This window comes from Nostocoides sp. HKS02 (genome assembly GCF_009707485.1).
GTDB lineage: Bacteria > Actinomycetota > Actinomycetes > Actinomycetales > Dermatophilaceae > Pedococcus.
In genome coordinates this window covers 114,242-1,028,315 of record NZ_CP046121.1, presented here as the reverse complement: position 1 = coordinate 1,028,315, position 914,074 = coordinate 114,242, and the positions used below count along the sequence as shown (strand labels likewise).

Genomic DNA, 914,074 nt, shown 5'->3' with positions numbered 1-914,074 from the left:
GTCCCCTGTCCGCTCCCCCGTCCGCCGAGGATGCCGCCGAGGAGCCGCCGGGCCACGACGGCTTCGAGCACCCGGCGCGCGATCGGTCGGGTCACCGGCAGGATGAAGAAGAATCCGGCGATGTCGGTGAGGAAGCCCGGTGTGAGCAGCAGGGTCCCACCGACCAGCACCAAGGCCGCGTCGGCGAGCTGGCGGCTCGGCATCTGGCCGGTCCGAAGGGCGCCGCGCAGAGCCGCCCAGGCCTTCGCCCCCTCGCGGCGGACCAACCAGGCGCCCAGCGCGGACTCCGCCAGCAGGAGTGCGAGGGTCTGCCATCCGCCGATGACCTTCCCGACGGCGATGATCGTCGCGATCTCGAGCACCGGCACGACCAGGAGCAGGATGAACACCGTGGCCAGCCAGCGCGGTCGCCGGCGCCGCGCGTACGGGGTGCGGCCTACAGCCGGTGCCATGTCGGCTCCCGGTCCGACCGGGTGGCGGACGCCCTGGCCGAGACCTGCTGCGGCACCCGACGCAGCTGGTCGGCACGGTGGTGCAGCCCCCAGAGGGTGATGCGCTGGAGCGACTCGCGCATGATGTCCCCGCTCATCTTCGAGTCGCCGATCTCGCGCTCGACGAAGGTGATGGGGACCTCCTTGACTCGAAGGCCGTGGGCGATCGAGCGCCGGGTGAGGTCGACCTGGAAGCAGTAGCCCTGGGACGCGATATCGCGCAGGCCGATCACCCGCAGCGCCGACGACCGGTAGGCGCGGTACCCCGCGGTGGCGTCGTGGACCGGCATACCGAGCAAGGCCCGCGTGTAGAGGTTGCCGCCGACGGACAGCGCCTTGCGGTGCAGGGGCCAGTTGACCACCGAGCCGCCCCGAACCCAGCGGGAGCCGATGACCAGGTCCGCGGTCTCCAGCGCCTCGAGCAGGCGGTGGAGCTGCTCGGGCTGGTGGGACCCGTCGGCATCCATCTCGACGATGGCGTCGTAGCCCTCGTCCAGACCCCACTGGAAGCCCGCCAGGTAGGCCACCCCGAGCCCCTGCTTGCCGGGGCGGTGGAGGACGTGGACCTGCGGGTCGTCAGCGGCGAGGCCGTCGGCGACCGCGCCCGTGCCATCCGGGGAGTTGTCGTCGACCACGAGGACGTCAGCGGCAGGTACCGAGGCCCGGATCCGGCCAACCACGAGTGGCAGGTTCTCCCGCTCGTTGTACGTGGGGATGCACACCAGCACCCGCACGATGGGAGCGGTGGTGGACACCTCGTTCGCCTCAGACACCAACGCGTTCCTTTCGTGTGGCCACTGGTGGAGCAACGACCCTAGCGGGCCTGCGACGCAGCCACAGACCAAGGGCGAGCAGTGCTGCGGCTGCCGCCGCCGCGGCATACTCAGGGAGCGCGCCGATGCGGTCCGAGGGCGTGATCTCGGTCCGCACCACGGGCGCCCCGAGCCGCGCCGCCTGCGTGAACAACGTCGTCTTGGCGGAGTAGGTTCCGTCCGGGTTGATGAAGCCGCTCACCCCCACGGTCGAGACGTGCACGATCGACCGTCCGTGCTCGATCGCGCGCAGCCGGCTGATCGCGAACTGCTGCTCGGACTCGGCGGTGTAGCCGAACGTCGCGTTGTTGGTCTGGACGGCGAGGATGCTCGCGTCCCGCCCGGGCTGCAGCGTGGAGTCCCGCATGAGGTCGTCGTAGGCCACCTCGAAACAGATCGTGGGGATGATCCAGTACGGCTGCTGGCCGGGCACCGGCACCTCGAACCCACCAGGGGCCGTCCCGCGCGTGAAGTCCCGCGAGACCAGATCGACCTTGTCGCTGAAGTTCCGGAAGAAGCTGCGGTAGGGGATGTACTCGGCGAACGGCACAGGGTGCTGCTTGACGTACCGCGCCGGGGCGGCGCCACCGGGGCGGTAGAACAGGCTCGCGTTCGAGACGTACCGTCCGGGGCCGTCGAGCACCGCCCCGACGAGCACGGGCGCCCGCGCAGTCTGCACCGCGAGTCGGACCTGGGCCGCGGCGTCGAGGTTGATGATCGGGTCGATGTCGGAGGAGTTCTCGGGCCAGACCACGAGCGAGGGGGGCGTCGTCTCGTGCTGGGTGGCGGCGACCGTCGCCCGCACGTGGTTGTCGAGGACGGCCCGGCGCTGCGCGTTGAAGTCGAGCCCGGCGTGGGGAACGTTCCCCTGGACGAAGAGGACGGAGACCCGGCGCCCGTCGGTGGGCAGGCTGGTGGACAGCGCCAGCGCGAGCGGCGCGGCCGCCAGGACCGCGAGGGCGACCGACGCCGACCGGTATGCCGCGGGCCCCGGCCGGCGGGGGCGACCGACCAGGTGCGAGGCGGCGAGGACGGCGGCGTGCAGCAGGGCGCCGAGGGCGGCGACGGCGAAGGTGATGCCGGGGGCCCCGGCAAACCGGGCCAGCGGAGCCAGCGGGCTGTCCGCCTGGCTGAAGGCCAGGCGCGCCCACGGGAAGCCACCGAACGGGGTCGTGCTCCGGGCCCACTCCTGAAGGACCCACATCACCGGCACCACGGCATACCCGAGGGACCGCAGCCGGGACGTGAGGAAGGGGGCCTGGACCGCAGCGGTCACGGCACACATGGCCGCGAGGTAGAGGGCTTCGAGCGAGGACAGGGCCACCCACGGCAGGTTGCCGACGTAGACGCCCGACCACGACAGCGTCGGCAGGAAGAAGCCCAGGCCGTGACCGAGACCGAGCAGCAGCGCCAGCCGCCACCGCACCCCCATGACGCAGGCCGACAGCAGGGCGACCCCGAGCGGTGCCCACCACCAACCGTGGTGCGTCGGAAACGCCTGGGCCGTGACGAGTCCGGAGAGCACCGCGAAACCCAGGCGAGACCCCGCGCGGAGCGAGCTGATCGGCTTGGGCACGGCACCACGGTAGGACACAGCACGGCCCGCGCCGCCGTTGGGACCAGCAGGACGATGGCTGGAGGTCAGCATCCTGCTGTTGTCTACTAAGCGGGCGGGCCGGGCCGCCGTCCACCACTGCCCGCAGAGGGGACGTCAGATGGGTCGGACATCACGGCTGGTGGGCGGTGGCTGCGCGCGCTAGCCACCGCGCAGTGCGTCCTTCTCTGCTCTGAGAGCCCCCTTGCAGGTGGTCGTATCGGTGAGACAACCGAGGGCCAACTTACCCCCGCTTCGCTGTCTGTCAACCCCGTGTTCACGTCTGGTGGCTCGCTGGGGCGTGGATCTGTGGTCAGACGAAAACCGTTGCGCTGCAAGGCAATCTGTCAACCCTCGGCGTGTCGCTGGCGACACGCCGAGCGGGCCGTCAGGGAGCCGCCGGCCGCGGCGGAACCACGACGACTCCGCGCGCTGTCGTCGCCACGACATGGGGGTCGAGCACGTCGGCCGCGGACTCGCCTCGCTGTGGCGCCCCGCGACCCACCACCCGCACCTCGAAGTCCATCTCGCGGCTCCGGGTGCCCACGCGCACGAGCGTCGCGGAGATCTCGATGACGTCCCCCGCGCGCACGGGCGCCAGGAACTGGACGTCGGAGTACGAGGCGAAGAGTCCCTCGTCGCCGTCGGTCCTGATGCACATCTCGGTCGCCACGTCGCCGAACGCCGCGAGCGAGTACGCCCCGTCGACGAGGTTCCCCGCGTAGTGCGCGTGGGAGTAGGGCACGTAACGGCGGTGGGTGACGGTGGTTCCCACCGTGGGGGTCGCTGAAGTCATCGCTTCTCCTTAGCGCCAGGGCCCGGGGCCGCCGAGGTGGTCGAGGTGGCCGAGGTGGCCGAGGTGGCTGAGGTGGCTGAGGTGGCAGGGTTCGCGAGCTCGTGGGCAAGGTAGCTGGCCACCTCGCCCGGGGTGGTGCCTCGGCCGAAGATGCGGTCCACGCCGAGGCGCGGTGCGGAGCCTTCCTCGAAGCGGGGCCCGCCGACCACCAGTAGCGGCACCTGCCCGGCGGGGTAGGCCTCGCGGAAGGCCGCGCTCATCGTCGTCGTGTTGTGGATGTGGGCGTCCCGCTGGGTGACGACCTGGCTGACCAGCACGGCGTCCGCGCGCTCGGCCCGGGCCCTGGCCACCAGCTCGGGCACGAGCACCTGGGCGCCGAGGTTGACGACCGTGATCTCGCGGTAGTACTCCAGCCCCTTCTCCCCCGCGAACCCCTTGATGTTGAGGATCGCGTCGATCCCCACGGTGTGGGCGTCGGTGCCGATGCAGGCGCCCACGACCACGAGCTTGCGCCGCAGGTGCCGCTTGATGGCCTTGTTGACCTCGCCGGGGCTGAGGAGCGGGAACTCGCGCTCGACGACCTCGACCTCGCGCAGGTCCACGAGGTGGGTGGCACTGCCGTAGACCACGAAGAAGGTGAAGTCGGGGCCCATGGGCTTGGCGTGGACGAGCAGCGCGGGGGCCAGGCCCATCTTGGCGGCCAGCTGGAGCGCGGCTCCCTCAGCGCGCTTGTCGTGCGGCACGGGGAGCGTGAAGGACACCTGCACCATGCCGTCGCCGGTCGTGTCACCGTAGGGACGCACGATGTCGGGCTGTCGGCGGGCGGTCACCGGGACTCTCCGCTCTCGAGCAGGGTGATGGCCGGGTTGTCGTACCCGGGAGCGCGTTGGACCACGCCGTCCAGGCCCTTGCCGGCGTTGGCGGGTCGCTTCATCAGACCGAAGGTGCCGTCAGCGATCGCCTCCAGCAGCGGGGCCCGGCCGGGCTCGTCGGTGATGCGGGTCAGCAGGTCGATCGCCTCGCCCAGGACCTGGCGGGCACGGTTCTGGATGAAGCCGTCCCGGGGCGGGTGGAAGTCCTCGGTCAGCCCCCCGGCGGCATTGAGCACGTACCGGACGTTCTGCAGTGCGAGGTCGCGGTCGGACAGGAACGGCGTGACGACGGCCTCGGTCATCATGCCGACGAGCAGGATCCCCTGACCGGTCATGGCGCCGACGAGGTTGAAGAACCCGTCGAGGAGGTAGCCGCGGAAGACGTCTCCGGTCATGTGCTTCGTGGGCGGCATCCACTTCAGGGGCGCCTGCGGGAACAGCTGGCGGGCGAGCAGGGCGTGCGCCAGCTCCATGCGGAACGAGTCGGGCAGGTCCGGGTTGATCTCGAAGGCGTGACCCAAACCGAGCTGCCAGTCCTCCAGCCCCGCCTCCTTGGCGAAGTACTCGTTGAGCAGCTGGCTCACCGTCACCGTGTGGGCGGCCTCGACGGCGTCGGCGGTGGTGAGGTAGTTGTCCTCGCCGGTGTTGATGATGATCCCGGCGCGCGCGTGGATCTGCCGGCTGAACCGCTGGTCCACGAAGGTGCGGATCGGGTTGATGTCGCGAAAGAGGATCCCGTACATCGAGTCGTTGAGCATCATGTCGAGCCGCTCGAGCCCGGCCAGGGCCGCGATCTCGGGCATGCACAGCCCACTGGCGTAGTTCGTCAGCCGGATGTACCGGCCGAGCTCCTTGGACGTCTCGTCCAGGGCGGCCCGCATGAGCCGGAAGTTCTCCTGGGTGGCATACGTCCCGGCATACCCCTCACGAGTGGCGCCCTCGGGCACGTAGTCGAGCAGCGACTGGCCGGTCGAGCGAATCACGGCGATGATGTCCGCCCCCTCGCGGGCGGCGTTCTGGGCCTGGGTGATGTCCTCGTAGATGTCACCCGTGGCGACGATGAGGTAGATCCAGGGTCGCTGCTTCGGGTCGCCGTGGCGCTTGATCAGGCGGTCGCGGGTGGCCCGCTGTCGGTCGATGGCCCGTATGCCGCGGGACACCTCCCGTCGCGCGGTGGTCTGGGCGCGGGTGGCCTCCTTGCCCTCGGGGAGCCGGAAGGACACCGAACCGCTGGCGGCCTTCTGGGCGAGGGTGAGCAGGTCCTCGGCCTCGCCGCGGCGTAGCGCGTCGAACACCGGGGTGGTGATCCCGTGCTCGAGGCCGACCTCGCTGCGGACCCGGTCGACGAGGTGGTTGACCCACGGGACCCGGTCGTGGTCGGCGCCGCTCAGCCCGGCGAGGCGCAGCGTCGCGCGCTCGACCGAGACCGTGGTGTGGCTTTGGGCCAGCTTCACGACCGGTCGACCAGCCTTGCGGGCCAAGGTGCGGGCCCGGCGTACGTCGCCCGGGTCGAGGTCCAGGAGCGGTTTCACACGAGAAGACACGCGGCAAATCTAGCAGCGAGGGAGAGGATTTCCTGAATGTGTGGCATATGGCCGCAAATCCTTGCTGTGTCAGGCGGCGAGCGCGCCGGAGTCGAAGACGGTCCGACCCCGGACGACGGTGCGCTGGCAGACCGGGAGCGGTGCGCCCGCCGAGAGGTCGGGCAGCCCGGGCGTGCCGGAGCGTGGATCGGTCGACCACGTCTGGATCCGGTCGTCGGGAGCCTGCACGACGAGGTCCCCGACCCCCCACACGGCGAACGTCGCGGGGAGACCGAGGTCGAGGTAGCCACGGTCGTCGAAACCGGCCGCGCGCCAGCCGCCGCGGGTGTGGGCGAGGAACGCCGAGCGGGCTGAGATCCGCTGCGACTCCTCGTGGTGGCTGACGCAGGCGCGCACTGCCTCCCAGGGAGCAAAGGGCGTCACCGGCGAGTCCGACCCGAGCGCGACCGTCATCCCCGCCGCGAGCATGGAGGCGAACGGGTTCATCGGGTGCGTGCCCTGGACGCGGTCGGCGCCCAGCCGGGCGGCATACATCCCGCCGGGGCCACCCCAGGCGGCGTCGAACGCGGGTTGCACGCTGGCGCTGACGCCTAGTCGCACCAGTCGCTCGATCTGCTCGCGGGTGATCATCTCGAGGTGCTCGAGCCGGTGCCGACCGCGCAGGACGGTCGACGTGCCGACCAGGGCGGCGGCGGCCTCGAAGCCCTCGACCGCCGTGGCGACTCCTGCGTCGCCGATGACGTGGAAACCAGCCTGGAGACCCGCCAGCGAGCACGCCGCGACGTGGTCGCGCACCTGCTCGACGGTGAGGTAGGCGTTGCCGCGCTGGCCCGGGGCGTCGGCATAGGCGTCGTGCAGGTGGGCCGTGCGGGAGCCGATCGAACCGTCGATGTTGAGGTCGCCGGCGAGCCCGCGCGCCCCGCGCACCAGGGCCGCGTCGCGCGCCTGCGCGTCGTCCTCGACGAGCTGCGCCCAGTACCCGATCGTCTGTGGTCCGTCGCCCCGCTCCCCCGCCGCGAGCACCTCGGCGAAGTCGTCGGTGCCCGAGAGCACGCGGCCGCCGTTCTCGTGGACCAGGCCGATGCCCGCCGCGGCGGCGGTTCGCAGCGCGAGGTCGATGTCCGCCTGGCGCTGCGCCGGGGTCACCGCCGTCGTGAAGGCCTCGCGCGCCGCGTGGTGGGCATCTCGGGTCACCAGGCCCTCGCCCTCCCACCCGGGCAGGTCCCGCGCGCCACTCGCGGCAGCCAGCGCCGAGGAGATCACCGCCGAGTGCCCGTCGATGCGTGGCGAGTACACGACCCCGCCGTATGACGCCCGGTCGAGCTCGGCCCCGGTGTGGGGGCGTCCCTCGGCCCACCGCTCCTGGTCCCAGCCGTGGGCGAAGACCGGGCGGCCCTGGTGGGCGCGCACGGCGTCCTCGACCCGGCTGAGCGCCTCGGCGAGGCTGCGGGTGCTGCCGAGGTCGACACCCCGCAGGCTGGCCCCGGTCTGCGACGTGTGGGCGTGGGCGTCGACGAACGCTGGGGTGATGAGGGCTCCGTCGAGCTCGACGACCGCGTCGACTGCGTCGACGTGGACAGCCGCCGCGTCGTCCCCGCCGATCCAGGCGATGGTGCCGGTCGCGTCGTCGACCACCATCGCGTTGGCGAACGGGTCGAGGGGTGAGTAGACGAATCCGCCGCGGTAGAGGGTGCTCACGGGCCCAGTCTGCTACTCGTCCAGCCGGCCCTCGAACAGCCCCCTCACCGCCGCGTTGGCGCGGATGAGGTCAAGCGCGTATGCCGCGTGCCCGGGGACGTAGCCGTTCCCCACGAGCATCCGCACGTCGGCCGCAACCCCTTCGGCGCCCAGCGCCGCCGCGGCGAAGTTCGTGGCCATCGAGAAGAAGATGATGGTGCCGCCCTGCGCCGTCGACAGGATCGCGGGCTGCTCGCACCCAGGGACGTCCACGCAGACGACCGTGATGTCGGCGGGGCCACCGGCCGCGGCCACCGCCTCGGAGAGGCCCAACGGGCTGCGGGCATCGGCGATGACCACCTCGTCGGCCAGACCGGTGCCCTCGAGCAGCCGAGCCTCGCGCTCGACCGGGACGACGGCGATGCGCCGCCCCGCGCCCGCGTCGGCCGCAGCGGCGAGCGAGAGCGACCCGGACTTGCCCGCGCCCCCCAGCACGGCCACGGTCGGCGCGGTGCCGGCCGCGGCATACTCACGCACGATCCTGGCCACCAACGCCGGCGCCCCACAGACGTCCATCACCATGAGGGCGAGGTCGGGGGCGAGGTCGTCGGGCAGGTGCGCCGCGATCGACCGGCCGAACAGGATGGCATGGCCCTGCGCGGGCACCCGCTCGGAGCGGCCGTCCCAGCGGGCCAGGCCGTCGGTGATGACGAGCGGCGTGAGCGAGAGCGAGACGAGGGTGGCGACGCGGTCGCCCGGCGTCAGACCGAGCGGCGACTCGGGGCCCACCTCGTCGACGGTGCCGATGAGCATGCCGCCGGACCCGGTGACCGGGTTCTGCATCTTGCCCCGCGTCGCGACGATGTCGAGCACCTCGGCACGGAGCGCGGCGCCGTCTCCCCCGTGCTTCTCGGCCAGCTGGCGGTAGGAGGCCGCGTCGAGGTTGAGGGTCTCGACGCGGACCCGGACCTCGTCGGGCCACAGCTGGGGTGAGGGGTCGAGCCGGCGCGCGGCCTGGGGCAGCGAGGGTGGCACGGGGTCGACGACCCGGTGCAGACCCACCGGCGAGGACGGCGTCGCAGACACAGAATCTCCCATCATTAGCGAAATATCGTGCAAATCTTGCGGTGCCGGGTCGATTTCATCGGAACCTGTCCCGTATCCTGCCATGCATGAGCACCGCGATCGAGCAGCCCTACGTCTACCGCCACCGCGAGCTGGTGGAGCCCGACTGGACCCGCTTCCCCGGATGGCGCGACGTCACCGCGCAGGACTGGGCCAGCGCCCAGTGGCAGCGCGCCCACTGCGTCAAGAACGTGCGCCAGCTCCGTGAGCTGATGGGCGAGCTGCTGAGCGACGCGTTCTATGCGGACCTCGAGCGCGACCAGGCCGAGCGCGCCACGATGTCGATGCTCGTGCCGCCGCAGATGATGAACACCATGGTCCCGGCCACGGTCGAGCCGCTTCCGGCCGCCGGCGCCGAGTTCACCCGCGCGTTCTACGCCGATCCGGTGCGCCGCTACATGCTCCCGGTGTTCTCCGACCGCCGCACCGACTGGCCCTCCCACCCGCACTCCACCCGGGACAGCCTGCACGAGCACGACATGTGGGTGGCCGAGGGGCTCACGCACCGCTACCCGACCAAGGTGCTGGCCGAGCTGCTCCCCACCTGCCCGCAGTACTGCGGCCACTGCACCCGCATGGACCTCGTGGGCAACTCGACGGCCGTGGTCGACAAGCTCAAGCTCACCGGCAAGCCCGCCGACCGGTATGCCGCGATGCTCGGTTACCTGCAGCAGACCCCCCAGGTTCGCGACGTCGTCGTCTCCGGCGGCGACGTGGCCAACATGCCGTGGAAGAACCTCGAGGGGTTCCTCGACAAGCTGCTCGAGATCGAGAACATCCGCGACATCCGGCTGGCCACCAAGGCCCTGATGGGACTGCCCCAGCACTGGCTGCAGCCAGACGTGGTCGAGGGCGTCCACCGGGTCTCCACCAAGGCCCGGGCCCGGGGCGTGTCCCTCGCGATCCACACCCACGTCAACAACGCCCAGTCGGTGACGCCGCTCGTGGCCCTGGCGTCCAAGACGATGCTCGAGGCGGGCATCCGCGACGTCCGCAACCAGGGTGTGCTGATGCGCGGCATCAACGACTCGACCGAGCAGCTGCTCGACCTCTGCTTCGCCCTCCAGGACGACGCGATGATCACGCCGTACTACTTCTACATGTGCGACATGATCCCGTTCGCCGAGCACTGGCGGCTCTCGCTGGCCGAGGCGCAGCACCTGCAGCACTCGATGATGGGCTACCTGCCCGGGTTCGCGACGCCGCGCATCGTGTGTGACGTGCCCTTCGTCGGCAAGCGCTGGGTGCACCAGGTCGACAGCTACGACACCGAGCGCGGCATGTCCTTCTGGCGCAAGAACTACCGGACCTCCATCGAGGGTGCCGACACCGACGCCCTGTCGCGCGACTACGTCTACTACGACCCGATCTACACCCTCCCGGAGGCCGGCCAGGCGTGGTGGCGTGCCGAGGGTGACCACGAGGCCAACCACGGGCGGGCGGTCGTCGCTGCGGCGGCGTCGCGCGAGGCGTCCTTGGTGTGACGCGGCATACGCGGGGCTGCGTCGGCGGCGGTCTCGGCCTTCGCTAGGTTGCTCCCCGTGACTGCTATCGCCCTCCCCCGCACCCGCGTCCTCGCCGACGTCATCCCCGGCGGCCTGGTCCGCGACTCGGCCCTCGTCCTCGGCGGTGCCGGGCTCGTCGGCCTGCTCGCCCAGTTCTCCATCCCGCTGTCGTTCACCCCGGTTCCGCTGACGCTGGGCACGTTCGCCGTGCTGCTCACCGGCGCCGCACTCGGGCCGCTGCGAGGCCTGCTGAGCATCGGTCTGTACCTGCTCGCGGGCATGGCCGGCGTGCCGTGGTTCGCCGGGCACGCCAGCGGCTACGGCTTCGCCTCGTTCGGGTACCTCATCGGGTTCGTCCTGGCCGGTGCACTGGTCGGCGGCCTCGCGCAGCGCGGCGCCGACCGGACCCCGCTCAAAACGGCCGGCACGATGGTCCTCGGCAACCTGGTCATCTATGCCGTGGGCGTGCCGTACCTCATGGCGGCGACCGGCATGGACCTGCAGACCGGCCTCGCCAAGGGCGTGGTGCCGTTCCTCGTCGGGGACGGCCTCAAGATCCTCGCGGCGGCCGGCCTGCTCCCCGGGGCCTGGGCCCTCGTCCGCCGCGTCGAGTCCCGCTGAGCGGCACCCCGGCCACGACGGCCCTGACCCGCCTGGGTCTGGCCTTCGCGCTGCACCCCTACGAGCCCGACCCGGCTGCGGCCTCCTACGGACTGGAGGCCGCAGCGGCGCTGTCGGTGCCGCCCGCCCAGGTGTTCAAGACCCTCCTCGTCGACGGCGAGGGTGGTCTCGCGGTCGCGGTGGTCCCGGTCGACCGCCAGCTCGACCTCAAGGCGATGGCGGCGGCACTGGGTCGCAAGAAGGTCGTCATGGCTGCGCCTGCCGACGCCGAGCGCGCCACCGGCTACGTCGTGGGCGGCATCTCCCCCATCGGCCAACGCAAAGTGCTGCCAACCGTGGTCGACGACTCGGCCACCGGGTTCGACCGGGTCTACGTCTCGGGTGGCCGCCGCGGCCTCGACATCTCGCTCGCCCCGCAGGACCTGGTCGCCGCCACGAGAGCGCGGCTCGCGCCCATCGGCCGCTGATCGCGAGCCGACCAAGCCGGTCTACTCCCAGGCGGTCGAGAGCACCACGGTCGTCCGCGTAGCGACGTTCGCCGTCGCGCGGATCCGGGCGAGCAGGTCCTCGAGGTCGCCAGGGGTGCGCACGCGAGCCTTGAGGATGTAGTTCTCCTCGCCGGCGACGGAGTGGCACGCCTCGAGCTCGGTGACCTGGCGCAGCCGGTCCGGGATGTCGTCGGGGGCTGCCGGGTCCAGCGGGGTGATCGAGATGAACGCCGTGAGGGGCAGGTCGAGCGCCGTGTGGTCGACCACCGCGGCATACCGCTTGATGACGCCCCGCTCCTCGAGCCGCCGCACCCGCTGGTGGACGGCCGAGGTGGACAGCCCCATCGCCTTGCCCAGGTCGGTGTAGCTCATCCGCCCGTCGGCACGAAGGAGGTCGACGATGCGACGATCGAGGTCTTCCACGACGCCACCCTACTGAGGTCAGGGGCCCAGGTGGCACCATGTCCGCCATGTCGGAATCTCTGCACGGGCGTCTGATGCTGCTCGACTCGGCTTCGCTGTACTTCCGGGCGTTCTTCGGAGTGCCCGACCAGCGCGACGACCTGTCGGAACCGCCGACCAACGCGATCCGCGGGTTCCTCGACATGATCGCCTCGCTCATCACGACGCACCAGCCGACCCACCTCGTGGCGTGCTGGGACAACGACTGGCGCCCGCAGTTCCGGGTGGACGCGATCCCGACCTACAAGGCCCACCGCCTCCTCGACGGCTCGCTCGAGGAGGAGCAGACGCCCGACGACCTCGCGGTCCAGGTGCCGGTGATCCGCGACGCGCTCGCGGCCCTGGGCATCGCCCGGCTCGGTGCCGACGGCTACGAGGCGGACGACGTCATCGGGACCCTGACGGCGCGCCACAAGGGGTCGATGGCCGTCGACGTCGTCACTGGCGACCGCGACCTTTTCCAGCTCGTCGACGACGCCGCGGCCGTGCGCGTCATCTACACCGCCCGGGGCGGGGTCCGCGACCCCGACCTGGTCGACGAGGCCTTCCTGCGGACGAAGTATGCCGTCGCGAGCGGACCCGCGTACGCGGACATGGCGGTGCTCCGCGGCGACACGAGCGACGGGTTGCCCGGTGTCGCCGGGATCGGGGAGAAGACGGCAGCCAAGCTCATCGAGAAGTACGGCTCGCTCGTCGCCCTGCGCGCCGCGGTCGACGGCGGGGATCCGGAGATCAAGGGCGCGCAGCGGGCCCGGCTCGAGGCCGGCGCGGCCTACCTCGACGTGGCCCCGATGGTCGTCCGGGTGGCGCCCGACGCGCCGGTCGCCGAGCAGGATCTGACCCTGCCGACCGAGGTGGCCGATCCGGTGCTGATGAGCCGGGTGGCGAGCCAGTTCGGCGTGACGAGCTCGTTCAACCGCGTGCTGTCGGCGCTGCGGATCGAGTGACGGTCGCAGCCGCGCAGGCTCAGGCGCGGTGGGCGTCGGCCGCCGCCTGGATCCTGGCGACGTAGTCGACCCACCACTGCCGGTCACCCTGAGCGTCGTGGTCACGCCCCGCCTGGCCGTCGATCGTCTCGCGCAGGATGTCGGCGTGCCCGGCATGCTGTGCCGTCTCGGCGACCACCCGCACGACCAGGTGCCCGAACGTCGTGTGCCGCTTCTCCGCCGACCACCAGTCGACCTCGGCGGGCTCGTCCAGTGGCAGCTCGGCCAGGGCGGCGTCGCTGACCACCCAGGCCTGGCGGTAGAGGTCCACGATGTACTCCCGTGACTGGTCTGCGGTCGCCCACATGTCGGCGCTGTCCCACACGGAGCCGTCCTCGTTCCACGGCAGCACCGGCGCGTCGCGCCCGACCGACTCGACGAGGTAGCCGAGCTCCACGCCGGCAAGGTGCTTGACCAGGCCCAGCAGGTTGGTGCCACTGGGGGTCAGCGGCCGGCGCAGGTCGTAGTCCCCCAACCCGTCTAGTGAACGCAGCAGCCCGTCCCGTCCCTGCTGGAGGTAACGGTGCAGGTCGGCGCTCAGGCCGGTCGGCGATGGGTCGGTCATCGTTGCTCAGTCCAATCTGTCGGCCGCGACCACACCACGCATGACGGCATCGATCGCGGTACGAGCCGTGGCGCGCAGTGTCGGCTCCGGTGCCGCGTCGCCGATCTGGCCGAGCAGGTCGACCACCTGCTTGCAGCGGCGCACGAAGTCGCCCGCGGCCATGTCCGACCCCCGCAGCACCTCCTCGAGCCGGCGGCCACCTGCCCAGCGGTGCATCATCCAGGCCATGCCGGCGTCGGGGTCGCCGGTGAGCGGTAGCCCGAGGTCCCGTTCGCGGTCCTCCAGCGCCGACCACAGCACCTGCATCTCGTGGACCGCCTCGGCCACGTCGTCGGTGGGCATCCTGGGCGAGGGGTCTGCCTCGTCGCGACGCGGCTCGTGGATGAGCGAGGAGACCACGGCCGCGAGCCCGGACGCGTCGAGGCGCTTCCAGACCCCGAGACGCAGACACTCGGCCGCCAAGAGGTCCTTCTCGGTGTACAGCCGTCGCAGGTTCTGGCCCTGCTCGGTGACCTCGTTGCCGTCTGGTGACAGATAGCCCATCTCGGCCAACAGGGTGCAGATCCGGTCGAACGTCTTGGCCACCGAGTTGGTGCGGCCCTCGACCTTGCGCTGCAACCCGACGGTCTCGCGCTTGAGCCGCCACCAGCGCTCCGCCCACCGGGCGTGGTCCTCGCGGTCCGGACACTGGTGGCACGGGTGGGCCTTGAGCTTGCGACGCAGCTCGGCGATCTCCTGCTCGTCCGCGGACGCTCCGGTATGCCGCGCCCGAGCCTGCGGGGGCGGGTCGTGGGGCACGGCGATCCGCAGCGACGTGGCGAGGTCACGGCGCGCCTTGGGGCTCTTGGCGTTGAAGTGCGGAGGCACCTTGACGTGAGCGATCGCCGTCACCGGCGTGGGCACGTCGACGAGCGTAAGGCGGCGCAGCTGGCGGTCCTCGGTGACCACCGTCGGTGCCGCGTCCTCGCCCCGGTAGGACTTCGACGGCTGCACGACGACCGCATAGCCGCCCTTGCGGCCGGCTGGGATCCTGATGACGTCGCCGATCCGCAGCGCCTCTAGCGAGACGGCCGCCTCGGCGCGCCTGCTCGCAGAGCGCAGCTTGGCGCCCTCCTTCTCGAGGCGGGCGATCGCGTGGCGCAACGCGGCATACTCCCGGAAGTCGCCGAGGTGACAGACCATGGCCTCGGCGTACCCCTCGAGGCCCTCCTCGTTCTTGCGCACCGCCCGGGCGAGCCCGACCACCCCGCGGTCGGCCTGGAACTGGGCGAACGACGTCTCGAGGATCTCGCGGGCGGTGTCACGCCCGACCTGCGCCACGAGGTTGACCGCCATGTTGTAGGTCGGGCGGAAGCTCGATCGCAGCGGGTAGGTCCGGGTGGAGGCCAGGCCAGCCACCGCGAGCGGGTCCAGGCCGCGGTTCCAGAGCACCAGGGCGTGGCCCTCCACGTCGATGCCGCGTCGTCCTGCCCGACCGGTGAGCTGGGTGTACTCGGCGGGGGTGATGTCGGCGTGCGTCTCGCCGTTGAACTTGACGAGCTTCTCGATCACCACGGTCCGGGCCGGCATGTTGATGCCCAACGCCAGCGTCTCGGTGGCGAACACCGCGCGGATCCGGCCGGCCGTGAACAGCTCCTCGACGATCTCGCGGAACGTCGGCAGCATGCCGGCGTGGTGGGCGGCGAAGCCGCGCGTGAGGCCGTCGACGAAGTCCCAGTACCCGAGGACGCCGAGGTCCTCGTCGGCGAGCGCCGAGACGCGCTCCTCCACGGTGCGGCGGATCCGGTCGCCCTCCGCCTCGGGGATCAGCCGGATGCCGTCACGCAACAAGCTGGGTGACGGCGCCTTCGCAGCCCACCCGGCTGAAGATGAAGGTGATCGCCGGTAGCAGGCCCTCGCGATCGAGCCGCTGCACCACCTCGGAGCGGGTCGCTCCCCCACCGGGACGCCCTGGACCACCCCGGCCGTTCTGGCCGCCGTGGCCTCCCTGGCCGTTCCGGCCGTTCCGATCGGGTCGGTCCGATCGGCTGTCCGATCGGCTGTCCGATCGGCCTGGTCGCGAGTGGTGGCGTGCTCCGCTGTCCCAGCGACCCCGGTCCTCCACGGTGCGGATGGTCTGCAGGAGCTCGGGGTTGACCCGGGTGGCATCGACTCCGGTCACCGGGGCGGACGTCTCGTCGACGAACAGGTCGTACATCCGCTGGCCGACCATCATGTGCTGCCACAAGGGCACCGGGCGGTGCTCCGAGACGATGATGTCCACCCCGCCGCGCACCTCGGCCAGCCACGCGCCGAACTCCTCGGCGTTGCTCACCGTCGCCGACAGCGAGACGACCTGGACGTCCTGGGGCAGGTGGATGATGACCTCTTCCCAGACCGCGCCCCGGAAGCGGTCGGCGAGGTAGTGCACCTCGTCCATGACGACGAAACCCAGGCCGTGCAGGGTCGAGGACCCGGCATACATCATGTTGCGCAGCACCTCGGTCGTCATGACGACGACCGGCGCCTCGCCGTTGATCGACGAGTCGCCGGTGAGGAGGCCGACGTTGGCGGCGCCGTGGCGACGCACCAGGTCGTTGTACTTCTGGTTCGAGAGGGCCTTGATGGGCGTGGTGTAGAAGGCCTTCCGGCCGGTGGCGAGGGCGAGGAAGACCGCGAACTCCCCCACGATCGTCTTGCCCGCCCCGGTGGGCGCCGCGACGAGCACGCCCCGGCCTCGCTCCACCGCCTCGCAGGCCTGCTCCTGGAAGGGGTCGAGCGGAAACGCCACGGTGGCTGCGAAGGCGGCCAGCTGGCTCTGGCCGTATGCCGTGCGGCGGGAGCTCGCGGCATACGACTCGGCGGGCGTCGGCATGGGACCGAGCCTACGTGGCGGGCGGCGCCAGCACCGTCACCGCGCCGGGGACGGTCTCCAGGGTGAGGGGCAGTGGACCGAACCGCTCGCCGTCGGCGTAGGCCACGATGCCGGCCGCTTCGAGCCGCACCTCGCGACCGCGCAGGATCTCGACTGCAGGATGGTCGACGTGGGCGCCCTTGAAGACCTTGGGGAAGACCTTGAGGAACTCCAGCGTGCTCACCTCGTGGAGGATCACCACATCGGCCAGCCCGTCGTCGAACCGGGCGTCGGGCGCGACCCGCATGCCGCCCCCGTAGGACGGGCCGTTCGCGACCACCACGAGCATCGCCTTGGTCTCGTGGCGCTCTCCATCGACCGTGACGACGTACGGGATCGGCCGGAAGAGCGGCAGCTCGCGCAGCACGGCGAGGTTGTAGCGCATCTGACCCTTGGGCCAGGGCCAGGTGTTGGCGCGTTCGTTGACGACCGAGTCGAAGCCGGCGCCCAGCACGCCGGCGTACCAGTGCCGTTCCCCGTGCTGGTCGGTGTGCCGGACCGCGTCGATGACGCGGGGGACCCCGGTGGTGACGAGGTCAGCCGCCCGCACCGGGTCGTGCACCGGGAGCCCGAGGCCCCGGGCGACGTCGTTCCCGGTGCCGGCGCCGATGATGGCCAGGGTCACCGCGGACTCGGCCGCCAGGTTCACCCCGAGGTGGACCATCCCGTCCCCGCCGACCACGGCCAGGACGTCGAGCCCCTGGGCGATCGCGCCGAGCGCGCGGTCGCGGGCCGCGGCATACGATTCGTCGGACAGCTCGAGCACCTCGTGGCCGGCGGCACGCAGCCGCTGGGCGACCTCGATACCTAAGGACATGCCACGGTTCTTGCCCGACGTGGGGTTGACGACCAAACCGACGCGTTTGTGCACGCGCGGAGGTTACAGGCTCGACGCCTCGTCGTCGGAGACCTCGACCCACTCCGGGCGGTTCTTTCCCCGGCTGCGCTCGATGAGCTTGCTGACCCCGATGGCCGCGAAGTAGAGGCCGACCAGCGGGATGGCCAGCAGGAACATCGTGAACGCGTCAGGCGTCGGGGTCGCGATCGCCGAGACGACGAAGATCCCGAACACTGCTGGTCGCCACGCCCGCAGCATCGCCGAAGCCGGCAGGAGGCCGATCGCGTTGAGCGCAACGAGCAGCACCGGCATGAGGAACGACAGGCCGAACGCGAGGATGAAGCGCGTGACGAAGGAGAAGTAGTCGCTGACCTGCTGGATGTTGGAGGCGCCGGGTGGGGTGAACCCGTACAGCACCGCCAGCACCTTCGGCAGCACGTAGTACGAGAGCGCACAGCCCGACAGGAACAAGCGGCACGATCGCGGCGATGAAGGCCAGCGAGATCCGGCGCTCCTTGCGGGTGAGCCCCGGCACGATGAAGGCCCAGATCTGGTACATCCAGACCGGGCTCGACGCCAGCACCCCGACGAAGATCGAGATGCTCAGCTGCTGGGAGAACGCCGCCGTCGCGTTGCCGAAGTTGAGGCTGATGACACTGTGCGGGTGGGCGGTCTTGTAGTCGTTGAACGGCGCCGAGAGGGCCGCGTAGACCTGCGGGTAGACGACCCACCCCCCGACGGCCCCGACGAGCACCGCGAGCGCGGAGATGACGAGCCGGCGGCGCAGCTCACGCAGGTGGTCGCCCAAGGACATGCGGCCCTCAGGGTTTCGGGCACGCCGGAACGCCATCGTGGACTGCCGCAGGGTGGTGATGGGTCAGGAGATGCCGGAGGAGTTGCCCTCGCGCGGGCTGGCGTCCTCGCGTGCCGGGGTGGTGCTCTCGGGGGCCGGGGTCCGCACAGGCTCGTCCTTGACCGGCTCGTCCCGGACGGTCTCGCCCTTCACCGTGTCGGCGCTGGCGGCGCTCTTGCCGTCGTTCTTCATCTCGCCCACTTCGGCCTTGAAGATGCGCATCGAGCGGCCGAGGCTGCGTGCGGCGTCGGGCAGACGCTTGAAACCGAAGAGGACGACGACCAACACCAGCAGGATGATGATGTGCCAGCCCTCGAATGCGCCCCTGAGCATGGTGTGCCTTCCTCTCGGCCGCGCCCGAAGCGGGACGCGATCTGGTGCCCACAGCCGCGGGCGCAACGCTTGGTCCCGCGGGAGCGGGCCCTGACACCTGTCAGTCTACGGTGCGCGCCCAGCCAGGGCGGTGGGCCGCCCTCCGGGCGCGCCGTTGCTCCCTCAACGTGCCGCGGGTGACCTCGCGTTCCCGACGCAGCTGGCGCGGGTCGCCGAAGACGGCGAGCTCGGGAGCCGGACCCCGCTCCCCCAGGCGGTCGGCCTGGACCTGCAGCGCGTCGAGGGTGGCCGAAGCATGGCCGAGCTCCTCGGTGAGGTCCTTGAACTGACCCCAGACGCCCCACAGGCGGCGCGCCAGGTACGCCGCCGCGATGACCACGAGCAGCACCCAGATGAGAACCCACGACCACACGGCCTGCACCCTACCCGCCCGAACCTTCGTATGCCGCGAGGGCGGCCCGGGCGCCCTCGCGCACCGCCGTGGCCAGCGAGGCTGGCTCCAGGACCGTGCCGAGGCCGCCCAGCCGCCACATCAGGCGGCGCAGCCAGAGGGTGTCGGCGGTGCGGAGGGTGACCGTCTGCACCCCGTCGGGAGCCGTGTGCACGGACTCCACGGGGTAGTAGTCGCTCACCCAGGACGCACCGGGCTGGAGCCGGAGGGTCACGAGCGTGTCGTCCGGACGGGGGGTGAAGGTGCCAGCGTCGAGGTCGCGCAGCTGAGCCTCGGGTGGCGGGGTGCCGTCCTCGTCGAGGACCTCCAGGGACTCGATCCGGTCCATCCGGAACAGGCGGGTGTCCTGGGCCCGGTGGCACCATCCCTCGAGGTACCAGCGCGACTCGAGGTTGACGACGCGCATCGGGTCGACGTCGCGCTCCGTGGACTCGTCGCGGCTGGGGACGAGGTAGCGCAGGTGCACGCGGCGATGGTCCTCGATGGCGCGACGCGCGTCCGTGAGCAGGCTGGCCTCGACGCCCTCGTCGATAGCGACCTCGACGCGTGCCGCGGCGTCCGCACTCGCACCGGTGGCCTGTTCGAGCTTGGCCATGGCGCGTTCGATGGCGTCGCGCTCGCCCAGGCCGGGGACCGTGGCCAGCGCCCGCAGGCCCACCATCAGGGTGAGCGCCTCGTCGCGCCCGAGCCGCAGCGGCCGCGCGATGGTCTCGGCGTTGGTGACGAAGACGCGCCCGCCCTCCCACTGGGCGTCGATGAGCTCGTCGGGCATCTGGCCGTAGCCGCAGAGGTAGAGCAGCCGCAGGTCCGTCTCGAGCTGGGTGACGCTGATGCCCAGCTCGGCAGCGGCGCGGTCGAGGTCGATTCCCTGACGGTTGACCAACCACGGCACCATCGTCAGCAGGCGCGACAGCCGGGCGGTCGCGGTCTCGGGCGTGCTCACGCCAGCCTCCCGTCGCTCGGTGCGAGGGCGGCCGCTCCACGAAGGCGCGCCACGACCAGGGCGCCCACCTCGTCGGGGGCATCGACGACGACGTCCGGGCCGTACCCGCTGACCTCGTCGGCGAACGCGTCCGCGTCGGTGAACGGCACCTCGAGGGCGGTCCACCCGCCCTGCGTGGCCCCCTCGTGACCGCGGCGGCGCAACGCCTGACCGCGGCCCTCCCGGACCCGCACCGTGGCGGTCCGGGTCTGCTGGTCCCCGACCGTCGTGCGGATCATCTCCTGCGCGCGGTGGTCGGGCGGCACGGCATACCCGCCGGGCTTGCCGACCGGCCGCACGTCGTCGACGATGCGCGACAACCGGAAGACGCGGGGGGCGTCGCGGTCGAGGTCGAACCCGGTGAGGTACCAGCGGCCGTGCCACGAGGCGAGCCCCCAAGGCTGGACGCGCCGGGTGCGGGTGTCGCCCTGACCGGCGGTGCGGTAGCCGAAGGAGATCGTCTGCATGCCGACGACGGCGTTCTTCACCGGCTCGAACGCCGCCTCGCGGGTGCCGAGCCGGGGCTCGATGCCGACGAGCGACTCGCTGTCGCGCTCGATGTCGATGGCCTTGAGCTTGCGCAGGGCCTGGGCTGCGGGGCCGGCCAGGGAGGCGTGCGCCCAGGTGCGGCTCGCCAGACCGAGGACGGCCAGCTCGTCCGCCTCGAACTCGATGTCGGGAAGGGCGTAGTCGCGCTGGTCGATGCGGTAGCCCAGCTCGTCGTCCCAGACATTGCCGATGTCCTCCGTGACGAGCGGGATGCCGAGCTCGCGCAGCTCGTCCTTGTCGCGCTCGAACATGCGGTCGAAGGCCTCGTCGCTGGCGGCCGAGCCGTACTGCGGCACGATCTCGCGGATCTTGGACTTGGGCAGGGGACGGCGCGTGTAGAGCAGGCACAGCACGAGGTTGAGCAGGCGCTCGGTCTTGGCTGCTGGGCCGGTGGGGGAACTCACGGCCCCGACGCTACCCGAGATGCTCCGGGCCTCCCGTGGCTAGTCTGCGTGTCGTGATGCAGTGGCGCGATGGGACGGTCCAGGCGGTGCTCGGCCGGTGGCCGGGCGCCGTGGAGTATGCCGTGCGGCTGGCTCCCCGCCCCGACGCATCCGGGGACGAGGGCACGGTCCGGGCGCTGGCCTACACCGCCCTCGTGGGCGAGCCGCAGGTCGGCGACCGGGTCCTGCTCAACGCCTCGGCCCTGCTGCGGGGTCTCGGCACCGGAGGTCTCGCCTTCGTCGTCGCTGCCCCGGACCGCTTGCCCGCCGACCCCGCCGTACCCGCGGGCCACATCATCAAGGCGCGCTACACGCCCCAACAGCAGATGTTCATGGCCGTCGACGAGCAGGACAGTCCGCACCATGCCGTGATGACGGGGGCCGTCGCCTCGGCCGGCGACCTCGAGGGCCTGCCGGTGGTCGTGGCCGACCTGCACTCCGCGCTGCCAGCCGTGCTCGCCGGCATCAGGGCCGACCGACCGCGCGCCCGCGTCGTCTACGTCATGACCGATGGGGGCGCCCTGCCGGTGGCGTTCTCGCGCAACGTGGCTGGGCTGCGCGAGGCCGGGTGGCTGGCGGGCACCGTGACCGTGGGCCAGGCCTACGGCGGCGACCACGAGGCGGTGACGCTGCACTCCGGCCTGCTGGCGGCCAGGCACGTCATGAGGGCAGACGTCGCGGTGGTGATCCAGGGCCCGGGAAACGTCGGCACGGGCACCACCTGGGGCTACACCGGGGTGGCGGCCGGAGAGGCACTCAACGCCGCCGTGACCCTCGGTGGCCACGGGATCGCGGCACTGCGGGTCTCAGGCGCCGACCCGCGTGAGCGGCACCGGGGCGTCTCGCACCACAGCGTCACGGCATACGGGCGGGTGTGCCTGGTCGCCGCCGACGTGCCGCTGGCCGCCACGGGCGACGAGTTCGGTGCGGTCGTGGCCGAGCAGGCGCACGCCCTCGTGCGCGAAGCGGCAGGCGCGCTCACGGTCCGCCAAGTCCCCGTCGACGGACTGGAGGGGATGCTGCGCAGCACGCCGGTCCCGCTCTCGACGATGGGCCGTGACCTCGACGGGGACTACGCGGCGTTCCTCTACAGCGCAGCAGCCGGGCGGTATGCCGCCCGGCTGCTGTCAGAGGGAGTCTGAGACGACTCGGCGAGACCGGCTCAGCGCACGTCGACCAGGTCGACGACGAAGATCAGCGTCTCGCCCGGCTTGATGGCGCCACCGGCACCACGCTCGCCATAGGCCAGGTGCGACGGGATGGTCAGCTTGCGCCGGCCCCCGACCTTCATGCCGACGATGCCTTCGTCCCAGCCGCGGATGACCTGGCCGACACCGAGCCGGAAGTCCAGGGGCGCGCCGCGGCTCCACGAGGCGTCGAACTCCTCGCCGGTGGAGTGCGCGACGCCGACGTAGTGGGCGGAGATGGTGTCGCCGGCGCCGGCCTCGGCGCCGTCGCCCTCGGTGAGGTCCTCGATGAGCAGCTCGGTGGGAGCGGCGTCACCGGGGAAGTCGATCTCGGGCTTGGTGGTGTTGGGGTCGAATCCCATGGGAGGTCCCTTCGGTGGAGTGGGCCGCGACTCAGTACGCGGCGAGGATGTCGACGACGAACACAAGGGTGTCCGTGCCGCTGATCTTGGGCGGGCTGCCAGCGGCGCCGTAGCCGTCCGCGGGCGGCACGACGAGCAGCACCCGGCTGCCGACCGGCTTGCCGACGAGCTGGTCGTCCCACGCCTTGATGACGTGCTTCTGGCCGATCACGGTCTCGAAGTACCCCTGAGGGCTGTTGGCCGAGGAGTCGAAGGTCTTGCTGTCCTTCCACAGCGCACCGGTGTAGGTGACGCGGATGGTCTGGCCGGCCACGACCTTCGGGCCGGTGCCCTCGATGAGGAGCTGGCCCACGGTCTTGGTCGGCGCCTTGGCGCCCTTCGGGACGGTGATCGTGGCGGCCTTGCCGTCCTGCATCTGCACGGTGGGCAGGCCGGCGGCCGGCTTCACTGCCTTGCCCTCGGCCGACTTCAGCGGCTTCTGGGTCGACAGCAGGTCCATGAGGAAGAGGACCGTGTCGGTGCCCCCGACCTTGATCTGGGCGTTGCCCTGGGTGCCGAACGCGTCCTTCGGCGGCATTGCTACGAGGATGCGCGAGCCGATCTTCTGGTTCGCCAGGCCCTTCTTCAGCCCCGGGAGCAGGTCAGCCGAACCGAGGTTGATGCCGAGGTTCTGCTTGCCGAAGTTCGTGTCGAGCAGCGCGCCGTCCTTGGCGTTGAGGAGCACGTACTTGAGGCTGACGATCTCGTCACCCTTGACCGTGGCCCCGGTGCCCTCCTTGACGACGCGCGTCGTCGTCTCGGTGACCGACAGGGGCTTGGGCTTCACGGTGACGGTCGGCGCGGTGGTGTCGCTACCGCCCGAGACGCTGACCTGGGCGAGCGGGGAGGCCTTCGCGGCGGAGGAGCCACCGCTGCACGCGGTGAGCACCAGGGCGGCCGCCGCTACGGCAGCGCCGAGGGCATGGAAACGTCGTGTCTGCACGGTGAGGGTTACTTTCGCCGGGGGTTGGGGATCACCGCCCACCATAACTGGAGAGGCTGGCAACACCGATTCGCGTCAGCCGCGCATGCCCTCGATGAGCCGCTCGACCCGTACGTCGACGGCGGCGAAGGGGTCCTTGCAGAGCACGGTCCGCTGCGCCTGGTCGTTGAGCTTGAGGTGCACCCAGTCGACCGTGAAGTCGCGCCGGTGCTCCTGCGCGGCCTTGATGAAGTCGCCCCGCAGCTTGGCGCGGGTCGTCTGCGGCGGGACGTTCTTGGCCTCGAAGACCTCGGGATCGGTGCACACCCGAGCGGCCCGACCGTGCTTCTGCAGCACGTAGAACAACCCGCGCTGGCGGTTGATGTCGTGGTAGGCCAGGTCGAGTTGCGCGACCCGGGGGTGCTCGAGCGGCAGGTCGTGCTTGGCCATGTACCCGGTGATGAGCTTGTGCTTGATGACCCAGTCGATCTCGGTGTCGACCAGCGACAGGTCGCCGGTGTCCACGGCTCGCAGGGTGCGCTCCCACAGGTCGAGGACCTGCTTGTGGATCGGGTCCTCGAGGCCCTCGCGGTCGGCGAACGCCTGGGCCCGCTCGAGGTACTCGGCCTGGATCTGCAGGGCCGACAGCTCGCGGCCGTTGCTCAGGCGGACCGTCTTGCGCCCGGTCATGTCGTGGCTCATCTCACGGATGGCCCGGATGGGGTTCTCCAGGGTGAGGTCGCGGACGACCACGCCGGCCTCGATCATCCGCAGCACGAGGTCGGCCGACCCCACCTTGAGCATGGTCGTCGTCTCGCTCATGTTCGAGTCACCGACGATGACGTGGAGGCGGCGATAGCGCTCGGCATCCGCGTGGGGCTCGTCACGGGTGTTGATGATCGGCCGGCTGCGGGTGGTCGCCGACGAGACGCCCTCCCAGATGTGGTCGGCCCGCTGGCTGACGCAGAACGTCGCGCCCTTGGACGTCGTGACGACCTTGCCTGCGCCGCAGGTGATCTGGCGGCTCACGAGGAAGGGGATGAGCACGTCGGACAGCTGCTGGAACTCACCTGCCCGGCCCACGAGGTAGTTCTCGTGGCAGCCATAGGAGTTGCCGGCCGAGTCGGTGTTGTTCTTGAAGACGTAGATCTCGCCCTCGATGCCCTCCTCGGCGAGCCGGTCCTGGGCGTCGGCGACGAGGCCCTCGACGATCCGCTCCCCCGCCTTGTCGTGGACGACGAGCTGGCGGACGTGGTCGCACTCCGGCGTGGCGTACTCGGGGTGACTGCCGACATCGAGGTACAGCCGGGATCCGTTGGACAGGAAGACGTTGGAGGAACGGCCCCAGGAGACGACCTTGCGAAAGAGGTAGCGCGCGACCTCGTCTGGGGTCAGTCGACGCTGCCCGTCGAACGTGCACGTGATGCCGTACTCGTTCTCGATCCCGAAGATCCGGCGCTCCATGGACCCACTCTAGGCGCCTCTTGGCTCCGGCTGGCGGTGCAAGGCCGGCATGGGAGGATGTCGCCATGCCTGACGCCCTGTCCGCTTCTGCGGGGTCCCGGACGGCCGGACCGGCCGGTCCGCAGATTGGCGACCTGACCCGGCATACCCAGTCCATCCTCGAACGGGCGCAGGCGTATGCCGACGCGATGCGGGCCGAGACGGAGCAGACCCTCGCGGAGGCCCGCAGCGAGTCCGCCAGGATGCGCGACGAGGCCCAGGCGCTGCTCACCGACGCCGAGCAACGGCACCGGGCGGCCAGCGCCGACCGCGACCAGGCAGCGCGCGCTCTCGACGAGGCCGGCCGCGAGGCCCAGTCGCTGGTCGCCGACGCGGCCGAGCACGCCTCGATGCTCACCCAGTCCGCCAGCCGGACGAGCGAGGACGCCGTCGCCGAGGCTCGCGCCGAGGCTGCGGCCGTCCTCGACGCGGCCCGCATCGAGGCGGAGCGTCTCCAGGGAGCCGCGCGCATCGAGTACGACACGGCGATGGCCAAGTATGCCGACCACGAGCGCGAGCGCGACGCCGCCTTCGCCGCCAACGTGGCGAAGATGGATGCCCACTACGCCGACCTGGACGCCCGCGCCAAGGAGTCCTTGGCGCAGGAGCGCGCCACGATCGGTGCGGAGGCGATGGAGCTGCGCCGCCAGGCCCAGGCCGAGGCCGACCGGGTCACCGCCGAGGCCGCGGGGCTGCACGAACGCGCCAGTCGCGAGGCCGAGGAGCTGCTCGACCAGGCTCGTACCGAGGCCCAGGCCACCCTCGACCGGACCAGCGCTGAGGCAGCCGAGCTGATGCGCCAGGCCGAGGACCACCTGGCCTGGAGCCAGACGACGGTGCGCGGCATCCTCGAGGAGGCCGAGCTCGAGGTGTCACGCCAACGCCACGACGTGCACCAGCAGCTGTCGGCGCACGTGCGCGAGCGTAGGCAGGTCATCCAGAGCGCCCTGGCGCGCTCGGCCCACCGGGTGCGCGCCGACACCGAGGCGGCCACGTCCACGGCCGAGCGCACCCGCGCGCAGGCCGAGGCCGTGTTGGCCGCCGCCGAGGCCCAGGCGGAGCGCACTCGCGTCGCGGCCCGCGCCGAGGCCGACCAGCTGCGGGCTTCGGCAGCCGAGCTCGAGACCGCCGCCCAGGAGCGCGCCGCCCGTCGGCTCGACGAGGCCGAGAAGGCCGCCCGCCTCATCAGGGAGCGCACGACCGAGGAGCTCGAGCGGCTCCAGCGCGAGACGCATGCGTCGCACAAGCAGGCCCGCGACGAGCTCGTGCGCACGACCGCAGAAGCGCGATCCGACGCAGACCGGATCCGCGAGGAGGCCCGTGCCATGCTGGAGCGTGCGCGAGCCGAGGTCGCCTCGCTGGCCTCCCGGCGTGAGGACATCACGCGGCAGCTGGGCAGCCTGTCGGGCGTGATCGACGCGCTGGCAGTGCCGGACCACGTCGACAGACCTGACCTCCACGAGAACGACACCACCACGCCCGCACCGACCGACGAAAGACATGATCATGAGTGAGTCCCCCGCCTTCCGTAGCGTCCTTCGCGGCTACGACCCCGCCCAGGTCGACAAGTGGCAGGCCGAGCACGCCGGGGCCCTGGAGCAGGCCCGCAAGGAGGCCGCCGAGCGCACCGTCGAGGCGAGCCAGCTGCGTTCCGCGCTCACCAGGGCCCAGGAGGAGCAGGCCTCGGCCGCGGCCGCGCTGCGGTCCGTCCGCGAGGAGCAGGCGTCCGCCGCGGCGCCGACCTACGCCGGTCTGGGCGAGCGCATCGGCGCCATGCTGACCCTCGCCGACGAGCACGCCGCAGACATCCGGAGCCAGGCGCAGGCCCAGGCCAGCGAGATGGTCGGCAGCTCGAAGCTCCAGGCCGACCAGACCCGAGCCAGCGCCGACCGCTACGCCGAGGAGGTCCGGAGCAAGGCTGACGCCGACGCCGCCCGCGTCGTGGAGAAGGCCCGTCAGGAGGCCGACGCGATCCTCGACGACGCCGACCGCGAGGCCTCCGCGCGCCGCGAGGAGGCCGAGGCGGTCTACGAGCACCAGCGTGCCCGCGCCGCGGCCGCGGCTGCCGACTTCGAGGCGACGCTCGGCCAGCGTCGCGACAAGGCCGCAGCCGAGTTCGCGAGCCAGATGGCCGCACACGAGGCCGCACTCGCCCAGGCCGAGGAGCGCGCCACCACGCTGTCCGCCGAGAGCGAGCGGGCCCACGCCGAGGCTGCGGCCGAGAGCCAGCGCACGCTCGAGTCGGCACGAGCCGAGGCTGAGGCCCTGGTGGTCGCCGCGCGCGAGAAGGCCGAACGCATCCGCCGTGACTCCGAGCGCGAGCTGTCGGCGGCGACCGCGCGGCGCGACAGCATCACGTCCCAGCTGAGCAACGTGCGCCAGATGCTCGCCACGCTCGGCGGCGGCGCCATGGTCGACTCGATCGACGAGCACGGAGCGCTTGCGCCGGATCCGGCTGCCGAGTCGGTGGTCGACGCCGACCAGGCCGACGAGACCGAGGTAGCGGGCACCGACGACCAGGGCGACCACGCCGAGGACCAGGCGGGCCAGGCTGAGGGCCACGAGGGCCACGCGGACCAGACGGACCAGGCGACGGAGGAGCAGCCCGAGCCCGCGGAGCAGGCCAAGGGCACGGCGCGCAGCCGCGCCTGAGCCCGATGTCGTTCCTGGTGCTCGGTGGCACCGCTTGGCTCGGTCGCGAGGTGGTGCATGCGGCGATCGAGCGCGGCCAGTCGGTCACGGTCCTGGCCCGCGGCGAGTCCGGGCCCCTGCCGGACGGCGTGGAAGCGGTCCGCGCCGACCGCGGTGACCCCGGGGCATACGAGCAGGTCGCCGGGCGGCGTTGGGAGGCCGTTGTCGACGTGGCGCGGCAGCCGAGCCACGTCGCCGGCGCGCTCGATGCGCTGGGCGACCGGAGTCGGGCGTGGGCGTTCGTGTCGTCCTCGTCGGTGTACGCCCGCAGCGACACACCCGGCGCCGATGAGACCGCCGAGCGGCTGCCGCCCCACCACGAGGACGATGCGAGCTGGGAGACCTATGGCGGCCGCAAGGTCGCGTGTGAGGACCTCGTCCTGGACCGCGTTGGCGACCGGGCGCTGGTGGCCCGCAGCGGGTTGATCGCGGGGCCGGGCGACCACACCGACCGCACCGGCTACTGGCCGCTGCGGTTCGCCCACCCCGCATCGCCGGATGGCGCGGTCCTGGTGCCCGACAGCACGGTGGCGACCCAGGTGATCGACGTCCGTGACCTGGCCGCGTGGCTGGTCGAGAGCGTCCTGGCGGGCGCCGTAGCCGTCGCCAACGCGACCGGACCGGTCGTGCCCCTCCCTGAGCACCTGGCCACGGCACGCGCCGTCGCCGGCCACCGCGACGACGTGGTGTCGGTGGCGCCAGACTGGCTCGAGGCCCGTGGCGTGCAGGCGTGGGCGGGCGAACGCAGCCTGCCGTTGTGGCTTCCCGTGCCGGAGTATGCCGGCTTCATGGCGCGTCGCGCCGAGGTCGCCGCGCGCTGGGGCCTGGTGGCCCGGCCGCTGGCGCAGACCCTCGAGGACACCTTGGCGTGGGAGCTGCACGCCGGGCCCGGTCGCCCTCGGAAGGCGGGCCTCTCCCCCGCCGACGAGGTCGCCCTGCTCCGCGCCGCCCGCGCCTAGCCCGACGCACGGGTTCCAGCATCCGGACAGGGCATCCACACCTCGGTCAAGTAACGGCATGTTTGGTCATGACAAACACCGCGTTACCTTCGAGAGGAAGCCGTCATGGCCACGCTGCGACTGGGCGACGACGCCCCTGACTTCACCGCCGAGACCACCGAGGGCGAGCTGAGCTTCCTGGACTGGAAGGGCGACGGCTGGGCCGTGTTGTTCAGCCACCCGGCCGACTTCACCCCCGTCTGCACGACTGAGCTCGGCCGCGTCGCCCAGCTCAAGGACGAGTGGGCCGCCCGCAACACCAAGGTCATCGCGGTGTCGGTCGACGCGGTCGAGGACCACCACGCGTGGAAGACCGACATCGAGGAGGTCTCCGGCGCAGCCGTCGACTACCCGATCGTGGCCGACAAGGACCGCAACGTCGCCGAGCTCTACGACATGATCCACCCCGGCGCCGGCGACACCTCACCGGTCCGCTCGGTGTTCCTCATCGACCCGGCTGGCAAGGTCCGCCTGTCGCTGACCTACCCCAAGAGCGCCGGCCGCAACTTCGACGAGATCCTGCGCGCGCTCGACGCCCTGCAGGTCAACGACTCCGGCCCGTTCTCGACGCCCGCGGACTGGAAGGTCGGCGAGCGCATCATCGTCGCACCCAGCGTGTCGACCGAGGACGCCCAGGCCCGTTACCAGGGTGTCGAGGTCGTCAAGCCCTACCTGCGCTACGCCGAGGCGCCGACCGCCTGAGTCAGCTCTCTTGAGTCAGCTGTCTGAGTCGCCGACGTCCTGCGGGCGCTGGGTCTGCGGGTTCGTGGACTCGTCCCGCGGCGACGCCTCGCCGGTGAGGGTGTCGTGCCGGCCCGGACCCGGGTCGTCCTCGGCCGGGGCGTCGTGCGTCGGGTCGTCCTTGCTCAGCAGTGCGGTCAACAGCGCGCCGCCGATCCGCCGGAACGTCCGCCGGGGCCGCTCGCGGTCGAGCACGGCGACCTCGAGCTGGGATGCCGTGAGCTGGCGGGCCGCTCCCCCGGCGGGGTCCTGCCCGAGCAGGTCCACGGCGAGCGAGAGCGCGTCGGCGAGCGACAGGCCGGGGCTCCAGCGGTCCTTCAGCCCCGACTCGATCGGCTCGGCGGCTCCGCCCATCGCCACGAACCCCAGCTCGTCGGCCACGGACCCGTCATAGGTCAGCCGGTAGATCTGGTCCTCGTCGGCCCGGTTGCCCACCTCGGCCACGACGATCTCGACCTCGTACGGCTTCGACTCCTGGGTGAACACCGTGCCCAGCGTCTGGGCGTAGGCGTTGGCCAGACCCCGTGCCGTCACGTCAGTCCGGTCGTAGGAGTAGCCGCGCAGGTCGGCATACCGCACGCCGGCCACCCGGAGGTTCTCGAACTCGTTGTACTTCCCGACGGCCGCAAAGGCGATGCGGTCGTAGATCTCGGACACCTTGTGCAGCGCCCGCGAGGGGTTCTCGGCCACGAAGGCGATGCCCTTGTCGTACCCGAGCACCACGACGGACCGGCCGCGCGCGATCCCCTTGCGGGCGTAGTCGGCCCGGTCCTTCATGAGCTGCTCGGGCGAGACGTAGAACGGCATGCTGCTCATCGAGCACCTCCCGGGTTGCCCTGGCGGGCGGCGATAACAGCCTCGACCACCGCACGGAGCTCGTCGTCGGCCACGAATCGGACACCGTCGGCGGCGACCAGGGCCACCGTCGGCCAGATGCGCCGACCGACGTCGGGGCCACCGGTGGCCGAGTCGTCGTCCGCGGCGTCGTAGAGCGCCTCGACCGTGACGCTCACGGCCTCGGCGGCAGACAGGCCGGGCCGCCACACCTTCTTGAGCGCCCCGCGCGCGAACAACGAGCCCGACCCCACGCTGTGGTGGTCGTGCTCCTCGTAGCAGCCGCCGGTCACGTCGTAGGAGAAGATCCGACCCACCGCGCGGTCGAGGTCGTACCCGGCGAACAGCGGGACGACGGACAGACCCTGCATCGCCATGCCGAGGTTGGCGCGGATCATCGAGGCCAGCCGGTTGGCCTTGCCCTCGAGCGACAGCAGGGTGCCCTCGATCTTCTCGTAGTGCTCGAGCTCGACCTGGAACAGCTTCACCAGCTCGATGGCCAGCCCAGCCGTCCCGGCGATGCCGACGGCGGAGTACTCGTCGCCGGCGAAGACCTTCTCCATGTCGCGGTTGGCGATGATGTTGCCCATCGTGGCGCGACGGTCGCCAGCCATCACGACGCCGCCCTCGAACGTCGCCGTGACGATGGTCGTGCCGTGCGGTGCCTCGAGACTGCTGCCGGGCGGCAGGGTGCGCCCAGAGGGCAACAGGTGCGGGGCGTGCGCCCCGATGAACTCGGTGAACGACGAGGACCCCGCAGACAGGTATGCCGCGGGGAGCTTCCCCGCGCCGCCGGCAGTGGTCACTGGCCGCCCTTCTGGACGAAGCCGCGCACGAACTCCTCGGCGTTGGACTCGAGCACGCCGTCGATCTCGTCGAGCACGCTGTCGATGTCGGAGTCGAGGTTCTCCTTGCGCGCACTGGCCTCTGGCGACGCCGGAGTCGGCTCGGGGGCCTCGTCGGGCGCGTCCTCGCGTCGCTGCGGTCGGCTCTGCTCTTGGCTCGGCATTGGTCGTGACCTCTCGCTCGACTGGCTTCTCTGAGCCTGACTGTGACCCTAGTCCGACCCTAACTCGACCCTAGCCTGACCCTAGCCCGACGCAGAGGCCAACTCACGCAACAGGGTCGCTGCGTCCGGACTGCGGTCGAGCAGACTGCCGACACTGGCCTTCGTGCCCCGCAGCGGCTCGAGCATCGGCACCCGCTGCAGCGACGTCTGGCCGGGGATGTCGAAGATCACCGAGTCCCACGATGCCGCTGCGATCTGGTCGGCATACTTCTCCAGGCACTTGCCCCGGAAGTAGGCGCGAGTGTCGACCGGGGGCTCGCGGACGGCCTCGAGCACCGCCTCGGGTGACACGAGCTCCTCGAAGCGGCCAGCGGCCCGGAGCCTGTGGAAGATCCCCTTGTCGGGGCGCACGTCCGACCACTGGATGTCGACCGCTCGCAGCCGCGGGTCGGACCAGTCGAGCCCGTCACGGTCGATGTACCCCTGCAGCACCTGCTGCTTGGCAACCCAGTCGACCTCCCGGGCGGCCTCCCGCGGGTCGCGCTCGAGCCGGTCCAGGACGACCGCCCACCACCGCATGACCTCGGCGGTGTCGGTGTCGAGCTCACCGGCATACCGGTCCTGGAGGTACCGCTGGGCGAGGTCGTGGTAGGTCCAGAGCAGCTGCAGGGCGGTGAGCTTGGTGCCGTCGCGCAGCTCCACCAGCTCACCCAGGGTCGGGTCGTGACTCACGGCGTGCAAGGCGGCGACCGGTCGGGCCAGCGTGAGGTCCTCGTCGATGGCGCGGTCCTCGATCATCGCCAGGACGAGCGAGGTGGTCCCCAGCTTCAGCAGGTTCGCGACGTCGCAGTGGTTGGCATCGCCGATGATGACGTGCAGGCGGCGGTAGAGGTCGGCGACGGCGTGGGGCTCGTCACGGGTGTTGATGATGGGTCGCTTGAGGGTGGTCTCGAGCCCGACCTCGACCTCGAAGAAGTCGCTGCGCTGGCTCACCTGGAACCCGTGCGTGCGCGAGTCCTGGCCGATGCCGACCCGTCCGGACCCGCACATCACCTGACGGGCCACGAAGAACGGCACCAGGTGCCGCACGATGTCGGTGAACGGTGTCTCGCGTCGCATCAGGTAGTTCTCGTGGGTGCCGTAGGACGCGCCCTTGCCGTCGGTGTTGTTCTTGTAGAGGTTCACCCCCGGGGGGCCCCTGCGAGAGGCGGCGCACCGACTCGGCCATGATCGCCTCGCCCGCCCGGTCCCAGGCGACGGCAGCGCGCGGCGAGGTGACCTCGGGCGAGGAGTACTCGGGGTGGGCGTGGTCGACGTAGAGCCGGGCGCCGTTGGTCAGCACGACGTTCGCGAGGGTCGGGTCCTCCTCGTCGGTGAGCTGGCTCGCGTCGGCCAGGGCGCGGTTCATCTCGAACCCCCGGGCGTCGCGCAGCGGAGCCTCGTCGGCGTAGTCCCACGACGCATGGGCGGCCCGGATCCCCTGCGCCGAGGCGTAGGCGTTGACGACCTGGCCCGAGAGGATCATCGGGTTGGCCGCCGGGTCGCCGGGAACCGAGATGCCGTACTCGGTCTCGACGCCCATCACCCTGCGCACGCTCATGCTGCCACCCTAGGTGAGAGACTGTGCGGCCATGCGGCACTCCCCTCTTGCGATGTACCCCCGCACCGCCCTGCTGGCCGCCGTCCTCGACCTCGTGGCCCGGCATCCGGTGGAGAAGTGCACGGTGGACCAGATCCAGGCGACCCGGGGCTTCGCCTACCCGGATCGTCCGCCGATCTCGTGGATCACCGGTGGCGGCAACCGCTCGGTGGGAGTCACCTACGGCACGGCCCCCGCCCGGGACGGGTACGAGATCCCGTTGCGGATCTACCGACCGCGCACCGTCCGGGACACCGAGACCGACGTGCCCGTGGTCCTCTACTTCCACGGCGGCGGCTGGGTGCAGGGCAACGTCGTGATGTACGACCCGCTGTGCATGCACCTGGCCGAGCAGGTGCGGGCCGTCGTGGTGAGCGTCGACTACCGGCTGGCACCCGAGCACCGGGCGCCGGTCGCGGCTCATGACGCGATCGACGCGACCCGCTGGGTTGCGACCCACGGCGCGGAGCTGCGCGCGGATGGCGACCGGCTGGCGGTGTGCGGCGACAGCGCTGGGGGCAACCTCGCGGCCGTCGTGGCTCAGGCGATGCGCGACGAGGCCCGTCGGGGTGACCTCGGGGCCGGCCCGTCCCCGGTGCGCCACCAGGCGCTGATCTATCCGGCGACCGACATGACCATGTCGTCACCGTCGATCGACGAGCTCGCGCAGGCCCCCATGCTGACCAAGACGAGCATGCTGGCGTTCCGCGCCCACTACGCGCCCGACGGCACCGACTACACCGCCCCCGTGCTGTCGCCCCTCTTCGGCGACCTCACGGGCCTGCCCCCGGCGCTCATCCAGACCGCCGACCTCGATCCCCCTTCGCGACGACGGCACCCGGTATGCCGACGCGCTGCGCGCCGCTGGCGTGCCCGTCCGGCTGACCAACTACCTGCGCGTGCCGCACGGGTTCGCGTCCTACCCCGGGGTGGTGCCCACGGGCGCGCAGCACCGCGCCGAGCTGGTGGGCGAGCTGCGCACCCACCTGGCTGCGCCCGGCATACCGACCAGCACCCTTGGCGGCTAGGCTCGGTCCCAGCCCCTCTGCACGGCCCGGCGTCCCGGTCCGGGGTCCGGTCAGTTCATCGGCAACAGCCTCAGGAGCCATCGTGCGGGAGATCGTCGTCTTCTCCGGAAGCGCGCACCGTGCCCTCGCGGCGCGCATCTGCCAGTCCCTGGGCGTCGACCTGGCGCCAGCCGAGATCAAGCGCTTCAGCAACGACTGCCTCCAGGCGCAGCTGCTCGCGAACTGTCGCCAGCGGGACGTCTACATCGTGCAGCCGCTGGTGCCACCCACCCAGGAGCACCTGATGGAGCTGCTCCTCATGATCGACGCCGCCCGAGGAGCTTCGGCCGCCCAGATCACCGCGGTGATCCCGCACTACGCCTACGCGCGCTCCGACAAGAAGGACGCCTCGCGCATCTCGCTCGGTGGCCGGCTCGTCGCGGACATGCTCGTCGCGGCCGGCGCGCACCGGGTGCTGACCATGACCTTGCACGCCCCTCAGGTGCACGGATTCTTCTCCGTACCGGTCGACCACCTCACCGCCATCGGGGTCCTGGCCGACCACTTCCGGGACGGCGACCTCACCGACAGCGTCGTGGTCTCCCCCGACCTCGGCAACGCGAAGACGGCCACCCAGTTCGCTCGCCTGCTCGGCCTGCCCGTGGCGGCGGGGTCCAAGCAGCGGCTGGCCGACGACCGCGTCATCATCGACTCGATCGTCGGCGAGGTGACCGGCCGACGCGCGATCATCCTCGACGACGAGATCGCCACGGGCGGGTCCATCGTCGAGCTGCTCGACCGGCTGGCCGACCTCGGCTGCACGAGCGCCGACGTCGCCTGCACGCATGGCCTGTTCGCCGGCAAGGCCGTCGAGCGACTGCGCGACCACCCCATGATCGGACAGGTCGTCACGACCGACACCGTGCCGTCGCCGGCTCGCTGGCCCGAGCTGCGGGTGCGGTCGGTGGCTCAGCTGTTTGCCGAGGCGATCCAGCGCATCCATGTCGGCGAGTCCGTGAGCAGCCTCTTCGACGGGGTCGACCCCACGCACGCCCAGCCCCAGGCGACGTTGTTCGACAAGGTGCGTGGATGAGGCGGGTCCTCCCGTCGTTCCTCGTGGACGCGGGTTTCGTGCTGCTCTTCGCCCTGATCGGCCGCGCCAGCCACGTCGAGGGCGTGACGGTGCTGGGCGTCCTCGACACGGCGTGGCCGTTCCTCGTGGGCCTCGTCCTGGGCTGGGCCGCAGCGTGGCTCGTGCGCCGGGACTGGCCGGTCGAGGTCGTGCACGCCACGCCGATCTGGCTGCTCACGGTGGCAGCCGGTCTGGCGCTGCGAGTGGTCTCGGGCGGCGGCGGCGCGCCGCTGTCGTTCGCCCTCGTCGCGGCCGTGGTGCTCGGCGCATTCCTGCTCGGGTGGCGGGCCCTCGTCGCGACCCTGCGGTTCGCGACCGACGGACTCCGAACCTGGGCCGAGCGCCAGGCACGCCAGCGCACGCGCCGCTGACGCGGCCCCGCAGGCGGGACAGCGTCGTCAACGTGACCAGCGTGGCGACGCTCACCACGACCGATCTCGACCCGAACCCGGTAGCGATGCTTCCGTCCCACCTGATGCGGGAGGTGGACCGGGGCCTGCGGCAGGTACTCGGCCTGTAGCGGTTCTCAGACAGCGGCTCTCAGTCAGCGGTTCTCTGACAGCGGTTCTCAGACGGCGGCCGTCAGGCCTCGGGCGACCAGCCGGGCGGTGCGAACAGGTACCCGAGCCGGTCGCGCCACCGACGCGCCGACCTGACCTGGCGCACCATGAGGGCCAGCTCGCCGTACTGCAGCCGGAACGGGTTGAAGGTCGTCACCGGATGCGTCAGGCCGTACGTCGGGCGTTCCTGCTCCTCACAGAAGGTCCCGAACAGGCGGTCCCAGACGATGAGGATGCCGGCGTAGTTCTTGTCGAGGTACCGCGGCTCGCTCGCGTGGTGGACACGGTGGTGCGAGGGGGTGTTGAACACGAGCTCGACCGGTCGCCACAGCTTGGGGATGGTCTCGGTGTGCACCCAGAACTGGTAGACCAAGTTGAGGGAGAAGACGAAGAAGATCATCCACGGCGGCAGCCCCAGCAGCGGCAGCGGCACCCAGAACAGCAGCTCGCCCCAGGGGTTCCACTTCTGCCGCAAGGCAGTCGTGTAGTTGAAGTGGACGCTGCTGTGGTGGGCCTGGTGCATCGCCCAGAGCACCCGGATCCGGTGGCTCGACCGGTGGTAGGAGTACCACAGCAGGTCGACCAGCAGCAGGGCGACGACCCAGGTCCACCACCGGTGCGGGTCGAGGCGCAGTGGCGTCACGGCATACAACGCCGTGTAGGCCACCAGCGCCGCGGCGCGGACCACGACGTTGACGACCACCGACCCCACGCCCATCGACAGGCTCGCCCGAGCGTCCCTGCGTTCGTAGCCCATCAGCGCGCCGGCCGACTCCTCACCATCGTCGAGCAGCCGCAGGGACAGCAGCTCCAAGCCGATGAACAGCACGAAGAAGGGCACGGCGAGGAGAGTCGGCTCGCGCAGCAGGGACTCCATGCGCACTATGTTACCCCGAGTAAGTTACCCACTGCCGTCGAGGAGCGACCTACCTCACAGGTACTGGCCCGTGTTCGCGACGTTGTCGATCGAGCGACCCGGCTCGGTGCCGCTCTTGCCGGTGATGAGGGTGCGGATGTAGACGATCCGCTCGCCCTTCTTGCCGGAGATGCGCGCCCAGTCGTCGGGGTTGGTGGTGTTCGGCAGGTCCTCGTTCTCCTTGAACTCGTCGACACAGCTCGCCAGCAGGTGGTCCACCCGGATCCCGCGCTGGCCGGCGGTCAGGAAGTCCTTGATGGCCATCTTCTTGGCGCGGTCGACGATGTTCTGGATCATCGCGCCCGAGTTGAAGTCCTTGAAGTAGAGGACCTCCTTGTCGCCGTTGGCATAGGTGACCTCGAGGAAGCGGTTCTCCTCGATCTCGGAGTACATCCGCTCGACCGCGGCGGTGATCATCGCGTCGACCGTGGCCTGGGGCGAGCCGCCGTGCTCGGCGAGGTCGTGCTCGTGCAGCGGCAGGTCGGCGATGAGGTACTTGCTGAAGATGTCGCGGGCGCTCTCTGCGTCGGGCCGCTCGATCTTGATCTTCACATCGAGTCGCCCCGGGCGCAGGATCGCGGGGTCGATCATGTCCTCGCGGTTCGACGCCCCGATGACGATGACGTTCTCGAGCCGCTCGACGCCGTCGATCTCGGACAGCAGCTGCGGGACGATGGTCGTCTCGACGTCCGAGGAGACACCCGACCCGCGGGTGCGGAACAGGCTGTCCATCTCGTCGAAGAACACCACGACCGGCGTGCCGTCGGAGGCCTTCTCGCGGGCCCGCTGGAAGATCAGCCGGATGTGTCGCTCGGTCTCGCCGACGTACTTGTTGAGCAGCTCGGGGCCCTTGATGTTGAGGAAGAACGACTTCCCGACCGGCTTGCCCTCCTTCTCGGCGACCTTCTTCGCCAGCGAGGAGGCCACGGCCTTGGCGATGAGGGTCTTGCCGCACCCGGGCGGGCCGTACAGCAGGACGCCCTTCGGCGGCTTGAGCTTGTGCTCGAGGTAGAGGTCGGGGTGCAGGTACGGCAGCTCGACGGCATCGCGGATCGCCTCGATCTGGCTGGCGAGGCCACCGATGTCCTCGTAGTCGATGTCAGGCACCTCCTCGAGGACAAGCTCGGCGACCTCGGCCTTGGGGATGCGCTCGTAGACGAACCCGGACCTGGGCTCGAGCATGAGCGCGTCGCCGACCCGGATCGGCTCGCCCTCGAGCGACTCGGCCATCCGGACCACGCGCTCCTCGTCGGCGTGGGCGACGATGAGGATGCGGTCGTCGCCGAGCATCTCCTTGATCATGACGACCTCGCCGACCCGCTCGTACCCGCAGGCGGCCACGACGTTCATCGCCTCGTTGAGGCGCACCTCCCGGCCGCTGGACAGCTCCGAGGGATCGACGGCGGGGCTGACTGCCACGTGCATCTTGCGCCCACCGGTGAGGATGTCGACCGTCGCGTCGTCGTAGGACTCGAGGATGATGCCGTATGCCGCCGGCGGCTGCGCCAGGCGGTCCACCTCGGACTTGAGCGTGACGATCTGCTCGCGCGCCTCCTTGAGGGTGCGCACCAGCCGCTCGTTCTGGGAGGAGATGGTGGCCAGGTTGGACTGCAGCTGCAGGAGTCTGGTCTCGAGCTCGCGGGAGCGGGCGGGAGCGTCGGCCAACCGCTGGCGCAGGGCCGCCACTTCCTCGGCGAGGAGCTCAGCCTGACGGCGGTCCTCGGAGCGATCTGCGGGGTTGCGGTGGTCGGTCATGTCGGCTCCCTCGGTGGCGAACGACTGGCACCGACCGCGCTCGGGCGGCCGATAACCCAACCTAACGCCGAACTACTCCGAGGTCATGGAGGTTTGAGTCACAGTACGGCGAACGCGTCGGATCTTCTTGTCCGAAGGGACACGTTCCCCGATGCCTTCGGCTGAGAAGTCGCTCTCCTGGCCGAAGCTGGTGCTGTCGGCGCTGACCTCGCCGTCCTCGGTGTAGGCGCCCTTCGCCGGGCGCCGCTTGCGCAGCGGCGGTGTGACCCCGGGCGCGAGTCGGCGCGTGGTGATGAGGAAGCCGGTGTGGCCGTGCATCCGGTGCTGGGGGCGGACGGCAAGCCCCTCGAGGTGCCAGCCGCGCACCAGCGACTCCCACGCCTCTGGCTCGGTGTAGCCGCCGTGGTCACGCATGGCCTCGGCGACGCGCGAGAGCTGGGTCGCCGTCGCGACGTAGCAGATCAGCACGCCGCCGGGCAGCAAGGCGTCGGCGACGGCGTCGAGGCACTCCCAGGGCGCGAGCATGTCGAGGACGACGCGGTCGACGGACGCCGGCTCGACGGTGCGCGGCAGCGCCTCGACCAGATCGCCGACGGTGACCTGCCAGGCGGGATGGTCCTGGCCGAAGAACGCCCTGGCGTTGCCCTTCGCGATCTCGGCGAAGTCCTCGCGTCGCTCGAAGGAATGCACGTGCCCCTGCTCACCGACGGCCCGCAGCAGGCTCATCGACAAGGCCCCCGAACCGACGCCGGCCTCGACGATCCGCGCGCCCGGGAAGACGTCTGCCATCGTGACGATCTGCCCGGCATCCTTGGGGTAGACGACGGCGGCACCGCGGGGCATGGACATGACGTAGTCCGACAGCAGCGGCCGGAGGGCGAGGTACTCGATGCCGGCGGTGTTGCGGACCACGGAGCCGTCCGGAGCACCGATGAGGTCGTCGTGGGCGAGCCTGCCGCGGTGGGTGTGGAACTCGCGTCCGACCTCGAGGGTGATGGTGTGCAGCCGACCCTTCGGGTCGGTCAGCTGGACGCGCTCCCCGACGCCGAACGGCCCACGCCGCAGGTCGGCGCCGACGGGGGGCGAGGACGGCTGGTCGGGGGCGAGACTCATGGAGCGCGAGTCTAGTTGCGGCTCAGCACCTCGTTGACCAGCCGGGAGTGGGCGATCCCGTAGGGGCGACCCTGCGAGGTCACGACCACCGTCGGAAAGGAGGTGGCCTGCATGGCGGCCACCACGGCCATGAGGTCGGCGTCCGGCGGCACCTCGACGACGTTCTCGGCCGGGATCCTGCTCACGGCGGACAGCAGGGGTGCCTGCGGGTCGATGCCCTCGGGGCGACCGTCCCTGGCCGACGGGAAGACGAGGCATGGCACGCCGTGCTCGTCGACGGTGACGACCGCGTCGGGCTGCGACAGCGCCACGGCGACCGGGGTGCCCGGGGGCATCGGCACCGCGCGCTCCATGACGTCAGCGACGCGGAACCGCCCGATGAGCGACAGCGCCTGACCCCGACGGATCGACTCGGTGGCGCCGGACCACAGGACCGAACCGATGACCAGGACCCAGAGGCTGCTCAGGCCCAGGCTCTCGCCGCGGAGCAGCGGGCGCCCGAGGAACCACAGGACCACCAGCGCGGCGACGACGCGACCGCACCAGCCCGCGACGACGGCACCCCGGTTGCGGTCGCCCGTGACCTTCCACACCAGGCACTCCACCACTTGGCCGCCGTCGAGCGGCATACCGGGCAGGATGTTGAGCACCGCCAGCGAGCCGTTGATGATGACGAGCCCCTCGAGCAGGTGAGCGACGACGTCCGAGCCGAACGCGGGGTCGACCGCCGGCAGCAAGGCGAACCCGATGCCCGCGAGCACGGCGTTCGCCGCAGGTCCGGCCGCCGCCACGACCGCCATCCGGCCCGGTGTGGACCGCCCGGGCTCGAACGAGGTGTGGCCGCCCCAGAGCGTGGCGACGATCCGGATGACCGGCATGCCGAAAGCCCTGGCCGTGAGCGCGTGGGCGCCTTCGTGCACGAGCACGCTCACGAGCAGCAGGAGCGCCTGGGCGACCCCTAGACCGATGCCGTATGCCGGTCGCGTCGAGAGCACGGGGCCGCTCACCACCGCGACGATCACCACCGCGATGACGAACCAGCTCGGCGCGAGGAAGACCGGAATCCCGGCCACCCGCCCGATCCGCACGCCGTGTCCGCCGTCGTCCTGGGGCGCGCCAGCGGTGGTCATGCGCCGACACTACGTGAACCGGTCCGGCGCCCGATCCCGGCCCGCGCCATACTTGACCGGTGCCGAAGACCCCGCTGCTGCAGCCGGACGCGACCGAGGCCCTCCGGGCCGCCCTGACCGAGCGTGTGCTCGTGATGGACGGCGCGATGGGCACGATGATCCAACGCGAGGGGCTCGGCGAGCAGGACTACCGCGGAGACCGCTTCGCCGACTGGGAGAGCGACCTCAAGGGAAACAACGACCTGCTGTCGCTCACCCAGCCCGAGATCATCCGTGGCATCCACGTGGCCTACCTCGAGGCGGGCGCGGACCTGGTCGAGACCAACACCTTCAACGCCCAGCGGATCTCCCTGGCGGACTACGGGATGCAGGACCTCGCCTACGAGCTGAACGTGGCCGCCGCCCGGCTGGCGCGCGACGCGGCCGACGCGATGACCGCACGTACGCCGGATCGACCGCGGTGGGTGCTCGGCGCGCTCGGCCCGACCAACCGCACCGCCTCCATCTCCCCCGACGTCAACGACCCAGGCACGCGCAACGTCACCTTCGACGAGCTCGTCGAGGCCTACCTCGAGCAGGCCCGCGGTCTGGTTGACGGTGGCGCCGACGTGCTCATCATCGAGACGATCTTCGACACGCTCAACGCGAAGGCCGCCATCTTCGCGGTCGAGACGCTGTTCGAGGAACACGAGCGGCGCTGGCCGGTCATCATCTCGGGCACCATCACGGACGCCTCCGGACGGACCCTGTCCGGTCAGGTCACCGAGGCCTTCTGGAACTCGGTGCGGCACGCCAAGCCGATCGCGGTCGGGCTGAACTGCGCGCTGGGTGCCGCCGAGATGAGGCCCTACGTCGCTGAGCTCGCGAGGGTGGCCGACACGTTCGTCTCCTGCTACCCCAACGCCGGGCTGCCCAACGCGTTCGGCGAGTACGACGAGCTCCCCGACCAGATGGCCGAGGTCGTCGGCGAGTTCGCCCAGGCCGGGCTGGTGAACCTCCTCGGGGGCTGCTGCGGAACGACCCCCGAACACATCGCCGCCATCGCCAAGGCGGCCGACGGCCAGCCGCCTCGGGTCCCCGCCGAGGTGCAGCCGGCGCTGCGGCTGTCGGGCCTTGAGCCGCTGACGGTCACCGAGGAGTCCCTGTTCGTCAACGTCGGCGAGCGGACCAACATCACTGGGTCAGCGCGGTTCCGCAAGCTGATCCAGGCGGAGGACTACCCCACCGCGCTCAACGTCGCGCGTCAGCAGGTCGAGGCGGGCGCCCAGGTCATCGACATCAACATGGACGAGGGGATGATCGACGGCGTCGCGGCGATGGACCGCTTCGTCAAGCTCGTCGCGAGCGAGCCCGACATCTCGCGGGTGCCGCTGATGGTCGACTCCTCCAAGTGGGAGGTCATCGAGGCCGGGCTCAAGTGCGTGCAGGGCAAGCCGATCGTCAACTCGATCTCCATGAAGGAGGGCGTCGAGCCCTTCGTCGAGCACGCCAGGCTGTGTCGCAAGTACGGTGCGGCGGTGGTGGTCATGGCCTTCGACGAGGACGGCCAGGCCGACTCGCTCGAGCGCCGCAAGGTCATCTGCCAGCGGGCCTACGACATCCTCACCACCGAGGTCGGCTTCCCCGCCGAGGACATCATCTTCGACCCGAACGTCTTCGCGGTGGCCACGGGCATCGAGGAGCACGCGGCATACGGCACGGACTTCATCGAGGCCACGCGGTGGATCAAGGAGAACCTGCCCGGCGCGCTCGTCTCCGGCGGAGTCTCCAACGTCTCGTTCTCCTTCCGAGGCAACAACCCCGTGCGCGAGGCGATCCACGCCGTGTTCCTGTTCCACGCCATCAAGGCCGGCATGGACATGGGCATCGTCAACGCCGGAGCCCTCGTGGTCTACGACCAGGTCGACGCCGACCTGCGCGAGCGGATCGAGGACGTCATCCTCAACCGCCGCGCCGACTCCACCGAGCGGCTGCTCGAGGTTGCCGACGCGTTCAACACCGGTGACACCAAGCAGGAGGCGATCGCCGAGGAGTGGCGCTCGTTGCCGGTCGGCGAGCGGATCACGTACGCCCTGGTCAAGGGAATGGACGAGCACGCCGAGTCCGACACCGAAGAGCTCCGCCAGGAGATCTCGGCCCGGGGCGGCCGCCCGATCGAGGTCATCGAGGGCCCCCTCATGGACGGCATGAACGTCGTCGGCGACCTGTTCGGCAGCGGCAAGATGTTCCTGCCCCAGGTCGTGAAGTCGGCGCGGGTCATGAAGAAGGCCGTCGCCTACCTCATCCCGTTCATCGAGGCCGAGAAGACCGAGGCCGAGGTCGCGGAGAACCGAGCCAAGGGCAAGATCGTCATGGCGACGGTCAAGGGCGACGTCCACGACATCGGCAAGAACATCGTCGGTGTCGTCCTGCAGTGCAACAACTACGACGTCGTCGACCTCGGCGTCATGGTGCCGGCGCAGAAGATCATCGACGCGGCGATCGCCGAGAAGGCCGACGTCATCGGGCTGTCCGGCCTGATCACGCCCAGCCTCGACGAGATGGTCAACTTCGCCGCCGAGATGGAGCGCCAGGGCCTGGAGATCCCGCTGCTCATCGGCGGCGCCACGACCAGCCGCGCGCACACCGCCGTCAAGGTCGACCAGAAGTACCACGGCCCCGTGGTGTGGGTGAAGGACGCCTCGCGGTCGGTGCCGGTGGTCGCCCAGCTGCTCTCCGACGAGCAGCGCCCGGCCCTGCTGGAGAGCGTCACCAAGGACTACGACGCCCTGCGGGCACGGCACGCCGCCAAGTCGACCGAGCGACCCCTCGTCTCGATCGAACAGGCTCGCGAGCGGCGCACCCCCATCGACTGGTCCGGCTACCGCCCGCCCGTGCCCCACCTGGTGGCCCAGCAGGAGAAGGAGCTGCTGCGGCGCCAGTCCGGCGTGCCCAACCGCTCGGTGACCCAGTTCGTCCGGACCTTCAGGGACTACTCGATCGAGGAGCTGCGGCGCTACATCGACTGGGGCCCGTTCTTCCTCGCCTGGGAGATGAAGGGCCGCTTCCCGGACATCCTGCACAACCCCGCCACCGGCGAGACCGCGACCAAGCTCTTCGAGGACGCGAACCACATGCTCGACCGCGTCATCGAGGAGAAGTGGCTGCGCGCCAACGGCGTGATCGGCCTCTTCCCGGCGAACTCCGTCGGCGACGACATCGAGGTCTACACCGACGAGTCCCGCGAGCGGGTTGCCACCACGCTGCACACGCTGCGACAGCAGGGGCAGCACCGCGCGGGCGTGCCGAACCGGGCGATGTCCGACTTCGTGGCCCCCCGCGAGAGCGGGCTGGCCGACCACATCGGCGCCTTCGCCGTCACCGCGGGGCTCGGCGCGCAGGACAAGATCACCGAGTTCAAGGCCGCCATGGACGACTACAGCGCGATCCTGCTCGAGGCGCTGGCCGACCGCCTCGCCGAGGCCTTCGCCGAGCGCATGCACGAGCGCGTGCGGCACGAGTTCTGGGGCTACGCGCCGGACGAGCACCTGCGCAACGACGACCTGATCGCCGAGAAGTACACCGGTATCCGGCCCGCGCCCGGCTACCCCGCCTGCCCGGACCACACCGAGAAGCAGCTGCTCTGGGACCTGCTCGAGGTCGAGAAGAACGCCAACATGGAGCTCACCGAGTCGATGGCCATGTGGCCGGGCGCGGCGGTGTCCGGCTGGTACTTCTCCCACCCGCAGTCCCAGTACTTCGTCGTGGGGCGACTGGGGCGCGACCAGGTCGAGGAGTATGCCGAGCGCAAGGGGTGGACGCTGGCCGAGGCCGAGCGCTGGCTCGCGCCGAACCTCGGCTACCAGCCGGAGGAGTGACCGGCACGCCGCGCGAGCGGTGTCGGTGCCGCGGCATACGGTGAGGGCATGGTTCCAGCCCTATCGCCGAGCCGCGCATCGGACTTCAAGCAGTGCCCCCTGCTCTACCGCTTCCGCGCGGTGGACAAGCTGTCCGCGCCCCCGAGCGCCGCGGCCGCTCGGGGCACCCTCGTCCACGCGGTGCTCGAACGGCTCTTCGACCTGCCGGCCGAGCAGCGCACCCCCGCAGCCGCCGAGGCACTCCTCGGCCCCCAGTGGGAGGCCCTCGTCGCTGCCGAGCCCGAGCTCGCCCAGCTCATCACCGGTGACGAGACGGTCACCGAGGAGTCCTGGTTCGGCGACGCCCAGGCGCTGATCGAGACCTGGTTCGGCCTCGAGGACCCGACCCGGCTGGAGCCGGCCGAGCGCGAGCTCTACGTCGAGACCGAGGTCGACGGCCTGGTGCTGCGCGGGTACGTCGACCGGCTCGACGTGGCGCCCGACGGGGCGATGCGGGTCGTCGACTACAAGACCGGGCGATCGCCGAGCGAGCTCTTCGAGGGCAAGGCCCTGTTCCAGATGAAGTTCTACGCCCTCGTGCTGTGGCGTCTGCGCGGCGAGATCCCACGGCTGCTCCAGCTCGTCTACCTCGGCAACGGCGAGGTCGTCCGCTACACCCCCGACGAGCACGACCTGCTCAGCCTGGAGCGCAACCTCAAGGCGGTGTGGACCGCCATCGAGCGGGCCGCGCTGACTGGCGACTGGCGCCCCAAGACCTCACGACTGTGTGACTGGTGCGACTTCCGACAGCTCTGCCCGGCGTGGGGTGGCACACCGCCACCGCTGCCCGAGGACGCCGCGCAGCGCGCTCTCGATCCGGTGACCTCGGGTCAGGTCGTGCCGGCCGACGACTGACGCGCCCCGTCGAACAGCGCCAGCAGGTCAGCCGGCCGCACCCCGCGAAGGCTCGGCACCTGGACTGCGCCGACCATGAGCGGAACGGGCACCACGTGCGGCACCGCCACGGTCGGCACCCCGGCGGCCACGGCCGACCTGACGCCCGTGGGCGAGTCCTCGATGGCCACGCAGTGTCCGACCTCCACGCCGAGCGAGCGCGCCGCGGCGAGGTAGGGCTCGGGGTGAGGCTTGCCGTGCTCGACCTCGTCACCGGTCACGACCGCGGCGAAGGTGCCAGCCGGAAGCGCACCGACCACCGCCTCGGCCAGCGAGCGCCACGACATGGTCACCAACGCGCTCGGCACCCCGGCTTCCCCGAGTGCGGTCAACAGCTCGACGGCGCCCGGCCGCCACGGCACGTGGTCACGGACCTGGGCGATGACGCGCTCGAGGAGGTCCTCGATGATCTGGACCGGCGCGAGGTCGACCGGCGAGTGGTCACGGATGAACTGCGCCGACACCATGAGGTCGTTCCCCACGAGCTGGTGGGCGTACTCGTCGCTCCAGACTCCCCCGGCCTCCTCGACGATCGCGTGCTCGGCCGTGATCCAGTACGGCTCGGTGTCGACGAGGGTGCCGTCCATGTCCCAGAGAACGGCGGCGGGCAGCATGGCTGAGGCAGTCACGCGGACCAGCCTACGCAGCCTGCCGTGGCTGGTTCGACCGCCTGCGTAGGCTGGACACCGACAGGACCTAGCCGGTCCCGTCAGCAGACCGTCCGGCGACCCAGGGAGAAGCGCGTGATCGAGCTCGAGGACGTCCCAGAGCTGAACGACCCGGTCGTCATCGCCGCCTTCGAGGGCTGGAACGACGCCGGTGAGGCAGCCACGGCGGCCATCGACCACCTGGTCGACATGTGGGACGCCGAGCCCATCGCCGCGCTCGACCCGGAGGAGTACTACGACTTCCAGGTGAACCGCCCCCGGGTCGTGCTCGACGAGGGTCGGCGCCGGATCCACTGGCGGACCACCCGGATCCTGGTCGCCACGGGCGCCGGGCTGGGTCGCGACATCGTCCTGATCCAGGGCATCGAGCCGAGCTTCCGTTGGCGAGCGTTCACCATCGAGCTGATGGAGTTCGCCCAGCAGGTCGGGGCGTCCACGGTGTTCACCCTGGGTGCCCTCATGGCCGACGTCGCGCACACCCGGCCGATCCCGGTCACGGCAACCTCGGACGACGACGACGTGCTGCACCGGTTCGACCTCGAGCCGAGCCGCTATGAGGGTCCGACCGGCATCGTCGGGGTTCTCGCCGATGCCGCGAGCCAGTCAGGGCTGCAGTCCATCTCGTGCTGGGCGGCCGTGCCCCACTACGCGGGCCACTCCCCCTCGCCCAAGGCGACCCTCGCCCTGGTCTCACGCCTCGAGGAGCTGCTCGACGCACCGATCCCCCACGGCGACCTCCCAGAGGCCGCCAAGGCCTGGGAGCGAGGCATCAACGAGCTCGCGGAGACCGACGAGGAGGTCGCCGAGTACGTCCAGTCGCTCGAAGAAGCCCAGGACACCGCGGACCTGCCCGAGGCCAGCGGCGATGCGATCGCCCGCGAGTTCGAGCGCTACCTGCGCCGTCGCGGCCAGGAGGGCCCCGGCTGAGCTCTGGCAACCCGCCGACCAGCAGGGCCGACCAGTAGGGCCGACCAGCAGGGCCGACCAGCAGGGCCTAGACCCGGACTCCGAGCACCGCGTCGATCGTCCGTGCCAGTACGCCGGGGGCGCCGGCATCGGGGCCACCGCGGGTCAGGCACTGCTTCGCCCAGCGGTCGACAGCGCGCAGGGCTCCGGGCGTGTCGAGGTCGTCGGCGACGCAGCGTCGGACTGCCTCGACGACCTCGGTGACGTCCGGCCCGGCATTCACCGACAGGGCGGCACGCCACGTGTCGAGGCGGTCCTGCGCCCGGGTGAGCAGCTCGGGAGTCCACGACCACTCGGTGCGGTAGTGCTGCTCGAGCAGCACCAGCCGGATGGCCATCGGGTCGACCCCGTCGGCGCGCAGCTTGGAGACGAGCACGAGGTTGCCCTTGGACTTGCTCATCTTCTCGCCGTCCAGGCCGACCATGGCCTGGTGGGCATAGGTTCGTGCGAAGGGCCGCTCACCGGTGAGGGCGACCGCCTGGGTCGCGCTCATCTCGTGGTGGGGAAAGATCAGGTCCGTCCCGCCGCCCTGGACGTCGAACGCCATGCCGAGGTGGTCCAGCGCGATGGCGGTGCACTCGATGTGCCAGCCCGGTCGCCCGGCCGGTAGCCCGGCGGCGGTCCACGACGGTTCACCCTCGCGGGCGGCTCGCCACAGCAAGGGGTCGAGCGCGTCACGCTTGCCTGCGCGGTCGGGGTCGCCGCCACGGTCGGCGAAGACGGCCAGCATCTCCGCGCGGGTCCAGTTCGACACCGCACCGAAGCCCGGCTCGGTGGACAGGTCGAGGTACAGGTCGCTACCCGCGCTCGACTCGGGGGTGTCGACCTCGTAGGCCGCGCCTCGCGCGACGAGGGACCGCACTGCCGCAGCGACCGGCTCGATGCTCTCGACGACCCCGACGTAGTGGTCGGGCGGGAGCACCCCGAGGGCCGTCATGTCCTCACGGAACAACGCGATCTCCTCGGCAGCGAGGTCCTGCCACCGCACCCCGTCGCGCCGCGCACGCTCGAGCAGGGGGTCGTCGACATCGGTGATGTTCTGGACGTACACGACGTCGTGACCGGCGTCGCGCAGCGCGCGTCCCAGCACGTCGAAGGTGACGTACGTGGCGGCATGGCCGAGGTGGGTGGCGTCGTACGGCGTGATGCCGCAGACGTACATCCGGGCCGTCGGCCCGGGGTTGACCGCGCGCAGCGCCCGGGTGCTCGAGTCGAACAGCTGGGGCGGGTGGCCGGTGCCCGGCACCTCGGGGATGAACGGGGCAGGCCAGGAGATCACGGACAAAGCCTACGGGGGCGGTTCAGAGCGGCGGCCACGGGATGGCGGGCCACTGCCCCGAGGGCTTCGGGTATGCCGCGTGGTCCAGCAGCGCGCGGCACCGCTGCACCAGCGCGGCCACCTCGGCCGGGCTGATCAGGGTGTCGAGCTGGCCGCGGAGCTCGGACTCGCCATCGGTGGCGGCGTCATGGATGGTCGTGAGCCGAGCGAGCTCCTCGGACGGCAGTGGCTGGCCGGCGAAGCCCCAGAACACGGTCCGCAGCTTGTCGTCCGCGTGCAGGCTGACACCGTGGTCGAAGCCCCGGAGCGCACCACCCTCGCGCACTAGGTGCGAGCCCTTGCGGTCGGAGTTGTTGATGACCGCGTCGAAGACGGCGACCGATCGGGTGGCGGGTGAGTCCTCGTGGACCACGACGACCGGCTGTCCGTCGGCGTCCTCGCCCTGGAGCACCGGAACCCATCCCGCCGGGATCTCGTTGGGCGCGACGAGCGACACGGCATACTCCGGCTCGGTCTCAGGGTCGCCCACCCAGCGTTGGACCGAGCCGAGCCCGTGGGGCCCCGAGCGCAGGACGGTCTCGGGCACGATGTCCCAGCCGCCGGCGGCGCTGATCGCCCACGCCGCCACCTCGCGGGCAGCCAGAGTGCCGTCGGGGAAGTCCCACAGAGGTCGCTCCCCCGCCACCGGCTTGTAGATGGCGAGGGCACCGGGTTCGCCACCCACCCGGACGAGCAGCGCGAGGTTGGACGCGTCGACGAGGCGGCCGAGCACCTCGAGCTCCGCCTCGGCCAGGGACGCCAGCAGCGAGCGAGTCAGCGCTTGTAGCCGTTCGCGCGTGGGCAGATGTGCCCCTCGGGCTCGAGGGGTCCGCCGCAGAACGGGCACGGAGGCCTGCCAGCTGCCACGAGGGACTGGGCGCGGCGGGCGAAGGCGCGCGCCCGGGCCGGGGTGAGCACGACCCGGATGAGCCGTGGCTCCTCGGCCAGCACCTCGGGGTCGGTGGCGCCCACCGGGTCGTCAGGGTCACGATCGAGGCACTCGATGACCACGACGCCCCGGGCCTCGTCCCAGCCCAGGCTCAGCGTGTTGACGCGGAACTCGTCCTCGATCGGGGTGTCCAGCGGTGCGTTGTCGACGACCTCTGTCGCCACGTGGTCGGCGCCTTCGCCGCCGGCATAGCTGTCGAGGATGTCGTTGATGCGGTTCGCGAGGACGGCCACCTGCTCCTTCTCGAGGGAGACGCTGAGCAGCCTGCGCCCCTCGCTCGCCTGGAGGAAGAACGTGCGTTGTCCGGGAGGCCCCACGGTCCCGGCGACGAACCGGTCCGGAGGATCGAAGTCGTTGACCGCCATGATCCGACTCTAACCCCGACCTGCGTCGCTGCTCGCGACCGTCCCACTGCCCCCGCCGACGACGGCGTCCTGCGGGGATTCGCCTTCGGCCGGGCGGAATCGTCCGAGGTCAGGGGCGCTGAGGTTGGCGGCCAGCAGGAACGTGTGGCGGCCGCCGTAGCGGACCGCGGAGACCGAACCGGGGTCCGCCGTGTAGCTCTGGAAGTGCGCCAGCCCACTGCCCGTCGCGTCCGCCAGCACGGCCTTGACGAGGTCACCGTGCGTGACGGCCACCCACAGGGCGCCGTCACCGTGCAAGGCCGCCACCTCGGCGTCGATCCGGCGGACGGCCGCGACGACGCGGGCGGACATCTCCGCCAGGCTCTCGGCGGCATACGTCTCGGAATCGGGAAACCGCGCGGTGAGCGGGTCGTCCTGCACGGTGGCCCACAGCGGGTCCTTGGCGAGGTCGGCCAGCGGCCGGGCCGTCCATGCGCCGTAGGCACACTCCAGCAGGTCGTCCTCGAGGCTCAGGTCGAGACCGGCGGCTGCTGCGAGTGGCCCGGCCGTCTCGACGCACCGCTCCAGCGGGCTGGTGACGATCCGGGCTACCGGCAGCTCGGACAGGCTCGTGGCCAGCTGCGCCGCCTGCCGCTGTCCCGTCTCGGTGAGGTGTATGCCGGGCAGGCGCCCCGCGAGGATCCCCTGGCCGTTGGCGCTGGAGTGGCCGTGACGGACGAGCAGGCAGGTGGGCACGACCCGCACTCTACGGCGCGGTGGTGCCTAGGTCGCCGACACCGTGCCGGCGGCGAGCAGGCCGAGGAGGAGCACGCCGAGCGCCACGCGGTACCAGACGAACGCGGTGATCTTGTGGTTGCTGACGAAGCGCAGCAGCCAGGCGATCGAGGCGTAGGCCACGACGAAGGATACGACGATGCCCAGGCCCATCTGCCCGACCCCCAGCAGCTTGAGGTGGGACTTCTCGTGCACCGCCTCGAACAAGCCGGCGGCGGTGAGCGCGGGGATCGCCATGAAGAACGAGAGGCGGGTCGCGGTGAGCCGGTCCAGCCCTCGGAAGAGACCGGCCGAGATCGTCGCACCGGAGCGGGACACGCCCGGCACGAGCGCCAGGCACTGGAAGAGGCCGATGACCAGGCCATCGCGCATGGTGACCGATCCCTCGCCACGCTCTTCGCCGCGGGAGACGAGCATCGCGTGGCGGCTCTCGGCCAGCCACATCGCCACGCTCCACCCGATGAGCGCGACGGCCACGACCCACAGGCTGCGCAGCGGGCCGCTGATGAAGTCCTTGGCCACGAACCCGATGATGCCGACCGGGATCGACCCGATGATCACGGCCCAGGCCAGCTGGTAGTCGTGGTGGCTGCGCCCTTCCGTGCTGCGCAGACCCGTGACCCACGCCAGAAGCAGGCGGACGATGTCGCGCCAGAAGTAGAGCAGGGTGGCCACGATCGCACCGAGCTGGATGATCGCGGTGTAGGCCGTCACGCCCGGGTCGTCGACCGTCAGGCCGAGGATCTTCTCCGTGATGGTCAGGTGGCCGGTCGAGGAGACCGGGAGGAACTCGGTCAGGCCCTCCACCACGCCGAGGACGAGTGCGTCGAGGTAACTGAGAGTGCTCACTGAACCGCTTCCTGCTCGGGGCTGACGTCAGGCGACAGTCTGGCCCATGACCTCGGCCATGGTGCGCACGACATGCAGACGCTCCTCGAGACCCCCGGCGAAGGGCGCCACGGACAAGGTGCCGACGCCGGCCTCGGCGTACCGGTGCAGCCGGTCGCGGATGCGCTCCCGCGGCCCGATGAGCGCCGTGGCGTCGATGAACTCGAAGGGCACGGCAGCCGCTGCGTCCCGGTGCCGCTTGGCCAGGAACAGGTCCTGGACCTGCGCCGCGGCCTCCTCGAAGCCCATTCGGCAGGCCAGCTGGTTGTAGAAGTTCTGCTCGCGCGAGCCCATCCCGCCGATGTACAGCGCGGCATACGGGCGGATGAGGTCGGCGGCGGCCTCGACGTCGTCGGCGATGACGACCGGCACGGACGGCGCGATGTCGAACCCCGTGAGCGGGTCCTCCTCGGTGCCCCGGCCCGCGCGGCGGCGCCCAGTCACCACCGACTCGACGAGGCCACCCGAGTGCTCAGGACTGAAGAAGATGGCGTGCCAGCCGTCGGCGATCTCCCCGGCCAGCTCGAGGTTCTTGGGACCGACGGCGGCGAGGTAGATCGGCAGGTGGCTGCGCGGCGGGTGGACCGTCAGCTTGAGCGCCTTGCCCGGGCCGTCGGCGAGGGGCAGCGTGAAGTGCCTGCCGGCATAGGCCACGGTGTCGCGTCGTAGCGCCATCCGGACGATGTCGACGTACTCGCGGGTGCGGCCGAGCGGCGCGGCGAACGGCACGCCGTGCCAGCCCTCGCTCACCTGGGGACCGCTCACCCCGAGCCCGAGCCGGAACCGGCCACCCGAGAGGGTGTCGAGGGTGGCGGCAGTCATGGCGGTCATGGCCGGGGTCCGGCCCGGGATCTGCATGACGGCCGCGCCGAGGTCGATGTTCGAGGTCAGCGCGCCGATCCAGGACAGCACGGTGGGGACGTCCGAGCCGTACGCCTCGGCGGCCCACGCCACGGCATACCCGAGGCGGTCCGCCTCCTGCGCGACGGCGACGTTGTCGCGATCGACCCCCATGCCGAAGTACCCGAGGTTCACGCCGAGTTCCATGCAGCGCAGGCTATCCCGCCGCACGCGGCGGGGCCTGCCGTAGCGCGGGCCACTCCCCCACTACGGTACGGAGACATGCGCCACAGACGAATGGGTAACTCCGGCCTGTCCGTGTCCCGGCTCGCGCTGGGCACGATGACCTGGGGTCGAAGCACCGACGAGGAGGGCGCCCGCGAACAGCTGCGCACCTTCGTCGACGCCGGCGGCACCCTCGTGGACACGGCGCACGGGTATGCCGACGGCGCCGCCGAGGAGTTCCTCGGTCGGTTCATCGAGCAGGACGTGACCCGCGACGAGGTGGTCATCTGCACCAAGTCGGGCATCTCGCGCCGCTCGGGTCAGCGGGTCGTCGACACCTCCCGACACAGCCTGCTCGCCCAGCTCGACACCTCCCTGGAGCGGCTGGGCACCGACCATGTCGACCTGTGGCTCGTGCACACCTGGTCCGACGACGCCCCGCTCGCCGAGACGCTCTCGGCCCTGGAGTGGGCAGTCGGGACCGGACGCGCCCGCTACGTCGGGGTGTCGAACTACAGCGGCTGGCAGAGCGCTCGCGCCCTCTCCCTGCTCGAGCAGGCGCGAGTTCCGTTGGTGGCCAACGAAGTCGAGTACTCCCTCGTCAACCGCTCGGCGGAGCCGGACCTGCTGGCCGCGGCACAGGCGCTCGGCTTCGGGCTGCTGCCGTGGTCGCCCCTCGGCCGGGGTGTGCTCACCGGCAAGTACCGCCACGGCATCCCCGCGGACTCGCGGGCGGCCTCACGCGACTTCCCGCGGTTCACCGCGCGTTACCTCGACGACCGCAGTGCGGGGATCGTCGAGGCACTCGCCATCGCGGCCAAGGGGCTGGGGGTCAGCCCGGCCGAGGTGGCCCTGGCGTGGGTGCGCGACCGGCCGGGCGTCGTGAGCCCGGTCGTGGGGGCGCGCACGACCGCGCAGCTGCGGGCGTCCTTGGCCAGCGAGGCGCTGGAGCTGCCCGACGAGCTCGTCGCGGCGCTGGACGAGGTCTCGGCCTGAGACGAGGCAGGAGGGCTGCCCTGCTCGGCCGCCGTCAGTGCTGGGTGGAGTTGGTGCCCGAGGTGGCTTCGGACTCGGCGTCGTCATCCTCGTAGTCGGCGTCGTCGAGACCGGAGTACACGCCCGCGTCGCCGTCTTCGTCGCTGTGGTCGTCGAGCTCGTCGTCGTCCTCACCGTCGTAGATGTCGAGCGGCGTCATCTCGCCGTAGGCGTCGAGGAGCGCCTCGTCGTATGCCGCGAACGCGTCGGCGAGGTCGTCGTATGCCGCGATCACCGTCGGGTCGTCCTCGCCCCGTTTGGACGAGGATGCCTCCAGATGGCGCTCGAAGGCGCTCACGAGGTTGGCCAGCGCGCCACGCGGGTCTGCGGTCATGCCCCGACCGTAGCGGGTTCTGGGTGAAAATGGCGCGTGATGGTTGAGTACGAGTACCGCGTGCTGAGCTTCGCGCGAGACGTTTCCCGGTCCGACATCCGGCGGATGCTCTCCGAGCACGCCGAGTACGGTCACTGGGAGCTGCACCGCACCCGCATCTACCTCGGCGGCGTTCAGCGGAGCTGGTTGCGCCGAAAGATCATCCGGGTGCCGCGCGGCTGAACGGTGAGGCTCCGGGAGAACCGCACGAGCAGGCTTCCCGCCCACAGCAGCACCCCGGCGAGCACGGCCAGGGGCACCACGGTGGCGCCGGTGAAGGCGAGTCGGCCGTTCAGCGGCGATCCCGTCAGTGCGGCGGCGACGTCACCGGCCTGCTGGGCCGCCGCGGCCACCCCGGAGCCTCCACTGGTACCGCCCGTGCTGCCTCCAGCGCCGGCGGGACAGGGCACGAGCAGCTGCTCCAGGGGAACCCCCGCGGACTCGAGCTGCTGGATGAGGTCATGGTCGAGCACGACGATGGTGGTCTGGACCGGCACGACCTGCCGGGTCACGCGGACGCACGCGCCGACGAGGGTGGTGAGGGAGGCGTCCACGGCCGCGACGGTGTCACCGCCGGCCGGGACGGTGTTCGCGGGGCAGGGGGCGAACACCTGGGGGAACTGCTTCACCAGCGGGGACGACAGGTCGCGGCCCACTGCGGTGAGGTTGACCTCCACGGCTGGAGACATCGAACCCGTGGGGATCAGGCAGAGGCTCGCCACCGGCGTGCTGGCCGCGACCCGCGCCGGGGCCGTGCTGGACTGCCGACCGGGTGGGGTGGCAGTCGCCGACGACCCGCTGGACGCGGTCCCCGAGCGCGCGCTCGACGATGCGCCAGCCGGCTGCGACGAGGGAGCCGGTGCGGCAGCCGGAGCTGGGGCGGGGGGCGCCGGCGGGGAGAACGGCGGGGTCGGAGCCGGGGTCGAGCCCAGCAGCGAGGCGATCGGCAGCGGGGCAGGCTGCGAGGTCACCGCGGTGGTCAGGCTGGCGAGGGGCTGTGGCAGGACAGCCGCCTGGGCACTCGCGGCGCCCACCATGCCCATACCACCGACCACGGCACCGATCGCGACCCAGCGAGCCCACCCCGTCGAGGACTTCGTCGTGCTCATGCCCATTCCCTCCCGCCAGCGACCCTGTTGTCAGTGGGCTCAACGAGGCAGGAGACCTCCGGGCTACGCACCGGCGCTCCGCAGGGGATGTGTCAGCCGTCACCTGGGCGCCGGGCCGCCATCGTCAGCACGTGGCGATGAACCGGCGAAGGACCCGCACCCCGAACTCCAGGGCCGATACCGGCACGCGCTCGTCGATGCCGTGGAACATGGGCGCGAAGTCGAGCTCGGCCGGCAGCTGCAGCGGGGCGAAGCCGTACCCGGTGATGCCCAGCCGGCTCAGTGCCTTGTTGTCGGTGCCGCCGGACAGGCAGTACGGCAGGACCTGCGCGTCGGGGTCCTCGGCGAGCAGGGCCGCGGTCATCGCGTCGACGAGCGGCCCCTCGAAGGGCGCATCGAGCGCGATGTCGTGGTGGACGACCTCCACCTCGACGTGCTCGCCTGCCAGCTCGCGGATCGTCGCCAGCAGCTCGTCGTCGTGTCCGGGCAGGAACCGCGCGTCGAGTGACGCGGTCGCGGTCTGCGGGATGACGTTGTGCTTGTACCCGGCATCGGCCATGGTGAAGTTGGCGGTGTCCTGCAGCGTGCCCCGCACGAAGCCCTGCGCACCGCCGAGGTGCGCCAGCAGGTCGTCGAGGTCGTCATCGGCATACCCGGTGCCGGTGAGCTCGCTCAGCCCATCGAGCAGGGCCCGCACCGAGGCGATGTACTCGCGGGGCCAGGTGTGGTCGCTGATGCGGGTGATCGCCTCCGCCAGGCGGACCACGGCGTTCTCGTCGTTGGGCACCGAGCCGTGGCCAGCACGCCCTCGGGCCACCAGCCGGACCCAGAGGATGCCCTTCTCTGCGGTCTGGACGAGGTAGGCACGGGTGTCGCCGCCGGCCGCCGTCGGCACGGTGACCGAGTAGCCGCCGACCTCGCTCACCGCCTCGGTCACGCCGTCGAAGAGCTCGGGGTGGTGGTCGACGACGTAGTGCGCCCCCTTGACCCCGCCGGCCTCCTCATCGGCGAAGAACGCGACGACGAGATCGCGCGGGGGCTTCGTCGCGGTCCGGGCGAGGTCACGGACGCAGGCCAGGATCATCGCGTCCATGTCCTTCATGTCGACGGCGCCACGCCCCCAGACGCACCCGTCCCGCAGCTCGCCGGCGAGGGGGTCGACCTGCCAGTCGGCGGCGTTCGCGGGCACGACGTCGAGGTGGCCGTGCAGGCACAGCGCTGGTCGGTCGCGGTCCTGCCCCTCGAGGCGGACGACCACGCTGGTCCGACCCGGGTCGCTTTCGATGACCGTGGGCTCGAGCCCGACCTCGCGCAGCTGGGCGACGACGTACTCCGCCGCTTCCCGCTCCCCCGGCCCGCTGCCGTCGCCGTAGTTGGTGCTGTCGATCCGGATCAGCTCCTGACAGAGCCGGACGACCTCCTCGACGGGGCCCGTGACCTCGGTGCCGACCGCGTTGCTGACCCTGCTGCTGGCCTCGCTCATGGGTTCACCTTAGGTGTCGCCTCGGTATGCCGGACGGCTGCGGCGGACGGGTTCCGTTGAGGTCGGTGCCAGTTCGGAGGTGGGGGTACCTGCGTGCTATCGTTCCGGGTCGCAGCAGGCGCTCCCCAAAGGGCCTGCGACACACCTTGTCCGGGTGGCGGAATGGCAGACGCGCTAGCTTGAGGTGCTAGTGCCCTTTATCGGGCGTGGGGGTTCAAGTCCCCCTCCGGACACCATCGGCGCCCCGAGTTCTTGCAGGTCAAGAGCTTGGGGCGCTTCACGTTGCACCGCGGGGATCGTCGCTTGACAGGGAGTCCTCGCGAGCTTCATGCGGGCCCGAGCGAGAGCCCGCTCGGGCCGACGAGAGACGCCCTCGGGGTGCCGGTCCGGGCAGCGCTCTGCATGCCCGGACCGGACGCCGCTCAGCCTCCGGCGTGGACGCCGACGCAGAAGGTGATCTGGCTGGACGTCCCCTGGTTGTCGATCAGCCCGGTGGTCAGGGCCGCTCGCGTGGACATGCTGACCAGGTAGGAGCAGGGCTTCCAGCCGGTGGTGACCTCGCTGACCGTCCCGAACTGTCCGCGCGCGACGGTTCCGCTGGCGACACTGCCCGGCGCCGACGGCGAGAAGCTGGTGATGGACAGGTCCCAGTCCGCCATCAGCTCGTGGTCTGCGGTGTAGTCGACGTCGAGTGCACTGTCGATCGGCGTACACCCCAGGGTGACCGGGTTGGCGAACTGCTGGATCGACAGCTCGTTGACCTCGCCCCAGTTGTTGACGTGGATCTTGGTCAGGCTGTTGGTGTAGTCGGGTGGGCTGGCCGTCGGGTTCGAGACGCGGGTCGCCTCGAACACGATCCCGAGATCCTGGCCGGACCGCGGGTTGAGGACAGCGTGGCCCGCGTCGGAGCCGGGCAGCGGCGCGCCGCCGGGAGCATCGACCGTGCTCTCCAGCCCCATCAGGGTGGTGAACACCGACGCGCCTGGGTCGACGACGACCCATCCATCGCCATCGGGGGTAATGGTGTGGATGCCCGGGCCGGTCCAGGGGTCGCCGACGTTCGGGGGCGTGGCGTCGACCTGGGGCGCCCCGGCGATCACCAGGGACTGAGGAATCGAGTCGGTCCCGGCGATCGTGGTACCGGAGCCGTCCTGCTTCGGCCAGGTGACCATGCGGGACCCCACGTCCACCTGCCCGACGCGGCCGGCGGTGACCGGCGTGTTGGAACCCGCCAGGAGGAAGCGGTACTTCATCGCGGTGCCGTCGATGGGCGAGTCCGCAGGGCAGTATCCGCGCAGTTCGAGAAGTCCCTGGAAGGCGAACCCTGGGCCACCGCCGTAGTAGAGCCCGGCGAAGGCGAGACCCTTGTTCGTCAGACCCGTCGAGGATCTGATGTCCGACGTGATGTTGAAATGCCCGACCTGCGTGAAGAACGGTGCGCGCACCGGATGGCAGACGCAGCGGCAGAGCAGGCGGCAGTGCCACGAGCACACCCAGTGGCACAGCTGGATGCAGAAGCGTTGCAGCTCAAGCTTCGTCACGATCTCGGCAAACTTCGCGGCGTCGGCCTGCTCGACAGCGTCGACCAGGGCGGTCAGCGCCTCCGGGTCCTTGACGAGCCGCGCGGCGGCTTGCGAGAACGCATACGCCTCCGAGAGCGAGGTGTCCGCGTTCTCGAGGGGGAACTGTCGGCAGAGCTCGATGCAGACCCGGATACAGCGCCAGGTGCAGAACAGCTCGCAGACCCATTGGCACCGAGTATCCAGCTTGGCCCGGGTGAGCACGCCGCGCATCAGCTCGCAGTCGCCCGCGAGGGCGGCCTTGGTGGCCTCTGCGAAGGCACCCTCGTTGGCCAGCAGGTCCCTGATGGCCCCGCCCGCCGCGGTCAGCTCGTCGACGAGATGACGGACCGACAGGGTCGCTCTCGTGTCGAGACGGTCACAGCGCAACCGGCAGTGCACGGTGCAGACCCAGTGGCACAGCAGATGACAGAGACGTTCGGCCTGCAGCTCGGCGACCAGGGCCTGCCAGGCCTCCGCGTCGGGCTCGAAGACCGAGCCGGCGAGGCGCTCGACGAGCTCCTCGTCCTGCGTGACCTTGACGATCAGGTCAGCGAGCTCCCGCACATCTGGGACGACCTCGTCCCGGGGAGGCCCACACAGCTCCAGACATCGAAGCACGCAGTCCTTGCTGCACAGCCATCCGCACACCAGCTCGGCCCGGTCGGAGACCTTGGCCTCGTCGAGCAGGCGCAGGTAGGAGTCCGCATCGGTTGCACGGAAGGCATCGAACAACGCCCGGAACCGGTCCTCGTCTGTGGACAGCGCCTCGATGGCGTTGGCCGCTGCGGTGAGGTCGGATACGACAGATTCACTAGCCACGGTCCTTCATCTCCCCGGAAAACACTCGAATGTGTGAATGGCCCAGCGTCGGGTGCCGCTCGATGGATGTCCGGCCTCGTAGGCACGTCGCAGCCTCCCGTGAGGTGAGGGGAAGCGCCGTGAGATCGAACGACTCACGCGCCGTCTGCTCGCTGTTACGGGCGAACGATGCTCGATCCCGACATCCTCACGTTAGGACCCTTAACCGCCTGCGGACTCCGGCATCCGCCGTAGTTGAGGCCCAACGTGCCCCCGAGCCCCCACGAACCGCACCCACTGGGACGCAACGGAGCCCCGCTGGGTAGAACCGGCCTCGGTGACCTCGACCGCAAGGGTGGCTGCTCGGCCTCAGACGTCACCGTCAGACATCACTGCGCGGCAGGGTGAAGGGAGAACGTCGAGCCGCGACCGGGCTCACTGGTGGCCCAGATCAGGCCGTGGTGCTGCTCGACGATGCCGCGGCAGATGGCCAGTCCGAGGCCGGTCCCGCCGTGCCTGCGGGTGTCGGAGGCGTCGACCTGGCGGAACGGCTCGAAGATGGCCTCGAGCTGGTCTGCCGCGATGCCCGGGCCTTGGTCGGTCACGTCGAAGCGGACGTACCCCTCGACGAGGGTGCTGCACAGCTGCACTGCCGAGCCCGGCTCCGAGAACTTGACCGCGTTGCCCACCAGGTTGCTCAGGATCTGGATCACCCGGTCGCGGTCGGCCAGGACCCTCCCGCAGGTGGCTCCCACCGTGATGCCGACCTGGGACGCCTGGGCGAATACGGCGGTCTCGTCCACAGCAGCGGCGATGAGTTCCTCCGCCGCCGTGGGCTGGGGGTGCACGGTGAGGTGGCCAGCAGTCATGCGCTCGAGGTCGAGGATGTCGGTGATGAGGCGGATGAGCCGGTCGGTGCTGGTCGTCGCGACGTCGACCATCCGTGCCGCCTTCGGGGCCAGAGGTCCAGCGGCCCCTCCGGCGAGCAGACCCAGGGCACCGCGGACGCTCGTCAGCGGGGTGCGCAGCTCGTGGCTGACCACGGAGATGAACTGGTCCTTGAGCCGTTCGACCGTCCGCCGCTCGCTGATGTCGCGGAACACCACGACCGAGCCGGCGATGGTGCCGTCCGCCACGATGGGGGCCGCGATCGACTCTGAGTCGAACACTGTGCCGTCTGCCCTGACATGACGGCCGGTGAACGAGCGGGGTGCAGGGTCTGACCCGCCGTCACCCCGGGCGGTGCCAGCGGCATACGCGGCGTCGAGCCCCGGCTCGACCATGATGACCTCAGTGACAGGGCGCCCCACGACGGCCTCGGCGGGCAGCCCGACCAGGGTGGCCCCGGCGTCGTTGATGAACGTGACGATGCCGCTGGCGTCGAGCCCGTATATCCCGTCACCAGCCGAGTTCAGCACCATCTCCAGACGGCTGGTGAGTCGCTCGAGCTGCCAGGAGTGGGCGGCCACGCGGTGCTCGGCGCGATCACGCTCGACGACGCGGCCGAGCTGTGCCCCGACCTGCGCCATGACCGACAGCATGTCGGCATGGCAGTCCTGGGGCTGGGTGCTGAAGAACTCCAGCACCCCGACTGGCTCGTCCCGCACCAGGATCGGGAAGGCGCAGGCCGAGACGAGCCCAGCCTGCGCTGCCTCCTCGACGCGGCCGAACCTCGGGTCGTCCTCGAGCGAGGACAGCCAGATCAAGTCCGGACGCGCGAACACCTCTTGCGCGAGCTTGACCTCGTCAGCCCGGGCAGCCTCGGTGGCTGCCCGGAAGCCGGCAAAGGCGCCGAGGGGCTGCTCGTACCAGACCGAGTGGCGCAGGGCCGAACGGTCGTCGTGATCGGTGAGGTAGGCGTGCGCGAGCTGCCAGCTCCCGAACCGGGCGAACGCCTCCAGCGCCGCCGCCAGCGCCTCCTCGACACTGGCTGCGGAGTTCGATGCCGTCGCCACCGCTCCGAGCAGCTCGAGGGTGCTGGCCTGTCGGTGGAGGGCGAGCTTGGCCTGGTGCTGCTCGGTGATGTCCCGGGTGACCATGCCGAACCCGCGCAGGCTCCCCTGGTCGTCGCGCAGCGCGGAGATGACGACGCTTGCCCAGAACCTGGTCCCGTCCTTGCGCACTCGCCAGCCCTCGTCGGTGACGTGCCCCTCAGCCAGGACGGCCTCGAGCTCGAGAGCCGGCTTGCCCGCAGCCACATCAGCCTGCGGGTAGAAGACCGAGAAATGCTGGCCGAGGATCTCCTGCTCGGTGTACCCCTTGATCCGCTCGGCGCCGGCGTTCCAGGTGATGACGTGGCCCGCGGGGTCGAGGTTGAGGATGGCGTAGTCGCGGACCTGTCCGACCAGCAGGCTCAGGTTGTCCCGGGTGTCGCGCAGGTCTGCCTCGAGGCGCCTCTTGTCGGTGACGTCCCGGAAACTCCAGACCCGGCCGACGGGCTGGCCGTCGACCCGCTGCGGTTGGGAGTACCGCTCGAACATGCGCCCGTCGAGGAAGGCGAGGTCGTCGAAGCTCGTCTCGTCGGGACAGTTGTACAGGTGCTGCACCTGGGCGACGAATGCCGCGGGGTCGACCAGCTGCGCGAGCACCGAACCCATCACCTGGGCGTCGTCGCCCGCGGCGAGCAGGTCGGGGTCGATGCGCCACATGGTCGCGAACCGCTGGTTGTGGCCCGCGATCCGGCCCGCAGGATCGACCACGAGGATCCCGTCGACGGTCGACTCCAGGGTCGCCGTAAGGAGCGCCACGGAGGTTGCCATGGCCGCGTGTTCCGCAGCCCGGACCACGGCCAGGGCGGCCAGCCGCGCCGCCCAGGCTGGCAGGTCCTCGTCCATGGCCCGCCGCCTCGCCGCGGCCGGATACCGCAGTGACAACCGCCCCAACGTCTCCCCGGACGGGGAGAGGACCGGCGCCTCGCGCACGGCCCCGGCATGGCCGTCGGCGTCGGCGCCCCAGCCGTCGCTGGTGACAGCGAAAGGCTGGGTGGCACCGTCGCCGAACACCTCGATGGTGCAACGGGCGGTCCCGGACAGCGCGGCCACGCCGTCGGCCAGGGCAGTCAGCACGGCATCCACCGCGGTCCCGCCGGCGACGGCCTCGACGACGTCTGCGTGGGTGGCCAACATCAGCTCGGTGCGCTTGCGGTTGGTGATGTCGATGAGGAAGCCGTGCAGCACGTCCTCTCCGCCGTCGCCCTGCTCGACGACGGCGTCGTCCATGACCCAGACGACCTGCCCGTCCGGGTGGAGCACGCGGTACTCCGAGCACACCCGACCGGACGCAGCCAGGGAGGCCTCCCGCTCCAGCACCGCGTCACGGTCATCCGGGTGCAGCTGGGCGAGCCACAGCCCCGCGTCTGCCAAGAGCTGCTCCGGGGTGAAGCCGAGGATCGCGGTGACGGCGCGGCTGGCGGACAACCACCGCCCGACCGGTCCCGGCTCCGCGCGGTAGACGGCCACCCCCAGCCGGTCTGCGAGCCGGTCTGCCGGGGCGCTGCTCGGAGGACGGCGGACCGCGGCCTCCGTGTCCGGCGGCGGTTCAGGCTGAGTCACGGTTCTCCCAACGGGCTGCTCTCACGGGCTGGTCCAATGGTGAGGACATCGCGTAGCCCCTCGGCGAACCACGCCGGCACAGCGTACTGGCGACGGCGCCCTCATCGGCCGTTTTGTCGGGATCTGCAGCCAGTCACCGGAGACCTGCCAACCTGCCGCGCGCGTGGCATAGCGTGGTGGTGCGCGGCTTGGTGCGACGGGCGGCTGGAGCGCACGCGAAGTCGCACTCGCGCGAGCGTCCACCCGAACCGGCATACGAGGAGTGGCATGAAGCTGGGACTGCACATCGCGGACTTCACCTGGCAGGGCGGACCGACGGTCCTGCGCACCGACCTGGGAGACATCGCCGCACGCGCCGAGCAGGCGGGATACGACCGGGTCAGTGTCATGGACCACGTCTGGCAGATCGGGCACCTGGGACCACCGGAGCACGAGATGCTCGAGGCGTACACGACCCTGGGGTACCTCGCCGCCAAGACCGAGCGGGTCAAGCTGCTCACCGTGGTGACGGCCGTCGTCTACCGCGAGCCGGGACTGCTCGCCAAGGCGGTCACGACGCTCGACGTCCTGTCCGGCGGTCGCGCCATGCTCGGGATCGGCGCGGCCTGGAACGAGGAGGAGTCGCGCGGGCTGGGCCTGTTCTTCCCCTCCACCGCCGAGCGGTTCGAGCGGCTCGAGGAGGCCCTGCAGATCTGCCTGCAGATGTGGAGCGAGGACGACGGCCCGTTCGAGGGCAAGCACTACCAGCTCGCGCGGACGCTCAACTCGCCGCAGGCCCTGAGCCGCCCCCACCCGCCGATCCTCATCGGTGGCGCCGGTGAGCGAAAGACCCTGCGGATGGTGGCGCAGTATGCCGACGCGTGCAACATCTTCGACTCCCCCGACCTGGCCCACAAGCTCCAGGTGCTCCGTGAGCACTGCGAGCGGCTCGGCCGCGACTACGACGAGATCGAGAAGACCGCCCAGCTGCGGTTCGACCTGGGCCGGGACGGCGAGCGCGTCGAGCAGACGATCGAGCACCTCCACGAGCTGGCCGAGCTGGGTATCGAGGTGGCACACGGCACCCTGGCCGGGGTCAGCGAGCCTGGCATGCTCGAGCTGGTGGGCGAGCGGGTGATCCCGGCCGTGGCAGCCCGCTGACGCCGTCCCGGCGCACCCCGCGTGGTGGCACTCCCCCACATTCGTGGATCATTTCTTGATTCATTCCAGACAATGCCGAATACTGCGCAGGGTGCAGGCCACCTCAGACTTCGAGCGCATCCTGCGCGAGGCGCCGCTGCGCGTCACGCGCCCGCGACTCGCGGTCCTGGCCGCCGTGCACGCCCACCCGCACGCCGACACGGACTCGATCATCAGCACCGTCCGCGCCGAGCTTCCGGCGGTCTCCCACCAGGCGGTGTACGACGTGCTCCGCGCGTTGACCACCGCCGGGCTCGTCAGACGGATCCAGCCGTCGGGCTCGGTGGCTCGCTACGAGTCGCGCGTCGGGGACAACCACCACCACGTCGTATGCCGGTCGTGCGGGACCATTGCCGACATCGACTGCGCGGTCGGGGCCACTCCGTGCCTGACCGCGTCCGACGACCAGGGCTTTGCCATCGACGAGGCCGAGGTGACCTACTGGGGCCTGTGTCCCGCGTGCGCCGCTGAGCCCGCACCACCATCCGAACACCAAGACAAGGAGATCGACCGACGTGTCTGAGCGTGGCAGTGAGAGCGAGAACCCGGTAATCCCGGCCCCCACACCGACCCATACCCGCCCCCACTCGAACCAGGACTGGTGGCCCAACCAGCTCGACCTGCAGGTACTGCACCAGCACTCGCCGAGCTCCAACCCGATGGGCGCGGACTTCGACTATGCCGAGGAGTTCAAGACCCTCGACCTCGAGGCGCTCAAGGCGGACCTCGTCGAGGTGATGACGACCTCGCAAGACTGGTGGCCGGCCGACTACGGACACTACGGTCCGCTCTTCATCCGGATGAGCTGGCACTCCGCCGGCACCTACCGCATCGAGGACGGCCGTGGGGGTGCCGGCGACGGGTCCCAGCGCTTCGCCCCCCTCAACAGCTGGCCCGACAACGCCAACCTCGACAAGGCCCGCCGGCTGCTGTGGCCCGTGAAGCAGAAGTACGGCCAGAAGATCTCCTGGGCCGACCTGCTGGTGTTCGCCGGCAACGTGGCCATGGAGTCGATGGGCTTCACAACGTTCGGCTTCGGCTTCGGACGGCAGGACGTCTGGGGAGCCGGAGGAGGTCTTCTGGGGTCCCGAGGACAGCTGGCTCGGCGACGAGCGCTACAGCGGCGACCGGGAGCTCACCGGTCCGTTGGGTGCGGTGCAGATGGGCCTGATCTACGTCAACCCAGAAGGCCCCAACGGCAACCCGGATCCGCACGCTGCGGCGCGCGACATCCGCGAGACCTTCCGCCGGATGGCGATGAACGACGAGGAGACCGTCGCCCTGATCGCCGGCGGTCACACCTTCGGCAAGACCCACGGTGCGGGCGACCCGAGCCTGGTCGGCCCAGAGCCTGAAGGCTGCCCCGTCGACCACCAGGGCCTCGGCTGGAAGAACACCTACGGCAGCGGCAAGGGCAAGGACACGATCACCAGCGGCCTCGAGGGTGCGTGGACGCCCACGCCGACGACCTGGGACAACAGCTTCTTCGAGACGCTGTTCGGCCACGAGTGGGACCTCACCGAGAGCCCGGCCGGCGCCAAGCAGTGGCAGCCGGCGGACGGTGCCTCGTCAGACGCCGTCCCCGACGCCCACGACCCATCGGTCCGGCACGCCCCGATGATGCTCACGACCGACCTGGCCTTGCGCCTCGACCCGGTCTACGAGCCCATCGCGAAGCGGTTTCGCGAGAACCCCGACCAGTTCGCGGAGGCGTTCGCCAAGGCTTGGTACAAGCTGCTGCACCGGGACATGGGACCGGCCTCGCGCTACCTCGGCCCGTGGGTCCCCGAGCCGCAGCTGTGGCAGGACCCGGTGCCCGCAGTCGACCACGAGCTCGTGACCGACGGCGACGTCGCGACCCTCAGGGCCCGGATCCTCGAGTCCGGTCTGTCCATCGCCCAGCTGGTTTCGACGGCCTGGGCCTCGGCGGCCACCTTCCGCGGCACCGACAAGCGCGGTGGCGCCAATGGGGCGCGGATCCGGCTCGAGCCGCAGCGCAGCTGGGCGGTCAACGACCCGGCCGAGCTGGCCACGGTGCTGGCAGCCCTCGAGCAGATCCGGGACGCCTTCAACGCCGAGCAGGCCGGCGGCACGAGGATCTCCCTTGCGGACCTGATCGTCCTCGCCGGTGGCGTGGGCATCGAGCAGGCAGCCAAGAACGCGGGCCACGACCTCACGGTCCCGTTCACGCCCGGACGGACGGACGCTTCGCAGGAGCAGACCGACGTCGAGGCCTTCGCCGTGCTCGAGCCCAAGGCAGACGGCTTCCGCAACTACCTGCGCGATGGCGAGAAGCTGCCCCCGGAGGTCCTGCTCCTCGAGCGGGCCAACCTCATGACGCTGACCGCGCCGGAGATGACGGTGCTCGTCGGCGGGATGCGGGCCCTGGGCACGAACGTCGGAGGAACCAGGCACGGGGTGTTCACCGACCGGCCCGGGGCCTTGACCACCGACTTCTTCGTCAACCTGCTCGACATGGGCACCGAGTGGCGGCCGTCGGTCTCGGAGGAGACCGTGTTCGACGGTCGCGACCGCGCCACCGGCGAGATCACGTCCAGCGCCACGGCGGTCGACCTCGTCTTCGGCGCGAACTCCCAGCTCCGCGCCATCGCTGAGGTCTACGCCAGCGCGGACGCGCAGGAGAAGTTCATCGGGGACTTCGTCGCGGCCTGGGTCAAGGTCATGAACCTGGACCGCTTCGACCTCGCCTGAAGGATCCTCACGGACCGTCGTGACAGACGGTCCCGACAGAACGGTCCTGACTGACCGTCCTGACAAGCAGTGGGGCACGGGCCAGACGGCCCGTGCCCCACTGTCGTGTGCTGGTCCAGCTACGAGGTGGTGCGGTAGATCCCGCGTCCGAACGTCGCGACGTACACCATGCCGTCGGGCCCTTCCAAGGCCTGGGTGGCGATGGTGACGGGCACGGCATCCCGGGACCACTGGGGCGCCCCGGTGCGCAGCGAGGTCATCGTCGTCTCCACCACGCCGAGGTCGGTCGCCAGGACGACGCGGCCCGTGGAGGTGAACAGCAGGTTGTCGCCGGGCACGTCAGGCAGGTTGCCGCTGACGTCGGTCCAGGTCGCAGCCGCCCGTCCCGTGGAGTCGGTGCCACCGGTCAGGGTGACCTTCCACAGGTGGCCGGCTCCGGCGAGGTCGCTGCCCGGCCCGTCGACCCAGTTGCGCGAGTAGCCGCCGAAGACGACGAACGCGCTGTGGGAGTCGGACGGGTCGGGGTTGACGCCGGTGATCATCCGCAGCGGGACACCGGCCGGGGTGGCCACCTGCTGATAGCCGCCGTTGGCGTTGCTCATCAGCCCGCGACCGAATGCCGAGCCCGGGTTGCAGGAGCCGCACCAACCTGCCCAGACCACGTGGTTGCGGCTGGCCAGGGCGGTGGTGGAGTGCCCTGCCCCAGTGTCGGCCGCCTTGGCCCAGTCGGCGCCACTGGTGCTGGACCAGGTCTTGCTGTTGGTCCAGACGTACTCACCGCCGGCGACCCACGTGTTGGCGTCGGTCTGGTCGGCGCTGAACGGAGCGATGAACCGCGGCAGCGGGTCGCTCGGCGCGATGCTGATGATGGCGCTGTCGGAGGCGGGGCTCCCGTTGGCCACACCGCAGTTGGTCGTCATCTGGAGGGTGAGGTCGACGTACTCTCCGACGGTCCGGCAGCCGTTCTCCGGGTCGACGAGCTGCTGGCCACCATCTCCTCCGTAGGGCGAGACCATGACACCGTTGTTGGCCGGGTCGAGCAGCGAGACCCCGTTGTCCTGCAGACCACCCCACACCTGGACCTGGCCCGGGTGCGCGACGTCCTTGCCGACGCCGACGGAGTAGTACTGCAGCATGTCGAGCTGCCCCGAGGTGGACAGGGACCGCCACGACGCGGGGTTCGACGAGAGTGCGCGCTGGTACAGGCCACCGTCGTTCCCGACGTACACCTGACCCTCGCTCGACCCGGTGCCGAAGGCGATCGCGTGCTGGTCGGAGTGGACGACGTTGCCGTCACAGGTGTTGTTCGCGTCGAGGTAGGACCAGCAGGAGAAGCCGAAGTTCCAGTACCGGCCGATGGTGTTCCAGCTGGCGCCGCCGTCCCAGGACTCGTAGACCTCCTCGAGCCCGACGTAGACGTGCTTCGCGTTGTTCGGGTCGACTCCGAGGAACTGGTTGTACCAGGCCTGAACGCCCGGCCCGTAGCCCTTGCCGATGCGCTGCTTGCGCTCGGCGGAACCGCTCTGCGCCAGCGTGCTGGCGTTCGCGATCTGGTCGTAAGGGCCTGCAGCAACACCGGTGTTCGACACGTAGACGCCCGCCAGTGCGCTGGCCGCACCCGCGTTCAGCGCGGCCGGTGACTCCAGGACGACGTAGAGCTTGGACCCGTCCGCGGAGTACTGCAGCGTGGCGTTCCCGACGTCCTTGGGGTTGATCGCACCCAGGGGGTTGACCTTCGCCCACGTGCTGCCGCCATCACGGCTGAGGTAGAAGCCGTTGTATGCCGCGCCACTACGCCAGGCGACGTTGGCGAGGATGACCTGGCCACCGGTTCCGGGTTGCACGGCCACGTCGTTGGCGATGTCGCGGTAGCTCGCGTTGACGTCTGTGCACAAGAGCATCCCCTGCGCACACGGCGCGAGCGTCCGGGTCCACGCGGTGGACGACGCGCCCGTGAGGGAGTGCATGTACAACCCCCGCGACGCGGCGACGAACACGCGACCGTTGGCGGCATCGACCAGGATCCGGCGGATCACCTGGCTGTCCAGCTCGGTGCCACCCACCCTGGAGGCAGCCGTGAAGGTGCCGGTGTCGGGAGAGGCGAGCCGGAAGACGCCCGCACCGACGTAGGTCGCGGACCCGGTGGTGCCGTCACCCGTGGCCACCCAGAGCGCACCGTCCGGGGCAATGGACATGCTGCCGATGGACTGGGTGGGCAACGCGTCGGCAATGGCCGTCCACGACGTGCCGTTGTCACACGAACGCTTGACGCCGCCAGCGGCGCCGCCGGCGAAGATGCAGCTGCTGTCGACGGCCAGGGCCTGCACCCGGCCGCTCACGTAGCCCGCGCCACCGCTGCTGTTGGACGCGCTCGGGTCGCGGTACCGGGGATCATCGGAGTTGTACGGCACGTCGGTCACCGAGTTCCAGACCGAAGGAGCGGCCGGCAGCGAGGACAACTGGGTGTATGCCGCGGCATACGCGCCGGGAGCGACGAGCCCGGTCGGCGCCGAGCGGGCCTGGGCGAACTCACCCTGGGAGGTCATCAGCTCGGCCGCCTGGTCGCCGGCGTCCTGGAAGCGGCCACCGCCACCCCCCGAACTGCTGCCCGCATAGCCTGGCGCTGCGAGGAGCGGCGCCGCCGCGAGGGCGGCGCCGGCGACCAAGCCCACCATCGCGCGGCGCAGTCCGCGCCGCCTCGTGCTGGACCTCGTGCCGGACCTCGTGGTGCATTTCGTGGTGGAGACCATCGTCGGTGAAACCCTCCTGCCAGGGCGCCGTCGTGCGGCGCGCACGAACTCGCCATTGTGTGGACGTGCGACTCCCGCAGCGGCCCACCCCAATCGGCACCCGGCACAGGATTGGCTCGCACTTTAGCCCCGTTGGCGTCCTTGGCAATCCCCCACGCGCCATAATTTTTTCTGCCTCAGCGGTCCCAGAGCCCACGCGACTTCCGGCTCCGGTGCTCCACACAGGAAGATCGCCCGCCATGGGCCGACTTCCCGCATCCGGCCTCGCTCGACGTGACGAGCCGTCGCCAACCCACCGCGACTCGGACCGAAACCCGTTGTGGCAGAACCCGATTCGTCCCCCGGCGCGACGGCCCCTGACGCTGCGCCGATGGGGGCACCCCGCCCGGGTCGCTCACCCTGGTGTCCACATTGGGCGATTCACACCTCTTGACAGATTCGTACCTAAACCGGTTTAGTCATTTTATGGCCAGACCGACAATCAACGACGTCGCCCGTGCTGCGGGCGTGTCGAAGGGTGCCGTGTCGTTCGCCCTGCACAACCAGCCGGGGGTTGCGCCAGCCACCCGCGAGCGGATCCTCGAGGTGGCCCGGGAGCTGGGGTGGACCCCCAGCGCGCGAGCCCGGGCCCTGTCCGTGTCGAAGGCGTTGGCGGTGGGGCTGGTCATGGCGCGACGGCCCGAGACGCTGCGTGCCGACCCGTTCTTCCCGTCCTTCATCGCCGGCGTGGAGTCTGTCCTCTCCGAGCGCGGATACGCGTTGCTCCTGCAGATGGTGACCGACCCGGACCGGGCGCGGCAGAGCTACCGGCGTCTGGCCGACGAGGGCCGCGTCGACGGCGTCTTCGTCACGGACCTGCTGGTCTCGGACGAGCGCCCGGCTCTGCTGGCCGAGCTGGGGTTGCCGGCCGTCATCGTCGGCCCGGCCGTCGAAGACCCGTACTGGCCTGTCGTCGGCGCCGACGACGCGCCGGGCATCGTCGCAGCGGTCCAGCACCTGATTGACCTGGGCCACACCCGAATCGCGCACGTGGGCGGCCCGAGTGGCGTGGTCCACGGGGTCTCGCGCAGGAACGCCTGGGCGGCCACCCTGCGCGAGGCCGGGCTTGCTGACGCACCGTTCATCGAGACGGACTTCTCCGCCGAGTCGGGGGCCGCAGCGACGCGGCACCTGCTCGAGCTCGACGAGCCGCCGACCGCCATCCTCTACGCGAACGACCTGATGGCCATGGCGGGCCTCTCCTTGGCCGTGTCCCGGGGCGTCGACGTCCCCGGGCAGCTCTCGATCGTCGGGTTCGACGACACCGAGATCGCCGCGCACCTGCAGCCCGCCCTCACCAGCGTCCGGCAGGACGCCATCGCCTGGGGCCGGGCCGCGGCGACCCGGCTGCTCGAGCTCATCGACGACACTCCCCCGTCCCCCGTCGAGCTCGCACCACCGGCGCTCGTGGTTCGAGCGTCAACAGGACCTGTCAGTTCCGGTGCGGCCCACGCCGCACCCTCAGCACGACGACGTTCCACCCCGGAGCGCGGACGAATGGAGAAGCAATGAAAGCCAAACTCGTAGTCGGAACGGTCGGCGTGCTGGCGCTGAGCCTGGTGTCGGCCTGTGGTTCGGGTGGTTCGTCCGGGGGCTCAGCCGCGGCCGGGGCGAAGGGTCCCATCAAGGTCTGGTTGTCGAACAACCCCGAGGAGATCGCCTGGGGTCAGGCGATGATCAAGGAGTGGAACGCGGCCCATCCCAAGGAGACCGTCACCGGGCAGGAGATTCCGGCCGGCAAGACCTCTGAGGAGGTCATCGGCGCCGCCATCACGGCGGGCAACGCACCGTGTCTCGTGTTCAACACCTCACCGGCGGCCGTGCCCCAGTTCCAGAAGCAGGGTGGCCTCGTGGCCCTCGACGGCTTCAGTGGCGGCGCGGCATACGTCCAGGCGCGCACCGGGGCGGCCGCGGACCAGTACAAGTCACCGGACGGGAAGTTCTACCAGATCCCCTGGAAGTCGAACCCCGTGATGATCTTCTACAACAAGGACCTGTTCAAGAAGGCCGGCATCGACACCACCAACCCGCCGCTCGCCACGTACGACCAGTTCCTCGCGACGAGCCACAAGATCATGAAGAGCGGCGTGGCACAGGCAGCCATCTGGCCCGCACCGAGCAGCGAGTTCTTCCAGCCGTGGTTCGACTTCTACCCGCTGTATGCCGCCGAGACCGGTGGCACGCAGCTGGTGGAGAAGGGCAAGGCCACCTTCAACTCCGACGCCGGTAAGAAGGTCGCGAACTTCTGGGCCAGCATGTATGCCTCGGGCGCGTCCCCCAAGGAGGCGTACAACGGTGACTCGTTCGCCGACGGCAAGGCGGCCATGGCCGTGGTGGGCCCCTGGGCCGTCGCGGTGTACGGCAAGAAGGTCAAGTGGGGCGTCGTCCCCGTGCCGACCTCGACAGGCAAGCCTGCGGACCAGATCCACACCTTCTCCGACGCCAAGAACATTGCGGTCTACTCGGCCTGCAAGAACCAGGGCACCGCTTGGGACCTGCTGAAGTTCGCCACCAGCAAGGACCAGGACGGCAAGCTGCTCCAGATGACGGGCCAGATGCCGTTGCGGGAGAACCTCGCCGCGACCTACCCCGACTACTTCAAGACACACCCGGAGTACCAGCTCTTCGCGGCGCAGGCAGCCCGGACCACCGAGGTGCCGAACATCGCGAACTCGGTGAGCATCTGGCAGACCTTCCGTGACGCGTACTCGTCCTCGGTGATCTTCGCCAAGACTCCCGTCGACGCGGCGCTCTCCCAGGCCGCCGACAAGATCAACCAGCTGGCCAGCCAGCCGTGACCGGGCCGAGACCATGAGCACTGATGCTGCCCGAGCTGGCGCCGCCGTCAAGCGCAGCCCGGCCCCTCGGAAGCTGGCGGCCCTCCTGGGCCGCCAGCCCCTGGGGCTCGTGCTGGCCGCTCCGTATGCCGTGTTCCTCGCCGCGATCTTCGCGTACCCCTTGGGGCTCGCGGTGTGGATCAGCTTCCACCGGTACTTCTTCGCGGCACCGGGCGCTCAGGTCGACCGGCCGTTCGTGGGGCTCTCCAACTACACGACGGTGCTGTCCGACCCGGCCGTGCGCCAGTCGTTCCTCAACGTGCTCGAGTTCCTCGTCATCAACGTCCCGCTGACCGTGGGGCTGTCCCTCGTGCTCGCCACCGCCCTGAACTCCGTAGCCCACGTCCGCACGTTCCTCCGCGTCGCGTACTACGTCCCCTACGTCACGGCCAGCGTGGCACTGGTCGCGGTCTGGCTGTTCCTGTTCAGCAACAACGGCATGGTCAACCACGTCCTCGGGCCGCTCGCCCCCAACCCCTCCTGGCTGGTCAACAAGCGGACTGGCCATGCCGGTCATCGCGATCTTCGTGACCTGGAAGCAGCTCGGGTTCTTCATCCTGCTGTACCTCGCGGCCCTGCAGAACGTTCCCAAGGAGCTCTACGAGTCGGCCTCGGTCGACGGCGCCGGGACGGTGCGCTCCTTCTGGAACGTGACGGTGCCGGGAGTTCGGCCCGCGACGACCCTGGTGATCATCCTGGCGACGATCACGGGCGCCAACCTGTTCACCGAGCCCTACCTGCTCACCAACGGCGGAGGCCCCGACGGGGCTTCCACGTCACCGGTGTTCCTCATGTACCAGAAGGGCATCGAGCAGGGTGCTCCCGACGTCGCCGCCGCGATCGGAGTCATCCTCGTGATCGCCGTGCTGGTCCTCTCGCTCATCAACCGACGCCTCCTGGAGCGTGACTGACATGGCCACCACGACACCGGTGACGACCACTTCGGGTCCCCCGGCTCCCCCGGCTCCTCCGCGCGAACCCACCACGGCGACGCGACCGGGCCGCCGCTGGCTGAGCTTCACCGCCTTGCTGCTCGGGGCGCTGGTGTTCCTCTTTCCCTTCTACTACATGCTCGTCGGCTCGTTCAAAGCCAAGTCCGACCCGTCCCTGGCCGGCTTGCTGCCCACGGGCGTGACCCTGCACAACTACGCCCAGATCGACAGTCGGGTGAACCTGCTGAGGTCGCTGGCCAACTCGGGCATCTTCACCGGCGCCGTGCTGCTGAGTACCGTCGTGTTCGGCATCCTGGCTGGCTACGCCTTGGCACGGCTGCACTTTCGTGGCAGGGGAACGCTGTTCGCCCTCATGCTCCTCGTCCAGATCGTGCCCTTCCAGCTGCTCATCATCCCGATCTACGTGATGATCGTGCGGACCTACGGGCTGGCCGACTCCTACCTGGGCATGATCCTGCCGTTCGCGATCAACTCCACGGCGGTGTTCCTCTTCCGGCAGTTCTTCCTCCAGCTGCCCGAGGACCTGTTCTCGGCGGCCCGGCTGGACGGCGCGGGCGAGCTGCGGATCCTGTGGTCGATCGCCCTCCCCCTGGTCAGGCCGGCCCTCCTCACCGCCATCCTGCTGACCTTCATCGGCCCGTGGAACGAGTTCCTGTGGCCCTTCCTCGTCACCAAGCAGACGGACATGCAGCCGCTGGCCGTCACCCTCGCGAACTACATCAGCAACGTCGCCGGTCGCGCCGACAACCCGTTCGGTGCGATCCTCGCCGGCGCCGTCGTGCTCGCGGCACCGGCAATGGCGTTGTTCGTCGCCTTCCAGCGGCACTTCATCAGCTCCGACATCGGCTCGGGAGTGAAGGGATGACCACTCTGGGAATGGGCGTCGTCGGCGCCGGACGGTTCGCGCACTTCGTCGCCGACGCGACCGCGGACCTGCCTGGTGTCGAGGTCCGGGCCGTGGCCGACCCGGTCGTGGAGCGGGCACAGGAGCTGGCCCACCGGCACGGTGCCCGACCCGTGCCGGATTGGCGGGACCTGCTGGATGCCCCTGACGTCGAGGTCGTGGTCGTCGCGACGCCGCCGGCCACCCACGCGCGCATCGTCACGGCCGCCCTGGAGGCCGGGCGGCACGTGTTCTGCGAGAAGCCCCTCGCGACCGAGGAAGCCGAGGCCCACGAGCTCGTCGACCTGGTCGAGCGAAGCGGCCGGGTGCTCGTCGTCGACCACGTCCTGCGCTACAACCCGATCCTGCGTGCGCTCAGGACGCTGCAACCACTGCTGCTCGGTCAGGTCCAGAGCTTCAGCTTCGACAACGACGCCAGCGACGAGGACCTCGACCCCGGGCACTGGTTCTGGGATACGACGGCGAGCGGTGGCATCTTCGTCGAGCACGGCGTGCACTTCTTCGACGCCGCGGCCATGCTCATCGGTCAGCCAGCCACCGCCGTGCAGGCGACCGCGGCGCGGCGCAGCGACGGCGGCCCGGTTGACCTGGTCAGCGCCACCGTCCGGCACGGAGAGCGAGTCCTGGCCACCCACACCCACAGCTTCACCCACGCCCACCGCTGCGAGCGTCAGCACCTGCGGCTGGACCACGGCGCGGCCGAGGTCCGCGTCGACGGGTGGATCCCGATCGATGCCGCGATCGACGCCTGGACCGACGAGGACGGGGCGCGGTTCGTCGAACACCTGCCGTCGCGCGTGGCCGAGGTCATGCAGGTCGACGGGTACCGTCTCGACACCCAGGCTCGGATCACCGCCCGGGTCCATCGCGACGCTGCCGGGTCGCCGTACGCCCGCGGTCGCGGCCTGCCCCTCGACATCCCGCACCACGTCCGCGTCCAGCTCACCCTCGGCGGCCCCTCCGCCAAAGCCAAGGTCTACGCGGAGAGCGTGCGCGCTGCCATGGCCGACCTGGTGAGCGCTGTCACGACCGGTACCACGCCCTACAGCTCCGTTCGCGAGGGAGCCGCGGCCGTCGCCGTCGCGGCTGCCGCCACGCAGGCCTCCCACGACGGCAGGTCGGTCGCGATCCCCGACCACCTCCGCAGCACTTCGACCCCAATGAGGACGGCATGACTTCCACGGACATGACTTCCACGAAGGCTCGCAACGGCCAACGATCCACCTTGGCCCCCTGGCTGGCAGGGTCCGCCGCAGTCCTTGCTGCGGTCCTGGTCGCCGCGTCGGGCGGCGTCGGCTCGGCCCAGGCCGCCACGCCCGCGCCCCCCGCGCCCTCCGTGGCACGGTCGGCGACGGCGCCGCTGACGAACCTCGCCCACCTCGACTGGCTGGGCGCCCGGGTGACGCCCCCCAGCCAGCCCGGCCACACGACATACCGGCTCGGTGATGAGCCCCAGATCGGAACCCTGTGGACGTATGCCGAGCCCGACAGCACCGGCGGCTTCCGCCACGTCGGCGGCGGCAGCTACGACCCCGCGACGAACACCTACGGGCAGGGCGCCTTCAACGCGGACGACATGTCGCGAGCCGCCGTGGTCTATCTACGTCACTGGCAGGCCACCGGCTCGGCGTCCAGCCGGGCCAGCGCCTATGAGCTCCTCCGGGGCCTGACCTACCTGCAGACCTCCGCCGGTGCCAATGCGGGCAACGTCGTGCTGTGGATGCAGCCCGACGGCACCCTCAACCCGAGCCCCCAGCCGAAGGAGCTGCCGGACCCCTCCGACAGCGACGCCTCGTACTGGCTGGCTCGCACCATCTGGGCGCTGGGCGAGGGCTACGCGGCCTTCCGCACCAGCGACCCGACGTTCGCGTCCTTCCTGGGTCAGCGGCTCGAGCTTGCCCTGAGCGCCCTGGACCGCGAGTGCCTGGCACGGTACGGGCAGTACCTCACCATCGACGGGCACCCGGCGCCCGCCTGGCTCATCGCCGGGGGCGCCGACGCCAGCGCCGAGGCCGTGCTGGGTCTGTCCGCCTACGTCGCCGCCAGTGGGTCGCCCGCAGCCCGCACCGCGCTGACCCGACTGAGCGAGGGCATCGCCGACCTCTCGGGCGGGAGCGCCCGGACCTGGCCGTTCGGCGCGGTCCGCCCGTGGTCGCTGTCCCTGTCGATGTGGCATGCCTGGGCCTCGCAGATGCCGGCCGCCCTGGCCCGTGCGTCCAGCGTCCTGGGTGACCAGCACCTGGCCGACGTCGCGGCCACCGACTCCTTCACCTTCGACCCCTGGCTGCTGACCTCGGGCGGACCCGACAACGGCCGGATGCCCACCCGTGGCGACACCTCGCAGATCGCGTATGGCGCCGACTCCCGCCTGGAGTCGCTCATCGCCACCGCCCAGGGAGCTCGCCAGCAGGCGGCCCACCGCCTCGCGGGCATCGTGGGCGCCTGGTTCTTCGGAGCCAACCCCGCCGGAGTGGCCATGTACGACCCCGCCACCGGGGTCACCTACGACGGCATCTCGGGCAACGGCAGCGTCAACCACAACTCCGGCGCCGAGTCGACGATCCACGGGCTGCTCGCCATGCTCGCGCTGGACGCACACCCCGATGTCGCAGCACTCGCCCGCACGGCCACGATCCGCCAGCGGATCGGCACGACGACGATCGAGGCCGAGCAGGCCACGCTGGGCGGCGGGGCCCGCGCTGTGGTGCCACCGTCCTTGTGGACCGGAGAGGCGCTCTACTCCGGCACGGGCTATGCCGCGGGTCCGGACGGCAGTCGGGTGTCCTTCGCGGTTCCGGCGGGGCGCGCGTCGCTGGTGCTGCCGGTGTTCGACCTGCAGCCCGGCAGCTCCGCGGTGACGACGTTCACGGCTGGGGACCGTGCGCTGGGACAGGTGCGCTCCGGTGACATCGGTCCGCAGGGCGACTCCCCCGCCCCGGGCGCGCTGCTCCCGGTGACGCTGCCCGGCACCATCCCGGCAGGGACCACGCAGCTGTCGGCCTCCACGGTCGCCTCCGGCGGCGACGAAGCCCGGCTGGACGCGATCATGCTGGTGCCGTTGGTGTCCCAGCTGGTCCTCGGCGGAGACGGCCACGCGACCGCGGTCGTGTCCAGCCGGTCGCACACCGTCGAGCACGCCCAGGTGAGGCTGGCCGGTTCAGGTGCTGCGCTCATCGAGACGTACGACGGCAGTGGCCGCCTGGTCAGCTCCAGCTCGAGCCCCGCCCAGACGGTCCCGGTCACGGTTCCGCCTGGAGGGTTCACCTACGTGCGCCGCTAGGCCGCCGCTCACCCGGAACAACCCCCCAAAGCCACACCCCAAAGCCACACCCCAGTACCCCGAACGAATGAGGAGCCATGACCCAGCCCGCCTTCCCCCACGCCGAGTTCCCGCTCGGACCGTTCGTCGCCCATGCCGGCAACCCGATCCTGCGCCCCCAGGGAGACACCTGGGAGTCGGCGAGCGTCTACAACCCGGCTGCGGTGGTGAAGGACGATCGGGTGGTGCTGCTCTACCGGGCCCACGCCGACGACATCGTCTCGCACGTCGGACTGGCCACGAGCGAGGACGGCATCCACTTCGAGCGTCACCCCGAGCCGGTGCTCTCCCCCACCGAGGACTACGAGAAGTTCGGCGCCGAGGACCCGCGCGTCGTGGAGATCGACGGGACGTACTACCTCACGTACACCGGGTGGGACCAGGTGTCGGCCCAGCTGTGCCTCGCAACCTCGACGGACCTGTACACCTGGACCAAGCACGGTCCGATGTTCCCGGACTTCAACACCTTCCTGCCGGTCGGCAACGGCTCGGACGCGCCCTGGAGCAAGGCCGGGGCCATCCTTCCCGTGCCGATCAACGGTCGTTACCTCATGTACTTCGGTGAGGGCTCGATCTGGTACGCCTGGTCGGACGACCTCATCCACTGGACGCCGTGCTCCAACGACGAGCCGATCATGGTGCCCACCCCACCCGGGACCTTTGGCTCCTTCCTCGTCGAGGTGGGCCCGCAGCCCATCATCACCAACAACGGCCTGATCCTGTTGCTGCACAACGCCGCCGTGAAGAACGACGACGGCACGGTTCGATACACCTGCGGCCAGCTGCTGTTCTCCCCCGACGACCCGACCACCATCCTCGCGCAGATGAACCGTCCGTGGCTCGAGCCCCAGACCTATGAGGACACCCACGGCCTGGTCTCCAACGTCACCTTCGTCGAGGGCCTGGTGTTCTTCCGCGACACCTGGTTCGCGTACTACGGCCAGAGTGACTCCACGCTGGGTGTGGCTACCTACAAGGTCGGCGACACCTACGCCCTCAAGGACGCCGCCGAGTGAGACCCTGGCTCGATACCCCCTCGCATGCCCGCTGGCTCGAGGGCGAGTCCGACCGTCTGCTCGCGTTCAGCCGCGCCTCCCGCCACCCCGACGGTGGCTTCGCGTGGCTCGACGACGCAGGTGATCCACAGCTCGACCGCCCGGTCCAGCTGTGGATCACCTGCCGGATGACCCATGTCTTCGCGCTCGGCGCCCTGATGGGCCGTCCAGGGTGCGGACCCCTGGTCGACCACGGCATCGACGCGCTCACCGGCCGCTTCCACGACGACGAGCACTCCGGGTGGTATGCCGCCGTCGACGACGATGGGCCGCGCAGCGAGCAGAAGACGGCATACGAGCACGCCTTTGTCGTCCTGGCGGCGTCCAGCGCCGCCGTGGCCCGCCGTCCTGGTGCCGAGGCGTTGCTGGCGGAGGCCCTGGAGGTCCTGCTCACCCGCTTCTGGGACGACGAGCACGGCATGGTCGTGGAGGAGTGGGACCGGAGCTGGTCGAGCCTGGACCGCTATCGCGGCGTCAACGCGAACATGCACTCCGTCGAGGCGCTGCTGGCAGCCTCGAGCGCGACCGGCGACGACCGACTCCTCCAGCACGCCCTGCGGATCGTCACGCGGGTCGTCCACGACCTGGCGCGCGCGCACGAGTGGAGGATTCCCGAGCACTTCGACGAGCAGTGGCGCCCACTCCTGGAGTACAACGCGGACGCGCCCGCCCACCCGTTCCGGCCCTACGGCGCGACGATCGGCCACTGGCTGGAGTGGGCGCGCCTGACCCTGCACCTTCGCGCGGCGCTGGGCGAGGACGCGGCCCCTGGCTGGACGCTCGACGACGCGCGGAGCCTCTTCGACGCGGCCGTCCGCGAGGGCTGGTCCGTCGACGGTGCGCCCGGGTTCGTGTACACCGTCGACTGGGCCGGCCGACCCGTGGTCCGAGAGCGGATGCACTGGGTCGCCGCGGAGGCGACCGCAGCCGCCGCGGCGCTTCACCAGGCGACCGGCGACGTCGCGTATGCCCAGTGGTACCAGACGTGGTGGGACCACATCGCCGAGGTCTTCATCGACCCGCGCGGAGGGTCCTGGCGACACGAGCTCGACCCGTCGAACCAGCCGAGCGCGCTGGTGTGGGCCGGCAGACCTGACACCTACCACGCGCTCCAGGCCACGCTGATCCCCCGGCTCCCGCTCGCTCCGGCCCTCGCAACGGCGCTCGGTGAAGGCCTGCTCCGGTGGGCGCGGCGCAGACCGTAACCGCCGGCCCCGGCAGTCGTTGATGGGTTGTGCTTGCCAGGGCCCAGTGGGCCGTCACCGTCCTTTGCTGGGAGAGTCCGATGCGCCGAACCCGAACACTGCTCATGACCGCCGCGGTCGCTACCCTGGCACTCGCCGCGGCTGCCACGCTTCCCGCGTCGGCGGACACGACGAGCGGCCAGCCCACCGTCGGCGCTCCGTCGATCCTCTGGCCTCAGAGCGGTGCGCCCACCGCGGCCTCGACGCCCACCCTGCCGTCGCCGTCGCAGAGCAACAACCTGATCTTCCACGGCGGTGCCGTGGAGCACCGACCGAAGGTGTACGTCACCTACTGGGGTTCGGAGTGGCAGGCCGGCTTCCACACCGGGCCCAACAACGCGTACAGCAACAAGACCGCGATGACCTACGTGACGAACTTCTTCGCCAACGTCGGCGGCAGCAAGTGGAACGGCACGCAGACCCAGTACTGCGACAACATCGCCCCCGGAAGCACGACCTGCGCCGGTCAGGCCCTCGCCCAGTACGTGACGAACTCGGCCAAGGTGCTGGGCGGGGTGTGGGTCGATCCCACGCCGGCTCCGGCGACCATCGTGACGAGCGGGTTGGCCCAGAACCTCGTCACGGACCCGATCGCGACCGAGGCGGTCAAGGCCCAGCAGCACTTCGGCTTCGACCCTGACGCGACGTACTTCGTGTTCACGCCGCCGGGGCACGCGGCCACGGCATACGGCACCGTCTACTGCGCGTACCACAGCGAGGTCACCAACGTCGGGGGCCACGGCATCAAGTACGCCTTCATGCCCTACACCCCCGAGCAGGGCGCGGGCTGCGGCGGCAACAAGCGTCAACGCGACCAACGACGCCTATGGCCACGGGTACATGGACAGCTACAGCCTGGCTGGCGGTCACGAGTACGCCGAGGCGGTCACCGACCCCGACGCGTTCCCGACCCAGGACGGCTGGAACGACTACCAGACCAGCGAGAACGGCGACAAGTGCGCCTACTTCCACCCGGCGAACATCACCATCGGTCACTACTTCTACGCCGTGCAGCCGATGTGGAGCAACGAGGCCAACGCCGGGTCAGGCGGGTGCGCCATGGCTCGGGGCACCGGCGCCGCGCCCGTGCCGTCGACCCTGCCGGTCGCCGTTCCCTGACGTCGCTCCTGCGGTCGTTCCCTGACCCGGCTCGGTATGCCGCCCGCTCACCCGAAGGCCTGGGTGAGCGGGCGGCATCCGTGCGTCAGCGTCACGGTGACTCCTCATGGGGTGGGGTCGGCATACCTCCCGCCGTAGATGTCGCTGTTGCCGAAGGTGGGCGGGCACGAGGCGAGGACGTTCGGCCGCGACGACGGCGACGCCGTGTACAGCGAGGCCCGGTAGGCGTCGATCGCGTCGCAGTGCAGGGCGTTGCGCGCGTCGTTCCACACGCCCACCACCGCGTCATTCGTCGCTGCGGCGTAGACGTAGTCACCGAGGAACTCGTCCGTGAGGCTGTTGGCGCTGCTGCCGCGCGGGTCGCCGACGGTACCGCGGTTCAGCGTGGTCCAGCCGGTCGGCACTCCACCGGTCACGTCCGCGTGGAGGACTTCGCCGACCAGGCCGCGCTCGGAGGTGGTGTCCGCGCGGTACGGCGTGGTGAACGAGTTGTGCACGACGTAGAGATCGGTCCCGTCTGGCGACACCGCTGGTGCGGTGTAGACCGGACGGTCACCGGCCAGGGTCGGCACCACGGCGGGCGTGCTCCAGGTCGCCCCGGCATTGCTGGAGTGGGTGAGCAGGAGCTGCTCGTGGTTGAGCCCCAGCCGTCCATCGGCCCAGGTCATGAAGAGCTCGTTGGTGGCACCCGCACCGGTCGGCGCGCCGTTGGCGATGTCCACGCTCGGAGCGACCGCGAGGTCGACCCTCGCCCCGCCGAGACCATCCATCACCGGGCGCCCCTGAACGCGGTCGAACACCCCCGGTGCCACAGCGGTGGCGACGGTCGTGGGCCCGACCCAGCTCGCGCCGCCATCGGCCGAGCGGTACATCATCTGCACGGTCTGGCCACCCCGTGTCCCGACGCCGAAGACGTAGGCGTTGCCCGCGCTGTCCGTGCGGATCGTGCAGCCGTCGGCCTGGGCGTTGTTCCGGTTGTCGGTCGCGGGGCCCACCTGGTGCGTCGCCCAGCTCAGGCCACCGTCGCGCGACGTCGCCACCGTCAGCGGCGTCGGCAACGCGTGACCCTGGGAGTTGCTGCGGAACGACGCCCAGCACACGTAGACCGTGCCGAAGAACCGGCTCGAGGCGGCGTTGTCCGCCCAGATCTGCTCCTTGTCGGAGAAGACCGTCGAGGACTGCTTCGAGATGATCGTCGGCGCACTCCAGGCTGACGCGTCGTTGGCCGCTGCGGCGCGGACGTCGTCGACCCGCGAGACCGCGATGGCCTCGAATCCCTTGAACGCCGCGCTCTTTCCGGTGTTCAAGGCCGAGGTGAGGTTGGCGTAGTAGAGCCGCGAGCCGTTCGACCAGTCGAAGCGCCCATCGGCGCCGCGCCGCGGGCCGAAGGCGACGGCCGGGTCACCGTCGGACACCAAGCCCGCCTCGACGTACTTCGGCACCGTGCCGATCGGGCCCGGCTGAGGTGTGCAGGCTGCGGGGCCCGTGCAGGCTCGGGCACTGAGGCCGGTGTACGTCGGTTGGGTGAACGAGGATCCTCCGGTGAAGGAGAAGTAGATCCCGGAGACGCCGATACCCGGGGTGAACGGGCAGGTCGTCGGGTCGCCCGCAGCGCAGGACTCCTCGTCGATCTCCTCGTTGGCACCAGCCGCGACGACGGAGGGGTTGTGCGCGTCGATCGCGACTGCGGGCTCGTTCTGCTTGTTCTGCGAGAAGGGCGTCGGTTGGCTTCCGTTCGTGACGGGGGTGTCCACCGGTGCTGCCATCGCCACGGCGGCTCCAGCCACGACGACCGCGGCAGTGGTGACTGCAGCGCTGAGAAGGTGTGGTCGGTTCATGGGTGCTCCAACAGGTCCGTTCAAGAGGTCCGTTCCCCAAGCCCGGCATACCCGGGCTCGTCCCTGCCTTCGCAGTGGACACCCGTGGGCGACTCGTGACAACCCCCAGCGCACACTGGAGCCACCACCAGTCCACAGCGCGCACCCCTCCGGAGCCCTCCATGACCGATCCCCAGACTGCTGCCGCGACGCGGCTCGAGGCGGACCGGTACGAGACGACAGCCCGGCTGGCGTCGCTGCGACGAGACTTCGGGGCCATGGTGGCGGCCTCGCTCGACTCCAACGCCGACGACGAGCACGACCCGGAGGGCGCGACGATCGCCTACGAGCGGTCCCAGCTCGACGCCCTCATCCACCAGGCCGAGCGCCACCTCGCCGACCTCACCGCTGCGCAGGCCAGGCTGGCCCAGGGCAGCTACGGCGTGTGCGCGGTCTGCGGCAAGGCCATCGACCCGGCCAGGCTCGAGGCGCGTCCGGTCGCCCGCACCTGCGTCGCCTGCGCCTGACCAACCGCGCTGACCACGCCGTTGCCGTCGCCGCGGACAGATCCGCGGGACTCACGGCCCGTACGCGGTGAGGAAGCGGTCGCGGAACGTGTCCATCCGCCACACCGGCGCAGCGGCACCGGGACGCAGACCGGGCTGCCAGCCCCACCCGGCGATCCGGCTCATCACGGCCGGATCCCGAGCGACGACCGAGACCGGCACGTCGTGGCTCGCGCCGAGCCCCGAGACCACCGTGGAGGGCTGGTGGTCGCCGAGGACGACGAGGACGAGGTTCGGGTCCCGGGTGTGCTCGAGGAAGGAGACGAACGCGTTCAGCGAGTACTCGATGGACTGCCCGTATGCCGCCTGCACCCGGCTGGGAGCGCTCCACACCGTCGCGGCCGAGGAGCCCTGGGCAGCCATCGGGGCGAAGACCGAGCCGTCGCCGAGCGCGCTCCAGGGGACCAGCCGCGGCAGGGGCGCCCACGGCGAGTGGCTCGACACCAAGTCGATCTCCGCCATGACTGGTCGGTGCCCAGGTGTCTCGAGCTCGCGACTGTCGAGGGCGGCCAGGACGTACTGGTCCGGCATGGTCGCGTACCCGAAGCTCGGTCCGGCATACCCCACGTTCCGCGCGTCGTAGAGCTGGTCGAAGCGGTAGAAGGCCTTGCCTTGCGGCCAGTCGACCTGGTTGGCGGGCACGTCGCCGACCGTGCGCCATCCGGCCTTGCCGAACGCCGCGCTCAGGGTGAGCCGCTGGGTGTCCACCAGGGTGTCGTACCGCTGCTGGCTGTCGATCCAGAGGCCCGACTCCAGCGTCGAGTGGGCCAGCCAGCTGATGCCACCGAACGTCGGTGAGGTGAGGAAGGCGCTCTGTGACGCGTAGCCCGCGCCCCGAAGCCGCGCGGTCGCGGCAGCCAGGGTCGCGTCCACGCCGGTGGACAGACTGGACCCCGTGATGGCGACCCGGCCGTAGCTCTCGACGAACACGACGAGGACGTCCTTGCCGTGCAACCCCTGGAGCAGGGCGGGGCCGGGCGTGCCCTGGAACCGGTCGACACCCACCTGTGCGGCAAAGGTGGTCCGGTCGCCGAGAGCCGCACGCACCTGGGTCACGTGGCTCGAGACGAGGTCGGCCACACTGGTCGACGCGACGGGCACGCCGCTCGTCAGCTGTGCGCCGGTGACGGCGCAGAGCAGCCACGCCACGGTGAGGGCCATGGTCGCGCGACGCGCGCCCCCGTGGTGCCTCGCGAGGGCCCGCTGCAGGCGCAGGCCGCCGATCGGCAGGAGGACCAGCACCGCGAGCACCACCGCGGCACCGATCACCATGCCGGTCACCGCGGCCGGCCGCCCGACCGAGTCCGTGAGCAGCCCCTGCGCCGAGCCGACGTACCTCCAGTCCGTCACCGGCCGGGCGGCCCTGCCGAGAGCCACCTCGAACGCGAGGTCGACCACTCGGAGGATCAGCACGAGCGCGAGGAGCACCCCGATGACGACCGCAGCCGCCGCCCGGGCCGCCGCCGGTGCGAGCAGCAGCACCAGGAGCGCCACGATGCCCTCCAGGGGCAGCCGCGCCAACGCGGACGGCGAGAGCAGGGCCGGGTCGACCGGGGCTACGAGCGCGAGCCAGAGCAGGATCGCTGCGACTCCGGCGCCCACAGCGCCGAGCACGCGCCGCGGCAGCCCGGGACGCAGCCGCCCCCGTGGGCGCAGCCGCCCCGGTGATCGCCGCTCAGGCATCGCCGTCGCCGCTGGGGATCAGCGCCGCGTCGGGCTGGCCGACCTGCCGGGCTGCAGGGTGGGGTTCGGGGTCGCGCCGCACCCAGAGCCACCACGTGTCGCGCCCGAACGACTCGGCCAGCAGTCCGAGCGCTGCCAGGAGCGCGAGCGTCGTGAGCCAGGGGGGCCCGACCTGGGCCGTCGCCGCGGTCAGGACGACCCCCTGGGTGGCTGCGACGACCTTCCGCCAGAACCGCGGCGCAAGGGTGCGGCGCATCCAGGGCAGCCCCCACCCCGCCACGACGAACAGATACCTCGCGGTACCGATCAGCAGCACCCACGAGCCGCTCGTGCGCGCGACGAGGGTGCTGAGGACGAGGATCAGGAAGGCGTCGACCTCGAGGTCGAACCGGGCACCCAGCGGCGTCGCGGTGCCGGTGCGGCGCGCCACGGCGCCATCCACGCCGTCGAGGACCAGCGCGACCGCGCACACGGAGACCAGCAGCGCGCGAGCGGACGGGCGCAGCTCAGCGCTCTTCGAGCCGGCGGCCAGGGCGGCGACCGCCATGGCCAGCCCTGCCCGGGTGAGGGTCACCCGGTCGGCGGGCCCGAGCCGGGGCATCGATGCGGTCGCCTGGGCCCGCGCGACCAGGATGGTCACCCCCAGCGCGCCGTCCACGCCCACCCACCAGCCACGACCATCGAGCCCGACCGCCAGGTCGACGACACCGAGCAGCGCGAGCTGGCCGACCAGGGGCGCGACCAGCCCGGACAGGGGGCCGGCCAGCCCGGACAGGGGGGCCGCGTTGAACCGAATGCACAGTTCCTCCGTGTCTACGGGTACGACGATGGGACGAGACAGCCGAGGCACATGTTCATCTGGACACCTGGGTAGGGAGGGGATCGTGGGCACCGACGCATCGGCATTCTGGCTGCGCGAACCCGGCGTCGGCGAGATCCGCCAGGTGACCGTCCCCGAGCCGGGGCCGGGCGAGGTCCTCGTGCGCGCGCTGCGCTCAGGCGTGAGTCGGGGTACCGAGACCCTGGTGTTCCGTGGTGGCGTGCCGACGAGCCAGTATGCCGCGATGCGGGCGCCGTTCCAGGAGGGCGACTTCCCGGGCCCGGTCAAGTACGGCTACCTCAGCGTCGGGGTCGTCGAGCACGGCCCCGCCCACCTTCAGGGTCGCACCGTCTTCTGCCTGTACCCCCACCAGAGCGCGTACGTGGTCCCCGAGCGCGCCGTCGCGCTGGTGCCGGACGACGTGCCGCCAGCTCGAGCCGTGCTCGCGGGCACGGTGGAGACTGCGGTCAACGCCGTCTGGGATGCCGCGCCGTTGCTCGGCGACCGGGTCGCAGTGGTCGGTGCGGGCATGGTCGGGTGCTCCGTCGCCCGCCTGCTGGCGCGCTTTCCGGCGGTGGAGGTCACCCTGGTCGACACCGAGCCGACCCGAGCCGACGTGGCAGCGCAGCTGGGCGCGCAGTTCGCGCTGCCCCCCGATGCCCCGGTCGACTGTGACCTGGTCGTGCACACCAGCGGAACCTCGGCGGGCCTGCAGCGCTCGCTCGACCTGTTGCGCCCCGACGGCACGGTGATCGACCTGAGCTGGTACGGCGAGGCGCAGGTGACGCTGTCGCTCGGCGGCGCCTTCCACTCCCAGCGACTCGGCATCCGCGCGAGCCAGGTCGGTGCGGTCTCCCCCGCTCGGCGCGACCGCCACACCCCGGGCACGCGCCTGGCTCTCGCCCTCGACCTGCTGCGCGACCCGGCCTTCGACGCGCTCCTCAGCGGGGAGACCCCCCTGGAGCACCTGCCCCAGCTCATGGCCGGGCTCAGCGACGGGCGGACTCCGGGCCTCTGCCACACCATCACGTACGGATCGGGGTAACCGGTGTTCAGTGTGACGGTCCGCGACCACCTCATGGTGGCGCACAGTCTCCGGGGGAGGTCTTCGGACCAGCCCAGCGGCTCCACGGGGCGACATTCGTGGTCGACGCGACCTTCCGCCGCCCCACTCTCGACCCGGACGGCGTCGTGGTCGACCTCGGTCGCGCGGCTGCCGAGCTGGCGGCGGTGCTGGGCGACCTGACCTATCGGAACCTCGACGAGGAGCCGAGCCTGGCCGGGCTCAACACCACCACCGAAGTCCTGGCCCAGGTGGTCGCCGACCGTCTTGCGGCGAGCATCCGGTCAGGGTCGTGGGGCGAGGGCGCCCGTGGCGTGACCGGCATCCTGGTGACCCTGCACGAGTCCCACGTCGCCTGGGCCAGTTACGAGCTGAGCTGGTGAGCGTCGTCCACGTGGTCGTGCCGGCCGACCTCCACGACCCCACGCGCCGCAGTGGTGGCAACGTCTACGACCTGCGTCTCTGCGAGGAGCTCGCCCACCGCGGCTGGTCCGTCCGCGAGGTGCCGGTGGCCGGCCCCTGGCCGCGGCGCGACCCGGGGTCGCTGGCCGGGCTCGGGTCGGCGCTCGCCGTCCTGCCCGACTCGTCCCTCGTGCTGGTCGACGGCCTCGTGGCGTCGAACGCGGGTGATGTCGTTCGGGGCGAGACGGACCGCCTCGGCATCGTGGTGCTCGTCCACATGCCCCTGGGGCACCGGTGGCCTGGCCAGGACCGCGCCGACGTGGGCGCGCGCGAACGGGACGTGCTCGCCGGGGCCCGCGCGGTGGTGACGACGAGCACCTGGACCCGGGACTGGCTGCTGGATCGCTACGCCCTGAGGTCGTCGTGCGTATCGGTCGCGGAGCCGGGTGTCGACCCGGCCCCGCTCGCGCCGTGGTCCGCCTCCGGCCAGGCGCTCCTCTGCGTGGCGGCGGTGACTCCCGACAAGGGTCACGACGTCGTGTTCGAGGCCCTTCGTGCCGTCGCTGACCTGTCGTGGCGCTGTGTCTGCGTCGGTTCCCTGGGTCGAGACCCGGGGTTCGCGCGAGCACTCCGTGACCGGGTCCACGACGCCGGACTGGCGCACCGCGTGACCTTCACCGGGCCGCTGGTGGGCGCCGCCCTCGACGCCGCGTACGCCGCCGCCGACCTGCTGGTCCTCGCCACTCGGGCCGAGACCTACGCGATGGTGGTCACCGAGTCGTTCGCCCGAGGGCTGCCGGTCGTGGCCACCGACGTGGGCGGAGTGCCGCAGGCGTGGAGAGGGTCAGCACCTGCCTGCGCACCGGGGCGGCTGGTGCCGGTCGACGATCCCGAGGCCTTCGCGTGCGCCCTGCGCGACTGGCTCACCGACGCCGACCTCAGGGCCCGGTGGAGGGCCGCCGCACGGCAGCGCCGCGACGAGCTCACGGGCTGGTCGGTCACCGCCGAGCGCGTCAGCCGGGTCCTGATGCGGGTGGCGGGGGCATGACCGCCGTACCGGTCGGGGTCAGCCCCGAGTGGCTGCAGCTGCGCGAGGAAGCCGATGCTGCTGCCCGGTCCCGCGCCCTGGTGCACCGCCTCGTCGAGCACCTTCCCGAGGGCACGGCATACATCCACGACCTCGGGTGCGGGACCGGCGCCATGGCGCGCTGGCTCGCGCCGCTGCTCCCCCGTCCCCAGCACTGGGTGATGCACGACCACGACCCCGCCCTGCTGGCCCAGGCCGCGCGCACCGTCCCCACCGCTGCCGGCGGCGCACCCGTCACGGTCGAGGTTCGCGAGGGCGACCTCACCCACCTGTCCCGGGGGGAGCTCGCGGGCGCCTCCCTGGTGACCGCCTCGGCGCTCCTGGACCTCCTCACCGCCACCGAGCTGGACCGTCTCGTCACGGCCTGTGGCGAGGCCGGTTGCCCGGTGCTGTTCACGCTGTCGGTCGTCGGGCAGGTTCGACTCAGCCCGCGGGACCCCCTCGACCCGCTGGTCGCCGCCGCGTTCGACCATCACCAGCGGCGCACCGTGGACGGTCGAACGCTGCTCGGTCCGGACGCGCTGGCCCGTGCCGCCGAAGCGTTCGCCCGCACCGGCGCCGAGGTCCTCGTGCGTCCCAGCCCGTGGCGCCTCGACGCCCACCAGTCGAGCCTGGCGGCGCAGTGGTTCACCGGCTGGCTCGACGCGGCCTGCGAGGACAGTCCGGATCTCGCCGCGCGGGCGGAGCGCTACGGCCGCCGACGCCTTGCCGCGGCGTATGCCGGTCGGCTACGGGTCAGCGTCGGCCATGCGGACCTCCTGGTGGTGCCGCGATGACCACCCTCACCCTGCCTGCCGCCGGATGGCGCGTACCCGCGTGGGTCGTCCGCCTCCTCGCGGGCGCCACGGTCCTGGCCGTGGTGGCCTGGCACGTCGGCACCGGACCCGCCCTCGCTTCGGTGCGTGGCCTCGACGCACGGTCGATGGGCGCGGCTGCGGCGATCGCTGTCCTCACGACGGCGTGCTGCGCATGGCGCTGGACCCTCGTGGCCCGAGCCGTGGGCCTCGACCTGCGCTGGCGGACCGCCCTCGCCGCGTACTACCGCTCGCAGTTCCTCAACCTGACGCTGCCCGGTGGGGTCGTCGGCGACCTGCACCGTGGGCTGCACCACGGCCGGGCCGCCGGCGACGTCGGCAGGGCGCTGCGGGCGGTGCTGCTGGAACGCACGGCGGGCCAGGCCGTCCAGCTCGCGGTGACGGTGGCGGCCGTTGCGCTGCTGCCCTCGCCGGTGCGCCCGCCGGCGCCGGTGTCCGCGGCCCTCATCGTCCTGGTCGCCCTCGTGCTCGGCACGGCCGTGGTGCTGGCCCGCAGGCGACCACCTGCCGGTCCCGCCCGGTGGGCCCGCATCGTCCGGGCCGTCTCCAGCGCCTTGCGGGACGCCGTGCTCGCCCGACCGATCTGGCCGGCGGTTGCCCTGGCGTCCGTCGTCGTCGTCGCGGGCCACGTCCTGACCTTCGTCATCGCTGCCCGCGTCGTGGGGTCGACGGCCCCGACCACCCAGCTCGTCCCGCTCGGCCTGTTCGTCCTCCTCGCGATGGGGGTACCCGCCACCATTGCCGGGTGGGGGCCGCGCGAGGGTGCCGCCGCGTGGGCCTTCGCGGCCGCCGGGCTCACGGCCGCGCAGGGGCTGGGCACGGCGGTCGCCTATGGCGTGCTCATCCTGGTCGCCAGCTTGCCCGGCGGTGCGGTCGCCCTGGTGGGGTGGATGCGGGACCCCCATGGCTGAGCGCCCCTACACCGTCCTCAGCTGCGGCATCTCCATCGACGGCTACCTCGACGACGCGAGCCCGACCCGGCTCGTGCTGTCCAACGCGGCCGACCTCGACCGCGTCGACGCCGAACGGGCTCGCTGCGACGCGATCCTCGTCGGAGCCGCGACGATCCGCACGGACAACCCCCGCCTGCTGGTGCGGTCGCCGGCCCGTCAGGCGGACCGCACTGCCCGCGGCCTGTCCGCCACTCCGACGAAGGTCACCGTGACCACCCGGGGCGACCTCGATCCGGCCGCGGACTTCTTCGCCACGGGGCCCGGCGACAAGCTGGTCTATGCCGCCGGCGAGGCGCTGGTGCGGGCCCGGAGGCAGCTGGGCTCGGTCGCGACCGTGGTCGACGCCGGTGAGCGGGACGGCGGCGATCGCGGCAGCGATGACCCCGTCGACCTGGCCCGGGTGGCTGCCGACTTGCACGATCGCGGTGTGGGGCGCTTGATGGTGGAAGGCGGCGGGCGGACGCTCACCCAGTTCCTGACGGGCGACCTGGCCGACGAGCTCGCACTCGTGGTCGCGCCGCTGTTCGTGGGTGACCCCCGCGGCGCGCGGTTCGTGGGAGCTGGCCAGTTCCCGTGGAACGCGGACCGCCGGGCCGAGCTCGCGGAGGTGCGCCAGATCGGGGACGTGGTGCTGCTGCGGTACGCGCTGTCAGCACGGTTCGAGCGGGAGTGAGGGGGAGGTATGCCGGAGCAGCTCGCCACCGCGACCGTGCGCAGGCAGGTCAGCGTGCCCCTGCGCTTCGCTGACGGCTATGCCGCACCGGCGCGGCTGTTCACCTTCACCGGCTTGGTCGACGGGCGCGAGCACCTGGCCATCGGTCTCGGCGACCGCTCCCGCCCATGGCCCGGCTCGGGTGGCTCGGAGCGACCGCCCCTCGTGCGGCCCCACAGCGAGTGCCTGACCGGCGACGTCCTCGGCAGCCAGCGGTGCGACTGTGGCGCCCAGCTGCGTGAGGCGGTCGAGCGGATCAGCGAGAGGGGCGGCTACCTGCTGTACCTGCGCCAGGAGGGTCGCGGGATCGGGTTGTACGCCAAGCTCGACGCCTACGGGCTCCAGGACGCCGGGCTCGACACCTACGAGGCCAACCTCGCGCTCGGGTACCCCGCCGACCAACGCAGCTACGTGGTGGCGGCCCAGATGCTCCACGCCCTCGCGGAGCCGCAGGTCCTCCTGCTCACGAACAACCCGGTCAAGGAGGCCGAGCTGGTGCGCTGGGGTGTCTCGGTCAGCGAACGGGTCCCGACAGGGGTGCACCTGTCGCCCGCGAACGCGCGGTACCTCAGCGCCAAGGTGCGCCGCGGCGCGCACGCCCTGGACCTACCCGGCACCGAGCCGTCCTGAGCCCGGGCACGTCAGCGTGACCCGACTCAGCGCATACCGGTCAGCGCCTACCGGTCAGCGCATGTTGCCGGTGTGCCCCAGGCTGAAGCGGCCGGGCTGGGGCCAGACCGAGAGCCCGTGGGGCCCGGAGTCGACGGGGATCTTGTGCAGGACCTTGCCGGTCGTCGTGTCGAAGACGTAGACGACGCCGTTGTAGCGCCCGGACAGCCACAGCTGGGACCCGTCCGCGGTCACGCCCCCCATGTCGGGCGATCCCCCACCGGGGATGACCCAGCGGGCGACCTGCTTGAGCGTGCTCGCGTCCAGGACGCTGACGGTGCCCTCGTCGCGGTTGGCCACGAAGATCCGGTGACCGTCGCGGGACGGGTAGATGCCGTGTGCCCCCATGCCCGTGTGGATGAAACGCGAGTACGTGAAGGTCTTGGCGTCGATGACCCACACGCCGTTGCGCAGCATGTCGGCGGCGAGGAAGTACCGGCCGTCAGGGGTCAGCCGAACGTCCTGCGGCATGGCGCTCGCACCCGCGCGCAGGCCGTTCTTGGGGCTGCCCATCATGTGGATCGCGTCGTGGGGCGAGGTGGCGCCGGGCGTCTTGATGACGTTGAGGTCGATCACCTTGCGGATCGCGGTGGCGTTGCGGTCGACGACGAGCAGCTTGCCGTTGAACTCACAGCTCGCCACGAACGCGGTCAGGCCCGCGTTGTAGTCGGCGTGGTTGATGCCGTCGCACGGGACCCGCAACGAGCGCTGCAGCGCCATGGTGTGCGGGTCGCGGACGTCGATCCGGTGCAGGCGCTCGGCCATGACCAGCGCGTGCGAGCCGTCCGGGGTGAAGTAGAGGTTGTACGGGTCGTCGACGGGCACCGGAGCACCGTGGTGCCCGGTCCGGGGGTCGATCGGCGTCAGTGTGTTCGCCAGGTCGGAGTTGACCCACAGGGTCTTCATGTCCCACGACGGCACGACATGCTGAGGCTCGCGACCGACCCGGAACCGGCCGACGACCGTGTAGGTGGCCGGGTCGATGAGCTGCACCGTGTCGCTCAATGTGTTGGGCACGTAGACCATCGGCCGGGCCGACCGGGCCACCGAGCTCAGCTCGCCCGCGGCGGCCGCGGCATACACCGAGGTGGTCTTGGTGGGGCTCGGGGTGCTCGAGCGGGACGACGACGACGGGTGCGACGTGGACGCCACGGTGAGGCTGTCGGACCGGGACGAGCAGCCGGCGAGCACGAGCGCGCCGAGCAGGGGCAGCGTCAGCGCCGCCCGAGCCCGAGGAGTCGAACGCCTCATGCGTCAGCCAGCAGGTGCGAGAGGGTCACCGGCGCCAGCCCGCGGCTGCGCAGGCCAGCGAGGATCGCCGGCAGGGCGGTGGCCGTGCCCGGGTGCCCGAAGTGCAGGCTGACGATCGAACCGGGCTTCACCGCGGCCAGGGTGCGGTCGCGCACGGCGCTCGAGCCGGGGTCGAGGTAGTCGCCGGGGTCGACGTCGTAGGACACGCAGCGCTGGTAGCCGGCTGCGAGGGCTGCGGCCCTGATCGTCGCCGTGCTGTGCTGGGTGCCCGAGGGGCGGAACCACCAGCCGGCGGTGCCGACGGCGGCGCGCAGGGCCTCGGCCCCCTTGCGAGCCTCTCGCTCGGCTTCTGCGGGTGACAGCTGCTTCATCTGCTGGTGACTCCAGGTGTGGTTGCCCAACTCGTGCCCGGCCGCCACGATCTCGCGGCCAATGCCTGGCGTTGCCTCGAGCCAGTTTCCCACTGCGAAGACGGTGATGTGTGCGTCGGCCCGGTGACACGCCGAAAGAATCGAGTGCACGAGCTCGACGGGACCCTGACCGTGGAAGGTGAGGGCGACCTGGTTGCGGTCGGCGGGGCCGCTGACGATGTCGGCGCCCGGCGTCTTGGCGATCGCCGGCTCGGGCGCGGGACCGGTCGGGCTTGCGCTGGCCGTGCTGCCCGTCGCTGACGGTGACGACGGCTTCGGGGTCGCTTTCCCGGCGGCTGTCGACGTGGTGGCGGCCGATCCGTCCGTGCCGGGGGCGGAGCAGGCCCCCAGGGTCAGGCCGGCCAGGCTGGCGGTGAGGAGCGTTCGGCGCGAGGGGGTCGTCACCTCGACACCATCACCCTCCGTTTCTGAGAAACCACTGAAGCCTGTCACCCCACGACCCTAAGCCCCCATCCGCCCGACCACCGCATCCCCCGTTCGGACTGCGTTTCGTGGCGCTCCAAGACGCGCGGCCTCCGCAGGCATACCGTCGAAATCGTGAGCACGCACACGGCATACCGCACCACCCACCACCACCCGCGCGTCCTGAGGGGGACGCGCGGCTGGGTGTGGGTGTGCGACTGCGGCGGCGCTTCGTGCCGGACCCCGGCCCAGCCGCCGCTGCCGTGGCGCTCCGCCCTGATCGCCGCATTGCTCCATTCGGGGACCATCGCTCCCTGATTTCGGCCTAAGGTGCGAGGACCACTGCCATCCAGGAGGTCTGAGCTCATGAAGATCGGCATTCCGCGCGAGGTCAAGAACAACGAGTACCGCGTCGCCATCACCCCGTCGGGCGTCCACGAGCTCCTGGTCCACGGGCACGAGGTGTTCGTGGAGAAGGACGCCGGTGTCGGGTCGTCGATCCTCGACGAGGACTACACCGCGGCCGGCGCCACGATCCTCGACACCGCCGACGACGTCTGGGCCACGGGTGACCTGATCCTCAAGGTCAAGGAGCCGATCGAGTCCGAGTACCACCGGATGCGCGAGGGGCAGACGCTCTTCACCTACCTGCACCTGGCGGCCGACAAGGCCCTCACCGAGGAGCTGGTAGCCCGCAAGGTGACCGGCATCGCCTACGAGACCGTCGAGCTGCCCGACCGCTCGCTCCCCCTGCTCGCCCCGATGTCCGAGGTGGCCGGCCGGCTGGCCCCGCAGGTGGGCGCACACACCCTCATGCGGGCCCAGGGTGGGCGTGGCGTGCTCATGGGCGGCGTGAGCGGGGTGTATGCCGCGAAGGTCGTCGTCATCGGGGCCGGGGTCTCCGGCATGAACGCCGCCGCCATCGCGCTCGGCATGCAGGCCGAGGTGCTGCTGCTGGACCGCGACATCGCCAAGCTGCGCCATGCCGACGCCATCTACCAGGGCCACTGCCAGACCGTCGCCTCGAACACGTTCGAGATCGAGCGGGCCATCTCCGACGCCGACCTGGTCATCGGCGCGGTTCTCGTGCCGGGCGCCAAGGCACCCAAGCTCGTCACCAACGAGCAGGTCTCGCGGATGAAGCCCGGGTCGGTCCTCGTGGACATCTCGATCGACCAGGGCGGCTGCTTCGAGGACTCCCGACCCACGACCCACGCCGATCCGACCTACCAGGTCCACGGCTCGGTCTTCTACTGCGTCGCCAACATGCCGGGTGCGGTCCCGCACACGAGCACGTACGCACTGACCAACGTCACGCTGCCCTACGCCCTCGAGCTGGCCAACAAGGGCTGGCGCGACGCGTTGCGCGACAACAAGCCGCTGGGCCTGGGGCTCAACACCCACGACGGGTCGGTCACCTACGCCCCAGTCGCCGAGGCGCACGGGCTCACGGCGGTGGCGCTCGAGACCGTCCTCGCTGGCTGAGCGGCGTGCTCTTCGCCGAGGTCGTCGACGCCTCGCGCGCCGCAGCGGCCACCCGGTCCCGGCTGGCCAAGACCGCGGCCGTCGCCGGCGCCCTGCGCGCCGCGGGGCCGGTCGACGCGGCCACGGTGGCCGCCCACCTGTCGGGCGTGCTCCCCCAGCGCCGGGTCGGCGTGAGCTGGCGCGGTCTGACGGCCCTGCCCGACCCTGCGGAGCTGCCGTCCGTGACGGTCACCGAGGTGGACCTCGCCCTGACGGCCCTGGCTGCCGTCGGCGGTGCGGGTTCGGCTGGCGCCCGCCAGGCCGCGGTCGCCGAGCTGTTCGGCCGGCTCACCCGCCCGGAGCAGGACTTCCTGCGCGACCTCATCACCGGCCAGATGCGCCAGGGCGCCCTGGACGGCGTCATGCAGGCCGCCATCGCCGCGGCGGCCGAGGTCCCCGAGGCGGCTGTGCGCCGTGCCGTGATGCTCGCGGGATACACCGGACCGGTCGCGGCGGCGGCCCTCACGGGTGGTGTCCCAGCCCTCGAGGCGATCAGCCTGGAGGTCGGTCGCCCTCTGCGCCCGATGCTCGCCGGGTCGGCTCCCGACGTCGGTGCGGCGCTCGAGGCCGTGGGGCTGCCGGCCGCCGGGTCGCCCGGTGAGCCGCTGGCAGGGATGGCGTATGTCGACGGAAAGCTGGACGGCATACGGCTGCAGGCGCACCGCGATGGCGACACGGTCCGCCTGTTCACCCGCTCGCTCGACGACATCACCGACCGGCTCCCCGAGGTCGTCGAGGCGGTGCTCGCCATGCCGGCCCGGACCCTGGTCCTCGACGGCGAAGCGATCGCGCTCGACGACGCCGGGCGCCCGCGGCCGTTCCAGGAGACCGCATCGCGGACGATGAGCAGCGTCGGGGTGGCCGAGCTGCGCAGTCGGGTGCCGGTGACCCCCTACTTCTTCGACCTGCTCCACCTGGACGGCGAGGACCTCCTCGATGCGCCGGCCGCCGACCGATTCGCGCGCCTGGCCGCCGTGGTGCCGGTCGAGTCGCTCGTGCCCAGGGTTTCCGCCCGATCTGTCGCCGAGACCCAGGCCTTCTTCGACACCCTCGTCCGCGACGGGCACGAGGGAATCGTGGTCAAGTCCGCAACGGCACCGTATGCCGCGGGCCGGCGCGGAGCGGGGTGGGTCAAGGTCAAGCCGAGGCACACCCTCGACCTGGTCGTGCTCGCCGTCGAGTGGGGCAGCGGCCGGCGCCAGGGATGGCTGTCCAACATCCACCTCGGCGCGCGCGACCCCGAGTCGGGTGGCTTCGTCATGCTCGGCAAGACCTTCAAGGGCATGACCGACGAGATGCTCGCGTGGCAGACCGAGCGCTTCCTCACCCTGAAGACCTCGCGGCGGGGCCACGTCGTCCACCTCCGGCCTGAGCAAGTAGTCGAAGTGGCCTTCGACGGCATCCAGACGTCGTCCCGGTATCCGGGTGGCATGGCGCTGCGGTTCGCCAGGGTCCTGCGCTACCGCGACGACAAGACTGCCGACGAGGCCGACACCATCGAGCTGGTCAGGTCGCTGCGCGGCTAGTCGCGACGGGGGTCAGATGACCGGAGTCAGCGGACCGGAGCGCGAAGGCTGGCCAGAGCGGTGTCGGCGTGGGTCTGCATGCTGAGCTCGCTCTGGACCACGGTGAGGATCTCGCGGCCCGCGCCGATCACGAAGGTCGCCCGCTTGACCGGGGTGAGGTAGCGGCGTCGCACGCCGAACGCCATGGCGACGGCCCCGTCCGCGTCCGAGAGCAATGGCATACCCAGCGACTCCTTGGCGTCGAACGCTCGCTGGGTCTCCACGCCATCCATGCTGATCCCGATCGGCTGGGCGCCCAACGCGGCGAACTCGGACCGCAGGTCGCGGAAGTGGCACGCCTCGCTCGTGCACCCGCCCGACAGGGCCGCGGGATAGAAGAACAGCACGACGCTCCCCCGGGTCAACAGGTCGCTCAGGGAGGTCGGCCGCCCGGCCTGGTCAGGCAGGGTGAAGTCCGGGGCGAGGTCTGCGGTGGTGAGGCTCTTCATGACGGGCTCCTGCAGGCTCGTTGAGGTTGCGCGCAGCATGCACGCACCCGGACTTCGACGCCCAGCCGGGTTCGGATTGGATTTACATAGGTTACCTATGTACTCTTGGAGAGTGATCGAGAGACAAGCCGTCGGCAACGACCTCCTGCGGGCGGCGGCGCGGCTCACGCGGTGGGCCTCGCGGCACGCCTCGTTCGAGCTCCCCCACGCCCAGGCACGGCTGCTGGCCCTCGTCGACGAGCTCGGCCCCGCCCGGGTCAGCGCGCTGGCCCAGGCCGACCACACCAGCCAGCCCGCCATGACGACCGCACTGCAGCGGCTCGAGGCCGACCGGCTCGTCCACCGGGTCGCCGACCCCGCGGATGCCCGCGCCTCGCTGCTGTCGCTCACGCCGCGAGGCCGGGCCACGCTCGAGCGGGTGCGCGCGGCCCGACTCGCCGCGCTCGCCCCGACCCTCGACGCGCTCGACGACCACGACATCGCGCGCCTGCGCGCTGCGATCGAAGTCATGGACGACCTGCTCGTCCGTGCTGTCCCCACCCGGAAGGAATCCTGAACCATCATGTGGCGCCAACCCAAGACCGTCTGGTCCGTCGCCTTCGCCTGCGTCATCGCGTTCATGGGCATCGGCCTGGTCGATCCCATCCTCAAACCGATCGCCGACGACCTCGGCGCAGGCCCGTCGCAGGTGTCCCTGCTGTTCACCAGCTACATGGCCGTCATGGGTCTGGCCATGCTCGGCACCGGCTGGGTCTCGAGCCGCACGGGGGCCAAGCGCACCCTGCTTCTCGGGCTGGTCGTCATCATCATCGGAGCCGGTCTCGCCGGAGCGCAGGACACCATCGGTGGCATCGTGGCCTTCCGGGCGGTCTGGGGGCTGGGCAACGCGCTGTTCATCGCCACCGCCCTCGCAACCATCGTCAGCGCTGCGAGCGGCTCGGTCGGCCAGGCGATCATCCTCTACGAAGCAGCCCTGGGCGTCGGGATCGCCGCCGGGCCGCTGCTCGGCGGTTGGCTCGGCGCCCACTCGTGGCGGTGGCCCTTCTGGGGCGTCAGCGTGCTCATGGCCGTGGCGTTCGTCGCGATCATCACGACCCTGCCCGCCACACCGCCGACCGGGCGTCGCACCTCGATCGCCGCACCCCTGCGTGCGCTGACCCACCGCGGGCTGCTCACCGTCGGGATCACTGCGCTGCTGTACAACTTCGGCTTCTTCACCCTCCTGGCCTGGACGCCGTTCCCGCTGGGCCTCGGAGCCCACGCCGTGGGTCTGGTGTTCTTCGGCTGGGGCGTGCTCCTCGCCTTCACCTCGGTCGTGGTCGCGCCACGGATCCAGCGCCGCTTCGGCACCCTGCCGGGGCTGGTCGGGGCGCTCATCGGCTTCGCGCTCGTCCTGGTCGCGATGGCGCTCGGCACCGGCCACCAGCCGGTCCTGGTCATCGGGGTGATCCTCGCGGGCGCGTTCCTCGGGATCAACAACACCCTGATCACCGAGACCGTCATGAAGATCTCACCGGTGGAGCGCGGCGTGGCGTCCGCGGCATACAGCTTCGTGCGGTTCGGCGGGGGCGCCGTCGCGCCGTGGCTCGCCGGCACCCTCGGCGAACGCGCAGCCAACATCCCGTTCTGGGTCGGCGCCGGGGCAGTGCTGCTCGCCATCGGCGTCCTGCTCACCGCGAGCCCGCTCATCTCGGCCATCGACCGCCAACCCGGGCACGGAGCCGAGCCCCAGGGCAGCGCCCTGGAGGCCGAGGCGCTCACCGTCGGAGACGCCTGAGGGACACCCGCGCCGGCACTGGGCCGGCACCTGCGACGCGAGCACGGCGCCCACCCCTAGGCTGGGCGCCGTGCTCGACCAGGTCACCGCCACCCGCTACGTCACGCCCCTGCGCGAGGGCGGGTCGCTGCCCGGCATCGTCGAAGCCGACGACCTGGGCACGTACGTGCTGAAGTTCCGCGGCGCCGGCCAGGGCGTGAAGGTGCTCGTCGCCGAGGTCATCGTCGGCGAGCTGGCGCGGGCGCTCGGGCTCAACGTCCCGAGGATGACCGTCGTCGACCTCCAAGCACCGATCGCCAAGTACGAGGCCGACGAGGAGGTGCAGGACCTGCTCACCGCGAGTCTTGGCCTCAACCTCGGGATCGACTTCCTGCCGGGCTCGTTCGGCTACGACGGGTCGCGACCCCCGGACCCGCAGACGGCGGCCGACATCCTCTGGCTCGACGCGCTCACGGCCAATGTCGACCGCACCTGGAGCAACCCCAATCTCCTTGTCTGGCACCGCAACCCGTGGCTGATCGACCACGGCGCCGCCTTGTACTTCCACCACGCGTGGCCGAGCCGCGGCGCCGACCCGGCGCGGTTCGTCGCCCAGCCGTACGACGCCAGCACCCATGTCCTGCGGGACGTCGCCGGCGACCTGCACGCGGCCCACACCCGCCTCGCACCCCTGGTCACCGCATCCGCGCTCGGGGCAGTAGCCGCTGCGGTCCCCGACCTGTGGCTGGAGACGGCGCCCGGTCTCGACGCCCCGGACGCCGTCCGGGCGGCCTACGTCGAGCACCTGCTCGCCCGCGTCACCACCCCCCAGGCCTGGCTCCCCGGAGGCGCGCGATGAGCCGCTACGGCTACCAGTACGTCGTCCTGCGCTGCGTACCGCGGGTGGAGCGCGAGGAGTTCGTCAACGTCGGTGTGGTGCTCTACAGCCAGGGCGCCGACTTCCTCGAAGCGGCCTACCGCGTCGACGAGGGACGCCTGCGCGCGTTGGCGCCGAGCGTCGACCTCGAGGCCGTGTCGGCCTCGCTCGAGACCGTCTGCCAGGTATGCCGCGGAGTCACCGGCGGCGGCCTGCCCACGCTGGGAGGCCTCGGGCGTCGGTTCGGCTGGCTCAGCGCCCCCAGGAGCACCGTTGTGCAGCCCGGACCGGTGCACGGCGGCCTCACGAGCGACCCGGCCGCGCAGCTGCACACCCTGCTGGACCGTCTCGTCGACTGACCCTCGACACGCTCGGCCGTTGGCCCCACCTTCGAGGACTACGTCGCTGCACGAAGGCGCCGCGGGTGGGACGGCAGTCGACGTCCTAGGCTGCTCACATGACGCGCCCACCGTATGCTGTGGACCCCTCCGACCGTGATGCCCCAAGGCGGGATCACGGCGGGCGCACCTCAGCACTGCACTGGGTGGCTTTCACGCCGTCGACCACGAGACGCACCGCAGTCAGTGTCGGCATCATCATCGTCCTGTTCATGGTCGCCTTCTGGGCTTTCCACGCGCTGAGCTCGTTTCTCTTCCTTCTCTTGCTGGCGTGGTTGCTGTCGATCGGCATGGAACCGATGGTGCTGCTGCTGACCGGGCGCGGTGTCAAGCGGTCCCTGGCTTCGGGTCTGACGATGCTGCTCCTGCTGCTCGTCCTCATCGGGATCGGCGCGCTCTTCGGGCAGCTGCTCCTGGCTCAGGTCGATGCACTGTCGAAGGCTCTGCCGGGGACCATCAGCTCGGGGCTGGACTGGGTCAACTCCACATTCAAGACGAAGATCGACGTGGCCAGCGTCGAACGCAGCATGGACCTGACACCGGCCCGGATCGCCACCTTCGCGACGAGCTATGGCGGTGGCCTGATCGGCGTGTTCGGCTCTGTGGTGACCGCGCTCTTCGATGGGCTGACGATTCTGGTCTTCGCGTACTACCTGTCCGCGGACAGCATCACGCTGCGACAGACGATCGGTCGTTTCCTGCCGCCGAGGCACCAGCCGATGCTGATGACCGTGTGGACCATCTCGGTGGAGAAGACGGGCGGCTTTGTCACGTCCAAGGTCGTGCTCGCCGCCATCTCAGCGGTGGCGCACGGCGCGTTCTTCTGGGTCATCGGAGTGCCGTTCTGGCTTCCGCTGGGCATCGTTGCCGGTGTGGTCGGACAGTTCATCCCCACCATCGGCACCTACGTGGGTGTGTTGCTGCCGTGCCTGTTCGCGGCAACCAGCAAGCCGGTCACCGTGCTGTACATCATCGTGTTCGCCACGATCTACCAGCAGATCGAGAACTACGTACTCACCCCGCGGATCAGTCGTCGAACCATGGACATTCATCCCGCAGTGGCCCTCGCCGCAGTGTTCATCGGGGCAGCCCTGTTCGGCCCGGTGGGCGCGATCATCGGCATACCGGTGACGGCGGCCGTGCTCAGCATCGTCGAGACCTTCCACCACAGGTACGAGCTGCACCCTGAGCTTGCCGCCCTCGATGACGACATCACGGAGCGTCCACAGGCTGACGACGAGGTGGCCGCGCCAGCGCCGACCGATGCGGTGGACTCCTGAGCTCGCAGAGCCCGCCGGTGGACGCGGCGGCGGTCGAGGTAGTCGAGCCGCGCCTGCCTGCCCGCGTCCGTCGCCCGTCGGACCTCATCCGGCTTGTCGGGGCAGTCGTCGTGCTGGTCACCGCGGTGGTCCTGGGTGACGTCGCGATCGGCACCGCTGGCGCGCTGGAAAGCGATCTGCATCTGGCCACGGGGGGCCTGCCTCGTCTGCTGCTCACCATTCTCGGCTGGGCGGGCGGGGTGGGGGTGATCGCGCTGCCGTTGGCCGTGGGCGCTGAGCTGGCGGCGCAGGCCAGGCTGGTCCAGCTTGTGCAGGCGGTCGGCGCGGCCACGGTGTCCGCTGGCATCGTGGTGGGACTCAATGCCGTGATCCTTGACGGACACATGGGTGGCGTCCTGGCGGTGCTCACCCGGCCCGTGGCTGAGGGGCGCACGACCCCGGTTTCGGCGGTGGAGGTCTCGCTGATCGCCTTTCTCACCGTATGCCGGGTGGCAGGGCGCCGATGGCACCAGCGTGTCGCCGTCCTGGTGTTGGGATCGACCGTCTTGACCGGGTTTCTCAGCGGCGCCAGTACAGCGCTGTCGTTGGGGCTCTCGCTTGTCTTCGGCTGGGCCATCGGGTTGGCGTTCCGCTATGGCTTCGGCGCGCAGGTCACCCTTCCGAACGGACGCCAGATCGCGGGGGTCATCGTCGCGGCTGGGATCCCGCTGCGACGCCTGACCCTGGAGACGACCGGTCAACGCGGCGACCGCAGATACCGTGCCGAGACCGACGAGGGCGACCTCGACGCGGTGGTGATCGATCGAGACACCTTCGGTCTGGCAACGTTGCAGGCACTGGGCCGACGGCTTCGCCTTCAGAGCGCATCGACGCGAAGGCCCTCCCTGACCGTCCGTTCGGAGGTCGAGTACCGCAGCCTGATGGCCTTGACCTTCCAGCGACTGGGTCTGTCGGCCCCACGGTTGGTCGCAACGGCACCGGTCGGAGCGTTCTGCTCTGTCCTGGTCCTCAAGCCCGCGAACGGCCCGACGCTGGCGCACTCGGCGCAGGGCACCAGCGACCAGGCCCTTGCGCAGCTGTGGACCATGGTCTCGCGCATGCAGCGTGCCAAGGTCACCCACCGAGAGCTGGAGCCCCACGTCCTGCTCGTCGGCGACCCGCCGGGAGTGACCTCACTGGGCTCGGGCGACATCGCCGCCGACGACCTCACCTTGCGCCTTGACCTTGCCCAGGTGCTCGTCTCCGTCTCGCTGGCTGTCGGTGTGCCGCGCGCGGTCGACTCGGCCGTGGCTGTCCTGGGCGCGGAACCGATCCGGCGGGTCCTTCCGCTGGTGCAGAAGGTGGCACTGGGTCACAGCACGCGTGCGTCGTTGAAGGACGCTGGTTCGGTGCTCGACGACCTGCGGCACCGCGTGGCCCTGCTGCAGCCGGACCAACCTGCTCCCGAACCGGTGGAGCTGCGTCGCGTCACCGTGCGCGCCCTGCTGACGGTCGTTGGTGGGGGCGTCGCCGCATACGTCGTGTTGACGCAGCTCGCGAAGGTGGACCTGCTCGCCTTGGTGAGCCACGCGAACTGGTGGTGGGTCGCGGGGTGTGTCGCCTTCGCGGCGGCCACCTTCGTCGGACCGACCTTGTCGATCTCGGGCGCGGTCGAGGCCCGGCTTTCGTTCGTGCGGACCTACCTGACCCAGCTCGCTGTCGCCTTCAGTGGGCTGGTGGCACCCGCTGCCGTGGGCAACATCGCCCTCAACACGAGATACCTGGTGAGATCCGGACTCGCCCCAGCCACCGCCGCGGCAACCATCGGTCTGGTCCAGGCCGCCCAGCTGTGCAGCTACCTGGTCCTGCTGCTGGCATCCGGCGCGGTGGCGGGTACCGGTACCCACGCATCGTTTGCTCCATCGCCGGCCTTGGTCGCCGGGATCCTCGTCGTGGTTCTCGTGCTCCTCTTCATGTCGGCGGTGCCGAAGGTCCGCCAGTTCGCCAAGGACCGGATCGTTCCTCAGGTTCGCACTGTCGGGCCTCAGATCCTGCGGGTGCTGCGCAGCCCCGCCAAGCTGGCGCGCATGGTCGGGGGTTCCCTGCTGCTGGACGTCAGTTTCGTTTCCGCGCTCGTCTGCGCCACAAGGGCGTTCGGAGCCCACCCGCCAATCGCGGCGGTCGCCGTCGTCTACTTCGCCGGTGCCATCATCGGGTCGGCCGTGCCCACCCCGGGCGGCCTGGGCGGCATCGAAGCCGCCGTGTCGGCCGGCCTCGTCGCCATCGGTGTCGACGCGGGGGTCGCGGTGTCCTCAGTACTCCTGTACCGCGTCGCCACGTACTGGCTACCGATCCCGCTTGGATGGCTTGCCTTGAACCGGCTCCAGGCGGCCAAGGCGATCTGACCCCTAGAGCCCGATGCCGCCTGCTGGATGCAGCCACCAAGGTTTGGGAGTCCAATGGACATCGTCCTCGTGTCCGAAGCCGGCGCGCGCATCGCGCTGGGACCTCCAGCCCGGCAGCCATGACCGGCTCCTTGGTGAGCGCGTCGACAGGACCGCCTGAGTGCGATCAGGCCGGGTGCCGTCGCGTGGCATAGAACGCCACGGCTGCGGCGGCCGCCACGTTGAGGGAGTCGACGTTGCCGCCCATCGGGATGCGGACCACATCATCGACCTGAGCGAGGGTTGCCGGGTGCAGACCGTGGCCTTCCGTGCCGAGGATGAGGGCCAGGCTCTCGTGGTCCCGGCGCGCCAGCTCGTCCAAGGTGATCGAGTCGTCGCTCAACGCGAGCGCGGCGGTGCGGAACCCCGCGTGTCTGAGCAGCTGGAGGTCGTCCGGCCAGTGGGCCAGGCGCGTCCAGGGCACCTGGAAGACCGTTCCCATGGACACCCGGATCGAACGCCTGTAGAGCGGGTCCGCACAACGAGGCGTGATCAGGACCGCGTCCACACCCAGGGCTGCCGCCGCCCGGAAGCCAGCTCCGAGGTTCGTGTGGTCGACGATGTCCTCGAAGATCGCGATCCTGCCGCCGCGCGCCTCGGCAACCAGTGACTCCACACTCGGCAGCTGCGGGCGCTGCATCGACGCGAGCGCCCCTCGGTGCAGGTGGAACCCGGTGAGCTGCTCGATGACGTCGTGCTCTCCGACGAAGACCGGCACGCCGCTGCGCTCGGCCGCCTCCACGACGTCGGCGAGCTCGGTGAGCCAGCGCTGTGCCATGAGATAGCTGCGCGGCTGGTGGCCGGCCCCGAGGGCGCGACGGATGACCTTCTCCGACTCGGCGATGTAGAGGCCACGCTCTGGCTCCGCGCGCCGGCGCAGGGCGACGTCCGTCAGCGAGACGTAGTCGGCGACCTGGGGGTCGTTGGGGTCGGCGATCTGGATCGGCATGGTCGTCAGCTGAACCAGACGATCTTGATGATGCCGACGACGCCCACGACGATGATCACGGCGCGGAGCGCGACGGGCGGCAGCCGACGGCCCACGCGTGACCCGATGACACCCCCGACGAACGCCCCGACCCCGACGAGCAGGGCGACCAGCCAGTCGATCTGGTGCCAGGCCACGACCATGAAGGTCACCGCGGCCACAGCGTTGACGATGGTGGCGAGGACGTTCTTGTAGCCGTTGAGCCGCTGGATCGGGTCGCTCGACAACGCGCTCATGAGGCCCATCAGGATGACCCCCTGGGCCGCGCCGAAGTACCCCCCGTAGATGCCTGCGACCAGGACCCCCGCGACGAGCGCGGCGCCGTGCCATGCCGCCCGCGGAACCCCGGCCTCGTGCCGCTCGAGTGCGCGACGCTGCAGCCGCGGTCCCACCAGGACGAGCGCGAGCCCGAGGGCGATGAGCACCGGGACGATGGCCTGGAACGCGGCAGCAGGAAGCCACAGGAGCAGCACCGCCCCGACGACCCCGCCGACGAGTGAGGCGGGTGCGAGCCGGCCCAGGGTGCGGCCCGCACCGCGCAGTTCCTCGCGGTAACCGTGGACCGCGGTCACCCCGCCTGCCACCAGGCCGACGGTGTTGGAGACGTTGGCGACCACCGGTGGATAGCCGAGGAACACCAGGGTGGGGAACGTGATCAGCGTCCCGGATCCGACGACGGTGTTGATGGTGCCCGCCGCCATGCCAGCCAGGAGGATCCCGGCGGCTTCGAGGACAGACACCGGGTCACCCTACCGACGCGGGACGGACCCTAGGGCAGCGGTATGCCGCCCGCAGCGGTGAGCGGGCGGCATACCGTGGTGGTCGTCAGGTGCGGGTCGTCAGGTGCGGGTCGTCAGGTGCGGGGTGGCTCGGTCCCCTCCGCCGGCGGGGCCGGAGGCTCGAACGGCGGCGGCTCGTACGGGGGCACCGCGTCGGCGGGTGGGCCGACGGTCGGCTGGACGCGTGACGCGGGCGCGGCGTGCTCGGTGGCCTCCTGGCTGGCCTTGCCCGCCATGCCGCGCGCCTCGGCCAGCGCCTGCTTGGGGTCCTCGAGGACGGTCTCCTGGAACACGTCCTGGGCGTCGCCCGGGTCCACCCACTCCTCGTCGTCCCCGTCAGGGCCACGGCCCTTCTCCGGGACGCCGAGGGCGCCACCGATCCCACGCAGGGCATCGGTGAGCTCGCTGGGGATGATCCACATCTTGTTGGCGTCGCCGCGGGCGATCTGCGGCAGGACCTGGAGGTACTGGTAGGCCAGCAGCTTCTGGGTCGGCTTGCCGCGGTGGATGGCGTCGAACACCTGCTGGATGGCGCGGGCCTGGCCCTGGGCCTCGAGGATGCGCGCCTGTGCCGAACCCTCGGCCCGCAGGATCTGGCTCTGCTTCTCTCCCTCGGCCGTGAGGATGTTGGACTGCTTGGAGCCCTCGGCGATGAGGATGACGGCACGGCGGTCACGCTCGGCCTTCATCTGCTTCTCCATGGACTCCTGGATCGACATCGGCGGGTCGATGGCCTTGAGCTCGACCCGGTTGACGCGGATGCCCCACTTGCCGGTCGCCTCGTCGAGCACCCCGCGCAGCTGGGCGTTGATCTGGTCGCGGCTGGTCAGCGTCTGCTCGAGGTCGAGCGAGCCGATGACGTTACGCAGCGTGGTGACCGTGAGCTGCTCGATGCCCTGGATGAAGTTCGCGATCTCGTAGACCGCGGACTTCGCGTCGATGACCGAGTAGTAGATGACGGTGTCGATGTTGACGACGAGGTTGTCGCTCGTGATCACCGGCTGGGGCGGGAACGACACGACCTGCTCACGGAGGTCGACATTCGCCCTGACCTTGTCGACGAACGGGATGAGGAAGTGGATACCGCCTTCCAGGGTGCGGGCGTAGCGGCCGAGCCGTTCGATGATGAGCGCTGTCTGCTGGGGGACGATGCGCACCGTGCGGAAGAGCACGATCAGCGCAAAGGCGACCAGGATGAGCAGGACGATGAACCCTGCACCGATGCCGTTCACGTTCACTCCGATTTCTGACCCGACGTGTCGCCGGTGACGATCACGGTGGCCCCCTCGATGGACACAACCCGGACTTGCTGCCCGGGCTGGCACTGCATGGCGCCACTGACAGTGCGCGCCGACCACGTCTCGCCGCCGAGCTTCACGCGACCGTCGTTCTCGGTCACGGTCTGGAGGACATGACCGCTGCGACCAACCAAGCTCCTGGCCCCGATGGTGTGGCTCGCCTCGGCGACCATGAAGCGCCGCGTGATCAGCGGTCGCACCGTGAGGAGCAGACCGCCCGCCACGAGCACGGCGATGACCACCTGGACGGTGAACGAGGCCCCGAGGGCGGAGGCGATGGCCGCGGCCAGAGCCCCACCCGCGAGCATGAGGAACACGAAGCTGACGGTGGCAGCCTCGATGGCGGCCAGCACCAACGCGATACCCAGCCAGGCCAGCCAGGGGTTCTCCCCGAACCAGTCCATCGGCCCCTCCCCTTCATTGGTCAGAACGCAGCGATGGTCACGCAACTCTAGGACGAAGGCGGAGCCCCGGACGTTCCCTCGTCCAGCCGTGCGCGCGCCGCCCAGCGGTGGCCGCGGCGTTCGAGCTCGAGCGGCATGCCGAAGGTGGCGGAGAGGTTCTCCTCGGTGAGGGTGAGCTCCAACGGGCCCTGCGCGACGACCCGGCCCTCGCGCAGCAGCAGCACGTCGGTGAAGGACGGCGGGATCTCCTCGACGTGGTGGGTCACCAGCACCAGCGCTGGTGCCTCGATGTCGGCCGCGAGGACTCCCAGGCGACGGACCAGGTCCTCCCGGCCGCCGAGGTCGAGCCCTGCCGCCGGCTCGTCGAGCAGCATCAGCTCGGGGTCGGTCATGAGGGCGCGCGCGATCTGGACCCGCTTGCGCTCTCCCTCGGACAACGTGCCGTAGGTGCGGTCGGCGAGGTGGTCGGCACCGAGCGCCCCCAGCAGCTCCGCGGCGCGGACGTGGTCGAGCTGGTCATAGGTCTCGCGCCAACGCCCCACGACGCCGTACGAGGCGGTCACGACGACGTTGTGCACGATCTCGTCGCCGGGAATGCGCTCGGCGAGGGCGGCGGACGCGAGCCCGATGCGCGGACGGAGCTCGAACACGTCGACGGCGCCGAGCACTTCGCTGAGCACACCGGCGACGCCGCGGGTCGGGTGCATGCGGCCGGCCGCGAGCTGGAGCAACGTGGTCTTGCCCGCGCCGTTGGGGCCGAGGATGACCCAGCGCTGGCCCTCCTCGACCTCCCAGGTGATGTCGTCGAGCAGGGTCGTGTGGCCGCGGACGACACTCACTCCTGCGAACTCAAGGACGTCACTCATGGCACCGGACCCTATCGGCTTAGCATGACCGGGTGCCCGAGCTCCCTGCGTCCGTGCGGCTTTCGCTGTGGACGACTTCAGCATGGGCGACGGGCTCTCCAGCGGACGAGGCAGTGGCCCGGGCGCTGCCCGATGTCGACCACGTGGCAGGCGATCTCGACCGCCTCACCTTGTGGCGCCAGCTGGGCGAGCAGGCGCTGCTCGTCGCCCTCCCGAGTCCCGGTGACCTGACCGGTATGCCGGGTGCCTCGGCGCGCGTCCAGGGCTGTGCCGCCGACGCCGGCGAGTGCGTCTTCGTCCCCGGTCTTGGGGGCATGCTCGTCCCGACGATCGCGGCATACGGGGCGGGCGGCGGTGCGCTCGACGTCGGCACCCGGGTCGACTGGGCCGTGTACGACGCCGATCCGGTGCCACGGCACCGTGTCGAGGCGTTGGAGTCGTCCCAGCTGGAGAGACACCTGCGCGAGGAGATCGCGGCCGCGACGGCGCACCTCGACGCCATCGGCGGTCAGCCGTTCGCTGCCGATGCCGCCCGAGAGCTCGCCGACGCCGCGCTCGGTGGTCGGTGGGGGCTACCGCCGGGGCTGCCTCCTCGGCCGGCGCGCGTCATCGCCCTGGCCGGCACGATCAGCCAGGTGGTCGACGTCGCGCTCGCCGCCGGCGACGGAGCACTCACCGCGGCCGCAGCGAGCACGCGGCACACGATCCTGCTGCGGCTGCAGCGCGCCGCGGACCATGCCCTCGCGGACGCGACCAATGCCGCCTGCGCCGTGCTGGCCGGCTGGCGGCCGGCGTGATCGAGCGCTCAGGCTGACCGGCTCAGGCTGACGGGCTCAGGCTGACGCGGCCCGCCGTGCGAGCACGTCCGCGTAGACCCGGTGGGTCTGCTCGCCGATGCTCGACCACGAGAACGACTCGACTGCGCGGCGGCGGCCGGCCACCCCCATCGCCTCGGCCCGGCCGGTGTCGCTGACCGCGTCGGTCAGCGCGGCGGCGAGGTCGTCGACGAACCGATCGGCGTCGAGGGGTATGCCGCTGCCGTCCTGCTTCTGCTCGATCGGCACGAGCCAGCCGGTCTCGCCGTCCACGACGACTTCGGGGATTCCGCCGGTCGCGGTGGCGACCACAGCCAGCTCGCAGGCCATGGCCTCGAGGTTGACGATGCCCAACGGCTCGTAGATGGAGGGGCAGGCGAAGACCGTGGCTGCCGACAGCAGCGCGATGACCTCGGCTCGCGGCAGCATCTCCGGGATCCACACCACGCCGTCGCGGGTCGCCTTGAGCTGGTCCATCAAGGTTTCGACCTCGGCCATGATCTCCGGGGTGTCGGGCGCTCCGGCGCAGAGCACCAGCTGGACATCAGGCGGCAGCTGGGCCGCAGCGCGCAGGAGGTAGGGCAACCCCTTCTGACGGGTGATCCGGCCGACGAAGACGACCGCCTTCCCGTCGGGGTCGACGCCGTGCCTGCGGACCGTGTCAGCGTCGTGATGGCGCTGCCACAGCTCGGAGTCGATGCCGTTGTGCACGACCTTCACCCGCTCGGGGTCGATGCCCGGGTAGCTGCGCAGGACGTCCTGGCGCATCCCCTCGCTCACCGCCACCACGGCATCCGCGGCCTCGAAGGCGGTGCGCTCCATGAACGACGACAACCGGTAGCCACCGGCGAGCTGCTCGGCCTTCCACGGGCGCATGGGTTCGAGGCTGTGGGCCGTGACGACGTGCGGCATCCCGCCGAGCAGCGAGGCGACGTGTCCACCGAAGTTCGCGTACCAGGTGTGCGAGTGGACGAGGTCGGCCCCGACGCAGTCACCCGCCATCGAGAGGTCGACGCCCATCGTGCGGACGGCCGCGTTCGCGGCGCTCAGCTGGGGCAGGTCGGCATACCCCTCGGTGCCGGCCTCGGACACCGGGGAGCCGAATGCGCGCACCCTCGTGTCGATGTCGCCGCGCTCGCGCAGGGCCCGCACCAGCTCTGCGACGTGCACCCCCGCGCCACCGTAGATGTTCGGCGGGTACTCCTTGGTCAGCACGTCGACTCTCACCTGCGTGAGATTAGTCCCGCCATGGGGTCGCCGCGAGGGCATGCATTCCCTAGGGTCGGCTCATGGCGTACCGATCGGGTGGACCCAAAGTGCTGGCCATCGTCCTCGCGGGCGGTGAAGGCAAGCGGCTGATGCCGCTCACGGCGGACCGGGCCAAGCCCGCGGTGCCGTTCGGCGGCATCTACCGCCTCATCGACTTCGCGCTGAGCAACGTGGTGAACAGCGGCTACCTGAAGGTGGTCGTGCTGACCCAGTACAAGTCCCACAGCCTCGACCGGCACGTCACCAAGACCTGGCGCATGTCGAACATGCTCGGCAACTACGTGACGCCGGTGCCCGCGCAGCAGCGCATCGACAAGAACTGGTACCTCGGGTCAGCGAACGCGATCTTCCAGAGCCTCAACCTCGTACACGACGAGAAGCCCGACATCGTCGTCGTCGTCGGGGCGGACCACGTGTACCGCATGGACTTCTCGCAGATGGTGGCCCAGCACATGGAGACCGGCGCGGGAGTCACCGTGGCCGCGATCCGCCAGCCCATCTCGCTGGCCGACCAGTTCGGGGTCATCGAGGTCGACGACGCCGACCACCGCCGGATCGGAGCCTTCAAGGAGAAGCCGAAAGACGCCAAGGGCCTGCCCGACTCCCCCGACGAGGTCCTGGCCTCCATGGGCAACTACGTGTTCGACGCGGACGTACTCATCGAGGCAGTCACCCAGGACAACGACCGCAGCGGCAGCAAGCACGACATGGGCGGCGACATCGTGCCGGCCTTCGTCGACGAGGGCCGCGGCTACGTCTACGACTTCAAGGACAACATCATCCCTGGGGCCACTCCCCGCGACCAGGCCTACTGGCGCGATGTCGGGACGATGGACTCCTACTGGGAGGCCCACATGGACCTCGTCTCGATCCACCCCGTCTTCAACCTCTACAACTACGACTGGCCGATCTACACCGACTACGGGCCGTTCCCGCCAGCCAAGCTCGTGCACGGAGCGGCCGGCAAGTTCGGCGAGGCGCACAACTCGGCGGTCTCCCCCGGCGTCGTGATCTCGGGCGCCACCGTGACCAACTCCGTGCTCTCGCCGCGCTGCCACATCCACAGCGGCACGACCATCGACGACAGCGTCCTGCTCGACGGGGTCGAGGTCGGCCGCGGGTGCGTCATCAAGAAGACCATCATCGACAAGGGTGTCGTCGTCCCGGAGAACACCACGATCGGGGTCGATGCCGACGCCGACCGGGCCCGGGGGTTCATGGTCACCGAGTCGGGCCTGACCGTCATCGCCAAGTTCCAGGACGTTCCCCAGTGACGAGCAGACCCATCCGGATCGGCGTCCAGCTCCAACCGCAGCACGCGGACTACCCCGCTATCCGCCGAGCCGTCGCGCAGGCGGAGGAGATCGGCGTCGACGTCGTCTTCACCTGGGACCACTTCTTCCCGCTGTACGGCGAGCCGGACGGCGCGCACTTCGAGTGCTGGACGACGCTCGGCGCCTGGGCCGAGGCGACCGAGCGTGTCGAGATCGGCGCCCTCGTGACCTGCAACAGCTACCGCAACCCGCAGCTGCTGGCCGACATGGCGCGCACCGTGGACCACATCAGTGACGGCCGCCTCATCCTGGGCATTGGCTCCGGCTGGTTCGAGCGCGACTACGACGAGTACGGGTACGAGTTCGGCACCGCCGGTGGGCGGCTGGATGCCCTGGCGCGCGATCTGCCGCTCATCCGGGAGCGGTGGGCCAGGCTCAACCCACCGCCCACCCGCGAGATCCCCGTCCTCATCGGCGGTGGCGGTGAGCGCAAGACCCTCCGGATCGTGGCCGAGCACGCGACCATCTGGCACGGCTTCGGGGGCGCCCCGACGATCGCCCACAAGCACGCGGTCCTCGACGAGTGGTGCACGAAGCTGGGGAGGGACCCCGCCGAGATCGAGCGCTCCGCCGGGGTGTCCGCCAAACCAGGGCGTCACCCCGAGTCGGTCGGGGACTACGTCGCCGCCGCCGAGGATCTGTATGCCGTGGGCACCCGCCTGTTCACCGTCGGACTCAGCGGCCCGCGGTACGACCTCGCTCCCCCTGCGGGAACTGGTCGCCTGGCGCGACTCCCACCAGGGAGCCTGAGGCACCCACCGTCGCTGCGGCATACGGGGCATTGCCCAGCGTCGAGTGGCTCCATTTCCCGCGGGTGATGGGACCTGATTCACACAGGTGCAGGCGAGCCGTACATGGTCTTGTATCGACCCGTATCGAAGACCATCGATGGGACCACCTACCTCACGAACCACGGGGGACCGAGTCCTCCGTCGAGACGGCGGCCTGATGGTGGATCAGTGGTGCTGGACCGAGGTACCCCGTTCGATTCCACCGCCCCAAGGGGTGAAGAGCAGCGTCCAGACGATCAGGGCGACCGCCAGGACGATGAACGCGACTCGCCGCCGGGGCAACCTCCACGCGGCGCCGAACGCCACCGCAGCCCCGAGGCCAGGGAAGACCGAGGTTGCCGCCAACACCCCCAGCAGCCACCACAGGCCCGGGCGACCTCGGGTGGCATCTGTCGTGCTGCTCACCGCCATGCCCTACCTCCCGCCACTCTCCAGCGAGGTGCCGTTCCAGTAGTTGCGGGTCTCCGTCCAGGGCTGAATGTAGTTCAAGCACCCATAGTGGAGGATGCAGTTGCCGAACTCGCCCTCGCTGTAGGTAAACACCCCGCCGTTGACGTGTCCACCGCTGGTGTAGAAGTACTGTTCCACCGGGTTTTCCGCCCAGCCCTCCCAGACCATGTTCAAGGAGCCTGCGGCGTAGACGGTATAGGTCCGATAACTGGCGGCGTAGGTGACCCGCGAGTAGTTGAAGCACCAGTTGGTCTGCAGGTAGATGCTGGCCATGGCCACACCCACCGCGTTGTCCACATAGGACCGCACCCAGTCGTACCCGGAGTAGCCGCTGCAGGAGCCGAGCGCGTACGGCACAACCCCGCCCCTGCCGCCTGTGGCCGGATGGCGGTTCACGACGGTGCCGCTCTCCGTGTGCCTCCCCACCGCGACACTCGCCGCCTGGTCGCTGGAGGCGACCTCCTGAGCCGTGGCAGCGTCCGCCCCGCGGCCGGTCAGCGCCTTGACGATCTTCGCCCTCTGGCCCGGCGTCAGGTTGTTGCCAGGCGCCGACCAGGCCACCGTGCCCCCGGACGTGAACACAATGGCCGCTGTCGCGGCCACGGCGGCCAGCCTCATTCTCAATCTCATCGCACTCGTCCTCACGTGTGATTTGTGTGCATGGTGCGCTGGATTTCCCAAGGAATGACTGATCCACATCCCCAGGTCGTGAGGAACCTCCATCAGTCGAAGCCTGATGAGCCGACTGATTGGCGGTCAACGCGACATTCGAGCTCCGAATACCTGGTTGCTTCTCAGCCGAGGTGCGTGGTAACGCACTGGGAACGGCCAGCACCGGACGGGGCGGGGTTCGGGTCGGATGGCGAGACTCCCGCCAGCTGGTCTGAACGCGCGGATATCGTGGCGGCGTGCCTGACCTGGTCGCTGACGATCCCCACACGCTGCTCGTCACCATCAGTGGTGAGGACCGGCCGGGCGTCACGAGCGCGTTCTTCGACGCCATCGCCGATGTCGGCGCTGAGGTCGTCGATCTCGAGCAGGTCGTGGTGCGCGGCCACCTCACGCTGGCCATGCTCCTCGGAGCGGGCGAGGTCGAGGAGCGGCTGCGCGAGGTGGTGGCCGCGGTCGGGCGCGAGCTCGGGCTCAAGGTGAAGGTCAAGGACGGGCGCGGCGACACCCCGCGCCGACGCACCGGTCGCGCCGCAGTGGTCGTCCTGGGCCACCCGCTGCGGGCCAGCGGTGTCGCCGCGATCACGGCACGGATCGCCTCCCACGGCGCCAACATCGACCGCATCCGCCGCCTCTCCCGCTACCCGGTCACGACCCTGGAGTTCGACGTGTCGGGTGCTGACGTCGAGCGGCTGCGCCGCGAGCTGGCCCTCGAGTCGAGCGTCCACGGCCTCGACATCGCCGTGGCGGCCGGCGGCCTGGCCCGACGGGGTCGCCGCCTCGTCGTCATGGATGTCGACTCCACCTTGATCCAGGACGAGGTCATCGAGCTCCTGGCCCGGCATGCCGGTCGTGAGGCCGAGGTTGCCGCCGTCACGCAGGCGGCGATGCGGGGCGAGCTCGACTTCGCGGACAGCCTGCGCCGGAGGGTCGCCGTCCTCGAGGGCTTACCGGTGTCCGTCCTCGACGAGGTGCGCGCGGCGGTCCGGTTCACCCCGGGAGCCCGCACGCTGGTGCGCACCCTCAAGCGGCTCGGCTTCACTGTCGCCGTGGTCTCCGGCGGCTTCATCGAGATCGTGGCCGAACTGGCGCGCGAGCTGGGCATCGACCACGCCCACGCCAACCGCCTCGAGGTCCGCGACGGCATACTCACCGGTCGGCTGGTCGGCGAGATCGTCGACCGCCCGGGCAAGGCGCTGGCGCTGCGCCGGTTCGCCGACGAGGCGGGCCTGCCCCTGTCCCGAACGGTCGCGATCGGCGACGGCGCGAACGACCTCGACATGCTCGAGGCGGCGGGGCTCGGGGTGGCGTTCAACGCCAAGCCGGTGGTGCGCGAGCAGGCCGACACGGCGGTCAACGTGCCCTACCTCGACGCCGTCCTCTACTTGCTCGGCATCACCCGCGAGGAGATCGAGGAAGCCGACGAGGCCGACGGCACGCCGACCCCCGCTCCCCCGGTGCCGACGACCTGACTCCTAGGCTGTCGCAATGGCATCCTCGACCAGCCCTGCCCCACGGCGCAGGCCACCCACGCTGCTCATCATTGGCGGCGCCGAGGACCGCGTCGGCAAGGCCACCGTGTTGCGCCGGTTCGTCAGGCTGGCCGGGGGCAAGCGGGCCCGGATCGTCCTGATCCCGACGGCGTCCTCGTTCCAGGACGAGGTCGTGGCGGCGTACACCGAGGTGTTCACCCGGCTGGGCGCGCCCGAGCCGACCGTCGTCAACCCCCAGGACCGCCTCGAGTCGCAGGACCAAGCCCTCGTCCGGCTCCTCGACGACGCCACCGGCATCTTCATGAGTGGTGGCAGCCAGCTCAAGCTGAGCCAGCGCTTCCCAGGGACCCCGCTCGGCGACGCCCTGCACCGTGCCCACGCGCGCGGCGCTGTGATCGGTGGCACCTCCGCGGGAGCGTCGATCATGAGCCAGTTCATGATCTCCATGGGCGACGAGGGCATCACCCCGCGCCAGCGGCACAGCCAGCTCAGCGCCGGGCTGGGCCTGCTCCAGGGCGCGATCATCGACCAGCACTTCGCCCAGCGCTCGCGCTACGGCCGGCTGATGTCGATGGTCGCCGCGTCGCCGAGCCTCATCGGCATCGGCATCGACGAGGACACGGCCATCGAGGTCCGCGACCAGCGCACCTTCACGGTCCACGGCTCGGGCGCGGTCTTCGTCCTCGACTGCCGTGCCGCCACGTCCGACGCTCCCGACGCCCGTCGTGGCGCCCCCCTCATGGTGTCAGGGGCTGTGGTGCATTCCCTTCCCGCAGGCGCTACGTTCGACCTCTCCGAGGTGCGGCTCGTGGACTTCGTCGAAAAGCACCCTGACGTCGCGGTGGCCCTGGCCTCGGCGAAAGCCTGAGCCAGCCACCGGTTCGCACGGCCCGACCGCAAGGAGTTCCCATGGCAGATCGCGCCACCCCCACTGGACCCCCGGCACCCGAGCTCACCATCGTCGAGTCGCGGGTCTACCGCGGGGGAACATCTGGTCCTACAACCCCGCGATCCACCTGGTCCTCGACCTCGGCGTCCTCGAGGGCTACCCGACCGACACCCTCGAGGGCTTCACCGACCGGCTCGTCGAGCTCTTGCCCGGCCTGGAGAACCACACCTGCTCGCGTGGTGTGCGGGGCGGGTTCATCGAGCGACTCCGCGAGGGCACCTGGCTGGGCCACGTCGCGGAGCACGTCGCCCTGCAGCTCCAGCAGGAGGCCGGCCACGACCTGCGCCGCGGCAAGACCCGGGCGGTCAAGGGGACGCCCGGGCGTTACAACGTCATCTACGACTACAACGACGAGACGGTGGGTCTCGCTGCGGGCACCCTGGCCGTGCGCCTGGTCAACCACCTCGTCCAGGCCGAACCGGACTTCGACTTCGCCGACGAGCTCGAGGGAGTTCCTGCGCCGAGCCCAGCGCGCCTCCTTCGGGCCCTCGACCGCCGCGATCCTTGAGGAGGCGGTCTCCCGCGACATCCCCTACATCCGGTTGAACGCCGCATCGCTGGTGCAGCTCGGCCAGGGCGTGCACGCCCAGCGGATCCGGGCGACCATGACCTCCAAGACGGGGGCGCTCGCGGTCGACATCGCCAGCGACAAGGACATGACCACCCGACTGCTGGCCTCCGCGGGGCTCCCGGTCCCCAAGCAGGAGACCGTGCGCACCGCCGAGGCCGCCGTTGCGGCGGGGCGTCGGATCGGCTTCCCGGTCGTGGTCAAGCCGCTCGACGGCAACCACGGCCGCGGCGTCTGCCTCGACCTGCAGTCCGACGACGAGGTCCGGGCGGCGTTCGGCGTCGCCGAGGGTGAGTCCCGTCGCGGCTACGTCATCGTCGAGTCGCTCGTCGTGGGGCGCGACTACCGCTGCCTCATCGTCGACGGCCGCATGCAGGCGATCGCCGAGCGGGTGCCGGCCCACGTCATGGGCGACGGCGTGCACACGGTCAGCGAGCTGGTCGAGCTCACCAACGCCGACCCGCGCCGCGGCGTCGGGCATGAGAAGGTCCTCACCCGGATCAAGGTCGACTCCGGCGCGATCGCGCTGGTCCGCGACCAGGGTTTCGCGATGGACGACGTGCCGCCCAAGGACCAGATGGTCAAGCTGGCGCTCACCGGCAACATGTCGACCGGCGGCATCTCCGTCGACCGGACCTTCGAGGCCCACCCCGACAACGTCGAGATCGCCGAGGAAGCCGCCCGGATGATCGGCCTCGACGTCGCGGGTATCGACTTCATCTGCCCGGACATCGCCTCACCCGTACGCGAGACGGGCGGCGCGATCTGCGAGGTGAACGCCGCCCCTGGCTTCCGCATGCACACCCACCCGACGGTGGGCGAGCCGCAGTTCATCGCCAAGCCTGTCGTCGACCTGCTGTTCCCACCCGGGTCCGCGTCACGCGTGCCGATCGTGGCCGTGACCGGCACCAACGGCAAGACGACGACCTCGCGGATGATCGCCCACATCTTCAAGGGGATCGGGCGCAAGGTCGGCATGACCTCCACCGACGGCATCGTCATCGACGAGCGCCTCGTCTACAAAGCCGATGCGTCCGGGCCGCGTTCGGCGCGGATGGTGCTGCAGAACCCCCGCGTCGACTTCGCGGTCATGGAGGTCGCGCGCGGCGGCATCCTGCGCGAGGGCCTGGGCTACGACCGCAACGACGTCGCCGTGGTCACCAACGTCGCCCCCGACCACCTCGGCATGAAGGGCATCGACACCCTCGAACAGCTCGCCGATGTCAAGGCCGTCGTGGTCGAAGCGGTCCCGCGCGACGGGTTCGCGGTGCTCAACGCCGACGAGCCGCTGGTCCGCAAGATGCGTCGTCGGTGCTCCGGCAGCGTGGTGTGGTTCTCGTTGGAGGCGCCCGGCAGCAGCGTGCGCGAGCTCATCGACGCACACTGCCGTCGGGGGGGCCGAGCGGTGGTGCTCGAGCCCACCGAGCGCGGCGACATGATCGTCATCAAGCATGGCCGCCGCTCGATGCAGCTCGCGTGGACCCACCTGTTGCCGTCCACCTTCGGCGGCACCGCGAAGTTCAACGTCGCCAACGCCATGGCCGCCGCGGGCGCGGCGTTCGCAGCGGGCGCGGGCCTGCACGAGATCCGCCAGGGGTTGCGGACCTTCACCACCAGCTACTACCTCTCGCCTGGCCGCATGAACTTCGTCAACGTGAACAACGTGGACGTCTTCGTCGACTACTGCCACAACGCTCCCGGCATGCGCGTGCTCGGGGAGTTCGTCGACGGGTATGCCGCGCAGAAGGCGGGGCAGGCCGAGCTCGGCCGGATCTCGCGCATCGGCATGATCTCCACCGCCGGCGACCGGCGCGACGACGACATGCGTGAGCTGGGAGCCCTCGCCGCACGCCACTTCGACGTCGTGGTGGTCCGGGAAGACCAGCGGCTGCGTGGACGCGTCCGCGGCGCGACTGCGGCCCTCATCGTCGAGGGCGCCATGGCCGAGATCGGCAAGGAGGGCGTGCGCTGCCGTCAGGTCGAGACGGTCCTCGACGAGGTCAGCGCGGTGCAGCACTGCATGGCCCGGGCCAACCCCGGTGACGTCGTCGTGCTGTGCGTCGACAACCACGCCGAGGTCCTCGCCGAGCTGGAGCAGCTGACCCACTCGGCCCAGGCAGGCGCCCACCCCGGCACCGGGCTGGGCGACCCCGACCTCGACCCTGTGGAGATGCAGTCCGAGGCCCAGGTGGCTGGCGACGAGGCTGCCGCGACCGAGCCCGAGCCCGCCACCAGCTGACCGAAGGGTCAGCTGCGCTGACCGCGAGGTCAGCGCGCGCGCAGCTCCGCGGCATACCCGTGGAGGGCGTGCCGGTAGGCCAGCGCATCGTCGTCGCCGGCGTGGTGCAACAGCGCGTCGACGAGGTCGGCGACCGCCTCGGCGGCCCGACCGCTGTCGACGCCCGCGAGCGCCCGGAACGCCTGCACCGCCGCGCTCCCCGGCCGCTCGGCGGCCAGCTCGGTGAGCAGCGAGTAGGCGAGCTCCGGCTGGCCGGTGACGCGCAGGCTCGAGGCGAGCTGGATGCGCGCCCGGTGTCGGTGCGGCTCGCGCAGGCCGGCCGCGAGGGCCTCGCGGTACAGCGGAATGGCCTCCTGCTCCCTGCCTGCGGCATCGAACGCACTGGCCACCTCGAAGACCAGCCGCGGGTCGCCGGGGCGCTGGGCGCGCAACCGCGCGGCCGCGTCGATGCGCGCACCGTCGTCCGCCAGCGCCCACAGCTCGGCGATCCGGTCCTCGAACTCGTGCTCGCCGCGCGCCGCGACGACCTTGCGGCGGATGTCGGCAGGGCTGTCAGTCGTGGCGCCCTGCTCGGCGAGCCAGCTCGCGACCTGGACGCGCTCGGAGTGACACATGAGCGCCACGACATCACCGTCAGCCGCGCCGGGCACGAGTGCCTGGAGGCCGCCCAGCTCGGTGTCGAACGAGTCGATGTCTGCGACGCCGGCCCGGGCGAGGCCGACCAGCAGGTGGCTCTCGAGCTCCTCCATGGTGCGCCCGCGCAGGTAGTGCGCCTTGTGCGCGGCGACGACCCGGTCGGCGCGCAACCCGGCGACCTCGCCCATCGACTCGAGGAGCTCGTCGGTGCGGTCCCCCGCGAGGCCGAGACCGAGGTGGACCTGGCCGCCGGGGGCCTTGAGCCCGTGCGCGACGTCCATCAGCGCCTCGAGCCCCGCCTCGTTGTGGGCCAGGTCGACGATCACCGTGATCGCCGCGCCATCGGCCCGGCGCAACGTGTAGGTGTTCATCCGCCCCGGGTTGAGCCGGTCGTCGGGAGCGAACGTGCGCAGCCCCTCGACCACTGCCGCCCGCGGCAGCCCCAGTCCCAGCGCGGCGGCCGCGCCCGCCAACGCGTTGGCGATGTTGTGGTGCGAGAGGCCGGACAGGGTGGCGGGCACGTCGAGGATGCTCACGAGCCGGTCCGGGTCCTGGCCGTTCTCGAGCACTGCGATGTCGCCGTCGAGGACCGTGATGGCGCGACCGCCCTGGTCGAGCGACTCGCGGACCGCCGGGGCGTCGGCTCGGAGCGTGAACACCCAGGGCTTGGCCTTGATGCCCGAGCGCATGGCCCACACCCGGGGGTCCTCACCGTTGAGCACGACCCAGCCGGAGGGCTTCGTCGCCTTGGTGACGATGGCCTTGACCTCCGCCAGCTGGTCGACGGTGTCGATCCCCTGCAGGCCGAGGTGGTCCGCCGACACGTTGGTCACGACGCTGACGTCGTTGGCACTGACGCCCATGCCCTTGAGGAGCATGCCGCCGCGTGCGGTTTCGAGGATGCCCAGCTGCACCCCGGGCGCGGTGAGCACCCCTCGTGCCCCCGCTGGCCCTGAGTAGTCACCCTCCTCGACGGTCTCTCCCTGCACGACCACACCGTCGGTCGACGACCAGGCGGTGCGCAGGCCCGCCGTCATGCCGATGTGGCCGAGGAGGCGGGTCGTCGTGGTCTTGCCGTTGGTGCCGGTCACCGAGGCGACGGGGATGGTGGGCTTGAGGATCGAGGGCCGTTCGCCGGGCTCGCTCTGGCTGATGAGCAGCCCCTGCTCGGCGACGACGTCCGCACCGTCGAGCCACGCCTGCAGGACCGGGCCGATGCCGTGGCCGAGGGCCCGGCCGCGGTTCCGCCGTCGCCACACAAAGGCCGCCACGACGGCATCCGTCGGGCTACCCGGGCGGACCCGGACCCCGAGGCGCGAGGTGCCGCTGGCTTGAGCGAGGCTGCGCACGGCCCGCTCGACCAGCCGCATGACGAACCGCTGCCGCTGCTCGGTGCCCGGAGCGCCCGGACGGGCCGTGCGCAGGCCCACGCGACGGGCGAGGCCGAGCAGGGTGCGCTCGTCGGCCTTGAGGTAGCCGGGCACCTCGAGACTGACCTTGATCGCCGGTTTGGCGAAGTAGAGGTTGGGTCCCTCGAGGACCCGCACCTCGGTCACGGCGACGGCAGTCTCGGACGTCATGCAGCGGAGCCTAGTGGCGGCCGCTCACTGCCCCATCGCGTGGACGCCACCGTCGACGTGGACGATCTCGCCGGTGGTCGCGGGGAACCAGTCCGACAGCAACGCCGCACAGGCCTTGGCTGCCGGCAAGGCGTCGTTGACGTCCCAACCCAGGGGCGCGCGCTGCCCCCAGGTGTCCTCGAAGGTCTGGAAGCCGGGAATCGACTTGGCCGCCGTGGTGCGGATGGGGCCAGCCGCCACCAGGTTGCAGCGGATGCCGCGCGGCCCCAGGTCGCGCGCGAGGTAGCGGTTCGTGGACTCGAAGGCAGCCTTTGCCACGCCCATCCAGTCGTAGACCGGCCAGGCGAACTTCGCGTCGAAGGTCAGCCCGACCAGGCTGCTGCCGGGTCCCATGAGCGGGAGCGCTGCGACGGCCAGGGACTTGAGCGAGTAGGCCGAGGCGTGCATCGCCGTCGAGACGTCCTCGAAGGTGCCCTCCAGGAAGTTGAAGGCGCCCTGCGGCGCGAACCCGATCGAGTGCAGGACGCCGTCGAGGTGGTCGACGTGCTCGCCGAGCCGTTCCGCGAGGGAGTCGAGGTGCTCGGAGTCGGTGACATCCAGCTCGACCACCGGCGGGGTGCTGGGCAGTCGCTTGGCGATGGTCTGGGTGATCTTCATGGTCCGTCCGAACGACGTGAGCACCACCTCGGCGCCCTGCTCCTGCGCGATCTTCGCGACGTGGAAGGCGATCGAGGAGTCCATGAGGACGCCGGTGATCAGGAGCTTCTTGCCCTCAAGCAGCATGTCGGGGTCTCTTTCGCTGGGGATGGGAGTGGCCGTGGTGGGTGCTGGCTGTGGGTGCGGGCCGTCGGTGCGGGTCAGTGGCCCATGCCGAGGCCGCCATCGACCGGGATGACGGCGCCGGTGATGTATGCCGCGTCGTCGCCGGCCAGGAAGCGCACCGCGGCGGCGACCTCCTCCGGCTGGGCGAAGCGCCCGGCGGGGATGCTGGCCTGGTAGGCCTTCTTGCGGTCCTCGGGCAGCTCGGAGGTCATGTCGGTCTCGATGAACCCGGGCGCCACGACGTTCGCCGTGATGCCGCGACCGCCGAGCTCGCGCGAGATCGACCGGGCGAGGCCGACGAGGCCGGCCTTGCTCGCGGCATAGTTGGCCTGCCCGGGTGACCCGTAGAGGCCGACGACGCTCGAGATGAAGATGATCCGGCCTCGACGGAGCCGGATCATGCCCTTGACGGCCCGCCGGGCGCACCGGAAGGCGCCAGCGAGGTTGGTGTTGATGACCGAGTCGAACTCCTCGTCGCTCATGCGCATGAGCAGGGTGTCCTTGGTGATGCCGGCGTTGGCGACCAGCACCTCGACGGGGCCGCCGAGGAGCTCCTCGGCCTCGGCGAAGGCGGCATCCACCGATGCCGAGTCGGTGACCTCGCACCGGACGCCCCGCAGGCCCTCTGGCGGCTCACCCGAACGGTGCGTGACCACGACGTGGTCGCCAGCCTCGGCGAGCGCGCGGGCGATGCTGAGCCCGATGCCCCGGTTGCCTCCCGTGACCAGCACGTTGCGGCCTGCCATGGATGTCCTCCGTGTGCTCGACGATCGATCCGGCGGGTGGCCATCGCGGTGCCATGGCGCGGTCGCCGCCTCCGGTCGGACCCTATCGACTACCGGCGGGTACACCGCATCGGAAGCGGCCTATCGTGGGGGTATGAGCCGCCTGCACCACACCCGCCACGCTGGACCGCCGGTGCAGTCGGTGACCTCGGTCCCCGAGTCCCTCGCCGACGAGCAGGCCGCCCGCATCAGGCGCTACCTCGTCACCATGGGCATCCGCACGGTGTGCTTCATCGCCGCGGTCGCCACCGGCATGGCTGGGGCGCCGGCCTGGGTCTGGGGGAGCTTGGCCGTGGCGGCCATGGTGCTGCCCTACTTCGCGGTCGTCATGGCCAACGCGGTGCGGTCGAGGCCGTCAGGCTCCTCGGCGACGGTGACGCCGCCCGACCACGGGCCCGAGCAGCTCGGCCGGTGAGCGGCTCCATGATCTGCAGCGCCAAGGGCTGCCGCGCTCCCGCGACGTTCGCCCACCTGTGGAACAACCCGAAGCTCCACACCGCCGAGCGGCGCAAGGTCTGGCTGGCCTGCGACCAGCACCGGACCTCGCTCGGGGAGTTCCTCTCGGTCCGGGGGTTCCTCGTCGAGACGGTCCCTGCGGACGCGATCCCGGCCACGGCGGGCTGAGCCGGGCGAAGCGGCAAAGCGGGCTGATCGTCGGGCGCGGGCCCTCAGCCGCCGATCGCGGACATGGGCCGGTCGGGCTGCACGAAGTCCTCGGTGCCGATGCCGTGTCCGCGCGCCTTGCGCCACATCTCGCCCTGGATCAGCGCCGCCAGGTCCTCGTCGCTCGCGCCGTCGCGTAGCGGGCCCCGCAGGTCGGTCTCGACCCGGGAGAACAGGCAGTTGCGCACCTGGCCATCCGCGGTGAGCCGAGTCCGGTCGCAGGCCGCGCAGAACGGCGCGGTCACGCTCGCGATGATCCCAACGGTCTGGGGTCCCCCGTTGACGAGGAACCGCTCGGCCGGCGCGCTCCCCCGGTCTGCCGCGGGCAGGGGCGTGAGGGTGAAGTGCTCCTCGAGCCGGGTGCGGACCTCGCCCGCGCTGATCATCGTCGAGGCGTCCCACCCGTGCTGGGCGTCGAGGGGCATCTGCTCGATGAACCGCAGCTCGTAGTCGCGGTCGAGACACCACTGCAGGAGCTCGGCAACCGAGTGGTCGTTGATCCCCCGCATGGCCACGGCGTTGACCTTGACCGGGGTGAGCCCGGCGGCCGCCGCGGCCTTGAGACCGGACTCGACGTCGTGCAGCCGGTCGCGTCGGGTGAGGTCGGCGAACTCCTGCGGATCGATCGTGTCGAGGCTGACGTTGACGCGGTCGAGGCCCGCCTGGGCCAACGGAGCGGCGAGTCGGTCGAGACCGACACCGTTGGTGGTCATGGCGATCCGTGGCCGAGGGCGCAGCGCTGCGATCCGGCCGACCACGTCGACGAGCGAGCGCCGCAGCAGCGGTTCGCCTCCGGTCAGGCGGACCTGCTGGACCCCGAGCCCGACGAAGACCGCGACGATCCTGACGAGCTCGTCGTCGGTGAGCATCTCGGGCTTGGCCAGCCAGGGCAGTCCCTCGGCCGGCATACAGTAGCGACACCTGAGGTTGCACCGGTCGGTGACCGACACCCGCAGGTCGCGAGCCACCCGCCCGAACTGGTCGGGGAGCCCCACGAGCCCCTGGGGCGTGGCGGGGTGGTCACGCACGCTGGGAAAGGGCAGGCCGGTCATACCCACCAGAGTAGGCCGGGTACCGTGATGCGGTGTTCAGGGTGCTCATGTCGCGGCGGTGGTTGGGCGCTTTGGCGATCGCGCTGGCCTTCGCGGTCGCGGCATTCTTCCTGGGCCGCTGGCAGTGGCACCGCTACGAGGGCAAGGCCGCAGCGGCGCACCGGATCACCTCGCACTACTCCGCCCCTCCGCGACCGGTCGTGGACGTGCTGAGCTCGTCGCCGATGCCGCTGGCCCTGGAGTGGACCCGCGTCACCATGCACGGCCGGTATGCCGCGAGCCAGACCTTGCTCGTGCGGAACCGCCCCCACGACACCGCCTTCGGCTACGAGGTCGTCGTACCGTTCCACGACGAGGCCGGTGCCACGGTGCTCGTCGACCGGGGCTGGGTGCTCAACGCCCAGAACGCCGAGACACTGCCCTCCTACCCGGCTGCGCCGACCCAGGACGTCACGGTGACCGGCTGGGTGCGCCCCACCGAGCCGTCCCTCGGTCGCACGATGCCGCGTGGGCAGCTCGCCAGCATCAACCTCCCCGAGGCGAGTCGGGCCGTGCAGACCCCGCTCCTGGGGGGCTACGTCGTGCTCGAGGTCGAGCGACTGGCCGACGGCACTGCGCCACCACGGCCCACGCCCCTCGACCCGCCGGACACCGACCTCGGCCCGCACCAGGCGTACGCGTTCCAGTGGTGGGCCGGCATGCTGGCCGGGTTCGTCCTGGTGGTCCTCGGTGCACGACGGGAGTACCTCGAAGGCCTCGACGAGGCCGACCAACCGCGCGGCCGCAAGCCGGCGCGCGTCCGCATCTGGGACGAAGAGGACGCCTAGCCGGGCTACGCCGGGATGTCCGACGTACTCGCGGCGGTGTTCTCTTGGTCAGCGAACTGCGTGGTGTAGAGGTCGGCGTACACGCCGCCCCTGGCCATCAGCTCGCGGTGGCTGCCCCGCTCGACGATGCGCCCGTCGTCCACCACGAGGATCTGGTCGGCCCCGCGCACCGTCGACAGACGGTGGGCGATGACCAGCGCGGTGCGGCCGGTGAGCGCCTGGTCGAGCGCGTGCTGGACCGCCGCCTCGGACTCGCTGTCGAGGTGGGCGGTGGCTTCGTCGAGGACGAGCAGTCCCGGACCCTTGAGCAACAAGCCGCGCCAGCGCCAGCCGCTGCTTCTCGCCGCCAGACAGGCGGTGGCCGCGGTCACCCACGACGGTGTCGAGACCCTCGGGCAGGGCGCCTACGAGCGACCACACCTGGGCGGCCTTGAGCGCCTCGACCATCTGCTCCTCGGTCGCGTCCGGCGCGGCATAGGCGAGGTTGGCCCGGATGGTGTCGTGGAACAGGTGGGCCTCCTGCGTCACCACCCCGACGGTACGGTGCACGGACTCCAGGGTCGCGTCGCGCAGGTCCATCCCGTTGATGCGCACGGCGCCTGCGGACGGGTCGTAGAGCCGCGCGACGAGGTTGGTGATCGTCGTCTTGCCGGCTCCGCTCGGCCCGACGAGCGCGACCAGCTGGCCCGGGGGCACCATGAACGAGATGTCGCGCAGGACGACTCCCCCACCCTTGCGGTCACCGGCCGCGGTGCTCTCGAGCGAGGCGAGCGAGACCTCGTCGGCCGAGGGGTACCGGAACGCCACACCGTCGACCTCGACGCCGACCGGCCCGCTCGGCAGCGGCCGTGCGTCCGGCCGCTCGGTGATGAGCGGATTGAGGTCGAGTACCTCGAAGACGCGCTCGAAGGACACCAGGGCCGTCATGACGTCGACCCGGACGTTGGACATCGAGGTGAGGGGGCCATAGAGCCGGCCGAGCAACGCGGTCAAGGCCAGCAGGGTGCCGACGGTCAGCTGACCACTCACCGCCATCAGGCCGCCGAAGCCGTAGACCATCGCCGTCGCGAGCGAAGCCACGAGGGTCAGCGCGACGAAGAACACGCTGCGGTTCATGGCGATCCGCACGCCCATGTCGCGGACGCCCGCCGCGCGCGCGGCATACTCCGTGTCCTCGCGCCGGGCGTCGCCGAACACCTTGACCAGCAACGCCCCGGCGACGTTGAAGCGCTCGGTCATGCGGGTGCCCATGTCGGCGTTGAGGCCCATCTGGGCGTGGGTGAGCCCAGCGAGCCGGCGCCCCATGTAGCGCGCCGGGATGAGGAAGAACGGCACCAACGCGAGGGCGGCGAGCGTGAGCTGCCACGACAGCGAGGCCATCGTGGCGATGATCAGGGCCAGGGACACGACGTTGCTGACGACGCTGGACAGCACGGACGTGAACGCCTGTTGGGCGCCGAGGACGTCGCTGTTGAGTCGGCTGACCAAGGCGCCGGTCTGAGCGCGGGTGAAGAACGCGATCGGCTGGCGCAGCACGTGGGAGAACACTTCGGTGCGGAGTGAGTAGATGAGGCCCTCACCGATGCGGGCGGAGTACCACCGCTCGACCAGCGTGAGCAGCCCGTCGCCGATGGCCAGGGCGGCCACGATGAGCGCAAGCTCGATGACGACCCCACGGTCACGGGGGGTGATGCCCTTGTCGATGAGCTCTTTGAGCAGCAGGGGTGTCGCGACCACCAAAGCGGAGTCGATGACGACCAGGACGACGAACAAGCAGGATCTCGCGACGGAACGGCCGGCCGTAACCGATCACCCTGCGGGCTGTGCCCGGGGCGAGCTTGCGGTCCTTGACCGAGTCGTCCCGGGTCAGGGAACGCATGGCCATCCAGCCGTTCATGCTCACAGGAGGTCCTCCTCAGGGGTCACGCGGTGGAACGCCGCCGACGTCCCCGCTCATTCCCATGGTGCCCCACGGCTGTGACAGCCGTGCCAACCATGGGAGACCTACCGCCCCGACAGACCCGACAGCTCGTGCAGCAACCGGCCCTGTGCCTCGCGCTCGAGCCGGAGCTGCGTGGCGCGGTCGGCCGTGGCGGCGGAGCGCACCAGGGGCTTGAGGGCGCGCAGCGCGGCATCCGGCGCACTGAGCAGCGCGGCGACGAGGTCGGCCGTGGTGGCGGCGAGCTCCGCGAGCGGCACCGCGACGTTGGCGAGGCCGGTGTCCACCGCCTCGGCCGCACCGACGAAGCGCCCCGTCGCGCAGATCTCCAGGGCGCGGGCCGGCCCGACCGCCGCGACGAGCGGAGCGAGGCCGGCCAGGTCGGGCACCAGCCCCAGCGAGGTCTCGCGCATGGCGAACTGCACGTCGTCGGCGACCACCCGCAGGTCAGCCGCCAGGGCGAGCTGGAAACCCGCCCCGATGGCGTGCCCCTGCACCACGGCGACGACGACCGGCGACACCTCCGGCCACGCCGAGAACCCACGCTGGAAGTCCTCGATGACCTCGGCGGCCGCCTCGGCGCTGTCGGTCGCCATCGCGATCATGTCGACCTCGCCCGGGACTCCACCCGGTGCCAGCATGCCCCGGTCGAGGCCGGCGGAGAACGAGGGACCCTCACCCCTCAGCACGACGACCCGCACGCCCGGGTCCAGCTCCGCGGCCACCTTCGCGAGGGCGGCCCAGAGGCTTGGCGTCTGGGCGTTCCGGCGCTCCGCGTTGGCCAAGGTCACCGTGAGCACGGCGCCGTCACGGTCGAGCCGGAGATGGGGGTGTGGGGTGGGGCTTTCGCTCATCCGGGCAGGCTATCGGCCCGCTCGAGCACGAGCCGCGCCACGGCGCTCGTGCGGGCGAGGGCGCCGTGGACCATGGTCACGCCGTGCCGACCGCAGGCCTGGGCCATCCGGTCGCGCAGGACCCCCTCAGCCACCATGAACGAGACCGCGACGGTCCGCTCCACCTCGTCGGGTAGACCTCGCAGGACGTCGTCGAGGCGCGTGCCACCGTCCAGCGCGGCGACCGCCCACGGACCCCACCCCTGACGGGGGGACGCCGCGATCGTCTCGGCCACGGTCCGGACCGCCGCGCTGTCGCTCGCGCCCGCGGCATACAGGATCACGGCCGTTCCGGGGGACGGCAGCATCCCCTCGGCGGCGAGCAGCTCCTCAGCCGCCTCGAGCAGGAGGTGGTGGGGCCCGAGGGGATCTGCGAGGCCCACGTCGACGCCGGCCCCGCGGTTCATCTCGGCCACGGCGGTGGGCACGTCGACGGTCGCGTGGTAGGCGGGCGTGAGCAGGACCGGCACCACGACCGCGGGGCCTGCGAGGACCGCGGCGGCGTCACTCGGGCTGGGCGGGTGGTGGTCGAGGTATGCCGTGTGCACGGCCCGGCCGGGGATCCGCTCACGGACGTGGGCGGCCAGCTCCTCGACGCCTGCGGCGTGCCGCGGGTCCGGGGAGCCGTGGGCGAGCAGGACGATGTCGCGAGCAGGGGTCACCCGACGGACGCTACTCCCCCGCAAGGTCACCGAGGCTGGACCGGACCGCCACGACGTCACCGATGACCACGACGGCCGGAGCACGCACTCCCGCCGCGCGGGCGTCGGCGGCAGCCGAGCCCAGGGTCGTCGTGGTGGTCCGTTGCTGCGGCGTCCAGCCCCGCTCGATGAGCGCCACCGGCGTGGTCGCCGGGCGACCGGCCGCGACGAGGGCCTCCGCCGTCTCGGCCAGCCGCGTGACCGCCATGAGCAGCACCAGCGTGGCGTCAGGGGCCGCGTCGGCCGCCGCCCGGAGCACGTGCTCGGCGCCCTCGTGGGCCGAGGCGACGACGAACGACGCCGTGATGCCACGGTGGGTCACCGGGATGCCTGCGGCGGCGGGCACCGAGACCGCGGAGGTCACCCCCGGAACGACCTCGACGGGGATGCCGTGCTCGACGCAGTGCAGGGCTTCCTCACCACCCCTGCCGAGGACGAACGGGTCACCGCCCTTGAGCCGCACGACCTGCTTGCCCATCCGGGCGTGGTGGACGAGGAGCTCGTTGATGCGGTCCTGACCGACCGGGTGGTTGCCGGGTGTCTTGCCGACGTCGATGACCTCGACCTCGCGCGAGAGGGTCGCCAGCAGGCCGGTGGGGCCGAGCCGGTCGCTCACCACCACGTCGGCCGCGACCAGCAGGGCACGGCCGCGCACCGTGATGAGGTCATCGGCCCCGGGGCCCCCGCCGATCAGGGCCACGCGGCCGACCTGGCCCTCGGTGCCTGCCGGGCGGCGAACCCGTCGCACGGGCAAGGTGCCGCTCTCGAGGGCCGCCCCCACCGCGTCCCGCACGGCGGCGGCCCGGCGCGGGTCGGCCCCCGCCGACACGGCCACGGTGATGCCCTCGGCGCTGCTGCCCTGTGCACCCCGGGTGACTGCTGGGGTCCAGGCACTCGATGCCTGCGCGTCATCGGCTCGGACGCACCACACCCGGGCGACCTCGGCCTCCCGGGCGACCTGGGCGTCGACCAGCGACGAACCCGTGGCCGTGTGGACGAGCCACGCGGGCTCGGGCTCGAGCAGGTCGCCCGCGACGTAGTCCCTGCCGTACCACCGCAGGTCGCCCGCCTCGACCGCGGCGGTGAGGTCCTCGCAGAGCCAGGGCGCGATGACGTCGACCCTGCCTCCCGCAGCGACGGCGCCCGCTGCCCGGCGCGCGGCCACCGGGCCGCCCCCGACCACCACGACGCGACGACCGGTGAGGTCGAGCGTCAAGGGGTAGGACGGCGTGCCCATCAGATGCCTTCGCCTGCGCTGCGGTCGGGGGAGTCGGCCATGCCCGCGGCGAGCGTGGCGCCGTCGGCCTCGTCGATGAGCAGGAACGAGCCGGTGCGGCGCAGGTCGCGGTAGTCGTCGATCGCGATGTCCTCGGCAAGCCGGATCCGCACCCGTCCCATGGCGTTCAGCGCGAGGCCGTCCGGGGCCGAACGGTGCTCCATGCTCGCAATGTCGAGCTGGTCGACGATGTCGTCGACCATGGCCCGAACCGTCCGGGTGCCGACCCGCAGCAGTACGCGGTCACGCTGTCGCAGCGGGCGCTCGGAGAGGACCGCGACGGTGCCCGCGAGCGAACGGGTGAGCAGGCCAGGCTGCTGCGCCGACGCCACGAGGTCGCCCCGCGAGACGTCGAGGTCGTCGGCGAGGCGCAGGACGACCGACTGGGGCGCGAAGGCGACGTCGAGGGCTTCGACCGACCCGTCGGCGCGCGCCCGGTCGATGCCGGCCACGGTCGTCGTGCGCCCGCTCGGGAGGACGGCGACCTGGTCGCCGGGGCGCACGACCCCGGACGCCAGCCGGCCGGCATACCCGCGGTAGTCGGGGTGCTCGGCGCTCTGGGGGCGGATGACGTACTGCACGGGCATCCGCAGCGGCTGGGTGGACGGGTCGATGCCGACCGGCACCGCCTCCAGGTGCTCCAGCAGCGTGGGGCCGGTGTACCAGGCCGCCCGCTCGGAGCGGTCGACCACGTTGTCGCCGAACAGCGCGGATACGGGGACGGCGACGACATCCTCGATGCCGAACCGCGTTGCGTGCCGGGTGAACTCGGCGACGATGGCGTCGAAGCGCGCTTGGTCCCAGTCGACGAGGTCCATCTTGTTGACCGCGACGGCGACGTGCCGCACCCCGAGCAGGCCGGTCACTGCGAGGTGACGACGGGTCTGCTCGACCACACCGTGACGGGCGTCGATGAGGATGAGGGCCAGCTCCGCGGTCGAGGCGCCCGTGACCATGTTGCGGGTGTACTGGACGTGCCCGGGGGTGTCGGCGAGGACGTAGGACCGGGTGGCCGTCGAGAAGTAGCGGTACGCCACGTCGATGGTGATGCCCTGCTCGCGCTCGGCCCGCAAGCCGTCGGTCAGCAGCGCCAGGTCGGCGGCGTCGAGGCCGCGCTCGCGGCTGACCCGCTCGACAGCGTCGAGCTGGTCGGCGAGGACGGACTTGGTGTCGTAGAGCAGGCGGCCGACCAAGGTGGACTTGCCGTCGTCCACCGAGCCCGCCGTGGCCAGGCGCAGCAGGTCGTGGCGACGGGCGGGTGCCTGGGCCGGTGCGAGGACCTCGCCCTGGATCTGAGGGGTGGTGGTCATCAGAAGTACCCCTGCTTCTTACGGTCCTCCATGGCGGCCTCGGACATCCGGTCGTCTGCCCTGGTCGCGCCTCGCTCGGTGAGCCGGGATGCGGCGAGCTCGAGGATCACGCCGGCAACGTCGGTGGCTGCGGAGTCGACGGCGCCGGTGCAGCTCATGTCACCGACCGTGCGGTAGCGGACGGTCCGCGACTGGACGCGCTCGTTGGCCTTGGGGCCGCCCCACTCCCCCGCCGACAGCCACATCCCGTCGCGCTCGAACACCTCGCGCTCGTGGGCGTAGTAGAGATCGGGCAGGACGATCCCCTCGCGCTCGATGTAGCGCCAGACGTCGAGCTCGGTCCAGTTCGACAGCGGGAACACGCGGACGTGCTCGCCTGGGGCGTGCTTGCCGTTGTAGAGGTCCCACAGCTCGGGACGCTGCCGTCGCGGGTCCCACGCGCCGAACGAGTCGCGAAGGCTGAACACCCGTTCCTTGGCGCGGGCCTTCTCCTCGTCACGGCGTCCACCACCGAAGACGGCGTCGAACTTGCCGGCCTCGATGGCGTCGAGCAGGGGCACGGTCTGCAGCGGGTTCCGCGTCCCGTCGGGACGTTCGCGAAGCCGCCCGTCGTCGAGGTAGTCCTGGACATGGGCGACGACGAGGCGCACACCGAGGCGGGCGACGGTCTCGTCGCGGTAGTCGAGGACCTCGGGGAAGTTGTGGCCGGTGTCGACGTGCAGGAGCGTGAACGGCAGCGGCGCGGGGGCGAACGCCTTGAGCGCGAGGTGCACCATCACGACCGAGTCCTTGCCACCGGAGAATAGGATGACGGGGCGCTCGAACTCCCCCGCCACCTCCCGGAAGATGTGGATCGCCTCGGACTCGAGGTGGTCGAGGTGGTCGAGGGTGTACTCCGCAGGCAGCGCCTCGGTCGGCAGCGCCTCGGTAGCCACGGCAGCACGGACCGGCTGGGCCGGGTGGGTGGTCGGGGTCGTCGTCATGTGTGCAGCCCGCATTCGGTCTTGTCCTTGCCGGCCCAGCGGCCGGCCCTGGCGTCTTCACCCTCGGCCACGGGTCGGGTGCAGGGGGCGCAGCCGATCGAGGCGTAGCCCTCCTGCCGCAGCGGGTTGAGGAACACCTGGTGCTCGTCGACGTAGCGGTCGACGTCGTCGTCGGTCCAGGCGGCGATCGGGTTGAGCTTGACCATCTGCCGCCGCTCGTCCCAGCCCACGAGGCCGATGTCGGTGCGGGTCGGAGCGTCGACCCGGCGCATGCCCGTCACCCACGCCTGGTGGGTCGACAGGGCCCGGTTGAGCGGCTCGACCTTGCGCATAGCGCAGCACGCGTCGGGGTCGCGGTCGTGCAGCTTGGTGCCGTACTCGGCATCCTGCTGCGGCACCGTGAGCAGCGGCAGGATCGTCCGGATCTGCAGCGGCAGCATGGCCTGGTAGGCGTCGCGCGTGCCCAGGGTCTCGGCGAAGTGGTACCCGGTGTCGAGGAAGAACACGTCCGCCCCCGGGATGCTGGTGCCGACGAGGTGCACGAGCACCTCGTCACCCATCGAGGAGGCCACGGTCAGCTGTTCGCCGAACGTCTCAGCGGCCCACACCAGTGCCTGCCGAGCGAGCTCGACCCGCCGGTCGTATGCCGCGTTCGCGGGATCCGCCTCGAGCGCGGCAAAGCGGGCGGCGCCTTCGTCGGCGAGCGCCCGCAGCTCCGGCACGGAGCGGGTTTCGGTCACAGCGGTCATGACGTGGACTCCTTCTCGAACTCGGCCTGCCGGAGCTCGGCTTCCTCGCGGAGCCGGCCAGGGATGTGCGTCGCGTCGACGGCTTTGAGCGACACGGTGAAGACGCGCGCGCACGCGTTGCAACGCCAGGCCCCCTGTGGCTCTTCCACCGGGCGGAGGTCCTCCTCGGCGCAGAACGGGCAGTAGTAGAGCGCGCTCGACCGGATCGACTCGCTCATCGCAGGTCGTCCTCGTCAGCCCGGTGGGCCCAGTGCGCGAAGGGACTCCTCGCCCTCGCGCTGCTCGAGGAACCGGCCTGCCAGCCGCTCGACGTACTCGGGCAGGTCCTCGGCGCGCACCTTGAGCGCGCGAGTCTTGCGGGCCAGCTGCGGCTCGGTGCCGAGGCCGCCACCGAGGTGCACCTGGAAGATCTCGACCAGGTGGCCGTCGTCGTCGGTCTGGACCATGCCCTTGAGACCGATGTCGGCGACCTGGGTGCGGGCGCACGAGTTCGGGCAGCCGTTGAGGTGGATCGAGAACGGGACGTCGAAGTCGGGCAGTCGCCGCTCCATCTCGGCGATCACGGTCTGCGCGCGAGCCTTGGTCTCCACCAGTGCGAGCTTGCAGAACTCGATGCCCGTGCACGCCATCACACCGCGCCGCCACTCACTCGGTGCCGCCGGGAGTCCGACGTCCTCGAGAGCCGCCGTCAGGGCCGCGACCTGCTTCTGGGGCACGTCGAGGACGAGGATCTTCTGGTGCGCGGTGAGTCGCACACGCCCCGAACCGTGGCGCGCGGCCAGCTCGGACACGGCATACAGGGTCGTGCCACTGACGCGACCGGCGACAGGGGCGACGCCGACCCAGAAGTTACCGTCCTTCTGGGGGTGGACGCCCACGTGGTCGCGACGGTGTTCGGACGGCGGTGGCGGGGGTGGTCCGTCGAGCAGGGGTCGCTCGAGGTATTCCGTCTCGAGCACCTCGCGGAACTTCTCGGGGCCCCAGTCGGCCATGAGGAACTTCAGCCGCGCCCGGTTGCGCAGCCGCCGGTAGCCGTAGTCGCGGAAGATCGAGACGACGCCCTTCCAGACCTCGGGGACCTCCGCCAGCGGCACCCAGGCGCCGAGACGCTGCGCGAACATCGGGTTGGTGGACAGGCCGCCGCCCACCCAGAGGTCGAAGCCGGGGCCGTGCTCGGGGTGGTCGACCCCCACGAACGAGATGTCGTTGACCTCGTGCGCGACGTCGAGGCTGGGGCTGCCCGAGATCGCGGTCTTGAACTTGCGGGGCAGGTTGGAGAACTCGGGGCTGCCGATGTAGCGCTCGAGGATCTCGCGCACGGCCGGGCTGCCGTCCAGCACCTCGTCAGCGGCGATACCGGCCACGGGTGAGCCGAGGATCACGCGCGGGGTGTCACCGCACGCCTCGGCGGTCGTCAGGCCGACGGACTCCAGCCGCCGCCAGATCTCGGGCACGTCCTCGACCCGGATCCAGTGCAGCTGGATGTTCTGCCGGTCGGTGACGTCGGCGGTGTCGCGCGCGAACTCGCGGCTGATCTCGGCGACGGTGCGCAGCTGGTCGCCGTCGAGGGCGCCGCCGTCGCTGCGGACCCGGAGCATGAAGTACTCGGCGTCGAGCTCGCTGGGGTCGAGGGTGGCGGTCTTGCCACCGTCGATGCCGGGCTTGCGCTGGGTGTAGAGCCCCCACCAGCGCATCCGCCCACGCAGGTCCTCACCCGGGATGCTGGCGAAGCCCTGCTTGGCGTAGACCTCCTCGATGCGGGCCCGCACGTTGAGGCCGTCGTCGGCCTGCTTGAACTCCTCGTTGGGGTTCAATGGCGTGCGGTCGCCGTCGGCCCACGCGCCAGTGGCCTTGCCGGCCTGCCGCTGGGGACGGGTAGGGGTCTGCGTCACCCATCTATTGTGCCCAACGGCTTATGGATTGCATAACCGTCCATTATCCGAACCCAATTCCCCCACGCCGAGTGGGCAATTCGCGGGGGTCGTGGGTGGGGGTGCTGCGTGCAGCAACCTCTGCTTGCAGACCTTGCTGCACCCTGCACATGGTGCAACCTGGGCCCGCTGCAGGAACCTCTGCAAGCAGAGGTTCCTGCAGATGGGTATGCCGCGCGGGCCGGGTGGGTGCGCGCCGGTGGGGTACGGGTCAGGCCAGCGAGATGAGGTCGAGGTAGTCCTGACCCCACAGGTCCTCGACGCCGTCGGGCAGCAGCAGGATGCGCTCGGGCTCCAGGGCCTCGACCGCCCCCCTCGTCGTGCGTCACGAGCACGACCGCGCCCTTGTAGGTCCGCAGCGCCCCGAGGATCTCCTCGCGCGACGCTGGGTCGAGGTTGTTGGTCGGCTCGTCGAGCAGCAGGACGTTGGCGGAGGAGACAACCAGCATCGCCAGGGACAGCCGGGTCTTCTCGCCGCCGGACAGCACGGCCGCGGGCTTGTCGACGTCGTCACCGCTGAACAGGAACGACCCGAGCACCTTGCGGACCTCGGTCTCGCCGAACGAGTCCGGGGCTGCCGACTTCATGTTGGCCAGCACCGACCGGCTGACGTCGAGGTTCTCGTGCTCCTGGGCGTAGTAGCCCAGCTTGAGCCCGTGCCCCGGCTCGACCTGGCCGGTGTCGGGGGTGTCCACCCCGGCCAGCATCCGCAGCAGCGTGGTCTTGCCCGCGCCGTTGAGACCCAGCACGACGACCCGCGACCCGCGGTCGATGGCCAGGTCGACGTCGGTGAAGACCTCCTGGCTGCCGTAGGACCGGGACAGCCCGCTCGCCCGCAGCGGCGTGCGGCCACAGGGCGCCGGCTCGGGGAAGCGCAGCTTGGCGACCTTGTCGCTGGTCCGCTCCCCCTCGACGCTGGCAAGCATGCGCTCCGCGCGCTTGATCATGTTCTGGGCGGCGACGGCCTTGGTCGCCTTGGCGCGCATCTTCTCGGCCTGCTCCATGAGGGCCGAGGCCTTCTTGGTGGCGTTGGCGTACTCCCGCTTGCGGGCGCGCTCGTCCGTCTCGCGCTGCTGGAGGTAGGGCTTCCAGCCGACGTTGTAGAGGTCGAGCTCGCCGCGGTTGGCGTCGAGGTGGAAGACCCGGTTGACCACGTCGTTGAGCAGGTCGACGTCGTGGCTGATGACCACCAGACCACCCTGGTAGCCCTTGAGGTAGTCGCGCAGCCACGCGATCGAGTCGGCGTCGAGGTGGTTGGTCGGCTCGTCGAGCAGGAGGGTGGCGGCGCCGGAGAACAGGATCCGCGACAGCTCGACCCGGCGGCGCTGCCCACCGGACAGCGTGCCGAGCGGCTGGCCCAGCACCCGCTCCTCCAGCGACAGGGCGCTGGCGATGGTCGCGGCCTCGGACTCCGCGGCATACCCGCCCTGGGCCGTGAACTCCCCCTCGAGGCGCGCGTAGCGCCGCATCGCCTTGTCGCGGGTCTCGTCGTCGGGGCTGGCCATCGCGACCTCGGCCTCGCGCATCTGGGTGATGATCCGGTCCAGACCGCGGGCGGACAGGATGCGGTCACGGGCCAGCACGTGCAGGTCCCCGGTGCGCGGGTCCTGCGGGAGGTAGCCCACCTCGCCGCTGCTCGTGACACTGCCGGCGGCCGGCTGCCCCTGCCCCGCGAGCACCTTCGTCAGGGTCGTCTTGCCCGCGCCGTTGCGCCCGACGAGGCCGACCCGGTCGCCTGCCGCGATCCGGAACGTCGCGCCGTCGAGCAGGAGGCGGGACCCAGCACGCAGCTCGATCCCACTGGCGGCAATCACGACGGAACTCCAGACATCGACAGGGGGTGGGACGCTCGGGCGATCTGCCGCGGCGCGCGCAAGGGCTGAGGTCACTAGTCTAACCGGCAGCGCTGCGCGGGGTTGACACGCGGCGAGACGCACGCCTGACACACCACCTGGCACACAACCTGACATCCAGACCTGACACGCACACCAGACCGCGGAGGGGCCCGATGAGCTTCAACGACAACGCCCAGCTCGACACCTCTCAGGTGGGGTCGGGCGGAGGCGGTGGCGGCGCGCCCGGCGGCCTGGTCATCGGCGGCGGCATCGGGGGCGTCATCGTCCTGATCATCGCCGTGATCCTCGGCATCAACCCCGGTCAGCTCCCGACCAACCCCGGCGGCAGCATCGACCAGACCCAGGTGCAACCGGGCGGCACCGAGGACCCGAACGCCTTCGCCCGGTGCAAGACCGGTGCCGACGCCAACCGCGACGACACCTGCCGGGTCGTCGGCACCGTGAACTCCGTCAACGCCTTCTGGGCGGCCGAGCTGCCCCGCCATGGCCGCGCCTACACCCCGGCCAAGACGATCCTCTACAACGGCACCACCCAGTCGGCCTGCGGGACCGCGTCCAACCAGGTCGGCCCGTTCTACTGCCCGCTCGACAAGCAGGTCTACATCGACGCCAGCTTCTTCAAGATCCTGTCGAGCCAGTTCGGGTCCAGCAGCGGCCCCCTGGCCCAGGAGTACGTCGTGGCGCACGAGTACGGCCACCACATCCAGGACCTCCTCGGCCTGCTCGACAAGGCCCAGCAGGGTCCCACGGGTGCGCAGAGCGGCTCCGTGCGTATCGAGCTGATGGCCGACTGCCTCGGGGGCGTCTGGGCCAACCACGCCGCCACCACCAAGGACAAGGCCGGGACCACCCTGCTCAAGCCGCTGACGGCGACCGACATCAAGGACGCCCTCTCGGCCGCCTCGTCGGTCGGGGACGACCGCATCCAGCAGAAGACCCAGGGTCAGGTCTCCCCCGAGACCTGGACCCACGGCTCGGCGGCCGCCCGCCAGAAGTGGTTCACGACCGGCTACCAGACCGGTGACCTCAACCAGTGCGACACGTTGAGCGTCGCGAACGTCGAGTAGCCGGGCGGGCAAGATGGGCCAGCCGGGCCAGACCCAGGCTCAGGCTCAGGTCTCCTCGATCGTGATGCGCACTGCCCGGCCCCGCTTGAGGGCTTCCTCGAGCACCGCCCGACGCGGGTCGGGCAGGTCGTAGAGCTCACGCCGCGGCAGTCGGTCGAGGTGGGCCAGCCGTGGGTCGTCGAGGACCGCGCGCACGAGCGCCTTGTCCCCGCCCACCACCAGAGCCGCCGGTATGCCGCGCGGCAGGATCCGCAGCGCGTGCTCGGCGACGGCGCGGACGAGCTCGTCGGCCTGGTTGCCCCGGCGTCGGGCGAACCGCTGCTGGGACCAGCCACCGGCTGCCGTGCGGGACTGGACGTGGCGGGTGCCGACCTTGGAGTCGGTGAACGCCGGCCCGCGGGCCAGCCCCACGGCATACCCGCCGCGGCGGATGAGCAGCACCGCGAGCGGATCGTGGGCGAACGCCTCGCGCGCGACGATGCGCTGGGGCGCCTCCGGCTCGGCGTTGGCGGCGGCGAACCGCTTCAGCCACCCGTCGAGCCGGTCGGGCGCGACCTCGACGACACGGGTCGTCACGGGTGGGCGGAGCTGCTCAGAGGTTGAAGCCGAGGGCGCGCAGCTGCTCGCGGCCGTCGTCGGTGATCTTGTCGGGGCCCCATGGCGGCATCCAGACCCAGTTGACGCGGTAGGACGCGACCAGGCCCTCGAGCGCCTGGGCCGTCTGGTCCTCGATGACGTCGGTCAGCGGGCACGCGGCCGAGGTCAGCGTCATGTCGAGGACGGCGTGGTTCTGGGCGTCGACGGTGATGCCGTAGACGAGGCCGAGGTCGACGACGTTGATGCCGAGCTCGGGGTCGACGACGTCGCGCATGGCCTCTTCGACGTCCGCGACGTTCGGCCGGGTGGTCACTTCGCTCATCGTCCTGCTTCCTTCATCTGACGGGTGTCGAGGTCCTGCTGGCCCATCGGTTGGTTCATCGCCTGGTTCAACGCGTCGGTGAACGCCATCCATCCCAGGAGAGCACATTTCACGCGGGCGGGGTACTTCGAGACACCGGCGAACGCCACGCCGTCGCCGATCTCGTCCTCGTCGCCGGCGAGCTGACCCTTGGAGGTGAGCATGGTGCGCATCGCCTCGTGGGTCGCGAGGGCCTCGGCGACGGTGTGACCGATCACCTCGTCGGTCAGCACGCTGGTCGACGCCATCGAGATCGAGCAGCCGAGCGCGTCGTAGGACACGTCGGTGACGACGGCGTCCGGCCCGCTGCCCTCGACGGCGACCCGCAGCGTCACCTCGTCGCCGCAGGTGGGGTTGACGTGGTGCACCTGCGCACCGAAGGGCTCGCGCAGCCCGGCGTGGTGGGGGCGCTTGGAGTGCTCGAGGATGAGCTCCTGGTAGAGGTCCATCAGCTCGCCACCCCGAATACCGCAGGCACCCGGTCGAGCGCCTCGAGCATCACGTCGATCTCGGCCGGTGTCGTGTATGCCGCGAGCGTCGCGCGCGTCGTGGCCGTGACCCCCATCCGGCGGTGCAGCGGCCACGCGCAGTGGTGGCCCACCCGGACCGCGACGCCCTGGTCGTCGAGCACCTGCCCGACGTCGTGGGCATGGACACCCTGCACGTCGAAGGCGACCGCGCCGACCCGGTCGACCGCGTCGGCCGGACCCACGACCCGCACCCAGGGGCGCTCGGCCAAGCCGGCGAGCAGGCGCTCGGTGAGCGCGTGCTCGTGGGCCGCGATGCGCTCCATCCCGAGCTCGCCGAGGTAGTCGATCGCCGCGCCGAGACCGACGGCCTGGGCGGAGTTGGGCGAGCCGGCCTCGAACCGCTGGGGCGGCGCGGCATACGTCGTCGCCTCCATGCGCACGGTCTCGATCATCGAGCCGCCGGTGATGAACGGGGGCATCGCGTGGAGCAGCTCGCTGCGCCCCCAGAGGACGCCGACACCGGTGGGGCCGAACATCTTGTGTCCCGAGAAGGCCGCGAAGTCGATGCCCAGGTCGGCCACGTCGAGCGCGAGGTGGGGCGCGGACTGGCAGGCGTCGAGCACGGTCAGGGCACCGACCGCGCGCGCGGCGGCAGTCAGTTCGCGGACCGGGTTGATGGTGCCCAGCACGTTGGAGACGTGCGTGAACGCGAAGACCTTGGTGCGCTCGGTCAGCAGCTCGTCGAGGGTGGAGAGGTCGAGGCGCCCCTCGTCGGTGACGGGGATCCACCGGAGGGTGGCCCCGGTGCGGCGGGCGAGCTCCTGCCACGGGACGAGGTTGGCGTGGTGCTCCATCTCGGTGATGAGGATCTCGTCACCCTCGCGCAGGTCGAGCCGGGGGTCCTTGGCCTGTCCTGCGACCGAGTTGGAGAACGCGTACGCGACGAGGTTGAGCGACTCGGTGGCGTTCTTGGTGAACACCACCTCGTCGTCGAGGCCCCCGACGAAGCGCGCCGCCCGTGCCCTGGCGCCCTCGTAGGCGTCGGTCGCCTCTTCGCTGAGCTGGTGGGCGCCGCGGTGCACGGCGGAGTTGACCTGCTCACTGAAGGCGCGCTCGGCGTCGAGGGCGCCGGCATACCGCTGCGAGGTGGCCCCGGAGTCGAGGTAGACCAGCGGCTTGCCGTCGCGCACGGTGCGGGACAGGATCGGGAAGCCGGACCGGATGCCGGCCAGCTCCTGATCGCTGAACGTGGTCATCAGGCCGTGGCACCCACGAAGCGGTCGTAGCCCTCGGACTCGAGGCGGTCGGCCAGCTCGGGGCCACCCTCCTCGACGATCCGGCCGTCGACGAAGACGTGCACGAAGTCAGGCTTGATGTAGCGCAAGATGCGCGTGTAGTGCGTGATGAGCAGGACGCCGACGTCGGAGGTCTCCTTGACGCGGTTGACACCCTCGGACACGATCCGCAGCGCGTCGACGTCGAGGCCGGAGTCGGTCTCGTCGAGGATGGCCACCTTGGGGTGGAGCAGCTCCATCTGGAGGATCTCGTGGCGCTTCTTCTCGCCACCGGAGAAGCCCTCGTTGACGTTGCGCTCGGCGAATGCCGCGTCCATGCGCAGGTTGCTCATGGCCTCCTTGACGTCCTTGACCCAGGTGCGCAACTTGGGGGCCTCGCCGTCGATGGCCGTCTTGGCGGTGCGCAGGAAGTTGCTGACCGTCACGCCGGGGACCTCGACGGGGTACTGCATCGCCAGGAAGAGGCCGGCGCGGGCGCGCTCGTCGACGCTCATGGCGAGGACGTCCTCGCCGTCGAGGGTCACGCTGCCGCCGGTGACGGTGTACTTGGGGTGACCAGCGATCGAGTAGGCCAGCGTGGACTTGCCCGAGCCGTTGGGGCCCATGATCGCGTGGGTCTCGCCCGACTTCACGGTGAGGTCGACGCCGCGGAGGATCTCCTTGACACCGTCCTCGACAGCGACGGTGACGGTCAGGCCACGAATCTCAAGTGTTGCCATGGGTTTACGTTCCTCTGCTCTCAGCCGGTTCAGGGGGTGTTCACGGGGGTCGTGCCGACGAAAACCTCGTCGTCCTCGACCTTCACCGGGTAGACGTTGATGGGGATGGTTGCGGGCGGGCCGGAGGGCGCACCGGTGCGGACGTCGAAGCGTGAGCCGTGCAGCCAGCACTCGAGGGTGCAGCCGTCGAGCTCGCCCTCCGAGAGCGACACGTTGGCGTGGCTGCACGTGTCGTCGACCGCGTGGATGGCCCCGTCCTGCGTGTGGACGATGGCCATGACCGTGCCGTTGACCTCTGCCGCCGCCACCCCGACCGCAGGTAGCTCGTCGACTCGACAGACGCGCACGAACTCGGTCTCGTCGCTGTCGGTCACCGTCTCGGGAACCGCGCTCACGCGACGCCCTCCGCGACGAGCGGGGAGCCCTCGAGCTCGGCGTCGATGGCTGCCATCAGGTGGTCGGAGATCTCCGGCACCCCGATCCGGGCCACGATGCTCGCGAAGAAGCCGCGCACCACGAGACGACGGGCGGCGTCCTCGGGGATGCCGCGTGCCTGGAGGTAGAACAGCTGCTCGTCGTCGAACCGGCCGGTGGCCGACGCGTGACCCGCGCCGACGATCTCGCCGGTCTCGATCTCGAGGTTGGGGATCGAGTCGGCCCGCGCCCCGTCGGTGAGGACGAGGTTGCGGTTGAGCTCGTAGGTGTCGGTGCCCTCGGCGCTGGCCCGGATGAGGACGTCACCCACCCAGACCGTGTGGGCGCTCTCGCCCTGCAGGGCGCCCTTGTACTCGACGTTGGAGTGGCAGTGCGGCGCCTCGTGGTCGACGAACAGCCGGTGCTCCTGGTGCTGACCGGCATCGGCGAAGTAGACGCCGAGTCCCTCGAAGGAACCGCCTGGGCCGGAGTAGCGAGCATTGGTCGAGACGCGCACGACCTTGCCGCCCAGGGTGACCGCGATGTGGCGCAAGCGTGCGTCGCGGCCGATGAGGGCGTCGTTCTGGCTCAGGTGCAGCGAGTCGTCGTCCCACTCCTGAACGGTGACGAAGGTGAGGTCGGCACCATCGCCGACCTTGAGCTCCACGTTGGCCCCGCACTCGGCGGAGCCACGATGGGTCAGCACCACCGTGGCGCGCGAGTGGTGCCCGGCGTCGATGACCAGGTGCCCGTTGACGCGGGCCAGGTCGCGGGCCGTGATGGTGATCCGCACCGGCTCGGTGAGCTCGGCGTCGGCGGGGATGCTCACCTGGGTCGCCTGCTCCTCGCCGGCCCACGCCACGGCGGACGCGCGGTCCGCGGGCACGAGCACGCCGGCAGCCAACGGGTCGACCCGCGAGGTGGTCACGCCCTGCGGCGCGATCACCTCGACGGAGACCTTGTCGGACTCGCTCGGCGCGACCTGGAACAAGCGCTGAGAGTCGGTCGACGGGACTGAACCGCCACTCCTCCTCACGGCCGCCGGGGACGAGGAAGTCGTCCACGGCATACGAGGTCTTGCGCTCGGCGCGCGACTGGTCGGGGACGAACGCGGCGGCAGAGTCGATGTGCTCGCCTGCGGTGGGGTTCTTCTGGGCCAGGAGGCTCAACCCACTGCTCCTTCCATCTGAAGCTCGATGAGGCGGTTGAGCTCGAGGGCGTACTCCATGGGCAGCTCGCGCGCGATGGGCTCGACGAACCCGCGCACGATCATGGCCATGGCCTCTTCCTCGGTCAGACCGCGGGACCGGAGGTAGAACAGCTGGTCCTCGGACACCTTGGACACCGTGGCCTCGTGGCCCATCGTGACGTCGTCCTCACGGATGTCGACGTACGGGTAGGTGTCGGAACGGCTGATCGTGTCGACGAGCAGCGCGTCGCAGACGACGCTCGACCGGGGAGCCGTGCGCGCCCTCGAGGATCTGGACCAGGCCGCGGTAGGAGGTGCGACCACCACCACGCGCAACGGACTTGGAGATGATGGTCGATGACGTGTGCGGGGCGGCGTGCACCATCTTGGCGCCGGCGTCCTGGTGCTGGCCCTCGCCCGCGAAGGCGATCGAGAGCGTCTCGCCCCGGGCGTGCTCGCCGAGCAGGAAGACCGCCGGGTACTTCATGGTGACCTTGGACCCGATGTTGCCGTCGATCCACTCCATCGTCGCGCCCTCGGCAGCGGTGGCCCGCTTGGTGACGAGGTTGTAGACGTTGTTGGACCAGTTCTGGATGGTCGTGTAACGCACCCGGGCGTTCTTCTTCACGATGATCTCGACGACCGCGGAGTGCAGCGAGTCGGACTTGTAGATGGGCGCGGTGCAGCCCTCGACGTAGTGCACGTACGAGCCCTCGTCGGCGATGATCAGGGTGCGCTCGAACTGGCCCATGTTCTCGGTGTTGATCCGGAAGTAGGCCTGCAGCGGGATGTCGACGTGGACACCCGGCGGGACGTAGATGAACGAGCCACCGGACCAGACGGCGGTGTTGAGCGCCGCGAACTTGTTGTCGCCAGCCGGGATCACCGAGGTGAAGTACTCGCGGAACAGGTCTTCGTGCTCGCGCAGGCCGGTGTCGGTGTCGACGAAGATGACGCCCTTCTCCTCCAGGTCCTCGCGGATCTGGTGGTAGACGACCTCGGACTCGTACTGGGCCGCGACGCCGCCGATGAGGCGCTGCTTCTCGGCCTCGGGGATGCCGAGCCGGTCGTAGGTGTTCTTGATGTCGGCCGGCAGCTCGTCCCAGGTGGTCGCCTGCTTCTCGGTCGACTTCACGAAGTACTTGATGTTCTGGAAGTCGATCCCGGTCAGGTCGCTGCCCCAGGTGGGCATGGGCTTCTTGCCGAACAGGCGCAGCGACTTCAGGCGCAGGTCGAGCATCCACTGCGGCTCGTTCTTGCGCGCGGAGATGTCGCGGACGACCTCCTCGTTCAGGCCACGCTTGGCGGTCGCGCCAGCGGAGTCGCTGTCGGACCAGCCGTACTCGTAGCGCCCGAGGTCCTTCAGACCGGGGTTGCGCTCCTCGATGTTGGTGCTCATCGCGTGGACCCTTCCTTCGATGGGGTGGGGACGTTCAGGGTGTCGACGTTCGGCGTGTTGAGACTCGGGGTGGGGACGAAGGTGGTGCAGACGTGGTCGCCGTGCGCCAGCGTGGCCAGCCGCTGGACGTGCACGCCGAGCAGGCGCGAGAACGCGTCCGTTTCAGCGTCACAGAACGCAGGAAATTCCCGTGCCGCGTGCTGCACCGGGCAGTGCCCCTGACAGAGCTGTATGCCGGTGAGCGGGCTGCGGGAGGAGCTCGTCTCGCCGACGGGGCGGGCCGAGGCGGCGAACCCGTCGCGGCTCAGCGCCGTCACGAGGACGTCGACGCGCGCCGCGGTGTCGGTGCCGGCGGAGGCCAGCTCGGCGGCATACCGCTGCTCGAGCTCACCCACGCGGGCCTCGGCGAACCGGCGCACGGCATCGCCGCCGGACTCGGCTGCGAGGAAGCGCAGCGCCTGGGTGGCGAGGTGGTCGTAGTCGGACTCGAGAGCCTGGTGGCCGGCGTCGCTGAGCACGAAGGCTCGGGCCGGCCGTCCGCGCCCGCGGATGCCGTGGCTCGTCTCACGCTCGATGATCAGGCCGGACTCGGCGAGGTTCTCGAGGTGACGGCGGACTGCGGGGGTGGTGAGGCCGAGGTCACGACCCAGCGCCACGGCCGTGATCGGGCCCTGCTCGCTGATCGCCTGCAGGACCCGGTCGCGGGTGCGCGACTCGAGGACGTGGGGCGCTTCGGACGCCACCGGCATATTCACAACGCCAATGTTACGTAATTACCCCGGCGACCCGATAGCAAGGTGTACCTAACCTCGGCCCGGGCGACCTCGGCGCGGCGTGCACGGGCGTCAGGTCACGACAGGATGCCCCGCTCGCGGGCGACCGCCACCGCCTCGCCACGACCGGCCACCCCCAGCTTGGCCAGGATGTTGGAGACGTGGACGCTGGCGGTCTTGGCGCTGATGAACAGCTGGGTGCCGATCTGGCGGTTGCTGCGCCCGAGCGCCACGAGCCCGAGGATCTCCTGCTCGCGCGGCGTCAGTGCCTCACCGAGACGGTGCGCTGGCCCCGGCTGGGGACGAGCACCACCGGTCGCCCTGATCTCGGCACGCAGCGGCTCCGCGCCGAGCTCGCGAGCCACCTCGAGCGCGGCCTGCAGGGTTGCCGAGGCGCCGGCGTCACCGCGGGCCTGTTGCGCTGCACCCAGCCGGGCCCGCGACCGGGCCGACTCGTAGCGATAGCCATAGGCGTCGAAGCGGTCGACGGCCTCCTGCCAGGCTGCCACGAGGGTGTCGGACTCGACGGGGTCGCCGCCGAGCCACTGCAGCCGGAGCCCCTCGGCCCGCAACCGGGCCAGCCAGGCGCTCGACTCGAGCCCGCCAGCACCGCGCGGGGCGGCGAGCTCCCAGGCCTGCTCCCCCGCATCGACCGCCGCGCGACCGCGGGCCAGCAGCTCGCGGTGCTCGGTCGTGGGCGTGCGTTGGATGTGCGAGCCCAGCTGGCCCAGAAGCAGCGCGCCGATGCGGAGCTGGGCCTCGAAGTGGGGCTGCCAGATGTCGGTGAGCACGGCCACGACCTCGTCGTGGGCCGCGACGGCAGCGGGCAGGTCGCCGGCCGACCCGTGCAGGTCGATCGCCGCGCTGCCCGCGAGCACCGCCACAAGGCCGTCGGCCTCCCACCACTGGCGGGTCTCGGCGAGCGTGCCCTGCCACCCGGGTTCCCCGCGGCCCGCCGCGACGTAGAGCCGCGCCCCCACGAGCATCGCCCCGGCTGGTTGCGGCGGGCAGTCGTCGTCGACAGCAAGGATCGCGAGGGCGTCGTCCCAGCGCCCGGCTTCGTATGCGGCGACCGCGGCGAGCAGCAGGCAGTCGAACGCGTACGGCGCCCACCGGCGACCGGCGACCCGCCCCGCCTCGGCGCCGGCGAGGTAGACCTCGACGGCCCGGTCAAGGCGACCCGAGCGGTGGTGCAGCGAACCCAGGTGGTGGAACGCCCGCACCTGCGCCGGATCCCCGGCGGTAGTGGTCTCGGCGATGATGCGCTCGAGGGTGACCCGGCTCGTCTCGGGATCGCCCGCGCGCTCGAGGACCCGGGCCGCGACCACGCGCACTTCGTCGGCGACGCCGGGCAGGCCGGCCGCGTTGGCTGCGGCGACCGCCTCGTCGGCCGCAGCGGCGGCCTCCTCGTCTCGGCCGCGGTCGGCGAGCGCCTGGACGTGGGCGGCCAGCAGCCGGGCCCGCGCCTGCGGATGGGCGTCACCACTGGCCTCGAGCAGGGACAGGCCCTCCTTCGTCGCGGCGAGCGTGTCGAGGGTGCTCTCGGTGAGCCGTGCCGTGGTGGCGAGCGCGGCCAGGAGCTCGGCTCGCCCACCCACGTCGGCTGAGCCGTCACGCCGGGCGAGTCGGCTCTGGAGGAGCTCGAGCCCCTTGAGGGCCTGTCCCTTGGCGGTGGCTGCGGCCGCGGCGCGCAGGTAGACCCGGTCGGCGTCGGGGTGCCCGTCGGGCATGAGCGACAGGGCCAGCTGGTAGTGCTGCCAGGCCTCCTGCGGGCCGCCCACCGAGAGCGCGGCGTCACCGGCGTGGACGCTCGCGTTCAGCGCGAGCTCGCGGTCGCCCGCCGCCGACGCGTGGCGGGCGAGGTCGGCCCAGCTGCCGAGGGCGGGGTCGGTGGTGAGGGCCGCGGCATACCGCTCGTGGGCGCGGACGCGCTCACCCGGCAGCAGGTCGTCGTAGATGGTCTCGGCGAGGAGCGCGTGCCGGAAGGCGTAGCCCCCCGAGTCGGTGGGGACCAGGATGTGGTGCTCGACCGCGTCGCGCAGGCCCTGGTCGAGCTCACCCTCGCCCAGGCCGGCCACGCTCGCGAGCAGCACGTGCGACACGTGCCGGCCGGCCGCAGCCGCGAGGCGCACGACGTGCTGGCCGGCCGGCCCCAGCTGGTCGAACCGCACGAGGAGGAGCCGCGAGAGGTCCTCGGCGACCCCGGTGCGCCCGAGGGCGCTCGCGGCCACGAGCTCCTCGGCGAAGAAGGCGTTGCCCTCGGCGCGCTCGACCACGGCGCGGACCTGGTCCTCACTCAGGCGCCGGGGTTGGACGCCGACGACGAGCTCGCGGACGGCATCGTCGCTGAGGGGGCGAGCTCGACGCGGTGCAGGGCGCCGAGCCGCGACCAGTGCGCGAGCGTCGCGCGCAGCGGGTGACGGCGGTGCAGGTCGTCGCTGCGGTAGGACGCCACGATGCTCACCCGGCCGGCGAAGCCACGGGTGAACAGAAGGGTGAGCAGGTCGCGGGAGGAGTCGTCGGCCCAGTGGACGTCCTCGACGACGAGCAGCAGGGGGCCTTGCTGGGCGAGGTCCTCGAAGGCCGCGTGCGAGGCCTCGACGAGGTCGGCGCGGTCGACCGTGTCGAGCGGGCTCTGGTCGCGGAGGTCGGTGGGACGGCGCCGGCTCGGGAACAAGCCCGCCAGGTGGGGGTGCATGGTGAGGATGCGCTCGATGACCGCGGGGTCCTGCGTCTCGAGCCGGCCGAGCATCTCGCTGAACGGCAGGTAGGGCAGCACCCGCCCGGCCTCACCCAGGCAGTGGCCGATGAGGACCGTCCAGCCCGCGCGCCTGGCCCGCGAGGCCGTCTCGGCCAGGAGGCGGGTCTTGCCGATGCCGGCGTCACCGGACAGCAGCACCAGCCCGGAGGCGGACTCGTCGTCGAGGCCGAGCAGGTCGGCAAGCCGCGCCGCCTCGGTGTCGCGGCCGACGAGCAACCCCTGCGGCACACCCTCGAGACCCACGCCGTCGATTATGTCGGACGGCTCCGACAGCGCGGCGAGGGTTTCGGGGTGTGCGTTGACCGACACGCCTACGCGACGCGAGGGGCGGCCGGACGGCCGTGGCGGTGGTGGAGGCGCTCCGTCACTGCCTTGGCGAGCCGGTGCGGGCGGCGCGCGACGGGCTGGTCGGGAATGGTCCCCACGGACAGGTTCCGTGAGCGCCACTGCACCTCGGCGGCGATGAACAGGGGGTCTGCGGCAATGCTCATGTCAGCTCCTCGGCTGGTTGTTGCGGTGTTGCGATGCCTTGACGCTGCCCGGCTGAGGTAGGCCCGCACATGGGGCGCATGCCCTATCTGTGGGCACCGGGCGGCGGCGGGGCCTTAGGTCGGTGCGGTCCGGCCGGGACCAGGTGAGCTCGGCAAGCACCGAGAGCGGATGGGCGGTGAGGTTCATGGGGTGCTCCTTCGCGGGTCGTCGATGACTCCACGCTTCGGCTCTGAGGTGCCCTCCCACATCGGGCACCTGCCCAGGCCGCGTTCGGGACAGCGGCCAGGCACACCTAGACTCGTGACGTGCCACCTGCTGTCGTCGTCACCGGGCTCGAGAAGCGCTATGGCGGCCACCTCGCCGTCGACGGCGCCCGGTGGAGCGCCACTGCCGGAGCCGTGACCGCGATGCTCGGCCCCAACGGCGCCGGTAAGACGACCATGATCGAGTGCTGCGAGGGGCTGCGGCGCCCGGATGCCGGCGAGGTCCGCGTGCTGGGCCGCGACCCCTGGCGAGCCGGGCCCGACCACCGGGCCCGCGTCGGGGTGATGCTCCAGGACGGCGGCCTGCCCAACTCGGCCCGCCCGCTGCGGCTCCTGCACCACCTCGCCTCGCTGTATGCCGCGCCCGCACCGGTCGACGACCTCGCCGAGCGGCTCGGCATCGTGGAGTTCGCCGGCACCCCCGTACGCCGACTGTCCGGTGGCCAGCGACAGCGCGTCGCGCTGGCCGCGGCCCTGGTCGGCCGACCCGAGGTGGTGTTCCTCGACGAACCCAGCGCCGGGCTCGACCCCCATGCGCGGCTCGACGTCTGGGACCTTGTGCGCGCGACCGCGACCGCCGGCACCGCCGTCGTCGTGACGACGCACTCGTTCGAGGAAGCCGAGCGGCTGGCCGACCACATCGTCGTCGTCGCCTCGGCCAGGGTCGTCGCCGACGGCACGCTGGCCGAGGTCACCGCAGGCGTCGGGCTCGAGGAACGCTACTTCGCCCTCACCCGCAGGTCCGTCGCATGAGCGCGGCGCGCGCCGAGGCGGCGTACCCCGGCACCCCTGGCACCCCTGGCACCCCCGGCATCCCCGGCACGCCCGGGACGACGCCGGCGAGCCCGTGGCGGCGCGTCCTGGCCCAAGCGAGGTTCGAGGCCGGCACGCTGCTGCGCAACGGCGAGCAGCTGCTCGTGGCTGTCGTCCTGCCCGCCGCGGTCCTGGTCGGACTCGTGCACACGCACGCGATCTCCCTCGGCTCGGGTCGACGGGTCGACCTCGCGGTGCCCGGTGTGCTCGCCCTGTGCGTCATCTCCTCCGCGTTCACGGGGCAGGCCATCTCGACCGGGTTCGACCGCCGCTACGGCGTGCTGCGCCTTCTCGGCGTGACCCCGCTGGGCCGCACCGGCCTGCTGCTGGCCAAGGCGGTGGCGGTGCTGGCGGTGGTGGCCCTGCAGTTCGCCGTGATCGGCGCGCTCGGCGCGGCGCTCGGGTGGGACCCCGCCCTGCGCGGCATCCCCGCGGCCCTGGTCTCCACGCTGCTCGGCACGTGGGCGTTCGTCGCCCTGGCGCTGCTGCTCGGCGGCACCCTCCGGGCTGAGGGCGTCCTCGCCCTCGCGAACCTCATCTGGGTCGCGCTGCTCGGGCTCGGCGGGGTCGTCGTCTCGGGCACGGAGCTCCCGCGCAGCCTGGCTCCGTTCGTCGAGCTGCTCCCGTCGGGCGCCCTCGGTGACGGTCTGCGTGGCGCCCTGGTCTCCGGGCAGGCCCGGCTCGGAGACTGGCTCGTCCTGGCAGCGTGGGCGCTCGTCGCGACCCTGCTCGCGCGCCGGTTCTTCCGTTGGGCCGACTGAGCCCCCGAGCTGAGCCCTCGAGCTGCACCCTCGAGTGCTGCCCCCGGCCGTTCGTCCCCGGCCCGGCCACGTACCCTCGATGCCGTGACCGCAGCACCCGCCAGGCCCCTTGCCGCTCCCCCAGCCGCCCGCGGATCGGTCTGGCTCCCCCGCGTCCTCCTGACGAACCTCGTCGTGGAGGTACTCATCGTCGTGACCGGGGGCCTCGTCCGGCTCACTGGCAGCGGGCTCGGGTGCCCGACCTGGCCCCAGTGCGTTCCCGGCTCCTACGTCCCCGTGCCGCACCAGGCCGAGGGCTGGCACCGTTACGTCGAGTTCGGCAACCGCACGCTCACCAGCGTCGTGAGCATCGCCGCCCTGGCCACCGTGTATGCCGTGTGGCGCTGGGCCGGCCGCCGTCGTGACCTCATGGTGCCGGCCTGGGTCGTCCTCGGGGGGGTGGCGACGCAGGCCGTCCTCGGCGGGATCACGGTCCGGACCGGGCTGAACCCGGTCACCGTTGCGGCGCACTTCCTCGTGTCGATGTGCCTCGTCGCCGCCTCGGCATACCTCGTCTTCCGGTCGCCCGAACCACGTGGTCCGCGCCCCCTCGTCGTGCCGCCCCTGGTCGAGCGGCTGGGCTGGGCCGCGTGCGCGGTGGCGGCCGTGGTGTTGGCGCTCGGCACCGTCGTGACCGGCTCGGGCCCCCACTCCGGCGATGCCCACGAGCCGGCCCGGTTCGCCGTCGACCCGCGCAGCGTGTCGTGGCTGCACGCCGACTCGGTGATGGTGTTCCTCGGGCTGGCGCTGGCAGTGTGGCTCGCGGCGCGACTGACCGCCGCCACGACCGCGCCCGTCCGCGCCTGGAGCGGCGTCCTCGCGGTGACCGTGGCTCAGGGCGTCGTGGGGTACACCCAGTACTTCACCGGCCTGCCCTGGGGCGTCGTCCTCATGCACATGCTGTTGGCCTGCCTGCTCGTCGTGGCACTCACCCGCGGCATGGTCCGGCTGCGCGGAACGGCTGGCGCGGCCGCCTGACGCGGCCGCCTGACGCGCGCGCTCAGCCGATGCGTTCGGCGAGCGAGACGATGATCCCTTCCGGGCCCCGGACGTAGGCCATCCGCCACGCATCCTCGTACTCGCCGATGCCCCCGACCAGTCCGTAGCCCTCGCTCGCCGCCCAGTCGACGGCCGCCCGCAGGTCGTCGACCTCGAAGGAGACGTTGCGCAGTCCCAGCTCGTTGGCCATGGCGGCAGGCGAGCCGGGTACAGAATCCGGCCGCACGAACCGCGCGAGCTCCAGGCGGGCGCCCTCGTCAGGGGACTTCAGCATGACGATCTCGGTGCGGGAGTCGGGAATGCCGCAGACCGTGTCGATGAACTCGCCCTCGACGAACGCCCTGCCCTCGACCTCCAGGCCGAGCGCCACGAAGAAGGCTGTCACCGCGTCGAGGTCGGCGACCGTGATGCCGATGTGGTCGAAGCGTCGTACATAGGACATGGGTGCTCCCGTCGTCGTGTCGACCAGCCTGGAGACCAGGCGTGGGGCCGCTAGCCGCGCCGACGATAGCGCCGGATGCGCCTCCGGGCCCACCGGTAGGCCTCGTAACCGGCCGTGGCCGTCGCGACGCTGAGGGTGAGGGCCGTCAGGGCCAGGTCCGCCTTGTTCTGCTCGCGTAGTCGCATGACCTTCACCTGCCCATCACCGTCCTCGCACACACCTCCCCGGAGACCGCGTGCGGCCGCATCCGATACGGTCGGGGCGACTCAGTCCGAGCGTCGGGAACGCGGCACCAGCAGAGCGACGGTGACCGCCAGGATCACCGTGCCGATGGACTCCACCACCAGCGTGGTGGGCACCAGCGTGAAGCTCAAGACCTCGTGGATGCCGAAGAGCCCCACGGTCAGCGCGAGCACCAGGGCGAGGAGCGTGCCCACCATGAACAAGCAGGCTCAGCACCGTCGCCAGCGCCAGGAGCCGGCCACGCAGCACGAGGACGGCGACCGTGAGCACCAGGGCACCCGCTGCGTTGAGCACGAACAGCTTGCCGAGCACGCCGCCCACGCCGTCGAACACGAGGTAGAGATGGATGGCGCCCATGACGAGCAGACTGAGCGCGCTGAGGAGTCGCCAGGCCATCACCGTGCGGTGGCTGACGCTGGAGCGATGGTGTGTTCCGGCCGCGAAAGGCTGCGATGACATGTCTGACCTGCCTTGCATCGGTGGCCCGGGCATGCGGGGCCCTGTACAGGTGACACGGACGATGCGGCCGAAAGGTTCAGTCAGCGGTGGAACAGCGGAAGGTACAGCAGGGGGTCGACGGCCACGCCGAGGAAGAGGATCCCCACGTAGGTGATGGAGAAGTGGAACAGCCGCATCGGCTTCAGGACCGCGGGCCCGGCGCCGGCTCGTGCCGCGCGCAGCAACCGGTGGGCCTCAGTGACGAACAGGCCACCGGTCACGAGCGCGGTGAGGAGATAGACCCACCCCATCGGGTTGACCCAGACCAGCGCCAGCGAGGCCACGACCATCGCCCAGGAGTACGCCACGATCTGGCGCGCGACGACGACGAACTCCTCGACCACCGGGAGCATCGGCACATGCGCCGCGGCGTAGTCGTCCTTGAACTTCATCGACAGCGGCCAGTAGTGCGGCGGCGTCCAGAAGAAGATCACCAGAAACAGGACAAACGCCGACCACGACAGGGAATTGGCCACAGCGGACCACCCGATGAGGACGGGCATGCAGCCGGCTGCCCCGCCCCAGACGATGTTCTGCGCGGTGCGTCGCTTGAGGATCATGGTGTAGCCCACGGCATACATGACGATGGCACCCAGCGAGAGACCCGCGGAGAGCAGGTTGACGGTGAGCGCCAGCCACACGGTGGAGGCCACGGTGAGTGCCACCCCGAAGGCCAGACCCGCCCTCGGGGTGATCTCCCCGGTCACCATCGGGCGGTTGCTCGTGCGGTGCATCTCGGCGTCGATGTCGCGGTCGTAGACGCAGTTGAACGTGTTGGCCGCCCCGGCGCTGAGCGAGCCCCCGACCAGGGTGGCGACGATCAGCCACAGCGAGGGAATCCCCTTGTGCGCCAAGAACATCACGGGCACCGTGGTCACGAGGAGCAGCTCGATGATGCGGGGCTTGGTGAGCGCCACGTAGGCGGCCACTTTGCCACCCCGCCGACGCGGAGGGGACGCGGAGATCCGGGCAGACGGATCGAGTGCGGTCACGGCGTCCTTCGAGGTGGTGCTGGTGCTTCCGGGCCGGGTCAGTCTATCCCGGCGGGCGGGGCGCCCACCGTCGGGACTGGATGCGACGCAGGTCACCCACGGGACTAGTCTCGGATCGTTGTCGTGCGTCGCCTGTGCAGCTCAGTGTGAGGAGAACCGATCCGTGCCCACCACCACCCGATCCGCGAAGTCCCAGCCCCGCAGGAAGCGCAGCGCCTCGTTGCCCCGTCCGGTGGCCCGGAAGGCCGGCTGGAGCGACCTCGACGTCCGCGCTGTGGACACCACTCGACTCCTTGCGGCCGATGCCGTGCAGAAGGTCGGCAATGGCCACCCCGGCACGGCGATGAGCCTGGCCCCCGCGGCATACCTGCTCTTCCAGAACGTCATGACCCACGACCCCGGGGACGCGTCCTGGCTCGGCCGTGACCGGTTCGTCCTGTCCGCGGGGCACTCGAGCCTCACCCAGTACATCCAGCTCTACCTCTCCGGCTACGGCCTCGAGCTCAAGGACCTCCAGGCCCTGCGCACCTGGGGGTCGCTCACCCCCGGCCACCCCGAGGTCCACCACACCCGGGGCGTCGAGATCACGACCGGCCCGCTCGGCTCCGGCTTCGCGTCCGCGGTCGGCATGGCCATGGCGCAGCGTCGCCAGCGGGGCCTGCTCGACCCCGACGCGGCGCCCGGCGAGAGCCCGTTCGACCACCACATCTGGGTCATCGCCTCCGACGGCGACCTCATGGAGGGCGTGTCGGCCGAGGCGAGCTCGCTGGCCGGTCACCAGGAGCTCGGCAACCTCACCGTCATCTACGACGCCAACCAGATCTCCATCGAGGACCAGACCAACATCTCGTTCAGCGAGGACGTCGCCGCCCGCTACGCCGCCTACGGCTGGGACGTCGTCGACGTCGACTGGCGCGGCAACGGTGACGGCGCGGAGTACGTCGAGAACGTCGACGCGCTCTACGCGGCCCTCCAGAAGTCCAAGAAGGCCAAGCGCCCCACCCTGGTTCGCCTCCACACGATCATCGCCTGGCCTGCCCCGACGAAGCAGGACACCGGCAAGTCCCACGGTTCCGCGCTCGGCGACGCCGAGATCGCCGCCACCAAGGAGCTGCTCGGCTTCGACCCGGCCAAGACCTTCGAGGTCGACCGGGCCGTGCTCGCGCACGCCCGCAAGGTCGTGGCCCGCGGCAAGGCCGCCCACAAGGCGTGGGACAAGACGTATGCCGCGTGGCGCAAGGCCAATGCCGACCGCGCCGCGATGCTCGACCGGCTCGTCGACGGCAAGCTGCCCGACGGGCTCGACGACGCGTTGCCGGTGTTCCCGCCCGATATCGACAAGGGCATGGCGACCCGCGCCGCGTCGGGCAAGGTGCTGACCGCATTGGCCGGGATCATGCCCGAGCTCTGGGGCGGGTCGGCCGACCTGGCCGAGTCGAACAACACGACCATGGAGGGCGAGCCGTCCTTCATCCCCAAGGCGAAGCAGACCCGCGACTGGAAGGGCGGCCCCTACGGCCGGACCCTGCACTTCGGCATCCGCGAGAACGGCATGGGGATGATCCTCAACGGCATCGCGCTCGAGGGCCTGACCCGACCGTACGGCGGAACGTTCCTCGTCTTCTCGGATTACATGCGCCCTGCCGTCCGCCTCGCCGCGATCCAGCAGCTGCCGGTCACCTACGTCTGGACCCACGACTCCATCGGTCTGGGCGAGGACGGGCCGACCCACCAGCCGATCGAGCACCTCGCGGCGCTCCGCGCCATCCCCGGCCTCGACGTCGTCCGCCCGGCCGACGCCAACGAGACCGCTGCCGCGTGGGCCCAGGTCCTGCGCAACGGCCGTCCGGCCGGACTGGCCCTCACCCGCCAGAACCTCCCGGTGCTCGACCGCAAGAAGTACGCGAAGACCACCGGGGTCGCCAAGGGCGCCTACGTCCTCATCGACGGTGGCCCCGACGGCAAGGGCAAGCCGGACGTCATCCTCATCGCCACGGGCTCCGAGGTGTCGATCGCGCTGGACGCCCGGGAGACCCTGGAGCGCCAGGGGATCCCCACCCGCGTCGTCTCGATGCCGTGCCGCGAGTGGTTCGAGGACGCCGGCAAGGCGTACCAGAACCGCGTGCTGCCGCCCGAGGTCCGTGCCCGCGTGAGCGTCGAGGCGGCCGTGTCGCTCGGCTGGCACGACCTGGTCGGTGACGCCGGCCGCAGCGTCAGCATCGAGCACTTCGGCGCCTCGGCCGACTACAAGACCCTCTACCGCGAGTTCGGCTTCACCCCCGAGGCCGTCGTCAAGGCCGCCAAGGACTCGCTCAAGGACGCCAAGGCGACCGCGCGCAGGAGCGCTGCGGCCACCGTGACCCAGACGCGCCCCCGGGCCGAGGTGTCCCCCACCAAGGCCACCGATACGACCACCAAGAACAGTGCTGCGACCAAGAGCGCAGCCAGCAAAGGGAAGTGACCCACGTGACTGAGAACGCAGCACTCAAGGCTCTCGCCGACAACGGCGTCTCCGTCTGGCTCGACGACCTCTCCCGCGAGCGGATCGAGACGGGCAACCTGCAGGAGCTCATCGACTCCAAGGGCGTCGTCGGTGTGACGACCAACCCGTCGATCTTCCAGGCCGCGCTCGCCAAGGGCGACCGCTACGACGCCGACCTGCGCACCTTCGCCGCGGAGGGCAAGACGGTCGACGAGACCGTGTTCGCCCTGACGACGTCCGACGTGCGCAGCGCCTGCGACATCCTCATGCCCGTGTTCGAGTCGACGAACCACCTCGACGGCCGGGTCTCGATCGAGGTCGACCCGCGGCTCGCGCACGACACGGCCAAGACGGTCGAGGAGGCCAAGAAGCTCCGCGAAGCCGTGGACCGGCCCAACGCCCTGATCAAGATCCCGGCGACGGTCGAGGGGCTGTCCGCGATCACCCAGGTCATGGCCGAGGGCATCAGCGTCAACGTCACGCTGATCTTCTCCCTCGACCGCTACCGCGGGGTCATGAACGCCTTCCTCACGGGCCTGGAGCAGGCGCGCGAGAACGGCAAGGACCTCGCCAGCATCGCCTCCGTGGCGTCGTTCTTCGTCTCCCGCGTCGACACCGAGGTCGACAAGCGGCTCGACGCCATCGGCACCGACGAGGCCAAGGCGCTCAAGGGCAAGGCCGCTGTCGCGAATGCCCGGCTGGCCTACCAGGCCTACGAGGAGGTGTTCTCGACGCCGCGTTGGCAGAACCTCGAGGACGACGGCGCCAAGAAGCAGCGCCCGCTCTGGGCCTCGACCGGCGTCAAGGACCCGGCCTACTCCGACACCCTCTACGTCACCGAGCTGGTCGCCCCCAACACGGTCAACACCATGCCGGAGAAGACGCTCGATGCCGTCGTCGACCACGGTGAGGTCACCGGCGACACGATCACCGGCGCCTACGCCGACGCCGCCGACGTGCTCGACGCGTTGGAGCAGCTCGGCATCTCGTATGCCGACGTGACGGCGCAGCTCGAGCGCGAGGGCGTCGAGAAGTTCGAGACCTCCTGGAACGAGCTGCTCGACGAAGCACAGTCCGACCTGGACCTGGCCCGCGCCGACGTGTCCCAGGGCGACAAGTGAGCGCACTCGGCGTGGTGGCGTCAGGGCCAGCAGCCGATGCCATCGCGACCCGGGTGCCCGAGCTCGTCGAGGCCCAGTTCGCCAGCAAGCTGTTCGCCCAGGACGCCACCCTGTGGGGTCCCGAGGCCGAGTCCGAGTCCGCGATCCGGTTGTCCTGGGTCAACCTGCCCCGGTCGTCGCGTCCCCTGCTGGGTGAGATCAGCGCGGTCCGCGAGCAGCTCCGCGGTGAGGGCGTGGACCGCGTCGTCCTGTGCGGGATGGGCGGCTCGTCGCTGGCCCCCGAGGTCATCTGCGCCACCGCTGGAGTCGACCTCGTCGTCCTCGACTCCTCCCAGCCCGACATGGTTCGCGACGCCCTCGTCGAGCTGGCGCGCACGGTCGTCGTCGTGTCGAGCAAGTCGGGGTCCACCGTCGAGACCGACTCCCAGCGCCGCGCCTTCCAGGCGGCGTTCTCCGAGGCCGGCATCGACCCGACCACCCGCATCGTCGTCGTCACCGACCCCGGCAGCCCGCTCGACGAGCAGTCCCGTGCCGACGGATACCGGGTCATCAACGCCGACCCGAACGTCGGCGGCCGCTACTCCGCGCTGACCGCCTTCGGGCTCGTGCCCTCGGGCCTGGCCGGCGCCGATCTCGAGGCGCTGCTCGACGACGCCGAGGCCGTGGCTGACGTGCTCAGCGCCGACGACGACGCCAACCCCGGGCTGCGCCTGGGCGCCGCGATGGCCGGCACCTCTCCCCTGCGCGACAAGCTGGTCCTGGTCGACGAGGGCTCCGGCATCTCCGGTTTCGCCGACTGGGCCGAGCAGCTCATCGCCGAGAGCACGGGCAAGCAGGGCACCGGCATCCTGCCTGTGGTCGTCGGCGGCCCCACCGACCCCGAAGTCGCCTCGCCTGCAGGCGACGTCACGGTGGCCCACCTGGTGGGTGACGACACCGGCGCCATCGGTGACGCGGGTGACACCCTGGTGCACGCCGACCGCTCCCAGATCGAGATCAGTGGCCCGCTGGGTGCCCAGCTCCTGCTGTGGGAGGTCGCGACGGCGGCCGCCGGGCGCCTGCTGGGGATCAACCCCTTCGACCAGCCCGACGTCGAGAGCGCCAAGAAGGCCGCCCGCGCCCTCCTCGACCAGGGCACCGGCACGACCGCGGCTGCTTCGGCCACCGATGGCGCCGTCGAGATCCGCGCGCTGGGCGGTGACTGGCTCGGCGACGCCGCCACCGTCGGTGACGCCGTGGCCGCGCTGCTCGACCAGCTCGACCCGGAGCACGGCTACGTCGCGGTGATGGCCTACCTCGACCGGCTCAAGGACGCCGCACTGGCGCAGGTCCGCCCGGTCGTCGCCCGGCATACGGCACGACCCACGACGTTCGGCTGGGGCCCGCGTTTCCTGCACAGCACGGGGCAGTTCCACAAGGGCGGCCCCGCCACCGGCGTCTACCTCCAGATCACCACCACGCCACACGAGGACCTCGCGATCCCGGGGCGTGAGTTCACCTTCGGTGACTTCATCGCCTCGCAGGCGGCCGGCGACGCCCAGGTCCTCGCCGAGCACGACCGGCCGGTCCTCCAGCTGCACCTCACCGACCACGACGCAGGTCTTGCGCAGGTCACCGAGGCGCTCTCCCAGCTGTCCCCCTCGGAAGGCGAGGCATGAGCCCCACCCGCGTGACGCAGGACCTCAACCCCCTTCGCGACCCGCGAGACAAGCGCCTCCCCCGCATCGCCGGCCCCTGCGGCCTGGTGCTGTTCGGCGTCACCGGCGACCTCGCCCGCAAGAAGCTCATGCCGGCCATCTACGACCTCGCCAACCGCGGCCTCCTGCCGCCGGGCTTCTCGCTCGTCGGGTTCGCTCGGCGCGACTGGGCTGACCAGGACTTCGGCAAGATCGTCTACGACGCGGTCAAGCAGCACGCCCGCACACCCTTTCGCGAGAGCGTGTGGCGCAACCTGGCCGAGGGATTTCGTTTCGTGCCAGGCACGTTCGACGACCCGAACTCCTTCGACCTGCTCGCCGAGACGGTCAAGTCGCTCGAGGAGGAGCGTGGCACGGGGGGCAACGTCGCCTTCTACCTGTCCATCCCCCCGTCGATGTTCTCCGTCGTCTGCGAGCAACTCGAACGCTCGGGCCTGAGCCAGCCGGCGCGCGACTCGTGGCGCCGCGTGGTCATCGAGAAGCCGTTCGGCCACGACCTCAAGAGCGCTCGCGAGCTCAACGACATCGTCGAGGGCGTGTTCCCCCCTGACGCCGTCTTCCGCATCGACCACTACCTCGGCAAGGAGACGGTCCAGAACCTCCTGGCCTTCCGGTTCGCCAACCAGATGTTCGAGCCCGTCTGGAACGCCAACTACGTCGACCACGTGCAGATCACCATGGCCGAGGACATCGGCATCGGCGGTCGCGCTGGGTACTACGACGGCATCGGCGCCGCCCGCGACGTCATCCAGAACCACCTGCTCCAGCTGTTGGCGCTCACTGCCATGGAGGAGCCCGTCTCCTTTGCCGCGCAGCACCTCCGGGCGGAGAAGGAGAAGGTCCTCTCGGCTGTCCGTCACCCGCGCGACCTGAGCAAGTCAACTGCCCGCGGCCAGTACGCCGCCGGGTGGCAGGGCGGCGAGCAGGTGATCGGCTACCTCGACGAGGACGGCGTCGCCGCCGAGTCCCGCACCGAGACGTATGCCGCGATGAAGGTCGAGATCGACTCGCGCCGCTGGGCGGGGGTCCCCTTCTACCTGCGCACCGGCAAGCGCCTCGGCAAGCGGGTGACCGAGATCGCCGTGATCTTCAAGAAGGCCCCGCACCTGCCCTTCAACGACACCGCCACCGAGGAGCTCGGCCAGAACGCCGTGGTGATCCGGGTCCAGCCCGACGAGGGCATCACCATGCGGTTCGGCGCCAAGGTGCCCGGTGCCCAGATGGAGGTGCGCGACGTGACGATGGACTTCGGCTACGGCCGTGCCTTCACCGAGTCCAGCCCCGAGGCCTACGAACGCCTGATCCTCGACGTGCTGCTCGGCGACCCGCCGCTGTTCCCCCGCCACGAGGAGGTCGAGCTCTCCTGGCAGATCCTCGACCCGGTCGAGGCGCACTGGGCCAAGCAGAAGGGCCACGTCGAGCCCTACGTGTCCGGCGGCTGGGGACCCGCCAGCGCCGACGACATGATGCGTCGCGACGGCCGAGTCTGGAGGATGCCGTGATCGTCGACCTGCCCAGCACCTCGACGGTGGCGATCAGCAAGAAGCTGGTCCAGCTCCGTCAGGACACCGGGGCGATGGCCCTCGGTCGTGTCCTCACCATGCTCATCGTGGTCGACGAGCTCGACGCTGACGAGGCGATCGAGGCCGCCAACGACGCGAGTCGCCAGCACCCGTGCCGCATCATCGCCGTCGTCATCGGCAACAAGCGGGGCCAGTCGCGCATCGACGGCCAGATCCGGGTGGGCGGTGACGCCGGTGCGAGCGAGGTCGTCGTGCTGCGCCTCTACGGCGCGCTCACCGAGCACGGGCGCAGCGTCGTCATCCCGCTGCTGCTGCCCGACTCCCCGGTGGTCGCGTGGTGGCCCAAGGACGCCCCTGCCAACGTCTCCAAGGACCCCATCGGCTCGATGGCCCAGCGCCGCATCACCGACGCCGCAGAGTCCAAGAGCCCGCGCACCACCCTCAAGGGTCGGGCGAAGACCTATGCCAAGGGCGACACCGACCTCGCCTGGACCCGCATCACGCTGTGGCGCGGCCTCCTGGCCGCCGCCTTGGACCAGCGGCCGTTCGAGCCCGTGATCGAGGCCACCGTCAGTGGTGGCTCCGACTCCCCGTCGACCGACCTGCTCGCGGCCTGGTTGGCCGAGACGCTTCGCTGCCGGGTCACCCGGGCCCGCACCCGGGTCGGCACCGGCATGGTCAGCGTCCGTCTCGAGCGCCGCAGTGGCAGCGTCGACCTTGTCCGGCCCGACGGCCAGATCGCCACCCTGACCCAGCCCGGCCAGCCGGTGCGTCGCATCTCGCTGGCCCGCCGTGGCACCGCGGAGTGCCTCGCCGACGAGCTGCGCCGCCTCGACCCCGACGAGATCTACGAGGAGACCATCCGCAAGGGCCTGACCCGGATCGACGGCAAGAGCGTGACGGCCAGCGAGGCCGTGCGCGACGGCGACGCCCCGTCCGTGGAGGAAGCCCAACGCGAGTCGCGCCGGATCGCGCGCACCTCGACCAAGGCCAGTAGCGCCACGATGGTCCAGGTACCCCCCGCCTCCGGAGCACGCCGACGAGCACACCGTCAAGAAGGCCGCAGCACGCAAGCTCGCGAAGAAGAAGACCACGTCATGATCTCGGCATCGCCCCGCGTCGTCGTCCACCCCTCCAAGCAGGAGCTGTCCGACGCTGCCGGCGCCATGCTCGTCAAGGCGCTCGTCGAGGCCCAGGCCGCGCGCGGTGAGGCGTCGCTCGTCCTCACCGGCGGCTCGCTCGGTTCGGCGATCCTGGCGTCGGTCGCCGCCCTGCCCGACCGCGACGCCGTCGACTGGTCCCGGGTCGACGTGTGGTGGGGCGACGAGCGCTTCCTCCCCGAGGGCGATCCCGACCGCAACGAGACGCAGAACCGCGAGGCGCTGCTCGACGCCGTGCCGCTCGACCCCGCCAGGGTGCGGGCGATGCCCGGCCCCGACGGGCCCGACGGTGACGATGTCGAGGCCGCCGCGCAGCGGTATGCCGCGTGGCTCGGCGAGGCGGCCGGCGACGGCGCCGACTCCCCCACCTTCGACGTCCTGCTGCTCGGTGTCGGCCCCGACGCCCACGTGGCGTCCCTGTTTCCGGGGCACCCGGACCAGCTCCGCTCCGGCGTCCCGGCCGCGGCCGTGCACAACTCCCCCAAGCCGCCGCCGACGCGGATCACCTTGACCTTCGAGGCGTTGAACCGCGCCGATCGAGTGTGGTTCCTCGTGGCCGGAGCCGACAAGGCGCACGCCGTCGCGGTCTCGGTCGCCGGGGCACCCCCGCAGGAGTCCTCCGCGGCCCAGGTGCGCGGCATACGGGAGACGCTCTGGCTCGTCGACGCCGACGCCGCCTCCGACCTCTCCCACCCCTGACGACTTATTGCCCTGAATCCACCGCCGAGGCCCTTCCGGGACCCGAATCTGGTGGATTCAGGGCAATAAGTCGAGGACTACTGGATGAGCTTGCGGTCGCGCAGCGTGGCCAGGGCCTCTTCGAGGATGGCCTTGCCGTCAGCGTCGGAGCGACGCTCCTTCACGTAGGCCAGGTGCGTCTTGTACGGCTCGACCTTCGGCGGAGCAGGCGGGTTGGCCTCGTCCTGACCGGCGGGGAAGCCGCACCGGGGGCAGTCCCAGGTCTCGGGGACGGCGAGCCCGGGCTCCTCGGCGAAGCTCGGCCGAGTCTGGTGGCCGTTGGCGCACCAGTACGAGATGAAGACGCGGGGAGCCGCCTCACCGCGTTCGGCCTCGCCCATGGGGCCAGCGCCGACACGGCTGCCGCGAATTGCGTTACCACCTGCCATGAATGCTCAGGGTCCCTTCGGATCAGTGGGAGAAGCGGTCGATGAGACCGATGCCGACGATGCAGGCGAACCACACGATGCCCACAGCGACGGTGAAACGGTCGAGGTTGCGCTCGGCGACCGACGACGACCCCAGCGAGGTCGACATGCCACCGCCGAACATGTCGGACAGGCCGCCGCCCTTGCCCTTGTGCAGCAGGATCAGGAGGGTCAGGAACAGACCACCGATGACCAGCAGCACCTGCAGGCCAATTCGTACGGCTTCCACGTTCTAGTCACCCATCGTGTCGAGGTCGGAGCAGCCACCGAAAAGGCAGCGAGGATCAGGATACCTGTTGGGGTTCAGACCGTGGCCATGTGGTCGCGGAAGCGGCAGATCGAGGCGAACTCCTCGGGGACGATCGACGCCCCGCCCACCAGTGCACCGTCGACGTCCTCCTGGCTCATGATCGCCGCGACGTTGTTCGCCTTGACCGAACCGCCGTAGAGCACGCGCACGCCGTCGGCCAGGTCTCCGGAGTACAGCTCCGCCACCGTCGTGCGGATCGCGGCACAGACCTCCTGGGCATCCTGCGGAGTGGCCACCTCACCGGTGCCGATCGCCCACACCGGCTCATAGGCGATGACGATGCTGCGAGCCTGCTCCGCGGTGACGCCCTCGAGCCCGGCGCGCAGCTGCATGAGCACGTGCTCGAGGTACGTGCCCTCCTGACGGACCGCGAGGTGCTCGCCGACACAGAAGATCGGCGTCAGGCCGTGCCGGTATGCCGCCTTGACCTTGGCGTTGACGACGTCCTCGGACTCGTGGTGGTACTCACGGCGTTCGCTGTGACCCGCGAGGACATAGGTGCAGCCCAGCTTGGCGAGAAAGGCCCCGGACACCTCACCGGTGTAGGCGCCCGAGTCGTGCACGGAGAGGTCCTGTGCGCCGTGGCGCAGCTTGAGCCGGTCGCCGTCGATGAGGGTCTGGACCGAACGCAGGTCGGTGAACGGCGGCAGCACGGCCACCTCGACGGCCGCGAAGTCGTGCTTGCCGTCGCGCAGCGTCCAGTCGAGCTTCTGGACGAGGTGGGTGGCCTGGAGGTGGTCGAGGTTCATCTTCCAGTTGCCGGCCATCAGCGGGGTGCGACCGGTCGTCTTGGGTGCCATCAGCGGGTGGTCTCCTCGTCGAGCACGGTCAGGCCGGGCAGCTGTCTGCCCTCGAGGTACTCCAGGCTCGCGCCGCCCCCGGTCGAGATGTGGCCGAACTGGTCGTCCGTGAACCCGAGCTGGCGCACCGCAGCAGCCGAGTCGCCGCCACCGACCACCGTCAGCGCGCCCCTCTCGGTGACCTCGACGAGGGCCTTCGCCACGGCAGCCGTGCCCGCGGCATACGGCGCCATCTCGAACGCACCCATGGGGCCGTTCCAGAACACGGTCTCGCAGTCCTTGAGCTTCTCGGCGAACAGCACGCCGGACTCCGGGCCGATGTCCAGGCCCATCCGGTCGGCCGGGATCGCGCCGGCGGGGACGACCTCGTGGTCGGCCTCGGCGGAGAAGGCCGTGGCCGCCACGATGTCGACGGGCAGGACGATCTCGACGCCGCGCTCCTTGGCCTGGTCGAGGTAGCCCTTGACGCGCTCGACCTGGTCGGCCTCGAGCAGGCTGGTGCCGACCTCGTAGCCCTGGGCCTTGAAGAAGGTGAACACCATGCCGCCACCGATCAACAGGCGGTCGGCGGTCTGCAGCAGGTTGTCGATCACGCCGAGCTTGTCGGAGACCTTGGCGCCACCGAGCACGACGGCATACGGCCGCTCGGGGCTCTCGGTGAGCCGCTTGAGCACCCCCACCTCGGTCTCGACGAGCCCACCGACGGCCGACGGCAGCAGCCGGGCCACGTCGTAGACCGACGCCTGCTTGCGGTGCACGACCCCGAACCCGTCGGAGACGAACACATCCGCCAGGGACGCCAGCTCGCCAGCGAACGCGGCCCGCTCGTCGTCGGTCTTGGCCGTCTCGCCGGGGTTGAACCGCAGGTTCTCGAGCAGCACCACGTCGCCGTCCTGGGCTGACTCGACCGCTGACCGCGCGCTCTCCCCCACCGTGTCGGTGGCGAAGGTGACCTCGCGCCCCAGCAGCTCGCCCAGCCGCGTCGCGACGGGCGCGAGGGAGTAGCGGTCCTCAGGAGCGCCCTTGGGGCGGCCGAGGTGGGCGCACACGACGACGCGCGCACCCGCCTCGGAGAGCGCCGCGATGGTGGGCACCGACGCGCGGATGCGACCGTCGTCGGTGATCGTCGGACCAGCTGCACCGGGCTCGAGCGGGACGTTGAGGTCGGACCGGACGAGGACGCGTTTGCCGCGCAGGTCGCCCAGCTCGGAGATGGCTCGCATCAGTGGTGGCTCAGCCGCTCAGAGCGTCTGACCGACGAGGGTCACCAGGTCGGCGAGGCGGTTGGAGTAGCCCCACTCGTTGTCGTACCAGCCCACGATCTTGACCTGGTTGCCGATCACCTTGGTCAGCCCTGAGTCGAAGATGCAGGAGGCCGGGTCGGTCTCGATGTCCTTGGAGACGATCGGGTCCTCGGTGTAGACGAGGACGCCCTTGAGCGGGCCCTCGGCGGCGGCCTTCATCGCGGCGTTGACCTCGGCGGCTGTCGTCTCACGACCGGCCTCGAAGGTGAGGTCGGTGGCCGAGCCGGTCGGCACCGGCACGCGCAGCGCGTAGCCGTCGAGCTTGCCCTTGAGCTCGGGGAGCACGAGGCCGATGGCCTTGGCCGCGCCCGTGGACGTCGGGACGATGTTGAGGGCGGCGGCGCGGGCGCGGCGCAGGTCCTTGTGCGGGGCGTCCTGGAGGTTCTGGTCCTGCGTGTACGCGTGGATCGTCGTCATCAGGCCCTTGACGATGCCGAACTCGTCGTTCATCACCTTGGCCATCGGGCCGAGGCAGTTCGTCGTGCAGGACGCGTTCGAGATGATCGTGTGCTTGGCGCCGTCGTACTGGTCGTCGTTGACGCCCATGACGATGGTGATGTCCTCGTTGGACGCCGGGGCCGAGATGATGACCTTCTTCGCGCCACCGTCGATGTGCGCCTTGGCCTTGGTGGCGTCGGTGAAGAAGCCGGTCGACTCGACGACGATGTCGGCACCGACCGCCGCCCAGTCGATCTTGGCGGGGTCGCGCTCCTCGAACACCCGGAAGGTCTTGCCGCCCGCGGTGATCGAGGTCTCGTCGTAGGTCACCTCGCCCGGGAAGCGCCCGAGGATCGAGTCGTACTTGAGCAGGTGGGCGAGCGTCTTGTTGTCCATGAGGTCGTTGGTCGCCACGACCTCGATGTCGGCGCCGGAGGCCTGCACAGCGCGGAAGAAGTTGCGGCCGATGCGGCCGAAGCCATTGATACCTACGCGAACGGTCACGATGCCTTGCCCTTCAGGATGGGGACGGTATGCCGCGTCGTCGCGGCAGCAGTGCTCGCCACCGACCTTATTCGATGGGTCCGCCTCGCGGACACCGCGGTCCGGTGTACGGGCCGGTAACCTGCGCTCGGCGGAAGGCCGCGCGGCATACCCGAGCAGAGCCGAGCGGCAGCGCTCAGGCGTCGCCGCCGAACAGGTCCCGCGTGTAGACCTTGTCAGCGACCCCCGCGAGCTCGTCCACCATGCGGTTGGCGACGATGACGTCGGCCGTGGCCGTGAACTCGTCGAGGTCTCGGATCAGCCGGGACCCGAAGAAGGTCTCGCCCGCGAGGGCCGGCTCGTAGACGACCACCTCGACCCCCTTGGCCTTGATCCGCTTCATGATCCCCTGCACGCTGCTCGACCGGAAGTTGTCGGACCCGGCCTTCATGATGAGGCGGTGGATGCCGACGACCCTCGGTGCGCGGCGCAGGATGTCGGTGGCGATGAAGTCCTTGCGCGTCGTGTTCGCCGACACGATCGCCTCGATGAGGCTCTGCGGGACGTTGTGGTAGTTCGCCAGCAGCTGCTTGGTGTCCTTGGGCAGGCAGTACCCGCCGTAGCCGAACGACGGGTTGTTGTACCCAGGGCCGATCCGCGGATCGAGGCCGACCCCCTCGATGATCTGCCGCGGGTCGAGGTCGTGGGTCAGCGCGAAGGTGTCGAGCTCGTTGAAGAACGCCACCCGCATCGCGAGGTAGGTGTTCGCGAAGAGCTTGATCGCCTCGGCCTCGGTGCTGTCGGTCAGCAGCACCGGCACCTCGGGCGCCAGCGAGCCCTCGCGCAGGAGGTCCGCGAACCGCTGCGCCCGGTCGCTGCGCTCGCCGACGACGATCCGGGAGGGGTGGAGGCTGTCCCAGAGCGCCTTGCCCTCACGCAGGAACTCGGGGCTGAAGAGCACGGTGTCGATGCCCAGCCGGTCGGACAGGTCTCGGGTGAACCCGACGGGCACCGTCGACTTGACGACCATGACGGCGCCGGGGTTGATGGCCGTCACCTCGGACACGACCTTCTCCACGCTCGAGGTGTCGAAGTAGTTCGTCACCGGGTCGTAGTCCGTCGGCGTGGCGATGACGACGAACTCGGCGTCCCGGTACGCCTCGGCAGGGTCGGTGGTGAAGGTCAGGTGCAGCTCGCGGTGCTCGAGGAAGTGCTCGATCTCGATGTCGGCGATCGGGCTCGACCCGGCGCGCAGCAGGTCGACCCGGGCGCTGTCGATGTCGAAGGCAACCACCTCATGGCGCTGCGAGAGCAGCACCGCTATCGACAGGCCGACATACCCAGTGCCGACGACAGCCAGACGGGTCTTCACGCGTCGAGCATGTCAGGCGTGAGGTTCGCCTCCGTACCGGGGATCCCGAGGTCCTGGGCGCGCTTGTCGGCCATCGCGAGGAGGCGCCTGATCCGGCCGGCCACGGCGTCCTTGGTCATCGGGGGCTGGGCGAGCTGCCCGAGCTCCTCGAGCGAGGCCTGCTTGTGCTCGAGCCGCAGGGTGCCGGCTTCGCGCAGGTGGTCGGGGATGTCGTCACCGAGGATCTCCATGGCCCGATGGACCCGAGCCCCGGCAGCCACCGCCGCACGCGCGGAGCGGCGAAGGTTGGCGTCGTCGAAGTTGGCGAGCCGGTTGGCGGTCGCGCGCACCTCGCGGCGCATCCGGCGCTCCTCCCACGCCAGGACCGCCTCGTGCGCGCCGAGCCGGGTCAGCATCGCGCCGATGGCGTCGCCGTCCCGGATGACGACGCGGTCGACCCCGCGCACCTCGCGAGCCTTGGCCTGGATGCCGAGCCGACGCGCGGCCCCGACCAGGGCCAACGCGGCCTCTGGGCCGGGGCAGGTCACCTCGAGTGCCGAGGACCGCCCGGGCTCGGTCAGCGAGCCGTGAGCGATGAACGCCCCGCGCCAGGCCGCCTCGGCGTCACAGGCTGACGCGCTGACGACCTTGGGCGGCAGTCCCCGGACCGGGCGCCCCCGCGCGTCGATGAGGCCGGTCTGGCGCGCGAGCGCCTCGCCGTCCTGGACGACGCGCACGACGTACCGCGAGCCCTTGCGCAGCCCGCCCGCCGCGAGCACCAGCACCTCCGAGGGGTGGCCGTAGAGGTCGGAGATGCTCTTGCGCAGCCGCCGGGCGGCGTTGGCGGTGTCGAGCTCGGCCTCGACGACGATGCGCCCCCCGACGATGTGCAGCCCACCCGCGAAGCGCAGCGTGGCCGCGACCTCGGACTTGCGGCAGCACGGCTTCGTGACGTCGAGTCTGCTGAGCTCGTCCTTCACTCGTGCCGTCATCGCCATGCGGTCATCCTGCCATTCGCTCTCGTCCTCTGGTGCGGCGGACGTCTGCCGTCTCGCCGCCTGTCCCTGCGCACATCCCTGCTGAATTCACTGCCGACCACCCCGAACCCGGAGCCGGTCGAACCGGCTGGGCTCACCCGAAGACGTCACGGTATGCCGCGGCGAGCCGTAGCGTGTCATGGTGCCCGGGTTCTCCCCTTTGGCCACCTGACTCAGGACGACCTCGGCCCCGAGCCTGGACGCGGCGAAGCGCAGAGCGTCCACGTCGTCGACCGCGCCGGGGTCGGCGAGCACGACGTCGAGACGCAGCCGGGGGGCGTGGTCGGCGAGCGCCTCGACCTGTCGGGCGGCACTGATGCCGTCGGTCTCACCGGAGTGCTCGAGGTTCAAGGTGAGCAGTCGGCGCGCGCTGGTGTCGTGCAGGGCCTCGCGCAGGGCTGGGACCATGAGGTGGGGCATCACGGAGGTGAACCAGGACCCTGGGCCGAGGATGACCCAGTCGGCTGACCGCACGGCCTCGACCGTCTCGTCGGGAGCCGGCGGGTCAGGTGGCTCCAGGGCGATGGTGCGCACGGTGCCCTTGGTCGTGGCGACCGCAACCTGGCCCCGAACCGTCTCGACGGTGTCCGGGTGGGCGCGATCGGCGCCCTGGACCCGTGCCGTGATCTCGAGGGGCACGGCGGCCATCGGCAGGACGCGCCCGCGCGCGTTGAGCAGCCGACCAACGAGGTCGAGGCCCGACACGGGTTCACGGTGGATGTCCCACAGGGCGACGATGAGCAGGTTGCCCAGCGCGTGCCCACCCAGCGGGCCGTCGCCCTGGAACCGGTGCTGGAGCACGTCGCGCCAGGTGTGTCCCCATTCGGTGTCGTCGCAGAGCGCGGTGAGCGCCATGCGCAGGTCCCCCGGCGGCAACACCGAGAACTCGTCGCGCAGCCGGCCCGACGAGCCACCGTTGTCGGCCACCGTGACCACCGCCGTGATGTCGTCACAGACCAGCTTCAGGGCACCGAGCGAGGCGGCGAGCCCGTGGCCCCCGCCCAGCGCGACGACCGCCGGCCCGGTCACGCCCTCACTCCTGCCCCAGGTCGCGGTGGACGACGAAGGTGGCCACCTCGCGGGTCGCCAGCTCGGTGCGCAGCGCCTCGGCAACGGCGACGGAGCGGTGCTTGCCTCCGGTGCACCCGACGGCCACCGTGACGTAGCGGCGCCCCTCACGGACGTAACCAGCGATGACGGGCTGCATCAGCGCGACCACCCGGTCGACGAACTCCCCCGCGCCCTCCTGGCTCATCACGTAGTCGGCGACCGCCGCGTCCTGACCGGTGAAGCCGCGCAGCTCGGGGATCCAGAACGGGTTGGGCAGGAAGCGCATGTCGAACACGAAGTCCGCGTCGAGGGGCACGCCGTACTTGAAACCGAAGGACATCACGGCGATCCGGACGCGGGGCCCGCGCTCACCCGCGAAGACGGGGTGGACCTTCTTGGCCAGCTGGTGGACGTTGAGACCAGAGGTGTCGATGACGACGTCGGCGACCGAGCGCAGGTCGGCGAGCAACGCGCGCTCCCGGATGATGCCGTCGAGGAGCCGGCCCTCGCCCTGAAGCGGGTGGGGGCGGCGCACCGACTCGAACCGTCGGACGATCGCCTCATCCGTCGCGTCGAGGAACACGAGGTTGGGGTGCCACCCCCGGGCGCGCAGCTCGTCGACGGCAGTCTGGAGGTGGTCGAAGAACCCCCGGGCCCGCACGTCGACGACGGCGGCCAGTCGCGGCAGCTCCGCCCGCCGAGAGGCGTCGCTCGCCAGCTCGGCGAAGTCGACCAGCAGGTGAGGGGGAAGGTTGTCGACGACGTACCAGCCCGAGTCCTCGAGCACGTTCGCGGTCGTGGACCGTCCGGCGCCGCTCATCCCGGTGACGATGACGAGCTCGGCCCGCGCGCTGCCCGGGGTGGGTTCCGGTCGGCCGTCCTGCGCGCCTGCCTGCTCCGGCGTGGTGGTCACGGCCCTGCTCCGTCCTCGTCGATGATCTCGCCGGTCATGAGGTTCACGGCCGGGGTGGCCGGGCCCTCCTGGGCCAACTCTGCCGCAATCGTGGCCGCAAGCGCAGGACCGATGCCCGAAACGGCCTGCAGCTCCTCCACCGATGCCGCCCGGATCTTCTTGACCGAGCCGAACTCGCGCAGCAGGCTCTTGCGCAGCATCTCGCCCAGCCCCGGAATCGCGTCGAGCACCGACGCGGTCATGGCCTTGGAGCGGCGCTGGCGGTGGAAGGTGATGGCGAACCGGTGGGCCTCGTCGCGGACCCGCTGCAGGAGGTAGAGCCCCTCGCTGGTGCGCGGGAGGATGACCGGGTGGTCCTGCCCCGGCACCCAGACCTCCTCGAGGCGCTTGGCCAGGCCGACCACGGCGACGTCGTCGATGCCGAGGGCCGACAGGGCTGACTGGGCCGCGTTGACCTGCGGCAGGCCGCCATCGACGACCACGAGGTTGGGCGGGTAGGCGAACTTCTTGGGCTTGCCGGTGTCGGGGTCGATGCGCTCGGGGCCGCGCTCGGGGTCCGGCCCGAGCTCGACGTCGGAGGCCTGGTCCCGCTCGTCGAGGTAGCGCTGGAAGCGCCTGGTGAGCACCTCGTCCATGGCCGCGGTGTCGTCGACCTGCGCGCCGCGGATGATGAAGCGCCGGTACTCCGCCTTGCGGGCCAGGCCATCCTCGAAGACCACCATGGAGCCCACCACCTGGGAGCCCTGGATGTGGCTGATGTCGAAGCACTCGATGCGCAGCGGTGCGTCGGCGAGGTCGAGCGTCTCCTGGAGCTCCTGGAGGGCCTGGCTGCGGGCCGTGAGGTCACCGGCGCGGGCCAGCTTGTGGCGGGCCAGCGACTGTTGCGCGTTGCGGTGCACGGTCTCCATGAGGGTCTTCTTGTCGCCGCGACGCGGCACCCGCAGGTCGACGGTGGAACCGCGAAGCCTGCTCAGCCAGGCGGCCACGGCCTCCGGGTCGTCGGGGTCCACAGGGACCAGCACCTCGCGAGGGACGCCCTCACCCGACTCACCGCCGTAGACCTGCTGCAGCAGGTGGCCCACGATCTCGGGCAGCGGCTCGGCGTCCTTCTCCGCGACCCACCCCCGCTGACCGCGCACGCGTCCGCCCCGGACGTGGAAGACCTGGACCGCGACCTCGAGCTCGTCGTCAGCCAGGGCGAACACATCGGCGTCCGTGCCGTCGCCGAGGACGATCGCCGACTTCTCGAGGGCCTTGCCCAGCGCCACGAGGTCATCGCGGAGGCGGGCGGCCTGCTCGAACTCCAGTGCGGCCGAGGCCTCCTTCATCTGGTTCTCGAGGCGCTTGACGAACCGCGTGGTGTTCCCGGCCATGAAGTCGCAGAAGTCGTCGGCGATGGCCCGGTGCTCGTCAGGGCTGACCCGGCCCACACACGGGGCGGAGCACTTGTCGATGTACCCGAGCAGGCACGGCCGGCCCACCTGACCGGCCCGCTTGAAGACCCCGGAGGAGCAGGTCCGGACCGGGAACACGCGCAGCAGCTGGTCGAGCGTCTCGCGGATGGCCCAGGCGTGGGCGTAGGGCCCGAAGTACCGGGTGCCCTTGCGCTTGGCCCCGCGCATCACCTGGGCGCGCGGGAACTCCTCGCCCATCGTGACGGCGAGGTAGGGGTAGGACTTGTCGTCGCGGTACTTGACGTTGAACCGCGGGTCGAACTCCTTGATCCACGAGTACTCGAGCTGGAGCGCCTCGACCTCGTTGGCCACCACGGTCCACTCGACGCTGGCGGCGGTGGTGACCATGGTCGCGGTGCGCGGGTGCAGGGCCCTGGTGTCCTGGAAGTAGGAGGACAGCCGGGGGGCGGAGCGACTTGGCCTTGCCCACGTAGATGACCCGGCCGCTGGCGTCACGGAACCGGTAGACCCCGGCGTCAACGGGGATCTCGCCCGGCGCGGGCCGGTAGGTCGAGGGGTGAGCCACACCACCACTCTATGGAGCCGTACCGACGCCGCGAACCGCGGCATACCCGGCACCCACCGCGATCGCGGCTCGTGCGGTACACGGGGTCAGGCGGTGCTCAGGTGACGGTGATGCCGGCCCCGCTCACGGTCACCTTCTTCTCCGGCAGGGGTGAGGTGGCCGGACCCCGTCTGACCGCGCCGGTCGTCACGTCGAAGGCGCTGCCGTGGCAGGGACAGTTGATCGTCCCGCCCGACACGTCCGAGACGACGCAGCCCTGGTGGGTGCAGACGGCCGAGAACGCCTTGAAGTCCCCCGACGTGGGCTGCGTGACGACCACCTTCTGGTCGGGGAAGACCTTCCCGCCGCCGACCGGGATCGAGACCTTCGAGATGGCGTCCTTGATGGCGCCGGTCACGTCGTTCGAGGCGCTGCTCATCGCGTCGGAGGGGCTGCTGCCGCATCCGGCGAGCGTGGCGGTGCCGAGCGCGCCCAGCACACCCGCCGAGGCCAGCACGGTTCGACGGCAGGGGCCCGTTCCGGCGGCGCAGTCGAGTTCGGGGTGGGACATGCGGGGTCACCTTTCGGTCGCGTGCATCCGGCGGGTCGGGCCGGCGGCTGCAGTATGCCGCGCTTGTCCGGACGTTTCCTGTGTACGGCGGGTGACGGCCGCGTGACGGTCTTGTCGCCACCTCCTCGACGGATAACGACACGGTCACGCAAACGCGCAATGTCGTTACATCGGGCAGTTTGCGAGGCATAGTCTCCACAGCACCCCACCCGGGGTACCCGTGCGCGCACGCGTCATCGCGCGCACCACAGTGTGACTTCAGGAGGAGTCTTGCGTTCTGTGTTCAAGATCGGCGCCCCGGTCGTGGCCGCCGCGCTCGCGTTGAGTGCCTGCGGTGGCACCACCGGAGGCAGCACCGCCGGAGGTGGCACGGCGTGCGACCTCAAGATCGGCTTCTTCGGCGCCCTCACCGGTGACGCCGCGAACCTCGGCATCAACATCAAGAACGGCGCCGAGCTGGCCGTCAACCAGTACAACGAGAAGAACGCCAGCTGCAAGGTGACTCTGGTGTCCTTCGACAGCCAGGGTGACCCGTCCATCGCTCCCGGACTGGCCCAGAAGGCCGTCACCGACAAGAAGCTGGTCGGCATCGTCGGCCCCGCCTTCTCCGGTGAGTCCAAGGCCGCCGACCCGATCTTCGAGAAGGCCGGCCTCAACACCATCTCCGCCTCCGCGACCAACCCGGCGCTGTCCGAGAACGGCTGGAAGACCTTCCACCGCATCCTCGGCAACGACGCCACCCAGGGTCCGGCCGCCGCGAAGTACATCAAGGACATCCTCAAGGCTCAGAAGGTGTTCGTCTCCGACGACACCTCCGAGTACGGCAAGGGTCTGGCCGACATCGTCAAGAAGGACCTCGGCTCGCTCGTGGTCGGCACCGACGAGACGGCAGCGGACGGCAAGCAGGACGACTTCTCGCCGACCGTCACCAAGGCCAAGGCCTCGGGTGCCACCGTGTTCTTCTACGGCGGGTACTACTCCAACGCCAGCAAGCTGGTGAAGCAGCTGAAGGACGGCGGCTTCGGCGGCACCTTCGTCGGTGCTGACGGTGTCAAGGACGACGGCTTCATCAAGGGTGCCGGCGCGGCAGCCGAGGGTTCCATCCTCACCTGCCCGTGCCTGCCGCCCGACAAGGCGCCTGACTTCGCCACGGCATACAAGAAGGCGTACAACTCGGACCCGGCCACGTACTCGGCCGAGGCCTTCGACGCCGCGAACGTCTTCCTGGCCGCCATCAAGGCTGGCAAGACGAGCTCCGCCGACATGACCGCCTTCATCGGGTCGTACGACGCGCAGGGCGTCACGAAGCACGTGAAGTTCGACTCCAAGGGCGAGCCTGCAGAGGTCTCGGTCTGGGCGTACAAGGTCACCGGCGGGAAGATCGTTCCCGACCAGGAAATCAAGTAACGTCACGATTTGCGGCCAGGGCTCTCTCCTTTGAGAGTCCTGGCCGCTACCGTGTTCCCGTCCAGACGCGGATCGCGCCGGCGCCAGTCGCCGCCGTCCCCCCAGCCTCGGAGGTCTGATGGATCTGCTGCTTCACCATTTCTGGGAACTCACGATCGGCGGGCTGGCCTTCGGCGCGGTCTACGCCTTGATCGCCCTCGGCTACACGCTGGTCTATGGCGTCCTGCGCCTCATCAACTTCGCCCACTCCGAGGTCTTCATGTACGGCAGCTTCGCCGCCGTCTGGGTGCTCTTGGCGCTCGGGGCCAGCAAGGCCAGCGGCCTGGGCGTCGTCGGCTTCCTGGTCATCGGGTTCGCGGTGGCCATGGCGACCTCCGCGCTCGTCGCGCTCGTCCTGGAGTTCGTCGCCTACCGCCCCCTGCGCAAGCGGAACTCCCCACCCCTCATCGCGCTCATCTCGGCGATTGGTGCCTCGTTCGTGCTGTCCGAGGCCATGGGTCTGCGCGACAAGCCGTTCGTGTGGCTGGGCCTGGACACCAAGCTCGTCAACTACGTCGGTCGCCCTCGTGAGGCCTCGCCTCTTCCCCTGAACATCGACACCGTGCGCCTGTTCAGGATCGGCGACTACCAGGTCTCCAACATCGACCTGATCGTGCTCGGCTCGGCGTTCGTCATGATGATCGTGCTCGACCAGTTCGTGAAGCGGTCGCGCCTCGGACGCGGCATCCGCGCCGTGGCCCAGGACCCCGAGGCCGCCGCCCTCATGGGGGTCAACCGTGACCGGGTCATCCGTCTGACGTTCGTCATCGGCGGCGCCATGGCCGGTGCGGCGGCGATGATGTACCTGCTGAAGATCGGGGTGACCCGCTACAACGCCGGCTTCATCCTCGGCGTCAAGGCGTTCACCGCGGCCGTGCTGGGCGGCATCGGCAACCTCCGCGGAGCACTCCTGGGTGGCTTCGTGCTCGGGGTGGCCGAGAGCTACGGCTCTGCGTTCTTCGGCTCGAACTGGAAGGACGTCGTGGCGTTCACCCTCCTCGTCGTCATCCTCCTGTTCCGACCCACCGGCCTGCTCGGCGAGTCCCTCGGAAAGGCACGCGCATGAACGCCGTCTCGACCTTCTTCCACGGCATCGGCGACCGGTACCGGGCTCTCCCCCGGTGGGCCAAGCTCGTGCTCATGGCCGCGCTCGTGGTCCTCGTCTACCTGCTGCCCATCATCAACCCGCCCCTGATCACGACCACGGACTCCGACTTCGGGGCGGTGCTGTTCCTCTGCGCGCTGTACGCCCTGGTCGCGATCGGGCTCAACATCGTCATCGGGTATGCCGGGCTGCTCGACCTGGGGTACATCGGCTTCTTCGCGATCGGTGCCTTCACCGTCGGCGTCTTGGGCTCGGCCCACGGGAAGCTGCCGCTGCTGCTGCTCATCCCCATCGCGATGGCCATGACCCTCGTCTCCGGCATCATCCTCGGAGCGCCCACCCTGCGGGTCCGTGGTGACTACCTCGCCATCGTGACGCTCGGCTTCGGTGAGATCGTCCGGCTCATCCTGGTCAACGCCGACTCACTGACGGGTGGATCCCGGGGCATCTCGAACATCCCCACTCCCCCCGGTTTCAGCCTCTTCAGCATCCCCCACGTCACGTGGCAGGGGCTCACGGCCTACGTCGACACGTCTACGACCACCACGTTCCTCCAGTTCGGGGTCACGGACTCGATCCCGTACTACTGGCTCGCGCTGACGCTCGTCTTCATCGTGCTGTTCCTCGACTGGCGGATGCAGAACTCGCGCGTGGGCCGGGCCTGGGAGGCGACCCGCGAGGACGAGGACGCCGCCGAGCTCATGGGTGTCCCGACCTTCCGATTCAAGCTTCTGGCCTTCGCCACAGGTGCTGCCATCGGTGGGCTCTCCGGTGCCCTGTTCGCGACCAAGCAGCAGTTCATCAACCCGGACAACTTCACCATCCTCTACTCCGTGCTGTTCGTCGCGATGGTCGTCGTCGGCGGCCAAGGCAACCGCTGGGGTGTCGTCGTCGCCGCAGCCCTGCTGACCTGGGCGCCCGAGAAGTTCAGGTTCCTCGCCGACGCCCGGTTCCTGCTGTTCGGTCTTGCGCTGATGGCCTTGGCCATCTTCCGCCCGCAGGGCTTGATGCCGCCCAGACGATCGCTGCGCGCCAAGCGGGCTGACGAGGAGACCGAAGTGCTCGAGGAAGGAGTGACACATGCCTGACACCAGCCCCGACGTCACGCCCGAGGCTTCCGCCCTGCGTCCTGAAGCCGACGCGTCGGTGCCTGACACGTCCGTGGACATCTCCGTCGAGGAGGTCGCCGACCTGCCCCGGGGCAAGATGCTCGAGGTCGACGACGTGACCCTGCGCTTCGGTGGTGTCACGGCCCTCGACGGTGTCTCGTTCCACATCAACACCGGCGAGATCCTCGGTCTCATCGGACCCAACGGCGCAGGCAAGACCACCTGCTTCAACGTCATGACCGGCGTCTACCAGCCGACCTCGGGCGGGGTGCGCTTCATGGGCGAGCCGCTCGGCAAGCGGCACAAGTTCCAGATCACCAAGCTCGGTATCGCCCGCACCTTCCAGAACATCCGGCTGTTCCACAACATGACGGCTCTGGAGAACGTCCTCGTCGGGGCCGATGCCCACCACTCCACCGGGATGGGTTCGGCGCTGCTGCGACTGCCCAAGCACAAGGCCGAAGAGGCCGAGGGCATGAACCGGGCTTGGGAGCTGCTCAAGTTCATGGGGCTGGAGAAGCGCGCCGACGAGCTCGCGCGCAACCTTCCCTACGGCGACCAGCGCCGACTGGAGATCGCGCGCGCGCTGGCGACGAACCCCAAGCTGCTCTGCCTCGACGAGCCCGCCGCCGGCTTCAACCCGGCGGAGAAGGCCCGGCTCATGGAGCTGATCCAGAGCATCCGCGACCAGGGCTACACCGTGCTGCTCATCGAGCACGACATGAAGCTCGTCATGGGCGTGACCGACCGGATCGTCGTGCTCGAGTTCGGCAAGAAGATCGCCGAGGGCCTGCCCGCCGAGATCCAGGGACAACCCTGCGGTCATCGCCGCATATCTGGGAGTTGATGAAGATGCTTCTTGAGGTCGAGGACCTCTGCGTCAACTACGGACGCATCGAGGCGATTCGCAACGTCTCGTTCACCGTGAACGAGGGCGAGATCGTCACGCTGATCGGCGCCAACGGCGCGGGCAAGACGACCACCATGAAGACGGTGTCAGGCCTGCGTCCGGTACGCCAGGGCACGGTCCGGTTCCAGGGCCAGGACATCACGTCGATGCCGGCCCACGAGCGACCCGTCCTCGGCATCGCCCAGTCCCCCGAGGGCCGCGGGTGCTTCGTGGGCATGACCGTCCTCGAGAACCTCGACATGGGGGCGTACGCGCGCAAGGACCGCAAGACCCCCAAGGTCAACCAGGACCGCGACCGCGTGTTCGGGCTCTTTCCGCGCCTGGCCGAGCGTCGCAGCCAGGTGGCCGGCACGATGTCAGGTGGCGAGCAGCAGATGCTCGCCATCGGTCGGGCACTGATGGCCGCGCCGACGCTGCTGCTGCTCGACGAGCCGTCCATGGGGCTCGCGCCGAAGCTGATCCAGCAGATCTTCGACATCATCACCGAGATCAACACCCAAGGCACCACCGTGCTTCTGGTCGAGCAGAATGCCGCTCAGGCGCTCAAGCGCGCCAACCGCGCGTACATCCTCGAGACCGGCGAGATCGTCCGCGAGGGCACCGGCGAGGAGCTCGCCAACGACCCCGCAGTCAAGGCGTCCTACCTCGGCGGCGACGTCTAGGGCGCGACCACGTGGATGCCGCTCGCCGGCATCCGGAGCTCAGCTGGACGACGAACCACCCGTGACGCGCGCGTCACGGGTGGTTCGTCGTCACCGGCGCGGCGTCGTGGCCGCCTTGGTCGCAGCCTTCTTGGCCGTCTTGGTCGCAGCCTTCGTGGTCGCAGCCTTCGTGGTCGCAGCCTTCTTGGTGACCGCCTTCTTGACCGTCGTGCCCGTCGGGACCTTGGCCGTCGCTGTCGTGCGAGGGGTGGCCTTCTGCGTGGCGGTCTTCTTGGTCGGCGCCGCGGCGGCGGTCTTCTTGGTGGCCCGGTTCCCCGTGGGGCGCTGTGCCGTGCGGGCGCTGCGCGCGAGGATCGGGGCCAGGAACCGGCCGGTGTGGCTGTCCTCGACCGCAGCGACCTCCTCGGGCGTGCCCTCGGCCACCAGGCGCCCACCTCCGTTGCCCCCCTCGGGCCCCATGTCGACGACCCAGTCGGCGTTCTTGATGACGTCGAGGTTGTGCTCGATGACGATGACCGTGTTGCCCTTGTCGACCAGCCCCTGCAGGACGACCAGGAGCTTGCGGATGTCCTCGAAGTGCAACCCGGTGGTCGGCTCGTCGAGCACGTAGACCGTGCGGCCGGTCGAGCGTTTCTGCAGCTCGGAGGCCAGCTTGACGCGCTGCGCCTCACCACCTGAGAGCGTCGGCGCCGGCTGGCCGAGCCGCACGTACCCGAGCCCGACATCGCTCAGCGTCGTCATGTGACGCGCGATCGCGGGCACTGCGGCGAAGAACTCGGCGGCCTCCTCGATCGGCATGTCGAGGACGTCAGCGATCGTCTTGCCCTTGAAGTGCACCTCGAGCGTCTCGCGGTTGTAGCGCGCGCCGTGACAGACCTCGCACGGGACGTAGACGTCGGGGAGGAAGTTCATCTCGATCTTGATCGTGCCGTCACCGGAACAGGCGTCGCAGCGGCCGCCCTTGACGTTGAACGAGAAGCGCCCCGGCTGGTAGCCACGGATCTTGGCCTCCGTCGTCGTGGCGAACAGCTTGCGGATCGCGTCGAACACGCCGGTGTAGGTGGCCGGGTTCGAGCGCGGGGTCCGGCCGATCGGGCTCTGGTCGACGTGCACCACCTTGTCGAGGTGCTCGAGGCCCTTGACGGTCTTGTGGCGACCCGGGACGTGGCGCGCGCCGTTGAGCTTGTTGGCCAGCACGTTGTAGAGGATGTCGTTGACCAAGGTCGACTTGCCGGAGCCGGACACCCCGGTCACGGCGACGAGGTTGCCCAGCGGGAACGAGACGTCGACCCCGTGGAGGTTGTGCTCGCGAGCACCGACGACGGTGACCTGGCGACCCCGCTCCTGGGGGCGGCGGGTCAGTGGCGTGGGGATCTCCAGGCGCCCGGAGAGGTACTTCCCCGTCACGGAGTCGGGGTGCTCGAGCAGGCCCTGCACGGAGCCCGAGTGCACGACCTGGCCACCGTGCTCGCCCGCGCCGGGGCCGATGTCGACCACCCAGTCGGCCGTGGCGATGGTGTCCTCGTCGTGCTCGACCACGATCAGGGTGTTGCCGAGGTCTCGCAGCCTGGTGAGCGTCTCGATCAGCCGGTGGTTGTCGCGCTGGTGCAGCCCGATGCTCGGCTCGTCGAGGACGTAGAGGACACCGACCAGGCCGGACCCGATCTGGGTGGCCAGACGGATGCGCTGGGCCTCGCCGCCGGACAGCGTGCCGGCCGGCCGGTCGAGGGAGAGGTAGTCGAGGCCGACGTCGAGGAGGAACCCGAGGCGCGCGTCGATCTCCTTGATGACCCGCTCGGCGATCTGGCGCTCGCGGGTGGTGAAGTCGACCTCCTTGAGGAACTTGGCGCAGTCGGCGATCGCGAGCGCGCAGATCGCCGAGATGCTGTGGCCACCGACGAGCACGGCGAGCGACTCGGGCTTGAGGCGCGCGCCACCACACTCGGGGCAGGGCACCTCGCGCATGAAGCCTTCGTACCGCTCGCGGCTCCACTCGGAGTCGGTCTCGGAGTGGCGCCGCTTGACGAAGGGCACGACGCCCTCGAAGCCGGTCGTGTAGGAGCGCTCCCGGCCGTATCGGTTGCGGTAGCGCACGTGGACCTTGTAGTTCTGGCCGTGCAGCAGGGCCTCTTTGGCGCGCTCCGGGAGCGCGTGCCACGGCGTGTCCATGCCGAACTTGAGGTCCTCCCCCAAGGCCGTCATGACCCGCTGGAAGTACTCGGCCGAACCACTGGTCGAGGCCCACGGCGCGATGGCGCCCTGGCTCAGGGTGAGGTCCTCGTCGGGCACGAGCAGCTCGGGGTCGACCTCGAGCTCGGTGCCGAGGCCGGTGCACTTGGGGCACGCGCCGAACGGGCTGTTGAACGAGAACGAGCGCGGCTCGACCTCGTCCATCGCCAGGGGGTGGTCGTTGGGGCAGGCCATCTTCTCCGAGAACCGCCGCTCGCGCTCGGGGTCCTTGGCGTCCTTGTCGACGAACTCGACGACGAGCACACCGCCGGCCAGACCGAGTGCGGTCTCGACCGAGTCGGTGAGGCGACGCTTGGCCCCCGAGTCGCCACCCTTGGCGACGAGCCGGTCGACGACGACGTCGATGGTGTGCTTGACCTGCTTCTCGAGCTTGGGCGGCTCGGTGAGCGAGACGACCTCGCCGTCGACCCGCGCCCTGGCGAAGCCCTTGCTCTGGAGCTCGGCGAAGAGGTCGACGTACTCCCCCTTGCGCGCGCGGACCACCGGCGCGAGCACCTGGAAGCGGGTGCGCTCGGGCAGCTCGAGCAGCCGGTCGACGATCTGCTGCGGGCTCTGGCGGGTGATCGGCTCACCGCAGACCGGGCAGTGCGGGCGGCCGGCGCGCGCGAAGAGCAGCCGGAGGTAGTCGTAGACCTCGGTGATGGTGCCCACGGTCGAGCGCGGGTTGCGGTTGGTCGACTTCTGGTCGATCGACACCGCCGGGGACAACCCCTCGATGAAGTCGACGTCGGGTTTGTCCATCTGGCCGAGGAACTGCCGGGCGTACGCCGAGAGGGACTCGACGTAGCGTCGCTGCCCCTCGGCGAAGATGGTGTCGAACGCCAGGGACGACTTGCCCGACCCGGAGAGCCCGGTGAAGACGATCATCGAGTCGCGGGGCAGCTCGACCGACACATCCTTGAGGTTGTGCTCACGGGCACCCCGGACGATGAGCTGGTCGTGCTGGTGGCGGCGGACGGGCAAGGCGGAAGTCACGCGCTCCATCGTAGGTGGGCGCACCGACACCGGCGTCCGCACGGGTGACGCGCGGCTCTCGGGGCCGCGGCATACGCTCGCGCCATGACGATCCCCATCGAGGAGTATGCGTTCATCGGCGATACCGAGACCGCCGCCTTGGTGAGCCGGGCGGGCTCGATCGACTGGCTGTGCCTGCCGCGGTTCGACTCCCCCGCGTGCTTCGCCGGGCTGCTGGGCACCCCGGACCACGGCCGATGGCTGCTGGGGCCCGCAGGACCGGCGAGGAGCACGCGACGGTACGTGGAGAACTCTCTGGTCCTCGAGACGACCCACGAGACCGACACCGGCGTCGTCAAGGTGCTCGACCTCATGCCGATCGGCGACGGCCGGGCCGACATCGTCCGCAGCGTCGAGGGGGTGAGCGGCACGGTGCTGATGCGCCACGAGTGGGTGGTCCGGTTCGACTACGGCAAGGTGCGCCCGTGGGTCTCGCACAGCGTCGGCCACCGGCTCGACAGTGACGTCATCACCGCGGTCGCCGGGCCGGACATGCTCATCCTGCGCGGCACCCGCCTCCCCCGGGCCCAAGGTGGCCGCCACGTGGACGAGTTCGAGGTGCGGGCCGGCGACACGCAGACGTTCTCGACGACGTGGTTTCCCTCATACGACCCGGTGCCGCCGCCCCTGGACATCGACAGCCGGATCGCCGAGACGATCCGGCTGTCCGACGACTGGGCCTCGCGCTGCGCCTACCAGGGTCCGCATCGCGAGCTGGTGCTGCGCTCCCTGCTCACCCTGCGCGGACTCACGCACTCGCGGTTCGGCGGCATCGTGGCCGCTCCGACCACCAGCCTGCCGGAGGACTTCGGCGGCGAGCGCAACTGGGACTACCGGTACTGCTGGCTGCGGGACGCCTCCCTGACGCTCGAGGCCCTGCTGGCCTCGGGCTTCGTCGACGAGGCCCGGCTCTGGCGCAACTGGCTGCTGCGGGCCGTCGCCGGCGACCCCGAGGACCTCCAGATCATGTACACGATCAACGGGTCGAGGCGACTGCCCGAACGCACCCTCGACCACCTGCCCGGGTATGCCGGCTCCGCCCCGGTGCGCGTGGGCAACGGCGCCGTGGACCAACGGCAGTCCGACGTCCTCGGCGAGGTGATGATCGCCCTGGACGAGGCGCGTCGACGTGGCCTCGAGATGTCCCGAGAGGCCTGGTCGATGCAGCGCACGCTGGTCCAGGACCTCGCGAAGCGGTGGCAGGAGCCCGACAACGGCCTGTGGGAGATCCGCGGCCCGTTGCGACACTTCACCCACTCGCGGGTGATGGTGTGGGCGGCCTTCGACCGGGCCGTGCGGGGGTCGAGGACTGGGGGCTCCCGGGGCCGGTCGAGCAGTGGCGTGAGCTGCGTGACCAGGTGCGCGCCGAGATCCTCAGCAAGGGCTTCGATGCCGAGCGGTCGACGTTCACCCAGCACTACGACACCAAGGAGGTCGACGCCTCGCTCCTGCTCATCCCCCTCGTCGGCTTCCTGCCCCCGGACGACCCGCGGGTGCTCGGGACCCTCGCGGCCGTCGAGCAGGACCTCATGCGCGGGGGCTTCCTGCTGCGCTACCGGACCCAGAGCGGGGTCGACGGCCTCTCCGGCGACGAGCACCCCTTCCTCGCCTGCTCGTGGTGGCTCGTCAGCGCGTATGCCGTGTGCGGCCAGGTCGCCAAGGCCCGTGAGCTCATGGACCGGCTCGTCGGCCTGTTCAACGACGTCGGCCTCATCTCCGAGGAGTACGACCCCGAACACCAGCGCATGGTGGGGAACTTCCCCCAGGCGTTCTCGCACCTCACCTTCATCGGGGCCGCCCACGCGCTCGCCGAGGCAGAGGCCAAGGGCTCCGCGCAGGCGGGTGGGCAGCTACCGTGATCGGCATGGACGACGACCTCGCCGGCGACCCGGCCCGCGACCTTGCCCGCGATCTGGCCCGGGTTACGGACCACACCCAGCGGCTGCTGCTGACCTGCGCCGCCCTCGAGGACACCACCTCGCCCTCGCTCTGCGAGGGGTGGAGCCGGGGTCACGTGCTCACCCACCTCGCCCGCAACGCCGAGGCCATCGGCCGGCTCGCCGACTGGGCCGTCAGCGGCGAGCCGCAGCCGATGTACCCCGGAGGCACCCGGGTCCGCGACGCCGACATCGAGGCCGGCGCCTCGCGCGCTCCGGCCGCGCTCCTCGATGACCTCACGTCCACGGCGCAGGCCCTCGCGCCCAAGCTCGATGCCCTGCGTGGCCCGCTGGCGGTCGACGAGGTCGAGCTGCGGGGCGGACTGCAGGTCGGCCCGGCGGCACTGCCGTTCCTGCGGCTGCGCGAGGTGGTGTTCCACCACGTCGACCTCGACGCCGGCTTCAGCTTCGCCGACCTGGACGACGACCTGCTCCGGCGCTACGTCGACGACACCGTGGAGCGCCTGCGCCGTGACCCGGCGGCCCCCGGTCTCGAGCTCCGCGCCGACCAGGGCGACAGCTGGGTCGTCGGCGAGCCGGCCGTCCGGGTCACGGGGAGCCTCGCCGGCATCCTGCTGTGGCTGGCCCGGCGCATCCCCCGCGGGGGTCAGCGCCGACGGGTCCCTGCCGGAGCTTCCCCGCGGGGCCTAGCCGGCCGGCACCCCCACGCCGTTGACGCCGGCGCGCCGCGCGATCGACACCGCGGCCAGGGCGCTGTGCACCTGGAGCTTGTGCAGGATGCTCTGCACGTGCGTCCGGACGGTGTTGGGCGACACGTGGAGCAGGTCGCCGATCTCCGTGCGGCTCATCCCCTCGACGAGACACCCCAGGACCTCCAGCTCGCGACCGGTGAGCTCGCTCATCCCGACGGACCCCGCCAGCAGCTCCGGACGGTCCCGCGACATCGACATGAGGGCATTGGCCAACAGCTGGGCAGGGATCCTCGTCTCCCCTCGGCTCACCCCGCGGATCGCGTCGACCAGCGTCTCCGCCGAGGCCGTCTTCGGCACCCAGCCCCGTACGCCGAGCTGGACGGCATCGACGACCTGTCCGTCCGGCTCGATGCCCGTCGCGACGACAATGCCCGCGTAGGGGCGCAGGGCCAGCACCTCGCGAGCCACCGTCAGCCCGTCCTCGCCGGCCAGGGCCAGGTCCAGCACCACGATGTCGAGGTCGACCGCGGCGACGAGCGCCAGGCACCTCGAGGCCGTCGTCGCGACGCCGACCACCTCCAGGTCTGGGTAGTCCCCCAGGCACACCGTCAGCGCGTCAGCGAAGACCTCGTGATCGTCAACGATCAGGACCCGCACCGTTGCTGCCATGGGTTCAGGTTGGGGCCCGACGGGATTCGACGGACCCGGCCCACGTGGGAGCGCGTGCTCCACCATTCGGGTGAGTCTGGCCCTGGACGTTCGGGCCACACACGACGCCGCCGACCCACGCAGCCAGCGCAGCGGTCTCCCGCTACTGGCGAAGGTGCACGGGCCAGGACTCGGTCGAACCGTGCGCCGACATCAGCGCCGCGGCCTGGAGCCGCGAGTGCACCCCCAGCTTGGTCAGGAGGTTCTGGACGTGGGTGCGGGCGGTGCTGCGTTGCACGCCGAGCGAGTCCGCCATCTCTTCGGTGGTCTGGCCGTCCATGATGCACCGCATGACCTGCCACTCGCGGTCGGTGAGGAACTGCAGTGCCCAGAGCGGGTCGTCGGCTGCCTTGTGGGGACGCAGCGCGCGCTGCAGGAGCGAGGGCTCCACCGCGAGCTGGCCGCGCACCGCACGGTCGAGCATCTCGACGATCTCGGTGATCGGCTTCTCCTTGCCGACGTATCCCGAAGCCCCCTCGGCGATGGCCCTTCCGACGATCGCGTGGTCGGACTCGGCCGAGAGCATGACGACCTTGGTCTCGGGGGATGCCGCCCGTACCCGCTGGATGGCGTTGACCGAGGTTCCGTCGGGAAAGTTCACGTCGAGGAGGCACACATCCGGGTGGTGTTCAGCCACCGCCGTGATCGCGTCCTCCGGGTTGCCGGCGAGGGCGACGACGTCGTGGCCGGTGGCCCCGAGCGCGAGTCCCAGCGCTTCCAGCAACAGGAGGTGGTCGTCACACACCACGATTCTCATGACGCCACCGACCGCAGCACTGCCTCGGCGAGACAGATGTCTGCGACCGCACCACCGTCGCTGCCGGCACGCAGGTGGAAGGACCCCTGGCAGGCGGCGACCATGGCCCGGGTGGTCGTCAGGCCGAGCGACGTGCGCCCGGCGACGTGACCGAGGCCGGGCCCGTTGTCCGAGACGGTCAGGTGCACCCCGTCACCGTCGGTGTGGACGCCGACCGCCACCTGGCCGGCTGCCCCTGCAGCGCGGACCGCGTTGTCGAGCACGCACGCCAGCGCACGGCTCAGGGCGACCGGTCGGGCCCACACCTCCGGTGTGTCGTGGAGGCTCACCACGATCGGACACTCGGCGGTGGCCCGAGCACGAGCCACCGCAGCATCCACCAGACTGGTGACGTCTGTCCGCTCCACGTCGTCCCCGGCGGCGCCACTGAGCACCTCGTCGACGAGATCAGCCAACCAGCGCGCCTGCCCGGAGATCCCCTCCATCTTTCGGGCGATGTCGCCGGCCTCGGTCCCCGCGAGCAGCAGGATGGCGGCCAGCGGCTGCCTGAGGTCGTGCAGCAGCGCGCGAATCGTGTCGATTTCTTGCCCAGCGACAGGTCGCTGGTACTCCTCGAGTACTCCAGCCATGTCAGTCCCTCACACCCCGCGGCCGGCTGCCAACACCCCCTGTGAGACACCCGGTGGTTCCGCGACCCGTCAAACGTAGGACGCCAAAAAGCGGGGCAGCAATAGTCAATAGGGACTAGGCGAGGTCGCTGATCAGGCACTTTGCCTGCTGAAGCCACCGGGTACGTCGGGTGGCCTGCGCGGGTTCCCGCGCAGATCGTGCGCAGATCGTGCGCAGATCGTGCGCAGATCGTGGGCAGCCGGAGCAGGACGGCGCAGGACGGCGCAGGGACCTCACTAGAGTCGGGCCATGCGGCAGCACCGGGCCCCGGCGCAGCCCCTGCTCATGGTCCTCGCCGCAGTCGCCTCGGTCCAGTTCGGGGGTGCCCTCGCCGCGACCCTGGTACCCGAGATCGGGGCCGCCGGATCGGTCACGCTGCGGCTGCTGTTCGCCACGGCCATCCTCTGGATGGTGGCCCGCCCCACCGTTCGCGGGCACTCCCGCCGCGCCCTGCTGACGGTCCTGGCGTTCGGGCTCACCCTCGGGCTGATGAACCTGGCGTTCTACGCCTCCCTGGCCCGGCTCCCCCATCGGCGTCGCCGTGACTGTGGAGTTCCTCGGACCGCTCACGCTCGCCACTGCACTGTCGCGTCGGGCGCGCGACCTCGCCGCCGTCGGCGCCGCGGCCGTAGGCGTGGTCCTCATCTCCCGAGCGTTCCAGACGCCCGTCGCCGACCTGGAGTGGACGGGGCTGGGACTGGCCGCGCTCGCGGGCGCCTGCTGGGCGGCATACATCGTGGCGAGCGGTCGAGCCGGACGGGAGTTCGCCCGCCTCGACGGGCTGGCGCTGGCCATGACGGTGGCGCTCATCGTCGTGCTGCCCTTCGGGGTCGCGAGCGTGCCGTCGTGGTCGGGTGAGGCGGTGGCCAAGGGGCTCGGCATCGCGGTGTTGTCCTCGGTGTTGCCGTACTCGCTCGAGCTTTCCGCGCTTCGTCACCTCAGCGCGCGCGTGTTCGGCGTGCTCCTGAGCCTCGAGCCCGCGGCAGCGGCGCTGGCCGGACTCCTCGTCCTCGGTCAGCGCCTCAGCGCCACCCAGACCGCGGGCATGGCCCTGGTGGTGCTGGCGAGCACGCTGGTGATGGGAGCCAGCCAGGGCAAGGACCCGGCGGCCTCAGGGGGCTGAGACCTCGGCCTGGTCCCCGCGGGCATCGCGGCGCGACTTCCAGAGGCTGGCGAGCGTCGTGACGCCCAGGATCGCGACGATGGCCGCGAGCGACACGGAGATCGGGATGTCGGGGGCGGCGCTCACCGGCTCGCCGTTGTTGACGAACGGCAGCTGGTTCTCGTGCAGGGCGTGGAGCACGAGCTTGACGCCGATGAACGCGAGCAGCACGGCCAGCCCCAGGCTGAGGTAGACCAGCCGCCTCAGCAACCCACCGATGAGGAAGTAGAGCTGCCGCAGGCCCATCAGCGCGAACAGGTTGGCCGTGAGCACCAGGTAGGGCTCCTTGGTGAGCCCGTAGATCGCCGGGATGGAGTCGAGGGCGAACAGCAGGTCGGTGGTGCCCAGCGCCATGATCACGATGAACATCGGCGTCGCGAGCCTGCGTCCGCCGACTCGCGTGAACAGCTTGGCCCGGTCGTACTGGTCGGTCGCCGGGAAGCGGTGCTCGACCCAGACCATGAAGCGGTTCTCGTCGTACTCGTCGTCGTCGGACTGACCCTCGCGGCCGAGCTTGACCGCCGTGTAGATGAGGAAGGCACCGAAGAGGTAGAAGACCCAGGAGAACTGGTTGATGGCGGCCGCGCCGACCGCGATGAAGATGCCGCGCAGCACGATGGCGATGATGATGCCGATCATGAGGGCCGACTGCTGGAGCTTCTCGGGCACCCCGAACCTGGCCATGATCAGCAGGAAGAGGAACAGGTTGTCGACCGACAGCGAGTACTCCGTGAGCCACCCGGCGTAGTACTGGGTCATGAACGTGGCGCCGTGCGCGTCGTGCGTGAACGACCACACCCCCAGTCCGAAGAGCAGGGCGGCGCCGACGTAGAAGACCAGCGCCAGGCTGACCTCCTTGGTCGACGGCACGTGCGGGCGGCGTGCGATCACCACGACGTCGAACAGGAGCAGGGCCGCCATGACGCCGACTGTGGCGAACCACAGCCAGGTCGGCACGGCCATCCGCTCGCTGGTGACAGCGCTGGTGGTTGTGGCGGTGGCGGTGGCGGTGGCCAACAGCGGAATCATGAGTTCAGAACCTTCCGGTCACACCAAGGTGGCCGGAGGTCTCTCCCGCCCCGTGCTGGTGCGGACCGGTTCCCTGGGTCGTATGCCGCGACGCTGGCTCCAGCGCGCGACGGTCGGCCGTGATGACGAGGACACCGCGTTGGGGATACTCCCCTCCGAATGGTCCTCAGCAGTCTCTCAGATGCGCCGGGCACCCCCAAATCGGTGGCGCTCAGCCCACGGCCGGGCGCCGCGACTTGGGCAGCTTGGCCACCACCGTCTCGTAGGACGCGTCGATGGCCTCGTGGAGCTCGTCGTCGGGGATGGCGCCGTCCAACCGCAGGGTGTTCCAGCCCGACCGGCCGATGTAGGCCATGACCGACGCGTCGTCGGGGTACTGCAGAACCCACTCGTCGGCCTCGGTGCGGGTGGCGCCGCATTTGAGGCCCACCGTCTCTGCGCCCAGGAAGGCAAAGATCTTGTCACCGACCTTGGCCACGTGATCGCCGTCCCACGGCTGGTCGGCCCAGGCGCCGGGCTTGGCCAGACAGTACGCGCGCAGCTCGTCGGGTGTCATGGGGTGGCGCGGCGTCCGGTCACTGGGTCGCCTGCGACATCTGGCGGAGCTCCTTCTTGAGGTCACCGATCTCGTCGCGCAACCGCGCAGCCAGCTCGAAGTGGAGGTCGGTGGCCGCCTGGTGCATCTGCGCCGACAGCTCCTGGATGAGGTTGGCGAGGTCGTTGGCCGGCATGCTGCGGAGCCGGTCGGTGGCGACGGCGGCATCGGCCTGGACCGTGCCCCGGCCGCCGCGACCCCCGCCCTTGCCGCGGGACTGGCTGCGACCGGAACCCATCAGGGCCTCGGTGTCGGCGTCCTCACGCTGCAGCAGGTCGGTGATGTCGGCGATCTTCTTGCGCAGCGGCTGCGGATCGACCCCCGCCGCGAGGTTGTAGGCGATCTGCTTCTCGCGGCGGCGTTGGGTCTCGTCGATGGCCTCACGCATCGAGGGCGTGACCGAGTCGGCATACATGTGCACCTGGCCGGAGACGTTGCGCGCAGCGCGACCGATCGTCTGGATCAGGGACCGGGCAGAGCGCAGGAAGCCCTCTTTGTCGGCGTCGAGGATGCTCACCAGCGACACCTCGGGCAGGTCGAGGCCCTCGCGGAGCAGGTTGATGCCCACGAGGACGTCGTACTCGCCCAGGCGCAGCTCACGCAGCAGCTCGACGCGGCGCAGGGTGTCGACCTCGCTGTGCAGGTACCGAACGCGGACACCCTTGTCGAGCAGGTAGTCGGTGAGGTCCTCGGCCATCTTCTTGGTGAGGGTGGTGACGAGGATGCGCTCGTTCTTCTTCGTGCGCTCGCCGATCTCGTGCAGGAGGTCGTCGATCTGGCCCTTGGTGGGCTTCAGGATGACCTCGGGGTCGATCAGCCCGGTGGGTCGGATGATCTGCTCCACGATGCCGGTGCTCTGGGCGAGCTCGTAGGGACCCGGCGTGGCCGAGAGGTAGACGGTCTGGTCGATGCGGTCGAGGAACTCCTCCCACCTCAGCGGGCGGTTGTCCATGGCCGAGGGCAGCCGGAACCCGTGGTCGACGAGCTGGCGCTTGCGGGACATGTCGCCCTCGTACATCGCGCCGATCTGCGGCACCGTGACGTGGGACTCGTCGATGACGAGCAGGAAGTCCTCGGGGAAGTAGTCGAGCAGGGTGTTGGGCGCCGAGCCGCGGGCGCGGCCGTCGATGTGCATCGAGTAGTTCTCGATGCCCGAACACGACCCGACCTGGCGCATCATCTCGACGTCGTAGGTGGTGCGCATCCGCAGCCGCTGGGCCTCGAGGAGCTTGCCCTGCTTCTCGAAGGTCGCGAGCTGGTCGGCCAGCTCGAGCTCGATGCCCCGGATCGCGCGCTCCATGCGCTCGGGGCCGGCGACGTAGTGGGTCGCCGGGAAGACGTACATCTCCTCCTCCTCGCGCATGATCTCGCCGCTGAGGGGGTGGAGGGTGTAGATGCGCTCGATCTCGTCACCGAAGAACTCGATGCGGACCGCGAGCTCCTCGTAGACCGGGATGATCTCCACGGTGTCGCCCCGGACCCGGAAGGTGCCGCGGGTGAAGGCGAGGTCGTTGCGGGTGTACTGCATCTGCACGAACCGGCGCAGCAGCTCGTCCCGGTCAACCTCCATGCCGACGCGCAGTCGAGCCATCCGGTCGACGTACTCCTGCGGCGTGCCGAGACCATAGATGCAGGACACCGACGCCACCACGATCACGTCGCGACGGGTGAGCAGGGAGTTGGTGGCGCTGTGGCGCAACCGCTCCACCTCGTCGTTGATGGACGAGTCCTTCTCGATGTAGGTGTCTGTCTGGGGGATGTAGGCCTCGGGCTGGTAGTAGTCGTAGTACGAGACGAAGTACTCGACCGCGTTGTGCGGCAGCAGCTCGCGGAACTCGTTGGCGAGCTGGGCGGCCAAGGTCTTGTTGGGCGCCATCACGAGCGTCGGCCGCTGCACCTGCTCGATCAGCCACGCTGTGGTCGCGGACTTGCCGGTGCCCGTGGCACCGAGCAGCACGGTGTTCTTCTCCCCCGCCCTGATGCGGGTCGTCAGGTCGGCGATGGCCCCCGGCTGGTCGCCGGCTGGCGTGAACTCGGAGACGACCTCGAACGGGGCCACCGTGCGCTGCAGGTCGGTCGTGGGACGCATGGCACCACCGTATGCCTCGGCACCGACAACACCACCACGCGGCATACGGCACCCGCCCGGCACACCACCACGGGTGTCAGCGGAGGAAGACCACCAACCCCACGCCCGCGCCCCCGAGCCCGGCGAGCACCGTCACCGCCGCGACGCGCGCCATGGGTGGGTACGGCGAGTACCTGCGCTCGTCGTCGTCGAGCTGCGCGACCCGCCGCAGGACCGACCCGACCACGGCGGTCGATGCGAGAGCGGCCAGGGCGCCGACGGCCGCGAGGACGGGCTGGCCGATCCGCAGGCTGAGCAGCACCATCGGGAACAGGATGACCAGGGCCGTGATCGCCGTGCGTTGCCAGGCGAGCGAGGTGCGCTCCGGCTGCAGGGCCGAACGCCCCCGGATCGGGCTCACCGGCGCGCGACCTCCACGAACGCGAGCACGAGGGTGAGCATGGCGAGCAGGACGACCCCCGCGGCGAGCAACGGCAGCGCCCTGGGGGCCGGGAGTGGCTGACGCAGCCGCAGGGCGCGCTCGACGCCTGCCCAGGCCGTCACCGCGCGCAACGCCAGTGCGCCTCCACCGACGCAGGCGCCGGCACCCACCAGGGCGGCCCAGCGCGGCAGCGTGGCCAGCCCGGACAGGGACACGATGGCGACACCGCCACCGACCAGGGCCAGAGCCGTGCGCATCCAGGCGAGAGCGGTGCGCTCGTTGGCCAGGGAGAACCGTGGGTCCGGCTCCTCCCCCACGCCGTAGACGCTGCGGGGGCCGCGTGCGTCGGTTGCCCGGTGGTCGTCAGCCACCCTGCGGCTCCCAACCGGTCTCGCGCGCCCACGCCTCGGCGCGCTCGTGGACGGCGTCGAACCACGGCTCCTTGGCCTCGGCGTACTCCGTGGCGGTGACTCCGGACGCCGCGATCCGTGCCTTCTCCGCCGCGTACTCGAGACGGGCCTGCGGGTCGGCGCGCATCCAGTCGCGGAACATCAGCGCCCAGCGCCACCCCGCGCTGCCCGCCTCGCGGATGTGGATGTGCGCCACCCGCGCCGGGTCGGCGTTGCCGTGCATGCGCTTGGGCCACGTTCCGTCGGACCCCCGGTCGAAGTCCGCGTAGACACCCGCGGCCCGCGGAAAGCCCGCGGCATCCAGTCGGGCTCGCACATCCTCGCCATCCGCGTCGTCGAGGCTCCGGACTCCGAGCTGGAGGTCGAGGACATCCTTGGCGACCAGGCCTGGCACCGCAGTGCTCCCGATGTGGTCGGCACTCACCAGCTCCTCGCCCCACGCCGCGCGGAGTCGGGCCAGCATCCGCTGCGCCTGCTGCGGCCAGGTCGGGTCGGTCGGGTGCAGGGCCAGCCCCTCGGGTCGGTGGGACCGTATGCCGTGCCGCACGTTGTGCTCGAAGGGCACGAGCCGCTCGTGCCACAGCTCGTCGAGGGCGGCCAGCAGGTCGTCGCGGGGGCCGTCGTTGTCCAGCCAGACATCGGCAGCCTCACGGCGTTGTTCGTCGCTGGCCTGGGCCGCGATGCGACTGCGCACGTCGGCCTCGGTCATGCCACGGGAGTGCATGAGCCGCTTGACGCGGGTCTCCTCGTCAGCGCCGACGATGATGACCAGGTGGTAGGCGGAGCCCATCGCCTTCTCCACCAACAACGGGACGTCGTGGACGACGATCGCATCGGGCGCCACGGCGGCGATGAGCTCGCGCGTGCGCCGTGCGATCAGCGGATGGGTGATCGCCTCGAGGTCGCGCCGCGCCTGCGGGTCGGCAAAGACGAGCTCACCCAGCGCCGACCGGTTGAGCGCGCCGGTGTCATCGAGGACGTCGTCGCCGAACCGGACCGCGATGGCGGCCAGCCCCTCGCTTCCGGGGCCCACGGCCTCCCGTGCGAGCTGGTCGGCATCGATGACCGTGGCGCCCAACTCGGAAAGCCGTTGTGCGACAGTGGATTTGCCCGACCCGATGCCTCCGGAGAGGCCCACGCGCAACATGTGCCCCACCCTACCGGCGGCGGGCGTCCCGCGGGATCTCAGTTGGCTCAGTCAGCCAGCCGGGCAGGGAACCCGCCGGTGGCGACCGGCCCCCACCGCGTCGGGGTGATCCGCAGGATCGACTTGTCCTGGTCGACCATGGCCTGTCGGTACTCCGCCCAGTCGGAGTGCTCGCCGGCGATGTTCCGGAAGTACTCGACCAGCGGCTCGACGGAGTCGGGGGCGTCGAGCACCTCGCACTCGCCGTCGACCTGGACCCACGCGCCACCGAAGTCGTCCGACAGCACGACGACGCTCACCTCGGGGCGCCGGCGGGCGTTGGTGGTCTTGGCCCGCTCGCGATAGCTGGAGATGACGATCCGGCCACTGTCGTCCACCCCACCGGTCACCGGCGACGCCTGAGGGCGCCCGTCGCCGCGGGTCGTGATGAGCAGCATCTGGTGTCGGGGCCGGACGAAGTCGAGCAGGCCGTCCAGGTCGACCGGGGTGTTCGTCGCGATGGTGCGTGCCATGAGGGGCACGCTACGCCCGCCCGGGACGGCCGAGAGGCCCGGCCCCGTTCGGGGGACCGGGCCTCTCGAAGCCGTGGTCACGGCATACCGCGGGGTATGCCGTGACGTCGGGCTCAGTTGCCGGTGAGCTTCTCGCGCAGCGCGGCGAGCGCCTCGTCAGAGGCGAGGGTGCCCTCGGAAGCCGGGGTGGCGGGGCGGCTGGACTCGCTGCCACTGCCACTGCCGGAGTCCGCGCTCGAGCTGCTGCTCGAGTCGGAGGAGTAGGACGTCGAGACGCCCGCGTTGGCGGCAGCCTCGGCGTCGGCCTTGGTGGCCTCCTCGACCTGGGTCTTGTGGGCCTCCCAGCGAGCGTGGGCCTCGGCGTACTGCTTCTCCCACTTCTCACGCTGGGTCTCGTAGCCCTCGAGCCATTCGTTGGTCTCGGGGTCGAAGCCCTCGGGGTACTTGTAGTTGCCGGCCTCGTCGTACTCCGCGGCCATGCCGTAGAGCGTCGGGTCGAACTCGGCAACGGGCGCGCTGTCGTCGTTGGCCTGCTTGAGGCTCAGCGAGATCCGGCGACGCTCGAGGTCGATGTCGATGACCTTGACGAAGATGTCGGAACCGACGGTAACGACCTGCTCCGGCAGCTCCACGTGGCGCTCGGCCAGCTCGGAGATGTGGACCAGGCCCTCGATGCCGTCGTCGACGCGGACGAACGCACCGAACGGCACGAGCTTGGTGACCTTACCGGGGACGACCTGGCCGATCGCGTGGGTGCGAGCGAAGTGCTGCCACGGGTCTTCCTGGGTCGCCTTGAGCGACAGGGACACGCGCTCGCGGTCCATGTCGACGTCGAGGACCTCGACGGTGACCTCCTGGCCGACCTCGACGACCTCGGACGGGTGGTCGATGTGCTTCCAGGACAGCTCGGACACGTGGACGAGACCGTCGACGCCGCCGAGGTCCACGAACGCACCGAAGTTGACGATGGAGGACACGACGCCGGAGCGGACCTGCCCCTTCTGGAGCTCCTTGAGGAACGTGGTGCGCACCTCGGACTGGGTCTGCTCGAGCCACGCGCGGCGCGACAGGACCACGTTGTTGCGGTTCTTGTCGAGCTCGATGATCTTGGCCTCGATCTCCTTGCCGACGTACGGCTGGAGGTCGCGGACGCGACGCATCTCCACGAGGGAGGCGGGCAGGAAGCCGCGCAGGCCGATGTCGAGGATGAGTCCACCCTTGACGACCTCGATGACGGTGCCGGTGACGACGCCGTCCTCTTCCTTGATCTTCTCGATCGTGCCCCAGGCGCGCTCGTACTGCGCACGCTTCTTGGACAGGATCAGGCGGCCTTCCTTGTCCTCCTTCTGGAGGACCAGGGCCTCGACCTCGTCGCCGACGCTGACGACCTCAGAGGGGTCGACATCGTGCTTGATGGACAGCTCGCGCGAGGGGATGACACCCTCGGTCTTGTAGCCGATGTCGAGCAGGACCTCGTCCCGGTCGACCTTGACGATGACACCTTCGACGATGTCGCCGTCATTGAAGTCTTTGATCGTCGCGTCGATAGCGGCGAGCAGCTCTTCCTCGGTGCCGATGTCGTTGATGGCAACCTGAGGGGCGGTCTTTTCGACCGTGCTGGCAGTCATGTAGTAGGAACTCCGATGGTGGACATGAATGGTTGGGTGGTGCGCACGCGGAGCGCGCAGGGCAGTGCACGCACACGGATGTGCTCGTCCACCCTACCGAGCGTGTCCGCGCACGGTCAAAACACGAGAGGTATGCCGGTACGTGGAGGGTGAGTGGGCGGGTGAGGGGGCGATGAGTGCATCGGGGCAGGTCAGCCGTCGCACGGCGGGGCCCGAGGAGACGGCGGCGGCCAACCGCTCGTGGTGGGATGCCGAGGCCGGGGCCTACTACGCCGAGCACGGATCCTTCCTCGGCGACTCCGAGTTCGTCTGGGGACCCGAGGGGTGGAGGGAGGCCGAGCTGGGCCTGCTCGGCGAGGTCTTCGGGAAGCGGGTCCTCGAGATCGGCGCGGGCGCGGGCCAGTGCGCCCGCTGGGTCGCCGGCCGCGGCGGGCAGGTGGTGGCTACCGACCTGTCCGCGGGCATGGTGCGCCAGGGGGTCACCCTCAACCGCACCGTCACTCCCCCGGCCAAGGCGGTCCCGTTCGCCCAGTGCGACGCCGTCGCCCTGCCCTTCGGTGACGCGACGTTCGACCTGACGTTCACGGCATACGGCGCGGTGCCGTTCGTCGCGGACAGCGCGGCCCTGATGCGCGAGGTCGCGCGCGTGCTGCGGCCGGGCGGACGGTTCGTGTTCTCGACGACGCACCCCTTCCGATGGGCCTTCGCCGACGACCCCGGCCCTGAGGGGCTCACCGTGCGCCAGTCCTACTTCGACCGCACCCCGTACGTCGAGGCGGACGCCGACGGTGAGGCGACCTATGTCGAGCACCACCGCACGATGGGCGACCGGGTCCGCGAGGTGGTGGCAGCCGGGCTCGTGCTGGTCGACCTCGTCGAGCTCGAGTGGCCGGAGCGCAACCGCGAGGCCTGGGGCGGTTGGTCGCCGCTGCGTGGCGAGCTGTTCCCAGGGACGGCGATCTTCGTCTGCGAACGGCCCCGTGCAGGCCTCTGACCTGCTTCAACGCGCGAGATGTCCGGTTTCGCCCTAGCCTGAAATCCCAGCGTCGGCGCCCCCCTGAGCCGCGCGGACAGCTCACCGAGGAGGCCTAGCCGTGGCGTCAAACGTCGAAACCGGCCGCATCACCACAGACATCCCTGCCCGGCTCGACCGGCTGCCTTGGGCACGCTGGCACTGGATGGTCGTCATCGGGCTCGGCACGGTCTGGATCCTCGACGGGCTCGAGGTCACCATCGTGGGCTCGATGTCCGACGCGCTCAAGCCTGCGAGCACGGGCTTGGGCATGAGCAGCTTCGACATCGGGCTCGCGGGAGCCGTCTACGTCGCTGGCGCCTGCCTCGGCGCGCTGGGCTTCGGGCAGCTGACCGACAAGTTCGGGCGCAAGAAGCTCTTCCTCATCACATTGGGCGTCTACACCGTGGCCACGGTGCTCACGGCGTTCGCGCCCAACCCGCTGTGGTACTTCGTGGCGCGCTTCCTCACCGGGATGGGGATCGGCGGAGAGTATGCCGCGATCAACTCGGCGATCGACGAGCTCATCCCCAAGAAGTTCCGCGGACGGGTGGACATCGCGATCAACGGCTCGTTCTGGATCGGCGCGGCTGCCGGCTCCCTCCTCACCATCCCGCTGCTCGACCCCACCCTGATCGACCCGTCGATCGGCTGGCGGCTTGCCTTCGGCCTCGGCGCGATCCTGGCCGTCGGCATCCTCGTGGTGCGCCGCCACGTCCCCGAGAGCCCGCGCTGGCTGTTCATCCACGGCCGTGAGGACGAGGGCGACAGCATCGTGCGCGACATCGAGAAGACGGTGCAGTCCGAGGTCGGCGCTGACCTGCCCGACGTCACCGACGAGCCGATCACGATCCGGCAGCGGCGCACCATCTCCATCCCCGAGATCGCCCGCACCGTGTTCACCCTCTACCCCAAGCGGACCGTCCTGTGCTTCTCGCTCTTCGTCGGCCAGGCGTTCCTCTACAACGCGTTCTTCTTCACCTACGGCGACACCCTGACGACGTTCTTCGGCGTGAAGCAGACCGGCTGGTACATCGCGGTCTTCGCCGTGAGCAACTTCCTCGGCGCCCTGCTGCTGAGCCGACTCTTCGACACGGTCGGCCGGGTCAAGATGATCACCGGCACCTATGTGCTGTCCGGAGTGCTCCTGGGCATCGCGGGTCTGATGCTCGGCACCCTCAACGCGACGACGCTGACCCTGTTCGGGGTCGTGATCTTCTTCTTCGCCTCGGCCGGTGCGAGCGCGGCATACCTCACGGCCAGCGAAGTCTTCCCGCTCGAGACCCGCGCCCTGTGCATCGCCTTCTTCTACGCCATCGGCACCGCCGCCGGCGGCATCAGCGGCCCCTTGCTCTTCGGGGCCCTGATCGACGGCGCGTCGAAGTCCAAGGACATCACCGGGATCGCGGGCGGGTACTACCTCGGTGCGGCCCTCATGGTCGCGGGCGGCCTGGTCGAGGCGTTCCTCGGGGTCCGCGCCGAGGGCCAGTCCCTGGAGAGCATCGCGCAACCGCTCACGGCGGACGGCGACGAGGGATCGGGTGGTCCCACCGGTCGGGCCCAGCCGGCGGCCTCGCCTGCCTGAGCAGTAGCGCGCCGCCGTGGGCCGCCGCCGTGGGCCGCCGCCGTGGGGCCGCCGTCCCGGGGTGCCGCCGCAGGGGCGTCCGAACTACGGCAAACGCGGGACCCTGCCACGCCGCGGTCGGCGCACCATGGTGCGGGAGGCGGCGCGCGCCTCCTCTTTCACCAGCCCAGGAGGCGGCAGATGCCGAGGTTCATGGATGTCCACGACGGCTTCTTCGGAGTGACGGCGGAGCAGCTCGCCGAAGCCCACCAGCGCGACCTCGACACCGAGGCCGAGGACGGCGTGCACTTCGAACACGCGTGGCTCGACCCCGAGGCGGGCAAGGTGTTCTGCCTCGCCACGGGACCCGACAAGGAGTCCGTGATGCGGGTGCACGAGCGGTCCGGTCACCCGACGTCCCAGGTGTACGAGGTGCCGGTCGAGGTCTGACGAGACGGGACAGTGGGACGGCCTCGATGCCGAGACCGTCCCACTCGCCAGCAGCTCTAGACCTGGCGGCGCCGCAGCAACGCCACCGCCGACGCAAGCCCGAACACGGCAGCCGCGCCCAGACCGCGGCCGACGTTGCGACTGCCCTCACCGTCAGCGCCGGCGAGCTCGTACGAGTATGCCGTCTGACCTGCGGCGCCAGCGGGCGCACCGTAGGCCATGCCCTCAGCCTTGGCGCGCTTGGCTCCTGCCTCGATCAGGGCGTACTTCTGGCCGTAGTCGCTGGCCGTTGCCTTGCCCGCCTCGATGAGCTTCTTGGTGCCCTGGTCGGACAGCTGCTGGGCCCCATCCACCAGTTTGGGGGCACCACCGGCGGCTTGTCCCAGGCCGTCGGCGAGCTGACCTGACCCGGTTGCCGCGGTGCCGAGACCGCTGGAGAGCTGGTCTGCGCCCGCCTTGAGCTGGCCTGCGCCACCGTCGACCTTCGCTGCACCCGTGGCCAGGTCAGCCAAGCCGCCGTTGAGCTGACCAGCACCTGTCGCGAGCTTTCCCGAACCGGCGGCCAGTGCTCCAGCGCCACCAGCCACCTGACCGGCACCGCTGGCGACCTGACCCGCGCCCGAGCTCAGCCGCGCAGCCCCACCGGACAGTGCTGCAGCTGCACCCCGCAGGGTCGTCGTCGGGTCCGTGCTGGGCGTGCCGAGGCTGTCGAGCAGGGTGGTCACGATGGTGCTGACCAACGACTGGACACCGCTGTTGATGGCCCCCATGCCGTAGGCGAGGCCGCCCGGGTCGGCCGCGCCGGCCGTGCCCGGGGCGTGGGTATCGGTGCCGAAGAGGAGTGCGTTGAGGCCGTACTCGAGGCCCCCGGCATCGCTGCTGCCATAGGTGCCGGGCGCGTGGTTGTCCACGCCGACCTTGAGGGCGTTCAAGCCGTAGAGCACACCGCCCGGGTCAGTGGCACCCGCCGTGCCCGGCGCGTGGGCGTCGAGGGAGAACGAGGCCCGCTGGAGCTTCTGGGTCAGGCCGCCATTCGGGAGCCCGGGGGTGCCGACTGGAGTGTCCATTGCGACGACGAGCGTCCCCGCCTGGGTCAGCCCCGAGAGAAGGGTCGGACAGTTTCCCGTGGCCGCGTTCGGCCCAGGTGTCCCGCCGACGGTGAGGCAACCCTCCGCCACGGCGACCTGGGCGATGGCGGTCTTGGCGCCAGTTGCGAGGCCCTTGAGCTGCGGGACGTCGCTGGTGATGGCCGCTGCAATGCCGGCCTGGAGCTGGCCGACTCCGGCGATCAGGGCGCTGATCCCCGGCTGCAGCCGGGTCGTGACGCCTGACTTCAGGGCGGTCAGGCCGCCTCGGAGGGTTGCCGGCTGGCTCGGGTCCCCTATGGCCGCCTGGATGGACGCGATGCCCTGCAGGAGCCGCTGATAGTCAGGATTCGCCGGGATGGCCTGGATGCCGTCGGCCAGCTGGGTGAGACCGGCTTGGTACTGGCCGAGCTTGGCGTCGAGGAAGCTGGCCCCGTCAGCCAGGGCCGAGGAGCCTGCGGCCAGTGTGGCCGAGCCCCCGGCGAGCTGGCGTGCGCCACCGGCGAGCTGGGTCGCGCCGCCCGAGACCTGCGCCGCCCCGCCCTTCGCCTTGGTCGCTCCGGCGGCCAGCTGCCCGGTTCCATCCTTGAGCTGACCCGCACCATCGGCGAGCTTCGATGCGCCCGGCGCCGCCTGGCCGGCGAGACCGGTGTGCAGCTGGTTGGCGCCGTCCTTGAGCTTGATGAGGCCCGCGAGCAGGTCGCTGGCTCCGTCACGGAGCTTCAGAAGGTTGGCGTCGATCTCCGTCGCCCCGGCGGTCAGAGCAGCGCCGGTCGTGGCACCACCCTGGTAGCTCTGGGCGCCGCCCTTGAACGAGGGGCTGTCGAGCGGGCTGACCGGGAGGGCAGAGATGTTCGCCTTGGGGATCACCCCGTCCGTGATCTTGGCCTGGTAGCCGAACGTCGCCTCAGGCTTCCCGATCGGCCCGAACAAGGTCATCGTGAAGGACATCTTCGTGCCGCCGTGACCGTCGCCAGCCATGTTGGCCTCGTCGGACCGAACGTCCGTGAAGGTCGACGGAAGTACCGTGGACAGCGAGCCGACCATCGGGATGACCACGTCTTCCGATGCGGTGGTCGTCTTGCCCGTCCCATCGTCGAAGGACACGTCCTGGGCCTTGCCCGTCACGTTGCGCACGGTGTACTGGACCTTGAGCAGGCCACTCTTGCCCACCACGTCGCCCGGCTGCACGGACTTGCCGTCCAGCGTGTAGTCGACGGCGACCTCGAGCGGCAGCTTCTTGGTGTAGTCGCTCACCGAGCGCAGGCGCTGCTCCCCGTCGACCGTGTACGTCCCCACCATGTTGCCGTTCTTGACCTGGAACCCCCCGAAGCTGTCGAGGTTGCGCAGGCCCTGGGTGGCCACTGGGTTGACCAGGTCAACCGTGCCCTTGCCCTGCATGGCGATCTGCTCGTAGACCCTCGCCACGTCCACCCTGCCCGACGCGTTGAGGTACGCCTGCACCGTCTCGGTGTTGGTGACGACCACGTCCCCAGAGGAGGCGGCGAGCGCCGGGCCGGCGGCGAGCGCGAAAGCGGCCGGGGCGGCCAGCAGCGCGGCACCCGAGGTCATCACGGTTCTCTTCGCACTCACTTGCTCTCTCCTGACAGGATGTCGTCGATGCCACCAGCGTCGTCGCCGGCTGCCGGGTTGGGTTCTGCCCGCGTGAACCAGCGGTTCCACGAGCTGGCTCCCGCCGCCGGAGTCGGCAAACCCTCGGCGACGAGTGACGTCGCCAGGTATCCGAGTGCCACGGCGAACAGGACCGTGGACCCGGCCGTCGGCGAGTCCTGCAGGAACTGCGACGGGGCGTTGGTGTAGGTCTCCTCGTAGGCCCCCACGATCGCGGCGGCTCCGAGCAGGCCGCTCCACAGCGGGAGTCGGCCCGCACTGACGCCGCACGCCGCAGCAATGACAGCGACCACGAGGAACGCTGCAACGGCGCGCCCACTCGAGGAGTCGGGGAGGACGGCGGCACGCAGGGCGAACCCGACCCAGGCCACCACGAACCCCACGACGAAACCGCCAAGCTTGCCGATCGGCAGGCTGTGCGGGACGAGCCCGAGAACCCCGCCCAGCGCTGCACCGAGGAGCGCAATGTGCTCGAGATCGAGCCCGAGCCAGTCCCCCAGCCAGATGATCAGGGCCGAGAACACCGCCAATACCAGCCCGGCTATCAGGCTCCGTCGCATGTCCACCTCACAGGAAAAGCACCCGACGTCCTTTGGCGGGTGCATGGTTACCGGAGAGTATGGAGCACGGATGGCCGACCGAGCCATCATTTCTTCACAAAACGCCCGATGATCCGTAACACATTGCGGCTGAGACTCGTTATAAGTGCCAAATTTCCCGTTTTGGGCGAAATGTCAGTGAGCGGCGTCGTGCCATGAACGGCCTACGCCGACGCTCACGTCGAGCGGCGCGTCCATCTCGACGGCGCTGCCCATCTCGTGGCGGACCAGCGCCTCGACGTCGTCGCGCTCCCCCGGCGCGATCTCGAGGACCAGCTCGTCGTGCACCTGCAGCAGCTGGCGCGACTTCGCGCCCGACTCGCGCAGGGCGGCGTCGACGCGCAGCATCGCGATCTTGATGATGTCGGCGGCCGACCCTTGGATCGGTGCGTTGAGCGCCATCCGCTCGGCCATCTCGCGGCGCTGGCGGTTGTCCGAGGTCAGGTCGGGCAGGTAGCGCCGGCGCCCCAGCATGGTCTGGGTGTAGCCGGTGCCACGCGCCTCGGCGACCACGGAGTCGAGGTAGTCCTTGACCCCGCCGAACCTCGCGAAGTACTCGTCCATCAGACCCTGGGCCTCACCCGTCGAGATCGTCAGCTGCTTGGACAACCCGAAAGCGGACAGCCCATAGGCGAGGCCGTAGGACATCGCCTTGACCTTGGACCGCATCGCCGACGTGACGTCCGTGGGCTCGACGGAGAACACCCGGGACCCGACGAACCGGTGGAGGTCCTCGCCCGAGCGGAACGCCTCGATGAGACCGTCGTCGCCCGAGAGGTGGGCCATGATCCGCATCTCGATCTGGCTGTAGTCGGCAGACATCAGCGACTCGAACCCATCACCGACGATGAACACCTCGCGGATGCGGCGGCCCGCGTCGGTGCGGATCGGGATGTTCTGGAGGTTGGGATCGGTCGACGACAGCCGCCCGGTCGCCGCGATCGTCTGCTGGTAGGTCGTGTGGATGCGCCCGTCGTCGGAGACCGACTTGAGCAGGCCCTCGACGGTGACCCGCAGCCGCGCGGCGTCGCGGTGTCGGAGCAATGCCTCGAGGAACGGGTGCTCGGTCTTGGTGTAGAGGTCGTTGAGCGCGTCGGCGTCGGTGGTGTAGCCCGTCTTGGTGCGGCGCGTCTTCGGCAGGCCGAGGGTCTCGAAGAGGACGACCTGGAGCTGCTTGGGCGAGCCGAGGTTGATCTGGTCGCCCCCGAGCGCGTCGTAGGCGTCCTCCTGGGCGTCGCGGACGGCCGCCGCGAAGTCCGCCTCCAGCTCGGTCATCACCTCGACATCGGCGCCGATGCCGGTGCGCTCCATGTCCGCGAGCACGCGCTCCAACGGCAGCTCGAGGTCCTGCTGCAGCGCGGTGCCACCGGTCGCTTCGAGCTGCTCGGCGAGGGATCCTGCGAGGTCGAGCACCGCCCGGGCCCGCACCATGGCGTCCTGGGCGCCGGCATCGCCCTCGTCGCCGAAGGTCAGCAGGCCCTGGCCGCTCTGCTCCTGCTCGGCGCGCAGCTCGCGGCCGAGGTGGCGCAGGACCAGGTCGGCGAGGTCGTAGGAGCGCTGGTCGGGACGCACGAGGTACGCCGCCAACGCGGTGTCGGTCGCGAGCCCAGCCAGGTTCCACCCGCGGGCAGCGAGCGCCAACATCGGGCCCTTGGCGTCGTGGAGCACCTTCGGCCGGGTCGCGTCGCCCAGCCAGGCGGCAACCGCCGTGTCCCCGGCCGCGTCGAGCTCGGCCACGTCGACGTATGCCGCCGCGTCACCTTCGGTGGCGAGGGCCAGTGCGGTGACGTCACCGGTGCCACGCCCCCAGCGCCCCACCACGTGCACGCCGACGCGGACCCCGGGCGCGGCATACTCCTCGAGCCAGCCGGGCACCTCGTCGGGCGCGAGCAGCGCGCCCTCGAGGTCGAAACCGTGGTCGGCCTCCTCCTGGGGGGCCTGGAGGTACTCGAAGAGCCGGTCGCGCAGCACCCGGAACTCGAGGCTGTCGAAGACCGCGTGGACGAGCTCGCGGTCCCAGTTCTGGCGTTCGAGGTCGGCGATGGTCACCGGCACGTCGAGGTCGCGGACGAGCTGGTTGAGCCGGCGGTTGCGCAGGACGCCGTCGAGGTGCTCGCGCAGCGACTCGCCGGCCTTGCCCTTGATCTCGTCGACGTGGGCGACCAGCCCGGTGAGGTCGCCGTAGACGCCCAGCCACTTGGCCGCGGTCTTGGGCCCCACCCCGGGCACGCCCGGCAGGTTGTCGGAGGTCTCGCCGACGAGCGCGGCCAGGTCGGAGTACCGCTCGGGCAGCACGCCGTACTTGGCCTCCACGGCCGCAGGGGTCATGCGGGCGAGCTCGGAGACGCCCTTGACGGGGTACAGCACGGTGCTGGTGTCGGTGACGAGCTGGAAGGCGTCGCGGTCACCCGAGCAGATGAGGACCTCCATGTCCTCGGCGAGGGCAGCCGTGGTCAGCGTCGCGATGACGTCGTCGGCCTCGTAGCCGTCGACCTCGACGTAGCGGATCTTGAGGGCGTCCAGGACCTCGTGGAGCAGCGAGATCTGGCCCTGGAACTCGGTCGGGGTCGCCGAGCGGCCAGCCTTGTAGTCGGCGTAGACCTCGGTGCGGAACGTCTGGCGTGAGATGTCGAACGCCACGGCGACATGGGTCGGCTGCTCGTCACGCAGGACGTTGATGAGCATCGAGGTGAACCCGTAGACGGCGTTGGTGTGCTGCCCGGTGCTCGTCGAGAAGTTCTCCGCCGGCAGCGCGAAGAAGGCGCGGTAGGCGAGGGAATGACCGTCCAGCAGCAGAAGTCGACTCACGCATGGCAGCCTATTGCCAGCCACCCACAGGGCGGCCAGCCACCCACGACGGCCGGCCCCCGCGACGAGAGGACCCGCATGCCCGACTTCACCGACGCCCTGCGCACGATGCAGGAGATGAACCCGAACTCCCTGATGCGCCGCATGCACATCGAGGTCGTCGAGGGTGCACCCGAGCGCGTCGTCGGACGTATGCCGGTCGAGGGCAACACCCAGCCCTACGGCCTGCTCCACGGGGGCGCCTCGGTCGTCCTCGCGGAGACCCTCGGCTCGATCGGCTCGGCGCTCCACGCCGGCCCGACGCGGGTCGCGGTGGGCCTGGACATCAACGCCACCCACCACCGCGCGGCCCGGGCCGGGTTCGTCACAGGAACGGCCACGGCCCTCTCGCTGGGCAACACCCTGGCGTGCTACGAGGTGGTCATCACCGACGAGCAGGACAAGCGGGTCTGCACGTGCCGGATCACCTGCCTGATCAGGGACGTCGCACCCGGCGGCTGAGGTCGGTCAGCCGGCGAGGCGGTTGCCAGCGGCAGCCGTGGCGCGGGCGCGCAAGGAGCGGCGGCGGTGCAACAGCTGCTCGAGCGAGTGGTGCCGCGGTTCGTCCGCACCGAGCCGACGCCGCAGGGCTGCGACTGTGGTGATCCGCCGGACCACCTGGGAGGAGAAGCCGAGGCGGGCGAAGAAGCGGTTCGCGTCGCGGTTGGGAGCGGGCACGTTGCACCCGATCTGCTCGCACCCGCGCGAGTCGGCATACACCGTCACCGCGGTCATGAGCTGGCGGGCCACCCCGTGCTTGCGCGAGTCAGGGGCGACGTAGAGCTGGTCGATGGTGACGCAGGGCGCCTCGGTCAGCGCCGAGAACGGGCTGGTCGTGGCGACGGCGAAACCGACCGGTCGGTCGTCGTGCAGAGCGAGGTAGGCGCGCACGTCGTCGCGGTGGAGGGAGGCGCCGATGCGACCCTCCGACGCAGAGCGGGCGACCACCTCGGGACTGACCCCGGCCTCGACCCGCGAGGACACCCACAGGTCGACGAACGAGCCTTCCAGCTCCTCGGACACACGCCTGACGCTGATCGCGGGACGGCTCACCGGGCTCCTCCATCGTCGGTCCTGCTCTGCTGTTCACCTGTGCAAACGGCTCCCCCGACGTCCGTCGGCGCCCCATGGGGCAACCGAACTCGAACTCTAGGCCCATTCGACACCGTTCGTGAAGGGTTCAACGAACTCCGGCACAGCATCCTCACAGCGACCCCAGCCGCTGCTCGTAGATGAAGTCGTCCTCGTACCTGTCCCCCACGAGGAAGCGCTTGGTGCCGACCCTGCTGAAACCGCTCTTGGTGTAGAAGCGCTGGGCCCGCTCGTTGAGCTGGTTGACCCCGAGCCAGACGCCCGCGGCCCCCCGGTCGCGAGCCGCGTCGAGCGAGGCGACCATGAGCGCCGCGGCCACCGCGCCACCATGGCTGCCGGGCACCACGTAGATCTTGCTCAGCTCGGTCGTGGGCAGGTGGCGCAGCGCGGCCTTGACGTCGGGGTCGGCCGGGTCGCCCGCGACGACCATGGCGTACCCGACCGGCTCGCCGTCGTCCTCGGCGAGGAACAGGTCACGGTCGGCGTCCGCGAGGTACCCCACGAAGGACCCCAGCGACAGGTTCGTGCTGATGAAGGCCTCGATCGACTCCTGGGTGACGTGCGGCGGGCAGGCCAACGCGAAGGTCGCGGCCGCGACCCGTGCGAGCGTCGAGGCATCAGCGGCCGTCGCCGGCCGGACCGCCATCGCCACCGCTCAGGCCTTGTCCATGCCGGCGACCACGGCGTCGGCGACCTCGCGCATGCCGAGGCGACGGTCCATCGCGGTCTTCTGGATCCAGCGGAAGGCCTCGGCCTCGCTGACCTTCAGCTTCTTCATGAGGATGCCCTTGGCGCGGTCGACCGCCTTGCGGGTCTCGAGCCGCTCGCCGAGGTCGGCGATCTCGCTCTCGAGCGCCTTGACCTCGTTCCAGCGGTGCCGGGCGATGTCGATGGCCGGAGTGAGGTCGGCCGCGGTGAACGGCTTGACGATGTACGCCATCACGCCGGCATCGCGCGCCCGCTCGACGAGCTCGGTCTGGCTGAAGGCCGTGAGCATCACGACAGGGCAGATCCTGGCCGAGCCGATCGCCTCGGCTGCGGTGATGCCGTCCATGACCGGCATCTTGACGTCCATGATGACCAGGTCGGGCATGAGCTCGCGGGCCATCTCGACGGCCTGCTCGCCGTTGCTGGCCTGGCCGACCACCTCGTACCCCGCCTCAGCGAGCATCTCGGCCAGGTCGAGGCGGATCAGCGCCTCGTCCTCGGCGACGAGGATCCGGGCGCTGGCCGTCGTCGGCGTCGTCGGCATGGTCGGCATCGTCGGCTCCGTCGTCGGCTGGGTCTCGCTCACGGGACAAGCCTAGGCGACGCACGTTAACGGCAGGTTGCCGCCCAACCCGGCCCGACCCTTCTAGCCCTGCTGGCCCTGCTGGCCCAGCTAGCCCTCGGCGGCGGCGAGCTCGGCGGCGAACGCCTCCAGGGCGGTCGCCGCGGTGTCGACCTCGACGGCGAGGCGGTCGATGACCGCTTGGCCGGGCACGCCGCCCTCGTCGCCGAGCAGCTCGATCTCCCGGCAGCGGTCCGCGAGGCGGTGGGCGCCGAGGTTCGCTGCGCTCCCCTTGAGCGCGTGAGCCAGCCGTCCGAGCTCGTATGCCGTGCCGTCCTGGTGCGCGCACCGCATCTCTTCCAGCGTGTGCCGGGCGTTGCTGCCGAACCTGCCGATGAACCGCAGCAGCAGGGTCGGGTCGCCCGGATCGAGATCGAGCAGCTCGTCGAGGCGTGCCGAGTCGAGGACGTCGGAGTCGACCCCCGGGGCCGCCCCGTCGGCACGGTCCGCGCCGGTCGGGTAGTCGGCACCCTCGCCAGCCGGGACCCAGCGGCGCATCGTCGCACGGAGCGCGGCCACGTCAACGGGCTTGGTGAGGAAGTCATCCATGCCTGCCGCGATGCACCGCTCGCGCTCCCCTGTGACGGCCGCCGCCGTCAGCGCGATGATCGGCAGGCGGCTGCCCGAGCCCTCCATGGCGCGGATCGCCCGCGTCGCGTCGTAGCCGTCCATGATCGGCATCTGGCAGTCCATGAGTACCGCGTCGAGCTCGGCATACTGATGCGTGACGCGACTCACCGCCTCCTCACCATTCTCGGCGAGGACCACCTGGTAGCCGAGAGTGTTGAGGATCCCCCTCAGCCACGAGCTGGTTGACGGGGTTGTCTTCGACGAGCAGCACTCGACCAGCCATCGGCGCCCCGGGCGAGCCCGTCCCGGCATCGTCGGCCCACCGGGTCTCCCGGAGGTCGTCGCCGTGGATCGGCGTCGCACCGAGCAGACCGGTGATCGCCTCGACCAGCCGACCGGACAGCACCGGCTTGGACATGACGAGGTCGATGCCCGCGGTGCTCACCGCCCCCGGGTCGGGCTCGAGCGACGAGCTGAGCAGCAGCAGTCGGGTCCCCCTGGTGGGTGTCGTCGCGTCGGACCCGACGGGCGAACTCGAGGCCATCGACCTCGGGCATGAGGTAGTCCAGGAGGACGACGTCGTACGGCCGGCCGGCGGTGTGCGCCGTGTCGAGCAGAGCGAGCCCCTCGACAGCCGAGGCGGCGGGGGTGCTCTCGGCCGCCCAGGACTCGAGCTGGTCGGCGAGGATCACCCGGTTCGTCTCGTTGTCGTCGACCACGAGCAACCGAGCACCTTGGAGTGCGGACCTGCGCACCTGCTGACGGCGCGGCGAGGGGCCCCCGGGCTTTGGAAGGTGGCCGTGAACCAGAACGTACTGCCGCGCCCTGGCGCGCTCATCACCCCGATCTCGCCTCCCATCGCGCCGACGATCTGGCGGCTGATGGCCAACCCGAGTCCGGATCCACCGAACTGGCGGGTCGTCGAGCTGTCGGCCTGCGAGAACGCCTCGAAGAGCCGGGACTGGTCGTAGGACGCGATTCCGAGGCCGGTGTCCTTGACCTCGATCCGCAGTCGGACCTCCCGCGAGTCCTCGGCAGCCGGCTCGACACTGGCCCGCACGACGACCTCGCCGCTGGAGGTGAACTTCACGGCGTTCGAGGTGAGGTTGGCGACCACCTGGCCCAGCCGAACCGGGTCACCGCGGACGAGCTCGGGCAGGTTGGGCTGACAGGCGATGACGAGCTCGAGCTCCTTGGTGCGGGCGGCCCCCGCGACGAGGCTGGCGCTCTGCTCGATGATCGCCCGTGGGTCGAAGTCGACGACCTCGAGGTCGAGCCGGCCGGCCTCGATCTTGGACAGGTCGAGGATGTCGTTGACCAGCGAGAGCAGGGCACGACCGGCTTGGTCGATGCCCTCGGTGAGGCGGCGCTGGCGTTCGGTGAGGTCGGTCCGCCCGAGCAGCTCGCTCAGCCCGATGACGCCGTTGAGGGGCGTGCGGATCTCGTGGCTCATGGTCGCGACGAACTCGGACTTGGCGCGGGAGGCCGACATTGCTTCGTCCCGGGCCGTGGCGAGCCGCGCCGAGTCGTTCTCGCGCTCTGCCACGCGAGAGAACAGCGCCATGGCCTGCGCGACGGTGCTGGTCTCCCACTCCTCGGGGAGGGCGGTCCCCGGCCGCTGCACGACGATGACACCCGCAACCCGACCCTCGGCCATCAGCGGTGCCGCGAGCAGCAGGGAGTCGTCGACCACCCTGGTGGCGATCTGGGCCCGCGCAGCCGATTCGGTGGCCAGCTCGAGCACCACCGGCGAGTCCGGTGGTTCCCGATCGAGGTCGAGCTCGACGAGCGACCCGTCACCCGGGACGAGGTATGCCGCCTGTGCGCGCCACGCGGTGTACGTGGTCACCTCGGCGACCGCGGCGGGCACGGCGTCGGCGAGGGTGTCGGCGTTGTTGGCGGCGGTGGCGACCGCCCGCAGCAGGCCGAGTGCCTGCTCGGCGTCCTTGGCCGCCGTGATGTCCTGCGCGGTGCCGGTCATGCGGACCGGCGCGCCACTCGCGTCGCGAACCACGACGCCCCGACCGCGCACCCAGCCGATGCCGCCGGCGCGAAGCAGGATCCGGGCATCGAACTCGAAGGACTCGCCTTCGGCGAAGATGCCCGAGACCGCCTGGTCGACTGCCTGCCTGTCCTCAGGGTGGATGCCCTCGAGGAACCCGGCGTACGTCGGCACGAACTCGGCCGGGTCCAGGTCGTAGATGCGGTACAGCTCGGCGGACCAGCTCACCTGGTCGGCGCGGATGTCCCACTCCCAGCTGCCGACCCTGGCGATGGCTTGGGCTTCGGCCAGCTGCTGCTCGCGGCGCTGCAGGGTCTCGAGCAGCTGGCGCTGCTCGGTGTACTCGGTCACGCGGTGCAGCCACCCGCGGCGCTGACCGGCGTCGTCGAGGATCGGTGTGTGGCTGATGAGGGTCTCGATGCGGCCGCCGTCCTTGCGGAGCAGGCTGCATTCGAGGTTGTCGCCGGCCTCGCCGACGGTCTCGAGGTCGCGCAGGTGGGTGCGGAGCTGGACCTGGCCGGCCTCGTCGAATGCGGAGTAGACGTCAAAGCCCTCCATCTCGGCCGGCTCTCGACCGAGCAGCTGAGCCATCCGGGCGTTCGCGAATCTCGTCCGACCCTCGGGGTCGATGACCCAGACTCCGTCGGGAAGTGCCTCGACGAACCATCGGGCGAAGTCCCCCGGGTCGGGCTCAGGGACGGGCGCGCCAGCATTCACCCCCTGATCCTCACGCACATCGGGCACAGATGCGCGAGGACACCCCGGCAAGTATGCCGAACTCGCACCGGTGTGGGGGGCCAGGTACCGCGGTCTGACCACTCTCAGCGGACCGGCGTCACCGGACCGGCGTCACCGGACCGAATCACCGGACCCGCGCTCAGCGGGTCCGGTGACGAGCTGGCCGACGTGGTTAGCGAGTGGTCAGCAACCGGTGGCTGGGCTCCGGAACCCGGGGAACGGGTTCAGGTCGCCCATGAAGGTGTACCGGCCGCCCGAACCACTCTGCGTGGGCTCCGACCCTGTCGCGTTCGCTGGCAGCCGCATGAACCACGGCAGTAGCGCTTCGTCCTCAGGGTGGTAGTAGCCGTCCGCGCTCTGTGTGCCGTTCGGGTTTGGTCCCTGGCGGAATCCGTTGCTCCCCTTGGCGAAACCGATCGCCACCACGGGGTCGCCGGTCTCGAGGACGCTGGTGCACCCGTACTGAGGCGCCGTCGGGGTGAGCCAGGGCTCGACGTAGTTGTTGACGAACGGGTCGTCAGCCCACTCCGCGATCTCGTGGCTCAGCGCGTGGATGTCCTGCACCGCCCAGTCGGTACCGCCGTTTGGTCGCGCGTAGATCCCGGGTGAGATGTAGGACGCCCAGGCGAACGTCTGCAGCGGCGCGTTGCCCTGCGACTTGTCCCGCCCCTTGGCGACGACGCCGGTTGCCTTGTTGCCGTGGAACCCGATCACACAGCAGTTCGCCGGGTTGCCGTTGGTGAACAGCAGGACGTCATCGGTGAGGTACAGCGGCAGGTGGGTCGGGTCGGCCAGGTTCTCGAGGTTGCCGATCTGGGCTGCCCACCACGAGATGCTGACGTCGGCAAAGACGACGCCCCGGCCGCTCTGGAGCAGCACGCCCTGGTTGCTGGGCACCGTGATCGTGACAGGGGCCTGGACGACGGGGTTCAGTCGCAGGTGGTAGCCGCTGGTCCCGGTCTTGTTGAACTGGGCCCGCATCGTGGCGTCCTCCAGCTGCAGCTGGTTGCCGGCGTCCGCCTGGGACAGGGCACCGCCCGGACCTCGCACCATGGCCGGGAGGTTCGGGAAGCTGCCCGCAGCCGTGGCCGCGGGGGTGGTGCCGTAGTCGTTCGCCGCGAACTGGGGCGAGGCCAACGTGGCCGGTAGGACGGCATTCCCGTCGAACGTCCGCCCTCCGACGACGACGACCAGCGGAGTGATGTCGACCTGGACGGTGGCGTCGCAGACCGCCCCCGAGCAGGTGTTGGGGTCTGCGCCGACCATGTTGTAGCCGTAGGTGACACCGTTGTGCGGGTCGGTGGTCGCGCCGGCCCAGTGCTGGACCGTGCGGGTGGTCGGCAGCGGCTTCGCGCCCCCGCCAATGGTGGTGAACGATGCCGTGAGCGAGGAGTCGCTGATGACCGGCGGACCCGGCGACGGGGATGCCGTGGCGACGGATCCCGCCGCGACGAGCATCCCTGCTGAGAGTGAACCGACAAGGGCCAGTGTGCGTCGTGACATTGGAGAGCCATCCTGTCTCGGACTGTTCCGAACGCGACCGGCCGCCTGTAGGTGCCCGGTCTATGGGGCCACTAAGCCGTGGATGGCCACATCGTTGACCCGGGCAAATGGGGTGTCAACCTGCACACGGCGTGGTTCGGCGGCGCGGCGCGTGCCCGCGGCTGGGGGAGAATGCCGGCATGTGGCGATTGAGCGAGTGGTCGAGACATCCGGGGTCCCGGGTGCTGCATTGGCTGGACCGGACTGCATCGCGTCCAGCAGTGGGTCTGGCTGTCGTGAGCGCCGTGGGGGCATGGGTGGTCTTCTCGGCTGTGTACGAGTTCCCATCGAGGCTGGAGCTGGTGTTCCAGACGATGGTGTCGGCGGTGACGCTGGCTATGGTGTTCGTCCTCCAACACACGCAGGCGCGTGAGCAGACGGCGACTCAACGCAAGCTGGATGAGCTGCTGCGAGCGTTGCCCGAAGCCGACAACGCGATGGTCACCTTGGAAGAGGCACCGGATGCCGAGCTGGATGCTGCCCGGGCTGCGCATCGAGAGGTCCGCGGCGATGCCTGAGGCCGCCGAGCTGCCTGGCGCGACTGAGGCCGTGGTGACCGCACCCGTGCCACCCTTGGTCGTTCTCGTGCCGGGCCTCGGCCTCGACGACCGCGCCTGGACCGAGGTGCGAAGGCAGCTCGGTCATCCGAGCGTCGTCACTCGCCTACCCTCGCTGGGCAAGCCCGCGCAGCGCGGAACGAACCTGGGGATCGAACACCAGACCCGCCGGCTGCTCGCCCAACTGCCGCCGGGGCGACGGCTGGTTCTGGTCGGGCACTCTGCCAGCTGCCCGGTTGTCGTCGAGGCAGCTGCGAGCTCGGATGAGGTTGTTGGGCTGGTGCTGGTGGGACCCGTCACCGACCCGCGGGCGCGAACCTGGCCGCGCATACTCGGGCAGTGGCTCAGAACGGCCTGCCACGAGCGCCCCTGGGAGGGTCCCGTCCTAGTCCCCCAGTACCGGCATACCGGCGTGCTCGCCATGCTCCGGGGCATCGACGCGATCCGTCACTTCGCCACCCACGAAGCCGTCGCACGGCTCACGGTCCCGGTCACCGTCCTTCGTGGCGAGTACGACCGCATCGCCCCGTCCGACTGGTGTCGCCAGCTCGCGGAGCTCTCCGGCGGAGAATGTGTCACCGTCGCCGGGGCCGCCCACATGGTGCCCCTCACCCACCCGCAGACCATCGTGTCCGCCATCGCTCGACTACCGCTGGCCAGCCCGGCGTGACGCTTCTCCTGGCAGAGCGTCTTTCGTCGCAGTCAGGGCCGGAACCCGATCTGACCGGCAAGCCTCTTGCCCTGCGCGTAGCCGGCTCCAGCGGCGGGCGCACGCACCGAGAGGTCCATCAGGTTGGCGCCGAACGCGCCCAGCGACTCGGCATCCGGGAGGATCGTCTCGACAGTGCTGCCGCCTGCCCGGAGCTCGGCGACCTGCGCTGCCAGCTGCATGCCCCACTCGAGCGGATGCCGGGTCCTGCCGCCGAGCGGTGAGAGGACCAGCACCTGCTCGTAGCCCCGGGCCAGGTCGGCGTTCTCGTTGCGTCGGTAGCCGCCGTCGATGTATCGGTCGTCCCCGATGCCGTAGGGCGCGCCGCTGGATGTACTTGCGGCGATCGCGTCCACGAGCTCGACTCCGCTGTGCCGGTCGAAGACGACCGGCTGCCCGGTCCGCGCGTCGACCACCGGGATGAGCAGGGTCCGGTCCGGCCAGGCCTGGCTGGGCAGCCTGGCAGCGACGATGGCGCGCCACCGGGCTTGCCCCGAGCCGTCCGAGCCGGCATCCAGCTCGAGCGCCGCCGCGCCCATCCTGCGGCGCATGTCGGCCGCATCCCGAGCAGCGGCAATGATCCGACCCGTTCTCTCCAGATGGTCGGGCACCACCGCGGCGCCAGCGGGGCGGCCGCCGGATCCGGCTGGAGCAGTAGGTCGCTGGGGCGCGGCGCCGAGCGTCGCGGCCAGTAGCTCGGTCGGGCTCGCAGCAGTGATCTGCGCCGCCGTGGTCGCTCCGGCCGACGTCCCGATGATGAGGTCAGCCCCGGTCACATCCAACCCGCCCTCGAGCAGCCCGGCGATGACGCCGATCAGCCATGCGTTGCCTGCCGATCCTCCGCCACCGAGGACCAGGGCTCGCTCGCCCCGTGGGCTAGCCAAAGAGGCGCACCAGCTCGGCCGCGAGAACCACCGCGCCGAGCAGTCGTCGGACCGGGCTGGCCCCTCTGACGACCTCGTCCAGAGCCCACGCCACCAGTGCGCCACTACCCACCGCGTCGAGAGTCGCGGCGCGGCCCGCCCCCATCACCCCGGTCCACCCGATGACGAGCGCCAACAAGCCAGACCACGAGAGCAGGATTGGGCCACTGGACCACGCTCACGTTGCCGCGTCTGTCACGCACCCACCATTGAGGCGTGAGGGGACGAGCAGACGACGAGGTGGCCTGGACGGAGTCCGTGGCGAGAGGCGGCATGCGCCCGACCCTACGGCTCGCCGCCGCACCGGGAGAACCGTGACACTGTGGCGGGGTGATCTTCGAGGACTTCGAGCTGGCCACCATCGCTGTCCACGAGCAGGTGTCGCTCCGGGTCCGTACCGCAGGATCTGGTGCGCCCGTGGTGTTGTTGCACGGTCACCCCCGAACTCACACCACCTGGTACCAGGTCGCGCCACTGCTGCGCGATGCCGGATTCACGGTCGTGTGCCCAGATCTTCGCGGCTACGGCCAGTCCACCGGGCCCGCGCCTGATGCCAACCACACCGCATACTCCGACCGGGCCATGGCGAGCGACGTCGTACGCCTGATGCAGGCGCTGGGCCATGACCGGTTCGCGGTGGTCGGCCACGACCGAGGTGCGTACGTCGCCTATCGAACCGCGCTGGACCACCCCGACCAGGTGACTGCGCTGGCGGTCCTGGACGGTGTTCCCATCGTCGAGGCACTGGAGCGGGCGGACGCGCGGTTCGCCGAACTCTGGTGGCACTGGTTCTTCTTCACGTCCCCCCATGCCGAGCGAGTCATCAATGCGGACCCGATGGCCTGGTACCAGCCCGATCGAGCGGCGATGGGTGAGGAGAACTACCAGGACCTGTGCGCGGCGATCGCCCGACCGTCGACGGTGCGGGCGATGCTCGAGGACTATCGCTCCGGACTGCATGTCGACCGCCGGGCCGACGAGGCCGACCGGGCCGCTGGAAAGCGGATCTCCTGCCCGGTCCTGGTGGCGTGGTCCCGAGATGACGACCTGGAGTCGCTCTATGGGGACCCGACCCAGATCTGGTCACGGTGGTGCACCAGCCCGGTCCGCGGCGCGGTCATCCACTCCGGCCACCACATGGCCGAGGAGGCCCCGGAGCAGCTGGCCGGGGTGTTGGCCACCTTCCTGGCGCCATAGTCGAGCGCGGCGCCAGGCGGGGAACGCCGAGGCCAGCGAACCGCGAAGGCGGCCCCGACAGCAGCGAACCTGCTCAGCCCTTCGAGCTGCGCTGGCGCCGTGCCGGACGTGACGAGGGGCGAGGAGGCCACCCTCCCCGCCCCTCGTCGTCCGCTGCGGGTCCTACTGGGTGGAGCGCACGTGCTCCGCAGAGGTCTGCGCCTGGGCCGTGAGGTCCTCGGCGGTGGACTTTCCTTCCTGGGTGACGTTGTCCTTGGCCTCGGTGGCCGTGTCCTTGATGCTCTGTGCCGCCTGCTTGGCGGGTTCCTTGAGCTCTTGGGCGGTGTCCTGCGCCACGCTCTTTGCCTCGTCGACGAGGGGCTGCGCCTTCTCCTTCAGGGCGACCGCGGCCTGCTTCTCCTTCGCGGATGCCGGCAGCATCGAACCGACGAGCCACCCGGCGCCCAGGGCGATGAGCCCCGCCGCGAGGGGATTGCCCTGCGTCTTCTGGCGCGCCTTGTCCGCTGCCGCGCCAGGAGCGTGCCCCAGGCTGGAGGCAGCGTCCGAGCCGGTGCTGGACAGGTCATCGGCCGTGCCCATGACCCGGTCCTTCACCGAGGTCGCCACCCCGGCGACCTTGTCGGCCTGGCGGCGGGCGACGTTCGAGGGGCTGACCGTCTCGGTGAGCGCGTTGACGTCGTTGCTCAGTCGGCCGCGGGTGTCCTCGATCTCCCGACGGAGCTCATCTGGGTTGGTGCTCATCGCTTGTCCTCGTTCCCTTTGAGCGCGTCCGGAATCTCCCGCGCCGTGTGTGTCGTCTGTGGAATTCCCTTGACCTGCTTGATCTCGCGTCGGCCCATGGCAGCGAGCACACCGGCGACGATGGCCCACGCCAAGGCCACCAGCAGGGCTGACCAGCCACGCCCGGTCTCGTTGCCCAGCCCCCACCACAGCGCGATCGACAAGAACAGCAGCACGAAGTGGGCCGCCACTCCGGCGCCGCCGAACATGCCGACGCCCTTTCCCGCCCTGGTCGCCGACTCGCGCATCTCGGCCTTGGCCAGCTCCATCTCCTGGCGGACCAGCGTCGACAGGTCGCGGCTGATGTCAGCGAACAAGCTCACCGATGTTGCCAAGCGACCGTGCCTGATGGTCCTCGAGCCGTGAGTCCTGCTGGCTCATCGGGGGTACTCGCCCGCTCCGGTCGCGCCGGTGCTGACGGCTCCAGTGCCGCCTGTCCCGGTCATCGGGTCGAGCACAGGCCGCTCGGCGGCAGGCACCCAGGTGTCGGTCGGCGACCCTGCCGCGGCCGCCGCCGGCGCGGCATACCCTGTCGATGCATTCCCGGTGGCATTCCCGGTCGAGGCGGTCGCGCCCTCGGAGCTGCCGGTCTCCTGGTGGTCCGCGACCAGACCGCGGCTCAGCCGCCCGCCGACCAGCCCCAGCACCGCTGCCGCGCCCAGGAAGGCGCCGGGCCGCTGCCGCGCGAACCGCTTCACCTCGGCGACCAGCGAGCCCGGGTCGCGCTCATCAAGCCACCCCGCGACCTCGCCGACGCGCTGCGAAGCCTGCTGCGCCAAGTCGCTGGCCACACCCTGCTGCTGCGACCCACGAGCCATGGTCGACAGCTCCTGGCTCAGCGAGCGCAGGCCCTCGGCGACCCTGCTCTGCTGCTCGGCGCTCTGGTCCAGCAGCTGACTGCGCGTCTGGTTCCACAGGTCCTTGGCCTGCTGACCGGCCTCCTGGGCGACATGCATCGCCTCGTCCTTGCCCACCGCAGCGACGCGGCCGGCACCCTCCTTGGCCTGCTCGGCGGTGGCGCGCGCCTCGTCCTTGGCAACCCCGGTCACGTCGCCGTCGCTTCTCGTTCCGGTGTCCTCATAGGTCTCGCTCATGGTCATTCCAGTCCTGTCCAGAAGTGCGGGATCGCGCGATCTGGTGCAAACGCGCGTGTCAGGGGGCTACCCGGGCCCGGGTGGTTCAAACCTCCCAAACCGTCTTGACCTGCATAAATGCCGCAAACGAAGCCGCCCCGATCCGTCCGACAGTCGCATCGTCATACTGGGCGAATGAGCATGGATGGGTACAAAGCCCTCGCTGAGGTCGTGTTGGTCGGAAGGCCTCTCGAGGACGTCCTGAACGAGGTGGCGGGGATCGCGCAAGTGTGGCTGCCGGGGGCGGAGGCCACCTCGGTGACCCTGATGCGCGGCGACAAGGCGTGGACCGCGGCATACAGCGGGCGGTTGGCGCTGGACGCGGACGAGCTCCAGTACAAGCAGGGATACGGCCCGTGCATGGACGCCGGTCGAACCGGAATGCCCATGGTGGTGGCGGACATGCGTACCGAGCAACGGTGGCCGACCTACACCCAACGGGTCGTCACGCACGGGGTGCTCAGCTCGCTGTCCGTGCCGCTGCCCTTCCAAGGCGTCACCATTGGTGCGCTCAACAACTACTCACGCGAACCCGACGCGTTCGGCGACGACACACTCGAGCTCGCCAGTGAGATCACCACGTACATCGGCATCGCGGTGATGAACGCGGACGCCCACGCCGAGGCCTCAGCCACGGCCGAGCACATGCGGCAGGCTCTTGAGTCGCGCAAGACGATCGACATGGCGCTCGGAGTCCTCATCGCCACGCATCACTGCTCGCCAGAGGATGCGTTCACGATCCTGTCCACCGCGTCACAGAAGCACAACCGCAAGCTGCGGTCGCTGGCAGCGGACCTCGTGGAATCGGAGTCGCGGCCACAGAACCCGTCCTGACGGTGCCGTGCGCCCGATCGACCAGTTGGGCCAGACGGGTCAGAGGACCGTCTGGAGCGCCTGCGCTGCGATGTCCACGCGCACCGTGGCGCCCGCCGGCAGGTCCATCACCTCGCCGTCGACCTGCAAGGGCAGCGGGCTCACCGTCGTGAACGTGTAGGTGCTCACGCTGGGCTGCTTGCCCAGCCCCGTGGTGCTGGCCTTGACCGCGGTCGCCAGGATTCGCCACTTCGCGGTGTGCCTGAGCGTGATCACCTCGAACAGTCCGTCATCCGGGCGGCTCTGGACCTCGCTCAACGTGGCCACCTTGGCCATCTGGGCGATGTTCGCGAACACCAGGCTGTCGAACCGCTGTCGGGTCCCGTCTTCCACCTCGATCTCGAAGGGACGGAAGCGGGCGAACGAGCGAACGACGGTGACCATCTCGCGCAGCGAACCCTTGTCGCCCTTTTCCAGGTCGACCGCGACGATGGGCGTCAGCCCCAACCCGATGTACGAGTGGGCGTACCGGACGACGTCGCCCGCCGCGCCGTCAGCGGTGAGCCGGAGCAGGTCGATGCGGCTGACGGTGCCGTCGGCGATCGCCTCGGCTATCGGCCGCTCCTTGGTCGTGCGGCGGTGGTCGTTCGCGTTGCCCGCCGCCAGCACTGCGGCGACCGCATTGTCGTTGCCCGCCTGCATGACGCCGTTCACCACCTCGTTGTATCCGCCGTCGCCGCTCACGGACATCACCAGCGGCCGGCCCCGCTCGGCAGCCACCCGGGCCAGCTCGGTCGCGTGACCGGCATGTTCAGTGGGAAGCAGCTCGACGCCCAAGGTGGGCACTCGCTCCGCCAAGTCGGCGCGCAGCCCCTCGGCCAGCTCCCGCGCTTGACCGGTGCTCTTGGGATTGAAAATCAGGACCACACGATCAAAAGGGGACACCCCGCCAGAATAAGCCACCTCGTTGGCCACCCCTGACCACGTGGCATCACTGCCAATCCGGAAACGTCACCCGAAACCATCGAGTTGACAGGGCCCAGACACTCCGACAGTGTTCACGCACCGCATGACGTGGCCGCCCATCGTGGCTGGCCGCCGCCCCTCATTCTGAGGTGTCGAGTGTCTAATAGAAGGCCATTGCGCGGAACTTGATCTCAAACCTCCGAACTCTCGGGGGAAACAGGAGTCCTCATGGCCACCAGCCTGAACGCTGACGTCACCACCGGCCCCGACCCTTCAGCGCCGACCAGGCGCTGCGCTACATCACCTTCCTCATGATCGGCTCCATGATCGCGCGCGGCCTGGCCAAGTCCGGAACCCGCCGAAACAACGACGACAACGCCTGACCACCGAACGGTCGAGTCGCCAGCATGTGCTGATTCGCACCGTGGTCGGCGCTATTCACGGCTCGCTGCACAACACGCCACGAGAAGGCTCCCTTGAATGCCAAGGGAGCCTTCTCGGCACACGCATTCGCGATGATCACCCTGAAAGAAATCACCCCTGATAGGACATGCATTGTCATCATCCCCGCGAGGCCGGTTTCGCCTCGGTCCAATCCCGAACTACACCACCACCACTCCCAACGGCACGAGAGTGTCGTGTGGCGGCTGTTGCCTCCCGATCCCCATCGGGTGCCTCGCCAGCATCGTGGCGATCGCGGCGCCGGGGATCACGGCGCTCGTGCGCCGCAGCCGGGCCCGTTCGGGACGGGGCTAGGGAACACGCCGGAGCACCCGCCTCGCCAACCGCGGATAGCCCCGATGGGCTATGGCGTCCCAGGGCCGGCCGTCACACCATCAGTGGTGGGAGTTATCAACTCCTCGCTCAGGCCAGACCCCGGACCCGGTCTTGTCACAGCGGCCGCGCAGCGGCCGAATCTCATGGACGTGACGCAGGGACGCGTTGGCGCGGACACCGGTTCCGTTTCCCCTGACGAAGGCAGCACGCTCATGGTCCCAAGCCAGTCCACCGACCAGCTCACTGACACCGCCCTTGCCGACGAGATCGTCTTGCTCGGCGACCTGCTCGCCGCCGCGACAGAGGCCAACCGAGCCCTGACCCAGGCCGAGGTCGACCACGCTCTCGGCCTGCCAGACCCGGAGCCAGTTCGGCGCCCTTCCCGCCCGTGGGTCAGAGCCCGACTCAGAGCCCGATGACGAGGACCGCGGTGTCGTCGGCGGCGCGCTCGTGCTCGCGGACCTGGCGGAGGATGGTGTCCATGAGTGCCTCCGGACTGAGTCCTGGATGCTCGCGCAGGCAGGTGGCGAGGCGGGCGAGACCGACGGTCAGGTCTTCGGTGCGGCGTTCGACCAGGCCGTCGGTGTACAGGACGAGCCGGGCGCCCGGGCTGAAGTGCGTGGTTGCCTGAGGACGGGCGTCGGCTTCGTCGGTGGTCGCCAGCGGCGGCCCGAGCGCCTGGTCGAGGGCCTCGATCCTCCCGTCGGCATGATGCAGCAGCGGCGGGAGGTGGCCGGCGCTGCTGTAGGTCGCGGTGCCTTGCTCCAGGTCGAGAACGACCTTGACGGCTGTGGTGGCGGTGGCCTGGTCGATCTGTCGAGCGAACCGGTCGAGGACCTGCAGGGCGTTGCCGGGTCCGACGTCCGCGACCGTTACGGCGCTGAGGGCGCTGCGCAGCTGGCCCATGACAGCGGCCGCGTGCAGACCGTGTCCGACAACATCGCCCACGGCGGCCGCCAGCCGCCCGTCCGGCAGCGCGGCGACGTCGTACCAGTCGCCTCCGACGCTCAGGGAGCTGCTCGCCGGCAGGTATCTGGCCGCGACCCGTCCGCGTGCCCGTTCAGGGATGGAGGCGGGGAGCATCGCGCGTTGCAGCGCCAGGCTGGTCTCGCGTTCGCGCTCTTGGGCGTCCAACAGCAGGGCGTTCGCGCTCTGCAGCTCCCGCGCCAACGCGAACACGTCCGAGTGCCCTTCAAGGTCCACGCCGCGAACCGCGTCGCCGGCACCGATGTCGGCAGCAACCGACAGGACGACTGGGGTCACGTCCTGGATCTTGTGGAGGAGCGCGACCACCACCTGGTCCGCGTTCGTGATGGGCGTGGCCGTCGAGATCCAGTAGCGGGTGGCGAGCGGCGTCTGGGCCGCGGCGTCCGTTCGAACGTCGTAGCGCTGGACCGGCAGGACCTCGGGGATCCCGCTGGCCAAGGCCCGCTGCAACGACCGTCGGATGCGGTGGGCGGCCCCGTCGACGGCCTCCAGCCCGCCGAACGGCAGCACCTCGACCAAGTCGCGGCCGAGGAGCTCGCGCCGGGTACGGCCGACCACCACTGGGTATGCCGCGTTCACATCGAGCACGCGCAGGTCGGGGCTGAGCAGCGCGCACGGGTTGGGCAACGCGTCGAACACCGCGCGGTAGTCCATGGGCGCGTCACGATCGATGGGACGAGGATTCGCCATGGGGCCCTCTCTGCACGAGGTTGCGCTCTGGTTGCGCATGGTTGGCGCGAACGGTAGCAACCCCCGGGCATGCTGTCCTTGCCTCTGCCGACACCGGCGCCCTATCGTCAATAGTGCTGCCCCAGACCATGGCTTCGACCTCTGGGGCGACTCGCACACTCGGGGGCCGTCGCCTGGGGCAGGTCATGGGTGTGCCCCCTCCCGCGGAATTCACCCCCTGCCTGCGGTTGAGGGGGCACGCTCGCGGTCGGCGGGCCGGCTAGGGCCGACGCTCGGTCAGGCCGGGATGGCTGGTCGGGTCGTGCAGGAAGGCGTCGGCGATCTCGGTCAGCCGCTGCCCGCGCTGGCGGCTGTAGTCCCGCAACAGCTCGAACGCCGCATCGGGGGTGACGGTGTGGACCTGGGCCAAGGCACCCTTGGCCTGCTCGATGGTGATCCGGCTGTTCAGCGCCCGTTGGAGCTGTTCGGTGAGCAGCTCTCCACGACGGATGGCGCGTTCTTGCAGGATGCCGATCGTGGCCACGTCGGCCAACGCCTGCAGAAGGCGCTCCTCCGCGCCGGCATACCGCCGCGGGGCCGTGTCGAACAGGTTCAGCGCACCAATCCTGGTCCGATGATGGCGTAGCGGGAACGCGTTGACCGAGCGAAATCCCGCCGCCACCGCGCGGGGAGCAAAGGCGGGCCAGCGTTGGGTGGCCCGCACGAGCTCGGCATCCGAGACCGAGCTCCCAGACCGGAAGCAGTCCTGACACGGACCCTCTTCCCGCTGCACCTGAAAGAGCTCCACGACCCGAGCCGACTCGGTCGAGGCGGCCATGAACTGGAGCTGTCCGTGCTCGTCGCTGAGCAGCAGGCCGGCCGCCGACGAGCCGGCGAGCTCGGCTGCCCGCTCGGTGACCATGGTGAGGAAGTCGATGAGGTCAAAGTCGTCGACGAGGGTGTCAGCCACCTGAACGAGCGTCTCCGCCAGGCGTTCCTTGGAAATGGTGGTCATGATGCTCTCCCGTCGACCCGGTCTCGGCGACGGGCCAGGCTCGTGCTCACAGGTCGTCTCGGGCGAGGACCAGCGTACCGGCGACGACATCGCGGGCGACCTCGCCGAGGGCCCGGCCCTGGGAGTATGCGTGGGCTCGAAGCCGCAACATCGCCTCGGCCAACGGCACCCCCAGCTGCATCATCACCACGCCCTGAGCTTGAAAGACCACTGCGCTGTGGCGCAACGGGTCGCCCAGCACGGTGGTCGCGTCCCCGTCGGTCGCAACCTCCTGCGCGCTCAGCAGGGTGTTCAGGCAGATGCTCGCCAACCCCAGCGCGTCCGCCACCGCCGCTGGGCTCAACGACCCTTCCTCGTTCCGGTACAGGTCCAGCGCGCCGAGCCTGGCCGCACCGACCTGGATCGGAAAGGCGAACACGGCCGCCACGCCTTGCTCCTGGGCTGCCGCGGCATATCCGGGCCAGCGGCGCCCACCGCTGGTCGCGAGGCTCTCCTCGAGGACCGGGCTCCGCGCCGCGGACGCCTCGACACACGGTCCCTCCCCCAGCGTGAACTGGATCTCCTCCAACCGACGAAATCGGGGACTGGAGGCGGCAATCGGGCCAGCCGGGCGCGCATCCCCGTCCATGATCGTGACGCCCGCCCCGTCGGCGGGCAGAACCCGGACCGCGGCGCGACAGATCCGATCCAGCCGACCGGCGAGGCCGTGGTCCTCGACCAGGGGTGGCTCGGCGTCGACGAGGCGTCGCAGGCGCGCCGCGGTGTCACTCACCGACGTGACCGCACTGGTCTCGCGCACCCGTTCATCGGTCTCATTCCTCTGTCGGCTACCTCGACGCTGTCGGCGTTGTCGGCGTGCACAAGGCTACTGGCCCCACCCAGTCGCCGCGTGGTGCGCACCAATCCACCTCCTGCGGTCGAGGCGGGCATCCCCCGTTTGGACCACGTTTCGGCGAGGCGTCCACCCGCACGCGCGCGCTCACGTACGTTTCTCACCAATCGACCACATCGGAGGCCAATCGACCATGAGCGCGTTCAGCCCGGTCCGCGTGCTGCTGGCCGACGACGACGCCGACATTCGCGACCTGGTGCACTTCAAGCTCACCGGTGCGGGGTATGCGGTCCACGCCGTGGGAGACGGCGCCGCAGCGTGGGACTCGTTCCAGGCCGACCCGCCGAACGTGGTCGTGCTGGACGTGCAGATGCCCGGCCTGTCCGGCATGGACGTGCTCCGACGGATCCGCGAACATCCCGACGCCCACACCAACGCCGTGCCCGTCGTCTTGCTCAGCGCAAGGTCGCGAGACAGTGATGTGGACGCAGGACTCGCGGCCGGGGCGACCGACTACCTGGTCAAGCCGTTCAGCCCCCGAGCCCTCCTGAGCCGCGTCCAGGGCCTGCTCGCCACCCATGAGCCCTGCAGGTCAGGGCGGCCCGATCCACCACGCCGGGCGATTGCGGCGCAGCTGGGCGCGCACTCGAACGACCTGTCGACCTCCTAGAGCGATGAGGACCTGAGGTGGTGGTCCGTCACGCCCCGTGCCCGTACGCATCGTGATAGTTCCACCACTGGTAGGGCGGGGTCTGGGGGTAGCCGTCCGGCGAGCGCTCCCACGTCTCCTGGCGCCCGAGCGCGGAGAGGTCGAGATAGCTCCACGTGCTGCCCATCGCCTCGTCACCACGACTGTTGACGAAGTACGTGCGGAACACCCGGTCCCCGTCGCGGATGAAGGCATTCGTGCCGTGCCACTCGTCGACCCCAAAGTCGGTGTCGAAGTCGTCGGTCAGGGTGTACCACGGGATGAGCTCCCACCCGTTGCGCGCCTTCAGGTGAGCGATGTCCGCCTGGGGGGCCCGCGAGACGAACGCCAAGGTGGTATCGCGAGCATTCAGATGCGCCGGGTGCGCTACCTGGTCGGCCACGAACGAGCACCCGACGCAGGCACGGTCCGGGTAGGAGCCACCCTCAGCCAAGGTGGTGATGTCCGGCGCATAGAAGGCGCGGTAGACGATCAGCTGGCGGCGGGACTCGAACAGGTCGAGAAGGCGTGCCGATCCGTTCGGCCCTGCAAAACGGTAGGCCTTGTCGACCGCCATCCATGGCATGCGCCGCCGGTGCGCAGCCAGGGCGTCGCGCGCCCGGGTGAGCTCCTTCTCCTTCACCAGCATGCGCTCCCAGGCCTCGTGCCACTCCTGCGGGGAGACAATCGGAGGTGTTTCCATGGGCTGATCCTCCTGCCAAACCTCCGCGGCGGCGAGTGGCCTGATCGAACCCGTCGATCTGAGGCCGATTCCCTGAGCCGGCCGCGGCTGGCGTACTCTTTCTCGTAATTTGAGAGAGCGGATGCACGTGTCGGACGGTTCAGCCAACGGTACTGGGAGCACGCTCCTCGGCGGCCGTTATCGACTCCTCGATGAGCTTGGGCGAGGCTCGGTGGGCACCGTCCACCGAGCACGGGATGAGTTCCTCGGCCGTGACGTCGCCGTCAAGCTCATCGAGCCCCCCGTCGTGAACGCCGATGACCTGCGCCGCGACGAGGACGAGGTCAAGCTCCTCGCGCGACTGAACCACCACGGCCTGGTCACGTTGTTCGACGCGGGTGCCGACGTGTCCGACGACCATCGGCCGCGCATCTACCTGGTGATGGAGCTCATCGACGGGCCCGACCTGCGTGACCGCCTCGCCCAAGGGCCGCTGCGATCGCTGGACGTGGCGCAGATCGGTAGTGACCTGGCCAAGGCACTGACCTACGTCCACGACCACGGCGTGGTCCACCGCGACGTCAAGCCGGCCAACATCATGATGTTCGACTACGGCCATGACGCGGCCAGGGTCCGGGCCAAGCTCACGGACTTCGGCATCGCCGTGCTCATGGAGGCCCCGTTGTCCGGCGGCAACGGATCCTTCATCGGCACCGCGGCCTACGTGAGTCCCGAGCAAGCCAAGGGCGAACCGCTCGGACCGGCCAGCGACATCTACTCCCTCGGCCTGGTGCTGCTCGAATGCCTCACCGGGGTGAAGTCCTTCCCCGGCGACCCGCTGCCCAGCGCCCTGGCGCGGCTGTTGCACGGGCCCGACATCCCCGCCAGCCTCGACCCGCAATGGCTGGAGCTCCTCACAGTCATGACCGCAACCGACCCCGGTTCCCGGCCAACCGCTGCGGACTCGGCGCGCGCCCTGACGGAGATCATCGTCGCGCAGAAGACGCGGCATACGGGGACCTCATCGGTCATGCCCCCTGACGAGGCTGCCAGGCTGGAGGCCGTTCACCGCTACCAGATCCTCGATACGCCCGCGGACGGTGCGTTCGACCGGATCACCGCCCTGGCCTCGCGGCTGTTCTCGGTGCCCATCGCGATCGTCAGCGTGGTCGACCGCGACCGCATCTGGTTCAAGTCCCACCACGGGTTGGAGGTCGCCCAGGTGGACCGCGAGCCCGGTCTGTGCGCGTCGGCGATCCTCCAGGACGAGCCGTGGATCATCGAAGATGCCCGGCTGGACTCGCGTGCCCTGTCCAACCCGTTGGTAGCAGGGGAGCTGGGCCTGCAGTTCTACGCCGGCATCCCGCTGCACACCAGGGACGGCTACAACCTGGGCACGCTGTGCATCATCGACCGCGAGCCACGAACCATGAGCCACGAGGACCTCACGACGCTCGAAGACCTCGCCGCGATCGTGATGCACGATCTCGAGCAGCGGATGCAGAGCCGACTGCCCGCCTGAGCGCGGGTCGTTCTCGGGCTCTGGCTGGGGCCGGCGGCTGAGCCAAGGACCCGGACGACGAAGGCGTTGCGGAACGTGCCTCGCGGGTCCCGAGGGGTCCGGGACGCCCGGCCTGACGGGCCTTGCTCGACAAGTCGTCGCAAGTCGACACTTCCCTTGACAAACCGTACAAAGCGGGCGACCCTGACCACTGAGAGACAGCGGGGAAGTACGCGCGGGCAGCGCCCCTCAACTGGTATGGCCGCCCGTAGCATTTCCTGTCGTTAGGGTGCCCACCGTGGCCGCACGTTGCATCTCCATCCCCGTCTCTGGCTCCTTCCCCACGCACGGCAGCGGCATGCCGCTGTGGCGCAGCCGTCGGTCACTGGCTGTTGCCAGCGGGGTGGCCGTTGCTCTCGTGGTCGGGTTCGGGGCGGCACGCCCCGCCGACGCAGCTACGGCTCCGGTGGGTCTCGGCACCGCGGGCAGTTTCGCCGTGCTGGCCGGATCGACGATCACGAACACGGGCGCGTCTCGGATCAGCGGCAGCGCCGGGGTCAGCCCTGGGACTGCGGTGACCGGCTTTCCCCCGGGATTGGTGTTCAACGGCACCATCCACTCGGCGGACGCAGTCGCTCTGCGGGCCAAGACTGACCTCACGACCGCCTACAACGACGCCGCCGGACGCAGCACCACCTCGGCCGTGACCGCGGATCTGGGAGGTCGCACGGTGGTGCCGGGCGTGTACACGGGTACGACGCTGTCCCTGACCGGCGCGCTCACGCTCAATGCGCAGGGCAACCCGAACGCCGTCTTCGTCTTTCAGTCGGCCAGCACCCTGATCACGGCATCAGCCAGCGCCATGGTGCTGACCAACGGCGCCAGTCCGTGCAACGTCTACTTCAAGGTCGGTAGCTCCACGACCCTGGGGACGAACTCCGTCTTCATCGGCACCGTTCTTGCTCATACCTCGATCACCGCAAACACTGGCGCCACCATTGCGGGCCGGCTGCTGGCCAGCACCGGCGCGGTGACCCTGGACGACAACACGATCACGCGGCCGCTGTGCTCGACCACCTCGGGAACCCCGACACCCAGCGGCACGTCAGGCGGGTCCGGCACGACCGGGACAGGCGGCTCGGGCACCAGCGCAACCATGGGCGGCATGGCTGGAACCCGCACCGGCGCCGATGTGGGCGGAGCGGCAGGGCCGGCAGTCGCCGTGAAGGCGGCTGCTCGTTTCACCGGGTAGTCCGCGGGTGGACCCTTGGCCTGCGCCGGGGTCCACGGCACTCCTCACGGCAGGGCTAGTGGCCCACTGAAGTAGGACCTCGACGAGAGGGGCAGGTCATCCCAGGGCAACGACTGTGCGGCCTCCTGCTCGCGGCGGTCTTGGCGATCGTCCTGGCGGGCTGCGCCTCGGCTCCTCCGCACGTGGTGCAAGGGCCTGCCTCCTCACTGCCAGCCGCGACAGCCACGACAGCCACGCCGGCCACGACAGGGGCAGGCGCCGCGCCGTCAGCTACCTCATCGGTCTCGGCCACCGCCGTCGGGCGCACCCTCCACATCCATTCAGCCCCGGACGGTCCGGTGATCCGGAACCTCGCCAACCCCCAGCCTGCGGGGGCACCGCTGACGCTGCTGGTCACCCGGCAGGACGGACCCTGGTTGCAGGTGTCCCTGCCGGTCCGACCGAACGGCAGCACGGGTTGGGTGCGCGGGAGCGAGGTGCGGACCGCGCGGGTTACCTATCGTGTCGAGATCTCCACCGCCGCCCACCGGCTCACCCTGTATCGGTCGGGGCGACTCGTGGCGACCTTCGCCGCCGCCACGGGTACCGGGGGGACCCCCACCCCGCTGGGAACGTTCTTCCTGACCGAGCTCCTCGCCCCCACCAACCCTGGTTACGGGCCGTATGCCTACGGCCTGTCGGCCTTCTCCACCGTCCTGACGTCCTTCGGCGGCGGTCCTGGTCAGATCGGACTTCACGGCACGAGCGACGCCAACAGCATCGGCCATTCCAGCAGCCACGGCTGCATCCGACTCAGCAACGGCGACATCACCACCCTGGCCAGGGTCCTGCCCCTGGGCACCCCCGTGAATATCACCTGAGCAGGACCGGGTTGAGCGCACCCCCTCGCTGCTCGAGGAGGGAATGGCGGGAGGGGGTGCGCTCGGTGACCTGCGCCAGGGGCTTCGCACCCCTGGGCTATGCGACGGTGCCCCGGAGGTACGCGACCGGGTCCGGGGCAGCGGCACCACGATATGCCCGTTCTGGGCCGATGAGAAGAGTCGGTCGGTCGCCTCGGCCCCTCGGTACTGAGGACGTCGCTCACAGCGCCCGGTCAAGCACTCTCGGACGATCGTGCAGACCCGACTGGCTGGGCGGTATAACGGTCGCGTGGCTCCTGCCCGTTCAGTCACGCTGCGGTTCCTCGCCGCGCCCACGGACGCGGGCTATTCGGGCAACGTCTCTGCTGGGCGGGTGCTGGAGTGGATCGACAAGGCCGGCTACGCGGCAGCGGTCGGGTGGGGCGGCACCTACTGCGTCACGGCATACGTGGGGAACGTTCGCTTCACCAAGCCCGTGGGCGTGGGGCATCTGGTGGAGGCGACGGCCAGCCTGGTCCACACCGGGCGTAGCAGCATGCACATCCTGGTCTCGGTCAGCTCCGGCGACCCGCGTGACGGCGCCCTCCAGCCGGCCACGGAATGCCTCATGGTGTTCGTGGCGATCGATGCGGACCGTCGCTCCGTGGCGGTCCCCGTCTGGGAGCCGCTGGACGACCGTGACCGGGAGCGGCAGGCAAGCGCCGTGCGACGAATCGCGTTGCGGGCCAAGATCGAGACCGCGATGGCGGCCCAGACGTACTCCGACGCCGGCACCGCCCCGAACGTGACGCTGCGGTTTCTGGCCGCGCCGACGGACGTCAACTGGGGAGGCAACGTGCACGGAGGCATCGTCATGCGCTGGATCGACGAGGCCGCTCACATCCTGGCCACGCAGTGGACCAAGAGCGCCGACAACGTGGCGGTCTTCGTGGGTGGGGTGCGCTTCTACCGGCCGCTCCACATCGGCCACCTGGTCGAGGTCGAGGCGCGCCTGCTGCACACCGGCGCGAGGAGCATGCACGTCAGCGTGCACGTCCGCTCCGGCGACCCGGCGACCGGAGTCCTGGAGCAGACCACTCACTGCCTGATCGTCTTCGTGGCTCGCGACGAGGAAGGTCACGCGAAGGCCGTGCCTGGGTGGCAACCGTCCTCACCGGAGGACGTGGCCCTCAACGACCATGCCGTGGAGCTCATCGGGCTGCGTTCCCAGATCCCACGCACCTGACCCACCGTGGCGATGCCTGGCCGGTTCGTCGACCGGTTCGCTGCTCGGCTGCGGCGTAGGGACCGTCGGCAAAGATCCTTGGGGCGCGAAAGGTGCCCGTGGTGCCGCGCGCACACGCGGAGCATCGCTCACCACCGGAGGGCAGCTGAGGGATTGATCGCCACACGGGTCACCGCGTCGGTTCGAGCACGAACCACACGGTCATTCCGACGGCGTCCAGTTCCGAGCCCCATCTGGTCGAGAAGGCGTCCACGAGCTGGAGCCCGCGTCCGTGCACGGACAGCGGATCCACCGTGACGTTTCTGGGATCGACGACGACTGTCGAGCCGCCGTCGCGAATGGTCGTGGTGATGACGCCACCGTCGAGCACGACGCGAAGCTCGCAGCCGGCATCGCAGTGGATGATCGCGTTGGTGACCAGCTCGCTCAGACACAGGATCGCGTCGTCGACGGTGTCCTCCTCGATGCCCCATCCCGCGAGGGTCCTCCGCACGAAGTGGCGCGCCTGGGCGACCGCCCTACGGTCCGCGGCGACCGAGTACGTAGCCGCCCGTGCGCCATGCGGCACCGGCTCGGCCTGCAGGGATCTGCTGGCGTGCGTGGTGGCGCGCTGAACGCGACGGAGGTCAACGCCCAGCTGTACCCCCAGATCCTCGAGCTCGGTCAGCTGTGCCAGGTCGAAGCGCTGCGGGGTGTCGAAGAACAGCGCGTATCCGCCCTGGACATGACCAGCCGCGAAGATCGGGACGGACGCGAGCGCGTGCGTCGTCAGCGTCTGGCGGTCAACGAACGCGCGATAGCGGTCGGCGAGGTCGTCCAGCGAGCCCACGACCGTCGCACCTGTGCGGACCGTGTCGTTCAGCGGGACGTCGTCGTACGCGTCGACTTCACACCATTCGAGGCTGCGTTCGTCGTCGCGGTCACTCGCCGTAAAGAGCAGCCGTCGTCCACCGCCTTCGACCAGTGCCAGCCCGGCCCGATGAACGCCCGGCACGTGGCCGAGCTGCGCGAGCGCGGACCGCGCCCACGCCTCCCCCTCAGGGACCGGTCTACTGGCGAGCGCGTACGCCATCGCGTCAGGATATCCTCGCCCGCTCCGCCGTAAGGGGGGACTTCGCGCTGCGCGCTGTGGTGACCCTGAGGGCTGGGTGACCGTGAGGGCTGCGCCTGACAGGTATGCGCTCAGCAGGTCTGACGATCGGCGATCATCCTCGATCACCACGATCGACGCGAGCGTGGCCCATCCTCCTCGCCCAGGACCTCGCCCGTCCCCCGTCGCAGAGCTATCGAAAACCCGAAGGTGCTGCCAACCCCGACTTCGCTTTCCAGAGACCAAGGCGCAGCCCGGCCACCAGCGAGGTCTGGACCGCGCGCAGCACAGCCAGCCGCTCGGTTCGGGTCAGCGCACTGAGCGCCTCAACGTGAGCCTGTTCCAGCGCATCGGCCGAGCGGTCCGGAGGTGGAACCGGTACTGGCGGACGACCGGGTCCTCTGCGCGCGGTCCTTCCGGCCCCCCGGTTCACAGCTCAAGGGCGAGCGCCGAGGCTGATGACGCGGGCTAGCAAGAGTCGTACCAATCTTGTGGCCAACCTTCCCTCGCCGACACGGGAGGACGTCGAGGCGCGGAAACCAATCGCCAGCAAGTCAGGCGTTCAGGGTGAACCCATCGGGCAGTCCGTCGATGCTGACACGGCCGCCGGCATCGACCGAGACCGCCACCGAGGCATCGCCGACTCGTATTCCGCGCACCGATATCGGCCCGAACGGCAGTCCCGGAGGGGGCTGCACGGTAACCGTCCGGTTTGGGACGTCTACCGACAGTCCGAGCGCGATCGTGAGGAGTGCGACGGCCGAGGCTGCAGACCATGCCTGCGGACGGCAGGAGGCTGGATAGGGGATTGGTTCACCGAGGACACCGGTGTCGGCGAACAAGCTCGGGGTAGCGGTAGTCGAAGGCCTCGGCGGCCGCGAGCAGTCGCTGGGCGACGAGGGCAGATTCGGCGCGGTGGCCTTCCCGGAGCATGCCGAGGGCACAGATCGCGGTGTCGTGGGTCCATACCGACCCGGTGTGGTAGCCGAGTGGGTTGAAGCCACCGTTGTCGCTTGCGTAGGTCGCTATGCCGTGCTTTCCGAGCATCCGGGGTTCGGTGAGGACGTCGGTCACCCGGGTCGCCTCCTGGGCCGTGAAAAGTCCCGTGCCGAGCCCGTGGCCCATGTTGGATCCGAGGCCGGTCACCGCCTCACCGTGGCCGTCGACGGCCATCGCGGGATAGGCGCTCTCCCCCGCGCCCACCCAGAACCGTCGCCGGACGACGCCTTGCAGGTTGTCGGCGAAGGCCTCGAGCAGCTGAGCGCGTCCAGCGTCGTCATCGGTACCCAGCGCCAGCAGCAGGGTGGCCGCCGCACGGGCCGCTTCCACGGCATATGCCTGGGCCTCGATGAGCGCGATGGGTGCGTCGGCGATCCGGCCGTCGCGCCAGCGGATCGAGTCGCTGCTGTCCTTCCAGCCCTGGTTGGCCAGGCCGGTGCCGCTCCGGTCGACGTACGTGAGGAGCCCGTCGGCGCCGGGCGCGATGTCGGTGAGCCACGTGGTGGCAGCACGGAGTTCGGGTAGCAGCGCACGGACCTCGTGTTCCGGCATGCCCCACCGCCACGCATCATGGAGGAGGCAGATCCACAGCGACGTTGCGTCCACGGTGCCGTAGTACACGGGCGGCAGCTCGAGGTGGCTGGTCGGGTCGGCGTAGGCGACCCGGCGGACCTCGTGGAGGATCTTGCCGGGCTCCTCGGCCCGAAGTGCGTCGTGCTTCGTGCCCTGGCGGCGGGCAAGCGCGCGGAGGGTGCCCGCCGCCAGCTCGGTCCCGATCGGCAGGGCGAGACGTGCCGTCCAGATCGAGTCACGGCCGAACAAGCGTGAGATACCAAGGCGATCCGGCGGCGGCGAAGAAGTCTCCGCGCGCATCGGGGTCGTTGAGGAGCAGCGACTGGAGGTCCGCGAGCGAGGCCGCAACGACCCGGGTCAGGCGCGGGTCACCGGCGACCACGGACACCACGTCGGGCCAAGCCACGGAACTGGTTGCGTCGTCGGCGTCGAAGCGCGACGGCGCGATGCGTGCGACTGAGGTCCGCAGGACGACCGTGGCCGACTCGCCGGCATCGACGGTCAGCGGCAGGGTCAGGCGAAGTGCGCCGTCGGGATCGACCGTCGAGCTGGTCGGCGCCGGATCGCACACGACGGTCACGCCGTGGCGTGAGGTGGTCCACCCGCCACCAGAGGAGGTCGCAACGGCTGGCGCGAGCACGCCGAGCGCATTCCCCCCCTTGACGACGGCGATCTCGGCACCATCGCCTCCCAGGACGACCGTGAGGTCGGCGGTAATCGGCATCGCGCGCGACCTGATGGTGAGCGTCTCCTCGGCACCATCACCACGGAGCAGGCGACGCCGGTGCACCTCGACGGTCGGGTCGGGGCTGCCCGAGGCACCGAGGTGGCGGGCCGATCCCACGAACTCGCTCCGCGGGCCCAGTGCGGCCCGCCCGACCGGCTCGAGGGTCGAACCGGCAAGGGTGACCAGGCACCGCGAGACAACCCGGGCGTCATCGACGTAGAGCCCCTCAGCCGCCGAGCGACCTACATCGCCGTCGGCCGATCCGAGCGCAGTCACGTTGCCCGCCGTGGTGATGACGAGGTCATGCAGCCATGGCTGCACTCGGGTAGGTCCGGCAGGGGTGTCGATGCGCGGCGCGGGCATGTGCTCTCTTCCGGGAACTGGGTGCCGGGAATGTTCTCATTCCCGTGCATTTCAGTGAGGGTCTTGACAGTCCGCGCCCGGAGGCGCGATTCTGTCCGCCAGCCATATGAACGTTCAAAGGCGCATCCTTCCAGACGCGAATATGAACGTTCCACAGCGGAGGGTGGCCGTCAAGGATGACGTCGGATCGAGGGGGTCGCGGCCGCGCGACTGTGATGGACGTTGCCCGCGCCGCGCGGGTCTCCCGCCAAACGGTGAGCAACGTCGTCAACCAGCCGGATCGGGTTGCGCCCGACACGCTCGAACGAGTCACCCGGGAGATCGTTCGCCTGGGCTTCCGACCTAGCCGGGCCGCGCGCAACCTCAAGCAGGAGCGCGCCGGCGCTTGGGGCCTGGAGCTGAACACCACCGGCGTCGGGCGCCAGGGAAACATCCTGGTCAACTTCCTCGTCAGCCTGACGACCCTGTCCCGTCGGCACGACGCGCACATTGTGCCGTTCACCGCGCCCGACCCCGAAGCCCCCATCTCGGCGTACGAGGATCTCCTTGCCTCCCGCCTGGTCGACGGATTCGTGCTCACCGACACCCGCCACGGCGACCCGCGTCCGCAGTGGCTGCGCGAGAATGGCATCCCTTTTGCCTCCTTCGGTCGGATCTGGGACGACCCCACGCACACCGCGTGGGTCGATGTCGACGGCGCCGCAGGCATCGAGGCTGCCGTGCGGCACCTGGCCGGCAATGGCTTCGAGCGGATCGGCTTCCTCGGGTGGCCGCCGGGGTCCGCGGTCGGCGATGACCGCCGATTGGGCTGGTCGCGCGCGACTCTCGACCTCGGCATGGACAGTGCAGCCTGGCAGGCCACTGCTGCCCAGGACATCTCGCTCGCCTCCGCGGCGGCCGGGCCGCTCATCGACCGGCTGGGCCGAGGAGGTGCGATTGTCTGCGCCTCCGATGTCCTCGCCGCCGGCGCGTGGGTGGTCCTGCGCGAGCGCGGTTGGCGGCCGGGGGTGGACATGGGTCTGGTCGGCTTCGACGACGGCGACCTGGCTTCAGCGCTCGGCCTCTCCTCCGTGCGCCAGCCACTGGCCGTGGCCGCTGACCGCGTCCTCGAGCTGCTCGACGGCAAGGGCCTCGAGGCCGGCCTCGTGATTCCCCCTGAACTGGTCATCCGGGCCAGTTCGTCCCCTGCGGGCGACCGCACCAACTGAAAGAGACACCCATGAAGACACGGTCCGTCCGTGGTACCACTGCGCTCTCCCTGGCCGCTACCGCTGCGCTCGCGCTCACCGCGTGCAGTGGTGGCTTCAGCAGCTCCACGACGCAGAACACCAGCAAGGGCCCGGTCAAGCTGACGGTCATGATCGGTAGCTCCGGTGCCGCCGAGACGGCCGCGGTCAAGTCGGCCACCCAGGCGTGGGCGACCAAGACGGGCAACACCGTCGAGGTCATCGCCGCTTCCGACCTCGGTCAGCAACTCGGCCAAGCGTTCGCCAGCTCGAGCCCACCCGACCTCTTCTACACCGACGCTAGCAAGGTCGGCACGTACGCCAAGGCGGGCAACCTGTACGCCTACGGCGACCAGGTCAAGAGTGCCGGGTTTGTCGACTCCCTGGTCAAGTCGTTCACCTACCAGGGCAAGTTCTACTGCGCGCCCAAGGACTCCTCGACCCTCGCGCTCGAGATCAACACCGCCATGTGGGCCAAGGCCGGCCTCACCGACGCCGACATCCCCAAGGACTGGGCCGGCCTGGAGGCCGCCGCGAAGAAGCTCACCAAGGGCAACGTCACCGGTCTGGTCATCGGCAACGACATCAACCGTGGTGGCGCCTTCATGAAGCAGGCCGGCGGGTGGGTCGTCTCCCCTGACGGCAAGATGACCGCCGACGCTGCGGGCAACCTCGCGGGCTTGCAGGAGGTCCAGAAGCTCATGAAGGCGGGGGTGCTGAAGTTCAACACCGACACGAAGCCGGCCACTGGCTGGGGCGGCGAGGCATTCGGCAAGGGGCTGGCTGCCATGACGATCGAAGGCAACTGGATCGCCGGCGGCATGAAGGACTTCCCGAACATCAAGTACAAGACCGTCGAGCTCCCTGCCGGCCCCGCCGGCAAGGGCACCCTCATGTTCACCAACTGCTGGGGTATCGCCGCCAAGTCGGCTAACCAGGCCGCTGCCGTCGACCTGGTCAAGTCACTCATCACCCCGGCCCAGCAGATGGCCTTCGCCGACGCCTTCGGCGTGATGCCCTCGACGACCGAAGGCCTCAAGCAGTTCGCAGCCAAGTACCCGGACTCCGCAGCCTTTGTCTCTGGTGCGGCCTACGGTCAGGGCCCGGTCAACCTCGCCGGCCTGGACGACGTCATGAGCAAGTTCAACGCCGAGCTGGCCACCCTGTCCAAGGGCGGCAACCCGGCCGCCATGCTGGCCGAGCTCCAAAAGAACGGCAAGGCAGCCCTCTCGGGTAGCTGACCGACCCACTCGGTATGCCGGTGGCGCCTCGCCCCTGCGCTGGCGCCACCGGCATACCTCCCCAGCACTCGTCCGCATCAAGACCCCCACCCCTTGGCCGCCACACCCTTCACGCAGGAGTAGCACATGACGTCAGCCGGAGTGGCCCGACCAGCCTCCCTCGAATCGGTCGGCACCCAAGGAGTCGTCGCCGGTCCCGGGAAGCCCACCAAGGGCGGGCGTGGCGGTCTGCACGGTCCGCAGGGACCGATGGGCTGGCTGTTCGTGTCGCCCATGGTGGTCATCCTCGGGCTCTTCCTGGCCATCCCCATCGTGATGGCTCTGTGGGTGAGTCTGACCAACTGGAACGGGTCAACCAACCCCTTCGCCGGAGGCCCGGGCGCCCACTTCGTCGGCGCAAAGAACTACACCGACCTGTTCGCCAGGGACGGGCTGACCCGGTCCAACTTCATGCAGTCGATCAGCAACACGTTCTGGTACGTGCTCTTCGTCGTCCCCGCACAGACCGCCCTCGCGCTCGGGCTCGCCCTGCTCGTCAACGCCAAGGTCCTCAAGGCGCGCAGCTTCTTCCGGACCGCGTTCTACTTCCCCCTCGGTCACCAGCTCGATCGCCATCTCGACGGTTTTCCTCTTCATCTTCTCCAGCACCGGCGTTGTCAACGGCCTGCTCAAGGTCGTCGGCCTCAGCGGGCCGGACTGGTTCACCGACGACCGCGGCCTCATCCACCTGCTCTTCAACGCCCTCGGCGTGGACAACCCGGGTTGGGGTCAGCACGACATCCTGGGCCGCAGCCTCTGGGACTGGCTGTCCGGCCCCTCGGTGGCGATGAGCGTCATCATCATCCTCGTCGTCTGGACGACCTCGGGCACCTTCATGCTCATGTTCATCGCCGCCCTGCAAGACCTGCCCGTAGAGATCGACGAGGCAGCAGCCCTCGACGGCGCCACCGGCTGGAAGAAGCTGCGCAACGTGACCATCCCGATGATCCGGCCGGTCCTGTTCCTGGTGCTCACCCTTGGCCTCATCGGCACCTGGCAGGTCTTCGACCAGATCTACGTCATGGGCAAGGGCGCACCCAACGGAACAACCCTCTCCCCCGCGTTCCTGTCCTACCGACAGAGCTTCGGCAACTTCAAGTACGGCTCAGGCGCCGCGATGGCCTTCGTCGTCTTCTTGATCATCGTCGTGCTCACCCAGATCCAGCGGTGGGCACTGACCGACAAGGACGAACGACCCTCACCGTTCCGCCGCCGGAAGGGAGCACGCGCATGACCACCCGCACCAGCCCCCTGAAGCAGACGCTCATCTACGGGGCACTGACCATCTTCGCCCTGATCTTCATCGTGCCCTTCCTCATCCAGATCGTGACCTCGGTCAAGACCGATCCGGACGCGGCATCGCACCCGTTGTCGCTCGTCCCGAACCCCCTGAGCCTGACCGCCTGGAAAACGATCTTCGGCAGCGGCGTCGTGCCCTTCCCGACCTGGATCAAGAACTCGGTGCTCATCGCCGTCATCGTCACGCTCGCCCGGGTCTTCCTCGACAGCCTCGCCGGCTACGCACTGGCACGGCTGAAGTTCCGCGGTCGCGGCGCAGTCTTCGGCGCCCTGCTCGCCGTCATGAGCGTGCCCGGAGTCGCCCTGCTCATCCCCAAGTTCCTGATGGTCAACTACCTCGGCATCTACGACACCTACACGGCGATGATCCTGCCCCTCGTCGTCGACGCAGCCGGCGTCTTCATCATGAAGCAGTTCTTCGACTCGGTCCCCATCTCGATCGAAGAGGCCGCCCGCATGGACGGCGCCTCGATCTTCCGGACCTTCTGGTCAGTCGTGCTGCCCATGGCCCGGCCAGCGCTGATCACCCTGACGATCCTGTCCTTCCAAGGTTCCTGGAACGAGTTCAGCCACTTCATCGTCGTGACCAAGGGCACGACCGACCACATGACACTCGTCACCGGCCTCGCATCCCTCACGAGCGGCCAGCTCGGCGCCGGCACCCAGTTCCCGCTCAAGCTCGGAGCAGCGCTACTCACCACGATCCCGGTCGCGGTGCTCTTCTTCTCCCTGCAGCGCTACTTCATCCGCGGCGCCAACGAAGGCGGCGTCAAAGGCTGACCCCACGGCGAAAGCACCGGGACAGCAGCGTGCGCACAGGACTCAGCGCGGAGCGCGGTGCCAGACGACCGGGCCTACTCGGATCGGCGGTTGACCGGTCACGGTGGGCGCAAAGCGAATGGTGAGCCTGCGTCCGGTCGGGGGTGGGGGCCAGGTGCCGGTCGTGCTCTGGTCGGACTGGTCACTGGCCATGTGGTCGAAGGATTGTCCCGTCGAGGAATTGGCACGGTCCTGCGGCGCTGGGCGCCTTTCGGAACGGCCGGCGCGCACCGCGGATGGTGGGCTGGCGCGAGGCGTGAATGGGTGCGACGTGAGGCCCCGTGGGCCTCGCCTGGGCCGTGAACTGGTACGCCGTCAAGGCGTGGGCGTCGCGCGAGTGGCGTCAGGCGCGATCTCGGGAACGCGGCCCAGGCGAGAGCTTGCGAAAGGTTGCTCTGTCGTCAGCGATGGTACGTGTCGGGTGATCACCTGCCTTCTCTCCTGATGTCGGCGCTGGCCCTGTCGCCGGCGCGGGTGCCCGGTCGCCGAGGTGGTGACCGTTGCCGGCGCCACCCGCCGACACCGGGGTGTCGTGGTCGACGCGCGGCCGCCCCACAGCCACACGGCACCAGCGGATAGCCCGGCTGCGCGCGTGCGGCCGGCGGCGCACCCCTGTGCCTGACCGGCGGCGGACGACTCCCCCACGCGTGGGCGATGATCGCGTCGAACTCGGCCCGCAGCAGCTGTTCGTCGGCCAACACCAGCTCCAGGAACTGCTCGTCCGCGCAATTCGCGGCGCGGTTCTGGTCAGCGGGGGTCGTAGGCATGGGCCTTGCCGTCGGGGTTCAGGCGCTGATGGCCTGCTGGCCTTCGTGCCTGCTGCTGATCTCGATCTTGCGCGGCTTGGCCTGCTCGGCGACCGGGATCTTCAAGGTGAGCACCCCGGCGTCGTAGCTGGCCTCGATGCGGTCGGTGTCCAGGTTGTCCCCGAGCACGAGCTGGCGGCTGAACACCCCGCGCGGACGTTCTGCGGCGAGGAGCTCCGCGTCGCTGGCCCGGGCCGGCCGCTCGGCCTTGACCGTGACGACGTTGCGTTCCACGTCGATGTCGATGGAGTCCTGGCTCACTCCGGGCAGGTCGAACTCGACATGGAAGACGTCACCGTCGCGCCAGGCGTCCATCGGCATGACCGACGGTCGCGCCAAGGTGCCGTCGGGGCCGAAGACCTGCTGGGTCAGGCGGTCCAGCTCACGGAACGGGTCGGTGCGCATCAGCATCGTGGTCACCTCCATTGTGTTGTTGTCTGATGCTGCGTTGTCTGATGCTGCGTTGTCTGATGCTGCGTTGTCTGATTCTCCCGGCGGTGCCACAAACTCCGGTTGAGTCTGTGGCAATCGCCATAGATTTCTTGTAGCACCACTGCCATACTGATGCAAGAGCTCACGACAGAATTTCTCAACAGAAGGATGGGTCCGATGACAGGACCGGTACCCGATGGGGACCGCGGCGTGTACGGCATCTCGGTGGCCGCCGACCTGGTCGGCATGGGCGTGCAGAACCTGCGCCTGTACGAGGCTCGCGGCCTGCTCGAACCCGAACGCACCGAGGGGGGCACCCGCCGGTACAGCGCGAACGACCTGGAGCGGCTGCGGCGGATCGGGGACCTGCTCGACGCCGGCCTCAACCTCGCCGGAATAGGCATGGTCCTTGATCTGGAGGGAGAGAACGCCCGACTGCGCCAAGAACAGGAGGAACCACCATGGCCGGCAGTCACGACGACGAGTCGAGCACCGCGGTCCCGGAAGCGGACTGGCTCGACCAGGAACAGCCCGCCGACCCCCGCGTAGGAGAGGGCCAACCGTGGCCGGGCGACCTCGGGTTCAGCTCAGGAGCATGGCCATGACTGCGAACAACTCGCCAAATCCGGCACCGGCGTGAACGCGCGCTCGCCGGCCCGTGGTGTGGACAGGGTGCGAACAGGATTCGAGACGTCGCGTGTGTGCGCAGGTCAACTGGGTGCCGAAGGCGGGACTTGAACCCGCACGCCCTTTCGAGCAGAGCATTTTGAGTGCTCCGTGTCTGCCATTCCACCACTTCGGCGAGCCGCGGTCCTCAGCGGCGCGGGGCCAGCATAACGGCCGGCTCCCGATGGCTCAGGCGGACCCGGTGTCGAGGTCCTCGTAGGCCGGCGCGACCTTGTTGATCGCGTCGCCCATCTTGTGCACGCGCAGCGCGTTCGTCGACCCGGGGATGCCGGGCGGCGACCCCGCGACGATGACGACCAGGTCGCCCTCCTTGGCCCGGCCGTTGGCGAGCAGGGTCAGGTCGACCTGACGGGCCATCTGGTCGGTGTGCCGGGCCATCGGCACGAGGAAGGTCTCGATCCCCCAGGCCAGCGCGAGGCGCGACCGGGTGTGCTGCTCAGGGGTGAACGCGAGCATCGGGATCCGCGGGCGGATGCGGGACATGCGTTTCGCGGTGTCGCCGGACTGGCTGAAGGTGATGAGGTACTTCACGCCGAGCAGCTCGCCGATCTCGACCGCCGCGGCCGACACCGCGCCACCCATGGTGTGCGGGCGGGTGCCAAGGGGTGGGATGCGCTCGAGCCCGTGCTCCTCGGTGCTCTCGATGATGCGAGCCATCATCAGCACCGCCTCGATCGGGTGGGCCCCCACACTCGTCTCACCCGAGAGCATGAGCGCGTCGGCGCCGTCGAGGACGGCGTTCGCCGCGTCGGAGGCTTCGGCGCGAGTCGGGCGAGGGTTCTCGATCATCGACTCGAGCACCTGGGTGGCGACGATGACGGGCTTGGCCTGGCGCCGGGCGAGCTCGATCGCGCGCTTCTGCACGATCGGCACCTCCTCGAGCGGGAGCTCCACGCCGAGGTCACCGCGCGCCACCATCACGCCGTCGAAGGCCGCGATGATCTCCTCGAGGTTGTCGACGGCCTGGGGCTTCTCGATCTTGGCGATCACCGGCAGCCGGGCGCCGACCTCGTCCATGACCTCGTAGACGTCGTCGAGGTCCTTCGCGGAGCGCACGAACGACAGGGCGATCATGTCCGCCCGCAGTCGCAGCGCCCAGCGCAGGTCCTCCTTGTCCTTCTCGGACAGGGCCGGGACGGAAACCGCGACCCCCGGCAGGTTGATGCCCTTGTTGTTGGAGACCGTGCCCGGGACGCGCACGACGGTGCGGACGTCGGTGTCGGTCACCTCGATGGCCTCGAGGGCGACCTTGCCGTCGTCGATCAGCAGCAGGTCCCCGACGTGGACGTCCCCCGGCAGGCCCTTGTACGTGGTGCCGACCTCGTCTTTGTCGCCGTCGACGTCGCGGGTGGTGATGGTGAAGACGTCACCGGCCGCCAGGTCGACCGGGCCGTCCTTGAACCGCGCCGTGCGGATCTTGGGGCCCTGCAGGTCGACGAGGATGCCGACCGCGTGGCCACTCTCGTCGCTCGCTGCGCGGATGTGGCGGTAGATCTCCTCGTGGTCGGCATACGCCCCGTGCGAGAGGTTCAGCCGGGCGATGTCCATGCCCGCGGAGACGAGCTCACGGATCCGCTCCGGAGTGGAAACTGCCGGGCCGAGGGTGCAGACGATTTTGGCGCGACGCATGACTTTGACCCTATCGGTCGAGGGCGCCGGACGTGACGCCGGTCACCCTGCGGACAGCACTAGACGACCAGTGGCCGGTCGGTCGGGTTGACCGGCCGCGGCAGCGCCGTCTCGCCGGTGAGGTACCGGTCGACGCCCGCGGCGGCGGACCGCCCCTCGGCGATCGCCCAGACGATGAGCGACTGACCGCGACCCGCGTCTCCCGCCACGAAGACGCCCGGCACCGACGACATGAACTCGCGGTCCCGCTTGACGTTGGACCGCTCGTCGAGCTCGACCTCCAGCTGCTCGACGACGCCCTCGCCCTGCGGGCCGAGGAACCCCATGGCCAGCAGGATCAGCTGGGCCGGCAGGACGCGTTCGGTGCCCTCGACCTCCTCGAACCCCTTGTCGCCCATGCGGACGTCGACGACCCGGATACCGCTGACCTTGCCGTCCTGGCCGATGATCTCCTTGGTCGACGCGGCATACACCCGCTCGCCGCCCTCCTCGTGAGCCGAGGCGATCCGGAAGAGCATCGGGTACGTCGGCCACGGGTGGTTCGCGGCGCGGTCCTCACCCGGCTGGGGCATGATCTCCAGGCTCGTGACGGACCGCGCGCCCTGGCGGTGGGACGTGCCGATGCAGTCGGCGCCCGTGTCGCCGCCGCCGATGACGATGACGTCCTTGCCCTCGGCCGTCACCTGGCCCTCGACGGCCTCGCCGAGCGCGACGCGGTTGGCCGGGGGCAGGAAGTCCATGGCCTGCAGGACGCCGTCGAGCTCGCGGCCCGGGACCGGCAGGTCGCGCGGCACCGTCGCACCGATGGCGAGCACGACCGCGTCGTACCGGTCGCGCAGCTGCTTGCCGGTGACGTCGTTGCCGACGTCGACCCCGCTGCGGAACCGGGTGCCCTCGGCCTCCATCTGCGCGATGCGGCGGTCGAGGACCGACTTCTCCATCTTGAACTCGGGTATGCCGTAACGGAGCAGCCCGCCGGGCTTGTCGGCCCGCTCGTAGACCGCCACCGTGTGACCGGCGCGGGTGAGCTGCTGGGCCGCGGCCAGACCGGCCGGACCCGATCCCACCACGGCGACGGTCTTGCCCGAGAGGCGCTCGGGCGCCTGGGGCAGGACGTACCCGGAGTCGAAGGCCCGGTCGATGGTCGTGACCTCGATCTGCTTGATCGTCACGGCGGGCTGGTTGATGCCGAGGACACAGGCCGTCTCGCACGGAGCCGGGCAGAGTCGACCGGTGAACTCCGGGAAGTTGTTCGTGGCGTGCAGGCGCTCGATGGCCTCTCGCCAGTCGCCCTTCCAGGCGAGGTCGTTCCACTCAGGGATGAGGTTGCCGAGGGGGCAGCCGCTGTGGCAGAACGGGATGCCGCAGTCCATGCAGCGCCCGGCCTGTCGCTGGAGCTGCCCGAGCTCCTGCTCCTCGTACACCTCTTTCCAGTCGCGGATGCGCACCGGCACCGGACGTCGCGCCGGCAGCTCGCGCTCACGGGTCTTCAGAAATCCCTGGGGGTCAGCCACGGGAGGCCTCCATGATCCGCTCCCAGACTTCGGAGCCGTTGACGTCGAGTCCTTCCGCCTCTGCGGCGGCGCGCACGTCGAGGACGCGCTGGTAGTCACGGGGCAGGACCAGGGTGAAGCGCGACCGCGCGCCCTCCCAGTCGGCCAACAGGCCTGCTGCGACTGGTGATTCGGTCCACTGGACGTGCTTGGTCAGCAGCTCGCGCAGCGCCGTCTCGTCCTCGGGGCGCAGGCCGGAGAGGTCGACGAGCTCGCCGTTGACCCGCTGGTGGTCGAGGTCGAGCACGTAGGCGACCCCACCGGACATGCCCGCGGCGAAGTTGCGGCCGGTCGGCCCGAGGACGACGACGCTGCCACCGGTCATGTACTCGCAGCCGTGGTCGCCCACGCCCTCGACGACCGCGGCGGCGCCCGAGTTGCGCACACAGAAGCGCTCGCCGACCTTGCCGCGCAGGAAGATCTCGCCGGTGGTGGCGCCGTAACCGATGACGTTGCCGGCGATGACGTTCTGGTCTGCCTGCAGCGGGGCCGCCCGGTCGGGCCGCACGACGATGCGCCCACCCGACAGGCCCTTGCCGACGTAGTCGTTGGCGTCGCCGAGCAGTCTCAGCGTGATGCCGCGCGGCAGGAACGCGCCGAGGGACTGACCCGCAGAGCCGACCAGGGTGAGCTCGATGGTGTTGTCCTCGAGCCCGTGGGGGTGCGCCTTGGTGACCTCGTGGCCGAGCAGCGTGCCGATGGTGCGGTTGACGTTGCGCACGGCGACCTCGCCGGTCATCGGCGTGCCGTCGTTGATCGCCTCGCGCGCCATGGTGATCAGCGTGTGGTCGAGGGCCTTCTCGAGGCCGTGGTCCTGAACGGTGGTGTTGCGACGGGCCGAACCATCAGGGCTCTGGACGTCGGCGAAGATCGGCGAGAGGTCGAGACCGGACGCCTTCCAGTGGTTGACCGCGCGGGTGGCGTCGATGGCCGAGACCTGGCCGATGGCCTCCTCGACCGTGCGGAAGCCGAGTGCGGCGAGGTGCTCGCGCACCTCCTCGGCGATGTACTCGAAGAAGGTCTCGACGAACTCGGGCTTGCCGGAGAAGCGCGCCCGCAGCTCGGGGTTCTGGGTCGCGATCCCGACCGGGCAGGTGTCGAGGTGGCAGACCCGCATCATCACGCAGCCGGACACGACCAGCGGCGCGGTGGCGAACCCGAACTCCTCTGCACCGAGCAGCGCGGCGATGACGACGTCACGACCAGTCTTGAGCTGGCCGTCGCACTGGACGACGATCCGGTCGCGCAGGCTGTTGAGCACGAGTGTCTGCTGGGTCTCGGCGAGCCCGATCTCCCAGGGCCCGCCCGCGTGCTTGAGCGAGGTGAGCGGCGAGGCGCCGGTGCCGCCGTCGTGGCCCGAGATGAGCACGACGTCGGAGTGCGCCTTGGAGACGCCCGCGGCCACGGTGCCCACCCCGATCTCCGAGACGAGCTTGACGTGGATCCGGGCCTCGGGGTTGGCGTTCTTGAGGTCGTGGATCAGCTGGGCCAGGTCCTCGATCGAGTAGATGTCGTGGTGCGGCGGCGGGCTGATCAGGCCGACGCCGGGCGTCGAGTGCCGGGTCGAGGCGATCCATGGGTAGACCTTGTGACCGGGCAGCTGGCCACCCTCGCCGGGCTTGGCGCCCTGGGCCATCTTGATCTGGATGTCGCCGGACTTGGTGAGGTAGAGCGAGGTGACGCCGAAGCGCCCTGAGGCCACCTGCTTGATGACCGACCGCCGCTCGGGGTCGAGCAGCCGCTCGACGTCCTCGCCGCCCTCACCGGTGTTGGACCGACCGCCCAGGCGGTTCATGGCGATGGCGAGGGTCTCGTGGGCCTCCTGGCTGATGGAGCCGTAGCTCATCGCGCCGGTGTTGAACCGCTTGACGATCTCGCTGACCGGCTCGACCTCGTCGATGGGCACCGGCGGCCGGTCGGCGGACTCGGTGAACTGGAACAAGCCCGCGCAGGGTCATCAGCCGCTCGGACTGCTCGTCGACCCGTTGGGTGTACTGCTTGAAGATGTCGTAACGGCGCTGCCGGGTGGAGTGCTGCAGCCGGAAGACCGTGTCGGGGTCGAAGAGGTGCGGCTCGCCCTCACGACGCCACTGGTACTCCCCGCCCACGTCGAGCTTGCGGTGCGGGAGGCGCACGCCGTCCGGCGGGTATGCCGCGGCGTGCCGGGCCGCGGTCTCGGCGGCGACCACGTCGAGCCCGACTCCGCCGAGCTGGGACACCGTGCCGGTGAAGTACCGGTCCACGAGCTCCTGGGACAGCCCGATGGCCTCGAACACCTGGGCTCCGCGGTAGGAGGCGACCGTCGAGATGCCCATCTTGGACATCACCTTGAGGACGCCCTTGCCCAGAGCCTTGATGAGGTTCTTGACCGCCTGGTCCGGCGTGACCCCCTCGATCGAGCCGGAGCGGACGAGGTCCTCCACCGACTCCATCGCGAGGTACGGGTTGACCGCGGCCGCGCCATACCCGATGAGCAGCGCCACGTGGTGCACCTCGCGGACGTCGCCGGCCTCGACCACGAGGCCCACCAGCGTGCGGGTCTTCTCGCGGATGAGGTGGTGGTGCACCGCGGAGGTGAGCAGCAGCGACGGGATCGGGGCGTAGTCGCGACCGGAGTCGCGGTCGGACAGGACGACGAAGCGGGCGCCCTCGGCGATCGCCGCGGAGACCTCGGTGAAGATCTCCTCGAGGCGCGCCTTCATCGCCTCGGCGCCGCCGGTGACGTCATAGAGGCCGCGGACCACATGGGTGGCGTAGCCGGGCAGGTCGCCGTCGGCGTTGACGTGCACGATCTTGGCCAACGCGTCGTTGTCGATGACGGGGAACGGGAGCACGACCTGGCGGGCGTGCGCCGGGCTCGCCCCGAGCGCGTTGCCCTCGGGCCCGATGACCGTGCCGAGCGAGGTGACGAGCTCCTCACGGATGGCGTCCAGCGGCGGGTTGGTCACCTGGGCGAACAAGCTGGGTGAAGTAGTCGAAGATGAGCCGGGGGCGCGCGGACAGCACGGCGATCGGGGTGTCGGTGCCCATCGAACCGAGCGCCTCTCCCCCGGTCCGGGCCATCGGCGTCAGCAGGATCCTGAGCTCCTCCTGGGTGTAGCCGAAGGTCTGCTGACGGCGCGCGACGGATGCCGCGGTGTGCACGATGTGCTCGCGCTCGGGCAGGTCGTCGAGGTGGATCAGCCCAGCGTGCAGCCACTCCTCGTAGGGCTGCTGGGACGCCAGCGACGCCTTCACCTCGGCGTCGGACACGATCCGGCCGTGCTCGGTGTCGACAAGGAACATCCGCCCGGGCTGGAGGCGGCCCTTGCGCACCACGCGGGTCGGGTCGAGGTCGAGCACCCCTGCCTCGGACGCCAGCACGACGAGGCCGTCGTCGGTCACCGAGTAGCGTCCGGGCCGCAGGCCGTTGCGGTCGAGCACCGCCCCGATCAGCGAACCGTCGGTGAACGTGACGCAGGCGGGGCCGTCCCACGGCTCCATGAACGTCGAGTGGAACTCGTAGAACGCCCTGCGAGCGGGGTCCATCTCCTCGTGGTTCTCCCAGGCCTCCGGAATCATCATGAGCACGGCGTGGGGCAGCGACCGGCCACCGAGGTGGAGCAGCTCGAGCACCTCGTCGAACGACGCGGAGTCGGATGCCGCCGGCGTGCAGATCGGGAAGAGCCGCTCGAGGTCCCCCGGGATGACGTCGGAGACGAGCTGGCTCTCGCGCGCCCGCATCCAGTTGCGGTTGCCCTTGACGGTGTTGATCTCGCCGTTGTGGGCGATCAACCGGTACGGGTGGGCCAGCGGCCAGCTCGGGAAGGTGTTGGTCGAGAACCGGGAGTGCACCAGCGCCAGCTGGGTCTCGAACCGGCGGTCCGACAGGTCGGGGAAGAACGGCTCGAGCTGGCCCGTGGTCAGCATGCCCTTGTAGACGACGGTGCGACACGACAGGGAGGGGAAGTAGACCTCGGTCTCGCGCTCGGCCCGCTTGCGCAGGCAGAACGCCAACCGGTCGAGCCCCAGGCCGACCATGCGCCCCACCGTGGCCGACACGAACAGCTGGCGGAAGAACGGCATGCAGTCGCGGGCTGCCTGGCCCACCAGCTCGGCGGCCACGGGGACATCGCGCCACCCGAGGACGGTGAGGCCTTCCTCCGTCGCGAGCTCCTCGATCCGGGCGGTGACCTGCGCCCGGAGCACCTCGTCGCCCGGCAGGAACGCCGTGCCCACGGCATACGCCCCCGCGACGGGCAGGTCGAAGTCGACCACGTCCCGGAAGAACGCGTCGGGCACCTGGGTGAGGATGCCTGCCCCGTCGCCCACGAGCGGGTCGGCGCCGGTGGCGCCGCGGTGCTCGAGGTTGCGCAGGGCTGTGAGGGCGTGGTCGACGATGTCGTGCCCGGCGCTCCCCCGCAGCGTGGCCACGAGGGCGACCCCGCAGGCGTCGTGCTCGAACTCGCGGCGGTACAGCCCGGTGTCTGCGGGCTGGGCGGAGAAGCGCGCGAAAGTCACGTTCGGGTCACCGTCCTTGGGGGTCAAAGTGCGTTGTGGACCCCAGATGAATCACATGCGAGGGCACACCGGTCACGCTCGTGGACGGCCTTGGCCACGGCAGGAGGAAGAATACCGGGTGCCCTCAGCGTCCCGCTATGTGAGCCGCCTCATTCCGGATGTTGAGATGCGGCGTGGTCGGCGACCGCCACGTCGTGACGTCTGGAGCGCCACACGATCACCAGGCCGAGCAGGAACACGACGATGCTGGTCCACACGTTGACCCGCAGGCCGAGGATGTGGTTGGCCTCGTCGCTGCGCATCAGCTCGAAGACCACCCGGCCGAGGGGGTAACCGACGACGTAGAGCCCGAACACCTGCCCACGACGCAGCGCGAACCGCCGGTCGGCGAGCACCAGGACCAACGCCAGCAGCAGGCACCAGAGCGACTCGTAGAGGAAGGTCGGGTGGAAGGTGCCGAGGACGATCGGGTGCCCGGCGGCGTCACGCACGGCATGACCCGCTGACTGGTCCCACTCATGGATCGTCAGGCCCCACGGCAGGGTGGTCGGGCGCCCGTAGAGCTCGTTGTTGAACCAGTTGCCCCACCGGCCCAGGGCCTGGGCGAGCGCGACCCCGGGTGCCGCCGCGTCGATGAAGTCGAGGAACGAGACCCCCTGGCGACGGGCCCCGATCCACGCGCCCACGGCTCCGAGCGCGACGGCGCCCCAGATGCCGAGCCCGCCCTCCCAGATGTAGAACGCCCGGATCGGGTGACCACCCTGACCGAAGTACGGCTGTGGGGTCGTGATGACGTGGTAGAGCCGACCGCCGACGATCCCGAACGGCACGGCCCAGGCGGAGATGTCGATGGCCAGCTCGCGCGGGTGGCCGCGGTCGACCAGCCGTCGCCCGGTGATCCATACGGCCACGACGATCCCGGCGAGGATGCACAGGGCGTAAGCCCGGATCGGGAACGGCCCCAGGTGCCAGACGCCCGTGGTAGGGCTGGGGATGAAGGCGGGCAGAGCGCGAGTCACTTCGTGGCGGCCTTGACGGCGTCGTCGAGCGACTGCGGGGCGGTGAGCGTCGAGAGGGCGACGGTGGCGCCGTTGAGCTTGATGGTCGGCGTGCCGTTGACCCCGTCCTTGTCGGCCTGGGTCTGCACCGACTGGACGTACTGGTTGTGGGCCTTGGCCGAGTAGCAGGACTGCCACGCCGTGAGCGCGGATCCCGTGATGCCGGCTGTCTGGGCGAACGACGCGAGCTGGGCGTCGGTGTAGCCCGCGCCCTCCTTCGCCGGCTGCCCGGCGAACACCGCCGCGTGGTACTGGAGGAACTTGCCGTCGTCAGCGGCGCAGGCCGCGGCGTTGGCTGCGCGGTTCGAGCTGTCGTTGCGCAGGTTGTCGTCGAGGAAGCTCAGCGTGTGGATGACGAGCTTGACCTTGTTCTGGGCGGCGAGCTGGGTGACATCCGTCCCGTAGAGCTGCTCGAACCGGCCACAGACGGGGCACTGGAAGTCCTCGTAGAGGTCCATCGTCGGCACGTTCGCCGGAGCCCCCGGGTTCACGACGATGCCGGCCCCCATGGCTGCGACGTTCTTGGGCAGCGTCGAGCCTCCGGTCGAGGCGGCCTGCTGGCTGCCCCGGCTGCTGAGGATCACCGCCGTGACCACCGCCGCGATCACGAGGACGGCGACCACCGTGGCGACGACGGCGCGGTTGGCGCCGCCCCCGCCCTTGGGCGCAGCAGCCTCGATCTTGCTCCGGCGGGCGGCGGCGTTGCTCATGCGACGGATCCTTCGTCAGGGTGTGGAACGGTGGTGCCCGCTCCGGGGAAGAGCAGGCGGTCAAGGCTGTATGCCGTGCGCGGCCGTACGGCCAACCACACGGCGCAGGCGAGCAACCCGAGGTCGCGGGCGATCTCCTGGGGGTACTGCGTCTGGGAGGCCGCAATGGTTCCCCCGTGGCCGAAACAGCCGCAGTCGATGGACAGGCCGCGGGCCCAGGCAGACGCGATCCCGACGATGAAGGCGCCCATGAGCACCCCGCCGATGACGGCGTTGACCCGGGTGAACAACCCCACGACGAGCAGGATCCCGACCGCGATCTCGAGGATCGGCAAGGCGTAGCCGACGTACCCGGCGACGTCGAAGGGCAACAGCTGGTAGGCCCGCACCGACCGCGCCGAGGTCTCCGGGTGGCCCACCTTGAGCGCGCCGGCCGCGAGCACCACCGCTCCGAGCACCACGCGCGCGAGCAGACCGACCAGGTCCCGGACCCGCGCACTGCGCAGGGTCTCCATCACCGTCCCCTGCGCACGCCGTCGGCCAGCTCCTCGACCAGGCCCCGCAGTGCCTTCAGACCCGCCTGCGGGTCGTCGGCGTCGGTGAGGCAGCGTACGAGCGCCGAGCCCACGATCACGCCGTCGGCGTACGCCGCCACCTCGGCAGCCTGGTCACCGCTGGACACGCCCAGGCCGACGCAGATGGGGGTGTCGGTGACCGCCTTGGTGCGACGGACGATGACCTCGGCGGCATCACCCATGGAGGTTCGGGCTCCCGTGACGCCCATGTGCGACACGGCATACACGAAGCCGCGGCACTGACGGGTCACGTAGGCGAGCCGCTCGGGAGTCGAGCTCGGGGCGACCAGGAAGATGCGGTCCAGACCGGTCTCGTCACTGGCCTGGATCCACGGCCCGGCCTCGTCGGGGATGAGGTCGGGCGTGATGATGCCGGCTCCACCAGCTGCGGCGAGGTCGCGCGCGAACTGGGCGGGGCCGTGGCGCAGGATGAGGTTCCAGTAGCTCATGACCAGCGGAGGGGTGCCGGTGTCGCGGACAGCCTGGGTGGCGGTGAAGACGTCGCCCACCCGCACCCCGCGCTTGAGGGCCTGGTCCGCGGCATACGCGATGACCGGGCCGTCCATGAGCGGGTCGCTGTAGGGCACGCCGACCTCGACGATGTCGACGCCGGCCTCGGCCATCGCCACCATCGCCTCGATCGAACCCGGAACCGAGGGGAACCCGACGGGCAGGTAGCCGACGAGCGCTGCCCGACCCTCGTCGCGGCACCGCTGGAGCACCTCGGAGACGCCGATACTCACTGGGCGGGGCCCAACTCGTCGATGAGGCCGAAGTACTCCGCGGCCGTGTGCATGTCCTTGTCGCCACGGCCGGACAGGTTGACCAGGAGCAGGGCGTCGGGGCCCAGCTCACGGCCGACCTCGATGGCCCCGGCGAGGGCGTGGGCGGACTCGAGCGCCGGGATGATGCCCTCGGTGCGGCACAGCAGCTCGAAGGCCTGCATGGTCTGGGCGTCGGTCGCGTAGCGGTACTCGGCGCGCCCGGTGTCGCGCAGGTAGGCGTGCTCTGGACCCACGCTGGGGTAGTCGAGGCCCGCCGAGATCGAGTGGGACTCGAGGGTCTGGCCGTCGTCGTCCTGCATGAGGTAGCTGAAGGTGCCGTGCAGCACCCCCGGCTCGCTCGCGGCGAACCGCGCGGCATGGCGCCCGGACTCGATGCCCTCTCCCCCGGCCTCGATGCCGATGAGCCGCACCCCGGCGTCGTCGATGAACCGGTGGAAGATGCCCATGGCGTTGGACCCGCCGCCCACGCACGCGATCACGGCATCCGGCAGGCGACCGGTCAGGTCGAGGACCTGGCCGCGCGCCTCCACGCCGATGATGCGGTGGAAGTCGCGCACCATCTCGGGGAACGGGTGCGGGCCGGTCACGGTGCCCAGGATGTAGTGGGTCGTGCCGACGTTGGTGACCCAGTCGCGCAGGGCGTCGTTGATGGCGTCCTTGAGCGTCGCGCTGCCCGTGGGCACGGCGACGACCGTCGCGCCGAGCATGCGCATGCGCGCGACGTTGAGGGCCTGGCGCTCGGTGTCGACCTTGCCCATGTAGATGACGCACTCCAGGCCCATGAGCGCCGCAGCGGTCGCAGTCGCCACGCCGTGCTGCCCGGCGCCCGTCTCGGCGATGACGCGGGTCTTGCCCATGCGCTTGGTGAGCAGGGCCTGGGCGAGGACGTTGTTGATCTTGTGGGAGCCGGTGTGGTTGAGGTCCTCGCGCTTGAGGATGATCCGCGCGCCACCGGCGTGGGCGGCGAAGCGCGGGATCTCGGTGATGATGCTGGGCCGTCCGGTGTACGTGCGATGCAGCCGCTCGAGCTCGCCGAGGAACACCGGATCGACCATGGCCTTGCGACGGGCCTCGTCGAGCTCGTCGAGGGCCGGGATGAGGGCCTCGGGGACGTACCGGCCGCCGTAGTCGCCGAAGCGACCCGGGCGCGCGAGCGGTTCGGGGGTGAACTCGGTCATGACTGGGCTCCCGCCGCGATCAGGTCGTATGCCGCGCGGCGAGGGTCGCCGTCGCGCACCAGCGCCTCGCCGACGAGGACCGCCCCGGCACCCTCGGCTGCGTAGCGTGCCGCGTCGGCCGGCCCCGCGATGCCGGACTCGGCGACCTTGACGCAGTCGCCGGGGATGAGCGGGGCCAGCCGACCGAAGGTCTCGGGGTCGACCGCCAGGGTCTTGAGGTTGCGGGCGTTGACGCCGATCACGGTGGCGCCGGCGTCCACGGCCCGCGCCGTCTCGGTCTCGTCGTGGACCTCGACCAGCGCGGTCATGCCGAGCTCTCGCGCCAGCGCCTGCATGCGCACGAGCTCATCCTGCGAGAGGGCGGCGACGATGAGCAGGATGAGGTCGGCGCCGTGGGCCCGAGCCTCGAACAGCTGGTAGTCGTCGACCATGAAGTCCTTGCGCAGCACCGGAACCCGCACCGCCTTGCGCACTGCGTCGAGGTCATCGAGGGAGCCGCGGAAGCGCCGGCGCTCGGTCAGGACGCTCACTGCTGTGGCCCCCGCGGCCTCGTAGTCGGCCGCCAGGGCAGCCGGGTCGGCGATGTCGGCCAGGGCACCCTTGCTCGGGCTGGCCCGCTTCACCTCGGCGATCAAGGACAGGCCGGGCCGACGCAGGGCCGCCTCGGCGTCGAGCGCCACCGGGGCCTGCGCCGCGAGCTGCTCGATGCGCGCCCGAGGGACGAGTGCCTGTGCGTCGGCGAGGTCTTCGCGGACGCCGGCAACGATGTCGTCGAGCACGGTGGGCATGCGCACAGGCTATCCAGCGAACCCGGGGCCACCCGCCCCGGGTCACGAGGCGGACAGCCCAGGACGTCCTGCAGGGGTCAGTGGATGCCGACCTCGGGCTTGCTGCTGTCGGGGCTGTCCGGGCCGTCGATGGTCCTGCCGCCGTAGCCCGCCATGCCCAGCAGCTTGCCCGCCACCGCACCGATGATGCAGATCACGATGCCGACGACGAAGATCGGCGTGCTCTGGACGATGACCGCCACCGACGCCACAGCCGAGCCGACCAGGATGATGATGACGGCTGTCCACGCGGCGACGCTGTGGCCGTGGTCTTCGTGGATCTCGTGCTCTGCCATGGGTGCTGGCTCCTGTGGGTCGGGTGCCGGTGATCGCCGGCCGGGGCTCGAGGCCATTGTGTCAGGTGCCGGCTGTGGGGTCGTCGCCAGCGTCGAGACGGTCCCAGTCGGTGCCCACCCGCTGGCCGCGGGCGCCGGTGCTCGTCGTGCCCTGGGCTTCGTAGCGAGCACCCAGCCCGCGCCACGAAGACGCGCCTGCCCAGCCGCCGGCGGCCGCCAGCAGGAGGAGGACCGCTGCGACGAGGGACAACCACGGCCACGCGGTGAGGGTGGCGTGGGTCTCGAGGCTGCCGGTGCGTCCAGCGGCGCGCGCGGCCACCGAGCCGAGGACGCCGGGGGGGTCGAGCACGACCCTGATGCCCAGCGCAGCAACGCCCAGCCCCGCCAGACCCAGGGCAGTCAGGGTCAGCCGTCGGACGAGTGGCCCGGAGGTCGTGCTGGCGAGCGCCGCGGCAGCGGCCACGAGCGCCAGGGCGGTGACCCCGGAGGCCACGTCGCCGCCCGTGCCGAGCACCCGGCTGGCCCCGAGCACCGGGTCGTTGACCGTGCCCTCCACCCAGGTGCGAGAGCCACTCACCAGCAGCAGGAACGCACCCACCAGGGCCAGCAGCACGACGGTCAGCTTGGACGTCGGTCGCAGGCGGCTCATCGGACGGTCCTCAGCGCGGCCGCGGTCGCCACGGCACGCAGGGCGGCGGCTGCCTTGTTCACGGTCTCCTGGTACTCGGCGGCGGGGACCGAGTCGGCGACGATGCCGGCTCCGGCCTGGACGTGGGCCTGGCCGTCCTTGATCACGGCCGTGCGGATGGCAATCGCCATGTCGAGGTCTCCGTGGAAGTCGAGGTAGCCGACCACGCCGCCGTAGACGCCGCGGCGGCTGGGCTCGTAGTGCTCGATCAGGCTGAGGGCCCGGGGCTTGGGTGCGCCGGACAGGGTGCCGGCCGGGAAGGTCGCTGCGAGGACGTCGTAGGCCGTGCGGCCGGGCTGGAGGTCGCCGACCACGGTCGACTCGAGGTGGATGACGTGGGAGTACCGCCGGATGTCCATGAACTCGACGACGTCCACGGTCCCGGGCTCGCAGACGCGTTGCAGGTCGTTGCGGCCGAGGTCGACGAGCATGACGTGCTCGGACCGCTCCTTGGGGTCGGCGAGGAGGTCCTCGCCGAGGAGCTGGTCCTCCTCGGGAGACTTCCCCCGGGGCCGCGAGCCGGCGATCGGGTGGGTGATGGCCCGCCGCCCGGTGACCTTGACCAGGGCCTCGGGCGAGCTGCCGACGATGTCGTAGGTCGTGCCGTCCCCCACCGGGATGCGCAGGAGGTACATGTACGGGCTGGGGTTGGACGACCGCAGGGCCCGGTAGACGTCGAGTGAGTCGGCCGCGCACGGGGTGGAGAAGCGCTGGGACAGCACCACCTGGAAGACCTCTCCCGCGCGGATGTCCTCCTTGGCGCTCTCGACCAGCTCTTCGAACTCGGCCTGGGTGAGGTTGCTGCGCACCTCGTGGCGAGCGCGGTCGAACGTCTCGCGGTCGACGGTGGCGACGGTGCTCGGCGCCGGGGCGGCGAGGTCGCTGGTCATCGCGTCGAGCCGTGCGACCGCGTCGGCCCAGGCCAGCTCGACGCGCTCGTCGGTCGCGTCGTAGTTGATGGCGTTGGCGACGAGCAGCACCGAGCCGTCGGCGTGGTCGAGCACCGCGAGGTCCGTGGCGAGCATCATCGAGATCTCGGGCAGCCCGAGCACGTCCGGCAGGGAGTCGGTGCCTGCAGGGGTGACGCGCTCCCACCGCCGCACCGCGTCATACGTGATGGCGCCGACCATGCCCCCGGTGAGTGGGGGAAGCCCGGTGATCGGTTCGGTGGCGAGCGCGGCCACGGTGTCGCGCAGCGCCTCGACGGGGTTGCCCGCGGTCGGCACCCCGACCGGGGGCTCGCCGACCCAGTGGGCTTGGCCGTCCTTCTCGGTGAGCGTGGCCCGGCTCGCCGCACCGACGATGGAGTACCGCGACCACACGCCACCGTGCTCGGCGGACTCGAGCAGGAACGTGCCGGGGGCGTCCTTGGCGAGCTTGCGGTAGACCCCGACGGGGGTCTCGGCGTCGGCCATCAGCCGCCGGACGACAGGGATCACCCGGCGGTCCTTGGCGAGGATCTGGAAGGTCTCCAGGCTGGGCCAGGTCGACCCGAACGCCAGGTCCGGGCCGACGTCGCTCACAGCTCTCCCACCTGGGCGTCGAGGTCGCCTGCGTCGAAGCAGGTGCGGTCGCCGGTGTGGCAGGCGGCGCCCACCTGGTCGACGCGCACGAGCAGGGCGTCGCCGTCACAGTCGAGTGCGACCGACCGCACGAGCTGGACGTTGCCGCTCGTGTCGCCCTTGCGCCAGTACTCGGAGCGGCTCCGCGACCAGAAGGTGACGCGTCCCTCGGCGAGCGTCCGGCGCAGCGCCTCGTCGTCCATCCAGCCGAGCATGAGGACCTCGCCGGTGTCGTGCTGCTGGACGACGGCGGCCACGAGTCCCTGCGGGTCCCGCTTGAGGCGGCCGGCGATAGCCGGGTCCAGGACGGTTGGCGAGGTCACGGGACCATTGTGCCAACGTGCCGGAGCTGCGACGTGCAGTGGGCGGCGCTCGGACACGCCAGCGTGCTCAGCGGTATGCCGTGTGGCCCGCTCTGCACGTCGCTGCGCTCACGCGCCGCGCTGCTGCGCGGCCCACGAGGCGTGCAGGGCGGCATACACGCCGTTCTGCTGGACGAGGACGCGGTGGGGTCCGCGCTCGACGATCCGGCCGCGGTCGACCACCACCACCTCGTCGGCGGCCTCTGCGGTCGAGAGCCGGTGGGCTATGGCAATCGACGTGCGCCCCCGGGTCAGCCCCTCGAGGGCACGCTGCAGCCGCACCTCGGTCGAGGGGTCGACGGCCGAGGTCGCCTCGTCGAGGACGAGCAGGTCGGGGTCGGCGAGGTAGGCCCGGGCCAGCGCCACGAGCTGGCGCTCGCCCGCGGACAGGGACTCGCCGCGCTGGCCCACCTCGGTCGCGAGGCCGCCGGGCAGGCCGGCCAGCCAGGCGTCGAGCCCGAGCTCGGTGAGCGCTAGCCGCACGTCGGCGTCCGTGGCGTCGGGGCGACCGAACCGGACGTTGTCCAGCAGGGTCGCGTCGAACAGGAAGCCCTCCTGGGGCACCATGACGACCCGCTCGCGCAGCGACGAGAACCGGATGCTGCGCAGGTCGACACCGTCCACGAGCACCCGGCCCTCGGTCGGGTCCATGAGCCGGGTGAGGAGCTTGGCGAGGGTGGACTTGCCGGAGCCGGTCTCGCCGACGATCGCGATGCGTGAGCGTGGCGCGATGGCCAGCGTGATGTCGTGCAGGACCGTCTCGGCGCCGGGGTAGGCGAAGGACACGGCCTGGAACTCGACCGTGATCGGCCCGCGCGGGAGCACCTCGCCGGACTCGCCCGGGTCGGCGACGTCGGCGGGCGTGTCGATGACGCCGATCACCCGACGCCAGCCGGCCACGGCGTTCTGGAGCTCGTTGAGGATCTCGGTGGCCTGCTGGACGGGCTGGGTGAACAGGTTGACGAGGAAGGTGAAGGCCAGGAGCTGGCCGATCGTGAGGTGTCCAGAGGCCGCCTGGAGGGTGCCGACGACGAGCACCACGGCGAGGGTCAGGCCCGCCACGAGCTGCCCCGACGAGAACGCGACGACCGAACGCACCTGGGCGCCGATCGAGGCGTAGCGATGGGCCTCGATGGCCTGGTCGATGCGCTCGCCGGTGCGCTCCTCGACCCCGTAGGCCCGGATGGTGGCCGCGCCCACCACGGCCTCGGACACCGCGGCCAGCAGGTCCCCGACGCGCTCGCGCACCTGGGTGTACGCCCGACCCACGATCCGCTGGAACCGCCGGATGACGAACAGCAGCGGCACGAAGCAGAGCCATACGACGGCGGTCAGCATCGGGCTGTAGAAGAACATCAGCCCCGTGGCGACGGCGATCTGCCCCAGGCTGAGGATGAGGATGATTCCGCCGAACTGGACGAACTGGCTGATCGTGTCGACGTCGCTGGTCACGCGGCTGACCATCGAGCCGCGCCGTTCGGTGTTCTGCGTCAGCATCGACAGGTCGTGGATGTGCCGGAACCCCCGCAGGCGCACCGTCGCCAGGCCCGCCTCGGACGCGCGGAACAGGCGAACGTTCACGGCATAGGCGGTGAGTGCGGTGATCACCACGGCGATGACGGCCAGCCCGACGTAGCGCCACACGAGCGCCGGGTCCGGACCCTGCTTGCCGAGCAGCCCATGGTCGGTCGTCTGCTGCACCACCAGCGGAACGACCACCCGGCCCACCGTGGTGACCGCCGCGAGCGCGAGGGTGATCCCGAGCCCCTGCCGCAGCTCGGGCGAGAGGTGGATGCCCCGACGCAGGGTCGCCCAGGTGCCCAGGGTGGACGTGGCCTCGATGGACGTGCTCACGCGTGGGCCTGCGCTTCCTCGTCGGCGGCGACGGCGGCACGTTCGGCGGCTTCCCGCGCGTATGCCGTGACCAGCCGTTCGTAGCCCTCGCACCGGCCCAGCAGCTCCGCGTGGGTGCCGTGGTCGAGGACCCTGCCCGACTCGACGTAGACGATCGCGTCGGCGAGGGTGATGGTCGACATGCGGTAGGCGACGACGAGCACCGTCGTGCCCGAGCTCGAGTCGCGCAGGGCCGAGAGGATCGCCAGCTCGACGGCGGGGTCGACAGCGCTCGTGGCGTCGTCGAGCACGAGCAGCTGCGGACGTCGGATCACGGCCCTGGCCAGGGCGACTCGCTGCCGCTGACCGCCCGAGAGGGACGCGCCGCGCTCCCCCACCCGGGTGTCCAGGCCGGCCGGGAGCGCCGTGACGAAGTCCGTGGCCTGCGCGACCCGAAGGGCCCACCACACCTCGTCGTCGGTGAAGTCGGCCCCGAGGGTGACGTTGCCGCGCACCGTGTCGTCGAACAGGAAGGTCTGCTGCGGCACGAGGGGTGGCCACGGCGGCCACGCCCCCCTTGGCCACCTCGCGGAGGTCGACGTCGTCGAGGGTCACCACGCCGCCGTCGGGGTCGACCAGACGCAGCGTGAGGTTGGTGAGGGTCGACTTGCCGGCCCCGGTGGGACCGACCAGCGCCGTGGTGGACCCCGAGGCAACCTCGATCGTCACCCCGTGGATGGCCTGGAACTGCGACAGCGCGCCGTCCTCGGCGATGACCTCGTACGAGTAGTCGACGGACTCCAGGCGCGAGGTCGACGGGCCCCGACGGGGCAGCTGCGCGGCGCCGAAGGGCAGCTCGCCCCGAGCCTGGAGCACCGCGTCGACGCGGTCCCAACCGACGACGGTCCGCGGGAGCTCGCCCAGCACCCAGCCGAGGGCCCGGACGGGGAAGGCGAGCACGGAGATGAGGTAGGCCACCTGGACGACCGCGGCCGGTTGGAGGGCACCCGCGGCGACCTGCTGCGCGCCGACGGCGAGCACCGCAAGCGTGCCGAGGGTGGGGATCGCCTCGATGACGGGGTCGAAGGTGCCTCGGGTCCGACCGACCTCGACGTTGGCCGCCTGGAGCCGGCGGGTGACCTCACCGAACCGCGCGGCCTCCTGCTCCTCGCGACCCATCGCCTTGACGATCAGGGCTGCCTCGAAGCTCTCGTGGGCCACCTCGCTCACCTCGGCCCGCAGCTGCTGGGCTCGCGCGACCTTGGGCGACATCGCGCGCTGGAACACGTAGTTGGCGAGGAAGAGGGCGGGGAAGACGGTGAGCCCGATGAGCGCCATGACCGGGTCCACGAGCACCATCTGGACAATGCCGGCGACGAGCATGACGAGGACCCCGATCGCCATCGGCAGCGGCGCGAAGACGTTCCAGGTCGCCTCGACGTCGGCGTTCGCGTTGGACAGCAGCTGCCCCGAGGGGTGGCGGTGGTGCCACGACAGCGGCAGGCGCAGGTACTGGCGGGTGACCTCGCGACGGAACCCGGCGGCGACGTTGTACATCGTGAACCCCGCGGCCACGCGACGGATCACGACACCGATGACGTTGAGGACGACGGCCCCCGCGACCCAGCCGAAGATGGCGAGCAGCTGGGCGCGGGTGGCGTGCCCCGCGGCCACGGCGGGCTGGACCTGCTCGCGGGTCACCTTGCCGATGGCCGCCGCGGTGAGCACGGTCATGACGCCGTAGAGCGCGCTGCCGGCCACGGCGAAGGCGAACCACCGCGGCTCGCGCCGCACGCCGACCGCGACGATCCGCAGGCTGCGCCGCAGCGTGGGGGCGGCGTCGACGGACACAGCTGACCTCCGGGCGGATCAAGGGGGTGGGGTGTGCCAACCCTCTCACGCGGGACGGCATGATGGCTGCCATGACCCACCTGGCTCGACTCGAACGCGACGCCCTCTGCGCGACCCTCGTCGAGGTCGGTCCGCAGGCCCCGACGCTCTGCTCGCCGTGGACGGCGGCGGACCTCGCCGCGCACCTCGTCGTGCGCGACCGGCGCCCCGACCTCGCGCCCGGAATCTGGCTCCCGGCGCTCGCGGCCCGCACCGAACGGGGCATGGATTCGTATGCCGCAAAGCCGTGGCCAGAGCTCGTCGACCTCGTCCGGTCGGGCCCCCCGGTGTGGTCGCCCGCGCGGCTGGCTGCCCTCGACGACCTGGTGAACTTCGTCGAGTTCTTCATCCACCACGAGGACGTCCTGCGCGGCGACGAGGCCACGGGGCCCCGACGCGAGCTGACCGAGCGCGAGACCCGTGGAGTGTGGAAGGCGTTGTCGCGCAGCGCCACGCTGCTGTTCCGGCGCAGTCCGGTCGGGGTGGTGCTCAAGACCCCTGACGGCCAGACGCTGACGGCCGGAGCCACGGACGGCGACACCGTCGTCCTCGAGGGCGCGCCCGCCGAGCTGTTGCTGGCGGCATATGGGCGGCGGCGGGTGGCCGCGATCGAGGCGACGGGCAGCGCCGACGCCATCGACGCCCTGTGGTCATCGGCGCTGGGGATCTCCTAGCGGACGGTGATGCCCTCGGCCCGCAGCGAGGCCTTGACGTCGCCCACCGTGAGCTCGCCGAAGTGGAACACGCTGGCCGCCAGCACCGCGTCGGCGCCGGCCCTGACCGCGGGGGCGAAGTGAGCCACCGCGCCGGCGCCACCACTGGCGATGAGCGGGACATGGACGGCGCGACGCACCAGCTCGATGAGCTCGAGGTCGAAGCCGTCCTTGGTGCCATCGGCATCCATCGAGTTGAGCAGGATCTCCCCGGCCCCGAGCTCTGCGGCACGGGCGCACCACTCGACGGCATCCAGGCCGGTACGGGTGCGTCCCCCGTGGGTGGTCACCTCGAAGCCCGCCGCGGCACCCGCGTCGTCGCGTCGGCGACGGACGTCGGCCGACAGCACGAGGACCTGCGACCCGAAGCGGTCGGCGATCTCGCTGATCAGCTCCGGCCGGGCGATGGCCGCGGTGTTGACCCCGACCTTGTCGGCACCCGCGCGCAGGAGTCGGTCGACGTCGTCGGCGCTGCGGACTCCCCCGCCGACGGTGAGCGGGATGAAGACCTGCTCGGCGGTGCGACGCACCACGTCGTAGGTCGTCTCGCGGTTGCCGCTACTCGCCGTGACGTCGAGGAAGGTCAGCTCGTCCGCGCCCTGCTCGCCGTAGAGCTTGGCCAGCTCGACCGGGTCACCTGCATCACGGAGATTCTCGAAGTTGACCCCCTTGACGACCCGCCCAGCGTCGACGTCGAGGCAGGGAATCACCCGGGTGGCCAGACTCACGCGAGGATCGTATCCACCTAGGGTGTTGCCCATGTCCACCGACCACAGAGCAAGCCACGTGGCCTCGGTCGTGGCCTCAGTGGTGGCCTTGGTGGATGCCAGCGAGCCGCGCTGCGGCTCAACCAAGCTCGTCGCGATCGACGGCCCCAGCGGTGCCGGCAAGACCACCCTCGCGAGCGACGTGGCAGCCGCGCTGAGCGCGCCGACGGTGCACATGGACGACCTGTACCCGGGCTGGGACGGCTTGCGGGCGGGCACCCACCGGGCGCACGAGTGGATCGTGAGCCCGCTGCGCGACGGCCGTCCGGCGCGCTACCAGCGCTGGGACTGGGCCCTCGACGCGTATGCCGAGGAGTGGGTGCAGATCCCGCCCTCCGAGATCGTCGTGCTGGAGGGCTGTGGCGCCGGAGCGCTCCCCGCCGGCAACGCCGCCTCGGTGCTGATCTGGGTCGAGGCCGACGCGGGCGTGCGGTTGGCCCGGGGTATCGCCCGGGACCCGGAGTACGCCGAGTTCTGGGACGCCTGGGCAGACAGCGAACGGCGGCTGTACGAGGCCGACCGCACCTGGGAACGCGCCCACTTGTTCATCGACACGACACTGGACCGGTTGTGACCACCGTGGCGCGGGCCGCGCAGCGGTCCCGGACCGAGGCGCGCGACCGGGTCCGACGGATGGTCAGCCGGATGTTCTTCATCGTCCAGTGCGGCCTCGGCGCGGCCGTCGCCTGGTGGGTGGCCTCGGACGTGCTGCACCACACCCGCCCCTTCTTCGCGCCCGTCACCGCGATCATCTCGCTCGGCATGTCGTTCGGGCAGCGGCTGCGTCGCGTCACCGAGGTGATGATCGGGGTCGCCGTCGGGGTGTTCACCGGTGACCTGTTCGTGCACTTCTTCGGGTCCGGCGTGTGGCAGCTCGGGGTGGTCGTCGTGGTCGCGATGAGCATTGCGGCGCTGCTCGGCGCGGGGATGCTCCTCATCAGCCAGGCCGGGGCGCAGTCGGTCATCGTCACGACCCTCGTGGCGGCGCCCGGTCAGGCCTTCACCCGGTGGCTCGACGCGGTGATCGGCGGGCTGGTGGCCCTGCTCTTCACCCTCGTCGCGCCGGCCGCGCCGCTGCGCCGACCCCGGCAGCAGGCCGCTGTCGTCGTGCGTGAGCTCGGCGCCATCCTCGCCGACACGGTCCGGGCGCTCGCCGACCACGACGCCGACCTCGCCTCGGCCACCCTCGCCCGGGCCCGGGCCTCCGAGCACATGCTCGACGAGCTGCGGGCCCTCTCGGCCGAGGGCATCGCGGTGGTCCGGCTCTCCCCGTTGCGCCGCAGGCACCTGCCCGGGGTCCAGGCCATCGCCGACCTCCTCGAACCCCTCGACCGGGCCATCCGCAACCTTCGGGTGCTCGTGCGTCGCGCCGCCATCGCGACCTGGCGCGAGGAACCGGTGCCCACGGCATACCTCCAGCTGTTGACCGCGCTGGCGCAGACCACGGAGGACATCGCCCGCGAGCTGCAGGAGCGCCGGCTGCCCGTCAACGCACGCACCGGGCTGCACCGGATCGCCGAGCTGAGCGCGGTGATCGACCCGTCGGCGGGGTTGTCCGGGGAGGTGATGCGCGCCCAGATCCGCTCCATGGTCGTCGACCTGCTCATGCTCACCGGGCTGCCCCAGGACGAGGCCCGCGACCAGGTCCCCGAGTCGTTCGGCCCGACCACGCCGACCACCCCGGCCGACCGCTGACCGCGCCTGACAGACTCGCTCCCGATGTCCACGCCCCGCACCCACCTGCCCCCCGTCTGGCTGCTCAGCATCGCCCTGGTCGCCGTCGCGGCGAACCTCCGGACGGCGATCGCCAGCGTCCCGCCCCTGACCCAGACGCTCGCCGCCGACCTCGGGCTGTCGAACGCCGCGCTCGGCGCACTGACCACGCTCCCCGTCCTGTGCATGGGTGTCTTCGCGCCGTTCGCCCAGCGCATCGCGGCGCGGCTCGGTGCAGCGGCGTCGGTGGAGCTGGCCATCGGCTGCGTCGTCGCCGGGGTGGCGATGCGGTTCGCGGGTGGCCAGGTCTGGCCGCTGTATGCCGGCACCTTCCTGGCCGGGGTCGGCATCGCCCTCGCCGGCACGCTGCTGCCCGGGCTGGTCAAGGAGCTCTTTCCCCCGGAGCGGTCCGGGCTCGTCACGGGGCTCTACATGCTCGCGATGATGAGCGGCGCCGGTGCGTCGTCGGCGCTCTCGGTGCCCCTGAAGGGGTGGCTCGGGTCCTGGCAGGCCTCACTCGGGTCGTGGTCGGTGCTCGGGCTCGTGGGGGCCCTGGCCTGGCTTCCGGTGCTGCTGGGCCACCGCCGCCACCGTGCCGCGAACCCCACCCTCGTGGTGTCCGTCGGCCTGCCCTGGCGCCACGCGACCGCGTGGCTGGTCGCGGCCTACCTCACCGTCCAGTCCCTCGAGTTCTACTCCACGCTGGCGTGGCTCGCCCCGTCGTACACCGCCCGCGGATGGGACCCCACGCACGCGGGCTACCTACTGTCGGCCTTCACGGCGGCCCAGCTCGTCTCGGGGCTGCTCGGCCCCGCCCTGAGCGACCGCATCACCGACCACCGCCTCCTGCTGCTCGGGGCCTCGGTACTCGGCCTGCTCGGCCAGGCGGGGCTGTGGCTCCTGCCCACCGCGGCGCCGTGGGCGTGGGCGCTGGTGCTCGGCGCGGGCCAGGGCGCGAGCTTCGCGCTGGGCCTGGTGCTCATGGTCGACTACGCCGCGAGCCCGGCAGCCAGCGCTCGGCTCGCCGGGATGGCCTTCTTCGTCAGCTACACGATCGCCTCGTTCGGCCCCGCGAGCCTCGGCGCGCTGCGCGACGCGACCGGAGGGTTCACCGCGGTGTGGATGACGTTGACACTCCTGACCATCGCCCAGCTCGCCCTCGCGGGTCTGCTGCGCCCTGACCTGCGCAAGGTGACCTGACGCTGCGTCAGTCGAGCGTGACGTCCGGACTCGCGGCGGACGGCCCCAACGCCTGGACCAGCGCCACCAGCCGGCGGGCCTCGGCCAGGGCGAAGGTCGAGTCGGCCTTCTGGATCGCCATCACGGCGAGGACGTCGGTGTCGTCGAGCTCGAGGCTCACCCACGGGTCGCCCCCGGCGAACTTCACGTCGACGACCGACTGCCACGACACGGCCCGTGTCGTGAAGAGGTTGCGGACCGTGAGCGTCTCGCGGGTCGGCGTGGCCCGGATCGAGGCGTACCGCCACAACAGGTAGGCCATGGCCACCCCGAGGCCGGCGAAGAAGACCCGATCGCCGACCCGCCAGTTGCCGGCCTGGGCGGGACCCGGGAGGAAGACGGCGACCACGCCGAAGATGACCACCGACAGCACGGCCGCTGCGATCGCCACCGTGCGACCCCGCCGTGGCCGGAACGGCGCGAATGCCGCCTGGTCGTCAGGAGAGGTCGAGGTCGACCGTACGGTGTTCAGAGCCGGCACGCAGCGATGTCGGTCACGAGGATCGCGCGGGCACCGAGGTCGTAGAGCTCGTCCATGATCGCGTTGGTCCGCGCTCGCGGCACCATGGCCCGCACGGCGGCCCAGTCCTTGTTCTGGAGCTGGGAGACCGTCGGCGACTCGAGCCCAGGCGTCACCGCGCACGCCTCCTCGACGAGCGACACCGGCACGTCGTAGTCGAGCATCACGTAGTGGCGGGCGGTGATGACGCCGGTGAGCCGGCGCCGCAGGACGTCGACCGCCGCGGTCTCATGCGAGCCTTCGCGCCGGATGAGCACGGCCTCGCTGCGCAGGATGGGGTCGCCGAACACCTCGAGGCCCTGGTTGCGCAGCGTGGTGCCGGTCTCGACCACGTCGGCGATGACGTCGGCGACGCCGAGGGTGATGGCCGTCTCGACGGCACCGTCGAGCCGGACGACCTGCGCGGACACTCCCTGCTCCGCGAGGTGCTTCTCCACCAGGCCCGGGTAGCTCGTCGCGACGCGGTGCCCCGAGATCTCCTGGACCGCTCCGCACGTGCCCGGCTTGGCGGCATACCGGAAGGTCGACCCACCGAAACCCAGCGTCATGACCTCGATCGCCGCGCTGCCGGAGTCGAGCAGCAGGTCACGACCGGTGATGCCGCAGTCCACCGTGCCGGACCCGACGTAGACGGCGATGTCACGCGGACGTAGGTAGAAGAACTCGACGTCGTTGTCGGCGTCGGCGACGACGAGCTCCTTGGCGTCGCGGCGCACGCGGTAGCCGGACTCACGCAGCATGTCGACGGCTGGTTCGGACAGGGATCCCTTGTTGGGAACGGCAATTCGCAGCATGTGCGGAACTTCCTAGAGGTGTGCGTAGACGTCGTCGAGGCTGATGTCAGAGGCGACCATGAGCACCTGGACGTGGTAGAGCAGCTGACTGATCTCCTCGGCCGCACGGTCCTTGCCCTCGTGCTCGGCGGCCATCCAGACCTCTGCGGCCTCCTCGACGATCTTCTTGCCGATGGCGTGCACGCCGGCATCCAGCGCGGCGACGGTGCCGGACCCGTCGGGTCGGCTCACCGCCTTCTCGGCCAGCTCGGCATACAGGTCGTCGAAGGTCTTCACGCGCCCAGCGTACGGGGAGCAAGGGCACCGAGGGTGACCGCGGTCGCCACCGCGGCGACAGCGGCCTCGTGCCCCTTGTCCTCGCTGGAGCCGGGGAGCCCCGCTCGGTCGAGAGCCTGCGCGTCGTCGTCGCACGTGAGTACGCCGAAGCCGACCGGGCACCCGGTCGTGGCACTCACCTGGGTCAGGCCGGTGGTGACCCCGGAGCAGACGTAGTCGAAGTGCGGTGTGCCACCGCGGATGACGACTCCGAGCGCCACCAGCGCGTCGTATGCCGGCGCGAGCCGCGCGCACGCGACGGTGAGCTCGACCGTGCCCGGCACCCGCACCAGGGGGACGTCGCGGACGCCCGCCTCGGCGAGGCCCCGCTGGGCACCCGCGACCAGGCCGTCCATGACCTCGGTGTGCCAGGACGCCGCCACGATCGCGACCCGCAGATCGCTGCCGTCGGGGGTGATGACCGGTGCGCCGTGCCCGCTCACGCGGTCTCCCCCGAGTCGAGTGCGTCCACGAGCAGGTCGTGACCCATGCGGTCGCGCTTGGTGCGCAGGTAGGCGCGGTTGGCGGCCGTCGGAGCCACCGACAGCCGCTCGACGGCCGAGACGCTCACGCCGTGGCTTCGCAACGCCTCGACCTTGGCCGGGTTGTTCGTGAGGAGTCGCACGGCGCCCAGCCCGAGATCGGTGAGGATCGCGGCACCGGCGGCGTACTCGCGGGCGTCGACGGGCAGGCCCAGCTCCACCTGGGCGTCGACGGTGTCGCGACCCTGGTCCTGGAGCTCGTAGGCCTTGAGCTTGTTGACCAGTCCCACCCCGCGGCCCTCGTGTCCGCGCAGGTAGACGAGCAGGCCGCCCTCCGCCGCGATGCGCTCCATCGAGCGCTGCAGCTGCGGCCCGCAGTCGCAGCGCTGCGAGCCGAACGCATCACCGGTGAGGCACTCGGAGTGCATCCGCACCAACGGGGACGGGCCACCCAGCCCTGCCGGGCTGACCAGCGCGATGTGCTCATCGCCGGTGAACAGGTCACGGTAGGCCAGCGCCGTGAAGGTGCCGTGGCGAGTGGGCAGCGTCGTCTCGGCAAGCCGCTCGACGCGGTCGTGGCGTTGCCGCCACGCGATGAGCTGGGCGATCGTCACGACGGGCAGGTCGTGCACGGCTCCTGTGGCAAGCACCTCGGGCAGCCGCATCATCGTGCCGTCATCGTTGACCAGCTCGCCGATCGCGGCGACCGGCGCGAGACCCGCGAGGCGGCACAGGTCGACTGCGGCCTCGGTGTGACCGGGGCGCTCGAGCACGCCGCCAGCCTTGGCGCGCAACGGAATCACGTGGCCGGGTCGCACGAACGAGTCGGCAGTGGCCGCGGGGTCGGCGAGGAGCCGGATGGTGAGCGCGCGGTCCGCCGCACTGATGCCAGTCGTCACGCCGCCAGCCGCGTCGACCGTGACGGTGTACGACGTGCGCAACGGGTCGCGGTTGTCGGCCACCATCAGCGGCAGACCGAGCCGGTCCGCGGTGTCCGGGGTGACCGGCGCACAGATGTAGCCACTCGTGTGCCGGATGGTCCACGCCATCCACTCGTCGGTGAGGGTCTGGGCCGCCAGGATGACGTCGCCCTCGTTCTCGCGGTCCTCGTTGTCGGTCACGAGGACCGGGCGCCCCTCGCGCAGGGCCTCGAGCGCGGCCTCGACGGTGGACACGCCGATCATGCGTGGACCTCCTCACGCTGCGGCTCGGGCAGGCGCTCCTCGCGGGACGCCTTGAGCCAGACGAAGAACCCGTAGACGACCAGGCCGCCGTAGACGGCATACAGGACGGCGGACGGGTAGAACTTCGAGTTCACCAGCAACGGCACCCCGACGAGGTCGACGGCGATCCAGGCCAGCCAGAAGTCGTTCCAGCCTCGGGCCATCGCGTACGTCGCGACGATCGACCCGACGAAGATCCACGCGTCGCACCAGTAGTACCAACGCGGGGCGGGCCAGCCTGCACCGATCAGCGCGAAGACGGCCTGGAGCACGACGACCCCGCCCACCCAGAAGGCGAGGTAGCCGAGGCGCTCACGAACGGTTGCCCAGCGGGGCGTGATCGCCGGCCGGTCGGTGCCCTCGGCGTGGTTGGCTCTGCGCACCGCGTTCCAGCGCCACCAGCCGTAGACGCTGGTGATGATGAAGAAGATCTGGCGGCCTGCCTGCCCGAACAGCGTCGTGTGCTGGGGGTTGCTGAACGCCACTCCGAAGAAGACGGTGAACAGCAGCGCGTTGCCGACGATCCCCACGGGCCACGCCCAGACCCGGCGGCGCAGCCCCCCGATCGCCGAGGCGAACCCGAAGAGGTTGCCGACCACCTCGCGCCACAGGATGTGCTGACTGCCGATGGTCAGCTGAGCCTCGAAGAGCTTCTCGAGCCAGTTCATGCGGTGGTCTCCCTGGTGTGAGTGTCGGCGTGAGTGCCGGTGTGAGTGTCGGTGTGAGCTTCGGTGTCGGTTTCGGTGGTGGTGATGGTGTTCGCGAGCAGCCGCTCGACGTACTTGGCCAGGACGTCGACCTCCAGGTTGACGCTGGCTCCCACGTCCTTGCGGCCCAAGGTGGTGAGGTCGAGCGTGGTCGGGATCAGCGAGACGCTGAAGGTGTCGTCGTCGACCGTGGCGACCGTGAGGCTGACCCCGTCGACGGTGATCGAGCCCTTTTCCACGACGTAACGGGCGAGGTGACCCGGCAGGCTGAAGACGACGACCTCCCAGCGGTCGCCGGGGACCCGCTGCAGGATCCGGGCCGTCCCGTCGACGTGGCCCTGGACGATGTGTCCGCCGAACCGGCTCGATGCCGCCATGGCCCGCTCGAGGTTGACGCGGTCGCCGGGGGTCAGGTCACCCAGGCTGCTGCGGGCGAGGGTCTCGGCCATCACGTCGACCGTGAACCGACCCTCGCCGTGCTCGACGACCGTGAGGCAGACCCCGTTGACCGCAATGGATGCGCCGTGCTCGGCGTCGGAGGTGACCAGCGGCCCCTCGACGGTCAGGCGCGCCGACTCGGCGCCGTCCTCGAGCGCGACGACGTGGCCGAGCTCCTCGACGATCCCGGTGAACATCAGCCGATCTCCTTGCGTGACGGGGTGATTCGTGCGGTGATCCGTGTGTCGTCGCCGAGCAGGGAGATGTCGGTCGGCCGCAACCGCAGGGCGTGGTCCATGGTCGTGATGCCCAAGTCGCCGACGGTCGGCCGCCCGCGGCCCAGCAACACCGGTGCGACGTAGGCGATGACCTCGTCGACCAGGCCCGCCGCCATGAATGCCGCCGCCACAGTGGGTCCGCCCTCGAGCCAGACGTGGTGCACCTCCGCGGCCGAGAGGGCAGTCAGCACCTCCTTGGGGTCGCGGGTGCGCAGGTGCCAGGTGAGCGCGACCTCGTCGAGGACCTTGGCGTCGCCGGGCAGGTCGCGCTCGCCCATGACGACCCGCACCGGTTGGGTCTCGTAGAGCGAGCCGTCCGGGCGCCGGGCGGTCAGGTGCGGGTCGTCCGCGAGAGCGGTGCCGGTGCCCACCAGGATCGCTCCGCACCGGGACCGCTGGAGATGCACGTCGGCACGCGCCGCCGGACCGGTGATCCACCGGCTCGTGCCGTCCGCGGCGGCGCTGCGCCCGTCCAGGGTCGTCGCGAGCTTCCAGGTGACCCACGGCCGCCCGGTGCCGATGCGGTGGGTCCATGTGTGGTTGAGCTCCTCGGCCTCGTCGGCGAGGAGCCCTCCCTCGACCGTGACGTCGCGCAGACGGAGCCACTCGGCCCCGCCCGCGGCTGCCGGGTTCGGGTCGGTCTGGGCGTGCACGACGCGGGCCACGCCCGCGGCATACAACGCGTGGGCGCACGGCTGCGTGCGACCGGAGTGGTTGCACGGCTCCAACGTCACGTATGCCGTGGCGCCGGCCGCGGCCGCGCCGGCCCGGGCCAGGGCATCCACCTCCGCGTGGGCCGTGCCTGCGCCGCGATGCCATCCCTCGCCCACGACGTCACCGCTGGGCGCGACGAGGACGCAGCCCACCCGCGGGTTGGGGTTGGACTCGGGGCCGTTCGCCGCCAACGCCAACGCACGGCGCATCATCGCCGTATCGGTCGTGGCCTGGTCTGTCATGTCCTGCCCTCGTGGTCGGAACCGTGGTTCGAACTCCGGGAGGACGAGCAGGCGGACCGGCGGGATGCCGCCGAGGCTCACCTCGACACTGCAGACCCACTGGTCCTGCTGTCGCGTGCTGCCTACCATCCGGACTTTCACCGTCGGTCTGGGAGTTCCACCCAGTCAACCGGCCGCTGGCTGCGGTCGGGTCGCGGACTGTCACCGCCGGTTCGGAGTTACACCGACCCCGGAGCACGTCAGGGAACAGTATGCCAGCGAGGCACCAGAGCCGGACAGTACGGTCAGCGTGACGGTCCTCACCCGGCGCGCGTCAGTGCCCGTGGGCGTGTCAGTGCCCGTGGGCGCGTCAGTGCGCGTGGGCGCTGGCCAGGGCGCGCAGCTCGTCCACCGCAGCCGCGGCGTCCTGTGCGCCGTAGACCGCAGACCCGGCGACGAAGACGTCCGCGCCGGCCTCGGCACACTGCTCGATGGTCGAGGCGGAGACCCCACCGTCGACCTGCACCCAGACCTCGCCGCCCCGGCGCCGGACGGCCTCACGCACCTGGGCGACCTTGGGCATCTGGTCCGCCATGAACGACTGGCCGCCGAAGCCGGGCTCCACCGTCATGACCAGCACCATGTCGAGGTCGGTCAGCAGCTCCTCGTAGGGGCCGAACGCGGTGCCGGGCTTGATGGCCATGCCCGCGCGGGCACCCGCCGCGCGCAGGGTGCGAGCGAGGGCTCGTGGACCGGCAGCAGCCTCGATGTGGAAGGTCACCGACGCCGCCCCGGCCTCGGCATACTTCGGCGCCCAGCGGTCGGGATCGTCGATCATCAGGTGGCAGTCCAGCGGGATCGGGCTGACCTTGGCGAGCGCCTCCACGACCGGCAGGCCCAGGGTGAGGTTGGGGACGAAGTGACCGTCCATGACGTCCACGTGGGCCCAGTCCGCGTTGCCGATGCGGTTGAGCTCGCTCTGGAGATTGGCGAAGTCGGCGGACAGGATGCTCGGTGAGATCTGCACGGCGCACACTCTATCGGGCTCACGGAACACACACTCGGGCGGCCGAATTGGCTTGAGACCATTGGAGTTTGGGACACTGAGGGGTTGCGGTACAACGATCCTGGACGCTAGAATCGAACACATGTTCGACTGGTCTTTCAAGGAGGCGCCCGGGCTCTCGCCAGAGGTGTTGGGTGCGGCTGCCCTTGCCGTCACCTCCGAGGACCTCGACGCCATGACCGTCGAGCAGGCCGAGATCATGGTCATCGCGACGCAGCGCGCGATCAACGCCCTTGCCGCGCGCCAGGCCCGGGCCGTCGACGTGCACGCCGAGGGCCCGGGCCGTCGACGTGCACGCCGAGCGCCTGGAGGACGCTGCCCTCCGGGCCCGTGAGGAGGCCGAGGCCGAGGGTCACCCCCAGCGACGCCGCGTCGGCGAGCGGTTGCCGATCGACCCCCAGCTGGCGTCCGCGGCGAGCCTGGCGCCGCTGCTGCACCTGTCGCCGAGGACGATGGCGACCCGGGTGTTCCAGGCCCGGGTGGTCACCAGGAGCCTGGAACGCACCCACGCGATGGCGTGGGACGGCGAGCTCGAGCCGTACCGGGTCGAGGCCATCGCCCGGGCTGCCCGCGACGTCCGGTTGGACCGGCTCGAGGAGTTCGAGGCGCGGTTGTACGACCGCGACGTCGCGCAGCTGGACCGGTCCTCGCTGGCCGAGCGCGCCCGGCGCGCCGCGGCACGGGCGGATGCCGAGAGCCTCCTCGCCGCAGCGGCGCGGGGACGCACCGGACGTCACGTCACGGTGCGCGCGGGCGACGAGCCGGGGATGACGACGTGGACGATGTCGCTCCCGTCCGCTCAGTCATCGCGACTATGGGCAGCCGTCGAGACGCTCGCCGCGGACTACGCGCTCGCCAACCCGCACCTGCCCATCGGCGCGGCCCGGGCCGACGCGCTGGTCGACCTCGCGCTCAGCGAGGTGCAGGTCACGACCACGGTGACCTTCGTGGCTCCGTTGCCTGGTGAGGTGGAAGGCGAGGTCGAGTTCCGGGCGATCGGAGAGCGAGTCTGTGCCGGGTGCGCCGACGCCGGCGGCCTGTTCGCCGGGCCACAGCCCGAGGAGGGCGAGTGCGGCTGCCGTCCGGGGCTCCGGGCGATGGTGCCGGTCCGAGGGCGCCTGCGAGATCCCGTCGAGGATCCCCGAGTGGGGATGATCCTCCCCACGCACCTCGAACAGCTCGTCGCCGACCCGGACCTGCGGGTGCGCCTCGCGGCGCGACATCCCGGCACCGGGACCCTGCGCTACCAGGACCCGACCACGTATCGGCCCGGCAAGGCGCTGGCCGCTGCGGTGCGGCTGCGCGACGGCCACTGCCGGTTCCCTGGCTGCCGCACGGCCGCCGAGCGCTGCCAGCTCGACCACGTGGTCCCGGCGCCGCTCGGACCGACCGAGGCCGCCAACCTCCAGTGCCTGTGCACCGCCCACCACGGCTTCAAGCACCATGCCGGGTGGACCGTCACCATGGACGACCAGGGGTTCTGCACCTGGACCGCACCGACCGGGCGCCGTCACCACACGGGGCCGCGCGACTTCAGCTCCCAGGCGGCCTAGCGCAACCGGCTCGGGTCACGCGAGCTTGCGCAGCAGCGCGAGGAACATCCCGTCGGTGCCGTGCAGGTGCGGCCACAGCTGCACGGCCGGTCCGCTGCCCGGCACGGGCACAGCATCGCCTTTGGCGTCAACGAGATAGTCACGCGCGTCGATCAGCTCGACGTCGTCGCGCCGCTTGGTCACGTCACCGACCACGAACAAGCGTCTCGGCGAGGTGCGGGCTGCACGTGGCATACGCGATGACTCCCCCACCCGTCGTCGCCTCGATGGCCGACGCGAGCAGCTCGCGCTGCAGCCGGCCGAGGTCGGCGAGGTCCGCCGGCGACCGGCGCCAGCGCGCCTCGGGGCGTCGGCGCAGGGCTCCGAGTCCCGTGCACGGAGCATCGACGAGCACCCGGTGGTAGCGGCCGGGCTCGTCCTCGCCGATGGTGCGCCCGTCGCCGGTGCGGACCTCGAGGGTGCGCCCCTGCGCCCGGGCGAGCGCCGTGGCCGGTCGCAGGGTTTGGCGCACCAGCGTGGCCCGGTGGTCGCTCAGCTCGTTGGCGACGAGGTCCGCCCCAGCCTCGATCGCCAGCGCGGCGAGCAGCCCGGCCTTGCCACCCGGCCCTGCGCACAGGTCGAGCCACTGCTCGGGGCCGGCGTGGTCGACCGGGACTGCTGCGAGTGCGAGCGCGACGAGCTGCGAGCCTTCGTCCTGGACTGCAGCGCGGCCCTCGCGCACCGCTTCGATGCCGCCCGGGTCACCCGCCGGCAGGACCGCGCCGACGGCGGACAGCGAGGAGCGCTCGGCGCCTGCGGCGACGAGCTCGGCGACCGTGGCCAACCCCGGGCGGGCCACGAGGGACACCTTGGCCGGCGCGTTGTCGGTCGCGAGCAGGGCAGTCAGGTCGGCGTCGATCGAGGGGGCGGCCGAGGCCCCGTGGCCCAGCAGGGCCGCGCGGAGCGCCTTGACGATCCACTCGGGGTGGGAGTGCTCGACGGCCAGTCGCGCCACCAGATCACCGCCGCCGGGGGCGACCTCGGCCAGCCACTCCTCGAGGGAGCGCTCGCTGACCCGGCGCATGACCGCGTTCACGAAGCCTGCGGCTCCGGCACCGTTGACCTTGCGGGCCAGACCGACGGTCTCGTCGACCGCGGCATGGGTGGCGACGCGCATACCCAGCAGCTGGTGGACCCCGAGGCGCAGCGTGTCGAGCACGTTCGGGTCGATCTTGCCCACCGGACGAGCGGCGGCGACGGCGATGACGGCGTCGTACAGCCCGCGCATCCGCACGGCGCCGTAGACAAGCTCGGTGGTGAAGGCCGCGTCGCGACCCCGGATCCCCTTCTCGCGCAACACCGTGGGCAGCTCGAGGTTGGCATAGGCACCGTCGGCAACCGCACGCAGCACGGTGTATGCCGCGAGGCGCTGCGGGTCGGTGGTGCGGCTGCGCTCGGCGGGGCGCTGTGCAGAGCGCTCGGTGTCGCCGTGGGCTCGCTCGGGCCGCTGGCGACCCTTGGCGTTGCGGCGTCCGCCGCCGGCGTTCTCACTCATCGGTGAAGCGCTCCCCTGCCTCGATCCGGACGCCGCGAGCCCAGTCGGCCGCCGCCATCTGCTTCTTGCCGTGCGGGCGGACCTCGGAGAGGCGCACCGGCGCCGTGCCGGTGCCCACGAGCACCTCACGCTTCGTCACAGCCAGCTCGCCCGGTGCCAAGGGCCGGTCGGCATACGCCTCGGGCTCGATCGGTCCACCCGGACCCACGTGCCCGACGGGCAGCAGCTTGACCCGCTCGCCACGGAACAAGCGTCCACGCGCCCGGCGCCGGGGTGCACCCGCGGACGAGCCGGTCGACGGCTGCGGCCGGACGCCCCCAGCGCACCCGGGCATCGGCCACCTCGAGCTTCGGCGCGTGCGAGATGCCTTCGGGGCTCTGTGGCACCGGCTGCAACGACCCGTCGGCAAGGCCGTCCATGGTGGCGACGAGCAGGCCAGCCCCGCCGTGCGCGAGACGGCCCAGCAGGTCGCCCGCGGTATCGGTCGGGCGGATGCGCTCGGTCATGACGCCGAACACCGGTCCGGTGTCGAGGCCCTCTTCGATGAGGAAGGTCGAGGCACCGGTGACCTCGTCGCCCGCCATCACGGCGTGCTGGACCGGCGCCGCTCCACGCCAGGCGGGCAGCAACGAGAAGTGCAGGTTGACCCAACCGTGGGTCGGGATGTCGAGGGCGGAGCGCGGGATCAGCGCGCCATAGGCCACGACCGGACACGCGTCGGGTGCGAGCTCACGGAGGCGCTTCTGGAACTCCGGCTCGCTCGGGCGCTGGGGCGTGAGCACCTCGATGCCGTGGGCCTCGGCCCGCTCTCGCACCGGCGACGCGGTGAGGCCGCGCCCGCGACCCGCAGGCGCGTCGGGCCGGGTCACCACCGCCACCACCTCGTGGTCGGAGGCGAGGAGGGCATCCAGGGAGGGCAGGGCCGCCTCAGGAGTGCCCGCGAAGACCAGGCGCAGGCTCACATGCCCCGCCCGAAGGTCGAGTGCGGGCTGAGCTTGACGGTCGGTGTCGGACCGCCCGCCCACTCGGCCTCACGGATCGCCCGCATCGCGGCCTTGCGCTGCTCGCGGTCCATCCGGTCGATGAACAGGATGCCGTCGAGGTGGTCGGTCTCGTGCTGCAGGCAGCGCGCCATCAGCTCGGAGCCCTCGATCGTGACGGGCTCGCCGAACTGGTTGAACCCCGCTGCGACGGTGCGCAGCGCCCGTGGGGTCTCGAACCGCAGCCCGGGGAACGACAGGCAGCCCTCCTCGCCGTCCTGGAGCTCCGTGGAGAGCTCGAGGTCCGGATTGACGAGGTGACCCAGCTCGCCGTCGATCCAGTACGTGAACACCCGCAGGCCCACGCCGATCTGGGGGGCGGCCAGCCCCGCGCCGGGCGCGTCCATCATCGTGTCGGTGAGGTCCTTGACCAGCTGGCGCAGCTCGCGGTCGAAGTCGACGACCGGCTCGGCCGGGGTGCGCAGGACCGGGTCACCGAAGAGGCGGATGTTCTGGATCGACAAGGGCTGGCTGGCTTCCTGGGGGCGGGGGCGGAGCGGCCAAGTGTATGCCGCGGGCGCACCCCGCGCGGACCCGCCAGACCCGCCAGACCCGCCAGACCGGCGTCATCGGGCGGGGTCGGGCGGGTCGACCCGGACCTGGATCACCGCTCGCTCCTTGCGGGCACTGCGCACGGCCTTCACACCCGCGAGGGCGGCCGACAGCGCCGCCCGGCGCTCGAGCGGCGCCCGCAGGACCACCCGGACGTCGGTCTCGCCAGCCGGCAGGGGCCCGAGCCGCTCCACGTCGTCACCGAGGTCGGCGTGGCGCAGGGCGGCCTCCACCGCGCGGCGTTCGCCCGTCACAGTGGCCATCGCGACGGTCGGCGGCAGGGACAGCGGCACCCGCTCGGCCAGCTCTCGCCCCGCGAACCAGCCCGGGTCCCACCGGACCAGGGCCTCGACCGGGGGAAGGGTGGTGTGGGTGGGCGCCCCGCACAGGACCAGCTGGCCGCCCGCCGCCGCGCCCCGGGTCAGCCCGGCCGCGGCCATCCACCGGCGCAGTGCCTCCTCGCCGGCGTCGAGGGTGGGTCGGTCGAGGCTCGCCCACGCGTCGAGGAGCAGGCACGCGGCATAACCCCCCCTCGGCGACGGGCTCGGCACCCGGGGTCGCAATCACCAGCGCGGGGGTGGACGCCACCCGCTCGAGGACCGCGCCGGCCCCGGAGGTGTGCACCGGCACGCCGGGGAAGGCCCGGCCCAGCTCCTCGGCGGTGCGCCGAGCGCCGACGACTGACGACCGCAGCTCGCGGCCACCGCAGGCCCGGCACTCGAACCGGCCGACCCCGCGACCGCACCACCGACAGGCCGGCTCCGCTCCCCGGCCCGACACGGCCACCGGGCCGGCGCAGTGCGCGCACCGCACCGGGGTCCGACAGGTCTGGCAGGACAGGGACGGGACGTAGCCCCGGCGGGGCACCTGCACGAGCACCGGACCGGACCCCAGCGCGGCCTTGGCGGTGCGCCACGCGACGGACGGCAGGTGGGCCGAGGCGGCCGCCGGGTCACGCTCGACCTCGACGCCCTCGCCCGCCACGACGACCCGCGGGACGGCGTCGCGCACGGCGGTGGCCACGATCGGGCGCAGCGCACCGGACTCGACGAGCTGGTGCACGGCGACCGAGCGGGTGAACCCCCGGACAGCACTGCGGCGCCCTCGAGCCGACCGCGCTCGAGCAGCACCTCACGGACGTGGGGGTACGGCGCACGGGGCTCCTCGAGCACGTCGTCGCCGTCGTCCCACCAGGCCACCAGGCCGAGGTCGCGGACCGGTGCGAAGGCCGCGGCCCGGGTGCCCACGACGACGGAGACGTGGCCCCGGAGGACCTTGAGCCAGGCGGTGTAGCGCGCCTGTGGGCCCTGGTCGGCCGTGAGCCGCACATGTCGACCCCGCCCCAGTGCCTCGGTGAGTGCGGCGTCGACCCGAGCCACGTCACGGTGGTCGGGGACGACGATCACGCTGCCCCGGCCGCTGGCCAGCGTCGCCGCCGCCGCGGCAGCGAGGGCAGCCGGCCAGTCAGCCAGTGGGTCCACCGAGGGCAGCGCCAACCACGACGCGGCCGGGGACCCACCGGCGGCCAGGCGGGAGACATAGGCCGGGCCTGCGGCATAGCGAACCCACGCCGGCCCCGCACCGGGCCAGGCGGGCAGCGGGTCCGGCACCGGGGCCTCGAGGGCGAGCGCGCGCTCGGCTGCGGCGTGGCGCGGGGGCAGTGCCAGCCGCAGGACGTCACCCAGGGTGCCCGCGTAGCGTGCGGCGACCGACTGGGTGAGGGCGAGCAGCGGCGGCGTGAGCACGGGCTCGGGCGAGACCACCCGCCGCAGCGGCGCGAGCCGCCCGTCGTGCTCGGCCACGGCACGCCGGGCCAGCACGAAGCCGTCGAGGTCCTGCCCGGCGAACCGCACCTTGACGCGCACCCCGGGCACAGCGGTCTCGGCCAGTGCCTCGGGCACGAGGTACTCGAAGGGTCGGTCGAGGTGCGCCAGCCCGGTGTCGACCACAACCGAGGCCACCGGGTCGACGGACGCGGCGGCCTGGTCGGGACGTGGACGACTGCGCCGCGGGGCAGGCGGCATCGCGGAGCGGATCAGCTCCAGCTGCTCGCTCGCACTCGATCCGCTCATGGGAGGGAACCTATGCCCGCGTGGTGACAGCGCCGCGGTCGCGCCGCGGGCACCGCGGGTGCAGGACTAGCCCTTGACGGCCCTCTGGAGGGCCTCGACCCGGTCGGTCCGCTCCCACGTGAACGGGTTGGTGACCCCGTCGACATGGGTGCGGCCGAAGTGGCCGTAGGCCGCCGTGGGCTTGTAGATCGGGCGCAGCAGGTCGAGGTCGTGGACGATCGCCGCGGGACGCAGGTCGAAGACCGACGTGATTGCGGACTGGATCGCATCGACCGGCTCGGTCTCGGTGCCGAAGGTCTCGACGTAGAGCCCGACCGGCTGGGCCTTGCCGATGGCGTACGCGACCTGCACCTCACAGCGGCGGGCCAGGCCCGCGGCGACGATGTTCTTGGCCACCCAGCGCATCGCGTACGCGGCGGAGCGGTCGACCTTCGACGGGTCCTTGCCGGAGAAGGCGCCGCCACCGTGGCGAGCCATGCCGCCGTAGGTGTCGACGATGATCTTGCGACCGGTGAGGCCGGCGTCGCCCATCGGACCACCGATCTCGAAGCGACCCGTGGGGTTGATCAGCGAGCGGTAGGACGAGGTGTCGAGCTCGGTGCCCTCCTCGGCCAGCTGCGCGAGCACCGGCTGGATCACGTGCTGCTCGATGTCGGGGGTCAACAGCTCGTCGAGGGAGATGTCGGCAGCGTGCTGGGTCGACAGCACGACGGTGTCGAGCTTGACCGCCTTGTCGCCGTCGTAGGAGATGGTCACCTGGGTCTTGCCGTCCGGCCGCAGGTAGGCGACCTCGCCGCTCTTGCGGACGGCCGACAGGCGCTCGGCCAGACGGTGGGCGAGGAAGATCGGCAGCGGCATGAACTCGGCGGTGTCGTCGCACGCGTAGCCGAACATCAGGCCCTGGTCGCCCGCGCCCTGCTTGTCGAGCGGGTCGACGCCGCCCGTGCGGTTCTCGTATGCCGTGTCGACGCCCTGGGCGATGTCGGGGCTCTGCTGCCCGATCGACACCTCGACGCCGCAGGAGGCGCCGTCGAAGCCCTTGGTGGACGAGTCGTAGCCGATGCCGAGCACGGTGTCGCGGACGATCTTGGGGATCTCGACGTAGGCCTCGGTGGTCACCTCGCCGGCCACGTGCACCAGACCGGTCGTCACCATCGTCTCGACGGCCACCCGGCTACCGGGGTCCTGGTCGAGCATGGCATCGAGGATGGAGTCGGAGATCTGGTCACAGATCTTGTCCGGGTGGCCTTCGGTGACCGACTCGGAGGTGAACAGACGTGCGGACACGGACTCTCCTTCAACTGCAACGGACTGACGGCGGGCATGCGCCCTGGTGATCCACGAAGACCGACACGGACCCCGTGAGTTTAGCGATGGTCAGAGGATCTCCTGCACGGCGTCCCACACTGCGGCAGCGATCTCGTCCTTGGTGGCGGGCCCTGCGTCGACCACGTGGCTCGAGCCCTGGCGCAGGATGTGGACCGTGTTGACGTCCTGACCGAAGGTCTTGTCCGCACCGACCTCGTTGACCACGAGCAGGTCACAGCCCTTGCGGGCGAGCTTGTCGCGGCCGTGGTCGAGCACGCTGCCCTGGTCGTCGCCGGTCTCGGCGGCGAAACCCACGATGACCGGGTTCGCCTCCTCACCGCGCGACTCGACGAGCCGGGCGAGGATGTCGGGGTTGCGGACCAGCGCGATCGTCGGGGCGGCGTCCGGGTCGGCCGGGTCGTGGGACTTCTTGATCTTGGCGTCGAGGTAGTGCGCCGGTCGGAAGTCCGCCACGGCGGCGGCCATGACGACGACGTCCGCGTCGGTCGCGGCCTTCTCGACCGCCTCCTGGAGGTCGAGCGCGGTCTGCACCGGCACGACGACGACACCGGGCGGGGCCGTCAGCTCGGTGTTCGCGCTGATGAGGACGACGTCGGCCCCGCGCCGCGCGGCGATGCGGGCCACGGCATACCCCTGCTTGCCCGAGCTGCGGTTGCCCAGGAACCGCACCGGGTCGAGCGGCTCACGGGTGCCTCCGGCCGTGACCACGACGGTGCGGCCCCGCAGGGGGCCCGTGGGGTGGTCCCCGGGTATGCCGTCCTGCCGGACGGCGTGGTCGACCGCGGCGGTGCCGTGGGCGAGGATCCGGGCGCACACGGCGTACAGGTCGTCGGGGTCGGGCAGCCGGCCGGGACCGGTGTCGGCGCCGGTCAGCCGCCCCGATGCCGGCGGGATGATGTGCACGCCCCGCTCGGTGAGCGTCGAGACGTTGGCCTGGGTGGCGGCGTGGTCCCACATCTCGGTGTGCATGGCGGGAGCCATGACCACGGGGCAGCGTGCGGTGAGCAGGACGTTCGTCAGTAGGTCATCGGCGAGCCCGTGGGCCGCCTTGGCGAGCAGGTCGGCCGTGGCAGGCGCGACCACGACCAGGTCGGCGCTCTGGCCGAGGCGCACGTGCGGCACCTGCGGGACGTCGCTCCACACGTCGGTGTGGACCGGCTTGCCGGACAGCGCCTCCCACGTGGGGGCCCCGACGAAGCGCAGGGCCGACGCCGTCGGGACGACGGTGACGTCGTGCCCGGCCTCGGTGAACAGGCGCAGCAGCGAGCAGGCCTTGTAGGCCGCGATGCCGCCGCCGACGCCGAGCACGATGCGCGCGGTGCGCGCGGTCGGCGGTCGCGGCGGTGTCCTGTCGCTGCCCGGCTGTGAGGGCACGGGGTGGGGTCAGCTCTCGATGGGCTCGGAGGTGAGCAGCCCCTGGTTGATCTCGCGCAGCGCGATCGACATGGGCTTCTCGTGGACCTGGGAGTCCACCAGCGGGCCGACGTACTCGAGCAGGCCCTCCTGGAGCTGGCTGTAGTACGCATTGATCTGGCGCGCGCGCTTGGCCGAGTAGATGACCAGGGCGTACTTCGAGTCAGCCTTGGTGAGCAGGTCGTCGATCGGCGGGTTGGTGATGCCGATCGGGTTCGCGACGGTTCCAGACACGGGGGTACTCACTTCTGTCGTCAATGGGATCGCATCAATGATACGAGTTCTTGGGCCGCACGACGAACGTCGTCGTTGACGACCGTCACGTCGAACTCATCCTCGGCCGCCATCTCAACCTTCGCGGTCTCGAGGCGACGGTTGCGCTCCTCCTCGTCCTCGGTGCCCCGACCGACCAGACGGCGGACCAGCTCGTCCCAGCTCGGGGGGGCCAGGAAGACGAACAGCGCCTCGGGCATCGACGCGCGGACCTGGCGCGCGCCCTGAAGGTCGATCTCGAGCAGGGCCATCCGGTGCGCCGCGAGGGCCGCCTCGACCGGGTGGCGGGGGGTGCCGTAGTGGTTCTGGCCGTGCACGACGGCGGACTCGAGGAGCTCGCCGTCGCGCTCCATGCGGGCGAACTCGGGCTCGTCCACGAAGTGGTAGTGGACGCCCTCCTGCTCGCCGGGCCGCGGAGCCCGGGTGGTGGCGCTGACCGACAGCCACACCTCGGGAAAGTGGTCACGGACGTAGGCGGAGACCGTGCCCTTGCCGACCGCGGTGGGGCCGGCGAGGACGACGAGCCGGTGTGGCCGGTCCAACGCCTCGGAGGGCTGCTGGCTCACGCCTCGTCGAAGCGGGTGAGCAGCGCCGAGATCTGGTTGGCGCCGAGGCCCCGCACGCGGCGGCTCTCGGAGATGCCGACCTCTTCCATGATCTGGCGCGCTCGGACCCGGCCCACGCCGGGCATGGACTCCAGCAGGGCGGACACCTTCATCTTGCCGACGACCTCGTTCTCCTTGCCGTCGACGATGACGTCCTTGAGGGAGCCCTGGGCGTACTTGAGGCGGTTCTTGACCGCGGCACGCTCACGGCGGGCGACGGCGGCCTTCTCCAGGGCCGCGGCTCGCTGCTCCGGGGTCAACGGGGGGAGGGCCACGGCATTACTCCTTGTGGGGTCGCTCGTCATCGCGCGGACTGACTGTGTGCAGGGAACTGAACCCTTGACACTGGACTGTAGCAACCGAACCGAGGTGATTCTCTCCGAGGTTGCCGTCCTGCCCCGGCGAGTCCGAAATGACCGATTTGTCGGTCAGCGCATGATCGCAGCCATGGCCTCGCTGGTGCGCATGGCGCGGTCCCGCAGGCCGCCGACGTCCGGCCCCGCGCTGAGCACCTCGCGGCTGCTCGCCGGGAGGACGTTGGGCAACGCGTCACCGAACACCTGGCGCAGGTCGTCGCTCGTCCCGCCCTGCGCACCGACCCCCGGGGCGAGCAACGGGGCGTTCGCACCCGCCAGGTCGAGCTCGAGCTCCTGCACGGCCGACCCCACGGTGGCACCCACGACGAGCCCGATGCTGCCGAGCACCCCGAGCCCGCGGGCTTCCGCGTTCTCGCGGGCAGCCCCGACGACCATGGTCTCCGCCACGCTCACCTCGCGCAGCCGGGCGTGCTGGACCGACCGGCCCTCCGGGTTGGAGGTGAGGCCGAGGACGAAGACGCCCCGACCGGTCCGGGCCGCCAGGTCGAGGGCGGGGCGCAGCGCCTCGAAGCCGAGGTAGGGGCTGGCCGTGATGGCATCCACCGGCGCCACCGCCTCGGTACCGAGGTAGGCCTCGGCATACGCCGCCATCGTCGAGCCGATGTCACCGCGCTTGCCATCGAGCAGCACGAGGGTGCCCGCCTCGCGGAGCGCCCGGATGGCGCCCTCGAGGACGGCCAGCCCCCGCGACCCGAACACCTCGAAGAAGGCCGACTGCGGCTTGACCAGGGCGACGTGGCCGGCGAACGCCTCGACACAGGCGTCCGTGAACGCGGCGAGCCCGTCGAGGTCGTAGCCCAGACCCCACGACTCGACCAGGGCCCGGTGCGGGTCGATGCCGGCGCACAGCGGCCCATAGGTGTCGACGGCAGTCCTCAACCGCTGACCGAACGTCGCACCCATCGCCTCGCCCACCGTCATGCCATCCTCTCGTGTGCCACGCCCACCGCGTCGGTGAACCGCTCGAAACCCTTGTCCCGCAACAGGTCACGCAGCTCGCGCCCGACTCGGACGGGTGCGCCGGGATCGTTGAAGGTCGCCGTGCCAACCTGCACCGCACTCGCGCCAGCCGCCACGAGCTCGAGTGCGTCGCGCCCGGTGCGCACTCCCCCGACGCCGATGATCGGCACCGTCGGGAGCCGACCCTCGCGCATCGCGGCGCGGGTCTGCCAGATGGCCCGGACGGCCACCGGGCGCACCGCGGGTCCGGACAGCCCACCGGTCACCCCGGCAACCTGCGGCCGCAGCCGGTCCGTGTCGATCACCATGCCCAGCAACGTGTTGATCATGGTGAGCCCGTCGGCCCCGGCCTTCACCGACGCCTGCGCGACGCTGACGATGTCGGTCACGTCGGGCGTCAGCTTGGCAAAGATCGGCACGTCCCGAGGCAGCTGCTCACGGACCAGGGCGATGACCTTCGCGCTGGCCATGGGGTCGCAGGCGAAGACCAGCCCGCGGTTGGCGACGTTGGGGCAGGAGATGTTGACCTCGACCCCGACGACCGCGTCGAACGCCGGGCTGGCGCGCAGTATGCCCGCCACGTCGGCGAACTCCCCGCTCGTGTTCCCGGCGATGGAGACGAGTGCGCGGGCCCCTTGGGCCTTGAGCCAGGCGAGGTCCTTGTCCACGAAGGCGTGGATGCCGGGTCCCTGGAGACCGATCGAGTTGAGCATGCCGGACGGCGTCTCAGCCATGCGCGGCGTCCCCCGGCCAGAGCGCGGCTCGGCCATGACCGACTTGGTGACGAAGGCACCGAGCTCGCGCAGGTCGAAGAACCGCGCCAGCTCCTGGCCGTTCGCGGCGCACCCGCTGGCGGTCATCATCGGGCTGGGCAGGGTGACCCCGGCCAGGGTGACCGACATGTCCACCGGCGCGCTCGCCGCTGAAGCCGTGCCGCCCTCGGTGGGCGCGTCCGGCGGCGGATCGGTATGCCGGGTGCTCGTGAACAGGCCCATCAGTGACCTCCGCCCCGGGGCGCCCCGACCGCGTCCGCGGGCACGCGGCATACCCCGTCGGCGAAGGCCTCCCAGCGCACCCGGTCGCCACGGAACACCGGGCCCTCGACGCAGGACCGCACCATGCGCGTGAGGCCGTCGTTGCCCTTCACGGGCAGCACGCACGTCATGCACACGCCGACCCCGCAGGCCATCGACTCCTCGACCGCCACCTGGGCGACAGCGCCTTCGTCCGTGGCCACCTGGCTCACCGACTGGAGCATGCCCATCGGGCCACAGCCGTAGACGACCGCGGCCCCGGTGCGGCGGATGACCGCGGGGAGGACATCGGACACCCAGCCCTTGGTGCCCATCGAACCGTCGTCGGTGGTGACGGTGACGCCGTCGGCGCTGCGGCGGGCCTCCACCACGCCGAAGAGCTTCTGCTCGGTCGCGGCCCCGAGCAGAAGCTCGACGTGGCAGCCGCGCTCGCGCAGCGTCTCGGCGAGCCAGAAGAGCGGGGCACTGCCGTAGCCACCACCGACGAGCACGCAGGGAACGGGTTCGGTCGGCAGCGGGAAGGGGCGACCGAGGGGACCCACGATGTCGACCTCGTCGTGCGCGCGCAGGTCACTCAGCCACCGGGTGCCCGGCCCGACCGGCGAGATGACGACGTCGACGGTGCCGCCATAGGTCCCTGACGGGCTGACCTTGTGGATGGAGAAGCACCGGCGCAGGAGCGTGCCGCCGGCCTCCCCACCGACCGCCAGCGCGACGAACTGGCCCGGGCGAGCGAGCTCGGCCAAGCCCGGTGCCACGAAGGTGAGGTGGTGGTAGGCGCCGGCCCGGCGCGAGGCGATGAGCTCGCCCGTCACCTGGAGGACACCCGACGAGCCGGGCGCGGGGGCCGTGGTGGGTGCGGCGCTGCTCGGTGCGGGGATCATGCGCGCCCACCCACGCCGTAGAGGTCGAGATCGCGGGAGTGCTCCTGCAGGGACTTCACGGTGAACTCGCCCCGCAGCTGCGCCTCGATCCCCTGCACCGCGGCCGCCAGCTCCTGCACCGTGGTGATGATCGGGCGGTCCATCGAGGTGGTCGCGGCGCGGATGGCGTACCCGTCGGCCCGCGCGTTCGAGCCCGATGGCGTGTTGACCACCATGGCCACGTCGCCGGCGAGGATGAGGTCGACGATGCTCTGCTCGCCGACTTCCCGCTCGCTGTGCTTGTGGACGACCTCGGACGGAATGCCGTTGCGGCGCAACACATCTGCCGTGCCGGAGGTGGCGACGATGGTGAACCCGAGGTCGGCGAGCCGCTTGACAGGGAAGATCATCGCGCGCTTGTCGCGGTTGGCGACGGAGACGAAGATCCGGCCTTCGCGCGGTAGCCCGGACCCGGCACCGAGCATGCCCTTGGCGAACGCCGTCCCGAAGTCCTGGTCGATGCCCATGACCTCGCCGGTCGAGCGCATCTCGGGCCCGAGCAGGCTGTCGACGACCTGGCCGTCCCGGGTCCGGAAGCGCTTGAACGGCAGGACGGCCTCCTTCACGGCGACCGGCGCATGGCTGGGCATCGCGCCACCGTCGCCCTCGGGCGGCAGCAGTCCTTCGGCGCGGAGGTCCTTGATCGTGGCCCCGAGCATGACGCGCGCAGCGGCCTTGGCCACCGGCACGCCGGTGGCCTTCGCGACGAACGGCACCGTGCGCGAGGCGCGAGGGTTGGCCTCGAGGACGTAGAGGATGTCCTGGGCGAGGGCGAACTGGACGTTCATCAACCCCCGCACGCCGATCCCCTCGGCCAGCTGCAGGGTGGCCTCGCGGACCCGCTCGAGCTCGGCGACGCCGAGCGTGACCGGCGGCAGGGTGCACGCGGAGTCGCCGGAGTGGATGCCGGCCTCCTCGATGTGCTCCATGATGCCGCCGAGGTACAGGTCTGTGCCGTCGTAGATCGCGTCGACGTCGATCTCGATCGCGTCGTCGAGGAACCGGTCGACGAGCACGGGGTGCTCGGGGCTGGCCACCGTCGCGCGGGTCACGTACCCGGCCAGGGTCTCGTCGTCGTAGACGATCTCCATGCCCCGCCCACCGAGGACGTAGGAGGGGCGCACGAGGACGGGGTAGCCGATCTCGCGGGCCACCGCGACGGCCTCGGGGGCGCTGTATGCCGTGCCGTGCTTGGGCGCGGGCAGCTTCGCCTCGGCGAGGACGCGACCGAACGCGCCGCGGTCCTCGGCCAGGTCGATGGCCTCCGGGCTCGTGCCGACGATGGGCACCCCCGCATCCTTGAGGGCCTTGGCCAGGCCGAGCGGCGTCTGGCCACCGAGCTGGACGATGACCCCGGCGACCGGTCCGGCCTGCTGCTCGGCGTGGACCACCTCGAGGACGTCCTCGAGGGTCAGCGGCTCGAAGTAGAGCCGGCTGCTGGTGTCGTAGTCGGTGGAGACCGTCTCGGGGTTGCAGTTGACCATCACGGTGTCGTAGCCGGCCTCCCGCAGGGCGAAGCTGGCGTGGACGCAGGAGTAGTCGAACTCGACGCCCTGGCCGATCCGGTTGGGCCCACTGCCGAGGATGATCACGGCCTCGCGCTCGCGCGGCTGCACCTCGGTCTCCTCGTCGTACGCGCTGTAGTAGTACGGGGTCTCGGCCGCGAACTCCGCGGCACAGGTGTCGACGGTCTTGTAGACCGGACGCACGCCGAGGGCGTGCCGTACGCCACGGACGACCGCCTCCGGCATACCCCGCAGCGAGGCGAGCTGGACGTCGGAGAACCCGTGGCGCTTGGCCGTCCGCAGCAGCCGCGGGGTCAGCTCGGGAGCCGCCGCGACCCGGTCGGCGACGTGGTTGACCAGGGCCATCTGGTCGAGGAACCACGGGTCGATGCCGGTGGCCTCGTGCACCTCCTCGACGCTGAGCCCGCCGCGCAGCGCTTGCTGCACGGTGACGATGCGCCCGTCGGTCGGTGTCCTCGCGGTCTCGAGCAGGGCGCGCGCCTCGGCGTCCGTGGGCCGCGGCCCGGACCAGTGGAAGCTGTTGTCGGCGCGCTCCATCGAGCGCAGGGCCTTCTGCAGTGCCTCGGTGAAGTTCCGGCCGATCGCCATCGCCTCGCCCACGGACTTCATCGTGGTCGTCAGGGTCGGGTCGGCCGCCGGGAACTTCTCGAAGGCGAAGCGCGGCACCTTGACGACGATGTAGTCCAGGCTCGGCTCGAAGCTCGCCGGGGTCTCCCGGGTGATGTCGTTGGGGACCTCGTCGAGGGTGTAGCCGATGGCCATCTTCGCGGCGATCTTGGCGATCGGGAACCCGGTCGCCTTCGACGCCAGCGCCGACGAGCGCGAGACGCGCGGGTTCATCTCGATGACGATGATCCGGCCGTCCACGGGGTTGACCGCGAACTGGATGTTGCAGCCGCCGGTGTCGACGCCGACCTCGCGGATCACCGCGATGCCGATGTCGCGCAGCCGCTGGTACTCGCGGTCGGTCAGCGTGAGTGCGGGCGCCACGGTGATGGAGTCGCCGGTGTGGACGCCCATGGGGTCGAGGTTCTCGATGGAGCAGACGACCACGACGTTGTCAGCGTGGTCACGCATCACCTCGAGCTCGTACTCCTTCCAGCCGAGGATCGACTCCTCGAGGAGCACCTCGGTCGTGGGGCTGTACTGCAGGCCCTGGCCGGCGATGCGCCGCAGGTCGACCTCGTCGTAGGCGAACCCGGACCCGAGGCCCCCCATGGTGAAGGACGGCCGCACCACGACCGGGTAGCCCAGATCGCCTGCGGCAGTGAGGCATTCGTCCATGGAGTGGCAGATGAAGGATCGTGCGGACTCTGCGCCGCAACGCTCGACCACGCCCTTGAACTTCTCGCGGTCCTCGCCGAGCTGGATGGCCTCGACGTTCGCACCGATGAGGGGGCAGCCGTACTTCTCGAGGACTCCCGCCTCGTGCAGGGCGATCGCGCAGTTGAGCGCGGTCTGGCCGCCCAGGGTGGCGAGCACCGCGTCGGGGCGCTCGCGGGCGATGATCGCCTCAACCACCTCGGGCGTGATCGGCTCGATGTACGTGGCGTCGGCGAACTCGGGGTCGGTCATGATCGTCGCCGGGTTGGAGTTGACGAGGATGACCCGCAGGCCCTCCTCGCGCAGCACCCGGCAGGCCTGCGTGCCGGAGTAGTCGAACTCGCAGGCCTGGCCGATGACGATCGGCCCGGAGCCGATGACGAGAACGCTCTTGATGTCGTCACGCTTGGGCATCAGCCGCGGTTTCCCTTCTCGTTGTTGCTCATCAGCTCCACGAACCGGTCGAACAGGTAGCCGGCGTCGTGCGGCCCGGCCGCCGCCTCGGGGTGGTACTGGACCGAGTAGGCGGGCAGGTCGAGGCAGTCGAGGCCCTCGACCACGTCGTCGTTGAGGCAGACGTGCGAGACGCGCACCCGCCCGTATGCCGTGCCGTCACGGTCGCTGGGCGCGGTCACGTCCGCGTCGACCGGCGCGTCGACCGCGAAGCCGTGGTTGTGGGCGGTGATCTCGACCTTGCCCGTGCTGCGGTCGATGACGGGCTGGTTGATGCCGCGGTGGCCGTACTTGAGCTTGTAGGTGCCGAAGCCGAGCGCCCGGCCGAGCAGCTGGTTGCCGAAGCAGATGCCGAAGAACGGGATGCGCGCGTCGAGGACCTCGCGGAGGACGGCGACCTCGGCGTCGGCCGCCGCGGGATCGCCCGGCCCGTTGGAGAAGAACACGCCGTCGGGGCCGGCGTCGCCGACGGCCTGGAGGTCGTCGAACGTCGCCGTCGCCGGCAGGACGTGCACCTCGATGCCCTGCTGGGCCATCAGGGTCGGGGTCATCGCCTTGATGCCAAGGTCGACCGCCGCGACGGTGAACCGCTTCTCCCCCACCGCAGGCACGACGTACGGCTCGGTCGTGCTCACCTCCGCCGCCAGCGCAGCCCCCGTCATCGACGGTGCGTTCCGGACGGCCCCGGTCAGCTCGGCGAGCGGCAGCTCGGACCGCTCTCCGGAGAAGATGCCGACGCGCATCGCGCCGCGCTCGCGCAGGTGGCGGGTGAGCGCTCGGGTGTCGATGCCGCTGATGCCCACGACGCCCTGCTGACGCAGGTCGTCCTCCAGCGAGCGCTGGGAGCGCCAGTTCGACGGCCGCAGCGCGGGGTCGCGCACGACGTAGCCCGCGACCCAGATCCGGTCCGACTCGGCGTCCTCGTCGTTGACGCCGGTGTTGCCGACGTGGGGCGCGGTCATGACGACGACCTGGCGGTGGTAGCTCGGGTCGGTGAGCGTCTCCTGGTAGCCGGTCATGCCGGTGGAGAACACCGCCTCACCCACGGTCTGGCCGATCGCGCCGTAGGCGTCACCGCGGAAGGTCCGTCCGTCCTCGAGGACGAGCACGGCCGACTCACGGTCGAGGTCGAGGTCGAGCGGGGCAGCGGACGCGGTCATGACGTCGGGTCTCCTTCTGAGGCGGGGGTCTCGGCCGTGCCGGTGTGCCACCAGAGCGCGGACTCGACCTTGTCGACGTCGGCGCGGTACCGCGGCAGGAAGCCGGTCTCGTAGACGTCGCCCTCGGGCGTGCGCCACTGCAGGACGAGCATGCGGTTGGCGCCGACGAACTTGCCGGCCATGCCGCGGTCGCGGCGGACCGAGACCAGCCGGCCGGCCGGGATGATCACCGTCGACTCGCCCTGGCGCTCGATCCGGACGAGCTGGGTCGGTGTGCCCCGGTTGACGGTGAGGGTCGCCTTGGCACGGTTGCCCAGTCCTTCGACCGTCACCCGCTCCAGGCGGCTGGCTGCCGTGGTGGTGCTGACGTAGGTGCCCTCGGCCAGGACCTGCGTCGAACGGGCGTCGTCGAGGACCGGAGCGCTCTTCGCCGCGGGCTCGCTGGTGCGGCGCCGCTCGGCGGCGATGGCGGCGGAGGCGTGGCTGCGCCGTTTGCGCAGCCACGCGGCATACAGCAGGGCGTAGATCAGGCCCAGGGCGACGAGCATGACGCCCACGGCTTGGAGTCGGGTCACGCGAGGGCCCCCTTCTGGGCGGTGACGCGTCCGCGCAGCACCGTGGCGTGCACCGCACCACGCAGGGTGCGGCCGTGCCACGGGTTGTTGCGGGACAAGGACAGCGAGGCGCCGCGGTCGATGGTGACCTGGGCCGACGGGTCGACCAGGGTCAGGTTGGCGGGCGCACCGACCTCGATCGGGCGGCCGTGGTCGGCGAGGCCGGCGATGCGCGCGGGGTTCTGGGCCATCACGCGGGCGACCCCGGCCCAGTCGAGCAGCCCGGTCGTCACCATGACGTCGCTGACGACGGACAGCGCCGTCTCGAGCCCGAGCATCCCGAAGGCAGCGTCGACGAACGCGTGCTCCTTGTCGTGCCGGGCGTGGGGCGCGTGGTCGGTGGCGACGGCGTCGATGGTGCCGTCGGCGAGCGCTTGGCGCAGCGCCTCGACGTCCTCCTGGGGCCGCAGCGGCGGGTTGACCTTGAACGTCGGGTCGTAGCCGGTGAGCAGGTCGGTCGTGAGGACGAGGTGGTGGGGCGTCACCTCGGCCGTGACGGCGATGCCCTGGGCCTTGGCCCAGCGCAGCACCTCCACGGTGCCCGCGGTCGAGACGTGGGCGACGTGGACGCGCGAGCCGGTATGCCGCGCCAGCATGACGTCGCGCGCGACGATCGACTCCTCGGCGATGCCGGGCCAGCCCGGCAGGCCCAGCCGACCGGACAGCTCGCCCTCGTGGGCGCACGCCTGCGGCCCCGCGAGCTGCGGGTCCTGGGCGTGCTGGGACACGACCCCACCGAAGGCGCGGACGTACTCGAGGGCACGTCGCATGACCCGGGCGTCGTGGACGCAGTGGCCGTCGTCGGAGAACACGGTCACGGCGGCCCGCGAGCGGTGCATCAGGCCCAGCTCGGCGAGCTCGTCGCCCAGCAGCCCCTTGGTCACCGCGCCCACCGGCACGACGTCGACCAGCCCGGCGGCGCGTCCGAGGTCGAGGATGCGCTCAGCAGCCTCGGCAGTGTCCGTGACCGGCGAGGTGTTGGCCATGGCCAGGATCGCGGTGTAGCCGCCGACGGCAGCTGCGGCCGACCCGGAGGCGATCGTCTCGGCATCCTCGCGCCCCGGCTCACGCAGGTGGGTGTGCAGGTCGACCAGCCCGGGCAGGGCGACCAGGCCGTCGGCATCGAGGACGTCCCAGCCCCGCGAGCCCTTGGCGCCGATCGTTCCGATCTGCGTGATGACGCCGTCCTCGATGAGCAGGTCGCTCGCGCCACCGCCGCACAGGTCGGCTCCGGTGACCAACAAGGCGCTCATGCGGTGCCTTCCTCTCCGGCGAGCAGGTGGTACAGCACCGACATCCGCATAGCGACCCCGGCGCTCACCTGGTCGAGGATCAGCGACTGGGCGGCATCCGCGGCGTCGGCGGCGATCTCGAGGCCCCGGTTCATCGGGCCGGGGTGGCAGATGACGGCCTCTGGGTTGGCGGCGGTGAGGAGGTCGAGGCGACCGCGCGTCAGGCCGTAGCCGACGGTGTACTCGCGCGCGGTGGGGAAGTAGCCGCCGCTCATCCGTTCGCGCTGCACCCGCAGCATCATCACCGCGTCCGCGGTCGGCAGCACCTCGTCGAAGTCGTGCGTGAGTGCAAACCCCTCGGTGCGGGCCCACGACGCGATGCCGCTGGGCATCAGGGTCGGCGGCGCGACGAGGGTGACCCGGGCGCCGAGCGTGCGCAGCGTGATGAGGTTGGAGCGGACCACCCGGGAGTGGGTCAGGTCGCCGACGATGACCACGTGGCGGTCCTCGAGGTCGCCGAGCCGCCGCTCCATCGTGTAGGCGTCGAGCAGCGCCTGGGTCGGGTGCTCGTGCATGCCGTCGCCCGCGTTGATGACGTGGGCGTCGACCCACTGGCTGACCTGGTGGGCCGCACCGCTGGCACCGTGGCGGATCACGAGGGCATCGACCCCCATGGCGGCCACGGTCAGGACGGTGTCCCGCAGCGACTCGCCCTTGGAGGTCGAGGACCCCTTGCCACTGATGTTGATGACGTCGGCCGAGAGCCACTTGCCGGCGATCTCGAAGCTGCTGCGGGTGCGCGTCGAGTCCTCGAAGAAGAGGTTCACGACCGTGCGACCACGCAGGGTCGGCAGCTTCTTCACCTCGCGCCGCTGGACCGCGTGCATCTCGGCGGCAGTGTCGAGGATGGCCCGCACCTGCGCGCGGTCGAGGTCGGCGGAGCTGAGCAGGTGGCGGCGGGTATGCCGCATGCCGGCGACCGTGTCGGCGCCCGTGGCGGCGACGGTCCCGGCGACCGTCGAAACCGGGCTGGACGTCATCGGGGCTCACCTGCGCTGATGGTGACCTCGTCCTGCTCGCCGTCGTGCTCGGTGAGCCGGACGCTGACCCGCTCGGTGCTGGCCGTCGGGAGGTTCTTGCCGACGTGGTCGGCCCGGATGGGCAGGTCCCGGTGCCCACGGTCGACCAGGACGGCCAAGCGCACCGCGCGCGGCCGGCCGAGGTCGGAGAGCGCGTCGAGAGCAGCCCGGACCGTGCGGCCGGAGTACAGGACGTCGTCGACCAGGACCACGACCTTGTCGTCGATCCCGGAGCCCGGGATGTCGGTGTGCATCGGGCTGCGGGTCGGCTGGCGGCGCAGGTCGTCGCGGTGCATCGTCACGTCGAGCGCGCCGACGGGCACGGGACGACCCTCGACGGACTCCATGACGCCGGCGAGCCGGTGCGCGAGGGCCACCCCGCGGCGTGGGATGCCCAGGATCACCAGGTCGTCGGCGCCCTTGTTGCGCTCGAGGATCTCGTGGGCGATGCGACGCAGGGCTCGGGACACGTCGGCCGCGCTCATGACGGTGCGGACCGACGGGTCCTCGGCGGTGGTGGTGGTGGCGGTGGGGACGGTCGAGTCGCCCTCGGGTGCTGCAGAGTCAGGACGCATGGCGGCGTCAGGACCTCCTTCCCTGCCTCACAGGACAGGTCGTTAAAGGATGTCGTTCGCGGGTCACCCTAGCGGATGGCGTGGTCTTCCGGCGGCGTGGGTCAGGCCAGGGTCGGCTTGACCTCGGCGAGGCGCCCGAGGAGACCGTTGACGAACTTCGGCGAGTCGTCGGTGGACAGGCTCTTGGCCAGCTCCACCGCCTCGGCGATGGCGACGCTCTCGGGCACCTCCGCGGCATACAGCACCTCGAACGCGCCGAGGCGCAGGATGGCGCGGTCGACGCTGGGCATCCGCTCGAGGGACCACCCCTGGGAGTAGGTCGAGAGCAGCTCGTTGATGTCGGTCCAGTGCTCGACGACCCCCTCGACGAGGTCGGCGGTGTACTGGTTGAGCGGCGCCTCGGTGACCGGCTTGGCCAGCCGCTCCACGAGCAGGTCGCGCGCGTTCATGCCGCGCTGCTCGGCCTCGAAGAGGAGGTCGACAGCCCGTTTGCGGGCCTTGGTCCTGGCAGCCAAGGGTCAGTTCACGCGACCGAGGTAGGAGCCGTCGCGGGTGTCGACCTTGACCTTGGTGCCCTGCTCGAGGAACAGCGGGACGTTGATCTGCGCACCGGTCTCGAGCGTCGCCGGCTTGGTGCCACCGGTGGAGCGGTCGCCCTGCAGGCCCGGCTCGGTGTAGGTGATCTCGAGCACGACCGAGGTCGGCAGCTCGACGTAGAGCACGGTGCCGTCGTGGGTCGCGACCTGGGCGGTCTGGTTCTCGAGGAGGTAGTTCGCGACCTCGCCGACGGTCGCCTCGGGGATGTGGATCTGGTCGTACGTGTCGCCGTCCATGAAGACGTAGTCCGACCCGTCCTTGTAGAGGTACTGCATGTCACGACGGTCGACGTTCGCGGTCTCGACCTTGACGCCGGCGTTGAAGGTCTTGTCGACGACCTTGCCCGACATGACGTTCTTGAGCTTGGTGCGGACGAAGGCCGGACCCTTGCCGGGCTTGACGTGCTGGAACTCCACCACGGCCCAGAGCTGGCCCTCGAGGTTGAGGACGAGGCCGTTTTTCAGGTCGTTGGTCGATGCCACAGGAAGAGTCGCTTTCGGTTGGGCTGGAAGTCGCCGAGCAGTCTAGCCGCCGCCCCAGCCCCTCCCCCGAATCGCGTGCGCCCTCAGTCGCGGCTGATCTCGGCGTATGCCGCCTGGAGCAGCGCGGGGTCGGGGCCCTCGAGCCGCACCGGCTTGGCCAGCCCGGCGAGCACCACGAACCGCAGCAGCGAGCCCCGCGACTTCTTGTCGCGCTTCATCGCGTCGAGCAGCTGGGGCCACCGGTCGCCACGGTACGTGACGGGCAGCCCCAGCGAGGTGAGGACGGCGCGGTGCCGGTCGACCAGGTCGTCGTCGATGCGTCCGACCAGGCGCGCCAGCTCGGCGACGTAGACCATGCCGATCGACACGGCGGCACCGTGCCGGAACGCGTAGCGCTCCACCTGCTCGACGGCATGGCCGAAGGTGTGGCCGTAGTTGAGGATCTCGCGCAGGTCCGACTCCTTGAGGTCCTGGGCGACGACGTCGGCCTTGACCCGGACCGCCCGCTCGACGAGCTCGCGCACGTGCGCACCCGAGGGGCTGCGCACCCCCTGCGGGTCGGCCTCGACGAGGTCGAGGATCACCGGGTCGGCGATGAACCCGCACTTGACGACCTCGGCCAGACCGGCCACGAAGTCGTGGGTGGGCAGCGTCTCCAAGGTGGCCAGGTCGCAGAGCACCCCGGCAGGAGGGTGGAACGACCCGACGAGGTTCTTGCCCTCAGGCGTGTTGATGCCCGTCTTGCCGCCCACCGCGGCGTCGACCATGCCGAGGAGGGTGGTGGGCACGTGGACGACCCGGATGCCGCGCAGCCAGGTGGCGGCGACGAACCCGGCGAGGTCGGTGGTCGCCCCTCCCCCGACGCTGACGACCGCGTCAGACCGAGTGAAACCGGCCTGCCCCAGGACGCCCCAGACGAACGCGGCGACCTGCGCGGTCTTGGCCTCCTCGGCATCGGGGACCTCTGCGGCATACGCCTCGAAACCGCTGGCCGCCAACGCCTCTCGCACGCCCTCACCGGTCGCGGCGAGGGCCCGGGGGTGCACGACCAGCACGCGCTGGACCCCCTCGCCGAGCAGCTGGGGCAGCTCGTCGAGCAGCCCGGTGCCGATGACGACGTCGTAGTCGCCGCCCACGCTGATCCGGGTGGTGGTCATGCTCTGCCTTCCAGGAACGCGACGATCTCCTCGACCACGGCCGCCGGCTTGCGCCCGCCGGTGTCGACCCGCAGGGTGGCGAGCCGTTCGTAGGTGGGGCGTCGCTCGTTCATCATCTTGGTCCAGGAGGCGCGGGGGTTGATCATGAGCAGCGGCCGACTGGCGTCGAAGCCGATGCGTCGCGCGGCGTCGGCGATGCCCACGTCGAGGAAGACGACCGTCTGGCCTGCGAGCGCCGCCTGGGTCTGGGGGTCCATCGGGGCGCCCCCACCCACCGAGACGACCCCGCGCCGCTCGGCCAGTGCCCGCGCCACCTCGGCGCGCTCGAGGTCACGGAAGTACGGCTCACCGTGGTCGACGAAGATGTCGGAGATCGACCGTGCCTCGCGCGACTCGATCGCGGCGTCGGTGTCGTGCCACTCGACGCCAAGGGCCACGGCGAGCCGGCGACCGATGGTGCTCTTGCCGGACCCCGGCGGCCCGATGACGACGACGAGGGGCCCGGACCCGCCGCTCACCACGTGCGCATGGTGGCCGGGATGGACGCGAGGTATGCCGCGTGGTTGCGGGACGTCTCGGCCACGGAGTCGCCACCGAACTTCTCGAGGCAGGCCTGCGCGAGGACCAGCGCGACCATCGCCTCGGCCACCACGCCGGCTGCCGGGACGGCGCACACGTCCGATCGCTGGTGGATCGCCTTGGCGGCCTCGGCACCGGTGGTGTCGACGGTGTCGAGGGCGCGCGGGACCGTCGAGATGGGCTTCATCGCGGCACGCACCCGCAGCACGTCACCGGTGGACATGCCGCCCTCGGTGCCACCGGCGCGACCGGTGCGCCGCTGGATCGCCCCGGACGCGTCCCGCTCCATCTCGTCGTGGGCGGCCGAACCCCGGCGGGCCGCGGTGCGGAACCCGTCACCGATCTCGACCCCCTTGATGGCCTGGATGCCCATGAGCGCGGCGGCGAGCTGGGCATCGAGACGACGGTCCCAGTGCACGTGGGAGCCCAGACCGGGCGGCAGGCCGTAGGCGACGACCTCGACCACGCCGCCGAGAGTGTCGCCGTCCTTCTTGGCGGCCTCGACCTCGCCGACCATGGCCGCCGAGCCGGTGGCGTCGAGGGTGCGCACGGGGTCGGAGTCGATCTGCTCGACCTGGTCGGGCGTCGGCAGCACGGCGTCGTCGCCGACCCCGGCGGTGCCGATGGCCACGGTGTGCGACACCAGCCGGATGCCATAGGCCTGCTCGAGGAACCGGGCCGCCACCTCGCCGAGCGCGACCCGGGCGGCGGTCTCGCGAGCGGAGGCACGCTCCAGCACCGGACGGGCGTCGTCGAAGCCGTACTTCTGCATGCCGACGAGGTCGGCGTGGCCGGGGCGCGGGCGGGTGAGCGGGCGGTTGCGCGCGACCTCGCGCTCGGCGTTGACGTCATCGGACGCGGCCAGGTCCTCGGGCGCGACCGGGTCGGCCGCCATGACGGTCTGCCACTTCGGCCACTCGGTGTTGCCGATCCGGATCGCCACCGGCGAGCCCATCGTCACGCCGTGGCGCACGCCCCCGAGGAACTCGACCTCGTCCTGCTCGAAGGCCATCCGGGCGCCGCGGCCGAAGCCGAGTCGGCGCCGCGCCAGGGCCGCGGCGACATCCTTGGTCGTCACCTCGACCCCGGCGGGCAGGCCCTCGATCGTCGCGAGGAGGGCTGGGCCGTGGGACTCACCTGCGGTCAACCAGCGGAGCATGCCCCGATCCTCCCATGCAGGCCAGGGCCAGCCGCCGTCAGGCCACCAGGTGGAACTCCACCCCGAGGGCGACGAACGCGCCCGCGAGCATGGCCGGGCCGAACGCGATGTGCGAGCGCAGCCCCACCCGCCGGCCCACGAGCATGACCAGCGCCACGACCCCGCCGACGACGAATCCCGCGAGCACCCCGAGCAGCGCCTGGGGCACCCCGACCCAGCCCAGGACCAGGCCGATCAGCCCCGCGAGCTTGACGTCGCCGAACCCCAGCGAGCTCGGCGAGATCCAGGCCATGACGAAGTAGAGCGCGAACAGGCCCGCCATGCAGGCCACGGCACGCAGCAGCGAGCCCCAGTCGCCCAGCCCGGCGGCGGCGAGGGCCACGAGGGCGCCGAGCGCCGGGTAGGCCGGCAGCACCAGCCCGTCGGGGAGCCGGTGCACGTCGGCGTCGATCCACACCAGGGCGACCGCCAGCCACCCGAAGAGGAGGTATGCCGGCAGCGCCGCCCACCCGGCGAAGTCGCCGATGCGCCAGGCGAGGAAGCCCCACAGCAGCGCCAGCACCAGGCCGGGCCACCACCAGTGCCGTGGCAGCGCGCCGGCGTCGTCGGACTCGATCCGGTACCCGCCGGTGGCCAGCGCACGGCCCGTCAACCCGCCGAGCACGGCGCCGGCCACGCCGAACAGCGCGACCAGCAGTCCGGCCGTCATCGGGCCAGCGCCTGGCGGCCGGCGGCATACATCGCCTGCACCGGCGGCGGCGTGCCGGTGAAGAGGCGGAACTGCTCGGCCGCCTGGTAGACGAGCATGTCGAGGCCCGACCTGACGCTCAGGCCGGCCCGCGAGGCGGCAGTGGCCAGCGGGGTGGGCCAGTCGGCGTAGACGACGTCCATGAGGGTGCCCGCGCGGCGGCGCGTCCCGACCGCGGCAGCCGCGACGAGACCGCCCTGCGGGGGCAAGGTACTGACGACGACACCGCTGGGGCGGGCCGTCCACGAGGCCAGCGGCACGACCTCGATCGCGACGCCCGCGTGCACCGCGAGCCGCAGCGTCTCGGGTCGGGCCTCGCCGCGCACGGCGAGCACCACCCGTTCGACGCCGAGCGCCGCGAGGGCAAGGATCGCCGAGCGTGCCGTGGCGCCCCCGCCCAGGACGACCGCAGAGCCGTCGTGGGCCACGTCGGCGAGCGCGCACTCGATGCCCCGCACGTCGGTGTTGTGGGCGTCCCAGCCGAGGTCGCCGCGCCGCACGAGGGTGTTGATGGCGCCGGTGACCCGGGCCGTCTGCGTCACCGTGCTCGCGACGTCGAAGGCCGCCTCCTTGAGGGGCATCGTCAGGCTCAGCCCGCGCCAGCTCTCGTCCAGGGGGGCGACCCACGACGCGAGCTCGTCGGCGCCCACGTCGTGCGCGGCATACGACCACTGGGTCAGCCCCGTGGCGCGGTAGGCCGCGGCGTGCAGCGTCGGCGAGAGCGAGTGGGTCACCGGTCGCCCGAGGACGGCGGCTCGCCGCGGCTCAGCCACTGCCCTCGCACTTCGGCTTGTTGGCGTCGCACCACGCCTGGCGCTGGGCGTTGTTGCGGTCGTGCTCGGCCCGGGTCGTCGCGAAGAGCGTCTCGCCGGTGTCGTAGTTGACCGTGACGAAGTAGAACCACGGACCCGGGGTCGGCGCGGCGGCGGCCTCGATCGCCTTGGCTCCCGGGCTGCTGATCGGACCCGGCGGCAGACCCTTGTGGGTGTACGTGTCGTAGGGGTTCGACTTCGCCGAGTCGTACTGCGCCTTGGTGAGGTTGCCGCGCTTCTGTAGGGCGAAGTTGACGGTGGAGTCCATCTGCAGCAACCCGACCGTCGGGCCGGTGGGGTGCTCGAGCCGGTTGTCGATGACCCGCGCGACCTTGCCCCGGTCGGCCACCCCCGCCTCGCCCTCGACGATCGAGGCGACGATGAGGGTCTTCTCGTAGTCCGCCTCGGAGACACCGGCACTCTGGAGCTCGGCCACGGCCTTGGCCACCATGGTCGCGAGCTGCTCGGTCGCGGTCGCCTTCGCGGGGAACTCGTAGGTCGACGGGAAGAGGTAGCCCTCGACGTTGCCCTTGGCCTCGGGTGGCAGGCCCAGAGCGGCGGTGTCCTTGGCCGCGGCCTGGTACTGCGCGAGCGGTACCCCGGTGCCCTTCGACAGCGCGGCGAACACCTCGCTCGTCCACAAGCCCTCACGGATGGTCACCCGCGGGACCGTGCGGTTCTTGCCGTCGACGAGGATCGCGAGCGCCTCCTTGGCCGACATCTGCTTCTTGAGCGTGTAGGTGCCCGGCTGGATCGCGGCGGACCGGGGGTCGGTCGCCGCGGCGTCGAGGAACGCCTTGGCCGTCTTGACGACGCCGGCCTTCTGGAGCGTGGCGCCGATCGCCCGACCACTGTCGCCGTCGTTCACCGTGACCTGCACCGAACCGCTGCCCGGGCCCGGGTAGTCGTTGCTCGCCAGGAACCCGTCGACCACCGGACGCAGGACGGTGTATGCCGCGAACGCCGCCGCAGCGACCAGGACGATGGCCACCACCAGGCAGCCCAGGCGCCGGCCGCGGCGTTTCGGCTTGCGGCTCGCGCGTCGTGACGAACGACTCTGACCCGGGTGACCCGGCTCCCCCGTCTCGTGCCCCCCGAAGATCGAGTGCTCCAGATGGGGCTCGGTCATCGGTGCCTGTCCTTTGTCCTGGGCTTGCGCCCACCTGTCGTGACCAGCTCGCCGGGCGGGCGCCCGGAGCTGCGCTCCGTGTCGAGGGCGGCCTGCAGGATGAGGACTGCTGCGGCCTGGTCGACCACCGCGCGGTGCTTGCGGCTGTCGACCCCGCTCTCGCGGAGGGAGCGGTGCGCGTCGACGGTCGTGAGCCGCTCGTCGACCAGACGCACGGGGACCGGGGCGACGCGTGCCGCCAGCCGCCCAGCATACGTGCGCGCTGCCTGAGCAGCAGGACCTTCGGCACCGCTGAGGCTGCGTGGCAGTCCCACGACCACCTCGAGGCAGTCGAGCTCCACGACGAGCGCGGCGATCTCCTCGAGGTCGGTGGGCGCCGGCGCGTCCGGTGTGGCGTCGGGCGTGGCGTCGGGTGTGGTGGCGGGGGCGACGTCGGGGGCGACGTCGTGCGTCAGGTCACGGGCCAGTGTGCGCACGGGGGTGGCGAGCAGTCCCGAGGGGTCGCTCGAGGCGACGCCCACCCGCACGCTGCCGACGTCGATGCCCACGCGCCGTCCGGGGCGCGTGGGCATCGACGGGTCAGAGTTCGGGGTCACCCAGCGGCCTGGGTGGCTGCACGGACCGCGTGGTCGACCTGGCCGAGCGCATCGCCGGTGCGGGCGACATCGGTGCCACCGCCCTGGGCGAGGTCGTCCTTGCCGCCGCCGCCGCCGCCGAGGGTCTGGGCCGCGACGCGCACGAGGGCGCCGGCCTTGATGCCGCGCTCGCGCGCCCGGGCGTTCGTCGCCACGACGACGCCGGGGCGGTCGTTCGCCACGCCGGTGAGGGCGATGACCGCGGGGGCGCTGTCACCGAGGCGGTTGCGCAGGTCGAGGGCCATGGTCCGCAGGTCGTCGGCGCTCGCGCCGGCCCCCGCGTCGTGGGTGAGCAGGCGGATGCCGTTGACGTCGCGGGCGTAGGCGACGAGCGAGGCCGTCGCGGCCTGGACCTGCTCGCGGCGGATCCGCTCGATCTCACGCTCGGCGTCGCGGACGCGGGCAACGAGCGCGGCGACGCGGTCCTTGAGCTCACCGGGCTGGACCTTGACGATGTCGGACAGCTCGGCGACCAGGGCCCGCTCCTTGGCGAGGTAGCGCAGGGCGTCCATGCCCACGAACGCCTCCAGACGGCGCACGCCGGAGCCGACCGACGACTCGCCGGTGACCGACAGCGCGCCGATCTGCGAGGAGTGGCCGACGTGGGTGCCACCACAGAGCTCGCGGGACCACGGGCCACCGATCTCGATGACGCGGACCTGCTCGTCATAGGTCTCGCCGAACAGCGCCAGCGCACCGAACTCGCGCGCCTCGGGCAGCGTCATGTACTGCGCCGAGACGGGCAGGTCGCGCCGCACGGCGAGGTTGGCGACCTCCTCGATCTCGCTGCGGGTCTCGGGCGAGAGCGCCTGCCCCCACGCGAAGTCGAGCCGCAGGTAGCCGGGCTTGTTGTACGACCCCGACTGCAGGGCCGACGGGCCCAGCACCTGGCGCAGGGCTGCGTGGACCACGTGCGTGCCCGAGTGCGCCTGGCAGGCCGAGATCCGCCACTCCGGGTCGACCTCGGCCGAGACGGCCTGCCCGGCGCGCACCGGACCGGTGAGCACCTCGACGGTGTGGGCGACCAGGCCCTTGACCGGCCGCTGGACGTCGACGACCTTGAGGTGGGCGCCGTCGGCGGTGATGATGCCCGCGTCGGCGATCTGGCCACCGGACTCGGCGTAGAAGGGGGTGCGGTCGAGCACGACCTGCCCCCGCTGGCCGGGCTCGAGCTCCTCGACCCGCTCGCCGTCCACGACCAGGCCGAGGACCTTCGCCTCGGAGGTCAGCTCCTGGTAGGCCCGCCAGTCGGTCGCGCCGAGCGCCCGCAGGTCGCGCCAGACCTCGGTGTTGGCGTGGCCGCCCTTCTTGGCCTTGGCGTCGGCCTTGGCGCGCTCGCGCTGCTCCTGCATGAGCCGGGTGAAGCCGTCGCGGTCCACCTGCAGCCCCTGCTCGGCAGCCATCTCCAGGGTGAGGTCGATCGGGAAGCCGTAGGTGTCGTGCAGCTGGAACGCCTGGTCGCCGGGCAGCGTGCTGCCGCCGCCCTGCTTGGTGCGGCTGACCGCGGTGTCGAGGATGGTCGTGCCCGCAGCCAGGGTCCGCCGGAAGGCCTCCTCCTCGGCATACGCGATCTGGGAGATGCGGTCGAAGCCGCTCTCGAGCTCGGGGTAGGAGTTCTTCATCCGCTCCACCGAGACCGGCAGCAGCAGCGGCAGGCTGGGCTCGTCGAAGCCGAGCAGGCGCATCGACCGGACGGCGCGGCGCAGCATCCTGCGCAGGACGTAGCCGCGACCCTCGTTGCCGGGCGTGACGCCGTCACCGATGAGCATGAGCGAGGACCGCACGTGGTCGGCCACGACGCGCAACCGCACGTCGTCGGGGTGGGAGTCACTCGCTGCGTGACCGGAGTGCGCGCCGTACTTCTTGCCAGTGAGCTCGGCAGCGCGGTCGAGGACGGGGTAGACCTCGTCGATCTCGTAGAGGTTGTCGACGCCCTGGAGCAGCGTGGCCATGCGCTCCAGGCCCATGCCGGTGTCGATGTTCTTGTTCGGCAGGTCGCCGGCGATGTCGAAGTCGTCCTTGGCCCGCACGGCGGACAGGTCGTACTGCATGAACACGAGGTTCCAGAACTCGAGGTAGCGGTCCTCGTCGACGGCCGGGCCACCCTCGCGGCCGTACTCGGGGCCGCGGTCGAGGTAGATCTCGCTGCAGGGACCACCAGGACCGGGAACGCCCATGTGCCAGTAGTTGTCGAGCTTTCCACGGCGGACGATCCGCTCGACGGGGATGCCGATGGTGTTCTTCCACAGGTCGAACGCCTCGTCGTCGTCCTCGTAGACGGTCGGCCAGATCTTGTCGGCGTCGAGGCCGAAGCCGCCCTGGTCCTGGGGCGTCGTGACGAGCTCCCAGGCGAAGGTGATGGCGCCTTCCTTGAAGTAGTCGCCGAACGAGAAGTTGCCGTTCATCTGGAAGAACGTGCCGTGCCGCGAGGTCTTGCCGACCTCCTCGATGTCACCGGTGCGGACGCACTTCTGCACCGACGTCGCGCGGTCCCACTGGGGCGCCTGCTGCCCGAGGAAGTAGGGCTTGAAGGGCACCATGCCGGCGTTGACGAACAGCAGGTTCGGGTCGTCGTAGACCAGCGGAGCGGACGGGACGACCGTGTGGCCCTTGCTCTCGTAGAACGAGAGAAAGCGGCGCCTGATCTCGGCGGTTTCCATGGGGTGTGGTCAGTCCTTCGGTGCAGGCAGAAAAGCAGGCAGAAAACTACACGGCGTATGCCGGGGCGGCGGCGGGTGCGCCACGCGCCCCTAGCGAGCCCTGGGGGCGCGGTCGGCTCTCGGGCCCGTGGGGTCGTCGAGAAGCGCGCGGGCCGAGGCCGGGTCGAGACGCCGACCCGTGGTCTCGGCCTCGTCCGTGGTGGTGGTGTCGGTGTCGATCCCGAGGGCCAGGCGCAGCTCGTCCTCGCGCTCGGCCATGCCCTCGCGGACCGCGGCGGCCAGCTCGCGCAGCCCGTCGCCGAAGTCGGCCAGGCCGTGCGCCACCCCGGCCGGGGTGTATGCCTGCGCGGCCTTGCCCACCTTGCGCACGGCATACACGCCGGCGGCAGCGCCGAGGGCGGTCCAGAACAGACGTGACATCGGTGATCAGCCCCTGCGGCGGCGACGGCCGCCCTTGGCCGGGCCGCTCAGGGCGGTCCGGACGCCGTAGGTGAACGCGGCGACCTTGACGACCGGGCTGCCGAGGGTGGCAGCGAACAGCGAGGTCAGCGCGTTGACGTTGGTGGTCATCGCCGAGACGTTGGTCGTGATGCCGTCGACCCGGGCCAGCTGCTCGTTGGTCAGGCTCACGGTGTCGGTGAGCTTGAGCAGCGTCGGCTGGACGTTCTCGGTGGTGCTGCGCAGGCTCAGCCTTGTCTCGTCGAGGATCTTGCCCGCCTTGCCGATCACGCTGCCCAGCCGGAAGACGAGGAACGCAAAGGCCAGGGCCGCGATCAGGCCCGCGACGTCGCCGAGACTCACATCCATGGCGGCCACCCTACCCCGACGGCTCCACGCTCACTGCACGTCGGTGTGGCCGCGGATGCGGGACTTCAGCCACGCCCAGCGCGGGCCGAGCCGCTCCTCGAACCCGCGGTCGGTGGGGCGGTAGTAGTCGGTGTGCCCCTGCAGGTCATCGGGCAGATAGGCCTGCTGGGCGACCCCCTCGGGCTCGGCGTGCGCGTAGACGTACCCGTCGCCGTGCCCCAGCCGGGACGCCCCGGCATAACCGCTGCCCCGCAGGTGCGGCGGCACCGCGCCGCCGCGGCCGGCGCGGATGTCGGCGATCGCCTCGTTGATGCCGGTGTATGCCGCGTTGCTCTTGGGTGCGAGCGCGTTGTGGACGACCGCCTGGGCGAGGATGATCCGCGCCTCGGGCATGCCGATCTGTGCGACGGCGTGCATCGCGGCGACCGCTGTCTGCAACGCGGTGGGATCTGCCATGCCGACGTCCTCGCTGGCCGCGATGACGATGCGCCGGGCGATGAACCGCGGGTCCTCGCCGGCTTCGAGCATCCGGGCGAGGTAGTGCAGGGAGGCATCGACGTCGGACCCCCGCATCGACTTGATGAGGGCCGACGCCACGTCGTAGTGCTGGTCGCCGGTGCGGTCGTAGCGCACGGCCGCGAACGCCACGGCCTGCTCGGTGTGCGCGAGGGTGATCTCGACCGGGCCGTCGAGCTCCGCGCCCGGGGCGACGTCGTCCTGCGCAACGCCGGCCGCGGCCTCGAGGGCGGTGAGGGCTCGCCGCGCGTCTCCCCCGGCGATGCGCACGAGATGGGCCGCCGCGTCGTCGGCGAGGGCGTACTCACCGGCCAGCCCCCGGTCGTCCGCGATCGCCGAGGCCAGCACGTCGGCCACCTCGTCGTCGCTGAGCGGTGCAAGCGTGATGAGCATCGAGCGCGACAGCAGCGGGGCGATGACCGAGAACGAGGGGTTCTCGGTCGTCGCAGCCACGAGGATCACCTGGCGGGTCTCGACGCCCGGGAGCAGGGCGTCCTGCTGGGCCTTGGTGAACCGGTGGATCTCGTCGAGGAACAGCACCGTCTGCCGGTCGTACATGTCGCGCTCGCGCGCGGCCTGGTCCATGACCGTGCGCACGTCCTTGACGCCGGCCGTCACCGCGCTCAGCTGGACGAAGGTGCGGTCAGCCGCGGTGGCCACGAGGTGCGCCAACGTCGTCTTGCCGGTGCCCGGAGGCCCCCAGATGATCGCCGACAGCGAGCCGGCCGATCCCCCGGAGCCCTCGATCAGGCGGCGCAGCGGGCTGCCCGGGCGCAGCACGTCGGACTGACCGCGGACCTCGTCCAGCGACCGGGGTCGCATGCGCACCGCGAGCGGGGGCAGCGACGCGCCGGAGGGCACGCCATCCTCGTCCGCACGCGCCGACGTCGCGGCGGCGAACAGGTCATCCCCGGTACTGGTACCCACGGGTGGCAGGCTATCTCCCGTGACCGACGCCCCCGCCGCCGCCAGCCACCCGGACCGGTCACGATCGGGGCTCTCGCGCGTCGGCACCGCGATCGCCCGCAGGCCCAAGACGGTGGTCATCGCCTGGGTCCTGCTCGTGGCGGCCGGGTTCGGCCTCGCCGCAGGCGCCTTCGGCGGCGACTCGCTGTTCGGCCGGCTGCACACGGGCGAGCCCACCGTCTCCGGAGAGAACAGCGCCGGGCGCGACCTGCTCACCGCGGCGGGCGGTTCCCAGCTGTCGACCTACACCGTGCGCGTCGACGGGGTGGACCTCGCGGCGCCGGCCACCCGCCACGCCGCGCTCGCGGCATACCAGCGGGTCCGCGCCATCCCCGGCGTCGACTCGGTCGCCATGCCGTATGCCGTGCCCGGCGGGCTCACCTCCCCCGCGGCCGCCGCCCTGCTCAAGGACGGTTCCCCCGGCTCGCGCGGGTTCGCCACCGTCGTGACCCTCGCCGGCGACCCGGACCGGGCGACCCACCAGCGCATCGCGGGCGCCGTCGTCGCGGCCTTCGCGCCGCTGCGTTCGGTGGCGGGCGCCCGGGTCACGAGCTCGGGCCTCCAGGAGCTCATCGACGCCATCACCGGCCAGCTGCAGGTCGACCTGCGGACCGGCGAGGGCATCGCCCTGCCTGTGAGCTTCCTCGTCATGGTGGTCGTGTTCGGCGGGTTCGTCGCCGCGGGCATGCCGATCGCCGGAGCCGTCGCCTCGATCGCCGGAGCGCTCGCCTCACTGCTGGCCTTCTCGTACGTCATCGACCTCGACGCCACCGCGGTCAACGTCGTCACCGTGCTCGGCCTCGGGTTGTGCATCGACTACGGCCTGCTCACAGTCAGCCGGTTCCGCGAGGAGCTGCGGCTGCGAGCGCGCGGGCTGCCTGCCGGCCAGATCACACGCGAGATGATCCAGGCCGCGGCGGCACGCACCGTGGACTCCGCGGGCCGCACCGTGGTGTTCTCGGGGCTCACCGTCGGCATCTCGCTCGGTGGTCTCCTCGTCTTCGAGTCCCAGCTCATGAAGGCCATCGGCGCGGCCGGGCTGTCGGTCGTCCTCATCGCCATGCTCGTCGCGCTGACCCTCATCCCCGCGCTGTGCGTGGTCGGAGCGCGGCGGCTGCTACGCCGGGGCGGCACCGAGGTGGCCCCCGAGGAGGGGGTCTTCTCGCGGCTCGCGCAGTGGGTGCACCGCCGCCCCGTCCCGATCATCGTGCTCGTCCTGGCCGCCCTCGTGGGGCTGGCGCTGCCCGCGTTCGACCTGCGCCTCACGTCCTCGGGAGCGGGTCTGCTGCCGACCAGCTCGTCGACCCGGCAGTTCTTCGACGGGCTCACCGCCGACTACCCCGGGCTCGGCGGCGCCGACGTCACCGTCGTCGCGCAGGCGCCGCTGGCGCAGACCCAGGCGTATGCCGCGCGGCTGCACCTGCCGCAGGGGGACCCGGGTCACCGAGGTGGCCTCGGTCGGCACCGGCCTGAGCGTGGTGCGGATCGACACCCCGGGCGGTGGCCTCGACGACCCCGCCCGCGCCCTGGTCCCCCAGCTCAAGGAGCACCGGCCACCCTTCCCCTCCTACGTCGTCGGGCAGGCCTCGAGCCTGCAGGACTTCACCGACTCGATGTGGCGTAGAGCGCCGTACGCGTTCGCCCTGGTCGCCCTCGCCACCCTGGTCCTGCTCTTCCTCATGACCGGCTCGGTCGTCATCCCGGTGAAGGCGCTGCTGCTCAACGTCGTCTCCCTCGGCGCCTCGCTCGGGGTCATCGTCTGGGTCTTCCAGCATGGACACCTCCAGGGCCTGCTGGGGTTCGCCCCCGTCGGCGCGGTGGAGTCGACGATCCCGCTGCTCGTCCTGGCGTTCGGGTTCGGGCTCTCCATGGACTACGAGGTGTTCCTCCTCTCGCGGGTCGTCGAGCTCCACGAGCGCGGGTACGGCAACGACGAGGCCGTCGTGCTCGGCCTGCAGCGCTCAGGTCGCATCATCACCTCGGCCGCGCTGCTTGTCGTGATCGTCTTCTCCGGGTTCGTGGCGGGCAAGCTGCTCGTCATCAAGGAGACCGGCGTGGGCCTGGCGACGGCCGTGGCCATCGACGCCACGCTCGTGCGCATGCTGCTCGTCCCGGCCACCATGACCCTCCTGGGCGACTGGAACTGGTGGGCGCCGGCCCGCCTACGGCGCTGGCACTCCCGGTTCGGGATCACCGAGTGACGCTGCGCCAGCTGCGGTCCCATGCCGAGGTCCTCGACGCCAGCGGCGGCGACGCCTTCATCAGGTACGACCTGCCGACGGCTCTCGAGCACCCCGGGTGGGCGCTGGGCCGGGCGGTCGTGGTCACCCGGCGCACGCACACCCGGCGGCTCGGCCTGCTCGTGCTCGGGCCACCGGCCGACGTCGACGCCCTCTCCGCGCACCTCGTGCGTGAGGCGCTGCTGCCGCCGGGTGTCGGCGCCGTGACCGTGGCCCACGACGCGCTTGCGGCCGTTGCCGCGCACCTGCCCCTTGCCGACGGCAACGACTGGGAGTGGATGTATGCCGTGTCACCGCCGCCGCTCGTCGCCGCCGAGTCCCGGCTGGTGGCCCTCGGTCCGGACGACCTCGGCGACCTCCAGGACCTCCTCGGGTCGGCCAACCCCCGCACCGATGCCCGACCGTTCGCGTACCCGGGCCAGGTGTGGGTGGGAGTCCGCACCGACTCCGGCCGGCTGGTGGCCTGTGGCGTGCGCGAGCCCAGCCTGGCCGGCTACCCGATCCTGTCGGGCATCACCGTGGACCCCGCCCACCGCGGCACCGGGCTGGGGCTGGCCGTCACGGCATACCTCACCCGCGCGGCTGTCGCGCAGGCCGGCGTGTGCACCCTCGGCATGTACTCCGACAACGACGTGGCCCGGCGGGTCTACCGCGGGCTGGGCTACCGCGGTGACCACCGCTGGGCGAGCCGACGGCTGGCGCCGGGCCCCTCCCCTGCCTAGATTCGGCAGCATCGGCAGTCGACGACGAGAGGACCCACCATGCCCACCGTAGGCAACGGCAGCGTCAGCATCCACGTCGAGGACAGCGGTGGTGACGGCCGTCCGGTGGTCCTCATCCACGGCTGGCCGCTCAGCAGCGCGGCGTGGTCCGACCTGACGCCTGTCCTGGTCGGCGCAGGCTACCGGGTCGTCGCCTACGACCGCCGTGGCTTCGGGCAGTCGGACCAGCCCGGTGAGGCCAGCGGGTACGACTACGACACCCTTACGTCCGACCTCGACGCCGTGATGCGCGAGCTCGACCTCACTGACGTGACGCTGGTCGGGTTCTCGATGGGCGGCGGCGAGGTGGCCCGGTACCTCGGGACGCACGGTGCGGATCGGGTCCACAGCGCCGTCTTCGCCTCCGCCATCCCGCCGTGCCTGCTCAAGGACGACGACCACCCGGACGGCGGCCTCGACCTCGACACCGTCGCCACGATGCAGGACCAGCTGCGGGCCGACCGGGAGGGCTTCCTGGACGGGTTCCTCACGAACTTCTTCTCCGCGGGCGGGCAGCTCAAGGTCACCGAGGAGCAGCGTCAGCAGGCCCTCGCCCTCGCCGCGCAGGCAGACCTGCACGCGTTGGCCGAGTGCATCCGGTCCTGGGTCAGCGACTTCACCGGCGACCTGGCCACGGTCACCGTGCCGACCCTGGTGGTCCACGGCGACAGTGACGCCATCGTCCCCATCGAGGTGTCCGGTAGCCGCACCCACGAGGCGGTCCCAGGCAGCGAGCTGCGAGTGCTGGCGAGCGGCCCGCACGGCGTCTTCGCCAGCCACACCGAGGAGTTCAACGCCGCGATCCTCGAGTTCGTCCAGCGCTGAGGTCGGTGGGCCAAAGCCGTTGCACAGCCCCCTGGCTCGGGCGCACGCTGGCAGGGTGAGCCTTGACCTGTCTGCCCAGTGGCGATCCAGCCTCGCCGAGCTCCGGTACGCCAGCACCGCGAAACGCCTTCGGGCGACCCTCGACGGCGAGCCAGCCCTCGACACGACCGACGCCCTGCTCGTCTGGGAACCGCGCCGGGTGGTGCCCCAGTACGCGGTGCCCGCCCAGGACCTGCGGGTGCGGCTCGAAGCGCTGCCGGCCACGCCGACGCCAGCCGACCTGCCGCCCGTGATGGGGCCGCAGAACTTCGCGGTGCACACCTGCCCCGGAACTGCGCTGACGCCCACGTCGGGCGCGTCAGCCGGGGTCGAGGTGGGGTTCCGGCCCGACGACCCGGCGCTCGGTGGGCGGATCATCCTCGACTTTGCCCGGTTCGACTGGACCGAGGAGGACGAGCCGGTCATGGGCCACGCCCACGACCCGTTCAAGCGGATCGACGTCCTGCGCAGCAACCGGCACGTGGTGGTCCGGCTCGGCGACACGGTGCTGGCCGAGTCGCGCCGGGCTCACGCGCTGTTCGAGACCTCACTGCCGGTGCGGTGGTACCTGCCGCGCGAGGACGTGCGGATGGACCTGCTCGCGCCATCGCAGACCCACACGGTCTGCGCCTACAAGGGCGTGGCCAGCTACCTCAGCGCCGACCTCGAGGGCGGCACCGACATCGCCTGGTTCTACCCCGACCCGCTCCACGACGCCCTGCCGGTGCGTGACCTCGTGGCCTTCTGGTCGGAGCGTGCCGAGGTGACCGTCGACGGCGCCCCCGTAGCCGGACGGATGCCACCGGAGGCGCCAGGCAGGCGCGCCTCCTGAGCGAGCCACGCGGCATACCGGGCGTGATCGCTGCTGGGCAGCATCCTCAGGGTCCTGACGCCGAGGATCCTGCCCACCAACCGGCGAGCGGCCTCAGCCCTCGTGGGCAGCACCGACCGGAGCCGGTATGCCGTCCGCGGGCTTGGCGTCGACGCCCGCCTCCTTGCGTTGCTCGGCGGTGATCGGCGCCGGCGCCGCGGTCAGCGGGTCGTAGCCGCCACCGGACTTCGGGAAGGCGATGACGTCGCGGATGGAGTCCGTGCCGGCGAGCAGGGACACGATGCGGTCCCAGCCGAAGGCGATGCCACCGTGCGGCGGTGCGCCGAAGGCGAAGGCGTCGAGGAGGAAGCCGAACTTCTCCTGCGCCTCGTCCTCGGAGAGCCCCATGACCTTGAACACGCGCTCCTGCACGTCGCGGCGGTGGATACGGATCGACCCGCCACCGATCTCGTTGCCGTTGCACACCAGGTCGTAGGCGTACGCCAGCGCCGAGCCGGGGTCGGTGTCGAAGGTGTCGAGGAACTCGGCCTTCGGCGAGGTGAAGGCGTGGTGCACTGCGGTCCAGGCACCGGCCCCCACCGCCACGTCGCCCGCGGCGACGGCCTCGGACGCCGGCTCGAACAAGGGGGCGTCGAGCACCCACAGGAACGACCAGGCGTCCTCGTCGATGAGCTCGCAGCGACGGCCGATCTCGAGGCGGGCCGCGCCGAGCAGGGCCCGCGAGGACTTGGTGGGACCGGCCGCGAAGAAGACGCAGTCGCCGGGCTGGGCGCCGACGTGGGCGGCCAGGCCCGCGCGCTCGGCGTCGCTGAGGTTCTTGGCGACCGGGCCACCGAGGGTGCCGTCGTCCTGGACGAGTACGTAGGCCAGGCCCTTGGCGCCACGGCTCTTGGCCCAGTCCTGCCACGCGTCGAGCTGCTTGCGCGGCTGGGAGGCACCGCCGGGCATGACGACCGCGCCGACGTACTCGGACTGGAAGACCCGGAACGGGGTGTCGGTGAAGTAGTCGGTGCACTCGACCAGCTCGTTGCCGAACCGCAGGTCGGGCTTGTCGGAGCCGAACCGCGCCATCGCGTCGGCATAGGTCATCTGCAGGAACGGCGTCTGCAGCTCGACCCCGATGAGCTTCCAGACCTCCTTGACGATCTCCTCACCGAGCTCGAGCACGTCGGCCTGTTCGACGAAGGACATCTCGATGTCGAGCTGGGTGAACTCGGGCTGGCGGTCGGCGCGGAAGTCCTCGTCGCGGTAGCAGCGCGCGATCTGGTAGTAGCGCTCCATGCCGGCGACCATGAGCAGCTGCTTGAACAGCTGGGGGCTCTGCGGCAGCGCGTACCAGGAGCCGGGCGCGAGGCGCGCGGGCACGAGGAAGTCGCGGGCGCCCTCCGGGGTGGACCGGGTCAGCGTCGGCGTCTCGATCTCGATGAAGTCGCGGGCGCCGAGCACGGAGCGGGCCGCGGCGTTGACCCGCGAGCGCAGGCGGATGGCCGACCCCGCCGAGGAGGCACCGGGGCGGCGCAGGTCGAGGTAGCGGTGCTTGAGGCGCGCCTCCTCACCGACGGTGACGCGCTCGTCGATCTGGAACGGCAGCGGCGCGGAGGCGTTGAGCACCTCGATCGAGCTCGCGACGACCTCGACCTCACCGGTGGGCAGGTCGGGGTTGACGTTGTTCTCGGTGCGGGCGACGACCTCGCCGGTCGCCCGGATGCAGTACTCGTTGCGCAGGTCGTGGGCCGCACCGGTGAGGACCTCGTCCCGAGCCACGACCTGGACGATCCCGCTGGCATCGCGCACGTCCAGGAAGGCCACTCCGCCGTGATCGCGCCGACGAGCGACCCAGCCCGTGAGCGTGACGGTCTGACCGGCGTGGTCGGCGCGCAGGGTGCCGGCCTCATGGGTGCGGAGCACGAGAGATCCTTCGATTCAGTCGGGTGGTGAACCCGGCCATCCTACGGACCGGGCCACGCGGCATACGAATCGGTTTCCGGGCAGCGCCGGCAGTGCGGGTCAGTCGACCGGGTCAGTCGACCGGGTCAGTCGATCATGTCGCCGTCGACGTAGACCCAGTGCCCGGCCCGCCGCATGAACCGGCTGCGCTCGTGGAGGACTCCCCCGTCGTGCGCAGCGCGAAACTCCACCTCACCCGTGCGATCGTCGTACCGGCCGTCTGCGGTCGCGAGCACGGTCAGGCCGGTCCAGTCGGGCGACTCCTCGAGGCCGACCCGCGCGGGCCTGGTGCGCGGGTGCCAGGTGCGCAGCAGGTACGCCTCGTGGCGCCGCACGTATGCCGCGTACCGCGACCGCATGAGCTCCTCGGCGGTCTGCGCCTCGCGGGCGCCCAGGTGCAGCGGCTCGCAGCAGCCGGCATACCCCTGCCCACTGCCGCAGGGACACGGGGCTGCGCTCGTGGCGCCGAGCGCGCTCACGAGGCGTGCTCGGGCAGCAGGCACAGCTCGTTGCCGGCGGGATCGGTCAGGGGGATCCAGGGCAGGTCGCCCCAGTCGTGCACGAGCCGCGTCGCACCCATGGCCAGGGCGTGCTCGAGCACCTCGCCCTGCTCGTCGCCCGACTCGAGCCGCAGGTCGAGGTGCAGCCGGTTCTTGCCCTGCTTGGGCTCGTCCTCGGTCTGGAACTGCAGCACCGGCCCGTGGCCGGAGGGGTGGCGAAGCGAGCTCGGGCCGGCATCGCCGGCCTCGGCAGCAGCCCACCCGGACAGGTCGGCCCAGAAGGCGGCCTCGCGCACCGGGTCCGACCCGCGGATCGTCACCGCCGCCAGCGGTCCGGTGTCCGGATGCGCCCCGTGCTCCCCCACGACGCGGAACGGGTAGCCCTCGGGGTCGGCCAGCACCACTGCCCGCGCGCCATCGGCTGCAGGGCCTTGGCGCGTGGCCCCGAGGCCGACGAGGTGCTCGACGACCGCATCGGGCGTCGCCCCACCCCGCAGGTCCAGCTGCACGCGGGGCGCACGGGTCGAGGGCTCGGCGACCGGCTGGAAGCACAGGTCGAGGTTGGGGCCGTCCGGGGTGTGGAGGCGCGTCTCGAACCCGTCGGGGCCGTCCGTCAGCATGGTGGTGCCGAGCGCTGCCTGCCAGAACCGGCCCAGCCGCTGGGGGTCCACGGCGTCGAAGACCAGGTTCTCGAGGTACATGCCCCGAGCCTAGGACCAGCCGCCCGCGGTGCCCAATGCAGTCAGGTTCACCGTCGTCAGGCGGGGCGGGCCTCGCGGTATGCCGGGTGGCTGGGCCACGGGGCGTCGGCCGGGCGCAGGGTGGCCCAGCCGAGGTCGCGGGCGGCCAGTGCGGCCAGGGCGGCGATGGTGAGGGTCGAGTTGTGCACCCGTCCGGCGAGGATCGCGTCGCGGGCCTCTTCCAGGGGCACCCAGCGCACCGGCATACCGAGCTCCTCGCCGTCGCGCTCGTGGCGGTCGGCGTCGGGCACGGCGGCGAGGTCGCGAGCGAGGTAGACCCGCAGGGCCTCGTCGAGGCCGCCAGGCGAGCTCACGTAGTCGGCCAGCACGTGCCACGTCGCGGCGACCAGGTCGGCTTCCTCGTGCAGCTCACGGGCCGCAGCGAGCCAGGGCTGCTCGCCGTCGACGTCGAGCAGACCGGCCGGGATCTCCCACTCGAAGGCCCGGACCGGGTGGCGGTACTGCTGGACCAGGCAGAGGCGGTCCTGGTCGTCGAGGGCGGCGATGGCCACCGCGCCCGGGTGGCGGACGTACTCGCGGGTGACCTCGCCTGCCGCGCCGAGGTCGACGCGGTCGCGCACGACGTCCCAGACCAGCCCGCGCAGCGCCACCTCGGTGGTCACGACGGGCCTGGCCTCGAGACGGTCGGCGAGCGGCTCGGGCGCCACTTCCGGTGACACGTCAGGCGTCACTGTCAGGCGTCATGGTCAGGCGGTGGCGTCGGCGGTCGCGCGCGGGCGCTCGACCTCGACCAGCCGCGCTGCGCGCTGGCCGTCGATCGCGGCCTCGACCAGCCCGGCGAACAGCGGGTGGGCCCGGTGCGGACGCGACTTGAACTCGGGGTGCGCCTGGGTCGAGACGTAGTAGGGGTGGACCTCGCGCGGGAGCTCGACGAACTCGACGAGGTTCTTGTCCGGCGACAGCCCGGAGAAGACCAGGCCCGCCTCCTCGAGCTCGGCACGGTAGCCGTTGTTGACCTCGTAGCGGTGGCGGTGACGCTCGTCGACGGACACGGCCCCGTAGGCCCCGGCGACGACGGAGTCCGTGATCAGCTCGGCGGGATACGACCCGAGGCGCATCGTGCCACCGAGGTCACCGGCACCCTCGACGAAGGCCTTCTGCTCTTCCATGGTCGCGATGACCGGCGCGGGAGTCTGCGGGTCGAACTCGGTGGAGCTCGCGCCCGCGATCCCTGCGACGTTGCGTGCGTACTCGATGACCATGCACTGCAGGCCGAGGCAGATGCCCAGGGTGGGTACCCGCCGCTCGCGGGCCCACCTCAGGGCGCCGAGCTTGCCCTCGATGCCGCGCACGCCGAAACCGCCGGGTACGAGCACCGCGTCGACCCCGCCGAGCGCCTTCTGGGCACCGGCTTCGGTCTGGCACTGGTCGCTGGCGACCCAGCGGATCGCCACCTTCGCGTCGTGGTGGAAACCGCCGGCCCGCAACGCCTCGGTCACCGAGAGGTAGGCGTCCGGGAGGTCGACGTACTTGCCCACCAGGGCGATCTCGACGGTGTGCTCGGGGCTGTGCACCCGGCGCAGCAGCTCGTCCCAGTCGTGCCAGTCGACGTCCCGGAAGTTCAGGCCGAGCCGGCGGATGACGTAGGCGTCGAGGCCCTCCTTGTGGAGCACCTTCGGGATGTCGTAGATGCTCGGCGCATCGACCGCCGCGGCACAGGCCTCGGTGTCGACGTCGCACATGAGCGAGATCTTGCGCTTGATCCCCACGGGGATCTCACGGTCGGCGCGCAGCACGAGGCCGTCGGGCTGGATGCCGACCTGGCGCAGGGCCGCGACCGAGTGCTGGGTGGGCTTGGTCTTCAGCTCGCCGCTGGGTGCGAGGTACGGCACCAGTGAGACGTGCAGGAAGAAGACGTTGTCGCGGCCGACGTCGTGGCGGACCTGGCGGGCCGCCTCGAGGAACGGCAGCGACTCGATGTCGCCGACGGTGCCGCCGATCTCGGTGATGATGACGTCCGGGGCCTGCGCCGCGGGCACCCCGGGGCTGCCCGCCGCCTGGGCGCGCATCCGTTCCTTGATCTCGTTGGTGATGTGCGGGATCACCTGGACGGTGTCGCCGAGGTACTCGCCGCGGCGCTCCTTGGCGATGACCTGGCTGTAGATCTGCCCGGTCGTGACGTTGGCCAGGCCGCCGAGGTTGCTGTCGAGGAACCGCTCGTAGTGGCCGATGTCGAGATCGGTCTCAGCTCCGTCCTCGGTCACGAAGACCTCGCCGTGCTGGAACGGGTTCATCGTGCCCGGATCCACGTTGAGATAGGGATCGAGCTTCTGCATGGTCACCCGCAGACCACGCGCACGAAGCAGATGTCCGAGGCTGGAGGCCGTCAGGCCCTTGCCGAGCGAAGAGGCGACGCCCCCGGTTACAAAGATGTGTTTCGTCTGCTCCACCACGGGATTCAAGCCTACGTCATCCGGAGCAGGGTCGAGTACCACTCGTGCCAGCGACGCGCCGTGGCCTTGCCGTCGTCCCACGATCTGGCGCGTTCGCGCCCTTCGTGGGCGAGTCTGCCTCGCAGCTCGGAGTCGGTCAGGACCTGCTCGACGGCCTCGGCAACGGCGTGGGCGTCACCGACGGGCACCAGGAGGCCGGCGTCGCCCACCAGGTCCGGCAGGCCACCGGACCGGCTCGCGACGACCGGCGTTGCCGTCGCCATCGCCTCCTGGACGACCAGGGCGCGGGCCTCCCACTGGCTGGGCAGCACGAAGACCTCGGCTGCGGCGAGCCACTCGGAGGGGTCGGACACCGCGCCGACGAAGTGCACCGGCGCGCCTGTCTCGCGCGCCGTGCGCTCGAGCCCCGCCAGCAGGGCGGGGTCACCGTCGCCCACGACGACCCAGGTGGCCGGTGTCCCGAGCTGGCCCGCTGCGGCGACGAGCACCTCGAGGCTCTTCTGCGGGGCGATGCGTGAGATGGTGAGCACGAGCGGCCCGGTGACCGCGAGCCCGGCGTCCGTCACGAGTCGGTGCGCGAGCGCGGCGCGTTCGGGCGCCGTGGGCGTATGCCGGGTGAGCAGCGCGGGTACCCGGGGTGAGGGGACCGGGGCGAGCCGGGTGGTGCGCGCGCCGTGGGCTCGCGCCTCGTCCACGAGGTCGCTGCTGGCCCCGGTGACCAGGGCCGCGCGGGTCGCGACGAGCCGTTGGAGCAGGTGGGCGGCCCGTCCCCGGGCGCGACCGCGCGCGAGCACAGCGTTGTGCTGGCTGACCACCACGGGGGTCGAGGTCGCCAGCGCCGCGAGGAGCGCGACCGCGCCAGCCTGGTGGCCGTGCGCGTGGACGACGTCTGCGCCGCGGACCAGGCGGTGCAGCCGCCACAGGTGGCCCAGGGAGCTGCCCACGCCGTCGCGGGGGCTCGGCCACCACAGCCGCGCATCGGGGATCGCGAAGCGGGTCGCGGTCAGCGGGTCGGTCACCACCACGACGTCGTCGCCGAGGTCCCGCAGCTCGATGGCCAGATCGGCGGCCTGCAGGCCGATGCCACCGGTGCTGCGCCCGACGACGAGCACCACCCTCACGCGGCACCGCCTCGGCGGCGGGCGCGGCCTCGGGCGCGCACGGCCTGCATGGCGGCACGGTCGCCGACCATCATCACGGACAGGTAGGCGACCGCGGTGGCGAGTGCCACGACGGCGCCGCTGCCGACCGCGCTCCACAGCGAGTCGGGGGCCATCGCGCGGGCGACCACGTCACCCACCGCCAGGCCGACGGCCACTCCGACCACGGCACTGCCCAGGGTGCGGGCGCTGCCGGCGAGGGCCTGGTGGCCCCAGGTGCCGCGCACGAGCGCGACGAGCAGGACCGCCGACACCGTCATGCCCAGGGTCGACGCGACCCCGAGGACGCCGAGCGTCGTCGTCGCGCCGGACCCTGCTGGCACGAGGAGCAACGGCAGCACCGCGGCCACGGCCCACCCCGCTGCAACCGCCAGCGCGGCATACAGGGGCCGTCCGCGGACGTACAGCGCCCGGGTGAGCAGCGCGGCGACCCCGAACCCGACGACGCCGGGCGCGTATGCCGTGAGCGCCCCCGGGAGGGCCGCGAGTGCGAGTCCGCCCCCGCGGTGGGCGCCGCGGTCGAGGGCCTGGAAGAAGACGCCCACGGGGCTCGAGACAGCCATGAGCACCGCGGCCGCCCCGCCGGTGAGCAGCACGATGCCCTGGACCGCGCGGGCGAGGGTGTCGCGAGCAGCGGTGCCCACGGCGGTGGGGTCCACGGCGGTGGTGTCGACACCGTCAGCGGCATCGAGGGCGGTCGAGTGCGCCAGCGCCGGGAAGGCCGAGGTCGCGATCGGGACGGCGAGGACGGCATACGGCAGGAGGTACAGCGCCTGGACGTAGGTGTAGACGTTGACGGTCCCGACGACGTCGGTGCGGTGGTGCGCCACCCACAGGGTCGTGAACACGGCCGCCTGCTGGGCCACGAGCGCGAGCACCCCCGCACCCGCCAGCGAGCGCGCGCGCTCGGCCAGCCCCGGGGGAACTGCAGGGTCGGGCGCAGCTGGACCCCAGCCCGCACCACCGGCACGAGCAGCGGCAGGCTGAGCACGACCACCCCGAGGGTCGTGCCCCCGGCGAGCGTCCAGACGGCCGGAGCCGACACGGTGGCGGGGAGGTTCTCGTTGCCCGCGACCACGGCATAGAGCAGGTAGGCGACGATCACCACGAGGCTGGACAGGAGCGGCGCGAGGGCTGCGGCCAGGAACCGGCGGCGCGCCTGGAGCACGCCGCCCAGCACGATGCCCAGGCCGTAGAGGAGCACCTGCGGCGCGAACAGCACGAGCATCCGTGAGCCGAGCTCGACCTCGCTCGAGGTGGCCACCGAGCCCAGCAGCGCCCGGCTCACCCAGGGAGCCGTCAGGGCGAGCAGCACCGAGAGGGGGGCCAGCACCACGACCGCCCAGGTGAGCAGCGCCGAGGCCGCCTGGTCGGCTTCGCGGTCGCGGCCGAGAGCGAGCTGCCCGGCGACCAGCGGCACCGCGACGGCAGCGAGCACACCACCCGCCGCGACCTCGTAGACGATGTTGGGCAGCATGTTGACCGACTGGTACGTGTCGCCGACCCCGGAGGTGCCCACGCTGCCGGAGAACACCAGCGTGCGGGCGAACCCGGCCATCCGGGCGAGCAGCGTGGCCACCGCGATCACGCCGGCCGCCCGCGCCACCGACGAGCCCAGCGCGCGAGTGGTCATCGCGGGCGGCCCAGGGCGTCCAGCTCGCGCAGGACCGGCGTGGACTCGATCACCCTCGTGAACGAGACCTTCTCCGAGGCCAGCGTCAGGGCGACCAGCGCGGCCAGGGCGACCAGCCGCCCACGCCGGCCGGTGCGCTGCACCAGGGCTGCGCCGAGCAGAGCCCCGGCGCTGTTGGCCCCGGTGTCTCCGAGCATCGCCTCGCCCGCCAGGTCGGGGCCGAGCACGCCCAACGCCGCACCAGCCGCCGCACCAGCCGCCACACCAGCCGCCACACCAGCCGCCGTGGCCTCGCCGCGGCGCGAGGTCGCGGTGAGTACGCCGAGGACGGTCGTCACCTTGAGGGCACGCCCGGGACGCAGGTCGAGCAGGTTGACCAGGTTGGCGGTGCCCGCGACCACGGCTCCACCCACGAGCGTGTCGAGCGGCCGGATGCCGCGTGCGTCGCCGGCCTTCGCGGCCCGGCGGTCGACGAGCGCCGCCGCGACGAGGCCGGCGACCCCCAGCCCGATGATCTTGACCGCACCAGTGGTCACCTCGCCGTGGGCGAGCGCCCCGAGGTGACCGGCGAGGCCCTTGCTGTCGCCGTCACCGGCCAGGTCGTCGAGCGCGCCGAGTCCCGCGGCCGCGGATGCCGCCACGACAGGCCCGGCCCCCGCCCCGAGCAGCGCCGCGGCACCCACGGCGCCGACGGCGTACGCGGGGCCCTCGAGGAGGGTCACCGTGCGGCCGGCGTGGTTGGTGCGGTCCCAGCGCGCCGAGCCGCCCGGCGGGTGGGCGCGCAGCAGGCGCAGGGAGCCGGCCGCGAGGGCCGCCGCGACGACGCCGGACATCACCGCAGACGCCACCGCAGACGCCACCGCAGACCTCGGCCCCGACCCCACAGCGCGCATCGCTACTTCGTGGCCAGCTGGGGGAACGAGGCACTCGCGTCGCTCGCGAGCCCGTACTGCCCGACTCGGCCGGCCTGCTGCTCGAGGATGGCGAAGACGATGCTGGCCTGACCCATCGGGATCTCGGCGTCGTCGACCGTCGACAAGCCCTTGGAGATGTCAGCGTCGGCTCGTGCGGTGGCCACGACCGACGTCTCGTCCTTGGCCTGCACGGGCAGGGTCGAGCCTGCGAGCAGGGCACCGGAACCGGCGTTGTCCATCGCCGCTGCGACATCGGCCAGGGCCTTGGCGCGGGCGTCGCGGATGGTGGCGTCCGACCCGGTCACGGGCGCACCGATCACCACGGCGATGCTCGCGGGGCTGATGTGGTCGGGGGTGTAGCGGATCAGCTCCCCGGTGCGCAGGCCCTCCAGAGCCGCGGCCGCGCCCGTGGCCGGTCCCCCGGCCTTGGTCACCACGGCGCGGGCGAGGACCGCGTTGACGATCTCCCCAGTGGTCGGGTCGTTCGGGGCCTGCACGAGGCTGGCCAGCTGCTGACCCAGCGTTGAGCGGAAGGTCGCCTTGTCGGGGTCGGCCCACGCGTCGAGGACCGTGATCGTCGAGCCGATCCTGGCGCCAGCGGCGACCAGGGTGTCGGTGGTGGACTTGACCAGCCCGGCGTCGGCGCCAGGAAGCACGACAACGCTGACCGTGGTGTCGGTGAGCCGGCCGGACAGTAGGGTGCGGTTGCTCGCGATGGTGAACTCGTCGCGCGCCTGGTTGCCCCTGTCGGCGAGGTCGAGCTGGGCGCGCAGCGCGGTCTTGTCGTCGCGGAGGTTCTTGACCTCGGAGGTCAGGGTGTTGCCGATGTCCTCCTTGAGCGGGCCGGCACCGAGCACGATCCCCACGGCGAGGGCCAGGAAGATCGAGACGATGGAGACGAGGTGGTAGCGGAAGTCGATCACGTGACGATTCCTACGACGAAGGACCAGAGGTCGTCCCAGCGGGCGCCGACCACCTGGAGGAGCGCGCGCCCCCCGGTGGTGGACCACAGGGCGGCGAACAACGCGCCGAGGCCCACGAAGAGCATCAGCGACAGGGACAGGTTGGAGATGCGCGAGCGGTAGAGGCGGCTGACACCCTTGGCGTCGACGAGCTTGCCACCGACGCGCAGCCGGGTGAGGAACGTGCTGGCCATGCCGCTGCGGCCCTTGTCGAGGAACTCGACCAGGGTGGCGTGGGTGCCGACCGCGACGATCAGGGAAGCGCCCTTGTCGTCGGCGAGGAGCATGGCGACGTCCTCACTGGTGCCGGTCGCGGGAAAGACGACCGGCTCGATGCCGAGCTTGCGCACCCGGTCCAGCCCCGGGGCGTTGCCGTCGCGATAGGCGTGGACGACGATCTCGGCGCCGCAGCGCAGGGTGGCATCGGTGACGGAGTCCATGTCTCCGACGATCAACGCGGGTTTCAGACCCGCCTCGACGAGCGCGTCGGCACCACCGTCGACGCCGATGAGCACGGGGCGGTACTCACGGATGTAGCTGCGCAAAGTCCGCAGGTCGTCCTTGTAGTGGTAGCCCCGCACGACGATGAGGGCGTGCCGCCCCTCGATCTCGGTGGTGATGTCGGGCACCCCGACGCCGTCGAGCAGCAGGTCGCGCTCGCGGCGGAGGTACTCCATGGTGTTGGCGGCGAAGGCCTCGAGCTGCACGGCAAGCCCGGCGCGAGCCTCCGCCATCGCCGCCTCCACGATGTCGTGGTCGAACGCCTGGCCCTTGGCGACGACCTCGTCACCCACCCAGACGTCGTCGCCGTCGACCCGGACCTCCTGGCCCTCATGAAGGTCGTGCATGACGTCCTTGCCCACGTTGTCGATGAGCGGGATGCCTGCCTCGATGAGGATCTCGGGACCGAGGTTGGGATAACGGCCGGAGATCGAGGCGGCGGCGTTGATGACCGCGACGGGCTTGCACGCGAGGAGCGCCTCGGCGCTGACCTTGTCGATGTCCTGGTGGTCGATGACCGCGATCTCGCCGGGCCGCAGCCGCTTGGTGAGGTTCTTGGTCCGGGCGTCGACGCGCACCACACCGCGAACACCAGGGATCTGGGGTTCGCGGGAACGCTGACGGGGCATCTTCAGTGGCATCCTTTCCATCCTCCCACGGGCCCCTGGTCGCTCCGCGCCGCCCATGCGCGCCGCCGCGCCCAGTGGTGTGGAGCTTCAGTGCCGTCGAACCTCAGTGCGGTGGAACCTCAGTGCCGCGGACCGGGCGCGGCCACCGCCCGGCGCGACGCCGCCTCGGCGACGAGCTCGCGGGCGTGGTCGAGGGCGGCCTCGCTGTCGACGCCTGCCATCATCCGGGCGAGCTCGCGCAGCCGATCCTCGCCCTCGACAGGATGCACCCCGCTGGAGGTGATGTGCCCGTCGCTGGCCTTCCGGACGACCAGGTGGCGGTCGGCGTATGCCGCCACCTGCGGCAGGTGGGTCACGACGACCACCTGCGCGTGCTGGGCCAGCGCGGCGAGCCGGGCGCCGACGTCGAGCGCCGCGGCACCGCCCACGCCGGCGTCCACCTCGTCGAACACGAACGTCGGGACGTCCACCGCCCCTGCGGCGCCGGTCACGACCTCGAGCGCGAGCATGACCCGGGAGAGCTCACCCCCGGATGCCGCCTTGGCGACGGTCCGAGCCGGGCTGCCGGGGTTGGCCGCCAGCAGGATCTCGACGTCGTCTCCGCCGTTCTTGCCCAGCCCGGCAGCGCGTGGGCTGACCCGGACCTCGACGCTCGCCTGACCCATCGCCAGGTGGCTCAGCTCGAGGGTCACCGCCTCGGCCAGCTCGGCGGCGGCCAGGGTGCGCGCATCGGTGAGGGTGAGCGCCCGGGCAGCGAGCTCGGCCTCGAGCTGGGCCACTCGCGGCTCGAGCTCGGCGATGCGGCTGTCGGAGCTGAGCAGGGCGTCGAGCCGCTGGGCGGCGAGCCGCCCCCACTCGAGGACGTCGTCGACGGTCTCGCCGTACCGACGGGTGAGGGCGGTGAGGTCGGCGCGGCGCTGTTGCACCCAGGCCATCCGGGCCGGGTCCACCTCGATGTCACTGAGGTACGCGGACAGGTCGGTGGCCAGGTCCGCGACGAGGTAGCCGACCTCGGCGAGGCGCCGGTCGAGCTCGCGCAGGGCGGGGTCGTGGTCCACCTCGCCGGCCAGCGCCTGGCGGGCGGCGGCGAGGGTGTCCATGGCGCTGGGGGCAGGCTCACCGGCATACTCCTGCGACCCGGCGAGGTGGTCGTGGGCCGCTGCGGCGGCCCCCCGGAGCCCCTCGGCGTGACCGAGGCGTTCGTCCTCGACCCGCAGGTCGGCATCCTCACCGGGCTGGGGGTCCACCTGCTCGAGCTGGTCGAGCCCGTGCTCGAGCAGCTCGGCCTCCTGCGCCCGGTCGCGTGCCTGGGAACGCAGCTGGTCGAGCTCGCGGGTCGCGCTGTCGTGGGTCTCGAAGACCTCGGTGTAGGCGCTGAGGGCTGCCCGCAGGGTGTCACCACCGAACTGGTCGAGCATGGCGCGGTGCTGGTCGCTCTGGCGCAAACGCCACTGGTCGGCCTGACCGTGCACAGCCACGAGGTGTTCACCGATCTCGGCGAGCACACCGACCGGCGCGGTGCGCCCGCCGACATGGGCGCGCGAGCGTCCCTCTGCGGACAGCGACCGCACGAGGACCAGGCCGTCGCTCACGTCGGCCCCGGCCTCGGCGGCACGCACCGCGGCAGGGTGGTCGGGCGCGACGTCGACGACGCCCTCGACCACAGCCGTGGCCGCACCCGACCTGACCAGACCGGCGTCGGCTCGGGCGCCGAGCAGCAGTCCGAGGCCGGTCACGACCATGGTCTTGCCGGCGCCCGTCTCACCCGTGACCACGTTGAGACCGGCATGGAGGTCGAGGACGGCCTCGTCGATGACGCCGAGGCGCTGGATCCGCAGTTCCTGCAGCACGAAGCACACCCTCTCACGACGATCCGCTGCCACCGGTCAGGCAGCGCCGCGTCACGCCTGCTGGAGCCGAGCGGCGTCCTCGAGGCGCGCCGTGCCGCGCCAGCCGTGGATGTTGAGGTCGAACTTGGCCACGAGCCGGTCGGTGAACGGTGAGGTGCTGAGCCGGGCCAGGCGCACCGCGGTACCCGACCGGACGACCTCGATCCGGGCACCGGGCGGCAGGTCCACCGCGCGCCGGCCGTCGCACCACAGGGCACCCGTGCCCAGCGTGTCAGGGACCACCTCGAGGGCGAGGTGGGAGTCCGGTCCGACCACGAGGGGTCGGGCGAACAGGGCGTGGGCGCTGATCGGGACGAGCAACAACGCCTCGACGGCCGGCCACACCACCGGTCCGCCCGCCGAGAAGGCGTATGCCGTGGAGCCCGTGGGGGTGGCGACCACCACCCCGTCGCACCCCCAGGTCGTCAGCGGCCGGCCATCGATCTCGGCGACGACCTCGAGCATCCGCTCGCGGTTGGCCTTCTCCACGGTGACCTCGTTGAGCGCCCAGCTCGAGTAGACCGGGTCGCCGTTGACGTGCGCGCTCACCTCGAGGGTCATCCGCTCCTCGACGGTGTAGCTGCGCGCCACGATGTGCTCGACGGTCGCGCTGATGTCTTCGCGCTCGGCCTCCGCGAGGAAGCCGACGTGGCCGAGGTTGACCCCGAGCAGTGGCGCACCACTGCCCCGCGACACCTCGGCGCCGCGCAGGATCGTGCCGTCGCCCCCGAGAACGCAGACCAGCTCACACCCCTGGGCGGGGTTGTCGCCGTCGATGAGCGTCACCCCCTGCTGCTGGTGCAGGTTCACGGCGGCCGCCTCGTCGCGTTGGACGAGGACCTCGATGCCCGCTGCCCGGAGCCGCTCGACGACCGCGGCCGCGACGTCCGTCGCCTCCTGGCGTCGGGGGTGGGCGACGAGCAGGATCTTGCGGGGGCCGGTGCCGCCCGCGCTCACACTGCGTCCGTTCACAGTCGTCCCTTCGCTGTCATTGATGCGCTGTCATGATGCGCTGTCATGGTGCGCTGACCTCGTCTGCTGTCCTCACCAGAGCCTCCCATCCCATCCCGTCACCGGCGCGGGGGGTCAGCCACAGGAGGTACTCGGCATTCCCCTCACCACCCTGGATCGGGCTGGCCACCAGGCCCCATGGGTGCAGTCCGACCTCGATGGCGGCGCGCGCCACCTCGGTGATGGCCCATGCACGGTCGCCCTGGGACCGCACGATGCCGCCCTTGCCGAGCCGGGTGCGGCCCACCTCGAACTGCGGCTTGACGAGGACGACGGCGTCACCGTCGTCGCGCAGCAGGGCGCGGAAGGTCGGTAGCACGAGGGTGAGCGAGATGAAGCTGAGGTCCGCGACGAGCAGGTCGACCGGACCGCCGATGTCCTGCGAGGTGAGTCCGCGGATGGTCGTGCCCGGCCGGTCCTCCACCCGGGGGTCGGCGGCGACCTCAGCCACGAGCTGGCCGTGGCCGACGTCGAGGGCCACGACGTGGGCTGCCCCGTGGTGCAGCAGCACCTGGGTGAAGCCACCCGTCGACGCTCCGACGTCCAGGCAGTGCTTCCCCGTGGCCACGAGCGGCCGGCCCCCGGGCGACGCACCAGACGGGGGGCCAGACGTGGAGCCGGACGTGGGGCCGAACGCCTCGAAGGCACCGACCAGCTTGTATGCCGCGCGGCTGACCCACTGAGGTCCCCCCTCGCGGACGTCGACGACATCGGCCTCGGTGACCGGCGCCGACGGCTTGCCAGCCACCACGCCGGCCACGGTGACGTCGCCGGCGTCGATGAGCGAGCGGGCGTGGCCCCGCGATCGGGCCAGGCCTCGTCGCACCAGCTCGAGGTCCAGCCGGGTCGTCTGGCTCACGCGCCGCCGAGATCCGACAGCCGGGACTGCAGGGTCTGCTGGACGCGGCTCCCGGCCTCGATCTGGGCGTCGAGGTCGGCACTGGGGGCGTTCTGCAGGTCCTGCAGGGCAGCGTCGATGACGATGTCGCCAGTCGCGTGCGGGCCGAGCCCACTGCGTCCCTCGGCATCGGCGACCGGGTCCTCCTGCTTGGAGGCGTGCGACACCGCTGCTGCGGCTGGACTCTCAGGCGTCTGCGACGGATCCGTCTGCTCGTCGGTGTGGTCGTCGGTGTGGTCGTCGGTCTGGTCGTGCTCGCTCACGGGGTGGCCCTACTCGTGCTCGTGGTGGTCTTCTTCACAGCGGTTTTCTTCGCAGCCGACTTCGTGGTCGCCTTGGTTGCCGGCGCGGTCTTCTTCGCAGCCGACTTCGTGGTCGCCTTCTTCGCAGCGGACTTCTTCGCAGCCGACTTCGTGGTCGCCTTCTTCGCAGCGGACTTCGTGGTCGCCTTGGTGGCCGGCGCGGCCTTCTTCGTCACCGGCTTCGTGGCAGCTGCCCTTTTGCTAGCCGACTTCCTGGTCGGCGCAGCCTTCGTGGTTGCAGCCTTCGTCGTCGGTGCTGCCGGCGCCCTCGTGGCCGGAGTCGCCGGGACCGGAGTCGCCGGGACGGCGGACGGGGCAGCGCGGCGCGCCGCGGTCGACACCGCTGCGGAGCCCGGCACGCTGCGCGCCAGGTGGCTGCGGGCCGCGGTGGAGACCGCCGCCGCGCCGGTGGCGGCCAGCGCCGCACGCAGGTCGGCGACCTCCTTGGCGAGCACCCCGACGGCGCCCCGAGCTGCCTCGAGGTCGGCGACCCGGGCCACGTCAGCGCGTTTCAGCGCGGCCTCGACTTCGCCCTGCACCAGGTTGAGCAGGTTCGCACGGTTCGCACGCGCCGCTTCGAGAAGCTGGTCGGCGAGAGTCGACGCCTGCACCGCACGCCGGGTCACCTCGTCGGCGCCGGGCAGTGCCAGCAGCCCCTGCGCCGCCTCCATCGCCCGCGCCTTGGTCATCTCACCCAGACCACTGGCCAGCTGGACGTAGCTGCGCACGGATTCGAATGCCATTGCGGTCCTCCTCGGGTGGAGCGGCTCGATGCGGCTCACTGCTCCTCACGCTACTGCCAGCGGTCGATGTCCGACACCAGTCGAGCCACCTCGGGCAGGTCGAGCTCGCCGAGGTCGAGAGCTTCGTGCAGCGCGGCCAGCCCCGCGCGGGCCGCCTCGAGGTCGCTGCCCTTGTGGGCCACGTCCCAGGCGCCCTCGACGATCCGACGCCGGTCATCGCCACACGTCCACCACGAGAAGTCGGTCTCGGCCGCGGCATACTCCTGCGTCAGCCCGCGCAGGTCGGGCACGACGTAGGTGGGCCGCAGCGCAGGCGGGGCACTGGCCAGGCTGGTGACCGAGTCGACACCGGTGAGCACCAGCGCCGAGTCCATACCCGCCGCCACCGCGCCCGCGATGTCCGTGTCGAGACGGTCGCCGACCGCGAGCATCTGCCCGGGACTGATGCCGAGCCGCTCAGCGCACAACCGGTACAACGGTGCGTGGGGCTTGCCCACCACCACTGGCTCGGCCCCCGTCGCTGCCTGGACGGCGGCGACCAGGGTGCCGTTTCCGGGCGCCGTGCCACGGTGGGTCGGCAGGGTTCGGTCGGTGTTGGTCGCCACCCAGAGCGCACCGCCCGCCACGGCGTATGCCGCCTCGGCCAGGTCGGTGGCACTCACCATCGCGCCATAGCCCTGGAGCACTCCCCCGACCTCGGTCTCGTCCACGTCGTTGACCTGCGCCGGCAGCACGACCCGGAAACCCTGGTGCCGCAGCGCCTCGCCCACTCCGGCGCCGCCCACTGCCAGGATCAGCGCTCCCGCCGGAAGGTGAGCCGCCAGCTCGACGGCGCCCGCTTGCGAGCTGGTCACGACCTCATGACCGGTCACCCGCAGGCCGAGCTCGGTGAGGTGAGCGGCCACCTCCCCGGGCGGCCGCGAGGCGTTGTTCGTGGCATAGACCACCGGCACCGCCAGCTCGGACAACGCCGCCACGGCGTGCTCGACCGCCTCCGGTCCCCGGTAGACCACCCCGTCGAGGTCGCAGACGACGGCCCGGTAGCCGTCGACCAGGGGGGCGCCCACCTAGCCGTGGTCCCGCGCGCGCCCGTCGCTGGCGTCGCGGTCGTCGTCGCGACGGTGACCAGCGCGGTCGGCACCGTTATCGTCATCGTCACCGTCGTCGTCGCCATCGAGCAGGTCGGTGAGCACCACGCCGTCCAGCTCGGCGAGCCGCTCCGACGCATCGGTCTCGAGCTCGTCGTCGGCCGCGGCCGCCCGCGAGAACCAGTCGCGTGCCTCGTCGTCCAGGCCGAGCCCGAGCAGGGTCTCTGCATAGGCATACGCCAGCCGCGCAGACCATGGCTTGCGTCCGCTTCCGCGCAGCTGGGGGATCTCGAGGGCCTGACGAGCCGCGTCGGGCTGGCCCAGGTCGCGGCGGATGCCCGAGATGACGATGGCGAGCTCGACCCGGTCCTCGGTGGCCAGGGTCCGTGCCTCGGGAGAGGTCGCGAGCTCGAGAGCTCGCTCGGGGCGCCCGAGCCCGCGTTCACAGTCGACCATCAGGGGCAGCATGTGCGAGGAGCCGCTGAGCCGTCGGGCAGTGCGGAACTCGCTCAGTGCGCGCGCCCACTCCCCCTTGCGGTAGGCCACCAAACCCAGCGCCTCGCGCGCCGCCGGAACCCGACCGGCTCGGCGGACCGCAGTCTCGGCGTGCGCCTCGGCTCCCTCGAAGTCTTCGACGTCGAGGAGCGCGGCGGCCATGACGAGGTGCTGGGCCACGCCCTCGGCGTTCTCCTTGCTCAAGGTCCGCAGCTGCTGGTGGACCGATCGATCGAGCTCCTTGCCGGTCACGCCCTCCGCGATGCGCGGCTCCGGCAGCTTGGGCTTCCTCGGAGCCAGCCTGGGGCCACCGCGATCGTTGTCGAACTCGCCCGAGGCTCGGCCCTGCGCGCCACGGCCCTGACCTCCGCGGTCAGGTCGCTGGCTCGCCCCGCCACGGCCACCGCTCGCCGCGCCCCCGCGGCCACCGGTCGGCGCCCCGCCACGGCCACCGGGCGCCCCGCTCGCGCGACCACCGCCCGACCCGGACGATCGCCGGCTGTCGCCTCCATGGCCTGGTCGGCCTGACTGGTTCTGGGGCACGTAACTCTCCTTGGGTGATCGGTCCTACGAAGTCTACGGACCGCCGACGGGTTCGTCGCCGGCGCGGCGTCCGGAACTATTGGCGACACAAAGCAAAAGGGCCTCCCCGCGTGGGAAGGCCCTTTTGAAAGTATGTCCGGCTGCGTCCTACTCTCCCACACCGTAACCAGTGCAGTACCATCGGCGCTGAAGGGCTTAGCTTCCGGGTTCGGAATGGAGCCGGGCGTTTCCCCTTCGCTATGACAGCCGAAACTCTATGGAGATTTCAATCGGATTCCCGACCGTATCTCGGGAACCACACAGTGGACGCGTAGCATCTTTGTTAATCAAGTTATCGGCTTATTAGTACCAGTCAGCTACATGCATTGCTGCACTTCCACGTCTGGCCTATCAACCCAGTAGTCTAGCTGGGAGCCTCTCAGGCCGAAGCCCATGGAAACCTCATCTTGAAGCGTGCTTCCCGCTTAGATGCTTTCAGCGGTTATCACTTCCGAACGTAGCTAATCAGCCGTGCTCTTGGCAGAACAACTGACACACCAGAGGTTCGTCCATCCCGGTCCTCTCGTACTAGGGATAGCCCTTCTCAAGTTTCCTACGCGCACAGCGGATAGGGACCGAACTGTCTCACGACGTTCTAAACCCAGCTCGCGTACCGCTTTAATGGGCGAACAAGCCCAACCCTTGGGACCTACTCCAGCCCCAGGATGCGACGAGCCGACATCGAGGTGCCAAACCATGCCGTCGATATGGACTCTTGGGCAAGATCAGCCTGTTATCCCCGGGGTACCTTTTATCCGTTGAGCGACGGCGCTTCCACAAGCCACCGCCGGATCACTAGTCCCGACTTTCGTCCCTGCTCGACATGCCTGTCTCACAGTCAAGCTCCCTTGTGCACTTACACTCAAAACCTGATTGCCAACCAGGCTGAGGGAACCTTTGGGCGCCTCCGTTACCTTTTAGGAGGCAACCGCCCCAGTTAAACTACCCACCAGGCACTGTCCCTGATCCGGATCACGGACCGAGGTTAGATATCCAGAACGACCAGAGTGGTATTTCAACGTTGACTCCACCGACACTGGCGTGCCGGCTTCAAAGTCTCCCACCTATCCTACACAAGCCGTACCGAACACCAATACCAAGCTGTAGTAAAGGTCCCGGGGTCTTTCCGTCCTGCTGCGCGTAACGAGCATCTTTACTCGTAGTGCAATTTCGCCGAGTTCGTGGTTGAGACAGTGGAGAAGTCGTTACGCCATTCGTGCAGGTCGGAACTTACCCGACAAGGAATTTCGCTACCTTAGGATGGTTATAGTTACCACCGCCGTTTACTGGGGCTTAAATTCTCAGCTTCGCTCCGAAGAACTAACCGGTCCTCTTAACCTTCCAGCACCGGGCAGGCGTCAGTCCGTATACATCGTCTTGCGACTTCGCACGGACCTGTGTTTTTAGTAAACAGTCGCTTCTCCCTGGTCTCTGCGGCCGATCACGCTCGGGCAGCAAGTGCCGTCACGATCAGGGCCCCCCTTCTCCCGAAGTTACGGGGGTATTTTGCCGAATTCCTTAACCACGATTCACTCGATCGCCTTGGTATTCTCTACCTAACCACCTGAGTCGGTTTGGGGTACGGGCGGCTCGAACCTCGCTAGAAGATTTTCTTGGCAGCATAGGATCACTGATTTCACCCATACGGGTTACCCGTCAGGTCTCAGGCACGTGAACGGCGGATTTGCCTACCGTTCGCCCTACACCCTTAGACGTGGACTACCATCGCCACGCTCAGCTACCTTCCTGCGTCTCTCCATCGCTTGACTACTATTAGATCGGGTCGCGCGCTCCACTCGAATCTGTCCGAAGACGTCATCGAGCTTCAGGCGCTTAGCATCACTAGGTTCGTCATGGGCGGTTCTTCGCCGGTACCGGAATATCAACCGGTTGTCCATCGACTACGCCTGTCGGCCTCGCCTTAGGTCCCGACTTACCCAGGGCAGATTAGCTTGACCCTGGAACCCTTGGTTATTCGGCGGACGGGTTTCTCGCCCGTCATTCGCTACTCATGCCTGCATTCTCACTCGTGTGGCCTCCACGGCTGGATCACTCCGCCGCTTCCCTGGCCACACGACGCTCCCCCTACCCATCAACACGCTTGGACCGTGGATCCTCAGATGTCACGGCCGGGCAGATGTGTCAATGCCACAGCTTCGGTGGTGTGCTTGAGCCCCGCTACATTGTCGGCGCGGAATCACTTGACCAGTGAGCTATTACGCACTCTTTAAAGGGTGGCTGCTTCTAAGCCAACCTCCTGGTTGTCAATGCAACTCCACATCCTTTCCCACTTAGCACACGCTTAGGGACCTTAGATGGTGGTCTGGGCTGTTTCCCTCTCGACTACGGAGCTTATCCCCCGCAGTCTCACTGCCACGCTCTCACTTACCGGCATTCGGAGTTTGGCTAACGTCAGTAACCTGGTGAGGCCCATTAGCTATCCAGTAGCTCTACCTCCGGTAAGAAACACGTGACGCTGCACCTAAATGCATTTCGGGGAGAACCAGCTATCACGGAGTTTGATTGGCCTTTCACCCCTACCCACAGCTCATCCCCTCAGTTTTCAACCTAAGTGGGTTCGGTCCTCCACGACGTCTTACCGTCGCTTCAACCTGGCCATGGGTAGATCACTCCGCTTCGGGTCTAGACCCAGCGACTAAATCGCCCTATTCGGACTCGCTTTCGCTACGGCTTCCCCACACGGGTTAACCTCGCCACTGAGCACTAACTCGCAGGCTCATTCTTCAAAAGGCACGCCGTCACCCCACAAGGAGGCTCCGACGGATTGTAGGCAAACGGTTTCAGGATCTATTTCACTCCCCTCCCGGGGTACTTTTCACCTTTCCCTCACGGTACTTGTCCGCTATCGGTCACCAGGGAATATTTAGGCTTAGCGGGTGGTCCCGCCAGATTCACACGGGATTTCTCGGGCCCCGTGCTACTTGGGATACTTCTCTGGAGTGCTCGTCATTTCGTCTACGGGGGTCGCACCCTCTGTGCCGGGCCATTCAATGCCCTTCGACTATAACGCGCATTTTTGACTCCATGTCAGCCTGTCAGAGCCAACTGAAAAGTCCCACGACCCCGAACATGCAACGCCTGACAGCTATCACACATGCTCGGTTTAGCCTCTTCCGCTTTCGCTCGCCACTACTCACGGAATCGCGGTTGCTTTCTCTTCCTGTGGGTACTGAGATGTTTCACTTCCCCACGTTCCCTCTACCCGCCCTATGTGTTCAGGCGGGAGTGACTGGACTTGCCTCCAGCCGGGTTTCCCCATTCGGAAATCCTCGGATCACAGTCTGGTTATCGACTCCCCGAGGCTTATCGCAGATTCCTACGTCCTTCTTCGGTTCCTGGTGCCAAGGCATCCACCGTTTGCCCTTATAAACTTGAGTTTACAAAGATGCTCGCGTCCACTGTGTAGTTCTCAAGGTACGGGCGGCCCCTCCCCCGTCTCGGTGCCTGCCGACGAGTCTGTTAACCAGACAGTCGGTGGTTCAACCGTGGGGAGGGTCCTGGCCGTGTTACCGGCCTGAGGTTCAAGCTTTCGCCCGAAGCCCTCAGGACCCAACAACGTGTCAGGCGCTGCCACCAGCTCGATTGCGTTCCACTGTCGATCCGAGGACCGACTTGTACTTGCGACACGAGCGTGTGTCAGCGCCAAATAATCGATGTTCCACCCTTGAGCACCTGCTGAGCGACATTCGCACTCAGACCAGGCTCTGGATCGCTTTCGCGACCAGTGCTCCTTAGAAAGGAGGTGATCCAGCCGCACCTTCCGGTACGGCTACCTTGTTACGACTTAGTCCCAATCGCCAGTCCCACCTTCGACGGCTCCCTCTCAAAGAGTTGGGCCACCGGCTTCGGGTGTTACCGACTTTCGTGACTTGACGGGCGGTGTGTACAAGGCCCGGGAACGTATTCACCGCAGCGTTGCTGATCTGCGATTACTAGCGACTCCGACTTCATGGGGTCGAGTTGCAGACCCCAATCCGAACTGAGACCGGTTTTTTGGGATTCGCTCCACCTCGCGGTTTCGCAGCCCTTTGTACCGGCCATTGTAGCATGCGTGAAGCCCAAGACATAAGGGGCATGATGATTTGACGTCATCCCCACCTTCCTCCGAGTTGACCCCGGCAGTCTCCTATGAGTCCCCGCCATAACGCGCTGGCAACATAGAACGAGGGTTGCGCTCGTTGCGGGACTTAACCCAACATCTCACGACACGAGCTGACGACAACCATGCACCACCTGTATACCGACCTTGCGGGGCACCTATCTCTAGGTGTTTCCGGTATATGTCAAGCCTTGGTAAGGTTCTTCGCGTTGCATCGAATTAATCCGCATGCTCCGCCGCTTGTGCGGGCCCCCGTCAATTCCTTTGAGTTTTAGCCTTGCGGCCGTACTCCCCAGGCGGGGAACTTAATGCGTTAGCTGCGGCACGGATCTCGTGGAATGAGACCCACACCTAGTTCCCAACGTTTACGGCATGGACTACCAGGGTATCTAATCCTGTTCGCTCCCCATGCTTTCGCTTCTCAGCGTCAGTAGTGGCCCAGAGACCTGCCTTCGCCATCGGTGTTCCTCCTGATATCTGCGCATTTCACCGCTACACCAGGAATTCCAGTCTCCCCTACCACACTCTAGTCTGCCCGTACCCACCGCAAGTTCGGGGTTGAGCCCCGAAATTTCACGGCAGACGCGACAAACCGCCTACAAGCTCTTTACGCCCAATAATTCCGGACAACGCTCGCACCCTACGTATTACCGCGGCTGCTGGCACGTAGTTAGCCGGTGCTTCTTCTGCAGGTACCGTCACTTTCGCTTCTTCCCTGCTGAAAGAGGTTTACAACCCGAAGGCCGTCATCCCTCACGCGGCGTCGCTGCATCAGGCTTTCGCCCATTGTGCAATATTCCCCACTGCTGCCTCCCGTAGGAGTCTGGGCCGTGTCTCAGTCCCAGTGTGGCCGGTCGCCCTCTCAGGCCGGCTACCCGTCGTCGCCTTGGTGAGCCACTACCTCACCAACAAGCTGATAGGCCGCGAGTCCATCCCAGACCGAAAAACTTTCCAAACGGTAGCCATGCGGCTCCGTTTCGTATCCGGTATTAGCTCCGGTTTCCCGGGGTTATTCCAGAGTCTGGGGCAGGTTACTCACGTGTTACTCACCCGTTCGCCACTGATCAGATCGGAGCAAGCTCCAATCGTCACCGTTCGACTTGCATGTGTTAAGCACGCCGCCAGCGTTCGTCCTGAGCCAGGATCAAACTCTCCATTGATGTTTTGCTCGTGGTCCGAGGACCACGAAACATGTACCCTTGAAGGGTTGTTTCACTGACTGAGCAAGAACAACTAGCAATTGCTAGAAATTCATTGTCAACCAAAGGATTTTCGTTCGACGTGATCGCTTCTCCGGTCTGACGACCAGGTCGGCCATCACCTCGAGACGAGGTAATTGGCATCGATTTTTGACACGCTGTTGAGTTCTCAAGGTTCGGACGCGCACCATCTGCAAGCCTTTCGGCCGGCCTCCGGGGCAACCCTTCTAAGTTACTCGCTTCGCTCTTGGGCGTCAAATCCTTGCGCTTCCTGTCGGAAGCGGTGGATTGAGCGCGCTTGGCTCTCCGCGAGGTGTCCCACTGTAGCAGTCTCTCGACTCGCTTCAGACCACCGTTTCGGGCGGTCCGGCGTGCTGATTCCTCAGCTGCTTTTCTGCGGGGCTCCCACTGTAGCAGCCTCTCGGCCGGCTCCGAACCACCCTGTCGGGCGCTACGAAGTGCGCTGGTCTCCCAGTGCTTTTCGGTGGGGTCTGCCCCGGGACCGGCCTACTTCGCAAGGGCTTTTCGGCTCTCGCGGTGGTGTCCGTTCCTCCCTGTCGGGCTGACGTCGAGAACAGTAGACGGCGCTCGCCGCAAAACACAAATCCGCTGGTCAGCGGCCTGCGGGGCGGCGACGCGGACCGGGTCAGGGCGCGCGTCGGCCGGCCGCCAGGGACTTGCGGCCCCGGCGGAACAGGGCCACCTGGCCGTGGAGGAAGTCCGCCTCCCCCAGCGGCTGCTCCGGGTCGGTGAGCCGGACGTTGTTCAGAGACGCTCCCCCGTCACCGATCACCCGCCGGGCCGCGTTCCGCGACTCGACGAGACCGACGGCGACGAGGGCATCCGTGACCGTCATGCCCGCCTTCACCTCACCGCCCGGGAGCTCAGCGGTGGCGTCAGCGAGGGTGCGTGCGTCCAGCTGCCGCACGTCCCCTCGTCCGAACAGGGCCTCCGAGGCGGCCTGGACCGCGGCAGTGGCTGCCGGGCCGTGGACGAGGCTGGTCACGTCGGCCGCGAGGGCCTTCTGCGCCTCCCGGAGGAAGGGCTTGTCCGCCAGCGAACGCTCGAGCTCGGCGATCTGCTCGGCCGTCCGGTCGGTGAACACCTTGAGCAGGGTGACCGCCGAGGCGTCCTCGATGTTGATCCAGTACTGGTAGAAGGCGTACGGACTGGTCATGTCCGCCGACAGCCAGATCGCGTTGCCCTCGCTCTTGCCGAACTTGGTGCCCGAGGAGTCGGTGATCAGCGGGGTCGTGAGCAGGTGGACGGACGCCCCCTCGACGCGGTGGATGAGGTCCGAGCCCGCCGTGAGATTGCCCCACTGGTCCTGTCCACCGGTCTGCAGGGTGCACCCGTAGTCGCGGTAGAGCTGCAGGTAGTCGAGCCCCTGGAGGATCTGGTAGCTGAACTCCGTGTAGGAGATCCCCTCCTCGGAGCTCAACCGCGCCGCCACCGCGTCCTTCCTGACCATCTGGTTGACGCGGAAGTGCTTGCCGATGTCGCGCAGGAAGTCCAGCGCCGACAGCGGTGCGGTCCAGTCCAGGTTGTTGACCATGATCGCGGGGTTGTCACCCTCGAAGTCGAGGAATGGGCGCACCTGCTCCTGGATGCGAGCCACCCAGTCGGCGGTCTGCTCCTTGGTCTTCAGGACGCGTTCGGCCGTCGGCCGCGGATCCCCGATCAACCCGGTCGAACCGCCCACGAGGCAGATCACCCGGTGACCGGCACGTTGCAGGTGGCGCATGACGATCAGCTGCACGAGGTTTCCGAAGTGCAGCGACGGGGCCGTCGGGTCGAACCCGCAGTACGCCGTGATCGGGCCGTCCGCGAGGGCCTGGCGCAACGCGGACTCGTCGGTGGTCTGCGCCACCAGCCCTCGCCACTTCAGCTCGTCGAGGATGTTCGTCACGGCGCCTTCGCTCCTTGGGTGATGGGGTGCCGACAGGGGTGTCGGTGTACCGACGGTCGCGGCAGTGCACAGCCTGCCCTATCGGGTGGGCTTGGGGGCACGAGGTTTCGCGGGACGGTATGGCGACACCGTGGGCTCGCCGTCGAGCCAGAAGCGCCAGGGGTATGCCGCGGCGTCCCCACCGAGCCCCGCGACGCCGACCCGTGGCCCCGTGCGGACCCGTCTGGCGGTCGCCCGCTGCGGCGGCAGGTGGAACTCCACCGGGCCGTGCGGCATACACGCGTCCAGGCCGCTCTGCTCACCGCGAAGTGCCAGCGTTGTCGCCAGCCGGGCGGGGCCCCGCGCCCAGTCGCGCCGGGCGATCCCCGCCCGTCGCAGCGCAGCGACCTCCTCACCGCCGACGACCTCACCCGCGCGCAGCAGGACGGCGCTCGCCTCACCGGTCGAACCACACACCACGTTGGCGCACCAGTGCATGCCATAGGTGAAGTAGACGTAGAGGTGACCTGCGGGCCCGAACATCACCTGGGTGCGCGGAGTCGGGCCGCGGAAGGCGTGCGAGCCCGGGTCGGCGAGGCCGGCATACGCCTCCACCTCGGTGAGGCGCACCGTGACGCCGGCGTGGGTGACGGTGCACCCGAGCAGGGCCGGAGCGACGTCGAGCACGTCCTCGGCGAAGAACTCTCGGCCGAGCCGCGACCCGCTCAGTCCCGGCGCCGTCGGATCGTGTTGGCCAGCCACACGACGGGATCGTAGTGACGGTCGACGACGCGCTCCTTCAAGGGGATCAGCGCGTTGTCGGTGATCTTGATGTGCTCGGGGCAGACCTCGGTGCAGCACTTGGTGATGTTGCAGTAGCCGAGCCCGTGCTCCTCGCGTGCCGCGGGGCGACGGTCGGCCGTGTCGAGCGGGTGCATGTCGAGCTCGGCGACGCGCATGAGGAACCGCGGGCCTGCAAAGGCCTGCTTGTTGTCCTCGTGGTCGCGCACGACGTGGCAGACGTCCTGGCACAGGAAGCACTCGATGCACTTGCGGAACTCCTGGCTGCGTTCCACGTCGACCTGCTGCATCCGGTAGTCGCCCGGGGCCAGGTCGGGGGGTGGCGCGAAGGCCTGGACCTCGCGGGCCTTCTGGTAGTTGAACGAGACGTCGGTGACCAGGTCGCGCAGGACCGGGAACGCGCGCAGTGGTGTCACCGTGATCGTCTCGGCCTCGGTGAAGGTGCTCATGCGGGTCATACACAGCAGCCTCGGCCGGCCGTTGACCTCGGCGCTGCACGACCCGCACTTGCCGGCCTTGCAGTTCCACCGCACGGCGAGGTCGGGCGCCTGGGTGGCCTGGAGCCGGTGGATGATGTCGAGGACGACCTCGCCCTCGTTGACCTCGACCCTGAAGTCCTGGAGGTCGCCGCCGTCGGCGTCCCCCCGCCAGACCTTGAACGTGGCGTCGTAGCTCATGTGCTGCTCACTCCCCTGCGTTCGGACCAAGTCGGGACAGCTCGTCGTCAGTGAGGTACTTGGCCAGCTCGGTGCGGTCGAACAGCTCGAGCAGGTCCTGGCGGATCTCGGGGACCGGCTGACGCCTCAGCTGCACGGCATCGTCGTCGTCCAGCGCGCAGATCAGGTTCACGCCCCGCCACTGCGGGTCCATCGCCGGGAAGTCCTCGCGCGTGTGGCCGCCGCGCGACTCGGTGCGCTCGAGCGCCGCAAGGGCGACGCACCGGCACACGACCAGCATGTTGCGCAGGTCGAGCGCGAGGTGCCAGCCGGGGTTGAACTGTCGATGTCCCTCCACCCCAACGGATTTCGCACGGACATCGAGGTCGTCGAGCATGTCGAGAGCCTCGCGGACCTCGCCCTCCCGGCGAATGATCCCAACGAGGTCGTTCATCTTCTGCTGGAGCTCCTGGTGGAGGCTGTAGGGGTTCTCCGCCGCGTCCCGGAAGGGCGCCAGTGCCGTGGCCGCGGCGGTCTCGACATGGGACTCGATGATGCGCGGACGCGAAACCCCAAGGCCAGCAACGTAGTCGGCAGCGCCCGTTCCAGCACGTCGGCCGAACACGAGCAGGTCGGACAGGCTGTTGCCACCCAGTCGGTTGGAGCCGTGCATACCCCCGGCGACCTCGCCCGCGGCATACAACCCTGGCACCCTGGTCGCCGCGGTGTCGGCGTCCACCTCGACGCCGCCCATCACGTAGTGGCAGGTGGGCCCCACCTCCATGGGTTCGGCGGTGATGTCGACGTCGGCGAGCTCCTTGAACTGGTGGTGCATCGACGGCAGCCGACGACGGATCTCCTCGGCCGGCAGACGGGTCGACACGTCGAGGAAGACGCCACCGTGCGGTGAACCGCGTCCTTCCTTGACCTCGTTGTTGATCGCCCGCGCAACCTCGTCACGGGGGAGCAGCTCGGGCGGACGCTTGTTGTTCTCCGGGTCCTTGTACCAGCGGTCGGCCTCCTCCTCGGTGTCGGCGTACTGGCCGCGGAACACGTCAGGGACGTAGTCGAACATGAAACGCTTGCCCTCGGAGTTGCGCAGCACCCCGCCGTCGCCACGCACGGACTCGGTCACGAGGATGCCCTTGACCGAGGGGGGCCAGACCATGCCCGTCGGGTGGAACTGGATGAACTCCATGTTGACCAGGGTTGCTCCGGCCCGGAGCGCGAGGGCATGGCCGTCGCCGGTGTACTCCCACGAGTTGCTCGTCACCTTGAACGACTTGCCGATCCCGCCGGTCGCAAGGATGACCGCAGGCGCCTCGAAGAGCACGAACCGGCCCGACTCACGCCAGTAGCCGAACGCCCCGGAGACGGCCCCGTCGGGGTCCTTGAGGATGTCGGTGACGGTCAGCTCGGCGAAGACCTTGAGGTGGCTCTCGTAGTCGCCGGAGGCGCGGTGGTCCTCCTGCTGGAGGCTGACGATCTTCTGCTGGAGGGTGCGGATCAGCTCCAGACCGGTGCGGTCGCCGACGTGGGCGAGCCGGGGGTACTCGTGGCCCCCGAAGTTGCGCTGGCTGATGCGCCCGTCGGGGGTGCGGTCGAACAGGGCGCCGTAGGTCTCGAGCTCCCAGACCCGCTGGGGGGCCTCCTTGGCGTGCAGCTCGGCCATGCGGGGGTTGTTGAGGAACTTGCCGCCGCGCAGGGTGTCTCGAAAGTGCACCTGCCAGCTGTCACGCTCGTTGGCGTTGCCCATGGAGGCCGCGATGCCGCCCTCGGCCATGACCGTGTGGGCCTTGCCGAACAGGCTCTTGCAGATGATGGCGGTGCGCAGTCCCCGCTCGCGGGCCTCGATGGCTGCCCGCAGCCCGGCGCCGCCCGCACCGATGACGATGACGTCGTACTGGTGCCGCTCGAGGTCGGTCACGCACACTCCCTAGTTGACGAACCGCAGGTCGGAGAACGCACCCGAGGAGACCAGCGCGACGTACGCGTCGGTCACCACCAGGCTGCCCAGGGTGATCCAGGCGAACTGCATGTGGCGGGCGTTGAGCTTGCCCACCCAGCCCCAGGCCCGGTAGCGCCACGGGTGCCGGCTGAAGTGGTTGAGCCGCCCACCCACGATGTTGCGGCAGGAGTGGCAGCCCAGGGTGTAGCACCAGAGGAGCACGACGTTGACGAGCAGGACCAGCGTGCCCAACCCGATGCCGAAGCTGCCGTCCTTGCCGCGGAAAGCGTGCAGGACGTCGTAGGTGTTGATCAGCGAGACGACGACCGCGGCATAGAAGAAGTAGCGGTGGAGGTTCTGCACGACGAGGGGGAACCGCGTCTCGCCCGAGTAGGCGCGGTGGGGCTCGGCCACCGCGCAGGCCGGCGGGCTCAGCCAGAACGAGCGGTAGTACGCCTTGCGGTAGTAGTAGCAGGTGAGGCGGAAGAGCAGCAGGAACGGGAGGGTCAGCACCGCGAACGGAACCAGCGGGGGCCACTGGCCGAACGGTGTGCCGAAGTGGGACGAGCCCGGCACACAGGACGTCGACAGGCAGGGCGAGGCGAACGGCGTGAGATAGCCGTAGTCGGCGACGAAGTAGTCCTTCTGGGTGCTGGCGCGGACCAGCCCGTAGAGCAGCCACGCGGTGAAGCAGACGAACGTCACCAGGGGCTGCAGCCACCAGCGGTCCCCGCGCAGGGTGCGTGCCGCGATGCGGGCCCGGCCCGGCGCCTGCACGCCCCGACTGAGGTCGAGGTCAGCCACCGTGCGGGCCGAGCTCGTCGTCGGCGTCGGACCACATGGCGGGGTCGTAGTCCTCGTCGGGGATGAACACGATCTCGCCCGGACCACCCGCGCGGTCCTGCGACCCGACCCCGGCCGCCCGCGCCACGAGGTCGACGTCGTCGGCCAGCCGGACGACGTCGTCGCGCAGGCGCTGGACGTCGATCGTGTTGCCGAAGTCCTTGGTGAGCGCAGTCACCGCGCGTCGAAGGCCGGCCACGTGACCCGCAGCCGCCGTGAGGTCCTCACTGACACCCATGGCACCGTCCTTGTCGTCAGGCGTGCGGGTCCCCAGTGACCCACAGAGGCGAACCTAGCGTGAGCCCGTCGTTATTTCTCGGACAATGGCCGATGGGTTCGGGGTCGTGGCGAATCGGGGCCAACCCGCCTCAGGTTCCGACGAGAGGTCAGTGTTGGGAGCAGGCGACGTCAGCGCACCGCGACGGGGGCTGCGGCCCACGCGCGCGTCTTCGCCGACAGGGCCGCGACGCGCTCGAGCTGCTCGGCCACCCGGACCGGCGCGGTTCCGCCCTTGGCACTCCGGGAGGCCAGCGACCCCTCGACGCTGAGCACCTCACGAACCCCGGGGGTGAGGTGCTCGGAGATCTCGCCGAGGTCCGCGTCGCTGAGGTCCCACAGCTCGATCCCCCGCGTCTCGCACGCCCGGACGCACGCTCCAGCCACCTCGTGGGCGATCCGGAACGGCACCCCCTGCCGCACCAGCCACTCGGCGATGTCCGTCGCCAGCGAGAAGCCCTGCGGCGCCAGGGTGGCGAGCCGCTCGGTGTCGAAGACCATGGTCGCGACCATGCCGCTGAACGCCGGCAACAGGACCTCGAGGGTGTCGACGGCGTCGAACACCGGCTCCTTGTCCTCCTGCAGGTCGCGGTTGTAGGCGAGCGGCAGGGCCTTCAACGTGGTCAGCAGGCCGGCCAGGTCGCCGACCAGCCGCCCGGCCTTGCCCCGGGCCAGCTCGGCGACGTCCGGGTTCTTCTTCTGCGGCATGATGCTCGACCCGGTCGAGTACGCGTCGTCCAGCGTCACGAAGGAGAACTCCTTCGTCGCCCAGATCACGACCTCCTCGGCCAGTCGCGAGATGTCGATGGCCGTCATGGCCGCGACGAACGCGAACTCCGCGACGAAGTCCCGCGAGGCCGTGCCGTCGATGGAGTTCTCCACCGACCCGTGGAAGCCCAGGTCTGCGGCCACGGCCTCGGGGTCCAGGCCCAGGGACGAGCCGGCGAGCGCGCCCGACCCGTAGGGCGAGATGGCGGCCCGGCGATCCCAGTCCTGGAACCGCTCGACGTCCCGCAGCAGCGCCCAGGCATGGGCCAGCAGGTGATGGGACAGCAGGACCGGCTGGGCGTGCTGCAGGTGCGTGCGGCCCGGCATGGCCACGCCCAGGTGCTCGCGCGCCTGCCCCACCAGTGCGTCGACGACGTCGAGGACCAGCGCGGCGACCGACCGGGCGTGGTCACGCAGGTACATCCGGAACAACGTGGCGACCTGGTCGTTGCGGGATCGCCCAGCGCGCAGGCGGCCACCGACCTCGGTGCCCGCGCGCTCAATGAGTCCTCGCTCGAGGGCCGTGTGCACGTCCTCGTCGTCGGGCGCCGGACCGAAGGCACCGGACTCCACGTCGACGCGCAGCCGCTCGAGACCGTCCAGCATGGCCGCGAGGGTCTGGTCGTCGAGCAGGCCTGCTCGGTGCAGGACCCGGGCGTGGGCGCGCGAGCCCGCGAGGTCGTACGCGGCCAGCCGCCAGTCGAAGTGGGTCGACTTGCTCAGGGCCGCCAACGCGTCGGCTGGCCCTCCGGCGAACCGGCCGCCCCAGAGGCTGACCCGGTCGGGCGCTGCGGAGGGATCGTGGGTCACAGGGAGGTCTCCTTGGTGTGCGGCTAGGGATGCCGTGGCGTGGTATGCCGTGGTGTCAGTCGCGGGTGCCCGCGAGCGCGAGCAGGTGGCCGGCCGTGCGCTGGCTGGCCGGCGTGCCGGTCGTGATCACCATGATCGTGTCATCACCGGCGATGGTGCCGAGCACGTCGGCCAGCTGGGAGTGGTCGATGGCGGAGGCCAGGAAGCTGGCGGCGCCCGGCGGCGTCCGCAGGATCACGAGGTTGTGGGACGGCTCGGCGGTGACGAGGAGCTCCTCACACACCCGGCGCAGCCGGTCGCTGAGCTCGTCCGGGGCTGGAGCCGGGCGCGCGGTGCGGTCGCCCCCCTCGCCGGGAAGCGCGTACACGAGCGCCCGGCCGGCGCGGATCTTCACGGCCCCGAGCTCGACGAGGTCGCGCGACAGGGTCGCCTGGGTGACCTCGATGCCGTCCTCAGCGAGCAGCCCGAGCAGGTGGGTCTGTGACCGCACGGCGTTCCTGCTGAGCAGCTCGACGATCCGGCGCTGGCGGCCGGTGCGGCTGGCGGCGATGGTCATCAGGCGCCCTCGAGCAGGAAGGACAGGACGGCCTTCTGGGCGTGCAGGCGGTTCTCGGCCTCGTCCCACACCACCGACTGCGGCCCGTCGATCACCGCGGCCTCCACCTCGATGCCTCGATAGGCCGGCAGGCAGTGCAGGAAGATCGCGTCCGGCGCCGCCTGCGCCATGAGCGCACTGGTGACGGCGAACGGGGCGAACGGGCTGGAGCGGCCCTGACGGTCGCCCTTCTCCGCCTCCATCCCCATCGACACCCAGGTGTCCGTGACGACGACGTCGACACCCCTGACGGCCTCCTCGGCGGCCGCGGTGACCAGCACCGAGCCGCCCTGGGCGTGTGCGAGCGCCGTCGCGCGGGCCAGGATCGCCGCGTCGGGCTGGTGGCTGGCCGGCGTGCCGATGCGCACGTGCATGCCGGCGAGCGCGCAGCCGAGCAGGTAGGAGTGGGCCATGTTGTTGGCACCGTCGCCGACGTAGCCCAGGGTCCGTCCGGCCAGGTCGCCCTTCTGCTCGGAGATCGTGAGGAGGTCGGCGAGGATCTGGCACGGGTGGAACTCGTCGGTGAGGGCGTTCACCACGGGTACGCCCGCGAACGCGGCCATCTCCTCGATCCGGTCCTGGCCGAAGGTCCGCCAGACGATGGCGGCCGACTGGCGCCCCAGCACCCGCGCGGTGTCGGCGATCGACTCCCGCTGCCCCACCTGGGCCAGCGTGCCGTCCACCACGAGTGGGTGGCCGCCGAGGTGGGCGATGGCCCCGGTGAACGACACCTGGGTGCGCAGCGTGGGCTTGTCGAACAGGACGGCGACCAGCTGCGGTCCCTCGAGCGGGCGACGCGAGAACGGCGCCGCCTTGAGCTCACGGGCACGCTGGAGCACGACGGCCTGCTCCTGCGCGCTCAGGTCGTCGTCGCGGAGGAAGTGGCGCACGGTCATGACTGGTCCTTCGGGGTCGAGACGGATTCGAGGAGCCCCGGCAGGGCCGCGACGAAGGTGTCGAGCTGGTCCGCCGTGACGACCAGGGGCGGCGCGAGCCGCAGTGCGTCGGGGGCGACGGGGTTGACGATGAAACCGGCCTCCCGGGCAGCGACGGCCACCTGGGCTGCCACCGGGTGCGCGAGGGTCACCGCGCGGAGCAGGCCCGCCCCGCGCACCCCGGTGACCTCCGGATGACCCAGGGCGCTCACGGCATCCGCGAAGTGCTGCCCCACGCTCGCCGTGTGGGCGAGCAGCCCCTGCTCCTCGATCGTGTCGATCACCGCAAGGCCGGCGCTGGCGGCCAGCGGGTTGCCGCCGAAGGTCGTGCCGTGCTGACCGGCCGTCAGCAGACCGGCCACGGTGGGTCCGAACGCGACCAGGGCCCCGATGGGCACGCCGCCGCCCAGGCCCTTGGCCACCGTGATGGCGTCGGGCACGATGCCTGCCTGCTGGAACGCGAACCACGTCCCGGTGCGGCCGATCCCGGTCTGGATCTCGTCGAGGACGAGCAAGGCTCCGTGCTCGCGGGTCAGCTCACGGGCGAGGCGCAGGTATGCCGTGCCGGCACTGAGCACACCGGCCTCACCCTGGAGCGGCTCGAGCACCACGGCGGCGGTGTCGGGGCCGACCGCAGCGCGCAGGGCCTCCTCGTCGCCGTAGGGGACGTGCACAACGCCGGGGATCAGGGGTTCGAACGGCTCGCGGTAGGCGGCCTTGTGGGTGAGCGCGAGGGCTCCCGTGGTGCGGCCGTGGAAGGCGCCCTCGGCGGCAACCAGCCCGGAGCGACCGGTGCGGCGGCTCAGCTTGATGGCAGCCTCGATCGCCTCGGCGCCGGAGTTGGCGAAGAAGACCGCGGAGCCCTCGGGGGCACCGGCGATGCCGATCAGCCGCTCTGCCAGGGCGATCTGCGCCTCGGAGGTGAAGAGGTTGGAGATGTGGATGGCCTCGCCGGCCTGCTTGCTGATCGCGCTGACCAGGGCCGGGTGGCCGTGGCCCAGGGCGTTCACGGCGATGCCGCCCACGAGGTCGAGGTAGCGACGTCCGTCGACATCCCACACGTAGCACCCGTCGCCGTGAGACAGGACGAGCGGTGGGAGGCCGAAGACTCCCATCACCGACCGCCGGTAACGCTCGAGCAGCTCGTCGTTGCGCGACACCATCAGTCGGCCGCCTCCTCAGGGGGATCGTCGGGGACGATCATCGTGCCGATGCCCTCGGAGGTGAACACCTCGAGCAGCAGCGAGTGCGGGTGGCGCCCGTCGATCACGTGGGCCTGCGGGACCCCGTTGTCGACGGCGCGGATGCAGGCTTCGAGCTTGGGGATCATGCCCGCGTCGACGCGTTCCAGCAGGTCTCGCGCGCCGCTGACGGACAGTGAGGACAGCAGCGAGTCCCGGTCGGGCCAGTTCGCGTAGACGCCTTCGACATCGGTGAGCATGACCAGCTTGTGCGCCCTGAGCGCGACGGCGAGCGCAGCCGCGGCGGTGTCGGCGTTGATGTTGAGGACCTGCCCGTCGACGTCGAGATCGGGTGCGACCGTCGACACGACGGGGATCCGTCCGGCGTCGAGGATGTCCTGCACCGCACCGGGGTTCACCGTCTCGACGTCGCCCACGAGCCCGAGGTCGACCGTCTCGCCGTCGACCTGCGTGCCACGGCGGCGCGCGCCGAACAACGCGGCATCCTCGCCGGACAACCCGACTGCCACCGGACCGTGCTGGTTGAGCAGGCCGACGAGCTCGCGGCCGACCTGGCCGGTCAGCACCATGCGGACGACGTCCATGACCTCCGGCGTGGTGACCCGCAGGCCCCCGCGGAACTCGCTGTGCAGCCCGAGCCGGTCGAGCATCGAAGCGATCTGCGGACCGCCGCCGTGCACGACCACCGGACGCAGGCCGGCATACCGAAGGAAGGCGACGTCCTGCGCGAAGGCCGCCTTGAGGGTGTCGTCGACCATGGCGTTGCCGCCGTACTTGACGACGACAAGGGCCCCACGGAACCGCTCGAGCCAGGGCAGTGCCTCGACGAGGGTCTGGGCCTTGCCCTGGGCGACGCGCAGGGCGGCCGCGCCGATGTGGCCCCGGACGGTGTTCTTCCCGGTGTTGGCAGCGGTGTTCGCAGCGGTGTTGGCAGCGGTGTCCGCAGTGGGCGCGCTCATGAGGAGTATGCCGAGTTCTCGTGGACGTACTCGTGGGTGAGGTCGTTGGTCCAGACGGTGGCGGCAACCTGGCCGGCGTGCAGCTCGACGACCACGTGCACCTCGCGTGGGGTCAGGTCGACCAGGGTGCGGTCCTCCCCCACCCCGCCGCCCCGGCACACCTGGATGCCGTTGATCGCGACGTCGAGGCGAGCCGGGTCGAACGCCGCGCGGGTCGTGCCGACGGCCGCCAGCACTCGCCCCCAGTTGGGGTCGTTGCCGAAGACGGCGCACTTGAACAGGTTGTTCCGGGCGATCGACCGCGCCACCTCGAGGGCATCGGCCTCGTCGGCCGCGGAGCGCACCTCGATCGCGATGTCGTGGTTGGCGCCCTCGGCGTCCGCGATGAGCTGGCGCGCCAGGCTGGCACAGACCTCGGTGACGGCGCCCGCGAGCTCGGAGGCGGTGACGGGGGTGCCCGAGGCGCCGGAGGCCATCAGCAGGACGGTGTCGTTGGTCGACTGGCAGCCGTCGGAGTCGATCCGGTCGAACGTCGCAGCCGTGGCCGCCCGCAGCACCGCGTCGAGCTCCTCGGCTGGCACGACGGCATCGGTGGTGATGACCACGAGCATCGTGGCGAGCGAAGGGGCGAGCATGCCGGCACCCTTGGCCATGCCCCCGACCGTCCACCCGTCACGAGTGGCCACGGCGACCTTCGGCACGGTGTCGGTGGTCTTGATCGCCACCGCCGCGTCCAGCCCGCCGTCGGGACTCAGCACTTCGGCGGCGCGGTCGACCCCCTCGAGCAGGGACGGCATCGGCAGGAGCTCGCCGATCAGCCCCGTCGAGCAGACCACCACGTCCCCCGCCGACAGGTCGAGCACCTCGGCGACGCGCTCGGCAGTCGCGTGGGTGTCGGCAAAGCCCTGGGCGCCGGTGCAGGCGTTCGCCCCACCGGAGTTGAGGACCACGGCGTCGACCCGCCCGTCGCGTACCACCTGGCGCGACCAGGTCACCGGTGCGGCCTCGACGCGGTTGCTCGTGAAGACCGCTGCCGCGTGGTGCTCGGGGCCGTCGTTGACGACGATCGCGAGGTCCGGCGCGCCGCTGGTCTTGAGCCCGGCAGCCACGCCCGCGGCCCGGAACCCGGCAGCGGCGGTGACGCTCATGATGCACCTCCGGTGAGACGAGCCGGCGCGACGGTGTTGCCCGTGCGCTTCCAGGTGGCCTGGGCGTCCTCGCTGCGTGCCGTGTCGACGAGGATCCAGTCGGTGTCGAACGTCGAGAGGGCCAGGATGCTGATGCCCTGACGGGCCAGTGGCTCGAGGAGCCCCGACAGGACGCCGACCATGGTGAAGTCGAGCGGCCCTGCGATCTCGAAGGCGGTGAGCGGGCCCTGCACCACCACCCCCGTCGGGACGGACGCGAAGGCGCAGACCACCGAGGTCTCGCTGTCGGTGTAGGTGATCGAGGCGAGCGGGCCGCTGCGCCAGTCCCAGCCGGGCTCCTCGCCGGCGGGCAGCCGCGCGAACGCGACCTGGTCGGCGTGCCGCATCAGGTGCAGGGGCAGGCTCACGGCGCCACCCCCGCGACCGGGAGGCCGACCGTCTCCGGAAGCCCGAGGGCGAGGTTCAGGCACTGCACCGCGGCACCTGCCGTGCCCTTGGTGAGGTTGTCGATCGCGGCCACGACGACGACGCGCCCCACGCGCTCGTCGACGGCCAGCTGGAGCTGGACGTTGTTGCTGCCCAAGACTGCCGCCGTGGACGGCCACTGGTCCTCGGGCAGCACGTGGACGAACGGCTCGTCGGCGTAGGCCTCCAGCCACACGGCGCGAACGGCGGCGGGGTCCGCCCCGGTCGCCAGTGCGGCCGTGCAGGTCGCGAGGATGCCTCGGGCCATCGGGGCGAGCGTCGGGGTGAACGAGACGCGGACGTCGGCGCCGCCCGCGGCGGTGAGGTTCTGCTCGATCTCGGGGGTATGCCGGTGGGTGCCGCCCACGCCGTACGGCGACATCGCTCCGAGCACCTCGCTGCCCAGCAGGTGGGGCTTGAGCGACTTGCCCGCCCCCGAGGTGCCGGAGGCAGCCACGACGACGACGCCCTGCGGTGAGAGCACGCCCGCGGCAAACCCCGGCGCCAGCGCGAGGCTGACGGCCGTCGGGTAGCACCCGGGCACGGCGACCCGCCGCTGACCCGTGAGGGCGACCCGCTGCTTGGAGCCGGCTGCGAGCAGCTCGGGCAGGCCGTAGGCCCAGGAGCCGGCATACGGCGTGTCGTAGTAGCTGGTCCACGCCGTCTCGTCACGAAGCCGGAAGTCTGCGCCACAGTCGATCACCGTGACCTGCTCAGGCAGCTGCGCCGCGAGCGCGGCGGAGTGGCCGTGCGGCAGCGCCAGGAAGACGACGTCGTGACCCGCGAGCACCTCGAGCGTGGTGTCCTGGACCAAACGGTCGGCCAGCGGCATCAGGTGGGGGTGCAGGTCGCCGAGGCGCTGGCCCGCACTCGAGCCCGCCGTCACTGCGCCGATCTCCACCTCGGGGTGCGAGAGCAGGAGGCGAAGGATCTCGCCGCCGGCATAGCCGCTCGCGCCGGCCACTGCTGCCCGAATCATGTGCATGACTATACAGGCTCATGGGAATTCATGCACGGACTAGCTCAGCGGGTCGTCGCCACCCCACCGGATCAGCCCGAGGGTCCGAGCGGCCTCGGGAAGGCCCGCCGCCGCCCGCTCCTGCAACGAGGCCGGGGTGTCGACCCCGGCCCGCACCAGGCGACCGTTCCAGGCGTCGAGCTCGCCGCTGGCGAGCGCGAGCAGCAGCTGCGTGACGGTCTCCGGCTCGGTCCACTCGGTGCGGTCGCGGTGGGCGACCGCCCCTTGCGTCATGTCGGTGCGCACGACCCCTGGCGCGAGGTCGAAGGCCCTCACCCCGCGCCCCACGTTGAGGCTGGTCGCGGCTGTGAGGCGCGCCAGGGCTTCCTTGGAGACGTTGTAGGCCGTCGCGGCGTCGCCATTGTGGTAGGCGGCGCCGGAGTTGATGTTGACGATCCGGCCAGACCCGGCCGCGACCAGGTGGGGCAGGACCGCCCGCGTCACGAGGTAGGGACCGCGCAGGTTGACCTCGACGGTCTGCCACCACTCGTCGGGGTCGCTCTCCAGCAGGGGCACCTCGGCGTCGATGACGCCCGCGTTGTTCACGAGCAGGTCGATCCGGCCGTGCCGGGCGACGATGTCGGACACCCAGCGGTCCACGGCGGCCCGGTCGGTTACCTCGGCGACCGCGCGGGAGCCGCGCTCGACGGCATACCCGGCGCCCTCGAGCGCCGTCGCCAGGTGGGCACCGATCCCCCGCGACGCGCCCGTGACGATGGCAACGGGCGCGCCGGCGCCCACCGGCGTCATCGCTGGACTGCCCCGGTCGCCGACCCGGCGCTGGCCACGGCAGCGTCGCGCAAGGCACTGACCTCGTCGGTCGTCAGGGTCCGGTCGGGTGCCCGGAAGGTGAGGCGGTAGGCGAGCGACTTCTTGCCCGCGCCGGCCTGCTCGCCGCGGTAGACGTCGAAGAGCACCACCGTCTCGAGGCTCTCGCCCGCCGCCGCGCGCAGGGCGGACTCGACCGCGGCGGCCGCGACCCGCTCGTCGACCACGAGGGCCACGTCGGTGTGCGCGACGGGATAGGTCGACAGCGCCGAGGCCTGGACCGGCTCACCGGTGGCCGCGACGAGCACGTCGACGTCGAGCTCGCCGGCCACGGTGCGTGGGGGTAGGTCGAGCGCTGCCACGACCTTGGGGTGGAGCTCGCCGGCGTGACCGACGACCGTGCCATCGGCCAGGGCCAGCTGCGCGCAGCGACCCGGGTGCCACGGAGCACGGTCCGCGGCGCTGACGACCAGGTCGAGCCCGACCGACCGCGCGACCGCGAGCGCCCAGCCCACGGCATCAGCCGCGTCGGCCTTGCGCGCGGGCCCCCAAGGACCTGCGGGTTCGAGGTCGCCGCTGGCCGCGTATGCCGCGTGGCGCGGCTGCGGAGGCACCGCGGCGAGCAGGGCAGCGAGGGTCGCGTCGTCGGGTCGGGACTCGATGCCCGGCACAGGCGCCCGGACCGGCTGCGGGAGCGCCCTGGTCACCAGGCCGACCTCGTAGACGGCGGCGTCCCGAGCGCCGCGGGCGACGTTGCGCCGCAGGGTGTCGAGCAGGGTGTCGAGGACCGAGGTGCGCAGCAGCGGCGCCTCGTCGGAGAGCGGGTTGGCCAGGGCCACCGCGGCTCGCCGGGGGTCCTCGGCGGCATACCCCAGCCGGTCGAAGAGGTCACGACCCACGAACGGGTAGCTCAGGACCTCGACGAGCCCCTGGTGGGCGAGGGTCGTGGCCACGACCCGACGGATCCGCTGGCCGTGGGTGAGACCGCGGCCGGCCGACTTGGGCTGGGGCAGCACCGAGGGGATCTGGTCGTAGCCACGGACGCGGGCGACCTCCTCGACGAGCTCGGGACCCGTGGTCAGGTCGGGACGCCAGGTCGGCGGCAACACCTGGACCGTGCGGTCGGACCCGCCCGCGGTGACCTGGCAGCCGATCGCCTCGAGGGTGCCCACGACCTCGTCGCGGGGGTAGTCCAGGCCGATGTACGACGTGGGCATCGCCAGGTCGAACTCGAACGGCTCCCGCGGGACCCGGTGGTCGACGTCGGTGACGCCCTCATCGGCTGTCCCGCCGCCGTACTCGACCAGCAGGTCGACCGCGAGCTGGGCAGCCGCGGCGGTGACGGCGGGGTCCACTCCGCGCTCGAAGCGCTTGGAGGCCTCGGTGGCCAGGCGGTGACGACGTGCGGACCGCGCCACGGTCACCGGGTCGAAGTGGGCCGCCTCGATGAGCACGGTCTCGGTGGTGTCCGACACCTCGCTCGAGGCGCCGCCCATGACGCCGGCGATCGCGAGAGGGGTGTCGGCTCCGTCGACGATCAGGAGGTCCTCGGGGTCGAGGGCGCGCACGACGTCGTCGAGGGTGGTGAGCTTCTCACCTGGTCGGGCCCGGCGGGTGCCGACCGACCCGGAGAGCGTGTCGAGGTCGAAGGCGTGCAGAGGCTGGCCCACCAGCATCATCACGTAGTTCGTGACGTCCACGGGCAGCGAGATCGGGCGCATGCCGACCTGGGTGAGCCGCTTCTGCATCCAGGCGGGGCTGGTGGCCGAGACGTCGACGCCGCGGACGATGCGGGCGAGGTAGCGGTCGCAGCCCGGGCGCCCGTCGAGCGGCGCGTCGTCGGTGACGTGGACGGCATACCCGGTCGTGGTGGGTTCGGCGGGCTTGACTGCGGCCGGGTCAGCCGGGTCAGCCGGGTCAGCCGGGTCATGGAAGGCGACGCCGCTGGACAGGGCGTACTCACGGGCGATGCCGCGCATCGAGAAGCAGTAGCCGCGGTCGGGGGTGACGTTGACCTCGACGACCTCGTCGGCGAGGCCGAGCAGCTCGATGGCGTCCTGGCCCGGCTCGAGCCGGGCGGCGGCCTCGGGGCCGAGCAGCTCGCTGAGCACGATGATGCCGCTGTGGTCGTCGCCCAGGCCGAGCTCCTTGGCCGAGCAGATCATGCCGTTCGAGACGTGGCCGTAGGTCTTGCGCGCCGAGATCTCGAACCCCCCGGGCAGCACTCCCCCGGGCAGCACGCAGACCACCAGGTCACCCACGGCGAAGTTGTGGGCCCCGCAGACGATCTCCTGCGGCTTGCCCTCGGTGAGCTGCTGGCCGTTCGCGCCGACGTCGACCGTGCACCAGTTGATCGTCTTGCCGTTCTTCTGCGGCTCGGGCTGCACCGTCAGCACCCGCCCGACGACGAGCGGACCACGAAGGTCGCCACCGTGAAGTCCCTCCTCCTCGAGGCCCACGCGCACCAGGCTCGCGGCGATGTCGGCGCCGGTCGCGGCCGGGGGCACGTCCGCGAGCTCACGCAGCCATGAGACGGGCGCGTACATCAGATCTCCATTCCGAACTGCTGGGAGAAACGGATGTCTCCCTCGACGATGTCGTGCATGTCGCTGACGGTGTGGCGCAGCATGAGCGAGCGCTCGATGCCGAGCCCGAACGCGAAGCCGGTGTAGCGGTCGGGGTCGACTCCAGCGGCGCGCAGGACCCGCTGGTTGACCATGCCCGACCCGCCCAGCTCGATCCAGCCGGTCCCTCCACAGGTGCGGCAGGTCGAGCCGTCGAGGGAGCCGGAGCCGCCACAGATCCAGCAACGGCAGTCGATCTCGGCGCTGGGCTCGGTGAACGGGAAGTAGTTGGGCCGCAGCCGGGTGACGATGCCCTCGCCGAACAAGCCGCTGCACGAACGCGTCGAGGGTGCCCTTGAGGTGGGCCATGGTGATGCCCTCGTCGACGACCAGGCCCTCGAACTGGTGGAAGACGGGGGTATGCGTGGCGTCCAGGTCGTCGGTGCGGAACACCTTCCCCGGGCAGAGGACGTAGATGGGCGGCTCCCGGTCGAGCATGGTGCGCACCTGGACCGGAGAGGTGTGGGTGCGCAGGACCAGCCCGGAGCCCGCGGGCTCGACGAAGAAGGTGTCCTGCTCCTGGCGGGCTGGGTGGTCAGCGGGGATGTTGAGCGCGTCGAAGTTCAGCCACTCGGACTCGACCTCGGGACCCTCGGCGATCTCCCAGCCCATCGACACGAAGATGTCCTCGACGCGCTCGGTGACCAGGCTGATCGGGTGGCGAGCGCCCACGGGGCGACGCGGCACGCGCACCGTGAGGTCGACCGTCTCCTCGACGAGGATGCGGTGGTCGCGCTCCGCCTCGAGCTCCGCCTGACGCGAGGTGAGCGCCTGGGCGACCTCGCCTCGGGCCTGCCCGACCCGCTTGCCGGCCTCGGCCTTCGCACTGGGCGGGAGGGCACCGATCTCGCGGTTCGCCAGCGCGAGCGGGCTCTTCTCCCCCTGGTGCGCCAACCGCGCCGCCTTGAGCTCGTCGAGGGTGGCCGCGGCGGTGATGGCGGCACGGGCCCGCGCCACCGCCTGCTCGATCTGGGCAGGGTCGAGCGCGGCGACCTCGACGGGGTCGTACTGGGTATTGGGTCCGGACATCTCGTTCCAGTCTGGTGGTCGGCGGCTCGGCGCAAGGAAGTCTATGGGGCGCCCCGCGGGCGCTTCGAGGCAGTTGGCTCTGCTCGCGCCGGCTGCTCAGGCGATGGACCGGAGACTCGGCCGAGGGACGGCTGCTCAGCCGGGGGGCCGACCGCTCAGGCGAGGTAGCTGGGCGGGTCCGTGGGCAGGCTCAGCCGGAACTGTGCCCCGCCACCGGGGGCACTCTCGACCACGACCTGTCCGCCGTGCGCCTCGACCAGGCCCCGGACGACGTACAGGCCCAAACCGGTGCTGCCCCGGGACGACCCGTGCCAGAACCTGCTGAAGATCAGCTCGCGCTGGCTGGGCTCGATGCCCTTGCCCTGGTCGCTGACCAGCAGGTCGACCCCGGGACCGTCGTGACCCCGGGACGCCAGCGCCTCCTGGGTCTCGCGGACGGCGGAGGCGGCCCCGAGGGTCACCACCCCCTCACCGTGGCGCAGGGCGTTCTCGAGGAGGTTGGACAGGATCTGGTCCAGCCGGTCGGGGTCGGCCCACACCTCGGGCAGCGGCGACTGGATGTCGACCTTGAACCGGTGGGGCTCGTGCCCGCTGGCGACGGCACGGGCCACGTGGGCCTCGAACACCGCGTGCACGTTGATGGGTTGCGGGCGGATCTGCAGCCGGCCGGCGTCGATGCGCGAGACGTCGAGCAGCTCGGTGATGAGCCGGGTCACCCGGTCGGCGTCGGCCTCGATCGTCTCGATCATGAGGCGCTTCTGGTCGTCGGTGAACCGGTCCCAGCGACGCAGCAGGGTCGAGGAGAACCCCTTGACCGAGGTGAGCGGCGAGCGCAGCTCGTGGGCGACGGTTGAGATCAGCGCCGCGTGGTTGGCCTCGGCGCGACGGCGGTAGAGAGCGTCCCGCATCATGATGTTGACGCGGTTCACGGGGCGGTTGCGGCCCGGACGCAGGTACTTCGCGGTGACGAGCACCTCGCGGCCGTTGCGCAGCATGAGGAGCTTCTCGCGGTGCCCGGTCCGGATGTTCAGGCCCGTCTCGTCCCACGGGTCGGTCACCTGCCACCACGAGCGCCCGTCGCTGTCCTGCAGGTCGACCGCCTCGCGGATGTCCTCACCGACGAGCTCGGCCTTGGTCCGCCCCACGATGCGCGACGCCCGCTGGTTGAGGAACAGGATGCGGGCGTTCTCGTCAGCCGAGATCAGCCCGTCGGGGACGAGCTCCGCGGCCACCCCCGCGGCCTCGGGGTCGAGCAGCATCCCCGGGGTGAAATCCATGGCCCGACCTTAGTGGTTCTGGGCGCTCGCGGAGGCGTAGAGGCACACCGTGGCGGCCATCGCGAGGTTGAGCGACTCGGCCCGGCCGTAGATGGGCACCCGGACCACCTCGTCGCACCGAGACCTGGTCTCGGGCTCCAGGCCCCAGGCTTCGTTGCCCATGACCCAGGCATGCGGCGAGGACAGGTCGCACTCGGGCAGCAGGACCGTGCCTGCACCGTCGGCCGCCAGGAGCCGGATACCAGCGTCCCGGAGCTCGGCGATCGTCGGGTCGATGGCCAGCCCGGTCACCACCGGCAGGTGGAACAGGGACCCGGCCGTCGACCGCACGACCTTGGGCGCGTAGACGTCCACTGAGGCGTCGCTCACGAGCACGGCATCCGCCCCGGCGGCATCCGCCCCCCGGATCACAGTGCCCGCGTTGCCGGGGTCGCGGACGTTGGTCAGGAGCACCAGCAGGCGCGGACGCGCCGCGAGGACCTCGGTCAGCGAGGCGGTGAGCACGCGGCATACGGCAGCCAGGCCCTGCGGCGCCTGGGTCTCGCACATGGCGGCGAGGACCTCGTCGCTCACCTCGTGCACGTGCACACCCGCCGCCGAGGCGACGTCCACGATGTCGGTATGCCGCGTGGCGGCGTCGCGGGTGAGGTAGAGGTCGACGACGGCAGCCGGGTGGTGGGTCACCGCCTCGCGGACCGCCTGGGGCCCCTCGGCCAGGAACCGACCCGTCTTGTCACGCACCGAGCGCCGGGACAGCGCCCGAACTGCCTTGACCCGATCGGACCTGACGTTGGTCAGCGGGGTGGACAGCACGGGCACGTCCCGGCGCTCGGTGGTGTGCTCAGAGGTGTTCTGAGTAGGGCTCAGGCGCTGGCGTCGGCGGTCGCCGGCACGTTGGCGCGGGCGATCTCGACGAGCGCGGTGAACGCGGCCTCGTCGGAGACGGCCAGCTCGGCCAGCATGCGGCGGTCGACCTCGATCTCCGCGGCCTTCAGGCCCTGGATGAACCGGTTGTAGGTCATGCCGTTGGCGCGGGCGCCAGCGTTGATGCGCTGGATCCACAGGCGACGGAAGTCGCCCTTCTTCGCGCGACGGTCACGGTAGGCGTAACCGAGGCTGTGGGTAACCTGCTCCTTGGCCTTGCGGTAGAGCCGCGAACGCTGCCCGCGGTAACCGCTGGCGCGCTCGAGGACGACCCGGCGCTTCTTCTGGGCGTTGACTGCCCGCTTCACGCGTGCCACGTGAGTTCTCCTTCAAGTCTCAATGCTTCCGAGGCTGCTGGTTGGTGAGCCCGGTTGTGCAGGTGGTGGGGCTCGGCTCAGCGGCCGAGGAGCTTCTTGACCTTCTTGGCGTCCGGCTTGGAGACCTCGACGTCGCCCGCGATGGAGCGGGTGTAGCGCGAGGACTTGTGCTCGAGCAGGTGGCGACCGCCGGCCTGCTCGCGCATGACCTTGCCCTTGCCGGTGATCCGGAAGCGCTTCTTCGCACCAGAGTGCGTCTTCATCTTCGGCATGGCTGCCGATCTCCTCGCTGTTGGGTGACTGCTGTTGGGCAAACTGCTGTGGGAAAGTGCGGGTGGGTCGGGGGGCTCTACTGGCTCTACTCGGCGGCGGTCTCGAGGGGCGCCTCGGCAGGCGCCGGGGTGGCCGCGCTGTCGTCGCTGGTGCCCGCCGTGGAGGTGTCCACGGTGCGCGCGCGGCGTTGCTCGGCCATCGCCTCGGACTTCTTCTTCGTCGGAGCGAGCACCATGATCATGTTGCGGCCGTCCTGCTTGGGCGCCGACTCGACCGTGCCGAGCTCGATGACGTCCTCGGCGAGGCGCTGCAGGAGGCGGTAACCCAGCTCGGGACGCGACTGCTCGCGGCCACGGAACATGATCGTCACCTTGACCTTGTCGCCACCCTTGAGGAACCGCTCGACGTGGCCCTTCTTGGTGCCGTAGTCGTGCGGGTCGATCTTCGGGCGGAGCTTGATCTCCTTGATGACCGTGTTGACCTGGTTCTTGCGGGCTTCCCGCGCCTTCAGTGCTGCTTCGTACTTGAACTTGCCGAAGTCCATGAGCTTGGCGACCGGAGGCTTGGCCATCGGGGCGACCTCGACGAGGTCGAGGTCTGCCTCGGCGGCGAGCCGCAACGCGTCTTCGACGCGAACGATGCCGACCTGTTCTCCGTTGGGGCCAACCAACCGCACTTCGGGGACCCGAATGCGGTCGTTGATGCGAGGCTCGCTGATGTTGGTGCTCCTCTGCTAGGTCTGTCCGCCAGCCGCTGCAAACGAAGAAAGGCTCCCCGCTGCCGTTGCGCGGGAAGCCTCACCTGATCCATGCCGGAGACACCGAGGTGATGGATACCGCCGAGCTCACGCCCGCGGCACCGCCTCGGTGACCACAGAACCCGGCGACCAGCTGGTCGACGCGGGTGGAAGCAGGTGCTGCTTCACTTGCACACCGGGCCCGATGCTGGGTCACCCTCTCAGGTCACCCGACGGTGGGCACGGCCGGTCGATCTGCAAGGCTACCAGCGTGAGCACCGAAACTCCCAATCCCGACCACGCCGTTGCTGGCCAGCCGCTGGACCCATCCGTGGACCCATCCGTGGACCCATCGGTGGACCCATCCGTGGACCCGACGGCGCAGGCGACCCGCGACATCGCCGAGGTGCCCGCCGTCGAGGTGATCACCACCGCGGCGATCCACCTGATGAGCGCCGCCGCCGTCAAGTGCGGTCTTGCCGACGGGCCGGATGCCGCGGAGCACCTCGATCTCGACGAGGCGCGCCGGCTCATCACGGCGCTCGCCGGGCTGGTCACGGCCTCCGCGCCCGACCTCGGCAGCCAGCACGCCGCTCCCCCTGCGGGACGGCCTGAAGTCGCTGCAGCTGGCCTTCCGTGAGGCTTCGGTCATCCCCGACGCGCCGGGTCAGGGACCCGGCGAGAAGCTGACCGGCTCGGTCGTCTGAGGCTCGGTGGTCTGGGGCTCGGTCGTCTGAGGCTCGGCGTCGCTGAGCTCAGGACAGGGCGGCGTCCGCGCGCCGGGTGGCGACCCGACGCCTCGACGTGGTGGCGCCCACGCCGGCCACGGCGACCGCCAGGCCAACCGCCGCGACCAGCACGAACCCGGCCCCCCAGCCGAGGTGGTCGATGGCGAAACCCGCGAGCGGCGCTCCGAGCGCCATGCCCGCGGTCATGAACGACCCGTGCCAGCCCATCGCCTCGCCGCGGGCGGAGGCCGGGACGACGCGGCTGACCTGGTCGACCGTCGCGGTGATCGTGGGCGCACAGAGCAACCCCGCGACGAACGACAGCACCGCGAGCAGCGGGGCGCCGGTCGCCAGCGCCATCGGCGCCGTGCTCACGGCAAGGGCGCCGAGCAGCCAGAAGGCCGAGATCGACCGCTTGAGCCCGCCGTAGACCAGGCCCCCGAGCAGGGACCCGAACCCCCACACCGCGAGCACCCAGCCGATCGAGGACTGCGCCCCGAAGTCGCGCAGGGCCGCGACGATCCCGAGATCGGTGCCGCCCAGCACGACCGTGGTCGCCGCCGAGGCGAGGCACACCGCCAGGAACCCGGAGCGGAACCAGGACGACCTCGGCACCGCCGTGGCCGACCCCACCGACACCCCCTCGTCGTCGACCGGCTCGGCAGCCTCGTCGTGGAGCACGGGGTTGGCCATCCACAGCAGGATGCCGGCGGCGACCCCGAGCATCTCGATGCTGAACAGCACCCACCGGGTCGGCCAGGTGGTGGCGGCCCACACCGCGGCGGCGGGACCGATCATGAAGGAGAGCTCGACCGCCACCGAGTCGAGCGAGATCGCGGTGCGCCGGTCGTCCGCGGGCACCGCCGCGATGACCGCCTGCCGGATGATGGAGAAGGTCGGGATGACGAACAAGCCCGGCGAGCGCAGCCAGCGCCAGCAGCGACCAGTAGCCGACGAACGGCGCGACCGACCAGCAGCCCGCGCCGACGACGATCGAGGGCACGACCACCCGGCGCAGCCCCACCCGGTCGAGCAGGCGCCCGCGCCACGGGCCGCTCACGGCGATGGCGAGGGTGGCAGCGGCCGAGACCAGGCCCGCCGCGGCATACGACCGGTGCAGGGCGGTCACGACATGGAGGGTGAGCACCACCCCGCCGGCGAAGATCGGCATGCGCACCAGGAAGCCCAGGACCAGCGCCCGCCGCAGCGCGGCGCTGGTGAGGAGGCGGCGGTAGCGGGAGCCGGCGAGGAGCACCCGACCATCGTGGCAGCGACCCCTGACACCAGCCAAACGGATTTCACCTGTGACAGGGCACCGCCGACCCTGACCCGTGCTCGGGACGGAGCCCGGGTGGTTCTAGGTGATCGAGAAGGCCAGGCCGTCGATGCGGGCGCGGATCTCGCCGTCGGTCGCGAGCCGCTCGCCGATGGCGGTCGCGACCTGCTGGACCGTCGCGCTGTCGAGCCCCGGCGCGAGCTGCAACCTGACCCGGAGCACACCCTCGCCCGGCTCCCCCGGGCCGAGCTCGTGCGCCAGGATGTGCGGCTGCTCAGCGACCGCGACGTCGACTGCGCGGGCCACCGTGGGGTCCTCGTGGGCCGGGAGCCACGTCCGCTGCTGGGCGAGCGCCCAGACCATGCTGGGGCGCAGCGCGACCGTGCGCGGGCCGGCCAGGTCGACCACCATGACGTCGCAGCGCTCGGACACCGCGGCCTGCGCTGCCCTGGCCGCCGTCACGGGCACCGGCCGGGCCTGGGGGTCCCACGCGGCCAGCGCGGCCAGCGACGAGAACACCGGCAGCGCGCGAGTGCCGTCGGGCGCGACCAGGGTCACGGCGGCCAGGTCGGTCTGCTTCTCGACGGTCAGTGCGCCGGAGTCGTCGACCTCGGCTGGTTCGGCCACGATCGGCACGAGCAGGCGCGCCCGCTGCACGGCGTCGAGGAGGGCGCCTTCCAGCTCGGGACTGGCGAGTGCCACGGCGAGCGTCGGGTCGGCGTCGCCCGCGTCACCGTCGAAGCCCGTGCCGGTCAGGCCGCGACCGCTGAACGGGATGCCGGCAGAGTCGCTGGCGCCGGCGTGCCCGCTCACGGTCGGCCCGCCACGTCGAGCGCGTCGGGCAGGGTGAAGGCGCCGCGGTAGAGCGCAGAGCCGACGATCGCCCCCTCGACGCCCTCGCCCACGAGCTCGCGGATCGCGGCGATGTCCTCCAGCGTCGAGACGCCGCCGGAGGCGACCACCGGGCGGTCGGTGCGCGCACAGACGTCGTGGAGCAGGTCGAGGTTGGGCCCCCTGAGCATGCCGTCCTTGGTCACGTCGGTGACGACGTAGCGGGCGCACCCCTCGGCGTCGAGGCGGGCCAGCGTCTCCCAGAGGTCGCCGCCCTCCTGCGTCCAGCCGCGGGCCGCCAGCGTGGTGCCGCGCACGTCCAGGCCCACCGCGATCCGGTCGCCGTGCTCGGCGATGGCCCGGGCCGTCCAGTCCGGGTCCTCCAGGGCCGCAGTGCCGAGGTTGACGCGTCGGCACCCGGTGGCGAGCGCCGCCTGCAGCGACTCGGCGTCGCGGATACCCCCGCTCAGCTCGACCTTGAGGTCCAGCCGTCCGATGATGCTGGCCAGCAGCTCGCGGTTGGAGCCCCGACCGAAGGCCGCATCGAGGTCGACGAGGTGCAGCCACTCGGCGCCCTGCTCCTGCCAGGCCAGCGCGGCCGTCCACGGGTCGCCGAACTGGCCCCCGCTGCCGGCCACGCCCTGGACGAGCTGGACGGCCTGACCGTCCTGGACGTCGACAGCAGGCAGGAGTTCGAGTCGGGCAGGCGCGGTCATCAGGTCTCCAGGGTGGTGGTCGTGGGGGCTCACGGGGTGGCGGTCGTCAGGGGTCGCGGCTGGCCGGGAGAGGTCACAGGGACCTCACCCAGTTCTCGAGCAGGGCCAAGCCCGCGTCGCCGGACTTCTCGGGGTGGAACTGGGTTGCGGAGAGCGGGCCGTTCTCGACGGCGGCCACGAAGGGTGCCCCGTGCTCCGCCCAGGTGACCTTGGGGGCGACGGCGGCGAAGACGCCGGTGGGCTGCTCCATGGTCCAGTCCTGCACGGCATACGAGTGCACGAAGTAGAACCGCTCGGACTCCACGCCCGCGAACAGGTGGGTGTCAGCCGCCGGCTGCACAGTCGCCCAGCCCATGTGCGGCACCACCTCGGCGTGCAGCCTGGCCACCGTGCCGGGCCACTCGCCGAGACCTTGCTGGGGACGGTCGCTCGGCTCGTCGGAGCCGTCGAACAGCACCTGCATGCCGACGCACACCCCGAGCACCGGCCGCCCCCCGGAGAGCCGGTACTCGATCACGAGCGGGCCGCCCGCGGCACGCAGGCCGGCCAGGCACGCGTGGAAGTTGCCCACTCCGGGCACGAACAGGCCGTCCGCAGCCAGGGCCGCGGCCCGGTCGGCCGTGAGCTCGACCTGCGCCCCGACGTGCTCGAGCGCACGGACCGCCGAGCGCACGTTGCCGCTGCCGTAGTCGAACACCACCACACGGGTCATCTCACAGACCTTCCATCTCGGCTCGGTGCCGCGCTTCCTCGGCGACGCGGGACTCGAACCGCCCGACCGCCTTGGCGCTCGGTTCGACGGGGTCCCCTGATCCGGCCGGCAGGCCGTCGAGCAGGTCGGCACCGGGGACGGCCAGCACCTGCATGAGGTGGACGAGCATCGACCCGGCGTCGCCGCGTGCCTGGCTGACCACCGCCGCGACCTCGGCCCGCGACACCTGCCGGCCCGCCGCGGCCGCCAGGTCGCCGGGTCGAGCCAACGCCAGCCCCGGGGTGTCGAGGGGACCCTCGCCGGGCTGCCACACCAGCCACCGCTGGCCGGCGCGAAGACCCCGCGGCGAGACGGTGGCCACGGCCCGGCCGTCCAGGGACCAGAACCCCAGCGCCGGGCGCAGACGTGCGGCGACCGGTCGGGACGCGAGCACGGTGACCGCGTCGTCGTACGGCGGTCGCGCCCGGCTCGCCAGCTCGGCGGGAACGACAGCACTCCAGCCGCCGAGGGGGACGACGTGGCAGGCGACCAGGCCGCGCCGCACCCAGGCCGCGACGCGAGCAGGGTCGCCGCTCACGAGGAGCAGCCCACGCGCGTCGCGCGCGGACTGCCACGGCACGCTCACGTGGAGAGGCTGCCCTTCGCGCTGGGGACACCCTGGACGCGCTCGTCGCGGGCCACGGCGGCGCGCAGGGCCCGCGCCACGGCCTTGAACTGCGCCTCGACGATGTGGTGCGGGTCGCGACCGGCGAGCACGCGCACGTGCAGGGCGATGCCGGCGCGACCGGCGAGGGACTCCCACACGTGGCGGGTGAGCGAACCGACGTAGGTGCCGCCGATGACGACGTACTGCTGGCCCTCGGGCTCGCCGGTGTGGACGACGTACGGCCGACCGGCGACATCGACGACGGCCTGCACGAGCGCCTCGTCGAGGGGCACGGTGGCGTCGCCGAAGCGGGAGATGCCGCGCTTGTCGCCGAGCGCCTCGCGCAGCGCGTCGCCGAGCACGATGGCGACGTCCTCGACGGTGTGGTGGGCGTCGACATCGACATCACCCGTGGCCTTGACGCGCAGGTCGAGGAGCGCGTGCTTGGCCAGGGAGGCGAGCATGTGGTCGTAGAAGCGGACGCCGGTGTCGATGTCGGCGACGCCGCTGCCGTCGAGGTTGAGCTCGAGCTCGACGCTCGACTCCGAGGTCGACCGGCTCAGCGACACGATGCGGTCACCTGTGCTCACAACGCGCTCCTGTCCGTGGCCCGTGCCGCGACCTCGGCCATGGCGCCGAGGAAGGCATCGGTCTCGGCTGGGGTGCCAGCCGTGACACGAAGATAGTGGGGAATGCCGACGTCGCGGACCAGGACTCCCCGGTCCAGCAGGTCGCGCCAGGTCTGGGCGGCATCGGCGAGGCCCCCGAAGAGCACGAAGTTCGCGTCGCTGGGCACGGGGTCCAACCCGAGCTCGGCGAGCCGCTCGACGATCCGGTCGCGCTGGGCCTTGATGACCTCGACCGTGCCGAGCAGCGTCGAGGCGTGCCGCAGCGCCGCCACCGCGATGGCCTGCGTCGGCGACGACAGGTGGTAGGGCAGCCGCACCAGGCGCAACGCGTCGACGAGGGCGCGGTCCGCGGCGAGGTAGCCCACCCGGCCGCCGGCGAAGGCAAAGGCCTTGCTCATCGTGCGCGTGACGACCAGCCGCGGGCGTCCGGCGAGGAGGGTGAGCGCACTCGGCGTGCCCGGCCGGGCGAACTCGGCGTAGGCCTCATCCACCACGACCACGGCGCGTTCCGCCGCGGCATACACCGCCTCGACCACGTCGAGGTCAAGGGCGGTGCCGGTGGGGTTGTTCGGCGAGCAGAGGAAGACCAGGTGCGGTCGGTGCTCGCGCACCTGGGCCACGGCCGACTCGGCCGTGAGGTCGAACGCCGTGCCGCCCTGCCCCCGCAGCCCGTCGACCCAGGTCGTGCCGACCGAGCCGCTGATGATCGGGTGCATCGAGTAGGCCGGCGTGAAGCCCAACGCGGTGCGGTCGGGCCCGCCGAAGGCGAGGACCAGGTGCTGGAGGACCTCGTTGGAGCCGTTGCCCGCCCAGACCTGCTCGGGGCCGACCGTCACGGCGTGGTCGGTCGAGGTGTCCGTGAGGTATGCCGCGAGCGCGGCCCGCAGGTCCGTGAACTCCCGGTCCGGGTAGCGGTTCAGGTCGGTGGCGACCGCGGCGACCGCGGCCGTGAGGTCGGCGGCAACCTCGGGCGGGACCGGGTAGGAGTTCTCGTTGGTGTTGAGGCGCACGGGCACGTCGAGCTGGGGCGCGCCGTAGGCGGTCGCGCCGCGCAGGTCTGGCCGCAGCAGGTGCTCGATGCCCGTCATCCGCCGGACCCGTCAACACTGGACCCGTCAACACTGGACCCGTCAACAAGGCGGACCTGGACCGCCTCGCCGTGCGCGGGCAGGTCCTCGGCCTGGGCCAGGGTGACGACGTGGTGCGCGACCTCGCGCAGCGCGGCCTGCGTGTAGCGGACCACGTGGACCCCGCGGAGGAAGGACTGCACGGACAACCCGCTGCTGTGGCAGGCGCAGCCACCCGTCGGCAGGACGTGGTTGGACCCGGCGGCGTAGTCGCCCAAGCTGACCGGAGCGTGCGGCCCCACGAAGATCGCGCCGGCGTTGCGCACCCGGGCCGCGACGGCGTCGGCGTCGCGCGTCTGGATCTCGAGGTGCTCGGCCGCGTAGGCGTTGACGACGGCGAGCCCGGCCTCGAGGTCGTCGACGAGCACCACCCCGGACTGCCGGCCCGACAACGCCTCGCGCACCCGCTCGGAGTGCTTGGTCGCGGCGACGCGCTGCTCGAGGTCGGCCGCGACGGCATCGGCGAGGCGTGGGCTGTCGGTGATCAGGACCGACGCGGCCATCGGGTCGTGCTCGGCCTGGGAGATCAGGTCGGCCGACACGTGGCTGGCCTCGGCGCTCTCGTCGGCGAGGATGGCGATCTCGGTGGGACCCGCCTCGGCGTCGATCCCGATGACGCCCTTGAGGTAGCGCTTGGCCGCGGCGACATAGATGTTGCCCGGGCCGGTGACCAGGCTCACCGGCTCGCAGACAGTGGCCCCGTCATTGTCCCCGTCGTCCTCGAAGCCGAACGCGAAGGCCGCGACCGCCTGGGCGCCGCCCACGGCATACACCTCGTCGACGCCGAGCAGCGCGCACGCGGCGAGGACGGTCGGGTGGGGGTAGCCGGCGAACTCGCCGGTGTTCTCGCGCTGGGGCGGGCTGGCCACCGCGAGCGAGCCGACGCCCGCGATCTGGGCCGGGACGACGTTCATGACGACGCTGGAGGGATAGACGGCCCGCCCGCCGGGGACGTAGAGGCCGACCCGGTCGACGGGGATCCAGCGCTCGGTGACCTCGCCACCGGGCACGACCGTCGTCGTGGTGTCGTGGCGACGCTGCTCCTCGTGGACGATACGGGCCCGGCGCACCGACTCCTCGAGCGCCGCGCGGACCTGCGGGTCGAGCCCGGCGAGGGCGGCCTCGAGCACGGACCGCGGCACGCGCAGGGTGGTCGGGCGCACGCCGTCGAAGCGCTCCCCCAGCTCGTAGAGCGCGCTCGCGCCCCGATGCCTGACGTCTTCACAGATCGGACGGACGGTCTCGACGGCCGCCGCGACATCGAACTCGGCCCGCGGCAGCAGTCCGCGGAGCTCGCGGGCCGACAGCACCCGTCCGCGCAGGTCGATCGTGGACATCATGGAGCAAGTCTAGGTTGAGCCCGGAGACGACCCGGTGCCGGTCTCAGGTCCCGAAACCGGCTCGCGCGGCAGCGTCGGCAGACGCGTCCGCCGGTTCGGTGGCGCCGTCAGGCGGTGGCGTCAGGCGGTGCCGTAGAACACGGCCTCGGTGACGGCCCGGGCCCGACGGGCCACCTTGCGGTAGCGGTCGGCGAGGTCGGTTCCACTGCCGGGCTCCCCGCCGAGGATGCGGCTGACGCCGTCGGCGATGCGCAGGTCGGAGGGCACGCTGTCGACCGGTCGGCCGCGCAGCAGCACGGCCGCATTGCGCAGGCGCGAAGCCAGTACCCACGACTCGCGCAGGGCCTCGGCGTGCTCGGTCGTGATGACGCCGGCGTCGACGGCGGCCTCCAGCGCCGGCAGCGTCGCGGTCGTGCGCAGGGCGGGCACCGCGTGCGCGTGCTCCATCTGCAGGAGCTGGACGGTCCACTCGACGTCGGACAGGCCGCCTCGCCCGAGCTTGAAGTGTGCCTTGGGGTCGGCGCCCCGCGGCAGCCGCTCGGCCTCCATCCGCGCCTTGAGGGTGCGGATCTCGCGCACCTCGCCCGGCGTCAGCCCCTGGGCCGGCCAGCGCAACGGGTCGATGAGCTCCTCGAACCGGTGGCCGAGCCCCTCGTCGCCGGCGATGGGGGTGGCGCGCAGCAGTGCCTGCGACTCCCAGGTCAGCGACCAGCGCTCGTAGTACGCCCGGTAGCTCGCCAGGCTGCGGACCAGCGGACCGTTCTTGCCCTCGGGGCGCAGGTCGGCGTCGAGGCCGAGCGTGGGATCGGGGCCTGCGGAGCCGAGCAGGCGGCGCAGCTCCTGGACCACATCGAGCGCCTGGTCCTGGGCGGCGCCCTCGTCGGCGCCTCGATCAGGGTCGTCCAGGGGGTCGTGGACGAACAGGACGTCCGCGTCGCTGCTGTACCCGACCTCTCCGCCGCCGAGACGACCCATCCCGACGACGAGCACCCGCGTCGCCAGCGGAGCGCCGAGGCGCTGCTCGACGGTGCGGACGGCGATCCCCAAGGCGGTGTCGACGAGCGCCGCGGTGAGGTCGGTGAGCGCGGTCCCGACCCCGAGCAGGTCCAGGGTGCCGGAGAGGTCGGCGACGGCGATCCGGAACAGCTCCTGCCTGCGGATGCTGCGGGCGGCCCGGACCGCGCGGTCGGGGTCGTCCTGACGGCTGGCGGCGGCGGTCATCCGCTTGACGAGGTCGGTGCGCGACTGCGGCGTGAGGCCCGTGGTGTCGCCCAGCATGGCCACCGAGTCGGGGGCGCCCATGAGCAGGTCGGCGGCATACCTGCTGCGGGCCAGGGTGTGCGCGAGCCGCTCGGCGGCCGAGCCCTCGTCGCGCAGGAGCCGCAGGTACCAGTGGGTCGAGCCGAGGTCCTCGCTGACCTTGCGGAAGGCGAGCAGGCCGCCATCGGGGTCGGCCTCGTCGGCGAACCAGCCGAGCATCACCGGCAGCAGGGTCCGCTGGATGGCGGCCCGCCGGCTCACTCCCGCGGTCAGGGCCTCGAGGTGACGGATCGCGCCCGCCGGGTCGCGGAAGCCCAGGGCCGCGAGGCGGTCGCGTGCCGCCTCGGGCGCCAGCCGCGCGTCGCTGGAGCTCAGCCGGGCGACCGCAGCGAGCAAGGGGCGGTAGAACAACCGCTCGTGGATGCGGCGGACCTCACGGGCCTGCTGCTGCCACTGCGCCACGACCGCGCTGGCCGCGTCGGAACGATGGCCCAGCGCGCGGCCGAGGCGGCGCAGGTCGGACTCCGCCGTGGGCATGAGGTGAGTTCGACGCAGGCGGAACAGCTGGATGCGGTGTTCGAGCGTGCGCAGCAAGCGATACGACGCGTCGAGGGTGGCGGCGTCCTCACGCCCGACGTAGCCCGCCCGGGCCAGGGCGTCGAGCGCCTCCAGGGTCGTGCCCGAGCGCAGCGAGTCGTCGGACCGGCCGTGGACGAGCTGGAGCAGCTGCACGCTGAACTCCACGTCGCGCAGCCCACCGGGACCCAGCTTGAGCTGGCGGTCGGCCTCGGCCGGCGGCACGTGCTGCTCGACCCGCCGGCGCATGGCCTGCACGTCCTCGACGAAGTTCTCCCGCGAGGCCGCCTGCCAGACCATCGGCCCCACCGCGTCGAGGTAGGCCTGGCCCAGAGCCCGGTCACCGGCCACCGGCCGGGCCTTGAGCAGGGCCTGGAACTCCCAGGTCTTGGCCCAGCGCTGGTAGTAGGTGCGGTGGCTGTCGATGGTGCGGACCAGGGGCCCGTTCTTGCCCTCCGGCCTCAGCGCGGCGTCGACCGGCCAGAGCGTGCCCTGCCCCGTCGAGGTCGAGCAGGCGCGCATCAGGTGGGTGGCGAGGGCGGTCGCGGCGGCGATCGCGTCGGCCTCCTCGACCCCGGCCCGCGGCTCGGCGACGAAGATGACGTCGACGTCACTGACGTAGTTGAGCTCGCGCCCACCCGTCTTGCCCATCCCGATGACCGCGAACTCGCACAGCTCGGCCTGCGGGCCGACCTCGGCCCGGGCGATCTCGAGCGCGGCCTCGAGGGCCGCCTCGGCGAGGTCGGCGAGCGCGGCCGCCGCTTCTGGCACGGCGCTCACCGGGTCGGCCGTGGTCAGGTCGAGAGCCGCGATCCCCAGCAGCTGGCGGCGGTACCCGATGCGCAACGCGTCGTATGCCGTGTGCTCGCCGGGCGCCGCGACCGCGGCGACCAGCTCGCGCACCCGCTCCTCCGGGGTGAGCGGCTCGGCCTCGACGACGGCACTCCAGTGCTCGGGGTGGGCCACGAGGTGGTCGCCGAGCGCGGTCGAGGCTCCGAGGACGGCGAGCAGCCGGTCGCGCGCGGGGCCTGCGTGCCGCAGGGCGGCGATCAGCCCGGCGACCTGGGGCCCGGAGCCGGGCTCGAGGTCGCGCCGCTTGGGCGCCGAGGCCCGCAGCGACTCCATCAGCCGGACCAGCGAGAGCAGCGCCAGGTCGGGGTCGGCCACCACGCCGAGGGCGTCGGGCAGGCCGTCGCTGAACACGTCGTCGAGGGGGTCCACCAGGCCCGCGAGCGCGGGGTCGGCCAACAGCTGCGCGGCCCGCGGCGGATCGGCGAACCCGAGCCGCGCGAGGGTCGCGGTCTGGGACACGGCGCGACCGGACATCACCGGGCCACCCTACGCAGACCGGGCCGGGGCACCCACCGGGGTCCACGGCATACCGGACGCGGCACACCGGACGGCACCGGACGGGACCGGAGGCACCGGCGGGGCCTCACAACCCGGGCAGGTACCGCTCGAGCTCGAAGCGGGTGATCTCGCCGCGGTAGTCCTCCCACTCGGCCCGCTTGTTGCGCAGGAAGAAGTCGAACACGTGCTCGCCCAGCGTGTCGGCGACCAGCTCGCTGCGCTCCATCACCCGGATGGCCTCGTGCAGCGAGGTCGGGAGCGGCTCGATGCCCATCGCGTGGCGCTCGGAGGAGGTCAGGCGCCACACGTCGTCCTCGGTCTCCGGGGGCAGCTCGTAGTCCTCCTCGATGCCCTTGAGGCCAGCGGCGAGCATCACCGCGAAGGCCAGGTAGGGGTTGCAGGCGGCGTCCAGCGTGCGCACCTCGGCGCGGCTGCTCTGGCCCTTGGCCGGCTTGTACATCGGGACCCGGACCATCGCCGAGCGGTTGTTGTGGCCCCAGGTGAGGTGGGCGGGCGCCTCGCCACCGCCCCAGAGCCGCTTGTAGGAGTTGACCCACTGGTTGGTCACCGCGGTGATCTCGGCACCGTGGCGCAGCAGCCCGGCGATGAACTGCCGACCGACCTTGCTCAGCTGGTAGGGCGCCCCCGCCTCGTAGAAGGCGTTGCTGTCGCCGTCGAACAGGGACATGTGGGTGTGCATGCCCGATCCCGGCTGCTCGGAGAACGGCTTGGGCATGAACGAGGCGAAGATGCCCTGCTCGAGAGCGACCTCCTTGATGACCGTGCGGAAGGTCATGATGTTGTCGGCCGTGGAGAGCGCGTCGGCATAGCGCAGGTCGATCTCGTTCTGACCCGGGCCGCCCTCGTGGTGGCTGAACTCGACCGAGATCCCCATCGACTCGAGCATCGTGATGGCAGCCCGGCGGAAGTCGTGGCCGGTGCCGTGGGGCACGTGGTCGAAGTACCCCGCCTGGTCGACCGGCTCGGGGACCTCGCCCGGGGCGAAGCCCTGCTTGAGGAGGTAGAACTCGATCTCGGGGTGGGTGTAGAAGGTGAAGCCCAGGTCGCTCGCCTTGCCCAGCGCCCGCTGCAGGACGTGGCGGGGATCGGCGTGGCTCGGGGTGCCGTCGGGCAGGGTGATGTCGCAGAACATCCGGGCGGTGCCGGGGTTGTCGCCGCGCCACGGCAGCACCTGAAATGTGCTCGGATCCGGCTTGGCGAGCATGTCGGCCTCGTAGACCCGGGCGAAGCCCTCGATGGCCGACCCGTCGAAGCCGATGCCCTCGGAAAAGGCCCCTTCCAGCTCGGCGGGGGCGACGGCCACGGACTTCAAGGTCCCGAGCACATCGGTGAACCACAGCCGCACGAAGCGGATGTCGCGCTCCTCGATGGTACGGAGGACGAACTCCTGCTGACGATCCATGTGACGAATCCTGCCCTAGTTGTGTTTCCCGCGAGTTAAGGACGGCGCGGTGGCGGGTTGGGGGTGACGGTTCGCGGGTTGCGGCTGGCGGGTTGCGGTCGGCGGGTTGCGGCCTCAGCGGGCCAGCGCCGCCTGCGCGGCGTTGTGCCCGGGTATGCCGCTCACTCCCCCGCCGCGCCGCGCGCCGGCTCCGGCGATGAGCACGTTCTCGTGGCGCGTCTCGACTCCCCAGGTGCCGACCTCGTCGGCGCGCTCGGCCCACGGCCACTGCAGCGACCGGTGGAAGATGTTGCCCCCCGGCAGGCCGAGGTCGGCTTCCAGCTCGACCGGCGTGCGGGCCTCGAGGCAGTAGGCGCCGTCGCCGTCCCCGAGCAGGACGTCCTGGATCGGCTCGGCCAGCACGGCGTTGAGCGACTCGAGGGTGCGGGCGAGGGCGAGGTCCTTGACGTCGTCGTGGTCGGTGCCGGCGAACAGCCGAGCCGGCAGGTGCAGGCCGAAGAGCGTGAGGGTCTGGGCGTCCGTCGCGGCCAGCTCCGAGCCGAGGATGGAGCGGTCGGACAGGCTGTGGCAGTAGATCTCGCATGGGGGCAGGTGCGGCACCCGCCCGGCCGCCGCCTCGGCATACGCCTGCTGGAGCTGGGCATAGCCCTCGTTGACGTGGAACGTGCCCGCGAACGCGGCTCGGGGGTCGACCTGCTCGTCGCGCAGGCGAGGGAGGCGGGACAGGAGCATGTTCACCTTGAGCTGCGCGCCCTCGGGTGACGCCTCGGTCTCGACGGGCTCCGCACCGGCCGCCGTGAGCAGCCGGTTGAGCACCGTTGGGGCGCACGCGGCGTGGATCGTGCCCGCGGTCGCGGTGCCGGGGGTCCTGCGGCCGGTCTTGCCGCTGTCCTGCCACGTCACCGTCCCGTCGGGGTCGACCGCCGTCACCGTGACGCCGGTCCGGATCTCGGCGCCCGCGGCGGCGGCGGCCTTGGCGAGGGCGGCCGTCACCGCACCCATGCCGCCGACGGGGACGTCCCAGTCGCCGGTGCCGCCGCCGATCAGGTGGTAGAGGAAGCAGACGTTCTGGCGCAGGTCCGCCCCGTCGAGGTCGGCGAAGGTGCCGATGAGCGCGTCGGTCGCCACGATCCCGCGGACGGTGTCGTCGGCGAACTGCTTCTGGAGGACCTCGCCCAGCGGCCGCCCCACCAGGGCGTCCCAGAGCTCGGCGTCGTCGACGAGTGCGGCGAGGTCGCGCTCGCTGCGGAGCGGCTCGAGCACGGTCGGGAACACCCGTTGGGCGAGGCGGTGCACGCGGCCGTAGAAGTCCTGCCACGCGGCATGCTCCGCGCCGCTGCCGGTCAGGGCGGTGAACGCCGCCGCCGTCGCTGCCTCGTCCCCGTGGTCGACCAGCAGGCCGCGACCCGGGTCGGTCGGCACCGGCGTGAAGGACGAGAACCGTCGCCGGATCAGCCGGACGTCGAGGTCCAGGTCGGCGATGACCTGGGCGGGCATCAGGGAGACCAGGTACGAGTAGCGCGACAGCCGGGCATCGACCCCGGGAAACGCCTGGGCCGAGACGGCGGCGCCGCCCACGTGGTCGGCGGACTCCAGCACCAGCACCCGGCGCCCGGCGCGCGCGAGGTATGCCGCGGCCGTGAGTCCGTTGTGGCCGCCACCGATGACGACGTCGTCGTAGTTCACGGCGGCACTCTATGGCCCGGCCCGCACGGGCCGCCGTGCGATGGCTCGGCGGGCGCGGTCACGCGGGCTTCCGCCCTGGTCACGCGGGCTCGGCCCGGTGGTCGCGGGCGCCGCGGTGAGCGAGCAGCTGGTCGTAGCTGCCGACGGTGAGGTCCCACTCGACGCGACTGCCGAGGGGAGCCCCGCGGCTGGCCACGCCGTCGACCACGCTGCCGGCCAGGCGGCGGCGGTGGACCAGCTGGTGGTGGTGCTCGCACAACAACGCCGCGTTGGTCAGGTCCGAGGGCCCGAAGTCCGTCCAGTGCACCAGGTGATGCGCATCGCACCACTGCGGGGGCGCATCGCACCCGGGGTACGTGCACCCGCCGTCCCGCAACCACAACCGCTTCGTCTGCGCCGGGGTGAACAACCGCCGCGCCCGACCCCAGTCCAGCACCTCGCCTCCCCCCGCCCAGCACGATCGGCAGCACCGTCGCGTCACACGCCACGCGGCGCACCGTCTCGGGGCCCAGCACCACCCCCGTCTGCGTCCCGCCGACGACCTCCCCGCCCGCCAGCCCAGCCTCCACGCCCGCCAGCCCGCCGGGTGCAGTTCCGGGTGCAGCGCCGGGGCGGCGATCGCGGTCGGCGCCCAGCCGGGAACGGAGCCGGTCGTAGTCCATCGTGATGAACAGCTGCGCCTTGGTCGTGGTCGGCACCGAGGCCCCCGCAGCCACCGCGCGGCGCACCAGGGCCGCCAAGGCATCACCGCGGCGCCGATCAGACCCGCGCAGGTCAGGCTCACCGGCGGCTGGCTTCGGAGCGGACAGCGGCCCCAGGCCCGCCTCGAGCACCGCCATGCCCTCGGTGTCCAGCGTCAACGCGTACTCGAAGATCCCTGGGCCGTGCTCGCGCGGCTGCGACAGGCTCACGAACCCCTTCGCCGCGTCCTGCTCGCGCTGCAACACCTCCTCCAAGCCGTAGCGGGCCAGCAGCCGCGGCCGCACCAGCCGGCACCCCCGCGGCCCATGCGCTGCCGCCATGTCGATCAACCCCTCGACCACGGGACCCTCCGCGCCGTCGGCCAGCAGCGGGCGCAGCTTGTCCGCCTCGGCAATCACCGCAGCCCCCGCCCGCACCGGAATCCGGCCCGCGGCCACCGCAGCCACCACCGGCGCGTTGACGGCCTTGGCGAACTCGACTGCGACAGAGACCACCGTCCCTGCACCACCGGCCCGGGTCGAGGGAGCGTGCGCCATCACCCAACCCACCGGGCTCAGAGCCGAGCCCGCCCCCCCGCGCGCTGATCTCACCGCGCTCCAGGGCCTCCTGGGTGATCCTGACACGGGCCAGCTCTCCCGCGGCGACCACTGCGTCGACCACCCCCAGCCACGCACCGAGCTCCCCACCCGGCGCCTGGTAGAGCACCTCGTCCAACCCGGCCAGGGCCAGGACCGCGCTCTCCAACGCGGCCCGCCGTTCGGCCAGGTCACACCGACCCAGCTGACCCTCATCCCCCTGCATGCCTACCACGGTACGACCCACCACCGACAGCGGACCTGCTCGCTGGATCGCGAATCCCCTTACCCTCCAACCCTTTTCACCACCTCTCCTGTCAAGCCCAACCGCTCGTCCTGTGGACAGGCACCCGACGGCCACGCGCCTGGGGACAACCGGCGCGGCATACCCGCGCCAGCGCAGGCGACGGCCCGCCGGGGTCTCCGGCGGGCCGTCGGTCTCTCGCTACGGGCGAGTGGGTGTCACTGACCATCCGGGCTGGGGATGTAGGCCCCAGGAACCTGCGACGGCGTGTAGATCTTCGGGTCGCCCGGGTACGGGCGGGACCAGTCCTGCGCCTGGTACCACGTGAACCGGTTCATCAGCTCAGGGCTCGCGGTGTCAGGTGAGGGGTTGGCGCTGTTGAAACCCTGCTTCTTCCGCCAGGTCTCCCACTGCGCAGCGACGGCCTTCTCCGACGACGGGACGGTCATCGGCGCGGCCGCGCCCGACGTTGTCGCCGTGCTGGACGCCCCCGCGGGGGTGTCCTGACCACACGAGGGAGCAGGGGTCACCTGCTCGGTCAGCGGGATCTGGTTCTGCACGGCCGTGAACGGCGTGTAGTCGGGCTTGGACGTGAACGCGTCGTACATCGGCGTCGCCGCGGCGAGCTTCTGGTTCAGGGGCTGCGCTCCCAGGATCTGCTGGATGGTGCGGACCATGTTGATCTGCGAGTAGTAGGTGCTCACCACCTTGCCGTGCTGCGCCCACGGGCTGATCACCTGGACCGGGGCACGGTGGCCGTCGACGTGGTCCGCACCGTCCTGGCTGTCGTCCTCGACCACGAAGATGGCCGAGTCCTTCCAGTACTTGCTGTGCGAGATCTGGTCCACGACCTGGCCGACCCCGAGGTCACCGTCGGCGACCTGAGCGCGAGCGTCGGGGGCTCCGCCGGTGTGGTCGCTGGACAGCCAGAGCATGTTGAGGTTCGCCGGGCCGTTCTTCTGGAAGTCCTGCTTCCACACCGCGGTCCGGTAGATGTCGGGGATGTTGACGTCGAACTTCGGGTAGTTGTGGACGGTGATCTGGTTCAGCGACGGGATCGGTGACTGGGTGTCCGACTTGAGCGAGGGGTCCATCAGCGTGCTCGGGTCGCCGCCGGCCTGGACAGCCTTCGCGGTGCAGTAGTAGTTCTGCCAGGTCGCTCCGGCCGGCTTGCTCAGGAACTGGGTGAACTCGCCGTAGTTGCGCGCCGTGGCCCCCGCCGACAGTGCCGAGGTCCACAGGAACCCGGAGCGCTGGTGACCGAGCACGTCGTCCTCGGTGTCGTAGCTGCGGATGTACTCCCCCGCGCTTGACTCGGTGTATGCCGGGTTGTCGCCCTGCATCAGCCAGTTGTGCCCCTCGGCGGAGTTCGTGCCGATGTCGTACACGTTGTCGTAGAGCCCGAACTGCTTGGCCAGGGCGTGCTGGTTGGGCGTGACCTTCTGGCCGAACTGCACCAGTGAGGGGTCGCCGTTGCCGCGCGTGTCGTCGCCGTACACCTGGTCGTAGGTCCGGTTCTCCTTGACGATCATGAAGACGTGCTTGATCGTCGAGGGGTCGCCGAGCCGCTTCGGGACGGGGACCGCCGCGACCGTGTGACCCTCGCTGCGCTTGACGTCGTTCTTGCCCCACCCGTTCTGGGCGAAGACCGTCGAGGTGTACTTCGCGATCTGCTGGTCGCTCGGCACCGTGAAGCTCGTCAACGACGCCGTGGTGCTGTGGGTGTCGTGGCCACTGACGACCGGGACGCCGTAGCCCTTGTCGGTCGTGATGGCCGGACCGCGCGCGTCGATGCCCCGGGTGTTGGTGACGACGACCCGGGAGCCGACCGTGGCCACGTTCGCCGGGTAGTAGTCCGTCGGGAGCAGGCCGACGAAGCTCACCGGCTCCTGCGGACGGCTGCCGTAGCGGTAGACCGCGACCGCGTTCGCCCGGCCGAGGGTGACCAGGAGGTGACCGTCCTTGGTGAGGGCGATGGCGGTCGGCTCGTAGCCGACCTTGGAGGCCGGCCACGGCTGGGTGGCGATGGTCTGGACGACCGCGTCCTTGCCGGTGTCGATGACCGAGACGGTGTCGCTGTTGGTGTTGGCGACGAACAGCGCGTTGCCGGCGCTGTACAAAGCGGTCGGGTGCAGCCCGACGTCGATGGACTGGACCGCGGCCGACGGGGTGGCGGTGTCGATGACGCTGACCGTGCCGGTGGTCGTGGTGTCCAGGTAGCGGTCCGTGGGCACGTTCGTGCCGTAGGAGTTGAGGGCGGTCTCGTTGGGCTTGGCAGCCCGGCCGCCTTCGTTGCTGACGTACAGCTTGCTGCCCTTGAACAGGAGCTGGCGGGGTGCGTTGCCCACCTTCCAGGTCGCCTTGACTACGCCTGTTGCCGCGTCCAGGGCGGCCACCGTGTTCTGGCCGTTCAGCGCGACGTAGAGAGTGGATCCGTCTGGTGAGTATGCCGATTGGCCCGGGAGCGCCGAGGCGCCGTTCACCTGGGGAAGCGGGAACCGGGTCGCCGTGCCGAGGGTGCCGTCCGGGTTGACCGGGAACCGGGTGAGGGCGTTGGCCTGGGAGAGCCAGAGGAACTTGCCGTCAGGTGAGTAGGTCGGACCCTCCTGGCCGACGCTTCCGTCCGACAGCGGCTGGTCGACGCCAGCGGCCTTGCCGACCCGGTAGACGAGCTTGTTGGTCGTGAGGTCGAAGACCTGGAGCACGACGCCCTTGTCGGCGCTGCTCGCTGCGAGGAACCGCCCGCCAGGGCTGACCGTCGAGCCCATGAACTTGCCGTACTGGGTCATGACCCGGTCACCGATCGGCTTGATGACCTGGTTGTCGGAGACCTGGAGCCCGTCCGCGTACTGCGTGCCGACCGTGCGGTTTCCGAAGACATCGGTCGTGGCGTAGGCGATCCCGCCGCCGGCGATGGAGAGCGCCACCGTGCCGACCAGAGCCGACCGGACCCGGCGGTGGGTCCTCCCGACCTGCTCAGGACCAGTGGGCGAGATGCGTCGCCGCTGTTGCGTGACCTGCATGTTCATCCTTTCGAGGGGTTGCGCGACAGGTCGACGAGACCGTCGATCTGCCACAGGGGGTTCGGTGCGTCCCCGGTCGGGGTGTGCACCTGGAAGTAGCCGTTCACCTCACGCGGCCCGTCGCCGTCGGCGACGTAGCGACCTTCGGTGGCGACATCGAGCTGGTAGAGGGCCGTTCCCACGGCGGTGGCGCCCGGGATGTGCCACGACACGGCACATCGCCAGTCGTTGCCCGGCCCCTCGTCGTTCCCGTGGGATCCGGCCCGGTAGCACGAGGCGCTGGTGCGCAGCTGGGCCTCGGTCACGTCGGGTCGCCGGAGCTCACGGGACTGCAGTCGGTACAGGTGGGCGAACGACGTCGACAGGGACTGCTCCACCGCGGGCTTGTCGATGCCGGAGGCGGTCGCGGGCGTCAATGCCTCGACGCCTCCGACGCTCAGGCTCGCCAGGACAGCCAGGGCGACGGCAGCGACGAGCACCGAGCGCAGACCGGAGCCGTCGTGGGAGAGGCCGGCGAAGTCACGGCGCATGAACAGGACGTAGGCGAGCGTCGTGGCGACGACGACCCACGCGAGGCTCACCGACAGGCCAATCACCAGTGGTCCGGTCTGCGCCGGGGTGGTGAACAGGCCGCGCCAGGCGAGGAACGTCTGGCTCGGCAGGGCGAGACGCACCGCAGCCGGCATGGGCAGCAGCTGGGCCGACTGCAGCAGGAAGGCGAGCAGCGCGGGCATGAGCAGCCCTATCGGCGAGCGCCCCAGCGCGACCGAGCCGAGCAGCCCGACGGCCGCGTAGGCGAGCGACCCGGCGGCCACACAGGCCCAGGCCAGCAGCACCAGCCGCGCGCTGTGCCCCGGATCGAGGATTCGTCCGTCGAGCCCGACGAGCGCGTGGTTGCCGACCGTCGCCACTCCCCCGCCCATGCTCGAGATCGCCAGACCCGACTCCATGACGAGGATCACCGCGCCGCTCGCGAGCGCCTTCGCAACGAAGATCCGGCGCGGCGAGCGGACCGCCATGACGAGGTGGCGCCACGTGCCGAGGCGGTCCTCGGCGGCGAACACGTCACCCGCGACCAGCGCGGTGATGAGCGGGAGCACCCAGCTGCACGAGAAGCCGAGCACCACCAACGAGCCGGCCCAGCCGGTCTCGAACATCCAGCGGCCGAACACCGTGTCGCTCGGCATGGAGCTCTGTTGGCTGGCCAGGGCGATGAACGCGGCCGGCCCGATCCAGCAGGCCAGCAGGACGATCCGGATCCGCCACTGGGTGAGCAGCTTGACCAGCTCGAACCGGACGCTGGGCAGCAGGTCGGCAGGGCCGACGCCTGCGGCGGCGGTCGGGACGTCGGCCGGCGCCTCGAGGAGTGCAGAGCTCATCGGACCTCCCCCTGCGACGTCGTGGGATCGCCTGCGCCCGTCAGGGCGAGGAACGCCGCCTCGAGCGGCGGTACGACGGGTCTCAGCTCGCGCACGGCGACGCCTGCACCGACGAGCCTGATGACCAGCTCGTCGATGGCGTCCACCGCGCCGCGGGCGATGACGGCGTCGGCCTCGGGGCCGGGCGTGGTGTCGCCCGGCACCACCTGGATGCCGGGAGTCTGGGCGGCGACGCGTCGGGCCGTCGCGGCATCAGAGGTGACGACCCGGTAGTCGAGCCGACCACTTTCCGATGCGAGCTTGGCCACCGGCCCGGTGAAGACCACCCGGCCGGCGGCCAGGAGCGTGACCTCGGAGCAGAGCGCGGCCAGGTCGTCCATGTGGTGGCTGGAGATGACGACGGTGGCGCCCCGGGCAGCCAGGTCGCGCAGCACCGCGAACACCTGGCGCTTACCCGCCGGGTCCAGCCCGTTGGACGGCTCGTCGAGGACGAGCAGCCGCGGGGTCGTGAGCAGGGCGGCCGCCAGACCGAGCCGCTGGCGCATGCCCAGCGAGTAGCCCCGGAGCCGCTCGTCGGCGACCTCGACCAGGCCGACCTGGTCGAGGACGTGGTCGACCTCGCCGGAGCGGTCGGCCCGATGGCCGCGGAGCGCGGCGAGGGCCGTGAGGTTCTGCCGGGCGGTGAGGGACGGGTACAGCCCGGGTCCGTCGACGAACCCGGCGACACCGTCCGGTATGCCGTGCACGCGGCTCACCGGCGCGCCCAGGATCTCGAGGGTGCCCCGGTCTGCGACGGACAGGCCGAGCAGGAGACCGAGCAAGGTGGTCTTCCCGGCGCCGTTGGGTCCCACCAGACCGTGGACCTGGCCGCTCGGGATGTCGAGGTCAACCCCGTCGAGCGCGACCACGTCGCCGAAGTACTTCGCGACTCCTCGCGACCGGACGGCGGGCGAGCTCTCCATGGGGCGTCCTCTCGAATCGGCTGAACCACGCCGACGTTAGGCAGGACGGAAGGTCACCAGGCGGATGGAACCTGAACCCCGGGCGAACAACGGGTTCCCTTGTCGCGCTGGACGATGCCCAGCGGCATACCGAGGGCCGGCGAAGACGAGAAGTTCTCCCATCGCCCGACGCCGACGCCGAGCCTCCTAGGATGCCGGACATGAGCGACCAGCCCACCCCAGCTCCCAGCGCCGGCCCCGAGGTCAGCGCCCCCTACGGCACCGGCGCGCAGGCCGCACCGCAGCGCCGGGTGCGCGTGCCCCACCTGCAGGCGATGAAGGAGAAGGGCGAGAGGTGGGCCATGCTCACCGCCTACGACATGTATGCCGCCGAGATCTTCGACGAAGCAGGCATCCCCGTACTGCTCGTGGGCGACTCCGCCGGCAACAACGTCTACGGGTTCGAGACCACCGTCCCCGTCACGGTGGACCACCTCGTGCCACTCGTGCGCGCGGTCACCTCGGCCGCCAAGCACGCCATGGTGGTGGCGGACCTCCCGTTCGGGTCCTACCAGGCCAGCCCGCAGCAGGCCCTGGCCACGGCGACCCGGTTCATGAAGGAGGGCATGGCCCACGCGGTGAAGCTCGAGGGCGGCAAGCCGATGGTCCCCGAGGTGGAGCTTCTCGTGCGCGCCGGCATCCCGGTCATGGGCCACATCGGCTTCACCCCGCAGAGCGAGCACGTGCTCGGCGGCTACCGCGTCCAAGGCCGCGGGGACAGCGCCGACCGGCTCGTCGAGGACGCGGTCGCCCTGGAGAAGGCCGGCTGCTTCGCCGTCGTGATGGAGATGGTCCCCGCCCCGCTCGCCGCCCGGGTGACCGAGGTCCTGCGGATCCCGACCATCGGCATCGGCGCCGGCCCGCACTGCGATGCCCAGGTCCTGGTCTGGCAGGACATGGCGGGGCTGCGGGGCGGCAAGGCCCCGCGGTTCGTCCGGAAGTACGCAGACCTGCGCGGGGCCCTGAGCGCCGCCGCGTCCGCGTACGCCGCCGACGTCGCCTCAGGCACCTTCCCCGCGCCGGAGAACTCATTCCTCGAGTAACCGAGGAGATCCACGTGACCCGGCACCGCCGCACCACCCTCCTGGCCGTCGGCATCGTCTTCTGAGGTCATGCCCCCCGCCCTAGGGTGGGGGCATGACCCTGAGGATCGGATACAAGGCATCAGCCGAGCAGTTCGGGCCCCGCGAGCTGCTCGACTACGCCGTGCAGGCGGAGCAGGTCGGGCTCGACAGCGTGATGATCTCCGACCACTTCCAGCCGTGGCGCCACCACGGCGGTCATGCGCCGTTCTCGCTGGCCTGGCTGGCCGCGTTGGGTGAGCGCACCGAGCGCGTCCAGCTCGGTACCTCCGTGATGACCCCCACCTTCCGCTACAACCCTGCGGTCATGGCCCAGGCCTTCGGCACGCTCGGGTCCCTCTACCCCGGCCGCGTCATGCTCGGAGTGGGCACCGGTGAGGCGCTCAACGAGGTCGTGGTCGGCTCAGTCGGGGGCGACGAGTGGCCGGAGTTCAAGGAGCGTTTCGCCCGGCTGCGCGAGGCGGTCAGCCTGATGCGGGCGTTGTGGACCGACGAGCGGGTGACGTTCGAGGGCGAGTACTACCGGACCGTCGACGCGACGGTCTACGACAAGCCCGAGCAGCCCGTGCCGGTCTACGTCGCCGCTGGGGGCCCGCTCGTGGCGAGGTATGCCGGGCGGGCCGGGGACGGGTTCATCTGCACCTCCGGCAAGGGCGAGGAGCTCTACCGCGACAAGCTCCTGCCCGCGGTGGACGAGGGCCTGGCGAAGGCCGGTCGGGACCGCGACGTCCTCGACCGGATGATCGAGATCAAGCTGTCGTGGGACCCCGACCGCGACCAGGCCGTCGCCAACTGCCGCTTCTGGGCGCCGCTGTCCCTCACGGCCGAGCAGAAGCACGGCACCAGCGACCCGCTCGAGATGGAGCGGCTCGGCGACGCCCTCCCCGACGAGCAGGTCGCACAGCGCTGGATCGTCTCGGACGACCCCGAGGAGGTCGTCGCCGCCGTGAAGCAGTACGTCGACTGGGGCTTCACCCACCTCGTCTTCCACGGGCCAGGACCCGACCAGTCGCGGTTCCTCACGACCTTCGCCGAGCGGGTGCTGCCGGGCCTGCGCGAGCTGGGGTGAGGCCGTTCCCATCGCGCGGGGGCGAACCTACGCTGGGGGCATGAGCGAGACAGTGTCCCCGGAACCTCGCACGCGCTGGTCGGAGGTGTCCGGCGGCCTCGGCGGGGCCACGGCATACCAGCAGCGGTTCGACGACCTCGCGGCCAGCGGGGTCGACATCCACGGCGAAGCGGCGTTCGTCGAGGCGCTCCTGCCCGCACCGGCCCGGGTGCTCGACGCCGGCTGTGGCACAGGCCGCGTCGCGACCCAGCTCACCAGCCTGGGGTACGACTGCGTGGGGGTCGACGCCGACGCGGACATGATGGCGGTGGCCGAGCGCCGTGACCCGGCCACCCGGTGGGTCCGGCAGGACCTCAGCCGTCTCGAGCTGCGCACGCAGGCCTTCGGGCTGGCCATCCTGGCAGGCAACGTCATCCCGCTGCTCGCGCCCGGCACCTTGCTGGCGGCGGTGCAGCGGCTGGCCGCCCACCTCCAGCCCGGCGGGCTGCTCGTCGCCGGCTTCGGGCTCGACGAAGACCACCTGCCCCCGGGGTGCCCGGTGACGCCGCTCGCGGACTACGACCGCGCCTGCGACGTCGCGGGGCTGTCGTTCCTGCGGCGCTACGCCACGTGGGACCGCGCGTCGTGGCACCCCGGTGGCGGGTATGCCGTGTCGGTGCACCGACGCACCGCCTGAGGGTCAGTCGTTGGAGGAGCCCTCCTCCCAGGCCTTGTCCTCCTCGTCCCACGCCTCGGTGCGCTGCCGAGCGGTGTCGAGCGCCTTCGCAGCCTCGGCCTCGGAGCCGTACGGACCCATGAGGTCGTCGCTCTGGCTCTTGTTCTCGTCGCTCTCCACGGTTCCGGTGGTGAGGTTGTACCAGTAAGCCATCAGTGCCCTCCAGGCCCTCCAGGTCGACGGATCGTCGGACGTCCCTAGACTCCACCGTATGCCGTTGACGTACGCAAGTGTGGCCCCGGGCGTCGTGTCGCCGCGACGCCCCGTGCCCGCGTCCATCGAGCGGCCGGAGTACGTCGACAAGCCTGCTCCGGACCGCGACCTCGGCCCGGAGGTCAAGGACGCCGAGACCATCGAGAAGATGCGGGTCGCCGGCCGGATCGCCGCCCAGGCGATGGCGGCTGCCGCAGCGGTCATCGCGCCGGGGGTCACCACCGACGAGATCGACCGGGTGGGCCACGAGTTCCTGCTCGACCACGGCGCCTACCCCTCGACCCTGGGCTACAAGGGTTTTCCCAAGTCGCTGTGCACGTCGGTGAACGAGGTCGTCTGCCACGGCATCCCCGACAGCCGTCCGCTCGAGGACGGCGACATCGTCAACATCGACATCACCGCCTACCTCGACGGAGTCCATGGAGACACCGACGCGACGTACCTGTGCGGCGACGTCGACGAGGAGTCGCGCCTGCTCGTCGAGCGCACCCACGAGGCGATGGTGCGCGGCATCCGTGCCGCCGTCCCCGGTCGTGAGGTCAACGTCATCGGCCGCGTCATCCAGAGCTACGCCCGGCGCTTCGGCTACGGCGTGGTCCGCGACTTCACCGGTCACGGCATCGGCCGGGCGTTCCACAGCGGTCTGGTGATCCCCCACTACGACGCCGCCCCGTCATACCGCACGGTGATCGAGACGGGCATGACCTTCACCATCGAGCCGATGCTCAACCTCGGCGGCCGCCACGAGTGGGACATGTGGGAGGACGGCTGGACCGTCGTCACCAAGGACCGTCAACGCTCGGCCCAGTTCGAGCACACGATCCTCATCACCGACACCGGTAACGAGATCCTGACGCTGCCCTGAGGCGGCGTTCACCGCAAGGAGGCGGGCACATGGCCAAGCACGGACTTCCGTTGGGCATCGACGTGGGCGGCAGCGGCGTCAAGGGCGCCCCGGTCGACCTCGCTAAGGGCGCCTTCGCGGCCAAGCGGATGCGGATCGACACGCCGGTGCCCTCCACGCCGGCCGCCGTCGCCGCGGTCATCGACAAGATCGTCGACCACTTCGACGACGTGCGCGGCGACTCCCCCATCGGCGTGACGATCCCGGGCGTCGTCACCCACGGGGTGGTGCGCTCCGCGGCCAACATCGACAAGGGCTGGTTGGACTTCGACGCCGAGCCCATGCTGGAGAAGGTCCTCGGCCACGACATCATCCTGGTCAACGACGCCGACGCCGCTGGCGTCGCCGAGCTGCACTACGGCGCCGCGAAGGGCCACCGCGGCCTGGTCGTCATGACGACCCTCGGCACCGGCATCGGCACCGCGCTGATCCACGACGGCACCCTCATCCCCAACTCCGAGCTCGGTCACCTCGAGATCGACGGACACGACGCCGAGACCCGGGCGGCCTCGTCGATCAAGGACAAGGAGGGTCTCAGCTATGCCGAGTGGGCGGTCCGCCTGCAGCGCTACTACAGCCACCTCGAGGCGCTCCTGTGGCCCGAGCTGTTCGTCGTCGGGGGCGGCGTCTCCAAGGACTCCGAGAAGTTCCTCCCGCTGCTGAAGCTCCGCACCCCCATCGTCGCTGCCCAGCTGGAGAACAAGGCGGGCATCATCGGCGCCGCGCACCTGGCCGCCCACAAGGGCGACTGAGGCGCGACCGCAGGTCGACCCGCACCGACCCGGGGCCGACTCAGCGCATCGACACGAGGTCCTGGAGCAGATCGGCCTGGCGCCTGCGGAAGAGGGCGCCCCCGGCGCGCGCGCCCACCGTCAGGACCCCGGCACCGACCACCGGTCCGACGACCAGCGCGGCCCAGGCGGCCCACTGCCAACCGTGAACCGCGAGTGCGGCGAGGACCAGCACCGGCGCGGACAGCGTGACGACCGCCGCGCCGCAGATGGACTGGACACCCAGGGTGACGCCGACCGAGCCCGGGCGGCTGCTGAACGGGTTCTCCCCCGGCGCCGGAACGGCATACTGCTTCACTGCGCTGGTCACGCACGCGACGGCGAACCCGCTGAGCGCCACGCCCACCCCCGCTCCGAGGGTGGCCGGCAGGAGGCGCCAGGGAGCGCCCACGAGCGGGCCGAGCACGGCATACGCCGGCACGCAGACGACCGCGATAAGACCCGACGGGAACAGCCGTCCGAGCCGGTCGCTCACACCGTCGACCCCGGCGGCGACGTGCATCCAGAAGGCCGTCGAGTCGTACCCCACGTCGTTGTGCTGCCCCCAGCCGATGAGGTATGCCGAGGACACCGGCATGGCGAGCAGGGCCAGCTGCGAGCCGGACACGAGGCCCGGCACGAGCAGCCCGGTCGGGAGCAGGATCGTCATCACCGCAGGGAAGTTGAACCGTGGGTCACGCATCCAGTAGGTGCCGGCCCGCGCCGCGATGGCACCCATCGGGGTGCCGGGAAGCCGTGCGAACAGCCCGAGGCCGCGGCGACTCCCGCCCTCGGCGGCCGAGGTGCGCGGGTTGCGCAGCGCGGCGACGAGGACGCGGTGCCACACCTCGAACAGCGCCAGCGCGGCGGCCGCGGCCAGCACCAGTCGGAGCAGGGCGACTCCCCAGTGGCCGAGCGCCGCGTCGGCGGGAGCGGCCCACACCCATCCCAGTGGGGTCCACGCGACGAGGTCGGCCGCTCGGTGGAGCGCGCCCAGCTGCATCCCGCTGCCGCTGGTGAGGCTGACGACCGACCCGAGCGCGAGCATCACGAGGAACCCGCCGAGCCCCGCCAGGTCCCGGCCACGGCGGGTCGCGAGGACGGCCGCAGTCGCCCCCGTGACGATCCGGCTCAGGACCACGCAGGTGAACAGCGCGCACGCGCCCGCCAGCACCCCGACCACCACCGGCAGCACACCCCGTGAGGTCGCCACGACCGAGCCACCGACGAGCACCAGGGTGGCCAGGCCCGGCAGTCCCACGAGGCCGGTCAGGACGAGACCGAACGCTAGCGTGCGCTCGGGGACGGCGAAGGTCGCGAACCGCACGGGGTCCAGGGTGGGGTCGATGCCGAAGAGCACGACCGGCAGCACCGCCCAGCCCACCATCAACCCGGCGCCGCCGAGAACCACCGCCGTCCGGGCGAGCTGCGCATCGGGCTGGACCCGCAGGGCGACGAGGGCGACGACAGCGACGGCGACGAAGCCGCCGCCGTAGAGCAGGCCCACGACCAAGCCGATGACCGCGGCGAGGCCGCGGCGCAAGCCGTTGCGCAGCAGGGCGAGCTTCAGTCGGAGGAGGTGCGCAACCACGCCAGACCCTCCACGTCCGTGGCGCCCCCGACGAGCTCGAGGAACCGGTCCTCCAGCCGGCCCCCCTCACGGACGACCTCGAGCGGGCCGGCCGTGCGCACCCGGCCGGCCACGATGATCGCGACGTCGGTGCAGATCCGCTCCACGAGGTCCATCACGTGGCTCGAGAGGACGACCGTGCCGCCGCTGCCGGCGAAGCCCTCGAGGATGCCGCGGATGGTCCGCGCCGAGACGGGGTCCACGGCCTCGAACGGCTCGTCGAGGACCAGGAGGCGCGGTGCGTGGACCAGGGCACAGGCCAGGGTGACCTTCTTGGTCATGCCCGCGGAGTAGTCGATGACGAGCTTGTCCCGCGCCTCGGTGAGGCCCAGGGCGACGAGCAGCTCCTCGACCCGCTGCTCGACGAGCTCGCGCGGCATGCCTCGCAGCAGGCCTGCATATGTCACGAGCTGGCGACCGGTGAGGCGGTCGAAGATGCGCAGTCCGTCGGGCAGCACACCGATCTTCGCCTTCGCGGCGACCGGGTCGGCCCACACGTCCACGCCGAGGACGTGGGCGGTGCCTTCGTCGGGGCGCAACAGCCCGGTCGCCATGGACAGGGTCGTGGTCTTGCCCGCCCCGTTGGGACCCACCAGCCCGTAGAACGACCCGCGCGGGACGTCGAGGTCGAGTTGGTCGACGGCGGTCGTCGGCCCGAAGCGCTTGGTGAGGGCGCGCAGGCGCAGGGCCGGTTCGGGCTGGGGCATGGCGCGACGCTACCTCGGTCGGGCGACGAAGATGGTCCCCTTGGGGACGTTCGACCCGTATGGCGGCCCGTCACCGGCCCGCGGCGAACACCTGCGGCTGGCCGTCGGCGAGGTCGTGCACCTGGGTCTGCGGCGAGCCCAGCGTGCGTGCCTGGGTGAGGTAGAGGTTGCGGCCCGCGGCGTTGAGCAGCCCGTCGTGGACGGGGATCGCGTGCGGGGCCTCCAGCCGCCGCAGGAAGGCGGTCATCTCGCGACTGCGCTGCCACGGTGCGTTGAGCGGGAAGGCGAGGACGTCGACCTGCCCCGGCTCGCCGTCGAGGGCGTCGCCGGGGTGGAAGAAGGTCGGCTCGCCGTCGGCGCTCAGCCGCATGCCGGTGTTGTGGATGCGCGGGAGCTCGTCGTGGATCAGGGCGTGCAGCTCACCCACGCCGGTGATCGTGACACCCTTCAGCTCCGTGGCGTCGCCGGGGCCACACGCTTCGGCGTCGATTCCCTTGTCGCGCAACAGCATCGCCGTGTCAGGGTCGGTGATGAGACGGGCCCCCGGGTTGGCTCGCAGCAGGTCGGGGAACCGGTCCTGGTCGAGGTGGTCAGGGTGCTGGTGGGTCACGAGGACAGCATCGAGGTCGCGTTGACCGTGCGCGCCCGGTGACCACACCCCCGGATCGAGCAGGATCCGAGCGTCCGCCGTTTCGACGAGCAGGCTGGCGTGGCCGAGATGGGTGAGCCGCATGGCTCCACGCTAAGCCAACCCGCGAGCCGGCGCTTGGCCCGACAACGCGACCGAGGCCCCACCGCCTGCGCGGTGAGGCCCCGGTGTTCAGCGGTCGAGCTCAGCAGCCAGTCGCGACGTGGGCGAACCCGTCGTACCCGGGAGAAGGAATCGCGGTAGTGCGCGGTCCCATGAAGGTGTACCGGCCGTCCCACGACCGCAGACCCAGGGGGTCGTGCCGTCACGGGTGAACCAGTTGGCGTTCACCTCGTCCTCCGGGTGCCAGACGTTGTTCGCCGCCGGGTCGGGGTTGCCGGCCAGCGGGAACCAGACGCCGACGACCGGGTCGCCGGTCTCGAGGGACGACGTGCAGCCGTACTGGGGGGCGGTCGGCGTCAGCCAGGGCTGGACCCTGTTGTTGACGAACGGGTCGTCCAGCCACTCCGCGACCTCGTGGGACAGCGCGTGGATGTCGGCGATGCCCCGCCGGGGCGACGTGGTCGGCGAGAATCCGGTGTAGGTGTTCGGCGTGGTGTAGGCCGCGTAGATGAACGTCTGCACCGGGTTGTTGCCCTGGCCGTTGGTCTGACCCGCGCCGTGGCCGAGTGGCATGGCCGCGCCGTGGTAGCCCAGCGTGCAGCAGTTCGTGTAGTTGCCGTGACCGTCGTACAACAGCACGTTGTGGGTGAGGAAGATCGGCACGGTGGTCGGGTCGATCTGCAGCGAACCCATCAGCTGCTGCAGCTTGGTCGAGAACCAGGCACTGTCGGCGATCCCGGCGACGGCGCCGGAGAAGCGCTGGTACGCAACGCCCTTGGTGGCGGGCACGGCGATGGTCTGCTTGGGCAGGACCGAGCTGTTGGCGAGGTTGACGTGGTAGCCGCTGCCGATCTTGTTGAACTGCGCGCGCATGAACACGTCGCCGTACTGGCCGGTGTCACCACCGAGATCGGGGTCGTAGGTGTTGCTCCGGAAGATCGGGGAGGCGAGCGTCTTGTCGACGTCGCTCGGCGTGCCCGCCGTCGGGTCGGCATCCCAGTTCTGCGCCTTGGCGTCGTAGCCGTAGAGAGCGCTCACCGCGGACATGTCCTGGCCGGCGGCCACGAACGTGAACTCGAGCGGGATGATCTCGGTCTTCACCGTCGTGGAGCCACCCTGTCGCGGGTCGGAACCCACCATGGTCGCGGTGTAGGACTGCGAGTTCGTCGGGTCGGTGTAGGTGAACGACCAGTGCGGGATCGTGCGGGCGCCGTAGGCCGGCGTGACGCTTCCGGCAGTGGCGAACCGGGCGTCGTTGGACGGGCCGGTTCCGGACCCTCCGGGCGACGCCCCAGCCGTCGCGGCGGCGAGTGGAGCTGCGGCCAGTGCACCGGCCGCCACGGCGGCGACCAGCACCGCACGGGACGTGATCTTCATAGGACCCCTCTTCGATGACGGCACTCTCGGGGCACCAGCTCGCGGGAGTGCTGTGGGTGACCGGGCTGTTTGCCCGAACCGTGGATCACCGTAAGACCAGTTCAGCGGGTCCGCCAGCCGAGATCGCGAACGCCTCACCGCGGTCGTTCTCGGTCGTGCAAGCACTAGCCGACGGCTCGCACCGGTGGAACACTTCGAATGGTGTTGGCGCGGCCCGGCCGCCGGGCCGCCAGCCGCTGGGAGGCCCGAACGTGAACCCGAAGTCGCGCCCGTCGTTCTGGATCGAGAGCGCCCTCGCGGGCGCAGCGGCGGCCCTGGCCGTGGCGACCCTGGTCTGGAGGGACTGGATCGAGGGGATCTTCGGGGTGGACCCCGACCAGCACTCCGGGTCCGCGGAGTGGCTGGTCGTCAGCGCGCTCCTCGCCGCCGCACTCGTCCTCGCGCTGCTGGCCGGCAGGCAGTGGCGCACGTGGCGGGCCGGCTCCGGTGCACCCGAGGCCGGCTAGGACGCGGCCGAGGATGCGCCGCCCCAGGTCCCGCTGCGGCGTGTGCGGCTGCGCGCCGTGCGTATGCCGGTCCGGCTGGCTGCGCTGGTTGTGGCGTGCCCTCGCCGCGGGCTGGCTCCTCTGGCTCGTCAAGGAGCTCCTGCGGCTGTGCCGGCTGGCGGGCCGCGACCGGGGCAAGCCGGCTGACGGCGTCGTCCCGCCATGGGCGTACCGGCAACCCGACCCGATGATCTACAGCCAGCAGTTCCTCCAGGCGCAGGGGCTGGCAGTCACCTGGGACAACCCCGACATCCACGTCGAGCTCGCGGCCGCGCCCGGCGTCCCGGTCGACGCGCACTCGTTGCTGCCGGACACCGACTACCTGGTGGTCGCGCGGATCTGGAACGGCTCCACCACGGCGCCCGCGCCGGGTCTGCCCGTGAAGGTGTCCTACCTCGAGTTCGGCGTCGCCACGGTGCGCCACGACGTCGGGCTCACCTCGGTGGACCTGCCCGTCAAGGGAGCAGCGGGCTGCCCGGCATACGCCACGGTCGCCTGGCACACCCCCACCACCGCGGGCCACTACTGCCTGCAGGTGCAGCTGCTCTGGGACGACGATGCAGAGCCGGGCAACAACCTCGGCCAGTCCAACACCGACGTCAAGAAGCTGAACTCCCCGCACGCGGCGTTCACCTTCCCGGTCCGGAACGACCGGCGCACGCAGGTCGTCGTCCGGCTGCGCACGGACAGCTACGTCATCCCCCCGCTCGACCCGTGCGGCGACGGGGGTCGTCAGGGCAAGGACCACCGCGACCACCGCGACCAGCACGCCCGGCTCGCCCGGCACGACCCGGCCGCGTGGCCGGTGCCGGAGGGCTGGCGGGTCGACGTGCAACCCGCCGAGCTCGACCTCTCACCCGGAGAGCAGCGGGACGTCACGGTCGACATCACCTCGCCGGACGGGTACCTGGGGCGGCAGGCGATCAACCTGCACGCCGAGAGCGGACCAGACCTCCTCGGCGGAGTCACGCTCTACGTCGACGGGAGCGGTTGATGGTTTCGAGGGGGAGCCGATGATGGTTGACACCGGTCCGATCATCTCGCCACCGGGGCAGTACACCCACTGCGTCGACCGCAAGGACTACAAGGACGTCCCGGGGATCCTGGGCTCAGGCATCCCGGCGACCCTCGAGTTCCTCCTGTGCGACTACCTGCTCGGCGGCAAGCTCGTCTGCCTGGCAGGCGGTGCCGACGAGTGCGGGATCGGGGTCGTGGTCGGGCTCGAGGCAGTCGGCGCCGGCAAGTCGGGCATCGAGGCCCTCGACAACGACTTCTCGTTCAACCTGCTCCTTGCGCCGTTCGAGCCCCGCGACTTCCGCACCTACTCCCCGGTCGCTCCCGGCACCATCGTCGACCCCCACCTGGTCCGCGACGACACCGTCCGGAACGGCCCGCTCGGCTGGCTCATGGTCGACTCCCCCAGCCCCACACCGCTGCCGGCCCCCGTCGACCAGACCGGCGCGCCCGGGTGGCCGTTCAAGAAGAGCCAGCCGCGGGGCACGGCGACCTGGCCCGTGGACGGGTACGGCGTGCTGTGGAAGCTCGAGGGCGGCGACGTCGTCGATGCCGGCCGCGAGGGCGACAACCTCCACAAGCTGTGGGACAAGCCGCCGAGCGACGAGTGGCCCGCCCCGCCGGGACCGCCGGACCAGTGGGTCTCGCTGCCCGTGCTGCACTGCGAGTGCGAGGGTTCGCGGATCTGCTTCGTCTGCCAGGCCATGAAGCCGTTCCTGGACCTCCTGCAGGGCAAGGTGCCAGGCGGCGGACCGAGTCCGGGCGAGGCCTGCCACGCGGTCGCGTCGTGGATGCCCTGGCCCGTCGACAAGATCGTCGACGCCGTGTGCAGCATCGTCGAGGACCTCATCGCCATCCCCATCGCCCTGGCGCTTGCTCCTGCGATGGCGGCGGCGTTCGCGACCGCGTGGGAGGCCGCGCAGGCCTTCGACGACCTGTTCATCACCGGGCCGGTCGCCAAGCAGATCCACGTGGGCGACGTGGTCATCGTCAAGGGGCGCTGGGACTGGGACGCCGGCCACTCAGGGCACACCGAGCTGCATCCCGTGAAGTCGATCCAGAAGCTCATGACGCCGCCGGGCCAGCTCCCCCCGGAGCTGCGGCCAGCGGCGGACGTGTCGGTGACACCACCGACAGACGTGGGGTACGACCCCCGGGCCGCGCTGCCGGCATCGGTCTCGGCGCAGATCAGGGCCACGCACGAGCGGTGGTGCCGCCTGGTCAGCGAAGCCCCGCCGCCACCCGACCCGCGGCAGCCCGGTGGCCTGTCCGCGCCACAGCTGGCCTCGCTCACCCCGCAGCAGCAGGCGGTCTGGGCTGCCCAGAACCAGCCCGAGAACTCCTGGAGCGTGCACCCGCTGCTCGACGGCTGCGCTCCGGCCGACGGGAAGGGAGGCCTGCGCTGAGCCCACCCCTGAGCCCACCCCTGAGCCCGACATTGAGCCCACCATTGAGCCCACCCCTGACCGGCCCGGGTCCGCGGCCCGTGGTGTGCGCGCGGTGCCTCGCGCGCCTCGCCCTCGTCGTCGCCGTCGGGTGGACCCTGGTCCGCCGGCGCCACCCCACATCACCACAGGCACCGCGTCGCTCCGTGTCGGGTTCGCGCCAGCGGTCTTGATCTGTGGCACCGCCGGGTGGACGCTTCACCCGTGACCGGAGTCGATGAGGCCACTGCCCTCGAGCAGGTTCGGCAAGGACTGTCTGCCCGTTTCCCCACCGTGGCCCCGTCGACGGTGCGCGCCGTCGTGGACGACGTGTATGCCGTCCTGGACGGTCCCGTTCGCGACTACGTTCCGCTGCTGGTCGAGCGGGCCTCCCGGGACCGGCTCCGTGAGCTCGCGAAGCGAAGCGGCGACCGGCAGCGCCTGGTCGGCTCAGGCCCCTCCGGCGGCTGAGGGGTAGGACATCGTCCTGCCGAGCGTGGCACTTCCGAGCCGACGGCTCCTGCGGGACGATGGACTGTGGCGACTTCGAGGCACGTCGAGACCGAGCGCAAGTACGACGTGGCCGACTCCGCCACGCTGCCGGTGGACCGACCCGACTTGGGCTACGTCGTCGGCCCGGTCACGCAGCTGCGGCTCGAAGCGGTGTACTTCGACACCCCGGCGCTGGACCTCCACCGTCGGGGGATCACCCTGCGCCGGCGCACCGGTGGGGACGATGAAGGCTGGCACGTGAAGGTCCCGCGCGGCCGCGACGAGAAGACCGAGATCCGGCACCCCCTGGGCCGAGCCACCAAGGTGGTCCCGGCCAAGGTCGTCGACCCGGTGCGCGCCATCGTCCGCGATCGAGCATTGGTGCCCGTGGCGACCCTCACCACGAACCGCACCACGTATACGTTGACCGACCGCGACGAGGCGGTGGCGACGCTGTGCGACGACCAGGTGTCCTCCCGATGGCTGCTGACCGACCACGACCACGACCACGACGGACCAGACGACCACGAGGGGCCAGACGACCCGGACACGCCGAACTGGCGCGAGTGGGAGCTCGAGGTCGTCGAGGGCAGGTCGCCGCGTCCGGTGTTGGCCTCGATCGAGCCGTTCCTCCTGGACTCCGGCGCACGCCGATCCGACCACCGCTCGAAGCTCGGCCGGGTCGTCGCGCACCACGGGCGAGAGCGGCCACAGGAGCGACCGCGGCGCGCAACGAAGCCCGCGCCCGCCGCCGACGTGGGTGAACTGCTGCGCACGCGGCTGGTCCGCCAGATCTCCGCCCTGCACGAGCAGGACGCGGCGCTCCGCAGTGGCTCGCCCGACGGTGTGCACCGGATGCGGATCGCGACCCGCCGGCTACGGTCCGCGTTGACCACCGCGAAACCGCTGTTCACGCAGCCGCCCGACGCGCTCCGCCAGGAGCTCCGCTGGCTCGGCCAGGTGCTCGGCCCGGCCCGTGACGCGCAGGTGATCCGCGAGCACCTCGAGGCGGCCCTCGACGCCCAACCTCGCGAGCTGGTGCTCGGCCCGGTCCGCAGCCGCCTCCGGCTCGAGCTGCTCCACGAGCAGAGACAGGGTCTCGCCGTAGCGCGAGAGGCGCTCGACTCCACCCGCTACTACCGACTCCTCGACGCCCTCGACGCGCTGACCGCCGATCTGTCGTTGGCGGCGGCCTCGCACCCCAAGGCGCGCTCAGTCCTGGCCGACCTCGTGAAGCGCGACGCCAAGCGGCTGCAACGCGCCGTCAAGGCGGTGGCCGAGGGCGACCCCGATCGCCATGACGTGGCGATGCATGAAGCCCGGAAGAAGGCCAAGCGGCTCCGGTATGCCGCCGAGCTCGCCACGCCTGCCGGTGGCCGCCGCGCGAAGAAGCTCGCCAGGCGCGCCAAGGCCGTCCAGCAGGCGCTGGGCCACCACCACGACACCGTCGTCGCCCGCCAGCGACTCCGTCAGCTCGGCGCGCAGGCGTTCCTCAACGGTGAGAACGGCTTCACGTTCGGACTCCTCCTCGGCCTGGAACGGCTGCGGGCCGAGCACACCGAGGACGAGTTCCAGCAGGCGTGGAAGCACCTGCCACGACCCCGCACCGCGGCCCGCTGGGTGTCCAGGACGTAGGCCACGGCGCGCCGGTCACCGACGGATGCACCCGAGCATCGAGATGTGACCCGAGGTTCGGTCAGCGCACGGTGATCGCGTCGCCGACCGGGCGCTCTCCGGTGGCGTCCGAGGGATGCGTGACGACCTGGCCGCCGACGACCATCGCCGTCGAGCCACCGCCATCGAGGTTGATGGCGTCCACCATGCCCAGCGAGCGCGCCACAGCTGCGGCCTCAGGGATCGACAGCCCGAGCTGGTCGAGCTGCCGGCCGTCGACCGTGACCAGCACGGTCCGGCCCTGGGCGTCGACCCCGGCGAAGGTCCGCGGGTTGCGCTGGAGCACCCATCCGTAGGCGAAGCTCGGCTCGCCCGGGTGGACCATGCCGTCCTGGCGCTGGGTGATGTGCACCGTGCCGTGGCGGACGAGCTCCGGCCCGCCGTTGACGACGCTGGTTCCCGGTCGGGTCAACGGTTGCGTGCCGTCCCGCAGGCTGGTCTCGACGCGGACGCGCTGACCCCGATGCAGTCCTGCGACGACCGGGGCGAGGTTGCCGATGCCTTGCAGGGACGTCTCGCCTGCGCCCAGGGCGGCACCGCGCTGGGTCAGCGTGCGCACGACGCGGCCCTGGCTGTCGAGCACTGCCTCGGCCCCGGGCCCGGCCGGGGTCGACGCGCCGTAGGCCGGCGTGAGGAGAACCAGCTCGTTGGGATCGGTGCAGGTGGTGTCGTGCCGCGGCAGGGCGGTGGGCAGGTCGCCGCCGTCTCCGCCGCAGTTCCGGATCAGTCCCGGCACGCGGTTCAGCCCGTCGAGCTCGACCGTGCCCGAGGGGAGCACCGCGTCGCCTCGCCAGGTGGGACGCGTGACCTCGGTGTGGCGAGCATCGGACCCCAGCACCAGGACAGGACGGGTTCCGACGGGCTCGGACTCGAGCACGCCGTTGTAGACCCCCGCGCCCGCCGGGTCGCCGGGCGCGCCAGCAGCGGGGTCGAGCACGAAGAAGCCACCGTTCACGGCGGCCTTGGCCTTGGTGTACCCGGCCAACCAGGAGGTCTTCTCCCGCGCCTCGATGGTCGGGCCGAAGGTGCTGCCCAGCTGCCCATGGAACCGCTGGGGGTCGATGGTGAGCACGTTGACCGTCCACGGGCCGCGAGCGCTCGACGTGCCGTCCCACCCGGCATACCAGGCGCGGCCGGTGAACCCGGCGCTCGTGAGCTGGGCGACCTCGGCGCTGGCCGATGCCTGCGTGGCGTAGGTGGAGTCGAGCCGGACCCGCCAGCCGAGCACCCCAGCGGGGACGTCCGCCGTGGCCGGCTGGGTCACCGACTGTGCCGTCGACGGGAACCCGGCCGCGGTGAGCTTGTCGGCATACGCTCGCGCGCTGGCCTCGTCCTGGATCGACCGCGCCGGAGCGTCCGGGTCGGGGCTCGTGCCGGTGCTCGGGATGCTCACCTCGACCACCCACCGGACCGACGGGTCAGCCACGCCGCGGGTGATGTGGGTGACGGTGACGCCAGGCTCGATCGTGCGCACGGTCCGGGTCTCGACGAGTCCGCGGGGACCCAGGTCGAGCGTCGGCGAGGTGGACGCGGCGACAGCGCTCACACCTGGAGCGGCGGCGGCGGCCGCGCACACGATGACGGCGGCGACCAGGGCAGATGGCGGCGTACGACGGTTCATGTCAGTCACGGTAGGGAGGCCCAGGTCCACCCTCGAATCGCTGAGGCGTCAGGCGGGTGAACAGTGAGCGACCAGTGGCGCACCCCTCGGACGCGGGCCGCCTCCGGGACGACGTGCTGCGCAGCCGGGACACCGTTGCCTCGGTGTCCCGGCCACGCCTTCGAGCTAGCGGTTGTTCGGCTGACCGGTGGTCGGGTCGAGCACCAGAGGACCGTCGGCGCGCGGTCCGCCGGTGAAGGCGAACAGGTTGTCCAGGCTGCCGGCCTTGGCGTCGAACGAGCTGTCGCCGATGCGGCCGGTGTTCCAGTTGTCCTCGACGAACCTCAGGATCGAGCTCTGGTCGGTGATCGTGTGGTCGACGAAGTTGGCCTTGGCGTAGGGCGAGATGACCAGCAACGGCTGGCGGGGGCCGTAGCCGCACCGGTCCTGGTACCCACCGGCCACGCGGGCCGGGTTGGCGCCGCACTGCCCTGGCGCGGTCAGCGCGTCGGTCGGGTCCTGCGACTGGTTGACGATCGGCGACATCTGGTGGTCGTACCAGCCGTCGCTGTCGTCGTAGGCGACGACGACGGCGGTGTTCTTCCAGTCAGGGGTCTTCTGGAGCCGGTTGACCGTGTCGACGAGGAAGCGCTGTTCGTCGAGCGGGGTGGAGTACCCGGCGTGCCCGTCCTGGTATGCCGCGGCCTTGAGGTAGCTGACCGAGGGCATGGTTCCGGCCTTCACCGCGGCCCAGAAGCTGGTCAGGTCGTACTGGTGGTTGGCCGCGCCGGCGTGGCCGATCTCGGCGACGGAGGCCGGCGGCGTGTGCTGGGGGTTGGCCGTGCTGGGGTAGTACTGGAACGGCTCGTGGTGGGGGATGTAGTCCTTGCTGCTGACCCCGCCGACATCCGTGTGGGTGGCGGCGCAGTCGGCGAAGCCGCCCTGGAACCAACCCCAGCTGATCCCCTTGGCGTTGAGCAGGTCACCGACGTTCTTGTTCGTGGACCCGGGCACGGTGCTGCTCGTGTCGCGGGTGTCGCACTTGTCGCCGGTGGGCTGCGGGTCACCGATGACCGTGCTGCTGGTGGCCGGCACCGCCGTGCCGTCGGTCGTGAAGCCGTGGGTCTGGCCCGAGATGAGGTTGAGCGCCCCCGGCGTGGAGGGCCCGAAGGTGCTCGAGTACGAGTTGTCGCTCATCGCGAAGTGCTGCGCGTAGTTCCACAGCCCGGTGACGGTGTTGCCGTCGTAGTAGCCCATGACCAGGCCCTTGCCGGTGCCGTAGTCGGCACAGGTGCCGGCGCCGCGGCCGACGGTCTCGACGAACTTGTCCATGGCGCCGGCGTCGAACGCCTTCTGCTCGTCGGTGTAGTTGTGGTCCTGGTCGCAGGTCTGCGCCTGGTTCCGGCCGAGGCGGAACGGCTGCACCGAGTTCGGGTTGTTGGGCGCCTGGAGGGAGGGGCCCAGACCGTTGACAGTGGGCGTGCCGGGCTTGGCGACGAAGCGTGGCTCGCCGGGGGTGTTCGCGGCATGCGGATAGGTCGCGAAGTAGTGGTCGAAGGAGACGTTCTCCTGGTAGATCACCACGAGGTGCTTGATCGGCGTCGTCGTCGCCGCCCCGTGGTTGCCATGGGGCGACGCGCCTGGTCCGGAGGGGGTCGCCGCGAGTGCGGGAACTCCAGCGACGAGCAGGGCGGCGCCGACGGCCGAGGTGAGAAGTGGGATCCGCCCCCGACGGGACGCTGTTGGGGAAGTCATCGACGAACTCCTTTGGTTTGCGGGGCATCGCTGCAATGCCGTGACAGCCACGCTATTCGCTGGGTGATCCGGCCGGCGGGGAGCACATGTCGTCGAGGTGAACAGGTTCCCAACGGACCGGGAACCTTGAATCCAGAGATCTCGCTCAGGCCCCCGTGACCGCTCTGGGCAGCTCGGGCAGCTGCGGCGAGAAGAGCCAGGCCTGGAGCAGCTGGCGCACGCCGACCCCCGCCGCGTCGGCGGCCGCGGACACGTGCTCGGTGAAGGCGGCGGTGCTGACCGTGCCGTAGCGGTGGGCATCCACCCAGGTCCTCAGCACGTCGAAGAACAGGGCGTCGCCCAGCCGGAGGCGCAGTGCGTGCAGGAGCAGGGCGCCGCGCTTGTAGACCCGGTCGTCGAACATCCTGGCCCGGGACGGGTCAGCGAGGATGAGGTCCTGCGGCAGCGCGGACAACCTGCGCCAGTGCTCGTCTGCGTGGCGCTGGGCGGGGCGGCCGCCTGACCACTCGGACCAGAGCCACTCGCTGTAGCAGGCGAACCCTTCGTGCAGCCAGATGTCGCGCCACTCACCCGCCGTCAGCGCGTTGCCGAACCACTGGTGAGCCAGCTCGTGGGCAATCAGCCGTTGGCTCTGCCAGTCGGTACGCAGGTGGTTGGCCCCGAAGGTCGACAGGGTCTGGGACTCCAGCGGGATCTCCAGCACGTCGTCGGTCACCACCACGGTGTACGCCGGGAACGGGTAGGGCCCGAACAACGAGGCGAAGGTCTGCAGCATCTCGCCCTGTCGTGCCAGCGCGAGGTCGACGCCGGCCCTGAGCCGAGCCGGCGCGTGGACCGTCATCGGGACGGATGCCCCCTCGAGCCTGCTGGCTCGGTACCGCCCGATCTGCACCGTGGCGAGGTAGGTCGACATCGGCTCGGCCTGCTCGTACACCCAGACGGTCCGGCTCGACCCGGTGTGCTTGCCGACCAGGGAGCCGTTCGCCACCGCGGTGTATGCCGCCGGCGTCGAGAGCTCGAACCGGTAGCTCGCCTTGCTCGACGCCCGGTCGTTGCAGGGGGAACCAGGTCGGCGCCCCGTCGGGCTGTCCAGCCACGATGACGCCGTCCGTGAGCTCCTCCCAGCCGGCCCCGTCCGGCCCCGCAACCGTGGTGGGGTGCCCGTGGTACGCGACCGTCACGGTGAACGTCTGGCCCTGGACCAGGGGCGAGGCCGGTTCGATGACGAGCTTGCCTGCGCGGTGCAGGTACTTGCGGGGCCGGGCTCCCTGGACGGTCACCTTGGTGACGAGCAGGTCGTGCAGGTCGAGGCTGAACCTGGTGGCGGCCCCGACCGACCGGCAGCGCAGGGTGGCGTGCGCCGAGAGGTAGTTGGTCCGGACGGTGTAGTCGAGCTGCAGGTCGTAGTGCTCGACGTCGAAGCTGAGGTCACCATGCCCGGGGAGGTAGTCGTCCGCTCCCCCGATCACCGTGCTCGCGCCTCGTCCTCGTCTGCCAGCCACGGGCCGATCGGGTTGCCGATCCAGCGCGTTCCGTCAGGCACCGACTCGCCTCTCATCACCAAGGACACGGGTCCGACCGTAGCGTGTCGCCCGATGACCGCCGCCGGGAGGATGACGCCGTTCGAGCCGAGCGTCGAACCGGTGCGCATCGTGACCGGGGACATGCTCAGGAGCCGGTCGTGGAACAGGTGCGTCTGCACGACACACCCCCGGTTCACGGTGACGCCGTCCTCCAGGGTGACCAGGTCCGCCTCGGGCAGCCAGTAGGTCTCGCACCAGACGCCGCGCCCGATCCGGGCACCCATGCTGCGGAGCCAGACGTTGAGGACCACCGTGCCTGTCGCCGCCCGTGCGAACCACGGTGCGGCGACCACCTCGACAAAGGTGTCAGCCAGCTCGTTGCGCCAGACGAACGCACTCCACAACGGGAACTCCCGCGCCCCGATCCGCCCGACCAGCAGCCACTTGGCCGCTGTCGCCACGAATGCTGCCACCGCGCCCGCCGCGAGCAGGGCGAGGCCCGTGGTGAGGGAGGCCACGACCCAGCCGAGCTCGATGGCCATGCCCTCGGTGAAGGCGACGACCCCGATGCAGATCGCGACGTGGACCATGACGGACGCCAGCCGGCATACCTCGACCAACGCCCTGGCCACGCGCAGCCGGCGCGGGGGTCGTAGGTGCGGCTCGTGTCACCCGACTCGGTGGGACGGCGCAGCCTGGTGGGCGGACTGCCGAGCCACGACGTGCCGGGCTTGGCCTTGGTCCGGCGTGGTGCCGCCGAGAGCACGGCCACCAGACCTCGCTTGGGCACCCGTCGTCCCGGCGCGGTCATGCCGGAGTTGCCGACGAACGCGTGCTTGCCGACCTTGACGTGCTCGACGCGCAGCCACCCCCCGCCGAGCTCGTAGCCACCGAGCAGGGTGTCGTCGGCCAGGAACGCTCCGTCGTTGACGGTGGTCAGCTTGGGGATGAGCAGGACGGTCGAGGCTTCCACGTCGCGCCCGACTCGTGCCCCCAGCAGTCGCAGCCACGCCGGCGTGAGGCTGCTGGAGTAGAGCGGGAACAGCCACGTGCGGGCCTCGTCCAGGACCCGGATCGTCGACCACGCCTGCCAGGCCTGGCGACCATGGATCGGGTGGTGTCCGCTGGTGAGTCCGAGACCGAGGAGCCGGACGAGGGCGGCGACCAAGAGGGCCAGGACGACCAGCCCCACCCCGGTGGCGACCGGAAGCCAGACCACGCTCGCGGTCACTGCGGAATGCAGGTCGGTCGCGGCGCGCAGGGGTGCCGAGACGCTGGCGACGCCAGCTGCGACCGATGCAGCCGGCAGCAGGGAGATCACCACCGCCACGGCCGCGTATGCCGCGAGCCACAGCGAGCGGTTGGGTGGGCGCCGGTCGTCCCAGGGACCGCGAGCGCGGCCCGTCCGCCTGGCGGGCGCGCCGGCCCAGGACTGGTCAGCGGGTATGGCGCCGAAGACCGCCGAACCCGGCGCCACCTCGGCGCGCGCCCCCACCGAGCATCCCGGGGCGAGCGTGCTTCGAGCGCCGATCCGGGCCGCTGCACCGATGTCGACCCGGCCGATGAGCAGCAGGTCGCCGTCGAGCCAATGGCCGGCGAGGTCGACCTCCGGCTCGACCGAGCACTCGTCCCCAAAGGAGGCGAGCCCGGTGACGGGGGGTATGGCGTGGAGGTCCACGTGTCGGCCCACCTGCGATCCCAGGGCCCGGGCGTACAGCCGCATCCACGGGGCGCCGGCGAGGTTTGCCGCCCCCAGCTCGTCGGTGAGGCGCTCGGCAGCCCACAGCCGAAGGTGGACCCGGCCGCCTCGGCGGTACTGCCCCGGCCCGACGCCGTGCAGCAGCAGCCGAGCCCCGAGCGCGCTGAGCGCGAGCCGACCGGCGGGGGGTCACCAGGGCCAGCCATCCCACCACGACCAGCCACCACGGCACCTGCGGAAGCCAGGTCATCCCCCACCCGTGCCCGACGACGTTGTTGGCGGCGGCCACCCAGACCGACCACCGCAGGCCCGTGAGGGTTCGCAGCGGGATGGTGAAAGCCACCTGGCCGATCTGGGTACTCGCGGGGACCGGACGGACGTTCCGGTCCTGCGCGGCGGCGGGCACCGCCAGGTCGTCGAGGAGGCGCGCCAAGTCCCCGAGGCGAGGCGCGTCATACACATCGGCCACCGTCACCTCCGGGAACCGTTCCCGCAGCCGGGACACCAGGTGGGCGGCCGACAAGCTGCCTCCCCCGATGTCGAAGAAGTCGTCGGCCGGACCTGAGACGACCGCGCCGAGGATCTCCAGCCAGAGCTCCTGCAGCCAGGCGGCGGTGCCCTCGAGGCGGGCTGGCTGGATGCCCTTGCCCCCCAACGTCGCCACCGGCCACGGCAGGGCATCGCGGTCGATCTTCCCCGAGGTCCGGGTGGGCAGGGCGTCGACCTCCGCCAGCCTCGGCACCAGCGGGCCCGGCATCGTCGCGCGGAGGTGAGCCACGGAGCTGTCGAGGTCGAAGGCCTCGGTGACGACGACGTAGCCGACCAGCATCGCGTGTCCGGCACCGGTGCGACGCACTGCGGTGGCCGCTCCCGTCACGCCTGGCAGGGAGAGCAGGGCGCTGTCCACCTCGCCCAGCTCGATCCGCCGGCCGGCCACCTTCACCTGGTCGTCTGCTCGTCCGACGAAGACCAGCCCCTGCGCGTCGTTGCGCACGAGGTCGCCGCTGCGGTACGCCCGCTCCCAGCCGAGGGTGGGCAACGGGGCGAACTTCTCGGCGTCCTTGTCGGCATCGAGGTATCGGGCCAGGCCCACCCCGCCGATGATCAGCTCGCCAGTCGCTCCCTCGCCCACGGGCGTGCCCGCCGGGTCGACGACGGCGAGGTCCCAGCCATCGAGGGGCAAGCCGATTCGCACCGGTCCCTCCCCGGTGAGGCGTGCGGCGCACGAGACGACGGTGGCCTCGGTGGGGCCGTAGGTGTTCCACACCTCGCGGCCAGGGGTTGCCAGCCGGATGCCGATCTCGGGCGGGCACGCCTCACCACCGAGGACGAGCAGTCGCACCGCGGCCAGGGCGTCCGTGGGCCACAGCGCCGCCAGGGTTGGCACGGTCGAGACCACCGTGATCGCGTTGGCGACCAGCCAGGGCCCGAGCTCCATCCCGCTGCGCACCAAGGACCGCGGCGCCGGGACGAGGCACGCGCCATACCGCCACGCGAGCCACATCTCCTCGCACGAGGCATCGAAGGCCACCGACAGTCCGGCCATCACCCGGTCCCCCACGCCCAAGGGACTGTCCTGGACGAACAGGCCCGCCTCGGCGTCCACGAAGGCGGCGGCCGAACGGTGGGTCACCGCGACGCCCTTGGGAACCCCGGTCGAACCCGAGGTGAAGATGATCCACGCGTCGTCGGTCACCTCGGGGTCCTGAGCCTCGACAGCCGCACGGACGCGTGACCCCGCGCTCGGCTCGATGGTGAGGTCGTCCGTGATCACGGCAGCCACCTGCGCCTCGGCGAAGACCGTGCGGGCGCGTTCGCCGGGGTCGTCGGCGTCAACTGGCACGTAGGCCGCCCCCGCCATCAGGACCCCCATGACCGCGACATAGAGGTCCGCGGTCCCTGACCTCAGCCGGAGGCCCACCCGGTCGCCGCGCCCGATGCCCAGGTCATTGAGCTCGGCCGCGACCTGCTCGCTCACCTCGTGGAACTCGCTGTACGTCAGGACGCTCGCGCCGTTGTCCAGCGCAGGAGCGTCGGGCGACAGCGCGACGGTCTCCGCGAAGATCTCGACCAGGGTTCGGGGTGCGGGTGCCAGGTGTCCGCGGAGCAGCGTCACCGCCGCATACCCGACCGCGGTCGCCCGCGCGCAGTAGCCATGACGGCATCCTCTCGCAGTCAGGTGAACGGGAGATTGACAGAGCGGCCGTCCGAACTCTCGGTGAACCTACGCCGTATTGCGCTGTGCCCTGCCCGAGGACGGGGCAAGATCGAGGATGGTGGTCATCGACCGGTGTCCGCCTGCACCGTCCAAGGAGCCCTCATGTCGAAGTACATGGTTTTCTACAACACCACGAGCGCCATGCGCGCGCAGATGGCGGACATCCCGCCCGAGCAGGCGGCTGCGGGGATGCAGGACTGGATGACCTGGGGCGAGCGGGTCGGTGACCACCTGGTCGACATGGGGTCCCCCCTGGTGAACGAGGGCGATGCCGACGTCCAGGTCTCCGGCTACTCCGTGATCGACGCCGACTCCCAGGAGCAGCTGGACGGGTTCCTCGAGGGTCACCCGCACACGGCCGCCGGCGGGACGATCTCCACCCAGCAGTTCATGGAGATCCCCGGCATGTGAGGCAGCCCCGTGGGTGGATGAGTCGGCCGATACGCCGGGTTCTGTCACCGCTGGTCGTTGCCAGCCAGCAGGAGACGGTCATCCATCTACGACAGCCGTTGCCGACTGCCTCCAGCGCTCTACCCGTGCACTCGGGCGGGCCGCCCTCGAACGCGCACTGTCTGAGCTTGCTCCAGGTGGGGTTTACCTAGCCGAGCCAGTCACCTGGCCCGCTGGTGGTCTCTTACACCACCGTTTCACCCTTACCGCAGCGCCTGTCCGGCCGGAGCCGGGTGGTCCACTGTGGCGGTCTGTTCTCTGTGGCACTGTCCCGCGGGTCACCCCGGGTGGCCGTTAGCCACCACCTTGCCCTGTGGAGCCCGGACGTTCCTCGGCGGTGCTTGCGCACCGACGCGACCGCCTGGCCGACTCATCCACGACCAAGGATAGGGCAGGTATGCCGCGCGCCCGGCCACCGCGGCATACCTCGCCTCGCGGGGGGTGCTGAGACACGCCGGGCTAGGCGCCCGAGACGACGCGGAAGCGCACCGTACCCGTCGCCACGACCGCCTCGGTGAGCTCGACCCTGACCCAGGTGCCGAGCTCGCCGTGGCCCTCGGCGCTGGCCAGGACGGCCGGGTCCTGGAGCTGCACCAGGGCCGTGTGGACAGCCTGGGCACCGTTCCGCTCGCGGACCTCCACCACCATGGCGTCGAACACCTCGCCCACCCGGTGCTGCAGGGCAGCAGCCTCGACGGCGTCGGCGCAGGCGCGGTCGACCCCGTTGGCGACCTTGTCGGAGGCAGCCATGATCTCGGGCAGCGATGGCAAGGCCTCGCGCGCCCACGCCGGGATCTCCTGACCCGAGGAGATCGCCTCACAGACGGCCAGTCCGAAGCGGTCCACGAGGCGACGCAGTGGTGCGGTCACATGGGCGTAGGGCGCGGCCACCGCGGCATGTCCACGCTGCTCGGGGACCGAGCCGTCGAAGGGTGTGTACCCGGCCCCGCGGAAGAGCGAGGTCGCTTCGTGGATCAGGGCGAGGTGGGCGGGGTTGGTCCGGTCGAGACCGCGCAGGAACTCGCCGTACGGCAGCTCTGCCGGCCACTCCACGCCGAGCGCGCGGCTGGCGTGCCGGAAGCGACCCAACGCGTTGTCGTCCGGCGCGGGCATGGTGCGCAGGATGCCCACCCCTGCCTTCGTCATCAGCGTGGCCGCGGCCATCCCCGTCATCAGGGAGATCTGCGAGTTCCAGTCCTCGGCCTCGAGCTGGGGCCGGAAGTCGAGGCGGTAGTGGCCGTCGTCGTCGCGGCTCACTTCCTGCTCCGGCATCGGCAGGCTGGCACCGCCGCGGCGGCGTTCGAGCGCGATCCGCTTCCGGCCGACCTCGCCCAACAGCACGAGGCGCTCGTCGGCGGAGCCGTCGTCGACGGCCTTCTGCACGCCGGCGTAGTCGAGCCGGTCCGTGCTCCGCACGAGCGCGCGGTAGACGGCGACGTCGCCGACCTCACCGTCGGACCGGAGCCGCAGGTCCCAGACGAACGCCGGGCGCACCTGGTCGGGCAGCAGGCTCGCCGCGCCCTCGCTGAGCAGCGGCGGGTGCAGGGGCGTCCGTTGGTCGGGGGCATAGATCGTCTGGCCACGGCGACGCGTCTCGGCATCCACCGCTCCCCCGGCCACGACGAACGCCGGGACATCTGCGATCGCATAGCGCACGCGGTAGCCGTCGCCGTCACGCTCGAGGTGCATCGCCTGGTCGAGGTCCATCGACCCGGGTGGGTCGATCGTGAGGAACGGCACCGCCGTCTCGTCGCGACCGGGCAGTCCCGGTGACGCTGCAGCCCGCGCGGCCTCGGCGAGCACCTCGGGCGGGAAGTCCGTGGGCACGCCGAACTCGGTACGGATCGCGTCGAACCGCGAGGCGAGCTGGGCGGACTGGGCATCGCCCTGACCCTCGGGCTGCTGGATCGTGATGGCGCGCGTCTGCATGGGAGTCAACCTATCCAGAGGCAGGCTCTCTAGGCTGGGCCCGTGCTGATCCTGCTGCCCCCCTCCGAGTCCAAGACGGGTCGCTCCCGGGGCCGGGCGATCGTGCCGGAGCGGCTGTCCTTCCCCCAGCTCGCGCACACCCGGCACACCGTCGCGCAGGCGCTCGCGAAGGTCAGCGCCCACCCCGATGCCGCCGCCACCCTCGGTGTCAGCCCCACCCTCACCCAGGACCTCGCCCGCAACCTGGTGCTCCACACGGCTCCGGCCCTGCCCGCCTCCGCGGTCTACACGGGTGTGCTCTACGACGCCCTCGGCTACGCCACGCTCGAGACAGCCGCCAAGCGTCGCGCCAACCGCTGGCTCGTGGTCGTCTCGGCTCTGTACGGAGCGGTGCGCCCCACGGATGTCATTGCGCCGTACCGCCTCTCGATGGCGGTGAACCTGCCCGGGGTGGGCCCCCTCGCCAGTGTGTGGAAGCCGGAACTGGCGGCGGTGCTACCCGAGGTCGCGGGGCGTGGCCTCGTCGTGGACTGCCGGTCGAGCACGTATGCCGCGGCGTGGACTCCGCAGGGCCAGCTCACCGAGCGGTGGGTCCAGGTGCGGGTTCCCGGGGCCACCCACTCGGCCAAGCACACCCGCGGTCTCGTCGCGCGCCGGCTCTGCGAGCTCGGTCGTGATGTCCGGTCCGTCCCGCAGCTGGTCGACCTCCTCGCGGACGACTTCACCCTCGCGCTGGAGCGGCCTGCGCGGGCCGGCCGGCCCTGGATCCTCGACGCGACGGCCCGCTGATGCCAGCCACGCAGCCGTGACGGGCGCCGAGCTCGCCGACCTCGTAGCGCGGGTCGGACCGGTCCTCGTGTTCTTCGTCGCCATCACCGTGGTGGCCGAGATCGCCGACGCCGCAGGGGTTTTCGACGTCGCTGGCCACTGGGCGACGCGCGCCGGGCGGCACCGGACCCCCGTGCTCTGGCTGCTGTTCGTGGTCGTCGCCGTCGTCTGCACGGTGTTCCTCAGCCTCGACACCACCGCCGTCCTGCTGACGCCCGTGGGACTGGCCATCGCCGCCCAGCTCGACATCTCGCCGGTTCCGTTCGCCCTCACGACGCTGTGGCTCGCCAACACCGCGAGCCTCCTGCTGCCCGTGTCGAACCTGACCAACCTGCTCTCGCTGCACCAGTTCGCCGCCCTGGGGGTGGGTCACCCCGGCTACGTGCGACTCGCCGCTCTGCCCGCGGCGGGTGCGGTCGTCGGCACCGTGGTCGTGCTCTTCCTCTGGCACCGCAAGGCGCTTCGCGGTCGCTACGCGCTCGACGCGGCACCCGAGCCCCACGACCCGACGATGCTGCGTCTGGCCGCCGGGGTGTGCGTGGCGGTGGGGCCACTGTTCGCCCTCGGCCTCTCCCCTGCGTGGGTGTCCTCGGTCGCCGCGATGGTGCTGCTGGTCGCCGCCTGGTCGCGGGACCGGTCGCGCTTCGCCCACGTCGCCGTTCCCTGGCGGATGGCGCTCGGGGTGGCCGTGCTGTTCGTCCTCCTCGACCTGGCGCTGCGGCACGGGCTGCAACCGGCGCTGGCGTCCCTGGCGGGAACGGGCACCGCCCCCATCGACCTCGTCCGCGTCGCGGGCAGTGGGGCCCTGGCGGCCAACGTCGTCAACAACCTGCCGGCCTACATCGCCCTGGAGTCGGTCACCGCAGATGCACCGCCGCGACTCATGGCGCTGCTGATCGGCGTCAACGTCGCGCCCCTGGTGACCCCGTGGGCCTCCCTCGCCACGCTCCTGTGGGCGCAGCGGTGCCGCGCCCGCGGCATACAGATCTCGCCGTGGACGCTGGCGGCCCAAGGCGCCACCTGCGCCCTCGTGGCCGCTGGGCTCGCGCTCGGCGCCCTCGTGGTTGCCGGGTAGAACCCGGGCGTCAGCCCAGCCCGCGCAGCAGGTCCTCGACGATGTCCTGGGCGTCCTCGAGACCCACCGAGATGCGCACCGTGCCGTCCGTGATGCCGACGGCGGCCCGCGCCTCGGGCGTCAGGCGCCGGTGCGTAGTGGTCGCAGGGTGGGTGACCATGGACTTGGAGTCGCCCAGGTTGTTGCTGATGTCGACGACCTGCAGCGCGTTCATGAGGGCGAACGCCGCGGCCTTGCCCCCCTCGACCTCGAAGGTCACGACCGTGCCCCCGCCGAGCATCTGGCGGCGAGCCAGCTCGTACTGCGGGAAGGACGGCAACCAGGGGTAGAGCACCGTGCGCACGGCCGGGTGGGCCTCGAGCGCCTCGGCGACCACCAAGGCGTTGGCCGCCTGCTTCTCGACGCGCAGGCTCAGCGTCTCGAGTCCCTTCACGAGGACCCAGGCGTTGAACGGCGACATCGAGGGGCCGGTGTGGCGCATGAGGTTCTTCACCGAGCCGTTGACGAACTCAGCCGTGCCCAGCACTGCGCCACCGAGGGTGCGGCCCTGTCCGTCGATGTGCTTGGTGGCCGAGTACACGACGATGTCGGCGCCGTGCTCGAGTGGCTTGGAGAACACCGGCGTGCCGAACACGTTGTCCACGACCACCTGGGCCCCCGCCGCGTGGGCGAGGTCGCACACGGCACGCATGTCGACGAGCTCCTGCATCGGGTTGCTCGGCGTCTCGAAGAACACCGCCTGGGTCGGCTCGGACAACGCCTCGCGCCACTGCTCGAGGTCGGGCCCGTCGACGAACACGGTCTCGACGCCCCAGCGGGGCAGTATCTCGTCGAGGATGACGAAGCACGACCCGAACAGCCCACGCGAGGACACCACCCGGTCGCCCTTGCCGAGGAGCGCAGCCAGCGCCACGAACACGGCCGACATGCCCGAGGCGGTGGCGAAGCACGCCTCGGCGCCCTCGAGCTGGCGCAGCCGCTCCTCGAACATGGTGACCGTGGGGTTGCCGTACCGCGAGTAGATGAAGTGCTCGACCTCGTCCTTGAACGCGGCCTCGGCCTGTTCGGCACTCTCGTAGACGAAGCCCGAGGTGAGGTACAACGCCTCCGCGGTCTCGTCGAAGTTGCTCCGGGCCAGGCCGCCGCGGACCGCGAGGGTGTCGGGCCGAAGCGCTGCGGGGCGCGGGGACTCCGGGGACTGGCTCATCCTTGCCTCCACGGCAGGCCCGCGACCTTCCAGCCGGCCACGGTGCGGTGCCCGAACTCGTCGTGCGGCCCCTCGAAGCCGTCGAGGACGTTGTATGCCGGCCCGAGCCCGGCCGCGGTCGCGGCCTCGGCTGCCGCGACCGAACGGACCCCGGAGCGGCACAGGAAGTAGATCGGCGCGCCGTCCGGCACGCCGGCATCCTGGAGCTGCTCGACGAAGTCGCCATTCAGGGCCCCGTCGGGGAACCGCTGCCACTCCAGGCAGAGGACCCGCTTGCCCAGGGCCGACAGCTCGGGCAGGCCCACGTAGTTCCACTCGGCCGTTGTGCGCACGTCGACCAGGACCGCGTCCTCGTCGGCCGCCAGCGCGGCATACGCCTCTTCGGGCTGCACATCTCCCGCGTACGTCATGCGGCCAGACTAGGACGCCAGCCACATGGCGAGACCCGCGGGTCAGATGGTGGGCAGCATCAGGTGCGGTTGGTGAACGCGATGGACGCGTTGCCGTCCGCCCAGACCTCGACCGCGGTGAGCGAACCGGGCGCGGCGGCAAGGCGCCACACGGTCTCGTGGGGGATCTGCAGCAGGTGCGCCAGCACCACCATGATCGGCTTGCGGTGGCACACGACGACGGTCGTGCCCCCCGCCGCGACGACCCGCCCGAACGCCGCGATGACACGCGCCGCCAGCTCCTCGTGCGACTCACCCCCCGGTCGGGCGTAGGCCGGGTCGTTGCGCAGGGCCGCCAGCTCGTCCGGGTGGTCGCGGACGAGGTCGGCGATGGTCGCGCCGTCCCAGTCGCCGAAGTCCTGCTCGTCGAAGTCGGCGTCCACCTCGGGGGTCGCTCCGATCGCGTGCGCCACGACCGCACCGGTCTCACGGGCGCGGGTCAGCGACGAGGTCACCACGCGGGCGGGGCTGCCGCCGAGCAGGTGGGCCGTCGCTCGGCCGGCAGCCTCTGCCTGAGCCTGGCCGGTGGCATTGAGCGAGGGGTCAGCGCCGCCACGCCCGTCGAGCCTCGACGCCACGGTGAAGTCGGTGACCCCGTGCCGGACGAGCAGCACCCGGGTGGGGGCGCCGAGGTCCGGCGGCACCTCGGCGCCGAACGAAGGCGTCGGCTCCGCGTCGATGATCTCGTCGGCAGCCGCCTCGACGGCCTCGTCCACCCCGGCATCTGCGGCCTGCGGTGAGCGGACCATGCGGTCGACGGTCCGCCCGTCCATGCCGGTGTTGGACAACGCGTCGGCGGCCTTGTTCTCCTCGCGCGGGATCCAGGTGAACCTCACCGAACCACCCGCGCGGGAGAGCTCGGCCAGCTCGTCGCGCGCCTCGAGGGCCAGGCGACGCATGTCCTCGTGCTTGATCTTCCACCGGCCGGCCATCTGCTCGACGACCAGCTTGGAGTCCATCCGGACCTCGACGTCGGCGCCCGGGTCGATGCGGCGAACCGCGCGCAGGCCGGCGATCAGGCCGGAGTACTCGGCGACGTTGTTGGACGCCTTGCCCAGCGGTGCAGCGCCCTCCCAGAGGACGGCCCGCGTGCGGCGGTCACGGACCAGGGCGCCGTACCCGGCAACCCCGGGGTTGCCGCGGGACCCCCCGTCGGCCTCGACGATGAGTGCGCGACCCACCGCGCTCAGAGGCCTGACTCGGCGGTGCGCACGAGGATCCGGCGGCACTCCTCGCACCGGAGCACCTCGTCGGACGGCGCCGCCTTGATGCGGTTCATCTCGACGTTGTTGAGCTCGAGCTGACAGCCGCCACAGCGACGCTGACGCAGCGGTGCCGCGGCGAGCCCACCGCTCTGCGGCCGGATCTTCTCGTAGAGGGCCACGAGGTCTGCGCCGACGCCGGCGACGATGTCGGCGCGCGGAGCCCCGACCCGCACGGCCTCGGAGTCCAGGTCCTTGAGGGCTTCGTCGCGAGCCGCCGTCGCCTCGGCAACCTGGGCGGCCAGCGCGTCGCGCTCGGCAGCGAGCTGGCTCGCAGCGGACTCGGCGGACTCGGCGCGCTCCATCACCTCGAGCTCGACGTCCTCGAGCTCGGACTGCCGACGGGCAAGGGAGTCCAGCTCGTGCTGGAGGGCCTGGAGGTCCTTGGCGGTGCCGGTGCCCGAGTCGAGCCGGGCCCGGTCGCGGGCAGCACGGTCCCGGACGAGCTGGACGTCCGTCTCGGCCTTGGCGACCTCGCGCTGGATGTCACCGAACTCCGTCTGGGCGCGCACGAGCAGGGAGTTCAGGGCCTGCGCCTTGTCCTCGAGCTCAGCCAACCGCGCCAGCTGCGGCAGGGTGCGCCGGGCATGGGCGATCTGGTCGAGCCTGGTGTCGATGGCCTGCAGGTCGAGCAGTCGCCACTGACGGGACGGGTCGGCTTTCAGGACGTTCCTCCAATGCCTTCGGGCGGCTCAGCACCGACGACGAAATCCCAGGGATCGGTGCGCAGTGTTGAGATGTGGGTCTCCACCCTAGATGACTCGAAGCCCGCCGCCGTGAGGGACTCCGTCAGGCGTCGCGCGGCGACCCCGAGCCAGAGCGACTCGGTCGCCCAGTGGCCCGCGTCGATGAGGTAGGGCGGCCCACCGCGTGACTCCTCGCGGGCCTCCAGCACCGGGTGGTGTCGCAGGTCGGCCGTGACGTACACGTCGGCGCCACTGGCGCGGACCGCGTCGAACAGGTCGTCGCCCGCCCCGCCCATGACGGCCACCCGGCGCACGGGGCCGTCGGGGGGACCGGCGACCCGCAACCCCCCGGCGGCGGGCGGCAGGGCGGCATACAGGCGGGACGCGAAGTCGGCGAGGGTGGCGGGCGACGGGAGCTCGCCCACGCGGCCCAGGGCCTGGCCCTCGACGACCGCGAGCGGCGAGGTCTCGGTGAGCCCGCAGGCCGCGGCCAGGGCGTCGTTGACCCCGGGTTCGGCCACGTCGGCGTTGGTGTGGGCGACGAACAGTGCGATGTCGTGGACGACGAGGGCCGTGACGCTCGCGCCCTTGGCGCTCGACGTCGCCACGCTGTGTATGCCGCGCAGCAGCAGGGGGTGGTGGGTCACCAGGAGGTCGACGCCCAGTGAGCGGGCCTCCTCGATGACGGCGAGGGTGGGGTCGACCGCGAACAGGACGCGCTCGACGGGCTGGTCGAGGTCGCCGGACACGAGCCCGACCTGGTCCCAGGACTGGGCGGTGGCAGGCGGGAAGAGGCCATCGAGCGCCTGGACGACATCTCGGAGCTTGGGCTGCGCAGGGTGCACGTGGGCCCGGCCGGGCTCGAACCGACGACATCCACGGTGTAAACGTGGCGCTCTACCAACTGAGCTACAGGCCCCTCTGAGTCGGAGGGTCAGCCCAGAGGCTAACGGAGATCAGCGAGGGCAGCGTGGTAGCCGGAGAAGTCACGAGCCTGCCCGATGCCGTTGACCAGCGACCAGCGCACGATGCCCTCGGTGTCGATGAGGAAGGTGCCGCGGACGGCCGCCCCGGCCTGCTCGTGGAAGACGCCGAACGACTGCGCGACACCGCCGTGCGGCCAGTAGTCGGAGAGCAGGGGGAAGAAGTACCCCTCCTTGTCGGCCCAGGCCCGCTGCGTGAACATGTGGTCGCACGACACGGCCAGGACCTGCACGTCGTCGCCGACGAACGCGCCGAGGTTGTCGCGGATCTCGCAGAACTCACCGGTGCAGATGCCCGAGAACGCGAAGGGGTAGAAGACCACGACGACGTTCTTGCGCCCACGGAAGTCGGCGAGCGAGTACTCCTCGCCGTTCTGGTCCTTGAGGGTGAAGTCGGGGGCTGTGGCGCCGACGGGCAGCGGCTCGCTCGAAGCGGTCATGGCCAAAGTCTGCCAGCGATCAGCGGCGCGCCGTCTTGGGGGCCACGAGACGGGTGGCGGTCCAGTCGTCGCAGGCGTTCACCGCCCCAGAGGTGTGCAGGCCCGCGGTGGTCGCGGCTTCCTCGATGTCGCTGGGCTCCACGTGGGCGGGGCGACCGGACTTGGGCGTCAGCACCACGATGAAGCCCCCCTCAGCCAGGTTGGTGAGCCCGTCGACGACCGCGTCGACCAGGTCGCCGTCGTCCGCCCGCCACCAGAGGAGGACCGCGTCGGCGACGTCGCCGTAGTCCTCGTCCTCGAGCTCGGTGGTGGTGAGGTCCTCGATCGCGAACCGCAGGTCGTCGTCGACGTCGACGTCATAGCCGAACTCCTGGACCACCTGACCGGTGGCGAACCCCAGGCGGCCCGCCGCACTCAGCGGCGCGGCCTGCGCGGAGGTACTCACTGCCTTCTCCATCCCGTGTGATGACGTGTGTTGCCCGCTAGTCCACCGGGTCCCAGCGGTATTTTCAACTGAGTCGGCAGAATCGAGCGCAGATCCGCTCATCGGCCCCCCATCGTCCCAGCCCGTGAGCGCCAGAATCGCGCGATGGCGCCGTCATGATGGACCTGACCTCGGGGAACGTCCGCCGCGAGCCCGGCTCGACCGGGCCATCTGCTCGCGCAGGAACAGCTCGGCCTGCGGCACGGCCAGGTGCTCGACACGCGCCCGCACCGGACCGGGCGTCGAGGCGAGGGTGACACTTGCCACCCCACGCCAGCGCTGCAGCGGCCCCTGCCGCACGCCTACGGCCTGGATCCGCGCATGGGGCACCACCTGGGCCCGGCGGTGCAGCACGCCACCTCGGAGCAGGACGGAGTCGGGCGTCACGGCATAGCCCTTGCGTCGCCAGCTGAGCGGGTCGAGCAGGCGTGCGCGACTCGAGGCGGTGGTGAAGCCGTGCGCTTCGCCCTCGCCGGCCAGCGCGGCCACGGACAGGTCCTCGGGGATGCCGGGACGCACGAGCGCGAGGACCGCCAGGGCCTCGCGCATCGATCCGACCGGCAGCAGGACCGTCTCGGTGTCCTCGTCACGACCGCCGCCGGCCCCGGCGACATTGACCTCGAGGCGCCACCAGCCGGGCAGTCGCCAGAACAGCGGTTGGACCAGGCCGGCCGCCTGGATGCGGTGCAGCGGCACGCTGGTCGACCGCAGGTCGGTCAGCCCGTGCCGGATCACGAGGCGGTCGCCGTGGTGGTGGACGGTGAAGTTCGCGTGGCGCACGAGTCGCTGGAGGTGGCGACCCCCGACGCCCAGGACCATCGGCCCGAGCCAGCCGACGAGCTGCGGCGTGCCGGTCACGACGCCGACCACGAGGGTCGGCACCGCCACGGCGAGGAACACCGCGCCACCGCTGTAGAGGCTGGCCTGGACCAACCGCGCGTTGGGCACCCGCACGACCGCGGCGCCCCGCAGCAGCGGGTCGCTGGGGACCGCGTCGGCCGGGAGCGCCGCGTCGTCGGGGACCACCACCGCGTCGTCTCCGCGCCCCGCCAGCGCCATGAGCTGCTCGCGCACCTCCTGCGCCCGCGCATCGGTGAGGAAGGCGAGCCGCAGGTGGGAGTTCCGTCCGCCGGCTGACTGCACGACCACCTCGGACAGCCCGGTCAGGCGGGCCAGGACCGGCCGCGAGATGTCGACGGCCTGGATGCGGTCGAACGGCACCTGCCGGTGCTGGCGGAACAGCAGCCCGGTCCGCAGCTCGACGAACGCCGTGCTGACCCGGAAGCGCGAGAACCGCCAGGACACCCACGCCCCGGCGACGATGACCAGCAGGACCGCGAGGACGACCCCGACCGCGAGCAGCCGGTGCCCCTGGGTCGGGTCGTCGGCCTGCGCGCCGAAGATCCGGTCGGTCTGCTGGCTCAGGGTGTATCCGACGACGGCGACGAACGCGACGCCGCCGCGCAGCACCGGAGACAGCGGGTGCAGGTGCTGCCACCCGTCGTCCGTGGAGCGCCGGTCGGTCGTCGGCCCGCCCGCAACGGTCACAGACCCGCCCGCTGGGACTCGCCGCGGGCCACGAGGCGTTGCCGCAGGGCCTCCGCCTCGGCCAGCGGCAGACCGGGGATGTCGGCGCTGAACTGTGGTGAGGCCGTGTGCAGCGCCACCTCGGCGATGCCGAGGGCGCGGTCGAGCGGCCCGCTCTGGACGTCGACGTACTGGAGCCGGCCGTACGGCACGGTGACCAGCGACCGGAACAGGCGCCCGCGTCGCACGACGAGCTCGTCGTCCAGCTCGAGCCAGGTGATGGCCGGGACCTGTCGCAGGACCACCCACGTCCCCCAGGCGCCCACCAGCACCACGACGCCGACGGCCCACCACAGCGTGCTCGAGACGGCCACCGCGAGGGCGACGGTCACGAGCAGGGGCACGACCAGCACGGCGGCCAGGACCGTCAGCCGGGCGGTGACCAGTCGCGGAGACACCGGCTGCCACGGCATACCGGCGTTCCCGAACAAGCGCACGTCACTCACCGGCCCAACCTATCGGGACGCGCGGGGTCCACCGGCGCCTACAGTCTGACCATGGGTCGGGTCACGAGTCGCACGCCGAGCATCCGCGTCGAGATCACCGCCGGAGGTGAGCCCCGCACCACCTCTCGCCCGGACACCCTCGCGGTCGAGGAGCCCCTCGAGATCCGCGTCTCGGGGGTGTCGGTGACGGTGACCATGCGGACGCCCGGCGACGACTTCGACCTGACCGTCGGCAACCTGCTCACCGAGGGCGTGCTGCGTCACGCCACCGACGTCCAGCAGCTGATGCACTGCCTCGACGAGGACGAGTCGGGCTCCCCGACCTACAACGTCGTGGACGTCACCCTCGCGCCGGGCGTGGTCCCCGACCTCGACCGCGCCGCGCGCTCGGGGTACCAGAGCAGCGCCTGCGGGGTGTGCGGAAAGACGAGCATCGACGCCATCACCGCGACCAGCCCGTATGCCGTCGCCACCGACCCGGTCGCGCTGGACCCCGCCGTCGTGGCCGGGCTTCCCGACGCCCTGCGCGAGCACCAGAAGGTGTTCGACCGCACCGGCGGGCTGCACGCGGCCGGGATCTTCACCGCCTCGGGTGAGGCGCTCGTCGTCCGCGAGGACGTCGGCCGCCACAACGCGGTCGACAAGGCCGTCGGCTGGGCGGGGCGCGAGGGACTGCTGCCCCTGAGCGGGCACGTCCTGGTGGTCAGCGGTCGCGCCAGCTTCGAGCTCGTGCAGAAGGCGGTCATGGCCGGGCTGCCGGCCCTCGTCGCGGTGTCCGCCCCCTCCTCGCTCGCCGCGGACCTCGCCACCCGGTCAGGACTGACGCTGGTCGGGTTCGCGCGACCACCGCGGATGACCGTGTATGCCGGCGCGCACCGTCTGGGGTGGTGAGCCCGCCCGCTCCGCATACTGGCCAGTAGCCGGCATCCGGTTGTGACCTGCGACTCGTTCGGGTGGAAGATGGACGACGGAGGCTGCAGGCAACCCCGCGGTCTCTCGTGAACTCAGGCGCGAGAAAGGACCCACCACCGTGGCCGCACGCGAGGAAGCCGGACCCATTCTCAACGGCATCCCCAGCCAGCTCCCGGACATCGACCCCGAGGAGACGAAGGAGTGGCTCGACTCCCTCGACGGCGTCATCGAGGCGGGTGGCCGTCAGCGTGCGCGGTACGTCATGCTCAAGCTCCTCGAGCGCGCTCGTGAGATGCAGGTGGGCGTCCCCTCGCTGACCGCGACCGACTACATCAACACGATCTCCCCTGAGCAGGAGCCGTGGTTCCCCGGTGACGAGGAGGTCGAGCGCCGCTACCGCGCCTACCTGCGCTGGAACGCGGCGGTCATGGTCCACCGCGCGCAGCGACCCGGCATCGGCGTCGGGGGCCACATCTCCACGTACGCCTCTGCGGCGACGCTCTACGAGGTGGGCTTCAACCACTTCTGGCGTGGCGCCGACCACCCGGGTGGCGGCGACCAGGTGTTCTTCCAGGGGCACGCCTCGCCGGGTATGTACGCCCGCGCCTACCTCGAAGGACGGCTCTCCGAGGACCAGCTCGACGGCTTCCGCCAGGAGAAGAGCCACGTCGTGGCCGGGCAGCCGCTGGCCCTCCCGTCCTACCCGCACCCGCGCCTCATGCCCGACTTCTGGCAGTTCCCGACGGTCTCGATGGGCATCGGGCCGATGAACGCGATCTACCAGGCGCAGTTCAACAAGTACCTCCACAACCGCGGCATCAAGGACACCAGCCAGCAGCACGTCTGGGCGTTCCTCGGTGACGGCGAGATGGACGAGCCCGAGTCGCGCGGCCTGCTGCAGCTCGCGGCCGGCGAGGAGCTCGACAACCTGACCTTCGTCATCAACTGCAACCTGCAGCGCCTCGACGGCCCGGTGCGCGGCAACGGCAAGATCATCCAGGAGCTCGAGGCGTTCTTCCGCGGGGCGGGCTGGAACGTCATCAAGGTCGTCTGGGGCCGCGGCTGGGACCCGCTGCTGGCCCAGGACCGCGACGGCGCCCTCGTGCATCTGATGAACACCACGAGCGACGGCGACTACCAGACCTTCCGCGCGAACGACGGCAAGTACGTCCGCGACCAGTTCTTCGGCCGCGACCCGCGCACCCGCGACATGGTCAAGGACTGGTCCGACGAGGACATCTGGTGGCAGCTCAAGCGTGGTGGCCACGACTACCGCAAGGTGTTCGCCGCGTACCAGGCGTCGATGAACCACACCGGCCAGCCGACGGTGATCCTCGCCAAGACGATCAAGGGCTACGGCCTCGGCAGCCACTTCGCCGGCCGCAATGCGACCCACCAGATGAAGAAGCTCACGCTGGACGACCTCAAGGGCCTGCGCGACAGCCTCAAGCTGCCGATCTCCGACGAGGTGCTCGAGAAGGACCCGTACGCCCCGCCGTACTTCCACCCCGGCGCCGACGACCCGACAATCCAGTACCTGCGCGAGCGCCGCGAGAAGCTCGGTGGTCCGCTCCCGGTCCGCCGCGTCCAGCACGAGCCGCTCAAGCTGCCCGACAACGCGGCCTACGACGTCGTCAAGCGGGGCACCGGCAAGCAGCAGGTCGCGACGACCATGGCGTTCGTGCGGCTGCTCAAGGAGCTCATGCGCGACAAGGAGTTCGGCAAGCGCGTCGTGCCGATCATCCCCGACGAGGCCCGCACGTTCGGCATGGACTCGTTCTTCCCGACCATCAAGATCTACAACCCGCACGGGCAGAAGTACACCTCCGTGGACGCCGAGCTGATGCTCGCCTACAAGGAGGCCAAGGACGGCCAGATCCTGCACCTCGGCATCAACGAGGCCGGGTCGATGGCGGCGTTCACGGCGGCCGGCACGTCCTACGCCACGCACGGGCAGCCGATGGTCCCGATCTACGTCTTCTACTCGATGTTCGGGTTCCAGCGCACCGCGGACTCGATCTGGGCGGCGGCCGACCAGATGACGCGTGGCTTCCTCATCGGGGCGACCGCGGGGCGCACCACGCTGACCGGCGAGGGCCTGCAGCACGCCGACGGCCACAGCCCGATCATGGCGGCGACAAACCCCGCAGTGGTCGCCTACGACCCGGCGTTCGCCTTCGAGATCGGCCACATCATGCAGGACGGGCTACGCCGCATGTACGGCGACAACCCGGAGAACGTCATCTACTACATCACCGTCTACAACGAGCCGATGAGCCAGCCGGCCGAGCCCGAGAACGTCGACCACGAGGGCATCCTGCGCGGCATGCACCTCTTCGCGCCGGGCATCTCCGACGGTCTCGCCGACGATGCTCCGCACGTGCAGCTGCTCGCGTCAGGCGTCGGCGTGCCGTGGGCCATGGAGGCGCAGGAACTGCTGCGCAACGACTGGGGTGTCGTGGCGGACGTCTGGTCGGTGACGTCGTGGAGCGAGCTGCGCCGTGATGGCCTGGCCTGCGACGAGCAGCGCTTCCTGCACCCCGACGAAGAGCCGCGCACCCCGTACGTCACCGAGCGCCTCAGGGACGCCAGGGGCCCGGTCGTGGCGGTCTCGGACTACATGCGTCAGGTGCAGGACCAGATCCAGCCGTGGGTGCCGGGCGACTTCGCGTCGCTGGGTGCCGACGGGTTCGGCTTCTCCGACACCCGCCCCGCCGCGCGACGCTTCTTCCACATCGACGGGCCGTCGGTCGCCGTGCGCGCCCTGCAGATGCTCGCGGCCCGCGGTGAGATCTCCGGCGACGTCGCTCGTGAGGCCGCCGCGCGCTACCGCCTGCTCGACGTCACCGCCGGCACCTCGGGCAACGCCGGGGGCGAGAGCTGAACGCCGGTATGCCGGGTGCGCCCGGCCGCGTCGCCGTCACCGGGTCCTCGGGCAAGCTCGGTCGGGCCGTCGTGTCCCACCTGGTCGAGCAGGGCTGGCAGGTGCTCGCCCTCGACCGGCACCGCCCGCCGGAGCCGACGACCGAGTTCCTGGCCGTCCACCTCACCGACTACGGGCAGGTGCTCGAGGCGCTGACGGGGTGGACCGACGAGCACCGCGGCCGGCTCGACGCCGTGGTGCACCTCGCCGCCCTCCCCGCGTCCGGGCTGATGGCGAACGCCACGACCTTTGCCAACAACTCCGCTGCGACCTACCACGTCTTCGCGGCCTCTCGCGCCGCCGGCATACGCAAGGTCGTGTGGGCCTCGAGCGAGACCGTGCTCGGGCTGCCCTTCGACACTCCCCCGCCCTACGCACCCGTCGACGAGGACTACCCGCCGCGGCCGGAGTCGGCGTACTCCCTGACCAAGGTGCTCGAGGAGGAGATGGCCCGTCAGTTCTGCCGCTGGGACCCCGAGCTGAGCATGATCGGGCTGCGGTTCTCCAACGTCATGGACGTCGCCGACTACGCCGCGTTCCCCGGCTACGACACCGACCCCCTGCTGCGGAAGTGGAACCTGTGGGGGTACATCGACGCGCGCGACGGAGCCCAGGCGGTGCGCCGCGCGCTCGAGTACCCCGACCCGGGCACCGACGTCTTCATCGTCGCCAACGCCGACACCGTGATGAGCCGCTCCAGCGCCGACCTCATGGCCGAGGTCTTCCCCGGCGTCGAGGTGCGCGGCGAGCTCGGCGAGCACGAGACCTTGCTGTCGATCGCCAAGGCGCGCCGGGTGCTCGGCTACGAGCCGCAGCACAGCTGGCGCGACCACGCCGGCTGACGAACCCCTCGCGCTGCCCCCCTCGCGCTGCCCACCCTGCACCGGTGACGTGCGCCGTTCGGTTGTGGACGGCATACAAATAGACTGCCCGTATGCCGTCGCGCCAGGACACCTCGCAGGTCACCCTGCAGCGGGTGGAGCGGGCCGCCGGAGAGCTCTCCACCGCGGCGATCCGCCGGATGGAGGCGAGCCACGAGTGGTACCGCGCCCTGTCCGCCGAGGACCGGTCGTGGGTGGGACTCGTGGCCCAGGCCGGCATCGCCGCGTTCATCGCCTGGCTCCGCGCGGGGGGCGACCAGGTCCCGGTGACCGCCGACGTGTTCGGCACGGCACCGCGAGAGCTGACCCGCTCGATCACCCTGCGCCAGACCCTCGACCTCGTCCGGTCGGTCGTCGACGTGGTCGAGCTCGATGCCACCGCGCTCGCCGAGCCGGGTGAGGAGCAGGCCCTGCGCGAGTCCGTCCTGCGGTACTCGCGCGAGATCGCGTTCGCCGCTGCCGAGGTCTACGCCCACGCCGCGGAGGCCCGCGGCGCGTGGGACGCCCGGCTCGAAGGACTCGTGGTGGACGCCGTGCTCCGCGGTGAGGCCGACGACTCGATGCAGTCGCGGGCCGCCGCGCTCGGGTGGGGCACGACGACCCGTGTCGCCGTCATCGCCGGAAGCACGCCCGCCGGCAGCCCTGCGGGGGTGGTCGACGGCCTGCGCCGTGCTGCGCAGAAGGTCGGCGTCGACATCCTCGCCGCGATCCAGGGCCGTCGCCTGGTCTGCATCCTCGGCAACGTCGACGACCCCCTCGAGGCCACCCGCGCAGTCGCCGACCACTTCGGCGACGGGCCGGTGGTGGTCGGCCCCCGGGTGCCGCACCTGTTCGCGGCGGGACGCTCCGCGCGGGCGGCACTGGCGGGGCACTCCTGCGCCCATGCCTGGCCGCAGGCCCCCCGGCCGGTCGCGGCCGACGACCTGCTGGCCGAGCGCGTCCTCGTGGGTGACGGTCCCGCCCGGGCCCTGCTGCTCGACCGGATCTGGCACCCGCTCGTGGGCGCGGGTGGCGGTCTGCTCGACACCGCGGCCGTCTACCTCGAGTCGGCGGGCGGCCTCGAGGGCACCGCTCGGCTGCTGTTCGTCCACCCCAACACGGTCCGGTACCGCCTCGGCAAGATCGCCGACCTCACCGGCTACCAGCTGACCGACCAACACGACGCCCACACCGTGCGGATCGCGCTCGCGCTCGGCCGCCTCAGCCAGTCCTCTCGATCGCGGCCTGCGTAGACCCTGGTCCCACCTTTTGTAGACATCCTCCAAGACACGCCCGCGATGTTGGTGCCAAACGGTCACGCTGCGGGGCCACCCCGACCGCAAGGCTGGGACCGTGCTCGCCATCGTGTGCCCCGGACAGGGCTCCCAGACCCCCGGCTTCCTCACCCCTTGGCTGGAGCTGCCCGCCTTCCGGGCGCGGCTCGAGTCGCTCTCCGACGTCGCCGAGGTCGACCTCGTCGCCCACGGCACCACCTCCGACGCCGAGACGATCAAGGACACCGCAGTCGCCCAGCCGCTCATCGTGGGCGCGGGTCTGGCGGTGGCCGCAGTCCTGCTCCCTGACGGACCGAGCGGGCCAGTCGGGGTCACCGGCGGCCACTCGGTGGGCGAGATCACCGCCGCAGCCTTCGCCGGTGTGCTCGACGACCGCGACGCGATGGTGTTCGTCCGCGAGCGCGGCAGGGGTATGGCTGCCGCCAGCGCGACGACTCCGACCGGCATGAGCGCGGTGCTCGGCGGAGACCCCGCCGAGGTCGCCGCGGCGCTGGAGCGCCACGGCCTCACGGCGGCGAACGCCAACGGCGCGGGGCAGGTCGTGGCCGCCGGCACCCTCGAGCAGCTCGCCGCCCTGGCCGCGGAGCCACCCGCCAAGGCCCGAGTCATCCCCCTGCAGGTCGCCGGGGCATTCCACACCAGTCACATGGCGCCCGCAGTCGACGCGCTCTCGAGCCTCAGTGCCGGGTTCAAGACCCGCGATCCTGCGGTCACCCTGCTGTCGAACGCCGACGGCGCCGCGGTGTCCGGCGGTGCCGACGCGCTGGCTCGCCTCGTCCGCCAGGTGAGCAACCCCGTCCGTTGGGACCAGTGCATGCAGACCATGGTCTCCATGGGTGTCACGACCCTCATCGAGCTGGCCCCGGCCGGAACTCTGGTCGGCCTCGCCAAGCGCGCGATGCCGGGAGTTGCCACACTGGCAGTGAAGACCCCCGATGACCTCGAGAAGGCCCAGCAGCTCATTGCCGAGTCCGGCTCGGCGCGGGACGGCGACCCCGCCTCCGTGACACCTCCCTCGACACCCTCCTCGACACCTTCCTCGTCCGACGCGCAAGAGGCCTGACATGACCACACCCGTCCCCAAGGGCACCGGCATCATCACCGAATCCACGGGCGCCCGCCACACCCGGATCCTCGGCGTGGGCGGCTACCGGCCCGAACGCGTCGTCCCCAACTCCGAGATCGTCGAGGCGATCGACTCCTCCGACCAGTGGATCCAGGAACGCTCGGGCATCAAGAGCCGCCGGTTCGCCGCCAAGGACGAGTCGGTGGTCGACATGTCCGAGGCAGCCACCCGCGAGGCGCTCGCCGCCGCCGGGCTCGAGGCCGCCCAGGTCGACGCCGTCATCGTCGCGACGGTCACGCACCCCTACCAGACCCCTGCCGCCGCGCCGATCCTCGCCGACCGCCTCGGTATCCGCGGGGCGGCCTTCGACATCTCGGCGGCCTGCGCCGGCTACTGCCACGGCATCAGCCTGGCCAGCGACATGGTCCGCGGCGGGTCCGCCCAGCACGTCCTGGTCGTCGGCGTCGAGAAGCTCTCGGACTTCACCGACCCCACCGACCGCGGCACGGCGTTCATCTTCGGCGACGGCGCCGGGGCGGCGATCGTCGGCCCGAGCGACGTCCCCGGCATCGGCCCCACGGTCTGGGGGTCCGACGGCTCGCAGTGGCGGACCATCTCCCAGCGAGACAGCTGGGTCGAGCTCAAGGAGTCCGACGGCCTCGGCTCGCCCGCGATCGGCATGGCCGGCCAGGCCGTCTTCCGCTGGGCGGTGTGGGGCATGGCTCCCGTGGCCCAGAAGGCCCTGGATGCCGCAGGCGTCCGCGCCGAGGACCTCGACGCCTTCATCCCCCACCAGGCCAACATGCGGATCATCGACGCGATGATCAAGCAGCTCAAGCTGCCCGCCGACATCCCGGTGGCTCGCGACATCGCCGAGACGGCCAACACCTCGGCCGCCTCGATCCCGCTGGCCACCGAGCGGATGCTGCGCGAGGGCGAGGCACCGCACGGCGGTCTGGCCCTGCAGATCGGCTTCGGGGCCGGGTTGGTCTACGCCGCACAGGTCGTGGTCCTGCCCTGAGCAGACTCCCGCTGGCCCGCGGGTGAACCGGGCCGACCGATGCACAACCACCGCACATCAACCATGAAGGAGCTGAGCCAGATGGCGCAGAGCGAGCAGGAGATCCTCGAGGGTCTGGCCGAGATCGTCAACGAGGAGACCGGCCTCGACACCGAGTCGGTGCAGCCGGAGAAGTCGTTCACCGACGACCTCGACATCGACTCGCTGTCGATGATGACCATCGTGGTCAACGCCGAGGAGAAGTTCGGCGTGCGGATCCCCGACGACGAGGTCAAGAACCTCAAGACCGTCGGCGATGCCGTGAGCTTCATCGCCACCAACCAGAGCTGAGCCCCACCCGGCGCGGGGCGCGGCATACGGCGGTCACCGCCGAGCCCGCGGCGTCCCGCGCCGGTGCACCACCCACGCACCACCCGACGAAGGAGCACATCCAGCCATGACCGAGCAGCGACGCGTCGTCGTCACGGGCCTGGGCGCCACCACTCCCGTGGGGGGCACCGTCCCGGAGACCTGGGACGCGATCCTCGCGGGCCGTTCGGGCGCCCGCACCATGCCCTACGACTGGGTGGAGAAGTACGAGCTGCCGGTGACATTCGCCGCGGTCATCCACACCCCGCCCGAGGAGGTGCTCTCCAAGGTGGAGGTGCGCCGCCTCGACCCGAGCGCGCAGTACGCGCTGATCGCCACCCGCGAGGCCTGGGCGCACGCCGGCAGCCCGCAGGTCGAGCCCGAGCGGCTCGCCGCGTGCATCGGCACCGGCATCGGCGGTGTGTGGACCCTGCTGTCCCAGTGGGACAACCTCAAGGAGAAGGGTCCGCGGCGGGTCTTCCCCCTCGCGGTCCCGATGCTCATGCCCAACGCGTCCTCCGCCGCGGTGTCGCTGGAGATCGGCGCTCGCGCGGGGGCGCACACCCCCGTGTCCGCCTGCGCCTCCGGCCTCGAGGCGATGGGGTATGCCGCCGAGATGATCCGCAGCGGCCGCGCCGACGTGGCCGTCGCCGGTGGCACCGAGGGCGCCGTCCACGCGCTGCCCATTGCCGGGTTCGCGGCCATGCAGGCCCTCTCGACCCGCAACGACGACCCCGAGCGGGCCTCCCGCCCTTATGACACCGGTCGTGACGGGTTCGTGCTCGGTGAGGGCGCCGGCGTCATGGTGCTCGAGGAGTACGAGCACGCCGTGGCCCGCGGGGCGACCATCTACGCAGAGCTGGCCGGGCTGGGCATGTCGGCCGACTCCCACCACATCGCCGCGCCCGAGCCCGAGGGTGCCGGCGCCTCTCGCGCGATGGTCGAAGCCGTCCAGCGTGCGGGCCTGTCCCCCAAGGACATCGTCCACGTCAACGCGCACGCGACGTCCACCCCAGTCGGCGACGTAGCCGAGTCGAACGCCATCCGGCGTGCGTTCGGCGACGACGCCGACGGTATGCCGGTCAGCGCGACGAAGTCGATGACCGGGCACCTGCTGGGGGCCGCCGGCGCGCTCGAAGGCGTCCTGACCGTGCTGGCGCTGCACCACCGCGTCGCCCCGGCGACCATCAACCTCGACGACTTCGACCCCGCGATCAAGCTCGACGTCGTGCATGGCGAGGCGCGCAAGCTGCCCGAGGGCGACATCGCGGCGCTGAACAACTCGTTCGGCTTCGGCGGCCACAACGTCGCGGTGGTCTTCACCAGCGTCTGACCTAGCGGGTCGGCGACCCGGTTCCGTGCCCGGGGAGCTTGATCGTGATCAGGGGTGAGCTCGTCGGTGACGGTGCCGGCGGGGTCGTCGTCGACCTCACCGGGGCCGGCGCCGCGGTGGACACCGGCTGGGGCGCCAGCGCGGCCGTCGTGCGCACCGGCGTGGGTGTCGCCCGAGCCTTCGACCGCGAGGCCGTGGTCGCGCTCGCTCGGGCGGCGGCGGTCGTGGGGGCCGTCGTCGCGACGGCCGCGGGCGGGGCCGGCGAAACCGGCACGGTGGCGGCAGCCGGCGCAGGTGCCGCGGCCGCTGCTGGCTCGGCGCGACTGGGCAGCATGAACGCGAAGACGCCCACCGAGGTCAGCCCGGCGATCCAGAGCAGCACCAGGGAGGGCAGGGGCCGCCACGCACCCCCGCGGGTCGCGACCCGGTGCTTGGCGAGCTCGCGGACGTAGAACGCCGCGGTCACGACCGACGCCGCGAGGACCAGCCACAGGCCCCACGCCACGAGTCCAGTGGCCACCGTCAATCCCGCTCCGAGGATGCGCCAGGCGCACCAGAGCACGAGCAGAACGGCGAGCCCACCGAGTGCGGGCAGGCCAGCAGCGGGCAGGTTGCGGCGGGTCACAGGCACCTCCTGGGTCTGTCGATCAACGCGACAGGTTACCCGGGACGCCGACGATCCCCCGAAACGTGCAGGTCAGAGGGCCGTGGGCGGCCTGAGCTCAGGGTGCCGGCCGGACTGCTCAACCCACCTTGTGGAGCCATCGCACCGGAGCCCCGTCGCCGGCATACCGGAAGGGCTCGAGCTCGGCGTCCCAGTCGCTGCCGAGCAGCTCCTCGACCATCTCCGCCATCGCCTCAGGAGATCCCTGCGAGAGCCGCAGGACCTCGCGCAGGCGGTCCTCGTTGATGACCGCGTCACCGGCGGCCGAGGTCCAGGTGTGGTGGATGCCCAGGCGGGGGGTGTGCGACCACCGCGAGCCGTCGGCGCCGGGACTGGGCTCCTCGGTGATCTCATAGCGCAGTCCGTCCCACCCACGCAGGGTGGAGGCGAGCTTGGCGCCGGTGCCTTGCACACCGCTCCACGGGAACTCCGCGCGGACGAGTGCGGCACCGGCTGGCTGACGGGTCCAGTCGATCGACAGGCGGCTGTCGAGCGCGGACTCCAGGGCCCAGGTGATGTGCGGGCACAGCGCAGTCGGGGTGGAGTGAATGAACACCACCCCGCGGGTCATGACACGCGGCATCGCGACGGACATCCGGGCCTCCTTGGTGTGCGAGGGACGTCTTCCCCACGAACCTCTGCACGGGTGGCTCGGCATGATGCCGCGACTCTTCGGTTGTTGCGCTGGCCCCATTGTGCACCATGGATCACATCCGCACCAGCACCATCACTGGTATCGGCGCGAGCGCGCCTGTTGGTGACGAAACGCCCGGATATCCGGAAGTTCCGGCACCGACCCGTCCGACCACCGCCGGGGGACCCGCTCTGACACAATCTGCTCGGCACAGGAGCGCAACACCGGTCTCCGTCCGATGGGCGACCGGCGGCCTCCTGGGCCCAGCGGGGCAGTAGCTCAGTCGGTCAGAGCAGCGGACTCATAATCCGTCGGTCGTCGGTTCAAGCCCGACCTGCCCCACCACAGCCCCACGACGGCCCCACGGCAGCCCCCACAGCGCCACGGCGGTGGCGCGTGAGCACCTCGGTGGCACGGACGGCCGCCGCTGGCTAGACGCTCGTGGCGACCTGGTTGAACAGGCTGTTGAGGCTGCCGCCGAGCAACGTGACGGCGGCAATGATGACGATGGCGATCAGGGCCACCATCAGTCCGTACTCGACTGCGGTGGCGCCCTGCTCACGCGAGATGTGGAGACGAAGCTTGGCGACGATGCTGGTCATGGGGATCCCCTTACGAGCTCAAATGGTTGTGTTTACAAACAATGACCTGCGATCGCCTGCTGAGGGATCGGCTTGGTAGTCAGAACTGACTAGTCCCTCTGGCCGGGACGCATCGACCGAACGGCCGAGCCGAGTCGCGTGCTGACCCACGCCGACACGCGACCACCAGCCCTCGGACCAGCGCACGTCGACCGAAGGGACGAGGGCCGGACTAGGGCAAAGGGCCCGACTCGGGTGAAGTTGCCCCACCTGCCCTGCCGGCCAGCGCATCCTTGCAGCGTGTGGTGGCCATGGTTCGAGCTCGAAGCCGCGCGCGACCCGCTGTTGAGCGGCGAGCGCGAGCTGCTGTCGCGCGTCATGGCAGTGACTGCTCGCGGTGAACGGCGTCGACTGTCCCTGGCCGAGCTCGACCGACTGCTGGAGGTCCCGGCGCGCGAGCACGTCGAGGACGTCGCCCCAGAGCGCGCCGAGGTGGCCTGACCCACCCCTCGCCCCTGCGCGCGACGGCCCCAGTCGCGGACGTCCTCCCCGCCCGCCCGACATGGACGGCGCGCTCCTGAGCGGGACCTGAAGCAGCGCGCAGAATGCCTCACCCTCCCGGGTAGGCTCTGGGCGCCGGTTCCAAGCGCTCCGGCGAAGGATCGCCGCGGCATATGCCTGGAGGGTGGTGTGCATGAGTCGAGCTGACGGACTTCTGCGTGGTCGGCGGCTCCTCACCCCCCTCGTGGCGGCTCTCGTGACGGGCCTGCTGTGGAGCCTCGCGTCCCTGCTCGAGGATCGGCCGCCGTGGGGCGGCCAGGACCGAGTGCTGGGCGACCTCGGCAACCAGAGCATCCCGTTCCTGGCCTACTACCGTGACGTGCTCACGGGCCACGCAGACGGCAACCTCCAGTTCGCCTGGGGCATGGGTTACGGCCAGTCGTTCGGCCCCACCTTCACGATGTACCTCTCGAACCCGCTCAACGTGGTCGTGGTGCTGTTCCCGCGCCTGGCGATGCCCACGGCCATCGCGACCGTCACGATCCTGACGGCCATGGCCGGCGCAGCGACGATGACCCTGCTCCTGCAACGCCTCCGGCCAGGCACCCCCGTACTTGCGATCGCGCTGGGCGCGGCCTACGCCACGAGCCAGTACGCCGTGAACGACGCCTCCTACCAACCCATGTGGCTCGTGGGAGGGGCTGCCCTGCCGCTCATGGTCTACTCCGCCCTCTGGGTGCGCGAGCGCCGCCGGGTGGCCTGGCTGACGCCGCTGCTCTTCTTCGTCTGCTGGTACAGCAACTTCTACACGTCGTGGATGGCCACCCTGGCCTCTGGCCTGATCGTCTGCGCCATGATCGTGGCGCAGCCGTCCGAGTGGCCACGGCCCTGGCTCACGCTCGCCCGCTGGGCGGGCCTCGCGGTCCCTCGGGATCGTCATGGATGCCTTCGCCCTGGTGCCGACCTACGTCGCCGTCAAGCACTCGGCGATGACCAAGGACGTCCCGTTCGTCCCGGGCGCGTGGCAAGACTGGGCCGGGCGCCTGCTGGTCGGCACCGAGGGAATCGGGTGGGCCCCGTCGCTCGGCATCGGAGTCCTGCTTGGGTCCGTGCTCGTCACCTGCGTCGTGCTCACGATTCGGGACCGCCGCACCATCACGTGGGTCGGGCTCCTCGTCCTGGTGGCCCTCTCGCTGCGGTGGCACGTGACCTCGATCGTCTGGCACGGCTTTGACAGCCCCGACGGCAACTTCTTCCGGGAGGCGTTCGTCCTGGTCGCCATGCAGGTGATCCTGCTGTGGCAGCTGCTCCCTGCCCTGACCGCTCGCGGCTGGAAGCGCTCGGGAGTGACCGCCCTCATCGTGGCGATCGGGTATGCCGCCGTGGTCGCCGTGACGCGCGGGAGCCACGTGGTCACTGCGCGGACGGCCCTGGTGTCCCTGGTCCTCGCTGCGGTGGCCGTGGTGCTGATCACCGCACTGGCCCGCGGCCGGCGGATCGGCGTGGTCGCGGTGGCAGCACTGGTGGTGCTCGTGGCTGGCGAGGTGGTGGTCAACCACGTGGCCATCATCCATCGACGCGAGACTCGGTTCGCGGGCCAGATGGTGAACCTCGATGGGCTCTCGGCCAAGGCCGACGTCGTGGCACGCGTCCGCGCCGCGGGGGCCGGCGGAGCCCGTGTCGGCGTGACGACGCGCACCACGACGAACGACCCGATGCTCTTCGGTGGTGCTTCGGGCACCTCCTACACCACCATGATGCCGAAGACGCTCAGTGACCTGCTGGTCAACGCCGGGATGACGGCAGGCGCCGGTGGGCGTCGGCTGACAGGCAGCTCGAACCTCCTCGAGGACACCGCCTTCGGCGTCTCCCAGCGGGTCACGTGGCGCGCCGGGCGAACCTTCACCGTGCAGCACCCCGGCGTGACCCTGGCCCGCTGGGTGCCGTCGGCACTGGTGCACACGCCGACCGCGACCGCTGGGGACCCGCTGGCCCTCTACTCCGCCCTGTTGCAGCTGCCGCGGCGCCAGCCCGACCTCCAGCACGGGTCGGGGGCGCTCTTCCCGACGGCGAGGTTCAGCGTCGGATGCCCGGTCGGCTCTGGGCTCCTGGTGGTCAATGCGACGACCTCACGGGTCACGGCCAAAGTCGCCGGCCAGGCCACGCAGTCCTCCGCCGACCCCTGGACCGGTCACCTGCTCGTCCTGACCTTGTCGCCCACTGCGCGCGCAGAGGTGGACGTGACCCGGCCGACGGCCGGTACGGCCATGCCGGCGATGACCTGCACGACGACCCGGCCCGCCCAGCTGGGTCAGCCCGCGCCGATCCAGCACGACGCCACTGGCTTCACTGTGCAGGTCCCGGCCGCGCGGTCCCATGACACCCTGCTGCTCGCCACGGCAGCCACGGATGAGTGGTCCTGCCAGCAGAGCGGGTCCACCTCCCGCATCTCCACCGGTTCGTTCCACCGGTTGCTGACGGTGGCTCCGGGCGGGGCCGGCGTCCTCACGTGCCGGTTCACGCCGCGGGCCTTCCCCTCGGGTGTGCTCGTGAGCCTCGTCGCACTCCTGGCCTGGCTGGCGACGCTCGCCATCGCCTGGCGTCGAAGCTCGGCTCGGCCTCGCTGGCGCCGTCCGAGGGCCGGCACGTTGTTACGCTCCTGATGCCCGCGGTGCCCGATGTTGTCCCTCTCGAGCAAGGTTCCCTGATGACTGACCCCTATCGGCCCACGGTGGCTGCGATCGTCCCGTGCTACAACGAGGAAGCGGCCATCGGCACCGTTGTCCGAGACCTGCGTCTGGCGCTGCCGGACGCTGAGATCTACGTGTACGACAACGCCTCGACCGACGCGACGGTCCAGCGTGCCGAGGAAGCCGGCGCGATCGTCCGCTCCGAGCCTCGCAAGGGCAAGGGCAACGTGGTGCGACGCGCCTTCGCCGACATCGACGCCGACGTGGTCGTGCTCATCGACGGAGACGACACGTATGACGCGACGCGGGCGGGCGACCTGGTCGCCACCCTCCTCGAGGGACCGTACGACCACGTCCTGGGCGTCCGCTCGACGGTGTCCGACTCGGCATACCGGCCGGGGCACGCCGTCGGAAACCGGCTGCTCACCGGCGTGGTCGGCCTGCTGTTCGGCCGGGAGGTCAGCGACATGCTCAGCGGGTACCGCGCCTTCTCGCGCAGGTACGTCAAGTCCTTCCCGGCCCTCTCACAGGAGTTCGAGACCGAGACCGAGATGACCGTGCACGCCCTCCGTCTGCGACTGCCCGCGGCCGAGGTCGTCACCGACTTCAAGGACCGGGCTGCGGGCAGCGAGAGCAAGCTGCGCACCTACCGCGACGGCTGGCGCATCCTCAAGCTCATCCTCGCCCTCGCCCGCCGCGAGCGGCCAGCGCTCTTCCACGGCGTCATCGCGGCCCTCGTCACGGTGGCCGCTCTGGCGCTCGGCACCCCCGTCATCGTGGACTACCTCCACACCGGAGAGGTGGCCCGCTTCCCCACGGCCATCCTGGCCTCAGCCATGATGATCATCGCGACCGTGACCGCGGTCCTCGGCTACACCCTCGACGCGCTGGCGCACAGCCGTCAGGAGAGCGCTCGACTCGCGTACCTGAGGTTTCCGGCTCCTGGCGCGACGCACCCCGTGCGCGACCTCTAGGTTCGACCCGGCGTGAGCGGGGCCGCCTCCACCGGGCGACCGGAGCAGGTCACGCGGCGTGGCTGGCCGCGGTCAGGGCAGCCTTGGGCAGGAACACCTCGAAGCACGTCGGACGCTCCCGACTCGAGGTGAGCTCGCCCCCGAGCGCCTCGGTGATGCGCTTGGCGAGCGCAAGGCGCGGCTCACGGTTTGCCCCAACCTGCGCCGGCAGGTCACGCGCCGGCGACTGGTCCGCGACGCGGATCCTCGCCCGGTCGCCCAGGCAGTCCAGCCGGATGTCGATGTCGCCGGTGCCGTACTTGAGGGCGGCGCCGATGAGGATGTCGAGCACGCGGCCGATCGGGACCGGCGAGGCCGAGACGAGCGCGGGCGCCGGTAGCGCGGACAGTCGCACCTGCCGTCGAGAGGCGATGGCCGTGTCGGCCCACCGGCGTTGAGCGTCGATCGCCGCCACGGCGGCATCCGTCGGGCTGTCGGCGACGGCGACCTCGACTCCCGGCCGCGGTGCTGCAGGGCTCGAGGAGAGCAGGCCAGACCCCGGGCCGACAGCCCGCTCCGCGGCGTCCGCCTGGAGCAGCAGCCCCGTCAAGGAAGCCTGTGCCGTGGCCCGGTGGCCGGCGGCACGGGCATAGAGCAGGATGCCGGGGAGCGCGGCGACCGCCGCGCCGACGAGGGCGGGCAGCGCCATGCTGAGGCCCGCCTGCAGGGGGTCCAGACCCAGAGCCGGTCCCGGCCATCCGAAGGCGGTCGCACCCATGGTGGCGACCGCCCCCAGGGCGACCGAGGACATCAGCACCGCCAGGACGGTGGTCGGGGTCGGGGCGCCCACCGGGCGCGTCATCGGGCGCGTCATCGCGGCTCTCCGACGGAGGACGAGACCGACGCCATTTGCTCAAGCGATGCCCTTTGCATGGCTGCATCATGCCGAATGCTTACCTTTGTCCGATGGCCTTTTTACCCTTTCTTTACTATTTATCGTCATCTGAGGCAGCACGGGCGGCGATGACGCACCCTCTCGGCATTGGCCCGCGAGATCCCCCATCTTCGTGCGTTTGCCTCGCTGTGATGCCCTGACCTGCCGCGATCTACGTCAAACGGCCTCCGCCAGCAGGCTTAGCCCGCGCCTGCGCGGCGGCATACCAACGGGCCATGGCGGCCGGGCGCCGCCCGTGCACACACTGGAGGGGTGCAGATCGTGACATTCATCCCCAACCCCCCGGTGACCGCCCCGGTCACGGCGTGTGCGGGGACGGTCGAGATCGTCGACGGGGGCCGCCACGACTACGTCCTGCCGGATCGTCGGCGGGTCTACCGGGTGCGCTCGGTCGCGACCGGCGCCGAGTGCTGGGCCTATCTCGCCGAGCTCGTCGTGGAGTCTGTGGCCTGAGGGATTTGGGGCACCCCCGAGCCGGTAGGTTTCCGGACATGACGGAGCCATTGGTCGTCCTCACGGGCGTCAACAAGCACTTCGGCGACCTGCACGTCCTGCGCGACATCGACCTGACCATCGACCGCGGCGAGGTGGTCGTCGTGATCGGCCCCTCGGGCTCCGGCAAGTCCACCTTGTGCCGCACCATCAACCGGCTCGAGACCTTCGAGACCGGCAGCATCACCATCGACGGCAAGCCGCTGCCCGGCGCGGGCCGAGAGCTCGCAGAGCTGCGGGCGGACGTCGGCATGGTGTTCCAGTCGTTCAACCTGTTCGCCCACAAGACGATCCTCGACAACGTGACGCTGGGGCCTACGACGGTCCGCAAGACGCCCCGGGATGCGGCCGAGGCGCGCGCCATGGAGCTCCTCGACCGCGTGGGCGTGGCGCACCAGGCCGAGAAGTTCCCCGCGCAGCTCTCCGGTGGGCAGCAGCAGCGCGTGGCGATCGCGCGGTCGCTCGCGATGGACCCCAAGGTGATGCTCTTCGACGAGCCCACCTCGGCCCTCGACCCCGAGATGATCACCGAGGTCCTCGACGTCATGGTCGGCCTCGCGACGGACGGCATGACCATGGTGGTCGTCACCCACGAGATGGGCTTTGCCCGCAAGGCCGCCCACCGCGTCGTCTTCATGGCCGACGGCCAGATCATCGAGGAGAACGACCCGGAGGGGTTCTTCACGGCCCCGAGGTCGGATCGCGCGAAGGACTTCCTCAGCAAGATCCTGGCGCACTGACCGCACACACCCGAGGAGACATGGTGGTTCGACGGATTGGGGTGATGAGTGCTGCAGCCCTGCTCGCGCTCGCCCTCGCCGCCTGCGCAGGCACCGGGTCGGCGGGCGGTGGCACGGGCCGGACCTTCAAGATCGGCATCAAGTTCGACCAGCCCGGGCTCGGCCTCAAGCGGGGCTCCACCTACACCGGCCTGGACGTCGACGTGGCCAAGTACGTCGCCAAGGCGTTGGGACACAACGTCGCCGATATCCAGTGGGTCGAGGCACCGTCCGCGCAGCGCGAGACGCTGCTGTCCACCGGTCAGGTCGACATCGTCGTGGCGACCTACTCCATCACCGACGCTCGCAAGGCGAAGGTCTCGTTCGCGGGGCCTTACTTCGTCGCCGGTCAGGATCTCCTGGTGCGCTCCGACGAGACCTCGATCACCGGCCCCGACACGCTGACCGGCAAGAAGCTGTGCTCGGTCAAGGGGTCCACCTCAGCACAGAAGGTCAAGGACAAGTACCCGGGCGTGCAGCTGCAGGAGCTCAACACGTACTCGCAGTGCGTGGCCGCCCTGGTTTCCCAGGGCGTCGACGCCGTGACCACGGACAACACCATCCTGGCCGGGTATGCCGCCCAGCCCCAGTACGCGGGCATGCTCAAGGTGGTCGGCAAGACGTTCTCCGAGGAGCGCTACGGCATCGGCATCAGGAAGGGCGCCGTCACCACCTGCCAGAAGATCACCGCTGCGATCGCGCGGATGATCTCCTCCGGCGCATGGCAACAGGCCGTGGACGCCAACCTCGGGCCGGCCGGATTCACGGTCGACACCAGGCTCAACCCACCCAAGCAGGACCCCTGCTCCTGAGCGCGCCGGCTGCGCATGACACAGGCACGGGTCGATGACGCATGACACAGGCCCGGGTCGATGACCCGGGCCGTGGTCCGCAAGCGGATGGCTCCCCCGGTTGGACTCGAACCAACAACCTGCCGATTAACAGTCGGCTGCTCTGCCAATTGAGCTACAGGGGAATGTCCTTGGCATCCAGCGGGCGTTCAGCGGGTGTTCCCGCCCGCGGCGCTGCGCAACCATAGCAAAGGATGTGCGCAGTTCTGAAAACGGGGCCCGGGCGCGTCGGGGACCCCAGTCGGTGCGCTCAGTCGAGCCCGACCTGCTCCCTCAGATCCGCGAGCGCCGCAGCGATCTGAGGGTCGTCGCCGGGCACCCCGCGGCCCAGGACGACCTGTTCCACAAGCCGCCGGTGGCCAGGTCATGCCGGATCACGACGCGGGCGCCCCGGCGGTTGCCGAGGTCCACCCTGGTGGCGAGCACGACGCTGGCCTGCACGCGCTCGCGCACCGCCTCAGGGAGCAGGGTCGACGGGCCGAGCGTCCACTGCACGGGTCGCGACCCGTCCACCCACGTCACGGTCAGCTGGCCGAGCTCGGGGGACCACGTGCCGGCATCGACCTCGTGCCACGGCCGGGCGAGGCTGCGCTCCCCCGCCGTGCTCACGGCATACAGGTGGTGGGTGGTGGCCACGACCGTCGTGCCGGCAGCGTCGCGCGCCCACGTGAGGACGCGCTCGCCCGGGCCGATCGCCGCTGCCGCGAGCACCGGACCGGGCACGCGGGCCGGCCGCCGCAGGGAGAACGCCATCAGCTCGCCCGGTCACGGAGCTGGGCCAGCTCGCGCTGGAGGTCCTGCAGCTCGCTGGACAGGCTGCGCGCGCGCGATGGGTCGGTATGCGGATCGGTGGCCATGCGGCGCATCGCGGACATCGCGTCGGCGATCCGGCGGGTCAGGGAGACCTCGTGGACCCGGACGAGCAGCGCGTCGATGTAGCGGCGTTCGGGCAGGCCCGTGGTGCGGTCCATGCGGGTCGGGAGCTCGGCCACCGCGAGCTCGGCCACGAGCCCCCGGACGGCCAGCGGCGCCGCCTCGGCGACCCGGTCGGCCCAGGCGCGGGCCGACAGTCCCCGCTGGGGCCCGCCTGCTCCGCGCACCCCGTCGAAGACCGCGCGGTGGGCCGGGGCGGTGAACGCGTCCGGGGCGACGTCGTCGACGTCGGAGGCCGAGAAGCTGTCGGGGTACTGCAGCAGCGTCTGGAGCAGCTGTCGCTCGGCGAACACGACCGGGTCGCGCAGGTCGGGTACCGGCAGGGCGGCCCGCGCCTCCTCGGCGGAGGGCTCGGGCACGCTGTCGGCGTCGGGCCGGGCGCTCGCGCCACCGTCGGACTTGGCGTCCCGGGCGGCCATCCGGCCGGCGCGGGCCACCTCGGCCTGGACCTGCTCCACCTCGACGCCGATCCATCCGGCCACGGTCCGGACGTACTCGGGTCGCATCGAGCTGTCGCGGATCGAGCCCACGATCGGGGCCACAGCACGCATGCCCTGCACCCGTCCCTCGGCGGTCGACAGGTCGAAACGGGAGATCGTGGTCCGCACCGCGAACTCGAACAGCGGAACCGCGTCGTCGACGAGATGGCGCACGGCGTCGTCGCCCTTGGCGATGCGCAGCTCGCAGGGGTCCATGCCTCCGTCGGCCACGGCGACGAACGACTGCGAGGCCCATCGCTGGTCCTCACCGAACGCCCGCATCGCGGCCTTCTGCCCGGCGGCGTCGCCGTCGAAGGTGAAGACCACGCGGGCCGGCGCGAGGTCGGCCTCGTCGCGCATGATCCGTCGCAGGACCTTGATGTGGTCGACACCGAACGCTGTGCCGCACGTCGCGACGGCGCCCTCGATGCCCGCGAGGTGGCAGGCCATCACGTCGGTGTAGCCCTCGACGACGACGGCCTTGCGCTCGGCGGCGATCGCCTTCTTGGCGGCGTCGAGGCCGTAGAGGACCGTCGACTTCTTGTAGATCGGCGTCTCGGAGGTGTTGAGGTACTTGGCCGCGATGCGGTCGTCGTCGTAGAGCCGGCGCGCGCCGAACCCGACGGTGTCGCCCGTGATGTCGCGGATCGGCCAGACCAGCCGTCCGCGGAAGCGGTCGTAGAGCCCGCGGCTGCCCCGGCCGGAGAGCCCACCGAGGGTGAGCTCCTCGTCGGTGAAGCCCTTCGTCCGCAGGTGGCGGCTGAGCTCCTCGCCGCCGCGTGGGGCAAACCCGACGCCGAAACGTTTGGCCGCCTCGCTGTCGAAGCCCCGCTCGCGCAGGAAGTCGCGGCCGGCCCTGGCCTCCGGGGCGTTGAGCAGCGCGTGGTGGTAGAACTCCTGCGCGACGCGGTGCGCCTCGATCAGCCGCGAGCGCCGCCCCAGGGTCTCGCCGTCGCGTCCCCCCGGTCGTCCACCCTCCTCGTAGTGCAGCTCGATGCCGAGCTTCTGGGCGAGCCGCTCGATCGCCTCGGTGAAGGTGAGGTGCTCGACCTTCTGCACGAAGGAGATGACGTCACCGCCCTCGCCGCAGCCGAAGCAGTGCCAGGCCCCGACGGCCGGACGGACGTTGAACGACGGCGACTTCTCGTCGTGGAAGGGGCACAGACCCTTCATCGAGCCCGGGCCGGCCGGTCGCAGGGTCACGTGCTCGCGCACGACGTCCTCGATCGACGAGCGCTCCTTCACGAGCGCGATGTCGTCGGTCTTGATCCGACCCGCCACTGGCCCTCCTGTTCGCGGCCGAGTCTAGGTGCTGCGGGCGGACCTGCGCGGCCCGGATCCCCAGACCCGGGGGTGCGCGGACCAGCGATCCCCGTCAGGTAAGGTAAGGCTTACCTTTGTAACCGCTACCCTTGGAGAACTCGCGTGATGCGCCGCCGGACCGCCCCGCCCGCCCTGCTCCCCCCTCGTCGCCCTTGCAACCACCGCCGCTCTGGCGCTGGCGGCCTGTGGGAGCTCCACCCTCGAGGCGAAGGGCACCCCCGAGCCCGAGACCCTGACGGTCTACAACGCCCAGCACGAGAGCCTCACCGACGCGTGGGCGAAGGCCTTCGAGGACAGGACCGGGATCCGCGTCGAGGTCCGCCACGGCAGTGACTCGTCGATGGCCGCGCAGCTGGTCCAGGAGGGCAGCTCATCGCCGGCCGACGTGTTCCTCACCGAGAACTCGCCGGCCATGACCACCGTGCAGAACGCCGGCTTGCTCGCGGCCGTCGACCCCGCCACGACGGCCCAGGTCGGTCCGCAGTACGCGCCGTCGACGCACCAGTGGGTGGGCATCGCCGCCCGGTCCACCGTGCTCGTCTACAACCCCAGCAAGATCACTGCGGCGCAGCTGCCGACGTCGATCATGGATCTGGCCAAGCCGGAGTGGAAGGGCAAGTGGGGCGCCGCAGCCGGCGGCGCCGACTTCCAGGCGATCGTCAGCGCCATCCTCGCCACCCAGGGCGAGCAGAAGACCGCGACCTGGCTGGCCGGGCTCAAGAGCGGCGCGCAGGTCTTCCAGAGCAACACTGCCGTGATGAAGGCCGTCAACGCTGGCCAGGTGCCCGTCGGGATCATGTACCACTACTACTGGTACCGCGACCAGGCCCTCACCAAGGCCGGCAGCAAGAACACCGCGCTGCTCTACTTCCGCCACCGCGACCCGGGAGCCTTCGTGAGCATCTCCGGTGGCGGGGTGCTCAAGTCCACCAAGCATGCGGCAACGGCCCAGAAGTTCCTCGCCTTCGTGACCAGCGCGCAGGGGCAGAAGGTCCTCGCCACCAGCGACGCGAAGGAGTATGCCGTGGGCAACGGCGTCGCCTCCGACCCCGCCCTGGAGCCCCTGGCCTCACTCGAGGCACCCAGCGTGGACCCGTTCACCCTCAACGGCCCGAAGGTCATCACGCTGATGACCAGGGCCGGCATCCTCTAGGTGGTCGGCACCAGCGACGGTGTCCGCCGCGCGGGAACGGCCAGCCGCGCGGGAACGGCCAGCCGCGCGGCCGCGCCGGTCGTCGTGGCCGGCGTGGTGGTCGCGGTCCTGTGCCTGCTCCCCCTGGCGGTCGTCGGCGTCGAGGCCTTCGACGTCGGAGGGCAGGCTGCCTGGGCACTGGTGTGGCGCCCCAGGGTCGGTGAGCTGCTGCGCAACACCGGTGCCCTGGTGGCGGTCACCGTCGCCCTCACCTGCGTGCTGGGGGTCGGCAGCGCGTGGCTCGTCGAGCGGACCACCCTGCCCGGGGCTCGGCTCTGGCGGGTGCTCATGGTGTGCCCGCTGGCGGTGCCGGCCTTCGTCAACAGCTACGCATGGGTCACCGTGCGGCCCGACCTGCAGGGACTGGGGGGTGCGGTCCTTGTGACGACGCTGTCGTACTTCCCCTTCGTCTTCCTGCCCGTGGCCGCCGTGCTGCGCGGCCTCGACCAGGGCCTCGAGGACTCCGCTCGCACGCTGGGGCTGGGGCCCTGGCGCTCGTTCTGGCGCGCGGTCCTGCCACAGCTGCGCCCGGCGATCCTGGGTGGGATGCTCCTCGTCGCGCTGCACCTGCTGTCGGAGTTCGGGGTGCTGGCCATGCTGCGCTTCCCGACCTTCACCACCGCGATCCTCGAGCAGTTCCAGGTGGCCTTCAGCAACAGCGCCGGCAGTCTGCTGGCGGTCGTGCTGATCGCCCTGTGCGTGGCCCTGCTCACGGCCGAGCTGCTGCTGCGCGGTTCGCGGCGGCACGCACGCCTGGGGCGGGGCGCGGCGCGCCGTGCGCTGCCGGCTTCGCTCGGCCGGGGGACCTTCCCAGCCCTGGGGGCGCTCACGGGGCTCGCCGCGCTCGCCCTCGGCGTGCCGCTCGGCAGCCTCGTCTACTGGTTCCTGGCGGGCGGTGCCGCGCAGATCGGCGCCACCCCGACCGACCTGCTGGCCACCCTCTGGGGCACGCTGCGGCTGGCCCTCGTCGCTGGCGCGGTCACGGTGGTCGCCGCGTTCCCGGTCGCGTGGCTCGTCGCCCGCCGACGGACCTGGCTGTCCGTCCTCGTCGAGCGCGCGACGTACCTCTCGTCAGCCCTGCCCGGCGTGGTCATCGCCTTGGCCCTGGTCACCCTGTCGGTCCGCTACGCACGGCCGGTCTACCAAACCAGCGTGGTCCTCGTCGCGGCATACACGATCCTGTTCATCCCCCGCGCCATGGTGAGCATCCGTGCGGCCATGGCGCACGCACCCGAGGAGCTGTCCGAGGCCGCCCGCGCCCTTGGCGACGGGCCGCTTCGCGCGTTCGTGCGGGTCGTCCTGCCGCTGACCGCGCCAGGCGCGCTCGCCGGTTTTGCCATGGTGTTCATCGCGACCTCGACGGAGCTCACCGCGACCCTGCTGCTCGCGCCCACCGGCACCCAGACGCTCGCCACGGCGTTCTGGAGCGCGAGCGAGAGCATCGACTACGCGGGCGCCGCACCCTATGCCGCCGCCCTCGTACTCGTGTCGGCGCCCCTCACCTCTCTGCTGCTGCGCCAACCCGACCAGGAGCCCACCCCGTGACCACCCTGCGCATCGCGGGGGTCGCCGCGTCCCACGGCGGCCGCCCCGTCCTCCACGGCCTCGACCTCGTGGTCCCCTCGGGCACAACCTCGGCGATCCTCGGCCCGTCGGGATGCGGCAAGACCACGCTGCTGCGGGTGGTCGCAGGCTTCCAGACGCCGGATGCGGGGACCGTCCAGCTCGGGGACGACGTCGTCGTGGGACCGGGGGTCCAGGTGTCACCGGAGCGGCGTGGGATCGGCTACGTCGCGCAGGAGGGCAACCTCTTCCCGCACCTCAGCGTGGGCGCCAACGTGGCCTACGGCCTGCGGAGGTCAGCACGGCGGGCCGGCACCCGAGCTGCCGAGCTGCTCGAGCTCGTGGGGCTCTCGCCCGACCTGGCCATCCGCCGGCCCGACCAGCTCTCGGGCGGGCAGCAACAGCGGGTGGCCCTCGCCCGCGCGCTCGCCCGTCGACCGGCGGTGGTCCTGCTCGACGAGCCGTTCTCCTCGCTCGACGCCGGGCTGCGGGCCACCACCCGTGATGCGGTGGCCGAGGCGCTGGCCCACGAGGGGGTCACCGTCGTCCTCGTCACCCACGACCAGGCCGAGGCCCTGTCGTTCGCCGACGAGGTGGCGCTGATGCACGAGGGCAGGTTCTCCCAGGTCGGCACCCCGGCCGAGGTGTACGCCAGCCCAGCGGACCGGCATACCGCTGCGTTTCTGGGGGGTGCGGTGTTCCTGCGCGGGACCGCCGACGGTGCCGCCGTCACCACCGCACTGGGCCGGCTGGCCGTGCACCACCCCGCTCCAGCGGGTCCGGTCGACGTGCTCGTGCGACCCGAGCAGCTCGAGCTCGGACTGCCGTCGGCCGGCCGACCGTGCGCCGAGGTGGTGTCGACGAGCTATTTCGGGCACGACGCCCTGGTGGCGCTCCGGCTGGTCGCGGACGACACGGTCGTCACTGCACGGGTCAGGGGCACAAACCTGCCACGCCCCGGCACCGTCGTGGGGCTGTCGGTCGCGGGGCCAGCGCGAGCCTTCGCCACGCGCTGACCTCGCGGCCCCCGGTCACCTCCACCGCTCGTGGAGCACCAGGGCCCGCACGTCGGTCAGCGAGGCGACCTGGTCGACCACGACGCGCAGCGCGGCGGCGTCGGAGTCTGCGGCCTTCCAGTCCGCCACGAGGTCGGGGTCCAGACGACGCACGGGGTCGGCTCGGTAGGCCTCGACCAGGTCCCGGACGACCTGCCGTTGGTGCGCCAGCAGGTCTACGCGCTCGTGGGCGTTCATGACGAAGTGGGCCGCCACCGCCTTCAGCACGGCGCACTCGGCCCGGGTCGTGTCCGGGACGACGAGGTTCGCGGCATACCGCGTCAGTGGCCCGTCGCCGTGCTCGGCGCGGGTCGCCACCTCGACGGCCTGGACGAAGCGCCCGATGAGCCGTGAGGTCATGTCCTTCAGCGCCGCCCGGTCCGTGCGCGACCCGTCGTATGCCGTGGGCACGGCCCCGGTGGCGAGCACTCGTTCCAGCGCGGCCCCCAGTGCGTCCGTCCCGAGGTCGACGGCGTAGGTGCCCGTGGCGACCGCCAGCACGTGGTCGACGTCGGCCGCGTCACGCAGCTGCCGCAGGTCGAGCCGCCCGGACGTGATCGCATCCTCGACGTCGTGCACGGAGTACGCCACGTCGTCGGACCAGTCCATGACGTCCGCCTCGATGCACCGCTCCCCCGGAGCCCGGCGCAGGCGGAACCACTCGAACACCGGGAGGTCGTCGTCGTAGACACCGAACTTCGCTGTGGGAGTAGGCGCGTCACCACGGGACCAGGGGTACTTCGTCGAAGCGTCGAGGCTCGCCCGGGTGAGGTTCAGGCCCGCCGGCCGGCCGTCGGCGTGGATCCGCTTGGGCTCGAGCCGGGTGAGCAGGCGCAGCGTCTGGGCGTTGCCCTCGAAGCCCCCGATGCCATCGGCGACGGCGTCGAGCGCCTCCTCGCCGTTGTGGCCGAACGGTGGATGCCCGAGGTCGTGGGCAAGGCAGGCCGTGTCGACGACGTCGGCGCTGCACCCCAGCGCTGCCCCGAACTCGCGGCCGATCTGGGCGACCTCGAGCGAGTGCGTGAGGCGGTTGCGGACGGAGTCGTCGTCACCGGGCTCGACCACCTGGGTCTTCGCCGACAACCGCCGCAGCGAGGCCGAGTGCACGAGCCGAGCCCGGTCGCGGGCGAACTCGTCACGGTCGGCCAGCTTGTGCACCGGGTCCTCGCGCACCCAGCGTTCACGGTCGGCCTCGGTGTATCCCACGCACGCGACTCTAGAGGCCCGCGTCCTGGGCGGCGCGCGCCGCCCGCGCGACCCACGCCGGCTCCTGACCGTAACGCTGCGACGGGATGAGCCGACCCTGCGACGAGTCGTCGATGAGCTGGCGCAGCCGCTTCTCCCGGGTGGCCGCCTGCTTGGCGGTCAGGACCCAGTTCACGCAGATCTTGCGGTACGACGCGGTGGCCACCGCCCAGAACGCCGCGGCCCCGGCATCGGCCGCCAGCCGCTCGGCGAACTCCGGGGGCAGGGCGAGCTCGCCGGCCTGCTCGTAGGAGTAGATGGCCGAGCGCTCGGGGCGCCGCTTCTCGAACGCGGCGAGGCCGGGGGGCTGCATGCGGCCCTCGGCGGTGAGTCGCTCGACCGCGGCGATGTTGATGGCACTCCAGTTGCTGCCGGGCTTGCGTGGCGTCCACCGCTGGCGCACTGCGTCTGCGCCCAGGCTCTGCACCTGGGAGTCGATCCACCCCCAGCACAGCGCCTCGAGGACGGCCTCCTCCCACGTGAGCCCGCGCTCGGGGACGTGCTTCTTGTTCAGGCCCATCCACAGCTCGGTCCGCGTCGCGTGGTGCGCGGCCAGCCAGGCCCGGAACTCCTGCGGCCCGGAGAAGAACGTGGCCGGCCGCTCCGCCGACCCGCCCGGTGTCCCGATCATGACCGCAGCCTGCCATGCACGCCCGACATCCAGCCACGGTGCGCACGTGGACCCAGCGCGCCGGGCGTCTCCCCGGCCATCAGCCTCCGGAGACCGACAGCTCGGCCTCGGCCACGACGGCCCGCGCCGAGTCGTCGAGCGACTGGGACTCCAGCCAGCCGTCTGGGAGGGCCACCCGGCGCGGCGACCCGGCCCGCCCGCGCTGGCCCTCGGCGGCGTCACCGGGCCACGGTGCCGTGTCGTCCATGGTGGCGATCAGCCCGTCGAGGGCCGCGAGGGAGTCGACCAGCGCGAGCTGGTGTCGCACCGTCGACCCGGCCGGGAACCCCTTGAGGTACCACGCGATGTGCTTGCGGATGTCGCGGCAGGCCTTGAACTCGTCGTCGTAGAAGTCCACCAGGTATTCCGTGTGGCGCCGCAGGGTCGCCAGCACCTCACCGAGGCCCGGCTCCGCGCGCGCGGTGGTCCCTGCGAAGGCCGCGGCGAGGTCGGTGAACAGCCAGGGCCGCCCCAGACAGCCACGCCCGACGACCACGCCGTCGCACCCGGTCTCCTCGACCATGCGGACGGCATCCTCGGCCGACCAGATGTCGCCGTTGCCGAGCACCGGGATGGTCCGGACCGTCTCCTTGAGCCGCGCGATGGCGCTCCAGTCCGCCTCGCCCGAGTACGCCTGGGACGCGGTGCGGCCGTGGAGGGCGACGGCCGCGACCCCTGCCCGCTCGGCGATGAGTCCGGCGTCGAGGTAGGTCAGGTGGTCATCGTCGATCCCCTTGCGCATCTTCACCGTGACCGGCACGGCATACCTGCTCGCCTCGCGGACGGCACCGGTGACGATCGCCTCGAAGAGGTCCTTCTTCCACGGGAGCGCGGCCCCGCCGCCCTTGCGCGTCACCTTGGGCACCGGGCAGCCGAAGTTGAGGTCGATGTGGTCGGCCCGGTCCTCGGTGACCAGCAGCTTCACGGCGGCTGCCACGGTCGCGGGGTCGACCCCGTAGAGCTGGATGGACCGCGGGCTCTCGTCGGGGTCGTGCTCGATGAGCCGCATCGTCTCGGGGGTGCGCTCGACCAGCGCACGCGAGGTGATCATCTCGCTGACGTACAGCGAGGTGGCGCCGCTCGCACCGCCCGCCGCAAGGCCCTGCCGGCCGTACTCACGGCACAGCTTGCGGAAGGCCCGGTTGGTGATGCCCGCCATCGGCGCGAGCACGACTGGCGACTCGATGGTGTGCGGGCCGATCTGGAGCGCTGGCAGGACCGCACGCGGCTGCGCGGTCGGCGAGGTCGTCTGGGTCGCGGTCATGGCGGCACCAGTGTCCCATCTGCTGGTTGACTGACCGAATGCGTGCCCTCCTCAGCGCCGTCAACCTCCTCGACCTGCTGGCCACCGGGGCCGAGCCCGTGCTCGTCGACGTCCAGTGGAACCTCACCGCCGCGGGCGGGCCGCCAGGACGGGACCTGTATGCCGCCGCGCACCTGCCCGGGGCCCACCACGTCGACCTCGACGCCGAGCTCGCCGGACCCCCGGGACCGGGCGGGCGCCACCCGCTGCCGACCGCCCAGGCCGTGCAGGCGGCGCTGCGCCGTTGTGGTGCGCACGACGACTCCGCGATCGTCGTCTACGACCAGGGCCTGTCGTTCGCCGCCGCCCGCGCCTGGTGGGTCCTGCGGCACTTCGGGGCCCGCGACGTGCGCGTGCTCGACGGTGGGCTCGCTGCCTGGGTGGCCGCCGGTGGCGCGACGACGACGGAGGCGCCCCCACCCCGGGACGGCTCGTTCGAGGCGCACGCGGGCGGGATGCCGGTGCTCGATGCTGCAGGCGCGCAGGCCCTGGCCCGCGACGGCGTACTGCTCGACGCCCGCTCACCCGAGCGCTACCGCGGTGAGACCGAGCCGATCGATCCGGTCGCGGGGCACATCCCCGGTGCGCGGAACGCGCCCACCCTCGACACCGCCAACCCGGACGGCACCTTCCTGCCGGGCGAGAGGCTGCGAGAACTGTTCTCCCGCACGGGGATTCGTCCTGGTGACCGAGTTGGGTCGTACTGCGGCTCGGGCGTGAGCGCGGCGCACCAGGTGTTGGCCCTGCACGAGGCCGGGATCGAAGCAGCGTTGTACGTCGGGTCCTGGAGCGACTGGATCACCGACCCGACCCGGCCGGTGGCCACCTCCTGACCGTTCGCTCAGAGCCAGCCGTACTCGTCGGCGATCCGCACCGCATCCGCACGGTTGCGCGCCATGGTCTTGCCGATCGCCGAGGACAGGTGGTTGCGCACGGTGCCCTCCGACAGGCTCACCTGTTTGGCGATGTCCGCCACCGACCCGCCGGCCCGTGCTGCCACGAGCACCTCGGTCTCCCGGGCGGTCAGTGGCGACTCACCGCCGGCCAGCGAGTCGGCTGCCAGCGCGGGGTCGACGACGCGCAGCCCCGCGTGCACCCGGCGCACCATCTCGGCAAGCTGACGGGCCGGGGTGTCCTTGACGACGAAGCCCTGGGCGCCCGCCTGCAGGGCGCGGCGCAGGAACCCCGGGCGGCCGAAGGTCGTGACAATGAGGACCCGGACGCCCGGCAGCGCCTCCCGTAGAGCCGTGGTCGCGGCGATCCCGTCGAGACCGGGCATCTCGACGTCGAGCAGGGCGACGTCCGGCCGGGACTGCCTGGCCGCCGCCACCACCTCGTCGCCGCGGCCGACCTCGGCGACGACCTCCATGTCGGGCTCGAGCCCGAGGAGGGTCGCGAGGGCGCCCCGCACCAGCGCCTGGTCGTCGGCCAGCAGCAACCGGATCGTCATGCGTCCGTCCTCGTCGGACCCACGCACAGCTCGAAGCCGTGCGGCTCGACGCGCCGCGTCGTGAGGCGGGCGCCGATCGCCTCGGCGCGCTCCTTCAGGCCGATCAGCCCGGTCCCCGCCGCGCCGCCCGTCGGTCCGGCTCCGTTGTCCGCCACCACGATGCCCCGATCGTCGAGGGTGACCCGGCACGACGTCGCGCCGCTGTGGCGGATGACGTTGGTGACGCCCTCGCGGAGGGTCCAGGCACACAGCTCGCGGAACTCGCTGGGCACGGCGTCGGTGGCGGTCGGCAGGTCCGCCTCGATGCCTGCCGCGGCGAGCGACGAGCGAGCCCTGGCCAGCTCCGCGGGCAACGACATGTCACGGAACCCGGCCACCGCGCGCCGGACATCCGCGAGCGCGTCGCGAGCCAGTCGCTCGAGGTCGGTCACCTCGGCTCGGGCGCGCGCTGGGTCGACCTCCATCAGACGGGCGGCCAGCTCGGCCTTGACGGTGATGACGGTCAGGCTGTGACCGAGGATGTCGTGGACGTCGCGGGCCATCCGGTTGCGCTCGTCCTGGATGGCCAGCCGCGCGTTCTCCTGCCGGGCCTCCCCCAGTGCCCGCTGGCGCTGCGCGGCGACCATGCCCCCGGTCACCGCAGCCAGCGCGAGGACGATCGACATGCTGATGCTCGTGTCGTGCTTCCAGCCGGCGATGTGGAACGTGAGGAACTCGTACACCACCATCAGCACCGCACCGAGGGCCAGCCCGGTGCGCATGCGGAAGGTCCACAGCCCTGACACCGCGAGGAAGACGTAGGTGCTGGCGCCGATCTGGCCCACGAGGACCGTGGACATCGCGGCAAGCACGGCCAGCACGGCCCAGGTGACCAGCCCGAGACGCGTGACGTACCACCGCGACCCGAACGGCCCACCCGCCCCCCACACGGCTGCCCGCAGGTGGCTGAAGTGCAGCAGGTACACCGCGACGAAGAGGACCAGCACGACCAGTCCGGCGTCGCCGCGCAGGGTGTGGCGCTGCTGCCACGCCGAGGTGAAGGCATCGGAGAGGAAGACCAGCCAGATCCCGGCGAAGAACAGTCCGAGCAGGCGACCCGACCAGCCCCGGTCGTCGCCGCCAGCGAACAGCCGGGGACGGGGCTCGGCGAACCCGTCGAACGGGCTGGGTGCGGGCCTGGGTGCGCTCACGGCCCCCACCCTCTCAGGCCATGTGGCCGTGGGGCAGGGGCCGCCGCACTCAGACGCGCGCCGTGTCGCGACGGAAGCGCCATACCGCCCCTCCCGCGAACACGGCCAGCCACACGAGGACGTTGACCACGGCAGCCCACCCGGGGCCGTCGCCGGAGACCGGTGCGTGGACGATCTCGCTCAGCCCGTACATCGGCGTGAACTTCGCGAGGGTCTGGAAGACCGACCCCATCTGTGACAGCGGCATGAACAGCCCCCCGAGGAAGGCGAACAACGCCAGCACCGGCCCGAGGATCTGCATGACGTTCTCGCTCGGCAGGAGGTACCCCATGAAGACGCCGAACGCCGCGAACACCAGCGAGCCCAGCCAGGCGAGCATGGCGGTCTGCCACCACAGGCTGCCGTCCAGCCGCGCGCCCGACGACGCGCCCGCGGCATACGTCACGGTCACCGAGAGCGCGCCGAGGACCATGGCGATCACGACCTTCACCGCGATGTATGCCGTCGAGGTGAGCGGGGTGAGGCGCAGCTGGCGGCTCCAGCCCTGGCTGCGCTCCACCGCCACCATCGCGCCGCCGGCGGTGGTGGAGAGCATCGCACCGTAGAGCGCCATGCTGATCATGATGTAGCCGGCGACGTTGCCGTGACCGGCGCTCTGGTTGGAGTACTTCTGCCCCGTGCCGAACAGGAAGAAGAACGCCACCGGCAGGACCACGGAGAAGATCACCGTGCGCCGGTTGCGCAGCATCCGCCGCAGCTCGAGGCGCAGCAGGGTCGGGTTGAAGCCGCCGAGCGGCGGGACGGTGCGCTCGGGGACGGCGCGCGCGGTGCTCGGCGCGCTCGAGGCGGTGCTGGTCATCGGCTCTCTCCCTCGGAGGTCAGTGAGATGAAGGCGTCCTCGAGGCCGCGCGAGGTGATCTCGAGGTCGCGCGCGGTCGTGGCGGCGAGCAGGTGACGCGCCACGGCGTCACTGTCCGTCGACGCGATGATGACTGAGTCGCCCCGGACCTCGACCGTCTCGACGCCCGGAAGTCCCTGCAGCGCAGCGACATCCGCATCGGGCAGCGTGGCCCGGATGGTGCGCCCGGAGACCAGGGCCTTGACCTGGGCAGCTGTGCCGTCGGCGACGACCTGGCCCTGGCTCACCAGGACGATGCGGTCGGCGTACGCGTCGGCCTCCTCGAGGTAGTGGGTCGCGAAGACGACGGTCCGGCCCCGCTCGGCGTCCGCCCGGATGGCGTTCCAGAAGTCCCGCCGCCCGGTGACGTCCATGCCCGTCGTCGGCTCGTCGAGGACCAGCAGCTCCGGGTCCGGGAGCAGCGCCATCGCGAACCGGAGCCGCTGCTGCTGGCCGCCGGAACACTTGACCACCCGCCGGTCGGCGATGTCGGCGATACCCGCCCGCGCCAGCACCTCGGCCACCGGCCTGGTGTCGCTGAACAGGCTGGCCGTCAGCTGGAGGGTCTCGGCGACGGTCAGGTCCTTGAGCAGTCCGCCGGACTGCATCACCGCCGAGACGAGCCCGTGTCGCACCGCTGCGGCCGGCTCGAGTCCGTACACGCTGGCCGTGCCGAGGTCGGGCCGGGTCAGGCCGAGCACCATGTCGATGGTGGTCGTCTTGCCCGCGCCGTTCGGGCCGAGGAAGGCGACGATCTCGCCCGGCCGCACGGTCAGGTCGATCCCCCGGACCGCCCGCACCGCGCCAAAGCTCTTCGTGAGCCCGCTCAGCTCGATCGCCGGAACCGCCGTGGACGCCGCTCCGGGGTGGGTCTGCGTCTGTGTCATGGCAGTCATGGTGCCCGACCGTGCGTCCGCTGGACTCCGACACCCGTCACGACCCGACCATGACGTCTGTCAGGTGCCGCGAGGGCAGACGGTGGGCGCTAGTAGCGCCACCCGACGTCCAGGGCCACGGCCGTGACCGGGTCGTCCGGTGCCCCGGTCACGATCTGCGCCACCTCGAAGACCTCACCGGTGGTGACGTTCCAGGCCAGGACCCAGCGTCCGTGCCTGCCGACCGACTGGAACAGCAGGGTGTGTCCGTCGGCCCAAGCGAGCGCGGTGCAGCACTCCTTGAACCGCCCGGTCTGGCCGTCCGGTGACTCCGGGGCGAGCAGGACCCGGGCCGAGCCGGCCGCCACGTCGACGGCCACCAGCCCTTGGTAGATCGGGCCGTTGCCCTGCCGGATCACGGGGTGGGTGAGGTCCTGGTCGAAGATCGCGCCGGTGGCGGCCCACTGCTCGGTGTTGAGCGTCTCGCCGAAGGCCTGCGTGACCGGGGCCCTGACGGTGCTCACCGTGCCCGGCCGGGCCTCGCCGTCGAAGCGCGCCACGGCCACCGAGTCCGCGGCTGCCGACACGCGGAACCTGCCCTCGTAGCCGCGCCCGGCGGGCACCGCCTTGGCACCCGGCATCCAGGGGTCGATGGTCCAGGCGGACTGCTCGTCCCGTGCCACGACGAGGTTGCCTGCCGCGGTCCAGCCGGCCGACTGGAGGGTCTGGGACGGAACGGGGTACGTCGCCACCGCCCCGGTGCGGGTGTCGAGACGCACGACCTGCCCCGGTTGTGGAAAGACGACGTACCGCCCTCCCCCGCCGATGGCACGCGGCCCCAGGGCTGTCCCGGGGTTCCCCGCCGCGTCATAGGTGGGCACCAGGGTGAGCCCGTTCGCGACGACCCGCTGGCCGGCGCCGCTCACCAGGACCGGGTGGAACGTCCCCGCACCGGCCGGCGCGAGGTAGGCGGCCACCACCGACGACAGGGGGATTCTTCAGGGCCGACAGCTCCGTGGCCGCGGTCTGGACGTCGAGCACGGACGGGATCCCGGCGTCGAAATGGCGCAGCTGGGTCTCGGCGCCCTCCAGGGGAAGCTGCGCGTATGCCGTGCCGTCCGCGAGCCTGGGCAACCCCGCGGAGGTGGGGCTCGTGGTCGGCTCGGGGACGGGCCGCGGCTGCGTCGAGCCGCCCACCAGGACGGCGACGACAGCCAGCCCGGCTGCGGCGGCCAGCGCGGCCAGCGACCCCCGCCACACCCGGCGCCGACGGCGTTGCCCCGCCACGGCTGCGCTCCACGCCTCCTCGGCGAAGTCGAGCTCGGGCACGTGCCTGCTGGCCCGTTCCAGCAGGCTCACGACGTCACCCTCGGTGATGGCGGCCCCGGGTCGGAGCGTCGCCAGCGCGGTCCGGGTCTGGCTCGCGACAGATCCGGCCGAGCTGCCCAGCACCTCGGCAGTCTCCTGCGCGCTGCGATCCTCGAAGAACTGCACGACGAGCACGGCACGCTGCGTGGCGGTCAGCGCGCCGAAGGACCCGCCCACGTCGAGCGAGACGGACTCGCGCCGGGTTGCCCGCCCGGCCGACAGGGCGTCGCGGTAGAGGATCCGACGAACGAACGCCTCGGGGCCGTCAGCGCGCACCTTCTCCCAGCGCAGCGCCAGCCGGGTGAAGGTCGCCAGGACGAGGTCCTCGGCGACCCGGGTGTCGTCGCAGACCAACCACGCGGCGCGCAGGAGACGGTGCTGGCGGGCGCGGACGTACCGGACGTACTCGTCGTCCGCGTCACGCTGCATAACCCCTAGTAACGCACGCCCGCCCCGCGGGGGTCAGCAGCCGACCAGGCGCCCGGCGAGGTACTCCTCGACCTTGTCGAGCGAGACCCGCTCCTGAGCCATCGTGTCGCGCTCGCGGATCGTGACCGCGTGGTCCTCGAGGGTGTCGAAGTCGACAGTGAGGCAGTAGGGCGTGCCGATCTCGTCCTGGCGACGGTAGCGACGCCCGATCGCGCCAGCGTCGTCGAAGTCGATGTTCCAGTGCTTGCGCAGGGTTGCCGCGAGGTCCCGGGCCTTGGGCGAGAGGTCGGCGTTGCGCGACAGCGGCAGCACGGCGGCCTTGACCGGCGCGAGCCGCCGGTCGAGGCGCAGCACGACCCGCTTGTCGACCCCACCCTTGGTGTTGGGCGCCTCGTCCTCGGTGTAGGCGTCGACGAGGAAGGTCATGAGCGAGCGGGACAGTCCGGCTGCGGGCTCGATGACGTAGGGGGTGTACTTCTCGCCGCTGGCCTGGTCGAAGTAGACGAGGTCCGTGCCCGAGTGCTTCGAGTGGGTGGTGAGGTCGAAGTCGGTGCGGTTGGCGATGCCCTCGAGCTCGCCCCACTCACTGCCCGCGAAGTCGAAGCGGTACTCGATGTCGACGGTGCGCTTGGAGTAGTGGCTCAGCTTGTCGGCCGGGTGCTCGTAGTGGCGCAGGTTGTCGGGGTTGATCCCGAGGTCGGTGTACCAGCGGGTGCGCTCGTCGATCCAGTACTGGTGCCACTGCTCGTCCTCGCCCGGCTTGACGAAGAACTCCATCTCCATCTGCTCGAACTCGCGGGTGCGGAAGATGAAGTTGCCCGGCGTGATCTCGTTGCGGAAGCTCTTCCCGGTCTGGCCGATGCCGAACGGCGGCTTCTTGCGCGAGGCGTTCATGACGTTGAGGAAGTTGATGAAGATGCCCTGCGCCGTCTCGGGCCGCAGGTAGTGCAGGCCGGACTCGTCCTCGATGACGCCGAGGTAGGTCTTGAGCATCATGTTGAACTCGCGCGGCTCGGTCCAGGCGCCGCGGGTGCCACAGTTCGGGCAGCCGATCTCGGCCAGCGGGATCGAGTCGGGGTCGACCTGCTTGCCCTTCTTGGCCTCCTTCTCGGCCAGCGCCTCCTGCATGTGGTCGAGGCGGAAGCGCTTGTGGCACGACTGGCACTCGGTCAGGGGGTCGGTGAACTCGCCGACGTGGCCCGAGGCGACCCAGGTCTGGCGCGGCAGGATGATCGACGAGTCGAGCCCGACGACGTCGTCGCGGCCGGTGACCATCGTCTTCCACCACTGCCGCTTGATGTTCTCCTTGAGCTCCACCCCGAGCGGCCCGTAGTCCCACGCGGACCTCGTGCCGCCGTAGATCTCACCGCAGGGGAACACGAACCCGCGGCGCTTGCAGAGGGAGACGACGGTGTCGACGGTGGAGGGTGCAGCCATGCGCAGAAGGGTACTGTGCGGCCCCTCCCGGCTCGACGGGGTATGCCGCGTGGCCGGCCGCAGGGGGCACGTACCATCTCCTGCGTGTCGACCCCTCGCGAACGCATCGAGAACCTCAGCCTCCCCGCCATCACCTGGCTCAACCGCCTGCCGAGGGCGGTGCCGTTCCTCGCGGTCCTCGCCCTCATGGTCGCCGGCGTGGTCATCCCTGGCTGGGGCTGGCTGCTCGTGCTGGTCGTCGTCGCGTTCCTCGGGTGGACGTTCTACCTGTCCTGGCCCGGGCTCGACCACACGAACCGCCTGATGCGCGGCACGGTGATCCTCCTGGCCCTCGCCATCACCGTGACGCAGGCGGTCCCGCGCCGCTGAGGCGCTCGGGCGCTCGCGGCGAAGAGGCGGAGAGGCGCTGACCGGCCTCACCGAGATTGACAATCATTCTCAGATCAAGTGAGAATGATTGTCATGAAGCGACTTCTCGGCTGGCTGGTGGCCGCCCTCGCCCTGGCCGCACTGGGCGGCTGCGGCATCCCCAGCAGCTGGGCCGCGTCGCACGGGCGCCTGCGGGTCGTCGCGGCGTTCTACCCCCTCGAGTACGCCGTCCGCCAGATCGGCGGCTCCCACGTCGAGGTGGCCAGCCTCACCAAGCCGGGCGGCGAGCCGCACGACGTCGAGCTGACCCCCCGCCAGGTGGGTCGAGTCGCGACGGCCGACCTCGTCGTCTACGAGGCCGGGTTCCAACCCGCTGTCGATGCGGCCGTGGACACCGAGGCCAGGCGCACGGGCTTCGACGTCTCCCCCCGCGGCACACCTCGACCTGAAGGCGGTCGGGGCGGAGACCACGGGCCCCGACCCGCACTTCTGGCTCGACCCGCCGCGCTACGCCGATGTCGGCGACGCCGTGGCCCAGCGGCTGGCCCGGCTCGACCCCGCGCACCGCGCGGCATACGAAGCCAACGCCCGCACGTTCCGCGCGACGATGACCACCCTCGACGCGCAGTTCCGCACCGGCCTGGCGCACTGCACGACGAGCGAGCTGGTGACCTCGCACGCCGCGTTCGGCTACCTCGGGCGACGCTACGGGCTGCACCAGGACAGCATCACCGGCCTCGACCCCGAGGCCGAGCCCGACCCGGCCACGCTGGCCCGGATCTCGCAGCACGTGCGCGCGGCCGGGGCCACCACGGTCTACGCCGAGACCCTCGTCAGCCCCGCGGTCGCCCAGACCGTGGCCCGTGAGACCGGCGCCCGGCTGGCCGTGCTCGACCCCATCGAGGGCATCACCGGCGTCTCGGCGGGGCGCGACTACCCCGCCGTGATGCGAGCCAACCTCGCCACCCTCCGCATCGGACAGGACTGCCAGTGACCACCGCCACGACACCCACCAGGCCCAGCCAGCCCGGCGCGCCCGGCGCGCCCATCGTCGAGCTCACCCACGCGTCGTTCGGGTATGCCGAGCGCGCCGTGGTCCAGCAGGCCACCCTCACCGTGCGACCCGGTGAGGTCGTGGCCGTACTCGGGCCGAACGGGTCCGGGAAGTCGACCCTGGTCCGCGGGCTGCTCGGGCTCAACGACCAGCTTGGCGGCGAGGTCCGCCTCTTCGGCCAGGACCGCGCGGACTTCCACGACCACGCGCGCCTCGGGTACGTCCCGCAGCGGCACACCCTGTCGGCCTCGGTGCGGGCGACGGTGACCGAGATCGTCGCGGTGGGCCGGCTGCCCCGGCGACGCTGGTGGAAGCCGGTCGTGCGGTCCGCGGCCGACGACGCCATGATCGCCAGGGCCCTCGACGTCGTGGGCCTCGCCGACCGCGCGGATGCCGACGTCTCGACCCTCTCCGGCGGCCAGCAGCGGCGGGTGCTCATCGCCCGGGCGCTCGCGGCCGACCCGGACGTGCTCCTCATGGACGAACCCACGGCGGGCGTCGACACGGCCAACCAACAGGTCCTCGCGCAGGTGCTGGCCCGCCTGGCCCAGCGCGGCACCACCATGCTCATCGTCACCCACGAGCTCGAGGCACTCGACGACATCGTGACCCGGATCATCCTGGTGCAGGGCGGCCGGATCGCCTTCGACGGCAGCCGAGCCGAGTTCGAAGCGCGGACTTCCGAGGTCGGTCGCGCCGGCTACTCCCATGACGGCTACCAGCGTGACGGCCTCCACCATGACGGTCACCACCATGACGACGAGCTCGCCGTGGACCGGCACCGACTTCCCGGGGCCCCGTCCGCGGGCCCCCTCGACCCGCGCGGAGGCACCCACCATGGCTGAGCTGCTCTCACTGGACTTCATGCGCCAGGCCCTCGTCGCCGCGCTGCTCGTCGGGATCGCCGCTCCGCTCGTCGGCGTCTTCCTCGTCCAGCGTCGGCTGTCCCTGATCGGCGATGGAATGGGCCACGTCGCCCTCGCCGGTGTCGCGGTCGGCGTGCTCACCGGGCACGCGCCGGTCCTCACCGCCCTGCTCGCCGCGGTCGGCGCCGCGATCGCCATCGAGGTCATCCGGGGCCGGGGTCGCACGAGTGGTGACATCGCCCTCGCGGTGATGTTCTACGGAGGCATCGCCGCCGGCGTCGTGATCATCGCCAAGTCGCCGAGCAGCAGCCCAGCCAACCTCACGGCATACCTCTTCGGGGCGATCACCACCGCGAACCAGAACGACCTGTGGGTGTTCGCCGCGCTGACGGTGGTCGTCCTTGGCACGACGTGGCTGCTGCGGCCATGGTTGTTCGCCGTCGCCAACGACGAGGAGTACGCCCGGGCCAGTGGGCTGCCCGTGACCGGGCTCAACATCGCCCTCGCGATCCTCACGGCAGTCACGGTGGTCGTCTCGATGCGCGTCGTCGGCCTGCTCCTGATCAGCGCGCTGATGATCATCCCCAATGCTGCGGCCCAGCTGCTCGGCCGCAGCTTCCGCGCGTCCGTGCGGTGGGCGGTGCTCGTCGGGGTGGCGTGCAGTGTCGGCGGCGTCGTCACGTCGTACTACGCAGAGACGCCGTCGGGCGGGACCATCGTGCTGCTCGCGATCGGGGTCTTCGTCCTCGCGGCTTCCCTCACCGCGGCCGTCGCCCGCCTTCGCGCACACCAGCACCGTCGGGCGGAGCGGCACGACCACGAACACGGGCCGGACTGCGGTCACCCGGTGGTGGTCCACGGCGGCCACGTCGACTACGTCCACGACGGGCACCTCCACGCGGCGCACGAGGGCCACTACGACGAGCACGACCCGGCCCGTCACGAGGCCAACCGCCACGACGGCACCCACCAGGAGAGCACCTTCCACGAGACCACGCAGGAGGCGGGCCGATGACCACCACCGGGGGCGAGCGAGCGGCCGAGAGCGTCCGTCGGCCCACCCGCCAGCGCTCAGCCGTGGCCGCCGTGCTCGCGGGGATCGACGGGTTCCGGTCTGCGCAGGAGCTGCACGCGCTGTTGCGCGAGGGCGGTGACAAGGTCGGCCTGGCGACCGTCTACCGCAACCTGCAGGCCATGGCCGCCGACGGCGAGATCGACATGATCCGCACCGACGAGGGCGAGGCGGTCTACCGGGCCTGCTCGACCGGCCACCACCACCACCTCGTGTGTCGGCAGTGTGGGCGCACCGTCGAGGTGGAGGGCGTCGCAGTCGAGGCGTGGGCGCGCAGCGTGAGCACCGAGCACGGCTTCACCGACGTCGACCACACGGTCGAGATCGTCGGCCTCTGCACGACCTGCTCCAGCGCGGGCCGGTCTTAACCTCTGCGAGCAGAGACTCCTGCCGGGAGCACAGGTTGCAACCCGTCCTGCGTGCAGCAAGGTCTGCTAGCAGAGGTTGCTGCAGGTCAGGGGGTGGCGCGGTCGACGGCACCGCCGTAGCGGCGGTCGCGCTCGGCATAGGTCTGGATGGCCTGCCACAGGTGCCGGCGGTCGTAGTCGGGCCACAGCGTGTCCTGGAAGACCATCTCGGCGTACGCGCTCTGCCACAGCAGGAAGTTGCTGGTCCGCTGTTCCCCCGAGCTGCGCACGAACAGGTCGACGTCAGGCATGTCGGGCTCGGGCAGGTGGCGGGCAATCGTCCGCTCGTCGATCGACGATGGCTTGAGCTGGCCGCGCTGCACCTGCTCGGCGATCCGCTGGACGGCGTCGGCGATCTCGGCCCGGCCGCCATAGTTGACGCAGAAGTACAGCGTCAGCCCGGTGTTGTCCTTGGTGAGCTCCTGCGCGGTCTCGAGCTCCTTGATCACCGATCCCCACAGGCGCGGCCGGCGACCGACCCAGCGCATCCGCACCCCCCACTCGTGCAGCTGGTCGCGCCGCCGCCGGATGACGTCGCGGTTGAAGCCCATGAGGAAGCGCACCTCGTCGGGGCTGCGCTTCCAGTTCTCGGTCGAGAACGCGTAGGCCGACAGGTGCGTCACCCCGGCCTCGATCGCGCCGGCCGTCACGTCGAGCAGCGCCGCCTCGCCGGCCTCGTGGCCCTTGGTGCGCGGCAGGCCGCGCTGGTTGGCCCAGCGCCCGTTGCCGTCCATGACGATGGCGACGTGCCGGGGCACGAGCTCCTTCGGGAGGACCGGCGGCTGGGCTCCGCTCGGGTGGGCGAACGGCCTCGGGTATGCCGCGCTCACGCCTGTGCTGCCTGGGCGGCGGTCTGGGCGGCCCGTGCCGCCTGGGCGGCGGTCTGGGCATCGGGGTCACGTCGGTCCACGAGGCGCAAGGATCGCACACCCCGTTCGAGGTGCCACTGGAGGAACGCGCTGGCCAGCGTGCTGCCCTCGCGGCGGTGCCTGCCCTGCGACGCGTCGGCGACGACCCAGTCGCCGGCGAGCAGCGCAGCCAGCAGCGACAAGGTCTCGGGCGCCGGCGCGGCCGAGCCTGGCGGACGGCATGCCGGGCACACGGTGCCGCCCGCGGCGAGGTTGAACGCCCGGTGCGGGCCCACCGCGCCGCACCGCGCGCAGTCGTGGAAGCTCGGGGCCCACCCCGCCACCGCGAGCGCTCGCAGGAGGTAGGCGTCGAGCACCAGGCCGGGGTCGTGGGCGCCCTCGGCCATCGAGCGCAGTGCGCCCTGGAGCAGCAGGTACTGCTGGAGGTTGGGCTCACGCTCCTCGGTGAGCCGGTCGGCCGTCTCGAGCATCGCGGCGGCCGCCGTGTAGGTCGTGTAGTCGCGGGCCAGCACGTCGCCCCACGAGGCGAGCGTCTCGGCCTGGGTGACGGTGTCGAGCGAGCGCCCCTCGTAGCACTGGACGTCGACCATCATCGCCGGCTCGAGCCGAGCCCCGAACCGGCTCTTGGTGCGCCGCACGCCCTTGCCGACGACACGCACCTTGCCGAGCCCCCGGGTGAGCAGCGTGACGATGCGGTCGGCCTCGCCCAGCTTCTGGGTGCGCAGGACGATGCCTTCGTCGCGGTAGAGGGGCATGGGTCCATTCTCTCCCGGCCGCGCCGAATTCCCGGTATGCCGCGTCGGCCATCAGACTAGAACATATGTTCGACGATGCGTTACCGTGGGGCATGGCCACGGAACTGGCACTTCAGGGCTCCCTGCTCGACACGGCGGACGAGATCTCGCTCCGCCCGCTGGCATCCGGGTTGCAGCGCACGATGCTCGCCCGGGGTGCGTGGGTCGACTACCGCCCCGGCTGGCTGGCCGGTGCCGATCCCCTGTTCGACGTCCTGCTCCATGGCGTGCCCTGGCAGGCCGAGCGGCGCGAGATGTACGAGCGGGTCGTCGACGTCCCCCGCCTGCTGCGGTTCTACTCCGAGGGCGAGCCGCTCCCCCACCCGGTGCTCACCCAGGCCCGTGAGCAGCTCAGCGCGGCGTATGCCGCCGAGCTCGGCGAGCCCTTCGTCACCGCTGGCATGTGCCTCTACCGCGACGGCCGGGACTCGGTCGCGTGGCACGGCGACCGGATCGGCCGCGCCATGGACCTCGACACCATGGTGGCGATCGTGTCGGTCGGCTCGGCGCGCTCGCTCATGCTCCGCCCGCGCGGCGGCGGTCAGTCGATCGGGTTCTCGCTCGGCCACGGCGACCTCGTGGTCATGGGCGGGTCCTGCCAGCGCACCTGGGACCACTGCATCCCCAAGACAGCCAAGCCCGTCGGCCCACGGATCTCGATCCAGTTCCGCCCCCGCGGCGTCCGCTGACCCACGGCCCGAGCACGTCCGCTCGCCGACAGCTGGCCCGCGCGGGTCCGGCGGCCATCAGCGGCTGAGGTTCTCCAGGACGACCGCGAGCCCTTGGCCGACGCCGATGCAGATCGCCGCGACGCCCCACCGGCCGCCACTGGCCTGCAGCGAGCGCGCCAGCGTCCCGAGCACCCGGGTGCCCGAAGCCCCCAGCGGATGGCCGATCGCGATCGCACCGCCGTGCTGGTTGACGATCGCCGGGTCGACCCCCCACGCGTCGATGCACGCGAGGGACTGGGCCGCAAAGGCCTCGTTCAGCTCGACGGCGGCGACCTGCGACCACGAGATGCCGGCTCGCTCCAGCGCGAGGTTGGCCGCCTCGACCGGGGCGAAGCCGAAGTACTGCGGGTCGAGTGCCGCCGCACCCCGGCCGGCGATCCTCGCCAACGGGTCGCGCCCCAGCAGGCCTGCCGCGGCCTGCGAACCCAGCAGGGCCGCCGACGCCCCGTCGTTGAGGGGCGAGGCGTTCCCGGCGGTCACGGTGCCGTCGGGCCGAAAGACCGGCTTCAGCGCGCCGAGCGCCTCGAGGTTGGCGTCGGGGCGGATGGACTCGTCGCGAGTCAGGCTCACCCCCGGCACCGCGACGACCTGGTCGTCGTAGAAGCCCGAGTCCCACGCCGCGAGCGCCGCCTGGTGCGATCGCAAGGCGAACGCGTCCTGCCGCTCCCGGGTCACCCCCTCACGCTCGCGGAGCTGCTCGGTAGCCTCGCCGAGCGAGACGGTCCACTCCGCCGGCATGGCGGGGTTGACCAGCCGCCAGCCCAAGGTGGTCGACACCATGCTGCGGTCGCCCGCGGCATACGGCCGGTCGGGCTTCTGGACCACCCACGGGGCGCGGCTCATCGACTCCACACCACCCACCACCACGACCTCGGCCTCGCCGAGGGCGATCTGTCGCGACCCCATGATCGTCGCGTCGAGGCTCGACCCGCACAGCCGGTTCACCGTGGTGCCCGGCACGCTGGTGGGGAGCCCGGCCAGCAGCGTCGCCATGCGTGCGACGTTGCGGTTCTCCTCGCCCGCGCCGTTGGCATTGCCGAGGACGACCTCGTCGACCACGGCCGGGTCGAGGTCGGGCGAGCGCTCGACGATGGTGCGGACCACGAGCGCGGCCAGGTCGTCAGGGCGGGTGCCGGCCAGGGCACCTCCGAACCTGCCGAAGGGGGTACGCACGGCGTCGTAGAGGTACACGTCGCGAACGAGGTCGGTCATGGCGCTCACCCTAGCCACGGCCCTCCTCCGGGCACGGTCCGGCTCAGCACGCGTCCGGCTCAGCCGGCTGCGTGCTCGGCGCGCTCGGCGTGCTCGGCGCGTTCGGCGCGGTTGGCAGCCGACAGCACCGCGGTGAGCGAGGCCTTGACGATCGAGCTGTGCAGCCCCACGCCCCAGAACACCCGGTCACCCACGGCGCACTCGACGTAGGCCGCGGCGCGGGCGTCGCCGCCGGCGGACAGGGCGTGCTCGTGGTAGTCGAGCACGCGCACGTCGACACCGACCGTCGACAGGGCGTCGATGAACGCCGCGATCGGGCCGTTGCCGGTGCCCTCGAGGGTGACCTCCTGGCCGCGGTCGAGCATGGTCACGCTGATGCGGTCGACCCCACCCTGCTCGCTGATGAGCGAGTGGCTGACCGGGGTGAACCGACCCCAGGTGTTGACCGCTCCCTCGACCGCAGGCAGGTACTCGTCCTGGAAGACCTTCCACAGCTCGGCCGCACTGATCTCGCCGCCCTCGGTGTCGGTCTTGGCCTGCACGACGCCGCTGAACTCGATCTGGAGCCGGCGCGGCAGGTCGAGCTGGTGCTCGGTCTTGAGCAGGTAGGCGACTCCACCCTTGCCGGACTGGCTGTTGACGCGCACGACCGCCTCGTAGGACCGGCCCACGTCGTGCGGGTCGATGGGCAGGTATGGCACTCCCCAGACGAGCTCGTCGACGGACTTGCCGGACGCGGCCGCCTGCCGGTCCATGTCCTCGAAGCCCTTCTTGATGGCGTCCTGGTGCGAGCCGGAGAACGCGGTGAAGACGAGGTCGCCGCCCCACGGGTGGCGCTCGCCGACGGGCAGCTGGTTGCAGTGCTCGACCGTGCGGCGGATCTCGTCGAGGTCGGAGAAGTCGATCTGGGGGTCGATGCCCTGGCTGAAGAGGTTCATGCCGAGGGTGACGAGGTCGACGTTGCCGGTGCGCTCACCGTTGCCGAACAGGCAGCCCTCGATGCGGTCGGCTCCCGCGAGGTAGCCGAGCTCGGCGGCGGCGACGCCGGTGCCCCGGTCGTTGTGGGGGTGCAGGCTGACCACGATCGAATCGCGGCGCTCGAGGTGGCGGATCATCCACTCGATCGAGTCGGCGTAGACGTTCGGGGTCGCCATCTCGACGGTGGCCGGCAGGTTGATGATCATCTTGTGGTCGACCGTCGGGTCGATGACCTCGGCGACCTCGTTGCAGATCCGCACCGCGAACTCGAGCTCGGTGCCCGTGTAGGACTCGGGGCTGTACTCGTAGTAGACGACCGTGTCGGGGACCGTCTCCTCGAGCTTGCGGCAGAGCCGCGCAGCCTGAAGGGCGATGTCGACGATGCCGTCCTGGTCCAGGCCGAAGACCACGCGCCGCTGGAGCACCGACGTCGAGTTGTAGAAATGCACGATCGCCTGCTTGGCCCCGCGGATCGCGTCGAAGGTGCGCTCGACGAGGTGGTCGCGGCACTGGGTCAGGACCTGGATCGTCACGTCGCCCGGGATCAGGTCGTCCTCGATGAGCATCCGCACGAAGTCGAAGTCGGTCTGGCTCGCGCTCGGGAACCCGACCTCGATCTCCTTGTAGCCCATCCGGACGAGGAGCTCGAACATCCGCTTCTTGCGGTCCGGGCTCATCGGGTCGATCAGGGCCTGGTTGCCGTCCCGCAGGTCGACCGCGCACCACCGTGGGGCCCGCTCGATGGTGCGGGTCGGCCAGGTCCGGTCAGGCAGGTCGACCGCGATCTGGTCCTGGAACGGGACGTACTTGGCCACCGGCATTCCGGAGGGCTGCTGGGGGTGGATCATGTTCTCTCGCCTCACGACTCGTTGCTGCTGATGTCAGCCCGGGCAACGCCACTCCGCGACGAGGGGCGGCTGATCGGTCAGGCCCCGCCGCGGCGGCGAAGGAGGAGGCGCAGAGAACGCACGCGTCGAGCGTATGCCGCCGTGGCGGCATACGTCCATGCGGCCCACCATCCGGACGGATCACGATCGGGACCGCCCACGGGTCGCGAGGTTCTCTGCGTCGAAGATGCCGGAGTAGGCGTTGAGCGCGGGCTGGCCGCCGAGGTGGGCGAACAGGACGGTGGAGTCCTTGCCGATCTCCCCTGAGGTCACGAGGTCGACGAGCCCGGCCATGGACTTCCCCTCGTAGACGGGGTCGATGATCATCCCCTCGAGCCGGCCGCTGAGCCTGATCGCCTCGACGGTCGACTCCACGGGGATCCCGTAGAGGTCGCCCGCCCAACCCTCGAGCAGGGTGAGCTCGTCGTCGCGCAGGGCACGCTCCACGCCGATGAGGCTGGCCGTGTGCTGCGCGATCCGGGCCACCTGGTCGCGGGTCTTGTCGAGGGTCGCGGAGGCGTCGATGCCGATCACCCGTCGCGTTCGCCCGCCCGCGTCCTCGAGCGCGGCGAAGCCCGCGACCATCCCGGCGTGGGTCGACCCGGTCACCGTGCAGACCACGATGGTGTCGAAGAAGATGCCGAGCTCACGCTCCTGATCGGCCACCTCGTAGGCCCAGTTCGCGAACCCCAGCCCGCCCAAGTGGTGTTCGGAGGCCCCGGCCGGGATGCCGTAGGGCTTGCCGCCAGACTCCTCGACCTCACGCAGGGCGTCCGCCCACGAGCTGCGGAGGCCGATGTCGAAACCGTGCGGGTCGAGGTGGACGTCGGCGCCCATGATCCGTGACAGCAGAATGTTGCCGACCTTGGCGTTGACAGGGTCGTCCCAGTCCACCCACTTCTCCTGCACCAGACGGCACTTGAGCCCGAGCTTGGCGGCCACGGCGGCCACCTGGCGCGTGTGGTTGGACTGGTAGCCGCCGATGGACACCAGCGTGTCCGCACCCTGCGCGAGGATATCGGGGACGAGGTACTCGAGCTTGCGAGTCTTGTTGCCACCAAAGGCCAAGCCACTGTTGCAGTCCTCCCGCTTGGCCCAGACCTGGGCGCCGCCGAGGTGCGCCGTCAGCCGGTCGAGCGGGTGCACCGGGCTCGGCCCGAATGTCAGCGGGTAGCGCGCGAAGTCGTGGATGCTCATGGGTGCCACGATGGCACGGAGTGCACCGGTCGACCTGTAGAGCAGACCATCGGGCCCTTCCCTTTCGGGCTACCAGCGAGTACGACTGAGGGAGCCGCGAGGAGGCCCCTATGACCCACGTCACCGACAGCCATCCCGACCAGGGCACCCCCGTCCGGGCCACCGAACGTGAGTCGCGGGCCGTGGCGGAGGCCGCCCGAGAGGCGGACTGGGACCGGCCGAGCTTCGCCAAGGGGCTGTACCTCGGACGGTTCGACCTCGACCTCGTCCACCCGCACCCCCGCGCCCGACCCGATGACGAGGCCCGCGGCGCGGAGTTCCTGACGCGGCTGCGGGCTGTCTGCGAAGGCTTCGACGGGACGCGCATCGAGCGCGACGACCGCATTCCCGACGAGTACCTCGCGGCGCTCAATGACATCGGCGCGTTCGGCATGAAGATCCCCCGGGAGTACGGCGGCCTCGGCCTCACCATGTCGTCGTACGGCAAGGCGCTCGTCCTGGCCGGCTCCGCCCACCCGAGCCTGGGCGCCCTGCTCTCGGCCCATCAGTCGATCGGCGTTCCCGAGCCGGTCAAGCTGGTCGGGACCCCGGAGCAGAAGCAGGCGTTCCTCCCCCGCTGCGCAGCCGGTGCGATCTCCGCGTTCCTGCTCACCGAGCCGGACGTGGGCTCCGACCCCGCCCGGATGGCCAGCACGGCCACCCCGACAGTCGACGGCACGGCATACCTGCTCGACGGGGTGAAGCTGTGGACCACCAACGGTGTCGTCGCCGAGCTCCTCGTGGTGATGGCCCGGGTACCTGAGCACGAGGGCCACCGCGGAGGCATCACCGCCTTCGTCGTCGAGGGCACCTCGGAGGGCATCACGGTGGAGCGCCGCAACTCCTTTATGGGGCTCAAGGGACTCGAGAACGGCCTGACCCGGTTCCACCAGGTGCGCGTGCCCGTCGAGAACCGGCTGGGCAAGGAGGGCGAGGGGCTCAAGATCGCGCTCACCACGCTCAACGCCGGGCGCCTCTCGATCCCCGCGATGTGCGCCGCGGCGGGCAAGTGGTCGCTCAAGATCGCCCGCGAGTGGTCGGCCACGCGGGTGCAATGGGGCCGACCGGTCGGCGAGCACGGGGCGGTGGCGCAGAAGCTCGCCTTCATTGCGGCCACGACCTACGGGCTCGAGTCGGTGCTGGAGCTGTCGGCCCAGCTCGCCGACGCCGGTAGCAAGGACATCCGCATCGAGGCCGCACTGGCCAAGCTGTGGTCGAGCGAGATGGCCTGGCGCATCGCCGACGAGCTCGTGCAGATTCGCGGGGGCCGGGGATACGAGACGGCGGCGTCCCTGGCGGCCCGGGGTGAGCGAGCGGTGCCCGCCGAGCAGGTGCTGCGCGACCTGCGGATCAACCGGATCTTCGAGGGGTCCACCGAGATCATGCACCTGCTCATCGCCCGCGAAGCCGTCGACGCCCACCTCAAGGCCGCCGGCGACCTCGCCTCACCCGCCGCGACGCCGCAGCAGAAGGCACGCGCGGCGGTGGATGCGAGCGGCTTCTACGGCAGGTGGCTGCCCCATCTCGTGGCCGGCAAGGGCACCGTGCCCACCTCGTATGCCGAGTTCGGGCCGCTCGCGGAGCACCTGCGGTATGTGGAGCGTGCGTCACGCAAGCTGGCGCGACAGACGTTCTACGCGATGTCGCGGTGGCAGGCGAAGCTGGAGTACCGCCAGGCGTTCCTGGGCCGGATCGTCGACATCGGCGCCGAGCTGTTCGCGATGTCCGCCGCCTGCTCGCGGGCTGCCATGCTGCGCGCTGACGACGCCGGGACGGGACGCTCTGCGCAGCAGCTGGCCGACGTCTTCTGCCGCCAGAGCCGGTTGCGGACCGAGGCGCTGTTCGCGGCCCTGTGGACCAACACCGACGACGCCGACGGGCGGGTGGCGCACGGCGTGCTGGCCGGCGACTACACCTGGCTGGAGGAGGGCGTGCTCGACGTCTCGGAGGGCACCGGCCCATGGATCGCACCGTGGTCGCCCGGGCCCAGCGAGAGCGAGTCGGTCTGGCGCGCCGTCCGCTGAAAGCCGCGCGCGACCCGCTCAGCGGCGCTTGAGGAGCTCTTCGGCGATCTGCACGGCGTTGAGCGCCGCGCCCTTGCGCAGGTTGTCGCCCACGACGAAGAGCACCAGGCCCTTGCCCGCAGGCGCGCCCTGGTCGGCGCGCACCCGGCCCACGAAGACCTCGTCGCGGCCGGCCGCCTCGAGCGGGTTCGGGACGTCCGTGACCACGACACCCGGGGCCTTGGCCAGCAGCTCCAGCGCCTCCTCGGGCGACAGGTCTGCGGAGAACTCGGCGTGGATGGCGAGGGAGTGCCCGGTGAAGACGGGCACGCGAACGCAGGTGCCCGACACCAGCAGGTCGGGGATGTGCAGGATCTTGCGCGACTCGTTGCGGAGCTTCTGCTCCTCGTCCGTCTCCAGCGAACCGTCGTCGACGATCGACCCCGCGAGCGGGATGACGTTGAACCCGACCGGCACGGCGTACACGTTCGGCGAGGGCACGGCCACCGCGCGCCCGTCCAGGGCGAGCCCGCGCACGTCGCCCGCGGCATACGCACCGCGCAGCTGGCCGTCGAGCTCCTGGACGCCCTTGCCGCCGGAGCCGGAGACCGCCTGGTAGGACGCCACCGTCAGTCGGACGAGCCCAGCGGCCGCATGCAGCGGGGCCAGCACCGGCATGGCCGCCATCGTCGTGCAGTTGGGGTTGGCGACGATGCCCTTGGGGAGGTCGTCGAGGTCGTCGGCGTTGACCTCGCTGACCACCAGCGGCACCTCGGGGTCCCTGCGCCACGCCGAGGAGTTGTCGACGACGACGGCGCCGGCCTCGGCCACCCGCGGCGCCCACTCCTTGGAGGTCGCCCCGCCGTTGGAGAACAGCGCGATGTCGAGCCCGGCGAAGTCCGCCGTGGCGGTGTCCTCGACGGTCACCTCACCGCCGGCCCACGGCAGGGTCGACCCCGCCGAGCGCGCCGAGGCGAAGTACCGCATCTCGTCGACGGGAAAGCCCCGCTCGGCCAGCAGCGTGCGCATGACCGAGCCGACCTGTCCGGTGGCCCCAAAGACTCCAACTCGCATGGGAGGAGTCTACGGTGCGCTCAGAACGGTCCTGTCAGAACCCGAGCCGCTGGAGCTGCTTGGGGTCGCGCTGCCAGTCCTTGGCGATCTTCACGTGCAGGTCGAGGTAGACCCGCTGGCCGAGCAGGGCCTCGATGGACTGCCGCGCCGTCGTGCCGACCTCGCGCAGCCGTGACCCGCCCCGGCCGATGATGATGGCCTTCTGCGACGAGCGCTCGACGAACACGTTGACCCGCACGTCGAGCAGGGGGTTGTCCTCGGACCGCCCCGCCCGCGGGACCATCTCCTCGACGACGACGGCCAGCGAGTGCGGCAGCTCGTCGCGCACTCCCTCGAGCGCCGCCTCGCGCACGAGCTCGGCGATCATCACCGCCTCGGGCTCGTCGGTGAGGACGCCTGCGGGGTACAGCGGGCCGGGTGAGCTCGGCAGGTACGAGCAGAGCACCTGGGCGACCTCCTGGACCTGCGACCCGTCCACGGCCGAGCAGGGCACGATCGCGTCCCACGAACCGAGCTGGTCGATGGCGATGAGGTGCTCGGCCAGCCGCTGACGGTCGACCCGGTCCGTCTTCGTGGCGATCGCCACGACGGGGCGGCGCTTCGACTGCTGGATCTCGACCAGCTCGCGGGCGATGTACGCGTCACCAGGCCCGATGCGCTGGTCGGACGGCAGGCAGAAGCCGATGACGTCGACCTCGAGCAGGGTCGCCCGCACCACGTCGTTGAGCCGCTCGCCCAGCAGCGTGCGGGGCTTGTGCAGACCCGGCGTGTCGACCAGCACCAGCTGGGACGCTTCCGTCGTGACGATCCCGCGGATCGTGTGCCGGGTGGTCTGCGGCTTCGAGGACGTGATCGCGACCTTCTGGCCCACCAGGGCGTTGGTCAGGGTCGACTTGCCCGCGTTCGGCCGCCCGACCAGGCACGCGAAGCCCGCGGCATACGTGCTCTGGTTCACGACGGTCATGACACTCCCTCTCGCTGGTGCTCCACCGTAGTCCGCTCGGGGACGGCGGCGGCATCGCCCTCGGCCGGAGTGGGGCTGACGCGCTCGACGATCACCGAGGCGATGCGGTGGCGACGACCGGCCATCCGTTCGGCGGTGAGCGACAGCCCGGACACCTCGCAGCGTGAGCCCACGATGGGGACCCGGCCGATGTGCTTGCCGATGAGGCCGCCGACGGTGTCGACCTCGTCCTCCTCGATCTCGACGTCGAACAGGTCGGCGAGGTCGTCGATGTCCATCGCCGCCGGCACCCGGAACCGGCCATCGCCGAGGTCCTCGATGCCCGGCGCCTCGCGGTCGTACTCGTCGGCGATCTCTCCGACGATCTCCTCGATGATGTCCTCGATCGTGATCAGGCCCGCCGTCCCGCCGTACTCGTCGACGACCACGGCGAAGTGGCTCTGGTCACGCTGCATCTCGCGGAGCAGGTCGTCGACGGGCTTGCTCTCGGGCACGAAGTGCATCGGGCGCATCTGGGCGGTGACCGGCAGGCCTGCCGCGTCGGGGTCGGCGTTGACCCGACGCGCCACGTCCTTGAAGTAGAGCAGCCCGAGGACGTCGTCGGACCCGTCGCCCACCACCGGGATGCGTGAGAAGCCGGACCGCAGGAACAACGACATGGCCGAGCGCAGGGACTTCGTGCCGTCGATCGTCACCATGTCGGTGCGCGGGACCATCACCTCACGGGCCACGGTGTCGCCGAGCTCGAAGACGGAGTGGATCATCTCGCGCTCGCCGGCCTCGATGACCGCGCTCTCGCCGGCGAGGTCGACGAGGTCGCGCAGCTCGGACTCGGTCTGGAACGGGCCGTCGCGGTAGCCGCGGCCGGGGGGTGACGGCGTTCCCGAGCGCCACGAGCACGCGCGCCAGCGGACCGAGCACGCGGCGCAGCCAGACGATGAACGGCGAGGCGACGAGCGCCACCTGGTCGGAGTGCTGTCGGCCCAGGGTGCGCGGCGAGACCCCGACGACCACGAACGACACCAGCGCCATGACGCCGATCGCGATCAGCACCTGCTTCCAGAACCCGTCGACGAGGTCGACGACCCCGAGGGTGATCAGGACCGCCGTGGTGGCCTCGGCGACGATGCGCAGGAACGCCGTGACCGACAGGTATGCCGCGCTGTCGGCGACGATGCGCGCCAGCGCCTCGGCCCCGGGTCGCCGCTCCTCGAGCAGCTCGTGGGCGCGCACCCGCGACATCCGCCAGATCGCGGCCTCGGCAGCGGCCAGGAGGAACGCGATGAAGATGCTCAGCAGGGCGGCGAGGACGAGCGTGGTCACGAGACGGTCACCAGACCCCTCACGCGCCGGGCCGCCCGCGGCCGGCGAGGAAGGTGAGCAGCAGCTGCCGCTGGAGCTCGAACATCTCGCGCTCCTCCTCGGGCTCCGCGTGGTCGTACCCCAGCAGGTGCAGGATGCCGTGCGTCGTGAGCAGGAGGAGCTCCTCCTCAACCGCATGACCCGCCTCGGCGGCCTGGCGAGCGGCGACGGACGGGCAGAGCACGATGTCGCCGAGGACGCCCTCCTCGGGGTCCTCCCCGTCGCGGCCGGGGCGCAGCTCGTCCATGGGGAAGCTCATGACGTCCGTCGGCCCCGGAAGGTCCATCCACTGGACGTGGAGCACCTCCATGGCCGCCTCGTCGACGAGGCGCAGACACAGGTCCGCCCCGGGGTGGACGCGCATCTGCTGCATGACGTACTTGCTCAGGGCCACCAGCTCGAGCTCGTCGAGCTGGTGGTCGGTCTCATTGAGAACGTCGACGCTCACGCTGTCCTCGCCCTCCCTGCCGAGCATCACGCTGGCCGTGCTGGTTCTCGTCCCACCGGCCGTAGGCGTCGACGATGGCCCCGACGAGGCGATGCCGGACGACGTCCTGCGGGGTCAGGAGGGAGAAGTGGATGTCCTCGACGCCGTCGAGGATCTCCCGGACGACGCGGAGGCCCGACTTGGTGCCGTCAGGCAGGTCGACCTGGGTGACGTCCCCGGTCACGACCATCCGGGAGCCGAAGCCCAGGCGGGTGAGGAACATCTTCATCTGCTCGGGCGAGGTGTTCTGGGCCTCGTCCAGGATGATGAACGCGTCGTTGAGGGTGCGTCCGCGCATGTAGGCCAGCGGTGCGACCTCGATCGTGCCGGCCGCCATGAGCCGGGGGATCGACTCGGGGTCGACCATGTCGTGGAGCGCGTCGTAGAGCGGGCGCAGGTACGGGTCGATCTTGTCGTTGAGAGTGCCCGGCAGGAAGCCCAGCCGCTCGCCCGCCTCGACCGCGGGGCGGGTCAGGATGATCCGGTTGACCTGCTTGGCCTGCAGCGCCGCGACCGCCTTCGCCATGGCGAGGTAGGTCTTGCCCGTGCCCGCGGGCCCGATCCCGAAGACGACGGTGTGCTCGTCGATGGCGTCGACGTAGTGCTTCTGGTTCAGCGTCTTGGGGCGGATGGTGCGACCGCGCGACGACACGATGTTCATCGTCAGCACGTCGGCCGGGCGCTCGGACGTCTGGGCCCGCAGCATGCTGATCGAGCGTTCGACGGCGTCGCGGTTGAGCGGCTGGCCGCCGTCGATCACCAGGAGGAGCTCGTCGATGGTCCGCTCGGCCAGGGCCACCTCGGGGCTCGGGCCGGCCAGGTGGAACTCGTTGCCGCGCACGTGGATCTGCAGCTGCGGAAAGGCGCGTTCCATGGTGCGCAGGAGCTCGTCGCGGGGGCCGAGGAGCGTCACCATCTGCACCTGCGGTGGGATCACGACGGTGTGCGTGGGCGCCGGACGGGCGCCGTCGGGCGCGCCATCCAGCGTGGTCTGATGATCGGCGTCAGGCATGGTCCGTCCAGTCTACGGTGCCGCTCAGCCGGGCGGCCACGCCATGGGTCGGCCGCCGAGCACGTGGGCATGGGCGTGGAACACGGTCTGGTGGGCCTGGGCCCCCGTGTTGAAGACCAGCCGGTAGCCGCCCTCGTCGACCCCCTCCGCGCGGGCGACCGCGGCGACGGCGTCCACGAGCGCGACCACCTCGTCGGGGGCCTCCTCGGCGAGTGCCGCCACGTTCGGCACGTGGCGCCGGGGAATGACGAGCACGTGGGTCGGGGCCTGGGGCTCCAGGTCACGGAAGGCCACCGTGTGCTCGTCCTCACGCACGACCGTCGCGGGGATCTCGCCAGCGACGATGCGGCAGAACAAGCAGTGTGGATCGGTGGGGACGGCGGCCGCAGCTGACATGAAACGAGCGTATCGGCGCGTCAACCGCAGCGGGCACCTGCGCGTCCATGGGTCGTGAGACCGTTGAGCGTGGCAGAACGCAACCGCCCGGGGGGCGCCGTGACGTCGGCGGCCGACGCGGCGGTCGCCGACCTGTATGCCGCGCACTGGACCGGTCTCGTGCGACTCGCCTGGCTCCTGCTGCGCGACGACCAGCTGGCCGAGGAGGTCGTGCAGGACGCGTTCATCGCCGTGCACCGCCGGTGGGACTCGCTGCGCAGCCAGGAGAACGCGGCCGCCTACCTGCGCCGGTCGGTCGTCAACGGCGCCCGGTCGGGCCTGCGCCACCGCGGCGTCGAGCAGCGGTACCTCACCCGCGAGCAGGGCGAACCCACGGCATACGCACGACGCACCGAGGCCAGCGCGGAGGAACGCGCCCTCGCCGGCGAGGCGACCCACTCGATGATCACGGCCCTGGGGCGGCTGCCCCAGCGCCAGAGAGAGGTCCTGACGATGCGGTACTACCTCGAGCTCAGCGAGGCCGAGATCGCCGACGCGCTCGGCATCTCGCCCGGCTCGGTGAAGGCTCACGCCCACCGCGGCCTGGCGTCGCTGCGCGACCGGATGGAGGCGTCATCATGAACGACCGCACCGACTTCCTGCACCCCGACTTCGAGCCGGGCGAGTTCGACCGCACCGAGCGCGAGCTGCGCCAGGCACTGACCATGGAGGCCCACCGCATGAACCCGACCGACCGTCTCGACGAGGTCCTGCGCACCGCACGCGAGGCCGGCCCGGCGACGGCGGGCGGCTCGTCGCGACGGTGGCTGGTCCCGGTCGCCGCAGCGGCATCCGTCGCGCTCATCGCCGGGGGCGCGTGGGTCGCGACCCACCGCGGCACCGACCAGCTGGTGCCCACGCCCCCGGCCAGCAGCGGGCCGGTGGCCACGTCGGCAACGAGCCCGGCGACCTCGGGAACGACCGCGCCGACCACCCAGCCCCCGTCCGCGCCACCGGTTGCGGGTGCCGGCACGAGCCTGCCCGTCTACTTCGTCGGGCCCATCGGCGACAGCAAGCCGACGTACAAGCTGTTCCGCGAGTTCGTCCGGGCCAACCTGCCCCAGGGCGCAACGGATGCCGCACGCGCCAAGGCGGCGCTCGTCCGCGCCATCAACGCCCAGCCCTACAGCAACACCGACGGCTACCTCCAGCCGTGGTCCGGCCAGACCATCGGTGACGTCACGGTGTCCGGCCAGAGGATCACCATCGCCCTGGCGAACGCCGGCGCCTCAGGCTTCGACGCCGAGACCCAGCGGCTGGCCGTGCAGGAGCTCGTCTGGACGGCCCAGGCCGCGGTCGGCAAGGGCGCCATCCCGGTGCAGTTCACCGTGTCCGACGGCTCGAGCGCCTTGTTCGGCCGGTTCCCCACCGCACAGACGTACACCCGCCCCGGCAAGGACCAGCTGTGGAAGGACCTCGCGCCGATCTGGGTCACCGCACCCGGCCGCGACCAGGTCCTGCCGGCAGCCAAGCCGGTGGTCGTCCAGGGCCAGGCCATCGTGTTCGAGGCCACCGTGAGCTGGGACCTCAAGCGTGGGTCGACCACTGTCAAGACCGGCCACACCATGGCGAGCGTGGGTGCACCGTCGCAGGGCGGCTACTCGGTCAACCTGGGCGTGCTGGCCCCCGGCGACTACACGATCCGGGCCTACGAGGTGAGCATGGCCGACGGCTCGGTCGCAGCCGAGAAGTCGGTGACCTTCACCGTCAGGTAGGACTGCCGGTTCTCACGGCGACCTCAGCGCCACCGGCTGGTCGCGCTCAGCACGGCGAGCGCGGCCGGGCCGGCACTCGAGGACCGCAGGACACTGCGGCCCAGGCGCACGGCGATGGCCCCGGCCGCCTCGAGCTGGGCGACCTCCTCGGGCGTGATGCCCCCCTCGGGGCCGACCACGACGACGACGTCGCCATGCTCGGGCAGCGCGTGACCGGCCAGCGCCATCGTGGCGTCCTCGTGGAGCACGTATGCCGCGGCTGCCGCCTCGATGCGTTCGGCCAGGGTGCGGGTGGTGACCAGCTCGGCGACGACCGGGACCCGCGCCCGGCGGGACTGCTTGCTCGCCGCGGCCACCGTGGTCTCCCACTTGCGCCGGGCCTTCTCGCCGCGCTCGCCCCGCCACTGGACGATGCACCGGGCGGCCTGCCAGGGCACGACCTCGTCCACGCCGAGCTCGGTCGCCGACTCGACCGCCTGGTCGTCGCGGTCACCCTTGGCGAGCGCCTGGACGAGCACGAACCTGGGTTGTGGCGGTGGTTCGTGGTCGACGCCGACGACCGCCAGGTCGAGCTGGGCGGGGTGGACCCCGACGACGTCGCAGGTGACCCGCAGGCCCTCGCCGTCGGCGAGCATGACCCGCTGCCCCACGCCGATCCGGCGCACGGTGGCCGCGTGCCGGCCCTCCGCGCCGTCGAGCCCTACGAGGTCCCCGACCGTGACGTCGGCCACCAGGGCAGGCGGCACGAGGAACAGCGGCAGGGTCACGACGCCCGGCCTACTTCGCCTTGAGGGCGTCGCGGAGCTTCCCGAACAGGCCACCCTGGTTGGCCGGCGCGAAGCGACCGTCGGGCCGCTCCTCCCCGCGCAGCGCCGCGAGCTGGCGCAGGAGCTCCTCCTGCTGCTCGTCGAGCCGGGTCGGGGTCTGCACCGTCGCGTGGATGATGAGGTCGCCGCGGCCGGTGCCGCGCAGGTGGGTCACCCCCAGCCCGCGAAGGGTCATGGCGTCGCCGGCCTGGGTGCCGGCCTTGACCTCGAGCTCGTTGATGCCGTCGAAGGTGTCCAGCTTGAGGGTCGTGCCCAGGGCGGCGGCCGTCATCGGCAGCTCGACGTGGCAGTGCAGGTCGTCACCGCGTCGCTGGAAGCTCTGGTGTGCCCGGACGTTGATCTCGACGTAGAGGTCGCCAGCCGGTCCGCCGCCCTGACCCACCTCGCCCTCGCCACCCAGCTGGATGCGGGTGCCGGTGTCGACTCCAGCCGGAACCTTGATCTTCAAGGTGCGGCGAGTGCGGACCCGCCCGTCGCCCGAGCACTCGAAGCACGGGCTGACCAGGACCTCGCCATAGCCCTGGCAGGTCATGCACGGTCGGGTCGTCATGACCTGGCCGAGGAACGAGCGCTGGACCTGCTGGATCTCGCCCCGACCGCCGCACACGTCACAGGTGCGCCGCGCGGTGCCCGGCTGGGCGCCGTCGCCGTGGCAGGTCGAGCACACCACCGCCGTCTCGATCGCGAGGTCCTTCTCGGCGCCGAAGACGGCGTCGGCCAGGTCGATGTCGAGCCGGACCAGCGCGTCCTGGCCCCGCCGCTGCCGCGACCGGGGCCCGCGCTGGTTCGTGCCGGCCCCCGCACCGAAGAACGCGTCCATGATGTCGCTGAACGAGAACCCCTGCCCGAAGCCCGCCGCACCCGCGGCATACGGGTCGGCACCCATGTCGTAGGACCGGCGCTTGTCGGCGTCGGCGAGCACGTCGTAGGCCTGCGAGACCTTCTTGAACTGCTCCTCGGCCTCGGGGCTGGGGTTGACGTCCGGGTGCAGGGCGCGGGCCTTCTTGCGGTAGGCGCGCTTGATGTCCTCGGGTGAGGCGTCTCGCGAAACGCCGAGGTCCTGGTAGTAGTCGTTCAACAGAAGTCCTTGTCGGTGGTACGGGTCACTGCGCGAGGATTCGGGAGACGTAGGTGGCGACTGCCCGCACCGACGCCATCGTCGTGGGGTAGTCCATGCGGGTGGGGCCGAGCACCCCGAGGCCGGCGACGAGGTCCGAACCCGTGCCGTACTCGGTCGAGACGACCGAGGTCGTCTGGAGCCCGGCATACGGGTTCTCGTGGCCGATCCGCACCGACACGGTGTCGGAGGTCTCACGAGCGGTCCCGAGCAGCTTGAGCAGCACGACGTGCTCCTCGAGGGCCTCGAGCACGGGGCCGATGGTGAGCGGGAAGTCGGTGCCGACGCGGGCGAGGTTGGCCGTGCCGGCCAGGACCAGGCGCTCCTCGCGTTCCTCGACCAGGGCGTCGTCGAGCGACCCGACGATCGCGCGCACGAGGTCACGGGCGGCGGGCTCGAACTGCTCGGGGAGCGCCTCGAGCATTGCCGCGGCGTCGATGAGGCGCTGCCCGACGGCGACGGCGTTGACCTTGGCCCGGATCTGGCCGAGCGTGCGCTCGCCCTCGGGGCTGGTGAGGTCGTGGGCGGTGTCGATGACCCGCTGCTCGACCCGGCCGGTGTTGACGATGAGCACGAGCATCAGCCGTCGGGCACCCATGGGCACGAACTCGACGTGGCGCACCGACGAGCGGGTGAGCGACGGGTACTGCATCACGGCGACCTGGCGGGTGAGGGAGGCGAGCAGCCGCACCGTGCGCTCGACGACGTCGTCGAGGTCGACAGCACCCTGGAGGAACTGCGCGATGGCGGAGCGCTCCGCCACCGACATCGGCTTGACCGAGCTCAGCCGGTCGACGAACAGGCGGTAGCCGGCATCGGTGGGCACGCGCCCGGCGGAGGTGTGCGGGGCGGCGATGAGCCCCTCCTCCTCGAGGGCGGCCATGTCGTTGCGCACCGTCGCGGCCGAGACACCGAGCTGGTGGCGCTCGAGCAGGGACTTGGAGCCCACGGGCTCGGAGGTCTGCACGTAGTCCTGCACGATCGCGCGGAGGACGGCGAGTCGACGTTCCTCACTCATGGCCTCTCCTCCTCTGCGCTGTCGGCGGGTGTTCCTGACCGGCCCGCCGGCTGGCACTCAGACTCTACGAGTGCCAAGTCTATGTCGTTCCCCTGCCGACGAGCGCCCCACCCGGCGCGCCACCGGCTGGGACGCCGCCCGGCGGCATACGGTCTGGGGCGTGAAAGACCGCTATGGCGCCGACGTGCTCTCCGGCGACTGGCGTGCCCCCGCGCGGGGTCGATCGCGCGAGGTCGAGGCCGAGAACGGTCTGGTCGTCGAGGACGTCGAGACGGGCTGGTGCGGTGCGGTGGTGCGGGTCGAGAAGGCCGGCGGCATGTACGTCGTGCACCTCGAGGACCGTCGCGGGCGGTCCAAGGGATTCCCGCTCGGCCCGGGCTTCCTGCTCGACGGCGGCCCGGTGGTCCTGACGCCGCCGAAGGCCGGGGCCCGCGCCGAGCTCGCCGCGGCGCGGCAGGTGGCGTCGCGCACCGCCTCCGGCTCCCGGGCCGTGGCCGGGGTGCGCGCGCGGGTGGCCAGCGGTTCGCGCATCTTCGTCGAGGGCCGCCACGACGCCGAGCTCGTGGAGAAGGTGTGGGGAGACGACCTGCGCATCGAGGGGGTCGTCGTCGAGATGCTCGACGGCGTCGACGACCTCGCCGGCGCCATCGCCGAGTTCCAGCCCGGTCCGGGACGCCGGATGGCGGTGCTCGTCGACCACCTCGTGCCGGGCACCAAGGAGCACCGGATCGTCCAGGGGGCGTCGTCGGGTCCGTATGCCGCGCACGTCCGCGTCCTCGGCCACCCCTACGTCGACGTGTGGCAGTCAGTCCGTCCTGAACGGCTCGGCCTCTCGGTCTGGCCGGTCATCCCCCGCGGCACCTCGTGGAAGGACGGGATCTGCGCGCACCTGGGCTGGCCGCACCGGACCCAGGCCGACATCGCCATGGCCTGGAAACGGATCCTGGGGACCGTGCGCAGCTACGCCGACCTCGAGCCGACCCTGCTCGCCAGCGTCGAGGAGCTCATCGACTTCGTCACCGAACCCACGCACCCTGGTCAGGGTCGGCCCTGACCAGGCCCTGAACGCACCCCGAAACCAGTGTCCAGAGGGCGTGCGATGCGTTTGACTGGGTGAGCAGCACACCCGAGTCCGGAGGACCCCCATGACCGACCAGCCAGCCCCCACCGAGCCGCCCGAGGGCGGCCAGAACTATGGCAGTGCGCCGAACTACGACAGTGCGCCGTCGGCGAACCCCATGTCGCAGTCGGACGAGCGACTGTGGTCCACGCTGGTCCACCTGTCGCCGTTCCTCGCGGCCCTCGTCGGGCTGCCGTTCCTCGGCCCTCTCGTGATCTACCTCGTGCTGCGCGACCGCGGCCCGTTCATCCGGTTCCACGCTGCGCAGGCCCTGAACTTCCAGCTCGTGCTGCTCATCGCGTACCTCGTGTTCGGTTTGCTGTCGATTGTTCTCATCGGCATCCCGTTCCTCGTCGCCACGGCGGTCGCCTCGGTGGTCTTCCAGATCATCGCCGCGGTCAAGGCGAACAACGGCGAGTGGTACCGCTACCCCCTGACGCCGGACTGGGTGCGCTGAGCCCGTCCGGCCGGGGCGCCCCGCCCGGACCCGCTAGCCCGGACCGACAAGGCGACGCACGACGGTGTCGGTGAGCAGGCGGCCCTGCCTCGTCAGCACGACCCGTCGGCGGCGCAGGGCCGCGCTGCCGTCGACCAGACCCTCGGCGATCAGCCCGGCCACGGCGGTGCGGCCGTGCGGCGCCAGGGTCTCGAGCGGCAAGCCGTCGGCCAGCCTCACCTGGAGGAGGACCCGCTCGTCGTAGCGCTGCTCGTCCGTGAGGGTCTCGCGCCCGTGAGCCGGGCTGAGACCGCCGCCCACGCGGGCGGCATACGCGTTGGGGTGCTTGACGTTCCACCACCGGACGCCGCCGACGTGGCTGTGCGCGCCCGGGCCGATCCCCCACCAGTTGGCGTCGCTCCAGTACCCCTCGTTGTGGCGGCACCGGGCATCGGACCGACGCGCCCAGTTGCTCACCTCGTACCACCCGTAGCCGGCGCCGGCGAGGTGGTCGTCGGCGAGCTCGTACTTGGCCGCCTCGTCGTCGTCCTCGGGCGCCGGCACCTGTCCGCGACGCACCTGGGCCGCCAGCTTGGTGCCGTCCTCGACGACCAGGGCATACGCCGAGACGTGGTCGGGTTGGAGGTCGGTCGCCGCGTCGAGGCTGGCGCGCCAGTCCTCCAGGCTCTCGCCGGGCGTGCCGTAGATGAGGTCCAGGCTGACCTGGAGACCTGCGGCCCGGGCCGCGCTCACCGCGCGCACCACGTTGGCCGGGTCGTGGGTGCGCTCGAGGGTGCGCAGGACGTGGGGCACCGCGGACTGCATACCGATGGACACCCGGGTGAAGCCGGCCCCGGCCAGCAGCTCGAGGCCCTCGGCGGTGACCGAGTCGGGGTTGGCCTCGGTGGTCACCTCGGCGTCCGCCGCCAGCCCGAAGGTGTCGCGTATGCCGCCGAGCATCCGCGCGAGGTCGGCCGCCGCGAGCATCGTGGGAGTGCCACCGCCTACGAACACCGTGTCGACTCGGGGCGGGTCGCCGAGCACGTTCGCCGCGAAGTCGACCTCGCGCAGGGCTGCATCGGCGAAGGTGGCGACGCTGGCGCCGTCCGCCCCGAGCTCGGTCAGGGTGTAGGTGTTGAAGTCGCAGTACCCGCAGCGCACCGAGCAGAACGGCACGTGGAGGTAGACGCCGAACGGGCGCTCGCCCAGGGTCTGCAGCGCACGCGCCGGCAGCCGACCGTCAGGCGGTGCGGGGTCGCCGTCCGGCAGGGCGCTGGGCATGACGCCATTGTCTCAGCCGGCGACCCGGCCCCCGACACGGCGTGTCTCGCCGACACGCCGTGTGCGCTCGAAACTGGGCGGCGCACGCGCGGGAATTTTCGCGAAACCCCTTGTCCCGACTGCGCTTGCGGACTACACCTATCCCTACGCACTCGCTTCGGCGGGGGCGTCGGGCAGGGCCTCGGTCCTGACCGTCGAGAGCCTCGGAAACTCATACTTTCCGAGGCTCTCACCTTTGTCAGGGTTGCCGCGTGGGGGCCAGCGACGACTGGACGTAGGGTCGAGCGGTGACCACTCCCCACTGGATCGACCTCGACGGCGTCGTGAACATGCGCGATGTCGGCGGACTGCCGACGACCGACGGCGGCCGGATCGCTCCGGGTCGGCTGCTGCGCTCGGACAACCTCCAGGACCTCTCCGACGCCGACGTCGAACGCCTCGTGGGTGAGCTCGGGGTGAGCGACATCGTCGACCTGCGCAGCACCGTCGAGGTGCACCTCGAGGGTCCCGGGCCGCTGCGCACCCGCGAGCTCGTGCCGCACCACCACCACTCGCTGGTCGCCGACGACGCGATCGACGCCGACGCCGCCGCGGCGGCCGCGCTCGTGCTGCCCTGGTCGAAGCGCAGCGGCCGGCCGAAGCCGCCACGCCGGGACGACGACTACTGGGCCAGCCACTACCTGGGTTACCTCGTCGACCGCCCCGACTCGGTCAGTGCGGCCCTGCACGTGATCGCGAGGAGCACTGGCGCGACGGTCGTCCACTGCGCCGCGGGCAAGGACCGCACCGGCACCGTCGTCGGCCTGACCCTTTCGGTCGCCGGCGTGGCCGACGAGGACGTGGTCGCGGACTACGTCGCGAGCGCCGAGCGCATCGAACAGATCGTCGCCCGGCTGCTGCCCCGGCCGGCATACGGCGAGGCCCTGCGCGACCAGCCCCTGGCGCACCACACCCCGCGAGCCGAGACGATGGAGCGGATCCTCACGGTGCTGGCGCAGCGGCACGGCGGCGCCGCCGGCTGGCTAGGTGAGCAGGGGTGGAGCCAGGCGGAGGTCGACGCCCTGCGCGCGCGGTTGCGGGCATGACCGCCCCCGTCGGCCCCGTGCCGCCGCCGGCGCAGCGGCCACACGTCGAGCGACGCGCGATGCGGGTGCTGCTCGTGGACGACCGCGACCGCATCCTGTTGTTTCGCGACGCCGACCTGGGCCTGTCCCCCGTGCCGCACTGGTGGATCACCCCGGGTGGTGGGGTCGACCCGGGCGAGGGCGACCGCGAGGCAGCCGTCCGCGAGGTGGCCGAGGAGACCGGGCTGTCCGTTGCCGAGGCCGACCTCCTCGGTCCGCTCGCCACCCGCACCGTCGTGCACGGCTACAGCGACGTCGTCACGACCCAGCGGGAGGTGTTCTGGCTGCTGCGCTGCCACGCCTTCGAGGTGAGCACCGACGGCCACACCGAGCTCGAGCGGCTGACGATGACCGAGCACCGCTGGTGGTCGCGCGCCGAGCTGGAGTCGACCGAGCAGGAGGTCTGGCCGCGCGACCTCGCCACGCTCTGGACGGCCGCCGACCGCGCGCGCGACGGCGAGAGCGGCGTGCTCGAGCTCGGCACCGTCGAGGAGTCGACGGTGCCGGTCTGAGGCTCAGCGTGCCGGCTTGCCCGCCGGCTTGTCGGTGACCCAGAGGCGGATGGTGCCCTGCACGACCGGCGTGCCGTCGTCGCGGACCGCGGTGACGCGTACGGGGATCTCGACGTCGCCGGGTCGGGCCCAGTCGGCCGGGTCGGTCTGCGCGAGGCACCGGATGTCGGTCGTCGCCTTGGCGGTGTAGTCGACCTCCATGCCCCGCGGGATCCACCGGCGGGTCGGCGGGATGGTCGCCTCGGCGAGCGCACCCATGGCCGCCTCGAGACCGTTGCAGATGGCGATCACGTGGACGGTGCCGAGGTGGTTCTGCACGCGGCGACGCTTGCGGATCGTCAGCTCGGCGCGGTTGGGACCGAGCTGGACGAACCGCGGCCGCGCCGTGCGGAAGTACGGTGCGGCCTGCTCGAACACGAGGGAGAACAGCCGGTGCCCCTGCGGGTATGCCGCGAGGCGTCGGTACAGCGCGTAGGTGTCGACCATGCCCCGAGGTTACCGGACAGTAACCACAGCGGGCTGTGACCGACGTCGCTACTTCTTGGTCTTGTCGCCCGCGTCGGAGGACAGGGCCGCGATGAACGCCTCAGGTGGCACCTCGACCGTGCCGATGTTCTTCATCCGCTTCTTGCCGGCCTTCTGCTTCTCGAGCAGCTTGCGCTTGCGGCTGATGTCGCCGCCGTAGCACTTGGCCAGCACGTCCTTGCGGATCGCCCGGATGTTCTCGCGGGCGATGATCCGCGACCCGATGGCCGCCTGGATCGGCACCTCGAACTGCTGGCGCGGGATGAGGTCCTTGAGCTTGCCCGCCATCATCACGCCGTACGCGTAGGCCTTGTCCTTGTGGACGATCGAGGAGAACGCATCGACGGTCTCACCCTGGAGCATGATGTCGACCTTGACGAGGTCGGCCACCTGGTCGCCGTCGGGCTCGTAGTCCAGGGAGGCGTAGCCGCGGGTGCGCGACTTCAGCTGGTCGAAGAAGTCGAAGACGATCTCGGCCAGCGGCAGGGTGTAGCGCATCTCGACGCGCTCCTCCGAGAGGTAGTCCATACCCCGCAGCGAGCCGCGCTTCTGCTGGCACAGCTCCATGATCGCGCCGATGAACTCACTCGGGGCCAGGACGGTCGCCCGCACCACCGGCTCGGTCACCGAGGTCACCTTGCCGTACGGGAACTCGCTCGGGTTCGTGACCGTGAGCACCGTGCCGTCGTCCATGGTGACGTCGTAGACGACGTTGGGCAGAGTCGAGATGAGGTCGAGGTCGAACTCGCGTTCCAGCCGCTCGCGCACGATCTCGAGGTGGAGCATGCCGAGGAAGCCGATCCGGAAACCGAATCCCAGCGCCGCGGACGTCTCCGGCTCGTAGACCAGGGCGGCGTCGTTGAGCTTGAGCTTGTCGAGCGCATCACGCAGGTCGGGGTAGTCCGAGCCGTCGATCGGGTAGAGGCCGGAGAAGACCATCGGCTTGGGGTCGCGGTAGCCACCGAGGGCCGTGGTGGCGGGCTTGGCGGCATTGGTCACCGTGTCGCCGACGCGGGACTGGCGCACGTCCTTCACGCCGGTGATGAGGTAGCCGACCTCGCCGACCCCGAGGCCCTTGGCCGGGGTGGGCTCGGGCGAGCTGACCCCGATCTCGAGCAGCTCGTGCGTCGCCCGGGTGGACATCATCGCGATCTTCTCGCGCGGGTTGAGGTTGCCGTCGATGACCCTGACGTACGTGACGACCCCGCGGTAGGTGTCGTAGACCGAGTCGAAGATCATCGCGCGGGCCGGCGCATCCGGATCTCCGACCGGCGGCGGCAGCTGGCGGACGATCTGGTCGAGCAGGGGCTCGACGCCGGCGCCGGTCTTGCCGGACACCCGCAGGCAGTCCTCGGGCTCGCAGCCGATCAGCCCGGCGAGCTCCTCGGCGAACTTCTCGGGCTGGGCCGCGGGCAGGTCGATCTTGTTGAGCACCGGGATGATGGTGAGGTCGTTCTCCATGGCGAGGTAGAGGTTCGCCAGGGTCTGCGCCTCGATGCCCTGGGCGGCGTCGACGATCAGCACGGCACCCTCGCAGGCGGCCAGCGACCGGGACACCTCGTAGGTGAAGTCGACGTGACCGGGGGTGTCGATCATGTTGAGGCAGTACGTCACCCCGTCGAGCTCCCACGGCATACGCACCGCTTGGCTCTTGATGGTGATGCCGCGCTCACGCTCGATGTCCATGCGGTCGAGGTACTGCGCGCGCATGGCGCGATCGTCGACGATGCCCGTGACCTGGAGCATCCGGTCGGCCAGCGTGGACTTGCCGTGGTCGATGTGGGCGATGATGCTGAAGTTCCGGATCAGGTCCGGCGGCGTCGCGTGGGGCTGCAGCGCGGTGCGGGCCATGGGTGACACGGGTGTTCAGAACCTCACGGACGTCGGGACAGCGATCAGCACAGTCTCCCATGCGCGCCGGTATGCCGGTGACGTACCACCCGCACCCGTCCCACCTCGGTCTTTGATGGATTCGGGCTGTCCTGGCCGCCCGGATCGATCAAAGACTCGTGCGCCGCTGGAGCGCGGCCGACCAGGCGGCGATCCCGAGCCCGAGCACGGCCAGGATGCCGCCGACCCGTGAGGGCCAGTCGTACCCGAGACCAGCCGCCAGCACGAGCGAGCCAATCCAGGCGCCGAGCGCGTTGGCGATGTTGAGGGTGGAGTGGTTGAGCGCGGCGGCCAGCGCCTGACCGTCGTGCGCGACATCCATCAGCCGGGTCTGGAGCATCGGCACCATGACGCTGGGCAGCAGGCCCAGCAGGAAGACCACGACGAGGGCGAGGGCCTGGGATGCCTGGACCGCCGGCCCGAACGCGAAGAGCAGGGCCGCGATGGCGAGCAGGGCGACCATGATTCCCCGGAGCAGCCCGATCCGGGACACCGGGCCGGCGAGCATGGCACCGGCTGTCATCCCCACGCCGTAGAGCGCGAGGATCAGCGGCACCGTGGACCTGGCGAAGCCGCCGAGGTCGGTCATCGTGGGTGAGATGTAGGAGAACGTCGCGAACATGCCACCGAACCCGACCGTGCCGATTCCGAGCGCCAGCCACACCTGCGGCCGCTTGAGCGCCGAGAGCTCCGAGCGCATCGACCGTCCCCCGTCGGGCGGGCAGAACGGCACCCAGCGCCAGATCGCGAGCACGGTGACGAGCGCGATGACCGCCACGGCGGCATACGGCCACTGCCACCCGTAGGTCTGGCCGAGCCGCGTCGTGAGGGGGACGCCGACGATGTTGGCCACGGTGAGCCCGGTGAGCATCATCGACACGGCCCAGGTGCGGCGGTGGGCGGGCACGAGCGAGGCGGCCACGAGCGAGCCGACGCCGAAGTACGCGCCGTGCGGCACGCCGGACAGGAACCGCGCGAGCATGAGCAGGCCGTAGCTGCCGGCGAGCGCCGACAGACCGTTGGCCACGGCGAGCGCGCCCATGAGCCAGAGCAGCAGTCGCTTGCGCGGCATCCGCGAACCGAGGGTGGCCAGCACCGGGGCCCCGACGACCACGCCCGCGGCGTACGCCGACACGATGTGGCCCGCGGTGGGGATGTCGACGTGGACGCCCTGGGCGACCTCGGGGAGCAGGCCCATCGTCACGAACTCGGTGGTGCCGATCGCGAAGCCACCGGCAGCGAGGGCGAGCAGCGCCAGCGTGCTGTGGCGAGAGCGAATCTGTGGCTCGACGTCGAGCTCGGGGGCTGGGGCTGCGGCGAGGGCGTCGGTCACGACGGGTGCAACCCCGAGGCGACGCCCAGGCATTCCCTGGACGCTAGCGTGACGCCCATGCCGAACGTCCGCGCGTTGCTCTCCCGGCTGGTCCGTCGGACCAGCCGTGCCCCCGCTGCCGAGAGGCCGGCCCCGCCCGCCGGCCACGCGGGATACCCGGGCGACTTCACCGGGGTGCCCACCATGACGTACTCCCCCGTGCCCGACGGACGACCCGACCCCGGCGAGATCGTCTGGACCTGGGTGCCGTTCGAGGAGGACCACCGCCAGGGCAAGGACCGCCCCGTCCTGATCATCGGCCGTGACGGCGGCTGGCTGCTGGGACTCATGCTCACCAGCAAGGACCACGACCGCGACACAGCCCGGGAGGCCCGGTTCGGGCGGATCTGGGAAGACATCGGGTCGGGTCCGTGGGACCGTCAGGGGCGCGCGAGCGAGGTGCGCGTCGACCGGATCCTGCGCATCGACGCGGCGTCAGTGCGCCGCGAGGGGGCCGTTCTCGACGAGCAGCGGTTCAGGGACGTGGCCCGGGCCGTCCGCGCCGCACGATAGCCCCGGCGACGCGCGAGGGCCGGTCACCCGCAGGTGACCGACCCTCGTGAAACCTCAGCGCAGTGGCTGCGTCAGAGCGACGCGGCCTTCTTCGCCATGGCGGACTTCTTGTTGGCCGCCTGGTTGGCGTGGATGACGCCCTTGCTCACGGCCTTGTCGAGCTTGGTGGAGGCAGCCTTGAGCGCCTCCTGGGCGGCCGCGGCATCGCCGGTGTCGGCAGCCTTCTGGAACTTGCGGATCCAGGTCTTGAGCTCGCTCTTGACGGCCTTGTTGCGCTCGGTCGCGACAGCGTTCGTCTTGATCCGCTTGAGCTGGGACTTGATGTTTGCCACAGGTGTGTCTCTCTTGGTTGGTCGGTGGTTTGCCGTTAGAGGGCGGCAGAAGCCTCTCGGGACCAGGCGTGGGGCACCTGTGGTTGAGGGACTCTGGGTGGATCAGCATGCGCGCACGACCATGCGCGCACGCGAAGGGCAAATCTACCAGCGACCAGCCCCCACCCCCAAAACGCGGGTATGCCGCGTGCTCGGCTTCCTCGCGGCCCGCCCTGGTGGGCGGGCGGGCGTGTCAGCCCTCGTGGGCAGCATCCTCCGGGTCCTGGCCCTGAGGATGCTGCCCGCGAGCCGTTCAACCAGCGCGAAGGGCCGCGCTCAGCGGCCGGTGCGGGCCTCGGTGATGGTCAAGATCGCGCGCTCGACCGCGTAGACCGGGTCCCGCCCGCCACCCTTGACCTCGAAGTCGGCCAGCGCCACCGCCTGGATCGAGTCCGCGAGCCCCTCAGGGCCCCACCCCGACAGGCCCCGCCGGGCCTTGTCGACCTGCCACGGCGCCATCCCGAGGTCCCGGGCGATGTCGGCGGACCGGCCTCGACCCGCCGACCCCACCTTGACGAGCTGGCGCAGCTGCTGGGCGAGCACGGCCACGATCGGCACCGGGTCGACCCCGGTGGCGATGGCGTGGCGGAGCAGCCGCAGCGCCTCGCCGGGATTGCCCGCCACGGCGGCGTCGGCGACCCGGAACCCGGTCGCCTCGACCTTGCCCCCGTGATATCTCGCGACGAGCTGCTCGTCGATGACTCCGGTCGTGTCGGCCACGAGCTGGCTGCAGGCCGCCGCCAGCTCGCGAACGTCCTTGCCGACGGCCTCGATCAGGGCTCGCACGGCGTCGGGGGTCGCCTTGCGGCGGGCCCGGCGGAACTCGTGCATCGCGAAGTCGGTCTTGTCGCGGTCGGTCTTGATGGCCGGGGCCTCGAGCACCCGCGCGCCTTGCTTCTTGAGGGTGTCCAGCACCTTCTTGCCGCGCTGGCCGGCCTTGTGCGTGACGACCAGGGTCACGTCGGGCTCGGGTGCGGCGAGGAACGCCAGGAGGTCGTCCTGGAGCTCGTCGGAGGCCTCGTCGAGGTCCTCCACCACGAGGCACTTCTCGCCACCGAAGAGGGAGGGACTGGCGTGCATGGTGAGCGAGCCCGCGTCGTAGGTGGCCGCGGTCAGTCGCACGACGTCGAGGTCGGGGGCAGCGTGGCGCAGCTCGTCAACCGTAGCCGTCAGGGCTCGCTCGACCAGGACGACCTCCGGTCCGCTGATGAGGACCAGCGGAGGCATCGAACGGGGCGGCGTCTCGGTCACGGCCCCAGCCTGCCACGGCCCGCCGACGCGTCGGGCCCGGCCTCCCGGTGGCCCGCACCGTCCGAGCTCACATCAGTCGTGGGGCTCCGGGCACGACCTCGAGGCGCAGGCTCGCCAGGCGGGCGGCCACGACGTCCTCCGTCAGCTCGAGGCTCTCGGCGAGCTCCTCGAGCGAGAGCCCGAGCTCGACGCCGTCCCGCAGCTCCTCGTCGGCTTCAGCGGTCCACGCGGAACCGGCTGCAACGGGCGCCGACACGGGCTCCTCCGCGGGCACGTCCTGAGCCGGCGGGTCCAGGGCCGGCACGTCCGGAGCCGGCGGGTCCACGGCCGGCACGTCCGGAGCCGGCGGGTCCAGGGCCACGGGGCGGGGGTGCTCGGCGGCGTCCTCGCCGACCCGTCCCCCGGTGCTGCCCGCCACGGCACCAGCGACGCCGCGCAGCGCTGGTTCGTGGACCGTCAGTGGCGGGGCGGCGGTCTCGTCGAGGCGCCGCAGCGCCGCCAGCACGCGCTCGCGGTCGGTCGTGGGCCAGAACGGGGGCAGCGAGCGCTGGAGGAAGCCGGCATACCGCGCGGTCATCATGCGCGAGTCGAGGAACGCCACGACCCCACGGTCGTCCGCACGCCGGATCAGCCGGCCCGCTCCTTGGGCGAGCCGCAGGGCTGCATGGGTGGCCGACACCGCCATGAACCCGTTGCCACCCATGCGAGCGATGGCCTGCGAGCGGGCCGAGGACAGCGGGTCGTCGGGCCTGGGGAACGGGATCCGGTCGATGATGACGAGCTGACAGGCCGATCCCGGCACGTCGACGCCCTGCCACAGCGTCAGGGTGCCGAACAGGCAGGTTGCCGGGTCGCGGGCGAACTGCCTGACCAGCGTCGTGATCTGGTCGTCGCCCTGGCAGAGGAAGCCGAGGTCTCCGTCGAACCGCTCGCGCATCGCCTCGGTCGCCTCGCGCGCCGCCCGCATCGACGAGAACAGGCCCAGCGTGCGGCCGCCGGCGGCGCGCACCAGTGCCTCGATCTCGTCGAGGGTCTGCGTGCTGAGGCCGTCGCGGCCGGGCGACGGCAGGTGCTGGGCGACGTAGGCGATGGCCTGCTGGGGGTAGTCGAAGGGGCTGCCCACGTCGAGCCCGCGCCAGGTCGGGGCGCCCTCGCCACGCAGTCCCATCGTCCCGGCGAGCGCGTCGAAGGTGCCGCCCAGCTCGAGGGTGGCGGACGTCATCACCACGGTGCGATCGCCAAAGACCTTGTCTCGCAACAACATCGCGACACTCATGGGCGCTACTCTCAGCACCGACCCACGCCGTGGGTCACGGTTGACCCAGACCACGTCGAGCTCGCGCTGCTCGAGGATGCGTGAGGAGTTCTCGAAGACCTCCTCGATCGCCGCCTGGGCGACCTTGCGACCGCCGTCGGGCTCGACCCCCCGTTCGGGCTTGAGCTCGCTCTGCACCTGGCGCGCGGTGTCGCGGACCCGGGCGAGGGCGAGGGACAACGCGTCCGGGATGCCGGTGAGCCTGCCCTCGGGGAGCTCGTCGAGCACGCCCTGGAGGAACACCGACGCGTCGTCGACGGCCTCGGTGGACTCGGCGAGCCGTCCGGCGCGCTTGGCGGCCGCAGCCACCATGGGCGCCGTGAGCTCGTCGGTGATGGTCGAGGTGACGCGGTCGACCAGCTCGTGGGCCTCGTCGACGACGAGCAGGTCGTGCTCGGGCAGCATCTGGCGCCCCTCGAACGAGTCGATCGCCATGAACGAGTGGTTGGTGACGATGACGTCGCAGTCCTTGGCTGCCTCGCGGCTGCGCTCGACGAAGCAGTCGGCGATCATCGGGCAGGTGCCGCCGAGGCACTCGTGGGCGCTGACCGACACCTGACGCCAGGCCCGCTCGCTCACGCCGGGTACGAGCTCGTCGCGGTCGCCCGACTGGGTCTCGTCGGCCCACTCGCGCAGCCGCACGACCTCCTGCCCGAGCCTGGATGCGGCGCGGTCCACCTCGGCGACCTCGAACAGGCCCTCGTCGTCGGGGAAGCCACCCTCGAGCTTGTGGGCACACAGGTAGTTGCGGCGCCCCTTGACCAGTCCGTAGGTGGGCCGACGCCCGAGCAGCGGGGTGACCGCCTCGGCCAGCCGCGGGAGGTCGCGGTCGACCAGCTGTGCCTGCAGTGCGAGGGTCGCCGTCGCGACGACAGCGGGCTTGCCGGTCTTCTGGGCGTGCATGACGGCCGGCAGGAGGTAGGCGAGCGACTTCCCCGTGCCGGTGCCGGCCTGCACGAGCAGGTGCTCCTCGGCCACGATGGCGTCCTGGACCGCGTGGGCCATCTCGACCTGACCTGGACGCTCGACTCCCCCGACACCGAGGACGGCAGCGTGCAACAGCTCGTCGAGGGTGGCCATCGGCCCAGCCTAAGGCGTGCTGCCGCCGCCTCACGATCCGATCCCCAGCCGCACGGGCTGCGAGGATGGACCCGATGAGCGCCGACGCCGAGCAGTCCTCCCCCCTGCCCACCACTCTCCTTCCCGACCTCCTGCCCACCGACCGTTCGCGCCGAGACGCGACGCCCGACGAGGTGTATGCCGCGTTCGAGGGGTGGGCGAGCGCGCGCGGGACCCCGATGTACCCCCACCAGGACGAGGCGCTCCTCGCGGTGCTGGCTGGGGAGAACGTCGTGCTGTCGACTCCGACCGGCTCGGGCAAGTCGCTGGTCGCCACCGGAGCCCACCTGGCGGCGCTCGCCACCGACCGGGTCAGCTTCTACACCGCCCCGATCAAGGCGCTGGTGAGCGAGAAGTTCTTCGCCCTCTGCGAGCTCTTCGGCGCCTCGGAGGTCGGGATGCTCACGGGCGACGCCTCGGTGAACCCCGACGCCCCCATCATCTGCTGCACGGCGGAGATCCTCGCCAACATCGCCCTGCGCGAGGGGCGCGACGCTGACGTGGGGCTCGTCGTCATGGACGAGTTCCACTTCTACGCGGACCCCGACCGCGGGTGGGCCTGGCAGGTCCCCCTCCTCGAGCTGCCGCAGGCCCAGTTCGTGCTCATGTCCGCCACTCTGGGCGACGTCAGCGGAATCGCAGCCGACCTCTCGCGCCGGAACGGCCGTCCGACCGCCCTGGTCACCGGGACGGAACGCCCTGTGCCGCTGAGCTTCTCGTGGGCGCTCACCCCCTTGCCCGAGACCATCGAGGAGCTCCTGACCACGCGCCAGTCGCCGGTGTACGTCGTCCACTTCACCCAGGCCGCGGCGCTCGAGCAGGCCCAGGCGCTCTTCGCCCTCAAGGGCTCCATCAAGGTCGACAAGGCGGCGATCGCCGAGCGAATCGGGGGCTTCCGGTTCCAGGCGGGGTTCGGCCGGACCCTCTCGACACTGGTTCGCGCGGGGATCGGCGTCCACCACGCCGGGATGCTTCCCCGCTACCGCAGGCTGGTCGAGCAGCTGGCCCAGGACGGCCTGCTCAAGGTCATCTGCGGCACGGACACCTTGGGCGTGGGCATCAACGTCCCGATCCGGACCGTCCTCTTCACGGGTCTGGTGAAGTTCGACGGGTCCCGCCAACGCGTGCTCAAGGCGCGCGAGTTCCACCAGATCGCGGGCCGGGCCGGTCGGGCCGGCTACGACACCAGCGGGTCGGTCGTCGTGCAGGCGCCCGAGCACGTCATCGAGAACGCCCGGCTCGTCGCCAAGGCCGGGGACGACCCCAAGAAGCTCAAGAAGGTCCAGCGGCGCAAGCCCGCCGACGGCGAGGTCTCGTGGACCGAGCAGACCTACGACAAGCTCGTGGCGGCCGAGCCCGAGCCCCTGGTCTCCCGGATGCGCGTCGACCACGCCATGATCCTCAACCTGGTGCAACGTCCAGGCGACCCGGTGCGTGCGCTCAGCCAGCTGCTTCGCGACAACCACGAGGCTCCCCGCGCCCAGGCCAGACTGTCGCGGCGCGCGATCACGTTGGGCCGCAGTCTCCTCGACACCGGTGTGGTGCAACGGGTCTCGCCCCCCGAGCCTGACGGCCGCACCGTGCGGCTGAGTCCAGACGTGTCCGACGACTTCGCCCTCAACCAGCCCCTCGCCCCCCTCGCGCTGGCCGCCCTCGACGTGCTGGACCCCGACTCCCCCGGCTACGCGCTCGACGTGGTCTCGATCATCGAGGCCGTGCTCGACGACCCGCGCCAGGTGCTGATGGCCCAGCAGTTCAAGGCCAAGGGCGACGCCGTGGCCGAGATGAAGGCCGACGGGATCGAGTACGACGAGCGCATGACCCTGCTCGAGGACGTCACCTGGCCGATGCCCTTGCGGGACCTCCTCGAGGCGACCTTCGAGATCTTCCGGCAGAGCCATCCGTGGGTCTCGGAGTCCGCGCTGTCCCCCAAGTCGGTGGTGCGCGACATGTACGAGCGCGCCATGACGTTCTCCGAGTTCGTCGCGTTCTACGGCCTGTCCCGGTCCGAGGGACTGGTGCTGCGCTACCTCACCGACGCCTACCGCACCCTTCGCCAGACGGTGCCCGCCGCGCACCACAGCGAGGCCTTCGACGACCTGTTCGAGTGGCTGGGTGAGATGATCCGCCAGACCGACTCGTCACTGCTGGATGAGTGGGAGGCCCTCGCGGACCCCGACGCCCAGGAGCGGCTCGAGGAGCTCGAGGGCCTGCATGCCCATGGTGGCACCCGTCCGACGCGCCCGATCACGTTCAACGAGAGAGCATTTCGCGTCATGGTCCGCAACGCGATGTTCCGTCGCGTCGAGCTGGCCAGCCGGGACCAGTTCGGCACGTTGGCCGCCCTCGACGACGGCCCGCTGGACGAGGCCGCCTGGGACACCGCGTTGGGCGCGTACTTCGCCGACCACGACACCATCGGCACCGACGCCGAGGCCCGCGGACCTCACCTGCTGACGATCACGCCCGTGCCCGGTGCGCGCCGCTGGGAGGCCCGGCAGACGATCCACGATCCCGAGGGCGACCACGACTGGGTCATCGAGGCGGTCGTGGACCTCGACGCCTCGGACGAGGCGGGCGAGCCGGTCGTCCTCACGACTGCGCTGCGCCGCCTCTGACCCGCAGCAGCAGCTCGCGCAGGCTGGTGGCGGGCCGACCGGTGAGCCGTGGCACCGCGTCGGAGACCGTCGCGACCTCACCCGCCGCGATCGCCGTGTAGGTCGAGACCCAGGCGTCCACCAGCCAGTCCGGGGCGCCGTAGGACGCCCGGGAGGCATACGCCTCCGGGATGGTCTCATCGAGGTAGCGGGTCGGTGTCCCGGTCACCTCGGTGACCAGCGCAGCGACCTCGGCCAGGCTGAGCGCCTCGGGGCCGGTGAGGTCGTATGCCGCGCCCGCGTGCTGGTCGGGCGCGGCCAGGATCACGGCCGCCACCGCGGCCACGTCGTCGCGGGCGACGGCTGCGACCCGGCCGTCACCGGCCGGCCCCCGCAGCACGCCGTCCTGGGCCATGAACGGCAGGAAGTCGGCGTAGAAGCTGTCCCGGAGGAAGGTGTGGGCCATCCCTGACTCCCGGAGCGCCTCCTCGGTGGCCCAGTGGTCCCGCCCCAGGGTGAAGGTGCAGTCGGGGGCCGCGCCCTGGAACGACGTGTAGACGACGTGCCGGACCCCCGCTGCGGCCGCCGCCGCGACGAACGCGCGGTGCTGGTCGACGCGGTCAGCGGCCTCCGCTGCCGAGACCATGAGCAGGATCTCCACCCCGTCCAGGGCAGCGGTGGCCCCGTCCGGGTCGGCGAAGTCGCAGGGACGCACCTCGTCGCGCGGTCCCGCGGTCACCGTGCTCGGGGTACGGGCCAACAGGACGAGCGGCTGTCCGGTGTCGGGCAGCAGCTCGCGCACCCGGCCACCGACGTGTCCCGTCACTCCGGTGAGTCCGATGGTCATGGCTCGAGCGTAGCCGCGAGGTCGAGGGTCATGAACACGCTGAACTCGTCGACGGCATACGGGCCGAAGGGTCCGCACGGCGAGAAGCCGTACCCGGCATACAGCGCCCGGGCCGGGGCGAACTCCTCCGTCGGGCCGGTCTCGAGGCTGAGTCGCGAGTAGCCGTGGTTCCGGGCCACAGCCACCACGTGGTCGAGCAGCGCACCGGCGACACCGCGCCGTCGGTGAGCGGGCGCGGTGCGCATCGACTTCAGCTCGGCATGGCTCGGGTCCAGCTCGCGCAGGGCCGCGCACCCCAGCACCGCCTCGCCATCCCACAGGCTCCAGAAGGTCAGGCCAGGCTGGCGCAGCCGGTCGAGGTCGAGGGCGTGCACGCTCTCCGGCGGCGAGAACCGGTACATGTCGTCGAGGTGCTCGGCGAGCAGTGCTGCCACCTGGGGCGTGTCGAGGCCACCCGGTCGGATCTGCATGGCGCGCGTGCTGGGGTCCGACGGCACAGGCGGGTCAGGCGGCGTAGGCCGCGAGCTCGCTGGCGAGCTCGGGGTGCACGCGAGCCTTGAGCAGGGTGCCGGTGCCGGTGTGCTCGCTGGACAGCACCTCGGCCTCCTCGTGCAGGCGGCTGACGAGGTCGCCGCGGTCGTAGGGAACCAGCACCTCGACGTCGATCGTGGGGCGCGGGAGCTCCTCGGCGATGAGCGCGCGCAGCTCGTCGAGACCGGCGCCGGTGCGGGCCGACACGACGATCGAGTGCTTCTCGTGACGCCGGATCCGGTCGAGGACCTCGGGGTCGGCGGCATCCGCCTTGTTGACGACGATGACCTCGCGGACGTTGGCGGCCTCGACGTCAGCCAGGACGGCCCGGACCGCGCTGATCTGGCCCTCGGGGTCGGGGTGCGAGCCGTCGACGACGTGCAGCAGCAGGTCGGCGTCGGCGACCTCCTCGAGGGTCGAGCGGAAGGCCTCGACCAGCTGCGTCGGCAGCTGGCGGACGAAGCCGACCGTGTCGGCGAGGGTGTAGAGCCGGCCGTCCTCGGTCTCGGCGCGGCGCACGGTCGGGTCGAGGGTGGCGAACAGCTGGTTCTCGACCAGGACCCCGGCGCCGGTGAGCCGGTTGAGCAGCGAGGACTTGCCGGCATTGGTGTAGCCCGCGATCGCGACGCTCGGCACCTCGTGGGCCTTGCGGCTCAGTCGGCGGGTGTCGCGGCTGGTCTTCATGTCCTTGATCTCACGGCGCAGCTTGGCCATGCGGGTGTTGATCCGGCGGCGGTCGAGCTCGATCTTCGTCTCACCGGGGCCGCGCGAACCCATGCCCTGACCCCCGGCTGCCTGGCCACCGGCCTGGCGGGACATCGACTCGCCCCAGCCGCGAAGTCGCGGCAGGAGGTACTGGAGCTGGGCCAGCTCGACCTGGGCCTTGCCCTCCTTGGACTTCGCGTGCTGGGCGAAGATGTCGAGGATCAGGGCGGTGCGGTCGATCACCTTGACCTTGACGACGTCCTCGAGCGCACGCCGCTGGCTGGGGGTCAGCTCGGTGTCGCAGATGACCGTGTCGGCGCCTTCGGCGATGACGATGTCGCGCAGCTCGATGGCCTTGCCCGAGCCGAGGTAGGTGCCGGTGTCGGGTTTGGCGCGGCGCTGGACCAGGCCGGCGAGCACCGTGGACCCGGCCGTCTCGGCCAGTGCGGCGAGCTCGCGCATCGAGTTGTCGGCGTCCTCGGCGGTGCCCTCGGTCCAGACGGCCGCGAGGACCACCCGCTCGAGCCGCAGCTGGCGGTACTCGACCTCGGTGACGTCCTCGAGCTCGGTGGACAACCCGGCGACCCGGCGCAGGGCAGCGCGGTCCTCGCGGTCGTACTGGTCGCCGTCGTAACCGCCCCCGTCGCTGTCGAGGAACTCGTCCTCGGTTGCCAGCGCGGTCGCCTTCAGGTCAAAGATGTCTGATCGCTTCAGTGTCATATCCCCTCAAGAATCTCATCCTTTCAACCGGGGTGGCGACGGGTTTATGCCGAGCCGTCTACCGTTACCCCCGATGAGCACGCACGAGCACTACTTCACCGCCGAGCCCGCGAGTGCTGCCCAGCAGCGCAGCCTCACCATCCGGCTCGCCGGCCAGACCGTCAGCGTGCGCACCGCCAGCGGGGTGTTCAGCCCGCACGGCCTCGACAAGGGCACCGCCGTCCTCCTGCGCGAGGCGCCCGCTCCGCCACCCACCGGGGCCCTCCTCGACCTCGGCTGCGGCTGGGGTCCGATCGCGCTCACGCTGGCGCTGCGCTCCCCCGGGGCCACCGTGTATGCCGTGGACGTCAACGAGCGGTCGCTGGACCTCGTGCGCACGAACGCGGCCGCGCTGGGACTCACCGGCGTGGTCGCCAGCCGGCCCGACGGCATACCGGAGGACGTCGCGTTCGACGCGATCTGGTCGAACCCCCGATCCGCGTGGGCAAGGCGGCGCTGCACGAGCTCCTGCTCACCTGGCTGCCCCGGCTCGCACCGGGGGGCGCGGCCTACCTCGTCGTGCAGAAGAACCTCGGCTCGGACTCGCTGCAGGCGTGGCTCACCGAGCAGCTGGACCCCGAACGGTATGCCGTGTCGCGGTATGCCACGGACAAGGGCTTCCGGGTCCTCGAGGTGCGTCGGGGCGGGTGACTAGCGGGGGTTGACCACCATCGCGGACCCGCCGCCGCGACGCACGGTCTCGGCCGCCGCCTCGAAGTCGTTCGGGCCGACCACCCTGATCGCCGTGGCCGCGCCGATCTCGGGCGTTGACATCAGGACGTGGCCCTTGGCCGTGAGGGCGGCCGCGTCGGGCGAGGACAACAGCGCGGGCTCGGCCTGCTCGACGCCGTTGCGCGAGGACAACCGAGCTGCGGCGATGGCGTCCACGAGCGACATGCCCCGATCGAGGTACTCGGTCAGCACCTGGGCCACGGTGGTGATGATCGTGGCGCCGCCCGGGCTTCCGGCCACCAGGCGCAGCTGGCCGTGGTCGAGGATCACCGTGGGGCTCATCGACGAGCGAGGCCGCTTGCCCGGGCCGGGCAGGTTGGGATCGGGCACATCGGCCGACAGCGGCACGAAGTCGAAGTCGGTCAGCTCGTTGTTGAGCAGGAAGCCCCATCCGGGAACGGTGATGGCCGACCCGCCGGTCTGCTCGATGGTGAGCGTGTAGGACACCGCGTTGCCCCACTTGTCGGTGACGACGAGGTGGCTCGTCGACTGCCCGTCGTTGGGCAGCCGGGACGTCGTCGCCGTCGGGCCGCACGAGCTGTAGCTGCCGTCCGGGCTCCCGAACGGCACCGGCCGCTTGAGCGCCGCGTCAGGGCTGAAGAGGCAGGCGCGCTCGTCGGCGAAGCCCTGCGAGACGAGCTCGCTGGTCGGCACGCCCGGCACGTCACCGACGTAGCGGTTGCGGTCGGCGAAGGCAAGGGCCGATGCCTCGCTGAAGCGGTGCAGGTAGTCGGCGTTGCTCACAGCGCTCAGCGGCGTGCCGGTGCGCTGGTCGATGGCCTCGAGCAGGTTGAGGATCTCGGCCACCGCGATGCCGCCGGAGCTGGGAACGGGCATGCCGTAGACGTCCAGGCCGCGGTACTGGGAGTGGACCGGTGCCTTCGGCAGGGCCCGGTACGCGCGGAGGTCGGCGGTGGTGATCTGACCGTGTGGCACCCTCAGCCCGGGTTTGGTGTGGGGGTTCTCCGCCTCGGCGACGACCGCCTGGCCGAGCCGGCCGGCATACAGCGAGGCCACGCCGTGGGTGCGCAGCTCACGGTAGGCGGCCGCCATGTCGGGGTTGCGGAACACCGAACCGACGGCGGGGGCGCTGCCGCCCGGCAGGAAGACCTTGGCGGTCGCGGGGAAGTTCGAGAACCGCTTGGCGTTCGCCGCGGTCTGGTCGTGGAAGGTCTGGTCGACGACGAAGCCGCGTCGGGCGATGGTCTCGGCGGGCTTGAGCAGGGCGCCCAACGGCTGCGTGCCGAACGTGCGGGCGGCGAGGTCCCACGTGGCTGGTGAGCCGGGAACCCCGACGGAGAGCCCGGAGTTCACGGCCTTGTCGAACGCCATGGGCGTGCCGTCGGGCTCGAGGAAGGCGTTCTGGGTGAAGGTGCGCGGGGCCGTCTCACGGCCGTCGATGGTCTTCACCTGCCCGGTCTTGGCGTCGTAGAACACGAAGAAGCCGCCACCGCCGATGCCGGTCGAGTACGGCTCGGTGACACCCAACGCGGCCGCCGTGGCCACCGCGGCGTCCGCGGCGTTGCCCCCGGCTTTGAGCACGTCGATCCCGACCTGGCTGGCGACGGCGTCGACCGACGACACCGCTCCGCCGCCGCCGCGCATCACGGGGACCTTGGGCAGGGAGTTCGAGACGGGCTTGGGTCCGGGAGCTGCAGTGCCCGCGCGTGCTGTGGCGGTCGCCGAGGCGGGGACCGTCAGCCCGACAGCGAGGGAGCCGGCTACCCCGGCGGCGAGGACGAGGGGGACGCGAGGTCTGCGCATTCCCCGACGTTATGACCGTTTTAGGACGATCGCACCTCGAGGGCGACGCTGCCGTCGGCCACGAGAACGGCCGGTCCGGCGAGCTCGACCTCCTGCCCTGGCAGCGCGCGCACCCGCAGTCGGCCGCCGGGGACGTCGACGATCCAGGTGTCACCGCGACCCTCGGCCCAGAACCGGGTGGCCAGCGCCGCTGCGGCCGCCCCGGTGCCACAGGACCGCGTCTCACCGACCCCCCGCTCGTGCACGCGCATCCGGACGTGACCCGAGCCGAGGGGACGCACGAGCTCGACGTTCGTGCCGTGCGGTGGTGCGGGGTTGACGACCGGTGCGCGGTGCAGGTCGAGCGCGTCGAGGTCGATGCCCTCGGGCAGCGCGACGACCGTGTGGGGGTTGCCGAGGTCGAGGCTGAGCGCCGACAGCGGCGCGTGGCCGTCGAGGTGGACGAGGGCGTCGAACCCCTCACTCTCGGCGATGACGGGCTGGGCGAGCCGCCATGGGCCGAGGTTGACCGCGATGAGGTCAGGGCCCTCGAACCGGACGATCTTGACCCCGGCCCGCGTCGCGATGGCGAACTCGTCGGCGGTCTCCAGGCCCTCGCGGCGCAGGTAGGCGGCGAACACCCGGGTGCCGTTGCCGCACATCTCCGCGAGGCTGCCGTCGGCGTTGCGGTAGTCCATGAACCAGCGGGCCTGGGTTGCCTGAGCCAGCACGTCGGGGTCGCTGGCTGCGGCGGTCGGCACGACCCGGATCACCCCGTCACCGCCGACCCCGGCCCGGCGGTCGGCGAGCCAGCTGACCTGAGCGGCCGTCAGCTCCTGGGCGCCCTCGAGGTCCGGCACGAGCACGAAGTCGTTCTCGGTGCCGTGGCCCTTGGTGAAGGCGGTCTGGTCAGCCATGGACACCATTGTCACTGATGGCGGGCCCTGATGGCCGCACCGACCAGGGCGAGGGCATGGTCGAGCAGGCGCTGGTGGTCGGTCGTCGTGGCGTCGAGCCAGTGGATGCGGGGGTCGGCACCGAACCACGACTCCTGTCGCCGGGCGAACCGGCGGGTCAGCAGCGCGGTCTGCTCCATGGCCTGCGCCTGGGTCGTCGTGCCGTCGAGCTGGGCCAGGGCCTGCGCATAACCGAGCGCCCGAGCGGCGGTGCGTCCCTCGCGCAGACCGTTCGCCTCGAGACCCCGCACCTCGTCGAGCAAGCCGGCGGCCCACATCCGCGTCACCCGGGCGTCGATGCGCCGGTCGAGCTCGTCCCGCGCGACGCGCAGGCCCACCAGCACCGTCGGCTGGACGAGCTCGCGAGTCGGCATCGAGGCCGAGAACGGCCGGCCGGTGAGCTCGATGACCTCCAGGGCCCGCACGATCCGGCGGGTGTTGCGCGGCTCGATCACCGCCGCGGCACGCGGGTCGAGGGTGGTGAGCCGCTCGAGCATCCGAGCCGTGCCGACCTCGGCGGCCTCGCGCTCCAGGCGCGCGCGCACCACCGCATCCGTCGGCGGGATGTCGAGCACGTCGAGGGCTGCCCGGACGTAGAGCCCCGAGCCACCGACCAGGACGGGGTGAGCCCCCCGGCCCTGGATCGCGGCGAGGTCGGCCCGCGCGGCGGCCTGGTAGGCAGCCACACTCGCCTCCTGCGTCACCCCCAGCACGTCGAGCTGGTGGTGCGGTATGCCGCGTCGCTCGGCTGGTGGCACCTTGGCCGTGCCGATGTCCATGCCGCGGTACAGCTGGCTGGCGTCGGCATTGACCACCTCACCGCCGAGGTGCTCGGCGAGGTCCAGCGCAAGGTCGGACTTGCCGGTCGCGGTGGCCCCGACGACGGCGACGACGAGCGGGCCCGTCATCTCGGTGGTGGAGTCATCGTCAGAGGTCGTGCTGGTTCTCGTCGTGCTGGTGCTCGACGTCGTCGTGCCCGAACGGGTCGGGGTCCACTCCGGGCAGCCAGCTGAACCCCGGGGCGCCCCAGCCTTGACGCTTCACGGCCTTGCGCGCCTTGCGGGCCCATCGGTCGCTGAGCCGGTCGACGTAGAGGAAGCCGTTGAGGTGGTCGTACTCATGCTGCATGCACCGGGCGAACCACCCCGTCGCCTCGAACGAGACCTCGTTGCCCGCGAGGTCGAAGCCGCTGACCGTGGCTCGCTCCCCTCGCTTGAGGGGGAAGCTCTCGCCGGGCACGGACAAGCAGCCCTCGGTCTCGTCGTGCGGGTCCGGCTCCTCGACGCTGGGCTTGGCCGCACTGACGAACGGGTTGACGATGATGCCGCGAGCCGGCACCCCGTCGTCGTTGTCCATCGCCCAGGTGAACACCCGCAGGCCCACCCCGATCTGGGGCGCGGCGAGGCCCACGCCGTGGGCGGCATCCATGGTCTCGAACAGGTCGGTGGCCAGCTGTTCGAGCGTTCCGTCGAAGGTCGGCACCGGCTCGGCGCGCTGGTGCAGGACGGGCTCGCCGGTGATGACGATGGGCCGGATGGTCATGGGTCGGCAGTCTTCCAGATTCGCGCAGCCAGATCGTCAGCCGCAGGTGGGCGCGGCCGTGGGTGCGGGCCGACCCACACCGGGCATGCCCAGCGAGACCCCGGGCTTGCCCGGGACCGGAGCGTCCTGGAGCGCCGCCCATGCATCGCCGCCGGCCGAACGGCGCACGGCATACGCGCCACCCGCGAGGGAGGCGTCGGCGACCAGGTGGTGAGGCGCGCCGTAGGTGACCCCGACCGTGACCAGGTCACCCGGACGCGGTCGCTCGCCGCCCTCGGGCACGGCGAAGTGCACCAGCCGGTTGTCCCGGGCTCGACCTGAGAGTCGGTGGGTCGCGGTGTCCTTGCGTCCCTCGCCGGTGGCGACGAGCACCTCGACCTCGCGCCCCTCGAGGCGGCGGTTCTCCGCCCAGGAGACCTCCTCCTGGACCTCGATCAGCCGCTCGTAACGCTCCTGGACGACCGCCTTGGGCAGCTGGTCGGGCATCGTCGCGGCCGGGGTGCCCGGGCGGATGGAGTACTGGAAGGTGAAGGCGCTCGCGAACCGGGACTCGCGCACGACGCGCAGCGTCTCGGCGAAGTCGGCCTCGGTCTCGCCGGGGAAGCCGACGATGATGTCGGTGGTGATCGCCGCGTCAGGGATCTGGGCGCGGACCTTGTCGAGGATGCCGAGGAACTTCGCACTGCGGTAGGACCGGCGCATGTCCTTGAGCACCTTGTCGGAGCCCGACTGCAGCGGCATGTGCAGGCTGGGCATGACGTTCGGGGTCTGCGCCATCGCGGTGATGACGTCGTCGGTGAATGCCGCGGGGTGGGGGCTGGTGAACCGGACCCGCTCCAGACCGTCGATCTCGCCGCAGGCCCGCAACAGCTTGCCGAACGCGAGTCGGTCGCCGAACTCGACGCCATAGGTGTTGACGTTCTGTCCGAGCAGGGTCACCTCGACGACCCCCTGCTCGACGAGCGCCCGGATCTCGGCCAGGACGTCACCAGGGCGCCGGTCGGCCTCACGACCACGCAGGCTCGGGACGATGCAGAACGTGCAGGTGTTGTTGCACCCCACCGAGATCGAGACCCAGCCGGCATAGGCCGAGTCACGTCGCGTCGGCAGCGTGCTCGGGAACACCTCGAGGCTCTCGAGGATCTCGACCTCCGCGCGCTTGTTGTGGCGCGCCCGGTCGAGCAGGGCCGGGAGGCTGCCGATGTTGTTGGTGCCGAACACGACATCGACCCAGGGCGCACGCGCGACGATGGTCTCGCGGTCCTTCTGGGCCATGCAGCCGCCGACGGCGATCTGCATGTCGGGGTTGCGGGTCTTGGCCGGACGCAGCTGACCGAGGTTGCCGTAGAGCTTGTTGTCGGCGTTCTCGCGCACCGCACACGTGTTGAAGACGACCACGTCGGCAGCCTCAGGGCGCTGGTCTGCCGGGAGGCTGTTGACGTCGACGTAGCCCGCCGTCTCGAGCAGCCCGGCCAGCCGCTCGGAGTCGTGGACGTTCATCTGGCACCCATGGGTGCGGACGTCGTAGGTGGGGTGGGCCACGAGGGCTGTGGTGGTACTCATCGCACGGACAAGGGTACGTGCTGCGCACCGCCGGGTATGCCGTGCTCAGTCACGCCGGTGCTCCGGCGCGTTCGCGACGGCCTCGCGAACCACGCTCATCACCAGGTCGGAGGGGTACCCCTTGCGGGCCAGCATGGCGGCGAGCCGACGGGTCTGCACAGCGGGCTCGAGCCCGTGCAGAGCCTTCAGGCGCTTGGCCACGAGCCGCTCCGCGCGGGCCCGCTCGTCGTCGGAGCTGACCGCCTCCAGCGCGGCCTGCGCCGTCTCGTCGTCGACGCCCTTGGTGCGCAGCTCGCGCGCGAGGGCTCGCTTGGCCAGGCCGCGGCCGGCCTGCTGGGACCGGACGAGCATCCCGGCAAACGCCTCGTCGTCGATGAGCCCGACCTCGGTGAGGCGGTCGAGCACCGCCTCGGCGACGTCGTCGGGGCAGTTGCGCTGGCGCAGCTTGTCGAGGAGCTGCTTGCGGCTCTTCGGTGACAGCGCGAGCTGGCGCAAGGCGATCTGGCGGGCGACGTCATAGGGGTTCGGTTCACCGGACTGTTCGGCCGGTTCGGGTCGGTCGGGCCGCTCGGGCCGGGCCTCGGCTCGGTCGGACGCGGTCGCGGCCAGGGCCGCCTCGAGGGCAGCCCTGGCCGTGTCGTGTCGCGCAGTCATGCGGATCAGAACTCGACGGAGACCTCAGGGACGACAGCTATGGCCGGCTTGTCGACCTGCGGACCGATGCCGAGCTTCTCCTTGATCTTCTTCTCGATCTCGTCGGCCAGGTCGGGGTTGTCCTTGAGGAACTGCCGGGCGTTCTCCTTGCCCTGGCCCAGCTGGTCGCCGTCGTAGGTGTACCAGGCACCGGCCTTGCGGACGAAGCCCTGGTCGACGCCCATGTCGATGAGGCCACCCTCGCGAGAGATGCCGAAGCCGTAGAGGATGTCGAACTCGGCCTGCTTGAACGGGGGCGAGACCTTGTTCTTGACGACCTTGACGCGGGTGCGGTTGCCGACGGGTTCGGTGCCGTCCTTGAGCGTCTCGATGCGGCGGACGTCGAGTCGGACCGAGGCGTAGAACTTCAGCGCCTTGCCACCGGTCGTCGTCTCGGGCGAGCCGAACATGACGCCGATCTTCTCGCGGAGCTGGTTGATGAAGATGGCGGTGGTGCCCGTGTTGTTGATGGCGCCGGTGAGCTTGCGCAGGGCCTGGGACATGAGCCTGGCCTGCAGGCCCACGTGGCTGTCGCCCATCTCGCCCTCGATCTCGGCACGGGGAACCAGCGCCGCGACGGAGTCGATGACGATGATGTCGAGGGCGCCCGAGCGGATCAGCATGTCGGCGATCTCGAGTGCCTGCTCACCGGTGTCGGGCTGGCTGACGAGCAGAGCGTCGGTGTCGACCCCCAGCTTCTTGGCGTACTCCGGGTCGAGGGCGTGCTCGGCGTCGATGAACGCGGCGATGCCGCCGGCCTTCTGCGCGTTGGCGATCGCATGCAGGGCGACGGTGGTCTTGCCCGAGGACTCCGGGCCGTAGATCTCCACGACCCGACCGCGCGGAAGGCCACCGATGCCGAGCGCGATGTCGAGCGCGATCGAGCCGGTGGGGATCACTTCGATGGGCGGTCGGATGTCGTCGCCCAGGCGCATCACGGCGCCCTTGCCGAACGACTTCTCGATCTGGCCCATGACGGAGTCCAGGGACTTGGCCTTCTGGTCGATGCCGTTCGAGCTGGTGGTTGCAGCCATCTTCGCCACGGTTCCTTCTTTCACTGGTCGAGTCGGGCGCGCCTGCCTTCGACCCTGGTCAGTCAGAGAACTGGTCAGTCAGAATCTGTGCAGTATCCGCTGTTGGGTCAGACGCTAGGAGTCGCCACCGACAGTCGACCTGAGCCCACACCAGAGCTGTGGACGAAGGCCCGTCGGGGCTCCACCTGTGCATGAGTCTACCGAACGTGTGTTCGAAATGGGCGGTGGTCTAGCGCGACACGCCGACCTACGAAAGCAGCAGTCGTTCGAGCCGACGGGCTGCGCCGATGACGCCCACCCCACCCAGCACGCCCAGGTACAGCACGTGACCCAGCACTCCCCAGCCCACGTCCCCGAGCAGGAGCGCCCGCTCGAGCGCGACGCCGTGGTACAGCGGAGTGCACTCCACCAGCCATCGCAGCGCATCGGGGTAGGTCGACAGCGGGAAGAAGGTCGCCGAGAACAGGAACATCGGCTGGATCGCCAGGGTCACGTAGTCGAAGTCGACCCACGAGCGCATGAAGGTCGTGGCGAACATCCCCGCCGCCGCGAAGGCGAAGCCGATGAACACGGCCGCGGGCAAGGCCAGCACGGCCCACCAGGAGGTGACCGCACCAGCCACCAGGGCCACCGCCAGGAACAGGGCCGAGTACATCCCGCCGCGGATGAGCGACCACGAGATCTCTCCGACGGCGATGTCCCGCGGGCCCATGGGGGTGGCCAGCACGGCGTCGTACAGGCGGGCGTACTTCAGCTTGAAGAACACGTTGAAGGTCGAGTCGAACACGGCGCCGTTCATCGCCGAGGTCGCCAGCAGCGCCGGCGCGACGAACTGCACGTAGCTCACGACGCGGCCCGAGTCGGTGGTGACGGTGTGCACTAGGGCGCCGATCCCGATCCCGAGGGAGAACAGGTAGAACACCGGCTCGGCAAACCCGGTGACGAGCGCGATCCAGCCCCGTCGGAACGCCGTGACGTTGCGCTCGACCATCATCCGGGCGAGGCCGGCCCCCGCAGGCATCGGGACGAGACGAGCCACCCGCGCGGCCGGCGAGGTCGAAGTCGTGGTCGCGCTCACGGAACCAGCCTCCGGGCAAAGGCGCGCTCGGCAAGCCACCAGCCCACCGCGGCATACGCCAGCGGGACGAGCAGGTGACCGGCCAGCGGCCCCCAGGCGATGGTGCCGCTGGCCACCGCGCGACAGGCCTCGACGCCGTGCCACAGGGGCGTCGCCCAGGCGATCGGCTGCATCCAGACGGGCAGCTGCTGGATGGGGAAGAACGTCCCGGAGAAGAGCATCATCGGCGTGATGATCCAGCGGAACAGGATGTTGAACCCGTTGTCACCCTCCTGCACCGCGGTGAACGCGAACATCGGGATGCTGAAGGCCATGCCGGTCAGGACGGCGATCGGCAGGCACAGCAGGGCCCACCAGGAGTGGAAGCCCCCGAACAGCGCGGCGACGACCATGAAGAACGACGTGGACATGACCAGGTGGCAGGCCACCGCCAGGAAGTGCCCTGAGAGCACGTCGCGCACGCCCAGAGGCGAGGCCAGCTGGGCGTGGTAGGTCATGTTCCACTTGATGTACCCGAGCACCTGGTACGTCGACTCGCCGTTGGCCACCCACATGGTCTGCACCGCCAGGATCGCCGGGGCCACGAACGCGAGGTACGGCACGCCGTGGACGCCGCCGGCCCGGTGGTCGACCAGCGACCCGAGCCCGACCCCCATGGACAGCAGGAAGAGCAGGGGCATGAGCGCCCGGGAGATGACCGAGCCACGCCAGGTCCGGCGATAGACCCGCAGGTGGTACTCCCACACTGCCAGCACCCGTTCGTGGGCGCTCAGTGCGGGTCGCGGGCCTGGGGTGGCCCGTTGCTCCCACTGCTCGGTGACGGCTTCGGTGGGCGGCAGGGGTGACATCAGTCCACCAGCGTCCGGCCGGTCAGGTGGAGGAACACGTCTTCCAGGGTCGAGCGGCGCACCAACGAGGACAGCGGCGCGATGCCGCGGGCGTGGACTGCCGCGGCGGCCGCGTCGCCGTCGTCGGTGTAGACCAGCAGGCGGTCGGGCAGGACCTCCACCCGCTCCCCCACCCCGGCGAGCTGTTGGGCGAAGTCGCGCTGGTCCTCGACGTCGAAGCGCAGCTCGAGCACCTCACGGGTCGAGTAGGTGTCGATGAGCTCGCGAGGCGACCCCTCGGCGACGATCCGCCCGTGGTCCATGACCACCAGCCGGTCGCAGAGCTGCTCCGCCTCGTCCATGTAGTGCGTGGTCAGCACCAGCGTCACGCCGGAGCGCTTGAGCCGGAAGAGCCGGTCCCACAGGACGTGGCGCGCTTGCGGGTCCAGGCCCGTGGTGGGCTCGTCGAGCAGCAGGATCTCGGGTGAGTTGATCAGCGAGCGGGCGATCGTCAGCCGCCGCTTCATGCCGCCGGACAGCGGCTCGACCTTGTCACCGGCCCGGTCGGTGAGCTGGGCGAAGTCGAGCAGCTCGGCAGCCCGGGAGCGGACCTCCTTGCGCGAGAGGCCGAAGTAGCGGCCGTAGACCCAGAGGTTCTCCTCGACCGTGAGCTCCTCGTCGAGGGTGTCCTTCTGGGGGCAGCTGCCCAGGCGCGCGCGGATGGCCGGGCCGTGCTGACCGGGGTCGAGCCCGAACAGCCGCAGCTCACCGTCGGAGACCGGGGAGACACACCCCACCATGCGCATCGTCGAGGACTTGCCCGCCCCGTTGGGACCGAGGAACCCGAAGCACTCCCCCTTGCGGACCGCGAAGTCGATGCCGTCGACGGCCGTGAAGTCCCCGAAGGTCTTCGTCAGCCCCGAGGCGCTCAGCAGGATGTCGTCGTCAGGCACGATGCTGCACGCTACCGACAATCGCCGACACGCTCTCACCCATTTCCGGCGTCCAGCTCGGCCCGCAGGGTGCGGGCCAGCTCGGTGGCCGCCATCGGACGGATCCCGGCGTGGCCGGTGCCCGCCCACAGGTGCACCAGCTCGGCCTCGCCGGTCGCCTTGCCGTGGGCCCGCAGGGGCGCGGTCAGGTGGTGCACGTGGGGGTATGCCGCCGGCGCGACGTCGCCGAACCGCTCGGTCCACGTCGTGCTCAGGGCCCGCGCGCTGCGGCCGGTGAACGCCCGCGTGACGCGCGTGCCGCTGCGGTGGGTGAGCGCATACCGGTGGACCCCGGCGGTGCCGGCCTCGACGCAGTCCAGGAAGGCCGTGCCGAACGCGCTGGCCACCGCGCCGACCGCGCGCAGTTGCGCGGCGTCGCCACCGGTCATGAGCCCGCCGGCCGCCATCACCGGCAGCGGACTGCGGTCTCGCAGTGCGCTGACGAGCTCGCGCACCGCCAGCTGTTCTGCGCCGGTGTCGACCGGGCCACCCCGGTGACCGCCGGCCTCCCAGCCCTGGGCCACCAGCCCGTCGACGCCCAGCTCCTGCGCCCAGGCCACCTCGTCGGGATCGTTGAGCGTGACCCAGACCTCGACGCCGGCCGCCTGGAGGCGGGCCACGACCTCGGCGGGTGGCCAGGCGAAGGCGAAGCTCACGAGCGGCGGCGCCAGCTCGACGAGCAGGTCCACCTTGGCGTCGAACGCGTCGTCGTCATAGCGCGGCTCGCCGAGCTCGACGCCCGCGGCGGCCGCCCACGGCGCCAGCAGCTCGGCATACGCGAGGGCGTCGGCGTGCATCGTGGGCAGGTTCGGTGACGGCGCGAAGACGTTGACCCCGAACGGCGCCGCGGTCGCCGCACGCAGGGCTGCGACGTCCTCGCGCAGCCGCGCGGCGGTGAGGTAGGCGCCGGCGAGGAACGGGAACATCCCTCCCCGAGCCGCCGCGGCGGCGAGTGCCACGGTGGTCGGGCCGCCCGCCATGGGTGCGAGGACCAGCGGGTGGGCCGACCAGTCGAGACGGGTCACCGGACGTGCCGGCGCTCGATGCCGAGTCGGCGCGACTCGGGCACGTCCATGTCGTCGCAGAGCGCGAGCCAGACCCGCCGAGGAGACTCGCCGCGGTCCAGCGCCTCGAGCACCGTGACGTCGCCGAGGGCGTGCAGGGTGTGCCCGCGAGCGAGCGAGCCGGCATAGGTCTCGCCGAACTCGTCGTTCATCAGCTCCCAGAACCGGCTCAGACGCACGGCCCGAGTGTAGGCACAGCGTCCGACAGGACCACCGGCCGACCAGCCAGCGTCCTACGGCGGCAGCGAGTGTCGGTCCGGGGTGAGAGGCTGTGGCTCTGATGGCAGGCGACGTGCTCGACCGGTTCTCCCCCGCCACCGCGGCGTGGTTCAGGGGCTCCTTCACCGCGCCCACCGCGGCCCAGGCCGGCGCCTGGTCGGCGATCAGCTCGGGGCACCATGCGCTCGTCGTGGCGCCCACCGGCTCGGGCAAGACGCTGTCCGCGTTCCTCTGGGCGCTCGACCGGTTGTCCAGCGAGCCGGTTCCCGTCGAGCGGCTCAAGCGGTGCCGGGTCCTCTACGTCTCCCCGATGAAGGCCCTGGCCGTCGACGTCGAGCGCAACCTGCGCTCGCCGCTGGTCGGCATCGGCCACGCGGCGACCCGGCTCGGGCTGACCCCACCCGACATCACCGTGGCCGTGCGTTCCGGCGACACGCCGGCGAACGAGCGCCGCGCATTCGCGCGCACTCCCACCGACGTGCTCATCACCACCCCTGAGTCGCTCTTCCTCATCCTCACCTCCCAGGCCCGCGAGGCCCTGGCCGGGGTCGAGACCGTCATCCTCGACGAGGTGCACGCCGTCGCCGGCACCAAGCGCGGCGCCCACCTCGCCCTCTCGCTCGAGCGCCTCGACGCCCTGCTCGACACCCCGGCGCAACGCATCGGCCTGTCCGCCACCGTCGAACCGGTCGACGAGGTGGCTCGCTACCTCGCCGGCGGCCGGCCGGTCGAGGTCGTGCGGCCACCGTCGACCAAGGAGTGGGACCTCGAGGTCGTCGTCCCGATCGCGGACATGTCCGCCCTCGGTGAGGTGATCGAGGGCGACCTGTCGGGTCCGGCCTCGGGCGCCGAGCGGCGTGCCTCGATCTGGCCACACGTCGAGGAGCGCATCGTCGACCTGATCGCCACCCATCGCTCCACCTTGGTCTTCTCCAACTCCCGACGCCTCGCGGAGCGGCTCACCGCCCGGCTCAACGAGATATGGGACGAGCGCCTCGAGACGGCCCGCGAGGCTCGTGGTGACGAGCCTGCCGAGCCCGCCCCGCGGCATACCGCCGGGCGCACGCCTGCCCAGCTCATGGCCCAGTCGGGCGCGTCGTCCGGCGCACCCGCGGTCCTCGCGCGGGCCCACCACGGGTCGGTGAGCAAGGAGCACCGCCAGCTGATCGAGGAGGACCTCAAGGCCGGCCGCCTGCCCGCCGTGGTCGCGACGAGCTCGCTGGAGCTGGGCATCGACATGGGGGCCGTCGACCTGGTGATCCAGGTCGAGTCACCGCCGTCCGTGGCGTCCGGGCTCCAGCGGGTCGGGCGCGCCGGCCACCAGGTCGGGGCAGTGTCCCGCGGGGTCCTCTTCCCGAAGTTCCGGGGCGACCTCGTGCAGACCGCGGTCGTCGTCGAGCGCATGCGGACCGGTGCCATCGAGTCCCTGCGCGTGCCGGCCAACCCGGTCGACGTGCTCGCCCAGCAGATCGTGGCCATGTGCGCGCTCGACGAGTGGACCGTCGACGACCTCGAGCAGGTGGTCCGCCGCGCCACGCCGTTCGCGGCGCTGCCCCGGTCGATCCTCGAGTCCGTGCTCGACATGCTCTCGGGGCGCTACCCCAGCGACGAGTTCGCCGAGCTGCGCCCTCGCATCGTCTGGGACCGGGTCACGGGCACCCTCACCGGGCGTCCGGGGGCTCAGCGGCTCGCCGTCACCTCCGGCGGCACCATCCCCGACCGCGGGTTGTATGCCGTGTTCCTCGCCTCGTCCGAGGGCGCGGGCCGACGGGTCGGTGAGCTCGACGAGGAGATGGTCTACGAGTCCCGGGTCGGCGACGTGTTCACCCTCGGCACCTCGACGTGGCGCATCGAGGACATCACCCACGACCGGGTGCTGGTGACCCCGGCGCCCGGCCTGCCGGGACGGCTGCCGTTCTGGAAGGGCGACCAGCTAGGTCGCCCGGCAGAGCTGGGCCGGGCGGTGGGCGCGTTCGTCCGCGAGGTCGTGGGGCTCTCCCCCGCCAGGGCCCGCGAGCGGGTCACCGCGGCCGGCCTCGACGAGTGGGCCACCGACAACCTGCTCGCCTACCTGTCCGAGCAGCAGCAGGCCACCCGCCACGTTCCCGATGACCGGACCATCGTGGTCGAGCGGTTCCGCGACGAGATCGGCGACTGGCGGGTCGCGGTGCACTCACCGTTCGGTGGTCAGGTGCACGCGCCGTGGGCGCTGTGCGTCTCGGCCCGCATGCGCGAGCGCTACGGCGTCGACGTGCAGGCCATGCACGGCGACGACGGCATCGTCTTCCGCCTGCCCGACCTCGAGTTCGACGACGAGGGGTCCACCGGGTCGTCGGGGCGCGGCATCGGGGCCGAGCTGCTCGAGCTCGTGCGGCTCGAGGCCGACGAGGTGCACGACCTGGTGACCTCGCAGATCGGCGGGTCGGCGCTGTTCGCCGCCCGCTTCAGGGAGTGCGCGTCCCGGGCGCTGCTCCTGCCCCGACGGCGTCCCGACCGCCGCCAGCCGCTGTGGCAGCAGCGCCAGCGGGCCGCCCAGCTGCTCGAGGTGGCCAGCCAGTACGCGTCGTTCCCGATCGTCCTCGAGACGGTGCGCGAGTGCGTCCAGGACGTGTTCGACGTGCCGGGGCTGACCGCCCTGATGCGCTCGATCGAGTCCCGCGAGGTCACCATGGTCGACGTCGAGTCGGCCCAGCCCTCGCCGTTCGCCCGGTCCCTGATGTTCGGGTACGTCGCGCAGTTCCTCTACGAGGGCGACTCGCCCCTGGCCGAGAAGCGCGCCGCCGCCCTCGCCCTCGACCCGACCCTCCTGGCCGAGCTGCTCGGCCGCGGCGAGGGCCTCTCGCTGCGCGACCTGCTCGACCCCGCCGAGGTCACCCGCACCGAGACCGAGCTCCAGCGCCTCACCCCCGAGCGCGCCTGTCGCGACGCCGAGGACGTGGCCGACCTGCTGCGGGCGCTCGGCCCCCTCCCCCTCGACGACATCGTCAGGCGTTGCCAGGACCCGGCGACCGCGGCGACGGTCGGCGGCTGGCTCGTCGAGCTCGAGGGTGCCCGTCGGCTGATCCGGGTCCGGGTGGCCGGCGAGGAGCGCTGGGCCGCGATCGAGGACGCGGGCCGCCTGCGTGACGCCCTGGGGTGCTCGCTGCCGGTCGGCATCCCCCAGGCGTTCCTCGAGTCGGTCCCCGACCCGCTCGGGGACCTGGTTCGACGCTACGCCCGCACGCACGGTCCGTTCCCCGCCGCCGCCGTCGCGGCCTGGTGGGGGTCGGACCGGCCGTCGCCACCGATGCGCTGCGCCGCCTGGTCTCGGCCGGTCGGGTCGTCGAGGGTGAGCTGCTCCCGACCGAGAACGGCGGCGGCCTGCACGGGCTCGACTACTGCGACGCCGAGGTGCTGCGGCTGCTGCGGCGCCGGTCGCTGGCAGCACTGCGCGCCGAGGTCGAGCCGGTGGCTGCGGTCGAGCTGGCCCGCTTCCTGCCAGCCTGGCAGGGCGTGGGCGGCGCCCTGCGCGGTCGCGAGGGGCTGGTCCGGGCCATCGAGCAGCTCGCCGGCGCGGTCGTGCCCGCCAGCGCGCTCGAGACCCTCGTGCTGCCCAGCCGGGTGGTCGGTTACACCCCCGCCCTGCTCGATGACCTCACCAGCAGCGGCGAGGTCGTCTGGCGAGGCCATGGCGCCCTGCCGGGCGACGACGGGTGGGTCTCGCTCCACCTCGCTGACACTGCCCACCTCACCCTGGCCCCGCCGGGAGCCAGCCCCGTGACCGACCTGCAGCAGGCGATCCTCGACGCCCTGTCAGGGGGGCGGCGCGTACTTCTTCCGCACCCTCTCCGACGCGGTCGGCAGCCAGGACGACGAGGGCCTCCTCACGGACCTGTGGTCGCTCGCGTGGGACGGCCTGGTCACCAACGACACCCTCGCACCGCTGCGCGCCCACCTTGCCGGTGGCCGCACCGCCCACAAACGCTCCCGCTCCGGGCCGCGCACCACGAGGTATGCCGGGCGGCGGGGCTCCCTCGGAGCGCTGTCCGGCCAGCGCAGCCTGGGTCGGCCCACCATGCCCGTGCGCGGTGGGCCGCCGGCCGGTGCGGGGCGATGGTCGCTCCTGCCCGAGCCCGAGCCTGACCCGACCGTTCGCGCGTACGCCACGGCCGAGGTCCTGCTCGACCGCTACGGCATCGTGACCCGGGGCAGTGTCGTGGCCGAGGACGTGCCGGGCGGCTTCGCCGGCGTCTACCGGGTGCTCGCGGCGGCCGAGGAGTCGGGTCGGGTGCGGCGGGGGTACTTCGTGGAGTCGCTCGGGGCCTCCCAGTTCTCGACCACCGGGGCGGTTGACCGGCTGCGCGCCGGGGTCCGCCCGCTCGGGGCGGCGACCGACCGGGCGACGCCCGCCATGGTGCTCGCGGCGACCGATCCGGCCAACCCGTACGGCGCGGCGCTCCCGTGGCCGCAGCGCGCCGCCGACCGAGGCCCCCACGGCGCCGAGCCGCCCAGCGGTTCCGACGGTGCGAAGGACTCCGCGACGACCACGGTCGGGGCTACGAAGCGCGGTCACCAGCCAGCCCGCAAGGCGGGCGCCCTCGTGGTGCTGGTCGACGGCGAGCTCGTCCTCTACGTCGAGCGCGGAGGCAAGACCCTGTTGTCATGGACCGAGGACGACCAGCCGCTCCAGAGTGCTGCCGACGCGCTCGCCCTCGCCGTGCGCGAGGGTGCGCTCGGACGACTGACCGTGGAGAAGGCCGACGGGGACACCGTCCTCGGTTCCGCACATCCGCTCGCCGCAGCCCTCGCGCGAGCCGGGTTCCATGCCACGCCTCGCGGCCTGAGGCTCCGCCGGTGACCGATGCCCGAGGGTGACACCGTCTGGCGCACGGCCCACCGGCTCGACCAGGCGCTGGCCGGCGCGCCGGTGGTGGTGTGCGACCTGCGCTTTCCTGCGGTCGCCACCATCGACCTGAGAGGCGCCACCACCCTCGAGGTGGTCAGTCGCGGCAAGCATCTGCTGCACCGGCTCGACTCGGGGGTGACGGTGCACTCCCACCTCCGCATGGAGGGTCAGTGGCGCGTCGAGCGGGCCGCCGACACACCCCGCTGGTTACGCCGCAGCGACCTGCGGGCCGCGATCGGCACGAGCACCTGGACCGCGCTCGGGCTCCGTCTCGGTCTGCTGGAGGTCCTGCCCACCGCTGACGAGCCCACCGTCGTGGGCCACCTCGGCCCCGACCTGCTCGGCCCCGACTGGGACGCGGCCGTCGCGGTCGCCAACCTGCGCACCAGCGACGCCACGATCGGGGCTGCGCTGCTCGACCAGCGACACCTCGCCGGCGTGGGCACGCTCTGGGCTGCCGAGAGCCTGTTCCTCGAGCGACTGCACCCGTGGACCATGGCCGCTGAGCTGCCCGAGGCGGTCCTTGCCACGCTGGTGGCCCGGGTGCACCGGCTCATCGACACCGCACGGCACCAGGGGGTGCAGGCCAGCACCGGCGTACGCCGTCACGGCGAGGAGACCTACGTCCATGCCCGGGCAGGACGGCCCTGTCGACGGTGCGCGAGCACGGTCCGCGTCGCCATGGTGGGGCCGCCCGGGCGTGAGCGCACGATGTTCTACTGCCCCACGTGCCAGGGCGGCCTGGGGATGACGGACGACGGCAGGCCACAACGGCCCCTGGGGTCGTCGGGGGGACGGGCGACGCCGTACCGCGCACGCTGAGCAAGCGAGGCGCGGAGACGCTCAGACGGAGACGCTCAGCCAGCGCACGCTCAGGCGGCGGAGGCGGACACCAGCGGAGTCGAGGGAATCGGCAGCGCCACCGGAGCTGTCAGCGCCTCGGTCTCGGCCACCCGCTCGGACACCTGACCAAGCACCTCGGACAGTGGCAGGCGCAGCGCCCCACAGATCGAGGCAAGCAGCTCGGATGATGCTTCCTTCTCGCCGCGCTCGACCTCGCTGAGGTAACCCAGCGACACCGACGCCGCAGCCGACACCTCGCGCAGGGTGCGTCCCTGCGACTGCCGCTGCTCGCGGAGGACGTCACCGAGCTCTCGACGAAGCAGGATCATGACGCCTCCCTCATGGACTCGGCACCTTTCCGGCACCGGGCCTGGTGCACCGCGCACCGGACCGCTGTGACCACGGTACCCCGCGCCCCGGACACCGCGCGCGGAGGATTGGACAAACTCACAGTATGTCGTGATCAACGACTCGGGCGGCCAGAATCTTCCGCAGCGGTCACTCGCGCACGTGAGCCTGCGCCTGGGCCTCCACCACAGCCAGCACGAGGGCCAGTGCGGCCTCGACCGTCTCGTGGCGGATCGAATCCCGGCTTCCGTCGAGCGAGAGTGCCTCGACGCGGACACAGGCAGGGCTCCCGGCCGCTGCGGACGTCGCCACGGCGACGAACACTGTGCCCACCGGCTGACCGTCCTGGGGATCGGGTCCGGCGACGCCGGTCGTCGCGACGCCCACCTCGCAGCCGAGCACGCGGCATACGCCCTGGGCCATCTGGACCGCGACCTCGGCCTGGACAGCGCCCCCGGCTGTCAGCAAGTCGGCGTCGACGCCCAGCATCGCCGCCTTGAGGTCGGTGGCGTAGGCGACCACCCCACCCCGGACGACCGCGGAGGCACCGGGCACCTCCGTCAGGGCGCCGCAGACCAGCCCGCCGGTGAGCGACTCGGCGGTGCCGATCGTCAGCCCAGAGGCCGTCAGGGTGGCCACGACCTCGGCGGCGCTCATCCGCGGCGTGCGGCGCGAGCCTGGCGCTTGCGCTCCGACCGGGGGCTGTCGCGGCGCAGCCGAAACGCCTTGACGGCGATGTCGAGGCCGGTGACGACGGTAACCAGGACGGCCAGCGCCAGGATGATCCGGGCCACCCACGTCCACGCGTCCGCTCCGGGGAAGGACCACAGCGGCAGCGTGTACAACAACAGCCCGAAGAACTGCAGTGCCGTCTTGACCTTGCCCCCGCGGCCAGCGGGCATGACCCCGTGGCGGATCACGTAGAAGCGCAGCACCGTGACCCCCCACTCGCGCACGAGCACGACGACGGTGACCCACCACGGCAGGTCCCCGAGGATCGACAGGCCGACGAACGCCATGCCCATCAGGGTCTTGTCGGCGATCGGGTCGGCGATCTTGCCGAGGTTGGTCACCAGCCCGTGACGGCGCGCGAGGTCGCCGTCCAGCCGGTCGGTCGCGGTCGCCACCACGAGCACCGCGGCAGCCCACCAGCGCTCTCTGGGGCTGGCGCCGCCGTCGCTGAGCAGCAACCAGCCGTAGACGGGGACGAGCAGGATGCGGCACACGGTGAGCGCGTTGGCGACGTTCCACGAGCTGGGCGCCGGGCTGGCCACCGGGGTCGCGGCCGGGTCAGGTGCGGGGGCCGACTCGCTCAGCACGGCTGCCCCACGAGGTCGATGCCGTGGGTGGCGACGATCCTGGCGGGGACGAGGTCACCCACCCGGACGCCGGGGAACTCCGCAGGATCGAGGTAGGTGACTCCGTCGACATCCGGGCCCTGGTGCGCTGCCCGACCCACGACCATCGGCTCGTCGTCATCCGACTCAGACGACCCAGACGACCCGGACGGCACGGACTCCACGAGGACCTCGACGGTCTCGCCGATGCGCTCCTCCGCGCGCTGGAGGTTGAGCTCCTCGATCAGCGCGCTGAACCGGGCGACGCGCTCGGTGACGACGTCGTCGGACAGCTTCTCGCCATAGGTCTGCGCCTCGGTGCCGTCCTCGTCGGAGTACCCGAACACGCCCACGACGTCGAGCCGGGCCGCGACGAGGAACGCCTCGAGCTCGGCGAGGTCGTCCTCGGTCTCACCCGGGAAACCCACGATGACGTTGCTGCGGATGCCGGCGAGCGGGGCCCGCTCACGGACCTGGTCGAGCAGGCCGAGGAACGCCTCGCGACCGCCGAAGCGTCGCATCGAGCGCAGCAGCGGCGCCGAGGCGTGCTGGAACGAGATGTCGAAGTACGGCACCACGCCGGGCACGGTCGCCATGGCGTCGAGCAGGTCGGGTCGGATCTCGGCGGGCTGGAGGTAGGAGACCCGCACGCGCTCGATGCCGGGCACCGCGGTGAGCTCGGGCAGCAGCTTCTCGAGCAGGCCGATATCGCCGAGATCCTTGCCGTAGGACGTGGAGTTCTCGCTGACCAGGAAGAGCTCCTTGACGCCACGCTCGGCCAGCCAGTGGGCCTCGGCGATGATGTCGTGCGGACGACGTGACACGAAGGCGCCGCGGAACATCGGGATCGCGCAGAAGGCGCAGCGGCGGTCGCAGCCGCTGGCGATCTTCAGCGGAGCCCACGGGCGCCCGTCGAGGCGAGCCCGGATCACTCTGGGCCCGGAGGCGGGCACGGGGCCCTCGATGGTCACGTCAGCCGGGACACCGTGACCTGGGATGGCCACCGCAGCGGCGCCGTCCTGACGCTCCACGGGAGACAGCGGCAGGAGCCGGCGGCGGTCCTGGGGCGTGTGGGAGGCCGGTGCGTGGCCGTCGAGGATGGCCTGCAGGTGCGTCGACATGTCGGCGTAGGAGTCGAACCCCAGCACCGCGTCGGCCTCGGGCAGCTCGGCGGCGAGCTGGGATCCGTACCGCTCGGCGAGGCAGCCCACGGCGACGACGGCCTTGGTGCGGCCCTGGCCCTTGCGAGCGGACGCCTCGAGCAGCACGTCGATCGAGTCCTTCTTGGCCTGCTCGACGAACCCGCAGGTGTTGACCACCGCGACGTCGGCATCGTCGGCGCTGTCGACCAGCAGCCAGCCCTCCGCGGCGAGGCGGCCGGCGAGCTCCTCGGAGTCGACGTCGTTGCGGGTGCACCCCAAGGTGACCAGGGCGACACTGCGCTGTGCGGTCGAGCTCATGCGTCCACTCTAGGGGTGGGTACGGTGACGTCATGACGGTCAGCGCCCTCCTGCGAGCCCACCCCGTGATCGACGGGCACAACGACTTGCTCTGGGAGGCTCGCGCCCGCGTGGGCTACGACTTCGACCGGCTCGACGTCGGCGCAGGCGGCACCCCGACCCACACGGACCTGCCACGGCTGCGCCAGGGCGGGGTCGGCGGCCAGTTCTGGTCGGTGTTCGTGCCGGCCTCGCTCACCGGCGACGCGGCGGTGAGCGCGACGTTGGAGCAGATCGATGCCGGTCACCAGCTGGTGGCGAGGTATGCCGACCAGCTGGCGTTCGCGCGGACGGCCGACGAGGTGGAGGCGGCGTGGGCCGGCGGCCGGATCGCGTCGCTGCTGGGCGCCGAGGGCGGTCACTCGATCAACAGCTCGCTCGCGACGTTGCGGATGCTGCACGTCCTCGGGGTGCGCTACCTCACCCTGACGCACAACAGCAACGTCCCCTGGGCGGACTCGGCCACCGACGCCCGGGTCCACGGCGGACTGTCGCCGTTCGGCGTCGAGGTGGTCCGCGAGATGAACCGCATCGGGATGCTCGTCGACCTCTCGCACGTCTCGGCGGAGACCATGCGCCACGCCCTTCGCGTGGCGCAGGTGCCGGCGATCTTCAGCCACTCGTCGGCACAGGCCGTGTGCGACAGCCCGCGCAACGCGCCGGACGACGTGCTCGAGGCGCTGCGCGACAACGGGGGCGTCTGCATGGTCACCTTCGTCCCGAGCTTCGTGAACCCGCAGGCCGCGGCGTGGCGGGCCGAGGGCACGGCACAGGCCGCGTCCGAGGGCATCACCCCGGCCGACGCCGACGAGTTCGCGGCCTTCTTCGCGGCATACCGCGAGCGGGTGCCCGAGCCGCCGGCGACGCTGGCCGATGTCGTCGCCCACGTCGAGCACGTCCGCGAGGTCGCCGGCGTCGACCACGTCGGGCTCGGCGGCGACTACGACGGGGTCGAGGTGCTGCCCGAAGGGCTCGAGGACGTCACCGGCTACCGTCGCCTGCTCGAGGCGCTGGCCGAGCGCGGATGGTCCGACGAGGACCTGGGCAAGCTCGCCAGCGGCAACATCCTGCGCGTCATGCGCGAGGCGGAGTCGGGTGCGAGGGCACTCCAGGAGCAGCGCGGCCCGAGCCTGGCGACGATCAGCGAGCTCGACGGCTGAGCACGCCGGGCTAGGTGCGCCAGCGCGTGATCGTCAGCCCGACCACCCGGGCGATGATCAGCGCGACGTACATGACGCCGGCCACCTGCTCGATGATCACCACCGAGCGCGCGTGGGGCAGCACGGCGGTCACGTCGGACAAGCCGACGCTGGTGAGGTTGGCGAAGGACAGGAAGAGCAGCTCGAGGAAGGTGCGCTGTCCCTCCCCCCTGGTAGGCGATGAACGACCCCGGCCAGACGACCTGGACGGCCGTGAAGAGGTACGCGAACATCCACGAGACGACCGTGAAGTTCGCGCCCACGGCGAAGATCTCGTCGCGGGTGACCCACGAGTCGGCGAACAGGTAACGGATGAGGGCGTAGCTCGTGTAGCCGTAGAACGCGGCACGCACCAGCGCGGCCGACAGGACCACCCCGGGGTTGTCGGGAACGAAACCCTCGGCCACCGTGAGGGCGACCACCGGGACGCCCAGCACCACGGCCACCCAGGTGAGCGCGGGCGTGGCGCGAACGGCATACACGGCCACGGCCAGGATGACCACGCCGAAGATCCCGATGAGGGTCCGCCCGAGCGCCGCGTCGCCCGCGAACGGGTAGGCCAGCACCTCGAGGAGCTGGGCGCCGAGGAGCACCCCGCTCGGGTGCGCCTTGACCGCCGAGAGCTGTGCGCGCATGGCGCCCACCCTAGGGGCGGTCAGTCGGTGATGACGCTGACCCGAAGGGTCCTGGCCGCGACAACCGCGGCGAGGGTGGCGCAGCTGGCCATGACGACCGCCATCGGGACCGCGGAGCCGGAGCCCATCGCACCGATCAGCGGCGCCGCTGCCCCACCGATCGCGAACTGCGAGGCGCCGAGCAGCGCGGCTGCCGTGCCGGCCGCCTCACCGTGCCGGGTGAGCGCGAGCGCGGGGGTGTTCGGGAAGGTCAGGCCGGCGCAGGCCAGCACCACCCAGAGCGGCGCAAGGATCGTGGCGAGCCCACCGATCCCGGTGACGGCAGCGGCGAGCAGCGTCAGCGCGGCCACGGCGGACACGCTTACGGCGGCCCGCAGCACGATGCGCGGGCCGTACCGCCGCACCAGCAGCGGGTTGACCTGCGAAGCCACGATGAGGCCGAGGGAGTTGGCTCCGAACACGAGGGCGAACTGCTGGGCGCTCAGGCCGTAGACGTCCTGCAGGACGAACGACGAGCCGCCGATGTAGGAGAAGAGCGTGGCGAAGCCGAGCCCCGCCACGAGCACCAGCCCGACGAAGGTGCGGTCGCGAAGCAGGCCGCGGTAGGTGCCGAGGACGTCGCGGACATCGGCCGGGCGACGTCGCTCCACCGGCAGCGTCTCGCGCAGCGCGGTCGACGCCAGCGTCACGAGCAGCACCCCGGCCACCGCCAGCACGACGAAGACGCCGCGCCACGTCGTGAACCGCAGGATGGCTCCCCCGAGCGTCGGCGCGAGGATCGGCGCCACGCCGGAGACGAGCATGAGGCGCGACAGCAGGGTCGCCGCGGCCGAGCCCACGAAGACGTCGCGGACCGTGGCCATCGCCACGACCGCCACCGCGGCGTTGCCCAGGCCCTGGAGCACGCGTCCGACGGTCAGCAGCTCCACCGTCGGCGCGAGGGCGCAGAGCACCGACGCGAGGATGTGCAGCGCCACCCCGGCGATCAGCGGCTTGCGCCGGCCGATGGCGTCGGACAGCGGCCCGATGAGCAGCTGCCCGAGGCCCATGCCGAGCAGGATCCCGGTCAGGGTGGCCTGGACCGCCGACTCCGAGGCAGCGAGGTCGTGGGTGATCGACGGCAGGGCGGGCAGGTAGGTGTCGATGGTGAGCGGCCCGATGGCCATCAGCGCGCCGAGGACCAGGACGAACCGCAGGGTGGACCGCGCGCTCGGGGCCGGGCTGGGCGCCAGTCCTGCCGGGCTGGGCGCCGGGCCCGCCGGGACGGGAGCCGTCGCGTGAGCCGCGTGGGGCGTCGTCACGGTGGCGTCGGTCAGCGGCTCGGTGGTTGTGGTCACGTGGGCGCAACGACGACGGGCCCCCAATCCATTCCGCCCATTCCGCCCGGCTCAGTCGCGTCCGGTGAGCTCCCACGCATCGGTCGACTCCGGCGCCTGCTCGTACCCGTCGTACTGCGCCGCGACCGGGTCGCCGTCGTAGCGCGGGTCGCGCCCCGCGGCATACGGCGCCGGGCCAGGCGCGCCGAGGTCGTCAGTGCTGTCGGTGGACCCGTGGCTGACCGGCGCCTGCGCGTCGAACACCGGCTCCGGGTCCGGCACCACGTCACCGCGCATGAGCGCCAGCGTGACCGGGAGGTCGTCGGGCTTCACGAGCACGTCGCGCGCCTTGGAGCCCTCGGAGGGTCCCACCACGCCGCGGGACTCGAGCAGGTCCATGAGGCGGCCGGCCTTGGCGAAGCCGACGCGCAGCTTGCGCTGCAGCATCGACGTCGAGCCGAACTGCGTCGTGACGACGAGCTCGGTGGCCTGCAGCAGCAGGTCGAGGTCGTCACCGATGTCGTCCTCGACCTGCTTCTTCGCCGCGACGACGGTCACGTCGTCGCGGTAGTTCGGCTTGAGCTGCTCGGTGACGTGCTTGACGACGTTCTGGATCTCGGACTCGGTGACCCAGGCGCCCTGCACACGCATCGGCTTGCTCGTGCCCATCGGCAGGAACAAGCGCGTCACCCTGGCCGATGAGCTTCTCGGCGCCCGGCTGGTCGAGGACCACCCGGCTGTCCGCCAGCGAGGAGGTGGCGAAGGCCATCCGGGACGGGATGTTCGCCTTGATCAGGCCGGTGACGACGTCCACGGACGGGCGCTGCGTGGCCAGGACGAGGTGGATGCCGGCGGCCCGCGCGAGCTGGGTGATGCGGACGATGCACTCCTCGACGTCTCGTGGCGCGACCATCATGAGGTCGGCGAGCTCGTCGACGATGACCAGCAGGTAGGGGTACGGGTGGATGACCCGCTCGGACCCGGGCAGCGGCTTGACCTTGCCGGCCCGCACCGCCTTGTTGAAGTCGTCGACGTGCTTGAACCCGAACTGCGCGAGGTCGTCGTAGCGGGTGTCCATCTCGCGCACGACCCACTGCAGCGCTTCGGCGGCCTTCTTGGGGTTCGTGATGATCGGGGTGATGAGGTGCGGGATCCCCTCGTATGCCGTGAGCTCCACCCGCTTGGGGTCGACCAGGACCATGCGGACCTCGTCGGGCGTGGAGCGCATGAGCACCGAGGTGATCATCGAGTTCACGAAGCTCGACTTGCCGGCCCCGGTGGCACCGGCGACGAGCAGGTGGGGCATCTTCGCGAGGTTGGCGATGACGTAGCCGCCCTCCACGTCCTTGCCGACGCCCATGACCATCGGGTGGTCGTTGCCGCGGGCGGCCTGGCTGCGCAGCACGTCGCCGAGGCTGACCTTCTCGCGGTCGGCGTTCGGGATCTCGATGCCGATGGCGGACTTGCCCGGGATCGGGCTGAGGATGCGCACGTCGGCCGAGGCCACGGCATACGCGATGTTCTTGGACAGGGCGGTGACCCGCTCGACCTTCGTGCCGCGACCGAGCTCGACCTCGTAGCGGGTGACGGTCGGCCCGCGGCTGAAGCCGGTGACCTGGGCGTCGATGTCGAACTGCTCGAGGACCTGCGACAGCGACTCGACGACGCGGTCGTTGGCGGCGCTGCGGGTCTTGTGCGGCGAGCCCGGCTCGAGGAGGGCGTTGTCGGGCAGCGTGTAGGTGATGTCGCCGGCGAGGGCGAGCTGCTCGACGCGCTGCGGCAGGGGCGTCGTGGGAGGCGCCTCGAGGGCGGCCTTCACCTCGACGGCGGGGCTTCGGGTGGCGCTGCCCGGCCCGGCGGGCGCGGACGGAGCGAGGACTCCCGGCGCGGTCGGGCGCTTCTCGCCGGGCCGCAGGCGGCGGCCGTCGGGCGCCACGAGGGCCGCCTGCTCGAACGCCTCGTCGCCGTCCAGCGGCCCGTCGGGGTCGATGACGCGGCGGCGACGCCTGGGCTTCTCTTCGGCCGCCGGCTCGGTCTCGTCGGTCGGGACGCCGCGGTGGAGCAGCTGGTCGCGCAGCTCGCGCAGCCGTTCGGGGATCTGGTGGACCGGGGTGGCAGTCATCACGAGCAGGCCGAAGAGCCCCAGCATGAGCAGGATCGGCACGGTGCCGTACGTCGAGACCGCCGCCTGGAGTGGGCTCGAGGCGAGGAAGCCGATGATCCCGCCGCCGTCGCGCATGCCGGCCGCCCCGTGGGGCGGGGTCGGGATGCCTGCGGCGACGTGCGCCAGCCCCGCGGCAGACACCACCATCGCGCCCAGGCCGATGCCGATGCGCGAGTTGGCCGCGCTGTCCTGAGGTGCGCGGAGCAAGCGGGTGCCGAGGAAGAGCAGGGCGAGCGGGACGGCATACGCCACCCGACCGAAGGTGCCGGCCACCACGGCATGGACGACGTCGCCCAGCGCGCCCTCGAACGCCCACCACTCCCGGGCGGCGACGAGGATGGACAGCCCGATGAGGAAGAAGCCGAGCCCGTCGCGCCGGTGCTCGGGCTCGAGGTCGCTCGCGGTGTGGCCGACGCGGCGCACGGCACCGCCGGCGACGTGGGCCATCCCCATCCACGTGCCCTTGACCGCGCGCAGGGGGAAGCGGGAGTCCCCCACCGCTGGTCTTGCCGCGGGCCGGGGACTTGCGGGGCGTGCTGCTCTTGCGGTTCGCGGGCCGCGTTGCTGTGCTGCGGCCAGCCGCGCGCGCGGTGGACGGACGTGTCGCCATGCTCCGCAGGCTACGCGATGGTCACACCCGACACACGTGTCACACGCGTTCCACCCGGGCGAATCTCGGATCCGTGGTCTCAGATGACGGGCAGCGCTGTCCATCCCGTGGCCGGAACGGCTAGGGTCCTCGGTCAAGGTCATGAGTGTCAGCGCGTAGCCCCGGCTTGCTGACCAGCAACCCTCCACCGCGGTGGGGTGCTCCGGGTGACGACCGGGCCGTCTGCACCCGCAGCCGGCAAGCGCGGACCCGCAGCTTCGGGTCCACCGGACCAGGAGTTGTCGCGAATGTCGGTCGCCAGCACCCCACCCCACGCTCGTCGGACCGCTCCCCTGGCAGCGGCCCGAGACCACCTCCGCGCCGTGCCCGCACTCGAACGGGCCGGCGCTGGCTTGCCGCCGGTCGTGTCGGCCGGCCTGGGCGTGCCCACGCTCCACGGAACCGTGGACTACGCCAACTTCGACCACGCCGCCTCCACCCCCGCGCTGGTCAGCGTGAAGCAGGCCGTGGACACCGCCCTGCGCACCTACTCGTCGGTCCACCGCGGCAACGGCTACGCCTCGCGCGTGACGAGCGCGTGGTACGAAGAGGCGCGCGCCGAGGTGGCCGCGTTCGTGGGTGCCCGCGCGGGCGACGAGGTCATCTTCACGCGCAACAGCACGGACTCGTTCAACCTGCTGGCGCGGGCACTCCCCCGCGACACGAGCGTGTTCGTCTTCGAGACCGAGCACCACGCCGCCCTGCTGCCGTGGAAGCCGCGGCAGACCGTGCGGCTGCCCGTGCCCGGCACCCCGGCCGACGCCCAGGCCGTGCTCCGGTCCGCGCTCGCAACCCGGCACGGCCGCCACCGCCTCGTCGTCCTGGCCGGCGCCTCCAACGTCACGGGCGAGGTGTGGCCGGTCCGCGAGCTCGCCGCGATCGCCCGACGAGCAGGTGCCAGGGTCGTCCTCGACGCCGCGCAGCTGGCCCCGCACCGGCACATCGACCTCGACGAGCTCGGCGTCGACTACGTCGTGCTGTCCGGCCACAAGCTCTACGCCCCGTTCGGCGCCGGCGTGCTGGCGGGACGCTCCGACTGGCTCGACGCCGCGCAGCCCTACCTCGCCGGCGGTGGGGCCACCCGCGCCGTCACCGAGGAGGGCGTGCAGTGGCAGACCGGGGCCGCACGCCACGAAGCCGGCAGCCCGAACGTCGTGGGCGCCATCGCGCTCGCTGCGGCCTGCCACACGCTGCGGGCCAATGCTGCGGCGGTCGAGGCACACGAGCGCGCCCTTGGCTCGCGCCTGCTCGAGGGGCTGCGCGCCATCGACGGGGTCGAGACGTACTCGCTGTTCGGCGAGGACCATGACCGGGTCGCGGTCGCCACCTTCACCATCGACGGGCTCGACTCCTCGCTGGTGTCGGCGGCCCTGTCTGCCGAGCACGGGGTCGGGGTGCGGGACGGCAAGTTCTGTGCCCACCTGTGCGTCGACGCCCTGCTCGACGACCCGTATGCCGCGGGGCCGAGCACCGCGGTGCGCGCCAGCGTCGGCCTGGGCACCACGCCCGCCCACGTCGAGCGGCTGCTCGCGGCCGTCGCCGAGCTGGCCGAGCACGGAGCGGGGTTCGACTACACGCCTACGGCCGACGGCTGGGTGCTCGCTGCCGACGCGGACCCGCGCGAGGACCTGCCCACGCGCCCCTGGTAGCGCCGTTCGTGCAGCGAGCCGCCCCGGCATCACGCCTGGATGACCACCGGGATGATCATCGGACGGCGACGGATCTTGCCGCCGACCCAGCTGCCGACCGCGCGACGCATGACCTGCTCGAGCTGGTAGGAGTCGGTGACGCCGTTGCCCGTGGCCTCGGCCAGGGCCTGCTCGATCTTGGGTCGGACCTGGTTGAAGATCTCGTCGTCCTCGGCGAAGCCGCGGGCGGTGATCTCGGGGCCGGCCGCGATCTTGCCGGTCGCGGCATCCATGACGACGATGACCGAGACGAAACCCTCGTCGCGCAGGATGCGGCGGTCCTTGAGCAGGGCCTCGTCGAACTCGCCCACCGAGGACCCGTCGACGTAGATGTAGCCGCAGGGGACGGCGCCGACGATGCTCGCCACACCGTCGACCAGGTCGACCACGACACCGTCCTCGGCCAGGACCACCTGTGCGCGCGGGACGCCGGTCTGCTCCGCGAGCTTGCCGTTGGCCACGAGGTGGCGCCATTCGCCGTGCACCGGCATGACGTTGCGGGGCTTGACGATGTTGTAGCAGTAGAGCAGCTCGCCGGCACTGGCGTGACCCGAGACGTGGACCTTGGCGTTGCCCTTGTGGACGACGTCGGCCCCGAGCCGCATGAGGCCGTTGATGACGCGGTAGACGGCGTTCTCGTTGCCCGGGATCAGGGAGGACGCCATGAGGACGGTGTCACCGTCGCCGACCTCGATGCGGTGGTCGCGGTTGGCCATGCGTGAGAGCGCGGCCATCGGCTCACCCTGGGACCCGGTGCAGATGAGGACGACCTGCCGGTCCGGGAGGTTGCCGAGCTTCTTGACGTCGACGAGCACGCCGTCGGGCACGTGCAGGTAGCCCAGCTCGGCCGCGATCCCCATGTTGCGCACCATCGAGCGGCCCACCATGGCGACCTTGCGACCGGCCTTCTCGGCGGCGTCGAGCACCTGCTGGACGCGGTGCACGTGGCTGGAGAAGCAGGCCACGATGATGCGGCGCTCGGCGTCGCGGAACACCTTGTCGATGGCCGGCGCGATGTCACGCTCGGGAGTGGTGAACCCCGGGACCTCGGCGTTGGTCGAGTCGGTCATGAACAGGTCCACGCCCTCCTCCCCGAGTCGGGCGAAGGCGCGCAGGTCGGTCAGGCGCCCGTCGAGCGGGAGCTGGTCCATCTTGAAGTCGCCGGTGTGCAGGATCGTGCCCCCGGGCGTGCGCACGAAGACGGCGAGCGCGTCGGGAATCGAGTGGTTGACCGCGACGAACTCGCAGTCGAACACCCCGAGCCGCTCCCGCATGCCCTCCTTGACACCCAGCGTGTAGGGCCGGATGCGGTGCTCCTTGAGCTTGGCCTCGATCAGGGCCAGGGTCAGCATCGACCCGACGATGGGGATGTCGGGCTTGAGCTTGAGCAGGTAGGGCACGGCACCGATGTGGTCCTCGTGGCCGTGGGTCAGCACGATGGCCTGGATGTCGTCGAGCCGGTTCTCGATGTACTCGAAGTCCGGCAGGATGAGGTCGACCCCCGGATGGTGGTCCTCAGGGAACAGCACTCCGCAGTCGATGATGAGCAGCTGGCCGGCGTGCTCGATGACCGCCATGTTGCGGCCGACCTCGCCGAGGCCGCCGAGGGCGATGATGCGCACGCCGTGGGGCGCGAGCTTCGGCGGGGCCGTCAGCTCGGGATGGGGATGGCTCACAGCAGTCCTGACTCTTTGAGCCCGGCACGAAGGAGGTCGAGGTGCTCGGGCGGTGACTCGACCAGCGGGAGCCGCACGGTCGGATGCTCGATGATGCCCAGCTCGACCATGGCGGCCTTGGCCATGATCGCGCCCTGCGAGGTGGTCATGAGGGCGTCGACCGCCGGGACCAGCCGGTGGTGGATGGCGCGCGCCTGCGCGAGGTCACCCTGGTCGACGGCCGCGATCATCGCGGCATACTCGCGCCCGGCCACGTGGCCCACCACGCTGACGACCCCGGTCGCGCCCATCGCGAGCCACGGCAGGTTGGTCTCGTCGGCGCCGGAGAAGTACAGGAGATCGGTGGCCGCCAGGACCTTGGTCGTCTCCCAGGGCAACCCCTTGGCGTCCTTGACCGCGACGATGCGGTCGTGCGCGGCCAGCTCGAGGAGCGTGGCGGTGTCGAACGGGATGCCGGTGCGGCCCGGGATGTCGTAGAGCATCACCGGCAGGTCGGTGGCGTCGGCCACCGCGCGGCAGTGCGCGACCAGACCGGGCTGGGTGGGCTTGGTGTAGTAGGGCGAGACCAGCAGCAGGCCGGTGGCGCCGGCGCCGAGCGCACGGTGGGCCATCTCGACGCTGTGCGCCGTGGCGTTCGAGCCGACTCCGGCAACCACCGCGGCGCGGCCGCCGGCCTCCTCGGCGACGAGCTCGACCAGCTGGATGCTCTCGTCGTCGCTGAGCGTGGCGGACTCGCCGGTGGTGCCGTTGACGACGATCCCGTCGTGGCCGGTGTCGAGCAGGTGGGCCACCAGCCGGCGCGCGCCCTCGAGGTCCAGGCTGCCGTCGGGGCGCATGGGGCTGACCATCGCCGTCAGGAGGCGGCCGAACGGTGACGTGGTGCTCATACCAGCAGGCTATCGCCCCCGTCAGGCTGCACCCGCCATGGTCCGTCGGCCATGGTGCGTCGGTATGCCGGACCGCGGTGTTAGCGTGCGAGCGTGCAGCAGTATCTCGACCTCCTCGACCACGTGATGACGACCGGCGTCGACAAGTCCGACCGCACCGGCACCGGGACCCGGTCGGTCTTCGGGTACCAGATGCGGTTCGACCTCTCCGAGGGCTTCCCCGTGCTCACCACGAAGAAGCTGCACCTCAAGTCGATCATCGGCGAGCTGCTGTGGTTCCTGCGCGGGGACTCCAACGTGCGCTGGCTCCAGGAGCGGGGCATCACGATCTGGGACGAGTGGGCCGACGCCAACGGCGATCTCGGCCCGGTCTACGGCTACCAGTGGCGCTCCTGGCCGACCCCCGACGGTCGACACATCGACCAGATCGCCAAGGTCATCGAGTCGATCAGGACCAACCCGGACTCGCGACGCCACATCGTCTCGGCGTGGAACGTCGCCGACGTCGACTCGATGGCGCTCCCGCCGTGCCACACGATGTTCCAGTTCTACGTCGCGGGCGGCAAGCTGTCGTGCCAGCTCTACCAGCGCTCGGCCGACATCTTTCTCGGCGTGCCGTTCAACATCGCCTCCTACGCGCTGCTGACGATGATGGTCGCCCAGGTCTGCGACCTCGAGCCCGGTGACTTCGTGCACACCCTGGGCGATGCCCACCTCTACTCCAACCACGTCGAGCAGGCCACCCTCCAGCTGACCCGCACGCCGCTGCCCCTGCCACAGATGCGGATCACGCCGGGCAAGCAGATCGACGAGTTCGACCTCGCGGACTTCGAGCTCGTGGGCTACGAGGCGTACCCGTCGATCAAGGCGCCCATCGCCGTCTGAGCGGGTCGCCCCCTAGCCTGTCCCTCATGACGAACGTGACGCTCATTGCCGCGGTCGGGCGCAACGGCGTCATCGGTGCCGGCAACGAGATGCCCTGGCGCATCCCCGAGGACTTCGCCTTCTTCAAGCGGACCACGATGGGCCACCCGATGATCATGGGCCGCAAGACCTTCGACTCGATCGGACGGGTCCTGCCCGGGCGGCGCACGATCGTCGTCACCCACCAGCCGAACTGGCACCACCCCGAGGTCGAGACGGCCCACTCCTTGAGCGAGGCGCTGTCGCTGGCCGGTCCAGCGGACGAGGTGTTCGTGTGCGGCGGCGGCCAGATCTATGCCGAGGCGATGGCCTGGGCGCACCGACTGCTCATCACCGAGGTCGACCAGTCGCCGGACGGCGACGTGCGGTTCCCCCGATCAACCCGTCCCGCTGGCACGAGGTGGCGCGCAAGGACCAGGACGGCTTCAGCTGGGTGACGTACGAGCGCGCCTGACCTGCCCTTAGCCGCAGCGTCAGGCGTCGTAGTCGAGGGCGACCTCGTCGGTCACCGGGTGGCTCTGGCAGGCGAGCACCACCCCCGCGGCGACCTCCTCGGGCTCGAGGGCGTAGTTGCGGTCCATCCGCACCTCGCCACTGACGAGCCGAGCACGGCAGGTGCCGCACACACCGCCGGTGCAGGAGTACGGAGCGTCGGGTCGCACCCGCAGCGTGGCGTCGAGGATCGACTCGTCCTTGGTGGGCATCTCGATCCGCGTGGTGCGCCCGTCGAGGTTGACGGTGACGAGGGCAGCGGCGGGCGCGCTGGCGTCCACCACAACCGGCGCCCGAGGCGCCTCCTGCTCGGCCACGTGGAAGATCTCGTGGTGGACGTGGCGCGCGTCGACGCCGGCTTCGGCGAGGAGCGCCTCCGCACCGGTGACCATGCCGTACGGCCCGCAGAGGTACCACTCGTCGACGGTGTCGACCGGCGCGAACACCGCGAGGATGCGGGCGACGCGCTCGGGGTCGAGGCGGCCGGTGAAGAGCTCGACGTCCTGCGGCTCGCGCGACAGGACGTTGATCAGCTGCAACCGCCCGAGGTAGCGGTTCTTGAGGTCCTCGAGCTCCTCGAGGAACATCACCGTCGCCGTGCGACGGTTGCCGAACAGGGAGCGTGACCTGCGACAGCGGCTCCTCCTCGAGCACCGTGCTGACAATCGACAGGACCGGCGTGATGCCTGACCCCGCCGCGACCGCGAGGTGGTGTCGGCTGGCATCGGGCCGGGTGGGGCAGGTGAACGAGCCGAGGGGGCTCATGACGTCGATGACGTCACCGACTGCCGCGATGTCGTTGAGCCAGTTCGACATCCGGCCCCCGGCCACCCGCGCGGAGGCAACCCGCACGGTGCCGGTGCGTTCGGCCTCGCTGCGGGCCAGGCAGATCGAGTACGACTGCCGGACCTCCTCGCCGTCGATGGTGGCGCGCAGCGTGAGGTGCTGACCAGGCTCGAAGCGGTAGTCCTCACGCAGGTCGTCCGGGATGGCGAAGGTGAGCGCGACGGCGTCGTCGGTGAGGCGTTCGAGCGCGACCACCGTGAGCGGATGGAACCTGGCGCGGCGGCGGTGGAGCGTGTCGGTGCGTGGACCGGGAAGCAGGGCCATGGACTTCACAGCGCCTTGAACTCGTCGAACGGCTCGCGGCAGGCCAGGCACCGGCGCAGCGCCTTGCAGGCGGTCGACCCGAACCGCGCGAGCTCCTCGGTGTCGGTGCTGCCGCACTGCGGACACGCGACGAGCCGACGCCGCAGGGCGACGGTCACCGGGCCGTCAGCAGCCCGCCCCGGCGGCGCGATGCCGAACTCGCGGAGCCGCGCGCGACCCCGCTCGCTCATCCAGTCGGTGGTCCACGCCGGGCTGAGCTGGGTGCGGACCTCGCAGGTGAACCCGTTGACCCTCGCCGTATGCCGGATGCGCGCCTCGATCGCCTCCATCGCCGGGCAACCCGAGTAGGTCGGCGTGATGGTCACCGCGACGTGGCGGCGGGCCTCGTCGACCTGGAGGTCTCGCAGGATGCCGAGGTCCTCGATGGACACCACCGGCACCTCGGGGTCGGGGACATCGGCAATCGCCTGTGCCACCGCGGAGCTCACGACGGCGGTCACCACGTCGCACCCGGGTGGGATCGGGCGATGTGCTGCAGCTCGGCAAGGAGGTAACCCATCGGCCGGGAGTGGATGCCGGTCCGTCCGCCGCGCGAGCGCCAGCGCGTCTCGGTGGGCAGCTCGAGCGTCGCCTCGGCGACGACCCCCGCCACCCGGTCGACGACAGCGTCGTGGAGGGTCGACGGCAGCACGCCCAGTCCGGCCTGCGCGGCGGCGACAGAAGCCTCGTCGTCCTCGAACAAGCTCGTCGACATACGGCAGCACGTCGACGAGTCCCTGCTGCATCCGCTCGTGGGACTCACTGGTGCCGTCGCCGAGGCGCAGCACCCACTGGGTCGCGTGGTCGCGGTGGTAGTCGACCTCCTTGAGGGCCTTCTCCGCCACCCCGGCGAGGATGGGGTCCGACGAAGCGCGCAGCGCGGCATACAGCTCGCACTGGTAGCTCGCGAACCACAGCAGCCGCGCCATCTCGAAGCCGAAGCCAGCGCGCTCCTGCTCGACGAGGTGCACGTTGCGGAACTCGCGCTCGTCCCGGAAGTACGCCAGGTCGTCCTCGGACCGGCCGCTCCCGTCCAGCTCACCCACCCGGGTCAGCAGGACCCGCGCCTGGCCGAGCAGGTCGAGGCCGATGTTGGCCAGCGCCAGGTCCTCCTCGATCTGGGGAGCGCGCGAGATCCACTCCCCGAGCCGCTGGGCGTAGACGAGCGCGTCGTCGGCGAGGCCTTGGATGTACGGTGCCGCGAGCTCGCTCACAGGTACTCCACGTCCTCGGGGACGTCGTAGAACGTCGGGTGGCGGTAGACCTTGTCGCCGGCCGGGTCGAAGAACGAGTCGCGCTCGTCGGGCGAGCTCGCCGTGATGTCGGACGCCTGCACGACCCACAACGAGACACCCTCCTGGCGTCTGGTGTAGACGTCACGGGCGTTGCGCAGCGCCATCGTCGCGTCGGGGGCGTGGAGCGATCCGACGTGCACGTGCGAGAGCCCCCGCTTGCCCCGGACGAAGACCTCCCAGAGCGGCCAGGTGGCGCGATCGGTCGAGGGGCTCATGCGACGTCGACCCGGGCACGTCGCGCCTCGGCCTGCTTCGCGGCGTATGCCGTGGCGGCCTCGCGGACCCAGGCCCCCCTCGTCATGGGCGGCCACACGGTGCGCGAGTCGCTCGGCGTTGCACGCCCCGTCACCCTTGAGCACCCGCCAGAACTCGTCCCAGTCGATCGGCCCGAAGTCGTAGTGGCCGCGCTCGGCGTTCCACCGCAGCTCGGGGTCGGGCAGGGTGAGGCCGAGGCGATCGGCCTGCGGCACCATCATGTCGACGAACTTCTGACGCAGGTCGTCGTTGCTGAACCGCTTGATGCCCCACGCCATGGACTGGCTGGTATGGCCGCCGGTCGAGGCGGCGTCCCCGGTGTCGGGCGGCCCGAACATCATCAGGGCCGGCCACCACCACCGGTCAGCGGCATCCTGCGCCATCGCCTGCTGGGCCTGCGTGCCGCGCATGAGGGTCCACAGGATCTCGAACCCCTGCCGTTGGTGGAACGACTCCTCCTTGCACACCCGGATCATGGCGCGGGCGTAGGGGCCGTAAGAGCAGCGGCACAGCGGCACCTGGTTCATGATCGCGGCGCCGTCGACGAGCCAGCCGATCGCCCCGCAGTCGGCCCAGGTCAGCGTGGGGTAGTTGAAGATCGAGGAGTACTTCTGACGACCCGTGTGCAGCCGGTCCAGCAGGTCCTCGCGGTCGACGCCCAGCGTCTCGGCGGCGCTGTAGAGGTACAGCCCGTGACCGGCCTCGTCCTGCACCTTGGCCATGAGGATCGCCTTGCGGCGCAGGCTGGGGGCCCGGCTGATCCAGTTGCCCTCGGGCTGCATGCCGATGATCTCGGAGTGCGCGTGCTGGGCGATCTGACGGATCAGCGTCTGGCGGTAGGCGTCGGGCATCTCGTCGCGCGGCTCGATGCGGCGCTCGGCCTCGATGAGGTCGTCGAACTGCCCGGACTCCGCGGCGTTGAGCGGCTCATCCGGACCGGGCAGGCGGTCGGCGGCGTCCGTGGCGTCCGTGGCGAAGTCGTTGCCGTACATGGCCCCAGTATGCCCGCCTGTTACAGGCTTCTGCAATTCTGCTGGCCCCGTGTTACACGGGGAGTGGGTGACAGGATGGGTGCCATGGCTCCGGACCACCCCCACGACCACTCCCATGAGCACTCCCCTGACCAGCAGCGGGGCCCGCTCGCGGATGCCAGCGTGCGCACCGCTCGCGAGAGCGACGCCCCCGCTGTGGGCCTGGTCCAGGACGCGGTCTGGCGCGAGGCATACGCCGCGGTGCTGCCCGAGGAGGTGCTCGCGGCCTTCGATCCCGCGGCGTTCGCCGGCGCATGGCGACGCTCGCTGGCCGCGCCGCCCGCGGGGGTGCACCGGCTGCTGGTCGCCTGCGCGGGTGACCAGGTCGTCGGTTTCGCCGCCATCGGCCCCAGCCAGGACCCCGATGCCTCTCCCGAGACCGGCGAGCTGACCGCCATCGGGGTCCACCCGCAGGCGCGCCGGGCCGGCCACGGCTCCCGGCTGCTCAACGCCGCCGTCGACACCCTCCGCGGAGCGGGCGCCGCGGCGATGGCGACCTGGGTCCTCGCGACCGACGAGGCAGGTCGGGCCTTCCTCACCCGTGCCGGGCTCACCCCCGACGGCGCCTTCCGTGACCGGGTCGTCTCGCCCGACCGCCTGACCGCGCGTGAGGTCCGGCTGGTGGCCGACATCTCGCGTGCCGCCGACCAGGACACCTGACGACGGGCCATGACCTCTCCGCTGACGACCCCCCTGGCGCGGGAGCGCCGCGCCCAGGTCCTGCGCCAGTCGCTGTCCGTCGCGCTCGCGACGGGTGCGTACGGCATCAGCTTCGGCGCGCTGTCGGTCGCCGCCGGGCTCAACCTGTGGCAGACCCAGGTGCTGTCGCTGCTGTTGTTCTCGGGCGGGTCGCAGTTCGCGTTCGTGGGGATCATGGCCGGTGGACCTGCCGGGGCCGTCGCCGCGATCGCCACCTCCACACTCCTCGGCGTCCGCAACAGCCTCTACGGTCTGCAGGTCTCACGCCTGCTCGACGTCCGCGGGCCACGCCGAGTCGCCGCCGCCCAGCTGACCATCGACGAGTCGACGGCGGTCGGGGTGGCCCAGCCCGAGGCAGCGGCGGGCCGGCTCGGCTTCTGGGCGACCGGCGTCGGGGTCTACGTGCTGTGGAACGCCATGACGCTGGTCGGCGCCCTCGTGGGTGACGCGATCGGTGATCCCAAGCGGTACGGGCTCGACGCCGCTGCTGCCGCCGCGTTCTGCGGGCTGCTCGCCCCTCGGCTGAAGTCCCGCGACGCGTTCGCCATCGCGGCGGTTGCGGCGGTGGTGGCCGTGCTGGTCGCACCCCACGCCCCAGCCGGGGTGCCCGTCCTGGTGGCTGCCCTGTCAGCGCTGCTCGCCGGGTTCTGGCGACGCGCCCACCACGACCCGGCCCCGCCGCACCGCTGGGTCGACGAGCCGACCAGCTCTGAGAGTCCGGAGACCCGATGACCCTGTGGACCGCCGTCATCGCCGCCGGTTCGCTGGCCTTCCTCCTGAAGTACCTCGGCTACGTCGTGCCGACCCGCTGGCTCGAGGGTGAACGCACGAGCCGGGTCACCTCCGCCCTGCCGATCGCCCTGCTCGCCGCCCTGGTCGGGGTCCAGACCCTCACGAGAAGCAGCGGCGCGGTGGTGCTGGACTCCCGTGCAGGGGCCGTGGCCGTCGCCGTCGTGGCGCTGGCGCTGCGGGCCCCGTTCATCGTCGTCGTGGTGCTCGCGGCCCTGGTCGCGGCCGGGCTGCGGATGCTCGGCCTCCCCTAATCCGGCCTCCCCTCCACTTCTTGCCCTGAATCCACCGGTTTCGGCGTCCAGAACCCCCGAGACGGTGGATTCAGGGCAAGAAGTCGGCAGTCAGGCGGGGCGGGAGGTCCGCCAGGCTCGGACCGCGGCGCGGAAGTGGCGTTGCTCGCGAGCCCGGTCGCCGGCCACCCGGCATACCTCCGCCTGCGCCAGCTCCTCGCCCCACTCTCCCTGCGCGCCGTGCTCGCGTGCGTGCGCCATCATCGCCGCGCCGTCCCGAGCCAGCCGGACCAGCGGCACCATCGCGACCAGCGCCAGCACCGGCACGAGGATGACCGCGATCCCCAGCAGGACCGGCACGAGGCGCCCGTCACGGATGAGCTCCACCCCCCGCCAGCCGATGGTCGCGCTGTAGAACCCGAGGACGACCAGCAGGACGACCGCAGTGACCCTCTCGCGCACTCAGGCGTCCAGTCCGAGGTAGTGCTCCAGCCCGACGGTGAGGCCGAGGTGGGCGCCGACCCCGCGGATGCCCTCAAGGACCCCCGGCATGAACGAGGCGCGGTCGAACGAGTCGTGGCGCAGGGTGAGCATCTCGCCCTCCGCGCCGAGCAGGACCTCCTGGTGGGCGACCAGCCCGCGCAGCCGGACCGAGTGCACCGGTATGCCGTCGACGCGGGCCCCCCGCGCGCCATCGGGGTCCTGGGTGGTGGCGTCCGGGACGTCACCGAGACCGGCGTCCGAGCGGGCCTGGGCGATCAGCCGTGCGGTCCGGGCCGCGGTGCCGGACGGCGCGTCGACCTTGCCGGGGTGGTGCAGCTCGACGACCTCGACCGACTCGTAGAAGCGCGCCGCCTGCTGGGCGAAACGCATCATGAGGATCGCGCCGATCGCGAAGTTCGGGGCGATGAGCACGCCGACGGCCTGGTGCTCGGCCAGCTGGCCCCGAAGCGCGTCCAGCCGGTCGTCGTCCCAGCCGGTGGTGCCGACGACGACGTGGACGCCGCGCTCGACGCAGTACGCGACGTTCGCCGGCGACGCGTCGGGCACGGAGAACTCGACGACCACCTGCGCCCCGCCGAGGTCACCGAGGTCGTCCCCGGCGTCGAACCGGCCAGCCAGCTCGAGGCCCTCAGCGGCATCCACGGCCCGGCAGACCTCAGAACCCATTCGGCCGTTGGCTCCGATGACGGCCACCCTGATCGTGTCGCTCACGGTCGCCAGCGTAGCGAGGGCGGCGTCAGGCGAGATCCTCGAGGGGGACGGAGGGATTGGCCAGCCGGGCTGGGTCGATGGCGGCACGCGTCCGGATCAGGGCCTTGATCGGCTCCGTGACATCCCAGATGTTGACGTTCATCCCGGCGATGACGCGGCCGTCCCGGGTCCAGAAGGCGATGAACTCGCGGGAGGCGAGCTCGCCCCTGACCACGACCTCGTCGCTGGGGTCGGCCAGGCCGGTGTACTCCATGCCGAGGTCGTACTGGTCGGTGTAGAAGTACGGCAGCTCCGGCTCGGGCCCGTCCTCGTCGAGCATCGCCGGCGCCACGATCTGCGGCTGGTTGAGCGCATTGGCCCAGTGCTCGACGCGCACCCGGTGGCCGAGGAACGGGTGCTCGACATTGGCCACATCGCCTACGGCGAAGATGTCCCAGTCACTGGTGCGGCCGACGGCGTCGCAGGTGATGCCGTTGTCGACGTCCAGACCTGCGTCCTGCGCCAGCTCGACGTTGGGAGCCGCGCCGATCCCGACGATCACCGTGTCGGCAGGAACCACCTCGCCGCTGGCCAGCCGTACCCCGGTCACCGAACCATCGCCCTCGATCGCCTCGACCGTGACCTCGGTGCGCACGTCGACGTCGTGCTCGCGGTGCAGATCTGCGAAGACCTGGGCGACCGTCGGTCCGAGCACCCGCACCAGCGGGAGCTCCAGGGACTCCAGCACGGTGACCTGAGCGCCCCGTTCGCGCGCTGCGGCGGCCACCTCGAGTCCGATCCACCCTCCCCCGATGAGGACGACCCGGCGCCCGGGCCGAAGGGCCCCGCGGATGGCGTCGCTGTCCTCGATGGTCCGCAGGCTCAGCACGCCGGTGAGCGTCGACCCCGGGAGCGAGAGCGTCCTCGGCGAGCTCCCCGTGGCGAGCAGCAGCCGGTCGTACTCGACCCTGTCCCCCGCCTCGGTGACGACGGCCTTGGCGGCGCGGTCGATCGCGGCCACCCGGGTGCCGGTGCGCAGGTCGACGTCGTGGTCGGCATACCACTGCTGGTCGTGGACGAACGCGTCCTCGAGCTTCTCACCGGTCTTCAGGTAGTCCTTGGACAGCGGCGGCCGCTCGTACGGCAGGTGCTCCTCACCGGCGAACAGGACCAGCTGGCCGTCGAACCCCAGCTCGCGCAGCTGCTCCACCGCCTTGGCTCCCGCAAGCCCGCCGCCGACCACCACGAACGTTCGATCTGCTGCCATGGGCCCAGCCTTGGGCGAATGCGGCGGGCATGCAAGCGGGCCGGCACCCCAAGGGGTACCGGCCCGCTCATGGGTGATGCGGGTGAACTACTCCTGAACGGCCTCGGGGGCGTCGGACGCACCCTCGGCGCGGTCGCCACGGTCGCCGCCGCGACGACGGTTGCGGCTGCGGCTGCGGCCGCCCTCGCGACGCTCGCCACCATCGCGGTCGCCACCATCGCGCTCGCCGTCGGCATCGACGGCCGAGTCGGATGAGTCGGCCGAGTCGGCCTCGCTGCCCGCGGCGGGAACCGTCGCGTCGCCCTCGGCGACAGCGGCGGAGTCGCCACTCTCACCTTCGGGGAGCACGGCGGCCAGGGAGAGCTTGCCGCGCGGGTCGATCTCCTTGAGCTCGACCTGGACCTTCTGGCCGACGGCCAGGACGTCCTCGACGTTGTCGATCCGCTTGCCGCCGACGAGCTTGCGCACCTCGGAGATGTGCAGCAGGCCGTCCTTGCCAGGCAGGAGCGAGATGAACGCACCGAAGGTCGTGGTCTTGACCACGGTGCCCATGAAGCGCTCACCGACCTCAGGCATCTGCGGGTTGGCGATGGCGTTGACCATCGCGCGAGCAGCCTCGGCCGAGGGACCGTCGGTCGCACCGATGTAGACGGTGCCGTCGTCCTCGATGGAGATCTGGGCGCCGGTCTCGTCCTGGATCTGGTTGATCATCTTGCCCTTCGGCCCGATGACCTCACCGATCTTGTCGACGGGGACCTGCACCGAGATCACGCGGGGCGCGAACGGGCTCATCTCGTCGGGGACGTCGATGGCCTCGTTCATGACGTCGAGGATGTGCAGGCGAGCGTCGCGGGCCTGGGTTAGCGCGCCAGCCAGGACCGAGGCGGGGATGCCGTCGAGCTTGGTGTCGAGCTGGATGGCCGTGACGAACTCGCGGGTGCCGGCGACCTTGAAGTCCATGTCACCGAACGCGTCCTCGGCGCCGAGGATGTCGGTGAGCGCGGCGTACTGCGTCTGCCCGTCGACCTCGTCGGAGACCAGGCCCATGGCGATGCCCGCGACCGGGGCGCGCAGCGGCACACCGGCGTTGAGCAGCGACAGGGTCGAGGCGCAGACCGAGCCCATGGACGTCGAGCCGTTGGAGCCGAGGGCCTCGGACACCTGACGGATCGCGTAGGGGAACTCCTCGCGGGTCGGCAGCACGGGCATGAGTGCCCGCTCGGCGAGCGCGCCGTGACCGATCTCGCGACGCTTGGGCGAACCCACGCGGCCGGTCTCACCAGTGGAGAACGGCGGGAAGTTGTAGTTGTGCATGTAGCGCTTGCGCGTCACCGGCGAGAGCGTGTCGAGCTGCTGCTCCATGCGGAGCATGTTGAGCGTGGTGACCCCCATGATCTGGGTCTCGCCGCGCTCGAACAGCGCCGAGCCGTGGACTCGCGGCAGGACCTCGACCTCGGCGCCGAGGGCGCGGATGTCGGCGAGGCCGCGGCCGTCGATGCGGACCTTGTCACGCAGGATGCGCTGACGGATCAGCTTCTTCTGCACGGACCGGTATGCCGCGGACAGCTCCTTCTCGCGACCCTCGAACTTCTCGGCGAGCGAGGCCTTCATCGACGCCTTGATCTCGTCGATGCGGTCCTCGCGCTCCTGCTTGCCGGCGATGGTGAGCGCCTGGGCGAGGTCGCCCGAGGTCGCGGACTCGACCGCGGCGAACGCGTCGTCCTCGTAGTCGAGGAAGATCGGGAACTCCTGGACGGGCTTGGCGGACTTGCTCGCCAGCGCGGCCTGGGCCTCACAGAGCGCCTTGATGAACTTCTTGGATGCCTCGAGGCCCTCAGCGACGACCTCTTCGGTCGGCGCCTGCTTGCCCTCGTTCTTCACGAGGTTCCAGGTCGACTCGGTGGACTCGGCCTCGACCATCATGATCGCCACGTCGTCGCCCGCAATACGGCCGGCGACGACCATGTCGAAGGTCGAGCGCTCGATGTCGGAGAAGTTCGGGAACGCGACCCACTGACCGTCGATCAGGGAGATGCGCACGCCACCGATCGGACCAGAGAACGGCAGACCGGAGATCTGGGTCGATGCGCTCGCGGCGTTGATGGCCAGCACGTCGTACTGGTGGTCGGGGTTGAGTGCCAGGACCGTGATGACGACCTGGACCTCGTTGCGCAGGCCCTTGGTGAAGGTCGGGCGCAGCGGCCGGTCGATCAGGCGGCAGGTGAGGATCGCGTCCGTGGACGGGCGGCCCTCACGACGGAAGAACGAGCCGGGGATCTTGCCCGCGGCATACATGCGCTCTTCGACGTCGACGGTCAGGGGGAAGAAGTCGAATCCCTCGCGCGGGCTCTTGCCGGCGGTGGTGGTGGACAACAGCATCGTGTCGTCGTCCAGGTATGCGGCGACGGCGCCGCCGGCCTGCTTGGCCAGGCGCCCGGTCTCGAACCGGACGGTACGGGTGCCGAACGTGCCGTTGTCGATCACGGCTTCGGCGAACTGAATCTCTGGACCCTCCATGGGCCCTCCTTCTCTATGTCTCTCAAATGACCCTGGTGCATCGTCGTTGTGCACGGGCGTTCTTCTGGGTGGTGCTGGTGGAGATGACTCTCCTCATGCGGCAGGGGCGGCCCTCAGCGTGAGGACCGCCCCTGACGGATGCTTATCGGCGCAGACCGAGGCGCTTGATCAGCGAGCGGTAACGCTCGACGTCGACGCTCTCCAGGTAACGCAGGAGGCGGCGGCGCTGGCCGACCAGGAGCAGGAGGCCGCGGCGGCTGTGGTGGTCGTGCTTGTGCTGCCGCGAGTGCTCCGTGAGGTCGAGGATGCGCTGCGTGAGCATCGCGATCTGGACCTCGGGGGAACCGGTGTCGCCCTCGTGCGTGGCGTACTCGGACATGATCTGCTTCTTGACGTCGGTGCTCAACGGCATAAGGTCGACACTCTCCTTCTCGGGTTGTTGCGCGGTGCGCCAGGGCATGTCCACCTGGGCTCTCTTGAATCCGCGGCCGGTCTACGGCGGTGCCAAGGCTACCAGCGCCCCCAGCGCGCGCCCTAATCGCCGTCGGCACGGGCCAAGGCGACCAGGGTGGCTGCCCGAGCTGGCCACCACCGCGTCCTCCCGTACATCCGCTCCTGGCGGCGGAACTCCAGCTGAGCCGCTGTGGGGTGGTCGGGCCGTTCGCCGCGAATGCGGGACTCGTCGTCGCCGAGACGATCCGACGTCGCGCGCCGGTGGTACCAGGCCACGGGAGGCATGCGGTCGTACCGAGGCGACCTGAGCCGCTCGTGCGGCACCTGGTCGGGAGGCAGCAGGTCGAGGTGGGCCGGGAACCGTCGGCCGGCGTTGTCGCGGACCGCGTCCGCAGGAAACGGACCGACCTCCCGGTCGTCCGCGTCGAGGACTGCGAGTCGCAGTCCAGTCGGCTCGAGAAGCTGGGCGAGGACCTCGACGCTGACCCCCTTCGCCCCCGACTCCACGCCGCCGACCGTCGATGCCGCCACCCCGGCCGCCGCCGCCAGCTCACGCTGGCTCAGCCCAGCCACGCGGCGCGCCTGCGCAAGCAGTGCGCCGACCTCGAATCGACCTCGCAGTTCCGCCACGGTCCGAACTTCCCACGACCCACCGACAGCGAGCCCCTCCCGCAGGGTCGGACCAAGCGTTACGTCACTGCTCACTCACAGCGAGCAGTGGCGTATCAGTCGTGCGCACCCCCATCGAGGGGGCGTGTCAGCCTCCGACGGGGCGGGACGACGCCTGACCGGACGCCCCCCACTCCTCGGCGAGCACCGCGTAGATGGCGAGGTCGGTCCAGCGCTCCTTGAACCACGAGGCCTGGCGGAAGGTCGCCTCGTGCCGCATCCCGAGTCGTTCGCAGATCCGGGACGACGGCGTGTTCTCGGGCTCGAGCTTCGCCCAGACCCGGTGCGCTCCCACCTCGCGAAAGGCAGCGTCGACCAAGGCCCTCGCGGCCTCGGTGGCGTAACCGTGCCCAGCCACGTCGGGTGCGAACACCCAGCCCACCTCGGCCTGCCGGCCGTCATGGCCGTCGAGTCCGTCGAGGTGCAGCAGCACGTCGCCCACGACCCGCCCATCGAGCTCTACCGCGAGGGTCAGGATCGGCGAGGTGGGCTCGAGGCGACCGGCCGTGGCGCGCTCGGCGACCAGGTCGGCCACCTGCTCGCGGGTCTTGGGCGCTCCCGGGATGTAGCGCACGACCTCGGGGATCGAGCGGTAGGCGAACACGTCCGCCTCGTCCCCCGGGCGCAGGCTGCGCAGCACGAGGCGCTCGGTGTGCATGGGCAGCGACACCCGCGACATCGGTCGGCCCTCAGAGGTTGATCATGTGGCCGGCGATGCCCTCGACGGCTTCCTTGACCGCCTCGGACAGGGTGGGGTGCGCGAAGACGTTGCGAGCCACCTCGTCGGCGGTGAGGTCCCACTTCTGCGCCAGGGTCAGTGCGGGCAGCAGCTCGGTGACGTCCGGGCCGATCAGGTGCGCCCCGAGGATCTCGTTGTGCTTCGCGTCAGCGACCACCTTGACGAAGCCGACCGCGTCACCGAGGCCCATCGCCTTGCCGTTGGCGGAGAACGGGAACTTGGCGACCTTGACGTCGTAGCCCTTCTCCTTGGCCTGCTCCTCGGAGTATCCGAACGAGGCGATCTGGGGCTGGCAGTAGGTGGCCCGCGGGATGAAGTCGTACTCGACCGGCATCGTGTCGGCGCCGGCCATGGTCTCGGCAGCCACCACGCCCTGGGCCTCAGCGGTGTGGGCCAGCATGAGCTTGCCGGTGACGTCCCCGATCGCGTAGACGTTGTCGACGTTGGTGCGGCAGTGGTCGTCGATGACGATGGCACCGCGCTCGGTGGCCACGCCCAGCGCTTCGAGACCGAAGCCCTCGAGCCGCGGGGCGAAGCCGATGGCCTGCAGCACCTTGTCGGTCTCGATGACCCGGGAGTCTCCCCCTGCGGCCGGTGAAACCGTGACCCTGACCTTCTCGCCGCTGTCGTCAATGGACTCGACCTTGGTCGACAGCAGCACGGTGATGCCGAGCTTCTTGTAGTGCTTGAGCAGCTCCTTGGAGACCTCGGCATCCTCGGTGGGCACCATGCGGTCGAGGAACTCGACGATGGTCACGTCGACACCGAAGTTCTTCAGGACGTAGGCGAACTCGACCCCGATGGCACCCGACCCGGCGATGACGATCGAGCCGGGCAGCTGGTCGGTGAGGATCTGCTCCTCGTAGGTGACCACGCGGTCGGACAGCGAGGTGCCCGGGATGAGGCGGGTGGTCGCCCCCGTGGCGATGATGAGCTTGTCGAAGGTGACCGTCTGCTTCTCGCCGGAGTTGAGGGCCACGTCCATCGAGGTGGCGCTCGTCAGGGTGCCCCAGCCGTCGATCTCGGTGATCTTGTTCTTCTTCATGAGGAAGTGGACGCCCTTGACGATGCCCGCGGAGACCGACCGCGAGCGCGCGTGGGTCGGCCCGAACGACATCGTGGCGTCGCCCTCGATCCCGAACTTGTCCTTCTCGTGCTGGAGGATGTGGGCGAGCTCGGCGTTGCGCAGCAGCGCCTTCGACGGGATGCACCCGACGTTGAGGCAGACGCCACCCCAGTACTTGCTCTCCACCACCGCGGCCTTGAGTCCGAGCTGCGAGGCGCGGATTGCCGCGACATACCCACCAGGACCAGCACCGAGAACGACAACATCGAAGTCAGCCATGGGGGGCAGCCTACTGACTGCCGCCCGGCCCCTCCCGCGCCGGTGCCCGCCCGTCGCCGACGCTACCGGAGCGTGCGGAGCACGTCGTAGATCTGACGGGCCGCCGGCGCCGCCACCGCTCCCCCGGTCCCGCCCTGGGAGATGACGACGGCGACGGCATACCTGGGGTGGGTGGCGGGGGCGTAGGACACGAACCACGCGGTGTCGCGCGCCCCGAAAGCCTCGGCCGTCCCCGTCTTGCCCGCCACCGGCCACTGCGCCAGGGGGAAGCCGGCGAACGCGGCCTGCGCCGTCCCGCGGGCCACCACCCCCTGCAGGGCCTGGTGGAGGAACGGCAGCGTGCCGGCAGGGAAGGCCACGGTGTCCGCCGGCACGGGTGCGACGCGCTCCAGCACACCCCCGGGAGCCGCGAACCCGCGCGCGAGCTGCGGCGTCCACAGCGTCCCCCCGTTGGCGATCGCGGCATACAGGCGCGCCATCTGCAGCGGGGTGACCCCGATGTCGCCCTGCCCGATCGCGAAGTTGACCGCATCGCCAGCCCGGAACGCGAACCCGCTCGCGCAGTTCTCCACGGCGAGACCCTTGAGGTATGCCGCGCGGCGGGGGTCGGTGCGGGCCACCTCGGGGTAGCCGGCTGCGGCCCGGTGGCAGGTCTGGGCGCGGGTGTCGTTCCACGTCGCCCGCTTCCACACGCGGCCCGGGATGCGTCCCGAGCGCTCGCCGGGCAGGTCGACGCCGGTGGGCGCGCCGAGGCCGAACGCCTTGGCCGTCGTGACGAACGGGTCGCCCGCATCGGAGGTCGCGCTGAGCCCGCCCTGCGCCAGCCACGAGCGGTACGCGAAGTCGTAGAAGATCGTGTCGCACGAGACCTCGATGGCCTTGAGGAGCGAGATCCGCCCGTACGCCCGCGACTCGTAGTTCGCGAACGTGCGGTTCCCGACCCGTGAGCTTGCCGTGCAGTCGTAGCCGCCGCTCAGGGAGTTCCCCGCCCGCACTGCGGCAGGCAGGCTCACGACCTTGAATGTCGACGCGGGTGGGTACACAGCGGCCGTCGCGCGGTCGATCAGGGGCGTGCCGGCGCCGGGGCCGGTCAGCGCGGTGAGGGCCTGCTCGCTGATGCCGCCGGTCCACACATCCGGGTCGTATGCCGGGTAGCTCGCCGCCGCGAGCACCCCACCGGTCGTGGTGTCCAGGACGACGGCCGCGCCGCCGTCCGCGGGGTAGCCGTGGTGGCGGGCGCTCGTGACCGCTCGCCGCAGCGCCGCCTCGGCGGCAGCCTGGACGCGGACGTCGAGGTTGGTGACCAGGTCGCGCCCCCGGACGGGAGGGACCTGCGAGACCTGCCCGGTCACGACACCGCGGGGGTCGACGGCCACCGTGGTGCGACCGGGCGTGCCGCGCAGCTGGGCGTCGTACTGCTCCTCGAGACCAGCCCGGCCCACGAGGTCGAGGTCCCCGATCGCCCCGTGCGATGCGGCGACGTCCTGCGAGGTGGAGCGGGCCAGGTAGCCCAACACCTGCGCGGCGTTGACCGTGGCCTGCTGCGGGTACTCGCGCACGGGAGACGCGAGCACGGAGATCCCCGGGTAGAGGTCGGGACGCTCGGCGAGGCTGAGCGCCCGGGTCGGGTCGGCTCCGGACAGGAGGGGAACTGGCAGGTAGGCCGAACCACCCCAGCAGGCCGGCGCCGGCGCCGCCCCGGCAGTGCCGCACAGGAAGGTGCGTGCCCAGAGGCGCTCGAACGGAACCCCGAGGACCACAGCCACGCGTCGGACGAGCCCACGACCGCCGTCTGCGGAGTCCGCGAGGACCCGGCGGTCGACGGTCACCACGGTCTCGCTGGTGTTGTCGACCAGGGCGACCCCGTTGCGGTCGAGAATCCGACCGCGCAGCGCGGGCGTGACGACGGTGCGGGTGTTCACGGTCTGGGCCGCGCGCAGGTACGCACTGCGGTCACCGACCTGCACCTGCCCCAGACGCCCGACGAGCACGCCCATCAGCGTGAGGACGGCGAAACCCAACACCCACACGCGGGCCGGGTGGGTCCGCCTCACCGGCGTCTCACCGCCGCCTCCGGCCCGCGACCGACTGCTCCACCCAGACCAGCGGCGGGACGGCGATGGCGCACAGCGCTGCCGACCACAGGACCCCCAGCCCCGTGGCAGTGGGGTCGACGGCCGCGCCCGACACGACGGCGACCACCACCCGACCGGTCCCGAGGGCCACCGCGCTGGCCGCGCCGACGAGCGCGACCCAGCCCCAGGGCGTCGGGCCTTCGCGGCGGCCGGTGCCGGCGAGCAGGCCGACCGCGGCATACAGCAGGGCGCTGGTGCCCAGGACGGACGGACCGGGTGGCAGCAGGTCGACGAGCCAGCCGGCGCCGAGCCCCACGAGCCCGCCGCGGGACGGGCCGCCCAGCAACGCACCCGCGACCACGACCGGCAGCACCAGGTCCGGCACGGTGTCGGGGGTGTGGACCGCGATGGTGACGCTCAGCAGGGCAGCGACGAGCAGCATCAGGGCGCGCAGGGCGACGACACGGGGTACGGACACCACGGACACGTTCACCGGCCGGCCGTCAGCGCCGGTCGCGGGGTCCGCGGAGGGGGCGCCGTGAGGACGCCCACCACGTCGAGTGTGGTCACATCCACAGCCGGGCGCACGGCCGCGCCCGGAGCGAGGTCCCCCGGCGAGTCGTCCACCGTCGCGACCGTGCCGACCGGCAGCCCGGGCGGGAACGGCACCCCGCCAACGCTGCCCATGGTCGTCACGACGTCGCCCGGTGCCACGGTGCCCCGTTGCACGAGGGTCAGGCCCAGCTCGCCGGCGGGTCGGGGGTGCGGGCCACGGGCCCCGCTTCCCACCGAGCCGAGGGTGCCGGCGGCACCCACCCGCACGCCGACGACCAGATCCGCACTCCCGACGAGCAGGACGTCGGCGGTCCACGGCGACACGGCCACGACCCGGCCCACGACGCCTGCCGCGCTGACGACACACAGGTCCGGGTGGATGCCGTCACGGGACCCGGCGTCGATGGTGACGCGCTCCGGGCCCGAGGCCCCCTGCCGGCCCACCGCGATGACGCGAGCCGGGACCACCGTTCCACCCGCGATGGCCGGCATTCCGAGGAGCTGACGGAGCTGGGGCCCGGCAACCGACTCCTGCGCGAGCCGCGCGGTGTCGACCACCGACCTCAGGGGCGCGGCATCAGCCGGTCGCCCAGGGGCGAGGACCCGTTCCAGCGGACCGAACACGGCGCCCCCGGCCACGCGCAGCGCCCCGGGCCCGGGACCGCCAGCCAGGTCGACAAGCATGAGCACGAGCGTGGCGGCGAGCAGGGTGCCGAGCAGGTGACGGCGAGACGGTCGGGGCATGCTCAGAACCGGCGGGAGTCGACCAGGACCCGCTCGAGCGTGGCGAACTCCTCGATGCAGCGCCCCGACCCGCGCACCACCGCGCGCAACGGGTCGTCGGCCACGGACACGGGGACGCCCAGCTCGTGGCGCAGCCGCTCGTCCAGGCCACGCAGGAGCGCGCCGCCTCCGGTCAGGGTGATGCCCCGGTCGAGGATGTCGCCCGCGAGCTCGGGTGGACAGACGTCCAGGGTCGCGCGCACCAGGTCGACGATCTGCAGCACCGGACCCTCGATCGCGCGGCGGACCTCCTGGCTCGAGATGGTGACGGTCTTGGGCAACCCGGTGACCAGGTCGCGCCCGCGCACCCTGGTGCTGGTCTCCTCGCGCAGCGGGAAGGCCGAGCCGACGGCGACCTTGATGTCCTCGGCGCTGCGTTCGCCGACGAGCAGGGAGTACTCGGTCTTGACGTGGGCGACCACGGCGTCGTCGATCTCGTCTCCGCCCACGCGCACCGAGCGTGAGGTGACGATGCCGCCCAGGCTGATCACGGCGACGTCGGTCGTGCCCCCACCGATGTCGACCACCATGGACGCCGCGGTCTCGTTCACGGGCAGGTCAGCGCCGATCGCCGCTGCCATGGGCTCCTCGATGACGTAGACCCGCCGCGCGCCGGACCGCACCGCGGCCTCCTCGAGGGCCCGCCGCTCGACGCCGGTCACCTCGCTCGGCACGCAGACGACCATGCGCGGGCGCACCAGCCGCGACGGCCGTACCTGGTCGACGAAGTACCGCAGCATCCGCTCGGTCACGTCGGCATCCGAGATCACGCCGTCCTGCAGGGGCCGGATCGCCCGCACGTGCCCCGGCGTGCGGCCGAGCATCTCCTTGGCGAGGGTGCCCGCCGCGACCAACCGGCCGGTCGCGACATCGACGGCCACCACCGAGGGCTCGTCGAGCACCACCCCGCGGCCGCGCTCGTAGACGAGGGTGTTGGCGGTTCCGAGGTCGATCGCGAGGTCCCTGCCGAGTGACATCCAGCCTCGTCGTGCCCCACCGCCGCTCACGTCGGCGATGCTACGCGCGGGCCGCCCGCTCGCCCGGCTGCCGCGCGGAGTGTCGGTATGCCGGTCCCGCATCCTCGCCTCAGGCGGCGAGGGCGGCGTCGACGGGGCTCGGCACCGAGGACCGGGTGGCCCGCATCGCGACCCGCAGGCGCCAGGCGGCGAGGACGGCCACCAGGCTGATGAGCACGTGCACCCCGATGAACAGGCTCCCGAAACCGGCACCGAGGATCACGCCCGCGACCAGCGGTCCGACCGCGGAGAAGCCCGTCTGCAGGGCGGTGAACAGCCCCAGGGTGGTGCCGACCAGGCCGCTGGGCGCGAGGCTGGCAGTGAGCGGGTTGAGCACGGGGGCGTACATCGTCTCGCCGACCGCGAACACGCCGAAGCTCGTCACGAACAGGACCGCCGCCAGCTCGGGCGCGAACGACGCCGCGGCGAGGACGAGCCAGGACGCGGTCCAGATCACGCCGACCCACATCAGCAGCGTGGCACCGCTGCGGCGGGCGGTGAGCTTCACGACGAGCATCTGCAGGACGATGATGACCACGCAGTTGACCGCCGCCGCGAGCCCGATGGTCGTCTCCTTGACGTCGAGGATCGTCAGCGCGTACGCGGGCAGCCCGGACTCGAACTGGGCGTAGAAGCCGAGCGCCAGCGTGACGGTGATCAGCGCGGTCCAGCGCAGTGCCGGCACGGACCAGATCGCCCGGACCGCGGCCCGTGGGCTCGCGGCCTGGAGCCGACCGGACGGCGCGAGGTCACCGAGGTCGCCGGCCTCCGCGGCGTCGTCCGCCGCCGGCATACCCCACCGACGCAGGCCGGCCACGACGAGCAGGACACCGGAGGCCACGAACCCCACCGCCGCGGCGGCGAATGCGGGCCACATGCCGCTCGGGCGGTGCAGGTTGACGACGTAGCCCGCGACGAACGCGCCGACGGCCATGCCGAGGGCCTGACCGGTGAACTGCCAGGCGAACACCCGCCGCCGGTCGGAGCCGCCCACCCAGCGCAGGACCAGGACGGACTGGGCCGGAGCCGCCGCGGTGATGCCGAGGCCGAAGACGAACATGCCGGCCAGGAACGCCACGGGGCCGTTCGCCCAGATCAGGGATGCCGCGCCCGCGGCAGCGACCGCCTTGGCCACCACCGCGACGACGACCGGCGACACGCGGTCCGCCAGCCGCCCGCCGATCGGGGCCGCCAACAGGGCGCCCACCGAGAACAGGCTGGACGCCGCCGCGGCGACCAGCGAGCCCCAGCCGCGGGTTGAGGCGGCATAGGCGTACTGGTAGGGCAGCACGGTGCCCCAGCCGAGCATGGCCACGGCAGAGGCGAGGATGAGCAGACGGGCACGCATGATCAGATCAACAGTTCTTCGGTTTCGAATATTTCGACTTCGAAATCTTACCATGCGAAGATGACGGCATGTCGGCCGCGAAACGCAAACCCAGTGCGCAGCAGCAGTACCAGGACGCGGTCGCGGCCTACGTCGCCGCAGGTGGCGAGGAGTCGGTGCAGCGGGTCATCACCGCCGTGTTCTCCCTCACGCGCAAGCTCGACCAGTGGTACAACCGGCAGCTGGCCGACCTCGACATCTCCCACGGCGAGTGGTCGGTGCTCGCCCACCTCGCGACGGCCGGGGACCAGCCCGTCACGCCGAGCAAGCTCGCCGACGTGACGAACGTGGCAGCGTCCTCGATGACCCACCGCCTGGACCGCATGGCCGAGCGTGCCCTGGTGCGCCGCGCGCCCGACCCGGGCAACCGCACCCGCGTGCTCGTGGAGCTCACCGACAAGGGCTGGGAGCTGTTCGAGGCGGCCGTGCGCGAGGCGAACGTCGTCGAGTCCGACACGCTGGCCGGCCTGACGACGAAGGAGCGCGGCGACCTCGCCGCGCTCCTCGAAGTGGTGATCAGCGGGCTCGACGACCTCGAGACCGCCTGAGCCTCAGTGCTGGCTCAGGGCCGGCTCACTGCCGGCTCACAGCCCGGGGAACCAGATCGCGATCTCGCGGCTGGCCGAGTCTGGCGAGTCGGAGCCGTGCACGATGTTCTGCTGGACCTTCAGGCCCCAGTCCCGGCCCAGGTCGCCCCGGATGGTGCCGGGCAGGGCAGCCGTCGGGTCGGTGGCGCCGGCGAGGGCGCGGAACCCCTCGATGCAGCGGTGGCCCTCGATGACGACGGCAGCGACCTGGCCGCTCGACATGAACTCGACGAGAGGCTCGTAGAACGGCTTGCCCTCGTGCTCGGCATAGTGCTCGGCCAGCTGCTCGCGGGTCGGCGTGGTCACGGCGAGGGCAACCAGCGAGTACCCCTTCGCCTCGATGCGGCGCAGCACCTCCCCGGTGAGTCCACGGGAGAACCCGTCGGGCTTGACCAGGACCAGGGAACGCTCGATCTGTGTCGTCACGCCGGCCAGCCTACCGAGCGCCCGAGGCCCGCTCACGCGCAGCCACCTGGTCCTCGACGCGTTGGCAGAGCACGAGCGAGCCGACCCACAGGACCAGGAAGATCAGGCCCACCCCGAGCATGGCGGGCACGACGACCGCGCTCGCGAACGTCGCAGCCTGGATCACCCAGCCGAGGGTGACCCCCCAGGGCCGGCGCATCAGCCCGGCCGCGGCGACGCACAGCACCGCCAGCCCGACGCCCACCCACAACCACGCGTTGCCGCGCTGGTCACCGTTGGCGCTGGCCAGACCGCGGGCGACCAGGGCTCCGAGGAACACGACGACCCCTTGTCCGGCGAGCACCGTGGCGAGCATCCGCCAGGTGAACTTGCCGAGCGCGCCGTAGAACACCACGCCCCTCATCGTCCCGAACGCCTCGTCTGCCCAACCATGGAAGCGAGCGTATGCCGTGCCGCAGCAGGAGTACCGTCGGGTACGGAGCCATCCAGGCTTCCGACCAAGGGAATCAGCCATGACGGACAAATCACCCCGGCAACACCTGTCCAAGAAGGCCGGCAAGACCATCAAGGAAAAGCGCGCCGACAAGAACGCCAAGACCGAGGCCAAGAGCAGCCACCTCGACATCGGCCAGATGGGCAAGCGCTAGACCTCGCTGACGCCGAGCAGCATCCTGACCTCGGCGGCGGTGGTGACGGACCCGGTGGCGAGCACGCCCCCGCCGAGGCCGCCCTCGTCGGCGAGCCCGGCGGCCACGTCGAGCGCGTCGGGCAGGTCTGCCACCACGGTGACCCGGTCCTCGCCAAAGATCTCGATGGCCAGGTCGCCCAGCTCCTCGGGTCGCATCGCGCGCGGCGACGTGGTGCGCGACACCACGACGTGGTCGAGGACGGGCTCGAGGATCTCCAGCATCTCCGTGGCGTCCTTGTCCTTGAGGATCGCGATGACGCCGATGATCCGGGCGAAGGTGAAGGAGTCCTCGAGCGCGTCGCGCAGAGCGAGGGCCCCCGCCGGGTTGTGAGCCGCATCGACCAGGACCGTTGGTGAGCGGCGCACGACCTCGAGTCGGCCAGGCGATGCCGCCGTCGCCAGACCCGCCCGCACGAGGTCAGGGTCGAGGCGCTGCTCGCCACCGCCGAGGAATGCCTCCACCGCCGCGAGCGCCAGCACCGTGTTGTGTGCCTGGTGCGCGCCGTGCAGCGGCAGCATCAGCTCGTCGTACTCCCCCGCCAGCCCCCGGACCGAGAGCTGCTGGCCACCGACCGCCACCTCACGGGTCAGCAGCCCGAACTCGGTGTCCTCAAAGGCGATCCGCGCGCCGACCTCACCGGCCCGCTCAGCGAGGATCTGGGCGACCTCGGGCTCCTGGATGCCCGCCACCACGAGGGAGTCGGGCTTGATGATCCCCGACTTCTCGGTCGCGATCGACTCGACGTCGTGGCCGAGGAAGTGCTGGTGGTCCAGCGCGATCGGGGTTACCACGGCGACCGACCCGTCCGCGACGTTGGTGGCATCCCAGCTGCCACCGAGCCCGACCTCCACCACGGCGACGTCGACCGGGGCGTCCGCGAACGCGGCATACGCGATGGCGACGAGCACCTCGAAGTAGGTCATGAGGGGCCCGCCCTCGGCCACCGACCTGGCATCGACCATCTCCACGAAGGGCAGCACCTCGTCGTAGGCGTCGAGGAACTGCTCGGCACTGATCGACACGCCGGACAGCGCGATCCGCTCGCGCATGCTGTGCAGGTGCGGCGAGGTGAACCGCCCGGTCTTGAGCCCCAGCTCGCGCAGGAGCGAGTCGATGATGCGGGTCGTCGACGTCTTGCCGTTGGTGCCCGTGAGGTGGATGACGGGGAAGGTGCGCTGCGGGTCGCCGAGCAGCTCCATGACGGCCTGGATGCGGTCGAGGCTCGGCTGCAGGTCGTGCTCAGGAGCACGAGCCAGGATGGCTTCCTCGGCCAGGCGCATCCGCTTGAGGACCTCGAGGGTGCGCGCGGCCTCGCGCTGAGCGGCGTCGGGTGCGGGGGGCATGGCGTCCATCATCCACCACGCGACGGCCCTACCCCGTCGGCGGCCTCGTGGGCAGGACCTTCCGTGTGATCACCCGGACGACCCTGCCCACGACCGGTCAACCGGTCGGACAGACAGCGGTCCGGTCAGCGCCGCATCACCTTGATCCGCACCAGTTCGCCATCGCCGACGGTCGCCTCGGCGACATCGGAGCGCTGCGGAAGCGCCTCGAGCTGGGGGGCCGACCCGAACTGGGTCGCCAGCGTCTCCTCGACGATGAGCGCCTGGTGGGCGACCGTCGCCTCCCAGACCGCCTGCGAGCCGGTGACGGTCAGCGAGATCCGGTCGGACACGTCGAGCCCTGCGTCGCGCCTCGCCTGCTGCACGGCCCGGACGATGTCGCGGGCCAGCCCCTCCTGAGCGAGCTCGGGCGTGACCTCGGTGTCGAGCACGACGAACCCGCCGCCGGGGAGCATGGCCGTCGCCCTGGAGCCGCCCTGCTGCTCGGAGTCCACCACCGTCTCGAGGGCGTACTCCCCCGGCACGAGCTCGAGTCCGCCGGAGGTGACGGTGCCGTCCGCCGCCACCGACCAGTCACCGGACTTGCTGCCCTTGATGGCCTGCTGCACGTCGCGGCCCAGGCGCGGACCAGCGACGCGGGCGTTCACGGTGAGGCGCTGGGAGACCCCGAAGTCGGCCTCGCTCGCCTCGGTGATGTCGCGCAGGGTCACGGTGCGCACGTTGACCTCGTCGGCCACGATCGCGCCGAAGTCCTTGAGCGACGCCGCGTCCGCCGTGACGACGGTGAGGTCCTGCAGGGGCAGCCGCACCCGGAGGCCGTTCGCCTTGCGCAGTGAGGATGCCGCCGAGCACACCTCGCGGGCACGGTCCATGCCGGCCACGAGCGCGTCGTCGCTGGGCAGGTCGGAGGCGTCGGGCCAGTCGGCGAGGTGCACCGAGCGGCTGCCGGTCAGCCCGCGCCAGATCTCCTCGGTGACGAGCGGCAGCAGCGGCGCCGTGACCCGGCAGACCACCTCGAGCGCGGTGTACAGGGTGTCGAAGGCCTGCTCCGCGCCCACGCCGTCACCGGTGTCCCAGAACCGCTCGCGCGAGCGGCGCACGTACCAGTTGGTGAGCACATCCAGGAAGCCCCGCGTGGTCTCGCACGCGCTCGCCACCTCGAAGTCGTCGAGCTGGTCCTGCATCGTCGTGATGAACTGGCCCAGCTTGGCCAGCAGGTAGCGGTCGAGCGGGTCCCGGGATGCCGTCGACCATTTCGCCTCGTAGCCAGCGGCGTTGGCGTACAACGAGAAGAAGTACCACGTGTTCCACAGCGGGATGATGACCTGGCGCACGCCGTCGCGGATCCCCCTGCTCGGTGACGACGAGGTTGCCACCGCGCAGGATCGGGCTCGACATGAGGAACCAGCGCATCGCATCGGCCCCGTCGCGGTTGAAGACGTCCCGCACGTCGGGGTAGTTGCGCAGCGACTTGGACATCTTCTGCCCGTCGGAGCCGAGCACGATCCCGTGGGAGACGCACGCCGAGAATGCGGGGCGGTCGAACAGCGCCGTCGCGAGGACGTGCAGGGTGTAGAACCAGCCGCGCGTCTGGCCGATGTACTCGACGATGAAGTCGCCCGGGAAGTGGTGCTCGAACCAGTCGGCGCTCTCGAACGGGTAGTGCACCTGCGCGAACGACATCGAGCCCGAGTCGAACCAGACGTCCATGACGTCCTCGACGCGGCGCATGGTCGACTGGCCGGTCGGGTCGTCGGGGTTGGGCCGCGTCAGCCGGTCGATGAAGGGCCGGTGCAGGTCGTCGACCTGCTGGCCGAAGTCGCGTTCCAGCTCGGCGAACGAGCCGTAGACGTCGATCCGCGGGTACTCCGGGTTGTCCGACTTCCACACCGGGATCGGGCTGCCCCAGAACCGGTTTCGCGAGATCGACCAGTCGCGGGCGTTCTCGAGCCACTTGCCGAACTGGCCGTGCTTGATGTGCTCCGGCACCCACTGGATCTGCTCGTTGAGCTCGACCATGCGGTCCTTGAACTTCGTGACCTCGACGAACCAGCTCGAGACCGCCTTGTAGATCAACGGCTGACGGCAGCGCCAGCAGTGCGGGTAGGAGTGGTCGTAGGTCTCGCGGCGCAGCAGCACCGTGCCCTCGGTGACCGCGCCGTGGGACTGCTCACCACGGGTGGCGGCCTTGAGGTCGTCGATGATCGGCAGGTTGGCGTCGAAGACGAGCAGGCCCTCGTACTCCGTGACCGGGAAGGTGAACTTCCCGTCAGGGCCCACGGGCATGACCGGCTCGATGCCCTCACGGTCGGTGACGATCTTGTCGTCCTCACCGAACGCCCCGGCACTGTGGACGAGCCCGGTGCCGTCGGAGGTCGTGACGAAGTCCGCCTCGACGACGCGGTGGGCGTTCTCGTGGCCCTCGTAGTACCGGAAAGGAGGCGTGTACGAACGCCCGAGCAGGTCGCGGCCCGTGAGCCGCTCCACGACGAACGAGTCGACGTCTGCCTGGGGGTCGCCGAAGAGGTCGCGCGCGTACGACGCCAGCCGCTCGGCCCCGATCACATAGCGTTCCGAGGCCCCGGTGGGCACGGAGGTCTCGACGACGACGTAGTCGATGTCGGGGTGCACCATGACCGCGAGGTTCGACGGCAGGGTCCACGGCGTGGTCGTCCACACCAGGGCCAGCTCACCGGTCGACAGCCGTACGCCCACCGTCACCGCCGGGTCCTGGCGCATCTGGTAGACGTCGTCGTCCATCCGCAGCTCGTGGTTCGACAGCGGCGTCTGGTCGTTCCAGCAGTAGGGCAGCACGCGGAAGCCCTCGTAGACGTACCCCTTGTCGTACAACGACTTGAACGCCCAGATGACGCTCTCCATGTAGTCCGGGTTGAGCGTCTTGTAGTCGTGGTCGAAGTCGACCCACCGCGCCTGCCGCGTGACGTACTCGCGCCACTCGTCGGTGTACTTCAGCACCGACTCGCGGCACTTGGCGTTGAACTCCTCGATGCCGAGCTCGAGGATCTCGTCCTTGGTCTTGATGCCGAGCTGGCTCATCGCCTCGAGCTCGGCGGGCAGCCCGTGGGTGTCCCACCCGAACCGCCGTTCGACCCGGCGTCCGCGCATCGTCTGGTAGCGCGGGATGAGGTCCTTGACGTAGCCGGTGAGCAGGTGGCCGTAGTGCGGCAGGCCGTTGGCGAACGGCGGCCCGTCGTAGAAGACGAACTCGTTCTCGCCGTCCACGCCGCTCGGCCGGTTCTCCACCGACGCGAGGAAGGTGCCGTCCTCGTCCCAGTACCGCAGGATCCGCTCCTCGATCTCGGGGAACCTCGGTGACGCGGGCACGCCGAAGGCAGCGCCCGAAACGTCGCTCGGAGCAGTGTCGCTGGAGACCTTGGGATAGGTCATGGTGTCGGCAGTCCTCACATCACTCGCGTGCACTCACGCGAGGACGACGTCGCCGGGACCTCCCGGCGCCACCGCGGTGCCACCTCGCTTGTCGCAGTCGCGCACCCGGGGGTGCCGCGGCATACGACCGCTCTTGCCCTGGGAGATGACGGACCCACCCGTCCGGTTCTAGTGAGGCCGCGCGAACGTGGCCCGTTCTTCCGGAGGCTCGCCGGTGATGGCCGGGTCGACGCCTGTGGCGCCAGTCTAGCGGCGCCTAGGGTGGGAAGGTGACCACGTTTCCGTCCAGCCTGGCCTCCCGCACGGTCAGCGACCCCGACGTGCTGGCCCGGTATGCCGTGGACGAGTCCCTGGGCGCGACCGCACCCGAGCACTTCGAGGTGGTGCGCGCCCGGGACCTCGACGACGTCGTCGAGGTGCTGCGCTGGGCCCAGGAGACGCGCACCCCGGTGGTGCCCCAGGGCGCCCGCAGCGGCCTCGCGGGCGGCTCGGTCGCGCTCGAGGGAGGGGTCGTGCTCAACCTCGAGGGCCTGGACAGCATCGTCGAGGTCGACCCGCTCGAGTCCCTCGCCGTCTGTGGGCCGGGGCCCGTCACCGCGGACCTCAAGGCCGCTGCCGCCGAGGCCGGGCTGTTCTACCCCCCGGATCCCGCGTCCTCGGGCTTCTGCACGATCGGCGGCAACGTCGCGACCAACGCGGGTGGCCTGTGTTGCGTCAAGTACGGGGTCACCGCCGACTACGTCAAGGCGCTGCAGGTGGTGCTGCCCGGTGGCGAGGTCATCCGCACGGGCCACCGCACGGCCAAGGGCGTCGCCGGGCTCGACCTCACCGGCCTCTTCGTGGGGTCCGAGGGCACGCTCGGGGTCGTCACCGAGGTGACCGTCCGGCTCGTGCCGGCGCCCGACCCCGCGCTCACCGCGCTGGCGACCTTCGACTCCCTCGACGCTGCGAGCCGCGGCATCGTCGCGCTGCGCCTCGAGCGCCACCGCCCGAGCCTGCTCGAGCTCCTCGACGGTCCCACCATCGCGGCGGTCCAGGCGATCGCCGACTTCGGTTTCCCGGTGGACTGCGCGGCGGCCCTGATCGTCCAGTCCGACCGGCCGGGGCACACGGCGCAGGACGCCCACCGGTATGCCGCGCTGCTCACCGAGGCCGGTGCGACCGACGTGGCGGTCGCCGACGACCCCCAGGAGAGCGAGGCGCTGCTCGCCGGGCGCCGGGCGCTGCACCACGCGCTCGTGGCCAAGGGCCCGCACTTCATCGAGGACGTCTGCGTGCCGGTCGGGCAGCTGACCGCGCTCATCGCCGCGGGCGGCGACATCTCGGCCCGGACCGGGGTGGAGATCACCATGTCGGGCCACGGCGGCGACGGGAACCTGCACCCGTCGCTGTTCTTCGACCCGCGCGAACCCGGCAGTCGCGAGCGCGCCGAGGCGGCGTTCGCCGAGCTCGTCGCGGTGGCTCTCGCGATGGGAGGCACGATCACGGGCGAGCACGGCGTCGGCTCGCTCAAGTCACGCTGGCTGCCCGACGAAGTGGGTGCGGCATCCATCGCCCGACAGCGGGCGCTCAAGGCGGTCTTCGACCCGCAGGGCATCCTCAACCCGGGTCGGGTCTACTGGTAGAACGGACGCATGACCCCGCTCGATCTGGAACGCAGTGAGTCCTGGCTGACGCGCGAGGAGCTCGATGCCGCCCGTGAGCGACTCCCGATCCTCTATGTCGACGCCGTCCCCGTCCGGGTCGACGAGCGGGGCGCTGTCACGACCGTCGGGTTGCTCCTGCGGGCGTCCGACGGCGCCATCAACCGCGAGCTCGTGTCGGGCCGGGTGCTCTACCACGAGCGAGTGCGCGACGCCGTGATCCGGCACCTCGAGAAGGACCTCGGGCCGATGTGCCTGCCCCAGGTGCCGGCCAGCCCCCAGCCGTTCACGGTCGCCGAGTACTTCCCCACCCCCGGGGTGACGCCGTACCACGACCCTCGTCAGCACGCCGTCGCGCTGGCCTTCGTGGTGCCCGTCGCGGGTGACTGCCAGCCGCAGCAGGACGCGCTCGACCTGGCCTGGCTGACCCCGCAGGAGGCCAGCGACCCGGCCCTGCTGCGCGAGATGGACGGCGGCCACGGCGCGTTGCTGCGGCAGGCCATGGCCCACCTCGGCCACGCCGTCTGAGCCTCAGGCCTGCGCGCGCCGGCGTCCCTCGGAGGCATCCAGTGCGTCGGCCTCCTCGAGCGTGGGAGCCGAACCGCCGAGCCGGGCGGGCAGCAGGTCGCGCTCGGCGTCCGGCCAGGCCGGGTAGCGCTCCTGGTCGGCGTGCAGCTGGGCCGCCATCGCCGTCCGGATGCGCTCGGTCGCCTCGGTGGGGTCCTCGTCGGGGCCTACGACGATGGGCTCCCCCACGGTGATGAGCAGGGGGATGCCGTGTCGGCCCATGCGGCGCGGGTGGCCCTTGGTCCAGACGCGTTGCGAGCCCCAGATCGTCGTCGGCAGCACGGGGACGCCTGCCTCCTGGGCGAGACGCACCACCCCGGACTTGAACGCCTTGAGCTCGAAGGACCGCGAGATGGTGGCCTCGGGGAAGACGCCGACGATCTCACCTGCGCGCAGCGCGGCGAGCGCCAGCCCGAAGGACTCCAAGCCCGCCCCCCGGTCGACGGGAATGTGATGCATGCCGGTCATCAGCGGTCGGGCCACGGGGTTGGACCAGATCGACTTCTTGGCCATGAACCGCACCAGGCGACCGGCCTTGACCCCGGCCAGCCCGGCATACGTGAAGTCGAAGTAGCCGGTGTGGTTGACCGCCATCACCGCACCCCCGGTGCGCGGCACGTTCTCGAGGCCACTGAGGGTCATCTTCAGGCCCTGGGCGGCGAACAGCAGGCGGGCGAACCCGATGACTGGGGTGTACACGGGTTCCATGACCTCAGCCTAGGGGGCGATCCTGAACGGACGGCCTGAGCAGATCGCCGAACCGACGGGTGGACAACCGGTTGGAGGGCACCGCTCCCGGGATGGGAAGATTCACGGCATGACCGACGCACCCGCTCGCCCGCGCGCCGCCACGATCCCCGAACGGCCCTCGATCGACGGGCTCGAGGACACCTGGTCGCACGCGTGGCGGGAGCAGGGCACCTACACCTTCGACCGCGCAGCGGCCCGTGAGCGCGGCCGGGAGGCCGTGTTCTCGATTGACACTCCCCCGCCCACGGCCTCGGGGTCGCTGCACATGGGGCACGTCTTCTCCTACACGCACACCGACTGCATGGCGCGCTACAAGCGGATGGCCGGCTTCGAGGTGTTCTACCCGATCGGCTGGGACGACAACGGCCTGCCCACCGAGAAGCGCGTCCAGAACTTCTACGGGGTGCGCGGCGACGCGTCGCTCCCCTACGACCCCAGCTTCCAGCCCCCCATCGGGGCGACGTCAAGAGCCTCAAGGCCGCCGACCAGCAGCCGATCTCCCGCGCGAACTTCATCGAGCTGTGCGACGAGCTGACCGTCGAGGACGAGAAGGCGTTCGAGTCGCTGTTCCGCCGGATGGGCTTCTCGTTCGACTGGGGCATCAGCTACCGCACCATCGACGACCACTCCCGGGCCACCGCCCAGCAGGCCTTCCTGCGCAACCTGGCCCGTGGCGAGGCCTACCAGTCCGAGGCCCCGGGCCTGTGGGACGTCACCTTCCAGACCGCCGTCGCGCAGGCCGAGCTCGAGGCGCGCGACTACCCCGGCGCCTACCACCGGGTCGCCTTCCACCGCCCCGATGGCGGTGAGCCGGTGTTCATCGAGACCACCCGCCCCGAGCTCATCCCGGCCGTGGTGGCGCTCATCGCCCACCCCGACGACGAGCGGTATGCCGCCCTGTTCGGCACGACGGTCCGCTCGCCCCTGTTCGGCGTCGAGATCCCCGTCCTCGCGCACCCGGCCGCCGAGCCCGACAAGGGCGCGGGCATCGCGATGTGCTGCACCTTCGGTGACCTCACCGATGTCCTCTGGTGGCGCGAGCTGCAGCTGCCGGTGCGCTCGGTCATCACCCGCAGCGGCCGCATCCAGGCCGAGGTGCCCGCCTGGATCCACTCCGGGGCCGGGCAGCGCCTCTTCGACCAGGAGCTCGCCGGCAAGACGACCTTCAGTGCCCGCGAGGCGGTGGTGGCCGCCCTGCGGGAGTCCGGCGACCTCGACGGCGAGCCGCAGCCGACCCAGCGCAAGGCCAACTTCTACGAGCGTGGCGAGAAGCCCCTCGAGATCGTCACCTCGCGCCAGTGGTACATCCGCAACGGCGGCCGGGACGCCGACCTCAACGCCGAGCTCATCGAGCGCGGCCGCCAGGTCGAGTTCCACCCGGCGTTCATGCGGTCGCGCTACGAGAACTGGGTCAGCGGGCTCAACGGGGACTGGCTGGTCTCGCGCCAGCGCTTCTTCGGCGTGCCGATCCCCGTCTGGTACCCCCTCGACGACCAGGGCGACCCGGTCTACGACAAGCCCCTGGTGCCCACCGAGGACCAGCTGCCGGTCGACCCCGCCGCCCAGGCACCCGACGGCTACGACGAGTCACAGCGAGGTCAGGCCGGTGGCTTCGTCGGCGACCCCGACATCATGGACACCTGGGCCACCTCGTCCCTCTCGCCCGAGATCGCGGGTGGCTGGCGTGGCGACCCCGAGCTGTTCGACGCCGTGTTCCCGATGGACGTGCGCCCTCAGGGCCACGACATCATCCGCACCTGGCTCTTCTCGACGATCGTGCGGGCGCACTTCGAGTTCGACACCGTGCCGTGGCGGCACGCCGCCCTCTCCGGGTGGATCCTCGACCCCGACCGCAAGAAGATGAGCAAGTCCAAGGGCAACGTCGTCACCCCTGAGGACGTCGTCCGCGAGCACTGTGCCGACGCGGTGCGGTACTGGGCCGCCAGCGGACGCCTCGGCGCGGACGCGGCATACGACACCGGGCAGATGAAGGTCGGGCGCCGGCTGGCCATCAAGATCCTCAACGCCTCCAAGTTCGCTCTCTCCAGCGGCGAGGTCGACGGCGACCTGTCCGCGGCGGTGACCAACCCGCTGGACCGCGCGATGCTCGCGTCGCTCGCCGGGGTGGTCGAGGCGGCCACGGCTGGTTTCGAGGGCTGGGACCACACCCGCTGCCTAGAGGTGACCGAGACCTTCTTCTGGACGTTCTGCGACGACTACCTCGAGCTCGTCAAGGACCGCGCCTACGGTGGCCAGGGCGAGGCGCAGGCCCAGTCCGCCCGCGCCGCGCTGCGGCTGGCCCTGGACGTGCTGCTGCGCCTGTTCGCGCCGCTGCTCCCCTATGTCACCGAAGAGGTCTGGTCGTGGTGGCGAGAGGGCTCGGTCCACCACGCGGCGTGGCCGACGGCTGCGGAGCTCGCGGCGGGCGAGGGAGCCGACGCGGCGCTGCTCGGGGCCGTCGGCGAGGCCCTCGCCGGGGTGCGCAAGACCAAGTCCGAGGCCAAGGTCGGCATGCGTGCCGAGGTCGCGGCGGTCGTGTTGGCTGGTCCGGCCGCATGGACCGAACGCGTCCGGGTGGCCGAGGCCGACCTGCGCGCGACCGGCCGCATCACCGGCACGGTGACCTACGCCGAGGCCGAGACCCCCGAGGTGCGTGACGCCGAGCTCATCCCCGTCGAGAAGCCGAAGGCCTGAACCCGGCGGGCCCCGTCGGGCTGCACGGTCAGCCAGGGTACGTCCCAGCCCGCGATCCGCAGCTCCCGGCTGGCGAAGTGGCCCTGGTCCAGCCGGGTGACGTGGCCGGTCGCGGGGTCGTAGACGTCGAGGACACGGTCCCCGTCGCCCGGCAGCACGAGGGTGACGTGGCGCGGCAGCACAGCGTTGCCCAGGTAGAGCAGCGCCGGCTCGCCGTCACCGACGACGTCGAGCAGGTGGGCGTAGGCCGCGCGCAGGCCGCCCTTGGTGAGCTGGCGCACCAGGCGCAGCTCGTACTGCGTGCCCCGGCGGGAGGCCCCGAACTCGAGCTCCTTGCGGGCCCCCACGGTGGCGTGCCCAGGGCGCGTGGCCAGGGCACGTTGAGGCGCCCGCCGCCGGCATACAGCCGGTTCGTCCGACGCATCACGACGCGTTCGTATGCCGCGAACCGCTCCTGCTCGGTCGCCCCCGCAGGAGCGTCGAGGCGCGGCCCCTCGCCCCGGGTGATCCACCGGGCGAAGGCGGGGTTGACGAGCATCCGCGCCACGGTGAGGCAGGCCGAACCGCAGGTCACCGGGCTCTGCTGGACGGGCCCGATGTCGCCATTGGCCAGCCGGAACCCGTACGTCATGCAGCCATCCTGTCCGTTGGCCCGACCAGCGTCCACCGGTCGACCGCACGGACGGGTGTGATCCGGGCGACGGGTCTCAACCGTGCCGTCCGGCGTGGGCCAGCAGGCGGTCGGCCGGGCCGGCGCCCGCCTGCACCGTGAGGGCCGATGCGAAACGGCGTGGGCGGTCGGCCGCGGTGATGTGCCGGCGAGCCACCGGCCAGAGGTCGGCGGCCAACCCCGGGGGAATCGGCCTTCGCGACCCGAGCGCCTGACCGACGTCCCACGCATGGAGGGTGATCTCCAGCGCACCCACGGCGCCGACGACCTCGCGCGGAAGGTGCCGCAGTCCCATGGCGACGCCCCCGCCGCGTGGAGGGTGCCAGTGACCGAGCAGGCCCCGGGTGCGCTGGCCGATGCTCTCGACCAAGTCGAGGCCGGCCACCGGCGCCAGGGTCGGCACGAGCGTGAGGCTCGACGTCTGGGCGGCCTCACCCATCGCGGCCAGCGAGTCGTCGAGGTGCCACAGCAGCTCACCCAGCCGCCATCGGGTGCATGGGGTAGGTCGTTCGAGGTCGTCGGCGGTGACCAGCCGGAGGTTTGACTGGGCATAGGCGACGGCCCGCTCGAGCAGCTCCACCGCGCCCGGCGGCGCGCAGTCCGGCACGGAGGGCACCGGTGGCCTCACGCAGGCACGCGGTGGTCCGCCGGGAGCGCGACGGGAAGGCCGAAGGTGGCGAACAGCGCCGGCTCGAAGAACGCGGCGACGTGACAGACCCGGCCGCCGGCGAGCGTGAGCACCTGGAGCTGGAACGGCGCGAAGCTGCCGTCCGGTTGGCGCAGGTAGAGGCCGAACGCCGGCTGGCCGTTGGCCCCGGTGGCCACCATCGGCATCTCATGGACCCCGCCCGGGCACTGGGTGTCGATGAGGCGACCGATGTCCGCGGCGCCGCGGTACCAGCCGGTGTAGGGCGGCATCTCCCAGACCGCGTCATGGGTGAGCATGCCGACGATGGCGTCGATGTCCTTGTCCCAGAACGCCTGGACGTAGCGGTCGAGCATCGCCTGCTGCTCTGGGTCCAGGGCGGTGTCGACGGTGTCCTGGGTCAGCTCGGCCTTGGCCAGCTGGGCGTGGGCCCGTTGCAGGGCGCTGTTGACCGCCGGCTCGGTGGTCTCGAGGGCGGCCGCCACCTCGGAGGCCCGCCAGCGCAGCACGTCGCGCAGGATCAGCACCGCCCGCTGCCGGGCCGGCAGGTGCTGCAGTGCGGCGACGAAGGCCAGCCGGATGCTGTCTCGCTCGGCGACGATGGTCGCCGGGTCGGACGTCGCGCCGGCGACCAGGGGGTCGGGGGCGGGCTCCAGCCAGGGGACCTCGGTCGACTGCGCCAGGACATCACCCGGGTCCGCGGCAGGCGCGCCGAGACCGGTGGGCAGTGGGCGCCGTGCCTTGCCCTCCAGCGAGGTCAGGCACACGTTGGTGGCGATCCGGTAGAGCCAGGTGCGCACCGACGAACGGCCCTCGAACGCGGCATAACCCCGCCAGGCCCTCAGGTAGGTCTCCTGGACGAGGTCCTCGGCGTCGTGGATCGAACCGGTCATGCGGTAGCAGTGCGCCGTGAGCTCGCGGCGGTAGGTGTCGGTCAGCGCCGGGAACTCAGCCACCTCGGTCATCGCGCCCTCCTTCGGTCCAAGAGTAGGCACAGAGCAGGCACCTCCCCGCCCGATCAGGACAGACTCGGCCCAGCCGCGGAACTCATCGACACGCCATCATCGCGGGCGGGTCACGAAGTTCGCCCGTTTTCTCGGGAGCCGCAGCGGGCTGGGGCCGGCGCGGCATAGGGTCGTGGACCGTGACGGGAGGAAGGGCAGCACCTCGGTCCAGCGGCCGGTCGATGGTGGCCGGGTCTGCGATCGTCCTGCTGCTCGCCGCCTGGGTCTGCGCCGCCGGACCGGTCGGCATCTTCGCCCGACAGGCCCTGAGCCGCCACCCGAGCAGCGCTCCGGGCGAGGTCTACGGCGCGGGGTCGGTGAAGGGCACCCGAAACCTCGGTGGTCAGCCCGTCGAGGCGCGGGTGTCCGATCCCCTGCTGGTGAGCATCATCAATGGCGCGATGGAGGTCCTCCTCGTGCTGGTCGCCCTGGCCGTCCTCGTGGCGGTGGCCCGAGCTGTCGCGAACCGGTGGGGCGGTCGAGCGCAGGCCGTCGGCAGCGACGTGGGCACGGCGATGCTCCCGGACGTGCTGCTCGGCCTCACGCGCGAGAGCGAGGAGCTGCTGGCCCACGGCACCCCCGCGAACGCGGTCGTCGCCGCCTGGGTCTCGCTGGAGGATGCCGTGAAGAGGGCCGGCGTGCACGACGACCGGGCGCGCACGTCCGCCGAGCTGGTCACGGCGGTGCTGCGCAGCTGTGCCGTCGCCGCCGAGCCGCTCGACCGGCTGGCGGCCCTCTACCGCGAGGCGCGGTTCTCCCGGCACGAGATCGGCGAGGATCTGCGCACGGCCGCCCGTGACGCCCTGCAGCAGGTGCAGACGGACCTCGTCCGCGCGGGCGCCGCGCGCGGCGCCGACGTCCGGAGCGCCCGGTGATCGCCCGGCTCCAACGGCTGGCGCCCGGCCAGCAGGTCATGGCGGCCCTGACCGTCGCCGTCGCGGTCGGCGCGGTCGCGGTGACGGTGCCCGCGCTCCACGACGTGGGGCTCCTGTTCGCCAGCGCGGGCCTGGTCGCCGCCGTCGCCGTCCTCGCCGCCTCGCTCTGGCAGCACCAGCACGCCACCGAGTGGTCCGACCCGACTGCCGAACCGCGGACGCCGCGCGGGGCCGATGCCCGGATCGCGGGCCTGGCCCAGCGCATCGACGCCGCTGTCGGCGGCGACGACACGGCGGGCCGACGCGTGCACGAGACGCTCGCAGGCCTGGCCCGCGAACGCCTGCGAGACCGCCGCGGCCTGGTTCTCGGCGACCCCGGCGCCGGAGCGGCCCTCGGTGCCGATCTGGCGGCATACCTCACCGATCCCGCGACGACCCGGCTGACCGCCGACCGGCTCGCGACGTTCATCACCACCCTGGAGGAGCTGTAGTGACCCAGACCAACCTGAGCCTCGACCTCGTCACCGACCGCGCGTCGGCGATCCTGGGCGAGGTCGAGCGCGCCGTCGTGGGCAAGCGCCACAGCCTCGAGCTCGTGCTCTGCGGTGTGCTCGCCGGTGGCCACGTGCTCATGGAGGACTTCCCCGGGCTTGGCAAGACCCTGGCGGCGCGCTCGTTCGCCCAGGCCCTCGGGCTGGACTTCGCCCGCGCCCAGTTCACCCCCGACCTGCTGCCGAGCGACCTCACCGGCTCGTTCCTCTACGACCAGCGCAACCACGAGTTCACCTTCCGCAAGGGACCGCTGTTCACCGGGCTGCTCCTGGCCGACGAGATCAACCGCACGCCGCCCAAGACCCAGTCGGCCCTGCTCGAGGCGATGCAGGAGGGGCAGGCGACGGTCGAGGGTGAGACCTTCGTGCTGCCCAAGCCCTTCCACGTGCTCGCCACCGCCAACCCGGTCGAGTACGAGGGCACCTACCCCCTGCCCGAGGCCCAGCTCGACCGGTTCCTGCTGCGGGTCAGCTTCGGCTACCCGACCGCCCAGGAGGAGTGGGAGGTGCTCGAGCGCCGGATGGACCGCGGTCAGGAGGCGCAGGAGGTCGACCGCGTGACCGATGCGGCGGGACTGCTGGAGATGCAGCGAGCCGTGGAGACCGTGACCGTCGACCAGAGCGTCGGTCAGTACTGCGTGCGCCTCGTCGCGGAGACGCGGCGTCATCAGAGCTTGCTCATGGGTGCCTCCCCTCGCGGCTCGCTGGCGCTGCTCCTCACCGCCCGCGCGTATGCCGTGGTGCACGGCCGCGACTACGTCACCCCCGAGGACGTCAAGGCCGTCGCCCACGCGGCCCTCGACCACCGGGTGACGGTGCGCCCCGAGCTGTGGATGAACGATGTCTCGGCGGCCAGCGTCGTCGACAGCATCCTCACCTCGGTGGCCGCGCCTGGGGCGGTCGACACCGGCCGGACCGGCTTCGAACGCCCGTGACGACGCCGGACGACCAGACCGCCCCACCGGGAGCCCGACTGGCCGCCCGGTGGCGGGTGACCCGAGCCCAGGTGCGGGCGCTGCTGCTGGGTCTGGTCCTGGTGGGCGCTGCCGTCCTCCTGCGACGACCCGACGCGCTCGTCCTCGGAGCGCCCCTGCTCATCGTGGCCCTGTGGGCGACCGTCACCCGGCCGACTGTCGTGCCCGTCGTCCACGCCGGGCCACGGCACCCCGTGCTCCGGGAGGGCCAGGCCACCGCGTGGACGACCACCGTCAAGCCCGTCCCCGGCGCGGGAGGAGCTGGCCGTCCACCTGCTCGCCACGCCCTACACCCGGTACACCCCGGCATACCGGGCGGTGAGCGTGGCCCTCACCCGCGCGGCGCCGACGACGCGGGTCGACGTGGTGTGCCAGAGCATGCGGTGGGGGAACCGGCCGCTGGGTCCGGCCACGGTGGCCCTGACGGGGGCGTTCGGGGCGTACGCGTGGGAGCCGGAGCTGGTGCGGGCGGCACCGCTGCCCACGGTGCCGTTGCCGGACACGTTCTCGGCGCGGGTTCCCGTCCCCAGGCCGGACGGGCTCGTCGGTCGGAGCAGGTCGGCGCACCACGGTGACGGCGGCGAGCTGGCGCAGATTCGCCCGTTCCGGTACGGCGACCGGCTGCGGCGGGTGCACTGGCCGGTGTCGGTGCGCACGGGCGAGCTGCACGTCACCGCCACGCACGCCGACCAGGACACCGAGATCCTGCTGCTCCTCGACGCCACCCACGACCTCGGTGCCAGCGAGGGCATCGGCGGCGCCAGCAGCAGCCTCGACAACGCGGTGCGCGCCGCCGGAGCGCTCGCCGAGCACTACCTGCGAACGGGTGACCGGGTCGGCCTGCTGGTCCTGGGCGCGCGGGACCTGCCGCGCGTCACCGCTGCCGCCGGGAGCGGTCACCTGAGGCGGCTGCTCGACGTCCTGGCGCGGGTGCAGGTGGCTGACAGCACGGTGAGCGACGAGAAGCGGCTGCGCTCGCAGCTGCGCCACCCGGTCGGGGCGGGGACGCTGGCCGTCGTGCTGACCCCCGCCATCTCGCCCGAGGTCCTCGCACACGCCGTGTCACTGTCTCGCCGCGGCATCTCGGTGGTGGCGGTCGACACCCTCCCCCGTCGCTCGCCGCGCGCACCCTCGCCCCCGAGCGACTCGCCGAGCTGGTGGGGTCCGGCCGACCCCAAGCCGCCGGGCTCGCGTGGCGGATCCGCCTCATGGAGCGCGAACGCGAGATGCTCCGCGCCCGCGAGGCCGGGGTCCCCATCGTGCCCTGGGCCGGACCGGGCACCCTCGACCTGGTGCTGCGCGACCTCGGCCGCCGGTCGCGGGCTCCGCGAGTGGTGAGCCGCTGATGGCCCGCTCGCACGCGCTCGTCCGGGCCGCACTCGCGCTGGCGTCGCTGGCCCTGCTGGGGCTGACCGTCGCGGCTGCCACCTCGCCGGTGTGGCTGGTGGTCGCCGTGCTGGTGGGCCTCACCGGGTATGCCGTGGTCCGCCCCGGCTCGCACGCCGTCACGGTCCTGCTCGCCGGTCACGCGCTCCACTGGATGGTGGTCGTGCCCCTGCCTGGGGGTATGGGGCGGTGGCTGGCCCTGCTGGGCGGCGCCTGGCTGGGCCTGGCTCTGCACCTCACCGCCGCGCTGGCGGCCACCCTGCCCGCCGCGGCGCCCGTGCCCGCCGCCACCCTGGCGCGGTGGGCCCGGCGCGGGCTCACGGTGGCGCTGCTGGTCGTGCCCCTCTGGGCGCTGGCCGCCGTGGCTGGCCTCCAGCACGTCGCGGGCCAGCTACCCCTGACGTATGCCGCGATCGCCGGGGTCGGCTTGCTGGCCCTGTCGGTGTGGCTGGTGTCGCGCGACCCGCGGAGCTGACCGGCGACCGTCGCAGGTCAGGCGGAGCGCTTGCGAGCCCGCTTGGGCTCCTCGTCGCGCCGCACGATCGTCGGCAGGACGTTGTCGAGGACGACCTCGCGGGTGACGACGACCCGGGAGATGCCGTCGTCGCTGGGGACGTCGAACATCACCGGCATGAGCACCTCCTCCATGATCGCGCGCAGGCCACGTGCACCCGTGCCGCGGGCGAGAGCCTGCTCGGCGATGGCGTCGAGCGCCTCGTCGGTGAACTCCAGCTCCACGCCGTCGATGTCGAACATCTTCTTGTACTGCTTCACGAGCGCGTTGCGCGGCTCGGTGAGGATGGTGACGAGGGAGTCGCGGTCGAGCGGGCTCACCGTGGTGATGACCGGCAGGCGACCGATGAACTCGGGAATCAGCCCGAACTTCATGAGGTCCTCGGGCATGACCTCGCCGATGGACTGCCCGAGGTCCTTGGGCGTGTGCAGCTCGGAGCCGAAGCCCAGGCCCTTCTTGCCGCTGCGGGACTCGATGAGCTTCTCCAGCCCGGCGAACGCCCCACCGACGATGAACAACACGTTCGTCGTGTCGATCTGGATGAACTCCTGGTGCGGGTGCTTGCGCCCGCCCTGGGGCGGCACGCTGGCCGTGGTGCCCTCGAGGATCTTGAGCAGGGCCTGCTGGACGCCCTCACCGGAGACGTCGCGGGTGATCGAGGGGTTCTCGCTCTTGCGGGCGATCTTGTCGACCTCGTCGATGTAGATGATGCCGGTCTCGGCCTTCTTGACGTCGTAGTCGGCGGCCTGGATCAGCTTGAGCAGGATGTTCTCGACGTCCTCGCCGACGTACCCCGCCTCGGTGAGCGCGGTCGCGTCGGCGATGGCGAACGGCACGTTGAGCATGCGGGCCAGGGTCTGCGCGAGGTAGGTCTTGCCGCAGCCGGTGGGACCGATCAGCAGGATGTTGGACTTGGCGATGTCGACCGACTCGACGTCCTTCTTCGCGCCCGCCTCACCAGCCTGGATGCGCTTGTAGTGGTTGTAGACCGCCACGGCCAACGACCGCTTGGCGGCATCCTGGCCGACCACGTAGTTCTCGAGGAAGTCGAAGATCTCGCGCGGCTTGGGCAGCTCGTCGAGCCCGAGCTCGGAGGACTCGGCCAGCTCCTCCTCGATGATCTCGTTGCACAGGTCGATGCACTCGTCGCAGATGTAGACGCCGGGGCCGGCGATGAGCTTCTTGACCTGCTTCTGGCTCTTGCCACAGAACGAGCACTTCAGCAGGTCGCCGCTCTCTCCCATGCGTGCCACGCGCCGACCTCCGAACCTTGGGTGTGAAAACCACGTCCGCCCGACGGTACCGGCCGGACCCTTCCATTCTCTCCATTGAATCGCCCGCGTCGCGCCGAGTTGGCCCATGTCCGCTCAGGGCGGACACGGCCGCGCGCCGCCCGGACGGCGGTATGCCGCCCGCTCACGGGGAGCGGGCGGCATACCAAAGGGGGTGCGGCGGTGACCCGGGATCAGACCTCGTTGGAAGCCTTGCGGGAGGCGAGGACCTCGTCGATGAGGCCGTACTCCTTGGCCTCGGCAGCCGAGAGGATCTTGTCGCGCTCGATGTCGTTGCGGACCTGCTCGGGGGTGCGGCCCGAGTGCTCTGCCCAGGTCTCCTCCAGCCACGTGCGCATGCGCAGGACCTCGTTGGCCTGGATCTCGATGTCGGACGCCTGGCCGTAGTCGCCACCGGCCAGCGCCGGCTGGTGGATGAGGATGCGGGCGTTGGGCAGGGCGAACCGCTTGCCCTTGGCACCGGCCGACAGCAGCACCGCAGCCGCCGAGGCGGCCTGGCCGACCACGAAGGTCTGCACGTCGGGGCGGATGTACTGCATCGTGTCGTAGATGGCCGTCATCGCCGTGAACGTACCGCCGGGGCTGTTGATGTACATGAGGATGTCGCGATCGGGGTCCTGGGACTCCAGCACGATCAGCTGGGCGATGACGTCGTCGGCCGACGCGTCGTCGATCTGGACGCCGAGGAAGATGATGCGGTCCTCGAACAGCTTGGTGTAGGGGTCGAGCCGCTTCATGCCGTAGGAGGTGCGCTCCTCGAACTGCGGCAGGATGTACCGGCTGCTCGGGCTGTGGCTCGGCGGCACCTGCAGCCTGCCGTGCATGCTGGGGTTGATGTTGGCGTTCATCTGGTGGTCCCTCACTTGTCCCCGGTGACCGGGTTGTCGTCGTTGCCACTGCGACCGCCAGCCTGCGCAGCGCTGCTGAACACGTGGTCCACGAAGCCGTAGTCCCTGGCCTCCTCGGCGCTGAACCAGCGGTCGCGGTCGGAGTCCTTCTCGATCTGCTCGAGCGGCTGACCCGTGTGCTGGGCGATCAGCTCGGCCATCTGCTTCTTCACGAAGAGCATCTGCTCGGCCTGGATCTTGATGTCCGAGGCCGTGCCGCCGATGCCGCCCGACGGCTGGTGCATCATCACCCGGGCGTGGGGCGTGGCGTAGCGCTTGCCGTGGGTGCCCGCCGAGAGCAGGAACTGGCCCATCGAGGCCGCCATGCCCATCGCCACCGTGGCGACGTCGTTGGGGATCCACTTCATCGTGTCGTAGATCGCCATGCCAGCGGAGATCGACCCGCCGGGGCTGTTGATGTACAGCCAGATGTCCTTGCCCGGGTCCTCGGCCGCGAGCAGCAGCAGCTGCGCGCAGATGGCGTTCGCGTTGTCGTCGCGGACGTCCGAGCCCAGGAAGATGATCCGCTCCTTGAGCAGACGGTTGTAGATGTGGTCGTCGAGACCACCCTGCGGCCGATCGTCTGCAGCGACGATCTCTGAACCCGTCTGAGGGTTGCTCGCCATGTCTTCTCCATCGTCTTCGTCATCGGGGTGTGCCTGTCAGTGACCCTAACGCGGAGGTGTGCGGCCACAGTCCCCGAATACCGCCGTGTTCGCCCTGAGCGCACCGCGCTCAGGGCGAACGTTGTTCGCGGGTGGCCGGGATGACGAGCATGGCCAGGCCCACCATGACCGTGACCGCCAGGAGCGCACGCAGCACGGTGAAGTGGTCGCCCAGGAAGCCGAGCAGCGGCGGGCCGGCGATGAAGGCGGTGTAGCCGATCGTGGCGACCACCGACATGCGGGCCGCGGCACGCGCGGGGTCGTCCGCCGAGGCGCTCATGCCGACGGGGAAGCCCAGCGAGGCCCCGATCCCCCAGATGGCGGTGCCGAGGTACGCCACGGGCGCACTGCCGAAGATGACCAGCAGGGGAGCCGGCTGCGGCGAGCGCAAAAGTGGCCCGCAGGACCGGGACCCGGCCGTAGCGGTCGAGCAGTCTCGTGCCCCCGAGGCGCCCCACGGTCATGAAGGACAGGAACGAGGCGAAGGCCAGAACTCCCGCCCAAGCCGGCAGGCGATGGCCCTCGACGAACCCGACGGCGATCCAGTCGTTGGCGGTGCCCTCGGTGAACGCGGCGGCGAGCACGACGAGTCCGATCAGCAGCGTGCGGGGCTCGAGCCACGCCGACCGAGGGGCAGTCGGGCGTGCGCCACCGTCGTTGGTCTCATGGGTGACCACCTCGACCTCGCGGGACAGGAACGCACGCAGCGCCCAGACCCCGACGAACGCGGAGAGGACGACGGCGACCACGAAGTGCACCAGCAACGGCACCCGCCCCCACGACATGCCCGCGCCGACCAGCGCAGCGAGCACCGTGCCGCCGGAGAACGCCGCGTGGAAGTGCGGCATGACGGTCTTGCCCAGCAGCCGCTCGACCGCCGCCCCCTCGAGGTTCATGGCGACGTCCCAGACGCCGGCGCCCATGCCGACGAAGAACAGGCCGACCGCCATGAGCAGCCGTGACTGCGCCAGGTCCACCGCCGCCCCCACGACGACCAGCCCGGCGAACGAGGCGGCCATGCCGACCTGGATCGTGCGGACGGCCCCGATCCGGTCGGCGATCCGGCCGGCGGAGGGCAGGGCCGTCAGCGAGCCGGCGGAGGCAGCGAGCAGGGTCAGCCCCAGCTCTCCCGCGGTGAGGCCGAGTGCCGCCTTGCTGTCGGCGATGCGCGAGGCGAACGAGGCGATCGTCGTGCCACTGAGGGCGAAGATGATCAAGACGGCGTTGCGGGCGGCCAGCACGCGAGCGGGTGCTGGGGTGAGGGTCTGGGCCACGTGCGGAGCTCTCTGGGGTGCGGTTCAGGTCAGTCGAATCGTTTCGATCGAATCGATTCGATAGTGTGTCCTCCATGACCGGCCCACGTCAACCTCGCCCCACCCTGCGCGAGGTCGCCGACGCGGCCGGCGTCTCCACGTCGACGGCCTCGCTCGCGTTCAGCGGCAAGGGCCCGGTGGCCGTCGAGACCGCCCAGCGGGTGCACGCGGCTGCCGCGCGCCTCGGGTATGCCGGGCCGGACCCCCTGGCGTCCTCCCTGCGGCACGGCCGCTCCGGCGTGGTGGGGGTCGTCGTCGAGGGCAGGTTGCTGCACGCGTTCCGCGACCCGTTCGCGGTGAGCGTGCTCGACGGCCTGTCGCAGGTGCTCGACGAGATCCCGGCCGGCATGCTGCTCATCGCCCAGCCTGCGGGCGAGCCGGAACGGGCGATCACCCAGCTGTCCTCGACGGCGCTGGACGCCGTGGTCTTCTCGTTGTGCGGCCCGGACACCAACCCGGCGGTCGACCACCTGGCGGCCCGCGGCATACCGATGCTCGGCGACGGGTCGCCCGCGGACCCCAGGGTCGTGAACCTCACCCTCGACAACCGCGGCGCGAGCGCCGCCGTGAGCCGACACCTGCGCGACCTGGGGCACACCCGGGTCGCCCATCTCATGATGCCCCTGGCGCCCGACAGCGCGACGGGCCCCGCGAGCCGGGCCGACCTGGCGTCATCGGTCTTCGTCGACGCGCGCGACCGCGCCGAGGGCTTCCTCGAGGTCTTCCCGGACCACGGCGGCCTGGCCCAGACCTCGCTGCCCGACGTCGAGCAGGGATCCGCGGCCGCCCGTCAGCTGCTCGACCGTCCGGCCGGCGAGCGGCCGACCGCCATCGTCGCGCAGTCCGACCTGCTCGCGATGGGGGTGGTGCGGGCGGCCGAGGACCTCGGGCTGTCGGTCCCCCGCGACCTCAGCGTCACCGGCTTCGACGGGGTGGAGCTCCCGTGGTTCGCCGGCACGCTGACGACCGTCGACCAGCACGGGCTGGCCAAGGGGCGGCGGCTCGGTGAGCTCTTGCGCCAGCTGCTCGACGGGGAGCGACCCGCCAACCAGGTGCAGGCCACGGACCTGCGGATCGGCACGACCACCGCGCCCCCGGCGGGACGCTAGGACTGCACCTCGGCGACGACGCGCAGCGGGGGCCGCTGGGCAGGCTGGTCGGCATGCTCGGCATCGTGGCCATCGCGGACATCGTCGGCGCCGTCGGTCTCGGATGGCACCCAGCCCAGCGGGGGCTCGGCCACCAGGTGGACCGTGACGTAGTGGCCGCTGGCGTCGACCGTCACGGCGCCCTCGAACTCCATGAGGCTCTCGGTGCAGCCGAGCGAGTGCGACTCCCAGGCCAAGGTCTGCGTGACGGCGCGCCACAGGCGTTCGACGCCCAGACCGGCCTCCCACGGCAGGACCTTCTCCGCGCAGCGGCACAACCCGATGACCAGCTGGTCCACGTCGTCCGTACGGCCGAGCTCGACCTGGTCGAACAGTCCGCTGGCGGTGAGCGCGTCGTGGAGCGCGAGCTGCACGCGCGCTGCGTGGGAGTCGTCCGCGGGGTGCGCGTTGTCCTGCACCGCGAGGCGCACCTTGTGGAAGTTGGCCAGGTCCATGGCTCATCGTCGCCAGCCGGGGCGCGCGGCGCGTCGTACAAACGCCGTATGCCGCGCGCCCAAGAGCCGGGGGGTGGGTGCGCGGCATACGGTTTGCCTGCAGTTGCCTCGCGCGGAGGCGAGGGGTCAGGCGTGGTCAGGCGTGGTCAGGCGTGGTCGTGACCCTCATGGTCGTGGCCCTCGTGGTCGTGACCCTCGTGGTCGCCCTCGAACAGCTGCGACGCCACGTCCGTGGCCGTGACCTCGTTGAGGTCGATGACCTGGCCCGCGGTGTCGACGACGGTGGCCCGCTCGAGCACAGCGGCGAGCGCCTTGCGGCGCGCGACCTCGGCGACCATCGCGGGGATCTGGCCCTGCTGGTCGATCGCCTGCGCGAACTGGTTGGGGTCCATGCCGTACTGCTGGGCGGACATCACGAGGTACTCGATGAGCTCGGGCTGCTCGACCTTGACCTCTTCCTTCTCGGCGATCGCGTCGAGCAGGAACTGTGCCCGCAGCGCCTTGCGCGTGTTGGTGTCGACCTCGGCACGGTGCTCGGCGTCCTCGAGGCGGTCCTCGCCCTCGAGGTGGGCGTTGACCTCGGCCTCGACGATGCCGTCCGGCACCGGGATCTCGACGGTCTCGAGCAGCTGCTCGAGCACCTTGTCGCGAGCCTGCACACCCTGCTCGAACTTCTTGGCGCGCTCGGCCTGCTTCGTGAGGTCGGCGCGGAGCTCCTCGAGGGTGTCGAACTCGGACGCCAGCTGGGCGAAGTCGTCGTCAAGCGCCGGCAGCTCGCGCACCTTGACCGACTGCACGGTGACCGTGACCTCGGAGTCCTCACCCTCGCGGTCACCACCGGCAAGCGGCGCGGTGAAGGTCTTGGTGTCGCCCGCAGCCATGCCGACCAGCGCGTCGTCGAGGCCGTCGAGCATGTTCTCGGAACCGACCTCGTAGGAGACGCCCTTGACGGCGTCGATCTCCTCGTCGCCGATCTTGGCGTCGAGGTCGACCGACACGAAGTCACCGGTCTCGACGGTGCGCTCGACGCCCTTGAGGGTGCCGAACCGCTCCTGCAGCGAGGTGAGGCGCTCCTGGACGTCCTCCTCGGACGCCTTCGCCTCGTCGACCTCCACGGTGATCCCGGCGTAGTCGGGCAGGGTCACCTCGGGGCGCACGTCGACCTCGACGGTGAACTTGAGGTCGTCGCCGTCCTTGGCGGGCACCTCGGTCACGTCGACCTCGGGCTGGCCGATCGGGCGGACCTTGTTCTCCTCCACGGCCTGGCCGTAGAACTGCGGGAGCGCCTCGTTGACGGCCTCCTGCAGCACCGCGCCCCGGCCGACCCGCTGGTCGATGATCCGGCTGGGGACCTTGCCCTTGCGGAAACCGGGGACCTGGATCTGGGAGCCGATGGTCGCGTACGCCGCGTCGAGGCTCGGCTTGAGCTCCTCGAAGGGGACCTCGACGGTCAGCTTGACCCGGGTCGGGTTGAGGGTCTCGACGGCACTCTTCACTGCGCAGTACTCCAGAATCGTGGGGCAATGGGAAAGGCCCGCGCGCCGGTGGTGAAGGGCGCGACCGGGCCAAAACCTCATCGTAGCCGCTGCCGGGCCACGCACCGAACCGGCCACCACCGACGGGCGGTCGACGTCGCCCGTCGGACGCGCGGCATACCCGGGCAGCCGACGGCAATGACAGATGTCATGACTTTTGGTCACCACTGCGTATGCCGTTGGCCAATTGTTGGCGCGGACCGCGCCAAATCGACCCAAACCTCTTGTCCTCGCCCCACCCTGAGGTGAGGCTCCGCAAAGACCGACATATCGCCGGCCGGCTCCCCATCCCACAGGAGATCCTTGATGCGAACCCCCATCCTGTCCGTCGCCCTTGCCGCCACGGCAACGCTCGGACTCGCCACCGCCACGGTCACCTCCGCGACGGCTCTCCCTGCCCGCGCCCACGCCGCGCGGGTCTGCAGTGTCCCCAGCTCGCCCACCGTCGCCGCGTGCAGTGCGCTCAAGCTCGTGGACGACTCCGGACAGGCGGTCAGCCCGTCGGGCCGACGCGTCACGCCTGCGGCCATCTCGGGCAAGACGCCTACCGACATCCAGAGCGCCTACAAGCTCGCCGGGCTGTCGTCCGGGGGCCGGACGGTGGCCATCGTCGATGCCTACGGCTACGCGAAGGCCGAGCAGGACCTCGGTACCTACCGCGCCCAGTGGGGCCTGCCGGCCTGCACCACGGCCAACGGCTGCCTGAAGATCATGGACGAGAACGGCGGGACCAAGCTGCCTCGCTATAACAACGGGTGGGCCCAGGAGCAGGCGCTCGACCTCGACGCCGTCTCGGCCGCGTGCCCCAGCTGCAAGATCGTCCTCGTCCAGGCGGCCTCGGCGAGCCTGGTCGACCTCGGCACCGCCGTCGCCACCGCGGCGAAGCAGCCTGGCGTCGCCGCGATCTCCAACAAGCTACGGCGGCGGCGACCTGTCCGACGCCAGTTATGGCAGCTACTACAACCACCCCGGCATCGCCGTCACCGCGTCGACCGGTGACAACGGGTACCAGGGCGGCAGCTTCCCGGCCTCGTCGCACTACGTGACCGCGGTCGGCGGGACCTCGCTGTTCAAGGACTCCAGCGCACGCGGCTGGTCGGAGTCGGCGTGGAGCGGGGCCGGTTCCGGCTGCACCACCCTCAACACCGCCCCCAGCGGCCAGACCTCCACGATGACGAGCTGCTCGGGTCGGGCCATCGCGGACGTCTCCGCGGTCGCAGACCCCAACACCGGCCTCGCGGTCTACGCCCCGTCGAGCTCGTCGCAGTCCGGGTGGGCGCAGTACGGCGGCACGAGCCTCTCGTCGCCCCTCGTCGCCTCGGTCTACGCGCTCAGCGGCAACACGGCGGGCTACGCCAACACGCTGCCCTACGCCAACTCCAGCGGGCTGTTCGACGTCACGTCGGGCAGCAACGGCACGTGCGCTTCGTGGTGCACCGCCAAGACCGGCTGGGACGGCCCGACCGGGCTGGGCACGCCGAACGGCACCAGCGCGTTCTGATCCGCACGCCTGCCAGCGCCACGCGGGCACCGCACGTCAGCGGCCTCGAAGCACCCGCTTCGGGGCCGCTGACGCGTCCCACGGCCTAGGTTGGCCAGCATGAGTTCATCGACCGACCGGTCCCCGCAGGAGTTCGACGTCATCGTGGTCGGTGGCGGCCCCGTCGGCGAGAACGCCGCCGACCGCGCCCACAAGGCCGGGCTCACCGTGTCGCTGGTCGAGCACCACCTCGTCGGCGGAGAGTGCAGCTTCTACGCGTGCTCCCCCAGCAAGGCGCTGCTGCGGCCGATCCACGCCACCCGGGCCTCCCAACGCGTCCAGGGGTCCGAGGGGGCACGGCTCGACCCGGCCGGGGTGCTGGCCCGCCGCGATGCCTGGATCAACCGGATCGGCACCACCGACCGCCTCGACGACAGCGGTCAGGTCGGCTGGCTCGACCACGTCGGCATCACCCTGGTGCGCGGCACCGGTCGCCTCGCCGGTGAGCGCCTGGTCGAGGTCGGCGACCGCACCCTGCGAGGCAGGCACGCGGTCATCCTGGCCACCGGCAGCTCGCCGTTCATCCCCGACATCCCGGGGCTCGCCGACGCACACCCCTGGACCAACCGTGAGGCGACGACGTCGCAGCGAGTCCCGGGTCGGCTGGCCATCCTCGGCGGCGGCGTCGTGGCCTGCGAGATGGCCCAGGTCTATGCCGCGCTCGGCTCCGAGGTGACGGTCCTGTCCCGGTCGTCCCTGCTCCGGCGCTCCGAGCCCTTCGCCGGCGAGGCGGTCGCGAAGGCGCTGGTCCACGACGGCGTCGACCTGCGGCTCGGCGTCTCGGCGACCTCGGTGACCCGGCTCGGACCGTCCGGCGAGGTGACCCTCGAGGTCGACGACGGCAGCACGGTCACCGCCGACGAGGTCCTCGTGGCCACCGGGCGGGTGGCCACCACGGCCGGGCTCGGCCTGGACTCGGTCGACGCTGCGACCGACGAGCACGGGTCCGTGGTGGTGAACGAGCACATGGAGGTCTCCGGCGTCTCTGGCTCGACCAGCCCGAGCGCGATGCCGTGGCTGTATGCCGTGGGCGACGTCAACGGGCTGGCGCTGCTCACGCACATGGGCAAGTACCAGGCCCGGGCAGTCGGCGACCTCATCGGCGCCAGAGCGGCCGGCCGGGAGCCCGACCCCGAGCTCACGGTGCCGTTCGCCACTGCCCTCGGGTCGCCCCAGGTCGTCTTCACCGACCCGGAGGTGAGCAGCGTGGGACTGACCGAACACGAGGCTCGCGAACGCGGCATACGGGTCAGGGTGGTGGACGTGCCGATGGATGCCGCGGCGGGTGCTGGGCTGCTGGCTGAGGGGTACCAGGGCCAGCTGCGGGTGGTCGTCGACGAGGAGGCTGGTGTCCTCGTGGGCGCGACCCTGGTGGGTCAGGATGTCGCCGAGCTCGTGCACGTGGCGACGGTCGCGATCGTGGCCAAGGCGCCCCTGCGCACGCTCTGGCACGCGGTCCCGTCGTACCCCACGATGAGCGAGATCTGGCTGCGGGTGCTCGAGGCGTACGGCGTCTAGGCCCACGGCTGCACGGGCAGGGTCGGATGCTCTGTCGGGGTAGCCGGATTTGAACCGGCGGCCTTCCGCTCCCAAAGCGGACGCGCTACCAACCTGCGCCATACCCCGCGGACGGCGAGCCGATTTCGGCGCACACGATCGCGGGCATTAGGCTAACGCCTCGGATCAGCAGCCCTCCCGAGGGGCTGCTGAGACGTGCGGGTGTAGCTCAATGGTAGAGCCCCAGTCTTCCAAACTGGCTACGCGAGTTCGATTCTCGTCACCCGCTCCACCAGCCCCATCGGCTCCATCGGCGGCTCAGCGCAGCTCTGCCCGCAGCTCCGTGACGCGGCGCCCGGCCGCCAGACCCTTGGCCTCGAACCCGTCGGTGGGGCGCCAGTCGGGGCGCTCGCCCTCGGTCACCACGAACCGCCCGTCTGCCGCGAGCTCGGTCCGGGCGTGCGCGGCATACGCGTCGTGGTCGGTTGCCACGAGCAGGTGCCCGCCCGGCTCGAGCCGGGAGGCGACCAGGTCGAGGGTGTGCGCGGACAGGAAGCGCCGCTTGGCATGCCGAGCCTTGGGCCACGGGTCGGGGAAGAACAGGTGCACGGCGGCGAGGGACTGCGGCGCGATCCGGTCCTCGAGCAACAGCACTGCGTCGCCGCGGTGCATCCACAGGTTGCCGACGCCCAGCCGGTCGGCCTCGGCGAGCATTCGCGCCAGGGCCGGCGTGAAGACGTCGACCGCGAGCAGATCGTGGCCCGGGTGCGCCACGGCATACGCCAGCGCCGCCGCCCCGTGCCCGCACCCGATCTCCAGGACCACCGGGGCCGACCGCCCGAACGCCTCGCGAGGGTCCAGCGGCCCATCCGGGATCTCGTGGCGGGCCCCGAGGGTCTCGAGCCGCTCGACGGTGAGCGCCGAGAGCCGGCCGCGCCGTGCGTTGTAGCTGCGCACCCGGCCGTTGTCCTCCACGCCACCAGCCTAGGGTGGGTCCGTTGGATAACTTCGACTTATGTGATCCATAATGGAACCATGCACATCTCCCGGTTCCCCAACATCGTCGACGACATCTCCGTGCGGCTCATCGCCGGGGTCGTGCTCGTCCTGGCCGTGGGTGCGCTCGCCTTCCACCAGTGGTGGCTGTATGCCGTGCTCGCGCTCGACTTCACGCTGCGCGCCGGGTGGGGGCCCTCCGCGAGTCCCGTGGCCCGGCTCGTGCAGTCGGTCATCCGGCCCCGCGTGCGCCAGGCGCCCCGGTACACCGCCGGGCCGCCCAAGCGGTTCGCCGCGGCCATCGGTGCGGTGCTGACGCTCGCGGCGACGGTGCTGTGGCTCGCGGGCACCGTGGTCCCGGTCGTGGTCATCGGCGTGGTGATGGTGGTGTTCCCCGCGCTGGAGTCCCTGGCCGGGGTCTGCGTCGGCTGCATCGTGTTCGGCTGGCTGATGCGCCTCGGCGTGATCCCCGAGTCGGTCTGCCTCGAGTGCGCGAACATCACCCGACGGGTCGCCACCCAGGCCTTTCCCCCTCCCATCCTCGGCCCCACCTCAGCGGCGCCAGACGAGCACGGCCGCGCGGTCGTCGGTCTCGCCGGCCCGCGCCGCGGCACACATCTTGGCGGCCATCCCCTCGAACCCTTTGCCGATCATCCGCTCCGCCGTGCCCAGCATGCGGTCGATGCCGTCACGCAGGTCACGGTTGCGCGTCTCGATCACGCCGTCGGTGTAGATGAGGAGGGCGTCGCCCGGGCCGAGGACGCCCCGGATCCGCGGGAACTGCAGCCCCTCGGTCACGCCGAGCACCGGTCCCTCCTCGCCCTCGAGCACCTCCCAGCGCCCGGAGCCTGCCGAGAAGCGCACCGGTGGCGGGTGACCCGCTGAGCCGAGGCTGTACTCACCCGTGGAGAGGTCGATGACGGCGTGTGCGGCCGTGGCAAACCCCTCGTCCCAGTGCTGACGGAGCAGGTAGGAGTTCGCCGCAGGCAGGAAGCGCTCCACCGCCATCGACCCGAGCAGTCCCCCGAACGCCCCGGAGAGCAGCAGCGACCGGGTGCCGGCGGCGATGCCCTTGCCCGAGACGTCGACGAGCGCCAGCTCGAGCAGGTCACCGGTCTTGCTCGTCACGAGGAAGTCGCCGGAGAACGAGTCGCCGTACGCCGAGAGCACGGACAGCTCGGCACCCCAGCCGAACGGCAGCTCAGGCAGCTCGCCCTGCGTGCGCAGCCGGTCGCGCAGGTCGACCAGCATCGTCTCGCCGAGGTTGCCCTGCACGCCGAGCCGGGCGCGGGACGCGGCGACCCAGAACATGATGATCATGACGACGGCCAGGACGCCGTAGGCCGCCAGCAGCGCCGGCGTGGGGTGCCGGTCGAAGATCGTGTACCCCCCGGCGATGAGCACGCAGACGTCGACCACGGCCAGGACCTTGGGCGGCAGGAAGAGGCCAGCCACCACCGCGACCGGGATGTACGCGGAGAACGGCACGTAGGTCGGCCACACCGACATCGACCAGCACAGGATCGTGTTGGCGGCGATCACTGCCGCCGCGGTCGCCCAGACGTGCCAGCGCGCCCAGCGCGACCGGCCGCGCTGCACGCGGCTCAGCAATGAGCGACGGGCGAACACCGTCCGGTCGACATCCACGTCCGAGAAGTCCTTTGGCCGGGCGAGAGCACGAGTGCTCCGGGAGAGATGTGCGGATGGGTTGCCCCGCCAACCCGTCGTCAGCCTAATGGGCGGCCGCCGCGGGGGTTCGGGCAATGGGCAGATCAGGGCACGGGAGGCAGCGTGCCGTCCCGTTCGTAGGCCGCGACCAGGTCGATGCGCCGCTGGTGGCGCGGCGCCCCGGAGAACGGGGTGGCCAGGAACGCGGCGACCATGACCTTGGCCTCCTCGACGGCAGTCATGCGGGCGCCGATCGAGATCACCTGGGCGTTGTTGTGCTCGCGGGCCAGCGTCGCGAGCTCCACGGAGTAGCACAGCGCCGCCCGGATGCCCTTGACCTTGTTGGCAGCCATCTGCTCGCCGTTGCCCGACCCACCCAGCACGACCCCGAGCGAGGTGGGGTCGGCAGCCACCGCCTCGGCGGCCCGGAGCACGAACACGGGGTAGTCGTCCTCGGCGTCGTAGGCGTGGGGCCCGTGGTTGGTCACCTCGTGGCCCTCCTGCTCGAGGAACGTCACGAGCTCGCCGAGCAGGTCGTATGCCGCGTGGTCGCCGCCGATGTGGACGCGCATCGTGGGTGCTCCTTGGTCAGTCGGAGGGTTGCCTGGGCGAGCTGTGGTCAGTCGAAGATCGGGCCGACGCTGCGGCTGCGCTTGAGCTCGAAGAACCCCGGCGTGCCGGCGACGAGCACGCAGCCGTCCCACAGTCTTCCAGCAGCCTCGCCCTTCGGCGCCGGGCTGACCACAGGTCCGAAGAAGGCCTGGCCGTCGACGGCGATCACGGGCGTGCCCACGTCGTCACCGACGAGGTCGATGGCCCGCTGATGGCTGGCGCGCAGGAGGTCGTCGTTGGTGTCGCTCTCGGCGAACTGCGCGAGCGCGGCGTCGAGGCCGACCTCGTCGAGCGCCTCGGCGATGACGTTGGTGAAGTCCTTGTTGCCACCGAGGTGGATGCGCGTGCCCATCGCGTCGTAGAGCGGCTTGATGACCTTGTCGCCGTACTGCTGGGCGGCCGCGATGACCACCCGCACGGGGCCCCACCCGCGGTCCATCAGCTCGCGGTAGGTCTCGGGCAGGTCGCGCCCCTCGTTGAGGACCGCCAGGCTCATGACCGACCAGGTGACCTCGACGGACCGGACCTGCTCGACCTCCATCATCCAGCGGGAGGTCATCCAGGCCCACGGGCACAGGGGGTCGAACCAGAACTCGGCGGAGGTATGCGACACGGCGTTCGTTTCAGGACTCACCCGCCCAATCCTGCCACTTCCGGCGACGGGTCACGAAAGGGGTGCTTCTTCGGGGAAGGGCCCGTGCGAGGATGGCGGGGTTCCCGTCACGACCCCTGCAGGAGTACTCCTTGCCCGGCAAGAACCTGACCCGCGACGAGGCCGCCGCCCGCGCGGCCGTCGTCTCCGTCGACCACTACGACGTCGCGCTCGACCTGACCACCTCCGCGTCGACGTTCCGCAGCACGACGACGGTGACCTTCTCCAGCCCCCAACCCGGGGCTGGGACGTTCCCTCGACCTCATCGCCCCTTCCGTCGAGGCCATCACCCTCAACGGTGAGCCGCTCGACCCGGCGACGCACTTCGACGGGGTCCGGATCACCATCCCGGCCACCGCGGAGCAGAACACGCTCACCGTCGACGCGACCGCGGCATACATGAACACCGGCGAGGGGCTGCACCGGTTCGTGGACCCGGTCGACGACGAGGTCTACCTCTACTCCCAGTTCGAGGTCGCGGACTGCCGCCGCATGTTCGCCGTCTTCGAGCAGCCCGACCTCAAGGCGACGTACGCGTTCACGATCACCGCGCCGTCGCACTGGCAGGTCGTCTCCAACTCCCCCACCCCCGAGCCGGAACCCGTCCGCGACGGCGTGGCCACCTGGGCCTTCGCCCCCACCCAGCGGATGTCGTGCTACATCACCGCGCTGGTGGCCGGCCCGTATGCCGTCGTGCGCGACGAGGTGACCTCTCGTCGCGGCACCGTCCCGCTCGCGATCTACTGCCGCCAGTCGTTGCTGGAGCACCTCGACGCCGACAACATCTTCGACTGCACCAAGCGGGGTTTCGCGTTCTTCGAGAACGAGTTCGACTGCGAGTACCCCTTCGAGAAGTACGACCAGCTGTTCAGCCCGGAGTACAACATGGGCGCGATGGAGAACGCCGGCGCGGTCACCATCAACGAGGTCTACATCTTCCGGGCCAAGGTCACCGAGGCCCTCGTGGAGCGTCGGGCCCTGACCCTGCTGCACGAGCTGGCCCACATGTGGTTCGGCAACCTCGTGACGATGAAGTGGTGGAACGACCTCTGGCTCAACGAGTCGTTCGCCGAGTGGGCCTCGACGACCTGCCAGTCCGAGGCCACCGAGTGGCGGACGGCCTGGACCACGTTCAGCGCGGCCGAGAAGTCGTGGGCGTACCGCCAGGACCAGCTCTCCTCGACGCACCCCATCGTGGCGCCGATCCGCGACCTCGAGGACGTCGAGGTCAACTTCGACGGGATCACCTACGCCAAGGGCGCTTCGGTCCCTCAAGCAGCTCGTCGCCTACGTCGGGCGGGAGCCCTTCGTCGCGGGTCTGCGCGCCTACTTCGCCAAGTACGCCTGGGGCAACACGACGCTGCAGGACCTGCTCGGCGAGCTCGAGCAGACCTCCGGCCGCGACCTCGGCACCTGGTCCAAGCTCTGGCTCGAGACGGCCGGGGTGAACACGCTGCGGCCGGTGATCGAGACCGACGACCAGGGCCACATCTCCTCCGCCTCGATCCAGCAGACGTTCGCCGAGGGTTTCGAGACCCTGCGCCCGCACCGGCTCGCCGTTGGCCTGTATGCCGTGCGCGGTGACGAGCTCGTGCGCACCGAGCGCCTCGAGCTCGACGTCGACGGCGAGTCGACCGAGCTGCCGCAGCTGATCGGCCGCCCCGCGCCCGACCTGCTGCTCGTCAACGACGACGACCTCGCCTACGCCAAGATCCGGCTCGACGAGCGCTCCCTCGCCACCGCGCTGGCGCACCCCCGTGGCTTCCAGGACAGCCTGCCGCGCGCGCTGGTCCTCGGTGCCGCCTGGGACATGACGCGGGACGCCGAGATCTCCGGGCGCGACTTCGCCCACCTGGTCCTGGCCTCCTTGCCGGGCGAGGCCGACTCCACCCTGCTCAAGACCCTGCTCGGGCAGCTGATGTCGACCGTGCGGCTCTTCGTCGCGCCCCAGCACCGCGCCGAGACGATCGCCTCCACCACCGCTGCCCTGCGCGGGCTGGCCGAGCAGGCCGCACCAGGCAGCGACGCGCAGCTGCAGCTGCTCGGTGCGTATGCCGCGCTGCAGCGCGGTGGCGACGACGCGGCATACCTGCGGGGCCTGCTCGAGGGCACCACGACCCTGCCGGGGCTCGCGGTCGACACCGAGATGCGCTGGACCCTGATCACCTCGCTCGCCGCCTGCGGCGAGGCGACCGAGGCGGAGATCGCCGCCGAGCAGGACCGTGACAACACCGCGACGGGTCGCGAGCGGGCGGCCCGGGCGCTCGCAGCGATCCCGACGCCGGAGGCCAAGGCCCGCGCCTGGGCCGAGGGCGTCGTCGGTGACACCCTGACGAACTCCGTGGTCGAGGCCGTCGGTCTGGGCTTCGTCCAGGCTCGCGATCCCGAGCTGCTGCAGCCGTACATCGCCCGGTACCACGATGCCGTCATCGAGATCTGGGAGTCGCGCACGCACGCCATCGCCGAGGCGATCCTCGTGACGTACTACCCCACCGCCCTGGCGAGCCAGGAGCTCCTCGACGCCTCGCAGCAGTGGCTCGACACCCACCCTGACGCACCGGCCGGCCTGGTCCGCCTCGTCGCCGAGAACCGCGACGGAATCGCTCGGGCGCTGCGCGCGCAGGCGAGGGACGCCGATGCTGCCTGAGCAGGTCCTGCGCTCGCTCGCCCGGCTCACTCCCACGCAGGTCTGGGACTGGTTCATCGGGCGGCCGCTTGCGGTGGTCGTCACGGTGGGGCTGGCCCTGGTGCTGCGGTGGCTGCTCCTGCGCTCCATCGGCCGCATCGTCGACGTCACCCTCGCGAGGTCCGACGCTCGGCGGTCCGAGCAGCCCGGCCGCGCCGGGCGGGTGCTGGCGCACGCGACCGGCATGGCACACGAGCGGCACCGTCAGCGCACGCTGACGATGGGTTCGCTGCTGCGCAGCATCGTGACCTTCGTCGTCGCGCTCATCACGATCCTCACGGTGATGTGGTCCTTCAACATCCAGCTCGCGCCCTTGCTGGCCACGGCCGGGGTGGGGGGCGTGGCGCTGGGTTTCGGCGCGCAGAGCCTGGTCAAGGACTTCCTCTCGGGCATCTTCATGATCCTCGAGGACCAGTACGGCGTCGGCGACGTCATCGACACCGGTTCGGCCATCGGCACCGTCGAGGAGGTCAGCCTGCGAGTCACCCGGCTGCGCGACGGCTCGGGAGTGGTCTGGTACATCCGCAACGGCGAGATCGTCCGGATCGGCAACAAGAGCCAGGGTTGGTCGACGGCGACGATCGACATCCCGGTCGCGTACTCCGAGAACCTCGAGAAGGTCATCCCCGTCATCCGCACCGTGGTCGACGAGATCGACCAGGCCCCCGCGTGGCACGACCTGCTCCTCGAGGAGCCCCAGGTCGTCGGCGTCGAGTCGATCTCCGGCGGCGTCGTGACGATCCGGGTCGTCATCAAGACCGCCCCCGAACAGCAGTACGGCATCTCGCGCGAGATCCGTGAGCGGGTCAAGGCAGCCTTCGACGCGAACGGCATCAAGGCGCCGGCCATGACCCCCTTCGGGCCGCCCCGATGAGCGCCGGGCCCAGCGGCCAGAGCGGCCAAGGCGCCCAGCTCGGCAGCTTCTACGACGAGGTCGGCGGCCACGAGACGTTCCGGCGGCTGGTGTCCGAGTTCTACCGCGGCGTGGCCGGCGACCCCGAGCTGCGCGCGCTCTACCCCGAGGACGACCTCGGTCCGGCTGAGGACCGGCTGCGGATGTTCCTCGAGCAGTACTGGGGCGGCCCGACGACCTACTCCGAGCAGCGGGGCCACCCCCGGCTGCGGATGCGCCACCACCCGTTCAAGGTCACGCCGGCCCAGCGCGACCGCTGGCTGCTGCACATGATGGCGGCGGTGGACTCGATCGGCCTTCCCCCGGCCAACGACCTGCTGCTGCGCGACTACCTCGAGCGGGCGGCATACTCCATGGTCAACTCGCTCGAGGACTGAGCCGCTCCCCCAAGTCTCCCGAGTCCCCGCTGCCCCGTTCCACACCGCAAGACGGCGGGAAGCCGGTTTCGCATCGTCGCCGCCATGGTGAACGATGGCTGCCCGTGACCAACTCCCTCACCACCCACCCGATCCACCCTGCTGTCCCGGAGGATGCTGCCTGGTGGCGGCATGCCGTGATCTACCAGATCTACCCGCGGTCGTGGGCTGACGCCGACGGAGACGGCATCGGCGACCTGCCCGGTGTGACGGCCCGCCTCGAGTACCTCAGGGCCCTCGGCGTCGACGCGGTCTGGTTCAGCCCCTTCTACAAGTCGCCCCAGGCCGACGCCGGTTACGACGTCGCCGACTACCGGGACATCGACCCCCTCTTCGGCACCCTCGCCGACGCTGACGCCATGGTGGCCAAGGCGCATGCGCTCGGCCTCAAGGTGATCGTCGACCTCGTGCCCAACCACAGCTCCGACGAGCACGTGTGGTTCCAGGCGGCGCTGGCGGCCGGCCCCGGCAGCCCCGAGCGTGACCGCTACATGTTCCGCGACGGCCGTGGCGCCGACGGCAGCGAGCCGCCGAACGACTGGCACTCGGTCTTCGGTGGCGACGGCTGGACCCGGGTCACCGAGGCGGACGGCACACCCGGCCAGTGGTACCTGCACCTGTTCGACACCAAGCAGCCCGACTTCAACTGGGACAACGAGCAGGTCCGCGCCGAGTTCGAGGCGATCCTGCGGTTCTGGCTCGACCGCGGCATCGACGGCTTCCGGGTCGACGTCGCGCACGGCCTGGTCAAGGAGCCGGGCCTGCCCGACTACGACGCCGAGCTGCACATCCTCGACGGCGAGGTCCAGCCCGGCGCCCCCAAGCCGCCGATGTGGGACCAGGACGGCGTCCACGAGGTCTACCGCGCGTGGCGCAAGATCCTCGACAGCTACGGCGAGCCGGACCGCATCCTGTGCGCCGAGGCGTGGGTGCGACCCCAGGAGCGGGCGGTGCGCTACGTCCGTCCCGACGAGATGCACCAGGCGTTCAACTTCGACTTCCTGCAGGCCCAGTGGCGTGCCGCTGACCTGCGGGCGGTCATCGACTCCTCGCTCGCCGCCGCAGACAGCGTCGGCGCGCCGAGCACCTGGGTGCTGTCCAACCACGACGTCGTGCGGCACGCCTCGCGGCTCGGCCTGCCGGTCGGCCAACGTCGCCCCAACGGCATCGCCGCCGACGACCCGCAACCCGACCGCGAGCTCGGCCTCACCCGCGCCCGTGCGGCGACGACGCTGATGCTGGCGCTCCCGGGTGGGGCCTACCTCTACCAGGGCGAGGAGCTCGGGCTGCCCGAGTCCACCGACATGCCCGCGTCGTTCCGCCAGGACCCGACGTTCATCCGCAGCAAGGGTGAGGAGATCGGACGCGACGGGTGTCGCGTGCCGATGCCGTGGACCAAGGACGCCCCGTCGTTCGGGTTCGGGCCGTCCGAGGCGTCCTGGCTGCCCCAGCCGGCGATCTACGGCGACTACGCCGTCGACCAGCAGGACGGCGTCGCCGGGTCCACCCTCGAGCTCTACCGCGAGCTGCTGCGCGTGCGCCGCGAGCGCCAGCTCGGCACCGGTGGGCTCGAGGACGTCGACGGCTTCGGTGACGACGTCGTGGCCCTGGTCAACACCGGTCAGGGCCAGCGCACGCTGGTGCTCGCCAACCTCGGGGCCGAGCCGGTGGCACTGCCGGCGGCGGCCACCGTCCTGGTGGCGTCCGGCGCGCTGACCGCGGACGGGCTGGTCCCGACCGACACGACGGTCTGGGCAGCCCTCTGAGCGTGGCGGCGGCTCCCACGGCAGACTGACGCCGTGGGAGCTGCCGACTTCGCGTACTTCGATGCGCCGACGCCGATCGGGCTCGCCCACCGCGGCGGCGCGAAGCTCAGCGCGAACCTGCGGCTCGAGAACACCCTGTCCGCCTTCCGCGAGGCGGTGCACCTGGGCTACCGGTACCTCGAGACCGACGTGCACGCCACCGCCGACGGCGTGCTCCTGGCGTTCCACGACCACCGGCTCGACCGCGTCACCAGTGGCGCCGGCCTGATCGCCCGCCTGCCGTATGCCGTGGTGCGCGAGGCGCGGATCGACGGCACGGAGCAGATCCCCACCCTCGCCGCGCTGCTCGAGGAGTTCCCCGGTGCGCGGTTCAACATCGACGTCAAGGCCTCGGGGGCGCTCGAGCCGCTGGCGGAGGTGATCCGCAGCCACGGCGCCCTGGAGCGGGTCTGCGTCGCCTCGTTCTCCGACCGACGGCTGCGAGCCGTGCGCCGGCTCCTCGGCCCGGGTCTCGCGACCGCGGCAGGGCCGTCCGAGGTCGCCGCGCTGCGGTTCGCTCCGGACCGGATCACCTCGTGGCTGCGCTCCCCCGCGCCCGTGCTCCAGGTCCCGACGGGGCACCTCGTCGGCGGTCGGCGTCTCGACCTCGTCACGCCCGCCCTCGTCGAGCGGGTGCACGCGCAGGGCAAGCACATCCACGTGTGGACGATCGACGACGCGCAGGAGATGCACCGGCTGTTCGACCTCGGAGTCGACGGCATCGTGTCCGACCGCATCGACACCCTCGCCGGGGTGCTCGCCGAGCGCGGCGTACCGTTGGGCCAGTGAGCGCCGCAGCCCCGACGCGGACGGGCGTCTTCCACCCGGCATACGCGTTGGTTTCCGTGGCGCTGGTCGCCCTCATCACCGTCATCGCCTTCGAGGGCATGGCGGTGTCGACCGCCATGCCTGCCGCTGCGCGCGAGCTCGACGCGGTGCGGTCGTACGGGCTCGCCTTCTCCGTCATGCTCACGACCCAGCTGCTCGGCATCGTCCTCGCCGGCGTGTGGTGCGACCGCGCCGGTGCGCTCCCCTCCCTGTATGCCGGGCAGGCCCTGTTCGCCGCGGGCTGCGGGCTCTGCGGGGCCGCGCACTCGTTCGGGCTCTTCCTGGCGGGGCGCGGCGTGGCTGGGTTCGGTGCGGGCCTGATCATCGTGGCCGGGTATGTCGTGATCGGCCGGGCCTATCCAGATTCGTTGCGGCCCAAGGTGTTCAGCGTCATCTCCGCGGCGTGGGTGCTGCCGTCACTGGTGGGTCCGCCCATCGCTGCCTGGGTGACGACGACGTGGTCGTGGCGCTGGGTGTTCTGGCTCGTCGTCGCACCCGTGGTGGTGGCGATGGCGCTCGTCCTGGCCCGGCGGGGTCAGATCGCGGGTGCCGACGAGGAGGTCGAGCAGTCCAGCCGCGACCGCCGCGCCCACGCCCGGGCTGCGTGGGCCGGGCTGCTGATCGCGGCGTCCGCGGGTGCGCTCGAGTGGGGCACCCACGACCTCACCGTGGCGTGGTCGGTCGGCACGGTCGTCGCTGCGGTCGGGGTGCTGGGGGTCGCCGCCAGCGCGCCGTTGCTCCTGCCGCCCGGGACCTGGCTGATGCGGCGCGGCCTGCCGTCGGTGATGATCGCGCGCTTCCTGCTGACGTCGTCGTTCTTCGGGACCATCACCTACATCCCACTCATGCTCGTCAACGAGCGGGGGCTGACCCTCGGTGCGGCGGGAGCGATCCTCGCGATCGGCTCGCTGGGGTGGTCGGCCGGCTCCTGGGTGCAGGGCCGCGACCGCTGGGCGGGTCGCCGGTACCGGCTGGTCTCCATCGGCGGCGGACTGCTGTGCCTGGGCCTGCTGGCGGTGGTGGCCATCACCCACTTCGGGTGGAACCCGTACCTCATCGCGGTGGCCCTGGTCGCGTGCGGCATGGGCATGGGGCTCGGCACGGCCAGCCTGTCGGTGCTCTCGCTCGTCCTGACGCCCGCGGCCGACCACGGCTCGACGTCGTCGTCGCTGCAGGTCGCCGACGTCCTCGGCTCGGTGCTCGGGATCGCGGCGGCCGGCGCCGTTTTCGCCGCCCTGCACACGGCCGCCGGTCACGACATCCCCGTGTACGTCGGCATGTGGCTCGCGCTCAGCGCAGTCGCCGCTCTGGTCGTCCTGGCAGGTCAGCGCATCAGGACGTGACCGGTGGGCGTCGACAGGCGCGTCCACCGGCCGTGCGCCCACACCGTCACCTCGCTGCCCGAGGACGCAAACCCCAGCACGTATGCCGCGAATGCCCCGCCCGCGCGTACCGGCGGAATGGTCGTGGTCGAGCGACCCCACACCTGTCGTCGCAGGGCGGTCACCGCGTGACCACCGGCTTCGGACGGCGCGCCCTGGGCGATCTCGGCGATGCCCTCTCGGGCCGCGACCACCAGATCGTCGGCGGACACGGCCCCCACGCGCTCCCAGCCGCCCCGCGGTGGTGCGACCGCCGACCACGGCGCCCGAACGGTCATGGGCGGTATCTCGAGCCGGCCGCCGGACTCGCGGGCGAGGCGGTCTCCCACCGCTGCGAGCGCCACCGTCACGTCCAGGGTTGCCGGTGTGGCGAGGGGCATCACGCGGAGCCCGAGGACGGCGCCCTCACCCATGAGGCCGGCCCCTGGCAGCACGCCGACATAGGCGGCCAGCGTCGTGCCGTCGGCCTGCAGACGCACCGCGCCGTCGTCGTCGGCGGCGCGGGCCCGGCTGACGAAGGTCCGCAGGTCGTCGAGGCCCTGGGCGTCGGGGAAGACGAGCTCCATCAGCGCCGTCGCCAGCGGAACGCCACCGGGTCACCCGAGTGCTGGTCGAGGACGGAACGGAGCGCGTCGTCCATCCGTCGCGGCGTGGACGTCGCGAAGTCGTAGAGGACGAGCGTCGTCTCGGCCCGCGCGTAGACGGTGTCGGGGGTGGAGCGGCCGTCGCGGACCTCGTAGGCGAGGTCGAACCCGGCGCCGCCGATCTTGGTCGCCCACATCTCCACCACGATCGGGGGTAGGCGGAACTGCAGCGGCGCGAGGTACTCGATCTCGTGTCGGGCGACGAGGATGCCCTCGGAGAGGACCGACCGGTCCTGACCGAACCAGCCCTCGAACCCGATCACCCGGGCATCCTCGAGCAGTCGGAGGAACTGGACGTTGTTGACGTGTCCATAGGCGTCCATGTCGCTCCACCGCAACGGCACGTCGACGCGGTAGCGCAGGGTCTCGGCAGGCGCTGGCTCCTCGGGCATGGGGACATCCTGACAGGGCTGTCGGCCACGCGGCATACGGTGGTCGCCATGGGAGCACCTACCGCACTCGACCTGGCTGACCTGCCCACCGACCTGCGCACCCGCGCCACCGAGGTGCTGCGCCAGCTCGTGGGGCGCCCCGACGTCGACTTCCGCGACGGTCAGCTCGAGGCGGTCGAGGCCCTCGTCGGGCAGCGGCGCCGCGTCCTGGTCGTGCAGCGCACCGGGTGGGGCAAGTCGGCGGTCTACTTCGTCTCCACGGCCCTGCGCCGCGCCGAGGGGGCCGGGCCGACCGTCATCGTCTCGCCGCTGCTGGCCCTGATGCGCGACCAGATCGCCGCGGCCCAGCGGGCCGGCATCCGCGCGGTCACGATGAACTCGGCGAACGCCGAGGAGTGGGGGCAGGTGTCGGCCGCCCTCGCCCGCGACGAGGTCGACGTGCTCCTCGTGAGCCCCGAGCGGCTCAACAACCCGAGGTTCCGCGACGAGCAGCTGCCCGACCTCGCGCGGCGATGCGGCCTGCTCGTCGTCGACGAAGCTCACTGCGTCTCCGACTGGGGGCACGACTTCCGCCCCGACTACCGGCGCATCCGCGACCTGCTTACCACCTTGCCGTCCAACACCCCGGTCCTGGCCACCACCGCCACGGCCAACGCGCGGGTCGTGACCGACGTGGTCGAGCAGCTCGGCGCAGGCGGTCACGAGGTGCTCACGCTGCGCGGCGGCCTGGCCCGCGAGTCGCTGCGCCTGGGCGTGATGCGGCTGACCTCGCCCGAGCAGCGGCTGGCCTGGCTGCTGGCCCACCTCGGCTCGCTGCCCGGCAGCGGCATCGTCTACACCCTCACGGTCAACGCCGCCGAGGACATCGCGGTGGCGCTGCGCGAGGCCGGCCACGAGGTCCGCGCCTACACCGGGCGCACCGACCCGGCCGACCGCGAGCGCCTCGAGGCGAGCCTGCGCGACAACGAGGTCAAGGCCCTGATCGCGACCTCGGCCCTCGGTATGGGGTTCGACAAGCCCGACCTCGGGTTCGTGCTCCACCTCGGCGCGCCGTCCTCACCGGTCGCCTACTACCAGCAGGTCGGCCGCGCCGGGCGTGCCACCGAGCGCGCCGACGTGCTGCTGCTCCCCGGCCCCGAGGACAAGGACATCTGGGCGTACTTCGCCTCGGCCTCGATGCCCCAGCAGGACCAGGCCGATGCCGTGCTCCGGGCTCTCGCCGGGTCGACCCGGCCGCTGTCGACGGCGGCCCTCGAGTCGGTGGTCGACATCCGGCGCACCCGGCTCGAGCTCCTGCTCAAGGTCCTCGACGTCGACGGTGCGGTCCGTCGGGTGCCGGGTGGGTGGACCTCGACCGGTGAGCCCTGGACCTACGACGCCGAGCGCTACGCGCGGGTCAGCCAGGCGAGGGTGCGCGAGCAGGACCTCATGGTGGCCTACGAGCAGACCGGCACCTGCCGGATGGCGTTCCTGCAGGAGTCGCTCGACGACGACACCGCCGCACCCTGTGGCCGGTGCGACTCGTGTGCGGGTCCGTGGTTCCCGACGACCATCCCGGACGTGGCAATGACGACGGCGCGGGGCCGTCTCGAGCGCGCGGGCGTCGAGGTCGAGCCGCGCGCCCAGTGGCCATCCGGCATGGACCGCCTCGGGGTCCCGCTCAAGGGGAAGATCGCTCCGACCGAGGCCATGGCGCCCGGTCGAGCCGTCGCGCGGCTCACCGACCTGGGCTGGGGCCAGCAGCTGCGCACGCTGCTGCGCGCCGAGGACGCACCGGCCCCCGCCGCGCTCCTGCAGGCCTGCATCCCGATCCTGCGGGACTGGGACTGGGCGCAGCGACCGGTCGCGGTCGTGGGCGTGCCGTCACGGCACCGACCCCAGCTCGTCGAGTCGGTGGCGCGGGGCATCGCCGACCTGGGTCGGCTGACCTGGCTCGGTTCGCTCGACCTGGTCGAGGGGGGCCCGGTCGGCGAGGCCGGCGGCAACAGCGCGTTCCGGCTCGCCGGCGTGTGGGGCCGACTGGCGGTGGGGTCCTCGGTGCGCGAGGCGCTCGCGACGCTCGACGGCCCAGTGCTGCTCGTGGACGACGTCGCCAGCTCGCGCTGGACCCTCACCGTCGCCGCCCAGGCCCTGCGTCAGGCCGGGGCGACGACGGTGCTGCCGTTCGTCGTGGCAGTGGACGCCTAGGTCAGGCGACAGCGGCTGCGGGCTCGACGGCCACCAGGGCCTCGACCGCGGCCAGCAGCCGGCCCACGACCTCTTCGTCACCCAGCACGTCGACGTCGATCGAGGTCTGCGACACCGCGATGTGCTCGGGAGCCACGGCTCCGGCGATCGTGGCTGACCGGCGTGCGTGCTCGTGGGCCCACTTGCCGCCGTACGGCGTGGGCGTGGTGCCCACGACCGCGAACGGCTTGCCCTTGATGGCGCCGCGACCGTACGGGCGCGACAGCCAGTCGATGGCGTTGTTGAGCACGGCGGGCATGGTGCCGTTGTACTCGGGCGTCACGGCCAGCACCCGGTCGGCACCGGAGACGAGGTCGCGCAGGCGCTGCGCGGCGGCGGGCACCTGCGCGCCGTCGAGGTCCTCGTTGTAGAACGGGACCTCGCCAAGGCCCTGCGCGATCTCGATGGTGACGCCCTCGGGGCTGCGCTCGACGAGCTTCTCGGCGATGCGTCGGTTGAGGGAGTCGGCACGCAGGCTTCCGACGAGGACGACGATGCGGGTGTCAGTGGGGGAAGGCATGGAGGGAACCTTTCGGGGGAAAGTTCAGGACGCAGGCGTAAACGGACCGAGGTCCGGTTTCATTCCTCCCGACCCAGTGTCGGACCCACTCCCTAGACTGCGGCCATGGGCGGCACCCCTCTACCGCTGCTCGGCAGCCCCCTCCACGAGCGCGCCGACGCGGCCCGCAACCGCGAGGCGCTCCTCGCTGCCGCCGCGCGACTGGTCGAGCACTGCGGGGTCGGCGCCGTCACGATGGACGCGGTGGCCCACGAGGCGGGCGTCGGCAAGGGCACGGTGTTCCGCCGGTTCGAGAGCAGGGCCGGACTCATGGGGGCGCTGCTCAACGAGCTCGAGGCGACCTGGCAGGGGCTGGTCATCAGCGGTCCTCCACCGTTGGGCCCGGGTGCGCCACCGCTCGACCGGCTGATCGCGTTCGGGCGGTCGCGCCTCGACTACAACCTCCGGGCGGCCCAGCTCATCGCGGCGTCAGGCCAGGCCGGGCGACGCTCGCTCGCGGCCCAGGGGTTCACCGCCCGGCACGTCGTCCACCTGTTGGGGCTGCTCGACGTCCGCGGCGACCGGCCGTTCCTGGCCAAGGCGCTACTGGCCCCGCTGGAGAGCGTCATCGTCGAGCAGGCCCTCACCAGCGACGGCTTCCCGGTCGAGCGGTTCCTGCGGGGCTGGGAGGACCTGGCCCACCGCATCATCGCGGGGTAGCACCTCCACCGTGAGCAGCGGCAGGAACAGCTGCACGAGGGGGCCGATCAGCACGGCATACAGCACGGTGCCGACCCCGACGACCCCGCCCATGAGCCAGCCCACCGCGAGAACCGTCACCTCGATCGTGGTGCGCACCAGCCGGAAGCTGCGGCCCGTCCGCCGCACCAGGCCCGTCATCAGGCCGTCGCGTGGTCCCGGGCCGAACTGGCTGCCGATGTAGAGCGCTCCGGCCAGGCCGTTGAGCACGATGCCCGCGAGCAGCAGCCCGGCACGGGCCGGCAGGCCCGTCGGGGCACCGAGCAGCGCGAGCGTCGCGTCCGTGGCGAGCCCGATGACGACGACGTTGGCCACAGTCCCCAGCCCCGGCCACTGGCGCAGGGGGATCCAGAGCAGCAACACGAGGGCTCCGACGATGATGACCACGGTGCCGAAGCTGACCGGCAGGTGCTGGGCCACGCCGTAGTGGAAGACGTCCCACGGGTCGAGGCCGAGCCGGGAGCGCACCATCATGCCCATCGAGACGCCGTACAGGGTCAGCCCCGCGGCCAGCTGCACCAGTCGGCGTGCAGTGCGCCCGGCCCGCAGCTGTTGGAGCGGCGTCAGGGGCGCGAGGCTGGTCTTCGTCATGATTGCAAGATTGGACTGCATTGGCCTGTTCTTCCATAGCCAATCGTGCCAAAGTGGTCTCATGGCGCGCAGCATCTCCGCAACCCGGCTGGTTCCCATGCTGGGTGCCGCGCTCGAGGTGACCCCCGCCTACCGTGGCCTGGCTGATGCCCTGCGACTCCTTGTCGCCGACGGCCGCCTCCCCTCCGGCACCCGCCTGCCCAGCGAACGAGACCTCACCGCCGCGCTCTCGGTGAGCCGCACGACCGTGACCAGGGCGTATGCCGAGCTGCGCGACCGCGGCTATCTCACCTCACGCCAGGGCTCGGGCAGCGTGGCCACCCTGCCCGGCGGCGCGGTCGGGCGCCGCCAGGGCACGGCCCTGCAGCCCTCCGCGGAGCAGGTCCAGGGCGACGTCATCGACCTGACCTGTGCCTCGATGAGCGCGCCCGCGGGCACTGTGGCGGCCTACGAGCGGGCCGTCGTCGAGCTGCCCCGTTACCTCGGCGGAACCGGCTACCACCCGCTCGGCCTGCTCGCCCTGCGCGAGGCGCTGGCCGCGCGGTTCACCGACCGCGGCCTGGCCACCTCGCCCGACCAGGTCATGGTGACCAGCGGCGCCCTGGCCGGGTTGGCGGTGACCGCCCGCGCGCTGCTGTCCCCCGGTGACCGGGTCCTGCTCGAGAACCCGACCTATCCCAACGCCATCGAGACGCTGCGCCGGTCGGGCGCGCGCCCCGTCGCCCTCCCCCTCGACTACGACGGGTGGGACCTCCAGGCGGCCGACGCCGCGCTGCGCCAGACCGCGCCGCGGGCGGCATACCTCATCCCGGACTTCCACAACCCCACCGGCGCCCTCATGAGCGAGGGACAGCGCGCCGCGTTCGGCGCCGCGCTCGCCGGCACCCACACGGTCGGCATCGTCGACGAGACCTTGGTCGACCTCGCCCATGACGAGTCCCTCATCATGCCGCGGCCGCTGGCCGCCCACCATGCACGCACGGTGACCCTTGGCGGCGCGAGCAAGTCGTTCTGGGGCGGCCTGCGGATCGGCTGGATCCGGGCGCCGCGCGAGCTCATGCCCGCCCTCGTCAGCGCCCGACTCACCCTGGACCTCGGGGCTCCGGTCCTCGAGCAGCTCGTGCTCACCGAGCTGTTGGCCGAGCGCGCCGACATCCTCCGCGAGCGGCGCGCATCGGTGGTGGCCACGCGCGACGCACTGGTCGGCGCATTGCGAAACCGCTTGCCGCAGTGGCGGTTCCGTATGCCGTCTGGTGGGCTCTGTCTGTGGGCCGAGCTCCCCGAGGCCCTGTCGACGCCGCTGTGCGCCGCTGCCGACCAGCGCGGGCTGGTGCTCGCTCCCGGCTCGCAGTTCGCGGTCGAGGGCGGGCTGGAGCGCTTCCTGCGCCTCCCGTTCACGGGGCACCAGCCCGAGGTCGTGGCCGAGGCGGTCGACCGCCTGGCCCTCGCCTGGGAGGACGCCAGCGCCACGCGACCGGCGCGCTCCGGACGCTCGCCGCTGGTGGCGTGAGCGCGCCCGCTAGGGTCGCAGGGTGACCTCCGCGAACGCTTCCGACCTGGACCCGCTGGCCGACCTGCTCGACACCCTCGACCTCGAGGAGCTCGGGAGCGCCCGCATCACCGTCGAGGGCGTCGGCGACTCCACGGAGTTCGGCGAGTCCGGGGCCACCGTCTTCCTCGGGCGCACGCAGAAGATGCCGCACGGCCGCGTCTTCGGCGGCCAGGTCCTCGCCCAGTGCATCATGGCGGCGGGTCGGACCATGGCCGACGTGGACGACGGCGACGGGCCTCGGCGGATCCACTCGCTGCACGGCTACTTCATGCGCCCGGGCGACGACACGAAGCCGATCCGGTTCGCGGTGGAGCGGATGCGCGACGGCAACTCCTTCTCGACCCGTCGCGTCCACGCCATCCAGGACGGCATGCCGATCCTGTCGATGATCACCTCGTTCCAGGAGGAGGCCGGCGGCCTGGACCACCAGGACCCGATGCCCGAGGTGCCCGGGCCGGACCAGCTCCCCTCGCTCAGCGACCAGTTCGACGGCATCGACCACCCCGGCGCGCGCCACCTCACCAACCGCCCGGTCGAGCTCCGCCACGTCGAGGGCAACCTCTTCGTGGGCGCCGGTGAGGAGCTCGTGGCCCGCCAGAGCGTGTGGATGAAGGCGATCGGCGAGCTCCCCGACGACCCGCTGGTCCATGCCGCGGTCCTCGCGTACGCCTCCGACTACACCCTCCTCGAACCCGTCCTGCGCCGCCACGGCCTGGTCTGGACCGACCGTCGGCTCCGACCCGCGAGCCTCGACCACGCCATGTGGTTCCACCGGCCGCTCCGAGCCGACGAGTGGATCCTCTACGACCAGGAGTCGCCCTCGGCGTCAGGCGGCCGTGGCCTCGGACTGGGCCGGATGTTCTCGGCCGATGGCACGCTCGTCGCCACCGTCGCCCAAGAGGGCATGGTCCGACTGAAGCAGTCGTGACCTACGAGCTCGAGGTCGGCTGACCGACCCGCACGACGGCGACGCTCTGCGGGGGCAGGTGCAGGCCATCGTGTTTCACCTTGGTCTGGTCAGGTTCCCAGGCGAGCAGCACCTCGGCGCTGTCGGCACCCTCGACGGCGAGCGGCACGTGCCAGCGCGCGGACGGAGCAAGGTTGACGACCGTGTGCAGGGTGCCGCGGCGTACGACGAGCCATTGCGCAGCCTCGTCGAACTCGACGTCGACGAGGTCGAGGCGCCCGTCGGTGAGCTGGAACTCGTTGCGCCGCAGCGCAATCAGGTCCTTGTACCAGCGCAGCATCCGAGCATGGTCGCCGGTCGTGAGCTCGTGCCACTTCAGCTGCGAGCGGCGGTAGGTCGCCTTCTCCTGAGGATCGGGCACGTCGTCCCAAGCCATGCCGTGGGTGGCGAACTCGCGACGGCGTCCGTCGGAGACAGCCGCACCCAACGCCGGGTCGTCGAAGTCGGTGAAGAACTGGAACGGTGTCGAGGCCGCCCACTCCTCGCCCATGAAGACCATCGGAGTGAACGCCGAGGTGAGGTAGAGCGCGGCCCCGATCGCCTGCTGCGCGGGCGTGACCAGCGCGCTGATCCGATCGCCGAGGGCGCGGTTGCCGACCTGGTCGTGGGTCTGGAGGTAGCCGAGGAACCGGCGCCCATCGGTCGTCGTGCGATCCACCGGCGCACCCCAGTCGGTGCCGCGAAAGCTCGACCACGTCCCGTCGTGGAGGAACGCCCGGGTGAGCGTCTTGGCCAGGACCGCGAGCGGCCCACCTTCGGGCAGGGCGCGGGTGTGGCCCGCGAAGTCCGCGTAGTAGCCCTGGGTCTCGCCGGTGAGCACCACGTGCAGCGCGTGGTGGACGTCGTCGTCCCACTGGGCGGCCATGCCGCGACCACCGTCTCGGGTCGGGGCGACCGTGACCGGGTCGTTGAGGTCGCTCTCGGCGATCAGCGTCAGCGGGCGGCCAAGCCGCCCCGACAGGGCGGCGACCTCGTCCGACAGCTGGGCCAGCACGTGGGGGGTCGACTCGTCGTGGAGCTCGTGCACCGCGTCGAGGCGGAGCGCGTCGATGTGGAAGTCGGTGAACCAGCGCAGCGCGTTGTCGATGACCCAGCGCCGCACGTGCAGGCTGCCCTCGCCATCGAAGTTGAACCCCTCGCCCCAGGGGGTCGGGTGACGGTCGGAGAAGTACGGCCCGAAGCGCGACAGGTAGTTCCCCTCCGGCCCGAGGTGGTTGTAGACCACATCGAGGCACACCCCGAGGCCGACCCGGTGGCACGCGTCGACGAACCGCTGCAGCGCCTCGGGGCCGCCGTACGCCTCGACCACGGCCCACGGTCCGACCCCGTCGTACCCCCAGTTCCAGCGGCCGGGCCAGGACGCGACCGGCATGAGCTCGACCACGTCGACGCCGAGGTCGACGAGGTGCTGGAGCCGCTCGAGGGCCGCGTCCAGGGTGCCCTGACGCGTGAACGTCCCGACGTGCAGCTCGTAGACGACTCCGCCGAGCAGGCCGTCGCCGAGCTGCGGACCCGCCCAGGTCGCGTCCCGCCACGGGAAGCGGGTGGCGTCGAACCACCGGCTCGGCCCGTGCACGCCTTCCGGCTGCCAGGGCGACCTGGGGTCGGGCGTCACCTCCCCGCCGTCGACGCTGAAGCCATAGTCCAGGACGGGGTATGCCGCCGTGTCCCCCCTCCGCGGTGGGCGCGGCGGGCGCCTGCCAGCGCCACCACCCGTCGCCCTTCGCCTGCATCGGGTCGCGCCGGGCCGGACCGTCGTCGAGCGCCCATTCGACGTCGACCGAGTGGGCCGCGGGGGCCCACACCGTCAGCTCGGGGGTCGCATCGTCGTCGTGCTCAGGCGTGTTCATCGCCGGCAAGGCTTTCATGTCGCACGAGCAGGGCCACCGGAAGGTCATGCAGCAGGTCCGCGAGGCGTCCCCCACCTTCGTCGTCGACGACCAGCTCGCGGCCGGTCAGGAGGTCGCGCCAGGCGCCTGCCGGCAGCGTGACCACCGCATCCGCCCAGCCACCGGCGGCGGCGAGTCGCTCGGACAACCGGGTCGCCACCGCCACGACCTGGACCCCAATGGAGTCTCCTCGAGCCACCGCCAGCGCGTGCGCGCTCGTGGTGGGGACGGCGGCATACGTGGCCTCGGGTCCGGTGAACCACTCGGGGTGGGCACGGCGCAGCCGCAACGCCCGCGAGGTGACGAGCAGCTTCTCGTCGTCGAGGTCGTACGCCGGTTCGCCGGGGCGGAGGCCGTCGAGCCGCTCCAGCCGCTCGCGGCGCGGCCCGAAGTCGACCGGCCGGCGGTTGTCGGGGTCGACGAGCGTCAGGTCGACCAGCTCGGTGCCCTGGTAGACGTCGGGCACGCCCGGCAGGACGAGCTGGAGCAGCTTCTGCCCGAGGGTGGTGGCCCGGGCCGCCGCAGCGGTCCGGGCCACCCAGTCGCCAACATGGGCCGCGACCTGCGCGTCGGTCGTCACCGTCTCGACCCACGCCGACACCGCAGCCTCGTAGGCCTCGTCAGGGTCGATCCACGTCGTGTGGAGCTTGGCCTCGCGGACCGCCTTGGTCGCATAGGTCTGGAGCCGCTCGGTGCTGATGGGCCACGCCCCGACGACGGTCTGCCACAACAGGTACTCGGTGGCGCCATCGACGGCGGCAGTGCGCTGCGACGCGGCCAGGGCGACGAGGTCTCGAGCCTTGGCCACCCACGCCCGCCACTGCGACGGCAGCTCGCTGAGCACGGCCAGTCGTGCCCGGACGTCCTCGGAGCGCTTCGTGTCGTGGGTGGAGAGCGTCGTCATCGTGGTGGGCCACGACGCGAGCTGCCGCTCCGCGAACGCGTGCAGCTCGGCCGGCTCGATGCCGACCGTGCCCGGGTCTCCCCCGACCTCGTTGAGCGCCGTGAGGCGGGCGTAGCGGTAGAACGCGGTGTCCTCGACGGCCTTGGCCATCACCGGCCCGCAGGTCTGCTGGAACCGCACTAGGAACTCGTGCTGAGCCTCGGCACTGTCGCCTTGGGCCTGCGGGAGCGGTCCACCCGCCGCGAGCTGACCGACCAGCGCCACCGCGTCGCGGTCGTCGTCGGCCACCAGGACCGCCGCGCGCGCCTCGGCGTGCGCGAGCACCTGCAGCTGTGACGGATCGGCCGGCTCGCCGGGAGTGAGGTAGGCGCGGTAGCGGTCCATGGACACCAACAGGGCGCCCAGCGCACGCCGCAGGGCGTCCTGGTCCTCGTCGGGCAGGACGCGGACGACCAGGCGCATCAACCGGTTCACCTCGGCCGCCTGGACCTCGGCCACGACCTGTTCCTTGGCGAGACCGACCATCGACGGCAAGTCCTGCGTCTCGCCTGCGCGCTCGGCGAGCAGGTCGGTGAGCGGTCCGGCACCTGCGGGGTCGACGAACACCTGCTGCACCCGCAGCAGGGTGTCGTACCCCGTGGTGCCCGCACAGCGCCAGTCCGCGGGCAGCTCCTCGTGCCCCTCGAGGATCTTCTCGGCGACGACCCAGGCGTCGCCGGTGGCGTCGGCCAGGCGCGCGAGGTAGCCGTCCGGGCTCGCCAGCCCGTCGGGATGGTCGATGCGGAACCCGTCGATGGTCCCGGCGCGGAACTCCTCGAGCAGTAACCGGTGGGTGTGGTCGAACACGTCGTCGTCCTCGACACGCACCGCCGCCAGCGTGGTCACGTCGAAGAACCGGCGGTAGTTGAGGCGCGTGCCACCCTCCCGCCAGTGGCAGAGCCGGTACCACTGCGCCGCGACGAGCTCGGGCAGGTCGAGGGACTCGGTGCCGGGCCGCACCGGGAACACGTGGTCGTAGTACGTCAGTACGGTCTCGTCGCCGTGGCGCCCGCCGTCCTTGGCGATCGCCAGCTCACCCGCGGCCAGCACCGCGTCCAGGGCCTCGCCCAGCACCGGCACGAGGAGGTGGCCGTCCTCCGCGTCCCAGTCGACGTCGAACCAGTGCGCGTGGTCGGACTCGCGCCCGTCACGCAGGAGGAGCCACCACGGGTGGTTCAGCCACGCCGGCGTCGGGGTGGTCATGTGGTTGGGCACGACGTCGACGACCATGCCGAGGTCATGGGCGCGCAGGGCTCGGCTCAGGGCGTCGAATCCCTGCGCACCCCCGGCCTCCTCGCTGAGGAACTCGTGGCTCACGACGTCGTAGCCGTGCGTCGACCCCGGGGTCGCCTGGAGCACCGGCGACAGGTAGGCGTGCGAGACGCCGAGCTGGGCCAGGTAGTCCGCCTGCTCGGCGGCCTGCTCGAAGGTGAAGGTGGGCTGGACCTGGAGGCGGTAGGTCGCGGTGGGCACCACCCGCCCGCGGGCCGGGCGATGCGGCATACCGGCGTCCTGGCTCGGCACGAGGCTCACCTCCGGGCGATCGCGGCTCCGGCGGGGCTGCCGGAGGGCAGCTGCCGGGGACAGCGCAGCACGACGGTGCTGCGTGCCTGCGCCACCACTGTGTCACCGGGAGCGTGCACGGTCGCGTCGACCTCCTCTGCGGCAGTGTCGACCTCGATCCGCCAGCTGTCGCCGTAGTCGGCTCCCGGGAGGGTGAAGTCGATGGCGTCGGAGTGGGCGTTGAAGATCACGAGGAAGTGGTCGTCGATCGTCTTCTGACCGCGGGTGTCGAGCTCGGGGATGGCCTGGCCGTTGAGGAAGACCATCATCGACCGGGCGTACCCGTTGGCCCAGGACTCCTCGTCCATGTGGGTGCCGCCGGGCTCGAACCAGGCGATCTCGCCGATCTCGCTCTCGCCGCCGTGGGAGGCCGAGCCGGCGAAGAAGCGGCGCCGTCGCAGCACCGGGTGCTCGCGACGCAGCTCCACCAGCCGCCGCGTGAAGGCGATGAGGTTGAGCTGGTCCTGCTCGAGGTCCCAGTTGATCCAGGAGATCTCGTTGTCCTGGCAGTAGCCGTTGTTGTTGCCGCCCTGGCTGCGGCCCAGCTCGTCGCCGTGGAGCAGCATCGGCACGCCCTGGGAGAGCAGCAATGTGGCGAGGAAGTTGCGCTGCTGGCGCACCCGGAGGGCGTTGACCTTCTTGTTCTTGGTCGGCCCCTCGACGCCGCAGTTCCACGAGCGGTTGTGGCTCTCGCCGTCGTTGTTGTCCTCGCCGTTGGCCTCGTTGTGCTTCTCGTTGTAGGACACCAGGTCTCGCAACGTGAAGCCGTCGTGCGCGGTGACGAAGTTGATCGACGCGATCGGCTTGCGGCCGCTGTGTTCGTAGAGGTCGCTCGACCCCGTGATCCGCGACGCGAACTCGCCGAGCGTCGCCGGCTCACCGCGCCAGAAGTCACGCACCGTGTCGCGGTACTGGCCGTTCCACTCGGTCCACAGCGGCGGGAAGTTGCCGACCTGGTACCCGCCATCGCCGACGTCCCAGGGCTCGGCGATGAGCTTGACCTGGCTGACCACCGGGTCCTGCTGGACCAGGTCGAAGAAGGCCGACAGCTTGTCGACCTCGTGGAACTGGCGGGCCAGCGTCGCCGCGAGGTCGAACCGGAACCCGTCGACGTGCATCTCGGTGACCCAGTACCGCAGCGAGTCCATGATGAGCTGCAGGACGTGCGGGTGCCGCATGAGCAGGCTGTTACCCGTGCCGGTGGTGTCGTAGTAGTGCGCCTTGTCCTCGTCGACGAGCCGGTAGTACGACGCGTTGTCGATGCCACGGAACGCCAGCGTGGGGCCGAGGTGGTTGCCTTCCGCGGTGTGGTTGTAGACGACGTCGAGGATGACCTCGATGCCAGCCTCGTGGAGCGCCTTGACCATGCCCTTGAACTCGGCCACCTGCTCACCCCGCGTGCCGTATGCCGCGTAGCCGTTGTGCGGGGCCAGGAACCCGATCGTGTTGTAGCCCCAGTAGTTCGACAGGCCCTTCTCGCGCAACGTGAAGTCGTTGACGAACTGGTGCACGGGCATGAGCTCGATCGCCGTGACCCCCAGCTCGGTCAGGTGGGCGATCGTCGCCGGGTGGGCGATCCCGGCATACGTGCCGCGGATGTCCTTGGGGATGTCCGGGTGCAGTTCGGTGAGGCCCTTGACGTGGGCTTCGTAGATCACCGTCTCGTGGTACTCGCGACGGGGCAGGCGGTCCTGACCCCAGTCGAAGAACGGGTTGATCACCACGGAGAGCATGGTGTGGCCGAGGCTGTCGTCGACGTTGGCCTTGCCGGGGTCGTCGCTGGGCGCGTCGAAGTCGTAGGAGAACAGCGACTGGTCGCCGTCGGCCATGCCGTCGAACGCTTTGGCGTAGGGGTCGAGCAGCAGCTTGGCCGGGTTGCACCGATGTCCGGCCGCCGGGTCGTACGGGCCGTAGACGCGATAGCCGTAGCGCTGGCCGGGCTGGACCCCGGGCAGGTAGGCGTGCCAGACGAACCCGTCGACCTCGGGGACCGCGACGCGGGTCTCGGCGCCGTCGTCGTCGATCAGGCAGAGCTCGACCTTCTCGGCGACCTCGGAGAACAGGGCGAAGTTCACGCCCGTGCCGTCATACGTAGCGCCGAGCGGGTAAGGCTTACCGGGCCAGATCTCCATGCAGTGCCTTTGTTCGATATCGGGTGCCGCAGCAACCACGATGGGTGAGTAGAGGGCGCCGATGGCCTCTGGAACAGACCCATTGTGCCGGAGTTCACCAGAATTGCTGACCAGAGGCCGCCGCCGCGCTAAGCGCGCGCTTAGTAGACTCGCGGCCAACCGATCCCCCGGATCCCAGCCAGCCCGTCTCCCCTGGAGGACCCCAGTGAGCACCCAGAGCACCCAGAACACCCAGCGCGTCGCGATCGTCACCGGAGCTGCCCGGGGGATCGGAGCCGCCACGGCAACCCGACTGGCCCGCGAGGGCCATGCCGTCGCCGTGCTGGACCTCGACGAGGCGGCCTGCGCCGATACCGTCGCCGCCATCACGAAGGCCGGCGGCCGCTCGGTCGGCGTGGGGGTCGACGTCGCCGACGCCGCCCAGGTCGAGACCGCCGTGCGCCGTGTCGCGGACGAGCTCGGAGCCCCGACCATCCTCGTCAACAACGCGGGGATCACCCGCGACAACCTGCTGTTCAAGATGACCGAGCAGGACTGGGACTCGGTCATCAACGTGCACTTGCGCGGGTCGTTCCTCATGACCCGCGCGGTCCAGGGCTTCATGACCACCGAGAAGTTCGGCCGCATCGTCAACCTCTCGTCGACCTCGGCGCAGGGCAACCGCGGCCAGGTCAACTACTCCGCCGCCAAGGCTGGGCTCCAGGGCTTCACCAAGACCCTCGCGATCGAGCTCGGCAAGTTCGGGGTGACGGCCAACGCCGTCGCGCCGGGGTTCATCCAGACCGAGATGACCAAGATGACGGCCGAGCGGCTGGGGGTCTCGTTCGAGGACTTCATCACCCACTCCGCCGCGGCCATCCCGGTGCAGCGCGTCGGCCAGCCCGAGGACATCGCCGCGACCATCGCGTTCCTGTGCTCCGAGGACGCCGGCTTCGTCTCCGGCCAGGTGATCTACGTGGCCGGTGGACCGCAGGACTGAGCTCTGCAGTCCTCAACCCGCGAAGGCGAGATCGGCGTCTGGTGGGATCTCGATGTCGCGCCACCGCGCTGCTTCCCCCGACGGCGGTTCGTATGCCGCCCGCACGCCCCACTGGGGCGGGTCGGCCCCAGCGGGTGGGGAGAGGTCGCGCCAGCGGGGAGAGCCGACCGGCACGCCGTAGCGATTGGTGACGGCGAGGCCATCGGGCCGGGTGGGGTCGCCCGTCATGGTGAAATCGCCACGCGTCACGCCGTCATGGTGGAAGGGGCACAGGCTGACGAGGTTGTCCACGTCGGTCGCGCCGCCACTCGCCCAGTCGAGCAGGTGGTGGATCTCCACGAACCGCGTGGTGGTGCAGCCCGGGAACCGGCAGCCGCGGTCGCGGTCCTCCACGAGCCGGCGCGACCGCAGCGGCAGGATCCGCAGGTCCCGCCCCACGCTGACCGGTCGACCCTCGGTCTCCCACACCGGCTGCAGTACGCCATCGGAGAGGAACCGCTGGACCAGCGGCATGGGGATGGCATGGCGGCCGCCCACCCATGCGCCGTCGGTCGCAAGGTGCACGTAGACGCGGTAGTGCGCGGCTCGGCTCGATGAGCTGACCGATGCCAGCGAACGGTTCGCCACCTCCTCGAACGCGTCGGCATAGCTCGGCGAGTGTGGATCTGCCGCGTCCGCATCGCCGGGAGCGGTCACTGCGGGGTCGAGGAACAGCGCGTCCTTGGCCTCCCTGACCGCTTGCTCGACCAGGGCACCCACGGTGGCCTGCGCTGTATCGGAGCTGGAACCGCCCGTCCGGGTCATAGTGCATCGACAGCTCCGGACGGGCACAGGCACGCCGCACGGACCTGGACCGGTCGTCGTCGGCGCTCGCTCCGACGACGAAGGCGTGGCGGCTCACCGCGCGTCGCAGCTGGGGAACCGTGGCATGCCGGGCGAAGTCCGTCATCGACCGCTGGTGGCTCGCGGGCACGTGCTGGGCAACCACGGCGACCTGGTCCAACGACAGTCCACCCTGCCGCAGCGCCGCGCGCGCCGCCGGCAGCTCAGCGCCACGCCTCGCCATGGTCAGGATGTCGCGTGCGTGGGCCGGCGACAGTCCGGCACGGACGACGAGGTAGTGCTCCGCCGATCGAAACCCGCCATCGCCCCAGTGACCGCCCTCGAGCAGCTGGGCGCCGATCTCGACCAGCTCACCGTGCGCGCGGTTGAGGCGACCCGCGATCTCGGGGCTCTCCCCAGCTCTTGACAGACGACGGTCGCGCCACGATCGTTTCCAGTGCAGTTAATTAACTGTTTGGTTAATGACGGGACGAACCGTGGAGCACGACGGACTCAGCAGCACCTTCGCCGCCCTGGCCGACCCGACCCGACGCGCCATCCTCGAGCGCCTCGCGCACGGGGACGCCTCGGTCGGCGAGCTCGCCGAGCCGTTCGCCATGACCCTTCCGGCCATCTCCAAGCACCTCTCGGTGCTGGAGCGGGCCGGGCTGATCGCCAAGGACCGCGAGGGGCAGCGCCGGAACTGCCGCATCACGGCCACCCCCCTCAAGAGCGCGACGTCGTGGCTGGAGGAGTACCGCCGCCACTGGGAGGCCAACCTCGACAGCCTCGACGCCTACCTCACCCGCATCCAGGGCCCCGCGCCCGACGCACGCAAGGAGCAGCCATGAGCCACACCGCATCCGACACGCACCAGCACGCCACGGTGACCCGCGACGGTCGCCAGCTCGTCATCACCCGCACCTTCGCCGCACCCGCAGCACTGGTCTACGAGGCGATGACCAACCCGGACCACATCCGCCAGTGGTGGGGCGCCGGTCACGGCGAGGTGACCATCTGCGAGGTCGACCTGCGGGTCGGCGGCCGCTGGCACTTCGCCCAGGTCACCCCCGGCGGCGAGGAGGTGTCCTTCTCGGGCGAGTACCGCGAGCTCGACCCGCCCGACCGCATCGTCCACACCGAGGTCTTCGACACCATCGCGAGCCCGCCCTCGCTCGTCGAGTCCACCTACACCGAGCAGGACGGTGCCACCACGCTGCGAGCTGTCATCACCTACGACTCCCCCGAAACCGTCGACATGGTGCTCGCCTCGGGCATGGAGAGCGGGCTGAACGACTCCTACGACGCCCTCGAGAGGGTCGCCCAGGGGTTGGCGGGCTGAGCAGCCGAGGTCGCGCGGCGCGCCTCAGGCGCCGAGCACGACGATGCGTCCCGTGCTCTCCCCGGCTCCGAGCCGGGTCAGGGCGCTGGGCGCATCCTCGAACGGGACCTGGTCGGACACCATCGGCCGGATCACCCCGGCACCGGCCCACTCGGACAGCCTGGTGTGCGCCTGCGCCGCGACGGCGTGCTTGCGCTGGAGGTACAGCCCCCAGTGCAGCCCGAGGATCGAGTAGTTCTTCACCAGCGCGTGATTCAGCCCCGGAGCCGGGATCTGCCCGCTGGTGAAGCCCACGACGACGATCCGCCCCTCGAACCCGATGACCTTGGTCGACGCCTCGAACGACGCGCCTCCCACCGGGTCGAACACGACGTCCGCTCCCTCTGGCCCGACGGCCTCCTTGAGGGCACCGACCAGGTCGTCGCCGGAACGGTCGACGACGACGTCGGCACCCGCCTCGCGGGCGACGACCGCCTTCGCCTCGCTGCCGACGACAGCGACCACCCTCGCACCGAGCGCCTTCGCGACCTGGACGGCGGCGCTGCCCACGCCTCCGGCCGCGGCGTGCACGACGACGGTCTCCCCGGGCGCGAGCGCCGCGCGCCGCGCCAACCCGACGTATGCCGTCTGGTAGCCGATGGTCAGCGCGCTCGCCTCCGCGTCGGAGAGGGGCGCAGGCGCCGCGAAGGTGCCCGTCGCCGGCATGAGGCACACCTCGGCGAGACCGCCGTGGGGCACGGCGGTGGTTCCCACGACGCGGTCGCCCACAGTCAGGCCGACGACGTCGGGTCCGACCTCGACCACGTCACCGCAGACCTCGACGCCGGGGACGAAGGGCAGCTCGGGACGGACCTGGTAGAGCCCGCGCACCATGAGGACGTCGGGGAAGTTGAGGGCTGTCGCGCGGACGCGGACCAGCACATGCCCCGGCGTGACCACGGGCTCGGGCACCTCCGCGAGGGTCATCACGGTGCCCGGCTCACCGAGGGCGCTCACCTGCCAGACCTTCACTGTTGAGCTCTCCCGCCTCAGTCGGTGCCGAGGGTGACCGCGGGTAGCCCCGCAGCCATCCGCCGCATCCCGGCGAGCCAGCGGTCGGGGTCGGCCGCGCGGGCGGCATACATCGGTCCCACCTCGGGGTGCGGCAGGACGAGAAAGCGTCCGGCCTCCATCGCGGCGAGGAGGTCACGCGCCACGTCGTCGGGGTCGACAGCCGAGGGCTCCATGAGCGCCCGGCCTGCGGCGCCCGAGCTCCACAGCATGTCGGTGCGGACGCCTTGGGGGCAGACCGCATGGACACTGATTCCTTTGTCCCCGTAGGTCATCGACAGCCACTCGGCGAACGCGACAGCCGCATGTTTGGTGACCGCGTACGGGGCAGCACCGGGGATCGACAGCAGGCCCGCCGCTGAGGCGGTGCTGACGAACGTGCCGCTCCCCCGCTCGAGCCACTCGGGCACGAGCAGCTTGGCGGCCCGGACGTGGGCCATGACGTTGACGTTCCACGACACCTCCCAGGCCTTCTCGTCGACCGCCTCGGTGCCACCTCGTGCCACACCCGCGTTCGCGCAGTAGACATCGATGCGCTCGAACCGCTCGCGCACCGCGTCGACCAGGGCCTGCACGCCGCTCTCGCTCGATGCGTCACCGGGCAGCGCGACGGCGCCGAGGTCGGCTGCCGTGGCTTCGGCCGTGACCGGGTCGAGGTCGTTGACCACGACGTTCGCGCCTTGCGCCACAAAGGCTTTCGCGTATGCCGCGCCGATTCCCCTGCCCGCGCCGGTCACCACGACGGTGCGGCCCGTGAGGTCGAGGGTCACAGGTTGCCGCCGAGCGTCACGCCGCCGTCGACGACGAGGGTCTGGCCGGTCACCCAGCTGGCATCCTTGGACAGCAGGAAGGAGACGGCACCGGCGACGTCTTCGGGGGCCCCGAGGCGCTTCATCGGGTAGGCCGCGGCCACCTTCTCCTCGCGACCCTCGTAGAGCGCCTGCGCGAACTGGGTCTTGACGACGGCAGGCGCCACCGCGTTGATACGCAGCTGCGGGCCGAGCTGGTAGGCCAGCTCCACGGTGAGGTGGATCAGCGCTGCCTTGCTCACGGCATACCAGCCGATGGTGCCGGTCGCGCCCAGCCCAGCGATGGAGGCGACATTGACCACCGCCCCGGGGACGTCCCCGCCGCCGAGTCCGGCGGCCACGGCCTTCTGGGTCCACGAGAACGCCGAGAGGACGTTGACCTCCATGATCTTGCGGGCGACGTCCAGCGGCGCATCGAGGATCGGGCCGTAGACCGGGTTGATCCCGGTGTTGTTGACCAGGTAGTCGAGCCCTCCGAAGGTGTCCCGTGCCGCGTGGATCACCTCGTCCTGGTGGGCCTCGTCGGCGGCGTTGCCCGGCACGCCCAAGGCATGCTCAGCGCCACCGAGGCGCGCCACCGCCTCGGCCAGCGCCTCCGGCTTGCGCGCGGTGATCACCACCCGAGCACCCTCCGCGACCAGCTTCTCGGCGATGCCGAGCCCGATGCCCCGCGAGGCGCCGGTGATGATGGCGACGGCGCCGTCGTGGACCCCCACCTCAGAGGCCAAGGTCGCGGCCGATGAGCTCCTTCATGATTTCGTTCGACCCCGCCCAGATCTTCGAGACGCGGGCGTCACGCCACGCGCGGGCGACGCGGTACTCGTTCATGAAGCCGTAGCCGCCGTAGAGCTGCACGCACTCATCGAGCACGTCGTTCTGCACCTGGGCCGAGAACCACTTCGCTTTGGCCGCGTCGACGGGCGTGAGCTTCTTCTCCGCGTGGGCCGCGATGCAGTCGTCGACGTACGCCTGGGTGACCTCGAGGCGCGTCTGGAGCTCGGCGATCTTGAACTTGTTGTGCTGGAACGACCCGATCGGCTGGCCGAAGGCCTTGCGCTCCTTGGTGTAGGCGATGGTCTCGCGCAGGATCTGGAAGGCGTGCGCGGTGTTGGCGACCGCCGCACCGACGCGCTCCTGGGGCAGCCGCTGCATCATCGCGATGAAGCCCATGCCCTCGTCGCCGAGGCGGTTGGCGTCGGGGACCCGGACGTTCTCGAAGAACAAGCTCGGCGGTGTCGGACTCCTCCTGACCCACCTTGTCGAGCTTGCGGCCGCGACTGAAGCCGTCCATGCCGGCCTCGATCATGAACAACGTGATGCCCTTGGCGCCCTTGGAGGGGTCGGTGCGGGCGGCCACGATGACCAGGTCGGCCTGGTAGCCGTTGGTGATGAAGGTCTTGGACCCGTTGAGGATCCAGTCCTCACCGTCGCGCAAGGCCGTGGTCTTGAGGGCGGCCAGGTCGGAGCCACCGGACGGCTCGGTCATCGCGATCGCGCAGATGAGGTCACCGTTGGCCATGCCGGGCAGCCAGCGCTGCTTCTGCTCCTGGGTGCCAAGGTCGACGAGGTACGGGGGGCACACGTCCGAGTGGATGCCGAAGCAGGAGGACACCGCGAAGTTGAAGCCTGAGATGACCTCGGCGGCGATCGCGTTGAACCGGTAGTCCTCCGCGCCGGCGCCCCCGAACTCCTCCGGGATGTCGAGGCCGAAGAGGCCCTGGCTGCCGGCCTCTTTCCAGATGTCGCGGTCGATCGACTTGACCTCGAGCATCTGCTCGGCGCGGGGCTTCAGGGTCCGGTCGACGAACTCCTGGACCGAGCTGCGGAAGGCCTCGTGGTCGGGGCCGTAGATGTTGCGGGGCATGGCGTTCCTCCAAGGTGACTAAGCGCTTGCTTAGTCTGCGATGACTGAGGCATGCTGTCAACCATGTCCTCCCCTGCGCGGCCCGCGGAAACGGGCACCGACGCCCCGCACCGCCTCCTCGATGCGGCCGCCGAGGCGTTCGCCGACCGGGGCTTCCACGCGACCACCACCCGCGACATCGCCTCGCGGGCCGGGCTGTCGCCCGCCGGGGTCTACGTCCACTTCGCCTCGAAGGAGGAGCTGCTGTACCAGCTCAGCCGCGAGGGGCACGTGGCGGCCCGCGACCTGCTGCTGGCTGCCGCCGACGGCGCCGACTCCCCGGGCGAGGCCCTGCGGGCGATCATGGCGACCTTCGCCCAGTGGCATGCCGAGCACTTCCGCGTCGCCCGGATCGTGCAGTACGAGTTCGCCAACCTCACCTCCGAGCACCGCGACGCCGTGCTCGCCCTGCGCAAGGAGATCGACGGCGTGCTGCGGCAGGTCGTTGCGGACGGCGTGGCCAGCGGCGAGTTCGCCGTCGACGACGTCCCCGATACGACCTTGGCGCTGATGTCGATGGCCGTCGACGTGGCGCGGTGGTACGACCCGGAGATCAAGCGCACGCCGCAGGCCATCGGCGAGGCCTACGCGGACCTCGGCCTGCGGCTCGTCCGAGCGCGCTGACCGAGGTCGCGCGCGTCAGTCGCGGGTGAGCTTGCGGTAGGTGACCCGGTGCGGGCGCGCGGCGTCCGCGCCGAGACGCTCGACCTTGTTGGACTCGTACGCCTCGAAGTTGCCCTCGAACCAGTACCACTTGCTGGGGTTCTCGTCGTCGCCCTCGTAGGCCAGGATGTGCGTCACCACCCGGTCGAGGAACCACCGGTCGTGGCTGATGACGACCGCACAGCCGGGAAAGTCGAGCAGCGCGTTCTCGAGGGAGCCCAGGGTCTCGACGTCGAGGTCGTTGGTGGGCTCGTCGAGGAGCAGCAGGTTGCCGCCCTCCTTGAGGGTGAGCGCGAGGTTGAGGCGGTTGCGCTCGCCACCGGACAGGACGCCGGTCTTCTTCTGCTGGTCCGGGCCCTTGAACCCGAACTGCGAGACGTACGCCCGGGACGGGATCTCGACGTGACCGACCTGGATGTAGTCGTGGCCACCGGAGACGGTCTCCCAGAGGTTCTTCGCCGGGTCGAGCCCACCGCGGCTCTGGTCGACGTAGGAGATCGAGACCGTCTCGCCGATGTCGACGACGCCGGCGTCCGGCTCCTCGAGGCCCACGATCGTCTTGAACAAGCGTGGTCTTGCCGACGCCGTTGGGTCCGATCACGCCGACGATGCCGTTGCGCGGCAGCGTGAAAGAGAGGTCGTCGATGAGGACGCGGTCGCCGAAGCCCTTGCGGAGGTTCTTGACCTCGATGACCTTGCTGCCCAGGCGTGGGCCCGGGGGGATCTGGATCTCGTCGAAGTCCAGCTTGCGGGTGCGGTCCGCCTCGGCGGCCATCTCCTCGTAGCGGGCCAGTCGAGCCTTCGACTTGGTCTGCCGGGCCTTGGCGTTGGACCGCACCCACTCGAGCTCCCCCGCCAGCCGCTTGGCGAGCTTGGCGTCCTTCTTGCCCTGGACCTCGAGTCGGGCGGCCTTCTTCTCCAGGTAGGTCGAGTAGTTGCCCTCGTAGGGGTAGGCCCGACCGCGGTCGAGCTCGAGGATCCAGCCGGCGACGTTGTCCATGAAGTACCGGTCGTGGGTCACCGCGACGACGGCGCCGTGGTAGGCGGCGAGGTGCTGCTCGAGCCACAGGACCGACTCGGCGTCGAGGTGGTTGGTGGGCTCGTCGAGCAGCAGCAGGTCGGGCTTCTGGAGAAGCAGCTTGCACAGGGCGACCCGGCGGCGCTCACCGCCGGACAGGACCGTGACGTCGGCGTCCGGCGGGGGGCAGCGCAGAGCGTCCATCGCCTGCTCGAGCTGGGAGTCGAGGTCCCAGGCGTCGGCGGCGTCGATGGCCTCCTGGAGCTTGCCCATCTCTTCCATCAGCGCATCGAAGTCGGCATCGGGCTCGGCCATCTCGGCGGAGATGGCGTTGTAGCGGTCGAGCTTGGCCTTGATCTCGCCGGCGCCCTCCTCGACGTTGCCGAGGACGGTCTTCTCCTCGTTGAGCTCGGGCTCCTGCATGAGGATGCCGACCGAGAACCCCGGGGTCAGTCGCGCCTCGCCGTTGGAGGGCTGGTCCAGCCCCGCCATGATCTTGAGCACCGAGGACTTGCCCGCGCCGTTGGGGCCGACAACACCGATCTTGGCGCCTGGCAGGAACGAGAGGGTGACGTCATCGAGGATGACCTTGTCGCCGTGAGCCTTGCGGGCCTTCGACATGACGTAGATGAACTCGGGCATGGGGGCAAGGCTATCCGCCGACGCCCCCATGCCCGAATCCGTGTCACCGGCGGTCACACCGCGGTGAGCCGGGGCTGGTCCGTCTTCTCGTCCGCAGCGGGGGCGTCGTCGTCGCGATGGGCGAACTGCCCCGGCGCCGGCTCGGTCGCCCCGGGCGCGTTGCCCTCGCGCAGGACGTAGGGGTCGGAGTCGGCATCCTCGGCCAGGAGCTCTCGTTCGAACCCGGCGTGCGTGCTCTGGACCGCCTCGTCGGCAAGCCGGTCAGTCTGGTCCACCTGGGCGCGGGACACCCGCACGAGCTCGGTGGTCCCCCAGGTCAGGTCGTGGCCGACGCAGTAGGCGTCGATCTCGACCGAGGTCGCGGGGATGTTGTCGCTGCGCATCCACTGGTTGACGCGCATCCGGCCGTAGACCACGACCGGGTCGCCCTTCTTCAGGGAGTTGCCGACGTTGGCCCCGAGTGTGCGGAAGGCCGTCACGCTGAAGAAGTTCGTCGGGCCGTCCTCGTACTCCCGCGACTGCGGGTTGGGCCGGCGCACCGTCGACGCCAGCCGGAAGGCGGTGAACGGCACGCCTCCGCGGGTGACGCGCGACTCCGGCGTGGCCACGACTCGTCCCTGCACCGTGGTGTAGATCTCGTTCATGATGTCTCCCCTCATCTGCCTGACCCCGGTTCCGGGGTCAGGCAAGCGTGGAAGACCTCAGCGTCGCCGGCGACGCGGGCGCAGCGCCCCTGTGGACGAGCCCGTCCAGGTCGTCGGCGTGTGAACCGCCGACGCGACAACCCCGGCGATGACCCGCCGACTCAGTGAGCGGCGCGGTCGAGGGCTCCGCGGGTGTCGCGGTGGCGGGCGAGGACCGCCCGGACCGGGGCCATGATCCGGTCGACGGCGACCGTCGAGACGGCGCCCAGCAAGAGCTCACGCACGTGCTGGCCCCGACGTCGCGCGCCGACCCGCCCGAGGCTGCGGCTGAGCGACGCGAGCGCCAGCCCCAGCAGCAGGCCACCGGCGAACATGAGCAACGGGTACGGGAGCGGCCCGAGCCGCGGAGGCTGCACCTCGGGCAGCGCGAGCCACCCCAACACCACCAGGACCACGAGCCACACCAGTCCCAGCACCGCGACGGCGGCGAGCAGCAGCTGGGAGAGGCCGAAGACCCGCCACCACAACGGAGGGCGCATCTTCAGCGAGGTGCCCACGATGGCCTGGTCGAGGGCGTCGGCGAGGTCCGGGCCAGGTGGCGTGGCGGCATCGGCAACGGCCTCCGCCCACCGCGGGGGCAGCCCCTCGGCAGCGGCGTCGCCGACCCGCCGGGTGGCCAGCTCCACGCTGGCGCGCGCCGCAGGCGAGGGCGGCGGCAGGGAGGAACGGCCGAGCACGCTGCGGACGTCTGAGGCCGTGACGGCCAGCTTGGTGTCGACGGCGTCGCGGGACTCCAGCCGCAGCCGCTTCATCGGGTCCGGGCGCAGTGCCGAGACCCACCGGGTGAAGGGCCAGCCGGTGCGCCCCCAAGCCTGGTTGCGATAGTCGCGCTCGACGGCGGCGACCACCGTCGGGATGCCCGCGGCGCGGCCCAAGGCCTCGACCAACTCGGTGTCGGCGGCATCGGACAGCGAGGGCTCCTGGTCTGCCACGTCGCTGCGCAGCCGGCCGGCGGCGGCGCGGATGTCGGCGGCCAGCCGGTGCTTGGCGGCGTTGTGCCCTGCCACCGCTGCGGCGATCCGCAACCGGAGGTCGGCGATACCCGCACCCGTCGTGGCTGAGGTGGCGAGCACCTGCACGCCGCCGATGCCGTCGACCTCGGCGAGCCGCGCGAGGTCGGCGCGCACCCGTTTCGTCTCGTCGTCGGTGAGTCGGTCGGACTGGTTGAGCACGACGACAGTCACGGCGTCATGGGTCGCGAGGACCCGCAGGTGATCGTCGTGCAGGCGCGCATCGGCATACTTCTGGGGGTCGGTCACCCAGACGAACACGTCGACCAGGGCGAGGACCCGCGCAGCCTCCTCACGGTGCTCGATGACCCGGGAGTCGAAGTCGGGCAGGTCGAGCAGCACGAGGCCGTCGAGAGTGCCGACGCTCGACCCGTCGGCCGGAGCAGACTCGACGTGGTGGCGCTGCGACACGGCGAGCCAGTCGAGCAGCTCGGTGGCGTCCTGCTCGCCCCAGACCGCCGCCACCGGCCGGGACGTGGTGGGCCGACGCGCGCCGACGAGCGCGACGGGCGCACCGACGAGGGCGTTGAACAGGCTCGACTTGCCCGAACCCGTGGCGCCGGCGAGCGCCACGACGGTGTGGTCCCCGGCCTTGGCCGTCCGCTCGGAGACCTTGGTGACAACCTCGTGAGCGGCGGCCACCCGGACCCGGTCAAGCTGCGCGCCGCCCGCGACCAGGGCGTCGCTCAGCGACCGCGAGCGCAGCTTGAGCTCCTCGGCGCTGAGCGCCTTGACTTGGGCGCCGCCCATCTTCAACGGGCTCATCGAACCGCCTTCACCGCTGCTGCGGACTCTGCCAGACGCTGTGCCTGGGCTGCCTTGACGTCCAGTGGGGCCAGAACCCCGTCGTACCGGGCCTGCTCGGCGGCGAACAGCTCGTGCACGTGCTCGAGGAGCCGCCGGCGCGCCTTCGCGGCCATCTCGCGGACCGCCTGGTCACCGAAGATCGCCTCGAGCACCTTCTGCGCGAGCACCGCGGTGCCCCCGGCGATTCCCACCTCGGCACCGACGAGACCGCCGGTGTGGGCGAAGACCACGAGCATGAGGATCACCCCGATCCCGTTGAGCCCGTATGCCGCGATGCGCGCGGTGGTGCGGCGGTCCCGGCCCTCGTTGCGCACGAGCTCGAGGAGCTCGCCCTGCCAGTCCCGGACGAGGCGCTCGATCTTGGACTCGAGGTCCGGAGCCGGCTTCGCGAGTCCGGGGTGGGCGGCGAGGACCGGGTCAGCGCCCGGGAGCTGACGCCAGGACCGCACGACGGAGGCTGACGCACCGTGAGCCTGGGCCGAGACCAAGGCAGCCACGCCGGACTGCAGGGCCTCACCGAGGTCTCCGGCGGGCGGGACGGTGCCCTTGATGGCCGCGGTGAGGCGGTCGCGCACCCTCGAGATCGTGGACTCGACCTGCCTGAAGAACTCGCCGGTGCCGACGTACTCCTGCCAGCGTGCGAGCACCTCGCCGCGCAGCAGGGTGCCGTCGGTCACGCCGTGCTCCACCTGGCGCATCGCCTCGGCGTAGGCCTCGGAGGGCACTGCGTGGAGGGACTCGACGGCGGCCACCTGGGCCCTGCTCGCCGCGACGAGCGACGCGGCGCGCGCATCGAGAGAGGCGAGGGCGCCCTCGAGGGTCTGGCGGACGATGACGCCGCGAGCCCGGGCGTCACTGGCGAGCGCAGTCAGCCAGGACCTGAGCCGGGCGATGTCGGAGTCCGGCACGCGACCGGCCGGGGTGAGCCTCGCCTCGGGGATGCCGAAGATGGGAGCGGTGGACAGCCCCTGCTCACGGAGCATGCCGGCGAGGTGGCTGCGGATGTCGGTCATGGCCTCGGGGGGCACGCGGTCGAGCACGATCGCGAGCGCCGTGCCGTGCTCGGACGCCTGGCGCAGGAGGTCCCACGGGACGGCGTCGGCATACCGCGCCGCGGTGGTGACGAAGAGCCACAGGTCGGCAGCTGCGAGGAGCTGGCTGGCGAGGGCGCGGTTCGCGCTCACCACCGAGTCGATGTCGGGGGCGTCGAGCAGTGCCATGCCGGGCGGCAGTGAGCGCGACTCGACGAGCCGCAAGGACAGGACGCCGTCTTCGCTGCTGCGCGCGCCCGTCACGCGGGACAGGCTCGGGAGGATGCGGTCGCCGAGGAACCAGTCCCGGTCCTGCGGGTTGTGCACGAGGACGGGAGTCGTGGTGGTGGGGCGCAGGACACCCGACGGGCTCACCTCGGCATCGACGATCGAGTTCACCAGCGTCGACTTGCCGGCCCCTGTGGACCCACCGACCACGGCCAGGAGGGGCGCGTCGATGGAACGCAGCCGTGGGATGACGTAGTCGTCGAGCTGGTTGAGCAGCGCTGCTCGCGTCACCCGGCCCGCGACGGCCTCGGGGATGTCGAGCGGCAGGGCTGCCGCCTCCACCTCGTCCCTCAGCGCCGTCACAGCGCCGAGCATGGACATGGCATCGACCCCTGAACTCACGTCGCAAGCCTAGCCAACGCGAGCACATCGCTCGTGCACGCGGAGGCCGTGGCGAGCCCCCGATCGCTAGAACTTGCGGAAGTAGTCGTCGTAGCCGCTGGCGGTCGCGCCGTCCCCCGCTCCACCGGCCCGGGGATGGAGGCGTTCGACCGGCTCGATCTGCTCCACCCCGTCGAGCACGAGCGCATCCGGCTCTGCGGCCGGTTCAGGCCGATGTCGCCGTCGACGAGCGAGCGCCGGCTCGTCGGGGTCGTCGGGGTCGCGCGGCAGCCGGAGCCACCACAGCAGGACCGCCGCGAGCAGCAGCGACGTCGCAACCGGCACTGACAGTCCACCAATGGCCTGCTCGACGATGCCGGGTCCGGGGTTGGACGTCACCACCGAGGGATCCGAGCTGGAGTACGGGCTGTCACCGAACAGGGCGAGCGCGTTGACCACGACGAGCGTCAGGGTCACCAGCGCGGTGAGCGCCCACACGACCAGCAGCTCCCACCGCAGGATCCGCAGGTTGCTCACCGGGCGGACGGCGACCACGACGCCCACGGCCACGGCCAACAGCACGGCCCCGATCAGGAGGTTCACGGGCGCCCGGAAGATCCCGCTGTAGAAGGCCAGGGTCACGATCCGCCGGAAGAAAGGGACATCCGCGGGTGCCAGGCCGTCCGTGCCGAAGGGCGAGAACTGGGCGCTGCTCTGGAAGGCAGCCCACAGCTCCTGCACCGCACCGGCGATCGCGGCCAGCGCCCCGACCTCCATCAACCGCACCGTGACGAATCCCAGTCGCGGCATGGACAGCTCACGCTCCGGCAACGGCATACGGCCTCCCCCTCCGCGGTGTCCAACCCAATCTAGTCACGCCGGATGCCCGCGGCCCGTCGGCGCAAGAATGGGTGGATGCGCATGTTCGCCGCCCTCACCCCCACTGACGACGCGGTCGAGGACCTCGCCATGTTCCTCGAGCCGCGTCACCTGGTCGGCGACGACGTGCGCTGGACCGACTCCGACCAGTGGCACGTCACGCTCGCCTTCATGGCCGCGGTGCCCGACCGAGCGGTGGAGGCGGTCGCCGAGGCGGTGGCCGAGGTGGCGACGGGCCACCCCGGGATCGACGCACAGCTCACCGGAGCCGGCACGTTTCCACACCCGGCGTCCGCCCGGGTGCTGTGGATCGGGGTCGAGGGCGACCTGGGCGCGCTGGCTCGTCGGGTCCGGGGCGCCTGCAACCACGCGGGCGGAGCACCGCAAGGCGGCCCCTTCCATCCGCACGTGACCGTGGGGCGCTTCCGCAGGCCGGTCGAGGCCACCCGCTGGGTCCGCGTGCTCGACGGGTATGCCGGGCCTGCCTGGACTGCGCGCGAGGTCACCCTGGTGGCGTCCCACCTCGGGGAGGGCCGGGGCCGGCGTCCCCGGCACGAGGTCCTGGCCCACATCCCCCTCGACGCCCGACCAGCCACCACAAAGGGGTGACGGCACACCTACGCAGATCGACAGATCCCCACGCGCCCGAGGGTTCCTAGCGTGGTGGTGCCGCGGTTCTGTCGAGCCGCGGTTTCCGCTCAGGAGGAAGCAGGAACACCATGAAGCCGAGGCATCTCGCGCTGGCAGCGGTGCTGCCGCTGGCGCTGCTCGCGGCCGCCCCGATGTCGTCCGCCGCTGGAGGGGGTCAGCTCTCCGGCGCGATCTTCACGACCGACGTGACCGGGGCTCCCGTCAATCTCAACCACTACCTACTCAAGACAGACGTCTACCTCAACGGCGGTCCCGGCATCAACGCCCCCGCCAGTGCCGCCGGCCTGCCGGCGGACACCTACACCTTCCAGGTCACGAGCCCCAACGGCCGTTCCGTGCTGTCCACGGACGCACTGGCGTGCCGCCAGTTCACGGTCGACAGCTCCGGGGTGATCCAGAGCGTCGCCCCGAGCGTGCCCTGCGCCCACGCCACTGGGACGGATGCCGAAGACAAGGGCATCACCGTGCAGCTGGCTCCCTTTGCCGACACCCCCAACCCCGGCGGCGTGTACAAGGCCTGGGTCACGCCCACGTCACGGCTCGACTGCAAGAACGCCAGCAAGACCGGTTGCTTCGTGCCGCGCTACTCCAAGACCGACAACTTCAAGGTCAAGGCCAACGCGATCGTCGAGATCGACACCCGGTTCTGGCAGAACGGGACGGCCCTGCTCGGCCTGGCCGCCAACTGGACCGACACCGTCGGCGCGTCGAACGTGAAGTTCTCTGAGTGGAACCCGGCGGTCCTCGCCTACAACGAAGCACACGTCGAGGCGGCAGAGGAGGGCACGCACACCATCTCCGTCGCGAACCAGCCCGGGTGCACGATCGACTCGGTCGTCGGTCCGGACGGCTCGGTGTACCGCAACGGCAGTGGTCGGTACAGCATCTCCGTGACGGTCGCCCCCTGGAACGCCGGCGACGACACCACCTACCGGGTCGAGGTGAACTGCACGTAGTCCCAGCGCCTCACCCGCACTCCCCATCGGGGGCCTGTCGTCGCACGGGCCCCCGATGGCCTGTCGGTCCGCGGCGTGCAGTGGTGCCCCCAGCAGGACTCGAACCTGCGACCTAGAGATTAGAAGGCTCTTGCTCTATCCAGCTGAGCTATGGGGGCGGCGCGCCTGAGGCCGAGCGCCCGCACAGTGTAAGGGCGGTGCGATGATCGGTGCGTGAGCTCACAGGTCACCGTCCATACCCACCGCGTGTCGAACGACGCTGGCGAGCTGGCCCGACTCACCGCGCTGTTGGACGACCACGAGCGGGCGCGCTCGCGACGTCGCCCGGACCCTGCGAGCTACGTCACCGCCCACGCTCTGCTCCGCACCGTCGCCGGGGAGTGGACCGGCCAGCGGCCGCAGGACATCGAGTTCGACCGGGAGTGCGCGACGTGTGGCAGCGTCGCCCACGGCAAGCCCGTGATCCGCGGTCACGCCGGCGTCTACGTCTCGCTGTCGTATGCCGGCGAGCTGGCTGTCGCGGCGGTCACCGATGTCGGTGAGACCGGGGTGGACGTCGAGCAGGTCGACGAGACCGACTTCGAGGGCTTCGACGCGGTGACCCTCGCCCTCGAGGAGGTCGCCGCGTTCCAGTCGGTCGCCATGCCCGAGCTCGCGGTGGCACGAGCTCGTGTCTGGGCGCGCAAGGAGTCAGTCCTCAAGGCGTCGGGTCACGGCCTGGCCGTCGACCCGCGGGACGTGGTCGTGACGGGGCCTGGCGACCCAGCCGGCCTGGTGCACTGGCGAGGCGACCGACCCCTGCGGGCACCGGTGCAGCTCGACGACGTGCCGCTCCCCCAGCCCGGGTATGCCGCCGCGGTCGCCGTCCTGACGGAGGCGCCGGTGGAGCTCAGCGTCCGGAGCTGACGAACTCGCGCCGCCGGGCTGTCAGCGCCTCGAGCAGCTCCTGTTCGGTCTCCAGGGCGCGGGCATCGGCGGCACTATGGTGCATCCGTACGCGCAGCAGGGCGAGCTCGCTCGCTGCGTCCTGGAACCGTCGCATCGAGCGCAGCGCCGATGCGCCGCCCGTCGTCTTGGCCCACATGCGCGCGCTGCGCCGACCCGCCATCGTCGAGAGCATGTGCACCTCGCTGGGGGTGAGCCAGCCGGCATCGGCATACGGGCTGAGGTATCTCCCGATGAGCCGCCCCTCACGACGCCGCGCCCACACGACCAAGGTGAGGAAGGCCGCGAAGACCGGCACCTCGACGGCGACATAGACGGTCACCATGCCGGCGGCGCCGGTCACGGCGGCGAGGTTCCACAGCGCGTGAGCCATGACCGCGAGCAGGTAGCCCCCGAGGGGCGCGAGCACCTTCAGCGGCCGATGCCGGGTGGTGGCGGCGATCCCGATGCCGATGCCGGTGAGGACCGTGAACATCGGGTGGGCGAAGGGCGTGAACAGCCCGCGGGCGATGAAGGTGCCGGTGAGGGCTTGGTCGCCGCCCTGCTGGTAGGCCAGGCCGAGGTACTGGATGTTCTCGGTGAACGCGAAACCCGCGGCGACGATCCCGGCATAGACCATCCCGTCGATGATCCCGTCGAACTCGCGCCGTCGCAGCCACCAGACGAGGGCGACAAGGAGACCCTTGCTGGCCTCCTCGACCAGCGGAGCCGAGAACACCGCGGTGGCCAGGGACGCCTCACTCGCCGTGCCCGTCGCCGCCTGGAAGGCGACGTCCGCCCCGGTGTTGAAGATCGCTGCCGCGATGGCGGCGACCAGCGCACCCCAGAGGAAGGCGACCACGAGGTACCGCGTCGGCTCGGCCTCGAACCGGTCGAGCCACAGGAACGTGGGGATGACGATCCCGAGCGGAAGCGCCGCCAGCAGGATCGCCAGCAGCGTCGTCACGAGGCCCAAGGTGGCCCCGTAGTACACCGCCAGGACGATGGCGGCGAGGGTGAACCCCACGACGATCAGTCCGGCAAGCAGCCACCCGCGCAGCGCGGGTCGCCCCGTGCGTCGCTGCGCCATGGCATACGGCCGCTCCGCTCCCCACGTCATGCGGGCAGGCTAGTGCAGGCCCCGCGGACAGCACCCGGCTGACACCGGGGGGCCGTAGGGTGGTCCGGTGCCACAGAACCCCACAGAACGCTCCGTCAACGACCGCATCGTCTGGATCGACTGCGAGATGACCGGGCTGTCCCTGCAGAGCGACGCGCTCATCGAGGTGGCCGCGCTGGTCACCGACTTCGAGCTCAACCAGCTCGGGGACGGCGTCGACCTCGTCATCAAGCCACCCGCTGAGGCGTTGGAGCAGATGGACGACTTCGTGCGGGGGATGCACACGACGTCCGGCCTGCTCGAGGAGCTCGACGGCGGCACGACGATGCAGGACGCCCAGGACCAGGTGCTCGCCTACGTCCGGCAGTGGGTCCCCGAGCCCCGCAAGGCTCCGCTGGGCGGCAACACCGTGGCCACCGACCGGGGGTTCCTCGCGCGCGACATGCCGGACCTCGAGGCCCACCTGCACTACCGGATCATCGACGTGTCCTCGATCAAGGAGCTCTCTCGCCGCTGGTACCCCCGGGCCTACTTCAGTGCCCCCTCCAAGTCGGGCGGTCACCGGGCCCTGGCAGACATCCGAGAGTCGATCGCCGAGCTGCGGTACTACCGCGAGGCCGTTTTCGTCCCCGCGCCCGGCCCCGACTCCGACACGGCCAAGGAGATCGCCGCCCGGCACGTGGTCGACCCCAGTTGACCCGGTTCCGAGGGTGGTCATGAGCATCTCCCCGAACCGGGTACGATGGTCGTCGCTTGCGCGGCCGGCACCGTCCGGCCGTGACGCATGGTGGGTGTAGCTCAGCTGGTAGAGCGCTGCGTTGTGGTCGCAGATGTCGCGGGTTCAAGTCCCGTCACTCACCCCAGAAGGTGTGGGCCGTGCTCCCTTGGGGCGCGGCCCACACTCGTCTTCCGGCTCAGTCGTCGGTGCTGCGAGGGCGGCCGCGCTTGGGCAGCGGAGCGGCCTGTTTGGGCATCCGTCCCGCTTCGGCCAGGGCGCGTCGCAGGACGAGCTCGATGTGCGCGTTCACGCTGCGGAACTCGTCGTTGGCCCAGCGGGTCAGGGCATCGTGCACCGCCGGGTCGACCCGGAGCAGGACCTGCCGACGCTCGCTCACGTATACAGGGAGCCGGTGTTGACGACGGGCGACGGCGGCTGGTCGCCGCAGAGCACGACCATCAGGTTGCTCACCATGCTGGCCTTGCGCTCCTCGTCGAGCTCGACGACGCCGTTCTCGGCCAGCCGGTTCAGGGCGAGCTCGACCATCCCCACCGCACCCTCGACGATCCGACTGCGGGCGGCCACCACGGCGTTGGCCTGCTGGCGCCGCAGCATGGCCTGGGCGATCTCCTGCGCGTAGGCGAGGTGGGAGATGCGCACCTCGACGACCTCCACACCGGCGATCACGACCCGCTCGGCGACCTCGACCGCCAGCTGGCCGGAGACGATGTCGACCGACCCGCGCAGTGACGTACCGGTCTCGGTGTGGTCGTCGTAGGGATGGCTGGTTGCGACGTGACGCAGCGCCGACTCCGCTTGAACGGAGACGAAGTCCTGGTAGCTGTCCACGGCATACGTCGACTTGGCGGTGTCGGCGACCTGCCAGACGACGATCGCCGCGATCTCGACCGGGTTGCCGTCGGCGTCGTTGACCTTGAGGTGGTTGGTCTCGAAGTTGCGGACCCGGACGCTCACGCTGCGGCGGCGGATGAGCGGGAGGACCCACCAGAACCCGGGCCTGCGGACGGTCCCGACGTAGCTGCCGAAGAACTGCAGGACCGAGGTCTGCCCGGGCGGCACGATGACGAGCGAGGTGACGACGAGGACGAAGACGAGCAGCGGCAGCCACAGCAGGCCCTTGTCGTGCCGATCGGCGAGATAGACGCCGTAGCCGGCCGCGGCGAGCACCACCACCCCCAGCCAGCCGTTGACCGCCAGGGCGGGCCGCTCGGTGATGTCGACCCGGGCCCCCTGGTGGCCGACCGGTCCAACGCGTTCGGTCGAGTCGATGGTCGCCATGCTGGGCTCCTTCGCACGAAAAGTGATATCTGAGTGATATCACTTTTCCCCGGCGAGCACCACCCCCACGTCAGAGTCGGCGACGCGGGCACTCGACCGGGGGCCATCAGGCAGGATGGCCCTGTGTTCACGCAGCAACGGACCACCCGACGGTCCGTGGCGATCTCGACCTCGGCGACCCTCCTCGGCCTCGCGCTGGGAGTGCTCGGCTCGGTCGCGCTCGCGAGCGCAGCCCAGGCCCATGCCGCCCTGGTTGCCGCATCCCCCGCCAGCGGCTCCGTCCTGTACGCGCCACCGAGCCGGGTGGTCCTGAGGTTCTCCGACCCGGTGAGCACCAGCTTCGCCACGGTCTCCGTGACCGATGGCGCCGGCCGTTCGGTCGACGCAGGCCCCGCCACGGTGGACGGGGCGGTGGTCACCCAGCCGCTCGCGCCCGGCCTCGCATCCGGCCGGTATGCCGTGTCGTACCGGATCGTGTCGGACGACGGCCATCCGGTGTCCGACACCTACTCGTTCAGCGTCGCTCTCCCCGGGGACGGGTCTGCCTCCGCCGACGCGACGGCGGCACCGACCAAGGCACCGACCCAGCCCGCCGGCGGGGGGTCGGCGGACCCTCACGCCGCCGGCCACGGCGCCACCGGGACGGCCTCGAACCCCGAACTCCGAGTCGGACTGGCCGTGGCAGTGGGCACCCTCGCCCTCGCCGCGGGGACTGCGCTGGTCGCCGCGAGCCGCCGCCGCCAGCGTTCCTGAGGAGGTCCTCAGCCGATTTCACCTGCGCCACGGGGTCCTGCTAATGTCTCCACTCGCGCGCCATTAGCTCAATTGGCAGAGCAGCTGACTCTTAATCAGCGGGTTCGGGGTTCGAGTCCCTGATGGCGCACTTCATCGCTGTGTGGCCTCGGTTGATCATTGACGAAACGTGATCGGCTGAGGCCTTACCCGTTCTCGGCTGATCCTTGACATCGTCTCGGTTGATGCTTGACACCCACCCCGTCCCGTTCTCGGCTGCTGTCGACGGGACGAGGTGGGCGAATGCTCAGGGAGATCAGCATGGTCGAACAGCGCTGTCAGGCAGTGCTGGCCGTGGTGGAGGACGGCCTGTCGGTGACCGATGTGGCGGCGAAGGTCGGGGTGTCCCGACTCGCCGAGCACCACGATGAAGAGCGGTGCTCGGCGAGATCGTCAGTTTGCTGGGGAAACCGGGAGAGACGCCCTAGGCCATCATGAGTCGGCGATGGAGAAGTCGGTGAAGCGCCAGGTGGCCGGTGAGCCGCCGGTGTCGACGATCTCGACGCCGTAGCAGATCTGGTCGACCGTGGAGCTCGCCGCCACCCGGCCCTGCGCGACCACGTAGTTCAGCATGGCCTTGAGGTCCAGGGTGCCGGACGCGTAGCTGGCTCCGCCGGAGGGGACGAAGGCGAGGTAGCCGTTGCCACTGGTCGCGTACACGTCCCAGGCGTGCCCGCTGAGGCTCACCCCGGTGGCGACCCGAGACCCGGCGGGGACCTGGTTGTGGTTGTCGGTCCAGATCATGACCTCGTCGTTGGGGACCCCGTTGAGCCACAGGTCGTAGGCGACGTTGTAGATCCCGACACCCGGGGCGGTCGCGGCGTAGGTGGAGGTCAGCTTGGGGAAGCTCGAGATGGTGCGGCCGGAGTAGTCCTTGTGCACGTTGGGATAGGTCTTGACCGCGCCGTCGCCGGTGTTGCTCGCGGTGCCGATGTGGTTCCAGGAGTGATATGAGCACACCTGGGTGGTGCCCTGGGTTCCGGGGTAGTTGCCGGCGTTCCACAGGTTGTTGTGCACGTAGTACCCGCCGTCGCTGACCCCGCCATTGGGGTCGCTGGTGGTGAAGTACGGGCTGCTGCAGACGGTGCCAGTGGGCGTCGAGGTCGACGTTGGTGTCGACGTCGGTGTCGTGGCTGTCGTCGTACTCGGGGTCGGCGACGTCGTGCTGGTCGTGGGACTGGGGGTGGGCGAGGTCGTGCTGGTGGTCGGAGTCGGTGTGGGCGACGTCGTGCTGGTGGTTGGTGTCGGCGTCGCCCCACTGGCGGTCGTGAACGCTCGGTCGGCGCCGTACGCGGCCCCGGTGGCGTCAATGGCGACGAGGCGGTAGTGGTATGTCACGCCGGCTGCGAGGCTGCTCAACGCTGCCGAGACGGCCACGGTCGAGCGAGAAGACCCGACATTCTGCATCTGCGTCGACGAGCCATATGCCGCACTCGTGCCCCATTCGAAGTGCGCCGTGGTCGCCGAGCGACGCACACTCACCGTGCCGTTCAGAGTGCCCGAACTGGCGGTGACGTTCGTCGCCGTGGTGGTCTTCACGCTCTGCGTGCCTCCCGACACCAGTCGGGCGGGGATGCCGCTCGGCTGGTGGAGCACGGCGACTGCGGCGACGAGCGAAGACGCGGCGAGCGCGGTGAGTAGGGGTCGAAACTTCACAAGGCCTCCTGGGCTGACTGCTTCTTCATGTGGTCATCGGCCAGCCTGCGGAGCCCTACTCCCCGCGCACCTGGTCGGCACCCGGACTCACCACCCAAGCCAATACGTCGGAATTAGGCAAATCGAGACCGGCTGGAGAGCTTTCCCCGAGGCGGCGGGTGCCCACCCCAGGGACCCGCCGCTCCCACCTGGTGATGATCGGTCACCCGCCAGGTCGAGGCGCAACTGCTGTCGACGCCAAGGGCGTGGGTTTTCCTGGCGCCCGCAATGGGCGAGACTTCCTGAGTGGCATCTGCGGTCGTCGTCGGTGCAAGCGTGGCGGGGCTCCTGACCGCGCGAGTTCTCTCCGACCTCGTGGACGACGTGGTGGTCCTGGAGCGCGAGCACCTCATCGACGCGCCGGCCGCGCGAGGGCACGTCCCTCAGGGCAGGCACCTGCATCTGTTGCTCACTGCCGGCCTGGGCCTGATGGTCGACTGGTTTCCGGGGATCCGCGAGGAGCTCGAGGGGCTGGGCGCGGTTCGGATCGACGGCAGCCGCGCCTGGGTCTACCAGGCGGGCGGCTACCGCGCCCAGGGCGACTGGGGTCGAGCCGCCCTCAGCATGACCCGGCCCCTGCTGGAGCAGGTACTTCGTCGTCGAGTCGCGTTGCTCGAGAACGTACGGCTGGAGGATGGGGTTGCCGTGGACCGGGTCGAGGTGTCCGACGGGCGGGTGTCGGGCGTCGTGGTCGACGGCGTCTCGCGTCCGGCTGACCTGGTGGTGGACTGCTCCGGCCGGTCCTCCCGGATCGCGCACCAGCTCGCGTCATCGGGGATCCTGGCGCCGCCGGTGAGCCAGGTGAGCATCGACTGCGCTTACACCAGCGGCTTCATGCAACGCTCGACGGACGACTTCGAAGGGACCTTCCTGGTCTGCGGGACCTCACCGCCGACCTCGTTCCGCGGCGGGGCGGTGCTCCCGGTCGAGGGTGAGCGGTGGATGGTGACGTTGGCCGGTGTGCACGGCGATCTCCCGGGTATAACCGAGGGCGAGCTCCTCTCGTTCGCCCGAGGGCTGTCGTCGCCGGCGGTCGGCCAGCTCCTGGCTCGCGCGGGGCCCTTGTCATCTGTGGCTGTCTACCGCTTCCCGTTCAGCCAGCGGCGACACTACGAGAAGACTCGTCAGCTCCTGCCGGGGTTCGTCACGCTGGGCGACGCCGCCTGCAGCTTCAACCCCATCTACGGGCAGGGCATGGCGTGCGCCGCCCTGCAAGCCGAAGCGCTCGGCGAAACGGTGCGCACGACGGGAGTCGGGTCCCCGGACCTGCCACGGCTCTTCCACCGCCGGGCCGCCCGGATCATCGACGCTCCGTGGGCGATCGCCGTCGGTGCGGACTTCATGCATCCGATGACGGTCGGGCCCAAGGCCCGAGGCACCGACGCGCTCAACCGCTACGTTCTACGGGTCGTCAAGGCCACCCACACCTCGGTGCCGGTCGCGAGGTCGTTCAACCGCGTGCTCAACCTGGTGGAGCCGCCCACCACACTGATCCGTCCCTCGGTACTAGGCCGGGTCCTTGCATCCTCCCTCCCCGGGCCTCACCGGCCAGCCCCGGTTCACCATCCACGAGTCGGGCCGCCGAGCGCCGTTCAGGCGGACGGCTGACCGACCCACCGGCGCCCCCTTCGGCGAGGGCGCCATCAGCGCGCCCTTCGGCGGGGGCGCGGTTTGTCGCCGGGTGCGTGTGTTTGACGTACGACATGGGCAGCGGTTCTGCCACGGCCGATGCATCGCGTCACGCCCGGGACCGCAATCGCTCTTCCATGGTGTGGGGCGGTGAGATCCGCGCCCACACGACCCCGGAGGCCACCATGCAATCCCCAGACGAGACGAGGGTGACCACGCAGCGCAGGGCTGGAGTGCCGCGGCGGGCCGTGGTCGGCGGCGCGGCGTGGTTGGCGCCTGCAGTGGTGGTCGCCACGGCGGCACCCGCGCGCGCGGCATCCGTCCCCCCATGCACCCCGGTCCGGCTGGTGACCGACTGGTCGTCGGCGTCCTATGTCCGCACGAGTGCCACCAGCGCCACGTACACGTGGGTCAATCCGCTGGGCAACGGCTCCATCCCCGTACTGACCCTGACGATTGCCGCCGCCGCCGTCGGACCGGCGTTCAGCTCGCTCGCACCTGGCGATCTCTCCTCCACGCCAGCGCCGATCGGCGGGCAGAGCGTGCCCGGCCTGGACCTGAGCCTGGACCTCCTCCAGAACACGACAAACCTCACGAACACGGGTGCCGACTACACCTTCACCTTCAGCCGGGCCGTGACCAACGTCGCGTTCACCATCGCCGACATCGACGGGGTGTACTTCAACGCCACCAGCACCAACGCCGGCGCGGGAGCGCGTCTTCCTGACCTCCCCATCCGCGATCAGCGGGACGGTGACCGACTCCGCCTACCTGACGGGCACGGGCACCGCACCCGACCCGTGGCGGCGCCGCCCGAACTCGACGCCCAACCTTCTCAACCTGCCTCAGACCTCCAGCTCGGGGAACGTGTCAGTGACGTCGGCGGCGCTCTCCCAGTTCAGCGTCGGCTACCGGCTGCTGGAGAACAGCACGCCCAAGCCGTCCAACTACAACGTCTTCCTCACCCCGATCAGCTTCACCGTGCTCTGCCCCTAGGCGAAGACGCGACGTCCGCAGTCCTCTCGGCTGGCCGGGCCGCCTCGAGACGCGGCGCCTGCGGGTCGGTGTTGTCGATGACCAGGTCTGCCCTGGTGTGCGGTGAGCGTTGCGCGAAGTAGAGCTCCTGGCCGCCGACGTAGCGTCGCATCGTGGGGTGGGTGGGGTCTGGGTGGGTGCCGTCCCGCGCGGCCATGCGCTGGGTGGTGACCGTGAAGGGGACCTCGAGCCAGATCGTGAGCTCGAAGCAGTCCTGCAGCTCGGCGCGCTGGAGGAACAGCCCGTCGACGAGGACGACCGCTCCGGCAGGTGCGCGTTCGGGCGGGGCGTGCAGGACCCGGTCCGTGTGCAGGTCGTGACCCTTGCGACGGAACCATCGAGAGCCGTCCGGCCCCAAGGGCTCCAGGACCTCCTGACGCAGGCGGTCGTAGTCATAGGAGTCCAGCCAGAAGCCGATCGGCGAGGTACGGCCGCGGGCGTACCGGTGGGCTCGCGTGTGGTGCCAGTCGTCGACGGAGACTCGCACCACCTGGCGACCCGCGGCGATCAGGATCGCAGCCAGGTCATCCGCGAACCATGTCTTGCCGGACCCGTCCACCCCATCGACAGCCACCCGCACGCAGTCCTCTCGGCTGGCCGGCGGAACGTGGGTGGCAACGCGTTCGAGGAGGCGCGCGCGGGGCAGGGATGCCGGCGGGGTGGCCATAGGGTCCATTGTCGGGCCTGCGACTGGTCAAGCAGCGCGGTGACGGATCACGGCTGGACGTGGTCCCCTCCTGCGGGTATCCCTACAGGTTCGCAACAATGTCCTGACGGTGATGTCGAAGAGCTCGCTCGCTGTTCGACGTAGGTGCGACAGAGCAGCTCCCCCAACCGGAAGGACTCAGTGAGATGCCGCGCTTCATGGGATTCGTGAAGATGGAAGAAGGTTCCGGCGCCCCGCCCCAGGCGCTGATGGATGCGATGGACGGCTACATCGGAGAGCAGGCCGCCAAGGGCGTCTTCCTCGACGGTGGCGGCCTGTATGGCACCGAGGACGCGGTCAACTTCGTGGTCCGTCAGGGTGAGACCTCCCGCGTCGACGGCCCCTACGCGGAGACCAAGGAGGTCGTCGGCGGGTTCGCCATCCTGCAGTACGACACGCTCGAGGAAGCCATCGCCGGCCAGCAGGAGTTCGCCGACCTGCACGCGAAGTTCTGGCCCGAGTGCAGCATGGTCGCCACGCTGCGCCAGATCTCCGAGGCGCCGCCGGAGGCGGCCGACGCCTGACCCCGGCCGCCCCGGCCGTGACCGGGCTCCCAGGCCTGACGGAGCCGGGCGCCGCGCAACCGCGGCGTCCGGCCTCGTAGGCTCGGGGCGTGTCAGCCGAAACCGCGACCGCCGAGGCGATCACCACTGCGTGGCGGGCGGAGTCGGCCCGACTCGTCGGGGCCCTGACCCGCATGACGCGTGATGTCGAGCTCGCCGAGGACCTCGCGCAGGATGCCCTCGTGGCCGCCCTCGAGCAGTGGCCCACGACCGGCGTGCCGGCCAATCCCGCCGCCTGGCTGATGACCACGGCCAAGCGGCGCGGCATCGACCATTTCCGCCGCGCTGACAACCTTCGCCGCAAGACCGAGGAGCTCGGCCACGCCCAGGCGAGCGGAGAGGAGGAGCAGGTGCCCGATCTCGACGCCCAGGTCGACTACATCGAGGACGACGTCCTGCGCCTCATCTTCCTCTCCTGCCACCCCTCCCTCACACCGGAGTCCAGGGCAGCGCTCACGCTCCGCCTGGTGGGCGGTCTGACGACCGGGGAAATCGCCCGGGGCTTCCTGGCCACCGAGTCCGCGATGGGCCAACGGATCTCCCGAGCCAAGAAGACGCTTTCCGATGCCGCCGCGGACTTCGAGCTGCCAACCGGCGCGGACCGCGACAAGCGCCTCGACGACGTGATGGCAGTCATCTACCTGATCTTCAACGAGGGGTACTCGGCCGCCGCGGGTGAGCACTGGATGCGACCCGACCTGGCGAACGAGGGGATGCGGCTGGCCCGGATGCTGGCCGCTCTCGCGCCCCACGAGCCCGAGGCACTCGGGCTCCAGGCGCTGCTGGAGATCCAGGGCTCGCGCATCGGCGCGCGGCTGGACGAGCTCGGTGCACCGGTACTTCTAGAGGCGCAGGACCGGTCACGATGGGACCAGCTGCTGATCCGGCGCGGGTTGGCCGCCCTGCAGCAAGCGCAGGGGCTCGCCGCGCGCGGCAAGCCGGTTGGGAAGTACTTCCTCCAGGCGTCGATCGCCGCGGAGCACGCACGCGCCCAGCGAGCAGAGGACACCGACTGGCGCCAGATCGCCCGACTGTACGACGTGCTCGCCGAGGCAGCTCCGGGGCCGATCGTCGAGGTCAACCGCGCGGTCGCCCACGGTCGGGCGTTCGACCCCGCCGCCGGGCTCGCCATCCTTGCGGAACTCGACGCCGACCAGCTCGGCGACTCACCGCTCGTCCCAAGCGTGCAGGGCGACCTGCTCGAGCGGGCCGGGCTGCACGCCGAGGCGGCCGAGGCCTTCACCGAGGCGGCCGCGCATACCCGTAACGACGCGGAGCGCGCACTCCTGCAGCGGCGCGCGGACGAAAACCTGGCCCGCGTGTCGAGATCCGGCTGACCCGTTCGACGCACGGGAAACAGCCCCGACCGAGGAGAGATCATGCCCACCGTGACCGCCACCACCAGCACCCGCTTCGTCACCTCCGCCGACGGCACCGCGATCGCGTACGACGTGACCGGGACCGGACCGGCCGTCGTGGTGGTCGAGGGCGCGCTGTGCCAGCGCACGATGGGCACCGCCAAGGCCCTCCTCCCGCTGCTGTCCGAGAGCTTCGCCGTGTTCGCCTACGACCGGCGCGGCCGGGGCGAGAGCGGCGCAGGCTCCTCTGCGTATGCCGTGCAGCGCGAAGTCGAGGATCTGGTTGCGGTACTCGAGGTGGCCGGTCCGGACGCGTGCGTCGTCGGAGCCTCTTCGGGAGCGGTGCTGGTGCTCGAGGCACTGCGGGCGGGCGTCTCGGTGCGCAAGGCCGCGCTGTACGAAGCCCCGTTCATCGTCGACGGCACCCATGCCCCCAACGACTCCGACCTCGGTGCGCGGACCCAGCAGCTGGTCGACGCAGGGCGGCACGGCGATGCCGTGAAGCTGTTCATGCGCACGGTCGGCGTGCCGGCGTTCGGGGTGGTGATGATGCGCGTCATGCCCGTCTGGAAGAAGCTCTGCGCCGTCGCGCACACGCTCCCCCACGACTACGCGTTGGTCCTCGAGCACCAGCAGGGCGCGCCACTGCCTGCCGGGTACCTGTCCGCCGTGACCGTCCCGGTCCTGGTGATCGTGGGAGGCAAGAGCCCCGCGTACATGAAGAACGCGCAGGCTGCGATCGCCGCCGCATTGCCGAACGGAACGCTTCGGGAGCTGCCCGGGCAGACGCACCTGGTGCGCGGCAAGGCCACGGTCCCGGTGCTGCGCGACTTCTGGTCCAGCTGAGCACCATCGGTGACACGCGTGTCACCGATTGCTCCCGCGGCCAGCCACCATCCGTGACGCGGGGGTCAAGGATGGTCCGCCACTCTCACCGTACAGCGCCGGTAGGGGCTTGCGGCAAGGCCCCTGCCCTGCCTCAGACTGGTCGGCCGTGCCGCGGTAACAGCGGCTTCGCTCGCCGATGAGTAGGGGTTGTCATGGTGGAGGGCGTCATGGTGGAGGGCGTCATGGTGGATGTCGTGGTCGTGGGGGCTGGCCCGACCGGGTTGATGCTGGCCGGCGAGCTGGCCCTGGCCGGGGTCGATGTCGCAGTCGTCGAGCGTCGCGCGACGGCTGAGCTCGTCGGTTCACGTGCGGGCGGGTTCCACGCACGCACGATCGAGATCCTCGACCAGCGGGGCATCGCCGACCGTTTCCTCGCCGCGGGCAAGACGTATGCCGTGCCCTACGGGGGCAGGCTCATGCTGGACATCAGCGACTTCCCGACCCGGCACCCGTACACGCTCGGGTTGTGGCAGAACAAGATCGAGCGGATCCTGGCCGGCTGGGTCGACGAGCTGGAGGTGCCGATCCGTCGAGGCGTCGACGTCACGGGCGTCGACCAGGACTCGGGCGGCGTCACCATCCGCCTGGTCAACGGCGAGGCAATCCAGGCCAGGTACGTCGTCGGGGCCGACGGCGGGCGCAGCGTCGTCCGCAAGGCAGCCGGGATCGACTTCCCCGGCTGGGAGGCGACGACGAGCGCCCTGATCGCCGAGGTCGAGGTGACCGAGGAGCTGCCGCCGGGGGTCACGTACGACGCCAGCGGCATCCACGGGCTGAGCTTCATGGAGGACGGTCGGACCGTGCGGGTGGTGAGCAGCGAGCCGGTCCTCGGGGTCACGACCGAACCCACCCTGACCGACCTCAGCGAGAACCTGATCGCGGCATACGGCACCGACTTCGGGGTGCACGACCCCACCTGGATCTCGCGGTTCACCGATGCCACCCGTCAGGCCGCGGCATACCGCAGCGGGCGGGTGTTGCTGGCCGGCGACGCCGCCCACATCCACTCCCCGCCGGGGGTCAGGGCATCGGCCTCGGTATCCAGGACGCCGTCAACCTCGGCTGGAAGCTCGCCCAGGTGGTCTCCGGCGTCTCACCGGAGAGCCTGCTGGACACCTACCACGCCGAGCGGCACCCGGCCGGTGCCCGCGCGCTGGAGTACTCGAAAGCGGTGAGCGCGCTCCAGCGCCACGACGCCCGGATCGTCGCCGTACGCGACCTGCTCGACGACCTTGTGGCGATGGATGAGCCACGCCGTCATGTCGTCGGGCTCATCTCCGCCCTCGATCTCCACTACGACCTCGGCGACGGGCATCCGCTACTGGGCCGACGGATGCCGGACCTCGACCTGGTGACTGCCGATGGCGCGGTCCCGGTCTACTCCCTGCTCCACCTGGCTCGTCCCGTGCTGCTCAACCTCGGACCCTCGGGCAGCATCGCTCCGGGGCCCTGGGCGGACCGGGTGCCGGTCGTCGATGCCACGTATGCCGGCGCCTGGGAGCTGCCCGTGATCGGCACCGTCGAGCCTCCGGCCGCGGTACTGGTCCGGCCCGACGGCTACGTGGCGTGGGTCGGAGACGGGACCAGGTCAGGGCTGGAGGATGCGCTCACCACCTGGTTCGGGACGTCCGCACCCGGCCCCGACGCCCGCCCCGACCACGAAGGGGCCCGCCGATGACTCGGCGGGCCCCTCGCACAGCGAGCTGAGGCGTCAGCTCACGCCGGGCAGCACCCGCGTGTGCTCGATGCGAACCGCTTGCAGCGCTCGGGGATCGAGGCCCAGCAACCGCAGGATCGACGGCGCGATCTGGGTCGTCTCCACGGGCGCACTCACCGTGTGACCGGCACCCGACCTGGGGCCGAACACGACGAGGGGCACGTCGCGGTCCTGCGGGTCGGCGCCCCCGTGCTCGGCGATCTTGGACCTACCACCGGTGTAGACGACGCCGTGCTGGACGATGCCGAGCACGTCGGGGTGGCGGGCTTCGGAGGCTGCGACGCCGAAGTAGCGGGCCGAGTCTGCCCCGGCGTACACCGCGCTCAGACCCGACGCGGACACCACTCGCGGTGCACCGGTGATGTCGTTGCCGGTCGCGGGGTGGTTCTTCAGGTAGTCACGGACGAAGCTGGTCGCAGCGGCCGAGCGGTCCGACAGCCACAGCTGCATGATGTCGTCGTCGGTGGCGAAGCTGACCAGGTCGCCCGCCCCCGGATGGGTGGCCTTCCAGCCGTCGTTGATGCCGCTGATGATCGGGCCGTCATCGACCCGGGTCAGCGCCGAGGGCTTCGTCGGCGACTGGCCGTGCTTGGCAGACAGGATGATCGTGGTGTCCTTGGCCAGGCCACGGTTCGCGATCTCGTGTTCGAACGACCCGACGGAGCTGTCGACGAAGTCGAGGGCCTTGGTCAGGAGCGGTCCGGGGGTGACACCGTCCGCGAGGTAGCCCCCGGCCAGGCCGTTCGAGGTGGGCAGCTTCTGCGCGGTGGAGACCGACTGGAAGTTCATGCCGAAGATTGCCGGGACGCCGGGCTGCGTCGTGCGTGAGTGGTCGTAGCCGTCGATCTCGTTGAGGACGGCGGCGACCTTGTACCCGTCGTACTGCTGCGTGGCCGCGTTGTCCTTCGTCCAGTCCGCGCCGGCGGCATACCCGGTGGCAGCGCTGTTGATCTCGGGGGCGAACAGGTCGTCCAGGCCCGCGCCCGAGGGACCACCGAGGATCTCGTATGCCGGGTGCTTGTCCGACCACGCGGTGTGCAGGCCCGCCTGCTTGGCCACCTCGAACACGGTGTTCACGTGCAGGTACTGGTGGGGGTAGACCGGGGTGCACGTCGCGGGGTCGACCGGGAGGGTCTTGGGGTCGAGCAGCTGGCCTGGGGTGCCGGTCATCGCCATGATCCCGCTGGGCAGGTTCGCCAGCCCCTGGCCCGCGTCGAGGGCGTTGGGGTCCTTGTCGGCACCCTCGGTGAAGGCCACCTCGGCACCCGGCTTGGCCGTGCGGCAGTCCGTCGTCCCTGCCGGGAGCAGCGCGTGGTTGAAGGTGTCGTCGTAGTAGACGCCGGTCGTGCGCGGGTTGCCTCCGGTGACCTGGCCGACCATCCCGGGGAAGGAGTCGGACGGGACAGGCGTCTGCGCACGGCTGTAGCTCGTGCCGCCGTGCACCAACCGGGCCAACGCCGACGTGGGGTGCTGACGGACGAACCAGGTGAGGTCACGCTGGTGCAGCCCGTCGATGGACAAGAGCAGCACGTGCCGCGGCGGACGCGTCCGGGTCTGGCTCTTCGCGGGTGCGGGCGTGGCGCTCGCCGCCGACATGCCCAGGCCGAGTCCGGCCGCCACCACGGCGGCGCACGCGGCGCCACCCCACTTCGTCAAGCTCATTGCAGTCCCGTCCTTGCGTCAGAGGTGCTGCGCCGAATGGCGCACGAGGTCACCTCACTCCCCGCCGGAGAAGGGCACGTGACCGGAGTGGAAACCTCGGGCCAACGACGGATGGTCGGTTCGTGCCCGTCCCGATGTGCGAGACGAGGGCGGGTCCTCGTGGACGGCGGCGGCCCTCTCGTGCTGCACTGGGTGCCATGTCTTCGACCACCGCGGTGACCCGCCTGCACATGAGCTCCATGTGCCGCGGCGCCATGCGGTGTTGCTGCTGCGCCTGACCCCAGCCCGCACCAGCCCGCGCTCGCTTTCCGCTCGAGCGCCCCACCCTCGGAGACGAACCCGTGACGTCCACGTCGACCAGCCACACGGCATACCGCCGGATCCACCTCGACCTGCTCCTGACCCAGGGCTCCCTGTGTCCTCGAATGTGTTGCCGCGCACCACATTCCGAGACCTCAGACCCGAGCCCAAGAGAGCAGGAGCAGCACCATGACCACGATCACCACCGCCGGCACTCCCGGCGTCAACCGCTTCAGCCGCAGCCAGCTGCTGCGCACCGCACGACTCTTCGCCACTGACCCCGACCTGCGCGAGCTCGTCGACCTCGCCGCCACGGAGCGCACCTGGCACCGCCTCGACGCCACCGACCACCTCGAGATCTGGGTGGTCGGCTGGCCGGTCGGGTCCAGCACCGGCTGGCACGACCACCTCCAGTCCGAGGGCGCGATCCTCACCGTCGCGGGCGAGCTCGCCGAGCAGACCTGGTCGGCAGGTGAGGCGCACGACCGGTACCTCTGGGAGGGCGAGGGTCGCTCGTTCGGCCCGCGTCACGTGCACAACGTCACCAACCTCGGCGACCGTCCAGCGCTGTCCGTGCACGTGTACTCCCCCGCATTGCGTGGCATGACCCGCTACGCGCTGCTCGACGGTCGGCTCCGGCAGACCGGCATCGAGCGGGCGGGAGCCCAGTGGTGAGCACCGTGGTGAGCACCGTGCGGAGCCCCGCGACGACGACCCGCGAGCCGTCCGTCCACTGGGAGACCCGCCAGTTCAGCGGCGGCCGCGGATGGGAGGCGCCGGTGTACGACGGCGTGGACGACCAGCTGGCCGACGCCCGCAGCCGGCTGGCCCGCGTCAGTGCCCGGGCGGCATACCAGGAGGTGCTCTACGGGCGCGCCGTGCTCGTCGACATCCGGCCGGGCGCCCAGCGGCTCGCCCAGGGCGAGGTCGCCGCGCACCTGCGCCCCCTTGTCGTCGAGCGCAACGTGCTCGAGTGGCGGTTCGACCCGCGCCACGAGGCGCGACTGCCCGAGGCCGGCTTCGAACGCCGGGTGATCGTGCTGTGCCAGGAAGGGTTCACGTCGTCACTGGCTGCGGATGCGTTGCTGCGGTTGGGTGTCCGGCGCGCCACCGACGTCGTCGGCGGCTTCCGGGCGTGGTGCGAGGCCGGCCTGCCGACCGCGCACTGAGGTCGGCCCGCCGACCGCGCACTGAGGCCGTCGGACGGCGAGCCGAGGTCAGAGGTACAACCCCGTCTGGCCGTCCTGGACCCGCGCGGCCGCGACGGCGTGGATGTCGCGCTCGCGCAGCAGCACGTAGGACTTCGACTGCAGCTCGACCTCGCCCCGGTCCTCCGGGTCGAACAGAACCCGGTCGTCGATCTTGACCTGGCGGACGTTGGCGCCGATGGCCACCACCGTCGCCCATGCCAGCCGCTTGCCCACGCTCGCGGTCGCCGGGATGACGATGCCTCCGCCGGAGCGGCGCTCGCCGCCCTCGCCCTCGAGCGAGACCAGGACGCGATCGTGCAGCATCCGGATCGGAAGCCGGTCGATGGGCTCTCTAGCCACGGCGGCGGCGCAGGACGCCGACACCGATCAGCGCCACCGCCGCGGCGACGAGGGCAGCGATGCGCTCGGTCCGCAGCTCGCCGCCGTCGGTGTGGGTCGCCGCGGTGAACGCGTGCTTGGCGCCCTCGACCTGGCGCCGGGCGATCTCCTTGGGCGCGGTGCGCGCGTGGAGCTCGTCGACGGTGCCGGCGAGCCGGGTGCGGGCCGCGGCGATCTCGGCCTCGATCTCGTCGACCGACTTCGTGTCACTCATGGGTGCTCCGTTCGGTTAGTCGAGGCCCAGGTCACGACGCAGCTTGGCGACGTGGCCGGTGGCCTTGACGTTGTAGAGGGCATGGGAGACGGTGCCGTCCTCGTCGACGACGACGGTGCTGCGGATCACGCCCTCGACCGTCTTGCCATAGAGCTTCTTCTCACCGAAGGCACCGTAGGCGTTCATCACGGCCCGGTCCTCGTCGGAGAGCAGCGTGATGGTGAGGCCGTCCTTCTTGCGGAACTTCGCCAGCTTGGCAGGGCTGTCGGGAGAGATGCCGAGCACCTCGTAGCCCTCGCGGTGCAGAGTGTTGATGTTGTCGCTGAAGTCGCACGCCTGGGTCGTGCAGCCCGGGGTCATCGCCGCCGGGTAGAAGTACACGATGACCTTGCGCCCGCGCAGACCCGACAGCGAGACCTCGCCGCCCTGGTCGTCGGGCAGGGTGAAGTCGGGGGCGGTGTCCCCGGGGCTCAGTCGGTCACTCACAGGCGCTGCACTCCTCACATCCGGGGCCCCTGTCTAATTGCAAACGATTTGCAATAGGGTGGATCCCATCGTGCTGCCAACCTATCCCAGCGGCACGTCGAGCACCCGACCAGCAACCATCAGGCACCAGGAGCGCACCGTGCACGTCCCCGACGGATTCCTCGACGCCCAGACCTCGGCAGCCGCGGCCGTCGTCGCCGTGGCCGGGGTGAGCCTGGCCCTGCGGGGCGCGCGCCGCGAGCTCGACGACCGCACCGCTCCCCTCGCCGGCCTGGTCGCAGCCTTCATCTTCGCCACCCAGATGCTCAACTTCCCGGTCGGCGCGGGCACCTCTGGCCACCTCCTCGGGGGCGCCCTGGCGGCAGTCCTCGTGGGACCCTGCACCGCAACCCTCTGCCTCACCGTGGTGCTCCTCGTCCAGGGCCTGCTGTTCGCCGACGGCGGGCTCACCGCTCTCGGCACCAACATCACGCTCATGGGGCTGGTCGGCGTCTGGGTGGGCTGGGCCGTGTTCCTGGCCGCCCGGTCACTGCTGCCGCGCCGCCTGTCGTCGGTGGTCCCTGCTGCGGCGACTGGCGCCTTCGTGTCCGTGCCCGTCGCGGCGCTGGGATTCGTCGGTCTCTACGCCCTCGGCGGCCAGGCCCACATCCCGCTCGACCGCCTCGCCACGGCGATGCTCGGCTGGCATGCCCTGATCGGGGTCGGCGAGGCGATCATCACCGGGCTGGCGGTGTCCGCGATCATCGCCGTGCGTCCCGACCTCGTGCACGGCGCCCGGCCCGTCCTCGAGACCCGCCCACTGGCCCTCCGCGACGGGGTCTCGGCATGAGGCAGCTGAGCACCCGCAGGCTCGTCGCGGTCGGGCTCCTCGTCGCCCTCTTCCTCGGCGGCGTCGTGTCCTTCTACGCCTCGCGCCACCCTGACGGGCTCAGCTACGTCGCTCACCAGGTGGGGTTCGGCGCCACCGCCCGCCCCCACCTCAGCGACGGCTCCCCGTTCGCCGGGTACTCGACCAAGGGCATCTCCAACCACCGGCTCTCCGGCGGCATCGCCGGCGTCCTCGGGGTCGTCGTCGTCGGCAGCCTCGGCGGCGGTCTGGCGTGGGCGCTTCGCCGGCGCGGGTCGGCCAGCACCTCCACCCGAGGGGGAGTGAGCGTGGGCGCGGGGCACGGTCATCACCTGCACTACCACGGTCATTCGCCGATCCATCGACTCCCGGCCCAGACCAAGCTCGTCGCCCTGGTCGCGTTCGTCGTGGTCGTCGTGGCGACCCCCCGCGAGCGGTTCTGGGCCTTCGCGACGTATGCCGCCCTCCTCGTCGCCGTCGTCGCCCTCACCCGGGTGCCACCCACCTACCTCGTGAAGCGAATGGTCGTCGAGGTGCCCTTCGTCGTCTTCGCCCTGCTCATGCCGTTCATCGCGACCGGTCCCCGGCTGATGGTCGGCCCGCTCGCGGTGTCGCAGGCGGGGGTCTGGGCGGCGTGGGGCCTGCTCGCCAAGGGCACCCTCGGGGTCGTCGCGTCGCTGGTGCTCGGCATGACCACCGAGCCCAGGGACCTGCTCCGGGGGCTGGAGCGACTCCACCTGCCGCACCAGCTGGTGCAGATCATGGGGTTCATGGTGCGCTACCTCGAGGTCGTCACGGGCGAGCTGCAGCGAATGCGCATCGCCCGCGAGTCGCGCGGCTTCCGCGCGCGCTCGCTCGGGTCATGGCCAGCTCTGGCCTCGACCATCGGCGCGCTCTTCATCCGGTCCTTCGAGCGGGGTGAGCGCATCCACCTGGCAATGCTGTCCCGCGGCTACACCGGCCGCCTGCCCGACCCGGGGACCGCGGCGGGGGCACCAGCCGGGGCGACGGCCACCCAGTGGTCGCAGGCCGGCATACTCCCCGCGGTCGCCTTGGTGACGTTGCTCGTGGCGGTGACGCGATGACCACGCCGGTACTCGACGTCCGAGGCCTCGCCTACGCCTACCCCGACGGCCACCAGGCCTTGTTCGGGGTGAATCTCCATGTGCACCAAGGCGAACGCGTCGCATTGCTCGGGCCCAACGGCGCCGGCAAGACCACGCTCGTCCTGCACCTCAACGGCATCCTCGTCGCGGGAGCAGGCTCGGTGACGGTGTCTGGCCTACCCGTCGGCAAGGACACCCTGCGCGAGGTCCGCCGCCGCGTGGGGGTCGTGTTCCAGGACCCGGACGACCAGCTCTTCATGCCTTCGGTGCGCGACGACGTGGCCTTCGGCCCGGCCAACCTCGGGCTGCGCGGCGCCGAGCTCGACGCCCGGGTGGTCTCGGCCCTCGAGCGCGTCGGGATGCTCGAGTTCATCGAGCGTCCGCCACACCACCTCTCGTTCGGCCAGCGCCGCCGGGTGGCCGTGGCCACCGTGCTCGCGATGGAGCCCGAGATCCTCGTCCTCGACGAACCGTCGTCCAACCTCGACCCCGCCTCGCGGCGAGAGCTGGCCGACATCCTGCGCTCGCTCGACGTCACCGTCCTCATGGTCACCCACGACCTGCCCTACGCCTACGAGCTCTGTCCTCGATCGGTCGTGCTGTCTGACGGAGTGGTGGTGGCCGATGGACCAACCCGGGACGTGCTCACCGACGACGCCCTGATGTCTGCGCACCGTCTCGAGCTGCCGTTCGGCTTCGACCCCCGCACGACTCCCGCCCCCGGTCAGTACCGCTAGGTGCGGACCGGCGCGGCCCACCGCGCCTCGTCGGCACCCCACCGGCGACCGGTCCAGGCGAACTCCGTCGGGCCGTCGTCGATCCGGAACGCCGGTCGGGACTGGACGACCACGCCCAGCTCGGTGCGCGACCGCACCACCCACGGCGTCGGGTCCGCGACCGGGCGCGCTGGCCCGTCGAGCGCGTCGGTCTGCAGCAGCCAGTGCGCCGTGCGCGCCAGGTGCGCCTCCACCCGCCACGTGCCCCCGTGGGTCGCCCTGCGTCGCAGTGCCGAGAGCACGCCAGCGGCGAGCAGGTAACCGGTCGCGTGGTCCAGAGCCTGGGCGGGGAGGGCTCCGGGAGTGCGGTCGTCAGGCGACTCCAGCTCGGCGATGCCGGTCGCGGCCTGCACGAGGCTGTCGAACCCCCGCCGGACACCCCACGGGCCGCCCGGCGTCCACGCGGTGAGCGACGCGCAGACCAGGTGCGGATGGGACTGCGCCAACCGGTCCGGGTCGAGCCCGTATGCCGCGAGGGCGCCTGGCCGGTAGCCGGTCACCAGCACGTCGGCGCCGTCGAGCAGCGCATGCACCTGGTCGCGGGCATGGGGGTTGTGCAGGTCGACGAGCGTCGATCGCTTGCCGGCACCGGTGTCGAGGTGGAGGGGCTCGAGCTCGGGCAGGCGAGGGCTGTCGACCCGCAGGACGTCACACCCGAGGAGAGCCAGGGTGCGCGTCGCCACGGGACCGGCGAGCACGCGCGTGAAGTCGAGGACCCGCGGGTTCTTCGGCACCGCAACGGGATTCGCCTCACCGAGCGACGTCACGGACAGCACTTCGTGCTGCGCCACGGCGGCCGCCTGCTCCCCGGCCATCCAGTCGTGCACCGACCGGACCATGACCGCCAGGCCGTGGTCAGCGGTGACGACGTCCTCCACCTCCTGCGCGGTGCGTTCGGAGATGGCACGGGCCAGCTCCTCGCGCCCGACCCCGGTGCTCGGCAGGTCCAGGGCACGCAGCAGCCGGTCGCGGTGGTGGGGGTAGTTGGCATGGGTGCGCACCCACCCGTCCGAGGCCTCGAAGAACCCGGACAGCGGCGCAAACGCCGGCGGGTGGGCGCCGTCGATGGTCTGGAGCTGGTCGTTTCGGAACGACACCGCCACCTGGCCCGGGTCGACCTGTACGCGCTCCCCTCCTCGCACCGCGGCACCGGCCAGACCAGCCGCCGCGACCGACCCGCAGGCGAGGGTGTTCACCGCAAGGGCGGAGGGCAGCCAGCTGCCGGGCCGCAGGTCCAGGTGTTCCGCGGCATACGCCTCAGTCAGGCCCAGGGCCGGGAGGACCTCGCGGAGCAGGGGGTTCACGTCTCGATGCTAGGCGCTCTGGCGCCCCTTCCAGGCGAGGTACTCCTCGCGCAGGCAGGTGCCGCACGGCCGGTACCCCGCCGCGACCGCGGTCTGCGCGTCGGCGAAGAACACCCGGTGGGCCGCATAGCCACCGCGGGCCAGGGCACGCAGCGCTGACGGGCAGTCGAGCCGGCCGTAGACCTCCGTGCGCCGGTGACCTCCGAAGCGCCCGGGCTCGGCACTCGCGTAGGGTGCGCCATCGGCTCCGACCAGCGTGTACACGGCCTAGTAGCCCTCGGGCAGGAGCTCACCCACCGGTGCCTGCGCGGCGAACCTGTTGCCCGCCGGCGCGAGCGGACAGTTCCACCGCGGGTCGTAGACACAGGACGGGTTGTAGGCGAAGTTCAGGTCGACGACCCAGTCGTCACCCACGCGGCCGAGGTCCGTGCCCTTCACGGTGTCGAGCACGTAGCGGCCCGCGCCGTAGGTCAGCGACCCGGCGGACCCGTCGCGCACCGGGAGGAACAGGCCGCCGCCGTAGGAGTCGAGCCACCACACGTCCAGCTGGCCGAGGTCACCCAACGTCACCCGGCCGACCCGCTCGAAGGGCACCACCCCGTCCGAGGACGAGGTGAACTCCCAGCGCTCCGGCTCGGCTGGCTCGATCGCGACGACGAACCGGTATGCCGGGTCGTACGCGGCGTGCCTCAGCTGCTGGTCGCCGTTGCGCGGCGATGCGGGGTGGTCGAGGAACAGCCTGGACCGCGCCTCGACCCAGCGCCGGTGGGCCGTGGCCGGGTCCGACTCGCCGCGCACCGCGGCATACACCGCATGGACCTCGCGTCGCCACGACACGACCTCGAGCGCCGCCGGAAAGGTCTGGGACAACGGGTCATGGCTCATGTGCGCAAGGCGGGACTTGAACCCGCACGCCCGAAGGCACCAGCTCCTAAGGCTGGCGCGTCTGCCGATTCCGCCACTTGCGCCTGGGCGCCAACTCTAACGCCGTCGGTCAGCCGAGGAGCTCGCGCAGGTGCGGCACCATCGCCCGGAACGCCTTGCCGCGGTGGGAGATCGCGTTCTTCTCCTCGGGCGAGAGCTCGGCGGCGTGCCGCGTGTCGCCCTCGACCACGAGCACCGGGTCGTACCCGAAGCCGTTGGCACCCCTGGCCTCTCGAGCCAGCACCCCGGGCATGCGACCCTCGGTGGCGCGCACGGTGCCGTCGGGGAGCGCCAGCACGGCGGCGCACACGAAGGCTGCCGCCCGGTGCTCGTCACGCACGTCGGCGACCTGCGCCAGCAACAGCTCGAGATTGGCCCGGTCGTCGCCGTGACGCCCCGCCCACCGGGCGGAGAAGATGCCCGGCGCGCCGCCCAGGACATCGACCGCCAGGCCCGAGTCGTCGGCCAGCGCCGGCAGCCCCGTGTGGGCGGCGAGCGCCTGCGCCTTGAGCCGAGCGTTGCCCTCGAACGTGACCTCGTCCTCGACGACGTCGGGGGCACCGGGGAACTCCGCTGCCCCGACGATCTCGAGCCCGAGCTCCTCGCACACCTCGGCGAGGATGGCGCGCAGCTCGGTGACCTTGTGGTCGTTGCGGGTGGCGAGGACGACGCGGGTCACAGAACGCGCTCGCGCGGGGTCGTGGACAGTGCCTCCTGCTGCTTGGCGGTCAGCTCGGCGCAGCCGACCGTGGCCTTGTCGAGCAGCGCGTCGAGCATCGCGCGGTCGAACGGCTGGCCCTCGGCGGTGCCCTGGATCTCGACGAAGCGTCCGTCGCCGGTCATGACGACGTTCATGTCCGTGCCGGCGCTCGAGTCCTCGGGGTAGTCGAGGTCGATGACGGGTGCGCCGTCGACGATGCCGACCGACACGGCGGCGATCGACCCGGTGAGCGGCTTGGCGTTCTTGGCGATCAGCCCCTTGGCGCGGGCGTCCTCGATGGCGTCGACGAGCGCGACGTAGGCGCCGGTGATCGACGCCGTGCGCGTGCCGCCGTCGGCCTGGAGCACGTCGCAGTCCAGGACGATGGTGTTCTCACCGAGAGCCTTGGTGTCGATGATGGCGCGCAGGCTGCGGCCGATGAGCCGGCTGATCTCGTGGGTGCGGCCACCCACCTTGCCCTTGCGCGACTCGCGGTCGGAGCGGGTGTTCGTCGAGCGGGGCAGCATCTCGTACTCGGAGGTGACCCACCCCGTGCCCCGGCCCTTGAGCCACCGCGGGACACCCTCGGTGAAGGACGCGGCGCACAGCACGCGGGTGCGCCCGAACTCCACCAGCACGCTGCCCTCGGCGTGGTCGAGCCAGTTGCGGGTGATGCGCACCTCGCGGGTCTGGTCGGGGGTGCGTCCGTCGTGGCGAATCTGCGTCTTAGTCACGTCGGCAAGGCTAACGGGGCGGGCCGACGTCGGTCCCGGCGCCTAGTCTGGGGCCATGCCAGCCACGCTGTCCCTCGGTGCCCACGTCGACTCGGCCGACCCCGTGACCGCCGCCCGGGAGCGTGACGCCACGCTGAGCCAGTTCTTCCTCGGCAACCCCCAGGGCTACAAGGGCCCGGAGTTCGAGTACTCCGGTGGCGCCGAGGCGCTGAAGGCTGACGCCGAGGCCGCCGGCATCGACCTCTACGTCCACGCGCCGTACCTCATCAACGTCGCCACGACCAACAACCGCATCCGCATCCCCAGCCGCAAGCTGCTCCAGCAGTTCATCGACGCCGGGGCCGCGATCGGGGCCAAGGGCCTCATCGTCCACGGCGGACACGTCGACTCCGCCGACGACGTCGACACGGGGTTCGACAACTGGCGCAAGGCCGTCGAGGCCACCGACCTGAAGATCCCCCTTCTGCTGGAGAACACCGCCGGCGGCGACAACGCGATGGCCCGCACGCTCGAGCGCATCGCCCGGGTCTGGGACGCCATCGGCGCCGCCTCGGGGTCGGACAACGTCGGGTTCTGCCTCGACACCTGCCATGCCCACGCAGGCGGGATCGCGCTGGCGACGGCCGTCGAGCGCCTTCGCGCCATCACCGGTCGCATCGACCTCGTCCACTGCAACGACAGCCGCGACGAGTTCGACTCCGGCGCCGACCGCCACACGAACCTCGGTGAGGGGCTGATCGATCCCGACGAGCTCGCTGGCGCCGTCCGTGCGGCCGGGGCCCCCGTGGTCATCGAGACCCGCGGCGGGCTCGACGGCCAGCGTGCCGACCTCGGCTGGCTCCGCGCGAGGGTCTAGCCCTCGACCGGGTGGGTCGCCAGGAACCTCCGGATGTGCTCGCGCGGGTTGTCCGACAGGTGCGGCCCGTGGGTGAAGCCCGCCGTCGTGTAGTCCAGCTCGGCGAGGCGGTGGGCCGTCTTCGTCGTGAGCCGGAAGTCGGTGCAGAACGACTTGATCGGCCAGCGCAGGCCCCGCACGTTGAAGATCGAGTCGCCGGTGATGAGCACGCCGGACTCCCGCAGCAGGTATGCCACGTGGCCGGGCGAGTGCCCGGGCGTGTGGACGACCTCGATGCCGCCAGCGAACGGCAGCAGCTGGCCGTCGGTGAAGGTCTCGCCGACCGGGACGGGCGGGAAGCCACCGCCCGGGAGACGGTTCGTCAGGCGCCCCAGGAACGTCGTCGGGTCGCGCGGTGGTGCCGTGCCGGCCGCAGCCGACGCCGCATCGTCCTCGTGGATGCCGAACCGCTGCCCCGTCTCGCGGGCCACGTGCGCGGCGCCGCCGGCGTGGTCGGGGTGCGCGTGGGTGAGCAGCAGCCGGGTCACGTCGCTCGGGCCCGACCCGATCGAGGCGAGGGCGGCCATGACCTTGGCGCCGGAGGACTTGATGCCCATGTCGACGAGGGTCACCTGCCCGTCGTCGTCGCGCAGGATGTACCCGTTGACGAAGTCACCGAGCAGTGGGATGCGCCAGACCTGGGGCACGACGGGAACTGCGGCTGTTCTGGCCAAGCGACTCACACCTCGTACGTCTCGTCGGGCACGGCCAGGTCCAGCGGACCTGACCAGACGGCGGCAGCCTGCGCGCGGCATACCTCCGGGTCGTTCCACGGGGGGATGTGGGTGAGCACGAGGCGCCGCACCCCGCCCGCCTCCGCTGCCGCCTTCGCGGCGCGGCTGCCGGACAGGTGCACGCCGACCACCTCGTCCCGCCCGTCGACGAAGGCGCTGTCCACGAGCGCGAGGTCGGCGCCGGTGAGCAACGGGGTGAGGGCGTCGCAGCTGTCGGTGTCGCCGGTGTAGGCGAGCACCGCGCCGTCGGCCTCGACCCGGAAGCCGTAGGCCTCCACCGGGTGGTTGACGCGGTATGCCGTGACGGTGAGGGGCCCCACCCGCGTCACCTGGGTGTCGGCGAGCTCATGGACCTCGAGCTCGCCGGTCATGCCGTCGTGCTCGAGCCCGTGGTACATCAGCGCGAACCGTTGCTCGGCGCCCCGCGGCGCGTGCACCGGAAGGCGGCCAGGCACGCCGCCTCCCGGCCGGTACTTGCGCGTGACGTAGAGCCCGCAGATGTCGACGCAGTGGTCGGGGTGCAGGTGGCTGACGAAGACCGCGTCGAGGTCGGCGAGGTCGACATGGCGCTGCAGTGGCCCGAGCGCCCCGTTGCCGAGGTCGAGGACGATCGACCAGGTGCGGCCGGCCTGCTCGGCCCGGACGAGGTAGGACGAGGCGGGTGAGGTCGGGCCTGCGAACGAGCCGGAGCAGCCGACGACCGTGAGCCTCACGGTCCGACCACCGCCGCCGACCGGACGACCGAGTTGCCGTGGACGTCGCCCACCTCGGGGCCGAGGAAGCGCCGGGCCAGCACCTGGAACTCGACCGCATCGCCGGTCGTCGTGAACCCGTGGCTCGGCGGCGGGAGGTCGGCTGGTCTCAGCGCGTCGCGGTCGGCGAGGACGCGGTAGACGTCCTTGGCCGTCTCGTCGGCCGACGACACGAGGGTGACACCGTCACCCATGACGTACGAGATCACGCCGATGAGCAGCGGGTAGTGGGTGCACCCCAGGACGAGCGTGTCGACGTCGTGCTCGACCAGGGGCTGCAGGTACTCACGCGCGACCGCGATCACCTCGGCCCCGCTCGTCCGGCCGGTCTCCACGAACTCCACGAACCGCGGGCACGGCACGCTGGTCACCTCGAGGTGCGGGGCCGCGGCGAACGCGTCGACATAGGCCCCGGACTGGTGCGTGCCCTGTGTCGAGACGACCCCCACCCGACCGTTCCGGGTGGCGCGGGCCGCCCGGCGCACCGCGGGCCGGATCACCTCGACGACGGGCACGTCATAGCGCTCGCGGGCGTCGTGGAGCACCGCCGCGCTGGCCGTGTTGCAGGCGATGACCAGCACCTTGACACCGTGGTCGACGAGCCGGTCGAGGCACTCGAGGGCGAACTCGCGGGTCTGGGCGATCGGGCGCGGGCCGTAGGGCGCCCGGGCGGTGTCGCCGAAGTAGGCGATCGACTCGTGAGGGAGCTGGTCCAGCACGGCGCGGGCGACGGTCAACCCCCCGTAGCCCGAGTCGAAGATGCCGATAGGTGCATCGCTCACGGGTCAAGGCTAGGGGCGCAGGCGGACGGCGGCTCCACCGGACACCCGTCTCGTGGGTCACATCGCGAGGACCAGCTCAGCGGCTCAGGGCGTGGGCGAGCGTCTCCTGGAGCCAGGTGAGAAAGTCGTAGACCGCGAGCGCGTACACGGCAGGGTCGTCGTCCGCGAGCCCGGAGACCTGCTCCTCGAGCAGGTCGAGGTCGTCGTCCTGCGTGAGGCCGAGCCGCTCCCCCAACACGAGCCGCACGTCGGTCAGGGCGATCAGCAGGGCCAGCGCCTGAGGCTGTTCCAGCGAGACCCGCTGCTCGGTGACCCCGGCCAGCGCGCTGATCGCCGTGGCGAGGTTGGCGGACTTGCGGGCGCGCAGCCCGTCCTCGGTCAGCCGTCGGAACTCTGCGGCGAGCTGGTCGTCCTGCCGGTTGGCGGTGGGGAAGATCCGGTCGAGGGCTGGGTCCCGGGGCGCCGGGACCTGACCGCTGAGCTCGGGTACCTGGTCGGCCTGGTCCTGGCTGGACAGGGACACGCCCATGCCGATGGCGCCCAGACCGGCCACGATCTGGTCGAACTCGTCACCGCCGTCAGCCCTGGCACCCGTCGCGGCGGTGGCGTCCTTCGTGTCCGTGGCCGCCGGGCGAGGCTCGACCAGCTCGAGGACCTGCTCCAGCAGGCCCACCACGAGGCCGCGCTCGACGGCGTCGAGCTTGGCGACGTAGCGGCCATCGCGCCGCTTGAAACCGCGTGCCACTCAGCTGTCCTTCTGGAAGGTTGCCCACAGGCCGTACCCCTGCAGGGCTTCGGTGTCAGTCTCCATGCGCTCCCGGCTGCCGGTCGACACCACGGCCCGGCCCTTGGTGTGGACGTCGAGCATGAGGCGCTCGGCCTTGGCCTTGGAGTACCCGAAGTACGTCTGGAACACGAACGTCACGTAGGACATGAGGTTGACGGGGTCGTTCCACACCAGCGTGATCCACGGCAGATCGACCTCTGTCGCCTCGTCCGCGGAGACGCTCCGCTGCTCAACCGGGGCGATGGACACGGCTCCCACCTTAGGCTGCGGTCGTGACCTCATGTTCACCCAGCACCGCTTCACCCAGCACCGCCCTGCTCACCGACCACTACGAGCTCACCATGCTCGAGGCGGCGTTGCGCAGCGCCGCCGCCTCGCGCCGGTGCGTCTTCGAGGTGTTCGCCCGTCGCCTGCCCGACGGCCGGCGCTATGGCGTGGTGGGGGGCACCGGCCGACTGCTCGAAGCGGTCGAGCGGTTCCGGTTCGGGGCGGCCGAGCTCGAGGCGCTGCGAGCCGTCGTGGACGACGCCACCCTGGCGTTCCTCGCCGACTACCGCTTCGACGGCGACATCTGGGGGTATGCCGAGGGCGAGTGCTACTTCCCCGGCTCGCCCGTGCTCGTGGTCGAGGCCGACTTCGCCCACGCCGTGCTGCTCGAGACGCTGGTCCTGAGCATCCTCAACCACGACAGCGCCATCGCCTCGGCGGCCTCCCGGATGACCCAGGCGGCAGGCGGCCGGCCGTGCATCGAGATGGGCTCTCGTCGCACCCACGAGGAGGCGGCCGTCGCCGCCGCGCGCGCGGCATACATCGCCGGGTTCGCCACCACCTCGAACCTCGAGGCGGGGCGCCGTCACGGGGTGCCCACGGCGGGCACGGCCGCGCACGCCTTCACCCTGCTGCACGACGACGAGCGGGAAGCGTTCGCGGCGCAGATCGCGGCGCTGGGCAAGGGCACCACGCTGCTCGTCGACACCTACGACGTGCCGACCGCGGTCGCCCTGGCCGTCGAGCTGGCCGGACCCGAGCTCGGCGCGGTGCGCCTGGACTCGGGCGACCTGCTCGTCCAGGCTCGTGAGGTGCGCGACCAGCTCGACGCCCTCGGGGCGACCTCCACGCAGATCGTCGTGACCTCCGACCTCGACGAGTTCGCCATCGCCGCGCTGGCGGCGGCGCCGGTGGACAGGTACGGCGTCGGCACCTCGCTGGTGACCGGCTCGGGTGCCCCCACCGCGGGCATGGTCTACAAGCTCGTGGCGCGCCAGGACGACACGGGCGCGATGGTCGGGGTGGCCAAGCGGAGCAAGGACAAGGCCTCGGTCGCCGGGCGCAAGTACGCGCTGCGCCGACGTGGTCCGGGTGGCGTGGCCGAAGCCGAGGTGGTGGGCATCGGCGAGCCGCCGCACGACGACGGCGACGACCGTTCCCTGCTCGTGCCGCTGATGCGCGACGGCAGAGTCGTCGACCCGGCCGCCCTCTCGGTGCAGGCCGCGCGCGAACGGCACGCCGCGTCGGTCGCCGAGCTCCCGGCGGTGGCCCACCGACTGCAGCGGGGCGAGCCGGCCATCCCCACGATCTTCGTGCCGTTGCCCTGACCCCGCCCCCTCTCACGCCGTGCCATATGCTGTTATTTTGACGATCGACAGAAAGGTGTAATATCCCACCATGGTCGACGAGGATTTCACCGCTGAAGCAGCCGTCCTGGACGCCGGGGACCCCCTGGCCGCGATGCGCGACAGGTTCCTGAGCCCGCAGGGCAATGACCTCGTCGCGTACTTCGACGGCAACTCCCTGGGGCGCCCCACTGCTGATGTGCCCCAGCGGCTGGCTGAGTTCACCGAGCGCCTGTGGGGCGATCGGCTGATCCGATCGTGGGACGAGCAGTGGCTCGACTGGCCAGCGCGCGTCGGCGACCGGCTGGGCGCCCTCGTGCTGGGCGCCGCCCCCGGCCAGACGGTCGTCGCCGACTCGACGACCGTGCTGCTCTACAAGCTGAGCCGTGCCGCGGTTGACGCCCAGGCAGCGCACGGGCGCACCGAGATCGTGCTCGACACCGACAACTTCCCCACCGACCGCTACGTCCTCGAGGGCATCGCGGCCGAACGCGGGCTGACCCTGCGCTGGATCGAGGCCGACCCGACGACCGGGGTCACCCTCGAGCAGGTGCGCGAGGCAGTCGGACCCGAGACGGCCCTGGCGGTCTTCAGCCACGTGGCCTACCGGTCCGGCTTCCTCGCCGACGGTCCCGGCATCACCGCGGCGGTCCACGACGCCGGCGGCCTGATCCTCTGGGACCTCTGCCACAGCGGGGGCTCGGTGCCGGTGGCGCTCGACGAGTGGGGTGCCGACCTCGCCGTGGGCTGCACGTACAAGTACCTCAACGGCGGTCCGGGCTCCCCCGCCTTGGCGTACGTCGCCACCCGTCACCACGGTCACCTCCGGCAGCCGATCTGGGGCTGGATCGGGCGCAAGGACGCCTTCGAGATGGGGCCCGGCTACGACCCGGCCGACGGCATCCGCTCGTTCATCTCCGGCACGCCGCCCATCCTCGCCATGGTGCCCCTCGAAGCCAGTCTCGACCTCGTCGAGGAGGTCGGCATCGAGGCCATCCGCGCCAAGTCCGTGGCGCTCACGGAGTTCGTCATCCGGTTGGCCGACCAGCTGCTGGTCCCGCTCGGCGTCGAGGTGGCGAGCCCGCGCGACGCTGCCACCCGAGGCGGGCACGTGACGCTGCGCCGCAAGGGCTTCCGCGAGATCACCGCTGCCCTCTGGGCCCAAGGCGTCATCCCCGACTACCGCGACCCCGACGGGCTGCGCATCGGGGTGTCACCGCTGAGCACCAGCTTCGCCGAGGTGGCGGTCGGCATGTTCGCGTTGCGCGACGCGGTCGTGGACCACGACACGGCGCAGTAGCGTCGCACCATGAGCCGCGCGCTGCTGATCGTGGACGTCCAGAACGACTTCTGCGAGGGCGGCAGCCTGGCCGTCCCCGGTGGCGCCGAGGTCGCCCGCCGGATCAGCGCCTACGTCCAGGCCCACGGCGAGACGTATGCCGCGATCGCGGCCACCGCGGACTGGCACGAGGATCCGGGCGGGCACTTCAGCGACGACCCCGACTACGTCGACACCTGGCCGCCGCACTGCCGGGCCGGTAGCGACGGCGCCCTGTTCCACCCCGCGGCCGAACCCGCCTTCGAGCAGGTCCAGGCGATCTTCCGCAAGGGGCACCACAGCGCCGCCTACAGCGGGTTCGAGGGCTTCACGATCGAGGCCGACCGCAAGGTCGCGCTCGCAGACTGGCTGCGCGACCGCGCCATCGAGGAGGTCGACGTCGTGGGCATCGCGACCGACCACTGCGTGCGCGCGACGGCCCTCGACGCTGCGGACGAGGGCTTCGAGACCACGGTCCTGCTCGACCTCACCGCGGCCGTGGCTCCCGAGACCACCGCCTTGGCGCTCCAGCAGCTCGCCGAGGCGCAGGTCGCCACGCGCGGAGAGGTCGCGCCCGGGTAGCGGCCGCTCGGCATACCGGCGTTCTCACAGCTCGCCCGGACGCGGTGTGCGCGAAGTGTTACGGATGCTTTACGGCGGTCGAAGGGGGCCGAAACACCCTCGCGTCAGTCTTCTCGGGTACCCACCAGAGCCCGTCTGGTCACCGAGAAGGAGCCCCGCATGTCCGCGCCCACCCGCGAGCAGCTCACGGCCGACCCCGCTGTCGCCGCTCCCGCCCCCGTCAGCGCCCCCAGCGCCCCTGCCGGCGCCCCTGCCGGCGCCCCTGTCAGCTCCCCCGGTCGGTGGATCGACCACTGGGACCCCGAGGACGCCGTCTTCTGGCGCGGCGGGGGCCGCGCGATCGCCCGGCGCAACCTCGGGTTCTCGATTGGAGCGGAGTTCCTCGGCTTCTGCGTCTGGGCGCTGTGGAGCGTGGTCGTTCCGTTGCTGCCCGGCGCCGGGTTCCACCTCACCCTGAACGAGCAGTTCTGGCTGATCGCCGTGCCCAGCCTCGTCGGCGCGACGTTGCGGATCCCGTACACGTTCGCGGTCCCCCGGTTCGGCGGTCGCAACTGGACGGTCGTCTCCGCCCTCCTCCTGCTCCTGCCGAGCGCCGCCCTGGCCTGGGTCGTCACCCAGCCGCAGACCTCGTTCGGGGTGCTGCTGGCGTGCGCTGCGCTGGCGGGGTTCGGTGGCGGCAACTTCGCCTCGTCGATGACGAACATCTCCTTCTTCTTCCCTGAGGCCGAGAAGGGAAAAGCGTTGGGGCTCAATGCTGCTGGCGGCAACCTCGGCACCGGCATCGTGCAGCTGCTGGTGCCCGCGGTGATCGTGGCCGGAGCCGGCACCCAGCTCGACCGCGCGGGCCTGGTGTTCGTGCCGCTGGCGCTCCTGGCCGCGCTCGGGGCCTGGCGGTTCATGGACAACCTCTCCGGCGTGAGGTCCGACTACGGCGCGTTCGCCGCGGCCGCGCGCGACCGGCACACCTGGATCATCTCGTTCCTGTACATCGGTACGTTCGGTTCCTTCATCGGGTACGCGGGAGTCTTTCCGACCCTGCTCAAGACGCAGTTCCCGGGCGCTCCCCTGCAGCTGGCCTTCCTCGGAGCCCTCGTCGGCGCGTTGACCCGGCCGTTGGGCGGGCTGGTCGCCGACCGCGTCGGTGGCGCTCGCCTGACGATCACCTCCTTCGCCATCCTCACGGTGGGCGCGCTGGGCGCGGTCGCTGCACTGACGAGCCACAGCTTCGGCCTGTTCTTCGCCTCGTTCATGGTGCTGTTCACCGGCGCCGGCCTCGGCAACGGTGCCACGTACCGGATGATCCCGGCGGTCTTCCGTGCCGGCGTCGATGACTCCGCCAGCCTCGCGGTTCGCCGCAAGGTCGCGGCCGGCTGCATCGGCATCGCGGGTGCTGTCGGGGCCTACGGCGGGTTCTTCATCCCCCGCGGGTTCGCGATGGCCAAGCAGACGTACGGCTCGCTGGTTCCCGCCTTCTGGGTGTTCATCGCCGCCTACGTGCTCATGGCGGCCACCACGTATGCCGTGTACGCCCGACGCGGTAGTGCCCTCGCCGCCGAGTCCGTGTGAGGACCCACCGCCCGTGAGCGCCGTCGCGACCCACTGCCCGTACTGCGCCCTGCAGTGCGCCCAGACGCTGACGCCGGCGCACCCCGGTGTCAGCGTCACGGGCCGGGCCTTTCCCACCAGCCGGGGCGGCCTCTGCCAGAAGGGGTGGACCAGCGGCGACCTCCTCACGGTGGCCGACCGGCTGACGACACCCCTCGTCCGCTCCCGCGACGGCGTGCTCGAGCCCACCAGCTGGGACGAGGCGCTCGACCTCGTGGCGACCCGTCTGGCGGACCTGCGCGCCCGCCACGGCCCCGATGCCGTGGCGGCGTTCGGCGGGGGCGGCCTCACGAACGAGAAGGCTTACCAGCTGGGCAAGTTCGCCCGAGTTGCGCTCGGCACGGCCAACGTCGACTACAACGGTCGCTTCTGCATGAGCAGCGCGGCGGCGGCCGCCAACCGGTCCCTCGGGATCGACCGTGGGCTGCCCTTCCCGCTCACCGACCTGGCCGGGGCCGACGCCATCCTGCTGCTGGGCAGCAACCTGGCCGAGACCATGCCGCCGGCGGTGGCCCACCTCGCCGGTGCCCGCGCCCGAGGTGGCCTGGTCGTCGTCGACCCCCGCCGCAGTGCCACGGCCAGCCTCACCGAGGACGGGGGCGGGCTCCACCTCCAGCCCGTCCCGGGCACCGACCTAGTCGTCCTGCTCGCGCTGCTCCACGTGGTCCTCGGTGAAGGGCTGGCCGACACGGCATACCTCGCGCAGCGCACGACGGGGCTCGCCGAGGTCGCACGCAGCGTCGCCGGCTGGTGGCCCGAACGGGCCGAGCAGGTGTGCGGACTGCCCGCGGCCACGCTGCGTCGGACCGCTCGGCTCCTCGCCGCCGCGAGCGTGGCGGGCGGCGGGGCGGGCGCCTTCGTCCTCACCGGGAGAGGCGTCGAGCAGTCCACCCAGGGGACCGCGACGGTGACCGCCGCGATCAACCTCGCCCTGGCCCTCGGCCTGCCCGGGCGCACCGGGAGCGGATACGGCGCCATCACCGGGCAGGGAAACGGCCAGGGCGGCCGCGAGCACGGCCAGAAGGCGGACCAGCTCCCCGGTTACCGGATGATCGACGACCCGGCGGACCGCGCCCACGTCGCTGGCGTGTGGGGCGTCGACCCTGCCGCACTGCCCGGGAAGGGCAAGCCCGCAGTCGAGCTGCTCGCCTCGCTCGGCACTCCCGAGGGCCCCCGCGCGCTGCTCGTGCACGGCTCCAACCTCGTGGTGAGTGCCCCCAACGCCCGGCGCGTCGTCGACCGGTTGCGCGCCCTGGACCTGCTCGTGGTCTGCGACTTCGTCCCGTCGGAGACCGCGCTGCTCGCCGATGTCGTGCTGCCCGTGACGCAGTGGGCCGAGGAGGAGGGCACGATGACCTCGCTCGAGGGGCGGGTGCTCAGGCGTCGCAAGGCGGTGGAACCGCCGTCCGGTGCGCGCAGCGAGCTGTGGGTGTGGTCGCAGCTGGCGGCCCGCCTGGGGTCCCCGGGCACGTGGAGCCCCGAACCAGCTGTGGTCTTCGACGAGCTGGCCCGGGCGAGCGCCGGGGGCCGGGCCGACTACAGCGGACTGTCGCACGCACGACTGGATGGTGACGAGGCGCTCTACTGGCCGTGCCCGACCCGCTCGGGGGACGAACCGCACCCCGGCACGCCGCGACTCTTCCTCGACGGCTTTCCCACCCCGGACGGGCGCGCACGGTTGGTGGTCGTCGACCACCACGGGCCTGCCGACGACCTGCGCCCGGATGCTCGGCTGCATCTGGTCACAGGCCGAGTCCTGCAGCACTACCAGTCGGGCGCGCAGACCCGCCGGGTGGCCGCGCTCGCCGAGGTCGTGCCACTCGCCTACGTCGAGATCCACCCGCTGCTCGCCGCCCGGATCGGCGTCGCCGACGGTGAGGTGGTACGCCTGACGACGGCCCGAGGTGCGGTCAGCGTCCCCGCGAGAGTCACCGACACCATCCGCCCGGACACCGTCTTCATGCCGTTCCACTGGGGCGGAAGCGGGAGCGTCAACCGGCTCACCAACGACGCCACCGACCCGATCTCGGGGATGCCGGAGTTCAAGGTGTGCGCCGTCGACGTGCAGCCCGCGCGCCTTCGCGACCCGCGCGAGCCACGCGAGCCACGCGAGCCACGCGAGCCCGAGAAGGTGCCGCGATGACGCGGGTCGTGGTCGTCGGCAACGGCATGGTGGGGTCGCGGTTCGTTGACGAGCTCCTCGCTGCCGACCACGCCAGCCGGTTCGACATCACCGTGCTCGGCGCGGAGTCCTGCGAGCCCTACAACCGGGTGCTGCTCAGCGAGGTCCTGGCCGGGAGGTACGACCTCGCGGCGCTGACCCTGCCGAGCCCTGACCACCACCGGCTCCAGGTCCTGCGCGGTGTCGCGGCAGAGCGGATCGACAGGGAGGACCGCGTCGTGGTCGGCGCGGACCGCAGTCGCCACCGCTATGACCACCTGGTGCTCGCGACCGGCTCGTCGGCGCGCATCCCGCTGCTGCGGGGACTGGGTCACGCCGACACCCTGCCAGCCGGGGTGCACGCGCTGCGCACGATCGACGACGCCCGCGAGATCGTCGCGGGGACCCTCAACGCCCGTCGCGCGGTCGTCCTCGGGGCGGGCGTCCTCGGGCTGGAAGCGGCGTGCGGCCTGGCCCGTCGGGGGGTCGCGGTCACGGTGATCCACCCGGCCTCGGCCGTCATGGAACGCCAGCTCGACGAGGCCGCGAGCCGCGTGGTCGAGACCGCGATGGGCCGCCTCGGCATCGACCACCGGATCGGCATCGGTGCCGAGGCCGTCGTCGTCGACTCCGGTGGGCTGCGCGGCGTGCGGCTCGAGGACGGCGAGCTCGTCGACGCCCAGCTCCTCGTCCTCACCACAGGTACGGTCGCCAACACCGCGCTCGCCGTGGACTCTGGGCTCGCCACGGACCGCGGCATCCTCGTCGGCGCGGGGCTGGACAGTCCCACCGACCGCCGCGTGTATGCGATCGGCGACTGCGCCCAGCCTGCCGAGGGTGGTTCGGGTCTCGTGGCCCAGGGCTGGGAGCAGGCCCGCCGACTTGCCGCCCGGCTCGCGGGAAGCGGTGACGCCGCGGCCGGGCCGTCCGGTGACGGGCCTCTCGCCGGCCAGCCCTCGAGCACGGACGTCGTCCGGCTCAAGGCCGACGGTCTCGACGTCGTGTCCATGGGGGTGAGCGGCGCCCACCGCGCCGCCGATCCCGCGCACCGCACGCTGCGGCTCTCCGACCCCGACCTGGGCCGCCACGTCGAGGTCGTCATCTCCGGCGGGGCGCTCGTCGGCGCCACCTGCGTCGGAGCAGGCAGCGTCGCCGCCGATCTGGTCGCGATGTACACGAGGCGCACCCCGCTGCCGGCCGACCCGGCATACCTGCTGCTCCCGGCGCTGGCTGGTCAGGCCACACCCGGGCCTGCCGACCCCGCCACCCTGCCGCCCGAGGCCACCGTCTGCCGCTGCAACGCGGTGACCAAGGCCGACATCACCGGGTCGGTCGACGACGGCGCGGACTCCGTCGAGGACGTGGCCCGCGCGACCCGCGCCACCACGGGCTGCGGCGGGTGCGCCGACGACGTCTGCGCGCTCCTGCACTGGCTCCGGGACTCACGGGCACCCCACGCCGACGGTGAGAACCGTTTTACGCAGGGGAAACACCGGACCAACACCACCGAAATCGCGGCTCTCTAGCGTCATGGCCATGGCACAGGAGACCGCACCCCACCAGCTGGTCGTCATCGGCGGCGGCATGGTGGCTCGCCGCCTCATCGACGCCCTGCGCGCTCGGGACGACGAGGGTCGGTGGGCCGTGACCCTGCTGTGCGAGGAGCCGCGAGCGCCGTACGACCGCGTTGCGCTCACGTCCTACTTCACCGGGCGAGACCCTGAGGACCTCGCGCTCGGCGGCCAGGAGCTCTGGGACGACCCGCTGGTCACGCTGCGTCGCGGCGTGGCGGCGACCGCGGTGGACCGCGAGTCCCGGACCGTCACCACCGCCGACGGCCGCTCGCTCCCCTACGACTCGCTCGTGCTGGCCACCGGCTCGTATGCCGCGGTGCCCCCGGTTCCCGGAAAGGACCTCCGCGGGGCCTTCGTCTACCGCACGATCGACGATGTCGCCGAGCTGCGCGCCTACGTGGAGGGCCTGCGAGGCACGCGCACCGGCCCGATCCGCGGTGCGGTGGTCGGCGGCGGGCTCCTCGGCCTCGAGGCAGCAGGTGCCCTGCGCGCGCTCGACGTCGACGCGACAGTCGTCGAGTTCGCTCCCCGGCTCATGCCCTTGCAGGTCGACGAGGGCGGCGGGGAGGCGCTGAAGCGCCTCATCGGGGGGCTCGGGGTCACCGTGCGCACGGGAACGGCCACGGCGAAGATCGTGGGCGAGCGCGGCCGGGTGGCTGGCATGGAGTTCACCGAGGGCGCCCCCCTGGACGTCGACGTCGTCATCTTCGCCGTGGGCGTGCGCCCACGCGACGAGCTCGCCCGCGATGCGGGGCTCGACGTCGGCGAGCGCGGTGGGGTCGTCGTCGACCGCACCTGCCGCACCACGGACCCCCGCATCTGGGCGATCGGCGAGGTCGCGTCCATCGACGGCCGGTGCCTGGGGCTGGTCGCGCCCGGCTACACCATGGCCGAGATCGTCGCCGACCGGCTGCTCGGTGGGGCCGGCACGTTCCCGGGTGCCGACCTGTCGACCAAGCTCAAGCTGCTCGGGGTCGACGTGGCGAGCTTCGGTGACGCCTTCGCCGCCGAGCCCGGAGCGCTCGAGGTCGTCATCTCCGACCCGGTCGCCGGCGTCTACAAGAAGCTCGTGATGTCCGACGACGCCCGCACGCTCCGCGGCGGCATCCTCGTCGGCGACGCCAGCGCGTATGCCGCGTTGCGGCCGATGGTGGGCCGCGCGCTCGGCGCCGACCCGGTGGCATACCTGCTCCCGGAGGGTGCCGCGCCGGCGCCTGCCGGCGACCTGCCCGACGACGCGGCAGTCTGCTCGTGCAACAACGTCACCGCGGGCGCGATCCGGTGCGCGGTGACCGACACGGGGTGCACCGACCTCGCGGCCGTCAAGGCGTGCACCAAGGCCGGCACGAGCTGCGGCTCCTGCCTCCCGTTGGTCAAGAAGCTCGTGACGACCGAGCTGGAGAAGTCCGGGGTCGAGGTGAGCAGCGCCTTGTGCGAGCACTTCGACGTCTCCCGGGCGCAGCTCTTCGACATCGTCCGCGTGCAAGGTCTGCGGACCTTCAGCGAGATCGTCGCCCGGCACGGCCGCGGGCGCGGGTGCGACATCTGCAAGCCGGTCGTCGGCTCGATCCTCGCCTCGCTCGGCACCGGCCACATCCTCGAGGGCGAGCGTGCGACGTTGCAGGACACCAACGACCACGTCATGGCGAACCTGCAGAAGGACGGCTCGTACTCCGTCGTGCCCCGCATCCCCGGCGGCGAGATCACCCCCGAGGGCCTGATCACCATCGGCGAGATCGCCAAGGACTTCGGGCTCTACACCAAGATCACCGGCGGTCAGCGGATCGACCTGTTCGGTGCGCGGATCGAGCAGCTGCCACCCATCTGGCAGCGCCTGGTCGACGCCGGCTTCGAGTCGGGCCATGCCTACGGCAAGTCGCTGCGCACGGTGAAGTCGTGTGTCGGGTCGACCTGGTGCCGGTACGGCGTGCAGGACTCGGTGGGTCTGGCCATCGCGCTCGAGCTGCGCTACCGGGGCCTGCGTTCGCCCCACAAGCTCAAGCTCGGGGTCAGCGGGTGTGCCCGCGAGTGCGCCGAGGCCCGCGGCAAGGACGTCGGGGTCATCGCGACCGACCACGGGTGGAACCTCTACGTCGGCGGCAACGGCGGGTTCACCCCCAGGCACGCCCAGCTCCTGGCCGAGGACCTCGACACCGAGACGCTGGTCCGGACCATCGACCGCTTCCTCATGTACTACGTGTTCACGGCCGACCGGTTGCAGCGCACCGCAGCCTGGGTGGAGGAATACGAGGGCGGCCTGGACGCGATCCGCGGCGTCGTCCTCGACGACAGCCTCGGTCTCTGCCCCGATCTCGACACCGCCATGGCCGCGCACGTCGACTCCTACGAGGACGAGTGGGCAGCGGCCCTGGTCGACCCGGACAAGCTGCGCCGGTTCGGCTCGTTCGTCAACGCTCCAGACCGTCCCGACGACTCTCTCGCCTACGTGAGCGAGCGTGGGCAGGCTCGCCCGGCAACCCCGTCCGAGCGCCTTGAGGGCGGCGTCCTCATCGCCGGCACGACGCTGGAGGTGCGTCGATGACCGACCTGCTGCACCGCGCCGAGGCGGCCGCCCCCGCCCTCACCGAGGTGTGCCGGCTCAAGGCCCTGCCGCCCGAGCGCGGTGCCGCGGCGCTCGTGCGTGGGGTCCAGGTCGCGCTCTTCCGCACCTTCGACGACACCGTGTATGCCGTGCAGCAGCGCGACCCGTACAGCGGGGCGAACGTGATCTCGCGCGGCATCGTCGGGTCCCGGGGTGACGCCCCGACCGTCGCGTCACCCATGTACAAGCAGGTCTTCGACCTGCGGACCGGCGCCTGCCTCGACCCGGTGGGCAAGGACCCGCGAGACCTGGTCACCTATGTCGTCGTCGTGCGCGATGGCGTGGTCCACCTCGGGGACGCCCGCACACCCGAGCCGGGGCGGGGCTCGGGATGACGGCGCGGCTCGGACAGGTGATGGCGGGGTGCGTCATCCTCGTCACCGCCGATCGCCGCTCGGGCGAGCTGGCTTCTGCCCTCAGCCGGCGCGGCGCCACGGTCCGGCACGCGCCCGCCCTCAGCATCGTCCCGCACGTGCATGACGACGAGCTGCTGCTCGCCACCAAGCAGCTGCTCGACGCCCCCGCCGACATCGTCGTCATCACCACAGGCATCGGCTTCCGCGGCTGGGTCGAGGCGGCGGACGCCGCGGGAGTGGCCGACGAGCTCGTGGCGATGCTCTCGGGCGCGCGGCTCATCGCCCGCGGGCCGAAGGCGCACGGCGCGCTGCAGGCAGCGGGTCTCCAGGCCGACTGGGTGGCCGAGTCCGAAACCTCGGCCGAGATCCTCGACCTGCTCCTGGCCGAGGGCGTCGCCGGCCAGCGGGTCGCCGTCCAGCACCACGGCGCTGGCGCCGACGGGCTCGACACCGAGCTGGCCGCCGCCGGGGCAGAGATCCACAGCCTGGTCGTCTACCGGTGGGGACCGCCTCCGGACCCCGTGGCGGTGCAGCTGTCCGTGGTTGCGGCCGCGGCGGGCGAGATCGACGCGGTCGTCTTCACCTCCGCTCCGGGCGTGGCCGCCTGGCTGCAGGCGGTTGACGACCAGGGCCTGGGTCATGAGATCGCGGCACGGCTGGAGGCTGGCAACATGGTGACGGCCGCAGTGGGACCCGTCACGGCAAGGCCGTTGCAGGACAGAGGAATTCAGCCGATCATCCCCGATCGAGGCAGACTGGGCGCACTGGTGCGGGCTCTGGTCAGCCACTACGAGCACGCGCAGACCACGGCTGTCTCCACCGCCGCGGGTCGCCTCCAGGTGCGTCGCACGGTGGCCCTGTTGGACGGACACGTCATGCCGGTCTCGCCGAACGGGCTGGAGGTGTTGCGCCTGCTCACCGCCGCAGGCGGTGACGTGGTCACGCGCGAGCAGGTGCTGGCCGTGCTCCCCGGCGACTCGAACGACCCGCATACGGCCGAGGTCGCCGTGGCCCGGGTGCGGGAGGTGTGTGGGGGTCGTGCGCTCATCCAGACGGTCGTCAAGCGTGGCTACCGCCTGGCCGTCACCTGACGACGACGGGGTCGGTGCCGGCGACCAGTCGCCACGAGTTGGTCGTGAACGCAGCGGGGTCGATGGAGCCCTGCTCGGTCACCCAGTCGATGATCAGTTGGCGGATCTCGACCTGCGCGTTGTAGACCACCGGGGCAGTCGTGACCCCGGGGAAGCCCCCAGCCCCGGACTGGCGGTGGCTGCTGATCGCGACCACGAAGGCAGCCGCGGGATCGATGGGCTCGCCGGCATAGCGCAGGTTGACGACGCGCTGACCGACCGGCTGCGTGAGGTCGAGGTCGTAGGACAGTGGGGTGTCTAGTCCGCCCACCACGTCGTAGTCCTGGTCAGGGATCGGGGCCCCGGTTTTCGGGCTGGCCGCCCCGGTCACGTCGTCGGGGGCGAACGGACCCCGCCCACCGATGGTGCTGAAGTAGGCCGCCGAGTGCTCGAGGTAGTCCTTGAGCTGGCCGCCGGTCAACCGGATCCCGAGCAGGGTCGCGTCGTCCGGGTACAGCCCGGCCACGTCGCGCACGGTCACGTCACCCGTCGGGATCGACGCCGCCCGGCTGAGCGGAGCCGTCGCGGACAGCACGGGCAACGACTCGTCGGGTGTGCCCGACAGGGCGTCCTTGACGGTGTCGGCCTGCACCGAGTTGATGAAGTCGAGTGCCGCAGTGTGCTCGAACCTCGCGGTGGCGGTGGACAACGCGACCGTGCACGACCCGATCACCGAGCTCATGTACGTGCGCACGACCGCGTGGTCGTCCCGGACCAGCTCGGCCACCACGGGGTCCTCGTCCACGGTGTTGGCGTTGAGCAGGTGGGCCCGAGCCTTGGTGAGGTGCCACGCGGAGCCGTCGTGCAGGACGTCGAGGTCCATCACCGACAGGCGCATACCCCACCGGAGTGGCTCGGTCAGCAACACCTTTCGGCCCGGCGTCACCGTGCTCGCGACGAAACGCTCCGGGATCTCCTCCTCGGCGTGCCCGACGAGGACCGCGTCCACCCCGGCGACCTGCTGGGCGAGCTGCGTCGCGGCATTCTCGGGGAACGGCAGGGCAGCTCCGTACGACGAGCCGGGCGTCGCGCCCGAGTGACAGGCCACGACCACCACGTCGCAGCCGGCCTTCTTGAGCCTGGGCACCCAGACCTGTGCCTGCTCGACGACGCCGCCGAAGCGCAGCTGCCCCTCGACGTTGTCGCGCTCCCAGAGCGCCACTCCCGGCGTGACGAGTCCGAGCACCCCGACCGTGAGCGGCGTGGCGACCCCGGGCACAGCGAAGGTGCGGATGAGATACGGCGCGAACGCGGGCGCCCCGCTGACCCAGTCGAGGGTGTTGGCCGACAGCAGCGGAAACGCGCACTGGCCCGCGAACGCGCGCAGGGTGTCGACGCCGAAGCTGAACTCGTGGTTTCCGAGTGCGGCCGCGTCGTAACGCAGCTGGTTCATGACCATGGCCATGGGGTGCACGGAACCCTCGCTGAGGGGGGCGATCGTGGCGTAGTACTGGGCCAACGGGCTGCCCTGGATCAGGTCGCCGGCATCGAGCAGGAGCGTGCGGTCGGCTCCGCGCTCTGCCCGGACTGCAGCGACCAGGGTCGCGATCTTGGCGAGTCCGACGTCGTTGTGCTGCGGGTCGTCGTACTCGGCGTCCTGGAAGTAGTCCCAGTTCAGGATGGTGCCGTGCAGGTCCGTCGTGCCCATGACGGTGATCCGGTATGCCGTGCGGCGCGGCGAAGAGCCCGGCTCGCGTTCCTGCGCGGCCTGGGCGCTGCCGACGGGGGCGAAGAACGCCGCGGCCGCGCCCGCACCGCCGACCACGGCCATGGTGAGAACGTCACGACGCGACCGGCCGCCGCCCGCGGGCGGCGGGTGCACGGTGCGGGTCGCCGGCATGGAGTCTGGGTGAGCGGCCACAGTGCTTCCAGACTAACCCCGGCGTGTGGTGTCGAGTCAGGCGTTCGGTGGACCGGGTCAACGCCTCACCCGATGCTGTAGTCGGCCCCCTCGGCCGTGCCCGCCGACCGGTCGGCACCGCGCGCAGCGCCGCTCCACGACAGCGCGTACTGCCCGTCGTCGACCGCGAGGCCCGCTTCGCCGAGCTCCAGCGGGCGGAAGGTGTCGACCATGACCGCCAGCTCGTCGAAGAACTCGACCCCGATCGACGCCTCGGACGCGCCCGGTTGTGGCCCGTGGGCGTGGCCCCCCGGGTGCACGGAGATCGAGCCCTTGCCGATGCCGGACCCCTTGCGGGCCTCGTAGTCACCGTCGACGTAGAACATGATCTCGTCGCTGTCGACGTTCGAGTGGTAGTACGGCACCGGGATCGACAACGGGTGGTAGTCGACCTTGCGCGGCACGAAGTTGCAGATGACGAAGTTCCAGCCCTCGAAGACCTGGTGCACCGGCGGCGGCTGGTGCACGCGACCGGTGATCGGCTCGAAGTCGCGCACGTTGAAGGCATAGGGGTAGAGGCAGCCGTCCCAGCCGACGACGTCGAGCGGGTGGAAGGGCAGCGTGTGGATGGTCCCCACGATCCCGGACGGCCCGTTGCCCCGGTGCTTGATGTAGACCTCGGTCTCGTCGCCCGCCGCCGCTCCGGCGTCCTCGGCCAGCAGCGGACCCTCGGGCGCGCGCAGGTCGCGCTCGCAGTACGGCGCGTGCTCGAGGAGCTGCCCGTACTTGGACAGGTACCGCTTGGGTGGGGCGATGTGGCTGTTCGCCTCGATGCAGTACGTGCGCAGCGGGTCCTTGGTCGACCGTTTCGGGATCCAGCGGTGGGTGGTCGCGCGCGGGATGACCAGGTAGTCGCCCTCGGCCACGTCGAACGCCCCGAAGACCGTCTCGACACGAGCTCGCCCACGCTCGACGTACACGCACTCGTCACCGATTCCGTTGCGGTACCACGGGCTGGGCGCCCCGGCCACGGCATACGAGATCCGCACGTCACCGTTCCCGAGCACCAGGCGCCGGCCGGTGACCACGTCGGTGCCCTTGACGTCCTGGGGGGAGAACAGGTCGTGGAGCTTGAGGTGGCGCGGCTGGAGCGGGTGGTTCGGGGTGGTCGACAGGTTGCCCGGGACCCAGTCCCGCGCCGCGAGGATGGTCGAGGGGATGTTGCGGTGGTAGAGCAGCGAGGAGTCCGACGAGAACCCTTCCTCCCCCATGAGCTCCTCGTAGTAGAGCTCGCCCTTGGCGCCGCGGCCCGCCGGTCGGCGGTGTTGGGTGTGCCGTTTCGGCGGGATGCTGCCCTGGTGCTGGTAGAACGCCATCGCTCACTCTCTCGTCGCGCATTCTCTCGTCGCGCGCTCTCTCGTCACTGAGGGATGTGCCGAGCATGGCACAGCCCGCGGGTAGCCTGCCCCCATGTCACCGCTGTCGGATGCCGCAGCCGCACGGCCCGCCGAGGCCGCCCTGTTCACCGCCTTGGTCGACGACGCCGCGGTCTTCCCACCCGGTAACGCGCCGCTCGCCGAGGCGCTGCGGCTGCACCGCATCCACCGCGCCAGCGGGTATGCCGCGTGGGTGGGCCCGCTGCTCGTCCCGGCCTCGGGCGCCCGCGACCTCGTCGGGCTCCTCGGTGCCGAGACCCCTCGGGCTGGCGAGGCCCTGCGGGTCGCGGTCATCGGCCGTCCCGGCACCCCCGGCACCGACGTCGACGAGGCCGTCTCCCTGCTGCGCACGACCGACGACGTCGAGGTGGTGGGCGTCGAGCTGGGCTGGACCCCTGGCTGGCGAGAGACCCCGTTCGGGCTCCCGCTCAGCCTCGAGGTCCCCCGTGGCGCCGCCCAGCTGGATGCCATCGCCGACCTGGCCGCCGACGTCTCGGACTCCACCCTGCTGCAGGCGAAGTTCCGCACCGGCGCGACCGAGACCTGGGCCTGGCCCGACGAGGGTGAGCTGGCCACGTTCATCCGCGCCGCGGTCGACCACGACCTCGGCTTCAAGCTGACTGGCGGCCTGCACCACGCCGTCCGGGGAACCTACGACGGGCAGGAGCAGCACGGACTGCTCAACGTTCTCGTCGCGGTGCGCTGGGCGCTCAACGGCGACGAGGTCGACGAGCTGGTCCCGCTGCTGGCCGAGCGCGACCCTGCGGTGCTGGTTGCGCACACCACCCGCATGAGCGCGGCGGACGCCGCCATCGTGCGCGCGTTCTTCACGGCATACGGATGCTGCGAGGTCACCGACCCGATCGGTGAGCTCACCACCCTGCGACTCGTCGAAGGAGCCTGAGATGACCACCTGGTTGGACGTCCCTGCCGACCACCCGTTCGGGATCCACAACCTGCCCTACGGGATCTTCTCGACCGAGGGCACTGCGCCGCGGGTCGGGGTGCGCATCGGCGACTGGGTGCTCGACGCCGGAGCCTGCGCCGAGCGGGCCGGCATGGAGTCGGGCGAGGTCTGGCTCACCCCGAGCCTCAACTCCTTCCTCGCTCAGGGGCGCGAGGCCTGGGCGGCGGGCCGGGCGTTCTTGCACGAGCAGCTCACCGACGACTGCCACCGTGACAGCGTCGAGCCGTACCTCCTGCCCGTCGCCGACGTCACGATGCACCTGCCGATCGAGGTGGCCGACTACGTCGACTTCTACGCCAGCGAGCACCACGCGACGAACGTCGGGCGCATCTTCAGGCCCGACTCGGCCCCGTTGACGCCCAACTGGAAACACCTGCCGATCGGGTACCACGGGCGCGCCGGCACGGTCGTCGTCTCGGGGACCGACGTGGTGCGGCCGACCGGCCAGCGCAAGGCCCCCAGCGACGCAGAGCCCACCTTTGGCCCGAGCATCCGCCTCGACATCGAGGCCGAGCTCGGCTTCGTCGTCGGCGACGCGACCCAGGTCGGCGACCGCGTCGGCATCGACGACGCCGAGGACCACCTGTTCGGCGTGGTCCTGCTCAACGACTGGAGCGCGCGCGACATCCAGGCCTGGGAGTACGTGCCGCTCGGGCCGTTCCTCGGCAAGTCGTTCGCCACGTCGATCTCGCCCTGGGTGGTCCCCCTGGAGGCGCTCGCGGCTGCCCGCGTGCCGCTGCCGGGACAAGACCCCGAGCCGCTGGAGTACCTGCGCGGCGAGCGCCCGGCAGCCGGCCTCGACGTGCACTACGAGGTGGAGCTCAACGGGACCGTCGTGGCCCGGCCCGAGTACCGCGACCTGTACTGGTCACCGGCGCAGATGCTCGCCCACCTCACGGTCAACGGCGCATCGCTGCGCAACGGCGACCTGTTCGGCTCGGGCACGATCTCCGGGGCGGCCAAGGACACCCGCGGCAGCCTGCTCGAGCTCTCGTGGAACGGCGCGGAGCCGATCGCACTCGACGACGGCACCACCCGGACGTTCCTGGCGGATGGCGACACGGTCACCCTGCGCGCGTGGGCACCCGGCCCGGACGGCGCCCCGGTCGGGCTCGGCGAGGTGACCGGCACGATCCAGCCGGCCCGCTGAGGCTCAGCGACGCAGCTGCTTGCCGACCACGACGTTGGTCGCGGCGACCTTGTCGTGGAGGGCCTGACGGTTGCCGTCCCACGCGGGCCAGAGCAGGTCGAGGATCCTGGCGATCTGGGCCGGGATGCCGATGACCGGGATGAGCTGCACGACGAACAACGCGGCAGGGAGTCCCACCCGGCGCAGCACCACGTCGAGCGGCATCGGACCGGGTCGTTCGCGCAACCGCACGCTGATGCCCACGGCCATCTTGCCGGGGGTCTGGCCCGAGCGGCTCAGGAACGCGGTCTGGTAGACGACGAACACGACGATCAGGACGATCGAGTAGAACATCAGCTGGGTCCGGTCGATGCTGTTCAGGAGAGCCGCGAAGTCGGGCTGCTGCCCGGCCTGGGCCTGGTTCATCGTCGTCGTCAACGTGTCGAAGTAGCTCGTGAACGCGTGGATGAGGAAGTACGAGCCGAGGATCGCCGCGATGACGGTCTGGATGATCCAGTCGAGGAGGAAGGCACCGACCCGCTGCCCGAAGCTCGCCAACGGCTGGCCGTCGGGTGTCGCGGGCCCTCGGTACATCCCCGGGTAGGCCGGCGCAGCCCACTGCTGCTGCGGGACAGTCGGCGGGGCCACCTGCTGCCCCTGCTGGGCCTGGGCAGGGTCCACACCAGTGGGTCGGGTCACCCGCGGGGCGGTGTGGCTCGTCCAGATCACGCCGTCGAAGTACCGCAGCTGGGTGGCGTCGGAGGGGTCGTCGAACCAGCCGGCGTGCGTGGGCATGTACATGGGCTCAGCCTCTCACGGCCGCAGCCTGGTGCAGTGCGTGGTCGGGTCGGTCCGACCCGACTCCGTCCGACCCGACCGCTGGCGATCAGAGGTTGCCGCGCGCGTCCTGCTCGCGCTCGATCGCCTCGAAGAGCGCCTTGAAGTTGCCCTTGCCGAAGCCGAGCGATCCGTGCCGCTCGATGATCTCGAAGAAGACGGTCGGGCGGTCGCCGAGCGGCTTGGTGAAGATCTGCAGAAGGTAGCCGTCCTCGTCACGGTCGACGAGGATCTTGCGCTTCTGCAGCTCCTCGATAGGTGCCCGCACCTCGCCGATGCGGGCGCGCAGCTCGTCGTCCTCGTAGTAGGAGTCCGGGGTGTCGAGGAACTCGACGCCGTTCGCGCGCAGCTCGTCGACGGTGCGCAGGATGTCGTTCGTCGCGAGCGCGAGGTGCTGGGCGCCAGGTCCGTTGTAGAACTCGAGGTACTCGTCGATCTGGCTCTTGCGCTTGGCGATGGCCGGCTCGTTGAGCGGGAACTTCACCCGGTGGTTGCCGTTGGCGACGACCTTGGACATCAGCGCGGAGTAGTCGGTGGCGATGTCGTCGCCGATGAACTCGGCCATGTTCACGAAGCCCATGACCTTGTTGTAGAAGGTCACCCACTCGTCCATCTTGCCGAGCTCGACGTTGCCGACGATGTGGTCGAGGGCCTGGAACAACCGCTTCGGCGCCCCGTCGCGCTTGACCCAGGTCGACTGCCTGGCGACGTAGCCGGGCAGGTAGGGACCGGCATACCGCGAGCGGTCGACCAGGGTGTGCACGGTCTCGCCGTACGTCGCGATCGACGCGATGCGGACCGTGCCGTGCTCGTCGGTGATGTCCTCGGCCTCGCGCACGACCCGCGCCCCCGCGGCCTTGGCCTGCGCCACGCAGCGGTCGACGTCGGGCACCTCGAGCGAGATGTCGACGACGCCGTCGCCGTGCCGGGCGTGGTGCTGGATGAGGGGGCTGTCGGGGCTGACCGCGCCGTTGACGACGAACCGGATCGAGCCGGACTTCAGGACGAACGACTTGTGGTCGCGCTGGCCGTTCTCCGGGCCGCTGTAGGCGACGAGCTCCATGCCCCACGCGGACTGGTAGTAGTGCGCGGTCTGGCTCGCGTTGCCGACGACGAAGACGATGGCGTCCCAGCCGGTGACCGGGAAGGGGTCCTTGCTCTGGTCGTACTCGACGAGCCCGACCAGCTGCTTGAGCTGCTCGAGGTCGAGGTTGGCCTCGCGCTCCTGCGGGGTGAGGTCGAGGGTCCCCTCGAGGGCGGTGTCCGGTGCGTGGGTCGTCATGGTGGCAGCGTGACGCCTGGACGCGAAGTGTGCAACGGTATGCTGCGGCGCTGCACACTCTGCGCAGACTGCTGGCTGCCATGGCCGAACTGGTGGACACTGTGTCCATGGACCTGGACGAGCTCGACGGACGGCTCATCGCGCTCTTCACCGACCACCCGCAGATCGGAGTGCTCGGCGCGTCGCGCGAGCTCGGCGTCGCCCGCGGCACCGTGCAGGCCCGGCTCGACCGGCTGCTCGCTCGGGGGGTGATCCGCTCCTGGGCGCCCCAGGTCGACCCCGGCGCGATGGGGTATCCGGTCTCGGCGTTCTGCACTCTCGAGATCCGTCAGGGCCGGGGCCACTCCCCCGTGGTCGACCACCTCTCGCGCATCCCGGAGGTGCTCGAGGCGCACACCATCACCGGGTCCGGCGACCTGTACATCCACATCGTCGCCCGCGACAACGCCGACCTGCAGCGGGTGATCGACGCGGTCGTGGACGACGAACACGTCATCCGGGCCAACACCGCGATCTCGCTCGCCACCCGGATCGCGCTGCGCACGATGCCCCTCGTCGAGGCGGCCAGCGGACTGCGACCGGGCCCGGTCACTCCTCCAGGCGGAACCCCAGCTTCACCGTGACCTGCCAGTGCGCTACGGACCCCTCGCCGATCTGGCCGCGGATGCTCTGCACCTCGAACCAGTCGAGGTTGCGCAGCGTCTTCGAGGCCTGGGCCACGGCGTTGGACACGGCCGCCTCGACACTGTCCGGAGAGGTCCCGACGACCTCGCTGATGGAGTACACGTGGTTGGCCATGGCGATGCTCCGTCCTGCGGCAGCACGGCGCCGCCGTCGCGTGCCACGCTAGCGTTCAGAGCCGGTTTGCCACGAAGAACCACGTGAAGAACGCGATGCCGAGCAGCATGCCGACGTGGCCCAGCACCGACAGCCACGGTCCGTGGGCCCAGCCGTCGTTGGTGGCGCCCCGGCCGTGGCGCCCGTTGGCGGGGACCCACCGGGCGAGCACCATCAGGCCGATGACCGCGACGACCCACCACGCGACCACTGCCACCCAGCCGGCCCAGCGTGGTGCGCCCACGAGCCAGGCCACCCAGGTGGCCAGGGCGAGCACGCCGAAGCCGGAATGCGCGTTGAGCAGGGCCACCGGCGTCTGGGTCACCCCGGACTGCTTCTCGGTGGCGACCAGACGTGAGCGGGTGAGCAGCACGACGACAGCAGCGAGGGCGGTCAGCATCCAGACCAGGTTCACGAGCGTCACGGGGTCACTCTGGCGTCACCGATGCCGCAGGCGCAATCCTCCGTCGGGTCCTGTTCAGCGTCGGCCGACGAACCAGGCCCGGATCTTCTCGACCCGCGCGGCCACCTGCTCGGAGGTCGCCTCGTCGAGGGCAGGGCCGCCACAGCTGCGGCGCAGCTCGTGGTGGACGACGGCGTGCGGCGAGCCACTCTTGCGCGCCCACGCCGAGACGAGCTTGTTGAGCTCCTGACGCTGGGCAGCGAGCGCCCGGTGCGCCGACACCGGCTGCTCCGCCTTGCGGGGGCGGCGGGTGCTCTGCGCGGTCTGCCGCTCGCGCAGGAGTACGGCCATCTGGTCGGGCTCCAGCAGACCGGGCAGCCCGAGGTACTCCTGCTCCTCGTCGGAGCCCACCGAGGCGTTGAGGCCGAACTGCTTCGCGTCGAACAGGACGTGGTCGAACTCAGCGTCGGACTCGAGCGCCTCGAAGGTCATCGCGTCGAGGTCGGGGGTGCGCGAGGTGCGGTTGGCTGCCGACAGGAGCGCGTCTTCCTCGGCCCACATCGCCGCCACGTCGCCGGCCTTGCTCACCCGGTCGAGGGCGTGGTCACGCTCCTCCTCGAGGCGGGCCGCGTGCTCGAGGATCACCGGGACCGACGGCAGGAAGACCGAGGCCGTCTCACCGCGGCGACGGGCCCGGACGAAGCGCCCGACGGCCTGGGCGAAGAACAGCGGCGTGGAGGTCGACGTCGCGTAGACGCCGACGCACAGTCGGGGCACGTCCACCCCCTCGGACACCATGCGCACCGCGACCATCCAGCGGGAGTCGCTCGCGGCATACTGCTCGATCCGGGCGGAGGAGCCGGCGTCGTCGGACAGGACGACTGTGGGCTTCTCGCCGGTGATCGCCTCGAGCGTGCGCGCGTAGGCCCGCGCCGCGGTCTGGTTGGACGCGATGACCAGGCCGCCGGCGTCCGGAACCCCGCGCCGCACCTCGGTGAGCCGCTTGTCGGCGGCGGCGAGGACGGAAGGCACCCACTCACCCTTGGGGTCGAGGGCCGTGCGCCAGGCCTGCGCGGTGGCGTCCTTGGTCATCGGCTCGCCGAGGCGGGCGGCGATCTCGTCACCGGCCCGGGTCCGCCAGCGCATCGCGCCGCCGTAGGCCAGGAAGAGCACGGGACGCACCACACCGTCGCGCAGCGCCTCGGCGTAGCCGTAGGTGTAGTCGGCGGCCGAGCGACGGATGCCGTCGGCGTCCTCGGCATACGTGACGAACGGGATGGGCGAGGTGTCGGAACGGAACGGGGTGCCGGTGAGGGCGAGCCGACGCGTCGCCGGCTCGAACGCCTCGCGGATCGCGTCACCCCACGAGAGGTTGTCGCCGCCGTGGTGGACCTCGTCGAGGATGACCAGGGTCGGCGCGGACTCCGTGCGGGCCCGGTGCAGCGCGGGCCGGCTCGCCACCTGGGCGTAGGTGAGCGCGACGCCGTCGTACTCGCTGGAGTGCCGCGCCGAGGAGTTCGAGAACTTGGGGTCGATGTGGATGCCGACCCGGGCAGCCGCCTCGGCCCACTGGGTCTTGAGGTGCTCCGTGGGGGCCACGATGGTGACCGCGGAGACCGCGCCGCGGCCCAGCAGCTCGGTGGCCAGCCTCAGCGCGTAGGTCGTCTTGCCCGCACCGGGGGTCGCCACCGCGAGGAAGTCCCGGGGCGTCGCGCGCAGGTATGCCGTGAGCGCGGCCTGCTGCCAGGCGCGCAGCTTCGACGCCGTCCCCCACGCCGCCCGCTCCGGGAACGCTGGTGAGAGGTGGGAGGCAGCGGCAGTACTCATAGGGCCGCCACGATAACCGTTGCGGCGAAACGACATGCCGAGGCCCCGGCGTCTGCGCCGGGGCCTCGATCGTGTGCTAGAGCGTGTCGGCGGTCAGCCCGTCGAGCACGTCACCGACTAGGACTCGGAACCCTGACCGCCGTCCTGCGGGGCGCGCAGGCCATCGTAGATCTCCTTGCAGGTCGGGCAGACGGGGAACTTCTTGGGGTCGCGGCCCGGGACCCACACCTTGCCGCACAGCGCGACGACCGGGTCGCCCGACAGGGCGCTCTCGAGGATCTTCTCCTTGCGCACGTAGTGCGAGAAGCGCTCGTGGTCGCCCGGCTCCTGCAGCTGCTCCTCGACCTGCTCGCGCTCGAGCACAGCCGTCCGGGTAGCGGGCTGGCTCGCGGGGGCCAGCGGTTCGTCCAGGGGCGTCTGGGGCTCGCTCATGGCCCCGAGTCTATGCCGGGCCGTACCCAGCCCTCAGTTCATCTCCGGGTCCACGGGGAAGGTGGCCACGAACGCCAGGTGGTCGCGCTGGCGGCGCAGGACGCGCTGCCAGAGCCCCTGCGGGGTATCGGTGAAGGCGTCGCGGCTCTCGGCCTCGACGACGAACCAGCTCCCCGAGCGGATCTCCTCCTCGAGCTGCCCAGGTGACCACCCCGAGTACCCGGCGAAGATGCGCAGGCCGGCGACCTCGGGGATCACGATGGCGGGAGGCGTGTCGAGGTCGACCAGGCCGATCCCACCGAACAGCTTCTTGACGCCCATCGGCTCGGCGTCGCCGGGGACGGTCACGAGCCCGAGCGCGCTGTCGAGTCCCACGGGGCCACCCTCGAAGAGCACTGCCGGCGTGGTGGCGTGCGGCTGCCAGTCGGGCAGCACGGCGTCGACCCGCGCGTCCATCGGGCGGTTGAGGACCACGCCCTGAGCCCCCTCTGCGTCGTGGTGCAGGAGCAGCACGACGCAGCGGTGGAACACGCCCTCCTCGATCTGGGGCGTCGAGACGAGCAAGCTCCCCGACAGGTCGTGGTCCACCCCTCCATTGTGCCCGGGCACGTCAAAGCCCCGGCCGCGGGGACCGGGGCTTTGACTGTTCGGCCGATGCCGCTTGGGGCAGAAGGGTCAGGCTCGCGAACCGCGCGAGTACCCGCCACGGTCGGCCCGCTCGGTGCGGTCGCCGCCGTAGGAGCGACCTCCCTGGCGGGGGCCGCGCGAGCTCTCGCCGCGCGGACCACCAGTGCGGGGTGCACCACCACGAGGGCCACCGCCGCGGGGGCCGCCCGGGCCGGACGGGCGTCCGCTGCGCTTGGTGCCCTCGAGGACGCGACGAACCTGGTCCTCGGGCACCGGGATGCCGCTCGGGGTCACGGCGCCGGTCGCCGCCAGCCTCGCGTCACCGGGGATCGCCTTGGTCGGGACGGCGTCGATGCCGGCATCCTTGGCCATCCGCTCCATCGTGCGGCGCTGGTGCGGCAGGGCGAGGGTCACGACGGTGCCCTTGTCGCCCGCGCGGGCCGTGCGGCCCGAGCGGTGCAGGTAGTCCTTGTGGTCGGCCGGCGGGTCGACCTGCAGGACAACGGACACGTCGTCGACGTGGATGCCGCGGGCTGCGACGTCCGTGGCGACCAGGACCGGCAGGCTGCCGTCCCGGAAGGCACCGAGGACGCGGTTACGCGCGCCCTGGTTGAGACCGCCGTGCAACGCGGCCGCGAAGACACCCTGCTCGCGCAGCTGGAGGGCCACGCGGTCGGCGCCGAGCTTGGTGCGCACGAACACCACGGTGCGTCCCTCGCGGTTGGCCACCTCGGCGATGATCGTCTTCTTGTGCATGGGGTCGATGAGCAGCACGTGGTGCTCCATCGTGGTGACGGAGGCCTTCGCGTCGTCGGTCGAGTGCGTCTTCGGGTCGGTGAGGTAGCCCTCGACGAGCTTGTCGACGCCCTTGTCCAAGGTGGCCGAGAAGAGCATCCGCTGACCGCCTGCAGGCATCTGGTCGAGGATCGCGGTGACCTCGGGCATGAAGCCCATGTCAGCCATGTGGTCGGCCTCGTCCAGGACGGCGATCTGGATGTCGCGCAGCTGGACGGCGTCGCGCTCGATGAGGTCCTTCAGCCGGCCCGGGGTCGCGATGAGCAAGTCGACGCCGCGGTTCAGGGCGCTGATCTGGGTCGTGTAGGACAGGCCGCCGGCGACGAGCTTGTGGCGCAGGCCGAGGACGTGCACGAGGGGCTCGAGCGCGTCGGAGACCTGCATGGCCAGCTCGCGGGTCGGGACCAGGACCAGGGCACGCGGGCGACGCGGGCGGGCCCTTTCGCCATCGGCGAGACGGGACAGCATCGGCAGGCCGAAGGCCAGCGTCTTGCCGGAGCCGGTCTGGCCACGGCCGAGGATGTCCATGCCGGCCAACGCGTCCGGGATGGTCGCGGACTGGATCGGGAACGGCGCGGTGATGCCGTCGCGGGCCAGGCGCTCGACCAGGCGTTCGGTGAGTCCGAGTCCGGCGAACCCGTTGTCGGCATCAACCGTAACGGGGCCGTCCACGCTCTTGCGGGTGGCCTTCACCCAGGTGTCGGCCTCCATGCGCTCGGCCTCGGGGTCGGTCTGGTTGTCGAAGCTGCGCGCCGGGCGGTCATTGCGGTCGAAGCTGCGCGCCGGGCGGTCGTTCCGGTCGAAGCTGCGCGCCGGACGGTCCGTCCGGTCGTTGCGGTCGAAGCTGCGCGCCGGGCGGTCGTTCCGGTCGAAGCTGCGCGCCGGGCGGTCGGTGCGGTCGAAGCTGCGGGCGGGGCGGTCGGTGCGGTCGGTGCGGTTCACGGGGCGGTCCTCACGGTTGTACTGACGGGGACCACGGTTGTCGTCACGGTCGTAGCGACGGACCGGGCGGTCGTCGCGGTTGAACTCACGGCGCTGGGGCCGCTCGTCACGGTTGAACTCACGGCGCTGGGGCCGCTCGTCACGGTTGAACTCACGGCGCGGGCCGCGGTTGTCGTCGCGGTCGAAGCGGCGCGGGGCGCGGTCGTCGCGCTCGGGGCGACGGTCACCATCGCGGGCCGGACGCGCGGCATACGGCTTGGTGCCCGACGCGCGACCGGCGGCGGGAACGGAGGACTGACCGCGGTGGGCCTTCTTGGGGCCCTTCTTCGCGGCAGCCTTCTGGTCTGGGGTCCACCGGGCCTTTTTGGGCGCGTCGGATCGCAGCTTCTTGGGCACAGATATTCAACTCACTTCAGGTACTCGAGTAGACACGCCTCGAGCCACCTGGCGAGGGGGCGAAGAAGACGAGCCTCAGGCCACAAGGGCCCGTGGACCGGATCGACGTTTGTCATCCGGTGGGTCTCAGTCGGAGTAGGAATGATCGGATGTGGCGGCTTTGCCACTGCTGGCGCTGCCACGCGCCGCCGAACTGAGCCCGATCAGTCTACCAGCGTCGCCGGGTTCCCCTGACCAGCACCATCCCGACGCCAAGGAGCACACCGGTGAGGTCAGCGACGGCATCCCAGATGTCGCCGGAGCGGTGCGGCAGGAAGAAGTGCTGGACCAGCTCGCTCACCGGTGCGTGCACGGCGAGCCCGACGACCACCCAGGTCGGCCGCAGGCCCGCCAGCAGTCCCAGCACGGTCGGGACGAGGAACAGCAGCACGTGGACCACCTTGTCGGTCCAGGTCACGGGGCCCTGGACGTCGATGCGGGGCCAGTAGAGCGCGGCGACTTGGAGCACCACGACGAGGCCGAACGCCGGGCGGAGCAGCTGGCGCCTCCGAGTCGTGGCCGGCAGGCTGGTCGGGGCGGAAGTCACGGGGCCACCCTAGGCGAGCGGAATCGCTGCCGCTCCCGTCGTGTTGGCTACCGATGTGACCCCGACCCCCGCCCGTCCCCTGTCCTTGCTCGACTTCGTCGACGTCCCCTCGGGGCACACCGCGCAGCAGGCCATCGCCCGGAGCGAACAGGTGGCGCAGGCGGCCGACCGCCTGGGCTACGCCCGGTACTGGATCAGCGAGCACCACAGCTTTGCCGGTCTGGCGAGCAGCTCTCCCGAGATCCTCATCGCGCACCTCGCGGGGCTGACGCAGGGCATCCGGGTCGGTGCCGCCGGGATCATGCTGCCCAACCACTCGCCCCTCAAGGTGGCCGAGTGGTTCAAGACCCTCGAGATGCTGCACCCGGGACGCATCGACCTCGGCCTGGGTCGAGCGCCGGGCACCGATCAGCTCACCGCCTTTGCGTTGCGTCGCTCGCGGGAGGCGCTGACCGCCGACGACTTCCCGCAGCAGGCGGCCGAGCTCATCGCGTTCCTGACCGACTCCTGGCCCGACGACCACCCGTTCACGGCGGTGCGGGCCACGCCGGTGGTGGAGACGAGTCCTGAGCTGCTCATGCTCGGCTCGAGCGGGTGGGGGTCGGCGTTCGCCGCCGTCAACGGGATGACGACGGTCTTCGCCCACCACATGGCCCCCGAGCTGGCCGTCGACGCCCTCCGGGCCTACCGCCGTGACTTCCGTCCCGGCGCCTTCGGCGACACCCCGCGGGTGATCATCTCCGTGCTGGCGCTGGCCACCGAGGACCCCGACGTCGCCGCGGACTTCCGGGCCGGCTGGGCGCTCCAGATGCAGCGCATCCGCAGCGGCCAGACCACTCGGCCGAGCGCCCGCGAGATCCGCGAGTTCCGCACCTCCGAGGCCTTCGCCCGGATCGCACCGACGCTCGAGGGCCGCGTGTATGCCGGGCCGCCGGCCGAGGTGGCGAAGGGCCTGTCGGCGCTCGCGGACGACGCCGGCGCCGACGAGATCACGCTCGTCGCCCCGACGCCCGACCTGCCGGCGAAGCTGCGCAGCCTCGAGCTGCTAGCCGATCAGTTCGGGCTCACCGTCCGCGCCTGAGAACTCGCCGTCGAGCGACAGCCGCTCAGCTGCCTCAGGGGTCAGCCCCAGGGCCGCCGCCTTGACCGCGGCCGCGACGACCTTGGAGACGTCGGGGTGGAACACGCTCGGGATGATGTAGGCCGGGTTGAGCTCGTCGGGGTGGACCACCTCGGAGAGGGCCTTGGCCGCGGCGAGCATGACGTCCTCGTCGATGGACGTCGACGCGGCGTCGAGCAGACCGCGGAAGACCCCCGGAAAGACGAGCACGTTGTTGATCTGGTTGGCGAAGTCCGACCGTCCCGTGGCGACGACCGCGGCGTACTGGGCGGCAGCGATCGGGTCCACCTCGGGCTCGGGGTTGGCCATGGCGAAGACGATTGCGCCGCTGTTCATCGTGGCGATGTCCTCTCCGGTGAGGATCCCAGGTGCGGAGACTCCGATGAACACGTCCGCGCCGACCAGGGCCTCGCGCAGGGTGCCCGTGACGCCAGCCTGGTTGGTGTGGGCAGCGGACCAGGCGAGCGCAGGCTGCTCGCCCGAGGCGATGTCGTCGCGTCCGGCGTGGAGGACGCCGAGCTGGTCGGCGACCACGACGTCGGTCGCACCAGCCTTGAGCAGCAGCTTGAGGATGGCCGTCCCCGCAGCTCCCGCACCGGACATGACCACGCGGCATTCGCTCAGCTCCTTGCCGACCACACGCAGGGCGTTGCGCAGCGCGGCCAGGGTGACGATGGCCGTGCCGTGCTGGTCGTCGTGGAAGACCGGAATGTCGAGCTCCTCGCGCAGCCTCGCCTCGATCTCGAAGCAACGTGGGGCCGAGATGTCCTCGAGGTTGATCCCCGCGAAGACCGGACTGATGGCCTTGACCGTGCGGATGATCTCCTCGGTGTCCTGGGTGTCGAGGCAGATCGGGAACGCGTCGATGTCGGCAAACCGCTTGAACAACGCCGCCTTGCCCTCCATCACCGGCATCGCCGCGAGCGGGCCGATGTTGCCCAGGCCGAGCACCGCGGAGCCGTCGGTGACGACGGCGACGGTGTTGCGCTTGATGGTCAGGCGTCGGGCGTCAGCCGGGTTCGCGGCGATCGCCAGGCACACCCGTGCGACCCCGGGGTGTAGATCAGCGACAGGTCGTCGCGGTTGCGGATCGGGACCTTGGACTCGATCTTGAGCTTGCCGCCGAGGTGCACGAGGAAGGTGCGGTCGGACACCTTGCCGATCTCGACGCCGTGCACCCCCCGCATGGCCTCCACGAGCTCGTCGGCGTGGGCGGTGTCCCGCGCGGCAGCCGTGACGTCGACGCGGAGGCGGGCCGGGCCGGATGCCGTGACGTCGAGGCCGGTGACGAGGCCGCCGCCGCTCTCGATGACGCCGGTGAGCTCGGAGACCGCGGTCGCACGAGCCGGCAGGGTCAGTCGGACGGTGATGGAGTTGGACACGGAGGGGGCGGCGCTCATGACCGCATTCTTGCGACTACCGGGCGGTAGGCCGAACTGCGCCCGGGTCGTGGTCGTCCGTCGAGCCCCGCAGGTCGGGAAGGTTGGGCGGGTCCGCGACGTTGACACACGGTGACTGCGACCCGCGCGGTCCGAATGGGAGTGGAACCTGACATGGCAAGCACGACACTGACCGCGGAGAACTTCGAGAAGACGATCCTCGAGAGCGGAACCGTCTTCGTGGACTTCTGGGCCGAGTGGTGCGGCCCGTGCAAGCGCTTCGGACCGGTCTTCGAGGCCGCCTCGCAGGAGCACCCCGACATCGTCTTCGGCAAGGTCGACACCGAGGCCGAGCAGGCCCTCGCCGCGGCGGCCAACATCACCTCGATCCCGATGCTCATGGGGTTCCGTGACGGGATCCTCGTATTCGCGCAGGCCGGGGCGCTCCCCGCGCCGATGCTCGAGGACGTCATCGGCAAGGTGCAGGCCCTCGACATGGACGCGGTCCGCGCCGACGTGGAGGCCCAGAAGGCCCGACCGGCGACCGCCGAGGGCACGGCTTAGTCCACACTTTCCCCATGACAACGTGGGCGGTCCAGGCTCTGGGCTGGGCCGGTTCGGCCCTGCTCGTGTATTCGCTGCTGCAGACGCGCGTCCTGCGTTTTCGGCTGCTCAACCTCACGGCCAGCGTGACGCTGACCGTCTTCAACGCCGTCCTGCACGTCTGGCCGATGGTCGCGATGAATGCCGTCATCGCCGGGATCAACCTGTTCTTCATCGTGCGCCTGCTGCGCGAGCGGGGCGACGACCAGGTCTACGAGGTCGTGGCGGTGGGCGCCGACGAGGCGTACCTGCGGCACTTCCTCAAGGTGCAGGGCAAGGACATCGCCCGGTACTTCCCGGGATTCTCTGCGGATGACGCGGGGGCACCGGGAGCGCTCGGATCGGGTCGCAGCGCCTACCTCGTCGAGCGCGGCAACGAGACGGTGGGCGTGGTCGTCGTCCGGGACGCCGGCGACGGGGTGGCCCAGGTCGAGCTGGACTACGTCACGCCGCGCTTTCGGGACTTCTCGCCCGGCGCGTTCGTCTACCGCAACAAGCGGGCTGTTCCGGGGCAAGGGAATCCGGCGCATCCTCACCCCGCCCGGCATGGTCAACCCGTACTACGCCAAGTTGGGCTTCGAGCCCGAGGGCGACCACTGGGTGGCCGACCTGGCCTGAGGGCCGGCCGACGAGCCGGACTGGTGCGTCGCGGCATACACCGCAGCCTGGGTGCGCCGCTCCATGCCGAGCTTGGCCAGCACGGACGTCACGTAGTTCTTCACCGTCTTCTCGGCCAGGGACATGGACTCACCGATCTGCCGGTTGGTGAGGCCGGCCGCGACGTGGTCGAGGATCCGCCGCTCCTGGGGGCTGAGCGCGCGCAGCCGCGGGTCGGTGTCATCGCCCTGGCTCCACGTCGCCCGGAGCCTTCGTGCCCGCTCCGTGTCGAGCAGGTTCTCCCCTGCGGCGACCCGGGTGATCGCCTCCACCAAGCCGTTGCCCTTGATGTCCTTGAGCAAGAAGCCTGACGCGCCCGCGAGCACCGCCGTCGCCAGCGCCTGCTCGTCGTCGTAGGACGTGAGGATGAGGCCCTTGATCGACGGGTCGACGGATCGCACCTGACGGCAGACCTCGATGCCCGAACCGTCCGGCAACCGCGCATCGAACACGGCCACGTCCGGGCGAAGGGCAGGGATGCGCCGAGCCGCTTCCTGGGCGAGACCGGACTCACCGACCACCTCGAAACCGTCGCTGGCTTCCAAGAGCTCACGAAGCCCTCGACGGACGATCTCGTGGTCGTCCAAGAGAAACACCCTGATCACCACAGTCGGCCCACCCTCTCCAGAGCCCCGCAGGGCAACGCCACTGTTGTGAGCCTAGACACCTCGCCACCCGCCGTGCAGGGCCGAAGGTCCCGTGTCCTCACGCGCTGAGCGGCACCACCCAGGTGATCCGGGTGCCGGACGGCTCGACAGGTTCGACGCCAAAGGTTCCCGAGCGGACCGTCGCCCTGCGTTCCAGGTTGGCCAGCCCGCTGCGCCGGTCCATGGCGTCGACTCCCTTGCCGTTGTCCGTGATCGCCACGGTCAGCGACGGACCCACGCTGAGCCGAACCGTCGCGGCGCTCGCCTGCGCGTGGCGTGACACGTTCGACAGCCCCTCTCGCACGACGGCCAGGAGGTCGTTGGCCAGGTCCGGGTCAAGCTGGGTCGAGTCCCCCTCGAGGACGAGGTCCGGGGTGTAGCCGAGGCTCGCGGCATACGTCTCCACCAGTGCGCGCAGCTCGGACTCGAACTGCGCGGCCGGGGGCGTCGTATGCAGCGCGAAGATGGTGGACCGGATGTCCTTGATCGCCACGTCGAGGCTCTCGACAGCCTCGTCGAGCCGCGCCTGCACCACTGGGTGGACGGCGAACCGGCCGGCGGACTGCAAGGACAGTCCGGTCGCGAACAGTCGCTGGATCACATGGTCGTGCATGTCCCGGGCGATGCGGTCCCGGTCCTCGAGCTGGGCGACCAGGGCCCGGTCGTGCTGGGCCCGGGCAGCGATGATCGCCAGACCCACCTGCTGCGCGAAGCCCGACAGGGCCGGCATCACCTGCGAAGCGGCGTCCTCCTGACCCGGTTCCCACTGCACGAGCAGGTGCCCGATGGCTCCCGAACCAGCGGCCATGGGAAGGACTGCCGTCGGGCCCGCCTCGACCAGCCCCGCAGCCTCGGACAGGTCCGACGCCACCCGCTGCGCGGCGCCAGGCTGCGAGCCCGGCACGAGCAGGAGCTCCTGGTCCGAGCCGAGTATCTCCGACCACTGGGCTCCCTCAAGAGCTGGCCAGGTCGCGGGGCTCACCGACGCGCGTGCCGCGTGGTCGGCGCTGTGCAGGGCGTGAATCCAGGACTGCCCGTCCTGCTCAACCAGGGCAACGGCGCACAGCCGCGCGCCGGCGAGGGCGCAGGCCCGCTCGACCATCGGGGGCAGCGCCGCTGCCTCGACCGGGCTCTCCAGGAGACTGCGCGTCAGCTCGCTGATGGCCTGCCCCCAGAGCCGTTGTTGCTCGCTGCGTTCGTACATTCGGGCGTTGTCGATCGCGAAACCCGCCGCGGAAGCGAGCGCCACCAGGATCGTTTCGTCAGCCTCCGAGAACTCCGTGTTGCCGCTCTCGGCGAGGTAGAGGTTGCCGAACACCTCGTCGCGGATCCGGATGGGCGCCCCGAGGAAGCTGCGCATCGGCGGGTGGTTCGGTGGGAATCCGTAGGAGTCCGGGTGGGCGGCGAGGTTCGCCAGTCGACGCGGTCGCGGGTCGCGGATCAGCAGGCCCAGGATGCCGTGCCCGCGCGGCGGGTCGCCGATCCGCGCGCGCTCTTCGGGGCTGATCCCGTGCGTCACGAACTCGACCAAGTGCTCCCCATCGGGACTCAGCACCCCCAGGGCGCCATACCGGGCGTTGACCAACGCACAGGCGGATCGCACGATCCGGCCGAGGACCACCGAGAGCTCGAGGTTGGCGCTCATGGCGGTCACCGCGTCAAGCAGGGCCTCGAGCTGTTCGTGCGACCGCCGGGCAGCAGTCGCCCGCGCCCGCAGCTCCTCCATCAGGTCGTCCACCTCGAGGGAGACGGTCTCTGACCATCGCCCCTGGTCTCGCTCGCGCTTCGGGTCCAGAACCACGCTCCCGAGGATAGGCCCCGAAGCCGAGGGCACCCCCGGCTCCGTCGAGCTGGCTTGCGCAGGCGCCGGACCTGGGACAAGAAGGGACCAATGGCCCCACCAGGTCCTTGCCGGCGGCCCCAGGCTCGACCCATGATCATCACCTCGCCCTCGCCGCCGCAGACCCCATCAGTTCGGCCCGTGGCGCCCCCCGAGGTGGTGGCCGGAATCGTCAACGACGGCTCGGCCGCAGTGGTTGCGCAGGCCGCCGTTCGCCTCGCCCGTGAGCTCGGCGGAAGGGTGCGCTTCGTCCAGGTACTGCCGGATGGACTCGACGACCACGAGCGCGCGGATGCCGAGGCCGCCACGTTCGGCGCGGCCCTGCGTGCTCTCCACGGCCGCCCGAGGGTTCAGGCCACCTTCGAAGCGCCCCCGGGTGATGCGCGCGAGCTCCTCGTGCGCCGCAGCCGCTTGGCGATGGCCCTCGTCGTCGGACAGGACAAGCCGGGCGAGGGCGCACAGCACGGCGTGGCGGCATACTGCCAGGCCAACTCGGGATGCCGGGTTCTCGTGGTCCCGGCCCCCGACGGCCGCTGACACGGCGGACCGCCTACGCCCGAAGGCCGCCGAGGACGGTGAAGCGTCGCCCCGTGATGGTGTTGGGGATCACGCGGACGACCTGGGGCTTGGCCCCTGCGTGCCACGGGAAGATCGGCAGGCTGAGGGCCTCGATGGCCTCGTCGGCCTCATTCACGAGGCGCCCCACGCCGCGCACCACCACGCTCCACGCCTCGCCCTTGGACGCGTCGTAGCCGTCGACCTCGAAGGCCACGGGGTGTCCGTGCGTGGCCGACAGCTTGGTTCCCTCAGCCGTGCGAAAGACGATCGTCCCGTGGTCCACCAGGTGGTTGACCGGAAAGACGTCCGGAGCGCCGTCGACGACGACCGCCAACCTGCCGACCGGGACCGAACGCAGCAACGCGAGTGCCTCATGGGCGCCCAGCTCATGGGTTTCCGATTCAGGGTGGGGAAGCTCGGACTGAGTCATGCACCCAGTGCAAGGCCCTACCGACCTCCCCGACAGAGGCGAAAGTCCTGATCGGTCAGCGACGAAAGGCCGCTGACAGCCGGGCGACTGGTCGACAAGGGGGACCTTGTGCCCTGTCTGCGGGCTGTGCTCCTGCCTAGCGTGAAGTCGTCACCCGTCGGCTGGGAAAGCGAGCGTTGTCCTATGACTGCCACCACAGCTCTGAGCGCAGGGCTCGACGGCCCCGCGCACTTCCTCACCTGGGGCCCGATCCAGATCTCCGTCGCGAACCTGGTCACGATCGGAGTCATCGTGGCCCTGTTCGTGCTGGCCGTGGTGCTGCCCTTCCCGAAGCCGCGGGACCGGCGATGAGCACCCCCGCACCGGCCGCGGACACCGGTCGGTACACCTGGACCGGACGCCTGCGGGAGCGACTCGTGCGCACCCTGCCTCCTGAGCAGCTCATGCCGGAGGAGCAGCCGGCATACGTCGCGTCGTGGATCTATGTCTTCGGGGTCGCGACGCTGGCCGCGTTGGTCTTCATCATCGCCAGCGGTGTGGTCCTCACCCTCGAGGGGCCGCAGTGGTACCACGTGTCGTCGGTCGGGCACTTCGTCAACAGCGTGCACCTTTGGAGCGTCGAGCTGTTCTTCGTGTTCATGGTCGTGCACCTCTGGGGCAAGTTCTGGATGGCCGCATGGCGGGGTCGGCGGGCGATGACCTGGATGACCGGCGTGGTGTCCTTCCTCGCCTCCATCGGCGCGGCGTTCACCGGCTACCTCGTCCAGACGAACTTCGACTCCCAGTGGATCTCCGGGCAGGCCAAGGACGGCCTGAACTCCGTGGGCATCGGCGCCTGGTTCAACGTCACCAACCTGGGCCAGATGCTGCTCTGGCACGTCGCCCTGCTCCCCCTGGTCGTCGGCCTCATCGTGGTCTGGCACGTGCTGCTCGTCCGCAGGCACGGGGTGGTGCCGCCGATCGACGCCACACTCGAGGCTCCCGTCGAGGAGCAACCGCTCGCGAAGGAGCGCTCGTCATGAGCGGGACAACACGGACCCGTCGTCCGGTCCCGGCACCGCCGGGTCGGCGCAGCGCCACCGAGGACCTGGCCGCCCAGCCATGGGCGGGGGCGAAACGGGAGTACGACCTCCTCAAGGAGCTCGTCATCGCGCTGGTCGTCGTGGGCGCACTGGTCATCGGCCTTGCCGCCGCCTTCAGCTCCCCCGACGAGAAGAGCCTCACCCTCGCGGGATGGGCCCAGCAGGCGCCCAACGACTTCGTTGCCACGGCCGCCGCAGAGCTGGCCGGCACGAGCACCAGCGCGGGCTACGGGCCGCCCTACAACGCCACGGCGGACGCTGGTCAGAAGCTCGGCCCGCTCGACCTGCAGAAGGCCGCCGGAGTGCGCATCCCGGTGGACTCCGCCAACGACTTCGTCATCACGCCACTGTCGATGCTGCCGCCCACCCCGGCACTCGCCAGCGCCCTCACCCAGTGGAAGGGCGCGTCAGGCACCGCGCGGGCCGCGTGGGCAGGGGCGTATGCCGATGCGCTCGCCAAGGCACCGGACGGCAAGCCCGCAGCCGTGGCCCCGGGCCAGTACGGGCCTGTGCCGGTGCTGACCGCCAGCCTCCTGCGCATGGCGCGTTCCGGGGTGCTGCAGCCGGTCATCCAGGGAGAGGGCGGCTTCTACAGCACGGACTACACGCGCTCGACCCTGTTCCTGGCCGACGGCGGCTACCTTGACGACCACGCCACGGCCGAGCACCTCGGGGGCGACCAGTGGGGCATGATGAACGAGACCGGCAGCTACCCCGGCCAGTCCTGGCTGTGGCTCTACACGTTCTGGTACCAGATCGAGCCGTTCAAGTCCTCGCCGAACGCCGACGCCCTGGTGTGGGGGCTGATGGCCCTGCTGAGCCTCGGGTTCCTGCTCGTGCCCTTCGTACCCGGTGTGCGCTCCCTGCCGCGGTGGATCCCCATCCACCGCTTGATCTGGCGCGACTACTACCGCGCGCACCCACCTGCGCCACGGTGAACGCCGGGCGCTCGGCCGCGAGTTCCCCACACCTGCGCCGACGCAGCGAAACAGCGCCCGGGGTCTGGATCGACCCCGGGCGCTGCTCCCAACTGATGTGTGCGAACACCTGGGTGGTGGAGGTGGCGGGAATTGAACCCGCGTCCACTGACGGGAAACCAGGGCTTCTCCGGGTGCAGTGCGCTAGGGAGTTTCTCGGCCCCAGGGCTCGCGCGCACACGTTCCCTGACAGGCCCAGTTGAGTAAGAGTCCCGCGCAGCCCCCCAACATGACTGCGCAGCAAGTTCTCTAGCTGACGCCAGACACTGAGTCGAGAACTACCTCAGGCTGACGGACTCCGGAGCTCGCTCAGGCGGCGAGGGCGAAGTCGGTGCGGTTGGAATTGGCACCTATTGTTTTGCCGGGAGCGTTAACGAGATAACCAGGCATCCTCGACCCGCTTCCCCTGGTATGCCGACCAATGTCGAAACCGATCACCCCCAGGCTCCTGCGAGTGCAGGGGTGTTCACACACACTCTGTTCAGTTGTCGTGCTGTTGCACCAGCCTATCGTCCAACGCCCACCGGCTCCGAATCATTTCGTGACAGGTCGGCCTCCTCGAAGCGGTCGCGGCTCGCGACGATCTCGCCGACATGTGCCTCGGCCCAGTCGGTCAGCACGGCCAGCGGGCCACCGAGCGAGACCCCGAGGGCCGTGAGGGCGTAGTCCACCCGTGGTGGCACCTGGGCGTAGACGGTGCGGGTCACCAGCCCGTCGCGCTCCATGGCCCGCAATGTCTGGGTGAGCACCTTGGGCGCCACGCCGCCGATCCGCTGGCGCACCTGGGTGAACCGCAACGGGCCATCGACCAAGGCGGCGATGACCAGGACAGTCCACTTGTCGCCGATGCGGTCGAGGACCACCCGGGTCGGACAAGTGGGGTCGAACACGTCGCCGCGCTCGATGAGCGGGCGGGACTGCGCCATGGTAACCATCAGGTACTTATAGCACGTTGAAGTGGTCAGTTACCACTGGTTACCGTGAGCCCCGTTCCCCCGGATCGCGCAACGAAAGGCACGTACCCATGAAGATCGCCCTGTTCGGAGCCAGTGGAGTCGTCGGCTCGCGGATTGCCGCCGAGGCAGTCCGGCGCGGCCACGACGTCACCGCCATCACCCGCACCGGCACCACCTCCATGCCCGGCGTGGCCGCCCGCGCCGGCGACCTCGGCGACGAGGCGACGATCAAGGAGGCCGCAGCAACGCATGACGTCGTCGTCTCGGCCACCGGACCGAGCCGGACGGGCGAGAGCCACGAGCCGTGGCTGGCCGCCGTCCAGACCCTCATCGACCACGGCACCGAGGCCCGCGTGCTCTTCGTGGGCGGGGCAGGGTCCCTGGTCGACCCCAACGGCACCCGACTGCTCGACACCGAGGGCTTCCCCGAGGTCTACCGCGCCGAGGCCCTCAGCGGGGCAGCCGCCCTGGACCTGTTCCGCGCCGCCCCCGCTGACCTCGACTGGACGTTCTTCTCCCCTGCGCCGGTGATCGCCCCGGGAGAGCGGACCGGGCAGTACGCGCTGGGACTGGACTCCCCCGCAGGAGACCAGATCAGCGCCGAGGACTATGCCGTGGCGATGCTGGACGAGATCGAGCAGCCGAGGCACCGCCGCCAGAGGTTCACCGCGGCGAGCTGAGCCAGGCCGCGCGCGGCATACCGACAGAGACCGGACGTCCGCATCGCGGTCGTCCGGTCTCACGACGCGAACGCTCACTAGGATCGAGCAGCAACGTGCCCCACCTGCGTCCCCCCTCAGGAGGCCCCGTGTTCAGCAAGGTCCTGGTCGCCAACCGTGGCGAGATCGCGGTTCGCGCCTTCCGCGCCGCCACCGAGCTCGGCGCCAAGACGGTGGCCGTCTTCCCCTACGAGGACCGCAAGTCCGAGCACGTGCTCAAGGCCGACGAGGCATACCAGATCGGCGACGAGGGGCACCCCGTGCGGGCCTACCTCGACCCCGAGGGCATCGTGCGGACCGCGCTCGAGTCGGGGGCGGACGCGGTCTACCCGGGCTACGGGTTCCTCTCCGAGAACCCCGACCTCGCCGAGGCCTGTGCCGCCGCCGGGGTGACGTTCGTCGGGCCGCCCGCCTCGGTCCTGCACCTCACCGGCAACAAGGCCCGCGCCATCGCCGCGGCCAAGCAGGCCGGTCTGCCGACCCTGCGCTCGTCCGAGCCCAGCGACGACGTGGACACCCTCGTCGCCGCCGCCACGGAGATCGGGTTCCCCATCTTCGCCAAGGCGGTCGCCGGTGGTGGCGGCCGTGGCATGCGGCGCGTCGAGCGTCCCGAGGACCTGCAGGACGCGCTCGAGGCCTGCATGCGCGAAGCCGAGTCCGCATTCGGCGACGCCACGGTCTTCCTCGAGGAGGCAGTCGTCAGCCCCCGCCACATCGAGGTCCAGATCCTCGCCGACGGCGCCGGCAGCGTGATCCACCTCTTCGAGCGCGACTGCTCGGTGCAGCGGCGCCACCAGAAGGTCGTGGAGATCGCCCCCGCCCCCAACCTCGACCCCGACCTGCGCGAGCGGATGTGTGCACACGCCGTGGCCTTCGCCCGGGAGATCGGCTACGTCAACGCCGGCACGGTCGAGTTCCTGCTGGCACCCGACGGCCGGTACGTCTTCATCGAGATGAACCCGCGCATCCAGGTCGAGCACACCGTGACCGAGGAGATCACCGACGTCGACCTCGTGAGCAGCCAGCTGCGCATCGCCAGCGGCGAGACCCTTGCCGACCTCGGGCTGTCCCAGGACACCCTCCAGATCCGCGGGGCCGCGCTGCAGTGCCGGATCACCACCGAGGACCCCGCCAACGAGTTCCGGCCGGACACCGGTCGCATCACGACCTACCGCTCTGCCGGCGGCGCCGGCGTGCGCCTCGACGGAGGCACGGTGTTCGTCGGGGCCGAGATCGGCGCCCACTTCGACTCGATGCTCGTCAAGCTCACCTGCCGCGGGCGCGACTTCCCCACCGCAGTGCGGCGCGCTCGGCGGGCTCTGGCCGAGTTCCGCATCCGCGGCGTCTCCACCAACATCCCGTTCCTGCAGGCCCTGCTGGAGGAGCCGGACTTCCAGGCCGGTCGACTGTCGACCTCCTTCATCGACGAGCGGCCCTACCTGCGCACGGCCCGGGTCTCCGCCGACCGGGGCACCAAGCTGCTCACCTACCTCGCCGAGGTCACCGTCAACCAGCCGCACGGTCCGGGACGCACCCGGGTCTCACCGCGCTCCAAGCTGCCCGCCATCGACCGGACCACTCCCCCACCTCCCGGCGCCCGAGACCGGCTGCTGCGCCAGGGTCCACAGGCCTTCGCCGAGGCGCTGCGCGCCCAGGAGGCCGTGGGTGTCACCGAGACGACGTTCCGCGACGCCCACCAGTCGTTGCTGGCCACCCGCCTGCGCACCCGCGACCTCATGCACGTCGCCCCGCACGTCGCCCGCCTGACGCCGCAGCTGCTGTCGGTCGAGGCCTGGGGCGGCGCGACCTACGACGTCGCGCTCCGCTTCCTGGCCGAGGACCCGTGGGACCGGCTCGCGCAGCTGCGCGAGGCGATGCCCAACCTGCCGCTGCAGATGCTCCTGCGCGGGCGCAACACGGTCGGCTACACGCCCTACCCCACCGAGGTCACCGACGCGTTCGTCACCGAGGCTGCCAGCACCGGCATCGACATCTTCCGCATCTTCGACGCGCTCAACGACGTGGGCCAGATGCGACCGGCCATCGACGCGGTGCGGGCGACCGGCACCGCCGTCGCCGAAGTGGCGTTGTGCTACACCGGCGACCTCACCAACCCCGGTGAGCGGCTCTACACCCTCGACTACTACCTGCGCCTCGCCGAGCAGATCGCCGACGCCGGGGCGCACGTCATCGCGATCAAGGACATGGCCGGCCTGCTGCGGGCACCAGCCGCACGCACGCTGGTCACCGCGCTGCGCGAGCGCTTCGACCAGCCCGTCCACCTGCACACCCACGACACCGCCGGCGGGCAGCTGGCAACGTTGCTCGCCGCCATCGACGCCGGAGTCGACGCCGTGGACGTCGCCAGTGCGGCCCTGTCGGGCACGACGAGCCAGCCGCCCATGTCGAGCCTGGTCGCGGCCACCGACGGCACACCACGCGCCACCGGCCTCGACCTGCAGACCGTCTGCGACCTCGAGCCCTACTGGGAGGCCGTCCGCCAGCTGTACTTCCCCTTCGAGTCCGGCCTGCCTGCCCCGACCGGTCGGGTGTACACCCACGAGATCCCCGGTGGCCAGCTGTCCAACCTGCGCCAGCAGGCCATCGCGCTCGGCCTCGGCGACCACTTCGAGGAGGTCGAGGACATGTATGCCGCGGCCAACCGGATCCTGGGCAACATCGTCAAGGTCACCCCGAGCAGCAAGGTCGTGGGAGACCTGGCGCTGGCCCTGGTCGGCGCGAAGGCCGACCCGGCGGACTTCGAGGCCAACCCGACCCGGTACGACATCCCCGACTCGGTCATCGGGTTCCTCTCCGGTGAGCTCGGCGACCCGCCCGGCGGCTGGCCCGAACCGTTCCGTACGAAGGCCCTCGAAGGCCGCGACGTCAAGCCCCGGGTCACCGAGCTGAGCGAAGAGGACAGCGCCGCGCTCAAGGCAAGCCCCCGGCATACCTTGAACCGCTTGCTGTTCCCCGGCCCGACCCAGGACTTCGAGAGGTCGCGCGACGCGTACTCCGACCTCGCGGTGCTGGGCACCCGCGAGTTCCTCCACGGAGTCGAGGTCGGCTTCGAGCACGAGATCGACCTCGAACCGGGCAAGCGGCTGCTCATCGCCCTGCAGTCGGTGTCCGACGCCGACGAGCGCGGCATGCGCACCGTGATGTTCACCATGGGCGGCCAGCTGCGCCCCGTCCAGGTTCGCGACGAGCAGGTCGCGGTCGACGTCAAGGCCGCCGAGAAGGCCGACGCGAGCGACAAGGGCCAGGTCGCCGCACCGTTCGCCGGCGTGGTCAGTCTGGCCGTCGAGGAGGGTGGGCGCGTCGAAGCCGGAGCGGTCGTCGCCACCATCGAGGCCATGAAGATGGAGGCCAACATCACGGCGCCGGTCGCCGGCACGGTGGCCAGGCTGGCGATCGGCTCCCAGCAGCAGGTCGAGGGCGGCGACCTGCTGCTCGTCATCACGGCTTAGCTCGGGTTTCGCCGGTGGGTTCGGTGCCCGCCGCGTTTCGCGTCGCCCGTTCGGGGTAGAAGCGGGACATTCCTACCGAAGGAGGCCCCCATGGGCGGCGACGACAAGATGAAGAACATGGCGCAGGACGCGTCCGGCAAGGCCAAGGAAGCCACGGGCAAGGTCACCGACGACGAGAGCCTCGAGGCCGAAGGCAAGGCCGACCAGACCGAGGCCGACCTCAAGCAGGCTGGCGAGAAGGTCAAGGACGCCTTTCGCAGCTGACAGCTGACACGACTGACCGCGAAGGCCGGGCCCATGGGCCCGGCCTTCGTGCTGCGGTGGCTACCACGAGCCTCCCCCCGAGCCCCCACCTCCGCCGCCCGAGAAGCCGCCCCCGCCGGAGAAGCCCGATCCCCCGGAGCTACCGGGGGTGCTGGCGAAGGCGCCCCCCGCCGTGGTCGCGAAGGCGTCCATGCCGTCGGCGATCCCCCCAAACGACGCATAGTCGCCGCCCAGGTACCACAGCGGAGGCGTGATCACGTGGCCGGCCGCAGCCGCTGCCTGCGCCACCCGTTCGAAGGTCGAGGCCCACTGGGAGGCCACCCCGAAGACGATGGCGAAGGGCAGGTACCGGCTGAAGATGTCCTGGGCCTCCTCCCAGCGGATCTGGTTGGCCTCCGCGGTCACGAGGTACTGCTTGAAGCCCTCGGACTGGGCCAGCACGGCGCTGCCATCGGCGGTGCGGGCAGCCATCCGCCGGCCGAAGAACAGCACGATCCCCCCGGCGAGCACGAGCCCGCCCAGGAGGACGGCGCCCGGGGGAACGGGCAGCCCCGCCACGGAGCCCAGTCGCCGCAACGAGCCACCCAGCCAGAAGAACGCGAACGCTCCGAGGGCGACGAGGGAGCCCCCGAGCACCGTCCAGCTGGCGCGCTGGGCCTGGGGTGAGCGCCGGAACCACCCCCGGCGGACGACCTCGTCGTACATCAGGCTCTGCACCCGGTCGAGGGTCGGCTTGAACCGGTTGCGCAGTTCGGAGAGGTTGACGAGCGGGCCCGACGCGAAGACGCCCTCGAGCAGCGCAACTTCATAGGGCAGCAGCGCCGAGGTCGGGGGCGCGGCGCGGGTCAGCCGCCAGTCCTTGCGCCCGAACGCACCGTGCTCGGTCTCGCCGATCGTCAGGAAGCCGCGAACGGCCAGGTCGACCAGCGTGGCGGAGACGTCGATGGTGTTGGCCGTCTCGTCGATGATGGTGCCCACGAGCCCTGGTTGGACGCCCTCGGGGGAGTGAACTGGACGGCGACGGCGGGCCGTCCCCCGCGGGTGACGGCACCCGTGTCGCCCACTCCGGGACGCAGCCCCGGGGTGAGACCGGCATACCGCTCGTCCCGCCCGCGGGTGTAGACGAGCGTGCCCATGAGCCCCGCTGCGAGCAGGGGCAGGGTGATCCCGGCACCGACCGCCAGGGCTCCGACAGCACTCGCCACCGGGGCGGTCACGATCGCGCCCGAGTCGCTCACGCTGCCGCGACGCAGCACCGGGGTGAGGGTCCCGAACGCCGTCGCAGGCAGGGAGACGAGCACCGAGACCCCCTGGCCGACCTGCAGTCCGGGCGCACTGAACCGGGCGGCGGCGCCCGCCGTCGCGCTGCACCGCTGGGTGGAGCCCTGCTCGCCGTAGAAGCACTCCGCGCGGTCGCTCGGCGCGGGTCCGGTGACGGTGGCGGTGACCTGGGCGTACTGGTGGGTGTCTCCGGGCTGGACGAGGTTCCAGTAGAACTCGGCGTGGTCCGGGAAGCCGTTCACCGCGCTCGCGAGGTGGTAGCTCACGACGTAGGACTGCGTGCCCACAACGGTCCGCCCCGGGTCACCGACCCGGATGCGAACGGAGCTGCCGTCGAGGGCGTCGCTGACCTGCACGTCGGCGGGCGCACCGGTGGGCGACGTCGCCCGCACGGCGCTGATGGGGTACTCCCGGTAGACGTCGGTGCGGTTCTGGTAGCCGACCCGGACCCGCACGAGCCGGTCGATGCCGTGCCGTGCCTGACCCTCGGGGAACTGCCACGTGATGTGCTCCACGACGTCGACCGACCCGTCATGGTTCAGGGTGAAGTCGACGTGGAACGCGGTCGCGCTGTCATCCGCGCCGGCCGCCTGGGCCACTGTCCCGCCGAGGACCCACGCAACGAAGGCGAGCAGGACCGCGAACCCCGCTGACGCGGCATACCGCCGCCCCGGGGTCGCCTGCACGGCTAGCGCTCGCCCCGGCTGTGGAGCGCGCGCTGGGTGTCCATGGTGTCCTGGCGCTCGCGCAGCGTCTGTCGCTTGTCGTACTGCCGCTTGCCCTTGGCGATGGCGATCTCGACCTTGGCCTTGCCGTCCTTGAAGTACAGCTGCAGCGGCACGATGGTGTGCCCGCTCTCGGAGGACTTGCGCTGGATCTTGGCGAGCTCGGAGCGGTGCAGCAGCAGCTTGCGACGACGCCGCGGCGTGTGGTTGGTCCACGTGCCCTGGACGTACTCGGGGATGTGCACGCCCTCCAGCCACAGCTCGTCACCGCGCCAGGCGGCATAGCCGTCGATGAGCGAGGCGCGGCCCATGCGCAACGACTTCACCTCGGTGCCCATCAGGACCAGGCCCGCCTCGAAGGTGTCCTCGATGAGGTAGTCGTGACGAGCCTTGCGGTTGCTCGCCACGACCTTGTGCCCAGCGTCCTTGGCGTCCTTGGCCACTGCTCTTCCCGTCCGTGCGTGGATGGCGCGGGCGCGTCGCCCGTGCGGGGCAACGCTACCTGCTCACCCGGGTATGCCGGCCAGCCGGTTTCCCGACCGGCGACCAGGTGCGCGCGGCGTGGCTCAGAGCCAGCGGCGCGGGTCGCGCGGGACGCCGTCCTCGTAGGTCTCGAAGTGCAGGTGGCAGCCCGTGGACTCACCGCTGGTGCCGACGTACCCGATGACCTCGCCGCGGTAGACGCGACCGCTGGTGACAGCGAACCGCTCCATGTGGTTGTAGGTCGTCACGAGGTCGACTCCGCGGACGATGCCGTGGTCGATCTCCGTGCGGTTGCCGTAGCCGGAGACGACCCCGGCCGAGATGATCTGGCCGTCGGCCGCCGCGCGGATCGGCGTGCCGCAGTCGGCCGCGTAGTCACGGCCCGCGTGCAGGCGCCAGTAGTGCAGGATCGGGTGGAACCGCATGCCGAACTCGGAGGAGATCCAGCCGTCGGACGGCCTGGAGAGGAAGCCGCTGGCGGTCGCCGGCCCCGGCGGAACCCGCTTGCCTGCTCGCCGCAGGGCCGCCGCGCGGCGAGCCGCCGCCGCCTTGGCCGCCTTGGCCCGCGCCACGAGGACAGCCTGCAGGTGAGCCTGGACCTTCTGTGCGGCCGCGAGCTGCTTCTTCTCCGCGGCCGCCTGGGCGGCGAGGTTCTTCGACTGGGCGAGCTGCTGGGCGGCCAGCGCCTGCAGCTGTTGCTGGGCCCGCGCGGCGGCGGCGCGGGCAGCCTGGGCCTTGGCCAGGGCCGCCTCGGCCGCCTTCTTCGCAGCGGCGACCTGGACGCGAAGCGCCGTGATGTGCGCCTCCTGGGCGGTCGCCGCGGCGCGGGCCGTGGCCAGCCGGCTCAGCGACTGGTTCTGGACATCCATCACCGTGTCGGTCATCGCGATGCGGTTGGCGAAGTCGTCCGGGGTGGTCGCGCTCAGGGCCACGGACAGCTGGCCCATGCCCTGGTCCTGGTAGAGCTGGGAGGCGAAGCGGGCGACCCGCTGACGGTTCTGGCTCAGGTGCGCCTGGGTGGACGCGAGCTCGTCGATGGCCCGGGCCTCGTTGGCCTGGGCGACCTGGAGCTGGACCGTCATCTGCGAGTTGTAGAGGTCCGCCTTGGCCACCACCGCGGTGGCCTGGTCGAGCGCCTGTTGGGCGAGCGGAAGCTCGGCCTGCGTCCTCTTGAGCGCGAGGTAGGCGTTCGCCAGGTGGGCGCCGACCTCGTCGAGCTGGCCCTTGAGTGCCTGGATCTGGCGGTCGACCTGCTTCTTCGCCGTGTTGGGGTCAGTGGCCCCGGGTGTCGACCCGTCGAGGCCGGACACCGTGCTGGCCGGCGCTGCGTGGGCGACCGGAATGCCGCTGAGCGACGCGGCGGCCAGCCCCAGGGAACACGCGACGGCCACACCCAGGGCGCCCCGTCGGACCGATGCCAGCCGACCCGACCGCGGGAGATTTGCGCTCATAGGCCACATTGGTAACACACACCCCATCGGTATCCGGGGATTGGCCGGTCAGACGCGCAGGTAACGCCACAAGGTGACCCAGGAGGTCATCACGGCGATGACCAGCATGAGTCCGGCCAGCCACGGGGCGATGACCCAGACATCGGTGATCCCGACCAAGGGGACATCCGGCAGCACCTTGGCGACGTAGGGCCCGACGAGGTAGTCGGTGGTGGCCCACAGCAGCCCGACTGCGGCGCCGACGCCCGCCAGCGTGGCGAGCACGATCTCCATGACGAACGGCAGCCGGATCGTGAGGTTCGAGGCCCCCACGAGCTTCATGATCCCGGTCTCACGGCGCCGGGTGAAGGCCGCCTGCCTGATCGTGGTGACCATCAGCAGCACGGCACAGATGATCATGATGAAGGCGAGCACGAGCGAGGCGACGGTGATGCCGTTCATCACCTTGAACAAGCTTGTCCAGGGTCTTCTGCTGGTCCTGCACGCGTCCTACCCCCGGGGCGCCCTGGAAGGCGCTCACCACCACGTCGTACTTGGTCGGGTCGGACAGCTGCACCCGGTAGCTCTGCGGGATGTCGCCGACCCGGATGTTGCTCGCGAGCGGGCTGTTGCGGAACTGCTCCTGGAACCGGTCGTAGGCCTGTTGCTCGGACTCGTAGTAGACGTTCTTGACCAGGGGCTTCATCTGGTCGAGCTGGGCCTTGAGAGCCGCCTTCTGCTCGGCCGTGATGGCCTTGCCCGCACAGTTCGCCTCGGCCGAGTCCTGCCCGCACATGAAGATCGAGACCTGGATGCGGTCGTACCAGTAGCCCTTGAGGGTGTCGACCTCACGCTGGGCGAGCAGGCCGAGCCCGAGGAGGTACAGCGACACCGTGGTGACGAGCATGACCGAGACGGCGATGGAGAGGTTTCGGCGCAGGCCGATCCAGATCTCGCCGAGCATGAACTGCAGTCGCATGGAGTGGGTCTCTTCCGAAGTCTGTGGCGGCCGGTGGCGGTCGGGTCGCGGTCAGCGCCCGCTGCCGTAGACGCCCTTGTTCTCGTCGCGGACGATGTGGCCAGACACGAGCTCCACCACGCGCTTGCGCAGCTGGTTGACGATGTCGTCGTCGTGGGTGGCCATCACGATGGTGGTGCCGGTGCGGTTGATCCGGTCGAGCAGCCGCACGATGTCGAGGCTGGTGGCGGGGTCGAGGTTTCCGGTCGGCTCGTCGCACAGCAGGATCGGGGGCTTGTTGACGAAGGCCCTGGCGATGGCCACGCGCTGCTGCTCACCACCGGAGAGCTCGTGCGGGAGACGCTTCTCCTTGCCTTCGAGACCGACCATCTCGAGGGTCTCGGGCACGACCTGGCGGATCGCGTGTCCGGAACGACCGAGGACCTGCAGGGCGAACGCGACGTTCTGGTAGACGTTCTTGTTGGGCAGCAGGCGGAAGTCCTGGAACACCGTGCCGATCTCGCGGCGCAGCCGGGGCACCTTGCGCTGCGGCAGTCCCCCGACTTCCTGCCCCGCAACGAGGACGGTGCCCTGGGTGGCGCGTTCCTCCTTGAGCACGAGGCGCAGGAGGGTCGACTTGCCCGAACCGGACGCGCCGACGACGAAGACGAACTCGCCGCGCTCGACGTCGAGCGTGACGTCGCTCAGGGCCGGTCGGGTGGACCGGGGATAGACCTTGCTGACGTTCTCGAAGCGGATCATGCGCGGGGGGTGAGCCTTACGGGCGGGGGCGGGGACGGCATACGACCGCGCGCGGCTGCGCACGCACGACGCCACCGAGGATAGGTCGGGAACCTTGGTATGCCGCGCAGCGGCGGCTCTTCGGCGTTGCGCGGCGCCCCGTGGTCTGGCCGGCCTCGTCAGCCGGCGAGCTTCTCCTGCTCCTTGCGCCACCGCACGCCGGCTTCGATGAAGCCGTCGATGTCGCCGTCGAAGACGGCCGAGGGGTTGCCCACCTCGTGCTCGGTGCGCAGGTCCTTGACCATCTGGTACGGCTGCAGGACGTAGGAGCGCATCTGCTCGCCCCAGCTGGCCTTGATGTCGCCGGCCATCTCCTTCTTCGCCGCTGCTTCCTCGGCCTGCTTCTGGATGAGCAGTCGGGACTGGAGCACGCGCAGCGCGGCCGCGCGGTTCTGGATCTGGGACTTCTCGTTCTGCATCGAAACGACGATGCCGGTCGGGATGTGGGTCATGCGCACCGCGGAGTCAGTGGTGTTGACGGACTGACCGCCCGGGCCCGACGAGCGGAACACGTCGACCTTGATCTCGTTCTCGGGGATCTCGATGGAGTCGGTGGACTCGATGAGCGGGATCACCTCGACTGCGGCGAAGCTCGTCTGGCGTCGGCCCTGGTTGTCGAACGGGCTGATCCGGACCAGCCGGTGCGTGCCGCCCTCGACGGAGAGGTTGCCGAAGGCGTAGGGCACGTCGACCTCGAACGTCACCGACTTCAGGCCCGCCTCCTCGGCATACGAGGTGTCCATGACCTTGGTCGGGTAACCGTGCCGCTCCGCCCAGCGCAGGTACATCCGCATGAGCATCTCGGCGAAGTCCGCCGCGTCGACACCACCCGCGCCCGCCCGGATCGTGACCACCGCCGCGCGCTCGTCGTACTCACCCGAAAGCAGGGTGCGCACCTCGAGCTCGGCCACGGCCTTCTGGACGGCGACCAGCTCCTTCTCGGCCTCGGCGAGGGTCTCGGCGTCGCCGCCGTCCTCGGTGGCCATCTCGACAAGCGTCTCGAGGTCGTCGATGCGCGAGTCCATGCCGGTGACCCGCTCGTACTCGGAGTTGGCCCGCGACAGCGCCGAGGTCACCTGCTGCGCCGCGTCGGGGTCGTCCCACAGGTTGGGGACGCCCGACTGCGCCTCGAGATCCTTGATGCGCTCCCGCAGCGATTCGAGGTCGGTCACCTCGCGCACGGAGTCCATCGTCGTGCGGAGGTTCTTGATCTCTTGGGAGAAGTCGGTTGCCACGAGGGTCAAGCCTAGTTCACGGGCGGGGCCGCGGTTTGCGCCCGTGCTCAGACCACCAGGCCGAGCAGCAGCACGAACACCAGCCCGGTCACGGAAAGGACGGTCTCCATGAGCGACCACGACTTCAGGGTCTGACCCACGCTGAGGCCGAAGTACTCCTTGACCAGCCAGAAGCCGGCGTCGTTGACGTGGGAGAAGAACACCGAACCCGCGCCGATCGCCAGGACGAGCAGCGAGACGTGCGTCGGAGCCATCCCGGCGGCCAGCGGCGCCAGGATGCCGGAGGCGGTGACCGTGGCCACCGTCGCGGAGCCGGTGGCGAGGCGGATCAGGACGGCGACGAGCCAGGCGAGCAGGAGCACGGACAGGCCGCTGCCCTGCACCCAGGTGGCCACGAGCTTGCCGATCCCGGTGTCGACCAGGGTCTGCTTGAAGCCACCACCCGCGGCGACGATGAGGATGATCCCCGCGATGGGCGGCAGCGCCTGCTCGAGCGACTTCGCGAGCTCCTTGGTGCCCATCCGGGCGCCACGGCCGAGGGTGAACATGCCGACGATGACCGCGATGAGCAGGGCGATGAGCGGCGTGCCGACGAAGTCGAGCACGGTGCGGACCGGGTTGTCCTTGCCCGCGAGGATGTCGGCGAGCGCCTTGCCCAGCATGAGGACGACCGGGGTGAGGACGGCGAACAGCGTCACGGCGAAGGACGGGCGCGGGTCGAGCGCGTTCTCGCGGGGCTCGTACATCGTGGGCGCGGGGACGTCGACCCAGCGGCCGGCGAACCGGGCGAAGAGCGGGCCGGCGATGGCCACGGTCGGGATCGCGACGAGCACACCGAGGCCGAGGGTCAGCCCGAGGTTGGCCTTGAGGGCGTCGATGGCCACGAGCGGCCCGGGGTGGGGCGGGACCAGGCCGTGCATGGCCGACAGGCCCGCGAGCGCCGGGATGCCGACCTTGATGACGGACAGGCCGGACCGGCGCGCGACCAGGAAGATGACCGGCATCAGGAGCACGAGGCCGATCTCGAAGAACATCGGCAGGCCGATGATGGCGCCGACTCCGGCCATCGCCCACGGCAGGGTGCGTGCACTGGAGCGACCGACGATCGTGTCGACGATCTCGTCCGCGCCACCGGAGTCGGCGAGCAGCTTGCCGAACATCGCACCGAGCGCGATCAGCGTGCCGACACTCGCCGCCGTGGCGCCGAAGCCCTTGGTGAAGCTGTCGACGGTCGCCGAGAGCTCGACACCCGCGACGGCGCCGACCACCAGGGAGCCGATGGTGAGCCCGAGGAAGGGGTGCAGCTTGAACCGGGTGATCAGCAGGACGATGACGGCGATACCCAGGAGCGCGGCGGGGACGAGCCGTGCGGCGGGGATTGCCGGGGCGTCAGCCGCCGCGAGGGCGGGCTGCACCAGGGAGAACAGGTCGAGACTCATGCGGAGACTCCGCCTTTCGCGGTGAGGAGGGTGACTGACTCGTCGACGAGGTTGTCGACCGACGAAGAGACGTCGAGGACGGCGCCCCGCTCGTCGGGCTCGAGGGCTTCGAGGGTGGCGAACTGGCTGTCGATGAGCGCGGCGGGCATGAAGTGGGCCGGCCGGGCTGCGACGCGGGCCGCGAGGACGTCGCGGTCACCGTGCAGGTGCAGGAAGAAGGTCGCAGGCGCTGCGCCGGCCAGGACGTCGCGGTACTCACGCTTGAGCGCCGAGCAGCTGGCGACGCCGCCGCTGGACGTGTGGTCGGCGAGCCAGGCGGCGATGGCCTCGAGCCACGGCTTGCGGTCGACGTCGTCGAGCGGGATGCCGGCAGACATCTTGGCGATGTTGGCCTCGGGGTGGAAGTCGTCGGCGTCGGCGAACGGGACGCCCAGGCGCTGCGCGAGGGCGGCGCCGACGGTGGTCTTTCCCGAGCCGGACACCCCCATCACGACGACGAGGGGCGGTGGATGGTGCTGCATGCTCCATGACTCCTTTGTCAGGCCTGTTCATCAAGCTCGTTCGTGCTCGGACCAGAGTGCCCTCCCTAGACCGGCCTTATCAAGAGTTTCGGGAAAATAAATCAGATTTCTTTACCCCCTTCTGTCATACATCACCTCTCTGGCACCCTTGGCCTCATGGCCATCGCATCCGCGGCACGCTCCGCGCCCCACCGGCTCGGTGACGCCAGCACGCCGGGGGGCCTGCACGCCTCGGTCCTCGACGCGCTCGGGCAGGACATCGTCTCGGGTCGCTGCCCCGTGGGTGCGGTGCTGCGCATCGACCAGCTCGACGAGGCCTATGGCGTGTCGCGGTCGGTGGTCCGCGAAGCAGTGCGGGTCCTGGAGTCGATGGGGCTGGTGGAGACGCGGCGTCGCCTCGGGGTGCGGGTGCGTCCCCGGGCCGACTGGAACGTGTTCGACCCGCGCGTGATCCGGTGGCGACTCGACGGCCCCGATCGCGAGGAGCAGCTGCTCTCACTGGGCGAGCTGCGCAAGGGGTTCGAGCCGGTCGCGGCCGGCCTGGCCGCAGAGCGCGCCACGCCGGAACAGTGCGGCACCATGACCGGGGCCGTCATGCAGATGGCGGTGCACGCCAAGGCCGGCGACCTCGAGGCCTACCTCGACGCGGACACGTTGTTCCACCGCACCATGCTCGAGGCGTCGGGCAACGAGATGCTCGCTGCCCTGCACAACGTCGTCGCCGAGGTGCTCGCTGGCCGCACGCACCACGACCTCATGCCTGCCCGACCGAACCCGCTCGCGATCCGGCTGCACGCCGACGTCGCCGAGGCGATCCAGTCCGGGGACGGCCCGGCTGCGGCTGCGGCGATGACCTCGATCATCGACGAGGCCAGCGCGGCTCTGCGGGACGGGCGCCCGCTCGACTGAGCCGTGACCGGCTGGCCCGGGCCGCCGCACGCGCCGGCCCCGCACGCGGCATACGCAGCACCAGGGAACTTCGCGCACGTGTGTCCTACTTCGCCGTGAGCTCCTGTCTGTTCAGCGGGACGCAAGTCTGCTGAGTGGTGGCCGCACGCTCGGGCCCTGCCGCGCGGAGCAGCGAGCCTCAGGCGCGGAGCAGATCGCGGGTGATGGGGGGCGCGTCCACCTCGGCTGCCTCGACCCAGCCGGCGGGGTGTTCCCGCATCCGGTCCACCTCGGTGGCGAGGTCGCCCACCGCGCCGAGGGCGGTGAACTCCGGAGGAAGACCGCCTTGTCCACCATGGTCACCCTCCCTAGGCCTGCCCGGTCTCGAGCAACCTGCGGAACCCGGCCTCGTTGAGGATGGGCCGCCCGAGCTCGCGCGCCTTGTCCTCCTTGGAACCGGCGTTCTCGCCGACGACCACGTAGTCGGTGTTCTTCGACACCGACCCGGAGGCCTTGCCCCCACGGGCCAGGATCGCCTCCTTCGCCTCGTCGCGCGAGAACCCCTCGAGCGACCCGGTCACGACCACCGTCAGCCCCGCCAGCGTCTGCTCCACGGAGGCATCGCGCTCGTCGCGCATGACCACCCCGTCGGCCGCCCACTGGTCGACGATGCGCAGGTGCCACGCGTTGTCGGGCGCGTCGAACCACTCCCGCACCGCGTCAGCGATGACGCCGCCCACCCCCTCGACGCCGGCGAGCTCGTCCCGGGTCGCGTCGCGGATCGCCGTCATCGAGCCGAAGTGCTGCGCCAGCGCCCGGGCGGCCGTAGGACCGACGTGTCGGATCGACAGCGCCACGAGCACGCGCCACAGCGGCTGCTGCTTGGCCTGGCCGAGGTTCTCGACCAGGCGCTTGCCGTTGGCCGAGAGCACCCGGCCATCGACGACGGCCTCAGCCGGATCGGTCTTCTTCGCAGCGCGGGTGAACAGCGGGACCGTGGCGATGGCGGACTCGTCGAGCCCGAACAGGCCGCTCTCGTCCTCGAGGACGCCTGAGTCGAGCAGGGCCGTCGCGCCCTCCCAGCCGAGTGCCTCGATGTCGAACGCGCCGCGCCCCGCCAGCCCGGCGAGCCGCTCGCGCAGCTGGGACGGGCAGGTGCGCGAGTTGGGGCAGCGGATGTCCTTGTCGCCCTCCTTCTCCGGGCGCAGCGGGGTCCCGCACGAGGGGCACGTCGTCGGCATGACGAACTCCCGCTCGGTGCCGTCGCGCAGGTCGACGACCGGGCCGAGGATCTCGGGAATGACGTCACCGGCCTTGCGCAGCACCACCATGTCGCCGATGAGGACGCCTTTGCGCCGCACCTCGTCGGCGTTGTGGAGGGTGGCACGCTCCACCGTCGACCCGGCGACGACCACGGGCTCCATGACCCCGAACGGCGTCACCCGGCCGGTGCGCCCGACGTTGACCTGGATGTCGAGGAGCTTGGTGTTGACCTCCTCGGGCGGGTACTTGTAGGCGATCGCCCAGCGGGGTGCCCGTGACGTCGACCCCAGCTGGCGCTGCACGGCCACCTCGTCGACCTTGACCACGATGCCGTCGAGCTCGTGCTCGACGCTGTGGCGGTGCTCGCCGAAGTAACGGACGAACTCCTGGACCTCCTCGATCGTGTCGAGCACCCGGAAGTGGGTGGAGATCGGCAGGCCCCACTCGCGGAGCTTCTCGTACGCCTCGGACTGGCGCGTGAGCTCGAGCCCCTCGCGGAACCCGATGCCGTGGACGAGCATGTGCAGCGGGCGGCTGGCGGTGACCCGCGGGTCCTTCTGGCGCAGTGACCCGGCTGCCGAGTTGCGGGGGTTGGCGAACGGGGCCTTGCCCGCCTCGACGAGCGAGGCGTTGAGCTCGGCGAACCCCTCGAGCGGGAAGAAGACCTCACCACGGACCTCGACCCGCGCGGGGTGGCCCGAGCCGGCGAGCTGGTGCGGGATGCCCTCGATGGTCTTGACGTTGTGGGTGACGTCCTCGCCGGTGCGCCCGTCGCCGCGGGTGAGGGCGCGCGTGAGCCGACCCTTTTCGTAGAGCAGGTTCACGGCCAGCCCGTCGATCTTGAGCTCGCAGAGATAGTGGTATGCCGTGGTGCCCGCGTCGCGAGTCACGCGCGCCGCCCACTGCGCGAGCTCCTCGGGCGAGAAGCAGTTGTCGAGACTGAGCATCCGCTCGAGGTGGTCGACGGCCTGGAACTCCGTCGAGAACACCGCACCGCCGACCTGCTGGGTCGGGCTCTCGGGGGTGCGCAGCTCGGGGTAGTCGTCCTCGAGCGCCGTCAACCGCCGGATCAAGGTGTCGTACTCGCCGTCGCTGATCGTCGGCGCATCCTTGACGTGGTAGGCGAACTGGGCGGCGCTGGCCTGCTCGGCGAGCTCGGTCCACTCGTGACGGACTTCCTGCGGGACGGTGCTCGAGACGATCTCACTCACGGGCCCATCCTGCCGCACCCCACCGACGGCACGCGGCATACCGAATCACGGCGAAGCCGTAGCCAACGCGGAGGCCAGCAGGGAGGATGACGGCAGCGCCCCGGGAGCCCCGTACGCCCCACACGCCCACGAAGGAGTGGAGTCACCGATGACCAACCTCGCCACCAACCTGGTCGAGACGGCCGGCAGCCGGCCCGACTCGCCGGCCATCAAGTTCCATGGCCAGGACCTCAGCTATGGCCAGCTCCATGCGATGGCGGCCTCGGTGGCGGGACAGCTGCGGGCGTCCGGCGTCGAGCCCGGCGACCGGGTGGCGATCATCCTGCCGAACGTGCCGGCGTTTCCCGTCGTGTTCTTCGGCTCCCTGCTGGCCGGTGCGATCGTCGTGCCGATGAACCCCCTACTCAAGGCGGGCGAGATCGACTTCTTCTTCACCAACTCCGGCGCCACGGTCGCCTTCGTGTGGCCCGACTTCGTCGCCGAGGCCACGGCCGGCGCCGAGCGTTCGGGAACCCGCATCATCCCCTGCGGCGTGCTCGGCCCCGAGGCCGGCACCCTCGAGGACGGCGACCCGATCAGCACGCCGGTCGAGCGCGACGACGAAGACACCGCGATCGTCCTGTACACCTCGGGCACCACCGGTCGCCCCAAGGGAGCAGAGCTCACCCACCGCAACGTCCACCTGAACGCCCACCGCAGCGCCGTCGAGATCCAGCAGACGACAGCCGCGGACGTCGTGATGGGGTGCCTGCCCCTGTTCCACGTGTTCGGGCTCGTGGTGGGGCTCAACGCCGCAGTCATCTCCGGCGCGGCCCTGGCGCTCATCCCCCGCTTCGACCCCGCAGAGGCGATCAAGGTCATCGGCAACGAGAAGGTCACCATCATGATGGGCGTCCCGACGATGTATGCCGCGATCCTCAACCACCCCGACTCGGACTCCCTCGACGCGAGCTCCCTGCGCGCCTGCTGCTCGGGCGGATCGGCGATGCCGCTGGAGGTCATGAAGGCGTTCGAGGCGAAGTTCGACTGCATCATCCTCGAGGGGTACGGCCTGTCCGAGACCTCACCGGTCGCGTCGTTCAACATGCCCGACCGGGAGCGCAAGCCCGGCACCATCGGCGTGGCGATCCCCGGGTGCGAGATGAAGCTCGTCGACCTGGACGGCAACGACGTCCCACCGGGGGAGGGCGTGGGCGAGATCGCCATTCGCGGTGACAACGTCATGAAGGGGTACTGGAACAACCCCGAGGCCACGGCTGAGGCGATCCCGGACGGGTGGTTCCGCACCGGTGACCTGGCCACGGTCGACGACGAGGGGTACTTCACCATCGTGGACCGCAAGAAGGACATGATCCTGCGGGGCGGCATGAACGTGTACCCGCGCGAGGTGGAGGAGGTGCTCTACACCCACCCCGATGTCCTCGAGGCCGCCGTGGTCGCGGTACCTGACGACCTCCTCGGCGAGGACGTGGGCGCCGCGGTGGCGCTGCGACCCGGGTCGACCGCGACGCTCGAGGACGTCCAGGCCTACGTCAAGGAACGCATCGCGGCCTACAAGTACCCGAGGCACCTCTGGCAGGTCGACGAGCTGCCCAAGGGCCCCACCGGCAAGATCCTGCGCCGCGAGGTTCACCAGCCAACCGGCTCCTGAGCGAGTCGCCCCAACCGGCCTCGTGGGCAGGATCGTCAGGGCGCAGGCCCGGACGACCCTGCCCACGAGGTCGCGTCAGCTGGCGAGCCGACGCCGCCGGTCGGGCAGCCCGATGACGACCGCCGACAGGAGCACGATCGCGGCACCGAGCAGCTGGGGCCACGCGAGGCTCTCGCGCAGCACGACCACCCCGAGGATCACCGACACGACGGGGATGAGGTACGTGACCGTCGTGCTCACCGTCGCGCCCGCGCCCCGGACGACGTCGAACTGGAGCATGTAGGCCAGGCCCGTGCCGACGACGCCGAGCGCGAGCACGCAGACCAGCGGCAGCAGCGTGCCCCCGTGGGTGGTGTCGAGGTGTCCGGCCCACGGCGCGGCATAGCTCGCGCGGTGGAACAGCCACCAGACGAGCACGACCGGCACCATCAGCACCGACCCCACGACGAGCAGGGCGGTGGGCATGGAGAGGCCGCCGAGGTCGGCCTGCCCGAGGAACCGACGGTTGTACGTCCAGCCGAGGCCGTAGCACGCGCCCGCCACCAAGGTCATGCCGAACCCGAGCAGGTCGGGGCGCCCCGCCGACGCCCACGGCTGCATGATGACGACGACACCCACGAATCCGATGACCACGGCCGCGAGCTTGCGCCGCGACAGGCGGTCGCTGGGCAGCAGGGCCAAGGCGAAGAACACGGCGGCCAGCGGCGTGGTCGCGTTGCCGATGCCGGCCAGGGCCGAGGAGACGCGCTCCTCCCCCGCGGCGAACAGGCTGAACGGCAGCGCGGTGAGGAACACGCCTGACACCGCCAGGTGCCCCCAGACCCTCGGCTCCCGCGGCAGCCGGCCGCCGGTGACGGCCAGCAGCGCCAGCAGGGTCGCGGTGCCGGCGAAGATCCGCAGCCCGGAGATCTGCAGCGGCGCCATGGTGCGCAGTCCGACCTTCATCAGCAGGAAGCTCGAGCCCCAGATGAGGGCGAGCAGGAGGTACTTGGCCTGCCAGGGCACCCGGGTCGTCGAGGTGGCGGGCTCGACGCGTGAGGGGGTGGCGACGCTGCTCATGGGTGGGTCAACTTTCCGCTCGTTCGGACCATTCCGCGGCCACGTCGACCGCTGCACGTTGAACGCGCCAGGCCCCCGCGGGTGTGAGTCCGGCGAGTCCGCACGCGGGGCTGGCGACGAGGTCGCCCAGGGCGGAGGTGGGCATGCCGGCGTCGTGCCAGCCACGAGCCACCGTTGCCGCGGCCTCCTGGACGGTGCCGCCGCCGTCGGTGGGCAGGCAGCCGGCCCACAGGGCCACCCCTTGCTCGACCGTCGCGGCGACGGACTCCCAGCGCTGGGGCGTGAGGGTGGTCGTGTCGAAGGCGATCGCTGCCACCCCGGTGGCCCGCAGAAGCGGCAGGGGTATGCCGGGGTCGCAGCAGTGCACCACCGTCGCCGTCGCGTCGGGCGCGGCGCCCAGGACGTCGCGCAGCCCGTTCATCACCGTCATCGGGTCGACCGACCGCAGGTGCCCGTAGCCGGACGCGGTCGGGATGTGCCCGGCCAGCACGGCCGGGAGCGAGGGCTCGTCGAGCTGGAGCGTCAGCGTCGCCTGCGGCACCAGCCGCTGCACCTCGGCGACGTGCCGACGCAGTCCCTCGGTGAGCGACCCCACGAGGTCGCGCACGGCGCCCTGGTCGGACAGCGCCCGCTCGCCCCGGGTGAGCTCGAGTCCGGCCGCGAGGGTCCAGGGCCCCGCGCACTGGACCTTGAGCTCGCCGGCGTAGCCGTCGAAGGCTTCGGCGAGCTCGTCGAGGTCCTGGCGCCAGAGTCCGGCGGTGCGCCCGGCGTCGTGCCCGGGCCGGTCGACGAACCGCCAGCCGCCGGGCTGGAGGTCGACGTGGAGGTCGACCAGCAGGCCAGCGGAGCGCCCGAGCAGCTCGGACCCCGGGCCGCGTGCCGGCAGCTCGGGCAGGTAGGGCAGGTGGCCGTCGCCGAGGAGGTCACGCACCCCACGCAAGGCCTCGCGGATGTCCGTGCCGGGCAGAGATCCGATACCGGTTGCGCGAGCCACAACGAGAGCGTAACCGGGCGGTCCGACAGCCAGTGACCGGCCGCCTCACCGCCTCAGCGGCATACCGTTCAGCGCTCGAGCCAGGCCGACGCGATCGTCGCCGAACCCACCACCCGCGTGCCCTCGTACAGCACCACCGACTGCCCGGGGGCCACCCCCGCACGCGCTCGGACAGACGCACCTCGACGTCGTCGCCCGACGCCCAGGCCTGCGCCGGGACCTCGTCACCATGGGCGCGGACCTGGGCTCCGAGCAAGACGACTCCGTGAGGGGCGGCTCCACACCACCGGGCGTGGTCGCCGCGCAGCGCGTTGACGCCCAGCAGGTCGGCGGTGCCGATCGTGACGCGGTTCGCGGCCGCATCGACGTCGACGACGTAGCGCGGCTCGGCGTCGAGGGCCGACCGGTCGAGTCCCAGCCCGCGCCGCTGGCCGACGGTGTAGGCGTAGGCGCCCGCGTGCGACCCGACCACCGTGCCCGAGGTGGCGTCGACGATCTCGCCCGGCTGCTCGCCGAGCCGCGCGGTCAGCCACCCCTTGGTGTCGCCGTCGGCGATGAAGCAGATGTCGTGGGAGTCCGGCTTGTTGGCGACGTAGAAGCCCCGCTCGCGCGCCTCTGCCCGGATGTCGGGCTTCGTGGTGTCGCCCAACGGGAAGAAGGCCCGCGCGAGCTGCTCGGCGTCGAGCACGCCGAGCACGTACGACTGGTCCTTGGCCGGGTCGACGGCGCGGTGCAGCTCGCGCGTGCCGTCGGGGCGCACCACGACCTGGGCGTAGTGACCGGTCGCGACGGCGTCGAAGCCCAGAGCCACCGCCTTGTCGAGCAGCGCCGAGAACTTGATCTTCTCGTTGCACCGCAGGCACGGGTTGGGCGTGCGTCCGGCCGAGTACTCCGCGACGAAGTCCTCCATGACGTCGCGCTTGAACCGCGCCGCCATGTCCCAGACGTAGAACGGTATGCCGAGCATGTCGGCCACCCGGCGCGCGTCCCCCGCGTCCTCGATGGTGCAGCAGCCACGGGCCGACTCGCGCAGGGTCGCCGCGCTCTGCGACAGCGCGAGGTGGACGCCGACCACCTCGTGGCCCGCGTCGAGCATGCGACCGGCGGCGACCGCCGAGTCGACGCCCCCCGACATCGCCGCGACGACGCGCATCAGCCCGCGACCCCGCTGGCCCGCTGGGCCCGCTCGATCGCCCCGGGCAGGGCCGCGAGGGCGGCATCGACATCGGCGTCGGTGGAGGTGTGGCCCAGGGTCATCCGCAGCGCACCCCTCGCGACGCGCTCCGGGATCCCCATGGCCAGCAGCACGTGCGAGGGCTGGGGCACACCCGCCTGGCACGCCGACCCCGTCGAGCACTCGACGCCGGCCGCGTCCAGGAGGTAGAGGAGCGAGTCACCCTCGCAGTCGGGCACGAGCAGGTGGACATTGCCGGGCAGTCGGCGCTGTCCGTCGCCGGCCTCCCACACGCCGCCGACCGTGATGTCGAAGTCCAGGTCGAGCGCAGAGCGGATCAGCCGGTCGCGCAGTGCCATCAACCGGACGCTCTCGGTCTCGACGGTTCGGGTGGACTCCTCGATCGCCACCGCGAAGGCGCGGATGGCCGGCACGTCGAGGGTGCCGCTGCGGATCTGGCGTTCCTGGCCCCCGCCGTGGGTCTGTGGGACGACGACCGCGTCGCGACGCACCAGCAGCGCACCGACTCCGAGCGGGCCCCCGACCTTGTGACCGGTGAGCGTCATCAGGTCGGCACCGCTCGCCGCGAAGTCGACGGGGATGTGACCGGCGGCCTGGACGGCGTCGGTGTGGAACGGGACGCCGAACTCGTGGGCCACTGCGGCCAGCTCGGCAACCGGCTGGATCGTGCCCACCTCGTTGTTGGCCCACATCACCGTGACCAGGGCAACCGATCCGGGGTCGGCCGCGATGGCCGCCCGCACCGCCTCCGGGCTGACGTAGCCGTGCCGGTCGGGGTCGACCCAGGTGACCTTGGCGCCCTCGTGGGTGACGAGGTGCTCGACGCAGTCCAGGACCGCGTGGTGCTCGACCGAGCTGGACACGATCCGGATCCGGGCGGGGTCCGCCTCGCGCCGCGCGGCGAACGTCCCCGCCACGGCGAGGTTGTCGGACTCGGTGCCACCGGAGGTGAACACGACCTCGGACGGCCTGGCGCCGAGCGCCTTGGCGAGGCGCTCACGAGCCTCCTCGACCGTCCGGCGGGCCATCCGGCCGGAGGTGTGCAGCGACGAGGCGTTCCCGGTCACCGCGAGCTGCTCGGTCAACGCCGCGAGCGCCGATGGCAGCATCGGCGTGGTGGCGGCGTGGTCGAGGTAGGCGGGCACCCGCAAAGTTTACGCGTCAACTGAACGGCGAACGCCCCGGGCCACAGCGTGGTCCGGGGCGAGCCGTTGCCGCGTGCGCGGCATACGGGGGGGCTCAGCCCTTGGCGGCCTTGACCGCCTCGGTGGCCTGCGGGAGCACCTGGAAGAGGTCGCCCACGACACCGAAGTCGACGAGCTCGAAGATCGGGGCCTCCTCGTCCTTGTTGATCGCGACGATGGTCTTCGAGGTCTGCATGCCGGCCCGGTGCTGGATCGCTCCGGAGATGCCGCAGGCGACGTACAGCTGCGGCGAGACCTGCTTGCCGGTCTGGCCGACCTGGCTGGTGTGCGGGTACCAGCCTGCGTCGACCGCCGCGCGCGACGCGCCCACGGCAGCGCCGAGGGAGTCGGCGAAGTCCTCGACCTTGGAGAAGTCGCCACCGGTGCCGCGACCACCGGAGACCACGATGGCGGCCTCGGTGAGCTCGGGACGGCCGGTGGCCTGCTTCGGCTTGGACTCGGTGACCTTGGCGCCCTTGGCCGCGTCGGAGATGGTGCCCTCGAAGACCTCGTCGGCAGCTGCGCCGGTGGCCTCCTCAGGTGCGGCCGAGTTGGGCTTCACCGTGACGATGGGAGTGCCCTTGGTGACCGTCGAGGTGACGCTGTAGGAGCCGGCGAACACCGACTGCGTGGTCGACACGCCGCCGCCCGCGCCAGCCTGGACGTCCACCGCGTCCGTGATGAGGCCGGACTCGGTCTTGATCGCCAGCCGCGCGGCGATCTCCTTGCCGGCGGCGTTGCTCGGAATGAGCACCGCGGCCGCGGACGTCTTCTCGACGAGCTGCGCGAGCACCTCGGCCTGGGGGGCGACGAGGTAGTCGGTGACGTCGGGCGACTCGACGCGGTAGACCTTCTCCGCGCCGTACTTCGCCAGGGTCTCCTTGGCGGCGTCGAAACCGTCGCCGACGAAGACCGCCGAGGGCTCGCCGAGGCGGCGGGCGATGGTCAACAGCTCAGAGGTCGTCTTGCGAACGGTGCCGTTCGCGTGGTCGACCAGAACAAGTACTTCAGCCATGGGGGTTCCTCTCACACTCGTTGTTGGGGAGCTCAGGCTGGTCGGCTCAGATGAACTTCTGCGCGGACAGGAACTCCGCGAGCTTGGTGCCGCCGTCGCCCTCGTCGGTGACGATCTGGCCCTGCTCACGCGGGGGACGCTTGGTGAACGACTCGACCTTGGTCCAGGCGGCGTCGAGGCCGACCTGCGAGGCGTCGACCCCGAGGTCTGCGAGCGCCCACTCCTCGACCGGCTTCTTCTTCGCGGCCATGATTCCCTTGAACGAGGGGTAACGCGGCTCGTTGATCTGGTCGGTGACCGACACGAGGGCGGGCAGGCTCGCCACGATGGTCTCGGACGCGGAGTCGCCGTCGCGGCGAATCGTCACGGTCGAACCGTCGACGCTCAGCTCTGAGGCGAACGTCACTTGCGGCAGGCCCAGGCGCTCAGCGAGCATCGCGGGGACGACGCTCATCGTGCCGTCGGTGGACGCCATGCCGGTGATCACGAGGTCGGGACTGCCGATCTTCCTGATGGCCTCGGCCAGCACGAGGGAGGTCGCGACGGCGTCGGAGCCGTGGATCGCGTCGTCCTTGACGTGGACGGCCTTGTCGGCGCCCATCTGCAGGGCCTTCTTCAAGGCGTCAGCAGCCTGGTCGGGACCGACGGTCACCACGGTGACCTCGCCCTCGCCGGCCTCGACGATCTTCAGGGCCTCCTCGACGGCGTACTCGTCGAGCTCGGAGAGCAGGCCGTCGACGCCCACCCGGTCGGTGGTGTTGTCGGACTCGTTGAACGTGCGGTCGGACTGTGCATCCGGCACGTACTTCACGCAGACGACGATGTTCATGCGCTGATCGTCCTCTTCCATAGGTCGAATTGGGTCAGGTGACATCCTTACAGGCCCCGCGCGGAACCGACACGCCAGCACCGCGTGACGCTCAACACCTGCGACCCCGTCCCGCACGGGTCCGGCCGTCAGGGGTGACGGTGCCCACAGCGCTGGACCACAACGCCGCTAGGGCAGACTGGGTCCTCGTGACCTCTCCCGTACCGGGCGCGTTCTGCCTGGTCCTGCACTCCCACCTTCCGTGGCTCCCGGGCCACGGTGTGTGGCCGCTCGGCGAGGAATGGCTGTTCCAGGCGTGGGCGGAGTCCTACATCCCCCCTGGTTGCCGAGCTGGACTCCCTAGCCGCAGAAGGACATCGCGACGTCCTCACGCTGGGCGTCACACCCGTCCTGGCCGCCCAGCTGGACCACCCACGGATGCGCCGCGAGACGTCGACGTGGATCGGGCTGTGGGAGCAACGCGCCCGCGAGATGGGCTTCGACAGCGACCCGCACCGGCGCGCGACGGCGCAGAGCGAGTATGCCGCCGCGCACCGGGCGCAGCAGCTCCTCGGCTCACGCTGGGGAGGCGGGGGGTCGCCGGTGCTGAGGGGGTTGCGCGACGGCGGGGTCATCGAGCTGCTCGGCGGTCCGGCCGCTCATCCGTTCCTGCCGCTGCTGCAGCCGGACTTCGTGCCGGTCGCCCTCGAGCTCGGCCTCGCCGACAGCGCCTGGCGGCTCGGTACCCGCCCGCGCGGCATCTGGTCACCCGAGTGCGGCTACTCCCCCGGCCTCGCGGCACAGTTCGAGGCCGCCGGTGTCGGACACTTCGTCGTCGACGAGCAGACGGTGCGCGACGCCGGCGGCCACCCGCACGGTGCGTGGCAGATCAGCGGCACGTCGGTCCTCGCGGTCCCCCGCGACCTCGACGTGACCAACCTCGTGTGGTCCTCGCGCAGCGGATATCCCGCAGCCGGCGCCTACCGCGACTTCCACGCGCGCGAGGACCTCACCGGCATCCGGCTGTGGTCGATCACGGAGCCGGACGTGGGGATCGAGCACAAGGCGCCGTACGACCCTGCCGCGGCTGCCACCCAGCTCGACCGCGACGTCGCGCACTTCGTCGAGGCGGTGCAGGCCCGGCTCGCCCACGCCCACGAGGTCACCGGCGCCCCGGGACTCGTCGTCGCGGCATACGACACCGAGCTGTTCGGACACTGGTGGCACGAGGGACCGGCCTTCCTGGGCAAGGCGATCCGCGCACTGCGGCTGGCGGGCGTGCAGGTGACCACGGTGGAGAAGGCGCTGGAGCAGGGACATGTGGCAGGCGAGCTCGACCTCGGCGCCGGCTCCTGGGGCGCCGGCAAGGACTTCTCCGTCTGGGGTGGTGCGCCCGTCCGGCAGATCGCCCACGAGAACGAGTGGCTGCAACGACGCTGGCTCGACCTGGTGGCCAGGGAGCGGGATGCCGGCCGGATGACGACGCGGCGCCGCGACCTCGACCAGCTCCTGACGACGCTGTTCCACGCGCTGTCGAGCGACTGGGCCTTCCTCGTCACGCGCGGGCAGTCCGTAGACTACGCGCGACGACGGGCCGAGCTGCACCGCCGCGAGTTCCACGTCCTCGCCCAGCTCGTCGAGGACGGCAGACGCGACGAGGCCCTGGCGGAGAGCTCGCGGCTGGCCGCGCGCGACGGCGCCTTTCCCGCGCTCGACGCCCGGCTCGGCTGACGAGCCCGCCGACGACCCAGCAGCGGGCCCCGAGGTCAGTCCCGGGTCCGGATCACCCGGCCGGGGACTCCGGCGACGACCGACCGGGCCGGGTAGACGCCGCGGGCGACGGCCGCCGCCGCGACGATGGTGTGGTCGCCGAGGTCGGCACCGCGCGTGACGACGACCTTGGTGCCGAGCCACACGTCGTCACCGATCCGCACGGGCGACTTGACGATGCCCTGGTCCTTGATCGGGATGTCCAATGAGGTCGACACGTGGTCGAAGTCGCAGATGTAGACGTCGTCCCCGAACAGGCAGGCGTTGCCGATCGAGATGTCGAGCCAGCAGTTGATGGTCGTGCGGATGCCGATCACAGACTTGCTGCCGATGCGCAGGGTGCCCTCGTGGGCACGCACCCGGGCGTGGGCGCCGAAGTGGGTGTAGGGGCCGACGATGAGCCGGCCGTACCCCTCACGCACCTCGAACCGGACGTCCGGCCCGATGAAGCAGGGTCCCTCGAACCGCAGCGACGGACAGCGCGCGCTGGCACGCGCCATGCGCAGGTAGCTCAGCAGGTGGTGCCGGGTGAAGGCACGGTTGCGCACCGCCCAGCCGATCCAGCGCACCCAGGCGACCGGTCGGGGTCCACCCCACGGGCCGCGCTCGCCGTGCTCGGCGGGCGACATGTCCGCGTTGGCCGCCGACGTCACCTCAGCCAGGCTTCACGCCGGTGATCCCGACGTTGTAGAAGAACCGCTCGGGAACCGCGTGGGACAGCACCCGGTCGACGGCAGACAGCCGCCGCCACGAGCCGTACGCGAACCGGGCCCAGCCCCATCCGAGGACGCCGGGCTTCACCGCTGCCTCGAACGTGCGCACCGGCCAGCCGAGGAAGGCCGCGGTGAGCTCCTCGGTGCGGGTGTGGACGCCGACGGCGCCGGCCCGCAGGGCCATCCGAGCGAGCTCGTCGGGATCGAAGGTGTGGAGGTCGACGACGGCCTCGAGAGCCGCGGCCCGCGACGACTCGTCCAGCGCCTCCTGGTCCTTGGCCCACCCCGAGCGCAGGGGCGGCAGCCGGGTGATGGTCGTCGCGGCAGCCCAGGTGAGCCGGCCGAGCCGCCGGGCGTACCAGTCGCCGATGCGGGTCGGCTCCCCAGCCACCACGAACCGTCCGCCGGGCTTGAGGACCCGGAGCATCTCGCGAAACGCCGCCTCGACATCGGGGATGTGGTGGATCACCGCATGCCCCACGACGATGTCGAAGGTGTTGTCGTCGTAGGGGATTCGCTCCGCATCAGCAACGCGCCCCTCGACCTCGAACCCGAGCTGCGCAGCATTGGCCCGGGCCGCCTCGACCATGCCGGGCGACAGGTCGGTCACGTGCACCTGGTCGAGCACACCGGCCTGCTTGAGGTTCAACGAGAAGAACCCTGTGCCCGCGCCGAGCTCGAGGGCGACGCCGTACGGCAGCGGGTCTGGGCTGCCCGTGATCGCCTCGAACCGGCCGCGCGCGTAGTCGACGCATCGCTCGTCGAAGGAGATCGACCACTTGTCGTCGTACGTCTGTGCTTCCCAGTCGTGGTACAGCACCTGCGCGAGCTTGTTGTCCGCGTATGCCGCGGCCACCTGCTCGGCGGTCGCCGGTGCCTGCGTGGCGTCCACTCAGGCGCCTTCGAAGATGGCCTTGCCGGGGCCGTTCTCCACGAACGACGTCATCCCGATCTCACGGTCCCTCGTCGCGAACAACGCGGCGAACTGGGCGCGCTCGATGTCCAGCGCCGTGTCGAGGTCGACGCCGAGACCGCGGTCGATGACCTCCTTGGCCGCACGCAGCGCGTACGCAGGGCCGCCGACGTACGCCTCCATCCGTCGCCGCGCCGCGGCATACACGTCCTCGGCCTCGACCACCTCGTCGACCAGGCCCATCGCGAGCGCCTCGTCAGCGGCGACGAACCGTCCGGAGAAGATGAGGTCCTTCGCCTTCGCGGGCCCGACGAGCCGGGCGAGCCGCTGCGTGCCGCCGGCACCGGGGATGATCCCCAGCAGGATCTCGGGCTGGCCCAGCTTGGCGTTCCTCGCGGCCACCCGGAAGTCGCACGCGAGCGCGACCTCGCACCCGCCACCCAGCGCGTAACCGGTGATCGCCGCCACCGTGGGCTTGGGAATGCGGGCGATGGCGCGGGTGAAGTCCTGGAGCGTGCCGGCATGGTCGACCATGTCGGTGTAGGACATCCGCTGCATCTCCTTGATGTCCGCACCGGCGGCGAAGACCTTCTCGCCGCCGTAGAGGATGACCGCGGAGACGTCGCGACGCTCGCCGACCTCGACCGCGGCGGCCCCCAGGGCGGCCTGGATCTCGGCGTTGAGAGCGTTCATCGGGGGTCGGTTGAGCAGGATCGTCGCGATGCCGCCGTCGACCTCGAGGCTGACCAGCTCGCTCATGCGGGACCGCCCCCGGGGGCTGGCTGACCGGCGCCCGGACCGGTGTCGGGGCCACCACCCATGATCCGCTCGTGCCACATCTGGACGCCGGCGAGTACGAGCTGGACCGACACGGCGACGAGGGTGGGGACGTCGGACTGCGGGGTGACGACGTGCTCGGCAGTGACCACAAGGGTGTCGTTGGCCAGTCCGGCCTTGACGATGTTGAGCTGCAGGGTGAGCTCGTTGCAGGTCTCGAGGCGCTTGAGCGGGTCAGCGGGAACCGCGTCGCCGATCGCCCACTGACCGAACAACCGCATGATCTGGAAGTCACCTTCGGAGCAGCGCACGAACAAGCTGCTGGTCCTGTGCCGTGAAGGCCACGTCACCGTCGCCGTCGATGTCGGGCGCGAGCCCCTGGTCGATCAGGGCGTCGAGCACCCGGCCACGCAGCGGGTGCTCGTCCGGCGGGGGCGGGAAGTTCGGAAGTGACGTCGGGTCGGTCATGGGGCCAACCGTAACGACTGCCTAGGCTGAGGGCCATGTCGCCTGCCGCACTGTCACGTGACCTTCCTCCCAGACTGGGAATGACCCTCGTCCACGGGGGCGCGGAGTTCGCCGTCTATGCAGGTCACGCCGAGGCGGTGACGGTCTGCCTGTTCGATGCCGACGACGCCGACGGGTCAACCGAGCGGCAGGTTCCGCTCACCGAGCGCACCCACGGCATCTGGTTCGGCTTCCTGCCGGGGGTGGGGCCTGGCCAGCGCTACGGCCTGCGCGCAGACGGTCCGTGGCGTCCCGCGGAGGGCCTGCGCTACAACCCGGCCAAGGTCCTCCTCGACCCGTACGCGCGCGCCCTCGAGGGCGACCCCGAGTGGGTCCCGGAGGTGTTCGCCCACCGGGTCGACGAGCGGCTGCGGGGCGACGACCTGGTCCGGAGCACGCTCGACAGCGCTGCCGTCACCCCCCGTTGCGTGGTCATCGACGAGTCCTTCGACTGGGGCGACGACGCTCCGCCCCACACCCCCCTGGCCGCGTCGGTCATCTACGAGACGCACGTGCGCGGGCTGACGATGCGCCACCCGGACGTGCCCGAGCACCTGCGCGGCACGTATGCCGGCCTGTGCCACCCGGCCGTCATCGCCCACCTCAAGCGGATCGGCGTCACCGCGGTCGAGCTCCTGCCGGTGCAGGCATTCACCTCGGAGCCGGAGGTGGTGCGCCGCGGGCTGACCAACTACTGGGGCTACAACACCCTCGGCTTCTTCGCGCCACACGCGGCATACGCCTCGACCCCCGACCCGCAGGGGGCGCTGAACGAGTTCAAGGGCATGGTGCGGCTCCTGCACGAGGCGGGGATCGAGGTCATCCTCGACGTCGTCTACAACCACACCGCCGAGCAGTCCGGTCGCGCCGGAGCCACGCTCTCGTGGCGTGGTCTGGACAACCGGGCGTACTACCGCCTCGACGAGCGCGGCCAGGACATCGACGTGACCGGGTGCGGCAACACCCTCGACCTGCGGCACGCGATGGCCTGCCGGATGGTGCTCGACTCGCTGCGGTACTGGGTCGGCGAGTGCCATGTCGACGGGTTCCGGTTCGACCTCGCGGTCGCCCTCGGTCGCGGCCCGAACGACGACTACGACCCCAACCACCCGTTCCTCGTCGCCCTGCGCACCGACCCGATGCTCTCCCGGGTCAAGCTCATCGCCGAGCCGTGGGACGTCGGCCTCCATGGATGGCGCACGGGGCAGTTCCCGCCGCCGTTCTCCGAGTGGAACGACCGGTTCCGCGACTCGGTGCGCACGTTCTGGCTCGACGACCTCAAGGCGCAGGCCCACGGGCACCAGGGCCATGGCGTCCGTGAGCTCGCGACGCGGATGGCCGGCTCGCAGGACCTGTTCGGCGCGCAGGACCGGGGCCCGATCGCCTCGGTGAACTTCGTGGCGGCGCACGACGGCTTCACCGCGGTCGACCTGACGCGCTACAACGCCAAGCACAACGGACCCAACGGCGAGGGTAACCGCGACGGCAGCGACAACAACCGTTCGTGGAACCACGGCGTCGAAGGCCCGGTGGACGGGCGCGGCGACGGGACCGTCGAGACGGCGCGTCGCCGTTCGGTGCGCAACCTGCTCGCCACCACGCTGCTCGCCACCGGCGTCCCGATGATCAACAAGCGGTGACGAGCTCGGAAGGACCCAGGGCGGCAACAACAACCCGTACTGCCAGGACTCCGAGGTCTCCTGGGTCGACTGGGACCTCGAGGACTGGCAGGACGACCTGCTGGCCACGACCCAGTTCCTCACGCGGCTGCGGTCGGAGTACCCGGTGCTGCGCCAGCGGACGTTCTTCACCGGCCGCGAGGTCCACGAGGACGGCTCGCAGGACCTCGCCTGGTTCGCGGCCGACGGCGAACCAATGGCCAACGGTCAGTGGGAGGACCCCTCGACGCGGACCCTGCTCATGCTCCTCAACGGGGCGTGGATCGGTCACGGGTCGCTGCTGGTCCTGCTGCACGGCGACAGCGACCCGGTCACGGCGATGCTGCCCACGGTGCCGGGCATCACGACATACCAGCTTCTCTGGGACTCGACGGACGAGGTGCCCCGGGAGCCCTGCTCCCCCGTCCCACCCGGCGAGGTCATGGTCGGGCCGTCATCCATCCGCATCTACCGCGCCGCCGACACCACCTGACCACACCGAGCCCCTACCGCGCATCGGCAAGGAGCGAAGGCGCGACCGCCCTGTGCACCCATGACGACGTCCCCCACGCTCGGACATCCTTGGGCCGTCCCAACGACGCGACCTCCACGAGCCCGTCAATGACCGGGCCCTCGGCACCGGGCGCCAGCCGGTGGCTCAGCCGCTCGAACTCCTCGACCACCACCGTGGCGGTCGGGAGCGGGACCCGGGCATCGGTCACGGCGGCCAGCAGCCCGGCAAACCGGTCGTCGAGGGCCGCCTCCGCGACTCGCACCACGCGCGCGGACCCGCCGGCGCGCAACGACGTCGACCAGTGGAGCACCCACGCGTGCACCCCGGTGCGGCCCGGTCCGGTCTCGCCACGGTCGGCCGCCTCCCGGACCACAGCCACGCGAGCCGCGTCCGCGCGCAGGGCCAGCTCGTCGAGCAGACCATGAACGAACCGTGGGCACGACCAGCTCACGGGGGGCACGACCAACGGGTATGCCGCGTGCGAACGTTCGCACGCGGCATACCCGTGTGGTGTGACTTGGGCTGAGCGGGTCAGGCGTTGACGACCAGGCCGAGCTCGCTCGTGCTGGCCAGCCCGGCGTGCTTGGGCAGGATGCGCACGGTGTAGCCGAAGGACCCGGTGCGACTGAGCGCGAAGTCACCGGCGAAGTGGTGTCGGCCGCCTTCGTAGGACTCGACGAACGACAGCGACTCGACCTCGACGTCCGACAGGTCGTCGGAGTCGTGCGCCTGGCCGTGCACGACCTGGACGTCCACGTCGTCCGGCGACAAGCCGCCGAGCGAGACGTAGGCGTTGACGTGGAGCGTGTCGCCGATCTGCGGCGAGTCCGAGACGCCGGAGGACTCGACGTGGTCGACGTGCACGGCGTTCCAGGCCGCCTTCACCTTCGCCTTGTATGCCGCGAGCTCGCGGGCGCCCTTGAAGGTCGTGCCGTTGAGGGCCCAGCCCGCACGGGCGGCCGGCCCGTACAGCTGGATCGTGTAGTCGCGCACCATCCGGCTCGCGAGCACCTTCGGCCCGAGCGTCTGCAGCGTGTGGACCGTCATGGACAGCCAGTTCTGCGGCAGCCCGTCGGCGTCGACGTCGTAGAACCTGGGCGCGACGCTGTTCTCGATGAGGTCGTAGAGCGCGGCGGCCTCGATGTCGTCACGACGCTCGGGGTCCTCGACACCATCGGCGGTGGGAATGGCCCAGCCGTTCTCACCGTCGAACCACTCGTCCCACCACCCGTCGAGGATCGACAGGTTGAGCCCGCCGTTGAGTGCGGCCTTCATGCCCGACGTGCCACAGGCCTCGAACGGCCGCAGCGGGTTGTTCAGCCACACGTCGCAGCCCGGGTAGAGGTACTGCGCCATCGCGATGTCGTAGTTCGGGAGGAACACGATGCGGTGGCGGATCTCCGGGTCGTCGGCGAACCGCACCATCTGCTGGATGAGCTGCTTGCCGGTCTCGTCGGCGGGGTGGGACTTGCCGGCGATGACGAGCTGGATCGGGCGCTCGGGGTCGAGCAGGAGGCGCTTGAGCCGAGCGGGATCGCGCAGCATGAGCGTGAGCCGCTTGTAGGTCGGGACCCGACGGGCGAACCCGATCGTCAGCACGTCGGGATCGAGGATGTCGTTGACCCACCCGAGCTCCGCGGGGCTGGCGCCTCGCTTCTTCCAGGACGACTTGGTGCGACGACGCGCCTCCTGGACGAGCTGCAGGCGCATCTCGCGCTTGGTGGCCCAGATGGCGTCGCGGGGCACATCGGAGATGCGGTCCCACGCGTTGTCGCGCTCGATGTCGGTGGTGCCGAGGTGCTTGGCGGCGAGCTCGTAGACCCGGCGGTCGACCCACGTCGGCGCGTGGACACCGTTGGTGATGCTCGTGATCGGCACCTCGTCGTCGTCGAAGCCCGGCCACAGGCCGTCGAACATCTCGCGGCTGACGACCCCGTGGAGCTGGGAGACGGCGTTGGCGCGCTGGCCGAGGCGCAGTCCCATCACGGCCATGTTGAACATGCCGGACTGGCCACCCGGGTAGTCCTCGGCGCCGAGCTCGAGGAGCCGGTCGACCGGGACACCGGACACGGCGTTGTCGCCACCGAAGTGCAGCTGGATCAGGTCGGCGCCGAAGCGGTCGATCCCGGCGGGGACGGGGGTGTGCGTGGTGAACACCGTCGCCGCACGCACCGCCTCGAGGGCTTCGTCGAAGGTGAGCCCGGCCTTGGCTGTCAGCTCGCGGATGCGCTCGACGCCGAGGAAACCGGCGTGGCCCTCGTTGGTGTGGTAGACGTCGGGGTCCGGGGCGCCCGTCAGCCGCGACCACAGCCGCAGTGCACGCACGCCACCGATGCCGAGCAGCATCTCCTGCTGGAGTCGCTGCTCGCCGCCGCCACCGTAGAGCCGGTTGGTGATGTTGCGAGCGGCCTCGTCGTTGCCGGGGACATCGGAGTCGAGCAGCAGCAACGGAACCCGGCCCACCTGCGCGCGCAGGACATGGGCGCGCAGCTCACGGCCACCCGGCAGGTCGAGGGTGATGACGCAGGGTTCGCCGCTCTCTTCGCGCAGGAGGCTCAGGGGCAGTCCGTCGGGGTCGAGGACGGGGTAGGTCTCCTGCTGCCAACCGTCGCGGTTGAGGCTCTGCTTGAAGTAGCCCGTCTTGTAGAACAGGCCCACTCCGACGATCGGGACACCGAGGTCGGAGGCGGTCTTGAGGTGGTCGCCGGCAAGGATGCCGAGGCCGCCGGAGTACTGGGGCAGGACCTCGGTGATGCCGAACTCGGGGCTGAAGTAGGCGATCGCCCGGGGGGCTCCGCCCTGCACCTCCTGGGCCCATGCCTGGAACCACCGGGGTTCGGTCAGATAGGTGTCGAGGTCCGCCTTGGCAGCCGAGACGGCGGCCACGAACTCGTCGCTGGCGGCTAGGTCGGCGAGCTCCTGCGGCGAGAGGGCGGACAGGAGGCGGACCGGATCCTTGCGAACCTTGACCCAGCGCTTGGGGTCGATCCGCTCGAAGAGGTCTCGCGTGGGGGGATGCCAGGACCAGCGAAGGTTGCTGGCAAGGTCGCCGAGCGCGGCAATGGGCTCGGGCAGAACTGTACGGACGCTGAAGCGTCGGATGGCCTTCACGAAGGAGCATCCTAGGGCCTCTGGATGAGTGCTCTTGTCATGTTCTTGCAAAACTTTCACAAAGTTGCACAGAACGGACCTCGCGGCCGTCGAGAGGTGCGCACCCCCTCAGACCGAGTAGCGTCGTGCGCGTGACTGCGACCCCCTTGGGAACCACGCCCGACACCCCCGACGCGCCCGGCACGGGTAGCACCGGCAGCCGCCCTACCGGCGCTCCTGCCCCGACCACCGAACCACCGCAGACGCCCATCGGCCGGATCCCCGTGCTGCAGGTCAGCCCCTGTGTGGACGGTGGCGCGAGGCCCGCCAAGTCGGTGGTCGACGAGCAGTTCACCGTGGGCGCCACCGTCTTCCGCGAGGGCCACGACGCCGTCAACGCGTCGGTCGTCCTCGTCGACCCGGACGGCCGCGAGCACGTCACCGCGATGACGTGCACCAACGTCGGTCTCAACACGTGGGAAGCCTCGGTGTCGGCCGACCGTGAGGGTCTGTGGACCTACCGCGTCGAGGGGTGGTCCGACCCCTACGGCACCTGGGAGCACGACGCGAGCATCAAGGTCGCCGCCGACATCGACACCGAGCTCATGCTCGAGGAGGGCGCCCGCACCCTCGAGCGCGCCGTCGACGAGGTCAGCCGGACCCCCGAGCAGGCCCAGATCCTCTCCGACGCGGTCACGGCACTGCGCGACACCCGGCGCCCCCCGATCGCGCGCCTCCACGCGGGGACCGACCCCACCGTGCGGGCCGAGCTGGCCGCACGGCCGTTGCGCGACTTCGTCAGTCCCTCGACCGCGTTCCCGCTGCTCGTCGAGCGGCAGCGGGCGTTGTACGGCGCGTGGTACGAGCTGTTCCCGCGGTCCGAGGGAGCGGTGCAGGACCCCGTGACGGGGCACTGGACGTCCGGCACGCTGCGCACAGCTGCCAAGCGCCTGCCCGCGGTCGCCCGGATGGGCTTCGACGTCGTCTACCTCACGCCCATCCACCCGATCGGGACGACGGCGCGCAAGGGACCCAACAACACCCTCGGCGCCGGTCCCGAGGATCCGGGCAGTCCGTATGCCATCGGCTCCCCCGACGGCGGCCACGACGCGATCGACCCCAACCTGGGCACCTTCGAGGACTTCGACTTCTTCGTCGCCGAGGCCCACCGCGAGGGGCTCGAGGTGGCGATGGACCTTGCCCTGCAGTGCTCACCCGACCACCCGTACGTCACGACCCACCCCGAGTGGTTCACCACCCGCGCCGACGGTTCCATCGCGTATGCCGAGAACCCGCCGAAGAAGTACCAGGACATCTACCCGCTCAACTTCGACAACGACCCCGCGGGTGCGTATGCCGAGATGCGCCGCGTCATCCAGGTGTGGATCGACCACGGGGTGAAGATCTTCCGGGTCGACAACCCGCACACCAAGCCGGTCGAGTTCTGGCAGTGGCTGATCCAGGACGTCGCCAAGGACCACCCCGACGTCATCTGGCTCGCCGAGGCGTTCACCAAGCCGGCCATGATGCACGCCCTGGCCAAGACCGGCTTCCAGCAGTCGTACACCTACTACACGTGGCGCCACGCGAAGTGGGAGCTCGAGGAGTACGTGAGCGAGCTCGCCGGGGACGCCGCGGCCTACATGCGGCCGTCGTTCTGGCCGACCACCCACGACATCCTCACGCCGTACATGCAGTTCGGCGGCCCCGCCGCCTGGAAGCTGCGCGCCGCCCTCGCCGCGACCCTGGTCCCCACGTACGGCATCTACTCCGGCTACGAGCTCATCGAGCACGTCGCGCGGCCGGGCGCCGAGGAGCAGATCGACAACGAGAAGTACCAGTACAAGAACCGCCGTTGGGAGGACTACGAGCCGGGCGGGGTGAAGGAGGGGCAGTCGCTGGCCGGGTACCTCACCAGGCTGAACGAGATCCGGCGCGAGCACCCCTCGCTGCACTGGCTGCGGAACATCACGTTCCACCACGTCGACGACGAGAACATCATCGCGTTCTCCAAGCGCCGGGTCGAGACGGCGCCCGACGGCGCGGTGCTCTCCGAGGACATCGTCGTCGTCGTCGCCAACCTCGACCCCCACAGCACGCGCGAGTCGACGGTGCACCTCACGATGCCCGCACTGGGGCTCGACTACCACGACGGCATGGCCGCCCAGGACCTGATCACCGGAGCCTCGTGGCACTGGGGCGAACATGTCTACGTCCGCCTCGGGCCCGAGACCGAGCCCGTCCACATCGTCGCGATCAGGAGGTTCTGATGCAGGGGCTCAACCTGTCCCAGCCGGGACTCAAGCACGACCCCGAGTGGTTCAAGACCTCGGTGTTCTACGAAGTGCTCGTCCGCGGGTTCGGCGACTCGAAGGGGTCCGGCGCAGGCGACTTCACGGGCCTGATCAACCGGCTGGACTACCTCCAGTGGCTCGGGGTGGACTGCCTGTGGCTGCCGCCGTTCTACGCCTCACCCCTGCGTGACGGTGGCTACGACATCGCCGACTACACCGCGGTGCTGCCGGAGTTCGGGACCCTGCCCGACTTCCAGGAGCTCGTCTCGCAGGCCCACGCGCGCGGCATCCGGATCATCACCGACTTCGTCATGAACCACACCAGCGACCAGCATCCGTGGTTCCAGGCCTCGCGATCCGACCCCGAGGGGCCGTTCGGGGACTTCTACGTCTGGTCCGACACCGACGAGCCGTACTCGGACGCGCGGATCATCTTCATCGACACCGAGGTGTCCAACTGGACCTTCGACCCGATCCGGCGCCAGTTCTTCTGGCACCGGTTCTTCTCCCACCAGCCGGACCTCAACTTCGAGAACCCCGCGGTGCACGAGGCGATGTTCGACGTCGTGCGGTTCTGGATGGACATGGGCATCGACGGGTTCCGGCTCGACGCGGTCCCCTACCTCTACGAGGAGGAGGGCCACAACTGCGAGAACCACCCCAAGACCCACGACTTCCTGGCCAAGCTGCGCGCCATGGTCGACAAGGAGTACCCCGGGCGCATCCTGCTCGCCGAGGCCAACCAGCCCCCGGCGGACGTCGTGGACTACTTCGGCACGACCGAGTCCCCCGAGTGCCAGATGTGCTTCCACTTCCCGGTCATGCCGATGCTCTACTACTCGCTGCGCGAGGAGAAGGCCGCACCGATCATCGACGTGATGGCGGACACCCCGCCGATCCCGCCCGGCACGCAGTGGGGCACGTTCCTGCGCAACCACGACGAGCTCACCCTCGAGATGGTCACGCCGGAGCAACGTGCGGCGATGTACGGCTGGTACGCCCCCGACCCGCGCATGCGGGCCAACGTCGGCATCCGCCGTCGGCTGGCGCCCCTGCTCGACAACAACCGTGCCGAGATCGAGCTGATCCACGCGCTCGTGCTCTCCCTGCCGGGGTCACCGTGCCTCTACTACGGCGACGAGATCGGCATGGGCGACAACATCTGGCTCAACGACCGCGACTCGGTGCGCACGCCGATGCAGTGGACCCCCGACCGCAACGCAGGGTTCTCGGGCGCCGACCCGGGCAAGCTCTACCTGCCCGTCGTGTCGTCGCTGGTCTACCACTACAACAACGTCAACGTGGAGGCCCAGATGGCCAGCAGCTCCTCGCTGCTGCACTGGGTGCGGGCGATGCTCGAGATCCGCAAGCGGCACCCCGTGTTCGGTCGCGGCGACTTCGAGGTCTGCCCCTCCGACAACGAGGCGGTGCTGTCGTACCTGCGCGCCGAGCGGGCGCCTGAGGCGGCCGGGTCGGTAGCCGAGGCCGTGCTGTGCGTCAACAACCTCGCCTCGCGACCGCAGGCCGCGACGGTGCGGGTCCCCGAGGAGTTCGCCGGCGCCCAGCTCGAGGACCTCTTCGGCGGGCAGGGGTTCCCGAAGATCTCCGATGACGGCACGATCACGCTGACCCTCGGCTCGCGCGACTTCTTCTGGCTGCGGCTCGTTCCGGGTGCTGCACATGGCTGAGATCCACCAGACCGCGTCGCTCTCACCGACCAAGCTCGAGCTCCTCCCCGTCTGGATGTCCACCCAGCGGTGGTATGCCGCCAAGGGCCGGGTGCCGCGCCTGCGACGGCTCTGGTCGTGGCGGCTCGACGACCCCGCCGGTGAGGTCGGGATCGAGACCCTGCTCGTCGTCGATGAGGGCGGGGTCGAGCCAGTGGTCTACCAGGTCCCGCTCACCTACCGCGACGCACCGCTCGAGGGAGCCCGGCACGCGCTGGTCGGCACCATGGAGCACAGCGTGCTCGGGCGCCGTTGGGTCTACGACGGAGCCCATGACCCGGTCTACGCCGCCCAGCTGTTGGCCCTCATCCTCGAACAGGCGACACCCCAGGCGGGCACCGAGTCCGACACCCCTGAGCCCGCAGTCGTCCCCGCCCGACACCCCTCGTGGACGGCAGAGACGCACCTGCGGGGCTCCAAGGTCCTCTCGGGCGAGCAGTCCAACACGTCCGTCGTCTTCGACTGCGTCGACAGCAACGGGGCGCCAAAGCCGTTGATCTGCAAGCTCTTCCGTACGCTCCAGACCGGCGAGAACCCCGACGTGACCCTCCAGGGAGCGTTGTCCGAAGCCGGCTCCACGAGGGTGCCCACCATGGTGGGCACCGTCAGCGCGACCTGGCCCGGCATCCGCGAGGACGACCCACCGGCATACGGCCACCTCGCGTTCGCGCAGGAGTTCTTCCCGGGCACCGAGGACGCGTGGCGCGTGGCGTTGCGCTCGGTCGCCGCGGGTGAGGACTTCACTGGGCAGGCGAAGGCGCTCGGAGCAGCCACGGCCGAGGTCCACACCCTGTTGGCGCAGGTGCTGCCAACGGTGCCGGTGAGCGCCGAGGCCATCGCCGCCACGGTGGCGAGCATGCGTGGTCGCTACGTCTCTGCCGCCTCCGAGGTCCCGGCGCTGGCCGCCTACGAGCGCCAGATCGCCGCGATCTTCGACCAGGCGGTCAACGCACCGTGGCCGGTCCTCCAGCGAGTCCACGGCGACTACCACCTCGGTCAGGTGCTCCACGTGCCTGAGCGCGGGTGGGTCCTCCTCGACTTCGAGGGCGAGCCGTTGCGGCCGCTCGCGGAGCGCAGCCAGCCCGACCTGGCCGTGCGCGACGTCGCCGGCATGCTCCGGTCGTTCGACTACGCCGGCGGGTCGTGGGAGCAGTCCCACCCCGGCCAGAGTGCGCGCGCCTGGGTCGCCGCCGCCCAGCACGCCTTCCTCGACGGGTATGCCGCGGCCTACGGACGCGACCCACGCCAGGACGCCGCGCTGCTCATCGCGTTCCAGCTCGACAAGGCCCTCTACGAAGTGGTCTACGAAGCGCGCAACCGACCCACCTGGCTGACCATCCCCACCGACGCGGTGGCCCGCCTGCTCGACGACGCGAGGAAGGACCTCCTGTGAGTCCGAAGTTCGGCAAGAAGTCCAAGCAGAACACCCCCGAGCCCACCGCTGACACCCCGGCTCCGCCCACCGCTGACACCCCAGCTCCGCCCAGCACCGACGCCCCCGGCAGCTCCTGGTTCGGGCTCCCCGACCCTGAGCCCACCCCTGAGCCCACCTCTGGGCCCACCCGCGAGGCGGCCCAGGTGCTGCCTCCGCTCGGCGCCGAGCCGGACCAGATCAGCGAGCCCGCCGAGCCGGCCCAGGTCACCGAGCCACCGGTGTCCCGCGAACCCGAGCCGGTACCCGTGCCCACGACCCCCGCCGAGGCGGTCCGGGCCCTCGCCGACGGCCGCCACCAGCAGCCGCACGACCTGCTCGGGCACCACCTCGAGCCCGCTGGCCTCATGGTCCGCGCCTACCGGCCGTTCGCCTCCTCCGTCGCGGTCGTGTTCCAGGACGGCGAGCGGATCGACCTCCAGCACGAGGCCGACGGGGTCTGGGGCGGGCTGCGGGCCGGCGCCACGCAGACCCAGGACTACCGTCTCCGGGTCGCGTACGCCGACGGGATCGAGCACGAGCAGGACGACCCCTACCGGTTCGCGCCCACGCTCGGCCCGATCGACCTGCACCTCATCGGCGAGGGTCGCCACGAGCAGCTCTGGACCGTTCTGGGCGCGCACGTCCGCGAGTACCCCGGCCCGATGGGCACCGTGGTCGGCACCTCCTTCGCGGTGTGGGCCCCCCGGGCCCAGGCCGTCCACGTCTCCGGTGACTTCAACACGTGGGACACCCGCAGCCACGCCATGCGGCTGCTCGGCGAGTCCGGCGTCTGGGAGCTCTTCGTCCCTGGAGTCGGCGACGGCACCCTCTACAAGTTCCTCGTGCGCGGTGCCGACGGCAAGGTCCGCGAGAAGGCCGACCCGATGGCCCGGGCCACCGAGCTGCCGCCCGGCCGGGCCTCCTCCGTCGTCGCGTCCGGCCACGACTGGAACGACGGCGAGTGGATGCAGCGCCGCGCCGAGACCAACCCGCACACCGGGCCGATGAGCGTCTACGAGGTGCACCTCGGCTCATGGCGCCAGCACCACAGCTACCGCGACCTGGCCGAGCACCTCGTCAACTACGTCCAGGACCTCGGGTTCACCCACGTCGAGTTCATGCCTGTCATGGAACACCCGTACCCGCCGTCGTGGGGTTACCACGTCACGAGCTACTACGCGCCGAGCGCGCGGTTCGGCCGGCCCGACGACTTCCGGTACCTCGTCGACCGGCTGCACCAGGCCGGCATCGGCGTCATCCTCGACTGGGTCCCGGGGCACTTCGCCACCGACCCGTGGGCCCTGGCCCGGTTCGACGGACTGCCGCTCTACGAGCATGCCGACCCGCGCAAGGGCTGGCACCCCGAATGGGGTTCGTACATCTTCGACTTCGGGCGCTCGCAGGTGCGCAACTTCCTCGTCGCCAACGCCATCTACTGGCTCGAGGAGTTCCACGTCGACGGGCTGCGGGTCGATGGCGTCGCGTCGATGCTCTACCTCGACTACGCCCGCAAGGACGGCGAGTGGATCCCCAACATCCACGGCGGCCACGAGAACCTCGAGGCGGTGGGCCTGATCCAGGAGGCCAACGCCACGGCATACAAGCGGGTCCCCGGCATCGTCACCATCGCCGAGGAGTCCACCTCCTGGCCGGGGGTCACCAAGCCGACCTCGACCGGCGGTCTCGGGTTCGGGCTGAAGTGGAACATGGGCTGGATGAACGACTCCCTCAGGTACCTGAAGGAAGACCCGATCCACCGGCAGTACCACCACAACCTGCTCACGTTCTCGCTGATGTACGCCTTCAGCGAGAACTACCTGCTGCCGATCAGCCACGACGAGGTCGTCCACGGCAAGGGCTCCCTGCTGCGCAAGGCACCCGGCAGCCGCTACGACCAGCTCGCAACCGTGCGGGCGTTCCTTGCCTACATCTGGAGCCACCCCGGCAAGCAGCTCATCTTCATGGGCACGGAGTTCGCCCAGGAGGCCGAGTGGGCCGACGGCAGGGGCCTCGACTGGTGGCTGCTCGACCATGCCGCGCACTACCGCGTGCACAACCTCGTCAAGGAGCTGAACCGCGTCTACCGCGAGAACCCCGCGATGTGGGCGCTCGACTCCGAGGCGGCCGGGTTCGAGTGGCTCAACGCCAACGACAACGCCTGGAACACCTACTCCTACCTGCGGTTCGGCACCCAGGACCGCCAAGGGTCGGTGGTCGCCGTCGCGGTGAACTTCGGTGGTCTGGCGCGCGACCCGCTGCGTCTGGGCGTTCCCCACCCCGGTCAGTGGCGGGTGCTGCTCGACACGAGCGGCTTCGACGAGTTCGGGACGCCCAGCCAGGCGGGCGTGGTGCTCGAGGCCCACGACCACCCGGCCGACGGGCAGCCCTACTCGGTCGAGGTGCGGGTCGCGGCGCTGTCGACCGTCTACCTCGTCCCCGTCGGGCAGGAGACCATCGGGCAGGAGACCATCCAGCAGGACACCGGCGCGCGGGGCAGGGAGCTGTCGTCGTGAGCGACCCACGCGCCGGGCAGCCGGCCCAGCCGTCCGACCTGGTCGACGTCGCGCACCTGGTGACGGCGTACTACACCCTGCAGCCCGACCCGCACGACCTCGACCAGCAGGTGGCGTTCGGTACCTCGGGTCACCGCGGCTCGAGCCTGCGCACCGCCTTCAACGAGGCGCACATCCTGGCCACCACCCAGGCGATCTGCGACTACCGCGCCTCCCAGGGCTTCGACGGGCCGCTGTTCATCGGACGGGACACCCACGGGCTGAGCGAGCCCGCGTGGGCCTCGGCCCTGGAGGTGCTCGCGGCCAACGACGTGACCGTGCTCGTCGACGACCGCGACGGCTACACCCCCACCCCGGCGGTGTCGCACGCCATCATCCGAGCCAACCAGGGCCGCACGACCGGCCCTGGCCTGGCCGATGGCATCGTCGTCACCCCGTCACACAACCCGCCCGCCGATGGCGGGTTCAAGTACAACCCGCCCCACGGCGGGCCGGCCGACAGCGACGCGACCAAGGTCATCGCCGCCCGCGCCAACGAGCTCATCGCCGCCGGGCTCGGCGACGTACGGCGGGTGCCCTTCAGCCGCGCCCGCGCCCACGCCGAGCCCTACGACTTCCTGGGCACGTACGTCGACGACCTCCCGCACGTGCTCGACCTCCAGCGCATCAAGGACGCCGGTGTCCGCATCGGCGCCGACCCGTTGGGTGGGGCCAGCGTGGCCTACTGGGGCGAGATCGCCGACCGGCACGGCCTCGACCTGACCGTGGTCAACCCGCTCGTCGACCCCACCTGGCGGTTCATGACCCTCGACTGGGACGGCAAGATCCGGATGGACTGCTCGTCACCCGCGGCGATGGCCTCGCTCATCGCGCGCAAGGACGACTACGACATCGCCACCGGCAACGACGCCGACTCGGACCGGCACGGGATCGTCACGCCCGACGCCGGCCTGATGAACCCCAACCACTTCCTCGCCGTGGCGATCCGGTACCTCTTCGGCGGCGCCCGCCCCGACTGGCCGCAGGGCGCGGCTATCGGCAAGACCCTGGTGTCGTCGTCGATGATCGACCGGGTCGCGGCCGAGGTCGGCGGGCGGCTGGTCGAGGTGCCCGTCGGGTTCAAGTGGTTCGTCCCGGGCCTGATCGACGGCAGCTTCGGCTTCGGTGGTGAGGAGTCCGCGGGTGCGTCGTTCCTGCGTCGCGACGGCCACGCGTGGACCACCGACAAGGACGGCATCATCCTCGCCCTGCTCGCCTCCGAGATCCTCGCCGCGACCGGCAAGACACCGAGCCAGCACTACGCCGAGCTCACCGCCGTCCACGGCGACCCGGCATACGCGCGCATCGACGCTCCCGCCAATCGCGACCAGAAGGCCAAGCTGGCCGCGCTCTCCCCCGAGGACGTGGCGGCCGACTCCCTCGCCGGTGAGCCGATCACCGCCAAGCTCACCCAGGCGCCCGGCAACGGGGCGGCCATCGGCGGCCTCAAGGTCACCACCGAGAGTGCGTGGTTCGCCGCGCGGCCGTCCGGCACCGAGGACGTCTACAAGATCTATGCCGAGTCCTTCCGTGGCGCCGAGCACCTCGCGCAGGTGCAGGCGGAGGCCAGGGAGGTCGTGGGCGCGGCGCTGGGGTCCTAGCGGCGCTGGGGTCCTAGCGGCGCTGGGGTCCTAGCCCAGAGCCTGCTCAGCCGCCTTGGCGAGCTCCAGCCAGCGCTGCTCGTGCGCGGGTGGCACCTGCACCCAAGCCTTCATCGGACGGCCGGCCATCGGCTCGAACAGGTGGGCCCCCTCGAGGCTGAGCGCCTCGGCGTGCGCGGGGCCGTCCAGCTTGAACACCATGTCGTCGCCGTAGAGCCCGGCGAACGCCTTGCCGCCGCGGCGCTTGATCGAAGGCATCCCGAACATCGACGCGCGCTGCACGTCGAGCTCGGCGCTGAGCTCCTCGACGAGCACGTCGAACTTCGCGCGTCCGTCGTCGGTCGGCTTGGTCATCTCGGGGGCAGCCATGAAGGTGAGGGTAGCCGGAGATGTTCGGGACCGACCTCGGTCGGTGCGGAACATCTCCCGCTTGGATGGCGTTGTCCACCACATGAGCGCGCCGAACCACCACCACGAAGACACGCCCAGCACCTTCCCCCGATCCAGCAAGCGCGGCCCCAACCTGGCCACGCTCGACCGCGTCCGTGGGCTGCGCCGGCCCCGGCTCATGCAGCCCGAGGCGCGTCGTCACCAGCTGCCCGCCGAGTGCCGCGCCTGCTGATCCAGCTACTGCGCGACTGCGGGCGCCGGGCCCCCGACCACTCCTTCGTCGGCATGGGACGCACCCGACCCGAGTCGTGAGCGCTCGTCGGTGACCCAGAGCCGGGTCAGCCCGCCGAAGTGCCCCTCGAACCGGTCCCACTCCTGCCGCGGGTAGGTCGACTGGATCGTCTCCGTGAGCAGTCGGCGGAAGTCGTCCGAGTCGACCCAGTCCAACACCATCTCGTCGAGGTCCGGCAGCGCCGTCGCGCAGAACTCGCGGTAGCGGTCGGTCTCGAAGTAGTCGTCCGCCAGCTTCTGGTATGCGGCGAGCTTGCCGTGGTAGTCCAGCGCCGGATCGTCAGCCACCGCGAACCAGGGCCCGGTGTCGACCTGGGTGCGCGGGGCGCGGCCGGTGGCCACGCAGTACAGCGACCACTTCAACAGGGCCTTCATCGCCCACGGGAAGTAGTAGTGCAACGAGGTCACGGCGACGTCGGGGCAGGCGTTGGCGTAGTCGATCGGGTAGACGACCCCGTCCTTCACGAGCATCTCGCAGGAGTTGAACTCCCAGCGGAAGAACGCGTTGACGGTCTGGGCGATGGTGATCGCCTCGGTGCCCACGGCGTCCGAGAGGAAGCCGTGCTCCACGGCATACCGCTGGTGCATGGGCTCGTCGGGCTGGAACTTCATCACCATCGTCTCCGGACCGATGGTCAGCGCGCGGGCGAACACCTCGAAGCCGTCGACGGCCTTCTGGAGGTGCATGAGCATCTCTCCGGAGTCGTCGTAGGCCGCGTGCAGGTCGGCCTGGTTCTTGATCTGGGACACCCCGCGCCAGGCCCCGCCGTCGAACGGCTTCATGAACATGGGGTAGCCCAGCTCGTCGGCGATGCGGTCGAGGTCGAAGGTCTTGTTGTACCGCGCCGAGGTGAAGGCCCAGCGCGCGTTGTCGAGCGGGTTCTTGTAGGGCACGAGCACCGTCTCGGGGACGTTCATGCCCATCCGCAGCAAAGCGCAGTAGGCGGAGTGCTTCTCCATGGACTGGAACGTGAACGGGCTGTTGAGCAGGTAGACGTCGTCCATGAGCGCGACCTTCTTGAGCCACTCGCGCGGGTGGTAGTACCAGTGCGCGAGGCGGTCGATCACCAGGTCGTGGCGAGGCTTGTCGCGCAGGTTGAACGGCTCGATGGTGACCCGTTCGGTGGAGACCCGGTGGCTGCTGCCGTCGGGCGCCGTGATCACTCCGAGGCGGCCGGCGAGCGTCTCGAACGCAGCCGGCCAGTCTCCCTCGGCTCCCAGCAACAGACCGATGAGGTGTTCCCGTGTTGACGCCATGAGGTCATCCTGTCGCCTCCGGTGGCACCCCGAAAGTCGAACCTGTCAGAAGAGCGCGCTCATCAGCGCCGTGCGTGCCTTGCGGACGCGGTCGTCGTGCGACCCCACCACCGCGAACAGCTGCAGCAGGTGCCCCCGCGCCTGCTCGCGCTCGTCCCCCGTGGTCGCCTTGACCAGGTCGATGAGGCGCAGGAAGGCGTCCTCGACGTGTCCGCCGAGTACGTCGAGGTCGGCGACCAGGGTCTGGGCGGCCACGTCGGTGGGGTGGTCGGCGGCAGCCGCGCGGGCGGTCTGCAGGTCGGCGCCGTGGGTGCGCTGCATGAGGCCGACCTGGGCGAGACCCAGCTCGGCGTCGCTGTCGGCGGGGTTCTGCTTCAAGGCCTGCTCGTATGCCGCGGCGGCGGCCTCGAGGTCGCCGCGCTCGATGGCGTCGTAGGCCTGCTGGTGCAGCGGCGGCAGCTCAGGCTCCTGCTCACCGTCGTCGCCGGCGTCCACGGTCGCGTCCTCGACGTCGACCCGGCCGGTGACGCCATGCTGGACCGCGAGTGTGAGCAGCTCGTCGAGCACGGCTCGCACCTGGTCGGCGGGCTGGGGGCCGGCGAACAGGGGCACGGGCTGCTGCTGCACCAGTCCCATGGTCACGGGGACCGTCTGCACCTGGAAGGCGCGCAGGAGCCCGGGGTTGGCCTCGACGTCGACGCTGACGACCTGGACCCGGCCACCGAGGCCAGCAGCCACGGCGACGACCGTGTCGAGGAAGTCGCGGGACTCGGGGAACTGGGCGGCCCAGAGCACGAGAACGGCGGGCACCGTGACGGAGGCGTTGACGATCTCGGAGAAGTTCGCGTCGCTGCCCTCGACCACGAGCCCAGACCGGCCGGGGACGCCGGCTGGCGCATCCGTCCGTGGTGCGGCTCCGCCGGCGCGTGGCGCGCCGGAGGACGGACGGGAACTCGGGCCGGTGGGCGCGCCGAGTCCGGTGAGGTCGACGGCGCCACGCAGGCCGGGCGTGGTCGGCTGATCAGTCATGGGGGAATTCTCCCTCACGGTCCTCGGCGGCGCTCAGGCGCCCTTGGCGGAGAAGAGGGTCTCGTCGACGGCGACCACGGTGGCCTGGCCCTGAGCAGGGATGGTGAACACCACCGTCTCGTAGGACTTGAGCTCGGCGCTGGAGCTGAGCGTCTTCTTGTGCACCAGCTTCTGGAAAGCCGGGCTCGGGGTGAGCGACTTGCCACCAGGCTTGAGGGTGATCGCGTCGGTGCGCTCGAGGAGCGCAAAGACCAAGGCCCCGCCGCCTCGCAGTCCGATCGCCACGGTCCGGTCCGGTTGCGGGTGGTGGGTCTGGGTCAGGGATGCCAGTCCACCGAACGCCTTGAGCTGGGCCGCGGCGTTCGCGCGAACCCCGGTGGAGAAGGGGTCGGTGGTGTCGATCTGCGCGGCCGGGGTCTTCTTGGGGAACGCGAGGCTCGCGGCATACTCGCTGACCAGGTCCTGGGGATCGACGGCGAGCCCGGAGCCCGGGCCCACCAGCGGTGATCCGACGCTGAGCGGGTCCAGTGCGGGCACGGTGGCACCGGCGTGCATGGTTGCGCTCGCCGACAGCTTGAACGGCGTCTTGGCGTCCGGCGAGGTCAGCAGGTTGAGTACCGAGGCTCCCGTGTCGTCGGTGGTCTGCACGACGATCACGCGTGGCCACCCGGTGCCGCGCGAGATCGCGAGCACCCGGGGCTGCGGGGTCCGGGTGACGGGTTGGGGTGCCGCGGCGGTGGTCGTGCCGAGCTGGTCTGCCGCAGTGGCGACGGCGAGCGCCGAGCCGGTCATCGCCGCGGCGCGCAGCGCCTTGGCCTGAGCGGGCTTGGCCGTGCGGGCCGTGGCCGCCGCGGTCATGACGCGGGCCGCGATCTGCTCGGCCCGCTCGGGGCTGAGCGGGGCGCTGGTCGCGGCGGCCGCCGGAACGGCATGGACTCCGGCGACCGTGGCGCAGGCGGTCACCCCGGACAGGGAGATGGACACGGCGACGCCGAGGGGCACCACGGCCCGCAGGTGGGAACGAACCCTCATGAGGTCACCTCCTCGTCAGCCTCGCGGTCCGATGGCGAGGGCCCGCGCATCCGCCACAGGCCGACCCCGCCGGCCGCGGCGGCCAGCAGACCGAGCAGCGCGGCGAGCAGCGACTGGACGAACCACGTCGGGCGCTGCACGGTGAGGGTGAGCGACGACAGGTCTGCGGGCGTGCCCTGCGCGGTGGCGACGACCAGCGACTCGGGGGCGTCCGCCTGGTCGACCTGGAGGCGCACCGTGCCGCGGCCCTGCTGCACGTGGTGCCAGATGTCGGCCTGGGCAAGGGCGGGCGCCGGTCCGGCACCCGCGCGCGAGCTGACCAGGGACCAGTCTCGGACGTGGGCGCCGTTGACCGTGGTGCGGTCGGCGCCACCGACGATGGCCTCAGCGTCGCCCGGGCTGGCCAGCCCCAGGAAGACCGGGCCGCCGTTCTTCGCCGTGGCGGTCACCGTGACTGGACCGTCCACCCGGTTGAGCACCGAGGGGGTCAGGACGACGACGCTGCCCGACGCGGGGGTCGCGCTCAGGGTGGCGCTGCCGGAGGTGCCGAGGTTGACCATGAACCAGGCCCCTACAGCCAGCAGCACGATCCCGAGCACGGTCAGCACCGTGAGGAGGGCGCGTTTGGCCAAGCTGGACACAGGACGATTCCTTACGTGAGCGGGCCGGCGCGGGAGGGTTCTCCGCAGCCGGCATCCATCCACCATGACCCAGAGGCACCCGCGAGGACAAATCTGGAACACGCCCGACGTGGTCAATGGCATGATCGCCGGTGATGACCCTACGACCCAAGTCCGCACGAAGCCGTCGGCCGGGCCGCCCCCGTGAGGAGGCGACCGAGCAGGCGATCACGCAGGCGGCCCGCCAGGTGCTCGCCGACAAGGGCGTGGCGCGGATGTCGATGGAGACCGTGGCCCACAAGGCCGGGGTGGCGAAGAGCACGCTGTACCGCCGGTGGCCCTCCAAGGTCGAGCTCGCGATCCATGCGGTGGCGGTGACCTTCGACCAGGTCGACGTCGAGGACCAGGGGTCGCTGGCCGCCGACATGCGCGCGGGGATCACCGAGGCGGCGCGGGTGCTGCGCGACCCGTCCACCGGCGCCGCGTATGCCGCGCTGCTGGCGGAGTCCGCCCGCGACCCCGCGGGCGTCGGCCGGCAGGTCCGCGAGTCACTGTCCACGCGGCTGCACGCGCTGGTCGCCACGTCCGTCGAACGCGCCATCGCGCGCGGCGAGATCATGCCCGAGATGGTCGATGTCGACCTGCTCGCCGATGTCGTCGTCGGATCGGTGATGCACCGGGCGCTGGCGACGGGCGAGCCCGACGAGGCCTTCATCGACGGCCTGATCGGACTGCTCGCCGACGTGGCCTACGCCCGGCTGCGCCGCGCCCAGCGCGAGGGGTGAGGCCGCCGCGCCCGGCGCGGACGCGGCATACCGGGAACGGCGGGATACCTAGAAGCGGGCCGGCTCGCGGTAGACGCCCCACTCGTCGCGCAGGGCGTCGCAGATCTCGCCCAGGGTCGCCTCGGCGCGGACGGCGTCCAGCATCGCTGGCAGCATGTTGGCGTCCGTGCGCGCGACCTCGACCATGTGCTGCACCGCGGCTCGGACGGCGTCCTCGTCGCGGGCACTCTTGCGGGCCTTGAGGGCGGCGACCTGCTCGCGCTCGACCTCGTGGCTGACCCGAAGGATCTCGAGCTCGTGGGTGACTGACGCGGTGTGGCAGTTGACGCCGACGACCTTCTTGTCGCCCTTCTCCAACGCCACCTGGTACTGGAACGCGGCCTCGGCGATCTCGGACATGAACCAGCCGTCCTCGATGCCGCGCAGGATGCCCGAGGTCATCGGCCCGACGGGGTGGTCCACCTCGCCCTGGGCGTTGCGCGGCTTGCCGAGCTCGCCCTGGGCCTTGATGGTCGCGAAGATCTTCTCGGCCTCGGCCTCGAGCTTGTCGGTGAGGGCCTCGACGTACCAGCTGCCGCCGAGCGGGTCGGCGACGTTGACGACTCCGGTCTCCTCCATGATGACCTGCTGGGTGCGCAGCGCGATCTCGGCGGCCTGCTCGCTGGGCAGGGCCAGGGTCTCGTCGAGGGCGTTGGTGTGCAGCGAGTTGGTGCCACCGAGGACCGCGGCGAGCGCTTCGACGGCGGTGCGGACGACGTTGTTGTAGGGCTGTTGGGCGGTAAGGCTGACCCCGGCGGTCTGGGTGTGGAAGCGCAACCACTGGGCCTTGTCGGTCTTGGCGCCGTAGACGTCGCGCAGCCACCGCGCCCAGATGCGACGAGCGGCACGGAACTTGGCGATCTCCTCGAAGAAGTCGAGGTGGCTGTCGAAGAAGAACGACAGGCCGGGGGCGAAGGTCTCGATGTCCAGGCCCCGGGACAGGCCCAGCTCGACGTAGCCGAAGCCGTCGGCGAGGGTGAACGCGAGCTCCTGCGCAGCCGTGGAGCCGGCCTCGCGGATGTGGTAGCCGGAGACCGACAGCGGCTTGTACGCCGGGATGTTCTCGTTGCAGTACTCCATCAGGTCGCCGATCAGGCGCAGGTGCGGCTCGGGTTCGAACAGCCACTCCTTCTGGGCGATGTACTCCTTGAAGATGTCGGTCTGGAGCGTCCCGTTGAGCACTCCGAGGTCGACGCCCTGCCGCTCCGCGGCGACGAGGTACATGCAGAAGACGGGCACTGCCGGACCGCTGATCGTCATCGAGGTGGTGATGTCCTCGAGCGGGAGGTCGCGGAACAGCACCTCCATGTCGGCGGCCGAGTCGATCGCCACCCCGCAGTGCCCGACCTCGCCCAGGCTCATCGGGTCGTCGGAGTCGCGGCCCATCAGGGTCGGCATGTCGAACGCCACCGACAGCCCGCCGCCGCCGCGCTCGAGGATCATCTTGTAGCGCTCGTTGGTCTGGACGGCGTTGCCGAACCCGGCGAACTGGCGGATCGTCCAGGTGCGACCCCGGTAGCCCGTCGGGTAGAGGCCGCGGGTGAAGGGGTACTCCCCCGGCCAGCCGATCCGGTCAGGCACCTCGGAGCCGTCGGCCGGGCCGTAGACCGGTTCGACCTCCATCTGCGAGAGCGTGGTGAAGTCGGCGTCACGGACCTGCCCCTTGGCCTGGGCGGCGTCGTAGCGGGCCTGCCAACGGGCCGCGCCGGTCATCTCGGGCTGGGGGGTCTGGGTCATGGGGTCAATTTACTAGGACGTCCTACTAAATTCCAAGCCCAACCTCCGCCCCAGCTCAGGCGTCGAAGTCGGCAGCCCCGATACGGACCTTGCGCAGGAGCTCGAACAGCTGCTCGTGCTCGGCGGCGGTGAGCATGCCGAGGCCGAACCGGGACTGCACGAGGTCGGCGGTCGCCGCCTCCATGGCCTCCCGGCCCGCGTCGGTGATGACGGCCAGGGTGCCGCGACCGTCATCGGGGTTCGGCACCCGTCGGACGAACCCCTGGGCGTCGAGCCGCTGGATGATGTTCGTGGCGCTGGTGGGGTGGACCATGAGGCGCTGGCCGATCTTGCTCATGCCGAGGCGACCCTCGCGGCTGAAGGCGAGGAGCACCAGGGCCTCGTAGCGCGCGAAGGTGAGCCCGTGGCGACCCACGATCGCGTCGTAGTCGGTGATGAGCAGCTGCTGGACCCGCATGATCGAGGTGGCACTGGCCATGGCGAGCGGCTGTGACCCGCGTCCCCACCTGCGGATCCACAACTGCGCCGCCCGGGTGATCGGGTCGAACGGCAGGCGGATGGGCTTGGGCACGAGGGCAGGCTAGTGGTCGGCCCGGGCACGCCGTGGGACCGTCTCGGAGCGCCGTCTCAGAGCACCGTCTCGGAGCACCGTCTCGGAGCGCCAGTGGGCGGCGCCGCTAGCTGCGTTCGTCGAGCGCCGCCTCGAGGCGCGCGACCTTGGCCGTCAGCTCACCGGCATACCCGGGTCGGATGTCCGCCTTGAGCACGAGGCTCACGCGCGGGCCGAACGCGGCCACCGCGTCGACGGCGCCCTTGACCACGGTCATGCACTCCTCCCACTCCCCCTCGATGGTGGTGAACATCGCGTCGGTGCGGTTGGGCAGCCCGGAGGCGCGGACGACCTCGACCGCCGCCGCGACGGCCTGGCTCACCGAGCCGGTGTCGTCAGCGGCGTCGGCGACGAGGGAGGGTGCGACGGAGAAGGCAACAAGCATGAGGACACCGTATGCCGTGCCGTTGCCGGCCCCTCAGGCGGTGCGCCGCCCCGGCGCGACCCGCAGCAGGAAGGCTGGAGCGACCTCGACCTTGCGGAACCCCAGGCGCTCGTTGATCCCCACCATGTGCGCGTTCTGCTCGGCGTTGCACGTGTGCACGCGGGTGCGTTCCGGTGCGATGCGCCGCTGCAGCTCCTGCAGGGCGCGAGCCTTGACGGCCAGGCCCAACCGATGGCCTCGGTGCTCGCGGCGAACGAGGGTACCCCACTGGTAGACCCACGGCAGGTCGCCGGCCGGAATGACGAGGTCGCTGTAGGCCGCGACGTCGCCGGCCTGCGTGAGGGCCAGGGTCGAGAGCATCGTCCTGCCCTGACGACGCAGCGAGTCCTCGCGGTAGCGCAGCAGCTCGGGGGTGATGGCCTCCTCCTCGAACGTCAGGAGCCCCGACGGAGCGTCCACGGCGAGCTGGTTGCGCGCTGCGCACAGGCTCTCGACCAGGGGGCTCGGGGACCGCACCGACGAAGCTCTCGATGCGATACCCAACGTGGTGGGCGCGCGCCTCGAGGACGAGCTCCTCGAGCAGGGCATCGGGCACGGGCAGGTCGAGCACCCGGACGATGTCACGGTTGGCCATCACGAACCCGTGCTTCTCGGCGAAACGGCGGTAGGGGTGGTCGTGCTCCCGCTCGAACGGGTATGCCGTCTCCATGACCAGGTCGGTGCGGCCGTCCTTGCGGCACAAGGCAACCAGCTCCGCCAGCACGGCAGACCCGATGCCCCTGCGGCGCAGGTCCGGGTGCACCCACGGGCTGACGAAGCTCACGTGCAGGTTGTCGGTGACACCCGAGAAGGCAGCACCCGCGCCGACGACCTCGTCGCCGTCCACCGCGACGACCGCGTCGATCCGCTCACCCGGGTCGGTGTCGGTGAAGACGATGCGAGCCTCCTCCAGCGACCAGACCGCGGCGAAGGGACGCTCGAAGCGCTCGGCGGCCTCCATGATCGCGTGGAAGCGGTCGAACTCACCCCGATCGTGGGCGTCCAGCCTGCGGATCTCCATACTTCGACGGTAGACACCTGACGCCCGTGGCCACCAATGGTTTTGCGTCAGGTGCGCGTCGGGGTCAGGTAGGCGTGCACCAGCGCCACAGTCGCTGCACCCTCCCCGCTCGCGGACGCGACCCGCTTCATGGACCCCGCCCGGATGTCGCCTGCGGCGAAGATGCCCGGCACCGTCGTCTCCAGCGATGCGGGCGGCCGGCCGTCGGTCCAGCGCTCCTTGGGCACCTCGCGCCCGGTGAACACGAAGCCGCGGTCGTCGCGCGCGATGTCGTCGGGCAGCCAGTCGCCACAGGGGTCGGCACCCAGCAAGAGGAACAAGCCGTCCGCCGCCACGCGCTGTGCACCATCGGGCCCCGTGAGCTCCAGCCAGTCCAGGTGCCCCGCGCCACCGCCATCGGTGACCCGAGTGGCCGTGCGGACCGCGATCCGATCCGTGGCCGCGATCTGGCGCACGAGGTAGTCGGACATCGTCGCCGACAGATCGGGCCGCCGCACGAGCAAGGTGACCGATCGCGCATAACGCGCGAGGTGGACCGCGGCCTGGCCCGCCGAGTTGCCGCCGCCGACGACGAAGACGTCGCGCCCCTGCATCTCGCGCGATGCACTGGTGGCGGCGCCGTAGAAGACTCCCAGGCCCACGAGCGCCTCGAGCGCCTCGATCCCCAGCCGCCGGTAGGCCACCCCGGTCGCCACGACGACGGCGCGGGCGCGCAGTCGGCCGCCCTCCGTACGGACCGTGTGGGGCTCGCCCGGCGCGGCGCCCGGGTCGATCGCCTCGGCACCCACCCCGGTGTAGATGGCCGCGCCGAAGCGGGTGGCCTGGAACCGCGCCCGCTGGGCGAGGCGCATACCCGAGATGCCGCGGGGGAAGCCCAGGTAGTTGCGGATCATCGAGCTCGTGCCCGCCTGGCCGCCCACGGCCTCGGACTCGATGACGATCGTGCTCAGGCCCTCTGAGGCGCCGTAGACCGCGGCGGCCAGCCCCGCTGGTCCCGAACCGATGACGACGAGGTCAGCCACCTCGTCGGAGTCGAGGCTGGCCGGCGAGCCGTAGAACCGCCGCGCCACCTCGCGGGCCGTGGCGCCCTCCATCGGGCCGCCCACGATGCCGGCTGACACCACCGGGAACGCCGGAGCCGCACCGCCGAGGACGGACGGCAGCTGGCCGATGATCTGTCGGCCCACGTCGCTGTCCGGGGTGTACACGCGGTGTGGGATGCCCATGCGGTCGAGGAAGTCGCGGATGCGCGCCACCTCTGACGAGCCGCTCCCGTCGACGATCTGCACGCCCTCGACCTCGGGGGTGGACGCGGCCCAGCCCCAGTCCGAGAGGTACTCGACGATCGCCGTGTGGAACTCCTCGTCCCGCGGACCCTGCGGGATGAGCAGGTAGGTGTCGATGCGGCCCTGACCGAGCGCCCCACGCAGCGCGGTCAGGGACAGCCCGAAGTCGTGGCGTCCGGTGAGGCAGATCCGCCGGGCCGTCGCCACCTGGTTGTGCAGCTCGTCCATCAGCTCGAGGCCGTGCTCGACGCCGGGGACCTGCCACCCGATGCCGAGCAGCGCGACCGGCACCTGCGCACTCGTCAGGCGGGCGACCAGGGCGCGTCCGGCGTCAGCACTGTCGGCGCACAGGACCTCGTAATCCCTTGCGTAGCGCGAGAACTCGCTCTCGATCGTGGGCAGGTGCTCGGGCCCGACCACGAAGACGAGAGCTGGACGCACCCTCGTCATGGCCGTCCTCAGACCATCGTGTCGCTGGTGATGAGGTATGGCTGGCCGCCGTTGACCACGCCCAGCCGGTGGGTCTCGTCACTGGTGCCCCCGTCGACCTTGTGGAAGGTCAGCTGGGCGGTGACGACCCCGGTAGCGGGGTCGGCCGTGACGCTGTGGACGTCGACCTTGGAGATCGTGCTCCAGAACGCCTCGTACCCGGCCCGACCGTGAGCCTGGGCCTGCATGGCGGGGGTGAGCTCGGCGAAGGTCTGGTCGCGTTTCGCGGCGTCCGTGACGTCCTCGTAGTACGTCTTGACGAACTTCTCCATCCGGGCCGGGTTCAGGGCGGGCGCGGTCGTCGTGGTCGTGGTCGTGGGGGAGCCGAGGTGCTCGACGACGAGCTGGACGAGGAGCTCGTGGAGGACGAGGGGGGCCGCGATGGCGAGACCGTCTTGGTGTTGGTGGAGGTGACCGTCGTGGTCGTGCCGGGGGTCGGCGTGTTCGAGCCGAAGCCGCTGGTCAGGGCGTAGGCGAGGGCCAGCCCGAGCAGCAGCAGGACCAGGGCGGCGATGATCCACCCGCGACCACCGGGCCGGCGCGGCTCGTCGTCGGGCCCAGCGGGCGGGACGTATGCCGGCGGCTCGTCCACGGGGGCGGCGCCCAGGCGCTGGGTGCTCTCCATGGGTTCGGGCAGCAGCTCGGTGGCGCCGGCGCCGAAGGCCGCGCCGACGGGCAGGGGCATGGTCATGTCGCCGCGGGCGATGCGGTCCAGGTGATCGGCCGCGGTGGTCATGTCCCACCGGTCGCTCGCCTCGGGGGCCATCATCGCGGCGATGGCTCCGCCGAGCGGTCCGGCCAGCTCCATGGGCCGCGGGGACCCGGAGGCGATCATCTGCAGGGTCGCCAGGGGGTTGGCCTGCGCCTCGTAGGCGGGAGCGCCCTCGACGGCGGAGTACAGCGTGGCGCCGAGGGCCCACACGTCGGAGGCGGAGGTCGGGTCACCACCACGGGCCAGCTCCGGCGAGAGGTAGCTCGGCGTGCCGGTCATGAACCCGGTCTGGGTCAGCTGGTCGTCGGCGTGCGCCCGGGCGATGCCGAAGTCGCTGATCTTGGGGTTGCCCGACTTGGTGATGAGGATGTTGCCCGGCTTGATGTCACGGTGCACGATGCCGCGCTGGTGCGCCTTGGCCAGGGCCCGGGCCACCAGGGCGCCGATCCCGGCCACGCGAGCGACGGGCAACGGCCCCTCGTCGCGGATCTGCTCGGCCAGGCTCTGGCCGTCGACGTACTCCATCACGAGCCAGTGCGCGTCGTCCTCGTCCACGATGTCGTAGACGCCGACGACGTGCGCGTCGTTGAGCGAGGCGGCGATCCGTGCCTCGCGCATCGCCCGCGCGGCAGCCGCAGGCTCCCCTGGCAGCGCCCCCACCCGCTTGATGGCCACCTCGCGGCCGAGCACGGTGTCACGAGCGAGCCACACGGTGCCCATGCCGCCGCTACCGATGGCACGGGTCACCTCGTAGCGTCCGGCGATCACCTGGGGCTGCACGAAGTAGTTCCTCTCGTCGGGTCGGGCTTCACCCTACGACCCTCGCGCCCGCCTGCCCACTCACCCGAGGGCGGCGACGATCTTGTCGGCCGCGGCATACGGGTCGGTCGTGCCGTCCACGACGGCGGCCGCGAGCTCGTCGACGCCGTTGCCGTGGCGCAGGTCGCCCATCTTGGCGCGGAGCTGCTGCAGGGCGATGGACTCGATCTCGTCGCCGGCGCGGCGCACCCGCCGCTCGCGCAAGGTGCCGGACTCGTCCATCCAGGACGTGTGCTTCTCGATGGCCTCGATCACCTCGTCGATGCCTTGACCCTGCGCGGCAACCGTTTTCACCACGGGGGGCCGCCACAGGCCCGGCTCGGTGCGGTCGCCCAGGGAGATCATGTGCCTGATGTCGCGCACGGTGGCGTCGGCGCCGTCGCGGTCGGCCTTGTTGACGACGAAGACGTCGCCGATCTCGAGGATGCCTGCCTTGGCCGCCTGGATGCCGTCGCCCATCCCGGGAGCGAGCAGCACGAGCGTGGTGTCGGCGAGCCCCGCGATCTCGACCTCCGACTGGCCCACTCCCACGGTCTCGATGAGGATCACCTCACACCCGGCCGCGTCGAGCACGCGCAGCGCCTGCGGGGTGGTCCACGAGAGGCCGCCGAGGTGGCCGCGGCTGGCCATCGAGCGAATGTAGACCTCGGGGTCGAGCGCGTGGTCCTGCATGCGGACGCGGTCGCCGAGCAGGGCGCCGCCGGAGAACGGTGAGGACGGGTCGACGGCCAGCACCCCGACGCGTTTGCCCTGGGCGCGGTATGCCGCGACGAAGGCGTTCGTGGACGTGGACTTGCCGACGCCCGGGCTGCCCGTGATGCCGATGATATGCGCCTGGCCGGTGTGCGGCGCCAGGGCCGCCATCACCTCGCGCAGGGCGGGGTGCGCGTCCTCGACCAGCGAGATGAGGCGGGCGACGGCCCGAGGCGAGCCTGCCCTGGCCGACTCGACCAGGGCAGGCACGTCGACGGTGCGGGGGGCCAAACGTCAGCCGTTCTCGGAGCGGGGGACACGCACGATCAGGGCGTCGCCCTGGCCGCCGCCACCACACAGCGCCGCCGCGCCGACGCCGCCGCCGCGGCGCTTGAGCTCGAGGGCGAGGTGCAGGGCGATGCGGGCGCCGGACATGCCGATCGGGTGACCCATGGCGATGGCGCCGCCGTTGACGTTGACCTTGTCGAGGTCGATGCCGAGCTCCTTGGCCGAGGCCAGGCCGACCGCCGCGAACGCCTCGTTGATCTCGACGAGGTCGAGGTCGGCCGGGGTGATGCCCTCGCGCTCGCAGGCCTGGGCGATGGCGCGCGCGGGCTGCTGCTGGAGCGTCGAGTCGGGGCCGGCGACCATGCCGTGGGCGCCGATCTCGGCGAGCCAGGTCAGGCCGAGCTCCTGCGCCTTGGCCTTGCTCATGACGACGACCGCAGCGGCGCCGTCGCTGATCTGGGAGGCGGAGCCGGCGGTGATGGTGCCGTCCTTGGAGAACGCGGGGCGCAGCTTGCCGAGCGTTTCGGTGGTCGTGTCGGCGCGGACGCCCTCGTCGGTCTTGAACTCGACCGGGTCACCCTTGCGCTGCGGGATGGAGACTGCGACGACCTCGTCGTCGAACAGGCCGTCCTTCCACGCGCGGGCAGCGAGCTGGTGGCTGCGCGCCGAGAACTCGTCCTGCTGCTCGCGGGTGAACTGCTGGTCACCGGTGTTGGCCTGCTCGGTGAGCAGCCCCATGGCCTGGTCGGTGAAGGCGTCCCACAGGCCGTCGAAGGCCATGTGGTCGCGCAGCGGCACATCGCCGTACTTGTAGCCCTCACGGGACTTGGTCAGCAGGTGGGGGGCGTTGGTCATCGACTCCTGGCCGCCCGCCACGACGACGTCGAACTCGCCGGCGCGGATCAGCTGGTCGGCCATGGCGATGGCGTTGATGCCCGAGAGGCAGACCTTGTTGATCGTCAGCGCGGGGACGGTCATGGGGATGCCGGCCTTGGCGGCGGCCTGGCGGGCGGGGATCTGGCCCGCGCCGGCCTGGAGCACCTGGCCCATGATCACGTAGTCGACCTGGTCGGGCGCGACGCCGGCCTTGTCGAGGGCGCCCTTGATGGCGAAGCCGCCGAGGTCGGCGCCGGAGAAGTCCTTGAGCGAGCCGAGCAGCCGGCCCATGGGCGTGCGTGCGCCCGCGACGATCACAGAAACAGGTCGGTCAGGCTGAGTAGTCATGGGTGCAGAGGCCTCCAGCGCCGTTGGGGATTACCTGCACCTCACTCTAATGCGGCGCCCCTCCCCCGCGGCCGGCCGGGCAGGTGGCGCTGGCCACACCGCCCGTATGCCGCGTGGCGAGTCCTCAGCGCTCCTGCCTGGGCTTGGTGCCTGCCCAGGCGAGCGCTCCCGCGCCGACGACGAGCACGACCACCACCAGGAGGCTGACCCAGTCGAGGGGACGGCTTACAGCCCCCGCCACGAGGATGAGCAGCAGGAGGGTGAGGGTCGCCGCCCAGAGAGCTACGACGAGTCGCTTGAGGGTCATGTCAGTTCCTTTCACGGTGGATCGGCGCGGGTTTCGCGGGCGGAGTGCGGCTAGAGCCTCACCACAAGGACCTGCCCGTTGGAGTGCGTCGTGACGCCAACATTCACCTGCAGCGCAGGTCTAGCGCGCTGCCATGCCAGGGCATCAGCCAAGCGTCCGATGGGGGGGCGTAGGTCGTACACATCCCGTCTTCCGTGGATGACACTCCCCCCAGACTTCGAGTCTGACCTCATCGGCTTCGGCCTCGTGAGCGCTGTCGCGCGGGTCGATGACCGCTCCAAGGCCAAGCCCAGTGAGGGCGCCTGCCATCAGGAGTCACCGGGGTCGGTCAACGACATGGTCACGATCGTGAAGGCGGAATCGCCGCTCAGAGCGAACTCTGATTCGACGGGAGCGGACTCCGGGTGCGCCGGATCGCCGACCGCGACCGTGAAGAACCCCATTCCGGGCGCAAAAAGGTCGACCGTCCCCGCGCGAGCGGTAGTTCCCGACGCCACCAGCTCGGAGCCGCGCCGCAAGTCGACGCGAGATCCCTCCACAGGGCTGCTGGAGCAGGAGTGCTCTCGTGGATGACAGGTCGCCCGGGTCACCTCAACTCGCACCCTCCACGACGGTGCGGGGTCGGCCGATGTGCACGCTCCGGCCGCTCCACTGGCGCACAGCGCAGCCAAAGCCACCGCCACCGCGCGGCTCCACGTGGAGCCGCCTGCGCCGGGACGAGGAGTCAGCGGCCCAAGCGGCCGAGTCCTGAAGCCCGCTGCCAGCCTGGGAGGTCGTTGGTCCTCGCGGTGCCGATGTGGATGCACGCCGTCGACCCTCTCGTGAAGGACATGAAAGGGACCCGCATCGAGCCCGGTGGCGGATCCGGCTCGGCGATCCGAGGCACGCCGCGCGGCGCCCGCAAGGACACCGCGCGGCATACCCCTGGGATTTCGCGAACTTCTGAGGTGCTTGGTGGAGCCCGTCAGCTCGGCTGGCGCCGCTTCGTTCGCGCCCCCGTGAATACTCCTGCGCCGATGACGAGCACGACCATCAGAAGAAGACTGATCTCGTCAACGGGGCGATTCATCGCCGTCACCGCGAGCAGGAGCCCAATTGCCGTGACGAGAGACGCCAATAACGCCATGAGCACTCGCTTAAGCGCCATGTCATTGCCTCTGCACGATGTGGTAAGTGCCGTCGAAATACACCCCGAACTGGGTAAAGGGATTCCCTGACGCCACACAGCCCCACTTGATGATGCATTGTTCCCAGGTCGCCTGCATCGTCACGGTGTAGGCGTACGGCCCAGGAAGGTTGGCGTATGCCGTGTTGTTCGTAAACCCTCGGTCGTAAATTCCCGGAGCCGAAGTGCGCAGGTAGTGCCCCCGCTGTGGTTGGGCCGTCACCGTGGAACCGTTGTAGGTCCAGTAGATCGTGAAGTGGTAATCAAGGACGGTTGCCCCGGTGATCGACGAATACTGGATGTAGCGGTCGGCCGAACTCGAACGCGTTGCGTACGCGGGCGCCACGAGCCGCGGCTGACCCGCGGGCGATGCCCCGGCCGGCTCCTGCTTGAGGACGCCGGATGACGGGTCGACGATCTGTGCGGCGACCTCTGGTCGAGTCAGCAGCGCGGCGCGGTCCGCTCGGCTGACGTGTCCGGTGGCATTGATGCGCGCCATGATCGAGCGGACCTCGCCGTCCGTGATGGCGCCTTTGGCATGAGCAGGCATCGAGGACCACATGATGCACGAAACAACGGCCGCAACCGCGAGCCATCCTCGGCCCCATTTCTGTGCCCGCCTTGACGGGCCGCCGCGACCCAATCCCCCCTGAACCCCATCGATGCCAATCGAGTGAAATCGATCCATGCTTTCCTCCCTTGATAAGCCCGAGCAAGGGAAACCCGCGACAATGACGCCCCCCTCGTGAATCGCCTCTGCCGCAAAGAAGCCGACGTACGCACCAGTACGACACATTCCGGTGACGCGCCCGCCGGGCCGCTTCCCCGAGATGCAACGTGCCATGCGCGTCCGCAAAAGGGGAGGGGGTATTCAAGATTGGAATACCTACTGGCGCCCGCCCAACGTCCTGTGCTATTGAGTTCAAGTTGAGGAGGCACAACCGACTGATGGGTGTTCAGTAATCGCCCACGCCGCGCCCGGACGCAGGGAAAGCGACCGCTTCACGCCGACTCGTCCCGCCGGCATGCGCGTGGTCCTTCCATCTGTGTCTGTAGGCAACGGCGATGGCCCGAAGGACGACGTCGCCGGGGTCGTCGTCAATCTCCGAGAAGAGGAGCACCGCAGCGATGCCCTCGGCGTTTTCGCCAAGTTGGAGCACAGTGCCGCCTAGCCAAGCGGCGCCCGGGCGCGCGACTCCACGGTGATGGTGAGGGACCCGCCCAGTCCGTCGAGCAGGCCTCCCACGAGTGGAAGGTCTGCCTCGGCGGTCAGTCGGACCACCGCGGTCTGGCCGTCGGGACTTCCGGTGCCCGGGGCAAGGCCCCACGCGCGGATGCTCGCTGGCCTGGGCTGGCGGTCCAGGTATGCCGTGGCGGTCCGTCGAACGGTGGATCCACTCAGCCCCACGGCCCCGCCAAGGCCGCGCTGGTAGGCACTGGCATCCAGCGAGTCCGCCGCGTCGAGCGCCGCCCCGTCGGCGGCATCGAGGAGCCGCATGCGAGACAGCTGCACCGAGGTCACCGCAACCGTCCCGACAATGAGGACGATGGCGATCACGCTGAACCCCAGGACCAGCAGAGTGATCTGACCGGATTCCCGCCGGTGTCGGGCGCGCACCAGGGAGCATCGGTCGAGATCCCCCAAGCGCCCTCGCCGCCCTCTCACGGCGCACCTCGGAACCGGTCCACCACGGCCACGTGGGTCGCGCCGACCGCCACCTCGAGGGGAACGACGGCGCGCGCGAAGGAGGGCACCAGCGGGAGCGCAACCCTGACCGTCGCCGACACCTCGATGCGACCGTCCGGACGCAGGCACGGATCGCCGTCGCACGCCATCCTCAGGCCTGTCTCTCCAGGATCAAACCCCTGATCGGCAAAGGCGATTCGCGCCGCAGCGCGCGCTCGGACGTCGGCGTCCCCCTGCGAGGACGCGGTCACGTACGCCCGTCCGGCTTCGCGCGCTGCGGTCGACGCGGCATACGCCCCAGCCTGGACCCGCGCCAGGGTCATGACCAAGTAGAACAACGGCACCATGACGAGGACCGCGAGAAAGACGAACTCCACCACCGCAGTGCCGCACTCATCGCGGAAGGACCCCATGGCCAGCCGAGGTGGCCCGGGCCGCATCACTGGCGCTCCAGGAAGGCTCGGCCGACCACGTCGAAGCCGCGGTCGGGTCCGAGCGGACCGATGACCGGCAGGGGCGCCAGCACCCGGACCGAGAGGACCTGGACACCGTCGACTTCGGTCACCTGTGCGGTGACATCGCGGGAGTACCGGGCCGACAGGGAACTGGCGATGAGCTCACGCGTGCGAGCCACCCCCTGAGTCGGATCACCATCGGCGCGAGCGCCGAGACGTGCACCCTCGGCCGCACACGCGATGAGAGTGTTGCGCACGTAGAGGGCCAACCCGACCTGGAGGACGGCCACGAACAGCACGGAAACGAGCGCGGCCACCAGGACGAAGTCGGCGACCGCGGACCCCGAGTCGTGTCCGCGCGCCTTGGGGAGCGCCACCGGGTCAGCGTCGCGCGCTGTCGAGGGCCTCGGAGAACAGGGCCTTGAGCTGACCCTCGGCGACGGCCCACAGCGCCGCCACGAGCCCCGCTGTCATGAGGGTGACCAGCACCCAGCCAGGGACGTCGCCACGCTCACGACGGGCAGCGCGTGCGGCCGCGCGGTGCAAGGCGAGCTGGGTCTGGACCAGGGTGCGGTAGACGGTCGACATAGTGGTTCCTCTCATGGATTTCGGACGGGTCAGACGGTGAAGTGCAAGAAGGAGAAGCCCGGAAAGACGGCGAAAAGGACGGTCACCGGCAGCACGAGGAACACCACGGGCAGCATCATGGCGATCTCCTTGCGGCCGGCCGCCTCCATGACGGACCGACGCCCGGTCTCGCGAGCGTCCTGGGCCTGGGCTCGCAGCACCTCGGCGAGGGGCGTGCCGCGCTCGACAGCGACGACCATGCCGTCGACGAAGCGGGCGAGGCTCACCAGACCCGTGCGGTCGGCAAGACCCTGCAACGCGTCGGGCAGGCTGGCACCGGCCCGGGCATCTGCCAGGCACCGGGCCAGCTCGCCAGACAGCTCGCCGTGCGAGAGCCGGCAGATGCGTTCGAGTGCACCGACCGCGCCCTCTCCAGCGCCCACGGCCAGAGCCAGCAGCTCGGCGGTCGTCGGAAACTCAGCGAGCATGCGCCGCTCACGCTGGTTGGCCTCTCGGCTGAGCCACTGGTCGCGACCGACCACCCCGAGTGCGGCTCCGCAGCACGTCACGATCACCGGGGGATCACCGAGCCGCCGCGGCTCAGCCAGAAGGCCGCCGCAGCAACCAGCGAAGCCACCGTGCCGCCCGCGCCCCAGAGCACCTGTTCGGCGCGGAAGCGGTCGACATCGGGCGCCTTGCCAGCCCGTTGCAGGCGACGCCGCACCGACGCCGCACCACCCAGTATTCGCTCGATCCGTGCGGCCAGCTCCGCAACGACGGGCTGGCCCAGGACTGACCACGGACCCACGCCTCCGGAGCCGGTGCCGCCGGCCAACAGCCGCGACGGGCGTGGCGCGTCCCTGAGGTAGGGATGCAACCGGTCACCCAAGGTCGCGCGCCGGCGCCGTGGCGACCCGGCATACGTCGCCACGACGCCGAGCCCGAACGTCAGCCCCAGTGCGGCACCGACCCACGATCCGTCTCGCAGGGCCATCACCTGAGCACCCGCTCGTCCTCGGGCAGTCGACCGATGGAGACCATGACCCGATAGGCAGCCAGGGACACGACGGCCCCGACCACGAGGACGAGCGTGCCGGTGGCGCTGGCGTAGGCGCGGATGGACTCGGGGCGCGTGCACAGCATCGCCAGCACCACCCACGGTGCGGCGACCGCGAGCCGGGCGGCGTTGACGGTCCAGCCCTGTCGGGTCTCAAGCTCGGCGCGAGTCCGGCTGTCCTCGCGCAAGAAGGTGGCGAGGGTGCGCAGCAGTCGACCAAGGTCGCTGCCGCCGACCTCGCGGGCCATGCGCAGCGACTCGACGAGTCGGTCGCCGACCGGGTCGCTGAGCCGTTCCTTGAGCCGGTCGAGGCACTCGTGGAAACGGCCCGTGGCGCGGTAGTCCTCGGCGAACCGGAGAAAGGCCGGACGCAGCTCTTCAGGCCCGCGACGACCGAGCTGGCTCAGGGCCTCGGGCAGGGCGAGACCCGCGCGCACGCCCGAGGCGATGTTGTCGACCACGTCGGGCCACAGGTCGCGGAAGCTGGCCCGGCGACGACGCGCGCGGGCACGAACGAACGCCACCGGTGCATATCCCGCCATCACAGCGAAGGCGACCGAAATCGACGGAACCTCGGTCACCGCCATGACGATCAGTGCCACCAGGACGAACGCGATCACCGTTGCGCTGAGCAGCGCGCGCAGCCCCACTCCCGCGAGACCAGCCTGAACCAGCTGGTCTCGCAGCCGGTCCACCGGGGTGGCGCGGCTGGCGCCGGCCCGGCGCTCCTGCGGGACCCACGCCGACCACCAGATGCAGAACAACCCGCTGCCGAGCACCAGCCCAAGCATGACCCCGACCATCTCCGGCCTAGTCCTGTGCCAACAGCTCGGCGAGGTCGAATCCGGCCCGCCGAAAGCGGTCGGGATGGGGCGGGAACCCGTCGGCGCGGTGCAGCGCGCCGTCGCGCTGGACGAACAGGTCAGCCGTCTCGACGACATCGCCCTCGACTCGGCCCGGGACAGCGACGACCTCCCGCACCCGGCGGACGCCGTCGTGCTCCAGCGCGGCGTGCACCACGATGTCGACCGAACCGGCGACGGTCGGCACCACGAAACGACTCCCGACGTTCTCGCCAGCCAACAGGGGCAGGGTGCACATCTTGGTGATCGCCTCGCGGGCGTTGTTGGCATGGATCGTGCACATGCCCGGCAACCCGCTGTTGAGCGCGATGAGGAGGTCGAGGCTCTCGGCCTGACGCACCTCGCCGACGATGATGCGCGACGGACGCATGCGCAGCGCCTCCTTCACCAGCCGTCGCAACGGGATCTCACCGGTGCCCTCCAGACTGGGTTGGCGGCACTGCATCGAGGCGACGTCGCGCAACGGGATCTTGAGCTCGAAGACCTCCTCGCACGTCACGACCCGCTCCCGCGCCGGGATCGCCGCGCTCAGGCAGTTCAGCAGAGTCGTCTTGCCCGCCTGAGTCCCGCCGGCCACAAGGATGTTGAGCCCGGCCGCAACGGCGGCGCCGAGGAACGTCGCTGCCTGACGGGTCAGCGTGCCCAGGCCGACGAGGTCCTCGAGATGGGAGGCACGAACCACGAACTTGCGGACGTTGACGTTCCAGTGGACCCGCGTGATGTCGGGGATGACCACGTGCAAGCGCGAACCGTCAGGCAGCACTGCGTCGACGAACGGACTCGACAGGTCCACCCGGCGCCCGCTCGTCTTCAGCATCCGCTCGACCAGGTCCCTGACCTCGTCCGCCGTGAGCACGGTCGTCGTGAGCTCGGCGACTCCGCCGCGAGCGACGAAGACCTTGGCGGGCTCGTTGATCCAGATCTCTTCGACGGACGGGTCGTCGAAGTACTGCTGCAGCGGGCCGAAGCCTCCGACTGCGTCCATCACCGACTTCACCGCGTGCTCCAGGTCAGGCAGCACCGGCAGGCCGCCGTGGAGCGATCTCTCGTCGTAGTCGTTCACCGCCTCGCGCACCAGGGCCTCGAGCTCGCGTTCGTCCCGGGCCGGGTCGATCCCGCTGCGGCGGATGAGCTCCCTGACCTCGCCCTCGACGGCGGCGACCGAATCGCCGACAGAACCCATCCTGATCCCCCCCAACTGTGCGGTCCGGAACGGACCGCGCCCCAACGCCGGCAAGTCCCACCCAGCCGACGCAACGGCATACTAGGGCGAATCAACGGGACGTGCTTGAGTCGTCCCCAGGTGGGGACAACCGTGCCGGGTCGTCGGTGGTCAGTCGTAGCGTCCGGCCATGCGACTGCGTCTGACAGTGAGCGTCCGGGAAGACACCCGCAACAACGAGGAACCGGGCGCTCCCCTGCTCCACGAGATCGAGGTGGACGCGCCGGAGTCCACTACGGTCACGGAGCTGGCGCGGGCCCTCGGCGACCACCTCGGGGTGGCAGCACCCCGAACCATGTCTGCCCACGGCGCCGTCCTCCCCGATGACGCCGTCCTTGGACGACCGCCGCTCGTGGACGGGGCAGCCCTCACTTTCGGACCCCACCCGACGGGGCACCCGCCACCCGGGCTCGCGTCGCGGGGCAGCCCCGTGGTCCTGGCGGTGACCCACGGTCCTGACGCCGGGCGCACCATCGACGTGGTGCCGGGCCGGGTCACCCTCGGCCGCTCGCCCGACGCCGACGTGACGATCGCTGACCCCCTACTCTCTCGCATCCACCTCGAGCTCCGCGCCGATGAGACCGGCGTGCACGTGCGCGACCTCGGGTCGACCAACGGCACCCGCCTCGATGGCGCCCCGATCGACCGCGTCGACACGGCGCTGTCCCCGGGGGCCCTCCTCCGCCTCGGTGACACCGCACTGGTCCTCCGCACAGCCACTGCGTTGCCAGCGGCATCGACACCCCAGCCGGACGGCACCCAGCTGGTCAACCGCGGTCCCCGCGTGCGCGAGCCGGCGCGACACCCCACGATCACCATGCCCACCCGACCCGATCCGCCAAGACCAGCCCGCGTGCCTTGGGCCGCCGCCCTGCTGCCGGCGCTGGGCGCCGTCGTCATGGCGACCCTCCTGGGGCCGACGATGCTCGCCTTCGCCGTCATGGGTCCGCTCGTGGTGATCGGCACCGTCGTGACCGATCGGGTCGGCGGACGTCGCAGGTATGCCGAGCAGCTCGCCGCCTACGGACGCCTCCACACAGCGGCTCGCGCCTCCGTCGAGGCGGCCTGCGTGGCCGAAGGTGAGGCGCGGCGCGCCGCGTTGCCCGACCCAGCGGCGGTGCTCTCCACCGCCACCGGCTCAGCAGCGCGGCTCTGGGAGCGGCGTCGCGGCGACGAGGACGCGCTCACGGTGAGCATCGGGGAATGCACCGCTCCGGCCCACCTGAGGGTGGTCGAGGCCCACCCGGACCGGCCTTCCGAGCCCACTCTGCTGACTGGAGTGCCGTGCGCGATCCCACTCGGCGCCCTGGGAGTGATGGGCCTGTGCGGGCCGCGTGATGCGGTCCTCGGGGCTGCCAGGTCGGTGGTCGGGCAGCTCCTCACCCATCACTCACCTCACGACCTCTCCCTCGTCGTCCTCGCACTCGACGAACGCGGCGACGATTGGCTGTGGCTGGGCCGCGTGCCCCATCTACGCCAACCTGACGGCGCGGTGCGTCCACACAGGGTTGCCGTGCTGTCGCGTGCGCCGGCGCTCGCCACCGCGACCGTGGACGAGCTCATCCGAGTCATGACCGAGCGACGGTCCAAGCGCAGTCCCGGGTCGGCCTGGGCCGGCCCATACACCGTCGTGCTCATCGATGGCGCAGCCGCCCTTCGTGGGCTGCCCCAGCTGGCCACGGTGCTCGAGTCCGGTGTCGATGTCGGCATCGTCTGCCTCGCACTGGACACCGAGGCCGCCGCGCTGCCGAGCGAGACCGGCGTAGTCGTCGACCTCTCGGACCCAGATCGACCATCAGCGGCCGCCCCCGGTCAGGTCATCCGCGACCTCGTCGTGGACCGCGTCGGCGCGTGGTGGGCTGATCGCCTCAGTCGGGGCCTGGCGCCGTTACGGGACGCCACTCCGGTCGATGGCGAAGACGCGCTCCCGGCCCAGGTGCGCCTTGGCGACCTGGTCGAGACGCCGGGCGCGGACGCCGTGGTCGAGCTGTGGCGCGGGGCGTCGGAGCGGACCGCGGTGCCCGTCGGCGTCGGCAGGAGTGGGCCCTGGCTGCTCGACCTCGCGACCGACGGGCCGCACGTGGTGGTGGCGGGCACGACCGGCTCGGGGAAGTCCGAGTTCCTCCGGACGCTGGTGAGCTCACTGGCCCTTCACCACCGCCCGGAGCACCTGTCGCTCGTGCTGATCGACTACAAGGGCGGAGCGGCCTTCCGGGAGTGCGCCGACCTGCCCCACACGGCTGGAGTCGTCACCGATCTCGACGAGCACCTCTCCCGGCGCGCGCTCGTGTCCCTGAGAGCGGAGCTCAAGCGACGCGAAAGCCTCTTCCGCTCGTACGGTGTCGCAGATTTTGCTGCGTACCAAGGTGATTCGCGCGATCGACCGCCGCTGCCCCGCCTCGTCATCGTCGTCGACGAGTTCCGTGCGCTGGCCGAGGAGCTCCCTGAGTTCGTCGACGGGATGGTCCGGATCGCAGCCCTCGGGCGCTCTCTCGGCGTCCACCTCGTGCTCGCCACCCAACGGCCCGCCGGGGTCATCACGGCGGACATCAAGGCCAACGTCAACCTCCGCATCGCCCTGCGAGTGCGCGACCGTGCCGACTCCGTCGACGTGCTCGATGCCCCCGATGCGGCTGGCATCGACCCGACGACGCCAGGCAGGGGGTGCGCGCGAGCCGGCGGCGGTGCGCTCGTCCCGTTCCAGTCCGCCATGGTCGGGGCGTCGGCGCGCGCGTGGGGGCCCCGCGGCATACGCGTGCGGAGCTTGGGTTGGGGCGAGCCCGAGGGGTTGTCGGCCACCTCCTCAGAGCTGGCCGACAGTGCCGAGCTGCAGCGCATCGCCGCGGCCATCACGGCGGCTGCGCGGGCTGTGGGCGCGGCCTGTCCGCCTCCCGCCTGGCTGCCGCCGCTTCCCGAGCGAGTAGCAATCGGCGACCTCGTGACGCCGTCCACTACCGAGTGTGCGATCGGGCTCCTCGACCGGCCCGAGCGGCAGGAGCAGGTGCCGCTGAACGTCGACCTGACGGCTTCTGGCCACTGGGCGTTTGTCGGCACCTCCGGAAGTGGACGCACGACGGCCCTGATGACCATGGCCGCCGCGTCCGCGGCCTGCCACCCACCGACCGAGCTGCACCTGTATGCCGTGTCAGGCGGCAGCCTGTCCGGCCTCACCGCGCTGCCGCACTGCGGGGCCCACGTCGACCTCGACGACCTGGCCCGGCTCGACCGCCTCGTCGAACGGCTCGGCGAGGCCCTGCTCGAGCGGCGACGCCACCCGACCCGAGTGCACCCACACCTGCTTCTGCTGATTGACGATTGGGACCTGCTCGCGCCGCAGGCCGGCTCGGTCGACCAAGCCATCGCCCAGGAGGCCCTGCTGGGGCTGCTTCGCGAGGGAGCCGGGCTAGGACTCACCGCTGCCCTCGCCGGTGATCGCGCCCTGCTCGTCGGCCGCGCCGCGTCACTCACCCCGCACCGGCTCCTGCTGCGCCTCGCCGACCGCACCGACGCCGCACTGGCAGGTCTGCCCACCGCTGCGCTCCCGGTCAGGCCATCACCTGGGCGCGGCGTCCTGCCCGACGGCACCGAGGTGCCGCTCGCGGCGGGCAACGCACCACCGCCCTGCGTGGCCGGGTCGGGCGGCGGGTCCCTTCCGGTCCGCCTCGAGCCGTTGCCGACTCAGCTCTGTCTGGACGACCTGCCCAGGGCAGCGCGAGGCGATGAGGTGACCCTCGGACTCGGTGGCGACGCGCTCGAGCCCGTCGCTCTGAGCGAGGCCGCCGACGGTCGTCGATGGCTGGTGGCCGGACCACCCGGGAGCGGGGTCTCGACGGGCCTGCTCGTGATCACCTCCTGGGCGCTCGCCCTGAAGCGGCCAGTTGCCGTCGTCTCCGACTGCGCTGGTCCGCTCGAGCAGGTGCGGGACCACCCCGGCGTGGTGGCGTGGTGTGACCGCACTTCCGCCGCCGCGCTGGATGGGGCCCGCGCGCGTTTTCCTCGGCTCGTCGTGGTGGTGGACGACGCGGACGGGCTGGTCGACTCCCCGATCGATGCGCTGCTGCGGGACCTCGCCCGCACCCTCGACCGCACGGGTGGCCTGGTCGTCGTCGGGGCGAACTCCACGGTGCTCGCTTCGCAGTACCGCGGCGTCGCGGTCGAGGTCGCCCGCCACCGCACGGGCCTGCTCCTGCGGCCTGGCTCCGCCCTCGATGCAGAGCTCCTCGGCGTGCGGGTGCGGCGAGACCCCCGGGCTCCGGTGGGGCGCGGGCACCTCGTGAGGCGGGGCGTCGCCACGCCCGTCCAGGTGGCCATACCCCGGTTGCATGCGCCGTGAAGCGTCAGGCTCGGGTGTGGTCGGGGTCCTCGCCGTCGGGCTCGACGATCCGGGCGCGGATGGCGGCGAGGATCGCTGTCAGGGCGACGACCGCGACGACGAGGCCGATCAGCGTGTGGTCGCTCTGCACCAGGCTCAGCGCGACCGGCAGGAGCAGGACGTTCCAGACCACCGTGGGCGTGTTGGGCCAGCCGGCGCCACGCCACCACGCGCGCGCCATGACCCCGAGTCCGACGCCGACGAGCGCGATGAGCAGCGCCGACACGGCGGCCCGACCGGCGTCGGCGCTCGCCCCTCGGGTCAGCTCATAGAGATAGAACGCGCAGAACCCCACGAGCGTCAGGGCCTCGGCCGCGCACACGAGAGCCGCGAGCGTGCGCATCAGGTCCCGGCTGCTCCCGTGGGGCTGGGCAGGGAGACGGCCGGGCGGCGGGGTGGGAGTGGCCTGCGAATCGCTCACGCTCGTGAGGGTAGCGACCGGCAGGCGTCGGCTGGCCGGCATACCCCGTCCGATGCGCACCAGGCCGACAACCCCGGATTCCGCGAACTGGGCACCGTCTCGTATTGTGACCAATACCTCAGGGTTACACCGGGGTAACCTGCGCGTAGCCCTTCCCGTTCCGGCGCTCATCTGTGAGGCTGGAACAGAAACGCCCGGCAACCCGTTGGCACAAGTGCGCTCGGACCATGACAATGGTGACCGCACCGGCCTGCGGCTGTGTGGAAAACGGCTCGGTCACGACCGGGCGCGACCCACCGGCGGCACGACAGCACGACCCGCACGTCCGCAATGAAGCGCCGTGTGCCGCAGGTCCGCACCCCCAGACCCGGTGGCGCACTGATGCGAAACCCCCCGCACTTACAAGGAGCACGATCTTCATGGACTGGCGCGACCGCGCTGCCTGCCTCGACGAGGACCCTGAGCTGTTCTTCCCCATCGGGAACACCGGCCCGGCGATCCTCCAGATCGAGGAGGCCAAGGCTGTGTGCCGCCGATGTGAAGTCGTCGACACCTGCCTCAAGTGGGCCATCGAGTCCGGCCAGGACGCTGGCGTGTGGGGCGGCATGTCCGAGGACGAGCGCCGCGCCCTCAAGCGTCGCAACGCTCGCGCGCGCCGCGCCGGCTGACCCTGCTCTCGGCTGACCCGCGCTAGGCGCCGTCGCGGCCCAACGGGCGCAACCGCGCGCCGAACCGCACCTGCGTCCCCCTCGGCTCCGCCGCCTGCCAGACGATCTTCCCCCGCAGGTCCTGGACCAGCGACTGCACGATCTGGGTCCCCAGCCCTGACGTGCCCGGCCGGAACCCGTCCGGCAGCCCCGCACCGTCGTCGGTGATCGACACCGTCAGCAGCTCCTCGCCGGAGTCGTCGCTGGTGCGCTCCGCGTGCACCCGGATCGACCCGCCGGTCTCGGCCAGCCCGTGCTCCACGGCGTTCTGAACCAATTCGGACATGATCATCGCCATCGCTGTGGCGTCCTCGGCGCGCAGCATGCCGAACGACCCGTCGACACTGCTCGTGATCGGGTGCTCGACCTTGGCCACCTCGGTGATCGCCTGCAACCCGCGCACCGCGATGTCGTCGAAGTTCACCGTCTCGTCGAACCCCTGGCTGAGCGTCTCGTGCACGAGCGCGATGACCCCCACCCGACGCACCGCCTCCTCCAGCGCGACCCGGCCCGCCTCCCCCGCCGGGAGCCGGCGCGCCTGGAGCCGCAGCAGCGCCGCGACGGTCTGCAGGTTGTTCTTCACTCGGTGGTGGATCTCGCGAATCGTCGCGTCCTTGGTGATCAGCTCCTGCTCGCGCCGCCGCAGCTCGGACACGTCGCGCAGCAGCAGCAGCGCCCCCACCCGCTGGCCGCCCTCGGTCAGCGGGATGGCGCGCATCGAGACACTCGCACCGCGGCTCGACACCTCGGTGCGCCACGGCGCGCGACCGGTCACGACCACTGCGAGCGACTCGTCCACCGGCGACTCGTCGCGCAGGAGGTCGGCGACGACCTGGGCGAGCAGCTCGTCGATGACGTCACCGACGTGCCCGAGCCGGTGGATCGCCGAGAGCGCGTTCGGGCTGGCGTACGACACGACCCCGTTGACGTCGAGCCGGATCACGCCGTCCCCGACCCGCGGGGCGCCACGGCGCTGACCGGTCGGCGCAGACACGTTGGGGAACTCGCCCGCCGCGATCATCCGCGCGAGCGCGTCGGCCAGCGACTGGTAGGTCAGCTCCAACCGGCTCGGCGTGCGCATCGCCGCGAGGTTCGTATGCCGCGTGAGCACCGCGAGCGGCCGGCCGGCCCGCACGACGGGGATGGCCTCCTCGCGCACCGGCATGTCGTCGCGGAAGATGGGGTCCTTCTGACGGACGATCCGCCGGTCGAGGTAGGCCTGGTCGAGCAGGGACTGCCGGCCCCGATGAGTGCGACGCCCGACCACGTCCTCGAAGAAGACCATCTGGCCCGTGGTGGGCCGCACGTGCGCGACGGCGAGCCACCCCTCCATGCCGGCCGGGACCCACAGGACCAGGTCGGCGAAGGACAGGTCCGCGATGAGCTGCCAGTCGCCCACCAGCAGGTGGAGCCACTCGGCCTCGGCGGGCTCGAGGTCCGTGGCGGCGTGGAGCACCTCCTGCAGCGTGGGCACGCCGTCAGCCTAGATGGACCAGGTCCCCCACCCTGATCTGGCCGGGTCTGACGACCTCGGCATAGACGCCCGCCAGGAGCCGATGGTGGTCGGCGATGGTCTGCAACAAGCCGGGGCCGAGGTGACAACCCCACTTGGGCGACGCCGACCATCCGGCAGCGTTCGATCGGCTCGACCACCCGCAGCACCGTCGAGCCGATGGTGAGCTCGCGACCGGCCCACGCGTCCTCGGCATACGGCTCGGTGGTCTCGATGACGAGGTTCGTCCGCAGGTGGCCCGGCGCCACCGGCCCTCCGGCATCGATGCGACCGAGCTCGGCCAGCGTCGCGGTGCCGACGAGGCTGACCTCGGCGGCGTCCTGGTGCGCAACGGCGGTCTTGGTGCGCAGCCAGACCGGCTCGCCGAAGTGCGCGCTCAGCGCCGAGTCCGCCTCCGGCGAGCCGGCCACGACCTCACTGCCGTCGGGCAAGTGCACCACGGTGTGCCCGTCCCCGCCCTGCGCCGTCAGGGCGAAGACGGGGTCCATCCGGCGGAACCGGCGGCTGTGCTTGCCGCTCGCCAGCTTGCCGGCGCCGTCGTACACGGCCCACGCGCGGTCGCCCATCAGTCCTGAGGCGCCCACCTCGGTCAGGTCGAGAGACTCACCACCCATCGACTTGACGGGGTAGCGCGTCACCGACACGACGGGGAACCGGCCCAGCCCCGGGTCGACGCCGGCCGTCACGACGTCGCTGCTCCCGACCGGATCACGGAGCGCAGGGTGCGCAGCGCGACGGACAAGGCCGCGATGTTCGGCTTGTCGAGTCGCTCGATCCCCGACAATGCCGTGCGCGCCCGGGTCAGCGACTCGGCGTTGGCCTTGGCCCACTCCTCGTAGCGGCGCATCGGCTCGGCCCCGCGGGTGGACGCGTCCATGACCGAGCGCACCAGGCTCTCGAGCACGGCATACAGGTCGTCGCGCAGGGCGCCACGGGCCAGCGCATCCCACCGGTCGTCGCGGGGCAGGTTGGTGACCCGGGTGAGCATGCCGTCGATGCCGAACCGCTCGGACAGCAGGAAGTACAGCGGCGCGACGTCGGCCGGCGGCTCGCCCGTGTCGGTCGCGATGTCGACGATGTCGAGCAGCGAGAACTGGTCGAGCAGGCTGGCGGAGCGCAGGGCGAGCTCCTCGGGGACGCCCGCCTTGTCGAGCAGGGAGACGTTGCGCTGCAACCGCTTCAGCTCGGCACCCTTGAGCAGCGAGGAGATCTGCGGAGCGAACTCACGCACCACCGCACCGAACCGCGCCACCTCGCCGGCCACGTCGAGCCGCGACGGTCGCGAGGTGAGGAACCAGCGGATCGACCGGTCGATGAGCCGCCGGAACTCGAGGTACAGCTGGCTCTGCACATCGGTGGAGATGACGTTGTCGAGCACCTCGACCTCGTGGACGAAGCTCGGCAGGTCGAAGATCTCGCGGCACACCACGAACGCCCGGGCGATCTGCTCGGGGGTCGCGCCAGTCTCCTCCATCGCCCGGAAGGCGAACGTGATGCCGCCGCGGTTGACCATCGAGTTGACCACCGAGTTGGTGATGATCTCGCGGCGCAGCGGGTGCTCGGCCAGCTGCTCGGTGTACTGCTCGCGCAGCGCCGAGGGGAAGTAGTCGGTGAGGGTCTGCTGGAACCACGGGTCGTCGGGCAGCTCCGAGGGCAGCAGGTCCTCCTTGAGGGCGAGCTTGGCATAGGCCACGAGCACCGAGAACTCGGGCGACTTCAGGCCCAGACCGGCCTGCGCGCGGCGCTCCAGCTCGGCGTCGGAGGGCAGGAACTCCAGCGCGCGGTCGAGGTCACCACGCTCCTCGAGCCAGTGGATGAGCCGCTGGTGGACGGGCAGCATCGGGTGCTCCTGGGCGCGGGCATTGCCCAGCAGGACGTTCTGCTCGTAGTTGTCGCGCAGGACCTGGTGGGCGACCTCGTCGGTCATCGACGCGAGCAGGGCGTTGCGCTGCTTGAGGGTCATGTCGCCGCCGCGGACCAGGGCGGTCAGCGGGATCTTGATGTTGACCTCGTGGTCGGAGGTGTCGACCCCCGCCGAGTTGTCGATGGCATCGGTGTTGACCCGGACACCGTGCAGCGAGGCCTCGATGCGACCGAGCTGCGACAGGCCGAGGTTGCCGCCCTCACCGACGACCTTGCACCGCAGCTGTATGCCGTCGACGCGGATCGCGTCGTTGGCCCGGTCACCGACGTCGGAGCTCGACTCGGACGTCGCCTTGACGTAGGTGCCGATGCCACCGTTCCAGAGCAGGTCGACCGGCGCCTGGAGGATCGCCTTCATGAGCTCCGCCGGCGTCATGGACGTCGCGCCGGACGGCAGGCCGAGGGCCTCACGCATCTCGGGCGTGACGGCGATCGCCTTGAGCGACCGGTCGAAGACGCCACCGCCGGGGCTGATCAGCGAGGTGTCGTAGTCGGCCCAGGACGAGCGCGGCAGGTCGAAGAGGCGCTTGCGCTCGGCGAAGCTGGTCTGCGCGACCGGAGCGGGATCGATGAAGATGTGGCGGTGGTCGAAGGCCGCGAGCAGCCGGATGTGCTCGGACAGCAGCATGCCGTTGCCGAAGACGTCGCCGGACATGTCGCCGACGCCGACCGCGGTGAAGTCCTCGGTCTGGGTGTCGACGCCCATCTCGCGGAAGTGCCGCTTCACCGACTCCCAGGCACCGCGGGCGGTGATGCCCATCGCCTTGTGGTCGTAGCCGGCCGAACCGCCCGAGGCGAAGGCGTCGTCGAGCCAGAAGCCGTAGGACTGCGCGACGCCGTTGGCGATGTCCGAGAACGTCGCCGTCCCCTTGTCGGCGGCCACCACGAGGTAGGGGTCGTCGACGTCGTGGCGCACCACCGAAGCCGGGGCCACGATCTCGGCCCCGCTGCGGTTGTCCGTGATGTCGAGCAGCCCGGAGATGAACACCTTGTAGGACGCGATGCCCTCGGCCAGCCACGCGTCGCGGTCGACCGCCGGGTTGGGCAGCTGCTTGGCGTAGAAGCCGCCCTTGGAGCCGGTGGGCACGATGACGGCGTTCTTGACCATCTGGGCCTTGACCAGCCCGAGCACCTCGGTGCGGAAGTCCTCGCGCCGGTCGGACCAGCGCAGTCCGCCGCGGGCGACCGGGCCGAACCGCAGGTGCACGCCCTCGACCCGCGGTGAGTAGACGAAGATCTCGAACTGCGGCCGCGGCGCGGGCAGGTCGGGGACCTTGGTGGGGTCCAGCTTCAGCGACACGTAGGACTTCGGCTCGCCGGTCTCGTCGCCCTGGTAGTAGTTCGTCCGCAGCGCCGCGGTGATCACGCCGAGGAAGGCCCGGATGATCCGGTCGTGGTCGAGGCTCTTGACCTCGTCGAGGCCCTTGGTGATCTCCTGGCACACCGCCGACTCGGCAGCGGCACGGCCGGGACCGGTGTCACCGGCATACCGGATGGGGTCGAACCGGGCCTCGAACAGGGCCACGAGCTTGCCCGCGAGCGGGAGGTTCGAGGCGAGCGCGGACTCGACGTACTCCTGGGAGAAGGTCGAGCCCGTCTGGCGGAGGTACTTGGCGACCGTGCGCAGGATGACGACCTGGCGCCAGGTGAGCCCCGCGCCGAGCACCAGGGCGTTGAAGCCGTCGCTCTCGGCCCGACCGGTCCAGACGGCACCGACCGCGTCCTGGAACAGCTCACGGAGCCGGTCGCGGCTGCCGTCGCCGGTCCAGACCTTGTCGCCCTTGACGCGCAGGCCGAAGTCGTAGACCCACAGGCGCACCCCGTCGCTGCGCTCGATCTCGTAGGGCCGCTCGTCGACGACCTCGACCCCCATGTGCGTGAACATCGGCAGGACCTGGGTCAGCGACAGCGGGCTGCGCCGGTAGAGCTTGAACCGGCGCTCGTTGGCCGGAGCCCCGGGCTCCTGGTACATGTTGAGGCCGGTCGCGTCGTCGGTCTCGAGGGCGTCCATGTGCCGAATGTCGGCGACGCCCACGCGGGGGCTGAAGTCCTCCTTGTATGCCTCGGGGAAGGCCCGCGCGTAGAGCCCGGACAGGCGGGCCGCGGCCTCCTCGCCGTGCTCGGCCCGAGCCGCCTCGCCGAGGTCCTCCTCCCACGTGCGCGTCGCGTCGACCAGCTGGCGCTCGAGCGCTGCCTCGTCGACCTCGGGGATCGACTCACCCGCGGGAACGCGCACGACGAAGTGGAGGCGCGCCAGCACCGACTCGGACACCCGGGTCGTGAAGTCGACGGTCGCACCCGGAAACGCTTGTCGCAGAATGGATTCCATCTTGAGCCGGACTGCCGTGTTGTAGCGGTCGCGAGGGATGTAGACCAGGCAGGAGACGAACCGGCCGAACCGGTCACGCCGCAGGAACAGCTTGGTCTTGCGCCGCTCCTGGAGGTAGAGCACTGCCGTCGCGTTGTCGTAGAGCTCCTCCTCGCCAGCCTGGAAGAGCTCGTCGCGTGGGTAGTTCTCGAGGACCTCGAGCAGGTCCTTGCCCGAGTGCGAGTCGGGCAGGAACCCGCTGCGCTCGAAGATGGCGGCGACCTTGTCTCGAACCACCGGGATCCGGGTCACCGACTCGGTGTAGGCGCTGGAGGTGAACAGTCCGAGGAACCGCTTCTCGCCGGTGACCTCGCCGGCGTCGTCGAACTGCTTGACGCTGACATAGTCGAGGTAGGTGTTGCGGTGCACCGTTGCCCGCGAGTTGGCCTTGGTGATGATGACCAGCTCAGGAGCGCGCGCCACCGAGCGCGCCTGCTCGGACAGCCAGACCCCCTCGCCCGTCGGGTCGTAGCGCAGCAGGCCGAGACCAGTGCCGTGGACCGCCTCGAGCCGGTCGCGCTCCACGCCTCGGTGCAGGGCGTACTCGCGGTAGCCCAGGAAGGTGAAGTGGTTGTCCGCCAACCACTCGAGCAGCCCGCGCGCCTGCTCGACCTCGGCGTCGGGGATCCCGTCGGACGGCTTGTCGCCGAGCTCGAGCGCGAGCTGGGCGCAGGTCGCCTTCATCTTGGGCCAGTCCTCGACCGCCTCGCGCACGTTGCCCAACACCCGGCGCAGACCCTCGGTGACCTCGGCGCGCGCGGCCGGGTCACTGTCGCGGTCGATCTCGAGGTGCATCCACGACTCGCGGACCTCGCCGAACCCACTCTCGGCAGTCCCGTCCGGAGTCTCGTCGCCGAGCAGGATCTCCTGGAGCTCGCCAGCGGCGTCGCGACGCACGCGGATCGTCGGGTGGACGACGAGGTGCACGGCGCGCTCCATGCGCAGGAGCTCGGCCGTGACCGAGTCGACGAGGAAGGGCATGTCGTCGGTGACCACCTGCACGACGGTGTGGCCGCTCGCCCAGCCGTGTTCCTCGACACCGGGGTTGAACACGTCGACCTTCGCCGTGCCGACCGGACGACTCTGCGCGAGCTCGCGGTGGGACAGGGCCGCACCGAGGAGGTCCTCGGGCCCGCGAGCCAGCAGGTCCTCGGTGGCCACGTGGCGGTAGTAGCTGCGGAGGAACTGCTCGAGCTCCCCGGCGGGATGGTCCGCCTGGTCCGCGAGATCCGCGGCCGATCGCAACAGTTGCTGACGGGACTGCTCCAGCGACGCAGACATGACTGTCGAGTTCATCCTCACGTGTCGTCACGCCCCCCTGCGGGCTTGGGAGGACATGTGGCGCACTGCGCTGTGTGCCAACCCGAGACTAGCGCTCGCGGCGACGGCGGCGCGTCGGCCCCCGAACACCGCCGGCAGTGCTCCCGGCATACCGCAGCTTGGCCTTGTTCGCAACCGACGTTCGCGCAGGTCAGACTAGGTTTTCCGGCCATTTTGTGGTTCGGTGTGAAGACCCTCACCGGAAGAAGGAGCGCAACTGTGATCATCCTCGGACTGATCCTGCTGATCATCGGCCTGGTGGCAAGCATCGCCATCTTGAAGACGATCGGCATCATCTTGCTCGTGATCGGCCTCATCCTCGCGCTCATCGGCGCGCTCGGAAACGGCATTGGTGGCAGGAAGCACTGGTACTGACCGGTGTGAGACGGATTCGAACGGCCCCCGCCGATCCCCATGTGGGTATCGACGGGGGCCGTTCGTCTGCGCTCACTACAGTGTCGGTATGCCGTCCGCCCCGGCCGACACCGGCCGCCCCCTCCCCGGCGCGGCGCTGGCGCAGCTGCGCGAGTGCGCCCGGGTCGGTGCCGAGGACGTCCTGGCGCTCTACCCCGAGGTGGGCGACCGCGAGACCCAGCGCGCCCTCGACAGCTGCCTCGACCAGGTGGCTGACCTGCTGCGCGAGATCGATGCCACCGCAGCTGACCTGGCCGTGGCCCTCGCCGCCGATGCGCCCGCTTCGGGTGTCCGGCGATGACCCGGCCCGTGCCGGGCGATCCCGCGTCGTGCTCCCAGTCCGGTGGCGCGCTGCGGCTGCTCGCCGCGCGGCAGTGGGTCGCGGGGCGCCGGGCGCATGACGCGTTCGACTCCATCGGTGCCCGCGACGAACGGGTGGATCGTCTCGACGCGGCCGCCGCCGCGGTGACCGCCGAGCTCGACCGGTTGGGCCGCGCGATGCAGACCCATGCGACCGACCTCGCCGACGCCCAGGCTGCGGCCCGCCGCATGTCCCCCACCGCCGAGACGGCCGGGGTCCTGGTCCGTCAGCACCGTCAGCGGCTCCTGGCCACGGCCCGTGCCGCCGAGTCCGCGCTCAGCGTCCACGCCGACGCGCTGCGCCGATGAGGACCATCGACCTCAACGCCGATCTCGGCGAGTCCTTCGGGCGGTGGACCCTGGGCGACGACGCGGCGATGCTGCGCATCGTCACGAGTGCCAACGTCGCGTGCGGCTTCCACGCGGGCGACCCCACCACGCTGCTCTCGGTGTGCCGCAGCGCCGCAGCCGAGGGCGTCACCATCGGCGCGCAGGTCGGATACCGCGACCTCGCCGGCTTCGGACGACGCTTCATCGACGTCGCCCCCGCGGACCTCACGGCCGACGTCATCTACCAGGTCGGGGCCCTCGACGCGCTCGCCCGGGTGGCGGGCACCCGCGTGGCCTACGTCAAGCCGCATGGCGCCCTCTACACCGCCATGACTTCGCACGAGGGCCAAGCCAGGGCCGTGGTCGAGGCGGTCCGCGCGCTCGACCCTTCGCTACCGCTCGTCGGACTGCCGGGCTCCCTCCTCCTGCGCATGGCCGCGGAGGCCGGTCTGGCCACAGTCGGCGAGGCGTTCGCCGACCGCGCCTACCGTGCCGATGGCACCCTCGTCCCGCGCTCCGAACCCGACGCGGTGATCGACGATCCCGAGGTCGTCGCGGCGCGCGTCGTCCGGCTCGTGACCGACGGCGGCATGGTCGCCGTGGACGGGACCTGGGTGCCCGTCCTGGCCGACTCGGTCTGCGTGCACGGGGACTCGCCCGGGGCCGTGGGCCTGGCCAGCGTGGTCCGGGCCGGCCTTGCCGCGGCCGGGGTCCGGGTGGCTCCGTTCGTGGGTGCCGGCGCCGCCCGGTGACCGATCGCGTGCCGCCTCGAGCGCTGCGCGCGGGCGAGCGTGCCGTGCTCGTCGAGTGCGGCTCGCTGTCCGAAGCCCTGGCGCTGCAGGCTCGCCTCACAGCTGCCCTGGACCCAGCCGTCGACCCAGCCGTCGACCCAACCGTCGCCTCGTCCTCGGCCATGGTGGACGACGTCGTCCTGGGCGCCCGCACCGTGCTGGTCATCGCGCAGTCGGCCCGACACCTCCCCCGGGTCCGCGACGCGGTCGTGAGGGCCATCTCGTCGGACGCGTATGCCGATCCTGAGTCAGGCGCTGCTGCGACAGCGGACGCGGAGACCATCGAGATCGAGGTCGACTACTCGGGGGCGGACCTGGACGACGTCGCCCGGCTGACCGGCCTCACCGTGGCGGGCGTGGTCGCCGCACACACCGGCACCCCCTGGCGGGTGGGGTTCGCCGGCTTCGCTCCGGGGTTCGCCTACCTCGTCGGCGGCGACCCGCGGCTCCGGGTGCCACGCCGGGCATCGGCGCGAGTCAGTGTGCCGGCGGGGTCCGTGGCTCTCGCCGACGAGTTCAGCGGCATCTACCCTCGCTCGAGCCCCGGCGGCTGGCAGCTGCTCGGCCGCACGGATGCGAACCTCTGGGACCTCACCCGCGACCCTCCTGCCCTGCTCGCACCCGGTCGGCTGGTCCGGTTCGTGTCCCGGGACGTGGCCGACCACGCGCCGACGACCGACCTGGCCACACCGCCGAGTGCGCGGATCGCCGCCTCGGCCCGCGCGCCGTATGCGCTGCTCGAGGTGCTCACCAGCGCCCGTCCGGCGTTGGTGCAGGACGGCGGCCGACCCGGCCTCGCCGGGCTGGGAGTGGGACCCTCCGGGGCAGCCGACCAGGCGGCATACCGGCTCGGTGCGCGGTTGCTTGGTCAGGGTCCGGAATGCGCCGCCCTCGAGGTCGTGCTCGGCGAGCTGTCGATCCGGGCGCGCGGCAGCGTCACCGTCGCGCTCACCGGCGCCGAGGTGGCGGCTGACGTGGACGGGCATCCGCAGGGGCACGCGGCGCCGTTCCTTCTCGGCGACGGGCAGGTGCTGCGGCTCGGGAGGCCCGCACTGGGGCTGCGCACGTACCTCTCGGTGCGCGGCGGCCTCGCCGTCGACCCGGTGCTGGGATCGCGGTCTCGCGACACCCTTTCCGGGATCGGCCCGGAGCCCGTGGTCGCAGGTACGGTCCTGCCCGTCGACTGGGCGTCCGGCCAGCCCAGCGTGGACGTGGCTCCGGTGGCACCACTGCCTCGCGATCTCCTGCGGCTGCGCGGCACCTGGGGACCGCGCCAGGACCGGCTCGTGGACGCGGCGGTCCTGCAGTCCACAACCTGGCGCGTGTCACACGACAGCGACAGGGTGGGGATACGACTCGAACCAGTGGAGGCGGACCCGACCGCCCTGCTCGAGCTCGCCATGGAAGCCGAGCTGCCACCGGAGGGACTCGTGCGCGGGGCGATCCAGGTCCCTCCGAGCGGGCGACCGGTGGTCTTCCTCAGCGACCATCCGGTCACCGGGGGCTACCCGGTCGTCGCCGTGCTCGATGAGGCCTCCGTGGATCTCGCCGCCCAGGCCGTTCCGGGCCAGCAGGTCCGGCTCGTGCTGTCCTGACCTGCGCCGGCGACCAGGTCAGCGACGGCGGACTGCGCCCCGGGCGATGATCGGCCCCGCCCGTTACGCTGACGCAGCCACCCCTTCGCGCCCCGAGGAGAGATGCATGAAGATCGCCACCACGGTCGAGTACGCCGCCACGCCTGACGAGGTCTTCGCGGTGTTGTCGGACGCGAAGTTCCAAGAGGCCAAGTGCGCCGCCACGGCCGCAGTCAGGCACTCGGCCACCGTCAAGGTCGTCGGCGACCGCACGGTGATCACCACCGAGCGCGAGCTCCCCAGCGACGGACTGCCCGACTTCGCCAAGTCCATGGTCGGAGACGCGCTCAAGGTCACCGAGACCCAGGACTGGGGCCCTGCCTCCGACGACGGCACCCGTCAGGGCACCGTCGAGATGGGGGTCGCAGGGGCGCCGATCTCCCTCAAGGGCACCCTGTCGCTCCAGCCCGGTGGGGCCGGCACCGTCGAGGCCCTGGACGCAGAGCTCAAGGCCCGCGTGCCCCTCATCGGCGGCAAGATGGAGAAGGCCGCCGCACCCCCCATCGAAGAGGCCATCGCCATCGAGCACCAGACCGCCGTGGAGTGGCTCAACCGCTGACGGCAGCGGTCAGCTGGGTCAGCCCTCCGCGGCCATGTGGGCGTAGGCGTGGGACGTCGGCGGGTTGAAGGTCTCCTTGATGGAGCGCGCACTCGTCCATCGCAGGAGGTTCTGGGCCGCTCCAGCCTTGTCGTTGGTCCCTGAGGCGCGTCCACCGCCGAAGGGCTGTTGGCCCACCACCGCACCTGTCGGCTTGTCGTTGACGTAGAAGTTGCCCGCGGCGAACCGCAGGCGTGCGGTCGCATCGGCGATGGCGACGCGGTCCTGGGCGATGATCGAGCCGGTCAGCCCGTATGGCGCGAACGACTCCATCTGGTCGAGCACCTTGTCGTACTGACGGTCCGGGTACACGTGCACCGACAGGATGGGCCCGAAGTACTCCGTCCGGAACGACTCGTCCGTCGGGTCGTCGATCTCGAGCACCGTCGGACGCACGAACCAGCCCTCGCTGTCGTCATAGGTGCCACCCGCGACGACGGCGACGCCGGTGGTCGCATGGGCACGGTCGATGGCGGCGGAGTGCTTGGCGAAGGCGCGCTCGTCGATCACCGCACCCATGAAGTTCGACAGGTCGGTGACGTCGCCCTGGGTCAGACCGTTGGTGATCGACACCAGGTCTGCCTTGATCTTCTTCCACAGGGAGCGCGGCACGTAGGCGCGAGAGGCGGCCGAGCACTTCTGGCCCTGGTACTCGAACGCGCCACGGATCATGGCCGTGCGCAACACATCCGGGTCGGCCGACGGGTGCGCGAGGATGAAGTCCTTGCCGCCGGTCTCACCCACGAGCCTCGGGTAGCTGCGGTAGCGCGGCAGGTTGGCGCCCACCTCCTGCCACACGTGCTGGAAGGTCGGGGTCGAGCCCGTGAAGTGGATGCCGGCGAGGTCGGGGTCGGCCAACGCGACCTTCGAGACGTTGATGCCGTCGCCGGTCACGAGGTTGATGACGCCCGGCGGCAGCCCGGCAGCCTCGAGCAGGGACATCGTCAGGTGGGCCGCGAACTGCTGGGTCGGGCTCGGCTTCCAGACAACCGTGTTGCCCATGAGGGCAGGCGCCGTCGGGAGGTTGCCCGCGATGGCCGTGAAGTTGAACGGGGTGATCGCGTAGACGAAGCCCTCGAGCGGGCGGTGGTCCGTGCGGTTCCAGATCCCCTTGGCGTTGAGCGGCGGCTGCTCGGCGAGGATCTGGCGTGCGAAGTGCACGTTGATCCGCCAGAAGTCGATGAGCTCGCACGCGGCGTCGATCTCGGCCTGGTAGGCCGTCTTCGACTGCCCCAGCATGGTGGCGGCGTTCAGGTGGGCGCGCCACGGGCCGGAGAGCAGCTCGGCCGCCTTGAGGAGGATCGCCGCCCGGTCGTCGAACGACAGCGCCCGCCAACCCGGGGCGGCGGCCTTCGCCGCGTCGACCGCAGCCTGCGCATCGGTCACCGTGGCGTTGCGCATGGTGCCGAGCAGCTTGCGCTTGGCGTGCGGCTGGCGCACCTCGATCTTCTTCCCCGTGCCCATCACGCGCTTGCCGGCGATGGTGTGCGGGAGGTCGATGCTGGTGCTCCCGAGCTCGGCCAGCGCCACCACCAGAGCAGCGCGCTCGGGGCTGCCGGGCGCGTACTCCAGGACGGGTTCGTTGACGGGGACAGGCACCTGGGTGACGGCATCCATGGTGTGCGGGCTCCTCGGGGTTGCTTCGGTAGCGATCGCTGGGTTGGGCGCACCTATGGTGTCACGTATGCCGAACACGCTCGACGGGGCCGACCTCACCTTCCGTTGGGCCGGGTCGTCGGACCCTGAGGCACCGACGCTGGTCCTGCTGCACGGCCTGGGCGACTCCGGGGACTGCTGGCCCGACGCTGTACGACGCTGGTCGCCCGACTACCGCGTGGTGGGTGTCGACCTGCTCGGTCACGGGCGCTCGCCACGCTTCACACCCAGCGAGCTGGCCTCCCCCGACCCCCTCGAGGTGATGTATGCCGCGGCCGAGGCGACCGTCGCCCGACTGACCACCTCACCGCGTGGTGTGGTTCTCGTGGCGCACTCGATGGGTGGAGGCGTGGCGACCGCCCTGGCAGCACGGCGCCCCGACCTCGTGCGGGCCGCGGTGCTGGAGGAACCCGCGTGGCGCGACCCGCACCTGCGCGTGCAGGCCGATGACGTCATCGCCGAGCGCATCGCGGACTGTCGCCGGTTCGCCGAGGACCCCAGCGGGGCTCTGGCCGACGGACGCCAGGACAACCCCGGCTGGCCGGACAGCGAGTTCGCGCCGTGGGCGCAGGCCAAGACTCTGGTGGACGAGGCATTCCTCGGGATCGGGGTGGCCTCGTTCGCCCATCCGTGGGAAGAGCTCGTCAGCGCGCTCCGGGTGCCCACCCTCGTCGTGATCGGCGCGCGCTCGACGCTGCTGGGCGACACCGTTCGGGCGCGGGCGCAACGGCTGGCCAACCCCTGTCTCGAGATCCACACCGTGGAGGCCGGTCACTGCGTGCGCCGCGACGTGCCGGACACCTACCACGCGCTCGTCGACCCGTGGCTAGCCAACCACGCCTGACGTTATCGCGCTGGGTCTCCGGGTGGGTCTCGGCGCTGCGAACCGGACGTCAGCGCTCGAGGCTGTCCAGGCTGATGACCAGGTCGGCGCGATCCCGGGTGCGTTCGACGAGGTCGGCGTTCGGCTGGTCCACCCCGCCCGCCCAGGCCCGTGCCGCGGACGGCTGCTTGCCGAACTGGACGTGTCGGGCGACGAGGCGCTCGAGCCGGACTTCCGGCTCCACCTCGCAGTACCAGACCTCGTCGAGCGCGGAACGGACTGCCGCCCACGCAGGGTCGTCCAGCAGGAGGTAGTTGCCCTCGGTGATCACCAGCCTGGCCTGCGGCGACACGGCGATCGCGGCGGCGATCGGCTGTTCGAGCTCACGCTCGAACCCTGGTGCGTAGATGGTGTTCTCGGTGTCCGAGCGCAGTCGGTTCAACAAGGCCGCAAAGCCGGCAGCGTCGAAGGTCTCGGGCGCCCCCTTGCGGTCACGAAGGCCGAGCCGGTCGAGCTGGACATCCGCGAGGTGGAACCCGTCCATGGGAACGTGGGCGACCCAGTCCGGACCGGTCGTCCCGCCGGGAGGGTGCCGGGCCAGCTCACCCTTGAGGTGTTCGACGAGGGTCGACTTGCCGGCCCCCGGGGCTCCGGTGATCCCCAGGACCGCCCGGCCCGAGCCCGGGACCAGGGCGCGTGCCCGCTCAGCGAGCCCTTCGATGAGCACCGAGCTCACCCGGCGTGAGCGGTCTGGACCTGGTGTGCTCATTGGCCTACCTTCTCTTCTCGCTACCGGTGATGGGCGCTACGCCATTCGGGGGAACCGGATGGGGCAACCCGGCGGGACCCTCGAAGCAAAGCAGGTCAACCGCAGGCATCATCACCGAATTGCGCCGATGACGGAAGAATCATGCACGCACCCTTGGTTCTGGTCGCAGCAAGCACCACCGCAGTTGTTCTCCTGGTCCCGAGCGGCCCCGTCTCGAGCGACCCAGTGGGGCCGCCGGCGCGGCATACCCACCTCGAACGCGCGTCGCCATGCTCCCCGAGGATGTCCGCGGCGGTGTGCGCATTCCTCACCACCCGCCATCGCGCGCGTGCGCTCGAGCGCGATCCCCTGCGCTGAGCAAGCCCATGTCAGGAAAAGAATTCGCACGGTATCGGTCCGAAATGCGTACAGACCCACCCAACCAAGGCTCACCGACTGATCCTGCGTTTGCAGGGTGACGCCGATGGTCAGAAGATCGATCGCAGGGGACGCTCCAGCGGAGGCGAGAGCTCGACCCCTCCGGAGCGGGAGGTACACCGTGCAAGAGGCCCGTCCACCTGAACCCGTCCCCCGCCTTCGCGTCGAGGTGCTCCACCACTTCCGGGTCCTGCGCGACGGGCGCCACATCGTGCTGCCGACGGGCAGTGAGCAGCTCATCGCCCGCCTCGTCGTCGAGGACCGCCCGTTCGCGCGGTCGGCGGTCGCGGCGGCCCTGTGGCCCGAACGCAGCGATCACGACGCCGGCACACTGCTGCGTCGCGCCTTGTGGCGGCTCAACCACGACGTGCCGGGCCTCGTCGAGTGCTACAGCCGCCAGATCATCCTGTCCCGGTCGATCGAGGTCGACCTGGCCGAGGTCAACCGCATCGTCGAGGCCACCCACCAGGGGACGCCACCCGTGAGCGCCCACGCGGTCCGGCTGCTCGAGGGGGACCTGCTGCCCCAGTGGTCCGAACCCTGGCTCGATGCTCCCCGGGAGTCGCTGCGGCAGGTTCGGCTGCACACCCTCGAGACGTTGGCCCGCAACGACCTCGACGCGGGGCGGCCCGGGAGCGCCCTCGTGGCTGCCCTTGCTGCCGCGGGCCTGGAGCCGCTCCGGGAGAGCGCGCACCGGATCGTCATCGCGGCACACCTCGCCGAGGGGAACGCGTCCGAGGCATTGCGGCACTACACCCACTTCCGCGACCTGTTGTGGGCGGAGATGCGCCTGCGGCCGAGCGCCCGGCTCGAGTCGATGCTGACCGAGAGCGGGCACGTCGTCTCGCTCAGCGCGCGACGCGGCGCCCTCAACGCCTGAGGCGCCGCTTGGTGGACGGAGTGGACGTTGCGGCGACGCTTGGTGGACGAAGCCGAGATGCGCTGGAGACGCGCCACGAACAAGCCCGGGAACGCCCAGCCCGGAGACTTCCTCGTAGCGGCACGCCCCGTGCCGCAGCATCCGGGGAGGCTCTCGTGCCCGTACAAACCACCTATCCCGGCGTCTACATCGTCGAGCAGAAGTCGGGTTCCCACGTCATCACCGGGGTGTCGACGTCGGTGACCGCGTTCGTCGGTGCGGCGCGCAAAGGCCCCGGCGACACCCCGGTGGCCCTGACCAGCTTCGCCAGCTACATCCGCACCTTCGGCGACGTCATGGACACGACCCATCCCATGGGCCATTCCGTGGGCCTGTTCTTCGCCAACGGTGGCACCCGGGCCATCATCGTCCGCGCCCTCGGCGGAGGAGCAGCCCAGGCGCTCTTGGCCCTGCCCGCGGCGAACGGCCTCGTCGTGACGCTCACCGCCCGCTCCCGGGGCGGGTGGGCCAACGGCACCGGTGGTGGCTCTGGAGCGCAGACCGGGCTCTTCGTCGAGGTCAGGGGCGCAGCCCAGTTCCCCGACGACCGGTTCACCCTCGTCCTCACCGAGTGGGCTCCCGGAGTCGGAGGAGGTCCGGCCAGCGTCATCAGCCAGGAGACCTGGTCCGAGCTGTCCATGTCGCCGGGCAGCCTGCGCTACGTCGAGACGGTCCTGGCGGCGAGCACCCTGGTGACAGCCGCCGTCAGCGGCGCGCCGGCGCCCGCCCCTGCGGCGGGAACCTCGACCGGCACGGTCGCCGTGACCGGGGCAACGAACGTCAACGTCAGCGGCAAGGCCATCCGCCTCTCGGTCGACCAGGGCCCTGCCACCGACTACGTCCTCTTCCCGACGGAGAACCCGCCCGTCGCGCACACCGTCAACGACGTCAAGGCCGAGATCAACGCACCCACCTCGATCTGGCCGGTGAGCGCCAACATCTCGGGCGGCAGCTTCGTCCTCACGAGCAAGACCACCGGGCTGGACAGTGCGGTCGTCGTCGGCCTGATCGGTCTGAACGACGCGTCGGAGGACTTCGGCCTCGGCGTCGCCCGCGGCGGTACTGAGGTGGCCGGTTCGGCGCCCTACCGCCCGGCGGTTGCGGCGCCCGCCGGACTCGCTGGTGGTGGCGACGGTTCGACTCCCACCGCCTCCGACATCGTCTCGGCGAGTGCCGGCCAGGGGATGCTCGCCCTCGACGTCCTCGACTTCCCGCGGTTCAACCTGCTCTGCCTGCCCGGCGTGACGACGAGCGATGCCGCCCCGGTCAACACCGCGCTCGACTACTGCCGTCGGCAGAACGCGTTCCTCGTGGTCGACCCGGCAGCCGCGCTCACGCCCGCCCAGCTCAAGACGGCAGCCAACGTCCTGCGTGCCCAAGGCGCCCACGGCGCGGTGTACTGGCCGCGGTTGGTCACCGCCGACTCGACACCCGACGGGTTCGGCGCGAGCGGAGCGGTCGCCGGCATCATGGCGCGCACCGACTCCTCGCGGGGTGTCTGGAAGGCCCCGGCCGGCCTCGATGCGGGCGTCGCGGGCGCGCTGGGTGTCACCGCCCCCACCAACGACGACGTCTCGGGCGACCTCAACCCGCTCGGGCTCAACGTCCTGCGAACCTTCCCCGGCGCGGGACTGGTCGTCTGGGGTGCGCGGACCCTCGCCGGCAGCGACGTCCTGCAGAGCGACTTCAAGTACGTGCCGATCCGGCGGCTCACCGACTACCTGTCCGCGAGCCTCTACCTCGGCACGCAGTTCGCGGTGTTCGAACCGAACGACCCGGACCTGTGGGCCCAACTGCGGCTCGCGGTGGGCGGCTTCATGCGCGGGCTGTTCCAGCAGGGCGCGTTCCAGCAGTCCGAGAAGCGGGCGGAGTCCGACAGCTTCTTCGTCATCTGTGACTCGAGCGTCAACCCGCAGACCGAGATCGATGCGGGGCGGGTGAACGTCGTCGTCGGCTTCGCACCGCTCAAGCCGGCCGAGTTCGTCGTCATCACGATCACCCAGATCAGCCAGGCGGGAGAGTGACATGGCCGAGTTCACGGTGAACCCCACCCGGTTCGACCCGTACAAGACCCACATGTTCCGGGTGAAGTGGGACGGCGTCTACGTCGCCGGCCTGTCGAAGATGTCGCCACTCAAGCGGAGCACGGCGCCGGTCACGCACCGGGTCGGGGGCGACCCGGGCCGGGCGCGCAAGAGCCCCGGGCTGACGACCTACGACGCGGTCACCCTCGAGCGGGGCGTCACCCACGACCCGGCCTTCGAGGCGTGGGCCAACAAGGTGAGCACCCTCGAGCAGCCGGGCATCTCGCTCAAGGACTTCCGCAAGGACCTCATCGTCGACGTGTTCAACGAGGCCGGCCAGAAGGTCATCAGCTACAAGCTGTTCCGGTGCTGGGTCTCGGAGTACCAGGCGCTGCCGGCCCTCGACGCCGCGACAGCAGCGGTGGCCATCCAGAGCATCAAGCTCGAGCTCGAGGGCTGGGAACGCGACCCCGACGTCACCGAACCGGCCGAGCAAGCCGTGTGAGATGGACACCGGGCGCACGGCCTCACCGCTGGCCCTGCTGGCGGCGGCCTTCGAGGACGGCACCGACCTGCTGAGCCAGGCGGTGGCCGTCCTGCGCGCCCGACCCGACCCCTTCGAGCTCGCGTTCTACGGGGTCGACGACCCGGCCGACCTGCCGGTCGGGGCAGCGGACCGGCGTCTGCTCGCGGCATACGAGGACCTGCGTGGTGCGCCCCTCGACGTGACTGTCCGGTGCGATGCGTGCGGCGCGCTCACGACGCTGTTGCTCACCTCGTCCTCGGTGGGCCGGCACGTCTGGGCGTCGACGCTGACGGGCGACGGGGGCGGGCTTCGCGAGCCGTCGTATGCCGACCTGCTGGCGGCCGCGCGCGAGCCCGCCGCGATCCTGGACCGGTGCCGTCTGGGCGCTGCGCAGGTGTCCGACGAGACGGGCGCGAGCTGGGCCGACCTCGACCGCGCTGAGCAGTCCCTCGCTGGGCCGCTGCGCTCGGCGTGCGCAGAGTGCGGTGAACCGGTCGTGGCCGATGTGGACGTCGTCCCGCTCGTGCTCCGCGGGCTGGCGGTCGCGTGCGCCGAGCTCGACCGTGAGGTGCACCTGCTCGCCTCGACCTACGGATGGGACCTGCCGACCATCGAGTCCCTGCCCGACCAGCGCCGTCAGCGGCTCGCCGCGCTCGTCTCCGGAGTGGCCTGATGAGCGCGCCGCCCACCGCCGGGCGTGCGACCGGACCTGCAACCGGGCGACCCCCGGGTGGACTGGCCCGGGTCCTTTCGCGCGCGGCCCTGCCGCCGGTGCCCGTACCGAGCACGCTCACCGAGCCCAGCGAGCCCAGGTCCGTCCCGCTTGCGCCGCTGACCGTGCCGAGCGATGCCCTGCCGGACGGCAGCGGGGGCCGGCCGAGCCAGTGGGGGCCGTCGATCCGGCCGGCAGCGCGCCGGGCTGTGCAGACCGAGCCGGCATGGCCCGCCGTCGCCGCGTCAGACGAGGCTGCGGCCCTCGATGGGCCGTGGTCCCGCGCACCATGGACGGCGACGATGCCAGGCGGTGGCGCGCCGGCCCGGGTCGACGACGGTTCGCGGCTCGCCCGGGCGCAGGTTCGACCGGCACCGACGCTGGCCGCGCCGTGGACCTCCCCGAGCCTGCCCCCGGGCGGCCTGTGGTGGCGCGTCCTGGCGGCACCGCGCCGGCCGGTGCGGGCATCGGGTCGGGCATCGGGTCAGGCATCGAGTCGGGCATCGAGTCGGGCGTCCCGTCGGTGCGACCGTGGTCCGCGACAGCGCACCCGCCGCTGGACCCGACGTCGGGCCGGTTCCGGCCCGACTCGGTGGCCACCCAGGATCCGACCCCGACGACCGTCGCGCCACCCGAGTCCCTCGGTCCTCGGACCAGCCCACCAGCGGCGGAACGGCGCGATGGAACCAGTCCCCCGGCACCGCCCGCCCCGGCACCACAGGTCGTCATCGGCCGGATCGAAGTGCAGGTGGATTCGCCTGCGGCTCAACAGGATCCATTCGCCGGATGCCGGCTCGTCGCCGCCGGGATCACGGCTCGACGAGGAGGTGCCTGGTGACCCTGTTCACGCCAGGTCCACCCGTCATCGCCGGGGTCGACGAGGTGCTCCGCACCCTCACGACCGAGGCCCTCAAGGGCCTCGCGAACCCGGTCGGCGTCAGCGTGGGTCCGCTCGACCGGCCGGTCGACGGCGCGCGGCTCAACTGGTTCCTCTACCGGATCGAGCCGTCCACGGCATACGTGAACATGGAGTACCCGGTGAGCGGCTGGCGAACCCGCCGAGGGCACCCTCCGCTGGCCCTCACGTTGCGGTACCTGCTCTCCGCCGACCCCGGTGAGCTCGCCGCCCAGGGCAGCGAGGACGACGTCGTCCACGCCGGCCTGTCCGCGGTCATGTCGGCGTTGCACGACAACGGGATCTTCGGAATCGACACCCCCCGTCGCGACCGGGCCCGACCGGTCGGTGGGTGACGTCGCCACGGCGCTGGTCGGGATGCTCGAGCCGTTGCGCATCACGTCCGACCCGGTGGCCATCGAGACCGTGGCGGCCCTGTGGAACACCGGCTCCCACGCCCTTCGGCTCTCGGTGGGTTATGCCGTGAGCCTCGTGACCGTGCCCCCGCAGACCGGGTTCGTGGCGGGGCCGCCGGTCCAGGTGCGGCGCGTCGGCGTCGCTCCCGCGCTCGTGCCCGTCATCGCCGCGGTCGTCCCGTCGACGGTCTCCTTCGACGAGCCCCTCGCCCTGCGGGTGCGCGGCCTCACCGACGAGCGTCGGGTCACGCTCGGGCGGCTGGCCGGCGACCCCGACGACCCCACCGATGGCCGGCCGGACCCCGTGCACACCCACAGCACCGGGCCGTGGACCCTGCCTGCGACGACCACCGACAACGGCCTGCTCGTCCACCTCCCGAACGACACCGTCGTCGCGGGACAGCGTCCGCTCGTCGTCACCAACCTCGCCGACGGTCTGCCCGCCGGCAGCGGGCACGCGATGGTCACCGTCGTGCCGGTCGTCGTGTCCGCCTCGGCTCCGCTCCAGGCCGGGGTCGACGTCACCCTCACCGTGCGCCACGCGACCGCCGATGGCGAGGTGTTCTTCGGCGGCGCGTCGGCCCCGTATGCCGTGCTCACCCCGACCACTGTCCGGGCGACGGTGCCCGCGTTGCCGGCGACGGGCACCGTGCCCGTGAGCCTTCGGGCCGGCACCATCAGCGGCCCGACCACGGACCTGGCGGTGGCGCCGTGAGCGCGGCCGCCGCAGGGACCCCGGTCGAACCAGCCGTCGACCGGCTGCCTGCCGGACGGGGGCGGGAGGACCCGCGGCTGGCCGCCTGGCGGGACATCCTCGCGGGCGCGGCGACCGCGGCCCTGCGCGCCTACCGTGCCGCCTGGTCGACGGACGACCTCGACGACGCGTCCCGAGCCACCGCCGGCGTGGGAGTGCTCGATCGGCAGCTGGCAGCGCGGAGCGTGCGGGGCCGGACGTTCCACGACGCACTGCCGTCCGAGGGCACCCTCGCCGCGATCGCGGCCGCAGCCGGGCTCTGCGCCGGGGACGAGGCCCTGCTCGCGGCCGCGTGGTGGACTGCCGTCGACCCCCAGCTCGCCGTCGCGTTCGGCTGCCTCCACGACGATGCGCGCCGCAGGTGGGCCACCCCAGCCAGCGTCCGGCTCAGCCTGGCCCCGCTTGGCGTCGACGTGCCCGTCGTCGTCGGCGAGGCCTCACCGCTGGTCCGGTACGGGCTGCTCGACCCCGCCCCGGGACCCGCGCATCCCCTGACCCTCACCGCCGCCTCGGCCGACCTGCTCGTCCGTCCCGTCCGGGTCGATGTGACGACCAGACCCGTTGCCCCTCGCCTGAGCACGGTCGCCACCCGGCTCGCCGACCTCGTCGCGGCGGGGGGTCGCGTCCTGGCACGCTGTGCCGCCGACGACGACCGTGAAGCCCTGCGTGACGCGGTGGCGGGTCGGCTCGGTATGCCGGTCGCGACGAGCCCCCGGTCCCCCGGCCTGAGCTCGCTGCTCCTCACCCTCGGGCGCGAGCTTCCCGCCATGCTGCTCGGCGTCGGCGAGAGCCCGCCGGACGGCTGCGTCCTCGCCCTCGGGCCGGCGGACGCGATATCGCCGCCCGGCTGGCACCTGGTCGACGTGCCGGCCCCGGCCCTCACGGCAGCGGAGCACGAGTGGCGGACTGCGTTGCGAACAGCCGGGATCCGCGTCGCTCAAGCCGACCTCACGGCATACGCGAGCCGGCTCCCGTTGGGCGAGCGCGGGATCGCCGAGGTCGTGGCCCGAGCGGTCGCCGCCGCCCGGGCCCGCGGTGGCCAGCCCGACGGCGACGACATCGCGGCTGCGCTGCGCGGCCAACCCCGACACGATCCGGCCGGGCTGGCCCGACAGGTGCCGGCCACGACGCGGCTGGCCGACCTCGTCCTGTCGGCTGGCACCCGCGAGGGGCTCGACGAGGTCGTCGCCCATGCGCGCTGGTCGGCCGCCGCCCACGAGGCGCTGCACCTCGAGGGGGTTCGGGGGCGCGCCGTGGTCGCGCTGTTCCACGGACCGTCCGGGAGCGGCAAGACGGCCGCGGCCGAGGCCGTCGCGGCAGCGGTCGACCGCGACCTGTGGGTCGTCGACCTCGCCAAGGTCGTCAGCAAGTGGCTCGGTGACACCCAGCGCAACCTCGACGCCGTGCTCGGCGCGGCCGCTACCGCAGGCGTCGTGCTCCTGTTCGACGAGGCCGATGGCCTGTTCGGCAAGCGTGGCGAGGTCACCGACGCCCGCGACCGGTACGCCAACCTCGAGATCGACCACCTGCTCCAGCGGATCGAGCTGCACACGGGGGTCGTCGTCCTCACCAGCAACCGGCCCGCCGCGCTGGACGAGGCCTTCGCCCGGCGGATCCGGCTCAGCGTCCGGTTCGACCTGCCCGACCACCGTGACCGCGAGGAGCTGTGGCGTCGGATCCTGCCCGGGCGACTGCTGGCGGCCGACACGGACACCGCGTGGGCCGCGCGTGAGGAGCTGTCCGGGGCGGCGATCCGGGCCGCCGCACTGTCCGCGACGGTACTCGCGACAGCCGACGGGTCGGCGGTCACCGCAGCCCACCTGGAGACCGCTGTCCGGCGCGAGCTCGAGAAGACCCGGCGCCACCTCACGGCGAGGACGGTGCCTCGTGGCCAGTGACCTGCACGTGCGCGTCGAGGCCGAACCCGTGCCCGGCCTGCTCCGGCCGGCCATCGAGGCCGCGCTCGCGGGCCTGCCGTGGCCGGCCGGACCCGAGGCCCAGGTCGCTGCCGCCGTCGCGGCGGCGGTGCGTGACTCGTCGTGGGGTGGCGCTCCCTCCGGGCGTGGCGCGTCCTCCGGCGAGGCCAGAAGGGCAGGGACGAACCCATGACGGTCCGCGGCATGCTCCTGTCGTTCTCCGACCCGGTGGCCGGCATGGTGCCGACCCTCGTGCCCTTCCAGTACAACCCGTCCGAGGTGAGCCGGGTCCTGCGCGTCGCACCCGGCGCGACCGGCGGGTCGGGACTTCGGGTCGGGGCTCCTCCGACCGAGACCTACACGTTCAAGCTCGAGCTGGACGCCCTCGACGCGCTCGACAAGCCAGTCACCGGGACCCTCGGCGTCGGCCCGCTGCTCGCCGCGCTCGAAGGCATGCTGGAGCCCGGCGGCGGCGGCCTGGCCGCGCTCGTCGGTGCGGTCGCCTCGGTGCTCGGTGGCGGTGGCGGTGCACCACCGGTGCCCGCTCCGTCCCTCCCGCTGGTCATCCTCGCGTGGAGCCCGGAGCGGATCGCGCCGGTGCGGATCGACTCCTACACAGCGCGCGAGACCGGTTTCGACAGCGCGCTTCAGCCGGTCCAGGCCACCGTCGACCTGTCGGTCACCGTGTTGCGCGACCGCGACCTCAACGCCGACCAGACCCTGGCCAACGTCATGGCCACGGCATACCAGGCGGTGCGGACCGGCCTCGCCCTCGTCGGGGTCGCCCAGGGCGTGGAGCTGATGACATGAGCGGCCGCTATGCCGGGCAGGCCCAGCTGGCCGTCCCGCAGGACGACGGGACGACCCGCCCGCTCTCGACCCCGCGGGTCAGCGTCCAGCCTGCTGCCGACGTCGTCTACCCGGTTCGGGACGGCGACCGGCTCGACCTCCTTGCCGGTGCAGCGCTCGGCGACTCGACCAGGTGGTGGGTCATCGCGGACGCCAACCCGCGCGCCAACGCACTCGACCTCGAACGCACCGGAACCCCCCTGGCGGTGCCGCATGCCTGAGACCCGCACCTCGATCACCGTCAACGGTTCCCCCCTCGGGCCGCATGACCTCGACCTCGTCCAGACGCTCAGCCTCGAGGAGACTCTCGGGGCGCAGGACAAGGTGAGCATCACCGTCCAGCTGGTCACGAGCGACCGCAGCGCGTGGACCTCGTCCCTCGACCCGCTCGTCGCGCCGGCCACGCCGTTCCACGTCACCCTGACCCGGGGCAGTGACGTCGTCGAGGTGGAGGCCCGCAGCGTGAGCGCCAGCTGGCAGATCGCTCCGGGCGGGACCTCGACCCTCACGGTCGAGGGCATGGACCGCAGCGTCGAGCTGGACCGCCAGGACGTCCAACGGCTCTGGCAGGACACCAACGACGCGGCGATCGCCGAGACGATCTTCACCGAGCACGGCCTTGCCCCCCAGGTCGACAGCACGCCGAGCGGCGCCGACTCCGACACCTACTCCCCGCAGCAGAGCGCGACGGACTGGGCCTTCCTCAAGGGGCTGGCCGGTCGCAACGGCTTCGACCTGCACGTCGAGTCGGTGGGTGGCGTGGTGACCGGGGTCTTCCGCAAGGTGGACGTCACGGCAACCGCCCAGGCCACGCTCGCCCTGGGCTACGGACCGCTCGGGGGCGGCGCGACCGCCTCGGTCCAGCTGCTCGCCGGCCAGGAGGTGCACGTGACGAGGACCGTGCCCGGAACCAGCGACACGGACGTCGCCAGTGACAACGGGCAAGGACATGCGATGGGGACGCGCTCCCTCGGCGGCGTCACCCTGGTCCGCACCAACACCGCCGGAGCGGTCAGCGTGCTGGACGCGCAGTCGACGGCCACCGCCATGGCCGAGCGGAGCGCGTTCGGGGCGACCCTCAACGTGACCCTCACCTCGGCCGACTCCCCGCTCATCCGGGCCCGACGGACGGTGACGGTCGCCGGGCTGGGCGAGGCGCTCGACGGGTTGTGGCTGGTCCGGTCGGTGCGGCATACGGTCACCCCGGGTGGGCACAGCCAGGCCCTCGGCCTCATCCGCAACGCCCTGGGCAACCCCGCCGAGGCGGGCGCTGGCGGCGGTCTCGCTGGCGCCGTCGGCGCGGTCGGCGCAGCAGTTGGGGTGTCGCTGTGAGCCCCGTCGAGATCTCCGACCTCAACCTCAGCGCAGGCGCGAACGACCACACCCGCTACTACGGGCTGTTCGCGGGCGTCGTCACCGACAACAACGACCCCGACTCCAAGTGCCGGATCCAGGCGTCCGTGCCGGAGGTCCTCACCAACGGCAACACCGGCTGGTGCCTCCCGGCGCTCCCCTACACCGGCGACGGCGCCGGGCTGGCCGCCGTGCCCCCGATCGGGACCCAGGTGTGGGTCCAGTGGCCGCGCGGCGACCTGTCTGCTCCCCCGGTCTGGTCTGGCGGGACGTACAGCGCGGGCGGCGCGGTCCAGGGCGCGGGGCCCAACACGGTCATCCTGCTCACCCCCGGTGGGCACCGGCTCGAGCTCGACGACGACGGGACGGCGCTCACCATCACCTGCTCGCAGGGACCCGTCATCACGCTGGACTCGTCGGGCGTCAGCATCGACAACGGCCAGGGCGCCACGATCGTCATGCAGGGCCCCAAGGTCGACGTCAACGACGGTGCGCTGGTGGTGCAGTGATGCCCGGCTACCTGCTCACCTCGGCCACCCAAGCGACCTGCCCGCACGGGGCGCCGGTCAGCTTCGTCCCCAGCCAGTCCAGCGTGCTGGCCGACAGCGCCCCCGTCCTGCTCGTCTCCGACCAGGCCACCATCGCCGGCTGCTCGTTCGTCGTCGGCACCGTCGCGAGCCCGTGCCTCACGATCCAGTGGCTGGCCCCGGCGACCCGCGTCATGGTCACCCAGACACCGGTCCTGCTCAGCACGAGTGTCGGTCTGTGCCTCAACCCCGCCGCGGCGCCGCAGGGCCCGGCCCAGCTCTCGTCCTACCAGCAGCGGGTGCAGGGCACATGACGACGATGCGGTTCCCGGTCCAGCCGTGGCAGCTCGGTGGCAGCCGCCGGCTGGCGACGCGTATGCCGCTCGAGCACCTCGACGACCTGGTGCGGCTCGTCCTGCTGACCGGTCCGAACGAACGGCTCCACCGCCCCGGCTTCGGCGCCGGGCTCGGGGCATCGACCCTCTTCCAGCCGCTGTCGACCGACCTTGCCGGCACCGTGCGCGCTCGGGCCCGCGGCAGTCTGACCTCCGCCCTGGGCGACCGGCTCGACGTGCTGGACGTCATCGTCAGCGTCGCGGACTCCACCCTGTCGGCGGAGGTCGTCTACCGGCCCAAGCCGGCAGGCGAGACCCGGCGCGTCACCCTCACCCTGCCGGCGGCGGCACTGTGACCAGGGGGACGCGGTGACGACGACGGCATACGACCCCTGGACCCAGCCGGAGGAGCCCGAGGCCAGCCCCGTCCTGCGTCCCAAGGCCCTCTTCGCGGGTGGTCCGGTGATCGGGCTTCGGGCGGCCGGGTGCACCGCAGCCGGGGTCGTGCGGACCGTCTCGGTCTGGCTGTACGCCGACCCGCAGCCCGGGCTCGTGGCCGCGGCCTTGTGGACCCTCGACGGCGGCCCGGCCCAGGTGGCCGTGACCGTGGTCGGCGCCGGCACGGTCGTTCCCGCCGGCCTCGACGTCGACGGCAACCCGGTTCCGGCCCATCTCGACCTGCCGGTCCAGGCCAGCGGTGCGGCCCTGCCGGGCCAGGCGCCGTACCGGCTCGGCATCGACCCGGCCGGCCTCGCCGGGCTGGGGCTCGACCTCGACCCGCTCCGTCGCTACCTGCCGGTGCGGCTGCGCCCCGAGTGCGGTGAGGTGCCCGACTGCATCACGATCCCGCCGAGCCCGCCGCCGCTCACCCCGCCCGACTACGACACCCTGGCCCGCGACTACACCGGCCTGCGCGCGATGCTCGTCGAGCGGCTCGGTGCGCTCCAACCGGCATACGACCCGTCGCCCGCGGACCACACGATCACCCTGCTCGAGCTGATGGCGCACCTCGGCGACCTGCTCGCCTACCGACAGGACCGGGTCGCCACCGAGGCCTGGTTGGGAACCGCACGACGGCGCGCCTCGGTGATGCGGCACGCTCGGCTCGTCGACTTCGCGGTGCCTCCGCCGATCAGTGCGTCGGCCTTCGTCCAGGTGCAGGTCGCGCATCCCGACCTCACCGCGACCGATGCCAGTTTCGTTGTCCTGCAAGGCGATCTGGCGACTGACGCCGCAGCCGACCCCGACAAGGAGAGCGGTGCCGCCTGCTTCACCGTCGAGGTCGACGGGCCGCAGACCGTCTTCGCGTCCCACGGCGAGGTCGCCCTGCACGACTGGGGCGAGGTCGACGCCGTGCTCCCCGCCGGGGCGACGAGCGCCGTACTCGTCCGGCCGCCGGCCTCGGACGGCACACCCCTCGCGACGTGGCTCGCGCCCGGGGCGCTGCTCGGGTTCGAGGTCGTCGACCCGGGGCCGGCCGGGGCCCAGGCGACGTGGGCGACCAGGGGCCAGAACTGGCCTCCGGACGACGGCAGCGGCGCACAGACGAGGATGCCGCTCGCCAGCCACCCCGCGCAGGTCGTCACGCTGACGCACGTCGTCGCGATGACCGACCCGCTCGCACCGGCCCTGCCCCTCGTCCGGGTGTTCTGGGATGCCGCCGAGGCGCTGACCGCCGCCGTGCCCGTCTCGGTGGCGACCGACGCCGGCAGCCCTCGGGTCGGGGTCGCCCGGCTGGGTCTGGTCGCCGCCCACCACGGACTCCCGGTCGACGGTCCCGACGCGCTCGCCGCGTTCGACCCGCTCACCGGCGACACCCCCGACCCCGCCGTCACGGAGGTCGGCGACTACTGGCTCACCCGCGCGGCCACCGCGGGCCTCTCCTGCGCACCGGGAGGGCGGCCCTGGCAGGTGCGCACGCGCATCGGCCTGCCGAGCGGGGTCCCGGTCGAGGCGACGCGGGTGACCAGCCTGCTGCGTGCGCCCTCAGACGGCTTCGCGGTCGTCGTCGACCTCGACGACGACGACCCGCCGCGGCTGCGCTTCCGGACGGGGGCGCTCGGGCTCGTCCCCCCTGCCGACAGCGACGTCACCGTCCGCTACGAGGTCGGGGCCGGCGCCGCCGGAGCCATCGCCGCGAACACGCTCACCCGACTGGTGCGCACGACCACGCCGCTCGGGCAGCCGATCCTCTGGCTCGACGCGGGGGCCGGCGTCACCGCCCGGAACCTCACGCCCGGGGTCGGCGGCGACGAGGCGATGGGCCTGGACGTGGTGCGGCGCGATGCGCCCCAGGCGTATGCCGCGGTGCCGCGTCGTGCGGTCCTCGTGAGCGACCTTCCGCCGTTCGCCCGCACGGTCCCGGGCGTCGCACGGGCCGCTGCGCACCGCGACTGGTCCGGGTCGTGGCCGGTCGGGGTCGTCGCCGTCGAGACGACGACCGACCGGGCCGACCCCGACCTCGACACGGCCGTGGGCCAGGTCATGGAGGCCGTCCGCATGGCCGGCACCGAGGTCGTCACCCTGCCCGCCACGCCGGTGGGCCTGCTCATCGCCCTCACCGTGTGCCTCACCCCGTCCACCGAGTCGGCGACCGCACGGCTGCGGATCCTCGCGGCGCTGCGGCCAGGGCAGCCCGGGGCGGTGTTCTCAGCCGAGGCACACACGCTCGGCTCGGCCGTCTACACCTCCGCCGTCGTCGCTGCGGTGGCGGCGGTGCCCGGTGTCGATGCGGTGCGGGTCACCGAGGCCCGCCGGCTCTCCGACCCACCCGGGCAGAACGACAGCGTCCTGCTCATGGCCCCCGACGAGATCGCCGTGTGCGACGACGACGCGGCGGCGCCCGAGCGGGGCCGGATCGAGCTCACCATCGAGGGCGGCCGGTGACCCGCCCCCAGCCCCGCGACCTCGTCCCCCGCCCTGACCCGGCACCGGGCCAGCGCTGGCTGCGCCGTCGGCTCGCGGACCGGGTCGACTTCCGGGACGCCCTGCTCGCCTCGCTCGCCGAGGTGACCGAGCCCGGGGGCGGCCCCCTCGGTGAGCGGCTGGACGTCGCCGGCGACCCGACCGTGGTCCTCGTCGCCGAGCTGTGGGCCCGCGTCGCCGACTCGGTCGCGGCATACACCGAGCTCACCGCAGGCGAGCGCTACCTGGGGACGGCCCAGGACTGGACCGACCTGCGGCGCACGACGGACCTCCTCGGCCACCGGCCCAGCCAGCGCGTCGCTGCACACGGCTGGATCCGCTGCACCACCGACACCGGCGCCAGCCCACTCGTCCCCGCGGGCACCCGGGTCCAGGCGCCGGGCACGCCCACCCGGCCCGCGCAGGCGTTCGAGGTGGTCAGGGACACCCAGCTGCGTGCCGACTGGGCCGCGCTCACGGTCACGGCAGTTCCCCAGCCCACCAGCCCTCCCGGGGCGTCGCTGCGGCTGCTCAACGACCCCCGCTGGCGTCCTTCCGACCGGTTGCTCCTGGTCGCCGAGAAGCCCAGCGCGTTCGTGCCCGAGCCCACCGACTGGTGGGACTGGCTCGCCTGGTTCTACCTCTACTACTACGGCGTCGCCGCCACCCGGTCGGTCGTCGGGACGGTCAGCGTGACCAAGCGTGCCGACGACCTGGGCGCCTTCCTCTTCACGATGGACCGACCCCTGTCGGGCCTGCTCGCGCCGGCCGCCGGGACGACGTATGCCGCGTACCGGGTCCGCGCGAACCTCCAGCTCGCGCGACGCCTGGAGAAGCTCTCGTTCGTGAGCGGGACGACCGCCTCGACCGCGGACGTGACGTACTCGGGTGAGGTCGCGGCGATCCAGGCCAGCCAGCTGCTCGTCGTCGACGCGTCCGCGGCGACGCCCGGGCTGGGCATCGTCGTGTGGAACGGTTCGGGCGCCCTGGTCACGACGGTCGCGTCCGTCGGGTCGCTCGACTGGTCGGTCGCGCCAGGGACCAAGCACCGGGTCGGCGTGGTGACCCTCACCGACGCCCTGCCGCTCGCCCTCCAGAGCAGCGACATCGACGTCGCCCTCGTCGACGACCGGGTCCTCGCCCAGCACTACGAGCTGCCGCCGCTGGTCCACGGGGCGACGCGGCTGCGGGTCCACCCCAGGCCCCAGCTGGTGCCGGAGCGGATCGCGGTCCTCACCTCGACCACGTGGGAGCTGGCCAGCTGTTCGCTCGACGGGAGCGACACCCCCACCGACGTCGGGGGGATGCTTCTCGCGCTCACCTCCGGGTTCACCGGCGACGCAGTAGCCGCGCCCGCGACCTCGAACCTCGTGGCCATCCAGCACGGCACGACGAAGTCGGCCCCCCTGGCCGTGGCCGCTGGGTCAGCCATCGTGCCCGGCCCGGTCACCGGTGACGTCGACGCGGCTGGGACGGTCACCGACAGCCTCGTGGTCCGCGTCGCGGGCGTGCGGTTCGACGAGGTCCCGACCCTCTACGGCCGGGGATCATCGGAGCCGGTGTACAGCACGAAGATCGCCGCCGACGGCACCCTCGTCCTCGCGTTCGGCGACGGCGAGCACGGCGCGCTCCCTCGGGGCGACATCACCGCGCAGTGGCGAGTCGGTGGCGGCCTCGCCGGAGAGGTCGACGGACCGCTGATCGACACCCTCCTCGGCAGCGTCCGAGGCGTCCGCAAGATCGCCGGGGTCGGCGCCACGACCGGCGCAGCCGACCAGGAGGACCAGCTGCGGATGCGCCGGGCGGCCGCTGCGCGGATCCGCGCCCTCGACCGGGCGGTCTCGCTGGGCGACCTCGCCGACCTCGCGCTCACCGTCCCCGGCACGAGCCACAGTGCGGCCTGGCGTGGTGCCGGACCGCCCGGGTGCCCGTGCGGTGGCCTCGGTCTCCACCTCGCCTTCCTGCGTACGACGGAGACCGGTGCTCGCGCCCCGCTGGCCGCTGAGCTGCACTCGATGGCCGGTTATCTCGACGCGCGGCGGGATACCACCGTCGGCCTGTGCGTGTGCGCGGGAGTGGCGAGCGCCCTGCCCGTCACGGCGACGATCGCGACCGACCCCCGGCGAGAGCCAGCAGCCGTCGTGGCGGCCGTGACCGCGGCCCTCACCGACCCCACTGGTCCGCTTGCGGCCGCCCCGCGCGAGCTGGGCGTGCCGCTCGACGACAGTGACGTCGTCGCCGTCGTGCAGCCGGTCACGGGGGTCGTCGGCGTGGTCTCGCTGGCGGTCACGCCCGGCATACGGACCCCCTCAGCGGGCCAGGCCGGCATCGGTCGGACCCCTGCCGAGCGCTACGAGCTGCTCAGTGTCGGCGCCGTTTCGGTGGTGGCGACATGACGGCCGCGCCCCGCCGCGAGTTCCTCCGGATGCTGCCCCCGGCCGTGGTCGCCGGCTGGCCGCCCGGTGACGACACGCCACCGTCTCTCGCCCTCCTCGCAGCACTCCAGGAGCAGTGGTTCGGGCTCGCCGCCGATGTCGACACGATCCTCGACGACGCGTTCCCCGACAGTGCCGCGCAGTGGGCGCTCCCCTACCTCGCCGCGCTCCTCGGGCTGCCGCCGGACGCCGGTCGGCGGGAGATCGCGTATGCCACGGCGTTGCGCAGGCGCAAGGGGACCCCGGCCGCAGTCGAGGACTTCGGCGAGGTGGTCACCGGCTGGCCGACCCGGGTCATCGAGGGCTGGCGAACGACGTTGTGGTGCCAACAGCTGCGCCACCCCGTCCTGCGCACCGCGTCACTCGACCTGCGCCACGGCGAGAACCTCCTCGTCGGCACCGGGCTGGACCCAGCCCGCCGATCGGTGACCCCGGGCGGTCCGTACCACCCGGCCGCCGTGTCGGCCGAGGTCTTCCCGTGGCAGCTCGTGACCTACGACGCCGTCGAGGCAGCACCGCTCGGCGCAGGCAGGTTCGCGATGCACCCCCTCGGCGTCTCCGCGCCCCTGTACCTCGCGCCTCGACCCCTGGAGATCGCGAGCGACGCCGAGGACGAGCGACCGCCCGGTGTGCCGCCAGCGGCGAGGGCACCGCGGGGGGCTGCCGAGCTTCCGGTCCGGGCGAGCTGGCGGCTCATCGACGCGCTCGGCGCGGTGTCCTACGGTCCGGTGTGGACCCTCGCAGCTGACCACCCCCTGACTGCCGACGGTCCTTCCGGCCCGGCGCTCCTCGAGGTCACCGTCGACGGAGTTCCCTTGCCATGGAACAAGATCGGGCTCACCGCGCTGCCGCCCGTCGGCGCACCCACGCCCGCGGCCGACCAGGTGCTCGTCGACCCGGCGCGCGGCGTGCTCGTGCCCGGATCCGCGGTGACCGGCGTCCTGCGGACCACCTTCTACCGCGCGACACCCGGTGGGCTCGGCCCGGCCGCCAGCACCGCCGAACCCCGCGACGACGTCGGCGTCGTCATCGTCGTCGACCCCGCCCTCGGCACCCATCCGCCCGGCCAGACCGTCGTCGCCGACCTGGCTGGTGCCTTCACGGCTGCGGTCGCGGCGACGACCAGCCCGAGCGGACCCGACGTGCCGCAGGTCGAGATCCGGCTCGAGACGAGCGACCGGCTCGCCGCACCCGGTCCGGTGACCGGGTCGCCGACCCTGACCCGGTGGCGCATCGTCGCGCCGGTCGGCATGACCCCGGCCATCGTCGGTGACCTCGACCTCGCCCTGACCGGGGTGGCGGTCGAGCTGTCGGGGTTCTTCGTCACGGGGGACATCCTGATCGGACCGGACATGGCCGCCGTCGAGCTGATCGGCCTGGCGACCGATGCCACGGCAGGCAACGGTGTGCGGGTCGACCCCACCGCCTGGACCACCAAGGTCTTCGCCACGCACTGCCTGCTCGGGCCGGTCCGGGCCGACCTCGCGGCATACCCGGTCGAGCTGCACGACTGCGTCGTCGACGGCCGCGGCGCCCAGCCGATGCCGTGCGGCGGCGACCCCGGCGGCGACCTCACGCGCTCCTCCGTCGCCGCGGCCGACCGCTTCCCACCCGACCTGGTCGCCACGGGCGTGACCTTCGTGGGCCCGGTCGGGGCGGGTGAGGTGTGGGTCGCGGACTGCCTGTTCACCGTCGACCTGCGGACCACGGTCACCTCGACCGGGTGCGTCCGGTACTGCCAGCTCGGCCCCGCCGACGACCCGCAGGCGCACCCACCGGCCTACCGCTCCCTGACCAGCCCACTTCCGCCGTTCGGCGACGTCGGGCTCGACGGGTCGGGCTACTACGCGCCGCTGCTCACAGCCCCCGGCCCGCACCCCGCGGCGGCGGTCCTCATGGCGGCGAGTGACGGCGGCGAGATCGGCGCCTACCACCATGCGCGGCGCGGCCCGCTCGCCCTCCGGCTCGCCCAGCGGCTGCCGGAGATGACCCCACTGACCCTGCACACCCACCTGCTCATCGCCGAACCGGAGGACTCCTCATGACCGGTGACATGACCAGCGTCCCGCTGCGCGCCAAGGACCGCTGGACGTCCGCGCGGATGCAGCAGGGCCGAGTCCTCCTCGACACGGACTGGAACCTCGATCTCGACGGGCCCGCCCGCGACGCGCGCCAGCTCGCGGCCGACGCCATCGGCCCGGCTGGCGTGCCGATCGGCAGCACCGCCTTCCAGGTGTCGCTCGTCGGCGGCGCCCTGCAGGTCGGCGCCGGGACCATGTGGGTCGACGGCCTCCTCGCGCGCAACCCCGCGGACCTCTCGTATGCCGACCAGCCCCAGATCTCGCCGCTGCCCACCACCGGCACGTGGGTCGTCTACCTCGACGTCTTCCCCGAGGAGGTGCAGGCGGCCGAGGACCCCGCCGAGCTGCTCGACCCAGCGCTGGACGGCATCGACACGACGACCCGCACCCGAGTCGGCTGGCGGGTGCGGGTGGCCGCTGCCGAGACGCCGACCTGCGGCGGCGCAACGTTCCCGGCGGCGCTCAGCACCGGCCTGCTCGACGTCGTCCGCAACGCGGCGCCCGTCAACCCCGACCCCTGCGCCCCACCCGACGACCCGCGGACCCAGCTGCCGGACGGGCTGCTGCGGATCGAGGTCCTCGACGCGGGGACCGAGGCGACCGCCCGCTTCGGCTGGTCCTACGCGAACGGGTCGGACGCGGTCGCGGCCACCGTCGCCGGCACCGCCGTCACGCTCGCCCCCTCGCGCTCGGTGACCTTCCAGCCCGGCGACCTGGCCGAGGTGAGCACCCTCGCCCGTCGCGAGGACCGCGTCGACCACGGACCCCTGTTCACGGTCGCCACCGTGACCCCACAGGCGGGGGCGACCTCGTCACGCTCGGTGCCGCGAGCGCGCTGACCGGGAACCCACCGGGGACGTGCCTGCGCCGATGGGACGGCCAGGTCGTCGGCGCCGCCGCCCCGGTCACGCTCACCCTCGCGGGCAACGACACCGGCATCGCCTTCACGGCCGGCGCCGGCAGCTACGAGGTGGGCGACTGGTGGGGCGTGCGGGTCCGTGGAAGTGCTGCGGATGCCGTCGAGACGCTCACCGCCGCACCGCCGGACGGCATACGGCACGCCTTTGCCTCCCTCGCCGTAGTCGACCTCACCAAGGGTGTCGTGCTCACGGACTGCCGACCCACCTTCCCCCCGCTCACCGAGCTCGAGAACGACTGCACGTGCACCGTGACAGCGTTCCCGGGCGACGACCTGCAGGCCAAGCTCGACCTGCTCCCCGCGACCGGGGGCGAGCTCTGCCTCGCCGCGGGCCGGTTCCCGCTCGCGCTGCCGCTGCGGCTCGCGGGCACGCCGCGCGTGGTCATCACCGGCGTCGGCCCGGCCACGGTGCTCGCGGCCACGAACAGCGAGGCCGCGCTCGTGGCTACGGGCTGCGTCGACATCGAGGTGACCCATCTGCGGGTCGAGGCGGCCACGCCCAAAGGGATCGCGTCGCCCCCCGGCGACCCCGGGCTCATGGGTGGCCTGTCGTTCCTGGGCGGCGGCGACATCCGCGTGCATGACGTCGAGGTGTACGTGCCCGACAGCGCGGGCAAGAGCCAGTCGGCGATCTACGTCGCGTCGGACCCGAAGACCGGCGACCCCCGCCGCGTCGAGATCTGCGACAACCGGCTCGAGGTCGGCGACCAGCAGGTGGGGATCCTGGTGGCCTCGGCGTCGTCAACGAGGGTCAGCGACAACACCGTGCAGCTCGCCGCGGTGGCCGTCGAGCGCCCACCCAACCGGTTCGTGGCACGACAGCTCGGGAGGTTCGTCGCGAGCCACCTGCTCCTCGATGCAGCCACCCCGCCACCCCCACCACCCCCGCCACCCCCACCGCCACCGCCACCTCCGCCACAGGCACCCGCCGCAGACACGGAAGCGGCTGCGGCGCCCGCTGGCCCGGGGGGCCCACCAGGACCCGGAGACGCCGGCGGGACGCCCGGACGACCCAAGTCGGTGCGCCTCGCCAACGGGGTCACCGCGTCGATCACGGGGGCGAGCCAGATCCGGCGCGTCATCACGGACTTCGCCAAGAACGTCACCGTCACCAGGCTGGCCGGCGAGCGGTCCGCGGCCGTCGCCGTGGCGCGATACGTCGCGGCCAGCGCCACCGAACCGCACCAGGCGGCGATCGGGACGGCGAGCGCGAACTTCCTCGCGGCCGCCCTCCGCAACGCGCGGTCGATGGCTCAGGGGATCGTCGTCGGCGGCTCGCGCGCAGCACTCGTCCGGATCGACGGCAACCTCGTCGAGGGCGCCATCGAGGGAGTGCACGTGGGACTCCAGGCGCGTGGCAAGGTCGGGCTCTCCGTCGGCCAGGCGACCCTGGCCGGCAACACGGTCGGGCTCATCGTGCCGTTCTTCTGGACCCGGCAGCGCCACGCCTACTACGTCGGCAACGTCGCGAGCCTGACCATGACCGACAACCACGCCCGCCTCGCGCGCACCGGTAACCAGGACGGCACGCCCGTCGATGCCGTTCGGGTCTGGGGGGTTCTCGGCAGCTTTATCGAGATCCGTGGTCTGGACCTGAGCGGGCCGTTCCGGGTCGGCGTCGTCATCCGGGACACCGGCCCGGGGCCGAGCAAGGGCCGGGCACTGCAGTACCTCAGCGACGTCCTCAACCGGGACGGGTCCGTCGCGCTCGACGTACCGGCCACGTTCCAGCACGACCGTTGCCTTCCCTGAGGAGGGGGATCTAGCATGAGTGGTTCAGGCATACTTCAACCGCGCGGTCGCGGCAGCCGCAGGAGACTGTTGGCTGAGGGGTTCGAATCCTCGTATGGCTGGTTGATGACAGGTCAGGCGCCGGCTCGTCCGGCGCCTCCTGCCTGCGGGGGATCGCGATGACCTTCTCCATCGCCCAGCACGAGCAGCACGCCCACGCCGAACCACTCCCCGCCGTGGCGCCGCGCCAGGAGCGGCTGCCGAGCGGCCTGCGCGAGGAGCTCGCGCCACGGTTCGGCGCCGACTTCGACGACGTCGGGGTCGCGCCCACCGCCGTCGCCTCCGCGCTCACCCTGGGCGGTGTCGATGCCGTGACCACGGGCGACGTGATCGCCTTCGGGGAGACGGCCTACCAGCCCGGGTCCGGGTGGGGCCGCGAGCTCATCGCCCACGAGCTGGCCCACGTCGTCCAGCAGCGCGGCGGGACCGGCGGCCCACCGCTCGCCGACCGCGCGGCATACGAGCACCAGGCGGATGCCGCCGCGCAGGCTGCGCTCGCCGGCCAGCCGGTCCCCGTGCTGTCCGCCGCGCCGGTCACCGGCCAGGCGCGGGTCCGGCTGCAGGACGTGGGTCGCGGGGAGCAGTCGGGGTTCGCGCGGGTGCCCGAGCTCCTCGACCGGCTCAACGCCGTCTCCCCCGGCCTGCTGTTCACCCTGCGCGTGGACGGGCGGGTCCAGTACCTCGAGTACACCCGGATCCTGCCGCTGGAGCTGTGCAGCGAGTTCGACCGGCAGATGATCGCCTTCATCGACGACGGAGCCGACATCCCGCTGCGGCTGACCAACCGGCACGGGCTGCTCGGCTCGTTCAACATCGACCCCGTGACGGGCGCACGGACCTTCGTCGCCGAGGGCGGGGTGTTCGAGGACGCGTGGCAGTCCGGGTACGTCGACATCGACGACCTCCTCGCCAGCAGCGACCTTGGCATGCAGGACGTGCTCGTCCACTTCATCACCGAGCGCCGGGCCACGCCGAACTACGCCCACCGGATGGGCATCCCGGGCGGCCAGCCAGGCGGCCTCGACACCCGGCCCGGCTTCGACCAGGAGTTCCAACGGGCGCACGCCGCCGGCCTGCGCGCCGAGCTCGCCCTGCTGCGCGACTTCTTCGGCGATCCCGGGATCCGGGCCATCGACCTGCAGGCCCGCGTGTTCCGGAGCACCCGCGGGGACACCATCCGGGTCAAGATCACCGAGGGCCACACGGCTGCCACCTCGGGCATCCAGGCCGTCTCGTTCGAGGTCGTCCTGCACGACACCCACGCGGTCATCTCGGCCGAGGACTACCTGGCCCTGCTCGAGCGCGAGCGGGCCGCGGCAGCGGCAGCCGCTGCGGCCGCCGCCGCTGCCGCTGGTGCCGCAGCAGGCCCCGCCGGAGCCGGCGCCGTCGGAGCCGGCGTGGGCGCCGGCGTACCGTGACCGGCCACCCCGGCTGGTTGGGCCACTCTGCGTTTCCGCAGGTCAGAGGCCATTTGATGGCCTTGACGGGCCGGACAGCAGTGAATCGAACAGTTGCGCGTGACCTCATCCATTTGGTTGATCCACGTCCCGTTTCCACGGTGGATCCTCGCGTACAGGCCCGCATCCCGCGGAGGGGCCGCGGGAACACGTGCGGTTGACCACCCCGAGGAGGAACCCGTGGACGACTTCGACTCACCGTCATGGACGGCTGACCAGCTGCGCGGCACCTGTGCGATCGCACCGAGCCCCGAGCTCAAGGAACGGTGGGACAAGGAGCTCGCGGCCGCCGCCAAGCGCAAGCGGGCCGACGGTGCCGCCGAGCTCGGCCTCGCTCGCGAACCACGCAGACTGGGGTTCAACGACGGTGTCATCATCCCGCCGGAGGCCTTCCCGGCCGGCACGCCCGCGGCGACGATCCGCAACGCCGCGGCCGACCGGGCGCCACTGCGGGGGACGGTCCGGGTGGCGGTGGTCCTGGTCGACTTCTCGGACAAGGCGATGGCAGCCACCCAAGCCCACTTCGAGCAGCTGTTCTTCTCGACGGGCGTCCTGCCCCACGGCAGCGTCCGCGAGTACTACACCGAGGTGACCAACGGCCTGGTCACCCTCGACGGGGTGGTCGTGGGGCCGTACCGGATGCCGCAGACCCTGGCCTGGTACGCCAACAACGGTTCGGGCATCGGCAAGAACGGCACGGCCTTCCGCACCCCGCAGCTGGCGCTGGATGCTGCGACGGCCTCGACGGCGGACGTGAACTTCGCGCCCTATGACAACGACGGCAACGGGTACGTCGACGCGTTCATCGTCGTGCACGCGGGCCAAGGTGCGGAGGTCACCGGCAGCCTCGGCGACATCTGGTCCCACAAGTCCACCCTCGCCACCGCATTCAACACGGACGGGACGAAGATCTACGGCTACCTCACCATTCCCGAGGACGCGAAGATCGGGGTGTCCGCCCACGAGCTCGGTCACCTGCTCTTCGGGTTCCCCGACCTGTACGACACCGACTACTCCTCGGAGGGCATCGGCAACTGGTGCCTGATGTCGGGCGGCAGCTGGAACGGCGGCGGCGACATCCCGTCCCACCCCAGTGCGTGGTGCAAGGCCAACCAGGGCTGGGCCGGAGTCACCAACGTCACGGCCAACGGACCCATCACCGTGCAGGCGGTCGAGACCAGCCACTCACTCTTCCGGCTCTGGAAGAACGGCGGCAGCGGGTCGGAGTACTTCCTCCTGGAGAACCGCCAGAAGATCGGCTCCGACCAGGCCCTGCCGGGCGACGGGCTGCTGCTCTGGCACATCGACGAGGCCCAGCCGGGCAACACCGACGAGACCCACTACAAGGTCGGCCTGCTCCAGGCGGACGGCAACCGAGACCTCGAGCTGAACCACAACCGTGGCGACGCCGGCGACCCGTTCCCGGGCACGGCGGCCAAGACGTCGGTCACGACTTCGACCACGCCGAACACCAAGTCGTATGCCGGCGCGGACACCTGTGTGTCGGTCAAGTCGATCCCGGGCTCGGGCGCGACCATGACCGTCGACGTCACAGTCACCTGCAAGTCGGTGCTCAAGGACGGCAAGGAGCACTTCAAGGACCTCAAGGACCTCCACAAGGAGCACAAGGAGTTCGCCAAGGACCTCCACCCGGACAAGCACCTCCTCAAGGACGTGCACCCGGACAAGAACTTCCTCAAGGAGGCGATCAAGGACTTCAAGGAGGTCGCCAAGGAGCTCAAGGAGGGCGGCTTCGAGGGCTGGCCGCCCGACAACTGGAAGCGCGGCGGTGGCGGATGGCGGCAGGGTGGCGGCGGAGGGCTCGCCGCAGCGGGCGGCGCCTCGGTCGAGGATCGGCTGAGTGCGCTCGAGCTGGCCGTGTTCGGCGCCCCAACGGACCCTGGGTCCGGGTCCGGATCCGACCAGCCTGCGGAGATGTTCATCGACTCCACGCTGCGTCCGGACCTCATGGGTGCGAGCGGCGGCCAGCCGTACTCACCCGCCCTGGAGCAGCGGATGGCCGGCGGCGATGCCGCAGCCAAGCGCGAGTTCGACACCCAGCCGGGATGACGTGACGAAGCGAGTGCTCCTCGTCGTCGCCGATCCCGGCGACGTCGGCGGACGGGCGGCCGCGCGAGCAGCCGCCCGTCACCCGCGGGCGGCGGGGCAGGCCGCCCGCGACGTCGTGGTCGTGTCGGGCGACGAGCTGGCCTGTGCCGGGTGGAGCCACCGCGTGGACGCCGCCGGGGTCGCCCGCACGTCGGTGCGCCTGGCGGGACCCGATCCGCGAGTGCTGACCGACGACACCCTCGCCGCCGTGTGGTTCCGCTCGCAGCAGTGGCTCGTGCCGCCCGGACTCCGCACGGCCGACGCCGGCGACGTGGCCTACGCCCACGCGGAGCTCACCGCGCTCCTCGTCAGCTGGCTGTCCTCGCTCGGCCCGCGCGCCGTCAACGCCTGTGAGGGCGTCAGCCCGACCGGACCCGGCTGGTCCCCGGCCCGTTGGCGGCAGGTCGCGGCAGACTGCCTGCTGCCTGTCGCCGGCGCCAACGCGAGCACCGTCCGGACGGTGCTCGTAGCGGGCGACGAGGTCGTGGGTGCCGGGGACCCCGCCGAGGCCCGGGCGTGCACGCGGCTCGCCGCAGCCGGATCGTGCCGGGTCCTCGAGGTCGGGCTCGACGCGGGCGACCGGGTGAGCGACGTGTCGACCGTCCCACTCCTGCATGACGATGCGCGGATCCGGGCCGCCGGAGCCATGCTCGTGGGGGTGGGCGCGTGATCCTCTTCTTCGGCTACGGCGACGACCCGGCGCTGTCGCGGGCGGTTCGGGCTGCCGAGCGACTCGAGGCCGAGCACCTCGTCCTGGACCAGCAGGCGTTGGACGGCTGCGACTTCTCGGTGGTCGAGTGGGGCGGCGCCGTCGCCGGACAGCTGCGGGTGCCGTGGGCGCGCGTACCCCTCGCCGACTTCGACGCGGCATACGCCCGGCCGCTCGCGCCCGTCGCTCACGACCCGGTGGCCCACCAGCGCGAGTCCGCCATCGCCGACGCCGTGGTGTCGTGGCTCGACACGGCCGACGCGCGGGTGGTGAACCGGCCCCGCACCATGCACTCCAACTCGAGCAAGCCGTTCCAGGCCCAGCTCATCGCCGCCGCCGGGTTCGCCGTCCCCGAGTCGTTGGTCACCACCGACCCCGACGAGGTGGTCGAGTTCGCGGACCGCGTCGGCGGGGTGGTCTTCAAGTCGATCAGCGGCGTGCGCTCGATCGTGCAGCGCCTCGACGCGGGGTACCTCGGCCGACTCGAGCGCGTCCGGACGCTGCCGACCCAGTTCCAGGCGTTCGTCGAGGGCGTCGACGTGCGGGTGCACGTCGTGGGCGGCGAGGTGTTCGCCACGCGGATCGAGTGCGCCGCCACCGACTACCGGTATGCCGCGCGGGAGGGCCTCGATGCGGACCTCACCGCGACCACCCTGAGCGACGACGTGGCGCAGCGGTGCGTCGACCTTGCGGCGTCGCTGTCGTTGCCCTTCGTCGGGATCGACCTGCGCGAGACGCCGTCAGGGGACATGGTGTGCTTCGAGGTCAACCCGATGCCCGGCTACAGTTACTTCGAGTCGAACACCGGCCAGCCGATCAGCGAGGCGCTCGTGCGCCTGCTCGCCGGCAAGACCGAGCCGGTCGCGGACGTGACCGGCCAGCGGAGGTGATGTGCGTGGTCAGTCCCATCGAGAACCAGACGATCCTCACCGGCCGGGTGATCGACAGGCACCGGCACGAGACCGTCGACCGGTGGGATGTGGTCCGGCTCAAGGTCAGTGCCGCGGACGACGTCAGTGCCGCGGACGACGTCGGTGCCGCGGTCACCACCGAGGCCGATCCCAACCTCCTGCGCGAGACCGTTGGCGGAGAACTGTCCGTCGCGGTCAACCGCGACGAGCTACCCGCGGGCGACCTCACCGGCTGGCAGTTCACCGGGCGCGTGCGACTGGCTGGCCCCGAGACCGTCATCGCCGTGCCCGAGGGTGCCGGCCTCGGCCGTCCGTCGCTGACGCCACCCGCGGTGACACCACCCGAGACGGCCCCTGGATCCGGCGCCACCTGACCAGCACCGGTCAGAGCAGGCGCAGGACTTCCTCGAGCTCGGTCGCGTCGTACCAGAGCAGGTCGTCCATCCCCTCGTCGCCCGGCGACTCGTCCACGTGGAACGACACGACTCTCGACAGCGGCACCGGTGACGAGATCTGCACCGATGCCGGCGTGTCACCCTGCTCCTGCACCCAGGTCGGGTCCACGTCGGCGGCGGCGATGACGCGCCGCTCCTGCGAGCCACGCGCGGCCGTGGCCGCCTCGACCGACTCGGTCAGGGCGGCATACTCCCACTCCTCCTCGTCGCCGGTCGGGTCTGCCCGCTCCACTCGCCCGGTCACGGCGAAGGCCCGCAGGCTGCCGCTGCCGATCTGGCGGTCGGCGGCCAGTCGTCGCACTCCGGCGGCGGTCAGGGGCACGTAGATCCTGGTCTGGGTCATCCCACATCCTCGAAGTCGGACCGGTCGGGCAGTGGAGCAGGGTTGTGCAGGGAGACGGCGGACGTGCGCAGGGAGGTCTCGATGACGAGCGGTCGACGCGTCACGTCCATGAGGTTCGACCCGAACGCCTCGAGGTCCTCCTCGCCGGGCCCGAGCACGGTGACCTCGGCACCATCGTCGTGCACCCGGTGCAGCTCGCGCAGCACTCGAAGCGTCACGCGGTTGCGCCACTGGCGCTCGACCCGGGTGCGCCAGTGCTTCGGAGCGTCGCGGACGAAGCTGACCTGCGGGGCCAGGACGTAGACCTCGTCGAGGTGCTCGCCCACCATGAGGTCGAGGTTGGTGGAGGACCACGCCCCACCGTCGATGTAGCGGTGTTCCCCGATCCGGACCGGCTGGTACCAGCCCGGGATGGCACACGAGGCCATCACCGCATCGGCGAGGTCGACCTCCGGCGACGCCGGCCGCCCGAAGGCCACCCGCTCACCGCTGTCGTAGTCGAGGGCCACCACGCACACTCCCTCGCGGTCGACCCACCCCGACGGCACGACGTGTCGCACGAGGCCGCCCACGGCGTCGATGCTCCCGCGGCCCTCGGGCAGGATGGCCGAGAGGACGGCGGTCGGCGGCAGGTGCCGCAGGTTGCGGGCGTTGCGCCGCAACAGCTCTCGGGACCCGAGCCCGGGTCGTGGCAGGCCCGGGCGGTCGCCACCGGTGTCCCTCTCGTAGTCCCACGCGAACCCCGCGAGCGGCCCCAGGTCGAGCGCTCCCTCGAGCTGGTGACGCAACAGGTCGTCGACCGACACGCCGGCCCCGAGCAGGCCAGCCAGCACCGACCCCGCCGACGTCCCGACAAAGCCGTCGAAGTCGCGGGCATCGAGCCCCAGCTCCTCCTCCAACGCCTTGAGCGCCCCCACCATCCAGGCGGCACCCAGCACGCCACCACCACCGAGGACGAGTCCCCGCCGTGGCCGGCCTGCTGGGCGGGCGGCCGTCATCGCGACTTCGACCGGTGGCTCTCGAGGAGCTCGGCCAGCGAGTCGACGATGCTCTGGCCGAGCACGTCGATGTCGGGCATCGAGTCGCGGTCGGCGTTGAGTCCGTAGTAGACCCCGCCGTCGTAGGAGGTGAGGCCGATCGCCAGCGCCTGGCCCTTCGCGAGCGGCATCACGGGGTAGGTCGAGAGCATCTGGGCGTCACCGGCATACAGGGTGTGCTGGGGACCGGGCACGTTGGTGATGACGACGTTGAACAGCCGCCGCGACATCGCCGAACCCAACCGCGCGCCGAGCGAGTGCAACGTCGGTGGCGCGAACCCGGCGAGTCCCGCGAGCGACTCCGCGCCCACTGCCTGGCCGCCCTCCATCTGCTGGCGCATGGCGAACGCGATCTGGTGCAGCCTCATCGACGGTCCCGGCTCACCCACGGGCAGGTTGACGAAGCAGGCAGTGAGCCGGCTGCCGACGTGGCGGGCGTCCTCGTCGTAGACACTCACCGGCACCATGGCGCGCACCGTGGTGCCGGAGTGGACCGACTCGCCGCGGGTCAGCAGCCACGTGCGGAACGCCCCCGAGATGGTGGCGAGCACGACGTCGTTGATGGTCACGTCGTCGGCGTAGTTGCCTCGGGCCAGGCGGCTGCGGACCTTGCGGTAGTCCTCGAGGTCCGTGCCGATCATGACGTAGCGGCGGGCCTCGCCCACCGTGGCGTTGAGCGGCGAGTGCGGCGCGGGCCTTGCAGCGGTCCTGGCCAGGGTCGAGGCGACGTCGCCAGCCGCCGTGAGGGCGCGCGACCCCACGGCCTTGACGTCGATGATGCCGCCGCGGATGTTCTCGGCGATCTCGCTGGGCCGGCGGATCGCATCGACAAGCGCCCCCGTGAGCAGCTCGACGTCACTGGGCTCCCGCGACGGTCGCCAGGAGTCGGGGATGAGGCCCTCGACCGCGGGGTCACCGTCGACGATGACGTGGGCGATGTCGACGGCGTTGATCCCGTCGACGAGGGCCTGGTGGGACTTGCTGACGATGGCGAAGCGGCCCTCTGCGAGGCCCTCGACGAGGTAGATCTCCCACAGCGGGCGGTTGCGGTCCAGGGCCCGTGGCTGGATGCGCGCGACGAACTCCTGCAGCTGCTCGTCGGTGCCCGGCCGGGGAAGCGCCGAGCGTCGGACGTGGTAGGTCATGTCGAAGTGCTCGTCATCGACCCACACCGGGTTGGCCAGTCGGCCCGGGATCTGCCGGATCCGCTGGCGGTACCGCGGCACGAACGCGATCCGCGTCGAGATGAGCTGCACCAGCCGGTCGTAGTCGAAACCATCGCTCGGCGCGTCGAACACCATGACCGACCCGACATGCATCGGGGTCGTCGTCTCCTCGAGGTAGAGGAACGACGCGTCGAGGGAGTTCAGGCGGTCAGGCACCCCCACATCGTGGCAGAACACGCACTTTAGACTGCGATTCGTGACGAAGATGACGCTGCAAGCGCCAATGCCGTATGCCGTCGCGAGAGACTTCCTCACCGCCCTGCCAGCCCATGGGGTGGGCTCGCGCGAGGACCTGCCGCTCCCGTTCGGATTCGTGCTGGTGGGGGCCGCGGCGGCGCTGCTGGTCTCCTTCGTCGCGCTCGGAGCCCTGTGGCGTGAGCCGCGCCTGCGCCCGACGGACGGTCGCCTCCTGCCCATGGCCCTCGCGCTGGCGCTGGACTCCGGCCCGGTCCGTGCGGTGTTCGTCGCCCTCAGCCTGGCGGTCACCGGATGGACGCTGCTGGCGCTGCTGGCTGGGCAGGACAACGCGAACAACCCGGTGCCGATCGTGGTCTACGTGTGGCTCTGGGTCGGGCTCGCGTTCCTGTCCTTCGTCGTGGGCGGAATCTGGCGGCTGGTGAACCCGGTCCGCTGGATCCGCCGCGGGCTGCTCGCCCTGGGCCGCATCGAGGACGACTTCGCCCTCGTCGAGGAGTACCGCCTCGGGTACTGGCCGGCGGCGCTCGGCCTGCTCGCCTTCGTGTGGCTCGAGCTGATCGCGCCCGACAACGCCACGCTCCCGACCCTGCGCATCGCGATCCTGGGCTACCTGCTCGTCAGCCTGGTCCTGAGCCTGACGTTCGGGCCGGCGTACCTGCGGGCGGGCGACCCGTTCACGGCCTGGTCCACGCTCTACGGCTCGCTCAGCCCGCTGGGTCGACGCGCCGACGGGCGATGGGTGCTGCGCACGCCCATGCACGGCCCGCTGCAGGTCAGGGTGCACCCCGGCCTGCTGGCCGTGACGTCCGTGATGCTCGGGAGCACGGCATACGACGGGTTCTCGGGCGAGGCCCGGTGGTACACCTTCGTCCAGTCCTCCGCGGTCCCCGCCCGGCTGCTCCAGACTGCTGGCCTGGTGGCCATGTGCCTGGTCGTGGCGGGCTCGTTGGGCCTCGCCGCGCTCGTCTCCGCACGCCTGGCCGGGATCTCTCCACGGGGGGTGGCCACCGCGTTCGCTCCGTCGCTCATCCCCATCGCGGCGGGATACCTCGTCGCGCACTACTGGTCGCTGTGGGTCTGGGAGGGCACCCACGGGCTCGCCAAGATGTCCGACCCGCTGCAGGTCGGGGCCAACTGGCTCGGAACCGCCGCGCTGAGCCCCTCGCCGGCGCTGATCGCCCCGAGTCTGGTGGCCGGGATCCAGGTCGTGGCCATCATCACCGGGCACGTGCTCGGCGTGGTCCTGGCCCACGAACGCGCGATCTCGCTGTTTCCGCGCAGGGCTGCCGTGCTCGGTCAGGTGCCCCTGCTGGCCCTGATGGTGTTCTACACGGTGGCGGGTCTGACCCTGTTGTTCAGCTCCTGACCCGCGCGCGACGGGTGCCGCGCGACCGACGCTGGTCGAGCCGCGAGTCGACGAAGGTCGTCGCGAGGTCGGCGATGGCCCGACGTAGGGCGGACTGGGGCGCGAACTCGACCAGCGACCGTCCGGCCAGCATCGCGCCGTCGAGGGCAGCCTGGTCCCAGGGCAGGTAGGTGAGGTCGTCCATGCCGGCGAAGCGTTCGAGCGCCTCGCCGATCCGACGCTCGGGGTGCGAGCCGACCGACGACGCCCGCACCCGGTTCACCACCACCCGTGGAGCCGGAGCGGGCACCGCGCGTAGGTCCTGCACCGCCCGGACCAGCCGTTGCAACCCCACCGGGTCGGCGCTGCCGACGACCAGCAGGTCATCGGCGGCCGCCAGGGCCGAGAGGGTCGCGGCGTTCCGGCGCGGCGCGAGCGTGTCGTAGGACAGCTCCTCGTCGTCCTCGATGGAGAACCCACAGTCCACGACGACGCAGCTGGCCAGGTCACGAGCGAGGTCGAGGACGTGGCCGACCGCGGCAGCCCGCAGCTCGGTCCAGCGCTCGGCCCGCGGTATGCCGGTGAGCACCCGGAGCCCGGGCGTCACCTCGGGCGCCACGCGCGCCAGCGCGAGCAGGTCGAGGGTGCCCTGGTCGGCTGCGCGGGCGGCCGCGGCCATGCCCGGCGCCTCGTCAAGCAGGCCCAGAGCCTGGGAGAGCGACGACCCGTGCGTGTCACAGTCGACCAGGAGCGTCGGGGCAGCGAGCGCCAGCTCGGCGGCCAGGTTGAGCGCCAGCATGCTGCGACCCGGCGCTCCGGTCGGACCCCAGACGGCGATGACGCGCCCGCGGGCCTTCGCATCCGCCCCCGTGCCGCCCGGGCCGCCTGGCGCGGAGGGCAGCTCGGCCGCGTGGTCGTCGGTGGCGTGGCTGGCCACGGGCTGGCCGAGCGTGTCGGGCGGGGCGTGGTCCCGCGGATGATCCGGAGCGCGGTCCACGCCGTGGTCGAGAGCGTGGTCCACGCCGTGGTCGAGAGCGTGGTCCTGAACATGCTCGAGCGCCTTGTCGAGAGCCTCGTCGAGCCCGTGTGGGTCGAGGGCGCTGGACAGCACGACGCCCAGCCCGAGCTGACGAAGGCGCCGCTCACCCACCTCGTCACCCGGGGCAACGACCCCGGCGACCTGCACCCCGTGAGCCGCCAGCTCGCTCAGCGCCGAGCGGTCCAGCCCACGCAGGTCCGCCGACACCAACGCGACCTCACCCAGCCCGGCAGCGGCAGCGGCGAGCAGCTCGGCGAGGTCTGCGCAGCGGCGAGCCACGGCATACCCCGCCGCGGCCTCGAGCGCGGCCACCAGCTGGGACTCGGCCGGACCACCGATGGCCGTGAGCAGCGTGCGGGTCACCGGTCGACCTTGAGGATCGTGCCGGCCACGGGCACGACGGTCACCCGGGCCCCCTGGTCGATTCGGCCGATGAGGTCCTTGACCCGGTCGGTGGGTGCCATGACCTGCACCGGTTGGCCGGTACTGGAGCCGCCACCCAGGCCACCGGAACCCTGCGGAAGGCTCGACACGCTGACCCGCTGGAGGACGAGCTCGGGACCGGCAAAGGTCGGGCCACCCGAGGCGCCACCGCCCGTAGGGATGTCGGCGTAGACGTCGACCTGCGAACCGACCTGCAGGGCTGCCGCGGACCCGGCATCGACGACGAGGGTGAGCGGCTGCACCGTGACCGACTCGCGGCCGCCGATCGCGGCGACGGGCACGAGCTCTCCGCCCTGGACCGGCCGGAGCACGAAGCGATCGGGGCCGAGCGCCCGGCGTGCCGACAGGTAGACCCCGGACGCATCGCCCAGCTGCACGTCGACGCGCACGAGGTCGGCTTCGCTGATCCGCTGACCGGGGACCAGCGCCGCGCGGGCGGCGTAGCTGGGGACGCGGTCGTCGGCGCTGCTGACGACGACTGACCCGAGGACCACGGACGCGAGCACGAGCACGACACCGATCACCAGGCGCCCGTCGCGCCACCGGGGCCGCTGCAGCCTGATCGCTGTGGGTGTGGGCAGTTCCGACACGAGGGCCCCCTTCGTGACAAGCCTGCTGCGCTGACCGGTCGCGCCGGATCCCCCCGGGCCAAGCCATGGCAGCCATGCCGCAGACACATGACGCAAATAGATGACGAACACAGATGACGTAGACAGATGGCGTGCACATCATGGCGCATTCACCGCGTCCCCTGCTTGCCCAATCCACAGGGACCACCTCATCCACACGTACGGCACGCCAACTCAGCCGAACGGTTGGGGATGACAGAATGCCGCCACTGACCCCACGCAGACTGACGATCATGGTAAACAGTTGGTCAAGAACAGTTAAGGTCAGAGTCAAGACCATTTGAGTCGAGACATTCGTGAAGGCAGGGGAACTCCAGTGACAAAGCGCTTCATTCAGCTGTCCGAGGTGTCCGAAGTGCTCGACATCTCATCCGCCCAGGCCTACGCCCTGGTGCGGTCCGGCGAGCTCCCCGCGATCAAGGTCGGCGGTCGGGGCCAGTGGCGTGTCGAGGTTGCCGAGCTCGAGAACTACATCCAGCGGATGTACAGCGAGACCAAGACGTTCGTGGCCGCCCACCCGTTCGGCCAGGGCGCGGAGTAGCCCGAACCGACCGCTCGGCAGGCGGCGGGCTTCGGTCCGCCGTCACGCACTGGCCGCCTGCCGCACCACCACGACCGACGCGAACGGCACTAGGCGGCTGCCGGTGAGGTTCTCCGGCCGCCGCGGCACGTCGGCCGGGTGCTCGCTCAGCTCGAGGACGTCCGCGCCCACCACGTCGATCGTTCCGGTGCACACCGCGCCGGATCGATCGGTGAGCGAGACGACGGCGCGGTCACGACTCAGCCCACGCAAGGCATAACCGAAGCCGAACCTGCGCCCCACACCAAGGGATGTCGCGTGCCGACCCAGGCCGACGACGGCGGTGACGGCGACGAACGGCACGAGCGCGGCGCCCGGCCCCGGTCCGGTGGTCGTGGTCCGCAGCAGCAGCCAGCCCGCACCGACATCCGCGACGCGTCCCTCGACGACCTCGCCGGTGGACAGGCTCACCCGCAGTATCTGCTGGCGGACCGCCGCGAGCCGTTCGCCGAGCCCGACGGTGGCGCGCTCGCGCCGGGTGCGATCGGCCACCTCCGCGTCGAACGACCGGCGCAGCTCGGCATCCCACTGCGACTCCAGGTCGCTGAACAACTGTTCCCACCGCATCGCTCCCCCTCCTGGCCGCAGGGTAGTCGCTCGCCACTTGCCAGGTTCAAATCCACGTTGATATCGTCAAACAGAAGGAAATACAGCTAAACACACGCTGGGGGGCGCGGTGGACCATTCACAGACGCAGGTTCGGCTTGTCGCGGCGGGGGCCGGGCTCGGTCTCGTGGGGACGGCGTGGTGGCTCGTGGGCCGTGTCGCCCACCAGTGGGCGCTGGTCCGCGCTCCGGGCCCGGCAAGTCTGGAGGAGGCCGTGGTCCTCGTCGCCGCGCTGGCAGCCCTGCTCCTCGAGGGGTGGTTCGTCCTCGGCACCGGCGCCGCTGTCGTCGCCCACCTGCCTGGTCGGTGCGGGCGACTGGGGGACCGTCTGGCCGCCGGGTGCGCACCGAGGGCGTCGCGCCGGATCGCCGCGGCACTGCTCGGCGCGGCCGCGGTGGGCACGGTCGCTCCCGCCGCCCTCGCGGCCGGGGGGCCGTCACCGGGAGGTACTCCGTCTGCCACGACCAGCATCGAGTCCTCGGCGCCGCTCCCTCCCCCGGGCTTCGCCACGACTCGGTCAGCGCTGCGGACGACCCCTCCGGCGGACGAGGTGGCACCACCCGGCTGGACGCCCACCCGCCCTCGGGTCCGGCCCCAGGCCAGCCCCGCGCTGCTCGCCGCCACGCCCCCGCCGTCGGCCGGCACGGACGTGGTCGTTCATCGCGGCGACACCCTGTGGGACATCGTCCGTCGCCACCTGGGCGCCCAGGCGAGCGACGCCGAGGTCGCGCAGGCATGGCCCGACTGGCACGCCACCAACCGCGCCGTCATCGGCGCCGATCCCGACCTCCTGGTGCCCGGGCAGGTCCTGCGCCCGCCGCGCCCGTCCCACCAGGGGCCCGCTTCCGAGCGTGCCGCAGGTGACCGCTTCGGAGGTCACCGGTGAGCCTGCCCGCAGCAGCCCCCGAACCCCCGGTCCCGTCCCTGACCCCACTGCGCATCGTCCCGGCACCACGGCACCGTCCAGCGGTCATCGTCGAGACGGACGTGTGGGAGCCCACGACACCGACCCCGACCGCCTACGTCCAGGACGCGCTGGCCGTCGACTTCAGCGGACCGAGCGACGAGGAGCTCTTCGGCGAGCGGCCGACCCGTCGCGACGACCTGCCGGACCCTCGGCCCTGGGCCGCGCACATCGCCCAGGGGCTCGTCGAGGTGATGGCCGGCGCCCGTCCGGCGCCACAGCTGCTCCGGTGGACCACCCCGGAGGTGTATGCCGTGGTCGCCCGGCGCGCCTCGGTGTCGATCAGGCGCGGCCTGCCCCCCACCCGCAGGGCGACCGTGCGCAGCGTCCGGGTCTGCGAGCCCGCAGACGGGGTCGCCGAGGCGTGCGCGGTGGTCGTCGACGGCCCACGCATCCGCGCCCTGGCCATCCGGCTCGTGGGGTTGGACGGCCGGTGGCGCGTGGAGGCGCTCCAAGTCGGCTAGGTCAGTCGGCTAGGTCAGTCGGCTAGGTCAGCCGGCTAGGTCCGTTGGCTAGGTGCTTCTCAGGACTTGCCGTGACACATCTTGAACTTCTTGCCCGATCCGCACGGGCACGGGCTGTTCCGGGTCACGCCCTCGAGCTGCTCCGGGGTCAGCGCGCCGGAGAGCGTGCCGACGCTGCGCTGCTCGACCTCACCGGTCTCGTTCGGGGCCGAGTACGACAGCTGCTGCGGACGACGCTGCGGCTGCTCGAGCCCCTTGGCCCGGAACGTGGGGTGGGCTTCGGCGACGTCGGTGCTGGGTCCAGCCGGCGCGTGCGGGTGGTCATGCGCGTGGTCATGCGCGTGGTCGTGCGCGTGGTCATGCGCGTGGTCGTGCGCGTGGTCGTCAGGAGTGGCCTGGCCGTCGCGGGCGCCGGCAACCGCCGTCTGGGCGCTGGCCACGGCTGAGCCGGCGAGCATGTCCGAGACGCCGATCGGTTGCACCCCGGGGGCCGCCTCTGCCGGCTGGTCGATGTCGACCTGGACGTTGAACAGGTAGCCGACCGACTCTTCCTTGATCGACTCGTTCATGGCCTCGAAGAGCTGGAAGCCCTCACGCTGGTACTCCACCAAGGGGTCGCGCTGGGCCATGGCGCGCAGCCCGATGCCCTCCTGGAGGTAGTCCATCTCGTAGAGGTGCTCACGCCACTTGCGGTCGAGGACCGAGAGCACGACGCGGCGCTCGACCTCGCGCATGACCTCTTCGCCGAGCTCGGCTTCACGGGCGTCATAGGCGTGGTGGGCGTCCGAGGTGATCAGTTCGCGCAGGATGTCCGCGGTCAGACCGCCCTCGGCCGCAGCCTCGACCTCGGCCGGCGTGACCGAGACGGGGTAGAGCGTCTTGAGCGCGGTCCACAGCCGGTCGAGGTCCCAGTCCTCGGGGAAGCCCTCGGAGGTCTCGGCGTCGACGTACCCGCCGACCACGTCGTTGATGAAGTGGCGGATCTGCTCGTGGAGGTCCTCGCCCTCGAGGACCCGACGACGCTCGTCGTAGATGACCTGGCGCTGCCGGTTCAGGACGTCGTCGTACTTGAGGACGTTCTTGCGGATCTCGAAGTTGCGGCCCTCGACCTGGCCCTGGGCGCTCTGGATGGAGCGGCTGACCATCTTGGACTCGATCGGGACGTCGTCGTCCATCTTGGCGGTGGTCATGAACCGGTCGACCATGGCGGCGTTGAACAGGCGCATGAGGTCGTCCTGCAGCGAGAGGTAGAACCGGGACTCGCCCGGGTCGCCCTGGCGTCCGGAACGGCCGCGGAGCTGGTTGTCGATGCGCCGGGACTCGTGGCGCTCGGTGCCCAGGACGTAGAGGCCGCCGAGCGAGGTGACCTCGTCGTGCTCGGCCTCGACCGCTTCCTCGGCCTTGGCGAGCGCGGCGTCCCACGCGGCCTCGTACTCCTCGGGCGTCTCCTCGGGGTCGAGCCCGCGCTGCTTCAAGGTGGCTACCGCCATGAACTCGGGGTTGCCGCCGAGCATGATGTCGGTGCCTCGCCCGGCCATGTTGGTGGCCACGGTGACGGCTCCCTTACGGCCCGCCTGGGCGACGATCGCGGCCTCGCGCTCGTGCTGCTTGGCGTTCAGCACCTCGTGGGGTACCCCACGTCGACGGAGCTGGTCGGAGAGGTACTCGCTCTTCTCCACCGACACGGTGCCGACGAGCACCGGCTGGCCCACGGCGTGACGCTCGACGAGGTCGTCGACCACGGCGGCATACTTCGCCTCTTCGGTGCGGTAGACGAGGTCCGGCTGGTCCTTGCGGATCATCGGCCGGTTCGTGGGGATGGGCACCACTCCGAGCTTGTAGATCGACCAGAGCTCGGCCGCCTCGGTCTGGGCGGTGCCCGTCATGCCCGAGAGCTTGCCGTACATGCGGAAGTAGTTCTGCAGGGTGATCGTGGCGAGCGTCTGGTTCTCGTTCTGGATGTCGACGCCCTCCTTCGCCTCGATGGCCTGGTGCATGCCCTCGTTGTAACGGCGCCCTGCCAGCATGCGGCCGGTGTGCTCGTCGACGATGAGGATCTCGCCGTTGAGGTTGACGTAGTCCTTGTCGCGCTTGAAGAGCTCTTTGGCCTTGATCGCGTTGTTGAGGTAGCCGATGAGGGGGGGTGTTGACGGACTCGTAGAGGTTCTCGATGCCGAGGTAGTCCTCGACCTTGGCGATGCCGGCCTCGAGGACGCCGACGGTCTTCTTCTTCTCGTCGACCTCGTAGTCCCCCTCGCCCGACTCCAGCTCGCCGCGGGTGAGTCGCTGGGCGATGCGGGCGAACTCGGTGTACCACTTTGTCGCCGCGTCGGCCGGACCGCTGATGATCAGCGGGGTGCGCGCCTCGTCGATGAGGATCGAGTCCACCTCGTCGACGATGGCGAAGTTGTGGCCACGCTGGACGAGCTCCTCCATCGACCACGCCATGTTGTCGCGCAGGTAGTCGAAGCCGAACTCGTTGTTGGTGCCGTAGGTGATGTCCTTGGCGTACTCGACGCGGCGCTGCTCGGGCGTCATCGACGCGAGGATGACCCCGGTCTCGAGCCCGAGGAGCCGGTGTACGCGTCCCATCAGCTCGGACTGGTACTCGGCGAGGTAGTCGTTGACCGTGACGACGTGGACGCCCTTGCCCTCGAGCGCATTGAGGTAGGACGGCAGGGTCGCGACGAGGGTCTTGCCCTCACCGGTCTTCATCTCGGAGACGTTGCCCAGGTGCAGCGCCGCGCCACCCATGATCTGGACGTCGAAGTGGCGCTTGCCCAGGGTGCGCTTGCTGGCCTCTCGGACGGCGGCGAACGCCTCGGGCAGGAGGTCGTCGAGCGTCTCGCCGTCGGCCAGGCGCTTGCGGAAGACGTCGGTCTCGGCGCGCAGCTCGGCGTCGGTGAGCTTCTCGAAGTCCTCCTCGATGGCGTTCACCTGGGCGGCGATGCCCTGGAGCTTCTTGAGGATGCGCCCCTCACCGGCACGCAGCAGCTTCTCGACGATCTTGGACACGCAGCATCTCCTGAAAGTTCGCGGCCGCCGACACCCCTGTGGCTGCGGCCCGTCCTAGGTTAGTCGAGTCCGTCTCCGGCCGGGGACGCGCCGGTCGGTATGCCGTGGCGTGGGCTCACGCGACGAGCAGGTCCTGGTAGCGCGGATGCTTGGCGATCCACGCCGCGATGAACGGGCACAGCGCCACGACGCGACGCCCACGGTGCCGCACGTCGTCGAGCGCGCCGCGCGCGAGGACGCCGCCCACGCCGTGCCCCTCGAAGGCCGGCATCACCTCGGTGTGGGTGAAGACGACGGCGTCGCGCTCCTCGCGGTAGAGCGCCACGCCCGCGAGCACCCCGTCGATCCTCGCCTCGTAGCGATGCCTCGCGGGGCTGTTGATGACCGAGATGTCTGCCATGACACCCACCCAAACACAGCCGTCAAGACCGCGGCGACTCGTCCGTTTGGACACGTTTGCCCGCGCGGGCGCGTCAATCTCCCGATCCCTCGGCATAGTCGAGACGACCGTCCATCCAACAGGCAGGACCCCAGCAGTGTCGGAACTCGACGCTCTCGTGAGAGAGGGCGCCCACGCACCGCTACCGGCGTACCCCGAACCGGTGCGGATGGTGCAGGCTCCCCCTCCTGTGGGTGGCCGTCGTCGGCGGGTCCGTCCTCCTCTGTGCGGTGGGCTGGGGGCAGCTGGCAGCACTCCTCTCGCTGGCGTGCTGCGCGAGCCTCTACCCACTGGCGTCCGGCTGGCTGGTCCGGACGGTGCTCGGCGCGACCACCCTGTGCGCATTCTGGGTGAGTGCAGCCACCGCCTGTGACGCACTGGGGGTCCCCCTTCCCCCCTCGTGGCTGGCGGGCGCCGGACTGCTCGTGATGGCGCCGTTGGCGCGTCGTTGGGGTCGGCCCGGCTGGGGAACCCGAGTGGGCGACCGCCCGATCATGCTCGCGGTGGCGCTCACCGTGGTGGCCACGGCACCGAAGCTGTTCGGTTCGACCGAGGCCCGGATCAACCGGCTCGTGTTCGGCTACGACAACGCGGCCCACGTCCGCTACTCGATCGCCATGGGTGAGGCCCACGGGTACACCTTCCGCTTCGAGAGCATCCCCGGCCTGTACGGCCCAACGTCCTATCGCCCGGCCGGGTCCTTTCTCGCCGAGTACCTGCCCTGGATCGTCCGAGGCGGTCTGGCGGCACCGACCACGGCCCAGTCGATCGCCGGCGCGGAGGCGATCTACTCGCTCCAGATGGTGGCCTGCGTCGCTGCCGGGTTGTTGCTGCTGAGGGAGCTCGCCTGGACCGCTCGACGGCTGTCGCGGGCCGCGATGCTGGTGTCGGGGACCGCGGTCTTCCTCATGCTGTTCGTCGGGATCGTTCCGGTGGTCGCGAACCGCGGCTTCCAGGCCCAGTCACTGGCCAACGCGGCCCTGGTGGCGGGGCTCCTGTGTCTGGCCCAGGTGCGCCGGGGCCTTGGCGTGTCCGGCGCGGTAGTGACCGCAGCCGGGGCGCTCGCTGTGGCGCTCAACGCCTGGCCGCTCGCCGCGGGCCCACTGGCGGTGGCCCTGGCCTGGGTCGCACTGCGTCACCTGCGCCGGATCTCGTGGTGGGCTTGGGGACTGACCGCCCTCCTCGCCGCCGTGGCGGCATACCCCGTGTACGGGCCCAGGCAGTTCTACTCGAACGCCGACTGGCTCTCGAGCCAGTCAACCGCGGTGATGCCCGTGCCCATCACGTCGTGGCTCGGATTGGCGACCTTGGCGGCCATAGCCCTGTCGGTGCACTACCTGAGGGCGCCCCGCGACCCTGTCGCCTCGGTGCTGACCGCGGCCATGGTCGGGGCGCTGGCCATGCCGCTCGCGGTCCTAGGTGTCCAGCTGGTCACCGGCGCAGGGGTCGGCGGGTACTACCTGATCAAGTCCGTCTACGCCTTGGTCCTGATCGCGATCATCTGTGTGGGCGACCTGGTCGTCGACCTGCTCACCGAGTGGTCCGGCGGCCTCCCGCGGGTCGTCTGCCTCGCAGCAGTGGCCCTGGTGGCCACCCTCGCCTGGCTCCCGTTCGGCGTCTCTGCGGTGGTCACGTCCTGGCCGCAGCCCGATCGGAATGTGCTCGAGACCGAACCGATCGCTGCCGCCCTGGCGCGCTACCCCGACGGAGCGCCGCCCACCGTCGACATGGTGGTCCTCGGGACCTGCTCCAAGCCGGCGAGCGACTACACGACCCGGTGGCTGGGCACGATCCTGCACTCGTGGAGCCCGGCGCGGGACGTCCTGGTGGAACGGTTGGGCGTCGAGGGCGAGACCCTCGCGGGCCTGCGCGACTACCTGGCGCAGCAGCCGCAGCGGTCTGTCGAGGTGTTCGCGCGGGAGGGCTGCCCCCTCGCGACCCAGATCCAGGACGCCCACCTGCGGGGTGTGAGCGTCATCCACCTCATGCCACCTGCGTGAGCTGGCCGTTGACGGTGCCCGCTCAGGCCACGCTGGCGACTTCGGACTCCTCGCCCGCGGCGTGCCACGAGCCGCGCTCAGGAGTCCGCGAGATCGCGAGGCAGGCCATGGCCGCGAACAGGCACATGCCTCCGGCCGTGAGCCACGCCGTGAAGTAGTCGCCGGTCGTGGTCCGGACCCAGCCGGCATACGAGGCGGCCACCCCGGCACCCACCATGTGCGAGGCGAACACCCAGCCGAACACGACCCCGGAGCGCTGCACGCCGAAGTGCCGCCGGCACAGGGCGATCGTCGGCGGCACGGTCGCCACCCAGTCCAGGCCGTAGAACACGATGAACACGAAGAGGTTGGGCGCGATGTCCGGTCCGAGCAATGCCGGAACGAACAACAGCGACAGCCCGCGCAGGCCGTAGTACCCGCAGAGCAGGAACCGGGGGTCGACCCGGTCCGTGAGCCATCCCGAGGCGATGGTGCCGACCAGGTCGAACACGCCGACCAGCGCGAGCAACCCCGCGGCCGTGGTCTCGGGCATGCCGTGGTCGTGCGCGGCGGGGATGAAGTGGGTGCCGATGAGCCCGTTGGTGGACCACCCGCACACCCAGAAGGTGCCGAACAGGATCCAGAACGTCCGCGAGCGCACCGATTCCCGCAGCGTCTGCACCGCGACCCGGGCGGGGCCGGGCTGACCCGCAGGCGGGGGCTCGACCGTCTGCGCCTGGTCGGACTCTGGGCCGTCGTCCCCGACGGGCCGCAGCCCCAGGTCGGACGGCCAGTCGCGCACGACGAGCAGGACGAGGGGCACGAGGAGGACCGCCGCACCGGTGACGACCAGCGCGGCGTAGCGCCACCCGGGACCGGTGGCGAGCGCGGCGATGCCGGGGAGGAAGACGAGCTGGCCAGCCGCGCCTGCTGCGGAGAACACGCCGGTGACCAGCCCGCGGCGCGACTCGACGAACCAGCGGTTGGCGACGATGGCCCCGAGCACGAGGGCCATGGCCCCGGTGCCCACCCCGACCGCGATCCCCCACAGCAGCCACAGCTGCCAGGGCGCCGTCATCACGGTGGTGAGCCCCGAGCCGAGGGCCACGAGCAGCAGGGCCGCCGCGACGACCCGCCTGATGCCGAACCGGTCCATCAGCGCCGCTGCGAACGGCGCCGTGAGCCCGTAGATCACCAGGTTGGCGGTCACCGCGCCGGAGGTGGTCGCGCGGGACCACCCGAACTCGGCCTCGAGCGGCTCAAGCAGGGCACCGGTGGAGGACCGGAACCCCGCCGCCGCGACGCCTGCTGCCAGGACGACGGCGACCACCCACCAGGCCCGGTGGATGCGCGCCCGCCGGGGCCGGGTCGACGCGGGAGTGCGAGCGGCAGAAATCGTCACTGCCGCAACCTATCTGCCATACACCCGGCGGAGACAGCGCTTTCCGGACAACCTGCCGAGGTTTTCCGCCTTCCGCCTTCCGCCGCTCAGGCGCCGCCGGCGAGGCCGAGCCAGTCGGCCAGCAGACCCAGCTCCTGCTCGAGCGCCGCCTTGGCCTGCGGTGGCGCGTCCGGCTCCCAGTGCACCGCGTGGACGCGCAAGACCCCTGCGGCCCGGTCTGCCTTGAGGTCGCAGCGGGCCACCAGGTCCTGCCCGAAGAGGAAGGGCATGACGTAGTAGCCGTACACCCGCTGCGGCGCCGGGACGTAGAACTCGAGTCGGAAGTCCATCGCGAACAACGCCGCCGTCCGCTCCCGCTGCCAGATGAGCGAGTCGAAGGGGCTGAGCAGGGCCTGCGCGTGCACCGCGCGCGGCCGCCGCGCCTCTGGATGCAGGTATGCCGGTCGGCGCCACCCCTCGATGACGGCCGGGACGAGCTCCCCGCGCGCGACCAGGGCCTCGAGCGCCGGACGAGCCTGATGGGGACGCAGTCGAAAGTAGTCGCGCAGGCACTGCTCGGTTCCCACGCCGTGAGCCCGCGCGGCGATCATCAGCAAGCGCTCGAAGGCCACCTCATCGTCCAGCCTGGCGTCAGGTTGCAGGACACCCTCGGCAACCGCGCGCGGCAGCACCCGTTCGAGCGCGGCATACCGTCGCTCGAACTGGCTCGTGCGCCCCGCCGAGCTGATCTGTCCCGCCCAGAACAGGTGCTCGAGGGCGTTCTTGACCAGGGACCAGTTCCAGCCCCACTCGTCGCGCTGTCGAGGCAGGTCGTGCTCGAGAGCGGACTCCACCTGACGGGAGGTCAGTGGGCCCCGACCCGCGACCTCGGCGAGCACCGCGGCGACCAGCTCGGGGTGCTCGTGGGCGACCCGGCGCATCCCACCCCAGGCCTCGTCGCGGGCGCGTCGCATTCGGAAGTCGAGCAGCGGCCACGTGGTCGGGGGGATGAGGCTCGCCTCGTGGGCCCAGTACTCGACGAGGCGACGTGGCGCCCGGTCACGGGCGCGGTCGACCAGGGCGCGGTCATAGGGGCCGAGCCGGGAGAAGAAGGGCAGGTAGTGACTGCGAGCCACGACGTTGACGCTGTCGATCTGGACGACCTGCACCTGGTCGATGACGCGCTGGACCTGACGCACCGACGCCTGCCACGGCTCAGGTCGCGGAACGCCGAAACCCTGCGCCGCCAAGCCGATCCGACACGCCTGGGCACGCGTGAGGCGCACCGGAGCGGTTAGGCTCATTCGCCCGGTTCGAGGAGGTTCTCGCGGACGGCATACATGGCCGCCTCCATGCGCGAGTGCAGCTGGAGCTTCTCCAGGATGTTGCGGACGTGGTTCTTCACGGTGTTCTCGGAGATGAACAGGTCGTGCGCGATCTCCTTGTTGGCCATGCCGCGCGCGACGAGCCGCAACACCTCGAGCTCGCGGTCGGTCAGGCGTGGGGCGCCGACGGCGGTGGGACGGTCACCCTGGCGCTTGCTCATCTGCGCGAACTCGGCGAGCAGCTTGGACGCCATCGACGGCGAGATCAGCGAGTCGCCGTGGTGCACCGCACGCACCCCGGCGGCGATCTCCTCGCCCGGCACGTCCTTGAGGAGGTAGCCGTTGGCGCCGGCCTTGACCGCCTCGTAGAGGTCGGACTCCTCGTCGGACATGGTGAGCATGATGATCTTGGTCGACGGCACGACGGCCTTGATCGTCTGGCACGCCTCGATGCCCGACGTCAGGGGCATGCGGACATCCATCAGGACCACGTCGGGCAGCAGCTCGACCGTGCGGTCGACCGCTTCCTTGCCGTCGCCGGCCTCGCCCACGATCTCGATGTCGTCCTCCTGGGACACCACCATCTGTAGGCCGCGGCGGTAGAGCACGTGGTCGTCGGCGATCACGACGCGGATCGGTTCGGTCAGCATCCCGTCGCGGGGTGCGCCGTCGTGGTCCACGCTGCCGTTGCTCACGACGCCATCCTGTCACGTGCGGGGTTCGGTGCCGACCATTTCCGTGCGCCCAGAAGGTCTGGCACACCGCTGTTGACCAGCACCGTTGCCCCGCCGCACCCGGGCGTGACGCTCAGGAGACCTTGCGAGCGGCCGGGTCGAGGTCACGTCGGACGTCGTGGTCGACGTCGAGGTGGATCACGCCGTAGGACCAGCCACGGCGCCGGTAGACCACACTCGGCTGGCCGGTCTCCTCGTCGTGGTAGAGGAAGAAGTCGTGCCCGACGAGCTCCATCTCGCGCACCGCCTGGTCGAGTCCCATGGGCACGGTGGCGTGGATCTTCTCGCGGATCTCGACCGGCGAGTTGCCCTGGGTGCCGAAGCGGTCGCCGTCAGGAGCGCCGGCGTGCACGTGGTCCTCGGTGCCCGTCGGCGCGGCCTCGTCGGTGATGCGCGCGGTGGCGCGGGCCACCGACTCGGGCGACCGGCGTCCGCGGTGCACCCGCTTGCGGTCCTGGGCGCGCCTCAGCCGCTCCATGAGCTTGTCGAGCGCGACGTCGAGCGCTGCGTACTTGTCGTCCAGACACGCCTCGGACCGCACGATGGGCCCCTTGACATGGCAGGTGATCTCGACCCGCTCACAGGCCTTGGCCTGTCGCTTGTTGGGCTCGTGACTGACCACGACGTCGACGCGCTGGACGCGCGGGGCGAGCTGCGGAATCTTCGCCAGCTTCTCGTCGAGGTGGGCACGGAATCGATCTGAAACCTGCAGGTGGCGTCCGGTGACGACAATCTCCACGGGGTCCTCCATGGGTTGGTGGGTACGCGAATCGGGTCTGACGAGACCCCGCTCAGCCGCGGCACCACCCCGCTCTCCCCCGGGGGGTGGAGGCCCGTCCCCGGGACCGGGGCGCCAACCGGACCGCGTCCGGGGCGCCCTGGGTTCGCGTGCTGCACGAGGGCCAGGGGGGCCATAGACCGACGGTAGACCACGCCAGCCCAATGCGACAGCGGGGACCACCGAGGGTTGCAGTCGCATCGGGCCGGCGGCTTCGGCGGGCGCCTCACCGGCGTGCGGCGCGGCGCTGGGTGGCGCAGATCGTGGCCGCGGTGACCTCGCGGGCACCCGCTTCGCGCAGGGCTCGGGCAGCCTCCACCAGCGTCGCGCCGGTCGTGAGCACGTCGTCGACCACGACGCAGACGGCGCCGTCGACGATCTGCTCCCAGGACCGACGCACCTGCATGGATGCCTCGAGGTTGGCGGCGCGCTGGGCCGCGGTGAGGCCGGCCTGGTCGGCGACCCGCCGCCGGGGTGCGAGCGCGGGTGCCGGGAGCAGCTCGGTCGGCGAGAACTCGTCGCAGGCGCGTCGGGCCAGGTCGGCCATCGGCGCGTCGCCGCGCCGACGCCGCGCCGCCCGCGAGCTCGGGACCGGCACCACCAGCACCGGGCCGTCGCCCCGACGCAGGAGGTGCGCGGTGGTCGCGTGACGCCCCAGGCTGGCCTCGAGCGACGATGCGAGCAAGCCCCCCAGCACGGCCGCGCAGTCACGCCGCCCGGCGTCCTTGTAGGCGCTGACGAGTCGCGCGACTGGCCCTTCGTAGCGCCCGGCCGAGATCACCTCGGGCAAGCCGGCAGGCGCTGGACGTGGTGCGACCGCTCGTGGACCACCGGCCCACAGACAGTCGGCGACGGCGAGCCTGCACGCCGGGCAGATGCGGTGGTCCGGGGCCTGGCACGAGGCGCAGGACAGGGGCAGCGCGAGGTCGAGCAAGGACCGCAGGGCAGTGCCCGCGGCCTGCGCCCGAACCGGCCCCACCGATCCCGCGATCCCCATGCCCGCCATGCTCACGCGCCGGGGTGTTGACCACCAAAGGGCAGCGAGGAGGTGTGGACGGGGACTAGTCTGGCCTTGGCCTGTGGACAGCTGGATGCCGGGGACACGAGATGGGAGGCGACAATGCGTTGGCTTCCCAGCCTTGCCGTCGCGACCAGGCTGCGTCTCGGACTTGCCGTCATCACGGCCCTGTTCGCCGTCGCCGATGGCGCGGGATTCGCCGCAGCGCCGTGGATCCTTCTGGTGGTCACCCTCGACCTCGCCGCGACCGCGCTGCCCCACATCAGCATCGAGAACACCGTCCTGCGCCGCCCCCAGGTACTCGCCCTGGTCTGCTGCTCCGCCCTCGTGGCGGGAGTCGCGATGGGATACGGCGGTCCGTGGTCGAAACTGCTCATCCTCATCCCCGCCTTCCACGCCGGGCTGCACTTCGGCCGGCGGGGCGCCCTCATCGTCTTCGTCATCGGCTTCACCTCGGCCATGAGCGTGTCGTGGTGGGCTCACGTGGTCGACGAGTTCGAGACCCAGCGGATCATGTTGGCCTGCCTGCTCTCGCTCGTCTTCGGCCTCCTCGGGGCGTGGTCCCACCGACTCGAGGACGACCCGCCGCCGGCCGTCGACCCCAACGTCGCGGCCGAGGCCGGACTGCTGCTCAGGCGGCTCCACGAGCTCGCCGACACCCTCGACACCGGATTCGACGCCCCCGGCTCGGCCGAGATGGCCCTGCAGGACCTCGCCAACCGGATGCGCGCTGCGCGCAGCGCTGTCCTCGTCGGCTACGGCGACAACCCCGCCGTCCCGCTCGCCATCCGTGGGGCCGACCGCACCCCCTGGCCCGACCCGATGGACGAGGGCTCGGTCCTCGCCATGGCCTGGCACCAGGGAAGGTCCACCCTGGCGGAGTGGACTGGCGACCTCGTGGCCAGGTCGGTGATCGTGGTGCCGCTCAACGACGACAAGGGCCACCGGCTGGGCCTGCTCGTGGCCGACCGGCCGCTCGTGACGCCCTTCACCACCGAGGACCTGGCCGCCGCCGAGGAGGTCGCCGGCCGCCATTCGGCGAACATCGACCTGTCCGTGCTGTTCGCGGGTCTGCGCGAGCGCGCCGGCCTCGAGGAGCGCGAACGCCTGGCTCGTGAGATGCACGACGGGATCGCCCAGGAGATGGTCGCCCTGGGGTTCGGCCTGGACGCCATGCGGCGCATCGCGCGCGACCAGGGCTCGCCGCTCGCCGAGGGCCTCGACGACCTGCGCGTCGAGGTGTCGCGCGTGCTGGGCGACCTGCGACTGCACATCGCCGACCTACGCATCGCGGTGCGACCCGACACCGGCCTCGGCGCCCTGATCGGCGCGCGTCTCCAGAACTTCGGGTCCAGCTCAGGCGTCACCACTCGGATCCACCTGAGCGAGACAGGCTTTCGCCTCCCTGCACACACCGAGGTCCTCATCTACCGACTGTTTCTCCAGGTGCTCGCCGACGCCCGTCACTCGCTGAACTCGACGACCGTGGAGGTCCGGCTCAACGTGGCCGCCCCGCGAGTCGAGCTGTGGATGGCCCACGACGGCACGAGCTCGCTGGGTCCGCGCGACTTTGCTGCCCATCCGTTGAACGGTCTGGGAGCCGAAATCACCGTGACCCCCTACGCTGGCGACGGAGTGGCCGTGCGCATGCGGATGCGAGCGCGCGGCGCGGCACCGTCCGCCACGCTTTCTCACGAAAGGATCCCGCAGCCCTCATGACCATCAATGTCGTGGTGATCGACGACCACACCCTTGTCCGTGAGGCTGTCTGCCGGATGATCGACAGCGAGCCCGATCTGTCCGTCGTCGGCCAAGCCGGCGGCATCGCCGAGGGTCGCTCGGTCTTGGCGCAGAGCCTCATCCACGTGCTGGTGGTGGACGTCTCGATGCCCGACGGCTCAGGGCTCGTGCTCGCTCGCGCGGCCCGAGAGGCCTCCCCCGCCTGGGCATCGTCGTGCTGACCATGCACAACGACGACGAGACCCTGCTCGAGGCGCTCGACCTCGGGGCCTCGGCGCTGGTGCTCAAGTCGGCCCCGTCCGACGAGGTCATCGCCGCGGTGCGCCGCGCCGCGGTGGCACCTGAGGCGTTCATGGCCACGGGCCTGGCCGAAGCCCTGCGTCGACGCGACTCCAATGACAAGCCCCGGCTCACGCCGCGCGAGGCCGAGGTGCTCGACCGCCTGGTCGCCGGCGACTCCATCGCGGCGGTGGCCAAGCGTCTCTACATGAGCGAGTCGACGGTCAAGACCCACGTGTCCAAGGTCTACGAGAAGCTCGGTGCCCACAACCGCGCCTCCGCCGTGATGGCGGCGCTGCGGCTGGGTCTGGTCAAGTCGGAGTCGGTCGGCCACACGTTGCGCTGACCGCCCAGGTGCGCTCACGGCATACGTGTGGCGCGCCCACGGCATTCGTTGCCGTTCCTGCGCCTCGGTCAGTGGCCGAGCCCGCTGAACGTGTCGATCATGCGGATGGCACCGGGGCCGATGATGACGATGAACAGCGCCGGGAAGATGAACAGCAGCATGGGGAACAGGATCTTCACCGGCACCTTCTGGGCCTTCTCCTCGGCGCGCTGACGCCGCACGAGCCGCATCTGGTGCGACTGCTCGCGCAGGACGTTGCCGATCGGCAGGCCCAGCCGGTCAGCCTGGACCAGGGCGCTGATGAAGTTGCGCGCCTCAGGCACCGTGGTCCGGTCGGCCAGCGAGCTGAACGCCTGACCGCGGCTCTTGCCGATCTGGATCTCCGACAGCACCCGCGCGAACTCACCCGCGATGGGTCCGTCGACACTGCGCGCCACCTGCAGCAGCGCCGCGTCGAAGCCTTGGCCCGCCTCGACACAGACCGTGAGCATGTCGAGGGCGTCCGCCAGCCCGAGGCGCAGCTCCTCCTGGCGCTTCATGCCGAGGTTCATCAGCAACAGGTCCGGCAGGAAGAACCCTGCCGCGGCGCCGACCGCGGCATAGAGCAGGCCGCGCATGCCGAGTCCACCGAACAGCACGCCCACCAGGGCGAAGCCGAGCAGCAGCCCGCCCTTGGCGCCCATGATCCGTTCCGCGGTCCAGTTTCCCGGGTTCCCGGCAAGGTCGAGCCGGCGCGTCATCCGGTCCGAGGTGCCGTCCGGAGAGAGGCGGTAGGCCAGCCCCCGGGTCTTCTGCATGAACGGCCGGAAGAGCCGTTCCATCGCCGGCAGGTCGGCGCGGCCGACCTCGTGCTTGTCGACCTGGCGCTCGATGATGGCGAGCGAACGGGCGACCCCGGTCGCCTCGCCTGCTCCCCACGAGACCGCGAGGACGATGGTGACCAACGCGAGCCCGATGGCGGCGAGCGCGACGACGAGCATGATGACTCCTGGCATGTCAGACCTTCACATCCACGACTTTGCGCATCCAGGCCATGCCGATGCCGAGCGAGATGATCCCGCCCGCCAACATGCCCAGACCCAGCGCGCGGGTCCAGAGGAGCTCCACGTAGGAGCGGTTGGTCATCATCGTGTAGAAGAAGATGCCGATCGGCAGGGCGATGAGGATGTATGCCGAGAGCCGGCCTTCCGCGGACAGCGCGCGCACGTGGCGGGCCAGCTCCTCCCGCTCGCGGAGGGTCTTGGCGGTCGTGCGCAGGGTCTCGGCCAGGTTTCCACCGACCTCGCGCTGGATCCGGATCGCCATGGCCGTCCAGCGCATGTTGTCACTCTGCATCCGGGCCGACATGTGCTCGAGGGCGTCGCCGACGTCCGCGCCGATGCGCGTCTCGGCGAGGGTGCGGCTGAACTCCTTGGCCGCTGGCTCCGCAGCGTCCTTCGCGACCGCGTCGAGTGCCTGCAGGAGCGAGAACCCGGTGCTCAGGCTGCTCGCGACGAGGGTCAGCACATCGGGCAGCTGGGACTCGAACTTCTTGGCGCGGCGCTTGGCGAGGAATCGCAGGACGAACGCCGGGAGGAACCACCCGAGCGCGCCACCGACGACGACTGCGAAGAAGGTCATGATGACGCCGCCTCGGAACAGCACCAGGCCCGCCGCGATCCCGATCGGTAGGGCCACGAGCCGCAGCACCCACCACTCCCCCGCACGCAACGGCAGGTCGGCGCGGTCGATGAGGGCCATGGTCTTGCTGGTCGACTCGCGGCCCTCCATCATGCGGTCGCCGACGTTGACCAAGCTGGTGGTGATCGAGGTCGGGCTGACCGCGCGGTTGTCCGTGGTCACGGTCATGCCCGGGGTGACGTACCGCTCGATCGAGTCGACCCGCTGGCTGCGGCTGGAGCGGAACATCGGTGCGACGAAGGCCGCGGTCAGCAGCAGCAGCCCCAGGCTGACGGCGCCGATCGCTGCGATGAGGGCCATCGGCGTGCCCTTGGGCGCGACGAGTCTCGCCGGCGCGGCCGAGCCGGCGACCGGGGCCGGCTCCGTCGGCGTCACGGTCGGGGTGGCTGCGGCGCCGAAGTCGACCGGGGTCGCGGCCTCGAAGGGCACTCCCCCAACGGTTCCGGAGAGCACGACCTTCTGGGTGCCACTCGTCGCGCTCCCGGCGTTCACCGAGAAGGTGGCCTGGGTGTCCAGCGCCTTGGCGGCATCCTCGAACGCGGCCTTGACCGCGCTCTGGTTGGACGCGGCAGCGAGCGTTCCGCCCCCTGCCTTGGCGAAGCCGGCGAGCACGGTGTTGTCACTGTCGGCCGTGTTGAAGCCGATCACCTCGGCGCGCACGCCGTACTTCGTGAGGGAGGCGGTGGCACCGGCCTTGGTGGCCTTGCTCCGGGTGTCGCCGCCATCGCTGAGGAGCACCAGGCTGCGGTCCTGGTAGCCGGCCATCGCCGGCCCCGCGAGCGAGAGCGCGTCGTAGAGCGTGGTCTCGCCGCGGGCGACCAGGCTGTTGACGACGTTCTGGACCTGGCTGCGGTTCGAGGTGGGCGGCACGTCGACCCCCGCCGTGCCCGCAAACGAGATCAGGCCGACCGCAACGTCTTTCGGCGCGTCGGCGAGGAACACCTTGACTGCCTGGCGCACGGTCGCCATGCCTTGGGTGCCCATGGATCCGCTGGTGTCGACGACGATCATCGTGGCGCGCTTGGGCCGGTTCGCCGTGGTCACGGTCACGGGGTATGCCGTGCCGTTGACGGTGCCGTGCAGGCTCCCGGCGTCGACGGGGACGGGGACGCCGTCCTGGCGCACGCTGAGCACGCCGGTGAGGACGTCACCGGTCAGCCGAGTCGCGGACACCGTGACGTCGATGGGTGAGGGCGCCGCGCTGGCGGCACTGGCGGCCACGGCTCCGGTGGCCACGGCTGTGACCAGGACGGCAGCGGCGCCGAGGGCAGCCCGAGCCGGGCGCGTGGGGGCCCGGTGGACACGCTGTCGTGAGAACCGCAGCATCACACCCCCCGGATGAACAGGTCCGGAGCGAACTCGATGCCCTGGTCGTGCAGCTCCTGGGAAAACTTCGGTCGCAGACCGGTGCTGACCAGGGTGCCCTTGAACCGCCCCTGGTCGTCACGGCCGGCGCTGTAGTCGAAGGTGAACAGGTCCTGCATCGTGATGACGTCCGACTCCATACCCGCCACCTCGCTGATGGCGGTGATGCGGCGTGAGCCGTCCTTCAGGCGGGCCTGCTGGATCACCAGGTCCACGGCTCCCGCGACCTGCTCGCGGATGGCGCGCACGGGCAGGTCGACGCCCGCCATGAGCACCAGCGTCTCGAGGCGCGACAGGCTGTCGCGCGGGCTGTTGGCGTGCACCGTGGTGATGGACCCGTCGTGACCGGTGTTCATCGCCTGGAGCATGTCGAGCGCGGCCCCGTCACGGATCTCACCGACGACGATGCGGTCGGGCCGCATACGCAGCGAGTTCTTGACGAGCTCGCGGATCGGGATGGCGCCCTTGCCCTCGATGTTGGACGGGCGGGACTCGAGCCGCAGCACGTGGTCCTGCTTGAGCTGGAGCTCGGCGGCATCCTCGATCGTGACGATGCGCTCGTCGTCGGGGATGAACGAGGAGATGACGTTGAGCAGGGTCGTCTTACCGGAGCCGGTACCACCCGAGATGATGATGTTGCGCCGCCCGCGGACGCAGCCGATCAGGAAGTCGCGGACGCGGGGCGTGAAGGTGCCGAAGGCGATGAGGTCGCGGTCGGTGAAGGGGTCCGTCGAGAACTTTCGGATGGTGAGCATGGCCCCGTCGAGCGCGATCGGGGGGATCACCGCGTTGACACGCGAGCCATCGGGCAGACGCGCGTCGACCAGCGGGCTGGCCTCGTCGACTCGGCGACCGACCCGACCGACGATCTTGTCGATGGTGCGTCGCAGGTGCGCCTCGGACGAGAAGTGCGTCTCAACCGAGTAGAGCTTGCCAGCGCGCTCGACGTAGATGCGGTCGGCGCCGTTGACCATGATCTCGGAGATCTCGCTGTCACGCAGGAGCGGCTCCAGCGGACCGTGGCCGAGGATCTCGTCGGCGACCTCCTGAGCGATCCGGGTGCGGTCTGAGTGCGAGAGCGGGGTCTCCTCGGAGTCGATGACCTCCTGGAGGGTGTGGCGGACCCGGCTCTCGAGCTCGGACTGGTCCAGGTGCGGGTCGTAGAGCTGCGGGCCCAGGGAGTCGAGCAGCGCCTGGTGCACGCTGGCCTTCACCGCGGCGAACGGGTCAGCGATCCGCACCCGCTCGGCTGGGGCGCTGGGGCTGCGCTGCTGTTGGGGTGCAGCGGCCTGCTGCTGCTGGCGACGAACGCTCTCGAGACGGTCGGCGAGACTCATCGCTTGCTCCCTCGGGTCAGGCTCCAGCGCTCGGAACGCTTCGGCTCGTCCGCCTTGCTGCCGGGGGACCCGGCGGCGGGCTGGACGCGGATGAATCGGTCGGCGAGCTCGCGAAGCGCCACGCTCACCGCGTGGCGCGGCTCGTCGAGGACGATCGGGACACCTCGGTTGATCGAGGCCGGGACGGCCGCGCTGCTGGGCACCGTGATGGCGATGTCCTGGCGGATCGCCGCGACGACGTCCTCGGCCCGCAGCCCGACCTTGGCGTCGGACCGGTTGAGCACGACGACCCGGCTCTCCTTGGGGCTGCCCAGGAGGTCGAGGGTGTCCAGGCTCAGGCGCAGGTTCTTCACCGCCGGGATGTCGAGCGTGGCGATGAGGATCAACAGGTCGCTCACGTCGAAGGCGGCCAGGACGTGCTCGGTGAACGCGGGCGGGGTGTCGACGACGACGTAGTCGTACGCGCGTCGCGCAACCCGCAGGGCCTCACCGACCAGCGCACCGGGGATGCGGTCGGCATCGCTCGGCTCCGACGGCGCCGCCGCGACATCCAGACCGCTCTCGTGGCGGGTGACGATCGAGGCGAGGCCCTGGGCGTCGAGGTGCCCACTCATCGCGATGAGGTCGGACATCGAGTTCTGCGGCAGGAGCTGGAGGCTGATCGCGACATCGCCGAACGCGAGGTCGAGGTCCATGAGCAGGACCTTGGATCCCTTGGAGGCGAGGTAGGCCCCCAGGTTGGTCGAGAACGTCGTCTTGCCCACGCCACCCTTGGCGGAGAACACCGTGACGACGCGGCCCTCGGTGACCGCAGCGTCGCCCACGTGGCCCGCGACCTTCGAGGAGAGCTCGCGGCTGCGGCGCGCGGCATCGGCGAGCGCGGTCAGGTCGTCGGCGGGGATGACCTCGCGGATACCCGATCGCAGCGCCTGCGCGAGGACGGTGACGTCGAGTCGGCGCCGCATGAGCACGACGCCCATCTCGGGCCGCTCGACCCTCGCGAAGTCGGACAGGTCGCACGCGCTCTGCATGTCGACCTCGGGCCCGATGATGAGCAGGGGGTCGTTCACGTACTCCTGCAAGGCCCGCGTGGCCGTGGCGAGGTTGTCGAAGCGGACGATGTCCGCGCCGAGGGCGAACGAGTACCGGTCGGAGGCCGTGGGGTCGGCGTCCCAGAGCAGAGTCACTGGCCGGCTCCTGAGAAGAGGTTGAGGTCGGTCACCGTCGGCGTGTTGGCCATCTTCAGGTCCGAGCTGCGCAGCACGGCATACAGCGATCCGGAGCTGATCGCATGGATCAGGCGGGCCGCGTTGTGCGGGCTCAGGGCGACGGTCACCAGGAACCCCGGTGCGGCGGCGGCGGCGGGCGCCGCTGCACCCGGCGTCGTCGGGGTGCCCGGGTTGAGCGCCGTGCTGCCCATGCCGATCACGAGGACGTCGTCGAGCAGGACCGACGTGCCCGCGACGCCGGCGCCGTTGGCGGCGCTGGCGGACGAGGACCCGGCCGACGCGACCTTGTACGTGTCGAAGATGCCGATGTGCGTCCCCGGGGTGACGAAGCTGCCCACGCGGGCCGGGTCGCTGAGCGACACCGATACGGCGACCATGCCCGTCGGCACCTCGATCGCCTTGCTGCCCTGCGGGGTGGAGCCGAAGCGCGACGCGAGGACGTACTCACCAGGGGCGATGTCCGTCACCGCGACGAGCGACCCGTTGTCCGCGTTCACGTCGGAGAGCGCACCAGCCGGCACACCCTTGGCCGGGATCGCGGTCTTGACGAGCATCCCGCTGCGCACCGCGTCCTTGAGCTGGGTGCTGGCCGGAATGGGCTTCGTGCTGACGTAGACCGACGTCGGCTCGTTGGCGGACACCGCGCGGGCGTCGGCGCCGCGGGCGTACAGCAGTACGGCGACCACCCCGATGAGGGCGATGACTGCTGCGGCGAAGATGGCGAGAACTCTGCGTCCCATGGTGGTCTGTTCCTTTTATCCGACAGGTGTCGCGGTCTGAAGACCGCCGTTGGGGGGCTGGGGACCGGGGACAACCGCGGACTGAAGCGCCTGAAGCTGGGCCCCCGTGATCAGGTCCTTCACGAAGAAGCCATACATGCAACGGTCACCGCCTACGCAGGGATGACCTGGGGAGCCGAACGTGCTACCTGGGACGATTGAAGGCTGAGGACTGCTGGAGAAGTACCAACCCGTGAGGTAGAACGCGGCGTACATCGACACGTGGTAGTACGTGTTGCTCCCATTCCCGTTGTTGCACCCACCTGCGGGTGGGTTAGTGGGGTCGTATGTTGGCCACGCTTGGTACGAAAGGCAATCGAAGATCGGGATGTACACGATCTTCCCGCGGTAGCCGTCGAAGATTGTCGAGTCGCAGGGTCGCGAGTTGCCCGGGCGCGCCCAGAACCAATCGCCGATTGAGCTCGCCACCTGACAGCTCGTCGTGCCCTGAATGACTGAGAAGCCGCCAGGGGCCACGTGCCCATTCCATGTGGTGCACGTGGACGTGCTTCCCTGCGTGTACACCGCGCGCTCCCAGCTCAAGGCGGGCCAAGGGTTGTCCACGGTTCCGTAACCGGGTGTCTGTCCTGCAGTTGGGCTAGGCGGGTACAGCCCCGGGTTGTTGGGGTGCAGCGGGTCGTAGCCGGTCTGCGCTTTCCAGTCGCAGTAGGACATCACCACGGGAAGGATGTTGAGGGTGGCGACGCCGGCCGGGCCCCAGGCCGCTCGCGCACAGGCCTTGACCGTCGTCGCACTGGCACCCGTGACCATTCGAGTGATCACATTCGGTACCGCGCTGGTGCCGTCGGCTTGCTGGGTCTTCGTGTGCACCTCGACCCATGGGACGTTCGCGGTCGCCAAGGCGCTACTCACGGGCGGACAGTCAGTCGTGCCACCAGTCGAGGCGGGGCACAACGGCATCGATGCGACCACGTTCGTCACCAACGAGTTGCCGCACACCGAATCGATGCCGCCGACTTGGTCTTTGGTGTTGTTGACGTTGTTGAACCGGTTGACGACGGCGGCAGTCGAGGTGTTGGACATGGTGCACGCCGCCATGTTGTCGGCGCATGCCATGGCGAGTGAGGACGCGGCTGAGTCCGCGCCATTTTGAAGCTGTCGGCGTTCGAACATCAGCGAACCCACGTCCACAGCCAGCGCCGTGCATCCGAAGAGCACCCCTCCGGACAGCAAAATCGTCACGAGGGTCGCGATCGCACCACGCTCGCCACGTAGGCGCGGCGAGCCCACTTGAGCAAGCCGTCTCATCACCATAAATCCACGCATTGACTTGCCTCGTCGCTCAGCACTGCATCGAAGCAGTGGCGGAAATCGTGGGAGGGTTGATCGTTGCCCCAAGAAGCCGCGGAACGGCATCGAGGATCATCCACCTGAAGTTGTCGGCCTTCACGGTGACAGTAGCCACGGGGACAGTCGTGGCGGGGTCGGGGGTGCAGGTGGTCGGACCCGTCGCCGGGTTGGGGTTGACGGTCACGGTGACTGAGGCCGCTACGAACGGGGTGATGCCGCTTGTTGCGGACTGGGCGCGCGTGACGATGTCGCTCACCGGGTATGCCTTGAGTGAGGCCATTCTGGCCCCATCTCTGGCTGCATTGGTGACGAGGATCTCTCCCAGGTACATGCGTCCCAGATCGACGATGCCACCAGTGATCAACAGCAGGAGTGGCAGCACGATGGCCATCTCGACTGCTGCTGCGCCGCGCTCCCGGCGGTGACGGCGATGGGTCATGGCTCAGATCTCACAGCGCGCTTGAAGGAACGTTGAACAAGTGGATGATGTTCTGCCCGAAAAGGCTGACGCCGGACACGATGACGACGGCGATCAGGCTGACCATGATCGCGTACTCCACGGCGGTGGCACCGCGGTCGCCCCAGCGAGAGCTGAGGCGACCGCGATCACCGCGATCGTGAGCGGATGCCAACAGAGCCTTCACACCCAGGCCACCGCAACACGCGGTCCGACCGAAGGTCCAAAACTCGTTCATGACACCTCTCTCCCTGATGCGCGGCGGGGGTCCCGTCGGGCTTGTGGACGTGCTCAGACGCTGACGGCAACCTGGTTGAACAGGTTGTTCAGGTTGCCACCGAGAAGCGTGACGGCCGCGATGATCACGATGGCGATGAGGGCGACCATCAGGCCGTACTCCACCGCCGTCGCCCCACGCTCGTCACGCGAAGAAAACTTCGCGAGGAACTTCGACATGCTGACTCCCTTTCACAAATGTGGATGTTCGGTCGAGCCGACTCGGCTCAGACGCTGACGGCCACCTTGTTGAAGAGGTTGTTGAGGTTGCCACCGAGGAGGGTGACAGCGGCGATGATGACGATCGCGATGAGGGCGACCATGAGGCCGTACTCCACCGCGGTCGCGCCCTGCTCGCGGGTGGCGAGGCGGGCCTGGAACTTAGCGACGAACTTGCTCATTGCGGATGTCCTTTCGAGACCAACGGGACAGACGAATGTCTGCACGGCATAGCCTCGCAATCCGCGAGCGAGCACGAATCCCCCGTCGAGTCACTACCGACTAGGACCTTCGAGTCACGCACCTCAGCAAAACGGACGATTGCGTGGCGTGGTCCTTGCCCAGAGGGTGTGCAGCCGACAGGGTGGGCACATGTTCCGCACGCCCTTCTTGCGGAGCTCGCCCCGGGTCGGATGGACAGGCCTGACGGCCGCCGGTCTGGTGCTCACCGCCCTCGCCACGCGAGCTGTGGCAGACCCGAGTCCCTGGCTGCACCTCAAGGTTGGGCAGTTCCTCCTCGATGGCCACCGGTTCGCCGCTCCTGACCCGTTCGCACCGTACGCCAGCTCCGCGTACGAGCCGACCCAGTGGCTGCCCTCGATCGTCGTCGCGGCCCTCTACGACCATGCCGGGCTGCCCGCGGTGGCCTGGGTCCGCGGCGTCGGCATCGCCGTGTTCGCCCTCGCCATGGTGCTGGCGACCCGGCTGGCCGCGCGCCCGGCCATCGCCCTGGCGGCCACGGCGCTGACGATCGCCGGGGCGTACCCCTCACTGACCGAACGACCCCAGCTCCTCGGCTTCATCATGGTCGTCGTCACCGTCGCGGCCTGGTGGCGCTCAGCGCACGACGGCCGACCCCGGTGGTGGCTGGTCCCCTTCACCTGGCTGGCCGCCTGCGTCCACGGGGTCTGGGCCATGGGCCTGGGCATCGGGGCCCTCATCGTCGCCGGCATCGTCCTGCAACGCCTGTTCACCCCAGGCGAGCGCAACCGCCTGGTTGCGGTGCTGGCGGGGTGCGTCGTCGCATCGGCCTTGACCCCCCTCGGGCCGCGGCTCGTCCTGTCGCCGTTCGCCGTCGGCGGGAACGCGCGCCAGTTCGTCACCGAGTGGATGGCCTCGTCGGTCCGCACCCCGTCGGTGGCCCTCACCCTCGTCGTGCTGGGCACGGTGTTCGGGCTGTGGGTGACCAGCCGGCGCCAGCCGCCGTACTGGCAGGTGATGGTCTGGGTCGCCGCCATCTGCCTCGTCCTCGTCATGCAGCGCACCGTGGGTATCGGGGCGATCGTGGGCGCCATGCTGCTCGCCGACGCCGCCGAGGGCTACCTCACCCGGCGCCGCTCTGACGCGGCGAGCGCCAGCCCACCTCCCCCCTCGGCGCCCGGGGCGCCGAGCTCGCCGTCCTGGTGACAGCCACCGTCGCCGCGGTCGTGCTCGCCATCCCCCTCGCGGCCATCCGCGGGCAGGCGGCTCGTCAGGTGCCGACCGCCCTGACCCAACCGCTGCGCCAGATCCCCCAGGGCACCCACGTCATCTCCGACGGCGACCTCTCCGGGTGGCTGATGTTCCAGGCCCCGCAGCTGCGTCCGGTCTTCGACATCCGCATCGAGGTCTACAGCGCGGCGCACGTGCGGGGCTACATCGCCGCGCTCAGCGCCCAACCCGGCTGGACGGCATACCTCGCTCGCACCCAGGCACGCGCCGCGCTGCTCAAGGCCGACGCTCCCCTGGTCTCGGCGCTGGGCAACCAGTGGCACTGGACCGTGGTGGCCGCCGACCGCGGGTACGTGCTCATGGAGCCCCGGTGACGACCGGCCGTCGCACCCCTGCCTTCCTGACCGTGACCGCGGTCGGGCTGATGTTCCTCGTGGCCATCGCCCGGGGCCTGTCGCCGTTCTCGGAACCGGACGTGTGGTGGCACCTGCGCGTCGGCGAGCAGATCCTCGACACCCACCAGATCTACGGCCCCGACCCGTGGGCGCGGTTCGCCGGCGGCCCCTATCTCGCCACCCAGTGGCTGCCCGAGGCCGTCGCAGCCCAGGCCTACCGGTGGGCTGGGCTGGGCGCGGTGCCGTGGCTGCGCACGGTGAGCATCCTCCTCCTCGCCGCGGTGGTGTATGCCGCGGCGCGTCGGCTCTCCGGCCGGCTCCCGGCGGCGCTCGCGACCGGGGTGGCGATCCTCGGGGCGAGCGGGAGCCTCAACCCCAGGCCGCAGCTCGTCAGCTTCGTGCTCTTCGCGGCGGTGATCGGTGCGTGGCTGCGGACCGCCGAGGACCGCCGCCCGCGGTGGTGGCTCGTCCCGCTGTACTGGCTCTGGGCGTGCTGCCACGGGCTCTGGATGTTCGGGATCCTCGTCGGAGTGGTCACCGCCGTGTGCCTGGTGCTTCAGCAGCCCGACCACCGCCGGGCGTTGGCCTGGCGCCTCGCCGCCGTCAACGTGGCCAGCGCGGCTGCGGTCGCGGTCACGCCGCTCGGGCCGCGGCTGCTCCTCGCACCGTTCACCGTCGCCAACAACGCAGCCTCGATCGCCGACGAGTGGGCGGCGACCCCGCTGAACAACGCGTTCTCCATCACGGCCGTGGCCGCCATCATCGTCACGGCCGTCTGCTGGCTGCTGCGGCCGTGGCCGCGACCCTCCTGGCAGTACGCCTGGCTGGCCCTCTCGGCCGCCCTGACGCTGGCCATGTGGCGCCTCGTGCCGTTGGGCGCCATCCTCTGCGCACCGCTGCTGGCCGGCGCCCTGCAGTCGATGCTGGGCGCCACCCGCGAGCGCGTCGACCGGCGTGAGCGCGTCGGGCTGCTGGCAGGGCTAGGGGGTGGGGGTGCTCGTCGCGGCGCTGGTCTCTGCGGGGCCGGCGGGCACCAAGGCCTTCGCCTACCCCACGGGCATGGGGGCGATCGACCGCGCGCTGTCGACGGTGCCACCCAAGAGCGTCGTCATGGATGACTTCGGCATCAGCGGCTGGCTGCTCTGGAGCCACCCGGAGCTGGTCCCAGCCGCCGACCTGCGGATGGAGATCTACCCCACGGACTACCTGCACCGCTACATCGACGCCGGGAACGCCGCGCCCGGCTGGGAGGCGTTCGTCGCGAGGATCGGCGCTCGGTACGCACTCGTCGAGCGGAAGTCGGCAATAGCCGACGCCCTGGTCCACGAGCGGCACTGGGCCCCGATGGCGACCAGTAGCACCTTCGTCCTGCTGCGCGCTCCCCAGGCGAACCCATGACCCTCGACGCGCGCCGGGCAGACCGCTCCGAGCGGACGTTCCTGCTGCTCGCCGCCGCGGGGCTGACCGTGGCCACCGCCACCGCGACCATCGGCCCGCTCCGGAGCCCCGATGCCTGGTGGAACCTCAGGGCCGGCGACTACCTGCTCGCCACGGGTCGGTTCGTCGGCCCCGACCCCTGGTCGAGGTTCTCCACCCACCAGTTCGTCCTCACCGAGTGGCTCGGATCGGTGGTCGCCGCCCTGCTGTATCGCCCGTTCGGGGCCGCCGCCCTGGTCGAGCTGCGCACCATCGGCGGCGTGGCCATCGCGGCGCTGCTCTACCTGCTCACCCGGCGCGTCGCCGACCTGCCGTATGCCGTGCTGGCGACCCTGGTGGGCCTGCTCGGCTTCAGCGGGAGCATCACCGAACGCCCCCAGACCCTCGGCCTCGTCCTCCTGCTCGTCAGCCTGCACCTGTGGCGCTCGGCCGCGCTCGGTGGCCGCGTACCCAGCCTGTGGCGGCTGCCGCTGGGCTGGGTCTTCGCGATGGCGCACGGCTACTGGACGCTGGGCGTGCTCGTCGGGGCTGCGACCGGGGCCGGCCTGGCGCTCGACCGGCGGTCCTGGCGCACCGGGTTGTCCGCCGGCCTCCTCGTCGCGGGCACCGTCGCGGCTGCAGCGGTGACCCCCGTCGGTCCACGGCTGCTGCTCACCCCCTTCCAGATCCGGTCCGCCGCAGCCGCGCTGGTCAGCGAGTGGCAGCGCGCCTCGCCGACGCAGCCGCTGGTCGCGATCGCGCTGGCCCTCGTGGTGCTGACCGCGGCAGCGTGGCTGCGGACCGGGACGTCGTGGTGGCGGGTGTTCCACCTCCTGCTCGCGCTCGGACTCGCCCTGTCCTACGCCCGTCTCAGTGCACCGGCCGTGGCGATCACCGTCCCGTTGGCGGCCGAGGCGGCCCAGCGCCTCAAGGCCCGGCGCACCGCGCGCACCGCCGAGGCCAGCGCGCCCACCCGCCTCGAGCTCAAGGCGATGGCGGCCGGGGCAGTCCTCGTTGTCCTGGCGGGGCTCGTCGCGGCGCCGGCGTCCGCACGACGCCCCCTCCTGACCCCGACCGCACTCTTACCGGCGATCGCTGCGATCCCCAGTGGCAGCACGGTGTTCGACGACTTCAACGTGTCGAGCTGGATGCTCCACACCTACCCCCACCTGCAGCTCGTGGTGGACACCCGCATCGAGGTCTTCGCACCGGCATACGTCAATGGCTATGCCGCCGCGCTGGACGCGCGTCCCGGGTGGCAGTCCTTCGTCGCCCACACCGGCGCCAACTGGGCCGTGCTGCGCCAAGAGGTCCCGCTGGCCGGGGCCCTGGAGCGGGCCGGCTGGGCGACGACGGCGAGCCGCGACGGGTACGTCGTGCTGCACCGGGTCGCCCCGTGAAGCGGGCGTGGCTGCCCTGGCGCGGCTGGTGGGCCACGCCGCTGGCGATCTATGCCGTGACGAGACTGGTCGCGGTCCTCATGGTCCTGGTCGCCGCGCCCGGCCGGAAGGTCCGGATCGAGGGCGTGGCCGGCTACCACACCACGGTCGTGGCGCACCGGGTCCCGTCCTACTGGGAGGTCATGACCTCGTGGGACGGCCAGTGGTACTGGGGAATCGTCCGAGACGGCTACGCGGCGACCGCACTCAGCCCAGCAGGAGCACCCGCGCAGACCAACCTCGCGTTCTTCCCGTTGTTCCCGACCGTGGTGCGGACGCTCATGCAGCTGACCGGGGGCAGCTTTCCGGTGGTCGCGACCACGTTCAACCTCGTCGTCGGTGCTGCCGCGGTGGTCGTGGTCTACGGCCTCGTCGCCGACTGTGTCGACTCCCGGCGCGCCCGGGTCTGCGTCCTGCTGCTCTGCTGCTTCGTCTCGGCGCCGATTCTCCAAGCCGCCTACACCGAGAGCCTGGCGCTGCTGCTGGTCGCCAGCGCACTGTGGTTGTTGCACCGCCAGCACTACCTGTGGTGCATCCTCCCGGTCGTCCTGCTGGGGCTGACCCGCAACCTCGCCCCGGTGCTCGTCGTCGTGGTGATCGCGCACTGGCTGAACCTCGTCCGCGCCTCCCGAACCTCCCGCGCCCGCGCCACGGTGCCCCACGCCCGCCTCGCTGTGCTCAGCCTGGCGAGCGTGCTCGCGGTCGGGCTCTGGCCTGCGCTCGCGGCCCTGCACACCGGTGAGCCGACGGCATACACCACGACCATGCGCGCCTGGCCAGGCTTCACCGGCTCGCTGCTCGTGCCCCCCTGGGTCGCCACCGTCGTCGAGTACCCCGGGCTGGGGGTCCTGGTCCTCGTCGCCCTCGTCGGCCTGGCCGGCGCGCTCGTGGTCCTGCCCGGGCGGCGGCGGTGGGGTCTCGAGCTCGGTGCGTGGGGCGCCGTCTACCCGCTCTACATCCTCGCCACGACGAACCCGTCGTTCAGCTTCTTTCGCTACCTGCTCCTCGCGTTCCCGCTGGGCCTGTTCTGGGCCCCCGACACCGACTCGGTCCGACAGCTCTGGCGACAGCGCGTGGCCATCGGCCTGTGCGTGCTGCTCGGGCTGGTCGCCCAGTGGTTCTGGGTCGACAAGGTGCTCGTCTATGCCGGACCCCACCGCGGATGGGGCTACCCCTGAGGCCGAGCGAGGTCCAGCGGTGGCCGGTCAGCGACCGGGTACGAGGAAGTCGGTGCCCTGGCCCACGCCCTGCCACCGGTTGCCGGCCCGGATCAGCACCTCACCGCGGTCCGTGGTCACCACGAGACCGCGCTCGGCGTTGACAGTGGTGATCATCTGGGCGCCGGCGATCTCGGGGCCTGCGGTGATCGGTCCGCCCAGCGGCACCAGCCAGGGCCGGACCACCTGTGAGGTGGACTTGCGCCCGAGAACGGCCAGGGTGGTGTCGTCGACCCAGACCAGGTCGCGGGCCAAGGTGAGCGACGGGGCCAGCGCGAGCGGCGCCTCGGTCAGGGCCAGGGGTATCCCGTTGGGTTGACGCACGACGCCGACGACCTGGACGTGGGGGTTCTGGCCGGTCCGGTCGGTCGAGATGATGGCGACCCGCTGGCCGTCCGGGGCGAAGCGGAGGCTCACGATCGAGCGGTCCGCCAGCCACCCGGCCTGCACCGGCTGCGGACGCGACTTGGCGGGGTCGTTCGGGTCAGCCGAGGTGTTGACCACCCACACCTTGCTCGCCGCGCCAGCTCGCCCGCCGACCCAGAGCAGCCCCTGCGAGTCGAAAGTCGGGCGGGTGAGCTGGGTGCCGAGCGTGGACACCGCGAGCTGGGTGGAGCCGTGCCAGCGGGTGAGCTGGGTGCGGTCGCCACTCACCGCGGCGATCTCGTCGCCAGCGGGCGACATCGCGAGGTAGGCCCAACCAGGAGCCACCGTCGGCAGCACACGATTGGGCTGGGTCTGCGGCTTGTCGGCGGGGTCACCCAGCATGAGGGGGTCGATGTTGCCGAGGGTGGTGCCCCTGCGCAGGATGGGCTTGGCCACCGGGTCGGTCGGTGTCGGGAAGCCGAGCGCGGACAACGAGTCCGCGTTGGGGTCGCTCGTCCCCGGGATCTGCAGGTCGGTGCCCTCGAGCTGGAGCGCGACCCGGCTCACCGCCGGCGCCTGGCTCACGGTCGCGAGGAACTGCGCCCCGAGCGCCTGGCGCTGGTTGGGGTCACTGCCGATCCGGGTGGCGGTGAGGTCGACCTGCGCGGTGCCGCTCTCGATCGGCACCGAGTCGACGGCGAGCCGGGTGCCGGGGGGCACCATGGTGCGCACGGCCCCACTGAGGTAGTCCGGCACCCCGGACAGGAGGGCCCGAGCCAGTCGCGTCGCCAGCCCGGTGCCCAGCGGGAACCACCGCACGTCGGGCACGAGTCGTCGCTCGGTGGCCGAGATGTAGTAGATGTCGAACGGGTCGTAGAGCCGGGTCGCGTCGGACTCGCTGAGCCAGGTGCCGAAGCCGTCCGGCATCTTGGAGATGCGCCACTCGCCGGCCGGGGTGCGCTGCAGGCCGAAGGTCACCTGAACCCGGGAGTTGGGGGGCAGCTCGTGGTATCGGCCATCTCCGTCGATGCGGGCGCTCGCCTTGGCCATGGCGGTGACCGAGCCGGGGCTCGACTTGGTGATGCTCAGCGCCGAGTCGTCGGTGAAGACCACGACCGAGGAGTCCGGACGCCACGTGCCCTCCTGTGCGGGGACCAGGTAGGACCTCGCCACCTGGTACTGGTCGTCGCTGGCCGCTGCAGCCCTGATGAAGCCGCTGACCACCTGCTCGGGCGAGGACCCCGGGGTGACCGGGTTGGCCTCCACCTGGACCTGGTTCTCCCGCACCGACCCCAGGTCGCGGCCCTGACGCACCGGAGAGCTGGTGGACAGGCCCCCACACGCCGACAGGAGCACCGCCGCGGCGGCGAGCCACGCGGCATACGGGCGTCTCACTGTGGACCACCCCGCGGGAGGGAGGTATGCCGCGCCGCGACGACGCGCTCGTTCTCACCCGGGCGGTGGCCCGCCCGGGCCCCCTCGGCGCCGGCCTCCTGAGGCGGGGCGTCCGGCGGGCGCAGGGGCAACGGCGAGTCGACGATGGGGACGTCCAGGCGTCGGGGCAGGGTCAGGCGGAAGGACGAGCCTGCGCCGGGCTCGCCCCAGGCCTGGAGCCAGCCTTCGTGCAGGCGGGCGTCCTCGAGCGAGATCGCGAGGCCCAGGCCGGTGCCCCCGGTGGTCCTGGCCCGGGCGGGGTCGGCACGCCAGAACCGGTTGAACACGAGGGCTGCCTCGCCGGGGCGCAGGCCCACGCCGTGGTCGCGCACGGTGACCGCCACCGCGTGCTCGTCGCCGGCCAGGGTGATCTCGACCGGGCGCCCCTCGCCGTGCTCGAGGGCGTTGACGACGAGGTTGCGCAGGATCCGCTCGACGCGCCGGGCGTCGATCTCGGCATCGCACGGTCCGCTCGTCTCGACCGTGATCGTGGTGCCCCAGCGGTCGGCGACCGGCTGTGCCGCGTCGACCGCGCGCGCCACGGTGTCGCGCAGGTCGATGACCTCGGCGTCCAGCGCGGCCGCCCCGGCGTCGAAGCGGCTGATCTCGAGCAGGTCCGCGAGCAGCTCCTCGAACCGGTCGAGCTCGTTGTGGAGCAGCTCGGCCGAGCGGGACACGGTGGGGTCGAAGTCTCGGCGGGAGTCGTGGATGAGGTCGGCGGCCATGCGAATCGTCGTCAGTGGGGTGCGAAGCTCGTGGGAGACGTCGGAGACGAAGCGCTGCTGGAGCCTCGAGAGGCCCTCGAGCTGGCGGATCTGGGTCTGCAGGCTGTCGGCCATCTCGTTGAAGGACTTGGCCAGACGGGCGAGGTCGTCGGCGCCGCGGGCGCCCATCCGTTCGTTGAGCCGGCCCGACGAGAGCCGCTCCGCCACGATGGCGGCGCGCCGCACAGGGTTGACGACCTGCCGTGTGACCACCCAGGCCACCGCACCGACCAGGAGCACGAGGAAGAAGCCGCCCAGGGCGAAGGTCCGGGTCACGAGGCTGAGCGTCGCCTCCTCGCGCTGCATCGGGTAGACGGCGTAGAGGTCGTACTTGCCGGCGACGGGGACGTCGACCTGGGACCCGACGACGACGGCAGGCACCACTCCCCCGGACTGGGGGTCGGTCACGGCGATGAGCTGCAGCTGCTGGTGGTGCGGGTCGCTGTGGACCGCCTGGCGCAGCTCCATCGGGATGTTGGTCAGCCCGGTGCGACCCGAGAGCACGGTGTTGAGGAAGGTCGGGCTGGTGTTGCCGAGGCTGCGGGTGAACACGAGCTGGCGGTCGGTGTCTCCGCCCTGGCTGGCGGCGCCCTTGATGACGGTCTGGGCGAAGAGGTTGAGGGATGGGGTGTTGGTGGCCGCGGTCGTCTGGTCGAACTTGCCCTGCACGTCGGTCACGAGCCGGGCCGCCTCGACCTGGGCGGTGTCCATGCGGTCCTGCTCGAGCCCGTCGGAGATCGACTGGAACAGGTAGGTCCCCAGCATGAGCACCACGGCCAGGCCGAGCAGCATGGTGCTGCTGACCACGCGGAACTGCAGCGAGGACCGCCAGGTGTGCACGAGCCTGCGCGCGCCATCGGCGACGGCGCGACGGCTGCCTCGTACCGCCGAGCGCAGCGCGGCGAGCGCCTGGGCTCGGTGGTCGGAGAACCGTGGCGTCGGCGCCCGCTCGGGGCGGGGACGGGCCGACTCGGCCATGACTAGCTCGGACCGGCCTTGTAGCCGACACCGCGCACGGTGACGACGATGTCGGGGTGCTCGGGGTCGTGCTCGATCTTGGAGCGAAGCCGCTGCACGTGGACATTGACGAGGCGGGTGTCCCCGGCGTGCCGGTACCCCCAGACCTGTTCCAGCAGGACCTCACGGGTGAAGACCTGCCACGGCTTGCGCGCCAGCGCGACGAGGAGGTCGAACTCCAGGGGGGTGAGCGACAGGGGGTGGCCGGCGCGCTTCACGGAGTGGCCCGCCACGTCGATGACGAGGTCGCCGATCTCGAGGCGCTCGGGCTCGGGCTCGTCGCCACGACGCAGCCGGGCCCGGATGCGGGCGATGAGCTCCTGGGGCTTGAACGGCTTGACGACGTAGTCGTCGGCGCCGGACTCGAGGCCGACGACGACGTCGACGGTGTCGGTGCGGGCCGTGAGCATGACGATCGGAACGCCGGACTCGGCCCGGATCCGGCGGCACACCTCCATGCCGTCCAGGCCGGGCAGCATCACGTCGAGCAGGACGAGGTCGGGACGCGAGTCGCGAAAGGCGCCGAGTGCCGACGCACCGTCGGCCACGTGCGTGACGTCGAGCCCCTCGTTGCGCAGCACGATGCCGAGCATCTCCGCCAATGCCAGATCGTCATCGACGATGAGCACGCGACCCTTCACCAGCGTCAGCCCTCTCCCAGTGGTGAGTATGAATTCCCTCCCGAATCATCACACATGGACCTGCGCCGATGAGGACGCCGGGCGGGGCGCGGCCTGCATGAGCTCCGTCCGGGCGCAGCGGCGGCGCACCGTCCGACGGCCGTCCACCAGGAGCACCACGAGCAGGAGGACGGCCCAGAGGGCGAAGGCGGCGCTGAGCACGAGCTCGACCGGGGTGTACCCCGGCTGGAGGTCGGGCGGTGGGGCCAGCGCCCACATCGGCGGCAGGAAGAACCCGGCCACTGTAACCGCCGCAAGCACCCGCCACCCCCGGCCGACCATCAGGGCGATCGCCGGGACGACCCAGACCCAGTGGTGGGTCCAGGACACCGGCGAGATGAGCAGGCCGCCCAGCCCGAGGGCGACGACCACGGCGAGGCGGTCCCCGGCTTCGGACTGGAGCTTGGCGGCCATGAGGGTCAGGACCAGGGCGGCCGCGCACAGGGTCCACGTCACGAGTCCCACGACTGACGTGGGCACACCGTGCAGCTGGCTGCCCCGCTCGACGACCGCCCGGATCGACTGGTTGCCTGCGAGGACGACCTCACCACCGAACTGGCTCATCGACCCCAGGCCGTGCAGCCAGAACCGCGCCGAGTCGGCGGGCAGCACCAGCCAGCCGACGACGACCGTCGCGACGAAGGAGGCGCCGACCCGCCCAGCCGCCGCCCACTGCCGCCGCAGGAGGTAGTACACGACGAAGATCGCCGGGGTGAGCTTGATGCCGGCCGCCACACCGATGAGCAGCCCGCGCCGCGAGCGGGGGACGGCGAACAGGTCGAGCAGCACCATCGCCGCCAGGATGAGGTTGACCTGGCCGTAGAGCAGGGTCCGCTGCACGGGCTCGAGGACCACACCGACGGCGAGCAGGATGGCAACCCGCCGGGCACCCCAGCCGAGGGAGCGCGCGCAGAGCACACCCATCACCGCGTAGGAGGCCAGGGATGCCACCGTGAGGGTCGCCGCGGCGGCGCCCCCGGTCCATCCGAGCGGCACGAAGGCGAGCGCAGCGAACGGTGGGTAGCTGAACTGCAGGATGCCGCCGTGGCCGTCGCTCACGCCGACGGCATACAGGTTCTGGCCGGCGACGACCGCCCGAGCACCGGCGAGGTACACGCGCAGGTCGAGCCCGCTCCACGGCACGTCCCACCACCGCACCCAGAGCGCGGTCGCCACCAGGACGAGCCCGATGGCGGCCAGCAGCCGTGAGCTGCCCCCTCCGCGGGGAGCCGCAGGTTCGGCTCGGGCCAGATCGGGCACGACCGGAGGCTAGGGCACGCCGAGGGCGCCGCGTGGGCCTACGGGAGTCCTTGGTTCCCGGACTGGCCGACGACCCGAGGGCGCCCCCTCACCCGAACGGCCGGTACGCATGCGCACCCGCTGATGCAGACGGACCCGGTCGTCACCATGATGCGGTGCTTCCAACCCTCGACTTCGCGAGCCCCAGGGACGGCGCGGCTGACCCCCGCGCCGTCGAGCGGTGGCGTCGACGGCGGGGCCTGCGCAGGGACGACCTCGTGCCGTTGGCGATCTTCGTCGTGGCTCGACTCGTGGACTTCGCCCTACTTGGGCTTGGCGGCCGGAGCCAAGCGGCCCTGACCAGCTCCAGCCCCGCCTACCACGTGTTCTCGCCGACGCCCTCGTCCCCGGGCCTCCTCGGCATTCTCGCGAACTGGGATGGCCAGTGGTACGAACAGATCGCCCTCTCGGGCTACCCGTCCAGCCTGCCGACGGCTCACGGGATCGTGGGACAGAACGCGTGGGCGTTCTATCCGGCGCTTCCCGTGGTGTGCCGTGCGCTGATGGGATCGCTCGGGATCGGCTTCCCCGTGGCCGCGGTGACGGTGAACCTGTGCGCCGGAGCGGTGGCCTCGGTGGCGTTGCACCGGCTGCTGCGCGACGGCGTGAGCAGCTTTCCCGCGCTGGCTGCCGTCCTGACCCTGAACGCGTATGCCGCGTCGCCGGTCCTGCAGGTCGCCTACCCGGAGGCACTGGCGCTGGCCCTGGTCCTGCTCGCGCTGCTCGCACTGCGCAGGCGACGGTACGTGATGGTGTCCGTGGCAGCGATCGCCCTCGGCCTCACCCGTCCCATCAGCCTGCCGCTGGCCATCGTCGTCACCGTCGTCGTCGCGTCGCGCGCCCGGTCGACAGCTGGGTCCTCGGGAGGTCATCGCCAGACACCTCGGTCTGCCGTCAGCGCGGTCGTTGCGTGCTGGGTCGCCGTCGTGCTGTGGCCCACGATCACGGCGATTGCCACCCGAACCCCGACGGCCTATCTCCGCGCCCAGGAAGCATGGCCAGTCAACCGGGGGTTGCTGGACCATCGGTGGACCAGCTGGCTCTGGCAGGGGGATGCCACCACGCTGAAATCAGCGCTTGTCGGGGTGATCGCCGTCGGGGCCGTCCTCGCAGTCGCGCTTCGCCCCAGCGCGAGGCGTTGGGGCGCCGAACTTCGGACCTGGGCGCTCGTCTACCCGCTGTTCGTCCTGCTGGCCACCCGACCAGGACCCAGCGTCGTGCGCCTCATGCTGCCGGCTGCGGTCATCTTCTGGCCCTTTCCGGAGGACCCTGCGCGGGATGAGTCACGGGCCGCGCGACACGTGCGCCGCACCCTGCTGGGCGTGGTGGTGGGCCTGGGACTGGTCTGGCAGTACCTGTGGGTCACCGGCATCTTCATCGTGCATGGCTCCCCCGCCGAGCAGCTGTACCCCTGACAGCGGTATGCCGCCCGCTCGGGTGAGCGGACGGCATACCGGAGTGCTGGTGTGCGGGGCTGGCCCGCACCGTGCGGTGCATCAGTACCGGTAGTGCTCCGGCTTGTACGGGCCGGCCACGTCGACCCCGATGTAGGCGGCCTGCTCCTTGGTGAGCTCGGTGAGCTTGGCGCCCAGAGCGTCCAGGTGGAGGCGAGCGACCTTCTCGTCGAGGTGCTTGGGCAGGACGTAGACCTGCTTGTCGTAGTCGTCGTTCTTGGTGAACAGCTCGATCTGGGCGATCGTCTGGTTCGCGAAGGAGTTCGACATGACGAAGCTCGGGTGGCCCGTGGCGTTGCCGAGGTTCATCAGGCGCCCCTCGGAGAGCACGATGATCGAGTTGCCGTTCTGGAAGGTCCACTCGTGGACCTGCGGCTTGATCTCGGTCTTGGTGACGCCCGGGATCTTGGCCAGACCGGCCATGTCGATCTCGTTGTCGAAGTGACCGATGTTGGAGACGATCGCCTTGTTCTTCATCTGCGTCATGTGGTCGGCGGTGATGATGTTGAAGTTGCCGGTGGTGGTGACGAAGATGTCGGCGATGCCGACGACGTCCTCGAGGCGGGCGACCTGGTAGCCCTCCATCGCGGCCTGCAGCGCACAGATGGGGTCGATCTCGGTGACGATGACCCGCGCGCCCTGGCCTGCCAGCGCGGAGGCGCAACCCTTGCCCACGTCGCCGAAGCCGGCGACGACGGCGACCTTGCCGCCGATGAGGACGTCCGTGGCGCGGTTCAGCCCGTCGAGGACGGAGTGGCGGCAGCCGTACTTGTTGTCGAACTTGGACTTGGTGACCGAGTCGTTGACGTTGATCGCCGGGAAGAGCAGGTTGCCGACGGCGGCGAGCTCGTAGAGGCGGTGCACGCCCGTGGTGGTCTCCTCGGTGACGCCCTTGATCTCCTCGGAGACCTTGGTCCACTTCTGCGGGTCGGCCGCGAGCGTCCTGCGGACGAGCTCCTTGAAGACGCCGACCTCCTCGGAGTCCGACGCGTCGGTGGGGGGCACCTGTCCGGCGGCCTCCCACTCGCGGCCCTTGTGGACGAGCATCGTGGCGTCGCCGCCGTCGTCGAGGATCATGTTCGCGCCCTCACCACCCGGCCAGGTGAGGATCTGCTCGGTGCAGTCCCAGTACTCCGGGAGGGTCTCGCCCTTCCAGGCGAACACGGGGACACCCTGGGGGTCCTCGGGAGAGCCGTGGGGGCCGACGACGACCGCGGCCGCCGCCTCGTCCTGGGTCGAGTAGATGTTGCAGGAGGCCCAGCGAACCTCGGCGCCGAGCGCGACGAGGGTCTCGATGAGGACCGCCGTCTGGACGGTCATGTGCAGCGAGCCGGCGATGCGGGCGCCGTTCAGCGGCTGGGCCGCTCCGAACTCCTCGCGCAGGCTCATCAGACCGGGCATCTCGTGCTCGGCCAGGCGGATCTGGTGGCGGCCGGCCTCGGCGAGGCCCAGGTCGGCAACCCTGTAGTCAAAGGACATGTGAAATCGCTTCCGTTGAGTCGGTGGTTTTCGACCCGGCGCAGCCCATCTGGGCATTCACGAGAGCGGGGTATCACCCGCGCCGGCAGTGGCCCAGTCTAGCCGGTCTGCCAGGTGGTGCCTGGCGTGCGGTGCGGCTCGGGACCGGCTATGAAGGAACCACACCGATCTGTGCAGAGGAGCCCGACATGAGCGAACCGAGCAGCGCCGTCCCCGGGGACATCGAGCTCGACGTCGACGAGGAGAAGGTCGAGGCCTGGGACGAGGTCAAGGCCGACTACCAGGTGGAGCCTGACGGTCAGGCCGTGCCGAACAGCATGGCCCCGACCGACTTCGAGCCCGCCGACGACGAGGACGACGACGACGAGCAGTGACCGCCAGGAGCAGGCACGAGCCCGCCCACGGGCTCAGCTCGGCGGCGCCTCCGGGCCGGTGACCGGTCGGCCCGTGTCGATGTCGGGCTCGAGGTAGATCAGCAGCGTCAGGTCCGGCACCGCTGCCCGGGCCCGGGCCTCCGCGGCGTTGATGGCGTCGGCGATGTCCTCGGCCTTCGCCCCGCGGGCCACGGCCACCTTGGCGGCCACGACGACCTCCTCGGGGCCGAGGTGGACGGTGCGCTGGTGGATCACCCGTTCGATGCCCGGGGCGGACTCGATCCCGGCGACGATCTTGGCGAGGTGGCCAGGGGTGGCCGACTCGCCGAGCAGCAGCGACTTCATCTCGACCGCGAGCACGATGGCCACGGTCACGAGCAGTACCCCGATCAGGCCGGTGCCGGCGGCATCCCAGCTGCCGTTGCCGGTGAGCAGGGTGAGGGACACCCCCAGGAGGGCGAAGACCAGGCCGACGAGGGCGGCGAAGTCCTCGAGCAGGATCACCGGGAGCTCGGGCGCCTTGGCCGAGCGGATGAACTGCGGCCACGAGCGCGAGCCGCGCACCTGGTTGCTCTCGTGGATCGCGGTGCGAAACGAGAGTCCCTCCATGACGGTCGCCGCGAGCAGCACCGCGACCGGCACCCACGCCCAGCTTTCGATGGCACCGTGGCCGGCCTGGGCCTCGTGCCACTTGTGGTACGCCTCGTAGAGCGCGAAGAGACCGCCGACGCTGAAGAGCACGATCGAGACGATGAAGCCGTAGAGGTAGCGCTCGCGGCCGAACCCGAACGGGTGCTCGGGGGTCGCGGCCCGCTTCGCCCGGCGACCACCGAGCAGCAGCAACCCCTGGTTGCCCGAGTCGGCGAGCGAGTGCACCGACTCGGCGAGCATCGAGCTCGACCCGGTGAGCAGGAACGCGACGAACTTCGTGACGGCGATCCCGAGGTTGGCGGCCAACGCGGCCAGGATCGCTCGGGTCCCGCCCTCGGCTGACATGGGCGCCACCCTACTTGCCGCACCGGCTACCGTCGTCTCGTGACCACCGCCGAAGGAACTCTGGACTGGGAGCCCGCGCAGCGGCATACCGAGCTGCTTGCCGCCCCGGTCGCTGCTGCCCTCGAGGCCGCACCGAGCGCCCAGGTCGCGCCCATCGACGCGGCCCTGGCCGACACGGCCGCCTTCTGCGAGGCGTACGACGTGGCCCTCGACAAGTCCGCCAACTGCGTCGTGGTGGCCGGCAAGCGGGCCGGTGAGGTGCGGTATGCCGCCGTGCTCGTGCTCGCCACCGACCGCGCCGACATCAACGGCGTCATCCGCCGCCACCTCGACGTGCGCAAGATCAGCTTCGCCCCGATGGAGCAGGCCGTGTCGCTGACGGGCATGGAGTTCGGCGGCATCACCGCGCTCGGACTCCCCGACGACTGGCCGGTCCTCGTCGACTCGGCCGTCTCGCGGGCGGGCCGAGTCGTCGTCGGCAGCGGGATCCGCGGTAGCAAGCTCCTGCTCGATGCTGCCGACCTCGCTGCCCTGCCGCGGGCCGAGGTGCTCGACCTGTCGCTGTGACGAGGTCTGACGGCGAGGTCTGACGGCGAGGTGGGGCCGGCTCAGCGGCCGGTGCGGTCGGCCAGGTCGGCCACGTGCGCCGACACCGCCGGGTCGAGGCCCAGGCCCAGCGCGAGGTAGGTCGCGGCGAAGTCCGTCGTCGCGATCTGGCCCGCGAGGCGCACCAGCGGGTGACCCGGCTGCGCCAGCACCTGGGACACGCGGACGCCGACCTCCTTGGCGGCGGCCACGACCGCGTCGGCCAGTGCCGCCGCCTCGACCGCCTCAGGCGTCATCGGCTCGGGTGCGGCATCGCGCAGCATGAGCAACGCGAGCCGGGGCGGCGCCGGGCCGTCGAGATACGGGTCGGCGAAGATGTCACCACCCGATGGCGGTCGGGCCGCCGCCTCGCCGTATGCCGTGGTGTACGGCCCGTCGAAGCACGCCACCACCTGCGCCGCGTCGTCGGGCAGCTCGCCGAAGGTCGCCGGCACCCGCGCGGTGCGCGCCAGCATCGACGCGGCGCGGCCTGCCGCCACGCCGTTGAGCGCACCGTCGCCGAGCACGACCGGGACTCCCTCCGCGAGGTCGGCCGCCAGCACCTTGGCCGGGTTGACGAACGACTCGGAGGACGGGCGCGCGGCCTCGGCCACCTCGTCGAGGCGGTCTGCGGCGTCGAGCAGCACCTGCTCGGTGACGTCGACCAGCCCGAGGTGGCCCGCCGCGAGGAGCACCGGGGCCAGCAGCGACCAGAGCGCGGTGCGGGACGTCGTGCGCCCACGACCGATGTCGATGTGCACCCCGCGGGCCTGAGCGGCCACGTCGGCGAGCGGCGACTGGGACGCACCGACGGTCAGCAGCGACGCGCCACGCCGCGCCGCCTCGGCCGCCAGCGCGAGTGGTCCGGCCGCACGGCCGGACTGGGAGACCGCGATGACGAGGTCGAGCGGCCCGACCCACCCGGGAAGGGGGACGTTGCGGCGCACGCTCACCGGCACCGGCGAGCCAGGCTCGGCGAGCAGCTCGAGGACGTCGCAGACGACTGCGGAGCCACCGAGCGAGGCGACCAGCACCGACCGCGGGCGCTCCCCCCGGAAACCCGCTCGATGCCGGCGTCGACCGACAGGTCGATGGCCTCACGCACCTGGGCGCCGGCCGTGGCCAGGCCGCGCAGGGTCTGGCGCGAGTCCAGCGTGGCAATGACCTCCTCGCTGTCGATGCGTCGCTCGTCGAGGTAGGGAGCCATGGCCGTCGGTCAGGCCGGCTTGCGGGCTTCGTCGACGAGCAGGACGGGCACGCCCTCGTCGATGCGGTACTGCAGCCCGCACTCGGCACTGGTGCAGTGCAGCTCCGCCCCGGTCGCCCCCTGGGCATCGACCAGCTCGGACCGGCAGGCCGGGCAGCGCAGGATCTCGCGCAGCCAGGGTTCGATCTGGGCCTCGTGCCCGGTTGCGTCAGACATCAGCCTTCTCCTCTCACCAGGGCGAGGACATCGTCCCGCACCCGCGTCATCGTGTCTGCATCGGCGGCCTCGACGTTGAGCCGCAGCAGTGGTTCGGTGTTGGAGGCCCGCAGGTTGAGCCACCACATCGGGCCGTTGTCGTCACCACCGTGCGTGGCGGTGAGCCCGTCGAGGTCGTCGAACTGCGCACCCCGCGCTGCCGCCCACTCGCGGACCTTCGCGGTGGCCGCGGGCGCGTCGGTGACGGTCGAGTTGATCTCGCCGGACGCGGCATACCGGCTGTATGCCGCGGTGAGGCGGCTGAGCGGCTCGGCCTGCTCGCCGAGCGCGGCCAGGACGTGCATCGCCGCGAGCATGCCGGTGTCGGCGAACCAGAAGTCGCGGAAGTAGTAGTGCGCGCTGTGCTCGCCGCCGAACACCGCCTGCTCGCGGGCCATCTCGGCCTTGATGAACGAGTGGCCGACGCGGGTGCGCACCCCGCGCGCACCCTGCTCGGCGATGATCTCGGGGACCGCAGCCGACGAGATCACGTTGTAGACGACAGCGATGTCGGCCGCCGACGCGCCAGCCGCCACCTTACGGGCGATCTCGCGGGTCGCGACCAGGGCGGTGACCGCGCTGGGGCTCACCGGGTCACCGTGCTCGTCGACGACGAAGCACCGGTCGGCGTCACCGTCGAAGGCCAGACCGAGATCGGCACCGTGCTGCACCACGGCGCGCTGCAGGTCGCGGAGGTTCTCGGGCTCGAGAGGGTTGGCCTCGTGGTGGGGAAAGGTCCCGTCGAGCTCGAAGTAGAGCGGGATGACCTCGACGGGCAGGGCCGGGAGACCCGCCTGGGTGCCGAGCACCGCAGGGACCGTGTGGCCACCCATGCCGTTGCCGGCGTCGACGACCACGGTGAGTGGGCGGATGGCCGACAGGTCGACCAGGCCGCGCAGGAACCGGGCGTAGTCGGCGAGGACGTCGCGCTCGACCACCGAACCCCTGGTCGTGCCTCGAGGGCCCGCACTGGTGCCGGAGTCCAGCAGCCCCTGCGCGGTGTCGCGCACCTGGCCGAGGCCGGAGTCCTGGCCCACGGGGCGAGCCCCGGCACGGCACAGCTTGATGCCGTTGTACTGGGCCGGGTTGTGCGACGCGGTGAACATGGCACCGGGCAGGTCGAGGGCGCCGCTGGCGTAGTAGAGGCCGTCCGTGCTGCACAGCCCGACCACCGTGGCGTCGAGGCCGTGGGCCGTGACCCCGGCCGCGAACGCGCGTGACAGCTCCGGGGACGAGGGCCGCATGTCGTGGCCGATGACCACCCCGGGCGCGCCGTCGGGGATCACCACCTCGAGGGCGAAGGCCGCGCCAAGAGCCCACGCGACGTCGACGTTGAGCTGCTCAGGGACGAGCCCTCGAACGTCATAGGCCTTGACGAAGTCGGTCAGCTGGGGCGCAGGCACGCCCGAAACCCTAGCGGGATCAGCCGTCACGCAGGACGCGAAGGTGTCCGCGACGACCGGTCTCGACCGCGCCGGAGGCACCCTCGTCGCTGGGCTTGGCGACCGCGCGGGCCGCCGGGGGCGCGTCGAGGCGTGGGCGCCCGGCCTCCCGGACGGCGTTGGCCAGGGCCAGCAGGTCGTCGTGCGACGGCTCCGGCTCGACGTACTCGCCGGAGAGGCGCACGATCTCCCAGCCCCGGGGGGCGGTCAGCCCCTCGGCGTGCACCGCGCACAGGTCGTACGTGTGCGGCTCGGCATACGTCGCGAGCGGGCCGACGACGGCGGTCTGGTCGGAGTAGACGTAGGTGAGGGTCGCGAGCGCCGACCGCGGGCACGCGGTGCGGGAGCACCTCCTCGACAGACTCACGCGGGGACTCTATGCCACCGAGACCGGGGCCCGCTCTCGGCACGCCGTAGCATGACGGCGTGACTTCGAGCGGGGACCCTGGGGTGCGGGGCGGCGGCGCGCCGGGGCCCCGTCGGGACCGGCGCGGCCGAGGTCTGCGCGGGCCCCTGGCCTGGCCCGCCGTCCCGGCGATGACCACCCGCCGCGCGCTGTTCGACGACCTCGTTCTCGACAGCGCGGCCCGCCTGGAGCCCCGTATCGGGCCGGGCTTCGGTGACGTCGAGTTCGCAGTCGAGGACGTGCCACCCAGCGACCCGGCACCGTGGGAGCGCGAGGGCGTCGCGCTGGGCCGGACGTTTCCCGCGCACGGCACGCAGCCGGCGCGGATCGTCATCTACCGCAGGCCGGTCGAGAGCCGGGCCCAGGACCTGCGCGAGCTGACCGCCATCGTCCAGGACGTCGTCGTCGAGCAGGTCGCGGCGTTGTTCGGGCTGCCCCCCGGTGACCTCGATCCGCGCTACCGCGACGGCGACATCGACTGAGCTACGGCTGGACCTCGCTGAGCGCGACGGTGGTCGTCCGGAGCAGGGTGTCGACCAGCGGTGTCGAGGTGAGCAGTGGCCCGAGCGCATCAGCCAGCGAGGTGGTGACGCCTGCGTGCAGCTCGCCCTGGCCGGAGACGCGGTGCACCCAGACCGAGGACGAGGCGGGGAGCTTCACCTGCGCCGTGGAGTCGGCTTGGATGCTCACCCGCTGGGACTGGACGTCGCCGGCCGGGCTGACGGTGTCGACCTGGGCCACGAGGGAGTCGCCGGTGGCCGTCAGGTCGAGGGAGTGCGCGGTCTTCGCGGTGTCCGCGAACGGCATACCGGCTGCCCCGGTGATGGGCGCGGTGGACACCGACCAGGCGTAGTCGCTGACGGCGGTGCCCTTGGCGTAGCGGGCGACGACGGCACAAGCCACCACCGGCACGTCGGCGCGCACCTGGAGCGCAGACGCGCCTGCGGGCAGGGCCGAGATGTCGATGTCGTGGACGGTCCCTCCCGCCACCCGGGTCACCCCGCCCGAGGGCAGCGCCCGCGGACCCTGCGCGGTCAGCACCCGCGCCTGGACCACCGCCTCGCCGTCGCCGGGGACGACCACCCGGAGCACGGCGGGACCGTTCACCTCGACGTTGGGGATGACCTGGTCGCGGGACGGAGCCGCCGCCGGGCTGGCGTCGTCGGCCCCCGCGGCGAGGGTGCCGTTGAGCCAGCTGTCGTTGACCGCCGCTCCCACCACGCCGCCCTGCGTGACGACATGGACGGCCGGGGACGAGAGCGTCGCGGAGATCGAGTCGAGCAGGAAGGCGGTGCGCCCGTGGGCGGGGACCACCAGGCCCTTGCCGATGGCCGACTGGACCGGCCCGTCGGCGCCGTGCAGGGTCACGTCGACGGTCACCGGGTTGCCGCCCGGGTTGGTGAGGACCAGCCGCTCCTGCCGGCCCGGGGCACTGCCACCGGCGAGCAGCCACAGGTCGGCGCCCGGACGGGTGCAGGGGGTCGAGGTGAGGGCGCGTTGGTCGCCCGAGGTCACGAGCGAGGACTGGGTGGCAGCCAGCCCGGGGGCCAGCGACTGGGTGCCCGCGACCAGGACCCCCGTCGCCGAGGTGAGGCCGGTCGCGACGACCTTGCCCCGGTCCGTCGCGGGCGCACCCAGTGCGGCACCCGGCATACCTGTGAGCGCCAGTGCGCCGGGGGTGGCCGGTGGTTGCGTGCCCGGGAGGGCCTGCAGCGGAGCGGCGGCAGCCGCCACGTGGACGCCCACCGGCAGATCGTGCAGGCCCTGTACCCCGACCAGCTCGGGGCCCGGGCAGACGAGCGAGGACCCCTGGACCGGCGCGGAGGACGCCGCCTGGGTCGCGGCGCTGGCACTCGACGAGGGCACGACGGCCACGGCACCAGGCACGTGGGTGGCGCCGTAGACCAGGCCGGCCCCGGCCGCGGCGACGACGACGGCGCGAACCACCCCGAAGACCGACACGCTCATGTTCGCCTCCTGGAGGCACGGTTGCCGAACGGCAGGGCGAGGAACACCACAAGCAGCAAGGCCAGCCCCTGGCCGTAGCGCCACAGGACGTCGGTGGGCAGCACCTCGACGGTCAGGGTCGTCGGGCCGGGGGAAGCCGGTATGCCGTGCCGTCAGCCGCCGGTGCGAGCGCTCGCCCGTCGACGGAGACCCGGGCGTGCCGAACCCAGTCGCGCGGTTCGGCGAGCACGAGCGTGGCGCCTCGGGGGACGACGACCTTCGAGCTGAGCGCGCTGTGGCTGCCGTCGACGGGCACGGCCTGCTGCGCGGTCGCGGTGACGAGCCGCGCGCGAGATGGAGCCACGGCCTGGTCGGACGCGCCGCCGCCGGGCAGGACCCGCCAGAAGATGACCCCGTCGTGCTCGCCCAGCCGGCTGAGGCCGGCCGTCGCGTCGAGGAGGCGAAGGCGTGGGTCCGACCCGCCGGTGCGCAGTCCCACGAACCCGACGGCCTGGTCCGACAGCAGCCGGGCGGGCCCGACGACCCCGGGTGCCGCGCCTTGGGCGAACAGCGCGCTCACCGCGGTCGCAACGGCCGAGGAGTCGACTCGTTCGGTGCTCGGCGTCGGCAGGCTGCGAGCGACCGGGCCGGGCTCGCTGCCCACCAGCTCGTAGCGCAGTCCGGAGCCGTCGGGGCTCAGGACGAGCATCCGGTTGGCCAGTGGGCCCTCGGCCTGGTCGATGGCGACCGCGGGTCGGGGGTCGGTCCACGCTGAGAGGGTGCTGCCCAGGGAGTGCCAGGTCGTCCACCCGGCGCCGGCCAGCACCGCGGCGATGACGAGCGCAGGCACCGGCCACCGGGCCACCGCGAGCCAACCGCCGCGCTGGCGCGTGAGCGCCAGACCGCGCGAGCCGTGCAGCGCCGCGGCGATGAGCGACAGCGTGGCCAGGAGGAGGCCGGTCCCGGCCCAAGCGGTGACCGGTGCTCCGGCGTGCGGGTGACCTGCGGGCACCGTGCCGAGGTGAAGGCGCGGGGCGAGCAACGCGTAGGCGAGGCCCACGAGGGCCGACAGGCCCAGGACGCTGGCGCCACGACCCCGCGGGCCTCCACGCACGAGCCCGAGCACCCCGGCCAGCACGATCGGGATGCCGAGGACGACCGGCAGACTGGCCGGGCCGCCCTGGTGGAGCAGCGCCAGCTGCCAGGGCGGCGACTGGGTCTCGCCCCAGACCGACAGGCCGGGCCCGGTGAACAGCAGCTGGGGCGAAGCGACGACGGTCGCCACCCACGGCCCGAGCAGGACCAGGGGACCGACGACGAGGGCCAGGCCGCGCACCCGGGCAGCCCCTGGACCGAACGCGATCAGGCCCAGGCCGGCGACGAGCACCGCCACGAGCAGCGCGGGCACGAAGGCGCCCAGGACGGCGGCGCCGAGGATCGTCGCCGCAGTGACCGTGGTGGAAGCCCCCCGGCGAGCCATGAGCGCGCAGCCCGCCCCGACGAGGGGAAGCAGGACGGCCGCCACGAGCGCGCCGAGGCGCCCCACGGCCACGGCGGAGGCGAGCACCCCGCTGGTGCCCCACGCGAGGGCCGCGAGCGCGCGCGGCCACCGCGAGTGGGTGACCACCCGGGCGCCGAGGTATGCCGTGAGCGTGGCCAGCGGCATCGCGAGGCCGACGAGGACGGCCACGGCAGCCCCCAGGGCCGAGGCAGGTGCTCCGATGACGGGCAGGTGGGAGACGACCCACGACAGCCCCGCGAGCACGACGAGGTACGGGCTCTGGTCGCCGGCGTGACCGAGCCCGGCGCCGTGCCAGCCGTCGAGCCAGGCGTGCCAGGTCGATGCCGTGTCGCCGCGGGCGCCCAGGAGCTCGCCACCGACCAGACCGGAGCGGAAGCGGTCGAGCACTCCCCCACCCAGCTGGCGCGAGGCGACCATCGTGACGATGGTGGTGGCGATGACGACCAGCAGCCCGGGGTTGCGGGCCGCTCGGGAGGCGATCGAGGAGCCGAGGACGTTGAGGTCCTCGGCGTCGTCGTCGACCGGACCGGACTCGACGGGCTGGACGGCTGCCCGCCCGCCCGGATCGGTGGCGGTCGGCTCGAAGGCCACCTGGTCGTGGATGAGGTCGCTGGTGTGTCGCAGGACGGTCCGGCCACCGACGAAGAGTCCGACCAGGTCGCGACGTCGGACCCGCCGCAGCTGGCGCGAGCGCCACCGGGCCCGCGCCACCCGCCAGGGCGTGAGCAGGGCGCCGATATCGCTGAGCTCGGCCCAGGCTGCGCGGGGGCGCTTGGCCAGCAGCAGGGCAGTGCCCGCGAGCAGGCTCGACACGGCGATCCAGAACGCGAGCAGGGGCAGGGTCCACCACGCACACCGGGCCAGCGCGACCCGCCGGGCCGCCCGTCGCTGGCGGCGGGCCGACTCGGCCGGCACGACCGCGCTGGTGTCGATCGCGCTGGTGTCGACCGGAGCACCCGTGCGCAGGGTCGCCCGCGGCACGACCACGACCCGGCGACCGCTGTGCTGGGCCCGCCAGCCGAAGTCCACCTCGGAGCCGAACTCGCCCAAGGTGGCGTCCCGCCAACCGAGGCCCTCGAACACCGACCGCTCGGCGAGCATCCCCGTGGTCGGCACGGCGAGCACGTCGCTGCGCCGGTCGTACTGACCCTGGTCGGGCTCACCCGGGGTGGGAGACGGGACGACCCGGCCGCTACGGGTCAGCTGGTGGCCCACCGCGCGGAGGGCGCCGGGCTGGTCCCAGACCAGCAGCTTCGGGCCGGCGACCCCGACCGAGGCCGAGCGCCGGACCGCGTCGACCAGCCGCGCCAGGGTGGTCGGCGCCGCGGCGCTGTCGGCGGTGAGCACCCAGACGTGCTCGACCACAGCGGGGAGCGAATCGGCCTGTGCTGCAAAGGAATCCGAGGTGTCGGCAAGTGCCACGCGCGCGGCGTACCCGGTGGTGGCGCGGCGCTCCACGGTGACGAACCGGATCGAGGGGATCGCCTCGGACAGGCCCCGGTGGGCCCGCACGGTCTCGACGGCCGAGCCGTCGAGACCGGGGTCGACCACGACGAGCCGTTCGGGGCTGCGGGTCTGGCGGGCGAGCGAGTCGAGGGTCTCCGGCAGGGCGGTGAGGGGTCCGTGCAGGACGAGCACGGCGGTCACGCTCACCACAGTCGGCGTCGAGCCGGCTGCGGGCGGGTCGGTCACAGCATGGGACGGGGCAAGCGTCATGCGCTTGTCACGGGCGGAGCCGCCGACCGGCGGCTAGACCGCACGCTTCTTGAGCTTGCGCCGCTCGCGCTCGGACAAGCCGCCCCAGATCCCGAACCGCTCGTCGTTGGCCAGGGCGTACTCCAGGCACTCGGCCCGCACCTCGCACCCGACGCAGACCTTCTTGGCCTCGCGGGTGGAGCCGCCCTTCTCTGGGAAGAACGCCTCGGGGTCCGTCTGTGCACACAGAGAGCGCTCCTGCCAGGAGAGCTCCTCCTCGTCACCCTCCAGGGTGATCAGCTGCAGTTCCTGCACGGCTTCCTCCTCGACCCGGTACGCCGCTGCCGTGACGGGAACGTCACAACAATGGAATTACACGCGTGTCATACGTGGTTAGTCAAGCGGAAGTCTGATATTTGCCCGATCGGATGAACCTTGATACGGCGTGGCGTCCCCCGTGCCGGGCGGGGGTGCGCGGACTGCAAGACTGCGGCCATGCGTATCACGGCCCTGGCCGGAGGGGTGGGCGGCGCCCGGTTCCTCCGCGGACTCCGCACCCACCTCGACGCCACCCCGGACCTCGCCGACAGCGAGCTCACCATCATCGGCAACACCGGCGACGACATCAGCCTGTTCGGGCTGCGGGTCTGCCCCGACCTCGACACGCTCCTCTACACCCTCGGAGGCGGCATCCACGAGGGCCAGGGCTGGGGCCGCGCGGACGAGAGCCATCGCGTCCAGGGCGAGCTGGCGGCATACGGCGCCACACCCCAGTGGTTCGCCCTCGGCGACCTCGACATCGGCACCCACATCGCCCGGTCGCAGTGGCTGGCCCAGGGCCTGTCCCTGTCCGAGGCGACCACACGGCTCGCCCAGCGGTGGGGACTGCCCGACCAGCGCGTGACCGTGCTGCCGATGAGCGACTCCCCCGTCGAGACCCACGTCGTCGTCGAGGACGCCGACGGCCAGCGCGCCGTGCACTTCCAGGAGTGGTGGGTACGCATGCAGGCGTCGCTGCCGGCCCAGCGCTTCGTGGCCGTCGGCATGGACCGCGCGACCGCCGCGCCGGGGGTGCTCGACGCGATCCGCCACGCCGACGTGGTGCTCCTGCCGCCCAGCAACCCGGTCGTCTCGATCGGCATCATCCTCGGCGTCCCCGGGGTGCGAGATGCGTTGCGCGGCACCGCTGCTCCCGTGGTCGGCGTCTCACCGATCATCGGGGGTATGCCGGTGCGTGGCCACGCCGACGCGTGCCTCGCGGCGATCGGGGTCGAGTGCACCGCCGGCGCCGTGGCGGGGCTCTACGAGGACTTCCTCGACGGCTGGCTGGTGTCGCAGGAGGACGCCGCGTCGGTCCGGCTGCCGCGTGCCCAGGTGCGTGGTCGTCCGCTCCTGATGACCGACCGTGCCGCCGCGGCGCAGATCGCCGGGGCAGCCCTGGACCTGGCCCTCGAGACCAAGCGCGGCTGAGCCCGTGCCAGACCGCACTGGGGTCAACGTCACCGTCATCCCCCTGACCGGGATTCCCGAGGTGCGCCATGGCGACGACCTCGCGGCGCTCGTCGTCGCCGCCGCGCAAGGGGCTGCTGCCCTGGTGGACGGCGACATCATGGTGGTCTCCAGCAAGGTGGTCTCGAAGTCGCGTGGCCTGTGGGCGCCCACCGCCGACCGGGAGTCGGCAGTCGCGGACAGCACGGTGCGCGTGGTGGCCGAGCGCGCCTCGGGTGACCGGGTGACCCGGATCGTCGAGTCGGTCGCCGGGCCGGTGATGGCTGCCGCGGGGGTGGATGCCTCGAACACCGGCGGGCGCGACGGGGTGCTCCTGCTCCCGTCAGATCCCGACGCCGAAGCCGAGCACCTGCGCGGCGCTCTGCTGGCCGCGACCGGGCTCACGACCCTCGGCGTCGTGGTCAGCGACACCGCGGGCCGGCCGTGGCGGTCGGGCCAGACGGACTTCGCCTTGGGTGCAGCGGGCGTCCGCGTCATGGACGACCTGCGTGGCGCTACGGATGCGGACGGGCAGCCGCTCAGCGTCACCGCGCGGGCGCTCGCCGACGAGCTGGCTGCGGCGGCAGACCTGGTCAAGGGCAAGGCCGACGCGACCCCTGCAGCCATCGTCCGCGGGACGTCCTGGGCCGGTGCCGAGCCCGGCGACGGGGCGCGCAGCCTGGTCCGGACGGGGCGTGAGGACTGGTTCGACTACGGGCGGGCCGAGGCCGTGCGCGCCGCCCTCGGCATCGAGCCAGGCAGCGCCGACGCGCACGACGCCGGGATCGCCTCCGTCGCACCCGAGGACCTGCCTGCCCGCCTCTCCCGGGCCGTCGCCGTCGCCCTGCACGGCGCCCCCGAGGCGGGCATCGACACCGGGGGCACCACGGTCCGGGTGAGCGCGCCCACGGCATACGACCTCGGGGTCGCGGTGACCCGGCTCGAGGTGGCGCTGTGGGGAGAAGGCCTCGAAGCCCTCGCCGCCGAGGTCCCGGCACAGACCGGCCGCCTCGAGGTCGACCTGGCCATCCGCGAGCGACCGCGCGGCCGCTGAGCCGGGAGCAGGCACCCTCGTGCGGGGTCGCTACCGGCGGGTCGGCAGGTGGGTGCGAGGAGCCATCCGCGGTCCGCGTCGCGGTCGCATCGCGCCGTCCAGCTCCAACAAGCCGCTGCACGCGGTAGCGGTGGCCGCGGTAGGGCTCGAGCAGCTCGGCCATCGCGTCGTCGTCGAGCACCTCACCGGTCAGGGCCCAGGTGAGGTTCTTGGCGACGTGGTAGTCGCCGAAGCTGGGCGAGTCCGGGTCGCCCAGCGCCCGCTGCGCCACCTCGGCGGCCGTCCAGACCCCGATGCCCTGCACGGCACGCAACCGCGCGGAGGCCGCCTCCTGCGGCAGGCTGACGCACTCCTCGAGCCGGCCGGCCACCCGGGCGGCGCGCACGACCGTCCCCGACCGGGCGCCGTCCACCGAGGCGCGCAGCCATTCCCACGACGGGATCGCCGCCCACCCGGCAGGAGCCGGCGCGACCCACAGCCGACGGTCGGCGCCGGGGCCCGGCGCACGCGACCCGTAGCGGTGCACCAGGGTGCGGTAGCCGCCGAACGCCTCCTGCCCGGTGACCTTCTGCTCGATGACCGCCGGCACCAGGGCGTGCAGGACGAGCCCTGAACGCGGAACGTGCCACGCGGCATACCGCGCGTGGGCCCGCGCCACCTGCGGGTGGTGGCTCACGAAGTCGCTATCGTCGTCGTCAGCCCCGAGCAGCGCGGGCACCTGGTCGAGCGCCCAGGCGGCCCCCTCACCCCAGGCGCTCGCCATCACCGCGCCAGCATCGGAGCGCTGCACCAGGCGCAGCGTCGCGGGCCCCTGCGGCGTGGGCAGCCCGAGCCACCACCCCTCGCCGCGATCCGGCTGGAACGTGGGGTCACCGCCCCCGCGACGGAAGATCGACACGATGAGCCCCACAGACGTGGGGCGGCCCGGACTCCAGACACGGGTCAGCTCGGGCTGCGGGGACACCAGGACAGTCTGACGCGTTCTCCCGACAACGCCCGCACGTGGTCCCCGTAGACTCTGCGCGACGTCCACCGCCCCGAGAACCACCGAGGAACCCGTGAGCAACAAGCGAGCAAGCCAGGACCGCAAGGCCCGACTGGCCGAGATCCAGCAGCAGCAGAAGGCCAAGGAGCGCAAGGTCGTCGCCGCCATCGTCGTCGGCTGCGTCGTCCTGCTCGGCGCCCTCGGGGGCGTCGTCGCCTACGCGATCAGCGACGCGAAGTCCAAGCAGCTGCCCGGACTCGGGGTGTCGGTCGCCGCGGCCTCCTGCGACCCGGTGACCACGGACGTCGGCGGTGGCAAGGCCCAGCACGTCGGACCGGGCACCGCCCAGTCCAAGGTCACCTCGGTCAAGTACGACACCGTGCCGCCGAGCCACGGACCGCACTTCGTGAGCCCCGATGTCAGCGGCCGCGACTTCTACACCGCGGCCGACCGCCCGGTGGTCGAGACGCTGGTGCACAACCTCGAGCACGGCTACACGATCCTCTGGTACGACGGCTCCAAGGTGAAGGACACCACCCTCCTCAGGACCATCGCCGACAAGGCCAACGCGGAGCCGGACTCCAGCGGCAAGTTCAAGGTCGTCGAGTGGGACGCGAGCCGCGGCACCTTCCCCGCCAACAAGCCCTACGCGCTGGTCCACTGGGCCGCCGATGCCGGCCACCGCGAGATGTGCGGCGGCCTCTCGGGTCAGGTGGTCGTCGACTTCATCAAGAAGTACCCGATGACCAACACCCAGGAGCCCGGCGGAGCGTGACCCGGCCGGTCTCGCCCGGCTGCGCGACGCGCCTCAGCGGCGGCGGAACGTCAGCAGGATGAACGTGTAGTCGAGGCCGACGCGGTCCCAGTGGACCGGGCGTTCCTCGTGCGACAAGGAGTCCGACGTCGACAGGTCGCCCACGAGGTCGAGTCCGCACGCATCAGCCGTCGCCACCAGCGCGCGGATGTCCTCCGGGCTGAAGATGTGCACCTCGCTGCCGTATGCCGTGCGGCCCGTGGTGTCGGGGGGCTGCTGGTCGTAGTCGGTGGACACGCAGAGCACACCACCGGGGCGCAGCACCCGGGCGGACTCGCGCAGGAACGGCTCGAGCGGCACACCGTGCTCGACGACAGACATGCAGGTGATGGCGTCGAGCGAGCCGTCCGGCAGCCCGGTCGCCGTGACGTCGCCGTGGCGGAAGACCACGCCGTCGCGGCGCACCTCCTCGCCGAACTCGAGGTTGATGCCGAGCAGCGACCCCGGGGCGGTGCCCAGGCCGTAGAGCCTCAGCCAGGGCAGCACCGGTGAGTACCGCGCGCTGCCGGCATCCATGACCCGGGCCGTGCGCGAGCCGTCGTCGGCGAGGCTGAGCACCGCCCCGACCGCACCCAACGCGTCCCAGTTCTTGGGCAGGTCGCGGTGCAGCGGCAGCCGCAGGCGGCGCGCCTCTTCGGTCGCGGCCTGCCACATGGCCTCGCTGCGGAGCAGGCCGGTGGGGGGCACCACGGTCGGCACGGGGCGCGACGCGGCATACCCCCGGCGGGTCTCCGCACGCCGCTGCACGGCGACGCGGGCCCACAGCACGTGCTCGGCACCGCGCTTGGCCACCGCGAGCAGGCGGCCCCCGGGTGGGGCGGCAACCTGCGGGGCGGGATCGGTCTCGTCGGAAAAGGGCATGCGGCGCAATCTAGCGGGCATTCGTCGGGGGCATCGGGTCCTCCTCGGCGACCAGGTGGTCGTGCTCGCGCTCCGGGCGGGAGGTGAGGAGGTGGTGCGAGCGCGCCCAAGCCCAGCCGATCAGGGCGAACACGACGTCGGACAGCACGCTGAGGAAGCGGGCCAGGACCACCACGGCAGCCGCGCCCGGGGTCGAGAGCAGCGGGGCGAGCAGCAGCACCAGGAGCCCCTCACGCAGGCCGACCCCGGCGGGGAGCAGGACGGCGAACATCGACAGCGCCGAGGCGAGCGCGAACCCGGCCACGGTGGCGACGACGAGATGGCCGCCGGTGGCCCGGCCCTCGGAGACTGCGCGGGCGAGCACCAGGACGTGGAGCCCCGAACAGACCCAGGCGGCGATCAGGTAGGCAGAGGAGAAGAACACCGCGCGCCCCGAAAGCTCGTGCTCGAGGGGCTCGCGACGCAGCAGCCGCAACCCCAGCGCGATGCCCCAGTTGAGCAGGCGGGGCCAGAACGCGATCGCGACCAGCGGTAGCGCGAGGAGCAGCACCCAACCCGTCGAGGAGGTCGCACTGCGCGACAGCAGCAGCGGCAACGCCGGAACGCCCGCGAGGAAGCCGCAGATCGCGGCCAGGCCGATCGTGATGAGCCCCACCACGGCCGACCGACGGCGCGGGATCTCGAGTTTCAGACCCATCTCGGCCTGAGCGACGATCGACCACACCGACCCGGGCAGGTACTTGCCGAGCTGCCCGACGAAGAAGATGCCTCCGGCGGGCGCGAGGTGCAGCGGCGACCCGAGGTCGGCGAGGATCCGGCGCCAGGCCAGCAGGGTCAGCACGGGCGCCAGCGAGATCAGCGCAGCGGCCAGCAGCAGGTCGGGCAGCCGGACCTTGCCGATGTCCAGGGATACCTGGGCCCAGTTGCGGGCCACCGCGACCCCGACCGCGGCCACGACGAGGGAGGGCGAGCGCGATGCGCAAGGTGGTGAGGAGCCGAGCGCGGGTCATCAGCGCCGTCGGAGGGTCAGGCGCAGCAGGCCGTATGCCGCGTCGGCGCGGGTCGCGCCGTCGGAGGCGTGGCGCATCCGGCCGGTGATGTCGCCGTCGACGTCGCCGACGAGCACGAAGCCGAGGTCGTGGGCCCGCGCCAGGACCGCGCGGACGTCGGCGGGACTGAGCGCACCCTCCGCCTCTGAACCGCCGATGGGCAGGGTCACGCAGAGCAGGCCGCCCGACCGCAGCGCCCAGGACGCCTGGCTCATCGCCTCGTCGATGTCGTCGGCATCGCATCCGCCGGGGTGCAGCCGCACGATGACGTCGAGCGAGGCCGTGTCGACGTCGAGCACCTCGACCGACGACCGGTGGCCGGTCAGCTCGAGCTCGACCGGCGCGAAGCCGATCGCCCGCGCCCACCGCGACAGCGGCGACCGGATACCCGACTCGTCGACGATCACCGCGCTGCGGCGACCGTCGTCGCGCACCCGGACGATGGCGGCGAGGGCGCCGAGCGCGGCCCACGCCGCGATGGCGTCACCACCCCGCGGCAGCCCGAGACTGCGGGCGAAGGCCTTGGCCTCGTCGGCATCGTCGCCGTCGGCCAGGATGTCGGAGGCGCGGATCCACTCCGGCAGGTCAGCCCGGTCGACCTCGACCTCGGGGCGCGAGGCAGCCACGAGGCCGCGCACGGCGGCACCGACCCGGTGGGTCAGGTGGCCGGCGACCGCCCGGGGCCCGCTCGCGTCGCCCTGCGACCCGTGGGCGTGGGCGGGCTCGAGGCCGGGCTCGAGGCCGGACTCGGCGGCGGGCTCGACCGCGGCCAGCGCCTCGATCGTGCCGACGTAGCGCGCCCAGGGCCCGGACAGGTCCGGCGGGCGCACGGCGGACCGGAGCCGCGCGGCATACCCGGGTTCGGCGAGCCGCTCGAGGGCGGCGACCAGCGCCTCGGGATCAGCCGCTGGGACCAGCAGCCCGTCGACCCCGTCGCGCACCTGCGAGCCGAAGGTGCCGACGTCCGAGGCGAGTACGGCGAGGCCGTGCTGCTGGCCGAGCAAGACGTTCTGGGAGGCGGTCGCGGTGCGGTAGGTCAGGGCCAGGACGTCGTGGGCCGCGAGCAGCGGGGCGAGCCGGTCGGCCGGGACGTATCCGCCGTGCACCTGCACCCGGTCGCGCAGCCGCGGGTCCTGGGCGAGCTCCTTGACGCGCTCACCGCTCGCGCCCCACATCTCGCCGGCGACGGTCAGGGTCGGCCCGGGCACCTGCGCCAGGGCCTCCATGAGGAGGTCGACGCCCTTGTAGTCGCGCACCATCCCCAGGGCGAGCAGCCGCGGCGGTCCGTCGTGGTCGGCGCGCTCGACGGGGGCGCCACCGGGCAGGTGCGGCGGCAGGTCGGTGACCGACACCCTGGGCGCATGCAGCTCGTAGGCCAGCTTGGCCTGGGAGTCGCTGTGGACGAGCACGGCGTCGACCCGCTGGAACAAGCCGCTGCATGAGCTCGCGGTCACCCACGTGGGTCTCGTGGGGCAGCACGTTATGCGCGATCACCACGGTGCGCGGCCGGCCGGTGGATGCCGTCGTCGTCCGAGGACGCCCGGCGCCCGCCGCCCGCAGGAGGACCAGGTGGGCCGGCACCACCGCGGGGATCACGTGGATGACGACGATCGCGTCGAACCCGCGCAGCCGCCGCCCGGTGCGCACCCAGGTGTCGGGACGGGCCCAGCTCAGGGCGCGCACCGTGCGTGGGAACGGGGGCACGTCGGCTGAGCCGCCCGGCACGGCCTGCTCGCCGGGGTACAGCTTGGACGGGTAGAGGTGCGACCACGACACCAACGTCACGTCGTGGCCGGCTTCGGCCAGCTCGTGGGCCAGCGTGGTCGTGTGCGCGGCCACCCCACCCTTGTAGGGGTGCGTCGGCCCGACGACTGCGACCTTGAGGGACGCGGAGCTGCTCACTCTGGCGACTCCGGCCCGCTCAGACGCCGGGGCGAGATCGCACGACGAGGTCGGAGAGCAGGGCGAGCGAGCCGATGAGGATGCCACTGACGACCAGCAGGACGGTGCTGGCCGGGAAGTAGAACGGGTGGCGCACCATGTCGACGACGCCCTTGACCACCCCGATGACGATGAGCCACAAGGCTGGCGGCATCAGCACCTTGAGCGGGTCGAAGTACATGACCATGCGCAGCACCTGGAGGATGTAGCGGTAGGCGTCGCGGACGAAGTGGAACTTGGAGACGCCGGCCCGCTTGGCGTAGGACGTCGGCACGTACTTGATGTCGTGCTGGTTGGACAGGAACGCGAGCGTGATCGTCGTGACGCAGCTGAACCCCGGCGGCAGGAGTCGCAGGTACGGCAGCGACACCTCACGCCGGAACGCACGCAGCCCGCTGTTGAGGTCGGGGATCGTCTGGTTGGTGAGCTTCTCGGCGATCTTGCGGATCAGCCACTTCGCCGGGACCCGGGCCCACTTGTGGGTGCCCTCCTCGGTGGTGCGCGCGCCGACGACCTGGTCGTAGGACTCGTCGTCGCGCAGGATGCGGACCAGCTCGGGGATCCGCTCGTTCTCGTAGGTCATGTCGGCGTCGGTCCACACGACGATCTCGCCGTGGGCCTGCTGGGTGCCGATGCGGCGCGCGGTGCCCGACCCGCCGTTGCGCCGGAACGGCATGACCCGCAGGTTGGCGTACCGGGTGGCCGCGTCCTCGAGCACCTCGAGGGTGTTGTCGGTCGAGGCGTCGTCGATGCAGAGCAGCTCGTAGGTGAACTCGCTCGAGTTCATCGCCGCCGTGATGCGCTCGATCTCCTGGAGAACGTGCTCGCCCTCGTTGTAGCAGGGCAGGACGATGGTGACGTACGGCTTGTCAGCCTCGTGCGCACTCGCCGGGGTCGCCGCCGTGCTGGGCAGGTATGCCGCGTCCGCTGGGTGCACGTGTTCCGTGCGGAGCCGTTCGGTCACCGGCGCGGGCCCAGGGATCTGCCCGGTGGGGATCTGCTCGGTGACGGGGGCCGTGGCGGCCGGACCGGTGCTGGGGTGTTCGCTCATCTCGCGAGGAGCCTACCCGTCGCGGGGCGCGGCGCCGCCAACGCGGCGGAGAACTGCTCGCGGGCAGCATCGTCCGGGTCATCACACGGACGATGCTGCCCGCGAGCCGCGTAGCGCGCAGTCAGGTCGGCGACACGCGCGCGGTCCGGCCGCCCAGCCCCGGTCCTGCAGGATGCGGCCGATGTCGAGCGCAGTCACACACGGCTCGACCGCCACGTCCTGCCAGAAGACCCGAGTAGTCGCCCGGCGCGTGGCGAGCAGCTGACGGTCGCGTCGCCCGTCGCGCACTCGGTCACCCCACTGTTCGTGCCCGAGCCGCCCGTCCACCTCGACGATGAGGCCGTATGCGTCGTACTCGTTGTCGTGGTAGCGGCGTTGGCCCAGGTCGCTGACCTGTTGACGGGTCGCGCGGGGCAGGCCATGGGCGCGTTCGACGTCGCGGATGCAGAGCAGCTCCGCCCCGCTCTGCCCGCCGTCGTCGACGTCCTGGAGCGCTGAACGCAACAGCGCGCCGTGGCGATGTCCGCGGCGGAGAGCGAGCTCTTGGGAGAGTGCGGCGGTCGTGACGAGCTCCTGGTGGACGGCCTTCGCCACGAGCGCGAGCGCATTCGTCAGCGTCGAGACGGCGGCAACGTCCAGGACCGTCGCCGCCACGGTCGTCCGCCAGGGGTAGGCCCGATCGTCCACGAGATCGTCCCAGCGCCGGGACCTGCGAATGCGTACGCCGTCAGGCGCGACCACGAACCGGCGGTGAGGCACCACGAGCTCGACGGGTGACGGCGCGCGACGCTCGAGACCCCACAGGTGGGCGGCACTGCGGCCGCACAGGGCCGCATCGGCAGCCGCGTCGCCAGACAGCGCCGACAACAAGCGCAGCCACGGCCGCGACCTGGACGTCGTTGCGACCCGGGGTGGTGAGGTAGACGCCGTCGTACCAGCGCGACCAGCGCCGGCTGGACACTCGCCACTGCAGCGCCTCATCGGTCAGGCCCGCATCACGGCACTGGCGACGGGTGAGCAGACCCGCCTGCAGGTCAGCTGCGACCCGCAGGGTCCGCCAGTCGATGGGCACTTCCTCAGCGTGTCCGATCCGCCGACACGACGGCTGCGGTCATCCACAGGGCGCTGCGCCGCGCTCGTGGGCAGCATCATCCGGGTGATCGCACGGAGGATGCTGCCCACGAGCCGCCCGCGAGCTGCCGACCAGCTGGCGGGGCCGGGTTTCACCTCCGGCTGCGGGTGTGGAACCGTGGGCGCGTGGACTCCGAGCGCGTGTTGACCCTGATGAAGACCGTCGCAGCCGAGGTCATCACGCCCCGGTTCCGCTCCTTGGCCGATGGCGAGGTGATGGAGAAGAACCCCGGCGACCTCGTGACCGTGGCCGACCACGAGTCCGAGGCGATCCTCACCCGCGAGCTCTCCGCGGCATACCCCGGGGCGTTCATCCTCGGCGAGGAGCGCACCTCGGCCGACCCGAGCACCCTCGATCGCTACGTCACGGCCGACCACGCCTTCACCGTCGACCCCGTCGACGGCACGAAGAACTTCGTCCACGGCTCCCCCGACCACGCGGTCATGGTGAGCGAGGTCAAGCACGGCGAGACGGTGCGGGCGTGGATCTGGCAGCCCGAGCACGAGGTGGCCTGGGTCGCCGAGAAGGGCGCCGGCACCTACCGCAACGGCGAGCGCGTCACCCGCGAACCAGTGGCCGAGGGCGTGGCGCCGCGCGGCGTGACGTCGATCTGGCCGCTGCGTGGCCACTCCCTCGGCTCGCTGCCCGCCCTGTTGGGTTCATGGGTGTGCTGCGGCGTCGACTACCCGCGGCTCATGGAGGGCGCAGCCGACTACATCCTCTACGCCCGCAACAGTCCGTGGGACCACGCCCCGGGCGCGCTGATGGTCACCGAAGCCGGTGGCGTGGTTGGGCACACCGACGGAACCCCTTACGCACCAACGACGCTCACGCCCGGCATCATCGTCGCCGCGGACCGTGGGACGTATGCCGCGGTGCGCCGCCACGCGGCCGACGCCTTCGCCCGTCGCTGACCCAGGCCCGTCGCTGACCGGCGCCCGTCGCTGATCCGGCCCCGTCGCTGACCGGCCGCTCAGAAGTAGTCGGTGAGGTAGGCGACCGACGTGGCGAAGACCGCGTCCGCGACCTCGTCGTAGCTCTCACTCTCCCCAGCCAGGCCGGCGCGCCGCAACGCGGCCACCGGCCGACCGGCATACAGGCCGGCCAGTCCGCGGGCCGACAGCGCAAGGGCCGAGGGGGCGTCGTCGACGGGCTGGAGCTGCCCGGCGCCGCCACTGACCTCCAGCCGCCAGGTGCGTGAGTTGGCCGCGCTCTCGGAGTCGTCGACCCGGACGACGACCGACGCCTCCACGGCGGCGGGGTAGCCCCGCGCGGCCAGCGCTCCGGGCACGTCGAGCACCCGGAGCATCCAGCCGTGCTGGGTCACCGCGTGACCGGCCTCCTCGGGCAGCGCCCAGAACAGCGGGTCCTCCGGGGAGAGGTGGGCGTAGACGGTCCTGGCGATCGACGACCCCGAGCCGACGAGCGACCACAGGCTGCGCATGCTGTCCTCGCTGGCGGCCCAGAGGAGGTCGACCGACAGGTCGGTGCCGTCCCACTCGTAGACGACCAGGCCGTCGTCGGTGCAGTAGACGAACGAGGTCGGGTCGGTGAGCCGACGCTGCCAGTCCTGCTCCGACCACGGAATAGGTCCACTGCTGCGCGTGCGCCGCAACCCGTCCCGGCACAGGGTCACCAGCCGGTCGACGTCGGCAGGGGTCGCCCGCACGGGGCGCACCGACCCGCCGAGGACCCGCAGCTGGGCGGCCGGGAGCGCGAACCGGCTCTGCGCACCGACGAGCTCCCACCCGAGGTGGCGATAGACCGGGACCGTGGCGGGGAACAGCGCGGAGAGCGGCTCGCCGCGGGCGACCGACCGCTCGGCCAGCCCGCGCATCAACAGGGTGCCCACACCCCTGCCGCGGAACTCGGGCAGCACCGTGATCCCGGCCATGCCGGCCGTCGGCACGAGGCGGCCGTGCCAGGCCTGCTCGAACCCGCGAGCCTTGCCGCAGCCGGCGAGCTCGCTGCCGTCGAAGACGCCGAAGAGGCGCCGCTGCGCCAACAGGTCGAGGTTGATGGCCCGCCATCGCTCGGCACCGGAGTCGGGCATCGGGCCGAACGCCCGGACGCGGATGTCCTGCATCGCGTCGAAGTCCGCCTCGGTCAGGGCTCGGAAGTCCAGGCTCACAGCTCGAGGCTAGCCACCGCGGGCCGCCCCACGCAGGCGTTACGGCGCGTTCGCCCCCCGCCCGACGTCCGTCCAGGCACCCAGGCGTCGACGGTATGCCGCCGCGCGGCTCAGCTGGTCGGGCCCAGCCACACGGTGACGGGCAGGTCCACGAGGTGGTCCGGCCGCTGCTCGAGCAGGCGGGCGTCCTCGCGCACGTGCACGTCGACTCCGACGACGGCTGACCTCAGGCCGACCCTGGTGAGCGACGTGGTCGAGTCGGCAGCCACGAGGACCAGCCGGCCGCCACGGGCTCGGACCGCCTGCCCCACCTGGGTGATGGCGGCGTTGAAGGCCGACGGGTCGTCGCGCAGGGCCGCCGTCGTGGACAACGCCGGCACCCCGCAGTAGCCGCGCAGGACCTGCGGCCACTCGTTGACGGCGCGCGAGTCGGCCATCAGCGCGACGTCCCCGGGCCGGAACTGGCTGCACACCTGGTCGACCGCATCGAGCTCGCCCAGCTCGACCCGCTCGCCCGCATGGGGCAGCGACGCCAGCGCTGCGGGAACCACGAGCGAGGCCGCGCACCCGAAGCTCAGGAGCAGCATCGCGGCATACGGCAGGCGCCGGGTCGACCAGCGCGAGAGGACCGCGGCACTCGCCACGACCAGCAGCACGACGGTCGGCAGGGCGATGACCAGCCGCCGGTCGGCCCACGGGTGGTCGGGGGTGATCCCGGGTCGGTAGAGCGTGAGGAGGGTCGACCCGACCCCGACCACCGCCGCCCCCATCCAGGCGGGCAGCTCCAGTCCCTCGATCCACCACGTGGCGGCCCGGTGGGCGAGGACAGCAATGGCCACGAGGGCGATGACGAGGGACACCGGACCGACCCACCAGGACATCCACTGCACGGAGTGCTCGGCATAGGTGCGGCCGCCGTCGACCGGAAGCCCCTGCATGGCCTGGAGCGCGGCCACGACCCGCGAGCCCGGGTCGGCCGCCGACTGGTGCACCGTCTGCCACAGGGGGTGGCTGGCCAGCAGCGCTCCCCCGGCCACAACCAGGGCGACCAGCGCCCTGGGCAGCCACGCCTGCACGAGCAGCGGCATGGTCCAGCCCCGCCGCGCCCCCGCCAGCAGTACGGCTCCGGCGACGCAGACCGCGACTCCCAGTGCGACCAGCGGCAGCAACGACCCTGCGATCGAGCCGAGGTACTGCCCGGAGGTGAGGCCGGTGAGCCCGAAGGCCAGCACGGTCGAGATCGCCGTCGAGAGGGCGAGCGCCCGGGCGTGCACCTGCCGCTGGAGGACCGCGAGGACCACGACCGGCACGAGCAGGACCACCTCGCGGAGGGCGTCGACCCTGATGAGCACGGCTCCACCCATGAGCACGCCTGCGACCACCGCGGCGCCGCGGGCGGCGGCGACGTCGACCACTCGCGCCCCGCGGGCCGCCATGGTGATGGCGATGATGCCGGCCACGAGCACGGGCAGCGAGACCGGTTCCGAGTACGTCGAGCGGGCCACGTGCACCAGCGGGAAGACCAGGCCGGTCGCCATGGCCGCCAGGGGCCCCCAGCGCGGTCCGGCCAGCAGGCAGCCCAGCAACCCCACGCCCAGCACGGTCAGCCCGAACAGCACCGCGGGGGCCCAGAACGTCGCGCCCGCACCGCCGAGCCACCAGGCGACCGAGTACCAGGCAGACGTGCCGATCGGGAACTGCGGCTGGATCTCGGGGTGCTGCGGCGTGCCCACGGCGTAGAAGGCCGGGCTGCGCAGCGTGATTCCCTGGATGGCGAGCACGCCGGAGCCGCCCACGGAGTCCGGTGGCACCTCGATCGGGCGCGCGTGGCCGGAGGCCAGCTCGATGGCGGACTGCAGGTAGCTGCCCGAGTCACGCCTCGGCAGCACCTGCTCGGAGTGGGTGCTGCCGGCCCACACCGCTGCGCCCACGGCGACCACGAGCATCGCGACGGCGCTCCACACCGGCAGCGGCTGGGACCGCACCCACGCCGACGCCCAGACAGCGACCGCGCCGAGGACGAGCAGGGTGGGCAGCGCGACCCACGGCTGCCACACCCCGGAGAGTGCCAGGACCGCGGCGGCCGCCGAGCCGAGCACGAGCCACAGCCCCGCGGCGACCACGAGGCGGGTGAGGATCAGCCCACCCCACGCCTCTCCCGGCAGCAGCGGCAGGTCGCGAGGGTCCGGCGCGTACGGGTAGCTGCGGGGCGCGCGGCTGGTCACAGTGCGCAACGCTAGCGCCCATAGGGTTGGGCCCATGCGCACCCCACCGGACCTGCTGGCCGCCATGCTCCGGTCGGATCCCGCTCGGCCGCGGGTGACCTTCTACGACGACACACCGGGCCCCACCAGCGGCGAGCGCATCGAGCTGAGCGCCAAGGTCCTCGGCAACTGGGTCAGCAAGGCCGCCAACGCCCTCCAGGACGAGTGGGACCTCGGCCCCGGCAGCCGGGTCCAGCTGGTGCTGCCCCCACACTGGCGCGCGCTGTACTGGTCCCTGGCGGTGTGGTCGGTAGGCGCCACGGTGCAGCTCGACGGGGCGTCGCACGACCTGCTCGTCACCGACGACCTCGCCCTGGTGCGGCCCGACGACACGCCGGCCGTGCTGGTCACGCTGCCGGCGCTGGCCCGGTCGGCAGCTGCTCCGGTGCCACCCGGGGTGATGGACGAGGCCCGCGAGCTCGCGACGTATGCCGACCAGTTCAGTGCGTGGGACGAGCCCTCACCCGCGGAGTCGGCGCTGACCACCGATGGCGCGCCGACGGCATACGCGAGTGTGGTTCCCGCTGCGGCGTGGCCGGAGTCAGTCCGGGTGCACACGGCAACCGCCGAGCTCGGTGAGCTGCTGCGGACCGCGCTCGCCGCGTGGGCGGTCGACGGCTCAGTAGTGCTCTCGCGCGGTCCCGAGCCTGCCGGTGGCCGGGTCGCGCGCCTGACCGCCGAGGGCGTGACGCTGGCGCTCTAGCGCCGCCGCAGCTCGCTCTCCAGGGCCTGCCAGGTGAGCGTCGCGACGACGCCGGTCCGGGCGAGCTTCGCCCGCGCCTGGAGCGCCTTCACCGCGGCCTGGGTCGCCGGGCCGAACACGCCGTCGGCGGTGATGCGCAGCGCCTTCTGCAGGGTCGTGACCGACGCCCCCCGTGAGCCCTCGCGCAGCACCGCGGAGTACTCGGCGCGCAGCGGGTGGTCCCGGGTGTCCAGGGCGCGCCACACGCTCGCGTCGACGATGCCGGTGGTGGGCAGCGCGACAGACTTCTGGAACGCCTTGACCGCGACCGTGGTCCGGGTCGAGAACACGCCATCGACCGCGACCGTGGCCAGCGCACGCTGGAGGGTCTTGACGGCCTCGCCGCGCGAGCCCTGCCGCAGCACGGTCGACATGACGGAGGCGTAGGGGCCGACCGCTGCTCGCGGGGTGCTGGTGCTGCGCGAGGCGACCGGGGTCGGCGCCGGGGACGCAGGGGCCGAGGTGCCCATCAGCGCGGCCCACGTCGATGGCCCGACGATGCCGGTCGCGGGCAGGTGCCGGCGGGTCTGGAACGCCCGCGCGGCCCCCTCGGTGAGGGGCCCGAAGTCTCCGTCCGCCGCAATGCCCAGCGCCTTCTGCAACGCCACCACGGCGGCGCCGGTCGAGCCCCGTCGCAGCGTCATCTTCGCGTATGCCGCGAGCGGGCTGGACGATGCCGTCGGCGTGGTGACCGGCTTGGGCGCAGGGGTGGTGACCGGCTTGGGCGCAGGGGTGGTGACCGGCTTGGGCGCAGGGGCAGCGGCGATCCCGCGGGCCGGGACCAGGCCGAGCCGCTCCATCGCGGCCCAGGTGGCGGCATCGAGCTGGCCGGTCACCTTCAGGCCCTTGACCCCCTGCCAGGCGCGCAGGGCGGCCTCGGTCTGTGGGCCGAAGATGCCGTCGGGGGTGGCGCCGATGACCTTCTGCGCGAGGGCGACGTCGGGCCCGGTCGCCCCGACCATGAGGATCGAGTAGACCGACGCCGGGGTCTGCGGCGGTGTAGTCGGCGAGGGGGTGGGGGCCTTGGGTCCGAGGTCGATCGTGGTGAGCGCCTTGCCGGTCCACCACGAGGTCCGGGCGTACGCACCGTCCCAGGAGAACGAGAAGTGGATGTGATCGGTGTGCGGCACGGACCCGGTGTAGGCGGCCCACCCGCGCGCGGGATCGTAGGCACGCCACATCTTGTGGTTCCAGATGATGTACATGATCCCGAAGCGCCGGGCCATCGCCCCCGGCCGACCCTGGGCATCGGGGGCGGACAGCCACGCGGTCACCGCGTCGGCGATGGCCTTCTGGTTGGGGTTGGTGACGCTGAGCATCCAGTCCCAGGCCCGGCCCTCGGAGTGCTCGGTGATCCCGCTGTTGCAGTTCCGGGTGATGCCACCGGTGTTGCCGACCTTGTAGTAGCCCGTCATGAGGGTGGCGAACGCGAGTACGCCCGGCTTGGCGACGGGGTCGCAGATTCGTTGGGCCTCGTACGGCGAGGCGACGTCGAGCCCGCTCGGCAGGGACTTCGACGGAGGCGGGGGTAGCGTCGCGGCGTCGGCGCTCGCCAGGCTCATCGGGATCGTCAAGGCGGGGATCGTGATGACTCCGAGGGCTCGGACCAGGTGAGACACGGGCAACTCCTGCGCTGGCATGGCTGGCGTCCCGGGGTGGAGGACGCACGAGGGTGGACTCCTGTCACAGAGGTCACTTCTGCAGCAGGCCTGACATTTGTCCCATCTGTGCACAGTGGTCACAAGGGGCTCCGGCGAACTACAACCACGGAATTCGCCAAGGCCTCCCCCGAACGGACGAGGGGCGTCGACGGATAGAGTCCACGCCATGGACAAAGTGGTCTCCTCGACGGCCGAGGCCATCGACGGCATCGTCGACGGCGCTTCCTTGGCGGTGGGCGGTTTCGGGCTGTGCGGCATCCCGAGCGTGCTCATCCGCGCGATCCATGACGCGGGGGTGAGGGACCTGGAGGCGATCTCCAACAACTGTGGTGTCGATGACTGGGGGCTGGGCATCCTGCTGCGTGACCGGCGGATCCGGCGGATGGTGTCCTCCTACGTGGGGGAGAACAAGGAGTTCGAGCGGCAGTACCTCGGCGGCGAGCTCGAGGTCGAGCTCACCCCCCAGGGCACGCTGGCCGAGCGACTGCGGGCGGGCGGGTCCGGCATACCCGCGTTCTACACGGTGACCGGGGCCGGTACCCAGGTCGCCGAGGGTGGCCTGCCGTGGCTGTATGCCGCGGACGGCACGGTGGCGAAGTCCTCCCCCCGCAAGGAGACCAAGGTGTTCGAGGTCGACGGGGTGCAGAAGGAGTTCGTCCTCGAGCGCGCGATCGTCGCCGACTTCGGCCTGGTGCGCGCCTGGAAGGGCGACCGGCACGGCAACCTGGTCTTCGACCAGTCCGCCCGCAACTTCAACCCGTTGGCCGCGATGGCGGGGCGGGTCACGGTCGCCGAGGTCGAGCAGCTCGTCGAGCCGGGCGAGCTCGACCCCGACCAGGTGCACCTGCCGGGCATCTACGTCCACCGGGTGCTGCCCCTGACCGCCGAGCAGGCCGCCGAGAAACGCATCGAGCGCCGGACGGTCCGGCCCCGTCCGTCTGTGACCAGCACCGACGCCACCAACCCGACCGCGCAGGAGGCCTGAGCGATGGCACTGACCCGTGAGCAGATGGCGGCCCGCGCGGCCCGGGAGCTGACCGACGGCGCCTACGTCAACCTCGGCATCGGCCTGCCGACGCTGGTCCCGAACTACGTCCCCGACGACGTCGAGATCGTGCTGCAGTCCGAGAACGGCATCCTCGGCGTCGGCGCCTACCCCTACGACGGTGACGAGGACCCCGATCTCATCAATGCCGGCAAGGAGACCGTGACCCTGCGCAAGGGTGCCTCGTTCTTCGACTCCGCGACGAGCTTCGGCATGATCCGCGGCGGCAAGGTCGACGCCGCGATCCTGGGGGCCATGCAGGTCTCGGCCACCGGCGACATCGCCAACTGGATGATCCCGGGCAAGATGGTCAAGGGCATGGGTGGCGCGATGGACCTGGTCCACGGCGCGAAGAAGGTCATCGTCCTGATGGAGCACAACGCCAAGGACGGGTCCTACAAGATCGTCACCGAGTGCTCCCTGCCTTACACCGGCCGCGGCGTGGTCCAGCGCATCATCACCGACCTGTGCGTCTTCGACGTCACCGCCTCCGGGCTGGTCCTGCGCGAGCTCGCCCCCGGCGTCACCGAGGACGAGGTCCGCGACAAGACCGAGCCGGACTTCGTCACCCAGCTCGTGTCAGCGCCTCGCTGATCAGCGCAGCGCGAGCATCCCGGACGTGTCGCCGGTCACGGCGTTGCGCGTCCCGAAGGTGCCGTCGCCCTTCCCGGGGTACAGCCACAGGTGGCCACTGGTGTCCCGCGCCAGGAGGTCTGCTCCACCGCCGCCGTTCACGTCACCCACGCCCACCAGGTCGGGGTAGCCGTTCCAGCCGCCACTGACCGGGATGGCCGGCGCGATGAGCGCGCCGGAACCGTTGAACCGGTAGGTGTAGAGCCATCCGGTCGACGCCTCGCGGACCCAGAAGTCGGCGCGGCCGTCGAGGTTCGTGTCGGACGCGCCCACGATCCGGTCCATCCCGCCCCAACGACCGCCCAGGTTGCGCCCGGCCCCGAGCGCGCACGACCCGGTACCGGGGTAGAGCATGAGGTTCCCGGTGGTGCGGTCGATGCCGATGACGTCGTTGATGCCGTCACCCGTGGCGTCGCCGACACCGGTCAGCCGGTCGACGGAGGCGGAGATGGCGGTCACCGCGGTGCGCGACGACATCTGGCCGGTCGCCGGCACCGGGTAGCAGTAGACCTTTCCGTCACGACTATCGCGGGCGAGCATGTCGGTCGTGCCGACGTTACGCAGGTCGCCACCCGTGGCGATCAGGCTCATGACGCTCCACCCTGCGCTGATGCTGCTGGGCGCGGTCACGGCCGTCGCAGTGGCCGAGAAGCGCCAGAGTGCGCCGTCGCGGCCGAGTCCGAAGACGTCCGGTCGTCCGTCGCCCGTGGTGTCCTTGCGCAGGAAGTCGGCGTTGGTGATGGTGAACCACTGGGACTTCAGGCCGAACAGCGACCGCAGCTGCTCACCGGTCACACCGCTGACGGTGCCGCTCGAGCCGACCAACGTGACGGTGGTGATGCGACCGCCGAGGTCGCCGTTGCCGTCGCGGTTGACGATCATGGTGCGCAACGTCCCGATCGACGGATAGGCACTCTGGAGGGTGCTGCGGAACGTCGAGCTGGACACCGTCCACGTGTGGCCCGAGTTGGCGACCACGCCGTCGTACGGGTCGGCCTTGGTGACGAGGTACGGCACCGAGCCGGCAGTCATCCAGCCCCCGTTGCTCGCGGAGAACTGCGTGAACGCCGCGGCGTGGTTGTAGCTCACCATCACCCCGGCCGTCGCGGCGATGGCCGCATCGGAGCTGGGCTGGGTGTTGCTCGCGACGAGGTTGCCGGCCGAGTCGTAGTCGGCGAAGCCGTCGTAGACCTGGCACGCAGCCCAGTCGCAGACGTCGTACACCGAGGAGCTGGGGTGCTGCTTTTCGTATGCCGCGTAGGTGCGGGCGGCGATGGCCTGGCTGCGCAGGGCAGCCGGGAGCCACGAGGCGGGCATCTCGTTGGGGACGACGCCGCGCAGGTAGGTCTCGAGCACCGTGTTGTCGACCGCGACCTGACTGCCGTTGACGGGAGTGCTCGACAGCGTGCCGGGGTAGGCGCGCATGAGCCCGTCGCTGCGACCGAGCTGCACCGTCCCCGTGGTCGGGTTCGCAAAGGTGACCGGGCCAGCCAGGTGGGTCAGGCTGCCGCTCGAGGTCCACGTGGTGCCGATCCGCCACTGCAGGGTCTGGGTGGTCCCCCCGGCGTCAAGGATGAGGCGCCACCGGTCGACCGGCTGGGCCGAGGTGCCACCGCCCAAGCGCGTCGTCGTGCCGTTCGCCGTCAGCTGCAGTCCGGCCACGTAGCGGACGCGCACCTCGCCGGCCATGACGCCGGTGAGCTGGACCCGGATCGGGCTGGCCGGAGTCGACACGAGTGCAGTGCCCGGGTAGTAGAACGCCATGATCTGCTGGTGGGTCAGCCCCTTGACCGCTGCGCCGTAGGCGCCCCACTGGGACATGCCGTGGCCGTGGCCGTACCCGTGCCCGAGCAGCTGGGTGCTCGGCACGAGGGGCACCGGCAGTGACTCTGCCGACGCCGCGGCTGCCGGCAGGAGGGCGGCCGCAAGGCCGGTGACCGCGAGCACGGCAAGTCGACGCACAGCTGGGGTTCGGGGCATGGCCGTAACCGTAAGCCCCATCCGTATGCCTCCACGCACAGCCTCGGACATCCGTAACCCTTTCGCGACTCGGACTTCAGCCAATGCTCAGCCCTCCGCCCGGTGCGCCTGCCATGGGCTGGCGGCCGGGCCACAGCCCACCATCTCCGCGACCGGCATACAACCACAGCCTGCCGTCGGAGGACTCGGCGACGATGTCCGCAGCGCCGTCGCCGTTGTAGTCGCCGACCCCGACGATCTGGGTGAGGTCGGTCTGGCCGGTGCGCAGCACGACGGAGTCGAGCAGCGGCGCGGGGCCGGACCCACGCCAGAGCGCGAGGGTGCCGTCCTGGGCGAGAACCACGACATCGCCGTTGGCGTCCCCGTTGAACGCGCCCACGCCCGTCATGCTGCGGATGGTGCTCCAGCCCTGCTCGAGCTCCTCGACGGGCTTGAGGGTGAAGTCGCGCCGGAACCCGTAGCGCAGGATCAGCCCAGCCCGATTGGTGACCAGCAGGTCAGGCACCCCGTCGGAGTCCTGGTCGGCTCCCGGCTCGATCTTGACCATCGTGGCCCAGCCCGCGCCGCTGACGACCCGCGCGGGCCCGAAGCCTCCGCCGGCCGTGCCGGGCAGCACCTGAAGGGTGTCCCCGACCCGCATGACCGCGTCGACCCAGCCGTCACCGTTGATGTCGCCGACGAGCCGCACCAGGTCCGCCCCCGCCGTCCCGGGCATGGTCGTGGTCGAGGTGAAGTCACGGCCGACGCCAGCCGCGGCATACACGCGCATGGTGCCGTTGTTCTGGGTGGGCACCACCCCGAGCAGGTCGGGTCGCCCGTCGCCGGTGAAGTCGACCCCACTTGTCAGCTGGGCGAGTCCACCCCATCCGGAGCCCCACCGGTTCCAGCGGGCCGGGTGGTTCGCGTCGTCGCCGTAGTAGGCGCGCAGAGCGCCGGTGGAGTCGCGGCCGATGATGTCGAGGTGGCCGTCGCCGTCGAGGTCGCCCGCGCCGAGAACCGTGCTCAGGCCACCCCAGCCACCAGACAGCACGACCGGGGTCGCGATGGCGCCATTGCCCCGCCCGGCGGCCATGACCAGCGCGCCGTCGCTCTTGCGGACGGCGAGCAGGTCCGGGATACCGTCACCGTTGAGGTCGCCCGCTCCCGTGATCGAGCGGTATGCCGCCCAGCCCGAGCCCACGAGGACCCCTCGGCCGAACGTGCCGTTCCCCGCGCCCGGGTAGAAGGCCAGCACACCGTCGGTGCCGACACCGAGGAGGTCGTTGCGGCCGTCGCGGTTCTGGTCCCCCGCGGCGACGATGGCCACCTTGTTGTTCCAGCCACGCGTGCCGACGGTGGCCATGCCGGACACCCCGCCCGCGCCGTTGCCGCGGTAGACGCGCAGGGTGTCGCCCGCTGGGTCCTGGGCCACGAGGTCGGGATGGCCGTCGCCAGTGAGGTCAGGCGTCAGTGTCGCGTTGCGAACCGTGTTCCAGTTGCTCCCGAGCAGGGTTGGCGGGCGCAGCGGGTCGCGTGGCGCCGACCGCCGGACCAGGACTGGGCCGGCGATGGGAGTGCCGCTCGCCGGGGTCGCATAGGAGAGCAGCTCGGCCTGCCCGGCTCGGTCCACGTCGCGGTTCACCGTGGTGCGGCTGAGGGTGCCCATGCGGGCCGCGACGCTGCTGCGGATCGCCGGCAGCGCGGCATACAGGTACCGACCCGGACACGCGGTCTGGAAGCCGTCGCGGTGACCCGAGATGCGGTTGAAATACTTGTCCCGCGCGTAGACGGTGCCGAGGGCCGGGATGCCGTGGACCGTGAACTTCCAGGCGAGCAGCGAGCTGATGGCGGTGCTGACGGCACTGGGCACCGCGGCGACATCGAAGTTGCCCATCGCGGCCACTCCGGTGGACCACGAGTTGTAGTTCAGCGTCTGTGCGCCGATGACCGCCTTGTCGACCCCGCCGTACCGTCCCTCCCAGATCCGACCGAACCGGTCGACGAGGAAGTTGTAGCCGATGTCGGACCACCCGTTGCCGTTCACGTGGTAGTCGTAGATGCCGCGGATGATGGCCGGCACCTGGCTCGCGGTGTACGAGTTCGAGCCGTCGGTGTGGTGGATGAAGGCCATCTGCACCTGGGCGTACTGCGGGGCGGCCTTGCGCATGGACTCGTCTGCCCCCCATTGGGCGCGCGTGTAGATCGTCGGACGCGCTGCCGCGGCGCTCGCGCTCCCCGCAGGCGTGGCGCCGACGGTGCCGTCGGCCGGCGAGGTGCCGGGGTCCACCATCGTGAGGCGCAGGTCTCGCGGCAGGGTTGCCCGCGCGCTGAACACCCGGGTCTGCACCTGCTCGCCGATCACGACGAAAGGCTCTGTGCCAGCGCGGGAGGATGTCTTCTCGACCGCGCCGGGGCCCACCGTGTCGGGGCCGTGGTCGCCCTCATGGTCCATGGGCTGCCAGCTCCCCCACCGTCCGTCCTTGCGCACCCTGATCTGGACCACGTCGTCGGCCCCCAGCTCACCGCGCGCCCAGGTCACCCCCGCCACGGCGACCTGGTCGCGGACCGTCGCGACCGGACTGAGCCCACCGGATCTCGCCCCGGACCGGACAGCCGATGCCGGCGTCGGGGGTGTCTGGGACCTGGTCGTCGATGGCGTCGCACCAACCGCCTCGAGGGTCCGCACCGCAGTCGGGGCGAGCGCGAGCTCTGACCGAGTGGTCCGGACGGGACGGGGGTGGGGGTTCGCTCCCGGCAGCTGGCCGACGACCGCCACCGGCATGACGAGGACCGCACCCAGGACGGCCAGTCGCTGGATCAGGCGCAGGCGGTGCAGCGAGAGCATGGTGTCCTCCAGGTCGGGCGGGCCCGCGCCGTCAACGGACCGGGGTGGCCAGCCCACGATGACCCATCGTCGGGCAGCAAACCAGACAATAGTCCCAACTTTCACTTCTGCCCCACGGGATCGTTACCCTCCCGCGACCTCGGCGGGTCAGGAAGCGGTCTTGGAGCAGTCGGCGAGGGTGAACAGGAGCGAGGAGCCCGAGGACGCCTTGAACTTCAGGCCCGGAGTGCCCCACAGGTCCTCCAGCCCCGAGAAGCGCTCCTGGCGCGCGTCCGTGGGCCAGAAGCGTTCGTAGTCCTCGACCACGGCGATGACGTGCTCACGCTTGACCGCCGCGCAGACGGCCTTGTCGCTCATGAAGTTCTTGAAGTTCCGGCCGATGAGCTCGACGTCGGGCTTGTCCTGGTTGTTCAGATGGTGAATGACGACGTCGTGCCCCGAGTAGATGCGGGAGAACTGCACCCCCATGAAGGGGCTCCCCAGGACCTTGCCGCCGGGCGGCAGGAGCGTTGCCATCTCCTCGAACAAGCTGCTGCTTGCTGGAGCTGACGAGCTTCTGGTCACCCTGGTGGTTGGTGTACCGGTCGAGGAGCACGGCAGCCCCGGCGCCGATGCCCTGGTTGTGGTGCAGCCCCACGGCGCCGACGGCCAGGAGCCCGCACGCGGCGCCCAGCGCCACGCGCGGCGACACGTCGCGGCCCCGGAGGTCCTTGGCCAGTCTCCCGATGGCGGTGCCCAACCAGTCCAGCGCCGACGTGATCCCGAGCGCGACGAGGGGCACGGCGGCGACCGGCAGGAGGGCTGCCACGCGCTGGGGGTCGTTGTACCAGAACCCGGTCAGCTCGCGCGCCAGCCGGGAAGCGGAGGAGACGTCCAGGACCCACAGGTAGACGAGGAACACGAACGACAGGGGCAGCCAGCGCAGGCGCGGGACCCGGGCCAGCCGGATGCATCCCCAGATGGCGCAGGCGCCGAAGAACCAGTGCGGCGGCGTGATGTTGGTCGACAGGGTCAGGCCGTCGCCGAGGCCCTGACTCGGGCTCATGATTTCGGGCCAGTCGAACGCGCGGACGTTGCGCAGTGCGCTGATCCGGTCCATCTGGAACCACAGCAGCACCGCCAGACCCCACGCGGCAAAGATCCCCGCCAGCGACCAGCGCAACGCGCGCCTGCCCCGACGACGACCCCGCAGGAAGACGCGGGCCGAGATGATCACGGCGCTGATGCCGACCCAGATGCCGAGGGCGAAGATCGCGCCCGGGTGGGCGAAGAACATGCCCATGCAGCCCACGAACCCGGCATACAGGATGGTCCACCAGGTGATCTGGCGCCCCACGACGGCCTCGCGACGGGCGGCCGCGGCCTGGTCTGGCGCGAGGGCGGCACCGTCGGCGGACTCACCGGTGTCGGTGACGTCGTCGTTGGCGTGGGGCGACCGGTCCATGACCCGGCAGAGCATCATCACCAAGCCGACGGCGGCCGGCAGCGCCGCCAGGCTCAGGACGTTGGGCCACAGCACCCCGAAGCTCAGCAGCAGGTAGGGGAACAGCGAGATCGCCCCGCTCGCCAGCCCGACCGCGAAGATGGTGATGTGCCGGGCGTGGGGCAGCAGCCGCGAACAGATCCAGACCATCGACAGCGGCCAGACGACGCCACCGATCGCCCAGCCGACCGCGTTGGCCGTGACAGCCATGTTGGCCCCGGTGACCTGGGCGACGAGCGCGGCGAGGTCGTGCCAGAGCGGGGGGTACCACGCCGTGGTCAGGGCACCCGAGGCCGCGCCGACGGTTCCGCCGTCGGCCTTGCCCGTGGCGAGGACGTCGAGGGCTGCGTTGTAGTGGAAGCCGGCGTCGATCGTCTGTGACGGGAACGTCGGGTTGCGCACGCCGTAGATGAAGTTGAGGAAGACCAGCGCGGCAGCCACGGCAGCAGAGCCGGTCCACAGCAGCGACCGGGAGGACCGCTGCCACCAGCGTGCAGTCGGGTCGGTGGCGGGCATGGCGTTGGGCGACTCGCCCTCGACAGGCCGGTCCAGCCACCGCCGGAAGAGCCACGCGCCCGCCAGCCCGACGCCACTGAGCACCAGCAGCGACACGAGCACCGGGAGCAGGCCCCACCCACCGAGCACCGGTGCGAGCAGGGTCCCGAACGCCAGGACCCCCAACGAGCACAACGGCGCCAGACCGGCGGCATCGAACCCGCGGGCCCCCATCGAGAGGGAGACCGCGCACCCGGGGATGAACAGCACCACCCCCGCAAAGAGGGCAGGGGCGATCCAGGGCAGCCAGGTGGAGATCACTGGTTCTCTTCCGAAGCTCGAAGGTGGGCGATGGCCGAGGCGATGTCCGTGTCGACCTCGAGCCGGCCGGCGTGCAGGACCAGGCCGCGGTCACAGATCCGCTCGACCAGGGCCAGGTCATGGCTGACCATGACCAAGGTGCGCCCCTCGGAGCGCAGGTTCTGGATGGCGGCGACAGCCTTGCGCTGGAAGGGTTCGTCGCCCACCGCCAGGATCTCGTCGACGAGGAACACGTCGGGCTCGGTGTGGACGGCCACCGCGAACGCCAGGCGGAAGAACATGCCCGAGGAGTAGAACTTCACCTCGGAGTCGAGGAAGCGCTCGATGCCACTGAAGTCGACGATCGAGTCGAAGAGGCGGTCGATCTGACCACGGCTCATACCCAGGGTCGCGCCGTTGAGGTAGATGTTCTCGCGCCCGGTGAGGTCGGGGTGGAAGCCGGCACCGACCTCGATGAGCCCGGCGACCTTGCCCCGCACACCGATCCGCCCCTCGTCGGGGCGCAGCACCCCAGACACGAGCTTGAGCAGCGTCGACTTGCCCGAGCCGTTGAACCCCAGGAGGCTCACGGCCTCGCCCTGGCCGACTGTGAGGTCGACGTGGTCGAGCGCCAGGAACGTGTCGGAGAGGCCGCGACCCCGCGACGCCCAGACGATCATCTCCTTGAGCGAGCGGGTGTGGCGCAGGGTGAACCGCTTGGACACACCACGGATCTCGATCGAGCTCGTCATGGCTCAGAGCTCCTGGGCGAAACGGCCGGAGAGCCGGGCGAACACCAGCTGGCCACCGACGAGCGCCAGCAGGCTGGTCAGGACCGCCACCGCGGCCCACGCCCACATGGACGGCGGCAGCTGGCTCGATCCGTTGGTGGCGGGGTACCAGAAGCAGTAGTGCATGAGCTCGACCGCGGACGTGATCGGGTTGAGCTGGTACAGGATCCACAACCAGTGGGGTACGTGGTCGCGCACCTTGTCCCAGGTGTAGAGGACGGGCGAGGCCCAGGTCGCGACCATGAGCATGAGGTCGACGATGTTCTCGGCGTCGCGGAACAGCACATTGACGGCCGAGAACATCAGTCCCAGGCCCAGGGAGAGGATCCCCACGATGATGATGGCGACCAGCCCGGCGAGCAGGTTGAGCAGGCCGGGTCGCCAGCCGAAGGTGAGCGCGCCGGCAGTGAGGACGACCAGCTGCGGAAGCAGGTGGGCGCCGGCCACCCAGATCATCGAGGTCGGGAACAAGCTCACGGGGCAGGTAGATCTTCTTGACCAGGTCGGCATTGAGCACGACCGAACGCGTGGCGTTGCCGAAGATCTCGTTGAAGAAGTTGATCGCCACGATGCCCGCGAACAGGTACACGGCATACGCCGGGATGCCGCGGTTGACCGCCAGGAAGATGCCGAGCGCGACGTAGAACACGAGGAACTGCAGCCCCGGCTTGACGTAGCTCCACAGCAGCCCGAGCACCGAGCCGCGGTAGCGGATCTTCAGCTCCTTGCGCACCAACAGGCTGAGCAGGAAGCGCCACCGGACCACGTCGAGCAGTCCCCCGCCGACGCCGGGCTCACGCAAGGGGGCAGGGCGGGCGCGACCGCGCCCGACCCCACGGTGAGGTCGCTCATCGCGAGTCCGCCGTGCCGTGGATGGTGGCCTCCCAGGTCTGGGGCGAGGTGAACTCCGGCAGCGCGGCGCGGTACTGGGCGGCCAGGGTCGGCCACTCGCGCGCGAGGCGCCGGTGCAGCCGGGCGCTGCGCCCCATCAGCGCCCGCCAGGTGGCGCGGTCGCGCTTGTAGAAGCTGGCGCCGGACCCGTCGGCGTTCGACACCACCGCCGAGTCGAGCATCGCGAGCCGCCACCAGTTCGCGTCCATCTTGGGCAGGTAGACCTGCGGGGCCGTCGTCTGCGCGGCCTTCGCCGGGGCGAGGACCTGCTTGACCGCGACGGTGAGCAGCCACGGGAGCATGGCCGTGTTGGACGGCCGCTTGCCGCGCAGGGGCAGCGGGGTGCGGCCCACACCGGTGGGTTGCGGGAAGGCCTCGGGGTCGGCGCTGGTGCGCGCGTCGTCGAACTGGTCCTTCAGGCCCCGGGTGTACGGGATGACCGAGCGCAACCGCGCGTGGAGGTGCTCGGGACCGTCGAGGATGTCCTCGAGGGCCTGCAGTCGCAAGGTGGTGGCGTAGTACTGCATCGCGCTCGCGTGCCGCAGGTCGATCCAGGCGCTGTCGAGCAGCACCCGAGGCGCCTTCTCGCGCGGCCCGTGGAGCAGCGCGGTGACCAGCCGGTTGTGCTGGTGCAGGTAGGCCTGCCAGTCGATGGAGTCGTCCTTGTCGGTCCACGGAACGTGCCAGACACCGACCCCGGGCAGCGTGACGGTCGGGTAGCCGGCCTCCCCCGCGCGCAGGCAGAACTCGGCGTCGTCCCACTTGAGGAAGGCCGGGATGGCCAGGCCGATCTCGCGGATGACCTGGGTGGGGATGAGGCACATCCACCAGCCGTTGTAGTTGGCGTCCCAGCGGCGGTGCAGCTCGGGGCGGGCGCGCAGGTTGGACAGCGCGAAGTTGATCGGGGCGTGGCGGTCGATGGGGCCCCAGGTGAAGTCGGGACGGACGGCCTCGGCATACGCGTGCATCGTCGGCCGGTCGTACATGTTGAACATGTGGCCGCCCACGAGCAGCGGGCGACGGGCGAGGTCGGCGAAGGCCAGCGAGCGCAGGATGCCCTCGGTCTCGACGTTGACGTCGTCGTCGAGGATGAGCAGGTAGCGCGACCGCCCCGCGCTGAGCGTCTCGATCATGCTGCGGCTGAACCCGCCCGAGCCGCCGAGGTTGTCCTGCACCACGAGCTTGTGCTGGGGCCCCAGGTCGGCGGCCGCCTCGGCGTAACCGGGGGTGTGCCGCAGCGTGTCGCCTCCCTGGTCGATGACATAGACGGTGTCGACCAGGGCGCGCAGGTCGTCAGCGTCGGCGAGCGTGCGCAGCGTCCCGACGCAGAAGGTCTCGCGGTTCATCGTGGTGATCCCGAGCGAAACGGTGCCCGGCTCCTGCCCCGCGTGGGCCTGCGGGACCTGCACCGACCACGAGGCCTCGACCAGCTCGATCCCCTCGTGGCCCGAGGCCGCGAGGTCGAACCAGTACCAGCCGCCGTCGCCGAAGGGTGACAGCGAGAGGTCCACCGACAGGTGTTGTGCGCCGCCCGGCTCGAGGTCGTGCATCTCGACCATGTGGCGTATGCCGCGGGCATTGGACTTGTAGACGAGCACCGTGCCGTGGCCGCGGACCTCGACGTCGAGGCGGACCATGCGCGCATCGCTCCAGCGGCGCCAGTAGGCCGCGGGGAAGGCGTTGAAGATGGTGGCGAACGACACCCGGACGCCTGCCGGCAGCTCGACGCGTCGCCGGTCGGTGACGTAGTCGTAGTGGCTGGTGCCGAAGCTGTTGGTGACGGCGGTGCCCGGCATGGGCACCCCTCGGGTCCACCGGGCCTCCTCGACGCGCCCGATCGCCGCCGCGGCCTCGAGGTCGGGGGTGGTGTCAAGGTAGAGCGGCAGCGCCTCGATGTCGTTCTCGGGGAACACGACTCGGGCGACGGTGCGCCACGGCAGTGCCGTCGGCTCGCCCGGGGCTGCGACGTCAGGAGAGGCCTGGGTCACTCGTCCACTCCACCGCTGACCAGGGCCTCGCCGCGGTCGAAGTGCGGGCTGAGCTTGTTGTCGACCATGGACAGCGCGGACCCGATCGCCATGTGCATGTCGAGGTACTTGTACGTGCCCAGCCGACCGCCGAACAGCACACCGCGCTCGGCCTTGGCGAGGTCGCGGTACTTGAGCAGCCCGTCGCGGTCACCGGCAGTGTTGACCGGGTAGTACGGCTCGTCCTCACCCTCGGCGAACCGGGAGAACTCGCGCATGACCACGGTCTTGTCGCTCGGGTAGTCGCGCTCGGGGTGGAAGTGGCGGAACTCGTGGATGCGCGTGAACGGCACGTCCTCGTCGGGGTAGTTCATCACGGGCGTGCCCTGGAAGTCGCCGGTGGGGAGGACCTCCTGCTCGAAGTCGAGCGTGCGCCACCCCAGCCGGCCAGCGGAGTAGTCGAAGTACTTGTCGACGGGCCCGGTGTAAACGACCGGGACGTTGCCGACGACGTTGGCCTTGTTGACCGGCTGGCTGGCGTCGAAGAAGTCCGTCTCGAGCCGCACCTCGATGTTGGGATGGTCGGCCATCCGCTCGAGCCAGCGGGTGTAGCCGTCGGTCGGCAACCCCTCGTGGGTGTCGTTGAAGTAGCGGTTGTCGTAGGTGTAGCGGACCGGGAGGCGGCTGATGATGTCTGCCGACAGCTCCTCGGGCGAGGTCTGCCACTGCTTGGCGGTGTAGTGCGCGATGAAGGCCTCGTAGAGCGGGCGGCCGATGAGGGAGATGCCCTTCTCGACGAAGTTCGCCGGCGTGCGCCCCTCGAGCTCGGCGGCCTGCTCGGCGATCAGCGCGCGGGCCTCGTCGGGGCTGTAGGCGGCGCGGAAGAACTGGTTGATGGTGCCGAGGTTGATCGGCATGGGGTAGACCTCGCCCTGATGGGACGTGTAGACCCGGTGCACGTAGTTGGTGAAGGTCGTGAAGCGGTTGACGTACTCCCACACCCGCTCGTTCGAGGTGTGGAAGAGGTGCGCGCCGTAGCGGTGGACCTCGATGCCGGTCTCCGGCTCGTCCTCGCTGTAGGCGTTGCCGCCGATGTGGTGCCGGCGGTCGATGACGAGCACCTTGCGGTCGTGCTCCTGGGCGATGCGTTGGGCCACGGTGAGGCCGAAGAAGCCCGAGCCGACAACGACAAGATCCGCGTTCACGCACTCTCCTGGGGTCGGGATGTCGCGCTCAGGTTACACGAGCGCCATGACCCCTCCGGGCCCCTCTGGGACGCAGCAGGCCCCATGTGGTTGCCTTGACCGCGTGACCCTTTCGGAGGACCCGCCCACGACGAGCATCGGCGCGGCCGCGAGCCGTGGCGTCCTCGGTCGCGGCTCGCTGTACACGCTCGGAACAAGCAGCACCGGTCCTGGCCAACGCCGCCGTCACGCCTGCGGTGACGCGCCTGCTGGGCGTCGATGCCTACGGCGTCGTCTCGATCGGCATCGTCGTCATGCAGATCGGCATGATGGTCAGCGGTTTGGGGATGTCCTCGGTGATCACCCGGCAGGGCCTGCTCGGGCGCAGCGGTCAGGACGGCGCGCGGTCACTGATGGTGCGCGCCGTGACGATCACGAGCCTGCTCGTCGGGTCTGTCGTGCTCCTGTCGCCGCTGTGGAACCAGGCGCTCGCCACGGACCTACGACGGGCGGTGGTCATCGCCCTCCTGACGGCGGCCTGCTACGTCGCGGTCGAGGACTCGCAGGCGATGCTCCGTGTGCTGGACCGGCCCCTGCCCTTCGTCGGTCTCTCGCTGATCTCCACTCTGGGCGGCCCCTTGCTGGGGCTCACACTCGTGGCGCGTCACGCCACGCCGGAGCGCTACCTGCTCGGCATGCTGGGCGGCTACGCCGTGGCCGCCCTGGTCGGCCTCACCGTGACGCTCCGCAGCGGACCACACCACCACGAGGCCGGTGACACCCGCACGGCACTGCGGATGGGTCTGCCGATGCTGCCCCACATGGTGGCGATCTTTGCGGCCAACGGAGGTCTGCTCGTCGTGGCGGGCGCGCTGTTCGACCGCGCCCAGGTCGCGCGGCTGTCAGTGGCGATGTTGCTCGGCATGGCCCCCGGGGTGGTCACGGCGGCGATGAACAACTCCTGGGGGCCGACCGTCTACCGCGCGGCGCAGTCGGAGCGGGCCGAAGTCCTCGAGCACACCGCCGTCGACGTGGCCTACCTCGCGGCGACCATGGCCAGCGGGGTGTCGCTGCTGTCGCCCTGGCTGCTTCGGCTCGCGGCGGGGGCCGACTTCCAGCCCGCCCAGCTCGCGCCCCAGGTGGGGATCGTCGCCTTCGGCACGATCCTGTCCGTGGGATACCTCGGCAACGTGCACCTGGTGTTCGCGAGCGGGCGCACCTTTGGCTTGTCGATCACCACCCCCACCGCATTGGCGGTGGGGCTCGCGAGCGCAGCGGCCCTGTCCCAGCTGGACGTGCGGCTGCTCGCCGTCGGCTTCCCGGTGACGTATGCCGGGATGTTCCTGGGCGCTGGCTGGCTTGCTCATCGGGTGAGCGGCGTGCACTGGCACATGCGAGTGCTCGTGCCGCCCATGGTCCTCGGCGGTGCGATGTGCGCCTTGGGAGCCCTGCTCCCCACCAGTGGCGGGGTCTCCCTGGTGCGCATCGCGTGCGTGGTCGCGTTGGGCGCGTTCGCGCTCAAGCGCGTCCACCTCGTCATTCGCCGCTGACGCGGCGGGCGGTGGGCTCAGCGGGACTCGGTCAGTGAGGGGTCGGTGCCGGTCGGCGCGACCACGCTCGGCTCTGGCAGCGGGTCGAGCACGGGCACCCGACGCGGAAGCGGCTTCGGCAGGTGGGACAGCGGGTGTCGAAGGAAGTGCAGCGGGCTGATGCCCTGCTCGGTCTCCGTGGACCCCTCGGCGCGCGCTCCGAAGCCCAGCACGTTGCGGGCCTTGCGCAGTGGGCCCGCGGTCCAGTAGTCGACCCCGGCCCGCCAGGCGGGGCCGGTCCAGCCGAGGACGCGCACCAGCTCGTCGGGGGAAGGACGTTGTCCCAGCCGATCTCCGCGCGCGCCGTCGTCGTCGCCGCGGCGCCGTCGAGCTGCTGGCCGTGGAGCTCCGGCCAGGTCGCGGCGATCCACTCGAGCGACACGTTGTCGGCACCACCGAGGCTGAGGGGGTCGCCGTGGACCGCGACCTCGCGACCCAGGGCGGCGGCATACATGATCGAGGTCATGAGCCGGTTCGAGACGGTCCGCCGGTGCTCGGCGACCAGACGCAGGATCCGTCCGAGGAACTGCGGGTCCTCGCGCGACCCGGCTGTCACGACACGGTGACCCGCCTGCTGCCAAGCCGAGACCAGGTGCGGCCGGGCGACGTCGTCGTGGTGCAGGCAGACGGTGCACGCTCCCTCGGTCTCGCGGTAGTAGCGGGCAAGCAGCCCGTGGTCGCCGCCGACCTCGATGAGCCGGGTGCCGTGCAGCGGCATCACCAGGGTTCCTCGCGTGGCCGTGATCCCCAGCGCTGTCACCTCGGCGGACTGCGCGAGGTAGGCGAACGGCGCCCCGAGCGCGGTGGTCGGCCGGTCAGCCGCGTCCGGCGACCAGGCCCGCGACTGGTGGGACCACACGAGCAGCCGGCGACCGTCGTCGCGGCCGACGTCCGGGAAGTCGCCGAACTGCACGGCCAGCGGCGAGGACGTCGTCCAGCCGTGCTGGATCAGGCCACGCACGTGCTGCGGTCGCCGCCGCCCGGCATACGCCGCCAGGACCGCCGAATGTCCGTAGAAGTGGTTCTGGATGTCCACCGGCGGGCTCCTGGTCGATCGGGGTCGTCACGCAGGTCCGTTACTCTACCTAGCGCCAGGTAGCGCCCGGGTCCGTCCCGGGACCGCCGACGCCCGACCCGACGAAGGACCCTCCGTGACTGTTGACGTGCTCCTGCCGTACTACGGCGATGTCGCCATGATGAAGCAGGCCGTCGAGTCCGTCCTTCGGCAGCACCACCAGGACTGGGTGCTCACGGTGGTGGACGACGGCTACCCCGACCCCGACGTCCCGACCTACTTCGCCAACCTCGTCGCGTCGGACTCGCGCGTGGTCTACACCCGCAACGAGCAGAACCTCGGCGCAAACGGCAACTACCGCAAGGCTCTGACGTTCGTGAAGCACGAGCTCGCGGTGGTGATGGGTGCCGACGACGTGATGCTGCCCAACTACCTCGACTGCGTCCTGCGCACGCACGAGAGGTTCCCGCAGGCCCAGATCATCCAGCCCGGCGTCGAGGTCATCGACGAGCGCGGCATGGTCGGTGAGCCGAGCCTCGTCGACAGGGTGAAGTCGGTCCTCTCGCCCCGCGGCACCGGCACCCGCCTGCTCGCCGGCGAGGCCCTCGCGATCTCCCTGATGCGCGGCAACTGGCTGTACTTCCCGAGCATCGCCTGGCAGTCCGAGGCGCTGTTGCGCACCGGCTTCCGCGAGGGGCTGAACGTCGTGCAGGACCTCGCCCTGGCCCTCGACCTCATCAAGGCCGGGGGTGCGCTCGCCGTCGACGACGAGACGTGCTTCCAGTACCGCCGTCACCGCGAGTCGGACTCGAGCTGGCGTGCCCTCGAGGGCACCCGGTTCATCGAGGAGCGCGACTTCTTCAACGGGATGGCCGATGAGTTCGAGGACATCGGCTGGCACCGCGCGGCCCGGACGGCGCGGCTCCACCTCACCTCTCGGCTCAACGCCGCCACCCTCCTGCCCAAGGCGTACCGCACCAAACAGACCCAGGGTGTGCGGAACCTGAGAGACCACGTGCTCTCGCGCCCGGGTGGCAAAGGCCGCTGAGCTGCGGCACGCCGTACGCTGAACCCGATGAACGACAACCTCGTCCCCGGCTACGACGACGTCTGGCTGGTGGTCCCGCTCTACAACGAGGCCGCGGTGATCGCCGAGGTCGTCCGTACTGCGCGGCTCACCTTCCCCCACGTCGTCTGTGTCGACGACGGCTCCAGCGACGACTCCGCCCGCGAGGCTGAGTCGGCCGGCGCCAAGGTGGTGCGCCACCCGGTCAACCTCGGTCAGGGGGCCGCCCTGCAGACCGGGTTCGAGTACGCCCTGTCCGACCCGGGCATGCGCTGCGTGGTGACCTTCGACGCCGACGGGCAGCACCAGGTCGACGACGTGGTGGTGATGGTCGAGCGGCTCCGACGCGGCGACGTGCAGGTGGTCTTCGGGTCACGCTTCCTCGATGAGCGCACGAAGCCCAGCCCGCTCAAGCGCCTCGTCCTGCGCCTCGCGGTGGCCTACACCAACGCCACGACCAAGACCCGGCTCACCGACGCGCACAACGGCCTGCGGGTCATCGACCGCCGGGTCGTCCAGCAGATCCACCTCACCCAGGACCGCATGGCCCACGCCTCCGAGCTGGTGGCCCAGATCGGCAGCATGCAGATCGACGGTCACCCCGTGGCGTATGCCGAGGAGCCGGTCCACATCCTCTACACCGACTACTCGAAGGCCAAGGGCCAGTCCCTCTGGAACTCGATCAACATCCTCGCGGAGCTGATCCTGCGATGAACCTCCTGCTGATCCAGATCGTCCTCATCGGTGTCGTGCTGGCGATCGCCGGGCGACTCGTCTTCTCCCGGGGTGTCCGCACCCAGGCGGTCCGCCGGCTCGGGCTCGTCGGGTTCGCAGCCTTCGCGGTGTGGTCGATCCTGTTCCCGAGTGTCTGGAACTCCATCGCCCACCTGGTCGGCGTCGGCCGCGGCACCGACGTCGTGCTCTACGCCCTGGTGCTGGCGTTCCTGTCGTTCACCCTGACCAGCTACATGCGCTTCCGCGAGCTGGAGAACCGCTACACCCGCCTAGCCCGCCGCATCGCCCTCGACGAGGCCGCGCCGCCCCGGGACCCGGTGGCCGAGCCGGCATCCGCACCCGCACCCGCACCCGCACCCGAGGTTCCCGCGCAGGAGGCCGCCACCAATGACGACGCCTGAGGACTGGGACGCCGGGAGCGCGAGCTCCGACGACGAGGTCTACACCGTCGACACCCGCAGCCGGACCCTGGGTACGGGCCGTGCGGGCCGGGCGACCCGGGCGACCCGGGCCGGGGTCGCGGCCACCGCGGCCGGGGGCGCACGCACCGCCGACCGCCGACGGGGCGGACCCCTCTCCGGAGCCGGCCCGGCCCAGCCAGGCGCCTACGGAGGCGCGCAGGCTCGACCAGAGCCACGAGTTCGACGGCCGCGACGCCGCGGCCGCCTGGTCGTGGCCGTGGTCGCGCTGCTGGTCCTGGCGTGGTTGGCCTTCATGATCTGGGTGCCCTTCGACGCCTGGGGCCAGGTGGCGCGCGTCGACACCACACCCGCGGCGCAGCAGCCACCCCAGGGCAAGGGCCACGACTACCTCCTGGTCGGCAGCGACAGCCGCGCCGGGCTCACCGCCCAGCAGAAGAAGGAGCTCACGACCGGATCTGCCGACGGTCAGCGCACCGACTCGATCATCCTCGTCCACGTGCCCGCAGGCGGTGGCAAGCCCGCCCTCATCTCGATCCCCCGCGACAGCTACGTGCCGATCCCGGGGCACCACAGCAACAAGATCAACGCGGCATACGCCATCGGCGGCCCCAAGCTGCTCGTCGAGACACTGCAGAACGCCATGGGCATCCGGCTCGACGGCTACGTCGAGATCGGGTTCGGCGGCTTCGCCGGCGTGGTCGACAGCCTCGGCGGCGTCGACATCTGTGTGCCGTTCCACATGAACGACCCGCACGCCGGCATCAACCTCAAGAAGGGCTGCCAGACCCTCAATGGCAAGAACGCCCTGGGATACGTGCGGGCGCGGTACTCCGATCCCCGAGGCGACATCGGCCGGGCCGAGCGGCAGCGTCAGTTCCTCGCCGCGATCATGAAGAAGGCCGCGACGCCGTCGACCGTGCTCGTGCCGACCGAGTACTACGGGTTCACCCATGCGGCGAGCACCGGGCTGACCGTCGGCCAGGACACCACGATGTGGGACGTCCTGCGGGTCCTGCAGGCCATGCGTGCCATCTCGAACGGCCAGGGACTGTCGCTGGTCGTCCCGATCCAGAGCGTGAACTACCAGACCTCGGCAGGCAGCTCGGTCAAGTGGGACACCGCCCGCGCCAAGGCACTGTTCACCCTCCTGCGCGAGGACCAGCCGCTCGAGGCCCCGCCCGCCGGCACCGACGGCAAGCCCTCACAGGGCTGACCAGCAGCGCCGCCCCGCAGCGTCCGACCTCAGTGCGGCGGCCACCCGAGGTACCTCGGGTGCCGGGCGTAGAACCGCAGGGCGCTGCGGGCATGGAGCACGTGGCCGCGGTTGATCCGCCCGCCGCGCGAGTCGCCCCGCCACTCGTGCACCCAGCGGACCTGTGCGGTCACCGACACCGGCAGCCCCAGGGCCCCGGCGCGGACCCCGAGCTCGACGTCCTCCATGTAGAGGAAGTACTCCTCGGGCCAGCCGCCCAGCTGGGCGAAGGCCCCGGCTGACAGCGCCGTGGCTCCGCCGGCCACCCACCGCACCGGACCGCTCTCGTAGGGTCCGACGGGCCACAGGTAGCGCTGCATCGAGCCGGCCGGGGCCAACCCGCGGTGGGCGAGCTTGGCCAACAGGAACGGCTCCCCCGCGGGCCGCACTCTGGGGTGTGCCGTCGGGGAAGTCCAGGCGCGGCGTGACGATGCCACCGGTGCGGTCGATCTCCGCAGCCAGCGTCGGCAGGTCGGCGACGCGCACCCCGAGGTCGGGGTTCGCGAACAAGCAGGTAGTCGCCGCGGGCGAGGTCGGCACCCCGGTTGTTGGCGGTGGACAACCCGAGGTTGGTCCCCATGGACAGGTAGGTGTAGCCCTCGGCTCGGGCAAACGCCTCGACGCTGGGTTGGTCGGCGTTGTCGACGATGATGACCTCGACCTCGCCCGACCCGTCGAGCAGTCCACGCCAGTACTTCTCGAGCATCGCGAGACTGTGGTAGCTCACCACGACGATGGACCAGCGCACCCGGCCCGGGTGGGGCGCCGCGCTCTCGGCATCGGTCGCGCCGGCCGGCTCGGCGGCCTGCGCAAAGGTGCGCTGCCACGCCTCCAGCGTGGTCGCCTCCCGCGCCGCCGACCGGTATGCCGCGCCGAGCCGGGACCACGCGGCGACCAGGCGCCCGCTCACGGCGAGGGTCGACAGGGCGCTGGACAGCGGGTGTGGTGCGACCGCCTCACGAACCGCGGCCTCCTGGGCGCGGTGCCGGGCTGTGGGCAGGTCGCGGTGCAGCCAGGCCGGGCCTGCGAGGACGTCCTGGAGCGCGGCCCGCCGTAGCGCCAGGGCACCGGGCTCACGGCGCAGTGCGTGCCGCGCGCTGACGGCCAGCCACTCGGCCGCCAGCAGCCACGGTCGATGACCGAGGAGGAGCGCCGTGACGATCCGGTTGCGCAGCAGGAAGTATGCCGGCCAGGTTGTCTCGTTGGCCTTGCCGGTCCACGCGTCGTGCCAGACCGCCGCGCCCGGCAGGACGACGGACGCCACCCCAGACCGGCCCGCGCGGAGGCCGAACTCGACGTCGTCCCACTTGAGGAAGAACGGCAGCGGCAGACCGGTGCTGTCGACGGCCTCACGAGGAACCACGGCCAGCCACCACGGCTGGAAGTCCACCTCGCGGGCGGGACCCATCCACCGGTGGCGGGTGACCGGCTGGTCGGCCAGGTCGCAGTTCCTGGGGGTGCCGGACAGGCTGGTCCAGGTGAACCGGCGACGATCGAGCACCTCGCCCAGACGGTAGAGCACCGTCGGCCGCGCCGCGTCGAACATGTGGCCGCCCACAATGGTCGGTCGCGCGGTCGCTTGGGCGAAGGCCCACGCGCTGGCCAGGCCCTCCGGCTGGGGGAACGCGTCGTCGTCGATCAGCGCCACGTGCTCGATCGTGGGGTTGGCGAAGGCCTCGACGAGTCCGCGCGTGAAGCCTCCAGACCCGCCGAGGTTGCCCTGTCGGACGTGGCGGAGCCGGTCGCCGAGCCGTGCTGCGGCCTGGGGCCAACCGGGGGCGTCGGTCACGGGGACCGAGCCCTGGTCGATGACCACCACGAGGCCGACGACGTCATCGAGCACGCCGTCCTCGAGGGCCGCGGCGAGCACGTCGAGCTGGCGGAGCACGGCGTCGTGCCGGTCGAAAGTCGGCACGGCGACCGCGAGCGAGCGCGCGGGCGGAGCCACGCCGACGGCATACCAGCCGAAGCTCACCTCGGCGGCCTCGGTGCGGGCCTGGACCTCCGGCCACACCCAGCCGCCGCCGGCACAGGCGGACACCGGGACGTCGATGACCAGGTCGGGCGCGCCGGCGACGCCAGCCTCACCGGATGCCACAGTGCGCACCCGGCCCGCTGCGTCGCTGGCCACGACGGTGACGTCGACGGGAGCGGTCGAGCTGAGCTGGAGGCGCACGGTCTCCAGGGTCGTGAACCGTGCCCAGTAGCCCAGTGGGAGCGCCGCGAGCCATCGGTCGAAAGCCACCCGGGCCCCTGCTGACACGTGGGGGCTACCCGTGAGGGAGCGGGCCTGAGCCACCACGGGCTCGCGGACGAGCCCGCCGATCCGCACACTCACCATGCGGCCCCGAGCTCGTACCCCGCCTCCCGGAGCACCTCGCGGTTGGGCCGGGGGCGCGCGCGGAGGCCGTCGCGCAATCCCCGGACGAGTGCCGTGCGGAGCACCTCGCGGTCGCCGGAGTGGGCGAAGAAGCGCGCCCAGTTGACCACGGCGATCGCCACGCGGAGCAGCACCTCGGGGAAGCCGAAGGCAGCGCCGTCCCGGAACGTCCAGACCTTGTTGCGGACCTCGTAGTAGAAGCGGTCGCCCGGGTCGGCGGTGCGGGTGCCCAGCTCACGGGTCTTGTGGACCACCGTGGCGCGGGGCAGGTAGATGCCGGGGCTGCGGCGCAGGATCCGCGCAGTGAACTCGAAGTCGTCGTTCCAGATGAAGAAGTCCGCTGTCGGCAGGCCATGCCGGCGGATGGCGTCGGCGGTGACCAGCAGCGAGACGAAGCATGCGGTGCGCATGGGCCGACCGCCCGCGAGCGCTGCCGCGTGACGACGCCGGGCGCGCGCGAGGATCACGGGGCGCGGGATGTTGCGGTCCTGGTCGCGGCCATCGGTCCAGGTGACCCGAGAGGCCACGAGCTGGAGGTCGTCGGGGTAGTCCTGCTCGGCCGCCAGCAGCGCCTCGAGCGTGGTGGTGCTGGGCACGGTGTCGTCGTCCATGACCCAGACGAGGTCGGCGCCGTGCCGGTCGAGCGCCTGGGCCATGCCCGCTGCGAAGCCGCCCGCTCCCCCGGTGTTCGTCGTGAGCCGAACCAGGTCTGCCTTCGGGAACTCGCTCGCCACCAGGTCGGCAGAGCCGTCCGTCGACGCGTTGTCGACCACGACGACCGCGTCCGCGGGGCGGGTCTGGGCGGTCACGCCAGCCAGGCACTCGCGCAGCAGCTCGGCACGGTTGTAGCTCACCACGACAGCCACCACCCGTCGACCACTGCGCAGCGGTCCGGAGGGTGGCAGGGTCACGGGCCGAGCATACAGAGGCTGCTCTACCGGTCCCCCTCCACCATCGGCTGGTGCGCGCTCACATCCGCCGCCGCAGGCGCAGGTCCAGGGGTCGGCCGTCGGGGTCGTAGACGAGGCGATAGAGGGCGCCGGCCCACAGCCGGGTCGACCGGCTCATCGGCTTGTCGCGGATCGGCCGCAGCTGTCCCGGCGGCCGGTCCCCGACCTGCCCTCCGTCGTGCCAGCCCTCCAGCGCCGAGGCCGCCGCGGCGAAGGTGTCGAAGAGGTCAGCCAGGTCGGGCCCGGGCTCATCCTCGCGACGCCCCAGATGCTCGCGGGCGAGGACCTCACGAAGCCCCGCGGCATACCCCTCGTGGCGCACCGCGGCCGAGAGCTCGGAGTCGTGCGTCCACGAGCGGCGGTTGAAGTTGTCGGAGCCGACGGTGGCCCAGTGGTCGTCGATGACGCAGGTCTTGGCATGGACGTAGATCGGCGTGCCGGCGGCGTTCTCGATGCCGTAGAAGGCGACCCGCCCGGGCGCGACCTCCTGCAGCTGGCGCATGAGCCGGCTCCGCGCCACGAGGTTCGGCGGCTCGGACAGCCGCCCGTCCTGGTCGGGGAAGCGGGGCAGGACCGCGACCAGCCGAAGCTCGGGGCTGCGCCGCAGCGCGCTGGCGAACGCGCGGGCGACATCCGGTGACCACAGGTACTGGTCCTCGACGTAGATCAGGTGACGCGCCCGCCCGATCGCCTTGAGGTACCCGCGGGCCACGCTGCGCTCCCCACGGGGTGCGAACGGGTAGCCACCGAGGCGCCGCGGATAGGTGCGCAGCAGCTGGACCGGGTGCGGGCCGGTGGGCTGCGGGTCGGGCAGCTGGGCCGGCAGCGGCGTCGTGTGCACGGTGTCTCGTCGCAGCCGGTCGGCGGCCCATCGCAGCGGTGAGCGGCTCCCCCGCTGCGGGTCGTCCCACCGTTCGCGGAAGACCGTCTCGACGTCACCCACGGCAGGCCCGGTGATGCAGACCTGCAGGTCGTGCCACGGCGGTCGGGAGCCGTAGACCTTGGCCATCGCCTGGCGCTGGGGGTCGCCCTCGTGCCGGGCGTCGTCGCGCCGGCTGTGGCAGAGGTCGATGCCCCCGAGGAAGGCGGCGTCGCGCTCGGGACGCCCCGGGTGCCGCAGCACCACGAACTTCTGGTGGTGCGACCCGCCGACGCGCACGCGCATGTCGAGGACGACCTGACCGCCCGCTGCGTTCACGTCCCGCTCGAGGGTGCGGTTCTCGGCGCTCGAGAACGCGAGCCGGTCCCAGTGCGAGCGCCAGACGAGCCCGCGCACGTCGACACCCCGGGCCGCGGCCGCCCCGAACAAGCGCGGCCACCTCGCTGCCCGGCTCGTCCGTGAGGCGCTCGTCGGGGTCGCCTCGCCAGTCGGCGAACAAGCAGCAGGTCACCTGCCCGCATCGCCTCGACCCGCTCGACGAGCTCGGCGAAGTAGGTGGCGCCGTGGACGAGCGGGCGCACGAGGTTGCCCTCGGTCCACGGCGTCGAGCCGGTATGCCGCGCATCCAGCCTCGTCGCCGGGTTGCCCCGCTCGCCGACGCCCAGGAACCACTCGGTGCCGGTCACGACCCGATGCTAGACGGCGCGGCGCCGGGTGCGGTGCTGAGGGGTCTCCTCAGGCGTCACGGCGTCGGAGGGTGACCGCTGCGGCCGCCATGACGACTGCGGTGTAGCCGCAGAAGAGGGCGAACCCGGTCCACGGGGCGAGTCCCGTCGGATCGGTGTGCACGTGCGTGATGGCCTCGCCCGCGGCGTTCGGCAGGTACCTGCTGATCGGGTCGGCCCAGGACGACGGCAGGAACCGCACGATGATCGGGAGGACGAACAGCAGCCCGAACAGGGTGGAGATCCCGCCGGCGGTGTTGCGCAGCACCGCACCCAGGGCCAGTCCGAGCAGGCCCACCACGGTGAGGTAGAGCGCGGCGCCGACGACGGCCCGCAGCACGCCCGGGTCGCCCACCGATGCCTGCAGGTGCTTGCTGGTGAAGATCGACTGACCGATGAGGAAGGCAGCCAGCGTCGAGGGCACGGTGAGCACGAGGGTCACCGCGGCGAACACGATGGCCTTGGCCCACAGCACCGGTAGTCGGGTGGGCACAGCGGCCAACGTCGCCCGGATCATCCCGGTCGCGTACTCCCCCGTGACGAACAGGACCCCGAGGACGCCGATCGCCAGCTGGGCGAGGAAGACACCGGCCAGGCTGCGTGATGTCGGGTCGAAGCTCAGCGCTTCACCGGGGTTGCGCGGTGGCCAGTGGTTGACCGTGACCGTCGGGACGAGGACCGCCAAGCCGACGATGAACAAGCACGGCGGCCGCGAGGGAGAAGACCGTCGAGCGCAGCGACCGCGGCTTGGTCCATTCGGAGAGAATGACCCGCGCCTGGGTCACCGTGGTGGGCCGGGCGGCAGGGTGGCGCGAGGTGGTGGGACTGGTGGTCAGGGTGCTCATCGGTCGGCTCCGGTGGTCTCCAGGGCGTCATGGCCCGTCGTCTCGGAACCGTGGTACTCCACGGAGTCCTTGGTCAGGTCCATGAAGGCTTCCTCCAGTGAGGTCTGCTGGGCGGTGAGCTCCAGCAGCGTGATGCCCGCCTTGCCGGCGGCGAGCTCCGACCTGGTCGGTGCTCAGGCCGGTCACCTCGAGCGCGTCCGCGTCACCGGTCTCCACGGACACGTCGGGGCCTTGGAGGAGGCGTGCGAGGCCACTCGGGTCAGTGGTGCGCACCCGCACCCGGTTGCCCGACGAGCGCGCGATGAACTCCTCGACGCTGGTGTCCGCGATGAGCTTGCCGCGGCCGACCACGATGAGGTGCTCGGCGGTCTGGGCCATCTCGCTCATCAGGTGCGACGACACGAACACGGTGCGCCCCTCGGCGGCGAGGGACTTCAGCAGGTTGCGGATCCACCGGATGCCGTCGGGGTCCAGGCCGTTCACGGGCTCGTCGAGGATCAGCGTCTGGGGGTCGCCGAGCAGGGCGGACGCGATGCCGAGACGCTGCCCCATGCCCAGCGAGAAGCCGCCCGCGCGCTTCTTCGCGACCTCCTGCAGCCCGACCAGGTCGACGACCTCGTCGACGCGGCTTCGGGGGATTCCCGCGGTCTGGGCCAGTGCGAGGAGGTGGTTGAACGCGGTGCGACCGGTGTGCACCGAGCGCGCCTCGAGGAGCGCCCCGACCTCGTGCAGCGGTGCGCTGAGGTCGCGGTACGCCTTGCCGTTGACGCGCACGGACCCGGCGCTCGGCGCATCAAGGCCGAGGATCATCCGCATCGTCGTGGACTTGCCGGCGCCGTTGGGCCCGAGGAACCCGGTGACCACGCCTGGCTGCACGGTGAAGGTCAGGTCGTCGACAGCGGTCTTCTGGCCGTAGCGCTTGGTGAGAACTACGGCCTCGATCATGGGGATCTCTCTCGTCGTAGGGCGGCCCCTGCGACTGAGCCGACGGGCACGCCACAGGGTGCCCGACAATCCTGAGAAGCCCCTGTGACCGCTACGAGAGCAGCTGCCGGGCCATGACGACCCGCTGGATCTGGTTGGTGCCCTCGTAGATCTGGGTGATCTTGGCGTCACGCATCATCCGCTCCACCGGGAAGTCGCGGACGTACCCAGCGCCGCCGAGCAGCTGCACGGCATCGGTGGTGACCTGCATGGCGACGTCCGAGGCGTAGCACTTCGCGGCGGCGCCGAAGAACGGCAGGTCCTTGTCGCCGCGCTCGGACTTGGCGGCCGCGGCATACACCATCTGGCGCGCGGCCTCGACGGCCATGGCCATGTCGGCGAGCATGAACTGCACGCCCTGGAACTCGGCCACGGCCTTGCCGAACTGCTTGCGCTCCTTGACGTAGCCCACGGCGAAGTCGAGTGCCCCCTGGGCGATCCCGACGGCCTGGGCGCCGATGGTGACCCGGGTGTGGTCGAGGGTGCGCAAGGCGATCTTGAGTCCGTCGCCGACCTCGCCGACGACCCGGTCACCGGGGATGCGCACGTTGTCGAAGTGCAGCTCGCGCGTGGGGCTGCCCTTGATGCCGAGCTTGCGCTCCTTCTCACCGAAGGTGAAGCCCTCGTCGGACTTCTCGACGACGAACGCCGTGACGTTGGCCCCGCGGCGGCCGTCGGGGTCGGTGACCGCCAGCACGGTGTAGTACTCGGAGACTCCCGCGTTGGTGATCCACGACTTCTGTCCGCCCAGGACCCAGTCGTCACCGTCACGACGCGCTCGGGTCTTCATCGCCGCGGTGTCGGACCCGGCCTCGCGCTCGGACAACCCGTAGGAGAAGGTCGTGCGGCCCTCGGCGAGCGGGGTGAGGTACCGGCGCTTGACGTCGTCGCTCGCGGCCAGGATGAGCGGCATCGAGCCCAGCTTGTTGACCGCTGGGATGAGCGAGGCCGACGCGTCGACGCGGGCGATCTCCTCGATGACGATGCACGTGGCCAGCGCGTCGGCCCCGACGCCGCCGTACTCCTCGGGGACGTGGGGGGCGAAGAAGTCGGACGCCACCAGGGCGTCGTGCGCCTCCTGGGGGTACCGCGCCTCCTCGTCGACCTCGGCCGCGTAGGGCGCGATCTTGTCCTCGGCCACGGCGCGGACCGCCTCGCGGAGGGCCTCGTGGTCCTCGGAGATCTTGAACAGGTCGAAGGACGGGTTACCGGTGCTCACAAGGGGTCAGGCTACCGGCTGGTATGCCGCCGACCCACGGGTGTGCGATGTGGTCCCGCACACGTAACGGGTCAGCAGGTCGCGGGCGCGGCCCGCTCAGTCCGCAGGCTCAGAAGAACGACCGCACGGCATCGGTGACGCGCTGCTGGTCGGCCTCCGAGAGCTCGGTCGCGCACGGTAGCGACACGCCCCGGTGGAACAGCTGCTCGCCGACGCGGCCCCCGAGGACCGGGGCAGCCGCGAAGGGCGGCTGCATGTGGAGGGGGCGCCAGAGAGCTCGGGCACCGACCCCCGCACGGTTGAGGTGGTCGAGGAACTCGTCGCGGCCCCGTGGGTCGTCCTCTGGCGTGAGCACGGAGTACAGCCAGTAGGTCGCGTCGTACCCGGGAAGGCGCGGCGGGAGGACGAGCCCGGTGTCGGCGAGCTCGGTGTCATAGCGCGCGGCGATTGCGTGCTTGGCGCTGACGAACTCCTCGAGGCGCTCCAGCTGGGCGAGGCCCAGACCGGCCGCGAGGTTCGTGAGGCGGTAGTTGTAGCCCACCTCGTCGTGGAGGTAGCCGACGTCGGGCACCTTGGCCTGCGTGGTCAGGTGGCGGGCGCGCGCCGCGAGCTCCTCGTCGTCGGTGACGATCATGCCCCCACCGCCGGTCGTGGCAATCTTGTTGCCGTTGAAGGAGAACGCGCCCACACGGCCCACCTGGCCGGTGTGGCGTCCTGCGAGGGCGCCCCCGGACCACGAGGCCCCGAGAGACTCGGCCGCGTCCTCGAGCACCGCGACGCCGTGGCGCTCGCAGATGGCGAGGATGGTCTCGAGGTCGGCCGGTTGGCCAAGGACGTGCACGACCTCGACGGCCTTGGGCAGGCGCTCACCAGCCGCGACGCGTCGGTCGAGCTCGGCCTCCAGCAGCGCGGGATCCATGTTCCACGTGCGCAGCTCGGAGTCGATGAAGGTCACCTTGGCGCCGGTGTAGGCGATGGGGTTGACCGAGCCGACGAAGGTGAAGTCGGAGCAGAACACCTCGTCCTCGCTGGTCACCCCCAGCAGCAGCAGTCCGATGTGGATGGCCGCCGTGCCGGTCGCGCAGGCGATGGCGTAGCGGGCACCGACGCGCTCGGCGAAGCGGCGCTCGAACTCGGACACGAACGGTCCGACTGAGGACACGAAGCCTGACTCGACCGCCTCGAGGACGTAGCGACGCTCGAGCTCGCCGATGTTGGGCACCGCGAGCGGGATGGTGCCCGCGGGCCCGCGGGCCCCTGGCGCGTGGGCCTCGCCGGCCACCGGTCCGGTCGTGCTCATCGGTGGTAACGCCCGGCCGTCTCGAGGTCGACCCTGGGCCGGAGCCACTCAGCCGTGCGGGCGAGTCCCTCCTCGAGGCTGACCGTCGGCCCCCAGCCGAGCAGGGCATGGGCGTTGGACGGGTCGGAGAGCAGGATCTCCACCTCGGAACCGTCGGGGCGGATGCGCGCCTCGTCGGTGACGATCTCGGCCCGCGAGCCGGTGACCTGCTTGCAGATCTCGACGACCTCACCGACCGACACCGTGCGACCGGTGCCGAGCTGGATGGTGGTGCCGGGCGCCACGTCGGTGAGCGCGGCACGGACGAAGCCGTCCGCGGTGTCGGTGACGAAGGTGAAGTCGCGCTTGGGTGAGACCGCGCCAAGCCTGATCTGGTCGGCCCCGGCCAGCATCTGCGACAGGACCGTGGGGATGACCGCGCGGAACGACTGCCGCGGGCCGAAGGTGTTGAACGGGCGCAGGATGGTCACCGGGGTGTCGAACGACAACGCGTAGGACTCGCACATCTTGTCGGCGCCGATCTTGGTCGCCGAGTAGGGCGACTGGCCGCGCAGGGCGTGCGACTCGGTGATCGGCACCTGTTCCGGCGTGCCGTAGACCTCGCTGGTCGAGGTGTTCACCAGCCGGGGCGTTCCGTGGCGACGAACCGCCTCGAGCACGTTGAGGGTGCCGGTGATGTTGGTCTCGACGTACGAGCGGGGCGCCACGTAGGAGAACGGGATCGCGATGAGGGCCGCGAGGTGCAGGACGACGTCGACGCCCTCGACCGAAGCCATCACGTGCTCGGGGTCGCGGATGTCGCCGAGGACGACCTCGGCCTGGCCGTCGCGGACGGCCTGCTTGAAGGGTTCGGACTCCTCGAGCCACCCGGTTGACCCGTTGGAGTTGTAGAGGCAGAAGGCCCTGACGTGCGCACCGTCGGCGACCAGCCGCTCGACCAGGTGGCTCCCGATGAAGCCGTCAGAGCCGGTCACGAGGACGGTCTTGCCCTGCAGCGAGCCGGTCGGGGGGACGGGGGTCAGCTCAGCGTCGGTCACGCCTGTCCTTTCGCGCGGGCCAGGTCCTTGGGGGTGCCCACATCGATCCAGTCGGAGGAAATGGTCCACGCCGCGACCCGCTCGTGACGGTCGAGGCACATCTGCACCAGTTCCGGCATCGTACTGGGCTCCCCGGCGGCCAGGAACGCCAGCGTCGCCGGCTCCACGGCATACACCGCCGCGTTGATGTCGAAGGAGACCGTCGGCTTCTCCGTGACCGCGGTGACCAGCCCGACCTCGTCACGCTCGATGACCCCGAACGGGACCTCGTGCTGGTAGCTGCGCACGGCCATGGTGATCTGGGCACCACTGCTGGCGTGGTAGTCGAGCAGCTGGCCGGTGTCGAACTCGACCATCAGGTCGCCGTTCATCACGACGACCGGGTCGGTGAGGTCCGGGCGCAGCTCACGCAGGATGGTGAGCGAGCCGGCTGTGCCCAGCGGCTTGGCCGGGTCCTCGCGCAGGTACGTGACCGTGCACCCCAACCGACTGCCGTCGCCGAGGTGCTCCTCGATCTGCTCGGCCAGGTGGTTGACGCTGACGTAGATGTCGTGGATGCCGTCGCCGACCAGGTTGAGCACGATCCACTCGATGATGGACCGTCCGGCGACCTTCATCAGCGGCTTGGGCGTGTCTCGGGTGAGCGCCCCCAGGCGGGTGCCCTTGCCCCCGGCCATGATGACCGCCGGGTTGGGCAGCGGCTCGGCGCCAACCACGTCCGACAGGGTGTGCAGGCCGACGACCGTGCCGTCGGGGTCGAGCTCGGGCACGGCCGAGATGCGCCACGCGCGCATGAGGTCGAGGACCAGGGCGCGCGGCGAGCCCGCCGGGACGGTCTGAGGAGATCTCGTGGCGAAGGGAAGGGCGGGGTCGTCGAGGGTGGCGCCCCGCAGGAGCGCGCGGCGCAGGTCACCGTCGGTCAGCAGCCCGGCGAGGCGGTTGCCCTCGTCCGTGAGCATGCACAGCGACGAGGCCATCCGGTCGATCACCCAGGCCACGTCCCGCAACGACGCCGTGGTCGGGGCGCACGCCTGCTTCAGCTGTCGCTGGGTCATCCGTCCTCCACTGGGCTGTCGACGAACGGCTTGATCCGGGGCGAGCCCGGCGCCGCCCGAACGATATCGAGGATGCGCGTGCTCGCCTGACCATGACCGTAGGGGTTGACGGTCGCACGAGCGCGTTCAGCGCTCTCGTCGGTGAGGGCGGCTGCGACGGCGGCACTCACGGCGTCGTGGCCCTCCGCCGCGTCGAGGACGTTGTCGCCGCTCAGTCGACCCCGCTGCCGGTCACCGATGTTGACGGCGGGTCGGTGCACCGAGGCCGCCTCGATGACACCGGAGGACGAGTTGCCCACGACGACGTCCACGCTCGCGAGAACCTTCGGGTAGCGAGCGCCGAGGGCCTCGACGAGCACGACGCGGGGGTCGGCGGCGGCAGCCGTCGCGAGCGCAGCGATGATCTCGTCCCGGCCGGTATCCATGCCCGGATAGGTGGCCACCACCGTGCCGCAGTGCTCCAGGGTGGCGGCGAGCGCCTCGGCGGCCCACCGACCGACCGGGACGCCGCCGTCGGCCGTCGGGGGGTGGTACGTGAACAGCGCCACGGGCCGCTGCACCTCGACCCCCAGCAGCTGGCCCAGCTCGGCATCGGACAACGGCTCCAGCTGGCCGAGCCGGTCGAGGCCGGGAGCCCCGGTCACGTGCACGCGCTGCGCGGGCTCACCCATCTGGCGCAGCCGTCGAGCTGCGTCGGGCGAGGCCACACAGTGCTGGTCGGCGAGCTTGGTCACGGCGTGCCGGACGCGCTCGTCGACGGCCCCCTCGGTGACCTCCCCGCCGTGCAGGTGGACGATCGCCACGGCGTCGAGGAACGCGGCGGGCACGACGTAGAGGAGCTCCCAGCGGTCACCGAGCACGACGAGGACCTGGGGCGCCAGCTGCCGCAGCAGAGCGCCCATGCCCGCGGCGAGCAGGGGGCCGTGGTCGAGCATGGTGTCGGCGGTGACGGTGGCCAGGGGCTGCGCCAGCGCATGGATCTGGCCCGCCCACTGCTCGGCCGGCTTGGTGGCCGGCATCGCCGCGGCCAGCTCCGCCGGAGAGTAGGCGACCCCGGTGAGGATCTGGAGATCGATGTCCTCGGCGGCGTCGAGCACGACGAGCACCTCCGAGAGCGGGCCGAGGTCGGCCCTGGTGCCCACGAACACGGCGACGCGCAGCGGAGCGCCGCCGCTCATCGCTCGGCGGCCCGGCCCTCGGCCGGAACGAGGTCGTCGACGGTCACAGGGGCGCCCGCAGCAACGTCTCGAGCCAGGGCCCGCCCCCGGATGTCGACCGCCGGGCTGACGCCGCCCTCAGGACGCAACAGGCTCAGGTCTGCCTCGCTGAGGACCGAGCCCGCGGGCATGGCACGCGCCGCGTGCCAGCTGCGGCGCACCAGCGCGGCGTTCTCGACCTCACTCGGCATACGCCGCTTGCGCCCGTCACCGAGGCCACGGGCGAGCACCTTGGTCTGCGCCACGTAGTCGGCCAGCTCATCGGGCTCGAGGGAGGCCTTGTGATCCGGGCCGGGCAGGGTGCGGTCGGTGGTGTAGTGCTTCTCGAGGATGCTCGCGCCCAGGGCGACGGCGCCCAGCGCCGTCGTGAGTCCTGGCGTGTGGTCCGACCAGCCCACCGGCACCCCGTGGGCCTGCGCCATCGCGGGGATCGCCCGCAGGTTGCACTCCTCGATCGGTGCCGGGTAGGCCGACACGCAGTGGAACAGGATCAGCCCCGGAGCCCCGTCGCAGGCCTCGACCGCCTGGCTCACCTCCTCGGCCGTACCCATGCCCGAGGAGACCAGCAGGGTGACGCCGAGCTTGGCGAGCGCCCGCAGGTACGGGACATTCGTGAGCTCGCCCGAGGAGACCTTCAGCGCCGGCAACCCCAGGTCGACCAGGAGGCGGGCGCTGTCCATGTCGAACGGAGTGGACAGGAAGGTGATGCCCCGCTCGCGGGCGTGGCTCTGGAGCTCCGCCCAGGCCGAGTTCGGCAGCGTCAGCGCATCGAGCAGCGAGCGCTGGTCGGCGGCTCCACCACGTTCGAGCTGGTAGGGCGTGCTCGCGGCTGCGGAGGAGACCAGCTTGGCAGGGTCGAAGGTCTGGAACTTCACGGCATCGGCACCCGAGTCGGCGGCGACGTCGACGAGCTCGTGGGCGAGGCGCAGCTCACCGTTGTGGTTGACCCCGGCCTCGGCGATGACGTAGACGTCCTCCTCGGAGGGGATCTGCCGTCCGGCGATGTCAGCGGTGCGCATCGGACCTCTCTTCGGAGTCTGGCGTGTCGGGGCGTGGTCTCGCGGCCGGGCGTGCCACCAACGGGCCCGCTGGCACGCCCACGACGGTGTGCCCGCCAGGAACATCCTCTCGCACCACGGCACCCGCACCGACAACCGCGTCGTCGCCGACCGAGACCCCGGGAAGGATACGCGCCCCGGCCCCGATCATGGCCCGGCGGCCGATCGAGCACCCGCCGAGGACCGTGGCGCCCGGTGCGACGTGGGCTCCGTCCCCCACGACACAGTCGTGCTCGACCACCGCGGCCGTGTTGACGATGACGGCCCGCCCCAGAACCGACGCGGGCCCGACGTGCGCATGCTCCAACACGACGGTGGCAAAGCCGACGCGCGCATCCGTGGCCACGGTCGCCGTGCGGCCGAGGACCGGCGGGGCCGACGACTCCAGATCGCCCAAGCTGGCCCAGATCCGTTCGCGAGCCTGGTTCGCGCCCACTCCCAGGGCAATCAGGTGCCCTCCGGCGCGCGCAAGCTCCAGGGCCTCGTCATCGCCGGAGATCACGGGAACGGCCCACGTGCTTCCTCGGGGCGAGCCCGCCACGGCGGCCAGCTGGGCGCCTCCGCGCCGGAGCACGTCTGCCACACTGAGGGCGTGGCCGCTGGCGCCCAGCATCACCCACTGGCGGGCAGCGCGGCCGGATGCGGGGGCTGTCATGCTGACAACGTACTCGGCGCCCGCGCCAGCCCCCCGCATCACCTGACGAGAGCAGAGGTTTGTCGTGGTCACGTCCGCACCCCGCGTTCTGGCCGTCATCCCGGCGAGAGGGGGGTCCAAGGGACTTCCGGGCAAGAACATCCGCCCGCTCGCCGGCCTTCCCCTGATCGCCCATTCCATCGCGGCCGCGCGGATGGTTCCCTCGGTCACGCGCTGTGTCGTGTCGACGGACTCCGAGGAGATCGCCGAGGTGGCCCGCGCGCACGGCGGCGACGTGCCGTTCCTGCGTCCGGCCGAGCTGGCGGCCGACGAGACGCCCATGGCTCCGGTCCTGCGGCACTGTCTCGAGACCGTGGAGGCGCTGGAGGGCCAGCGCTACGACGCCCTCCTGCTCGTCGATCCGACGAGCCCCGCCCGCGACCCCGAGCAGATCGAGGCAGCCATCGCCCAGCTCCTCGCGAGCGAGAACCTCGACGGCGTCATCAGCGTCTCCCAGCCGACCTTCAATCCCACCTGGGTCGGCGTCAAACCCAGCGCCGAGGATGCCAGCGTCCTGCAGCGGTACTACGAGGTCGGGACCGGCATCACCCGTCGCCAGGACGCCGAGCGCTTCCTGCGCATCAATGGCAACTTCTACGTCTGGCGTCGAGAGTTCGTGCTCGGGCTCGAGGACTCGTGGTTCGACGAGGGTCGACACGGCATGGTGGAGATCCCGGAGGCCCAGGCCTTTGCGATCGACTACGCCTACGAGTTCGACCTGCTCGAGGCCTTGGTGGCGCAGGGGTTCGTCCAGCTGCCCTGGCTCACCGCAGACGCGGCAGGTGCCACAGGTGCCCGTGGTCCTGCCGGTCGACCAGCTCGGGCATGACGTCGCGCTCGAACATCGCGATGCCGCTCGTGTCGTACGCCGCCTCGTAGAAGTAGCTGATGAGGTAGGTCATGCCGAGCTTCTCCAACGCCTGGAGCCGCTCGACGATCTGCTCGGGTGTGCCGGTCCCCGGTGAGGTCTTGATGTCGTGGAGCCGTGACTCGAGGACCTGCTCGGGCACGCCGACGCCGCGCATGTGGTCGGCCAGCCAGTCGATCCGGTCCTGCACCTCGCGCTCGGTCGCGCCGATGAAGATGTCGAGGTTGCCCGTTCGGGTGATCTCGGAGAAGTCACGTCCGACGGTGTCGCAGTGCTCGCGCAGGACCGCGCTCTTGCGCTCGAACTCCGCCGCCACCCCGGACCCGTAGTTCGTGTAGTCGGCATACTGCGCGGCGATGCGCAGCGTGACCTTCTCACCGCCGCCAGCGATCCAGACCGGTATGCCGTTGCCGGCCGACCCGGGGGCCGACGTGCCCTGGAGGGGTCGCGGCATACACAGCGCGCCGTCGGTCGTGTAGTGCTTGCCCTCGAAGGTGGACCGGCCCTGCGTCCACATCTGGCGGAAGATCTGGACGCCCTCGTCGAGGCGCTGGAGCCGCTCGCCGGCGCGGGGGAACCCGTAGCCGTACGCACGCCACTCGTGCTCGTACCAGCCCCCGCCGATGCCCATCTCGAGGCGGCCCTCGGAGATGATGTCGACCGTCGCCGCGATCTTCGCGAGGTAGGCCGGGTTGCGGTAGCTCATGCAGGTGCACATCTGGCCGAGTCGCACCCGCCCCGTCACCGCGGCGAACGCCGACATGAGCGTCCATGCCTCGTGCGTCGCCTCGTCGCTCGGGACCGGCACGGTGTGGAAGTGGTCGTAGACCCAGATCGAGGACCAGTCCTCGTTCGCGTCGGCTCGGCGCGCAAGTCCGGCCATCACCCCCCAGTGCTGACCCGGCTCGATGCCGGCGAGATCCATCTTCCAACCCTGGGGAACGAACAGTCCGAACTTCATGGAGGCGACGTTACGTCACGCCCGGGGTGCTTGCGCGGCAGGCCCGCGTGTGGTGCGGTCGAGAGATGCTGCAACACCAGAACGACCCCGAGCTGATCCGCGAGCTGCTGTCCGACCCCGGCATCTGGGTGGTGGTCGGCCTGTCGTCCAACCAGACCCGCGAAGCGTACGGCGTCGCACGCTGGCTCAAGGTCGAGCTGGGCAAGGGCTTGATCCCCGTGCACCCCAGGGCCGAGACGGTTCACGGTGAGCGTGGTTTCGCGACGCTGTCAGACATCCCCGACGGGGTGGACGTCAAGGTGGTCGACTGCTTCGTCAACTCCGAGCACGTCGGCGCGGTGGTCGACGAGGCGATCGCGAACAAGGACCGCTTGCAGATCGACGCGATCTGGATGCAGCTCGGCGTCATCGACGAGGACGCCGCTCGCCGAGCCCGAGCGGCCGGCCTCGACGTCGTCATGGACACCTGTCCGCGCATCGAGTGGCGCGGCGTGCGCTCCGGGGGAATGGCGCGCTAGCCCCGGCGTTCGCGCAGGGCGGCACCCTTGGCGTGCGCCTGGTCGCGCAGCTCGGCCTGGAAGACGCCCATCCGGTCGCGCAGGCCCGCGGCATACGGCCCCTCGCCCGCGCCGAGGATCCGCACGGCGAGCAGCCCCGCATTCCTGGCCCCGGCGATCGAGACCGTGGCGACCGGCACCCCCGCCGGCATCTGCACGATCGAGAGCAGCGAGTCCATGCCGTCGAGGTGCTTGAGCGGCACCGGGACTCCGATGACCGGCAGCGGGGTGACCGCCGCCAGCATGCCAGGCAGGTGAGCCGCGCCCCCGGCGCCGGCGACGATGACCCGCAGCCCGCGGTCGGCGGCGGCCTGTCCGTAGGCGATCATCTCCGCCGGCATCCGGTGTGCCGAGACGACGTCGGCCTCGTAGGGGACTGCGAACTCCTCCAGTGCCTGCGCTGCGAGCTCCATCACGGGCCAGTCGCTGTCGCTGCCCATGACGAGCCCGACCAGTGGTTGCTCGGTCATTCGGTGATCACTCCCGCGAGGTAGTCGGCGGCGTGGCGGGCGCGCTCACGCAGGTCGGCGAGGTCGGTGCCGGACACGCTGACGTGCCCGATCTTGCGGCCGGGGCGGACGGCCTTGCCGTAGAGGTGGACCTTCAGCCCGGGGTCGCGGGCCATGAGGTGGCGGTATGCCGGGTAGAGCTCGGGGTAGTCGCCGCCCAGGACGTTGGCCATCACCGTGTGCGGCTCGCGCGGTGTGGGGGCGCCCAGCGGCAGGTCGAGGACCGCTCTCAGGTGTTGTTCGAACTGACCGGTGACCGCGCCGTCCATCGACCAGTGGCCGCTGTTGTGGGGTCGCATGGCCAGCTCGTTGACGACGTACGCCGGGGCACCGCTCTCGGGGTCGCGCACCTCGAAGAGCTCGACCGCGAGCACGCCCGTCACGCCGAGGTTCTCGGCGATGCGCAGTCCTGCCTCGGTCGCCACTGCTGCGAGGTGCGGGTCGAGGTCGGGAGCAGGGGCCAGCACCTCGGTGCAGATGCCGTCGGTCTGCACGGTCTCGACCACCGGCCACGCCGCGGCCTGGTCGGAGGGGCTGCGCGCGATGAGGACGGCGAGCTCGCGGACGAAGCCGACCTTCTCCTCGAGCAGGATCCCGTCGGCGAGCGGACCCTCGGAACCCACCTGGGCCAGCCAGTCGTCGAGGTCGGCCACCTCGGCCACGACGCGGACGCCCTTGCCGTCGTAGCCGCCCCGTGGGGTCTTGGCCACGAGGGGCCAGCCGACCTGTCGACCGAACTCCTCGACGTCGGCGGCCGACCGCGCCTGCGCCCACGCCGGGCAGGAGACCCCGATCTCGGTGAGCCGGTGGCGCATCGCCAGCTTGTCCTGGGCGAACCGCAGGGCCTCGGGCGAGGGGTGCAGGGGCACCCCGGCGTCGACGAGGGCGGCGAGCACCTCGGCCGGGACGTGCTCGTGGTCGAAGGTGACGACATCGCAGTCCCGCGCGAACCGCAGCACGGCCTCGACGTCGGTGTGGTCCCCCACGGGCGCCGAGGGGATGACCTGGGCGGCCGAGGCGTCACTGCTCTCGGCGAGCACGCTGAGGCCGATCGCCAGCTCGGCGGCCGGGGCGGCGCACATCCGGGCGAGCTGTCCGCCACCGATGATGCCGACGACAGGAAAGCCTCCGGGGGCACGCTGCGGTGAGGTCACGCGGCGAGGATATCGGCCGCGGACGTGACCGCCTCCGGAACCTGCCAGCCGGCATACAGATGACCCCGCTAGGCTCCCGGCGTGGCCACGCATCTCTCCCCCCTCGACCGGCTGCGCGGTGCCGTCGACGTCCTCTACCGCGAGATGATCAAGTTCGGCGTCATCGGCTTGGTCGCCTTCGTCGTCGACGTGGGCCTGATGAACGTGCTGCGCCACACCGTCATGGTCGACAAGCCGACCGGCGCCAAGCTGATCTCCGCCTCGGTGGCCACGGCGGTCGCCTGGATCGGCAACCGGGCCTGGACCTTCCGGCACCGCCGCAGCCGGCCAGCCCACCACGAGGCGGCCCTGTTCGTGCTGACCAACGGGGTGGCCCTGCTCATCGGCGCCGGCTGTATCGCGTTCTCGCACTACGGTCTGGGCCTGAAGACCCTGACCGCGGACAACATCGCCAACATCGTCGGCATCGGCCTGGGCACGCTGTTCCGGTTCTGGGCCTACCGCGCCTTCGTGTTCCACGGCGAGCCGCTCGAGGACACCTCACCGCTGTCCGAGCACTCCTAGGGTCAAGGCAGGCGCGGCTCAGGCCGCGTCGGACTCGCTGAGGAACAGCGCGAAGATCGCCGGCTGAGCCTGGATGAGCTCGAGCCGGCCGCCGTTGGACTCGGCGAGGTCTCGAGCGAGGGCGAGGCCGAGGCCCGTGCCGGTCGTGGTGACCGACCGCTCGAAGATGTGCGGCGCGATGGCCGCCGGCACGCCCTCGCCCTGGTCGCTGACCTCGACGACGACGGAGGGCCCGCTGCGCCGGGCGTGGACGTCGACGGTGCCGCGACCGTGCGCGAGCGAGTTCTCGAGCAACGTCGAGAGGACCTGCGAGAGGTCGACCGGCTTGGCCTGCACGGCGAGCCCGCGTTCACCGTGGACTCGCACACTGCGCCGGGCCTGCTCGAACGCCGGCTGCCACTCCCGCTGCAGGGCCGCGATCACCGAGTCCAGCGACACCGATGCCTGAGGCTCGTCGCCGCCGCGTCGGGTCCGTGACATCAGGTCGTCGACGACGCGGGTGAGCCGCTCGACCTGGGCGATCGCGATGCTGGCTTCCTCCTGGACCACCTCGAGGTCGTCGGTGACGGCGATCTCCTCCAGGCGCATCAACAACGCCGTGAGCGGCGTGCGCAGCTGGTGCGAGGCGTCGGCGGCGAAGTCGCGCTCCGACGCCAGCGACTTGGTCAGCCTCTGGGCGCTGCGGGCGAGCACCTCGGAGACCTTGTCGAGCTCGGCGATCCCCGAGTGCAGGGGCTGGATGCGCGACTCGCCGGCCCCGAGCCGCTCCGCGCGGTCGGCGAGCTGGGTCATCGGCGTCGCCAGTCGCCGCGCCTGGCCGATCGCGACCACGACGCCGGCCACGAGCGCGAGGACCGCAAGCCCGAGCAGGAGCCCCACCAGCTGGAGGGAGATCGTGGGGGTCATGCCCTCGTGCACCCACTGCTCGAGGAGGCCGCCCCCGTGGTTGCTGGCCCGCCAGAGGCTGAGGCACACGGGCACCATGGTGATGGCGATGGCGAGGAGGACCGCGAGGACGGTCGACCGGATGAGTTGTTGACGCATGGGCCGTTCTCAGGCCCCGTCGACGCGCTCGAAGCGGAAGCCGACACCGCGGACGGTCGCGATGTAGCGGGGCTGTGCCGCGTCGTCGCCCAGCTTCCGACGCAGCACGGAGATGTGCATGTCGAGCGTCTTGGTGGAGCCGAACCAGGCGGTCTCCCAGATCTCGCGCATGAGCTGCTCGCGCGAGACCACCTTGCCCTGCTCGCGCACCAGCACCCGCAGCAGGTCGAACTCCTTGGCGGTGAGCTGGAGCTCCTCGTCGCGGAACCACGCGCGGCGGCCCTCGGGGTCGATGCGGACGAGCTCCTTGTCCGTGACGGCATCGGTGGGGGTGCGTCGCAGGAGGGCGCGGACCCGGGCCAGCAGCTCGGCGAGCCGGAACGGCTTGGTGACGTAGTCGTCGGCTCCGGCGTCGAGGCCCACGACGGTGTCGACCTCGTCGGCCCGAGCGGTGAGGATGAGCACGGGGACGGTGCGGCCCTCGGCGCGGATCCGACGACACACCTCGAGCCCGTCGACGAACGGCAGGCCGAGGTCGAGGACCACGAGGTCGGGATTCTCCGACGACGCCTCGAGCGCGGCCTTCCCGTCAGCTCGCACGTCGACGTCGTACCCCTCGCGGCGCAGCGCGCGGGCCAGCGGCTCGGAGATGGCAGGGTCGTCCTCAGCGAGGAGCACACGGGTCATGGTGGTGATCGTAGGCAACAGGGACCCCCTCAGCGACCGGGCCACACCGGTTTGCGCTTTTGATTGAAAGCGGCGACGCCCTCGGCACGGTCGGCCGAGAAGGCCGTGGCTGCCCAGTACCGGTCCTCGATGCGCAGTCCGGCGTCGAGATCGGTGTCGAAACCCTCTCGCATGGCAGCCTTCGCGTTGCGCACCCCGACGGGTGAGTTCGCGGCGATGCGCTCGGCGATCTCGAACGCCCGCTCTCGCGCGGCACCCGCTGCGACGACCTCGTCGACCACGCCGAGCTGCCGGGCCTGCTCGGCGTCGTACCGCTCGGCCGTGAAGACCATCCGGGCCGCTCGCGACCACCCGACCCGCCGGGTGAGCAGCTGGGTGCCGCCTCCGCCCGGAATCACGCCGACGCTCACCTCGGGCAGTCCGACCACGGCGGCCGCACCGCAGACGGCGAGATCGCACGACAGCGCGATCTCGAAGCCGCCTCCGAGCGCGTAACCCTCGACCGCCGCCACCACCGGGACGGGCAGCTCGAGAACCCCCCGGTATGCCGCCTGGGCCACCGGGCGCTGCGCGCGCAGCTCCTCGTCGGTGAGGGCGTTGCGCTCCTTGAGGTCCGCGCCGACGCAGAACGCCTTGGGGCTGCTGGAGGTCACGACCACGGCGCGAACCGTGGGGTCCGCCGCGAGCTCGCTCGTCGCCTGGCCGAGCGCCCGCGCCATGGCGGTCGACACGGCATTCATCGCTTCCGGCCGGTCGAGCACGAGCTCGGCGACGTGGCCGCCAACGCCGTGACGTTCGATCCTGACCAGTGGCTCGCTCATGGGTGTACCTCTCGGATCGTCGTGCGCCGCGCGCCTGCGGCCCGGCGCAGCTCGCTGGGGGTGACCTGCCCGATGCCGCGCAGGCTGCGGCGCCGCAGGGCGGTGGTCTCGAAGCCGCTCCCGCTGGCCAGCGCGGACGCGAGCGCGTCGTCGACGAGGACCCCACCCCCGGGGGCCACGCTCGTGAGGCGACTGGCCCGGTTCACGGTGGTGCCGAAGACGTCGCCCAGCCGCGACAGCACCGGCCCGAGGGCCATCCCGACCCGCACGTCGGGCAGCAGGTCGTCCTCCGCCATGGTGTCGACGAGGTCGAGCGCGATCGCCGCAGCGGGCGCGACCTCGATGGTCACGAAGAGGATCTCGTCTCCGACCGTCTTGATGACCCGCCCACCGTGCGCCGTGACGATGTCGGTGCACAGCGCCTCGAACCTCTGCACCATGACGGCGAGCTGGCGCTCGGTCATCCGACGCACGAGCGAGGTGAAGTTGACGAGGTCGGCGAACCCGACCACGCGGCGTACGCCCTCGCTGGAGCGCTCGGGGTCGGCATCGGCCAGCATGCGCGAGATGGCCGCCGTGAGGTGGCGGCGCCAGGCATAGATGAGCAGGGGCTCGAGTGCATCGGCCATGTCGGCGAGCTTGAGCGCGGAGGCCTCGGCCGCGGCGAGGTCGGGCACGGCCCGCGCGTCGGCCTCGTCGAGTGCTGCTTCGATCTCGATCGGCGCCAGCGCCTCGGCCATCAGCTGCGTCTGCCAGACCGCGAGCCGGTCGGTCGTGCGGGCGAAGGCCCGGGTCATGGCCAGCGCGGTCGTCTCGTCGAGCTCCTCTTCACGGACCAGTCGCGCGACGGCCTTGAGCGCCATGAGGTCGGCCTCGGTGAACATGGCCTCCTCGTCCTCGACGATCGGAAAGCCCAGGGCGTGCCAGAACTTGCGCGCCGAGAGCAGGGACACCTGGGCGCCGCGACTGACCTCGCGTCGGCCCATGGTGGCGCGCTTGCCGAGCAGGCGGGCCTCGAGGTTGTCCGGGCGAAGCGCCTCGATGTCCTCAGGGCGCACAGGGCGGTGGCGTCCGGGCTCGGTCACCCGCCACCTCCCTCTCGGTCGTCTCCGCACGGCGTCGTCGCCGTATCCGCGGTCAGGATCGCGAACCTGACCGGCGCTGGTCACCTCGCATCATGCCGTGTCGCCACAGACGCCGTCCGCCGCCCCTGCGCACGGTCGGCCGGTCACCCTTGCGGGGCCCGGCGGGCGTGGACGACGTCGCCGGCGGCCACGGCATACTCCGCCCCGCCCGAGGCGACCACGAGCCGCCCTTGCGCATCGATGCCCACGGCGTGCACGCGCCGGACCGTGCCGTCGGCGGCATGCAGGTCGACCTCACGTCCGGTCGTGAGGCATGCCTCGCGGTATGCCGCCTGGGCGCCCGCGCGGGCCGTGCCACCACGGACCAGGTCACCGTGCAGCACCGCGAGGTGCCGCAGGATCGCGACGACGAGGTCCTCCCGGCGCACGTCCTGCGCCCCGGCAAGCCGCAGCGAGGTCGCGGTGTCGACTGGCAGCTCGTCGCGGGTCTGGTCGACGTTGACGCCGAGGCCCACGACCACGCCCTGGGGCTGCAGCTCGCACAGGACGCCGCACACCTTGCGGTCGTCGTCGGCCGCGAGCAGCACGTCGTTGGGCCACTTCAGGCCCGCGCGCAGGCCGGTGACCTCCGCGATTCCCCGCAGGACGGCCAGGCCGGTGACCAGCGGCATCCACCCCCGCGCCTCGTCGGGCGCCGGGAGCAGCACCGAAAGGGTGACCGAGGTGTTCGCCGGGGTCTCCCACGAGCGCCCGAGGCGGCCTCGGCCCGCCTCCTGGTGGTCGGTGACGACCACTCGCCAGGGCTGCGCGAGTCGCGCCGCCTCGACGTTGGTCGAACCGAGCCTCGGGTGGACGTCGATGCCGGTCCACGGCGACCCGGACGTGACCAACGCCTCGTGCAATGCCTCACGGTCGAGCGGTTCGCGCATGGGTGCAAGGCTAGGCTCGCCAGCATGGCGCAGACCACCGATTCCGTCGCTGATCCGCTCTCGCTCGGCGGCACCGACGTCCCTGGCTCCGACACGGGCATCGACATCCACTCCACGGCGGGCAAGCTCGCCGACCTCAAGCGCCGGGTGGCCGAGGTGGCCCATGCCGGGTCCGAGCGAGCGGTCGAGAAGCAGCACGCCCGCGGCAAGAAGACCGCGCGCGAGCGGCTCGAGCTGCTGCTCGACGAGGGCTCGTTCGTCGAGATGGACAAGTACGCCCGGCACCGCTCGACCGCGTTCGGCCAGGAGAAGAACCGCCCTTACGGCGACGGCGTGGTCACCGGCTACGGCACCGTCGACGGCCGCACCGTGGCCGTCTTCGCCCAGGACTTCACCGTGTTCGGCGGGTCCCTGGGCGAGGTGTTCGGCGAGAAGATCTGCAAGGTCATGGACTTCGCCATGAAGGTCGGCTGCCCCGTCGTCGGCCTCAACGACTCCGGCGGCGCGCGCATCCAGGAGGGCGTGGTCTCGCTCGGGCTCTACGGCGAGATCTTCCGGCGCAACGTGCACGCCTCGGGCGTCATCCCGCAGATCAGCCTCATCATGGGCCCGTGCGCGGGGGGCGCGGTGTACTCCCCGGCCGTCACCGACTTCACGGTGATGGTCGACCAGACCTCGCACATGTTCATCACCGGCCCTGACGTCATCAAGACCGTCACCGGCGAGGTCGTCTCGTTCGAGGACCTCGGCGGAGCGCGCGCCCACAACACCAAGTCCGGCGTTGCCCACTACATGGGCCACGACGAGGACGACGCCATCGAGTACGTCAAGGCGCTGCTGTCCTACCTGCCCTCGAACAACCTCGAGGACCCGCCTAGCTATGCGGACGAGAACGCCGAGCTCCCCTCATTGGCCGTCACCGACGAGGACCGCGAGCTCGACACCCTCATCCCCGACTCCCCCAACCAGCCCTACGACATGCACACCGTGATCAGCCACGTGCTCGACGACGGCGAGTTCCTCGAGGTGCACCCGCTGTTCGCGCCCAACATCCTGTGCGGCTACGGCCGCGTCGAGGGTCGCTCGGTCGGGGTCGTGGCCAACCAGCCGATGCAGTTCGCCGGCACCCTGGACATCGACGCCTCGGAGAAGGCCGCCCGGTTCGTGCGGACCTGCGACGCGTTCAACGTGCCCGTGCTCACGTTCGTCGACGTGCCCGGGTTCCTGCCCGGCACCGACCAGGAGTGGGACGGCATCATCCGCCGCGGCGCCAAGCTCATCTACGCCTACGCCGAGGCCACCGTGCCTCTCGTCACCGTCATCACCCGCAAGGCCTACGGCGGCGCCTACGACGTGATGGGCTCCAAGCACCTCGGCGCCGACATCAACCTCGCCTGGCCCACCGCCCAGATCGCCGTGATGGGCGCCCAGGGCGCGGTCAACATCCTGTACCGCCGCCAGCTCGCCGAGGCGGCCGAGCGCGGCGAGAACGTCGACGAGGCGCGCGCCCGGTTCATCGCCGAGTACGAGGACACCCTGGCCAACCCGTACGTCGCGGCCGAACGCGGCTACATCGACACCGTCATCACCCCCTCGAACACCCGGATGAACGTCACCAAGGCACTGCGCGCGCTCCGCACCAAGCGCGAGACCCTGCCACCCAAGAAGCACGGAAACATTCCGCTGTGACCCCCGAGACCGACGACGCGGCCCAGCGGCCGCCGCTGCGGCTCGTGCGCGGTGATGCCACCCCTGAGGAGGTCGCCGCACTGCTCGCGGTGCTGTCAGCAGTGTCCGCGGACGCTGCGGGCGCGCGCGAGCCGGCTGCGCGGCATACCTCGCAGTGGGCGTCCCGCGGACGCTCCGTGCGCCGATCGGTGGCTCCCGGCCCGGGCGGCTGGCGCGCTTCGGCCTTCCCCCGCTGAGCCGTCCAGGGCGGTGTGCAGCATCGTCCGGGTCCTGACCCGGACGATGCTGCACACCGCCACCGGCCGCCCGGCCGGGCTGGCCGGCCGCTCAGGACTCCAGCTCTGCGCCGCCACCCGAGCCGCGCCGAGCCACCAGCTCGCGCAGCTCGTCGGCTTCGGACTCGACCAGACAGCCCGCAGCGAGCACGCGTTGCGCCGCTTCGACCTCGCCCATGAACGCCCGGAACGTGTCGGGCACCGTGATCTCGTGGTCGGGCCGCGAGACGACCGTGATCGCATCGCCCTGGCGCACCGTGCCACCCGTGACCACGGACAGGTAGGCGCCCGTGCGACCCACGGCACTGAACCGCTTGACCCAGCCGCGCTCCCCCATCCGGGCCGCGAACGTGGCGCACGGGATCCGCGGCCCACACACCTCGAGCACCACCGTGTCGCCCACCGCCCACCGCTCGCCGATCAGGGAGCCGTCCACGTCGAGGCCAAGGGTCGTGAGGTTCTCGCCGAAGGTGCCGCTGGGCAGCTCCCGGCCGAGCTCGCCGGCCCACCAGTCCAGCTCCTCGCGGGCGAACGCGTAGACCGCCTGGGTGTCCCCGCCGTGGTGCCGGGTGTCGCCCAGGAAGTCCCCTTCGACCCCGCTCCCGAGGCCGCCGTGCTTGGGCCCCGGCGCCCGCAGCACCGCGGTACCCACCGGACGCTTGTGTATGCCGGTCACACCCACCGGCTTCGCGGCGTTGGGCTCCGGGGTACCGACGTTGAGGGACAACAAGCTGGGCGGCCATGCCGGTCAGCCTAGGGGGGCGAATCGTCCGCGTGAACGCGGTTATTCGCGATGCCGCGGACAGGAGCCTGAGGTACGTTCCCTCGGGTGACTACCGAGACCTCCACCGCACGTCCCACCACGGACGTCGACCGCATCGCCGACTCCTTCCTCGCCGAGCTCGTGGTCCTCAGCCCGATCACGGCGACCTACCTGGGGATCCCCGGCCACGAGGAGGACCTCGACGACTTCTCGCCGCAGGGTCACGCGGCACATGCCGAGCTGAGGCGCCGCACGCTCGCGGCGCTCGACCAGGCCGAGCCCGCGGACGACATCGACCGGGTGACGATCGCGGCCATGCGCGAGCGGCTCGGCCTGGCCGAGGAGACCCACCAGGCGGGTCTGGACGAGATGTCCCTCAACGTGATCGCCTCACCGCTGCAGGAGATCCGCGGCTGCTTCGACCTGATGTCCACCGACACCGACGAGGACTGGGGCGTGATCGCCCGACGCCTGGCGAAGGTGCCGGCCGCTCTCGAGCAGTGGAAGGAGAGCCTGCGCAGCGCAGCAGCCAAGGGCAACGTCGCACCGCGGCGCCAGGTCGAGGCCTGCGCCACGCAGTGCACCGACCTCACCGCCGCCGACGGCTACTTCGCGAACCTGCTCGAGGGCGCCAAGGCCGGTGACGGCGACCTCGCCGACGGCACCCGGGTCGAGCTCACGACCGCCGTGGAGTCGGCGCGCGCGGCCTACGCCGACCTGCGTGGCTGGTTGTCGTCCGAGCTGCTGCCGCAGGCCCCCGAGGCCGACGCGTGCGGTCGCGACCGGTACCAGCTGCTCTCGCGCGCCTTCCTCGGCGCGAGCGTGGACCTGGAGGAGACCTACGCCTGGGGTCAGCAGGAGGTCGAGCGAATCACTGCCGAGATGGCGCGGGTAGCCGACCAGATCGCGCCCGGCAGCACCGTCAAGGAGGCCATTGCCGCGCTCGAGGCCGACCCGGCATACCAGCTGCACGGCACCGACGAGCTCAAGGCGTGGATGCAGACCAAGGCCGACGAGGTGATCACCAACCTCGCCGGGACGCACTTCGACATCCCCGACCCGGTGCGCACCATCGAGTGCCTCATCGCGCCCACGCAGACCGGCGGCATCTACTACACCGGCCCCAGCGAGGACTTCTCCCGACCGGGGCGGATGTGGTGGTCGGTCCCCAAGGGCGTGACGGAGTTCGGCACTTGGAAGGAGCTGACCACGGTCTACCACGAGGGGGTGCCCGGCCATCACCTCCAGGTCGCCCAGACGGTGTTCCGGTCCGAGCTGCTCAACTCGTGGCGCCGGATGGCCGCGTGGACCTCGGGGCACGGCGAAGGATGGGCGTTGTATGCCGAGCGCCTCATGGACGAGCTCGGCTACATGGACGACCCGGGCAACAAGCTGGGGCTGCTCGACAGCCAGTCGCTGCGGGCCGCGCGGGTCGTCATCGACATCGGCGTGCACTGCGGCTTCGAGGCGCCTGCGGAGGTCGGCGGCGGCGAGTGGACCTACGACAAGGCCTGGCAGTACCTCACCGCCCACGCCAACCAGGGCGAGGCGTGGCTGCGCTTCGAGCTCGACCGCTACCTCGGCTGGCCCGGCCAGGCACCGTCGTACAAGATCGGCGAGCGCCTGTGGATGCAGCTGCGCGACCAGGTGCGCGACCGTGAGGGCGACGCGTTCTCGCTCAAGGACTTCCACCGCCGCGCCCTCGACATCGGCGGAGTCGGTCTCGACACCCTGCGCGAGGCGGTCCTGGGCGAGCTCGGCTGACCGGGGTCTCGCGCGGGCGCCCTGTCCTGCGCGAGGTGCGAGGATGCGCAGGTGGAACTCGCCCTGACCCTGGTCGTGCTCGTGGCGACCGTCATCATCGTCGCCGGCTTCGCTCGCAAGATCGGTGCGCCCGCGCCGCTGGTGCTGATCGTCGTGGGCATCGTCGCGTCCTACGTCCCGTTCATCAAGGAGCCCCAGCTCACCCCGCAGGTGGTGCTCATCGGGCTGCTCCCGCCCCTGCTGTATGCCGCGGCCGTCCGCACCTCGCTCGTGGACTTCCGGGCCAACACCTCGGCGATCCTGTCGCTGTCCGTGGGCTTGGTGCTGTTCACCGCGGCTGGCGTCGGGTTGGTCACCTGGTGGCTGCTGCCGGTGCCCTTCGCCGTCGCCTTCGCGCTCGGCGCGGTCGTGGCACCCCCGGATGCCGTCGCCGCGTCGGCGGTGGCGCGACGGATCGGCCTGCCGCGCCGCGTCGTCACCATCCTCGAGGGCGAGTCCCTCGTCAACGACGCCACCGCGCTGGTCTCCCTGCGCACGGCGATCGTCGCGTTCACGACCGTCGGGGCCGTGTCGTTCGGCTCGGTGGTGTTCGACTTCGCGACGGCCGTGGTCCTCGGTCTCGGGTTCGGGGTGCTCGTGGCACTCGTCATCGGGCTGCTGCGCCGGCAGCTGACCGACCCCGCGCTCGACACCTCGCTGTCGTTCATCGTCCCGTACCTCGCCTACCTGCCCACCGAGCACTTCCACGGGTCCGGGGTGCTTGCGGTCGTCGTAGCGGGGCTGCTCCTCGGCCACAAGTCACCCATGGTGCAGACGGCCTCGTCGCGGCTCAGCGAGCGGATCAACTGGACGTCCGTGCAGTTCCTGCTCGAGCACGCGGTCTTCCTGCTCATCGGGCTGCAGATGCGCCGGATCGTCGCCGACGTGGCGCGGTCCGGACTCGGCTGGCCTCGAGTCCTCGGGGTGTCGCTCGCGGTCTTCCTCGCGGTGACGGTGCTCCGCCCGGTCTACCTGTTCCCGGTCCGCTGGCTGGAGCAGCTGGTGAAGCACCGGACGACTCGCGAGAGCCAGTCGGGCGCGCACAACGCGATCCTCTCCTGGGCGGGCATGCGGGGCGTGGTCACGCTGGCCGCTGCGCTGACCCTCCCCGCCGACACCCCGCAGCGCGGCATGCTCGTGTGGCTGGCCATGTTCGTCACCGTGGCGAGCCTCGTGGTTCAGGGCACGACGCTGCCGTGGCTGGCGCGCCGGCTGCGGGTGCGCGGGCCCGACCCGCGCGAGGACGCCCTGCAGGAGGCGACCATCCTCCAGGCGTCCGTGGCGGCCGGGATCGCGGCCCTGGAGGACTGCGACCAGTCCGACCCCACCGTCATCCAGACCCTGCGCGACCGGGCCGAGAACCGCACCAACATCGTCTGGGAGCGGCTCGGTCAGGGGCGCGCCGGCGCCGAGACGCCCAGCGAGACGTACCGACGGATGCGGCTGATCATGCTCCAGGCGGAACGTTCGGAGTTGCTGCGCATCCGCGGTGCGGGGATCGTGGACCAAGAGGTACTCGCCCACGTGATGGCCCAGCTCGACATCGAGGAATCCATGCTCGACCGCATCGACGACCGCACCGAGGCGCTGCGCGACGAGCCCATGCTGCCGCCAGAGCGCGCCGGGGACGAGTGCGAGCACCTGGCCGCCCACCACAACCGGTTCGTGGCACCCACGAGCCCGCACGGGTGCGAGGAGTGCCTGCGTGATGGCACGACCTGGGTGCACCTGCGGCTCTGCCTCGACTGCGGCCACGTCGGCTGTTGCGACTCCTCACCGCAGCGACACGCCTCGGCCCACTTCCGCGAGTCGGCCCACCCGGTCATGCGCAGTTTCGAGCCCGGCGAGTCCTGGCGATGGTGTTTCGTCGACGAGCAGCTCGGCTAGCGTGACGTCGGTGACCAGCCCAGCACCCATCAGCCTCGTCCTCGCCTCAGCCTCCCCCGCACGCAAGAAGCTGCTCCACGCCGCGGGGATCGACCCGAGCGTCGTGGTCAGCGGGGTCGACGAGGCAGCGGTCCTCGATGCCGCCCGCACGACCTACGGTGAGCTGGCCGCCGAGGACATCGCCCTGCTCCTCGCCCGGGCCAAGGCCGAGGACGTCGCGGCCCAGATCGACCACGCGGTCATCGTGGGGTGCGACTCGGTGCTCGAGCTCGACGGCGAGGTCCACGGCAAGCCGGCCTCGGCTGCCGAGGCCGTCGCCCGATGGCAGCGGATGCGCGGCACCGCCGGCGTGCTCCACACCGGCCACTGGGTCGTCGACACGCGGGACAGCGACCTCGGCGGCACCGGTGCGACCCTGGGCGCCACCGCCTCGACCACCGTGCACTTCGCCCGCCTCACCGATGCCGAGATCGAGGCCTACGTCGCCTCGGGCGAGCCGTTGCGGGTCGCCGGCGCGTTCACCCTCGACGGGCTCGGTGGGCCCTATGTCTCGGCCATCGAGGGCGACCCGAGCAATGTCGTCGGGCTCTCCCTGCCCCTGCTGCGCGAGCTGCTCGGCGAGCTCGGCCTGCTGTGGCACCAGCTCCGCGCGTCGGGCATCCCCACCTAGCCGAGCCGTGGAGCAAGCTCAGACCGGCGGGATGTCGCGGCGCTTGGTGGAGAAGTGGCGCTCGCGACCCTTGGCGTACCGCAGTCGCAGCAGCAGCTCATCCCGCAGGGCGTCCGCCTCGATGATCTGGTCGAGCACCAGGTCGGCAGCCAGCCGCTCGAGGTCGACGTCCTGCTCGTACTCGCGCCGCATGTCCTGGACGAACTGCTCGCGCTCGGCCTCGTCCTCGATCGCCGCGATCTTGTTGGCGTAGACCGCGTTCACCGCGGCCTCCGGACCCATGACCGCGATCCGTGCCGTGGGCAGCGCGATGGTCGCATCGGGGGCGAAACCCGGACCGCCCATGGCGTAGAGCCCGGCGCCATAGGCCTTGCGGACGATGACGCAGAACTGGGGGACCGTCGCCGAGGACACCGCGTGCACCATCTTCGCGCCGTGCCGGATGATGCCACCGCGCTCGACCTCGGAGCCGATCATGAAGCCCGGGACGTCGGCAAGGTAGACCAGCGGGATCGAGTATGCGTCGCACAGCCAGATGAACCGCGCGGCCTTGTCGGCGCTGTCGCTGAACAGCACC

General features: G+C 71.2%; 826 protein-coding genes, 11 tRNA genes, 3 rRNA genes, 2 other RNA genes, 51 pseudogenes and 2 riboswitches (2 of these 895 cut by a window edge). Of the genes and pseudogenes, 323 read left to right on the top strand and 570 right to left on the bottom strand.

The genetic code is table 11. The features are described from left to right. From GKE56_RS04810 to GKE56_RS04775, 8 genes are all read right to left on the bottom strand, one after another. On the bottom strand, positions 1-452 hold the 5' portion of the coding sequence (locus GKE56_RS04810; protein WP_154683568.1) for an FxsA family protein. The gene continues 37 nt to the left of window position 1, outside the view; the window shows 452 of its 489 coding nt (coding positions 1-452); it begins with the start codon at positions 450-452; its stop codon lies off the left edge, out of view. Then, complete coding sequence (locus GKE56_RS04805; RefSeq protein ID WP_230209191.1) at positions 437-1,264, bottom strand: polyprenol monophosphomannose synthase; 828 nt, start codon at positions 1,262-1,264, stop codon at positions 437-439. Before GKE56_RS04805 ends, GKE56_RS04810 begins: the two co-directional genes overlap by 16 nt. Then, positions 1,257-2,879 carry an apolipoprotein N-acyltransferase gene (gene lnt, locus GKE56_RS04800; protein ID WP_230209190.1) on the bottom strand — a complete coding sequence of 541 codons (1,623 nt, stop codon included), beginning with the start codon at positions 2,877-2,879 and terminating at the stop codon, positions 1,257-1,259. The genes GKE56_RS04805 and lnt overlap by 8 nt, the downstream gene beginning before the upstream one ends. Positions 2,880-3,285: 406 nt before the next feature. After that, the gene (locus tag GKE56_RS04795; protein ID WP_154683565.1) at positions 3,286-3,693 is read right to left on the bottom strand and encodes a hotdog domain-containing protein; all 408 of its coding nucleotides are present in this window, start codon (positions 3,691-3,693) and stop codon (positions 3,286-3,288) included. Further along, complete coding sequence (locus GKE56_RS04790; RefSeq protein WP_230209189.1) at positions 3,690-4,523, bottom strand: OAM dimerization domain-containing protein; 834 nt, start codon at positions 4,521-4,523, stop codon at positions 3,690-3,692. Before GKE56_RS04790 ends, GKE56_RS04795 begins: the two co-directional genes overlap by 4 nt. Continuing rightward, positions 4,520-6,109, bottom strand: coding sequence for a lysine 5,6-aminomutase subunit alpha (locus tag GKE56_RS04785; protein WP_230209188.1), 1,590 nt, complete (start codon positions 6,107-6,109; stop codon positions 4,520-4,522). Before GKE56_RS04785 ends, GKE56_RS04790 begins: the two co-directional genes overlap by 4 nt. Positions 6,110-6,178: 69 nt before the next feature. Continuing rightward, positions 6,179-7,807 carry an amidohydrolase gene (locus tag GKE56_RS04780; RefSeq protein ID WP_370518457.1) on the bottom strand — a complete coding sequence of 543 codons (1,629 nt, stop codon included), beginning with the start codon at positions 7,805-7,807 and terminating at the stop codon, positions 6,179-6,181. A 12-nt stretch (positions 7,808-7,819) separates the two neighbouring features. Next, positions 7,820-8,872: an L-erythro-3,5-diaminohexanoate dehydrogenase gene (locus GKE56_RS04775; protein ID WP_230209187.1), complete on the bottom strand. Its 1,053-nt coding sequence runs from the start codon at positions 8,870-8,872 to the stop codon at positions 7,820-7,822. Between the two features lie 86 nt (positions 8,873-8,958). Between GKE56_RS04775 and GKE56_RS04770 the strand changes: the two genes are divergently transcribed. Genes GKE56_RS04770 through ybaK form a run of 3 tightly spaced genes read left to right on the top strand, consistent with a single transcriptional unit; the run spans position 8,959 to position 11,504 of the window. Next, a complete protein-coding gene (locus tag GKE56_RS04770; RefSeq protein WP_154683563.1) occupies positions 8,959-10,395 on the top strand; it encodes a KamA family radical SAM protein in 1,437 nt (478 codons plus the stop codon). A 57-nt stretch (positions 10,396-10,452) separates the two neighbouring features. Then, entirely contained in the window at positions 10,453-11,037 is a 585-nt protein-coding gene (locus GKE56_RS04765; protein ID WP_154683562.1) for a biotin transporter BioY, read from the top strand. Continuing rightward, positions 11,004-11,504: a Cys-tRNA(Pro) deacylase gene (ybaK, locus tag GKE56_RS04760; protein WP_154685626.1), complete on the top strand. Its 501-nt coding sequence runs from the start codon at positions 11,004-11,006 to the stop codon at positions 11,502-11,504. Before GKE56_RS04765 ends, ybaK begins: the two co-directional genes overlap by 34 nt. Positions 11,505-11,525: 21 nt before the next feature. On the opposite strand, the gene GKE56_RS04755 is transcribed toward ybaK, so the two are convergent. Next, entirely contained in the window at positions 11,526-11,948 is a 423-nt protein-coding gene (locus tag GKE56_RS04755) for an Lrp/AsnC family transcriptional regulator (RefSeq protein WP_154683561.1), read from the bottom strand. A gap of 47 nt (positions 11,949-11,995) precedes the next feature. Here GKE56_RS04755 and GKE56_RS04750 point away from each other — a divergent pair, with 47 nt between their 5' ends. After that, a complete protein-coding gene (locus GKE56_RS04750; protein WP_154683560.1) occupies positions 11,996-12,934 on the top strand; it encodes a 5'-3' exonuclease in 939 nt (312 codons plus the stop codon). 19 nt (positions 12,935-12,953) lie between these two features. Here GKE56_RS04750 and GKE56_RS04745 read toward each other — a convergent pair whose 3' ends face one another. The 9 genes and pseudogenes from GKE56_RS04745 to GKE56_RS04710 form a co-directional block, all read right to left on the bottom strand. Further along, complete coding sequence (locus tag GKE56_RS04745) at positions 12,954-13,538, bottom strand: DinB family protein (protein ID WP_154683559.1); 585 nt, start codon at positions 13,536-13,538, stop codon at positions 12,954-12,956. A gap of 6 nt (positions 13,539-13,544) precedes the next feature. Beyond that, a pseudogene (locus tag GKE56_RS04740) lies at positions 13,545-16,392 on the bottom strand (DEAD/DEAH box helicase). 10 nt (positions 16,393-16,402) lie between these two features. Beyond that, positions 16,403-17,302 carry a diacylglycerol kinase family protein gene (locus GKE56_RS04735; RefSeq protein WP_154683558.1) on the bottom strand — a complete coding sequence of 300 codons (900 nt, stop codon included), beginning with the start codon at positions 17,300-17,302 and terminating at the stop codon, positions 16,403-16,405. Positions 17,303-17,311: 9 nt separating this feature from the next. Continuing rightward, positions 17,312-17,740 (bottom strand): twin-arginine translocase subunit TatC, encoded by a 429-nt coding sequence (locus GKE56_RS18135; protein WP_370518456.1) that lies wholly within the window; start codon positions 17,738-17,740, stop codon positions 17,312-17,314. Positions 17,741-17,810: 70 nt separating this feature from the next. After that, positions 17,811-18,083 (bottom strand): annotated as a pseudogene (locus GKE56_RS18130) (twin-arginine translocase subunit TatC); the annotation flags it as partial. A 63-nt stretch (positions 18,084-18,146) separates the two neighbouring features. Further along, a complete protein-coding gene (gene tatA, locus GKE56_RS04725; protein ID WP_154683557.1) occupies positions 18,147-18,455 on the bottom strand; it encodes a Sec-independent protein translocase subunit TatA in 309 nt (102 codons plus the stop codon). Positions 18,456-18,555: 100 nt separating this feature from the next. Continuing rightward, positions 18,556-18,867 carry a hypothetical protein gene (locus tag GKE56_RS04720; RefSeq protein WP_154683556.1) on the bottom strand — a complete coding sequence of 104 codons (312 nt, stop codon included), beginning with the start codon at positions 18,865-18,867 and terminating at the stop codon, positions 18,556-18,558. A 10-nt stretch (positions 18,868-18,877) separates the two neighbouring features. Continuing rightward, positions 18,878-19,849: a YafY family protein gene (locus GKE56_RS04715; protein WP_230209186.1), complete on the bottom strand. Its 972-nt coding sequence runs from the start codon at positions 19,847-19,849 to the stop codon at positions 18,878-18,880. Continuing rightward, positions 19,846-20,841 (bottom strand): YafY family protein, encoded by a 996-nt coding sequence (locus GKE56_RS04710; protein ID WP_154683555.1) that lies wholly within the window; start codon positions 20,839-20,841, stop codon positions 19,846-19,848. The genes GKE56_RS04715 and GKE56_RS04710 overlap by 4 nt, the downstream gene beginning before the upstream one ends. A 53-nt stretch (positions 20,842-20,894) precedes the next feature. Here GKE56_RS04710 and GKE56_RS04705 point away from each other — a divergent pair, with 53 nt between their 5' ends. Beyond that, positions 20,895-22,022 (top strand): DUF3866 family protein, encoded by a 1,128-nt coding sequence (locus GKE56_RS04705; RefSeq protein ID WP_154683554.1) that lies wholly within the window; start codon positions 20,895-20,897, stop codon positions 22,020-22,022. Positions 22,023-22,042: 20 nt separating this feature from the next. On the opposite strand, the gene GKE56_RS04700 is transcribed toward GKE56_RS04705, so the two are convergent. The 3 genes from GKE56_RS04700 to pafA form a co-directional block, all read right to left on the bottom strand. Then, positions 22,043-22,429 carry an FKBP-type peptidyl-prolyl cis-trans isomerase gene (locus GKE56_RS04700; protein ID WP_154683553.1) on the bottom strand — a complete coding sequence of 129 codons (387 nt, stop codon included), beginning with the start codon at positions 22,427-22,429 and terminating at the stop codon, positions 22,043-22,045. 31 nt (positions 22,430-22,460) lie between these two features. Next, positions 22,461-23,411 carry an FKBP-type peptidyl-prolyl cis-trans isomerase gene (locus GKE56_RS04695; protein ID WP_195908239.1) on the bottom strand — a complete coding sequence of 317 codons (951 nt, stop codon included), beginning with the start codon at positions 23,409-23,411 and terminating at the stop codon, positions 22,461-22,463. 75 nt (positions 23,412-23,486) lie between these two features. Further along, on the bottom strand, positions 23,487-24,854 hold the full coding sequence (pafA, locus tag GKE56_RS04690) for a Pup--protein ligase (protein ID WP_154683551.1): 1,368 nt from the start codon (positions 24,852-24,854) through the stop codon (positions 23,487-23,489). A 65-nt stretch (positions 24,855-24,919) separates the two neighbouring features. Between pafA and GKE56_RS04685 the strand changes: the two genes are divergently transcribed. The 4 genes from GKE56_RS04685 (at position 24,920) to GKE56_RS04670 (ending at position 29,284) form a co-directional block, all read left to right on the top strand. Then, positions 24,920-26,407 carry a hypothetical protein gene (locus tag GKE56_RS04685; protein ID WP_154683550.1) on the top strand — a complete coding sequence of 496 codons (1,488 nt, stop codon included), beginning with the start codon at positions 24,920-24,922 and terminating at the stop codon, positions 26,405-26,407. Next, the gene (locus GKE56_RS04680; RefSeq protein ID WP_154683549.1) at positions 26,400-27,545 is read left to right on the top strand and encodes a hypothetical protein; all 1,146 of its coding nucleotides are present in this window, start codon (positions 26,400-26,402) and stop codon (positions 27,543-27,545) included. The genes GKE56_RS04685 and GKE56_RS04680 overlap by 8 nt, the downstream gene beginning before the upstream one ends. A gap of 5 nt (positions 27,546-27,550) precedes the next feature. Continuing rightward, the gene (locus GKE56_RS04675; RefSeq protein ID WP_154683548.1) at positions 27,551-28,543 is read left to right on the top strand and encodes an oxidoreductase; all 993 of its coding nucleotides are present in this window, start codon (positions 27,551-27,553) and stop codon (positions 28,541-28,543) included. A 105-nt stretch (positions 28,544-28,648) separates the two neighbouring features. Further along, entirely contained in the window at positions 28,649-29,284 is a 636-nt protein-coding gene (locus tag GKE56_RS04670; protein WP_154683547.1) for a peroxiredoxin, read from the top strand. Between the two features lie 15 nt (positions 29,285-29,299). Here the strand turns inward: GKE56_RS04670 and prcA are convergent, their stop codons facing one another. The 4 genes and pseudogenes from prcA to dop all read right to left on the bottom strand — a co-directional run bounded on the left by prcA (position 29,300) and on the right by dop (position 32,766). Continuing rightward, positions 29,300-30,139: a proteasome subunit alpha gene (gene prcA / locus GKE56_RS04665; protein WP_154683546.1), complete on the bottom strand. Its 840-nt coding sequence runs from the start codon at positions 30,137-30,139 to the stop codon at positions 29,300-29,302. Then, the gene (gene prcB, locus GKE56_RS04660; RefSeq protein ID WP_154683545.1) at positions 30,136-30,963 is read right to left on the bottom strand and encodes a proteasome subunit beta; all 828 of its coding nucleotides are present in this window, start codon (positions 30,961-30,963) and stop codon (positions 30,136-30,138) included. The genes prcA and prcB overlap by 4 nt, the downstream gene beginning before the upstream one ends. Then, the gene (locus GKE56_RS04655; RefSeq protein WP_154683544.1) at positions 30,960-31,166 is read right to left on the bottom strand and encodes a ubiquitin-like protein Pup; all 207 of its coding nucleotides are present in this window, start codon (positions 31,164-31,166) and stop codon (positions 30,960-30,962) included. The genes prcB and GKE56_RS04655 overlap by 4 nt, the downstream gene beginning before the upstream one ends. A gap of 81 nt (positions 31,167-31,247) precedes the next feature. Further along, a pseudogene (dop, locus tag GKE56_RS04650) lies at positions 31,248-32,766 on the bottom strand (depupylase/deamidase Dop). A gap of 31 nt (positions 32,767-32,797) precedes the next feature. On the opposite strand from dop, the pseudogene GKE56_RS04645 reads away from it, so the two are divergent. From GKE56_RS04645 to GKE56_RS04635, 4 genes and pseudogenes are all read left to right on the top strand, one after another. Continuing rightward, positions 32,798-33,598 (top strand): annotated as a pseudogene (locus tag GKE56_RS04645) (alpha/beta hydrolase); the annotation flags it as partial. A gap of 76 nt (positions 33,599-33,674) precedes the next feature. After that, entirely contained in the window at positions 33,675-33,833 is a 159-nt protein-coding gene (locus GKE56_RS18125; RefSeq protein WP_370518486.1) for a hypothetical protein, read from the top strand. An 82-nt stretch (positions 33,834-33,915) separates the two neighbouring features. Further along, on the top strand, positions 33,916-34,905 hold the full coding sequence (locus tag GKE56_RS04640; RefSeq protein WP_154683543.1) for a ribose-phosphate pyrophosphokinase: 990 nt from the start codon (positions 33,916-33,918) through the stop codon (positions 34,903-34,905). Continuing rightward, positions 34,902-35,315 (top strand): DUF3054 domain-containing protein, encoded by a 414-nt coding sequence (locus tag GKE56_RS04635; protein ID WP_154683542.1) that lies wholly within the window; start codon positions 34,902-34,904, stop codon positions 35,313-35,315. Before GKE56_RS04640 ends, GKE56_RS04635 begins: the two co-directional genes overlap by 4 nt. Positions 35,316-35,526: 211 nt before the next feature. Here GKE56_RS04635 and GKE56_RS04630 read toward each other — a convergent pair whose 3' ends face one another. The 4 genes from GKE56_RS04630 to GKE56_RS04615 form a co-directional block, all read right to left on the bottom strand. Further along, positions 35,527-36,381 (bottom strand): sterol desaturase family protein, encoded by an 855-nt coding sequence (locus GKE56_RS04630; protein WP_154683541.1) that lies wholly within the window; start codon positions 36,379-36,381, stop codon positions 35,527-35,529. 54 nt (positions 36,382-36,435) lie between these two features. Continuing rightward, positions 36,436-38,175: a proteasome ATPase gene (gene arc / locus GKE56_RS04625; protein ID WP_154683540.1), complete on the bottom strand. Its 1,740-nt coding sequence runs from the start codon at positions 38,173-38,175 to the stop codon at positions 36,436-36,438. Positions 38,176-38,247: 72 nt separating this feature from the next. Next, complete coding sequence (locus tag GKE56_RS04620; RefSeq protein ID WP_154683539.1) at positions 38,248-39,288, bottom strand: tRNA (adenine-N1)-methyltransferase; 1,041 nt, start codon at positions 39,286-39,288, stop codon at positions 38,248-38,250. An 11-nt stretch (positions 39,289-39,299) separates the two neighbouring features. After that, positions 39,300-40,418: a site-2 protease family protein gene (locus GKE56_RS04615; protein WP_154683538.1), complete on the bottom strand. Its 1,119-nt coding sequence runs from the start codon at positions 40,416-40,418 to the stop codon at positions 39,300-39,302. A 134-nt stretch (positions 40,419-40,552) separates the two neighbouring features. Here GKE56_RS04615 and metH point away from each other — a divergent pair, with 134 nt between their 5' ends. Continuing rightward, positions 40,553-44,275, top strand: coding sequence for a methionine synthase (metH, locus tag GKE56_RS04610; protein WP_304650416.1), 3,723 nt, complete (start codon positions 40,553-40,555; stop codon positions 44,273-44,275). Positions 44,276-44,323: 48 nt separating this feature from the next. Beyond that, positions 44,324-45,169 carry a PD-(D/E)XK nuclease family protein gene (locus tag GKE56_RS04605; protein ID WP_154683536.1) on the top strand — a complete coding sequence of 282 codons (846 nt, stop codon included), beginning with the start codon at positions 44,324-44,326 and terminating at the stop codon, positions 45,167-45,169. Here GKE56_RS04605 and GKE56_RS04600 read toward each other — a convergent pair. Beyond that, a complete protein-coding gene (locus GKE56_RS04600; protein ID WP_154685624.1) occupies positions 45,145-45,822 on the bottom strand; it encodes an HAD family phosphatase in 678 nt (225 codons plus the stop codon). The two genes, GKE56_RS04605 and GKE56_RS04600, sit on opposite strands and share 25 nt — an antisense overlap. A gap of 129 nt (positions 45,823-45,951) precedes the next feature. Between GKE56_RS04600 and GKE56_RS04595 the strand changes: the two genes are divergently transcribed. Next, entirely contained in the window at positions 45,952-46,803 is an 852-nt protein-coding gene (locus GKE56_RS04595; RefSeq protein ID WP_154683535.1) for a PAC2 family protein, read from the top strand. Positions 46,804-46,870: 67 nt separating this feature from the next. Here GKE56_RS04595 and mshC read toward each other — a convergent pair whose 3' ends face one another. The 6 genes from mshC to GKE56_RS04565 are packed head-to-tail and all read right to left on the bottom strand — an operon-like array spanning position 46,871 to position 52,183. After that, positions 46,871-48,121 carry a cysteine--1-D-myo-inosityl 2-amino-2-deoxy-alpha-D-glucopyranoside ligase gene (mshC, locus tag GKE56_RS04590; RefSeq protein ID WP_154683534.1) on the bottom strand — a complete coding sequence of 417 codons (1,251 nt, stop codon included), beginning with the start codon at positions 48,119-48,121 and terminating at the stop codon, positions 46,871-46,873. A gap of 22 nt (positions 48,122-48,143) precedes the next feature. Continuing rightward, the gene (locus GKE56_RS04585) at positions 48,144-49,007 is read right to left on the bottom strand and encodes an SCO1664 family protein (RefSeq protein ID WP_230209185.1); all 864 of its coding nucleotides are present in this window, start codon (positions 49,005-49,007) and stop codon (positions 48,144-48,146) included. Continuing rightward, complete coding sequence (locus GKE56_RS04580) at positions 48,935-49,474, bottom strand: DUF3090 domain-containing protein (protein ID WP_154683533.1); 540 nt, start codon at positions 49,472-49,474, stop codon at positions 48,935-48,937. The genes GKE56_RS04585 and GKE56_RS04580 overlap by 73 nt, the downstream gene beginning before the upstream one ends. A 9-nt stretch (positions 49,475-49,483) precedes the next feature. Further along, on the bottom strand, positions 49,484-50,209 hold the full coding sequence (locus GKE56_RS04575) for an MSMEG_4193 family putative phosphomutase (RefSeq protein WP_154683532.1): 726 nt from the start codon (positions 50,207-50,209) through the stop codon (positions 49,484-49,486). A 27-nt stretch (positions 50,210-50,236) separates the two neighbouring features. After that, complete coding sequence (locus GKE56_RS04570) at positions 50,237-51,097, bottom strand: undecaprenyl-diphosphate phosphatase (protein ID WP_154683531.1); 861 nt, start codon at positions 51,095-51,097, stop codon at positions 50,237-50,239. A gap of 27 nt (positions 51,098-51,124) precedes the next feature. Beyond that, positions 51,125-52,183, bottom strand: coding sequence for an LLM class F420-dependent oxidoreductase (locus GKE56_RS04565; protein WP_154683530.1), 1,059 nt, complete (start codon positions 52,181-52,183; stop codon positions 51,125-51,127). Between the two features lie 75 nt (positions 52,184-52,258). Here GKE56_RS04565 and GKE56_RS04560 point away from each other — a divergent pair, with 75 nt between their 5' ends. Then, complete coding sequence (locus GKE56_RS04560) at positions 52,259-53,197, top strand: aldo/keto reductase (RefSeq protein WP_154683529.1); 939 nt, start codon at positions 52,259-52,261, stop codon at positions 53,195-53,197. 34 nt (positions 53,198-53,231) lie between these two features. On the opposite strand, the gene GKE56_RS04555 is transcribed toward GKE56_RS04560, so the two are convergent. Then, positions 53,232-53,570 carry a primosomal protein gene (locus GKE56_RS04555; RefSeq protein ID WP_154683528.1) on the bottom strand — a complete coding sequence of 113 codons (339 nt, stop codon included), beginning with the start codon at positions 53,568-53,570 and terminating at the stop codon, positions 53,232-53,234. A gap of 39 nt (positions 53,571-53,609) precedes the next feature. Between GKE56_RS04555 and GKE56_RS04550 the strand changes: the two genes are divergently transcribed. Continuing rightward, the gene (locus tag GKE56_RS04550) at positions 53,610-53,792 is read left to right on the top strand and encodes a DUF5703 family protein (RefSeq protein ID WP_154683527.1); all 183 of its coding nucleotides are present in this window, start codon (positions 53,610-53,612) and stop codon (positions 53,790-53,792) included. Here GKE56_RS04550 and GKE56_RS16855 read toward each other — a convergent pair. Both GKE56_RS16855 and GKE56_RS04535 read right to left on the bottom strand, forming a co-directional pair. Further along, complete coding sequence (locus tag GKE56_RS16855; RefSeq protein ID WP_195908238.1) at positions 53,744-54,718, bottom strand: hypothetical protein; 975 nt, start codon at positions 54,716-54,718, stop codon at positions 53,744-53,746. The genes GKE56_RS04550 and GKE56_RS16855 overlap by 49 nt on opposite strands. Positions 54,719-54,842: 124 nt before the next feature. Beyond that, complete coding sequence (locus GKE56_RS04535; RefSeq protein ID WP_154683524.1) at positions 54,843-56,201, bottom strand: M20/M25/M40 family metallo-hydrolase; 1,359 nt, start codon at positions 56,199-56,201, stop codon at positions 54,843-54,845. Positions 56,202-56,349: 148 nt separating this feature from the next. Between GKE56_RS04535 and GKE56_RS04530 the strand changes: the two genes are divergently transcribed. Next, positions 56,350-56,437: transfer RNA gene (locus GKE56_RS04530), tRNA-Leu, on the top strand. A gap of 186 nt (positions 56,438-56,623) precedes the next feature. On the opposite strand, the gene GKE56_RS04525 is transcribed toward GKE56_RS04530, so the two are convergent. Next, the gene (locus tag GKE56_RS04525; protein ID WP_154683523.1) at positions 56,624-58,582 is read right to left on the bottom strand and encodes a hypothetical protein; all 1,959 of its coding nucleotides are present in this window, start codon (positions 58,580-58,582) and stop codon (positions 56,624-56,626) included. Positions 58,583-58,950: 368 nt separating this feature from the next. Then, complete coding sequence (locus tag GKE56_RS04520) at positions 58,951-62,112, bottom strand: PAS domain S-box protein (protein WP_154683522.1); 3,162 nt, start codon at positions 62,110-62,112, stop codon at positions 58,951-58,953. 267 nt (positions 62,113-62,379) lie between these two features. Here GKE56_RS04520 and GKE56_RS04515 point away from each other — a divergent pair, with 267 nt between their 5' ends. From GKE56_RS04515 to katG, 3 genes and pseudogenes are all read left to right on the top strand, one after another. After that, complete coding sequence (locus GKE56_RS04515) at positions 62,380-63,252, top strand: LLM class F420-dependent oxidoreductase (protein ID WP_154683521.1); 873 nt, start codon at positions 62,380-62,382, stop codon at positions 63,250-63,252. Between the two features lie 91 nt (positions 63,253-63,343). After that, positions 63,344-63,814 (top strand): Fur family transcriptional regulator, encoded by a 471-nt coding sequence (locus tag GKE56_RS04510; RefSeq protein ID WP_154683520.1) that lies wholly within the window; start codon positions 63,344-63,346, stop codon positions 63,812-63,814. Then, positions 63,807-66,003: pseudogene (gene katG / locus GKE56_RS04505) on the top strand (catalase/peroxidase HPI). Before GKE56_RS04510 ends, katG begins: the two are co-directional and overlap by 8 nt. 119 nt (positions 66,004-66,122) lie before the next feature. Here the strand turns inward: katG and GKE56_RS04500 are convergent. Then, positions 66,123-68,678 carry a glycosyl hydrolase gene (locus GKE56_RS04500; protein ID WP_154683519.1) on the bottom strand — a complete coding sequence of 852 codons (2,556 nt, stop codon included), beginning with the start codon at positions 68,676-68,678 and terminating at the stop codon, positions 66,123-66,125. Positions 68,679-69,218: 540 nt separating this feature from the next. On the opposite strand from GKE56_RS04500, the gene GKE56_RS04495 reads away from it, so the two are divergent. The 8 genes and pseudogenes from GKE56_RS04495 (at position 69,219) to GKE56_RS04460 (ending at position 79,065) form a co-directional block, all read left to right on the top strand. After that, entirely contained in the window at positions 69,219-70,304 is a 1,086-nt protein-coding gene (locus GKE56_RS04495; protein WP_154683518.1) for a LacI family DNA-binding transcriptional regulator, read from the top strand. Beyond that, the gene (locus GKE56_RS04490; protein WP_154683517.1) at positions 70,301-71,590 is read left to right on the top strand and encodes a sugar ABC transporter substrate-binding protein; all 1,290 of its coding nucleotides are present in this window, start codon (positions 70,301-70,303) and stop codon (positions 71,588-71,590) included. The genes GKE56_RS04495 and GKE56_RS04490 overlap by 4 nt, the downstream gene beginning before the upstream one ends. 13 nt (positions 71,591-71,603) lie before the next feature. Beyond that, positions 71,604-72,540: pseudogene (locus tag GKE56_RS04485) on the top strand (carbohydrate ABC transporter permease). A 157-nt stretch (positions 72,541-72,697) separates the two neighbouring features. Further along, positions 72,698-73,447, top strand: coding sequence for a carbohydrate ABC transporter permease (locus GKE56_RS04480; protein WP_230209289.1), 750 nt, complete (start codon positions 72,698-72,700; stop codon positions 73,445-73,447). Then, the gene (locus GKE56_RS04475) at positions 73,444-74,661 is read left to right on the top strand and encodes a Gfo/Idh/MocA family protein (RefSeq protein ID WP_154683515.1); all 1,218 of its coding nucleotides are present in this window, start codon (positions 73,444-73,446) and stop codon (positions 74,659-74,661) included. Before GKE56_RS04480 ends, GKE56_RS04475 begins: the two co-directional genes overlap by 4 nt. Beyond that, a complete protein-coding gene (locus GKE56_RS04470) occupies positions 74,658-76,766 on the top strand; it encodes a hypothetical protein (protein WP_154683514.1) in 2,109 nt (702 codons plus the stop codon). The genes GKE56_RS04475 and GKE56_RS04470 overlap by 4 nt, the downstream gene beginning before the upstream one ends. Positions 76,767-76,843: 77 nt before the next feature. Then, positions 76,844-77,821, top strand: a complete 978-nt coding sequence (locus tag GKE56_RS04465; RefSeq protein ID WP_154683513.1) for a glycoside hydrolase family 130 protein — start codon at positions 76,844-76,846, stop codon at positions 77,819-77,821. Next, entirely contained in the window at positions 77,818-79,065 is a 1,248-nt protein-coding gene (locus tag GKE56_RS04460; protein ID WP_154683512.1) for an AGE family epimerase/isomerase, read from the top strand. The genes GKE56_RS04465 and GKE56_RS04460 overlap by 4 nt, the downstream gene beginning before the upstream one ends. A gap of 505 nt (positions 79,066-79,570) precedes the next feature. On the opposite strand, the gene GKE56_RS04455 is transcribed toward GKE56_RS04460, so the two are convergent. Then, the gene (locus GKE56_RS04455; protein WP_154683511.1) at positions 79,571-79,798 is read right to left on the bottom strand and encodes a hypothetical protein; all 228 of its coding nucleotides are present in this window, start codon (positions 79,796-79,798) and stop codon (positions 79,571-79,573) included. A 146-nt stretch (positions 79,799-79,944) separates the two neighbouring features. On the opposite strand from GKE56_RS04455, the gene GKE56_RS04450 reads away from it, so the two are divergent. Next, the gene (locus tag GKE56_RS04450) at positions 79,945-80,223 is read left to right on the top strand and encodes a hypothetical protein (protein WP_154683510.1); all 279 of its coding nucleotides are present in this window, start codon (positions 79,945-79,947) and stop codon (positions 80,221-80,223) included. 104 nt (positions 80,224-80,327) lie between these two features. Here the strand turns inward: GKE56_RS04450 and GKE56_RS04445 are convergent, their stop codons facing one another. Further along, entirely contained in the window at positions 80,328-82,061 is a 1,734-nt protein-coding gene (locus GKE56_RS04445) for a sialidase family protein (protein ID WP_154683509.1), read from the bottom strand. 161 nt (positions 82,062-82,222) lie between these two features. Between GKE56_RS04445 and GKE56_RS04440 the strand changes: the two genes are divergently transcribed. Next, a complete protein-coding gene (locus GKE56_RS04440; protein WP_154683508.1) occupies positions 82,223-82,567 on the top strand; it encodes a TraR/DksA C4-type zinc finger protein in 345 nt (114 codons plus the stop codon). A gap of 51 nt (positions 82,568-82,618) precedes the next feature. Here GKE56_RS04440 and GKE56_RS04435 read toward each other — a convergent pair whose 3' ends face one another. Together GKE56_RS04435 and GKE56_RS04430 are read right to left on the bottom strand one after the other, a co-directional pair. Beyond that, positions 82,619-84,208 carry a CDP-alcohol phosphatidyltransferase gene (locus GKE56_RS04435; RefSeq protein WP_230209184.1) on the bottom strand — a complete coding sequence of 530 codons (1,590 nt, stop codon included), beginning with the start codon at positions 84,206-84,208 and terminating at the stop codon, positions 82,619-82,621. Between the two features lie 73 nt (positions 84,209-84,281). Continuing rightward, positions 84,282-85,139: a CDP-alcohol phosphatidyltransferase family protein gene (locus GKE56_RS04430; protein ID WP_230209183.1), complete on the bottom strand. Its 858-nt coding sequence runs from the start codon at positions 85,137-85,139 to the stop codon at positions 84,282-84,284. Positions 85,140-85,173: 34 nt separating this feature from the next. On the opposite strand from GKE56_RS04430, the gene GKE56_RS04425 reads away from it, so the two are divergent. The 7 genes from GKE56_RS04425 (at position 85,174) to ribA (ending at position 90,771) form a co-directional block, all read left to right on the top strand. Further along, complete coding sequence (locus GKE56_RS04425; RefSeq protein ID WP_154683507.1) at positions 85,174-86,154, top strand: zinc-binding alcohol dehydrogenase; 981 nt, start codon at positions 85,174-85,176, stop codon at positions 86,152-86,154. A gap of 98 nt (positions 86,155-86,252) precedes the next feature. Continuing rightward, positions 86,253-86,555 carry a 6-pyruvoyl tetrahydropterin synthase family protein gene (locus GKE56_RS04420; protein WP_370518455.1) on the top strand — a complete coding sequence of 101 codons (303 nt, stop codon included), beginning with the start codon at positions 86,253-86,255 and terminating at the stop codon, positions 86,553-86,555. Further along, a complete protein-coding gene (locus GKE56_RS04415; RefSeq protein WP_230209182.1) occupies positions 86,552-87,622 on the top strand; it encodes a glycosyltransferase family 4 protein in 1,071 nt (356 codons plus the stop codon). The genes GKE56_RS04420 and GKE56_RS04415 overlap by 4 nt, the downstream gene beginning before the upstream one ends. Next, complete coding sequence (locus tag GKE56_RS04410; RefSeq protein WP_154683506.1) at positions 87,619-88,437, top strand: class I SAM-dependent methyltransferase; 819 nt, start codon at positions 87,619-87,621, stop codon at positions 88,435-88,437. The genes GKE56_RS04415 and GKE56_RS04410 overlap by 4 nt, the downstream gene beginning before the upstream one ends. Next, positions 88,434-89,387, top strand: a complete 954-nt coding sequence (locus GKE56_RS04405; protein WP_154683505.1) for a lysylphosphatidylglycerol synthase transmembrane domain-containing protein — start codon at positions 88,434-88,436, stop codon at positions 89,385-89,387. Before GKE56_RS04410 ends, GKE56_RS04405 begins: the two co-directional genes overlap by 4 nt. Beyond that, positions 89,380-90,102: a dihydrofolate reductase family protein gene (locus GKE56_RS04400; RefSeq protein ID WP_154683504.1), complete on the top strand. Its 723-nt coding sequence runs from the start codon at positions 89,380-89,382 to the stop codon at positions 90,100-90,102. The genes GKE56_RS04405 and GKE56_RS04400 overlap by 8 nt, the downstream gene beginning before the upstream one ends. A 9-nt stretch (positions 90,103-90,111) precedes the next feature. Continuing rightward, positions 90,112-90,771, top strand: a complete 660-nt coding sequence (gene ribA, locus GKE56_RS04395) for a GTP cyclohydrolase II (protein ID WP_154683503.1) — start codon at positions 90,112-90,114, stop codon at positions 90,769-90,771. A 54-nt stretch (positions 90,772-90,825) separates the two neighbouring features. Here the strand turns inward: ribA and GKE56_RS04390 are convergent, their stop codons facing one another. After that, positions 90,826-92,061, bottom strand: a complete 1,236-nt coding sequence (locus GKE56_RS04390; RefSeq protein WP_230209181.1) for a YncE family protein — start codon at positions 92,059-92,061, stop codon at positions 90,826-90,828. Next, entirely contained in the window at positions 92,058-92,876 is an 819-nt protein-coding gene (locus GKE56_RS04385) for a polysaccharide deacetylase family protein (protein ID WP_230209180.1), read from the bottom strand. Before GKE56_RS04385 ends, GKE56_RS04390 begins: the two co-directional genes overlap by 4 nt. A gap of 153 nt (positions 92,877-93,029) precedes the next feature. Here GKE56_RS04385 and GKE56_RS04380 point away from each other — a divergent pair, with 153 nt between their 5' ends. From GKE56_RS04380 to GKE56_RS04370, 3 genes are read left to right on the top strand one after another with little or no spacing between them, the layout of a single operon-like run. Next, the gene (locus GKE56_RS04380; protein ID WP_154683502.1) at positions 93,030-93,212 is read left to right on the top strand and encodes a hypothetical protein; all 183 of its coding nucleotides are present in this window, start codon (positions 93,030-93,032) and stop codon (positions 93,210-93,212) included. A 48-nt stretch (positions 93,213-93,260) separates the two neighbouring features. Then, positions 93,261-94,379, top strand: coding sequence for an alanine dehydrogenase (ald, locus tag GKE56_RS04375; RefSeq protein WP_154683501.1), 1,119 nt, complete (start codon positions 93,261-93,263; stop codon positions 94,377-94,379). 5 nt (positions 94,380-94,384) lie between these two features. Beyond that, entirely contained in the window at positions 94,385-95,944 is a 1,560-nt protein-coding gene (locus GKE56_RS04370) for an ATP-dependent DNA ligase (RefSeq protein ID WP_154683500.1), read from the top strand. A 26-nt stretch (positions 95,945-95,970) separates the two neighbouring features. On the opposite strand, the gene GKE56_RS04365 is transcribed toward GKE56_RS04370, so the two are convergent. Beyond that, entirely contained in the window at positions 95,971-96,432 is a 462-nt protein-coding gene (locus GKE56_RS04365) for a peroxiredoxin (protein ID WP_154683499.1), read from the bottom strand. Between the two features lie 112 nt (positions 96,433-96,544). Here GKE56_RS04365 and GKE56_RS04360 point away from each other — a divergent pair, with 112 nt between their 5' ends. From GKE56_RS04360 to GKE56_RS04335, 6 genes are all read left to right on the top strand, one after another. Beyond that, positions 96,545-96,988: a MarR family winged helix-turn-helix transcriptional regulator gene (locus tag GKE56_RS04360; protein WP_230209179.1), complete on the top strand. Its 444-nt coding sequence runs from the start codon at positions 96,545-96,547 to the stop codon at positions 96,986-96,988. Between the two features lie 6 nt (positions 96,989-96,994). Beyond that, positions 96,995-98,209 carry an MFS transporter gene (locus tag GKE56_RS04355; protein WP_195908237.1) on the top strand — a complete coding sequence of 405 codons (1,215 nt, stop codon included), beginning with the start codon at positions 96,995-96,997 and terminating at the stop codon, positions 98,207-98,209. Between the two features lie 70 nt (positions 98,210-98,279). Continuing rightward, a complete protein-coding gene (locus GKE56_RS04350; RefSeq protein WP_154683496.1) occupies positions 98,280-99,047 on the top strand; it encodes a HipA family kinase in 768 nt (255 codons plus the stop codon). Beyond that, the gene (locus GKE56_RS04345) at positions 99,044-99,424 is read left to right on the top strand and encodes a DUF3037 domain-containing protein (RefSeq protein ID WP_154683495.1); all 381 of its coding nucleotides are present in this window, start codon (positions 99,044-99,046) and stop codon (positions 99,422-99,424) included. The genes GKE56_RS04350 and GKE56_RS04345 overlap by 4 nt, the downstream gene beginning before the upstream one ends. Before the next feature lie 185 nt (positions 99,425-99,609). Continuing rightward, on the top strand, positions 99,610-100,743 hold the full coding sequence (locus GKE56_RS04340) for an AI-2E family transporter (RefSeq protein ID WP_195908236.1): 1,134 nt from the start codon (positions 99,610-99,612) through the stop codon (positions 100,741-100,743). A 17-nt stretch (positions 100,744-100,760) separates the two neighbouring features. After that, positions 100,761-103,127, top strand: coding sequence for a lysylphosphatidylglycerol synthase transmembrane domain-containing protein (locus GKE56_RS04335; RefSeq protein ID WP_154683493.1), 2,367 nt, complete (start codon positions 100,761-100,763; stop codon positions 103,125-103,127). Between the two features lie 166 nt (positions 103,128-103,293). Here the strand turns inward: GKE56_RS04335 and GKE56_RS04330 are convergent, their stop codons facing one another. The 5 genes from GKE56_RS04330 to GKE56_RS04310 form a co-directional block, all read right to left on the bottom strand. Beyond that, positions 103,294-104,115, bottom strand: coding sequence for an RNA methyltransferase (locus GKE56_RS04330; RefSeq protein WP_154683492.1), 822 nt, complete (start codon positions 104,113-104,115; stop codon positions 103,294-103,296). A 5-nt stretch (positions 104,116-104,120) separates the two neighbouring features. Further along, the gene (locus GKE56_RS04325) at positions 104,121-104,894 is read right to left on the bottom strand and encodes a sulfite exporter TauE/SafE family protein (RefSeq protein WP_154683491.1); all 774 of its coding nucleotides are present in this window, start codon (positions 104,892-104,894) and stop codon (positions 104,121-104,123) included. 113 nt (positions 104,895-105,007) lie between these two features. Further along, positions 105,008-106,156 (bottom strand): SPFH domain-containing protein, encoded by a 1,149-nt coding sequence (locus GKE56_RS04320; protein ID WP_154685617.1) that lies wholly within the window; start codon positions 106,154-106,156, stop codon positions 105,008-105,010. Between the two features lie 11 nt (positions 106,157-106,167). Beyond that, positions 106,168-106,635 carry an NfeD family protein gene (locus tag GKE56_RS04315; RefSeq protein WP_154683490.1) on the bottom strand — a complete coding sequence of 156 codons (468 nt, stop codon included), beginning with the start codon at positions 106,633-106,635 and terminating at the stop codon, positions 106,168-106,170. A gap of 47 nt (positions 106,636-106,682) precedes the next feature. Next, positions 106,683-107,501, bottom strand: a complete 819-nt coding sequence (locus GKE56_RS04310) for an ABC transporter ATP-binding protein (RefSeq protein ID WP_154683489.1) — start codon at positions 107,499-107,501, stop codon at positions 106,683-106,685. Positions 107,502-107,533: 32 nt separating this feature from the next. On the opposite strand from GKE56_RS04310, the gene GKE56_RS04305 reads away from it, so the two are divergent. Continuing rightward, a complete protein-coding gene (locus GKE56_RS04305) occupies positions 107,534-108,298 on the top strand; it encodes a hypothetical protein (RefSeq protein WP_154683488.1) in 765 nt (254 codons plus the stop codon). Between the two features lie 36 nt (positions 108,299-108,334). On the opposite strand, the gene glgA is transcribed toward GKE56_RS04305, so the two are convergent. Further along, positions 108,335-109,543 (bottom strand): glycogen synthase, encoded by a 1,209-nt coding sequence (glgA, locus tag GKE56_RS04300; RefSeq protein ID WP_154683487.1) that lies wholly within the window; start codon positions 109,541-109,543, stop codon positions 108,335-108,337. Positions 109,544-109,605: 62 nt separating this feature from the next. Here glgA and glgC point away from each other — a divergent pair, with 62 nt between their 5' ends. Together glgC and GKE56_RS04290 are read left to right on the top strand one after the other, a co-directional pair. Continuing rightward, positions 109,606-110,859 carry a glucose-1-phosphate adenylyltransferase gene (gene glgC, locus GKE56_RS04295; protein WP_154683486.1) on the top strand — a complete coding sequence of 418 codons (1,254 nt, stop codon included), beginning with the start codon at positions 109,606-109,608 and terminating at the stop codon, positions 110,857-110,859. After that, complete coding sequence (locus tag GKE56_RS04290) at positions 110,856-111,737, top strand: LLM class F420-dependent oxidoreductase (protein ID WP_370518454.1); 882 nt, start codon at positions 110,856-110,858, stop codon at positions 111,735-111,737. Before glgC ends, GKE56_RS04290 begins: the two co-directional genes overlap by 4 nt. A gap of 138 nt (positions 111,738-111,875) precedes the next feature. On the opposite strand, the gene GKE56_RS04285 is transcribed toward GKE56_RS04290, so the two are convergent. Beyond that, entirely contained in the window at positions 111,876-112,115 is a 240-nt protein-coding gene (locus GKE56_RS04285; protein ID WP_154683485.1) for a hypothetical protein, read from the bottom strand. Positions 112,116-112,124: 9 nt separating this feature from the next. Beyond that, entirely contained in the window at positions 112,125-112,763 is a 639-nt protein-coding gene (locus GKE56_RS04280) for a hypothetical protein (RefSeq protein WP_154683484.1), read from the bottom strand. Between the two features lie 314 nt (positions 112,764-113,077). On the opposite strand from GKE56_RS04280, the gene serB reads away from it, so the two are divergent. Genes serB through cphA form a run of 4 tightly spaced genes read left to right on the top strand, consistent with a single transcriptional unit; the run spans position 113,078 to position 118,078 of the window. Then, positions 113,078-114,301 carry a phosphoserine phosphatase SerB gene (gene serB / locus GKE56_RS04275; RefSeq protein WP_154685616.1) on the top strand — a complete coding sequence of 408 codons (1,224 nt, stop codon included), beginning with the start codon at positions 113,078-113,080 and terminating at the stop codon, positions 114,299-114,301. Between the two features lie 16 nt (positions 114,302-114,317). Continuing rightward, the gene (locus tag GKE56_RS04270; protein WP_154683483.1) at positions 114,318-115,190 is read left to right on the top strand and encodes a cyanophycinase; all 873 of its coding nucleotides are present in this window, start codon (positions 114,318-114,320) and stop codon (positions 115,188-115,190) included. Then, positions 115,075-115,779 carry a hypothetical protein gene (locus tag GKE56_RS17215; RefSeq protein ID WP_230209288.1) on the top strand — a complete coding sequence of 235 codons (705 nt, stop codon included), beginning with the start codon at positions 115,075-115,077 and terminating at the stop codon, positions 115,777-115,779. Before GKE56_RS04270 ends, GKE56_RS17215 begins: the two co-directional genes overlap by 116 nt. Beyond that, a complete protein-coding gene (gene cphA, locus GKE56_RS04265; RefSeq protein WP_230209287.1) occupies positions 115,727-118,078 on the top strand; it encodes a cyanophycin synthetase in 2,352 nt (783 codons plus the stop codon). The genes GKE56_RS17215 and cphA overlap by 53 nt, the downstream gene beginning before the upstream one ends. Positions 118,079-118,107: 29 nt before the next feature. Here cphA and GKE56_RS04260 read toward each other — a convergent pair whose 3' ends face one another. The 3 genes from GKE56_RS04260 to GKE56_RS04250 all read right to left on the bottom strand — a co-directional run bounded on the left by GKE56_RS04260 (position 118,108) and on the right by GKE56_RS04250 (position 121,862). Further along, on the bottom strand, positions 118,108-120,294 hold the full coding sequence (locus GKE56_RS04260; RefSeq protein WP_154683482.1) for a tetratricopeptide repeat protein: 2,187 nt from the start codon (positions 120,292-120,294) through the stop codon (positions 118,108-118,110). Between the two features lie 24 nt (positions 120,295-120,318). Continuing rightward, positions 120,319-121,077 (bottom strand): enoyl-ACP reductase FabI, encoded by a 759-nt coding sequence (gene fabI / locus GKE56_RS04255; protein WP_154683481.1) that lies wholly within the window; start codon positions 121,075-121,077, stop codon positions 120,319-120,321. A 74-nt stretch (positions 121,078-121,151) separates the two neighbouring features. Next, the gene (locus tag GKE56_RS04250; protein WP_154683480.1) at positions 121,152-121,862 is read right to left on the bottom strand and encodes a beta-ketoacyl-ACP reductase; all 711 of its coding nucleotides are present in this window, start codon (positions 121,860-121,862) and stop codon (positions 121,152-121,154) included. A gap of 133 nt (positions 121,863-121,995) precedes the next feature. On the opposite strand from GKE56_RS04250, the gene GKE56_RS04245 reads away from it, so the two are divergent. Both GKE56_RS04245 and GKE56_RS04240 read left to right on the top strand, forming a co-directional pair. Beyond that, the gene (locus GKE56_RS04245) at positions 121,996-122,316 is read left to right on the top strand and encodes a DUF3099 domain-containing protein (RefSeq protein ID WP_154683479.1); all 321 of its coding nucleotides are present in this window, start codon (positions 121,996-121,998) and stop codon (positions 122,314-122,316) included. Positions 122,317-122,324: 8 nt separating this feature from the next. Next, positions 122,325-122,525 (top strand): acetone carboxylase, encoded by a 201-nt coding sequence (locus tag GKE56_RS04240; protein WP_154685615.1) that lies wholly within the window; start codon positions 122,325-122,327, stop codon positions 122,523-122,525. Between the two features lie 44 nt (positions 122,526-122,569). Here GKE56_RS04240 and moaA read toward each other — a convergent pair whose 3' ends face one another. Then, complete coding sequence (gene moaA, locus GKE56_RS04235; protein ID WP_154683478.1) at positions 122,570-123,616, bottom strand: GTP 3',8-cyclase MoaA; 1,047 nt, start codon at positions 123,614-123,616, stop codon at positions 122,570-122,572. A 32-nt stretch (positions 123,617-123,648) separates the two neighbouring features. On the opposite strand from moaA, the gene GKE56_RS04230 reads away from it, so the two are divergent. Further along, positions 123,649-124,443 carry an SURF1 family protein gene (locus GKE56_RS04230; protein WP_230209178.1) on the top strand — a complete coding sequence of 265 codons (795 nt, stop codon included), beginning with the start codon at positions 123,649-123,651 and terminating at the stop codon, positions 124,441-124,443. A gap of 5 nt (positions 124,444-124,448) precedes the next feature. Here GKE56_RS04230 and GKE56_RS04225 read toward each other — a convergent pair. The 10 genes and pseudogenes from GKE56_RS04225 to GKE56_RS04180 all read right to left on the bottom strand — a co-directional run bounded on the left by GKE56_RS04225 (position 124,449) and on the right by GKE56_RS04180 (position 136,039). After that, positions 124,449-126,340 (bottom strand): annotated as a pseudogene (locus GKE56_RS04225) (ABC transporter ATP-binding protein). Between the two features lie 107 nt (positions 126,341-126,447). Continuing rightward, on the bottom strand, positions 126,448-127,236 hold the full coding sequence (locus tag GKE56_RS04220; protein ID WP_154683477.1) for an enoyl-CoA hydratase/isomerase family protein: 789 nt from the start codon (positions 127,234-127,236) through the stop codon (positions 126,448-126,450). Next, the gene (locus tag GKE56_RS04215) at positions 127,233-127,937 is read right to left on the bottom strand and encodes a sirohydrochlorin chelatase (protein ID WP_195908235.1); all 705 of its coding nucleotides are present in this window, start codon (positions 127,935-127,937) and stop codon (positions 127,233-127,235) included. Before GKE56_RS04215 ends, GKE56_RS04220 begins: the two co-directional genes overlap by 4 nt. A 10-nt stretch (positions 127,938-127,947) precedes the next feature. Next, entirely contained in the window at positions 127,948-129,213 is a 1,266-nt protein-coding gene (gene cobA / locus GKE56_RS04210; RefSeq protein WP_154683475.1) for a uroporphyrinogen-III C-methyltransferase, read from the bottom strand. Further along, on the bottom strand, positions 129,213-130,562 hold the full coding sequence (locus GKE56_RS04205) for a sulfate adenylyltransferase subunit 1 (protein ID WP_154683474.1): 1,350 nt from the start codon (positions 130,560-130,562) through the stop codon (positions 129,213-129,215). The genes cobA and GKE56_RS04205 overlap by 1 nt, the downstream gene beginning before the upstream one ends. Further along, the gene (cysD, locus tag GKE56_RS04200; protein ID WP_154683473.1) at positions 130,562-131,545 is read right to left on the bottom strand and encodes a sulfate adenylyltransferase subunit CysD; all 984 of its coding nucleotides are present in this window, start codon (positions 131,543-131,545) and stop codon (positions 130,562-130,564) included. The genes GKE56_RS04205 and cysD overlap by 1 nt, the downstream gene beginning before the upstream one ends. Beyond that, positions 131,542-132,294, bottom strand: coding sequence for a phosphoadenylyl-sulfate reductase (locus GKE56_RS04195; RefSeq protein ID WP_154683472.1), 753 nt, complete (start codon positions 132,292-132,294; stop codon positions 131,542-131,544). Before GKE56_RS04195 ends, cysD begins: the two co-directional genes overlap by 4 nt. Beyond that, the gene (locus GKE56_RS04190; protein WP_154683471.1) at positions 132,291-132,512 is read right to left on the bottom strand and encodes a hypothetical protein; all 222 of its coding nucleotides are present in this window, start codon (positions 132,510-132,512) and stop codon (positions 132,291-132,293) included. Before GKE56_RS04190 ends, GKE56_RS04195 begins: the two co-directional genes overlap by 4 nt. After that, positions 132,509-134,186: pseudogene (locus tag GKE56_RS04185) on the bottom strand (nitrite/sulfite reductase). Before GKE56_RS04185 ends, GKE56_RS04190 begins: the two are co-directional and overlap by 4 nt. Positions 134,187-134,436: 250 nt before the next feature. Then, positions 134,437-136,039 (bottom strand): annotated as a pseudogene (locus tag GKE56_RS04180) (ABC-F family ATP-binding cassette domain-containing protein). 194 nt (positions 136,040-136,233) lie between these two features. Between GKE56_RS04180 and GKE56_RS04175 the strand changes: the two are divergent. Continuing rightward, positions 136,234-137,148: a neutral zinc metallopeptidase gene (locus tag GKE56_RS04175; protein ID WP_154683470.1), complete on the top strand. Its 915-nt coding sequence runs from the start codon at positions 136,234-136,236 to the stop codon at positions 137,146-137,148. Positions 137,149-137,193: 45 nt separating this feature from the next. On the opposite strand, the gene GKE56_RS04170 is transcribed toward GKE56_RS04175, so the two are convergent. The 12 genes and pseudogenes from GKE56_RS04170 to GKE56_RS16845 form a co-directional block, all read right to left on the bottom strand. Next, positions 137,194-137,724: an acVLRF1 family peptidyl-tRNA hydrolase gene (locus GKE56_RS04170; RefSeq protein ID WP_154683469.1), complete on the bottom strand. Its 531-nt coding sequence runs from the start codon at positions 137,722-137,724 to the stop codon at positions 137,194-137,196. Between the two features lie 16 nt (positions 137,725-137,740). After that, on the bottom strand, positions 137,741-138,067 hold the full coding sequence (locus GKE56_RS04165) for a metal-sulfur cluster assembly factor (RefSeq protein WP_154683468.1): 327 nt from the start codon (positions 138,065-138,067) through the stop codon (positions 137,741-137,743). Further along, on the bottom strand, positions 138,064-138,555 hold the full coding sequence (gene sufU, locus GKE56_RS04160) for a Fe-S cluster assembly sulfur transfer protein SufU (protein ID WP_154683467.1): 492 nt from the start codon (positions 138,553-138,555) through the stop codon (positions 138,064-138,066). The genes GKE56_RS04165 and sufU overlap by 4 nt, the downstream gene beginning before the upstream one ends. Then, complete coding sequence (locus GKE56_RS04155; protein ID WP_154683466.1) at positions 138,555-139,832, bottom strand: SufS family cysteine desulfurase; 1,278 nt, start codon at positions 139,830-139,832, stop codon at positions 138,555-138,557. The genes sufU and GKE56_RS04155 overlap by 1 nt, the downstream gene beginning before the upstream one ends. Next, positions 139,832-140,590, bottom strand: coding sequence for a Fe-S cluster assembly ATPase SufC (gene sufC / locus GKE56_RS04150; protein WP_154683465.1), 759 nt, complete (start codon positions 140,588-140,590; stop codon positions 139,832-139,834). Before sufC ends, GKE56_RS04155 begins: the two co-directional genes overlap by 1 nt. Positions 140,591-140,619: 29 nt before the next feature. After that, entirely contained in the window at positions 140,620-140,985 is a 366-nt protein-coding gene (locus GKE56_RS04145; RefSeq protein ID WP_154683464.1) for a non-heme iron oxygenase ferredoxin subunit, read from the bottom strand. Continuing rightward, positions 140,982-142,173, bottom strand: a pseudogene (gene sufD / locus GKE56_RS04140) (Fe-S cluster assembly protein SufD). The gene GKE56_RS04145 and the pseudogene sufD overlap by 4 nt, the downstream one beginning before the upstream one ends. Then, positions 142,170-143,592 (bottom strand): annotated as a pseudogene (sufB, locus tag GKE56_RS04135) (Fe-S cluster assembly protein SufB). Before sufB ends, sufD begins: the two co-directional pseudogenes overlap by 4 nt. After that, positions 143,589-144,341 carry a metalloregulator ArsR/SmtB family transcription factor gene (locus GKE56_RS04130; protein ID WP_154683463.1) on the bottom strand — a complete coding sequence of 251 codons (753 nt, stop codon included), beginning with the start codon at positions 144,339-144,341 and terminating at the stop codon, positions 143,589-143,591. Before GKE56_RS04130 ends, sufB begins: the two are co-directional and overlap by 4 nt. 101 nt (positions 144,342-144,442) lie before the next feature. Further along, positions 144,443-146,641, bottom strand: coding sequence for a LuxR C-terminal-related transcriptional regulator (locus tag GKE56_RS16850; protein WP_230209176.1), 2,199 nt, complete (start codon positions 146,639-146,641; stop codon positions 144,443-144,445). 20 nt (positions 146,642-146,661) lie between these two features. Then, positions 146,662-147,369, bottom strand: a complete 708-nt coding sequence (locus tag GKE56_RS04120; protein ID WP_195908234.1) for an ATP-binding protein — start codon at positions 147,367-147,369, stop codon at positions 146,662-146,664. A gap of 68 nt (positions 147,370-147,437) precedes the next feature. Beyond that, on the bottom strand, positions 147,438-147,617 hold the full coding sequence (locus GKE56_RS16845) for a hypothetical protein (RefSeq protein WP_195908233.1): 180 nt from the start codon (positions 147,615-147,617) through the stop codon (positions 147,438-147,440). Between the two features lie 306 nt (positions 147,618-147,923). On the opposite strand from GKE56_RS16845, the gene GKE56_RS04115 reads away from it, so the two are divergent. From GKE56_RS04115 to GKE56_RS04105, 3 genes are all read left to right on the top strand, one after another. After that, positions 147,924-148,634 (top strand): ABC transporter ATP-binding protein, encoded by a 711-nt coding sequence (locus tag GKE56_RS04115; RefSeq protein WP_154683461.1) that lies wholly within the window; start codon positions 147,924-147,926, stop codon positions 148,632-148,634. Beyond that, positions 148,631-149,455 carry an ABC transporter permease gene (locus GKE56_RS04110; protein WP_154683460.1) on the top strand — a complete coding sequence of 275 codons (825 nt, stop codon included), beginning with the start codon at positions 148,631-148,633 and terminating at the stop codon, positions 149,453-149,455. Before GKE56_RS04115 ends, GKE56_RS04110 begins: the two co-directional genes overlap by 4 nt. An 84-nt stretch (positions 149,456-149,539) precedes the next feature. Further along, positions 149,540-150,472, top strand: coding sequence for a heme A synthase (locus GKE56_RS04105; protein WP_154683459.1), 933 nt, complete (start codon positions 149,540-149,542; stop codon positions 150,470-150,472). A gap of 22 nt (positions 150,473-150,494) precedes the next feature. On the opposite strand, the gene GKE56_RS04100 is transcribed toward GKE56_RS04105, so the two are convergent. From GKE56_RS04100 to GKE56_RS17210, 3 genes are all read right to left on the bottom strand, one after another. Further along, entirely contained in the window at positions 150,495-150,935 is a 441-nt protein-coding gene (locus GKE56_RS04100) for a VOC family protein (protein ID WP_154683458.1), read from the bottom strand. 50 nt (positions 150,936-150,985) lie between these two features. Then, positions 150,986-151,120, bottom strand: coding sequence for a hypothetical protein (locus GKE56_RS17800; RefSeq protein ID WP_255424977.1), 135 nt, complete (start codon positions 151,118-151,120; stop codon positions 150,986-150,988). 81 nt (positions 151,121-151,201) lie between these two features. Further along, positions 151,202-151,375 carry a hypothetical protein gene (locus tag GKE56_RS17210; RefSeq protein WP_230209175.1) on the bottom strand — a complete coding sequence of 58 codons (174 nt, stop codon included), beginning with the start codon at positions 151,373-151,375 and terminating at the stop codon, positions 151,202-151,204. Between GKE56_RS17210 and GKE56_RS17205 the strand changes: the two genes are divergently transcribed. Next, on the top strand, positions 151,374-151,634 hold the full coding sequence (locus tag GKE56_RS17205; protein ID WP_230209174.1) for a hypothetical protein: 261 nt from the start codon (positions 151,374-151,376) through the stop codon (positions 151,632-151,634). The two genes, GKE56_RS17210 and GKE56_RS17205, sit on opposite strands and share 2 nt — an antisense overlap. An 83-nt stretch (positions 151,635-151,717) precedes the next feature. Here GKE56_RS17205 and GKE56_RS04090 read toward each other — a convergent pair whose 3' ends face one another. After that, on the bottom strand, positions 151,718-152,668 hold the full coding sequence (locus GKE56_RS04090; protein WP_154683457.1) for a heme o synthase: 951 nt from the start codon (positions 152,666-152,668) through the stop codon (positions 151,718-151,720). 163 nt (positions 152,669-152,831) lie between these two features. Here GKE56_RS04090 and tkt point away from each other — a divergent pair, with 163 nt between their 5' ends. Genes tkt through opcA form a run of 5 tightly spaced genes read left to right on the top strand, consistent with a single transcriptional unit; the run spans position 152,832 to position 161,350 of the window. Then, complete coding sequence (gene tkt / locus GKE56_RS04085; protein WP_370518453.1) at positions 152,832-155,129, top strand: transketolase; 2,298 nt, start codon at positions 152,832-152,834, stop codon at positions 155,127-155,129. A gap of 5 nt (positions 155,130-155,134) precedes the next feature. After that, positions 155,135-156,271 (top strand): transaldolase, encoded by a 1,137-nt coding sequence (gene tal, locus GKE56_RS04080; protein WP_154683456.1) that lies wholly within the window; start codon positions 155,135-155,137, stop codon positions 156,269-156,271. Next, on the top strand, positions 156,268-157,929 hold the full coding sequence (locus GKE56_RS04075; RefSeq protein WP_154683455.1) for a glucose-6-phosphate isomerase: 1,662 nt from the start codon (positions 156,268-156,270) through the stop codon (positions 157,927-157,929). The genes tal and GKE56_RS04075 overlap by 4 nt, the downstream gene beginning before the upstream one ends. Continuing rightward, a complete protein-coding gene (zwf, locus tag GKE56_RS04070; RefSeq protein WP_154683454.1) occupies positions 157,926-159,470 on the top strand; it encodes a glucose-6-phosphate dehydrogenase in 1,545 nt (514 codons plus the stop codon). Before GKE56_RS04075 ends, zwf begins: the two co-directional genes overlap by 4 nt. After that, entirely contained in the window at positions 159,467-161,350 is a 1,884-nt protein-coding gene (gene opcA / locus GKE56_RS16840; protein ID WP_195908232.1) for a glucose-6-phosphate dehydrogenase assembly protein OpcA, read from the top strand. Before zwf ends, opcA begins: the two co-directional genes overlap by 4 nt. A 77-nt stretch (positions 161,351-161,427) precedes the next feature. Here opcA and GKE56_RS04055 read toward each other — a convergent pair whose 3' ends face one another. The 11 genes and pseudogenes from GKE56_RS04055 to GKE56_RS04005 all read right to left on the bottom strand — a co-directional run bounded on the left by GKE56_RS04055 (position 161,428) and on the right by GKE56_RS04005 (position 172,033). Next, positions 161,428-161,778, bottom strand: coding sequence for an RNA polymerase-binding protein RbpA (locus GKE56_RS04055; RefSeq protein WP_154683452.1), 351 nt, complete (start codon positions 161,776-161,778; stop codon positions 161,428-161,430). A gap of 22 nt (positions 161,779-161,800) precedes the next feature. After that, positions 161,801-162,046: a preprotein translocase subunit SecG gene (gene secG / locus GKE56_RS04050; RefSeq protein ID WP_154683451.1), complete on the bottom strand. Its 246-nt coding sequence runs from the start codon at positions 162,044-162,046 to the stop codon at positions 161,801-161,803. A 74-nt stretch (positions 162,047-162,120) separates the two neighbouring features. After that, positions 162,121-162,927: a triose-phosphate isomerase gene (tpiA, locus tag GKE56_RS04045; protein WP_154683450.1), complete on the bottom strand. Its 807-nt coding sequence runs from the start codon at positions 162,925-162,927 to the stop codon at positions 162,121-162,123. Beyond that, on the bottom strand, positions 162,927-164,150 hold the full coding sequence (gene pgk, locus GKE56_RS04040) for a phosphoglycerate kinase (protein WP_154683449.1): 1,224 nt from the start codon (positions 164,148-164,150) through the stop codon (positions 162,927-162,929). Before pgk ends, tpiA begins: the two co-directional genes overlap by 1 nt. Before the next feature lie 18 nt (positions 164,151-164,168). Then, entirely contained in the window at positions 164,169-165,173 is a 1,005-nt protein-coding gene (gene gap, locus GKE56_RS04035; RefSeq protein WP_154683448.1) for a type I glyceraldehyde-3-phosphate dehydrogenase, read from the bottom strand. A 175-nt stretch (positions 165,174-165,348) separates the two neighbouring features. After that, positions 165,349-166,524, bottom strand: coding sequence for a nucleotide sugar dehydrogenase (locus tag GKE56_RS04030; RefSeq protein WP_154683447.1), 1,176 nt, complete (start codon positions 166,522-166,524; stop codon positions 165,349-165,351). Further along, the gene (gene whiA, locus GKE56_RS04025; protein ID WP_154683446.1) at positions 166,521-167,501 is read right to left on the bottom strand and encodes a DNA-binding protein WhiA; all 981 of its coding nucleotides are present in this window, start codon (positions 167,499-167,501) and stop codon (positions 166,521-166,523) included. The genes GKE56_RS04030 and whiA overlap by 4 nt, the downstream gene beginning before the upstream one ends. Before the next feature lie 133 nt (positions 167,502-167,634). Next, positions 167,635-168,569: pseudogene (yvcK, locus tag GKE56_RS04020) on the bottom strand (uridine diphosphate-N-acetylglucosamine-binding protein YvcK). 4 nt (positions 168,570-168,573) lie between these two features. After that, entirely contained in the window at positions 168,574-169,410 is an 837-nt protein-coding gene (gene rapZ, locus GKE56_RS04015; RefSeq protein WP_154685611.1) for an RNase adapter RapZ, read from the bottom strand. Positions 169,411-169,499: 89 nt separating this feature from the next. After that, positions 169,500-171,483, bottom strand: a pseudogene (gene uvrC, locus GKE56_RS04010) (excinuclease ABC subunit UvrC). Positions 171,484-171,580: 97 nt separating this feature from the next. Next, entirely contained in the window at positions 171,581-172,033 is a 453-nt protein-coding gene (locus GKE56_RS04005) for a Rieske (2Fe-2S) protein (RefSeq protein ID WP_154683444.1), read from the bottom strand. Positions 172,034-172,312: 279 nt separating this feature from the next. On the opposite strand from GKE56_RS04005, the gene GKE56_RS04000 reads away from it, so the two are divergent. The 5 genes from GKE56_RS04000 (at position 172,313) to GKE56_RS03980 (ending at position 177,265) form a co-directional block, all read left to right on the top strand. Next, complete coding sequence (locus GKE56_RS04000) at positions 172,313-173,440, top strand: branched-chain amino acid ABC transporter substrate-binding protein (RefSeq protein ID WP_230209286.1); 1,128 nt, start codon at positions 172,313-172,315, stop codon at positions 173,438-173,440. 118 nt (positions 173,441-173,558) lie between these two features. Then, entirely contained in the window at positions 173,559-174,545 is a 987-nt protein-coding gene (locus tag GKE56_RS03995) for a branched-chain amino acid ABC transporter permease (protein ID WP_154683442.1), read from the top strand. Beyond that, complete coding sequence (locus GKE56_RS03990) at positions 174,542-175,672, top strand: branched-chain amino acid ABC transporter permease (protein ID WP_154683441.1); 1,131 nt, start codon at positions 174,542-174,544, stop codon at positions 175,670-175,672. Before GKE56_RS03995 ends, GKE56_RS03990 begins: the two co-directional genes overlap by 4 nt. Then, positions 175,665-176,540, top strand: a complete 876-nt coding sequence (locus GKE56_RS03985) for an ABC transporter ATP-binding protein (protein WP_370518452.1) — start codon at positions 175,665-175,667, stop codon at positions 176,538-176,540. Before GKE56_RS03990 ends, GKE56_RS03985 begins: the two co-directional genes overlap by 8 nt. Positions 176,541-176,545: 5 nt before the next feature. Further along, the gene (locus tag GKE56_RS03980; protein ID WP_154685610.1) at positions 176,546-177,265 is read left to right on the top strand and encodes an ABC transporter ATP-binding protein; all 720 of its coding nucleotides are present in this window, start codon (positions 176,546-176,548) and stop codon (positions 177,263-177,265) included. Between the two features lie 90 nt (positions 177,266-177,355). Here the strand turns inward: GKE56_RS03980 and uvrA are convergent, their stop codons facing one another. Then, positions 177,356-180,499: an excinuclease ABC subunit UvrA gene (gene uvrA, locus GKE56_RS03975; RefSeq protein ID WP_154683440.1), complete on the bottom strand. Its 3,144-nt coding sequence runs from the start codon at positions 180,497-180,499 to the stop codon at positions 177,356-177,358. Between the two features lie 75 nt (positions 180,500-180,574). On the opposite strand from uvrA, the pseudogene GKE56_RS18120 reads away from it, so the two are divergent. The 3 pseudogenes from GKE56_RS18120 to GKE56_RS18115 all read left to right on the top strand — a co-directional run. Beyond that, a pseudogene (locus tag GKE56_RS18120) lies at positions 180,575-180,892 on the top strand (trehalase-like domain-containing protein); the annotation flags it as partial. 15 nt (positions 180,893-180,907) lie between these two features. Continuing rightward, a pseudogene (locus GKE56_RS03970) lies at positions 180,908-182,388 on the top strand (glycoside hydrolase family 15 protein). A gap of 5 nt (positions 182,389-182,393) precedes the next feature. Further along, positions 182,394-182,999: pseudogene (locus GKE56_RS18115) on the top strand (maleylpyruvate isomerase family mycothiol-dependent enzyme); the annotation flags it as partial. A gap of 114 nt (positions 183,000-183,113) precedes the next feature. On the opposite strand, the gene GKE56_RS03960 reads toward GKE56_RS18115, so the two are convergent. The 3 genes from GKE56_RS03960 to GKE56_RS03950 form a co-directional block, all read right to left on the bottom strand. Then, a complete protein-coding gene (locus tag GKE56_RS03960) occupies positions 183,114-183,788 on the bottom strand; it encodes a response regulator transcription factor (RefSeq protein WP_195908231.1) in 675 nt (224 codons plus the stop codon). Positions 183,789-183,930: 142 nt separating this feature from the next. After that, entirely contained in the window at positions 183,931-184,584 is a 654-nt protein-coding gene (locus GKE56_RS03955; protein WP_154683438.1) for a response regulator transcription factor, read from the bottom strand. Next, positions 184,581-185,213 (bottom strand): sensor histidine kinase KdpD, encoded by a 633-nt coding sequence (locus GKE56_RS03950; protein WP_154683437.1) that lies wholly within the window; start codon positions 185,211-185,213, stop codon positions 184,581-184,583. Before GKE56_RS03950 ends, GKE56_RS03955 begins: the two co-directional genes overlap by 4 nt. 581 nt (positions 185,214-185,794) lie before the next feature. Between GKE56_RS03950 and GKE56_RS03945 the strand changes: the two genes are divergently transcribed. After that, positions 185,795-186,376 (top strand): DMT family transporter, encoded by a 582-nt coding sequence (locus GKE56_RS03945; protein ID WP_370518451.1) that lies wholly within the window; start codon positions 185,795-185,797, stop codon positions 186,374-186,376. On the opposite strand, the gene GKE56_RS03940 is transcribed toward GKE56_RS03945, so the two are convergent. The 8 genes from GKE56_RS03940 to rpsA all read right to left on the bottom strand — a co-directional run bounded on the left by GKE56_RS03940 (position 186,365) and on the right by rpsA (position 194,246). After that, complete coding sequence (locus GKE56_RS03940; RefSeq protein WP_154685609.1) at positions 186,365-187,378, bottom strand: TerC family protein; 1,014 nt, start codon at positions 187,376-187,378, stop codon at positions 186,365-186,367. The two genes, GKE56_RS03945 and GKE56_RS03940, sit on opposite strands and share 12 nt — an antisense overlap. A 277-nt stretch (positions 187,379-187,655) precedes the next feature. After that, a complete protein-coding gene (locus tag GKE56_RS03935; protein ID WP_154683436.1) occupies positions 187,656-188,000 on the bottom strand; it encodes an MmcQ/YjbR family DNA-binding protein in 345 nt (114 codons plus the stop codon). A gap of 19 nt (positions 188,001-188,019) precedes the next feature. Beyond that, a complete protein-coding gene (uvrB, locus tag GKE56_RS03930) occupies positions 188,020-190,128 on the bottom strand; it encodes an excinuclease ABC subunit UvrB (protein ID WP_154683435.1) in 2,109 nt (702 codons plus the stop codon). A 76-nt stretch (positions 190,129-190,204) separates the two neighbouring features. Beyond that, entirely contained in the window at positions 190,205-190,528 is a 324-nt protein-coding gene (locus GKE56_RS03925; protein WP_154683434.1) for a DUF202 domain-containing protein, read from the bottom strand. After that, the gene (locus tag GKE56_RS03920) at positions 190,525-190,806 is read right to left on the bottom strand and encodes a hypothetical protein (protein ID WP_370518485.1); all 282 of its coding nucleotides are present in this window, start codon (positions 190,804-190,806) and stop codon (positions 190,525-190,527) included. Before GKE56_RS03920 ends, GKE56_RS03925 begins: the two co-directional genes overlap by 4 nt. Before the next feature lie 106 nt (positions 190,807-190,912). After that, complete coding sequence (coaE, locus tag GKE56_RS03915; protein ID WP_154683433.1) at positions 190,913-192,106, bottom strand: dephospho-CoA kinase; 1,194 nt, start codon at positions 192,104-192,106, stop codon at positions 190,913-190,915. A gap of 47 nt (positions 192,107-192,153) precedes the next feature. Further along, a complete protein-coding gene (locus GKE56_RS03910) occupies positions 192,154-192,618 on the bottom strand; it encodes a PPOX class F420-dependent oxidoreductase (RefSeq protein ID WP_154683432.1) in 465 nt (154 codons plus the stop codon). Positions 192,619-192,731: 113 nt separating this feature from the next. Then, positions 192,732-194,246, bottom strand: a complete 1,515-nt coding sequence (gene rpsA / locus GKE56_RS03905) for a 30S ribosomal protein S1 (protein WP_154683431.1) — start codon at positions 194,244-194,246, stop codon at positions 192,732-192,734. A 172-nt stretch (positions 194,247-194,418) separates the two neighbouring features. On the opposite strand from rpsA, the gene GKE56_RS03900 reads away from it, so the two are divergent. The 3 genes from GKE56_RS03900 (at position 194,419) to GKE56_RS03890 (ending at position 197,272) form a co-directional block, all read left to right on the top strand. After that, entirely contained in the window at positions 194,419-195,240 is an 822-nt protein-coding gene (locus GKE56_RS03900) for a class I SAM-dependent methyltransferase (RefSeq protein ID WP_154683430.1), read from the top strand. Between the two features lie 100 nt (positions 195,241-195,340). Beyond that, complete coding sequence (locus GKE56_RS03895) at positions 195,341-196,843, top strand: MFS transporter (protein ID WP_154683429.1); 1,503 nt, start codon at positions 195,341-195,343, stop codon at positions 196,841-196,843. A gap of 180 nt (positions 196,844-197,023) precedes the next feature. Then, complete coding sequence (locus tag GKE56_RS03890) at positions 197,024-197,272, top strand: SCO4226 family nickel-binding protein (RefSeq protein WP_154683428.1); 249 nt, start codon at positions 197,024-197,026, stop codon at positions 197,270-197,272. A gap of 56 nt (positions 197,273-197,328) precedes the next feature. Here the strand turns inward: GKE56_RS03890 and GKE56_RS03885 are convergent, their stop codons facing one another. The 3 genes from GKE56_RS03885 to polA all read right to left on the bottom strand — a co-directional run bounded on the left by GKE56_RS03885 (position 197,329) and on the right by polA (position 203,396). After that, entirely contained in the window at positions 197,329-199,950 is a 2,622-nt protein-coding gene (locus tag GKE56_RS03885; protein ID WP_154683427.1) for a hypothetical protein, read from the bottom strand. Next, positions 199,947-200,549, bottom strand: a complete 603-nt coding sequence (locus GKE56_RS03880; RefSeq protein WP_195908230.1) for a hypothetical protein — start codon at positions 200,547-200,549, stop codon at positions 199,947-199,949. Before GKE56_RS03880 ends, GKE56_RS03885 begins: the two co-directional genes overlap by 4 nt. A gap of 174 nt (positions 200,550-200,723) precedes the next feature. Further along, positions 200,724-203,396, bottom strand: a complete 2,673-nt coding sequence (gene polA, locus GKE56_RS03875) for a DNA polymerase I (protein WP_154683425.1) — start codon at positions 203,394-203,396, stop codon at positions 200,724-200,726. A gap of 78 nt (positions 203,397-203,474) precedes the next feature. Between polA and GKE56_RS03870 the strand changes: the two genes are divergently transcribed. After that, positions 203,475-203,897 carry a PaaI family thioesterase gene (locus GKE56_RS03870; RefSeq protein ID WP_154683424.1) on the top strand — a complete coding sequence of 141 codons (423 nt, stop codon included), beginning with the start codon at positions 203,475-203,477 and terminating at the stop codon, positions 203,895-203,897. Between the two features lie 6 nt (positions 203,898-203,903). On the opposite strand, the gene GKE56_RS03865 is transcribed toward GKE56_RS03870, so the two are convergent. The 8 genes and pseudogenes from GKE56_RS03865 to GKE56_RS03835 all read right to left on the bottom strand — a co-directional run bounded on the left by GKE56_RS03865 (position 203,904) and on the right by GKE56_RS03835 (position 210,670). Further along, complete coding sequence (locus GKE56_RS03865) at positions 203,904-204,458, bottom strand: GNAT family N-acetyltransferase (RefSeq protein WP_195908229.1); 555 nt, start codon at positions 204,456-204,458, stop codon at positions 203,904-203,906. A gap of 181 nt (positions 204,459-204,639) precedes the next feature. Beyond that, positions 204,640-205,173 (bottom strand): GNAT family N-acetyltransferase, encoded by a 534-nt coding sequence (locus GKE56_RS03860; RefSeq protein ID WP_195908295.1) that lies wholly within the window; start codon positions 205,171-205,173, stop codon positions 204,640-204,642. 9 nt (positions 205,174-205,182) lie between these two features. Then, positions 205,183-205,788, bottom strand: a complete 606-nt coding sequence (locus GKE56_RS03855; RefSeq protein ID WP_154685607.1) for an ANTAR domain-containing response regulator — start codon at positions 205,786-205,788, stop codon at positions 205,183-205,185. A gap of 120 nt (positions 205,789-205,908) precedes the next feature. Next, the gene (locus GKE56_RS17905; RefSeq protein ID WP_304650412.1) at positions 205,909-206,625 is read right to left on the bottom strand and encodes a response regulator; all 717 of its coding nucleotides are present in this window, start codon (positions 206,623-206,625) and stop codon (positions 205,909-205,911) included. Beyond that, a complete protein-coding gene (locus GKE56_RS17900) occupies positions 206,603-206,971 on the bottom strand; it encodes a hypothetical protein (RefSeq protein WP_304650411.1) in 369 nt (122 codons plus the stop codon). Before GKE56_RS17900 ends, GKE56_RS17905 begins: the two co-directional genes overlap by 23 nt. A gap of 22 nt (positions 206,972-206,993) precedes the next feature. Continuing rightward, positions 206,994-207,119, bottom strand: a pseudogene (locus GKE56_RS18110) (hypothetical protein); the annotation flags it as partial. After that, a complete protein-coding gene (locus GKE56_RS03840) occupies positions 207,116-209,146 on the bottom strand; it encodes a PAS domain-containing hybrid sensor histidine kinase/response regulator (RefSeq protein WP_154683420.1) in 2,031 nt (676 codons plus the stop codon). The gene GKE56_RS03840 and the pseudogene GKE56_RS18110, both read right to left, overlap by 4 nt. Before the next feature lie 204 nt (positions 209,147-209,350). After that, entirely contained in the window at positions 209,351-210,670 is a 1,320-nt protein-coding gene (locus tag GKE56_RS03835) for a hypothetical protein (RefSeq protein ID WP_154683419.1), read from the bottom strand. Positions 210,671-210,777: 107 nt separating this feature from the next. On the opposite strand from GKE56_RS03835, the gene GKE56_RS03830 reads away from it, so the two are divergent. Both GKE56_RS03830 and GKE56_RS03825 read left to right on the top strand, forming a co-directional pair. Then, on the top strand, positions 210,778-211,227 hold the full coding sequence (locus tag GKE56_RS03830) for a low affinity iron permease family protein (RefSeq protein ID WP_154683418.1): 450 nt from the start codon (positions 210,778-210,780) through the stop codon (positions 211,225-211,227). After that, positions 211,172-211,936, top strand: a complete 765-nt coding sequence (locus tag GKE56_RS03825; RefSeq protein WP_195908227.1) for an alpha/beta hydrolase — start codon at positions 211,172-211,174, stop codon at positions 211,934-211,936. Before GKE56_RS03830 ends, GKE56_RS03825 begins: the two co-directional genes overlap by 56 nt. Before the next feature lie 32 nt (positions 211,937-211,968). Here the strand turns inward: GKE56_RS03825 and GKE56_RS03820 are convergent, their stop codons facing one another. Next, positions 211,969-212,859 (bottom strand): patatin-like phospholipase family protein, encoded by an 891-nt coding sequence (locus GKE56_RS03820; RefSeq protein ID WP_154683416.1) that lies wholly within the window; start codon positions 212,857-212,859, stop codon positions 211,969-211,971. Then, positions 212,852-213,037 (bottom strand): hypothetical protein, encoded by a 186-nt coding sequence (locus GKE56_RS03815; protein WP_154683415.1) that lies wholly within the window; start codon positions 213,035-213,037, stop codon positions 212,852-212,854. Before GKE56_RS03815 ends, GKE56_RS03820 begins: the two co-directional genes overlap by 8 nt. 191 nt (positions 213,038-213,228) lie before the next feature. Between GKE56_RS03815 and GKE56_RS03810 the strand changes: the two genes are divergently transcribed. Continuing rightward, on the top strand, positions 213,229-214,095 hold the full coding sequence (locus GKE56_RS03810) for an alpha/beta fold hydrolase (RefSeq protein WP_230209170.1): 867 nt from the start codon (positions 213,229-213,231) through the stop codon (positions 214,093-214,095). 162 nt (positions 214,096-214,257) lie between these two features. Here the strand turns inward: GKE56_RS03810 and GKE56_RS03805 are convergent, their stop codons facing one another. Genes GKE56_RS03805 through GKE56_RS03795 form a run of 3 tightly spaced genes read right to left on the bottom strand, consistent with a single transcriptional unit; the run spans position 214,258 to position 215,969 of the window. Next, positions 214,258-214,836, bottom strand: a complete 579-nt coding sequence (locus GKE56_RS03805) for a DUF3618 domain-containing protein (RefSeq protein ID WP_154683414.1) — start codon at positions 214,834-214,836, stop codon at positions 214,258-214,260. After that, complete coding sequence (locus GKE56_RS03800; protein ID WP_370518450.1) at positions 214,833-215,198, bottom strand: phage holin family protein; 366 nt, start codon at positions 215,196-215,198, stop codon at positions 214,833-214,835. The genes GKE56_RS03805 and GKE56_RS03800 overlap by 4 nt, the downstream gene beginning before the upstream one ends. 54 nt (positions 215,199-215,252) lie before the next feature. Beyond that, complete coding sequence (locus tag GKE56_RS03795; RefSeq protein ID WP_154683412.1) at positions 215,253-215,969, bottom strand: hypothetical protein; 717 nt, start codon at positions 215,967-215,969, stop codon at positions 215,253-215,255. A gap of 174 nt (positions 215,970-216,143) precedes the next feature. On the opposite strand from GKE56_RS03795, the gene GKE56_RS03790 reads away from it, so the two are divergent. Next, a complete protein-coding gene (locus GKE56_RS03790; protein WP_230209169.1) occupies positions 216,144-216,842 on the top strand; it encodes a GAF and ANTAR domain-containing protein in 699 nt (232 codons plus the stop codon). Between the two features lie 39 nt (positions 216,843-216,881). Here the strand turns inward: GKE56_RS03790 and GKE56_RS03785 are convergent, their stop codons facing one another. The 5 genes from GKE56_RS03785 to GKE56_RS03765 all read right to left on the bottom strand — a co-directional run bounded on the left by GKE56_RS03785 (position 216,882) and on the right by GKE56_RS03765 (position 222,007). After that, the gene (locus GKE56_RS03785) at positions 216,882-217,796 is read right to left on the bottom strand and encodes a diacylglycerol kinase family protein (RefSeq protein ID WP_230209168.1); all 915 of its coding nucleotides are present in this window, start codon (positions 217,794-217,796) and stop codon (positions 216,882-216,884) included. 827 nt (positions 217,797-218,623) lie between these two features. Continuing rightward, the gene (locus GKE56_RS03780; protein WP_154683411.1) at positions 218,624-218,905 is read right to left on the bottom strand and encodes a hypothetical protein; all 282 of its coding nucleotides are present in this window, start codon (positions 218,903-218,905) and stop codon (positions 218,624-218,626) included. 64 nt (positions 218,906-218,969) lie between these two features. Further along, a complete protein-coding gene (locus tag GKE56_RS03775) occupies positions 218,970-220,241 on the bottom strand; it encodes a PP2C family protein-serine/threonine phosphatase (protein WP_195908226.1) in 1,272 nt (423 codons plus the stop codon). Positions 220,242-220,500: 259 nt separating this feature from the next. Then, positions 220,501-221,235, bottom strand: a complete 735-nt coding sequence (locus tag GKE56_RS03770; RefSeq protein ID WP_154683409.1) for a GAF and ANTAR domain-containing protein — start codon at positions 221,233-221,235, stop codon at positions 220,501-220,503. Positions 221,236-221,281: 46 nt separating this feature from the next. Beyond that, the gene (locus tag GKE56_RS03765; protein WP_195908225.1) at positions 221,282-222,007 is read right to left on the bottom strand and encodes a GAF and ANTAR domain-containing protein; all 726 of its coding nucleotides are present in this window, start codon (positions 222,005-222,007) and stop codon (positions 221,282-221,284) included. 253 nt (positions 222,008-222,260) lie between these two features. On the opposite strand from GKE56_RS03765, the gene GKE56_RS03760 reads away from it, so the two are divergent. Then, entirely contained in the window at positions 222,261-222,737 is a 477-nt protein-coding gene (locus tag GKE56_RS03760; protein ID WP_154683407.1) for a response regulator transcription factor, read from the top strand. Positions 222,738-222,765: 28 nt separating this feature from the next. On the opposite strand, the gene GKE56_RS03755 is transcribed toward GKE56_RS03760, so the two are convergent. Continuing rightward, positions 222,766-223,458: a DUF899 domain-containing protein gene (locus tag GKE56_RS03755; RefSeq protein WP_154683406.1), complete on the bottom strand. Its 693-nt coding sequence runs from the start codon at positions 223,456-223,458 to the stop codon at positions 222,766-222,768. Between the two features lie 211 nt (positions 223,459-223,669). On the opposite strand from GKE56_RS03755, the gene GKE56_RS03750 reads away from it, so the two are divergent. From GKE56_RS03750 to GKE56_RS03735, 4 genes are all read left to right on the top strand, one after another. Then, positions 223,670-224,959: a GAF domain-containing serine/threonine-protein kinase gene (locus GKE56_RS03750; RefSeq protein ID WP_230209167.1), complete on the top strand. Its 1,290-nt coding sequence runs from the start codon at positions 223,670-223,672 to the stop codon at positions 224,957-224,959. A gap of 277 nt (positions 224,960-225,236) precedes the next feature. Continuing rightward, complete coding sequence (locus GKE56_RS03745; RefSeq protein WP_230209166.1) at positions 225,237-226,190, top strand: ice-binding family protein; 954 nt, start codon at positions 225,237-225,239, stop codon at positions 226,188-226,190. Between the two features lie 338 nt (positions 226,191-226,528). Further along, a complete protein-coding gene (locus tag GKE56_RS03740) occupies positions 226,529-227,050 on the top strand; it encodes a L,D-transpeptidase (protein WP_230209165.1) in 522 nt (173 codons plus the stop codon). Positions 227,051-227,339: 289 nt separating this feature from the next. After that, positions 227,340-228,275 carry an acyl-CoA thioesterase gene (locus GKE56_RS03735; protein WP_154683403.1) on the top strand — a complete coding sequence of 312 codons (936 nt, stop codon included), beginning with the start codon at positions 227,340-227,342 and terminating at the stop codon, positions 228,273-228,275. Between the two features lie 169 nt (positions 228,276-228,444). On the opposite strand, the gene GKE56_RS03730 is transcribed toward GKE56_RS03735, so the two are convergent. From GKE56_RS03730 to GKE56_RS03720, 3 genes are all read right to left on the bottom strand, one after another. Further along, entirely contained in the window at positions 228,445-229,347 is a 903-nt protein-coding gene (locus GKE56_RS03730) for an ATP-binding protein (RefSeq protein WP_154683402.1), read from the bottom strand. An 831-nt stretch (positions 229,348-230,178) separates the two neighbouring features. Next, complete coding sequence (locus GKE56_RS03725; protein WP_154683401.1) at positions 230,179-231,186, bottom strand: amylo-alpha-1,6-glucosidase; 1,008 nt, start codon at positions 231,184-231,186, stop codon at positions 230,179-230,181. After that, positions 231,173-232,027 (bottom strand): glycogen debranching N-terminal domain-containing protein, encoded by an 855-nt coding sequence (locus tag GKE56_RS03720; RefSeq protein WP_154683400.1) that lies wholly within the window; start codon positions 232,025-232,027, stop codon positions 231,173-231,175. Before GKE56_RS03720 ends, GKE56_RS03725 begins: the two co-directional genes overlap by 14 nt. A 215-nt stretch (positions 232,028-232,242) precedes the next feature. Between GKE56_RS03720 and GKE56_RS03715 the strand changes: the two genes are divergently transcribed. Together GKE56_RS03715 and GKE56_RS03710 are read left to right on the top strand one after the other, a co-directional pair. After that, complete coding sequence (locus tag GKE56_RS03715) at positions 232,243-233,235, top strand: substrate-binding domain-containing protein (RefSeq protein WP_195908224.1); 993 nt, start codon at positions 232,243-232,245, stop codon at positions 233,233-233,235. 11 nt (positions 233,236-233,246) lie between these two features. Then, the gene (locus GKE56_RS03710; RefSeq protein WP_154683398.1) at positions 233,247-234,494 is read left to right on the top strand and encodes an extracellular solute-binding protein; all 1,248 of its coding nucleotides are present in this window, start codon (positions 233,247-233,249) and stop codon (positions 234,492-234,494) included. Positions 234,495-234,845: 351 nt separating this feature from the next. Here GKE56_RS03710 and GKE56_RS17190 read toward each other — a convergent pair whose 3' ends face one another. Further along, complete coding sequence (locus GKE56_RS17190; RefSeq protein WP_230209164.1) at positions 234,846-235,142, bottom strand: hypothetical protein; 297 nt, start codon at positions 235,140-235,142, stop codon at positions 234,846-234,848. On the opposite strand from GKE56_RS17190, the gene GKE56_RS17185 reads away from it, so the two are divergent. Continuing rightward, positions 235,102-235,767 (top strand): carbohydrate ABC transporter permease, encoded by a 666-nt coding sequence (locus GKE56_RS17185; protein ID WP_370518484.1) that lies wholly within the window; start codon positions 235,102-235,104, stop codon positions 235,765-235,767. The genes GKE56_RS17190 and GKE56_RS17185 overlap by 41 nt on opposite strands. Then, entirely contained in the window at positions 235,764-236,612 is an 849-nt protein-coding gene (locus GKE56_RS03700; RefSeq protein ID WP_154683397.1) for a carbohydrate ABC transporter permease, read from the top strand. The genes GKE56_RS17185 and GKE56_RS03700 overlap by 4 nt, the downstream gene beginning before the upstream one ends. Positions 236,613-237,436: 824 nt before the next feature. On the opposite strand, the gene GKE56_RS03695 is transcribed toward GKE56_RS03700, so the two are convergent. Next, positions 237,437-237,868, bottom strand: coding sequence for an Hsp20/alpha crystallin family protein (locus GKE56_RS03695; protein ID WP_154685601.1), 432 nt, complete (start codon positions 237,866-237,868; stop codon positions 237,437-237,439). Between the two features lie 198 nt (positions 237,869-238,066). On the opposite strand from GKE56_RS03695, the gene GKE56_RS03690 reads away from it, so the two are divergent. Next, complete coding sequence (locus GKE56_RS03690; RefSeq protein ID WP_154683396.1) at positions 238,067-238,438, top strand: MerR family transcriptional regulator; 372 nt, start codon at positions 238,067-238,069, stop codon at positions 238,436-238,438. Positions 238,439-238,608: 170 nt separating this feature from the next. On the opposite strand, the gene GKE56_RS03685 is transcribed toward GKE56_RS03690, so the two are convergent. The 17 genes and pseudogenes from GKE56_RS03685 to GKE56_RS18100 form a co-directional block, all read right to left on the bottom strand. After that, positions 238,609-238,691, bottom strand: a tRNA-Leu gene (locus tag GKE56_RS03685). A 53-nt stretch (positions 238,692-238,744) separates the two neighbouring features. Beyond that, the gene (gene pyk, locus GKE56_RS03680) at positions 238,745-240,205 is read right to left on the bottom strand and encodes a pyruvate kinase (protein ID WP_154683395.1); all 1,461 of its coding nucleotides are present in this window, start codon (positions 240,203-240,205) and stop codon (positions 238,745-238,747) included. A gap of 59 nt (positions 240,206-240,264) precedes the next feature. Then, positions 240,265-241,719, bottom strand: a complete 1,455-nt coding sequence (locus tag GKE56_RS03675; RefSeq protein ID WP_154683394.1) for a glutamate synthase subunit beta — start codon at positions 241,717-241,719, stop codon at positions 240,265-240,267. Further along, a pseudogene (gene gltB / locus GKE56_RS03670) lies at positions 241,712-246,258 on the bottom strand (glutamate synthase large subunit). Before gltB ends, GKE56_RS03675 begins: the two are co-directional and overlap by 8 nt. Before the next feature lie 149 nt (positions 246,259-246,407). Beyond that, positions 246,408-247,277: a prolipoprotein diacylglyceryl transferase gene (lgt, locus tag GKE56_RS03665; protein ID WP_370518449.1), complete on the bottom strand. Its 870-nt coding sequence runs from the start codon at positions 247,275-247,277 to the stop codon at positions 246,408-246,410. Beyond that, positions 247,274-248,026, bottom strand: coding sequence for a thioredoxin domain-containing protein (locus GKE56_RS03660; protein WP_154683393.1), 753 nt, complete (start codon positions 248,024-248,026; stop codon positions 247,274-247,276). Before GKE56_RS03660 ends, lgt begins: the two co-directional genes overlap by 4 nt. Continuing rightward, positions 248,023-248,541: a DoxX family protein gene (locus GKE56_RS03655; protein ID WP_154683392.1), complete on the bottom strand. Its 519-nt coding sequence runs from the start codon at positions 248,539-248,541 to the stop codon at positions 248,023-248,025. The genes GKE56_RS03660 and GKE56_RS03655 overlap by 4 nt, the downstream gene beginning before the upstream one ends. Further along, a complete protein-coding gene (gene trpA, locus GKE56_RS03650; RefSeq protein ID WP_154685599.1) occupies positions 248,541-249,338 on the bottom strand; it encodes a tryptophan synthase subunit alpha in 798 nt (265 codons plus the stop codon). Before trpA ends, GKE56_RS03655 begins: the two co-directional genes overlap by 1 nt. Positions 249,339-249,340: 2 nt before the next feature. After that, positions 249,341-250,564 (bottom strand): tryptophan synthase subunit beta, encoded by a 1,224-nt coding sequence (gene trpB, locus GKE56_RS03645; RefSeq protein ID WP_154683391.1) that lies wholly within the window; start codon positions 250,562-250,564, stop codon positions 249,341-249,343. After that, positions 250,561-251,352, bottom strand: a complete 792-nt coding sequence (gene trpC, locus GKE56_RS03640) for an indole-3-glycerol phosphate synthase TrpC (RefSeq protein WP_154683390.1) — start codon at positions 251,350-251,352, stop codon at positions 250,561-250,563. The genes trpB and trpC overlap by 4 nt, the downstream gene beginning before the upstream one ends. A 77-nt stretch (positions 251,353-251,429) precedes the next feature. Continuing rightward, positions 251,430-251,687, bottom strand: a complete 258-nt coding sequence (locus GKE56_RS03635) for an HGxxPAAW family protein (protein WP_195908223.1) — start codon at positions 251,685-251,687, stop codon at positions 251,430-251,432. A 61-nt stretch (positions 251,688-251,748) separates the two neighbouring features. Beyond that, on the bottom strand, positions 251,749-252,336 hold the full coding sequence (locus GKE56_RS03630) for a Trp biosynthesis-associated membrane protein (protein WP_154683389.1): 588 nt from the start codon (positions 252,334-252,336) through the stop codon (positions 251,749-251,751). Further along, positions 252,333-253,898 carry an anthranilate synthase component I gene (locus GKE56_RS03625; protein WP_154683388.1) on the bottom strand — a complete coding sequence of 522 codons (1,566 nt, stop codon included), beginning with the start codon at positions 253,896-253,898 and terminating at the stop codon, positions 252,333-252,335. Before GKE56_RS03625 ends, GKE56_RS03630 begins: the two co-directional genes overlap by 4 nt. Beyond that, on the bottom strand, positions 253,895-254,260 hold the full coding sequence (gene hisI / locus GKE56_RS03620) for a phosphoribosyl-AMP cyclohydrolase (RefSeq protein ID WP_154683387.1): 366 nt from the start codon (positions 254,258-254,260) through the stop codon (positions 253,895-253,897). The genes GKE56_RS03625 and hisI overlap by 4 nt, the downstream gene beginning before the upstream one ends. A gap of 108 nt (positions 254,261-254,368) precedes the next feature. Further along, positions 254,369-256,153, bottom strand: a complete 1,785-nt coding sequence (locus GKE56_RS03615) for an ABC transporter ATP-binding protein (RefSeq protein WP_195908222.1) — start codon at positions 256,151-256,153, stop codon at positions 254,369-254,371. Next, positions 256,150-256,647 carry an ATP-binding cassette domain-containing protein gene (locus tag GKE56_RS18105; RefSeq protein ID WP_370518483.1) on the bottom strand — a complete coding sequence of 166 codons (498 nt, stop codon included), beginning with the start codon at positions 256,645-256,647 and terminating at the stop codon, positions 256,150-256,152. Before GKE56_RS18105 ends, GKE56_RS03615 begins: the two co-directional genes overlap by 4 nt. A gap of 130 nt (positions 256,648-256,777) precedes the next feature. Further along, a pseudogene (locus GKE56_RS18100) lies at positions 256,778-257,866 on the bottom strand (ABC transporter transmembrane domain-containing protein); the annotation flags it as partial. A 188-nt stretch (positions 257,867-258,054) separates the two neighbouring features. Between GKE56_RS18100 and GKE56_RS03605 the strand changes: the two are divergent. Beyond that, positions 258,055-258,696 carry a TIGR03085 family metal-binding protein gene (locus GKE56_RS03605; protein WP_154683386.1) on the top strand — a complete coding sequence of 214 codons (642 nt, stop codon included), beginning with the start codon at positions 258,055-258,057 and terminating at the stop codon, positions 258,694-258,696. Here the strand turns inward: GKE56_RS03605 and hisF are convergent. Next, positions 258,693-259,463: an imidazole glycerol phosphate synthase subunit HisF gene (gene hisF, locus GKE56_RS03600; RefSeq protein WP_154683385.1), complete on the bottom strand. Its 771-nt coding sequence runs from the start codon at positions 259,461-259,463 to the stop codon at positions 258,693-258,695. The genes GKE56_RS03605 and hisF overlap by 4 nt on opposite strands. Positions 259,464-259,494: 31 nt before the next feature. Here hisF and GKE56_RS03595 point away from each other — a divergent pair, with 31 nt between their 5' ends. The 3 genes from GKE56_RS03595 to GKE56_RS03585 are packed head-to-tail and all read left to right on the top strand — an operon-like array spanning position 259,495 to position 262,415. Beyond that, the gene (locus tag GKE56_RS03595) at positions 259,495-260,076 is read left to right on the top strand and encodes a uridine kinase (RefSeq protein ID WP_154683384.1); all 582 of its coding nucleotides are present in this window, start codon (positions 259,495-259,497) and stop codon (positions 260,074-260,076) included. Next, entirely contained in the window at positions 260,073-261,197 is a 1,125-nt protein-coding gene (locus GKE56_RS03590) for an aromatic acid exporter family protein (protein WP_230209162.1), read from the top strand. Before GKE56_RS03595 ends, GKE56_RS03590 begins: the two co-directional genes overlap by 4 nt. A gap of 24 nt (positions 261,198-261,221) precedes the next feature. Next, positions 261,222-262,415 (top strand): MFS transporter, encoded by a 1,194-nt coding sequence (locus tag GKE56_RS03585; RefSeq protein WP_154683383.1) that lies wholly within the window; start codon positions 261,222-261,224, stop codon positions 262,413-262,415. Between the two features lie 7 nt (positions 262,416-262,422). On the opposite strand, the gene GKE56_RS03580 is transcribed toward GKE56_RS03585, so the two are convergent. The 9 genes from GKE56_RS03580 to rpe form a co-directional block, all read right to left on the bottom strand. Further along, positions 262,423-262,845, bottom strand: a complete 423-nt coding sequence (locus GKE56_RS03580) for a PH domain-containing protein (protein ID WP_230209161.1) — start codon at positions 262,843-262,845, stop codon at positions 262,423-262,425. Positions 262,846-262,922: 77 nt separating this feature from the next. Beyond that, on the bottom strand, positions 262,923-263,768 hold the full coding sequence (gene hisG, locus GKE56_RS03575; protein ID WP_154683382.1) for an ATP phosphoribosyltransferase: 846 nt from the start codon (positions 263,766-263,768) through the stop codon (positions 262,923-262,925). A gap of 12 nt (positions 263,769-263,780) precedes the next feature. Continuing rightward, on the bottom strand, positions 263,781-264,044 hold the full coding sequence (locus GKE56_RS03570) for a phosphoribosyl-ATP diphosphatase (RefSeq protein ID WP_154683381.1): 264 nt from the start codon (positions 264,042-264,044) through the stop codon (positions 263,781-263,783). Further along, positions 264,041-264,526 (bottom strand): 6,7-dimethyl-8-ribityllumazine synthase, encoded by a 486-nt coding sequence (ribH, locus tag GKE56_RS03565; RefSeq protein WP_154683380.1) that lies wholly within the window; start codon positions 264,524-264,526, stop codon positions 264,041-264,043. The genes GKE56_RS03570 and ribH overlap by 4 nt, the downstream gene beginning before the upstream one ends. Beyond that, positions 264,523-265,749: a 3,4-dihydroxy-2-butanone-4-phosphate synthase gene (gene ribB / locus GKE56_RS03560; RefSeq protein WP_195908221.1), complete on the bottom strand. Its 1,227-nt coding sequence runs from the start codon at positions 265,747-265,749 to the stop codon at positions 264,523-264,525. Before ribB ends, ribH begins: the two co-directional genes overlap by 4 nt. Then, a complete protein-coding gene (locus GKE56_RS03555) occupies positions 265,746-266,456 on the bottom strand; it encodes a nicotinamide mononucleotide transporter family protein (protein WP_154683379.1) in 711 nt (236 codons plus the stop codon). The genes ribB and GKE56_RS03555 overlap by 4 nt, the downstream gene beginning before the upstream one ends. Next, positions 266,453-267,130, bottom strand: coding sequence for a riboflavin synthase (locus GKE56_RS03550; RefSeq protein ID WP_154683378.1), 678 nt, complete (start codon positions 267,128-267,130; stop codon positions 266,453-266,455). Before GKE56_RS03550 ends, GKE56_RS03555 begins: the two co-directional genes overlap by 4 nt. After that, positions 267,130-268,296 carry a bifunctional diaminohydroxyphosphoribosylaminopyrimidine deaminase/5-amino-6-(5-phosphoribosylamino)uracil reductase RibD gene (gene ribD / locus GKE56_RS03545; RefSeq protein WP_370518448.1) on the bottom strand — a complete coding sequence of 389 codons (1,167 nt, stop codon included), beginning with the start codon at positions 268,294-268,296 and terminating at the stop codon, positions 267,130-267,132. The genes GKE56_RS03550 and ribD overlap by 1 nt, the downstream gene beginning before the upstream one ends. Further along, positions 268,279-268,409, bottom strand: a riboswitch (FMN riboswitch). (Overlaps the previous gene by 18 nt.) 107 nt (positions 268,410-268,516) lie before the next feature. Beyond that, a complete protein-coding gene (gene rpe / locus GKE56_RS03540; RefSeq protein WP_154683377.1) occupies positions 268,517-269,173 on the bottom strand; it encodes a ribulose-phosphate 3-epimerase in 657 nt (218 codons plus the stop codon). Between the two features lie 121 nt (positions 269,174-269,294). Here rpe and GKE56_RS03535 point away from each other — a divergent pair, with 121 nt between their 5' ends. Both GKE56_RS03535 and GKE56_RS03530 read left to right on the top strand, forming a co-directional pair. Continuing rightward, positions 269,295-269,546, top strand: coding sequence for a hypothetical protein (locus GKE56_RS03535; RefSeq protein ID WP_154683376.1), 252 nt, complete (start codon positions 269,295-269,297; stop codon positions 269,544-269,546). Continuing rightward, entirely contained in the window at positions 269,503-270,765 is a 1,263-nt protein-coding gene (locus GKE56_RS03530; protein WP_154683375.1) for an HNH endonuclease signature motif containing protein, read from the top strand. The genes GKE56_RS03535 and GKE56_RS03530 overlap by 44 nt, the downstream gene beginning before the upstream one ends. Positions 270,766-270,780: 15 nt before the next feature. On the opposite strand, the pseudogene GKE56_RS03525 reads toward GKE56_RS03530, so the two are convergent. The 32 genes and pseudogenes from GKE56_RS03525 to GKE56_RS03375 form a co-directional block, all read right to left on the bottom strand. Continuing rightward, a pseudogene (locus GKE56_RS03525) lies at positions 270,781-272,299 on the bottom strand (RsmB/NOP family class I SAM-dependent RNA methyltransferase). Further along, a pseudogene (fmt, locus tag GKE56_RS03520) lies at positions 272,292-273,255 on the bottom strand (methionyl-tRNA formyltransferase). Before fmt ends, GKE56_RS03525 begins: the two co-directional pseudogenes overlap by 8 nt. Positions 273,256-273,257: 2 nt before the next feature. Next, positions 273,258-273,803, bottom strand: a complete 546-nt coding sequence (def, locus tag GKE56_RS03515; protein ID WP_154683374.1) for a peptide deformylase — start codon at positions 273,801-273,803, stop codon at positions 273,258-273,260. Positions 273,804-273,905: 102 nt separating this feature from the next. Next, on the bottom strand, positions 273,906-274,442 hold the full coding sequence (locus GKE56_RS18095; RefSeq protein ID WP_370518447.1) for a hypothetical protein: 537 nt from the start codon (positions 274,440-274,442) through the stop codon (positions 273,906-273,908). A gap of 12 nt (positions 274,443-274,454) precedes the next feature. Next, positions 274,455-275,963 (bottom strand): hypothetical protein, encoded by a 1,509-nt coding sequence (locus GKE56_RS03510; RefSeq protein ID WP_370518446.1) that lies wholly within the window; start codon positions 275,961-275,963, stop codon positions 274,455-274,457. Positions 275,964-276,029: 66 nt separating this feature from the next. Further along, a complete protein-coding gene (gene metK, locus GKE56_RS03505) occupies positions 276,030-277,250 on the bottom strand; it encodes a methionine adenosyltransferase (RefSeq protein WP_154683373.1) in 1,221 nt (406 codons plus the stop codon). Between the two features lie 90 nt (positions 277,251-277,340). After that, positions 277,341-278,666: a bifunctional phosphopantothenoylcysteine decarboxylase/phosphopantothenate--cysteine ligase CoaBC gene (coaBC, locus tag GKE56_RS03500; RefSeq protein ID WP_154683372.1), complete on the bottom strand. Its 1,326-nt coding sequence runs from the start codon at positions 278,664-278,666 to the stop codon at positions 277,341-277,343. A 9-nt stretch (positions 278,667-278,675) separates the two neighbouring features. Further along, positions 278,676-278,939 (bottom strand): DNA-directed RNA polymerase subunit omega, encoded by a 264-nt coding sequence (rpoZ, locus tag GKE56_RS03495; RefSeq protein WP_154683371.1) that lies wholly within the window; start codon positions 278,937-278,939, stop codon positions 278,676-278,678. 20 nt (positions 278,940-278,959) lie between these two features. Further along, complete coding sequence (gmk, locus tag GKE56_RS03490; RefSeq protein ID WP_230209160.1) at positions 278,960-279,544, bottom strand: guanylate kinase; 585 nt, start codon at positions 279,542-279,544, stop codon at positions 278,960-278,962. Then, positions 279,541-279,858, bottom strand: a complete 318-nt coding sequence (gene mihF, locus GKE56_RS03485; RefSeq protein WP_154683370.1) for an integration host factor, actinobacterial type — start codon at positions 279,856-279,858, stop codon at positions 279,541-279,543. The genes gmk and mihF overlap by 4 nt, the downstream gene beginning before the upstream one ends. 153 nt (positions 279,859-280,011) lie before the next feature. Continuing rightward, positions 280,012-280,881: an orotidine-5'-phosphate decarboxylase gene (pyrF, locus tag GKE56_RS03480; protein ID WP_230209159.1), complete on the bottom strand. Its 870-nt coding sequence runs from the start codon at positions 280,879-280,881 to the stop codon at positions 280,012-280,014. Beyond that, positions 280,878-281,915, bottom strand: coding sequence for a dihydroorotate dehydrogenase (locus GKE56_RS03475; RefSeq protein WP_154683369.1), 1,038 nt, complete (start codon positions 281,913-281,915; stop codon positions 280,878-280,880). The genes pyrF and GKE56_RS03475 overlap by 4 nt, the downstream gene beginning before the upstream one ends. Then, a complete protein-coding gene (locus tag GKE56_RS03470) occupies positions 281,915-282,838 on the bottom strand; it encodes a dihydroorotate dehydrogenase electron transfer subunit (protein WP_154683368.1) in 924 nt (307 codons plus the stop codon). The genes GKE56_RS03475 and GKE56_RS03470 overlap by 1 nt, the downstream gene beginning before the upstream one ends. After that, positions 282,835-286,140 carry a carbamoyl-phosphate synthase large subunit gene (gene carB / locus GKE56_RS03465; protein WP_154683367.1) on the bottom strand — a complete coding sequence of 1,102 codons (3,306 nt, stop codon included), beginning with the start codon at positions 286,138-286,140 and terminating at the stop codon, positions 282,835-282,837. Before carB ends, GKE56_RS03470 begins: the two co-directional genes overlap by 4 nt. Continuing rightward, positions 286,140-287,339: a glutamine-hydrolyzing carbamoyl-phosphate synthase small subunit gene (carA, locus tag GKE56_RS03460; protein WP_154683366.1), complete on the bottom strand. Its 1,200-nt coding sequence runs from the start codon at positions 287,337-287,339 to the stop codon at positions 286,140-286,142. The genes carB and carA overlap by 1 nt, the downstream gene beginning before the upstream one ends. Continuing rightward, on the bottom strand, positions 287,336-287,914 hold the full coding sequence (locus tag GKE56_RS03455) for a hypothetical protein (RefSeq protein ID WP_154683365.1): 579 nt from the start codon (positions 287,912-287,914) through the stop codon (positions 287,336-287,338). The genes carA and GKE56_RS03455 overlap by 4 nt, the downstream gene beginning before the upstream one ends. Further along, the gene (locus GKE56_RS03450; protein ID WP_154683364.1) at positions 287,911-289,206 is read right to left on the bottom strand and encodes a dihydroorotase; all 1,296 of its coding nucleotides are present in this window, start codon (positions 289,204-289,206) and stop codon (positions 287,911-287,913) included. Before GKE56_RS03450 ends, GKE56_RS03455 begins: the two co-directional genes overlap by 4 nt. Next, on the bottom strand, positions 289,203-290,156 hold the full coding sequence (locus GKE56_RS03445) for an aspartate carbamoyltransferase catalytic subunit (RefSeq protein WP_154685591.1): 954 nt from the start codon (positions 290,154-290,156) through the stop codon (positions 289,203-289,205). The genes GKE56_RS03450 and GKE56_RS03445 overlap by 4 nt, the downstream gene beginning before the upstream one ends. 65 nt (positions 290,157-290,221) lie before the next feature. Further along, positions 290,222-290,749 (bottom strand): bifunctional pyr operon transcriptional regulator/uracil phosphoribosyltransferase PyrR, encoded by a 528-nt coding sequence (pyrR, locus tag GKE56_RS03440; protein ID WP_230209280.1) that lies wholly within the window; start codon positions 290,747-290,749, stop codon positions 290,222-290,224. 191 nt (positions 290,750-290,940) lie between these two features. Next, positions 290,941-291,354 (bottom strand): transcription antitermination factor NusB, encoded by a 414-nt coding sequence (gene nusB, locus GKE56_RS03435; protein ID WP_154683362.1) that lies wholly within the window; start codon positions 291,352-291,354, stop codon positions 290,941-290,943. A gap of 3 nt (positions 291,355-291,357) precedes the next feature. Further along, entirely contained in the window at positions 291,358-291,918 is a 561-nt protein-coding gene (gene efp / locus GKE56_RS03430; protein WP_154683361.1) for an elongation factor P, read from the bottom strand. An 83-nt stretch (positions 291,919-292,001) separates the two neighbouring features. Continuing rightward, a complete protein-coding gene (aroB, locus tag GKE56_RS03425; RefSeq protein ID WP_154683360.1) occupies positions 292,002-293,075 on the bottom strand; it encodes a 3-dehydroquinate synthase in 1,074 nt (357 codons plus the stop codon). After that, positions 293,072-293,596: a shikimate kinase gene (locus GKE56_RS03420; RefSeq protein ID WP_370518445.1), complete on the bottom strand. Its 525-nt coding sequence runs from the start codon at positions 293,594-293,596 to the stop codon at positions 293,072-293,074. The genes aroB and GKE56_RS03420 overlap by 4 nt, the downstream gene beginning before the upstream one ends. Next, positions 293,590-294,813, bottom strand: a complete 1,224-nt coding sequence (aroC, locus tag GKE56_RS03415; RefSeq protein ID WP_154683358.1) for a chorismate synthase — start codon at positions 294,811-294,813, stop codon at positions 293,590-293,592. Before aroC ends, GKE56_RS03420 begins: the two co-directional genes overlap by 7 nt. 37 nt (positions 294,814-294,850) lie before the next feature. Next, the gene (locus GKE56_RS03410; RefSeq protein WP_154683357.1) at positions 294,851-295,522 is read right to left on the bottom strand and encodes an A24 family peptidase; all 672 of its coding nucleotides are present in this window, start codon (positions 295,520-295,522) and stop codon (positions 294,851-294,853) included. Next, positions 295,519-296,334: a shikimate dehydrogenase gene (locus GKE56_RS03405; protein WP_154683356.1), complete on the bottom strand. Its 816-nt coding sequence runs from the start codon at positions 296,332-296,334 to the stop codon at positions 295,519-295,521. The genes GKE56_RS03410 and GKE56_RS03405 overlap by 4 nt, the downstream gene beginning before the upstream one ends. Then, positions 296,327-297,502, bottom strand: coding sequence for an endolytic transglycosylase MltG (gene mltG, locus GKE56_RS03400; RefSeq protein ID WP_154683355.1), 1,176 nt, complete (start codon positions 297,500-297,502; stop codon positions 296,327-296,329). The genes GKE56_RS03405 and mltG overlap by 8 nt, the downstream gene beginning before the upstream one ends. Then, a complete protein-coding gene (ruvX, locus tag GKE56_RS03395; RefSeq protein ID WP_154683354.1) occupies positions 297,499-298,074 on the bottom strand; it encodes a Holliday junction resolvase RuvX in 576 nt (191 codons plus the stop codon). Before ruvX ends, mltG begins: the two co-directional genes overlap by 4 nt. Before the next feature lie 20 nt (positions 298,075-298,094). Next, positions 298,095-300,797 carry an alanine--tRNA ligase gene (alaS, locus tag GKE56_RS03390; RefSeq protein ID WP_154683353.1) on the bottom strand — a complete coding sequence of 901 codons (2,703 nt, stop codon included), beginning with the start codon at positions 300,795-300,797 and terminating at the stop codon, positions 298,095-298,097. Positions 300,798-300,887: 90 nt separating this feature from the next. Then, the gene (locus GKE56_RS03385) at positions 300,888-301,217 is read right to left on the bottom strand and encodes a DUF6167 family protein (protein WP_154683352.1); all 330 of its coding nucleotides are present in this window, start codon (positions 301,215-301,217) and stop codon (positions 300,888-300,890) included. Between the two features lie 6 nt (positions 301,218-301,223). Then, positions 301,224-301,598, bottom strand: coding sequence for a DUF948 domain-containing protein (locus tag GKE56_RS03380; protein WP_154685590.1), 375 nt, complete (start codon positions 301,596-301,598; stop codon positions 301,224-301,226). 36 nt (positions 301,599-301,634) lie between these two features. After that, entirely contained in the window at positions 301,635-303,047 is a 1,413-nt protein-coding gene (locus tag GKE56_RS03375; protein ID WP_230209158.1) for a replication-associated recombination protein A, read from the bottom strand. Positions 303,048-303,066: 19 nt separating this feature from the next. Between GKE56_RS03375 and GKE56_RS03370 the strand changes: the two genes are divergently transcribed. Genes GKE56_RS03370 through GKE56_RS03355 form a run of 5 tightly spaced genes read left to right on the top strand, consistent with a single transcriptional unit; the run spans position 303,067 to position 307,783 of the window. After that, a complete protein-coding gene (locus GKE56_RS03370; protein ID WP_230209157.1) occupies positions 303,067-304,710 on the top strand; it encodes an MMPL family transporter in 1,644 nt (547 codons plus the stop codon). Beyond that, positions 304,700-305,287 carry an MMPL family transporter gene (locus tag GKE56_RS17175; protein WP_230209156.1) on the top strand — a complete coding sequence of 196 codons (588 nt, stop codon included), beginning with the start codon at positions 304,700-304,702 and terminating at the stop codon, positions 305,285-305,287. Before GKE56_RS03370 ends, GKE56_RS17175 begins: the two co-directional genes overlap by 11 nt. Continuing rightward, positions 305,284-306,048 carry a GNAT family N-acetyltransferase gene (locus tag GKE56_RS03365; protein ID WP_154683351.1) on the top strand — a complete coding sequence of 255 codons (765 nt, stop codon included), beginning with the start codon at positions 305,284-305,286 and terminating at the stop codon, positions 306,046-306,048. The genes GKE56_RS17175 and GKE56_RS03365 overlap by 4 nt, the downstream gene beginning before the upstream one ends. Positions 306,049-306,087: 39 nt before the next feature. Next, positions 306,088-306,912, top strand: coding sequence for an alpha/beta fold hydrolase (locus GKE56_RS03360; RefSeq protein ID WP_154683350.1), 825 nt, complete (start codon positions 306,088-306,090; stop codon positions 306,910-306,912). Positions 306,913-306,967: 55 nt separating this feature from the next. Then, entirely contained in the window at positions 306,968-307,783 is an 816-nt protein-coding gene (locus GKE56_RS03355; protein ID WP_154683349.1) for a DUF427 domain-containing protein, read from the top strand. Positions 307,784-307,876: 93 nt separating this feature from the next. On the opposite strand, the gene aspS is transcribed toward GKE56_RS03355, so the two are convergent. The 44 genes and pseudogenes from aspS to infC all read right to left on the bottom strand — a co-directional run bounded on the left by aspS (position 307,877) and on the right by infC (position 353,752). Then, a complete protein-coding gene (aspS, locus tag GKE56_RS03350; protein WP_154683348.1) occupies positions 307,877-309,691 on the bottom strand; it encodes an aspartate--tRNA ligase in 1,815 nt (604 codons plus the stop codon). A 125-nt stretch (positions 309,692-309,816) separates the two neighbouring features. Further along, positions 309,817-310,209: a YchJ family protein gene (locus GKE56_RS03345; RefSeq protein ID WP_154683347.1), complete on the bottom strand. Its 393-nt coding sequence runs from the start codon at positions 310,207-310,209 to the stop codon at positions 309,817-309,819. Beyond that, complete coding sequence (locus tag GKE56_RS03340; protein ID WP_154683346.1) at positions 310,206-310,931, bottom strand: VOC family protein; 726 nt, start codon at positions 310,929-310,931, stop codon at positions 310,206-310,208. The genes GKE56_RS03345 and GKE56_RS03340 overlap by 4 nt, the downstream gene beginning before the upstream one ends. 56 nt (positions 310,932-310,987) lie before the next feature. Beyond that, positions 310,988-311,650 carry an NUDIX hydrolase gene (locus GKE56_RS03335; RefSeq protein WP_154683345.1) on the bottom strand — a complete coding sequence of 221 codons (663 nt, stop codon included), beginning with the start codon at positions 311,648-311,650 and terminating at the stop codon, positions 310,988-310,990. A gap of 27 nt (positions 311,651-311,677) precedes the next feature. Then, complete coding sequence (locus GKE56_RS03330; RefSeq protein ID WP_154683344.1) at positions 311,678-313,384, bottom strand: CTP synthase; 1,707 nt, start codon at positions 313,382-313,384, stop codon at positions 311,678-311,680. Positions 313,385-313,395: 11 nt separating this feature from the next. Next, positions 313,396-314,505 (bottom strand): glycosyltransferase family 4 protein, encoded by a 1,110-nt coding sequence (locus tag GKE56_RS03325; RefSeq protein WP_154683343.1) that lies wholly within the window; start codon positions 314,503-314,505, stop codon positions 313,396-313,398. Beyond that, positions 314,502-315,437 (bottom strand): lipid II flippase MurJ, encoded by a 936-nt coding sequence (locus tag GKE56_RS17795; RefSeq protein ID WP_255424988.1) that lies wholly within the window; start codon positions 315,435-315,437, stop codon positions 314,502-314,504. Before GKE56_RS17795 ends, GKE56_RS03325 begins: the two co-directional genes overlap by 4 nt. Positions 315,438-315,526: 89 nt before the next feature. Continuing rightward, a pseudogene (locus tag GKE56_RS18090) lies at positions 315,527-316,021 on the bottom strand (lipid II flippase MurJ); the annotation flags it as partial. 152 nt (positions 316,022-316,173) lie between these two features. Further along, the gene (locus GKE56_RS03310) at positions 316,174-317,037 is read right to left on the bottom strand and encodes a hypothetical protein (protein ID WP_230209155.1); all 864 of its coding nucleotides are present in this window, start codon (positions 317,035-317,037) and stop codon (positions 316,174-316,176) included. A 35-nt stretch (positions 317,038-317,072) separates the two neighbouring features. Beyond that, positions 317,073-318,014, bottom strand: a complete 942-nt coding sequence (locus GKE56_RS03305) for a copper transporter (protein ID WP_195908219.1) — start codon at positions 318,012-318,014, stop codon at positions 317,073-317,075. Further along, positions 318,011-319,195, bottom strand: a complete 1,185-nt coding sequence (gene steA, locus GKE56_RS03300; RefSeq protein ID WP_154683339.1) for a putative cytokinetic ring protein SteA — start codon at positions 319,193-319,195, stop codon at positions 318,011-318,013. The genes GKE56_RS03305 and steA overlap by 4 nt, the downstream gene beginning before the upstream one ends. Positions 319,196-319,302: 107 nt before the next feature. Further along, positions 319,303-321,033 (bottom strand): DNA repair protein RecN, encoded by a 1,731-nt coding sequence (gene recN, locus GKE56_RS03295; RefSeq protein WP_154683338.1) that lies wholly within the window; start codon positions 321,031-321,033, stop codon positions 319,303-319,305. A gap of 51 nt (positions 321,034-321,084) precedes the next feature. Next, complete coding sequence (locus GKE56_RS03290; protein WP_230209154.1) at positions 321,085-322,044, bottom strand: NAD kinase; 960 nt, start codon at positions 322,042-322,044, stop codon at positions 321,085-321,087. A 43-nt stretch (positions 322,045-322,087) separates the two neighbouring features. Further along, positions 322,088-322,942 carry a TlyA family RNA methyltransferase gene (locus GKE56_RS03285; RefSeq protein WP_154683337.1) on the bottom strand — a complete coding sequence of 285 codons (855 nt, stop codon included), beginning with the start codon at positions 322,940-322,942 and terminating at the stop codon, positions 322,088-322,090. Continuing rightward, complete coding sequence (locus GKE56_RS03280) at positions 322,939-323,244, bottom strand: hypothetical protein (protein WP_154683336.1); 306 nt, start codon at positions 323,242-323,244, stop codon at positions 322,939-322,941. The genes GKE56_RS03285 and GKE56_RS03280 overlap by 4 nt, the downstream gene beginning before the upstream one ends. After that, complete coding sequence (locus GKE56_RS03275) at positions 323,241-324,026, bottom strand: hypothetical protein (protein ID WP_154683335.1); 786 nt, start codon at positions 324,024-324,026, stop codon at positions 323,241-323,243. Before GKE56_RS03275 ends, GKE56_RS03280 begins: the two co-directional genes overlap by 4 nt. Before the next feature lie 50 nt (positions 324,027-324,076). Beyond that, complete coding sequence (locus GKE56_RS03270; protein ID WP_154683334.1) at positions 324,077-325,093, bottom strand: HAD-IIA family hydrolase; 1,017 nt, start codon at positions 325,091-325,093, stop codon at positions 324,077-324,079. Further along, a complete protein-coding gene (locus GKE56_RS03265) occupies positions 325,094-325,861 on the bottom strand; it encodes a lipopolysaccharide assembly protein LapB (protein ID WP_154683333.1) in 768 nt (255 codons plus the stop codon). 425 nt (positions 325,862-326,286) lie between these two features. Next, positions 326,287-326,403, bottom strand: a 5S ribosomal RNA gene (gene rrf, locus GKE56_RS03260). Positions 326,404-326,474: 71 nt separating this feature from the next. Then, positions 326,475-329,589, bottom strand: a 23S ribosomal RNA gene (locus GKE56_RS03255). A 358-nt stretch (positions 329,590-329,947) separates the two neighbouring features. Continuing rightward, a 16S ribosomal RNA gene (locus GKE56_RS03250) occupies positions 329,948-331,471 on the bottom strand. The 16S, 23S and 5S rRNA genes sit together here, the layout of an rRNA operon. A 685-nt stretch (positions 331,472-332,156) precedes the next feature. Next, positions 332,157-333,419 carry a tyrosine--tRNA ligase gene (gene tyrS / locus GKE56_RS03245; RefSeq protein WP_154683332.1) on the bottom strand — a complete coding sequence of 421 codons (1,263 nt, stop codon included), beginning with the start codon at positions 333,417-333,419 and terminating at the stop codon, positions 332,157-332,159. A gap of 78 nt (positions 333,420-333,497) precedes the next feature. Next, on the bottom strand, positions 333,498-334,160 hold the full coding sequence (locus GKE56_RS03240; RefSeq protein WP_230209153.1) for a DNA-3-methyladenine glycosylase: 663 nt from the start codon (positions 334,158-334,160) through the stop codon (positions 333,498-333,500). Then, a complete protein-coding gene (locus GKE56_RS03235) occupies positions 334,124-334,876 on the bottom strand; it encodes a succinate dehydrogenase/fumarate reductase iron-sulfur subunit (RefSeq protein WP_154683331.1) in 753 nt (250 codons plus the stop codon). The genes GKE56_RS03240 and GKE56_RS03235 overlap by 37 nt, the downstream gene beginning before the upstream one ends. Before the next feature lie 7 nt (positions 334,877-334,883). Further along, positions 334,884-336,782, bottom strand: a complete 1,899-nt coding sequence (locus tag GKE56_RS03230) for a fumarate reductase/succinate dehydrogenase flavoprotein subunit (RefSeq protein ID WP_154683330.1) — start codon at positions 336,780-336,782, stop codon at positions 334,884-334,886. A gap of 9 nt (positions 336,783-336,791) precedes the next feature. Beyond that, complete coding sequence (locus tag GKE56_RS03225; RefSeq protein WP_154683329.1) at positions 336,792-337,607, bottom strand: hypothetical protein; 816 nt, start codon at positions 337,605-337,607, stop codon at positions 336,792-336,794. Then, on the bottom strand, positions 337,600-337,884 hold the full coding sequence (locus tag GKE56_RS03220; RefSeq protein WP_154683328.1) for a hypothetical protein: 285 nt from the start codon (positions 337,882-337,884) through the stop codon (positions 337,600-337,602). The genes GKE56_RS03225 and GKE56_RS03220 overlap by 8 nt, the downstream gene beginning before the upstream one ends. A 170-nt stretch (positions 337,885-338,054) precedes the next feature. Further along, positions 338,055-339,500 (bottom strand): argininosuccinate lyase, encoded by a 1,446-nt coding sequence (gene argH, locus GKE56_RS03215; protein ID WP_154683327.1) that lies wholly within the window; start codon positions 339,498-339,500, stop codon positions 338,055-338,057. Between the two features lie 55 nt (positions 339,501-339,555). Next, positions 339,556-340,056 (bottom strand): arginine repressor, encoded by a 501-nt coding sequence (locus tag GKE56_RS03210; protein WP_154683326.1) that lies wholly within the window; start codon positions 340,054-340,056, stop codon positions 339,556-339,558. Next, the gene (gene argF, locus GKE56_RS03205) at positions 340,056-340,991 is read right to left on the bottom strand and encodes an ornithine carbamoyltransferase (RefSeq protein ID WP_154683325.1); all 936 of its coding nucleotides are present in this window, start codon (positions 340,989-340,991) and stop codon (positions 340,056-340,058) included. Before argF ends, GKE56_RS03210 begins: the two co-directional genes overlap by 1 nt. After that, on the bottom strand, positions 340,988-342,193 hold the full coding sequence (locus tag GKE56_RS03200) for an acetylornithine transaminase (RefSeq protein ID WP_154683324.1): 1,206 nt from the start codon (positions 342,191-342,193) through the stop codon (positions 340,988-340,990). Before GKE56_RS03200 ends, argF begins: the two co-directional genes overlap by 4 nt. Beyond that, on the bottom strand, positions 342,193-343,191 hold the full coding sequence (argB, locus tag GKE56_RS03195) for an acetylglutamate kinase (RefSeq protein ID WP_154683323.1): 999 nt from the start codon (positions 343,189-343,191) through the stop codon (positions 342,193-342,195). The genes GKE56_RS03200 and argB overlap by 1 nt, the downstream gene beginning before the upstream one ends. Continuing rightward, entirely contained in the window at positions 343,188-344,339 is a 1,152-nt protein-coding gene (gene argJ / locus GKE56_RS03190; RefSeq protein ID WP_154683322.1) for a bifunctional glutamate N-acetyltransferase/amino-acid acetyltransferase ArgJ, read from the bottom strand. Before argJ ends, argB begins: the two co-directional genes overlap by 4 nt. After that, the gene (locus GKE56_RS03185; protein WP_230209152.1) at positions 344,336-344,746 is read right to left on the bottom strand and encodes an ACT domain-containing protein; all 411 of its coding nucleotides are present in this window, start codon (positions 344,744-344,746) and stop codon (positions 344,336-344,338) included. The genes argJ and GKE56_RS03185 overlap by 4 nt, the downstream gene beginning before the upstream one ends. Continuing rightward, entirely contained in the window at positions 344,743-345,783 is a 1,041-nt protein-coding gene (gene argC, locus GKE56_RS03180) for an N-acetyl-gamma-glutamyl-phosphate reductase (protein ID WP_154683321.1), read from the bottom strand. Before argC ends, GKE56_RS03185 begins: the two co-directional genes overlap by 4 nt. Before the next feature lie 39 nt (positions 345,784-345,822). Then, on the bottom strand, positions 345,823-346,572 hold the full coding sequence (locus GKE56_RS03175; RefSeq protein ID WP_154683320.1) for an SDR family NAD(P)-dependent oxidoreductase: 750 nt from the start codon (positions 346,570-346,572) through the stop codon (positions 345,823-345,825). Continuing rightward, positions 346,569-349,136 carry a phenylalanine--tRNA ligase subunit beta gene (gene pheT, locus GKE56_RS03170; protein ID WP_154683319.1) on the bottom strand — a complete coding sequence of 856 codons (2,568 nt, stop codon included), beginning with the start codon at positions 349,134-349,136 and terminating at the stop codon, positions 346,569-346,571. Before pheT ends, GKE56_RS03175 begins: the two co-directional genes overlap by 4 nt. Continuing rightward, positions 349,136-349,480 (bottom strand): hypothetical protein, encoded by a 345-nt coding sequence (locus GKE56_RS17790; protein WP_255424987.1) that lies wholly within the window; start codon positions 349,478-349,480, stop codon positions 349,136-349,138. Before GKE56_RS17790 ends, pheT begins: the two co-directional genes overlap by 1 nt. A gap of 67 nt (positions 349,481-349,547) precedes the next feature. Continuing rightward, positions 349,548-350,243: pseudogene (locus GKE56_RS17785) on the bottom strand (phenylalanine--tRNA ligase subunit alpha); the annotation flags it as partial. Positions 350,244-350,398: 155 nt separating this feature from the next. Then, positions 350,399-351,520 carry an ATP-binding protein gene (locus GKE56_RS03160; protein ID WP_230209151.1) on the bottom strand — a complete coding sequence of 374 codons (1,122 nt, stop codon included), beginning with the start codon at positions 351,518-351,520 and terminating at the stop codon, positions 350,399-350,401. 9 nt (positions 351,521-351,529) lie between these two features. Continuing rightward, positions 351,530-352,330, bottom strand: a complete 801-nt coding sequence (locus tag GKE56_RS03155; protein WP_154685583.1) for an RNA methyltransferase — start codon at positions 352,328-352,330, stop codon at positions 351,530-351,532. A gap of 53 nt (positions 352,331-352,383) precedes the next feature. Further along, positions 352,384-352,761 carry a 50S ribosomal protein L20 gene (gene rplT / locus GKE56_RS03150; protein WP_154683318.1) on the bottom strand — a complete coding sequence of 126 codons (378 nt, stop codon included), beginning with the start codon at positions 352,759-352,761 and terminating at the stop codon, positions 352,384-352,386. A gap of 77 nt (positions 352,762-352,838) precedes the next feature. Beyond that, positions 352,839-353,033: a 50S ribosomal protein L35 gene (rpmI, locus tag GKE56_RS03145; RefSeq protein ID WP_154683317.1), complete on the bottom strand. Its 195-nt coding sequence runs from the start codon at positions 353,031-353,033 to the stop codon at positions 352,839-352,841. An 86-nt stretch (positions 353,034-353,119) separates the two neighbouring features. After that, entirely contained in the window at positions 353,120-353,752 is a 633-nt protein-coding gene (gene infC / locus GKE56_RS03140) for a translation initiation factor IF-3 (RefSeq protein WP_154683316.1), read from the bottom strand. 223 nt (positions 353,753-353,975) lie between these two features. Between infC and GKE56_RS18085 the strand changes: the two are divergent. Next, a pseudogene (locus GKE56_RS18085) lies at positions 353,976-354,477 on the top strand (DUF1844 domain-containing protein). 48 nt (positions 354,478-354,525) lie between these two features. On the opposite strand, the gene GKE56_RS03130 reads toward GKE56_RS18085, so the two are convergent. The 15 genes from GKE56_RS03130 to GKE56_RS03060 all read right to left on the bottom strand — a co-directional run bounded on the left by GKE56_RS03130 (position 354,526) and on the right by GKE56_RS03060 (position 374,955). Continuing rightward, entirely contained in the window at positions 354,526-355,410 is an 885-nt protein-coding gene (locus tag GKE56_RS03130; protein ID WP_230209149.1) for an MFS transporter, read from the bottom strand. Positions 355,411-355,855: 445 nt separating this feature from the next. Beyond that, a complete protein-coding gene (locus tag GKE56_RS03125; RefSeq protein WP_154683315.1) occupies positions 355,856-356,587 on the bottom strand; it encodes an SseB family protein in 732 nt (243 codons plus the stop codon). Continuing rightward, positions 356,584-357,321 (bottom strand): bifunctional 1-(5-phosphoribosyl)-5-((5-phosphoribosylamino)methylideneamino)imidazole-4-carboxamide isomerase/phosphoribosylanthranilate isomerase PriA, encoded by a 738-nt coding sequence (gene priA / locus GKE56_RS03120; protein ID WP_154683314.1) that lies wholly within the window; start codon positions 357,319-357,321, stop codon positions 356,584-356,586. The genes GKE56_RS03125 and priA overlap by 4 nt, the downstream gene beginning before the upstream one ends. Positions 357,322-357,394: 73 nt before the next feature. Further along, positions 357,395-358,033 carry an imidazole glycerol phosphate synthase subunit HisH gene (gene hisH, locus GKE56_RS03115; RefSeq protein ID WP_154683313.1) on the bottom strand — a complete coding sequence of 213 codons (639 nt, stop codon included), beginning with the start codon at positions 358,031-358,033 and terminating at the stop codon, positions 357,395-357,397. A gap of 1 nt (position 358,034) precedes the next feature. Next, on the bottom strand, positions 358,035-358,658 hold the full coding sequence (locus GKE56_RS03110; RefSeq protein ID WP_154683312.1) for a hypothetical protein: 624 nt from the start codon (positions 358,656-358,658) through the stop codon (positions 358,035-358,037). After that, on the bottom strand, positions 358,655-359,269 hold the full coding sequence (gene hisB, locus GKE56_RS03105) for an imidazoleglycerol-phosphate dehydratase HisB (protein WP_154683311.1): 615 nt from the start codon (positions 359,267-359,269) through the stop codon (positions 358,655-358,657). The genes GKE56_RS03110 and hisB overlap by 4 nt, the downstream gene beginning before the upstream one ends. Then, positions 359,266-360,396, bottom strand: coding sequence for a histidinol-phosphate transaminase (locus GKE56_RS03100; protein ID WP_154683310.1), 1,131 nt, complete (start codon positions 360,394-360,396; stop codon positions 359,266-359,268). The genes hisB and GKE56_RS03100 overlap by 4 nt, the downstream gene beginning before the upstream one ends. Further along, positions 360,393-361,775 (bottom strand): histidinol dehydrogenase, encoded by a 1,383-nt coding sequence (gene hisD, locus GKE56_RS03095; RefSeq protein ID WP_154683309.1) that lies wholly within the window; start codon positions 361,773-361,775, stop codon positions 360,393-360,395. Before hisD ends, GKE56_RS03100 begins: the two co-directional genes overlap by 4 nt. A gap of 120 nt (positions 361,776-361,895) precedes the next feature. Beyond that, a complete protein-coding gene (locus tag GKE56_RS03090; RefSeq protein WP_154685582.1) occupies positions 361,896-364,937 on the bottom strand; it encodes a bifunctional [glutamine synthetase] adenylyltransferase/[glutamine synthetase]-adenylyl-L-tyrosine phosphorylase in 3,042 nt (1,013 codons plus the stop codon). A gap of 109 nt (positions 364,938-365,046) precedes the next feature. Further along, on the bottom strand, positions 365,047-366,384 hold the full coding sequence (locus GKE56_RS03085; protein ID WP_154683308.1) for a glutamine synthetase family protein: 1,338 nt from the start codon (positions 366,382-366,384) through the stop codon (positions 365,047-365,049). A 114-nt stretch (positions 366,385-366,498) separates the two neighbouring features. Next, entirely contained in the window at positions 366,499-368,070 is a 1,572-nt protein-coding gene (locus GKE56_RS03080; protein ID WP_154683307.1) for an NAD(P)/FAD-dependent oxidoreductase, read from the bottom strand. A 79-nt stretch (positions 368,071-368,149) separates the two neighbouring features. Continuing rightward, positions 368,150-368,506 carry an HNH endonuclease signature motif containing protein gene (locus tag GKE56_RS17165; RefSeq protein WP_230209148.1) on the bottom strand — a complete coding sequence of 119 codons (357 nt, stop codon included), beginning with the start codon at positions 368,504-368,506 and terminating at the stop codon, positions 368,150-368,152. Positions 368,507-369,809: 1,303 nt separating this feature from the next. Beyond that, entirely contained in the window at positions 369,810-372,614 is a 2,805-nt protein-coding gene (locus tag GKE56_RS03070) for a bifunctional YncE family protein/alkaline phosphatase family protein (protein WP_154683305.1), read from the bottom strand. Positions 372,615-372,616: 2 nt separating this feature from the next. After that, positions 372,617-373,993: an ABC transporter permease gene (locus tag GKE56_RS03065; protein ID WP_154683304.1), complete on the bottom strand. Its 1,377-nt coding sequence runs from the start codon at positions 373,991-373,993 to the stop codon at positions 372,617-372,619. Then, complete coding sequence (locus tag GKE56_RS03060) at positions 373,990-374,955, bottom strand: ABC transporter ATP-binding protein (protein WP_154683303.1); 966 nt, start codon at positions 374,953-374,955, stop codon at positions 373,990-373,992. The genes GKE56_RS03065 and GKE56_RS03060 overlap by 4 nt, the downstream gene beginning before the upstream one ends. Positions 374,956-375,155: 200 nt before the next feature. Here GKE56_RS03060 and panB point away from each other — a divergent pair, with 200 nt between their 5' ends. The 3 genes from panB (at position 375,156) to GKE56_RS03045 (ending at position 377,821) form a co-directional block, all read left to right on the top strand. Then, entirely contained in the window at positions 375,156-376,037 is an 882-nt protein-coding gene (panB, locus tag GKE56_RS03055; RefSeq protein ID WP_154683302.1) for a 3-methyl-2-oxobutanoate hydroxymethyltransferase, read from the top strand. 94 nt (positions 376,038-376,131) lie between these two features. After that, positions 376,132-377,145 (top strand): glucose-6-phosphate dehydrogenase (coenzyme-F420), encoded by a 1,014-nt coding sequence (gene fgd / locus GKE56_RS03050; RefSeq protein ID WP_154683301.1) that lies wholly within the window; start codon positions 376,132-376,134, stop codon positions 377,143-377,145. Positions 377,146-377,185: 40 nt separating this feature from the next. Then, complete coding sequence (locus tag GKE56_RS03045; protein WP_154683300.1) at positions 377,186-377,821, top strand: bifunctional 2-polyprenyl-6-hydroxyphenol methylase/3-demethylubiquinol 3-O-methyltransferase UbiG; 636 nt, start codon at positions 377,186-377,188, stop codon at positions 377,819-377,821. A gap of 3 nt (positions 377,822-377,824) precedes the next feature. Here the strand turns inward: GKE56_RS03045 and GKE56_RS03040 are convergent, their stop codons facing one another. Then, on the bottom strand, positions 377,825-378,013 hold the full coding sequence (locus GKE56_RS03040; protein WP_154683299.1) for a methionine aminopeptidase: 189 nt from the start codon (positions 378,011-378,013) through the stop codon (positions 377,825-377,827). A gap of 58 nt (positions 378,014-378,071) precedes the next feature. On the opposite strand from GKE56_RS03040, the gene map reads away from it, so the two are divergent. Further along, positions 378,072-378,938 (top strand): type I methionyl aminopeptidase, encoded by an 867-nt coding sequence (map, locus tag GKE56_RS03035; RefSeq protein ID WP_154683298.1) that lies wholly within the window; start codon positions 378,072-378,074, stop codon positions 378,936-378,938. A gap of 29 nt (positions 378,939-378,967) precedes the next feature. Then, entirely contained in the window at positions 378,968-379,729 is a 762-nt protein-coding gene (gene ppgK / locus GKE56_RS03030) for a polyphosphate--glucose phosphotransferase (protein ID WP_154683297.1), read from the top strand. A 40-nt stretch (positions 379,730-379,769) separates the two neighbouring features. Here the strand turns inward: ppgK and GKE56_RS03025 are convergent, their stop codons facing one another. The 4 genes from GKE56_RS03025 to GKE56_RS03010 form a co-directional block, all read right to left on the bottom strand. After that, positions 379,770-381,338 carry a hypothetical protein gene (locus tag GKE56_RS03025; RefSeq protein ID WP_154683296.1) on the bottom strand — a complete coding sequence of 523 codons (1,569 nt, stop codon included), beginning with the start codon at positions 381,336-381,338 and terminating at the stop codon, positions 379,770-379,772. Then, on the bottom strand, positions 381,314-382,084 hold the full coding sequence (locus GKE56_RS03020) for an ABC transporter ATP-binding protein (RefSeq protein WP_154683295.1): 771 nt from the start codon (positions 382,082-382,084) through the stop codon (positions 381,314-381,316). The genes GKE56_RS03025 and GKE56_RS03020 overlap by 25 nt, the downstream gene beginning before the upstream one ends. A gap of 70 nt (positions 382,085-382,154) precedes the next feature. Beyond that, positions 382,155-382,817, bottom strand: coding sequence for an MBL fold metallo-hydrolase (locus tag GKE56_RS03015; RefSeq protein WP_154683294.1), 663 nt, complete (start codon positions 382,815-382,817; stop codon positions 382,155-382,157). An 87-nt stretch (positions 382,818-382,904) separates the two neighbouring features. Beyond that, entirely contained in the window at positions 382,905-384,212 is a 1,308-nt protein-coding gene (locus tag GKE56_RS03010; protein ID WP_154683293.1) for a hypothetical protein, read from the bottom strand. Between the two features lie 251 nt (positions 384,213-384,463). Here GKE56_RS03010 and GKE56_RS03005 point away from each other — a divergent pair, with 251 nt between their 5' ends. From GKE56_RS03005 to GKE56_RS02985, 5 genes are all read left to right on the top strand, one after another. Then, positions 384,464-384,718: an ABC transporter permease gene (locus GKE56_RS03005; protein WP_154683292.1), complete on the top strand. Its 255-nt coding sequence runs from the start codon at positions 384,464-384,466 to the stop codon at positions 384,716-384,718. A gap of 88 nt (positions 384,719-384,806) precedes the next feature. Then, positions 384,807-385,751: a hypothetical protein gene (locus GKE56_RS03000; protein ID WP_154683291.1), complete on the top strand. Its 945-nt coding sequence runs from the start codon at positions 384,807-384,809 to the stop codon at positions 385,749-385,751. 22 nt (positions 385,752-385,773) lie between these two features. Next, positions 385,774-387,177, top strand: a complete 1,404-nt coding sequence (locus GKE56_RS02995; protein ID WP_154683290.1) for a hypothetical protein — start codon at positions 385,774-385,776, stop codon at positions 387,175-387,177. A 243-nt stretch (positions 387,178-387,420) separates the two neighbouring features. Further along, entirely contained in the window at positions 387,421-387,666 is a 246-nt protein-coding gene (locus GKE56_RS02990; protein WP_154683289.1) for a three-helix bundle dimerization domain-containing protein, read from the top strand. A 66-nt stretch (positions 387,667-387,732) separates the two neighbouring features. After that, positions 387,733-389,322, top strand: coding sequence for a CYTH and CHAD domain-containing protein (locus tag GKE56_RS02985; protein WP_154683288.1), 1,590 nt, complete (start codon positions 387,733-387,735; stop codon positions 389,320-389,322). A gap of 61 nt (positions 389,323-389,383) precedes the next feature. On the opposite strand, the gene GKE56_RS02980 is transcribed toward GKE56_RS02985, so the two are convergent. From GKE56_RS02980 to GKE56_RS02965, 4 genes and pseudogenes are all read right to left on the bottom strand, one after another. Further along, positions 389,384-390,982: a phosphodiester glycosidase family protein gene (locus GKE56_RS02980; RefSeq protein ID WP_154683287.1), complete on the bottom strand. Its 1,599-nt coding sequence runs from the start codon at positions 390,980-390,982 to the stop codon at positions 389,384-389,386. A gap of 165 nt (positions 390,983-391,147) precedes the next feature. After that, positions 391,148-392,716: a phospholipase C gene (locus GKE56_RS02975; protein WP_154683286.1), complete on the bottom strand. Its 1,569-nt coding sequence runs from the start codon at positions 392,714-392,716 to the stop codon at positions 391,148-391,150. Positions 392,717-392,861: 145 nt separating this feature from the next. After that, positions 392,862-393,863, bottom strand: a complete 1,002-nt coding sequence (locus GKE56_RS02970; RefSeq protein ID WP_230209147.1) for a M1 family metallopeptidase — start codon at positions 393,861-393,863, stop codon at positions 392,862-392,864. Between the two features lie 318 nt (positions 393,864-394,181). Beyond that, positions 394,182-398,054: pseudogene (locus GKE56_RS02965) on the bottom strand (Pls/PosA family non-ribosomal peptide synthetase). 204 nt (positions 398,055-398,258) lie between these two features. On the opposite strand from GKE56_RS02965, the gene GKE56_RS02960 reads away from it, so the two are divergent. Continuing rightward, complete coding sequence (locus tag GKE56_RS02960) at positions 398,259-398,567, top strand: hypothetical protein (RefSeq protein WP_154683285.1); 309 nt, start codon at positions 398,259-398,261, stop codon at positions 398,565-398,567. Positions 398,568-398,581: 14 nt separating this feature from the next. Here the strand turns inward: GKE56_RS02960 and rnpB are convergent. Then, positions 398,582-398,979: RNase P RNA component class A (rnpB, locus tag GKE56_RS02955), an RNA gene on the bottom strand. 86 nt (positions 398,980-399,065) lie between these two features. Then, the gene (locus tag GKE56_RS02950) at positions 399,066-400,535 is read right to left on the bottom strand and encodes an RNB domain-containing ribonuclease (protein WP_154683284.1); all 1,470 of its coding nucleotides are present in this window, start codon (positions 400,533-400,535) and stop codon (positions 399,066-399,068) included. Positions 400,536-400,577: 42 nt separating this feature from the next. On the opposite strand from GKE56_RS02950, the gene GKE56_RS02945 reads away from it, so the two are divergent. Continuing rightward, positions 400,578-401,324, top strand: coding sequence for a YaaA family protein (locus tag GKE56_RS02945; RefSeq protein WP_154683283.1), 747 nt, complete (start codon positions 400,578-400,580; stop codon positions 401,322-401,324). A 16-nt stretch (positions 401,325-401,340) separates the two neighbouring features. Beyond that, positions 401,341-402,438, top strand: a complete 1,098-nt coding sequence (locus tag GKE56_RS02940; RefSeq protein WP_230209146.1) for an SLC13 family permease — start codon at positions 401,341-401,343, stop codon at positions 402,436-402,438. 10 nt (positions 402,439-402,448) lie between these two features. Here the strand turns inward: GKE56_RS02940 and GKE56_RS02935 are convergent, their stop codons facing one another. From GKE56_RS02935 to GKE56_RS02890, 10 genes are all read right to left on the bottom strand, one after another. Then, complete coding sequence (locus GKE56_RS02935; RefSeq protein WP_154683281.1) at positions 402,449-403,645, bottom strand: O-succinylhomoserine sulfhydrylase; 1,197 nt, start codon at positions 403,643-403,645, stop codon at positions 402,449-402,451. Next, entirely contained in the window at positions 403,642-404,055 is a 414-nt protein-coding gene (locus GKE56_RS02930; protein WP_154683280.1) for a rhodanese-like domain-containing protein, read from the bottom strand. Before GKE56_RS02930 ends, GKE56_RS02935 begins: the two co-directional genes overlap by 4 nt. 59 nt (positions 404,056-404,114) lie before the next feature. Further along, a complete protein-coding gene (locus GKE56_RS02925) occupies positions 404,115-405,275 on the bottom strand; it encodes a bifunctional RNase H/acid phosphatase (protein WP_154683279.1) in 1,161 nt (386 codons plus the stop codon). A gap of 5 nt (positions 405,276-405,280) precedes the next feature. Then, positions 405,281-405,913, bottom strand: a complete 633-nt coding sequence (locus tag GKE56_RS02920) for a zinc ribbon domain-containing protein (protein WP_370518443.1) — start codon at positions 405,911-405,913, stop codon at positions 405,281-405,283. Positions 405,914-406,017: 104 nt separating this feature from the next. Beyond that, positions 406,018-406,887 carry a Nif3-like dinuclear metal center hexameric protein gene (locus GKE56_RS02915; protein WP_154683277.1) on the bottom strand — a complete coding sequence of 290 codons (870 nt, stop codon included), beginning with the start codon at positions 406,885-406,887 and terminating at the stop codon, positions 406,018-406,020. A gap of 1 nt (position 406,888) precedes the next feature. Continuing rightward, positions 406,889-406,961, bottom strand: a tRNA-Val gene (locus GKE56_RS02910). 27 nt (positions 406,962-406,988) lie between these two features. Next, a complete protein-coding gene (locus GKE56_RS02905; RefSeq protein WP_154683276.1) occupies positions 406,989-407,465 on the bottom strand; it encodes a peroxiredoxin in 477 nt (158 codons plus the stop codon). 19 nt (positions 407,466-407,484) lie between these two features. Beyond that, complete coding sequence (locus tag GKE56_RS02900) at positions 407,485-407,910, bottom strand: DUF3052 domain-containing protein (RefSeq protein ID WP_370518442.1); 426 nt, start codon at positions 407,908-407,910, stop codon at positions 407,485-407,487. A gap of 153 nt (positions 407,911-408,063) precedes the next feature. Then, positions 408,064-409,497, bottom strand: a complete 1,434-nt coding sequence (locus GKE56_RS02895; RefSeq protein WP_154683274.1) for a PH domain-containing protein — start codon at positions 409,495-409,497, stop codon at positions 408,064-408,066. Next, the gene (locus GKE56_RS02890; RefSeq protein ID WP_230209145.1) at positions 409,494-409,982 is read right to left on the bottom strand and encodes a PH domain-containing protein; all 489 of its coding nucleotides are present in this window, start codon (positions 409,980-409,982) and stop codon (positions 409,494-409,496) included. The genes GKE56_RS02895 and GKE56_RS02890 overlap by 4 nt, the downstream gene beginning before the upstream one ends. Positions 409,983-410,033: 51 nt before the next feature. Between GKE56_RS02890 and fdhD the strand changes: the two genes are divergently transcribed. From fdhD to fabF, 8 genes are all read left to right on the top strand, one after another. Beyond that, a complete protein-coding gene (gene fdhD / locus GKE56_RS02885; protein ID WP_154683273.1) occupies positions 410,034-410,873 on the top strand; it encodes a formate dehydrogenase accessory sulfurtransferase FdhD in 840 nt (279 codons plus the stop codon). A gap of 139 nt (positions 410,874-411,012) precedes the next feature. Further along, the gene (gene aceE / locus GKE56_RS02880) at positions 411,013-413,778 is read left to right on the top strand and encodes a pyruvate dehydrogenase (acetyl-transferring), homodimeric type (protein WP_154683272.1); all 2,766 of its coding nucleotides are present in this window, start codon (positions 411,013-411,015) and stop codon (positions 413,776-413,778) included. Between the two features lie 8 nt (positions 413,779-413,786). After that, entirely contained in the window at positions 413,787-414,659 is an 873-nt protein-coding gene (locus tag GKE56_RS02875; RefSeq protein WP_154683271.1) for an NAD(P)-dependent oxidoreductase, read from the top strand. Positions 414,660-414,751: 92 nt separating this feature from the next. Beyond that, the gene (locus tag GKE56_RS02870; RefSeq protein ID WP_230209144.1) at positions 414,752-415,930 is read left to right on the top strand and encodes a CdaR family transcriptional regulator; all 1,179 of its coding nucleotides are present in this window, start codon (positions 414,752-414,754) and stop codon (positions 415,928-415,930) included. Positions 415,931-416,030: 100 nt separating this feature from the next. After that, entirely contained in the window at positions 416,031-417,035 is a 1,005-nt protein-coding gene (locus GKE56_RS02865; protein ID WP_154683270.1) for an ACP S-malonyltransferase, read from the top strand. A gap of 1 nt (position 417,036) precedes the next feature. Then, complete coding sequence (locus tag GKE56_RS02860) at positions 417,037-418,059, top strand: beta-ketoacyl-ACP synthase III (protein ID WP_154683269.1); 1,023 nt, start codon at positions 417,037-417,039, stop codon at positions 418,057-418,059. A gap of 81 nt (positions 418,060-418,140) precedes the next feature. Then, positions 418,141-418,389 (top strand): acyl carrier protein, encoded by a 249-nt coding sequence (locus GKE56_RS02855; RefSeq protein ID WP_154685579.1) that lies wholly within the window; start codon positions 418,141-418,143, stop codon positions 418,387-418,389. 106 nt (positions 418,390-418,495) lie between these two features. Then, a complete protein-coding gene (gene fabF, locus GKE56_RS02850) occupies positions 418,496-419,740 on the top strand; it encodes a beta-ketoacyl-ACP synthase II (protein ID WP_154683268.1) in 1,245 nt (414 codons plus the stop codon). A gap of 1 nt (position 419,741) precedes the next feature. Here fabF and GKE56_RS02845 read toward each other — a convergent pair whose 3' ends face one another. Next, positions 419,742-420,365 carry a hypothetical protein gene (locus tag GKE56_RS02845; RefSeq protein ID WP_154683267.1) on the bottom strand — a complete coding sequence of 208 codons (624 nt, stop codon included), beginning with the start codon at positions 420,363-420,365 and terminating at the stop codon, positions 419,742-419,744. Between the two features lie 118 nt (positions 420,366-420,483). Next, positions 420,484-420,999: a DUF3145 domain-containing protein gene (locus tag GKE56_RS02840; protein ID WP_154683266.1), complete on the bottom strand. Its 516-nt coding sequence runs from the start codon at positions 420,997-420,999 to the stop codon at positions 420,484-420,486. A 307-nt stretch (positions 421,000-421,306) separates the two neighbouring features. Between GKE56_RS02840 and GKE56_RS02835 the strand changes: the two genes are divergently transcribed. Beyond that, a tRNA-Ile gene (locus GKE56_RS02835) sits at positions 421,307-421,383 on the top strand. Positions 421,384-421,469: 86 nt separating this feature from the next. Here the strand turns inward: GKE56_RS02835 and GKE56_RS02830 are convergent. Continuing rightward, entirely contained in the window at positions 421,470-421,640 is a 171-nt protein-coding gene (locus tag GKE56_RS02830; RefSeq protein ID WP_154683265.1) for a Flp family type IVb pilin, read from the bottom strand. Between the two features lie 279 nt (positions 421,641-421,919). On the opposite strand from GKE56_RS02830, the gene GKE56_RS02825 reads away from it, so the two are divergent. From GKE56_RS02825 to GKE56_RS02810, 4 genes and pseudogenes are all read left to right on the top strand, one after another. Continuing rightward, a complete protein-coding gene (locus GKE56_RS02825; RefSeq protein ID WP_154683264.1) occupies positions 421,920-422,120 on the top strand; it encodes a hypothetical protein in 201 nt (66 codons plus the stop codon). A gap of 193 nt (positions 422,121-422,313) precedes the next feature. Further along, positions 422,314-422,961 (top strand): annotated as a pseudogene (locus GKE56_RS17780) (YfhO family protein); the annotation flags it as partial. A gap of 97 nt (positions 422,962-423,058) precedes the next feature. Beyond that, positions 423,059-424,783 (top strand): YfhO family protein, encoded by a 1,725-nt coding sequence (locus tag GKE56_RS17160; RefSeq protein ID WP_154683262.1) that lies wholly within the window; start codon positions 423,059-423,061, stop codon positions 424,781-424,783. A 44-nt stretch (positions 424,784-424,827) separates the two neighbouring features. Continuing rightward, on the top strand, positions 424,828-425,784 hold the full coding sequence (locus tag GKE56_RS02810; protein WP_154683261.1) for a glycosyltransferase: 957 nt from the start codon (positions 424,828-424,830) through the stop codon (positions 425,782-425,784). 49 nt (positions 425,785-425,833) lie between these two features. On the opposite strand, the gene GKE56_RS02805 is transcribed toward GKE56_RS02810, so the two are convergent. Then, the gene (locus tag GKE56_RS02805) at positions 425,834-426,637 is read right to left on the bottom strand and encodes a HAMP domain-containing histidine kinase (protein WP_154683260.1); all 804 of its coding nucleotides are present in this window, start codon (positions 426,635-426,637) and stop codon (positions 425,834-425,836) included. Positions 426,638-426,970: 333 nt separating this feature from the next. On the opposite strand from GKE56_RS02805, the gene GKE56_RS02800 reads away from it, so the two are divergent. The 3 genes from GKE56_RS02800 to GKE56_RS02790 are packed head-to-tail and all read left to right on the top strand — an operon-like array spanning position 426,971 to position 428,801. Beyond that, positions 426,971-427,171: a hypothetical protein gene (locus GKE56_RS02800; protein ID WP_154683259.1), complete on the top strand. Its 201-nt coding sequence runs from the start codon at positions 426,971-426,973 to the stop codon at positions 427,169-427,171. Positions 427,172-427,221: 50 nt separating this feature from the next. Then, positions 427,222-427,950, top strand: coding sequence for an amino acid ABC transporter ATP-binding protein (locus GKE56_RS02795; RefSeq protein WP_230209279.1), 729 nt, complete (start codon positions 427,222-427,224; stop codon positions 427,948-427,950). Between the two features lie 20 nt (positions 427,951-427,970). Next, entirely contained in the window at positions 427,971-428,801 is an 831-nt protein-coding gene (locus GKE56_RS02790) for a glutamate ABC transporter substrate-binding protein (RefSeq protein ID WP_154683257.1), read from the top strand. Between the two features lie 88 nt (positions 428,802-428,889). Here GKE56_RS02790 and GKE56_RS02785 read toward each other — a convergent pair. The 3 genes from GKE56_RS02785 to dnaG all read right to left on the bottom strand — a co-directional run bounded on the left by GKE56_RS02785 (position 428,890) and on the right by dnaG (position 431,533). Then, positions 428,890-428,965: transfer RNA gene (locus GKE56_RS02785), tRNA-Asn, on the bottom strand. 148 nt (positions 428,966-429,113) lie between these two features. Then, positions 429,114-429,593 carry a hypothetical protein gene (locus GKE56_RS02780; protein WP_154683256.1) on the bottom strand — a complete coding sequence of 160 codons (480 nt, stop codon included), beginning with the start codon at positions 429,591-429,593 and terminating at the stop codon, positions 429,114-429,116. Beyond that, a complete protein-coding gene (gene dnaG, locus GKE56_RS02775; protein WP_154683255.1) occupies positions 429,593-431,533 on the bottom strand; it encodes a DNA primase in 1,941 nt (646 codons plus the stop codon). The genes GKE56_RS02780 and dnaG overlap by 1 nt, the downstream gene beginning before the upstream one ends. 211 nt (positions 431,534-431,744) lie before the next feature. On the opposite strand from dnaG, the gene GKE56_RS02770 reads away from it, so the two are divergent. The 3 genes from GKE56_RS02770 to GKE56_RS02760 are packed head-to-tail and all read left to right on the top strand — an operon-like array spanning position 431,745 to position 435,346. Beyond that, the gene (locus GKE56_RS02770) at positions 431,745-432,728 is read left to right on the top strand and encodes an extracellular solute-binding protein (RefSeq protein ID WP_154683254.1); all 984 of its coding nucleotides are present in this window, start codon (positions 431,745-431,747) and stop codon (positions 432,726-432,728) included. Continuing rightward, entirely contained in the window at positions 432,729-434,312 is a 1,584-nt protein-coding gene (locus GKE56_RS02765) for an iron ABC transporter permease (RefSeq protein ID WP_154683253.1), read from the top strand. Beyond that, entirely contained in the window at positions 434,309-435,346 is a 1,038-nt protein-coding gene (locus tag GKE56_RS02760) for an ABC transporter ATP-binding protein (protein ID WP_154683252.1), read from the top strand. The genes GKE56_RS02765 and GKE56_RS02760 overlap by 4 nt, the downstream gene beginning before the upstream one ends. 15 nt (positions 435,347-435,361) lie before the next feature. Here the strand turns inward: GKE56_RS02760 and GKE56_RS02755 are convergent, their stop codons facing one another. The 3 genes from GKE56_RS02755 to dusB form a co-directional block, all read right to left on the bottom strand. Then, a complete protein-coding gene (locus tag GKE56_RS02755; RefSeq protein WP_154683251.1) occupies positions 435,362-436,591 on the bottom strand; it encodes a deoxyguanosinetriphosphate triphosphohydrolase in 1,230 nt (409 codons plus the stop codon). A gap of 10 nt (positions 436,592-436,601) precedes the next feature. Then, a complete protein-coding gene (locus tag GKE56_RS02750; RefSeq protein ID WP_154683250.1) occupies positions 436,602-437,261 on the bottom strand; it encodes a YdeI family protein in 660 nt (219 codons plus the stop codon). A gap of 79 nt (positions 437,262-437,340) precedes the next feature. Continuing rightward, positions 437,341-438,564: a tRNA dihydrouridine synthase DusB gene (gene dusB, locus GKE56_RS02745; protein WP_154683249.1), complete on the bottom strand. Its 1,224-nt coding sequence runs from the start codon at positions 438,562-438,564 to the stop codon at positions 437,341-437,343. Between the two features lie 38 nt (positions 438,565-438,602). Here dusB and GKE56_RS02740 point away from each other — a divergent pair, with 38 nt between their 5' ends. Further along, positions 438,603-439,436, top strand: coding sequence for a sulfurtransferase (locus GKE56_RS02740; protein ID WP_154683248.1), 834 nt, complete (start codon positions 438,603-438,605; stop codon positions 439,434-439,436). 8 nt (positions 439,437-439,444) lie between these two features. On the opposite strand, the gene GKE56_RS02735 is transcribed toward GKE56_RS02740, so the two are convergent. The 7 genes from GKE56_RS02735 to GKE56_RS02705 form a co-directional block, all read right to left on the bottom strand. Continuing rightward, the gene (locus GKE56_RS02735; RefSeq protein WP_154683247.1) at positions 439,445-440,053 is read right to left on the bottom strand and encodes a response regulator transcription factor; all 609 of its coding nucleotides are present in this window, start codon (positions 440,051-440,053) and stop codon (positions 439,445-439,447) included. Further along, positions 440,050-441,243, bottom strand: coding sequence for a sensor histidine kinase (locus GKE56_RS02730; protein WP_230209143.1), 1,194 nt, complete (start codon positions 441,241-441,243; stop codon positions 440,050-440,052). The genes GKE56_RS02735 and GKE56_RS02730 overlap by 4 nt, the downstream gene beginning before the upstream one ends. 49 nt (positions 441,244-441,292) lie before the next feature. Continuing rightward, positions 441,293-442,102, bottom strand: coding sequence for an ABC transporter permease (locus tag GKE56_RS02725; RefSeq protein ID WP_154683246.1), 810 nt, complete (start codon positions 442,100-442,102; stop codon positions 441,293-441,295). Next, positions 442,099-443,028, bottom strand: a complete 930-nt coding sequence (locus GKE56_RS02720) for an ABC transporter ATP-binding protein (RefSeq protein WP_230209142.1) — start codon at positions 443,026-443,028, stop codon at positions 442,099-442,101. Before GKE56_RS02720 ends, GKE56_RS02725 begins: the two co-directional genes overlap by 4 nt. A gap of 98 nt (positions 443,029-443,126) precedes the next feature. Then, positions 443,127-443,942 carry a hypothetical protein gene (locus tag GKE56_RS02715; RefSeq protein ID WP_154683244.1) on the bottom strand — a complete coding sequence of 272 codons (816 nt, stop codon included), beginning with the start codon at positions 443,940-443,942 and terminating at the stop codon, positions 443,127-443,129. Further along, the gene (locus GKE56_RS02710; protein WP_154683243.1) at positions 443,884-444,813 is read right to left on the bottom strand and encodes a sigma factor-like helix-turn-helix DNA-binding protein; all 930 of its coding nucleotides are present in this window, start codon (positions 444,811-444,813) and stop codon (positions 443,884-443,886) included. The genes GKE56_RS02715 and GKE56_RS02710 overlap by 59 nt, the downstream gene beginning before the upstream one ends. 33 nt (positions 444,814-444,846) lie before the next feature. After that, positions 444,847-446,250: a glycine--tRNA ligase gene (locus GKE56_RS02705; RefSeq protein ID WP_154683242.1), complete on the bottom strand. Its 1,404-nt coding sequence runs from the start codon at positions 446,248-446,250 to the stop codon at positions 444,847-444,849. Between the two features lie 84 nt (positions 446,251-446,334). Here GKE56_RS02705 and GKE56_RS02700 point away from each other — a divergent pair, with 84 nt between their 5' ends. From GKE56_RS02700 to GKE56_RS02680, 6 genes and pseudogenes are all read left to right on the top strand, one after another. Continuing rightward, positions 446,335-446,619: a DUF6703 family protein gene (locus tag GKE56_RS02700; protein ID WP_154683241.1), complete on the top strand. Its 285-nt coding sequence runs from the start codon at positions 446,335-446,337 to the stop codon at positions 446,617-446,619. An 84-nt stretch (positions 446,620-446,703) separates the two neighbouring features. Next, positions 446,704-446,958 (top strand): annotated as a pseudogene (locus GKE56_RS17775) (metal ABC transporter solute-binding protein, Zn/Mn family); the annotation flags it as partial. 40 nt (positions 446,959-446,998) lie between these two features. Beyond that, positions 446,999-447,613 carry a metal ABC transporter substrate-binding protein gene (locus GKE56_RS02695; RefSeq protein ID WP_255424976.1) on the top strand — a complete coding sequence of 205 codons (615 nt, stop codon included), beginning with the start codon at positions 446,999-447,001 and terminating at the stop codon, positions 447,611-447,613. Continuing rightward, the gene (locus GKE56_RS02690; RefSeq protein WP_230209141.1) at positions 447,610-448,518 is read left to right on the top strand and encodes a metal ABC transporter ATP-binding protein; all 909 of its coding nucleotides are present in this window, start codon (positions 447,610-447,612) and stop codon (positions 448,516-448,518) included. Before GKE56_RS02695 ends, GKE56_RS02690 begins: the two co-directional genes overlap by 4 nt. Beyond that, a complete protein-coding gene (locus GKE56_RS02685) occupies positions 448,511-449,554 on the top strand; it encodes a metal ABC transporter permease (protein ID WP_154683240.1) in 1,044 nt (347 codons plus the stop codon). The genes GKE56_RS02690 and GKE56_RS02685 overlap by 8 nt, the downstream gene beginning before the upstream one ends. Then, positions 449,551-449,979: a Fur family transcriptional regulator gene (locus GKE56_RS02680; RefSeq protein ID WP_154683239.1), complete on the top strand. Its 429-nt coding sequence runs from the start codon at positions 449,551-449,553 to the stop codon at positions 449,977-449,979. The genes GKE56_RS02685 and GKE56_RS02680 overlap by 4 nt, the downstream gene beginning before the upstream one ends. Before the next feature lie 86 nt (positions 449,980-450,065). On the opposite strand, the gene GKE56_RS02675 is transcribed toward GKE56_RS02680, so the two are convergent. Together GKE56_RS02675 and recO are read right to left on the bottom strand one after the other, a co-directional pair. Further along, positions 450,066-450,848, bottom strand: a complete 783-nt coding sequence (locus GKE56_RS02675; protein ID WP_154683238.1) for an isoprenyl transferase — start codon at positions 450,846-450,848, stop codon at positions 450,066-450,068. Continuing rightward, positions 450,845-451,642 (bottom strand): DNA repair protein RecO, encoded by a 798-nt coding sequence (gene recO / locus GKE56_RS02670; protein ID WP_154683237.1) that lies wholly within the window; start codon positions 451,640-451,642, stop codon positions 450,845-450,847. Before recO ends, GKE56_RS02675 begins: the two co-directional genes overlap by 4 nt. 92 nt (positions 451,643-451,734) lie before the next feature. On the opposite strand from recO, the gene GKE56_RS02665 reads away from it, so the two are divergent. Further along, positions 451,735-452,370, top strand: a complete 636-nt coding sequence (locus GKE56_RS02665) for an alpha-ketoglutarate-dependent dioxygenase AlkB (protein WP_154683236.1) — start codon at positions 451,735-451,737, stop codon at positions 452,368-452,370. A 57-nt stretch (positions 452,371-452,427) separates the two neighbouring features. On the opposite strand, the gene GKE56_RS02660 is transcribed toward GKE56_RS02665, so the two are convergent. The 3 genes from GKE56_RS02660 to GKE56_RS02650 all read right to left on the bottom strand — a co-directional run bounded on the left by GKE56_RS02660 (position 452,428) and on the right by GKE56_RS02650 (position 456,686). Next, positions 452,428-453,624: a thiolase family protein gene (locus GKE56_RS02660; RefSeq protein WP_154683235.1), complete on the bottom strand. Its 1,197-nt coding sequence runs from the start codon at positions 453,622-453,624 to the stop codon at positions 452,428-452,430. 59 nt (positions 453,625-453,683) lie between these two features. Then, positions 453,684-455,450: a 2-isopropylmalate synthase gene (gene leuA / locus GKE56_RS02655; RefSeq protein WP_154683234.1), complete on the bottom strand. Its 1,767-nt coding sequence runs from the start codon at positions 455,448-455,450 to the stop codon at positions 453,684-453,686. A 180-nt stretch (positions 455,451-455,630) separates the two neighbouring features. Continuing rightward, positions 455,631-456,686: a 1-aminocyclopropane-1-carboxylate deaminase gene (locus GKE56_RS02650; protein ID WP_154683233.1), complete on the bottom strand. Its 1,056-nt coding sequence runs from the start codon at positions 456,684-456,686 to the stop codon at positions 455,631-455,633. Positions 456,687-456,796: 110 nt separating this feature from the next. On the opposite strand from GKE56_RS02650, the gene GKE56_RS02645 reads away from it, so the two are divergent. Continuing rightward, positions 456,797-458,749, top strand: coding sequence for an acyl-CoA dehydrogenase family protein (locus tag GKE56_RS02645; protein ID WP_154683232.1), 1,953 nt, complete (start codon positions 456,797-456,799; stop codon positions 458,747-458,749). A gap of 18 nt (positions 458,750-458,767) precedes the next feature. Here GKE56_RS02645 and GKE56_RS02640 read toward each other — a convergent pair whose 3' ends face one another. From GKE56_RS02640 to GKE56_RS02615, 7 genes are read right to left on the bottom strand one after another with little or no spacing between them, the layout of a single operon-like run. Further along, a complete protein-coding gene (locus GKE56_RS02640) occupies positions 458,768-459,802 on the bottom strand; it encodes an aspartate-semialdehyde dehydrogenase (RefSeq protein WP_154683231.1) in 1,035 nt (344 codons plus the stop codon). Positions 459,803-459,836: 34 nt separating this feature from the next. Further along, positions 459,837-460,766, bottom strand: coding sequence for a GTPase Era (era, locus tag GKE56_RS02635; protein ID WP_154683230.1), 930 nt, complete (start codon positions 460,764-460,766; stop codon positions 459,837-459,839). Beyond that, positions 460,763-461,530 carry a hemolysin family protein gene (locus tag GKE56_RS18080; RefSeq protein WP_370518441.1) on the bottom strand — a complete coding sequence of 256 codons (768 nt, stop codon included), beginning with the start codon at positions 461,528-461,530 and terminating at the stop codon, positions 460,763-460,765. The genes era and GKE56_RS18080 overlap by 4 nt, the downstream gene beginning before the upstream one ends. Further along, the gene (locus tag GKE56_RS18075; RefSeq protein ID WP_370518440.1) at positions 461,487-462,089 is read right to left on the bottom strand and encodes a DUF21 domain-containing protein; all 603 of its coding nucleotides are present in this window, start codon (positions 462,087-462,089) and stop codon (positions 461,487-461,489) included. The genes GKE56_RS18080 and GKE56_RS18075 overlap by 44 nt, the downstream gene beginning before the upstream one ends. A 19-nt stretch (positions 462,090-462,108) precedes the next feature. After that, positions 462,109-462,576: an rRNA maturation RNase YbeY gene (ybeY, locus tag GKE56_RS02625; RefSeq protein WP_154683229.1), complete on the bottom strand. Its 468-nt coding sequence runs from the start codon at positions 462,574-462,576 to the stop codon at positions 462,109-462,111. Beyond that, positions 462,554-463,627: a PhoH family protein gene (locus GKE56_RS02620; RefSeq protein WP_154683228.1), complete on the bottom strand. Its 1,074-nt coding sequence runs from the start codon at positions 463,625-463,627 to the stop codon at positions 462,554-462,556. Before GKE56_RS02620 ends, ybeY begins: the two co-directional genes overlap by 23 nt. 24 nt (positions 463,628-463,651) lie before the next feature. After that, positions 463,652-464,023 (bottom strand): HIT domain-containing protein, encoded by a 372-nt coding sequence (locus GKE56_RS02615; protein ID WP_154683227.1) that lies wholly within the window; start codon positions 464,021-464,023, stop codon positions 463,652-463,654. Between the two features lie 69 nt (positions 464,024-464,092). On the opposite strand from GKE56_RS02615, the gene GKE56_RS02610 reads away from it, so the two are divergent. Continuing rightward, the gene (locus tag GKE56_RS02610; protein ID WP_195908217.1) at positions 464,093-464,644 is read left to right on the top strand and encodes an RNA polymerase sigma factor; all 552 of its coding nucleotides are present in this window, start codon (positions 464,093-464,095) and stop codon (positions 464,642-464,644) included. Then, positions 464,641-465,777 carry a Gmad2 immunoglobulin-like domain-containing protein gene (locus GKE56_RS02605; RefSeq protein ID WP_154683225.1) on the top strand — a complete coding sequence of 379 codons (1,137 nt, stop codon included), beginning with the start codon at positions 464,641-464,643 and terminating at the stop codon, positions 465,775-465,777. Before GKE56_RS02610 ends, GKE56_RS02605 begins: the two co-directional genes overlap by 4 nt. Before the next feature lie 23 nt (positions 465,778-465,800). On the opposite strand, the gene GKE56_RS02600 is transcribed toward GKE56_RS02605, so the two are convergent. From GKE56_RS02600 to hrcA, 3 genes are read right to left on the bottom strand one after another with little or no spacing between them, the layout of a single operon-like run. Continuing rightward, positions 465,801-466,544: a 16S rRNA (uracil(1498)-N(3))-methyltransferase gene (locus GKE56_RS02600; RefSeq protein ID WP_154683224.1), complete on the bottom strand. Its 744-nt coding sequence runs from the start codon at positions 466,542-466,544 to the stop codon at positions 465,801-465,803. 10 nt (positions 466,545-466,554) lie between these two features. Continuing rightward, positions 466,555-467,682 (bottom strand): molecular chaperone DnaJ, encoded by a 1,128-nt coding sequence (dnaJ, locus tag GKE56_RS02595; protein ID WP_154683223.1) that lies wholly within the window; start codon positions 467,680-467,682, stop codon positions 466,555-466,557. Between the two features lie 25 nt (positions 467,683-467,707). Further along, positions 467,708-468,739, bottom strand: coding sequence for a heat-inducible transcriptional repressor HrcA (hrcA, locus tag GKE56_RS02590; RefSeq protein ID WP_154683222.1), 1,032 nt, complete (start codon positions 468,737-468,739; stop codon positions 467,708-467,710). A 160-nt stretch (positions 468,740-468,899) separates the two neighbouring features. Between hrcA and GKE56_RS02585 the strand changes: the two genes are divergently transcribed. Together GKE56_RS02585 and GKE56_RS02580 are read left to right on the top strand one after the other, a co-directional pair. Continuing rightward, positions 468,900-469,793 carry a DUF3097 domain-containing protein gene (locus GKE56_RS02585; protein ID WP_154683221.1) on the top strand — a complete coding sequence of 298 codons (894 nt, stop codon included), beginning with the start codon at positions 468,900-468,902 and terminating at the stop codon, positions 469,791-469,793. A 91-nt stretch (positions 469,794-469,884) separates the two neighbouring features. After that, on the top strand, positions 469,885-470,316 hold the full coding sequence (locus GKE56_RS02580) for a DUF4870 domain-containing protein (RefSeq protein ID WP_230209140.1): 432 nt from the start codon (positions 469,885-469,887) through the stop codon (positions 470,314-470,316). Between the two features lie 33 nt (positions 470,317-470,349). Here GKE56_RS02580 and hemW read toward each other — a convergent pair whose 3' ends face one another. Continuing rightward, positions 470,350-471,576, bottom strand: a complete 1,227-nt coding sequence (gene hemW / locus GKE56_RS02575; RefSeq protein ID WP_154683220.1) for a radical SAM family heme chaperone HemW — start codon at positions 471,574-471,576, stop codon at positions 470,350-470,352. Positions 471,577-471,863: 287 nt separating this feature from the next. Between hemW and GKE56_RS02570 the strand changes: the two genes are divergently transcribed. Together GKE56_RS02570 and GKE56_RS02565 are read left to right on the top strand one after the other, a co-directional pair. Next, positions 471,864-472,661, top strand: coding sequence for a tyrosine-protein phosphatase (locus GKE56_RS02570; RefSeq protein WP_154683219.1), 798 nt, complete (start codon positions 471,864-471,866; stop codon positions 472,659-472,661). Beyond that, on the top strand, positions 472,658-473,212 hold the full coding sequence (locus tag GKE56_RS02565; protein ID WP_230209139.1) for an NUDIX hydrolase: 555 nt from the start codon (positions 472,658-472,660) through the stop codon (positions 473,210-473,212). The genes GKE56_RS02570 and GKE56_RS02565 overlap by 4 nt, the downstream gene beginning before the upstream one ends. A gap of 3 nt (positions 473,213-473,215) precedes the next feature. On the opposite strand, the gene GKE56_RS02560 is transcribed toward GKE56_RS02565, so the two are convergent. The 3 genes from GKE56_RS02560 to GKE56_RS02550 form a co-directional block, all read right to left on the bottom strand. Then, a complete protein-coding gene (locus GKE56_RS02560) occupies positions 473,216-473,698 on the bottom strand; it encodes a hotdog fold domain-containing protein (RefSeq protein WP_154683218.1) in 483 nt (160 codons plus the stop codon). A gap of 48 nt (positions 473,699-473,746) precedes the next feature. After that, positions 473,747-475,588 carry a translation elongation factor 4 gene (gene lepA, locus GKE56_RS02555; protein ID WP_154683217.1) on the bottom strand — a complete coding sequence of 614 codons (1,842 nt, stop codon included), beginning with the start codon at positions 475,586-475,588 and terminating at the stop codon, positions 473,747-473,749. Between the two features lie 148 nt (positions 475,589-475,736). After that, complete coding sequence (locus tag GKE56_RS02550) at positions 475,737-476,993, bottom strand: MFS transporter (protein WP_154683216.1); 1,257 nt, start codon at positions 476,991-476,993, stop codon at positions 475,737-475,739. A gap of 24 nt (positions 476,994-477,017) precedes the next feature. Here GKE56_RS02550 and GKE56_RS02545 point away from each other — a divergent pair, with 24 nt between their 5' ends. Further along, positions 477,018-477,512: a type II toxin-antitoxin system PemK/MazF family toxin gene (locus GKE56_RS02545; RefSeq protein ID WP_154683215.1), complete on the top strand. Its 495-nt coding sequence runs from the start codon at positions 477,018-477,020 to the stop codon at positions 477,510-477,512. 71 nt (positions 477,513-477,583) lie between these two features. On the opposite strand, the gene rpsT is transcribed toward GKE56_RS02545, so the two are convergent. From rpsT to GKE56_RS02530, 3 genes are all read right to left on the bottom strand, one after another. Beyond that, a complete protein-coding gene (rpsT, locus tag GKE56_RS02540; protein WP_154683214.1) occupies positions 477,584-477,844 on the bottom strand; it encodes a 30S ribosomal protein S20 in 261 nt (86 codons plus the stop codon). 315 nt (positions 477,845-478,159) lie between these two features. Next, positions 478,160-479,110, bottom strand: coding sequence for a DNA polymerase III subunit delta (gene holA, locus GKE56_RS02535; RefSeq protein WP_154685574.1), 951 nt, complete (start codon positions 479,108-479,110; stop codon positions 478,160-478,162). A 91-nt stretch (positions 479,111-479,201) separates the two neighbouring features. Continuing rightward, entirely contained in the window at positions 479,202-481,529 is a 2,328-nt protein-coding gene (locus GKE56_RS02530; RefSeq protein ID WP_154683213.1) for an ATP-dependent DNA helicase, read from the bottom strand. 74 nt (positions 481,530-481,603) lie between these two features. Between GKE56_RS02530 and GKE56_RS02525 the strand changes: the two genes are divergently transcribed. Next, entirely contained in the window at positions 481,604-484,186 is a 2,583-nt protein-coding gene (locus GKE56_RS02525) for an RNA helicase (RefSeq protein ID WP_154683212.1), read from the top strand. Here the strand turns inward: GKE56_RS02525 and GKE56_RS02520 are convergent. From GKE56_RS02520 to hflX, 3 genes are read right to left on the bottom strand one after another with little or no spacing between them, the layout of a single operon-like run. After that, positions 484,161-485,012: an SDR family oxidoreductase gene (locus tag GKE56_RS02520; protein WP_154683211.1), complete on the bottom strand. Its 852-nt coding sequence runs from the start codon at positions 485,010-485,012 to the stop codon at positions 484,161-484,163. The two genes, GKE56_RS02525 and GKE56_RS02520, sit on opposite strands and share 26 nt — an antisense overlap. Then, positions 485,009-485,482, bottom strand: a complete 474-nt coding sequence (locus tag GKE56_RS02515) for a GNAT family N-acetyltransferase (protein WP_154683210.1) — start codon at positions 485,480-485,482, stop codon at positions 485,009-485,011. The genes GKE56_RS02520 and GKE56_RS02515 overlap by 4 nt, the downstream gene beginning before the upstream one ends. Positions 485,483-485,516: 34 nt before the next feature. Continuing rightward, a complete protein-coding gene (hflX, locus tag GKE56_RS02510; RefSeq protein WP_154683209.1) occupies positions 485,517-486,968 on the bottom strand; it encodes a GTPase HflX in 1,452 nt (483 codons plus the stop codon). Between the two features lie 73 nt (positions 486,969-487,041). On the opposite strand from hflX, the pseudogene GKE56_RS02505 reads away from it, so the two are divergent. Further along, a pseudogene (locus GKE56_RS02505) lies at positions 487,042-487,658 on the top strand (class I SAM-dependent methyltransferase). Here GKE56_RS02505 and ggt read toward each other — a convergent pair. From ggt to GKE56_RS02445, 12 genes are all read right to left on the bottom strand, one after another. Next, positions 487,659-489,503 carry a gamma-glutamyltransferase gene (gene ggt, locus GKE56_RS02500; RefSeq protein WP_154683208.1) on the bottom strand — a complete coding sequence of 615 codons (1,845 nt, stop codon included), beginning with the start codon at positions 489,501-489,503 and terminating at the stop codon, positions 487,659-487,661. A gap of 20 nt (positions 489,504-489,523) precedes the next feature. Further along, positions 489,524-490,399, bottom strand: coding sequence for a diaminopimelate epimerase (gene dapF / locus GKE56_RS02495; protein WP_154683207.1), 876 nt, complete (start codon positions 490,397-490,399; stop codon positions 489,524-489,526). Between the two features lie 11 nt (positions 490,400-490,410). Then, positions 490,411-491,346, bottom strand: coding sequence for a tRNA (adenosine(37)-N6)-dimethylallyltransferase MiaA (miaA, locus tag GKE56_RS02490; RefSeq protein WP_154683206.1), 936 nt, complete (start codon positions 491,344-491,346; stop codon positions 490,411-490,413). Positions 491,347-491,365: 19 nt separating this feature from the next. Next, the gene (def, locus tag GKE56_RS02485) at positions 491,366-491,980 is read right to left on the bottom strand and encodes a peptide deformylase (protein ID WP_154683205.1); all 615 of its coding nucleotides are present in this window, start codon (positions 491,978-491,980) and stop codon (positions 491,366-491,368) included. A 36-nt stretch (positions 491,981-492,016) separates the two neighbouring features. Next, the gene (gene miaB / locus GKE56_RS02480) at positions 492,017-493,543 is read right to left on the bottom strand and encodes a tRNA (N6-isopentenyl adenosine(37)-C2)-methylthiotransferase MiaB (RefSeq protein ID WP_154683204.1); all 1,527 of its coding nucleotides are present in this window, start codon (positions 493,541-493,543) and stop codon (positions 492,017-492,019) included. A gap of 45 nt (positions 493,544-493,588) precedes the next feature. Beyond that, positions 493,589-494,197, bottom strand: coding sequence for a regulatory protein RecX (locus tag GKE56_RS02475; RefSeq protein ID WP_154683203.1), 609 nt, complete (start codon positions 494,195-494,197; stop codon positions 493,589-493,591). Positions 494,198-494,202: 5 nt separating this feature from the next. Further along, positions 494,203-495,270, bottom strand: coding sequence for a recombinase RecA (gene recA, locus GKE56_RS02470; RefSeq protein WP_154683202.1), 1,068 nt, complete (start codon positions 495,268-495,270; stop codon positions 494,203-494,205). Positions 495,271-495,517: 247 nt separating this feature from the next. Further along, entirely contained in the window at positions 495,518-496,348 is an 831-nt protein-coding gene (locus GKE56_RS02465; protein ID WP_230209138.1) for an ABC transporter permease, read from the bottom strand. After that, positions 496,345-497,196: an ABC transporter permease gene (locus GKE56_RS02460; protein ID WP_154683201.1), complete on the bottom strand. Its 852-nt coding sequence runs from the start codon at positions 497,194-497,196 to the stop codon at positions 496,345-496,347. The genes GKE56_RS02465 and GKE56_RS02460 overlap by 4 nt, the downstream gene beginning before the upstream one ends. After that, entirely contained in the window at positions 497,196-498,128 is a 933-nt protein-coding gene (locus tag GKE56_RS02455) for an ABC transporter ATP-binding protein (protein WP_154683200.1), read from the bottom strand. Before GKE56_RS02455 ends, GKE56_RS02460 begins: the two co-directional genes overlap by 1 nt. Positions 498,129-498,163: 35 nt before the next feature. Then, positions 498,164-499,192 (bottom strand): nitronate monooxygenase, encoded by a 1,029-nt coding sequence (locus GKE56_RS02450; RefSeq protein ID WP_230209137.1) that lies wholly within the window; start codon positions 499,190-499,192, stop codon positions 498,164-498,166. Further along, on the bottom strand, positions 499,189-499,410 hold the full coding sequence (locus tag GKE56_RS02445) for a DUF3046 domain-containing protein (protein ID WP_154683199.1): 222 nt from the start codon (positions 499,408-499,410) through the stop codon (positions 499,189-499,191). The genes GKE56_RS02450 and GKE56_RS02445 overlap by 4 nt, the downstream gene beginning before the upstream one ends. A 101-nt stretch (positions 499,411-499,511) precedes the next feature. Here GKE56_RS02445 and GKE56_RS02440 point away from each other — a divergent pair. Both GKE56_RS02440 and GKE56_RS02435 read left to right on the top strand, forming a co-directional pair. Beyond that, positions 499,512-504,287 (top strand): annotated as a pseudogene (locus tag GKE56_RS02440) (ATP-dependent helicase). A 3-nt stretch (positions 504,288-504,290) separates the two neighbouring features. After that, the gene (locus GKE56_RS02435) at positions 504,291-505,157 is read left to right on the top strand and encodes an Fpg/Nei family DNA glycosylase (RefSeq protein ID WP_154683198.1); all 867 of its coding nucleotides are present in this window, start codon (positions 504,291-504,293) and stop codon (positions 505,155-505,157) included. Between the two features lie 50 nt (positions 505,158-505,207). Here the strand turns inward: GKE56_RS02435 and GKE56_RS02430 are convergent, their stop codons facing one another. From GKE56_RS02430 to rimO, 4 genes are all read right to left on the bottom strand, one after another. Then, positions 505,208-505,507, bottom strand: coding sequence for a helix-turn-helix domain-containing protein (locus GKE56_RS02430; RefSeq protein WP_154683197.1), 300 nt, complete (start codon positions 505,505-505,507; stop codon positions 505,208-505,210). Between the two features lie 169 nt (positions 505,508-505,676). Continuing rightward, the gene (locus GKE56_RS02425) at positions 505,677-506,183 is read right to left on the bottom strand and encodes a CinA family protein (RefSeq protein WP_154683196.1); all 507 of its coding nucleotides are present in this window, start codon (positions 506,181-506,183) and stop codon (positions 505,677-505,679) included. Continuing rightward, a complete protein-coding gene (pgsA, locus tag GKE56_RS02420) occupies positions 506,180-506,845 on the bottom strand; it encodes a CDP-diacylglycerol--glycerol-3-phosphate 3-phosphatidyltransferase (protein WP_154683195.1) in 666 nt (221 codons plus the stop codon). Before pgsA ends, GKE56_RS02425 begins: the two co-directional genes overlap by 4 nt. Continuing rightward, positions 506,839-508,323 (bottom strand): 30S ribosomal protein S12 methylthiotransferase RimO, encoded by a 1,485-nt coding sequence (rimO, locus tag GKE56_RS02415; RefSeq protein WP_154683194.1) that lies wholly within the window; start codon positions 508,321-508,323, stop codon positions 506,839-506,841. The genes pgsA and rimO overlap by 7 nt, the downstream gene beginning before the upstream one ends. A gap of 32 nt (positions 508,324-508,355) precedes the next feature. Here rimO and GKE56_RS02410 point away from each other — a divergent pair, with 32 nt between their 5' ends. Beyond that, positions 508,356-509,522 (top strand): dipeptidase, encoded by a 1,167-nt coding sequence (locus tag GKE56_RS02410; RefSeq protein WP_154683193.1) that lies wholly within the window; start codon positions 508,356-508,358, stop codon positions 509,520-509,522. Positions 509,523-509,532: 10 nt separating this feature from the next. Here GKE56_RS02410 and GKE56_RS17155 read toward each other — a convergent pair whose 3' ends face one another. After that, positions 509,533-509,664, bottom strand: coding sequence for a hypothetical protein (locus GKE56_RS17155; protein WP_230209136.1), 132 nt, complete (start codon positions 509,662-509,664; stop codon positions 509,533-509,535). 77 nt (positions 509,665-509,741) lie between these two features. On the opposite strand from GKE56_RS17155, the gene GKE56_RS17770 reads away from it, so the two are divergent. Together GKE56_RS17770 and GKE56_RS17150 are read left to right on the top strand one after the other, a co-directional pair. Continuing rightward, positions 509,742-509,870: a hypothetical protein gene (locus GKE56_RS17770; RefSeq protein WP_255424975.1), complete on the top strand. Its 129-nt coding sequence runs from the start codon at positions 509,742-509,744 to the stop codon at positions 509,868-509,870. Positions 509,871-509,969: 99 nt separating this feature from the next. Next, positions 509,970-510,119 carry a hypothetical protein gene (locus GKE56_RS17150; protein WP_230209135.1) on the top strand — a complete coding sequence of 50 codons (150 nt, stop codon included), beginning with the start codon at positions 509,970-509,972 and terminating at the stop codon, positions 510,117-510,119. A gap of 97 nt (positions 510,120-510,216) precedes the next feature. Here GKE56_RS17150 and GKE56_RS02400 read toward each other — a convergent pair whose 3' ends face one another. Both GKE56_RS02400 and GKE56_RS02395 read right to left on the bottom strand, forming a co-directional pair. Continuing rightward, positions 510,217-511,533 carry a multidrug effflux MFS transporter gene (locus GKE56_RS02400; protein ID WP_230209134.1) on the bottom strand — a complete coding sequence of 439 codons (1,317 nt, stop codon included), beginning with the start codon at positions 511,531-511,533 and terminating at the stop codon, positions 510,217-510,219. 51 nt (positions 511,534-511,584) lie between these two features. Beyond that, positions 511,585-514,129 (bottom strand): annotated as a pseudogene (locus GKE56_RS02395) (DNA translocase FtsK 4TM domain-containing protein). 294 nt (positions 514,130-514,423) lie between these two features. After that, positions 514,424-514,536: riboswitch (SAM riboswitch) on the top strand. 112 nt (positions 514,537-514,648) lie between these two features. Here GKE56_RS02395 and GKE56_RS02390 point away from each other — a divergent pair. Beyond that, on the top strand, positions 514,649-515,974 hold the full coding sequence (locus GKE56_RS02390) for an aminotransferase class V-fold PLP-dependent enzyme (RefSeq protein WP_230209133.1): 1,326 nt from the start codon (positions 514,649-514,651) through the stop codon (positions 515,972-515,974). Positions 515,975-516,003: 29 nt separating this feature from the next. Here GKE56_RS02390 and GKE56_RS02385 read toward each other — a convergent pair whose 3' ends face one another. Next, positions 516,004-517,689 (bottom strand): ribonuclease J, encoded by a 1,686-nt coding sequence (locus tag GKE56_RS02385; RefSeq protein ID WP_154683191.1) that lies wholly within the window; start codon positions 517,687-517,689, stop codon positions 516,004-516,006. Then, positions 517,686-518,576, bottom strand: a complete 891-nt coding sequence (gene dapA, locus GKE56_RS02380) for a 4-hydroxy-tetrahydrodipicolinate synthase (RefSeq protein WP_154683190.1) — start codon at positions 518,574-518,576, stop codon at positions 517,686-517,688. Before dapA ends, GKE56_RS02385 begins: the two co-directional genes overlap by 4 nt. A 93-nt stretch (positions 518,577-518,669) precedes the next feature. On the opposite strand from dapA, the gene GKE56_RS02375 reads away from it, so the two are divergent. Further along, complete coding sequence (locus GKE56_RS02375; RefSeq protein ID WP_154683189.1) at positions 518,670-519,461, top strand: thymidylate synthase; 792 nt, start codon at positions 518,670-518,672, stop codon at positions 519,459-519,461. A 26-nt stretch (positions 519,462-519,487) separates the two neighbouring features. Further along, complete coding sequence (locus GKE56_RS02370) at positions 519,488-519,937, top strand: dihydrofolate reductase (RefSeq protein ID WP_230209132.1); 450 nt, start codon at positions 519,488-519,490, stop codon at positions 519,935-519,937. A gap of 36 nt (positions 519,938-519,973) precedes the next feature. Here the strand turns inward: GKE56_RS02370 and GKE56_RS18070 are convergent, their stop codons facing one another. The 7 genes and pseudogenes from GKE56_RS18070 to paaA all read right to left on the bottom strand — a co-directional run bounded on the left by GKE56_RS18070 (position 519,974) and on the right by paaA (position 523,683). After that, positions 519,974-520,579, bottom strand: coding sequence for a 2Fe-2S iron-sulfur cluster-binding protein (locus tag GKE56_RS18070; protein ID WP_370518439.1), 606 nt, complete (start codon positions 520,577-520,579; stop codon positions 519,974-519,976). A gap of 217 nt (positions 520,580-520,796) precedes the next feature. After that, positions 520,797-521,102 (bottom strand): annotated as a pseudogene (locus tag GKE56_RS18065) (FAD-binding oxidoreductase); the annotation flags it as partial. 5 nt (positions 521,103-521,107) lie between these two features. Beyond that, positions 521,108-521,533: a 1,2-phenylacetyl-CoA epoxidase subunit PaaD gene (paaD, locus tag GKE56_RS17145; RefSeq protein WP_370518482.1), complete on the bottom strand. Its 426-nt coding sequence runs from the start codon at positions 521,531-521,533 to the stop codon at positions 521,108-521,110. Positions 521,534-521,598: 65 nt separating this feature from the next. Further along, on the bottom strand, positions 521,599-521,856 hold the full coding sequence (locus tag GKE56_RS18060; protein WP_370518481.1) for a Phenylacetic acid catabolic protein: 258 nt from the start codon (positions 521,854-521,856) through the stop codon (positions 521,599-521,601). 43 nt (positions 521,857-521,899) lie between these two features. Beyond that, positions 521,900-522,355 (bottom strand): annotated as a pseudogene (paaC, locus tag GKE56_RS18055) (1,2-phenylacetyl-CoA epoxidase subunit PaaC); the annotation flags it as partial. Beyond that, positions 522,352-522,651, bottom strand: a complete 300-nt coding sequence (gene paaB, locus GKE56_RS02350) for a 1,2-phenylacetyl-CoA epoxidase subunit PaaB (RefSeq protein WP_154683188.1) — start codon at positions 522,649-522,651, stop codon at positions 522,352-522,354. The gene paaB and the pseudogene paaC, both read right to left, overlap by 4 nt. After that, positions 522,648-523,683: pseudogene (paaA, locus tag GKE56_RS02345) on the bottom strand (1,2-phenylacetyl-CoA epoxidase subunit PaaA). Before paaA ends, paaB begins: the two are co-directional and overlap by 4 nt. 84 nt (positions 523,684-523,767) lie before the next feature. Here paaA and GKE56_RS02340 point away from each other — a divergent pair. The 3 genes from GKE56_RS02340 to GKE56_RS02330 are packed head-to-tail and all read left to right on the top strand — an operon-like array spanning position 523,768 to position 525,464. Next, the gene (locus GKE56_RS02340; RefSeq protein ID WP_154683187.1) at positions 523,768-524,382 is read left to right on the top strand and encodes a GNAT family N-acetyltransferase; all 615 of its coding nucleotides are present in this window, start codon (positions 523,768-523,770) and stop codon (positions 524,380-524,382) included. A 9-nt stretch (positions 524,383-524,391) separates the two neighbouring features. Next, positions 524,392-525,153: an AzlC family ABC transporter permease gene (locus GKE56_RS02335; RefSeq protein ID WP_154683186.1), complete on the top strand. Its 762-nt coding sequence runs from the start codon at positions 524,392-524,394 to the stop codon at positions 525,151-525,153. Further along, positions 525,150-525,464, top strand: a complete 315-nt coding sequence (locus tag GKE56_RS02330; RefSeq protein WP_154683185.1) for an AzlD domain-containing protein — start codon at positions 525,150-525,152, stop codon at positions 525,462-525,464. Before GKE56_RS02335 ends, GKE56_RS02330 begins: the two co-directional genes overlap by 4 nt. A gap of 90 nt (positions 525,465-525,554) precedes the next feature. On the opposite strand, the gene GKE56_RS02325 is transcribed toward GKE56_RS02330, so the two are convergent. From GKE56_RS02325 to GKE56_RS02270, 13 genes are all read right to left on the bottom strand, one after another. Next, positions 525,555-525,905, bottom strand: a complete 351-nt coding sequence (locus GKE56_RS02325) for a hypothetical protein (protein WP_154683184.1) — start codon at positions 525,903-525,905, stop codon at positions 525,555-525,557. Further along, entirely contained in the window at positions 525,906-526,658 is a 753-nt protein-coding gene (gene dapB / locus GKE56_RS02320) for a 4-hydroxy-tetrahydrodipicolinate reductase (RefSeq protein ID WP_154683183.1), read from the bottom strand. Between the two features lie 25 nt (positions 526,659-526,683). Continuing rightward, positions 526,684-527,904, bottom strand: a complete 1,221-nt coding sequence (locus GKE56_RS02315; protein ID WP_154683182.1) for an NAD(P)/FAD-dependent oxidoreductase — start codon at positions 527,902-527,904, stop codon at positions 526,684-526,686. 87 nt (positions 527,905-527,991) lie between these two features. Further along, positions 527,992-530,421: a polyribonucleotide nucleotidyltransferase gene (locus GKE56_RS02310; RefSeq protein ID WP_154683181.1), complete on the bottom strand. Its 2,430-nt coding sequence runs from the start codon at positions 530,419-530,421 to the stop codon at positions 527,992-527,994. Positions 530,422-530,563: 142 nt separating this feature from the next. Then, the gene (gene rpsO, locus GKE56_RS02305) at positions 530,564-530,833 is read right to left on the bottom strand and encodes a 30S ribosomal protein S15 (protein WP_154683180.1); all 270 of its coding nucleotides are present in this window, start codon (positions 530,831-530,833) and stop codon (positions 530,564-530,566) included. A 122-nt stretch (positions 530,834-530,955) separates the two neighbouring features. Continuing rightward, positions 530,956-531,504, bottom strand: a complete 549-nt coding sequence (locus GKE56_RS02300; RefSeq protein WP_195908216.1) for a helix-turn-helix domain-containing protein — start codon at positions 531,502-531,504, stop codon at positions 530,956-530,958. Positions 531,505-531,631: 127 nt separating this feature from the next. Next, complete coding sequence (locus GKE56_RS02295; protein WP_230209130.1) at positions 531,632-532,201, bottom strand: GNAT family N-acetyltransferase; 570 nt, start codon at positions 532,199-532,201, stop codon at positions 531,632-531,634. 31 nt (positions 532,202-532,232) lie between these two features. Beyond that, positions 532,233-533,627: a dihydrolipoyl dehydrogenase gene (lpdA, locus tag GKE56_RS02290; protein WP_154683177.1), complete on the bottom strand. Its 1,395-nt coding sequence runs from the start codon at positions 533,625-533,627 to the stop codon at positions 532,233-532,235. 62 nt (positions 533,628-533,689) lie between these two features. Continuing rightward, the gene (mrdA, locus tag GKE56_RS02285; RefSeq protein ID WP_230209129.1) at positions 533,690-535,681 is read right to left on the bottom strand and encodes a penicillin-binding protein 2; all 1,992 of its coding nucleotides are present in this window, start codon (positions 535,679-535,681) and stop codon (positions 533,690-533,692) included. A 7-nt stretch (positions 535,682-535,688) separates the two neighbouring features. Then, complete coding sequence (gene mreD, locus GKE56_RS17135; RefSeq protein ID WP_230209128.1) at positions 535,689-536,180, bottom strand: rod shape-determining protein MreD; 492 nt, start codon at positions 536,178-536,180, stop codon at positions 535,689-535,691. Between the two features lie 11 nt (positions 536,181-536,191). Next, positions 536,192-537,001 carry a rod shape-determining protein MreC gene (gene mreC / locus GKE56_RS02280; protein ID WP_154683175.1) on the bottom strand — a complete coding sequence of 270 codons (810 nt, stop codon included), beginning with the start codon at positions 536,999-537,001 and terminating at the stop codon, positions 536,192-536,194. A 2-nt stretch (positions 537,002-537,003) separates the two neighbouring features. Beyond that, a complete protein-coding gene (locus tag GKE56_RS02275; protein WP_154683174.1) occupies positions 537,004-538,017 on the bottom strand; it encodes a rod shape-determining protein in 1,014 nt (337 codons plus the stop codon). A 109-nt stretch (positions 538,018-538,126) separates the two neighbouring features. Next, positions 538,127-539,404: an MFS transporter gene (locus tag GKE56_RS02270; protein ID WP_154683173.1), complete on the bottom strand. Its 1,278-nt coding sequence runs from the start codon at positions 539,402-539,404 to the stop codon at positions 538,127-538,129. A gap of 68 nt (positions 539,405-539,472) precedes the next feature. On the opposite strand from GKE56_RS02270, the gene GKE56_RS02265 reads away from it, so the two are divergent. Next, complete coding sequence (locus GKE56_RS02265; RefSeq protein WP_154683172.1) at positions 539,473-539,991, top strand: MarR family winged helix-turn-helix transcriptional regulator; 519 nt, start codon at positions 539,473-539,475, stop codon at positions 539,989-539,991. A gap of 36 nt (positions 539,992-540,027) precedes the next feature. On the opposite strand, the gene ndk is transcribed toward GKE56_RS02265, so the two are convergent. Beyond that, a complete protein-coding gene (ndk, locus tag GKE56_RS02260; RefSeq protein WP_154683171.1) occupies positions 540,028-540,456 on the bottom strand; it encodes a nucleoside-diphosphate kinase in 429 nt (142 codons plus the stop codon). Positions 540,457-540,466: 10 nt separating this feature from the next. Continuing rightward, complete coding sequence (locus tag GKE56_RS02255) at positions 540,467-540,859, bottom strand: DUF4233 domain-containing protein (RefSeq protein ID WP_154683170.1); 393 nt, start codon at positions 540,857-540,859, stop codon at positions 540,467-540,469. A gap of 109 nt (positions 540,860-540,968) precedes the next feature. Between GKE56_RS02255 and GKE56_RS17765 the strand changes: the two genes are divergently transcribed. Continuing rightward, the gene (locus GKE56_RS17765) at positions 540,969-541,103 is read left to right on the top strand and encodes a hypothetical protein (RefSeq protein ID WP_255424974.1); all 135 of its coding nucleotides are present in this window, start codon (positions 540,969-540,971) and stop codon (positions 541,101-541,103) included. On the opposite strand, the gene GKE56_RS02250 is transcribed toward GKE56_RS17765, so the two are convergent. Continuing rightward, the gene (locus tag GKE56_RS02250; RefSeq protein ID WP_154683169.1) at positions 541,100-542,488 is read right to left on the bottom strand and encodes a folylpolyglutamate synthase/dihydrofolate synthase family protein; all 1,389 of its coding nucleotides are present in this window, start codon (positions 542,486-542,488) and stop codon (positions 541,100-541,102) included. The genes GKE56_RS17765 and GKE56_RS02250 overlap by 4 nt on opposite strands. A 125-nt stretch (positions 542,489-542,613) precedes the next feature. Next, positions 542,614-545,896: pseudogene (ileS, locus tag GKE56_RS02245) on the bottom strand (isoleucine--tRNA ligase). Between the two features lie 269 nt (positions 545,897-546,165). On the opposite strand from ileS, the gene GKE56_RS02240 reads away from it, so the two are divergent. Both GKE56_RS02240 and GKE56_RS02235 read left to right on the top strand, forming a co-directional pair. Beyond that, a complete protein-coding gene (locus GKE56_RS02240; protein ID WP_154683168.1) occupies positions 546,166-547,521 on the top strand; it encodes an FAD-binding oxidoreductase in 1,356 nt (451 codons plus the stop codon). 9 nt (positions 547,522-547,530) lie between these two features. After that, positions 547,531-548,067 (top strand): NUDIX hydrolase family protein, encoded by a 537-nt coding sequence (locus GKE56_RS02235; protein WP_154683167.1) that lies wholly within the window; start codon positions 547,531-547,533, stop codon positions 548,065-548,067. Between the two features lie 3 nt (positions 548,068-548,070). Here GKE56_RS02235 and GKE56_RS02230 read toward each other — a convergent pair whose 3' ends face one another. Beyond that, entirely contained in the window at positions 548,071-548,814 is a 744-nt protein-coding gene (locus GKE56_RS02230) for a 1-acyl-sn-glycerol-3-phosphate acyltransferase (RefSeq protein WP_154683166.1), read from the bottom strand. Between the two features lie 109 nt (positions 548,815-548,923). Here GKE56_RS02230 and valS point away from each other — a divergent pair. Beyond that, a pseudogene (gene valS, locus GKE56_RS02225) lies at positions 548,924-551,550 on the top strand (valine--tRNA ligase). On the opposite strand, the gene GKE56_RS02220 reads toward valS, so the two are convergent. From GKE56_RS02220 to GKE56_RS02210, 3 genes are all read right to left on the bottom strand, one after another. After that, complete coding sequence (locus GKE56_RS02220; protein WP_230209127.1) at positions 551,481-551,897, bottom strand: hypothetical protein; 417 nt, start codon at positions 551,895-551,897, stop codon at positions 551,481-551,483. The pseudogene valS and the gene GKE56_RS02220 overlap by 70 nt on opposite strands. A 360-nt stretch (positions 551,898-552,257) precedes the next feature. Next, complete coding sequence (locus GKE56_RS02215) at positions 552,258-552,836, bottom strand: TIGR03086 family metal-binding protein (RefSeq protein ID WP_195908215.1); 579 nt, start codon at positions 552,834-552,836, stop codon at positions 552,258-552,260. A gap of 8 nt (positions 552,837-552,844) precedes the next feature. Next, positions 552,845-553,831, bottom strand: coding sequence for a sigma-70 family RNA polymerase sigma factor (locus tag GKE56_RS02210; RefSeq protein WP_154683164.1), 987 nt, complete (start codon positions 553,829-553,831; stop codon positions 552,845-552,847). Positions 553,832-554,052: 221 nt separating this feature from the next. Here GKE56_RS02210 and GKE56_RS02205 point away from each other — a divergent pair, with 221 nt between their 5' ends. From GKE56_RS02205 to GKE56_RS02185, 5 genes are all read left to right on the top strand, one after another. After that, positions 554,053-554,745: a DUF4129 domain-containing protein gene (locus GKE56_RS02205; RefSeq protein ID WP_154683163.1), complete on the top strand. Its 693-nt coding sequence runs from the start codon at positions 554,053-554,055 to the stop codon at positions 554,743-554,745. After that, positions 554,742-555,236, top strand: coding sequence for a hypothetical protein (locus tag GKE56_RS02200; RefSeq protein ID WP_154683162.1), 495 nt, complete (start codon positions 554,742-554,744; stop codon positions 555,234-555,236). Before GKE56_RS02205 ends, GKE56_RS02200 begins: the two co-directional genes overlap by 4 nt. Next, entirely contained in the window at positions 555,236-556,231 is a 996-nt protein-coding gene (locus tag GKE56_RS02195; RefSeq protein ID WP_154683161.1) for a MoxR family ATPase, read from the top strand. The genes GKE56_RS02200 and GKE56_RS02195 overlap by 1 nt, the downstream gene beginning before the upstream one ends. Positions 556,232-556,588: 357 nt before the next feature. Next, positions 556,589-557,608 carry a DUF58 domain-containing protein gene (locus tag GKE56_RS02190; protein WP_154683160.1) on the top strand — a complete coding sequence of 340 codons (1,020 nt, stop codon included), beginning with the start codon at positions 556,589-556,591 and terminating at the stop codon, positions 557,606-557,608. A gap of 7 nt (positions 557,609-557,615) precedes the next feature. Beyond that, complete coding sequence (locus tag GKE56_RS02185) at positions 557,616-558,131, top strand: hypothetical protein (RefSeq protein WP_154683159.1); 516 nt, start codon at positions 557,616-557,618, stop codon at positions 558,129-558,131. Positions 558,132-558,148: 17 nt separating this feature from the next. On the opposite strand, the gene clpX is transcribed toward GKE56_RS02185, so the two are convergent. The 5 genes and pseudogenes from clpX to GKE56_RS02165 form a co-directional block, all read right to left on the bottom strand. Beyond that, positions 558,149-559,423 (bottom strand): ATP-dependent Clp protease ATP-binding subunit ClpX, encoded by a 1,275-nt coding sequence (gene clpX / locus GKE56_RS02180; protein WP_154683158.1) that lies wholly within the window; start codon positions 559,421-559,423, stop codon positions 558,149-558,151. A gap of 212 nt (positions 559,424-559,635) precedes the next feature. Beyond that, a complete protein-coding gene (locus GKE56_RS02175) occupies positions 559,636-560,310 on the bottom strand; it encodes an ATP-dependent Clp protease proteolytic subunit (protein WP_154683157.1) in 675 nt (224 codons plus the stop codon). A gap of 11 nt (positions 560,311-560,321) precedes the next feature. Further along, on the bottom strand, positions 560,322-560,975 hold the full coding sequence (locus tag GKE56_RS02170) for an ATP-dependent Clp protease proteolytic subunit (RefSeq protein ID WP_154683156.1): 654 nt from the start codon (positions 560,973-560,975) through the stop codon (positions 560,322-560,324). A 109-nt stretch (positions 560,976-561,084) separates the two neighbouring features. Continuing rightward, complete coding sequence (locus tag GKE56_RS18050; RefSeq protein ID WP_370518505.1) at positions 561,085-561,354, bottom strand: hypothetical protein; 270 nt, start codon at positions 561,352-561,354, stop codon at positions 561,085-561,087. Positions 561,355-561,442: 88 nt separating this feature from the next. After that, positions 561,443-562,255: pseudogene (locus GKE56_RS02165) on the bottom strand (MFS transporter); the annotation flags it as partial. 107 nt (positions 562,256-562,362) lie between these two features. Between GKE56_RS02165 and GKE56_RS02160 the strand changes: the two are divergent. Further along, positions 562,363-563,436 carry a LacI family DNA-binding transcriptional regulator gene (locus GKE56_RS02160; protein ID WP_154683155.1) on the top strand — a complete coding sequence of 358 codons (1,074 nt, stop codon included), beginning with the start codon at positions 562,363-562,365 and terminating at the stop codon, positions 563,434-563,436. On the opposite strand, the gene GKE56_RS02155 is transcribed toward GKE56_RS02160, so the two are convergent. Together GKE56_RS02155 and tig are read right to left on the bottom strand one after the other, a co-directional pair. Further along, positions 563,433-563,930, bottom strand: a complete 498-nt coding sequence (locus tag GKE56_RS02155; RefSeq protein WP_154683154.1) for a hypothetical protein — start codon at positions 563,928-563,930, stop codon at positions 563,433-563,435. The two genes, GKE56_RS02160 and GKE56_RS02155, sit on opposite strands and share 4 nt — an antisense overlap. A 146-nt stretch (positions 563,931-564,076) precedes the next feature. Further along, on the bottom strand, positions 564,077-565,426 hold the full coding sequence (gene tig, locus GKE56_RS02150) for a trigger factor (RefSeq protein ID WP_154683153.1): 1,350 nt from the start codon (positions 565,424-565,426) through the stop codon (positions 564,077-564,079). A gap of 345 nt (positions 565,427-565,771) precedes the next feature. On the opposite strand from tig, the gene GKE56_RS17130 reads away from it, so the two are divergent. From GKE56_RS17130 to GKE56_RS02140, 3 genes are all read left to right on the top strand, one after another. Then, on the top strand, positions 565,772-566,464 hold the full coding sequence (locus GKE56_RS17130; protein WP_230209126.1) for a hypothetical protein: 693 nt from the start codon (positions 565,772-565,774) through the stop codon (positions 566,462-566,464). A 43-nt stretch (positions 566,465-566,507) separates the two neighbouring features. After that, a complete protein-coding gene (locus GKE56_RS17125) occupies positions 566,508-566,966 on the top strand; it encodes a hypothetical protein (protein WP_230209125.1) in 459 nt (152 codons plus the stop codon). Positions 566,967-567,065: 99 nt separating this feature from the next. Then, positions 567,066-568,523 carry an NAD(P)/FAD-dependent oxidoreductase gene (locus GKE56_RS02140; RefSeq protein WP_154683152.1) on the top strand — a complete coding sequence of 486 codons (1,458 nt, stop codon included), beginning with the start codon at positions 567,066-567,068 and terminating at the stop codon, positions 568,521-568,523. A 34-nt stretch (positions 568,524-568,557) separates the two neighbouring features. Here the strand turns inward: GKE56_RS02140 and GKE56_RS02135 are convergent. Next, positions 568,558-568,631, bottom strand: a tRNA-Pro gene (locus GKE56_RS02135). An 89-nt stretch (positions 568,632-568,720) separates the two neighbouring features. On the opposite strand from GKE56_RS02135, the gene GKE56_RS02130 reads away from it, so the two are divergent. Beyond that, positions 568,721-568,794, top strand: a tRNA-Gly gene (locus tag GKE56_RS02130). Positions 568,795-568,820: 26 nt separating this feature from the next. On the opposite strand, the gene trmB is transcribed toward GKE56_RS02130, so the two are convergent. After that, on the bottom strand, positions 568,821-569,477 hold the full coding sequence (trmB, locus tag GKE56_RS02125; RefSeq protein ID WP_154683151.1) for a tRNA (guanosine(46)-N7)-methyltransferase TrmB: 657 nt from the start codon (positions 569,475-569,477) through the stop codon (positions 568,821-568,823). Positions 569,478-569,537: 60 nt separating this feature from the next. On the opposite strand from trmB, the pseudogene GKE56_RS02120 reads away from it, so the two are divergent. Further along, positions 569,538-569,894, top strand: a pseudogene (locus GKE56_RS02120) (DUF4395 domain-containing protein); the annotation flags it as partial. A gap of 156 nt (positions 569,895-570,050) precedes the next feature. Here the strand turns inward: GKE56_RS02120 and GKE56_RS02115 are convergent. The 3 genes from GKE56_RS02115 to GKE56_RS02105 all read right to left on the bottom strand — a co-directional run bounded on the left by GKE56_RS02115 (position 570,051) and on the right by GKE56_RS02105 (position 572,337). Next, positions 570,051-571,145: a PP2C family protein-serine/threonine phosphatase gene (locus GKE56_RS02115; RefSeq protein WP_154683150.1), complete on the bottom strand. Its 1,095-nt coding sequence runs from the start codon at positions 571,143-571,145 to the stop codon at positions 570,051-570,053. Positions 571,146-571,270: 125 nt separating this feature from the next. Then, positions 571,271-571,738, bottom strand: coding sequence for a ribose-5-phosphate isomerase (locus GKE56_RS02110; protein WP_154683149.1), 468 nt, complete (start codon positions 571,736-571,738; stop codon positions 571,271-571,273). 47 nt (positions 571,739-571,785) lie between these two features. Beyond that, entirely contained in the window at positions 571,786-572,337 is a 552-nt protein-coding gene (locus GKE56_RS02105) for a DsbA family protein (protein ID WP_230209276.1), read from the bottom strand. Positions 572,338-572,522: 185 nt separating this feature from the next. On the opposite strand from GKE56_RS02105, the pseudogene pepN reads away from it, so the two are divergent. From pepN to GKE56_RS02075, 6 genes and pseudogenes are all read left to right on the top strand, one after another. Continuing rightward, positions 572,523-575,077 (top strand): annotated as a pseudogene (pepN, locus tag GKE56_RS02100) (aminopeptidase N). Beyond that, the gene (locus tag GKE56_RS02095; RefSeq protein WP_154683148.1) at positions 575,067-575,990 is read left to right on the top strand and encodes a mechanosensitive ion channel family protein; all 924 of its coding nucleotides are present in this window, start codon (positions 575,067-575,069) and stop codon (positions 575,988-575,990) included. The pseudogene pepN and the gene GKE56_RS02095 overlap by 11 nt, the downstream one beginning before the upstream one ends. Beyond that, complete coding sequence (locus tag GKE56_RS02090) at positions 575,987-576,406, top strand: globin (protein ID WP_154683147.1); 420 nt, start codon at positions 575,987-575,989, stop codon at positions 576,404-576,406. The genes GKE56_RS02095 and GKE56_RS02090 overlap by 4 nt, the downstream gene beginning before the upstream one ends. Before the next feature lie 104 nt (positions 576,407-576,510). Next, positions 576,511-578,211: a glycoside hydrolase family 13 protein gene (locus GKE56_RS02085; RefSeq protein ID WP_154683146.1), complete on the top strand. Its 1,701-nt coding sequence runs from the start codon at positions 576,511-576,513 to the stop codon at positions 578,209-578,211. A 33-nt stretch (positions 578,212-578,244) separates the two neighbouring features. Further along, the gene (locus GKE56_RS02080; protein WP_154683145.1) at positions 578,245-579,039 is read left to right on the top strand and encodes a glycerophosphodiester phosphodiesterase; all 795 of its coding nucleotides are present in this window, start codon (positions 578,245-578,247) and stop codon (positions 579,037-579,039) included. Next, on the top strand, positions 579,036-580,421 hold the full coding sequence (locus GKE56_RS02075; RefSeq protein ID WP_154683144.1) for an MFS transporter: 1,386 nt from the start codon (positions 579,036-579,038) through the stop codon (positions 580,419-580,421). Before GKE56_RS02080 ends, GKE56_RS02075 begins: the two co-directional genes overlap by 4 nt. Here GKE56_RS02075 and GKE56_RS02070 read toward each other — a convergent pair. Continuing rightward, positions 580,403-581,026 carry a hypothetical protein gene (locus GKE56_RS02070; protein WP_154683143.1) on the bottom strand — a complete coding sequence of 208 codons (624 nt, stop codon included), beginning with the start codon at positions 581,024-581,026 and terminating at the stop codon, positions 580,403-580,405. The genes GKE56_RS02075 and GKE56_RS02070 overlap by 19 nt on opposite strands. Beyond that, positions 581,026-581,496 carry a thioesterase family protein gene (locus GKE56_RS02065; protein ID WP_154683142.1) on the bottom strand — a complete coding sequence of 157 codons (471 nt, stop codon included), beginning with the start codon at positions 581,494-581,496 and terminating at the stop codon, positions 581,026-581,028. The genes GKE56_RS02070 and GKE56_RS02065 overlap by 1 nt, the downstream gene beginning before the upstream one ends. Positions 581,497-581,544: 48 nt before the next feature. Here GKE56_RS02065 and GKE56_RS02060 point away from each other — a divergent pair, with 48 nt between their 5' ends. Beyond that, on the top strand, positions 581,545-583,683 hold the full coding sequence (locus GKE56_RS02060; protein WP_154683141.1) for an ATP-dependent DNA helicase RecQ: 2,139 nt from the start codon (positions 581,545-581,547) through the stop codon (positions 583,681-583,683). A 1-nt stretch (position 583,684) separates the two neighbouring features. On the opposite strand, the gene GKE56_RS02055 is transcribed toward GKE56_RS02060, so the two are convergent. Continuing rightward, complete coding sequence (locus GKE56_RS02055) at positions 583,685-584,242, bottom strand: NADPH-dependent FMN reductase (RefSeq protein WP_154683140.1); 558 nt, start codon at positions 584,240-584,242, stop codon at positions 583,685-583,687. 105 nt (positions 584,243-584,347) lie between these two features. Here GKE56_RS02055 and GKE56_RS02050 point away from each other — a divergent pair, with 105 nt between their 5' ends. Further along, positions 584,348-584,941 carry a TetR/AcrR family transcriptional regulator gene (locus tag GKE56_RS02050; protein WP_154683139.1) on the top strand — a complete coding sequence of 198 codons (594 nt, stop codon included), beginning with the start codon at positions 584,348-584,350 and terminating at the stop codon, positions 584,939-584,941. Here GKE56_RS02050 and GKE56_RS02045 read toward each other — a convergent pair. Further along, the gene (locus tag GKE56_RS02045; RefSeq protein WP_154683138.1) at positions 584,825-585,571 is read right to left on the bottom strand and encodes a YitT family protein; all 747 of its coding nucleotides are present in this window, start codon (positions 585,569-585,571) and stop codon (positions 584,825-584,827) included. The two genes, GKE56_RS02050 and GKE56_RS02045, sit on opposite strands and share 117 nt — an antisense overlap. Positions 585,572-585,632: 61 nt before the next feature. Here GKE56_RS02045 and GKE56_RS02040 point away from each other — a divergent pair, with 61 nt between their 5' ends. Further along, the gene (locus GKE56_RS02040) at positions 585,633-587,081 is read left to right on the top strand and encodes a PLP-dependent aminotransferase family protein (protein WP_154683137.1); all 1,449 of its coding nucleotides are present in this window, start codon (positions 585,633-585,635) and stop codon (positions 587,079-587,081) included. Positions 587,082-587,103: 22 nt separating this feature from the next. Next, on the top strand, positions 587,104-588,051 hold the full coding sequence (locus GKE56_RS02035) for an acyl-CoA thioesterase II (protein WP_154683136.1): 948 nt from the start codon (positions 587,104-587,106) through the stop codon (positions 588,049-588,051). Between the two features lies 1 nt (position 588,052). Here the strand turns inward: GKE56_RS02035 and treZ are convergent, their stop codons facing one another. The 3 genes from treZ to glgX (GKE56_RS02020) all read right to left on the bottom strand — a co-directional run bounded on the left by treZ (position 588,053) and on the right by glgX (GKE56_RS02020) (position 594,617). Further along, the gene (treZ, locus tag GKE56_RS02030) at positions 588,053-589,705 is read right to left on the bottom strand and encodes a malto-oligosyltrehalose trehalohydrolase (protein ID WP_230209124.1); all 1,653 of its coding nucleotides are present in this window, start codon (positions 589,703-589,705) and stop codon (positions 588,053-588,055) included. Between the two features lie 221 nt (positions 589,706-589,926). Beyond that, the gene (treY, locus tag GKE56_RS02025; protein WP_370518438.1) at positions 589,927-592,446 is read right to left on the bottom strand and encodes a malto-oligosyltrehalose synthase; all 2,520 of its coding nucleotides are present in this window, start codon (positions 592,444-592,446) and stop codon (positions 589,927-589,929) included. Positions 592,447-592,451: 5 nt separating this feature from the next. Then, a complete protein-coding gene (gene glgX / locus GKE56_RS02020) occupies positions 592,452-594,617 on the bottom strand; it encodes a glycogen debranching protein GlgX (protein WP_154683134.1) in 2,166 nt (721 codons plus the stop codon). A gap of 205 nt (positions 594,618-594,822) precedes the next feature. Between glgX (GKE56_RS02020) and fabG the strand changes: the two genes are divergently transcribed. Beyond that, positions 594,823-595,596: a 3-oxoacyl-ACP reductase FabG gene (fabG, locus tag GKE56_RS02015; RefSeq protein ID WP_230209123.1), complete on the top strand. Its 774-nt coding sequence runs from the start codon at positions 594,823-594,825 to the stop codon at positions 595,594-595,596. 12 nt (positions 595,597-595,608) lie between these two features. On the opposite strand, the gene GKE56_RS02010 is transcribed toward fabG, so the two are convergent. Then, complete coding sequence (locus tag GKE56_RS02010; RefSeq protein WP_195908214.1) at positions 595,609-596,355, bottom strand: HNH endonuclease signature motif containing protein; 747 nt, start codon at positions 596,353-596,355, stop codon at positions 595,609-595,611. A gap of 88 nt (positions 596,356-596,443) precedes the next feature. Then, positions 596,444-596,767: pseudogene (locus tag GKE56_RS18045) on the bottom strand (DUF222 domain-containing protein); the annotation flags it as partial. A 133-nt stretch (positions 596,768-596,900) separates the two neighbouring features. On the opposite strand from GKE56_RS18045, the gene GKE56_RS02000 reads away from it, so the two are divergent. Then, positions 596,901-597,269, top strand: coding sequence for a helix-turn-helix transcriptional regulator (locus GKE56_RS02000; RefSeq protein WP_154683131.1), 369 nt, complete (start codon positions 596,901-596,903; stop codon positions 597,267-597,269). After that, positions 597,266-597,760 (top strand): SRPBCC family protein, encoded by a 495-nt coding sequence (locus tag GKE56_RS01995; RefSeq protein WP_154683130.1) that lies wholly within the window; start codon positions 597,266-597,268, stop codon positions 597,758-597,760. The genes GKE56_RS02000 and GKE56_RS01995 overlap by 4 nt, the downstream gene beginning before the upstream one ends. Before the next feature lie 24 nt (positions 597,761-597,784). On the opposite strand, the gene GKE56_RS01990 is transcribed toward GKE56_RS01995, so the two are convergent. The 4 genes and pseudogenes from GKE56_RS01990 to GKE56_RS01975 all read right to left on the bottom strand — a co-directional run bounded on the left by GKE56_RS01990 (position 597,785) and on the right by GKE56_RS01975 (position 601,483). Further along, the gene (locus GKE56_RS01990) at positions 597,785-598,756 is read right to left on the bottom strand and encodes an NADPH:quinone oxidoreductase family protein (protein ID WP_230209122.1); all 972 of its coding nucleotides are present in this window, start codon (positions 598,754-598,756) and stop codon (positions 597,785-597,787) included. A gap of 32 nt (positions 598,757-598,788) precedes the next feature. Continuing rightward, positions 598,789-599,580, bottom strand: a complete 792-nt coding sequence (locus GKE56_RS01985; protein ID WP_154683129.1) for an SDR family oxidoreductase — start codon at positions 599,578-599,580, stop codon at positions 598,789-598,791. Next, a complete protein-coding gene (locus tag GKE56_RS01980) occupies positions 599,577-600,347 on the bottom strand; it encodes an SDR family oxidoreductase (protein ID WP_154683128.1) in 771 nt (256 codons plus the stop codon). Before GKE56_RS01980 ends, GKE56_RS01985 begins: the two co-directional genes overlap by 4 nt. After that, positions 600,337-601,483: pseudogene (locus GKE56_RS01975) on the bottom strand (acyl-CoA dehydrogenase family protein). Before GKE56_RS01975 ends, GKE56_RS01980 begins: the two are co-directional and overlap by 11 nt. Before the next feature lie 63 nt (positions 601,484-601,546). Between GKE56_RS01975 and GKE56_RS01970 the strand changes: the two are divergent. Continuing rightward, a complete protein-coding gene (locus tag GKE56_RS01970; protein ID WP_154683127.1) occupies positions 601,547-602,146 on the top strand; it encodes a TetR/AcrR family transcriptional regulator in 600 nt (199 codons plus the stop codon). A gap of 15 nt (positions 602,147-602,161) precedes the next feature. On the opposite strand, the pseudogene ettA reads toward GKE56_RS01970, so the two are convergent. From ettA to GKE56_RS01945, 5 genes and pseudogenes are all read right to left on the bottom strand, one after another. Beyond that, positions 602,162-603,845: pseudogene (ettA, locus tag GKE56_RS01965) on the bottom strand (energy-dependent translational throttle protein EttA). Between the two features lie 53 nt (positions 603,846-603,898). Next, positions 603,899-604,489 (bottom strand): single-stranded DNA-binding protein, encoded by a 591-nt coding sequence (locus GKE56_RS01960; RefSeq protein ID WP_195908211.1) that lies wholly within the window; start codon positions 604,487-604,489, stop codon positions 603,899-603,901. 161 nt (positions 604,490-604,650) lie between these two features. After that, a complete protein-coding gene (locus GKE56_RS01955) occupies positions 604,651-606,324 on the bottom strand; it encodes a GTPase (protein WP_230209121.1) in 1,674 nt (557 codons plus the stop codon). After that, positions 606,321-608,027, bottom strand: a complete 1,707-nt coding sequence (locus tag GKE56_RS01950) for a dynamin family protein (protein ID WP_370518437.1) — start codon at positions 608,025-608,027, stop codon at positions 606,321-606,323. The genes GKE56_RS01955 and GKE56_RS01950 overlap by 4 nt, the downstream gene beginning before the upstream one ends. A gap of 66 nt (positions 608,028-608,093) precedes the next feature. Next, the gene (locus GKE56_RS01945) at positions 608,094-608,843 is read right to left on the bottom strand and encodes a hypothetical protein (RefSeq protein WP_154683125.1); all 750 of its coding nucleotides are present in this window, start codon (positions 608,841-608,843) and stop codon (positions 608,094-608,096) included. A 78-nt stretch (positions 608,844-608,921) separates the two neighbouring features. Between GKE56_RS01945 and thpR the strand changes: the two genes are divergently transcribed. Next, entirely contained in the window at positions 608,922-609,494 is a 573-nt protein-coding gene (gene thpR, locus GKE56_RS01940; RefSeq protein WP_154683124.1) for an RNA 2',3'-cyclic phosphodiesterase, read from the top strand. 110 nt (positions 609,495-609,604) lie between these two features. Beyond that, positions 609,605-610,492, top strand: a complete 888-nt coding sequence (locus tag GKE56_RS01935) for a hypothetical protein (protein WP_154683123.1) — start codon at positions 609,605-609,607, stop codon at positions 610,490-610,492. 81 nt (positions 610,493-610,573) lie between these two features. Here the strand turns inward: GKE56_RS01935 and GKE56_RS01930 are convergent. Then, a tRNA-Arg gene (locus tag GKE56_RS01930) sits at positions 610,574-610,650 on the bottom strand. Positions 610,651-610,738: 88 nt separating this feature from the next. Between GKE56_RS01930 and GKE56_RS01925 the strand changes: the two genes are divergently transcribed. After that, positions 610,739-611,398 (top strand): 4'-phosphopantetheinyl transferase superfamily protein, encoded by a 660-nt coding sequence (locus GKE56_RS01925; RefSeq protein ID WP_195908210.1) that lies wholly within the window; start codon positions 610,739-610,741, stop codon positions 611,396-611,398. On the opposite strand, the gene GKE56_RS01920 is transcribed toward GKE56_RS01925, so the two are convergent. Continuing rightward, on the bottom strand, positions 611,382-612,536 hold the full coding sequence (locus tag GKE56_RS01920) for a PrsW family intramembrane metalloprotease (protein WP_154683121.1): 1,155 nt from the start codon (positions 612,534-612,536) through the stop codon (positions 611,382-611,384). The two genes, GKE56_RS01925 and GKE56_RS01920, sit on opposite strands and share 17 nt — an antisense overlap. Before the next feature lie 127 nt (positions 612,537-612,663). On the opposite strand from GKE56_RS01920, the gene orn reads away from it, so the two are divergent. Both orn and GKE56_RS01910 read left to right on the top strand, forming a co-directional pair. After that, entirely contained in the window at positions 612,664-613,233 is a 570-nt protein-coding gene (orn, locus tag GKE56_RS01915; protein WP_154685563.1) for an oligoribonuclease, read from the top strand. Positions 613,234-613,323: 90 nt separating this feature from the next. Then, a tRNA-His gene (locus GKE56_RS01910) sits at positions 613,324-613,399 on the top strand. Between the two features lie 51 nt (positions 613,400-613,450). Here GKE56_RS01910 and GKE56_RS01905 read toward each other — a convergent pair. Further along, positions 613,451-613,651: a hypothetical protein gene (locus tag GKE56_RS01905; RefSeq protein WP_154683120.1), complete on the bottom strand. Its 201-nt coding sequence runs from the start codon at positions 613,649-613,651 to the stop codon at positions 613,451-613,453. Next, positions 613,648-614,553 (bottom strand): SPFH domain-containing protein, encoded by a 906-nt coding sequence (locus GKE56_RS01900; protein ID WP_154683119.1) that lies wholly within the window; start codon positions 614,551-614,553, stop codon positions 613,648-613,650. The genes GKE56_RS01905 and GKE56_RS01900 overlap by 4 nt, the downstream gene beginning before the upstream one ends. Positions 614,554-614,676: 123 nt before the next feature. Between GKE56_RS01900 and GKE56_RS01895 the strand changes: the two genes are divergently transcribed. Then, on the top strand, positions 614,677-615,306 hold the full coding sequence (locus GKE56_RS01895) for a copper resistance CopC family protein (RefSeq protein ID WP_195908209.1): 630 nt from the start codon (positions 614,677-614,679) through the stop codon (positions 615,304-615,306). Between the two features lie 57 nt (positions 615,307-615,363). After that, positions 615,364-615,436 (top strand) — tRNA-Lys (locus tag GKE56_RS01890). 341 nt (positions 615,437-615,777) lie between these two features. Here GKE56_RS01890 and GKE56_RS01885 read toward each other — a convergent pair. Beyond that, positions 615,778-617,001 (bottom strand): hypothetical protein, encoded by a 1,224-nt coding sequence (locus GKE56_RS01885; protein ID WP_230209120.1) that lies wholly within the window; start codon positions 616,999-617,001, stop codon positions 615,778-615,780. A 285-nt stretch (positions 617,002-617,286) separates the two neighbouring features. Here GKE56_RS01885 and GKE56_RS01880 point away from each other — a divergent pair, with 285 nt between their 5' ends. Both GKE56_RS01880 and GKE56_RS01875 read left to right on the top strand, forming a co-directional pair. Further along, positions 617,287-618,648 (top strand): NAD(P)/FAD-dependent oxidoreductase, encoded by a 1,362-nt coding sequence (locus GKE56_RS01880; RefSeq protein WP_154683117.1) that lies wholly within the window; start codon positions 617,287-617,289, stop codon positions 618,646-618,648. Positions 618,649-619,422: 774 nt separating this feature from the next. Beyond that, positions 619,423-619,665 (top strand): hypothetical protein, encoded by a 243-nt coding sequence (locus GKE56_RS01875; RefSeq protein WP_154683116.1) that lies wholly within the window; start codon positions 619,423-619,425, stop codon positions 619,663-619,665. Here GKE56_RS01875 and GKE56_RS01870 read toward each other — a convergent pair. Beyond that, positions 619,646-620,371 carry a uridine kinase gene (locus tag GKE56_RS01870; RefSeq protein ID WP_195908208.1) on the bottom strand — a complete coding sequence of 242 codons (726 nt, stop codon included), beginning with the start codon at positions 620,369-620,371 and terminating at the stop codon, positions 619,646-619,648. The two genes, GKE56_RS01875 and GKE56_RS01870, sit on opposite strands and share 20 nt — an antisense overlap. 185 nt (positions 620,372-620,556) lie before the next feature. Between GKE56_RS01870 and GKE56_RS01865 the strand changes: the two genes are divergently transcribed. The 5 genes and pseudogenes from GKE56_RS01865 (at position 620,557) to GKE56_RS17110 (ending at position 624,897) form a co-directional block, all read left to right on the top strand. Next, on the top strand, positions 620,557-620,934 hold the full coding sequence (locus GKE56_RS01865; RefSeq protein ID WP_154683115.1) for a YciI family protein: 378 nt from the start codon (positions 620,557-620,559) through the stop codon (positions 620,932-620,934). A gap of 89 nt (positions 620,935-621,023) precedes the next feature. Further along, positions 621,024-622,310: an RNA polymerase sigma factor gene (locus GKE56_RS01860; RefSeq protein ID WP_154683114.1), complete on the top strand. Its 1,287-nt coding sequence runs from the start codon at positions 621,024-621,026 to the stop codon at positions 622,308-622,310. Positions 622,311-622,352: 42 nt separating this feature from the next. Then, positions 622,353-623,177 (top strand): alpha/beta fold hydrolase, encoded by an 825-nt coding sequence (locus GKE56_RS01855; protein ID WP_154683113.1) that lies wholly within the window; start codon positions 622,353-622,355, stop codon positions 623,175-623,177. A 194-nt stretch (positions 623,178-623,371) separates the two neighbouring features. Further along, positions 623,372-624,318: pseudogene (locus GKE56_RS17120) on the top strand (FAD-dependent monooxygenase); the annotation flags it as partial. 72 nt (positions 624,319-624,390) lie between these two features. Then, a complete protein-coding gene (locus GKE56_RS17110; protein ID WP_230209362.1) occupies positions 624,391-624,897 on the top strand; it encodes a hypothetical protein in 507 nt (168 codons plus the stop codon). 33 nt (positions 624,898-624,930) lie between these two features. Here GKE56_RS17110 and GKE56_RS01845 read toward each other — a convergent pair whose 3' ends face one another. Continuing rightward, on the bottom strand, positions 624,931-626,598 hold the full coding sequence (locus GKE56_RS01845) for an alkaline phosphatase family protein (RefSeq protein ID WP_230209119.1): 1,668 nt from the start codon (positions 626,596-626,598) through the stop codon (positions 624,931-624,933). A 489-nt stretch (positions 626,599-627,087) separates the two neighbouring features. Between GKE56_RS01845 and GKE56_RS01840 the strand changes: the two genes are divergently transcribed. Beyond that, positions 627,088-627,573, top strand: a complete 486-nt coding sequence (locus GKE56_RS01840; RefSeq protein ID WP_154683112.1) for a cysteine dioxygenase family protein — start codon at positions 627,088-627,090, stop codon at positions 627,571-627,573. Then, complete coding sequence (locus GKE56_RS01835) at positions 627,570-628,067, top strand: rhodanese-like domain-containing protein (protein WP_370518436.1); 498 nt, start codon at positions 627,570-627,572, stop codon at positions 628,065-628,067. The genes GKE56_RS01840 and GKE56_RS01835 overlap by 4 nt, the downstream gene beginning before the upstream one ends. A gap of 48 nt (positions 628,068-628,115) precedes the next feature. Here GKE56_RS01835 and GKE56_RS01830 read toward each other — a convergent pair whose 3' ends face one another. The 3 genes from GKE56_RS01830 to bcp are packed head-to-tail and all read right to left on the bottom strand — an operon-like array spanning position 628,116 to position 629,187. Further along, entirely contained in the window at positions 628,116-628,412 is a 297-nt protein-coding gene (locus tag GKE56_RS01830) for a co-chaperone GroES (protein WP_154685559.1), read from the bottom strand. A 28-nt stretch (positions 628,413-628,440) separates the two neighbouring features. Continuing rightward, positions 628,441-628,701 (bottom strand): DUF3618 domain-containing protein, encoded by a 261-nt coding sequence (locus tag GKE56_RS01825; RefSeq protein ID WP_154683111.1) that lies wholly within the window; start codon positions 628,699-628,701, stop codon positions 628,441-628,443. 15 nt (positions 628,702-628,716) lie between these two features. Continuing rightward, positions 628,717-629,187, bottom strand: coding sequence for a thioredoxin-dependent thiol peroxidase (gene bcp, locus GKE56_RS01820; protein WP_154683110.1), 471 nt, complete (start codon positions 629,185-629,187; stop codon positions 628,717-628,719). A 70-nt stretch (positions 629,188-629,257) separates the two neighbouring features. Here bcp and GKE56_RS01815 point away from each other — a divergent pair, with 70 nt between their 5' ends. The 3 genes from GKE56_RS01815 to GKE56_RS01805 are packed head-to-tail and all read left to right on the top strand — an operon-like array spanning position 629,258 to position 631,877. Beyond that, on the top strand, positions 629,258-630,016 hold the full coding sequence (locus GKE56_RS01815; RefSeq protein WP_230209118.1) for an energy-coupling factor ABC transporter permease: 759 nt from the start codon (positions 629,258-629,260) through the stop codon (positions 630,014-630,016). After that, complete coding sequence (gene cbiQ / locus GKE56_RS01810) at positions 630,013-631,119, top strand: cobalt ECF transporter T component CbiQ (protein ID WP_154683109.1); 1,107 nt, start codon at positions 630,013-630,015, stop codon at positions 631,117-631,119. The genes GKE56_RS01815 and cbiQ overlap by 4 nt, the downstream gene beginning before the upstream one ends. After that, entirely contained in the window at positions 631,116-631,877 is a 762-nt protein-coding gene (locus tag GKE56_RS01805; RefSeq protein ID WP_154683108.1) for an energy-coupling factor ABC transporter ATP-binding protein, read from the top strand. The genes cbiQ and GKE56_RS01805 overlap by 4 nt, the downstream gene beginning before the upstream one ends. Here GKE56_RS01805 and GKE56_RS01800 read toward each other — a convergent pair. The 6 genes from GKE56_RS01800 to rph all read right to left on the bottom strand — a co-directional run bounded on the left by GKE56_RS01800 (position 631,874) and on the right by rph (position 635,578). After that, positions 631,874-633,220 (bottom strand): CoA transferase, encoded by a 1,347-nt coding sequence (locus tag GKE56_RS01800; protein ID WP_154683107.1) that lies wholly within the window; start codon positions 633,218-633,220, stop codon positions 631,874-631,876. The genes GKE56_RS01805 and GKE56_RS01800 overlap by 4 nt on opposite strands. A gap of 9 nt (positions 633,221-633,229) precedes the next feature. Beyond that, positions 633,230-633,484: an Ada metal-binding domain-containing protein gene (locus GKE56_RS01795; protein ID WP_154683106.1), complete on the bottom strand. Its 255-nt coding sequence runs from the start codon at positions 633,482-633,484 to the stop codon at positions 633,230-633,232. Between the two features lie 3 nt (positions 633,485-633,487). Then, the gene (locus tag GKE56_RS01790) at positions 633,488-634,105 is read right to left on the bottom strand and encodes a DUF1684 domain-containing protein (protein ID WP_154683105.1); all 618 of its coding nucleotides are present in this window, start codon (positions 634,103-634,105) and stop codon (positions 633,488-633,490) included. A gap of 1 nt (position 634,106) precedes the next feature. Next, positions 634,107-634,188 (bottom strand) — tRNA-Leu (locus tag GKE56_RS01785). Between the two features lie 26 nt (positions 634,189-634,214). Continuing rightward, positions 634,215-634,823 (bottom strand): RdgB/HAM1 family non-canonical purine NTP pyrophosphatase, encoded by a 609-nt coding sequence (rdgB, locus tag GKE56_RS01780; RefSeq protein ID WP_154683104.1) that lies wholly within the window; start codon positions 634,821-634,823, stop codon positions 634,215-634,217. Further along, positions 634,820-635,578: a ribonuclease PH gene (gene rph / locus GKE56_RS01775; RefSeq protein ID WP_304650408.1), complete on the bottom strand. Its 759-nt coding sequence runs from the start codon at positions 635,576-635,578 to the stop codon at positions 634,820-634,822. The genes rdgB and rph overlap by 4 nt, the downstream gene beginning before the upstream one ends. Before the next feature lie 55 nt (positions 635,579-635,633). On the opposite strand from rph, the gene GKE56_RS01770 reads away from it, so the two are divergent. Further along, positions 635,634-636,434: a deoxyribonuclease IV gene (locus GKE56_RS01770; protein WP_154683103.1), complete on the top strand. Its 801-nt coding sequence runs from the start codon at positions 635,634-635,636 to the stop codon at positions 636,432-636,434. Here GKE56_RS01770 and GKE56_RS01765 read toward each other — a convergent pair. The 5 genes from GKE56_RS01765 to clpS form a co-directional block, all read right to left on the bottom strand. Continuing rightward, positions 636,431-637,147 carry an MBL fold metallo-hydrolase gene (locus tag GKE56_RS01765; protein WP_230209117.1) on the bottom strand — a complete coding sequence of 239 codons (717 nt, stop codon included), beginning with the start codon at positions 637,145-637,147 and terminating at the stop codon, positions 636,431-636,433. The two genes, GKE56_RS01770 and GKE56_RS01765, sit on opposite strands and share 4 nt — an antisense overlap. Positions 637,148-637,152: 5 nt before the next feature. Beyond that, positions 637,153-637,920 (bottom strand): MBL fold metallo-hydrolase, encoded by a 768-nt coding sequence (locus GKE56_RS01760; protein ID WP_154683101.1) that lies wholly within the window; start codon positions 637,918-637,920, stop codon positions 637,153-637,155. Then, complete coding sequence (gene murI / locus GKE56_RS01755) at positions 637,917-638,741, bottom strand: glutamate racemase (protein WP_154683100.1); 825 nt, start codon at positions 638,739-638,741, stop codon at positions 637,917-637,919. The genes GKE56_RS01760 and murI overlap by 4 nt, the downstream gene beginning before the upstream one ends. Before the next feature lie 76 nt (positions 638,742-638,817). Then, complete coding sequence (locus GKE56_RS01750; protein ID WP_154683099.1) at positions 638,818-639,486, bottom strand: DUF2017 domain-containing protein; 669 nt, start codon at positions 639,484-639,486, stop codon at positions 638,818-638,820. Then, the gene (clpS, locus tag GKE56_RS01745; RefSeq protein WP_230209116.1) at positions 639,487-639,777 is read right to left on the bottom strand and encodes an ATP-dependent Clp protease adapter ClpS; all 291 of its coding nucleotides are present in this window, start codon (positions 639,775-639,777) and stop codon (positions 639,487-639,489) included. 92 nt (positions 639,778-639,869) lie between these two features. On the opposite strand from clpS, the gene GKE56_RS01740 reads away from it, so the two are divergent. The 9 genes from GKE56_RS01740 (at position 639,870) to GKE56_RS01700 (ending at position 652,430) form a co-directional block, all read left to right on the top strand. Further along, on the top strand, positions 639,870-641,123 hold the full coding sequence (locus GKE56_RS01740) for a nicotinate phosphoribosyltransferase (RefSeq protein WP_230209275.1): 1,254 nt from the start codon (positions 639,870-639,872) through the stop codon (positions 641,121-641,123). Between the two features lie 70 nt (positions 641,124-641,193). Further along, entirely contained in the window at positions 641,194-642,441 is a 1,248-nt protein-coding gene (locus GKE56_RS01735) for a kynureninase (protein ID WP_154683096.1), read from the top strand. A 9-nt stretch (positions 642,442-642,450) separates the two neighbouring features. Continuing rightward, entirely contained in the window at positions 642,451-643,041 is a 591-nt protein-coding gene (locus GKE56_RS01730; RefSeq protein WP_154683095.1) for an isochorismatase family protein, read from the top strand. 159 nt (positions 643,042-643,200) lie between these two features. After that, complete coding sequence (locus GKE56_RS01725) at positions 643,201-644,607, top strand: MFS transporter (protein WP_154683094.1); 1,407 nt, start codon at positions 643,201-643,203, stop codon at positions 644,605-644,607. 13 nt (positions 644,608-644,620) lie between these two features. Continuing rightward, on the top strand, positions 644,621-646,789 hold the full coding sequence (locus tag GKE56_RS01720) for a molybdopterin oxidoreductase family protein (protein ID WP_230209115.1): 2,169 nt from the start codon (positions 644,621-644,623) through the stop codon (positions 646,787-646,789). After that, a complete protein-coding gene (locus GKE56_RS01715) occupies positions 646,786-648,333 on the top strand; it encodes an FAD-dependent oxidoreductase (RefSeq protein ID WP_154683092.1) in 1,548 nt (515 codons plus the stop codon). The genes GKE56_RS01720 and GKE56_RS01715 overlap by 4 nt, the downstream gene beginning before the upstream one ends. Positions 648,334-648,343: 10 nt before the next feature. Further along, positions 648,344-650,923 carry a nitrite reductase large subunit NirB gene (gene nirB, locus GKE56_RS01710; RefSeq protein ID WP_154683091.1) on the top strand — a complete coding sequence of 860 codons (2,580 nt, stop codon included), beginning with the start codon at positions 648,344-648,346 and terminating at the stop codon, positions 650,921-650,923. Then, positions 650,920-651,318: a nitrite reductase small subunit NirD gene (gene nirD / locus GKE56_RS01705; RefSeq protein ID WP_154683090.1), complete on the top strand. Its 399-nt coding sequence runs from the start codon at positions 650,920-650,922 to the stop codon at positions 651,316-651,318. Before nirB ends, nirD begins: the two co-directional genes overlap by 4 nt. Further along, a complete protein-coding gene (locus GKE56_RS01700) occupies positions 651,315-652,430 on the top strand; it encodes a uroporphyrinogen-III synthase (RefSeq protein WP_230209114.1) in 1,116 nt (371 codons plus the stop codon). The genes nirD and GKE56_RS01700 overlap by 4 nt, the downstream gene beginning before the upstream one ends. On the opposite strand, the gene GKE56_RS01695 is transcribed toward GKE56_RS01700, so the two are convergent. Together GKE56_RS01695 and GKE56_RS01690 are read right to left on the bottom strand one after the other, a co-directional pair. Next, complete coding sequence (locus GKE56_RS01695) at positions 652,423-654,309, bottom strand: bifunctional UDP-sugar hydrolase/5'-nucleotidase (protein ID WP_154683089.1); 1,887 nt, start codon at positions 654,307-654,309, stop codon at positions 652,423-652,425. The genes GKE56_RS01700 and GKE56_RS01695 overlap by 8 nt on opposite strands. An 86-nt stretch (positions 654,310-654,395) precedes the next feature. Continuing rightward, positions 654,396-655,685 carry a homogentisate 1,2-dioxygenase gene (locus tag GKE56_RS01690; RefSeq protein ID WP_154683088.1) on the bottom strand — a complete coding sequence of 430 codons (1,290 nt, stop codon included), beginning with the start codon at positions 655,683-655,685 and terminating at the stop codon, positions 654,396-654,398. A gap of 94 nt (positions 655,686-655,779) precedes the next feature. Here GKE56_RS01690 and GKE56_RS01685 point away from each other — a divergent pair, with 94 nt between their 5' ends. Then, positions 655,780-656,649 (top strand): hypothetical protein, encoded by an 870-nt coding sequence (locus GKE56_RS01685; protein ID WP_154683087.1) that lies wholly within the window; start codon positions 655,780-655,782, stop codon positions 656,647-656,649. Between the two features lies 1 nt (position 656,650). After that, positions 656,651-657,862: a fumarylacetoacetase gene (gene fahA / locus GKE56_RS01680; RefSeq protein ID WP_154683086.1), complete on the top strand. Its 1,212-nt coding sequence runs from the start codon at positions 656,651-656,653 to the stop codon at positions 657,860-657,862. A gap of 3 nt (positions 657,863-657,865) precedes the next feature. On the opposite strand, the gene GKE56_RS01675 is transcribed toward fahA, so the two are convergent. Further along, positions 657,866-658,642 (bottom strand): RDD family protein, encoded by a 777-nt coding sequence (locus GKE56_RS01675; RefSeq protein WP_154685555.1) that lies wholly within the window; start codon positions 658,640-658,642, stop codon positions 657,866-657,868. 85 nt (positions 658,643-658,727) lie between these two features. Then, on the bottom strand, positions 658,728-659,960 hold the full coding sequence (gene hppD / locus GKE56_RS01670) for a 4-hydroxyphenylpyruvate dioxygenase (protein ID WP_154683085.1): 1,233 nt from the start codon (positions 659,958-659,960) through the stop codon (positions 658,728-658,730). Between the two features lie 80 nt (positions 659,961-660,040). Between hppD and GKE56_RS01665 the strand changes: the two genes are divergently transcribed. After that, positions 660,041-660,583, top strand: a complete 543-nt coding sequence (locus tag GKE56_RS01665; RefSeq protein WP_230209113.1) for an Lrp/AsnC family transcriptional regulator — start codon at positions 660,041-660,043, stop codon at positions 660,581-660,583. Here the strand turns inward: GKE56_RS01665 and GKE56_RS01660 are convergent. The 7 genes from GKE56_RS01660 to GKE56_RS01630 form a co-directional block, all read right to left on the bottom strand. Beyond that, the gene (locus GKE56_RS01660; protein WP_154683084.1) at positions 660,549-660,758 is read right to left on the bottom strand and encodes a dodecin; all 210 of its coding nucleotides are present in this window, start codon (positions 660,756-660,758) and stop codon (positions 660,549-660,551) included. The genes GKE56_RS01665 and GKE56_RS01660 overlap by 35 nt on opposite strands. Before the next feature lie 55 nt (positions 660,759-660,813). Next, a complete protein-coding gene (locus GKE56_RS01655) occupies positions 660,814-661,221 on the bottom strand; it encodes a hypothetical protein (RefSeq protein WP_154683083.1) in 408 nt (135 codons plus the stop codon). A gap of 54 nt (positions 661,222-661,275) precedes the next feature. Next, positions 661,276-663,027, bottom strand: coding sequence for a DEAD/DEAH box helicase (locus tag GKE56_RS01650; protein ID WP_154683082.1), 1,752 nt, complete (start codon positions 663,025-663,027; stop codon positions 661,276-661,278). Between the two features lie 117 nt (positions 663,028-663,144). Further along, complete coding sequence (locus tag GKE56_RS01645; RefSeq protein ID WP_154683081.1) at positions 663,145-663,459, bottom strand: DUF3039 domain-containing protein; 315 nt, start codon at positions 663,457-663,459, stop codon at positions 663,145-663,147. A 33-nt stretch (positions 663,460-663,492) separates the two neighbouring features. Beyond that, positions 663,493-664,047 carry a YqgE/AlgH family protein gene (locus GKE56_RS01640; protein WP_154683080.1) on the bottom strand — a complete coding sequence of 185 codons (555 nt, stop codon included), beginning with the start codon at positions 664,045-664,047 and terminating at the stop codon, positions 663,493-663,495. 87 nt (positions 664,048-664,134) lie between these two features. After that, positions 664,135-666,219, bottom strand: a complete 2,085-nt coding sequence (locus tag GKE56_RS01635) for a DEAD/DEAH box helicase (protein ID WP_154683079.1) — start codon at positions 666,217-666,219, stop codon at positions 664,135-664,137. 208 nt (positions 666,220-666,427) lie between these two features. Continuing rightward, on the bottom strand, positions 666,428-666,805 hold the full coding sequence (locus GKE56_RS01630; protein ID WP_230209112.1) for a VanZ family protein: 378 nt from the start codon (positions 666,803-666,805) through the stop codon (positions 666,428-666,430). 55 nt (positions 666,806-666,860) lie between these two features. Between GKE56_RS01630 and GKE56_RS01625 the strand changes: the two genes are divergently transcribed. Further along, entirely contained in the window at positions 666,861-667,886 is a 1,026-nt protein-coding gene (locus tag GKE56_RS01625) for an LLM class flavin-dependent oxidoreductase (protein ID WP_230209111.1), read from the top strand. Here GKE56_RS01625 and GKE56_RS01620 read toward each other — a convergent pair. Next, positions 667,851-669,325: pseudogene (locus GKE56_RS01620) on the bottom strand (NAD-dependent malic enzyme). The gene GKE56_RS01625 and the pseudogene GKE56_RS01620 overlap by 36 nt on opposite strands. 153 nt (positions 669,326-669,478) lie before the next feature. Here GKE56_RS01620 and GKE56_RS01615 point away from each other — a divergent pair. Beyond that, positions 669,479-669,868, top strand: a complete 390-nt coding sequence (locus GKE56_RS01615; protein ID WP_154683078.1) for a co-chaperone YbbN — start codon at positions 669,479-669,481, stop codon at positions 669,866-669,868. Here the strand turns inward: GKE56_RS01615 and GKE56_RS18040 are convergent. The 3 genes from GKE56_RS18040 to GKE56_RS01600 all read right to left on the bottom strand — a co-directional run bounded on the left by GKE56_RS18040 (position 669,865) and on the right by GKE56_RS01600 (position 673,012). Then, positions 669,865-670,164 carry a hypothetical protein gene (locus GKE56_RS18040; RefSeq protein ID WP_154683077.1) on the bottom strand — a complete coding sequence of 100 codons (300 nt, stop codon included), beginning with the start codon at positions 670,162-670,164 and terminating at the stop codon, positions 669,865-669,867. The genes GKE56_RS01615 and GKE56_RS18040 overlap by 4 nt on opposite strands. 303 nt (positions 670,165-670,467) lie before the next feature. Next, the gene (locus GKE56_RS01605; protein ID WP_304650406.1) at positions 670,468-671,151 is read right to left on the bottom strand and encodes a response regulator transcription factor; all 684 of its coding nucleotides are present in this window, start codon (positions 671,149-671,151) and stop codon (positions 670,468-670,470) included. A 118-nt stretch (positions 671,152-671,269) separates the two neighbouring features. Next, positions 671,270-673,012, bottom strand: a complete 1,743-nt coding sequence (locus GKE56_RS01600; protein ID WP_154683075.1) for a GAF domain-containing sensor histidine kinase — start codon at positions 673,010-673,012, stop codon at positions 671,270-671,272. A 132-nt stretch (positions 673,013-673,144) separates the two neighbouring features. On the opposite strand from GKE56_RS01600, the gene GKE56_RS01595 reads away from it, so the two are divergent. Continuing rightward, positions 673,145-673,588 carry a universal stress protein gene (locus GKE56_RS01595; protein ID WP_154683074.1) on the top strand — a complete coding sequence of 148 codons (444 nt, stop codon included), beginning with the start codon at positions 673,145-673,147 and terminating at the stop codon, positions 673,586-673,588. 13 nt (positions 673,589-673,601) lie between these two features. Here GKE56_RS01595 and GKE56_RS01590 read toward each other — a convergent pair whose 3' ends face one another. Then, complete coding sequence (locus GKE56_RS01590) at positions 673,602-674,039, bottom strand: pyridoxamine 5'-phosphate oxidase family protein (RefSeq protein WP_154683073.1); 438 nt, start codon at positions 674,037-674,039, stop codon at positions 673,602-673,604. A gap of 183 nt (positions 674,040-674,222) precedes the next feature. Here GKE56_RS01590 and GKE56_RS01585 point away from each other — a divergent pair, with 183 nt between their 5' ends. The 3 genes from GKE56_RS01585 to GKE56_RS01575 are packed head-to-tail and all read left to right on the top strand — an operon-like array spanning position 674,223 to position 676,059. After that, positions 674,223-674,390: a hypothetical protein gene (locus GKE56_RS01585; protein ID WP_154683072.1), complete on the top strand. Its 168-nt coding sequence runs from the start codon at positions 674,223-674,225 to the stop codon at positions 674,388-674,390. Beyond that, the gene (locus tag GKE56_RS01580; RefSeq protein WP_154683071.1) at positions 674,387-675,061 is read left to right on the top strand and encodes a cytochrome b N-terminal domain-containing protein; all 675 of its coding nucleotides are present in this window, start codon (positions 674,387-674,389) and stop codon (positions 675,059-675,061) included. The genes GKE56_RS01585 and GKE56_RS01580 overlap by 4 nt, the downstream gene beginning before the upstream one ends. Next, positions 675,058-676,059 (top strand): hypothetical protein, encoded by a 1,002-nt coding sequence (locus tag GKE56_RS01575; RefSeq protein ID WP_230209110.1) that lies wholly within the window; start codon positions 675,058-675,060, stop codon positions 676,057-676,059. The genes GKE56_RS01580 and GKE56_RS01575 overlap by 4 nt, the downstream gene beginning before the upstream one ends. Positions 676,060-676,173: 114 nt before the next feature. Here GKE56_RS01575 and ssrA read toward each other — a convergent pair. Both ssrA and GKE56_RS01565 read right to left on the bottom strand, forming a co-directional pair. Further along, positions 676,174-676,540, bottom strand: a transfer-messenger RNA (tmRNA) gene (ssrA, locus tag GKE56_RS01570). A 64-nt stretch (positions 676,541-676,604) separates the two neighbouring features. Further along, on the bottom strand, positions 676,605-677,024 hold the full coding sequence (locus tag GKE56_RS01565; RefSeq protein WP_230209109.1) for a helix-turn-helix domain-containing protein: 420 nt from the start codon (positions 677,022-677,024) through the stop codon (positions 676,605-676,607). Positions 677,025-677,122: 98 nt separating this feature from the next. On the opposite strand from GKE56_RS01565, the gene GKE56_RS01560 reads away from it, so the two are divergent. The 3 genes from GKE56_RS01560 to GKE56_RS01550 all read left to right on the top strand — a co-directional run bounded on the left by GKE56_RS01560 (position 677,123) and on the right by GKE56_RS01550 (position 681,507). Beyond that, positions 677,123-677,734, top strand: a complete 612-nt coding sequence (locus GKE56_RS01560) for an NAD(P)-dependent oxidoreductase (RefSeq protein ID WP_154683069.1) — start codon at positions 677,123-677,125, stop codon at positions 677,732-677,734. A 128-nt stretch (positions 677,735-677,862) separates the two neighbouring features. Continuing rightward, positions 677,863-681,243, top strand: a complete 3,381-nt coding sequence (locus tag GKE56_RS01555; protein ID WP_154683068.1) for a pyruvate carboxylase — start codon at positions 677,863-677,865, stop codon at positions 681,241-681,243. Positions 681,244-681,333: 90 nt separating this feature from the next. After that, entirely contained in the window at positions 681,334-681,507 is a 174-nt protein-coding gene (locus GKE56_RS01550) for a CsbD family protein (protein ID WP_154683067.1), read from the top strand. Between the two features lie 60 nt (positions 681,508-681,567). Here the strand turns inward: GKE56_RS01550 and GKE56_RS17760 are convergent, their stop codons facing one another. From GKE56_RS17760 to GKE56_RS01505, 10 genes are all read right to left on the bottom strand, one after another. Next, the gene (locus GKE56_RS17760) at positions 681,568-682,485 is read right to left on the bottom strand and encodes a DUF2207 domain-containing protein (RefSeq protein WP_154683066.1); all 918 of its coding nucleotides are present in this window, start codon (positions 682,483-682,485) and stop codon (positions 681,568-681,570) included. Beyond that, the gene (locus GKE56_RS17755) at positions 682,404-683,474 is read right to left on the bottom strand and encodes a DUF2207 domain-containing protein (RefSeq protein WP_154683065.1); all 1,071 of its coding nucleotides are present in this window, start codon (positions 683,472-683,474) and stop codon (positions 682,404-682,406) included. Before GKE56_RS17755 ends, GKE56_RS17760 begins: the two co-directional genes overlap by 82 nt. A gap of 2 nt (positions 683,475-683,476) precedes the next feature. Continuing rightward, positions 683,477-683,956 carry an SsrA-binding protein SmpB gene (gene smpB / locus GKE56_RS01535; RefSeq protein ID WP_154683064.1) on the bottom strand — a complete coding sequence of 160 codons (480 nt, stop codon included), beginning with the start codon at positions 683,954-683,956 and terminating at the stop codon, positions 683,477-683,479. A 123-nt stretch (positions 683,957-684,079) separates the two neighbouring features. Further along, entirely contained in the window at positions 684,080-685,447 is a 1,368-nt protein-coding gene (locus GKE56_RS01530; protein ID WP_154683063.1) for a peptidoglycan DD-metalloendopeptidase family protein, read from the bottom strand. Between the two features lie 48 nt (positions 685,448-685,495). Then, positions 685,496-685,822 carry an FtsX-like permease family protein gene (locus GKE56_RS17095; protein WP_230209108.1) on the bottom strand — a complete coding sequence of 109 codons (327 nt, stop codon included), beginning with the start codon at positions 685,820-685,822 and terminating at the stop codon, positions 685,496-685,498. Continuing rightward, positions 685,779-686,405, bottom strand: a complete 627-nt coding sequence (locus tag GKE56_RS01525; RefSeq protein WP_230209107.1) for a permease-like cell division protein FtsX — start codon at positions 686,403-686,405, stop codon at positions 685,779-685,781. The genes GKE56_RS17095 and GKE56_RS01525 overlap by 44 nt, the downstream gene beginning before the upstream one ends. 51 nt (positions 686,406-686,456) lie before the next feature. Then, positions 686,457-687,146: a cell division ATP-binding protein FtsE gene (ftsE, locus tag GKE56_RS01520; RefSeq protein ID WP_154683062.1), complete on the bottom strand. Its 690-nt coding sequence runs from the start codon at positions 687,144-687,146 to the stop codon at positions 686,457-686,459. Positions 687,147-687,304: 158 nt separating this feature from the next. Next, positions 687,305-688,420: a peptide chain release factor 2 gene (gene prfB / locus GKE56_RS01515; protein WP_154683061.1), complete on the bottom strand. Its 1,116-nt coding sequence runs from the start codon at positions 688,418-688,420 to the stop codon at positions 687,305-687,307. 47 nt (positions 688,421-688,467) lie between these two features. Further along, the gene (locus GKE56_RS01510; RefSeq protein WP_154683060.1) at positions 688,468-689,859 is read right to left on the bottom strand and encodes a GntP family permease; all 1,392 of its coding nucleotides are present in this window, start codon (positions 689,857-689,859) and stop codon (positions 688,468-688,470) included. Beyond that, on the bottom strand, positions 689,856-690,380 hold the full coding sequence (locus GKE56_RS01505) for a gluconokinase (RefSeq protein WP_230209106.1): 525 nt from the start codon (positions 690,378-690,380) through the stop codon (positions 689,856-689,858). The genes GKE56_RS01510 and GKE56_RS01505 overlap by 4 nt, the downstream gene beginning before the upstream one ends. Positions 690,381-690,536: 156 nt before the next feature. On the opposite strand from GKE56_RS01505, the gene GKE56_RS01500 reads away from it, so the two are divergent. Then, a complete protein-coding gene (locus GKE56_RS01500; RefSeq protein WP_154683059.1) occupies positions 690,537-691,289 on the top strand; it encodes a FadR/GntR family transcriptional regulator in 753 nt (250 codons plus the stop codon). Positions 691,290-691,636: 347 nt separating this feature from the next. On the opposite strand, the gene ligA is transcribed toward GKE56_RS01500, so the two are convergent. Further along, on the bottom strand, positions 691,637-693,781 hold the full coding sequence (gene ligA, locus GKE56_RS01495; protein ID WP_154683058.1) for an NAD-dependent DNA ligase LigA: 2,145 nt from the start codon (positions 693,779-693,781) through the stop codon (positions 691,637-691,639). Positions 693,782-693,890: 109 nt separating this feature from the next. On the opposite strand from ligA, the gene GKE56_RS01490 reads away from it, so the two are divergent. Next, positions 693,891-695,393, top strand: a complete 1,503-nt coding sequence (locus GKE56_RS01490) for a long-chain fatty acid--CoA ligase (RefSeq protein WP_154683057.1) — start codon at positions 693,891-693,893, stop codon at positions 695,391-695,393. A 75-nt stretch (positions 695,394-695,468) separates the two neighbouring features. On the opposite strand, the gene GKE56_RS01485 is transcribed toward GKE56_RS01490, so the two are convergent. From GKE56_RS01485 to GKE56_RS01460, 6 genes and pseudogenes are all read right to left on the bottom strand, one after another. Next, positions 695,469-696,452, bottom strand: coding sequence for a DMT family transporter (locus GKE56_RS01485; RefSeq protein ID WP_154683056.1), 984 nt, complete (start codon positions 696,450-696,452; stop codon positions 695,469-695,471). A 7-nt stretch (positions 696,453-696,459) separates the two neighbouring features. After that, positions 696,460-697,446 (bottom strand): methionine synthase, encoded by a 987-nt coding sequence (locus tag GKE56_RS01480; RefSeq protein WP_154683055.1) that lies wholly within the window; start codon positions 697,444-697,446, stop codon positions 696,460-696,462. A gap of 68 nt (positions 697,447-697,514) precedes the next feature. Then, positions 697,515-698,599: pseudogene (gene mnmA / locus GKE56_RS01475) on the bottom strand (tRNA 2-thiouridine(34) synthase MnmA). Continuing rightward, a complete protein-coding gene (locus tag GKE56_RS01470; protein WP_154683054.1) occupies positions 698,599-699,786 on the bottom strand; it encodes a cysteine desulfurase family protein in 1,188 nt (395 codons plus the stop codon). Before GKE56_RS01470 ends, mnmA begins: the two are co-directional and overlap by 1 nt. A gap of 94 nt (positions 699,787-699,880) precedes the next feature. After that, positions 699,881-700,840 (bottom strand): electron transfer flavoprotein subunit alpha/FixB family protein, encoded by a 960-nt coding sequence (locus GKE56_RS01465; RefSeq protein ID WP_154683053.1) that lies wholly within the window; start codon positions 700,838-700,840, stop codon positions 699,881-699,883. Positions 700,841-700,886: 46 nt separating this feature from the next. Further along, a complete protein-coding gene (locus GKE56_RS01460) occupies positions 700,887-701,669 on the bottom strand; it encodes an electron transfer flavoprotein subunit beta/FixA family protein (RefSeq protein ID WP_154683052.1) in 783 nt (260 codons plus the stop codon). Positions 701,670-702,086: 417 nt separating this feature from the next. Here GKE56_RS01460 and GKE56_RS01455 point away from each other — a divergent pair, with 417 nt between their 5' ends. Continuing rightward, the gene (locus tag GKE56_RS01455; RefSeq protein ID WP_154683051.1) at positions 702,087-703,379 is read left to right on the top strand and encodes a 1,4-alpha-glucan branching protein domain-containing protein; all 1,293 of its coding nucleotides are present in this window, start codon (positions 702,087-702,089) and stop codon (positions 703,377-703,379) included. A 35-nt stretch (positions 703,380-703,414) separates the two neighbouring features. On the opposite strand, the gene GKE56_RS01450 is transcribed toward GKE56_RS01455, so the two are convergent. Genes GKE56_RS01450 through GKE56_RS17085 form a run of 5 tightly spaced genes read right to left on the bottom strand, consistent with a single transcriptional unit; the run spans position 703,415 to position 706,289 of the window. Next, positions 703,415-704,071, bottom strand: a complete 657-nt coding sequence (locus tag GKE56_RS01450) for an acyltransferase (protein WP_230209105.1) — start codon at positions 704,069-704,071, stop codon at positions 703,415-703,417. A 1-nt stretch (position 704,072) separates the two neighbouring features. Then, on the bottom strand, positions 704,073-705,023 hold the full coding sequence (locus tag GKE56_RS01445; RefSeq protein ID WP_154683050.1) for a class I SAM-dependent methyltransferase: 951 nt from the start codon (positions 705,021-705,023) through the stop codon (positions 704,073-704,075). Beyond that, a complete protein-coding gene (locus GKE56_RS01440; RefSeq protein WP_154683049.1) occupies positions 705,024-705,803 on the bottom strand; it encodes an enoyl-CoA hydratase/isomerase family protein in 780 nt (259 codons plus the stop codon). It lies immediately after the preceding gene. Then, complete coding sequence (locus GKE56_RS17090) at positions 705,800-706,102, bottom strand: hypothetical protein (RefSeq protein ID WP_230209104.1); 303 nt, start codon at positions 706,100-706,102, stop codon at positions 705,800-705,802. Before GKE56_RS17090 ends, GKE56_RS01440 begins: the two co-directional genes overlap by 4 nt. 10 nt (positions 706,103-706,112) lie before the next feature. Then, positions 706,113-706,289, bottom strand: a complete 177-nt coding sequence (locus GKE56_RS17085) for a hypothetical protein (protein WP_230209103.1) — start codon at positions 706,287-706,289, stop codon at positions 706,113-706,115. Positions 706,290-706,369: 80 nt separating this feature from the next. On the opposite strand from GKE56_RS17085, the gene glgX (GKE56_RS01430) reads away from it, so the two are divergent. Both glgX (GKE56_RS01430) and GKE56_RS18035 read left to right on the top strand, forming a co-directional pair. Further along, positions 706,370-707,968, top strand: a complete 1,599-nt coding sequence (gene glgX, locus GKE56_RS01430) for a glycogen debranching protein GlgX (protein ID WP_370518435.1) — start codon at positions 706,370-706,372, stop codon at positions 707,966-707,968. Positions 707,969-708,113: 145 nt separating this feature from the next. Then, positions 708,114-708,479 (top strand): hypothetical protein, encoded by a 366-nt coding sequence (locus tag GKE56_RS18035; RefSeq protein WP_370518434.1) that lies wholly within the window; start codon positions 708,114-708,116, stop codon positions 708,477-708,479. 13 nt (positions 708,480-708,492) lie between these two features. Here the strand turns inward: GKE56_RS18035 and GKE56_RS01425 are convergent, their stop codons facing one another. Both GKE56_RS01425 and glgP read right to left on the bottom strand, forming a co-directional pair. Further along, positions 708,493-708,960 carry a hypothetical protein gene (locus GKE56_RS01425; RefSeq protein WP_154683048.1) on the bottom strand — a complete coding sequence of 156 codons (468 nt, stop codon included), beginning with the start codon at positions 708,958-708,960 and terminating at the stop codon, positions 708,493-708,495. Between the two features lie 71 nt (positions 708,961-709,031). Beyond that, positions 709,032-711,611 (bottom strand): alpha-glucan family phosphorylase, encoded by a 2,580-nt coding sequence (gene glgP, locus GKE56_RS01420; RefSeq protein WP_154683047.1) that lies wholly within the window; start codon positions 711,609-711,611, stop codon positions 709,032-709,034. Positions 711,612-711,736: 125 nt separating this feature from the next. Between glgP and GKE56_RS01415 the strand changes: the two genes are divergently transcribed. From GKE56_RS01415 to pgm, 5 genes are read left to right on the top strand one after another with little or no spacing between them, the layout of a single operon-like run. Next, positions 711,737-713,860: an alpha-1,4-glucan--maltose-1-phosphate maltosyltransferase gene (locus GKE56_RS01415; protein WP_370518433.1), complete on the top strand. Its 2,124-nt coding sequence runs from the start codon at positions 711,737-711,739 to the stop codon at positions 713,858-713,860. After that, the gene (gene treS / locus GKE56_RS01410) at positions 713,860-715,572 is read left to right on the top strand and encodes a maltose alpha-D-glucosyltransferase (RefSeq protein ID WP_154683046.1); all 1,713 of its coding nucleotides are present in this window, start codon (positions 713,860-713,862) and stop codon (positions 715,570-715,572) included. Before GKE56_RS01415 ends, treS begins: the two co-directional genes overlap by 1 nt. Further along, complete coding sequence (locus GKE56_RS01405) at positions 715,565-717,004, top strand: aminoglycoside phosphotransferase (RefSeq protein ID WP_154683045.1); 1,440 nt, start codon at positions 715,565-715,567, stop codon at positions 717,002-717,004. The genes treS and GKE56_RS01405 overlap by 8 nt, the downstream gene beginning before the upstream one ends. Further along, positions 717,001-719,538 carry a 1,4-alpha-glucan branching protein GlgB gene (gene glgB / locus GKE56_RS01400; protein WP_230209102.1) on the top strand — a complete coding sequence of 846 codons (2,538 nt, stop codon included), beginning with the start codon at positions 717,001-717,003 and terminating at the stop codon, positions 719,536-719,538. Before GKE56_RS01405 ends, glgB begins: the two co-directional genes overlap by 4 nt. Then, positions 719,535-721,178, top strand: a complete 1,644-nt coding sequence (gene pgm / locus GKE56_RS01395; protein ID WP_154683044.1) for a phosphoglucomutase (alpha-D-glucose-1,6-bisphosphate-dependent) — start codon at positions 719,535-719,537, stop codon at positions 721,176-721,178. Before glgB ends, pgm begins: the two co-directional genes overlap by 4 nt. Before the next feature lie 30 nt (positions 721,179-721,208). On the opposite strand, the gene GKE56_RS01390 is transcribed toward pgm, so the two are convergent. Beyond that, positions 721,209-721,547: a hypothetical protein gene (locus GKE56_RS01390; protein WP_230209101.1), complete on the bottom strand. Its 339-nt coding sequence runs from the start codon at positions 721,545-721,547 to the stop codon at positions 721,209-721,211. A gap of 82 nt (positions 721,548-721,629) precedes the next feature. On the opposite strand from GKE56_RS01390, the gene GKE56_RS01385 reads away from it, so the two are divergent. Continuing rightward, positions 721,630-721,800: a hypothetical protein gene (locus tag GKE56_RS01385; protein ID WP_154683043.1), complete on the top strand. Its 171-nt coding sequence runs from the start codon at positions 721,630-721,632 to the stop codon at positions 721,798-721,800. 5 nt (positions 721,801-721,805) lie between these two features. Here GKE56_RS01385 and GKE56_RS01380 read toward each other — a convergent pair whose 3' ends face one another. The 4 genes from GKE56_RS01380 to GKE56_RS01365 are packed head-to-tail and all read right to left on the bottom strand — an operon-like array spanning position 721,806 to position 725,818. Next, positions 721,806-723,116 (bottom strand): RimK family alpha-L-glutamate ligase, encoded by a 1,311-nt coding sequence (locus GKE56_RS01380; RefSeq protein ID WP_154683042.1) that lies wholly within the window; start codon positions 723,114-723,116, stop codon positions 721,806-721,808. A gap of 45 nt (positions 723,117-723,161) precedes the next feature. Beyond that, positions 723,162-724,145: a co-chaperone YbbN gene (locus tag GKE56_RS01375; RefSeq protein WP_154683041.1), complete on the bottom strand. Its 984-nt coding sequence runs from the start codon at positions 724,143-724,145 to the stop codon at positions 723,162-723,164. A 33-nt stretch (positions 724,146-724,178) separates the two neighbouring features. Beyond that, complete coding sequence (locus tag GKE56_RS01370; RefSeq protein ID WP_154683040.1) at positions 724,179-725,177, bottom strand: hypothetical protein; 999 nt, start codon at positions 725,175-725,177, stop codon at positions 724,179-724,181. After that, positions 725,174-725,818 carry a hypothetical protein gene (locus tag GKE56_RS01365; RefSeq protein WP_154683039.1) on the bottom strand — a complete coding sequence of 215 codons (645 nt, stop codon included), beginning with the start codon at positions 725,816-725,818 and terminating at the stop codon, positions 725,174-725,176. The genes GKE56_RS01370 and GKE56_RS01365 overlap by 4 nt, the downstream gene beginning before the upstream one ends. 134 nt (positions 725,819-725,952) lie before the next feature. Between GKE56_RS01365 and GKE56_RS01360 the strand changes: the two genes are divergently transcribed. Continuing rightward, positions 725,953-726,582 carry a TetR/AcrR family transcriptional regulator gene (locus GKE56_RS01360; protein ID WP_154683038.1) on the top strand — a complete coding sequence of 210 codons (630 nt, stop codon included), beginning with the start codon at positions 725,953-725,955 and terminating at the stop codon, positions 726,580-726,582. A gap of 48 nt (positions 726,583-726,630) precedes the next feature. Here the strand turns inward: GKE56_RS01360 and GKE56_RS01355 are convergent, their stop codons facing one another. The 20 genes and pseudogenes from GKE56_RS01355 to GKE56_RS01270 all read right to left on the bottom strand — a co-directional run bounded on the left by GKE56_RS01355 (position 726,631) and on the right by GKE56_RS01270 (position 743,208). Further along, positions 726,631-728,358: a methylmalonyl-CoA mutase gene (locus tag GKE56_RS01355; protein WP_230209100.1), complete on the bottom strand. Its 1,728-nt coding sequence runs from the start codon at positions 728,356-728,358 to the stop codon at positions 726,631-726,633. 55 nt (positions 728,359-728,413) lie between these two features. Continuing rightward, on the bottom strand, positions 728,414-728,929 hold the full coding sequence (locus GKE56_RS01350) for a MarR family winged helix-turn-helix transcriptional regulator (RefSeq protein WP_154683037.1): 516 nt from the start codon (positions 728,927-728,929) through the stop codon (positions 728,414-728,416). A 106-nt stretch (positions 728,930-729,035) separates the two neighbouring features. Beyond that, positions 729,036-729,353: a thiamine-binding protein gene (locus GKE56_RS01345; RefSeq protein WP_154683036.1), complete on the bottom strand. Its 318-nt coding sequence runs from the start codon at positions 729,351-729,353 to the stop codon at positions 729,036-729,038. A 33-nt stretch (positions 729,354-729,386) separates the two neighbouring features. After that, positions 729,387-729,869: a hypothetical protein gene (locus tag GKE56_RS17080; protein ID WP_230209099.1), complete on the bottom strand. Its 483-nt coding sequence runs from the start codon at positions 729,867-729,869 to the stop codon at positions 729,387-729,389. Between the two features lie 178 nt (positions 729,870-730,047). Further along, positions 730,048-730,353: pseudogene (locus GKE56_RS18030) on the bottom strand (GNAT family N-acetyltransferase); the annotation flags it as partial. Positions 730,354-730,460: 107 nt separating this feature from the next. After that, entirely contained in the window at positions 730,461-732,149 is a 1,689-nt protein-coding gene (locus GKE56_RS01335) for an FAD-dependent oxidoreductase (RefSeq protein ID WP_154683034.1), read from the bottom strand. A gap of 8 nt (positions 732,150-732,157) precedes the next feature. Beyond that, a complete protein-coding gene (locus tag GKE56_RS01330; RefSeq protein WP_154683033.1) occupies positions 732,158-732,460 on the bottom strand; it encodes a hypothetical protein in 303 nt (100 codons plus the stop codon). 11 nt (positions 732,461-732,471) lie between these two features. Further along, complete coding sequence (locus GKE56_RS01325; protein ID WP_154683032.1) at positions 732,472-733,680, bottom strand: serine/threonine-protein kinase; 1,209 nt, start codon at positions 733,678-733,680, stop codon at positions 732,472-732,474. Positions 733,681-733,740: 60 nt separating this feature from the next. Further along, positions 733,741-734,703 carry a methylmalonyl Co-A mutase-associated GTPase MeaB gene (meaB, locus tag GKE56_RS01320; protein ID WP_154683031.1) on the bottom strand — a complete coding sequence of 321 codons (963 nt, stop codon included), beginning with the start codon at positions 734,701-734,703 and terminating at the stop codon, positions 733,741-733,743. Positions 734,704-734,706: 3 nt separating this feature from the next. Next, positions 734,707-735,924: an acetyl-CoA C-acetyltransferase gene (locus GKE56_RS01315; RefSeq protein ID WP_154683030.1), complete on the bottom strand. Its 1,218-nt coding sequence runs from the start codon at positions 735,922-735,924 to the stop codon at positions 734,707-734,709. A gap of 124 nt (positions 735,925-736,048) precedes the next feature. Further along, on the bottom strand, positions 736,049-736,231 hold the full coding sequence (locus tag GKE56_RS01310) for a hypothetical protein (protein ID WP_154683029.1): 183 nt from the start codon (positions 736,229-736,231) through the stop codon (positions 736,049-736,051). A 1,148-nt stretch (positions 736,232-737,379) separates the two neighbouring features. Next, a complete protein-coding gene (locus GKE56_RS01305) occupies positions 737,380-737,946 on the bottom strand; it encodes a hypothetical protein (RefSeq protein WP_154683028.1) in 567 nt (188 codons plus the stop codon). A gap of 618 nt (positions 737,947-738,564) precedes the next feature. Further along, complete coding sequence (locus GKE56_RS01300) at positions 738,565-738,954, bottom strand: hypothetical protein (RefSeq protein ID WP_230209097.1); 390 nt, start codon at positions 738,952-738,954, stop codon at positions 738,565-738,567. Between the two features lie 104 nt (positions 738,955-739,058). Continuing rightward, a complete protein-coding gene (locus tag GKE56_RS01295) occupies positions 739,059-739,496 on the bottom strand; it encodes a pilus assembly protein (protein WP_230209096.1) in 438 nt (145 codons plus the stop codon). 26 nt (positions 739,497-739,522) lie between these two features. After that, positions 739,523-739,915 carry a TadE family protein gene (locus GKE56_RS01290; RefSeq protein WP_154683026.1) on the bottom strand — a complete coding sequence of 131 codons (393 nt, stop codon included), beginning with the start codon at positions 739,913-739,915 and terminating at the stop codon, positions 739,523-739,525. A gap of 4 nt (positions 739,916-739,919) precedes the next feature. Further along, the gene (locus GKE56_RS01285) at positions 739,920-740,126 is read right to left on the bottom strand and encodes a hypothetical protein (protein WP_154683025.1); all 207 of its coding nucleotides are present in this window, start codon (positions 740,124-740,126) and stop codon (positions 739,920-739,922) included. Positions 740,127-740,155: 29 nt separating this feature from the next. Then, the gene (locus GKE56_RS18025; protein ID WP_370518432.1) at positions 740,156-740,593 is read right to left on the bottom strand and encodes a type II secretion system F family protein; all 438 of its coding nucleotides are present in this window, start codon (positions 740,591-740,593) and stop codon (positions 740,156-740,158) included. A gap of 83 nt (positions 740,594-740,676) precedes the next feature. Beyond that, positions 740,677-741,102: a hypothetical protein gene (locus GKE56_RS18020; RefSeq protein WP_370518431.1), complete on the bottom strand. Its 426-nt coding sequence runs from the start codon at positions 741,100-741,102 to the stop codon at positions 740,677-740,679. After that, a complete protein-coding gene (locus tag GKE56_RS01275) occupies positions 741,099-741,965 on the bottom strand; it encodes a type II secretion system F family protein (protein WP_154683024.1) in 867 nt (288 codons plus the stop codon). Before GKE56_RS01275 ends, GKE56_RS18020 begins: the two co-directional genes overlap by 4 nt. Positions 741,966-741,972: 7 nt before the next feature. Next, positions 741,973-743,208 carry a CpaF family protein gene (locus tag GKE56_RS01270; RefSeq protein WP_154683023.1) on the bottom strand — a complete coding sequence of 412 codons (1,236 nt, stop codon included), beginning with the start codon at positions 743,206-743,208 and terminating at the stop codon, positions 741,973-741,975. Positions 743,209-743,377: 169 nt separating this feature from the next. Between GKE56_RS01270 and GKE56_RS01265 the strand changes: the two genes are divergently transcribed. Beyond that, on the top strand, positions 743,378-747,580 hold the full coding sequence (locus GKE56_RS01265; protein WP_154683022.1) for an FtsK/SpoIIIE domain-containing protein: 4,203 nt from the start codon (positions 743,378-743,380) through the stop codon (positions 747,578-747,580). Between the two features lie 4 nt (positions 747,581-747,584). Here GKE56_RS01265 and GKE56_RS01260 read toward each other — a convergent pair whose 3' ends face one another. Then, on the bottom strand, positions 747,585-748,040 hold the full coding sequence (locus GKE56_RS01260; protein ID WP_154683021.1) for a hypothetical protein: 456 nt from the start codon (positions 748,038-748,040) through the stop codon (positions 747,585-747,587). Positions 748,041-748,459: 419 nt separating this feature from the next. Here GKE56_RS01260 and GKE56_RS01255 point away from each other — a divergent pair, with 419 nt between their 5' ends. Then, a complete protein-coding gene (locus GKE56_RS01255) occupies positions 748,460-748,708 on the top strand; it encodes a WhiB family transcriptional regulator (RefSeq protein WP_056882623.1) in 249 nt (82 codons plus the stop codon). A 22-nt stretch (positions 748,709-748,730) separates the two neighbouring features. On the opposite strand, the gene GKE56_RS17070 is transcribed toward GKE56_RS01255, so the two are convergent. Beyond that, positions 748,731-750,221 carry a sensor histidine kinase gene (locus tag GKE56_RS17070; protein ID WP_154683020.1) on the bottom strand — a complete coding sequence of 497 codons (1,491 nt, stop codon included), beginning with the start codon at positions 750,219-750,221 and terminating at the stop codon, positions 748,731-748,733. A 134-nt stretch (positions 750,222-750,355) separates the two neighbouring features. Here GKE56_RS17070 and GKE56_RS17065 point away from each other — a divergent pair, with 134 nt between their 5' ends. Further along, positions 750,356-750,835, top strand: coding sequence for a hypothetical protein (locus tag GKE56_RS17065; protein ID WP_230209095.1), 480 nt, complete (start codon positions 750,356-750,358; stop codon positions 750,833-750,835). On the opposite strand, the pseudogene GKE56_RS18015 reads toward GKE56_RS17065, so the two are convergent. Next, a pseudogene (locus tag GKE56_RS18015) lies at positions 750,803-750,874 on the bottom strand (hypothetical protein); the annotation flags it as partial. The gene GKE56_RS17065 and the pseudogene GKE56_RS18015 overlap by 33 nt on opposite strands. A gap of 68 nt (positions 750,875-750,942) precedes the next feature. After that, positions 750,943-755,832 carry an NAD-glutamate dehydrogenase gene (locus tag GKE56_RS01240; protein WP_154683018.1) on the bottom strand — a complete coding sequence of 1,630 codons (4,890 nt, stop codon included), beginning with the start codon at positions 755,830-755,832 and terminating at the stop codon, positions 750,943-750,945. A 258-nt stretch (positions 755,833-756,090) separates the two neighbouring features. On the opposite strand from GKE56_RS01240, the gene GKE56_RS16810 reads away from it, so the two are divergent. The 6 genes from GKE56_RS16810 to GKE56_RS01215 all read left to right on the top strand — a co-directional run bounded on the left by GKE56_RS16810 (position 756,091) and on the right by GKE56_RS01215 (position 759,959). Then, positions 756,091-756,246: a DUF6131 family protein gene (locus GKE56_RS16810; protein WP_195908207.1), complete on the top strand. Its 156-nt coding sequence runs from the start codon at positions 756,091-756,093 to the stop codon at positions 756,244-756,246. An 88-nt stretch (positions 756,247-756,334) separates the two neighbouring features. Then, positions 756,335-756,586, top strand: a complete 252-nt coding sequence (locus GKE56_RS01235; RefSeq protein WP_154683017.1) for a hypothetical protein — start codon at positions 756,335-756,337, stop codon at positions 756,584-756,586. Then, a complete protein-coding gene (locus GKE56_RS01230) occupies positions 756,583-756,954 on the top strand; it encodes a hypothetical protein (protein ID WP_154683016.1) in 372 nt (123 codons plus the stop codon). The genes GKE56_RS01235 and GKE56_RS01230 overlap by 4 nt, the downstream gene beginning before the upstream one ends. Further along, positions 756,951-757,727 carry a LamB/YcsF family protein gene (locus GKE56_RS01225; protein ID WP_154683015.1) on the top strand — a complete coding sequence of 259 codons (777 nt, stop codon included), beginning with the start codon at positions 756,951-756,953 and terminating at the stop codon, positions 757,725-757,727. Before GKE56_RS01230 ends, GKE56_RS01225 begins: the two co-directional genes overlap by 4 nt. Next, positions 757,724-759,361 carry a carboxyltransferase domain-containing protein gene (locus GKE56_RS01220; protein ID WP_154683014.1) on the top strand — a complete coding sequence of 546 codons (1,638 nt, stop codon included), beginning with the start codon at positions 757,724-757,726 and terminating at the stop codon, positions 759,359-759,361. Before GKE56_RS01225 ends, GKE56_RS01220 begins: the two co-directional genes overlap by 4 nt. A 106-nt stretch (positions 759,362-759,467) precedes the next feature. Next, positions 759,468-759,959, top strand: coding sequence for a DUF2505 domain-containing protein (locus GKE56_RS01215; RefSeq protein ID WP_154683013.1), 492 nt, complete (start codon positions 759,468-759,470; stop codon positions 759,957-759,959). Between the two features lie 18 nt (positions 759,960-759,977). Here GKE56_RS01215 and pruA read toward each other — a convergent pair whose 3' ends face one another. After that, a complete protein-coding gene (gene pruA, locus GKE56_RS01210; RefSeq protein WP_154683012.1) occupies positions 759,978-761,615 on the bottom strand; it encodes an L-glutamate gamma-semialdehyde dehydrogenase in 1,638 nt (545 codons plus the stop codon). Positions 761,616-761,682: 67 nt separating this feature from the next. Here pruA and GKE56_RS01205 point away from each other — a divergent pair, with 67 nt between their 5' ends. Then, the gene (locus tag GKE56_RS01205) at positions 761,683-762,498 is read left to right on the top strand and encodes an alpha/beta fold hydrolase (RefSeq protein ID WP_195908206.1); all 816 of its coding nucleotides are present in this window, start codon (positions 761,683-761,685) and stop codon (positions 762,496-762,498) included. Between the two features lie 49 nt (positions 762,499-762,547). On the opposite strand, the gene GKE56_RS01200 is transcribed toward GKE56_RS01205, so the two are convergent. Further along, complete coding sequence (locus GKE56_RS01200) at positions 762,548-763,246, bottom strand: nucleoside/nucleotide kinase family protein (RefSeq protein ID WP_154683010.1); 699 nt, start codon at positions 763,244-763,246, stop codon at positions 762,548-762,550. 538 nt (positions 763,247-763,784) lie between these two features. Here GKE56_RS01200 and GKE56_RS01195 point away from each other — a divergent pair. From GKE56_RS01195 to GKE56_RS01080, 24 genes are all read left to right on the top strand, one after another. Further along, the gene (locus tag GKE56_RS01195; protein WP_195908205.1) at positions 763,785-764,543 is read left to right on the top strand and encodes a bacterial transcriptional activator domain-containing protein; all 759 of its coding nucleotides are present in this window, start codon (positions 763,785-763,787) and stop codon (positions 764,541-764,543) included. A gap of 155 nt (positions 764,544-764,698) precedes the next feature. Continuing rightward, on the top strand, positions 764,699-766,606 hold the full coding sequence (locus GKE56_RS01190) for a phage tail sheath subtilisin-like domain-containing protein (protein WP_195908204.1): 1,908 nt from the start codon (positions 764,699-764,701) through the stop codon (positions 766,604-766,606). A 1-nt stretch (position 766,607) separates the two neighbouring features. Next, positions 766,608-767,111, top strand: coding sequence for a phage tail protein (locus GKE56_RS01185; protein ID WP_154683007.1), 504 nt, complete (start codon positions 766,608-766,610; stop codon positions 767,109-767,111). A 1-nt stretch (position 767,112) separates the two neighbouring features. Further along, complete coding sequence (locus GKE56_RS01180) at positions 767,113-767,805, top strand: hypothetical protein (RefSeq protein WP_154683006.1); 693 nt, start codon at positions 767,113-767,115, stop codon at positions 767,803-767,805. 873 nt (positions 767,806-768,678) lie between these two features. After that, a complete protein-coding gene (locus GKE56_RS16805; protein ID WP_195908203.1) occupies positions 768,679-769,095 on the top strand; it encodes a Pvc16 family protein in 417 nt (138 codons plus the stop codon). Next, positions 769,088-769,870, top strand: a complete 783-nt coding sequence (locus GKE56_RS01170; RefSeq protein ID WP_154683004.1) for an IPT/TIG domain-containing protein — start codon at positions 769,088-769,090, stop codon at positions 769,868-769,870. Before GKE56_RS16805 ends, GKE56_RS01170 begins: the two co-directional genes overlap by 8 nt. After that, a complete protein-coding gene (locus tag GKE56_RS01165) occupies positions 769,867-771,807 on the top strand; it encodes an ATP-binding protein (RefSeq protein WP_154683003.1) in 1,941 nt (646 codons plus the stop codon). The genes GKE56_RS01170 and GKE56_RS01165 overlap by 4 nt, the downstream gene beginning before the upstream one ends. Next, positions 771,797-772,018 carry a hypothetical protein gene (locus GKE56_RS01160; RefSeq protein ID WP_154683002.1) on the top strand — a complete coding sequence of 74 codons (222 nt, stop codon included), beginning with the start codon at positions 771,797-771,799 and terminating at the stop codon, positions 772,016-772,018. Before GKE56_RS01165 ends, GKE56_RS01160 begins: the two co-directional genes overlap by 11 nt. Then, entirely contained in the window at positions 772,015-772,635 is a 621-nt protein-coding gene (locus GKE56_RS01155) for a hypothetical protein (RefSeq protein ID WP_154683001.1), read from the top strand. The genes GKE56_RS01160 and GKE56_RS01155 overlap by 4 nt, the downstream gene beginning before the upstream one ends. After that, a complete protein-coding gene (locus tag GKE56_RS01150) occupies positions 772,632-772,895 on the top strand; it encodes a LysM domain-containing protein (protein WP_154683000.1) in 264 nt (87 codons plus the stop codon). Before GKE56_RS01155 ends, GKE56_RS01150 begins: the two co-directional genes overlap by 4 nt. Further along, a complete protein-coding gene (locus tag GKE56_RS01145; RefSeq protein ID WP_154682999.1) occupies positions 772,888-774,006 on the top strand; it encodes a contractile injection system protein, VgrG/Pvc8 family in 1,119 nt (372 codons plus the stop codon). The genes GKE56_RS01150 and GKE56_RS01145 overlap by 8 nt, the downstream gene beginning before the upstream one ends. Next, entirely contained in the window at positions 774,003-774,536 is a 534-nt protein-coding gene (locus tag GKE56_RS01140) for a phage baseplate assembly protein V (protein ID WP_154682998.1), read from the top strand. Before GKE56_RS01145 ends, GKE56_RS01140 begins: the two co-directional genes overlap by 4 nt. Then, the gene (locus tag GKE56_RS01135; RefSeq protein ID WP_230209094.1) at positions 774,536-774,868 is read left to right on the top strand and encodes a hypothetical protein; all 333 of its coding nucleotides are present in this window, start codon (positions 774,536-774,538) and stop codon (positions 774,866-774,868) included. Before GKE56_RS01140 ends, GKE56_RS01135 begins: the two co-directional genes overlap by 1 nt. After that, the gene (locus tag GKE56_RS01130) at positions 774,865-775,245 is read left to right on the top strand and encodes a hypothetical protein (RefSeq protein ID WP_154682997.1); all 381 of its coding nucleotides are present in this window, start codon (positions 774,865-774,867) and stop codon (positions 775,243-775,245) included. The genes GKE56_RS01135 and GKE56_RS01130 overlap by 4 nt, the downstream gene beginning before the upstream one ends. Positions 775,246-775,258: 13 nt before the next feature. After that, on the top strand, positions 775,259-777,775 hold the full coding sequence (locus GKE56_RS01125) for a baseplate J/gp47 family protein (protein ID WP_154682996.1): 2,517 nt from the start codon (positions 775,259-775,261) through the stop codon (positions 777,773-777,775). Beyond that, positions 777,772-780,189, top strand: a complete 2,418-nt coding sequence (locus GKE56_RS01120) for a hypothetical protein (protein WP_154682995.1) — start codon at positions 777,772-777,774, stop codon at positions 780,187-780,189. The genes GKE56_RS01125 and GKE56_RS01120 overlap by 4 nt, the downstream gene beginning before the upstream one ends. Then, positions 780,186-782,273 carry a hypothetical protein gene (locus tag GKE56_RS01115; protein WP_154682994.1) on the top strand — a complete coding sequence of 696 codons (2,088 nt, stop codon included), beginning with the start codon at positions 780,186-780,188 and terminating at the stop codon, positions 782,271-782,273. Before GKE56_RS01120 ends, GKE56_RS01115 begins: the two co-directional genes overlap by 4 nt. Continuing rightward, on the top strand, positions 782,270-783,148 hold the full coding sequence (locus tag GKE56_RS01110) for a DUF6519 domain-containing protein (protein WP_154682993.1): 879 nt from the start codon (positions 782,270-782,272) through the stop codon (positions 783,146-783,148). The genes GKE56_RS01115 and GKE56_RS01110 overlap by 4 nt, the downstream gene beginning before the upstream one ends. Before the next feature lie 131 nt (positions 783,149-783,279). Continuing rightward, on the top strand, positions 783,280-784,980 hold the full coding sequence (locus GKE56_RS01105) for a hypothetical protein (RefSeq protein WP_154682992.1): 1,701 nt from the start codon (positions 783,280-783,282) through the stop codon (positions 784,978-784,980). Between the two features lie 158 nt (positions 784,981-785,138). Next, positions 785,139-786,437 carry a DUF4157 domain-containing protein gene (locus tag GKE56_RS01100; protein ID WP_154682991.1) on the top strand — a complete coding sequence of 433 codons (1,299 nt, stop codon included), beginning with the start codon at positions 785,139-785,141 and terminating at the stop codon, positions 786,435-786,437. A 219-nt stretch (positions 786,438-786,656) separates the two neighbouring features. After that, the gene (locus GKE56_RS01095) at positions 786,657-788,546 is read left to right on the top strand and encodes a M6 family metalloprotease domain-containing protein (protein WP_230209093.1); all 1,890 of its coding nucleotides are present in this window, start codon (positions 786,657-786,659) and stop codon (positions 788,544-788,546) included. 1 nt (position 788,547) lies between these two features. Continuing rightward, positions 788,548-789,255 carry a hypothetical protein gene (locus tag GKE56_RS01090; protein ID WP_154682990.1) on the top strand — a complete coding sequence of 236 codons (708 nt, stop codon included), beginning with the start codon at positions 788,548-788,550 and terminating at the stop codon, positions 789,253-789,255. After that, the gene (locus GKE56_RS01085) at positions 789,252-790,184 is read left to right on the top strand and encodes a RimK family alpha-L-glutamate ligase (RefSeq protein ID WP_154682989.1); all 933 of its coding nucleotides are present in this window, start codon (positions 789,252-789,254) and stop codon (positions 790,182-790,184) included. The genes GKE56_RS01090 and GKE56_RS01085 overlap by 4 nt, the downstream gene beginning before the upstream one ends. Positions 790,185-790,189: 5 nt before the next feature. Further along, complete coding sequence (locus tag GKE56_RS01080) at positions 790,190-790,579, top strand: hypothetical protein (RefSeq protein WP_154682988.1); 390 nt, start codon at positions 790,190-790,192, stop codon at positions 790,577-790,579. 10 nt (positions 790,580-790,589) lie between these two features. Here the strand turns inward: GKE56_RS01080 and GKE56_RS01075 are convergent, their stop codons facing one another. Genes GKE56_RS01075 through GKE56_RS01065 form a run of 3 tightly spaced genes read right to left on the bottom strand, consistent with a single transcriptional unit; the run spans position 790,590 to position 793,422 of the window. Beyond that, positions 790,590-791,003 carry a hypothetical protein gene (locus tag GKE56_RS01075; RefSeq protein ID WP_154682987.1) on the bottom strand — a complete coding sequence of 138 codons (414 nt, stop codon included), beginning with the start codon at positions 791,001-791,003 and terminating at the stop codon, positions 790,590-790,592. After that, positions 791,000-792,001, bottom strand: a complete 1,002-nt coding sequence (locus tag GKE56_RS01070) for a patatin-like phospholipase family protein (RefSeq protein WP_154682986.1) — start codon at positions 791,999-792,001, stop codon at positions 791,000-791,002. Before GKE56_RS01070 ends, GKE56_RS01075 begins: the two co-directional genes overlap by 4 nt. Continuing rightward, positions 791,998-793,422, bottom strand: coding sequence for a wax ester/triacylglycerol synthase family O-acyltransferase (locus GKE56_RS01065; RefSeq protein WP_154682985.1), 1,425 nt, complete (start codon positions 793,420-793,422; stop codon positions 791,998-792,000). The genes GKE56_RS01070 and GKE56_RS01065 overlap by 4 nt, the downstream gene beginning before the upstream one ends. Positions 793,423-793,471: 49 nt before the next feature. Between GKE56_RS01065 and GKE56_RS01060 the strand changes: the two genes are divergently transcribed. Then, positions 793,472-794,830: a hypothetical protein gene (locus GKE56_RS01060; RefSeq protein WP_304650423.1), complete on the top strand. Its 1,359-nt coding sequence runs from the start codon at positions 793,472-793,474 to the stop codon at positions 794,828-794,830. On the opposite strand, the gene GKE56_RS01055 is transcribed toward GKE56_RS01060, so the two are convergent. Next, on the bottom strand, positions 794,820-796,211 hold the full coding sequence (locus GKE56_RS01055; RefSeq protein ID WP_230209092.1) for a hypothetical protein: 1,392 nt from the start codon (positions 796,209-796,211) through the stop codon (positions 794,820-794,822). The two genes, GKE56_RS01060 and GKE56_RS01055, sit on opposite strands and share 11 nt — an antisense overlap. Then, positions 796,208-796,882, bottom strand: a complete 675-nt coding sequence (locus tag GKE56_RS17060) for a hypothetical protein (protein ID WP_230209091.1) — start codon at positions 796,880-796,882, stop codon at positions 796,208-796,210. The genes GKE56_RS01055 and GKE56_RS17060 overlap by 4 nt, the downstream gene beginning before the upstream one ends. Positions 796,883-797,237: 355 nt before the next feature. On the opposite strand from GKE56_RS17060, the gene GKE56_RS01050 reads away from it, so the two are divergent. Beyond that, positions 797,238-797,462: a helix-turn-helix domain-containing protein gene (locus GKE56_RS01050; protein ID WP_154682984.1), complete on the top strand. Its 225-nt coding sequence runs from the start codon at positions 797,238-797,240 to the stop codon at positions 797,460-797,462. Positions 797,463-797,504: 42 nt separating this feature from the next. On the opposite strand, the gene GKE56_RS01045 is transcribed toward GKE56_RS01050, so the two are convergent. Beyond that, the gene (locus GKE56_RS01045; protein ID WP_230209090.1) at positions 797,505-798,053 is read right to left on the bottom strand and encodes a hypothetical protein; all 549 of its coding nucleotides are present in this window, start codon (positions 798,051-798,053) and stop codon (positions 797,505-797,507) included. 124 nt (positions 798,054-798,177) lie between these two features. On the opposite strand from GKE56_RS01045, the gene GKE56_RS01040 reads away from it, so the two are divergent. Next, positions 798,178-798,993 (top strand): LysM peptidoglycan-binding domain-containing protein, encoded by an 816-nt coding sequence (locus tag GKE56_RS01040; RefSeq protein ID WP_154682982.1) that lies wholly within the window; start codon positions 798,178-798,180, stop codon positions 798,991-798,993. Continuing rightward, positions 798,990-799,535 (top strand): Rv3235 family protein, encoded by a 546-nt coding sequence (locus GKE56_RS01035; RefSeq protein ID WP_230209089.1) that lies wholly within the window; start codon positions 798,990-798,992, stop codon positions 799,533-799,535. The genes GKE56_RS01040 and GKE56_RS01035 overlap by 4 nt, the downstream gene beginning before the upstream one ends. A gap of 59 nt (positions 799,536-799,594) precedes the next feature. Here the strand turns inward: GKE56_RS01035 and secA are convergent. After that, positions 799,595-802,550 (bottom strand): annotated as a pseudogene (secA, locus tag GKE56_RS01030) (preprotein translocase subunit SecA). Positions 802,551-802,665: 115 nt separating this feature from the next. Continuing rightward, positions 802,666-802,950: a GNAT family N-acetyltransferase gene (locus GKE56_RS01025; RefSeq protein ID WP_154682981.1), complete on the bottom strand. Its 285-nt coding sequence runs from the start codon at positions 802,948-802,950 to the stop codon at positions 802,666-802,668. Positions 802,951-803,183: 233 nt separating this feature from the next. On the opposite strand from GKE56_RS01025, the gene GKE56_RS01020 reads away from it, so the two are divergent. After that, a complete protein-coding gene (locus GKE56_RS01020; protein ID WP_154682980.1) occupies positions 803,184-804,989 on the top strand; it encodes a hypothetical protein in 1,806 nt (601 codons plus the stop codon). Positions 804,990-805,011: 22 nt separating this feature from the next. Here GKE56_RS01020 and GKE56_RS01015 read toward each other — a convergent pair whose 3' ends face one another. The 5 genes from GKE56_RS01015 to GKE56_RS00995 all read right to left on the bottom strand — a co-directional run bounded on the left by GKE56_RS01015 (position 805,012) and on the right by GKE56_RS00995 (position 810,192). Beyond that, positions 805,012-806,370 carry an MFS transporter gene (locus tag GKE56_RS01015; protein ID WP_154682979.1) on the bottom strand — a complete coding sequence of 453 codons (1,359 nt, stop codon included), beginning with the start codon at positions 806,368-806,370 and terminating at the stop codon, positions 805,012-805,014. Between the two features lie 86 nt (positions 806,371-806,456). Then, a complete protein-coding gene (locus GKE56_RS01010) occupies positions 806,457-807,653 on the bottom strand; it encodes a winged helix-turn-helix domain-containing protein (protein WP_154682978.1) in 1,197 nt (398 codons plus the stop codon). Then, complete coding sequence (locus GKE56_RS01005) at positions 807,650-808,324, bottom strand: response regulator transcription factor (RefSeq protein ID WP_154685538.1); 675 nt, start codon at positions 808,322-808,324, stop codon at positions 807,650-807,652. Before GKE56_RS01005 ends, GKE56_RS01010 begins: the two co-directional genes overlap by 4 nt. A 157-nt stretch (positions 808,325-808,481) precedes the next feature. Continuing rightward, positions 808,482-809,147, bottom strand: coding sequence for a ribosome hibernation-promoting factor, HPF/YfiA family (gene hpf, locus GKE56_RS01000; protein ID WP_154682977.1), 666 nt, complete (start codon positions 809,145-809,147; stop codon positions 808,482-808,484). 265 nt (positions 809,148-809,412) lie between these two features. Further along, positions 809,413-810,192, bottom strand: coding sequence for a ComF family protein (locus tag GKE56_RS00995; protein WP_230209359.1), 780 nt, complete (start codon positions 810,190-810,192; stop codon positions 809,413-809,415). A 114-nt stretch (positions 810,193-810,306) separates the two neighbouring features. Here GKE56_RS00995 and GKE56_RS00990 point away from each other — a divergent pair, with 114 nt between their 5' ends. From GKE56_RS00990 to GKE56_RS17050, 3 genes are read left to right on the top strand one after another with little or no spacing between them, the layout of a single operon-like run. Continuing rightward, the gene (locus tag GKE56_RS00990; RefSeq protein WP_154682975.1) at positions 810,307-811,923 is read left to right on the top strand and encodes a sensor histidine kinase; all 1,617 of its coding nucleotides are present in this window, start codon (positions 810,307-810,309) and stop codon (positions 811,921-811,923) included. After that, complete coding sequence (locus GKE56_RS17055) at positions 811,920-812,165, top strand: response regulator transcription factor (protein WP_230209088.1); 246 nt, start codon at positions 811,920-811,922, stop codon at positions 812,163-812,165. Before GKE56_RS00990 ends, GKE56_RS17055 begins: the two co-directional genes overlap by 4 nt. 2 nt (positions 812,166-812,167) lie before the next feature. Continuing rightward, positions 812,168-812,569 (top strand): response regulator transcription factor, encoded by a 402-nt coding sequence (locus tag GKE56_RS17050; protein WP_230209087.1) that lies wholly within the window; start codon positions 812,168-812,170, stop codon positions 812,567-812,569. Positions 812,570-812,637: 68 nt separating this feature from the next. Here the strand turns inward: GKE56_RS17050 and GKE56_RS00980 are convergent, their stop codons facing one another. From GKE56_RS00980 to GKE56_RS00935, 10 genes are all read right to left on the bottom strand, one after another. Further along, positions 812,638-813,564, bottom strand: a complete 927-nt coding sequence (locus GKE56_RS00980) for a type II secretion system F family protein (RefSeq protein ID WP_230209086.1) — start codon at positions 813,562-813,564, stop codon at positions 812,638-812,640. A gap of 1 nt (position 813,565) precedes the next feature. After that, positions 813,566-815,485, bottom strand: coding sequence for a type II secretion system F family protein (locus GKE56_RS00975; RefSeq protein WP_195908202.1), 1,920 nt, complete (start codon positions 815,483-815,485; stop codon positions 813,566-813,568). An 89-nt stretch (positions 815,486-815,574) separates the two neighbouring features. Further along, on the bottom strand, positions 815,575-816,951 hold the full coding sequence (locus tag GKE56_RS00970; RefSeq protein ID WP_154682973.1) for a CpaF family protein: 1,377 nt from the start codon (positions 816,949-816,951) through the stop codon (positions 815,575-815,577). Further along, positions 816,948-818,138, bottom strand: coding sequence for an AAA family ATPase (locus GKE56_RS00965; protein ID WP_154682972.1), 1,191 nt, complete (start codon positions 818,136-818,138; stop codon positions 816,948-816,950). The genes GKE56_RS00970 and GKE56_RS00965 overlap by 4 nt, the downstream gene beginning before the upstream one ends. Then, complete coding sequence (locus GKE56_RS00960; RefSeq protein ID WP_154682971.1) at positions 818,135-818,920, bottom strand: Flp pilus assembly protein CpaB; 786 nt, start codon at positions 818,918-818,920, stop codon at positions 818,135-818,137. Before GKE56_RS00960 ends, GKE56_RS00965 begins: the two co-directional genes overlap by 4 nt. A 15-nt stretch (positions 818,921-818,935) precedes the next feature. Beyond that, entirely contained in the window at positions 818,936-820,162 is a 1,227-nt protein-coding gene (locus tag GKE56_RS00955) for a pilus assembly protein TadG-related protein (RefSeq protein ID WP_195908201.1), read from the bottom strand. Between the two features lie 100 nt (positions 820,163-820,262). Then, complete coding sequence (locus GKE56_RS00950; RefSeq protein WP_154682969.1) at positions 820,263-820,709, bottom strand: TadE/TadG family type IV pilus assembly protein; 447 nt, start codon at positions 820,707-820,709, stop codon at positions 820,263-820,265. Positions 820,710-820,719: 10 nt separating this feature from the next. Next, a complete protein-coding gene (locus GKE56_RS00945) occupies positions 820,720-820,914 on the bottom strand; it encodes a Flp family type IVb pilin (protein ID WP_230209084.1) in 195 nt (64 codons plus the stop codon). Between the two features lie 104 nt (positions 820,915-821,018). Next, entirely contained in the window at positions 821,019-821,183 is a 165-nt protein-coding gene (locus GKE56_RS00940; protein ID WP_154682967.1) for a Flp family type IVb pilin, read from the bottom strand. Between the two features lie 47 nt (positions 821,184-821,230). Continuing rightward, a complete protein-coding gene (locus GKE56_RS00935) occupies positions 821,231-821,404 on the bottom strand; it encodes a Flp family type IVb pilin (protein ID WP_154682966.1) in 174 nt (57 codons plus the stop codon). A 190-nt stretch (positions 821,405-821,594) separates the two neighbouring features. Here GKE56_RS00935 and GKE56_RS00930 point away from each other — a divergent pair, with 190 nt between their 5' ends. The 6 genes from GKE56_RS00930 to GKE56_RS00905 are packed head-to-tail and all read left to right on the top strand — an operon-like array spanning position 821,595 to position 827,081. Then, on the top strand, positions 821,595-822,629 hold the full coding sequence (locus GKE56_RS00930) for a hypothetical protein (protein WP_154682965.1): 1,035 nt from the start codon (positions 821,595-821,597) through the stop codon (positions 822,627-822,629). Further along, positions 822,626-823,027 (top strand): hypothetical protein, encoded by a 402-nt coding sequence (locus GKE56_RS00925; protein WP_154682964.1) that lies wholly within the window; start codon positions 822,626-822,628, stop codon positions 823,025-823,027. The genes GKE56_RS00930 and GKE56_RS00925 overlap by 4 nt, the downstream gene beginning before the upstream one ends. Continuing rightward, positions 823,024-824,166, top strand: a complete 1,143-nt coding sequence (locus GKE56_RS00920) for a hypothetical protein (protein WP_154682963.1) — start codon at positions 823,024-823,026, stop codon at positions 824,164-824,166. The genes GKE56_RS00925 and GKE56_RS00920 overlap by 4 nt, the downstream gene beginning before the upstream one ends. Further along, positions 824,108-824,446 carry a hypothetical protein gene (locus tag GKE56_RS00915; RefSeq protein WP_154682962.1) on the top strand — a complete coding sequence of 113 codons (339 nt, stop codon included), beginning with the start codon at positions 824,108-824,110 and terminating at the stop codon, positions 824,444-824,446. Before GKE56_RS00920 ends, GKE56_RS00915 begins: the two co-directional genes overlap by 59 nt. Beyond that, complete coding sequence (locus GKE56_RS00910; RefSeq protein WP_154682961.1) at positions 824,443-825,864, top strand: hypothetical protein; 1,422 nt, start codon at positions 824,443-824,445, stop codon at positions 825,862-825,864. Before GKE56_RS00915 ends, GKE56_RS00910 begins: the two co-directional genes overlap by 4 nt. Next, the gene (locus GKE56_RS00905) at positions 825,861-827,081 is read left to right on the top strand and encodes a hypothetical protein (RefSeq protein ID WP_154682960.1); all 1,221 of its coding nucleotides are present in this window, start codon (positions 825,861-825,863) and stop codon (positions 827,079-827,081) included. Before GKE56_RS00910 ends, GKE56_RS00905 begins: the two co-directional genes overlap by 4 nt. Before the next feature lie 27 nt (positions 827,082-827,108). On the opposite strand, the gene GKE56_RS00900 is transcribed toward GKE56_RS00905, so the two are convergent. The 4 genes from GKE56_RS00900 to GKE56_RS00885 are packed head-to-tail and all read right to left on the bottom strand — an operon-like array spanning position 827,109 to position 832,641. Continuing rightward, positions 827,109-828,881: an LpqB family beta-propeller domain-containing protein gene (locus GKE56_RS00900; RefSeq protein ID WP_154682959.1), complete on the bottom strand. Its 1,773-nt coding sequence runs from the start codon at positions 828,879-828,881 to the stop codon at positions 827,109-827,111. Continuing rightward, positions 828,878-830,662, bottom strand: a complete 1,785-nt coding sequence (mtrB, locus tag GKE56_RS00895) for an MtrAB system histidine kinase MtrB (protein ID WP_154682958.1) — start codon at positions 830,660-830,662, stop codon at positions 828,878-828,880. Before mtrB ends, GKE56_RS00900 begins: the two co-directional genes overlap by 4 nt. Positions 830,663-830,664: 2 nt before the next feature. Beyond that, positions 830,665-831,342 carry an MtrAB system response regulator MtrA gene (mtrA, locus tag GKE56_RS00890; RefSeq protein WP_154682957.1) on the bottom strand — a complete coding sequence of 226 codons (678 nt, stop codon included), beginning with the start codon at positions 831,340-831,342 and terminating at the stop codon, positions 830,665-830,667. Positions 831,343-831,390: 48 nt separating this feature from the next. Then, positions 831,391-832,641, bottom strand: coding sequence for a glycosyltransferase 87 family protein (locus GKE56_RS00885; protein ID WP_154682956.1), 1,251 nt, complete (start codon positions 832,639-832,641; stop codon positions 831,391-831,393). A 155-nt stretch (positions 832,642-832,796) separates the two neighbouring features. Between GKE56_RS00885 and GKE56_RS00880 the strand changes: the two genes are divergently transcribed. Then, entirely contained in the window at positions 832,797-834,095 is a 1,299-nt protein-coding gene (locus GKE56_RS00880) for a hypothetical protein (RefSeq protein ID WP_154682955.1), read from the top strand. A gap of 81 nt (positions 834,096-834,176) precedes the next feature. On the opposite strand, the gene ahcY is transcribed toward GKE56_RS00880, so the two are convergent. Then, positions 834,177-835,613: an adenosylhomocysteinase gene (gene ahcY / locus GKE56_RS00875; protein WP_154682954.1), complete on the bottom strand. Its 1,437-nt coding sequence runs from the start codon at positions 835,611-835,613 to the stop codon at positions 834,177-834,179. Positions 835,614-835,801: 188 nt separating this feature from the next. Here ahcY and GKE56_RS00870 point away from each other — a divergent pair, with 188 nt between their 5' ends. Further along, on the top strand, positions 835,802-835,987 hold the full coding sequence (locus GKE56_RS00870; RefSeq protein WP_154682953.1) for a hypothetical protein: 186 nt from the start codon (positions 835,802-835,804) through the stop codon (positions 835,985-835,987). 33 nt (positions 835,988-836,020) lie between these two features. Here GKE56_RS00870 and GKE56_RS00865 read toward each other — a convergent pair whose 3' ends face one another. Beyond that, positions 836,021-836,983, bottom strand: coding sequence for a cation diffusion facilitator family transporter (locus GKE56_RS00865; protein WP_154682952.1), 963 nt, complete (start codon positions 836,981-836,983; stop codon positions 836,021-836,023). Between the two features lie 39 nt (positions 836,984-837,022). On the opposite strand from GKE56_RS00865, the gene GKE56_RS00860 reads away from it, so the two are divergent. Next, the gene (locus tag GKE56_RS00860) at positions 837,023-837,550 is read left to right on the top strand and encodes a YbaK/EbsC family protein (protein WP_154682951.1); all 528 of its coding nucleotides are present in this window, start codon (positions 837,023-837,025) and stop codon (positions 837,548-837,550) included. Between the two features lie 41 nt (positions 837,551-837,591). On the opposite strand, the gene GKE56_RS00855 is transcribed toward GKE56_RS00860, so the two are convergent. From GKE56_RS00855 to GKE56_RS00840, 5 genes are read right to left on the bottom strand one after another with little or no spacing between them, the layout of a single operon-like run. Further along, positions 837,592-838,602, bottom strand: a complete 1,011-nt coding sequence (locus tag GKE56_RS00855; protein ID WP_370518430.1) for an SIS domain-containing protein — start codon at positions 838,600-838,602, stop codon at positions 837,592-837,594. Beyond that, complete coding sequence (locus GKE56_RS18010; protein ID WP_370518429.1) at positions 838,518-838,775, bottom strand: hypothetical protein; 258 nt, start codon at positions 838,773-838,775, stop codon at positions 838,518-838,520. Before GKE56_RS18010 ends, GKE56_RS00855 begins: the two co-directional genes overlap by 85 nt. Positions 838,776-838,784: 9 nt before the next feature. Beyond that, the gene (locus tag GKE56_RS00850; RefSeq protein ID WP_154682950.1) at positions 838,785-838,991 is read right to left on the bottom strand and encodes a Trm112 family protein; all 207 of its coding nucleotides are present in this window, start codon (positions 838,989-838,991) and stop codon (positions 838,785-838,787) included. Further along, positions 838,991-840,433 (bottom strand): phosphomannomutase/phosphoglucomutase, encoded by a 1,443-nt coding sequence (locus GKE56_RS00845; RefSeq protein ID WP_154682949.1) that lies wholly within the window; start codon positions 840,431-840,433, stop codon positions 838,991-838,993. The genes GKE56_RS00850 and GKE56_RS00845 overlap by 1 nt, the downstream gene beginning before the upstream one ends. 19 nt (positions 840,434-840,452) lie before the next feature. Then, positions 840,453-840,839 (bottom strand): DUF3499 domain-containing protein, encoded by a 387-nt coding sequence (locus GKE56_RS00840; RefSeq protein WP_154682948.1) that lies wholly within the window; start codon positions 840,837-840,839, stop codon positions 840,453-840,455. 170 nt (positions 840,840-841,009) lie between these two features. Here GKE56_RS00840 and GKE56_RS00835 point away from each other — a divergent pair, with 170 nt between their 5' ends. Then, a complete protein-coding gene (locus GKE56_RS00835; protein WP_154682947.1) occupies positions 841,010-841,360 on the top strand; it encodes a metallopeptidase family protein in 351 nt (116 codons plus the stop codon). 1 nt (position 841,361) lies between these two features. On the opposite strand, the gene GKE56_RS00830 is transcribed toward GKE56_RS00835, so the two are convergent. The 3 genes from GKE56_RS00830 to GKE56_RS00820 form a co-directional block, all read right to left on the bottom strand. Continuing rightward, positions 841,362-842,846 (bottom strand): DUF5719 family protein, encoded by a 1,485-nt coding sequence (locus GKE56_RS00830; protein WP_154682946.1) that lies wholly within the window; start codon positions 842,844-842,846, stop codon positions 841,362-841,364. 112 nt (positions 842,847-842,958) lie between these two features. Continuing rightward, entirely contained in the window at positions 842,959-845,994 is a 3,036-nt protein-coding gene (locus GKE56_RS00825; protein WP_195908200.1) for a glycosyltransferase, read from the bottom strand. A 102-nt stretch (positions 845,995-846,096) separates the two neighbouring features. Next, positions 846,097-846,357, bottom strand: a complete 261-nt coding sequence (locus tag GKE56_RS00820) for a WhiB family transcriptional regulator (RefSeq protein ID WP_154682944.1) — start codon at positions 846,355-846,357, stop codon at positions 846,097-846,099. A gap of 180 nt (positions 846,358-846,537) precedes the next feature. Between GKE56_RS00820 and cofD the strand changes: the two genes are divergently transcribed. From cofD to GKE56_RS00805, 3 genes are all read left to right on the top strand, one after another. After that, positions 846,538-847,512: a 2-phospho-L-lactate transferase gene (gene cofD, locus GKE56_RS00815; protein WP_154682943.1), complete on the top strand. Its 975-nt coding sequence runs from the start codon at positions 846,538-846,540 to the stop codon at positions 847,510-847,512. A 4-nt stretch (positions 847,513-847,516) separates the two neighbouring features. Then, the gene (gene cofE / locus GKE56_RS00810) at positions 847,517-848,584 is read left to right on the top strand and encodes a coenzyme F420-0:L-glutamate ligase (protein WP_230209083.1); all 1,068 of its coding nucleotides are present in this window, start codon (positions 847,517-847,519) and stop codon (positions 848,582-848,584) included. A gap of 1,058 nt (positions 848,585-849,642) precedes the next feature. Then, the gene (locus tag GKE56_RS00805; RefSeq protein WP_154682942.1) at positions 849,643-850,344 is read left to right on the top strand and encodes a DUF3105 domain-containing protein; all 702 of its coding nucleotides are present in this window, start codon (positions 849,643-849,645) and stop codon (positions 850,342-850,344) included. 33 nt (positions 850,345-850,377) lie between these two features. On the opposite strand, the gene GKE56_RS00800 is transcribed toward GKE56_RS00805, so the two are convergent. From GKE56_RS00800 to GKE56_RS00780, 6 genes and pseudogenes are all read right to left on the bottom strand, one after another. Beyond that, entirely contained in the window at positions 850,378-851,244 is an 867-nt protein-coding gene (locus tag GKE56_RS00800) for a class I SAM-dependent methyltransferase (protein WP_195908199.1), read from the bottom strand. Positions 851,245-851,254: 10 nt separating this feature from the next. Next, a complete protein-coding gene (locus tag GKE56_RS00795) occupies positions 851,255-852,199 on the bottom strand; it encodes a lysylphosphatidylglycerol synthase domain-containing protein (protein ID WP_230209082.1) in 945 nt (314 codons plus the stop codon). A 54-nt stretch (positions 852,200-852,253) separates the two neighbouring features. Next, complete coding sequence (locus GKE56_RS00790) at positions 852,254-853,747, bottom strand: glycosyltransferase family 4 protein (RefSeq protein WP_230209081.1); 1,494 nt, start codon at positions 853,745-853,747, stop codon at positions 852,254-852,256. A gap of 10 nt (positions 853,748-853,757) precedes the next feature. After that, positions 853,758-854,078: pseudogene (locus tag GKE56_RS17040) on the bottom strand (glycosyl transferase); the annotation flags it as partial. A gap of 136 nt (positions 854,079-854,214) precedes the next feature. Beyond that, the gene (locus GKE56_RS00785; protein WP_230209080.1) at positions 854,215-855,285 is read right to left on the bottom strand and encodes a glycosyltransferase family 2 protein; all 1,071 of its coding nucleotides are present in this window, start codon (positions 855,283-855,285) and stop codon (positions 854,215-854,217) included. Positions 855,286-855,366: 81 nt separating this feature from the next. Further along, complete coding sequence (locus GKE56_RS00780) at positions 855,367-856,152, bottom strand: hypothetical protein (RefSeq protein WP_154682940.1); 786 nt, start codon at positions 856,150-856,152, stop codon at positions 855,367-855,369. A 390-nt stretch (positions 856,153-856,542) separates the two neighbouring features. On the opposite strand from GKE56_RS00780, the gene GKE56_RS00775 reads away from it, so the two are divergent. Next, positions 856,543-857,331, top strand: a complete 789-nt coding sequence (locus GKE56_RS00775; RefSeq protein ID WP_154682939.1) for an inositol monophosphatase — start codon at positions 856,543-856,545, stop codon at positions 857,329-857,331. Positions 857,332-857,390: 59 nt separating this feature from the next. On the opposite strand, the gene eis is transcribed toward GKE56_RS00775, so the two are convergent. Then, positions 857,391-858,548 (bottom strand): enhanced intracellular survival protein Eis, encoded by a 1,158-nt coding sequence (gene eis / locus GKE56_RS00770; RefSeq protein ID WP_154682938.1) that lies wholly within the window; start codon positions 858,546-858,548, stop codon positions 857,391-857,393. A 110-nt stretch (positions 858,549-858,658) separates the two neighbouring features. After that, positions 858,659-860,773, bottom strand: a complete 2,115-nt coding sequence (locus tag GKE56_RS00765; RefSeq protein ID WP_154682937.1) for a hypothetical protein — start codon at positions 860,771-860,773, stop codon at positions 858,659-858,661. 34 nt (positions 860,774-860,807) lie between these two features. Here GKE56_RS00765 and GKE56_RS00760 point away from each other — a divergent pair, with 34 nt between their 5' ends. Next, positions 860,808-861,515 (top strand): TIGR03089 family protein, encoded by a 708-nt coding sequence (locus GKE56_RS00760; protein ID WP_154682936.1) that lies wholly within the window; start codon positions 860,808-860,810, stop codon positions 861,513-861,515. Here the strand turns inward: GKE56_RS00760 and GKE56_RS00755 are convergent. Next, positions 861,512-863,173, bottom strand: a complete 1,662-nt coding sequence (locus GKE56_RS00755) for a peptidoglycan-binding protein (protein ID WP_154682935.1) — start codon at positions 863,171-863,173, stop codon at positions 861,512-861,514. The two genes, GKE56_RS00760 and GKE56_RS00755, sit on opposite strands and share 4 nt — an antisense overlap. Before the next feature lie 208 nt (positions 863,174-863,381). Here GKE56_RS00755 and GKE56_RS00750 point away from each other — a divergent pair, with 208 nt between their 5' ends. Together GKE56_RS00750 and GKE56_RS00745 are read left to right on the top strand one after the other, a co-directional pair. Further along, the gene (locus tag GKE56_RS00750) at positions 863,382-864,200 is read left to right on the top strand and encodes a CoA transferase subunit A (protein ID WP_154682934.1); all 819 of its coding nucleotides are present in this window, start codon (positions 863,382-863,384) and stop codon (positions 864,198-864,200) included. Positions 864,201-864,203: 3 nt separating this feature from the next. Further along, positions 864,204-864,854, top strand: a complete 651-nt coding sequence (locus GKE56_RS00745; RefSeq protein WP_154682933.1) for a CoA transferase subunit B — start codon at positions 864,204-864,206, stop codon at positions 864,852-864,854. On the opposite strand, the gene GKE56_RS00740 is transcribed toward GKE56_RS00745, so the two are convergent. From GKE56_RS00740 to glf, 8 genes and pseudogenes are all read right to left on the bottom strand, one after another. Next, positions 864,855-866,873, bottom strand: a complete 2,019-nt coding sequence (locus GKE56_RS00740) for a SpoIID/LytB domain-containing protein (RefSeq protein ID WP_195908198.1) — start codon at positions 866,871-866,873, stop codon at positions 864,855-864,857. A 76-nt stretch (positions 866,874-866,949) separates the two neighbouring features. Beyond that, positions 866,950-869,754, bottom strand: a complete 2,805-nt coding sequence (locus GKE56_RS00735) for an FG-GAP-like repeat-containing protein (RefSeq protein ID WP_154682931.1) — start codon at positions 869,752-869,754, stop codon at positions 866,950-866,952. A 90-nt stretch (positions 869,755-869,844) separates the two neighbouring features. Further along, on the bottom strand, positions 869,845-870,213 hold the full coding sequence (locus tag GKE56_RS18005) for a DUF6541 family protein (protein WP_370518428.1): 369 nt from the start codon (positions 870,211-870,213) through the stop codon (positions 869,845-869,847). Positions 870,214-870,301: 88 nt separating this feature from the next. After that, a pseudogene (locus GKE56_RS00725) lies at positions 870,302-871,909 on the bottom strand (DUF6541 family protein); the annotation flags it as partial. Between the two features lie 83 nt (positions 871,910-871,992). Continuing rightward, entirely contained in the window at positions 871,993-872,727 is a 735-nt protein-coding gene (locus GKE56_RS00720) for an ABC transporter ATP-binding protein (RefSeq protein WP_154682928.1), read from the bottom strand. A gap of 3 nt (positions 872,728-872,730) precedes the next feature. Further along, positions 872,731-873,568, bottom strand: a pseudogene (locus GKE56_RS00715) (ABC transporter permease). Between the two features lie 46 nt (positions 873,569-873,614). Next, positions 873,615-875,645, bottom strand: coding sequence for a glycosyltransferase (locus GKE56_RS00710; RefSeq protein WP_154682927.1), 2,031 nt, complete (start codon positions 875,643-875,645; stop codon positions 873,615-873,617). Beyond that, a complete protein-coding gene (glf, locus tag GKE56_RS00705) occupies positions 875,642-876,829 on the bottom strand; it encodes a UDP-galactopyranose mutase (protein WP_154682926.1) in 1,188 nt (395 codons plus the stop codon). Before glf ends, GKE56_RS00710 begins: the two co-directional genes overlap by 4 nt. A gap of 236 nt (positions 876,830-877,065) precedes the next feature. Between glf and GKE56_RS00700 the strand changes: the two genes are divergently transcribed. Next, positions 877,066-878,358, top strand: a complete 1,293-nt coding sequence (locus GKE56_RS00700; protein WP_195908197.1) for a lipopolysaccharide biosynthesis protein — start codon at positions 877,066-877,068, stop codon at positions 878,356-878,358. Between the two features lie 31 nt (positions 878,359-878,389). Here GKE56_RS00700 and GKE56_RS00695 read toward each other — a convergent pair whose 3' ends face one another. Then, positions 878,390-879,433: a hypothetical protein gene (locus GKE56_RS00695; protein WP_154682924.1), complete on the bottom strand. Its 1,044-nt coding sequence runs from the start codon at positions 879,431-879,433 to the stop codon at positions 878,390-878,392. 115 nt (positions 879,434-879,548) lie between these two features. Between GKE56_RS00695 and GKE56_RS00690 the strand changes: the two genes are divergently transcribed. Genes GKE56_RS00690 through GKE56_RS00675 form a run of 4 tightly spaced genes read left to right on the top strand, consistent with a single transcriptional unit; the run spans position 879,549 to position 882,848 of the window. Next, positions 879,549-880,460 (top strand): glycosyltransferase, encoded by a 912-nt coding sequence (locus tag GKE56_RS00690; protein ID WP_154682923.1) that lies wholly within the window; start codon positions 879,549-879,551, stop codon positions 880,458-880,460. A gap of 27 nt (positions 880,461-880,487) precedes the next feature. Next, entirely contained in the window at positions 880,488-881,192 is a 705-nt protein-coding gene (locus GKE56_RS00685) for a glycosyltransferase family 2 protein (RefSeq protein WP_154682922.1), read from the top strand. Then, positions 881,189-881,614, top strand: coding sequence for a DUF2304 domain-containing protein (locus tag GKE56_RS00680; RefSeq protein ID WP_154682921.1), 426 nt, complete (start codon positions 881,189-881,191; stop codon positions 881,612-881,614). Before GKE56_RS00685 ends, GKE56_RS00680 begins: the two co-directional genes overlap by 4 nt. Further along, positions 881,601-882,848, top strand: a complete 1,248-nt coding sequence (locus GKE56_RS00675; protein ID WP_154682920.1) for an LCP family protein — start codon at positions 881,601-881,603, stop codon at positions 882,846-882,848. Before GKE56_RS00680 ends, GKE56_RS00675 begins: the two co-directional genes overlap by 14 nt. Before the next feature lie 29 nt (positions 882,849-882,877). Here the strand turns inward: GKE56_RS00675 and GKE56_RS00670 are convergent, their stop codons facing one another. The 14 genes and pseudogenes from GKE56_RS00670 to GKE56_RS00610 form a co-directional block, all read right to left on the bottom strand. After that, entirely contained in the window at positions 882,878-883,021 is a 144-nt protein-coding gene (locus GKE56_RS00670) for a hypothetical protein (protein WP_154682919.1), read from the bottom strand. After that, positions 883,018-885,228 (bottom strand): glycosyltransferase, encoded by a 2,211-nt coding sequence (locus GKE56_RS00665; RefSeq protein ID WP_154682918.1) that lies wholly within the window; start codon positions 885,226-885,228, stop codon positions 883,018-883,020. Before GKE56_RS00665 ends, GKE56_RS00670 begins: the two co-directional genes overlap by 4 nt. Then, the gene (locus GKE56_RS00660; protein ID WP_304650405.1) at positions 885,222-886,178 is read right to left on the bottom strand and encodes a glycosyltransferase; all 957 of its coding nucleotides are present in this window, start codon (positions 886,176-886,178) and stop codon (positions 885,222-885,224) included. Before GKE56_RS00660 ends, GKE56_RS00665 begins: the two co-directional genes overlap by 7 nt. Positions 886,179-886,236: 58 nt before the next feature. After that, positions 886,237-887,526 carry a phospholipase D family protein gene (locus tag GKE56_RS00655; protein WP_230209079.1) on the bottom strand — a complete coding sequence of 430 codons (1,290 nt, stop codon included), beginning with the start codon at positions 887,524-887,526 and terminating at the stop codon, positions 886,237-886,239. A gap of 306 nt (positions 887,527-887,832) precedes the next feature. Next, a complete protein-coding gene (locus tag GKE56_RS00650; RefSeq protein WP_230209078.1) occupies positions 887,833-888,507 on the bottom strand; it encodes an ABC transporter permease subunit in 675 nt (224 codons plus the stop codon). After that, positions 888,449-888,667, bottom strand: a complete 219-nt coding sequence (locus GKE56_RS17035; protein ID WP_230209077.1) for a hypothetical protein — start codon at positions 888,665-888,667, stop codon at positions 888,449-888,451. Before GKE56_RS17035 ends, GKE56_RS00650 begins: the two co-directional genes overlap by 59 nt. Then, positions 888,664-889,612 (bottom strand): annotated as a pseudogene (locus tag GKE56_RS00645) (ABC transporter ATP-binding protein). The gene GKE56_RS17035 and the pseudogene GKE56_RS00645 overlap by 4 nt, the downstream one beginning before the upstream one ends. Before the next feature lie 91 nt (positions 889,613-889,703). Then, positions 889,704-890,870, bottom strand: coding sequence for an acyl-CoA dehydrogenase family protein (locus GKE56_RS00640; RefSeq protein ID WP_154682917.1), 1,167 nt, complete (start codon positions 890,868-890,870; stop codon positions 889,704-889,706). A 109-nt stretch (positions 890,871-890,979) separates the two neighbouring features. Next, a complete protein-coding gene (locus tag GKE56_RS00635; protein WP_154682916.1) occupies positions 890,980-892,170 on the bottom strand; it encodes a DegT/DnrJ/EryC1/StrS family aminotransferase in 1,191 nt (396 codons plus the stop codon). Further along, positions 892,167-893,207 carry an SDR family NAD(P)-dependent oxidoreductase gene (locus tag GKE56_RS00630; RefSeq protein WP_154682915.1) on the bottom strand — a complete coding sequence of 347 codons (1,041 nt, stop codon included), beginning with the start codon at positions 893,205-893,207 and terminating at the stop codon, positions 892,167-892,169. The genes GKE56_RS00635 and GKE56_RS00630 overlap by 4 nt, the downstream gene beginning before the upstream one ends. After that, positions 893,204-894,262 (bottom strand): nucleotidyltransferase family protein, encoded by a 1,059-nt coding sequence (locus GKE56_RS00625; RefSeq protein WP_154682914.1) that lies wholly within the window; start codon positions 894,260-894,262, stop codon positions 893,204-893,206. The genes GKE56_RS00630 and GKE56_RS00625 overlap by 4 nt, the downstream gene beginning before the upstream one ends. Beyond that, positions 894,259-895,440 carry a UDP-N-acetylglucosamine 2-epimerase gene (neuC, locus tag GKE56_RS00620; RefSeq protein ID WP_154682913.1) on the bottom strand — a complete coding sequence of 394 codons (1,182 nt, stop codon included), beginning with the start codon at positions 895,438-895,440 and terminating at the stop codon, positions 894,259-894,261. Before neuC ends, GKE56_RS00625 begins: the two co-directional genes overlap by 4 nt. Then, positions 895,437-896,498 (bottom strand): N-acetylneuraminate synthase family protein, encoded by a 1,062-nt coding sequence (locus GKE56_RS00615; RefSeq protein WP_154682912.1) that lies wholly within the window; start codon positions 896,496-896,498, stop codon positions 895,437-895,439. Before GKE56_RS00615 ends, neuC begins: the two co-directional genes overlap by 4 nt. Further along, positions 896,485-897,192, bottom strand: a complete 708-nt coding sequence (locus tag GKE56_RS00610; protein WP_230209076.1) for a NeuD/PglB/VioB family sugar acetyltransferase — start codon at positions 897,190-897,192, stop codon at positions 896,485-896,487. Before GKE56_RS00610 ends, GKE56_RS00615 begins: the two co-directional genes overlap by 14 nt. 64 nt (positions 897,193-897,256) lie before the next feature. Between GKE56_RS00610 and GKE56_RS00605 the strand changes: the two genes are divergently transcribed. Beyond that, a complete protein-coding gene (locus GKE56_RS00605; protein WP_154682911.1) occupies positions 897,257-898,060 on the top strand; it encodes a cytidylyltransferase domain-containing protein in 804 nt (267 codons plus the stop codon). Here the strand turns inward: GKE56_RS00605 and GKE56_RS00600 are convergent. Next, the gene (locus GKE56_RS00600; RefSeq protein ID WP_154682910.1) at positions 897,996-899,060 is read right to left on the bottom strand and encodes an LLM class F420-dependent oxidoreductase; all 1,065 of its coding nucleotides are present in this window, start codon (positions 899,058-899,060) and stop codon (positions 897,996-897,998) included. The two genes, GKE56_RS00605 and GKE56_RS00600, sit on opposite strands and share 65 nt — an antisense overlap. A gap of 65 nt (positions 899,061-899,125) precedes the next feature. On the opposite strand from GKE56_RS00600, the gene GKE56_RS00595 reads away from it, so the two are divergent. Further along, a complete protein-coding gene (locus GKE56_RS00595; protein WP_154682909.1) occupies positions 899,126-899,578 on the top strand; it encodes a CoA-binding protein in 453 nt (150 codons plus the stop codon). On the opposite strand, the gene purE is transcribed toward GKE56_RS00595, so the two are convergent. Both purE and GKE56_RS00585 read right to left on the bottom strand, forming a co-directional pair. Then, complete coding sequence (gene purE / locus GKE56_RS00590; RefSeq protein WP_154682908.1) at positions 899,575-900,087, bottom strand: 5-(carboxyamino)imidazole ribonucleotide mutase; 513 nt, start codon at positions 900,085-900,087, stop codon at positions 899,575-899,577. The genes GKE56_RS00595 and purE overlap by 4 nt on opposite strands. Further along, positions 900,084-901,280 (bottom strand): 5-(carboxyamino)imidazole ribonucleotide synthase, encoded by a 1,197-nt coding sequence (locus GKE56_RS00585; RefSeq protein WP_154682907.1) that lies wholly within the window; start codon positions 901,278-901,280, stop codon positions 900,084-900,086. Before GKE56_RS00585 ends, purE begins: the two co-directional genes overlap by 4 nt. Positions 901,281-901,361: 81 nt before the next feature. Between GKE56_RS00585 and GKE56_RS00580 the strand changes: the two genes are divergently transcribed. Further along, a complete protein-coding gene (locus GKE56_RS00580) occupies positions 901,362-901,844 on the top strand; it encodes a GtrA family protein (protein WP_230209075.1) in 483 nt (160 codons plus the stop codon). Between the two features lie 18 nt (positions 901,845-901,862). Here GKE56_RS00580 and GKE56_RS00575 read toward each other — a convergent pair whose 3' ends face one another. The 5 genes from GKE56_RS00575 to GKE56_RS00555 all read right to left on the bottom strand — a co-directional run bounded on the left by GKE56_RS00575 (position 901,863) and on the right by GKE56_RS00555 (position 906,410). After that, a complete protein-coding gene (locus GKE56_RS00575) occupies positions 901,863-902,888 on the bottom strand; it encodes a sensor histidine kinase KdpD (RefSeq protein WP_154682906.1) in 1,026 nt (341 codons plus the stop codon). Positions 902,889-902,897: 9 nt separating this feature from the next. Continuing rightward, on the bottom strand, positions 902,898-903,575 hold the full coding sequence (locus GKE56_RS00570) for a response regulator transcription factor (protein WP_154682905.1): 678 nt from the start codon (positions 903,573-903,575) through the stop codon (positions 902,898-902,900). Positions 903,576-903,604: 29 nt separating this feature from the next. Then, the gene (locus GKE56_RS00565) at positions 903,605-904,396 is read right to left on the bottom strand and encodes an enoyl-CoA hydratase/isomerase family protein (RefSeq protein ID WP_154682904.1); all 792 of its coding nucleotides are present in this window, start codon (positions 904,394-904,396) and stop codon (positions 903,605-903,607) included. Then, positions 904,393-905,481 carry an adenylate/guanylate cyclase domain-containing protein gene (locus tag GKE56_RS00560; protein WP_230209074.1) on the bottom strand — a complete coding sequence of 363 codons (1,089 nt, stop codon included), beginning with the start codon at positions 905,479-905,481 and terminating at the stop codon, positions 904,393-904,395. The genes GKE56_RS00565 and GKE56_RS00560 overlap by 4 nt, the downstream gene beginning before the upstream one ends. A 143-nt stretch (positions 905,482-905,624) precedes the next feature. Continuing rightward, the gene (locus tag GKE56_RS00555) at positions 905,625-906,410 is read right to left on the bottom strand and encodes a biotin--[acetyl-CoA-carboxylase] ligase (protein WP_154682903.1); all 786 of its coding nucleotides are present in this window, start codon (positions 906,408-906,410) and stop codon (positions 905,625-905,627) included. Between the two features lie 24 nt (positions 906,411-906,434). On the opposite strand from GKE56_RS00555, the gene GKE56_RS00550 reads away from it, so the two are divergent. Continuing rightward, entirely contained in the window at positions 906,435-908,099 is a 1,665-nt protein-coding gene (locus GKE56_RS00550) for an acyl-CoA carboxylase subunit beta (protein WP_230209073.1), read from the top strand. Continuing rightward, positions 908,096-908,335: an acyl-CoA carboxylase subunit epsilon gene (locus GKE56_RS00545; RefSeq protein WP_154682902.1), complete on the top strand. Its 240-nt coding sequence runs from the start codon at positions 908,096-908,098 to the stop codon at positions 908,333-908,335. Before GKE56_RS00550 ends, GKE56_RS00545 begins: the two co-directional genes overlap by 4 nt. Positions 908,336-908,426: 91 nt before the next feature. Here GKE56_RS00545 and GKE56_RS00540 read toward each other — a convergent pair whose 3' ends face one another. Beyond that, positions 908,427-909,104, bottom strand: coding sequence for an MOSC domain-containing protein (locus GKE56_RS00540; protein WP_154682901.1), 678 nt, complete (start codon positions 909,102-909,104; stop codon positions 908,427-908,429). A gap of 99 nt (positions 909,105-909,203) precedes the next feature. Between GKE56_RS00540 and GKE56_RS00535 the strand changes: the two genes are divergently transcribed. The 3 genes from GKE56_RS00535 to GKE56_RS00525 are packed head-to-tail and all read left to right on the top strand — an operon-like array spanning position 909,204 to position 913,497. Further along, positions 909,204-910,901 (top strand): DUF885 domain-containing protein, encoded by a 1,698-nt coding sequence (locus GKE56_RS00535; RefSeq protein ID WP_154682900.1) that lies wholly within the window; start codon positions 909,204-909,206, stop codon positions 910,899-910,901. Positions 910,902-910,952: 51 nt separating this feature from the next. After that, positions 910,953-912,827, top strand: a complete 1,875-nt coding sequence (locus GKE56_RS17030) for a Na+/H+ antiporter (protein WP_154682899.1) — start codon at positions 910,953-910,955, stop codon at positions 912,825-912,827. A gap of 10 nt (positions 912,828-912,837) precedes the next feature. Continuing rightward, the gene (locus GKE56_RS00525) at positions 912,838-913,497 is read left to right on the top strand and encodes a nucleoside triphosphate pyrophosphatase (RefSeq protein ID WP_230209072.1); all 660 of its coding nucleotides are present in this window, start codon (positions 912,838-912,840) and stop codon (positions 913,495-913,497) included. An 18-nt stretch (positions 913,498-913,515) separates the two neighbouring features. Here the strand turns inward: GKE56_RS00525 and GKE56_RS00520 are convergent, their stop codons facing one another. Then, on the bottom strand, positions 913,516-914,074 hold the 3' portion of the coding sequence (locus tag GKE56_RS00520) for an acyl-CoA carboxylase subunit beta (RefSeq protein WP_154682898.1). 998 nt of this gene lie beyond the right edge of the window; the window shows 559 of its 1,557 coding nt (coding positions 999-1,557); its start codon lies beyond the right edge, outside the window; its stop codon occupies positions 913,516-913,518.

What these genes read in the sequence shown, in the direction of transcription:
- GKE56_RS03200 (WP_154683324.1), bottom strand. Translation starts at nt 342,193, where the DNA reads ATGGTGTCGCGCAACGACGAGCTGCTCGAGCGTTACCGGCGGTCGGTG.
- GKE56_RS01225 (WP_154683015.1), top strand. Translation starts at nt 756,951, where the DNA reads ATGAGGACCATCGACCTCAACGCCGATCTCGGCGAGTCCTTCGGGCGG.
- GKE56_RS17055 (WP_230209088.1), top strand. Translation starts at nt 811,920, where the DNA reads ATGACCATCAATGTCGTGGTGATCGACGACCACACCCTTGTCCGTGAG.
- GKE56_RS01235 (WP_154683017.1), top strand. Translation starts at nt 756,335, where the DNA reads ATGCCGTCCGCCCCGGCCGACACCGGCCGCCCCCTCCCCGGCGCGGCG.
- GKE56_RS03045 (WP_154683300.1), top strand. Translation starts at nt 377,186, where the DNA reads ATGAGCGAGACAGTGTCCCCGGAACCTCGCACGCGCTGGTCGGAGGTG.
- GKE56_RS03605 (WP_154683386.1), top strand. Translation starts at nt 258,055, where the DNA reads ATGACCCACCTGGCTCGACTCGAACGCGACGCCCTCTGCGCGACCCTC.
- GKE56_RS03860 (WP_195908295.1), bottom strand. Translation starts at nt 205,173, where the DNA reads ATGGCGGTCCGGCCGGCGACGGCCGCTGATGCCTCGACGCTCGCACGG.
- GKE56_RS17800 (WP_255424977.1), bottom strand. Translation starts at nt 151,120, where the DNA reads ATGCGACTACGCGAGCAGAACAAGGCGGACCTGGCCCTGACGGCCCTC.
- GKE56_RS03995 (WP_154683442.1), top strand. Translation starts at nt 173,559, where the DNA reads ATGGATCTGCTGCTTCACCATTTCTGGGAACTCACGATCGGCGGGCTG.
- GKE56_RS04495 (WP_154683518.1), top strand. Translation starts at nt 69,219, where the DNA reads ATGGCCAGACCGACAATCAACGACGTCGCCCGTGCTGCGGGCGTGTCG.
- GKE56_RS03955 (WP_154683438.1), bottom strand. Translation starts at nt 184,584, where the DNA reads ATGAGAATCGTGGTGTGTGACGACCACCTCCTGTTGCTGGAAGCGCTG.
- GKE56_RS03235 (WP_154683331.1), bottom strand. Translation starts at nt 334,876, where the DNA reads ATGAGCTACGACGCCACGTTCAAGGTCTGGCGGGGGGACGCCGACGGC.
- GKE56_RS01550 (WP_154683067.1), top strand. Translation starts at nt 681,334, where the DNA reads ATGGGCGGCGACGACAAGATGAAGAACATGGCGCAGGACGCGTCCGGC.
- tpiA (WP_154683450.1), bottom strand. Translation starts at nt 162,927, where the DNA reads ATGGCACCCAAGACGACCGGTCGCACCCCGCTGATGGCCGGCAACTGG.
- GKE56_RS02520 (WP_154683211.1), bottom strand. Translation starts at nt 485,012, where the DNA reads ATGACCATCGGACTCACCGGAGTGACGGGACACGTCGGTGGCCGGGTG.
- GKE56_RS17085 (WP_230209103.1), bottom strand. Translation starts at nt 706,289, where the DNA reads ATGACCGACCCGACGTCACTTCCGAACTTCCCGCCCCCGCCGGACGAG.
- hemW (WP_154683220.1), bottom strand. Translation starts at nt 471,576, where the DNA reads ATGCCCAGCGCCCTGCCGGACGGCGACCCCGCACCGCCTGACGGTCGG.
- GKE56_RS02905 (WP_154683276.1), bottom strand. Translation starts at nt 407,465, where the DNA reads ATGACCGCTTCGAGCGAGCCGCTGCCCGTCGGCGCCACAGCCCCCGAC.
- GKE56_RS01355 (WP_230209100.1), bottom strand. Translation starts at nt 728,358, where the DNA reads ATGACCCAGACCCCCCAGCCCGAGATGACCGGCGCGGCCCGTTGGCAG.
- ribB (WP_195908221.1), bottom strand. Translation starts at nt 265,749, where the DNA reads ATGATCGGCGTGTCCACCGTCGAGGCCGCGCTCGAGGCCCTGCGCGAG.
- GKE56_RS03015 (WP_154683294.1), bottom strand. Translation starts at nt 382,817, where the DNA reads ATGCGGCTCACCCATCTCGGCCACGCCAGCCTGCTCGTCGAAACGGCG.
- GKE56_RS01945 (WP_154683125.1), bottom strand. Translation starts at nt 608,843, where the DNA reads ATGCCGTTGCCGGAGCGTGAGCTGTCCATGCCGCGACTGGGATTCGTC.
- GKE56_RS00990 (WP_154682975.1), top strand. Translation starts at nt 810,307, where the DNA reads ATGCGTTGGCTTCCCAGCCTTGCCGTCGCGACCAGGCTGCGTCTCGGA.
- GKE56_RS03410 (WP_154683357.1), bottom strand. Translation starts at nt 295,522, where the DNA reads ATGACGGCCGGACTGCTGGTCGCGCTGTTCGGCGTGGCCGGCGCCGTG.
- GKE56_RS02840 (WP_154683266.1), bottom strand. Translation starts at nt 420,999, where the DNA reads ATGTCCGTCGCGATGCCGCGTGTCATGACCCGCGGGGTGGTGTTCATT.
- GKE56_RS02090 (WP_154683147.1), top strand. Translation starts at nt 575,987, where the DNA reads ATGAGCGCCGGGCCCAGCGGCCAGAGCGGCCAAGGCGCCCAGCTCGGC.
- GKE56_RS02810 (WP_154683261.1), top strand. Translation starts at nt 424,828, where the DNA reads ATGACTGACCCCTATCGGCCCACGGTGGCTGCGATCGTCCCGTGCTAC.
- GKE56_RS03090 (WP_154685582.1), bottom strand. Translation starts at nt 364,937, where the DNA reads ATGTCCGGTCGCGCCGTGTCCCAGACCGCGACCCTCGCGCGGCTCGGG.
- GKE56_RS01370 (WP_154683040.1), bottom strand. Translation starts at nt 725,177, where the DNA reads ATGAGGGTTCGTTCCCACCTGCGGGCCGTGGTGCCCCTCGGCGTCGCC.
- GKE56_RS00940 (WP_154682967.1), bottom strand. Translation starts at nt 821,183, where the DNA reads ATGTCGAAGTTCCTCGCGAAGTTTTCTTCGCGTGACGAGCGTGGGGCG.
- thpR (WP_154683124.1), top strand. Translation starts at nt 608,922, where the DNA reads ATGCGCATGTTCGCCGCCCTCACCCCCACTGACGACGCGGTCGAGGAC.
- GKE56_RS02645 (WP_154683232.1), top strand. Translation starts at nt 456,797, where the DNA reads ATGACCCACGTCACCGACAGCCATCCCGACCAGGGCACCCCCGTCCGG.
- GKE56_RS04390 (WP_230209181.1), bottom strand. Translation starts at nt 92,061, where the DNA reads ATGAGGCGTTCGACTCCTCGGGCTCGGGCGGCGCTGACGCTGCCCCTG.
- GKE56_RS03340 (WP_154683346.1), bottom strand. Translation starts at nt 310,931, where the DNA reads ATGTACCTCGAGAACCTGGTCTTCGACGCCGTGGACCCCCAGCGGCTG.
- GKE56_RS02620 (WP_154683228.1), bottom strand. Translation starts at nt 463,627, where the DNA reads ATGCCTGACGCCGATCATCAGACCACGCTGGATGGCGCGCCCGACGGC.
- GKE56_RS03100 (WP_154683310.1), bottom strand. Translation starts at nt 360,396, where the DNA reads ATGACGGGCATCGAGCACCTGCTGCGGCCAGACCTGCGCGGCGCGACC.
- GKE56_RS02425 (WP_154683196.1), bottom strand. Translation starts at nt 506,183, where the DNA reads ATGAGCGCCGCCGAGGTCGTGGCCACCCTGACGGCCTCTGGGCTGACG.
- GKE56_RS01650 (WP_154683082.1), bottom strand. Translation starts at nt 663,027, where the DNA reads ATGAGTACTGCCGCTGCCTCCCACCTCTCACCAGCGTTCCCGGAGCGG.
- GKE56_RS02750 (WP_154683250.1), bottom strand. Translation starts at nt 437,261, where the DNA reads ATGATCGGGACACCGGGCGGGTCGGCGGAGCGGCCGGCCACGTTCTTC.
- GKE56_RS01825 (WP_154683111.1), bottom strand. Translation starts at nt 628,701, where the DNA reads ATGAGTGACACGAAGTCGGTCGACGAGATCGAGGCCGAGATCGCCGCG.
- GKE56_RS01295 (WP_230209096.1), bottom strand. Translation starts at nt 739,496, where the DNA reads ATGGGGTCCTTCCGCGATGAGTGCGGCACTGCGGTGGTGGAGTTCGTC.
- GKE56_RS00950 (WP_154682969.1), bottom strand. Translation starts at nt 820,709, where the DNA reads ATGACCCATCGCCGTCACCGCCGGGAGCGCGGCGCAGCAGCAGTCGAG.
- GKE56_RS03710 (WP_154683398.1), top strand. Translation starts at nt 233,247, where the DNA reads ATGAAGACACGGTCCGTCCGTGGTACCACTGCGCTCTCCCTGGCCGCT.
- ruvX (WP_154683354.1), bottom strand. Translation starts at nt 298,074, where the DNA reads ATGCCCACGCGCCCCGGACGGCGCGTGGGCATCGACGTCGGCAGCGTG.
- GKE56_RS02695 (WP_255424976.1), top strand. Translation starts at nt 446,999, where the DNA reads ATGCGGCCGTGGACACCGAGGCCAGGCGCACGGGCTTCGACGTCTCCC.
- orn (WP_154685563.1), top strand. Translation starts at nt 612,664, where the DNA reads ATGACCGGGCTGTCCCTGCAGAGCGACGCGCTCATCGAGGTGGCCGCG.
- GKE56_RS01740 (WP_230209275.1), top strand. Translation starts at nt 639,870, where the DNA reads ATGCTCGAGGCGGCGTTGCGCAGCGCCGCCGCCTCGCGCCGGTGCGTC.
- GKE56_RS00555 (WP_154682903.1), bottom strand. Translation starts at nt 906,410, where the DNA reads ATGCGCGAACCGCTCGACCGTGAGGCATTGCACGAGGCGTTGGTCACG.
- GKE56_RS01595 (WP_154683074.1), top strand. Translation starts at nt 673,145, where the DNA reads ATGATCATCACCTCGCCCTCGCCGCCGCAGACCCCATCAGTTCGGCCC.
- panB (WP_154683302.1), top strand. Translation starts at nt 375,156, where the DNA reads ATGAGCGACCAGCCCACCCCAGCTCCCAGCGCCGGCCCCGAGGTCAGC.
- ahcY (WP_154682954.1), bottom strand. Translation starts at nt 835,613, where the DNA reads ATGTCCTTTGACTACAGGGTTGCCGACCTGGGCCTCGCCGAGGCCGGC.
- GKE56_RS04685 (WP_154683550.1), top strand. Translation starts at nt 24,920, where the DNA reads ATGCCTGACGCCCTGTCCGCTTCTGCGGGGTCCCGGACGGCCGGACCG.
- GKE56_RS02070 (WP_154683143.1), bottom strand. Translation starts at nt 581,026, where the DNA reads ATGGAGCTCGTCTTCCCCGACGCCCAGGGCCTCGACGACCTGCGGACC.
- GKE56_RS04205 (WP_154683474.1), bottom strand. Translation starts at nt 130,562, where the DNA reads ATGACCACCACCCCTCAGATCCAGGGCGAGGTCCTCGCACCGGCCCAG.
- neuC (WP_154682913.1), bottom strand. Translation starts at nt 895,440, where the DNA reads ATGAGCGGCGGCGCTCCGCTGCGCGTCGCCGTGTTCGTGGGCACCAGG.
- moaA (WP_154683478.1), bottom strand. Translation starts at nt 123,616, where the DNA reads ATGACCGGCCTGCCCTTTCCCAGCGTGCGTGACCACCCCGCCACGCCC.
- GKE56_RS04635 (WP_154683542.1), top strand. Translation starts at nt 34,902, where the DNA reads ATGAGGCGGGTCCTCCCGTCGTTCCTCGTGGACGCGGGTTTCGTGCTG.
- GKE56_RS01830 (WP_154685559.1), bottom strand. Translation starts at nt 628,412, where the DNA reads ATGCTGCACGATCGCGTCCTGGTCTCGCTCGAGGGCGAGGGCGGCGAG.
- GKE56_RS03795 (WP_154683412.1), bottom strand. Translation starts at nt 215,969, where the DNA reads ATGAGCGAGACCTATGAGGACACCGGAACGAGAAGCGACGGCGACGTG.
- aroC (WP_154683358.1), bottom strand. Translation starts at nt 294,813, where the DNA reads ATGCTCCGCTGGTTGACCGCAGGTGAGTCCCACGGCCCAGCCCTCCTC.
- GKE56_RS17090 (WP_230209104.1), bottom strand. Translation starts at nt 706,102, where the DNA reads ATGCGGTTGTTCGGTCAGTGGGCGATCGGCGACGCGGTTCCCGCTGAC.
- GKE56_RS04005 (WP_154683444.1), bottom strand. Translation starts at nt 172,033, where the DNA reads ATGTCCCACCCCGAACTCGACTGCGCCGCCGGAACGGGCCCCTGCCGT.
- GKE56_RS02155 (WP_154683154.1), bottom strand. Translation starts at nt 563,930, where the DNA reads ATGGACCTGGCCAACTTCCACAAGGTGCGCCTCGCGGTGCAGGACAAC.
- GKE56_RS03220 (WP_154683328.1), bottom strand. Translation starts at nt 337,884, where the DNA reads ATGGGTGTCAGTGAGGACCTCACGGCGGCTGCGGGTCACGTGGCCGGC.
- GKE56_RS01585 (WP_154683072.1), top strand. Translation starts at nt 674,223, where the DNA reads ATGACTGCCACCACAGCTCTGAGCGCAGGGCTCGACGGCCCCGCGCAC.
- carA (WP_154683366.1), bottom strand. Translation starts at nt 287,339, where the DNA reads ATGACCGCGTCCGCTGCCCCGCTCGACCTCGACCTCGACCGTGAGTCG.
- priA (WP_154683314.1), bottom strand. Translation starts at nt 357,321, where the DNA reads ATGACCGCGCCTGCCCGACTCGAACTCCTGCCTGCTGTCGACGTCCAG.
- GKE56_RS01180 (WP_154683006.1), top strand. Translation starts at nt 767,113, where the DNA reads ATGGACACCGGGCGCACGGCCTCACCGCTGGCCCTGCTGGCGGCGGCC.
- GKE56_RS01315 (WP_154683030.1), bottom strand. Translation starts at nt 735,924, where the DNA reads ATGACTACTCAGCCTGACCGACCTGTTTCTGTGATCGTCGCGGGCGCA.
- GKE56_RS04365 (WP_154683499.1), bottom strand. Translation starts at nt 96,432, where the DNA reads ATGAAGAGCCTCACCACCGCAGACCTCGCCCCGGACTTCACCCTGCCT.
- GKE56_RS01700 (WP_230209114.1), top strand. Translation starts at nt 651,315, where the DNA reads ATGACGGCGCGGCTCGGACAGGTGATGGCGGGGTGCGTCATCCTCGTC.
- GKE56_RS01330 (WP_154683033.1), bottom strand. Translation starts at nt 732,460, where the DNA reads ATGGAGAAGTTCGTCAAGACGTACTACGAGGACGTCACGGACGCCGCG.
- GKE56_RS01455 (WP_154683051.1), top strand. Translation starts at nt 702,087, where the DNA reads ATGCGCCGCGAGACGTCGACGTGGATCGGGCTGTGGGAGCAACGCGCC.
- GKE56_RS04750 (WP_154683560.1), top strand. Translation starts at nt 11,996, where the DNA reads ATGTCGGAATCTCTGCACGGGCGTCTGATGCTGCTCGACTCGGCTTCG.
- sufC (WP_154683465.1), bottom strand. Translation starts at nt 140,590, where the DNA reads ATGGCAACACTTGAGATTCGTGGCCTGACCGTCACCGTCGCTGTCGAG.
- GKE56_RS17770 (WP_255424975.1), top strand. Translation starts at nt 509,742, where the DNA reads ATGAACGACCCCGGCCAGACGACCTGGACGGCCGTGAAGAGGTACGCG.
- miaB (WP_154683204.1), bottom strand. Translation starts at nt 493,543, where the DNA reads ATGAGTACCACCACAGCCCTCGTGGCCCACCCCACCTACGACGTCCGC.
- GKE56_RS01375 (WP_154683041.1), bottom strand. Translation starts at nt 724,145, where the DNA reads ATGACTGATCAGCCGACCACGCCCGGCCTGCGTGGCGCCGTCGACCTC.
- GKE56_RS04440 (WP_154683508.1), top strand. Translation starts at nt 82,223, where the DNA reads ATGACCGATCCCCAGACTGCTGCCGCGACGCGGCTCGAGGCGGACCGG.
- GKE56_RS01075 (WP_154682987.1), bottom strand. Translation starts at nt 791,003, where the DNA reads ATGACCCAGACCAGGATCTACGTGCCCCTGACCGCCGCCGGAGTGCGA.
- GKE56_RS03065 (WP_154683304.1), bottom strand. Translation starts at nt 373,993, where the DNA reads ATGAGCTCTGCACTCCTCGAGGCGCCGGCCGACGTCCCGACCGCCGCC.
- GKE56_RS00865 (WP_154682952.1), bottom strand. Translation starts at nt 836,983, where the DNA reads ATGTCAGCCGAGGGCGGGACCCGAGCGATCCTGGCCGCGTTGGCCGCC.
- GKE56_RS03715 (WP_195908224.1), top strand. Translation starts at nt 232,243, where the DNA reads ATGGACGTTGCCCGCGCCGCGCGGGTCTCCCGCCAAACGGTGAGCAAC.
- hflX (WP_154683209.1), bottom strand. Translation starts at nt 486,968, where the DNA reads ATGACACTGAAGCGATCAGACATCTTTGACCTGAAGGCGACCGCGCTG.
- GKE56_RS02040 (WP_154683137.1), top strand. Translation starts at nt 585,633, where the DNA reads ATGGCGCGCAGCATCTCCGCAACCCGGCTGGTTCCCATGCTGGGTGCC.
- GKE56_RS01855 (WP_154683113.1), top strand. Translation starts at nt 622,353, where the DNA reads ATGCCCACCGTGACCGCCACCACCAGCACCCGCTTCGTCACCTCCGCC.
- nirB (WP_154683091.1), top strand. Translation starts at nt 648,344, where the DNA reads ATGGCACAGGAGACCGCACCCCACCAGCTGGTCGTCATCGGCGGCGGC.
- GKE56_RS02105 (WP_230209276.1), bottom strand. Translation starts at nt 572,337, where the DNA reads ATGACCTCCCGCTGGATGATGGAGGTCGAGCAGGTCCGGTCCGTCGAG.
- GKE56_RS01665 (WP_230209113.1), top strand. Translation starts at nt 660,041, where the DNA reads ATGGCCGAACTGGTGGACACTGTGTCCATGGACCTGGACGAGCTCGAC.
- GKE56_RS03985 (WP_370518452.1), top strand. Translation starts at nt 175,665, where the DNA reads ATGCCTGACACCAGCCCCGACGTCACGCCCGAGGCTTCCGCCCTGCGT.
- GKE56_RS00570 (WP_154682905.1), bottom strand. Translation starts at nt 903,575, where the DNA reads ATGACCCGTGTGCTCCTCGCTGAGGACGACCCTGCCATCTCCGAGCCG.
- GKE56_RS01675 (WP_154685555.1), bottom strand. Translation starts at nt 658,642, where the DNA reads ATGTACATGCCCACGCACGCCGGCTGGTTCGACGACCCCTCCGACGCC.
- fahA (WP_154683086.1), top strand. Translation starts at nt 656,651, where the DNA reads ATGACCACCTGGTTGGACGTCCCTGCCGACCACCCGTTCGGGATCCAC.
- GKE56_RS01345 (WP_154683036.1), bottom strand. Translation starts at nt 729,353, where the DNA reads ATGCTTGTTGCCTTCTCCGTCGCACCCTCCCTCGTCGCCGACGCCGCT.
- GKE56_RS04580 (WP_154683533.1), bottom strand. Translation starts at nt 49,474, where the DNA reads ATGGCGGTCAACGACTTCGATCCTCCGGACCGGTTCGTCGCCGGGACC.
- GKE56_RS04565 (WP_154683530.1), bottom strand. Translation starts at nt 52,183, where the DNA reads ATGGAACTCGGCGTGAACCTCGGGTACTTCGGCATGGGGGTCGATCGC.
- ppgK (WP_154683297.1), top strand. Translation starts at nt 378,968, where the DNA reads ATGGCCAAGCACGGACTTCCGTTGGGCATCGACGTGGGCGGCAGCGGC.
- GKE56_RS17160 (WP_154683262.1), top strand. Translation starts at nt 423,059, where the DNA reads ATGGATGCCTTCGCCCTGGTGCCGACCTACGTCGCCGTCAAGCACTCG.
- GKE56_RS04680 (WP_154683549.1), top strand. Translation starts at nt 26,400, where the DNA reads ATGAGTGAGTCCCCCGCCTTCCGTAGCGTCCTTCGCGGCTACGACCCC.
- GKE56_RS03635 (WP_195908223.1), bottom strand. Translation starts at nt 251,687, where the DNA reads ATGGCAGAGCACGAGATCCACGAAGACCACGGCCACAGCGTCGCCGCG.
- GKE56_RS01770 (WP_154683103.1), top strand. Translation starts at nt 635,634, where the DNA reads ATGCCAGCCACGCTGTCCCTCGGTGCCCACGTCGACTCGGCCGACCCC.
- GKE56_RS02045 (WP_154683138.1), bottom strand. Translation starts at nt 585,571, where the DNA reads ATGACGAAGACCAGCCTCGCGCCCCTGACGCCGCTCCAACAGCTGCGG.
- GKE56_RS04605 (WP_154683536.1), top strand. Translation starts at nt 44,324, where the DNA reads ATGGTTCCAGCCCTATCGCCGAGCCGCGCATCGGACTTCAAGCAGTGC.
- GKE56_RS01155 (WP_154683001.1), top strand. Translation starts at nt 772,015, where the DNA reads ATGACGGTCCGCGGCATGCTCCTGTCGTTCTCCGACCCGGTGGCCGGC.
- GKE56_RS01525 (WP_230209107.1), bottom strand. Translation starts at nt 686,405, where the DNA reads ATGCGACTGCAGTTCATGCTCGGCGAGATCTGGATCGGCCTGCGCCGA.
- GKE56_RS01115 (WP_154682994.1), top strand. Translation starts at nt 780,186, where the DNA reads ATGACGGCCGCGCCCCGCCGCGAGTTCCTCCGGATGCTGCCCCCGGCC.
- GKE56_RS04480 (WP_230209289.1), top strand. Translation starts at nt 72,698, where the DNA reads ATGCTCGTCGGCTCGTTCAAAGCCAAGTCCGACCCGTCCCTGGCCGGC.
- GKE56_RS02140 (WP_154683152.1), top strand. Translation starts at nt 567,066, where the DNA reads ATGAGTTCATCGACCGACCGGTCCCCGCAGGAGTTCGACGTCATCGTG.
- GKE56_RS02780 (WP_154683256.1), bottom strand. Translation starts at nt 429,593, where the DNA reads ATGGCGTTCTCCCTGCGGCGGCCGGCCCGCGTGCCCGGTCCGGTGCTC.
- GKE56_RS17035 (WP_230209077.1), bottom strand. Translation starts at nt 888,667, where the DNA reads ATGAGCACCCTGACCACCAGTCCCACCACCTCGCGCCACCCTGCCGCC.
- steA (WP_154683339.1), bottom strand. Translation starts at nt 319,195, where the DNA reads ATGCCACTGAAGATGCCCCGTCAGCGTTCCCGCGAACCCCAGATCCCT.
- fabF (WP_154683268.1), top strand. Translation starts at nt 418,496, where the DNA reads ATGACCGAGCAGCGACGCGTCGTCGTCACGGGCCTGGGCGCCACCACT.
- GKE56_RS03630 (WP_154683389.1), bottom strand. Translation starts at nt 252,336, where the DNA reads ATGAGCCGCCTGCGACCGACGTCCAAGCTGACCGTCGTGCTGCTGGCC.
- treS (WP_154683046.1), top strand. Translation starts at nt 713,860, where the DNA reads ATGCAGGGGCTCAACCTGTCCCAGCCGGGACTCAAGCACGACCCCGAG.
- ligA (WP_154683058.1), bottom strand. Translation starts at nt 693,781, where the DNA reads ATGCCGCGTGCCGTCGGTGGGGTGCGGCAGGATGGGCCCGTGAGTGAG.
- GKE56_RS02805 (WP_154683260.1), bottom strand. Translation starts at nt 426,637, where the DNA reads ATGACGCGCCCGATGACGCGCCCGGTGGGCGCCCCGACCCCGACCACC.
- GKE56_RS00595 (WP_154682909.1), top strand. Translation starts at nt 899,126, where the DNA reads ATGCTGCAACACCAGAACGACCCCGAGCTGATCCGCGAGCTGCTGTCC.
- purE (WP_154682908.1), bottom strand. Translation starts at nt 900,087, where the DNA reads ATGACCGAGCAACCACTGGTCGGGCTCGTCATGGGCAGCGACAGCGAC.
- GKE56_RS03445 (WP_154685591.1), bottom strand. Translation starts at nt 290,156, where the DNA reads ATGCGGCATACCCGCCGCCACCTGCTCAGCTCCGCCGACCTCGACCGC.
- uvrB (WP_154683435.1), bottom strand. Translation starts at nt 190,128, where the DNA reads ATGCGTCCCACGACCGACCTGCAGCGCACGGTGGCCCCGTTCGAGGTC.
- GKE56_RS03660 (WP_154683393.1), bottom strand. Translation starts at nt 248,026, where the DNA reads ATGAGCAACGCCGCCGCCCGCCGGAGCAAGATCGAGGCTGCTGCGCCC.
- GKE56_RS04600 (WP_154685624.1), bottom strand. Translation starts at nt 45,822, where the DNA reads ATGCTGCCCGCCGCCGTTCTCTGGGACATGGACGGCACCCTCGTCGAC.
- GKE56_RS03835 (WP_154683419.1), bottom strand. Translation starts at nt 210,670, where the DNA reads ATGTCACGACGCACACTGGCCCTTGTCGGTTCACTCTCAGCAGGGATG.
- GKE56_RS02265 (WP_154683172.1), top strand. Translation starts at nt 539,473, where the DNA reads ATGTCGGCCGCGAAACGCAAACCCAGTGCGCAGCAGCAGTACCAGGAC.
- GKE56_RS01010 (WP_154682978.1), bottom strand. Translation starts at nt 807,653, where the DNA reads ATGAGCCTAACCGCTCCGGTGCGCCTCACGCGTGCCCAGGCGTGTCGG.
- GKE56_RS02250 (WP_154683169.1), bottom strand. Translation starts at nt 542,488, where the DNA reads ATGCCCCCCGCACCCGACGCCGCTCAGCGCGAGGCCGCGCGCACCCTC.
- GKE56_RS00600 (WP_154682910.1), bottom strand. Translation starts at nt 899,060, where the DNA reads ATGAAGTTCGGACTGTTCGTTCCCCAGGGTTGGAAGATGGATCTCGCC.
- GKE56_RS01485 (WP_154683056.1), bottom strand. Translation starts at nt 696,452, where the DNA reads ATGAGCAGCGTCGCCACCCCCTCACGCGTCGAGCCCGCCACCTCGACG.
- GKE56_RS02410 (WP_154683193.1), top strand. Translation starts at nt 508,356, where the DNA reads ATGACGGTCAGCGCCCTCCTGCGAGCCCACCCCGTGATCGACGGGCAC.
- GKE56_RS17095 (WP_230209108.1), bottom strand. Translation starts at nt 685,822, where the DNA reads ATGGTCACCACGATCAGGCAGGCGGCCTTCACCCGGCGCCGTGAGACC.
- GKE56_RS01560 (WP_154683069.1), top strand. Translation starts at nt 677,123, where the DNA reads ATGAAGATCGCCCTGTTCGGAGCCAGTGGAGTCGTCGGCTCGCGGATT.
- GKE56_RS01580 (WP_154683071.1), top strand. Translation starts at nt 674,387, where the DNA reads ATGAGCACCCCCGCACCGGCCGCGGACACCGGTCGGTACACCTGGACC.
- GKE56_RS02875 (WP_154683271.1), top strand. Translation starts at nt 413,787, where the DNA reads ATGCCGGGTGCGCCCGGCCGCGTCGCCGTCACCGGGTCCTCGGGCAAG.
- GKE56_RS01955 (WP_230209121.1), bottom strand. Translation starts at nt 606,324, where the DNA reads ATGAGCCCGTTGAAGATGGGCGGCGCCCAAGTCAAGGCGCTCAGCGCC.
- GKE56_RS00720 (WP_154682928.1), bottom strand. Translation starts at nt 872,727, where the DNA reads ATGACGAGCTCGATCGAGATCCGTGGTGTGTCCAAGCGGTTCACCCTG.
- GKE56_RS04315 (WP_154683490.1), bottom strand. Translation starts at nt 106,635, where the DNA reads ATGGACTGGTTCGGGGAGAACCCCTGGCTGGCCTGGCTGGGTATCGCG.
- GKE56_RS01935 (WP_154683123.1), top strand. Translation starts at nt 609,605, where the DNA reads ATGAAGCCGAGGCATCTCGCGCTGGCAGCGGTGCTGCCGCTGGCGCTG.
- GKE56_RS02860 (WP_154683269.1), top strand. Translation starts at nt 417,037, where the DNA reads ATGACCACACCCGTCCCCAAGGGCACCGGCATCATCACCGAATCCACG.
- GKE56_RS04615 (WP_154683538.1), bottom strand. Translation starts at nt 40,418, where the DNA reads ATGACCACCGCTGGCGCGCCCCAGGACGACGGCGGACACGGCGTGCGG.
- GKE56_RS02650 (WP_154683233.1), bottom strand. Translation starts at nt 456,686, where the DNA reads ATGAGCATCCACGACTTCGCGCGCTACCCGCTGACATTCGGGCCGAGC.
- GKE56_RS04345 (WP_154683495.1), top strand. Translation starts at nt 99,044, where the DNA reads ATGAGCCGCTACGGCTACCAGTACGTCGTCCTGCGCTGCGTACCGCGG.
- GKE56_RS04195 (WP_154683472.1), bottom strand. Translation starts at nt 132,294, where the DNA reads ATGACCGCTGTGACCGAAACCCGCTCCGTGCCGGAGCTGCGGGCGCTC.
- GKE56_RS03870 (WP_154683424.1), top strand. Translation starts at nt 203,475, where the DNA reads ATGCCCGACTTCACCGACGCCCTGCGCACGATGCAGGAGATGAACCCG.
- GKE56_RS00615 (WP_154682912.1), bottom strand. Translation starts at nt 896,498, where the DNA reads ATGCGCACCGCTGACATCGCCGGACGGCAGATCCCCTCCGAGGAGGAC.
- GKE56_RS01615 (WP_154683078.1), top strand. Translation starts at nt 669,479, where the DNA reads ATGGCAAGCACGACACTGACCGCGGAGAACTTCGAGAAGACGATCCTC.
- GKE56_RS02295 (WP_230209130.1), bottom strand. Translation starts at nt 532,201, where the DNA reads ATGCACACCGAGCGCCTCGTGCTGCGCAGCCTGCGCCCGGGGGACGAG.
- GKE56_RS02980 (WP_154683287.1), bottom strand. Translation starts at nt 390,982, where the DNA reads ATGAACCGTCGTACGCCGCCATCTGCCCTGGTCGCCGCCGTCATCGTG.
- GKE56_RS03940 (WP_154685609.1), bottom strand. Translation starts at nt 187,378, where the DNA reads ATGGCCGTGCCGACCTGGCTGTGGTTCGCCACAGTCGGCGTCATGGCG.
- GKE56_RS03175 (WP_154683320.1), bottom strand. Translation starts at nt 346,572, where the DNA reads ATGACGCCGGTGGGCGCCGGCGCGCCCGTTGCCATCGTCACGGGCGCG.
- rpsA (WP_154683431.1), bottom strand. Translation starts at nt 194,246, where the DNA reads ATGACTGCCAGCACGGTCGAAAAGACCGCCCCTCAGGTTGCCATCAAC.
- GKE56_RS02435 (WP_154683198.1), top strand. Translation starts at nt 504,291, where the DNA reads ATGCCCGAGGGTGACACCGTCTGGCGCACGGCCCACCGGCTCGACCAG.
- GKE56_RS04620 (WP_154683539.1), bottom strand. Translation starts at nt 39,288, where the DNA reads ATGAGTCTCGCCCCCGACCAGCCGTCCTCGCCCCCCGTCGGCGCCGAC.
- GKE56_RS04670 (WP_154683547.1), top strand. Translation starts at nt 28,649, where the DNA reads ATGGCCACGCTGCGACTGGGCGACGACGCCCCTGACTTCACCGCCGAG.
- GKE56_RS03655 (WP_154683392.1), bottom strand. Translation starts at nt 248,541, where the DNA reads ATGGAGACCCTGCGCAGTGCGCGGGTCCGGGACCTGGTCGGTCTGCTC.
- GKE56_RS01695 (WP_154683089.1), bottom strand. Translation starts at nt 654,309, where the DNA reads ATGCCGGCGACCCGCACCGTGCACCCGCCGCCCGCGGGCGGCGGCCGG.
- GKE56_RS17205 (WP_230209174.1), top strand. Translation starts at nt 151,374, where the DNA reads ATGAACAAGCAGGCTCAGCACCGTCGCCAGCGCCAGGAGCCGGCCACG.
- hisH (WP_154683313.1), bottom strand. Translation starts at nt 358,033, where the DNA reads ATGACCCGTGTGGTGGTGTTCGACTACGGCAGCGGCAACGTGCGCTCG.
- pyk (WP_154683395.1), bottom strand. Translation starts at nt 240,205, where the DNA reads ATGCGTCGCGCCAAAATCGTCTGCACCCTCGGCCCGGCAGTTTCCACT.
- pafA (WP_154683551.1), bottom strand. Translation starts at nt 24,854, where the DNA reads ATGGAGCGCCGGATCTTCGGGATCGAGAACGAGTACGGCATCACGTGC.
- GKE56_RS01440 (WP_154683049.1), bottom strand. Translation starts at nt 705,803, where the DNA reads ATGAGCGAGCTGGTCAGCCTCGAGGTCGACGGCGGCATCGCGACGATC.
- GKE56_RS00665 (WP_154682918.1), bottom strand. Translation starts at nt 885,228, where the DNA reads ATGGTGAGTGTGCGGATCGGCGGGCTCGTCCGCGAGCCCGTGGTGGCT.
- GKE56_RS03695 (WP_154685601.1), bottom strand. Translation starts at nt 237,868, where the DNA reads ATGCTGATGCGCACCGACCCGTTCCGTGAGCTGGACCGCCTGACCCAG.
- GKE56_RS03595 (WP_154683384.1), top strand. Translation starts at nt 259,495, where the DNA reads ATGTCCACCGACCACAGAGCAAGCCACGTGGCCTCGGTCGTGGCCTCA.
- GKE56_RS01690 (WP_154683088.1), bottom strand. Translation starts at nt 655,685, where the DNA reads ATGGCGTTCTACCAGCACCAGGGCAGCATCCCGCCGAAACGGCACACC.
- GKE56_RS02790 (WP_154683257.1), top strand. Translation starts at nt 427,971, where the DNA reads ATGGTGGTTCGACGGATTGGGGTGATGAGTGCTGCAGCCCTGCTCGCG.
- GKE56_RS00550 (WP_230209073.1), top strand. Translation starts at nt 906,435, where the DNA reads ATGGCGCAGACCACCGATTCCGTCGCTGATCCGCTCTCGCTCGGCGGC.
- GKE56_RS04330 (WP_154683492.1), bottom strand. Translation starts at nt 104,115, where the DNA reads ATGCCGATCCAGATCGCCGACCCCAACGACCCCCAGGTCGCCGACTAC.
- GKE56_RS00625 (WP_154682914.1), bottom strand. Translation starts at nt 894,262, where the DNA reads ATGACCCAGCGACAGCTGAAGCAGGCGTGCGCCCCGACCACGGCGTCG.
- GKE56_RS00565 (WP_154682904.1), bottom strand. Translation starts at nt 904,396, where the DNA reads ATGAGCGAGCCACTGGTCAGGATCGAACGTCACGGCGTTGGCGGCCAC.
- GKE56_RS00835 (WP_154682947.1), top strand. Translation starts at nt 841,010, where the DNA reads ATGACCACCCGCCGCGCGCTGTTCGACGACCTCGTTCTCGACAGCGCG.
- GKE56_RS02960 (WP_154683285.1), top strand. Translation starts at nt 398,259, where the DNA reads ATGTCGAAGTACATGGTTTTCTACAACACCACGAGCGCCATGCGCGCG.
- GKE56_RS01310 (WP_154683029.1), bottom strand. Translation starts at nt 736,231, where the DNA reads ATGACCCTCAAGCGACTCGTCGTAGCTCTCTGGGCGGCGACCCTCACC.
- uvrA (WP_154683440.1), bottom strand. Translation starts at nt 180,499, where the DNA reads ATGGAGCGCGTGACTTCCGCCTTGCCCGTCCGCCGCCACCAGCACGAC.
- fabI (WP_154683481.1), bottom strand. Translation starts at nt 121,077, where the DNA reads ATGCTGCTTGAGGGCAAGAAGCTCCTGATCACCGGCGTCCTCATGGAC.
- GKE56_RS04550 (WP_154683527.1), top strand. Translation starts at nt 53,610, where the DNA reads ATGGTTGAGTACGAGTACCGCGTGCTGAGCTTCGCGCGAGACGTTTCC.
- ftsE (WP_154683062.1), bottom strand. Translation starts at nt 687,146, where the DNA reads ATGATCCGCTTCGAGAACGTCAGCAAGGTCTATCCCCGGTCCACCCGA.
- GKE56_RS02175 (WP_154683157.1), bottom strand. Translation starts at nt 560,310, where the DNA reads ATGAACGCCAACATCAACCCCAGCATGCACGGCAGGCTGCAGGTGCCG.
- GKE56_RS03730 (WP_154683402.1), bottom strand. Translation starts at nt 229,347, where the DNA reads ATGGCGTACGCGCTCGCCAGTAGACCGGTCCCTGAGGGGGAGGCGTGG.
- GKE56_RS02335 (WP_154683186.1), top strand. Translation starts at nt 524,392, where the DNA reads ATGACCTCTCCGCTGACGACCCCCCTGGCGCGGGAGCGCCGCGCCCAG.
- GKE56_RS01960 (WP_195908211.1), bottom strand. Translation starts at nt 604,489, where the DNA reads ATGAACGAGATCTACACCACGGTGCAGGGACGAGTCGTGGCCACGCCG.
- GKE56_RS17175 (WP_230209156.1), top strand. Translation starts at nt 304,700, where the DNA reads ATGTGGCGTAGAGCGCCGTACGCGTTCGCCCTGGTCGCCCTCGCCACC.
- GKE56_RS00970 (WP_154682973.1), bottom strand. Translation starts at nt 816,951, where the DNA reads ATGAGTCTCGCCGACCGTCTCGAGAGCGTTCGTCGCCAGCAGCAGCAG.
- GKE56_RS02370 (WP_230209132.1), top strand. Translation starts at nt 519,488, where the DNA reads ATGACGAACGTGACGCTCATTGCCGCGGTCGGGCGCAACGGCGTCATC.
- GKE56_RS01405 (WP_154683045.1), top strand. Translation starts at nt 715,565, where the DNA reads ATGGCTGAGATCCACCAGACCGCGTCGCTCTCACCGACCAAGCTCGAG.
- rpmI (WP_154683317.1), bottom strand. Translation starts at nt 353,033, where the DNA reads ATGCCGAAGATGAAGACGCACTCTGGTGCGAAGAAGCGCTTCCGGATC.
- GKE56_RS04560 (WP_154683529.1), top strand. Translation starts at nt 52,259, where the DNA reads ATGCGCCACAGACGAATGGGTAACTCCGGCCTGTCCGTGTCCCGGCTC.
- GKE56_RS01715 (WP_154683092.1), top strand. Translation starts at nt 646,786, where the DNA reads ATGACGCGGGTCGTGGTCGTCGGCAACGGCATGGTGGGGTCGCGGTTC.
- GKE56_RS01840 (WP_154683112.1), top strand. Translation starts at nt 627,088, where the DNA reads ATGACCACGATCACCACCGCCGGCACTCCCGGCGTCAACCGCTTCAGC.
- miaA (WP_154683206.1), bottom strand. Translation starts at nt 491,346, where the DNA reads ATGACGGGCCCGCTCGTCGTCGCCGTCGTCGGGGCCACCGCGACCGGC.
- GKE56_RS01790 (WP_154683105.1), bottom strand. Translation starts at nt 634,105, where the DNA reads ATGAGCCATGACCCGTTGTCCCAGACCTTTCCGGCGGCGCTCGAGGTC.
- hppD (WP_154683085.1), bottom strand. Translation starts at nt 659,960, where the DNA reads ATGACGACCCACGCACCGGACACCGCCCTCGAGGGGACCCTCGACCTC.
- argC (WP_154683321.1), bottom strand. Translation starts at nt 345,783, where the DNA reads ATGATTCGGGCAGCAGTGGCCGGCGCGAGCGGCTATGCCGGCGGCGAG.
- GKE56_RS04260 (WP_154683482.1), bottom strand. Translation starts at nt 120,294, where the DNA reads ATGACGTCCGAGACTGCCGTCGCCGTGACCGAGGTGCGGGTCCTCGAG.
- GKE56_RS02270 (WP_154683173.1), bottom strand. Translation starts at nt 539,404, where the DNA reads ATGCGTGCCCGTCTGCTCATCCTCGCCTCTGCCGTGGCCATGCTCGGC.
- sufU (WP_154683467.1), bottom strand. Translation starts at nt 138,555, where the DNA reads ATGGACCTCTACCAGGAGCTCATCCTCGAGCACTCCAAGCGCCCCCAC.
- whiA (WP_154683446.1), bottom strand. Translation starts at nt 167,501, where the DNA reads ATGGCGATGACGGCACGAGTGAAGGACGAGCTCAGCAGACTCGACGTC.
- GKE56_RS02685 (WP_154683240.1), top strand. Translation starts at nt 448,511, where the DNA reads ATGGCTGAGCTGCTCTCACTGGACTTCATGCGCCAGGCCCTCGTCGCC.
- GKE56_RS01240 (WP_154683018.1), bottom strand. Translation starts at nt 755,832, where the DNA reads ATGTCTGCGTCGCTGGAGCAGTCCCGTCAGCAACTGTTGCGATCGGCC.
- GKE56_RS02995 (WP_154683290.1), top strand. Translation starts at nt 385,774, where the DNA reads ATGGTTGACACCGGTCCGATCATCTCGCCACCGGGGCAGTACACCCAC.
- cbiQ (WP_154683109.1), top strand. Translation starts at nt 630,013, where the DNA reads ATGAGGCAGCTGAGCACCCGCAGGCTCGTCGCGGTCGGGCTCCTCGTC.
- ribA (WP_154683503.1), top strand. Translation starts at nt 90,112, where the DNA reads ATGCCGGAGCAGCTCGCCACCGCGACCGTGCGCAGGCAGGTCAGCGTG.
- GKE56_RS01970 (WP_154683127.1), top strand. Translation starts at nt 601,547, where the DNA reads ATGTCCTCCCCTGCGCGGCCCGCGGAAACGGGCACCGACGCCCCGCAC.
- ribD (WP_370518448.1), bottom strand. Translation starts at nt 268,296, where the DNA reads ATGGTAGGCAGCACGCGACAGCAGGACCAGTGGGTCTGCAGTGTCGAG.
- GKE56_RS00745 (WP_154682933.1), top strand. Translation starts at nt 864,204, where the DNA reads ATGGCACTGACCCGTGAGCAGATGGCGGCCCGCGCGGCCCGGGAGCTG.
- pruA (WP_154683012.1), bottom strand. Translation starts at nt 761,615, where the DNA reads ATGGATGCCGTCACCCAGGTGCCTGTCCCCGTCAACGAACCCGTCCTG.
- GKE56_RS04245 (WP_154683479.1), top strand. Translation starts at nt 121,996, where the DNA reads ATGAGCCGCCTGCACCACACCCGCCACGCTGGACCGCCGGTGCAGTCG.
- glgX (WP_370518435.1), top strand. Translation starts at nt 706,370, where the DNA reads ATGACCCTCGTCCACGGGGGCGCGGAGTTCGCCGTCTATGCAGGTCAC.
- GKE56_RS04745 (WP_154683559.1), bottom strand. Translation starts at nt 13,538, where the DNA reads ATGACCGACCCATCGCCGACCGGCCTGAGCGCCGACCTGCACCGTTAC.
- GKE56_RS01590 (WP_154683073.1), bottom strand. Translation starts at nt 674,039, where the DNA reads ATGACTCAGTCCGAGCTTCCCCACCCTGAATCGGAAACCCATGAGCTG.
- GKE56_RS01215 (WP_154683013.1), top strand. Translation starts at nt 759,468, where the DNA reads ATGAAGATCGCCACCACGGTCGAGTACGCCGCCACGCCTGACGAGGTC.
- GKE56_RS00760 (WP_154682936.1), top strand. Translation starts at nt 860,808, where the DNA reads ATGCGCACCCCACCGGACCTGCTGGCCGCCATGCTCCGGTCGGATCCC.
- GKE56_RS02725 (WP_154683246.1), bottom strand. Translation starts at nt 442,102, where the DNA reads ATGACCAGCACCGCCTCGAGCGCGCCGAGCACCGCGCGCGCCGTCCCC.
- GKE56_RS04450 (WP_154683510.1), top strand. Translation starts at nt 79,945, where the DNA reads ATGGACAGCTACAGCCTGGCTGGCGGTCACGAGTACGCCGAGGCGGTC.
- argJ (WP_154683322.1), bottom strand. Translation starts at nt 344,339, where the DNA reads ATGAGCGTCACCGCCGCTGCCGGGTTCCGGGCCGCGGGCGTGGCTGCC.
- GKE56_RS02975 (WP_154683286.1), bottom strand. Translation starts at nt 392,716, where the DNA reads ATGACTTCCCCAACAGCGTCCCGTCGGGGGCGGATCCCACTTCTCACC.
- GKE56_RS02330 (WP_154683185.1), top strand. Translation starts at nt 525,150, where the DNA reads ATGACCCTGTGGACCGCCGTCATCGCCGCCGGTTCGCTGGCCTTCCTC.
- GKE56_RS00680 (WP_154682921.1), top strand. Translation starts at nt 881,189, where the DNA reads ATGAACCTCCTGCTGATCCAGATCGTCCTCATCGGTGTCGTGCTGGCG.
- prcA (WP_154683546.1), bottom strand. Translation starts at nt 30,139, where the DNA reads ATGAGCAGCATGCCGTTCTACGTCTCGCCCGAGCAGCTCATGAAGGAC.
- GKE56_RS01305 (WP_154683028.1), bottom strand. Translation starts at nt 737,946, where the DNA reads ATGCCTGCTCATGCCAAAGGCGCCATCACGGACGGCGAGGTCCGCTCG.
- GKE56_RS00850 (WP_154682950.1), bottom strand. Translation starts at nt 838,991, where the DNA reads ATGTCTGACGCAACCGGGCACGAGGCCCAGATCGAACCCTGGCTGCGC.
- GKE56_RS02640 (WP_154683231.1), bottom strand. Translation starts at nt 459,802, where the DNA reads ATGCGAGTTGGAGTCTTTGGGGCCACCGGACAGGTCGGCTCGGTCATG.
- GKE56_RS04655 (WP_154683544.1), bottom strand. Translation starts at nt 31,166, where the DNA reads ATGCCGAGCCAAGAGCAGAGCCGACCGCAGCGACGCGAGGACGCGCCC.
- GKE56_RS03160 (WP_230209151.1), bottom strand. Translation starts at nt 351,520, where the DNA reads ATGGATTTCACCCCGGGGATGCTGCTCGACCCCGAGGCCGCGGGGGTG.
- GKE56_RS03555 (WP_154683379.1), bottom strand. Translation starts at nt 266,456, where the DNA reads ATGAACTGGCTCGAGAAGCTCTTCGAGGCTCAGCTGACCATCGGCAGT.
- GKE56_RS02830 (WP_154683265.1), bottom strand. Translation starts at nt 421,640, where the DNA reads ATGACCAGCATCGTCGCCAAGCTTCGTCTCCACATCTCGCGTGAGCAG.
- GKE56_RS18080 (WP_370518441.1), bottom strand. Translation starts at nt 461,530, where the DNA reads ATGATCCACTCCGTCTTCGAGCTCGGCGACACCGTGGCCCGTGAGGTG.
- GKE56_RS03920 (WP_370518485.1), bottom strand. Translation starts at nt 190,806, where the DNA reads ATGCGCACGGCTCTGGCCCTGGTCGGTGGCGGTGTCGCCATCGTGTCC.
- GKE56_RS04405 (WP_154683505.1), top strand. Translation starts at nt 88,434, where the DNA reads ATGACCACCCTCACCCTGCCTGCCGCCGGATGGCGCGTACCCGCGTGG.
- metH (WP_304650416.1), top strand. Translation starts at nt 40,553, where the DNA reads ATGGACGGCGCGATGGGCACGATGATCCAACGCGAGGGGCTCGGCGAG.
- dapA (WP_154683190.1), bottom strand. Translation starts at nt 518,576, where the DNA reads ATGAGCACCACGTCACCGTTCGGCCGCCTCCTGACGGCGATGGTCAGC.
- cofD (WP_154682943.1), top strand. Translation starts at nt 846,538, where the DNA reads ATGCGTATCACGGCCCTGGCCGGAGGGGTGGGCGGCGCCCGGTTCCTC.
- GKE56_RS03700 (WP_154683397.1), top strand. Translation starts at nt 235,764, where the DNA reads ATGACCACCCGCACCAGCCCCCTGAAGCAGACGCTCATCTACGGGGCA.
- GKE56_RS00675 (WP_154682920.1), top strand. Translation starts at nt 881,601, where the DNA reads ATGACGACGCCTGAGGACTGGGACGCCGGGAGCGCGAGCTCCGACGAC.
- GKE56_RS04470 (WP_154683514.1), top strand. Translation starts at nt 74,658, where the DNA reads ATGACTTCCACGGACATGACTTCCACGAAGGCTCGCAACGGCCAACGA.
- GKE56_RS04555 (WP_154683528.1), bottom strand. Translation starts at nt 53,570, where the DNA reads ATGACCGCAGACCCGCGTGGCGCGCTGGCCAACCTCGTGAGCGCCTTC.
- GKE56_RS04445 (WP_154683509.1), bottom strand. Translation starts at nt 82,061, where the DNA reads ATGAACCGACCACACCTTCTCAGCGCTGCAGTCACCACTGCCGCGGTC.
- GKE56_RS01270 (WP_154683023.1), bottom strand. Translation starts at nt 743,208, where the DNA reads ATGGGTTCTGTCGGCGATTCGGTCGCCGCCGTCGAGGGCGAGGTCAGG.
- GKE56_RS02055 (WP_154683140.1), bottom strand. Translation starts at nt 584,242, where the DNA reads ATGCCTTCCCCCACTGACACCCGCATCGTCGTCCTCGTCGGAAGCCTG.
- GKE56_RS02210 (WP_154683164.1), bottom strand. Translation starts at nt 553,831, where the DNA reads ATGACCGAGGTGGCTGAGTTCCCGGCGCTGACCGACACCTACCGCCGC.
- aroB (WP_154683360.1), bottom strand. Translation starts at nt 293,075, where the DNA reads ATGACCACCACCCGGATCAGCGTGGGCGGCGACTACGACGTCGTCATC.
- GKE56_RS04355 (WP_195908237.1), top strand. Translation starts at nt 96,995, where the DNA reads ATGTGGCGCCAACCCAAGACCGTCTGGTCCGTCGCCTTCGCCTGCGTC.
- GKE56_RS03720 (WP_154683400.1), bottom strand. Translation starts at nt 232,027, where the DNA reads ATGCCCGCGCCGCGCATCGACACCCCTGCCGGACCTACCCGAGTGCAG.
- GKE56_RS00930 (WP_154682965.1), top strand. Translation starts at nt 821,595, where the DNA reads ATGTTCCGCACGCCCTTCTTGCGGAGCTCGCCCCGGGTCGGATGGACA.
- GKE56_RS02930 (WP_154683280.1), bottom strand. Translation starts at nt 404,055, where the DNA reads ATGACGTACGCGGGAGATGTGCAGCCCGAAGAGGCGTATGCCGCGCTG.
- GKE56_RS18070 (WP_370518439.1), bottom strand. Translation starts at nt 520,579, where the DNA reads ATGTTCCTCGAGGAGCTCGAGGACCTCAAGAACCGCTACCTCGGGCGG.
- GKE56_RS04155 (WP_154683466.1), bottom strand. Translation starts at nt 139,832, where the DNA reads ATGACCACGTTCAGCGATCAGGAGCTGGCCGGCATCCGGTCCGGCTTC.
- ald (WP_154683501.1), top strand. Translation starts at nt 93,261, where the DNA reads ATGAAGATCGGCATTCCGCGCGAGGTCAAGAACAACGAGTACCGCGTC.
- GKE56_RS02110 (WP_154683149.1), bottom strand. Translation starts at nt 571,738, where the DNA reads ATGCGCGTCCACATCGGCGGCGACCACGCGGCATACGACCTGCTCGGC.
- GKE56_RS01200 (WP_154683010.1), bottom strand. Translation starts at nt 763,246, where the DNA reads ATGAGCACACCAGGTCCAGACCGCTCACGCCGGGTGAGCTCGGTGCTC.
- GKE56_RS02565 (WP_230209139.1), top strand. Translation starts at nt 472,658, where the DNA reads ATGACCGCCCCCGTCGGCCCCGTGCCGCCGCCGGCGCAGCGGCCACAC.
- GKE56_RS04465 (WP_154683513.1), top strand. Translation starts at nt 76,844, where the DNA reads ATGACCCAGCCCGCCTTCCCCCACGCCGAGTTCCCGCTCGGACCGTTC.
- GKE56_RS02545 (WP_154683215.1), top strand. Translation starts at nt 477,018, where the DNA reads ATGCCGAACGTCCGCGCGTTGCTCTCCCGGCTGGTCCGTCGGACCAGC.
- GKE56_RS03950 (WP_154683437.1), bottom strand. Translation starts at nt 185,213, where the DNA reads ATGGCTGGAGTACTCGAGGAGTACCAGCGACCTGTCGCTGGGCAAGAA.
- fdhD (WP_154683273.1), top strand. Translation starts at nt 410,034, where the DNA reads ATGGGTCGGGTCACGAGTCGCACGCCGAGCATCCGCGTCGAGATCACC.
- glgX (WP_154683134.1), bottom strand. Translation starts at nt 594,617, where the DNA reads ATGGAGATCTGGCCCGGTAAGCCTTACCCGCTCGGCGCTACGTATGAC.
- GKE56_RS01275 (WP_154683024.1), bottom strand. Translation starts at nt 741,965, where the DNA reads ATGGTCGGGGTCATGCTTGGGCTGGTGCTCGGCAGCGGGTTGTTCTGC.
- GKE56_RS04055 (WP_154683452.1), bottom strand. Translation starts at nt 161,778, where the DNA reads ATGGCAGGTGGTAACGCAATTCGCGGCAGCCGTGTCGGCGCTGGCCCC.
- GKE56_RS17050 (WP_230209087.1), top strand. Translation starts at nt 812,168, where the DNA reads ATGCACAACGACGACGAGACCCTGCTCGAGGCGCTCGACCTCGGGGCC.
- GKE56_RS02680 (WP_154683239.1), top strand. Translation starts at nt 449,551, where the DNA reads ATGACCACCACCGGGGGCGAGCGAGCGGCCGAGAGCGTCCGTCGGCCC.
- GKE56_RS04165 (WP_154683468.1), bottom strand. Translation starts at nt 138,067, where the DNA reads ATGAGCGAAGTGACCACCCGGCCGAACGTCGCGGACGTCGAAGAGGCC.
- GKE56_RS03990 (WP_154683441.1), top strand. Translation starts at nt 174,542, where the DNA reads ATGAACGCCGTCTCGACCTTCTTCCACGGCATCGGCGACCGGTACCGG.
- GKE56_RS01335 (WP_154683034.1), bottom strand. Translation starts at nt 732,149, where the DNA reads ATGACGAGGGTGCGTCCAGCTCTCGTCTTCGTGGTCGGGCCCGAGCAC.
- GKE56_RS01135 (WP_230209094.1), top strand. Translation starts at nt 774,536, where the DNA reads ATGCCCGGCTACCTGCTCACCTCGGCCACCCAAGCGACCTGCCCGCAC.
- trpB (WP_154683391.1), bottom strand. Translation starts at nt 250,564, where the DNA reads ATGACCGAGTTCACCCCCGAACCGCTCGCGCGCCCGGGTCGCTTCGGC.
- lepA (WP_154683217.1), bottom strand. Translation starts at nt 475,588, where the DNA reads ATGGCCCGCACCGCGCTGCAGCCCCACGCGACGCCGCCGGACCTGATC.
- GKE56_RS01460 (WP_154683052.1), bottom strand. Translation starts at nt 701,669, where the DNA reads ATGAACATCGTCGTCTGCGTGAAGTACGTGCCGGATGCACAGTCCGAC.
- trpC (WP_154683390.1), bottom strand. Translation starts at nt 251,352, where the DNA reads ATGCCCACCGTGCTCGACGACATCGTTGCCGGCGTCCGCGAAGACCTC.
- mtrB (WP_154682958.1), bottom strand. Translation starts at nt 830,662, where the DNA reads ATGGCCGAGTCGGCCCGTCCCCGCCCCGAGCGGGCGCCGACGCCACGG.
- GKE56_RS00575 (WP_154682906.1), bottom strand. Translation starts at nt 902,888, where the DNA reads ATGCGTCAACAACTCATCCGGTCGACCGTCCTCGCGGTCCTCCTCGCC.
- GKE56_RS03790 (WP_230209169.1), top strand. Translation starts at nt 216,144, where the DNA reads ATGAGCATGGATGGGTACAAAGCCCTCGCTGAGGTCGTGTTGGTCGGA.
- GKE56_RS03060 (WP_154683303.1), bottom strand. Translation starts at nt 374,955, where the DNA reads ATGGAGAGCTCGCCCGCCGTCCGGTCGCGAGGAGTCGCGAAGTACTTC.
- GKE56_RS04700 (WP_154683553.1), bottom strand. Translation starts at nt 22,429, where the DNA reads ATGGGATTCGACCCCAACACCACCAAGCCCGAGATCGACTTCCCCGGT.
- GKE56_RS04535 (WP_154683524.1), bottom strand. Translation starts at nt 56,201, where the DNA reads ATGAGCGAGGCCAGCAGCAGGGTCAGCAACGCGGTCGGCACCGAGGTC.
- GKE56_RS04475 (WP_154683515.1), top strand. Translation starts at nt 73,444, where the DNA reads ATGACCACTCTGGGAATGGGCGTCGTCGGCGCCGGACGGTTCGCGCAC.
- GKE56_RS18025 (WP_370518432.1), bottom strand. Translation starts at nt 740,593, where the DNA reads ATGCTCGCTGAGTTTCCGACGACCGCCGAGCTGCTGGCTCTGGCCGTG.
- GKE56_RS02050 (WP_154683139.1), top strand. Translation starts at nt 584,348, where the DNA reads ATGGGCGGCACCCCTCTACCGCTGCTCGGCAGCCCCCTCCACGAGCGC.
- pheT (WP_154683319.1), bottom strand. Translation starts at nt 349,136, where the DNA reads ATGTACGCGCCCGTCTCATGGCTGCGTGAGCTCGCGGACGTGCCCCCG.
- zwf (WP_154683454.1), top strand. Translation starts at nt 157,926, where the DNA reads ATGAGCCCCACCCGCGTGACGCAGGACCTCAACCCCCTTCGCGACCCG.
- GKE56_RS01390 (WP_230209101.1), bottom strand. Translation starts at nt 721,547, where the DNA reads ATGGCTGCCCCCGAGATGACCAAGCCGACCGACGACGGACGCGCGAAG.
- GKE56_RS00800 (WP_195908199.1), bottom strand. Translation starts at nt 851,244, where the DNA reads ATGCCCTTTTCCGACGAGACCGATCCCGCCCCGCAGGTTGCCGCCCCA.
- GKE56_RS04110 (WP_154683460.1), top strand. Translation starts at nt 148,631, where the DNA reads ATGAGCGCGGCGCGCGCCGAGGCGGCGTACCCCGGCACCCCTGGCACC.
- GKE56_RS02315 (WP_154683182.1), bottom strand. Translation starts at nt 527,904, where the DNA reads ATGGCAGCAGATCGAACGTTCGTGGTGGTCGGCGGCGGGCTTGCGGGA.
- GKE56_RS02475 (WP_154683203.1), bottom strand. Translation starts at nt 494,197, where the DNA reads ATGACTGCGCGACACGACACGGCCAGGGCTGCCCTCGAGGCGGCCCTG.
- GKE56_RS01360 (WP_154683038.1), top strand. Translation starts at nt 725,953, where the DNA reads ATGACCCTACGACCCAAGTCCGCACGAAGCCGTCGGCCGGGCCGCCCC.
- GKE56_RS02550 (WP_154683216.1), bottom strand. Translation starts at nt 476,993, where the DNA reads ATGCCTGGGCGTCGCCTCGGGGTTGCACCCGTCGTGACCGACGCCCTC.
- GKE56_RS03510 (WP_370518446.1), bottom strand. Translation starts at nt 275,963, where the DNA reads ATGAGCGGATCGAGTGCGAGCGAGCAGCTGGAGCTGATCCGCTCCGCG.
- GKE56_RS02615 (WP_154683227.1), bottom strand. Translation starts at nt 464,023, where the DNA reads ATGTCAGCTGCGGCCGCCGTCCCCACCGATCCACACTGCTTGTTCTGC.
- GKE56_RS02605 (WP_154683225.1), top strand. Translation starts at nt 464,641, where the DNA reads ATGAACGACCGCACCGACTTCCTGCACCCCGACTTCGAGCCGGGCGAG.
- hisG (WP_154683382.1), bottom strand. Translation starts at nt 263,768, where the DNA reads ATGCTGCGAATTGCCGTTCCCAACAAGGGATCCCTGTCCGAACCAGCC.
- GKE56_RS17900 (WP_304650411.1), bottom strand. Translation starts at nt 206,971, where the DNA reads ATGGCCTCGAGTTCGCCCGTCGGGTCCGACGCGACGACACCCACCAGG.
- GKE56_RS04770 (WP_154683563.1), top strand. Translation starts at nt 8,959, where the DNA reads ATGAGCACCGCGATCGAGCAGCCCTACGTCTACCGCCACCGCGAGCTG.
- GKE56_RS01730 (WP_154683095.1), top strand. Translation starts at nt 642,451, where the DNA reads ATGAGCCGCGCGCTGCTGATCGTGGACGTCCAGAACGACTTCTGCGAG.
- mltG (WP_154683355.1), bottom strand. Translation starts at nt 297,502, where the DNA reads ATGACCGAGCCCCATCTGGAGCACTCGATCTTCGGGGGGCACGAGACG.
- GKE56_RS03775 (WP_195908226.1), bottom strand. Translation starts at nt 220,241, where the DNA reads ATGGCGAATCCTCGTCCCATCGATCGTGACGCGCCCATGGACTACCGC.
- GKE56_RS01735 (WP_154683096.1), top strand. Translation starts at nt 641,194, where the DNA reads ATGGTCGACGAGGATTTCACCGCTGAAGCAGCCGTCCTGGACGCCGGG.
- GKE56_RS03085 (WP_154683308.1), bottom strand. Translation starts at nt 366,384, where the DNA reads ATGGATCGTCAGCAGGAGTTCGTCCTCCGTACCATCGAGGAGCGCGAC.
- GKE56_RS00935 (WP_154682966.1), bottom strand. Translation starts at nt 821,404, where the DNA reads ATGAGCAAGTTCGTCGCTAAGTTCCAGGCCCGCCTCGCCACCCGCGAG.
- GKE56_RS02230 (WP_154683166.1), bottom strand. Translation starts at nt 548,814, where the DNA reads ATGGAACCCGTGTACACCCCAGTCATCGGGTTCGCCCGCCTGCTGTTC.
- GKE56_RS02170 (WP_154683156.1), bottom strand. Translation starts at nt 560,975, where the DNA reads ATGGCGAGCAACCCTCAGACGGGTTCAGAGATCGTCGCTGCAGACGAT.
- GKE56_RS02665 (WP_154683236.1), top strand. Translation starts at nt 451,735, where the DNA reads ATGGCCACGGAACTGGCACTTCAGGGCTCCCTGCTCGACACGGCGGAC.
- GKE56_RS17130 (WP_230209126.1), top strand. Translation starts at nt 565,772, where the DNA reads ATGCGAACCCCCATCCTGTCCGTCGCCCTTGCCGCCACGGCAACGCTC.
- GKE56_RS02950 (WP_154683284.1), bottom strand. Translation starts at nt 400,535, where the DNA reads ATGCAGACGCGCGCCATCACGATCCAGCAGCCCGAGGGTCAGGGCGAT.
- GKE56_RS01110 (WP_154682993.1), top strand. Translation starts at nt 782,270, where the DNA reads ATGACCGGTGACATGACCAGCGTCCCGCTGCGCGCCAAGGACCGCTGG.
- GKE56_RS03070 (WP_154683305.1), bottom strand. Translation starts at nt 372,614, where the DNA reads ATGCAGGTCACGCAACAGCGGCGACGCATCTCGCCCACTGGTCCTGAG.
- GKE56_RS01070 (WP_154682986.1), bottom strand. Translation starts at nt 792,001, where the DNA reads ATGACGGCCGCCCGCCCAGCAGGCCGGCCACGGCGGGGACTCGTCCTC.
- def (WP_154683205.1), bottom strand. Translation starts at nt 491,980, where the DNA reads ATGACCATCCGGCCCATCGTCATCACCGGCGAGCCCGTCCTGCACCAG.
- arc (WP_154683540.1), bottom strand. Translation starts at nt 38,175, where the DNA reads ATGACCGACCACCGCAACCCCGCAGATCGCTCCGAGGACCGCCGTCAG.
- GKE56_RS00980 (WP_230209086.1), bottom strand. Translation starts at nt 813,564, where the DNA reads ATGCCAGGAGTCATCATGCTCGTCGTCGCGCTCGCCGCCATCGGGCTC.
- GKE56_RS04490 (WP_154683517.1), top strand. Translation starts at nt 70,301, where the DNA reads ATGAAAGCCAAACTCGTAGTCGGAACGGTCGGCGTGCTGGCGCTGAGC.
- recO (WP_154683237.1), bottom strand. Translation starts at nt 451,642, where the DNA reads ATGCCCCTCTACCGCGACGAAGGCATCGTCCTGCGCACCCAGAAGCTG.
- GKE56_RS04220 (WP_154683477.1), bottom strand. Translation starts at nt 127,236, where the DNA reads ATGAGCGAAAGCCCCACCCCACACCCCCATCTCCGGCTCGACCGTGAC.
- GKE56_RS03880 (WP_195908230.1), bottom strand. Translation starts at nt 200,549, where the DNA reads ATGCGACGGAGCCTGATAGCCGGGCTGGTATTGGCGGTGTTCTCGGCC.
- GKE56_RS01185 (WP_154683007.1), top strand. Translation starts at nt 766,608, where the DNA reads ATGGCCGAGTTCACGGTGAACCCCACCCGGTTCGACCCGTACAAGACC.
- GKE56_RS18060 (WP_370518481.1), bottom strand. Translation starts at nt 521,856, where the DNA reads ATGTCGACGAGCTTGTTCGAGGACGACGAGGCTTCTGTCGCCGCCGCG.
- GKE56_RS01505 (WP_230209106.1), bottom strand. Translation starts at nt 690,380, where the DNA reads ATGCAGCACCATCCACCGCCCCTCGTCGTCGTGATGGGGGTGTCCGGC.
- tatA (WP_154683557.1), bottom strand. Translation starts at nt 18,455, where the DNA reads ATGCTCAGGGGCGCATTCGAGGGCTGGCACATCATCATCCTGCTGGTG.
- GKE56_RS00830 (WP_154682946.1), bottom strand. Translation starts at nt 842,846, where the DNA reads ATGAGCGTGTCGGTCTTCGGGGTGGTTCGCGCCGTCGTCGTCGCCGCG.
- GKE56_RS01845 (WP_230209119.1), bottom strand. Translation starts at nt 626,598, where the DNA reads ATGAGCTTGACGAAGTGGGGTGGCGCCGCGTGCGCCGCCGTGGTGGCG.
- GKE56_RS02185 (WP_154683159.1), top strand. Translation starts at nt 557,616, where the DNA reads ATGGCCCGCTCGCACGCGCTCGTCCGGGCCGCACTCGCGCTGGCGTCG.
- GKE56_RS01530 (WP_154683063.1), bottom strand. Translation starts at nt 685,447, where the DNA reads ATGAGCGCAAATCTCCCGCGGTCGGGTCGGCTGGCATCGGTCCGACGG.
- GKE56_RS02705 (WP_154683242.1), bottom strand. Translation starts at nt 446,250, where the DNA reads ATGGCTGCACCCTCCACCGTCGACACCGTCGTCTCCCTCTGCAAGCGC.
- GKE56_RS00635 (WP_154682916.1), bottom strand. Translation starts at nt 892,170, where the DNA reads ATGAGCACGACCGGACCGGTGGCCGGCGAGGCCCACGCGCCAGGGGCC.
- GKE56_RS00750 (WP_154682934.1), top strand. Translation starts at nt 863,382, where the DNA reads ATGGACAAAGTGGTCTCCTCGACGGCCGAGGCCATCGACGGCATCGTC.
- GKE56_RS00995 (WP_230209359.1), bottom strand. Translation starts at nt 810,192, where the DNA reads ATGGCGGGCATGGGGATCGCGGGATCGGTGGGGCCGGTTCGGGCGCAG.
- GKE56_RS16845 (WP_195908233.1), bottom strand. Translation starts at nt 147,617, where the DNA reads ATGAGCATTGCCGCAGACCCCCTGTTCATCGCCGCCGAGGTGCAGTGG.
- GKE56_RS03010 (WP_154683293.1), bottom strand. Translation starts at nt 384,212, where the DNA reads ATGAAGATCACGTCCCGTGCGGTGCTGGTCGCCGCCGTGGCGGCCGGT.
- argB (WP_154683323.1), bottom strand. Translation starts at nt 343,191, where the DNA reads ATGAGCGCGCCCACTGCGGACACCGCTGCCAACACCGCTGCGAACACC.
- GKE56_RS02065 (WP_154683142.1), bottom strand. Translation starts at nt 581,496, where the DNA reads ATGCCCGAGGAGCCAGCGCCTGCCGAGACCCTGCGCTACCGCGTCGAC.
- GKE56_RS03910 (WP_154683432.1), bottom strand. Translation starts at nt 192,618, where the DNA reads ATGGCACGCACCATCGCGACGAACACCCCGGTCGACCTGGACGGCCTG.
- GKE56_RS01145 (WP_154682999.1), top strand. Translation starts at nt 772,888, where the DNA reads ATGCCTGAGACCCGCACCTCGATCACCGTCAACGGTTCCCCCCTCGGG.
- GKE56_RS04310 (WP_154683489.1), bottom strand. Translation starts at nt 107,501, where the DNA reads ATGAGTGACGTCCTTGAGTTCGCAGGAGTGAGTGTCGTCCGCGGCCAC.
- GKE56_RS02855 (WP_154685579.1), top strand. Translation starts at nt 418,141, where the DNA reads ATGGCGCAGAGCGAGCAGGAGATCCTCGAGGGTCTGGCCGAGATCGTC.
- GKE56_RS04240 (WP_154685615.1), top strand. Translation starts at nt 122,325, where the DNA reads ATGATCTGCAGCGCCAAGGGCTGCCGCGCTCCCGCGACGTTCGCCCAC.
- GKE56_RS04175 (WP_154683470.1), top strand. Translation starts at nt 136,234, where the DNA reads ATGAGCTTCAACGACAACGCCCAGCTCGACACCTCTCAGGTGGGGTCG.
- GKE56_RS01725 (WP_154683094.1), top strand. Translation starts at nt 643,201, where the DNA reads ATGTCCGCGCCCACCCGCGAGCAGCTCACGGCCGACCCCGCTGTCGCC.
- GKE56_RS04795 (WP_154683565.1), bottom strand. Translation starts at nt 3,693, where the DNA reads ATGACTTCAGCGACCCCCACGGTGGGAACCACCGTCACCCACCGCCGT.
- cobA (WP_154683475.1), bottom strand. Translation starts at nt 129,213, where the DNA reads ATGGGCACGCCGTCCTACCCCTTGACGCTCGACCTCACCGGTCGTCGC.
- GKE56_RS01380 (WP_154683042.1), bottom strand. Translation starts at nt 723,116, where the DNA reads ATGGCGTCAACACGGGAACACCTCATCGGTCTGTTGCTGGGAGCCGAG.
- GKE56_RS17210 (WP_230209175.1), bottom strand. Translation starts at nt 151,375, where the DNA reads ATGGTGGGCACGCTCCTCGCCCTGGTGCTCGCGCTGACCGTGGGGCTC.
- GKE56_RS02525 (WP_154683212.1), top strand. Translation starts at nt 481,604, where the DNA reads ATGAGCGCCGACGCCGAGCAGTCCTCCCCCCTGCCCACCACTCTCCTT.
- GKE56_RS01920 (WP_154683121.1), bottom strand. Translation starts at nt 612,536, where the DNA reads ATGACGTGGGGAGCGGAGCGGCCGTATGCCATGGCGCAGCGACGCACG.
- GKE56_RS18005 (WP_370518428.1), bottom strand. Translation starts at nt 870,213, where the DNA reads ATGGCAACGCTCCTGCCGCCCGGCGGCAAGGTCCTGGGGAGCCCCTTC.
- GKE56_RS01025 (WP_154682981.1), bottom strand. Translation starts at nt 802,950, where the DNA reads ATGGCAGACATCTCGGTCATCAACAGCCCCGCGAGGCATCGCTACGAG.
- GKE56_RS03450 (WP_154683364.1), bottom strand. Translation starts at nt 289,206, where the DNA reads ATGAGCGCCTTGTTGGTCACCGGAGCCGACCTGTGCGGCGGTGGCGCG.
- GKE56_RS01255 (WP_056882623.1), top strand. Translation starts at nt 748,460, where the DNA reads ATGGACTGGCGCGACCGCGCTGCCTGCCTCGACGAGGACCCTGAGCTG.
- leuA (WP_154683234.1), bottom strand. Translation starts at nt 455,450, where the DNA reads ATGATCCACCCCCAGCAGCCCTCCGGAATGCCGGTGGCCAAGTACGTC.
- GKE56_RS01150 (WP_154683000.1), top strand. Translation starts at nt 772,632, where the DNA reads ATGAGCGGCCGCTATGCCGGGCAGGCCCAGCTGGCCGTCCCGCAGGAC.
- GKE56_RS01465 (WP_154683053.1), bottom strand. Translation starts at nt 700,840, where the DNA reads ATGGCTGAAGTACTTGTTCTGGTCGACCACGCGAACGGCACCGTTCGC.
- GKE56_RS03960 (WP_195908231.1), bottom strand. Translation starts at nt 183,788, where the DNA reads ATGGCAGCAACGGTGCGGGTCCTGATCGTTGACGATCACGAGGTCTTC.
- GKE56_RS01230 (WP_154683016.1), top strand. Translation starts at nt 756,583, where the DNA reads ATGACCCGGCCCGTGCCGGGCGATCCCGCGTCGTGCTCCCAGTCCGGT.
- GKE56_RS02740 (WP_154683248.1), top strand. Translation starts at nt 438,603, where the DNA reads ATGCGTGCCCTCCTCAGCGCCGTCAACCTCCTCGACCTGCTGGCCACC.
- GKE56_RS00870 (WP_154682953.1), top strand. Translation starts at nt 835,802, where the DNA reads ATGAGCGAACCGAGCAGCGCCGTCCCCGGGGACATCGAGCTCGACGTC.
- GKE56_RS02310 (WP_154683181.1), bottom strand. Translation starts at nt 530,421, where the DNA reads ATGGAGGGTCCAGAGATTCAGTTCGCCGAAGCCGTGATCGACAACGGC.
- GKE56_RS01565 (WP_230209109.1), bottom strand. Translation starts at nt 677,024, where the DNA reads ATGGCGCAGTCCCGCCCGCTCATCGAGCGCGGCGACGTGTTCGACCCC.
- GKE56_RS03690 (WP_154683396.1), top strand. Translation starts at nt 238,067, where the DNA reads ATGACAGGACCGGTACCCGATGGGGACCGCGGCGTGTACGGCATCTCG.
- recA (WP_154683202.1), bottom strand. Translation starts at nt 495,270, where the DNA reads ATGGCTGCAACCACCAGCTCGAACGGCATCGACCAGAAGGCCAAGTCC.
- pyrR (WP_230209280.1), bottom strand. Translation starts at nt 290,749, where the DNA reads ATGAGCGCGGCCGACGTGTCCCGAGCCCTGCGTCGCATCGCCCACGAG.
- pyrF (WP_230209159.1), bottom strand. Translation starts at nt 280,881, where the DNA reads ATGACGGTGGGCGAGGCGATGGGTGCGACGTTCGGTCAGCGGTTGAGG.
- GKE56_RS01805 (WP_154683108.1), top strand. Translation starts at nt 631,116, where the DNA reads ATGACCACGCCGGTACTCGACGTCCGAGGCCTCGCCTACGCCTACCCC.
- GKE56_RS04130 (WP_154683463.1), bottom strand. Translation starts at nt 144,341, where the DNA reads ATGCCGGTGGCGTCCGAAGCGCCCCACGTCCTCGAGTCGCGCACCCGC.
- GKE56_RS01660 (WP_154683084.1), bottom strand. Translation starts at nt 660,758, where the DNA reads ATGGCCAACCACGTGTACTCCATCAGCGAGGTCGTCGGGACCTCTCCG.
- GKE56_RS17765 (WP_255424974.1), top strand. Translation starts at nt 540,969, where the DNA reads ATGACGGACAAATCACCCCGGCAACACCTGTCCAAGAAGGCCGGCAAG.
- GKE56_RS02430 (WP_154683197.1), bottom strand. Translation starts at nt 505,507, where the DNA reads ATGATCCTGCTTCGTCGAGAGCTCGGTGACGTCCTCCGCGAGCAGCGG.
- GKE56_RS00785 (WP_230209080.1), bottom strand. Translation starts at nt 855,285, where the DNA reads ATGAGCGAACACCCCAGCACCGGTCCGGCCGCCACGGCCCCCGTCACC.
- GKE56_RS02580 (WP_230209140.1), top strand. Translation starts at nt 469,885, where the DNA reads ATGACCGACCAGCCAGCCCCCACCGAGCCGCCCGAGGGCGGCCAGAAC.
- GKE56_RS00915 (WP_154682962.1), top strand. Translation starts at nt 824,108, where the DNA reads ATGGGGGCGATCGACCGCGCGCTGTCGACGGTGCCACCCAAGAGCGTC.
- GKE56_RS00740 (WP_195908198.1), bottom strand. Translation starts at nt 866,873, where the DNA reads ATGCCCCGAACCCCAGCTGTGCGTCGACTTGCCGTGCTCGCGGTCACC.
- GKE56_RS03475 (WP_154683369.1), bottom strand. Translation starts at nt 281,915, where the DNA reads ATGGGCCTGTTCACGAGCACCCGGCATACCGATCCGCCGCCGGACGCG.
- rapZ (WP_154685611.1), bottom strand. Translation starts at nt 169,410, where the DNA reads ATGAGCGGCGCCGGACGGTCCACGACCGCGAACGTGCTCGAGGACTCG.
- dusB (WP_154683249.1), bottom strand. Translation starts at nt 438,564, where the DNA reads ATGACCGCGACCCAGACGACCTCGCCGACCGCGCAGCCGCGTGCGGTC.
- GKE56_RS04400 (WP_154683504.1), top strand. Translation starts at nt 89,380, where the DNA reads ATGGCTGAGCGCCCCTACACCGTCCTCAGCTGCGGCATCTCCATCGAC.
- ggt (WP_154683208.1), bottom strand. Translation starts at nt 489,503, where the DNA reads ATGCGCAGACCTCGCGTCCCCCTCGTCCTCGCCGCCGGGGTAGCCGGC.
- GKE56_RS01100 (WP_154682991.1), top strand. Translation starts at nt 785,139, where the DNA reads ATGACCTTCTCCATCGCCCAGCACGAGCAGCACGCCCACGCCGAACCA.
- rpsO (WP_154683180.1), bottom strand. Translation starts at nt 530,833, where the DNA reads ATGCCGTTGAGCACCGACGTCAAGAAGCAGATCATGTCCGAGTACGCC.
- GKE56_RS04515 (WP_154683521.1), top strand. Translation starts at nt 62,380, where the DNA reads ATGAAGCTGGGACTGCACATCGCGGACTTCACCTGGCAGGGCGGACCG.
- paaB (WP_154683188.1), bottom strand. Translation starts at nt 522,651, where the DNA reads ATGAGCCCCTCGACCGATCGCGCCACCTGGCCGCTCTGGGAGGTCTTC.
- GKE56_RS00610 (WP_230209076.1), bottom strand. Translation starts at nt 897,192, where the DNA reads ATGACAGCCCCCGCATCCGGCCGCGCTGCCCGCCAGTGGGTGATGCTG.
- mreC (WP_154683175.1), bottom strand. Translation starts at nt 537,001, where the DNA reads ATGCCCCGACCGTCTCGCCGTCACCTGCTCGGCACCCTGCTCGCCGCC.
- glgC (WP_154683486.1), top strand. Translation starts at nt 109,606, where the DNA reads ATGGCGTACCGATCGGGTGGACCCAAAGTGCTGGCCATCGTCCTCGCG.
- hisD (WP_154683309.1), bottom strand. Translation starts at nt 361,775, where the DNA reads ATGATGTCCACGATCGACCTGCGCGGACGGGTGCTGTCGGCCCGCGAG.
- carB (WP_154683367.1), bottom strand. Translation starts at nt 286,140, where the DNA reads ATGCCCAAGCGTGACGACATCAAGAGCGTTCTCGTCATCGGCTCCGGG.
- GKE56_RS03210 (WP_154683326.1), bottom strand. Translation starts at nt 340,056, where the DNA reads ATGACCATCGCCGCCAGCCGCACCGGCCGCCAGCGCCGGATCGTCGAG.
- GKE56_RS18010 (WP_370518429.1), bottom strand. Translation starts at nt 838,775, where the DNA reads ATGGCTCCCTACCTCGACGAGCGACGCATCGACAGCGAGGAGGTCATT.
- GKE56_RS03535 (WP_154683376.1), top strand. Translation starts at nt 269,295, where the DNA reads ATGTTCGACTGGTCTTTCAAGGAGGCGCCCGGGCTCTCGCCAGAGGTG.
- GKE56_RS03755 (WP_154683406.1), bottom strand. Translation starts at nt 223,458, where the DNA reads ATGGAAACACCTCCGATTGTCTCCCCGCAGGAGTGGCACGAGGCCTGG.
- map (WP_154683298.1), top strand. Translation starts at nt 378,072, where the DNA reads ATGCCGTTGACGTACGCAAGTGTGGCCCCGGGCGTCGTGTCGCCGCGA.
- GKE56_RS01060 (WP_304650423.1), top strand. Translation starts at nt 793,472, where the DNA reads ATGACGCTGCAAGCGCCAATGCCGTATGCCGTCGCGAGAGACTTCCTC.
- GKE56_RS02560 (WP_154683218.1), bottom strand. Translation starts at nt 473,698, where the DNA reads ATGGTCGACACCTACGCGCTGTACCGACGCCTCGCGGCATACCCGCAG.
- fgd (WP_154683301.1), top strand. Translation starts at nt 376,132, where the DNA reads ATGACCCTGAGGATCGGATACAAGGCATCAGCCGAGCAGTTCGGGCCC.
- GKE56_RS02340 (WP_154683187.1), top strand. Translation starts at nt 523,768, where the DNA reads ATGGCTCCGGACCACCCCCACGACCACTCCCATGAGCACTCCCCTGAC.
- GKE56_RS04675 (WP_154683548.1), top strand. Translation starts at nt 27,551, where the DNA reads ATGTCGTTCCTGGTGCTCGGTGGCACCGCTTGGCTCGGTCGCGAGGTG.
- GKE56_RS02275 (WP_154683174.1), bottom strand. Translation starts at nt 538,017, where the DNA reads ATGTCACTCGGCAGGGACCTCGCGATCGACCTCGGAACCGCCAACACC.
- nirD (WP_154683090.1), top strand. Translation starts at nt 650,920, where the DNA reads ATGACCGACCTGCTGCACCGCGCCGAGGCGGCCGCCCCCGCCCTCACC.
- GKE56_RS01490 (WP_154683057.1), top strand. Translation starts at nt 693,891, where the DNA reads ATGACCAACCTCGCCACCAACCTGGTCGAGACGGCCGGCAGCCGGCCC.
- GKE56_RS01005 (WP_154685538.1), bottom strand. Translation starts at nt 808,324, where the DNA reads ATGCTGACCGAACCGATCCGCGTCGTGATCGCCGACGACCACGTGCTC.
- GKE56_RS03585 (WP_154683383.1), top strand. Translation starts at nt 261,222, where the DNA reads ATGTCCACGCCCCGCACCCACCTGCCCCCCGTCTGGCTGCTCAGCATC.
- GKE56_RS01385 (WP_154683043.1), top strand. Translation starts at nt 721,630, where the DNA reads ATGAGCGCGCCGAACCACCACCACGAAGACACGCCCAGCACCTTCCCC.
- GKE56_RS04270 (WP_154683483.1), top strand. Translation starts at nt 114,318, where the DNA reads ATGGCATCCTCGACCAGCCCTGCCCCACGGCGCAGGCCACCCACGCTG.
- GKE56_RS02460 (WP_154683201.1), bottom strand. Translation starts at nt 497,196, where the DNA reads ATGTCACCCCTGCCGCCCACCGAAGCCGTCACCGAGCAGTGGGAGCAA.
- GKE56_RS03980 (WP_154685610.1), top strand. Translation starts at nt 176,546, where the DNA reads ATGCTTCTTGAGGTCGAGGACCTCTGCGTCAACTACGGACGCATCGAG.
- GKE56_RS03825 (WP_195908227.1), top strand. Translation starts at nt 211,172, where the DNA reads ATGCCGAGCTGGATGCTGCCCGGGCTGCGCATCGAGAGGTCCGCGGCG.
- GKE56_RS03040 (WP_154683299.1), bottom strand. Translation starts at nt 378,013, where the DNA reads ATGGCTTACTGGTACAACCTCACCACCGGAACCGTGGAGAGCGACGAG.
- GKE56_RS02515 (WP_154683210.1), bottom strand. Translation starts at nt 485,482, where the DNA reads ATGCAGATCCGACCGGGTGGCCTCGACACGCCCCAGGTGGCAGCACTG.
- GKE56_RS01645 (WP_154683081.1), bottom strand. Translation starts at nt 663,459, where the DNA reads ATGAGCGAGCCCCAGACGCCCCTGGACGAACCGCTGGCCCCCGCGAGC.
- GKE56_RS04190 (WP_154683471.1), bottom strand. Translation starts at nt 132,512, where the DNA reads ATGAGCGAGTCGATCCGGTCGAGCGCGCTCTACTACTGCCCGTTCTGC.
- GKE56_RS03890 (WP_154683428.1), top strand. Translation starts at nt 197,024, where the DNA reads ATGCCGAGGTTCATGGATGTCCACGACGGCTTCTTCGGAGTGACGGCG.
- coaE (WP_154683433.1), bottom strand. Translation starts at nt 192,106, where the DNA reads ATGTTGCGCGTGGGCCTCTCCGGAGGCATCGGGTCGGGCAAATCCACT.
- GKE56_RS02935 (WP_154683281.1), bottom strand. Translation starts at nt 403,645, where the DNA reads ATGAGCCAGTCCCCGGAGTCCCCGCGCCCCGCAGCGCTTCGGCCCGAC.
- GKE56_RS01285 (WP_154683025.1), bottom strand. Translation starts at nt 740,126, where the DNA reads ATGTCGACCGTCTACCGCACCCTGGTCCAGACCCAGCTCGCCTTGCAC.
- argF (WP_154683325.1), bottom strand. Translation starts at nt 340,991, where the DNA reads ATGACCGTGCGCCACTTCCTCCGCGACGACGACCTGAGCGCGCAGGAG.
- GKE56_RS03855 (WP_154685607.1), bottom strand. Translation starts at nt 205,788, where the DNA reads ATGCCGACCATGCCGACGACGCCGACGACGGCCAGCGCCCGGATCCTC.
- GKE56_RS02735 (WP_154683247.1), bottom strand. Translation starts at nt 440,053, where the DNA reads ATGACGATCCGGTTGCTGCTGGCCGACGACCAGGCGCTGGTGCGGGGC.
- GKE56_RS02870 (WP_230209144.1), top strand. Translation starts at nt 414,752, where the DNA reads ATGCCGTCGCGCCAGGACACCTCGCAGGTCACCCTGCAGCGGGTGGAG.
- GKE56_RS01865 (WP_154683115.1), top strand. Translation starts at nt 620,557, where the DNA reads ATGCCGCGCTTCATGGGATTCGTGAAGATGGAAGAAGGTTCCGGCGCC.
- GKE56_RS00960 (WP_154682971.1), bottom strand. Translation starts at nt 818,920, where the DNA reads ATGGGACGCAGAGTTCTCGCCATCTTCGCCGCAGCAGTCATCGCCCTC.
- GKE56_RS02060 (WP_154683141.1), top strand. Translation starts at nt 581,545, where the DNA reads ATGGGAGCACCTACCGCACTCGACCTGGCTGACCTGCCCACCGACCTG.
- GKE56_RS03770 (WP_154683409.1), bottom strand. Translation starts at nt 221,235, where the DNA reads ATGACCACCATTTCCAAGGAACGCCTGGCGGAGACGCTCGTTCAGGTG.
- GKE56_RS01685 (WP_154683087.1), top strand. Translation starts at nt 655,780, where the DNA reads ATGTCACCGCTGTCGGATGCCGCAGCCGCACGGCCCGCCGAGGCCGCC.
- GKE56_RS00685 (WP_154682922.1), top strand. Translation starts at nt 880,488, where the DNA reads ATGAACGACAACCTCGTCCCCGGCTACGACGACGTCTGGCTGGTGGTC.
- cysD (WP_154683473.1), bottom strand. Translation starts at nt 131,545, where the DNA reads ATGACGACGACCCCGACCACCCACCCGGCCCAGCCGGTCCGTGCTGCC.
- GKE56_RS04100 (WP_154683458.1), bottom strand. Translation starts at nt 150,935, where the DNA reads ATGTCCTATGTACGACGCTTCGACCACATCGGCATCACGGTCGCCGAC.
- GKE56_RS01900 (WP_154683119.1), bottom strand. Translation starts at nt 614,553, where the DNA reads ATGGCGACCATCGACTCGACCGAACGCGTTGGACCGGTCGGCCACCAG.
- alaS (WP_154683353.1), bottom strand. Translation starts at nt 300,797, where the DNA reads ATGGAAACCGCCGAGATCAGGCGCCGCTTTCTCTCGTTCTACGAGAGC.
- GKE56_RS03360 (WP_154683350.1), top strand. Translation starts at nt 306,088, where the DNA reads ATGCCCACCGTAGGCAACGGCAGCGTCAGCATCCACGTCGAGGACAGC.
- GKE56_RS02000 (WP_154683131.1), top strand. Translation starts at nt 596,901, where the DNA reads ATGACGGGACGAACCGTGGAGCACGACGGACTCAGCAGCACCTTCGCC.
- GKE56_RS02530 (WP_154683213.1), bottom strand. Translation starts at nt 481,529, where the DNA reads ATGGCCACCCTCGACGAGCTGTTGCACGCTGCCGTCCTCGGTGTCGGG.
- GKE56_RS02235 (WP_154683167.1), top strand. Translation starts at nt 547,531, where the DNA reads ATGACCCCGCTCGATCTGGAACGCAGTGAGTCCTGGCTGACGCGCGAG.
- GKE56_RS02160 (WP_154683155.1), top strand. Translation starts at nt 562,363, where the DNA reads ATGACCGGCCCACGTCAACCTCGCCCCACCCTGCGCGAGGTCGCCGAC.
- GKE56_RS16855 (WP_195908238.1), bottom strand. Translation starts at nt 54,718, where the DNA reads ATGAGCACGACGAAGTCCTCGACGGGGTGGGCTCGCTGGGTCGCGATC.
- holA (WP_154685574.1), bottom strand. Translation starts at nt 479,110, where the DNA reads ATGCCTCCGCTGGTCCTCATCAGCGGACCGGAGGTCGTCCTGGTCGAG.
- GKE56_RS03385 (WP_154683352.1), bottom strand. Translation starts at nt 301,217, where the DNA reads ATGTCACGTCTGTTCTGGACCGCCCTCGGCGCTGCCGCCGGCGTGTAT.
- GKE56_RS03760 (WP_154683407.1), top strand. Translation starts at nt 222,261, where the DNA reads ATGAGCGCGTTCAGCCCGGTCCGCGTGCTGCTGGCCGACGACGACGCC.
- GKE56_RS00910 (WP_154682961.1), top strand. Translation starts at nt 824,443, where the DNA reads ATGACCCTCGACGCGCGCCGGGCAGACCGCTCCGAGCGGACGTTCCTG.
- GKE56_RS03550 (WP_154683378.1), bottom strand. Translation starts at nt 267,130, where the DNA reads ATGTTCACCGGGATCGTCGAGGAGCTCGGCCACGTCGTCGCGCTCGAG.
- GKE56_RS02205 (WP_154683163.1), top strand. Translation starts at nt 554,053, where the DNA reads ATGGTGGCCGGGTCTGCGATCGTCCTGCTGCTCGCCGCCTGGGTCTGC.
- GKE56_RS03020 (WP_154683295.1), bottom strand. Translation starts at nt 382,084, where the DNA reads ATGCCCCAGCCCGAACCGGCCCTGCGCCTGCGCGCCCTCACCAAGCGC.
- GKE56_RS01575 (WP_230209110.1), top strand. Translation starts at nt 675,058, where the DNA reads ATGAGCGGGACAACACGGACCCGTCGTCCGGTCCCGGCACCGCCGGGT.
- GKE56_RS03900 (WP_154683430.1), top strand. Translation starts at nt 194,419, where the DNA reads ATGAGTGCATCGGGGCAGGTCAGCCGTCGCACGGCGGGGCCCGAGGAG.
- GKE56_RS02255 (WP_154683170.1), bottom strand. Translation starts at nt 540,859, where the DNA reads ATGAGGGGCGTGGTGTTCTACGGCGCGCTCGGCAAGTTCACCTGGCGG.
- GKE56_RS04500 (WP_154683519.1), bottom strand. Translation starts at nt 68,678, where the DNA reads ATGGTGGGCTTGGTCGCCGGCGCCGCCCTCGCGGCGGCGCCGCTCCTC.
- GKE56_RS02720 (WP_230209142.1), bottom strand. Translation starts at nt 443,028, where the DNA reads ATGACACAGACGCAGACCCACCCCGGAGCGGCGTCCACGGCGGTTCCG.
- GKE56_RS03935 (WP_154683436.1), bottom strand. Translation starts at nt 188,000, where the DNA reads ATGACACCCGACGAGCTGCGCGCGTACTGTCTGGCCAAGCCCGGCGCC.
- dapF (WP_154683207.1), bottom strand. Translation starts at nt 490,399, where the DNA reads ATGGCTGACCAGACCGCCTTCACCAAGGGCCACGGCACCGAGAACGAC.
- GKE56_RS01205 (WP_195908206.1), top strand. Translation starts at nt 761,683, where the DNA reads ATGCCGAACACGCTCGACGGGGCCGACCTCACCTTCCGTTGGGCCGGG.
- GKE56_RS04630 (WP_154683541.1), bottom strand. Translation starts at nt 36,381, where the DNA reads ATGGAGTCCCTGCTGCGCGAGCCGACTCTCCTCGCCGTGCCCTTCTTC.
- GKE56_RS01870 (WP_195908208.1), bottom strand. Translation starts at nt 620,371, where the DNA reads ATGGCCACCCCGCCGGCATCCCTGCCCCGCGCGCGCCTCCTCGAACGC.
- pgk (WP_154683449.1), bottom strand. Translation starts at nt 164,150, where the DNA reads ATGCGAGCCATCTCCGAGCTGGGCGACCTGCGCGGCAAACGCGTCCTC.
- hrcA (WP_154683222.1), bottom strand. Translation starts at nt 468,739, where the DNA reads ATGAGTGAGGAACGTCGACTCGCCGTCCTCCGCGCGATCGTGCAGGAC.
- GKE56_RS01130 (WP_154682997.1), top strand. Translation starts at nt 774,865, where the DNA reads ATGACGACGATGCGGTTCCCGGTCCAGCCGTGGCAGCTCGGTGGCAGC.
- rimO (WP_154683194.1), bottom strand. Translation starts at nt 508,323, where the DNA reads ATGAGCTCGACCGCACAGCGCAGTGTCGCCCTGGTCACCTTGGGGTGC.
- GKE56_RS01995 (WP_154683130.1), top strand. Translation starts at nt 597,266, where the DNA reads ATGAGCCACACCGCATCCGACACGCACCAGCACGCCACGGTGACCCGC.
- GKE56_RS02660 (WP_154683235.1), bottom strand. Translation starts at nt 453,624, where the DNA reads ATGACCGACCTCGTTCGCGACGTGTACCTCTACGACGCCGTGCGTACC.
- lpdA (WP_154683177.1), bottom strand. Translation starts at nt 533,627, where the DNA reads ATGGCTGACTTCGATGTTGTCGTTCTCGGTGCTGGTCCTGGTGGGTAT.
- GKE56_RS02710 (WP_154683243.1), bottom strand. Translation starts at nt 444,813, where the DNA reads ATGCAGCGTGACGCGGACGACGAGTACGTCCGGTACGTCCGCGCCCGC.
- GKE56_RS02095 (WP_154683148.1), top strand. Translation starts at nt 575,067, where the DNA reads ATGCTGCCTGAGCAGGTCCTGCGCTCGCTCGCCCGGCTCACTCCCACG.
- GKE56_RS01500 (WP_154683059.1), top strand. Translation starts at nt 690,537, where the DNA reads ATGGCCATCGCATCCGCGGCACGCTCCGCGCCCCACCGGCTCGGTGAC.
- GKE56_RS03470 (WP_154683368.1), bottom strand. Translation starts at nt 282,838, where the DNA reads ATGATCCCCGCACCGAGCAGCGCCGCACCCACCACGGCCCCCGCGCCC.
- GKE56_RS03275 (WP_154683335.1), bottom strand. Translation starts at nt 324,026, where the DNA reads ATGGCATTCGAATCCGTGCGCAGCTACGTCCAGCTGGCCAGTGGTCTG.
- GKE56_RS04410 (WP_154683506.1), top strand. Translation starts at nt 87,619, where the DNA reads ATGACCGCCGTACCGGTCGGGGTCAGCCCCGAGTGGCTGCAGCTGCGC.
- GKE56_RS04250 (WP_154683480.1), bottom strand. Translation starts at nt 121,862, where the DNA reads ATGGCAGGCCGCAACGTGCTGGTCACGGGAGGCAACCGGGGCATCGGG.
- GKE56_RS03805 (WP_154683414.1), bottom strand. Translation starts at nt 214,836, where the DNA reads ATGAGCACCAACCCAGATGAGCTCCGTCGGGAGATCGAGGACACCCGC.
- era (WP_154683230.1), bottom strand. Translation starts at nt 460,766, where the DNA reads ATGACCGTCGTGAACCAGAGCACGTATGCCGCGGGCTTCGCGTGCCTG.
- GKE56_RS01510 (WP_154683060.1), bottom strand. Translation starts at nt 689,859, where the DNA reads ATGAGTCTCGACCTGTTCTCCCTGGTGCAGCCCGCCCTCGCGGCGGCT.
- GKE56_RS03830 (WP_154683418.1), top strand. Translation starts at nt 210,778, where the DNA reads ATGGGGTGTCAACCTGCACACGGCGTGGTTCGGCGGCGCGGCGCGTGC.
- GKE56_RS01265 (WP_154683022.1), top strand. Translation starts at nt 743,378, where the DNA reads ATGCGACTGCGTCTGACAGTGAGCGTCCGGGAAGACACCCGCAACAAC.